The organism is Sphingobacterium paramultivorum (assembly GCF_014109745.1).
Lineage (GTDB): Bacteria > Bacteroidota > Bacteroidia > Sphingobacteriales > Sphingobacteriaceae > Sphingobacterium > Sphingobacterium paramultivorum.
In genome coordinates, this window is the sequence record NZ_CP058555.1 from 5,535,320 (window position 1) to 6,433,567 (window position 898,248).

Annotated in this window: 717 protein-coding genes, 23 tRNA genes, 6 rRNA genes, 1 other RNA gene, 2 pseudogenes and 1 riboswitch (1 of these 750 running past the window's edge); of the genes and pseudogenes, 396 read left to right on the forward strand and 353 right to left on the reverse strand. The window is 40.0% G+C overall.

Annotated elements, in window-relative coordinates; all coding sequences use genetic code 11:
• Together HS960_RS22980 and HS960_RS22985 are read right to left on the reverse strand one after the other, a co-directional pair.
• Positions 1-47, reverse strand: partial view of a DUF294 nucleotidyltransferase-like domain-containing protein gene (locus HS960_RS22980; protein ID WP_182330688.1) — the 5' end (the start) only. 1,867 nt of this gene lie to the left of the window's left edge; 47 of the gene's 1,914 nt are visible here — the first part of the coding sequence; its start codon is at positions 45-47; its stop codon lies off the left edge, out of view.
• Complete coding sequence (locus HS960_RS22985; protein WP_159727346.1) at positions 44-679, reverse strand: 3'-5' exonuclease; 636 nt, start codon at positions 677-679, stop codon at positions 44-46. Before HS960_RS22985 ends, HS960_RS22980 begins: the two co-directional genes overlap by 4 nt.
• A 177-nt stretch (positions 680-856) precedes the next feature.
• Here HS960_RS22985 and rhaT point away from each other — a divergent pair, with 177 nt between their 5' ends.
• The 16 genes from rhaT to HS960_RS23065 all read left to right on the forward strand — a co-directional run bounded on the left by rhaT (position 857) and on the right by HS960_RS23065 (position 33,702).
• Positions 857-1,933, forward strand: coding sequence for an L-rhamnose/proton symporter RhaT (rhaT, locus tag HS960_RS22990; RefSeq protein WP_153844254.1), 1,077 nt, complete (start codon positions 857-859; stop codon positions 1,931-1,933).
• 18 nt (positions 1,934-1,951) lie between these two features.
• A complete protein-coding gene (locus HS960_RS22995; RefSeq protein WP_153844253.1) occupies positions 1,952-4,060 on the forward strand; it encodes a bifunctional aldolase/short-chain dehydrogenase in 2,109 nt (702 codons plus the stop codon).
• 83 nt (positions 4,061-4,143) lie between these two features.
• Entirely contained in the window at positions 4,144-5,418 is a 1,275-nt protein-coding gene (locus HS960_RS23000; RefSeq protein WP_182330689.1) for a TIM barrel protein, read from the forward strand.
• A gap of 13 nt (positions 5,419-5,431) precedes the next feature.
• Positions 5,432-6,799 carry an FGGY-family carbohydrate kinase gene (locus HS960_RS23005; RefSeq protein ID WP_153844251.1) on the forward strand — a complete coding sequence of 456 codons (1,368 nt, stop codon included), beginning with the start codon at positions 5,432-5,434 and terminating at the stop codon, positions 6,797-6,799.
• Between the two features lie 362 nt (positions 6,800-7,161).
• Entirely contained in the window at positions 7,162-8,472 is a 1,311-nt protein-coding gene (locus HS960_RS23010) for a rhamnogalacturonan acetylesterase (RefSeq protein ID WP_182330690.1), read from the forward strand.
• A 239-nt stretch (positions 8,473-8,711) separates the two neighbouring features.
• A complete protein-coding gene (locus tag HS960_RS23015; protein WP_182330691.1) occupies positions 8,712-10,925 on the forward strand; it encodes a fasciclin domain-containing protein in 2,214 nt (737 codons plus the stop codon).
• A gap of 13 nt (positions 10,926-10,938) precedes the next feature.
• Positions 10,939-14,199 carry a SusC/RagA family TonB-linked outer membrane protein gene (locus HS960_RS23020; protein WP_182330692.1) on the forward strand — a complete coding sequence of 1,087 codons (3,261 nt, stop codon included), beginning with the start codon at positions 10,939-10,941 and terminating at the stop codon, positions 14,197-14,199.
• A gap of 9 nt (positions 14,200-14,208) precedes the next feature.
• The gene (locus tag HS960_RS23025) at positions 14,209-15,666 is read left to right on the forward strand and encodes a RagB/SusD family nutrient uptake outer membrane protein (RefSeq protein ID WP_182330693.1); all 1,458 of its coding nucleotides are present in this window, start codon (positions 14,209-14,211) and stop codon (positions 15,664-15,666) included.
• A gap of 6 nt (positions 15,667-15,672) precedes the next feature.
• Positions 15,673-17,478 carry a fasciclin domain-containing protein gene (locus tag HS960_RS23030; RefSeq protein ID WP_159727330.1) on the forward strand — a complete coding sequence of 602 codons (1,806 nt, stop codon included), beginning with the start codon at positions 15,673-15,675 and terminating at the stop codon, positions 17,476-17,478.
• Between the two features lie 14 nt (positions 17,479-17,492).
• Entirely contained in the window at positions 17,493-18,959 is a 1,467-nt protein-coding gene (locus tag HS960_RS23035) for a fasciclin domain-containing protein (protein WP_159727328.1), read from the forward strand.
• A 14-nt stretch (positions 18,960-18,973) separates the two neighbouring features.
• A complete protein-coding gene (locus tag HS960_RS23040) occupies positions 18,974-22,159 on the forward strand; it encodes a SusC/RagA family TonB-linked outer membrane protein (protein WP_182330694.1) in 3,186 nt (1,061 codons plus the stop codon).
• A 14-nt stretch (positions 22,160-22,173) separates the two neighbouring features.
• Entirely contained in the window at positions 22,174-24,009 is a 1,836-nt protein-coding gene (locus tag HS960_RS23045; RefSeq protein ID WP_182330695.1) for a RagB/SusD family nutrient uptake outer membrane protein, read from the forward strand.
• Between the two features lie 323 nt (positions 24,010-24,332).
• Positions 24,333-26,861: an alpha-L-arabinofuranosidase C-terminal domain-containing protein gene (locus HS960_RS23050; RefSeq protein ID WP_182330696.1), complete on the forward strand. Its 2,529-nt coding sequence runs from the start codon at positions 24,333-24,335 to the stop codon at positions 26,859-26,861.
• A 15-nt stretch (positions 26,862-26,876) separates the two neighbouring features.
• Positions 26,877-29,291 (forward strand): glycosyl hydrolase 115 family protein, encoded by a 2,415-nt coding sequence (locus HS960_RS23055; RefSeq protein ID WP_182330697.1) that lies wholly within the window; start codon positions 26,877-26,879, stop codon positions 29,289-29,291.
• 61 nt (positions 29,292-29,352) lie between these two features.
• The gene (locus HS960_RS23060; protein WP_182330698.1) at positions 29,353-30,291 is read left to right on the forward strand and encodes a glycoside hydrolase family 43 protein; all 939 of its coding nucleotides are present in this window, start codon (positions 29,353-29,355) and stop codon (positions 30,289-30,291) included.
• A gap of 594 nt (positions 30,292-30,885) precedes the next feature.
• On the forward strand, positions 30,886-33,702 hold the full coding sequence (locus HS960_RS23065) for a glycoside hydrolase family 2 protein (RefSeq protein ID WP_228280113.1): 2,817 nt from the start codon (positions 30,886-30,888) through the stop codon (positions 33,700-33,702).
• Positions 33,703-33,830: 128 nt separating this feature from the next.
• On the opposite strand, the gene HS960_RS23070 is transcribed toward HS960_RS23065, so the two are convergent.
• Positions 33,831-35,216, reverse strand: coding sequence for a glycoside hydrolase family 28 protein (locus HS960_RS23070; RefSeq protein ID WP_182330700.1), 1,386 nt, complete (start codon positions 35,214-35,216; stop codon positions 33,831-33,833).
• A gap of 623 nt (positions 35,217-35,839) precedes the next feature.
• Here HS960_RS23070 and HS960_RS23075 point away from each other — a divergent pair.
• The 19 genes from HS960_RS23075 (at position 35,840) to HS960_RS23165 (ending at position 70,454) form a co-directional block, all read left to right on the forward strand.
• Positions 35,840-37,165 carry a rhamnogalacturonidase gene (locus tag HS960_RS23075; RefSeq protein ID WP_227550052.1) on the forward strand — a complete coding sequence of 442 codons (1,326 nt, stop codon included), beginning with the start codon at positions 35,840-35,842 and terminating at the stop codon, positions 37,163-37,165.
• A gap of 41 nt (positions 37,166-37,206) precedes the next feature.
• Positions 37,207-39,054, forward strand: a complete 1,848-nt coding sequence (locus HS960_RS23080; RefSeq protein WP_182330701.1) for a rhamnogalacturonan lyase — start codon at positions 37,207-37,209, stop codon at positions 39,052-39,054.
• Positions 39,055-39,109: 55 nt separating this feature from the next.
• On the forward strand, positions 39,110-39,880 hold the full coding sequence (locus HS960_RS23085; protein ID WP_088163075.1) for a rhamnogalacturonan acetylesterase: 771 nt from the start codon (positions 39,110-39,112) through the stop codon (positions 39,878-39,880).
• Positions 39,881-39,888: 8 nt separating this feature from the next.
• Positions 39,889-40,668, forward strand: a complete 780-nt coding sequence (locus tag HS960_RS23090) for a rhamnogalacturonan acetylesterase (protein ID WP_153844236.1) — start codon at positions 39,889-39,891, stop codon at positions 40,666-40,668.
• Between the two features lies 1 nt (position 40,669).
• Positions 40,670-42,265, forward strand: coding sequence for an arylsulfatase (locus HS960_RS23095; RefSeq protein WP_182330702.1), 1,596 nt, complete (start codon positions 40,670-40,672; stop codon positions 42,263-42,265).
• A 114-nt stretch (positions 42,266-42,379) separates the two neighbouring features.
• Positions 42,380-43,534, forward strand: a complete 1,155-nt coding sequence (locus HS960_RS23100; RefSeq protein WP_182330703.1) for a glycoside hydrolase family 88/105 protein — start codon at positions 42,380-42,382, stop codon at positions 43,532-43,534.
• Position 43,535: 1 nt separating this feature from the next.
• Positions 43,536-46,493, forward strand: a complete 2,958-nt coding sequence (locus HS960_RS23105; protein ID WP_182330704.1) for a glycoside hydrolase family 2 protein — start codon at positions 43,536-43,538, stop codon at positions 46,491-46,493.
• Between the two features lie 41 nt (positions 46,494-46,534).
• Entirely contained in the window at positions 46,535-46,846 is a 312-nt protein-coding gene (rhaM, locus tag HS960_RS23110; RefSeq protein ID WP_153844232.1) for an L-rhamnose mutarotase, read from the forward strand.
• Positions 46,847-46,858: 12 nt separating this feature from the next.
• Positions 46,859-49,600 carry a glycosyl hydrolase gene (locus HS960_RS23115; protein ID WP_182330705.1) on the forward strand — a complete coding sequence of 914 codons (2,742 nt, stop codon included), beginning with the start codon at positions 46,859-46,861 and terminating at the stop codon, positions 49,598-49,600.
• 227 nt (positions 49,601-49,827) lie between these two features.
• Positions 49,828-53,001 (forward strand): SusC/RagA family TonB-linked outer membrane protein, encoded by a 3,174-nt coding sequence (locus HS960_RS23120; RefSeq protein ID WP_182330706.1) that lies wholly within the window; start codon positions 49,828-49,830, stop codon positions 52,999-53,001.
• 4 nt (positions 53,002-53,005) lie between these two features.
• Positions 53,006-54,511, forward strand: a complete 1,506-nt coding sequence (locus HS960_RS23125; RefSeq protein ID WP_182330707.1) for a RagB/SusD family nutrient uptake outer membrane protein — start codon at positions 53,006-53,008, stop codon at positions 54,509-54,511.
• A 284-nt stretch (positions 54,512-54,795) separates the two neighbouring features.
• A complete protein-coding gene (locus HS960_RS23130) occupies positions 54,796-57,924 on the forward strand; it encodes a SusC/RagA family TonB-linked outer membrane protein (RefSeq protein ID WP_202883711.1) in 3,129 nt (1,042 codons plus the stop codon).
• A 30-nt stretch (positions 57,925-57,954) separates the two neighbouring features.
• Positions 57,955-60,033, forward strand: coding sequence for a RagB/SusD family nutrient uptake outer membrane protein (locus HS960_RS23135; RefSeq protein WP_182330708.1), 2,079 nt, complete (start codon positions 57,955-57,957; stop codon positions 60,031-60,033).
• A gap of 198 nt (positions 60,034-60,231) precedes the next feature.
• Positions 60,232-61,293, forward strand: coding sequence for a glycoside hydrolase family protein (locus HS960_RS23140; RefSeq protein WP_182330709.1), 1,062 nt, complete (start codon positions 60,232-60,234; stop codon positions 61,291-61,293).
• Positions 61,294-61,425: 132 nt separating this feature from the next.
• Positions 61,426-62,826, forward strand: a complete 1,401-nt coding sequence (locus HS960_RS23145) for a glycoside hydrolase family 28 protein (protein WP_182330710.1) — start codon at positions 61,426-61,428, stop codon at positions 62,824-62,826.
• Positions 62,827-62,930: 104 nt separating this feature from the next.
• Positions 62,931-66,518 (forward strand): DUF4450 domain-containing protein, encoded by a 3,588-nt coding sequence (locus HS960_RS23150; RefSeq protein WP_182330711.1) that lies wholly within the window; start codon positions 62,931-62,933, stop codon positions 66,516-66,518.
• 76 nt (positions 66,519-66,594) lie between these two features.
• Complete coding sequence (locus HS960_RS23155) at positions 66,595-68,751, forward strand: hypothetical protein (protein ID WP_182330712.1); 2,157 nt, start codon at positions 66,595-66,597, stop codon at positions 68,749-68,751.
• 35 nt (positions 68,752-68,786) lie between these two features.
• Complete coding sequence (locus HS960_RS23160; RefSeq protein ID WP_202883712.1) at positions 68,787-68,987, forward strand: glycoside hydrolase family 88 protein; 201 nt, start codon at positions 68,787-68,789, stop codon at positions 68,985-68,987.
• Between the two features lie 429 nt (positions 68,988-69,416).
• The gene (locus HS960_RS23165) at positions 69,417-70,454 is read left to right on the forward strand and encodes a GntR family transcriptional regulator (RefSeq protein WP_153844223.1); all 1,038 of its coding nucleotides are present in this window, start codon (positions 69,417-69,419) and stop codon (positions 70,452-70,454) included.
• A 197-nt stretch (positions 70,455-70,651) separates the two neighbouring features.
• Here HS960_RS23165 and HS960_RS23170 read toward each other — a convergent pair whose 3' ends face one another.
• From HS960_RS23170 to panC, 9 genes are all read right to left on the reverse strand, one after another.
• Positions 70,652-71,224, reverse strand: coding sequence for a DUF4136 domain-containing protein (locus HS960_RS23170; RefSeq protein ID WP_153844222.1), 573 nt, complete (start codon positions 71,222-71,224; stop codon positions 70,652-70,654).
• Positions 71,225-71,508: 284 nt separating this feature from the next.
• Positions 71,509-73,152 carry an NAD+ synthase gene (locus HS960_RS23175; RefSeq protein WP_182330713.1) on the reverse strand — a complete coding sequence of 548 codons (1,644 nt, stop codon included), beginning with the start codon at positions 73,150-73,152 and terminating at the stop codon, positions 71,509-71,511.
• 938 nt (positions 73,153-74,090) lie between these two features.
• Positions 74,091-74,684 carry an FKBP-type peptidyl-prolyl cis-trans isomerase gene (locus tag HS960_RS23180; protein WP_120334972.1) on the reverse strand — a complete coding sequence of 198 codons (594 nt, stop codon included), beginning with the start codon at positions 74,682-74,684 and terminating at the stop codon, positions 74,091-74,093.
• A gap of 201 nt (positions 74,685-74,885) precedes the next feature.
• Entirely contained in the window at positions 74,886-75,572 is a 687-nt protein-coding gene (locus HS960_RS23185; protein WP_182330714.1) for an FKBP-type peptidyl-prolyl cis-trans isomerase, read from the reverse strand.
• A 75-nt stretch (positions 75,573-75,647) separates the two neighbouring features.
• On the reverse strand, positions 75,648-76,115 hold the full coding sequence (locus tag HS960_RS23190) for a thioredoxin family protein (RefSeq protein WP_182330715.1): 468 nt from the start codon (positions 76,113-76,115) through the stop codon (positions 75,648-75,650).
• A gap of 14 nt (positions 76,116-76,129) precedes the next feature.
• Entirely contained in the window at positions 76,130-78,466 is a 2,337-nt protein-coding gene (locus HS960_RS23195; RefSeq protein ID WP_182330716.1) for a TonB-dependent receptor, read from the reverse strand.
• 361 nt (positions 78,467-78,827) lie between these two features.
• Positions 78,828-79,190, reverse strand: coding sequence for a hypothetical protein (locus HS960_RS23200; protein WP_088163055.1), 363 nt, complete (start codon positions 79,188-79,190; stop codon positions 78,828-78,830).
• Positions 79,191-79,310: 120 nt separating this feature from the next.
• Positions 79,311-79,661: an aspartate 1-decarboxylase gene (gene panD / locus HS960_RS23205; RefSeq protein ID WP_088163054.1), complete on the reverse strand. Its 351-nt coding sequence runs from the start codon at positions 79,659-79,661 to the stop codon at positions 79,311-79,313.
• Positions 79,662-79,705: 44 nt separating this feature from the next.
• On the reverse strand, positions 79,706-80,566 hold the full coding sequence (panC, locus tag HS960_RS23210) for a pantoate--beta-alanine ligase (RefSeq protein WP_153845741.1): 861 nt from the start codon (positions 80,564-80,566) through the stop codon (positions 79,706-79,708).
• A gap of 148 nt (positions 80,567-80,714) precedes the next feature.
• On the opposite strand from panC, the gene HS960_RS23215 reads away from it, so the two are divergent.
• The 4 genes from HS960_RS23215 to uvrC all read left to right on the forward strand — a co-directional run bounded on the left by HS960_RS23215 (position 80,715) and on the right by uvrC (position 86,738).
• Positions 80,715-81,533, forward strand: a complete 819-nt coding sequence (locus tag HS960_RS23215) for a glycogen/starch synthase (protein ID WP_070570107.1) — start codon at positions 80,715-80,717, stop codon at positions 81,531-81,533.
• A 321-nt stretch (positions 81,534-81,854) separates the two neighbouring features.
• Positions 81,855-82,334: a 2-C-methyl-D-erythritol 2,4-cyclodiphosphate synthase gene (gene ispF, locus HS960_RS23220; protein WP_070570337.1), complete on the forward strand. Its 480-nt coding sequence runs from the start codon at positions 81,855-81,857 to the stop codon at positions 82,332-82,334.
• A 240-nt stretch (positions 82,335-82,574) separates the two neighbouring features.
• Positions 82,575-84,845 (forward strand): transglycosylase domain-containing protein, encoded by a 2,271-nt coding sequence (locus tag HS960_RS23225; RefSeq protein ID WP_120334967.1) that lies wholly within the window; start codon positions 82,575-82,577, stop codon positions 84,843-84,845.
• Positions 84,846-84,938: 93 nt separating this feature from the next.
• Entirely contained in the window at positions 84,939-86,738 is a 1,800-nt protein-coding gene (gene uvrC, locus HS960_RS23230; protein ID WP_153845739.1) for an excinuclease ABC subunit UvrC, read from the forward strand.
• A 76-nt stretch (positions 86,739-86,814) separates the two neighbouring features.
• On the opposite strand, the gene era is transcribed toward uvrC, so the two are convergent.
• Positions 86,815-87,693, reverse strand: coding sequence for a GTPase Era (era, locus tag HS960_RS23235; protein ID WP_070570335.1), 879 nt, complete (start codon positions 87,691-87,693; stop codon positions 86,815-86,817).
• A gap of 114 nt (positions 87,694-87,807) precedes the next feature.
• Here era and HS960_RS23240 point away from each other — a divergent pair.
• The 10 genes from HS960_RS23240 to HS960_RS23285 all read left to right on the forward strand — a co-directional run bounded on the left by HS960_RS23240 (position 87,808) and on the right by HS960_RS23285 (position 97,567).
• A tRNA-Met gene (locus tag HS960_RS23240) sits at positions 87,808-87,880 on the forward strand.
• Between the two features lie 56 nt (positions 87,881-87,936).
• Positions 87,937-88,009, forward strand: a tRNA-Met gene (locus HS960_RS23245).
• A 55-nt stretch (positions 88,010-88,064) separates the two neighbouring features.
• A tRNA-Met gene (locus HS960_RS23250) sits at positions 88,065-88,137 on the forward strand.
• 56 nt (positions 88,138-88,193) lie between these two features.
• Positions 88,194-88,266, forward strand: a tRNA-Met gene (locus tag HS960_RS23255).
• Between the two features lie 55 nt (positions 88,267-88,321).
• Positions 88,322-88,394 (forward strand) — tRNA-Met (locus tag HS960_RS23260).
• A 350-nt stretch (positions 88,395-88,744) separates the two neighbouring features.
• Positions 88,745-91,834 carry a SusC/RagA family TonB-linked outer membrane protein gene (locus HS960_RS23265; protein ID WP_182330717.1) on the forward strand — a complete coding sequence of 1,030 codons (3,090 nt, stop codon included), beginning with the start codon at positions 88,745-88,747 and terminating at the stop codon, positions 91,832-91,834.
• A 23-nt stretch (positions 91,835-91,857) separates the two neighbouring features.
• Positions 91,858-93,603: a RagB/SusD family nutrient uptake outer membrane protein gene (locus tag HS960_RS23270; RefSeq protein ID WP_153845737.1), complete on the forward strand. Its 1,746-nt coding sequence runs from the start codon at positions 91,858-91,860 to the stop codon at positions 93,601-93,603.
• Between the two features lie 169 nt (positions 93,604-93,772).
• Positions 93,773-95,074, forward strand: a complete 1,302-nt coding sequence (gene der, locus HS960_RS23275) for a ribosome biogenesis GTPase Der (protein WP_153845736.1) — start codon at positions 93,773-93,775, stop codon at positions 95,072-95,074.
• A 21-nt stretch (positions 95,075-95,095) separates the two neighbouring features.
• Positions 95,096-96,562, forward strand: coding sequence for a cysteine--tRNA ligase (cysS, locus tag HS960_RS23280; protein ID WP_182330718.1), 1,467 nt, complete (start codon positions 95,096-95,098; stop codon positions 96,560-96,562).
• 120 nt (positions 96,563-96,682) lie between these two features.
• The gene (locus HS960_RS23285; RefSeq protein ID WP_182330719.1) at positions 96,683-97,567 is read left to right on the forward strand and encodes a DUF4440 domain-containing protein; all 885 of its coding nucleotides are present in this window, start codon (positions 96,683-96,685) and stop codon (positions 97,565-97,567) included.
• Positions 97,568-97,646: 79 nt separating this feature from the next.
• On the opposite strand, the gene HS960_RS23290 is transcribed toward HS960_RS23285, so the two are convergent.
• The gene (locus tag HS960_RS23290; protein WP_153845733.1) at positions 97,647-98,996 is read right to left on the reverse strand and encodes a peptidylprolyl isomerase; all 1,350 of its coding nucleotides are present in this window, start codon (positions 98,994-98,996) and stop codon (positions 97,647-97,649) included.
• A gap of 483 nt (positions 98,997-99,479) precedes the next feature.
• On the opposite strand from HS960_RS23290, the gene HS960_RS23295 reads away from it, so the two are divergent.
• Entirely contained in the window at positions 99,480-100,571 is a 1,092-nt protein-coding gene (locus HS960_RS23295) for a lactonase family protein (protein WP_075994296.1), read from the forward strand.
• Between the two features lie 60 nt (positions 100,572-100,631).
• Here the strand turns inward: HS960_RS23295 and mnhG are convergent, their stop codons facing one another.
• From mnhG to HS960_RS23330, 7 genes are read right to left on the reverse strand one after another with little or no spacing between them, the layout of a single operon-like run.
• On the reverse strand, positions 100,632-100,982 hold the full coding sequence (gene mnhG / locus HS960_RS23300) for a monovalent cation/H(+) antiporter subunit G (RefSeq protein WP_046671613.1): 351 nt from the start codon (positions 100,980-100,982) through the stop codon (positions 100,632-100,634).
• Positions 100,975-101,250, reverse strand: a complete 276-nt coding sequence (locus tag HS960_RS23305; RefSeq protein WP_046671612.1) for a monovalent cation/H+ antiporter complex subunit F — start codon at positions 101,248-101,250, stop codon at positions 100,975-100,977. Before HS960_RS23305 ends, mnhG begins: the two co-directional genes overlap by 8 nt.
• Positions 101,247-101,705 carry a Na+/H+ antiporter subunit E gene (locus HS960_RS23310; RefSeq protein WP_227550155.1) on the reverse strand — a complete coding sequence of 153 codons (459 nt, stop codon included), beginning with the start codon at positions 101,703-101,705 and terminating at the stop codon, positions 101,247-101,249. Before HS960_RS23310 ends, HS960_RS23305 begins: the two co-directional genes overlap by 4 nt.
• Before the next feature lie 19 nt (positions 101,706-101,724).
• Positions 101,725-103,233 (reverse strand): proton-conducting transporter transmembrane domain-containing protein, encoded by a 1,509-nt coding sequence (locus HS960_RS23315; protein ID WP_182330720.1) that lies wholly within the window; start codon positions 103,231-103,233, stop codon positions 101,725-101,727.
• On the reverse strand, positions 103,230-103,586 hold the full coding sequence (locus tag HS960_RS23320) for a Na+/H+ antiporter subunit C (RefSeq protein ID WP_046671609.1): 357 nt from the start codon (positions 103,584-103,586) through the stop codon (positions 103,230-103,232). Before HS960_RS23320 ends, HS960_RS23315 begins: the two co-directional genes overlap by 4 nt.
• Positions 103,586-104,008, reverse strand: coding sequence for a Na+/H+ antiporter subunit B (locus tag HS960_RS23325; protein ID WP_046671608.1), 423 nt, complete (start codon positions 104,006-104,008; stop codon positions 103,586-103,588). The genes HS960_RS23320 and HS960_RS23325 overlap by 1 nt, the downstream gene beginning before the upstream one ends.
• 56 nt (positions 104,009-104,064) lie before the next feature.
• The gene (locus HS960_RS23330) at positions 104,065-106,374 is read right to left on the reverse strand and encodes a putative monovalent cation/H+ antiporter subunit A (protein WP_182330721.1); all 2,310 of its coding nucleotides are present in this window, start codon (positions 106,372-106,374) and stop codon (positions 104,065-104,067) included.
• A gap of 411 nt (positions 106,375-106,785) precedes the next feature.
• On the opposite strand from HS960_RS23330, the gene HS960_RS23335 reads away from it, so the two are divergent.
• The 20 genes from HS960_RS23335 to HS960_RS23430 all read left to right on the forward strand — a co-directional run bounded on the left by HS960_RS23335 (position 106,786) and on the right by HS960_RS23430 (position 133,525).
• Positions 106,786-107,307 carry an RNA polymerase sigma-70 factor gene (locus HS960_RS23335; RefSeq protein ID WP_153845729.1) on the forward strand — a complete coding sequence of 174 codons (522 nt, stop codon included), beginning with the start codon at positions 106,786-106,788 and terminating at the stop codon, positions 107,305-107,307.
• Between the two features lie 52 nt (positions 107,308-107,359).
• The gene (locus HS960_RS23340; RefSeq protein ID WP_182330722.1) at positions 107,360-108,511 is read left to right on the forward strand and encodes a FecR family protein; all 1,152 of its coding nucleotides are present in this window, start codon (positions 107,360-107,362) and stop codon (positions 108,509-108,511) included.
• Between the two features lie 233 nt (positions 108,512-108,744).
• The gene (locus HS960_RS23345; RefSeq protein ID WP_182330723.1) at positions 108,745-112,365 is read left to right on the forward strand and encodes a SusC/RagA family TonB-linked outer membrane protein; all 3,621 of its coding nucleotides are present in this window, start codon (positions 108,745-108,747) and stop codon (positions 112,363-112,365) included.
• Positions 112,366-112,376: 11 nt separating this feature from the next.
• Positions 112,377-113,849, forward strand: a complete 1,473-nt coding sequence (locus tag HS960_RS23350) for a RagB/SusD family nutrient uptake outer membrane protein (RefSeq protein WP_153845726.1) — start codon at positions 112,377-112,379, stop codon at positions 113,847-113,849.
• Positions 113,850-113,853: 4 nt separating this feature from the next.
• Positions 113,854-115,224, forward strand: a complete 1,371-nt coding sequence (locus tag HS960_RS23355; RefSeq protein ID WP_153845725.1) for a substrate import-associated zinc metallohydrolase lipoprotein — start codon at positions 113,854-113,856, stop codon at positions 115,222-115,224.
• A gap of 3 nt (positions 115,225-115,227) precedes the next feature.
• Positions 115,228-116,559, forward strand: a complete 1,332-nt coding sequence (locus HS960_RS23360) for a DUF4302 domain-containing protein (protein ID WP_153845724.1) — start codon at positions 115,228-115,230, stop codon at positions 116,557-116,559.
• A 161-nt stretch (positions 116,560-116,720) separates the two neighbouring features.
• Positions 116,721-117,461 carry a hypothetical protein gene (locus tag HS960_RS23365; protein ID WP_153845723.1) on the forward strand — a complete coding sequence of 247 codons (741 nt, stop codon included), beginning with the start codon at positions 116,721-116,723 and terminating at the stop codon, positions 117,459-117,461.
• Between the two features lie 29 nt (positions 117,462-117,490).
• Positions 117,491-117,931, forward strand: coding sequence for a PH domain-containing protein (locus HS960_RS23370; RefSeq protein ID WP_153845722.1), 441 nt, complete (start codon positions 117,491-117,493; stop codon positions 117,929-117,931).
• Between the two features lie 480 nt (positions 117,932-118,411).
• Entirely contained in the window at positions 118,412-118,939 is a 528-nt protein-coding gene (locus tag HS960_RS23375; RefSeq protein ID WP_153845721.1) for an RNA polymerase sigma factor, read from the forward strand.
• A 46-nt stretch (positions 118,940-118,985) separates the two neighbouring features.
• The gene (locus tag HS960_RS23380; RefSeq protein ID WP_153845720.1) at positions 118,986-120,137 is read left to right on the forward strand and encodes a FecR family protein; all 1,152 of its coding nucleotides are present in this window, start codon (positions 118,986-118,988) and stop codon (positions 120,135-120,137) included.
• Between the two features lie 257 nt (positions 120,138-120,394).
• Entirely contained in the window at positions 120,395-123,973 is a 3,579-nt protein-coding gene (locus HS960_RS23385; RefSeq protein WP_227550154.1) for a SusC/RagA family TonB-linked outer membrane protein, read from the forward strand.
• Positions 123,974-123,976: 3 nt separating this feature from the next.
• Positions 123,977-125,575, forward strand: coding sequence for a RagB/SusD family nutrient uptake outer membrane protein (locus tag HS960_RS23390; RefSeq protein ID WP_153845718.1), 1,599 nt, complete (start codon positions 123,977-123,979; stop codon positions 125,573-125,575).
• Position 125,576: 1 nt separating this feature from the next.
• Positions 125,577-126,491 carry a zinc-binding metallopeptidase gene (locus HS960_RS23395; RefSeq protein ID WP_227550153.1) on the forward strand — a complete coding sequence of 305 codons (915 nt, stop codon included), beginning with the start codon at positions 125,577-125,579 and terminating at the stop codon, positions 126,489-126,491.
• Between the two features lie 5 nt (positions 126,492-126,496).
• Positions 126,497-127,360: a DUF4302 domain-containing protein gene (locus HS960_RS23400; protein ID WP_153845717.1), complete on the forward strand. Its 864-nt coding sequence runs from the start codon at positions 126,497-126,499 to the stop codon at positions 127,358-127,360.
• Positions 127,361-127,556: 196 nt separating this feature from the next.
• Positions 127,557-128,219, forward strand: a complete 663-nt coding sequence (locus tag HS960_RS23405) for a hypothetical protein (RefSeq protein ID WP_153845716.1) — start codon at positions 127,557-127,559, stop codon at positions 128,217-128,219.
• 247 nt (positions 128,220-128,466) lie between these two features.
• A complete protein-coding gene (locus HS960_RS23410; RefSeq protein WP_153845715.1) occupies positions 128,467-129,477 on the forward strand; it encodes a hypothetical protein in 1,011 nt (336 codons plus the stop codon).
• A 732-nt stretch (positions 129,478-130,209) separates the two neighbouring features.
• A complete protein-coding gene (locus HS960_RS23415) occupies positions 130,210-130,944 on the forward strand; it encodes a hypothetical protein (protein WP_153845714.1) in 735 nt (244 codons plus the stop codon).
• A gap of 233 nt (positions 130,945-131,177) precedes the next feature.
• Positions 131,178-131,609 carry a nuclear transport factor 2 family protein gene (locus tag HS960_RS23420; protein WP_112374911.1) on the forward strand — a complete coding sequence of 144 codons (432 nt, stop codon included), beginning with the start codon at positions 131,178-131,180 and terminating at the stop codon, positions 131,607-131,609.
• A gap of 285 nt (positions 131,610-131,894) precedes the next feature.
• Positions 131,895-132,380, forward strand: a complete 486-nt coding sequence (locus HS960_RS23425; protein ID WP_153845713.1) for a hypothetical protein — start codon at positions 131,895-131,897, stop codon at positions 132,378-132,380.
• Between the two features lie 155 nt (positions 132,381-132,535).
• Positions 132,536-133,525: an energy transducer TonB gene (locus tag HS960_RS23430; protein ID WP_182330724.1), complete on the forward strand. Its 990-nt coding sequence runs from the start codon at positions 132,536-132,538 to the stop codon at positions 133,523-133,525.
• Between the two features lie 72 nt (positions 133,526-133,597).
• Here the strand turns inward: HS960_RS23430 and acs are convergent, their stop codons facing one another.
• On the reverse strand, positions 133,598-135,514 hold the full coding sequence (gene acs / locus HS960_RS23435) for an acetate--CoA ligase (protein ID WP_153845711.1): 1,917 nt from the start codon (positions 135,512-135,514) through the stop codon (positions 133,598-133,600).
• A 184-nt stretch (positions 135,515-135,698) separates the two neighbouring features.
• On the opposite strand from acs, the gene HS960_RS23440 reads away from it, so the two are divergent.
• Positions 135,699-136,565, forward strand: coding sequence for a UbiA prenyltransferase family protein (locus HS960_RS23440; protein ID WP_153845710.1), 867 nt, complete (start codon positions 135,699-135,701; stop codon positions 136,563-136,565).
• Between the two features lie 124 nt (positions 136,566-136,689).
• Here HS960_RS23440 and HS960_RS23445 read toward each other — a convergent pair whose 3' ends face one another.
• From HS960_RS23445 to rsmA, 3 genes are read right to left on the reverse strand one after another with little or no spacing between them, the layout of a single operon-like run.
• Complete coding sequence (locus tag HS960_RS23445) at positions 136,690-137,622, reverse strand: NAD(P)-dependent oxidoreductase (RefSeq protein ID WP_153845709.1); 933 nt, start codon at positions 137,620-137,622, stop codon at positions 136,690-136,692.
• Positions 137,623-137,680: 58 nt separating this feature from the next.
• Entirely contained in the window at positions 137,681-138,865 is a 1,185-nt protein-coding gene (locus HS960_RS23450) for an FAD-dependent monooxygenase (RefSeq protein ID WP_153845708.1), read from the reverse strand.
• A gap of 1 nt (position 138,866) precedes the next feature.
• On the reverse strand, positions 138,867-139,646 hold the full coding sequence (rsmA, locus tag HS960_RS23455) for a 16S rRNA (adenine(1518)-N(6)/adenine(1519)-N(6))-dimethyltransferase RsmA (RefSeq protein WP_153845707.1): 780 nt from the start codon (positions 139,644-139,646) through the stop codon (positions 138,867-138,869).
• Positions 139,647-139,727: 81 nt separating this feature from the next.
• On the opposite strand from rsmA, the gene pdxA reads away from it, so the two are divergent.
• The 4 genes from pdxA (at position 139,728) to miaA (ending at position 143,994) form a co-directional block, all read left to right on the forward strand.
• Entirely contained in the window at positions 139,728-140,783 is a 1,056-nt protein-coding gene (pdxA, locus tag HS960_RS23460) for a 4-hydroxythreonine-4-phosphate dehydrogenase PdxA (protein WP_070560760.1), read from the forward strand.
• A 171-nt stretch (positions 140,784-140,954) separates the two neighbouring features.
• Positions 140,955-142,388: a CCA tRNA nucleotidyltransferase gene (locus HS960_RS23465; RefSeq protein ID WP_153845706.1), complete on the forward strand. Its 1,434-nt coding sequence runs from the start codon at positions 140,955-140,957 to the stop codon at positions 142,386-142,388.
• Between the two features lie 45 nt (positions 142,389-142,433).
• The gene (locus tag HS960_RS23470) at positions 142,434-143,027 is read left to right on the forward strand and encodes an IS1096 element passenger TnpR family protein (protein ID WP_153845705.1); all 594 of its coding nucleotides are present in this window, start codon (positions 142,434-142,436) and stop codon (positions 143,025-143,027) included.
• Positions 143,028-143,073: 46 nt separating this feature from the next.
• Positions 143,074-143,994, forward strand: a complete 921-nt coding sequence (miaA, locus tag HS960_RS23475; protein ID WP_153845704.1) for a tRNA (adenosine(37)-N6)-dimethylallyltransferase MiaA — start codon at positions 143,074-143,076, stop codon at positions 143,992-143,994.
• A gap of 151 nt (positions 143,995-144,145) precedes the next feature.
• On the opposite strand, the gene HS960_RS23480 is transcribed toward miaA, so the two are convergent.
• Positions 144,146-145,216, reverse strand: coding sequence for a branched-chain amino acid aminotransferase (locus HS960_RS23480; protein ID WP_046672808.1), 1,071 nt, complete (start codon positions 145,214-145,216; stop codon positions 144,146-144,148).
• 325 nt (positions 145,217-145,541) lie between these two features.
• Between HS960_RS23480 and HS960_RS23485 the strand changes: the two genes are divergently transcribed.
• Positions 145,542-145,700 carry a hypothetical protein gene (locus HS960_RS23485; protein WP_153845703.1) on the forward strand — a complete coding sequence of 53 codons (159 nt, stop codon included), beginning with the start codon at positions 145,542-145,544 and terminating at the stop codon, positions 145,698-145,700.
• 192 nt (positions 145,701-145,892) lie between these two features.
• On the opposite strand, the gene HS960_RS23490 is transcribed toward HS960_RS23485, so the two are convergent.
• The 3 genes from HS960_RS23490 to recJ all read right to left on the reverse strand — a co-directional run bounded on the left by HS960_RS23490 (position 145,893) and on the right by recJ (position 150,019).
• Positions 145,893-147,407 carry a GH3 auxin-responsive promoter family protein gene (locus HS960_RS23490; RefSeq protein WP_153845702.1) on the reverse strand — a complete coding sequence of 505 codons (1,515 nt, stop codon included), beginning with the start codon at positions 147,405-147,407 and terminating at the stop codon, positions 145,893-145,895.
• Positions 147,408-147,428: 21 nt separating this feature from the next.
• On the reverse strand, positions 147,429-148,163 hold the full coding sequence (lptB, locus tag HS960_RS23495) for an LPS export ABC transporter ATP-binding protein (RefSeq protein WP_028072074.1): 735 nt from the start codon (positions 148,161-148,163) through the stop codon (positions 147,429-147,431).
• Between the two features lie 155 nt (positions 148,164-148,318).
• A complete protein-coding gene (gene recJ, locus HS960_RS23500) occupies positions 148,319-150,019 on the reverse strand; it encodes a single-stranded-DNA-specific exonuclease RecJ (protein ID WP_153845701.1) in 1,701 nt (566 codons plus the stop codon).
• A 114-nt stretch (positions 150,020-150,133) separates the two neighbouring features.
• Here recJ and HS960_RS23505 point away from each other — a divergent pair, with 114 nt between their 5' ends.
• Positions 150,134-150,916 (forward strand): MBL fold metallo-hydrolase, encoded by a 783-nt coding sequence (locus tag HS960_RS23505; protein WP_153845700.1) that lies wholly within the window; start codon positions 150,134-150,136, stop codon positions 150,914-150,916.
• A gap of 48 nt (positions 150,917-150,964) precedes the next feature.
• Here the strand turns inward: HS960_RS23505 and HS960_RS23510 are convergent, their stop codons facing one another.
• Together HS960_RS23510 and HS960_RS23515 are read right to left on the reverse strand one after the other, a co-directional pair.
• A complete protein-coding gene (locus HS960_RS23510; RefSeq protein WP_153845699.1) occupies positions 150,965-152,587 on the reverse strand; it encodes a RagB/SusD family nutrient uptake outer membrane protein in 1,623 nt (540 codons plus the stop codon).
• Between the two features lie 13 nt (positions 152,588-152,600).
• Positions 152,601-155,630: a SusC/RagA family TonB-linked outer membrane protein gene (locus HS960_RS23515; protein WP_159727235.1), complete on the reverse strand. Its 3,030-nt coding sequence runs from the start codon at positions 155,628-155,630 to the stop codon at positions 152,601-152,603.
• A gap of 525 nt (positions 155,631-156,155) precedes the next feature.
• On the opposite strand from HS960_RS23515, the gene HS960_RS23520 reads away from it, so the two are divergent.
• Together HS960_RS23520 and HS960_RS23525 are read left to right on the forward strand one after the other, a co-directional pair.
• Positions 156,156-156,635: a cation:proton antiporter regulatory subunit gene (locus HS960_RS23520; protein ID WP_046672804.1), complete on the forward strand. Its 480-nt coding sequence runs from the start codon at positions 156,156-156,158 to the stop codon at positions 156,633-156,635.
• Between the two features lie 3 nt (positions 156,636-156,638).
• On the forward strand, positions 156,639-157,880 hold the full coding sequence (locus tag HS960_RS23525) for a cation:proton antiporter (protein WP_159727233.1): 1,242 nt from the start codon (positions 156,639-156,641) through the stop codon (positions 157,878-157,880).
• A gap of 99 nt (positions 157,881-157,979) precedes the next feature.
• On the opposite strand, the gene HS960_RS23530 is transcribed toward HS960_RS23525, so the two are convergent.
• On the reverse strand, positions 157,980-158,309 hold the full coding sequence (locus HS960_RS23530) for a metal-sulfur cluster assembly factor (protein ID WP_046672802.1): 330 nt from the start codon (positions 158,307-158,309) through the stop codon (positions 157,980-157,982).
• Positions 158,306-159,475 carry a glycosyltransferase family 4 protein gene (locus HS960_RS23535; protein ID WP_153845696.1) on the reverse strand — a complete coding sequence of 390 codons (1,170 nt, stop codon included), beginning with the start codon at positions 159,473-159,475 and terminating at the stop codon, positions 158,306-158,308. The genes HS960_RS23530 and HS960_RS23535 overlap by 4 nt, the downstream gene beginning before the upstream one ends.
• 111 nt (positions 159,476-159,586) lie before the next feature.
• Here HS960_RS23535 and HS960_RS23540 point away from each other — a divergent pair, with 111 nt between their 5' ends.
• From HS960_RS23540 to HS960_RS23550, 3 genes are all read left to right on the forward strand, one after another.
• Positions 159,587-160,555 carry a polyprenyl synthetase family protein gene (locus HS960_RS23540; protein ID WP_153845695.1) on the forward strand — a complete coding sequence of 323 codons (969 nt, stop codon included), beginning with the start codon at positions 159,587-159,589 and terminating at the stop codon, positions 160,553-160,555.
• Positions 160,556-160,639: 84 nt separating this feature from the next.
• The gene (locus HS960_RS23545; RefSeq protein WP_046672799.1) at positions 160,640-161,416 is read left to right on the forward strand and encodes an amidohydrolase; all 777 of its coding nucleotides are present in this window, start codon (positions 160,640-160,642) and stop codon (positions 161,414-161,416) included.
• A 266-nt stretch (positions 161,417-161,682) separates the two neighbouring features.
• Positions 161,683-162,126: a MarR family winged helix-turn-helix transcriptional regulator gene (locus tag HS960_RS23550; protein ID WP_046672798.1), complete on the forward strand. Its 444-nt coding sequence runs from the start codon at positions 161,683-161,685 to the stop codon at positions 162,124-162,126.
• Between the two features lie 102 nt (positions 162,127-162,228).
• On the opposite strand, the gene HS960_RS23555 is transcribed toward HS960_RS23550, so the two are convergent.
• The 4 genes from HS960_RS23555 to HS960_RS23570 form a co-directional block, all read right to left on the reverse strand.
• Positions 162,229-163,785 (reverse strand): FMN-binding glutamate synthase family protein, encoded by a 1,557-nt coding sequence (locus tag HS960_RS23555; protein ID WP_153845694.1) that lies wholly within the window; start codon positions 163,783-163,785, stop codon positions 162,229-162,231.
• Between the two features lie 186 nt (positions 163,786-163,971).
• Positions 163,972-164,733: a Rossmann-like and DUF2520 domain-containing protein gene (locus HS960_RS23560; RefSeq protein WP_153845693.1), complete on the reverse strand. Its 762-nt coding sequence runs from the start codon at positions 164,731-164,733 to the stop codon at positions 163,972-163,974.
• Complete coding sequence (locus tag HS960_RS23565) at positions 164,733-167,192, reverse strand: heme lyase CcmF/NrfE family subunit (RefSeq protein WP_153845692.1); 2,460 nt, start codon at positions 167,190-167,192, stop codon at positions 164,733-164,735. Before HS960_RS23565 ends, HS960_RS23560 begins: the two co-directional genes overlap by 1 nt.
• 19 nt (positions 167,193-167,211) lie before the next feature.
• Complete coding sequence (locus HS960_RS23570; protein ID WP_046672794.1) at positions 167,212-167,619, reverse strand: cytochrome c maturation protein CcmE domain-containing protein; 408 nt, start codon at positions 167,617-167,619, stop codon at positions 167,212-167,214.
• Positions 167,620-168,005: 386 nt separating this feature from the next.
• Here HS960_RS23570 and HS960_RS23575 point away from each other — a divergent pair, with 386 nt between their 5' ends.
• Positions 168,006-168,965, forward strand: coding sequence for a lipid A deacylase LpxR family protein (locus tag HS960_RS23575; RefSeq protein ID WP_153845691.1), 960 nt, complete (start codon positions 168,006-168,008; stop codon positions 168,963-168,965).
• A gap of 88 nt (positions 168,966-169,053) precedes the next feature.
• Here the strand turns inward: HS960_RS23575 and HS960_RS23580 are convergent, their stop codons facing one another.
• The gene (locus HS960_RS23580; RefSeq protein WP_182330725.1) at positions 169,054-170,304 is read right to left on the reverse strand and encodes a dicarboxylate/amino acid:cation symporter; all 1,251 of its coding nucleotides are present in this window, start codon (positions 170,302-170,304) and stop codon (positions 169,054-169,056) included.
• Between the two features lie 538 nt (positions 170,305-170,842).
• Here HS960_RS23580 and mnmD point away from each other — a divergent pair.
• Entirely contained in the window at positions 170,843-171,514 is a 672-nt protein-coding gene (gene mnmD, locus HS960_RS23585) for a tRNA (5-methylaminomethyl-2-thiouridine)(34)-methyltransferase MnmD (protein ID WP_182330726.1), read from the forward strand.
• A gap of 643 nt (positions 171,515-172,157) precedes the next feature.
• Here the strand turns inward: mnmD and HS960_RS23590 are convergent.
• The 4 genes from HS960_RS23590 to HS960_RS23605 all read right to left on the reverse strand — a co-directional run bounded on the left by HS960_RS23590 (position 172,158) and on the right by HS960_RS23605 (position 176,379).
• Positions 172,158-172,847, reverse strand: a complete 690-nt coding sequence (locus HS960_RS23590; RefSeq protein ID WP_182330727.1) for an SMUG2 DNA glycosylase family protein — start codon at positions 172,845-172,847, stop codon at positions 172,158-172,160.
• A 103-nt stretch (positions 172,848-172,950) separates the two neighbouring features.
• Positions 172,951-173,448: an FKBP-type peptidyl-prolyl cis-trans isomerase gene (locus HS960_RS23595; RefSeq protein WP_046672788.1), complete on the reverse strand. Its 498-nt coding sequence runs from the start codon at positions 173,446-173,448 to the stop codon at positions 172,951-172,953.
• 37 nt (positions 173,449-173,485) lie between these two features.
• Positions 173,486-175,486 carry a thioredoxin domain-containing protein gene (locus HS960_RS23600; RefSeq protein ID WP_182330728.1) on the reverse strand — a complete coding sequence of 667 codons (2,001 nt, stop codon included), beginning with the start codon at positions 175,484-175,486 and terminating at the stop codon, positions 173,486-173,488.
• Between the two features lie 50 nt (positions 175,487-175,536).
• On the reverse strand, positions 175,537-176,379 hold the full coding sequence (locus HS960_RS23605) for a hypothetical protein (protein WP_182330729.1): 843 nt from the start codon (positions 176,377-176,379) through the stop codon (positions 175,537-175,539).
• Positions 176,380-176,571: 192 nt separating this feature from the next.
• Here HS960_RS23605 and HS960_RS23610 point away from each other — a divergent pair, with 192 nt between their 5' ends.
• The 7 genes from HS960_RS23610 (at position 176,572) to HS960_RS23640 (ending at position 187,670) form a co-directional block, all read left to right on the forward strand.
• A complete protein-coding gene (locus HS960_RS23610; protein ID WP_182330730.1) occupies positions 176,572-177,186 on the forward strand; it encodes an RNA polymerase sigma factor in 615 nt (204 codons plus the stop codon).
• Between the two features lie 2 nt (positions 177,187-177,188).
• A complete protein-coding gene (locus HS960_RS23615; RefSeq protein WP_182330731.1) occupies positions 177,189-178,199 on the forward strand; it encodes a FecR family protein in 1,011 nt (336 codons plus the stop codon).
• Between the two features lie 18 nt (positions 178,200-178,217).
• On the forward strand, positions 178,218-180,788 hold the full coding sequence (locus HS960_RS23620) for a TonB-dependent receptor (protein WP_182330732.1): 2,571 nt from the start codon (positions 178,218-178,220) through the stop codon (positions 180,786-180,788).
• Between the two features lie 5 nt (positions 180,789-180,793).
• Positions 180,794-181,612: a DUF4249 family protein gene (locus HS960_RS23625; RefSeq protein WP_182330733.1), complete on the forward strand. Its 819-nt coding sequence runs from the start codon at positions 180,794-180,796 to the stop codon at positions 181,610-181,612.
• Positions 181,613-181,715: 103 nt separating this feature from the next.
• Complete coding sequence (locus HS960_RS23630; protein WP_182330734.1) at positions 181,716-182,414, forward strand: AcvB/VirJ family lysyl-phosphatidylglycerol hydrolase; 699 nt, start codon at positions 181,716-181,718, stop codon at positions 182,412-182,414.
• Positions 182,415-182,481: 67 nt separating this feature from the next.
• On the forward strand, positions 182,482-184,986 hold the full coding sequence (locus tag HS960_RS23635; protein WP_182330735.1) for a DUF5686 and carboxypeptidase-like regulatory domain-containing protein: 2,505 nt from the start codon (positions 182,482-182,484) through the stop codon (positions 184,984-184,986).
• Positions 184,987-185,099: 113 nt separating this feature from the next.
• Complete coding sequence (locus tag HS960_RS23640) at positions 185,100-187,670, forward strand: flippase-like domain-containing protein (RefSeq protein ID WP_228280114.1); 2,571 nt, start codon at positions 185,100-185,102, stop codon at positions 187,668-187,670.
• 45 nt (positions 187,671-187,715) lie between these two features.
• On the opposite strand, the gene HS960_RS23645 is transcribed toward HS960_RS23640, so the two are convergent.
• A complete protein-coding gene (locus tag HS960_RS23645) occupies positions 187,716-188,207 on the reverse strand; it encodes a SixA phosphatase family protein (RefSeq protein ID WP_182330737.1) in 492 nt (163 codons plus the stop codon).
• 364 nt (positions 188,208-188,571) lie between these two features.
• Here HS960_RS23645 and HS960_RS23650 point away from each other — a divergent pair, with 364 nt between their 5' ends.
• Genes HS960_RS23650 through HS960_RS23665 form a run of 4 tightly spaced genes read left to right on the forward strand, consistent with a single transcriptional unit; the run spans position 188,572 to position 193,345 of the window.
• Positions 188,572-189,801 (forward strand): hypothetical protein, encoded by a 1,230-nt coding sequence (locus tag HS960_RS23650; protein ID WP_182330738.1) that lies wholly within the window; start codon positions 188,572-188,574, stop codon positions 189,799-189,801.
• 52 nt (positions 189,802-189,853) lie between these two features.
• Positions 189,854-190,912 carry a glycosyltransferase family 2 protein gene (locus HS960_RS23655; RefSeq protein ID WP_228280115.1) on the forward strand — a complete coding sequence of 353 codons (1,059 nt, stop codon included), beginning with the start codon at positions 189,854-189,856 and terminating at the stop codon, positions 190,910-190,912.
• Positions 190,913-190,932: 20 nt separating this feature from the next.
• Entirely contained in the window at positions 190,933-192,165 is a 1,233-nt protein-coding gene (locus tag HS960_RS23660; RefSeq protein ID WP_228280116.1) for a glycosyltransferase, read from the forward strand.
• Positions 192,158-193,345, forward strand: a complete 1,188-nt coding sequence (locus tag HS960_RS23665; protein ID WP_182330740.1) for a glycosyltransferase — start codon at positions 192,158-192,160, stop codon at positions 193,343-193,345. The genes HS960_RS23660 and HS960_RS23665 overlap by 8 nt, the downstream gene beginning before the upstream one ends.
• 67 nt (positions 193,346-193,412) lie before the next feature.
• Here the strand turns inward: HS960_RS23665 and HS960_RS23670 are convergent, their stop codons facing one another.
• Both HS960_RS23670 and HS960_RS23675 read right to left on the reverse strand, forming a co-directional pair.
• A complete protein-coding gene (locus HS960_RS23670) occupies positions 193,413-194,708 on the reverse strand; it encodes a glycosyltransferase (RefSeq protein WP_182330741.1) in 1,296 nt (431 codons plus the stop codon).
• Between the two features lie 464 nt (positions 194,709-195,172).
• The gene (locus HS960_RS23675) at positions 195,173-196,198 is read right to left on the reverse strand and encodes a hypothetical protein (RefSeq protein WP_182330742.1); all 1,026 of its coding nucleotides are present in this window, start codon (positions 196,196-196,198) and stop codon (positions 195,173-195,175) included.
• A gap of 146 nt (positions 196,199-196,344) precedes the next feature.
• Between HS960_RS23675 and HS960_RS23680 the strand changes: the two genes are divergently transcribed.
• Positions 196,345-197,343 carry a hypothetical protein gene (locus HS960_RS23680; protein WP_182330743.1) on the forward strand — a complete coding sequence of 333 codons (999 nt, stop codon included), beginning with the start codon at positions 196,345-196,347 and terminating at the stop codon, positions 197,341-197,343.
• Positions 197,344-197,369: 26 nt separating this feature from the next.
• Here the strand turns inward: HS960_RS23680 and HS960_RS23685 are convergent, their stop codons facing one another.
• Both HS960_RS23685 and HS960_RS23690 read right to left on the reverse strand, forming a co-directional pair.
• Positions 197,370-198,383 (reverse strand): glycosyltransferase family protein, encoded by a 1,014-nt coding sequence (locus HS960_RS23685; protein WP_182330744.1) that lies wholly within the window; start codon positions 198,381-198,383, stop codon positions 197,370-197,372.
• Entirely contained in the window at positions 198,380-199,135 is a 756-nt protein-coding gene (locus HS960_RS23690) for a glycosyltransferase family 2 protein (RefSeq protein WP_202883713.1), read from the reverse strand. Before HS960_RS23690 ends, HS960_RS23685 begins: the two co-directional genes overlap by 4 nt.
• Positions 199,136-199,492: 357 nt before the next feature.
• Here HS960_RS23690 and HS960_RS23695 point away from each other — a divergent pair, with 357 nt between their 5' ends.
• A complete protein-coding gene (locus tag HS960_RS23695; protein ID WP_182330745.1) occupies positions 199,493-200,158 on the forward strand; it encodes a glycosyltransferase family 32 protein in 666 nt (221 codons plus the stop codon).
• A 31-nt stretch (positions 200,159-200,189) separates the two neighbouring features.
• Positions 200,190-201,149: a glycosyl transferase family 90 gene (locus HS960_RS23700; RefSeq protein ID WP_182330746.1), complete on the forward strand. Its 960-nt coding sequence runs from the start codon at positions 200,190-200,192 to the stop codon at positions 201,147-201,149.
• On the opposite strand, the gene HS960_RS23705 is transcribed toward HS960_RS23700, so the two are convergent.
• The 14 genes from HS960_RS23705 to HS960_RS23770 form a co-directional block, all read right to left on the reverse strand.
• A complete protein-coding gene (locus HS960_RS23705) occupies positions 201,144-202,253 on the reverse strand; it encodes a glycosyltransferase family 4 protein (protein ID WP_182330747.1) in 1,110 nt (369 codons plus the stop codon). The two genes, HS960_RS23700 and HS960_RS23705, sit on opposite strands and share 6 nt — an antisense overlap.
• A complete protein-coding gene (locus tag HS960_RS23710) occupies positions 202,250-203,275 on the reverse strand; it encodes a glycosyltransferase family 9 protein (protein ID WP_182330748.1) in 1,026 nt (341 codons plus the stop codon). Before HS960_RS23710 ends, HS960_RS23705 begins: the two co-directional genes overlap by 4 nt.
• A 3-nt stretch (positions 203,276-203,278) precedes the next feature.
• Positions 203,279-203,884 (reverse strand): DUF4254 domain-containing protein, encoded by a 606-nt coding sequence (locus HS960_RS23715; RefSeq protein WP_075994236.1) that lies wholly within the window; start codon positions 203,882-203,884, stop codon positions 203,279-203,281.
• Positions 203,885-203,992: 108 nt separating this feature from the next.
• Complete coding sequence (locus tag HS960_RS23720; RefSeq protein WP_182330749.1) at positions 203,993-205,477, reverse strand: NADH-quinone oxidoreductase subunit N; 1,485 nt, start codon at positions 205,475-205,477, stop codon at positions 203,993-203,995.
• Between the two features lie 6 nt (positions 205,478-205,483).
• Positions 205,484-207,085 carry a complex I subunit 4 family protein gene (locus tag HS960_RS23725; protein ID WP_182330750.1) on the reverse strand — a complete coding sequence of 534 codons (1,602 nt, stop codon included), beginning with the start codon at positions 207,083-207,085 and terminating at the stop codon, positions 205,484-205,486.
• Positions 207,086-207,088: 3 nt separating this feature from the next.
• Complete coding sequence (locus HS960_RS23730; protein ID WP_182330751.1) at positions 207,089-209,143, reverse strand: NADH-quinone oxidoreductase subunit 5 family protein; 2,055 nt, start codon at positions 209,141-209,143, stop codon at positions 207,089-207,091.
• A 3-nt stretch (positions 209,144-209,146) separates the two neighbouring features.
• Positions 209,147-209,455 (reverse strand): NADH-quinone oxidoreductase subunit NuoK, encoded by a 309-nt coding sequence (gene nuoK, locus HS960_RS23735; RefSeq protein WP_075994232.1) that lies wholly within the window; start codon positions 209,453-209,455, stop codon positions 209,147-209,149.
• Entirely contained in the window at positions 209,452-209,994 is a 543-nt protein-coding gene (locus HS960_RS23740) for an NADH-quinone oxidoreductase subunit J family protein (RefSeq protein ID WP_153845664.1), read from the reverse strand. The genes nuoK and HS960_RS23740 overlap by 4 nt, the downstream gene beginning before the upstream one ends.
• 3 nt (positions 209,995-209,997) lie before the next feature.
• The gene (locus HS960_RS23745) at positions 209,998-210,561 is read right to left on the reverse strand and encodes a NuoI/complex I 23 kDa subunit family protein (protein ID WP_046672765.1); all 564 of its coding nucleotides are present in this window, start codon (positions 210,559-210,561) and stop codon (positions 209,998-210,000) included.
• Positions 210,562-210,564: 3 nt separating this feature from the next.
• On the reverse strand, positions 210,565-211,638 hold the full coding sequence (nuoH, locus tag HS960_RS23750) for an NADH-quinone oxidoreductase subunit NuoH (protein ID WP_153845663.1): 1,074 nt from the start codon (positions 211,636-211,638) through the stop codon (positions 210,565-210,567).
• A gap of 250 nt (positions 211,639-211,888) precedes the next feature.
• Positions 211,889-213,175, reverse strand: coding sequence for a citrate synthase (locus HS960_RS23755; RefSeq protein ID WP_153845662.1), 1,287 nt, complete (start codon positions 213,173-213,175; stop codon positions 211,889-211,891).
• Between the two features lie 191 nt (positions 213,176-213,366).
• Positions 213,367-213,612, reverse strand: coding sequence for a hypothetical protein (locus HS960_RS23760; protein WP_120333696.1), 246 nt, complete (start codon positions 213,610-213,612; stop codon positions 213,367-213,369).
• Between the two features lie 81 nt (positions 213,613-213,693).
• Entirely contained in the window at positions 213,694-214,701 is a 1,008-nt protein-coding gene (locus HS960_RS23765) for an SPFH domain-containing protein (RefSeq protein ID WP_159727215.1), read from the reverse strand.
• Between the two features lie 5 nt (positions 214,702-214,706).
• Complete coding sequence (locus tag HS960_RS23770) at positions 214,707-216,077, reverse strand: hypothetical protein (RefSeq protein WP_182330752.1); 1,371 nt, start codon at positions 216,075-216,077, stop codon at positions 214,707-214,709.
• A gap of 336 nt (positions 216,078-216,413) precedes the next feature.
• Between HS960_RS23770 and HS960_RS23775 the strand changes: the two genes are divergently transcribed.
• Entirely contained in the window at positions 216,414-216,776 is a 363-nt protein-coding gene (locus HS960_RS23775) for a BlaI/MecI/CopY family transcriptional regulator (protein WP_075994224.1), read from the forward strand.
• 4 nt (positions 216,777-216,780) lie between these two features.
• Positions 216,781-219,102, forward strand: a complete 2,322-nt coding sequence (locus tag HS960_RS23780) for a M56 family metallopeptidase (protein WP_182330753.1) — start codon at positions 216,781-216,783, stop codon at positions 219,100-219,102.
• A 110-nt stretch (positions 219,103-219,212) separates the two neighbouring features.
• Here HS960_RS23780 and pth read toward each other — a convergent pair whose 3' ends face one another.
• From pth to HS960_RS23795, 3 genes are all read right to left on the reverse strand, one after another.
• Complete coding sequence (gene pth, locus HS960_RS23785) at positions 219,213-219,776, reverse strand: aminoacyl-tRNA hydrolase (RefSeq protein WP_182330754.1); 564 nt, start codon at positions 219,774-219,776, stop codon at positions 219,213-219,215.
• Positions 219,777-219,858: 82 nt separating this feature from the next.
• Positions 219,859-220,455, reverse strand: coding sequence for a 50S ribosomal protein L25/general stress protein Ctc (locus HS960_RS23790; RefSeq protein WP_153845657.1), 597 nt, complete (start codon positions 220,453-220,455; stop codon positions 219,859-219,861).
• A gap of 509 nt (positions 220,456-220,964) precedes the next feature.
• Complete coding sequence (locus tag HS960_RS23795) at positions 220,965-221,921, reverse strand: ribose-phosphate pyrophosphokinase (RefSeq protein ID WP_153845656.1); 957 nt, start codon at positions 221,919-221,921, stop codon at positions 220,965-220,967.
• Between the two features lie 802 nt (positions 221,922-222,723).
• On the opposite strand from HS960_RS23795, the gene HS960_RS23800 reads away from it, so the two are divergent.
• The 11 genes from HS960_RS23800 to HS960_RS23850 all read left to right on the forward strand — a co-directional run bounded on the left by HS960_RS23800 (position 222,724) and on the right by HS960_RS23850 (position 239,131).
• Positions 222,724-225,735, forward strand: coding sequence for a glycosyltransferase family 117 protein (locus HS960_RS23800; RefSeq protein WP_182330755.1), 3,012 nt, complete (start codon positions 222,724-222,726; stop codon positions 225,733-225,735).
• A 150-nt stretch (positions 225,736-225,885) separates the two neighbouring features.
• Entirely contained in the window at positions 225,886-227,286 is a 1,401-nt protein-coding gene (locus tag HS960_RS23805) for an APC family permease (RefSeq protein WP_227550148.1), read from the forward strand.
• A 246-nt stretch (positions 227,287-227,532) separates the two neighbouring features.
• Positions 227,533-228,096, forward strand: coding sequence for a bifunctional pyr operon transcriptional regulator/uracil phosphoribosyltransferase PyrR (gene pyrR / locus HS960_RS23810; RefSeq protein ID WP_075994219.1), 564 nt, complete (start codon positions 227,533-227,535; stop codon positions 228,094-228,096).
• Between the two features lie 96 nt (positions 228,097-228,192).
• A complete protein-coding gene (locus HS960_RS23815) occupies positions 228,193-229,131 on the forward strand; it encodes an aspartate carbamoyltransferase catalytic subunit (RefSeq protein ID WP_046672752.1) in 939 nt (312 codons plus the stop codon).
• A gap of 381 nt (positions 229,132-229,512) precedes the next feature.
• A complete protein-coding gene (locus HS960_RS23820; protein ID WP_182330756.1) occupies positions 229,513-232,551 on the forward strand; it encodes a tetratricopeptide repeat protein in 3,039 nt (1,012 codons plus the stop codon).
• Between the two features lie 6 nt (positions 232,552-232,557).
• Positions 232,558-234,300: a porin family protein gene (locus tag HS960_RS23825; RefSeq protein ID WP_182330757.1), complete on the forward strand. Its 1,743-nt coding sequence runs from the start codon at positions 232,558-232,560 to the stop codon at positions 234,298-234,300.
• Positions 234,301-234,340: 40 nt separating this feature from the next.
• Positions 234,341-235,786, forward strand: coding sequence for an HU domain-containing protein (locus HS960_RS23830; RefSeq protein ID WP_182330758.1), 1,446 nt, complete (start codon positions 234,341-234,343; stop codon positions 235,784-235,786).
• 25 nt (positions 235,787-235,811) lie between these two features.
• Entirely contained in the window at positions 235,812-236,519 is a 708-nt protein-coding gene (locus HS960_RS23835) for a MotA/TolQ/ExbB proton channel family protein (RefSeq protein WP_046672749.1), read from the forward strand.
• A complete protein-coding gene (locus HS960_RS23840; protein ID WP_046672748.1) occupies positions 236,519-236,929 on the forward strand; it encodes an ExbD/TolR family protein in 411 nt (136 codons plus the stop codon). The genes HS960_RS23835 and HS960_RS23840 overlap by 1 nt, the downstream gene beginning before the upstream one ends.
• 58 nt (positions 236,930-236,987) lie before the next feature.
• A complete protein-coding gene (locus tag HS960_RS23845) occupies positions 236,988-237,815 on the forward strand; it encodes an energy transducer TonB (protein ID WP_075994214.1) in 828 nt (275 codons plus the stop codon).
• Positions 237,816-237,826: 11 nt separating this feature from the next.
• Positions 237,827-239,131 carry a bifunctional folylpolyglutamate synthase/dihydrofolate synthase gene (locus HS960_RS23850; protein ID WP_182330759.1) on the forward strand — a complete coding sequence of 435 codons (1,305 nt, stop codon included), beginning with the start codon at positions 237,827-237,829 and terminating at the stop codon, positions 239,129-239,131.
• A 113-nt stretch (positions 239,132-239,244) separates the two neighbouring features.
• On the opposite strand, the gene HS960_RS23855 is transcribed toward HS960_RS23850, so the two are convergent.
• Both HS960_RS23855 and HS960_RS23860 read right to left on the reverse strand, forming a co-directional pair.
• Complete coding sequence (locus HS960_RS23855) at positions 239,245-240,264, reverse strand: asparaginase (RefSeq protein WP_088162974.1); 1,020 nt, start codon at positions 240,262-240,264, stop codon at positions 239,245-239,247.
• A 12-nt stretch (positions 240,265-240,276) separates the two neighbouring features.
• A complete protein-coding gene (locus tag HS960_RS23860; protein WP_159727203.1) occupies positions 240,277-241,044 on the reverse strand; it encodes a TatD family hydrolase in 768 nt (255 codons plus the stop codon).
• 362 nt (positions 241,045-241,406) lie between these two features.
• On the opposite strand from HS960_RS23860, the gene HS960_RS23865 reads away from it, so the two are divergent.
• Genes HS960_RS23865 through HS960_RS23875 form a run of 3 tightly spaced genes read left to right on the forward strand, consistent with a single transcriptional unit; the run spans position 241,407 to position 244,943 of the window.
• Positions 241,407-242,801, forward strand: a complete 1,395-nt coding sequence (locus HS960_RS23865; RefSeq protein WP_227550146.1) for a TolC family protein — start codon at positions 241,407-241,409, stop codon at positions 242,799-242,801.
• A 1-nt stretch (position 242,802) separates the two neighbouring features.
• The gene (locus HS960_RS23870; protein ID WP_070561231.1) at positions 242,803-243,759 is read left to right on the forward strand and encodes an HlyD family secretion protein; all 957 of its coding nucleotides are present in this window, start codon (positions 242,803-242,805) and stop codon (positions 243,757-243,759) included.
• Between the two features lie 11 nt (positions 243,760-243,770).
• Entirely contained in the window at positions 243,771-244,943 is a 1,173-nt protein-coding gene (locus HS960_RS23875; RefSeq protein ID WP_182330760.1) for an ABC transporter permease, read from the forward strand.
• Positions 244,944-245,022: 79 nt separating this feature from the next.
• Here HS960_RS23875 and HS960_RS23880 read toward each other — a convergent pair whose 3' ends face one another.
• From HS960_RS23880 to HS960_RS23890, 3 genes are all read right to left on the reverse strand, one after another.
• Positions 245,023-246,045, reverse strand: coding sequence for an FKBP-type peptidyl-prolyl cis-trans isomerase (locus HS960_RS23880; protein WP_182330761.1), 1,023 nt, complete (start codon positions 246,043-246,045; stop codon positions 245,023-245,025).
• Positions 246,046-246,068: 23 nt separating this feature from the next.
• Positions 246,069-247,079 (reverse strand): DHH family phosphoesterase, encoded by a 1,011-nt coding sequence (locus HS960_RS23885; RefSeq protein ID WP_075994208.1) that lies wholly within the window; start codon positions 247,077-247,079, stop codon positions 246,069-246,071.
• 118 nt (positions 247,080-247,197) lie between these two features.
• A complete protein-coding gene (locus HS960_RS23890) occupies positions 247,198-249,837 on the reverse strand; it encodes a hypothetical protein (RefSeq protein WP_182330762.1) in 2,640 nt (879 codons plus the stop codon).
• Positions 249,838-250,248: 411 nt separating this feature from the next.
• On the opposite strand from HS960_RS23890, the gene HS960_RS23895 reads away from it, so the two are divergent.
• From HS960_RS23895 to HS960_RS23915, 5 genes are all read left to right on the forward strand, one after another.
• Positions 250,249-250,638 (forward strand): DUF423 domain-containing protein, encoded by a 390-nt coding sequence (locus HS960_RS23895; protein ID WP_046672738.1) that lies wholly within the window; start codon positions 250,249-250,251, stop codon positions 250,636-250,638.
• Between the two features lie 241 nt (positions 250,639-250,879).
• On the forward strand, positions 250,880-253,363 hold the full coding sequence (gene priA / locus HS960_RS23900; RefSeq protein WP_182330763.1) for a replication restart helicase PriA: 2,484 nt from the start codon (positions 250,880-250,882) through the stop codon (positions 253,361-253,363).
• Positions 253,364-253,596: 233 nt separating this feature from the next.
• Positions 253,597-254,253: a protein-L-isoaspartate(D-aspartate) O-methyltransferase gene (locus HS960_RS23905; protein ID WP_046672736.1), complete on the forward strand. Its 657-nt coding sequence runs from the start codon at positions 253,597-253,599 to the stop codon at positions 254,251-254,253.
• A 105-nt stretch (positions 254,254-254,358) separates the two neighbouring features.
• Positions 254,359-256,182, forward strand: a complete 1,824-nt coding sequence (locus tag HS960_RS23910) for a MutS-related protein (RefSeq protein WP_182330764.1) — start codon at positions 254,359-254,361, stop codon at positions 256,180-256,182.
• Between the two features lie 67 nt (positions 256,183-256,249).
• On the forward strand, positions 256,250-256,651 hold the full coding sequence (locus HS960_RS23915; RefSeq protein ID WP_075994203.1) for an acyl-CoA thioesterase: 402 nt from the start codon (positions 256,250-256,252) through the stop codon (positions 256,649-256,651).
• A 161-nt stretch (positions 256,652-256,812) separates the two neighbouring features.
• Here the strand turns inward: HS960_RS23915 and HS960_RS23920 are convergent, their stop codons facing one another.
• Both HS960_RS23920 and HS960_RS23925 read right to left on the reverse strand, forming a co-directional pair.
• Positions 256,813-257,187 (reverse strand): DUF779 domain-containing protein, encoded by a 375-nt coding sequence (locus HS960_RS23920; protein ID WP_153845646.1) that lies wholly within the window; start codon positions 257,185-257,187, stop codon positions 256,813-256,815.
• 120 nt (positions 257,188-257,307) lie between these two features.
• Positions 257,308-258,810, reverse strand: a complete 1,503-nt coding sequence (locus tag HS960_RS23925) for an aldehyde dehydrogenase family protein (RefSeq protein ID WP_182330765.1) — start codon at positions 258,808-258,810, stop codon at positions 257,308-257,310.
• A gap of 173 nt (positions 258,811-258,983) precedes the next feature.
• Between HS960_RS23925 and HS960_RS23930 the strand changes: the two genes are divergently transcribed.
• Positions 258,984-259,886 (forward strand): AraC family transcriptional regulator, encoded by a 903-nt coding sequence (locus tag HS960_RS23930; protein WP_153845644.1) that lies wholly within the window; start codon positions 258,984-258,986, stop codon positions 259,884-259,886.
• A gap of 1 nt (position 259,887) precedes the next feature.
• Here the strand turns inward: HS960_RS23930 and smpB are convergent, their stop codons facing one another.
• Complete coding sequence (gene smpB / locus HS960_RS23935; RefSeq protein ID WP_120333714.1) at positions 259,888-260,343, reverse strand: SsrA-binding protein SmpB; 456 nt, start codon at positions 260,341-260,343, stop codon at positions 259,888-259,890.
• A 409-nt stretch (positions 260,344-260,752) separates the two neighbouring features.
• Between smpB and spt the strand changes: the two genes are divergently transcribed.
• The 5 genes from spt to HS960_RS23960 are packed head-to-tail and all read left to right on the forward strand — an operon-like array spanning position 260,753 to position 265,174.
• Positions 260,753-261,952 carry a serine palmitoyltransferase gene (spt, locus tag HS960_RS23940; RefSeq protein ID WP_153845643.1) on the forward strand — a complete coding sequence of 400 codons (1,200 nt, stop codon included), beginning with the start codon at positions 260,753-260,755 and terminating at the stop codon, positions 261,950-261,952.
• An 11-nt stretch (positions 261,953-261,963) separates the two neighbouring features.
• Complete coding sequence (locus tag HS960_RS23945) at positions 261,964-263,085, forward strand: hypothetical protein (protein WP_182330766.1); 1,122 nt, start codon at positions 261,964-261,966, stop codon at positions 263,083-263,085.
• Positions 263,082-264,074 carry an NAD-dependent epimerase/dehydratase family protein gene (locus HS960_RS23950; RefSeq protein ID WP_182330767.1) on the forward strand — a complete coding sequence of 331 codons (993 nt, stop codon included), beginning with the start codon at positions 263,082-263,084 and terminating at the stop codon, positions 264,072-264,074. Before HS960_RS23945 ends, HS960_RS23950 begins: the two co-directional genes overlap by 4 nt.
• Before the next feature lie 9 nt (positions 264,075-264,083).
• On the forward strand, positions 264,084-264,776 hold the full coding sequence (locus tag HS960_RS23955; RefSeq protein ID WP_153845640.1) for a CDP-alcohol phosphatidyltransferase family protein: 693 nt from the start codon (positions 264,084-264,086) through the stop codon (positions 264,774-264,776).
• Between the two features lie 2 nt (positions 264,777-264,778).
• Entirely contained in the window at positions 264,779-265,174 is a 396-nt protein-coding gene (locus HS960_RS23960; protein WP_159727189.1) for a GtrA family protein, read from the forward strand.
• Between the two features lie 607 nt (positions 265,175-265,781).
• On the opposite strand, the gene HS960_RS23965 is transcribed toward HS960_RS23960, so the two are convergent.
• Positions 265,782-265,958 carry a hypothetical protein gene (locus tag HS960_RS23965; protein ID WP_182330768.1) on the reverse strand — a complete coding sequence of 59 codons (177 nt, stop codon included), beginning with the start codon at positions 265,956-265,958 and terminating at the stop codon, positions 265,782-265,784.
• A 507-nt stretch (positions 265,959-266,465) separates the two neighbouring features.
• Here HS960_RS23965 and HS960_RS23970 point away from each other — a divergent pair.
• From HS960_RS23970 to HS960_RS24000, 7 genes are all read left to right on the forward strand, one after another.
• A 16S ribosomal RNA gene (locus tag HS960_RS23970) occupies positions 266,466-267,995 on the forward strand.
• 121 nt (positions 267,996-268,116) lie between these two features.
• Positions 268,117-268,190 (forward strand) — tRNA-Ile (locus HS960_RS23975).
• Between the two features lie 11 nt (positions 268,191-268,201).
• Positions 268,202-268,275, forward strand: a tRNA-Ala gene (locus HS960_RS23980).
• Positions 268,276-268,504: 229 nt separating this feature from the next.
• A 23S ribosomal RNA gene (locus HS960_RS23985) occupies positions 268,505-271,384 on the forward strand.
• A gap of 126 nt (positions 271,385-271,510) precedes the next feature.
• Positions 271,511-271,622: ribosomal RNA gene (rrf, locus tag HS960_RS23990) — 5S ribosomal RNA — on the forward strand.
• Together the 16S, 23S and 5S rRNA genes with 2 tRNA genes alongside form the textbook arrangement of a ribosomal RNA operon.
• Before the next feature lie 180 nt (positions 271,623-271,802).
• Positions 271,803-272,552: a hypothetical protein gene (locus HS960_RS23995; RefSeq protein WP_182330769.1), complete on the forward strand. Its 750-nt coding sequence runs from the start codon at positions 271,803-271,805 to the stop codon at positions 272,550-272,552.
• A 16-nt stretch (positions 272,553-272,568) separates the two neighbouring features.
• Positions 272,569-273,510 carry a TIGR01212 family radical SAM protein gene (locus tag HS960_RS24000; protein WP_120333202.1) on the forward strand — a complete coding sequence of 314 codons (942 nt, stop codon included), beginning with the start codon at positions 272,569-272,571 and terminating at the stop codon, positions 273,508-273,510.
• Between the two features lie 150 nt (positions 273,511-273,660).
• Here HS960_RS24000 and HS960_RS24005 read toward each other — a convergent pair whose 3' ends face one another.
• Both HS960_RS24005 and HS960_RS24010 read right to left on the reverse strand, forming a co-directional pair.
• Positions 273,661-274,128: a pyrophosphohydrolase domain-containing protein gene (locus tag HS960_RS24005; protein ID WP_159731096.1), complete on the reverse strand. Its 468-nt coding sequence runs from the start codon at positions 274,126-274,128 to the stop codon at positions 273,661-273,663.
• Positions 274,129-274,222: 94 nt separating this feature from the next.
• Entirely contained in the window at positions 274,223-275,914 is a 1,692-nt protein-coding gene (locus HS960_RS24010) for a pseudouridine synthase (protein WP_159731098.1), read from the reverse strand.
• 242 nt (positions 275,915-276,156) lie between these two features.
• Between HS960_RS24010 and HS960_RS24015 the strand changes: the two genes are divergently transcribed.
• Positions 276,157-276,969: a lytic transglycosylase domain-containing protein gene (locus tag HS960_RS24015; RefSeq protein ID WP_153847293.1), complete on the forward strand. Its 813-nt coding sequence runs from the start codon at positions 276,157-276,159 to the stop codon at positions 276,967-276,969.
• A 110-nt stretch (positions 276,970-277,079) separates the two neighbouring features.
• Here the strand turns inward: HS960_RS24015 and HS960_RS24020 are convergent, their stop codons facing one another.
• Both HS960_RS24020 and HS960_RS24025 read right to left on the reverse strand, forming a co-directional pair.
• Complete coding sequence (locus tag HS960_RS24020; RefSeq protein ID WP_153847292.1) at positions 277,080-277,733, reverse strand: LolA family protein; 654 nt, start codon at positions 277,731-277,733, stop codon at positions 277,080-277,082.
• Position 277,734: 1 nt separating this feature from the next.
• Positions 277,735-280,470 (reverse strand): FtsK/SpoIIIE family DNA translocase, encoded by a 2,736-nt coding sequence (locus HS960_RS24025; protein ID WP_153847291.1) that lies wholly within the window; start codon positions 280,468-280,470, stop codon positions 277,735-277,737.
• A gap of 272 nt (positions 280,471-280,742) precedes the next feature.
• On the opposite strand from HS960_RS24025, the gene HS960_RS24030 reads away from it, so the two are divergent.
• On the forward strand, positions 280,743-281,252 hold the full coding sequence (locus tag HS960_RS24030; RefSeq protein ID WP_120333207.1) for a GNAT family N-acetyltransferase: 510 nt from the start codon (positions 280,743-280,745) through the stop codon (positions 281,250-281,252).
• 121 nt (positions 281,253-281,373) lie between these two features.
• Here HS960_RS24030 and tyrS read toward each other — a convergent pair whose 3' ends face one another.
• Positions 281,374-282,657, reverse strand: coding sequence for a tyrosine--tRNA ligase (gene tyrS, locus HS960_RS24035; protein WP_182330770.1), 1,284 nt, complete (start codon positions 282,655-282,657; stop codon positions 281,374-281,376).
• A gap of 103 nt (positions 282,658-282,760) precedes the next feature.
• Between tyrS and HS960_RS24040 the strand changes: the two genes are divergently transcribed.
• Positions 282,761-283,444 (forward strand): ACP phosphodiesterase, encoded by a 684-nt coding sequence (locus HS960_RS24040; RefSeq protein WP_153847289.1) that lies wholly within the window; start codon positions 282,761-282,763, stop codon positions 283,442-283,444.
• Between the two features lie 80 nt (positions 283,445-283,524).
• Positions 283,525-285,219 carry an amino acid permease gene (locus tag HS960_RS24045; protein WP_153847288.1) on the forward strand — a complete coding sequence of 565 codons (1,695 nt, stop codon included), beginning with the start codon at positions 283,525-283,527 and terminating at the stop codon, positions 285,217-285,219.
• Positions 285,220-285,307: 88 nt separating this feature from the next.
• Here HS960_RS24045 and rlmF read toward each other — a convergent pair whose 3' ends face one another.
• Together rlmF and HS960_RS24055 are read right to left on the reverse strand one after the other, a co-directional pair.
• Entirely contained in the window at positions 285,308-286,219 is a 912-nt protein-coding gene (gene rlmF, locus HS960_RS24050; RefSeq protein WP_153847287.1) for a 23S rRNA (adenine(1618)-N(6))-methyltransferase RlmF, read from the reverse strand.
• A 77-nt stretch (positions 286,220-286,296) separates the two neighbouring features.
• The gene (locus HS960_RS24055) at positions 286,297-288,243 is read right to left on the reverse strand and encodes a KUP/HAK/KT family potassium transporter (RefSeq protein WP_153847286.1); all 1,947 of its coding nucleotides are present in this window, start codon (positions 288,241-288,243) and stop codon (positions 286,297-286,299) included.
• A 259-nt stretch (positions 288,244-288,502) separates the two neighbouring features.
• Between HS960_RS24055 and HS960_RS24060 the strand changes: the two genes are divergently transcribed.
• Entirely contained in the window at positions 288,503-288,937 is a 435-nt protein-coding gene (locus HS960_RS24060) for a T9SS type A sorting domain-containing protein (protein WP_153847285.1), read from the forward strand.
• 116 nt (positions 288,938-289,053) lie between these two features.
• Here the strand turns inward: HS960_RS24060 and ispG are convergent, their stop codons facing one another.
• Together ispG and HS960_RS24070 are read right to left on the reverse strand one after the other, a co-directional pair.
• Positions 289,054-291,063, reverse strand: a complete 2,010-nt coding sequence (ispG, locus tag HS960_RS24065; protein ID WP_182330771.1) for a (E)-4-hydroxy-3-methylbut-2-enyl-diphosphate synthase — start codon at positions 291,061-291,063, stop codon at positions 289,054-289,056.
• Positions 291,064-291,108: 45 nt separating this feature from the next.
• Positions 291,109-292,056: a LiaI-LiaF-like domain-containing protein gene (locus HS960_RS24070; protein WP_182330772.1), complete on the reverse strand. Its 948-nt coding sequence runs from the start codon at positions 292,054-292,056 to the stop codon at positions 291,109-291,111.
• Between the two features lie 246 nt (positions 292,057-292,302).
• Between HS960_RS24070 and HS960_RS24075 the strand changes: the two genes are divergently transcribed.
• The 3 genes from HS960_RS24075 to HS960_RS24085 all read left to right on the forward strand — a co-directional run bounded on the left by HS960_RS24075 (position 292,303) and on the right by HS960_RS24085 (position 294,818).
• Positions 292,303-293,037: an MlaE family ABC transporter permease gene (locus HS960_RS24075; RefSeq protein WP_046671950.1), complete on the forward strand. Its 735-nt coding sequence runs from the start codon at positions 292,303-292,305 to the stop codon at positions 293,035-293,037.
• A 9-nt stretch (positions 293,038-293,046) separates the two neighbouring features.
• Complete coding sequence (locus tag HS960_RS24080) at positions 293,047-293,805, forward strand: ABC transporter ATP-binding protein (RefSeq protein WP_088162946.1); 759 nt, start codon at positions 293,047-293,049, stop codon at positions 293,803-293,805.
• 107 nt (positions 293,806-293,912) lie between these two features.
• Positions 293,913-294,818, forward strand: a complete 906-nt coding sequence (locus HS960_RS24085) for a class I SAM-dependent methyltransferase (RefSeq protein ID WP_153847282.1) — start codon at positions 293,913-293,915, stop codon at positions 294,816-294,818.
• 79 nt (positions 294,819-294,897) lie between these two features.
• On the opposite strand, the gene HS960_RS24090 is transcribed toward HS960_RS24085, so the two are convergent.
• The 3 genes from HS960_RS24090 to HS960_RS24100 form a co-directional block, all read right to left on the reverse strand.
• On the reverse strand, positions 294,898-296,676 hold the full coding sequence (locus HS960_RS24090) for a hypothetical protein (RefSeq protein WP_182330773.1): 1,779 nt from the start codon (positions 296,674-296,676) through the stop codon (positions 294,898-294,900).
• Positions 296,677-296,759: 83 nt separating this feature from the next.
• Positions 296,760-297,602, reverse strand: a complete 843-nt coding sequence (gene purU, locus HS960_RS24095; protein WP_153847280.1) for a formyltetrahydrofolate deformylase — start codon at positions 297,600-297,602, stop codon at positions 296,760-296,762.
• Between the two features lie 37 nt (positions 297,603-297,639).
• The gene (locus tag HS960_RS24100; protein WP_120333218.1) at positions 297,640-299,493 is read right to left on the reverse strand and encodes a DNA topoisomerase IV subunit B; all 1,854 of its coding nucleotides are present in this window, start codon (positions 299,491-299,493) and stop codon (positions 297,640-297,642) included.
• Between the two features lie 166 nt (positions 299,494-299,659).
• Here HS960_RS24100 and HS960_RS24105 point away from each other — a divergent pair, with 166 nt between their 5' ends.
• Together HS960_RS24105 and HS960_RS24110 are read left to right on the forward strand one after the other, a co-directional pair.
• Positions 299,660-300,814, forward strand: coding sequence for an SPFH domain-containing protein (locus tag HS960_RS24105; protein WP_159731107.1), 1,155 nt, complete (start codon positions 299,660-299,662; stop codon positions 300,812-300,814).
• A gap of 23 nt (positions 300,815-300,837) precedes the next feature.
• The gene (locus HS960_RS24110) at positions 300,838-301,947 is read left to right on the forward strand and encodes a zinc finger domain-containing protein (RefSeq protein WP_153847278.1); all 1,110 of its coding nucleotides are present in this window, start codon (positions 300,838-300,840) and stop codon (positions 301,945-301,947) included.
• A 72-nt stretch (positions 301,948-302,019) separates the two neighbouring features.
• On the opposite strand, the gene HS960_RS24115 is transcribed toward HS960_RS24110, so the two are convergent.
• The 4 genes from HS960_RS24115 to HS960_RS24130 all read right to left on the reverse strand — a co-directional run bounded on the left by HS960_RS24115 (position 302,020) and on the right by HS960_RS24130 (position 305,652).
• Positions 302,020-303,015, reverse strand: a complete 996-nt coding sequence (locus tag HS960_RS24115) for a hypothetical protein (RefSeq protein ID WP_182330774.1) — start codon at positions 303,013-303,015, stop codon at positions 302,020-302,022.
• 35 nt (positions 303,016-303,050) lie between these two features.
• Positions 303,051-304,160 (reverse strand): hypothetical protein, encoded by a 1,110-nt coding sequence (locus tag HS960_RS24120; RefSeq protein ID WP_088162938.1) that lies wholly within the window; start codon positions 304,158-304,160, stop codon positions 303,051-303,053.
• Between the two features lie 10 nt (positions 304,161-304,170).
• A complete protein-coding gene (locus HS960_RS24125; protein WP_159731111.1) occupies positions 304,171-304,917 on the reverse strand; it encodes a hypothetical protein in 747 nt (248 codons plus the stop codon).
• Between the two features lie 237 nt (positions 304,918-305,154).
• Complete coding sequence (locus tag HS960_RS24130) at positions 305,155-305,652, reverse strand: cupin domain-containing protein (RefSeq protein WP_046671961.1); 498 nt, start codon at positions 305,650-305,652, stop codon at positions 305,155-305,157.
• Positions 305,653-305,848: 196 nt separating this feature from the next.
• Here HS960_RS24130 and HS960_RS24135 point away from each other — a divergent pair, with 196 nt between their 5' ends.
• The 8 genes from HS960_RS24135 (at position 305,849) to atpG (ending at position 314,056) form a co-directional block, all read left to right on the forward strand.
• The gene (locus tag HS960_RS24135) at positions 305,849-308,074 is read left to right on the forward strand and encodes a helix-turn-helix domain-containing protein (RefSeq protein WP_182330775.1); all 2,226 of its coding nucleotides are present in this window, start codon (positions 305,849-305,851) and stop codon (positions 308,072-308,074) included.
• A gap of 83 nt (positions 308,075-308,157) precedes the next feature.
• Entirely contained in the window at positions 308,158-308,373 is a 216-nt protein-coding gene (locus HS960_RS27190) for an AtpZ/AtpI family protein (RefSeq protein WP_075994172.1), read from the forward strand.
• A gap of 488 nt (positions 308,374-308,861) precedes the next feature.
• Positions 308,862-310,058, forward strand: a complete 1,197-nt coding sequence (atpB, locus tag HS960_RS26960) for a F0F1 ATP synthase subunit A (RefSeq protein ID WP_228280118.1) — start codon at positions 308,862-308,864, stop codon at positions 310,056-310,058.
• Positions 310,059-310,092: 34 nt separating this feature from the next.
• Positions 310,093-310,281, forward strand: a complete 189-nt coding sequence (atpE, locus tag HS960_RS24150; protein WP_021188666.1) for an ATP synthase F0 subunit C — start codon at positions 310,093-310,095, stop codon at positions 310,279-310,281.
• Between the two features lie 96 nt (positions 310,282-310,377).
• Positions 310,378-310,878: a F0F1 ATP synthase subunit B gene (locus HS960_RS24155; RefSeq protein ID WP_046671966.1), complete on the forward strand. Its 501-nt coding sequence runs from the start codon at positions 310,378-310,380 to the stop codon at positions 310,876-310,878.
• 29 nt (positions 310,879-310,907) lie between these two features.
• A complete protein-coding gene (locus tag HS960_RS24160; protein WP_182330776.1) occupies positions 310,908-311,450 on the forward strand; it encodes a F0F1 ATP synthase subunit delta in 543 nt (180 codons plus the stop codon).
• Positions 311,451-311,504: 54 nt separating this feature from the next.
• A complete protein-coding gene (gene atpA, locus HS960_RS24165; protein WP_153847274.1) occupies positions 311,505-313,079 on the forward strand; it encodes a F0F1 ATP synthase subunit alpha in 1,575 nt (524 codons plus the stop codon).
• Positions 313,080-313,156: 77 nt separating this feature from the next.
• Entirely contained in the window at positions 313,157-314,056 is a 900-nt protein-coding gene (gene atpG / locus HS960_RS24170; protein ID WP_153847273.1) for an ATP synthase F1 subunit gamma, read from the forward strand.
• 73 nt (positions 314,057-314,129) lie between these two features.
• Here the strand turns inward: atpG and HS960_RS24175 are convergent, their stop codons facing one another.
• Positions 314,130-315,176 carry a 3-oxoacyl-ACP synthase III family protein gene (locus HS960_RS24175; RefSeq protein WP_159731117.1) on the reverse strand — a complete coding sequence of 349 codons (1,047 nt, stop codon included), beginning with the start codon at positions 315,174-315,176 and terminating at the stop codon, positions 314,130-314,132.
• Between the two features lie 78 nt (positions 315,177-315,254).
• Here HS960_RS24175 and HS960_RS24180 point away from each other — a divergent pair, with 78 nt between their 5' ends.
• From HS960_RS24180 to HS960_RS24190, 3 genes are all read left to right on the forward strand, one after another.
• Entirely contained in the window at positions 315,255-315,536 is a 282-nt protein-coding gene (locus HS960_RS24180) for an ATP-dependent Clp protease adaptor ClpS (RefSeq protein ID WP_046671971.1), read from the forward strand.
• 98 nt (positions 315,537-315,634) lie between these two features.
• Positions 315,635-318,076 (forward strand): TonB-dependent receptor domain-containing protein, encoded by a 2,442-nt coding sequence (locus tag HS960_RS24185; RefSeq protein ID WP_182330777.1) that lies wholly within the window; start codon positions 315,635-315,637, stop codon positions 318,074-318,076.
• 67 nt (positions 318,077-318,143) lie between these two features.
• Positions 318,144-318,953: a 3-keto-disaccharide hydrolase gene (locus HS960_RS24190; RefSeq protein WP_083663849.1), complete on the forward strand. Its 810-nt coding sequence runs from the start codon at positions 318,144-318,146 to the stop codon at positions 318,951-318,953.
• Between the two features lie 32 nt (positions 318,954-318,985).
• On the opposite strand, the gene HS960_RS24195 is transcribed toward HS960_RS24190, so the two are convergent.
• A complete protein-coding gene (locus tag HS960_RS24195) occupies positions 318,986-319,690 on the reverse strand; it encodes a YjjG family noncanonical pyrimidine nucleotidase (protein WP_159731121.1) in 705 nt (234 codons plus the stop codon).
• Positions 319,691-319,901: 211 nt separating this feature from the next.
• Between HS960_RS24195 and HS960_RS24200 the strand changes: the two genes are divergently transcribed.
• From HS960_RS24200 to HS960_RS24225, 6 genes are all read left to right on the forward strand, one after another.
• On the forward strand, positions 319,902-320,777 hold the full coding sequence (locus HS960_RS24200; RefSeq protein WP_088162930.1) for a sensor histidine kinase: 876 nt from the start codon (positions 319,902-319,904) through the stop codon (positions 320,775-320,777).
• Positions 320,767-321,474, forward strand: a complete 708-nt coding sequence (locus HS960_RS24205; RefSeq protein WP_070563139.1) for a response regulator transcription factor — start codon at positions 320,767-320,769, stop codon at positions 321,472-321,474. Before HS960_RS24200 ends, HS960_RS24205 begins: the two co-directional genes overlap by 11 nt.
• Positions 321,475-321,484: 10 nt before the next feature.
• Positions 321,485-322,003: a hypothetical protein gene (locus HS960_RS24210; RefSeq protein WP_227550269.1), complete on the forward strand. Its 519-nt coding sequence runs from the start codon at positions 321,485-321,487 to the stop codon at positions 322,001-322,003.
• The gene (hemE, locus tag HS960_RS24215; RefSeq protein ID WP_153847269.1) at positions 322,003-323,040 is read left to right on the forward strand and encodes a uroporphyrinogen decarboxylase; all 1,038 of its coding nucleotides are present in this window, start codon (positions 322,003-322,005) and stop codon (positions 323,038-323,040) included. Before HS960_RS24210 ends, hemE begins: the two co-directional genes overlap by 1 nt.
• 171 nt (positions 323,041-323,211) lie before the next feature.
• A complete protein-coding gene (locus HS960_RS24220; RefSeq protein ID WP_159731123.1) occupies positions 323,212-323,751 on the forward strand; it encodes a CopD family protein in 540 nt (179 codons plus the stop codon).
• A gap of 75 nt (positions 323,752-323,826) precedes the next feature.
• On the forward strand, positions 323,827-324,714 hold the full coding sequence (locus HS960_RS24225) for a DUF4476 domain-containing protein (RefSeq protein ID WP_159731125.1): 888 nt from the start codon (positions 323,827-323,829) through the stop codon (positions 324,712-324,714).
• A gap of 22 nt (positions 324,715-324,736) precedes the next feature.
• Here HS960_RS24225 and HS960_RS24230 read toward each other — a convergent pair whose 3' ends face one another.
• From HS960_RS24230 to HS960_RS24250, 5 genes are all read right to left on the reverse strand, one after another.
• Positions 324,737-326,170: an NAD-dependent succinate-semialdehyde dehydrogenase gene (locus HS960_RS24230; protein WP_159731127.1), complete on the reverse strand. Its 1,434-nt coding sequence runs from the start codon at positions 326,168-326,170 to the stop codon at positions 324,737-324,739.
• A 77-nt stretch (positions 326,171-326,247) separates the two neighbouring features.
• Complete coding sequence (locus HS960_RS27195; RefSeq protein ID WP_153847265.1) at positions 326,248-326,643, reverse strand: thiol-disulfide oxidoreductase DCC family protein; 396 nt, start codon at positions 326,641-326,643, stop codon at positions 326,248-326,250.
• A gap of 142 nt (positions 326,644-326,785) precedes the next feature.
• Positions 326,786-328,000, reverse strand: a complete 1,215-nt coding sequence (locus tag HS960_RS24240) for a bifunctional 3,4-dihydroxy-2-butanone-4-phosphate synthase/GTP cyclohydrolase II (RefSeq protein WP_075994158.1) — start codon at positions 327,998-328,000, stop codon at positions 326,786-326,788.
• Positions 328,001-328,071: 71 nt separating this feature from the next.
• Positions 328,072-329,556: an LptF/LptG family permease gene (locus HS960_RS24245; protein WP_159731129.1), complete on the reverse strand. Its 1,485-nt coding sequence runs from the start codon at positions 329,554-329,556 to the stop codon at positions 328,072-328,074.
• Positions 329,557-329,658: 102 nt separating this feature from the next.
• A complete protein-coding gene (locus tag HS960_RS24250) occupies positions 329,659-330,036 on the reverse strand; it encodes an START-like domain-containing protein (RefSeq protein ID WP_070563117.1) in 378 nt (125 codons plus the stop codon).
• A 65-nt stretch (positions 330,037-330,101) separates the two neighbouring features.
• Between HS960_RS24250 and HS960_RS24255 the strand changes: the two genes are divergently transcribed.
• The 3 genes from HS960_RS24255 (at position 330,102) to HS960_RS24265 (ending at position 332,593) form a co-directional block, all read left to right on the forward strand.
• Positions 330,102-330,175 (forward strand) — tRNA-Met (locus HS960_RS24255).
• A 293-nt stretch (positions 330,176-330,468) separates the two neighbouring features.
• Positions 330,469-330,545 (forward strand) — tRNA-Met (locus HS960_RS24260).
• Positions 330,546-330,676: 131 nt separating this feature from the next.
• The gene (locus HS960_RS24265; protein ID WP_153847263.1) at positions 330,677-332,593 is read left to right on the forward strand and encodes a peptide-N-glycosidase F-related protein; all 1,917 of its coding nucleotides are present in this window, start codon (positions 330,677-330,679) and stop codon (positions 332,591-332,593) included.
• Between the two features lie 94 nt (positions 332,594-332,687).
• On the opposite strand, the gene HS960_RS24270 is transcribed toward HS960_RS24265, so the two are convergent.
• The 3 genes from HS960_RS24270 to HS960_RS24280 all read right to left on the reverse strand — a co-directional run bounded on the left by HS960_RS24270 (position 332,688) and on the right by HS960_RS24280 (position 335,700).
• Complete coding sequence (locus tag HS960_RS24270; protein ID WP_153847262.1) at positions 332,688-334,367, reverse strand: hypothetical protein; 1,680 nt, start codon at positions 334,365-334,367, stop codon at positions 332,688-332,690.
• 1 nt (position 334,368) lies between these two features.
• Positions 334,369-335,145 carry an ABC transporter ATP-binding protein gene (locus HS960_RS24275; protein ID WP_153847261.1) on the reverse strand — a complete coding sequence of 259 codons (777 nt, stop codon included), beginning with the start codon at positions 335,143-335,145 and terminating at the stop codon, positions 334,369-334,371.
• A 159-nt stretch (positions 335,146-335,304) separates the two neighbouring features.
• Positions 335,305-335,700, reverse strand: a complete 396-nt coding sequence (locus HS960_RS24280; protein WP_227550268.1) for a hypothetical protein — start codon at positions 335,698-335,700, stop codon at positions 335,305-335,307.
• A 182-nt stretch (positions 335,701-335,882) separates the two neighbouring features.
• Between HS960_RS24280 and HS960_RS24285 the strand changes: the two genes are divergently transcribed.
• Complete coding sequence (locus tag HS960_RS24285; protein ID WP_182330778.1) at positions 335,883-336,143, forward strand: hypothetical protein; 261 nt, start codon at positions 335,883-335,885, stop codon at positions 336,141-336,143.
• On the opposite strand, the gene HS960_RS24290 is transcribed toward HS960_RS24285, so the two are convergent.
• The 6 genes from HS960_RS24290 to rplM form a co-directional block, all read right to left on the reverse strand.
• On the reverse strand, positions 336,140-336,961 hold the full coding sequence (locus tag HS960_RS24290) for a helix-turn-helix domain-containing protein (protein ID WP_153847259.1): 822 nt from the start codon (positions 336,959-336,961) through the stop codon (positions 336,140-336,142). The genes HS960_RS24285 and HS960_RS24290 overlap by 4 nt on opposite strands.
• A gap of 139 nt (positions 336,962-337,100) precedes the next feature.
• Entirely contained in the window at positions 337,101-337,964 is an 864-nt protein-coding gene (locus HS960_RS24295) for an SDR family oxidoreductase (RefSeq protein ID WP_153847297.1), read from the reverse strand.
• A 186-nt stretch (positions 337,965-338,150) separates the two neighbouring features.
• Positions 338,151-338,987, reverse strand: coding sequence for a translation elongation factor Ts (gene tsf / locus HS960_RS24300; protein WP_153847258.1), 837 nt, complete (start codon positions 338,985-338,987; stop codon positions 338,151-338,153).
• 195 nt (positions 338,988-339,182) lie between these two features.
• Positions 339,183-339,980, reverse strand: coding sequence for a 30S ribosomal protein S2 (gene rpsB, locus HS960_RS24305; protein ID WP_046671991.1), 798 nt, complete (start codon positions 339,978-339,980; stop codon positions 339,183-339,185).
• Positions 339,981-339,998: 18 nt separating this feature from the next.
• Positions 339,999-340,385, reverse strand: coding sequence for a 30S ribosomal protein S9 (gene rpsI, locus HS960_RS24310; RefSeq protein ID WP_046671992.1), 387 nt, complete (start codon positions 340,383-340,385; stop codon positions 339,999-340,001).
• 11 nt (positions 340,386-340,396) lie between these two features.
• Positions 340,397-340,840, reverse strand: a complete 444-nt coding sequence (gene rplM, locus HS960_RS24315) for a 50S ribosomal protein L13 (RefSeq protein ID WP_077437655.1) — start codon at positions 340,838-340,840, stop codon at positions 340,397-340,399.
• A 234-nt stretch (positions 340,841-341,074) separates the two neighbouring features.
• Here rplM and HS960_RS24320 point away from each other — a divergent pair, with 234 nt between their 5' ends.
• The 5 genes from HS960_RS24320 (at position 341,075) to HS960_RS24340 (ending at position 346,944) form a co-directional block, all read left to right on the forward strand.
• Positions 341,075-342,796, forward strand: a complete 1,722-nt coding sequence (locus tag HS960_RS24320) for a tetratricopeptide repeat protein (RefSeq protein ID WP_182330779.1) — start codon at positions 341,075-341,077, stop codon at positions 342,794-342,796.
• Positions 342,786-343,589: a DUF4292 domain-containing protein gene (locus HS960_RS24325; protein ID WP_153847256.1), complete on the forward strand. Its 804-nt coding sequence runs from the start codon at positions 342,786-342,788 to the stop codon at positions 343,587-343,589. The genes HS960_RS24320 and HS960_RS24325 overlap by 11 nt, the downstream gene beginning before the upstream one ends.
• Positions 343,590-343,697: 108 nt before the next feature.
• Positions 343,698-345,002, forward strand: coding sequence for a murein hydrolase activator EnvC family protein (locus tag HS960_RS24330; protein WP_153847255.1), 1,305 nt, complete (start codon positions 343,698-343,700; stop codon positions 345,000-345,002).
• A gap of 93 nt (positions 345,003-345,095) precedes the next feature.
• Positions 345,096-345,293: a twin-arginine translocase TatA/TatE family subunit gene (gene tatA, locus HS960_RS24335; RefSeq protein WP_088162917.1), complete on the forward strand. Its 198-nt coding sequence runs from the start codon at positions 345,096-345,098 to the stop codon at positions 345,291-345,293.
• Between the two features lie 184 nt (positions 345,294-345,477).
• Entirely contained in the window at positions 345,478-346,944 is a 1,467-nt protein-coding gene (locus HS960_RS24340; RefSeq protein ID WP_182330780.1) for a LysM peptidoglycan-binding domain-containing protein, read from the forward strand.
• A gap of 9 nt (positions 346,945-346,953) precedes the next feature.
• On the opposite strand, the gene HS960_RS24345 is transcribed toward HS960_RS24340, so the two are convergent.
• Positions 346,954-347,466, reverse strand: coding sequence for a phosphoribosyltransferase family protein (locus tag HS960_RS24345; protein WP_153847253.1), 513 nt, complete (start codon positions 347,464-347,466; stop codon positions 346,954-346,956).
• Between the two features lie 105 nt (positions 347,467-347,571).
• Positions 347,572-348,153: a C40 family peptidase gene (locus tag HS960_RS24350; RefSeq protein ID WP_046671999.1), complete on the reverse strand. Its 582-nt coding sequence runs from the start codon at positions 348,151-348,153 to the stop codon at positions 347,572-347,574.
• A 536-nt stretch (positions 348,154-348,689) separates the two neighbouring features.
• On the opposite strand from HS960_RS24350, the gene thrA reads away from it, so the two are divergent.
• The 3 genes from thrA (at position 348,690) to thrC (ending at position 353,620) form a co-directional block, all read left to right on the forward strand.
• Entirely contained in the window at positions 348,690-351,137 is a 2,448-nt protein-coding gene (gene thrA, locus HS960_RS24355; RefSeq protein ID WP_159731135.1) for a bifunctional aspartate kinase/homoserine dehydrogenase I, read from the forward strand.
• Positions 351,138-351,224: 87 nt separating this feature from the next.
• The gene (locus tag HS960_RS24360) at positions 351,225-352,163 is read left to right on the forward strand and encodes a homoserine kinase (RefSeq protein ID WP_153847296.1); all 939 of its coding nucleotides are present in this window, start codon (positions 351,225-351,227) and stop codon (positions 352,161-352,163) included.
• A 149-nt stretch (positions 352,164-352,312) separates the two neighbouring features.
• Positions 352,313-353,620 carry a threonine synthase gene (thrC, locus tag HS960_RS24365; protein ID WP_153847251.1) on the forward strand — a complete coding sequence of 436 codons (1,308 nt, stop codon included), beginning with the start codon at positions 352,313-352,315 and terminating at the stop codon, positions 353,618-353,620.
• 15 nt (positions 353,621-353,635) lie between these two features.
• Here thrC and HS960_RS24370 read toward each other — a convergent pair whose 3' ends face one another.
• The gene (locus HS960_RS24370) at positions 353,636-354,100 is read right to left on the reverse strand and encodes a hypothetical protein (RefSeq protein WP_153847250.1); all 465 of its coding nucleotides are present in this window, start codon (positions 354,098-354,100) and stop codon (positions 353,636-353,638) included.
• A 58-nt stretch (positions 354,101-354,158) separates the two neighbouring features.
• Between HS960_RS24370 and HS960_RS24375 the strand changes: the two genes are divergently transcribed.
• Together HS960_RS24375 and HS960_RS24380 are read left to right on the forward strand one after the other, a co-directional pair.
• Complete coding sequence (locus HS960_RS24375) at positions 354,159-355,346, forward strand: class I SAM-dependent rRNA methyltransferase (protein ID WP_153847249.1); 1,188 nt, start codon at positions 354,159-354,161, stop codon at positions 355,344-355,346.
• Positions 355,347-355,411: 65 nt separating this feature from the next.
• Positions 355,412-356,608: an MFS transporter gene (locus HS960_RS24380; protein ID WP_153847248.1), complete on the forward strand. Its 1,197-nt coding sequence runs from the start codon at positions 355,412-355,414 to the stop codon at positions 356,606-356,608.
• A 64-nt stretch (positions 356,609-356,672) separates the two neighbouring features.
• Here the strand turns inward: HS960_RS24380 and HS960_RS24385 are convergent, their stop codons facing one another.
• The 7 genes from HS960_RS24385 to HS960_RS24415 form a co-directional block, all read right to left on the reverse strand.
• The gene (locus HS960_RS24385) at positions 356,673-357,434 is read right to left on the reverse strand and encodes an SGNH/GDSL hydrolase family protein (protein WP_153847247.1); all 762 of its coding nucleotides are present in this window, start codon (positions 357,432-357,434) and stop codon (positions 356,673-356,675) included.
• 34 nt (positions 357,435-357,468) lie between these two features.
• The gene (locus HS960_RS24390) at positions 357,469-358,656 is read right to left on the reverse strand and encodes an aspartate aminotransferase family protein (protein ID WP_182330781.1); all 1,188 of its coding nucleotides are present in this window, start codon (positions 358,654-358,656) and stop codon (positions 357,469-357,471) included.
• A 61-nt stretch (positions 358,657-358,717) separates the two neighbouring features.
• Positions 358,718-359,137, reverse strand: a complete 420-nt coding sequence (locus tag HS960_RS24395) for a hypothetical protein (RefSeq protein ID WP_227550267.1) — start codon at positions 359,135-359,137, stop codon at positions 358,718-358,720.
• The gene (locus HS960_RS24400; protein ID WP_153847245.1) at positions 359,137-360,093 is read right to left on the reverse strand and encodes a hypothetical protein; all 957 of its coding nucleotides are present in this window, start codon (positions 360,091-360,093) and stop codon (positions 359,137-359,139) included. The genes HS960_RS24395 and HS960_RS24400 overlap by 1 nt, the downstream gene beginning before the upstream one ends.
• A gap of 33 nt (positions 360,094-360,126) precedes the next feature.
• On the reverse strand, positions 360,127-360,672 hold the full coding sequence (locus HS960_RS24405; RefSeq protein WP_075994136.1) for an RNA polymerase sigma factor: 546 nt from the start codon (positions 360,670-360,672) through the stop codon (positions 360,127-360,129).
• A gap of 21 nt (positions 360,673-360,693) precedes the next feature.
• Positions 360,694-361,647, reverse strand: coding sequence for a transketolase family protein (locus HS960_RS24410; protein ID WP_120333250.1), 954 nt, complete (start codon positions 361,645-361,647; stop codon positions 360,694-360,696).
• A 1-nt stretch (position 361,648) separates the two neighbouring features.
• Entirely contained in the window at positions 361,649-362,497 is an 849-nt protein-coding gene (locus tag HS960_RS24415) for a transketolase (protein WP_075994134.1), read from the reverse strand.
• A 170-nt stretch (positions 362,498-362,667) separates the two neighbouring features.
• Here HS960_RS24415 and HS960_RS24420 point away from each other — a divergent pair, with 170 nt between their 5' ends.
• Positions 362,668-365,085 (forward strand): glycoside hydrolase family 3 N-terminal domain-containing protein, encoded by a 2,418-nt coding sequence (locus HS960_RS24420; RefSeq protein ID WP_153847243.1) that lies wholly within the window; start codon positions 362,668-362,670, stop codon positions 365,083-365,085.
• A 127-nt stretch (positions 365,086-365,212) separates the two neighbouring features.
• On the opposite strand, the gene HS960_RS24425 is transcribed toward HS960_RS24420, so the two are convergent.
• The 4 genes from HS960_RS24425 to HS960_RS24440 all read right to left on the reverse strand — a co-directional run bounded on the left by HS960_RS24425 (position 365,213) and on the right by HS960_RS24440 (position 367,889).
• The gene (locus HS960_RS24425) at positions 365,213-365,767 is read right to left on the reverse strand and encodes a NifU family protein (RefSeq protein ID WP_088162909.1); all 555 of its coding nucleotides are present in this window, start codon (positions 365,765-365,767) and stop codon (positions 365,213-365,215) included.
• A gap of 72 nt (positions 365,768-365,839) precedes the next feature.
• Positions 365,840-367,189 (reverse strand): adenylosuccinate lyase, encoded by a 1,350-nt coding sequence (gene purB / locus HS960_RS24430; RefSeq protein ID WP_088162908.1) that lies wholly within the window; start codon positions 367,187-367,189, stop codon positions 365,840-365,842.
• A 126-nt stretch (positions 367,190-367,315) separates the two neighbouring features.
• On the reverse strand, positions 367,316-367,519 hold the full coding sequence (locus HS960_RS24435; RefSeq protein WP_088162907.1) for a PG1828 family lipoprotein: 204 nt from the start codon (positions 367,517-367,519) through the stop codon (positions 367,316-367,318).
• A gap of 145 nt (positions 367,520-367,664) precedes the next feature.
• The gene (locus HS960_RS24440; protein WP_046671848.1) at positions 367,665-367,889 is read right to left on the reverse strand and encodes a PG1828 family lipoprotein; all 225 of its coding nucleotides are present in this window, start codon (positions 367,887-367,889) and stop codon (positions 367,665-367,667) included.
• Between the two features lie 327 nt (positions 367,890-368,216).
• On the opposite strand from HS960_RS24440, the gene HS960_RS24445 reads away from it, so the two are divergent.
• The gene (locus HS960_RS24445; RefSeq protein WP_200845671.1) at positions 368,217-369,566 is read left to right on the forward strand and encodes an acyl-CoA dehydrogenase family protein; all 1,350 of its coding nucleotides are present in this window, start codon (positions 368,217-368,219) and stop codon (positions 369,564-369,566) included.
• 115 nt (positions 369,567-369,681) lie between these two features.
• On the opposite strand, the gene HS960_RS24450 is transcribed toward HS960_RS24445, so the two are convergent.
• The 5 genes from HS960_RS24450 to rplS all read right to left on the reverse strand — a co-directional run bounded on the left by HS960_RS24450 (position 369,682) and on the right by rplS (position 375,915).
• Positions 369,682-370,467, reverse strand: coding sequence for an META domain-containing protein (locus tag HS960_RS24450; protein WP_153847239.1), 786 nt, complete (start codon positions 370,465-370,467; stop codon positions 369,682-369,684).
• A 118-nt stretch (positions 370,468-370,585) separates the two neighbouring features.
• Positions 370,586-372,412, reverse strand: coding sequence for a membrane protein insertase YidC (yidC, locus tag HS960_RS24455; protein WP_153847238.1), 1,827 nt, complete (start codon positions 372,410-372,412; stop codon positions 370,586-370,588).
• A gap of 39 nt (positions 372,413-372,451) precedes the next feature.
• Positions 372,452-374,062 carry a CTP synthase gene (locus HS960_RS24460; RefSeq protein ID WP_153847237.1) on the reverse strand — a complete coding sequence of 537 codons (1,611 nt, stop codon included), beginning with the start codon at positions 374,060-374,062 and terminating at the stop codon, positions 372,452-372,454.
• A gap of 123 nt (positions 374,063-374,185) precedes the next feature.
• Positions 374,186-375,271 (reverse strand): carbohydrate-binding family 9-like protein, encoded by a 1,086-nt coding sequence (locus tag HS960_RS24465; RefSeq protein WP_153847236.1) that lies wholly within the window; start codon positions 375,269-375,271, stop codon positions 374,186-374,188.
• Between the two features lie 296 nt (positions 375,272-375,567).
• Complete coding sequence (rplS, locus tag HS960_RS24470; protein WP_159731148.1) at positions 375,568-375,915, reverse strand: 50S ribosomal protein L19; 348 nt, start codon at positions 375,913-375,915, stop codon at positions 375,568-375,570.
• Between the two features lie 342 nt (positions 375,916-376,257).
• Between rplS and HS960_RS24475 the strand changes: the two genes are divergently transcribed.
• Positions 376,258-376,331: transfer RNA gene (locus HS960_RS24475), tRNA-Pro, on the forward strand.
• Positions 376,332-376,376: 45 nt separating this feature from the next.
• Here the strand turns inward: HS960_RS24475 and HS960_RS24480 are convergent.
• Positions 376,377-378,752: an ABC transporter permease gene (locus HS960_RS24480; protein WP_153847234.1), complete on the reverse strand. Its 2,376-nt coding sequence runs from the start codon at positions 378,750-378,752 to the stop codon at positions 376,377-376,379.
• Between the two features lie 436 nt (positions 378,753-379,188).
• Here HS960_RS24480 and HS960_RS24485 point away from each other — a divergent pair.
• The 3 genes from HS960_RS24485 (at position 379,189) to HS960_RS24495 (ending at position 380,819) form a co-directional block, all read left to right on the forward strand.
• Positions 379,189-379,262 (forward strand) — tRNA-Pro (locus HS960_RS24485).
• 333 nt (positions 379,263-379,595) lie between these two features.
• Positions 379,596-379,669, forward strand: a tRNA-Pro gene (locus HS960_RS24490).
• Positions 379,670-379,838: 169 nt separating this feature from the next.
• The gene (locus HS960_RS24495) at positions 379,839-380,819 is read left to right on the forward strand and encodes a 3-keto-disaccharide hydrolase (RefSeq protein WP_153847233.1); all 981 of its coding nucleotides are present in this window, start codon (positions 379,839-379,841) and stop codon (positions 380,817-380,819) included.
• A gap of 39 nt (positions 380,820-380,858) precedes the next feature.
• Here the strand turns inward: HS960_RS24495 and HS960_RS24500 are convergent, their stop codons facing one another.
• Both HS960_RS24500 and HS960_RS24505 read right to left on the reverse strand, forming a co-directional pair.
• On the reverse strand, positions 380,859-381,152 hold the full coding sequence (locus HS960_RS24500; RefSeq protein WP_153847232.1) for a Smr/MutS family protein: 294 nt from the start codon (positions 381,150-381,152) through the stop codon (positions 380,859-380,861).
• A 45-nt stretch (positions 381,153-381,197) separates the two neighbouring features.
• Positions 381,198-381,617 carry a hypothetical protein gene (locus HS960_RS24505; RefSeq protein WP_075994119.1) on the reverse strand — a complete coding sequence of 140 codons (420 nt, stop codon included), beginning with the start codon at positions 381,615-381,617 and terminating at the stop codon, positions 381,198-381,200.
• 284 nt (positions 381,618-381,901) lie between these two features.
• Here HS960_RS24505 and HS960_RS24510 point away from each other — a divergent pair, with 284 nt between their 5' ends.
• Both HS960_RS24510 and HS960_RS24515 read left to right on the forward strand, forming a co-directional pair.
• Positions 381,902-382,885, forward strand: a complete 984-nt coding sequence (locus HS960_RS24510; protein ID WP_153847231.1) for a hypothetical protein — start codon at positions 381,902-381,904, stop codon at positions 382,883-382,885.
• Between the two features lie 161 nt (positions 382,886-383,046).
• Positions 383,047-383,793, forward strand: a complete 747-nt coding sequence (locus HS960_RS24515; protein WP_153847230.1) for a copper homeostasis protein CutC — start codon at positions 383,047-383,049, stop codon at positions 383,791-383,793.
• 33 nt (positions 383,794-383,826) lie between these two features.
• Here HS960_RS24515 and HS960_RS24520 read toward each other — a convergent pair whose 3' ends face one another.
• Positions 383,827-384,006, reverse strand: coding sequence for a hypothetical protein (locus HS960_RS24520; RefSeq protein WP_046671880.1), 180 nt, complete (start codon positions 384,004-384,006; stop codon positions 383,827-383,829).
• Between the two features lie 33 nt (positions 384,007-384,039).
• Positions 384,040-384,110: transfer RNA gene (locus HS960_RS24525), tRNA-Cys, on the reverse strand.
• Positions 384,111-384,558: 448 nt separating this feature from the next.
• Here HS960_RS24525 and HS960_RS24530 point away from each other — a divergent pair.
• The 3 genes from HS960_RS24530 (at position 384,559) to HS960_RS24540 (ending at position 387,379) form a co-directional block, all read left to right on the forward strand.
• Positions 384,559-385,176, forward strand: coding sequence for a porin family protein (locus HS960_RS24530; protein ID WP_075994116.1), 618 nt, complete (start codon positions 384,559-384,561; stop codon positions 385,174-385,176).
• 116 nt (positions 385,177-385,292) lie between these two features.
• The gene (locus HS960_RS24535; protein ID WP_153847229.1) at positions 385,293-386,429 is read left to right on the forward strand and encodes an AI-2E family transporter; all 1,137 of its coding nucleotides are present in this window, start codon (positions 385,293-385,295) and stop codon (positions 386,427-386,429) included.
• 335 nt (positions 386,430-386,764) lie between these two features.
• A complete protein-coding gene (locus HS960_RS24540) occupies positions 386,765-387,379 on the forward strand; it encodes a porin family protein (protein WP_153846787.1) in 615 nt (204 codons plus the stop codon).
• Between the two features lie 69 nt (positions 387,380-387,448).
• Here HS960_RS24540 and rpsJ read toward each other — a convergent pair whose 3' ends face one another.
• From rpsJ to rpsL, 4 genes are all read right to left on the reverse strand, one after another.
• A complete protein-coding gene (rpsJ, locus tag HS960_RS24545) occupies positions 387,449-387,754 on the reverse strand; it encodes a 30S ribosomal protein S10 (protein ID WP_028070501.1) in 306 nt (101 codons plus the stop codon).
• A 78-nt stretch (positions 387,755-387,832) separates the two neighbouring features.
• Complete coding sequence (fusA, locus tag HS960_RS24550; protein ID WP_153846788.1) at positions 387,833-389,956, reverse strand: elongation factor G; 2,124 nt, start codon at positions 389,954-389,956, stop codon at positions 387,833-387,835.
• A 131-nt stretch (positions 389,957-390,087) separates the two neighbouring features.
• The gene (gene rpsG, locus HS960_RS24555; protein WP_046671863.1) at positions 390,088-390,555 is read right to left on the reverse strand and encodes a 30S ribosomal protein S7; all 468 of its coding nucleotides are present in this window, start codon (positions 390,553-390,555) and stop codon (positions 390,088-390,090) included.
• A gap of 19 nt (positions 390,556-390,574) precedes the next feature.
• Positions 390,575-390,988 (reverse strand): 30S ribosomal protein S12, encoded by a 414-nt coding sequence (rpsL, locus tag HS960_RS24560; protein WP_079641421.1) that lies wholly within the window; start codon positions 390,986-390,988, stop codon positions 390,575-390,577.
• A 612-nt stretch (positions 390,989-391,600) separates the two neighbouring features.
• On the opposite strand from rpsL, the gene HS960_RS24565 reads away from it, so the two are divergent.
• Positions 391,601-392,017, forward strand: coding sequence for a hypothetical protein (locus tag HS960_RS24565; protein ID WP_227550228.1), 417 nt, complete (start codon positions 391,601-391,603; stop codon positions 392,015-392,017).
• Between the two features lie 65 nt (positions 392,018-392,082).
• Here the strand turns inward: HS960_RS24565 and HS960_RS24570 are convergent.
• The 4 genes and pseudogenes from HS960_RS24570 to fsa all read right to left on the reverse strand — a co-directional run.
• A pseudogene (locus tag HS960_RS24570) lies at positions 392,083-392,316 on the reverse strand (S1 RNA-binding domain-containing protein); the annotation flags it as partial.
• Between the two features lie 373 nt (positions 392,317-392,689).
• Positions 392,690-394,822 (reverse strand): ribonuclease R, encoded by a 2,133-nt coding sequence (rnr, locus tag HS960_RS24575; RefSeq protein WP_153846790.1) that lies wholly within the window; start codon positions 394,820-394,822, stop codon positions 392,690-392,692.
• Between the two features lie 259 nt (positions 394,823-395,081).
• Entirely contained in the window at positions 395,082-395,510 is a 429-nt protein-coding gene (locus HS960_RS24580; RefSeq protein ID WP_075994111.1) for a Fur family transcriptional regulator, read from the reverse strand.
• Positions 395,511-395,778: 268 nt separating this feature from the next.
• Positions 395,779-396,438 (reverse strand): fructose-6-phosphate aldolase, encoded by a 660-nt coding sequence (fsa, locus tag HS960_RS24585; protein ID WP_075994110.1) that lies wholly within the window; start codon positions 396,436-396,438, stop codon positions 395,779-395,781.
• A gap of 181 nt (positions 396,439-396,619) precedes the next feature.
• Between fsa and HS960_RS24590 the strand changes: the two genes are divergently transcribed.
• Positions 396,620-397,840 (forward strand): MFS transporter, encoded by a 1,221-nt coding sequence (locus tag HS960_RS24590; protein ID WP_153846791.1) that lies wholly within the window; start codon positions 396,620-396,622, stop codon positions 397,838-397,840.
• On the opposite strand, the gene HS960_RS24595 is transcribed toward HS960_RS24590, so the two are convergent.
• The 7 genes from HS960_RS24595 to HS960_RS24625 form a co-directional block, all read right to left on the reverse strand.
• Positions 397,826-398,377, reverse strand: a complete 552-nt coding sequence (locus HS960_RS24595; protein ID WP_227550229.1) for a retropepsin-like aspartic protease — start codon at positions 398,375-398,377, stop codon at positions 397,826-397,828. The genes HS960_RS24590 and HS960_RS24595 overlap by 15 nt on opposite strands.
• 18 nt (positions 398,378-398,395) lie before the next feature.
• On the reverse strand, positions 398,396-399,334 hold the full coding sequence (locus HS960_RS24600; RefSeq protein ID WP_153846792.1) for a malate dehydrogenase: 939 nt from the start codon (positions 399,332-399,334) through the stop codon (positions 398,396-398,398).
• A gap of 375 nt (positions 399,335-399,709) precedes the next feature.
• On the reverse strand, positions 399,710-402,034 hold the full coding sequence (gene tamL, locus HS960_RS24605) for a translocation and assembly module lipoprotein TamL (protein ID WP_227550230.1): 2,325 nt from the start codon (positions 402,032-402,034) through the stop codon (positions 399,710-399,712).
• A complete protein-coding gene (locus tag HS960_RS24610; RefSeq protein WP_153846794.1) occupies positions 402,006-407,291 on the reverse strand; it encodes a translocation/assembly module TamB domain-containing protein in 5,286 nt (1,761 codons plus the stop codon). Before HS960_RS24610 ends, tamL begins: the two co-directional genes overlap by 29 nt.
• Positions 407,292-407,671: 380 nt before the next feature.
• Positions 407,672-408,046, reverse strand: coding sequence for a DoxX family protein (locus HS960_RS24615; RefSeq protein ID WP_153846795.1), 375 nt, complete (start codon positions 408,044-408,046; stop codon positions 407,672-407,674).
• 20 nt (positions 408,047-408,066) lie between these two features.
• The gene (locus HS960_RS24620) at positions 408,067-408,408 is read right to left on the reverse strand and encodes a DUF4342 domain-containing protein (protein ID WP_228280119.1); all 342 of its coding nucleotides are present in this window, start codon (positions 408,406-408,408) and stop codon (positions 408,067-408,069) included.
• 441 nt (positions 408,409-408,849) lie between these two features.
• Entirely contained in the window at positions 408,850-411,480 is a 2,631-nt protein-coding gene (locus HS960_RS24625) for a valine--tRNA ligase (protein WP_182330782.1), read from the reverse strand.
• A gap of 503 nt (positions 411,481-411,983) precedes the next feature.
• Between HS960_RS24625 and HS960_RS24630 the strand changes: the two genes are divergently transcribed.
• The gene (locus HS960_RS24630; protein ID WP_227550232.1) at positions 411,984-413,648 is read left to right on the forward strand and encodes an LTA synthase family protein; all 1,665 of its coding nucleotides are present in this window, start codon (positions 411,984-411,986) and stop codon (positions 413,646-413,648) included.
• Positions 413,649-413,652: 4 nt separating this feature from the next.
• On the forward strand, positions 413,653-415,578 hold the full coding sequence (locus HS960_RS24635; protein ID WP_153846798.1) for an LTA synthase family protein: 1,926 nt from the start codon (positions 413,653-413,655) through the stop codon (positions 415,576-415,578).
• Between the two features lie 11 nt (positions 415,579-415,589).
• On the opposite strand, the gene HS960_RS24640 is transcribed toward HS960_RS24635, so the two are convergent.
• The 4 genes from HS960_RS24640 to HS960_RS24655 form a co-directional block, all read right to left on the reverse strand.
• The gene (locus HS960_RS24640; protein ID WP_153846799.1) at positions 415,590-416,660 is read right to left on the reverse strand and encodes a hypothetical protein; all 1,071 of its coding nucleotides are present in this window, start codon (positions 416,658-416,660) and stop codon (positions 415,590-415,592) included.
• Positions 416,661-417,013: 353 nt separating this feature from the next.
• Positions 417,014-418,255, reverse strand: a complete 1,242-nt coding sequence (odhB, locus tag HS960_RS24645; protein WP_153846800.1) for a 2-oxoglutarate dehydrogenase complex dihydrolipoyllysine-residue succinyltransferase — start codon at positions 418,253-418,255, stop codon at positions 417,014-417,016.
• 64 nt (positions 418,256-418,319) lie between these two features.
• Positions 418,320-421,061, reverse strand: a complete 2,742-nt coding sequence (locus tag HS960_RS24650; RefSeq protein ID WP_153846801.1) for a 2-oxoglutarate dehydrogenase E1 component — start codon at positions 421,059-421,061, stop codon at positions 418,320-418,322.
• Positions 421,062-421,242: 181 nt separating this feature from the next.
• Positions 421,243-422,499, reverse strand: a complete 1,257-nt coding sequence (locus HS960_RS24655) for a deoxyribodipyrimidine photo-lyase (protein ID WP_227550233.1) — start codon at positions 422,497-422,499, stop codon at positions 421,243-421,245.
• A 482-nt stretch (positions 422,500-422,981) separates the two neighbouring features.
• On the opposite strand from HS960_RS24655, the gene HS960_RS24660 reads away from it, so the two are divergent.
• The 3 genes from HS960_RS24660 to HS960_RS24670 all read left to right on the forward strand — a co-directional run bounded on the left by HS960_RS24660 (position 422,982) and on the right by HS960_RS24670 (position 426,236).
• A complete protein-coding gene (locus tag HS960_RS24660; protein ID WP_153846803.1) occupies positions 422,982-423,851 on the forward strand; it encodes a Rossmann-fold NAD(P)-binding domain-containing protein in 870 nt (289 codons plus the stop codon).
• 132 nt (positions 423,852-423,983) lie between these two features.
• On the forward strand, positions 423,984-425,822 hold the full coding sequence (locus HS960_RS24665; RefSeq protein WP_153846804.1) for a UbiD family decarboxylase: 1,839 nt from the start codon (positions 423,984-423,986) through the stop codon (positions 425,820-425,822).
• Between the two features lie 78 nt (positions 425,823-425,900).
• Positions 425,901-426,236, forward strand: a complete 336-nt coding sequence (locus HS960_RS24670; protein ID WP_075994097.1) for a HopJ type III effector protein — start codon at positions 425,901-425,903, stop codon at positions 426,234-426,236.
• 168 nt (positions 426,237-426,404) lie between these two features.
• On the opposite strand, the gene HS960_RS24675 is transcribed toward HS960_RS24670, so the two are convergent.
• On the reverse strand, positions 426,405-426,866 hold the full coding sequence (locus tag HS960_RS24675; protein WP_153846805.1) for a VOC family protein: 462 nt from the start codon (positions 426,864-426,866) through the stop codon (positions 426,405-426,407).
• A gap of 177 nt (positions 426,867-427,043) precedes the next feature.
• Positions 427,044-427,619: a Crp/Fnr family transcriptional regulator gene (locus HS960_RS24680; RefSeq protein ID WP_075994096.1), complete on the reverse strand. Its 576-nt coding sequence runs from the start codon at positions 427,617-427,619 to the stop codon at positions 427,044-427,046.
• A 235-nt stretch (positions 427,620-427,854) separates the two neighbouring features.
• Here HS960_RS24680 and asnB point away from each other — a divergent pair, with 235 nt between their 5' ends.
• The 3 genes from asnB (at position 427,855) to HS960_RS24695 (ending at position 432,367) form a co-directional block, all read left to right on the forward strand.
• Positions 427,855-429,543, forward strand: a complete 1,689-nt coding sequence (gene asnB, locus HS960_RS24685) for an asparagine synthase B (RefSeq protein ID WP_153846806.1) — start codon at positions 427,855-427,857, stop codon at positions 429,541-429,543.
• 284 nt (positions 429,544-429,827) lie between these two features.
• Positions 429,828-431,396: a M20/M25/M40 family metallo-hydrolase gene (locus HS960_RS24690; RefSeq protein WP_153846807.1), complete on the forward strand. Its 1,569-nt coding sequence runs from the start codon at positions 429,828-429,830 to the stop codon at positions 431,394-431,396.
• Positions 431,396-432,367, forward strand: a complete 972-nt coding sequence (locus tag HS960_RS24695; protein WP_227550234.1) for a polysaccharide deacetylase family protein — start codon at positions 431,396-431,398, stop codon at positions 432,365-432,367. The genes HS960_RS24690 and HS960_RS24695 overlap by 1 nt, the downstream gene beginning before the upstream one ends.
• Here HS960_RS24695 and HS960_RS24700 read toward each other — a convergent pair.
• The 3 genes from HS960_RS24700 to HS960_RS24710 all read right to left on the reverse strand — a co-directional run bounded on the left by HS960_RS24700 (position 432,364) and on the right by HS960_RS24710 (position 436,245).
• On the reverse strand, positions 432,364-432,969 hold the full coding sequence (locus HS960_RS24700; protein WP_200845672.1) for a CDP-alcohol phosphatidyltransferase family protein: 606 nt from the start codon (positions 432,967-432,969) through the stop codon (positions 432,364-432,366). The two genes, HS960_RS24695 and HS960_RS24700, sit on opposite strands and share 4 nt — an antisense overlap.
• A 119-nt stretch (positions 432,970-433,088) precedes the next feature.
• Positions 433,089-435,272, reverse strand: a complete 2,184-nt coding sequence (locus HS960_RS24705; RefSeq protein WP_153846809.1) for a S9 family peptidase — start codon at positions 435,270-435,272, stop codon at positions 433,089-433,091.
• 244 nt (positions 435,273-435,516) lie between these two features.
• Positions 435,517-436,245, reverse strand: a complete 729-nt coding sequence (locus HS960_RS24710) for a 3-keto-disaccharide hydrolase (protein ID WP_153846810.1) — start codon at positions 436,243-436,245, stop codon at positions 435,517-435,519.
• 72 nt (positions 436,246-436,317) lie between these two features.
• On the opposite strand from HS960_RS24710, the gene HS960_RS24715 reads away from it, so the two are divergent.
• The 3 genes from HS960_RS24715 to HS960_RS24725 all read left to right on the forward strand — a co-directional run bounded on the left by HS960_RS24715 (position 436,318) and on the right by HS960_RS24725 (position 438,303).
• Positions 436,318-436,686, forward strand: a complete 369-nt coding sequence (locus tag HS960_RS24715; protein WP_153846811.1) for a dihydroneopterin aldolase — start codon at positions 436,318-436,320, stop codon at positions 436,684-436,686.
• A 78-nt stretch (positions 436,687-436,764) separates the two neighbouring features.
• Entirely contained in the window at positions 436,765-437,475 is a 711-nt protein-coding gene (locus tag HS960_RS24720; protein ID WP_153846812.1) for an AAA family ATPase, read from the forward strand.
• A 384-nt stretch (positions 437,476-437,859) separates the two neighbouring features.
• A complete protein-coding gene (locus HS960_RS24725) occupies positions 437,860-438,303 on the forward strand; it encodes an Hsp20/alpha crystallin family protein (protein ID WP_075994089.1) in 444 nt (147 codons plus the stop codon).
• A 158-nt stretch (positions 438,304-438,461) separates the two neighbouring features.
• Here the strand turns inward: HS960_RS24725 and HS960_RS24730 are convergent, their stop codons facing one another.
• Entirely contained in the window at positions 438,462-438,899 is a 438-nt protein-coding gene (locus HS960_RS24730; protein WP_075994088.1) for an acyl-CoA thioesterase, read from the reverse strand.
• A gap of 117 nt (positions 438,900-439,016) precedes the next feature.
• On the opposite strand from HS960_RS24730, the gene HS960_RS24735 reads away from it, so the two are divergent.
• From HS960_RS24735 to HS960_RS24750, 4 genes are all read left to right on the forward strand, one after another.
• Positions 439,017-439,520, forward strand: coding sequence for an RNA polymerase sigma factor (locus HS960_RS24735; RefSeq protein ID WP_075994087.1), 504 nt, complete (start codon positions 439,017-439,019; stop codon positions 439,518-439,520).
• The gene (locus HS960_RS24740; RefSeq protein ID WP_153846813.1) at positions 439,510-440,151 is read left to right on the forward strand and encodes a hypothetical protein; all 642 of its coding nucleotides are present in this window, start codon (positions 439,510-439,512) and stop codon (positions 440,149-440,151) included. The genes HS960_RS24735 and HS960_RS24740 overlap by 11 nt, the downstream gene beginning before the upstream one ends.
• 94 nt (positions 440,152-440,245) lie before the next feature.
• Positions 440,246-441,898 carry an ABC1 kinase family protein gene (locus HS960_RS24745; RefSeq protein WP_182330783.1) on the forward strand — a complete coding sequence of 551 codons (1,653 nt, stop codon included), beginning with the start codon at positions 440,246-440,248 and terminating at the stop codon, positions 441,896-441,898.
• Between the two features lie 77 nt (positions 441,899-441,975).
• Entirely contained in the window at positions 441,976-442,761 is a 786-nt protein-coding gene (locus tag HS960_RS24750; RefSeq protein ID WP_182330784.1) for an SDR family oxidoreductase, read from the forward strand.
• A gap of 62 nt (positions 442,762-442,823) precedes the next feature.
• Here HS960_RS24750 and HS960_RS24755 read toward each other — a convergent pair whose 3' ends face one another.
• Together HS960_RS24755 and HS960_RS24760 are read right to left on the reverse strand one after the other, a co-directional pair.
• The gene (locus tag HS960_RS24755; protein WP_153846816.1) at positions 442,824-443,417 is read right to left on the reverse strand and encodes a YceI family protein; all 594 of its coding nucleotides are present in this window, start codon (positions 443,415-443,417) and stop codon (positions 442,824-442,826) included.
• A 102-nt stretch (positions 443,418-443,519) separates the two neighbouring features.
• Positions 443,520-444,107: a Crp/Fnr family transcriptional regulator gene (locus HS960_RS24760; RefSeq protein ID WP_145328318.1), complete on the reverse strand. Its 588-nt coding sequence runs from the start codon at positions 444,105-444,107 to the stop codon at positions 443,520-443,522.
• 245 nt (positions 444,108-444,352) lie between these two features.
• Here HS960_RS24760 and HS960_RS24765 point away from each other — a divergent pair, with 245 nt between their 5' ends.
• A complete protein-coding gene (locus tag HS960_RS24765; RefSeq protein ID WP_153846817.1) occupies positions 444,353-444,892 on the forward strand; it encodes a GNAT family N-acetyltransferase in 540 nt (179 codons plus the stop codon).
• Positions 444,893-444,899: 7 nt separating this feature from the next.
• Here HS960_RS24765 and HS960_RS24770 read toward each other — a convergent pair whose 3' ends face one another.
• The 7 genes from HS960_RS24770 to HS960_RS24800 form a co-directional block, all read right to left on the reverse strand.
• Positions 444,900-445,301, reverse strand: coding sequence for a DUF1634 domain-containing protein (locus HS960_RS24770; protein WP_153846818.1), 402 nt, complete (start codon positions 445,299-445,301; stop codon positions 444,900-444,902).
• Positions 445,302-445,379: 78 nt separating this feature from the next.
• Positions 445,380-446,213, reverse strand: a complete 834-nt coding sequence (locus HS960_RS24775; RefSeq protein ID WP_075994080.1) for a sulfite exporter TauE/SafE family protein — start codon at positions 446,211-446,213, stop codon at positions 445,380-445,382.
• A 232-nt stretch (positions 446,214-446,445) separates the two neighbouring features.
• Positions 446,446-449,553: an efflux RND transporter permease subunit gene (locus HS960_RS24780; protein WP_153846819.1), complete on the reverse strand. Its 3,108-nt coding sequence runs from the start codon at positions 449,551-449,553 to the stop codon at positions 446,446-446,448.
• A 21-nt stretch (positions 449,554-449,574) separates the two neighbouring features.
• The gene (locus tag HS960_RS24785) at positions 449,575-450,666 is read right to left on the reverse strand and encodes an efflux RND transporter periplasmic adaptor subunit (RefSeq protein WP_153846820.1); all 1,092 of its coding nucleotides are present in this window, start codon (positions 450,664-450,666) and stop codon (positions 449,575-449,577) included.
• The gene (locus HS960_RS24790) at positions 450,656-451,990 is read right to left on the reverse strand and encodes a TolC family protein (protein ID WP_200845673.1); all 1,335 of its coding nucleotides are present in this window, start codon (positions 451,988-451,990) and stop codon (positions 450,656-450,658) included. Before HS960_RS24790 ends, HS960_RS24785 begins: the two co-directional genes overlap by 11 nt.
• 180 nt (positions 451,991-452,170) lie before the next feature.
• Positions 452,171-453,550, reverse strand: coding sequence for a HAMP domain-containing sensor histidine kinase (locus tag HS960_RS24795; protein ID WP_153846821.1), 1,380 nt, complete (start codon positions 453,548-453,550; stop codon positions 452,171-452,173).
• Positions 453,547-454,233 (reverse strand): response regulator transcription factor, encoded by a 687-nt coding sequence (locus HS960_RS24800; RefSeq protein WP_200845674.1) that lies wholly within the window; start codon positions 454,231-454,233, stop codon positions 453,547-453,549. The genes HS960_RS24795 and HS960_RS24800 overlap by 4 nt, the downstream gene beginning before the upstream one ends.
• Positions 454,234-454,393: 160 nt before the next feature.
• Here HS960_RS24800 and HS960_RS24805 point away from each other — a divergent pair, with 160 nt between their 5' ends.
• The gene (locus HS960_RS24805) at positions 454,394-456,907 is read left to right on the forward strand and encodes a phosphocholine-specific phospholipase C (RefSeq protein WP_182330785.1); all 2,514 of its coding nucleotides are present in this window, start codon (positions 454,394-454,396) and stop codon (positions 456,905-456,907) included.
• A 94-nt stretch (positions 456,908-457,001) separates the two neighbouring features.
• On the opposite strand, the gene bioD is transcribed toward HS960_RS24805, so the two are convergent.
• From bioD to bioB, 6 genes are read right to left on the reverse strand one after another with little or no spacing between them, the layout of a single operon-like run.
• Entirely contained in the window at positions 457,002-457,634 is a 633-nt protein-coding gene (gene bioD / locus HS960_RS24810; protein ID WP_153846823.1) for a dethiobiotin synthase, read from the reverse strand.
• Between the two features lie 54 nt (positions 457,635-457,688).
• Positions 457,689-458,438 (reverse strand): malonyl-ACP O-methyltransferase BioC, encoded by a 750-nt coding sequence (bioC, locus tag HS960_RS24815; protein ID WP_200845675.1) that lies wholly within the window; start codon positions 458,436-458,438, stop codon positions 457,689-457,691.
• 5 nt (positions 458,439-458,443) lie between these two features.
• Entirely contained in the window at positions 458,444-459,142 is a 699-nt protein-coding gene (locus HS960_RS24820) for a DUF452 family protein (RefSeq protein ID WP_153846824.1), read from the reverse strand.
• Complete coding sequence (locus HS960_RS24825; RefSeq protein ID WP_182330786.1) at positions 459,139-460,299, reverse strand: 8-amino-7-oxononanoate synthase; 1,161 nt, start codon at positions 460,297-460,299, stop codon at positions 459,139-459,141. Before HS960_RS24825 ends, HS960_RS24820 begins: the two co-directional genes overlap by 4 nt.
• The gene (bioA, locus tag HS960_RS24830; RefSeq protein WP_182330787.1) at positions 460,296-461,597 is read right to left on the reverse strand and encodes an adenosylmethionine--8-amino-7-oxononanoate transaminase; all 1,302 of its coding nucleotides are present in this window, start codon (positions 461,595-461,597) and stop codon (positions 460,296-460,298) included. Before bioA ends, HS960_RS24825 begins: the two co-directional genes overlap by 4 nt.
• A gap of 41 nt (positions 461,598-461,638) precedes the next feature.
• Complete coding sequence (bioB, locus tag HS960_RS24835; RefSeq protein WP_153846827.1) at positions 461,639-462,718, reverse strand: biotin synthase BioB; 1,080 nt, start codon at positions 462,716-462,718, stop codon at positions 461,639-461,641.
• A gap of 144 nt (positions 462,719-462,862) precedes the next feature.
• Between bioB and HS960_RS24840 the strand changes: the two genes are divergently transcribed.
• Positions 462,863-464,347, forward strand: a complete 1,485-nt coding sequence (locus tag HS960_RS24840; RefSeq protein ID WP_153846828.1) for an aminotransferase-like domain-containing protein — start codon at positions 462,863-462,865, stop codon at positions 464,345-464,347.
• Here HS960_RS24840 and HS960_RS24845 read toward each other — a convergent pair.
• The 5 genes from HS960_RS24845 to HS960_RS24865 all read right to left on the reverse strand — a co-directional run bounded on the left by HS960_RS24845 (position 464,344) and on the right by HS960_RS24865 (position 469,800).
• The gene (locus HS960_RS24845) at positions 464,344-464,877 is read right to left on the reverse strand and encodes a MepB family protein (protein ID WP_153846829.1); all 534 of its coding nucleotides are present in this window, start codon (positions 464,875-464,877) and stop codon (positions 464,344-464,346) included. The two genes, HS960_RS24840 and HS960_RS24845, sit on opposite strands and share 4 nt — an antisense overlap.
• Entirely contained in the window at positions 464,874-465,419 is a 546-nt protein-coding gene (locus HS960_RS24850) for a dihydrofolate reductase family protein (RefSeq protein WP_153846830.1), read from the reverse strand. Before HS960_RS24850 ends, HS960_RS24845 begins: the two co-directional genes overlap by 4 nt.
• Before the next feature lie 393 nt (positions 465,420-465,812).
• The gene (locus HS960_RS24855; RefSeq protein WP_153846831.1) at positions 465,813-467,783 is read right to left on the reverse strand and encodes a DUF3857 domain-containing protein; all 1,971 of its coding nucleotides are present in this window, start codon (positions 467,781-467,783) and stop codon (positions 465,813-465,815) included.
• 180 nt (positions 467,784-467,963) lie between these two features.
• Complete coding sequence (locus HS960_RS24860; RefSeq protein WP_153846832.1) at positions 467,964-469,235, reverse strand: carboxypeptidase-like regulatory domain-containing protein; 1,272 nt, start codon at positions 469,233-469,235, stop codon at positions 467,964-467,966.
• Positions 469,222-469,800, reverse strand: coding sequence for an RNA polymerase sigma factor (locus tag HS960_RS24865; RefSeq protein WP_088162847.1), 579 nt, complete (start codon positions 469,798-469,800; stop codon positions 469,222-469,224). Before HS960_RS24865 ends, HS960_RS24860 begins: the two co-directional genes overlap by 14 nt.
• An 81-nt stretch (positions 469,801-469,881) precedes the next feature.
• On the opposite strand from HS960_RS24865, the gene HS960_RS24870 reads away from it, so the two are divergent.
• Positions 469,882-471,744 (forward strand): vWA domain-containing protein, encoded by a 1,863-nt coding sequence (locus tag HS960_RS24870; RefSeq protein WP_153846833.1) that lies wholly within the window; start codon positions 469,882-469,884, stop codon positions 471,742-471,744.
• A gap of 231 nt (positions 471,745-471,975) precedes the next feature.
• The gene (locus tag HS960_RS24875) at positions 471,976-472,386 is read left to right on the forward strand and encodes a hypothetical protein (protein WP_182330788.1); all 411 of its coding nucleotides are present in this window, start codon (positions 471,976-471,978) and stop codon (positions 472,384-472,386) included.
• Between the two features lie 343 nt (positions 472,387-472,729).
• Here the strand turns inward: HS960_RS24875 and HS960_RS24880 are convergent, their stop codons facing one another.
• Positions 472,730-473,392: a DUF6266 family protein gene (locus HS960_RS24880; RefSeq protein WP_153846834.1), complete on the reverse strand. Its 663-nt coding sequence runs from the start codon at positions 473,390-473,392 to the stop codon at positions 472,730-472,732.
• A 472-nt stretch (positions 473,393-473,864) separates the two neighbouring features.
• On the opposite strand from HS960_RS24880, the gene HS960_RS24885 reads away from it, so the two are divergent.
• Positions 473,865-474,920, forward strand: a complete 1,056-nt coding sequence (locus HS960_RS24885; RefSeq protein WP_153846835.1) for a fatty acid desaturase — start codon at positions 473,865-473,867, stop codon at positions 474,918-474,920.
• Between the two features lie 10 nt (positions 474,921-474,930).
• Here HS960_RS24885 and HS960_RS24890 read toward each other — a convergent pair whose 3' ends face one another.
• Positions 474,931-475,404: a helix-turn-helix domain-containing protein gene (locus HS960_RS24890; RefSeq protein ID WP_153846836.1), complete on the reverse strand. Its 474-nt coding sequence runs from the start codon at positions 475,402-475,404 to the stop codon at positions 474,931-474,933.
• Between the two features lie 473 nt (positions 475,405-475,877).
• Positions 475,878-476,060: a hypothetical protein gene (locus tag HS960_RS24895; protein WP_153846837.1), complete on the reverse strand. Its 183-nt coding sequence runs from the start codon at positions 476,058-476,060 to the stop codon at positions 475,878-475,880.
• 264 nt (positions 476,061-476,324) lie between these two features.
• Between HS960_RS24895 and HS960_RS24900 the strand changes: the two genes are divergently transcribed.
• Both HS960_RS24900 and HS960_RS24905 read left to right on the forward strand, forming a co-directional pair.
• Entirely contained in the window at positions 476,325-477,212 is an 888-nt protein-coding gene (locus tag HS960_RS24900; RefSeq protein ID WP_153846838.1) for a sugar phosphate isomerase/epimerase family protein, read from the forward strand.
• A 117-nt stretch (positions 477,213-477,329) separates the two neighbouring features.
• Positions 477,330-478,148 carry a universal stress protein gene (locus tag HS960_RS24905; RefSeq protein ID WP_153846839.1) on the forward strand — a complete coding sequence of 273 codons (819 nt, stop codon included), beginning with the start codon at positions 477,330-477,332 and terminating at the stop codon, positions 478,146-478,148.
• 61 nt (positions 478,149-478,209) lie between these two features.
• Here the strand turns inward: HS960_RS24905 and HS960_RS24910 are convergent, their stop codons facing one another.
• The 3 genes from HS960_RS24910 to HS960_RS24920 all read right to left on the reverse strand — a co-directional run bounded on the left by HS960_RS24910 (position 478,210) and on the right by HS960_RS24920 (position 480,297).
• Positions 478,210-478,653: a hypothetical protein gene (locus tag HS960_RS24910; protein ID WP_153846840.1), complete on the reverse strand. Its 444-nt coding sequence runs from the start codon at positions 478,651-478,653 to the stop codon at positions 478,210-478,212.
• Positions 478,654-478,737: 84 nt separating this feature from the next.
• The gene (locus HS960_RS24915; protein ID WP_075994058.1) at positions 478,738-479,241 is read right to left on the reverse strand and encodes a GNAT family N-acetyltransferase; all 504 of its coding nucleotides are present in this window, start codon (positions 479,239-479,241) and stop codon (positions 478,738-478,740) included.
• Positions 479,242-479,253: 12 nt separating this feature from the next.
• Positions 479,254-480,297 (reverse strand): alpha/beta hydrolase fold domain-containing protein, encoded by a 1,044-nt coding sequence (locus tag HS960_RS24920; protein ID WP_182330789.1) that lies wholly within the window; start codon positions 480,295-480,297, stop codon positions 479,254-479,256.
• A 455-nt stretch (positions 480,298-480,752) separates the two neighbouring features.
• Between HS960_RS24920 and HS960_RS24925 the strand changes: the two genes are divergently transcribed.
• Together HS960_RS24925 and HS960_RS24930 are read left to right on the forward strand one after the other, a co-directional pair.
• Entirely contained in the window at positions 480,753-481,946 is a 1,194-nt protein-coding gene (locus HS960_RS24925) for a DUF5009 domain-containing protein (RefSeq protein ID WP_153846842.1), read from the forward strand.
• An 86-nt stretch (positions 481,947-482,032) separates the two neighbouring features.
• Positions 482,033-483,064 (forward strand): glycoside hydrolase family 18 protein, encoded by a 1,032-nt coding sequence (locus HS960_RS24930; RefSeq protein ID WP_182330790.1) that lies wholly within the window; start codon positions 482,033-482,035, stop codon positions 483,062-483,064.
• Between the two features lie 34 nt (positions 483,065-483,098).
• On the opposite strand, the gene ssrA is transcribed toward HS960_RS24930, so the two are convergent.
• The 3 genes from ssrA to HS960_RS24945 form a co-directional block, all read right to left on the reverse strand.
• Positions 483,099-483,466, reverse strand: a transfer-messenger RNA (tmRNA) gene (ssrA, locus tag HS960_RS24935).
• Positions 483,467-483,751: 285 nt separating this feature from the next.
• A complete protein-coding gene (locus HS960_RS24940) occupies positions 483,752-485,782 on the reverse strand; it encodes a M3 family metallopeptidase (protein ID WP_153846844.1) in 2,031 nt (676 codons plus the stop codon).
• Between the two features lie 169 nt (positions 485,783-485,951).
• Positions 485,952-487,157: a pyridoxal phosphate-dependent aminotransferase gene (locus tag HS960_RS24945; RefSeq protein ID WP_227550235.1), complete on the reverse strand. Its 1,206-nt coding sequence runs from the start codon at positions 487,155-487,157 to the stop codon at positions 485,952-485,954.
• Between the two features lie 267 nt (positions 487,158-487,424).
• On the opposite strand from HS960_RS24945, the gene HS960_RS24950 reads away from it, so the two are divergent.
• The 4 genes from HS960_RS24950 to HS960_RS24965 all read left to right on the forward strand — a co-directional run bounded on the left by HS960_RS24950 (position 487,425) and on the right by HS960_RS24965 (position 491,930).
• Entirely contained in the window at positions 487,425-488,414 is a 990-nt protein-coding gene (locus tag HS960_RS24950) for a cation diffusion facilitator family transporter (protein WP_153846845.1), read from the forward strand.
• A gap of 144 nt (positions 488,415-488,558) precedes the next feature.
• A complete protein-coding gene (gene lepA, locus HS960_RS24955) occupies positions 488,559-490,349 on the forward strand; it encodes a translation elongation factor 4 (protein WP_153846846.1) in 1,791 nt (596 codons plus the stop codon).
• 64 nt (positions 490,350-490,413) lie between these two features.
• A complete protein-coding gene (locus HS960_RS24960) occupies positions 490,414-491,301 on the forward strand; it encodes a bifunctional 5,10-methylenetetrahydrofolate dehydrogenase/5,10-methenyltetrahydrofolate cyclohydrolase (RefSeq protein ID WP_088162834.1) in 888 nt (295 codons plus the stop codon).
• A gap of 86 nt (positions 491,302-491,387) precedes the next feature.
• Positions 491,388-491,930 (forward strand): hypothetical protein, encoded by a 543-nt coding sequence (locus tag HS960_RS24965; protein ID WP_088162833.1) that lies wholly within the window; start codon positions 491,388-491,390, stop codon positions 491,928-491,930.
• 95 nt (positions 491,931-492,025) lie between these two features.
• On the opposite strand, the gene HS960_RS24970 is transcribed toward HS960_RS24965, so the two are convergent.
• Entirely contained in the window at positions 492,026-492,895 is an 870-nt protein-coding gene (locus HS960_RS24970; RefSeq protein WP_153846847.1) for a serine hydrolase, read from the reverse strand.
• 156 nt (positions 492,896-493,051) lie between these two features.
• Here HS960_RS24970 and HS960_RS24975 point away from each other — a divergent pair, with 156 nt between their 5' ends.
• Positions 493,052-493,594 (forward strand): DUF1543 domain-containing protein, encoded by a 543-nt coding sequence (locus HS960_RS24975; protein WP_202883714.1) that lies wholly within the window; start codon positions 493,052-493,054, stop codon positions 493,592-493,594.
• A 66-nt stretch (positions 493,595-493,660) separates the two neighbouring features.
• Here HS960_RS24975 and HS960_RS24980 read toward each other — a convergent pair whose 3' ends face one another.
• The 6 genes from HS960_RS24980 to HS960_RS25005 all read right to left on the reverse strand — a co-directional run bounded on the left by HS960_RS24980 (position 493,661) and on the right by HS960_RS25005 (position 499,733).
• A complete protein-coding gene (locus tag HS960_RS24980) occupies positions 493,661-495,145 on the reverse strand; it encodes an amino acid permease (RefSeq protein WP_182330791.1) in 1,485 nt (494 codons plus the stop codon).
• A gap of 132 nt (positions 495,146-495,277) precedes the next feature.
• Complete coding sequence (locus tag HS960_RS24985; protein WP_153846848.1) at positions 495,278-495,925, reverse strand: NAD(P)-dependent oxidoreductase; 648 nt, start codon at positions 495,923-495,925, stop codon at positions 495,278-495,280.
• A 7-nt stretch (positions 495,926-495,932) separates the two neighbouring features.
• Complete coding sequence (locus HS960_RS24990) at positions 495,933-496,346, reverse strand: Rrf2 family transcriptional regulator (protein WP_153846849.1); 414 nt, start codon at positions 496,344-496,346, stop codon at positions 495,933-495,935.
• A 115-nt stretch (positions 496,347-496,461) separates the two neighbouring features.
• A complete protein-coding gene (locus HS960_RS24995; protein ID WP_153846850.1) occupies positions 496,462-497,148 on the reverse strand; it encodes a peptidase associated/transthyretin-like domain-containing protein in 687 nt (228 codons plus the stop codon).
• A gap of 121 nt (positions 497,149-497,269) precedes the next feature.
• Positions 497,270-499,216, reverse strand: coding sequence for a M1 family metallopeptidase (locus HS960_RS25000; protein ID WP_227550236.1), 1,947 nt, complete (start codon positions 499,214-499,216; stop codon positions 497,270-497,272).
• Between the two features lie 169 nt (positions 499,217-499,385).
• A complete protein-coding gene (locus HS960_RS25005; RefSeq protein ID WP_153846852.1) occupies positions 499,386-499,733 on the reverse strand; it encodes an ArsC family reductase in 348 nt (115 codons plus the stop codon).
• 325 nt (positions 499,734-500,058) lie between these two features.
• Here HS960_RS25005 and fbaA point away from each other — a divergent pair, with 325 nt between their 5' ends.
• The 3 genes from fbaA (at position 500,059) to HS960_RS25020 (ending at position 502,851) form a co-directional block, all read left to right on the forward strand.
• Positions 500,059-501,138 (forward strand): class II fructose-bisphosphate aldolase, encoded by a 1,080-nt coding sequence (fbaA, locus tag HS960_RS25010; RefSeq protein ID WP_153846853.1) that lies wholly within the window; start codon positions 500,059-500,061, stop codon positions 501,136-501,138.
• A gap of 135 nt (positions 501,139-501,273) precedes the next feature.
• The gene (locus HS960_RS25015) at positions 501,274-501,948 is read left to right on the forward strand and encodes a head GIN domain-containing protein (protein WP_153846854.1); all 675 of its coding nucleotides are present in this window, start codon (positions 501,274-501,276) and stop codon (positions 501,946-501,948) included.
• Between the two features lie 234 nt (positions 501,949-502,182).
• Positions 502,183-502,851, forward strand: coding sequence for a sterol desaturase family protein (locus HS960_RS25020; RefSeq protein ID WP_227550237.1), 669 nt, complete (start codon positions 502,183-502,185; stop codon positions 502,849-502,851).
• A gap of 109 nt (positions 502,852-502,960) precedes the next feature.
• Here HS960_RS25020 and HS960_RS25025 read toward each other — a convergent pair whose 3' ends face one another.
• Positions 502,961-503,374 carry a group III truncated hemoglobin gene (locus HS960_RS25025; RefSeq protein ID WP_228280120.1) on the reverse strand — a complete coding sequence of 138 codons (414 nt, stop codon included), beginning with the start codon at positions 503,372-503,374 and terminating at the stop codon, positions 502,961-502,963.
• A gap of 167 nt (positions 503,375-503,541) precedes the next feature.
• Between HS960_RS25025 and HS960_RS25030 the strand changes: the two genes are divergently transcribed.
• Positions 503,542-504,108 (forward strand): hypothetical protein, encoded by a 567-nt coding sequence (locus tag HS960_RS25030; protein ID WP_153846855.1) that lies wholly within the window; start codon positions 503,542-503,544, stop codon positions 504,106-504,108.
• Positions 504,109-504,294: 186 nt separating this feature from the next.
• Here the strand turns inward: HS960_RS25030 and HS960_RS25035 are convergent, their stop codons facing one another.
• Both HS960_RS25035 and HS960_RS25040 read right to left on the reverse strand, forming a co-directional pair.
• The gene (locus HS960_RS25035; RefSeq protein WP_153846856.1) at positions 504,295-504,771 is read right to left on the reverse strand and encodes an ExbD/TolR family protein; all 477 of its coding nucleotides are present in this window, start codon (positions 504,769-504,771) and stop codon (positions 504,295-504,297) included.
• Between the two features lie 383 nt (positions 504,772-505,154).
• Positions 505,155-505,697, reverse strand: coding sequence for a hypothetical protein (locus HS960_RS25040; RefSeq protein WP_153846857.1), 543 nt, complete (start codon positions 505,695-505,697; stop codon positions 505,155-505,157).
• Between the two features lie 174 nt (positions 505,698-505,871).
• On the opposite strand from HS960_RS25040, the gene HS960_RS25045 reads away from it, so the two are divergent.
• Positions 505,872-506,762, forward strand: a complete 891-nt coding sequence (locus HS960_RS25045) for a winged helix-turn-helix domain-containing protein (RefSeq protein ID WP_153846858.1) — start codon at positions 505,872-505,874, stop codon at positions 506,760-506,762.
• 65 nt (positions 506,763-506,827) lie between these two features.
• Here HS960_RS25045 and HS960_RS25050 read toward each other — a convergent pair.
• The 6 genes from HS960_RS25050 to HS960_RS25075 all read right to left on the reverse strand — a co-directional run bounded on the left by HS960_RS25050 (position 506,828) and on the right by HS960_RS25075 (position 510,498).
• A tRNA-Ser gene (locus HS960_RS25050) sits at positions 506,828-506,912 on the reverse strand.
• Between the two features lie 278 nt (positions 506,913-507,190).
• Positions 507,191-507,787: a hypothetical protein gene (locus HS960_RS25055; protein WP_153846859.1), complete on the reverse strand. Its 597-nt coding sequence runs from the start codon at positions 507,785-507,787 to the stop codon at positions 507,191-507,193.
• On the reverse strand, positions 507,774-508,268 hold the full coding sequence (locus tag HS960_RS25060; protein WP_153846860.1) for an RNA polymerase sigma factor: 495 nt from the start codon (positions 508,266-508,268) through the stop codon (positions 507,774-507,776). Before HS960_RS25060 ends, HS960_RS25055 begins: the two co-directional genes overlap by 14 nt.
• Before the next feature lie 4 nt (positions 508,269-508,272).
• Entirely contained in the window at positions 508,273-509,169 is an 897-nt protein-coding gene (locus HS960_RS25065; protein ID WP_153846861.1) for an alpha/beta fold hydrolase, read from the reverse strand.
• 264 nt (positions 509,170-509,433) lie between these two features.
• A tRNA-Ser gene (locus HS960_RS25070) sits at positions 509,434-509,518 on the reverse strand.
• 95 nt (positions 509,519-509,613) lie between these two features.
• Complete coding sequence (locus tag HS960_RS25075) at positions 509,614-510,498, reverse strand: bestrophin family protein (protein ID WP_153846862.1); 885 nt, start codon at positions 510,496-510,498, stop codon at positions 509,614-509,616.
• Between the two features lie 67 nt (positions 510,499-510,565).
• Between HS960_RS25075 and HS960_RS25080 the strand changes: the two genes are divergently transcribed.
• The 3 genes from HS960_RS25080 to trxA (HS960_RS25090) are packed head-to-tail and all read left to right on the forward strand — an operon-like array spanning position 510,566 to position 512,450.
• A complete protein-coding gene (locus HS960_RS25080) occupies positions 510,566-511,414 on the forward strand; it encodes a glycoside hydrolase family 25 protein (protein ID WP_182330792.1) in 849 nt (282 codons plus the stop codon).
• Between the two features lie 8 nt (positions 511,415-511,422).
• The gene (locus tag HS960_RS25085) at positions 511,423-512,154 is read left to right on the forward strand and encodes a rhodanese-like domain-containing protein (protein ID WP_153846863.1); all 732 of its coding nucleotides are present in this window, start codon (positions 511,423-511,425) and stop codon (positions 512,152-512,154) included.
• A complete protein-coding gene (gene trxA, locus HS960_RS25090; RefSeq protein WP_153846864.1) occupies positions 512,154-512,450 on the forward strand; it encodes a thioredoxin in 297 nt (98 codons plus the stop codon). The genes HS960_RS25085 and trxA (HS960_RS25090) overlap by 1 nt, the downstream gene beginning before the upstream one ends.
• Positions 512,451-512,537: 87 nt before the next feature.
• Here trxA (HS960_RS25090) and HS960_RS25095 read toward each other — a convergent pair whose 3' ends face one another.
• The 3 genes from HS960_RS25095 to mqnC all read right to left on the reverse strand — a co-directional run bounded on the left by HS960_RS25095 (position 512,538) and on the right by mqnC (position 514,547).
• Entirely contained in the window at positions 512,538-512,699 is a 162-nt protein-coding gene (locus HS960_RS25095; protein ID WP_167450446.1) for a hypothetical protein, read from the reverse strand.
• 153 nt (positions 512,700-512,852) lie between these two features.
• Positions 512,853-513,413, reverse strand: coding sequence for an SMC-Scp complex subunit ScpB (gene scpB, locus HS960_RS25100; protein ID WP_182330793.1), 561 nt, complete (start codon positions 513,411-513,413; stop codon positions 512,853-512,855).
• 9 nt (positions 513,414-513,422) lie between these two features.
• Entirely contained in the window at positions 513,423-514,547 is a 1,125-nt protein-coding gene (gene mqnC, locus HS960_RS25105; protein WP_182330794.1) for a cyclic dehypoxanthinyl futalosine synthase, read from the reverse strand.
• 506 nt (positions 514,548-515,053) lie between these two features.
• Here mqnC and HS960_RS25110 point away from each other — a divergent pair.
• From HS960_RS25110 to HS960_RS25145, 8 genes are all read left to right on the forward strand, one after another.
• Complete coding sequence (locus tag HS960_RS25110; RefSeq protein WP_153844767.1) at positions 515,054-518,281, forward strand: SusC/RagA family TonB-linked outer membrane protein; 3,228 nt, start codon at positions 515,054-515,056, stop codon at positions 518,279-518,281.
• A 33-nt stretch (positions 518,282-518,314) separates the two neighbouring features.
• Positions 518,315-520,030: a RagB/SusD family nutrient uptake outer membrane protein gene (locus HS960_RS25115; protein ID WP_153844766.1), complete on the forward strand. Its 1,716-nt coding sequence runs from the start codon at positions 518,315-518,317 to the stop codon at positions 520,028-520,030.
• A gap of 125 nt (positions 520,031-520,155) precedes the next feature.
• The gene (locus HS960_RS25120) at positions 520,156-521,475 is read left to right on the forward strand and encodes a D-alanyl-D-alanine carboxypeptidase (protein ID WP_228280121.1); all 1,320 of its coding nucleotides are present in this window, start codon (positions 520,156-520,158) and stop codon (positions 521,473-521,475) included.
• Positions 521,476-521,485: 10 nt separating this feature from the next.
• Entirely contained in the window at positions 521,486-522,784 is a 1,299-nt protein-coding gene (locus HS960_RS25125; protein WP_153844764.1) for an MFS transporter, read from the forward strand.
• Positions 522,785-522,804: 20 nt separating this feature from the next.
• On the forward strand, positions 522,805-523,533 hold the full coding sequence (locus tag HS960_RS25130) for a (Fe-S)-binding protein (protein ID WP_153844763.1): 729 nt from the start codon (positions 522,805-522,807) through the stop codon (positions 523,531-523,533).
• 22 nt (positions 523,534-523,555) lie between these two features.
• Entirely contained in the window at positions 523,556-524,446 is an 891-nt protein-coding gene (locus tag HS960_RS25135; RefSeq protein WP_088162814.1) for a TIM barrel protein, read from the forward strand.
• 276 nt (positions 524,447-524,722) lie between these two features.
• On the forward strand, positions 524,723-526,297 hold the full coding sequence (locus tag HS960_RS25140; RefSeq protein WP_153844762.1) for a peptide MFS transporter: 1,575 nt from the start codon (positions 524,723-524,725) through the stop codon (positions 526,295-526,297).
• A gap of 83 nt (positions 526,298-526,380) precedes the next feature.
• Positions 526,381-527,970 (forward strand): peptide MFS transporter, encoded by a 1,590-nt coding sequence (locus tag HS960_RS25145; RefSeq protein WP_153844761.1) that lies wholly within the window; start codon positions 526,381-526,383, stop codon positions 527,968-527,970.
• 81 nt (positions 527,971-528,051) lie between these two features.
• Here HS960_RS25145 and HS960_RS25150 read toward each other — a convergent pair whose 3' ends face one another.
• A complete protein-coding gene (locus tag HS960_RS25150) occupies positions 528,052-529,344 on the reverse strand; it encodes a hemolysin family protein (protein WP_159731263.1) in 1,293 nt (430 codons plus the stop codon).
• Between the two features lie 145 nt (positions 529,345-529,489).
• Entirely contained in the window at positions 529,490-530,836 is a 1,347-nt protein-coding gene (locus HS960_RS25155) for a Gfo/Idh/MocA family protein (protein WP_153844759.1), read from the reverse strand.
• 230 nt (positions 530,837-531,066) lie between these two features.
• On the opposite strand from HS960_RS25155, the gene HS960_RS25160 reads away from it, so the two are divergent.
• A complete protein-coding gene (locus tag HS960_RS25160) occupies positions 531,067-532,173 on the forward strand; it encodes a phosphotransferase enzyme family protein (protein ID WP_088162810.1) in 1,107 nt (368 codons plus the stop codon).
• 80 nt (positions 532,174-532,253) lie between these two features.
• Entirely contained in the window at positions 532,254-532,898 is a 645-nt protein-coding gene (locus HS960_RS25165; RefSeq protein ID WP_159731265.1) for a carbohydrate-binding family 9-like protein, read from the forward strand.
• 23 nt (positions 532,899-532,921) lie between these two features.
• On the opposite strand, the gene HS960_RS25170 is transcribed toward HS960_RS25165, so the two are convergent.
• Positions 532,922-533,260 carry a DUF2853 family protein gene (locus tag HS960_RS25170; RefSeq protein ID WP_088162808.1) on the reverse strand — a complete coding sequence of 113 codons (339 nt, stop codon included), beginning with the start codon at positions 533,258-533,260 and terminating at the stop codon, positions 532,922-532,924.
• Between the two features lie 226 nt (positions 533,261-533,486).
• Between HS960_RS25170 and HS960_RS25175 the strand changes: the two genes are divergently transcribed.
• The 8 genes from HS960_RS25175 (at position 533,487) to HS960_RS25210 (ending at position 541,875) form a co-directional block, all read left to right on the forward strand.
• Positions 533,487-533,735, forward strand: coding sequence for a type B 50S ribosomal protein L31 (locus HS960_RS25175; RefSeq protein ID WP_046671774.1), 249 nt, complete (start codon positions 533,487-533,489; stop codon positions 533,733-533,735).
• 78 nt (positions 533,736-533,813) lie between these two features.
• A complete protein-coding gene (locus tag HS960_RS25180) occupies positions 533,814-534,980 on the forward strand; it encodes a putative sugar nucleotidyl transferase (RefSeq protein WP_153844757.1) in 1,167 nt (388 codons plus the stop codon).
• An 11-nt stretch (positions 534,981-534,991) separates the two neighbouring features.
• Positions 534,992-535,759 carry a triose-phosphate isomerase gene (gene tpiA, locus HS960_RS25185; protein WP_120333340.1) on the forward strand — a complete coding sequence of 256 codons (768 nt, stop codon included), beginning with the start codon at positions 534,992-534,994 and terminating at the stop codon, positions 535,757-535,759.
• A 9-nt stretch (positions 535,760-535,768) separates the two neighbouring features.
• A complete protein-coding gene (prmA, locus tag HS960_RS25190; RefSeq protein ID WP_153844756.1) occupies positions 535,769-536,608 on the forward strand; it encodes a 50S ribosomal protein L11 methyltransferase in 840 nt (279 codons plus the stop codon).
• Between the two features lie 7 nt (positions 536,609-536,615).
• Positions 536,616-537,986, forward strand: a complete 1,371-nt coding sequence (locus HS960_RS25195) for a Mur ligase domain-containing protein (RefSeq protein WP_159731269.1) — start codon at positions 536,616-536,618, stop codon at positions 537,984-537,986.
• Positions 537,987-538,052: 66 nt separating this feature from the next.
• Positions 538,053-538,382, forward strand: a complete 330-nt coding sequence (locus HS960_RS25200) for a helix-turn-helix domain-containing protein (RefSeq protein WP_153844754.1) — start codon at positions 538,053-538,055, stop codon at positions 538,380-538,382.
• 136 nt (positions 538,383-538,518) lie between these two features.
• Complete coding sequence (locus tag HS960_RS25205; protein ID WP_182330795.1) at positions 538,519-540,291, forward strand: peptide MFS transporter; 1,773 nt, start codon at positions 538,519-538,521, stop codon at positions 540,289-540,291.
• Positions 540,292-540,345: 54 nt separating this feature from the next.
• Positions 540,346-541,875: a peptide MFS transporter gene (locus tag HS960_RS25210; RefSeq protein ID WP_115046804.1), complete on the forward strand. Its 1,530-nt coding sequence runs from the start codon at positions 540,346-540,348 to the stop codon at positions 541,873-541,875.
• 79 nt (positions 541,876-541,954) lie between these two features.
• Here HS960_RS25210 and HS960_RS25215 read toward each other — a convergent pair whose 3' ends face one another.
• Positions 541,955-542,947 carry an acyl-ACP desaturase gene (locus tag HS960_RS25215; RefSeq protein WP_159731273.1) on the reverse strand — a complete coding sequence of 331 codons (993 nt, stop codon included), beginning with the start codon at positions 542,945-542,947 and terminating at the stop codon, positions 541,955-541,957.
• Between the two features lie 190 nt (positions 542,948-543,137).
• On the opposite strand from HS960_RS25215, the gene HS960_RS25220 reads away from it, so the two are divergent.
• Complete coding sequence (locus HS960_RS25220) at positions 543,138-544,361, forward strand: cysteine desulfurase (RefSeq protein WP_182330796.1); 1,224 nt, start codon at positions 543,138-543,140, stop codon at positions 544,359-544,361.
• A gap of 12 nt (positions 544,362-544,373) precedes the next feature.
• On the forward strand, positions 544,374-544,793 hold the full coding sequence (locus tag HS960_RS25225) for a SufE family protein (protein WP_153844750.1): 420 nt from the start codon (positions 544,374-544,376) through the stop codon (positions 544,791-544,793).
• A 75-nt stretch (positions 544,794-544,868) separates the two neighbouring features.
• Here HS960_RS25225 and HS960_RS25230 read toward each other — a convergent pair whose 3' ends face one another.
• The 4 genes from HS960_RS25230 to HS960_RS25250 all read right to left on the reverse strand — a co-directional run bounded on the left by HS960_RS25230 (position 544,869) and on the right by HS960_RS25250 (position 547,628).
• Positions 544,869-545,693, reverse strand: a complete 825-nt coding sequence (locus HS960_RS25230; protein WP_159731277.1) for a VOC family protein — start codon at positions 545,691-545,693, stop codon at positions 544,869-544,871.
• A gap of 23 nt (positions 545,694-545,716) precedes the next feature.
• Complete coding sequence (locus HS960_RS26830) at positions 545,717-546,646, reverse strand: DUF1801 domain-containing protein (protein ID WP_202883715.1); 930 nt, start codon at positions 546,644-546,646, stop codon at positions 545,717-545,719.
• An 8-nt stretch (positions 546,647-546,654) separates the two neighbouring features.
• The gene (locus HS960_RS25245) at positions 546,655-547,083 is read right to left on the reverse strand and encodes a DUF1801 domain-containing protein (RefSeq protein ID WP_088162799.1); all 429 of its coding nucleotides are present in this window, start codon (positions 547,081-547,083) and stop codon (positions 546,655-546,657) included.
• A 92-nt stretch (positions 547,084-547,175) separates the two neighbouring features.
• Entirely contained in the window at positions 547,176-547,628 is a 453-nt protein-coding gene (locus HS960_RS25250) for an SRPBCC domain-containing protein (RefSeq protein ID WP_159731279.1), read from the reverse strand.
• A 383-nt stretch (positions 547,629-548,011) separates the two neighbouring features.
• Here HS960_RS25250 and HS960_RS25255 point away from each other — a divergent pair, with 383 nt between their 5' ends.
• Both HS960_RS25255 and HS960_RS25260 read left to right on the forward strand, forming a co-directional pair.
• Positions 548,012-549,910 carry an alpha-L-fucosidase gene (locus HS960_RS25255; protein ID WP_159731281.1) on the forward strand — a complete coding sequence of 633 codons (1,899 nt, stop codon included), beginning with the start codon at positions 548,012-548,014 and terminating at the stop codon, positions 549,908-549,910.
• Between the two features lie 268 nt (positions 549,911-550,178).
• On the forward strand, positions 550,179-551,531 hold the full coding sequence (locus HS960_RS25260; protein ID WP_159731283.1) for an AcvB/VirJ family lysyl-phosphatidylglycerol hydrolase: 1,353 nt from the start codon (positions 550,179-550,181) through the stop codon (positions 551,529-551,531).
• A 443-nt stretch (positions 551,532-551,974) separates the two neighbouring features.
• Here HS960_RS25260 and HS960_RS25265 read toward each other — a convergent pair.
• A tRNA-Lys gene (locus tag HS960_RS25265) sits at positions 551,975-552,047 on the reverse strand.
• A gap of 268 nt (positions 552,048-552,315) precedes the next feature.
• The gene (locus HS960_RS25270; RefSeq protein ID WP_153844744.1) at positions 552,316-553,269 is read right to left on the reverse strand and encodes an acetyl-CoA carboxylase carboxyltransferase subunit alpha; all 954 of its coding nucleotides are present in this window, start codon (positions 553,267-553,269) and stop codon (positions 552,316-552,318) included.
• A 160-nt stretch (positions 553,270-553,429) separates the two neighbouring features.
• On the opposite strand from HS960_RS25270, the gene HS960_RS25275 reads away from it, so the two are divergent.
• From HS960_RS25275 to chrA, 3 genes are all read left to right on the forward strand, one after another.
• Positions 553,430-555,616, forward strand: a complete 2,187-nt coding sequence (locus HS960_RS25275; RefSeq protein ID WP_153844743.1) for a glucoamylase family protein — start codon at positions 553,430-553,432, stop codon at positions 555,614-555,616.
• Positions 555,617-555,713: 97 nt separating this feature from the next.
• Positions 555,714-556,235, forward strand: a complete 522-nt coding sequence (locus HS960_RS25280; RefSeq protein ID WP_153844742.1) for an OmpA family protein — start codon at positions 555,714-555,716, stop codon at positions 556,233-556,235.
• A 203-nt stretch (positions 556,236-556,438) separates the two neighbouring features.
• The gene (gene chrA, locus HS960_RS25285; RefSeq protein WP_159731285.1) at positions 556,439-557,767 is read left to right on the forward strand and encodes a chromate efflux transporter; all 1,329 of its coding nucleotides are present in this window, start codon (positions 556,439-556,441) and stop codon (positions 557,765-557,767) included.
• 138 nt (positions 557,768-557,905) lie between these two features.
• Here chrA and HS960_RS25290 read toward each other — a convergent pair.
• The 3 genes from HS960_RS25290 to HS960_RS25300 form a co-directional block, all read right to left on the reverse strand.
• Positions 557,906-557,990: transfer RNA gene (locus HS960_RS25290), tRNA-Leu, on the reverse strand.
• A 5-nt stretch (positions 557,991-557,995) separates the two neighbouring features.
• Positions 557,996-558,068, reverse strand: a tRNA-Gly gene (locus HS960_RS25295).
• A gap of 112 nt (positions 558,069-558,180) precedes the next feature.
• On the reverse strand, positions 558,181-558,669 hold the full coding sequence (locus HS960_RS25300) for a regulatory protein RecX (RefSeq protein ID WP_153847743.1): 489 nt from the start codon (positions 558,667-558,669) through the stop codon (positions 558,181-558,183).
• 77 nt (positions 558,670-558,746) lie between these two features.
• On the opposite strand from HS960_RS25300, the gene HS960_RS25305 reads away from it, so the two are divergent.
• The gene (locus HS960_RS25305; protein WP_182330797.1) at positions 558,747-561,188 is read left to right on the forward strand and encodes a bifunctional UDP-N-acetylmuramoyl-tripeptide:D-alanyl-D-alanine ligase/alanine racemase; all 2,442 of its coding nucleotides are present in this window, start codon (positions 558,747-558,749) and stop codon (positions 561,186-561,188) included.
• Positions 561,189-561,232: 44 nt separating this feature from the next.
• Complete coding sequence (locus HS960_RS25310) at positions 561,233-561,832, forward strand: DUF502 domain-containing protein (RefSeq protein WP_153847741.1); 600 nt, start codon at positions 561,233-561,235, stop codon at positions 561,830-561,832.
• Between the two features lie 140 nt (positions 561,833-561,972).
• Here the strand turns inward: HS960_RS25310 and HS960_RS25315 are convergent, their stop codons facing one another.
• Positions 561,973-562,875, reverse strand: coding sequence for a pirin family protein (locus tag HS960_RS25315; RefSeq protein WP_182330798.1), 903 nt, complete (start codon positions 562,873-562,875; stop codon positions 561,973-561,975).
• A gap of 45 nt (positions 562,876-562,920) precedes the next feature.
• Between HS960_RS25315 and HS960_RS25320 the strand changes: the two genes are divergently transcribed.
• Complete coding sequence (locus tag HS960_RS25320; RefSeq protein ID WP_153847739.1) at positions 562,921-563,520, forward strand: hypothetical protein; 600 nt, start codon at positions 562,921-562,923, stop codon at positions 563,518-563,520.
• Here the strand turns inward: HS960_RS25320 and HS960_RS25325 are convergent.
• Complete coding sequence (locus HS960_RS25325; protein WP_159731289.1) at positions 563,517-564,299, reverse strand: Cof-type HAD-IIB family hydrolase; 783 nt, start codon at positions 564,297-564,299, stop codon at positions 563,517-563,519. The two genes, HS960_RS25320 and HS960_RS25325, sit on opposite strands and share 4 nt — an antisense overlap.
• Positions 564,300-564,950: 651 nt before the next feature.
• Between HS960_RS25325 and dnaE the strand changes: the two genes are divergently transcribed.
• Together dnaE and trxA (HS960_RS25335) are read left to right on the forward strand one after the other, a co-directional pair.
• Positions 564,951-569,369, forward strand: coding sequence for a DNA polymerase III subunit alpha (gene dnaE, locus HS960_RS25330; RefSeq protein ID WP_153847737.1), 4,419 nt, complete (start codon positions 564,951-564,953; stop codon positions 569,367-569,369).
• Positions 569,370-569,493: 124 nt separating this feature from the next.
• Positions 569,494-569,814 carry a thioredoxin gene (gene trxA / locus HS960_RS25335; RefSeq protein WP_046671752.1) on the forward strand — a complete coding sequence of 107 codons (321 nt, stop codon included), beginning with the start codon at positions 569,494-569,496 and terminating at the stop codon, positions 569,812-569,814.
• Positions 569,815-570,359: 545 nt separating this feature from the next.
• Here trxA (HS960_RS25335) and rplI read toward each other — a convergent pair.
• The 7 genes from rplI to HS960_RS25370 all read right to left on the reverse strand — a co-directional run bounded on the left by rplI (position 570,360) and on the right by HS960_RS25370 (position 576,552).
• Positions 570,360-570,803 (reverse strand): 50S ribosomal protein L9, encoded by a 444-nt coding sequence (gene rplI, locus HS960_RS25340; protein ID WP_046671751.1) that lies wholly within the window; start codon positions 570,801-570,803, stop codon positions 570,360-570,362.
• Positions 570,804-570,818: 15 nt separating this feature from the next.
• Positions 570,819-571,082, reverse strand: a complete 264-nt coding sequence (gene rpsR / locus HS960_RS25345; RefSeq protein ID WP_028071347.1) for a 30S ribosomal protein S18 — start codon at positions 571,080-571,082, stop codon at positions 570,819-570,821.
• A complete protein-coding gene (gene rpsF, locus HS960_RS25350; protein WP_046671750.1) occupies positions 571,082-571,450 on the reverse strand; it encodes a 30S ribosomal protein S6 in 369 nt (122 codons plus the stop codon). Before rpsF ends, rpsR begins: the two co-directional genes overlap by 1 nt.
• A gap of 147 nt (positions 571,451-571,597) precedes the next feature.
• Positions 571,598-572,476: a 4-hydroxy-tetrahydrodipicolinate synthase gene (gene dapA / locus HS960_RS25355; RefSeq protein WP_182330799.1), complete on the reverse strand. Its 879-nt coding sequence runs from the start codon at positions 572,474-572,476 to the stop codon at positions 571,598-571,600.
• Between the two features lie 37 nt (positions 572,477-572,513).
• Positions 572,514-574,538 carry an NAD-dependent DNA ligase LigA gene (gene ligA, locus HS960_RS25360; RefSeq protein WP_182330800.1) on the reverse strand — a complete coding sequence of 675 codons (2,025 nt, stop codon included), beginning with the start codon at positions 574,536-574,538 and terminating at the stop codon, positions 572,514-572,516.
• Positions 574,539-574,657: 119 nt separating this feature from the next.
• Entirely contained in the window at positions 574,658-575,689 is a 1,032-nt protein-coding gene (locus tag HS960_RS25365; protein ID WP_159731295.1) for a glycosyltransferase family 2 protein, read from the reverse strand.
• Positions 575,686-576,552, reverse strand: coding sequence for a lysophospholipid acyltransferase family protein (locus HS960_RS25370; protein WP_182330801.1), 867 nt, complete (start codon positions 576,550-576,552; stop codon positions 575,686-575,688). Before HS960_RS25370 ends, HS960_RS25365 begins: the two co-directional genes overlap by 4 nt.
• A gap of 87 nt (positions 576,553-576,639) precedes the next feature.
• Between HS960_RS25370 and HS960_RS25375 the strand changes: the two genes are divergently transcribed.
• Positions 576,640-577,251: a WbqC family protein gene (locus HS960_RS25375; protein ID WP_182330802.1), complete on the forward strand. Its 612-nt coding sequence runs from the start codon at positions 576,640-576,642 to the stop codon at positions 577,249-577,251.
• A gap of 63 nt (positions 577,252-577,314) precedes the next feature.
• On the forward strand, positions 577,315-578,001 hold the full coding sequence (locus tag HS960_RS25380; RefSeq protein WP_075994001.1) for a hypothetical protein: 687 nt from the start codon (positions 577,315-577,317) through the stop codon (positions 577,999-578,001).
• Between the two features lie 5 nt (positions 578,002-578,006).
• Here the strand turns inward: HS960_RS25380 and HS960_RS25385 are convergent, their stop codons facing one another.
• Entirely contained in the window at positions 578,007-579,008 is a 1,002-nt protein-coding gene (locus HS960_RS25385; protein ID WP_153847732.1) for a YihY/virulence factor BrkB family protein, read from the reverse strand.
• A gap of 35 nt (positions 579,009-579,043) precedes the next feature.
• On the reverse strand, positions 579,044-580,810 hold the full coding sequence (locus HS960_RS25390) for an AMP-dependent synthetase/ligase (RefSeq protein WP_182330803.1): 1,767 nt from the start codon (positions 580,808-580,810) through the stop codon (positions 579,044-579,046).
• A 262-nt stretch (positions 580,811-581,072) separates the two neighbouring features.
• Here HS960_RS25390 and HS960_RS25395 point away from each other — a divergent pair, with 262 nt between their 5' ends.
• Entirely contained in the window at positions 581,073-581,573 is a 501-nt protein-coding gene (locus HS960_RS25395) for a hypothetical protein (protein ID WP_120333413.1), read from the forward strand.
• Between the two features lie 55 nt (positions 581,574-581,628).
• On the opposite strand, the gene HS960_RS25400 is transcribed toward HS960_RS25395, so the two are convergent.
• Complete coding sequence (locus tag HS960_RS25400; protein ID WP_153847730.1) at positions 581,629-583,374, reverse strand: M61 family metallopeptidase; 1,746 nt, start codon at positions 583,372-583,374, stop codon at positions 581,629-581,631.
• A 336-nt stretch (positions 583,375-583,710) separates the two neighbouring features.
• Here HS960_RS25400 and HS960_RS25405 point away from each other — a divergent pair, with 336 nt between their 5' ends.
• Positions 583,711-584,577 carry an N-acetylglucosamine kinase gene (locus tag HS960_RS25405; protein ID WP_153847729.1) on the forward strand — a complete coding sequence of 289 codons (867 nt, stop codon included), beginning with the start codon at positions 583,711-583,713 and terminating at the stop codon, positions 584,575-584,577.
• An 11-nt stretch (positions 584,578-584,588) separates the two neighbouring features.
• Positions 584,589-585,113, forward strand: a complete 525-nt coding sequence (locus tag HS960_RS25410) for a glutathione peroxidase (RefSeq protein ID WP_075993996.1) — start codon at positions 584,589-584,591, stop codon at positions 585,111-585,113.
• Positions 585,114-585,260: 147 nt separating this feature from the next.
• On the opposite strand, the gene HS960_RS25415 is transcribed toward HS960_RS25410, so the two are convergent.
• Positions 585,261-586,397, reverse strand: coding sequence for a serine hydrolase domain-containing protein (locus HS960_RS25415; RefSeq protein ID WP_182330804.1), 1,137 nt, complete (start codon positions 586,395-586,397; stop codon positions 585,261-585,263).
• Between the two features lie 226 nt (positions 586,398-586,623).
• Here HS960_RS25415 and HS960_RS25420 point away from each other — a divergent pair, with 226 nt between their 5' ends.
• Positions 586,624-589,140 (forward strand): TonB-dependent receptor, encoded by a 2,517-nt coding sequence (locus HS960_RS25420; RefSeq protein ID WP_153847727.1) that lies wholly within the window; start codon positions 586,624-586,626, stop codon positions 589,138-589,140.
• Positions 589,141-589,223: 83 nt separating this feature from the next.
• Here HS960_RS25420 and HS960_RS25425 read toward each other — a convergent pair whose 3' ends face one another.
• The gene (locus HS960_RS25425; RefSeq protein WP_228280122.1) at positions 589,224-590,135 is read right to left on the reverse strand and encodes a LysR family transcriptional regulator; all 912 of its coding nucleotides are present in this window, start codon (positions 590,133-590,135) and stop codon (positions 589,224-589,226) included.
• Positions 590,136-590,276: 141 nt separating this feature from the next.
• On the opposite strand from HS960_RS25425, the gene HS960_RS25430 reads away from it, so the two are divergent.
• The gene (locus HS960_RS25430) at positions 590,277-590,990 is read left to right on the forward strand and encodes a class I SAM-dependent methyltransferase (RefSeq protein WP_153847725.1); all 714 of its coding nucleotides are present in this window, start codon (positions 590,277-590,279) and stop codon (positions 590,988-590,990) included.
• Between the two features lie 298 nt (positions 590,991-591,288).
• Here the strand turns inward: HS960_RS25430 and HS960_RS25435 are convergent, their stop codons facing one another.
• From HS960_RS25435 to HS960_RS25445, 3 genes are read right to left on the reverse strand one after another with little or no spacing between them, the layout of a single operon-like run.
• A complete protein-coding gene (locus HS960_RS25435; protein ID WP_153847724.1) occupies positions 591,289-591,744 on the reverse strand; it encodes an NUDIX domain-containing protein in 456 nt (151 codons plus the stop codon).
• 38 nt (positions 591,745-591,782) lie between these two features.
• Entirely contained in the window at positions 591,783-592,529 is a 747-nt protein-coding gene (locus HS960_RS25440) for a hypothetical protein (RefSeq protein WP_153847723.1), read from the reverse strand.
• Between the two features lie 52 nt (positions 592,530-592,581).
• Positions 592,582-593,793: a DEAD/DEAH box helicase gene (locus tag HS960_RS25445; protein ID WP_159731305.1), complete on the reverse strand. Its 1,212-nt coding sequence runs from the start codon at positions 593,791-593,793 to the stop codon at positions 592,582-592,584.
• A 206-nt stretch (positions 593,794-593,999) separates the two neighbouring features.
• On the opposite strand from HS960_RS25445, the gene HS960_RS25450 reads away from it, so the two are divergent.
• The gene (locus tag HS960_RS25450; RefSeq protein WP_153847721.1) at positions 594,000-596,414 is read left to right on the forward strand and encodes an alpha-ketoacid dehydrogenase subunit alpha/beta; all 2,415 of its coding nucleotides are present in this window, start codon (positions 594,000-594,002) and stop codon (positions 596,412-596,414) included.
• A gap of 62 nt (positions 596,415-596,476) precedes the next feature.
• Here HS960_RS25450 and HS960_RS25455 read toward each other — a convergent pair whose 3' ends face one another.
• The 5 genes from HS960_RS25455 to HS960_RS25475 all read right to left on the reverse strand — a co-directional run bounded on the left by HS960_RS25455 (position 596,477) and on the right by HS960_RS25475 (position 601,862).
• Positions 596,477-597,331, reverse strand: a complete 855-nt coding sequence (locus HS960_RS25455; RefSeq protein WP_153847720.1) for an ROK family protein — start codon at positions 597,329-597,331, stop codon at positions 596,477-596,479.
• A complete protein-coding gene (gene aroC, locus HS960_RS25460; protein WP_046671826.1) occupies positions 597,318-598,424 on the reverse strand; it encodes a chorismate synthase in 1,107 nt (368 codons plus the stop codon). The genes HS960_RS25455 and aroC overlap by 14 nt, the downstream gene beginning before the upstream one ends.
• Before the next feature lie 204 nt (positions 598,425-598,628).
• Entirely contained in the window at positions 598,629-599,879 is a 1,251-nt protein-coding gene (aroA, locus tag HS960_RS25465; protein ID WP_153847718.1) for a 3-phosphoshikimate 1-carboxyvinyltransferase, read from the reverse strand.
• Positions 599,879-600,991, reverse strand: coding sequence for a chorismate mutase (locus HS960_RS25470; protein WP_046671824.1), 1,113 nt, complete (start codon positions 600,989-600,991; stop codon positions 599,879-599,881). Before HS960_RS25470 ends, aroA begins: the two co-directional genes overlap by 1 nt.
• Positions 600,992-601,037: 46 nt before the next feature.
• Positions 601,038-601,862 carry a prephenate dehydratase gene (locus tag HS960_RS25475; RefSeq protein ID WP_046671823.1) on the reverse strand — a complete coding sequence of 275 codons (825 nt, stop codon included), beginning with the start codon at positions 601,860-601,862 and terminating at the stop codon, positions 601,038-601,040.
• A 571-nt stretch (positions 601,863-602,433) separates the two neighbouring features.
• Between HS960_RS25475 and HS960_RS25480 the strand changes: the two genes are divergently transcribed.
• From HS960_RS25480 to HS960_RS25495, 4 genes are read left to right on the forward strand one after another with little or no spacing between them, the layout of a single operon-like run.
• On the forward strand, positions 602,434-602,910 hold the full coding sequence (locus HS960_RS25480) for a thermonuclease family protein (protein ID WP_153847717.1): 477 nt from the start codon (positions 602,434-602,436) through the stop codon (positions 602,908-602,910).
• A gap of 14 nt (positions 602,911-602,924) precedes the next feature.
• A complete protein-coding gene (locus tag HS960_RS25485; protein WP_153847716.1) occupies positions 602,925-603,794 on the forward strand; it encodes an EamA family transporter in 870 nt (289 codons plus the stop codon).
• Positions 603,791-604,408 carry an IMPACT family protein gene (locus tag HS960_RS25490; protein ID WP_153847715.1) on the forward strand — a complete coding sequence of 206 codons (618 nt, stop codon included), beginning with the start codon at positions 603,791-603,793 and terminating at the stop codon, positions 604,406-604,408. Before HS960_RS25485 ends, HS960_RS25490 begins: the two co-directional genes overlap by 4 nt.
• The gene (locus HS960_RS25495) at positions 604,405-605,259 is read left to right on the forward strand and encodes a nucleoside phosphorylase (protein ID WP_182330805.1); all 855 of its coding nucleotides are present in this window, start codon (positions 604,405-604,407) and stop codon (positions 605,257-605,259) included. Before HS960_RS25490 ends, HS960_RS25495 begins: the two co-directional genes overlap by 4 nt.
• Positions 605,260-605,369: 110 nt before the next feature.
• On the opposite strand, the gene rodA is transcribed toward HS960_RS25495, so the two are convergent.
• The 11 genes from rodA to HS960_RS25550 form a co-directional block, all read right to left on the reverse strand.
• Positions 605,370-606,635 (reverse strand): rod shape-determining protein RodA, encoded by a 1,266-nt coding sequence (gene rodA / locus HS960_RS25500; RefSeq protein ID WP_153847713.1) that lies wholly within the window; start codon positions 606,633-606,635, stop codon positions 605,370-605,372.
• Positions 606,628-608,610 (reverse strand): penicillin-binding protein 2, encoded by a 1,983-nt coding sequence (gene mrdA / locus HS960_RS25505; protein ID WP_088162766.1) that lies wholly within the window; start codon positions 608,608-608,610, stop codon positions 606,628-606,630. The genes rodA and mrdA overlap by 8 nt, the downstream gene beginning before the upstream one ends.
• A gap of 27 nt (positions 608,611-608,637) precedes the next feature.
• Positions 608,638-609,156, reverse strand: a complete 519-nt coding sequence (locus HS960_RS25510) for a hypothetical protein (RefSeq protein ID WP_046671817.1) — start codon at positions 609,154-609,156, stop codon at positions 608,638-608,640.
• Complete coding sequence (gene mreC, locus HS960_RS25515; protein WP_070566004.1) at positions 609,149-609,991, reverse strand: rod shape-determining protein MreC; 843 nt, start codon at positions 609,989-609,991, stop codon at positions 609,149-609,151. The genes HS960_RS25510 and mreC overlap by 8 nt, the downstream gene beginning before the upstream one ends.
• 91 nt (positions 609,992-610,082) lie before the next feature.
• Positions 610,083-611,108, reverse strand: a complete 1,026-nt coding sequence (locus HS960_RS25520; protein ID WP_046671815.1) for a rod shape-determining protein — start codon at positions 611,106-611,108, stop codon at positions 610,083-610,085.
• Positions 611,109-611,550: 442 nt separating this feature from the next.
• A complete protein-coding gene (locus HS960_RS25525) occupies positions 611,551-612,861 on the reverse strand; it encodes an NAD(P)/FAD-dependent oxidoreductase (protein ID WP_159731309.1) in 1,311 nt (436 codons plus the stop codon).
• 253 nt (positions 612,862-613,114) lie between these two features.
• Entirely contained in the window at positions 613,115-613,447 is a 333-nt protein-coding gene (locus tag HS960_RS25530) for a 2Fe-2S iron-sulfur cluster-binding protein (RefSeq protein WP_159731311.1), read from the reverse strand.
• A gap of 2 nt (positions 613,448-613,449) precedes the next feature.
• Complete coding sequence (locus HS960_RS25535; RefSeq protein ID WP_153847710.1) at positions 613,450-614,454, reverse strand: NAD(P)/FAD-dependent oxidoreductase; 1,005 nt, start codon at positions 614,452-614,454, stop codon at positions 613,450-613,452.
• 2 nt (positions 614,455-614,456) lie between these two features.
• Entirely contained in the window at positions 614,457-614,894 is a 438-nt protein-coding gene (locus HS960_RS25540; RefSeq protein ID WP_159731313.1) for a MarR family winged helix-turn-helix transcriptional regulator, read from the reverse strand.
• Positions 614,895-615,008: 114 nt separating this feature from the next.
• Positions 615,009-617,990: a protein translocase subunit SecDF gene (secDF, locus tag HS960_RS25545; protein WP_159731315.1), complete on the reverse strand. Its 2,982-nt coding sequence runs from the start codon at positions 617,988-617,990 to the stop codon at positions 615,009-615,011.
• Positions 617,991-618,249: 259 nt separating this feature from the next.
• Positions 618,250-618,726, reverse strand: a complete 477-nt coding sequence (locus HS960_RS25550; protein WP_120333382.1) for a hypothetical protein — start codon at positions 618,724-618,726, stop codon at positions 618,250-618,252.
• 224 nt (positions 618,727-618,950) lie between these two features.
• Between HS960_RS25550 and guaB the strand changes: the two genes are divergently transcribed.
• From guaB to HS960_RS25575, 5 genes are all read left to right on the forward strand, one after another.
• Positions 618,951-620,426 (forward strand): IMP dehydrogenase, encoded by a 1,476-nt coding sequence (gene guaB / locus HS960_RS25555; protein WP_153847707.1) that lies wholly within the window; start codon positions 618,951-618,953, stop codon positions 620,424-620,426.
• A gap of 143 nt (positions 620,427-620,569) precedes the next feature.
• The gene (locus tag HS960_RS25560) at positions 620,570-622,849 is read left to right on the forward strand and encodes an ATP-dependent helicase (RefSeq protein WP_070565989.1); all 2,280 of its coding nucleotides are present in this window, start codon (positions 620,570-620,572) and stop codon (positions 622,847-622,849) included.
• A 53-nt stretch (positions 622,850-622,902) separates the two neighbouring features.
• Positions 622,903-623,730 (forward strand): DUF4290 domain-containing protein, encoded by an 828-nt coding sequence (locus HS960_RS25565; RefSeq protein ID WP_182330806.1) that lies wholly within the window; start codon positions 622,903-622,905, stop codon positions 623,728-623,730.
• A gap of 210 nt (positions 623,731-623,940) precedes the next feature.
• Entirely contained in the window at positions 623,941-625,266 is a 1,326-nt protein-coding gene (murA, locus tag HS960_RS25570; protein WP_153847705.1) for a UDP-N-acetylglucosamine 1-carboxyvinyltransferase, read from the forward strand.
• 128 nt (positions 625,267-625,394) lie between these two features.
• Positions 625,395-626,327, forward strand: a complete 933-nt coding sequence (locus HS960_RS25575) for a hypothetical protein (protein WP_159731321.1) — start codon at positions 625,395-625,397, stop codon at positions 626,325-626,327.
• 67 nt (positions 626,328-626,394) lie between these two features.
• Here HS960_RS25575 and HS960_RS25580 read toward each other — a convergent pair whose 3' ends face one another.
• Positions 626,395-626,799, reverse strand: a complete 405-nt coding sequence (locus HS960_RS25580; protein ID WP_075993972.1) for a DUF5606 family protein — start codon at positions 626,797-626,799, stop codon at positions 626,395-626,397.
• Positions 626,800-626,825: 26 nt separating this feature from the next.
• Positions 626,826-627,284, reverse strand: coding sequence for a peptidylprolyl isomerase (locus tag HS960_RS25585; protein WP_046671802.1), 459 nt, complete (start codon positions 627,282-627,284; stop codon positions 626,826-626,828).
• Positions 627,285-627,448: 164 nt separating this feature from the next.
• On the opposite strand from HS960_RS25585, the gene radC reads away from it, so the two are divergent.
• Positions 627,449-628,147, forward strand: coding sequence for a RadC family protein (gene radC / locus HS960_RS25590; protein ID WP_153847703.1), 699 nt, complete (start codon positions 627,449-627,451; stop codon positions 628,145-628,147).
• Between the two features lie 17 nt (positions 628,148-628,164).
• Complete coding sequence (locus HS960_RS25595; RefSeq protein ID WP_153847702.1) at positions 628,165-628,914, forward strand: class I SAM-dependent methyltransferase; 750 nt, start codon at positions 628,165-628,167, stop codon at positions 628,912-628,914.
• Here HS960_RS25595 and HS960_RS25600 read toward each other — a convergent pair whose 3' ends face one another.
• The 3 genes from HS960_RS25600 to HS960_RS25610 are packed head-to-tail and all read right to left on the reverse strand — an operon-like array spanning position 628,915 to position 632,018.
• The gene (locus HS960_RS25600; protein WP_153847701.1) at positions 628,915-630,459 is read right to left on the reverse strand and encodes an MFS transporter; all 1,545 of its coding nucleotides are present in this window, start codon (positions 630,457-630,459) and stop codon (positions 628,915-628,917) included.
• Positions 630,460-630,461: 2 nt separating this feature from the next.
• Entirely contained in the window at positions 630,462-631,523 is a 1,062-nt protein-coding gene (locus tag HS960_RS25605) for an HlyD family secretion protein (RefSeq protein WP_153847700.1), read from the reverse strand.
• Positions 631,524-631,571: 48 nt separating this feature from the next.
• Positions 631,572-632,018: a MarR family winged helix-turn-helix transcriptional regulator gene (locus tag HS960_RS25610; protein WP_088162755.1), complete on the reverse strand. Its 447-nt coding sequence runs from the start codon at positions 632,016-632,018 to the stop codon at positions 631,572-631,574.
• A gap of 130 nt (positions 632,019-632,148) precedes the next feature.
• On the opposite strand from HS960_RS25610, the gene HS960_RS25615 reads away from it, so the two are divergent.
• Positions 632,149-632,634, forward strand: a complete 486-nt coding sequence (locus HS960_RS25615; protein ID WP_182330807.1) for a hypothetical protein — start codon at positions 632,149-632,151, stop codon at positions 632,632-632,634.
• 111 nt (positions 632,635-632,745) lie between these two features.
• Complete coding sequence (locus tag HS960_RS25620; protein WP_153847697.1) at positions 632,746-633,231, forward strand: hypothetical protein; 486 nt, start codon at positions 632,746-632,748, stop codon at positions 633,229-633,231.
• A gap of 71 nt (positions 633,232-633,302) precedes the next feature.
• On the opposite strand, the gene HS960_RS25625 is transcribed toward HS960_RS25620, so the two are convergent.
• From HS960_RS25625 to HS960_RS25640, 4 genes are all read right to left on the reverse strand, one after another.
• Positions 633,303-636,617: a DEAD/DEAH box helicase gene (locus HS960_RS25625; protein ID WP_182330808.1), complete on the reverse strand. Its 3,315-nt coding sequence runs from the start codon at positions 636,615-636,617 to the stop codon at positions 633,303-633,305.
• Positions 636,618-636,626: 9 nt separating this feature from the next.
• Positions 636,627-638,696 (reverse strand): TonB-dependent receptor, encoded by a 2,070-nt coding sequence (locus HS960_RS25630; protein WP_153847695.1) that lies wholly within the window; start codon positions 638,694-638,696, stop codon positions 636,627-636,629.
• Between the two features lie 18 nt (positions 638,697-638,714).
• A complete protein-coding gene (locus tag HS960_RS25635) occupies positions 638,715-639,506 on the reverse strand; it encodes a hypothetical protein (protein WP_153847694.1) in 792 nt (263 codons plus the stop codon).
• Between the two features lie 107 nt (positions 639,507-639,613).
• Positions 639,614-640,924: a BamA/TamA family outer membrane protein gene (locus HS960_RS25640; protein ID WP_153847693.1), complete on the reverse strand. Its 1,311-nt coding sequence runs from the start codon at positions 640,922-640,924 to the stop codon at positions 639,614-639,616.
• Between the two features lie 198 nt (positions 640,925-641,122).
• On the opposite strand from HS960_RS25640, the gene HS960_RS25645 reads away from it, so the two are divergent.
• Positions 641,123-643,003, forward strand: a complete 1,881-nt coding sequence (locus tag HS960_RS25645) for a M1 family metallopeptidase (protein WP_153847692.1) — start codon at positions 641,123-641,125, stop codon at positions 643,001-643,003.
• A 121-nt stretch (positions 643,004-643,124) separates the two neighbouring features.
• Here the strand turns inward: HS960_RS25645 and HS960_RS25650 are convergent, their stop codons facing one another.
• From HS960_RS25650 to HS960_RS25675, 6 genes are all read right to left on the reverse strand, one after another.
• Complete coding sequence (locus HS960_RS25650; RefSeq protein ID WP_159731327.1) at positions 643,125-643,736, reverse strand: alpha-ketoglutarate-dependent dioxygenase AlkB family protein; 612 nt, start codon at positions 643,734-643,736, stop codon at positions 643,125-643,127.
• A gap of 22 nt (positions 643,737-643,758) precedes the next feature.
• Positions 643,759-644,595: a methylated-DNA--[protein]-cysteine S-methyltransferase gene (locus tag HS960_RS25655; protein ID WP_182330809.1), complete on the reverse strand. Its 837-nt coding sequence runs from the start codon at positions 644,593-644,595 to the stop codon at positions 643,759-643,761.
• Between the two features lie 67 nt (positions 644,596-644,662).
• Positions 644,663-644,962: a SelT/SelW/SelH family protein gene (locus tag HS960_RS25660; protein ID WP_153847690.1), complete on the reverse strand. Its 300-nt coding sequence runs from the start codon at positions 644,960-644,962 to the stop codon at positions 644,663-644,665.
• A gap of 203 nt (positions 644,963-645,165) precedes the next feature.
• On the reverse strand, positions 645,166-646,023 hold the full coding sequence (gene ygiD / locus HS960_RS25665) for a 4,5-DOPA-extradiol-dioxygenase (RefSeq protein WP_202883716.1): 858 nt from the start codon (positions 646,021-646,023) through the stop codon (positions 645,166-645,168).
• A gap of 137 nt (positions 646,024-646,160) precedes the next feature.
• Complete coding sequence (locus HS960_RS25670) at positions 646,161-646,994, reverse strand: AraC family transcriptional regulator (protein ID WP_182330811.1); 834 nt, start codon at positions 646,992-646,994, stop codon at positions 646,161-646,163.
• Positions 646,995-647,636: 642 nt separating this feature from the next.
• A complete protein-coding gene (locus tag HS960_RS25675) occupies positions 647,637-647,810 on the reverse strand; it encodes a hypothetical protein (RefSeq protein ID WP_182330812.1) in 174 nt (57 codons plus the stop codon).
• A gap of 507 nt (positions 647,811-648,317) precedes the next feature.
• On the opposite strand from HS960_RS25675, the gene HS960_RS25680 reads away from it, so the two are divergent.
• The 6 genes from HS960_RS25680 (at position 648,318) to HS960_RS25705 (ending at position 657,716) form a co-directional block, all read left to right on the forward strand.
• Positions 648,318-649,847: ribosomal RNA gene (locus HS960_RS25680) — 16S ribosomal RNA — on the forward strand.
• Between the two features lie 121 nt (positions 649,848-649,968).
• Positions 649,969-650,042: transfer RNA gene (locus HS960_RS25685), tRNA-Ile, on the forward strand.
• 11 nt (positions 650,043-650,053) lie between these two features.
• Positions 650,054-650,127, forward strand: a tRNA-Ala gene (locus HS960_RS25690).
• A gap of 229 nt (positions 650,128-650,356) precedes the next feature.
• A 23S ribosomal RNA gene (locus tag HS960_RS25695) occupies positions 650,357-653,236 on the forward strand.
• A 125-nt stretch (positions 653,237-653,361) separates the two neighbouring features.
• Positions 653,362-653,473: ribosomal RNA gene (gene rrf / locus HS960_RS25700) — 5S ribosomal RNA — on the forward strand.
• A gap of 376 nt (positions 653,474-653,849) precedes the next feature.
• Positions 653,850-657,716, forward strand: coding sequence for a TIM-barrel domain-containing protein (locus tag HS960_RS25705; protein ID WP_202883717.1), 3,867 nt, complete (start codon positions 653,850-653,852; stop codon positions 657,714-657,716).
• A gap of 77 nt (positions 657,717-657,793) precedes the next feature.
• Here HS960_RS25705 and HS960_RS25710 read toward each other — a convergent pair whose 3' ends face one another.
• The 3 genes from HS960_RS25710 to HS960_RS25720 form a co-directional block, all read right to left on the reverse strand.
• The gene (locus HS960_RS25710; RefSeq protein ID WP_153845121.1) at positions 657,794-658,672 is read right to left on the reverse strand and encodes a pirin family protein; all 879 of its coding nucleotides are present in this window, start codon (positions 658,670-658,672) and stop codon (positions 657,794-657,796) included.
• Positions 658,673-658,795: 123 nt separating this feature from the next.
• Positions 658,796-659,110 carry a hypothetical protein gene (locus HS960_RS25715; protein WP_153845122.1) on the reverse strand — a complete coding sequence of 105 codons (315 nt, stop codon included), beginning with the start codon at positions 659,108-659,110 and terminating at the stop codon, positions 658,796-658,798.
• An 11-nt stretch (positions 659,111-659,121) separates the two neighbouring features.
• Entirely contained in the window at positions 659,122-659,544 is a 423-nt protein-coding gene (locus HS960_RS25720; protein WP_153845123.1) for an OsmC family protein, read from the reverse strand.
• Positions 659,545-659,804: 260 nt separating this feature from the next.
• On the opposite strand from HS960_RS25720, the gene HS960_RS25725 reads away from it, so the two are divergent.
• Together HS960_RS25725 and HS960_RS25730 are read left to right on the forward strand one after the other, a co-directional pair.
• Positions 659,805-660,524, forward strand: a complete 720-nt coding sequence (locus tag HS960_RS25725; protein ID WP_153845124.1) for an outer membrane beta-barrel protein — start codon at positions 659,805-659,807, stop codon at positions 660,522-660,524.
• Entirely contained in the window at positions 660,517-661,095 is a 579-nt protein-coding gene (locus HS960_RS25730; protein ID WP_120336201.1) for a TMEM175 family protein, read from the forward strand. Before HS960_RS25725 ends, HS960_RS25730 begins: the two co-directional genes overlap by 8 nt.
• Here HS960_RS25730 and HS960_RS25735 read toward each other — a convergent pair.
• The 3 genes from HS960_RS25735 to HS960_RS25745 form a co-directional block, all read right to left on the reverse strand.
• Entirely contained in the window at positions 661,089-661,649 is a 561-nt protein-coding gene (locus HS960_RS25735; protein WP_153845126.1) for an AAA family ATPase, read from the reverse strand. The two genes, HS960_RS25730 and HS960_RS25735, sit on opposite strands and share 7 nt — an antisense overlap.
• A gap of 75 nt (positions 661,650-661,724) precedes the next feature.
• Entirely contained in the window at positions 661,725-662,813 is a 1,089-nt protein-coding gene (locus HS960_RS25740) for a DUF6688 domain-containing protein (protein ID WP_182330813.1), read from the reverse strand.
• A gap of 212 nt (positions 662,814-663,025) precedes the next feature.
• Complete coding sequence (locus tag HS960_RS25745) at positions 663,026-663,844, reverse strand: hypothetical protein (protein ID WP_182330814.1); 819 nt, start codon at positions 663,842-663,844, stop codon at positions 663,026-663,028.
• A gap of 200 nt (positions 663,845-664,044) precedes the next feature.
• Here HS960_RS25745 and HS960_RS25750 point away from each other — a divergent pair, with 200 nt between their 5' ends.
• Entirely contained in the window at positions 664,045-664,578 is a 534-nt protein-coding gene (locus HS960_RS25750) for a hypothetical protein (RefSeq protein ID WP_182330815.1), read from the forward strand.
• Positions 664,559-665,116 (forward strand): STM3941 family protein, encoded by a 558-nt coding sequence (locus HS960_RS25755; protein ID WP_182330816.1) that lies wholly within the window; start codon positions 664,559-664,561, stop codon positions 665,114-665,116. Before HS960_RS25750 ends, HS960_RS25755 begins: the two co-directional genes overlap by 20 nt.
• 8 nt (positions 665,117-665,124) lie before the next feature.
• Here the strand turns inward: HS960_RS25755 and HS960_RS25760 are convergent, their stop codons facing one another.
• The 3 genes from HS960_RS25760 to HS960_RS25770 are packed head-to-tail and all read right to left on the reverse strand — an operon-like array spanning position 665,125 to position 667,272.
• Entirely contained in the window at positions 665,125-666,366 is a 1,242-nt protein-coding gene (locus tag HS960_RS25760) for an RNA polymerase sigma factor (RefSeq protein ID WP_182330817.1), read from the reverse strand.
• Between the two features lie 50 nt (positions 666,367-666,416).
• Positions 666,417-666,755, reverse strand: coding sequence for a YciI family protein (locus HS960_RS25765; protein WP_075993946.1), 339 nt, complete (start codon positions 666,753-666,755; stop codon positions 666,417-666,419).
• A 40-nt stretch (positions 666,756-666,795) separates the two neighbouring features.
• Complete coding sequence (locus tag HS960_RS25770; protein WP_153845133.1) at positions 666,796-667,272, reverse strand: carboxymuconolactone decarboxylase family protein; 477 nt, start codon at positions 667,270-667,272, stop codon at positions 666,796-666,798.
• Positions 667,273-667,496: 224 nt separating this feature from the next.
• Between HS960_RS25770 and HS960_RS25775 the strand changes: the two genes are divergently transcribed.
• The 3 genes from HS960_RS25775 (at position 667,497) to HS960_RS25785 (ending at position 672,797) form a co-directional block, all read left to right on the forward strand.
• A complete protein-coding gene (locus HS960_RS25775) occupies positions 667,497-668,201 on the forward strand; it encodes an MgtC/SapB family protein (RefSeq protein WP_182330818.1) in 705 nt (234 codons plus the stop codon).
• 73 nt (positions 668,202-668,274) lie between these two features.
• Entirely contained in the window at positions 668,275-670,974 is a 2,700-nt protein-coding gene (gene mgtA / locus HS960_RS25780; RefSeq protein ID WP_182330819.1) for a magnesium-translocating P-type ATPase, read from the forward strand.
• 68 nt (positions 670,975-671,042) lie between these two features.
• On the forward strand, positions 671,043-672,797 hold the full coding sequence (locus HS960_RS25785; RefSeq protein WP_182330820.1) for a DUF885 domain-containing protein: 1,755 nt from the start codon (positions 671,043-671,045) through the stop codon (positions 672,795-672,797).
• A 62-nt stretch (positions 672,798-672,859) separates the two neighbouring features.
• Here HS960_RS25785 and HS960_RS25790 read toward each other — a convergent pair whose 3' ends face one another.
• Positions 672,860-673,849 (reverse strand): GlxA family transcriptional regulator, encoded by a 990-nt coding sequence (locus tag HS960_RS25790; RefSeq protein WP_182330821.1) that lies wholly within the window; start codon positions 673,847-673,849, stop codon positions 672,860-672,862.
• A 135-nt stretch (positions 673,850-673,984) separates the two neighbouring features.
• On the opposite strand from HS960_RS25790, the gene HS960_RS25795 reads away from it, so the two are divergent.
• From HS960_RS25795 to HS960_RS25830, 8 genes are all read left to right on the forward strand, one after another.
• Complete coding sequence (locus HS960_RS25795; RefSeq protein WP_182330822.1) at positions 673,985-674,407, forward strand: SRPBCC family protein; 423 nt, start codon at positions 673,985-673,987, stop codon at positions 674,405-674,407.
• Between the two features lie 62 nt (positions 674,408-674,469).
• Entirely contained in the window at positions 674,470-674,892 is a 423-nt protein-coding gene (locus tag HS960_RS25800; protein WP_145330114.1) for a DoxX family protein, read from the forward strand.
• 108 nt (positions 674,893-675,000) lie between these two features.
• Positions 675,001-675,450 (forward strand): SRPBCC family protein, encoded by a 450-nt coding sequence (locus HS960_RS25805; protein WP_145330116.1) that lies wholly within the window; start codon positions 675,001-675,003, stop codon positions 675,448-675,450.
• A gap of 9 nt (positions 675,451-675,459) precedes the next feature.
• Positions 675,460-675,861: a VOC family protein gene (locus tag HS960_RS25810; RefSeq protein ID WP_182330823.1), complete on the forward strand. Its 402-nt coding sequence runs from the start codon at positions 675,460-675,462 to the stop codon at positions 675,859-675,861.
• Positions 675,862-675,927: 66 nt separating this feature from the next.
• Complete coding sequence (locus tag HS960_RS25815; RefSeq protein WP_182330824.1) at positions 675,928-676,896, forward strand: dimethylarginine dimethylaminohydrolase family protein; 969 nt, start codon at positions 675,928-675,930, stop codon at positions 676,894-676,896.
• 197 nt (positions 676,897-677,093) lie between these two features.
• Entirely contained in the window at positions 677,094-677,978 is an 885-nt protein-coding gene (locus HS960_RS25820) for an ABC transporter ATP-binding protein (RefSeq protein WP_159731739.1), read from the forward strand.
• Complete coding sequence (locus tag HS960_RS25825) at positions 677,971-681,615, forward strand: M1 family aminopeptidase (RefSeq protein WP_182330825.1); 3,645 nt, start codon at positions 677,971-677,973, stop codon at positions 681,613-681,615. The genes HS960_RS25820 and HS960_RS25825 overlap by 8 nt, the downstream gene beginning before the upstream one ends.
• Before the next feature lie 234 nt (positions 681,616-681,849).
• Positions 681,850-684,270 (forward strand): outer membrane beta-barrel protein, encoded by a 2,421-nt coding sequence (locus HS960_RS25830; protein WP_182330826.1) that lies wholly within the window; start codon positions 681,850-681,852, stop codon positions 684,268-684,270.
• 54 nt (positions 684,271-684,324) lie between these two features.
• Here the strand turns inward: HS960_RS25830 and HS960_RS25835 are convergent.
• Positions 684,325-684,398: transfer RNA gene (locus tag HS960_RS25835), tRNA-Ile, on the reverse strand.
• Positions 684,399-684,487: 89 nt separating this feature from the next.
• On the opposite strand from HS960_RS25835, the gene HS960_RS25840 reads away from it, so the two are divergent.
• The 8 genes from HS960_RS25840 (at position 684,488) to HS960_RS25875 (ending at position 692,167) form a co-directional block, all read left to right on the forward strand.
• On the forward strand, positions 684,488-685,120 hold the full coding sequence (locus tag HS960_RS25840; RefSeq protein ID WP_182330827.1) for an HAD family hydrolase: 633 nt from the start codon (positions 684,488-684,490) through the stop codon (positions 685,118-685,120).
• Between the two features lie 90 nt (positions 685,121-685,210).
• Positions 685,211-685,405, forward strand: coding sequence for a 30S ribosomal protein S21 (gene rpsU, locus HS960_RS25845; protein ID WP_046672133.1), 195 nt, complete (start codon positions 685,211-685,213; stop codon positions 685,403-685,405).
• 101 nt (positions 685,406-685,506) lie between these two features.
• Positions 685,507-686,388 carry a tyrosine-type recombinase/integrase gene (locus HS960_RS25850; protein ID WP_075993932.1) on the forward strand — a complete coding sequence of 294 codons (882 nt, stop codon included), beginning with the start codon at positions 685,507-685,509 and terminating at the stop codon, positions 686,386-686,388.
• A 14-nt stretch (positions 686,389-686,402) separates the two neighbouring features.
• Positions 686,403-686,762, forward strand: coding sequence for a ribosome hibernation-promoting factor, HPF/YfiA family (gene hpf, locus HS960_RS25855; protein WP_182330828.1), 360 nt, complete (start codon positions 686,403-686,405; stop codon positions 686,760-686,762).
• A gap of 259 nt (positions 686,763-687,021) precedes the next feature.
• A complete protein-coding gene (locus tag HS960_RS25860) occupies positions 687,022-687,396 on the forward strand; it encodes a DUF6686 family protein (protein WP_182330829.1) in 375 nt (124 codons plus the stop codon).
• Between the two features lie 373 nt (positions 687,397-687,769).
• Positions 687,770-688,297, forward strand: a complete 528-nt coding sequence (locus HS960_RS25865; protein WP_075993930.1) for a ferritin — start codon at positions 687,770-687,772, stop codon at positions 688,295-688,297.
• Positions 688,298-688,520: 223 nt separating this feature from the next.
• Entirely contained in the window at positions 688,521-691,199 is a 2,679-nt protein-coding gene (locus tag HS960_RS25870; protein ID WP_227550117.1) for a TonB-dependent receptor, read from the forward strand.
• Positions 691,196-692,167: an NAD(P)H-quinone oxidoreductase gene (locus HS960_RS25875; RefSeq protein WP_317167960.1), complete on the forward strand. Its 972-nt coding sequence runs from the start codon at positions 691,196-691,198 to the stop codon at positions 692,165-692,167. Before HS960_RS25870 ends, HS960_RS25875 begins: the two co-directional genes overlap by 4 nt.
• Here HS960_RS25875 and HS960_RS25880 read toward each other — a convergent pair.
• Positions 692,156-693,019 carry an AraC family transcriptional regulator gene (locus HS960_RS25880; protein WP_182330830.1) on the reverse strand — a complete coding sequence of 288 codons (864 nt, stop codon included), beginning with the start codon at positions 693,017-693,019 and terminating at the stop codon, positions 692,156-692,158. The genes HS960_RS25875 and HS960_RS25880 overlap by 12 nt on opposite strands.
• Positions 693,020-693,163: 144 nt before the next feature.
• Between HS960_RS25880 and fucP the strand changes: the two genes are divergently transcribed.
• The 8 genes from fucP (at position 693,164) to HS960_RS25920 (ending at position 701,286) form a co-directional block, all read left to right on the forward strand.
• A complete protein-coding gene (gene fucP, locus HS960_RS25885; protein WP_182330831.1) occupies positions 693,164-694,429 on the forward strand; it encodes an L-fucose:H+ symporter permease in 1,266 nt (421 codons plus the stop codon).
• A gap of 10 nt (positions 694,430-694,439) precedes the next feature.
• Positions 694,440-694,772 (forward strand): L-rhamnose mutarotase, encoded by a 333-nt coding sequence (locus HS960_RS25890; protein WP_182330832.1) that lies wholly within the window; start codon positions 694,440-694,442, stop codon positions 694,770-694,772.
• Positions 694,773-694,774: 2 nt separating this feature from the next.
• Positions 694,775-696,433, forward strand: a complete 1,659-nt coding sequence (locus tag HS960_RS25895) for a UxaA family hydrolase (protein WP_182330833.1) — start codon at positions 694,775-694,777, stop codon at positions 696,431-696,433.
• 49 nt (positions 696,434-696,482) lie between these two features.
• Positions 696,483-697,796 (forward strand): alpha-L-fucosidase, encoded by a 1,314-nt coding sequence (locus HS960_RS25900; protein ID WP_182330834.1) that lies wholly within the window; start codon positions 696,483-696,485, stop codon positions 697,794-697,796.
• Between the two features lie 2 nt (positions 697,797-697,798).
• Positions 697,799-698,563 (forward strand): SDR family NAD(P)-dependent oxidoreductase, encoded by a 765-nt coding sequence (locus HS960_RS25905; protein WP_182330835.1) that lies wholly within the window; start codon positions 697,799-697,801, stop codon positions 698,561-698,563.
• Positions 698,564-698,604: 41 nt separating this feature from the next.
• The gene (locus tag HS960_RS25910; RefSeq protein WP_182330836.1) at positions 698,605-699,462 is read left to right on the forward strand and encodes a fumarylacetoacetate hydrolase family protein; all 858 of its coding nucleotides are present in this window, start codon (positions 698,605-698,607) and stop codon (positions 699,460-699,462) included.
• A 25-nt stretch (positions 699,463-699,487) separates the two neighbouring features.
• Entirely contained in the window at positions 699,488-700,315 is an 828-nt protein-coding gene (locus HS960_RS25915) for an amidohydrolase family protein (RefSeq protein ID WP_182330837.1), read from the forward strand.
• A gap of 179 nt (positions 700,316-700,494) precedes the next feature.
• Positions 700,495-701,286, forward strand: a complete 792-nt coding sequence (locus HS960_RS25920; protein ID WP_153845154.1) for an L-fucose dehydrogenase — start codon at positions 700,495-700,497, stop codon at positions 701,284-701,286.
• Between the two features lie 246 nt (positions 701,287-701,532).
• On the opposite strand, the gene HS960_RS25925 is transcribed toward HS960_RS25920, so the two are convergent.
• Together HS960_RS25925 and HS960_RS25930 are read right to left on the reverse strand one after the other, a co-directional pair.
• Positions 701,533-701,605: transfer RNA gene (locus tag HS960_RS25925), tRNA-Phe, on the reverse strand.
• 42 nt (positions 701,606-701,647) lie between these two features.
• Positions 701,648-701,720: transfer RNA gene (locus HS960_RS25930), tRNA-Phe, on the reverse strand.
• A gap of 188 nt (positions 701,721-701,908) precedes the next feature.
• Here HS960_RS25930 and mnmA point away from each other — a divergent pair.
• The 3 genes from mnmA (at position 701,909) to HS960_RS25945 (ending at position 704,847) form a co-directional block, all read left to right on the forward strand.
• Positions 701,909-703,000, forward strand: a complete 1,092-nt coding sequence (gene mnmA / locus HS960_RS25935; RefSeq protein WP_046672147.1) for a tRNA 2-thiouridine(34) synthase MnmA — start codon at positions 701,909-701,911, stop codon at positions 702,998-703,000.
• 187 nt (positions 703,001-703,187) lie between these two features.
• The gene (locus tag HS960_RS25940; RefSeq protein WP_182330838.1) at positions 703,188-704,252 is read left to right on the forward strand and encodes a PA0069 family radical SAM protein; all 1,065 of its coding nucleotides are present in this window, start codon (positions 703,188-703,190) and stop codon (positions 704,250-704,252) included.
• A gap of 52 nt (positions 704,253-704,304) precedes the next feature.
• Positions 704,305-704,847 carry a GNAT family N-acetyltransferase gene (locus tag HS960_RS25945; protein ID WP_182330839.1) on the forward strand — a complete coding sequence of 181 codons (543 nt, stop codon included), beginning with the start codon at positions 704,305-704,307 and terminating at the stop codon, positions 704,845-704,847.
• Between the two features lie 71 nt (positions 704,848-704,918).
• Here HS960_RS25945 and HS960_RS25950 read toward each other — a convergent pair whose 3' ends face one another.
• The 4 genes from HS960_RS25950 to HS960_RS25965 form a co-directional block, all read right to left on the reverse strand.
• Complete coding sequence (locus HS960_RS25950) at positions 704,919-706,337, reverse strand: amino acid permease (RefSeq protein ID WP_120336228.1); 1,419 nt, start codon at positions 706,335-706,337, stop codon at positions 704,919-704,921.
• 384 nt (positions 706,338-706,721) lie between these two features.
• Positions 706,722-706,883 carry a FeoB-associated Cys-rich membrane protein gene (locus HS960_RS25955; protein ID WP_075993917.1) on the reverse strand — a complete coding sequence of 54 codons (162 nt, stop codon included), beginning with the start codon at positions 706,881-706,883 and terminating at the stop codon, positions 706,722-706,724.
• Between the two features lie 6 nt (positions 706,884-706,889).
• Positions 706,890-708,992 carry a ferrous iron transport protein B gene (feoB, locus tag HS960_RS25960; protein WP_182330840.1) on the reverse strand — a complete coding sequence of 701 codons (2,103 nt, stop codon included), beginning with the start codon at positions 708,990-708,992 and terminating at the stop codon, positions 706,890-706,892.
• Complete coding sequence (locus tag HS960_RS25965) at positions 708,992-709,231, reverse strand: FeoA family protein (RefSeq protein ID WP_046672175.1); 240 nt, start codon at positions 709,229-709,231, stop codon at positions 708,992-708,994. The genes feoB and HS960_RS25965 overlap by 1 nt, the downstream gene beginning before the upstream one ends.
• A 128-nt stretch (positions 709,232-709,359) precedes the next feature.
• Here HS960_RS25965 and HS960_RS25970 point away from each other — a divergent pair, with 128 nt between their 5' ends.
• Positions 709,360-709,809: a MarR family winged helix-turn-helix transcriptional regulator gene (locus HS960_RS25970; RefSeq protein WP_075993915.1), complete on the forward strand. Its 450-nt coding sequence runs from the start codon at positions 709,360-709,362 to the stop codon at positions 709,807-709,809.
• Positions 709,810-709,814: 5 nt separating this feature from the next.
• Here the strand turns inward: HS960_RS25970 and HS960_RS25975 are convergent, their stop codons facing one another.
• The gene (locus HS960_RS25975) at positions 709,815-710,624 is read right to left on the reverse strand and encodes a ZIP family metal transporter (protein ID WP_182330841.1); all 810 of its coding nucleotides are present in this window, start codon (positions 710,622-710,624) and stop codon (positions 709,815-709,817) included.
• Entirely contained in the window at positions 710,624-711,205 is a 582-nt protein-coding gene (locus HS960_RS25980) for a phosphatase PAP2 family protein (RefSeq protein WP_182330842.1), read from the reverse strand. The genes HS960_RS25975 and HS960_RS25980 overlap by 1 nt, the downstream gene beginning before the upstream one ends.
• A gap of 200 nt (positions 711,206-711,405) precedes the next feature.
• Here HS960_RS25980 and glmM point away from each other — a divergent pair, with 200 nt between their 5' ends.
• Positions 711,406-712,788 (forward strand): phosphoglucosamine mutase, encoded by a 1,383-nt coding sequence (gene glmM / locus HS960_RS25985; protein WP_153845161.1) that lies wholly within the window; start codon positions 711,406-711,408, stop codon positions 712,786-712,788.
• Between the two features lie 88 nt (positions 712,789-712,876).
• On the forward strand, positions 712,877-714,952 hold the full coding sequence (locus HS960_RS25990; protein ID WP_153845162.1) for a Na+/H+ antiporter: 2,076 nt from the start codon (positions 712,877-712,879) through the stop codon (positions 714,950-714,952).
• Positions 714,953-715,075: 123 nt separating this feature from the next.
• Here the strand turns inward: HS960_RS25990 and HS960_RS25995 are convergent, their stop codons facing one another.
• The 4 genes from HS960_RS25995 to HS960_RS26010 form a co-directional block, all read right to left on the reverse strand.
• Positions 715,076-716,098, reverse strand: a complete 1,023-nt coding sequence (locus tag HS960_RS25995; protein ID WP_182330843.1) for a WD40/YVTN/BNR-like repeat-containing protein — start codon at positions 716,096-716,098, stop codon at positions 715,076-715,078.
• Between the two features lie 13 nt (positions 716,099-716,111).
• Positions 716,112-716,585: a hypothetical protein gene (locus HS960_RS26000; protein WP_182330844.1), complete on the reverse strand. Its 474-nt coding sequence runs from the start codon at positions 716,583-716,585 to the stop codon at positions 716,112-716,114.
• Position 716,586: 1 nt separating this feature from the next.
• Complete coding sequence (locus HS960_RS26005) at positions 716,587-717,075, reverse strand: hypothetical protein (protein WP_228280124.1); 489 nt, start codon at positions 717,073-717,075, stop codon at positions 716,587-716,589.
• A 96-nt stretch (positions 717,076-717,171) separates the two neighbouring features.
• The gene (locus HS960_RS26010; RefSeq protein WP_182330845.1) at positions 717,172-718,194 is read right to left on the reverse strand and encodes a LacI family DNA-binding transcriptional regulator; all 1,023 of its coding nucleotides are present in this window, start codon (positions 718,192-718,194) and stop codon (positions 717,172-717,174) included.
• 120 nt (positions 718,195-718,314) lie between these two features.
• On the opposite strand from HS960_RS26010, the gene HS960_RS26015 reads away from it, so the two are divergent.
• The 8 genes from HS960_RS26015 (at position 718,315) to dctA (ending at position 731,025) form a co-directional block, all read left to right on the forward strand.
• A complete protein-coding gene (locus HS960_RS26015) occupies positions 718,315-719,799 on the forward strand; it encodes a xylulokinase (protein ID WP_182330846.1) in 1,485 nt (494 codons plus the stop codon).
• A 1-nt stretch (position 719,800) separates the two neighbouring features.
• Positions 719,801-721,129, forward strand: a complete 1,329-nt coding sequence (gene xylA, locus HS960_RS26020; protein WP_182330847.1) for a xylose isomerase — start codon at positions 719,801-719,803, stop codon at positions 721,127-721,129.
• A 51-nt stretch (positions 721,130-721,180) separates the two neighbouring features.
• Positions 721,181-722,857 carry a sodium/sugar symporter gene (locus tag HS960_RS26025; RefSeq protein WP_159731702.1) on the forward strand — a complete coding sequence of 559 codons (1,677 nt, stop codon included), beginning with the start codon at positions 721,181-721,183 and terminating at the stop codon, positions 722,855-722,857.
• 134 nt (positions 722,858-722,991) lie between these two features.
• A complete protein-coding gene (locus HS960_RS26030) occupies positions 722,992-724,947 on the forward strand; it encodes a gamma-glutamyltransferase family protein (RefSeq protein ID WP_202883718.1) in 1,956 nt (651 codons plus the stop codon).
• Positions 724,919-725,638: a 2'-5' RNA ligase family protein gene (locus HS960_RS26035; protein ID WP_182330848.1), complete on the forward strand. Its 720-nt coding sequence runs from the start codon at positions 724,919-724,921 to the stop codon at positions 725,636-725,638. Before HS960_RS26030 ends, HS960_RS26035 begins: the two co-directional genes overlap by 29 nt.
• Before the next feature lie 84 nt (positions 725,639-725,722).
• Positions 725,723-727,600 carry an Nramp family divalent metal transporter gene (locus HS960_RS26040; RefSeq protein WP_182330849.1) on the forward strand — a complete coding sequence of 626 codons (1,878 nt, stop codon included), beginning with the start codon at positions 725,723-725,725 and terminating at the stop codon, positions 727,598-727,600.
• A 120-nt stretch (positions 727,601-727,720) separates the two neighbouring features.
• Positions 727,721-729,631, forward strand: coding sequence for an amidophosphoribosyltransferase (locus HS960_RS26045; protein WP_182330850.1), 1,911 nt, complete (start codon positions 727,721-727,723; stop codon positions 729,629-729,631).
• Positions 729,632-729,762: 131 nt separating this feature from the next.
• A complete protein-coding gene (dctA, locus tag HS960_RS26050; RefSeq protein WP_120336244.1) occupies positions 729,763-731,025 on the forward strand; it encodes a C4-dicarboxylate transporter DctA in 1,263 nt (420 codons plus the stop codon).
• A gap of 227 nt (positions 731,026-731,252) precedes the next feature.
• Here dctA and lon read toward each other — a convergent pair whose 3' ends face one another.
• Positions 731,253-733,730, reverse strand: a complete 2,478-nt coding sequence (gene lon, locus HS960_RS26055) for an endopeptidase La (RefSeq protein WP_182330851.1) — start codon at positions 733,728-733,730, stop codon at positions 731,253-731,255.
• 342 nt (positions 733,731-734,072) lie between these two features.
• On the opposite strand from lon, the gene HS960_RS26060 reads away from it, so the two are divergent.
• Positions 734,073-734,729 carry a tetratricopeptide repeat protein gene (locus HS960_RS26060; protein ID WP_075993900.1) on the forward strand — a complete coding sequence of 219 codons (657 nt, stop codon included), beginning with the start codon at positions 734,073-734,075 and terminating at the stop codon, positions 734,727-734,729.
• Positions 734,730-734,963: 234 nt separating this feature from the next.
• Complete coding sequence (locus HS960_RS26065) at positions 734,964-735,518, forward strand: ferritin (RefSeq protein ID WP_153845174.1); 555 nt, start codon at positions 734,964-734,966, stop codon at positions 735,516-735,518.
• Between the two features lie 98 nt (positions 735,519-735,616).
• Here the strand turns inward: HS960_RS26065 and HS960_RS26070 are convergent, their stop codons facing one another.
• The 4 genes from HS960_RS26070 to gpmI all read right to left on the reverse strand — a co-directional run bounded on the left by HS960_RS26070 (position 735,617) and on the right by gpmI (position 740,705).
• The gene (locus tag HS960_RS26070; protein ID WP_182330852.1) at positions 735,617-737,911 is read right to left on the reverse strand and encodes a TonB-dependent receptor; all 2,295 of its coding nucleotides are present in this window, start codon (positions 737,909-737,911) and stop codon (positions 735,617-735,619) included.
• 163 nt (positions 737,912-738,074) lie between these two features.
• Positions 738,075-738,374 carry a hypothetical protein gene (locus HS960_RS26075; RefSeq protein WP_182330853.1) on the reverse strand — a complete coding sequence of 100 codons (300 nt, stop codon included), beginning with the start codon at positions 738,372-738,374 and terminating at the stop codon, positions 738,075-738,077.
• Between the two features lie 230 nt (positions 738,375-738,604).
• On the reverse strand, positions 738,605-739,192 hold the full coding sequence (locus HS960_RS26080; protein WP_153845176.1) for a hypothetical protein: 588 nt from the start codon (positions 739,190-739,192) through the stop codon (positions 738,605-738,607).
• On the reverse strand, positions 739,173-740,705 hold the full coding sequence (gene gpmI, locus HS960_RS26085; RefSeq protein WP_182330854.1) for a 2,3-bisphosphoglycerate-independent phosphoglycerate mutase: 1,533 nt from the start codon (positions 740,703-740,705) through the stop codon (positions 739,173-739,175). Before gpmI ends, HS960_RS26080 begins: the two co-directional genes overlap by 20 nt.
• Before the next feature lie 173 nt (positions 740,706-740,878).
• On the opposite strand from gpmI, the gene HS960_RS26090 reads away from it, so the two are divergent.
• From HS960_RS26090 to HS960_RS26105, 4 genes are all read left to right on the forward strand, one after another.
• The gene (locus HS960_RS26090; RefSeq protein ID WP_159731685.1) at positions 740,879-741,337 is read left to right on the forward strand and encodes a DUF4783 domain-containing protein; all 459 of its coding nucleotides are present in this window, start codon (positions 740,879-740,881) and stop codon (positions 741,335-741,337) included.
• Positions 741,338-741,414: 77 nt separating this feature from the next.
• Positions 741,415-742,272, forward strand: coding sequence for a carboxylating nicotinate-nucleotide diphosphorylase (gene nadC, locus HS960_RS26095; RefSeq protein ID WP_120336251.1), 858 nt, complete (start codon positions 741,415-741,417; stop codon positions 742,270-742,272).
• Between the two features lie 15 nt (positions 742,273-742,287).
• Complete coding sequence (plsY, locus tag HS960_RS26100) at positions 742,288-742,938, forward strand: glycerol-3-phosphate 1-O-acyltransferase PlsY (RefSeq protein ID WP_075993893.1); 651 nt, start codon at positions 742,288-742,290, stop codon at positions 742,936-742,938.
• 126 nt (positions 742,939-743,064) lie between these two features.
• On the forward strand, positions 743,065-743,877 hold the full coding sequence (locus tag HS960_RS26105; RefSeq protein ID WP_153845179.1) for a M48 family metallopeptidase: 813 nt from the start codon (positions 743,065-743,067) through the stop codon (positions 743,875-743,877).
• A 77-nt stretch (positions 743,878-743,954) separates the two neighbouring features.
• Here HS960_RS26105 and HS960_RS26110 read toward each other — a convergent pair whose 3' ends face one another.
• Entirely contained in the window at positions 743,955-744,431 is a 477-nt protein-coding gene (locus tag HS960_RS26110; protein ID WP_182330855.1) for a hypothetical protein, read from the reverse strand.
• Between the two features lie 465 nt (positions 744,432-744,896).
• Between HS960_RS26110 and HS960_RS26115 the strand changes: the two genes are divergently transcribed.
• The 7 genes from HS960_RS26115 (at position 744,897) to HS960_RS26145 (ending at position 759,025) form a co-directional block, all read left to right on the forward strand.
• Positions 744,897-748,115, forward strand: coding sequence for a TonB-dependent receptor (locus HS960_RS26115; RefSeq protein ID WP_182330856.1), 3,219 nt, complete (start codon positions 744,897-744,899; stop codon positions 748,113-748,115).
• 420 nt (positions 748,116-748,535) lie between these two features.
• Positions 748,536-749,675 (forward strand): glycoside hydrolase family 88/105 protein, encoded by a 1,140-nt coding sequence (locus tag HS960_RS26120; protein WP_228280126.1) that lies wholly within the window; start codon positions 748,536-748,538, stop codon positions 749,673-749,675.
• Positions 749,676-749,681: 6 nt separating this feature from the next.
• Positions 749,682-751,817, forward strand: a complete 2,136-nt coding sequence (locus HS960_RS26125; RefSeq protein ID WP_182330857.1) for a glycoside hydrolase family 31 protein — start codon at positions 749,682-749,684, stop codon at positions 751,815-751,817.
• A 204-nt stretch (positions 751,818-752,021) separates the two neighbouring features.
• Positions 752,022-755,120 (forward strand): SusC/RagA family TonB-linked outer membrane protein, encoded by a 3,099-nt coding sequence (locus HS960_RS26130; RefSeq protein WP_182330858.1) that lies wholly within the window; start codon positions 752,022-752,024, stop codon positions 755,118-755,120.
• Positions 755,121-755,178: 58 nt separating this feature from the next.
• Positions 755,179-756,741, forward strand: coding sequence for a RagB/SusD family nutrient uptake outer membrane protein (locus HS960_RS26135; RefSeq protein ID WP_182330859.1), 1,563 nt, complete (start codon positions 755,179-755,181; stop codon positions 756,739-756,741).
• Between the two features lie 24 nt (positions 756,742-756,765).
• Positions 756,766-757,533, forward strand: a complete 768-nt coding sequence (locus HS960_RS26140; RefSeq protein WP_182330860.1) for a hypothetical protein — start codon at positions 756,766-756,768, stop codon at positions 757,531-757,533.
• Positions 757,534-757,561: 28 nt separating this feature from the next.
• A complete protein-coding gene (locus HS960_RS26145) occupies positions 757,562-759,025 on the forward strand; it encodes a polysaccharide lyase 6 family protein (protein ID WP_182330861.1) in 1,464 nt (487 codons plus the stop codon).
• A gap of 409 nt (positions 759,026-759,434) precedes the next feature.
• Here the strand turns inward: HS960_RS26145 and HS960_RS26150 are convergent, their stop codons facing one another.
• From HS960_RS26150 to HS960_RS26160, 3 genes are all read right to left on the reverse strand, one after another.
• Complete coding sequence (locus HS960_RS26150) at positions 759,435-760,400, reverse strand: DKNYY domain-containing protein (RefSeq protein WP_182330862.1); 966 nt, start codon at positions 760,398-760,400, stop codon at positions 759,435-759,437.
• 494 nt (positions 760,401-760,894) lie between these two features.
• Positions 760,895-761,227, reverse strand: coding sequence for a hypothetical protein (locus HS960_RS26155; RefSeq protein ID WP_153845189.1), 333 nt, complete (start codon positions 761,225-761,227; stop codon positions 760,895-760,897).
• Between the two features lie 134 nt (positions 761,228-761,361).
• The gene (locus HS960_RS26160; protein WP_182330863.1) at positions 761,362-762,234 is read right to left on the reverse strand and encodes an AraC family transcriptional regulator; all 873 of its coding nucleotides are present in this window, start codon (positions 762,232-762,234) and stop codon (positions 761,362-761,364) included.
• A 223-nt stretch (positions 762,235-762,457) separates the two neighbouring features.
• Here HS960_RS26160 and HS960_RS26165 point away from each other — a divergent pair, with 223 nt between their 5' ends.
• From HS960_RS26165 to HS960_RS26235, 15 genes and pseudogenes are all read left to right on the forward strand, one after another.
• Entirely contained in the window at positions 762,458-762,763 is a 306-nt protein-coding gene (locus tag HS960_RS26165; protein ID WP_075993880.1) for a hypothetical protein, read from the forward strand.
• 280 nt (positions 762,764-763,043) lie between these two features.
• On the forward strand, positions 763,044-766,235 hold the full coding sequence (locus HS960_RS26170; protein ID WP_202883719.1) for a SusC/RagA family TonB-linked outer membrane protein: 3,192 nt from the start codon (positions 763,044-763,046) through the stop codon (positions 766,233-766,235).
• A gap of 13 nt (positions 766,236-766,248) precedes the next feature.
• Entirely contained in the window at positions 766,249-768,174 is a 1,926-nt protein-coding gene (locus HS960_RS26175) for a RagB/SusD family nutrient uptake outer membrane protein (protein WP_182330864.1), read from the forward strand.
• 25 nt (positions 768,175-768,199) lie between these two features.
• Entirely contained in the window at positions 768,200-769,387 is a 1,188-nt protein-coding gene (locus HS960_RS26180) for a DUF5000 domain-containing lipoprotein (protein WP_153845192.1), read from the forward strand.
• A 20-nt stretch (positions 769,388-769,407) separates the two neighbouring features.
• Complete coding sequence (locus HS960_RS26185) at positions 769,408-770,586, forward strand: DUF4998 domain-containing protein (protein ID WP_159731659.1); 1,179 nt, start codon at positions 769,408-769,410, stop codon at positions 770,584-770,586.
• 11 nt (positions 770,587-770,597) lie between these two features.
• Positions 770,598-772,622 (forward strand): alpha-amylase family protein, encoded by a 2,025-nt coding sequence (locus HS960_RS26190; RefSeq protein WP_182330865.1) that lies wholly within the window; start codon positions 770,598-770,600, stop codon positions 772,620-772,622.
• Positions 772,623-772,631: 9 nt separating this feature from the next.
• Entirely contained in the window at positions 772,632-773,672 is a 1,041-nt protein-coding gene (locus tag HS960_RS26195; protein ID WP_153845195.1) for a GntR family transcriptional regulator, read from the forward strand.
• 16 nt (positions 773,673-773,688) lie between these two features.
• Complete coding sequence (locus HS960_RS26200; protein ID WP_159731655.1) at positions 773,689-775,284, forward strand: solute:sodium symporter family transporter; 1,596 nt, start codon at positions 773,689-773,691, stop codon at positions 775,282-775,284.
• 22 nt (positions 775,285-775,306) lie between these two features.
• A pseudogene (locus tag HS960_RS27200) lies at positions 775,307-777,244 on the forward strand (glycosyl hydrolase family 95 catalytic domain-containing protein); the annotation flags it as partial.
• A gap of 6 nt (positions 777,245-777,250) precedes the next feature.
• On the forward strand, positions 777,251-777,547 hold the full coding sequence (locus tag HS960_RS27205; protein ID WP_394353596.1) for a glycoside hydrolase family 95-like protein: 297 nt from the start codon (positions 777,251-777,253) through the stop codon (positions 777,545-777,547).
• A gap of 12 nt (positions 777,548-777,559) precedes the next feature.
• Positions 777,560-779,758 carry an alpha-galactosidase gene (locus tag HS960_RS26215; RefSeq protein ID WP_153845198.1) on the forward strand — a complete coding sequence of 733 codons (2,199 nt, stop codon included), beginning with the start codon at positions 777,560-777,562 and terminating at the stop codon, positions 779,756-779,758.
• Between the two features lie 97 nt (positions 779,759-779,855).
• Positions 779,856-781,841, forward strand: coding sequence for a sialate O-acetylesterase (locus HS960_RS26220; RefSeq protein ID WP_182330868.1), 1,986 nt, complete (start codon positions 779,856-779,858; stop codon positions 781,839-781,841).
• Positions 781,842-781,847: 6 nt separating this feature from the next.
• Positions 781,848-784,199, forward strand: coding sequence for a glycoside hydrolase family 95 protein (locus HS960_RS26225; protein ID WP_182330869.1), 2,352 nt, complete (start codon positions 781,848-781,850; stop codon positions 784,197-784,199).
• Between the two features lie 111 nt (positions 784,200-784,310).
• Positions 784,311-787,487, forward strand: a complete 3,177-nt coding sequence (locus HS960_RS26230) for a SusC/RagA family TonB-linked outer membrane protein (protein ID WP_202883720.1) — start codon at positions 784,311-784,313, stop codon at positions 787,485-787,487.
• A 5-nt stretch (positions 787,488-787,492) separates the two neighbouring features.
• Positions 787,493-789,010, forward strand: coding sequence for a RagB/SusD family nutrient uptake outer membrane protein (locus HS960_RS26235; protein ID WP_182330870.1), 1,518 nt, complete (start codon positions 787,493-787,495; stop codon positions 789,008-789,010).
• Between the two features lie 97 nt (positions 789,011-789,107).
• Here HS960_RS26235 and HS960_RS26240 read toward each other — a convergent pair whose 3' ends face one another.
• The gene (locus HS960_RS26240; RefSeq protein ID WP_070567048.1) at positions 789,108-789,371 is read right to left on the reverse strand and encodes a 5-oxoprolinase; all 264 of its coding nucleotides are present in this window, start codon (positions 789,369-789,371) and stop codon (positions 789,108-789,110) included.
• Positions 789,372-789,437: 66 nt separating this feature from the next.
• Positions 789,438-789,531, reverse strand: a riboswitch (SAM-I-IV-variant riboswitch).
• A gap of 210 nt (positions 789,532-789,741) precedes the next feature.
• Between HS960_RS26240 and HS960_RS26245 the strand changes: the two genes are divergently transcribed.
• From HS960_RS26245 to HS960_RS26260, 4 genes are all read left to right on the forward strand, one after another.
• The gene (locus HS960_RS26245) at positions 789,742-790,512 is read left to right on the forward strand and encodes a DUF3050 domain-containing protein (protein WP_182330871.1); all 771 of its coding nucleotides are present in this window, start codon (positions 789,742-789,744) and stop codon (positions 790,510-790,512) included.
• A 264-nt stretch (positions 790,513-790,776) separates the two neighbouring features.
• The gene (locus HS960_RS26250) at positions 790,777-792,054 is read left to right on the forward strand and encodes a TolC family protein (RefSeq protein WP_153845203.1); all 1,278 of its coding nucleotides are present in this window, start codon (positions 790,777-790,779) and stop codon (positions 792,052-792,054) included.
• Entirely contained in the window at positions 792,054-793,115 is a 1,062-nt protein-coding gene (locus tag HS960_RS26255; protein WP_153845204.1) for an HlyD family secretion protein, read from the forward strand. Before HS960_RS26250 ends, HS960_RS26255 begins: the two co-directional genes overlap by 1 nt.
• Positions 793,115-794,692, forward strand: a complete 1,578-nt coding sequence (locus HS960_RS26260) for an efflux MFS transporter permease (RefSeq protein ID WP_182330872.1) — start codon at positions 793,115-793,117, stop codon at positions 794,690-794,692. The genes HS960_RS26255 and HS960_RS26260 overlap by 1 nt, the downstream gene beginning before the upstream one ends.
• Here the strand turns inward: HS960_RS26260 and HS960_RS26265 are convergent.
• The 8 genes from HS960_RS26265 to HS960_RS26300 form a co-directional block, all read right to left on the reverse strand.
• A complete protein-coding gene (locus HS960_RS26265; protein ID WP_182330873.1) occupies positions 794,689-796,005 on the reverse strand; it encodes a TolC family protein in 1,317 nt (438 codons plus the stop codon). The two genes, HS960_RS26260 and HS960_RS26265, sit on opposite strands and share 4 nt — an antisense overlap.
• Before the next feature lie 274 nt (positions 796,006-796,279).
• Positions 796,280-799,378, reverse strand: coding sequence for an efflux RND transporter permease subunit (locus HS960_RS26270; protein ID WP_182330874.1), 3,099 nt, complete (start codon positions 799,376-799,378; stop codon positions 796,280-796,282).
• Positions 799,379-799,413: 35 nt separating this feature from the next.
• On the reverse strand, positions 799,414-800,514 hold the full coding sequence (locus HS960_RS26275; protein ID WP_182330875.1) for an efflux RND transporter periplasmic adaptor subunit: 1,101 nt from the start codon (positions 800,512-800,514) through the stop codon (positions 799,414-799,416).
• Between the two features lie 113 nt (positions 800,515-800,627).
• Entirely contained in the window at positions 800,628-802,004 is a 1,377-nt protein-coding gene (locus HS960_RS26280) for a HAMP domain-containing sensor histidine kinase (RefSeq protein WP_153845209.1), read from the reverse strand.
• A complete protein-coding gene (locus HS960_RS26285) occupies positions 802,004-802,684 on the reverse strand; it encodes a response regulator transcription factor (RefSeq protein WP_159731633.1) in 681 nt (226 codons plus the stop codon). The genes HS960_RS26280 and HS960_RS26285 overlap by 1 nt, the downstream gene beginning before the upstream one ends.
• A gap of 274 nt (positions 802,685-802,958) precedes the next feature.
• Complete coding sequence (locus tag HS960_RS26290; protein WP_228280128.1) at positions 802,959-803,921, reverse strand: phosphatase PAP2 family protein; 963 nt, start codon at positions 803,919-803,921, stop codon at positions 802,959-802,961.
• A 49-nt stretch (positions 803,922-803,970) separates the two neighbouring features.
• A complete protein-coding gene (locus HS960_RS26295) occupies positions 803,971-805,257 on the reverse strand; it encodes a sensor histidine kinase (protein ID WP_153845211.1) in 1,287 nt (428 codons plus the stop codon).
• A gap of 9 nt (positions 805,258-805,266) precedes the next feature.
• Positions 805,267-805,941 carry a response regulator transcription factor gene (locus HS960_RS26300; protein WP_145329625.1) on the reverse strand — a complete coding sequence of 225 codons (675 nt, stop codon included), beginning with the start codon at positions 805,939-805,941 and terminating at the stop codon, positions 805,267-805,269.
• 166 nt (positions 805,942-806,107) lie between these two features.
• On the opposite strand from HS960_RS26300, the gene HS960_RS26305 reads away from it, so the two are divergent.
• On the forward strand, positions 806,108-806,632 hold the full coding sequence (locus HS960_RS26305) for a DinB family protein (RefSeq protein WP_115050001.1): 525 nt from the start codon (positions 806,108-806,110) through the stop codon (positions 806,630-806,632).
• A gap of 124 nt (positions 806,633-806,756) precedes the next feature.
• Here HS960_RS26305 and HS960_RS26310 read toward each other — a convergent pair whose 3' ends face one another.
• Positions 806,757-807,506 (reverse strand): hypothetical protein, encoded by a 750-nt coding sequence (locus tag HS960_RS26310; RefSeq protein WP_182330876.1) that lies wholly within the window; start codon positions 807,504-807,506, stop codon positions 806,757-806,759.
• A gap of 245 nt (positions 807,507-807,751) precedes the next feature.
• Here HS960_RS26310 and HS960_RS26315 point away from each other — a divergent pair, with 245 nt between their 5' ends.
• Positions 807,752-808,876: a serine hydrolase domain-containing protein gene (locus tag HS960_RS26315; protein ID WP_153845213.1), complete on the forward strand. Its 1,125-nt coding sequence runs from the start codon at positions 807,752-807,754 to the stop codon at positions 808,874-808,876.
• A gap of 81 nt (positions 808,877-808,957) precedes the next feature.
• Here HS960_RS26315 and HS960_RS26320 read toward each other — a convergent pair whose 3' ends face one another.
• The 4 genes from HS960_RS26320 to HS960_RS26335 form a co-directional block, all read right to left on the reverse strand.
• Positions 808,958-809,854, reverse strand: a complete 897-nt coding sequence (locus HS960_RS26320; RefSeq protein ID WP_182330877.1) for a 3-hydroxyacyl-CoA dehydrogenase — start codon at positions 809,852-809,854, stop codon at positions 808,958-808,960.
• A 64-nt stretch (positions 809,855-809,918) separates the two neighbouring features.
• On the reverse strand, positions 809,919-811,859 hold the full coding sequence (locus tag HS960_RS26325) for an oleate hydratase (protein ID WP_153845215.1): 1,941 nt from the start codon (positions 811,857-811,859) through the stop codon (positions 809,919-809,921).
• Between the two features lie 97 nt (positions 811,860-811,956).
• Positions 811,957-812,853 carry a helix-turn-helix domain-containing protein gene (locus HS960_RS26330; RefSeq protein ID WP_182330878.1) on the reverse strand — a complete coding sequence of 299 codons (897 nt, stop codon included), beginning with the start codon at positions 812,851-812,853 and terminating at the stop codon, positions 811,957-811,959.
• 64 nt (positions 812,854-812,917) lie between these two features.
• Positions 812,918-813,418 (reverse strand): GNAT family N-acetyltransferase, encoded by a 501-nt coding sequence (locus tag HS960_RS26335; protein ID WP_153845217.1) that lies wholly within the window; start codon positions 813,416-813,418, stop codon positions 812,918-812,920.
• Between the two features lie 217 nt (positions 813,419-813,635).
• On the opposite strand from HS960_RS26335, the gene HS960_RS26340 reads away from it, so the two are divergent.
• Positions 813,636-814,088: a GNAT family N-acetyltransferase gene (locus tag HS960_RS26340; protein ID WP_153845218.1), complete on the forward strand. Its 453-nt coding sequence runs from the start codon at positions 813,636-813,638 to the stop codon at positions 814,086-814,088.
• A 19-nt stretch (positions 814,089-814,107) separates the two neighbouring features.
• Complete coding sequence (locus HS960_RS26345; RefSeq protein ID WP_159731623.1) at positions 814,108-814,560, forward strand: VOC family protein; 453 nt, start codon at positions 814,108-814,110, stop codon at positions 814,558-814,560.
• A gap of 16 nt (positions 814,561-814,576) precedes the next feature.
• Here the strand turns inward: HS960_RS26345 and HS960_RS26350 are convergent, their stop codons facing one another.
• The 5 genes from HS960_RS26350 to HS960_RS26370 form a co-directional block, all read right to left on the reverse strand.
• Positions 814,577-815,116: a GNAT family N-acetyltransferase gene (locus tag HS960_RS26350; protein ID WP_182330879.1), complete on the reverse strand. Its 540-nt coding sequence runs from the start codon at positions 815,114-815,116 to the stop codon at positions 814,577-814,579.
• Between the two features lie 3 nt (positions 815,117-815,119).
• Positions 815,120-815,482, reverse strand: coding sequence for a DUF4180 domain-containing protein (locus tag HS960_RS26355; protein WP_115050019.1), 363 nt, complete (start codon positions 815,480-815,482; stop codon positions 815,120-815,122).
• 112 nt (positions 815,483-815,594) lie between these two features.
• Positions 815,595-816,518, reverse strand: a complete 924-nt coding sequence (locus HS960_RS26360; RefSeq protein ID WP_153845220.1) for a Dyp-type peroxidase — start codon at positions 816,516-816,518, stop codon at positions 815,595-815,597.
• 73 nt (positions 816,519-816,591) lie between these two features.
• Complete coding sequence (locus HS960_RS26365) at positions 816,592-817,413, reverse strand: alpha/beta fold hydrolase (protein WP_153845221.1); 822 nt, start codon at positions 817,411-817,413, stop codon at positions 816,592-816,594.
• The gene (locus tag HS960_RS26370; RefSeq protein WP_153845222.1) at positions 817,394-818,179 is read right to left on the reverse strand and encodes a class I SAM-dependent methyltransferase; all 786 of its coding nucleotides are present in this window, start codon (positions 818,177-818,179) and stop codon (positions 817,394-817,396) included. The genes HS960_RS26365 and HS960_RS26370 overlap by 20 nt, the downstream gene beginning before the upstream one ends.
• A 477-nt stretch (positions 818,180-818,656) precedes the next feature.
• On the opposite strand from HS960_RS26370, the gene HS960_RS26375 reads away from it, so the two are divergent.
• A complete protein-coding gene (locus HS960_RS26375; protein ID WP_182330880.1) occupies positions 818,657-819,490 on the forward strand; it encodes a YgdI/YgdR family lipoprotein in 834 nt (277 codons plus the stop codon).
• 171 nt (positions 819,491-819,661) lie between these two features.
• Positions 819,662-820,702: a linear amide C-N hydrolase gene (locus HS960_RS26380; RefSeq protein WP_182330881.1), complete on the forward strand. Its 1,041-nt coding sequence runs from the start codon at positions 819,662-819,664 to the stop codon at positions 820,700-820,702.
• Between the two features lie 85 nt (positions 820,703-820,787).
• Here the strand turns inward: HS960_RS26380 and HS960_RS26385 are convergent, their stop codons facing one another.
• From HS960_RS26385 to HS960_RS26395, 3 genes are read right to left on the reverse strand one after another with little or no spacing between them, the layout of a single operon-like run.
• Positions 820,788-821,885, reverse strand: coding sequence for an efflux RND transporter periplasmic adaptor subunit (locus HS960_RS26385; protein ID WP_182330882.1), 1,098 nt, complete (start codon positions 821,883-821,885; stop codon positions 820,788-820,790).
• Between the two features lie 21 nt (positions 821,886-821,906).
• On the reverse strand, positions 821,907-825,197 hold the full coding sequence (locus HS960_RS26390) for an efflux RND transporter permease subunit (RefSeq protein ID WP_182330883.1): 3,291 nt from the start codon (positions 825,195-825,197) through the stop codon (positions 821,907-821,909).
• Between the two features lie 10 nt (positions 825,198-825,207).
• Complete coding sequence (locus HS960_RS26395; protein WP_182330884.1) at positions 825,208-826,596, reverse strand: TolC family protein; 1,389 nt, start codon at positions 826,594-826,596, stop codon at positions 825,208-825,210.
• 170 nt (positions 826,597-826,766) lie between these two features.
• On the opposite strand from HS960_RS26395, the gene HS960_RS26400 reads away from it, so the two are divergent.
• Together HS960_RS26400 and HS960_RS26405 are read left to right on the forward strand one after the other, a co-directional pair.
• The gene (locus tag HS960_RS26400; RefSeq protein WP_075993841.1) at positions 826,767-827,777 is read left to right on the forward strand and encodes a sensor histidine kinase; all 1,011 of its coding nucleotides are present in this window, start codon (positions 826,767-826,769) and stop codon (positions 827,775-827,777) included.
• A gap of 3 nt (positions 827,778-827,780) precedes the next feature.
• The gene (locus HS960_RS26405; protein WP_075993840.1) at positions 827,781-828,476 is read left to right on the forward strand and encodes a LytR/AlgR family response regulator transcription factor; all 696 of its coding nucleotides are present in this window, start codon (positions 827,781-827,783) and stop codon (positions 828,474-828,476) included.
• Between the two features lie 98 nt (positions 828,477-828,574).
• On the opposite strand, the gene HS960_RS26410 is transcribed toward HS960_RS26405, so the two are convergent.
• Positions 828,575-829,051 carry an OsmC family protein gene (locus tag HS960_RS26410; protein ID WP_159731609.1) on the reverse strand — a complete coding sequence of 159 codons (477 nt, stop codon included), beginning with the start codon at positions 829,049-829,051 and terminating at the stop codon, positions 828,575-828,577.
• Between the two features lie 379 nt (positions 829,052-829,430).
• Here HS960_RS26410 and lpdA point away from each other — a divergent pair, with 379 nt between their 5' ends.
• Together lpdA and HS960_RS26420 are read left to right on the forward strand one after the other, a co-directional pair.
• Positions 829,431-830,834 (forward strand): dihydrolipoyl dehydrogenase, encoded by a 1,404-nt coding sequence (gene lpdA / locus HS960_RS26415; RefSeq protein WP_159731607.1) that lies wholly within the window; start codon positions 829,431-829,433, stop codon positions 830,832-830,834.
• A gap of 149 nt (positions 830,835-830,983) precedes the next feature.
• Entirely contained in the window at positions 830,984-831,553 is a 570-nt protein-coding gene (locus HS960_RS26420) for a Crp/Fnr family transcriptional regulator (protein WP_153845230.1), read from the forward strand.
• A gap of 37 nt (positions 831,554-831,590) precedes the next feature.
• Here the strand turns inward: HS960_RS26420 and HS960_RS26425 are convergent, their stop codons facing one another.
• Positions 831,591-832,487 (reverse strand): LysR family transcriptional regulator, encoded by an 897-nt coding sequence (locus tag HS960_RS26425; RefSeq protein ID WP_159731605.1) that lies wholly within the window; start codon positions 832,485-832,487, stop codon positions 831,591-831,593.
• Between the two features lie 97 nt (positions 832,488-832,584).
• Here HS960_RS26425 and HS960_RS26430 point away from each other — a divergent pair, with 97 nt between their 5' ends.
• Positions 832,585-833,196: an NAD(P)H-dependent oxidoreductase gene (locus tag HS960_RS26430; RefSeq protein WP_182330885.1), complete on the forward strand. Its 612-nt coding sequence runs from the start codon at positions 832,585-832,587 to the stop codon at positions 833,194-833,196.
• An 81-nt stretch (positions 833,197-833,277) separates the two neighbouring features.
• Positions 833,278-833,568, forward strand: coding sequence for a putative quinol monooxygenase (locus tag HS960_RS26435; RefSeq protein ID WP_182330886.1), 291 nt, complete (start codon positions 833,278-833,280; stop codon positions 833,566-833,568).
• 145 nt (positions 833,569-833,713) lie between these two features.
• Here the strand turns inward: HS960_RS26435 and HS960_RS26440 are convergent, their stop codons facing one another.
• From HS960_RS26440 to HS960_RS26465, 6 genes are all read right to left on the reverse strand, one after another.
• Complete coding sequence (locus tag HS960_RS26440; protein WP_159731599.1) at positions 833,714-834,037, reverse strand: hypothetical protein; 324 nt, start codon at positions 834,035-834,037, stop codon at positions 833,714-833,716.
• 97 nt (positions 834,038-834,134) lie between these two features.
• Complete coding sequence (locus tag HS960_RS26445; protein WP_159731597.1) at positions 834,135-834,866, reverse strand: glutamine amidotransferase-related protein; 732 nt, start codon at positions 834,864-834,866, stop codon at positions 834,135-834,137.
• Between the two features lie 11 nt (positions 834,867-834,877).
• A complete protein-coding gene (locus HS960_RS26450) occupies positions 834,878-835,609 on the reverse strand; it encodes a YggS family pyridoxal phosphate-dependent enzyme (protein ID WP_182330887.1) in 732 nt (243 codons plus the stop codon).
• Positions 835,602-836,141 (reverse strand): GNAT family N-acetyltransferase, encoded by a 540-nt coding sequence (locus HS960_RS26455; RefSeq protein ID WP_120336308.1) that lies wholly within the window; start codon positions 836,139-836,141, stop codon positions 835,602-835,604. The genes HS960_RS26450 and HS960_RS26455 overlap by 8 nt, the downstream gene beginning before the upstream one ends.
• Positions 836,138-836,764 (reverse strand): FMN-binding negative transcriptional regulator, encoded by a 627-nt coding sequence (locus HS960_RS26460; protein ID WP_182330888.1) that lies wholly within the window; start codon positions 836,762-836,764, stop codon positions 836,138-836,140. The genes HS960_RS26455 and HS960_RS26460 overlap by 4 nt, the downstream gene beginning before the upstream one ends.
• 293 nt (positions 836,765-837,057) lie before the next feature.
• Positions 837,058-838,872 (reverse strand): mechanosensitive ion channel family protein, encoded by a 1,815-nt coding sequence (locus tag HS960_RS26465; protein WP_159731589.1) that lies wholly within the window; start codon positions 838,870-838,872, stop codon positions 837,058-837,060.
• A gap of 271 nt (positions 838,873-839,143) precedes the next feature.
• On the opposite strand from HS960_RS26465, the gene HS960_RS26470 reads away from it, so the two are divergent.
• A complete protein-coding gene (locus tag HS960_RS26470) occupies positions 839,144-841,612 on the forward strand; it encodes a glutaminase family protein (protein ID WP_182333323.1) in 2,469 nt (822 codons plus the stop codon).
• Between the two features lie 95 nt (positions 841,613-841,707).
• Here HS960_RS26470 and HS960_RS26475 read toward each other — a convergent pair whose 3' ends face one another.
• From HS960_RS26475 to HS960_RS26485, 3 genes are all read right to left on the reverse strand, one after another.
• The gene (locus tag HS960_RS26475) at positions 841,708-842,205 is read right to left on the reverse strand and encodes a DUF1062 domain-containing protein (protein WP_202883721.1); all 498 of its coding nucleotides are present in this window, start codon (positions 842,203-842,205) and stop codon (positions 841,708-841,710) included.
• Between the two features lie 498 nt (positions 842,206-842,703).
• Complete coding sequence (locus HS960_RS26480; protein WP_182330889.1) at positions 842,704-844,623, reverse strand: sensor histidine kinase; 1,920 nt, start codon at positions 844,621-844,623, stop codon at positions 842,704-842,706.
• Positions 844,620-845,363 (reverse strand): LytR/AlgR family response regulator transcription factor, encoded by a 744-nt coding sequence (locus HS960_RS26485; protein WP_153845239.1) that lies wholly within the window; start codon positions 845,361-845,363, stop codon positions 844,620-844,622. The genes HS960_RS26480 and HS960_RS26485 overlap by 4 nt, the downstream gene beginning before the upstream one ends.
• Before the next feature lie 187 nt (positions 845,364-845,550).
• On the opposite strand from HS960_RS26485, the gene HS960_RS26490 reads away from it, so the two are divergent.
• The 4 genes from HS960_RS26490 (at position 845,551) to HS960_RS26505 (ending at position 847,878) form a co-directional block, all read left to right on the forward strand.
• Positions 845,551-846,204, forward strand: a complete 654-nt coding sequence (locus HS960_RS26490; RefSeq protein ID WP_153845240.1) for a Pr6Pr family membrane protein — start codon at positions 845,551-845,553, stop codon at positions 846,202-846,204.
• Between the two features lie 73 nt (positions 846,205-846,277).
• Positions 846,278-846,799: a hypothetical protein gene (locus tag HS960_RS26495; RefSeq protein ID WP_153845241.1), complete on the forward strand. Its 522-nt coding sequence runs from the start codon at positions 846,278-846,280 to the stop codon at positions 846,797-846,799.
• Between the two features lie 148 nt (positions 846,800-846,947).
• Positions 846,948-847,355, forward strand: a complete 408-nt coding sequence (locus HS960_RS26500) for a VOC family protein (RefSeq protein ID WP_075993825.1) — start codon at positions 846,948-846,950, stop codon at positions 847,353-847,355.
• Between the two features lie 259 nt (positions 847,356-847,614).
• Positions 847,615-847,878, forward strand: coding sequence for a hypothetical protein (locus tag HS960_RS26505; RefSeq protein ID WP_088162559.1), 264 nt, complete (start codon positions 847,615-847,617; stop codon positions 847,876-847,878).
• A 43-nt stretch (positions 847,879-847,921) separates the two neighbouring features.
• Here the strand turns inward: HS960_RS26505 and HS960_RS26510 are convergent, their stop codons facing one another.
• The 3 genes from HS960_RS26510 to HS960_RS26520 all read right to left on the reverse strand — a co-directional run bounded on the left by HS960_RS26510 (position 847,922) and on the right by HS960_RS26520 (position 849,938).
• Positions 847,922-848,206, reverse strand: a complete 285-nt coding sequence (locus HS960_RS26510; protein WP_182330890.1) for a hypothetical protein — start codon at positions 848,204-848,206, stop codon at positions 847,922-847,924.
• Entirely contained in the window at positions 848,200-848,967 is a 768-nt protein-coding gene (locus HS960_RS26515; protein ID WP_088162557.1) for a hypothetical protein, read from the reverse strand. Before HS960_RS26515 ends, HS960_RS26510 begins: the two co-directional genes overlap by 7 nt.
• Positions 848,968-849,317: 350 nt before the next feature.
• Positions 849,318-849,938, reverse strand: coding sequence for an HPP family protein (locus HS960_RS26520; RefSeq protein ID WP_153845242.1), 621 nt, complete (start codon positions 849,936-849,938; stop codon positions 849,318-849,320).
• 511 nt (positions 849,939-850,449) lie between these two features.
• On the opposite strand from HS960_RS26520, the gene HS960_RS26525 reads away from it, so the two are divergent.
• Positions 850,450-850,908: a VOC family protein gene (locus HS960_RS26525; RefSeq protein WP_153845243.1), complete on the forward strand. Its 459-nt coding sequence runs from the start codon at positions 850,450-850,452 to the stop codon at positions 850,906-850,908.
• On the opposite strand, the gene HS960_RS26530 is transcribed toward HS960_RS26525, so the two are convergent.
• The 4 genes from HS960_RS26530 to HS960_RS26545 all read right to left on the reverse strand — a co-directional run bounded on the left by HS960_RS26530 (position 850,905) and on the right by HS960_RS26545 (position 853,871).
• Positions 850,905-851,243: a winged helix-turn-helix transcriptional regulator gene (locus HS960_RS26530; RefSeq protein WP_115050077.1), complete on the reverse strand. Its 339-nt coding sequence runs from the start codon at positions 851,241-851,243 to the stop codon at positions 850,905-850,907. The genes HS960_RS26525 and HS960_RS26530 overlap by 4 nt on opposite strands.
• Before the next feature lie 151 nt (positions 851,244-851,394).
• A complete protein-coding gene (locus HS960_RS26535; RefSeq protein ID WP_182330891.1) occupies positions 851,395-852,558 on the reverse strand; it encodes a PepSY-associated TM helix domain-containing protein in 1,164 nt (387 codons plus the stop codon).
• 87 nt (positions 852,559-852,645) lie between these two features.
• Complete coding sequence (locus HS960_RS26540) at positions 852,646-853,125, reverse strand: hypothetical protein (protein WP_182330892.1); 480 nt, start codon at positions 853,123-853,125, stop codon at positions 852,646-852,648.
• A 170-nt stretch (positions 853,126-853,295) separates the two neighbouring features.
• Positions 853,296-853,871: a GNAT family N-acetyltransferase gene (locus HS960_RS26545; RefSeq protein ID WP_202883722.1), complete on the reverse strand. Its 576-nt coding sequence runs from the start codon at positions 853,869-853,871 to the stop codon at positions 853,296-853,298.
• A 363-nt stretch (positions 853,872-854,234) separates the two neighbouring features.
• Here HS960_RS26545 and HS960_RS26550 point away from each other — a divergent pair, with 363 nt between their 5' ends.
• Positions 854,235-855,764, forward strand: coding sequence for a DUF2931 family protein (locus tag HS960_RS26550; protein WP_182330893.1), 1,530 nt, complete (start codon positions 854,235-854,237; stop codon positions 855,762-855,764).
• A 15-nt stretch (positions 855,765-855,779) separates the two neighbouring features.
• Here the strand turns inward: HS960_RS26550 and HS960_RS26555 are convergent, their stop codons facing one another.
• Positions 855,780-856,127 (reverse strand): GNAT family N-acetyltransferase, encoded by a 348-nt coding sequence (locus HS960_RS26555; RefSeq protein WP_182333327.1) that lies wholly within the window; start codon positions 856,125-856,127, stop codon positions 855,780-855,782.
• Between the two features lie 424 nt (positions 856,128-856,551).
• Between HS960_RS26555 and HS960_RS26560 the strand changes: the two genes are divergently transcribed.
• On the forward strand, positions 856,552-858,282 hold the full coding sequence (locus HS960_RS26560) for a tetratricopeptide repeat protein (protein WP_182330894.1): 1,731 nt from the start codon (positions 856,552-856,554) through the stop codon (positions 858,280-858,282).
• Between the two features lie 453 nt (positions 858,283-858,735).
• Complete coding sequence (locus HS960_RS26565) at positions 858,736-859,413, forward strand: ATP-binding cassette domain-containing protein (RefSeq protein WP_182330895.1); 678 nt, start codon at positions 858,736-858,738, stop codon at positions 859,411-859,413.
• 58 nt (positions 859,414-859,471) lie between these two features.
• Here the strand turns inward: HS960_RS26565 and HS960_RS26570 are convergent, their stop codons facing one another.
• The gene (locus HS960_RS26570) at positions 859,472-860,155 is read right to left on the reverse strand and encodes a YceI family protein (protein WP_070566941.1); all 684 of its coding nucleotides are present in this window, start codon (positions 860,153-860,155) and stop codon (positions 859,472-859,474) included.
• A gap of 308 nt (positions 860,156-860,463) precedes the next feature.
• Between HS960_RS26570 and HS960_RS26575 the strand changes: the two genes are divergently transcribed.
• From HS960_RS26575 to HS960_RS26585, 3 genes are all read left to right on the forward strand, one after another.
• Positions 860,464-860,847 carry a winged helix-turn-helix transcriptional regulator gene (locus tag HS960_RS26575; protein ID WP_182330896.1) on the forward strand — a complete coding sequence of 128 codons (384 nt, stop codon included), beginning with the start codon at positions 860,464-860,466 and terminating at the stop codon, positions 860,845-860,847.
• Positions 860,848-861,004: 157 nt separating this feature from the next.
• Positions 861,005-862,351, forward strand: coding sequence for an acid phosphatase (gene acpA / locus HS960_RS26580; protein ID WP_182330897.1), 1,347 nt, complete (start codon positions 861,005-861,007; stop codon positions 862,349-862,351).
• Positions 862,352-862,385: 34 nt separating this feature from the next.
• Positions 862,386-864,218: a cytochrome-c peroxidase gene (locus tag HS960_RS26585; protein ID WP_182330898.1), complete on the forward strand. Its 1,833-nt coding sequence runs from the start codon at positions 862,386-862,388 to the stop codon at positions 864,216-864,218.
• Between the two features lie 51 nt (positions 864,219-864,269).
• Here the strand turns inward: HS960_RS26585 and HS960_RS26590 are convergent, their stop codons facing one another.
• The 3 genes from HS960_RS26590 to HS960_RS26600 all read right to left on the reverse strand — a co-directional run bounded on the left by HS960_RS26590 (position 864,270) and on the right by HS960_RS26600 (position 866,144).
• Positions 864,270-864,854 (reverse strand): hypothetical protein, encoded by a 585-nt coding sequence (locus HS960_RS26590; RefSeq protein ID WP_182330899.1) that lies wholly within the window; start codon positions 864,852-864,854, stop codon positions 864,270-864,272.
• Positions 864,855-864,984: 130 nt separating this feature from the next.
• Positions 864,985-865,497, reverse strand: a complete 513-nt coding sequence (locus HS960_RS26595) for a GNAT family N-acetyltransferase (RefSeq protein ID WP_182330900.1) — start codon at positions 865,495-865,497, stop codon at positions 864,985-864,987.
• Between the two features lie 287 nt (positions 865,498-865,784).
• On the reverse strand, positions 865,785-866,144 hold the full coding sequence (locus HS960_RS26600; RefSeq protein WP_182330901.1) for a response regulator: 360 nt from the start codon (positions 866,142-866,144) through the stop codon (positions 865,785-865,787).
• 208 nt (positions 866,145-866,352) lie between these two features.
• On the opposite strand from HS960_RS26600, the gene HS960_RS26605 reads away from it, so the two are divergent.
• Entirely contained in the window at positions 866,353-867,144 is a 792-nt protein-coding gene (locus HS960_RS26605; protein WP_202883723.1) for an NIPSNAP family protein, read from the forward strand.
• Between the two features lie 13 nt (positions 867,145-867,157).
• On the opposite strand, the gene HS960_RS26610 is transcribed toward HS960_RS26605, so the two are convergent.
• The 4 genes from HS960_RS26610 to HS960_RS26625 form a co-directional block, all read right to left on the reverse strand.
• Complete coding sequence (locus HS960_RS26610; protein WP_182330902.1) at positions 867,158-867,559, reverse strand: hypothetical protein; 402 nt, start codon at positions 867,557-867,559, stop codon at positions 867,158-867,160.
• A 205-nt stretch (positions 867,560-867,764) separates the two neighbouring features.
• Entirely contained in the window at positions 867,765-868,619 is an 855-nt protein-coding gene (locus tag HS960_RS26615; protein ID WP_182330903.1) for an AraC family transcriptional regulator, read from the reverse strand.
• Between the two features lie 139 nt (positions 868,620-868,758).
• Positions 868,759-869,316, reverse strand: coding sequence for a hypothetical protein (locus HS960_RS26620; RefSeq protein WP_182330904.1), 558 nt, complete (start codon positions 869,314-869,316; stop codon positions 868,759-868,761).
• 165 nt (positions 869,317-869,481) lie between these two features.
• Entirely contained in the window at positions 869,482-871,020 is a 1,539-nt protein-coding gene (locus HS960_RS26625; protein WP_182330905.1) for an ArnT family glycosyltransferase, read from the reverse strand.
• A 168-nt stretch (positions 871,021-871,188) separates the two neighbouring features.
• Between HS960_RS26625 and HS960_RS26630 the strand changes: the two genes are divergently transcribed.
• The 3 genes from HS960_RS26630 to HS960_RS26640 all read left to right on the forward strand — a co-directional run bounded on the left by HS960_RS26630 (position 871,189) and on the right by HS960_RS26640 (position 875,046).
• On the forward strand, positions 871,189-872,115 hold the full coding sequence (locus tag HS960_RS26630; RefSeq protein ID WP_182330906.1) for a 2-hydroxyacid dehydrogenase: 927 nt from the start codon (positions 871,189-871,191) through the stop codon (positions 872,113-872,115).
• Between the two features lie 152 nt (positions 872,116-872,267).
• Complete coding sequence (locus tag HS960_RS26635; RefSeq protein ID WP_182330907.1) at positions 872,268-874,337, forward strand: M48 family metallopeptidase; 2,070 nt, start codon at positions 872,268-872,270, stop codon at positions 874,335-874,337.
• A gap of 118 nt (positions 874,338-874,455) precedes the next feature.
• Complete coding sequence (locus HS960_RS26640) at positions 874,456-875,046, forward strand: dihydrofolate reductase family protein (protein WP_088162534.1); 591 nt, start codon at positions 874,456-874,458, stop codon at positions 875,044-875,046.
• Between the two features lie 52 nt (positions 875,047-875,098).
• On the opposite strand, the gene HS960_RS26645 is transcribed toward HS960_RS26640, so the two are convergent.
• On the reverse strand, positions 875,099-875,596 hold the full coding sequence (locus HS960_RS26645; RefSeq protein WP_075993798.1) for a DinB family protein: 498 nt from the start codon (positions 875,594-875,596) through the stop codon (positions 875,099-875,101).
• A 370-nt stretch (positions 875,597-875,966) separates the two neighbouring features.
• On the opposite strand from HS960_RS26645, the gene HS960_RS26650 reads away from it, so the two are divergent.
• Positions 875,967-876,539: a hypothetical protein gene (locus HS960_RS26650; protein WP_120336345.1), complete on the forward strand. Its 573-nt coding sequence runs from the start codon at positions 875,967-875,969 to the stop codon at positions 876,537-876,539.
• A 137-nt stretch (positions 876,540-876,676) separates the two neighbouring features.
• Entirely contained in the window at positions 876,677-882,676 is a 6,000-nt protein-coding gene (locus HS960_RS26655) for an alpha-2-macroglobulin family protein (protein ID WP_182330908.1), read from the forward strand.
• 72 nt (positions 882,677-882,748) lie between these two features.
• Here the strand turns inward: HS960_RS26655 and HS960_RS26660 are convergent, their stop codons facing one another.
• The 5 genes from HS960_RS26660 to HS960_RS26680 form a co-directional block, all read right to left on the reverse strand.
• Entirely contained in the window at positions 882,749-884,188 is a 1,440-nt protein-coding gene (locus tag HS960_RS26660) for a TolC family protein (RefSeq protein ID WP_182330909.1), read from the reverse strand.
• Positions 884,181-887,342, reverse strand: coding sequence for an efflux RND transporter permease subunit (locus HS960_RS26665; RefSeq protein WP_182330910.1), 3,162 nt, complete (start codon positions 887,340-887,342; stop codon positions 884,181-884,183). The genes HS960_RS26660 and HS960_RS26665 overlap by 8 nt, the downstream gene beginning before the upstream one ends.
• A gap of 16 nt (positions 887,343-887,358) precedes the next feature.
• Complete coding sequence (locus HS960_RS26670; RefSeq protein ID WP_228280133.1) at positions 887,359-888,438, reverse strand: efflux RND transporter periplasmic adaptor subunit; 1,080 nt, start codon at positions 888,436-888,438, stop codon at positions 887,359-887,361.
• A gap of 111 nt (positions 888,439-888,549) precedes the next feature.
• Positions 888,550-888,972, reverse strand: a complete 423-nt coding sequence (locus HS960_RS26675; protein ID WP_159731548.1) for a hypothetical protein — start codon at positions 888,970-888,972, stop codon at positions 888,550-888,552.
• A gap of 533 nt (positions 888,973-889,505) precedes the next feature.
• On the reverse strand, positions 889,506-889,742 hold the full coding sequence (locus HS960_RS26680; protein WP_182330911.1) for a YdeI/OmpD-associated family protein: 237 nt from the start codon (positions 889,740-889,742) through the stop codon (positions 889,506-889,508).
• 206 nt (positions 889,743-889,948) lie between these two features.
• Between HS960_RS26680 and HS960_RS26685 the strand changes: the two genes are divergently transcribed.
• The 7 genes from HS960_RS26685 (at position 889,949) to HS960_RS26715 (ending at position 895,967) form a co-directional block, all read left to right on the forward strand.
• Complete coding sequence (locus HS960_RS26685; protein WP_159731544.1) at positions 889,949-890,974, forward strand: NAD(P)-dependent alcohol dehydrogenase; 1,026 nt, start codon at positions 889,949-889,951, stop codon at positions 890,972-890,974.
• A 227-nt stretch (positions 890,975-891,201) separates the two neighbouring features.
• Positions 891,202-892,053, forward strand: coding sequence for a universal stress protein (locus HS960_RS26690; protein WP_159731542.1), 852 nt, complete (start codon positions 891,202-891,204; stop codon positions 892,051-892,053).
• Positions 892,054-892,250: 197 nt separating this feature from the next.
• Positions 892,251-893,063 carry a glycoside hydrolase family 16 protein gene (locus HS960_RS26695; protein WP_182330912.1) on the forward strand — a complete coding sequence of 271 codons (813 nt, stop codon included), beginning with the start codon at positions 892,251-892,253 and terminating at the stop codon, positions 893,061-893,063.
• 39 nt (positions 893,064-893,102) lie between these two features.
• Complete coding sequence (locus tag HS960_RS26700) at positions 893,103-893,837, forward strand: YoaK family protein (RefSeq protein WP_182330913.1); 735 nt, start codon at positions 893,103-893,105, stop codon at positions 893,835-893,837.
• 32 nt (positions 893,838-893,869) lie between these two features.
• Entirely contained in the window at positions 893,870-894,709 is an 840-nt protein-coding gene (locus tag HS960_RS26705; RefSeq protein WP_182330914.1) for a helix-turn-helix domain-containing protein, read from the forward strand.
• 67 nt (positions 894,710-894,776) lie between these two features.
• Positions 894,777-895,391, forward strand: a complete 615-nt coding sequence (locus tag HS960_RS26710; protein ID WP_153845266.1) for a DUF417 family protein — start codon at positions 894,777-894,779, stop codon at positions 895,389-895,391.
• 168 nt (positions 895,392-895,559) lie between these two features.
• Complete coding sequence (locus HS960_RS26715; protein WP_182330915.1) at positions 895,560-895,967, forward strand: hypothetical protein; 408 nt, start codon at positions 895,560-895,562, stop codon at positions 895,965-895,967.
• A 58-nt stretch (positions 895,968-896,025) separates the two neighbouring features.
• On the opposite strand, the gene HS960_RS26720 is transcribed toward HS960_RS26715, so the two are convergent.
• Positions 896,026-896,202, reverse strand: a complete 177-nt coding sequence (locus HS960_RS26720; protein ID WP_182330916.1) for a DUF6496 domain-containing protein — start codon at positions 896,200-896,202, stop codon at positions 896,026-896,028.
• A 110-nt stretch (positions 896,203-896,312) separates the two neighbouring features.
• On the reverse strand, positions 896,313-898,121 hold the full coding sequence (locus HS960_RS26725) for a glycoside hydrolase family 2 protein (RefSeq protein WP_182330917.1): 1,809 nt from the start codon (positions 898,119-898,121) through the stop codon (positions 896,313-896,315).
• Between the last annotated feature and the right edge of the window lie 127 nt (positions 898,122-898,248).

Consider the following 898,248-nt stretch of genomic DNA (forward strand, 5'->3'; position numbering starts at 1 on the left):
GGTTGGGTTGATTTCAGTAGGGAAAGGATACTTTCGGGATTTTTCATGGGGACTGTATTTGGAAGATTTTATCGAATTCTATTTGCTGGTCTCGAATGTCTTGATGGGACAGTTCGTTTCGTTGAATCATTTCGAAATAGCATTTCGCGGTAATCTCGGCATCTTTCTCTGCATTGTGCATATTTTCAGGGATTTCGGAGAAAAGAGATTCGTGTAATAAAGAAAGCGGAAGATGGACCATATTGGGATTTCTTACGTACCTTTTGCTATGCAATAATGTACAAAAGTAGTTTGTCCCATCGAAAGGGAAAGGTAAATTGGATCGATAGAATTCTGCCGCCAGCACCTGTAGGTCAAAGGAAAGAAAATGCCCAACAATCTGTGGCTTATATTTTTTGATGTCATGACTTAGCTTGCGTAGTACCTCTTTTTTCTTTTCGCCATGCTTCATTAAAAAAGGCGGGGTCAATCCATGTATCTGTTCCGAGGCTGGACTGATTGGAATCAGGGGCTCATAGATATATTTGTTCGTACGCTTCACCTCATTTTGTTCCTCATCAAAAATGATCCAAGCCAATTGCAGTACATGCGGCCAATTATCGTTGTCTGTGTATTTTTTGCCCCATTTTTTCGGTAAGCCAGATGTTTCTGTATCTAAGAATAATAAATATTTTTTCAATGAATTATCGATAATAACTAATTAAAAGTAATCAAAATTTACTGTAAGCTGTAGATGCCGCTTAAATAAATTATCTTGTATAGAGCAACTGTCTTGGTTATGTGGCATAACAGTGCATAACAGTTCCTCCCATCAAATCATTTAATTTAGTTTTTGTAATACCTAAAAAGATACACAATGAATGCTGTTTTCGGAGTTATATTTCATTTTATAGGCGGTTTCGCGTCTGGAAGTTTTTATGTGCCGTATAAGAAAGTGAAAGGCTGGTCTTGGGAATCTATGTGGATTTTGGGTGGCCTTTTTTCATGGATTATTGTACCACCTATAGCCGCTATTTTGACAATTCCCAATTTTTTGGAGATTATCAGAGATACGAATAACTCGATCTTAGGGTACACTTTTTTATTTGGATTACTTTGGGGAATAGGTGGACTTACTTATGGACTCGGCGTGCGTTATCTGGGAGTATCCCTTGGGAGCAGTATCATTTTAGGGCTTAGCATGGTTTTTGGATCCTTGATGCCGAGTATTTATTATTTTTTCAATAGGACAGAGGGGAAGCATGGGATAGATTATTTTTTTACAACACATTCAGGTATCTGTATCCTCATTGGGCTCTTAGTCTGCGTGCTAGGTGTATTTCTATGTGGTAAGGCGGGTGTTTCCAAGGAAAAACATTTATCTGCATTATCAGCCGAGAGCAAATCAGATTACAATTTTGGGCTAGGGATCGTCGTGGCTATTATTTCCGGAATATTAAGTGCCTGTTTCAATTTTGGAATTGAGGCTGGAAAACCAATGGCCGATGTGGCGAACACCTTATGGAAAACATCTAATCCTAATCAAGGTGAATTCCTGTATCAGAACAATGTAACGTATATCGTCATTCTTTGGGGTGGCTTTGTGACGAACTTTCTTTGGTGCCTTTACTTATTGTTTAAGAATAGAACTTTTGGGGATTATACAAAGTCCGATGTGCCAAAAGCTAAAAATTTCCTTTTATGTGCTATAGCCGGGACCACATGGTATTTGCAATTTTTCTTTTATGGTATGGGGGAAAGCCGTTTAGGAAATGGAGCCAGCTCCTGGATACTCCACATGGCCTTTATTATTCTTATTTCCAATGCATGGGGTGTTGTGCTCAAGGAGTGGAAAGGTGTTGACCGTTCAACATATCGCTCAATCATAGGCGGGATCGTGACCATTATCATCTCTATTTGCATTGTAGGGTTTGCGAAGACATTAGAAAATTAATATTTAAATATAGAAGCAGTGAAAACGTACAAACATGTCAATTATTTATGGGACGATGAAAAAGCCCGGGCACTAAGCGGTGATGAAGTCGCTTTATTGCTATATCGTTCGAATATTTTAGGTGCAGATTTAAGGATCACAAATTATGGTGGAGGTAATACCTCATGTAAGGTTTCGGAAAAAGATCCTTTGACAGGCGAAGAAGTCGAGGTGATGTGGATTAAGGGGTCTGGTGGCGATATTGGAACCTTGAAAAAATCAGGTTTGGCGGCTTTGTATCTCCAACGTCTACGTAATTTGGAAAATGTCTATCGCGGATTGGAGTACGAAGATGAAATGGTTGAATTGTTTAATCATTGTATCTATGATCTTGCTTCTAAAGCTCCATCAATCGATACACCATTGCATGGCTTTTTACCGTTTAAACATATCGACCATTTACATCCCGATGCAGCGATTGCCATAGCAGCTGCTAAGGATGGAAAAAAAATCACACAAGAACTTTTCAATGGTACCATTGGCTGGGTTGATTGGCAACGTCCTGGATTCGATCTAGGTCTGGAATTACGCGCTTGCTTAGAAGAAAATCCGGGTATCCGCGGTATTATTTTGGGCTCACATGGTTTGTTTACTTGGGGCGATACGGCCTATGAATGTTATATCAATTCCTTGGATGTAATCGAAGCTTGTGCGGAATATCTTGAGCAAAACTATGGTAAAAAAGCACCCGTCTTTGGTGGACAGAAAGTGACTAGCTTGGGCAAGGAAGAAAGAACCGCACAAGCAGCCAAACTTGCGCCTGTTTTAAGAGGTTTCTGTTCCAGTGAGCGCCATATGATCGGACATTTTACAGATGATGATCGTGTATTGGAATTTATCAATTCCAATGATTTAGGTCGTTTGGCTCCGCTAGGTACCAGTTGTCCAGACCACTTCTTAAGGACTAAAATCCAACCATTGGTATTGGATTTGGATAAATCCGAAGATTTAGACAACGTTGAGGAGCTCAAAGCGAAATTGACGCCATTATTCGAAGATTACCGTGAAATGTATGCGCAATATTATGAAAACTGCAAACATGAAAACAGTCCAGCTGTACGTGATAAAAACCCGGTAATTGTTCTGTACCCAGGTGTAGGTATGTTCGCATTTGCGAAAGACAAACAAACGGCACGTGTGGCAGCAGAATTCTATACCAATGCGATCAACGTCATGAAAGGAGCAGAAGCAGTAAGTGAATACACCGCTTTACCTCGTCAGGAAGCATTCGATATTGAGTATTGGTTATTGGAAGAAGCTAAGCTTCAACGTATGCCAAAACCAAAGGCTTTGTCGGGAAAAATTGCTTTGATCACTGGAAGCGGTGGCGGTATCGGGAAAGCAATCGCTAAAAAGATGGCTCAAGAAGGCGCCGTAATCATCTTAAATGATATCAATACCCAGCGCCTGGAGTCAAGTAAAGACGAATTTATTACCGATTTTGGGAAGGATTCCGTTATTACGACGATTTTGGATGTAACGAACGCAGAATCAATTAAAGAAGCGTTGAAAGAAGCTGCTTTAGCTTTTGGAGGTATTGATATTATCGTTAATAATGCTGGACTATCAATTTCCAAAACAATCGAAGATCATACAGAGAAAGATTGGGATTTGTTGTACAACGTATTAGTGAAGGGGCAATTTCTAGTTACGCAAGGAGCTACTTCTGTATTAAAAGCACAGGAAATCGGGGGAGATATCATTAATATTGTTAGCAAAAATGCTTTGGTTAGTGGTCCGAACAATACTGGCTATGGGAGTGCAAAAGGAGCTCAGCTACACTTAAGTCGTTTGTGTGCCGCAGAATTAGGGCCAGCGGGAGTACGTGTCAATGTTGTCAATCCCGATGCGGTTATTTCAGATAGCAATATCTGGGCTGGTGGCTGGGCAGAAGGCCGTGCTAAAGCCTATGGTATCACAGTTGCCGAATTGCCAGCCTATTATGCAAAACGGACCTTGTTGAATCAGGTCATTCTTCCTGAAGATATTGCGAACGCCTGTTTCGCTTTTGTGGGAGGACTGTTGAGCAAATCTACGGGAAATGTTTTAAACGTTGACGGAGGTGTTGCAATGGCGTTTGTACGCTAATTTTTATATCTTAGGTGTCGCGCTCAGAAAGGGAAAAATGTGCGCGACACCTTTCGAATTTTTAGACGATAACCAATAATATTATGATTCTTGATACACAAATTATAGATCAGCACAATAACCAATTAGCGGAGAAACATACACGAGCTTTTGACTATGTATCGGCAGATATTTCAAACACAGAGGAAATTTTGGACAAACTCCAGAAATTTCAAATTGCCATCCCAAGCTGGGCATTAGGGACAGGTGGTACCCGATTTGGACGGTTTTCCGGAGCAGGTGAACCTGGAACTTTGGAACAAAAGTTAGCGGATGTAGGCTTATTACACGCGCTCAACAAATCAAGCGGAGCTATTTCCTTGCATATACCTTGGGATATTCCTTCAGATGCAGAAAAAATCAAATCATTGGCATCTAAACTCGGTATTGCATTTGATGCAGTGAATTCCAATACATTTCAAGACCAGGCTGGACAAGAACATAGCTATAAATTTGGTTCGCTTCACCATGTAAATCCTAAAGTTCGTGAACAAGCCATAGCCCACAATATTGAGGTCATCAATTATGGCAAAGCGTTGGGCTCTAAATCCCTTACAGTTTGGTTAGCTGATGGTTCATCTTTTCCAGGACAGTTGAATTTTAGAGAGGCATTTCAAAATACATTGTCTAGCTTAAGTGAAATTTATAAGCACCTACCAGACGACTGGAAATTGTTTGTTGAATACAAGGCTTTTGAACCTTATTTCTACTCAACAACAATCGGAGACTGGGGGCAGTCTTTACTATTGGCCAATAAATTAGGCCCTAAAGCATATACACTCGTTGATTTGGGACACCATTTGCCAAATGCCAACATTGAACAAATTGTTTCGTTGTTACTTATGGAGGGTAAACTTGGTGGATTCCATTTTAACGATAGTAAATATGCGGATGACGATCTTACAGCGGGTAGTATAAAACCTTATCAGTTATTCTTGATATTCAACGAACTGGTTGATGGTATGGATTTGAATGGGATAGATCATGCAACAGGGCTGGGCTGGATGATCGATGCTTCTCATAATCTGAAAGATCCGTTAGTCGATCTTTTACAGTCAGTAGAAGCAATTAAGATCGCGTATGCTCAAGCATTGCTGGTCGATCGTAAAGCACTGAAACAGGCACAGCAAACTAACGATATTGTGAAGGCCCAGGAAATATTACAGGATGCTTTCCGTACAGATGTCAGACCGCTTGTGGCGGAAGCTCGGTTGAGAAGTGGTGCTGCTTTAAATCCGGTTCAATTGTTCAATGAGGAAAATTTACGCAACAAACTTATCGAAGAACGTGGAATAAATTCTGTAGCTACAGGTTTGTAATTAAGGAAAAAGAATGAAGGGGAAACCAATACCAGTAGTTGCCATATTTGATGTTGGTAAGACTAACAAGAAATTATTTCTCTTTAATGAGCAGTATCAGATTGTTTTTGAGAGGTCTGCTCGTTTTTTAGAAACTACCGATGAGGATGGGGATAGCTGTGAAAATCTAGAAAGTTTACGTTTGTCCGTTTTCGATTCCTTGCATGAAGTGTTTCGGAAAGGTGAGTTTGAAATCAAGGCGATAAATTTTACTTCGTATGGAGCGAGTTTTGTCTACATTGATAAAGATGGACGGCCTTTAACACCATTATATAATTATTTGAAAGAATACCCAAAGAAACTGTTGGAATCGTTTTATGCACAATATGGCGGAAAAGATAAATTCTCATTAGAAACTTCCTCTCCGAGTTTGGGAAGTCTCAATTCTGGACTACAGATCTATCGTTTGTTTAAACTAAAACCGGCATTATTTAAGGACGTCAAATGGGCATTACATCTTCCACAATATTTGAGTTATCTAATTTCAGGACAACCCTATGCCGATATGACAAGTATAGGTTGTCATACAGCACTGTGGGATTTTGAGAAAAATAATTATCATCAGTGGGTCTTTGATACAGGTATTCTACAAAAAATGGCACCCATTGTACAAGGTGATCGATTGTTTCGGGCGACTTTTCCTGGGAGTGGTTATTTAGTAGGTAGCGGCTTGCACGATAGTTCTTCGGCATTGATTCCCTATCTGTTGAATTTTCATGAACCTTTTGTTTTAATTTCGACAGGAACTTGGTGCATTTCCTTCAATCCATTTAATAACGAACCGTTGACAAAAGAAGAACTGAGCAAAGATTGCTTGCAGTATATGACCTATACAGGCAAACCAGTAAAAGCATCCCGGCTTTTTGCCGGTTATGAACATGAGGAGCAAGTGAAACGTATTGCGAATTTTTTCCAGGTTTCGACTGGTAAGTTTAAGCAGATCGGCCTGCAGTGGGATATTATTGAAAAATATCAGGCACTGGATATTTCCGATGAGCTATCAGCTTTCGCATCGATTGATTTGAGTCATTTTTCTAGCTATATTGAAGCATACCATGTTTTTATGATGCATTTGGTGAAAGCACAGATAAAATCGACGGAACTGATTTTACGGCCTAATGGTGCTCAACGTATATTCGTGGACGGCGGATTTAGTCGTAATTTGATCTATATGACGCTGTTGGCCCAAGCTTTTCCAAATAGTGAAGTTTTTGGTGCATCAATGGCCCAGGCGACAGCTCTTGGAGCAGCTCTGGTTATTCATGATCATTGGAATACGCAGGCTATACCAAATGATATCATTGAGTTACGCTACTTTAGAACCAAACAGCAACTACATTGATTATAAAATTGGAGTTAAGGTAAAAATTTAGTTTTTTTATTAGTTATCGTGAGAGGTCAGGCAATTCGTTGTCTGGCCTATTTTTATCCTAATAGGTACGGCAAGTAGGAGCATCTTTATCTTATCAGTAAGAGTTTCAAAAAAATAAAAGTTTTCCAGATAGAGCAGAGGAAACCTTTTATTTATTAAAAACCTAAAATTATGAATAATGATACCAATTATTATATGATGATTAAAGGTGCGGAAAATTGAGCGATTAGTTGTCCTGAACTGTTGGCGAAAGGGAGGCACAGGTAAGCGCAGGGTGGTCTGATCAATTGGAAAAATTATATTTGAGCCTCCTAAATTAATAAAACTTACAGATGAAGAGACTAATCTTAACGATCACATTTTTTATACAGATCTGTTGCCATGTTTTATTTGCCGAACAGATTGTCAGGGAATTTCGCTTTGGTGGTACTAAGAAAAACCAGACTGTAATTCCTTTAAGGGAAGCACAAGCCTATAAGGATAAGCAAGGGTATGGTTTTGAATTTTCAACAGAACAAGATGTCAGGATTGATTCAAAGAATAAAAGCCTTTTCAGCGAAAAGCCATTTTATTTTTCGGTAAGGGTTCCTGAAGGCAATTATAAAATTACGATTACCTATCAGGGTTTGAACGATAAGCCTTACCGCAGTACTGTACGGTCTGAATCCCGTAGGCTGCAGATTGAAAACCAAGAGGTATTACTTAATAAATCTTTCGATAGGACCTTTATTGTACATATCAAAGATCCAAAGATTGCTTCTGGCGAAACTGTAGCATTGAAGAAGCCAAGGGAGCTGCAAAAACTCGACTGGGATAATAAGTTGACTTTGGAGTTCCAGCAAACAAATTGTATTTCGACCATTCGAATCGAGTCAGTAAGCAATGTCCCGACTGTATTTTTAGCGGGGAACTCGACGGTAGTTAATCAAGAGGATGAGCCCTGGGCGTCTTGGGGACAAATGATTCCTCGATTTTTTGATGCAGGTGTGGCCATTGCTAATCATGCGGAATCTGGACTAGCACTAAGTTCGTTTTTGTCCTCAAAAAGATTGGAAAAAATTCTCTCTGTCGCCAAGCCCGGAGATTATTTATTTATTGAATTTGGGCACAATGATCAAAAGGAAAAAGGAGAAAATGCAGGTGCTTATAAGGGATATAGTGATCGTTTACGTTATTTTGTACGTGAATTTCGTGCAAAAGGTGGCCTGCCAGTTATCTTAACCTCCACAGCACGGCGAGCATTTGATGAACAAGGAAAACTGTTGCAGACATTAGGTGATTTTCCCGATGCGGCTCGGAAGGTCGCAGCAGAACTTCAGGTGCCTTTAATAGATCTTAATCAGAAAACGAGTTTGTTTTACGAGGCATTAGGAGTTGAGCAGTCTAAACGAGCATTTGTTCACTACCCCGCGCATACTTTTCCAAATCAAAAAAATGATCTTGCCGATAATACCCATTTCAATCCCTATGGTGCCTATGAGATCGCTAAAATGGTGCTCACAGGAATTAAAGAAAACAACTTGAAGATAGCAGACCATATCGTCGATTTTCAGGGCTTTGATCCGCAGCAACCAGATGATTTTAAAACTTGGTATTGGCCACCAAGTTTGATCAATAGTGTTATCAAACCAGATGGCAATTAATTTGTATTGATATAACGTTAAGGTCGGGCAGTATTTGTCCGACCTTTTTTATGTTCTATTTGCTCATTTAGACAGGATAGTGCAGGTTGGTACAAATGTCTTTTAGACATATATTTGTTACACCAATTATGAACCGCAAAAGAACAAACTTTAGCTTCATAAAACGTATTATTTGAAGTATCTCAACGAGCACTTGCCGTATTTATTATTAATCAAATTATTGACCTAATACATTTACTATGTTATCATCCAAATTTAACCTATTTTGGATTGCACTATTGATTACGGTAGTGTCATGTAGGAAGGAAGCCTTTGACGCCTACTATGGTAGACCCGATTGGCTGGCAAGCCCAATTTACCAGCAGCTCGATTCAATGGGCGACTTTAAGAAGTACCTGAGCTGCATTGAATTGTCTGGCTATAAAAATACACTCGGGACTGCGGGTTCTTGGACGGTATTTGCACCCACTGATCAGGCCTTTGATCAATTTATGAAGGAAAATGGTATTAGTGATGTATCAAAGATCGATGCGAAACTGGCCGAGAAGATTGTGCGTTCTTCGATGATTTATGACGGTGAGCGACTTGAAAAGCTGAACGATTATTTTTCAGCAAAAGGTTGGCAGCAAGGTTTTGCTTTTCGACGTCGATCTGTATACTATGACTTTGTTGAAAAAGAGGATTTAGGGAATGGCAAGATTAGACGGTTTGTCTCAACAAATCGCGGTCCTAATGTAGCTTATGCAACTACGGATAACAATAATAAACACATTAGCTATTTTTTTGATGCTTACATGAACCAGCGTGGTTTAGGCGCTATAGATTATCAGTCATTTTATCCTAACAGCAGCTATACGGGGTTGAACGTTGGATCAGCTGAAATTGATCCTGCAAGAAGCAATATCTCCGCGGAGAATGGCTATATCCATGTTGTGAATAAAGTTTTGATTGCGGAGAAGAGTATCGATCAATACCTCCGCGATAATATTAGTTACTCCACATTTAAATCAATTCTGGATTTTTTTGCCTCTTATACATATAATGCGGAGATAACACGGAAGAATGAGGTGCTTACCGGGGAAAAGGATTCTGTATTTGTTAAAGGATATGCAGGGATTGGTTTGGCGCTCAACAATGAAAATTATGCAAAGGAAGATCCCAACGATGCCCAAACCAATAATTTTTCGATCACGGTACCTACCAATGAGGCTGTAAGTAATTACGCTAAACGTGTATTGTTAAAGTATTACCCCCAAGGCACCACGTTAAAAGATCTTTTTTATACAAATCCTGCTGTCTTAACAGAATTTGTAAATTCTCATCTGTATAATACACAGGTGTGGCCATCCCAGTTCTCCCAAGCGCAAAACTTTGTCGGTGAGCTGCCTAAGGTGACAAAGGCCAATATCAAAGAGACAAAATTGTTGAGCAATGGTGCATTTTATGGTATCGACGCGTGTCAACAGGCCAATGTCTTCCACTCCGTCTATGGCAATGTTTTATTGGATCCTAAATATAGCTTCATGCGTCGCGCATTGGAACGCATGAGCATGAATTTGACCTTAAAGATTCCAACCATTCGTTATATGTTGATCCTCGTATCGGATCAGAAGTTATATGAAATGGGCTTTGACTATGATGCCTATAATACCTCAGACCCGATCCGTTTTAATGGCGGAAATGGCACCCCGGAAATGCGAGAGGTGCTGATGGCTCATATTATTCCATTAGGAAACGATCCCTTGCCTGATTTAACGGGAAAGGGAATATTGGAAAGCTATGCAGGTGAGTATGTAAAGTTTAACCAGATGAAAATGTCTTCTAGCGGAACTTTGGATGGCCCAACGGAAACACAGCAAATCCGTATTGATTCAATCAGCATTGGAAATAACCTTTCGGGGCCATTAAATGGAGTTGCGGTCTATCTTAACGGAGGATTGACTTCATCGAATACCAATATTGGATTTTTTCTTAAAAATATTGGAGCGGATCAGACCACCTCTCCATTCAATTCATTTTATAAATATCTTATTGCAAGCACACTTTATTCGGCTACAGATGGAGTTGTCAAAGGAATAGAACTCGGATTGAATTATACGCTGCTTATTCCGAACAATGACGCTATAGCTAATGCGGTTGCAAACAACGATTTGCCAGCATCATCCGCTCCAGCAGATCAAGCGTCTATAGATAAAATAACCCGGTTTATTCAATATCATATTGCGCGAAATTCATTTGCAATCGATGGAAAGAAGACGGGATTCTTTCAGTCGCTTTGTAAAAATGTAGACGGGGATGCCCAATCAATACAGGTTGCTGTCAACCTGGTTAATAAGTTGCAGGTGATGGATAATCTTAACCGAACCGTTGAAGCTGATGTTGTGCAGAGTAATCAACTTGGACAGCGCGTATTGATACATTCTCTCAAAGGATATTTAAAGCATGGCCTGTAATCTAACCGAAAACATGATGAAACAGATAAACTATTTGATTTTAATAGGGTGCATCGTATGGATGACTTTCTGGGGAGGAGGAGTTTACGCGCAAAATAATGCGACTTTGCTCACCGGAAAGGTAACCGAAAAGGGAACAAAACAACCCATCGCCGGAGCAACAGTTGTCTTAAAAGATAATGATAACCGCACAATTGTCGGAACGACTACAGATGTTGAGGGGAACTATAGTCTTAGAGCTCGAATGCAAGGCTTGAAACTGGCGGTCTCCTACACGGGCTATAAATCTTCAGGTGCGATTGCTGTAGGGGATAGGAAAACGATCAATGTGCAGATTGAATCGACAAATAATGTGATTGATGAGGTTGTTATCTCAAAGTCAAAACCTGTCAATGACGGCACGGGTATGGGGATTTCGAAAGAACGCAATACAGCAGCAATTTCAACGATTAGCATGGATGAGCTGTCCGAAATGCAATCAGTGTCTGTCGATCAAGCGTTGCAGGGAAGGTTGCCAGGAGTTGATATCACGACGGTATCAGGCGATCCGGGGGCTGGGATGCAGATCCGGATTCGCGGTACATCTTCTTTAAATGGGGCAACAGACCCGCTTATTGTGGTTGATGGTATGCCTTATGATATTACCATTCCGGACGATTTCAACTTTGCAACTTCTGATGATAATGCATATGGGCAGCTTTTAAATATTGCACCATCTGATATTCAGGACATCTCGGTATTAAAAGATGCTGCTGCAACTGCTGTTTGGGGATCGCGTGGAGCAAATGGGGTATTGGTTATCACAACCAAACGCGGAACTGTTAGTGCTCCCACCTTGGGATATACTTTCAAAGGATCTATTTCAAAGCAACCTGAATCTATTCCACTATTGAATGGCGATCAGTACTCGACCTTGTTGTCTGAAGAATTCTATAATGCGGGTAGGGTCTTTTCAACGACAGACAATGCGCAGCAGTTCCAGTACGACCCGAATAATACCTATATATATCACAACTATAGTAACAATTCCAACTGGGTAGATGCCATTACACAGTTGGGGTATTTTCAAGATCATAATCTCCAGGTACGTGGTGGCGGTGAAAAAGCACGCTATCTGGCCTCAATAGGTTATTTTAATCAAGAAGGAACAACTATTGGAACAGGGCTAAATCGCCTATCTGCTCGTATCAATCTAGATTATGTGGTTTCAGAGCGTATTGGTTTTCAGTCTGATGTCTCCTATACCCACGTTGACAACGATAATCTTTATCATGCTAATGTACGGGATATCGCTTATCGTAAGATGCCAAATCAGGCCATTTGGGAATATGATGAATATGGGAACCTAACAGGTAATCTATTTAATCCTTCTTCTTCGGCGCAAGGATTTTATCCAGGGACATATAATCCACTTTCTATGGTCCAAAATGCTATTGGTAAACAGTTGGGCGATATTTTGGGAACCCGTTTTAATGTGGATTATAGATTGATTCCTAATACCTTGCGATTTGTAAGTACACTAGCGCTAAATATTAGAAACAACAAAACCAAGCTCTTTTTACCCCAGTTGGCAACAGGCCGACCTTTTACGGAAAATACAGTGAATAGGGCTTCGGACTCAGATTTAGATGAGTTTTCACTGAGTACCAATACCCGGCTTTTGTTTACGCCTGCATTGGGTGAAAACCATCTGCTTACAGCCAATCTATCTTTTTTAACATCAGACTATCGGTATACGATCCAAGGGCTCAGTTCAACAAATACGGCATCGTCTTATCTGCAGGACCCCAGTGTACCGTCGCGCACATTGACCGGCGACGCTAAATCGGTAACGACACAATCGCGCTCAATTGGAGCGTTAATCCAGGCAAATTATATGCTCAACAAAAAGTATGTTTTTGCCGCAAGTCTGCGTGGTGATGGCAACTCAAAATTTGGTCCTGATAATCGTTATGGATTATTTCCTGCTTTCTCTGCCGCTTGGCAGATCGGAAGGGAAAATTTCTTGAAAGATATTAACGCCATAAAAGATATTAAGCTAAGAGCAAGCTGGGGACGCAGTGGTAATGCTCCTCGACGTGATTATACTTATATCAATGTATATAGCACCAATGATTATGCTTATTTGGATGAAAACGGTGTCTATTCAAAAAATATAGAGTTGTCCGACTTAAAATGGGAAACGGTGACACAGCAAAATTTGGGTATGGATGTAGAGATGTTCGACTACCGTTTGATGTTTGGTGGAGAGATTTATAAAAATAGAACAACGGATTTAATGATGGACAATATTCAGATTCCGACCTATACTGGATATAGTGGACTGGCTATGAATGTTGGTACAATGGATAATGATGGCTGGGAAGCAAATTTTACCGTGGTGCCCATTCGTAATAAAAAATGGGATGTCAGTTTTACGTTCAATATTGCACACAATCAAAATGTGATCCGCGAGATATCACCGCTTTATCCGCGCGAAAATGCTAGATCATCATTAAAAAACAAAACATTTTTCACCTATTTCCAGGAGAATAATCCGTATGGATCTTTCTATGGATTTCGCTATTTGGGCGTCTACAAAGATCAGGAAGCTACCATAGCAAAAGATGCACAAGGAAATGCCATCGTGAGCCCAGACGGCGAGACGATTTATATGCGTTTTAATTATCCTACAGTCGATTATGTATTCCAGGCGGGCGATGCGATGTATGAAGATATCAACCATGACGGTGTGATTGATCAAAAGGATATTGTGTATTTGGGCAATAGTAATCCGAAGCTTACGGGTGGGTTTGGATTTAATGTGGGATATAATAAACGTTTGAAATTAAGCGCCTTCTTTAACTACAGACAAGGATCTCAAATTATTAATGGAACCAAAATGAATACGACTGATATGCTTGGGTATAACAATCAAAGCACGGCCGTGTTGCGCAGATGGCGTAAGGATGGTGACATAACAGATATCCCGCGAGCATTGTTTGGAACTGGATATAATTCTTTGGGATCAAGCCGATATGTCGAGGATGCTTCATTTTTACGTTTGCGTACAGTCACCTTAAAGTATGACTTTGCGAAAGAGTTCTTGCAGCGATTTCACATCGAGGGGCTTGGCGCTTATTTGACCGTAGAAAACATATTTACGCTGACGAAGTATACCGGTCAAGACCCTGATGTTGCCGTAAAGTTAAAGGATGCATTTACTGTGTTAATGGATAATTCAATGACACCGCCATTAAAAACAGTTACACTAGGTATTACAGCACGTTTTTAAAACAAGGTTATGAAAAGAACAATTTTATGGAGTTTAGTTGCTGCGGGAAGCATTTTACTCAATTCTTGTAATAAATGGCTGGATTTACAGCCGCAGGATGGAATAACCCGTGCAGAATTTTGGAAAACAAAGGAGGATGTCCATGCCGCCTTAATCGGTATCTATTCTTCCCTTAATTCAGGACCTGTTGAACAGCAATTGTTCACTTGGGGCGAACTTAGGGCCGATCTAGTTGGGTTGACAAGTTATGCAACAGACGACAATCGCCTGGTAAAAAATTACAATATTTTAAGTACAAATGTAATCGCGGACTGGAGTGCTATTTATACCGCGATAAATAATTGTAATCTGCTGATTGATTATGCAGGTCAGGCAAAGCTGGCAGATCCTACTTTTACAGAGGCAGAATACAATACAGATTTGGGGGAAGCTTTAGCTGTCCGCAGCTTTTTGTACTTCTATTTAGTACGGACTTTTCGGGATATCCCTTTAAAATTAAAAGGCACCTCAAAAGACACCGATATTGTTTCTGTAGGGCAGTCCACTGGCGATGAAGTGCTCAAGCAAATCGAGAAAGATCTCTTGCAGGCTTTGGACTGGATACCCGAATACCATGTCAATACTTCGGGTTACAATGCGACAAACGCCGGTCGGGTGACAAGACCCGCGGTTCGAGCGATGTTGGCTGACGTATATCTATGGCTGGAACAATACGATAAAGTAGAAGAGCAGACCGCAAAAATTTTAGAAACTGGACGATATAGTTTAATTGGCGCAGCACTGCCCGAAATTTTTGATGGTGGCACGATGGAAACGATTTGGGAGTTGAGCCATAAAAACTCCAGTGAAAATCCGATGTATAATATTGGCGTGACTGCACGTAGACCATTCACAGCCAATGTGGATATCTTGAATAATGAGATTTTTCCTTCCAATGAAGGGACAGATATAGATTTATTCGACAGTCGTGGAGAAGGAATCCTGTATGGTATGTCGGGAGATCTGAGAAAATTCGGTACGGAATCACCCGACTACTACAATTTCCAACTCTACCGCTTCTCTGACGTCATGTTGATGCGTGCTGAAGCTTTGGCAGAGCTCGGGCGAGGGACGGAAGCATTGGCACTTCTGGAGGATTTGCGAACCAAACGTAAAGCCATAAGAGCTACGGATCCGAATATTGAAGCGACAGATTTAGAAGGAATCATCCTATTCGTCTTCGCCGAGCGTGCACGTGAACTTACTTTTGAAGGTAAACGTTGGTTTGACCTTTTGCGCTTGGCAAAGAAAGATAATTATGCGAACATCAATGTGCTAGTAGATCTTGTAACGAAAGTTGTAGACGCTAATGTACGCCAATCCGCAATTAATAAAGTGCGCGATGTGGATAGCCATTATCTTCCCATTTTGGAAACTGAACTCTTCAAAGACAAACAGTTGAAGCAAAACCCATTTTACCTAAAATAGATCGTTATGAAAAGAAATTTTAGAAAACAATATTGGCTGATAGGGACATGGTTTGTCCTATCTGTTGCGCTTATATTTTCCTGTCAAAAAGAGAAATATCGAATTTCAACTTCAGATGAAGTGAATATTACAGGTTATTTGGAAGCACATGAAACTGATTATTCCTTATTGACCGAAATCTTATACCGCTCGAAAACGGCGGGCTATCTAGGTGCGTATGGTACCTACACACTGTTTGCTCCCAATAATGAGAGCATTAATGCCTGGATCAAAGATAATGGAAAAACAGGATTGAGTGATTTTACAGATGCGCAGCTATTGGATTTTGTCAAATACCACGTGGTTAGGGATACGGTAGGCAGCACACGTTTTACTGATGGGAAAATCAAAACAGCGAGCTTATTAGGTGAATATTTATACACAGATGTGCAAAATGGGATTTACCGAATTAATAAATCTGCCAAAATTATTAGATCCAATATTAGCTGTGGTAACGGCATTATTCACTCCATAAATAAAGTATTGGTTCCACCAGCACAGAGTCTTGCTGAATTGATAGGCAATAATCCTCGTTATTCCATTTTTGCCGAGGCTTTAAAAGAGACTGGGTTTTATGATACTTTATATTATCAACGCGGTGTAGCTGTGGCGGATGCTAAACGTTTTCAGACCGCTATTGTTGAGTCAGACTCCGTTTTGCAGCTACAGGGAATCAAAAGTTATGCGGATATGAAAGCAGCCTATTCACAGACTGGTAATGTAAAAAGCCATAAAGATAGTTTGTGGTTATATATGGCCTACCATTTAAGCAACGATATCAAATTCTTGGAAGACATCGTTGCCGCAAATACGATCTATACTTTGGCTCCAAAAGAGATTATTTCGACCAAATTATTAGGTGCGCAGATCTTATTGAATGATGACGTGTTTAATGGGGTTCATGAAGCGGGTGCTGAAATCAACAGATCACAAAGCGATGTCTTGGCGTCCAATGGGGTGCTGCATGAAGCGAAACAGCCATTTAAGATTAAGGTCCGCCAGCAGGTGCCCGTGTATTTTGATATAGCGACCTCTCCCGAATTAGTCAACGCACTGGGAAGCGCCTATTTTAATAGTTCGAAGGCATTGGTGGCGAATGGTGCAACCATTGCAAATTCTTTTGCCTTTAATAGTTTGACGGTTTCGACCATTGGTACGAACGGATATTACTATTATAAAGCCTTAGAAACGAAGCGCCCTTATGCAAATGGAGACCTCTTAAGTCTGTCGCTTTGCGCGAACAATAGTGCGCGAGCAAAATGGATTGAATTTAAGACTCCATATCTCGTAAAAGGACGGTATAAAGTCTGGATCTGTTATGCCCAGCATGGCGATGCCCCAGAGATTCAAGCGACGTTTAATCCTGGAAAAGGGGATGAACAAATCCTGCCCAATACGATCATATTGAATCAAAGTCTGACCGCTTCGGGCGTTAGCGACCTCGCGAATGCAAATGCGGATAATCTGATGCTGGCACAGGGTTACAAACGTTACATGGCAACGGTAGGCGATTACAATGTAAATAATATTACCGGTGGACTCAAGGCAAAATCGGGTAGTGAAGCTCCATTGAATGTTGGCCGTTTGGCCGGTATTATCAATGTCGAGACGACTGATCGACATGTCATCCGTTTTGAAGCGATCAAAGATAAGAAGTGTGGTAGCAATACCGTCTATCTGGATATGATCCAATTTATCCCCGCAGATGATCTTGAACAGAACTACCCTAGATTTCATCAGATTTCAGGTGAACTTTTTTATAGACCAAAATAACAGGATACACAATTATGAAAGCTATAATTTATAAAATTTACCTAGTCGTATTGGGCATGTGTTTATTGTCTGCTTGTTCCAAAAATTGGGAGGATCATTTTGGAGGAGGTGATGCCGATGCTCAAAAAAACTTGTACACCATTATTTCCGAGCATGCTGAGTTTTCAACTTTTATGGACCTGCTCAATAAATCGGGCTATGGTGAATCGTTGAAAGAATCGAAAAATTATACCTTGATTGTACCAACTAATGACGCCATTGCTGCTGTACAGGATCAATATAATTTTTCCGATACTGCGGTGATCAAGAGTTTTGTAGGCTACCATATTATCAATTCGGTCTATAATGTGAATTCAGGAGCTGATACCGTAAAGGCATTAAACTTTCGCAATAAATATGTGGAGTTTACGCATGGCGCATTTGACGGTGTTGAACCTCTTCAGGGGAATCTGGTGGCGAGCAATGGACTGTACCATGTGGTAGGTCGTCCCCTAAAGCCTCTTCAGAATATATTTAATCTAGTACGCACCTTTTTTGCCGACACCAAGCAAATTGAGGCTGTAAATTCCTTTGATACAGTGTCCACAGAGGGTGATATCATATATTACAGGTATAGTCCGGTATGGTATACGGAAGTACGTCGCAATATGACGACTGAAAATAAGAAACACACCTATTTCGTCGTAGACGACGAAAATTTTGAGACCGAGTATGCTAAGTTAAGACCTTTCTATGCGACAGCCTATGAGGAAGGGAATACGCTCCGTCCCGACAGTACGACTACGTTTTTTGCTAAAAAGGCTTTGTTGCGCGATTTTATTGTAGAGGGGGAATTGGCAACGGATCAACTTACAAATAATCTGATTTCAATAGCGGGAACCAAATTTAGTCTTGACCCCTCAAATATTATCTCGCGGACAAAGGCCAGTAATGGAGTTGTTTATCGTGTGAAGCGACTTGAGTTTGCACTAGCGGATCAGATCAAGGAAATCAAGGTATTGGGGGCAAGGCCCATCGGTTACAAGCAAACGGATAAGCGATCAAATACCTTTTTCAGGGAAAAGCGAGATAATGAAGGAAATTTATACAATGACATTGAAGTATATGATCATAAAGTTACTTCCTTTTATGTAAAGTATCGCGCTACAGGTATGAACGTCGCTAAATATAAAGTATACGGACGAGCAATTATGGGATTGGCTGGTGATCCGCAAACAGCAGCGTTTATCCAATATGTCTACTTTTTTGATCCGAAACTTATCTCGGTGAATGAGGTGGATTTATACAAACGTTCAGTCGTCAATAACTTGGGTGCAAACGATACGCGAATGACATTTGATGTACAGCCGCTCAATCACGGAGAAGTTTATTTAGGTGAGGTGACGCAAGACCAATATGGGAATCTGCCTTTGCTTGTTATGAGCAATGGTACTGGTCCTATTATTTTAGAATATCTCCGATTCGTCCCGATTATTCAATAACTAAGCAAAACGAAATGAGTTCGATCAACATAAATTATAAATTGGGTATTATCTTGTTTATTTCCACTTTGGGAGCGCACAGCAGTTGGGCGCAACAAGATACTGCCGCCCGCAATATACAACAACAAGGACAAGTTACTTCTGCTTATTCGGTTAAAGGTACTGTCTATGACAGCCAAACCAATAAACCCATCGCAGGTGCTCGTATAACTTACGGCAGTAACGTTGCAAAATTGACGGATAGTAAAGGAAATTTCCGCTTGGAGCTACCGGTTTCCAATGCAATTGTTGAAGTTTCTTTGGATGGATATATAGCTAAGCAGGTACCGGTACTGCTGGATAAATCAATGAAAGTGGTCCTGTACCCTGACGGGTATCGTTCTTTCTATAAAAAAACAGAGACAGTATTTGGTGATAATGGAGTTTTAAATAATACTGGCGCAGTCGATAAATTGGAACTCAATGCCTGGGAACAGAATTCTGAGACGGTCGTTAGCTATCTACAGGGCAAGCTAGCCGGAGTACAAGTAACCCGCCATTCAGGAACACCTTCTATTGGCGGAAATCTCAATATTCGCGGCTTGCAATCGCTGTATTCCAATAATCAGCCCTTATATATTTTAGACGGTATTGTGTATAATGCGGAGCATTTGAGTCCTTCTATAACGACAGGACATCTCAATAATGCATTGCAGCATATTGATGTGCGCGACATTCAAGATATTACGGTATTGAAAGACGCTGTATCCGCTAATATTTATGGAGCCAAATCCTCCAATGGAGTCGTGGTCATTAATACAAACCATTCAAAAGAGTTGGCTACACAGATCGATTTGCAGGCAACAACAGGATATAATTTCCGTCCGAAACGTATTCCCGTCATGAAGTCTTATGCTTACCGAAGTTATTTGAATGACTTGTTAGCAACGAGTACGTACAGTGGTGAGGAAATTGCGAATATGCCTTTCAATAATGATAATCCAAAATTCGAAGAATATGCGAAATATCATAATGAAACGGATTGGCAGAAAGATGTGCTTAATAATACGGTCGACCAGAATTATTTTCTTCGGGTTACAGGGGGAGATAATATAGCACGGTATGCCTTGTCGGTAGGTTATAACAATGAACAGGGTGTTTTGGATAACACGAAGCAAAATCGCTATACGGCACGTTTTAACGGCGACATGAACCTGACCAAAAAATTAACTGCTCAGACCAATATCTCCATGGGTTATGGACAGCAAAGCTTGAAGGATCAGGGATTATCACCAAAGACCAATCCTTTGTTTCTTTCGTTGATTAAGTCTCCATTTTTAAATACGCATGATATTGCTCCAGACGGCAGCATTTCACCGAATTATGCAGAAGCTGATTATTTCGGCTATTCCAACCCGATGCAAATCACACAAAATGGGATTAATAATAAAAAGGCCTATCGGTTTTTAGGTTCTTTGGTGTTCAACTATGCATTCAATACAAATTTTAAGTTAAGTAACCTGTCTACCGTGACCTATGATAAAGCGCAAGAGGATTTCTTTATTCCTAAAAAAGGAGTCGCAAAGGACACGGTAAATAATATGGAAGTTTATAGTCGTCTCGGTACGCAGGTGGCTCGTTATTATTCGATTTCAAATGATTTGCGTCTGCAATATAATCAGGATCTAGGAACTCAGGGCCGAGTGGAAGCTATTGGTGGAGTCCGGTACCACAAGCATGATTCGGAACAAGACTATGCACTAGGCTATAATTCGGCGACCGATCAGCTGGTCAGTATTGGTAACTCAACACCGGCATCTCGGGTTTATGGAGGGCATATCGGTAAATGGGCAAATATGACGGCCTATGCTATGGGTAATTTTAGCTGGAAGAATACTTATATCTTAAATGCATCCATATCGATGGATGGATCTTCCCGCTTTGGAGAAAAAGCAAAAGGAGGCTTAAAGCTTGCAGATAAGGTATATGCAGTATTCCCGGCAGTTGGAGCTGCATGGTTATTGTCCAATGAGGATTTTTTAAAAGGAAATAGTACGATCTCATTATGGAAACTTCGGGCGAGTTATGGAATTACAGGCAATGATGATATTGGAAATTATGATGCGCGGCAGAATTATATCTCCCAGAACTTTTTAGGTGTCCAGGGACTTGTGCGCGATGGTGTTGCCAATCCTTATCTAAAATGGGAGAAAGTAGAAAAAATAAACGTTGGGACGGATCTTTCGTTGTTGAATGAACGCATCAATTTAGGCGTTGATATCTATCAAAATAGGACAAGTGATATGCTGGCCTATAATTCGGGGAATACTGTTTCGGGAATTAGTTACTACCTCTATAATAATGGTTCAATGCGTACACGCGGTATTGACTTCTCCTTGTTTGGACGTATTCTGACCGGTCCGGTCAAATGGGATGCCTCATTGACACTAAGTCACTATAAAAGTACGATCACAGATCTCCCCGAAACATCCTATACACAATATGCCGGTGGAACTTTTGTGAGCGAGAAAGGTGGCGCACCCAATGCCTTTTATGGGTACCAGTTCAACGGTGTCTATCTTACCAGTGCCGAAGCTGCCGCTTCTGGACTAGCAATTTTAGATGCAACAGGTAATAAAATACCTTTCCAGGCAGGAGATGGGAAGTTTACAGACCGTAACGGCGACAAGATCATTGATGATCGTGATCGAATGATCATAGGTGATCCCAATCCAGATTTAGTGGGCGGATTGAATAACAGCCTGACCTATAAAAATTGGAAATTCGGTGCATTGGTGACATTCAGCGTAGGCAATGATATTTATAACTATACACGGGCACAACTAGAGTCGGGAAGTACATTTTATAACCAGACAGAACTATTGCAAAATAGATGGCGGGCGGAAGGCCAGGAAACTGATGTGCCTCGCGTTGCGCTCAACGATCCAATGGGAAATAGTCGATTTTCAAATCGATGGATAGAAGACGGTTCATATGTTCGGCTTCGTCAGCTTTCCGTTGAGTACGGTATTCCAGTAAATAAACGTATCATCAAATATGTCCGTCTATATGGTACTGCCAATAACGTATTGACTTTTAGTAAGTATTTAGGTTATGATCCTGAATTTGCACAGTCTGCTGATGTTTTTCATCAGGGGGTTGATGTGACGTTGGAACCCATTGTTCGCTCTGTGCAGCTGGGATTGAGGATCGGTTTATAAAAATTTAATATACTATGTTTATCACATACAGAAAATATTCGAAATATTCACTCTGGGCCTTATTGGCCTGTAGCCTATCTTTTACATCTTGTAAGAAAGCGTTGGATTTCTCGCCCGAGGATAAATTGGACAGTTCAAAAATGTACAATACGCTTGCCGATGCTGATGCGGTAGTGCTTGGGATTTATGGGCAAGTAGCTGGGTTAGGGGAACGTTATATTGTCCTGAACGAATTAAGGGCCGATCTCATGGACGTCACACAAAATGCAAATCCCTATTTGCAACAAGTTTCCAATCATGAAGTAGCAGAAGATAATCCTTATGCAGATCCATCTGCTTTTTATAAAATTATCTTCAATTGCAATGATGCCTTGAAGAACTTCAAGGTGATGGAGCGACAGGGTAAGTTGAGCAATACCGAATTCAATCAGCGGTATTCTGACCTCGCTATGCTACGTGCATGGTTGTATTTACAATTAGGGATTCACTTTGGAAATGTCCCCTATATCAAAAATACCATTGAAAGTGTTGATGAGATTAAAAGTTTGGAGAACTATCCGAAAACAATTTTCGATAATTTGGTTGATTCTCTCATTAGTGACACAAAAGACCTGCCTTATCAGGATCCGTATGCCTACCCAACAGGTAGCACATTGGTTTTTACGACAGATGGCGCGAGCACACAGAAAGTGTTCATCAGCAAGGCTCATGTCCTGGGCGAACTCTATCTTTGGAAAGGAAACTATTATGAAGCGGCAAAGACTTATAAGCGATTGCTGTCTGCTGAAGACAATAACAGTAATATTGATTATCTGTTCAATTTCAACCGTATTGGCTGGAGCTACTTTAATGTAAGTTTTGCGAGAGCCCAGGAGGGGTCATCTTTGGTAAATTCCTTAACAGCAGGCTGGCGAAGTATGTTTGCGCTATCGAACACGGTGCGGGAATGGAATTCCGAATGGAACTGGTCAATTCCATATCACAACTCTTTTGCCCCTGGAAATCCTTTTATAGAGCTATTTTCTAAGTCAGGTAACTATGCACTTAAGCCCTCCCAAAAGGTGATTGATTTATGGAATTCACAGACCAATAATGCGGGTATTCCCTGGGATCCCCGGAGTAAGCTATCTTATGAAGTTGCTGCGAATGGTGATCCAGTGATTACAAAATTCACGGATAATTCAGGGGATTTATTAAGCTTGTTAAATAAAAGCGGTCGTTGGAACATCAATCGAGCGGCAGGGGCGCACTTGCGCTTTGCTGAGGCTGCCAATCGGGATGGTCAGGGACGTTTGGCCTATGCATTAGCGAATTGGGGCCTGATTAGTACCTTTTATTATGGTGCGTTTACGAGTGCAGGAACAATTGCCCCGGGTAATTTTTTCGAATTGGAATCCGAAATAACTTATGAAGGATTTGGGACAAATCGGACCACTTATGCTGAGTCTTCGCCCTATTATTTTGACGCACGCGACAATGCGAGTATTGTGCGCGGAGTTTGGTATCGGAATTCGGGAATCCGTGGACGGGCTACCATGCCGCGTTGGCAATTCTCAGGCATTGAATATGGTCCGGGTACAGTCGGTGGTTACGGAAGTATGATGACAGCCTTCGACGTGCCGAAATCAGATCTGGAGGATAAGATTATCGAAGAATCAGCTTATGAATTAGCGTTTGAGGGTGAACGCTGGTCTGACCTGATGCGTATAGCAAAACGCCGTAACGATCCAGCTTTCCTAGCCGATAAAGTCTATGAGAAATTGCTGAAAGCAAATAACCCGAAAGCTGGAGCAGTACGTAGCAAGTTGATGGATATGAAAAATTGGTTTTTACCTTTTAAATTGCGGTAAACCTGATATACGTTTGGATTATTGATTTAATGGTTAAAGGTCTGCTTTGTGCAGGCCTTTTTCTTTGTCTTAGATGTTGACCATGAGACAGCAGGATAGTGAATTCGAAATTGTTTAATATCATTGTGTAGAGATACCATACCACTTGTTAGCGGTAATCGATACTTCTAGGCTCTATCAACAGCTCATTCAAATCGAGTAATTATCGTGAGACGAGTATGTAATCGTAACATGTCAATGACAGTGTAATCTTTTGATAATGCCATTTGCGTTTTATAAATGTAATTTTTACATTTATAAGTATTTCTGATTAATTATAACCAATGGAACGAGTTTCTTTAAAATTTAGAATCTACTATTTTTTTCTGGCAAAAGCGATCTGCTTTTTTTGTCTATTTTGGATTTTCACTACCCCTGCATATGCCTATAGCAGCGGGACTTCTGAACCGGATTCGGCTTATTTCTTTGCTTATGCAAAAGAAAAGAATGCTGGCAGAGAAGGGCTATTATATGCCTGGAGTTTGGATGGTAAGCAATGGAACTCCATCGGGACAGAACTTGCCTTTGTAAAGTCAGATTATGGACGCTGGGGATCAGAAAAACGGATGATAAATCCTGTATTGTTTCCACGAACTGGAGGCGGCTGGTCCTGTGCGTGGCAATTAAGTACTGAAAGTGACGGTCCTTATGCATATACTTTTACATCCGATTTTTTCAATTGGGGCAGACAAGATTATTTTATTGCATTAAATGATTTGGATAAATCAGTGGTATCTTTTGTGAAAAACAGTTTATTGACTCGTGATAATATCTCCATGAATGGCGAAAGTTTACGTGGAACCAAGTTGAAAGTTTCATGGTCTGTTATTAAAGAATTAATCAAGCATTATGATCTCGCGCTGCTTAAGCAAAAACAATGGTCCGAACGAAGCGTTGACGATGACGCCCGCTTCCCTGGCCTAAAGCCATTGGATGTCAAATTAACGCCGAAGGTAGGGCAAACGAAGTCCATCAGTGATATGTTGGTGGGTGTTTTTTTTGAAGATATTAATTATGCCGCAGACGGAGGTCTTTATGCAGAATTGATTCAAAATAGAGACTTTGAATATAAATTGAGTGATAAACAAGGCCGTGATAAAAATTGGAACGCGAAAACTGCTTGGCGTATGGATGGCTCGGGACAATTTCATATTGACAGCATCAATCCAATTCATCCTAATAATAAACATTATGCGAGATTGCAAGGTGAAGGTATCCTCAGAAATATAGGCTACGATGGCATTGCCTTAAATAAGAACGAACGCTATGATCTTTCGTTTTTCGGAAGGGGCACTGTTGGTAAAGTACCTAAACTAAAGATCCGGATAAGTACAAAAGACGGAAAAATCCTCGATGAGAAATCCGTAATTGTTGACAGTAAAAACTGGAAAAAATATCAATTGGTATTGACATCCAATGAAACCTGTAAGGATGCCGTATTGGAATTTGTATTTACAGACCGACAACAATTGGATTTGGATCTGATTTCTTTATTCCCTCAGCGTACATTTAAAGGGAGAAAAAATGGATTACGGAAGGATCTGGCCGAGGCTATAGCTGCATTGAATCCCCGTTTTGTCCGTTTTCCGGGTGGCTGTTTAGCACATGGGGATGGAATTGAAAATATCTACCATTGGTCTAATACTGTAGGGCCGCTGGAAAGCCGTATGCCACAGCGTAACATGTGGGGATATCATCAAACCGTGGGCTTGGGGTATTACGAGTATTTTCAATTTTGTGAAGACATCGGTGCCTATGCTGTTCCTGTAGTGGCGGCTGGTGTACCCTGCCAAAATTCGGGTGCTCATGGTCACCCATTGGGTGGACAACAATGTGGTATCCCAATGGAAGATATGGATGACTACATCCAGGAAGTACTGAATCTGATTGAATGGGCCAATGGCGATAAAAATAGTACCTGGGGAAAGGTACGAGCTGCCGCGGGGCACCCCGAGCCATTTCATCTAAAATACATTGGTGTTGGTAACGAAGATTTAATATCGAATGTTTTTGAGGAGCGTTTTACCATGATCTATAACGCTATCCGTGCAAAATATCCCGAAATACAGGTTATTGGAACGGCAGGGCCATTTTTTGAAGGAACCGACTATGTAGAGGGCTGGAAAATCGCTAATAAATTGAATGTACCCATTATGGACGAACACTATTATCAGACACCGGGCTGGTTTATTCATAATCAAGACTTCTATGATAAATATGATCGCAGCAAATCACAGGTGTATTTGGGCGAATACGCTGCCCATATTCATGGGCGAGCGAGTACCTTGGAAGTTGCATTGGCTGAAGCGGCATATCTCACGGCATTGGAAAGAAATGGTGACGTTGTTAAGATGGCCTCTTATGCGCCATTGTTGGCCAAAGATGGCTATACGCAATGGCGCCCCGATCTTATTTATTTCTCCAATACTGATGTAAATTTAACACCATCCTATTATGTACAGCAATTATTTGGGCATAATAACGGAACCGAATATATTCCAGTAGAAACAGTTTATGCTAATGCTGACGTTGAGGTACAGAAGCGTGTGGCATTTTCTATTGTTAAAGATCCGAAAGATCAATCACTCATTGTAAAGCTGGTTAATATTTTGCCTGTTGCGGTCAATATACAATTGGAATTGGATCAACTCAATTTGAAGGGTGATACGGCTCTTGTCGCTCAGTTGACAGGGGAATTGGAAAGTAAAACGGCAAAACCCGAAGAAAAGACCATGTCCGTTGACAAGCTTAAAAACCAGCAATTACCGCCTTATTCGTTAACTGTCATCCGAATTCAGTCGGGTGCAAAATAGCCTCATTCAATTCATATGATATATCCAGCTTTGCAGAAGAAGTCTATTTTAGTTTTTATAAACCTCTGTTTGACAATTGTGCCCTTGTTTGCCGGCTCAGGCTTCAATCTGATCAAAAATAATCGGGCTGCGGATATTTATTATGGTGGAAGAAATCCTATCATTGAAACCGCTTTGGAACTTTTGGATGCAGATGCACAACAAGTTGGTCAATCTGCTTTTAAACGAATCGACAATGCTGATCCTGGGGGGATTATCGTTGGAGAATTGCATGATCCAATAATTGGCAAATTGATAAAAGATTATCATATCCGTCTTCCTGAAATGGAAGGTCAATGGGAAATGTTTTGTTTGAAGGTGCTTCCGATAGAAAAAGTACCGACACTTTTAGTGATAGGATCTGATGCTAGAGGTACGGCATATGGAGTGATGGAAATTTCTAGAAAATTGGGCGTTTCTCCATGGAGTTGGTGGGCAGATGTGGTTCCCCTTAAAAAATCAACAATTTCTCTGCCCGTCGATTTTGAAGACAAGCAATTTCCTAAAGTGCAATTCCGGGGAATTTTTTTAAATGATGAGGACTGGGGATTGACACCTTGGAGCAGCAAAACCTATGAACCCGAAGCAAAGTTAGATGGAGGAATTGATCCAGCCAAAACAAAAAAAATGGCGACGATAGGGCCTAAGACCTATGCACGTATTTTTGAGCTGTTATTAAGGCTGCGGGCTAATTCAATTTGGCCAGCAATGCATGAAGTAACTGTTCCTTTCTATTTTGTCCAGGGAAATCGCGAAATGGCCGAAAAATATGGAATATATATCGGCTCATCGCATTGTGAACCCCTCGCTCGAAACAGTGCGACGGAATGGGATATCGTAGGTCGGGGGCCCTATAATTATTTGACAAATAAAAATGAGATTGTTGATTATTGGTCCAATCGACTCAAAACACTGGGGCAATCCCATAACATATTTACACTGGGTATGCGCGGGAAACACGATGGAGCAATGGAAGGCGTCAAAACAACTGAAGCCTATAAAGATGCGATCAATAAGGTCATTAAAGATCAAACGGGTCTGTTGAAAAAATATGTCAATGCAGACCCAGCGCAGATTCCTCAGGTTGTTATACCTTATAAAGAGGTATTAGACGTGTATAGGGCCGGTATGGATCTTCCTGACTATACAACACTGATGTGGTGTGACGATAATTATGGTTATATCACCCACTTCCCAAATCCGATAGAAAGAAAAAGATCGGGTGGTAATGGACTGTATTATCATGTTTCCTATTGGGGACGACCACATGATTATCTTTGGTTGTCGACCATGAGTCCGGCGCTGATTTATCAGCAGCTTAATACAGCTTATCAACATGATGTTAAAAAAATGTGGATTGTCAATGTTGGGGATATTAAGCCTGCTGAATATCAGATTGAACTCCTGATGGACATGGCCTGGGATATGGACCAGGTAAAAAAAATAGGCATCTACCAGCATCTGAATCAATTTTTGCAACGGGAATTTGGACGTCGTTTGGCGAAGAAGATCGTGCCGATTATGCAGGAACATTATCGGTTGGCTCATATTCGAAAACCTGAGTTTATGGGAAATACACGTACGGAAGAAAAAGATCCAGCCTATAAAATTGTGAAAGACCTACCTTGGTCCGAACAGCAGATTAAAAAGCGATTGGTGCAGTATAAACATATTCAAGATGCAGCCACCTCAATTGAGGCATCAGTCCCCTTGGATCGCAAGGATGCATATTTTGAATTAGTGCTGTATCCGGTTGTTGCAGCGGCAAAGATGAATGAAAAACACCTTTATGCGCAGTTGGCACGTCATGGCAAAGCTGAATGGCAAAAAAGCCACGATGCGTATGATAAAATCGTTTCCTTAACTGCGCAATACAATGCCTTGAATAAAGGAAAGTGGAAGGGGATAATGGATTATAAACCCAGAAACCTTGCTGTTTTCGATAAGATTATAGAAGGGAAAGCAGTTGCTCCACTGGCCAATAATGATCAGCCCGTCAAGCGGATTCCTGGTAGAGATCTAAAAGGCTCAATAGGATATGAAGGTTTGGGGTATGAAGGGCAGGCCGGAGCTATCCCATTGGATGTAGAAGCCAGTTATCCGCTCAAAGGGCTCAAGGGCGATTCTGTTACCATTGTCGTCCACTTGCTGCCTACACACCCGGTCTCTTCAGATGATTTGCGTTTTGAAGTTTCCTTGGGGCAACAGCATTCGCCTGCCATTTCTTATAAAACAATTGGACGAAGTGAGGAGTGGAAAGAGAATGTCTTGCGCAACCAGGCCATTCGAACGATTAAATTTAAGGTTGCTTCATTGCAACAGGACATATTGCGTATCAAAGCGCTTGATGAGGGCGTAGTGGTCGATGAAGTAACACTATATTTGGATTAAAGTATTCGTTTCCTGCTCTATAATGGAAATTCGTTATAGACTTATTCATAAGATTATAAAAATGAAAAAACAATTTCTAGTCACGCTCCTCGTTATTTTAACTTGCCTCGTTAAGGCACAATCTTCTGTCTACCTTTTCTCTTATTTTATAGGTAATGGTGCTGACGGACTGCATCTTGCTTATAGTTTGGATGGACTGAAATGGGAACCCTTGAATCAGGGAAAAGCTTTCTTAGTACCAACGGTAGGAAAAGATAGGCTGATGCGTGATCCCAGTATTTGCCAAGGGCCGGATGGAACCTTTTACCTTGTATGGACAACGGGTTGGTGGGATAAAATTATCGGATATTCTTCTTCCAAAGATCTTGTACATTGGACCGAACAAAAAGAAATTCCAGTCATGGTAGATGAACCTGATGCGAAAAATGCATGGGCTCCGGAGCTTTTTTACGACAAGGCGACGAAGGAATATTATATCATTTGGGCCACGACGATCCCTGGTCGACATAAAGAGGTACAGACCAGCGACAGTGAGAAAGGCTTAAACCATCGGATGTATAACGTCACGACAAAGGATTTTAAACGTTTTTCAAAAACCAAGTTATATTTTGATCCCGAATTTAGTGTCATCGATGCGGCCATTATACAAAAAGGCAATAAGGAATACATGATGGTGTTGAAAAATGAAAATTCTAACCCACCTGAGAAAAATATTCGGATCACAACAACAAAGCGTTTAGCGAAAGGATTTCCGACGACTGTCTCTAAGCCGATTACAGGAAATTATTGGGCGGAGGGGCCTGCTCCGCTGCAGGTTGGGGAGTATATATATGTATATTTTGATAAATACCGCGACCACAAATATGGAGCTGTACGAAGCAAAGACGGCGTCAACTGGGAAGATGTCTCCGATCTGGTGAGCTTTCCGAAGGGAGTACGTCATGGAACAGCTTTTACGATAAATCAAACGGTTTTATCAAATCTGTTAAAAGCAAACTGATAATCCTATGTATAGTCCCTGAAACTTTATTTTAGTGTGTTTTATTTGGAAAACGTGCGCTAATTTTTTTAATAAGGAAGGCTTGCCTACTTTACCTTTTAGAACGGAGTAGTGTATTTCTGAGATCTTTCTTTCGAAATATTCACGCTTTTGTAATGATCAAATTATAATACTGTTGCCATCTTAATAGAAGTGATTGTTATAAAAAAAGGTTTTCAAACGGGGAGAATGAAAACCTTTAAAATAACCAATTAATCCTAAATTTATGATAAAAAATATGATACTATTTTGTTGGCGTTCCTTTGATAAAACTCATTTGGTTTCATCTAAATTATAATTTACGTACTTACCACCTAAATTTGGGAATAGCCAATTTAGTAAGGCAAGTTTAAGTATATTGAAGTGATTTGTCATCCTGTGCTGTTCTGTCTGAACAGTATGGTATGCCTAAATAAAATGTTGGTGAATAAAACCATTCAGGTAAGTTCAGGATGCTTAAGTGTCCTGAACTTTTTATTTTAGAGGTTTGCTAATTCAATGAATAAACCTATGCTTAAAATTCGAATTGCCTTCTTTACTTTGATATACGTTATAATGGCAAATATTGCCTCAGCACAAACGATGAAGGAAATACACTATCTCTCAGGAACGGACAACGTTCATACGGTCAATTGGGACTTCTGGGTAACTGGGGGACGTAAGGCTGGAAAATGGGATAAGATTGCAGTTCCCAGTCATTGGGAACAACAGGGATTTGGGGCTTATAACTATGGTCGGGACTATGTGACCTATGGCAAGAATTTCATCTTTTACGATGAGAAAGGTTTGTATCGGCATCAATTTACTGTTCCAAAAAACTGGAAAGGTAAAAAAATAAGCCTTGTGTTTGAAGGTTCGATGACAGATACTGAAGTTAAGATCAACGGTAAACTAGCTGGAGATATCCACCAAGGTGCATTCTATCAGTTTAAGTACGATGTCACCGACAAGATCAGCTTTGACAAGGCCAATATATTGGAAGCGACTGTATCAAAAATGTCTTCTGATAAATCTGTTAACAATGCCGAGCGCCTTGCAGATTATTGGATTTTAGGCGGTATTTATAGACCCGTATACCTCGAGGCGACACCACAAGAGCATATCAGCTGGACAGCTATCGACGCAAAAGCAGATGGAACTTTTCGAAGCAACGTGCATTTAGAAAGCTTATCTAAAGCCACTAATCTACAGGTGGAGATCAAAGATTTGAAGGGCAACGTGATCGCAACTCAGAAGTTCCCGATTATGGCGAAAGATTCGGTAAAATTGATCGAAATGAAAGTGGAAAAACCGTTATTGTGGACAGCGGAGACGCCAAACTTGTATCAGGTCACGTACACCCTATGGGATGGGAAGAATAAAGGATATCAATCTCAAGATCGTTTTGGTTTCAGGACGATCGAAGTTCGAGAAGGAGATGGTATCTATGTCAATGGTGTAAAAGTGAAGATGAAAGGTGTCAACCGTCATGTATGGTGGCCCGAAACTGGACGATCTGTGAACGCACAATTGGATCTGAATGATGTTAAACTGATCAAAGAAATGAACATGAATGCGGTACGCTGTTCACATTATCCGCCAGATAGATCGTTTTTGGCCTATTGCGATTCATTGGGCTTATATGTTTTGGATGAATTGGCCGGATGGCAGAAGGCATATAGCACCGTTGTGGGTAAAAAGCTAGTGCGAGAAATGGTTATTCGAGATGCCAATCATCCGTCCATTATACTTTGGAGCAATGGCAATGAAGGCGGGCATAATAAAGAACTTGTTGATGAGTATAAAAAATATGATCTTTCGGCAAGAACGGTAATCCATGCACATCATAGACCTGGGAACGCCATCAATGGAATCGATTGCAACCATTATGAAGACTTTTATTCAACAAAAAAAATTCTGGAAGGGCCAAACATTTACATGCCGACTGAATTTCTCCATGCACAGGACGATGGCGGCGCCGCAGCAGGATTAGCAGATATATGGGAGTTGCACTGGAATGCCAAATTAGGTGCAGGCGGATTTATTTGGGATTTTGCAGATGAAGGTATCGTACGTACAGATTTCAACAATGTGATTGATGTCAACCGCGTAAATGCCCCCGATGGAATCCTTGGGCCACATCGCGAAAAAGAGGGAAGTTTCTATGCTATTCGGGAAATCTATTCACCTGTACATATTACGATGAAGAAATTACCTTCCGACTTCAATGGAACTATTCCGGTGGAAAATCGTTATCACTTTACCGACCTAAAAGATTGCAGGTTTGAGGGTAAATTGATTACTTATAAACAGCCCTATGCCGAAGAAGCGGGGGTGGACTCAGTGTTGAATCTAAAGATAAGTAGTCCTGTATTGGCTCCGACTCAAAAAGGAAACGTGCAATTGAATTTGCCTGCAGACTGGAAACAGTATGATGCGCTAATATTGACGGCAACTGACCCACATGGGGAGGAAATTTATACTTGGACATGGCGTGTAAAATCCAATCAGGTTCTTACAGCTGAAATTCTACCTTTAAAATCTTCGACCGATGTTGAAGCGAAAGAGGACAGTGTGAATTATATCCTCAAGGCAAACGGAATAACAGCTTTTATCTCCAAAAAAACAGGATTATTGGTTGATCTGGCCAATGATTATAGCATGAAATTAGCTTTTAATAATGGCCCGGTGCTTATTGATGGACAGTCGGAGCTGAAAAGTGCTAAACGTTGGCAGGATGGAAAAAATGAAGTTGTTGAGTTTATGTTTGATGGCAATCTAAGCTTTATCCGTTGGACGATGCGGCCAGACGGCTGGTTGAAACTTGATTATGCTTACAATATGAAAAAAACGGTGCCTTATGCCGGAGTAAGCTTCAACTTTCCTGAAAACTATATTATTGGGGCCAAATGGCTCGGTAATGGGCCGTATCGCGTATGGAAGAATAGGATGCAAGGTGTCACCCTAAATACATGGGAAAAAATGTACAATGATGGAAAAGCCGGTATTGGTCCATGGGCATTTCCTGAATTTAAAGGCTACTTCTCCGATGTTAGCTGGGTACAATTCAATACAGTGCAAGGCAAGTTTTTGGTCGCAACAGATCAGGAAGATTTATTTGTGCGATTGTTCGAGTTTTACGGAATTTCCGGTCCCAAAGGCTATCCGCAATTGCCGTCTGGAGATATTTCCTTTTTAGATGCTATTCCCCCTATTGGAACAAAACTGGCATTGGGAATTAATGGAAATGCTGCCGTGAATGGACCCGCGGGTGAGCTTAATCAAATGGATAAAAGGATTAACCGGACACTCTATTTTTACTTTGGAACCCCAAAAGGCGAAAAAGAAAATACACAATTTGTGATGCCTAAGGTTAATGTGTTGACAGATTAAAAGAATAATGCATAAAAAAGGGCTTTTCTATGTTAATAGAAAAGCCCTTTTTTATGGTATAACCCTAATAGTATGTATTCTTTTCAATAATGCTTATTTAGGTTTCTTGAACCCAAAAAGGTTGTGCTTTATTCACTTTTATCGTTATTCGTGTAGGAAAAATCATTGACGTATTTATTTTGAATAGCGGTTGATGTTGTTTTTTTAAGATGTACATCCTTCAATTGTACGGTCTGAATTGGAAGTTCGGGATTGCCATTGATCTTCGAGACAAACTGCCCTACTTCAGCTTTAATGTGGGAAAGATAGACATTCGTTATTGGAGTCAGTTTTTTTACTTTGGTTGGTACCAGGTTGCGCCATTGATAGAGCACATCCGTATCTATTCCAAGTATACCTTCCTTTACGTTTTGGGCTTTGATATTTGAAAAATAAATGTTTTTAACGTAACCGCCCATACGTTCATTGGTTTTGATGAAAAGTAGATGCATGAGCTTCTCATTCGGCAGTACCGTGCAATTGTTTACGTAAATATTTTCAATCCCTCCCGAGAGTTCACTCCCAACGGCAAGGAGCTGATGACCGTCACGGATCTCGCAATTGCGGATCACAATATTCTTTGTTGGTGTTTTCAACCGCCAGCCTTCGGGATTTCTACCGGACTTCAAGGCAATAGCATCATCCCCTTGGTCAAATACACAATTTTCAATCAATACATTCTGACTCATTTCTGGGTCAATTCCATCATTGTTATGCCCATGAGCGTAGATGTCGATGCCACGGATAAGCGCATCTTTCGTTAGGTAGAGATGCAAGGTCCAAAAAGGACTGTTTCGGATCTTGATATCTTCGACCCTCACATGTTGGCAACGGTTAAATTGAATAAACTGAGGTCTAAGGTTGGATGTGTCGTTGACCATGAGGCGCTGTTCCACAGGCATCCCTTCTTGTGCCCAATTATAGAGATTTTTGATGCTTTCCATGTGCGGCTTTGGTCTCGGAAACCATTTCTCCCAAACAGTCAGATCTGCTTTTATGGTTCCCTTACCGGTAATGGCAACATTTGTCGCTTCGTATGCATAGATCAATGGCGAATAATTATAGCACTCCAGCCCTTCCCAACTACTGTGAACAGCAGGTAAATAGTCTTTCGGGTCGCCCGAAAAAAATAGTGTTGCTCCTGCACTGACATGTAAGTTTACATTGCTCTTTAGGTGTATTGCCTTTGTTGACCATTCACCTGGAGGAATAATGATATTGCCACCCGATGTTGTCGCTAGCGCAATGGCCTTCGCAATTGCTGCGGTAGTACTTTCCTTGTCACCCTGACGTGCACCAAAATCGCGGATATCGTAGTTTTTACAATGCTCGAAATTTGGGACCTTAAATACTGGGATTTCAAAAGGAGCTTTGATTTTAATATCGTCTTGGTTGATTTTGCTGATCTGCGCGACGCTCAATCGAGTAAAAGCGATCGATAGTAAAATAAGGGTGAAGATTGATTTATATTTCATGTTAATAATTATTTCGTGAGCACGCAAGCTCGGTTTGTGTTTTTTAAGGCTATATGGAATATCCAGTTTATTTTTCATCAGGAGGTTCTAAGCAATTGGTTAAAAACAATAAAGACTAAAAATAAGGAACAATCAAGGGGGAACCTAATTTTACCAAGCAGGACAGTACAAGGTGGTTTGGATATATTTTCTTAAGGATAAGGTATCACCAAATCCATATCAACTCCTGACTGCAAGCGGATTGTTAAAAAGGTGAGAGCATGGTGAATCAACCTCTAAAAGGTGGACTCAACGTGGACTCACTGTGCACTCAACGTGGTTACAGTTAGGAGTTGGTCATAAGTTGGTGTGGGGTTGGAGTTGAGAATTCTATAACAAATATATTACGAATGACGTTGAATCCTTGTTTTTAACCTTATTATACATGAAAACGAGCACTTTCTGACTGTATTGTCTGGTTTGTTCAGGATACTACAGGACGGCTCTTGTTAAAAATGTTGATACTTTTAAAACTAGCTACTTATTTAAGCATCCTTAAATACGCTAATCAATTCGAAGGCATTGTCTACACTTTTTAATTAAGCTGTAGACAAGCGGGGAAACAAGACTTAAAAAAACTAAATATGATGAAAAAATTCTTTCGATTTTTATATCTACTCACATCAATTGCGATTTTGTCCAATGCACATGCGCAAGGAAAGTTTCCGGACGGAACAGCAATCTCAAAATGGTTCGAGACTGTAAAATCGACTGAGATCGGAACGCTCGGAAAGAAATTTCTCATCACGGATTTTGGTGTGGTCGCAGATAGCACCATCGTACAAACTGCCAAAATCCAACAAGCAATTGATAAAGCATATGAAAGTGGAGGCGGTGTCGTCGTCGTACCTAAAGGGATCTATCTGAGTGGTTCATTATTTTTTAAACCAAAGACACACTTGCACTTGGAAGAAGGGGCTGTGTTAAAAGGAAGCGATGATATCGCAGATTTTGCGCTAGCGGAGACTCGAATGGAAGGTCAGACAGTGAAATATTTTTTGGCGCTTGTCAATGCGGATCAGGTGGATGGATTTACAATTTCGGGTAAAGGCACACTCGATGGAAACGGGTTGCGCTACTGGCGATCTTTTTGGCTTCGAAGACAGTTTAATCCACAATGCACAAATATGGACGAGATGCGCCCACGCTTACTTTATGTTTCCAATAGCAAGGACGTACAAATTTCGGGCATTCGTTTGATCAATTCACCGTTTTGGACCTCACATTATTATAAATGTGAAAATCTCAAATTGATCGGTTTGCACATTTCGGCGCCCAAGGAACCTGTGAAAGCGCCTAGTTCAGATGCGATCGATTTGGATGTCTGCCGTAATGTGTTGATTAAGGATTGTTACTTATCCGTTAACGATGATGCGATTGCATTAAAAGGTGGTAAAGGGCCTAAGTCCGACAAAGATCCTAATAATGGACCTAATTCAAATATTATTATTGAGAACTGTTTCTTTGGATTTTGTCATAGTGCACTGACTTGTGGTAGTGAATCTATTCATAGCTATAATGTGATTTTTAGGAACAATACCTTAGATAAAGCACGCAAGCTGTTGCAGTTAAAGATGCGGCCAGATACGCCACAAGAATATGAAAACATTTTGATCGAAAATGTAAAGGGAAATGTTAATAGCATGTTGTTTATTAAACCTTGGACCCAATTTTTTGATTTGAAGGGCGAGAAAGATATTAAAATGTCCTATGCAAGAAATATTGTCCTACGCAATATAGATCTGGATTGCGACATCGTATTCGATGTCCTCAATTCGGAACAATATGTGCTGTCGGATTTTACATTTCAAAATATGCACGTCCGTGCAGCCAAAGATCCAGCGATTCACAGGGAATATATTAAAAACTTTGTCCTAAATAATGTAACTGTTAATAATAAAAAGCAATAATAATATGTACCAGCATATTGCTGTGGCTTAGACCTTGAATTATGAAGACAAAACTTATTCTTTTGACTGGGGCACTGATCGGTTCCCTAGCCGTTTCAGGCCAACGTAAAATGGAGTTTTTGGATCGGGGGATGGTGGGTGTAAAAACGACGGACAACGCTGTTTTTTTAAGCTGGCGTTTGCTTGGCACTGACGATTTTGATACGGCCTTTGCAATTTATAGAAAGGAAGGGAATGGCAAGCAGAAAAAACTAAATACTTCACCTTTGACCAAAGGGACTAATTTTTTGGACGATCATGTCGATTTGAATCAAGATGTTACTTACATTTTGGATATAGTAACCGGAGGTAAAGAAAAAGAAGTTGCTAAATTGACCTTATCGAAAGATCAAAAAGTACAGCAATATTTAAATATTCCTTTATGTACTCCCAAAGGGTACACTCCTGGTGATATTTCTGTAGGTGATTTGGATGGCGACGGGACTTACGAACTGATTGTTCATCAGACGGGTGTTGGACATGACAACGCACACAATGGGATTACTTCGGAACCTATTTTTCAGGCATATAAACTAGATGGTACTTTTCTCTGGGAAATCAATTTGGGTAAAAATATCCGGGAAGGAGCACATTATACCCAATTTATGGTATACGACCTCGATAGTGACGGCCGTGCGGAGCTGGTCTGCAAAACGGCCGACGGTACGAAAGATGGACTGGGAAATGTCATTGGTGATGCCCAGGCCGATTGGCGTGATACCGTATTAAATTCGCGGACTGTTGGTCGCATATTGAAAGGACCTGAATATTTAACCGTATTTGATGGATTGACGGGCAAAGCCCTAAGCTCTGTAGATTATCTACCAGAACGTGGAGAGCTAAATTCATGGGGAGATACAAATGCTAATCGCAGCGATCGATTTTTAGCTTGTGTAGTCTATTTGGATGGTGTACATCCAAGTGTTGTGATGACGCGGGGATATTATGAACGGACAGCTCTGGCAGCGTGGGACTTTAAAGATAAAAAATTAGTGAACCGCTGGGTATTTGATAGCAAAGTTCGTAAAGATCCTTATTCCGGACAGGGATATCATAATCTTACGGTCGCGGATGTTGACCAGGATGGCAAAGATGAAATTGTATTTGGTTCGATGGTTATTGATGATAATGGCAAAGGTCTATACAGTACAGGACTGGGACATGGTGATGCGCTGCATGTCGGTGACTTAGATCCTGAAAGACCCGGCCTGGAGATCTTTGGAATCCATGAACTGAAAGGAGGGCGGAAAGGGACCGGCGTGGCTTTATTGGATGCCAAAACTGGTGCAATATTGTTTAAAAGTGCAATAAACCAAGATATTCCCCGCGGTGTTGCTGCAAATATAGATCCCGATCATAAAGGGGCGTATCTGTGGTGGCTGGGATCTAGAGATATGTACGATACCAAAGGTAATCGTGTAGGGCCGGCTCCGAGATCGACCAATTTTCTGATTTGGTGGGATGCTGATTTGAGCCGGGAACTTTTAAACAGTAACTATATTGAAAAATATAAAAATGGAAAAATAGAACGAATCTTTACGGGGATTGGAGCATCATCGATCAATGGAACTAAAAGTACACCTAACCTGAGCGCGGATATCTTTGGCGATTGGCGTGAAGAATTGATCCTACGTGCAGATGACAACCAAAGCCTACGTATCTATACAACAACGATCCCTACAACGCAAAGGGTATATACGTTGATGCATGATCCACAGTATCGCTTGAGCATAGCATGGCAGAATGTGGCTTACAATCAACCGCCACATACGGGGTATTATCTCGGTGCAGGTATGGATCGTCCGGTCAAGCCGAACATTCAGCTGGTTAAGTATGCCCATAAAAAATAGAAATTTGGAAGCGCGATTTGGATTTTTTGACTAAAAGAAATAGATAAGTTAGCAAATGAAGCATACAATAAAATGGATAGGGATGGCACTGACAGCCGTTCTTTTGATATCCTTTGCAAAACAGCAAGATAGACCTACGATTTATCTTATCGGTGATTCGACCGTTAAGAACAGCAATAAGGAATATTGGGGCTGGGGTACCCTGATTCCTGAATTATTGGATACGACACGAATCCGTGTAGACAATCATGCAATGGCGGGGCGTAGTACACGAACATTTGTCAAAGAAGGAAGATGGGCAAAAGTTGATTCTTTGTTCAAGCCGGGAGATTTTTTATTGATTCAGTTTGGCCATAACGAGGGCAGTAAGCCCGATACCAGCAAACAAGGCTATCGGGGTGTGCTACGGGGCATCGGCCAGGACTCCGTTGTGCTGGATTGGGGAAATGGAAAGAAGGAGACCGTGCACACTTACGGTGAAAACCTGCGTCGTTTTGTGATTGAAGCAAAGAAAAAGGGGGTAACACCAATTTTGTTATCCATGATTCCGCGCAACCAATGGGATAATCAAGGTAAGGTGAAACGAGCCGACAACGACTTTGGCTTGTGGGCTAGGCAGATTGCAGAAGAACAGGGCGTTCCCTTTTTGGATCTGAACAGTATTACCGCAGATAAATATGATCAGCTTGGTGCTGAACGGGTAAAATCCAATTATTTTCCAGGTGACCATACCCATACGAATAAAGCTGGGGCGCGAGAAAATGCATTGTCTGTTATCGAAGGATTTCGGAGAATTAAAAGCCAATTAGTACAATACATTAAATAAAAACGAAGATGAAATTGAAATTGTTGCCTTGGGCTGTGGTCCTTTTCGCTGTGATCAGTATGTCTTTTTTGGAAAAACAGCATAAACCGACCTTATTTATTATTGGTGATTCCACCGTAAAAAACGGACAGGGAAATGGGGCCAATGGACAGTGGGGCTGGGGAAGTTTGATCGGTCAGTATTTTAAATTAGATAAGATCAATGTCAAGAATCGTGCTTTGGGGGGAACAAGTACCCGGACATTTTATAACAATCCAAAGCTTTGGCAGAGGATACTGGATAGCATACAGCCGGGCGATTTTGTCCTTATGCAATTTGGACATAATGATTCAAGTCCTATTGTGGATACGTTACGTGCTCGTGGAACGATAAAAGGAAATGGCGACGATTACCAAGAAGTGTATAATCCATTGCTGAAGCAACATGAAGTTGTCTATAGTTATGGTTTTTACTTACGTCGATTTGTGAAAAATATTCAAGACAAAGGAGCCACAGCAATTATTTGTTCACCTATTCCGCGCAATGCCTGGGAAGGAAACCAAGTGCGTAAATCGGATTATGCAACATGGGCAAAAGAAGCTGCACAACAGGCTAATGCGTTTTTTATCCCCTTGCAGGATCAAGTGATAGCCCAGTATGAAACATTGGGGAAAAAGAAAGTAGAAACAGAATTTTTTGATCCTAAAGATGCGACCCACACAATTAAAGCAGGTGCTTTGCTAAATGCTAAACTCGTTGCTGAACAATTGAAAGCACAAACCAAAATCGGACTAAAGAAATTTATGTAGTATGATAAAATCTACCTTTCCGCTGACGATCTTCTTTCTGCTCACAGTATTTACAGTCCGTGCACAGCAACGGCCCAATATTGTGTTGATTCTGGCCGATGACATGGGCTATGCTGATTTAGGTTGTTTTGGTTCCGAAATTCAGACCCCACATTTGGATAAAATGGCAAAGGATGGTATTAAGATGACTAACTTTTATAATGCTTCGCGTTGTTGTCCATCACGTGCTTCTCTATTGACCGGATTGTATCCGCATCAGGCAGGTGTGGGCGATATGATGAACAAGCGTCCTTTTCCTGCCTATCAGGGCTATTTAAATAGAAACTCGGTCACATTGGCCGAACTATTGAAAAGTGCAGGTTATGGAACTTATATGGCTGGGAAATGGCATGTTGGACAGGAAAAAGAAAATTGGCCTCGGCAGCGTGGATTTCAGCGCTACTATGGGCTAATTGATGGAGCAAACAGCTACTTTGAAAACCGGCCTTATCGTCCCAAACAAACATTGACGATAGCTTTGGACAATGAGACGATCGTTCCGTCAAAAGATTACTATAGCTCGGATGCCTATACGGATTATGCGATGGCTTTCATTGGCGAGCATTTGGAAACGAAAAAAGAGGATCCTTTTTTTCTATACCTCGCTTTTCAGGCGCCCCACTGGCCTATACATGCCAAACCGCAGGATATTGCAAAGTATCGGGGTAAATATATGGAAGGCTGGGAGGCTATCCGTGAAAAGCGTTTTCAAAAACAGCAGCAGTTAGGGATAGTGCCACCAACGACCAAATTGTCTCCAACGGATACCACCTTGCGAAATTGGAATGATTGCAGCTGGGAAGAAAAAGTAAAATGGGATGAAAAGATGGCTGTCTACGCGGCGATGGTAGACGAATTGGATCAGAATGTTGGCCGACTGGTTGATTATCTCCAATCAAAAGGGCAATTGGACAACACTGTTTTTATTTTTCTCTCTGATAACGGGGCGAGCAATGAGACAATAACCAATGCGGGATTTACAGCAGAAATTAGAGCTGCGAATGAATTTCCTGCTAGTCATCCACGTTCTTTTACAGCTTATGGAATTGAAGGCGCTGCAGTGAGCAATACGCCTTTCAAAAAGTTCAAGCATTGGGAGTTTGAGGGTGGCAATGCAACCAGTTTTATCGCTTATGGGCCCAAGTTTCTGCCGCAAGGAAAACAGTTTGATAAGCCAGCCCATTTGATCGATATCATGCCAACCTTAGCACAATGGTCGGGAGCAAACTATCCTAAAAATTATGCCGGTAATACGATTAAACCGATGGAAGGGGCCTCCTTGCTTCCGCTATGGAATGAGCAACAGAAGGATATGGATAGGGAAATTTGTTTTGAGCACGAGGGTAACAAAGCTGTGCGCAAAGGAAAATGGAAATTGGTCTCTTCCTATCCTGAAAATAGGTGGTATTTATATGATATAGAAAAAGATAGAAGTGAAACAGTAGACTTATCAGCCTCTTTTCCGAAAATATACCGAGAAATGGTTCAGATCTATGAAAACTGGGCGAAAAGGGTTGGTGTGATACCCTACGAGCAGCTCGCTCAAAAACCTTCATGATTTCGCAGACACCAACAGCAATGAAAGCAAAAGAAGGTTCTCTCTGGCCAATAAGATCAGACACTTTCAGAAAAAAAAGGAATTCCCGTTATGAATAATTATATAAAGAAAAACATGAAAATATTTAATACTTATACGACCACTTTATTGATTGCATTTTTCCTTTCAGCATGTTCATCGACGAAGAAAGTTGTCGAACAGAAGCTGGAATTATCTGCTGTAGATGTACTTCAATCGTTGCAGTTGACCAATCGTTATTTCATGAACAAATGGACAGATACAGGGAAACCGATCTACACCAACCGTTGGCGGCCGAGTAATATCTGGACCCGGGCCGTTTATTACGAAGGGCTCATGGCACTTTATCAGATTGATAGAAACAATGAATACTACAATTATGCAGTGGATTGGGGAAATAAACATGATTGGGGGATGCGCAACGGTTTAGAAACTCGAAATGCCGATGACCAGGCTTGTGGGCAAACCTACCTGGATCTCTATGAGATTGAAGCAAAGCCTGAGCGTATCCAAAAGATTAAAGCCAATATAGATTATATTATCAAATCTGGAAAAGTAGACGATTGGACTTGGATTGATGCCATACAAATGGCCATGCCAATTTATGCCAAACTGGGTGTAATGACGAAGGATCAAACTTACTTTGATTACATGTATAAAATGTATCATCATTCAAAAACACAGGAAGGTGGAGGCCTGTATAACAAGGCCGATAAACTTTGGTGGCGCGATAAAGATTTTGTTCCTCCCTACAAGGAGCCGAATGGTGAGGATTGCTATTGGTCACGTGGCAATGGATGGGTTGTGGCAGCTTTGGTCAGGGTACTATCTTTAATTCCGGAAAACGAAGTACATCGAGCAGAATATGTAGCGGATTATAAGGCATTGATGGAAGCACTTGTTCCTATCCAAAGACCAGATGGATTTTGGAATGTTAGCCTGCATGATCCCAATAATTTTGGCGGACGGGAAACCTCAGGGACAGCACTATTTGTTTATGGTATGGCCTGGGGTATCAATAATGGTTTCCTGGATGCTAAAATATATCGCCCTGTTGTAGAAAAGGCATGGAAAGCAATGCTAGCAGAAGCGGTACACCCTTCTGGGTTTTTGGGCTATTTACAAGGAACAGGGAAAGAACCTAAGGATGGTCAGCCCGTCAGTTTTTCAAGTCAACCGGATTTTGAAGATTACGGTTTGGGTTGTTTTTTATTGGGGGGGACAGAGGTTTATAAAATGTTGTCAAGATAAGATGAAAAGGTTCCTGTTTATTTTTTGTTGCCTGCTGCTTTCATTCGGTACATATGCTCAAGCGGGGAGGAGGACTTTTAGTTTCAACGCTGACTGGCGTTACCATATTGGCGATGTTAGTGATGCTTCTGCTACAGGCTTCGATGATCGGGCATGGAAGCAGGTTGCCTTGCCTCAAGCATGGAATGAAGATGAAGCTTTCACAAAAGCAATACATGACCTTTCGACAACTATTGTTTGGTATCGAAAAAAGTTTAGTATTCCCAAGGGAATTACTTCCGATAAGGTCTTTTTGGAATTTGAAGGGATTCGCTTTGGCGGAGAATTTTATCTCAATGGAAAATTTATTGGTCGTCATGAAAATGGCGTTATGGCAGCAGGACTTGATATTTCGGACCTGATTGATCGCGATCACGAAAATATCTTGGCCATACGTATAGACAATAGTTGGAGCTATCGTGAAAAGGCAACAAATAGCACGTATCAATGGAACGATAAAAACTTTAATGCAAACTATGGTGGAATTCCAAAAAATGTGTGGATCCACTTTACTTCCAAAATTTATCAGACTTTACCATTGTATTCCAATTTGAAGACTACAGGTGTTTATGTGTATGCGAAAAACATAAATATCCCTGAAAAGACAATGGATCTTTTTGTTTCTTCGGAGGTAAAGAATGAAACCCTGCAATCGCGTCTGGTCAACTTTGTTGCCGAAGTACATAATGCCGAAGGAAAATTAGTGAAAACATTTTCAAAAAAGTTCAATCTTCCTGCCAATCGAACACAACAATTGACCATGAACTCAACCATGAATCAGGTTAATTTTTGGAGCTGGGGTTATGGCTACCTCTATACGGTTACGACAAAAATTGTACAGGACAACAAAACTATAGACGCTGTAGAGACGAAAACAGGATTTCGAAAAACGGCTTTTAAAGATGGCATGGTCTATCTGAATGATCAGGTTTTGATGATGAAGGGCTATGCACAGCGTACAAGTAATGAATGGCCTGCTGTTGGTTTGTCTGTAGCACCTTGGTTAAGTGATTTTAGCAATGGACTCATGGTCAAGAGCAATGCCAATTTGGTTCGTTGGATGCACGTAACACCTTGGAAACAGGATGTTGAATCCTGCGACCGCGTGGGACTGATGCAAATGCTACCCGCAGGAGATGCCGAAAAAGATGTCCAAGGTAGACGTTGGGAACATCGAACGGAGCTTATGCGTGATGCAATTATTTATTATCGGAATAACCCAAGTGTCTTGTTTTATGAATGTGGAAACGAATCGATTTCGGAGGAACATATGGCAGAGATGAAGACTATTCGTGATCAATACGATCCAGCTGGCGGACGGGCAATTGGCTCACGTGAAATGCTGGATAGTAAGCTAGCTGAGTATGGTGGTGAAATGTTGTATATCAATAAAAGTGCGCGTCATCCCATGATCGCAACCGAATATATGCGAGATGAGGCCTTACGTAAATATTGGGACGAATTGAGTTATCCTTTTCATAAGGATGGTGAAGGCCCGCTTTATAAAGGTGTAGATGCCAGTGATTATAACAGGAATCAAGATACTTATGTTGTTGAAGCGGTACACCGTTGGTGGGAATATTGGAAGATGCGTCCGGGCACTGGTGATCGCGTAAATTCGGGCGGTGTCAATATTATTTTCTCGGATTCCAATACCCATTTTAGGGGAAAAGAGAATTATAGAAGAAGTGGTGAAGTAGACGCCATGCGTATTCCCAAAGATGCTTACTTTGCCCACCAGGTGATGTGGGATGGCTGGATCGCTCCTGATCCAAAAGGCTTGTACCTGGTAGGACACTGGAACTATGCTCCCGGAACGAAAAAAGATGTATTGGTCGTTTCGGCCGCTGATCGGGTCGAATTAGCTGTGAACGGAAAAGTACAGAAAGAAGCGGAAAAGCTATACGACTTCCTATACCGATTTCCAGCCGTTGATTTTGAGGCCGGCGTATTGACGGCAAAATCATTCACAAAAGATGGAAAGTTGTTAAATAAGAAAGAACTAAAAACAACAGGTGAGCCTTACAAAATCCGTTTGACGGCGCAACATGGTAAAAATGGCTTATTTGCTGATGGTAACGATATGGTATTGGCAGAAGTCGAAGTGCTTGACAAAAACGGATTACGTTGCCCATTGGCTTCTAATACGATTGACTTTAAGTTGGATGGACCGATGGATTGGCGCGGGGGTATCGCCCAGGGGCCTGATAACTATATTTTAGCTACCTCACTTCCTGTGGAGGCTGGTGTAAATCGTGTATTACTTCGCACAAAGTACGATAAATCGGGGCGTGTGATGTTGAAGGCGACATCAAGTGGTTTACTGTCAGATTCAACCGTTTGGACGGTGCAACCGCTCAAAACCATGGCGGATTATTTCGTCAAGGAATCTAACGAAAATTTGCCGTCATTTTTAGCGCGTGGACCAAGTCCAGCAAACCCCACATTGGTGCAACTGAAAAAAAGTCTCAAAATCCGTGCAGTTGCTGCTGGTGCCAATCAAGAGAAAGCATCACAATCTTATGACGACAATGAACTGTCGGATTGGGTCAATGACGGACAACTAGGTACCGCCTGGATTACATATACTTTGCAGGAAAAATCCGATATTGATGAAGTTGACCTGAAACTGAATAATTTTAGATCAAGATCTTATCCATTGCAGATTTTTGTGGACGAAAAACTTGTTTTCGACGGCAATACAGATGTGACATTAGGCTATTGTACCTTGTCATTTCCGCGTACAAGGGGTGAAAAAATAACAATAAAACTTAAAAATGCACCTTTTACCACGAGGGAAAATAATCAGGTTGAAATGGGGGGCAAGAAACTTGATGATGGTGTGGCCCGTAATGACGCGAATGCCAAAGGCACCTTGAGCATTATCGAAGCTGACATACATCAGGTATTGGCCAATTAAGAAAATTTGTCGATCATAAAATAGTTGAAGACTTAAAAGAAATGGAGAAAATAGCATTTAAAATGAAATTGAAACCGGGAATGTCTGCGGAATATAAGCGGAGACATGACGCGATCTGGCCAGAATTAATAACCTTATTACGCGAAAATGGGGTGTCTGATTATTCCATTTTTTTGGATGAGGAGACAGACACTCTATTTGCTGTTCAATATTTAGCAGGACATTCGTCACAAGAGTTGGGTAAGGAAGCTATTGTTCAGCAATGGTGGGATTATATGTATGATATCATGGAAGTACATGCCGATCATTCTCCAGTATCGGTCAGTTTGAAAAAAGTATTTCACCTAGATTAGGCCAATTGTAACATGAAGAAAATTTATATATCATTAGTGCTTGCTTGTAATCTGTTGGCTGTCGGTCGAACGATGGCGCAGGATTTATGGCCAGCAGTTACCAAAGAAATGAGGCCTTGGACGCGTTGGTGGTGGCTCGGTTCGGCTGTGGACCGACCTAATCTCGAACGCGAATTAACCTTATTTGAAAAAAGTGGTTTTGGTGGAGTTGAGGTAACACCTATTTATGGCGTTAAGGGATTTGAATCCAGCTACCTGAACTTTCTTTCACCACAATGGATGAATATGTTGGGGGTAACAACGGATAAGGCCAATGCCTTGGGCATGGGAGTGGATATTAATTTGGGAACTGGTTGGCCATTTGGGGGACCTCAAATCAAAGAAAAGGATGCCGCTACCAAATTGATCTTAGATGAATTTGAATTAAAAAAAGGTGAAAAAGTCACCTTTCCCTTAAAGCCTAAGGATCCTAAACAACGTTATTTCTTTTTGCAGGCATTACGGGCATTTAGAGCCGACAATAGCGAGATTAATCTGGATGATCATATTTCAAAGACTGCTGGAACATGGGAAGCCCCTACCGATATTCGTTTAATAGCTGTCTTTTCTGGTAGAACAGGGCAGAAAGTCAAACGTGCCGCTCCGGGCGGAGAAGGATATACGTTGGATCACCTGGGGAAGCATTCTGTGGCATCTTATTTCAATAGATTTGCCGAAGCTTTTCAGGACAAACCATTGCATGTACGTGCTTTTTTTAACGATAGCTACGAAGTATACGGTGCGAATTGGACGGATGAGTTTTTGCAATCATTCGAACGGATAAAGGGATATAGGTTACAGGATCATCTCCTGGATTTTGCAGGTAAGGGCAAGGATGAAGCTAAAACAGCAGGCCTTAAATCCGACTATCGTGAAGTTGTAAATGCATTGCTTGCCCAGAATTTTTTGATCCCGTTTACGAATTTCGCCCATCGTTATAGCGCGATCTCAAAAAATCAAGCGCATGGGTCTCCAGGAAATCTGATTGATTTGTATGCGGATACAGATATTGCGGAGTGTGAAACCTTTGGATCCAGCAGTTTTGATATTCCCGGATTAAGACGGGATACTGCTGATATCCGTAATGTGGATCCAGACCCCATGATGGCGAAATTTGCGACGTCGGCGACAAATGTATACGGTAAAAAATATACTTCTTCGGAAACATTCACCTGGCTGACGGAACATTTTAAAACTTCTTTGTCACAAACGAAACCAGAAGTCGAACAACTATTCCTTGCTGGAGTGAATCATGTATTCTATCATGGGACAACCTATTCGCCGAAAAATGTACCTTTTCCAGGATGGTTGTTCTATGCTTCCGTTAATTTTGTTCCACAAAATTCGTTCTGGGACCACCTTACCGGTTTGAATCAATATATTACACGTGTGCAATCTATCTTGCAATCTACGCGTGCTGACAACGAACTGCTGGTATATTGGCCCATTTATGATATTTGGAATAATACCAAGGGAATGGATAAGGCATTAAAGGTTCATGATGTTGACGAGTGGTTACATCCGACGCAATTTTATAAACAAAGTGTTCAGCTGCAGAAACGGGGCTATAGCTTTGATTTTGCAACAGATAAAATTCTGGCGGGAACTACAGTAAACGACGGGAAATTACAAACCTCAAAGGATGCGATCCCTTATCGAGCAATTTATATACCTGCCTGTCATTATTTTTCTGAAGTGACACTGCAGAAAATCCTGGAAATGGCCAACCAAGGCGCAACTGTCATCTTCCAGCAATTACCGCAAGAGATTCCTGGATATAGCCAATTAGAGGAACGCCGTACACTGTTCAATAAATTAATTGCATCGCTAGGTTTCGAAAAGGATAAAGCGAATCAGTATACAGCTTTTGGAAGAGGCAAAATCTATCTTACGACAGATGTCAATTCGGCACTCGAAACAGAAGAGATCGCACCAGAACGGATTAACCAAACAGGGTTGAAGTTTTCACGCAGAGCCGCTGGTAAGGACAGGTATTATTATTTGGTCAATCATAGTGGACAGACCGTTGATCGTAATATTACACTAAATGCACAGGCTTCACATTATTCGCTGTTGGATCCTCAAACTGGGCAGACATATCAGTTGCCATCAGCTAACGGCAAAATACGGGTGCAGATTCCATCTGGCTATTCCTGGATAGTTCTTGCCTCAGCGCAACAGGCCGGAGAACCCTTTCGTTATCAGGACGAGTTAAACCAAGTGGCGCAATTGGATCGCGATTGGAAAATGAGTTTTATTGCTGGTGGACCTGTTTTACCAAAGGCTAAAAAGCTTGACCACCTCTCCTCCTGGACAGATTGGGGAGACCAAGATGCTGTCAATTTTTCCGGAACAGGGGCTTATGAAACAACAATTTCGATCAATAAGGATCAATCAAAATCCTATCTACTGAAGTTGGGACGTGTTGCGGAAAGTGCAAAGGTCTACATCAATGGAAAGGAGGCAGGTTTGTTATGGTCAATTCCGTTTCAGCTAGATATTACAACAATGCTTGTCAATGGGGAAAATAAGATTCGCGTAGAGGTCGCCAATTTAATGGCAAACCGTATCAGCTATTTAGACCGTAAAAAAGTTGCCTGGCGAAATTATCACGAAATCAATTTTGTCAATATCAATTATAAAGATTTTGAAGCAAGCGCCTGGAAGCCCATGGAAAGTGGTCTGATGGGGCCCGTGACCATTTGGAGTTATTAAAAGCAAAAAGCAGTAAGCACTATTGAAAGCCTCGTATAAAACGAGGCTTTTTTTTGACATTACTTTTTACAATTTCGATCGTTAAAATGTACAAAATGGAGTGCGTTTTGAGTTTTTAAAATTTGCAATTGTCTGGTTATCATGTAAGTTCAGGACAGTTAATCAAATGAGTTCTTTTAAATTGATTTACCAATATAAATCAGATTAATAATTAAAAAACTCAATCCATGAAAAACATAATGCGATATGGGGCCATAGTTGTGGCTCAAATGGCTTTTACGCATGTATTGTATGCACAGGGGACATTGACGGGAAAAGTTGTTGATAATAAAAATCAGCCGATCAGTGGCGTTACAATCCAGGTAAATGGCAAAAATGAAGGGGCAAGCGGTCAAAATGGTGATTTCAGTATTCATGCAAAATCTGGTGACAACATTGTATTTCGTTCTGTGGAATACCAGCAGAAAGAAGTCCGCGTATCAACATTAGCATTTCTACGTGTTGAGTTGTTGCCGAAACAAGAAGCATTGGATGAGGTTGTCGTCATTGGCTATGGATCCCAAAAACGAACTAACCTTATAGCTCCGGTTTCAAAGTTTAATGCTGAGAATCTCGATGAGCGCCCTATTGCACGGGTTGATCAAGCCCTTATCGGACAGATGTCTGGTGTACGGGTTAAGCAATCTACAGGTGTTCCCGGAAAAGGGTTAAGTGTTCAGGTCAGGGGATCGGGCTCTATTACCGCTGGGAGTGAACCCTTGTATGTCATTGACGGTTTCCCACTGTCAACGGCTTCGCAAAACGGCTCGGGAAACTATGCCTCAGGAAATCCGCTGGATAATATGAACCCCAACGATATTGAATCTGTGGAAGTCCTAAAAGATGCATCTGCAGCTGCAATTTATGGATCCCGGGCAGCAAACGGAGTTGTTTTGATCACCACAAAACGCGGGAAGAGCGGCCAGGCTAAAGTAAGTCTCAATTCATACGTAGGCATGTCCGAGGCTTATAAAAAATTGGATATGTTAAATGGTGAAGAGTGGATAGATAGAGCGGTGGAGATGATCAATGCACAATGGGAAGCCTCGGGTACCGGAAGGCTGGCAAGCCAAAGCAATGCCGAACGACGGAAAATATTGGGACTCGCCGACGGGACATATAATACATCTTATATGTATGATGACCGTTGGCTGGAACCCGGACATCCCGGGCTTTACCTTATCAATTGGCAAGACGAAGCGTATCGAAAAGGAGTGATACAAAACTACCAGGTTGCGGCTTCGGGAGCGACAGAATTTGTCAATTATTATATCTCGGGGAATTACCTCAATCAACAAGGTATTGTGAAAGGTTTGGATTATAAAAACTATACTGCCAGAGCTAACGTTGAAGTAAAACCGAATAAAAAATTCGCATTTGGTTTAAACTTAGCACCTACCTATTCTATCGGAAATGACCCCGGAGTGGAAGGAAAGGATAATATCATGCATCAGATTTATTCGATGTCACCTGTTCAGGACCATCCTGCTGGAACAGTAAACGTTTTTGACAATGAAAAATATCCTTGGAGTACTTCAACAAATGATCCCATTGCCAAATTGAATTATTATATCGGGGAAAACAAAATTTCACGTTTACTGGGGACAGTTTACGGACAGTACAATATTCTTGATAACTTCAATTTTAAGACTACAGTTAATTTGGATCAAACCGATAGCAGAAGTAATAGATTTCAGCCCTACACTGTAGGCGGAACTTTGGCTAACCGAACCAACAACCCGAATCAAGCTACCTATGGCTCCAACAGTGTGTATCGAAAGCAAACTTTTGTAAACGAGAATACGTTAAATTATCATCTCAATTTTGACAAACATGATATTACCGCTTTGCTGGGGCAAGCCTATAATTTTGATAAACTTGAAACTTCTTCCATCACCTCGCAGGGAGGTTATACCAATAGTTCTATAGCAACTTTGAACGGTGCAGTTGCTACAGTTGCCTCAACAGGCGCAACACAAAGTGTCTTGCTTTCTTATTTTGGGCGTGTCCAATATGCCTATGACGGTAAGTATTTGCTTTCTGGAAGTATTCGTCGGGACGGCTCATCGCGTTTTGGATCCAATACAAAATGGGGCTGGTTCCCATCGTTGTCCATGGGCTGGCGTCTGTCACAGGAGAGTTTTATGAAACCAGTTACCTTTATCCATGAGCTGAAATTACGCGGAAGCTATGGTGAATCAGGGAATAACAATATAGGTGATTACAGTAGCATTGCCTTGTTGGGCTTTTATAATTATTCGTCAAATGGCCTTTCCGTTTCTGGACAGGCGCCAAGCAATATCATTAATCCGGATCTAAGATGGGAAAAATCGCGGACTTATGATGTGGGATTGGATTTTGGCCTTTTGGGTTCCCGCATTACAGGATCATTTGACTGGTATACCCGGAAGAGCAGTGATTTATTGCTAAATGTTCCCTCCATGCTTTCGACAGGTTTTTCTTCCTATTTGGATAATGCAGGAGAGGTGAAAAGTAAAGGCTGGGATTTAGAGATCACGTCCCATCAGGTCAGAAAAGCAGATTTTTCATGGTCTACTTCTTTTAATATTAGTCATAATTCCAATAAAGTAACAAAACTTGATGGTGAGCAAAAGGAGATTTTAATACCGTCCTCATTTGATATCCAGCATAGTCTTTTACGGATTGGCGAGCCGATGTATAGTATTTATGTCGTTAAACAAGACGGCATATTGAGTCAAGCAGACATTGATGCTGGGGCTGCGTTGTATGGTAGCCAAAAGGCAGGTGATCCAAAATATGTGGATGCCAATGGAGATGGTGTGATTGATGCGAATGACCGTGTGATTGTGGGGCATCCAAACCCGAGCTATGTATGGGGGATAACCAACAACTTTAAGTATAAAAATTTTGATTTGAGTTTTATGTTCCAAGGCCAGAATGGTGGTCATATCTATTCCTTATTAGGACGTGCCTTGGGACGTACCGGTCAAGGATCATCAGACAATGCGCTTGGATTTTATAGGGATAGATGGCGTTCGGAAGGGGATCCTGGAGAAGGTCGTGTTGGAAAAGCTTATTCAACGTTTGGACGGATTAAAAATACAGATTGGCTGTATTCGTCGGACTATTGGCGTTTACGCAACGTCACTCTTGGTTATAATATCAAAGACCTGAAATTGGGGAGTCAGTCCAAACTTAGTTTGGTCCGTTTATTCGTGACATTGGAGAATTTTTGGGGAAAGGACAAATATGACGGGGGTGTGAATCCGGAATCTTCAAACACAAATCTAAGCGGAAGCTCTGATTACCCCGAGGCGGGTGATTATGGGGGCCTGGCAATTCCAAAGACAGTGACATTTGGTTTAAACGTAAATTTTTAGAACGATGAAAAAATTGAGCCTATTTTTTTTGATAGCAGGTCTATTGGGATCTTGCAAAATGGATCTGAACCAGCAACCAATTTCGAGTGCTACTTCAGATACCTACTTTAAGACAGCAAATGATTTTATTCAAGGATTGAACGCTATATATAACAGTACACGAGGATATCCTGATCGCCTGATGAATCTCTCGGAAACACGATCGGATAACTTGTACGCAGTGTCGGACGGCGGAGTGCGTGATTGGGAAGGGATCAACAGTTTTCATAAAACGATTGCGAGTAACCCCTATGTGATAGAAGCTTGGCAAACAAATTTTAACGGCATCTTTCGTGTAAACAATTATTTGGAACAACTTGCGGCGAATGGTTCCACGGCTATTATTGATGAAAGCCTTCGCAATAGAATGGAAGGCGAAGCCCGGTTCTTGCGTGCATTTTTTTATTTTGATTTGATCCGATACTTTGGCAAAGTGCCACGGATAGACAAGGTGGTATCCGCCAGCCAAGCTAAAAGCATTGGCCGGAGTAACGTGGAGGAGTTGTATGCGTTGATTATTGAAGATCTGAACAAAGCAATTAATGCGCTGCCTGCACCCAGTGCGTACGCTGCTGCAGATAAAGGCCGTGCCAATAAATACGCCGCAAAAATGTTGCTTGGCTTGGTCTATATGACACGGTCAGGACCCACATTGGGCGTTGAAGGTGCGGGTTTGAACAGTAACGAATGGGGGAAAGCGGTGGAGCAGTTCAACGAGGTGATCAACAGCAATGAATTTAGTTTGCTGACCAGCTATAATAGCATTTTTGATTACGGTAATGAGCGCAACAAGGAAGTGATTTTTAATATTGAATATTCAAGCGGCGCTAATCCTGTTGTTGGGGCAACATTTCCTTGGGTGCTTGTGCCTGATAATTGGTTCAATTCACTCGGGCTAGCCACGCAAGGAGGCTTAACAATCAGGCCAGTATCTGATGACCTGCTTAAGCTGTATGATACAGGTGACAGCAGAAAGACGTTCAGTATTCAGCAAGGATATATCTATGGCAATGTTGCTGAAACAAGATCATTTGTTAAGAAGTTTGTAGACCTTACCAAAGTGCCTGCAAATCGAATGGATTGGCCGATCAATTATATTGTATTCCGTTATAGTGATTTGCTATTGCTAAAGGCGGAGTGCATATTGAATGGCGCCTCTGGGAACATTCAAACGGATGTAGATGCGGTCGTCAATCAAATCAGAAAACGCGCCGGATTGACAACTGAGCTGACGAATGTCACTAAATCACAGCTGATGGACGAACGCAGAAGGGAGTTTATTGGCGAAGGGGTGCGATGGTTTGATCTTGTCCGCAGTGGTAGTGTCGAATCGGTCATGAAGGCTTGGATCAGGAAAGAGGACGTCGCAAAGCAGATGTTAGATTTTCAAGTCAATTATGTCCTATATCCGGTGCCACAGTCAGAACTAGACAATAGTCCGGGCTTGTATACACAGAATCCCGGATATTAATATTTTAATTGATTTAATCGCCCTTAGCATTTAAGGGCGATTTTTTTATTTTTGGCGCCAGCTAATGACAGGATTGAACAGGATGGTTATTACAAATCATCCTGTTACTTTTAACCAACATTATAAGCCTAAGGGGAAATCTGATTATTTTTTTAAGCCAGTCGTCCTATAAAGCAATAAGTAAAGATCATACAACATTTTCATTATCTCGTATAATGAAAACCGATTTTCACTACCGAAGATCAACAAGGGAAAGAATAAAATAATACCTAAATAATACTTTAATGATAAACTATTTAACAATTAGGTTTGATCATCATGTAAAGAAGTACACTTTTTTGCTGTTTATGGCGATGTTGTGTACGTTAAATTTATTTGCTCAAACTACGAGGACTGGAAAGGTAAATGATGAAAAAGGTTCACCTGTTCAAGGTGTGACAATACAGGTAAAAGGCAAAACCATGACGGTAAAGACCAATGCCGATGGGTCATTTACCATCAACGCGCTGCCATCGGATGTATTGGCCTTCAGAAGCCTTGGTTTCGAATCCCAAGAAATTTCTGTTGGTAGTCAAAATAACTTCAATATAGTTCTTGCACAAAAGGTCGATGTCATGGACGAAGTCGTGGTGGTTGGTTATGGCACGATGAAAAAGAAGGATGTGACGGGTTCAATTGCCAGTGTGGGCGAAAAAGAACTGAAGGCAATGCCCGTGAAAGATGCATTGCAGGCAATGCAGGGTAAGGTGGCTGGTGTTGATATCACTTCGAACCAACGTCCAGGAACAACTGGTAGTATAACGATAAGAGGTGTGCGATCGATCACTGCAGATCAGGGACCACTGTATGTAGTCGATGGGATGGTATTACAGGCCGGTGGCATTGACAATATTAATCCGAGTGATATAGAGACCATTGATGTCTTAAAAGATGCTTCTGCAACAGCTGTCTATGGTTCACGTGGAGCGAACGGTGTTGTTTTGGTTACGACCAAGCAGGGAAAAAAGGGGCGTTTAATGTTGAATTATGCTGGTACGGCAACGTTTGAGAAAATGTATGATGTCACAGAGTACATGGATGCTGCGGAATGGTTGGAGTACGCACGTTTAGCGAAATTCGGAACAACGACACCAGATTATGCAAAGGATTTTTCTAAATGGGGATCTGTAGCTGCCTCATGGGCAAATATTGCCAAAGGTTGGACTAGTAACAATACCGTATGGGATCCAAGCCTAGTCGGTAATTACGATTGGGCAGATCTTGGACGTAAAAATGCTTTATCTACCGAGCATACTTTAAGCGTCTCAGGTGGAGGGGAAAACTCCAAAGGTTATGGTTCTTTTGGTTATCTCAAGCAAGATGCTACACAACCCGGTCAGAAATTTAATCGCTATACCTCAAAAGTAAGTTTTGAAGCTACGCCAACAAAATGGTTTACCATGGGAGCTTCAATAAACACATTCTTCTCCGATCAAGATTATGGCTATAATTTCTCTAAATCTGTAACAGGTGCAGGTGACTATTACAGTGCTTTACGAGGTATGTTACCTTGGACAGTTCCTTATGATGACAATGGAACCTACCTGAGAAATCCTGCGGCGGGTGATATCAATATCATCAATCCAATTAATGAATTGGAATATAATACCAATCAACGTCAGACTTTTGGCGCGAATGGTAGTTTCTTTAGCCAATTGGATTTTGGACAGATTTATGAACCATTGAAAGGTTTAAAATATCGGGTGCAATTTGGACCTGAGTTTAGATATTACCGGTTGGGGTTAGCAAATGCAGCCGAGGGAATAAATGGTGATGGAAATAATGCGGTGACTTATTCAACAAACCGCAATTTAGCTTGGACTTTAGACAATTTGATCTATTACGACCGCGATTTTGGAACAGATCACCACCTTGGTGTTACTTTGCTGCAGAGTTCATCCAAGTATAATTCTGAATCAAGTAATATGAAAGCCACGGATGTGTATAGTGCTGGAGAATTATGGTATAATATTAATTCTGGAGGTTTTATCGGTAGTTGGGGAACGGGCTTATCTGAGAGACAGATGGAATCCTATATGGCTCGTGTAAATTATAGCTATAAGGATCGTTATATGTTAACTGCTTTTGTGCGTTGGGATGGATCTTCGGTATTGGCACCGGGGCATCAATGGAGCTCATTTCCTTCCGTAGCTGCATCATGGCGCATTGATCAGGAAGATTTCATGAAAGATGCACGCTTTGTCAATACACTAAAATTGCGTTTGGGAGCTGGTATTGTTGGTAATGCCGCAATTGGACCTTATCAAACGAAAGGATTATTGACGCAAAATTTTTACAACTGGAGCGCGACGAATTCAACACCAGGATATGTTGCTTCAGATCCTTCTGCTGCTAATCCGCAAAAAATGGCCAATCCCGAATTGGGCTGGGAACGTACGACCCAATATAATTTGGGTATAGATTATGGCTTTCTAAATAACCGAATCAGCGGTGCTTTAGACATGTATAAAACGAAGACGAATGATCTGTTATTGGCCATGACGCTAAACTCTGTTTTAGGCTATGGTGCCACAATGGCAAATGTTGGTAAGACTTCAGGCTGGGGGATTGACCTTCAGATCAATACTGTCAATGTTAAGAATGATAACTTTCAGTGGAATACGACTTTAACTTGGTCCAAAGACAAGAATAAAATACTCGAATTGAATAACGGACGAAAAGAAGATTTAACCAATAACTGGATTGTTGGTCAGGAGATTCAAGTCCCTTATGATGTGGTTTACGATGGTATTTGGAAAACCTCAGAAGCAGAGGAGGCTAAAAAATATGGCGCTAAACCCGGACAGATCCGTGTGAAGGATATTAGTGGTCCAGATGGTGTGCCTGATGGCAAAGTAGATCGCAATTATGATAGACAAGTGTTGGGATCCTATCGTCCAAAATGGTCTGGCGGGATTATGAATACATTCACCTACAAAAACTTTGACTTATCTTTCTTTATTTTCTCGCGTTGGGGACAGACCATAAACGCTGGAGCTGCTACGTTGGATGGTCGTTATATGCAACGCAAATTGGACTACTTTATTCCGGGCGTTCATGAAGATGCTGAATATTATCAGCCAGGCTCAAATGGTGAAGCGGCAGATCCTTGGAACTCTTCCATGAATTACCGTGACGGATCATTTATCAAGCTAAGAAATGTAAGTTTAGGTTATAATTTTCCGAAAACAAAATTACAAAAACTTGGCATCAGTAATTTTAAGGTTTATGCACAGATCATGAACCCGGCGATGTTGTATTCAAAAGTGGATTTTCTGGATCCAGACTTAGCAAGTTATAATAATAATACAACGCAAGCCGGCTCCTCCATCACCACAAGAGGAGCAGTGATCGGCGTGAACATAGGATTTTAAGCAGCAAAAGGATTTAAAAAATTGACTCTCATGAAAAATTATAAAATATTAGTTGCTTCAATGTTAGGTGCGGCAGGATTATTAGTATTGAACGCCTGTAGTAAAGACTTTTTGAAAGAGGAGCAGATTACCATACCGGATACAGACTATTTTAAAACTCAGGCAGGGCTAGATGATTTAGCAACAGGTGTTTACTCCAAATTGAAATTTAAATATAATTATACCTGGGGGATGGCCCTGTTCAATCTAGGTGTAGATGAGTTTACGGATGCAAATAATGCTTCCCCAAGCTTTAATAGTTATAGTATGGATCTTAATCCTGCTGAATCAACTTATGGTGGTGGAAATATTCAGCCGGTGTTTGATAATATGTATAGCGGTATCGAATCGGCCAATACCCTGATTCAAAACGTACCCTTATATTATGATAAATCCAATGCCAATTATAATACACGTCTTGGCGAGGGATACTTTATGCGGGGATATTTCTACTTACAGCTGATTGTACAGTTTGGTGGTGTCCCCCTGAAATTGACCCCGACCGAAAAGGTTGAATCCTATTTTACAAGAGCCTCAGAGGATGCCTGTTTTGCACAGGCCATAGCGGATCTTGAGCAGGCTTATACGTTGTTGCCGGCTTCGGCGACAGAATTTGGGCGTGTAACAAAATCAGCTGCAGCACACTACATTGCTAAAGCACGATTGACTCGATCGAGCGAGCTATATGCCTCTTGGAATTCAAAATATACCGCAGAAGACTTAGATGCTGTCATCAAATATGGAACGGAGGTCGTGGCGGCACATCCCCTGGTAGATGATTACGTAAAACTATGGGATTATCAAAAGGCCAATAGTGCTAACGAAAAAGTCTCGGAGGTTGTTCTGTCGGCACAGTTTTCGGACGATCAGGCAACCTGGGGACGTTATGGAAATCAGATCCATCTTTACTACCCTGCTGTTTATCAAGATTTAGGAGGAACAAGCCGCGATATCTCCGGCGACCGTGAATTCTCTTATGCACGTACCACAAATTATACGCTGGATGTATTTGACAGGGTGAATGATTCACGTTTCTGGAAATCCTTTATTACGATGTATGGTGCCAATAATACCGCTAATGCCCCTGTCTGGACTGCAGCTAATGCATCGCTTGGGCCTGAAGGAACTGTTGTTGGAACGAAGCGATTTAAAGGTGGAGAGCTGGGTATTAAATACATTGTGAACAACGCTGGCGATACACGCTACAAAGCAGTGGCCAGTGATGCAACAGGAGTTCTTAAAAATGGCGTGATGCAGAATCCGCATACTTTTGTACGTTACTTTCAGGGAGAACCTCAAGCTTGGGTGGGTCAACATGGAAATAACGGATACTTTGGTGTTCAATCACGTTATGTGGCGCTTTCGAAGTTCAGAGATGGCTATCGGGTTAGTATAGCGTCTGCCAATGGTACGCGAGATGTTATTATGGCGCGCTCGGCGGAAGATGTCTTAATGGTAGCCGAAGCCTATATCCGTAAGGGTGAAGGTCAGTACGCGAATGCAATCCAGTGGATCAATAAATTGCGCAGTCGTGCTGGCTATAAAAATGGTGAAGACCGAGCGAAGAATGTCGACGGCGGGCAAGCCTACAAGAATAATTCCTATGCTGTTGGAAAGGGCGGCGGCTTTTCTGCGGAAGGAGCAATCTATTGGGAAGGAAACTCATACTACGAATCCAATAATGATATTGCGAAAACTACGGCCTCTTCCGAAACACAGATGCTGATCAATTCTGTCGCTGACATTTATAATTCAGCAGTTGATGCGCCAATCTACGAGAAATTGGGTGCAACAAGCAATGCACAGAAAATGATGGCATTTTTGTTGAATGAACGCACACGTGAATTGTGCGGTGAACTTTACAGATGGGAAGATTTGGCGCGCACCAAAACATTGGAAGCGAGATGGAAAGCCTTTAATGATGGTTATGTACGCGGGAATACAGTCTTTAGTCCAAATACACATTACTATCGACCGATTCCGCAATCTTTCTTGGATGCAACAACCAATGAAAGTGGTGCCGCATTGACGCCTGCAGAAAAACAGGCTATGCAAAATCCAGGCTATTAATTTTTGATGGTAATAAACGTGAACCTGACCTACCTGTTCTGAATGGAATGGGTAGGCTTTTTTTTGTCAAAATGTAAGCGATTGCAGGATAGCGCAGGATAGGGAATATTGCTGGTTTTGGTATCTTTCGGTTTGATTCTCATTACATTGGGAATCGGAATAAACCAAATTATAGATCAACGGAAGGGAAATGTTCACATGGATAGAAGAGTCTTCTTAAAATCAAATGCATTTTTGTGGGCGATGATGGTGTTACCTTTAGATACGGCAGCTAAAAAGGGTATACTGGAGTCTCCTTATTTCAAATTGAAACCGATTGGAAGATCCTTACAATTGGTAGATTACTTTATTTGGTGCTCATCTCCGATTTGGGGCGACGATGGTAAGGTTCATCTTTTTTATTCACGTTGGCGAAAGGAAAAAGGGATGGGAGGCTGGATCAAAGGTTCCGAGATAGCGCACGCAGTTGCTGATTCTCCCTATGGAACATTCCAACATAAGGATGTTGTTCTACAACCTCGGGAAGGATTTTGGGATAGTACAACCTGTCATAATCCACTGATAAAAAAGATAGCGGATACGTATTATCTTTTTTATATGGGAAATTCCAACGGAAAGACAGATACCAAAAGGATAGGTGTAGCAACGGCGAAAAACCTGGATGGACCATGGAAACGACAGGATAATCCAATCTTATTGCCTGGCGTGGAGGGGGCATGGGATGATCATTGTACCACAAATCCAGCATTTCTAAAAGGTAACGATGGTAAATTTTGGTTGTATTATAAATCTTGGAATACTGCTGAATATCTGCGGGATAAAGGTCCTGTCAGAGGAAATCGAAAGTATGGATTGGCCAAAGCTGAACATCCCTTGGGACCATATGTTAAAGTATCAGAGCATCCGGTAATTGATTTTTCTGATCGCCCGCTTAATGCACAGCTTGAAGATGCTTTCGTATGGAAACAGGATGAACAGTATTGTTTATTAGCAAGGGATATGGGGTTTTACAATCACGAAGATGGATTGATCTTAAAATCATCAGATGGCGTTAAATGGTCTGAACCGCAAGTGGCTTATCTAGGTTTATCGACCTATATTCAGGAACCGCCCCCACCAGCCAACTTGAAGCGCTTTGGCAGGCTTGAAAGACCTATGATCCTGATGGATAAAATAACGGATAAACCGCGTTTCCTTTTTGGAGCCACCCAAGGCGGAATAGCAGAAACTTCGACAGCCTTTGTATTTGAGATCGTGTGAAGAGTCTGCGATAATCGTGTTTAATTCGAGAAAATAACTGCAAAGTTTTGCTTCTGTATGTTGAAGATCGATACAAGTGAGCGGAATTTGACAGCTGATATAACAAGTATAACCAGAAACAATTATAAGCCAATGAAACAGATTTTTAGTATGCTCCTCGCAATTTTTGCATGCGTAGCAAGTCAAGGGCAACAAATAACCTGGACCAGTGCAAAGCAACCCTTAAAGGAAATTGAACAGCTTAAAAAGATTATTGTTGCTCCTACATTTAAAAAGAAAGATTATTCCATCGCTGATTTCGGTGCTATTGGAGATGGCAAGACAAAAAATACTGTAGCCTTTAGAAAAGCAATTGAAACGTGCAATAGGCAGGGTGGAGGACGTGTGATAGTCCCAAAGGGAGTCTATCTGACCGGTGCAATCTATTTGAAAAGTAACGTTAATCTTCATGTCAGCGAAGGGGCAACTGTACTCTTTAGTCGAGATAGTGCTGATTATCCGATGGTATTCACGCGTTGGGAGGGTATGGAATGTATCAATTTTTCTCCTTTCATCTATGCGTACAAAGAAGAGAACATTGCCATCACAGGAAAAGGATTGTTGGATGGAAATGCCGATAATGATCATTGGTGGTATTGGTGTGGTGCCCGAAAATATGGATGGCACGAAGGCCGCCCTGGAGAACAAAAGCCTGCCCGGGCAATTTTGCATCAGCAGATGGCTGAAGAGATGGATCCGCATAAAAGAGTATTTGGCGACGGAAATTTTCTTCGCCCCAATTTTGTTCAGCCTTATTTATGCAAAAATGTCTGGATTGCTGAGGTCAAGCTGATTAATTCTCCGATGTGGAATCTTAATCCTGTCCTATGTGAAAATGTATTGATTGAAGGTGTGAAAGTGGTAAGTCATGGACCTAATAATGACGGCTGCGATCCTGAAGCAAGTAAAAATGTATGGATCAGAAATTGTTATTTTGATACCGGGGATGACTGTATTGCTATTAAATCGGGACGAGATGAAGATGGCCGCAATATTGGTCGACTTGCGGAGAATCATATCATCGAAAATTGTGAAATGAAAGATGGTCATGGCGGCGTCGTTATCGGTAGCGAAATTGCAGGCGGAGCCAGAAATATCTATGCGCTCAACAATGTCATGGACAGTCCAAATTTGGATCGGGCTCTACGGATAAAAACCAGTTCCAGCCGAGGTGGGATCATTGAGAACGTTTTTTTTTATAACACGGAAGTGGGGCAATATAAGGAAGCGGCTGTACGATTTAATATGTTTTATGAAAAACCCGGAAAACATATTCCGACGATTCGCAATATCTGGGTCGAAAACCTTCATGTTATAGGTGGCGGAAAGTATGCCGTGCTCTCCACGGCGTACGAATCTTCACCTATAACTGATTTTACGATGGTTAATTGTAAGATTGATGGTGTAAAAGAAACGTTTAAAGTTGATTACCTCAAGAATGTCTCGCTCAAGAATGTCATTGTCAATGGAAAAGAAATCAAATCTTTCGATTAACATAACGTATAAATCGATGGAAAGTATAAACTCCAGTGACTAAGAAGTAGCTAACGGTCATTAAAAAAAACTGCAAACAGCTAATTCATGAAATAATTATTGATATGATACGAAAGTATTTGATTTTTTGCGGTTTGCTAGTTGGGGCTGTCCTGGAGATAGCTGTTGCCCAGTCAAAACATTGGAAAGATAACGACCGTGTACTGCATTATACCGAGGATAAGGGAGATTTCTTACTGGTGAATGGGCGATATCGATTTAATCGCGCTCTTTATGGTAATAACCTGGCATCCCGTGTAGAAGCAGGCGATTTACCTGAATTTGCGCTGTACATGCCGGGGATGGCAGGGAACTTACAATTTGTCCTCAGCAATAAACAGCAGCGAAAAAAAATGATTGATGCTGATCATATTGAGACAAGATATCGACCCGGAGCGATGTATTATCGCATCAAAGATGCTTTACTTGGAAATGGTTATATCGATATCGTTGTGATGGCGCAGGCCGATGCCGAAGGGATGATCGTAAAATTACAGGCGACGAATATTAAACCCGATGCACATCTTTACGCTGTCTATGGGGGAGCTAGCGGAAAAACATTCAGTAGAAATGGCGACATAGGCGCGGATCCAGAATCGGGGTTTTATCTTCTTCCTGCATATTGTGAACACAATCAATATACACTGGAAAAAAATAGTTTTGGACTTAAGTATCAAAATAAGAAAAATGAGCCCCAATTTATTCAGGGTAGTTTTTCAGGACTCTCAGCACTACGGATGTCAGATGCTACCGTTTTGGATGATCTCGCTAATCTGACCAAAACGGAGAATAAGGGTAGTCCTATCCTTGTCGGGAAATTTATGCTGACTAAAAAATCAAGTTATATTCAAATCGCTAAAGGGAAGCGTTCTGCTGCGGAATTTTCTGAAGGCTCATTAGAAAAGATTTATGAGCTAGCGGATCAGAAAAGGGTTTCGTTGGCTAGTCGGGTTAAAATAAACACACCGGATCGATACATTAATAATTTGGGGGCAGCGCTTTCGGCAGCCGCTGATGGAATTTGGGAATCGCCTACTTTCTTGCATGGAGCTGTGGCATGGCGTATGCGTTTGAATGCCTGGCGGGGAGCTTACACCGCAGATGTATTGGGATGGCATGACAGAGCGAAAGAACATTTTTCGAGTTATGCGAATTCGCAGGTTAGAGAACCCGCTGCTGGACGGGTGGTGATGGATACAACTTTGCACTTAGCTCGACATTTGGAAAAAATGGGTACTTCTATGTTTTCAAGCGGCTACATTTCTCGGAATCCAAATAATAACACGGTACCCCATCACTACGATATGAACTTGGTATTTATCGATCAATTGTTGTCACATTTTAATTATACGGGAGATATTGCTTATATCAAAGAGATGTGGCCAACGCTGACTCGGCATCTCAACTGGGAAAAGCGAAATTTCGATCGAGACAATGATGGCTTATACGATGCGTATTGTGCAATCTGGGCAAGTGATGGTTTACAATATTCCGGTGGCGCGGTCACGCACACAACCGCCTATATGTACCGTGCCAATCAAATGATGGCCAAACTCGCAAAGGTAATAGGTGAGGATGCGACGCCCTACCAACAAGAAGCAAATAAGATTCAAAAAGCGCTAAAAGATCGACTTTGGCTGCAAAAGAAAGGTCATTTTGCCGAGTTCCAGGATGCGCTTGGCAATCAGCTTATACACGAAAATGCTGGTTTGTGGACCATTTATCATGCCGCAGACGCTGCTATTCTAGATGATTTTGAAAGCTACCAAAATCTCCAATATGTAACTAATTATTTGCCAAAGATTCCTATTCATGTCAAAGGACAGGAACAGCATGACCTGTATACATTGCCGACGACGACATGGCAGCCTTACACTTGGTCGGTCAATAATGTTGCTTTGGCAGAGAATCTACAGACAGCATTGGCCTATTGGCAATCTGGTCGGGCGGATGATGCCTATCAGCTCTGGAAAAGTAACCTCATGGAAAGTATGTATCATGGGATCAGTCCCGCCAACTTTCAGCAGCTTTCCCACTATGATGCATTTAGAGGCGAATTATACCGTGATTTTGCCGACCCAATTGGTGTAGCATCTCGTACATTAGTCGAAGGATTATTTGGCGTGCATCCACATCTACTGGACAAACAATTGTTTATTAAACCTGGTTTCCCATCGACATGGAATTTTGCACAGATTGAAATGCCGGAATGGAGTTATACGTACAAGAAAACTAAAACTGCTATTACATTTCAGATTAACACGCGTTATGCGATGCCCGTAAAACTTGCTTTGGAAGTTCCCGTAGATTTTACCCAGGTGAGTGCTGTTAAAGTCAATGGAAAAGAAGTCAAGTGGTCATTAAAATCTTCCGCTATAAATGGGGCATGTATTGTTGTTGAATCTGAAGCTGAGCGGAATTTCGACATCACGATAATGGGGGATGGTAAACTCGAAAAGATGGATACCAAAAATGTGGAGCAAGTATTCACCGATCAATGGGCTTTTCCCTTACCTGCTAACACCCAATTGTTGGAAAGCTACGATCCTCAAGGAATTATCCAAAAGAAAGCCGGTCACAAATTTTCTTTTGTCCAGCATGAGCGGGTAGGAACCTTTTTTGTGAAGCTTAAACAGGGAGCTATGGTTTGGTGGCAGGCCGTTGATATTCGGCTATTACCGCCTATAAATTCAACTATTCTGCGTAAAGAGCTAAACTATTTTTTGACGATGGAAAACCGTTCTGCTCAGCCACAACAACTGGCAATTGATCATCAGGATTTTCAAACAGCCTTCAGCTTGAGATCAGGAGAAATAAAGAAATTGGAACTTCCCATCAATATCTTTTCAAAGGGAACAAATAGCGTTAATCTGGTTGTGGGAACTTATCGCCAAACAGTAGATTATATCGATTGGAATATCGATGATAAACCTGATTTTTTAGCGGAAAATTTATCGAGTTATTACAATGCGCGTTTGACGGATATCTTCCAACAGAAATATCTTTCGCCAAGACCGGAAGGGCCAACCTTGCAGCTGCCTTGGCAGGGAATAGGCAATTGGTGTTATCCATTGACGACGGCAAATATTGACGACAGGGGAATCATGAAAAAAGGCAAGCAAGGGGATCTAATATACCTTGGTATTCCGTTTCAGCTAAAAAATGACTCCAAAAATGTGGTCTTTGTCAGTCAGTGGGATAATTATCCAAAAAGCGTCAAAATACCTTTAGCCGGCCAGGCCAGCAAAATGTATCTCTTGGTCGCCGGTTCTACAAATCCGATGCAATCCCAGCTTATCAACGCCAAGATTAAGGTCAATTATACTGATGGAACTTTTGATACGCTAGATCTCATCAATCCTATTAACTGGTGGCCTATCGAACAGGATTACCTCGATGATAATCATGCTTTTGAGCTCCCCGATGAACGGATTCCTTATCGAATCAGTCTGAAGTCTGGAGAGCTTTATAAGGGCGGAACCTGGAGTCGTTATACCGATATCAAGGGGTATAGCAATCGTGCCATTGATGGTGGAGCAGCTTCATTATTGGATTTGCCTCTAAACAATAAAAAGAAACTTCAATCAGTAGAGCTTATTGCCGTAGCAAACGATGCGGTCATCGGTCTGATAGGTCTCACTTTAATGCGATAGATAAATTGAGAATGTACTCCGAAATTTCCGGAGGAATCTTGAACACGAATATAGTATGCATAAAAATCCAATATAGATGAAAAAGAAGTTTAGTATTATTTTCACTTTCCTTGTAAGTGTCCTAGGTCCTATGTTGGTTCTAGCTCAACAAGGAACCAAAATTAATCGGGAAAATGTCGTTAAAAGGCACAATGTTTCCAATCATACCATGGATACATTAGCTTCGCTCACAGTTGGTAATGGTGCCTTTGCCTATACGGTCGATGCTACAGGAATGCAGTCTTTTCCCATTTATTATAAAAATGGGGTTTCCTTGGGAACACAGTCAGAGTGGGGATGGGATTCCTTGCCCAATACAAAGAACTATAAATTCGAAGAAACATTAAAATCCTACGACTTTAACAACGAAGGGCGGAACGCGCAATATAGTATCCAATTGAAAGAACCGGAACGCAATGCAGAAGCTGTAAACTATTTTAGGGAAAATAAACACCGTCTGCAATTGGGTAATGTGGGCTTGGAACTTTATTTGAAAAACGGGCAACGGGCAACTGCACAGCATATCCAGGCTATTCGACAGGAGCTGAACCTTTGGACGGGTATTATCACAAGTGAATTTCAAATTGAAGGAGAACCTGTTTCTGTAAAAACCACATCGTATCAAAGCAGTGACCGCGTTGCAGTACATGTCGCTTCGCCATTGATTGCACAGCAAAGGCTGAAAATATTTGTACACTATCCTTACCCAAGCGGAAAATTTTTGGATGAAGGTACCAACTATGATCAGGTGAATGATCATAAAACAACGATCGTAGCTCAATCTGCAAATGTTGCAGTGATAAATCATCAGTTGCAGGGAGCCAGTTACTTTACACAATTGGATTACTCACAGGGAACTTTAAAAAATACGGCTTCACACTATTTTGTGTACCAACCAGCTCCTGAGGTCAAAGAGTTTGATTTTTCATTTGCATTTGCGCCCACAAACAACTTTGATAAGAAGAGGATCCAGTATATTGATGCAGCAGGTGAAAGTGCAAGGTCCTGGAAGCATTTTTGGGAAAGTGGTGCTGCGGTTGACTTTGCGGGTAGCACAGATCCAAGAGCCAATGAGTTGGAACGAAGAGTTGTACTCTCTCAATATCTGACAAAAGTACAATGCGGAGGAAGTAATCCACCCCAAGAAACAGGTCTTACTTTTAATAGTTGGTATGGAAAGCCACATACGGAAATGCATTGGTGGCATGCTGTGCATTTTGCATTATGGGGACGTCCTGAAATTATGGAAAAAACATTGGATTATTATTTTAGGACCTTTGAAAAAGCGAGAGAACTCGCAAAACGACAGGGCTATCAAGGGGTTAGATGGATCAAAATGTCCGATAACGAAGGGAATGAAAGCCCCTCATCTGTAGCTGCATTTTTAGTTTGGCAACAGCCACATATTATCTATATGACCGAATTGGCCTATCGGGACAAAAAGGATTTCGCTGTCTTAAAAAAATATAAGGATCTCGTATTTGCCACAGCTGATTTCATGGCCGACTTTGCACATTATGATCAGGCAACGGGTCGTTATAATGTAGGCAAGGGAGTTATTCCTGCACAAGAAGTTTTCAAGGCTTCCGAGACGATGAACCCGACGTATGAGGTCGCCTATTGGGATTGGGCACTTCGTATAGCGCAACAATGGAAGGAGCGTCTGGGAGAACCAAGAGTGACCAAATGGGATCAAGTTATTGAAAAACTGGCCCCCTTACCAAGTAAGGACAACGTCTACTTGGCCACTGAAACTGCTCCCGATTCTTATACGTACGATCGTTGGATGACGGACCATCCCGCGGTACTCGGTGCATTAGGGATGGTTCCTGAATCACCGAAGCTAAATAAAGCGGTGATGAAAAACACACTGGATGTCGTTTGGGAGAAATGGCATTGGGAAAAGACTTGGGGGTGGGATTTTCCCATGACGGCCATGAATGCTGCTCGTCTGAATCTTCCCAATAAAGCGCTGGATGCATTATTTATGAATGTCCAAACCAATACCTATCTCAAAAATGGACATAATTATCAAGATGGACGCCTGCGGATCTATTTACCAGGCAATGGTGGGGTGCTCACGACCGTAGCGATGATGCTTGAAGGGTGGGACGCTTCCAACAGTGATTTACCAGGGTTCCCAAAAGATGGCTCATGGGTTATAAAAAAAGAAGGATTTAAAAAAATGCCCTAATATGATGAAGAAAATAATATTACTATTGCTTTTGGGTGGAAAAGGGATGGAACGCAATTTCTAAAGAATCACTGCAACCGAACGGATTTTTGGGATATGTGCAATCGACAGGAAAAGAGCCCAAAGATGGCCAGCCTGTTACTGTTGATAAAGTTTCAGATTTTGAAGATTATGGGCTTGGTTGCTTCCTCCTGGCTGGAACTGAAATATATAAACTTGTAGAAAGCTCTATGTAATGTTGGATTTGATGAGTTGATTGAAAACATGAAATAAAAACAAAGGCGCATTTCAATTTGAATTGCGCCTTTGTTATTCAGATGCTTGTTGCTGACTAATATGCAGAATTGTTCTTTAAGCAACGTAATCAGTATTTGTGCAATATTTAAATATACACCTTCATCCTACACAGAAGAGGAACATTAAATTGAACTGTCCATTGAAAAATAACATACAGTGCAGGATGATGAAATCGGACACATTTTATAGTATTGTAATAACCAATATAGCTTATTACGTTGGAGAACGAATCCGTGAAAATGATGCTAAGGCGACAGGTCCTTTTATTATGAGATGCATAGAGGCTGGGTTTTGAAAAGCGAGTTTTAAGTGTTTTTTTAAAATATTTATAAACAAATCGTTAATTTTATAATTAATAAAATCTAACAATGACCAATTCCGTAAATCAATTTTTAAAAACTTTAGAAATTAGCGATTTTTCTGCCACACCTAAGTATTTGCAATTGGCAAATACGATTATCGATGCTGTTAAAAATGAGACATTGGTCAGAGATGATATGCTCCCTTCTATTAATGAGTTGAGTGCATATTTGGAAATATCACGTGACACTGTCGAAAAAGCGTACCGTTATCTTAAGAAAAATGAAATTATAGCATCTAATCCTGGAAAGGGGTATTATGTAAACAAAACGGATGTCGAGTCCAAACTTAAGATAGCACTCTTTCTAAACAAACTAAGTGCCCATAAAAAAATAGTATACGATTCCTTTGCAAAAGAGCTGAGTGATTATGCCAACCTGGATCTATTTGTATACAATTCAGATCTATCGTATCTGAATACATTGTTGGGAAGCTTAACGAAAACATATGACCACTATGTTCTATTCCCCCATTTTAAAGAGGGAAGGGACAAAGCGCCAGATATCATCCGTAAGATTCCGGCAGAGAAACTCATGTTATTGGGTAAATTCATCGAAGATGTGCCCGGAGATTTTCCTGCAGTCTATGAAAATTACGAACATGATATTTATTCCGCATTGGAGGAAGCTAATGAAGTGTTGAGTAAGTACAAAAACTTAAAACTTGTATTTCCTGATTATAGTGATTTTCCAAAAGCCATTATCAAGGGGTTTTATAAGTTTTGCCAGCAATATGCATTTGAACACGAGCTCGTATCCGATATTGATGAAGAGAAAGTAGCGAAAGGAACATGTTACATCAATATTATCGAAGATGATCTGGTAAAATTGTTGAACAAGGTTATTCAGAAAAAACTCGTTATAGGAAAAGATGTTGGTATCATATCCTATAATGAAACTCCATTGAAAAAGTTTATCCTGAATGGTATTACAACAATATCAACTGACTTTGAAATGATGGGAAGAATGGCTGCTGAGTTGATTATCAATAAATCTAAAGATCGGGTTGAAGTGCCTTTCTACTTAAAACTAAGACCTTCTGTTTAGTCTTAATGGGTACCTCTGTCAAGGTACAAATGATCATGAAGCTGATTAGTTCTTTATGTTTCCGCAGGCGAGCGGGCGGTAGTGAATGGAAAAGACGATTCTTTTACTCGAGGAACAGGCTAATAGAAAAAGCAAAAGGCTGATCTACTTAAATAAATCAGCCTTTTGCTTGTGTATGTTGCTTTTGAAAACTTCGTTTATTTCTTTATTGTTTTTACAGGGAACAAGTCAATAACACCTTTTGCAACCTTGCTGATGTTATTAATTGCTTTTTCTGGATTGTCAACATCGCCAGAACCACGTGCCTGCCAGATCACTGCGTTTGTTTTACGATCGATGGCTTCGATAATCAAATGGCCATAACGATAGCGTTCTTTTGCAACTGGGTAATAACCGCCGCCATAGTAATATGGTGAAAACCATGGGCGGTACCAGCCCCAGGGGCCACCCCAGCCGTAATAACCGCCGCCACCATAGACCAAACGGCTTTTATTGTTGACAATGGTAATATACCGAAATAGTAAATCAGGATTATCTTTAGAATATTGTAGGCCCTTTGCCTCCAGCGCAGTATTCGCGGCATCCAGGATATTGGCTTTGGCGATATCGTTGTCAAAATAAGACTTCGAAAGCGAGTCTACCGGAGGTAACCAAGCATACGTCTTGAAAGGAGTAAAATCCATCTTTTCTACCCGAGTGGTATTGTATTGATAAGACGAACATGATGCGAGTGCAACGCAAAGCACCAAAAATAATAGAATCTTTTTCATCGTAGTAATTTATTTATCAACTGTGATGAATCTACCATGAGTATTTTGGCGCCGCATTGGACAACCGCACTCATGATGGTTCATGGCCTATATGGAACTTATATTTATTTAACTAATTTGTTCTTATTCTTTATCCGCATACCTTTCAATTGTAAAAATAGTACAGTTGACGGTCTTCATGGCAATTGTTTTTTTACCGTCCGGGATGCTACCATCCTTTTTGATTTTACAATCTATTACTTTAGACAAAAAACTATAAATATGGTTTAATCCGAATTGTAAAATTAATAGGGATATTTTGCCACCAACGGAATCTGCCTTCCTGGACCAAAAGCTTTTGGACTAATACGCAGGATAGGCGGAGCTTGAAAACGTTTGAATTCCGCATTATTGACCAATTTACATACCCTTTCTACTAACGATTTTTCAAAGCCCATTGCTACAACCTCAGATCCCGCTTTCTCATTTTCGATAAGTTCAAAGAGGATTTGATCCAATAGATCGTATTCCGGTAGAGAGTCCGAATCTTTTTGATCTGGTCGAAGTTCCGCAGAAGGCGCTTTTTCAATGGTATTGACTGGAATGATCTCCCTTTCTCGATTGATATAGCGTGCTAAATCGTAGGCTTTGGATTTATAAACATCACCGATTACAGAGATGGAACCTGCCATATCACCATAGAGTGTACCATATCCTACAGCAGCCTCACTTTTGTTGGATGTATTGAGTAAAATATTGCCGAATTTATTGGAAGCAGCCATCAGAATTACCGCACGTGCGCGCGCTTGAATATTCTCTTCAGTCGTATCTGGCTGCAGCCCTTCAAAAAGGGGAGCTAAACTATGTTCGAAGGCATTGGCGATATCTTTGATCGGAACAATATAATGTTTGCAGCCGGTATTGTTGACGAGATCCATCGCATCTTTTATCGAATGGTCGGAAGAGTAAACCGATGGCATCAGAATAGCTAATACATTATCGGCCCCCAGAGCCTCGCAGGCCAAAGCAGCAACTAAGGCCGAATCTAGCCCACCGGACAGACCTAAAACCGCCTTCTTGAAACCAGATTTTTGAAAATAATCACGTAGCCCAAGGATCAATGCATCATGTATAAGAGCCATCTCAGCTATAGACTCTTTCGAAGAAGCTGTGGTGGAGGTGATATTTTGTTGATAATAGGTGACAAATTGAAGATCTTCTTCAAAGCTTTTTAGTTCAGCAATTTTTGTTCCTTCATTATTCAGGGCGATTGAACGACCGTCAAAGATAATATCCATGTGAGCGCCAATTTGATTGACATAAATTAGCGGTCTGCCAGACTTTGTAACCTGTTGGCTGAGAACCTTGATCCGTTCATCAAAATGGGTATAGGAAAAAGGGGATGCCGCAATGTTGATGAGGAGGTCTGGATTTTCTTTTCTCAACTCTGCCATGGGGTCACCAACATATGAATTGCCCCCTTCGTCATCATCCCACAAATCTTCACATATGGTTAAGGCAATTTTTACGCCGTTCAACTCGATACAATCAAAACGTCTGCTGGGCTCAAAATAACGATATTCATCAAATACATCATAATCGGGCAAAAGGCCTTTTTTAACAATGTTTCGGACTGCCCCGTGCTCAATAAATACAGCGGTATTATAAAGCTCTTTGCCCTCAGGATCACTATTTTTGACGGGTGCTCCGATGATACAGGCGATATCCTGACAATGAGCAGCGATTTGATGAATAGCTTCATCACATTGATGTTTAAAGGCCTTACTTCGCAAAAGATCCTTGGCAGGATAACCACCGATCGCGAGTTCGGAAAAAATAATAAGATCGGCTGCTGCTTCTTTGGCCTGTTGGATCGCGCTAATTATTTTTTTAGTATTTGCTTCAAAATTACCGATATGGTAATTCAATTGTGCTAAAGCTATTTTCATATGCTATTAATCGTCTAACTAAATAAGATACCAATTGATGTCGGATCTTCTCACAAATTTATTTCTTTTTTTTGATACTCAGCCCGCACTTATGCGAATAAAAGCGCTAAATTATCTTCCGACCAATTGATGGATATCTATTACCAAGTTCGGCCTGTAAGTAGAGTGAAAGCATAGTTGGTCCATGTTGAGTCCACCTTTTGAGCTGCTATCGTTGTAGATGTATGTTTTTTACAACGCGGGACGGTATTGAATGTGCTAAATTGTTTTAACATAATTTTAACAACGTTAAATGCTGTTAAATTTCTTGACATGAAAGCAGATCTGTAGTACCTTTGATATATCAAAAGAAACGAAAGATATTTAAAAATAATATATAAAGAACTTTTCATAATTTAGGTTAATAATTGGTTAGGTAAAGCTCGGAGTTCCCCACTTCGAGCTTTTATTTTTTCTAGAAACCTGTTTCAAGTTGTGTTTCAATTTCCTTCTTTTTTTAATTTAAAGTGTTGTCTTTGGATCATACCATTGCCGCACAACAGAGATTTTTTTGTTACGTAAGTATAGCTCCTTCCCTTTTTTCTCTTTTATTTTTTTGCGGGGAATTAGGATCTGATTGTGATCAAATTAACTCTTTCGACAGTACTTGTTCAGTGATCGTTCAGTGCTTGTTCAGTGATCGCTCAGTGTAGACTGAATGACCAGTGACTGATCACTGTTTAAGAATTGATTGAAAATTGTTATTAGGTATAAGTAGATATTAAAATATATCAGTTTTAAGATCTATCTTACTTTTAAGTTTTTGGATAATTTTGCAAACATTAAAACTATCGTCCAATAAATACATTAATCGTTGAAAACCTCATTGAACTAAAAAGCTCCTAAAATGATGTCATTTTAGGAGCTTTTACGCTTTATTGCTTCAAAAGGAGCGATAATTATTTTATATCCGTTACTTCAATTACAAAATCCAATGGCGAGTTTGCCGGAATAGTTCCCACAGCCTGGTTTTGGTATCCATAAAGGGAAGGTGCCATGATGTGAATTTTACTGCCCTTTTGTAGACCTTTTTCCGTTAAGCCGCCTAATTTCATGTCACCGATTTTTTGCGGAGCAAATGCGAAGGTCCAAGCTGGAATAATAGTGCTGTAAAATGGATATTGATACCCCGTGTTTGTGATGATTTCAAATTCTTTGGCAGTATCAGTTTGATCAAATACACTTCCACTCAATAATTTTCCAACGTATTTTACAGTCGGTTTAAATTTTAAGTATTTGCCATTTAATGTGTCAACCACTTTATACTCATAGTTCCCTGTTCCTTCGGCAAGAATTTCATACCAAATTCCCGTTTCGCTGTTGTATTGTGCAGCAGGGTAATTTTGGCTGACGTAATTTTTAAGTGTTACAGAATCCGTCTTAAATTGTGCGTTCGCATCATAAACCGGAGCATCGTCGCTTTTGTTACAGCTGATAATAAGGAAAGCGATTGCTGCAATTCCCATGAATAGTGGTGATAACAGTTTTTTCATTATATTTTTTATTGGTTTTTCAAGGAAAAGCTATTTTCTTTGTGAAGTAGCTTTGCAAATGTATATTATTTTTTCTTCGTTAAAAGTTTTCGCTATAACAATTAACATTTTGATACATTAATTTACACTTCTGAACGTGTACTTATAAAAAAGCCATTCTCACTAGGAGAACGGCTTCGATGAATGCATTATTTTTATTTCTTAGTTGGAACCCGTTGAGATAGTAGTAATCTCTATTGTATATGCAACAGGTGTATTTTTCGGTACTGTTATTTTTTCGCTACCATCTTTAAATTCTTTTTCGTCAAACCCTAGGTAGGAAGGTGCTACGAAACGAATTTTTGATCCTTTAACTAACCCTGATGATGTTAATCCATTGAATTTCAATTCGCGACCATCTTGGCTAATAACTTTTGGGATAAATGCATAATACCACGCGCCACCATATTTGTTAATCGCAGGGCTCAAGTTGCTGTAATTAGACGGTGTGCCTTCTTTACTTTGGTCGAATACAGTGCCATTCAATAGTTGTCCTTTGAAATTGATTGTTACCGAAGGGGATGTTATCACATAGCCTCCATTCCCAAGTTGAGCCTTATAAGTGTAAGATGTTTTATCTCCAGGATTCAGAACTTGATAAATAATCTTCGTCGAATCGTCTACAACGTAATTAGCTTGACCAGCGTCATCCTTGAAGTTTTGTTTAGCATATTCTAATAATAAAGGTGCCTGATCTTTGTATAAAGAATCTTGTCTTGCCTTTTCCTTTTTTATGGCTTCTTGTTGTTGTCTTATTAATGCATCATAATCGATATTATCTTTATTACAAGCCGTAAAAAGAACCCCCAGACACAAAAACGCCATTAATAATTTCGTGATATTTTTCATAATTTCTTAAAGTGTGTATTAATTATAAAATCCAAAACGCAGGAATAATGGCGTTCGCTACAAGTAAATGTTAAATTATTCTAAAAAAACGGCTAACTCCTTTGAGTTCAGGTATTTTTGTCGTATACTTTTTAGACGAAATTCGCTATCAAAACGTAGTAGAGTTGGGAAGATCATTTTTCTTCCTTTTAGCAATTGCAAAGCTAAAGGATGGTATTGTCCTGTTTTCTTTCTTTTGCTTAAGGGCCTCCACATACTTTGGTCAAAAGCAATGTCTTGGATAGATTCTGCATCTAAATGAACGGCATAGTAACGCTTGTTGATTAATTGGACAATCTCCTTTTTTGTAAAGATTTCCTGTTCCATTTTCCGGCAATAGCTGCACCAATCCGTATGAATAAAGAGGAGCGTTTCGCGCGGTGAAACAGTCAGGAGTGAATCCAGTTGTGCAAAATCAATCCAATTTATCCGCTCCTGTCCATGAGAACTGAGCGGATAAAAGAATAGGATCAATAGCACATATATTTTTTGGAAATGCTTCATATCCCAAATCCATGTTAATGAAAATGACCAACACGAAGGCCAAATGTATAAGTTCGGGGGCGTGTTGGACCATAGATATAATCTGAATCACGTAGCGCTCCCTTGTCGAAGTCCTTCTGAAAAGCATTGAACATGTTTTGTACACCACCAAAAATTTCAATGCTGAAATCTTTATGTATTGGAAAGGTGTACCCTAAGCGGAGATTTAATTCCACAAAGTCCCGGGCATTTTTAAGGGTCATTACATCTTGTTGAATATGTGGAACAATCATTTTTCCAGTGTACACGCCCGTCAGATCGATCGCAAATTGTTTGGTCGCTTTCAGGTTGCTATTCATATAACCATAGATATTTGGCGTACGGACATATTTCTTGGTGAGGATGTCCTGCCCGTCTTCTTTTCCTGTATAGATGAGTTGGTCTTTCTTATAGCGAGAACGCTGGATCGTCCCACCAGTTTGGAAAGAAAACCAGGAGGATGGCGCAATATTGATTTCAATATTGGAACCATACACCCGGGCTCCTTCACCATTTTGCATTTCCTGGATAATCAATCCATCTTTTTCAGACGCCATGACGTTGACAAACTGATTGTTTAGATCCGTGTAAAATCCTTCCACGAGCAAACTTGTCTGTACATTTCCAAAATTTTTATTGTAGCTAAAAGAGCCTGTATAGGCATTGGAGTATTCTGTTTTCAGATTTTCACCGATCAATACAAATACTTGGTTTCCGCCAATGGAAGTGACGTGCATGTCCTCATTAAATGCTTGTGGTGCACGGAAACCCCGTGCATAGCCTCCTCTAAATTGAAGGTCTTTTGTGATATCGTATAATATTGTCAATCTGGGGCTGAAAGTACCAAAACGCTGATCCGAGTTTCGGTTTATACCTGCGAGACTATATTTGCCGTCAACATAGGTGTAATCGTATCGCGCTCCGATTAAGGTTTTAAAGTTGCTTAAAGGCTTCCATTCGTATTGGGCATAACTCCCTAGTCCTTTGTTCTGCTGATCAATGGTTCGTTTATACCCTGGTATTTCATCCTGGGTATTGTTGTATGAAAACTCCACTCCGGCAGTAAATACATCTCTTTCAAAGTTGTAGGTATATTGTCCCCCGGCAACTAGCGCGATATCATTCGTTTTTCCATAGGCATTTGCGGCTAATGTGCTGTCCGCAAGGGTTGTTCCACCTCCAAGACCGCCATAGTAGCTGTCGCGAACAGTTTTCTGCACAGAGCCATACAACGACATTTTTTGCTTATAATCTGTGGAATAGTGATCGTATGTGATTCCGCCAACAAGCGAACTGGTTTCCAATTGCTCGGTAATCTGCGTCAGGTGCGGTACTTTATCGAGTTGATCACCACCGCGGCGGAACTCATTCACGGTGCTAAAATCAACCGTTATCTTATCCAGGTCACTCGGTTTGTAAAATAGTTTTGTGCCGAACGTGGTGTTACGAAGTTTGGTTATTTCCGAAAAACCATCGCCATTTGCATCGTAAGCTTCCCGATTACGGTGCATACCGTAGAATGTGGCTCCTCTTTTGAGGTCTTCCGAAACGGTAGAGGTATTAAAATCCACTGTATTATCCCAGCTTTTGCCGCCAATGAGTGAATTGGTGGATTTTACCTGCCAGTCGTTTTCTACAGGATCTTTTGTAATAATATTGATTGTTCCGGCGATCGCATTGGCACCAAATAATGCCGAACCACCACTGCGCACAACCTCAATACGATCGATCATACTCGTTGGAATCTGATCCAATCCGTACACGCTATTTAATGCGGAAAATACCGCCCTACTGTTGATCAATATCTGTGAATAGGGGCCCTCGAGGCCATTCAGGCGGACTTGTGAAAAGCCGCAATTCTGGCAATTGTTTTCTACCCGTACACCCGGCTGATAATTCAATGTTTCCGACATGGCAACAGATTGTGTCGCATTAAATAATTTTGGACCGATGACATTGACAACCACGGGGGCGTCCTTACGTTTGACGCCATAGCGTGTAGCCGAAACAACAACCTCATCCAAATTGAGGTTGTCTTCTTCCAGTTGAATTTGCAAAGGCGACTTCAACGTGTCTAAAGAGATGACTTTGCTGAAGGAGCGGTAGCCCACTGCCGATATATTTAAGGTTACTTTTTGCGTTGGTATTGCAGACAGCTTAAAGTACCCATTTGGATCAGATGTAGTTGCGAGCTTGCTGTTTTTTAAAGTCAGTGTACCAGAAGGAACCGCCTCATGGTTTTTGTTAAATAAGTAGCCTTCAAGTTTTGATTGGGCGTATATAGTGGATGTACCAGCCAGTAATGTGGCCAATAAAGTGTATTGCTTTAGCATCGTAATTTTATAAAAATTTTATAAATACAGGCCTCGTATAGCATGGTCTGTTCCTGGTTATGAACCGCGTTCAAGGCATTGCGTCTTATCGGAAGCAGGGTAATAGCTTGTTTCCGACAAGGTAATGTATGCCAATGAGCTCACTGAAACCATAATGACAGTATTCAGCGAAGGTTTTCGCTATTGTAACAGGGACAATTCTCAAAGAAGAGGCAAATAAAAATGGGATCAAAGCGGTATTTCATGCTGTCGTTCTGGAGCCAAGCGATTTAGCACATGCGTAATGTCTTACTTGTTTGCGCCAAGTTCGTTTGATCGTTATGGAACTAGCGACAGGCCTTCGAAATCTTTGATTTTTGGTTTATGCTAAGCTGGGGGGACCACGTAAGTGGTAATGATCGATCGTTGTGCTGATCGCCTCCGGACAAAATGAATTATAATGTTCTTCTTTTACTTCACGCGGAAGAGGAAGTTCAAGGACGGTAAATTCAGTTTGTACGTAGGTATTGTGATAGATGACATTGAGGTATTCGATTTGGTCATCTGTTTCTTGCGGTTTCTGTTTCTTGGTAAAATCATAAGGGTGGGTGTGCATGACAATTTCACCGGTTGATTTTACCTCTTTGTGCATAAAAACAACACCCGAAATAATAATCAGCGACATTAATACCAATTGGCAAAATGCGATAAGCTGACGTGGGGATTTCGTTGTTTTTCGGTACATAAAAAAGCGCTACTTTTTAGGGTAACGCTTCAAAAATACGATTTTATTTTGTGAGTATTCGTGATCTACCCATTAAATAAATATGAAATAGCTATATACTAAGCTTACAGTGCTTCCTGATTATTTAATCAGATGATTGTTGTCGTCTGGGAATACAACGGAAGGTTTGAACTGCTTAGCTTCTTCAAAGTCCATGGTTGCGTAGGAAATGATGATAACAATATCGCCTACTTGAACCAAGCGTGCCGCAGCACCATTCAAACAGATAATACCTGATCCACGTTGACCTGGGATGACGTATGTTTCAAGACGGGCTCCATTATTGTTGTTTACGATTTGAACTTTCTCGTTAGCGATGATATTTGCGGCATCCATCAAATCTTCATCTATTGTGATACTACCCACATAATTCAATTCCGCTTGTGTGACTTTAACGCGGTGAATCTTGGATTTCATTACTTCTATTACCATGGCGCAAAGGTAGGGCTTTCTGCTGAATTTGAAAGATTTGTCAATTAATTTGACAAATTATTCAGAATCATATTATCAATCAAACGGACACCTTCGACCCAGGCCGTGACAAGTGCGACATGCTGCTTGCTGAAATCGATGTGATCGACTTCTTTTAACGTTGAACTTTCACATAGCGCAAAGTATTCAACGCTAAGCCCATCGGTGTCTGTTAAAATCTGTAAGGCTTTGTCTTTTATTTCCGCTAGCGGGATAGCGTCATGTATATGATCTTTGACATATTGCAGGGAACGGGAGAGTGCCAAAGCCGTTCTTTTTCCAGCTTCACTTAAGCGCGCGTTTCTAGAGCTCAGTGCTAGGCCGTCTTGATCCCTAATGATAGGACATATCGCCAATTGAATCGCGAGATCCTTCATGGCTATCATGCGTTTGATAACCATGACCTGCTGAAAATCTTTCTGCCCGAAACAAGCAATATCCGGTTGTACCAATGTAAATAATTTATAGACGACCTGGGTGACACCTTGGAAATGGCCAGGGCGTTTTTCACCTTCCCAAATTTGGTCCAGTTCGCCAAGATCGAGATGCCAGACCTCATTTTTATCGGGGTACATCTCATCAACGCTTGGTAAGAAAAGGATGTCGCAATCGACGGATTCCAGTAATCTGATATCGTTTTCGATGGGGCGTGGATATTTTTCGAGATCTTTCGGATCGTTAAATTGTGTGGGGTTAACAAAAATGCTGCAAACACGAATATCACTGATTGGTTTTGCATAATTTAATAAGGACAAATGTCCTTCATGTAAAGCGCCCATCGTAGGGATTAGGGCTATTTTTTGACCTGTTGATCGGGCTTCTTGCAGGTATGCTTGGAGAGATGCTTTCGTTTTGAAAATTTCCACTTTGCTATTTAGTTTTTTGTTGGCAAAGGTGCATAATATTTTGGGAATATAAAACGATGATTAATAGTAAATTGCATAGTAAGTATTTTTTTCGTACCTTTGTAGACCGATTTTACTGTTCGAAAATAATAAATAAAAATAACTGGAGATGGCAAAAACGAAGATATTGTTTATTACTCACGAGATGTCGCCTTTCCTCGAATTAACTAAAATTTCTGAAATTACACGTCAACTTCCGCAAGCGATGCAAGAAAAGGGTTTTGAGATCCGGATCTTAATGCCGCGTTTTGGGAATATCAATGAGCGTAGAAATAGATTACATGAGGTTATTCGTCTTTCAGGCTTGAACATTGTTGTGGATAATAATGATAATCCGCTAATTATTAAAGTTGCTTCATTACCTGCGGCCCGTATGCAGGTGTATTTCTTGGATAATGAAGACTACTTTCAGCGTAAAAAAGTTTTTAGTGATGAGCATGGCGAATTCTTTGCAGACAATAATGAGCGTTCAGTGTTCTTCTGTAAAGGAGCGTTGGAAACTGTGAAGAAATTAGGATGGTCCCCTGATGTAGTACACTGTCATGGATGGTTCTCTGCTTTGGTACCGGCTTACGTGAAGACAACTTATAAAGACGATCCTACATTCAAGGATGCAAAAGTGATGTACTCTTTATTCAATGAAGAATTTAAAGGTACATTAGGTACAAAGTATGCTGAAATGGCGCCAGAAGGTTCCTTTAAAGCAGCGGATGCGCAGGTGTACGGTGATGGTAGTTATGAGGCTATCTATAAAGGTGCTTTGCATTTTACCGATATGGTGGTTGTCGCTGACGAAAATGTCAACACTGAAATAGTTGATTTTGCTCGATCAAAAGATATTCAGGTTTTTGAGCCTAATGGCGATCAGGACTACGATGCTTTTGGAGAAGTGTATGATCAGTTTGCGCCCGAAGAAGTAGAAGCGTAAGCTTTACTTGTCGAAGCGTTTCGAAAAACAAACAGACAATAATATAAAAAAGGCTATTCTCAAGGATAGCCTTTTTTTATGCGTCTTTTTTTTCCTCCGGTCGAACCGTTATTTCAATGATTTTCGTTGCGCTACCTGCTAGAAACCTTTTGTCGCGGTAAATGTAGCTGCGAATTGTTATCTTCGCAGTAATCTGTCATTGTTTTTAGATATCCATACCAGGGGATCTCCGCGAAGATAAATCGGGTTTGATCTATACCTCATAGGTTAGGTTATCAAATAGCATACATTGGCTGTATTTTATTATATATAATTCGTGTAATGAAAATTAAGGTAGGATTTGGATTTGATGTCCATCAGATGAAAGAAGGTCATCCATTTATTGTAGGTGGAGTGCAATTGGAGCATCATGCTGGTGCCTTTGGGCATTCTGATGCCGATGTGTTGGTCCATGCGATATGTGATGCCATTTTGGGGGCCGCCAATTTAGAAGATATTGGCTACCACTTTCCAAATACAGATATGCGCTGGAAAGGCATTAGCAGTTTATTGTTGTTAAAAGAATGTATGGCGCTGATTGCTGCGAAGGGATATACGCTTGGCAATATTGATGCGATGCTGTGTCTGGAAGCTCCTAAGATCAAACCCTATATCCCACAAATGAAAGTTAAACTGGCTGAAGCAACGGGTTTGGATATCGACGACATCTCTATTAAAGCAACAACAAATGAAACGATGGGATTTATCGGTCGTCAGGAAGGGGTGGTTGCCTATGCGGTTTGTTTGATTGAACGCGCGTAGTTCGCCTCAATATTTTCACGTTTAAATTCTTGCTTTTGGCCCAATTAGTAATACCTTTGCCAAAGTAGGGATTCTTGGCACACTATCTGATAGAGTGAGCATTAATGTCTTAATTGAAATCTTTAAAGATCAAAATAATGCAGTATCCAAGTTTGCAAAACACAACTGTGGACGGAAAAATGGGCTATGCAATGCGGTCTTTAAAATGAATAATATTTACGTCTGAAATTTAGTAAATAGATGAAACGAGTATCAAAAAAAAATCAACTTACTGAGGCTGATGTCAAACGGTATACGTTCAATTTTTGGAAAATTATCGTCGGGATCGTTGCGATAGGTTTCCTTTTTATATTGAGTATACGTCTTGGCGTATTTGGAAAATTACCCTCCTTCAGTGATTTGGAAAACCCCAAAAGTAATTTAGCTTCCGAAGTTATCACGGAAGATCATAAGGTATTAGGAACCTATTATGTCCAAAACCGCTCCAATGTAAAGTATAGCGAATTGTCTCCTTATTTGGTCAAAGCATTGGTTTCGACAGAGGATAAACGCTTTTATGATCACTCTGGGATTGACTACTCACGTACATTTACAGTTATCTTTCACACCCTGACCGGTAACAAACAGGGAGGAAGTACAATTACACAGCAGCTGGCACTTAATCTATTTTCGGATGGACGGCAAAAGAATTTTCTAAAGCGTGTCATCCAGAAATTTCAGGAATGGATTACAGCTGTTCGCTTGGAAAGAAATTATACCAAAGATGAGATTATTACCATGTATTTTAACACGGTAGATTTTGGTGCTTACAATACATACGGAATCAAATCCGCTGCGCGGACTTATTTCAATACGACTCCGGATAAACTGACAGCTGACCAAGCAGCCCTTTTGGTGGGGATGCTAAAAGGCCCAGGAGCATATTCTCCTGTGCGGTATCCAGAAAAATCACGTACTCGCCGTAATACGGTGTTGAATAATATGGTTGCCGCAAATTTTATTTCGGCTGAGGAGGCTACAAAAGCGAAAGAAAAACCACTTGGTTTAGAACTTAAGATCGCAAATTACGGTGAGGGTTTGGCACCATATTTTAGAGCGGTATTAAAGGATGAAATCAAAAAGGAATTTGCAAAATTGTCCATCACCAAACCGGATGGCACACCTTATGACCTCGATCGTGATGGATTGAAAATCTATACGACGATCAATATGTCTATGCAGCAATATGCAGAGGATTCGCAAAAAGAGTGGATGAAGCAACTGCAGTCTAAATTTGCCGCGCAATGGAAAAATAGGGATCCTTTTAAAGGGGATAAAGCCAAGCTGCTCATTAGTGGAATGAAGCGCTCTGACCGTTACCGTATTTTGAAAGAAGAGGGCTTGAATGAAGACGAGATCAAAAAGGCCTTCAATGTAAAGGTTCCGATGAATATATTTACATGGAAGGGAAGTGTTGATACGATGATGACGCCAATGGACTCCATAAAGTACAATAAACTCATGTTGCGCAATGCGATGATGTCTATGGAACCGAAGACCGGACATATCAAAGCTTGGGTTGGAGGTATTGACTTTGACCACTTCAAATATGATCAGGTAAAAATGGGTACGCGTCAAGTCGGATCAACGGCGAAACCATTTACGTACGCTGTGGCGATTGACAATGGTTATTCACCATGTTACAGTATTCCCAATTACCAACAAACTTATAACGGATGGACACCAAGAGGAAATGCACAAGGTGGAAACCCGATTACCTTAGCGAAAGCATTGGCTTATTCGCAAAACTATGCGACGGCCTATCTGGTGCACGAAGTTGGTGCTGCGGAAGTAGCTGCATTGACAAAACGGATGGGTATAACAAGTGATGTGCCCAATTATCCTTCGATCTCATTAGGGGCTTATGAAGCGTCCGTCTTTGATATGGTAGGTGCTTATTCGGCATTTGTGAATCAAGGAACTTGGATTGAGCCAACAGCGATCCTACGTATTGAAGATAAAAATGGTACTCCAATCTATGATAAAGCACCAAAGGTCGTAAAAGCCTTAAATAGTGAATCGGCTTATATTATTGTTGATATGTTGAAAAAGGTGGTATCCCAAGGTACGGCAAGACGTATTCAATGGATGTATAAGCTAACAAATCCAATTGGCGGTAAAACAGGTACAACCAACGATAACTCAGATGCCTGGTTTATTGGTATTACACCGGAACTGGTTACGGGTGTTTGGACTGGTGCAGAAGATCGAGGCATTAGTTTCGACAGGATGGAGTACGGACAAGGGGCAGCAGCAGCAATGCCAGTATTCGCTTACTACATGCAGAAAGTGTATAAAGATTCAAATTTGAAGTATACCAAAGGTGATTTTGAGCAACCTCAGGGTGGGCTTACCCGTGTCATTGACTGTAATCAGTATTGGGGCGGTGGTGGCTCTGATGTCGAAGATGGGTCTACGGATTCAAGCGGCAAAGATGCGACTAAACTAAAAGATGATCGCTTAGGTTTCTAAGTTATTTTAACGAATACCATTGGGCCAGACAATAAATTTTTTCGAGATTTGTTGTCTGGCTTTTTTGCTGACGGTGTTTGATATTGGAATATAATGGACGTATTTGACTATAGAGAAGAATTAAAGAAGATACCGCATCGACCGGGAGTCTATCAGTATTTTGATAAAAATAACGAACTGATCTATATCGGTAAAGCGAAGGATTTGCGTAATCGGGTCGGCTCGTATTTCGTTAATGAAAATCAGCTGAATGGCAAAACCCGTGTTTTGGTTCGGAAGATCAACCGTATATCTTTTACTATCGTTGACACGGAAATTGATGCTTGGTTGCTTGAGAATTCATTGATCAAAAAGCACAAACCCAAGTATAATGTTCTGTTGAAGGATGATAAAACCTATCCCTGGATTGTCATCAAGAACGAACCTTTTCCGCGGGTTTTTTGGACCAGGCAATATATTAAGGATGGGTCCCGTTATTATGGCCCCTATCCTTCCGTGGGGATGATGCATATTGTATTGGATCTGATCCGTGAATTGTTTCCCCTCCGGACCTGCAATTTGGCCCTAACACAGGAAAATATACGGAAAGGGAAGTTTAAGATCTGTCTCGAATATCAAATTGGAAATTGTAAGGGTCCCTGTGAAGGGTATCAGTCCGAAGACGATTACGATCAGAACCTGAGTGATATCAAGGATATTCTGAACGGAAAGATTGCTGTGGTGACCAATCGCTTAAAGGAGAGTATTGCTACCGCAGCTGCAGCTTTGGATTTTGAAAGAGCGCAGTTAATTAAGGCGAAGCTGGATAAGCTGGACAATTACCAGAGCAAGTCTACAGTGGTCAACTCATCTATTACAAATGTGGATGTATTTAGTATTGCTTCAGATGAGGGCTACGCTTTTGTCAATTACCTGAAAGTCATGAATGGTGTTATTATTCAGACACAGACGCTCGAAATGAAGCGGCGTTTGGATGAGAGTGAGCAGGAGCTTTTAGCCTTGGCCATACCGGAGATTCGGGAACGCTTCAAAAGCCTTTCGCGGGAAATTATTGTACCTTTTGAATTAGATATTGAAGAGAACGAACGGATTCGGTTTACGATTCCGAAGCTGGGCGAAAAGAAAAAATTGCTGGAGCTTTCCCAAAAGAACGTGGCATTTTTTAGAAAAGAGCGCCTGTTGCAATATGAAAAGCTTAATCCTGATATTCGGACCGAGCGCATCTTAAAGCAGATGCAAAAAGATCTTCGCATGAATGTGCTGCCACAGCATATTGAATGTTTTGATAACTCGAATATTCAGGGGAATTATCCCGTATCGGCTATTGTTGTCTTTAAGGATGCAAAACCTTCGAAGAAAGATTACCGCCACTTTAATGTGAAAACAGTTGAGGGGCCCAACGATTTTGCTACGATGGAGGAAGCTGTTTTTAGACGCTATAGGCGATTATTGGATGAAGACCAGCCTTTGCCGCAATTGATTATTATCGATGGCGGAAAAGGGCAGCTAGGCGCAGCCTTAAAGAGTTTGCGCTTGTTGGGGATAGAGCGAAAAGTAACCGTCATCGGTATTGCCAAAAGACTGGAGGAGCTTTTCTATCCAGGTGATCAATATCCACTTTATTTAGATAAGAAATCTGAAACCCTCAAGATCATTCAACATCTTCGGGATGAGGCACACCGCTTCGGGATCACCTTCCACAGGAATCAACGGAGCCGGAAAACCTTCGTTTCAGAGCTGGAAAATGTTCCGGGTATAGGTAAAACAACAGTTGAAAAAGTGTTAACTGAATTTAAATCGGTGAAAAAAGCGAAGGAAGCCTCAGATGAAGAGCTAAAAAAAGTGCTTAATCTGAAACAGATTAAAGCACTTCGTGAATATTTTGCAAAGTAAAAATTTACAAGAAAAACAGTTCGTGCAGGGGAGGTCGGTATAAAAAGATCTCCCCTGTACGAATGTTCAATGCGAATTAATCGTCGTAACCGAAACGTTTAAGGTAGTTCTTTTTACTTCTCCAGTCAGGAATTACCTTAACAAAAAGCTCGAGGAATACTTTTCCGTCGATAAACTCTTCAATATCCTGGCGCGCATAGGTGCCGACTTTTTTGATCATGGCTCCCGCTTTTCCAATGATAATATTTTTTTGAGAGTCGCGCTCAACAATAATTTCGGCAGCAATACGTGTGATATTTGCTTCTTCTTTGTAAGATGTAACAATTACTTCTGTACTGTAAGGAATCTCTTTATCGTATAGTTTGAATACTTTTTCACGAATCATCTCAGAGACAAAAAAACGCATGGATTTATCCGTTAACTCATCCTTTTCATAATAGGCTTCGTGAATCGGTAACTTGTCCTTAATGTAGTGCATCACGGCAGCAACATTATGATTTAATTTTGCTGAAATCGCAAAAACGGTATCTGGATTTAATTTTTCCTGCCAAAATTCAATCTTAGCCTTGACCTCCTCTTCCGAAGATTTATCAATTTTGTTGATAAGCACAGCAACAGGGGAATTTGTTTTACGCAATTTCTCCAGGACATCGTTCTCATCGTATTTTTCGTGGATATCTGTCACAAATAAAATAATGTCTGCATCGATCAACGATCCTTGGACAAAATTCATCATCGATTCTTGCAAAGAATAGTTTGGTTTGATAACACCAGGAGTGTCCGAAAACACAATTTGATGGTCTTCATCGTTTACAATACCGATAATGCGGTGTCTTGTCGTTTGCGCTTTGGGTGTAATGATAGACATTTTTTCACCCACTAAAGCGTTCATTAGGGTGGACTTACCAGCATTTGGCTTTCCGATGATACTTACGAATCCTGCTTTATGTGACATTTTTCTAAATTTTATTAGGATTACAAAGAAACAAAATATATCTTTGTACTCCAATTCGGAAGGATCATAATCTTGTTTTTTTAAAAGAAAAAGCAATTTTGTTCAAAAATATATTGCGGGGTGGAGCAGTTGGTAGCTCGTCGGGCTCATAACCCGAAGGTCACTAGTTCGAGTCTGGTCCCCGCTACTAAAAGAAAGAGCCGATTGCAATGATCGGTTCTTTTAAAGAAACTTAAAATACATTGCGGGGTGGAGCAGTTGGTAGCTCGTCGGGCTCATAACCCGAAGGTCACTAGTTCGAGTCTGGTCCCCGCTACTAAAGAAAGAGCCGGTTGCAATGATCGGTTCTTTTAAAGAAACTTAAAATACATTGCGGGGTGGAGCAGTTGGTAGCTCGTCGGGCTCATAACCCGAAGGTCACTAGTTCGAGTCTGGTCCCCGCTACTAAAAGAAAGAGCCGATTGCAATGATCGGTTCTTTTAAAGAAACTTAAAATACATTGCGGGGTGGAGCAGTTGGTAGCTCGTCGGGCTCATAACCCGAAGGTCACTAGTTCGAGTCTGGTCCCCGCTACTAAAGAAAGAGCCGATTGCAATGATCGGTTCTTTTAAAGAAACTTAAAATACATTGCGGGGTGGAGCAGTTGGTAGCTCGTCGGGCTCATAACCCGAAGGTCACTAGTTCGAGTCTGGTCCCCGCTACTAAAAGAAAAAAGCCGAGGTGAATATCTTGGCTTTTTTTGTGTCCTAATTTACGCTATAATACCGCCTGTTTTTCAGGATCATCTTTTTTCCTACTCTTCTAAATTTCTCTTTATCGATTGTCGTGAGCTTGTTAAAAAATTGTCTTTTGCTGTTATTTAATCGTTCTACTTTTTTGATATTGGATTGCTCTGTAAAATGTGTGTTTATGCAATCGTTTGTTTAATTGGCGCAATCGATTTCGTTGCTGCTAAATTTTGATATGCTGTCATCATCCTTTAGTTTTAGCATTCATGTACCTAAATTTTGATTAGCAAGCTAATCAATTTTTAAACTAACTATTAAATATTATGATTTCAAAGATTCTCGACAATCACAAGTTGAGTCTGTTATCATTAGCTTTACTCATTACAAGTACACACAACTCGGCTAATGCTAATGGTCTTACGTTTCCAAACAACAATATTTTGTTGAATGACGCGGTTTATCAACAAAAAGTGAATGGAAAAGTGCAGTCTACAGACGGCCCATTGGCTGGAGCAACCATTAGCGTTAAGGGGAGCGGTAAATCGACATCCGCAGGAGCAGATGGACGTTTTACAATAGATGCTAAAAATGGTGATGTACTGGTCGTTACAAGTGTTGGTTATAAAGCACAAGAAGTGACCGTGACAGGACCGGTTGTTAACATCAATCTGGAGTCCAATAGTGAGGCACTCCAGGAAGTTGTCATTGTCGGTTATGGCACGCAACAGAAAAAAGAGAGTTTGACTGGAGCTCTTCAGGCGGTTAAAGGAAACAAATTACGTGATGTCACTACGCCATCGGTTGAAAACATGCTTAATGGTAAAGCTGCCGGGGTATATGTTGCACCAGGAGCAGGTAAACCAGGGTCAAATGGCGGTGTTGTGATTCGTGGTCAGGCAACATTAAGTGGTACGACGAGCCCATTGTGGGTCATTGACGGTGTTATTGTTGGCTCAAGCCCAGGTGATATCAATCCGGACGACATTGAGTCATTAACCATCCTAAAAGATGCTGCTTCAACGTCAATTTATGGTTCTCAAGGCGCGAATGGTGTTGTTGTCGTTACAACAAAAAATCCTTCGGCATCCAAAACAAGCATTAGCTTCTCTACAAAAATGGGTATCAACCAACTTTCCAATGGGCACATGGAAATGATGGATGGTGCTGAACTGTATGATTATTTTGCCTCTTTTTCTAACCCAGGTGACATCAAATTTCCACGCTGGAATTCTGAATTACGTAATAGCAATTTTGACTGGTGGAAGCTGGCCACAAAAACCGGATTTGTTCAAAACCACAATCTATCCATTCAGGGTGGTAATGAAAAATTACAATCTTACTTGTCTTTAGGTTATTACAACGAAGCCGGTGCTGTAAAGGGATATGATTACGACCGTTATAATTTTAGATTACGTACTAACTACAAACCTTTTGACTGGTTGACAATCAAACCGTCTATTGCTGGATCGAGACGTGCAGTAGATGATCGCCAATATGATGTCAATGCCATGTATGGAAACCTGCCTTGGGATAGTCCTTACGATGCAAATGGAAGTTTAGTGCCACATCGTTACAGCGGCTGGGTCAACAATGCAAGTACAAATTACTTATATGATCTGCAATGGAATCATAGTGCCAATACCAATTATGAATTTATGGGTAATTTGGATTTTGATATCAAATTAACGGATTGGTTGACTTTCTCTTCTGTGAATAATTATCGTTACAATAGTTATTCCGATAGCGGGTATCAAGATCCACGATCAAACAGTGGCGAAAGTGTAATTGGACGTGTGACAGATTATCGTATGGAATTTGCCCGTCGATATACCAACCAGATTTTACGTTTTAACAAGACTTGGGATAAACATAGCCTGAATGGATTGGCTGCATACGAATTTAACGACTATTGGACAAAAACCTTAGATGCTTATGGGACGGGGATTGTAAATGGTTTCGAGGTATTGGATGTTGTTGCAAAACCAGAGCGAACCAGAGGCGGAATTTCCGAATGGGCAGTACAGTCATTGTTGTCTAATGTAAACTATGCATACGATAATAAATATTTGGCACAGGTATCGTTCCGTCGTGATGGAGCATCCAATTTTGGTACCAATGCAAAATATGGAAACTTCTTTTCAGTTAGTGGTGGTTGGAATATCAATAAGGAAGAGTGGTTCAAGGCTGATTGGGTAGATAATTTAAAACTGAGAGCGGCTTACGGATCGGTAGGTAATAGACCAAGTTCATTATATCCACAATATAGTCTTTACTCTGTGTCTGCATCATCAAGTTATAATGGTATACCAGGGGCATTAATTAGCCAAATCGGTAATAAAGATCTGACTTGGGAAAAAACCTATACAACCGGTTTTGGGGTGGATGCAGCCTTGTTTAAGAATAGATTGCGATTCAATGTTGATTATTATGACAAGAAGACCGATAATGTACTTTATCAAGTGCCGATCAGCGGTCTGACCGGTGTCACTTCTATCTGGAAAAATATTGGCAAGATGCAAAACCGGGGGATTGAATTGACCATCGGTGGTGACATCGTTCGAAATGACAATGTACATTGGAGCTTGGATGTTAATTTGAGTCACAATGTGAATAAATTGACCGAGCTATTTGCGACAAAAGATGCCAATGGTAATCTTGTTTCAAAACCAATTATCGCAGGGGACGGATCAGGGATCGCTGGATCGGCGCAACGTTTGCTTCAGCCTGGTTTTCCGGTAGATACCTATTACTTAAAAGAATGGGCTGGTGTCAACGTAGATAATGGTCTGCCAATGTGGTATCGATACGAAACAGATGCCAATGGCAATGAAACGAGGACAACGACGTCGAACTATTCCAATGCAACTTTCCGTAATGCAGGAAAAGGAAATGCTGATCTGTTTGGAGGTTTCAGTACAGCTTTAAGTTATAAGCAGTTTGACCTGAATGCGGTGTTCGGTTTCTCCTTGGGTGGTAAATTATATAATTATTCGCGTCAGGAATTTGATTCGGATGGAACCTATACCGATCGTAACCAGATGAAGTTACAGGATGGTTGGAGCCGTTGGGAAAAACCTGGTGATGTTGCCACTCACCCGATTGCAAGATACGACAACCAAGATAAAGGTAATTCACCTTCAACACGCTTTTTAGAGAGCAACAATTTCTTGAAAATGAGATCGCTGACCTTAGGGTACAACTTTGATCTAAAGAAATACAATATCAAAAATTTACGTGTATTCTTAGCTGGAGAGAATTTGTTTACGATTACAAACTACTCGGGTGTTGATCCGGAACTTCCATTGACTGAGCCAGATGGCAAAGGCGGGGGCGGTCAAATGATTCGATCTACCGGAGTTTCTGTCTATCCTATGGTTCGCAAATACATGTTCGGCGCAAGCGTAACATTTTAATTTTAACGTTTAGAAAATCAACAATGAAAAAGATATTAATAGGACTTTTGATCGCAACGGCAGTATCCTCCTGCGATATAGATCGTCTTCCTTATACTTCAATGGACGAAGAAAATATTGCAAGTAATCCTGATGCAATGGTAACAGGTACTTATGCGCAGTTAAAAGCTTGGTCTGATCCGATGCACCGTCTTGGTGAATACGCTGGTGATAATATGATGATCCGTGGGTCATCGACAGATGCGTTTTACGAATTTATCTCCTATGCGAGAACGCCTAATAATTACCGTTTGCAGAACTTTTGGGACTATGGCTATAAGGCTATTGCACAGTCTTCGAACGTTATCAAGATGTTTGCGGAAGGTCAGAGTACAGAAATGGATAATAAATTGGGTGAATGTTATTACATCCGTGGAATGATGTATTTTTACCTTTGCCGTGCATTTGGGAAGCCATATTATCAAAGTCCAGAGACAAATCTTGGTGTTCCGATCGTTAATGGTACTCCTGACGATGTCTTCAATGATTTGAACTTGCCCGATCGTTCGTCTGTCAAAGATACATATGCTCAAGCGATCAGTGATCTGAAAAAAGCAGAAGCTTTAATCACACTTGATAAAGGGGCAGCATACGCCTCCAAAGGTGCAGCGCAGGCAATGCTTTCCCGCATTTATCTATACATGAGCGGGACATATAAGAATCCGAACGCGGAATATGCACGTCTTTCTTTAGAGTATGCCAATAAAGTGATTAATTCAGGTAAATATGTCTTGTTGGCCCGTGAGCAGTTCATGAAATATAATACCTTTAGACCTGAAGATAACAAGGAGACCATCTTTGCGGTGAAACGTGTTGCGTCTGAGTTCTCGGGCGATGATCATTATTATGGTATCGGTGGTATGTATTCCAATATTGGTGGTATGGGCTGGGGTGAGATGTATTCCAGTGCCAAATATATTGATCTTTTAAATGAAACTGGTCGTAATGACTGGCGACCAGATCATTATACGATTGTCGACGCACGCGCAGCATTTATAGAGCCGACTTATTCCAAAGACGATAAAGGCAATTACTCAACAGTTTTTCGATTTATCAAACAGAACTCACCTGCAAAAGTCGGTGACCCTAAAACATTAAGTTATGTGCAAATTCCGGCCATTATTAATGGGAATACAGTAATTGCTCGAGAAGTAAAAAAGGTGGGTGATCAAGAAGTTGTTAAAGAATATACTTTAGCGACAATTAATGCTGGTCAGCAGACTTATTCCATTACCTATGAAGACGGTAATACCTATTCGGGTATGATTGATTACTATATTTCCTTAAACCGTGCTTATCCACAGTTTTATATTGTGAAATGCTCACGTGAAGGCGAGGAGTCTCAACTGCACTCGCCTGTAATCAGCCGTTTGGGTGAAATTTATTTAAACCGGGCAGAGGCTAACGCAAAATTAGGTAACTATGGCGCTGCTTTAAATGATTTAAATACCATCAGAAATCGTTCTATTGTCAATGGCGGATATACTTCAATTGATGCGGCCAGTGCAAGCAAACTGATTGACAAAGAGCGTCAGTTGGAATTGGCCTATCAGGCTGAACGCAGCTATGATGTGTTCCGTAACGGAGATCCATTAAACCGGACGTATCCGGGGCCACAGAAACAATTTGAGGATATTGTACCGACAGATTTTAGAGTGACTTATTTTATTCCTCAGGATGCGATCAATTCATATCCGGGTAAATTGACTCAGAATCCAACGTCTAACTAGACGAATATTTATAATTTAAACCCTATAAATGGCTTTACTTCACGGTAAAGCCATTTTTGTTTTTGAGTCGCGATAATCCCTTTTGAATCCGTATCTTTGTTCCCTTAAGTATATTTTTAGCATAAAAGTGCCATCTGCTGTGAGAGCGGGTGGATCAAATAAAATAAATATGGCAAATATTGTTGCAATTGTTGGTCGTCCAAATGTTGGTAAATCTACCTTATTCAATCGTCTTACAGAAAGTAGAAAAGCGATTGTTGATGACTTTAGCGGGGTGACGCGCGACCGTCATTATGAAACAGCCGAGTGGATCGGAAAGAAATTTACAGTAATTGATACAGGTGGTTTTGTACATGGTTCGGATGATGTCTTTGAAGAGGCTATCCGCGATCAGGTCTATATCGCTATTGAAGAAGCTTCGGTCGTTATATTCATGGTGGATGTCACCACTGGCATTACCGACTTGGATGACGAAATCGCTGATATTCTGAGAAGAAGCTCCAAACCTGTGTATGTAGTGGCCAATAAAGTCGATCACGCGAAATTGCATCATGAATCGGCAGAGTTTTATGCCTTTGGTTTAGGAGAGGTCTTCAATATCTCGTCGGCTACAGGATCGGGTACAGGTGAATTGTTGGATGCTGTGGTTTCTCATTTCGAAGTGGAGGAGGAAGAAGAAGAATCCTTACCTAAATATACCATCGTAGGCCGCCCGAATGTGGGTAAATCTTCTTTGACAAACGCTTTGATCGGAAAAGATCGCAATATTGTAACGCCAATGGCGGGGACAACACGTGATTCAATCCGTATACATTACAATCAATATGGACATAACTTTTTATTGATCGATACTGCAGGTCTTCGTCGTAAGTCCAAAGTAAATGAAGATATTGAGTTTTATTCGGTGATGCGTACCATCAAAGCCTTGGAAGATTCTGATGTGACGATTTTAATGTTGGATGCACAGGATGGATTAGAAGCGCAGGACGTTAATATTTTCAACCTGGCGGAGAAGAACCGTAAAGGTATCGTAATTGTTGTCAATAAGTGGGATTTGATTGAAAAAGACAACAAAACAATGAAGGCTTTTGAAGATCGCATCAAAGAGAAAATAGCACCATTTACAGATGTGCCTATTATCTTTACTTCCGTAACCGAAAAACAACGTGTTCTTAAGGTGTTGGAAGTTGCCGACAAGGTATATGCCAACAGGACCAAAAAGATCCCTACTTCCAAATTGAATGAAGTGATGTTGGATATTATCGAGAATTATCCACCGCCATCCTTAAAGGGTAAATATATTAAAATTAAATATGCAACACAGTTGCCAGGACGGACACCGATGTTTGCATTCTTCTGTAATCTGCCACAATACATCAAAGATCCGTACAAACGTTTTATTGAAAACAAATTGCGTGAGCACTTTGACTTTACAGGTGTGCCAATTCAAATATATTTCAGACAAAAATAGATTTCCAAGCAGCGATTAAACATGGACCATAATCTCTTTTTATATAATACGCTTTCGCGAACAAAAGAAAAATTCGAACCTATTCATCCCAATCTCGTTGGTATGTACGTATGTGGCCCCACAGTGTACAGTGATGTGCATTTGGGAAACTGTCGGACGTTTGTGTCTTTTGATTTGATTTTTAGATACTTGCGTCATCTTGGTTATAAAGTGCGTTATGTGCGCAATATTACCGATGCAGGGCACTTGGAAGGCGATCGTGATGAAGGGGATGACAAATTTGCAAAAAAAGCAAAATTGGAACAATTGGAACCGATGGAAATCGTTCAAAAGTATACGATAGGTTTTCATGACGTATTGCGTCTTTTCAATACGTTGCCGCCCAGTATTGAGCCTACTGCAACAGGACATATTTCCGAGCAGATCGAAATGATCGAACAGATTATAGAGAATGGCTATGCCTATGAGCGGGACGGTACGGTTTATTTTGATGTTGAAAAATATGTTGAAACATACGATTATACGATATTGACCAATCGTAAATTAGAAGATATGCTCAATAATACCCGTGAATTGAGTGGTCAGGATGAGAAAAAGGGGCGTTTGGATTTTGCTTTGTGGATCAAAGCAAAACCTGAAACGATTATGCGTTGGCCTGCACCTTGGAGTGTTGGCTTTCCAGGTTGGCATATTGAATGTTCGGCCATGAGCAGAAAGTACTTAGGTGATCAGTTTGATATTCACGGCGGTGGAATGGATTTGGCAGCTACACATCATACCAATGAAATTGCACAGTCTGAAGCATGTAACCATACGAGCCCTGCCAAATATTGGATGCACACGAATATGTTGACTGTAAATGGTGCTCGTATGTCCAAATCTGCAGGAAATGGATTTTTACCGGGAGAGCTATTTACTGGAAATCACCCCTTATTGAATAGAGGTTATTCGCCGATGGCCGTACGATTCTTTATGTTACAGGCACATTATAGAAGTACGTTGGATTTCTCCAATGAGGCATTGGATGCGGCCGACAAGGGGTATAAAAGACTTATGACTGCGATCAGTCTTTTAGACAAATTGAAGGTGTCGAAGGGTGCTGATTCATTCAATTTAGCTGAAATCCACCGCAAGTGTTACGCAGCTATGGATGACGATTTTAATAGCCCTGTACTCATTGCCGAATTGTTTGAAATTGTACGTGTCATCAACTCGATTTATGATGGTAAAGCGAAAGTAACAGCTGAAGGATTGGAAGGTCTTAAAGTATTCATGAAAGAATTTGTTGAGGATATTCTAGGGCTTAGAAACGATCAGACCTCAGCATCCGATCATATCGATGACGTCATGAATCTGGTCATTAAACTACGTAATGAAGCCAAAGCAAATAAAGACTTCGTCACCTCAGATCGTATTCGTGATGAGCTTAATTCTATTGGAATTCAATTGAAAGATAGCAAAGAAGGAACACTTTGGAATAAGATTTGATAGATAAGAAATCGAATTTATAAAAGAGGAATAAAATGGAATATTCCTATTGGGAAAACACATTATCGTGGAAACCAATGGATATTCCATATAACCTTTAAAAGAAAGATCAATTTGCATATGAATTTTTGGAATAGGCTATCCGTCGTCGCATTCATGAGTGTTGCTGGTACAACACTTTATGCGCAGATACCTGAGAAAGTTGGAAGCCTATTGCAGGCCGATAAGGATGCTGCTGCATTGGCTAAAGCGTCTACGCCGCATCAGGCATTTCTTTCGATCATTGATAAGGAATCTACGTTTTATGTCCCGTCAGCAGTAAATGCTTATAACTATCTTAATAATAGACCAAATATTCCCGATGTTTTAAATTGGCAGCCTACGTTTGCGTTGATTGCTAAAAGTCAGGAGTTTGGTGTGACTTCGGGGTCTATGGACTTTCAGAAAGTAGGTGCAAGACTGCGTCATGGAGAATACCTGACTGTGTGGAAACGCAATAAGAAGGGCAAGTGGCTGGTCGATATTCGTGCCGAAGTTGAAAATAACGGGAAGGATGGGGAATTTGATCTTGAATATATCGAACCTACCGATTCGTGGTATCTGAAGCATCGCTCTAAAGTGCGATTGGATCAGCGTGAAGATATTGTCCTGGAGACGGACAAATTGATGTCAACAGTTTTGAAGGCCGACAACCCAACCGCATATAAGGAGTTCTTAAGCGAGGATGTCCGCTTTTTGTTCCCTTGGACCAGTCCGATGGAAGGAAAGGCAACAATGATGGCTTATCTCAAAAAACAACGGATGACGATAGAAACAGTACCCGAAGAAGTAAAACGTTCTTATAGTGGCGATTTTGCCTATACCAAGGGAACTGCAACGGTGCGACAAAAGGATAAAGTTGTGAAGTATAATTATATTCGTATCTGGCAACTGAGCGAATTGGCGAAGGATGATGTGAAGAAAGCGAACTGGAATATTCTGATCGAGATGATGTTTGAGAAATAGCATGACGATTGCAAAATAAAAAAGGGCTTGAATATATACTATTCAAGCCCTTTTTTTATAGGATAAGTGTATTGTACACTTATTGTTTTTTCCATTTTTTCAATCCTTCACTCTGACCGAAGTCATCACTGATATTGATGTAAGTGGTCTTCAATTTATCATCGAACCATTTGCTCAGATTACGATTGGTTTTATCCTGAACGGCGGCCTCTTTGATCTTTGTGAAATCCTCATCCAAATTTGCTTTGTGCGGCGGGATACGTGTTTTTAAGTAATTGAAACGGTAGCCTACATCGCCCATTTTGTCTGTAAATTGCTCTGGTTTGGAGTATTCTCCTGGTTTTAGTGGATCAATTGCTGTAAATACTGATTTCTCCAAGCCATCCATAGGAATTACGGTTGTGCGGCTTGAGCCTTCTTGATTTAAGATCATACCACCATTGAATTTACTTTCCTCTGCATCTGAATAATTTGTAGCGGCATGGTAGAAATCCATTTTTTTGTCAACAACCAATTTATAGATACTGTCCAATTTGTTTTTTGTTCGTTCCAACGCTGCAGCACCAGGATTGATCTTCATCAGGATATGGCGTGTGTGTACCTCTTCGCCACGTCTTTCCAGCACCTGAATAATATGAAAGCCATATTTGGATTCTACAATAGGTGATATTTCTCCAGGTTTTGATTTAAAAGCCATCGCAGAGAATTCCTTTACGTAGTTGTCACGTGTACCAAAACCTAAATCACCACCATAAGGGGCAGATCCAGGATCTTGCGAGTATATACGGGCCATTGTACCAAAGTCCGAGCCATCTACAATCTGTTTGCGTATACCTTCAATCTTCTCTCGCTGTTCTTTTTTCTCTGCATCGGTCAATTTGGGCATCATGACAATTTCACCGATTTCTACCTCGGTATTGAAGTAAGGCAGACTGTCTTTATTCAAGCCTTCAAAATAACGCTTTACTTCCAACGGAGTTACATCTATCTTAGAAACGATGTTTTGTCTCATTTTCTGCGCTTTTAATTGTTCGAAAACACTAGGACGCATTTCTTCTTTGTATTGCAATAAAGAGCGGTTAAGGAATTTTTCAAGACGTTCTTGCCCCCCTGCCTGTTGGGACATATGGCGCAGACGTGCATTGAGGTTGTCATCAACTTCGGTCTCGGTTACATCGATGGAGTCAATTACGGCTTGTTGAGATAATAATTTTTGGACAATTAACTGTTCCAATATACCATCTTTATAGTTTTCATCTGGTTTATTCCCTTGCGCCAACCATTGAGAATATTGCATATCCACGTCGGACTGTAAGATAATGCCCGATCCAACCGTTGCTACAACGCGATCAATAACTTGACGTTGCGCAAGACTGGCCTGAATTGATGCAAACAGCAATAAAAACAATATATAAATGTTTTTTTTCATCCGTATAAATTATTTATGATATTTATGAGTGATCTTCATTTGTATAAATGAATTCGTTTCACTCGGTTATTTGTTCATCATTTATTTTTTTGTCACAAGCATTCACGCTGCCTTCGGCGGTATGCGTAGTAATTGTGTTCAATATATACTTTTTTGAACAACAGCACAAAATTATCAGATTATATGAATTATTCGTACTTTTATTTAACAATATTTTTGTATTCCCAATATTTTAAATGGGCGATTTTAGAATTGTTAAAATTGATGTGCTAAAATACGCATTTGCCTATTAGAAAGGACGGTTTTAACCAAATTTAACAAGTCTATTGACGATATTTACGCCTATAAAATAGCGGGGTTTTTAGATCCTCACACGAAGGAATGAATGGGTGAATTTAAGTAGGGTCCCGTATAATTTAGAAACAAACTTGATGTAACGGTCTCATTCAACAAATGAGTATCTACATTTATAAAATAATTTCAATGAAAAAAGCATTTATTTATTTGATGACAATTTTACCTCTTGCTAGTTTTGCGCAACAGATTCCCATGTTTGTGGGCACATATACAAGCAAAACCGCGAGTAAGGGCATCTATATTTATAATTTTGATGTTAAAACTGGTGAAACAACTTTGTCGAGCACGCAAGAAAGTAAAGATCCATCCTTTTTAGCGCGAAATAATAACTTTATTTATGCCGTTAATGAGGTTCCAAATCAAGAGGGAACTGTTTCTGCCTATTCTTTTAAGGACGGTCATTTAACTTTTCTAAACTCACTTCCTTCCGGGGGGGAGTCGCCTTGTTTTGTTGAAGTACATCCTAAGGGTAGCTTGCTCGCTGTGGCAAATTATACAGGTGGCTCTGCGGCGCTGTTTGATTTAGAAAGTAATGGTGTTTTAAGCAAAAGAGCACGATTAATACAACACGAGGGTAAGGGGGTGGATCCCGTACGCCAAGAAAAGCCACACGTACATTCTACTTTTTTCTCCAATAAAGGGGATAAGTTGTACGTCCAAGATCTTGGTTTAGATGAGATTTCTATTTATCCGGTGAATAAAACGGGAAATGCTTATAGCCTTGCTGATGAATCAGAAGATATCTTTACGCCTGCTGGTGGCGGTCCTAGACATATTGTATTTGATAAGAAAGAGAAATTCCTGTATGTCGTATTGGAAATGACTGGTCAAATTGCATCGTATAAGAAAGATGGCGACGCATGGATGTACCAAAGTACTTTCGATATCAACCCCGAAGGTTTTAAAGGAAGTAACGGCGGTGCTGATATGAAGATCTCTGCTGATGGAAAATTTCTGTATGCGACCAACCGTGGCGATGCCAATACGATAGCTACTTTTTCGGTAGAGAAGGATGGGGAATTGAAGAAAATAGCGAATCTTTCAGTAAAAGGTAAAGGTCCGCGTAATTTCAACCTTTCTCCGGATGGGAAATATCTTTTGGTCGCCAATCAATATACCAACAACATTGTTTTGTTTAGCCGGGATGCTAAAACGGGTTTGTTGACAGATACTGGAAAAGAAATTGCTGTACCAGCACCTGTTTGCATTATCTTCTAATCCAGAAAAGAAGTTCGAATAAGACAAGAAGATTTTTAGAAAAAACCGTGTGCGCTTTTCTTAAAAATCTTCTTTTCTACAATCTAATTTACCTTCCTTTTCAAGGTCATTTAAGGTGGTTCCCTTCCATGTTTTTACCCGCTGTATATAAGCAGCTCTGCCAATCATGTGTGCTGCAACCGGAGCCGTTAAGATCAGAAAAAATCCAATAGCTATAGCCTTGGTCGTTACGGATACATCCGGGAAGGTCATTGCCGCGCAGATGAGTAAAAGTCCCACACCCAGCGTTGCCGCCTTTACCGTAACCGAAAGACGTAAATAAAAATCGGGCATCCGCAAGATGCCAATAGACGCAAATAGTATGGCCAAGGCCCCGATGGTACTGAGTATGGCTAAAGTAATATCAATCATCTTTGCTTTGTTTTTCTAAATAAAATGAAAATGCGATGGTACCAAGAAATGCGATAAGCGCCAAGATCATGGCAATGTCTAAAAACACTTCCTGCGAAGTTCGTATACTATAAACGGTAATAATGCCAATTCCGATGGTGATAATGAGATCTAGGGCAATAACACGATCAAATATCTGGGGACCTTTATACAGACGAATAAAAGCCAGTATGACTGAGATAGTCAAGATCGGAAGGATCACATAATCAAAATAGCTATTTAAAGTCATCTTAAGAGTTCTAAAAGTCTTCGTTCAACATTATTTTTAAGGGTAGAAACAAACTGTTCCTTGCTTTTCATGTACATGACGTGAATAAAGAGCGTTTTTTTATCTTCACTTACGTCGAGGATAAGTGTGCCGGGTGTCAACGAGATAAAGGTTGAAAGCAGGTTAATTTCCAAATCGGTTTTTGCATCCATGGGATACTTGACAATCGCAGGTTTGATAAAAAACTTGGGGGTTATCACGTCGTAGGCAACCTGCACATTGGCAACAATCATTTCCCACAGGAAAAAAAGAATAAAACTCAATGTTTTGGGGACCCGATAAAAGTAGCGTTGATCCACCTCATTCCTGTTCATAAGCCAGAGGATACCAAATCCCAACATAAAGCCGAATAAGAAGTTGGTGTAATACATCGATCCCGTCAATGCGACCCAGATAAAGGATAACATGAGGTTCATTAAAAACTGTTTTATCATATCATTTCTGCCCTCCTAGTACAGCGTTTATGTAAGGTGATGTGTCCAATAATTGTGTAGCGATCTGATCCGCCACATGGATAATCGCTTCGGCGTTGAGTCCGATATACAGAGACGCAGATGCCAAAATAACGATAGGGAGTATGAGCATTGTTTTTTTATAACCGATCATACCCGCAAATTTATCGTCAATGACTTCCGGATCAGGGACATCTTTCCAGAATACCTGTGCCCACATTTTGGCGATGACAAACAAGGTGATAAAACTGCCAATGATCAGGGCTCCCGCGAAAGCATATTTTTCTAACTGGAAAGCGTCTTTGAAAAGATATATTTTTGGCCAGAACCCTGAGAGAGGCGGGATGCCCACCAGTGAAAAAAGGACAATGGCAAAAAGTAATGAAATCTTTGGGTATTGGGCATAAAGTCCGCCCAGTTTAGTCATATCCATGGTGCCGCGGAGTTGTCGTATAACACCGGCTATGAGGAATAAATTCGTTTTGACCATGATATCATGAATCAGATAGAATACTGCCCCCAATAAAGCCCATTTGCTATACAGGCCCAATCCGCCAATCATAAAACCAATATGACAAACGATCAAATAGGAAAACAACCTCCGGATATTGGTTTTGATCAATGCACCAAAAGCGCCCGTCAGAATTGTCAATATGGCTAGTACGATAAGGAGTTCCTTGGTAAAATGATTGGGAATAAATAGTAGGGAAAATACCCTGAACAAGGCGTAAATCCCAACCTTGGTCAATAAGCCCCCAAATGTCGCCGCTACGGCCGAAGGTGGCGTATGGTAAGAGGACGGTAACCAGAAATAGAGTGGAAATACGGCGGATTTAATACCGAAACCGATCAGGAAAAATGTTGCTGTAATTTCTACTAATGCCTGATTTTGTATTTTAGGAATACGCAGGGCTAGGTCGGCCATGTTTAATGAACCTGAAATGCCATAAAGTATGCCTATTCCGGTTAGGAAAAATGCGGAGGCCAGGATATTCATGGCCATATATTTTACAGCTCCCTCCAACTGGGATTTTCTACCCCCCAAGGTCATGAGTACAAAAGAGGAAATAATAATGACTTCAAACCATACGTACAGGTTGAAGATGTCACCTGTCAGAAAGGCGCCGTTAAGTCCCATCATCAAAAAGTGAAAGATCGGGAAATAACCATAGAGGATGCGCTGGCGTCCCACACCGACACAGGAAAAGATGGAGACTGCCAGACCTGCGATAGAAGTCAGGAGAACAAGGGTACTACTGAATAGATCGGCAACAAAAACGATCCCAAAAGGAGCTTTCCAATTGGCGGCATTCATGGTCAAAATACCATCATCATAAACCTTGAAGAATAGTTTAAAGGCAAGAATAAGTGCGAGCAAGCTTCCGCCAACGCTCAGAAAACGTTGTGCAGTGGATTTGCGCCACAACATCAGTTGGACAATAGCAATAAATAAATGCACGATTATCGTGGCAATAATGTGGTTGTCTATCATATATCTTCTTCCTCAGGCGTGTTCAAATCATCCAGATCATCTGTACCCAGCAGTGCATATACACGCTTGAGTAAAACGATGGCAAAGGAGGTTAGGCCAAAGCTGATCACGATGGCCGTTAAAATAAGTGCTTGTGGAATCGGGTCCGCATAAATATCGGTGAATACCTTCAGATCGGGTCCAATGATGGGTGGTTTACCTTTAATAATATTTCCCAATAAGAAGATCAATATATTGGTACCATTGCCCAGTAACATAATCCCTAACAACAATTTCACCATGCTTCGACGCAAGATGAGGTATATTCCGGCAGCATAAAGGATGCCGATCAATAACACGAGTATCAGTTCCATTATTCTTCTTCTTCAGTAGTTAAAGCAATTGTAAATAAAATTGTCAGGACGACACCTATGACAACAAAGTACACACCAAGGTCAAAAAATAAGGCGGTTCCTATCATCCCGATAACAGGAATTTTCTCTTCCAGCCAAAGTCCGGTCATGACAGGGTAGCCAAAAAATGCAGGTAAGAACATGCTTATGGCCGAAATCCCCAATCCTATGGGAATAAGTGACAAGGGTTTGTACTGAATCAATTTCATGGTATTTTGAGGGCCAAAGGCAAAACTATGCAGCACAAAGGCAATCGAAGCAACCAAGCCGCCAACGAAACCTCCGCCGGGGTAATAATGCCCCCTGAGTAGAAGGAACACCGAGAAAAGTAAGAGTATCGGTAATAAATACCGCGTAGCGGTCTGTAATATTGTACTGTTCATTTGTTACTATTTAGCAATGAGTTATCAGCTCATTTGTGCATAACCTTTATCTATCATTATTCTTTATCAGAGGATTTTAAACGTAATTTTAATAAGCTATATACCCCTAATGCAGCAATACTCAATACCACAATTTCAAACATGGTGTCAAAACCTCTGAAATCCACAAGTATTACATTGACGACATTTTTTCCTTTAGCAAGCACATAAGCATAATCGCCATAGAAATCACTGATATTGGTTGTCGTTGGTTCATGGAGTACACGGAGTGCGACCATGGATAGCAAGATTCCAAAAACGATAGCGACCACGGCGTCGCGAATGATGGTGCGTCGGTTGGCCAAATTCAGAAAAGAAGGGAGCTTAAAGAGTACCAATACGAAGAGTACCACCGTGAGTGTATCAATGGTGAATTGCGTCATCGCTAGATCTGGGGCACTGTAAAACACGAAAATAAGACATATGGCATAACCTACAACACTGGTGGCTACTACGGCTGTTAAACGGGATGAGGTGCGGATGGTGAGTACAATGGCGCCGATCAAAATGCAGACTGTGGTGACTTCGTAGAAACTCACAGGAGATAAGGTTTCCCATTTGATATGGAGTGGCCCGCCCAGGTATAACTGGTAGGCGATCAATAATTCGGCAAATAAGATAATTTTCAACAGATACGAACGCAAATAGCCGTTGTGCATTTTGTTTGTGAAGAAGGTAGAGAACAAAACAATTTCCTGCGCACATAATCGGATGATATATTCAGGAGAAATCTTATTGAAATTTGCAATCCAAGCCAATTTTTTCTCGCTGGGCCTGTTTGTGAAATAAAGTAACGTACCAGCGGCAATTGTAATAGCGCTTAATAGCAGGATTAAATTAAAGCCATGCCAGATTTTCAGTTGAAAAGTTTCGGGTTTTGCGAGTATGCTTGTTGCAGTAGGTCCGGCGATCCATTCGCCGATAAGTCCGGGGATACAGCCAAAAACAACACCGAGAACGGCTAAAAGTAGAGGTGGGATCCACATGGCTTTATAGGGCAGGTGGATTGTATTAAATTGCTCGGGTAGCTTACCCATAAAAGGTTTGATACCGGCCATAAATCCAGCAGAGACCAAGAGTATATTTGTTACTACTGCAGCGATGGTCAAATAGAGAAATAAATCGGGTGTGGCATGTAGTGTTGCCTCATAAATCAGATCCTTTCCAATAAATCCAAATGTAAGTGGAATACCTGCACTGGAAAGTGCCGCTAGGAAACCTGCTATAGCGACAGGCATTAATACCCTGCGTAGCCCCCGCAATATTGTAAGATCCCGCGTTCCCGTTTCATGGTCTATAATTCCCGTAATCAAGAATAAGGCAGCTTTATATAAGGCATGTACGAGTATAAAGACACTTGCTGCGATAATGGCATCCTTGGTACCGAGTCCCAATAAGAAAACCAAAATACCGAGGGCGGATATGGTTGAATAAGCGAGTACTCCCTTGAGGTCTGTTCTGAAAAGCGAATGGAATGCGGCATAAAGCATCGTGAGGCCACCAATGGCCATGAGGGAATACATCCAGATCGGGTTGCCCCCAAGTATCGGTGAAAAACGGGCCAAAAGGTAGATTCCTGCCTTTACCATGGTCGCCGAATGTAAGTAGGCCGACACAGGTGTTGGCGCCTTCATGGCACCGGGTAACCAAAAATGGAAAGGGAATTGTGCTGATTTCGTAATCGCTCCAAGTGCTACGAGGCCAAAGACCAGGGGAAAAAGTGGATGTTGCTGAATGATCGATACTTTGCCGATGAGTGCTGTAATATGGTAAGTACCGGCAATATTACCCAGCAAAATAAAACCTGCCAGTAGAAAAAATCCACCCAACCCAGTAATGGATAGTGCGGTCAGTGCGCTTTTGCGCGAATCATTTTTGTCATTGTTAAATCCAATGAGAAAAAATGAGCTGATCGAGGTCAGTTCCCAGAAGATAAACAATAGTAACATGTTGTCCGACAGGACAAGCCCCAGCATAGCCGACATAAAAAGGCAGAGGTAGCCAAAGAATCTATCGATATACCGATGACCTTTGAGATAGGCATTCGCGTAAAAGAATATACAGGAGCCGATCCCAGTAATCAATAAGGCAAAAAGTAGTGACAGTCCATCTAATTTAAAATCCAGATTGATGCCTAAGGAGGGCACCCACGACGTTGATTGTACGAAATAGGAGCCTTGACCAATAGGTACAATATATTGAGCAAAGTATAAAAATAGAAGTACCGGTAAGAATGCGAGAATAAAACCCCATTTGGTTTTTAGGAATCGACCAAATGGAACAATAAGGCTCGATGATATTAGTCCTGACAGAACAGTAAATAGCATTTAGTCTTTGTTTTAATTTTTTATTGAAGTGTTTGTTTTATTTGTCAATAAGAACCTTCTATATTTCATCGTTGCCAACGCTTATATGGCGATGAAGGTTTTTTGAAAGTCTACAATATAGTAAAAAAAAGCGAAAAAATGTTATTTTTTGACCGTTTTTCCTCTATATAAATGATAAAAGCAGGGATTTTGTTTTGAATTCGGAAAAAAATCAAGGTTAAAAATTCTTAAAAAAAATGCATGAAAAAACACTAATTTATTGAGAAATATGATTTTTACGCGATGATATTCATATTTTATGTAATAAAAATGTTAAATCTTGTTAAACAAAATTTAAAAATTCTATCTTTAGAGTAGTTAATCAGCCGCCAAGGACTGTTTCTAATCAATTTTGTTATACCCGTTGGAATTATGGGCCCTGAAGAGAAGTTATTTAGAACGCATTATAAAAGCTTGTGTCATTTTGCATGGAAATTTGTAGGAGAGTCTGCTATTGCAGAGGATTTGGTGCAAGAGGCATTTATTACATTCTTTAGAGAGCAGCAACGAATGGATGAATCCGAAACTTTTGTACGGAACTATTTATATACTGCGGTGCGGTTTTCTTGTCTGAAGCATTTAAGGCATGAAAAAGTAAAGGAAAAGTATTGGACCCGAGTAAAGTTCATTGAGGAAGATGCGCATTCAGTTGAGCTTTCTATGATTCATACCGAAGTGATCAATGAAGTCTATCGGATTATTGCTGAAATGCCGGCTGCTTGTCAGAAAATTTTTAAGATGGGCTATTTGGAAGGGTTGTCGAATCTTGAAATTACAGAAAGACTTCAGATCAGCGTAAATACAGTGAAAACGCAAAAACAGCGTGGTATGAAGATTTTATTAGATAAGCTACACCCCGAATTTTTACCCTTTATTATTTTTTTATTAAAATAATTTTAATTTCCTGTCACCCTTGACGAATCTATAGGGTTTCTAACCTATAGATATGAAAGCTAATACCAATTACATAGCCAAACTCATCAATAAGTTACTTCGTGGTCAAGAAACCATGACGGATCGGGATGCTATTGAGCAATGGCGGAAATCTGACAAAAGTAATGATGATTTGCTTGAGAGCTTTCGGGACGCAAAAAATATTGAGGAGGATCTTATCTTTTTGGACAATTTGGATGAAGATGGTGCTTGGCATAAAATTCAACATGTTTCCGCTAAAGCAAAGAGAAATTATAGACCACTTCTTCGTGCGGCAGCCATTCTCGTAATATTGCTGGGAACATCGCTCTTTTATATCCTTCAGCAGAAAGGTAAAGTTTTAGAGAAAGTAGCAATTGTACATCCTGTAAAAGGGGATATTTCACCGGCGAAATCTGGAGCTTTACTCGTCCTGGCGGATGGATCGATTATGCCTTTGGAGAAATCTAACAAAGCTGTTGATCCGAAAATAGTTGCCTTAACGAATAAAGATAGTGTTGATCAACTGAATAATCCGAAAGCAGAGACTCGAATACAATTTAATACGCTGGTTGTTCCTAAGGGTAATTTTTATAAATTAAATTTAGAAGATGGTACTCAGGTTTGGGTAAATGCCAACTCTCAGCTTAAATTTCCTGTAAAGTTCAAAGAAAATGAGCGTCGCGTCATCTTGGAGGGGGAGGCTTACTTCGAGGTTGCTCATGAAGCTGAGCGTCCTTTTGTTGTGGAATCTAGAGGAAGCGAAGTGAAGGTGTTGGGGACACATTTCAATGTTAACGCTTATAGTAGTAATGTCCGTACGACATTATCCTCGGGAAGAGTTCAAGTTAGCCATTCAGGCAATGTTATCGTTCTTGAGCCCGGAGAGTATGCGAATCTCAAAGGTGAACTTCTCAGCAAAGGGAAGGCAGACTTAGATCACGATCTTTCCTGGCATAATAATCAGTTTTATTTTAAGAAAGAAACGATTGTAGAGATTGCCTCTACACTATCTAAATGGTACGATGTTCAGGTTCGATTTAAGAAAGATGTGGCGCTGGATAAGGTGTATAACGGTAATTTTAAACGCGATGTTAAGCTGTCCGAAGTTTTGGAAATGTTGACTTACGTCTGCGATTTGAAATTTGAGCTTCAAGGAAAAGAATTAATTGTCGAAAACAAATAAAAAGGAGTGCTTATGTAAGAGAAATAATACCTAACCTAAAGGTCTTACATGTAAAGTAGAACAGGAATGTTGCAGCATCCCTGTTCCGAAATGATCAAAAGGCCTAGAAATTTTTAAAGCGAATTAAGTAAACCCAATTAACCACAAAGAGTAAATGTATGAATAACTTACCATTTGGCAAAACGTGGCGACTGATACCTCATGACCCACGGTTTTGTAAACCTTTACGTATTATGAAAATTAGTACCTGCCTTCTTTTCGCCTTTGTGACCGGAGTTCAAGCCAACGGCCTTGCACAGAAAGTTACTTTAAAGATGAAAAACGCAAGGATTGAGGAAGCGTTGAATGCGATTTCCAAACAATCCAATTTGCAATTATTTTATGGGGAAAATGTTGATTCTAAGTTGAGGGTCAATGTGAACTTGAAAAATGCTTCGGTAGAAGAAGCGTTGAATTCTGTCCTACGTAATAATCATATAGACTATAAGATTATTGCCAATACGATTTCAGTGAATGGTGAGGAAGGTAATCGTTCGGATCGAATTGCGCTGCAACAGGGTGTCTCTGGAACTGTTAAGAGTCAGGATGGAAAAGGGTTGAGCGGTGCGACAGTAACCGTAAAGGGAACCTCTATTTCAACACAGACTGATGACTTGGGCCATTTTAAAATCAATGCTTCTTCATCGGCTGTTTTGGTTGTACGATATGTAGGATTTGGCACTCGAGAAGTCTCTATGGACGGTAAGTCAACCGTAAATATTACACTTACAGCTAATGATTTAAAATTAGACGAAGTCAACGTGGTTGCGACCGGATATCAAAATCTTGATCGTAAGTTTTTCACGGGAGCATCTACAAGAATTGATGCGAAAGAAGCCGAACGAGCTGGGGTTCCTGATGTTTCCCGAATGTTAGAAGGCCAAGCAGCGGGCGTCTCTGTTCAAAACGTATCCGGCACATTTGGTGCAGCACCAAAAATTCGGGTACGGGGTGCAACCTCATTAACTGGGGATAATAAACCCTTATGGGTAATTGATGGTGTCATCCTGGATGAGGCGGTCAATATCTCCAACGAAGCATTATCTACAGGAGATGCTAATACATTATTAGGGTCTTCTGTAGCAGGGCTAAACCCCGACGACATCGAATCGATTACTGTGTTGAAAGATGCTGCCGCAACTGCGATGTATGGTGCTGCTGCGATGAATGGCGTGGTCGTTGTGAATACAAAAAAAGGTAAAAATACAGATGGGCAGGTACATTTTAATTATTCTGGAAACTTTACGACCTATATTAAACCCAACTATAATCAATTCGATATCATGAATTCTGCTGAGCAGATGCAGTTGGTAATTGATATGGAAAACAAAGGTTATCTCAATCACTCTCAGGTTTCGAGAGCTGGAACAGGAGGGGTGTTTACCAAAATGTACAACCTTATGTATGAGTATGACCCTAGTACTGATTCTTTCAAACTCAGAAATGATGCACCTTCTCGTTATAATTTCTTACAACGTTATGCAAATGTAAATACAGATTGGTTTGACCTATTGTTTAGAAACAGTTTTGTACATGACCACTCGTTAAGTATGAGTACCGGAACTGCAAAAGCGCAGACCTATGCTTCAACCAGTTTTATGAATGATCCTGGCTATACGCTTGGCAATCAGGCAAAACGTTTTACGGCGAATATTCGTAACAACTATAAGATCAATGATAAATTGAGTACAGAGTTTATTTTTCAGGGAAATATCCGTGATCAACGTACGCCCGGAACTCTAAATCGTAACTCCGATGCCGTTTATGGTAGTTATTCCCGGGACTTTGACATTAACCCATACTCCTATGCGCTCAATACCAGTCGTATTATTACACCGTACGATGAAAATGGTGACCTAGAGTATTTTACGCGAGATTATGCGCCATTTAATATCTTCAATGAACTTGATAATAATTACATCAAACTAAAATTGATGGATATTAAAGTTCAGGCGGGTTTAACGTATAAGATTTTGCCCTCCTTGACCTATTCAGCAACCGGAATGTATCGTTATTATAATTCCGAAAGGCAACATATGATCACGGAGAATGCCAACCTTTCTAAAGCCTATCGGGCAAATCAAGACCAAACCGTCAATAGCGGAAATCGCTTTCTCTACGCTGATCCCGATTTTCCGAATACCGATAAATATGTTATTCTTCCCAATGGAGGATTTTTTAATGTCGCCAATAACAATATGATCAGTTATTATATGCGGCACAATTTGGAATTCAACAAAAAGTGGAATGACCATACCATGAACTTGTTTGGAACCTATGAACTCCAATATGCGGATAAGCAGAGCCACGATTTTAATGGACCGGGAATCGAATATGGAAATGGCAATCTGGTTTTACCTGCCTATAGGTATTATAAAAAGCAGATTGAATCTGGCGATTCACCATTTGCGATGAATTATACCTACGATCGTAAACTCGCTTATGCATTGCGCGGTGCTTATAATTATAAAGATAAATACTCATTTAACTTTACAACACGTTATGACGGGGCCAATAAAATGGGCCGTACGAATGTCGCAAGGTGGTTACCTACATGGAACGTATCTGGAGCATGGGATATCGATCAAGAGAATTTCTTTAATAGAGATAATAAGATCTTGTCACGCGCTAGGTTAAGGGGAACTTATGGTCTGGTTGCTAATATGGGGAATGCTTCTAATTCTTCGGCCGTTTTCTATAATGCTATTACTTATAGACCTTACGACGGAGAAAAAGAAGGCAAGATTAGTATAAATGGCCTGGAAAATTCCGAGCTAACCTGGGAGAAAATGTACGAACTTAATATTGGTACAGATTTAGGATTTTTGAACGATCGAATCGATCTGAATTTTGATTATTACAGGCGTAATATATTTGATTTAATTGGGCCAATTCGTACTTCAGGGATTGGTGGACAATTTGAGAAATTAGCAAACTACGCTGATATGAAAGGTCATGGGGTTGATATTCAGGTTGGCGGATATCCATTTAAAGACCCGAATGGTTTTACCTGGCGTACACAGCTTACACTTGGTTTTAACAAAACGAAAATTACCAAATTAAATGTAACCCGCAATATCTGGGATCTGATTTCAGGCGAAGGTGGAGCAATGGTTGGCAAACCCCATAGAGGTTTGTATTCTCTGGACTTTGATAAGTTGGCAGCCAATGGAGGTTATCCGACCTATATCGGTACGGATGGTACTCCAGGTGAAACTTATTTCTGGTTTCAGGACAATCAAACGGAATTTCTTAAATATGAAGGACCGGTGGATCCGACGCTTGCCGGAGGTTACTACAACCGATTGGAATATAAAAATTTTAGTTTTTCCTTTTTGTTGAAGTTTGGTTTGGGCAATATGGTTCGTCTACAGCCTAATTATTCTCCTGTGTATCTAGATATGTATAATGTATCAAGGGAACTGATCAATCGTTTTATTTACAAAGGCGACGAATATTTAACAGTAATTCCTTCTACACTCGATGGGTTAACTGCAGAATTTGATGTCCAGAATGCTGCTGGTAACCGTACGGCATCTGTTTATTCTTATAATGCTTACAATTATTCATCAGAACGTGTAGCAAAAGGTGATTATCTACGTTTATCGCAAATTTCAGTTGGATATAATATTCCTCAATCTGTTGTCAGTAAAATTAAATTTAGAACTGCGCAAGTAAATTTGGTGGGTAATAACCTCTGGTTGATTTATTCCGATAAAAAATTAAATGGAGTCGATCCTGAGTTCTATAACAATGGAGGGGTAGCCTTACCCGTTCCGAAGCAAGTAACTCTATCTGTAAAATTGGGATTTTAAACGACTAAATTATGAAACTTACAAATCTTAAATATTTATTCATTTCTTCTACGCTGCTACTCAGCAGTTGTAACAAATATCTGGATCAGCAACCGGATATGCGCGCCGAGATCAATACGGTTGATAAAGTCAAAAGACTGATTACGTCAGCTTACCCTTTTGGTAATTATCTTGCTATGGCCGAAACCTATTCAGATAATGTGGAAGATAAAGGTGTCGGCGATCTATACCAGCCAGTTCCTTTCTTATATTTTTGGCAAGACATCAACAATAATGATACAGACAGCCCCAATAGCTACTGGAATAATTGTTACGCAGCGATTGCAGCTGCAAACCATGCTTTGGCAGCAATTGAAACGAATAACTTCGGGAAAGAGATTGCAGCGTTCAAAGGTGAGGCTCTAGTTGCAAGGGCGTATGCGCATTTTATGCTCGTAAATTTCTTTGCAAAAGTCTACGACTATAAAAATCCGGAGGCTAATACTTCACCTGGGATCCCATATGTTACTGAACCGGAGACCGTGGTGATCAAAAAATATGATCGTGGAACGGTGAAATCTGTTTATGATAATATTCGGAAGGATCTGGAAGAAGGATTAGCACTTTTAGACGGGAATCCAGCAGAATGGAATGTACCAAAATACCATTTTACACCAGCTGCTGCACATGCCTTTGCAACACGATTTTATCTGTTTACCGGCGAGTGGCAAAAAGTGGTTGACAATGCTAACAAAATTTTTGCAGGAGGAAATTTTGCAGGAAAATTAATCCCCTATAATTCCACATTCAAGAAAATGACCTTCGAGGAGGTGCATACGGTCTTTTCCAAAGCCGATCAACCTTATAGTTTGCTGATTAACGAAACTTACAGTGGTTATCAACGCTGGTGGAATAATCGTTATGCTATGGGTATCAATGTGTTTCAAAAGATTTATAATGGTAATACTGCTGCAGGAGCGAAGTTCTATAATTTCGGTGTCTCCTATGGTGCTCCACACTATACTACCTATATCTGGAAGGAATTTTGGTACGTAACAAATGCAACCGCAAATACAGGATTTCCTATGCTTATGGTCCCGGTATTAATCACAGATGAGGCACTAATGAATCGAGCAGAGGCTTATTTGGAATTGGGAAATAATGCAGCTGGTATTGCCGATATGAATTTAATGGCAAGCAATCGAATAGATGGTTACAATCCTACAAACCATGCTGTAACGGCTGCAAAATCCAAAGCATTTTTTGGTGTTCAAGATGATAAGGAAGCACTTATTCAGACGGTTCTACAATTTAAACAAGTTGGATTTATGTCGATGGGTTTACGTTGGTTCGATATTATTCGTAAAGGCATAACAGTAAGACATCTTGTTATTGCCAACGATGAGAGTGAGTCTTATATCGAATTAAAACCTGAGGATCCACGACGTGTTTTCCAGATCCCACAAGAAGCGAAGTTGTCAGGTGTTGAACAAAATCCAAGGTAATTTTATGAAAACGATAACAAAAACATGTATAATAGTCGGTCTGTTTGCCGGTTTATATTCCTGTGTAAAAGAGGAGAAGCTGAATACTAAAATTGAAAATTACGACACCTTTGTTCCAGGAGCTATCGACGAATGGATTACAAAGAATCTGACCGATCCCTATAATATTGAAGTAGTCTATCGGTATCAGCGAAATATGCATGATATCAATAAAAATATAGCACCGGCAGACGAATCCAAGGTTATTCCGCAAATGGATGTGGTAATTAATGGATTTTTGGATGTTTATAAGAAAATCGGGGGAGTACCCTTTATAAAAACATACACACCCAAACAGTTTGCTTTATTTGGATCAGGTGACTACGATGTGGATGGTTCAGTAAAAGGTGGAACTGCAGACGGAGGTAGAAGGATCACTTTGTATGGGGTTAATAATTTTGACATTGCGAATTCAAATTCTGTAACCGGTAACCTTCAGGTTATTCACCATGAATTTACCCATATCCTTAATCAGATGAGATTTATCCCTGCTGAGTTCGGAAAAATCTGTGCAGGTGATTATTACTCGAATTGGACTGCACAGGAGAATGACCAGGCAAAAGCAAGATCATTGGGCTTCATTACACCTTATTCGAGAAAGTCGATTGGAGAAGATTTTGCTGAAGTCTTATCACATTTAATCGTCGCTGGTCAATTATATTATGACGATTTTGCTTACGATAGTGGAAAGGATGCTTACCCCAAGTTTAAACAAAAAGAAGCGATTGTACGGGATTATATGATGCAAAATTTTAACATCGATGTAACGCAATTGCAGATTGAATTTCAGCGCGTCATGGCGGAAAAATATAAATCTAGCCGGTATTCCGCCACAACAGCATTAAGCAATGACTATGTTGGTTCGTTGGACTGGGATATCCGAAACACCTGGGGATTAGAAAACACGATTTCCAGCAAGCAACGATCACTATTTATGGCAATTTTGGATGAGCTCGGAGGCTGGACCACCAAATCAATGACCTTCCAGTTTGTCTCCGCCACAAAGGCGACATTAAACATCGGTTTTGGCGATAATAGTGTAACCTACACGGCATCCTATGACTTTGATATTGTAAAAAATGCAGACAATACATTTAAAATCGCTAAGTCGGCGACCCAAGGGACAGGCAATAATTATGGTAATGGTAACATCGACTGGGTATTAAAAGATACGAAACCCCTGATCGATTATTTGGGCAGTACTAGTTTTTCGGCCGACTGGAAACAAGTTGATTTGTCGGTTAATCCGAGCGATTATCTGCAATTTTTGATCTTAAAAGATACAAAGGATCCAAATGCAACATTTATGGGCAAAGTAAATTTAAGGAAGTATTAAATTATGAAAAAGATATTTTATTTAATGTTTTTGGTCCTATTGGCTTTCAGTTGTAGCAAACCAAAAGAAATGGATCCCATATTCGGTAATCCCGACGATAGGATTTCCGATACATTATTGTATGTTAAAAAGACATTGGTAGATGCACCATACGGATGGAAAGCTTATACAACCACGGAGATATCCAAAGGGGGATATGGCTTCTATATGCAGTTTGGTGAAAATGATCGATTAAAGATGGTTGCGGATTTGAACGAGACTACAGCTTCTGTGATAAAAGAGTCCACCTATCGCATACGTCAGATAATGTATGCTACGCTTTCTTTTGACACGTATAACTATATTACTATGTTGCAAGACCCAGATCCTAGTGTGTATGGTGGAACAGCTGGAAAAGGGCATGGTAGTGATAATGAATACGATTACGTGAAGACCCATGGCGATACCTTGTTTTTTCAGGGACGGAAGTTTATTAAACCGCTTATTTTGGTTAAAGCAAAAGAAGATGAAGCCAAAAAATATACTTCGAAGGGCTATCTTGATGTAATTAATAAAAACAAAGCATTTTTTAAGAAAAACCCCTTGACCTCTATTGTTGTGGGCAATGTGGAAGCAGAATTGGCATTTGGTTTTCGAACCAAAAGAATGTCTATTATTACAGCCAATTCAGATGGAAGCTTTTCTTCTTCTTTTGTTGAATTCTGTAATACAATTGACGGTATTGAAATCGTTGGCGGAGTGGTGATAAATAATGTTCAACTAAAACGTTTCATATGGAAGGATGAGAATTCTCTTGTTGGTCTTGACAAAGATGGTAAGGAATATCCGTTGAAAATTAATTCTTCTTCTGTGGTTCCGTATCTTACAGCGTTAGGGGCAAGTTTCTCTGTGATTACAATTCCAGATGCGACCACGTATAATGGCTGGAGTACAAATTTTGCAACACGTAAAGCGCAAGCAAAAGCAGGAATTAATAGATGGGCATTCGACGGGGTTAATTTCTTTATTTTAAGGACCATAGATTTTAAGTTCCAATCGGTTAATAAAAGAATGTCTATTGTGTTTAATACGACATACGAAGGTTCGAAGACATTCAACCTAACCTATAACTATACCTATACAGTTGAAAATGGTAAATTTAAGTTTACGTTAAGTGGAACACCTTCGGGGAATGATGGAGCTCTTTATAACGATGTACGCTATTTACTGCAGGAGCGGATCAATGTAGATACATTTGAACTCGGGTATTTCGTGAATTCTGAAACTGGGGAAGTTATGTCTCAATTTAAGAGCGTTGAGCATCCTGATTTTTATTTTACAGGCCAAAATAATTAATGTTTTATTTCAGTATCGATCGGGCGATGTTCGGGTCGATACTGATATTTTTATGTATAATAATATGGCTTGGCCATGTGAGCTGGATTATGATGAATATTCGTTACCTACTTATCTATTTTTCAGTTCTTATTTTTTGTGCTTGTTATAGGCAGACTCATGTGATAAAGACTGAAATTATAGGAAAGCTTCCCCTATCAGCGCCCTTCTATATCGATTTATATAGTTTCGAGACAGGTGAAAAGATGATGTCTGATACATTAGATCAAGAAGATTTTGATTTAACTAGTAAATCGCTTCCAAAGGGGATTTATCAATTGGTTTTTTCGTGGGAGCGGGATGTTGTGAAGTCGCAGGAGATTGAGCGATTTGCCCGTCAGCCTGAACTTGGTACACCAAAGTATTATATTTCAACTACATTTTGGCTCGATCCCAATGAGTCCGGAAAATATAAGTTCTTGCTTGAAAGTCCTGGTAAACAAGCGGAGTTAGAAGAACTACTGTTGGCTAAAAATGGAAGCAAATCTATTAAAATGGCGGTTGTATCAGGTGGGAAAAACAACAAGTTATATAATGAATACTTAACACTAGTGGATCGTTATAAGGATAAAAACAGACATCAAAAAGATAGTCTTCAGCAAGTAGCAGTACGTTATAGTGATCATAAATTCTTGCAAGAAGTAGGTCGGATACAAAAGCTCTTATCAAAAGACTGGTTGGATAATGTGAAGAATGAATTATTAGCAGATGAAATCGATTTTATGAAAAGGAATATTGACAATGAGGTCATTCATCGTATTTATCAAATTCAGTTAAACAATAGAGAAGATGTCGAACGGTATCGTGAAATATATAACTTGTTTCCATTTAACGTGAGACAGAATTTGGCCGCTAGTAATTAAAATAATAGACCTATTAAAAATCATTAGTTATGAGAGAAGTCTTTAAAACACAGATAAACTTCGGTAGTTATATCTGGGGAGTTGCGATGATTATATTTATCGTGATGCTATCTTATGAAGGTCTTGAAAAAGGACTGTATCTAGGCACACTATTGTTATTTGGCGTATTCGCGATAACTTGGTATTTTACATTCTTTTACAAAAGGTATTGGATTGAAGGCGATAAGCTTTTTATTAAGACAGTCTCGGGTACAAAGTCTGTAGATGTTACTTCTATACGTAAATTAGAAACTGATAAGGTAGACTGGTTTGGTACGATGAGACTTACAATTTTAAGGCCTTATAGAAAAGGAATGGTACTGCACTATAATAAGATTGACGATATATTCGTTGATCCAGAAAATCCTGCCGAATTTATTGATAAATTAAAACAGATTGCACCGAATATCGATGTCATAGCAGGTAAATAGTTTACCGTTTTGAGTCACTTATATCGAACCAAATCTGTTGTTAGATCCTAAAGTTACTTATGCTAAACGACTCTGGCTTCCTGCTAATTGGAGATTCAGTGATATAGTCGATAAATCGCCATAAATAGAGCGTCCTGTATAGTAAATTGTAGCTATTCCTTAGGAGTATGAGCTGAAAAAGATAAGCATTACAAATCTTTGTTACAATAAAAATTGGCTTTTGGGGAACAATCCCATTTTGTGTGTTATTCTTCGTTTTTACTTTCTTTAAAGCAATTCCCATTTATTTTTCATTGCCGATTTTCTAAGTTTATAAGGACAAAAGAGCATATGAAGTTCTGCTTGGTAACTTTTTTGTGTGAATAATAAAAAATATTTAGCACTTTTACCACACAATTATTAAGCACTTACATGTAAGTGCACATATATGTCCTAAAACATCCGCTACGAAGTACAATTTGTAGTCACGGAATCTTAACAATGCAGAAGGAAGAAGTATTATTTAAAACACACTATAACGGATTGTGCCACTTTGCTTGGAAAATTGTTGGTGATTTAGCTGTGGCTGAAGACCTGGTTCAAGACTCATTTGTCGCTTATTTTAAAAACACTGAGCAAGTCAGTGACAATGAGATTGCGGTTAAAAATTACTTGTATAGTTCGGTTCGTTTCGCCTGTTACAATCATATTCGCCACGAAAAAGTACAACAAAGATATTGGAATGTCGTGGGTTTTACAGAAGAGGATAATATAGCCCTTGAATTAAACATGATTCATAGCGAGGCCATTCAGGAAATTTACAGAATTATCGAACAGATGCCAACCTCTTGTCAACAGGTCTTTCGCCTTGGCTATTTAGATGGCTTGTCTAATCTTGAAATAACCCGGGAATTGAAAATTAGCATCAATACCGTAAAAACCCAAAAACAACGCGGTATGAAAATGTTGTTAAAACGGCTAAATCCTGAGTTTTTACCCGTTATTATATTTTTGTTAAAAAATATTTAAATTCTTGTCACCCCTTTTCTAGCCTTAAGTTTCTTTACTATACAATATGGAAGAAAACTCAGGGCATATCTCCCAGCTGCTTCAAAAATTTTTATTCGGTCAATTGACTGAGGTAGAAAAAGTACAATTTGAAGAATGGCTACAGGCTAGTGACCAAAATAGACGGCTTCTAGAATCATTTCGAAAAGCAAAGAGTATTGAACAAGATTTGGCCATCGTTAAGCAATTAGATGCAAATAGAGCTTGGGAAAAACTTAATACCAAGAAAAATAAAACTAATCATAAGTGGTTTATCGGCATTGCAGCTTCGTTACTTCTATTGACCAGTTTTTTCTATCTATGGCAGAGCAGTTATTGGGCGACAGATGACGATGCTGTACATAATCTAACTTTGAATTTGGGGCAGGATGTCGAACCGGCACAGAGTGGGGCCATTTTACAGCTGTCCAATGGTGAAAAGGTTGTATTTAATGACAAGACTTCCAAGACCTACGATAAAAACAAAACATTTGTCGGAAATGCCTCGGAATTAATCGTTAAAAACGATAGAAGTGAGCATGTATCTCATTTGAATGCGCTCATAGTACCGCGTGCAAGTTTTTACAAAATTACATTGAGTGATGGTACCAAAGTCTGGGTCAATGCACAGTCTAAATTAAAATTTCCAGCACAATTTTCAGAAAATGAAAGAAGAGTGAGTTTAGAGGGGGAGGCTTATTTTGAAGTGGCACACGATGCTAAAAAGCCTTTTTTCGTTGATTCAAAAGCTGGTGAAATCAAAGTTTTGGGCACGCATTTCAATGTATTTGCTTATCACGATGATATCCGTACAACTTTAGTCGAGGGAAAGGTCGAAGTAAGACAGAAGGACAAAAAACTAGAACTGAGTCCAGGAGAATTTGCATCCCTTTCAAAAGATTACGTAATAAAAGGGAAAGCTGATATTCAGCAAGATTTAGCTTGGCATAACAATGAATTTTACTTTAAAAAGGAAACGATTGTAAATATTGCCCATCAATTGTCACGATGGTACGATTTAGAGGTAAAATTTAGAGGTAATGTACAACTCAACAAAGAATATAGTGGCAGTATACAGCGCGATGTAAAACTTTCTCAAGTGTTGGAGATGCTATCTTATGTTAGTGACCTTCGATTTGAAGTTCACGGCAAAGAATTGATTATTGAGAACAAAGACTAACTTATTTTAAAACATAAAACTAATTCAGCGAGGCTTATGATATAATACTACTATCCAATCATTATAGCGCCCCCAAAAAGAGAACAGGAATGTTGGCGCATCCCTGTTCAGAAATGTGATCAAAGGGCTCATAACTTAAAAGTGAACTATTAATTACCTAATTAACCACAAAATGTAAATGTATGAATAACTTACCATTTAGCAAAGCCTGGTCCTTGTTACCCCAAGATCATAGGTTTTGCAAACCCTTACGTATTATGAAAATTAGTACATGCCTTTTATTCGCATTTGTAACCGGTGTTCATGCAAAAGGAACAGCACAAAAAGTTACATTGAAAATGAGGAATGCACGGATTGAGGAAGCGCTTTCAGCAATATCCAAGCAATCTAATCTACGTGTTCTTTATAGTGAAAATTTAAACGCTAAATCTCGCGTTACAATCAATCTGAAAAATGCTTCAGTAGAAGAAGCATTAAAATCGATTCTAAGCGATAAAAATATTGAGTATAAGATTATTGCAAATACAATTTCTGTCAATAGCAATGTAAAGAACGAAGTAGTTTTCGAGAGTATCCAACAGTCGATCAGCGGAACTGTTAAAAATGCTGATGGAAATCCGTTGGCTGGTGCTACAATCACGGTCAAAGGAACCTCTATTTCTACTCAAACTGATGCAAACGGACATTTTAAGATAAATGCTGGGGGAAATGCGGTATTGGTTGTGCGATATGTAGGATTTAACAACACTGAGGTTGCTGTCAATAATAGAAGTACAATCACTATCATATTGGATTCAAATGAAAGACAGATCGAGGAAGTTGTAGTGACAGGTCTTGGAGCTAAAATTGACAAGAGAACATTTACAGGAGCTACCGCTAAAGTCGATATGAAAGATATTGAATTGGGAGGGCTTCCTGATCCTTCTAGAGCTTTGGAAGGACGTGTAGCCGGTGTATCGGTTCAAAATACAACTGGAACATTTGGATCCGCACCGAAAATTAGAGTTCGTGGAGCAACATCAATTTATGGTAGTTCAAAACCACTTTGGGTAGTGGACGGTATTATTATAGAGGATGTGGCAAATGTTTCTTCAGATGATCTTTCTTCAGGGGATGCATTGACGCTAATCAGTTCCGCCGTAGCTGGATTAAATGCGAATGACATCGAGTCGTTTACCGTGCTAAAAGATGGTTCTGCAACATCAATTTATGGAGCTCGGGCGATGGGGGGTGTTATAGTTATTACAACTAAAAAAGGAACTGCAGGTAGAAATTCTGCAAGCTATGTAGGAGAGTTTACTTCCAGAGCTATCCCTTCTTATAATAATTTTAATATCATGAACTCCCAAGAGCAGATGGCGTTTTATCAAACTCTTGAACAAAGAGGGTGGCTAACAATGGCTGATGTTGCTAATAGGTCCGAATCGGGAGTTTACGGAAAAATGTATCAGTTGATCAAAGCGGGACAATTAGAAAATACACAGGAGGCAAGAAATGCTTATTTAAGGCAAGCTGAATACCGTAATACAGACTGGTTCAAACAATTGTTCAGCCGAACGATTATGCAAAATCATTCGGTCAGTCTTTCTTCAGGTACAGACCGAGCACAGTATTATACATCCATCAGTGGAGTTTTTGATAACGGATGGACGCGTAAATCTGATGTGAAGCGTTACACCGGTATGTTTAATGCGTCCTATAATTTGTTTGATAATCTAAAATTAGATCTAAGAACAAATGGTTCCTATAGGGATCAACGAGCTCCAGGTACAATAGGTTCATCTGTGGATCGAGTCTCCATGGAAATTAAGCGAGACTTTGATATCAATCCATATACATATGCGTTAAGAAATTCCAGGACACTCGATCCTAACGAGTTCTATACCCGGAATTATGCTCCTTTTAATATCCTGCATGAGTTGGATAACAATTACATGGATATCAATGCTGCTGATATAAAATTCCAGGGTGAACTAAAGTGGAAGCCTATTAAAGCCCTTGAATTGGGTGTATTAGCTGCTACACGCTATCAGCAAACTTCGCAACAGCATTATATCAAAGATCAGTCGAATCAGGCATTAGCCTACCGTTGGATGCCAACAACATTTATCCGTGACGCGAATCCTTTCTTATATACTGATCCGAGTGATCCTTATGCTGTTCCTGTTTCTGTCTTACCTGCTGGTGGTATATACAATCGTACCGACAACAAGATGTTTACGCGAGATTTACGTTTTACCGCAGCTTTTGATAAGACATTCAATGACATCCATAAATTATATGTATTTACTGGAGCCGAATCCAATTCCGTGAATCGTAATCAAAATTGGTTTAGAGGTTGGGGCTTACAATACGATCTAGGAGAGATCCCATATATTGATTACACCTTATTTAAAAAAAATCAAGAGGAAAATGCTGATTACTATTCTATAGATCGCAAAAAAAACGGTGATGTTGCTCCTGCGCGCAATAGACAAGTTGCTTTTTATGGTACCGCAAACTATACATTTGATAATAGGTATACGATCAATGGAACATTGCGTTATGAAGGTACAAATCGTTTAGGACGTACAACCTCTGCACGTTGGATGCCGACATGGAACGTTTCAGGAATGTGGAATGTAATGGAAGAGGATTTTTTCAAGAAATTGGAGACACCTTTTTCAAACCTGAGTTTTAAGGGTTCTTATAGTTTGACTGCTGATAGAGGTCCCGACTTTGTAACCAATTCGAAGATTATCATTCAAAGTTACAATCCATGGAGACCAAGTACAGCTGATAAAGAAACCGGTCTTTCTATTTCGGATCTGGAAAACTCTGAGCTGACCTATGAGAAAAAACACGAACTCAATATTGGTACCTCAATCGGTTTGTTCCGAAACCGTATTGCATTAGATGTCGATTATTATAAACGTAATAACTACGATCTTATAGGTATTGTCAATACACAGGGGCTAGGAGGAGAAATCTCGAAGTACGGTAACGTTGCGGATATGGAATCGCATGGTATAGAGCTTAGTTTATCTGCAACGATTTTGAAAAAAGAGAATTTCTCTTGGGTATCTAATTTTATCTATTCAAAAGCGAAGAATAAAATTACTGCCTTGGAAAACAACAGTAGAATTTCTGATCTAATTGCGGCAGGCGGCTACGGTGTAGAAGGTTATCCTGTGCGCCCCTTGTTCTCTATTCCGTTCAACCGTATTATTGAAAATGGATTGCCACTTTATAATTATATAGATGGCACGCAGACAACTACTGGTGTTTATTTTCAGGAGCGAAATAATATAGCTTTCTTGAAATATGAAGGTCCTACTGAGCCAACAGATATGGGAAGCTTTGGCAACATATTTTCTTATAAGAATTTTAAACTCAATGTATTTATTACCTATTCTTTTGGAAATGTGGTGCGATTAGATCCTGCTTACACAACAGGCTATACAGATTTAGATGCCATGCCGAAAGAGTTCGCAGATGCTTGGACAGTTCCAGGTGAAGAAGCATTCACAAATATACCTGTCATTTTGGATTCCCGTTTTATTCGGAACAATAGTCAGTATAGGTATGCATACAATGCCTACAACTATTCTACGGAAACTGTTGCAAAAGGTGATTTTATTCGCTTGAAAGATATCTCATTAGCGTATGAATTGCCAAAGAGTGTTGTTAAGTCCTTAAAGATGTCTAATCTAGGTGTACGTTTCAATATGGTGAATCCATGGTTGATTTATGCCGATAAGCGTCTAAATGGGCAAGATCCAGAATTTGTTAATTCAGGAGGTGTAGCTCTACCAATTGCAAAGCAATATACATTAACCTTAAAAATGGGATTTTAGCATATGAAAAATAGACTATCATACATATTGATTTTGGCCGGCTTATCGGCAATGGGCTTATCGTCCTGTAAAAAGTATCTTGATGAATTGCCAGACAACAGGGCCGAGTTGAATACTACCGACAAAATAGGTAAAATGCTAGTTGGGGCATATCCTAGCAGCGCTTATGTTGTGGTTACAGAATTGTCTTCAGACAATGTAGATGATGTAGGTCCGGTATATTTAAACTATCCAAGATTTATAGAAGAAATCTACAAATGGCAAGATATATCGGAGACGAATAACGATGGTATTGAACGTATTTGGGGAGCATGCTATAGTGCAATAGCCAGCGCCAATGCGGCGTTACAAGCAATTGAAGAGCAAGGAAATCCTACGAGTCTCAGTGCTCAAAAAGGAGAGGCATTGTTGGCTAGAGCCTATAATCATTGGATACTCGTCAATGTTTTTGCACAGAATTATTCAAAAACATATGGCACAACTGACCTTGGTATAACCTACATGACAAAGGGAGAAACTACTCTAAATCCCAAGTATGAGCGCAATACTGTTGCTGAGGTTTACGATTATATTAAGAAAGATGTTGAAGAAGGATTACCATTAATTAATGATGCTTCTTATGCGAATTCTAGTGTTGCAAAATATCATTTTAATCGTGCAGCGGCTTATACTTTTGCTTCCCGTGTTGCATTGTTTATGGAGGATTGGGCGAAGGTAGTTGATTATGCTACATTGGCCCTAGGTGAAAATCCGAGTACCACGTTGAGAGATTATAAGACTATCGCCCCCTTTTCAGCTACTTATGCAAACTTTACGCGCGAGTACAATGCAAGTTCTGTTAAAGCAAATTTTCTGATAGCGACCGCATCTTCTTCTATGGGGCAGACGTTTGGCAATTACTCAACCAATAATAGGCTTGCCCACGGAGGTAGTATTGCAATGACAGAAACCATTTTTGCCAAACAACCTTTTGGACAGGCCAAGGCGAGTACAGATTACAGAATTAAGGCAACGGTTTACTCCAGTACTACAACAAATAAGGTTATTTTTCCACACGTGGCGCGCATGTTTGAATACACCGATCAAGTAGCGGGTATAGGGTACACAAAAGGTGTATTTGCGCCAATTGTATCGGAGGAGGCTCTACTTAATCGAGCAGAAGCAAATATTCATTTAAAAAATTATAGTGCAGCTCTTTCCGATATGCAGATCCACATTGACAATAATACGATCAATGTTCCTGCTACAGTTAGTGAAGCTTCTATTAATACATGGGCAAATTCATTTGATTATTTTACGCCAACAGCACCTACACCAAAGAAAAAGTTGAATCCAGAATTTTCAATTGAGTCTGGTACCCAAGAGAATATGCTTCACGCTGTATTGTCTTTAAAACGACTGAAATTTTTGCAAACCGGTATGCGATGGTTTGATGTTAAGCGCTATGGAATAGAAATTACGAGAAGGGAGGCACCAGCGGTGTTTAATGGTACTGTGACATATACTGTTACAGATAATACACTTACCAAGCGCGATAAAAGACGTGCGATTCAGTTGCCGCAAGATGTTATTAATGCGGGCTTAACTCCTAATCCTAGATAATATGAAAAACAATAATCTATTAATATCAATATTAGTGTCCTGTGGAGTGATGTTCTCTGCCTGTAATAAAGAGGATAAACTTGATTCTAAAAGTGTTTTTGTGGATTCAGAAATTCCCAAAAATGCATTAGATAACTATTTGTACAACAACTATACAAAGCCATATAACGTAGAAATACTTTATAAATATGTTGACAAGGAATCCAATATGACCTATCGATTGGTACCAGCTCCATATGACGCTTCGATTCGTTTGTCGAAACTGATGTTGTTTTTGGTGATGGATCCGTATAGTGAAGTAACTGGAAGTACACAGTTTTTAAGAAATAATTTTCCAAAGATCATTACTTACACAGGTTCTGTACCAGTACAGACAAATGGTGTTATTATTCTTGGTACAGCTGAATCTGGTACAAAAGTTTCTTTATACAATTTACTGGAGCTCAATGAAGCTAATGGTAAAAATCCTCAATTCTTGACCAACGGATTCTTCAAGACGGTACACCATGAATTTCAGCATATCTTAAATCAAAATAAACCCTATCCGAGCAATTTTAGAGAAATTTCGGGTAGTAACTATATTGAAGATGAATGGAATACGAAGTATCCAAACACCCCAGTTGGAATTGGGACCGCTATAGCAGCCGGCTTCATATCGCCATATGCTTCTAAGGCTGATACTGAAGATTTTGCTGAACTGTATTCGTTCTATGTTACGCGAAGTCAAGCTGATTTTGATGCCATGTTGAATGTAGAAAATTCGACAGCAGCGGGAAGGGCATTGATACTATCAAAATTGGCTATTGTAAAAAGCTATATGAAGTCCGAATGGGGAATCGATATGGACATTTTACGTGCTAATATTATTGCCCGTTATCCTCGACTCAGTACATTTGATCAAACAACTTTAAATTAAGAAAAATGAAAATAAAACTATTTATACTCGCAATAGCCATTTTATCTTTGAGCGTAAGTTGTGAAAAGAAAATGGATCGGATCTTTGATGAGAGCCCGACTGATCGTTTGAATGCAAGTGTGTCCAATGTATATTCAACATTGCAGTCTAATAAAGATGGGTGGCTGATAAAATACTATCCAAGTAGCGCATTAGAGTTTGGTGGTTATACCTTATTTACAAAATTTACCAACGGGGTTGATGTTACTGTAGAAGGGGATATGACGACATTGGTAGCACAGACTAGTACCTATACAATCGTGCCAGGAGCAGGGCCTATTTTAACATTTGACACTTATAATCGCCTTTTTCATTATTTTGCATTGCCAGGGTATTTCAATAAAACAAGTGCGTATCAATTACCTGGTTTTCTAACGGCGCAAATCGGTTCCGTTAACGAGGGAATGAAAGGTGAAAATGATTTCCTGGTAACAAAAGCATCAGCAGATTCGATTGTTATGGAAGGTAGAAAGTCCTACAATAAGTTGGTGATGGTGCCGATTAAATCTGCAGACGCAGCTACAATTGTGGCAGCATATCGTGCAGCTGTTACAAAGTTTAATGCTTTTTCAAATTACAAATTCGAGGTCGGGACAGAATCTTTTCCTGCAACATTTGCTACAGCGGCAACGAAGAGAGCATTGCTTATCGCAGGAAATTCTAAACCTTATGCCTATCGTTATACGCCTACTGGACTTGAATTTTACACGGAATATGATGTTAATGGAGTGAAGTTTAGAGAATTGAAGTATGTAGAACCAACAGGTGTGTATACCAAAGGGTATTTTACCAACGATGCAGGTACGATCAAGTTAGTTCCACAAAGTTAAAAGCAATTTTCTCCCTGCGAAATCAGGGAGAAAGTTTCATATGTTTATTTAGTAGCCCCCTCAGAATATTTTTTGGAGGGGCTTTTTTGTAAATATTTTTTTCCATGTAATGAATCTATTGATTTAGTTGTCATAATTAAAGGATATAGGCCTTACCTTAATTAGTTTAATTCATATAAACCAAAGTGTAAATTTTATGAAGTATTTTTTTAGTGCCCTTTTACTTGTTTTTGCAGCTCAGTTATTTGCGCAACAAAAAACCAATCAGACTAAACATCTGCCATTTGAGACGATCTATTTTGCCGGTGTTCAATTTAACAATGCAAGCAATTTGAATAGGATTTTGAAAGATTATGATTCCGGAAAGGTACCTGGGTTTGGCTGGAATGCTGGAGCTGGACTTGCATACAGGATCAAACAAACCCTCATTGGCGTGAATTTTAGCCTGTCGACAAGCAGTAAAAACGACAATACGATGAACACAGGAGATTTTACGGTTTATGTATCTACCAATGCGATACATACAGGCAGATTGATCTTTAGTCCGCAGCTGGGAGTCGGTACGCAGTCTGCTACTTTTACCGTTCAAAAGAAAAATCTGAATGGGAAATTTGAAGATTTTTTGACAACGCAGTCCAACCAGACAAAATTGGAACATGATGCTGCTATTGTCGATTTAAGTGTTACGTTGAAAACATCTAATTCCGAACGAACTAGCTTTCGTCCGGAATGTAGAATAGGTTATAAATCGTCTATTGCACAGAATGAATGGAAAGTAGTGAATGCTGCAGTTTCAAATGTTACGAAGGATAGACTGGGCCATTTCTATGTACAGTTAGCTTGGGGTATTGGACGATAACAGCAAAACAAGGAATAGCGGATGCAGTTTATAAATTTAATCTAATGTTCGGACTTTTTAGTTAGCACCATTACCGCATAAGTTAACTTATCGTTATACTTTTGTGAATGCCCTACTTGAACTTGCTGTAAAACATATAGATAGTGAATAGGAAGGAAAGTGTATGATCCATAAAGAAGTATAGGTGTTGCAGAAAAGCAAATAATGCAATAACTTAGCGTAACCTATTTTCTGAAATTTACTTACCATGAAACGTATTATTTTCCTCCTATTCATTATTCTTATAAATTCAGTTGCAGTGCAAGCGCAACAAAAGACCAGAGCATTTCAATTTAAGAAACCTGTTAAGGTCGTTGAACATGCTAAGTATAGCAAGATAAACCTATACGACGCAAGAGAGATAAAAGATAATCTCGGCGTCATACAGGTCGGTATGATGAATGCAAACCGGTTGTTGGTGGCGGAGCCATCATTGGAAAAACAGTTGCAGAGCCAATTGGAACAAATAACCGGTCGTAAGGGAAATGGTGAATTGCTGATGCGATTGGAAAAATTCTGCATAGCGGAATTGACGGGAGCTTTTTCTGAAAAGGGATTTTTGGACTTTAGAGCAATCTTATTCTCAAAAGAGGCTAATGGAGAATATTTACAGCTAGCCCGAGTTGATACAGCTATTGTCGTTAAAGGGATGGATGTAACCAAAGCGACTTTGGCACGCGCCAGCGAGGTTGTCAATAACCTGATCTTTGATGCATTAACCAAAAACGGCGATACCACAAAAAGCTATAGTCTCAGTGAAATCGAACATTACGACGATATTCAAAAGAAACAATTAGCGTTATATAATACTTCAACCTATAAAGATGGACTTTATCGGAGCTACGAGGAATTTGCCCTTCAAACACCATCAGGTGGGCAGGCCCAATTAAGAGAGGGTGATTTAAACTTAGGCTTCTTTAAAGAGAATGAAAAAGGGAAACTTAAAAAGGTAAACCCGAAAGATTATTATGCAGTAGTGCATGCTGGTAATCCTTTTATTTCAAGTCAGGATCAGTTTTATGCTTTAATCAAGGAAGATGATGATTTTATTTTTGTTGGCCCCGTTATGGAAACTGCATCTGCAACCAATGTTGTTGTAGCTTCCGTGTTGCTAGGTGCGATAGGAGGTGCGTTGGTTGCAGGCCCTGAAACAAACTACTATACACAGAAACTCGATTATGCAAATGGTAGCTTTATTCGAATGCTGAATAAACAATAATATGTATCTCTTATTTACATCGTAAAAAACTTTTGGTCGAATCTAGTATATCGTCTTATATTTCGTCTAAATTTGATGTGTTCGGGGTTTTCCACAGAATGTTAATAACATTGTGGAAAACGTTATCAATCCAGAGTTGTTAAATAGGTTTCTTGTTATCGAAATGGATTAATTATATAAATTAAATAAATTTCTCTTTGGGTGTTAAATGTTTTTTGTATATTAAGTTGTACTATATTAACCCTTGACTAATGAAAACCAAATTTATACTTGTTTTAATATTGTCCTTCATCGTCTGTTTTTCAATAGCAGCTGCTATATACTATTTCTTGGATGAGAAATCGTCCATTCCAGATTCCTTGTTCGTGGGGGCTATATCAAGCTCTATCGTGATTACATTATTCTCAAAGTTCAACACAGCCACTCGGCGCAAATAATTATATTTTCTTGGCACCAACTCTACACCAACTTACGATCAACTCCGTACTGTAACCACCTTGTGTGCACAGTGAGTCCACGTTGAGTCCACCTTTTAAAGGTGCTTTCACTGTACAGACATCCTGTCTGCACCTTGCTTGCAGTCAGAAGGTGGTTAGGAATTGGTTATAACTAATCCCAAAAAAGGTATCACTAAATTTTCAAATTTACAATTGCTGTTTGCTGCAGCTTCCGAAATCCTTAAAAATGAACAAGATACTTGACATAGGGTCGTTTTGGTAGTATATTTATTGTATGGGAATAAATGATAATGGCTATATCCGTGGACTGGTTGGCCCACTGGTAAGCAGAAAGGTAGGAACAAAGAACTACATTCAAGGTAAACCACATCGTGTAAAACAAAACGTCGACACGAAGAAAGCTGGTAAAGATTTTGGACAGGCAAGTCGCGCGGGCGCTGCAATTAGGCAGGCTTTTGGGTTAGTGCATCAGGAACTGCATGATGGACAGATGGGCAATCGCTTGAATAGACAGATTTATAGGGCAATGAAGACAAGTATCAATGACGATAGGGGAACACTGTGCCTAAACAACTGTAGGCTCGACAGATTGGTGAATTTCCAATTCAACGAAAATTTCCATATGCAGGATGCGCTGAATATCGATCCAACGGTTAACCTAACCGAGGAGAATCAGATCGAAATATCATTTCCAATATTTGACATTAACCGAGCATTGCTGCTACCCAAAGATTGTAATGCTATCGCCTTTAAATTCCATACCTTTTCTTTCAATTTCAAAGAAAGGGAGTTCACTGAGGTAAAAGATGAAGAATGGGAAATCGATATCGTCTATGGACAGGATCCAATTCCGGCCAAGACGATCAGCATTCCATGCAACGAATTTGTTGGTACACCCATCCTGGTTGGATTTACGATCATATATCTTTATAAAAATGGCCGACGGTGCAATGTGCTCAATGAAGTTGATTGTACGCCAGCAACTATTCTAGCTGCTTTCCAGTTATAAAAGTGATATTAATCTTTACGTATATTTTTTCCTACCGGAGCGGATATCCATTTACCGCTCCTTTACCACCATTTACCGACTTTTTTATTCCGTTGATCTAAATGTAATAAAATAGGATGCTGCGTTGTCTTACTTTTGAATCAGAATCTTAAAGGAAATGATGCAACAAAATCAATATCCTTGCGACAATAAGAAAAGAGACAAAAAAACTAACAATATAAAGTATAGCAATTATGAAAACTTTAGTAAAGACATTCGCAGCAGCAGCATTGATTACACTATCAACTTTCGCAATGGCAGCAGCTGACCCTGGTAAAGCATTGAACCTTTCCACAGCCGATTTGGCCATCGATAGCTATGTGTCGGTAATGACAGAAGGCGCATCTCAGGGCGTAGAAAAATTGTTTGCATCCGAATTCAATCAAAAAGTTCAGGGAAAAGCTGCACGCACCAATAGCCGTTCGGAAGTCATTTCGTTCCTGAAAAAGCAAAAAGGTGAAAAATTGAACTGCAGCACAAGTACCGAAGTACTCGAGGAATCTGAAAACTATATGGTGGCACGTATCACCATGAAGTTTGAGGATTTCACGAAAACAGATTTGGTGACATTAATCAATGAATCGGGAACCTGGAAGGTTGCAAGCTCCGTAAACTCGTATAAATAGAAACTGTTTAATTAAATTCATATGTTTATTTTAGCCACGTCGGGATGATGTGGCTTTTTTTGTTGTATCTTTGTTAATGGATCTGTTTAACTAAGTATAACTGAAATGGATGGTCACAAAGAACATACTTCACAATGTCTTAGCGAATCTGAAATTGCTTTATTGAGGGCCGGACTTAATCGTACTTATAAGGAGCGATTTGAAATGACTACCCGTCTTTACAAAATTCAACAAACGCTTAAAAAGGCAAAAATTATTCATAAACCCTTTTATCAGAAATAGTGTATGGATATTTTTGATCAGGAAATTTTAGAGTTTTGGCAGAATTTAGAGCAATCAAATGTAGCGTACATTATGATTGGAGGTTATGCAACCAATTTGCATGGCTTTCAAAGGTTTACTGGTGATTTAGATATTTGGATAAAAGACTCATTGGATAATAGAAAACGGTTAAGGGAAGCATTCAGGCTATCTGACCTTGGTGATATTCCACAGCTGGAAACTATTCCTTTCGTAGCTGGCTGGACAGATTTTCACTTGAATAATGGGCTTCGCTTGGACATTTTGACAGATATGAAAGGGCTTGAAGGTTTTTCATTTGATGATTGTCTCGAATTGGCATCCATCGCGGAAATTGATAACGTAAAAATCCCTTTTTTACATATAAACCAGCTCATCGCTAATAAAAAGGCAATCAATAGACCAAAGGATCAGATCGATGTTCAGGCATTGGAAGAAATTGTCAGACTTCGAGAGGATGAAGGTGAGTAGGTTTTCTGAGTTATCCACAATTTTATTAACATAATGTGGATAACATAAAAAAGGTGTTTTGAAATCCCAATGCGATAAAATTAAATTTTATTTGGCCGGCTAATTTTTTTACTATCCGGGATATTTGTTATTATTACCCTGTATTAACAATTATTATGAAGTATTATTTACATTTTTTGACAAGATCTATCTGCTTTTTATTATTCACCCTTTGTGTATCACATCTTCTCGCTCAGAACAAGATTTCCTACTATAAAAAAAATGGAGAAGAAACTAGGCTGAAGGACTCTGCTTATTACCTTAGGATAGTTCGTCCCGAAGGAAATGGAAATGATACATTTTATCGCGTGGAGGAATTCTATTTTCACAATGATTCAGTTAAGCTTAACGCTATAAGTAAAACTGCCCAATCACCTTTAAAATATCATGGGAGAAAATATGAGTTTTATGAAAATGGTCATTTAAAGGACTTAGAAAATTTTTTTAATGGAACCAAAATAGATTCTGCCTTTTATTTTTATCCAAATAATCAATTGAAGAAAATTTTGTTTTATCCAAATAGGGTGGACGCAAAGGGGGAAGTACAGGTAGAAAAGCCCATTTATGTAGCATATTATGACTCTCTCCGGAATAGAACATTGGAAAATGGTAATGGTTTAATTCGTTTTTCAGGGTACAGGAATAACTATGAAGAAGGAACTATGTTAAATAGTTTACGCGAGGGCGAATGGCACGGCAAATTGGGAAAAGATAGCTACGTTGAAATCTATAGCAAGGATAAATTGATTTCGGGCATCACAACTAAAGAAAATGGGGTTTTAATAAATTATGATTCAACAAATTATATGATTCCACCTCAATTTCCCGGTGGAATATCCAGATTAATGGGCTATATCGGCAGTCATTATATTTACCCCAAAGAAGCTATTCAAAATAATGTAAGCGGTGTGTTGTTGATTATGTTCATGATCGACCATGAAGGGAATGTAAGAGATGCTGTAGTGAAAGAGGATTTGGGGTTTGGTACAGGGGATGAAGGTATTCGCGTGCTAAAAAAGGCTGGGAAATGGAAGCCTGGTGTTCAGCGCGGTGAAGCGGTAAATGTGGCTTACATACTACCTATCCGACTGAATGCTAAACGGTGATGTGAGAATTAGTTTCATACAACAAAAGAGCCTTCCCCAGGGAAGGCTCTTTTGTTAAAAGTATGCACTATACTATTTTTTCAAAGCCGCAGCGCCTTTGATGATTCCTTCTACAACGGCAGGATCTTGAAGTGTCGAAGTATCACCTACATTGGCGATATCGTCTTCGGCAATCTTGCGTAAGATACGACGCATGATCTTTCCTGAACGTGTTTTTGGTAGATCATCAACAAATTGGATAATGTCTGGTTTAGCAATTGGACCGATAATACGTGAAACGGTTTCCATGATATCCTTTCTGGTGGCTTCTGCATCGGTATGGTGATTCGCAATGACATAAGCATAGATACCTTGGCCTTTTACTGGGTGCGGATATCCGACAATAGCGGATTCAACAACGTCAGCGTGCATATTGATGGCATTTTCAACTTCTGCTGTACCAATGCGGTGGCCCGAAACGTTCAATACATCATCTACACGGCCTGTAATTTTATAATAGCCTTCTGGACTACGGAAACACCCGTCGCCTGTAAAATACATATCCTTATACGTCGAGAAATAGGTTTGACGACATCTGTCATGATCCCCCCATGTCGTGCGTAGCATACCTGGCCAAGGGAACTTGATACATAGGTTTCCTGTGACATCATTGCCTTCGATTTCTTTTCCATTCTCATCCATCAAAGCGGGTTGAATGCCCGGCATCGGGAACATCGCATAACTTGCTTTTTCCGGTGTTACTCCCGCCAATGACGTGATCAAGTGGCCTCCATTCTCTGTCTGCCAATAGGTATCAACAACAGGACAATTCTTTTTACCAACTTTTTCATTAAACCAGTTCCAGGCTTCTTCGTTGATTGGCTCACCTACAGATCCCAAAACACGCAAAGAGGAAAGATCGTTCTTGTCGACAAATTCGTCACCAAAAGCCATCAATGAGCGCAATGCCGTAGGGGATGTATAGATAATATTGACGTTGAACTTATCAACAATGTCCCAATAACGGCTTGCATCTGGGAAGGTTGGAATACCCTCAAACATTAAAGAAGTAGCTCCTTGTGATAACGGCCCGTAGACGATGTAACTGTGTCCTGTAATCCAGCCAATATCTGCTGTACAGAAAAATACATCGTTTGGCTTATATTGGAACGTATTCATAAAGGTATAGCCTGTATACACCATATAACCGCCACAGGTATGTACTACACCTTTAGGCTTACCTGTGGATCCCGATGTATAAAGGATGAATAAATTGTCCTCAGCATCCATCTCTTCTGCTGGACATGCTGGATTTCCTTGTGTTTCTACTTTTTTGATCTCATCTTCCCACCATACATCGCGTCCTTTGATCATCGATACCGGTGTACGTGTACGTGTTAAGACAATTACTTTTTCAACAGTGTCACATTGCATTAAAGCATCGTCCACAATGTTTTTTAAACCAATGGTTTTATTGCCACGGTAACTACCATCTGAAGTAACGATCAGTTTGCATTCCGCATCGACGATACGATCCGCAATAGAACGTGCTGAAAAACCTCCAAACACCACCGAGTGGATAGCGCCGATACGAGCACAGGCTAATACAGCGATAACCAATTCAGGAACCATTGGTAAGTAAATACATACCCGGTCTCCTTTTTTGATGTTATTATTTTTAAGTACGTTGGCAAATTGCTCTACCTTTTGTAGTAATTGCTTATAGGAAAGAATGCGGTGCGCTTCATTTGGATCGTTAGGTTCCCAGATGATGGCTGGTTTATCACCATTAGCATAAATATGGCGATCAAGACAGTTTTCTGTAATATTTAATTTAGCACCCTCAAACCATTTGACATTGGGTTCCTCAAAGTTCCAGCTCAGCACTTTATTCCATTTTCTCTTCCAGAAAAAATGATCTGCAATGCTCGCCCAAAACTCCTCAGGTTGTTCTACACTTCGCTTATATTCACTTTGATATTCTTCAAATGATTTTATTTGTAGGCTCATCGTTATTAGGATTATTATGAATTATTTTAATTTATATTGTTATCGTTGCGAAATTGTTTTTGATATTTCGATTTCGGTGTACAATTTAGCGGTTTTTGCCCATTTTATCAAAAAATTGATGTTTAATATAATGTTAAACTACTTTTATCTATAAGATTGTTATCTTGCATCAAGATTTACCAAGATGTCTTTTCTAAGAAAGCTATTCTATATTACAATCTATACAAATCTTCTGATCGCCATGGCGGCCATGGCACAATGCGCGCTGACTTATATCATATTTGAACGGTCTATCAATTGGTATATCGTTTTAGTGGAAGGGACAGCGACTTTGTTGCTTTATAATTTTAGCCTGTGGTGGTCCAAACCGAAGAACCCAAAAGAATCAAAATTCCCGCGGACACGCTGGATCTTTAATCATGAATGGGTCATGTGGTTAAATAATGGTATCGCTCTGCTTGTGCTTGGTTATTGCTTGTGGTATATTCATGTGTACTCCTTTTTGTTTTTGGGATTTATTGGAATCCTGAGTCTATTATACGGAATGCCCCTGTTTACTTTCCGTGACCGCAAAGTGGGCCTTCGACAGATACCTGGGGCCAAGATTTTTCATATTGCCCTGGTCTGGGTCTGCAGCAGTGTGGTGCTTCCCTATGTGGAACTGGCCAATGTCGGTGTCAAAATAGATCAGTGGGTTTTTATTGCGCTCTGCGGATTGAAGTTCATATTTTTGGTTATCTGTACATTGCCTTTTGATATTCGGGATATCCAACAGGATTCCTATTATCACCTGCGGACTTTGCCCAATATGCTGGGCGAACAAAAAGCTAAAAATCTAACTTATGGGTTGTTGGGCCTTCATTGTGTTTTGATCTTGACGGTACCTTACACGGTACCTATTAAATTTGGATTGATTCTGACCAACGTGCTCATATTTGCATTGCTAAAATTGGCTGTTTTCAAAACAAAAGATCATTACCACTATGCTTATCTACTTGACGGTAGCTTGGTGCTTCAGTTTCTGATTGTTGTTCTTGTCCAGACCTTTTAGCCCTTACATTATAGGCTGTAAAAGCTTAAGCCTATTACCCTTCGGCATCCTTAAGAATAGAACTGGCTACCCCAAAAACACCTTTGTTTGATCAGAGATCTTGACAAATAGCTCTTTGTAAAAATTAAGATGTCAGAAAGGCGATGATCTTATCTGCAGCCACTTCCGATAATTTATAATAACTTTCGAATGTCCATCCGGCAACATGTGGAGATAAGATCACATTGTCTCTACGGATAAGATCTGCATACCAGTTCTGCTCAGCCAGTTTTGGAAACTTTTCTACTGGCAACACATCGAATGCTGCTCCGATAATGGAACCGGAATCAAGGCCGCTAAGCACTGCGGGTACTTGTACAATACCGCCTCGTGCCCCCAGTAAAAAGAAAATAGGTTTTTTAAATTTAGCCAGATAATCCGCATCAATCATCCCCTTTGTTTCATCCGTTAAGGGGATATGGAAACTGATCACATCGGCTTCTTTGCAGATCTTTTCCATGTCTGCTGCCGATGCATATTGATCCGCGTAGTCGATTCGATATTTATCATAGGCAAGCACCTGTACATCAAAACCGGATAGTTTTTTTGCCATGGCCATACCATTGTGCCCATAGCCGATCAAGCCTACAGTACGTCCCTTAAGTTCGTATCCACGATTGGCTTCACGCAACCACTGGCCAGATCGTATTTGTTGGTCACCCCGATTCAGATTGTTCATTAGACTGAGCAACATACCGATCATATGTTCACCTACAGCATCCCGATTGCCTTCATTGGCCGGAATTAACAGCACATCTCTTTGCGCAGCAACTGTATCGTCGATATTGTCCATACCTGCACCGGCACGGGCGATAAAGCGGAGGTTTGGTGCCAGGTCAAAAAAAGCTTTATCTACCTGAAATTTGGAACGGATAACCATACCCGAGTAATTGGAGATGATTTTTTCAGCTTCTTCTCGGCTGATATCAGGTTGATAATTGTAATGTATACCTGCCTGCTCAAATTTTTTAAGCATGACCTCATGAATATCGTCGACGATCAAAATTGTAGCTTTCATTCAATTATTTTTTATGTAGGGTCTGTTCGTGCATGTCATTCCTGTGGAGTACGTTGATTTAGATCCTAGTGTCTTCATTACGGTTGATCTGCATAAAATCTACAGATAGTAATTTGTTCAGCTGTTGTTGTTTCATGCGGTTAGGCATTATTTTCATGCCAAAATTTCGCATTCCTATTAAGAATGGATTCTCCCATTGTGCAATTTTTCCTATCCTCCAGGAAGTATTACAGATATAGTTTACCCGATCCAATCTTCTTTTTTCGAATCCTTGGAAAGCCAAATTAACGGAAGCTGAGGTCTGGAGTTCATCCACGAGCACAGCAACATCTTCAATAGCCTGACAGGCTCCCTGGCCCAGGTTGGGAGTCGTCGCATGTCCGGCGTCACCCAATAATAGGATATTGTCAAAAGCGAGTTGTTGAAGTGGTTCGATGTCAATGATGTCATTTGCAATTAGTTCGCTATCCTTTGTTTCCGAAAGAATTGTTGGAATAGGGACATGATAATCTTTGAAGTTGTCGAGGAGCTCCTTTGTTTTCCAATTTTTTAAGACCGGATTTTGTGCCTCAGCATTGATGCATGCGTACCAATAAATGCGGTTATTGACAAGCGGTGTCATCCCAAAGCGTCCTTTGCTGCCCCAGGTTTCCGTTCCTTTACTGAGCTGTATACTGCTATTATCGATAGTTGCCCGCCAACAGGTATAGCCTGAATAGCGGGGTGCCGATCCCGGTATCAGTTGTTGTCGTAATGCTGAGTGTACGCCATCGGCAATCAAAAGGGCTTGACCACGTACATGGCTTCCGTCTGCGAAATAAACTTGAATATCTTCTCCCTCTCGTTCAAAGGAAACGGCTCGTTTGCCGAGATGAACCTGTCCATTCGGGATTTTGGATAAGAGAAACTGATGCAGATCTGCCCGATGGATGGCGAAATTGTCCTGTTGATATTTTTGACTGATTGACCTGGTGTCTGGTTCAACAAGAATATTTCCCTTTTGATCCAAGACATTATAAGATGCAAGGTAATGCCCTATCGGAACGATTTCATCTTTCAATCCGAGATGTTCCAAAGCTTGCATGGCGTTGGCCGCGAGCCCGAATCCAGCACCTATGCCTTTGAGTTCAATGGCGCTTTCATAGACATGTGCTTCAATACCTACTTTTGCAAGCCCTATCGCAGCACATAATCCAGCGATACCTCCGCCAACGATAATAAATGTGCTGTCCGATGAATGCATACTAAAGACTGTTTGCTATTTCGCTTGTTAAACCGACAAAATCATCTACAGTCAATCGTTCTGCGCGTAGCTCGTATAGTGGATTATCGGACATTTTATCTTTGGGAACAACACCCGAAAGTGAGTTACGGAGGGTTTTACGACGTTGATTGAAGCCCGCTTTAACAACACGCCAAAATAGTTTTTCATCACAATTCAATTGCTCACGGTCATTGCGCGTCATGCGAATAACGCCCGACAATACTTTTGGCGGTGGATTAAAAGCTCCTGCTTTTACAGTAAAAAGGTATTCTACTTTATAATAGGCCTGTAAAAAGACACTCAAGATACCATATTCCTTGCTGCCCGCCTTAGCTGTACAACGTTCGGCTACTTCTTTCTGGAACATACCCGTCATTTGAACGACACGTTGGCGTTCATCCAAAATTTTAAAGAGAATCTGGGAGGAGATGTTGTAAGGGAAATTGCCAATGACAGCCATTTTCTCACCAAAATACTGTGAAAAGTCAAGGTTCAGGAAATCACCGTGGATCAATCGCTTACCCAATTGGGGATATTTATCGTCCAAATAAGCAATGGATTCGTCATCCACATCGATCAAATAGGTTTCATATTCCTCTTTTTGCAAGAGAAAATCAGAAAGTACACCCATTCCCGGACCTACTTCAAGCACTTGGCTAAAACCCAATTTAGGATCCAATGCTTCCACAATCTTTTGTGCAGCATTTTTATCGTTCAAGAAATGCTGTCCTAAATGTTTTTTTGCTCTTACTGTGCTCATGTTGCAAAAGTAAAAAATAAATAAGTGAAAAGTTATTCTAAGAAAAAAATCCCTATTTTTGAATCAAAGCATTTAAACAGAATGAGCGATAAATTAAAAATCGGAATTACCGTAGGCGATATTAACGGCATTGGACTTGAAGTCATCATTAAATCTTTGGTAGATCAGCGTATGTGCGATTTCTTTACGCCAGTGGTTTACGGAAATACAAAGGTTGCTTCTTTTCACCGTAAAGCGATTGGTGTAAATGATTTTAGTTTTAACGTGATCAATGATGCTGAGCAGGCGCATTCCAAAAGAGCAAATATGATCAATTGCTGGCAGGAAGACGTCAAGATTTCGTTGGGTGAAGAAAACGAAATTGGCGGTAAATATGCTTTCCTTTCGTTGGAGAAAGCTGTTGAAGACCTGAAAGCCGGCAAGATTGATGCTTTAGTGACTGCCCCAATTAATAAGCATAATATTCAACAGGAGGGATTTCAATTTCCGGGCCATACCGAATATCTGCAGGCCAAAGTAGAGGCTGATGATGTATTGATGTTTATGGTTTGTGATGAATTACGTATTGGTGTGGTAACAGGTCATATTCCACTGCATGAGGTTGCGGCTAATATTACCGAAGAAGCTATTCTTAAAAAGCTAGCCCTGATGAATGACTCGTTGAAGAAAGATTTTTGGATTGAAAAGCCTAAGATCGCGGTTTTGGGCCTAAACCCACATGCTGGCGATCATGGGATTATTGGTACAGAAGATGATCAGATCATTAGACCTACCGTAGAAAAAGCAAATGAACAGGGGATCTTCTGCTTTGGTCCATACCCTGCCGATGGATTCTTCGCAAAAGGTGCTTATGAGAAATTCGATGCGGTACTCGCAATGTACCATGACCAGGGTTTAATTCCTTTTAAGCATATTGCCAAAGGTGCCGGTGTAAACTTTACAGCTGGTTTACCTATCGTACGTACTTCGCCAGATCACGGTACAGGCTATGATATTGCTGGAAAAAACTTAGCTTCTGAAAGCTCTTTTGTAGAGGCAATTTTCTCGGCTTTACATATTGTAAAACGCCGCCGTGAACAAGCCGAATTACTTAAAAATCCACTTGCTTTCCGTAAGTTATCCAAAGATAGAGACTAAATATTCCGTCTTACTTTTTTAGGGACAAGGATAAAGATTGTTGATGTTAGTCTGTAAGCTCGCCGCTTACAGTGTCAGCGTCTTTGATCCTTGTTCAATTGTCTCTAATTCCAATACAAAAAAAATTGTTACTTTTGCAGACTGTTTGGTTTTTTACCTGCTGTTCTAACTATGTACGATAATTTACAACATCCAATATTTTCAATCATTAAGGAACTCGCCGAGACAACAAATACAGAATGTTATGTCATTGGGGGGTATGTTCGCGACTATATTATGAAGCGGCCTTTTAAGAATGATGTGGATATTGTTGTCGTCGGCAGCGGCATTGAATTTGCGACTTTATTGGGTGATAGGCTACATACCAAAGTTGCTGTCTATAAGAATTTTGGTACAGCAATGTTGGTTTATGAAGGACTCAATGTGGAGTTTGTCGGTGCCCGAAAGGAATCTTATCGTGCCAACTCACGTAAGCCTATTGTGGAAGACGGTACCTTATCCGATGATCAAAATCGACGTGATTTTACGATCAACGCGATGGCGTTTTCATTGAATAAAGCGGATTATGGTACTTTAGTGGATCCATTTGACGGCGTGCAGGATCTTGAACAGCGTGTTATTCGAACGCCTCTGGATCCGATAGAAACGTTTTCCGATGATCCGTTGCGTATGATGCGGGCCATCCGTTTTGCGACACAACTAAATTTTAAAATCACGATTGATGCGATCAAAGCGATTAGCGATACCAAAGAGCGAATAAAGATTATCTCGAAAGAACGTATTATCGATGAAATCAATAAGATTATTCTCTCACCTAAGCCGTCAGTCGGTTTTAAATATCTTTTTGATACTGGTCTCCTGGAATTGATATTTCCAGCCATGTATAATTTACATGGGGTTGATGTCATTGATGGCAAAGGCCATAAAGATAATTTCTACCATACGTTGGAAGTGCTGGATAATGTATGTGAATTGTCTGAAGATCTCTGGTTACGTTGGGCAGCGATTATGCATGATATTGCCAAACCGGCAACAAAACGTTTTGATAAAAAGCTCGGCTGGACGTTTCATGGCCACGAAGATCGTGGTGCCCGTATGGTACCAAAGCTTTTTGCTGAATTGAAGCTGCCGCTCCATGAGAAAATGAAATTTGTTCAAAAGCTGGTACAATTGCATCTTCGGCCTATTGTCTTGGCGCAAGATATCGTAACGGATTCTGCCGTACGTCGTCTGTTGTTTGAAGCGGGAGATGATATTGAAGCCCTTATGATGCTATGTCATGCGGATGTGACCACAAAAAATGAGTTTAAAAAGAAAAAATATCGTCAGAATTTTGAACTTGTCAAACAAAAATTGAAGGATGTCGAAGAGCGAGACAAGGTTCGAAACTGGCAGCCGCCGATCAGTGGAGAGGATATCATGATCCTATTTGGCTTAGCGCCAGGGCGTACTGTAGGCCAGCTGAAAAATTTGATTCGTGAGGCTATTCTGGAGGGCGAGATTCCAAATTCCCGATTAGAGGCTTATCAATTCTTGGTGAAAAAGGCAGGGGAAATGAACCTGACGGTCAAACAAGAAATCCCATTGGAAATTTCCAATTCTTAAAATATAGTATTAATTTTAGAGGGTTAAAAGAAGAAAATAGCAGAGATGGCAATTTATAGATTTAGAGTTACTTTTGAGGATTATGAAGATGTATATCGTGAGATCGACATGCCTTCTAAAAGTACATTTATAGACCTACATGAGGAGATCCATAAATCAACAGGATATGCTCCAGATGCATCTTCCTCTTTCTATGTGAGTAATGATCAATGGAAAAAGGGAATTGAGATCGCATTTAAGCCTACACAACGTAAAAAAGATGCTGAGGTATTGTTGATGGAGAATATCCGTTTGAGTAAGTTTATCGATGATCCACATCAGAAATTTTACTACGTTTACAATTTTGATCGTCCTTATGATTTCCAGGTTGAATTGATCAAGATCTTGAAGGAAGAGGATGGGAAGGACTATCCGGCGCTGTTTAAGTCTATGGGTCAGGTTCCTAAAACCATGACTGCGGCTAATTTCCCAGTAGCGGATGCTGTTGAAGAGGACGATTATGTGGAGGAAGACGATACGCAATATGGCGTAGATGATGAAGACGAATTGGATGGCTTCGACAGTGATGGTGACGATGAGGAAGAGAGCGAAGAAGGTGAAGAGCGTGAAGAATCCAACGGCTACGAAGACGAATATTAATTAAGAAGACTTTACAGGTCCTTTTAGGCCTGTGAAGTGCTATATTATGGCAAATAGAAAAACATTGATAGCCATTGTGGGGCCAACTGCCGTTGGTAAGACTACAATGGCTATTTCATTGGCACAATATTTTAAAACAGCGATAATTTCTGCTGATTCTCGTCAGTTCTATCGGGAAATGTCTATTGGTACAGCTAAACCAGATCCAGCGGAACTTGCTGCTGCTCCCCATTATTTCATTGATTCACACTCCATCACGCAGGATTATTCTGCAGGAGATTTTGAACGTGAGGCTTTACTGAAACTAGATGAACTATTTCAATTGCATGATGTCGTAATTATGGTAGGTGGATCGGGCCTGTTTGTACGGGCCCTGTGCGAAGGATTGGATGATCTGCCCAAGGCCGGGGATGAAGTGCGCGAGCGACTTAATCATGAACTTGCAGTATTGGGATTGGAGGTCTTAAAAGATCGATTGAAAAGTATTGACCCTGCATATTTTGAAACGGCAGACATCGATAATCCGCAACGTGTCGTACGGGCTCTTGAAGTTTTTGAGGCGACAGGTAAACCGATGTCCTTTTACCATAAGAAAGATGTCGAGAAAAGACCTTTTGATATACTTACCATTGGCTTGAATATGGATCGGGCAAGATTATATGAAAGGATCAATTTACGTGTAGATTTGATGATGGCAAATGGCTTACTGGACGAAGTTAAAAACCTACTGCCCTTTAAGACGAAACCTGCACTGCTCACTGTCGGTTATGCTGAGTTGTTTGATTATCTCGATGGCAAGCAGTCTTTGGTGGAAGCGACCGAAAAAATCAAACAAAATTCGAGACGTTATGCCAAGCGACAGATTACATGGTTTAAAAAATATGGTAATACGCACTGGTTTCAATCCCAGGAAACAGCCGCTATAATTGATTTTATTCAAAAGGAGCTGACGGGAGAGCATTCCTAAGCATTTAGCAGGAGTAGAGAACTTGACGTTATCCGCGAAGATTCAAACGAAGCTTATAGACCGCGTTTCAAGGCATGTATAACGTATATAGGCAATAAAAAAAGCCTTTGTTATTATTAATAACAAAGGCTTTTCTATTTCATTTTGGAAATTACTTTACTAAATAGTTCCATCCGAATGGATCTTCTACTTTGCCATAGCGCAAGTCGTTGAGGTAATTCAAAACACGATTTGAAAACTCTCGGCCCTCTACTGGTGGCAAGTGATAATCTTGTCCTTCAAAACCGATACGGCTGATATCGGTAATTGTGGCTGCCGTACCAGCTGCGAAAGCTTCAGTTACTGTACCGGCTTTAATACCGTCAATTAGTTCTTGAATAGATACCTTTCTCTGCTCGGCTTTATAACCCCATTTCTCCGCCAATTCCATAATTGTACGGCGTGTTACACCGTGTAAGATTGTATCACCATGTGGTGTAATAATCGTATCTCCAATGCGGAAAATAAGGTTTGCCGTACCTGCTTCTTCAATATATTTATGTTCAGAAGCATCTGTCCACATAATTTGGTCATAACCTTCGTCATTGGCCAATTGTGTAGGGTAAAGCGATAAGGCATAGTTACCCGCATTTTTAGAAAAACCAACACCACCTTCTGCTGCACGCGTATAGTAGGTCTCAACTTTTAAGCTGATTGCTTTGCTGTAATATGCGCCTACAGGACCAGTGATAATGATAAATTTGTATGACTTTGAAGGGTGTACACCTAATGCCGCTTCTGTTGCGAACATAAAAGGACGGATGTACAATGATGAACCTTCTTTTGCCGGGATCCAGTTACGGTCGATGTCCAATAGTTTGCTTAGGCCATCCATAAAAATCTCCTCAGGTACCTCCGGCATTTGAAGACGTGCGGCAGATTTGTTGAATCTTTCCCAGTTTCTGTCCGGACGGAAGATACTCACTGTTCCATCTGCAAATTTATAAGCTTTGATTCCTTCAAAGATCGCTTGACCATAATGTAAAGCGGACATCGAAGGACTAATACTGATATCTCCATAAGGGACGATGCTGACATCTTTCCATTCACCGTCATCATAGTTTGCGACCAGCATGTGGTCGGATAAAATCTTTCCGAATTTTAGATTGTCGAAATCTACTTGCGAGAGTCTTGAATTTTGAGTTGGCTCTACGCGAATTGAATAGTTCTCTGTCGCGTTCATCTTATTTTTTAATTACTTAGGCTAAGTTAGGAAAAAAATGAAATATAAGTTGCACGTATACCCGGATAATTTACCCGCTTTGATATGCCTTTTATTTCGGACAGTTGTTCCCTATTTTACTACACTTTTTTTTGAAATGGAAGAATTTTACTTCATATTTCTCGGCTAGCCCGTATTAATAATTAAATGTGTTAATTTTTTATTAATTAACACGGTGATTTGATATTGTGGCATAAAGTTTGGCTATACAGAATGCGGTCCTATAGATGGGCTTTTTGGTCCGCAGTAACGCTATAAAATCACTTATCATAAAAATAAACTTAGTATGGAATTGACTCACAGTCTTAACAAAAGTAGTGAAGTAGCATCAGGCGATAATCGCTCAGTGTTACAGGGTGAAGTTGAAGTTCAGAAGAAAGGTATTTCTATGAATTTTATCCTTGGTTTTTTTGTTTTTTTATATAAAACGGCAATTAAACCTTAACAAACCTCCATTATAGTCTAAGCTTTCTTGAGCTTATCAATTAGACGAACTCACAGCAGTTCTTTAAAACAACAAAATTCAGCAATACGAGATTAGCCAAAATAAGGGAATCCAAAAATTTTGGCTAATCTCCAGCCGGAGACCACCCTATTATTCGGTCAGTATGTGGAATTTTTCATTCGGTACGCCGTATTATTCGGCTAGTATTTTCAATAGCGGGTCGAGATATTCGCGACTATTGCTCAATCTTGGAACCTTATTTTGTCCACCTAGCTTACCTCTTGATTTCATCCATTTATAGAACGTATCTTCGGGTGCATTGTGTACAATAGGCGGTCGGAGCGCCATATTCTTAAATCGTTTGGCGTCATAATCCGAATTGATTTCACGGAGTTTAGCATCCAATATTTCACAAAAACGCCTAAAATCATTGGGTTGTTGTTCAAATTCTATCACCCATTCATGTGCTCCGGCTTCGGCATCTTTAAAATAGACAGGCCCAGCAGTATAATCTTTTATACGAGCCTGTGTCAACTTGCTCGCTTCGGCCAGAGCCTGTTCGGCGTTGTCAACAATAACCTCTTCGCCAAAGGTGTTAATGAATTGTTTGGTACGTCCGGAGATCTGAAAGCGATAAGGAGATAATGACGTAAACTTGATGGTATCTCCGATTTTATAACGCCACAAACCAGCATTAGTTGAAATGATCAATGCATAGTTTTTGCCAAGCTCCACCTGATCCAAACGTAAGGTTGACGGATTTTCTTCGTGCATTCGCTCAGTAGGTAAGAATTCGTAATAAATACCATAATCTAGCATAAGCAGAAGATCTTCCGAATCCGACTGATCTTGTAAACCAAAATATCCTTCTGAGGCATTATAATTCTCTAGATAATACATATTGTCAGAAGGGATCAATTTTTGGAATTGCTCGCGATAAGGTTTGAAGCTCACTCCGCCATGCCCATAAAACTCTAGATTTGGCCATACTTCCAGTAGGTTGTCTTTGCCTGTAATCTCAAGAATACGTTTGGCCATAACAATATTCCATGTCGGTACGCCAGCTAGGCTCGTTACGTTTTCTTTGAGTGTAATTTGGGCAATCTGCTCAATTTTCTCTTCAAAGTTTGGGTTTAAAGTAACCTCCATATTGGGCGTTCGCTTAAATTCTGCCCAGAAAGGAAGGTTACGGATGAGGATTGATGAAAGATCGCCGTAGTAGGAATCCGGACTGAAATTGTTTATTTGTGAGGAACCACCAATAACAACAGATTTTCCTGTAAATACGCGATTTTCGGGTCTATTATGGCAATAGATTGTAAGCATATCTTTACCACCCTGGAAGTGACATTCTTCGAGCGCTTCCTCACTAACGGGAATAAATTTGCTACGGTCAGATGTGGTACCTGAGGACTTGGCAAACCATTTGATATCAGAAGGCCACAGGATATTCTGTTCGCCTTTTATCATGCGATCAACGTAGCCCTTGATATCATCATAGTCCTGTATAGGGACGCGTTCTTTGAAGATTTCTGGCGTTAATATACTTGTATAATCGTATTTTTTTCCCCATTCCGTAGCTTCAGCAGTGGCAATTAAACTTTGGAACCATTCTTCTTGTACATCGTGTGGGTATTTCATGAAAAGTTCAATCTGGTGAATTCTTTTTTTCATGAACCAAGTAAAAATGGAGTTTAATAAGGCCATAGGGGGGAGATTCTTTAATCTTTAAAATTTTTTCCTTCTTAATTCAAAATGTCGACCGAGATAAAATTTACGGGCAAGCTCATTATCTGCAATTTCCTCAGGGGTACCCGTCAACATAATCTTTCCTTCGGTCAGGAGGTAGGCCCTGTCCGTAATAGATAGGGTTTCCTGTACGTTGTGGTCGGTAATTAAGATGCCGATATTACGGGTTTTGAGCTTGGCTACGATCGTCTGAATTTCTTCTACGGCGATTGGGTCAACCCCTGCAAAAGGTTCATCCAAAAGTATAAAAGATGGATTTGCAGCTAATGCTCGCGCAATTTCGGTACGTCGACGCTCACCACCGGATAACAAATCACCCCTGTTCTTGCGGACACGGTGTAGGCTGAATTCTGTGAGTAGTTCTTCCAGTTTTGCCAAACGTTCTTCTTTATTCGGATAGTGGATTTCTAATACAGCCAGGATGTTGTTTTCTACAGAGAGCTTCCGAAAGACCGATGCTTCCTGGGCGAGGTAACCTATCCCGCGTTGGGCACGTTGGTACATCGCATCCTGCGTAATCTCCTGATCGTCGAGGAATACTTTACCTTCATTGGGCTTGATAAGACCAACAATCATATAGAATGAGGTCGTTTTTCCTGCCCCATTAGGACCTAATAACCCGACAATCTCTCCTTGTTCCACATGGAAGGAAACATTGTTGACAACGGTGCGCTGCTTATATTTTTTTATGAGATGTTCTGCCTTTAAAATCATCTTCGTGGAGTGTCTTGTGTTATATGTATCTGTTCAATAGGACTACTTAAGAACCCTCACCATTCTTTCATGCCTGGTATCTAATCCAGTATGAGGGTTTTATGCCTGACCAAATCTTGTGTAAATATATTTAATATCTTCTTACTATTGCAATACTAATACTTAATCCCTTTGATGTTTAGCTGTAAGTTTCTTTTGTTGCGCCACACATTCTCTTCAATGCTGTAACAGATGTCGAAACTTTGTCCGGAATTGATATGTGTGATATGTTCTGCCAGTCCAAAACCGATACAGTCAAATGAAGGAGAGTCTTCTTGAACAACGGTCATCTTGAGGTGATTCGTGCCTACAATAAAGGCTTGTCCTACTGCATTTATCTTTTTACTGAGGAAAATAGGAGATTCATTTTGGGGGCCGAAAGGTTCAAACTGCTGGAGAATACGGAAGAACTTAGCGTCGATATCCTTCAACGCTAGCTTAGCATCGATCAAAATTTCTTGGGTCAGCATTTCAGGACTGATACGTCGCGATACCACTTCCTCAAAACGATCTTGGAATAGGGTGACATTATCTAAGGACATCGTTAGTCCGGCAGCATATTTATGACCACCAAATTGCTCCAATAGATCGGCGCATTCGCTTAAGGCTTCATACAAGTCAAAACCTAGTACCGAACGGCAGGAACCTGCAATATGACCATTTGTTTCGGTCAATATAATCGTCGGACGGTAATATTTTTCGGTCAGGCGGGAAGCTACAATACCAATGACACCTTTGTGCCAGTCGGCTTTATACAATACAGTGGATTTGCGGCTTTTAAGTAGGGCATTGTCCTCAATGAGTGCCAGCGCTTCTTCTGTTATTTTGAGATCAAAGTCTTTACGGACATTGTTTTGATCGTCAATGCTCGAACTAAAGTCTTTGGCTTCTTGTAGCGATTTGGAAATCAAAAGCTTGACGGCATCTTTGGCATGGTCTATTCTTCCAGCAGCATTAATGCGTGGGCCGATCTGGAACACAATGTCATTAACTGTAAAGATCTTCGTTCGATTATTTGATAAGTCAATCAGTGCCTTTAGTCCGACGCAGGGATTCGTATTAAGTTTAATAAGGCCAAAGTGGCTGAGTATTCTATTTTCACCGGTAATCGGAACAATGTCCGAAGCGATACTCACGGCCACAAGATCCAAAAATTGATAGCAGGCATTGATATCCATGCCGTTGGTCAATATAAAAGCCTGAATAATCTTAAAGCCGATTCCACAACCTGAAAGTTCTTTATAGGGATATTCACAGTCTGCACGCTTGGGATCTAATACGGCATAGGCTTTGGGAAGTTCTTCACCGGGAAGGTGGTGATCGCCAATGATAAAATCAATTCCTTTGCTATTTGCGTAATCTATTTTATCGACGGCCTTGATACCGCAGTCCAAGGCAATAATTAAGCTGAAACCATTTGCTGCGGCATAGTCGATGCCTTGTGTGGAGATGCCATAACCTTCGGCATAGCGGTCTGGGATATAAAACTCCAGCTGGCTATGAAATTCCCTAAAAAAACTATAAACAACGGCTACCGCTGTGGTACCGTCTACGTCATAATCTCCATAGATCAGAATTTTTTCTTTGTTGCCGATGGCTTGGATAATACGGGTGATGGCTTTCTCCATGTCCCGCATCAAAAATGGATCGTGCAAATCCGATAATTGAGGTCTAAAAAACTGCTTTGATTCGTCAAAAGTCTCAATTTCTCTGCTCACGAGCAACTCTGCCAATACAGTGTTGATGTTTAATTCCTCGCGCAGTTTGTTGGTTATTTTGACATCAGTTTTAGATTTTAGTACCCACCTTTTTTGCATATCTTTGCACAATATTTTAAGTGTAAATATACGTTTTAAGGCTGGACTTACCTAATTCCTAAACCCGGTATTGATCCGCTGTTGCTTAACGTGCATATTCCCAATGTTTTAAATATGGTGCAGGCTTATTCTTTATATGAAGGTTCTTTTTCCGTAGACAAGAGTAGAAAATTTATTCCCTTTGATCCACTTCTAGACGACCCTAAGGACCGACCGGGGGCGATGTTTATCCGTGTCCATCCCTTCTTGATCCAAACTAATGCCGGACTTGTTCTCTGTGATACCGGCCTTGGCTATACCGATGACAGTGCTGTGCTACAGCTGCATCATAATATCCGTAAGGCTGGCTTTAGACCCGAAGATGTAAAATATGTACTGATGTCCCACCTTCATAAGGATCATGCCGGTGGGATGGTCACATTTGAAAACGGAACTGGACGTATCGCATTTCCTGAAGCCGAATATATTGTTCAACGTGGGGAATGGGAAGACGCCTATTCAGGGATCTCCAGTTCATACAGGACCGAGATTTTTGATGTGATTCAACGCAGTGGAAATTTGGTACTGGTGGAAGGTGAAGGAAAAATAAATGATGAAATCAGCTATGCGCTCAATGGTGGACATACCGCGCATCATCAGGCATTTCATATTCAAACGGATGATCAGCACTATTTCTTTGGCGGAGATGTATTACCTGAGCCTGAAGAAATTTTCCATAATTATGTCGCCAAATATGATTTTGATGGTCGGCGCTCCAAAGCCTTGCGTCAGGAGTATTGGGCAGAAGGCGCGCCAGCAGGCTGGATTTTTTTGTTTTATCATTCTAAAAATATAACCATTGGCCGTAGTCAGATCCGGGAAGATGGAACCTATAAGCTGGTTAACGCAAAGTTATAAAGTAAAAACCTCCATGACCTTTTGGGAACATGGAGGTTTTTGGAAGGTTTAGTATCCCGGATTTTGTGGGAAGGCTGCACCAGTGTTACTGTCAATAACTTCTTGTGGAATAGGCCAAAGAATAAATTCTTTTTTCACCACATTTTTTGATTGTGTGTTTAATGTTTGCACACGGCGTAAAAAGATATCCTCACCAAAACGGGCAAGGGTCATACGGCGCATTTCCTCACCAATAAGCTCCCGGGCGCGTTCGTCGAGAATCAAATCAGCATTGATTGCTGTGGCATCGATTAATGACGCTTTTGCACGGGCACGGACAGCATTGATGGCATCTTTAGCTTGTGCCGGTTTATTGGCGCGCCAGTATGCTTCAGCCAATAGTAGGTAAGTCTCTGCCAGACGTACTTTCACACGGTCCTTCATATTTCCTTCAAATGCAGGATCAACAGCTGTCTTTCCGTAGAAAAATTTGGTTGTTGTCGGGAATACATTGCCTGATTCTTTGATGGCGTCGGTAAGTACGATCTTCTTGCCATAAAGTTCAGGGACGGAAGGATCGTTATAATACCAATCGCGTTTGATATTGAAAGATGAATTTCTGACATCTTGTTTTTCATAACTATCCAGCCACCATTGATAAGGGCGTACGTGCCCAAGACCTCTTCCACCAAGTGAGTCGGCCAAAGCAAATCCTTTTTGTTGTGAATAGAAAGGCACCCAGGCACGTTTACTCCAATCCGTGTAGCGGTCGCCGCCGCCTTGTGTATTGTATTCCAATTGGATGGCCCAGATCGTTTCTTGATTGCCGGAACCGCGATTTTGATTGTTTTCGATAAACATATCGTGGAAATAATCCCCGGGTTTATCTTTTTCGGCACCAAAACGTTGATCGTTCAATTTAAAGTAGCCACTTTGAATAACTTTGTTGGCAGCTTCTGCAGCTAAATCTGGCTGTCCAGCTTCGATATATGCTTCTGCCAGGTAGTGTAAAGCAGCCCATTTCGTCAATTTACCTTCCTGAATTGTTCCTGGATTGTCGGGCAGGTTTTCACTTGCATACTTCAGGTCTTCAATCATGTGCGTCAAGATTTCAGCTTTCGGTGTACGCGTGAAATCGCGACGGGGTGTTTCGGATACCTTGTCCACCCAAGGCACATCGCCGTACAGGTTAACTAAGTAGCGATAACTATAGGCGCGGAAGAAACGGGCCGTTGCTTCCACACGTTTTGGATCGTTGTCCTTGTCTGTCCAGCTAATACCATCCTTTTTTAAAGCCTCGAGGATGGTATTGGTATTACCAATAAATCCGTAGGCATATTTCCAATAATTGCGGACATAAGACGAAGCAGGATTTAGCGTATAATTGCTGAATGGAGCCAATGTAGCGTCTGTACCTGTGTTTTTGATAGCAACGATATCTGTTCCGACCTGTAGTGCCTCCTGTGGAGTTGCTCCTTGGGAAAAGATACTACCGTTCCAGGTCAGGAATTCCATGCGGGCATAAGAGTATAAACCATTTAGTCCAGTTTCGAAGCCTTTCGTATTAATATAGGTATTATCAGGTGACTGAAAGCTGCTGGTGTCTTCATTTAAGAAGTTCTTGCTGCAGCCTGTAAAAAGTAAGCTTAGGCCAGCTAGAATTGTATATAAAGTTGTATTTCTTTTCTTCATGATCTTGATGTGTTTAGAATTGGACATTTACTCCCAATGAGAATGTTCTCGCAACAGGATAAGGACTGGCAATATTTGTCGTTGTTGGATTACCTGTGGTCGAACTTACGCTCAATGCCTCTACGTTGTAACCTTTGATTTTGGAGAATGTATAGAGGTTACGGGCGTTAATAAATGCTTTAATGGAAGAGAGATTCAATCTTTTTAGAAAATCGCCATCAAAGGTATAGCCCAAGCTAAAGTCCCTAATTCGCCAATAGGATGAATTGATATAATACGTATGGTTATTTACAGGCGTGTATCCAGGGGATGGGATGTCTGTGTTTGTACGCTCCGGTGTCCAGTAAGGCATGTCAGCAAGATAATTGGCGCCGTTGTTAGGTAAGAAACGTTCGATGTTTTTGAAATCATCTATTTTCGTTCCACCAAATGCCCCATTCATAAAGAACGACAGGGAGAAATTTTTGTACGTGAAATCATTGCCTATACCGAGTGTATAAGGTGATATTTTGTTCCCCATCATGGTGCGGTCATTGGCATCGATTTTACCGTCGTTGTTGAGGTCTGCTAACTTGGCATCGCCAGGTTTCGCTTTAGGTTGATAGGAGTTTGCGATGTCTTCGCCCTCTTGCCATACACCAATGACTTTATAATCGTAGAAAATACGGATAGGCTTTCCGATTAACCAGGCATTGGTCAAATCATCTTTTCCATCAGCGCGCAGTTTGGTGATTTTATTGTTGTTATAGGCAAAGGTCGTATTTACATTCCATTGGAAATTGTCGTTTTTGACAGGTATGGCATTCAAGTTAACTTCTATCCCTTTGTTGGAAGTTTCACCGATATTGGTCAAAATGGTGTTGTAGCCGTTCATGACAGGGACCTGTTCACTTAATAAAAGATCCGATGTTTTTGAGGAGTAGTAGTCGATCGTTCCTGAAAGTCTATTTTTGAGAATACCAAAATCCAAACCAAGGTTTAATGAAGCTGTCGTTTCCCAAGTTAGATTGCTTCCACGTCCATTGAAATTCATCACAAGTCCTTTGACTGGGTCAAGACCATAGATATAATCGACGTTGGTCAGACGGTCGTAAGTTTGATAAGGTGATACGGCCTGATTTCCATTTTTACCATAAGAAACACGAAGTTTTAACAAGTCGAAATAGTCCTGCACATTTCCTTCTTTAGAAACCACCCAGGCTCCTGCAACGGATGGGAAAAATGCATATCGGTTGTTTACAGAAAATGCACTATAACCGTCCGAACGACCTGTTAAGGTTAATAGGTAGCGATCCTTAAAGGCATAGTTGATTCTTCCCATGTAGGAAATCATCGCTGTATTTTGAAGGTTGGATTCGATCTTAAGATTTTTAGAGGCAGAAGCCATGTTGTTATATCCGGCATCTGATACAAAATCGTCTCCATTCATTCTTGAAGTTTTCAAATTTGTTTTCTGGGAAGAATAGAGGCCCACGACATTGATCTTGTGGTCACCAAAGGTACGGTCATAGGTCAAGAGATTTTCCCAGGTCCAGTCCCAGAAATGCTCATTGTAAATTGATCCGGTACCGTTCACACCGCGTCCTGTAACCGTATTTGAACCATAGTAGGAGTTTTCGTTAATATTTCGATAGTTTGTTCCGAAGGTGGTTTTGAAACTTAATCCTTCAATAGGGAGTTTCACATCAAGCCAAGTATTCGCATAGACCGTTCTTCTGGTCTGATCCCATTGGCCTTTTTCGTCTGCGAAAGGGTGTGCCCACAATGTTTGTGCGTACATCGGGTACGTTATAGCAGTTCCATCGGCATCACGGTTTTTACTGTAAGGGGAAAGTTTTACGACACTTTCGAGGTTAGGCTGTACGCCGTCACGGTTCCCTTGAGAAGCCTGCATGGTCATTCCTAGCTTTAACCAAGAGCTTAAACTTTGGTTGAGGTTTAGATTGACATTATATCTTTCGTATGGCGTGTTTTTTACCACACCATCTTGATTTAGGTAGCTTACAGATGCATAGTAATCGGATTTATCCGTTCCACCCGAAAAACTGAGTTGATGTTCCTGAATGGGAGCGCCACTATTGAATACTTCGTCCTGCCAATTGACTTCTTCCCCTTTTTTGTATTGTTCCAATACGTTGGCAAAAAGATAATTTTCTGGGTTGAGCTGATCGCCGGTTTTTCCTTTCGAAGCCTGGTAATCACGCATAAATTGGATGTACTGTGGGCCGTTCATCAATTTAAGGCGGCGTTCTACACTTTGAACCCCAAAATAGCCGTTATAATTGATGCGTGCTTTTCCTGCTGCACCCTTTTTTGAGGTGATGAGGATAACGCCATTTGCAGCTCTTGAGCCATAGATTGCGGTGGATGAGGCATCTTTCAGTACCGAGATACTGGCAATTGTATTGGAAGAGATATCACCCAGGGAACCACTAAAAGGAATTCCATCCAGGATAATTAGGGGTGCATTGGAGGCCGAGATCGAGTTCTCACCGCGGATATTGATAGAAGCTGTTTCGCCAGGTTTGGCCGAGCCGGAATTGATCGCTAAACCAGAAATTTTACCTTGAAGTTTATCGACAACATTCGGTGAATTTATTCGTTCCAGGGATTTTGCTTCCACTGTAGCGATACTTCCTGTCAAATCGCTCTTTTTCTGTTTACCATAACCTACGACCACAACTTCATCCAAAACATCCTCAGATTTTGTCAAGGTTATTTGTGATGCTTGTGCTGCAGAGACTTCTTTCGCCGTAAATCCGATCGAGTTAAATGTTAGGATGGCACTTTTTGAACTGACGTTCAGTGAGAAGATACCGTCTTGATTGGTTGTAGTTGCTGCTGCTTTACCTTTTTCAGAAACGGTAACACCGCTTATTGGTTTCCCCGTTTCATCAACGACCTTTCCGGAGACGGCTTGCTGGAAGGGTGAACGACTGGTTATTGCAACCAAATTACGTGGATTTGCTACCCCGTAAATAGGTGCCGCTAATGACAAAATTGATAATGGTGTCAGAAGGATGAGATGACTCTTTTTGACCATAGGTGTGTAATTTAGATTCAGTAAGTGTTTAATGCGGCAATTATAAAGAAATAAAGCGTTGGCAATTCTATTGCTTCTTGGAACAAACGATTGCACGAACTACGAAAACGTTATAGAAATGGGGTTTTGTAATGAAAAATTGGAGCTAATGGAAGCTGATTTGTTCGCCTAGGAATTCCGATCGTTAATAACAGGTGTACGTCGAGCGATTTTATTGTTGTTCAGTTGTGTCATCAAGATGCCATACGTCGAAAAAAGGGATGAAATCGGTTAAAAGGGTCGTTTTTCTGCTCTTTTTTTAGTATTTTGGGGTAATTTGGTCTTTGTAGCCCATCCCGTCAGATACCAGCGGATTCGTTTAAGATTGATTTTTTGGGTAAATTTGTGTTTTAGTAGCTAAGGGCTGATGCTGTTTTTTCTAAAAGTCTTTGTTTTTTGTTAGAAAGAACCTTTAGCTTGTTTTCGTAATTGTTGTAAACAACTTTATGAAGCTTATATTATTAGTATTTATTTAAATAGAAGATTATGTCTATTGTAAGAGAGTCCGATCTGATTGGAATTGGAAAAAAATTTCAAATTGAAACCGATGCGGGAGACAATATGGTTGTTGTTATCCATGACGATGGCAGACGGGAACTTTATCGCTATGATGACGAGGAACATGAGTCACGTTGCGTCATGACACTCAATGACGATGAATCTCGGCAGATTGCGGGTATTATCGGTGGTTTGTCCTACAAGCCTAAAGCTTTGGAGACAATTGAAGTTGCTTTGGACGATTTACGCATTGAATGGTACAAAGTGGAAGGCAAAAATGAGGGGGCAGGAAAGACAATTGGAGAGCTGGAAGTTCGTCAACGTACAGGTGCATCAATTATTGCTGGCATACGGGATGATGATACGGTTATCAATCCAGGACCGTCTTATTTGATTAGCCCAGGTACCACACTTGTCATTGCTGGAAAGAAGAATAATATTAAACTTTTGAAGGAAATTTTACTGTAATTTATGCTATCACATACCTTAATACTGGAAATTGGAATCGCTGTAGGACTTGTTGCCATTGTTGGCCTAATAGCCAATAAGCTTAAGTTTTCTGTTATTCCATTTTTCATTATTATAGGAATGGTTTTGGGACAGCACGCTCCACAGGTTGGTCTGGTGGATTTAACATTTACAGAAAGTAAACCCTTTATAGATTTCATGGGACGGTTGGGCGTATTATTCCTGCTGTTCTATCTGGGACTTGAGTTTTCGGTCAATCGCCTTATTAAATCCGGTAAAGCAATTGTCACAGGCGGGACAATTTACGTCTTATTGAACTTTACCTCAGGCTTGTTGATCGGATGGCTAATGGATATGCCATTTAAGGAGATGATGGTCTTATGCGGTATCATGACAAGTTCTTCCACGGCTATTGTTGCAAAGGTTCTTACAGATCTCAAACGCACGGCCAACCCGGAGACTGAGGTTATTATGGGGATGATTATGTTCGATGATCTGTTTATAGCGATGCATATCTCTTTCCTTTCGGGCTTGATACTGACAGGAAGCAGTTCTTTTTGGACGGTAGCAGGAACTTCCTTACTGGCCTTGGGATTTATATTGGCCTTTTTGATTTTGGGCAGAAAACTGGTGCCTGCGATTGATCGCTTATTGAAGGAGAAAACTTCTGAATTATTTATATTGATCATCTTTGCCTTACTGTTTATTGTGGCAGGTTTCTCTGAAACCATCCATGTTGCGGAGGCAATTGGGGCATTGATGGCTGGCTTGGTGTTAGCAGATTCGCAATACATCAAAAAGATTGAATCGATGGTACTGCCCTATAAAGATTTTTTTGGGGCAATGTTTTTCTTTAGTTTCGGATTGTCTATTGATATTATGTCACTTGGAGGGGCTGTATTTTGGGCTTCGATTGCAGCGCTGGTGACGGTGATGGGTAATCTTGCATCGGGGTATTTTGCAGCTAAATTTTCGGGCATGAAACCTAAAACTTCTTTTGATATTGGCTTTACGTTGTCTGCGCGGGGAGAGTTTTCCATTATCATGGCAAATATTGGTAAAGCAGGGGCTTTATTGCCCGTTATTCAATCCTTTGTGGTTGTATATGTTCTCATTCTTTCCATTGTATCCCCACTATTGACCAAAGAGTCCCGTAATCTGTGGAAATTACTTTTCGGTACGGATGCCAATAGCTCCAAGCCTTTGAAAAAGTTGAGTGATTTGGAAAATAATCAGACCACTTAGCGCTTCTGGATGATAGGGGTGCTCTTATATGAGTGGTCACAAACAAAGAGGATCCTACAATACTGTAGGATCCTCTTTGTTATTATGAGCTATTGAATTTTATAAAAACCCTAACTCTAGTTTTGCTTCTTCCGACATCATGTCTTTTGTCCAGGGGGGATCAAATGTCAATTCGACCAATGCTTCTTTGACACCTGCTACAGCAGCAACTTTTTCTTGAACTTCATTCATGATTTCGCCTGCCACGGGGCAGCCAGGAGCAGTCAGCGTCATTACAATCTTTGCAATACCCTCTTCCTTCGTAATGATTTCATATACAAGCCCCAAATCCACAATATTTGCGGGTTTCAGTTCAGGATCATAAATTGTTTCCAGTACAGCTTGGATTTGTGGCGCTAGACCCAGTTTATCTAATACAATGATACTCATTTATTCAATTTTTTATCGTGAATAGCGTTTTGATAGATCGCTAATAATTTCGCTTCATTTATTTCAGGAGTAAAATTACTAAAATAGTAAGCAATGCAGGTCTTTCTTATCTCATCTTTTTCATTTGTCGTTTTTGTACTCCACTCCCTTAAACATTGGATGATATCGTTTTTGTTGTGGGGATCGAAAGTTTGTCCTGTTTTGCCGGGGATAATCAGTTCGGGGAGTGGGCCTAGATTTGAGCAGAGCACAGCTGTTCCGACTGAATAAGCCTCAAGAATCGTGATCGGCATACCTTCAAAGCAAATCGATGGTACGAGTAGTGCCTGTGCTTTGGCTATCAGGGGCAGTATTTCTGACCTTTTTTTGAAACCGAGGTAGGATATATTCGGCTGGTTTTTAATGCTTCTCAAGACCTCATTTTCGAGCGGACCGCCACCAATTAGCTGTAGTTGAAAATCTGTGCCGATAAAAGTATCGATCAGATTCAATATCCCCTTTTCATCTGAAAGACGACCGACGTATACGAAGTAGGCCTGTGTACCCTCGGGCGCTATTGTGGCAGGAAAAACAAAGTTGGGTTTAATCTCGAATTTAGTAGACGGAAGGTGCAAGGTCGATTCAACGAATATGTTCTTTGCAAAGGAGCTTAAATTGATGTAGCGATTTACCTTTGCCCAAGTTCCAATTTTACGGTGAAACCAATAATTCAAAGCCAGAAGAAATGTTTTGACTGTGGAATTATTGAATGCCTTTTGCCGAATGGCCGTCCACGGAAACTCCTCTTGGAGTGAGTCTAGAAAGAGATGGTTGTGGTGGTACAGCGTCGCCGAAGGGCATAGTAAACGGAAGTTATGCAAGGTCATGACCTGGGGGATGCCGAGTTTTGCAATCGTACGAACGATAATCGGACCCGCTGCGTAATGGGTGTTGTGAACGTGAACGATATCTGGTTTGAACATCCGAATTATTTTTTTGACACGTTGAGCAGCGCAAATATTCCAAAAAGATCCTATTGTCTGTAATGCACCCTGCCAGCCCTTTTTATTTTGAAAGGTTAGCGTTTGGACCTCATGTCCTTGCGCGAGGAGGGAAGATTCCTGCTGAAATACAGTGTCTTCACCACCAGGATCTTGATAAAATGTATGGATAATCAGTATGCGCATAATAAAAGACTTATGCAAATGTACAATTTTGGTGTGACTTCCTTTAAGGGCACAAAATTGCCATTTCTATATGATTATTGCTATATTCGCAAGATTCGATCGTAAAGATATATGCAACATTTACAACAACTCGTGATAGAGGCGATAGAGACAAGTCAATTTCCTGAAACACCATCAAATTTATATGATCCGATACGGTATATATTGACTTTGGGCGGAAAGAGGGTTCGACCAGTGCTGACATTGATGGCTGCCGAATTATTCGGCATGCAAGAGATGGATGAAATTATCCCTGCTGCCAAGGCAGTGGAGTTTTTTCATAACTTTTCACTGATCCACGATGATCTGATGGATAAGGCTCCTTTAAGAAGGGGTAAAACGACAGTTCACGAGAAGTGGGATGCTAATATTGCTATATTGTCTGGAGACGGCTTGTTGGTCAAAGCTTATGAGGAGATTTCAAAGTGTAACCCTATTTACCTGCCCGCAACCTTGAAAATTTTGAGTAAAGTGGCTATGGAAGTATGTGAGGGCCAGCAATTGGATATGGATTATGAGAGTCGGGATTCGCTGACAATGCCTGAATATCTTGAGATGATCCGTCTTAAAACTTCGGTGTTATTGGGCGGAGCGTTACAGTTGGGTGCTATTTTGTCTGGAGCAGATGAACAGCAACAGCAGCTGATCTACGATTTTGGAGAGAATGTCGGCTTAGCATTTCAATTACAGGACGATATCTTGGATGCCTATGGAGATCCAGATACCTTTGGAAAGATCGTTGGTGGTGATATCATGATCAATAAAAAAACCTTTTTATTGGTGAAGTTGATGGCGGTAATTTCGGACGACGATAAGACAGTCTTACAAGGCTTATTGGACACATCTATAGAGACTGCTCCATCAAAAGTAACAGATATGCTTGCCTTATACGAGAAGTATGAGATTAAAATTGCGGCCGACGAATTGAAAGATATCTATACACAACGGGCATTTGAAAAAATGGAAGCATTGAATGTACCAAATGATCGCAAAGAAGCGTTATTAGTGTTAGCAAATAACCTTTTGGTAAGACAGCAATAAGTATAAATTCTATTAAAATTCGTATCTTGCCTGTAAATGTTTTTTTTGTAAGAAAATAATTAAATAAATTTTTAGATTACGTTCATGGAGCCTTTAAAAATCACCGTATTTCAAGCATATTTATTCTGGGAAAATATCGAGAAGAATCTAAATAATCTTGCATTGAGACTTTCCTCATTGCGTGAGAAAACGGATGTTATTATTCTCCCCGAAATGTTTAATACGGGCTTCACGAATAATGTCGAGAAATGTGCAGAACCTGCAAATGGACCTACGACAAGATGGCTATTTGAAATGGCAAGCTCACTTAACTGTGTTGTTGCCGGTTCTTTGATTATCGAGGAAGGCGGAAAATACTATAATCGCTTTGTATGGATGTTTCCAGATGGTAAATATGTAAAATATGATAAACGTCATCTTTTCGGATTATCTAAAGAAAGCGAGTACTTCGAGCCAGGAAATGAACGTATCCTGGTGGATATCAAAGGATGGAAAATTTGCCCGATGATCTGTTATGACCTTAGATTCCCAGTCTGGTCTAAAAATCAAAACGGCGCCTATGATATTTTAGTGTATACAGCCAGTTGGCCAGACAAGCGCTCTGCACATTGGAGAGCCCTTATTCCAGCACGTGCAATAGAAAACCAAGCTTATGTTGTAGGGGTAAACCGGGTAGGGCATGATGGTAATGATATTTACTATTCTGGTGGCTCTATGTGTATATCGCCACTTGGTGACGTGGTGTATTATAAACCGGAAGATGAGGACTTATATACCTTTACCTTAAATCCGAACGATCTGTTGGAAGCACGTGAGAAATTTCCTTTCTTAAAAGATTCCGACTCTTTTACTATCGGATAACATCCTCTAAATTAGGTATAATTGCAAGCATTTATTTTGTTTGTATCCTTTTTATTTATTAAATTCAGTCTAGTATAAATCAAATTGTTATGATTTATCAACATCTACTTATGACATGTTGATAAAATTTTGTTTGAGACAGCTATATTAAAGCGTAATTTAGGCTAACTATTAGCCAAAATACGTTTAGCTTTTTCTCATATTGAATGAAAGACGACGTTTTATTATTAAAATAAGTTGCGTAAACAACCATAACCATTATTCATATGTTAGACCAAGATTTAGTATCACAAGAGTATTTTTATAATTTCCTAACGGGGAAATACTCAATTGCAGTTATGCGGAGATTACAACGTAATCTCAAGGAGGCCGGGTTAAACATTACTTCTGAACAATGGAGTATCATGTATAACCTGTGGGTAGAAGAGGGGCTTACCCAGCAGGAGCTTGCTGTTCGCACATTTCGAGATAAACCAAGTGTTACTCGATTAATTAATAACCTGGAGCGGGTAAATTTGGTTATCCGCGTTAATGATAAAAACGACAGACGGTCCAATCTGATCTATTTAACAAAAATAGGACGAAAGATGAAGGATGAAGGAATGAAGCAGGCAAAAAATACAATTGAACAGGCCTTAGGGGGATTGGCCGACGATCAAATTACCTTATCAAATACCATTCTGCATCGCGTATTGTTTAATTTGAAATAAAGATAAGTAGTTGGTTTTATTTCATAAGGGAACTATCAGGGTATAAAAAAGGTCCCCTATGTTGAACACATAGGGGACCTTTTTTATATGAATTTCTAGTAGTTAATCTTCGAAAAGCTTGCTTTCGAAATCTGTGTGGCTATTGACCAATTTGCCTTCAGTTCCGAAATAGATTTCCTGAAAACTTAGTGTCCGGATAGCATCTACCTTACGATAGAATTTATCTGCCGATACATCCGAAAGTGTTTTGAAACCACAAGCTTCCATAATTTCGACTGTAGCACGTAATGTGTTGCGGTGGAACTGAGCGACTCGCACATATTTATCGTTTACGTCGAGTCCTTTGTATAAATGCGGCTGTTGCGTGGCAACCCCAACCGGACAGACGTCTTCATTACATTTAAGTGCCTGAATACAACCTAAAGCGAACATCATACCGCGAGCACTATAACATGCATCTGCGCCTAAGGCAATGACTTTCAATATATCGAAACCTGTTACAATACGGCTTGATACAATAACTTTAACATGTTTTTTTAAACCAAAAGCAATCAAGGTTTTCGTTACAAATGCCAATGCGTCGTATAGTGGCATCCCCAAGTTATCCGTAAACTCAAGTGGAGCAGCTCCCGTACCACCTTCTGATCCATCTACGGAGATAAAATCCGGGAAGATCTGCGTGTTTTGCATGGCATGACAGATATCGATAAACTCATGTTTATCGCCGATACAAATTTTGAAGCCGATAGGCTTCCCACCCGATAGCTCGCGCAGCTGTTGTATGAAGTGCATCATTTCAGTCGGTGAGGAGAAAGCGCTATGTGCTGGAGGCGACATCACATCTGTTCCTGGAATGACGTGACGAATAGCCGCAACCTCAGGTGTATTTTTTGCCGCTGGAAGGATACCTCCATGACCAGGTTTAGCGCCTTGCGAGAGTTTCAACTCGACCATCTTCACGTTTTCACGATTGGATTTTTCTCGGAAAAGCTCCGCGTCAAATTTTCCTTCCTGATTCCGACAGCCAAAATAACCTGTACCCACCTGCCAAATTAAATCACCACCGTTGTTGTGGTAGTCACTGATTCCCCCTTCACCGGTATTGTGTGCAAAGTTTTGAAGTGCAGCACCTTTATTTAATGCCGTTATCGCTGTTTTACTCAACGCACCATAACTCATTGCCGAGATGTTGAACACACTTAAGCTATAGGGCTTTTTACAGGCTGCATTTCCAACCGTGGTACGCATATCGTGGTTTTCGATATGGCAAGGGAAAACAGAGTGCGCAGCCCATTCATTTCCGACAGCCTGTGGATCCGTCTGCATACCAAATGCGACAGTTTCACGTTGATTTTTTGCACGTTGGTATACGATCGAACGTTGTCTTCTGTTGAAAGGACGTCCATCCATGTCTGATTCCCAAAAATATTGTCTCAACTCAGGACGAATAGATTCAAAAATATAACGGAAATATCCAACTAAGGGATAATTGCGTAGGATGGCATGTTTTGTCTGGAAACTATGATATAACGCAATCAATAGCAATGGAAATGGGATGATAAGCAGCCAAAACCAGCTTGATGTAAATATAAATCCAAATGATACAATGATTAAATTAATCACAATCATTATTGAAAGAATGAGTTTTCTAACTTCCATAGAAAATACGATTGTTTAGTTTTAATTCGCTATTTTAATGTTTAGCCCAACTGATAATTTTATTACTCAATTAGCATTCCAAAATGCGCTTTTGGACGAAGCAAATGTACTAAAGTTCCTGAAGTAAATGGATATATTTACCCTTTGGAGGTAAGTTTTGATAAGTTTATAACTGTTTCTAACAAACTATTTTCTTTTAGTAATCTCCTGCGACAAAAGTTGATAGATTTGCTGTAAATCTGGTTTATTGCTAATAAATTGCAAATGTTTTTGCATTGTTGTGCTGTCCTGTCGGATCGCTGGTCCTGTCTGAACTGTTATTGGAATATGATTTTGCACTTTTTCTGCCGTCTCCAGGATGATTGGTTTGATTAGATCAAAGGACAAGTCGTTTTCTGCTAAGAGCTCGTAGGCCATCTGATAAAGGATGTTAGTAAAATTGTTGACCATGACCGAGGCAAGGTGGATGGCTAAGCGCTGCTGGGAATTACAATAGATGCTCCGCGGTGCAAATGTCTGTGCTAACTGAAGTAGCGCGGCACTATTTTCATCCGTGTTACCTTCAACACAAAGCGGTACGGTCGAGAAATCGACTGCTTTATTTTTGGATAACGATTGTGGGGGATAGATGACTCCCGCATTTTTAAATCCAGCCAGGACAGAAAGATCGGTCGCTCCCGAACAATGAATAACAACACCTTTTATATCTTTTGGTAGCGCTTCTACCAGCGATACAATGGCCTGATCGGTAACGGCAATGAGGTAAAGATCGGCATGCAAGTCTAGTTCAGACAGTTGGTCAATTGCCACGCAATGAAGAGCAAAGGCCAATGCATCTGCATTGGCCTTTGTTTTACTGTAGATCTGAACGATATGGTGTCCTGTTTTTTGAAACTGTTGTCCAAAATGCGTAGCGGCATTACCGCTTCCTAAGATCACAATGTTCATTATTTAAGTGCTTTTCGTTTCTCCTCTTTATTTCTTCTCACAATGGACATGATAAAACCGATGGTCATGACAATCGTTCCACACCAGAAAAAGTTGATGTATGGGAATTTAATGGCTTTAAATACGACCCATTTCTTTTCTGGAAGCGGCTTTTGATAAACCATGATTTCCAGTTTATCCTTGTCAGGTTTAATTCCCGTAAATCTGAATTTAAGTCCTTGCTCGTTGACATCTTTATTGAAGTCATAAACGCCACCCTCTTTAATTAAGTAGATTGGTTGTACTTCATACTGTTTGTTGTCGGCCGAAAATACTTTTATTTTCAATCCAACCATGACATCACTAGGACCTTTTGGAATTTTCTCCAGGTGAGCCTCTTTGTTTAAGCCTTCAATGACATAATATCCATTGCGGTAGCGTAGGGTGTCACCGATATTTACCTGATAAGTCGCCGGTTCCTCATAGTCCTCGAAACCAGTTTTGTCTTCTGCCGGAACTTTAGCATGTGTTGCTTGACTTTCAGCTGCAGCTGCAGTAATCAGTGTATACACGTCATGCGTGACATAATGTTTGGTCGCTGGAGTACCAATCAAACCGCCCATTTTCGCGTTGTTTTGCGCAAAAGGTTGTAGCACAAAATGCTCCTTCACTTTACCTGTTTCTTCGTCGATCCGCTCGTATTTTATTTTATAAAACGTATTTGGAGCCACAATGCTATCGCCGATATAGGTAATTTTGTATTCCCCCATTTGTACAGGTTCACCTTCGGTCAAGAATAAGTTGTCGCCAGGTTTCTCTACCTTGTCAAATCCCGATACAGCAATGTAACCAGTGTTGTTGACCGAGATGACCTCGTTGGTTGCTGCAGCCACCATGGCACCGATAAGTAGTAATCCAAAGCCGATATGGGCTACCGAAGAGCCGGCCAGCTTCCATTTGCCTTTGACAGCATCACCCAATACGCGGATATTCGCCAAAATACAGAAAATACTTGCGAAGGTGATCAAAATATAGATCAGGTTGGTATAAGTCTTCGTAAAATAGACGACAGCAGCCGTTAGAATGAGAGACACAACCAACGATGCTACCGTGGAAGCCAAAAACTTGCGGCTATCGGTACGTTTGTATTTTAAGAATTGCGTAAATCCGGTTAAGATCATAACGATCACTGCAAAACCCGATTGCCACTTGTTATAATGTTGGATCGGATCCAAAGGTGGAGCTACCTTGGTGCCAAAGATCTTGTTGAACACTGGAATTGATGTTGAAGCGATGATCTGTGCACATGCGACAGTCAATACCAAGGCGCCAATAAACATCCAGAATTCTCTTGAATAGATATCCTCATCCTTTTCTGTGATGGGCATCTCTTTCTTTTTGACGGTAAGAAATACCACCATGATAGCCAAAAAGACAACATTGAATAAGATCAATTGTCCGCTCATTCCCAGATCGGTAAAGGAGTGCACAGAAGTCTCTCCAAGGACACCACTACGTGTCAGGTAAGATGCATAGATAACAAGTACAAAGCTGATCATCGCCAAAAATGTAGCGGTGAAGTAGGAGTGGCCTGAATTCTTGTACGCAATCATGACGTGAACAGCAGCAATCAAGGTAAACCAAGGAATAATTGATGCATTTTCTACCGGATCCCAGGCCCAGAAGCCACCGAAGTTAAGTGCTTCGTAAGCCCAGAATGAGCCCATGATAATACCTGCGCCTAAAATCATTACGGCAAATAAAGCCCACGGAAGTGCTGCATTGATCCATTCTTTGTAACGTTTGGTCCAAAGAGCACCTGTTGCATAAGCAAAAGGAACAATCATCGACGCAAATCCAAGGAATAGTGTTGGTGGGTGAATCACCATCCAGTAATTTTGAAGCAAAGGGTTCAAACCATTACCGTCGGTGATGAGTGATAGATAGTTAGCTTCTCTAAAGATTGGAATATCCATTGCTTCACGCAATAGGATAAACGGAGAGCTACCGATACGCAGACCGAATATTTCCACACCAATAATCATGGAAGCTAAAAATGCTTGGCATAACATGACGAAAGTCATGACAGACGATTCCCAGCTTTTTGCTTTAAACAGCAAAACAGAACCTAATACTGTTTGCCAGAACATCCAGAGCCAAAAACTACCCTCCTGACCTTCCCAAAAACTGGAAATGATATAGTAGGTAGGTAGTGTCTTGGACGAGTGCGCCCAAGCATAATTATATTCAAAAAGATGATTGTATATAATATAAAATAAAGTTGCACCAATCGCCACTACGGAGACCGCATTAGCCCAAAAGGCAATACGTGCAATTTTTTTCCATGAATTCTCTTCAGGGTATTTTGTTGCAAAAAAGTAGCTGATACAAGATAGAAGTGCAGCACCAAAAGAAAGTACAATAAAGAATTGTCCGATCTGCCCTGGTAGCAGGTGCTCACCAACGTAATTAACGTCCATTGAAAATTGATTTTACGAATTAATTATTGAAAGCAGTAGCATTGATCTCGGTGACGACCGATTTATCGTTATATTTTGACGGACATTTCATCAATATCTTACTTGCCCTAAACACATTTCCGTCCATTTTTCCTGTCAATACAATTTGCTCTGAACGTTCAATATCTTGAGGTTTGGCGCCTCTAAAAATCACTTCACATTCTGTACCATCGTTGTCACGCATGAAAAACGAAAATTTGTTGGCGTCAGTTTTGGGATCATAATGAAGCGCTTTGTCTTTATTCAATTGACCTACCACATATAGTTCGGTTTTCTTTTCTTTAGCTTCGGTAAATGTCGAATAGGTACTTGAATCGGTATAGATAACAAGTATCATGGCAATTGCGACAGCAATGATAGCGATTAGAATAATTGAACTTTTTTTCATTTGTATTTACTTATTTTATAAGTGTTTGATCTCATCGTATAAAATGAGCTCGTTTCACCCGGTTTGTTTTTTCTTAACTATGAATAGCTGTTCCAATCTGCCAGATATCTTCCTGTTTTTTTAGAAAGATTATTACCCAAACCTGACAACGTTGTGCTCGCTAAAATCCCAAATTGATTACATTTGAGACCTAATCGAATGCAAAATTACAAATAGATTCGCTAAGAAAGGAATAATGCAACTTTTCCATATTATTTATATCTATTCTAAATAGTTTGAATTAATTGGAAAAATAAGCTAGATTCGAATGCTTTTGAATAATTTGAAGTGAAATTTGCTATTTTGGTTCTAATGATATCGCATGAATTTTACAATTGCCTGTTAATATGAGTGTTGCTTTGCGATTTTTAGGCCTCTTTTGGGCTGTTATATTCCCCTGCTTTTTTGTTTTTGGACAGGTTAAATTCCGTAATCAGGAAATTGCTATCCAAAATGACAATGACGTCTATCTACTGACCGGTCAGGATCGCTATTATACCAATGGTATCAATATCAACTATAGGATTGCGTTGCCAGGGAAACCGGATAGGCAGGCTTCAAATACGGTATTGGATTTTGAAATAGGCCAGCGGATTTACAATGGTATCAGTATCATTGACTATAGACGGCAGGAAAAAAAATACGATAGACCATTTGCAGGTTACCTCTATTTTAGTGCTGGAGTAACGCGGTTTTTACCGCACGATCAGGTTGTTGAGTTCAAGACTGAATTGGCGCAGATCGGCCCTAAATCCTACGGTGAAGAAGCACAGAAGTTTATCCATCATCTCTTTGGGATGTACGAGGCGACAGGTTGGGATACGCAGCTTGGAAATTCCTTTGGTATTGATTTAAGTGCAACCTATAAAAAAGGACTATATCGCAGTCAAAACCAGCAATTCGATGTGGGAATTATAGGTGAGGGGACCATTGGACTAAATAATACCAATATGGGGATTGCGGCCCCGCTTCGGTTGGGGAAGCTGAAATCCTATCAGGCGTCCACCTTTACACATGGGCATTTGACACAGGGAAGAGCAGACAATGATAGAGAATGGTATTTTGTCTATCAACCAAGCGTGTCTCGTATTTTTTACAGCGCAACGGTAGAAGGAGGAAGAGATAAAAATGATCCCATAGGCAAGTTATACACTATTCGGCCTTGGATGCTTAGTCACCGCATTGGTTTCAATTGGTCTAACCACAAGATCAATTACGGTATCAATTATATCTTCAATTCGAAAGAGCTCAAATCGGCGTTTCACCGGCATCAATATGGCGAGCTGTTTTTTGCCTACCGTTTTTGATCAGCCGGCCATAGGTAGGGCCTACATGGATCCGCTTGATAGGATCTTCGTTGGTCCACCGTTCAAATGTTTGTCGTTTGCAGCTTGTTTAACCTGGGGTTTCGGGAATAGGGTCGGCCAGTTTTTGCCCGATCAATCTGGTGGTGAGCATAGCGGCTACGGTGTCTCCAGTGGCATTGAGCATCGTTGCCAATGGGTCGACCAGGGTTGCTATAATCATAATGGAAGGGATCACCTCCGTTGGCATCTGATAAACCGATATGATCAGCATTTCTCCGATGTAGCCACCATTAGGAATTCCGCCGGCTACGATGCTCACCAGTAAAGTAATGCCAACCGCCATAATCAGATTGGCTGGATCAAAAAATTCCTTGCCACTTAATAAAAGCGCAATATAGATTTTAAAGATACAGGCGATCGCCGATCCATGCTTGTGCAATGTCGTGCCTAGGGGAATGACGACACTAGCGACGCTGTCCGGGATTCCAATTTGCTTGGCTGCAAGTAAGTTGGCCGGCATGGTGGCGAGGCTACTGCAGCTGCTCAATGCGGTCAAGGAAGGCAATATGTTATTTTGCCAATATCGTTTGACACCCTTTAGCCCGAATGCTAAAAAAGCGAATAAACTGAATACCGTAAAAAAATAGAAGATTCCAAAAAAGTAATATAGACCGATAGGTTTAGCATAAAAACCAAAGAGCTGAGGGCCTAATGTTCCAACCTGATAGGCAAAATATGCTCCCAAACCAATGGGAGCGAGGTTCATGACCATCACGAGCAGATTTCCCATCACAACATTGCCCGAGTTTATAAATTTACGGAAGGTCTCTGCAGATGCCCCTGATTTGCGCGTAGCAATGCCAACGAGGAACGAAAAGATGACAAAGGCCAGCATATTTTGTCGTGATAATAAACTTGAAAATTCGCTAACGGTTAAAAAGCGGACCATTTTTTCACCCCAAGAATCATGAACAACTGTTTCTATGATCTTGTTTGTTTGTTCAATAGCCAGTGGAGCATCTACTGGAAAGAGGTAAAGGAAGCAGATGCTTGACAGTCCGGCGACGACAATACCCAGTACAAATACGAACGACATCATACCGATGATCCTTCCCAGTACACTGTCGCCATCGATATTGGCAACAGATGAGGATATGGCAAAAAACACCAATGGTATAACGCTGACAAATAGGAGGTTTAGAAAAATGTCACCGATCGGTTTAAGATTGTTGACGATATGTGGAAAGAAGATGCCGATCAAACTTCCAATACTGATCCCAAGGAGTAGAAGTAAGATACTGCCGTAGTTCTGCACAAAAGTTTTTGTAGCGTATTTCATAGGTGTATGATTAGTTATTTCAAAAGGAGTTCATTCGCATGGAAGAACTGCTTATATTTTCTTTGTATTTGGTCACATTGAGAATATCCAATGCTGTTGTATTGCTTGCACTTGTTGGGTTTGGATATTTCATTAGGTTTTGTGAATATTTCGTATTTAGATTGCTAAAATAGTGTTTTTCTCGAATAGGTCTATTAAAACGAGCTGAATTTATGCGTGTTTGTTCATTTTTGTTTTACCTTGTAGAAAAAAGCCGCTTTTTTCTGCAAATGTCTAGGTGATTGCTTTGTATCTTTTCATTAAGGTATCAAAGAGCTTGCTATGCTCGGTTTATGATCTACAAAAGAGTTTCCGTCCGCTTTCACAGCTGTTGATGCTGTTGAAATCAGGAAGGTTTTGATACTCGAATTGGCTTTTTTATCTTTGGACAGTAGCAGTGATAAGTGTCATGGGTAAGGAATGCGCTATTTGTTTGGATTACTGTTTAGTTGTTTAGACTTAATGTGTGAAAATTGGAACTTAAAGTATTTGTATAAAAATGGAATTTGTAACGACAGGAGATGGCTCGAAAACGTTGTTTAATGCTGAAATAGGTGAATGTTATCATTCTAAACACGGTGCAGTACAGGAAAGCAGGCATGTTTTTATAAAAACAGGGCTTGACCACTATGTACAAACAACAGGGGCAACCGACGTCGGTATCCTAGAGGTTGGGTTCGGGACAGGCTTGAATTTTTTGCAAACAGCTGATTTTCTTAGGGATAAATCCGTTCAGGTGGAATATGTCGGGATAGAAGGATTTCCCTTGCCTTTGTCCACTATTGCTGAAACGGGCTATGAGGCGACGGTAGATCCGACTGTGTGGGCAAGCTATTTGAATGCATACGAGCAGGCATTGACGGAAAACGTACGGATTAACGAGTACTTAAAGCTTCATATTGACCATACCTTATTGATGAATTTCAAATCGGATCGCTTGTTTGACGTTGTTTATTTTGATGCCTTCGCAGCAGTGCATCAGCCTGAGATGTGGAATGATGTTGCCTTAGGACATATCGCGCAGTTTGTTAAACCTGATGGTGTTTTTGTGACTTATGCTATTACCGGAAATCTCAAGCGCAGTATGAAAGCATTGGGCTTTTCTATTGAAAAGGCGCCTGGTGCGCCTGGCAAACGTGAAATGCTGCGCGCGACAAAATCTCCTTTTTGAACACACTTGGTACAACATCGTTGATCAGATGACTAACGATGTTGTATATTTTCTAATAATCTCTTCGCATAATCTATTAATATTTGCGTTGGTCCTGAAAGTCCTAGTTGAGCGTGATTACCTACGAGCCATTCAATATGCGGTTAAATCTGTTTTTTGTTTTTAGGGATCAATAATAAATGCTACTTGCTAGTCCTAGACCATTTTGAAATTTGCAGAGGACTTTCGGTTGACTATTAAGTAAGGATCTATGATGAATTTGCTATGGACCAAGAACGTTCGATTCGAGGACCTTTCATATCTCTTTCGAGACATCTTCGTGTCTCGGCAAGGGTGTGTCCGTGGTGAGAGGGGGGAGTCCGAGTTACCCTCGGTGATAAGACTGTAGCAAAGCTGTCAGAAAATGCTCTTACCCGCTTGTAAGTATGAATAAGGCCCGATGAAGATTCGAATCATCGTCGAAGAAGAGTTGTACAAAACACGGACTTTTTGATGAAAAATAATAACCCGTAACACAGCGTTGATGCTACTTGGCGAATTTACAATCGGAGAATAAATAAAAACAAATATCCTCTTAATGGATGATCTATTTATTCACAAAATAGATGCTGCTTATAAGCTAATTAACATACTTATCCATATCTTATAAGCTATTTAATAATCGGATATAATTGTCAATATACATTAGTTTGTCTTTGGATTTATATTGTTGAATATAGCGCGGATGGTCGAGGACGGTCATTTTTCCAAACAACTTTTCTTCCTTGTTGATCTTGGCGAGAAAGGTTGCATTTTTCTTTCCGAGGACAAAGACCTCCTCTGTCACCAAGCCCATGGAAATGTGCTGTTTTAAGGAATCCAACATAAAGGGGCGGACCATGTCAAAAAGTTGCTTGTCGTCGTAATAGTTTGCATTGATCCAGTTGTTGGGTTTTGTTTCTCGGACAATTGCCAAGGGAAAGGGCGAATTGATATAAAATTGTTTGTAGAAGATGTCTGGGCCACCATAAGCTTCAATCATATCGTACATAAAAACTGAAGATATTTCATGGGTATGCGCAGAATGCATTTGTATGCCACATACACTGGATAGTCTTTTGGTATCCGTAAAAGGAACTCCCGTTACACCTGCCCCGTGTCTGCTCGGATTAATGCCGATAATGAATTTTCTGGCTAGATTATCATTGTAATATTTGTGGTAGAAGTGTTCCATCACAACCAATGTCTCGGGGTTATCAAGGTAAGGGTTAATTACATTGAATTCTGAAGGAAGACTTCCTTGATAATGAAGATGTTTATTGAATAAAACTACTTTTTCCGCAAATGTTAGCATCGTTTGTGTGTTTAAAAACAAAATACGATTTTTTAAAGAGGTAAAAAACAAAGCCGGGTGTCATTTGACACCCGGCTTTGTTTTTTTGTATCTTGAGTCAAGATTAGTGACCTTGCGTACCGTCTACACCATGTGAGTGTCCATGAGACAACTCTTCTTCAGTAGCAGGACGTACAGTTAAGATTTCGATATCGAAATTTAATGTTTTGCCAGCCATTGGGTGGTTTAAGTCAGCAACAACTACTTCTGGAGTAACCTCAGCTACTACAGCGCGGAATTGGTTTCCTTGGTTGTCTTGTAAAGGCAATACTTCTCCTACTGGAGGTAAACCTGTTTCTTTGAACATATCTACTGGCAATTGCGCGAATGCTCTGTCGTCTTTTTGACCGTAAGCATCATCCGGTGCCAATTCAAATGAAATTTTATCACCAACGTTTAAGTCTGCGATGTTTTCTTCAAATTTAGGTAACATCATACCTACACCATATAAGAAATCTAAAGGTTGTTCTGCAGTTGTTTCTTCAACGAAAACTTTTTCACCGTTTTCTACTGTGTGAAGTCTGTACGTCAATGCTACGACGTCGTTTGCTTTTATAGCCATCTGATTTTGATTTTTGGAAGCCCGAGGCTACCGTTTATTAAATATAATTTATTAACGCTTGTATTGAATCCTGTGGTAGACTGCAGGTCCTGTTTTTACAAAGATATGCTTTTGTCTCCTTTCCGACTCTATGTTCTAGCAATGGAAGATTTTCTTCTGTACCGCCAAGAACAATTTTATTCGGAATATAATAGTTGCCGAGTTCATTTTTGAAAGCCATCGCTTTATTCCCCGTCAATGCAATTTCATTGATTCCATATATTTCTTCTAGCAATAATATTGCCCAATTTGAATAGGCAGAGCCATAAGTCTTGATTTGCGGGAATACATTCGCCAGCAATTGGTCTGTAATGGCGATGTAATTTTCATCATCAAAAAGCAAACCTAATCGTTTCAATTGACGAACCATTGTCGACGAAGAGGAAGGTATTACATTATCCATAATCTCGCTTTTCCGTGCGATGAGTTCCTCAGCCTCTGACGATGTATAGTAGAATGTTTTTTGTGATCCATCGTAAAACAATGCAATGGCCTTATCGGCTAGCTGTCGTGCTTTGGTTAACCAATTGAGCTCAAATGTCGCCTCATATAATGCAATAAAGGCTTCAATAGTGAATGCATAGTCATCTAGGAAGCCTGCGATCGCTCTATTGTTATCTTTTGGTTGGTGCAATAACTGGAGATCGTCTTGAATAAGATGCGTACAGATAAACTGGGCATTGTTTAAAGCGAGTTCAAGGAAATGGCTGTTTCCAAGACTGTGATAAGCATCTATTAGTCCTTTTAGAAATAAAGCGTTCCAAGCGGTCAGCTGCTTATGGTCGAGCCCTGGACGTTCTCGTTTTTCCCGATAGTCGTATAATTTTTTCTTTGAAATTTTTAAAAAATCTGCCCATTCGTCAGCTGACATATTGACCTTTGTTGCTAACTGGTCTGCATTTATGGCGCAAATAGGAATATTGGTTTTTTCTTCTTCCCAGTTGCCAGCTTCGGTGATGTTAAAATATTGGCCGAGCAGGGCGCCATCGTTCCCCAGTACCTCGTTAAATTCAACTTTGGAGAAGGAATAGTATTTTCCTTCAATACCTTCACTATCTGCGTCTAAAGCACTATAAAAGCCATGGTTCGGCGCAAGCATTTCCCGTTCGGCCCAGACAACCGTTTCTTCGATAATCCGCTTATAGAATGGATCGCGGCTTTGTTGAAAGGCTTCGGCATATAGCGATAGTAATTGTCCGTTGTCGTAGAGCATTTTTTCGAAATGAGGAATATGCCAATAATGATCGACAGAATAGCGCGCAAAGCCACCGCCGATCTGGTCATATATACCACCCGATCCGATCTTTTTCAACGTAAAGTGAACATGATCCAATAGTTCCTGATCGTTGGCAAGCACACCATATTTTAGCAAAAATAACCAGTTGTTTGGTAGCGGAAATTTCGGTGCTTTTTGATAACCACCTTCTTTTTTATCGAACATCTCGGTCCAAGGGGCAACAATTTCATTTAAGTTGTCAATCGTGTATTGATCGGGGATGGGATGGATGGGGAGTTTCTCGGCTCGCTGGATTCCGTTGTTTAGTTTTTCTGCATAGTCAAATGCGACTTCGGGTTTCTCCGCCCACATTTGTGCAATTTGTAATAAGATATTCTGCCAGTCGTGCGGTTTGAAATAAGTACCACCGTAAATAGGTCTCCCATCGGGCAGACAGATACAATTCAATGGCCAGCCCCCTGCATTGGTCATCAGTTGCACAGCAAGCATATACACTTGATCAATATCGGGGCGTTCTTCACGGTCGATTTTGACCGATACGAAAAACCTATTCATGGTTTGGGCGATGGCTGAGTTTTCAAAACTTTCACGCTCCATCACATGGCACCAATGGCAAGCCGAGTAGCCAATGCTTACGATGATCAGTTTATTTTCGTCTTTTGCCTTTTTTAAAGCTTCCGGTCCCCAGGGCATCCAATCTACTGGGTTGTGTGCGTGCTGTTTAAGGTAGGGTGAATTTTCAAATTGCAATTGATTCGCCATAAGACGAAGGTAGTAAAAAAGCCTCCATGATGGAGGCTTAAATGTGTTTTTTAATATTTGGGTTCTGCAACGATCTGATAGGTCTTAATGGCATCTTTCGGAGTTCCAATTAAAGCGATTGAAGATGTACCTCTTTCCCAAATTGCTATCGGCAGGTGATTAAGCTTATTTTTGAAGAGCTTATTGTACTTATCGTTAAGTTCAGCCTGTTGATTGTTTGTCGTGGTAAGTGTGGGGCTACCAAAAGATTCGCGTGCCACTTCCATCAAATATTCTTTCTCTTTTTCAGGGGTTTGCTTTCGAAATTGATCGCCATAATATAGATTGACATAGCTATAGGGGTATTGTCCTTTTATATAAGTTTGATCGATGCGATAACCCTTTTTGTAAGAAAAGGATTGGCCTACAATGCTTCTTGTGGGTGGGTTTTCCCAATTGACATTGAAAAAATCTTTTCCAGCAATAGCCCTGATCGTTAGGTTGGCTTGTTTGACCACCTTACTATCTTTGTAAACCAATAAGTTAAATTTGTAATCGCCTGGTTTGTTGAATGTGACACCGGTCATATAACGAAAAGGGTTAACGCCTGAACTGTAATGCATAATATCATCGATATGCCAAATAATTGAATCAACAACCTCTTTTTCCCAAAGAAAAAAAGTGAAATGATCCTTATGTTTTTCTTTATCATATAAACGGATTTCACCTTGTTCAAATACATTGATAACCCTATTGTCAGTCCAAACATCCATGTTTTTGGTCATCCTTGTTGTAAGAGATTCCGCTTCTTTTTCTTCAGGTTTTATTACTTCTGATGTTTCAGGATAATTTTCTTTTGTACAAGAAAAGAAAATAAAAGAAATGCAGCTTATTAAAAGATATTTTTTTAACATTATTTTTATGTTTTTGCAAAAATAGAAAAAATACGAGAAACTTTTTTGTGGTGTGGCGTTTCACTTTTTAGTTGCGTTAACTAATTGGTTGTCGGCAAGCGTTTATAGCTTGAAAATTAATTAGATGTTATAAAATGTCCGATGAATTTGATTATTTTTACATACGTTTATTATTAGCTTTACCGAAGTCCTATGTCAAATGACGTTGACCTGCTTAAGAAGATAGTCCAAAAAGATAGAAATGCTTTTGAAGCTATTTATAAGAGCCATTTCCGTAAATTGTATATCTTGTCTTTTCGGTATGTGCGAGAGGAGGCAATCGCTGAAGAGCTCACCAACGACGTATTTATGATGTTATGGGGAAATGCGGACAAGTTGGCCATTAGTCAATCACTGGGAGCTTACCTATCACGCAGTGTTATCAACCTTTCGCTCACCTACCTTAAAAAGAATCAGCGTTTATTGGAACGGAATAACGATTATAGCAAAGAACTGGATCTGACGGATGATGAAGATGAAATTGATCGCGCCGCACTTTACGAATCCAAGTTGTTGATGATCGAAAGTATACTGGAAGGGCTACCGCCGCAGTGCCGAAAAATCGTTCTTATGAGTAAGTACGATAAGATGAAACAACAAGAAATCGCGGATCAATTGGGAATTTCAATAAAAACGGTTAAAAATCATTTGACCATTGCTTACGATAAAATTCGGGTCGCATTGGCCAAGCAAAAAGCTTTTCTGTTGCTTCTAATCGGCTTTTTATTTTTTTCATTGGGACTTTTTGTCCAGTTTATTATCTTATAGTTATGGAAGAAAACAATACTTCAAGATTTATTCCTTATGATTTGATTCAGAAAGAGCTGGATGGGACTATTTCCGAAAGGGAAGGAGTGTTGCTTGGGCGTTGGATTTCGGAGGATGTGGCGAACCACGAGCTATACCATGAAGTTAGAAGTATAGCTGATGACCTTATAGCACTGGAATGCTATAAAAAGGTAGATGCCAGTAGCCAATGGGAAAAATTTAAAAATCAGTTGGATAAAACAGGGGATCAACAAGAAGCGGAGATCGAGACGCCTGTACGAGCAATCTGGAAACCCTGGATGAAATTTGTGGCTGCAGCCGTATTGTTCGTGGTCGGTTTTGCCAGTTACCTGAACTTTGACCGTTGGATGGGGTATGAAGTCCGATTATACGGATCGGAAACACAGCAGCCTATCGTACTTCCCGATGGTTCGATCATGACACTACAGGCCGGAGCCGAGGCGATGTTCAACAAAAGGACATTTCCACAGCAAAGAACTGTTGAGCTCAAAAAGGGAAAAGCGCTATTCGATGTCAAACATCAAACAGGGACCTCCTTTGTGGTTGATCTTGAACATAATTATGTGCGTGATATCGGCACTACCTTTGAAGTCAATTTACTGGAAGATGATGTCGAAGTCCTTGTTAAGGAGGGAAGTGTAGCCTTGAGCAGTGGAAAGGGCGATCATGCAAAAGAACTTGTTTTACAGAAAAATCAAAAGGGACTGTATAAAAGACTAACAGCGTCTTTATCTAAAATTGATCTGTTGGCAGATAATGATACTGATGTCGCACAAAAGTTGAGCTACTCAAATGTTCGGTTGGATAGTATCTGTACAGATCTAGAAAAGCATTTTCGGGCGAATATAACTGTCGTTGGAGATAGTTTAAAAGCACGCAAGCTAAGCATGTACTTTGATGGGCAAACGCTCAACGAGATTGTTCAAATTCTTTCCAAAACTTTAAATGTGAAGTGGAAAGCCGGTAAAAAAGGATATAGTATCTACGAATAGGCTCTTCGCTTTGCTGATATGAAAGATAGGATTCTGTATCGTTTGCTCTTTTTCTGCTGGTTGGTTATAGCGATGTGTCCGAAAGCCATGGGACAGAACTCCCCTGCCGAATTACGGATCTCAATTGATACACATAACAAACAGATTCTTCAGATACTTGCTGAAATTCATAAAACATACGATATATCCATGTCTTATGACGAGCAGGTCTTTAATAAAAAGATTATTTATAGTCGATCGTTTGACAAATCCAGTCTAGAAGAGGTTCTAAATTATTTACTGAAAGATTCCAATGTTGGATTTACAATGATCAATAGGGCGCTGATCTTCTATGAAGAAGATAAAACTTTTACTGTTAAGGGGCGTGTTGTGGACAGTTTAAGTGGTGAAAACCTGATTGGTGCCACCTTGTTGATCGCGGAGAAAGGTAAAAGTAGTTTAAGTAATAAATATGGGTTTTACTCACTGACATTACCACGGGGCGAATACAGTTGTTATGTAAGTTATCTGGGCTATAAGACAAGGTTGGTCTCATTAAATGCTGAGTTAGAAAATAATTACCTGGTCATTAAGCTCGCTCCAGTGGATTTTAACTTGAGCGAGGTGGTGGTTAATGTTGATTCTTCCTTCACAGCGCAGCACATGGGAAGTTTCACAGATAAGGTCAATTGGACCCAAGCACGAAGAAATGCCTTTTATAAAGGTGAGGCTGATATCATGAAGGTATTACAGATGCAAAATGGGATTAACGGATTAACAGAAGGCGGCAGTAATCTTTTCGTAAGGGGGAGCGGTAAAGACCAGAATCTTATCTTGCTTGATGAAGCTGTTGTTTATAATCCATCGCATCTATTCGGTTTAACCTCTGTGTTTAATTCGGACATCTTGAAGAATACGCAGCTTTATAAGGATGCTATCCCTGCAAATCTAGGGGGGCGTCTTTCTTCCATCATGGATATGAGTACCAGAGACGGTGATGCCAATGCTTTTCATGTTTTTGGTGGATCAAGTCTATTGATTGCTCGGGTTGGTGCTGAGGGGCCATTTATAAAAAAGGGAAAAGGTGCTTTCATTGCCACTGCACGGGGAAGTATATTAAATGCTTTTAATACGGATTATCGCTTATTTAATGTTAAAGGTAAGTACAGTGACTATAACGTGAAGTTCAACTATACATTTGACGAGAAAAATCGGGTTTACCTCTCGGGGTACTATGGGCAGGATAAAGTTATTTCTCCGAATAGGAATACCAATCGTTGGGGTAACTGGACTTCTACTTTGCGATGGAACCATGTGCATAGTGATCGGTTGTTTATGAACCTTTCGGCCATATTCAGTGATTATCATAATAAATTGGATGTCAGTAAACCCGAATCGAGTGACAATCAAATCTGGTTGACACGGATACGTGACTTTAGTTTGAAATCCGATTTTACGTATTTTATGGGATTAGACCGCACCTTGGATTTTGGTCTTCAGGGAACCCTGCATCGTTTTAATCCCGGGGAGATATCGCCGATAAATTCAAACACGGAAGATAATATTTTTAGGGCGCAAGCTTATGATTATACGGGGTATGTTTCTTTTAATTGGAAGGTCGATTCAGCCTTCCGGATTGTTGCGGGAATACGTGCGAATGCCTTTTTTAATGCCTCCTTTGGACGCTATTATTTATTGGATGGCAGCTCGTATAAGCCGTTGTCGAACGATGCCGACAAGAAAAAGTCGTATTATGGTTTAGAGCCACGCCTGTCTTTGCAATATAAAATGGGCAATGACTATGCTTTCAGACTGGCTTATAATCGGAGTTATCAATATTTGCAGTTATTACAGAATGATGAACTTGCCTTTTCCTCATTGGAAGCTTGGGTGCCTGCGGGATTAAATATTAAACCACAATATGTTGATGCTATTTCTTTTCGTATCAACAGGTTATTGTATCATGGAAATATTGGACTGGAAGGGTACTGGAAGAAGATGGGCAATCAAGTCGAATTGATCGATCATGCGCAACTGATACTCAACCCATTTATCGAAACACAGCTGCGACAAGGGAAGGGGCATGCTTATGGACTGGAATTATCTGTCAATCAGCGTATCGGTGAATTTACGGGCAGTATCTTCTATAGCTGGTCGAGATCTTTTCGTAAGATCAATGGCATCAATAAAGGAAAAGAGTATGCGGCTAATTTCGATATTCCACATGTGCTTAAGAGCAACTTGTCCTACGATTTGGGGAGGTCGGTGCATCTCAATGCTTTTTATACAATTCATACGGGAAGGCCATTAACCTATCCAATAGGATTTATGGAATATGAGGGTATATATGTTCCGGTGTATTCAAGCCGTAATTCCCATCGTATGCCTACATTTAGTCGGTTTGATTTAAATTGCTCAGTAGATTTGGAAACGGTAAGACAGCGAGAGCGAGGAAGAAGACATACCTTGAATTTTGGATTATATAATGTATTTGATCAGCGCAATCCACTTTATTATAGTTTCTCCGAAGATAGTAATGGGAATTTAGCTATTCAGAAAACATCATTTTCTGGGCGAGTTCCCTCAATTAGTTACACAATGAGATTTTGATTGATATGAGATTCTTATTGATTATAGTTACTTGTTTCCTAGCGGTTTCTTGTCAGAAATCAGCTGTAGACGAAGGACAATCCTACGATATGATTGTTGAAGGCGGGATTAATACGATGTACAAAGAGCAGTATATCCAATTAAAGAAATTGGATGGGCTAAAGTCTAATTCAGGGACTATCGGGATTAGTGGAGCCACGGTACGTGTAACCAATGGTTCCAATATAATTGAATTCAATGATTTGGGTGAGGGGCTTTATTATGGTGAGCTGTTCAATCTGAGGGACACGGTAGGAAATGTATTTCAGCTTACGATTACTTTGAATGGGAAATTGTATGAAGCACAAGATCAATTGATACCTGTGGTACCTATTGAAAATGCCTTTCTACCGGTAGAAAAAAGTAATTTGAACAACAAGTGGACGGTAAAGGTTAATAAACATCTCTTCGGGATGCGAACCTCCAATAAATGGCTTATTATGCCGCAAAAGGATTTTTCTGAAGATGATATTTCTTCTTTTCGTTCTCCTTTTAGCTACAGTTATCGTTTGGGGGCACCCAATGTACTGAATAACTTACTTGGGAAGACATACAACTATGAAGTTTCGTTGAAGGACAGTTTAATCGTCTCTAAGTTTTCTGAATCGCCACGTTACTCCCGGTTTATTTATAATCTATTTCAGGAGACAGAATGGAAAGGATTATTGTCTGCAGTACCTGCCAATGTTGAAGGTAATATTTCGAATAATGCCCTCGGCTTTTTTTATGTGATGGACGGTGTGCGCAAATCTATTCCAATAAAGGACATTAGAACCAGTAAATAGTGCCTTAGGGGAGGATTTAAAAGCGTATTTATTGATGAATCGCTCCAGGTGGTCAAAGACATTGTTATTATTCAAAGCAAATATTTACACATAATATATACACATGAACACTGCACATTATAAAGCAGATAGATTATTGCTATTTCTATTTTTCTGGTTATGTTTGGCCCTAAGACCAATACAGGCGGAAGTACTGCCAAATTACGTTATTCCACTTAAAGATACCAATAACAAACAAAAGACAATGCTTGTATTTATTACGGGCGATGGTGGTTATAATGATTTTAGTAAAAGCCTGTTATCTTACTTCTCACTCGATGGATATCCTCGTTTGGTCATCGATGCAAAAAAATATTTCTGGAAAAAGAAAACTCCGCAAGAAGCGGGAAGGGAATTCGAACGATATATTGACCATTTCAGGAAAGAATGGGACTGCGATCAAATTTATTTGATAGGACATTCATTTTCTGCCGGCGTGTTACCTTTTGTTCTGAATAATTTCTCGGATCCGTTGAAAAAGTCAATCCGGCATGTTACTTATTTGTCGCCCGATCAGTATGCGAGTTTCGAGGTGACCGTATCGACTATGCTTAACTGGAAACAGAAGCCCAATGGCTACGAAGTACTAGCTGAAGTCTTGAAGCTAAAGCAATTCCCTTCGACTTATGTCTTTTGTAAAGAGGGCGAAGAAGATCTCGTGAAAATGTTTCGTAATGCGGGATTAAAGGTCGATGTACTGGCAGGGCCGCATAATTATAATCGTGATTTTAAGACTATTTATAATACTGTTCGATTGAGATAGCATTCGTATTAGGACTTTTTTATAAAAACCTTGTCATCCTACTGAATTTAGATGCAAGGTTTTTTTTATGCAATATCGTTTTTTATTGATTTTATTGTTCTTTACTTCTCGACTATTTGGACAAGGAGCTTCATTAACAGGGATTGTCCTCGATGCCTCAACGGCAAAACCTATACAGGGTGTTACTGTAAAGCTTTCCAATACGGCAAAATCTGTAGCAACAAATAAGGAGGGACAGTTCCAGTTACCATCCGTGCCTGACAATTGGGAGTTACTATTTAGTGCCGTTGGCTATAAAAAACAGGTATTCCCGATGAGTGTCGCACAGGGCAAGAAAGTTCTTATTATCCGTTTGGAAGATGAACAACAAAGTCTCGATGAAGTTGTCGTGAATGCGCCTAAAAAAAGAAAATACACGAATAAACATAATCCAACAGTAGATTTAATCCGTAAAGTAATTGAAAAAAGAGATGAAAATAATGCGTTAAATGGAACAGCCGGTAGCTATCAAGAATATGAGAAGCTATCGATGTCCTTGTCTATCCAAAATCAAAAGGTGGATAAATCCCGCTTGCTCAAACGTTTCGGGTTTTTAAAACAGGGGATGGATACGCTAAAATATCCCGGTAGGTCGCTGGTCCCGATATTTATGGATGAGAAAATTGGTCAGCGAAAATTGGATGCTCTTAAAGGTAACAGCTTTGTTTTACTGGGTGAGAATCAGTCGCGCGTAGATCAGTACCTGGATGAAGACGGTATTGATGAGTATTTGGATAAAATCTATGGTGAAACAAATATCTATGATACGGATGTCTCTATTGGGAATAGACGTTTTTTGAGTCCTATAGCAACGTTGGGGCCTTCGTTTTATAAATATTACTTGGTTGATACCTTGAAAGATAGTAAACCTTGGCATGCCAAAATACGCGTAGAGCCAAGGAATAGAGAGGATGCACTTTTTTCAGGCTTCATCTATATCCGCTTAGACGGGAGTTATGCATTGGATCAAGCGGAGCTGACCATCAACGAAGCGACCAATATCAACTGGGTAAAGGGCTTAAATATTGTTTTGAATTATTCAGAAAATCAAGCGCATCGTTTTTTTCTGAGCAGGGGAGTACTGACGATAGACATGGGGATTTTTAAGGATGGTATGGGCTTGTTTGGGGAGAAAGTGACCAGCAGATCAGCTTCCAATGAAACACAGCTCGCTGTCAATGGTAAAGCATTGACACGGACAGGGCCACAGAATCCGAATGGGATTGACTGGAATCTTGCGAGACCTGAGAAACTGAGTAGATTGGAGGAGCAGGCCTTTACGAACATCGATAGTTTAAAACAGTCAAAATCCTTTAAAAATTTGATGGCTTTGGGCTCCTTTATCATGTCGGGTTATTATGGGCGCGGTGTTATCGAAATAGGGCCAGTACCTTCATTTTATAGTTTTAACCCTGTAGAAGGAAGCCGATTTAAATTTGGTGGCAACACGACGGATATCTTTAGCAAGACATTGGTCCTGGATGGTTATGGTGCCTATGGTACGAAAGACAGGCAATGGAAATATAATATGGGTGCCACCTACTCCTTTAACGGAGAATCGGTCTACAAATTTCCTGTAAAGTTACTCTCTGCTAAGGTTAGTAAAGAGGTACAGGTGCCGGGACAGGATCTAAATTTTATTGATAATGACAATTTTTTGCTTTCATTCAGAAGAGGGGAAAATGACAAAATGTTTTATCTACAGCGGAGGCAGATCGAATACTGGCAGGAATTTGAAAACCATCTATCCTTTAAAGTAGGGTTCTTTAATCAAATCCTTAGCCCAGGTGGCATATTGGAGTTTGACCGTCGAGCTTTTAGAAGAAGTAACGGCAATGAGCTGTGGACCTCTGCTTTCACCGGAGAAATTCGCTGGGCTCCACATGAGAAATTATACCAGGGGAAACGTTATCGACGTATTATCAATACAGGTCAGCCCATTTTTACCTTAGCCGCACAGGTTGGCGTGAAAGGTTTGTTGGGTGGAGATTATAACTACCAACGTTTTATATTAAATGCCAATAAGCGATTTTTTGCGTCCCAATTTGGTTTTGCCGATATCGTATTTGAATCGGGCATCCAATTTGGAAAGGTTCCCTATCCGCTGATGATTATTCACCGGGCAAATCAAACCTATTCGTATCAGCTCAACTCATACAATTTGATGAATTCAATGGAATTTATGAGCGATAAGTACACGTCACTATTGCTTCAACATTCATTTAATGGTTTTTTTCTGAATAAAGTTCCGCTTCTGAAAAGACTGGATCTCCGGGAGATCGCCTCTGTAAAAATGTTGTATGGAGCTGTCGATGCCTCCAATAGATACACGAAAAGTTTTGATGAATTACCCAAGGATCCTCGCGAACCGCAGCTGTTCTCCCTCAATAATGGAGCCTATATAGAAGGAAGTTTTGGCTTGAGTAATATCTTTAAAATTCTACGTGTCGATCTGGTTCGCCGTTTTACTTACCTGAATAATCCAGGTGTATCTCCATGGGGGGTCAGGGCAAAGATCGGTATTGATTTTTGATGCCTAAAAAAACAAATCGGATTGGGACTATTTTAAAGTAATGATGTCATTAGTAAAAGTGATTTAGAAAAACGAAATAATTGGGTTTGTCAATTTGAGAGGTAATTATGCTGATGAAAAACAAAATGTTGATCTGGAAATCCTTATTGGGCCTATTGGTCATTTTGGGTGCCGTTTATTTTTTTGCAAATCAGAGACAGGAGCTGGCATCGTCGGTAGGGCTTATTCAGTCAAGTTCGTTGTTTTGGGTGGCAATCGGGATCGTGGTTTCTTTGGCATACATCGCTATGCAAGGTTTGGTCTATGTCTATAGTTTTAAGTCTTTGCAACAAAAGTTATCACTGGGTGGAGCTACCCGTTTATTTCTAAAGAGAAACTTTATCAGTGTCTTTCTTCCGGTAGGTGGATTTACCTCACTGGCTTTCTTTAAGAAAGAAGTTAATCAGGAGGGAATTGATGATGCAAATGCCAATCTTTCTTCTGTTATCTACGCAGTCATTAGCCTAGTGTCCTTATTTATACTCTGTCTTTTTGTTTTTCTGTTTGTAGGAATCGCAGGTCTTGATGTACAAATCATTGGAATTATGCTTGTTTTTAGTGTTCTATTGCTGGGGTTTGGCTGGTACTGCAGATCATTTTACCGTGGAGGAGGAGCTTATAATTTTACAGTACGTCATTTCCCTTCAGTTGCAGGTACCTGGGATGAACTCCATAAAAAGGGTGTGGATTTTTGGGCTGTATTGCAAAGTCTCATTTGGGCGACAGTCATTGAGCTGGTAGGGATTTTGCATATCTATATTGCAATGCTTGCTTTAGGCTTTGAAACATCGTTATTGGCCTGTACAGTAACCTATGCTGTCGGAACGTTGGTCTATTGTTTTTCACCATTGATGAAGGGGGTGGGACTGATCGAAGTATCTATGGTTGTCATTCTGTGTAAGTTTGGCTACAGCGAAGAACAGGCTATTTCTATATCCCTTCTATATCGTTTATTTGAGTTTTGGGGACCATTGGCATTGGGGGGAATTAGTTTCTTCGTGAATAAAAACAACATCTTTGTTCGGATACTTCCATCTGTTTTTATTTTTGTGATGGGGCTTATTAATATCATCTCCGTCTTGACGCCGGCGATTCATAGCCGTGTCACGGCATTAAAGCAATTTATATCTTATGATGCTTTAAACTTGTCAAATGCAGCGGTACTTTTCTTCGGTATATTATTGGTGATGTGTTCGGGTTTTCTGTTGAAGGGGCTACGTATGGCTTGGTATGTTGCGGTTGCGCTATGTTCGCTTTCCATTGTTGCTAATCTTTCCAAAGGGCTGGATTTTGAAGAAGCTTGGTTCGCTTTTTTGGTGCTGTTGATGCTCCTTTATTCATCAAAACACTATTTTGTACAAAGTAATAGGAGATTCAGCTCCTTAAACCTCAGCTTGGTTTTGTGGCTTATTGGGGTTGTGCTTCTGTATGGAATTACTGGGTTTTATTTTCTGAATGCGAAGCATTTTAACATGGATTTTACCATTTTAAATGCGGTAAGTAGTACGCTGCACGGTTTTGTGCTACTTAATGGTGATGTTGCGGAACCTCAGACAACGATAGGACAGTATTTTTTGTATTCCATTAATTTTTTTAGTGTGATCAGTCTGTCTGCATTGTTCTACTGGATGGTCAATCCGTGCCAGTTAGCGGAAGAAGAGGTTGATGGGCAGATTGAAATTGCACAGCGCCTTTTGGAGCGTTATGGTAAATCACCTGTTGATTATTTTAAGACGTATGGGGATAAAGATCTTTTCTTTAACACGGAGCGGACGGGCTTTATTGCGTATAAAAAATGTTATGGTTTTGCTATGGTGCTCGAAGGACCCGTTTGTGAGGATACTGAAGATGCGATGAAAGAACTGATTAATGCATTTGAACGTTATTGTCGCAAATCGAGTTTAAAAACAGCCTATTACCGCGTTGATGGTAGACATCTAGGGGTTTTCAAGCAGTTGGGCAAAAAATCTTTTCTGATCGGAGAAGAGGCCATTGTCAATGTCGATAATTTTTCGCTGGAAGGAAAGAAACGTAAATCACTTCGAAATGCGGTGAATAGCATTGAAAAAAAAGGTTTTGTTTCGAATTTATATCGCGCACCGTTATCCAATGGTTTGCTTCAGAAACTGCAGGTTGTGTCGGATCATTGGTTGAGAGACATGAAGCGTTCAGAACGTGTTTTTTCTCAAGGTATGTTCGACGTTGGTAAGATTAAAAATAGCCATGTAATTACTTTGGAGGATAACGAAGGGCGCATTTTGGCCTTTTTGAATATCATTCCCAATTATGCTCCGGACGAGGCGACATATGATCTTATCCGGAAATTGCAAGATGCGCCAGGCGGAAATATGGATGTATTGATTATCCGCTTTTTAGCGTATTGCAAAGAGGAAGGTTATTCTTTTTTGAATATGGGACTGGCTCCTTTTTCGGGATTTGACAAGAAGAAAGGGCTTGTTGAACGTTTGATCAGTTTTCTATATGAAAATAATCCTTACTTCCGTCAACCAAAGGGCCTGAAAGAATTTAAGGAGAAATTTGATCCTTGTTGGGTCGAGAAGTTTGTGGTGTATTCACATGATTTGGATTTGATTTCAGTGCCTTTGGTGATTGATAAGGCAATGAAATCAAATGCGGGTAAGTGATGGGGGGACTTTTGCTGAAAGTCTGTTTGTTCTTTGAATAAAATTTTAATCAATTATTTGCACAAGATCTGCGCAATTGCCGCTGAGCATCTGAAATGTGAAACCGGTATCGAGTTTTATTTCAGCGCATGATGATGTACGTAAGTAGGCTGATTTACGGGTTAAGTATTCAACAAAATCAGTTAGTGTAGGATTATGACCAAAGAGTAGAACGTGATTGATATGATCAGGAATTGCATTGATAATAGATAGCAAGTGCTTATAAGTACATTCATAAATTGTTTCTTCAATTTGGATGTCAAAAGAAGAAGAACCCATCACCTCCAGAAAAATACGTGTTGTTTGGAGTGCACGATTGGCTGGTGAACTGATCGCAATACTGTTTTCATCCAGGGTCAATTTTGCTGCCAGCTTAGCCGCAACCTGTTTTGCATGTTGAATTCCGTCGGAGGTAAGGGCGCGGTCAAAATCGTTTATGCCCGGAATAGTTTCGGCTTTGGCATGTCGGATGATATAAAGTTTTTTACTGTTGTCCATGATTAAAATTTTTGATTCTTATACAATATAAATAATAACGCTTGTTGTTCCGGTTCATTGTGTTTGGGCAATGAGCAGGCTTGCGTATGAATACAAATAATAATACAGGAAGTTTTGAAAAGTATATATTCTATGAATAGTTTTTTTACCTCAAGTGATACATTTAATATCATGTCAAAGATAAAGCGTTGTGTTTTTTTTAATGCTTATAATGGCAAAATGAAAGTCTTGATAATGAAACTTTTAGGATGATTTTGGGTCTTTGTTGTTTTATACATCTATTTGCCGTTAGCTTATTTTATTTATTGAAAAACATCGTTAGCCAAGTCGCATTTTTTTTATTTCTACCGTTTGATTTTTACTTATGATTCGTAATTTTTTGATACTTCTTTATGGAAGTATTTTTCTAGTGGCTTGCAGCAGTCCGGAGGATTTTTTTGCGGGTGATGTTGAAGCTCCTATTTGGACTGTTGAGCCCATTGATTCCGTTACTTTTGATAGTGATGAAGGTTTGGTCAATATACATACTGTTGCTGACGCTAATTTTAAGGGACTAAAAAATGCCAACGATTTTATAGATATCTCGGGCGCAAATGCCAGTTATTGTCATCCAGATGTTCTTTATTTTCCAAATAAACTGAATGGGTATAAGTATTGGATGGTTTTCACCCCTTATTTTGGTGCAGTGGGGACCAATCAAAATTCAAAGAAATTTGAAAATCCCAGTGTTGTTGTATCAAATGATGGTCTTGATTGGGTAAATCCACCGGGATTGAGCAATCCAATTATCAATGCACCCTTCCCGACAGAAAGTTTCGGTGAAAACAAGGTTGATCCGATTCAAGGTTTTTGGTCAGATGTCGATTGGATCTATTTAAATAATCAGTTTTATCTTTATTATAGAGGCAGTTTTATCACTGCTCAGTCTTTGAAAGGCAAATGTGTGTTAAGTAATACCAATTTTGATCGACTGAAACAAAATGCACATCGCACTATTGTACAACAAACATCTACAGATGGTATAAAGTGGTCGAATCTGAACGTCGCTTTTACCAGCAATCCACCTTTCACCCCCAAGGATGACCATTTATTGTCTCCCTCTTTTATCCATGACGGAAGTGAGTTTTTGAGTTATGAAATCGAACTCAATCTTAATCCCAAGAATTTTAAAGGTAAAGACCCCTCTTATGTTGTTCGTAGAACGTCGACTGATGGGATTAATTTTACAGGGTTTCGGGACAGCAAAATAGTTAATTTCTTTAATAAACCCTGGCTGAAGGAAGGTAATGGTAATTCGTCATGGCATATTCAGGCAACATATGCTGACGGTTATTACTTTTTATGTATTGCTGTTGGTGAAGTGAAAAGATACACGGCAGAGTTATTATATGTGGCTTATTCGAAAGATGGATTAAATTTCAAAGTATTCCCGAAGCCCTTATTAAAAAATAATGCCTATCGAAGTTCTATTTTTCCAATGGGCAGCAATGAATCTTTAATCAAAATGGGGGCAATGATCGGGAATAAATCCGGGGAATTCCGATACCGGGAATTTACGTTAAACAAAGATAGGATCGAAAAATCTTTAAAATGATTTCGGTATTTGATATATAATTCGTCTTGCTATTTTTGTATATTGAATGTCAATGATGGAAAAAAATGGTAGTACGAAGGGGACTTTTCCCGTCGCTGTGTCGGTAATCATACCGGTATACAATGTCGAAAAATATTTAGATGAGACAATCCAAAGTGTACTTGACCAGGAATTACAAGATTTTGAAATTATTCTTGTCAATGATGGTAGTCTGGATTCTTCTGCTGCAATATGCCAAAAATATGCATCCTTAGATCCGAGAATTTACTTTTTTGATCAGGACAATGCGGGTGTTTCCGTTGCGAGAAACAATGGTTTGAGTCATGCGCGAGGAGAGTATGTCTATTTTCTAGATTCTGATGATACGATTGATTCCGAATTCTTGACTGGAGCTTATACATTAGCAAAACAAGATGATCTTGATCTAGTCGTTTTAGGAGAGATATATTGTTACAGAGCAAAACGATTGACTGCTGTACCTACTTGTGGATTGTTTATAAAAAAGTCATTATTGGACAGCTATCCTGATATTCGCTTTCCCGTGGGAATCCAACCTTGTGAAGACGGTTTGTTTTCACATTGCCTTTTTTTAATGACTGATAAAATAGGATTCAATCCGGATGCAAAATATTTTTATAGACAACACGAGAATCAAAATCATGTACGCATCAATAAAGAAACGGCTCGCATTTTAAAACAGATACCTAATTGGTTGGAACTTTTAAAAATATTCTACGATCAACATGATATTTTTACCTCGAGAGCACTCAAACTAGCTTTGTTTATTGAACATGAACCGTTTGAGTTGCGTTACATAAAGATGCCTTTTGATGAGAATGAAAAAGAAGTACTTTTCAGATTATTGCAAAATTTTATGCGACAATATGTCGAGCCATATTTATCCAAAACAGATATAGAAGTATTATCCGTTCCATTTAGGTATTTCATGACAGCGGAAAATCATGTGAATTTTGATAATTTTTATAAAAGCTATCGAACGAATAGAGCCCAGCAGTTTAAACATGCATTGTTTTGGGTTAAGTTTATTCCAATTTCTAAATTAAGGAGGAAACTTCGCAAAAATATCAGAAATAAATATATTGATATATGAAGATTCTATTAATACAACATTTGTATTTTTTAAATGGAATAGGAGGAACAGAAAAAATCTGCTCGATATTGGCTAACATTTTATCCGCCAATGGTTATGAAGTCGAAATAGCCACTAATGAAAATGTAGTTGGTAAGCCAGTGTTTACTTTGGATAAAAGCATACGTGTTACAAACATATATGACGTAAATCTGGAACAAAAAGAGGAGATCCCCTTATATAATTATAAAGGCAGAAATCCTTTTCTTTGGATAAAATATAAGATAGAAAAGAAGTATGCTAAATGGTATAATCGCCGTTTAATAAAGCGTATGGAAGGGGAAGATAAACTATTTCAGTATAATTTGAGAAACCGGGCGATTGCTTGGAAAAGTTACATTGATCTAGTTAAGCCAAATTTGATTATTACAATGTCTATTGGTTCATTGTTGGAAATTACCTATGGAAATACGCTGACAACACCAATTTTAGATTCGGTGAACGGTCGACCAGATTATGATTACTCCAATATTCTGGGCGGAAGGAAATCGTATATGGTTGATTTATTGACGTCAAGTTTTAGTAAGCTTGATGGCATCCAAATTCTTTTTGATAGTTATAGAAAATTTTTGCCCGATAATTTTGCCGGCGAATGCCGTGTTATTACGAATCCTATCGACGAGGTAAGCGACACCGATTTGGTTCGACATAGTAATGAAAAATCGAGATTTAAGATAATTCATATTGGACGCTTGGATACTGCGTGTAAACAGCAACATATAGCTATAGATATTTTCTCTAATTTGGCAGAAAAATACCCGACATGGGATTTGGAATTTTGGGGTATAGGTAATGACTTTGAGCGATTGAAATTACAGATTATTGAACTGGGCCTATCCAAAAGAATTTTCCTTCGCGGATTTACTGACGATCCCATCGCAAAGATGAAGGATGCAGATATCTTTATTTTTCCAAGCAAATATGAAGGGTTTGGGCTTGCTTTGGCCGAAGCAATGTCCGTTGGTTTACCTAGTATAGGTTTTGCTACATGTTCTGGTGTGAACGAATTAATAAAGCATGGTGAGAATGGGTTTTTGGCGAACGATCGAGAAGGTATGGAGCTTCATCTTGAGCAATTAATAAATAATCCACTTCTTCGTGAACAAATGGGGATAAAAGGGAAAATTTTTATAAAAGATTTTAATCTTGATAAAATGACGAGGGGATGGTTGGAGTTGGTTAATGCTGTAATAAATAAATATGACAATGTCTAAAAGGAAACGAGTACTATATTTTATGCCGGTTAATCCGATGAATGATCGCGCAGGAAATATCACGAGATGTATACAATTGCTAGAATATTTTGAACGTAATAACCCTTATGTAGAAACAGCTTTTGTTTCATTTGATCATTGGGCGCCGGCGGACAAAACGTCTTTTGAGCAGAAATTTCCAAATATTCGTTTAATACTTATACAGCATAGGGAAAATAAGGGAAATTATCTAAAATATTTCTTTCGGGATAAGCTTTCGAGATTATTCTTAAAAAAAGGATTAGATCAGGTAACGCCTTTCCATTTGAAACAAATAAGAAAGCAGTTTAGCGGCAATTTTGATGTTACATTGATAAGTTACGTTGAATGGGGGAGATTTGTTGAGGCAGTTCCATCTAAACTTACCATAATAGATACACATGATTTAATTACATCTCAATATTTAACGCGGAGTGGAGATAGAAAATCAATAGGGCAGGTTTTCCAAGAAGAACTTGAGATTCTTAATTGTGCTGATGAGGTATGGACTTATTCAATTGAAGAACAATATATCTTTGAGCAGTTTCTCACAAATAAAGTGAGATTGCTTCCAGTTTCATCAAGTATTCGCAAAAAAGAGAAAGTAGAAAATAGGATAGATCATGAAATTTTATATGTTGCTAGTGATAATGGCCATAACCAAAGAAGTATTGAGTGGTTTATTCAAGAAGTTCTACCTTTGGTTAATGAACGTTTTTCATTGACAGTTGTGGGTAAGATTTGTGATAAAATCGAGGATAACAGTCGAATCGAAAAAGTGGGTGTGGTAGATGATTTATCCGATATATATAATACTAGCAAGATTACTATTTGTCCAATGTTATCTGGGACGGGAATTAAAATAAAAGTGTTGGAATCGCTTGGTTACGGTTTACCCGTTGTGACGAATAGGCGAGGTGTTGATGGTCTAGTTAACAAAGTTTCAAATGGTTGTTTAATTGCGGATGACCCTAATCAATTTGCTTTTTATATCAATAAGTTATTGAGTGATTCTCAGTTTTATAATCAATTGCAAACCCAAGGGGCACAGTTTTATGAAAGCTATTATGCTCCAAATAATGAAATCAGGATACTCGACGAATGCTTTTTAGGAAAAGAAAATATAGATATAGAGGAGTCTAATTTGAGAGATATCAAGTAGAATTTAATATTTTATTGTTAAATATCTGTTTCATAAAATGTTGTCCCACTTTATGAAACAGATATTTTTATTCTTCCCAGATATAAGTCTTGTTTTTACCGAAGACTTTATTTGTAAAGTTTTTGAGCCTTAACTTCCATTTAACAACCTTTGTTCTTTTTAAAGCTGCCAATTTACTTGTAAGAATAGTGTTTTCTTGCTGAAGGTTAAAGACCACCTGGTTTATATCCATCTTAATTTTGGGAACGCAAAATTGATAAATATAATCTAATCGATTTTTTATATCTAGTCCTATATTTTCCGGATCTAATAGGTTTTTTACTTCATTTTTAGCTTTTTCCCCTACGCAAGTTCTAAAATCTCGTTCTTTAAACAATTTTAACATCAGTTTACTTGCATATTCAACGTCAGGGTCAGCCCAATAGGTCTCAACATCTCCTGTATAGACATAATTCTTTTCAGTTGATATAAGTTGATATGGCACAAGACAACTATTTTCAAAATTCATAAAATCTAAATTACCGGAATAGGCTGTCGCTATAACAGGTTTACCTAGGGACATTGCTTCGGCTAAAGTTAAGCCAAAACCTTCAGATCGATGTAAAGAAACGAAAACATCACAATTATTAATCAGAGCATCCAAGCTCTCTCGTGGTAGAATTTCTTCTATTAAAATGATAGCTGAGTTTGTCTTAATCCTGTTCTTTAATTTGTCTTTCAATTCTTTGAAGTTATCTCCAACAGATGTTTTTATTATTAGAACAGCTTGTGTATTGTTTTCACCAAAGGCCTTTTCGAAGGCTGAAATAGTAGAATAAGGATTTTTTCGCTCTAATATACTGTGATAATCGAACATTGAAAGAAAAATGAATTTTTCTTTTGGAAGATTAAGTGCTTCGCGAGAAAGTTGTGTAGTCGGGATTTTAATGGAGTGCATAAACCGAAGTACTGGCTTGTTTGAAACTTGCGCAATGGCGTTTTGACAGAAATTACTTGGTACCCAGATTTCGTCTAAGATTTCAATATAATCCTGAAAGTCTGTCGGGAAATAATCTAGCTCCCATGCCCAAAAACCAATGTTATATTTCCCCTTCAAATAGGATTTATTATTTGATGAAATTACTTTTGAAAAATTGTCAAAATTTATCTGTATCAGATTGACCGAATATGGATTTTCATCGATAATCTCAATAGAGTTATTACGTTCTTCTTTGATATCAGGAGATATCTCAAATTTGACATCATTGATAACATAAGGGATATTGGCACTTTTGATAGAACGGATATTGCTCCGAACGGCCTCACCTAGTCCAAATTGTTTGTGAATATAACCAAGAATATTAATTCCTTTTACCTCTGACATGTATGATTTTTTTGTTTTATGAACATATAAATATGTCATAGTTTGTATTTACTAATGAATATTTATATGTTGTACAATTTTTAAATGAATTAACAAGCTCGCTAAGAACTAAAAAAGTAGTATTTCTACACGATAAACTATCAATATATAGAAATGCTAAAAATAAAAAGACATTGTGTAATAAATGTAAACGTTTTTAATCAGATTTTGCCACATATATAATGAAAATCATTTAGGGGTAGATTAGTATATATGTTAATGTTTAACTTTTATTCATCGATTTTCTAAGATTATACAGTCCGTTTTACTACTGAATCTAGCCTTCCTGTTGAGACGAATCTAGTATTTTAACCTGCTGCTTTAATTTTTTAAAAAGTTGAAACAATAGTACGGGATAGTCTGAAAAAAGCATTTGCTAATATGTATATTAAAATTATTGATTGATATATGTATGTTATGCCAGACTATTTTTTTGGCAATGAAATGGGATCGAAATCCTTGGACTTTAAAACAAATTTTATCCAATTATCTAATGCATACTTTTCTTTAATCCTTTTTGGTAATTTCTTGTAGGGAGTATGGTAAAATTTTAAAAATTCTTGAGGAGATTGATTGTTCCAAATGAGAATGTTATTAGGGTCATAAAATTCATAATTTTCTATATCTTTATTAGTCGTAATCAGCTTTTTTTCATAACCAATGGATTCAAAGATACGGAACGATAAACCAGATTGGCTTTGTATTTGCACATCGATTAATAATGACGAGGCCAAAACATTTTGCAGATTTTCTTGATAATTAGTCATTGATGATGTTGTTTTAAACCCTAAGTTATAGGCCTCTTTTATTTCGTTTTTGTTTTTCGAATAAATAATAAAATTGAATGGAAACAAAGCAGATTCCAATGTGTTTTTAATTTCAGTTAGAGGTATAATTTTATCTTTTTGATAAGAATTGATGGAGTATGCGCTTACTGTTTCTATATAATTTAAAGACGAAACAGTGTGGGGAAGATAAAAATTTGTACAACCAAAAACATTAAGTTTAGATTTTAGATCTATTGGGTCGAAAACATAAAAATCGGTGAAATAAGGAATATAATCGGTGACACCCGCATAACGATCAATGCCATCCCAATGGTAACCGACTATTTTATTGAATTTATTTTTGACTTTTTTAAAGAAATCCAACGGAAACAGATCTGGACGAATGAATAATGCATAATTTAAATTAGGATATTTATCGAGTTCTTCGATTAAATTTTCTGATATTACCTTGGAACGAATTGTCGATTTATATTTTTTATCCTTCAGAAAAGTTTTACGTACTAGGTTCACAATCCTAGTTGAAAGATTAGGGTATTTAAAATTATTATTTATTTTAGAGAGATCTACCACATGATATCCAATCTTGGTAAGCTCATCCTTTATTGCATCTGAAAAACCAAAATCCTCAGGAGCACCAAAGACTAATGTTGTTCGTTCTTGCATTCTTTTAACTTTGAAAACGGACTTGAATGGGTAAAATACGATAACATCTTATATAAAATATCGAGATGTTAACAAAGTTACGATTTTATTTTATTCTGTTTGATTCAAACGGTAATTTTGGAATTCCATCAACTAAAAAGAATAGGATGAGCGATCGAAAAAAGAGAATTATTCTTGGAATGCCAAGAACCTTCAGTATTTATAAGGTATTGATAAGTAGGCTTGACCAGCTCGGATTTGAGGTGATTGATATTAGCTATGATGATGATGTTTTCAAGTACCGAAATCTTTGGGATAGACTTGTTAACCTGTATCGGAAAACAGTCCTGAAAGACAAAGGGTACAAAAATCGATTGAAGTTTAAGGCGTTGGGAGAAAATGTGATGCGGCGCTTGCAGACGATGAAACATCCGACAGATTATTGCTTATTGATTCGACCTGATATTTATCCCGAGGAAATTATTGATCAAATAAAGTCGAAAACAAATAAATTGATCGCTTATCAATGGGATGGCATTGATCGATATCCGGCAGTAAAGCGACTTGTCTCAAAGTTTGATCGCTTTTTTGTATTTGACCGTAAAGACGCCAATCGGGAGGATGATAGGTTCATTCCAACTACCAATTTTTATTTTGGGCATTTCAATAGGCGTGAAGTAATACCAAAAAAATCTTCTTTCTTTTTTGTCGGAACTTTTATGAAGGTAAGGTGGTCGCAAACTAAAGATGCTGTTGACCTTATTGTGCAAAACAGTGGTACACCTAATTTCTATTTATATACTGGAGAGCGGGATTTGCCGAGCGAGTACCAGTTAGCGGGTATCACCTACATTAGTTCTCCTTTGGCCTATGAAGAAAATATTCATTTAGCGTTGCAGAACGAAATCCTTGTCGACTTTTTAGTGGATGCTCATAGTGGATTGTCTTTTCGTGTATTCGAAGCAATTGGATACAGTAGAAAGCTGATAACCAATAATAATGAAGTTAAGAGTTATGATTTTTATCACCCGAATAATATCTATGTTTTAGATAATGATGAGCGCACTTTAGGTGAATTTTTGAATGCTCCTTATGCTGAAATTCATCCAGAAATAGTGGATAGATATAATTTTGATAATTGGATATTTCGGATTTTGGAGAATTAAAACAGTATTTTAATTTGGTATACTCCCTAATAGCTGGAGATCATATTTTTAGATTCAAACGTCGAGGAAATTCCAAAAATATGATCTACCCAATGATTAAGGGAATATTTTTGATATAAGCTTGTCGGAATTCTCTGATATGACAAGGTGAAAAATTGATTTTCAATATTGGAAAGATCGTCATTAACAATTAAAAAGTTTTCTGGTTTAAAAAAATCATAGGTCTGAATAGATTGATTATCGGTTATAATCTTTTTTCCGAGAGCCATCGCTTCAAAAACCCGAAAACTTAATCCAGCCTGTCCTTCGCGCATTAAATCGATGATAACTTTGGATTTTTTATACTCTTCTAGTATTGTTTCATTATTTATTGGCTTTTTCCGGAATTCTATGAGGGCTGAACCAACCGGTCTTAATATAAAGTTACGTAGTTTCTCTTTCCATACTTGTTTTCCAACTACAATAATCTTACTCCGTACTTCCAATGCAGAGAGACGAACCGTGAGTTTGCGAAGGAGCTTAATACGTCGTTTATCATAGGAAGTAATGTAAAATAAATCATTTTCGATTTCTTCGGCCTGAATGGGTTGTTCTGAAAGATAGTTGTAGTTTGTTATCTTTTCAAAGCCATATTTTTTTACATCTTTGTCCTCAAACGAGTAGATCTTATCAAATAACTTAAGACGGTCCTCTACAGGAAAACGCTCCAGGTTGTCATAGAGATAAGAAATTAAGTAAGGTGTATATGATTTGATTTCTTTGATGGTCTGATAATCTAATGTATGGGGATTTAGAACGAGTATCTGATCTTGGGGACCTAGTTTTTTCAGTGTATTTACTACGTACTCCTGACGTTTTACATGTTTGATGTTTTTATTCAGAAAAATTTTGCTGATTGCATTAGAAGCCCGCTCACCGAAGTTTTTGTATTTATAGGCACCCATATTGATATGTGATGCATCAATACCCTTCTCTTGCAATTTCTTTACAATGTGGTGGTCGTAATTCCAGTAATCAAAGCTTATAATGCAAATCTTCATTTTTTTTCTTCTCTTTTCAATGACTTAAAAGTTTCATGTACACTGAGACTCTGTAAGTAGCAAAGTTGGTATCCTCGTCGCCCATCTAATATTCCTAGTTTCAAAAAGTATGCCTTAAAAAATTTAAAGGACACTTTAGCTAGGTGACTTAAGAGCGAATACCGCTTATTTTTGGCGTATAACTCTCTCCCTTTAAGCTGGCCATAATGGACCATTTTTTCCTTATAACTCGCGTAGTCTGCAAAGGAATAATGCCATATCTTGTTTTTTAAGCTACCAATCGTGCCATTAACCAGTAATGTCTCGTGCACCTTTTTTTTGGTGTCGTATGTTGCTTTACTTTTTTTGAACAGACGGAAATTTTTATCATTTTGTGTTCCCGAAAAATTAATGCGTTCGCCACAAAAGAAAAATAAGCGATACATGTAATACGCGTCTTTTGCTTGCGGATCGTTTATTGTCGATAATATCTCCGTTTGGCAAGCAGCAGTCAAACGCTCGTCGGCATCCAAAAAAAGTACCCAATCGTTATTCGCATAAGTCAAGGCCAAATTGCGCTGTTTGGTGAAATCCTCAAATTTGTTCTGATAAATTTTCACTTTGGGGTGCAAACCGGCTAACTCAACCGTTCGATCAGTACTGAATGAATCCAAAACGATGATCTCATCTGCAAACTCCATGCTTTTGAGGACTTCTACTATATTATCCTCTTCATTGTATGTAATGATTAAAGCGCTTATTTTTTGACTCAAGGTATACGATATAATTGAAAAATTGGACCATACGCTATTGTAACGTGAAAGCTCACTTATTCGTTACAATTTAGTTGAAAAAATGACATTTAATGTTTTCACAATGTAGATCACCAAGGTGGGCTTTATTGCTTTGTGACAAATATATTACATATTTTTTGTAATAAAATATAAAAAAAATGAAATGTTTGTGAAGTGAATAGGTATTGTTCTAATTAACACTAGGCGATTAACTAAATATTAGAAAATACGTGTTTGTAAGGGATATATCGTTATTTTTGCATGTTTTATAGTTTTGAATTTATTTTTACATCACTATACACGCTGTTTATTACCATAATTTAATTTTTATTCCAAGTGGCGATTCCAAAAGTTATCTATCAGACTTTTAAGACCAATAAGATACCCTTGTTGACAAAGTTTTATATTTGGCGATTTTTAAAGCGAAATAAAGGCTATACTAGACAGTTTTTTGATGATGGTCAAATTGATACACTCATTAGTGAAAATTTTGATCAACGTACTTATAAGGCTTTTGCCCGGTTGCAGATCGGTGCCGCTAAAGCGGATTTTTTTAGGTATGCGGTTTTGTATGTTCATGGCGGTATCTATTTGGATTTAGATAGTGATATTATTGGCGTTTTGGATGAAGTGATTAAACCAGAAGATACGGCGGTGATTACGCATGAGAAGAATAGAAGTCTTTATGCGCAATGGGCATTGATCTACGATAAAGGACACCCATTCCTGAAAAAGACGATTGAATTGATCGTACGAAATATCGAGGAAAATAGATATCCACATGATGTCCATCAGATGACAGGACCAACGGTCTATACGGAAGCAATAAATCTAGTTTTAGAAGAAGATCCTCAGGTTGCCTATCGTCGTATTACCGACGATTATCAGGGACTTTTGAAGTTCAAGTATAAACTAAGTAAAATTCTGATTTACGGCGATCGCTCACTACATTGGAAAAAAATGCAGCTTCGTGTACCTGTGGTCAAACCTAAGGACGATTAGATAACGACAGCTCTTATTTCTTATATATGCTATGAAGTTGAATTTCAAGAAGATCTTTTTAAAAAATAAGAATGTTAAATTCTTTTATTATTTGAGTGTATTTGGACGACAGCTGAGACCAAAGTTTCTGCTACGGAAAAAGGCCTCGGTGTTGCTGAACAGAGATTTGACCCAGCAGTCTGAATGGGTTCGGTTTCGGATAAACTATTATAATAAACTATCTCCGCAGCGGTCTTTGTCAATCGATGCAATTCCGATCAAAGATTATAAGATGCCCGAGAAGATTCGTGTTTATTATTTTGATAGTAAACAATTTCTTGATTATTTTAATCAGCAACTGAAATTTCAGATCCTTCCAGGTGATATTATTGCTATTCCGGATAAACCTGCCTTAGTGAAAAGTAGGCCAATCGCAGGTGACAATGCCAACTCGGTATTGTTGAACCTGGATAAGAGCCGGCACTTTAACTTTATTACCGACCATGTTGCTTTTCGGAAGAAGAAAAATAGACTTGTTGGGAGGAGTGAGTTTGCACAGGCACATCGGGAACTATTTTTTCAACAATACCATAGTCATCCCTTATGTGATTTAAAAAGAGCGTTTAGGTCTTCTGATCACGATTACCTTTCTATCACTGGGCATTTAGCTTATAAATTTATTCTTGCCCTGGAAGGAAATGACGTAGCGACCAACTTAAAATGGATCATGTCGTCAAATTCCATCGCTGTCATGCCGATGCCAACGTATGAAACCTGGTTTATGGAAGGAACCTTATTACCGGACTATCATTTTATCTGTATTAAAAACGATTATTCGGACCTGGAAGAAAAATTACAGTTTTATATAGATCATCCCGACGAGGCTGAAACAATTGTTAAACAGGCCAATGCTTATGTGAAATTATTTATGGATCAGGCACAAGAAGAGTTCGTTTCTCTTCATGTATTGAAGAAGTATTTTGTTTCAACGGGTCAGTCGGTCGATTTATAAGCTGGCATAAATAGAAGCCATCTGTTTGGCAACAAGTTCATCATTAAATTTTTGAACAAATTCCAATCCTTTTTCGATCATTTCATCTCGCTTGGAGGAATCACTAAGTAAGGATATTATAGCATGCTTTATCTCTGAAATATTTGTAGGGTCAATATAACAAGATGTCGGCCCCCCCGCTTCTGGGAATACGCCCATTTTACTGGTGATCACAGGTGTACCAGAGTAGAGTGCCTCTATAATGGGAATGCCAAAGCCTTCATAAATTGAGGGATAAATGAAAATTGTTGCCGATGCATAAAGAACGGCCAATTCTTCCATTGCTAATCCTTGGAAAAAGAATATCCTGTTTTCCATGTTGTTTTGTTGCAGATAGGCCATGATCTCCTGATAGTAACGTGTTGGTTTACCTACGATAACAAGGGGGATATCAAGGTCTTTTATGGCCTTCACTACTGGTAAAATATTTTTACGCGGTTCAATGGTTCCAACATTCAATAAGAAATCCTGCGGTAATTTTAACTTTTCTCGAAGATTTGCTTTCTGCTCTTCAGTTTTGATAGTTTTAAATGCTTCATGGCAGCCTTGGTAAACAACATCGATTTTTTCTTCGGGTATATGAAAAAGGTCGACAATATCGTTTTTAGTACATTCACTTATGGCAACGATACGATCAGATGCCTCGCAGGCATGCTTGAATTTCTTCTTATAAATCCAACGGTCAATTGGATGATAAAGTTCAGGATGTCTCAAAAAAATTAAATCATGAATGGTAACGATAGATTTAATATGTGCCTTTGCTAAACCTAATGGAATTTCACCAGACAGTCCATGGTAAATATCAACTTTATCTTTTTTCAAATCCTGAACAATACGTTGATTTCGCCAGAGATTAGGCCAAGTAGTGTTGATAAAACCCTGTGGCAACCGGATATTTTTTTGAGATGTTGGTTGATTGATATATTGATCACCAGTTTTTGGTGTATATTTTAGATACTCATTTTCGGGAGCATACTTTTCGAGCATACGAATTAAGTCCCGACTATAATTCCCTAGACCGGTCTTGTTTAAAAAATAGCGTTTTGCATCGAACCCAATCCTCATCTTATTCCGTTTATTTTTTCGATCACCATTTCCGGTGTAATTAAATCAATTGCTTCTATTCCATCACAATCACAGGGCTTGTTGCCATAGACTGAACTTGGTCTATTGGGGTGCTCAACTTGGATGCAGTCTGTTAGCTGCTGCCCATAACCTGTGAATCCAGCATAAGGATGCGTTGCTCCCCACAAAGAAAGACACCTTACGCCCATTAACGATGCCATATGAAGTCCCGAAGAATCCATGCTGATCATAAGATCCAGATTGGATATCAAATCCAGTTCCTCCCGCAGCGAAAATTTGCCTATGGTATTATAGGTGTTGGGAAATCGCTCAGTCCAGTTTTGGGCAATTTGGAACTCTTGTTCGCCACCGCCGAACAACAAAACATCATAGCCATTGTGCGTGAGTTCGTCTATCACATTTTCCATTTTGGTTTGAGGGAAAATCTTATAACGATGTTGTGCAAATGGAGAAATGCCAATTTTCTTTCGATCGAAGTTTGCGAACATACTAAAAGCAGCTTTGGGTACATCTTGCAAATTAGAAACCAATTTTTTGCTGAGCTCAAATTTGAAGCCTAATGCACGAAATACGTCTGCATAGCGCTCGACCGTTAGCTTTAAAGGAATCTTAATTTTGTTGTTTTCCCGGGTTAAGGCTTTTTTTTCTTCCCGCCCTTTGTCAAGCTGCTTTACTTTTACGCCCGATAGGGAAAATAAAAGATCGATTACGCGGGAGCGTAAATTGAAATGTAAGTCTGCCACAGCATCTGCGCCGTATTGAGCCAGTTCCTTTTTTAGCTTGACTAATCCAAAGAAACCTTTATGAATTGTTTTGGGCTCAATAGCGTGAAACCGTATACTTTTGATTCCATCAAAGAATGGGGCAAAGAATTGCCTGCTGACCATAATAATTTCTACATCAGGGTACTGAATGCAGAATTCTTTCAACACTGAGGCAACCATGGCAACATCGCCCATAGCTGAAAATCGGGTTACTATGATCCGTTGCGGTAAGGACATGTTTTATTTTCCTGAAGAATATAGGACAGGGTTCAATGAAGGGTCGTTATACATTTTCATCTGTTTATAAACCTTCATGTATTTATCGCCAGATGCGATTGCGGTCATCAATTCATCAATACTTTGGGACAAATCTTTCCGTTGTTCCAATAAAACGTTCAGTTTTTCTTGGCAGGAAATAATATGTGCTTCGGAAGCATCTGTGCGCAATGTTTCCTGTTCCATGTGGTAGATTTTTAAAGCCAGAATGGAAAGTCTATCAATAGCCCATGCCGGACTTTCAGTATTGATTGTTGCTGTAGGACTCGCCTGTATATCTTGAAATTTTTGTAGAAAATAACTATCAATATACTCTACGGTATCTGTGCGGTACTGATTGGATTCATCAATACGTCTTTTCCAGTATAAGCCTTCTTGGGGTTCAATCGAGGGATTACGTACCACATCTTCCATATGCCATTGCACGGTGTCAATCCAGCATTTTAAATAGAGGAGATGTTCCAGGGATTGTTTGTCATACGGATTTTGGATTGGATGATCAATCTGATCGTATACGTGGTAATCCTGGATAGCACGCTGAAAAATTGGATTTGCTATTGCACTAATCATGGTACAAATATAAAATATATTATGGAGTTATTCTTACTATTCAACGCAGACATTAAGGGAATGAATTGGACAATAGACTTATTTAAAATGAAAGAAGTTTCCTGTTTTCTAGAATACCGAAAGTAATAAATCGGGAAAGATACCTAAGATCAACACGGCTACTGTACATAAGATTCCGATACACAAGAGTACCATATTGAAATTAACTGCTGGAGATCCCGTATTGTCCCTTAAAAACGCATTCAGTGGTATTTTAAAATAATAAAATAGGGAAATGACAGAGGTCAATGCACCAACTAGGAGCAATGCCAATAAACTAAAGGATTGGAAGTTTTGGTATTGTTCGAACACTTTGGAAAAGACCAAAAGTTTTCCAACAAAACCTGCAGTAGGGGGGAGCCCCACCAAAGCGATTAAAACAATTGAAAAGGAGGTGAACAGCAGTGGGTACTGCTTTCCTAAGCCGCGATACGATTCAATTGAAGTATTTCCTAAACTAGCTTCTAGAGCATCAATAAAGATGAATACCGCAATATTCATCAAAGCGTATATGGATAGATAAAATAACAACACATTTGATTCATTATTTTGATAAACCAATACAGCCATAAGAAGTATCCCCGTATGCCCAATAGAAGAATAGGCCATCATCCTTTTGGCATCCTGTTGGCGTAAAGCTGCTAAATTACCAATCAGCATAGTTGCAATGGCGATCGCAATAATCACATAAGTCAAGAAATCACTAAAATAAAAGGACACGTTAAGCCAGGCTGAAAGTATCTTGGATAATAGCACAACAACAGCAATTTTGGGTACTGTAGCGAGATAGGTTGTAATAACTGTTGGGGCACCTTGGTAAACATCCGGACTCCAGACATGAAAAGGGAAAAAACTCAGTTTGAAACCAATACCTGTCAGCAAAAATAGTAAAGCAATGCTGATCATGATCTGGGGTGCTTCCATCAAGCCAGCAATGTGACTTGGAGCGTCAAAATTCAGGTTTCCCGTGAAACCGTATAATAAAGACAAGCCATAGAGCATAACGGCAGCACAGATCGATCCAAAGAGTACATATTTTAAAGCAGCTTCCGATTGAATTTTAGTGGTGGAGAAATAACCCACCATGATATAGGAGCTAATCGAAACCGTTTCGACAGCAATAAATATCATCAGCCAATTGCTCGACATAGTCAATAGATTCAGACCCAATGTTGCTGTCAATAGTACCGCATAGAGATCACCTAAGGGGCGGTCATACGCTTGATGGCGTTGTTGAATGAATATACAAATGAGAATTGTTGACAACAGGATAATCAGTCGTGCCGAAGTAGCGAAAGCATCAACCTGGATCATATCAAAAAAGCCAGCCATCTCTACCTTAGTGAGGCCTTGTCCAACGAGGTAACAGCCGCTGAACAATAACCCGATGATGGTTACGACAAAAGACGTATTCTTCCAGTGTTTGTCAGCAAAAAGACTAGCTAGAATAGTTCCAATAAAAGTGATGATCAGTGTCAGTTCAGGTTTGAAATACGGAATACTGACGATAATCTGATCGATGAAAGAACTGATATATGGACTGAATGCGAGCATGCTGGATTAGATAAATTGTTGGATAAAGCTCACAAGATTCAGAACACTTGCGTTCAAATTGTTAAATACTAAAGCTGGCATAATACCAAGTAATAAGGCGAGCGCTAGGGTAGGAAATAAGATGATCTGTTCGCGTGAATTTAGGTCTGTAAGTGCATTACTCCAAGATTCACCACCTTTTAAGCGAATTTGTCCAAAGAACATACGTTGCAGTGTCCAAAGTAGATAGGCTGCACTTAATAGGATACCTATGGAGCCCGCAAGTGCCATCCAGCGCGGTAACCCGGTTCCTATACTCGCTGCATTGAAGGAACCGATAATGACAAAGGCTTCACCAATAAAGGCTGAAAAGCCGGGCAGGCCCAGGGATGCGAAAAATGCGACAGCGACGTAACCGGTGTATTTAGGCATAATTTGAGCTAGGCCACGGAAACTATAGATATTTCTGTCATGTACTCGGTCATAGACCACGCCAACAAGGAAAAAGAGTGCCGCTGATAAGAATCCATGGGAAATCATCTGAAACATGGCGCCAGAAATACCTTCGGCAGTCAGCGATGCAATACCAAGCAGCACAAAACCCATATGAGAGACCGATGAATAAGCAATCATTCGTTTCAGGTCTTTTTGTGATAAGGCATTCAAGGCTCCATAAATAATGGATACAACACCGATTAATCCAAGCCACCAATTGGATAAGGCTGCCATATCGGGAAAGATGCTATAACAGATACGGATGATACCGTAACCACCAATTTTCAGGAGGATACCGGCAAGAATAATAGATACTGGTGTCGGCGCTTCAACGTGCGCATCCGGTAGCCAAGTGTGTAGGGGAACAATGGGTACTTTAATGGCAAAGGCAAAGAAGAGCACAATGAAACCGATCAGCCGAGCCGAAATGCCCAAAATTTCCTGGTAACCCTCCCAGCCGAAAATAGAACCCTCAAGATAATTCTGTGGATTCATCATATAGATCATGTTGAAGGTATGTGCTCCAGTCAAAGGGTTGATTACTGAAAAATACAATCCTACGATAATCAGCAACATAAATACAGACCCGAATAGGGTATATAGAAAGAATTTTATAGCCGCGTATTCGCGTCTTGCACCACCCCAGATACCGATCAAGAAGTAGAGTGGCAGTAACATGACTTCATAAAACAAATAGAATAGGAAGAAATCCAATGCGCAGAAAATCCCCATAACGGCCATATTAAGTACCATGAGCAAGGCAAAGTATCCCTTCGGACTTTTCTGGATATTCCAAGAGGCGCCTATAGCCATCAGCATAACGAAAGCACTCAGCAATAACAAGGGCATGGAGATCCCATCAATACCAATAAGATAATCGATCTCTAATTTACCTATTGATCCTAAATCTAATCGGATCCAGGAAAGCTGTTCAACAAATTGATAGCCCGCCAGATCTTGGACTCCTGTTTTGCTTGCATCAAATTGTGCATAACATATTCCGGCTAGTACAAATTGTATTGCTGTGAATGCTAAAGCAATATATTTGTAACTCGATTTATATCGTGTTGGTAGGGCGAGAATGAGCGCCGTAGCCAATAGCGGTAAAAATATCAATAAGGATAAAATAGGCATTTCCTAAAAGAATATAAGATAAATTAAACCAAGTAAAACTAATAAAAAGACGGAATACAATGTTGTCTGTATCTTTCCGTTTTGGACCAGGCGAACCTGATTGCCTGTCCAATAGGCTACAGTAGCAACCGTATTAACAAAACCATCTACAATATATTTGTCTATCCAAACACTTAGCTGAGAAAGGGATAAGACGATAAACTGAATCAAAGAAACGAAAGCGTCAACGATATGACGGTCAAACCAATAACAGAACTGTGCTAATTTTAATGTGCCATTAACAAAGACTGCTTCGTAAAATTCATTGATATACCCCTGGTTGAAAGCGGCTTTTAACGCCTGGCTAGCGGGGTTTAAAGGGTATTTATTTTGTACATACCATTTCCAGCCGATGATCCAGCCAATAGCAGAACCAAGAAGCAGTATTGCAGGGATAATAAGGTGTGCACTGTGACTTGGTGCAAAAGTATATTCATCCAATAAAAGGCCGTCCATCAACCAGGAATCGTGATACGAAAAAGGGTTGAAAGAAAATAGTGGGAATAAGCAGAACAGTCCCAAAACAAACATTGGGATCAACATGGTTTTTGGCGCTTCATGTAGCGGTTGATCATGTAGTTTGCCCTGAAGTTGTTTCAACAGTCTGAACTCCCCAAAAAAGGCTTTGAATAGCAAACGACCAATGTAGAAAGCCGTTAAAATACTCACCAGAATCAAACTTATGGGGATGATAAGGTATAAGTTACCTTTTGAAATAGCCCATTCAAAGGAGGAGATAACAATACTATCTTTGGATAGATAACCTGAAGTCAAAGGGAATCCTGCAAGTGCTAGCGAAGCTATGCTCATCAGCACGAAGGTCTTTGGCATATATTGACGTAGCCCGCCCATATTCCGTAAATCCTGCGGGTCAAAGTCCAGGTGACTATGTTCTTTAAGATGGGCCATTTCATGAATGACAGCTCCGGCGGAAAGAAACAACAGACACTTAAAGAAAGCATGAGTTGTCAGATGAAATAAAGCAGCATCCCATGTTCCAATACCAATTCCAACCATCATAAAACCAAGCTGCGATATGGTCGAAAAGGCAAGAATACGTTTGATGTCGTATTGGCCAAGCGCAAAGTATGCGGCCAAAGCAGCGGTTATTGTACCAATGATGGCAATAAATAATAAGGCAGATTCATTAAATAATGGAAATACGGTAGCCAGCAGGAATACACCAGCAGCAACCATTGTCGCGGCGTGAATCAACGAAGATACGGATGTAGGGCCTTCCATGGCATCAGGAAGCCATACATGTAACGGAAATTGTGCAGATTTAGCCATAGCTGCCAAGAAGAAGGCTAACCCTGCAATGGTAAGCCAAATCTGAGGTAAGCTATTGACTGGAGATATCCATAATCCTTGGGCGATTGTGGATTGATAGATTAAGCCATTGTCCCCAAATAGATCGATTAAATTGAGGGTTTTGAACTGTGTAAATAGGATCGCAAGCCCGATTAGAAAACCGAGGTCGCCGATGCGATTGACCAAAAATGCCTTTTTATTGGCTTGTACAGCTGTTTCACGTGTGAACCAGAAGCCGATGAGGAGATACGATGCAAAACCGACCAATTCCCAAAAAACATACATCAACAGTAGGCTATCCATAATGACCAATCCCAACATCGCAAAACAGAAAAGGCTGAGATACATCCAATAACGGTGAATACCTGAATCGCCATGCATATAGGCTCTGGAGTATATATGTACGGGTAAGGCAACAGTCGGTACCAAAAAAAGCATCAAAGTGCTCAAATTGTTCAGCAGGATACCAACTTTAAATGATGTTTCACCAATGGTGAACCAATTTACCTGAATTGATACTGTCGGATTATTCCATATGGAGAACCAGGTGAAGCCGCCAGCGATAAAGCTAAGGATGATAGCCGTGAGAGAAACAAGGCCGGACTGGTCGCGTTTGCCTACTATTGCTTGATATATGAATGCCGCTAATGGTGCTGCCAAGGTAAGTAGCGCGGTCAAATGGGGCGATATGTGAACAAATTGATCCAATGTTTACTTGTCTTTTAATTGGTTTATCTCATCCGGATTAATGGTTTTGTAATGTCTATAAACATTTAATACGATAGCCAATCCAACAGCGACTGCGGCCGCAGCAAGAACGATGGCAAATAATGCAAAAATTTGCCCACCATAACTCAATTTATCATATTTTCCAAAAGCAACAAAGTTCAGGATAGCTGCATTGATCATCAACTCAATACCGACCAAAATCATAATTGCATTTTTCTTGGAAAGAACGGTATAGAGACCAATGCAAAAGATGCAGGCACTGACAACTAAAAAATGCGTCAGCGTAATCATATTGTACGCTCCTTTCTGGATAAATGTGAGGCTCCTATCAAGGCCATCATCAAAAACACGGATATGATTTCAAATGGCAATACATAAAAAGTCATAAAACGTAATCCGATCTGATGAATATTATTGTCTGTTGCGACAATCTCGGTGTTATTTTCTCTAGCTTGTAAAATCCACGCAGACGGGGCTTGTTGCCATTCAATAATGCCGTATAGCATTAGGAACAGGAAGCCAAGCACTACTGGAATAGTCTGCCATTTGGGTATGCTTAAGAATGAACCGCTGCTATCTTGGAGATCTTTTAAAAGCTCTTTATTGGAAAGCATAAAGGCAAATAACATCAATATGAGCACGCCGCCAACATAAACCATAATTTGTGTAATGGCCACGAAATCGGCTAAAGCAAATAGGTAAAGTCCTGCCATTGCAAATAAGACAATAAAAAACAGGAATAAAGCACGCGCAATATTTTTAAGATTGACGAGCAAAAGTGCTGAACCGATTGCTAGGGTAGCAAAGGCGTAGAATAAAATACTTTCCATCTTTTATTTTTGCTTTGCTGCCTCCTTTTCAGCTTGAAACTTGGTCCATTCTGCTTTACGTTGTGCAACCTCGCTATCGGTCATATCTGAAAAACCATAGATAAGATCAGTCAGTTTTTGTGAGCTGCGGTCATATTCGTTGGTCATGGTAATACATTCTGTCGGACATACGACAGTACATAGCCCACAATACATACATTTAGCCATATCAATGTTGAATTTGGCCGGGTATAGTCTTTTAACGCTACCATCTGAGGTTTTTCCAATCGCTTCCGGTGATTTGATGGCTTCGATTTCGATGCAGTCGACAGGACAAGCCTTTGCGCATAAATCACATACAATACAGTCCTCGATATCGACTTGCAGTTGATAGCGGGCAACCTCGGGGATAGGCATTTTTTCACGCGGATATTGAACAGTAACAATACCTTCCTGCTGATCAAAGTAGTTATCCTTTTTAATATTTAATTCCGTTCGCGAACGTCGGGCACCAAACAAGTGTTTAACAGTCAAAGATAAACCCTTGATTGCCGTACGAAATGCATGCGAAGCCGTTTTAAATATCATATCCTATGCTATAACTAAAATTCGCCAAATTGCAGAAATGGCCATACAAATAAAAGCCAACGGTGTCAATACTTTCCAACATAAACTCATCAGTTGGTCTGCACGTAACCGAGGTAATGTCCATCGAATCCACATTTGGATACCGACAATAAATAATGATTTTGCTAAGGTCCAAAATATTCCCCACACTAAGCCTGTGGTCCAATCGGCCAAACGTATCACACCTATGTTTGGTAATGGTGTATTCCAAGCTCCTAAGAAGAGGACAACCCCCAACATCGAGACCAAAAACATCATGGCATACTCCGCCAAAAAGATAAAGGCAAATTGTATCCCGCCATATTCCGTATGGAAGCCACCGACCAATTCAGATTCGGCTTCCGGGATATCAAAGGGAGCACGATTACATTCGGCAAGGGTTGCGATAAAGAATATGATGTAGGTGATAATCAAATGTGGGGCCTGAAAAATATTCCAGGCGAAGAGGCCCCCAATCTCATTGACTTCCCAAAGACCTAAGAATTTAATGCTTCCATTGGTTAGGATGCCTTGCCCAATAGCGATTTCATTCAAATTTAGGGTTTGGGTTAGCATAACGACCGTAATCAGCGAGAGGCCTACCGGAATTTCATAGGACACCATCTGTGCTATGGCACGCATGGATCCTAATAAAGAATATTTGTTGTTAGATCCCCAACCAGCCATTAAAATGCCCAAAGCATCAATGGAGATTATCGCCATTATGAAGAACAGACCCGTATGTGTATCCGCTGGAATAAAATCTTTGGCCCATGGAATAACGGCAAAACCTGTAAAAACAGCCACGAAAATAACGATAGGAGCAACTCTAAAGAGAATTTTATCGGCCGATGAGGGGGTAATTAATTCTTTTTGTAATAATTTGAGAATGTCGGCGATCGTTTGGAGACTGCCATACTTTCCTGTTTCCATCGGTCCTAGACGATCTTGTACAAATCCCGCGATCTTTCGCTCGGCATATACTGCAAACAAGGTGAAAGCTGCTATAAAGGTGAAAATAGCAATGGGAACCAAGATATGTAGTATTGTTTCTAACAAGCCTTATTTATAATGATTTTTAATAAGAGACCAATGAATACGCAAACTTAACGAAAAACAAGGAATTTAGATAAGGAAAAATTAAAATATACTTAACAAGTAGATTATCGTGACAATAGCGTAACGACGAGTAATCATATATTATTCGAGTGGGTGGTTTCAGATAGCTGTAAAGCCATTCATGTTAGCTCGGGTGAAAATAAAAAAGCACCCCGAAGGATGCTTTTTTAGGATATAAATCGAAATCGGATTAACGATTTGAAAATTCAACGTAGTCGCGTTCTGTGTGACCAACGTATACTTGTCTAGGACGACCGATAGGCTCTTTGTTTTCGCGCATTTCTTTCCATTGTGCAATCCATCCCGGTAGACGGCCTAAAGCAAATAATACGGTAAACATATCTGCTTTGAAACCTAATGCACGGTAGATGATACCTGAATAGAAGTCAACATTCGGATAAAGTTTTCTGTCGATGAAATATTGGTCATTCAATGCTGCTTCTTCGAGCTTTTTAGCGATATCCAATACCGGATCTTGAACGCCTAATTTCTCCAAGATATCATCACATGCTTTTTTGATAATCTTAGCACGAGGGTCGAAGTTTTTGTAAACGCGGTGACCGAATCCCATTAAACGGAAAGGGTCGTTTTTATCTTTTGCTTTAGCAAGATATTTTTCAGCATCACCACCATCATTTTTAATGGCCTCCAACATCTCGATTACGGCTTGGTTTGCACCACCATGTAATGGTCCCCATAATGCATTGATACCCGATGCAACGGATGCATAAAGGTTTGCATTGGATGAACCAACGATGCGAACAGTAGATGTTGAACAGTTTTGCTCATGATCAGCATGTAAAATCAACAATTTGTGCATGGCGTCAATGACAACAGGATCAAATGTTTTTTCATCATTCACTTCTCCAAACAGCATGTTTAGGAAGTTGTCAATGTAACCAAGGTTATTTTTTGGATAAACAACAGGATGACCTAATGATTTCTTTTGAATCCAAGAAACGATTGTTGGCATTTTTGCCAAAAGATTGATGATCGTTTGATCTTCTTCTTCTTCTGTTAAGTTTGGATTTAAAGATTCTGGATAAAATGCCGACAATGCGCCTACTAAACACGAAAGTTGGCCCATTGGGTGAGATTTGGATGGGAATCCAGCGAAGAAGTTTTTCATATCTTCGTGAATCATCATTTGCTTTTTGATGTCAGCTCTGAATTTTTCCAATACCTCTTTTTTTGGAAGCTCTCCATAAATCAACAAATAAGCAACTTCCAAGAAAGTCGATTTCTCTGCCAATTGTTCAATTGGATATCCTCTATATCTCAATATGCCTTTTTCGCCATCAAGGAAAGTAATCGCACTTTTCGTTGCACCTGTGTTTTTGTATCCTGGGTCTAACGTAATAAATCCGCTTAGATCTCTTAATTTGGAAATATCAACTGCTTTTTCATTTTCAGTACCGACAATGACTGGAAGGTCATACGAAGTGCCGTCTAAATTTATAGATGCTTTATCTGACATGTTTATATATTATCTTATATCTGATTTGTTATGCTAATCTCACAAATTTAACTATTTGATATTTAAAATTGAAAGTTCTTTTGGAATTAAAATGACATGATTGCGTCATTTTGGATAATATTCACTAATTATTTACTTAAATAAGCAAATAATTTATTCAAATTTAACATTATCTTATTTTGCAAAAAATATCAATCTATTTTTCTTTGTGCAACCTTTCCTTTGTCTTCGTAGTTGCCCTGTTTACCCGATCCAAAAAAGGGTAGTATGACAAAACACACCAGAATAATGGACGTTAGTGTCAGAATTCCTGTAGTCCACAATATTTTGCTGAAGTTCTCTGCATCCAATAGCTTAATGCCCCAAAGTCCCAGTAGGAAATAGGTGGCAACGAAAAGTATCACCAAGGTGAATAATATACCGAATATGTATTTCATAGCTGAATTAATTTATGTGTTATGAATTGATTCACCTCGGTATAATTGAGCTGAATCGTCAGATGAATATCCCCGCATGCGTTATATTTTGTTGAGGATCTGTTTTTTTAGTGTATCGAATTCTTCTTGGGTAATGATGTTCTCACGGAGCAACAGCTGCAGCTTTTGAAGTTTCTCGACAAAGTCGCCCTCTTGCTGAATATGATCTTTAATCTCCTCTTTTTGAAGGTCAAACTGTTTTCCGAGTTCCATACCGACGCCCAGCTGTGCCCCTACACCGGCGATTCCCCCTTCATTTTTAGCGGCATCACGGAGCGCACGTAGTTTTTCTAATTCAACATAGCTTAGACCCGCCTGTTGTGCCGCCTGATTTTGTGTGCTTAAATCGGCGATTTCTCCAATTCTTCGTTGTGTATTGGGATCAAATTGAGTTCCTAAGATTTTGAAATCCGTAATGTCGAGACCAAGGTCATTAAAATCTTGTTCAACCGCAGTCTTGATGTCGTTGGATAACAGTCCCAGTTGACTGTCAATCTCATTGTAACCCAGTTTTTTTTGTGCAATCTGCGCAATAATTTGTTGTGGGATCCGATTATTGATGATGTCCTGAATGACAGCTGTGCTAACCGTATTTTGATTAGCTACAATGTTTTTATAGAAATGTACCGGTTCCTTGATGAGGTAAGAGAACGTACCATTCAAGCCGATTTCTATTGGTAAATTGTAATGGGGGTCGATGTATTTAATAGGTGTCCCCGTTCCCCAGGATTGATTGACGATAGCGGCTGTGCGAAAAAAGTAGATGTAAAGCTTATGTTCGGATTCAAAGTTCTGCCGCAAACGCGCTAAAGTGGTAAAGAATGGATGGTTGTCCGTTTTGAGGTTGTACGTTCCCGGTTCAGTCAACAGGTTTTCACCTTTTCCTTCATAGACAAGGATGCAACCCTGCCCTGGAGCGAGGATCAGCTTGCTGGAATTTTTGATCTCATTCCTTTCGGATGGGAATTTATACCACAATAATCGAGGGTCTTGGTTTTTCCACTCGATGACTTCAGAAAGCTGGTTGTTAAAAAGATTAAATAGTCCCATAGTGTTTAATTTAGTGTGTCGAATTTGGGGTTATACCCTTCAAACTTGTTGATTTGTTTGCCGCTATTATCAAAATAATAATAGTCGCTGGCTCCCTTTATAATAAAACCATCTTTGAGGAGGCTCCCATTTCCATACATGGATTTAAGGTCTGTGGTCACTGTTTTTTGTATTGCGCCTGTTGCCACATCCAATAGTTGGATCTGGAAAGGGTCGTCTTCAGCAGGCGTTGGTTTATACGCAATGAGTAGCGTTTTGTCATTCTGCGCAATGATTACGGGCTGAAAGTAAAGTCTTCCTGGCGTAAAGTCTTTGAAGCTGATCAGACGGGCGCCTTTAAATTGCCATGGATTAATCAATACCTTTTTATAAGGATCGCGGTCGGTGAATATGCCCGACCCGCCATAGTCTTTATCCCAGGAAAATCGCGGGCTATCTTTTGGGAATCCATATTGATATTGGTAACTGTATTGGATTAACTGGATTTTTTCTTCTGGATAATAACTGGATTTACTTGAAAAGGTAAATTCCGTTTTTGTAGTTGGGTTGGGAAGCTTTTTTCTTCTTTCGTCGTACAGCTGTTTGTCGGGAATAGATTTGTTAATCAAGGGATAATAAGCTAGGTTTTGTCCTTCATTGTTGACAATTTGATAGGCCGAACCATAGTCTTCGTATTTAAATTCAACTTTAGCGATGCCTGTGCTTAAAGATGGTGCATCTTTTACATAGTTCTCAAGGACACTTTTATACGTGAGTGTATTTCTGTCCAGCTGATAAATATATTTGGATTTGACGATGATATATAGATTCTGGTCTTCAAATACCTGAAGTGTGACGTCGCTGCTTGACAGTTCGACGGGAGTTTCCATCAAAGCCTTTACCCATTCTTTTTTACCTGTTTTGGGATCGAAGAGTCCGATATAAACTTTATTGTCCTTGCCTTCGTCCATTCGTTTTCTGAAGGTTCCGACATTACCGACGACAACAACATGTGGCGTATTATCTTTATCCAAAAATAGCGTGTTGCTTGCATAGTTCCATTCCAGTGGTTCGGCCTCTTCTTTTTTCTCTGCTGTATTGGAAGTGCTGTAAGTTGAATAATTGGGCGCTGGCTTTTTGGAAAAAATAGCGCTTAGGGCTCCAATGACAAACATAAGCGCAATAAAGCCTACAACAGCAAATAATACAATCCGTATGGCTTTATATTGATCTTGGTTGTTGCGTGGGTAGTTATAGTTGTGGTTGATATTGATGTCATCACTATCCAGAAAAAATTCTGTTCCACAGCTATCACATTTGTAATAATCGGGGCGTAATGTGGTGATTTTTATACTGCCACAATGCGGACATTTGATCGCTTTGATATTTTTAGCCATTTATCTTTCTTGTATTTGTTTTAAACCATCTCCTTTTGGAATGAACAGTGCGACTGATTGCTATCAATTTTATACAGTGGAAATTCTTTTTTTTCAATTGATGAAGCGATTTATGAATGAATTTAGAATTAAAATAAACGTATCGCAAATTTTCTGCCAGCTAACTTATATTCGTCGGATTTGAGTTTAAATACGCAAGAAATGAGCCACTTCTTTTTTGGGAGGGTTGAGGAAGGCCTTATTTTGGGGAAGATCCGAAAAGGAACGAAAAAATATTTTTTGTATTTACGAATTATTCGTAGATTAGTGATAGATTAGAAAAAGGAAGATAAAGACATGGAAAAATTAACAGCACAGGAAGAGCAGGCAATGCAATCCATTTGGAGCCTCAATGGAGGTTTTATAAAAGAGATCTTGGATAATGTAAAGGGCGAGAAGATGCCTTATACGACTTTGGCTTCGACAGTAAAGAATCTGGAGCGTAAGGATTTTGTGAAAGCAGTACGCTATGCCAATGCCAAACGCTACGAGCCGATGGTGAGTGAGGAAGATTATAAGGCCAAGTTTATGAACTCCTTTGTGGGCGATTATTTCAAAAATTCCTATAAGGAGATGGTTTCCTTTTTTGTACAGGAAGAAAAACTGACGGCCGATGAGTTAAAGGAGATCATGGATATGATTAAGCATAATAAATCTTAATGGCATGGAAAGTCTACTAACCTATATTATACAAGTCAACCTGTTGTTGGGTATTATCTATCTGGGATATATTGGACTGTTGAAAGGCTTGACGTTCTATTTTTTAAATAGAGCCTACTTCTTAGTAGGGGGGCTATTTGCTTTTCTGTATCCGTTTTTGGATTTAAAGTCTTTGTTTGTACAGCGTGGATTGAGTATTGGGGTCGTAGGCGAGCGGATTTCACTTTATATTACGGAGCCGGAGGTTCAACAGCAGCTGACGTTAGGAAGGTTGGTGGAAATCGTGTTTATGGCCGGTGCTGTTGTATTGTTATTAAAATTTGTATTTCAATTATTGAGCTTATTTCGAATTCATCTGAATTCGAGGTCCGATCAATGGCGGACTTATCTATTCCGGAATGTGCTTATTCCTATTGTTCCATTTTCGTTTTTGAATAAAATCTATGTCAATAAAGGACAGCATGTTGATGCTGAACTAAAAGATATTTTTAAGCATGAAGATATTCATGTGAAAGGCCTTCACAGTCTGGATATTTTACTGTTTGAAATGATATTGGTGTGTTGTTGGTACAATCCTTTCGTCTGGCTCATGCGCAGGGCCATTCGCCAAAATTTGGAGTTCCTGACTGATCAACAGGTTCTCGATAAAGGAATTGACAAGCAGACGTACCAATACAGCCTATTGAATGTGTCCAAAAAGGGCACTTCAGTAGGGTTGAGTAATCAATTTAATTTTAAACTTTTAAAACGTCGTATTATGATGATGAACAAGAAGCGATCATCGAAAATAGAGCTGAGTAAATACGCCTTTCTTTTACCGGTATTTTTATTGACGGGAGCAGCATTTACGGTAAGTAAAGCGGAGGGTAGTATTGAGGGGGTAGTTGAGAAGGCAAATGAGACAGTATTACCTATTCAGTTGCCAACAGCTGATTTAAAATCTCAGGAAGATCAATCAAATAGGAGCTCTATTGCGTTAGCGGATACTTTGGCTAAAGCAAATCAGGTGGAGGCGAGAGATTTTAGGGAAATCAAAAGATCTGCTATTGATTTCTCAAAAAATCAAAAGTATTTTGTGGATAATAAATTGGTCTCCAAGGCAGAATTTTTGGCTATTCCTGAAGGAAAACTGGCGAAGTACTGGTTTTCGAATGATAGTGATATGATCAAGTATCGGACGAAGTCTTCAATTGATATTGCTGGCGGAGCAATCTTGGCCAATACTGTTGAGATGCAACAACATTCGGATATAGCGCAAAAAAAATTACGTTGTGTCATGAATGGTATTGTGCAGGAAAGAACTTTTACTGTGGATGATATCGATCCAAATGCTATAGCATCAGTCTCGGTATTACAGGGGAAGGCTGCTATTGAAAAGTATGGTGAAGATGTTGGGAAAGACGGTATCCTTGAAGTGAAATTGAAGGAAGGAGCTCATATTGGCAAAGATATGACCAAACTCAAAGGGCTTACGATAGGGGTGACGTATCGTGATGATCAGCTAACGAATGATAAGTCAACTGATGTGGTGTATGTTATTGATGGCAAGAGAGCAGATCAAAAAATGGTGAAGGAGCTGGCGCTGACGCCGGATGGAATTGACAATATAACGGTATTAAAGGGAGCGTCTGCGACCGTTAAATATGGATCAGATGCAGAGAATGGCGTTATATTGATTACGACAAAAAAATGGGCCCGTGAAAATCCGGATAAAGTGAGTGATAAAGTGCGTCCAATTGGACAGGATGATAAAAAGGGGGATAATGTTGTTACCGTCGTTGGCTATAAGAATGACAACAGAGCGGATGATAAGATTAGTTCGACGATTGGTTCTAAGAAAAACGAAGGACAGAATGACAAGGTTGTTACTGTTGTTGGTTATAAGAAAAGTGAGAAATCAGATGACGCGAAACTGGATGTTTTTTCGGATAAATCAAAAAGGATAAGTTCTAACGCGGTAATGGGATTGTTGGGGAATAATTCAGCGAATGAGTCTATTGGTACTGATTTTCCATCTGTTCGTGTTCGTGGCTATGATGGAAAAGTCAAGCCATTGCTTGTGGTTGATGGGACGGTTAAGAGGGAGACCAGTTTGGAAAAACTTGATTCGAAGGATATTGAATCAATAGAGATTTTGAAAAATGCAAGTGCGACTGCGTTGTATGGAAATGCAGGCAAAGATGGTGTCATTATCGTTACGACCCGGAAGAAAGCAAGTGAACAGAAAAACGATGAGCAGGCTAATGGGAAATTAAAAGAGAAGGTAAGCGGCACGATTAAGATGGAGATTGAAAAAGAAAAGGCCCGGGCAGAAAGCAGTAACTAATGTAAAGTTCTCTGAGTAAAAAATAAAAAAAGACCGATTTAAATCGGTCTTTTTTGTTATAAATCAATACCAATATAAGGCACTACATTAATGAGCTTTAGAAACGTTTACTATTTTGTATTCAAATTTGTCATCGTCAGCTCGATGCCGATATTGACAAAACTCTGGATCATTTTAACGGAATGGTCAATTAAAGCCGGTAGTTCAGCTTGTTCCTCTTTGTCAAAAGGGCCAAGTACATAATCTACTTGTCTACCTTTTGGGTAATTATCGCCAATACCGAAACGTAAGCGCGGATAAACCTGTCCGCCGCAAAGCTGCTCAATGGATTTGAGCCCGTTATGACCGGCGCTACTTCCTTTGGGTTTCATCCTTAGCGAACCAAATGGAATGGCCAGATCATCCACAATCACCAATACATTCTGAATAGGAACTTTGCATTGTTGCATGTAGTAATTGACGGCCTTGCCGCTTAAGTTCATATAAGTCGTAGGTTTAATCACAGTGACATTGTGCCCCCTTTGTTTAAATTCGCTATAATAGGCCAACTTGAGCAAGGAGAAACTGGCGCCAACCTGTTTAACAAGTTCATCGGTAACCATAAAACCTATATTATGCCGTGTATCGGCATATTCACTGCCAATGTTGCCTAATCCAACGATAAGATAATTCATGCTGCAAAAATAGAAATTTTAATAAACAAAAAAAGCACCGAATTTCGGTGCTTTCTGCAGTATTTTAAAAATCTTGTTCAGATTATTTTTTACCACCTTTAGTTGCTTTAGCTGCTTCTTGTTCAGCTTGACGCAATGCACGAGACATGATTACTGATACGATTGTATCATCAGCATTGTTTAATACTTTTGCGTTTTCCAATTGAATTTGACCTACACGAACTGATTTACCAACTTCTAAAGATTCCATTGGTACTTCAATGTCTTGCGGCAAGTTTGCAGGTAATGCTTTTACGCGTAAATTACGTAATTTTTGAACTAATTTACCCCCCATTTTTACACCTGGTGAAGTTCCTGTTAATTTGATAGGAATATTTAATGATATTTCTTTGTCATCAAATAATTCTAAAAAGTCAACGTGAGTAACTAAGTCAGTTAATGGGTGGAATTGTGCGTCTTGAACGATAGCTCTTTTAGTTTGACCTTCAATGTTTAATTCAACAATGATTACGTCTGCAGTGTAAAGAACTGGTTTCAAATCAGCTGCGGATACAGAAAGAGCTGTTTGCTCTGTACCACCGTAAAGTACTGCTGGTACTAAACCTTGGTAACGCAATTCTTTTGCATCTCTTTTCCCTACGTTCTGTCTTACAGAACCGCTAATAGCAATTGATTTCATCTTTTAATTTTTTATAAATTTGAGGTGCAAAGATAATCTAATTTCTGATATTATCAAAAAAATACGATCGATATTAGCTCGGAAACAGGCACTTATTCAATGTGTTCAATTTTTCTGTGTTCATGACTATACTTATTCAATGCTGCTTGTTTACCCTAATGTATGACCAAATTAATACCATTTCCTATATTAAAACTGGAATAGGACTCTCTTAGTAGGGGTATAACAGGGGGTTAGCAGGGCTTTACCCCTGTTATACCCCTGCTAACCCCCTGTTATTGTAGAATTTGGTATCAATCAATTGCTAACTTATATACTCGCTTATACTCGATAAAAAGGGCTATTCGCCTATGGTTAAAAGATAAGAACCAAGCGGAAGTGCACTTTTAAATGTTTGTTGTTTTTTGGGAGAAGGTGGGGTGGTGGCGCAATACAAAAAAAAGACCCTGGTCGTTGAGCTGAATGCTTTCTGTACCAGGGTCCAATATCTAGGATCTAAAACTCAAAGATTACTCTACTTCAAATAAATTAGAGATTGAAGAGTGTTGATTTACACTTGTGATTGCTTTTGCAAATAAATCAGCCGTTGATAATACTTTGATTTTGGTCGATTGTTTTGCTTTTTCTGGATCCAATTGAATGGTATCGGTTACGATCATTTCTGACAATACTGAGTTTTCAATTGTTTCATATGCCTTTCCGGACAACACAGCATGTGTACAAACGGCTCTTACAGATTTTGCACCATTTTCCATGATCAATGCCGCTGCTTTTGAAAGTGTACCAGCCGTATCACAGATATCATCGATCAAAACCACATCTTGACCAGTTACATCGCCGATAATTGACATTGATTCGATTTCGTTTGCACGTTTACGACGTTTGTCACAGATAATAACTTCTGCATTGAAAAATTTAGCAAAGGTACGTGCTCTGTATGAACCACCCATATCTGGTGAAGCAATCGTTAGATTTGGAAGTTTTAACGATTTGATATAAGGAACAAAAATGATAGAGCCATCCAAATGGTCAACAGGGATATCGAAAAAACCTTGGATTTGTGCTGCGTGCAGGTCCATTGTCATGATACGGTGGATACCAGCTGCAGTCAACAGATTGGCGATCATTTTTGCGCCAATAGCAACTCTTGGTTTGTCTTTTCGATCTTGTCTTGCGAAACCAAAGTAAGGGACTACCGCTGTGATATAATGCGCTGAAGCTCTCTTCGCTGCATCTGTCATCAATAATAATTCAAAAAGATTGTCGGTAGGTTGGTTGGTAGATTGGATAATGAATACATCGCTTCCGCGAACTGACTCATTGTAGAAAGGTTGAATCTCACCGTCGCTAAAACGTGACAATGTTTTGTCTCCTAGTGGTTTCCCGTAAGATTGTGCGATTTTTTCGGCTAGTTCTGTAGTGCCAGAACCTGCAAATAGTTTAACCGTGTTGAATTGCAAAGGCATGGTTTTGTATATTTATGTTGGGTTATTGTATTGTCGTTTATTCAATATTTTTATTCCCTTACTGTTTTTTAAAGTTAAACATTAAAAAAAATGGATTGTTTTCACAATCCATATACGCTTAACTTTAAAAGTTGTCCGACCTGGATTCGAACCAAGACAAACAGAACCAAAAACTGTTGTACTACCCTTATACTATCGGACAATGTCTCTAAAAAGTCAACGTTTCCGTTTTTCTCTTTTTGACGACGCAAAGATAGAGATTTGTTTTAAAAATCAAAATGTAAATTTAAAAAAATCTAAACCCTTTTATAAATAATAAGCCTTGCATATAACGCAGAAAAGGCTTGCATTTGCAAGCCTTTTCTATTGTTTGTTGTCCGACCTGGATTCGAACCAAGACAAACAGAACCAAAAACTGTTGTACTACCCTTATACTATCGGACAAACAATTCAAAAGTGATTGCTATCGTGATGATCTCGTTCACATTTGATGATGCAAATATACGGACTATTCTCATTTCTGCAAATAAAAATGAACTTAAAAGTGTATTAGGGCTGATTTTCAAAGAAATAATTTTTGTTTTGATTTGAAAAGATATGCGCGCTAAGCTTTTTTATCGAGATGTTGGCTCACAAAAGTACACGAGTGCTTTTGCGAATGCTTTCCTTTCAGCCAATATTGGATCGCGTAATGAAATTTTTTCAATTAATATGTGTTAAAAAATCAGAATAAAGTTCATTTCTTATTAACTTATCCTTATTTTCGAGCCGTATTAATAATACTTTTTACAGTTATCATTTTATGAACTATACTAAAATCAACAATCTTTTAGGATGGATATGTGCGCTAATAGCAACTGTAGCGTATGTCATGACTGCCGAACGATCGACGAGTTGGTGGGACTGTGGCGAGTTTATCGCTTCAGCCTTTAAACTTCAAATTGTGCACCAGCCAGGAGCACCTTTATTCTTAATGATTCAAAATATATTCTCAAACCTTGCTGGTGGAGATGTTACACGAATTGCTTTCTGGATGAACGTGGGATCTGCGGTATGTAGTGGTCTGACCATTTTGTTTTTATTTTGGACAATTACAGCTTTAGCAAAGAAAATCGTTGTAAAAGGTGTTGATGGATCATATACATCAACCGATTTAATCAAAATATTCGGCTCGGGCGCTGTTGGTGCACTGGCTTATGCTTTTACGGATACATTTTGGTTCTCAGCAGTAGAGTCCGAAGTATATGCCATGTCGTCTTTATGTACAGCCGTCGTATTTTGGGGTATTCTAAAATGGGAAAACCATGCCGATGAAGCTGGTTCGGACCGCTGGTTGATCTTTATCGCCTATGTGATGGGACTTTCTATCGGGGTGCACTTACTGAACCTTTTGGTGATTCCGGCAATTGCTTTGGTGATTTATTTTAAACGTTCAAAAACTGTAACATCATCGGGGGCGATCAAAGCTTTCTTGATCGGTGTCGTTGTTTTGGCGTTGATTTTATGGGGTATTATTCAATACACCGTGAAAGCGGCAGCATATTTAGATCTGTTCTTTGTGAATAGCTTGGGAATGGGCTTCGGAACTGGATTTAACCTATTCATGATTTTAGCGGTAGCTCTTTTTGTATATGGGATCTGGTATTCAATCAAAAAGGTCAAGCCGATGCTAAACCTGATCTTAATCAGTGCAGCATTTATCATTTTTGGTTATAGTTCCTTTGCCATGATCACGGTGCGTGCCAAGGCAAATCCTACGTTAAATAACAGTGATCCGGATAATGCGTTTTCTTTTGTGAGTTATCTTGGACGTGAGCAATATGCAAGTGAGCCTCTTTTAAACGGACCTACATTTGATGCGCAAGTGGTTGATGCCGAACCTACGTATACATATCGAAAAGATAAGGACAAGTATACCAAGGTGGAGAACGGTATGGACTATAAATACGATAAAACGATGTTTTTCCCTCGTGTTTACAGCAATCGAGATGGGCATGATGGATATTATCGTGATTACTTAAAAATCCCGGAAGGCCAGTCGCCGACTTTTGGCGATAACTTGAAGTTCTTTTTCAGTTATCAGATCGGACATATGTACGGCCGTTATTTCTTGTGGAATTTTGCCGGTCGTCAGAATGACCAACAAGGGCAGGGTTCATTTACCGAAGGTAACTGGATTTCAGGTGCTAAACCTGTTGATCAGTTGCATGTTGGTGGACAAAATGCCATTCCAGATTCTTTGAAGACTGACCCTTCGAATAACAAATACTACTTCTTGCCTTTGATCATTGGTTTAATCGGCGCATTCTGGCATTTTGGAAAGAGACAACGCGATGCGGGAATTGTGGGTCTGTTGTTTTTCTTTACAGGATTAGCAATTGTATTATATTTAAATCAAAGTCCACTTCAACCACGTGAACGTGACTATGCGTATGCAGGTTCTTTTTATGCCTTCGCCATCTGGATCGGACTTGGTGTTTTCGCTATTGCGGATTATCTGAGCAAAAAAGTGGATGGTAAAATTGCAGCTGGTGCCGCTACAGTAGCCTGTCTATTGGGAGCTCCAGTATTGCTAGGCTTCCAAAACTGGGATGATCACGATCGTTCGGAGAAAACAACTGCCCGTGATCTTGCTAAAAACTATTTGGCGTCATGTGCGCCCAATGCTATTTTATTTACTTACGGTGATAATGATACCTATCCTTTATGGTATGTTCAGGAAGTCGAAAATTATCGTCCGGATGTACGTGTCGTAAACTTAAGTTTGTTGAGTTCGGACTGGTATATGCGCCAGATGAAACAAAAAGTGAATCAGGCAGATGGTTTACCGATCAATATCGATGATGAAAAGTTCAAGAAAGGTGTTCGCGAAGTGCTTTATTATCAGGATATGAAAGTTCCAGGACATGTGGATCTGGATTTGATCATGCAGATTTTATTGTCTGACGACCAGAAGAACAAATTGGAATTGAGAGGTGGTAAGTTTGAAAACTTCCTGCCAACCAAAAACTTTAGCCTTCCAGTGAATAAAGAATCTGTTCTGAAAAATAATGTCGTTCCTAAAGCTTGGCAAGAATCTATTGTCGATACCATGAGCTGGACCTACAATAGAAATTATATTTCTAGAGCTGAATTATCTATCTTAAATGTGTTATTGAATAACGATTGGAAACGTCCAATTTATTTTGCGGCAACAGTTCCAAATGATAACTACCTTGGTTTAGATAAATATTTAGTACAAGAGGGCTTTGCGCTGCGCTTGATGCCAATTGCAACTCCTGCCGGAGCAGAAGGTACATTGGTTGATACACAGTCTGCTTACAAAGACATTACTACGAAATACCAATGGGGTAATATGGCACATGCTTCTTACCTGGATCCTGAATCTTACCGCATGATTACCATGATTACAAATACTGTAATGGGTGGTACAGCGACACAGTTGATGATGGAAGGTCATAAGGATGAGGCGCGTAAAATCGCTGTTGAAACCTTTGAGAAAATGCCAAAACGTGTTTATTTGATGCGTGATATTTTAGGCTATATTCCAATTGTCAATGTGTTGTATGAAACTGGTGAAACGAAGCGTGCGAATGAGATTGTAAACCGTAACTTGAAGTTTATGACCCAAAATATGCGTTGGTATCAGGATATTGCCCAAACGAAGCCAGAACTTGAATATTCCAATATTGGAACAGCTTTGCGTGCTTTGGGTGCCTATAAGAGTATTTTAGCCTCTACCTCGGAAAAACAATTGCTACAGCAAGTGACCGATTTAGAAAAATCGTATAAACAACAATATGGTGTTGAGTAACAATTAGAGACATCATTTTAACCGAAGGAGCTGCCCTTTACTACAGGTATTCGAAAAGGAAAAACACTTTTTGATGCGATGTAGGAAAGGGCAGCATTTTTTTTGATTATTTTTTCTTAGCTTAACGCCATATAAAACCAACCTTAAGTTATGATGAAACGTCAATTAAAATTGTGGGATGCAGTTATGCTGGTCATGGGATCGATGATCGGAAGCGGTATTTTTATTGTATCGAGTGATATGATGCGGCAGCTGGGATCCGGATATTGGTTGGCGATAGTTTGGTTATTGACCGCATTAGCAACTGTTGCGGCGGCAATCTGCTATGGCGAGTTGTCGTCTATGTATCCAAAGGCTGGCGGGCAATATACCTATCTGACAGAAATATTTGGGAAGCCAATCGGCTTTTTATATGGCTGGAGCTTATTTACTGTCATTCAAACGGGAACGATAGCAGCTGTAGCTGTTGCCTTTGGTAAGTTTACAGCCTACCTTATTCCGCAGCTAAATGATGCAACACCGCTATTTCAGCGTGGAGAGTTTAAGATTACCTGGATACAGATTGTTGCTATGGGTGTTATTATTCTCCTTACTTTTATTAATACAAGAGGGATCAAGAGTGGGAAAGCTGTTCAATCTTTCTTTACTTCAGCAAAAATCATTGCGCTGATTTTACTGATTTTAGGTGGCCTTTTCTTGATTAAAGAAAATCATTTTTCAGAAAATATGGCTTATGGCTGGGACTCTTTTCAAAATTTGAAAGGAGCAGGCTGGTCGCAGATCTCAGGAGGCGTACTGATGGGGGCATTAGCTGCTGCCATGGTAGGTTCTGTATTTAGTAGTGTGGCCTGGGAAAATGTAACGTTTGTTTCCGGTGAGATCGTCAATCCGCAGCGTAATGTTGTTCGGGCATTGGTTATCGGAACTAGCTTGGTGATGTTGCTCTATATAAGTTGTAATTACATTTACCTGGCGGCATTAAATAGAGAGGAAATTGCTTTTGCGGCAAATGATCGTGTTGCCATAGCGGCGGCTGAAAAAATATTGGGACATAGTGGCACGGTAGCGATGGCGATTTTGGTCATGATCTCGACCTTTGGTTGTGTTAATGGACTTGCACTGTCCGGAGCGCGTGTTTTTCAGACCATGGCAAAAGATGGATTGTTTCTGAAGCAGGCGATTCCCAATAACAAATATGATGTGCCCGCGCGATCGTTATGGCTTCAGGGAATCTGGGCTTCCTTACTTTGCCTGAGCGGACAATATGGCAATTTACTGGATATGATATCTTTTGTTATTGTCATATTTTATATGGTCACAGTGCTAGGTGTTATTATTCAGCGTATCCGGAGACCCGATTTGGAACGTTCTTATAAAACCTTCCTCTTTCCGATTACACCAATCTTGTACCTGTTGATAGGTACCGTATTTTGTGTATTATTAATTATCTATAAGCCACAATATACCTGGCCCGGCTTTATACTTGTATTAATCGGTGTACCGGTGTATTTTTTTGCACGGAATAATAAACGTGCCAAGCTAGATGAATAGTCTCTACCTATAGCATTTCGATTTCAGGGAATTTGCTGTAAATGATTGGCAATTCGTATTGTATATAACTTCAAAATCTGTTAATGTGCTAGAATAATTGGTTTGTAAATTTCCCTGAAAGGAAGATATTCTTTGTTTAAATCACTTTTTGTTATTGTGCCAGTTGGGTGCAAATATTGAAATTAATTGCCCTTCATGGCTTCGTTTTTGTTAAAAAAAGTGTAGCTTTGCTCAAACATTCCCATAATGAAACAGTCGATTTTATTAGACGGACCAAAATTTCAAATCACAATTCAAAGACTATGTCGTCAATTGATTGAGAATCACGGTGATTTTTCAAATGCTGTCGTCATAGGTATTCAACCCCGAGGAACTTTCTTAGCGAGACGTATCGTCAAAGAGCTTGAACAAATGATCGGAAAAGAGATTTTAGTTGGCGATTTGGATATTACCTTTTATCGCGATGACTTCCGTACGAAAGGGAATACTGGTCCAATCTTAGCAAATAGCACAAATATCAATTTTATTGTAGAAGGTAAAGAGGTCATCTTTATAGATGATGTCTTATGGACAGGACGTACTATTCGTGCGGCAATGGATGCTGTACAGGCATTTGGCCGTGCAAGAAGAATAGAATTGCTTGTTTTGGTCGATCGCCGCTTCTCTAGACAGATCCCTATTCAGCCTGATTATATCGGAATACAGGTAGATTCTATTGATTCACAAAAAGTAATTGTTAACTGGAAAGAATCAGAGGATCAGGATAGTATTATCTTGATTACAGAAAAGAAGACGTCAGCTAGCGATTAATAGCGGTGTCATGACGATACTAGAGGTTATTGGTGACCTTTGGAAACAGGCACTTTCAATAAAAAATGATTAGTAAATATTTGAATATACTATAAAATGTCATCTGTAGCAGAACAATTAAGTACCCGCCATTTATTGGGGATCAAAGATCTAAATGAGAATGATATCCAATTGATCCTGGATACAGCAAGTAATTTCAAAGAGGTATTAAATAGACCAATCAAAAAGGTTCCGTCGTTACGGGATATTACGATTGCCAACGTGTTTTTTGAAAATTCGACACGGACACGTCTATCCTTTGAACTTGCTGAAAAGAGACTTTCTGCGGATATCGTGAATTTTGCGGCATCCTCATCTTCAGTAAGTAAGGGTGAGACACTCATCGATACGGTGAACAATATTCTTGCAATGAAGGTTGATATGATTGTGATGAGACATCCATACGCCGGAGCTGGGGTATTTCTAAGTAAACATGTTGATGCACAAATTGTCAATGCAGGTGACGGAGCACATGAACACCCTACACAAGCTTTACTTGATTCATTTTCGATCCGTGAACGCTATGGTGATGTAGCTGGTCGTAAAGTAGCTATCGTTGGGGATATTACGCATTCACGCGTTGCCTTGTCGAATATCTTATGTCTTCAAAAGCAAGGTGCAGAAGTGATGGTTTGTGGTCCGACCACACTAATTCCTAAACATATTACATCATTGGGTGTAAAAGTAGAGCATGATTTGCGAAAAGCGTTGAACTGGTGTGATGTTGCAAATATGTTACGGATTCAATTGGAGCGTCAGGATATTGCCTATTTCCCTTCCTTAAGGGAATATTCCATGCTATATGGATTGAATAAAGAGATTTTGGATTCTTTAGAGAAGCCAATCACAATTATGCACCCCGGGCCAATCAATCGGGGGGTCGAAATCACATCGGATGTCGCGGATAGCGAACATTCAATTATTTTGGATCAGGTTGAAAATGGTGTTGCTGTGCGCATGGCTGTCTTGTATCTATTAGCAGGGCAACGCGGATAGTCGAAATTGGTTTTGACGTGCGTTAATGTACGTATGAGACTAAATAGCACTGTTTTCAAATGCAACAATAGTATGCCTGACTTTATTTTTTGTCGGGCATATTTTTTGTGCAAAATTTCCGTTATAATACGGGGTTATTCACAGATGTTAATAACTTTTGTGTAAAATAGCTCAATTAAAGTATAATTTAGTAAAATGAATAAAACTATCTCCCTGAGAAGTGGAGATTTGAATTGATTTTCAATAAATTTGGGGCTATCTTAAAGCCTTTAATGGCAGAGAGGCTTTCGATAAATTTGCTTTGAAATGCGAATTTATCACGGTTTGGAGGGAGATTCATTTACATTTGCAGATAAATAACATATTAAGGTTTCACATATTATGTATAAGAAGATTTACCAGGTGGGAGTTGCATTAACCGTTATGGCGACGCCAGCATTAGCGCAACAGACAGAATGGCAACAAATCAACAAGGCGTACAAAACAGGGATGGAATTGTATGAACGCGGAAAATTTAGTTCTGCTTCAGCCCAATTTGACCGTGTTGAAGCTTTGCGGACAAAATCCAACTTGCAATTGGACGAAACAGAGGAACTGTCTTTGTTGAAAGAGAACGTACGGTATTATCAAGCGGTTTGCGCACTGGAATTGGGCGAATCCGATGCCGAAAACCGTTTTCTGAAATACATTAAAGATTTCCCTGTCAGTGCAAATGCTAAAGCAGCTTATTTTCAAATCGGTAAATCCTATTATGCTAAAAAAGATTATGTTAAGGCCTTAGAGTGGTTTAACAAGATCGACAGCAAAAATTTAGCAGGTAAAGAAAATGTAGAATATCGCTTTAAATATGGATATGCTTCCTTTATGACAAAGGATTATAAAACGGCGAAACCATTATTTGAAGGATTGAAAGATCAGAAAACTGAATTTCAGGAAGCTTCAATCTATTATTACGCGTATCTTTCTTACTTAGACGCCGAGTATAAAACGGCGTTGAATGAATTTGAGCGCCTAAATGGATCTAAACAATTCGAAAATAGTTACCCTTATTATATTACTGCTTTGTATTTCTTGGATAAACGCTACGACGATGTGTTGGATTATGCGTTGCCAATTTTGTCGCGAACAAAACAAGAAAATGAAACAGAGATGTTCCGTATTATAGCGGCAACATACTTTATCAAAGGTGATTTAAAAACATCAAAAGAGTATTACGATAAATTCCAGGCACAAGACCAAGGTAAGACGCAGAATAATCAGGATAGCTACCAAATCGGTTACATCGCTTACAAATTGAAGGATTACGATAAAGCGATCACTGAATTGGAAAAAATGACTGATCCTGACGCATATTATCAATCTGCGATGATTACTCTAGGGGATGCTTTCTTGAAGAAAGGCAATAAGCAATCTGCGCGTAACGCATTTTTCCGTGCTTCGAAATTGGATTTTGATCCAGCAATGCAAGAAGAAGGCTTATTCAACTATGCTAAGCTTTCGTATGAATTGGAATTCCACCAAGTGGCTTTGGCTTCGACACAAGAATACCTGAAAACGTACCCAAAATCGAAACGCTTAGAGGAAGCAAAAACTTTGCTTGCTGAAGTATTGTTGAGTACAAAAAACTACCGTGAGGCAGTTGATATTTTGGAATCTATCCCTAAACGTGGAAAAGAAGCAAACGCAGCTTATCAAAAGGTGACCTACTATAGAGGTTTGGAGTATTATAATGAGCGTGCTTTTGAAAATGCAATTTCCCTATTCATGCGCTCTGAAGAGTTTCGCTATGACGAGGAAATTTACGCTTTAGCCACCTATTGGAAAGCGGAAGCAATGTACGAAGTGCGTAAATACGGTGAAGCGGTTACAAATTTCAATAAATTCCTACGCTTGCCGGGAGCTAGTAAAACTGATGTGTATGGGTATGCCAATTATGCGTTAGCCTATGCGGCTTTCCGTAATGGTAACTACAGCACGGCGGCAAATTACTTCGAGCGTTTCTTAGCGTCTGGTGGTTCGAAAGGAATAGAAATGAATACACGTAATGATGCAATTGCACGCTTAGGTGATTCTTATTTCTCTTCGAAAAACTACGGCAGAGCATTAACAGAATACAATAAGTTGATCTCTTCTAAAGCGCCTAGTCAGGATTACGCGTTATTCCAGCGTGGTATTATTCAAGGTTTACAAAGGGATAACAATGGTAAAATTTCAACATTGAATGCTGTTATTGCACAATTCCCGAGTTCTAATTATGCTGATGATATTGCGTTTGAGATTCCTTACACACGTTTCTTGATGGGAGAAAGTGATCAGGCAATTGCTGGCCTTCAAACAATGGTTGAAAAATATCCGCGCAGCAGTTATGTGCCACGTGCTTTGGTGACGATTGGTCTAGTTCAGTATAATCAAGATAACAATGATGCTGCATTGGCAACTTTCCAACGTGTAGTCGACCAATATGGATCAACAGATGAAGCAAGACAGGCCATGCGGTCAATTGAGAACATCTATTTGGACAAAGGCGATGCAACAGGGTATATCAAATATGCAACTGGAACAAACTTAGGGGATGCGTCGAAATCTGAACAAGACTCACGTTCATTCTCGACTGCCACAACCCTATTCTCGAGAGGAAATTACCAAGGGGCGGTGGAAGCTGTAAATGCGTATTTCGATAAATTCCCGAAACCAAATCAAGAGAAATATGCGCGTTTTGTTCGTGCTGAAAGTAACGCAGCTTTGGGCAATACAGAAGATGCACTACATGATTATAATATTATCTTGAATGACTGGACATCTCCTTATACGGAACGCACGTTGATTTCGGTGTCAAATTTGTATTTGAAACAAAAGAAATATAACGAAGCAACACAGTTGTTGAAAAAGCTGGAGCTTACTTCTGAATACAAGGCTAACTATGGTTTCGCAATAAATAACCTAATGGTCTCTTATTTCCAAATTGGGGATTATAAAGAAGCATTAAATTACACCAACGCTGTTAAGAATTACGAAAAATCTTCGGAAGAGGAGATCGCAAATGCATTCTTGTATGCCGGTAAATGCTATGTGAAGCAGAATAAGAAAACTGAGGCAATGAAAGAATTCAGTTTAGCTGCATTGAAGAGCCGTACAGTATACGGTGCCGAAGCAAAATACAATGTTGCGGTACTACAATTGGAAAATAAACAATACGATGCTTGTATCAAAACAGCAATGGATCTATCCGATAATTTCTCTTCGTACGAATATTGGGTGGCGAAAAGCTTTATTACCATGGCTGATGCTTATGCAGGTAAAGGAGATTCTTTCCAGGCGAAAGCTACACTTGAATCGATTGTGGATAACTATGATGCGAAAGATGATATTTTGCCAGCAGCAAAAGAACGTCTAAATAAATTGAACAACAAAAAGAAATAGGATACAATGAAGAAGTTGCAAAATAGAAACGTGAAGAAATATACTTTAGCAGCGCTTTTGATGGGCGTGGGATTGAATTCTTTTGCACAGGAAACAGGCAAGAAGAATGATCCTGAGAAACCGGTCACTATCGATTCTTTTGATGTTGTTCGTGATTACAAGCCAATTCTTGCGGATGCTGTGAAAATCCGCCGTAGTCCAGATATGACCAATAAAAGGGAATACCAGCCCAAATTGTCCTACAACAATATTTTGGACAAGAAATTGGATATTAATACCGGTTTGAAACAATTGAATGTACAGGAGATTCCTTTTGCACAACCTTTTGAACATAGTAGCAACTATGTCAAATTTGGTATCGGTAACTATAACAGTATATTGGGGGAGGCTTATTTAGCTTCTGAACAGTTTGAAAACACACGGTTTGGTTTATTTGCGAAACATTTGAGCCAAAAGGGTAATATTGACGGACAAAAGTTCAGTACACAGGATATCGGTATCTTTGGTCGCCGTGTATTGGATGCGGTAACCGTTAAAGGTACCATCGGATACAATCGTTATGGCACAAACTTCTATGGCCAGACTTTTGATCAATCGGGAACAACCTTGTTGAATACGACTCCGGATAAACAGACCTTTACAGATATCTATTTGAATGGAGAGCTATCAAGTAATGTGGATCCAAAAAATGAGCAAGCCTTAAGCTATTCCGCAAAAGTTGATGGTTATTTGTTTAAAGACGCTTATAAAGCCAAAGAAAATTCCATCGCATTATCCGGTTATTTGAACAAGCGCCTAAGTGCATTCAATGTTGGTGCGAATTTGAGCGTGACAATGAATAATGTGAAAGATAGTGCTGAGGTAAAAAATCATTTGGCGGTCATCAATCCATATATTCGTTTTAAGGGCGACAACTATAACGTAACCTTGGGTGCGAATTTAACTTCTGAATTTGGCGATAGCTCAAGATTCAATATTTTCCCATCCGTAGAGGCTGATTTTGCTTTGGCACCTGAATATATCTCTTTGTTTGCCGGAATTAATGGGGGAGTGAAACAAGCTTCTTTCCGTAGTTTCGCTAAAGAAAATCCGTATTTGGCTCCGAACGCTAAAATGATAAACTCGATTGAGAAAATGAATGTTTATGCGGGTTTAAAAGGAAATGCTGGCGCAACATTTGGTTATAAAGTAAAGGTATTCTACAAACAGATTGAGGGATTGCCTTTATTTAAAAATAGTGCATTTGGCGATAGTCAAAATGGTTATGTTCCTTGGGCTTTTGATGTCGTTTATGATGGCGTGATCAATAAAGCTAAACATATGGGATTGGAAGGAGAAATCAATGTACGTCTTTCACAACTGGTTAATCTGGGTGGAAAAGTGTATATAGACGATTATAAATTGAGTGATGAGGAAGAAGCATGGGGATTGCCAAAATTCCGTATGCAGGCTAATGCACGCTTCAATATTTCCGATAAATTTTTCGTAGATGCTGAACTTTCTACACAAGGAAACACCTATGCGTATATTTATGATTATAACGCAGATGGCAGTCGTGTTGACAACAGTGGACATAAGGCAACAATAGCTTCGTTTGCTGATCTTAATGCAGGCGCAGAGTACCGAATCAAAAAGCAATTTGGTATTTTTGTCAAAGCAAATAATATCTTCGGAAAAGAATACGAACGTTATATGTATTACCCAAGATTGGGCTTTAATGTAATTGGTGGTCTTAATTATTCGTTTTAACGAATTAAGATTATAAATTTGCATCTTAAAATAGTGCGCGATGAATCTAGGCAAAAACATCAATAGTTTATTAAAACGTTATGCGGAAGTATACGTGCCCGGAATAGGTGTGTTCAAACGAATTCATTCTCCGGCTCAGTTCGATAAACAGAATAATGTGTTTTTGCCCCCGATTTCTTATGTTGAGCTGGACTATTCTGCTCAACATGGATTTAATATTGTTCATTATATCCAACAACAGGAAAACTTGGGCCTCAATCAGGCGCAACAGATCTTATCGGAGGCTGTTGATAACCTAAGAGCTGATTTAGGTCAGTTTGGACAGGCTAAACTCGATGATCTTGGCTTATTGATTAGTTATGGTGCAAGTTTAGTCTTCAAACCCTTGGACTTGTCGGGATTCGATTTCCAGCCGGTTACAAATCTTGTTGCACCAGAGATTGAAACAGTTGTTTCTTCTTTGGAAGAAGCCAAAGAAGAAGAACTTACGACCTTAGCTGTTGCAGAAGACCCTGTTGTAGAAGAAGATCCGATGGTGGAAGCCGATCATAACGTGGAGCCTGCCGAGGAGTCTTTGCCGGATACGGCAGATCAAGACGAAACGATCGAGGTTGAAGAGGTCAAAGAAGAAGTGGAATCTGCAGATCAACCGCTTGTGGTAACGGGTCTAGTAGCAGAGGAGCTTTCTCCGGAGACACAACCGACAAGTGATCGTACCGATCTTGAAGTTGAAGAATCGTCGATAAAGAAAGAGGAAACTGAGCTGTCTGAACTTGTAGATGCACCTGTAATAACTGATAGCCATCTATCTGCACCTCAAGAAGAAAACACTTCAAAAAGAGAAATCGGTGCTATTGCGTCGGCTAACGCTAATTCAACATACGCCCCAAATATCTATGAGGAAGAGCCGCGTAATTCAAATGCGATCTGGTATTGGATGACTGGAATTATTGTGCTGGCAATGGTTGCTGTTGCGGTCGTTTACACCAATCCTGCGTTGAAGGATTCATTATTTGGGTCGACCAAACCTGTTGTAAAAGCGGCAGATACCCTTATTCAACAAAAGCCGATCATACCTGCCGATACATTGTCCAATAAGTTGCAAGCCGATAGTTTGAAGAAAGTTGATTCATTGGCTAATCGCACTGTGACAGATTCTGTTAAAAAGACAACAACTGTACCAGCAACCAATGCGGCTTCAAAACCTCCGGTTTTGGAAGCAAATCCTGTGATCAAAGAGTCTATTCCTGTTGCTCAACCCAGATATCAATTGGTAATAGGTTCTGCAAAGACAATGGCACAAGCAGAGCAGGAAGCCAAGCGCCTTCGGGAAATGGGCTACAAAACAGCACGTGCTGTAGAGGGAAAGTTTAAAAAAAATAGAAAGAAAATCATCTTAAACACCTACATGACAAAATCGGAGGCAGACCTCGCTAAGAAATCTGTAGAGAAAAAGATTGAAGGTGCTTGGGTAGAAACATTATAGAAACTATATAAAACTGTTAATAATTATGTCATTAGTACAAGATACAGCACGGGCTGCTGTGGATTCGTTTAATCAAGCTGCACAACAACCATTACCTGCTGCTGCGCCTACAGAAAACATGAGTTTGATCGATATGATGATCAAAGGGGGATGGATCATGGTTCCAATCCTACTGTTGTTCTTTATTGGATTGGTTATCTTTTTTGAGCGTTATTTGACCATTCGTCGTGCCGCAAAATATGATAACAGCTTAATGTCGCAAGTAAAAGCAAATGTTTTGTCCGGAAACCTGGATTCGGCATTAGCTGTAGTTCGTTCAAGTAACTCAGCTTTGGGACGTATGTTGCAAAAAGGCTTATTGCGTGTCGGCAGACCGATTAAAGATATTGAAGGAGCGATCGAAAACGTGGGTAAATTGGAAGTTGCCAAGTTAGAAAAGAATATCAATATTTTGGGTATTATTGCTGGTATTGCCCCGATGCTTGGTTTCGTAGGTACGATCTTTGGAGTAATTAAGATTTTCCACGACGTGGAATTAGCTGGTGGTATTGATATTGCTTCTGTATCTGGGGGTCTATATGTAAAAATGGTGTCTTCTGCATCAGGTCTTGCGGTGGGTATCTTAGCTTATTTGGGCTACCATATCTTGAATATGATGGTGGAGCGATTGATTTTACGTATGGAAACGGATGCAGTAGAATTTATTGATTTATTGGATGAACCCGGAAGATAATGAACTTACGAAGTAGAAAAAATAAACCATCTGCGGAAGTACATACTTCAGCGCTGAATGACATCATGTTTTTCTTGATGTTGTTCTTCCTGTTGGCTTCTGCAGTTTCTAATCCGCAAGTGGTGAAGCTATTGTTACCAAAGTCAAGTGCGGGAGAACAATCTGTTGCTAAAAAGACCGTCACGGTATCGATTACAAAAGATTTGGGCTATTTTATTGACAAAACTCCAGTGCCCATTGAAGGATTGGAAGCTGCAATTCAATCGCAAATGGCTGCGGGTGAGGAAGTGACAATTATGCTCTATGTCGATAATACAGTTCCCATTCAAAATGTTATTTCTGTAATGGATGTAGCTAATCGATTGAAGATTAAAGTGGTATTGGCAACAGAACCAAAAAAAGATAAATAGGAACAATTAAACTTTTTTTAAGTTTATTGGTCAGCTATTAATATAGGAGATTAATGCGATGAGATATCACCTTCAACATGAAGAAAATAATTTCCCCAAAGCATTGGGGATATCGACTTTGGTCATGGCATCGTTGCTCTTGATTGGATTTTTTGTTGTTTTTAAAGCTCAGGCACCTGATGAATATGGAATGGGGGGAATGATCGTCAATTACGGTACTTCACCTGAGGGAATGGGAGATGACTATATGAGTGTTGAGGAACCATCGGTGGATCCCAACGCCAATAATGAACGGCCCGACCGTATTGATCCTGTTGAAACACCTACCCCAACTCCAACGCAGCAAGTTGCGGAGAAAGCGGTTGTCACACAGGATTTAGAAGATGCCCCTGCGGTAACAAAAACTGAAAAGAAGGTCGTTTCAAAAGCACCGGAAACAACCAAAGCTGTAAAAGAAGTGGCACCACAGGCCAATGCCAAAGCGCTTTTTAAAGGCAATAAAAATAACGGTACTGGGGCTGGTGATGGTACAGGGACAACTCCTGGAAATCAGGGTTCCAAACTGGGTGATCCTTTAGCAAGTAACTACGGCGAAGGTGGATCTGGAAACGGTAACATGATGTTGTCTATTGAAAACCGAAGTTTTACGCAACGGCCAAGTATCGACGATAATGGACAGCAAGCAGGAAAGGTTGCTGTGGAGTTTAGAGTGAACAAGCAAGGGGTTATCACCTATGCGCGTGCTGGTGTAAAAGGAACGACGATTACCGATCCATCCTTGTTGGAGAAATGTGAGCGTGCTGTACGTGGCGCTAGGCTAAACCAATTGCCAAATGCTCCTGACTCCCAAACAGGACGGATTGTATTCAATTTTAGATTAAGATAAAAATCATTCACATGAATGCTTATAATGAGGCAATCGAGTATCTGTATACTCGATTGCCTATGTTTACAAGGGATGGCACCTCTGCCTTCAAAAAAGACCTTGACAATACCATCAAACTTTGCGCTGCTTTGGATAACCCACAGCGAAAATTCAAAACATTACATATTGCCGGTACAAACGGAAAAGGATCCACCTCCCATATGTTGGCCGCTATTTTGGCCGAAGCAGGATATAAAACAGGCCTCTATACTTCACCACATTTACTGGATTTCAGAGAACGTATTCGTGTCAATGGTCAGTTATGTGAGAAAGAATTTGTTGTTGATTTTGTCAATACCCATCGCGAGCTGATAGAAGAAGTCAGTCCATCGTTTTTCGAAATTACTGTAGCGATGGCTTTTGATTATTTCGAGAAGAATAAGGTTGATATCGCTGTCATTGAAGTCGGCCTTGGCGGACGTTTGGACAGCACCAATATTATTCAGCCTTTGCTGTCCGTAATTACCAATATCGGTTTTGATCACATGAATCTTCTTGGTAATACACTGGTGGAAATTGCTGGCGAAAAAGCGGGAATTATCAAGAGAAATACACCTGTCGTTATTTCGGAATATGCTGAAGAGACAGCAGCTGTGTTTTTAAATAAAGCAGCGATCGAGCATGCACCGATCCAATTCGCTTCCGACAAGTATGAGACGAAAATGCTGGGCGTGGACCAAGATTATTTGACGGTACAAGCGACGGATACTGCAGGTCATTCAGCAGACTATCAACTGGATTTAAAAGGCTCCTATCAGGTCAAGAATCTTGCTGGCGTCCTGTTAGCTGTGGATGAGTTACGTCAACTGGGCTTTGAGATCAGTGATCAACATGTGCATCAAGCGCTAAAAAATGTGCAGGCAACCACAGGAATTCAAGGCCGATGGCAACAATTGTCTAAGGATCCATTTATCATCTGTGATACGGGGCACAATGAGGACGGAATTCATGAAGTGCTCAAAAATCTGGCTACAACGGCTTATGATAAATTGCACTTTGTGATAGGTGCTATGCGCGATAAGGATTTATCACATATGTTGCCTTATCTGCCCAAGGATGCAAGCTACTATTTCTCTGCTCCGGATATGCCGCGTGCAATGCCATCCGAGGAGCTGCGGAAAGAAGCTATGGAATTTGGTCTAACGGGGCTTGATTATCCATCGGTAGGAGCTGCGTTTGATGCAGCAAAAGAAGCGTATCAACAAGGGAACCTTATTTTTGTTGGCGGAAGCAATTTTGTTGTTGCGGAAGTGCTTGCTAGTTTGACGCAGGAATAAGAAAATCACCGTTGCTCGCAAATAAATCTGCGGGAGAAATTCATAGAAACCGATCACAAAAAAGGGAGCTGCGTGGAGTGCAGCTCCCTTTTTTGTGATTTTGTGCCTGGTCATTAGTCATTAATCGTCAATTCACCACGGATATCCTTTTCAATCCAATAGGCGACCTCTTTTTGATCTTCTAACTCACCTTGAAGATACATTAATTTGGTTACTGCCGCTTCGAATGTAAGGTCGTAGCCATTGAGCACGCCGATGGATTTAAGTCCTTGTGAAGTCTCATAGCGACCTAATTCAACAGACCCTACTTTACATTGCGAAATGTTGAGGATATTTTTACCCTGTTCAATTGCTTCCTTCAATAGATCCAGAAACCAAGTGTCGGTGGTTGTATTGCCCGATCCGAATGTTTCCATAACAATGGAGCGGACATCGGAATCTAGGACTGCTTTGATTGTTTGCGCAGAGATCCCCGGAAATAATTTCAATACGGCTACCCTATTGTCCAGTTTGGTATGTAGGATAAATTCTTTATCAATATTATTTAATAAAGCATCTGTATTATATTTGAGGTGAATACCTGCTTCAACCAATACGGGATAGTTTGGCGATCTAAAAGCCTCAAATTTGGCCGAATTATATTTAAATGAGCGATTGCCACGGAATAATTTATTGTCGAAAAGAATGCATACTTCTTGGATAATGGAGATACCATCCTGCTTCGCAGAGGCTATTTCCAACGCTGTCATCATATTTTCCCGGGCATCCGTTCGAATTTCCCCAATAGGCAATTGGGAGCCTGATAATATGACCGGTTTTTGGAGCCCTTCCAACATAAAGCTCAATACTGAGGCCGTAAAAGCCATTGTATCGGAACCATGTAGAATAACAAAACCGTCGTAATCTGCATAGTTATCCTTAATAATTTGTGCCATTTCAATCCAGATCTCAGGTTTCATGTTGGATGAATCGATAATGGGTTCGAAAGAGTGCACGGTCAGCTTATAGTCTAAGCGACTTAAATCAGGGAGATTACGTTTGATCAATTCAAAGTCGAAAGGAACGAATGTTCCTGTTTCATCTTTAACCATTCCAATGGTCCCACCTGTGTAGATAATAAAGATATTATGCATTGAGTTTTGAAATTATATACCAAATATACGTTTTGAATTTTCTGTTGTGATTTCGGCTACCTTTTCGATGGAGATCTGGTGAAGGTCAGCTACCTTTTGTGCGACGTAAACCAAATAGCTACTTTCATTTTCTTTACCGCGAAAGGGGACAGGAGCCAGATAAGGTGCATCTGTCTCCAGAACAATATGTTTTAAATCGATTTCTTTGACCACCTGATCTAAGCCCGCTTTTTTAAAGGTGACGACTCCGCCAATACCAAGAGCAAAACCTAAATCGATAGCCTGGTGGGCTTGCTCCAGGGAACCGGTAAAGCAGTGCAGAACGCCAAATAATTTGTCGTCGTGAAGTTCTTCTAATAATTCGAACAGTTCAGTGAAGGCTTCCCGGCAGTGGATATCGATCGGTAAATTTAATTCCTTAGCCCATTGAACCTGAGTTCGAAAAGCATCTTTTTGAATTTCAAGCGTGCTTTTATCCCAATAAAGATCCAGCCCGATCTCACCTATGGCATGGACTTTGTGTGTTTCCAAGCTCTTTCGGATGGTTTCTAACTCTTCCACATAGTTTTCCTTTACATCGCAGGGATGTAATCCAAGCATCGGAAAACAATGTTCTGGATAAGCTGCTACGGTATCAAATACAGGTTTTATGGAAGCGCTATTCACATTCGGCAAAAAAAGGCGTTGTATGCCATTATCGAAGCAACGTTGTAGATGTTCTTGCAGTTTTTCGGTTCCTGCATGGTAATAAATGTGTGTATGTGTATCTGTAAGCAACATAGTTTTCTGCGTGGAGGCAGCGGGTTAGGGTAAAAACTTGTTTTTATTATTATCGAATAAAGTGGTAGACTTAATTACCAAAATTTCAATTCGATCTCCAAAGATAACTTATTAATTAGCAAAAATGAAAATTAATACAGGATTCCTTCTACAGAAACGAATTCCTTTTTTTGTATCTTGGAAAAGCTAACAGGTGGAGGTCAGTCCTTCATGTCATGAATGCATAAGTGACGATTGTTATTGGCCGTTGAAAAGATACGTTTAATTAAAAAGAGTCAGAAGTCAAACATACCGTACGATTTACTGTTAAACAGATAAAAGAGGCGGTTGTTGTCCTATTTTTATAAGAATAAATGAATCATATGATGAATAAGAGGTTATGCCTGGGTTTATTGACTTTGGCGTCGGTTATGTTTTTAAACAAACTACATGCGCAATCATTGATTGACCCTTCGGTAAAAGATATTATTCAAAAAGCCTTTCAGACAAATAAAGAATTGAAATTGAAGGCTTACGAAGTCGATAAAGCACGTCTGGAAGCCGATGGAGTAAAAGCAAACCGGCTGCCACATGTCTCGGCACTCGGGCTATACGGTTATGTACATAGCAATGGGAGTATTGATATTCCTACAGTTAATATCCCTTTATTGAACTTAGGCTTGTTTGAAGGAGCAACAGGATTTAGTATGCATGGGCAAGCTGCCTATGCGGGGGTGTCTGTAAAGCAGATTATCTTTTCGGGATTGCAGATTCCGAATGGAATAAAAGCATTGCAAGAAAAAGCTGTGGCTCAACAATATTTAGAATCGGCCGGTCGAGAGACACTTTCAAAGGATATTATTGCTTCTTTTGATCAGCTGATGTTGTTGGATGAGGTGGATAAATTGATTGTCGATTCTGAAAAGCGATTAAAAAAAGAACAGGAAAAGGTGAATAAAGCGATTCAAAATGGCCTTGCAATACCTTATGATAGAGATAAATTGAAATTGGCCTTGCTGGAGCTGGAAGAGAAAAAGGTAGAGGTTTCTGGCAATCGGGATTTGTTGTGTCAAAAGATCGAACAAGAAACAGGGGTATCTTTTCAGGAGGTTGGCGGAATTCATTATGGACTTAAACCTATATTTTTGTCGGATCTTCCACGTGATGTCGAACAAAGATCCGAATTGAAAGCACTAGATGCTTCCTCAAAAGCGTATGAGTACCTGTATAAAAAAGAAAAGGGGGGAGCTCTTCCTGCTGTCTTTGCCTTTGGATCCGCAAACTATCTGAATGTATTCAACTCCAAACTCACGGTGAAAGACCAACCGCTATTTGGTACGGTCAACTTACCGCTTAATTCTATCAAGGGGAGTCCCAATCTAATGGTTGGTGTAGGGGTTAAATGGGATCTCTATACGGGCGGAGAGCATCATAACAAGATAAAGCAAGTTAAACTCGATCAAAATATCAATACGACCAAAAGGGAAGATACACAGGAAAAATTAAATCTATTATTGAGCAAGAATACAGTTACCTATACAACTGGGAACCAAAAATTGAAAGTGGGGGAACAGCAGTTGAAGGTTGCCGAGAATAATCTTTCTATGGCTGTTAAACAGTATCAAGCCGGATTAATAGATGTTACGGAGTTATTGGCCGCTGAAAACGATTGGTACAAAGTTAATTTGGGTTATTTTAACAATGTTTTGCAGCAACGTACTGCTGCAGTTGAATTACTACATACATCAGGAAAATTATTACAAACTATACATGAGTAACATGAAGAATTTATATGGGATATTATCCCTGTCTATTTTTGTTTCTTGTACAAATCAAGTGAAAGAGAAGCCTATTGAAGGGAAGGTGGAGCGAGAGCAAGTGACGGTTGTGACAAAGGTTCCGGGGAAAATTGCGAAGCTTCTGGTTGAAGAAGGTGACTTTGTGCATGCGGGGGATACCTTGGCTATTTTGAGTATTCCCGAGGTAGATGCTAAAGAAGAGCAGGCAAAGGGAGCGCTGCAGTCTGCTGATGCACAATATAACATGGCAGTCAAAGGTGCTACGAAAGGGCAACTCGTACAATTGCAGGCGAAGGTAGATGGACTTAAGGAACAATATGAATTTGCGAAAAAATCAATAGGTAGGCTGGATGCCCTTTTGCAGGACAGCCTGATTCCGCAGCAAAAGTACGACGAGACCTACGCTAAATTTCAGGGGGCTAAAAATCAGTATCTTGCAGCACAGGCTGAATTAGCTGAAGCAAAGGGTGGGGCTAGGCAAGAACAGCAGATTATGGCTTTGGGACAGAAAGAGCGTGCGCTCGGGGCGGTATCTGAAGTCAATGTTGCTGCACAGGAGAAATATGTCATTGCTCCACAGGACATGAGTGTGGAAACGATTAATCTGAAAGTCGGTGAATTGGCGATGGCAGGCTATCCGATTATCAATGGTTTCCTCGATCGATCGACCTATTTTAGATTCACATTGCCCGAAAATAAAATGGGAAAACTTCAAAAAGGAGAGGCTGTTGAGGTTGAAATTCCTTATTTGAATCACAAAAAGGTTAAAGCAAAGGTGATTAGTATTAAAGCCTTAAATTCGTACGCAAGCATTGCCTCAGCTTATCCTGATTTCGATCCGCAACAGGCCGTGTTTGAATTGAAAATTGTTCCTGAAGATGTTGCCGGTAGCAAAGATTTGTTAACAAAAACGCTTGTGGTTCTCCATGCGAATTAAAGAGCTTGACTGTGAAAAAATTTTTAGAATTGATCCAACGGGAGTTTAAGCTCTTCTTCAATAATAAAGTGCTATTGATGCTTTTTCTAGGTGCACCTGTATTGTATGGTGTATTGGTGGGGCATGTTTATCAACAAGGTAAGGTAACTCAGATGCCGGTCATTGTGGTTGATGAGGATAATAGCCCCTTAAGCAGTTCATTTATTGATATGCTTTCAGATAATGAGAGTATTGAAGTTGCCCGTGTATTACCCTCCTTATTTGATTCAAAAGATATTGCCATGCAATATGAGGCAACAACGATTGTACATATTCCCAAGGGTTTTGCATCCGGAGTACAACAAGGTCGTTTGCCCGAAATGACTGTTTTTGTAGACGGTGCCAATACATTGACCTCCAATACCGCCATGATGGCTGTCAATGTGTGTGCCTCGACGTTGAAAGCGGGCATACAGATTCAGGCGCAAATGAAACGTGGTGTTCCGGCAAAGATCGCTGCACAGCAGTACGAACCATTTAAGACAACTTTTGTTAAGCAGAATATTCGAAGTGGAAATTACCTGTATTTTATGCTACCGGGAGTTCTAATTACTGTGCTGCAACAGGTCTTGCTCTTAGGCTTGGCTTTGTCTTTTTCCTCAGAATTTGAAGGCAATACCTTTCCGGAACTTGTACGTAAAATCGGTAATCCTATCGGACTGATTCTTGTTAAGATATTACCATATGTTTTGATGTCTGTCGGTATCCTGGTTTTATATTGGGGTTTTGGTCAATATTACCGTATGCCTTTACAGGCCGAATTTGGTCGCTTTGTACTGTGCACTTTCGTCTTTTTGCTCGCCGTGTGTTTTATAGGTGCACTCGTCAGTATTCTACTGCCTTCGCAGTTGAAATCGACGGAAGTCCTTATGGTAATTGCGACGCCAGCATTTATCTTGAGTGGCTTTACCTGGCCTTCGAGTCTAATGCCAGGCTGGGTGCAGGCAATAGCAAATGTAATCCCATCGACCCATTATCTGCGAATTTTTAGGTTAATGTTTATTCAGCATGCTGAAAATTACCATACCGATAAGGCGCTGATCGCATTGACCATCATCATGATTATCAGTTTTATATTGGCGGTAATAATACTATGGCTGAAAATACGGAAGATCAAAAAAGAAGATAAGAAGATTAGCGTATAGTGAATAAAAATACGAACAACAAAAAAGCGGTTTCATCGAGATGAAACCGCTTTTTTGTTAACTGAAATTTACAGTCGAATTATTTTTTTGCTGCAGGAGCTTTAGTTGCAGGAGCTGTTGCCGCTGGAGCAGTAGTTCCAGTAGGCGCTACCATGCCTGGAGTTGTTGCTGTAGGAGCAGGAACTTTTCCAGGTTTGATATCCAATACTTCTACTTCAAATACTAAAGGAGCATATGGAGGGATAACACCTGAAGGGCGATCGCCATAAGCCAAAGATGAAGGAATGACTAAAGTTGCTTTTGTACCTTTGTTAAACAATTGGAAAGCCTCAGTCCATCCAGGGATCACACCATCAACACCTAATTGGAATTTTAATGCTTCATAAGGACGTTGAGGGTTGAAAATTTTCTCTTTTTTAGCTACATCTGGAAGGTTTGTATCAAATACTTTTCCTGTAGTTAATGATCCTACATAGTTCACGTGAATAGAATCACCTACTTTTGCATTTGCTCCTGTTCCAGGTTTAGTAACTACATATTGAAGACCTGAAGCTGTTTTTGTTGTTTTCAAGTTTTTATCCTTGATGTATTTTTCAAGTTTAGCTGGTTCAGCTGCCTTGTGTTTGTTCAATTCTTCTTCAAAATATTTCTGAACTTGTTCACCTAATTGTTGGTCTGTTAACTTTCCTTTTTTGAAGTGTTTTTTGACCTTGATCGAATAAACAATAAACTTATCTGCGAATTCTGGTTTTGGTTGATGCGTTTTAGCAGCCATAGAATCCAAATTGATTTTGAATACCAAGCTATCGCCTTCACCTACGTATTTGAATAAACCAGTAGGGTCACCTGGATTTTTTGCGATGATACTATCTGGATATAATTGAACGATTTGAGGGACTCCCATGTCATACGTACTTTGCATTGTAGAATCTCTGTCCGTTTTCACAACCATGTCAAGTGCTAATAAATCGCCTGATACTGCTTTTTCTTTTGCATTATCATCCACGATTTTATACTCAAGACCACCTTCAGCCTTTTTGAATTTTTGGCATGACGTCATCAAAAGACCGGCAGCCGCGAAAAATAGAATTGCTTTCTTCATTTTCTAATGTATGTTACGATATCTTATTTTGTTAATATTTCTTTATAATTTGGTAAAACCGATTTGAATTTTGCTATCACTGCTTCGAGGCTTTCTTTCGAATTACCTCCTGAAGCGTTAAGATGCCCGCCTCCATTGAAATACAATTTACAGATCTCATTGCAAGGAACTTCTCCAATCGAACGCAAAGATAGTTTAATTTGTTCATTTCTGTCAATAATTAAAGCAGCCAATCGAATTCCTTTGATAGAAAGGGCATAATTGACTAATCCTTCGGTATCACCGGTGATTACTTCAAACTGAGTGAGATCCGCTTTGGTTACATGAATAATGGCGGTGTTATATTCATGGATAACCTCTAGACGATTCAATAGACAGAACCCTAAGAATTTCAGGCGGCTTTCTGACGAGCTATTGTAAATCTCTTCGTGAATAGCCCAGTTTTGTGCACCGCAATCAATGAGTGATGCAATGATGCGGTGAATTTCAGCAGTGGTAGAACGGAAGCGGAAAGAGCCCGTATCGGTCATAATACCGGTATATAAGCATGTCGCCATGTCAGCACTGATATGGTCTGGATCTTGCATCTCATGGACTAAGAAGCGATAGATCAATTGTGCAGTCGCTGCAGCAGATGGATCCCAAAATGCGTAATCTTCAAACCCTTCCGGATCTAAATGGTGATCAATCATGCATTTGATTCCTTTCGCTTGACGAATAGGTTCACCCATTTCGTGAATCCGGGCAAGGCCATTAAAATCTAAGCAGAAAATTAATTCAGCTGCGTCAATCTGTTGATTGTGCAGGTCAATATCCTGCGTATAAATTTGTACATTTTCTAAGCCAGGTAACCAATCCAAAAAGGCAGGAAAGTCTGACGGTACAATGAGATTTACGTGGTGTCCTTTCGCGGTCAACCAAAAATATAATCCTAAAGATGAACCCAATGCGTCCCCATCTGGTTTGTAGTGCGTTGTAATTACAATACGTTTTGGTTCAGCTAATAATTCTTTTAATTCTTCCGATTTCAGCATAGTCATATTAAGTCTGCAAACCTACTATAAAAAAATTAAATTAGACAAATTTTTTATAAAGATCTTTTAGCATCTTATAGCGTTTGGTTTTGATTTTAAAAAATTGATTTTCAGGTTTTTAAAACTTATATACATAGATCTTGAAATCCCGCTTCATGCAGATTAAATAATTGGCATTGTCGCCATAGTTAATCGGTCCATAATAGAACTTTGAAAAACCTTCTACAGGGAATCCCTCCTGAACCAGGCCATCAGATCCGAAGACATAAATCATGCGGTTGTCGGTTCCTACGCCGATGATATCAGATTTACCTATTCGTTTGAAAAACAAGGGTCTGTTACTGGCCTCTTCGATGAATTTATATTCAAAGTATGAAGACGAGTCTCTTGAACTGTAGGCATTCAGTTTGTTGTTGGCTAGAATAACAAAATCTCTGTCTGCTCCACCGCTAATGTCTTCAAAATTAAAGAAAGCATCTTTGCCCCAGTCACCCAGTTTTATTTTTTTTGTTTCGCCTTCGAAAGGAATTTTGAATACACTACCTTTATTGTTCGCCAAGTAAATGAAGGAGTTCTTTTCATCCGAGGCCGCAACTAAACCAATTGGATTTTTAACACTTTCTCCATCGGTATCCAATGTTTTTTTATGGATGACCTTACCATTTTGATCAAAGAAATAGACGGAAGCAGTGCTTGTCCCGGCAATAATATAATTTGTCTGTCCCAGGCTGGTTGTTTTTAGATCGAATAAAATTCGGCCATCCACGCTATTATTTTCAAAGCCATCCACTTTTTTGCCATCGAGGGTATACGCAAGAATTCGGTCTGTTGCCGGAATGTAAATACGTTGCTCCTTATTGAAGGTGGTGATTGTAGCCCCGTAAGTTGCCGAGTATGGAAGTTCAACGGAGAAGCCAGTCCTGTTTTTACCATCGGGCATAAAGCGATATAAGCGGTTTTTCGTGACGGCGACAATACTGAGATCCTGTAACTGAATTGGCTCGCCCAAAATTTCCCCTTGGAAGAGGTTTTGCCAGAGTTCTTTCCCATCCGGCGAAAATGCATGTACCGTATGATCTTGTTCTTGAATCAGGATAAACTTGTTCTTCCCATCTTGATCGAAAATCCAAGGTTTATTGATAATTCGGTTATCCAGCTGGGCTGTCCATTCTGGTTTGCCGCCTAGTCTCGTATCACTCTTAAAGAGGGCATATAAACTGGACGAAAATGTGCCCTGATTGCCACTCAACTGATAAGACCAGGAATAGAAATTTTGAAATCCATATTCATCCTCATCTTTAAAGTTCTTTGCAAAATCAGCTTTTAAGTTATCCAGAATATTGCTTTTACCAGCTTTAGGTTCTAAATAGAAAGTCACGTTACTGCGGCTATTCTGCAATGCTGCATGATTTTTGAAAATAGCCGTTCCGGAAAGAAATTGCTTTTCCCGGAAAGATTCACGATAGTCTCTCAAGATGCCCGTCCGTGTAGCTACCACCATAATGTTGTCTACAATGGTGAAATATGGTCGGGTAAAGCTTTTGAATGGCTCACCAAATAGCGCATGTAAGAGATTAGAATATTTAAATTGATAGATTGAATCACCTACAGACGAACTGAATTTCTTAAGATTATCAGCAAACTGCGTTGAATCCGAAATGCTGATCAAACCTATTGCATCCTGATTATCCAATTCCGCGAGCGCAAATTCATCGTTGAAAATTGGCGCGATGATACTGTCAAATGATACTTTGCTGTCTTCTTCAAAGTTCTTTATACTTTTAGCCAATCGACCGTCTTCTTTTTGCTGTACCAACAAGGCTTTCAGTCCGCTTCGAAAACTATGGGGATCTGAAATACTAAAGTCTATATAAGATGCAGCATTTTTAGGAAGATAATTCCCCAGAGCTTGCACTTGAGCCGTCTGCGTTGCAAATAACTGTAGGTAGCTATTTTTGCTCGCCGTGAGATCTGTTTCACCCTTAAAAATAAAAGCATCCTTTTTGAAATTCATGTTCCAGGACGTTTGGCCCTTCAGCGAATCGATTAAGTTGAGATAAGTGCCAAATTTGGATTTCATCAATATTCGAGCAATTTGCGACAATTGTTCATTGAAAAAATAGAGACTAAGTGGCGTGTTTTTATTGTTATGGTTTACGAAGAACTCGATTTGTTTGGTACTTATTTTCTTAACCTGTTTATCAAAGATCTGGGAAAGTACCTGTTTGGAGTAGCTGGCGAAAATGATTTCGTGGGAATAAGCGCAATAAAGTGTACTATCCTTGCTGCCTTGATTAAGCCCATAAAATCGTTGCCCTAAGGTGTCAAAAGGTTGTATTTTGTAGTTTTTACCGACGTTTTCAAGCACTGTTGCCAGTGAGTTATTATCAATGCTTTGACCAACCTGAACGCTGTATAGCGGAGTAATTTGGTCTTTTTCCTGGTGAAAAGAGAGTAATATTTGCTGCCCCGCTACAAGAGGCGCTAACTGTTCACTACGTAATAATTCGTCTTTAAGACGCTCCAAGTTACCAAAATTGCGTTGACCTATAATGGCTTTAAAGAGCTCATAGTCATTGAAGATCGTATCAACAGTCTGATCATTGGCAAAGGAGGCAATTGCTAATGTACTTTCAGGAAGATATTGTAAAGCTTTAGAATCTTGTTTATTGTTTTTATTGAAGTCTCCAAAAAGATAGATCGTGGCCGCGATGACCGCGATGAATAATATAACAGTGATGATGATTGTTTTTTTCATCCTTTTTATTTTTTTCAATGCCTGATAGGAACTCGAATAAATCGTCACTACCACGCTGGTCGATACGATTAAAAATCCAGTTTCATCAGAACAACTATTTATGAGGTACTTATTTTCTTGTCAGCAGATAAGTACACTAAACTTGTTTTTTTAATAGTGATGAAGCCATCATGCGGCAGATGTTTATCAAGGATATACAAATCTTGCACCTCGTTCAAGATTTCGGTGAGCTGCACGATGCTCATGATGATTCATACGTAAAACAAACCTAATAAAAATATATGGGAAGAGATAGAAAATCGTTCCTATAATGCGCCTTTGTAATATAAATTTAACAAAAAATTCCTTATTTTGCTCTGTTTTTAATACATTTATCGCTAGAAACTCATTTTCAGCATTCACTTTAACATAATGAATAAGAAAATCATTTTAGCCGCTTCGTTGTTGGGAGCATTAGCTGTAATATTAGGCGCCTTTGGTGCTCATGGTCTAGAAGGAAAGGTAAGTACATATCATATTGAAACTTGGAAAACTGCAAATCAGTATCATTTCTATCATACCTTCGCCCTGTTATTTTTATCTACTTTTTCGCGAGCAAAGACGTACTCCATTAAAGTATCATTTATAGCTTTCCTCATTGGTATACTTTTTTTCTCGGGATCGTTATATGTCTTAAGCGTGCGCGAAATAACCGGCTTTGGAAATCCGTCTATTTTAGGACCTATCACCCCTTTGGGAGGATTGTCGTTAATCGTTGGCTGGGTTGCTTTATTTATTGCTGCGCTAAAAAATAAATCGTAATCCTATTTAATTGCCTATGTTCATACGAAATCATATTCGTATCTAATCATAACGGAGCCTTCTTGAATAGATTTCAGGAAGGCTTTTTTAGGTTGCAATTGATTGACCTGTGATCTCTTGGTTTTTTCACTCCGATATCGCTTTTAGGCCGTATGGTTGTTGTCGGTTTTATGTATCTCCGGGGTCGCTTGAACTCTTTTCCTGGAGGTTTTTTTGTACTTTTATACCATAATTTGAATTTATGTCCAATCCACAATCTACGATTTTTAGTGAAAGAGATACGCTGTTTGTTGATGTGGTCCTACCACTAGCATTGGCAAGAACATATACCTATCGTATTCCGGTTGACTGGAATGATCGTGTGCAGGTCGGTGTACGTGTCATTGTGCAATTTGGGAAGAATAAGATCTATTCTGCGGTTGTGAAGTCAATTAGTCAGGAGGCACCAAAGCACTATGAAGCAAAGTATATTTTGGACATCATTGATGACAAACCCATTGTTAATTTGGCTCAATTTAAACTTTGGGATTGGCTAGCCGATTATTACATGTGTAGTTTGGGCGAAGTCATGCAGGCTGCGCTACCTTCGGCATTGAAGCTGGCCAGTGAGACCAAAGTCGTTTCATCGATTGCGGCAGATTTTGACCGTTCTACACTTTCAGATAAAGAGTATCTTATCATCGAGGCTTTGGAGGTGGCGGGAGAACTTAAAGTCAATGATATTGTGAAATTGCTGGGACAAAAAACAGTCTTCCCCATATTGAAGCAATTATTTGACAAAGGAATTGTTTTGATTTCTGAAGAGATTACAGAAAGATATAAACCCAAGACCAAAGCATTTTTACGTTTTGCGCCCGACTTTAGAAATGAAGATGCAAAAAGAGAATTGTTGGATAGCTTAAACCGTGCGCCAAAACAACAAGATGCGGTATTGGCATTTATGCAGCTGGTCAAAAAAACCGAGGAGATCACGCGGCCCATGTTGGCTGAGGCCTCGGGCTGTGGTAACGGTGCTATTACGGCTTTGATTGACAAAGGTGTTTTTGAAATAAAGGAAAAGGTTGTTTCCCGGTTCCAGGGGGAAGATATTGAACTGGATGCCAATTTTCAATTTAATGAAAACCAGCAAAGGGCCTATACTGAAATACAAGAGTCGTTTGAAGAGAAGGAAGTTACCCTGTTACATGGTGTTACTGCTTCGGGAAAAACACAGATTTATATACGACTTATCGAACAAGCAATCGCTGCGGGGAAATCAGCCCTCTATCTACTGCCTGAGATTGCGCTGACAGCACAGATTACGGCGCGTTTAAAGCTGCATTTCGGCGATAAATTGGGGGTGTACCACTCCAAGTTTAATGATAATGAACGTGCCGAGGTATGGCATAAAGTGATGAAAAATGAATTTCAGGTCGTGATTGGGGCCCGTTCTTCAGTTTTTCTGCCCTTTCAGGATTTAGGGATTATCATCGTTGATGAAGAGCATGAAAGCTCCTACAAACAGTTTGATCCAGCCCCACGTTACCATGCCCGCGATACGGCTATTTACCTCGGGTTTCTACATCAGACCAAAGTGTTATTGGGATCAGCGACGCCTTCTTTGGAAAGTTATTACAATGCCAAGGCTAAGAAGTATGGTTTTGTTGAACTGCTTGAGCGTTATGGCAACGCACAATTGCCAAGTATTGAGTTGGTGAATATTCCCGAAGAAGGAAGAAAAGAAAATATGTTTTCCTATTTTTCTGGCACCTTGTTAAAGGCAATTGAAGAAGCCGTAAAAAATAAAGAGCAGGTTATATTATTTCAAAATAGACGTGGGCACACGACAATGATCCAGTGTAATACCTGTGGATTCGTTGCAAAATGTGTCAATTGTGATGTCAGCTTAACCTATCACAAGAGTTCTAATATGATGCATTGCCACTATTGTGGTCATGTAGAGCCTCCACTTCGTGTTTGTCCGGCCTGTGGAATGCCGCATATCGAAAGTAAAGGGTTCGGTACAGAACGGGTAGAGGAAGAACTTGAAATCCTGATGCCCGAAATTCGCATCGGTCGGTTGGATCTGGATTCCACAAAAGGTAAATACGGTTTCGACAAAATTATCACGGCTTTTGATGAGCATGAATTTGATGTTCTTATTGGAACGCAAATGGTCGCTAAGGGGCTCGATTTCGGACGAGTAAGCCTCATCGGTGTTGTCAATGCAGATACAATCATTAACTTTCCGGATTTCCGTTCCTATGAACGATCTTTTTCGTTATTTTCCCAGGTAGCAGGACGCGCAGGTCGGCGTGAAGCCGGAGGAAAAGTGATCATCCAAAGCTACACCACGCATCATCGGGTGTTAGAACAGGTGGTCAATAACGATTATGAAGGCATGTTTATGACGGAAATTACAGAACGAAAAAACTATCTTTATCCTCCTTTCTACCGGCTTATTCGGATTGATATTAAACATACGGATTTTCAGAAATGTTATGATTCGGCCAATCGTTTTGCCTCGGCGCTGCGTCAACAATTGGGTGCAAGGGTATTGGGTCCGGAACCGCCTTTAGTTTCACGCGTGCGGAATAATTTTATCCAGACGATTACCTTGAAGATTGAACGCACAAATATTAGTATTGCAAAGGTCAAGGAATTGATCCGTTCGGTTCTCCTGGATTTTGAAATAGATAAAACCAATGCTGGTGTACGCGTTCAGGTCGATGTAGATCCATATTAGCGACAGCTATTACCCATATAGCTTTTAAAGACTTGCGTTTTAGGTAAAGTTAAACCATATGCGCTTATCGTTTTGTTCGGTCCCAAATTCAAGAGGTCAGCGTAGATTGGGCATAAGGACAGATGATTTGGAAAATAAAGCAAATTGACTTGAAAATGTGTACTGTGTTGGTATTGAATTATTTGTGATTAATTCTGCTTAATGTGCCTTTTAAAAGGTAAATTTGAAACATCATGGCGTACAAGTTTATTGATAATTATCGAGAGAAAGGTGCTCGTAAGAAATTGGTTGAACATCTTAAAAGCCGGGGGATTGCGGATCAGAAAGTATTAGATGCCATTGGCAAGGTACCACGACACTATTTTTTTGATGAAACATTTTGGAATCAGGCCTATCGGGATATTGCTTTTCCAATAGGTGACGGGCAAACAATTTCACAGCCGTATACCGTCGCCTATCAATCTGAACTGCTTCACGTCAAAAAAGGAGATAAAGTACTGGAAATTGGCACCGGATCCGGATACCAAACCTGTATCTTATTGGAACTTGGCGCAGAGGTGTATACCATCGAACGTCAGGAAAACCTATATCAACGAACCATTCAAGTGTTGCCTTACATGGGCTATAAACCGAATTTCTTTTTGGGCGATGGCTCCAAGGGAATTGAAGAGCACGCTCCTTATGACAAGATTATTGTAACTGCGGGTGCGCCATTCGTGCCAGAGGTTATGTTAAAGCAGCTGAAAATGGGCGGAATTTTTGTGATCCCTGTAGGAGACGAAAAATCGCAAAAGATGATGACGATCATTCGTGTGGGTGAAAATGATTTTGACCGTATCGAATTGGATACTTTTCGTTTTGTGCCTTTGGTGGGTGATCAGGCCTGGTAGGATATCCATTCAACCAGCTTAAACGACTTCCCCCAAGGTCTTTGAGCGACACCAAAACATCCATGATTAAATTGAAATGAACGTGAAAGAATAAATATTCACCTTATGAACCCAACTGCAATATTATATGACCAGAAGCATCGCGAAATCGCTTCAACTGTCCTCAAATTAAATAAACAAGTCAACACGCTCAGCTTGTCGCGGCTATTTGTGATACTCGGTGGCGGAGCGTTATTATTTTATACCTTTCAACTGGAAAGCCTTCCGTTGGTCTTTTTCTGTTTTTTTGCATTATTGTTCCTATTCGCCTATCTCGTGCGGAAGCAGAGCCAGCTAGAGCTTCAGAAGAACTATTTTGAAGCCTATCTGAAAGTTTTGGCAAATGAACAGGCCCTGGCAGACGGAAAATTAAATATGTATGATCATGGCCAGCATTTTGAAAATGGAGCTCATCCTTATAGCTCCGATATGGATGTCTTTGGGACATACTCCTTATTTGCGCAGATAAATCGGGCAACTACCAAACAGGGAATTGATCTTTTGGCTTCTTGGCTTGATGCACCTCTCCAAAGCCATCAAATTCAACGCAATCAAGAAGCTTCCCAGGAACTTGAAAATGAATCGGAATGGATATGGGATTTTCAGGCAAAGCTTTTGGCAAATCTGAACCATAAATTGGATATCAAAGCATTTTTGATAAATTACTTTCAAGACCGAAATTTTCAGTTCGGAAATGCCTTCATGCGAGTCTATATCAAAGTAGGGCCTGTTTTATTTTTGGTCGCTTTAGCGGGCAGCTTTTTTGTGCCAAAATTGGCTGGGGTGGCAACATTGATTGGGCTATTTCATATTCTTTGGGCCTTGGCCAAAGCGGGAAGTGTTAGCATGTTCTCCTCTCGAATAGACAAGATAGGTGGCGTGCTGGGATCATATGCAGACGCAATTCAATCTATTGAAGACCACGCATGGAATTCTATTGCTATGCAGGAGATCGCGGGAGAGCTTAAACAAAACCAGGGTACAGAATCCATTTCCCTTGCCTTTAAAAAACTCGCTGGTCTTATTAACAATTTGGACGCCCGGAATAATGTCTTTGTCGGGATATTTCTAAACCTGTTTCTGCTTTGGGATTTTAGACAAGTATTGGCTATTGTTGACTGGAAGAATAAATACGAACACGAGATTCTAAATTCATTCGATACCTTAGCTAAGGTTGAGGCTGTAACTAGCCTTGCTATTTGGAAGAGAAACCATTCGTCGTACATTTATCCAGTAATTTTGGATAACCCATTGGAAAATAAGATTGAAGCGCAAGGGTTATATCACCCATTGATTCCAAGCAATCAGGTGGTGGCCAATGATTACAGTAGTATAGATCATCGTGTTGCTTTGGTGACAGGTTCAAATATGGCTGGAAAGAGTACGTTTCTGCGGACAGTAGGTATTAATGCAATTTTGGCATATGCCGGAGCTGCAGTTGCAGCGGCTTCTTTTCAGCTCCCGATTTATAAACTGATATCCTATATGCGAATCAAGGATAATCTGAATGAAAGTACGTCGACCTTTAAAGCTGAATTGAATAGGATGAAATTTATATTGGATACAGTTTCAGCACATAGCGATAGTTTTTTCCTAATCGATGAGATGCTTCGTGGGACAAATTCGGTCGACAAATATCTTGGCTCCCGTGCAATCATAAAGAAACTGGTTCGATTGGATGGTAAAGGTATGGTGGCTACACATGACTTACAGCTGTCCAGTTTACAAGAGGAATTTCCGGGAGATATCAAAAATTACCATTTTGACATTCGTGTCGACGAGGGTCAGATGCTGTTTGATTATAAGCTGAAGATAGGAGAATGTAAAATATTCAATGCTTCGCTTTTATTGAAAGGTATAGGAGTGGATATCGACGAAAATATGGAATAAAAATGACGCAACTGGAGCTAGATTGGTTTACATTTGTCTCCTCTTAAATCCACTTAATAAAAAATAAATGACTTTACAAGAACGTATTGATTTATCAGAAACACACGTCTGCACGACCGTGTTTCCGTTTTTGACGAATCATCACGATACGCTATTCGGCGGCAAGGCGATGTCCATTATGGACGAAGTATCGTTTATGGCTGCAACACGATTTTGCCGCAAAACGTTGGTGACTGTATCGACGGACCGTATAGACTTCAATAAGGCAATTCCTTCCGGAAGTATTATTGAAGCTATTGCAAGGGTTCAGAATGTAGGTCGGACCAGCTTGAAGGTGAAGGTCGACATATTTCTGGAACATATGTATAAGGAAGGAAGAGAACTTGCAATTGAGGGTGTTTTTACATTTGTCGCCCTGGATGAAAACAAACAGCCAATTCCAGTCCTTGAAGGCTTGGATATCGAATAAAATTTTAGCTTCCGAATGCGGAAACTCAGGGGAGAATTTTTTAAAATTATAACATCGAAAAAGGGACGCGTCTGCGCCCCTTTTTTCTTTGAGAGAGTGATCCAAGAATTTTATAGGTCATCTTTACAACGTTGTGATTCTATGGTGTTTTATGCTTTTTTTTATTCGTTTCGTTTGATTGGGCTGAGGTCATTAAGCTCTTCGGCTGTAAATAGGCGATAATGAACTTTGAAAGTTTTACCCAGTGGAGTTTCCAATGAGAATCCTCCGGGACCAAACCCATCCAGTACATCGAGGGTGAAATGTGCATGTTTCCAATATTCAAAGAGATCACGATCCACCCAAAATTCATATCCTTCGGCTAAGCCTATCATGTCGTCATTCGTCCTCGGAAAATACCCTCCTTCCTCAAAACACTGTGGCTGCGTACCCTCGCAACAGCCTCCGGCCTGATAAAACATTAATTTACCATGCTTTGCTTCAAGTTCATGAATGAGCTCCCTTGCTTTTTCAGTGATGTCTAATCTATTAATCATGGTGAAATCAGTTTATGTGTTTTAGCGTTGGTTCATATGAAATTCAGCGGAAGGGGCAGCATTTGCTCCCCCTAGACTCGGGTATCAAGCTGTTCGAAAAGTATACCCGGTATGCTTCAGTTAAAAGAAACCAAGTTTTTCTTTACTGTAGGAAATCAACATATTCTTAGCCTGTCTGTAATGTGCAAGCATCATTTTATGGTTTTCCCGTCCAATTCCTGATTGTTTGTATCCGCCAAATGGAGCGCCAGCTGGGTAGGAGTGGTATTGATTTACCCATACACGTCCAGCTTGTATGGCACGTGGAACCTGATAAAGCTGATGTGCATCTCGGGTCCATACACCTGCTCCGAGACCATACATGGTATCATTGGCGATGGCAATTGCTTCTTGTTCATCTTTGAACGTGGTCACTGCCAGCACAGGGCCGAAGATTTCTTCCTGGAAAATGCGCATGCTATTATCTCCTTTGAATAGAGTAGGTTTGATGTAGTAGCCTCCTTCAAAACCAGCGCCGACATTGTTTTCATCACCGCCAGTCAATACTTCGGCTCCTTCTTCTTTGCCAAGTTTAATATAGGACATGATCTTATCTTTTTGAATCTTCGATGCCTGAGCACCCATCATTGTTGTTGGGTCTAATGGATCCCCAACTTTGATCTGATTAACCCGATCGACCACTTTAGCGATGAATTTTTCATAAATATCCTCCTGGATCAGTAGACGAGATGGGCAGGTGCAAATTTCGCCCTGGTTGAGCGCGAATAATACGGCCCCTTCAACTGCTTTGTCCAAAAATGCATCATCTGCATCCATTACCGAGCTGAAGAAAATATTGGGCGATTTTCCGCCCAATTCTAGGGTTACTGGGATGATATTTTCAGTAGCATATTGCATGACCAAACGTCCTGTTGCAGTGGAGCCTGTGAATGCTGCTTTGGAAACCTTTGGATTTGTGACCAAGGAACGACCAAGCTCTGCGCCGAAACCGTTGACGATATTGACCACTCCGGCAGGAATCAAATCACCGATGATTTCCATAAGAACAAGAATAGATGCTGGTGTACTTTCAGCGGGTTTTAACACGACAGTGTTCCCTGCAGCAAGGGCCGGAGCTAGTTTCCATACGGCCATCAGAATCGGGAAATTCCATGGAATAATCTGTGCAACAACCCCGATTGGTTCGTGTACAATCAGCGACACCGTATTGCTGTCCAGTTCGCTTATGGATCCCTCTTCAGCACGGATTACACCAGCAAAATACCGGAAATGGTCGATGGCTAATGGGATATCCGCATTGAGTATTTCACGTACAGCTTTTCCGTTATCTATCGTTTCAACGGCTGCGATATATTCTAAATTAGCTTCAATACGGTCAGCAATTTTATTGAGGATAATACTTCGTTCTGTAGCGGAGGTTTTTCCCCAAGTTTCAAAAGCTTTGGCTGCAGTGTTGACAGCGAGATCCAGATCTTCTTTTGTTGAATGGGCAACTTGAGTAAACACTTTTCCGTCTACCGGCGAGATATTATCAAAGTATTTTCCTTGAATTGGTGCGACAAATTTACCTCCAATGTAGTTGTCATATCGTTCTTTGAACGATGGTCTTTTGATTGCGCTCATATGGTTTATTATTAATTATTTTTAATCCCTTCTTATCAAAGTTAGCCAGCAATTATTCAATGGCGTAGCAGAATTGATCCAAAACATAGCACAATTGTGGCAGATGACTTTCGGTCATAATTTATTTTTTTATTATATTTGATTGACTGCCAATTATATTTAATTGTTGCACTATGGGAGATAGGACGCTGATTCATACATTGCCATTTTCGCGCGCGGGCGAGCTTAGCACATTAGTGGAGAACCGACGCGCATTTACGTTAGATAGCTTGGAGCTTAATATCTACGAAACATATCGGGTGTCGCAGCATGTGCCTTTATGTTTTGATGACTTGGTTATGATTAACATGATCCAGGGTAAAAAGATCATGCATTTGGAGAATGTAAAGGCTTTTGACTATCTGCCGGGTCAGATGATGGTGTTGCCTGCATCGGTAGCTATGCATATTGATTTTCCAGAAGCGACCCTCGATCAACCCACGCAGTGTACCGCTTTAACGATTCATAAAGAGAAGATAGCAGCAGTCTTGGACTATCTAAATGAGTTTTATCCGAAAGAACACGTCAATCAGTGGGGGCTTGATCCGGATTTTTTTCATCTGTACAATTCGACTGAGCTTGCCGACCTGGTGAACAAGTTGTTTCAAATTATTATTAGTGAAAACCCGTTGAAAGATGTACTTGCAGATTTGACTTTTAAAGAGCTTACGATTCGGCTACTTCAGTCACAGTCGCTGATTGCATTAAAAATTGGGAAGTCACCTAATAAAGTGCTGTTACACGTGCAGGAATTTATTCAGAAACATATTACAGAGAAAATTTCAATTGGTCTATTGGAGCGGACTGCTCATATGAGCAAAGCAAGCCTTACGCGGATGTTTAACCGTGAACTTGGACTTAGTCCGATGGAGTATGTGATCCAACAGCGTATCGAGAAGGCAAAAAAAATGCTTTTACTCACCCGTAATGTAAAGGAGTCCTGCTATGGGGCTGGATTTAATGATGTCAACTATTTTGTTCGGCTTTTTAAAAGCAGGGTAGGAATGACGCCAGGTGCATTTGTCCTGGCGCGTTAATCTAGAATTTCATCACGCGATCAAGCTCACGTTTAATATCTTTTTCTTTGATGTTTTCTCGTTTGTCAAAATCTTTTTTACCCTGTGCCAAGGCAATTTCAACTTTGGCAAAACCCCGTGAACTGATAAAGATGCGTAGGGGTACAATGGTAAAACCACGTTCTTCCCCTTTCTCTTTCAGTTTTTTTAATTCTCTTTTTGTCAATAGCAGTTGACGGTCGCGTTTTGCCTCATGGTTATAGAAAGATCCCATGGAGTATTCGGCAATGTGCATGTTACGGATGTATAATCCGTCCTCAAAAAAACTACAGAAACTATCGTTAATATTTGCCTTTCCTTCGCGTATTGATTTTATTTCTGTACCCAATAATCGAATTCCTGCAATGTACTTGTCCAGTAAGTGGTATTCAAAAGAAGCTTTTTTATTTTTTATATTGATATCTGAAGATAAAGCCATATATTGTTGTATATTAGTAAGTCTATACCATTGCTATTGCAATGAACCTAAATGTAACTAATTATAGGATAATTTAAAGTTCGCAAATATAATTATTAAAATTGTCTTATTTTAAAGTAGAATTGTGTGGACAGATGTTAGCGGAGTATTAAAATAAAATTAACAGTTTTGGGCGATGTGTTAAAAATATGACTAAATTTAAGTGAAAGTCAGATTATGTTTTCGTATGTTTGCAACGTTTTTGGAATTATTGTGAATCTATACAACGTAGAATTTCAACTTACATTGTGGATATAGCAGATTTTTAGTCGGAGACCGAGTTTTTTATATAAAAGTCCAATTCGATAATTTTGTTTGTTACAATAACATCTAAAAGTTAGAAATAGTTTTAGAAATACCTTTTTATCGCATGAGTAAAGGAAAGTTAGGCGAAAAAATATCGCAATTTAAGATTGTTGAGGAGTTGAAAGCTAAGGGCTTATATGCCTATTTTAGACCTATTCAATCAAAACAAGATACCGAAGTAAAAATCGATGGTAGACGTGTATTGATGTTTGGTTCTAACTCTTATTTAGGGTTAACGACTGATACACGTATTATAAAAGCAGCGCAAGATGCTTTGGAAAAGTATGGTACTGGATGTGCTGGATCTCGTTTCTTAAACGGTACGTTGGATATTCACGTGGAACTGGAAGAAAAATTATCTGCTTATGTAGGTAAAGAATCCGCTATTCTTTTTAGTACAGGATTCCAATCAAATCTAGGGCCTTTGTCATGTCTAATGGGACGTAATGATTATATTTTGTTGGATGAACGTGACCACGCGTCAATTATTGATGGTAGCCGTCTGTCTTTTTCTAAAGTAATCAAATACGGTCATAACAATATGGAGGACTTACGTGCTAAGTTATCACGGCTACCTGAGGATAGTGCGAAGTTAATTTGTACGGATGGTATCTTTAGTATGGAGGGTGATATTGTTAATTTGCCTGAACTTACATCGATTGCCAATGAGTTTGATGCTGCCGTAATGGTCGATGACGCACACAGTTTAGGTGTTATTGGGCACAAAGGAGCTGGTACAGCTTCTCATTTTGGGCTTAATGATGATGTAGACTTGATTATGGGTACATTTAGTAAATCGTTAGCTTCTTTAGGTGGATTTGTGGCTGGTGATGCAGATGTGATTGATTTCTTAAAACATAATGCGCGGTCTGTGATGTTCAGTGCTTCAATGACTCCAGCTTCGGTGGCTTCAACATTGAAAGCTTTGGAAATTATTCAAAATGAGCCAGAGCATATTGAAAAATTATGGAAAAATACAGATTATGCCAAAGCACAATTACTGGATCATGGGTTTGATTTAGGTGCTACGGAAAGTCCTATTTTACCAATCTTTATTCGTAGCAATGAAAAAACGTTCTGGGTAACTAAAATGCTTCAAGATGATGGCGTATTCGTTAATCCAGTTGTTTCTCCTGCAGTTCCTGCGGAAGAGTCTTTGATTCGTTTTTCATTGATGGCGACACATACTTATGACCAAATCGACGAGGCTATTGAGAAGATGGTTAAAGTATTCAAACAAGCTGAAGTTGAAACATTAATATAAAATCTAATCGTATGATTCAGATTGTACCCGTTGAAACAAAGAAACAAAGACGGCTGTTTATAGATTTCCCTCATAGTCTCTATGAGGGAAATCCTAATTATGTACCTGCCTTATTTCTTGAACAAAACGATTTGCTTTCCCCTGACAAGCATCCCTTTTATAAACATTCCCAAGCACAACCTTTTCTAGCTTATCGTAACGATAAGATTGTTGGTCGTATATGTGCCATCTGGAACAACAACCATAATGCCTTTAATCATGTGAATGAAGGACAGTGGGGTTTTTTCGATTGTATAGATGATCAAGAAGTCGCAAACGCGTTATTTGAAACCGCAGAAAAATGGGTTAAAGCTAAAGGTGGGGATACGATCGTTGGGCCGATCAATTTATCGACCAATGATACCGTTGGTTTATTGGTTGACGGTTTTGATAAGCCTCCAGTGGCCATGATGCCCTACAATTCACCTTATTACATCGACTTGATTACCAATTCAGGCTATGGACATAAAGTGGATTTGAGAGCTTATTTGGTTATGGAAAAGTCTGCGGATAAGCGTTCTGTATTGCTTTTGGATAGGCTGGAAGAGCGTTTGAAAAGATCTGGCATTACATTGCGTCAATTCAATGTGAAGGATTTTAAAAACGAGGCAGCAAAAGTTCGTGACATTTATAATAGAGCATGGGATAAAAATTCGGGTTTTGTTCCGATGACAGAGGACGAATTTAATTATACGGCCAAAGATTTAAAAATGATTCTCGATCCACGTTTTGCTATCGTTGCAGAGAAAGATGGTGAGCTTATTGGCTTTGGTCTAGGGATACCTGATATAAATCAGATCCTTATCAAAGTGAAGCGAGGGCGTCTACTTCCTACGGGTATTTTTAAATTGTTATTTGGAAAGAAAAAAATCAACTTGCTTCGTGTACTCATGTTAGGGGTATTGGAAGACTACCGTAAACTTGGTATTGAAGCATGTTTGTATGGCCGAATTATAAAAGAATCAAAAGATTCTAATATTAAGGGGGCCGAATGTTCATGGATGTTGGAGCATAATTACATGATGAACCACGCTATTGAACAAATGAATGGAGAATTGTACAAACGTTATCGTTTGTATCAAAAATCATTATGATAGAAAAAGTATTAATCACCGGAGCGAGTGGTTTTGTAGGCTATCATTTGACAAGAGCAGCGAAAGAGGCGGGGATGGAAGTTCATGCCGCGGTGAGGAAGTCAAGTGATGTTTCAGAAATTCGCTCCGTTGTAGATAAATTTGTTTATCCGGATTTCTCTGATGAAGAGTCTATCAGAGAATTACTGGAAGCGGAAAACTATACCTATGTTGTTCATGCTGCGGCAATGACTCGTGCCAAACATGAAGAAGATCTCGAAAAGGTCAATGTTGGTTATACAAAAAACTTGGCATCAGCTTGTTTTTCTTTAAAAACTCCCATCAAAAGATTTGTTTTCGTTAGTAGTCTTGCGGCGATCGGTCCTGTTAACTATGATGCTAACCTTATCGATGAAAGCAACCCTTATCGTCCTGTTACGGCATATGGTCGTAGTAAGCGGAAAGCGGAGCTCGCGTTGAATGATTTTAAAGATCAGCCACTAACGATTTTGCGCCCTACTGCGGTATACGGCCCTCGTGAAAAGGATATTTTTATTGTTTTTAAAACAATGAATGGAGGCCTGGATGCCTATGTTGGTCGCTCTCCTCAAAAGCTTAGCTTTATTTATGTTGCCGACTTGGTGCAGGCGATCATTCATGCCTGTCGTTTTGACCAAGGTGGAAAGCAGGTGTATAACCTCAGTGATGGACAGGTATATGGCCGTTATGAGTTGGCTAGGTTTTTCAAAGAGTTTAGCCAAAAGAAAATGATTCGTATGCATATTCCTTTGGGTGTCGTGAAGACTATCGCGGTTATTTTTGAACGTTTGTATAAAAATTCTAAAGCAATACCTGTACTATATCCTGAACGGCTGAATGAACTTACAGCTGAAAACTGGGGCTGTGATATCTCGGCGGCTCAGCGTCAGCTACAATACCAACCTAAATATGATTTGAAGAAAGGCTTAATGGAGGCATTGGCTTGGTATAAAGAAAATAAATGGCTATAATCGCAGATAATGAGTGAGTTAAAAATAAATAAAAAACTTTTTCAGGATAGAAAGAGAACAAATATCTTAAGTGAACCCGAACAAAAACTTATCTCGTACCTCGTTCCTAGAATCCCCAATTGGATTACATCGGATGGACTTACGGCAATTGGATTTTTAGGTTCCTTAATGATATTGGGGAGTTTTATACTGGCTGAATATGTTGATATTCGCTATTTACTTTTAGGAATCCCTGGTTTCTTTGTACAATGGTTTGGTGATTCATTAGATGGGCGTATCGCATTCTACCGCAATAAATCCCGCCGCTGGTACGGTTTCGCGCTAGATATTGTAATGGATTGGATCAGTACTGTTTTTATAGGATTAGGATATGTGCTGTATACCGTGGGCGATTTTAAGTATCTGGGATTTACATTGGTCGCATTATATGGCTGGGCAATGATTATTTCTCAGCTCAGGTATAGAATTACAGATAAGTATACGATAGACGCCGGAATTTTGGGGCCTACTGAAATTCGAGTGATTATTTCATTGGTTATGCTCTTTGAAGTTTTAATGCCAGGATCTATTAATTGGTGTGTACTGGTAATCTGTATTGCACTTTTTATAATTAATGCAAATGATACACGCCTACTTCTTAAATTAGGCGATGAAAAAGACAAAGAGGATAAACTAAAAAAACAGCAGGAGGAGGCTATTTAACGATGTCTTCAAAAGTTATTACTTTTTTAAAAGCTCAACTTTCCGCCTTTTTAGGCGGATTGTTTGATTTTGGAGTATACTCTGCTTGTTATAAGCTTCTTCATATCAGTGCTCCTTTTTCTAATGCTATTAGTGGTAGCCTTGGTGCTGTTGTTAATTTTTTGATCAATCGATACTGGTCCTTTGGTAGTACGCAAAAGTCCGTAGGGAGTCAGCTATGGAAATTTGTGATTGTCGTCTGTGGTAGTATTGCATTGAAGTCTACAGGAATTCATTTTCTGGTGGATGTATATCATTTAAACTTTTTGTTCTCAAAACTAGTCGTTGAGCTGCTCGTTTCTTTGGGCTTCAACTATACACTTCAGCGTTTTTGGGTTTTTAAAGCTGAGGAGAAATAGTAATTTCCTTCTTTTTGCGAATCAGCTTTAGCTGGTTTCAGTTTCTTTTCTGTTTTCTGATTCTTTGATCTCTCTTGTTCTTTTCTTACCTAGTTTTGGTTTTGTAGGATGTTAGTTTAGCTCTTGTTTTAGACTAAAAGGGCTTCTTAGCGTCTTATCTCTGTTATATTCCTTCAAATCGCTGTTGTTTTCTGTTTCTTTGGGGCAAATCCGAGGTGAAGCGTGCTACTATCTTATTTGTTGATTCTATTTATTCGCTTTTATTTAGTTCTTCTTTAAACTAGATTTTAATTGGTATTTAGTTAGCTTTTGGTTAGGGTTAGTTTAGCTATAACCTAAGCTATACCTAAACAAACCCTAACTAAACCCTAAGTAAAAGCTATACTAAAATGAGAATTGATCCAGGTTTACTTTAGACTGGTCCCGCCATCCTCTATTCCGCTGCGGTTGCGGTTCCCGGTCACGTCCCATCTCTGTTATATATATCGATGGTATTAAACTATACGGTTCTCTATTCCGCTGCGGCTGCAGTTCGCGGTCACATCCTATCTCTATTATATATATCAATCTATATATATCAATCGTATTAAACTATATTGTTCTCTGTTCAGCTATGTTTACGTTTTCCAATCTCCCTTTCTATGCTGTGTCGGTGGGGCAGTAGACCCGGCAGGTGCAGTTCGGGATGTTTTCGTTGCCAGATGCCGCTATCTGTCCCCATTCCGGCGGCCGGATCAGCCATCCCAGCCTTCCGATCACCTGTTTTACAAAAAGAATCTCGCACCGTTACAGGCAGTTAGGGGCAAAATGAAATAAATAAGAATAAAAGGCTTGGAAGTGATTGTTAAAACTCCCTATCTTTGCACCACTCCGCAAGGGAGGAACGGTTACCCCGAAAGAGGGAATCATGAAAAAAGAAGGGTTTAAGAGAAGCCTGACAGGATTTAAAATCCCGCTCAGTTTATTTTAAACGCGGAAATCGAAAAAAAGGAAAAGAAAAAAACTTTAAAAAGTTTTTGGAAGTTCAAAAAAGATTTCTACCTTTGCAGTCCCAACGGAAACGAAGGGAAAAACAAAATGATAAAGAGGGGCGCAATGCCTATCGGAATATAGCGGATACGGAAGTTGAAGCGCGAAAAGTTCTTTAAGAAAACACAATCATGTAAGCGTGACGAGTAGACAAACGAAAGTCATGAACAAATTCAAGAATTAGTTCAATTCGATCCAAGATCAGAGATATAAAAAAAAGAATTCTGATTATGTAAATAGTTGGAATCAAAAACTTCATTTTACAATGGAGAGTTTGATCCTGGCTCAGGATGAACGCTAGCGGCAGGCCTAATACATGCAAGTCGGACGGGATCCGTCGGAGAGCTTGCTCGAAGACGGTGAGAGTGGCGCACGGGTGCGTAACGCGTGAGCAACCTACCTCTATCAGGGGGATAGCCTCTCGAAAGAGAGATTAACACCGCATAATATATCTGACCGGCATCGGTTGGATATTAAATATTTATAGGATAGAGATGGGCTCGCGTGACATTAGCTAGTTGGTAGGGTAACGGCTTACCAAGGCGACGATGTCTAGGGGCTCTGAGAGGAGAATCCCCCACACTGGTACTGAGACACGGACCAGACTCCTACGGGAGGCAGCAGTAAGGAATATTGGTCAATGGGCGGAAGCCTGAACCAGCCATGCCGCGTGCAGGATGACTGCCCTATGGGTTGTAAACTGCTTTTGTCCAGGAATAAACCTTTCTACGTGTAGGAAGCTGAATGTACTGGAAGAATAAGGATCGGCTAACTCCGTGCCAGCAGCCGCGGTAATACGGAGGATCCGAGCGTTATCCGGATTTATTGGGTTTAAAGGGTGCGTAGGCGGCCTATTAAGTCAGGGGTGAAATACGGTGGCTCAACCATCGCAGTGCCTTTGATACTGATGGGCTTGAATCCATTTGAAGTGGGCGGAATAAGACAAGTAGCGGTGAAATGCATAGATATGTCTTAGAACTCCGATTGCGAAGGCAGCTCACTAAGCTGGTATTGACGCTGATGCACGAAAGCGTGGGGATCGAACAGGATTAGATACCCTGGTAGTCCACGCCCTAAACGATGATAACTCGATGTTGGCGATAGACAGCCAGCGTCCAAGCGAAAGCGTTAAGTTATCCACCTGGGGAGTACGCCCGCAAGGGTGAAACTCAAAGGAATTGACGGGGGCCCGCACAAGCGGAGGAGCATGTGGTTTAATTCGATGATACGCGAGGAACCTTACCCGGGCTTGAAAGTTAGTGAAGAATGCAGAGACGCATTCGTCCTTCGGGACACGAAACTAGGTGCTGCATGGCTGTCGTCAGCTCGTGCCGTGAGGTGTTGGGTTAAGTCCCGCAACGAGCGCAACCCCTATGTTTAGTTGCCAGCATGTAATGGTGGGGACTCTAAACAGACTGCCTGTGCAAACAGTGAGGAAGGTGGGGACGACGTCAAGTCATCATGGCCCTTACGTCCGGGGCTACACACGTGCTACAATGGATGGTACAGCGGGCAGCTACATAGCAATATGATGCTAATCTCTAAAAGCCATTCACAGTTCGGATTGGGGTCTGCAACTCGACCCCATGAAGTTGGATTCGCTAGTAATCGCGTATCAGCAATGACGCGGTGAATACGTTCCCGGGCCTTGTACACACCGCCCGTCAAGCCATGAAAGTTGGGGGTACCTAAAGCATGTTACCGCGAGGAGCGTGTTAGGGTAAAACCGATAATTGGGGCTAAGTCGTAACAAGGTAGCCGTACCGGAAGGTGCGGCTGGAATACCTCCTTTCTAGAGTATCGCGGATCGGTACTCGTCACGTTACATATGATTGCAAAAAGAGAAAACATCAGAAGAAAGTGCCCGCCCCGAAAGGAGCAGTACTGAGAGAAAGAGATGAACAAGATAAGCTAGTCCCGTAGCTCAGTTGGTTAGAGCACTACACTGATAATGTAGGGGTCAGCAGTTCAAATCTGCTCGGGACTACGAAAAAAAGAGGGGAATTAGCTCAGCTGGCTAGAGCACCTGCCTTGCACGCAGGGGGTCAACGGTTCGAATCCGTTATTCTCCACATCTCCGGGAGGAACATCGACAGATGCTCCTAAAATAAACCGGAAAAAGAGTTCTTTGACATATTGAAAGAGAAAAAAAATTACAAGAGAAGACAACAGTATAGAGACAATACGTGTATGTGTTTGAAGTAAGGGAGAGACCCTCGGTCAAGGCCGAACGATCCCGAACCTAGCATACGTGTATATATATCAAAAGCAGCCGCATAGTGGCAAAAGGCTATGCCGGTGAAGAAAGTAAATAAGGGCACACGGGGGATGCCTAGGCTCTCAGAGGCGAAGAAGGACGTGATAAGCTGCGATAAGCTTTGGGGATTGGCAAATGCGACTTGATCCAGAGATTTCCGAATGGGGCAACCTGACTATTTGAAGAATAGTCGTATAAAACGCGAACGCGCTGAACTGAAACATCTAAGTAGGCGTAGGAGAAGAAAATAACAATGATTTCCCAAGTAGTGGCGAGCGAACGGGAAAGAGCCCAAACCGATCATGTTACGGCATGGTCGGGGTTGTAGGACCACGAGATTGTACAGCGCTATGAACTGGAAGCAGGTGGGAAACTGCGCGACAAGGGTGAGAGCCCCGTACAGGTAAAGAATGTTGACATAGTGGTATCCTGAGTACCGCGGGACCGGAGAAATCCTGTGGGAATCCACCAGCACCATCTGGTAAGGCTAAATACTCCTGAGAGACCGATAGTGAACCAGTACCGTGAGGGAAAGGTGAAAAGAACCCCGAACAGGGGAGTGAAAAGAACCTGAAACCGTGTGCTTACAAGCGGTTGGAGCAGACAAGTTCTGTGACAGCGTGCCTTTTGCATAATGAGCCTACGAGTTACTCTTGTCTGGCAAGGTTAAGTCCTTCAGGGACGCAGCCGAAGCGAAAGCGAGTCTTAATAGGGCGCATAGTCAGATGAGGTAGACGCGAAACCTTGTGATCTACCCTTGGGCAGGTTGAAGTTGCAGTAACATGTAATGGAGGACCGAACCGATAAACGTTGAAAAGTTTCCGGATGACCTGAGGGTAGGGGTGAAAGGCCAATCAAACTGGGAAATAGCTCGTACTCCCCGAAATGTTTTTAGGAACAGCGTCGGCGTAGAGTTTGATAGAGGTAGAGCTACCGATTGGGTGCGGGGGAGTCAAATCCTACCAAATCCAGACGAACTCCGAATGCTATCAAATATAGCCGGCAGTGAGGCTTTGGGTGCTAAGGTCCAAGGCCGAGAGGGAAAGAACCCAGACCATCAGCTAAGGTCCCCAAATTCGTTCTAAGTTGAACTAACGAGGTCCGGTTGCCCAGACAGCTAGGATGTTGGCTTGGAAGCAGCCATTCATTTAAAGAGTGCGTAACAGCTCACTAGTCGAGCGGCCGGGCGTGGATAATAAACGGGCATCAAGAACGGTACCGAAGCTATGGATTTGCACTTAGGTGCATCTGGTAGGGGAGCATTCCATCGCCGGAGAAGCAGTTTGGCAATGAACTGTGGAGGTTATGGAAAAGCAAATGTAGGCATAAGTAACGATAAGGCGGGTGAGAAACCCGCCCACCGAAAGACCAAGGTTTCCTGATCAACGTTAATCGGATCAGGGTCAGTCGGGACCTAAGGCGCACCCGAAGGGGGCAAGCCGATGGACAACTGGTTAATATTCCAGTACTCTTCATAACTGCGATGTGGTGACGGAGTAGTGACACTGCCGCGAACTGACGGAATAGTTCGTTGAAAGGCGTAGGTATAGGGACGGTAGGCAAATCCGCCGACCCTGCTGAAACCCAATAGTACAGCAAAGCTCCGGTGGCGCTGATAGAGCAGGTAAACAGACTTCCAAGAAAACCCGCTAAGCTTCAGGTTATGAAGACCCGTACCGCAAACCGACACAGGTGGTCGAGGAGAGAATCCTAAGGTGCTCGAGTGAGTCATGGCTAAGGAACTCGGCAAAATGGCCCTGTAACTTCGGGAGAAGGGGCGCTGTCTCAGCGATGAGCAGCCGCAGTGAAAAGGCCCAGGCGACTGTTTAACAAAAACATATGGCTTTGCAAAATCGCAAGATGAAGTATAAGGCCTGACACCTGCCCGGTGCTGGAAGGTTAAGAGGGGATGTCATCGCAAGAGAAGCATTGAATCGAAGCCCCAGTAAACGGCGGCCGTAACTATAACGGTCCTAAGGTAGCGAAATTCCTTGTCGGGTAAGTTCCGACCTGCACGAATGGTGTAACGATCTGGGCGCTGTCTCAGCCATGAGCTCGGTGAAATTGTGGTATCGGTGAAGACGCCGATTACCCGCAACGGGACGGAAAGACCCCATGCACCTTCACTATAGCTTAACATTGAGATTGGGTACAGGATGTGTAGGATAGGCGGGAGATGTTGAAGTGGCTTCGCCAGGAGTCATGGAATCAACCTTGAAATACCGCCCTTTCTGTATTCGGTTTCTAACTCGGTCATGCCGAGGACATTGTTTGGTGGGTAGTTTGACTGGGGTGGTCGCCTCCAAAAAGGTAACGGAGGCTTTCAAAGGTAAGCTCAGTACGCTTGGTAACCGTACGTGGAGTGCAATGGCATAAGCTTGCTTGACTGTGAGACCGACAAGTCGAACAGGGTCGAAAGACGGACATAGTGATCCGGTGGTTCTGTATGGAAGGGCCATCGCTCAAAGGATAAAAGGTACGCTGGGGATAACAGGCTGATCTCCCCCAAGAGCTCATATCGACGGGGAGGTTTGGCACCTCGATGTCGGCTCGTCACATCCTGGGGCTGGAGAAGGTCCCAAGGGTTGGGCTGTTCGCCCATTAAAGTGGCACGCGAGCTGGGTTCAGAACGTCGCGAGACAGTTCGGTCCCTATCTGTTGTGGGCGTTGGAAGTTTGAGTGGATCTGACCTTAGTACGAGAGGACCGGGTTGGACAGACCTCTGGTGAACCTGTTATGCCGCCAGGTGTACGGCAGGGTAGCTACGTCTGGAATAGATAAGCGCTGAAAGCATCTAAGTGCGAAACTAGCCACGAGATGAGACTTCCTTATAGGGTCGTAGAAGATGACTACGTTGATAGGCCATAGGTGTAAAGGTTGAGAGACCAAAGCCAAGTGGTACTAATAGCCCGAAGCTTTCTCAAGCAGACAGACACTGTTGTCTTCCTCTTTAATTTTTGAAACAAACAAGAAACGAACCTCTTTCAATAGCTATGTCAGTTGGCATGAATAAGATGATATGAATATCATAGATCAGCCAATAAAGATTTTTAGGTGCCTATATCGGCGGTGTCTACCTCTTCCCATTCCGAACAGAGCAGTCAAGCCCGCCAGAGCCGATGGTATTGCCGTAACAGGTGGGAGAGTAGGTCGGTGCCTTTTTTTACACGGAAGCCCTTGCTGGAAACAGTCAAGGGCTTCTTTCGTTTAAATACTTCCATGTGAAGCAGCATCTCGCCTGTTCTAGAACTCCCGTATCTAGGTTTTTGTATATTGCTGTAAATATTACTTACTGGCCATATGAGAAATTGTTTGATCATCGTCTGCCTTCTCTTGTTTAATTTGAGATCAGGTATTTGCCAAGACGGACAGGATTACATTTTTGTTTCTTACGAAAACTATCTTCCAACCCCCAAGATAGGTATTGTTGATTTTTATAGGCAGTTAAATGAAAAATGGAAACGTGATAAGAATATGCTTAATGATGAAGGACATGTGGGATTCGAGGTTAGTAAGGATAGCACTGTCAGAGTTGTTTCTAGCAATTTTGGCCATGTAGATAAGACTGAAGAAATGAATCAAAAATTTTCATCCATATCAAAGTGGATACCGGCAAATAAAGATGGTAGATCGACCAATATAGCTCGCCAGTATATCATTAATCTTGGGGAAAGATCTTCTATAGGGGAATTGGGGACATATACAGGGAGTAGGGATACAATGGTCGTCATCGATCCTGGTCATATCCAATTTATTGGCGGTAAATGGTTGAATGCACTGTATTATAAAACACTTGATTATTTTTATACAAATGGCAGACTAAAAAAAATTGAGATATTAGTTTCAAGAAATAGGAATAGGTTTTATAGCTATTTGTCATTTAAAGAATTTGAACAATTTTTCGTATTCTATTACGGTTTACCTACTTATTATGATAATTCCCCCAATTTAGCCATTAAAAGAAATTACTTCGATTTGGAGAAAACAGTTAAGGATAGTTCGTATAAATTATCTTGGGAAGATTTTCGTGATGGCCATATCAGTTTAACATTTGATCCTGAGAAAGTAATGGTCACATATGATTTTTATTGAGTAACTTTGCAGCGCAATGGGTACATTATTGGACAACGGAATTAAACCGTATAATCATTACGGGGCTTATTTAAAGCAAAAGTATAACGGACAGAAAGTGTTTAAAGTGATTGTGGATGGTAATTTTACTTGTCCCAATCGTGATGGTAGTAAGGGTTATGGTGGTTGTACTTACTGTAATGTAGATTCTTTTACACCGGATACTGCCCGGAAAATTCCTTCGATACGGGAGCAGGTGGAATCGGGTATTGAAAGAGCACGTAATAGCTATGGCGCCGAGAAGTTTATTATTTATTTCCAACCAAATACAAATACATATGCGCCGACTCATCTACTGAAAATGATGTATGATGAGGCCTTAAGTATTGATCCTGAAAATACTTTGGGGCTTTCTGTTGGCACACGTCCTGATTGTTTGGATTTTGAAAAGATTGCATTGTTGGAGTCTTATACAGATCGTTACGATGTGGATTTGGAAATGGGTATGGAATCTATCTACAACGATACATTGGAGCAGATCAATAGAGGCTGTTCTCACGACGAATTTGTTCAGGCCATGGATATGCTGAAAGATACCCCTTTGGAGCTTTGTGTGCATACAATCTTTGGCTTCCCATGGGAATCTGAAGAAATGATGTTGAAATATGCAGATGAAATCAACCGGTTTCCACAGATTAAATTTGTGAAGTTGCATCACCTACATATTGTAGAGGGATCTATTATGGGGGTTAAGTTCAAACGTGAGCCCTTTGAACTTTTTTCGATGGAAGGTTACACCGAGTTCTTAGCGAAGTTTATTCCTCGATTGCGTCCTGATCTGATCATTCAACGTATTTTCGGGATTGCAGATAAAGAATTGTTAATTGCCCCGAACTGGGGCTTACCGAAATCAGGTATTCAAACATACATCGATAAGGGATTGGAAGCGCGTCAGGTCGTGCAGGGAAGTCTTTTTTAGTCGCCCCTAATATTTTCTACTCTTTTGATAGATCATTGTATGCTATCGCGTTTAATGAATATATTTCGCCCTATAAAAACAGCAAAGGCTTCTCTAAAGAAGCCTTTGCTGTTTACCTGCAAAAAATAGCGTACGATCACCATCTTTTATTTAGCCTTCAATAATCGTTTTTAGATCGGCTGGAGAATAATTGATAGATTTTAACGTTTTATTGTCGGCTGTTCTGAATACCAGAAATTTGCCATCAACTTCTTTATAATAGGATTCTACACCTTTTAATTTATAGTGCTCCTGTGTAGCGATGGCTTCTGCTTCGTCTTTACATGCCTTGCTCATATTGGAACGTTGAACTTCATCAAAAAGAGCGGAGAATTTATCTTTTAAACCAAATTCTAATACCGCTCCAGCAAGTACATATTGAATGTCACATAGTGCGTCTGCAATCTCTACCAAATCCTTATCCTGGATGGCTTCTTCTAATTCTTTTAATTCCTCAGCGATCAATGATACCCGTAAGGCACATCTTTGTTCAGATGGAATAGTAGGGGTGTCTAGGATTGGATGTTGGAATGTTTTATGGAATTCCGCAACGGATGAAAGTGTTTTCGGATCAGTCATATTCTTTGTTGTTTTATTTGAAAGAGCAAATATAAAAAATAAAGGACGGTTAACTGAATGACCGTCCTTTATTTTTATTTATCTTCTTAAGCGATTAAATCAGGTGCTTTAATTGCACGATTTCACGCTCCTCTAAATATCTCCAACGGCCACGTGGAAGATCTTTTTTCGTTAGGTTTGCATAAACCACGCGGTCCAATTTAACGACTTCATATCCTAGTGACTCAAAAATACGACGTACGATACGATTTTTTCCCGAGTGGATTTGGATGCCAACTTCACGTTTTGATCCACCTTGGACATAGCTCAAGTCATCGGGTTTGATTACACCATCTTCTAATTCGATACCAAAGTTGATTTTGTTAAAATCGCCTTGTGTAAGGCTTTTGTTTAACTCGACATTATAGATTTTGCTGATGCTGTTGCGCGGGTGTGAAAGTTTTTCAGCAAGACTACCATCATTTGTCATTAAAAGTAGCCCCGTTGTGTTTCTGTCAAGACGACCAACAGGATAGATTCTTTCTTTTGTCGCTTTAGAAACTAGTTCCATTACGGTATGACGCTCCTGAGGATCATCTGTAGTCGTGATATAATCTTTTGGTTTGTTTAACAAAACATAAACATTTTTTTCACGTTTTAATCGTTCGTTATTGTAACGGATTTCATCTGTTGCAGGATCTACCTTAGTACCCAATTCTGTAACAGGTTCTCCATTTACCCAAATGACACCAGCAGTGATAAGCTCATCAGCTTTACGTCTTGAACAAATACCAGCATTGGCGATGTAACGATTTAAACGAACTAAGCCGTCATCCTCTGCATCCTCTGCTTTTTTCTTTGGACGTTTAATATATTGTTTATCACCAAAGTTTTTGTTGTCATCAAAATTTCTACTTCTTTCGCCATCAAACTTTCTGTTAGAAGGTCTTGAAGAGTCATTTCTGTCTGAACGTTTGAAGCTATCTTTTTTATCGGAAGAACGTTCTGATCTATCAAAAGATCTTGGAGAATCACTTCTGTCTGAACGTTTGAAATTATCTTTTTTATCGAAAGAACGTTCTGAACGGTCAAAAGATCTTGTGGAATCATTTCTGTCTGTACGTTTGAAGTTATCCTTTTTATCGAAAGAACGCTCTGAACGGTCAAAAGATCTTGTGGAATCATTTCTATCTGTACGTTTGAAGTTATCCTTTTTATCGAAAGAACGCTCTGAACGGTCAAAAGATCTTGAAGAGTCATTTCTATCTGAACGTTTGAAGTTATCTTTTTTGTCAAAAGAACGCTCTGAACGGTCAAAAGATCTTGAAGAGTCATTTCTATCTGAACGTTTGAAACTATCTCTTTTATCAAAAGAACGTTCTGAACGGTCAAAAGATCTTGAAGAGTCATTTCTATCGGAACGTTTGAAGTTATCTTTTTTGTCAAAAGAACGTTCTGATCTATCAAATTTATTGAAGGAATCTTTTTTGTCAAAAGATCTTGAAGAATCATTTTTATCAAATGAACGGCTTCCTCTACCAAAGGATTTTTCTGAATTATCTTTTGAACGAAAGGAATTGTTCTCTCCTCGGAAGGGAGGTTTGTCTGAGAATTTTTTAGATCCGAATGATCTGTTCTCACGATTATCATCTTTTCTGAAAGAGCCTCTTTCAGATTGGTCATTTGACCCATATGATTTTTTTCCGAAACTATTATTATTATCGCCTCTAGATTTGAAGCTATCTGAGTTGCCTCGTGACTTTCTGGAGTTGTCATCACGACTGTTCCTTTTATTGCTGAATGGCATTGTGTTTTGCTAAAATGTGAACCACAAAGTTAGGTATAATTTTGGGTTTTGCGAAAAAATCCTTATCTTTTTGTCTTTTCTTGAATTTACTGCGTTTTTACGCTAAAAAAGCCGCTTTAAATTGTCTGTATTGTAACTATTTGTTTTTTAAATAAATAGTGTTTACCTTTGTACCCTTGAATTTGAACCAAGCTATTTTTTGATCGATTAGAGTCGTGGATAGGATAGCATTAAGGGAGTGAATGATAAGAAAGAAAGTTTTATGTAGTAGTTTGATTTTGTTTGCTTTATTGCTGTCAAAATTATACTCAACCCCACACAACAACGCTTCAAACGGCGATAAGATCGTTGAACCGAAGCTCGTAGTAGTTCCCGCTCATCATGGGGACGAAGAAGAAAAAAAAGAAAAAAGCAATTCGTTTGAATCTTATATGAATTCATTGACATTTGCCGAAGATTCATTACCGATGGATCGTCCGCTTGTGGAAAGTAAATTGCGCAAATTTTTCAATCGATTCTCGTTTAAAAAAACAGGATCATACGATATGCACAAAAAGGCAGAGACCTATTTGCCTATGATTGCAAAGATCCTTAAATCACATGGTATTCCGGAAGATTTTAAGTATATCCCCTTAGTGGAAAGCGGGCTTAGTAAAGCTGTTGTTTCATCTAAGGGAGCTGGTGGTTATTGGCAGTTTATGCCGGCAACAGCGCGATTGTATGGATTGAAAGTCAATAGTACAGTAGATGACCGGAAAGATCTTGTCAAATCTACACATGCTGCTGCCAGATACCTGAAATACCTGTATGCCCAATTTGGAAACTGGACCTTGGTAGCTGCAGCATATAATGTCGGTGATGGTAGTTTAAGAGGTTCTATAAGAAGACAAAAAAAGGACGACTATTTTGCATTGAAATTGAATAATGAAACGGGTTCGTATGTTTACAAACTTGTTTCTATGAAGGAAATTATCGAACATCCGCAAAAGCATGGTTATTCGCGTTATGCAAACAAAGAAAGCGAGACGTTGGATAAAGAACCTAATATGCTATAAAATTGCGCAAAGTACAATAACGATTAAAGTACCATAAAAAAGGCTTTCCAATACTGGAAAGCCTTTTTTATGGTACTGCGTTTAATCAGTGTTATAGCGTCGGTAGATTTTTATCTTAAATCGACGATTTCAAAACCTTTGTAATCATTTTTGTTGAATGCGAATAGATTAGCTGAAAAGCCCTTATTGCCCTCTTGCGAAGCTAATGTATAGGTATAGCGATTACCACTTTTATCAAAAACGGTCGTGTCATAGATCAGGTTGCTTGCCTTATTGATACGTAGCTTTATCTTTGAATAGTTTTTTTTGCTATCGAGCGGACTTAATTCAACGACACTTAGCGTAAGCCCCTTTACCTTTTCAGTATTGGTCAAGGTATATTTAAAACCGCTGGTGTAGAAGCTGAATATGTTTGTTGGATTGATCTCGTTGGTCGAATTGCTTGCTTCTGAGATTTCAACTTCCTTTTCTGTTTTCATGATATTCCACTGTGTCTTGGAATCCGATATCAATACTTGATTTTTGGTATTGACCTGGTACTTGTTGTTACTCTTGTCCAGGTATATTGTTCCAGCGTCAGTATGTGAGCCACCATTAGCTTGTTTAATATCTAATGAGAAGTTGGCCTGTATTGTTTTGTATGCACTGTACTTTTGGCTTACTTTCGTCAGTAATGCTTTAGCAGCGGCATCATTTTGTGCATAACTGTTTTGGCTGTATGCAATAATTAGCAAACCTACCATAAACCACAATTGTTTTTTCATCTTAGTTGTCCTTTCTTAACGTCTCCAAAAATTGTTCTAATGAATACTCATCTGGATAAAGTACCTCGCGGGCCTTACTTCCTTCAAATGGACCTACAATTCCAGCAGCTTCCAATTGATCGATGATTCGTCCTGCTCTGTTATAACCCAATTTTAATTTACGTTGGATTAATGAAGTAGAGCCTTGCTGATGCATGACAATCAATCGGGCAGCTTCTTCGAACAACTGATCGCGGTCTTTGGGATCAAAATCCACACTACCAGAACCATCTCCGTTTTCGTCTACGTATTCCGGAAGCATAAATGCCGAAGGGTAGCCTCGTTGTGCACCGATATAGTCGGAAATTTGTTCAACCTCTGGAGTATCAACAAAAGCACACTGAATACGTATCAAATCACTTCCAGTCGCTAGAAGCATGTCACCTCGACCGATCAACTGATCTGCCCCGCCTGTATCTAGAATGGTCCGTGAATCGACTTTCGATAATACACGGAATGCAAGACGTGCAGGGAAGTTGGCCTTGATTGTACCGGTAATGATATTGACAGAAGGACGTTGGGTTGCAATAACCAAGTGAATCCCTACCGCGCGGGCCAATTGTGCCAATCGTGCAATCGGTGTTTCGACCTCTTTTCCTGCTGTCATCATTAAGTCGGCAAACTCATCAACAATAAGAACGATATATGGTAAGAATCGATGACCCTCCTCAGGGTTTAATCTGCGATTGATAAATTTTGCATTATATTCCTTTAAATTCCGTACCTGCGCATTTTTTAACAAATCATAACGTTGATCCATTTCTATACACAGAGAATTTAAGGTGTTGATTACCTTCTTCGTATCGGTGATAATTGCATCTCCGTCGTCAGGCAATTTTGCGAGGAAGTGGCGCTCTACTTTTTTGAATAGAGAAAGTTCCACCTTCTTAGGGTCAACAAGGACAAATTTTAGTTCGGCCGGATGCTTTTTATACAGTAAGGAGGTCAGAATGGCGTTGATACCTACTGATTTACCTTGTCCGGTAGCCCCTGCAACTAGAAGGTGAGGCATTTTAGCTAAATCGGCAATATAGACTTCATTAGAAATCGTTTTACCTAAAGCAATTGGGAGATCCATGTCTGTTTTCTGAAACTTCTCCGTAGCAAGTACAGATCGCATGGATACCATTTCCGGACTGGAGTTTGGCACCTCAATACCGATCGTTCCCTTTCCTGGCATAGGTGCAATAATACGTATACCCAATGCCGCAAGACTTAAGGCAATGTCATCTTCCAGATTTTTGATTTTTGAAATCCGTACACCTGGTTTTGGTATAATTTCATACAAAGTTACCGTTGGACCTATAGTTGCTTTGATACTTTCGATCTCGATGCTATAGTTTCTTAGTGTATCAACAATCCTGTTTTTGTTCGCTTCGAGTTCCTGTTGATTGATGGTAATTTTACCACCACCATAGTCCTTCAATAAATCCAATGTCGGATGTTGGTAGCCAGAAAGGTCCAATTTTGGGTCATATTGTCCGAATTGGGCCACAAGGTCACTAGCAGTGATTTCTTTTTCCTCTTTGATATCTTCAACCACCAGACCAGGTACTGCATCGGGTTCAATGGCAGCTTCTAGCTCTTGTTGAGGTTCTGCTTCGATTTTCGGTGCTTGATATTCCCGGATTAGCGGTAAGTCTTCCGCTCCAAATTCTTCATTCGGCTGATCAATTGTAAAACTGATTGAAGGCGTATTATCTGTTCGTTCCAGCGGACTGTCGTCGAATGAGAGCACCACTTTGTCTTTCGGATCAATTTGTACTTCAGGTACGGGGTGATGTGTAAAGGCAGGGCGCTGAAGTTCTTCCTGTAAATCTTTTTCACGAGCAGATTGAAATCGCTCATTGATTGATGTTGGCCGTTGAATAGATTCCCGTACAGATTGGATGGAATCATCTTCAATATGAATTTTGTTTCTTAGATTGTGTGGAGCGTATTCATCCTCATCCTCTTCGTCCAAATCTTCGGAGAATGACTTGGATTTTCTGTTACTGAATAGGACAAATTTAAAATCGAGGTTGTAAAGTAAGATTAATGTTGTCAGGTAGGCAAAAGCCAATATACAGCCTACGCCGACAATGCCAACTTGTGCTTCCAGTAATTTATTAGTCCAAAAACCAAATTTCCCCTCAAGCATATGCGGTGTATCGGCCATAAATCCATGGAGGAAGCCTAATGTTACCGAGATAAAAACGATTGCAACAAAAGAATAGACTACAGTACGGTATAATGGAAGCAATGATTTCTTGAACAACAAGCGATATCCTAAAATGAATAATACCGGGATAAAAAGAAAAGATGCGACGCCAAACCATTCGTACATGAATTGGTTGGCAAGTAATGCGCCAAATTTCCCTAGTTTATTATCGACAACGGGTAGATCAACAGCTTCATCATGAATTTCTTCTGTAGATCTGAATAATGTCGACCATCCGCCATTGGTTTTTGCGATATAACTTTGATCGTCTTCCCAAGTGAATAGGTAGGAGACGAAAGCTGTAGCAAATGCCAATGAAAGCAAGATCAATAAAATCCCTAATATCTTGACAGCCTTCTGCTGTGCATCGGAATAATCTCTTGGTACACTGTTTTTTTGACTTTTTTCTTTTTTAAATGTTGTTGATTCCTTTTGAGGGGCACGTTTGCCGGAAACCGAATTCCCTGTCTGCCTAAATGTATTTCCTTTGTTTGACATTGAAAAGCTCACAATTATACTGCTTACAAACTTAGTTATTTTGATAGTATTTTAAAGATGCTGATGGCCTATTATTTTAAGTTTGTCGTTTTTTATGAATGAATAAATTTAGATGTAGCTAAAAAGCTTGATAGCTATAATGACTAGCAAATACTATGCCCTGCAAATAGGTTTGATCAAAGAATGTGCATATCTATACAGATTGCTGTTTTGGTGTATTCTTTGGAGTTGCTGTAAAATATGTAGTTTTACGAATAAAAATAACAGATAGGATGAACAAGTTTGAAATACGAAAAGCTACATTGGCTGATAAAGGACGGATTTGGGAAATTATACAACAAGCAATTGCCCTCAGGAAAGAACAAGGGAGCCGACAATGGCAAGATGGTTATCCGAATGAAGATGTTGTGCAGTCGGATATTGATAAGGGCTACGGGCATGTCGTTGAAGTGGAGCATAGGATTGTAGGTTATGTTGCTATTATTTTTGATGTCGAACCTGCTTATAATGATATTGACGGAAAATGGTTAAGTGATGGTCCTTATGTCGGTATACACCGATTGGCTTCGGCGCAGGATCCGCATATGAAAGGTGTGGGAACGGGAATCATGTCTGGGGTGGAGAAGATCGCGGTTGATCATGGGGTTTATAGTATTAAGGTGGATACTAATTTTGACAATGGAGGAATGTTGCATGTGTTCGAAAAGCTGGGGTATCAATATTGTGGGGAGGTACATTTTAGAGGAGCATCGCGTAAGGCATTTGAAAAACTATTAAAATAACCGGACCGAATTTTTTAGCGGTGCAAGAATAGCTTTGGATTGCATAAAAAAGTCCCTTTTGATTAAATCAAAAGGGACTTTTTTATACTTATGGATTATTAAATCAGGATATTGCTGATCATTAATCTACGATAATCAGGTAGTAATTCTTTTTACCGCGTTGTGCAACAATATATTTATTGTTTACAAGGTGATTTTCCGTAACTGACTCTTCTATATCAGTTGCTTTTTCTCGGTTGATAGAAACTCCGCCGCCCTGAAGCATTTTGCGGGCTTCACCTTTGGAAGGGAATACTTGTGTCTGAACAGCCAGTAAATCAAGAATATTGATGCCTGCTGCAAGGTCTGCTTTAGCGACCTGAAACTGAGGGATGCCTTCAAATACCTCTAAAACAGCCTCGTGGTCTAAGTTGTTCAAAAATTCTAAAGAACCATTACCAAAAAGAAATTCAGAAGTTTTGATCGCAGTTTCGTATGCTTCTTCGGAGTGGGTACGAATGGTGATATCTTTTGCCAGTGCTTTTTGAACTAAACGTAAGTGTGGCGCTGCATCATGTTCTGCAATAATAGACTTTATTTCGTTCTGAGGTTTGAGCGTGAAAATTTTGATCCAGTTTTTAGCATCATCATCTGACGTATTCAACCAAAATTGGTAATATTTATACGGAGAGGTTTTCTTTGGATCTAACCATACGGCACCAGATTCGGTTTTTCCAAATTTCTGACCATCGGCTTTTTTGATTAATTGCGTGGTGATTGCATAGGCCGTTCCCTGATCTTGGCGACGAATCATTTCACTTCCTGTTACAATGTTACCCCATTGGTCGGACCCACCCATTTGAACTTTACAGTTATGGTGCTTCCAAAGGTAGTAGAAGTCATATCCTTGAATCAATTGATAGGTAAACTCTGTAAATGAAAGACCATTGTCGCCTTCCAGACGTTTTTTTACCGAATCTTTTGACATCATATAGTTAACGGTAATCATTTTACCGATATCACGAATAAAATCCAAAAATTTAAAATCTTTGAACCAGTCGTAATTATTAACCATTTGGGCGTCATTTTCACCTTCTCCAAATTCAAGAAATTTGCCTAACTGTTTTTTCAGACAAGCTACATTATGCTGTAAGGTAGCTTCGTCCAGCAAGTTACGCTCTGCAGATTTGAAAGAAGGGTCTCCGATCATTCCTGTCGCTCCTCCAACCAGGGCAACTGGTTTGTGGCCTGCATTTTGGAAGTGAATCAAAGTCATGATCTGCGTCAAGTGTCCTACGTGTAGAGAGTCGCCTGTGGGATCAAAGCCGATATAACCAGCGACTTTTTCTTTATTCAGTAAGTCTTCAGTGCCTGGCATAATATCTTGCAACATGCCTCTCCAACGTAATTCTTCTACAAAGCTCATTGTTAAATGGATTTAATTTTTTAATTTACAAGATGCAAAGATAGGAGATTAAGCGTATATTGAGCGAATAATTCCATATAAAAGCACACGCTAATAAGCTGGTATGAATTTTTTATCACATTTCTATTTTGAGCGGTTTGCAACCAATCCCGAGCGTATTGTGGGTGGATTGTTACCCGATCTATTAAAAAATGCTGATAAATCCTTTATGCTAAAACCACGTCAGTATGAAGATGAGCTTTTGGACAACCCTTTACTCGAGCAATTGTATATAGGTTGGAACCGTCATATCGAGGTAGATCGACTGTTTCACAATTCACCTTATTTTTTTCGTCATACACATCAACTGAAACTAAAAATACAGTCTAGTTTAGCGGGGCTGCCTATCCGGCCCTCCTTTATGGCCCATATCGCGTTGGAGCTATTGCTGGATCATATCCTAACACAAAATAAAGCGGTCTCCATCGATAAATTCTACGCTGCACTAATGCATGTCAATGAAGACGCTGTTCGGAAGTTTTTGAAAATTAATCAACTGAATGATATTCCTAAGTTTGAAAAGTTCTATCATCAGTTCATTGAGTGGGAGTATATTTATGACTATGCACAGGTGGAAAAAATTGCAGGTGCACTTTTTAATATTTGTAAGCGATTGTGGCAATTTGAAGTTTCAGTGGAGCAAAGACAGCTTCTGACAGAACAGCTGATTTCCTATTTATATACGCAGATGACCGATTATCAGGAAATTTACCAGTATATTCAATATGAGCTGGTGGACTTTAATTAGTCTATCAGAAAATACCAATAGTATAAGACCTTGAAAATATTTATTTTCGCATAATTTTAAGTATCAAAAACTAAATTTACATGTCACATAGACTTTTTCGGAAGAAAAGTGTTGATCAGATTCTGCATGACTCTCAAAAAGAGGGTGGAACGGGCCTTGCAAAGGTATTGGGGGTAACAGATCTGGTTTCGTTGGGTATCGCCGCTATTGTAGGGGCCGGAATCTTTAGCACAATTGGATTGGCGAGTTATGAAGGTGGGCCAGCAGTCTCACTTCTCTTCGTTTTTACGGCTTTTGCCTGTGTTTTTACAGCATTGGCCTATGCTCAATTTGCCAGTACAGTTCCTGTTTCAGGGTCGGCGTATACGTATGCTTATGTAGCCTTTGGTGAGTTGTTTGCATGGATTATAGGTTGGGCATTGGTCTTAGAGTATGCTGTTTCCAATACGGTTATTGCCATTTCCTGGTCGCAGTATTTTGTTTCCATGTTGGAGGGCTTTGGTCTGCATATACCGGCTTGGTTATCCATGGCACCAGGCTACGCTTATGATGCTGTAGACAAGATGAACCAACATGGCGCGGCTGCCCTTACCGCAATCGACCAACATGGTCTGGATGCTTTTAATAGTGCTCCACGAATTGGAGGTCTACCTATTATTTTCGATTTACCAGCCGGTGTTATTACATTTTTGGTCACTTGGTTGGTTTACATCGGAATCAAAGAGTCCCAGAAAGCCAGTATGGTCATGGTGATGATTAAGGTAGCTATTATCCTGGCTGTAATTTTTGGAGGTATATTTTTCATTAAACCAGAAAATTGGACCCCTTTTGCACCGAATGGTCTCAAAGGCGTACTCGGAAGTGTGGCCGCAGTTTTCTTCGCGTTTATTGGATTCGATTCAATTTCGACGACTGCTGAGGAATGTAAAAATCCGCAGCGCGATCTGCCTAAGGCAATGATCTATTGTTTGTTGATTTGTACTGTACTATATGTTGCCATTACTTTGGTATTGACAGGTATGGTAAACTATACAGAATTAAATGTAAAAGATCCACTTGCTTTTGTTTTTAAATATGTAGGCTTTGACCATATGGCCGGAATTATATCGGTGACCTCTGTGATTGCCATTACCAGTGCCTTGCTGGTGTATCAATTGGCTCAACCAAGAATTTGGATGACTATGAGTCGGGACGGTTTGTTGTGGAAAAAATTCGCGACGATCCACCCAAAATATAAAACACCTTCTTTTGCGACTATTATAACGGGTTTGGTGGTTGCTATCCCTTCGTTATTTTTTAAAATGGACTTCTTTGTGGATCTAACGAGCGTGGGTACCTTTTTTGCCTTCATCCTTGTTTGTGCAGGTGTATTGTATATGGATTATTCGGGCTTATCTGCAAAATCCAAATTTAAAGTTCCTTACATCAACGGTAAATATTTAGTTGGTGCGGGACTACTGATCGCTATTGTGTTCATTTTTATCTATGGGCAAGAGACGATACAAGAGTGGAAATCGCTTTCCATCCTTGAAATTATAGAACATAAAATGTTGGTCATTATATTTTGGTTAACCTGGCTTGGATTGAGTATTTATAGCTTTAAAATGAACTTTTCGCTATTGCCTGTCGTTGGTATCCTGATCAATCTGTATTTGATGACGGAATTAGGGGCAAGTAACTGGATAATATTTGTGATCTGGCTCGTAATTGGATTGGCTGTATATTTTATGTATGGCTATAAACATTCAAAGTTAAATAAACAGGCGCAAGTATAGTATACGAGAAGCGTCGTACAATAATGGATCAAAGAAAAGGAGCTATCTGATAAAAGATAGCTCCTTTTCTTTGAATATCAGGGACGTATTAGAATCTCCATAAAAGGATTCGGCTTACCTTATTGCCTTGTTCCATGCGGATCACCTCGGTCTCTTTTACATTTATTTTCTTTAGTTTGTGTTGTAGAAAGCGAATGTCTTCGCGGTGGGCAACTAATGTTGTGAACCATTTTACTTGATCTTTGTGAAATTGACTTTCAAAGATCATGCGTGACAAGAAAGCTTTTTCACCACCATCACACCACAACTCGCTTCCTTGTCCAGAAAATGCTTGTGTTACAGGTTTTTCGTCTATTTTAGCTTCTTTAATGCCTGTGGTCTTACGGATGGACTGCTGTAAAGCCTCGGTTTGAGAGCTAAAAAATGGAGGATTACAGATCACCACATCATATTTCTCACCTGGCAGAATAATATCTTTGAATATGGCTTTCGGGTTATTTTGTAGACGGATTTGTATGCTCTTTTTTAAGCTCATATTTGTCCGCGTTATCTCGATTGCATTTTTGTATGCGCTCTTGATAATTTCAGATCCTACAAAGCTCCATCCATACTCCTGATGCCCGATAATGGGGTAGATACAATTTGCACCAACACCGATATCGAGTATATGGATATTTCCACCTTTTGGAATCTCACCATTATTATCCCTTGCAAGCACGTCTGCGATATAATGAATATAATCTGCTCGGCCCGGAATAGGGGGGCAAAGATTCTCTTTGGGAATATCCCAGTGTTGAATGTGGTAATATTTTTTTAGAAGCGCCTTGTTTAACGTTTTAACAGCATCGGGATTGTTAAAATCGATGGATTTTACTTTATAAGCATTTTCTATAACAAAATCTTTGAGCGAAGGTTCGACTTTGCTCAATTCTTCAAAATTGTAGTTATCGAGATGTCTATTTCTAGGGTGTAATTTCTTTTTTGGATTAGCGTCTGCCATGATGTATTATTTGCAACAAAAGTAATGCAATTCTATTGAATAAAAAAGGTGATGCTTGAGCATCACCTTGAGGAGTATTAATCTTTCCGTATGAGATGGACCTCTGAAGTCTGTGGAAAATTGAGTGGAACCCGCTCAATTGTAACAAAGCTGGAATCTAAACCGAAACCTTTTTCTTCGGACAGACTCATTTTTTTGAGGTAACCATAGATGTCCATAATTACCTTTTCTATCCATGTCATTTGGTTGGTTTTGGAGAGTACTTTTTCCAAAACAACAAACTTAAAGTCACCTGGAATATTGTGTTTACGTAAGGTGTCGTATTGACTGGTAATATCAATTTCACCTTTTTTTACCATTTCCTCAACTACTTTTCTGAACAGCAGGCTGATGCGCTGTTCTTCTCTAAAGCCAAGTTTAAAATCAACCCGTATTAACTTACCCGGGATAAGCTGATCGATCGAATACTCTTTTGTATGTGGATGATCCATCACATCAACGTGGACTAGCCAATATACATCCGCACGCTTTGGTTTTTTATTAATAATTGAATAAATAATTTTAGCCTCTATCTCGGATTTGAAATTTGCACTTGTCAGATATACCAAATGTGATGCATATGGGGGAACCGATTTGTCCTCACTCAATTCGGAGATAATTGGGTAGTATTTATTGATATTGATGAAATTAACGAAACGATTTTTAATTTTTCGCGCCGTATACCAGCAATACATTGTTCCAAATAACGCAGTTGCAAGCATAAGGGTTAACCAACCACCATGGGCTATTTTGACACCATTTCCTATTAAGAAAGTTAGTTCAATAACAAAATAAGCGACCAAAAATACCGCAATAAGTACACGGTTGACTTTTTTCATGGCGAGGAAATATCCCATTAGGATCGTGGTCATCAATACCGTTAAGTTGATCGCAAGACCATAGGCTGCATCCATTCGGCTTGATTCTTCAAAAACCCAGATGACGATCATACAGCCGACCCATAAAATTAAATTGATGGATGGTACATACAACTGTCCTTTATGCTCGCTGGGGTAGCGGATAGCGACTTTAGGCCATATATTCAAACGTACTGCTTCCGAAATTAGGGTATAAGATCCGGATATCATGGCTTGGCTGGCGATGACCGCCGCAATCGTCGCGATAGCGATACCGTAACCGATAAACCAATCGGGCATGATTGAATAGAACGGATTTTCACCCCCTAGGACACGTCCTTCCTGTGTTAATAACCAGGCTCCTTGTCCGAAATAATTTAGTATAAGTGTGATTTTTACGTAGATCCAGCTGATGCGGATATTGTTTTTACCACAGTGTCCCATATCCGAATACAATGCTTCAGCTCCGGTAGTACATAGAAATACAGCTCCGATCAATAATAGCGAATGTGGATAGGTAATTAAAATATGGAAAGCATAGTAGGGGTTGATCGCTTTCATCACTTCCGGTGCGAGGTGTAGATGGGATAAACCAATAATACCGATGATAGAGAACCAGATGGTCATTAATGGACCGAAAACCTTTCCTACTACAGATGTTCCAAATCGTTGAATAATAAACAATAAGGAGATAATCGTAACTACAATAGGTACTGTAGGTAATCCTGGGAATTTGAGATCCAAACCTTCAATAGCCGAGGATATTGTGATGGCAGGGGTGATCATTCCGTCTGCTAATAAGGTCGCCGCACCAATCATCGCTGGAAAAATTAACCAAGGGGCACGCTTGCGTACCAATGAATAAAGGGATAGGATACCACCTTCACCTTTATTGTCCGCCCGGAGTGTGATCCAAACATACTTTACTGTTGTCTGGAGGGTCAGTGTCCAAAAAACACAGGATAGTCCGCCCAAAACTAAGTCTTTTTGAATGGCTCCTTGTCCCATGATTGCTTTGAAAACATACAATGGAGAAGTTCCGATATCTCCAAAAACGATTCCTAAACTGATCAATAATCCGGCGAAACTCACCTTATTGATACTGTTGTGATGACTGTTGTCTGCCATTTATCAATTATTTTATTTCAAAATATACTGCAAAAATATACTTTTTGCCTGTACTTTAAGTAGGTACATTTCCTGCGCCAAATTTTAGCATTTACTTTGACATGCGCAAGAGCTGTTAAAATTTGTTAAAAGAAACTTATAATGAATCTATTTGGTGAAAAACTTTTAAACAAAATACTAACTTTGTTGTTGATAATTCAAATAGTTAGCGTTATATTTGATTAAACCGTAACCAGTATTTGAAGTCTAATTTAACACTATGGGGAGAAATCTACTTAAAGCAGCTTGTTTAACACTTTTATCCGCACTGACATTGTGCAGCGGGGTGAGTCGGGTGTATGCAAAGTCTCCTTATGACCATACTATTTCGCAACATATTTGGGACGGCAGTGAGGCATTCGGGGAAGACAATAACATCAAGGACACAGAGAAACTTATCAATAATGTGAAGGTTTTCTATAATCCGATTGCGGAACAAATAAATCTTTCTTTCAAATTGGCAAAATCGTCAAGTGTCTCTATTAAAGTAATGGATGCATTGGGCAATGAGATTCTCCAGTTAATGAATGGCAACCTAGACTCAGGAATTCAAAATCTTTCCTTTGAGCATGGAGGAAAATTAACGACAGGGTTTTATTTTGTACGAGTAGTCGCTGGTTCAGAAACTGTGGTGAAAAGATTTTCTGTTCGATAAAGAGGTCTGTTCGATAAGAAGGTAAGATATAATGTAAGTTCATTCGTATACATAAAACAGCAAAGGGAATCATTTGATTCCCTTTGCTGTTTTATGTAAAGCTTCATTTGTTCATTCTAGTCTTGTTGTATTTCTTCGATCCACAGTCCATCATCTTGAATGATCTTGATCAATTCGTCTAAGGCATGTGCGGAACTTACATTTTTCTTAACGATCTGCTGACCTCTATATAGTGTCACCTTATCAGGTCCCGCCCCAACATAACCATAGTCAGCGTCCGCCATTTCTCCAGGGCCATTAACGATACAGCCCATGATACCAATTTTTAAGCCTTTTAAGTGATTGGTGCGGCTTCGGATCATCTGCGTGGTTTCTTGGAGATCAAATAAAGTTCTGCCACAACTTGGGCAGGAAATATATTCTGTCTTGGATATTCTGGATCGTGTTGCTTGTAGAATTCCGAAAGAAAGCGAAGCGATGTTCTCCAATGCTGTTGCCGGAGAGTCAATCCAAATTCCTGAACCCAAACCATCGATTAATAATGCTCCTAGATCTGTAGAGGCGTACAGCTGTATTTTTGAAATAGGTTCTTCGGGATTCATAAAATCACCAATGGGTCCTGAGAAATCTTCTTCCAAATAAGAACGTTTGATAATGACCGGATTATCGATACCGATTTCCTGTAGATTTCGAAAGAACTGTCTTTGATCTGCCATACCGTGCAAATAATCGGTTTCTACTATAAATACGACAGTTTTGTCAAGCTGTAAAGATTCAAACAGTGAGGTTAACAAATCTGAATTACAGATTTTGACCATATTCAGGACTTTATCCTTGTTGTCCGACTTTACGAATTCGTCTAAGGTAAAGAGGGGATGAATATTAGTTTGATCGGTAAGTTTTGACCAGGTGTTATAGTTATATACTTGCTTCAGATTTGCCGGCATAGTAAAGGATGGCAAATTGTCTGCGAGATAGACAAAGTCTACAGACTGCTCACCCATGTGGTATTTATCTAATAGGATATCATAGCGATAGCCAACTTTGGAAAGGATCTGAGCGTCTTTCAGATTTTCCTTAGAAATGTCGACCACAATTCGTGGTACCAAAGAACCACCGATGAAGGTATTTACTTCTTGGCTGGCATAAGGAATATGCGGCGTCTCTGGAGAGAGCTGAACAATCTCTTGTTTGGGTTGACTCTCGATGTTTGCCTTTCTTTTACTATATCTATTGACAAGTGCTATAGCGACTGGAGCTTCCCGTTCAGGCTCTTCGGTTAACGATACACGTACAGTATCACCCAGTCCATCTTCCAAAAGTGTTCCGATACCAACGGCAGATTTTACACGACCATCTTCACCGTCTCCAGCTTCGGTTACACCGAGATGTAGGGGATAGTTCATGTTTTCGGAAACCATTTTTTCGACCAGCAATCGGTAGGCTTTGACCATGACCTGTGGGTTGGATGATTTCATTGAGATACAGAGATTGTAGAAATTCAGATCTTCACACATCCGGATAAACTCCATGGCAGATTCGACCATTCCTTCGGGGGTGTCGCCGTAATGACTCATGATCCTGTCCGACAGTGAGCCGTGGTTGGTACCAATACGCATGGCGGTACCATTTTCTTTGCAGATATTTACGAGCGGAGTGAATTTTTGATAGATGCGCTCTAACTCACGCTTGTATTCAGCATCGGTATAAGATAGCTGATCAAACTTTTTCTTGTCTGCATAGTTACCAGGATTGACTCTTACTTTCTCGACGATACGAGCGGCAACCTCGGCAGCATTTGGTGTAAAATGAATATCAGCAACTAAAGGGACCTTATAGCCTCTTCTGCGAAGTTCACTTTTTATGTTAGCTAAATTTTGTGCTTCTTTAATACTAGGAGCGGTAATACGAACGTATTCGCAGCCCGCCTCAACCATTCGAATGGTCTGCTCAACCGAGCCCATCGTATCCATTGTATCTACTGTAGTCATACTTTGAATACGAATGGGATTATCGCCACCCATGGGAATATCACCGATCTGAATTTCCCTCGTTTTCCATCTCGAATAATCTACCTTGGAATTGCAATAGATTCCAGGTAATGTCAACATATTACTTGTGTCCATATCTAACACAAAGTTAGCTTTTCTTGGCTAAAAATTGGCTGTCAATTAATATCTTCTAATTTTTATTGACGCGATGCCACCGTTGATGTCGAAATCGAATTTTTGAGCAGCCGCGTCGTAATTTGTCGATTTTACTTCGCCTTCATTTTTTAGGAAATCGCCCTCATAATCTGTTGAGGATAATGCATTGTCGCTTGTAATGCGGCAGGCAGCATTTTTTGGGATGGAGATTTCAATAGAGGAGGCTCCGGCATCCATCGAAATTTTAGTTGTTGCTAGGGGCTGTCCTAATTTTAGCTTTAGGCTAGTCGCTCCAGCATCAATATCCAATGTTTCTATCTTGTAGGGTGAAAGATCCAACTTGGCATCAATTGCACCTACATCAAAATTCAGATTCCATAGGATGTTAGGGTTTAAAGCGATAAACGTATTGTTGTTTTTGCTGTTAAAATCCTTGTTTTTGAATTTTCCCTTTAGGTTGATATCTAATTTGTCCGCAGACTCTCCATGTACAGTTATGCCCAGTAAATATTCTTTTGATGTATTGAATGCCGAGAAGATTTCTGTCGTAGTGCTACTATCATTTCTTAATGAAGTGGCCCCCAAATCGAGGTTTAAGGTAGCGCTATGGATTTTATCGTCCAACGGTACATTGAGTTTTTCTGTTGTATAATTTGTTTTGTCGTTAGGGTCGTCGATATTGATGTTGACACCTTTGCTTTTCAATAATTGTGTTAAAATCGGCTCTTTTGGTGTCGACAGCCCTATATAAGTCAAAAAACCTAAAATCACTACGGTAGAACCAATGGCGACAAACTGTCCAATCTGTTGGTCTTTGGGTACCAGCATACGAATTCCAGCAAGGACAATAAACAGCGGCCAGTATCTAAAAATACCTACCCAGTTGAAAGAAATCGTGTTGAGCTGTGATAATAATAAGACAACTCCTATAAAGAGAATGGTGATACCAGTTGTTATTCTTCGTGTATTCATAACTAATTCCGTTTGTTAATATGTCTCAAAAGTAAGTCGCTTTGAGAGATACCGTATGAATGTTTAGGCTATTATACATAAAAAATCGGTAAATGTGACTAATTGATCGGTAAGTAATTTCGTTTTTCGTATACTTTTTGGGTTTTTGCTTGTTTATATATTTGCTGGAATTAATTACCTTTAATGGATTGCTTGGTTTAGTATAGCCGTAAAATTGGCGTAATACATTGAAATTAAATAGATAATATGATCTTTCATCACATTGGTGCATATCTCATACTCCTGAAATCAGTTTTTAAAAGACCGGAGAAAGGTCGAATTTATTGGAAGGAAACCGTATTGGCAATGACCGATATTGGTATAGGATCTTTGGGGCTTATCGTCATTATTTCCACCTTCATTGGAGCTGTTATGACCATGCAAATTGCCTTTCAGATGGTTTCCGACTTGATCCCAAATTCTATTATAGGTTCGATCAACCGGGATTCAAATATTTTGGAATTGGGACCAACGATCTCGGGACTAGTCTTAATGGGAAAAATTGGGTCTTCTATATCTTCACAGATCGGATCCATGCGTGTTACAGAGCAAATTGATGCCTTGGAAATTATGGGGATCAATGCCCCTGGTTATTTGATATTACCCAAAATATTGGCGGGTATTACCATGATTCCGATGTTGGTTATTATTTCCATCGTATGCGCCTTAGTGGGCGGTCTGTTGGGCGGGTCACTTTCGGGTGCTGTGACACAGGCGGATTATATTTTAGGAATTCAAGATGGCTTCAACGGTTTCACGGTGACAGTTGCCCTTGTTAAAGCTGTTGTGTTTGGGTTTATTATTACCTCGATATCAGCTTATAAAGGGTATAATGTAAAGGGAGGAGCTTTGGAAGTTGGGCAAGCTAGCACAGAAGCAGTTGTAGTTGGCTGTATAACTATTCTTGCAGCGGATTATGTGATAACCGCATTAATGCTTTAAAAAGATTTTATGATTCAAATCGAAGATATTAACAAGTCATTTGGAGACAATCACGTTCTGAAGGGTATCAGTGCAAATTTCGAACCTGGAAGAGTGAGTTTGATTATCGGAGGGTCGGGTTCCGGAAAGAGTACTTTATTGAAATGTATTGTGGGCCTGCATCAACCGGAAAAAGGAAAAGTGATTTTTGATGGCAAGGATTTTACTCGGATGAATTTTGAAGAGCGTGTTCCTATTCGAAAAGAAATAGGCATGCTTTTTCAAAATTCAGCGCTGTTTGATTCGATGACGGTCGAACAAAATATCATGTTTTCGTTGGACATGTTTACGGATATGTCCAAAGCGGAGAAATTGGATCGGGCAAATCATTGTCTGGAACAGGTTAATCTGGAGGGAAGAAATAAATTGTTTCCTGCGGAGCTTTCGGGGGGGATGAAGAAGCGGGTTGGAATTGCACGCGCAATTAGTATGAACCCCAAATACCTTTTTTGTGATGAGCCCAATTCGGGATTAGATCCGGAGACTTCGATTGTTATTGATGAATTGGTGCTAAAAATTACACAAGAATTGAAATGTACAACAGTCGTTGTTACACATGATATGAATTCTGTGATGGGAATCGGTGAGTATATTTTGTTTCTCTATAAGGGACAAAAATTCTGGGAAGGTTCCAATAAGGATATGATGCGATCGGATGTGGAAGAATTGAACAACTTTGTTTTTGCAAGCCCATTAATGAAAAGTGCTAAGGCTTCTATGGGGCAATAACACGTGAGAAGAAGGCTTTATTGCGCTTAATTTTATGTGTTTGATCGGCGTTAGCATCGTGCAGATTTCTTTTATATTGAAATTTAGCTTAGTTTTGTCGGAAAATTTTGATTTTGGCAGCAACAAATATACAACTATTGACCCCACAGCATTGGAAGGACTATGAACTCATTGATTGTGGTGATTTTGAAAAACTGGAACGTTTTGGTGATTTAGTTTTAATCAGACCAGAACCTCAGGCTGTATGGCCTAAGGCATTGGGTGATGCAGAGTGGAACAAACGTTATCATATCAAATTCAAAGGTCGTTCGGCTACTTCTGGAGAATGGTTGAAGAAAAATCCAAAGGTCCAAGACCGTTGGCACGTCGAATATAAAAATGAGGATGTGGCCATCAAATTTAGATTGGGCTTGACATCTTTTAAACACGTCGGGATTTTTCCGGAACAGGCTGTAAATTGGGACTATATTTCGGAATCTGTTCGCTCATTTAAGACGGAGAAACCGAAGGTTCTAAATCTTTTTGCATACACTGGTGGAGCATCTTTAATAGCAAAGGCTGCAGGTGCGGATACAACTCACGTCGATTCGATTAAACAGGTTGTTACCTGGGCTAATGAAAATATGGAAATTTCCAATTTGGATAACATTCGTTGGGTGGTTGAAGATGCTTTGAAGTTTGTAAAGCGTGAGCTGAAAAGAGGCAATACGTATAATGGGATTATTTTGGATCCACCGGCATACGGACATGGGCCGAAAGGAGAGAAATGGAAATTGGAAGATCACATTATGGAAATGATGACTGAGGTCGTTCAACTATTGGATCCTAAAGAACATTTCTTGATTTTGAATACGTATTCATTAGGGTTTTCTTCTGTTATTGTTGAAAATTTAATTAAGACGGCTTTTCCAAAAGTGGAAAACTTAGAAATAGGCGAGTTGTTTTTACAAGCAACTGCAGGACCAAAACTTCCACTTGGCGTATTTGGTAAATTCCGCAAAATAGCGAAGTAAGACTTGTCAAAAGATTCCTGATAATAACACGGGGCGCTTGTTTAAGCGCCCTGTGTTTGTTTAAAGTTATATTAGGGGGTTACATATGGATGTCTTTTAAACGTAGTGATGCCAGTTCAAGCTGTCTAGGTATCGCTGTGCTGATGTTGTGTGGAATAAGTGATAAGTGCTGGGTAAGTTCGTTGTAATAAGCTATTCCAGCTTGTAATTGTGCTTTGAATTTGGCTACATATTTTATTTTTTTATCGTTCATGATATTTTTATTGTCTGTGACATATTTTTGAATATGATCGATATAAAGGTTGAGTTCGTTGATCATAACAAAAGGTCTGTTTTCATTTTCAAAAACTGATATACGGCCATAGATGTGATCGATCATTTCCCGCAAAGAATATTGTTTTTTGAACCAGACAAGATTTGGACCTGGGCAGATGGATACAGCGGTCTGTTCTTTGCTCTTCTGGATATTGTACTTGAGATAGGCGGGTGCTGCGAGCCCTTCACAAAGACAGGTTTTCTCTGTAATGGCGTCAAAGGCTTTATCGTATTCCGCAACGGACAGGTTTTGTTTTTGTAGTTCCTGGATCTTTTGATGTTGATATACGCGTGATGCGGTGCAGATCGGTTTATCACTAAACTCTGTGTTCGAAATAAGGTATTCTTTTTTACAAGGGCTACCGGGGCGCCCTTTTTTTATACGTTCCAATCGTAGGTGCTCCGCGCCACTTTGTCTGAAATTGTTAAAGGGAATTCCCAAGGGAGATGCTCCGCTACAGTAGAAGTCTTCTTGCTTGGCAGTTTCCAATGCTTTTAAGGTTTCTTGATCTACCGTGGTTGCTTCGGGAACCATCAGGAATGGGGAGCCCCATCCTACGGCATCGAATCCATAGTAGTCTAACAAGAACTGATGTTCTGAAGCAGTTCCCACACCTCCTTGAACTGTATATTTGATGATGGGGGGAGTTGTTAATGAGCGCTCTTGGGAAGTCCAATATTCGTGGTATATCTCGAAAAGTTCGGTTTTCAAACTTTCTTTTTTCTCTTTAAACTCTTGAAGGATTGGCCCTAGAAGAAAACCATCGGTTGCGAAAGCATGACCACCACAGTTCAAACCGGATTCTATTCTGAATTCAGACACCCATACACCGCGCTTAGCGAGATATTTTGCCTGGATGAGCGCCGATCGAAAGTCACTTACTTTCAAAACGATCTTTTTGTCAAATAGGCCTTCACTATTGGGGAAGAAACCCGGTAATTCAGCGAGGTAAGCATATAGGTGTGGATTCATCCCTGCGGAAAGAATAAGAGAGGAATGCAGTGTTGAATTTGCAAAACCACGTAAGGCTGCTGAAGCATCAGAATAACGCTGATCCAATAGGTTACTATCCTGGTAATTCATTTTATCTACTTTAGACATAATGTTAACATCGATGTCTCCCGCTTTGAGGTAATTGATCAATAGATCTTGCAGCTCGGTTTTAATCGCGCGATTGCTTTCAATTTCCATCGCATGATAAATTGGTTTTGAAGGGTGTGAATCGGGTAGAAGCTGAAAATATTTGGTAAGTTCGGAATTTTCGGTAAAGGGTTGACGCTTTAAGGCCTCGATTTGTCTATTGACCACAAACTGTACAAGATTGAGATAGGCCGTAATTCTCTTTGCTCGGTAATCGTCTTCTGTTTTAGCGATCGGACGATAGGAGATTTGATATTGTCCGCAGTAATAGCGGCGCATGCGCTCGATTAGTTCATCGTCAACAATAGACATTACGGAGGAGATGCCGTATTGTGCGACCTTAAGTGCGGAGTCGATGGAGAAAGCTAAGCCTAATACGGGGATATGAAAAGTATGCGTCATTCTTAAATATTTCTTTTACGAAATAATGGAGAATAACGCTGAAAAAAAGTAATGATTGTTTTATCGGGAAATGATTGTAATCACTATTCGAATACAATTGTCTTGTAATCGTTGCGCATCACACGATCTTCGCTAAGCAGACGAATTGCTCGGCTCAAAACAGCCTTTTCTATTTCTTTTCCGGCAGTTACCATATCTTTTACAGTATAGGTGTGGTTGACATGTCGTATATCCTGTACGATGATGGGACCTTCATCGAGCTGGTCGGTCACGAAATGCGCTGTGGCGCCTATGATCTTAACGCCTCTTGCATGGGCCTGCTTGTACGGATTGGCGCCAATAAAAGCGGGGAGAAATGAATGGTGTATGTTGACCAGTTTATTTTCAAAGGTACTGACAAACTGAGAAGACAAGATCCGCATGAACTTCGCCAAAATAATATAATCGAAATTATAGTTTTGGATTTGTGCGATCAGTTGTTTTTCGAATGTTTCCTTTGTCAGGTTTTCATGTGAGATACAATGAAATGGAATATCAAACTTTTCCGTAAAGGAGCGTAGTGATTCATAATTACCAATTACGGCCTGCACTTCTGCTCCCCATGTTTCGAAGTGTTGTCGTACCAGGATATCGGCAAGGCAGTGATGCTCTTTGGTCACGAGGACGACGATTTTTTTACGATTATTGGGGTTTATCTGTATTTGAGCGGATGGAGGAAGTACTTCGGCAAGGGAATCGGAAAGCTGTTTCTGCTCTGGCACGAGACCGTTACACACGACACGCACGAAGAATTTGTTGGCTTCTTCATCCACATATTCACGCATGGTGACAATATTGAGTTGAAATTTTGCTAGCGTATTAGAAATGTTGGCGACCAATCCAACGGCATCTTGACATTGGATCAGAATTAAGGTTTGGTTGTGCATGAAAGGTGGTTGTAGGTTGCTAAAAAAGCGGGTTATTTTAACCCGCTTTTTTTGTTAGTTCTTCTTCAAGGTCAACTTCAACACGTAGATTTTCGACAATATGCTTTTGTCGGTCTGGTGTGTTTTTGCCCATGTAATATTCTAATAACTGTTGAATTTTATTGTCTTTGGACAAGATAACCGGGTCAAGACGGATATCTTTTCCGATAAATAATCCAAATTCGGAAGGTGATATCTCACCTAAACCTTTGAATCGAGTAATTTCAGGTTTAGCGCCTAATTTTGCGATTGCTTTTTGTCGTTCTTCATCGGAATAGCAATAGATCGTTTCCTTTTTGTTGCGGACTCGGAAAAGTGGTGTCTGTAAGATGGAAACATGGCCAGCTTTGACAAGGTCTGGGAAAAACTGCAAGAAAAATGTCAATAACAACAGACGGATGTGCATTCCATCGACGTCGGCATCGGTAGCGATTACGATATTGTTGTAGCGTAATCCATCGAGACCGTCTTCAATATTAAGTGCATGTTGTAAGAGGTTAAATTCTTCGTTTTCATAAACAATCTTTTTGGACATACCGTAGGAGTTTAACGGTTTTCCTTTTAAACTGAAAACTGCCTGAGTCTGCACATCCCGCGATTTGGTAATTGAACCAGACGCAGAATCCCCTTCAGTGATAAACAAAGTTGTTTCTTGGTTACGTTCATTTTTATCGCTGAAGTGCACTTTACAGTCACGTAGTTTACGATTATGCAAAGAGGCTTTCTTCGCTCTTTCGTTGGCGAGTTTTTTGATACCGGCGATATCCTTACGTTCACGTTCAGATTGTAGAATACGTTTTTGAAGAGCATCTGCCGTAGCCGGATTTTTATGCAGGTAATCATCCAATGCTTTTTTGATAAAGTCACTAATGAACCCTCTTACTGTAGGACCTTCTGGACCGACACTCTGCGAGCCTAATTTAGTCTTGGTTTGAGACTCAAAAACAGGTTCTTGTACTTTGATAGCGATAGCACCAATGATCGAGGAACGAATATCCGATGCGTCAAATTCTTTTTTGTAGAACTCGCGAATTGTTTTGACAAGTGCTTCACGGAAGGCTGCCTGGTGTGTTCCACCTTGCGTGGTATGCTGACCGTTGACAAAAGAATAGTATTCTTCTCCGTACTGTTGACCATGTGTCATGGCAATTTCAATATCTTCACCACGGAGGTGAATGATCGGGTAGCGCATGGACTCGGCATCGATATTCCGTTCCAATAGATCTTTTAGACCATGCTCGGAAATAAATTTCTGATTATTGAAATTAATGGTAAGACCAGAATTTAAGAAGACATAATTCCAGATCATGTTTTCTACAAATTCAAGTCTATATTTATAATTTCGGAAAATCGAATCGTCCGGATAAAATGTTACTGCTGTCCCATTTCGTTGCGTGGTATCTTTTTGTTCATCGTTGATTAATTCTCCGTTAGAGAATTGGGCGATGCGCGTTATATTTTGACGATATGACTGTACGGTAAACTGACTGGACAAAGCATTTACGGCTTTTGTACCGACACCATTTAAACCAACTGACTTTTGGAAAGCCTTACTATCATATTTACCACCTGTATTGATTTTAGAAACAACATCAACCACAGAACCAATTGGAATACCACGTCCATAATCGCGTACGGAAACTTTATTTTCGTTTACCGTGATATCAATAATTTTACCAGCGCCCATAACAAACTCATCAATCGAGTTGTCAACGACCTCTTTCAATAAAACATAGATACCATCATCATAGGCCGAACCGTCCCCCAATTTTCCAATGTACATTCCCGGACGAAGGCGAATATGCTCTTTCCAATCCAGGGACCTAATGCTGTCTTCGTTATATGTACTCATAAATTAATGTAGAACTTAGCTAACAAAAGTAAAAAAAATAAACTACGATAAGTATTTAAAAGGCTAAATTTTTTAGATATCGATAGTTTGCGTGCTGCTGGAGAAAATTGCTGGTTTGCTGGGAAATGTTTACATTTAGTGTAAGTAATTGTAACGAGAATAATTTATGGGATTATTTGATAAAATCAGGAATGAGTTTGTCGACATTATCGAATGGGTCGATAATAGCACAGATACGATTGTGTGGAAGTTTCCACGGTATCAGAATGAAATAAAAATGGGTGCGCAGTTGACTGTGCGGGAAGGGCAGGCTGCGGTATTTTTAAATGAAGGTGTGGTTGCAGATGTCTTTCAGCCTGGTCGCTATGAATTGACAACACAGAATATGCCGATCATGACAACCATCAGAGGCTGGAAATATGGGTTCAATAGTCCATTCAAAGCCGATGTCTATTTTGTCAACCTTCGACAATTTGTCAATCAGAAATGGGGAACCAAAAATCCGATTATGCTGCGGGATCCTGAATTTGGACCAATTCGACTTCGGGCTTTCGGTAATTTCTCCTTTCAGGTGAAGGACGTTACTGTTTTTATGAAACAGCTGGTTGCGACGACGCCTGTTTTTACTGTTGAAGATATCATAGAGCAGCTTCGAAATATTGCGGTATCGCGTGGGATGGATGCTATTGCTGAGTCGAAGATACCAGCCTTAGACCTAGCATCCAACTACGATGAGGTTTCGGCCTTGATACAACAAAAAATTGGGGTTGATTTTGATGAGTTGGGTTTGAGCTTAACGAAATTCTTAATCGAAAATATTTCATTCCCAGAAGAGGTGGAAAAAGCCCTTGATAAGCGAAGCAGTATGGGGGTCGTTGGTAATCTAGGGGCATATGCCCAATTTCAAGCAGCTAATTCCATGGAGAAAGCTGCTGAGAATCCCAATAGTGGGGGGATCGTAGGTGCTGGATTTGGCGCCGGACTGGGGGCGGGAATGGTTGGTCAAATGGGCAATGTATTTCAGCAAAACAGCTTTGATGGGAATAATCCTGCCGGTACGGGCTCAGCTGCTGTGGCTTCGTCTGCCGGGGCAGTTGGACCGCCTCCATTGCCAAAAACGGCAGCTTATTACCTGGCCATTAAAGGTAAACAGGAAGGGCCATTTGATCCGGAACAGCTACGCGGTCTAGTAAAAGAGGGGACGATGACACTTGCCACCTTGGTTTGGAAAGAGGGACTTGAAAACTGGATTGAGGCTGAAAAGGTAGGCGAATTAAAGGATCTGTTTTCGCAGAACCCGCCACCGATACCAGGAGTTTAGGATAAAACGCACGACCGAGTTTTATGAGTTTTGAAGAAAAAACCTCCGAAATAGAGCAGGGGTTAAAATGCCAGGGCTGTGGTGCTATCTTGACTTATCAGCCTGGTACTTCCTATTTAGAATGTTCTTATTGTGGAACTAGAAATGAAATAGCGGACCCGATAGCGGAAAATGGGCATATTGAATCAACAGATTATAAAGTCTTTGGACAAGCAATGGAAGGAGTCGCCGATGAGCGCTATAGCTATTTGGCTGAAGTTGTGCATTGCAGTAACTGTGGTGCAAACTCGCGCTTGAATCCTCATGTTACAGCAGATTTATGTGCTTTTTGTGCTTCACCTTTGGTAATTGACCATCAGCAAAAGCGTATTGTGAAGCCACATGGTCTTGTTCCCTTTTCCGTTGATTACAAAAATGCTTTTGGGCTATTGACACAATGGGCCGGTAAGATATGGTTCGCTCCGAATGACTTTAAGCGAATTTTTAATTCAAGAAATGATCGTTTAAAAGGCGTGTATATACCATTTTGGTCCTATGATGCAGATGTACATTCTGATTACGTCGGGTCACGTGGAGAGTATTATTATGTGACGCGTACAAGACGCAATTCGGATGGTGAGACGGAAGAATACGAAGAAAGACGAACAAATTGGTATCCAGCTTCAGGTAGTATCTATAGTCAATTTAAGGATATTGTCATTTCGGGATCAACATCTCTTCCCGAAAAGTTCTCTGATAAAATCGGACCTTGGAATTTGGGCTATCTAAAACCTTTCAATGAGCAATATTTAAGTGGCTTTATCGCTGAAACTTTTAGTGTGGATCATGTAAAAGCGGCGGAAACTGCCCGGACTGTTATGGATCGGGAAATCGAACGTCAGGTTGAGAATGACATCGGTGGTGATACGCAGGATATTGATTCCATTGATAGCGATTTTAAATCCATTAAATTGAAGTATATTCTTTTGCCTGTGTGGTTATCTGCTTATCAGTACAAAGGAAAGAGTTATCAGATCATGGTCAATGCATTTAACGGTAAAGTTTATGGACAAAGACCTTATAGCTTTTGGAAAATAGCTTTTTTGGTGTTGGCAATCATTATTATTTTGTATCTATTGAGTTTTATGGGATAACAAAAAAGGTTATAAAAAAAGCGCTGTTCTCAATAAAAGAGAACAGCGCTTTTTTTATGTTAATCGTCTTGACTATTTGTTTAATGAAAGTAGGAATCCGATCGTGAAATTGGCATCCCAATCAAATACGAAGGTGTCGCAATTGGTTGCATCTTTAATTGCTTTATAGATGTTGACACCGCTCTTTGTTTTCACTTTATCTGTTTTGTAAGATGCTGGATCGTTCAAAACCGTAAAACGCTCTTCACCTTGGCGTGTTTGCGATGCTAATTCAAAAGGAACCCCGCCTATAATAAAACAAACTTCTCTTTTATTTGCTGGAATTTTTTCGCCTAATTTTTTTATTTCTGTATAGACCGCATCATCTTTGAGGTCTTTTTCATAATATTTCGCACCAGGTGCTTCTACCGATTTTGTGTCACCGTCGATCCAGGAGATTTTGGTGTTACCGGAGCCAATATCAACAACAAATGAATTGTCTTCGTAAGCTTTCGGAAGAACCGATTTTAACGCTAATTTTCCTTCCTGCTCTGCTGTAACCAGGTTGACCACAAAGCCCATTTTTCTAAGTTCAGCACTGATAACTGAAGTTTTAGGTTCTTTTTGAGCTCCGGAGCTAATAACGAAATGTATGTTTTTGGATTTGACGCCTTTGTCGAGCATCATGCCTATATAATCTTTTAATCCTTTACGGATGTCTTCCGTATTTGCCAATCCTTCGTATGCAAATGACTTTCCAAAGTCTTTGGAAATGATCTCCCAGCGATTTTCTTTGTCCATATTGACGACAAAGGAATTGAAACCCGAAGCGCCCACTTCAACGACGCCCTTGTATTCGCCGTCGACTGGTTTTTCGGGTTGATAGTTGAATGAACGAGTCGTTTCTGAGCCTGATGAAGGTGCGACCGCATGACCATTATTGCTTGTTGAATCTGTTGTTTGGACTGTCGAATTAGCATCAAATTTGCCCGATTGAATGGCCCAATAACCGATTGCGAGAATAGGTAAGGCGATGATAATTGCTTTGATTGGCCATCTTAATCTTGCCCATGTTGATTTTTCTTCCATGATGTTCGTATAATAAGTTTGATTTTAGTTAAATATTAATCGAGTAATGTAAATCCTTTATCTACTTTTTCTTCGGGTTTGAGTTCATAGCTAGCATCTGCCATTTGCGTTACGTTTAATACATTTAGATTACGTTCGTCAACTTTGCGGATAAACTCTTCCAGTTCACCTTGAGTAGGCGTGCCACCCACGGTGATGTTGTTGTTTTGATCCAAGAAATCAAGATTCGATCGGATAGAGGCAATATTTTGACTGATGGCACCTGTTGCTGCATTCATGGCCTCCTGAAATGCCCAGCCATCTTTAATATTGAAAACATCGGCTAGGCCATCGGTGGCATTTTTCATCTTTTGAGTGGCTTCTAGCTTCTTGGAAATGATGGAAATGCTGCTATCCAAGGTGCTGACATAGATACGCGCTGCGCTTTCATTATCTTTTAGGACTTCCAATACTTTTGCAAATTGATTGGCATATTGGACATAACTGCGCGCATTTTGCTCTTCAGATTCACCTTCTTTTCCCAATAGAAATGCTTTGGTACGTGTTTCTTTGGCATCTCTTGCATAAGCATTTGCCTTCTCTGCATTATTTTTGCTCGTTTCCTCTTTTGATTTCTCGTCGAGATTAGCCGCTTCAGCGGTGAAACGTTTCGCATAGGTGTACTTCTCTTCGGCTGTTTTTTGAGCAGTTTCACCGCTTTGAATCATGTCGATGCGGACACCGTCTACATTGCTGATTTTTTCCTTCACACGTTTCAGGGTGTCTTTTGCATCTCTTGATAACAGTTGTAAGGTTTCGATAGGGTTATTTCTAATGATGGATTTTTCACCTTTAAAAAGTAGGACGGTTCCCAATCGGTGCAATAGCGCAATGATCTTTGGAGCTAGCAATAATAAGGTAATCAGGATTATACTGAATATCACAAAAAGTATACTTTTTCCGGCATATTCCAACATAATCGGTAAGTACTTGAAAAAAGCAAAGGCTCCACCAAGTAAAAGTGCCCAAAAGAAGATCGACGAAGCTGTCTTCTTCGCTTCTGGTGATTTTAATTGTGCAGGCAAATGATCGCCCAGTACTTGAAATATCGGAAGTTGCGTCTTTATCTCAGCGGGAATATTAACATACTGATCTTTTCTTTCCATTGATTTATTTTTATGTTATTGATTGATTAATCATCTGCAATGCAGTGTTGATTTCGGTGACCACTTCATCAACGGCCGCGTTGCCGATGTTTATTTTTTGTTCGATATCTTTAATTCTTGGTTCGTACTTTTCATTAATTTGTTCCAAAGCGACTTGTTTTTTCTGTAGATCATCTTGCAATTTGGCGATATTCTCCGTTATTGTTTTGATTTCGGTGTTCAGATTTGCAATCTCCATGGTTCGGTCCTGTTCAGTCTTTTTCTTTTCAGCCTGTTTTTGTTCCGATTCTTTGGCAATGGTTTCTTTCAATTTATTAGCATAATTTGTGCCAGTTGCTACCAGTTTATCCTTGGTTAACGAACTGTCTACAAATTTCAGTGAAGTATAGGCTGCTTTTAATGTGTTTTCCTCTACTTTTCCCATTGCAGCAGCAGCGTTCCACACTTCGAAAAAATCTACACCTTGCTCGTTGAGTTTTTCAAGAATGGCATAGACCTTTAATTTCATTTCTTTGAGATCGGTTGTTCCATCATTGGCTGTTATAGGGATTGGGGGCGGTGTCTTTCCAGTTGGAGCCTGAGCCGTGGGCGATGAATATGCCGGTGGTACATGGAGTCTTTCAGGAGCAGCATTAGTGCTCGGAGTCGGGGGGGCTTGTACCGGTGGAGTTTGCTGCGGCTGATCGTCCTCAAAAATTAATTTCTTTAGACTGTTTAATATACTGGATCCTCTTTTAGTATCGTCGTTGCTCATCATGTCATAGTTGATTATATCTCTACTAAAATAATAAAAATTAATATTCTCTTCTAATGAATTGCGCTATGGAATACCCGAAATGGACACGGGGGTGATAGGAGCTTGAATAAAAGCGATGAAATGCAAAGTAGGGGGAGTGAATTGGCCTCTATGGCACTTTATGTTTAGGGTAAAAACAAAGATTCCCAATTGTTGATTGGGAATCTTTGTTTTGGCGGTAACGGTCCTGTGGGACTATTATCTGCCAAAATCATCTTGTACGCGAACAATATCGTCTTCATCAGAAGGGTTGTTGGCATCTGTGTGCTGCCAGATCTCGGCTAGAATACCGAAGCCATCCAATCCAATTAAACGGTGACGTTGCCCTTGACGCAATCTAATCGTTTCGCCTTCTTTCAATGTTGAAACAACCGATTCTTCATCTGTGTCAGAAACCATAACGCCTACGTTACCTTGGATAACACGCCAGATTTCGGCACGACGGTGGTGATATTGCCATGAAAGTCTTTTCTCTGGTGCAACAATTAAAATTTTTGGACTTAATTTCCCTGAGATTCTTAACTCTTGTACATCCATTCCGCCGAAGTATTCATCGGCAAATTCTTGTGCTTGGGATTCGTCAATAACGAAAAATCCTCCCCAAGGGCGTGCAGCATCTGATTTATCAATACGAAAACCTTTGGATGTCAGCATTTCCTGTACTTTCTCAAACAATGCGATTTTATCTATAGCCATATTAAAAATTCTAAAAATTTGTTATTCGTTAATTCAGTTGCTAAATATAAAAAAAATCCATTAATATTTTAAGTTAACCGTTTTAGCTTTATCTAAATACGTTATAATGGAGCGGTTTTAGGTGTCTTAAGCTATAATGTGTCGCGTGAAGTTAAAAATGAAATTGCTAATTTTGTGATCAATCTAATTTCAGGATATGTCAAACTTTCAAGTCGATCGAGAAAATACTGCATTTATGCAGGCTGTTGCTTTTGTTAACCAAACGAACCAGAACGTATTTATTACAGGAAAGGCGGGTACAGGAAAAACGACGTTCTTGAAGTATATCCGTGAGCATAGCTACAAGAAGATGGCTATTACGGCTCCTACGGGCGTCGCGGCGATGAATGCGGGCGGGACCACTTTACATTCTTTATTTTGGCTTCCTTTTGGAACCTTTATAGAAGATTATGAATTACGTTGGGACGAGCAGGATAGTCATATTTACAATAAATCACGTTTATTCAGTACGATTAAACTGACCAAGCAGCGCAGGGCTATCTTGCAGGAACTTGAGCTATTGGTGATTGATGAGGTTTCAATGGTCCGTGCAGATACATTGGATGCGATTAATGTGATCCTGCAATCTGTTCGTCGCGATATGCGACCTTTTGGTGGGTTGCAGGTTCTGTTTATCGGAGATTTGTATCAGTTGCCACCAGTTGTGAAAGACGCCGAATGGAATGTTTTACGGGATCATTATTCTTCTGTTTTCTTCTTTAACGCTAAAATTTTAAGAGATAATCCCTTGGTGATGTTAGAGCTTAATAAAATCTATCGCCAGCAAGATGAGGGTTTTATTTCCATTTTGAATGCCATACGAAACAATCAGTGTACAAGTGACATGCTCACGACCTTAAATGGTTACTATGAAAAAGACTTCGTTCCAAGCGAAGCTGAGCAGTATATTACATTGACCTCCCATAATCGAAATGCTGATGAAATAAACGGAGCCAAGTTGGCGTCATTATCGGGTAAAATGTTAAATCTTAAGGCAGTTGTAAAGGACGATTTCGCGCAGGGTTCCTATCCTGCTGAAGAAACGTTGTCTTTAAAAATAGGGGCACAGGTGATGTTTATTCGAAACGATTCGGGAGATGAACGTAAATATTACAACGGAAAGATCGGTACGGTAAAGGACATCGATACTGTGCAGGGCACAGTATCGGTTACATTTCCTGATGGGTCGGAATCTGTAACGGTAAAAAGGGAGACCTGGGAAAATATTCGGTATAATTACGATAAGGGGCAAGATCAGATTAAGGAGGAGATATTGGGTACATTTTCGCAATTTCCACTTCGACTGGCTTGGGCTATCACCATTCATAAAAGCCAGGGCTTAACTTTCCAAAAAGCAATCATCGACGCGGGGACCTCTTTTGCCGCGGGACAGGTATACGTTGCATTGAGCCGTTTAACGAGTTTGGATGGACTTGTATTAAAATCGATCATCCCTTCTTATGCCATCCGTACAGATTATCAAGTTGTTGAATTTGCGCAGCGTACTCAGGGTCAGGCTGATATCAATGAAATTCTAGAGAAATGCCAACGGAATTATCTTGGCCAGATTTTAATGCACGGTTTCCGTTGGGACGGTCTATTGGCCGAGACTTCTGAGTTACTGAAATCACTTGAGGAGCGTAATATTGATGGAAAGGAACAAGCATTACTATTTTTTCAACAATTGGTCAAGCACCTTCAGACCCAAGAGAAAGTTGCACATAAGTTTATTGTTGTACTGTATGATTTGTTGCGGGATAAAAACGCGATCGATTATGACGTAATCTGTGAACGTTCTACTGCTGCGGTCAATTGGTTTTTACCGAAAATGGATGTAGATCTGATTGAGGCTTTAACCAAACATATCGAAGAGTACCAGATACGAAAACGTACGAAGAAATATATTGACGAGTTAAAAGCACTATTGCTTGATTACAAGCGAAAACGCGAGCAGTTGCAACATTGTCTGCTTATTGCTGAAACGCTTTCAAAACGGGAAGATTTTCAAACAGCGATGCTCGATGTTGCTGCCAGCGTGAAGACCAAAGAAAAAGATGAATTGGCTGCACAAAGTGCAGATGAAGAAGGACCTAAGAAGTTGGATACAAAGGATATTTCCTTAGAAATGTTTAAGGATGGTATGAGTATTCCTAATATAGCGGTTAAGCGTGGGATGGTTGCGGGTACGATATATGGACATTTAATTAATTTTGTTGGTACGGAAGTGGAAGCAACAGAGTTGATCGAACAGGAGAAGTTGGATCGTATTCTTGGTGTTATTCGTGCAAATCCGGATAAGTCTTCTTCGGAACTTAAAATGCTTTTGGGGGCGGATATTGATTATCCGGATATTAAAATTGGACAAAAAGTTTTGGGATTGTAGGCAATAAAAATTTATAGCGTATATTTGTAACAAATTGTGTGATATAGTTTGTTGAAAGCCCATTGATAACCTTAAGATTGCTTATGGAAAACAAGAAAGATCCTAACAAGTGGCTTGTGCTGACGACTATTTCAACCCAGATGGTTTTTACCATTTACGCATTTTATTTATTGGGGGATTGGCTGGACGGTAAGTTTCATGCTGAGAACCAATTATGGATGAAGATCTGTACCCTTGGAGGGATTGGAATTTCTCTATATCAAGTCATTAGACAAGTGAATCGATTAAACGATAGATGATAGTATATATAAAGCAGGCCCTTATTTTATTTTTTGTTGCGGTATTAATTTTTGCCGTTCATTTCTTTTTGTTAAAGTCTTTTGATGGTATACATTCCCTGGGAGATCTACATTTTCCATTGTATGAAATTTATATTTTTCAACTGATATTATCCGTGATCATCATGGTGGGGATAAGTTACTGTTCGCAGAAATTTCCGCAATATGTTGGTTTTGTTTTCTTGGGGTTATTGACTTTAAAGTTTGTCCTAAATTATGTATATATCCATAATGGGTTGGCAAAACCGCAGGCTGATATTTTAAAATATAACTATTTGATCGTTGTCGTTTTATTCCTTTTTTACGATGTTATATTTGCTTACAAGGCTTTAAACAAATCCTAAGGGAGAAAACGATAGTTTTTTCAAAAAAATGTAATATTAAAGTAGCTTTTGTGCTTTATATATAGTATTTTCGCAAAAAATTTTAAATAACATAATAGTAGTATCGTGAGTCTTAAAAGAACACTTCAATTTTTAGCAGTTATTCTGTTTGCAGTTGCGCCATTTTTAACAAAGGCGAATGAGGATGCACACGGAGAAAAATCGCAGGCTGAGGAAATCAATAGCCATATTGAGCATCACTTACAAGATGATTATTATTTTAGCTTCTTTTCGGATGAAGAGACAGGTAAACATTATGGTTTTTCATTGCCGGTAATTTTGATCGATAATGGCTTGAAAGTTTTTATGGCTTCGGCATTCGATCACGGTAATAAAGTTGCTGAGGTTGATGGCCAATATTATGCATTGTATCACGGGAAAATTTATAAGACTGATGCTACTGGTAATTTGACTGGTCATGAGTATCGTAAAAATGCTGATGGTAGTTATGTTATGACTATAAATGAAGATGGAAAAGAAGAGAAAAAGGAATTTGAAACTTCTTATGTGATTGGTTCTCATGAAATTCATGATGCTGTTGATTTTCATCCATCTGTAGTGATGCCTTTAGATTTTTCGATCACTAAAAGTGTTGTTGGTTTGTTTTTGGCTGCATTTTTAATGTTTTGGGCATTTATTAGTTTGGCTAAAACATATAAAAAAGGCGCTAACAATTTACCTAAAGGTGTTGGACGTGTATTGGAGCCTTTGGTTATCTATGTACGTGATGAGATGGCTATTCCAAACATTGGTCATCGTTACAAGGAATTCATGCCTTATTTATTGTCTGTATTCTTTTTGATCTGGATTTTAAACTTGGTTGGTTTGACACCACTAGGGTTCAACGTTACAGGAAATATTACGGTAACTTTATGTTTGGCTCTTTTTACGTTCTTAATTGTGAATATCAAAGCAAACGCAAACTACTGGAAGCATATTTTTTGGATGCCAGGAGTTCCGGTTCCATTTAAATTTGTTTTAGCGCCAATTGAGGTATTGGGATTGTTTACAAAACCATTCTCTTTGATGGTACGTTTGTTTGCAAATATTACAGCTGGTCACACGGTCGTAATGGGATTGATTGCAATTGTTTATTTATTGCAACACCAATTGACAGTAGTGGGTAGTATCGGTGTTTCCATGTTCTTGACAATCTTCTTGATGGTTATCGAATTATTGGTAGCATTCTTACAAGCATTTATTTTTACGATGTTGTCATCCTTATTTATCGGTATGGCGGTTGAAGAACATCACGATCATTAATTAGTAAATTTTTTAATTATTCAAATCATACATTATGTACAATTTAATTGGAGCCGGTTTAATCGTTATCGGTGCAGGTTTAGGTTTAGGTAAAATTGGTGGTTCTGCAATGGAAGCTATCGCTCGTCAACCAGAAGCAGCATCTAAAATCCAAACTGCAATGATTATCATTGGTGCCTTACTTGAAGGTTTAGCATTCGGTGCTTTATTATTAGGTAAATAGTCACAACGGTTTTATGGTATAACCTGCAACGGTTGGTTGCAGGTTATATTATTCCTGAATCTTAAAAAATAAGAATTATCATTATATAGTATAACAATGGATAAATTAATACATTCGTTTTCGTACGGTTTGTTTTTTTGGATGGTCATCGTCCTTGTGGTTATTATCTTTTTATTAGGTAAATTCGCATGGAAACCAATTGTTGATGCCCTAGACGAACGTGAAAAAGGTATTGCAAGTGCTTTGGAGGCTGCTGAAAAAGCTAAATTAGAAATGGCTCGTTTAACAAATGAGAACGAACAATTACTAAAAGAAGCTCGCGCAGAACGCGATGTTATCCTTAAGGAAGCAAAAGAACTTAAAGATAAGATTGTAGCTGAGGCAAAAACTCAGGCACAGGCTGAAGGTGCAAAATTGATTGCACAAGCAAAAATCGAGATCAACGAACAAAAGAACAAAGCTTTGGCTGAGGTTAAGTCTCAGGTTTCTTCTTTGTCTTTGGATATTGCTCGTAAAGTGTTAAACAAAGAATTTGAGGACCAAGGAAAGCAAGAAGCTTTAGTAGCAGATTTGCTTAATGACGTTAAATTGAACTAATCCGGTCACTCAAATTACGAAATAGAATTATGTCAGTATTTAAAGTAGCATCAAGATACGCTAAGTCATTAATCGACTTGGCTAGCGAGCAAGGCTCACTGGAAACAATCAAGGAGGATATGGATTCATTCATTGCTGTTTTGAAATCCAGTACAGAATTGCAAGCGGTTTTTGCCAATCCTATTGTTCCTTTGGACAAGAAGAAAAACATATTGGATGCGCTATTTAAAGATAAGATCAATCCAAATATCTTGGCATTCTTTAAGATCATGATCAATAAAGGTCGTGGCGAGATTGTTTATGCCACTGCTCAAGAATTTATTCGTGAGTACAACGAGGTAAAAGGAATTGTGAAAGCTACAGTTACATCTGCAGCGCCGCTTTCTGAAGCTAATTTGGCAGCGATGAAAGATGTACTTGCGAAAGAAACCAACGCTCAAGTGATATTGATCAATAAAGTTGATCATAGTTTGATCGGTGGATTTGTAGTCAATATCGGCGATCGCCAAATTGATGCAAGTATTGCTGGTAAGTTGAATAAATTGGAAAGATATTTGAATCAGAATAATTAATTTGTTCTGATACTTGAAGTAAAATAAATCAAAAAACCCCTTATAATAATTAAAATGATAGAGGTAAGACCAGATGAAGTTTCGGCAATTCTAAGAGAGCAATTGTCGGGCTTTAAATCAGAAGCCGAACTAGAGGAAGTGGGTACCGTACTTGCTGTAGGTGACGGTATTGCTCGTATTTACGGCTTAACTAAAGTTCAGTCCGGTGAGTTGGTTGAATTTGATAACGGATTACAAGGTATTGTATTAAACTTAGAAGAAGACAACGTTGGCGTTGTACTTTTAGGTCCTTCTGATGAAATCAAAGAAGGAGATACTATTAAACGTACCAACCGTATTGCATCCATCAAAGTTGGTGAAGGCTTGTTGGGACGTGTTGTAAATACTTTAGGTCAACCAATCGATGGTAAAGGACCTATTCAAGGTGATTTGTATGAAATGCCTATCGAGCGTAAAGCCCCAGGTGTTATCTACCGTCAACCGGTAACTGAGCCATTACAAACAGGTATCAAAGCGATCGATGCGATGATTCCAGTTGGTCGTGGTCAACGTGAGTTGGTTATTGGTGACCGTCAAACAGGTAAAACAGCTGTTTGTATCGATACAATCTTGAACCAAAAAGAATTCTATGATGCAGGAGAACCTGTATTTTGTATCTACGTTGCCGTAGGTCAAAAGAATTCTACAGTTGCGAATATCGTGCGTACATTGGAGGAAAGAGGTGCTATGGCTTATACAGTAGTTGTTGCTGCATCTGCTGCTGATCCAGCTCCACTTCAGTTCTATGCGCCAATGTCGGGTGCTGCTATCGGCGAGTTTTTCCGTGATACAGGCCGTCCAGCATTGATCGTTTATGATGATTTGTCTAAACAAGCGGTAGCTTACCGTGAGGTTTCTTTATTGTTACGTCGTCCACCGGGCCGCGAAGCATACCCAGGTGACGTATTTTATCTACACAGCCGTTTGTTGGAGCGTGCAGCGAAAATCAACTCTTCAGATGATATCGCACGCAACATGAATGATCTACCTGAGTCGATCAAACACTTGGTGAAAGGTGGTGGTTCATTAACTGCACTTCCGATCATCGAAACTCAAGCTGGTGACGTTTCTGCGTATATCCCAACCAACGTAATTTCAATTACAGATGGTCAGATCTTCTTGGAGTCTAACTTGTTCAACGCAGGTATTCGTCCAGCGATCAACGTAGGTATCTCTGTATCTCGTGTAGGTGGTAACGCGCAGATCAAACCGATGAAAAAGGTATCTGGTACATTAAAGTTAGATCAAGCTCAGTACCGTGAATTGGAAGCTTTTGCGAAATTCGGTTCTGATCTAGATGCTGCTACTAAATCTGTCTTAGATAAAGGTGTTCGTAACGTTGAGATCTTGAAACAAGGTCAATACTCTCCAGTTTCTGTAGAGAAACAAGTTGCGATTATTTATATCGGAACAAAAGGTTTATTGCGTAATGTTCCCGTAAACAAGGTGAGAGAATTTGAAGAAGAATTCTTAACGCATTTGGAGCAACGTCATCCAGAAGTCTTGTCAGCTTTTAAAGCTAATAAGTTCTCCGATGAATTAACTGCAGTATTAGAAACAGTAGCTAAGGATTTAGCATCAAAATATTAATAGTAATGAGTATTTGGTATTGAGTCTATTGACAAGGCTCGATACTCAATACTAGATACTTAATACTTAAAACAAATATGGCAAATTTAAAAGAAGTAAGAAACCGGATTACCTCGGTATCATCAACACAGCAGATCACGAAAGCTATGAAAATGGTTTCGGCTGCTAAATTGAAGCGCGCTACTAACGCTATCTTACAATTGCGCCCATATGCGAATAAACTAAGAGATATTTTGGCGGATGTTTCTGCGAGTGTTGAAGGAAGTAACTCTCCTTTTACAGTAGACCGCGAGCCAAATAAGGTGTTGATCGTTGTTGTTTCTTCTAACAGAGGTTTGGCTGGAGCATTCAACGCAAATGTTATCAAAGCGACTAATAACTTGATCTTTAACAAATATGCCGAGCAACATGCAAAGGGTAATTTGAGTATCATTGGTATTGGTAAAAAGGGTTATGACTTCTACTCGAAACGTAACTTCAATGTGGTAGCTAATCACTCTGATTTGTTTTCTGATTTAAATTTTGGTTCTGTATCTGTGGTGACTGAATTTATCATGGAACAATTCAAAGAAGGTAATTTTGATCGTGTTGAAGTGGTTTATAATCAGTTCAAAAATGCAGCAGTTCAAGAGTTGACTGCAGAGCAGATTTTACCATTATTACCTGCGGAGGAAAACAAACAACATACGCATAAAGCAAAAATAGAAGCTGAGGTGGATTATATCATCGAGCCTTCCAAAGAGAAGATTATCGAGGAGTTGATTCCTAAAGCAATCAAGATTCAATTATACAAAGCTGTTTTAGATTCGAATGCTTCTGAGCATGGAGCACGTATGACGGCAATGGATAAAGCTACAGAGAATGCTGGTGACTTAATCAAATCACTTAAGCTATCTTACAACCAGGCACGTCAAGCTGCAATTACAACAGAATTGACGGAGATCGTATCTGGTGCAGCAGCATTATCAAACGGGTAATTTTTTTATTCGGGAATATATAGAAAAAGGGCTAATCATACATGATTAGCCCTTTTTCTATATACGCTATTATCTACCATCGAATTAAGGCTGAACCCCACGTAAATCCTGCTCCGAAAGCAGCCAAACATACGAGATCACCTTCTTTAATCTTTCCTTCTTCCCAAGCCTCGCATAGTGCTATCGGTACAGAGGCAGCAGTGGTATTACCATATTTCTGAATATTGTTGAATACCTGATCTTCCCTTAATCCAAGAGTTTTCTGTACAAATTGCGAGATGCGAAGATTGGCCTGATGTGGAATCAATAAATCGATATCACTGGTTTTTAAATTATTTTTTGCTAGTGCTTCATGAATGACCTCAGGAAATTTGACAACAGCTTTTTTGAAGACGGCCTGGCCATCCATATTTGGAAACGCAGTTCCATCTTCGAGCATCTCTTTGGTCATCAATAATCCGCCCAATTCCTGATCCGGCCAGTCGGGCATTTTATCCAGCCAAATTCCACTAGAAGCTCCGGGGTAATACATCGCTAGCTTTTCAGCATCGGCTCCGTCTGAATGTAAGTGCGTGCTCAGGATTCCTTTGCCATTTTCGGTTGTGGGTTGCACAACCACTGCTCCAGCACCATCGCCGAAAATCACGGAAACGGCTCGTCCTCTCGTAGAAAAGTCAAGTGCAAAAGAGTGTTTTTCGGAACCAACCACTAGCACATTTTTGTACATCCCTGTTTTGACAAATTGATCGGCAATGGAAAGCGCATATATAAAACCTGAACATTGGTTTCTAATATCCAGTGCCCCGACCTCCTTCATTTCCATTTCCCGTTGCAGTAGTACGGCGCAGCCCGGGAAATAATAATCTGGTGATAAGGTGGCAAAGATGATGAAGTCGACATCTTCGGGTGTAATATGGGCTCGTTCGATGGCAATTTTAGCTGCTTCGACACCCATAGTGGTGGTGGTTTCGCCTATTCGGTCTGCATATCTACGTTCTTTAATGCCAGTTCGTTCTTGAATCCATTCGTCACTGGTATCCATAAAGCGTGTTAGGTCATTATTGGTATATACGTTTTTTGGAACGTAGTAGCCAATTCCTGCAATTTTTGACTGTAACATAATAAATTCCTCTAATTGATTGTATTCTTCCCTTTTATATTATCGTTAATTTAGAAAAAAATATTCTATTTTTGCAGAATGGGTACCCAAACTGCTGAAGAAACCTTTACGTTAGAAGAGATATTAGCCTCTGTCAAAGAGTCTAATCGACTCATTTTGTGGAATGATGAAACCAATACGTTTGAACATGTGATTCATTGTCTCATCTATCATTTACAATATACCGAGAAGCAAGCTGAGAAGATTGCCTGGAAAGTGCATACTGAAGGGAAATGTGCTGTATTGGAGGGTACTTATACGGAGATGGAGATCTATCGTAAAATTCTGAAAGCCGAGGGATTGACTGTTTCTGTGGAGTAATTTGCTATTCTTTTGTTACCGTAATAATATGGTTACGCTTCAATTTTGTCTGTAAGTTTTAGTTTTCTTTGCACTATAACTATAAACTAAGCTGAAGCATGTTTTTTTACGCTAAATCGTTTAAATCTTTCTTATTCGTATTCTTTTTACCTGTTGTCCTTTTTGCTCAAACAGGTCAAATCAAAGCTATTTTAGTCGATAGCGAAACTTCTAAACCTATTTCATCGGCTAGTGTCGCGCTCTTGGACGTCAATAGTAACGTCTTTGTTAAGGGCGGACAGTCTGTATCCCAAGGATTCCTTTTGTTGTCTGATATTAAACCTGGTAAATATAATGTCCGTATCACTTATGTTGGCTACGAGACACATACTATTGATAGTATAGAGGTATTAGGGGATAAAAGTAAGGACTTAGGTCGAATCGCTTTGAAATCTACAGGTAATATGTTGAACGAAGTTGTTATTGAAGGAAGAGCTCCAGCTATGCAAATTGGTATAGACCGTAAAACCTTCAATGTAGGTGAGAGTTTGGTCAGCGCGGGTGGAACAGCGACCGATGTGCTTGCGAATGTTCCCACTTTGCAAGTTGATCAGGATGGATCGGTCAGTTTGCGTGGATCAAGTAGTGTGAAAATTTTAATCGACGGCCGAGAGTCTGCTTTAGCAGGAAACGATGTAACTTCTTTGCTTCAGAGTCTACCTGCCAATTCAATTGAAAAAGTTGAAGTTATCACGAACCCTTCCTCGAAATATGATGCGGAGGGGCAAACAGGAATTATCAATATCGTTTTAAAGAAGAATATTAGGACGGGATTAAATGGATCTGTAAATACTTCTGCAGGATCCTATGATAACTATATGGCGGGATTGACCTTGAATTATCGTGATCGGAAATTCAATTACTTCGGATCCTATAACTTCAATAAACGAAACATGGTGGGAAGTGGGAAAACGGACAACACGTTTTTTGGTGATAGCACGCGTAATCATAGCGAATCCGAATCGTCAAGAAAGGGCAATAGCCATACGGTAAAAGCTGGGTTTGATTATAATATGTCAGACCGTACTTCATTGAGTTTTTCGGGTAATTTAAGTATACGTGATAACAAGCGAATAGAAGACTTGAATTATGAGTTCTTTAAACAGTCACAGATGACAGGAACGAGCGTTCGAAATTCAACACAATTTGAAGACGATCTTGGTTATGAATTAAACGCCGATTTTAGACATCAATTTAAGCGAGAAGGAGAGGAGTTGACGGGGAATGCGAGTTATGGGAGAGATAAGGAAGATGGTACAAATGATTTTTCTCAAAATTACACCGATGGACGGAAGGCCACCTCACGGAAGAATGTTACGTCTGAGGATGGCAAGAATATCAACCTTCAATTGGATTATGTTTTACCTTTCTCCGAGGTAAGCAAATTCGAGGCGGGCTACAGGTCTCAAATCAGAAAATCATTTGATACCCAGTTTTCCAGATCACTCGATTCTATAGGTACCTATGTGCCGGACTATAGAATCAGCAACGATTTTGATTTCACGAGTACTGTCCATGCGATCTATGCGAATTATCAAAATAAATTAACAGATAAAATTGGTTATCAAATCGGACTCCGGGGAGAGCAATTTGAACTCAAGTCCACCTATTTCTCCAAGGATCCAGCTGCTGTGGAAAAGGAATCCAATGCTAAACAGAAATTTTTCAGGTTATATCCAACACTGTTTTTAACCTACGATGTTGGTGAAAATGGGGATAAAGTTCAATTTAGCTACTCGCGCCGTGTCCAACGGGCTCGTGGTTGGCAAGTTAACCCATTTTTAAATGTATCCGATGATTTGAATTATCGTCAGGGAAATCCGAATCTGAAACCGGAAGATGTGCACAGCTTGGAAATGAGCTTTGCCAAAACCTTTGGTAAAGTAAACCTGATATCTTCGGCTTATTTCAATCACGCTAGTGAGGTTATTCAGCCATTTGTTTACAAGATAGAGGATGGAAGAACATACAGTAGATGGGAGAATATGACCAGTCGTAATCTTTCGGGTTTTGAGTTTATTTCAAAAGTCAACGCAACGAAGGATTTTGACTTTACATTTAATCTCAATTTGATCCACATTCAGTATAATGCAAACCCGGACTACGATATTACAGAACGAAAGGATTTCGCTTATAATGCCAATCTGACCGCTAATTATCGTTTTACATCAACGTTTTCTGCTCAAATGAGAGGCGAGTATAATTCTTCGCGTGTAATGGCTCAGGGACAGATGAATGCAATGAAAGGTATGGATCTAGCCTTGAAAAAAGATGTGTTCAAGAAGAAATCTTCTATTATGTTGAATGTGAGAGATGTATTTAATTCGCGAAAAATGAATGGTGTGACAGAGACAGCTCAACTTATATCAAATTTTGAGCACCGTTGGATGAAGAGGATGGTAACCTTATCACTTTCCTATCGGTTTGGTAGCCAAGATTTAAACAAATCAAAGAAAAAAGTGTCGAATACAAATGAAATGGGGGGCGGAGAGGAATATTAAAAAATATTCCTCTTTATACACTCAAATGCTTAAATTTAATTTTAAAACAAACCTAAAACTAAAAAGAATGAAGTTATTAAAAACAGTTCTTGCGGTATCGGTGATTGCTTTTTCAGCACATCTTAATACTGCCGTAGCGCAAGCAAAAAAAGAGGTTCCTGCTTACAAAATCTTAGATTTACCCCGTGTAGATATCAAGAAATTTAAAAAGAATAAAGCTGGAGCCTATGTTATTTTTGATGGTACTTCGATGGAAGGCTGGAGAGGATATGATAAGACGGTAGTCCCAAAAAGATGGGTTATTAACGAAGGGGCGATCAAATTTGATAGTCAGGCCAATGTTGGTAAAGAAGAAGGTGGTGACTTGGTCTTTGCCCATGATTTCAAGAATTTCGAATTGGAGATGGAATGGAAAGTTGCTAAAGGAGCAAATTCAGGTATCTTCTTTTTAGCGAAGGAAGTGGAAGGACAACCGATTTATATCTCGTCTCCAGAATGTCAGGTTTTGGACAATGAGAACCATCCTGATGCTAAAATGGGTGTAGATGGAAATCGTAAATCGACATCATTGTACGATATGATCCCTGCTAAGCCTCAGAATGGTAAACCGTATGGCGAGTGGAATAAAGTTAAGATCAGAGTAAACAATGGCAAGGTAGAGCATTTTCAAAATGGTGTAAAGGTTGTTGAATATACATTATGGGATAAGTCCTGGATTGATTTATTGCAAAAAAGTAAATTCAGTGAAGAAAAATGGCCTTTGGCTTTTGAATTGTTGAGCCATGTTGGTGGCGATAGCAAATCGGGGCTTATCGGTCTTCAGGATCATGGAAATGATGTATGGTTTAAGAATATTACCGTTAAGGTTCTAAAATAGAAAAAGCAGCTTAAAGCTGCTTTTTCTATTTTCTATAGTATCGATTGTAGTTCTTTTAAGTCGATAATCATATGTGATACATCGTCTGGTTTTTCAATAACATTTGGGTTAAAGAAAATGGCGTCCATGCCTACATTTACGGCTCCACGGATGTCGGCATCAAGATTATCTCCGATCATCAGTGATTGCTGGGCCTGCGCTTGAGCAGTCGTCATAGCAAACTCAAATATTCGGGGATCCGGTTTATTCACACCGATGACTTCGGAAATAAAAATGTGTTTGAAATATTTGTTTAGGTTGCTCTTTTCCAGTTTGGTCTCACAGGCCTCTTTAAAACCATTAGATATCAAGTGAAGATTGTATCTGTCACCCAAATAAGCCAAGGTTTCATGTGCATGGGGAAACAGATTTGTTTTTTTGGGACAGATAGTGAGATACTCCAGTTCGAATTCTTCAGGAAACAACTCTGGATCCACACCGAGCTCAGTAAAGGTATCTGCAAAGCGAGCTTTCCTGAGTTCTGGTTTTGAAATCTTTCCGTGATGATAGAGTCCCCAAAGTCGATGATTGTTAACCGTATAAGTTTCTATAAAACGAGTGGATGACTGTTGATTAAACAAGTGATCAAACTTGTATTTAAAATATAGCTCGTGCAGACTTTCTTCGGCATTTTTATCAAAATCCCATATGGTATGATCTAGGTCGAAGAAAATGTCTTTTTTCTTGTGATTAAACATATGCAAAATTAAAACAAATTAACCTGAAATTCCAAGTCAGTTGGGTTATCTAGTGATGAAATTAAAGGTCACTTTTATCGATATGGGGTCTCCGATGGTTTATATGACTGTTTGGTGATTTTAGTCTTATTGCGAATCGGTTAATTTTCTTCTTTGTGTCATAATCCTTCTGATATTTCCGAATACATGGGTGAATACCTATTTTTGTCACATGAAGAAAGCGCTGTTACTCTTTTATTTTCTATTGTTCTATGCGGTTATGCAACTGATATGGTGGGGGGTGATGTTTATCCGTTTTGATCCGAGTAAAAAGAACATGATTATAGGAGAGGGAATATTCTTCTTGATTATTTTCTTGTGGGGTGCATGGCGGTTGAAGCGGCTGGTTGAAAGGGAGCAGAAGCTGCTTCAACAACAGCAGAACTTTCTCTTGGCTATTACGCATGAACTTAAATCGCCATTGGCTTCCGTCAAATTGTATATTCAAACTATTTTGAGACGTGATCTTGACAAAGAGCAACAACAAACGTTCTTGAGAAACTCGCTGAAGGATATCGAGCGTTTGGATGATCTGGTGGAAAATGTATTGATGACAACTAAGTTGGACAGCCGAAATTACAGTATGCCTAAAGAGGATTTTAATTTTACTGCTTTGGTAGAACAGGTTGTAGATAGGCTTCAGAAGAATTCCTGTAGTTCACAAGTTTTGAAACCTTATTTGGAAGCGGATATCATTATTCATGCGGATAAGTTTGCGATTAGTAATGTGGTTACTAATCTGATAGAAAATGCAATTAAGTATTCGCCGGCATGTGCTATGGTGGATGTGAAATTATATACGGAGAATAATAAAATAATTTTTTCTGTTGCTGACCATGGTATCGGTATCAGTGATGAAGAGAAAAAACTTATCTTTAATAAGTTTTATCGCGTGGGAAGTGAGGCAACACGAAAAACCAAAGGCACAGGTTTGGGGTTATATATCGTGAAAACCGTATTGCAGAAGCACGACGCGACCATAAAAGTTAAAGATAACACTCCTAAAGGGAGTATTTTTGAAGTAACATTTGAAAGAAATGCAAAGTAAACAAAGAATATTACTTGTCGAAGATGAAGAACACTTGTTAGAAGCTATCAAGTTGAATCTCGAAATGGAAGGTTACCGTGTTACTACGGCTACCGATGGAAAAAAAGCACTAAAAGTCTTCAAGGAGGAACGTTTCAACTTGGTGGTTTTGGATGTGATGATTCCAGAAATTGATGGATTCCAAGTGGCTGAAACTATTCGACTGCAAAACACTGAGGTTCCTATCATGTTTTTAACTGCGAAAAATAGCAGTGAGGATCGAATTACGGGTCTTAAGAAAGGGGCGGATGATTATCTGGTAAAACCTTTCAACTTAGAAGAATTGATCCTTCGTGTTGGAAATTTGGTGCGTCGTGGCATGAAACCGGATGATTTGAAAGAACTAAATTCTTATCAAATAGGTGATAAAACGATCTATTTTAATTCGTATGAGCTACATCATGCGGATGGCACGATCACTTCGTTGACAAAGAAGGAAACCATGCTGTTGAAACTGTTGATTGAGCGACGTAATGAGGCTGTATCCAGGGAACAAATATTGGAGACCGTATGGAATTACGATGTTTACCCATCTACACGTACCATCGACAATTTTATCTTAACCTTCCGAAAATATTTCGAACCAGATCAAAAGCATCCGATTTATTTCCATTCTATCAGAGGTGTTGGTTATAAGTTTACCGACAATAACGCATAGGTAGAAAGAGATGATGACAATCAGGGCTAGAATAGCCGTTATTTTTATTGCTGCATTATTTTTGGGCTATGGCTTATATGAAGGGCATTATCAGACGGCTGTTCTGATAGCTGGTGGGATAGGCTATTTGATTTGGAGCCATTTTAGAGAAGGCTCCGTTTTTTTGGCAACGCAGGCTTTTCATAGGCAAGATTATGAAAAGACAAAAAATTTGCTCAATGAGATCAAGAACCCTGATGCCCTTCGCAAGGGTAGACGTAATTTCTATGAATTTATGATGGGAAATATTGCGCTTAAAGAAGAACGTGTCGATGAGGCCGAATATCATTTTCAGCTAGCTTCACGTCTGCCTTGGAAAAAAGATAATGAAAAGGGCATGGTCATGATTAATCTGGCAAATATAGCGCTGCGAAAGTTGGATTATGAAAGAGCGAGAGCGTATACAGATGTTGCCAATAAGTTACATCTGACCGCTAGACAGAACAGCATTATTACAAAAATAGAAAACGAAATTTCAAAACATTTATAGTGAGTACTACTTTACAAAACGACTTATTGATTAAAGCTGCATTCTCGCAGCAAACGGAAAGACCCCCTGTGTGGATGATGCGTCAAGCTGGACGCTTTATGAAGGAATATTGGGATATCAAGAATAAATATTCCTTTTTGGAAATGTGTAAAACGCCAGAAATCGCTGCGGATGTCACTATGCTTCCGGTAGATTTGCTAGGTATTGATGCAGCTATTTTATTTTCTGATATTTTAGTTACAGCTGAAGCTATGGGAGGGGATCTGTCCTTTGAACAAGGTGTAGGCCCTCGTTTTTCTAATCCTGTTCGTTCTGTAAAGGATGCAGAAGCTTTGTCTACCAATTGTTTGGATAAATTGCAGTATGTTGCTGATGCAATCAAGGTCATTCAACAACGTCTTGACAGCCGTATCCCCTTGATTGGCTTTGCGGGAGCACCATTTACAATCTTAAGTTATCTGGTTGAAGGTGGATCTTCAAAAGATTTTAAGTTAACGAAGTTGATGTTGAATAATCAGCCCGAGTTGGCACATATGATCCTTCAAAAGATTGCAGATGTAACGGTTGAATATTTGAATATGCAGATCGCAGCTGGCGTAAATGCGATTCAATTATTTGATAGCTGGGCCTTGGCTTTATCATGGAATGATTACCGTGATTTTTCGCATTATTATAATAAGCAGATTATCGCTAAGTTGAACCGTAAGGATATTCCAGTCATTTCCTTTTGTAAAGGATCTTCTGTTTTTGCACCAATGATGGTCGAAGCGCAACCTGATGTTGTTTCTATCGATTGGAACGCAGATTTAAAAAATATTAAACAATCTCTGCCACAGGGTATTGCTGTTCAAGGAAATTTGGATCCATTTGTTTTGTATGCAGATAAACCTGTTATCAAAAAGAAGATTATCGAACTATTTGAGCGCATGAGAGGTGAAAATGGTTTTATCTTTAACTTGGGACATGGTATCATGCCAGATATTCCTTTTGATAATGTAAAATATGCCATTGAGGTTGTAAAGGAATTTAGCTATTAGTTTGCTATCCGCTTCAAGAACAAAAACGACTTGCCAAAGGCAAGTCGTTTTTGTTTTAACAAGATCTAATCTATTTCGGTTGATATAGCACTTTTGTATATTGGATGTAAGATTTGCGCAATTGATGTTTGGACGTATTGAATGCTATTAACTTTTCTTATTTTTGTAACTATGGTCTATTTATATGCAAAAGCAGTTCATATTATCTTTGTGATTTGTTGGATGTCAGGTCTGTTTTATATGCCTCGACTCTTTATATATCATACAGAAGCTAAGGACAAGAGTCAAGAAGCGTTTGATGTTTTGCATAAAGAATTCAGTAAGATGGAAAAATTACTGTGGTGGGTTATTACTACTCCTGCGATGTACATCACAGTCCTTTCTGCACTAGTTATGTTATGCTATTCCCCTGGTTTATTATCCATGGGGTGGATGCATGTAAAACTGACATTCGTTCTGGGGATGATTATCTATCATTTTAGCTGCCAGAAGATTATGTTCAAATTGAGTCGTCAAGAATCCAAATTAACCTCAACAAATCTCCGTTTGTTTAATGAAGTCGCAACAGTTTTATTATTCGCGATTGTTTTTACTGTTGTCTTAAAATCGGCACTGAACTGGATATTTGGCGTTTTGGGGCTCTTAATTTTATCCATCGCTTTAATGATGGCCGTAAAACTTTATAAGAAGTACCGGAACAAGAAAGCATAACAAAATGTTAAATTCTTTGGTTTCTTAATCCTTTTTTATTCTGTGTAGTCGAAGGATTATTAATTGAATCGGATTATGTACAGGAAAATTTTGGTTATGGTCTCGTTGCTTATTGTCGCAACGGCTGGGTTTGCGCAGCGATACAGACCTTTTGGAGGGGCATTAAATATCTATTCTACAGATGTTCCATTTTTTCTTTATATCAACAACGTTTTGTATAATAATAGGGCTTCCACGGATATTAGGGTATCCAATTTGACGAGTCGTCGTTATGATTTGCGTATTGTATTTGCTGACAGACAGCAACGCACATTGAATGGCAGTGGCGTGCAACTTGTCAATCGAAATGGGCAATATATGAACGTTGTATTTTCTGTCAGTAGCAGAGGCGGAAATAGGGGGATTATCTTGGAATCCATGAATCCTGTTGATCGGTATAACAATGGGAATTATCGTGAGGATTTACCCTATGATAACCTGGATAGATATAATAATGAACAAGGTAATGAGCGATACAGACAATCAGAAGATCGTGACGATTTACCGAATAATAATCGAGATGGATATAATACTGGTTGGGGTAATGATCGCAGTAGACAGACAGGGGACTCTCAGATTTATCGCAACGGTGTAGAGGATCATCGTGGATATAATGAAAATAGTGGTCAGTCTGATAAAGGAGGAATGAATAAAACGAATTCCAATCGATTGAACGATCTATTAAATCAGAAGGAAAACGATCAGGATAGACTTGCTGTAGCTGCTCAGGAATTAAAAAGTATGCGTCTAAGTGTTACTGAAATTGTTGATTTAATGGAACTTTTTATACGAGATGATAATAAACTGGCCTTTGCTAAATATGCTTATCCGACCTGTGTGGATAAACAGAATTATGAGAAAGTAGGGGACGCCTTATCGTTCAGTTCAACAAGGGAAAAGCTAGTGGATTTTTTAAAAAAATAAAAGGAGCATTTTGCTCCTTTTTTTATTCACCGCCAAAGCAGATATATTTTAATTCCATATATTCATCCAAACCGTGTTTAGATCCTTCACGACCTACACCAGATTGTTTTACTCCACCAAAAGGAGCTGCTGCATTTGAAATAAGGCCTGTATTGACACCTACCATGCCAGCTTCTAGCTGTTCAGCGACACGAAAACAGCGATTTATATTTGTACTATAAAAATAGGAGGCTAGTCCAAATTCAGTCGTATTGGCCATTGCTATTCCATCTTCTTCTGTTTTGAAACTGAAAAGGGCGCAAATCGGACCAAAAGTCTCCTCGCGGAATATAAGCGCTTCTTTCGGAATGTTGGTCAGCACAGTTGGCTGGAAAAATAGATCTTTGATGACCTTTCCTCCAGTAGCCAATTCGGCACCATGATTTAATGCGTCTTGTACATGATGCTGTACTTTTTCTAGCCCTTTTGCATTGATTAAGGGACCTACCTGGACGTCTTTGTCAAGTCCGTTGCCAACTTTCAATTTACTGACAGCATGGCTAAGTTTCATCGAAAATTCATCATAGACATCTTCTTGGATTAGAAACCTATTGATGGAAACGCAAGTTTGCCCTGAGTTTCTAAATTTTCCGGCAATGGCTCCTTCGACAGCAGCATCAATATCCGCATCGTTAAAAACCAAAAAGGGAGCATTACCACCGAGCTCCATAGATACTTTTTTAATGTTAGAGGCTGATTGTTCTATGAGTGTTTTTCCGACTTCGGTTGAGCCTGTAAAGGATAGTTTTCTTATCAGGTCGTTCGTAGCTAGTTCTTTGCCTATACCAACACTGTCTTTTCCTGTAATGACATTAAAAACACCCTTCGGGATCCCAGCATCTTCAGCCAGTTTAGCCAATGCTATAGCGGAAAATGGGGTTTGGGAGGCCGGTTTTAGCACAACGGTACAACCAGCTACCAAAGCTGGAGCAACCTTTCGGGTGATCATCGCTAATGGAAAATTCCAGGGTGTAATTGCAGCTACGACCCCTACACCTTGCCTAATTGTAAGCATTCTCGTTCCTTTTTTATGAGAGGGTATCGTTTCGCCATAGGCCCTTTTTCCTTCTTCTGAAAACCATTCTACGAAAGAACTACCGTAGTCAACCTCTACCCTCGATTCGCTTAGCGGTTTGCCGCTTTCTAGGGTCATGATTTCCGCAAGATCGTCTTTATAGTGTTGAATAAGATCGTACCATTTGCGGACGATGTTGCAACGTTCCAGTACAGTTGTGTTTTTCCAGCTTTTCCATGCCTTGTCAGCATCAATTATGGCTTTAGTACAGTCAACAACTTTTAGATCTGGCAACGAAGCAATAACTTTTCCTGTTGCAGGATTTACCACATCAAAGGTGTGTTTTGACTTGATAAATTTCCCATTGATATAGGCACTGTCAATTAAAAGTGTATTTTTCATCGATGTAAATTTAATTGTCACAAGTATAATTAGAAGATTTCTGAACAAAACTTCACTTTAATATGATTGTTGTTTGTTCAAATGAATCTTTCTCGTTCAGATTTTGAAGGTATCGTACAAAACTCATTTTTTCCAAACCATCGATAGCGGTTTTTAGCAAAATAATCATAAAGCACATCTCTCCACTTGAGTGGTAAAATCTTCAGTAAATAACAAGTAATGTAGGGGAAGCCCAACTGCTTACAAATCTTTAAAACAGCTTCACTTTTGAGATAGGTACCGGCTGGAGATAGGAAAACGATGGAATCAGTATTTTTGGGAATATTTGTTAGCGCGGCCCGGGCAAATTCAGACTGCAAGGAACTAAATAAGAATTTCTTTCTGCGATCTATCCTTAATAATAGTTGAACAAAGCGATTACAGATCAAGCAATCACCATCGAAAAAGATGATATATCTCCCTTGTTGTTCCATATTATAAAGTTACTTCTATTTATTGAAAGTACTGCCATAACAAGATCATAAATGGGAGTGATTTTATCATCATCGGAGTTTAATTCTCTATGTTAAAAAAGGCGGTGTTTCCAATAGAAACACCGCCTTTTTTAATTCCTTTTTATAGATTTTTCATGATTGTATGTCCCATACGATCCCTTTTAGTTTTTAAGTACTCTTCATTAAAGGGATTTGCCGTTATTTCAATAGGTACATTTTCTATGATTTCAAGACCATAACCTACTAGGCCAGCACGTTTTGTCGGATTATTTGACATAAGACGCATTTTTGTGACACCAAGATTTCTAAGAATCTGGGCTCCTACACCGTAGTCTCTTAAATCTGCCTTGAACCCTAACTGCACATTGGCGTCTACCGTATCCAAACCATTTTCTTGTAATTTGTAAGCATGTAGCTTATTGATCAGTCCAATACCACGACCTTCTTGATTCATATAGACAATAACACCTTTACCTTCTTGTTGGATCATTTCCATTGCTTTGTGCAATTGAGGGCCACAGTCACAACGGCAAGAACCAAAAATATCACCGGTAACACAAGAGCTGTGCACTCGTACTAAAATAGGTTCATCTTCATTCCACTCACCTTTGTAAAGCGCTAAATGTTGTTCGCCAGTGTCCTTTTGTGTAAAGGCTTTCATTTTAAAATCACCATATTGCGTAGGCATATTAACAGTGACTTCTTCATTGATTAAAGAGTCGTGCTTAAGACGGTATTCAATCAGATCTTCAATACTAACGATCTTTAAATCAAATTTTTTAGCAACTTCCATTAGTTCCGGAAGTCTGGCCATTTCACCATCTTCTTTTAGAATCTCAACCAATACACCCGCTGGTTCAAATCCTGCTAATCGAGCAAGGTCAACTGTAGCTTCAGTGTGTCCTGTGCGACGTAATACACCACCATCTTTCGCTATGAGCGGGAAAATATGTCCTGGTCTACCTAATTCTTCATAATGAATATTAGGATCGATCATTGCTTTAATTGTTTTCGAGCGGTCCGACGCAGAAATACCAGTTGTACAACCATATCCCTGTAAGTCAATGGAAACTGTAAAGTTCGTTTCATATACCGCTGTATTCTGTCCCACCATTAAGTCAAGATGTAATGCATCTGCTCTTTCTTTTGTAATTGGGGCACACACTAGTCCACGACCGTGAGTCGCCATAAAGTTGATGATTTCGGGGGTTGCATTGCGGGCCGCAGTGACAAAGTCTCCTTCATTTTCGCGATCTTCGTCATCCACGACGATTACTACTTTTCCTGCCTGTATATCAGCGATCGCTTCTTCGATCGTGTTTAATTTGAAATCCATTTATTGATATATTGTAATTGGTACAAAGTTAGTGTAGAATCTAAATTTATTTATAATAGCGTTGTCACAATCTAATGTGATTCTTTTAATTTATTCTTTTTTGCAAGCTTTTCCTTAATCCACTTCCAAGCGGCTTCTATTTTTAATTTATATTGATCAATATCAAATAAGGCAGAATCAGTCGTCGACTTGTACGTTAGAAAAGCGGCTAATGGTGTTAAGACAATAATGGCCATCCACATACCTACGGCTGATGATATAGCACCATCTTTCGCTGTTTTTTCTGCAACTGTAGAGATAATGTGATAGATCAGAAAGAAAATGATGGCCATCACGACCGGAAGACCGAGTCCACCTTTTCTGATAATTGCTCCTAGTGGAGCTCCGATTGCAAATAGTAAAAGACAGGAGACAGCTAGGGTAAACTTGCGATGCCATTCAATACGATAGCGTATATCTTTCGATTTGTAATCTTTAAATTCAAGTGTACGGCCATTCAGATCTTCCTTTAAATAATTCAACTGGTTTAACGCATTCATGGTGATCTGTGCCCGTTGTTCTTGGGGAACCAGATCGGTAAGCAAATTTTTAAAAGGTTTGATCTTAGCTTCTTTGACTTTTGGCTGTCCAGGTTGATTCGCACTAAAATATTTCGAATAGATATTATATCGGGTGTCTAATGTACGGACGATTGCTTTTCCCATACTGTCTATCTTAATATGGTTGGAATCGATGTACATGTCTAACTGTTTCAGGTTTAACATTGCATGGTGGCTCTTGAAGAGATTTTCATCCGTTTTACCTTGTTGAAAACTTCCCATATCAAACTTTTGCTCTGTTTCCTTGAACTTAAATCGCGTAAATTGCTGACGTGGATCGTAGGTTTTTGAGTTTTTAGTCCGTGCTTCCTCATAGCGGATACCATCCTTAAGTTTTAGGATCATATAATTGTTGTCAGGAGAGTTATAGATATACCCTTCTTTAGCCATAAGTACATTATTGGCTGTATTACCGCCACGATGATCATAGATCATCAAGTCATAGAGAATTGTTCCCGCTTTGTTTTTTCCTCTAGCGCGGATCGAGTAACCTGGAATGGTGTTGTTAAAGATTCCGGGTTTGATGAGGAAATCTGCCTTTTTATTACGTACATCAGTAAGTAGGGTACCCATTTTTAGGTTCACTACGGGGAGAATATAGTCAGAGAACAGAAAAGAACTTGTTGCGAAAATTGCAACGAGTATGAATAGCGGGGTCATCGCTTTACGTAAAGATACGCCCGCAGCCTTGATCGCAACTAATTCATAGCTTTCACCCAGATTTCCGAAAGTCATAATGGAGGAAAGGAGCATGGATAAAGGCATTGCCATTTGGATTTGAACAACGCATTGATATCCAATTAGCTCCATGATCGTATACCATTCAAATCCTTTTCCAATCAAATCATCAATGTACTTGAATAGGAAAAGCATCAATAAGACAAACATCACAATAAAGAATGTGACAATAAATGGTTTTATGAAAGCTTGAAGAATAAGTAAATGAACCTTTTTCATCCGTGACGCAAAGCAAATTGATGCCTTTACATTAAGGCATCTACCAACTAAGGAGCTCCAGCTGGAGCCCTTAGTGGAAATATATTGCAAAGATAGGCTTTTTTATGCACCTATAACACTTTGAAGATAGACTATTGAATTTTTCCAAATTAACTTCCTATTTTCAAGGTCTTCTTCTTTAGCGTAATCTGTTATTTTAAGAGCAACATCATTTGTTAGCTCGTCTTGATCGATCTCCAGATCGAAATAATAGGGATCATCATCGAGCCATTTAAAGCGTACAGATTTATTTTCTTTCGATGCTACAATTTTTGCTCGGTGAGGTTCATCATCCCAAATGAAAGTATAAACGGTGTCTTTATAGTTTACATCATCTGCAAACCATTGCGCCAATTCGTTTGGTTCTTGCAAATACGGAAATAAAATTCTAGGTGAAGAGTTGATGATATATTCTAGTTGGAATTTTATTTTATCTGCCATAAAAATGTTTTTTTAAATTTTAGTTTGTTTAAATCAAAAATAAGCTATATTTGCATTCCCAAAATGGCGGGGTAGCTCAGATGGTTAGAGCGTTGGATTCATAACCCAAAGGTCGGCAGTTCGATTCTGCTCCCCGCTACAAATCTCTTCCAAAATTGCTTTTTACTACATCAACTTATTATTTGTAATAATACATATTTATTTTGTTATTGCAAGTTTTTTTGTAAAAAGTTGCCCCTGTTTTTTGATAAACATGTTGTTTTTAGGACTATCAATTTTTTCAACATCAGTTTCTATTTTTCAATGATAAATTTATTGAGTTAAAAATGAGTTTGTTGTGTTTAATGCGAGTTTTAAATAGGTCAGAATTGGTAAAAAAATAAAAAAATCTTTTGAATTGACATACGAAGTGGTATATTTGCATACCGAAACGGCGGGGTAGCTCAGATGGTTAGAGCGTTGGATTCATAACCCAAAGGTCGGCAGTTCGATTCTGCTCCCCGCTACCAAAAGCATCAGTCTGTTAAGATTGATGCTTTTTTTATGATTGCATGTATTTCCTTTTTATCGCATTACCTTTTTTTCGCCGCTGACAAGAGTACATCTATCTTTGTATTGTTTCATGGATAATACTTAAATAATGAATATAAGATCTATACTAACTCTATTCTATTTTTTTATCTGCTATCATGTTTTTGCACAACAAGGCACAATAAGCCATGTCGTTACACATCAACGGAAGACCATTCTATGTGATGTACAGAAAGGCGAGAATTCCTATCCAGCTTGGGGGATATTTCCAAAAGAAAACTATCCTGTAAGGAAGGTTACTATGTTTGTTACGCTTGGGAGCCCCGATAGTTTGCGCACAGCGCATTGGGATTATTTGGATCACATCTTATTGCGTCGTAAAGGAGGAAAAAATGGACCTGTGCTAAATTATGAATTAGGAAGAATGCTTACGCCATATGGTAGTATTTACAATAAAGGATGGAGTTGGAAATGGCAGGTCGATGTAACTGATTTTGCTCCTTTCTTAAGGGATAGCGTGGAAATTGTCTATACTCATTCTGGTTTTGAGGACAAGACTGTAGGGTGGGCACTTACTGTAGATTTTGAAATTTTATCAGGTCCACCAGTTGTTACCCCATTGGGAATAACAGCGCTGTGGAATAAAGCATATAAATACGGGGATGTCAACGAAAAGATAGGAGAAAATCTACTACCAATAACATATACCTCGAGTCCGGGAGCAGCATTGAGCCGAATACGTATTCAGCATACAGGGCATGGTATGGATAAACCACGTGGCTGTAGTGAATTCTGTAGCCGATGGCGCGAACTCACCTTCGATGGAAAGACTGTAGACAGACGTGATATGTGGAAGAAATGTGGTGGTAATCCACTTTATCCACAAGGCGGGACCTGGGTACATGACCGCGCATATTGGTGTCCTGGAGATTTACAGCAGCCTGATTTTATTGATGTATTTACTAAAGTTGGTACTCATCAAGTTGCCTTACAAATGGAACCCTATACAGCGACTGATAATGTACAGGCAGTCGAAAATATATCCGCTTACTTGTTTCAATATTCAGCCCCAAAACAAAAAGTAGATGCTGCGGTCGAGTCAATAATGGTTCCAAGTGATGAACAGCGTTTTTCTAGATTAAATCCGGCGAGTGCTGGTCCAAAGATTTCTTTCAGAAATTTGGGTGCTGACCCGATTCGATCCCTAGAAATTGTTTATGGCACGAAAGGATTTCCAGTCAAAACTTTCCATTGGAAAGGTAATCTTTCTTTTAATCAAGTTGCAGAAGTTATCCTACCAGCAGAAATACAGGAAAAAGATCAGGAGAATGTATTTACGGTGTCACTTCTTAAACCTAATGGAAAGCCGGATGCGTGGCCCACAGACAATAAGGCGGAAAGCGTCTTTACAGCTCTGCAGAAATTTCCCACTGATTTTATTTTGGAGTTTATGACCAATAATAAACCAGCGGATAATCGTATATTTCTAATTAATGCAAAGCAGGATACAGTCTTTCGTAAAAAAGGCTCTCAACTTGCTACTGAAACTATGTATAGAGATACTTTACATCTTACTGAGGGAAATCACTCGCTCTCTTTGGTTGATACCGCAGGTAACGGACTGCAGTTTTGGGCACAACCTGAAAATGGTGATGGCCATTTACGGATCTTCGATCTGAAAGGAAACCTTATTCATGCTTTTGAAAGCGATTGTGGAAATGGCGAGATGTTTAGTTTCAATGCCAAACGTGGATTTGAGATGAACACAATTTCAACGCAATATGCCTTCTCACTTTATCCAAGGTCGGTTGTGGATAAGACACAACTGAGCGTAGTGTCCAATAAAAAGAGTGAGATGACTGTCCTTTTTATGGTTGATGGCGTTTTGTGGCAAAAACATGAATACAAATCTGTTCAACAAGCTGTCCTGAACTATGATCTGAGCCATTTACCTTCAGGAAGAATAATCGTTGAAGTTCTGATGGATGGTATTAGCCGATTTAAAGGACGGATAAATAAAAGATAACCGGATAAAAGAAAAGGACGAAGATATTTTGTGCCTAGATTTTGAAGAATTAGATAAAAAAGCTCCATTAATGGAGCTTTTTTTATCTGTTTAATCAATTGTCGTCGTAAGCTAAGCCTTTCCAGTCTTCTCTCTGTAAGTACTTCAGCATAAAAAAGAATACGACCCATGCAAGTCCAGCTAAGATCCAAATTAGAGTTTCATAATGGAAAATTGTTTTATGTAAGTATCCCAAAATACCCAATAGACCTAATATCAGTAGATTAGTTATTGCTTTTGAATTGGATTGACTAGCCTTCGAAAATGGATAGTTTTTGACAATGAAAAGCATAATCAGAATACTTTCGATTCCGCCAATCGCGGAAGATAATAGCAGATCATTAATAGAACTGAGACCAAATAGCGGTACACAGATAGAAAGAAACAGTATGTTGAACGGTAAAACATATTTAATCAGACATGCTTTAAGAACTCCAGTCATCAGCTGTCCCGGTTTTTGTATCGGAGTCACATGGTAGACCCAGGCCGCTTTATATTTATTACTTTGAGTAATAAGCTGGAAAACGGTTAGTATGGTTAATAACGAAAGATAAAACATAATGATATACAAGCCTGAATCCCGAAGCTTCGCTATTTTGCCAGCTATTGGGAGATCATCTCCTGTACGTAGAAATAAAAAAATAAAATAAATAGGTAGATAAGCCAACGAAGGGTATAGCTGTTGCTTAAATTCTCTCGTTTTAGAACTTATTAGCCATACGATGCCAAATCCAGCCTCTTCAACCGGGGATGAGCAAACGTTCGAAGAGATCCTTTTATATAGCGGTAATTTGGAGGGATTATCTCGGGTTAATTGTGAAGTTTCACTAGGGAGGTTGTCGGCACTTGCTAGTGCAGCTATTTTTGCATTAAATCCCCGTGAAAATAGCTTAGTACAAGCGTAGATACCAGCAAAGGGAGTTAGTATTCCCAGTGTTGATAAGATGACCAAATGTACATTGTGGTTACCAAAGAGTAATGGTTGGAATGATGCAATCCAGGTACTTGGGAATATCCAAAGAAATCTGAGCTGTTCCATCGTTAAATGGGATTCCACAATAGATTGGATCAAATTTGGGCCAACATAATAGGATAGAAAAAGAACCAGTGAGAGACCGATCTGTATATAAGTAATTACATCTTTAAACTTTTGGATGGGGAGATATTTGATGCTAATCAGATAAAATCCATTAACAAATATCAGCGCGATTAAAGTGCTTAGTATAAGCTGCAGGCATAAAAGAAAGACGGAGACGATATCCCAATTGAATAATACATAAATAAGCACGGGTAAGGTCAACGCGATTACTTGATTAAAAAGCTTGATTGCAATAAAAGTTATTCGGGAAATAGCTAAAGTCTTGTCATTAACTGGTCTAGGCATAATGATATACTGATCCCGAGTATCTAATAATATGGGTGAAAAATCGGACACCAACGTAATGCTTAACATGCTAATGAAACTGAGTAGCATAATCGAAATGGCTAAGTACCTATCTGGAATCGAAAAAATAATTACCATGAATATCAGGCCAAAGATGAGATACAATAGGAATTGTAAAATCGATGACGAAGAAGATGATTTTCCTGAGCTACGTTTTCTAAAGCTAATAGGTTTTCTATTCTCTAAGATTACTTTGGTTTCTAAGATGATCTTAAACTGTTCATAATTGATGCCTAGGCCTTTCCAAACCCCACGAAAAAGAAGGATAAATTTTAAGATAAATTTTTCCATGTTATTGAATGGCTGTAATGATATTGGAAGCATCTAATGCACTGCTGCCAGTATTGGTTAATTTAGCAAATATATGCTCCAGGGATTCGCTAGGATCTGTTTTTAGTTCCTCAATCGTGCCATTCGCAATGATGCTGCCCTGGTTTATCAGTAAAATCCGATCAGATACTTTTTCAACAACGTCCATCATATGTGAACAATAGAAAATTGTTTTCCCTTCTTTTGCAAGTAATGAAATAAGTTCTTTAACAACGATAACAGCATTGGCATCGAGTCCAGATAATGGTTCATCTAGCACGATAATTTGTGGGTTATGAATAATTCCTGAAATTAAAAGTACTTTTTGACGCATTCCTTTGGAGAAGGTATCCATCCTATTATTTGCATTAGCTTCAAGGCCAAAGGCTGCTAACAGTTTTAAGGAACGTTCTAGGATGACATTATCTTTCATTCCATAGAGTTTACCTACAAAATCCAAGTATTCCATGGGAGTCAGGACGTCATATAATTCTGCGTTTTCGGGAACATATCCCAATAATGCTTTTACTGCAAGTGGATCTTCTTGAATATTGATGCCATTAATTTCTACAGTGCCTGTGAAATCTTCGATTAGTCCTGTTAATATTTTAACGGTAGTGGATTTACCGGCACCATTTGGGCCAATATATCCGATAACTTGACCTGGGAATATGTCAAGGTTGATTCCTTTCAATATTTCTTTTACTCCGTATGATTTTTTTAGGTCAACAATTCGGATGAGAGGTAATATACTTTCCATATGATTATAATCTTCAAAGTAAACTTACATAAAAAATTGGAGTTATAGTTTCCAATTGAAAAGTATATACTTAATATTCTTGAGAAGAATGTCTCTATTTTAATCAATGGAAAAGGGACCTTTTGGTCCCTTCAAAAACTATGTTATTTTTCGGAAATACTACCTGTCGTTCTTGGGATATCCCTCTTCATCGAGATCATCTCTCAGATCTTCTTCGTTCTCGGCTAATTTCTTGTCTAAAGGGGATAACCGTTCATGTTTAAAAGTCTCAATTCGCATGTTAGCTTCATCTAGATCTTCTTCTTCGAGCTCACCTTGTGTTGCATACTCATCTCCGACAAATGGATTAGAATCATCGTATGTTGAATCATCATCGATTGCGCCCTCAGCTACTGTATTATAGTCAGCGGGGTGGTCATAGTCTGGATCATTGTCATCGACATCCATTTCATAACTGTCAAGCTCTTCATTAAAAGCAAGGTCCTGATCCATATCGGGATAGTCTTCTTCGACTTTCCCATTTTTACGCTCTTTTTTTGACATAATCCTACTCATGTTATTCATTTGTAAAACAGTTCTCAAAAAAAAAAGTTTTGGATTTATTCGGCAAACCGATTATTCCAAAAGTATTAGGAGATTATGGGGTCGAATATCCTTTGGAAAGTTAAAAACGCAAAAAATGGTTAAAGCAGTAAAACAATGTAATTATATGTTTGTTCTATCCTAAAACAGGAATTATGATCTTCAAGCGTTTAAATTATCAGACTTTACAGAGTTTACGCCTACAAGGCTACAATATTTTATTGACTATTGGTCGAGCTGAAGACGAGAACCCAATTTATTTCCCGATGAAATTGGATTCTTTTAATTGCAGTAGCTCAAATTTTGAAAGTGATGATGCAGCGACTTTTCAAGGAAAGAAGATTCTTATTTTGGATGAAGCCATTCAACGCTCCTTAAATCATGATCTTAATGGTATAATCCAGCTTGATAATTAAGCGCTATTTTTAGCTCTTTTATAAGAGCTGGGTGTAATATTTCTTTTCTTCTTATAGAAATTGGTCAGGTGACTTTCATCATTAAATCCTAGTTCTTCTACAATTTGTTTCATTGTGTATCTGTTGGATGCTAATCTCTCTTCAACTAGTTTAATACGAATATCATCTATATATACTTTGTAGCTTTTTGAGTATCTTTTTTTAAAAAATGCCCCAAAATAATTTGCTGAAATTTGGAACTGATCTGCGATCGACTTGATTTGTAATTTATCCGGGAAATAAATATTTTGCTGTATGTATTGCTCGATCTCTTGAGACATTTCATATGACTCGTTAATAGGTAGCTCCAGATCCTTCAATATATTTTCGACTAAAGCGAAAAGCGACATTGTCTGGTGGAATATAAAAATTGAAGATGCTGTATCTTCACTCTCATATTGTTGAATCAGAGATATTACCCGCTCGATTAGTTTTTTATTTTCCTTTTTAAGCGATAGGCTCTTATTTAATAACGTCTTCGAGTTGAAGATATCAACCGGATTGTGAGAAAGTCTGAAATTTTGCTGTATAAAGTGCAGGTCTTTAAAATAGGAGTTTGAGAAATAGAGGACAAATGCGATTGTATCTTTTTTTGTCTCAAGTGTTTCGAAATCTTTATTCAAAAAAAGTAAATTCTCTTTTGAAAATTTCAAGTTATTCCCTTTCGATACGAGTATGCCTTCGGATATATAAACTAACGCAAAATCAAAACCCGTTTTGTTTAGTTCTAATTTTTGTTTGTGTTTGATTTTTTGAGATTCGAAAGATAAATTCATCATATGTACAGACCCTATTGGAAAATAATCGCTACAAACCTAAGAAAAATGGATTAAAGACTTTACTTTTTTCCTCTTTTAAATCTGAATGGATTACAGTCGCGTATTCACAATAAAATATAAATCATTTGTTAAACGGTTATCAAGTGCTTTTTGCATTTCTGGTCATCTTTTCAATAGTATCCCATTGATCTTCAGGAATAATATCCAATCCATTGAACTCTCCAGCCCCCTTAAGCCATTCGCCGCCATCTATCGTGATAACATCTCCGTTGATATAACTAGCATAATCGGATACCAGATAGGCTGCGAGGTTAGCTAATTCCTCCAGTTTGCCCAAGCGGCCCAAGGGAATACGTTTGGTAGGTGAGAGGAGTTCGCCTAATTCGCCCGGGAGTAACCGTTCCATGGCGCCCGAAGTTTGGAATGGACCAGGAGCTATAGCGTTGAGTCTTATTCCTTTTTTTCCCCATTCTACAGCTAGAGATCTGGTTAGCGCAAGAACTCCGGCTTTAGCAGTTGCAGAAGGAACAACATATCCAGACCCCGTCCAAGCATAGGTGGTGACGATACTGAGTATAGCTTTATTAGGTTCATTTGCCTCAATCCACCGCTTGCCCAGTGCTAGGGTATAGTTTATACTCCCTTGGAGAACGATACCAATGACAGATTCGAAAGCTCGGGGGCTTAAACGTTCGGTAGGGGAGATAAAATTTCCAGCAGCATTGTTTATGAGGATATCTATCCCCCCAAAATGTTCATATCCATAGGAAACGACGCGTTCGACATCTTCATAATTACGCACGTCTCCAGCTACTGCAAGACATTTTGCCTGATGTTTTTCCGACAATTCGTTTGCTGTATGTTGTATAACATCATCTTTGCGGCTTGTGATCAGGCAAGAAGCGCCAAGCTCGAGAAAGTAATCTGTCATGGCTTTCCCTAGACCTGTACCACCACCCGTAATCAAAATTCGTTTTCCTTTTAACGCGTTTTCCTTTAACATGCCCATATGCTGTTCAGTTTTTATGTATCCTTAAGTTACAAAAATTTGGGGTAAAATAAAAGCCACGGTGGAGCGGATAAAAATAGTTCGGGAATAAATGGAGGTAGAGATATAAACAGAAACAGGAGCTATTCGATGAATAGCTCCTGTTTTAAAATTTCCATTCTGAATAGAATGGAGGTATGCTTATGCGCCTAATTGTACGCGTTTGAAAGCAGTTACAGTCAATCCTTTAGAAACTGAATCTAGGAATTGAGCGATGTTTTTAGAAGAATCTTTTACGAATTCTTGGTTTAACAACGTTGTATCTTTGAAGAATTTGTTCAATTTACCTTGAGCAATTTTCTCAGCCATTTCAGCTGGTTTTCCTTCAGCAATGATTTGCTCTTTTGCAATAGCAATTTCACGCTCAATTGTGTTTTGATCAACACCGTCTTTGTCAATTGCAATAGGGTTCATTGCAGCAATTTGCATTGCAACATCTTTACCAGCTTCTTCAGCACCAGCTGCATCAGCAGAAAGACCTACTAATACACCTAAACGGTAGTTACCGTGGATATAAGCGATTACTTTTTCAGCAGTGATAGTTTCGTATTTAGAAACGTCGATTTTCTCGCCAATTACACCAGTTTGCTCGATTAAAGAATCAGCGATTTTTTTGCCATCAAGTTCCAACCCTTTTAGTTCTTCCAAAGAAGCAGGTTTATTGTTTAATGCAAGATCTGCAATTTTTTCTGCGAAAGCGACGAAATCTGCGTTTTTAGCTACGAAGTCAGTTTCACAGTTAACTTCAACTACGATACCTGATTTACCATCCGCAGTGGCTTTAGCGATGATAACACCTTCGTTAGAGTCGCGATCTTGACGGCTAGCAGCTACTTTAGCGCCTTTTTTACGCAAGTAATCTACAGCAGCTTCAAAGTCACCATTAGACTCAACTAAAGCTTTTTTACAATCCATCATACCAGCGCCAGTTTGTTGACGCAATTTGTTTACATCTGATGCAGAAATTTGTACTGACATGTTTATTTCTTTTTATTATTATTTACGACTGAAATTTGTACAATATTAACTTAAAACATGTTAAGCTAATATAAAGTTTAACATTCCTTGATAAACGAGTGTTGTTAAACCAAAAAACCGGACAGATAGGCTAGTTCAAGAAAAGTAAACTTTTCCAGAAACTAACGCTACGCTATCCGGTTTGGAATAAAAATATTATTCTCCGTCTTTCGCTTTGCGAGGACGTTTAGCTTCTGAAGCATCTCCATTATCAGCTTTTGCTTTAGCAGCAGCAGCATCTTTTTCCGCTTCTTCTTCTTTGTCGCGTTTGCGCTCGTCCAAACCTTCTTGGATTGCTTGACCAATAATACCTGCGATTAAGCTAATAGATTTGCTAGCGTCATCATTTGCAGGGATTGGGAAATCAATGTTTGAAGGGTCAGAGTTTGTATCTACCATTGCAAAAGTAGGGATGTTCAATTTCATTGCTTCAGAAACAGCGATGTGTTCTTTTTTCACATCGATGATGAATAAAGCAGCTGGCAAACGGTTCAAATCAGCGATACCTCCTAAAAGGTTTTCTAATTTGATACGCTCACGTTGAATCATTAACTTCTCCTTTTTAGACAATACATCGTAAGTACCGTCTTTTTGCATTTTGTCAATGTTAGACATTTTTTTGATAGACTTACGAACTGTAGCGAAGTTTGTAAGCATACCACCTAACCAACGCTCAGTTACGAAAGGCATGTTAACCTCTTTTGCTTGTTGTGCGATGATCTCTTTTGCTTGTTTTTTCGTAGCTACGAATAAAACTTTGCGACCTGATTTTACGATTTGTTTGATAGCTGAAGCAGCTTCTTCTAATTTCGTAAGAGTTTTGTTCAAGTCAATGATGTGGATACCGTTGCGCTCCATGAAAATGTACTTAGCCATTTTCGGATCCCATTTACGTGTAAGGTGACCAAAGTGCACACCTGCATCCAATAAATCTTGATAAGTAGTTCTTGCCATTTTTTGATCCTCCTTTGATTAACGTTTACTGAATTGGAATCTTCTACGAGCCTTACGACGTCCTGGTTTCTTACGCTCAACCATACGGTCATCACGTGTTACTAAACCTTTCGCGCGTAATGCAGGTTTAACTTCTGGGTTAAGTTCAACCAAAGCTTTTGCGATCGCTAAGCGAACAGCTTCTGCTTGACCTTTAACACCACCTCCGTTAACGTTTACTTTTACATCAAAGTTTGCTAATTCACCAGCTACATTCAATGATTGAGTAGCGATGTATTGCAAAGGTAATGTTGGGAAATACTCTTTGAAGTCTTTACCGTTTATGATAATGTTTCCGCTACCAGCAGTTAAGTAAATGCGGGCAACAGCAGTTTTTCTTCTTCCTGAAGTGTTAGTTGTTGACATGTCGATTCTCCTTAAAATTTAACTGGTTTTGGATTTTGTGCCTCATGTTTGTGCTCTGTACCGGCATAAACGTAAAGGTTTTTAAACAATTGACGACCTAAACGGTTTTTAGGAAGCATACCACGAACAGCTTTTTCAATGATGCGCTCAGGGAATTTAGCCATTAACTCTTTAGGAGAAACGAAACGTTGACCACCTGGGTATCCAGTGTAGCGCACGTAAACTTTGTCGCCTAATTTGTTTCCTGTTAATCTGATTTTGTCTGCATTGATAACAATCACGTTATCTCCACAGTCTACGTGTGGGGTGAATGTAGGCTTGTGCTTACCACGAATTACTTTCGCGATGTTGCTCGCCAAACGCCCCAAAATCTCTCCTTCAGCGTCAACAACGATCCACTCTTTGTTAACGGTGTTCTTGTTGGCAGAGACAGTTTTGTAACTTAACGTATTCACTTGCTTTTGTTTAAATAATTTATTAAAAAATTTTTCTTCCCCTTATCTCAAGGGTCTGCAAAGGTACATCTATTATTCTATATTTTAAAATCTATTTTGCTTATTTTATTGAAAACGAGTCGAATTTCAAACAAGCCCCACTAATCTCAATATTTTTACAACTTCCTCGAATGAATATTGTTACATTAGTTAGTATATTGCAGGAAGAATTTTTTAATTATTTAGCGGAAGTAGATGAGATTGAATTTTTTAAATAAACGATTTTTTTTAAGTTTTATTGGTGTATTCCTTTTTTCGGCGTCTTCATTGCAAGCGCAATCGCTAGATAAGAAGACAAAACCGTATGATGCTCGATTTAAAAATGTGCAGGAAATATTGAAGCAAGGCAAAATTGGTCCGGGCATGGATTCTCTGGACGCCATTATAGCAGACTTTCCGCAGGCAGATGACATCTATTTTACAAAGGCAATTCTTCTTGCGCAGATGCGAAATCAGGACGGAGCGATCCAAGCCATTAAAGATGCGCTGGCGATCCAGTCTAAACCTGAATATCTAAGCTTCGCAGTCGACGCATTTAAAAGTAAAAATGATGCTGACAGTGCGTTGATTTATCTCGATAAGCTGATTGATCAGGACGATAATAATACGGCCTCACTAAAACGCGAACGCATCATGCTCCTTTTCAACGGTGGGTATAAAGATGTGGCTTTGGAGTATTTCTATAAAACCAAAGAAATTGCAACAGCTTCGGATACATTGGACATGGTTGGTAGTGTTTTATTAAATGATGCTGGTAATTATAAAGCTGTTATTGATCTTTTGAAACCTTGGGCAGACAAAGGGACTTCGTTGGCTCAGGTGTATGGTCAGTTGGCGCAGGCGTACAATCTTTCCAAAAATTCAAAACTTGCGCTGGAATATATTAACAAGGGGATTCAGACTACAAAAGAGGATTTCCTTTATTTCGATTTAGCTGATCTCTATCGATTTGATAAAAAACTCAAGTTATCTTTCGATGCACTCAAACAGGGATTTCAGTCTAAAAAGGTTGACTTTACAGACAAAAATCGGATTATAATGACCTTATTGAATCCGAAAGGACCCTATACGAAAGATCAGCTTTTGGAATTGGTCAATATCCTAGTTGAAGTTCACCCACGGATTGCAGAAAGCCATATGGCGAAAGGACAGGTGCTTTGGTTGAAAGATGATAAAACTGCTGCACAAAGTTCCCTAGCAGTCGCCGTTAGTATGAACCCTTATCAAATCGATGCATGGCGGATGTTGATGAGCCTGGATATGGACAAAGGCGAGTTTGACCAAGCAATCGCTCATGGCGGAGAGGCCTTACATTATGTCTCCAACAACGCCACAATACTCTATTTTACGAGTATGGCCTATCTCATGAAAAAGGATATGGAAAATAGCCGGAAATTTATGGAAGCTGCACTTAATAATGCACAGGAGGAATCTCCTTTTCTCCAGGCAAATATCTATGGAGGATTGGGTGATATTTATAACTCACTTAAAATGTATAAAGCCTCCGATGCAGCTTATATCGAAGCTATACGGCTCGATAGTACAAATGTGACGGCGATGAACAATTTAGCATACTATTTGTCGTTAAGAAAAGAACGACTTGATGATGCGACAAAATATGCTGCAATGGCGACGAAATTGCAACCCAATAACGGAACTTTTGAAGATACTTATGCTTGGGTGCTGTTTGCTGATGGAAAATATGACGATGCATTAGTCTGGATTCAAAAAGCATTGAAAAATACAAATCCGCAAACTTCGGTGTTGTTGGAGCATTATGGCGATATCCTAATTAAGTTAGGGAAAACAAACGATGCTATAAAACAGTGGAACCTTGCTTTAGAAAAGGGAGTGGACTCAGATGAAAATAAGCTGAAATTGAAAAAGAAGATTGAGACTAAAAGTTATGTGGAATAAAATTGTCTGTGTTGGTGCTGTGCTGTTGCTGCTCTCTTCTTGTAGTTCGAAGAAGAAACTACTCAAAGAAGCGGAGCTCAAAGCTCAAAACGAGTTGACGATAAAAGATAACACAAGGGAGGCAAAGAAAAATAGCTTACGTAATCTTTTTTTGACCAATTTGAACTATACTACTTTTTCTGGCAAAGCGAAAATGCGTCTTGACCTTGGAAAGGACAATTATGATGTCACTTCTAATATTAGAATAGAGAAAGATAAAAGGATCTGGATTTCTATTTCTGCGACACTGGGTATAGAGGTTGCCCGGGTATTAATAACCCCAGACAGCGTACAGATCTTAAATAAATTTCAGAGCGAATATATGGTTAAGCCATTTGACTACCTGTATCGTTTTGCTAGTCCGGATTTAACTTTCGGAAACCTACAAGATTTGTTGCTAGCCAATCTTTCTGTGAATCTATTGGCAGATATTGATCAGGTTAATTTTAAACAGGATTCGATATCTGTCCAGTTAGATGGCAAGTTGAATGAACTAGATTTTTTATATAAATTAAATAATAACAATAGGCCTTATCAATTTAGATTAGCGCAACTTTCAAAGAAACAGTTGTTGGAAGCCAATTACGGGGAATATGCCATGGCCTCCGGACAGGAATTTCCAATGCTTTTAAAAATGATCATTTCGGATGGTCGCCAAGAGATAAAAACGGAAATAAATTTTAATAAAGTGACCTTTAATGAACCGGTCGAAATGCCTTTTTCAGTATCGTCACGTTATAAAGTAATCCGATGAGAAGCTGTCTATTTCCTTTAGATTTATTACTTTCGCAATTAGTTTGCTAAAGTAAGGCGTGAATTGATAGGGTAGAAAGATGGCAAACACAAAAAAATGGTACTGTAAATGAACTTTAAAAAGACAATACTTGGTATAGCTGCTTTCCTATTCATGATTGGGATTTCATCGGCACAGACTCGGGCTGAACTTGAAAAACAACGTGAGAAGCTCAATCGTGAAATTGCCGAATTACAAAATACGGTCAAAGAGATCGCAAAAGAAAAATCACTGACACAACAACAGGTGACAGCATTGAGTAAGCAGATTAATTTGCGCGAGCAGAAGATAAATACCATTACTTCGGAAGTAGCTGTAATTAACAAACATATCAATGCCAATACCGCTGCCGTAAATAAGTTGAAGGCTGAATTGGAGAAGATGAAACGTGACTATGAGAAGATGGTGATGTTTGCGTTCAGAAACCGAAATGCCTATAATAAATTGATGTTTATTTTTGCATCAAAGGATTTTAATCAGGGGTTCCGACGGGTTAAGTACTTACAACAGTTTAACGATTCTAGAAAGCTGAAAGCTGCTGATATCGAAAATACCAAGAAACAGATTGAACAAAAAATCGCTCAATTGCAGGCGGACCGAAACAAACAGGTTGCCTTGATGAAAGAGCAGGAAAATGAGAAAAGAACCATATCTCAACAGCGATCTGTTTATTCTGGACAATTGAGTGAATTAATTGTTACAGAACGCGGTGTGAAGAAAGATATTACCCAAAAACAAAAAGAGGAGCGTCGTATTAATGCGGCCATTAAGGAGATAATTAGAAGAGAAATTGAGGCTGAACGTCGACGGGCTGAAGCGGCACGTCGTGCGGCAGAAGCGGCTGCTGAGCGTAACCGCAAAGTGAATGAGTCTACATCAACTACAAAAGGTAAGAACAATACAAAAACGAGTACTTCTAAAATGTCAGAATCAGAGGTGCTCCGTAGTACACCGGAGGCAGTTAAGCTTTCAAATGACTTCAGATCTAACCGTGGTAGTTTGCCTTGGCCTGTTTCTAATGCGAAGATCATGCAAGATTTTGGAGGGGAAAGTGTCGGAAGAAATGTCAATGTGGAACATATATCCGTGAAGATACAAACTTCTAGTGGTGCGGCTGTGAAAGCTGTTTTCGCAGGAGAGGTGAGTAGTATTTTAACAATGTATGGTCAACGTATCATAATGATTAAACATGGTGAGTACTATACTGTCTACAATAATATGGGAAGTGTAAGTGTTTCAAAAGGGCAAAAAGTAAGTACAGGCCAAACTATAGGAACGGCTGATGTGGACTCCGATACAGGTGTGCCAATGGTTGACTTCTCTGTTTATCAAGGGTCAACACCGTTGAATCCGATGTCATGGTTGGCGAGATAAGAAATAATTACTATATTTAATAATTATCATTACATTTGTAAAGAGAGAGAGAAGTTTTAGTTTAAAAGAATTGAAAAACAAGAAATTATAGTTATGTCAACATCATTATTAATCATGGGAATCGGGGGGCAAGAGTTAATTGTCATTGTAGTAATATTGTTACTATTATTTGGTGGCAAGAAGATTCCTGAATTGATGCGCGGATTGGGTAAAGGAGTTAAGGAATTTAAAGAAGGCCAAAAAGATGAGTCTTCACCTGAAAAAAAATCTGAAATAGAAGATAACAAATAAGGGAGGTTTTGATCCCATATAGCATGGATACGATTTTGTGAGGAACAAAATCGTATTTTGTTTTATACTCGACCTGCAGCTAAATAGGGCGAAAACCATTTTTATACTAAAATCCATTTCTAAACGTTTAGATTATTGTTGATTTTTCAGCAGATGAATCAAACTCGGATTTAACAGTAAATTTATGATCGGAAAACAGACGTTAATTTCAATACTAGGAGGGGTATGCTATGTACTACCGCTCATGGCCCAAGAAAGCGCTGTAGAAGGCATGAAAGAAGCCGCCCATACCTTCTTTCAAAAAAGTATCGAAAAAGAAAAACAAGAGATTTACCAATACCTAGACAGTATAAAATCTTCCGGAAATAACAGACAGCATGATGCTGAAATTACAGATGAAGATATACAGCTCGTGCGGAAACTGAAGGCAATAGAACGTGAGGTTCCGTTGGACTATTCGCCGCGAGTGAAAGATCTGGTTGCTAAATATACGTCGGGTAATTATAATCCTTATATGTGTAGGATGATGGGACTAGGACAATACTATTTCCCATTGTTTGATAAAATCATGGACGAAGTCGGAGTGCCGCGGGAACTCAAATACCTAAGTGTAGTCGAATCATCATTAAATCCACGCGATATCTCTAGTGCCGGAGCAACAGGCTTATGGCAATTGATGTATTATGAAGCCAAAACTTATCATCTTACAGTGGACAGTTATACCGACCAACGAATGGATCCTATTGCTTCAAGTTATGCTATCGCAAAAATCTTAAAAGAAGCTTATGATGAATATGGCGATTGGCTATTAGCGATAGCATCCTATAATGGCGGTAAAGGAGCGGTTAGCCGTGCGATCCAACGTTTGGGAAAAGAGAATGCTACTTTTTGGGATATCGCACCATATCTAACGCAACAGACCCAAAACTATATCCCTAAGTTCATCGCAATGACATATGCGATGAAATATGCAGACGAAAATGATATCAATGCTGAGGATACCGAACTTTCACTAAGAACTCAAGCATTGGATATCAATAAACGGATTTCATTGAACCAAATAGCGGATGTTTTACATGTGTCAAAAGAGACATTACGTGCATTGAATCCTAGTTTTAAAAGAAATGTATTAAATGGTACTGAAGAGTCTCCATTGCGATTAGTTTTACCTGTATTAGATAAAAAGATTGCCTCAGAAGAATTGTATGCTGCTCTCAACACGCCAATATCTTCTGTAACTCTTAGTCAGACGGAAAATCTAAGTAAGCCTCTACAAAATGGCAAATATAAAGTAAAAGTTGGTGAGACATTCGCTTCCATTGCTGACAAGTTTGAAGTAACAGTACAGGATATAAAATCTTGGAATAACCTGCGCGGAAATCAAATTGTCCCTGGACAAAACTTACTGATAAAAAGGGAAGATGATTTCGTTAACGCGAAGTTAGCACGTAATACAGAACGATCTTCAAAGAAGAGTCAACAGCATGCCGCTAGCGCTACACGTACAGCTTATTATGTCGTGAAGAAAGGTGATACATTATCTGAGATCGCAGATAAAAATGGTACATCAGTCGGTCGACTTAAAGGTGAAAATGATTTAAATGGAAGCCGGATAAAACCGGGAATGAAATTGAAAGTCTCAAAGAAATAACAGCATGGTTTAAATTAACCATGCTGCATCTTCTTCTTTATCAAATTCTTCAAGGGTAACGGTAACATGTTCTCTTAATATCGTTGAAAGCTTCGTGCCATAGTAGTCACTAAATATAGGGAACTTATGGTGGCTTCTATCAATTAATACAGCCGTTCTCATTTTCTTCAGTGGAACGTTCAAAAATACACCCAGTCCATAAGCTAAGGCTCTACCACTATTCAACACATCATCTACCAAGATGATCGTCTTATCTTTTGCAATATCAACAGGTATGTCTGTACTTGCACTCAACGATCTACTCGTTTTCTTCATGGTAACTTTAATCAGCAGGATTTCCTTCGTTGAAATCCCCTGTAAAATCGCTTGAAGGCGTTGCGCAAATACATAACCTCGGTCAGCAATTCCTACTAATACAAGTGTTTCATCTTCAAAATTGTCTTCCAAAATTTGATAGGCAATCCGAATAGATTTTTGTTTTATTTGTTCTTTATTTAAGATGAGCGTTTTCTTTGAAGACATAATAGTATTCCAATGATTATAGGGTAAAAATAGGATATTATATTGTATAAAAAAAGTCCAAAACGAGTTAAACGCTTTGGACTTTCCTTGATTGAATCAATCTTACTAATTCAATTTATTATCTTTTTCTGCTTTTAATATTTCTGCCGTAAGCGATCTATTATCTTCTGGTAAGCGGCCGCCATTGTAATAATAACGTCTCCAGTATGGTTCATCTAAATTGCTGATCATAACTCCTTTACTGGATGAGGCATGTGCAAATTTATTATCGCCAATATAAACACCGACATGGGTAATACTTTTACTTCTGATTTTGAAGAATACCAAATCACCTGCCTTTAGTTCGTTTTTCTCGACAGTTTTGACTTGAGAATACTGATTTCTACTATTATACCCCAATGATGTGTTAAACACTTTGTCGTATAATTCATAAGAAAATTTAGAACAGTCAATACCTCTTTTTGAATCTCCTCCCAAACGGTATGGAGTACCTAGCCATTCGTAAACAAATTGATAAAGTTTGGTGTTTGTTGTTGCTGAGACTGCAACTCCCATGATTTGTGAAAAGTATTCTTTCGCTAGGTTATCAGGATCTGATTCTGGTTTGGAGTTTCTGTTGGTTTGTGCCTGCGACACTAGACATAAGCCGATAAATAGCATTGACGCTATAAATTTCTTTGTTTTCATTAAATCGCTTTTTTGTACAACATTTAACTTTTAAAAATTCAACACTGTCATCTATTTTGGACAGCACTGTTGCGAATATAATACAATATCACTTTAAGGTCAAATTTATTTTAAGGTATTTAACGAAATTTTAACAATTTTAACATCTTTCCAAGACGTATTTACACGTATTGAGAATTAATGCACTTGTCGAGCCTCGGCTACATAAAGTAGATTGTCTACTACATTTAAAAATATCCACATGATGATAGAATGCCATTCTATTTGGCTTCTAATTGTGAATCTTAAAAAAAATATTAATTTTCTTTGGTAAAGTGATAATATTTGTTCTATATTTACAAAACATAAGCAAAAGTAATGAACACAAATACAATTATTACGTCGATTATTATTACCACCGGGATAAAACTTAGGAGGAAGTAGTTTCGTTGTATATAATTGTAGACACAATATTTAGAAGCGCTTTCCTCGACAAAGGAAAGCGCTTCTTTTTTTAGCACAAAAATCATCAATCTAAACAAACAGTATAAAACAGTATGAAAGTTTTAAAATTTGGAGGCACATCGGTCGGCACGGTAGAAAGTCTAAAGGCGGTCCTGAGCATTGTGAAAAAATCTTATGATGCAAAGGAAAAACCATTGGTTGTGTTGTCAGCCATGTCAGGAGTAACCAACTTGCTTACCCAATTGGCAGAGGACGCTGCGGAAGGAAAGTCCTTTTCGGATGGGCTAAAATCCTTGGAGGATAAGCATTTTACGGTTGTTAAAGAGCTTCTGGCTGTGAAATATCAAAATCCTGTATTTACAAAGCTAAAGTTGTTTTTTAATGAGATAGAAGATCTTCTCCAAGGAATTTTTGCACTAAAGGAGCTGAGTAATCAGAGTAAAGATTTGATCCTTAGCTACGGTGAGCGTTGCTCAAATTATATGGTATCTAAGGTGATGGAACAATATATTCCTGAGTCTCTATTTGTAGATGCATCCCATTACGTGAAAACTGATTCAAATTTTGGTAATGCTCATTTAAATGAAATGCTAACTGAGCAATTGGTGAAATCCTTGTACATAACGCATCGTGATAAGTTACTGTTTGTCACTGGTTTTATCGGAAGTAATGAAAATGGGCGTATTACCACCTTGGGAAGAGGTGGATCAGATTATACTGCAGCGATCTTCGGCTCAATACTGGACGCAACAGCCATTGAAATTTGGACAGATGTGAATGGGATGTTAACCGCCGACCCACGGATTGTGAAGAAAGCTTTTTCCTTGCCTGTATTATCATACACAGAGGCAATGGAATTATCTTACTTCGGTGCTAAGGTGATTTATCCTCCTACGATGATTCCGGCTTTCTTAAAGAAAATACCGATTGTTATTCGGAATACTTTTGAACCTGATTTCTCAGGGACTGTGATTCAGTTTGATAGTGGAAAAACAGCACTGCCAATCAAGGGAATTTCTTCGATCTCGGATATTTCTGTCATCAATCTAAGTGGATCAGGGATGATCGGTAAGTCGGGTTTTAGTGGGCGGCTTTTTACGCTATTGGCTAGAGAGCAGATCAATGTTGTGCTAATCACCCAGTCTTCTTCCGAACATAGCATCACATTTGCTGTCAATCCATCAGATGCCAAACGCGCTATACATTTGATCGAAGTGGAGTTTGAGCTTGAAATCCAAGCGAATAAACTGATCGTTCCTGCGATTGAAGAAAACCTTTCTGTCTTAGCCATCGTTGGTGAAAATATGAAAAAAACTCCCGGTATGTCCGGTCGGTTATTTGCAGCGCTAGGACGCAACGGTATTAACGTCCGGGCTATTGCGCAGGGCTCATCTGAATACAATATATCTGTAATTATTGGTAAGGAAGATTTAGCGAAGGCACTTAATGCCGTACATGATGCGTTTTTCGCAGAGTTAAAGAAAACGCTGCATGTATTTAATATCGGTACCGGTAACATTGGTGCAACTTTATTTAAACAATTGGAAAATCAGCATGACTTCCTATTGGATAAAAATGATATTGAAATTAAAGTTGTTGGAATTTCCAATAGCCGTAAAATGCTTTTTAATACCGAAGGTGTTGATTTAAATAATTGGTCCGATGAACTTGCTAAAAATGGAACTGAATCAGACCTGGCATTGTTTATTGATCGAATGAAGGCGCTGAATTTGCCGAACTGTGTATTTATCGATAATACTGCGAGCAAATTACCGGCAACCTACTACGAAGATATCTTTAAATCCAATATTTCGATCGTCACTTGCAATAAAATTGCGAATTCAGGTAAATACGAGCAATATAAAACACTCCGTGATACTGCGCATCGACACGGTGTAGATTTTTTTTATGAAACAAATGTAGGTGCAGGATTGCCTATCGTCAGGGTGCTTAAAGACTTGATGTTGAGTGGTGACCGTATCGTGAAGATAGAAGCTATTCTTTCAGGGACAATTTCGTATATTTTTAACAATTTTAAAGCAGATGCTTCTTTTTATGATGTCGTCAAACAGGCTCAGGAGCTGGGATACACCGAGCCAGACCCAAGGGATGATTTAGGTGGTATAGATTTTATGCGTAAAATGCTCATCTTGGCAAGAGATGCTGGGTATGCTGTTGAGGCCGAGGATGTAGACCTTGGTGCGATATTACCTCCAGTATGTTTGAAAGCAGATACTGTAGATTCTTTTTATACAGAATTGCAACAAGAAAATGAATATTTCGAAGCAATGAAGAAGAAAGCAGCCAATGAAAATAAAGTAATCCGCTACATCGGGAAATTGGAAAATGGAAAGGTATCCATTGCGATTCAGTTTGTTGATGAAAATCATCCTTTTTATGCTTTATCAGGCAGCGATAACATTATATCGTTTACAACAGAGCGCTATAAAGAACGTCCCCTCGTAGTAAAAGGTCCTGGAGCGGGGGCTGAGGTTACAGCTGCCGGTGTATTTGCAGATTTAGTAAATGTTGGAGCATAAAAACTATTCAAGGAAAATAAAAATTACGTGATGGCCAATAATTTAAATGTGGAGTATCTGAAGGATAAGGTGATAAATTTAGACAGCATGCTGTCGGAAGTTCGTGTTTTTGCGCCTGCAACTGTCGCAAATATGATCTGTGGTTTTGATATATTGGGTTTTGCTGTCGAGGAACCCGGTGATGAGGTGATTATGCGGCGCACGCAACAACCTGGAGTAACGATTCGGGAAATAACTGGCGACGATGGAAGACTACCGCTCGATCCCGGTAAGAATACCGTATCTGCCTGTGTTCAATATCTATTACAAGCCTTGAATATCTCTTCAAAGGTAGGTGTCGAAATCGAATTGCATAAACATATGCCAATTGGATCTGGACTGGGCTCCAGTGCAGCAAGTACCGTAGCCGGGCTTTTTGCCATCAATACCATGCTTGGAAACCCTTTGACAAAAGAAGAATTATTGCCATTTTGTGTTGAAGGTGAGCGTTTGGCTTGCGGTACAGGCCATGCCGATAATGTTGCCCCGGCGCTTTATGGAGGCATAACATTAATTCGGGGAAATGAACCTTTGGATGTTATTTCCATCCCTTCACCAAAAGAACTCGTAGCAGCGGTGGTTTTTCCGCAAGTGGATGTTCCTACACGTGACGCAAGACAACTTATAAAGGATAAAGTGTTATTAAAAGACGCCGTGACCCAATGGGGAAATATCGCGGGATTGGTTGCCGCTTTGTTCAAAGAAGATTATGATCTCATCGCACGAAGTATGAAAGATATTCTTATCGAACCGACCCGTGCAATTTTAATTCCTCAGTTTTATGAAATGAAAGAGATTGCTTTGAAGAACAGTGCATTGAGCTTCGGTATCTCTGGTTCAGGACCGTCTGTCGTAGCAATAACACGTGACGAAAAAATAGCGAGGGATATTGCGGACAAAATTCAAGCTCATCTCAAAGACAATGAGATTGAAAGCTTTGGATATGTTTCCCGTGTCAATGTAGAGGGCCCTAGAATATTGGATTAAAAATTATTTACAGAATTGAGGTCTATAAACTTTGAGGTTAATCGACAATTAACTCATAGAAGATAAAAAAACAAGATATTCATGTTCTACAAATACGAATGAAGATACCTGGATATACCATGTGACCTTTAAAAACAGATCATTTATATATGAAATTTTATAGCACAAATAATAAAACATTAGAAGTCTCCTTTAAAGATGCGGTCTTCAATTCTCTTCCTGCAGACAAAGGATTGTATATGCCTGAAGAGATTCCACAATTGGATCCGCTGTTCATTAAGAATATTCAACAGTACTCCTTGCAGGAGATTGCTTTTGAAGTAGCTTCTACACTATTGGGAAATGATATTCCCAAAGACGATTTAAAACAGATTGTGAACGATGCCATCAATTTTGATGCTCCTGTAAAATTCTTGACCGACAGCACGGCTGTGCTCGAACTATTTCATGGGCCATCTTATGCCTTTAAGGATTTTGGTGCTCGGTTTATGAGTAGGGTCATGGGCTATTTTTCAAAGACTGACGATAAATTACTGGACGTCCTTGTCGCGACATCAGGCGATACCGGTGGAGCTGTTGCCTTGGGCTTTTTGGGGGTAGAAGGAACACGTGTGACGATCCTATATCCTAAAGGTAAAGTTTCGGAAGTTCAGGAACTACAATTGACCACTAATGGACAAAATATTCGTGCTATTGAAGTAGAAGGAACTTTTGACGATTGTCAGGCATTGGTAAAACAAGCTTTTAGTGATGCCGAACTCAATACTGTATTGCGTTTGACCTCCGCTAATTCAATAAATATAGCACGGCTGATCCCACAGACATTTTATTATTTTTATGCGTATGCGCAATTGAAGTCACAAGGAGTCAATGAGGTCGTATTTACAGTGCCGAGTGGTAATTTTGGTAATATTGGGGCTGGTTTATTGGCCTATAAAATGGGACTTCCAGTAAAACATTTTGTAGCTGCAACAAACGTTAATGATACCGTTCCTAGATTCCTTTCTTCAGGTAAATATGAACCACTACCTTCTGTTCAAACCTTAAGCAATGCTATGGATGTTGGGAATCCAAGCAACTGGGTGCGTATACAGGATCTCTTTGGCGGAAATGTGGCTGAACTAAAAAATATGCTTTCTTCTTATACATTTACAGATGAAGAAACAAAAGAAGGAATGCAGAAATTATTTGAAGAATCAAATTATATCGCCTGTCCGCATACAGCAATCGCCTGGCTTGGCGCTCGTGCTTATGCAAATGAGCATCCCGGTCCGTATGCTTCAGTTTTCTTATCGACAGCACATCCCTGCAAATTCCCTGATGCAATAGCAGCAGATGTATTCGAAAAAATAGTTTTGCCTGTCGGCGCAGAAACATTGCAAGGAAAAGAGAAATTAGCAGAATCTTTGAAAGTTGATTTTGAAGCTTTCAAAAAATATTTAATCAACCATAACTAAACGTTGAGGGCTCCTTTAGGAGCCCTTTTTTATACCAAGATAGGTGTCGATATAGTTTTTTAATTCAAGTTTTTTGTCTTTATCTAAGATTAAGTCATAGATTGGGATTGGTTGATCTCGCCCAAATGTTATGAAATCTCCATTTTCTTCTGTTAAAGAATTTAACCATGCACTAACGTCAATGGTATTTTTTATCGGATGCATATCAAATAATCTGAGATTGGCACCCGAAACAAACGCCACAATTTTCCAATCTTTTATGACTTTGTCTTCAAGCAAAGTTTTTTTATCCAGATATTTTATAAGATTTACGGAAGCCCCTTTTGTGCAACTCAAAATTAGATGTATGCCATACTTTTTTACAATAAGTTCTGGGCTGTTGTTCTTAACAAAATTAATGAAGTCTTGATTTTGAAATTTCGGCTCTTCGCTGCAAAGAAAATAATGCTGTATTGAAATCCTCCAGAATAATTGTTTCATTTATTTTTTGACAAATAAAGAAGCCTGGTTTTGCAATTAATAAGTTAATTTTGCAACAATGAAATCAGTTTATTTGAATAAGGGCAAGGATAAAGCTGCCTGGCAATTGCATCCTTGGGTATTTTCTGGAGCAATTAAATCATTGTCCGATAAAATTGAAGATGGCGAAGTTGTTGGCGTTTACAATGCTGAACGTGAATTTATTGCCTATGGTCTATTTCACAATAGCTCGCGTGTAGCCATTCGTTTATTGGAGTGGAACCCTCAGGCACAGATTGATGCAGATTGGTGGCGTGCCCGAGTTCAGAAGGCTGTTGCAGCAAGACAGCATCTGTTGCAAGAAGGTGTTACCAATACGATTCGTTTAATCTTTGCTGAAGCAGATTTTCTTCCCGGACTTATTGCAGATAAATACGCAGATTTTATATCCATTCAGATTCATTCAGTTGGGGTGGAAAAGGTCAAATCCATTATTATAGATGAATTGAATGCTTTGCTGCAACCCAAAGGAATTTATGAGCGCAGTGATCTGAAATCCCGCGAACATGAAGGATTACCCGATACCAATGGACTTTTGTTTGGAGAACTTCCATCTGAATTTGTCGACGTTATCGAAAATGGCATTCATTATAAGGTTAACATTATTGATGGGCAAAAATCGGGATTTTATTGCGACCAACGTGAAAATCGCCAGCTAACGGCCAACTACGTTTTGAATAAACGAGTCCTAGATTGTTTCTGCTATTCCGGTGGTTTTACGTTAAATAGTTTGAAAAGTGGCGCTGCAGAAGTCATATCTGTAGATAGTTCTGCACTGGCTATTGAAACCCTGGAAAAGAATATTGTTGAAAATGGTTTTGAACCTAGTCGACATAAAGCAATATTGTCTGATGTAAACAAGCAATTGCGTAAATTCGTTGATGAAGGGGAGAAATTTGATCTGATTGTCCTGGATCCACCGAAATATGCACCCTCTCGATCTGCATTGGAAAGAGCATCAAGGGCGTATAAAGACCTGAATCGCCGCGGATTGATGTTGTTAAATAGTGGTGGTTTATTAGCGACATTTTCTTGCTCAGGTGCGATGGATATGGATACGTTCAAACAAGTACTCGCTTGGGCTGCACTGGATGCCGGTAAGGAAATTCAGTTTATCAGACAATTTCATCAACCTGAAGACCATCCTGTCCGGGCTTCGTTCCCCGAAGGTGAATATCTGAAAGGATTGTTGGTACGCGTATTATAATTATTATATGAAGATAGTTTAGGTTGGTTTGTGAAAATCAACCTTTTTAATTTTTGAACGACGTCATGATACAAGAGAAGGCGAGTAGACCTATTTTTTCTATTTTGTTTGCCGTAAGCATGGTGCATCTTCTGAACGATATGATTCAGGGAGTGATACCGGCAACCTATCCCTTGCTCAAAGAAGAGCATCATCTAAGCTTTTCTCAGGTTGGGATGATTACAATGGTTTATCAAATAGCAGCTTCAATATTCCAGCCTGTTGTAGGCTCATTTACGGATAAACATCCTGTACCATACTCCCAGATTATAGGGATGTCTTTTTCACTTTTCGGTATGCTTTTGTTTTCGAAAGCACACAGTTATGAATGGATCTTATTTTCTGTTTTTCTGGTCGGGATTGGTTCTTCAATCTTTCACCCTGAATCTTCACGTGTAGCTTATATGGCGTCGGGAGGAAGAAGAAGTATGGCACAATCTATTTTTCAGATCGGAGGCAATGCAGGGACCGCAATGGCTCCAATCATTGTCGCTTTTTTGGTTTTACCGAGAGGGCAACAGGCGATCGCCTGGATGTGCTTATTTACGATTCTCGGCCAATTTATATCCTATTATATCGGTAGTTGGTATAAAAAGAGACTTCAAAGCTCCGCTAAATCAACGAAGAGAACAATACGCGTACCTGATCTACCCAATAGCCGAATCATCGTGACCGTTATTATACTCCTATTACTGATTGTTTCAAAATACTTCTATATAGCAAGTATCACAAACTACTTCCAGTTTTATACAATCAAGAAATTCGGAATAAATGAAGTGGAAGCACAAGTCTATCTATTTTATTTTCTGATAGCCGTTGCGGTGGGAACCCTACTTGGGGGAGCATTCGGCGATCGATTTGGTCGCAAATATGTCATCTGGTTCTCCGTCTTGGGCGTTGCGCCATTTGCATTGGCATTACCCTATGTTGGACTTACGATGACGGGGATATTAATCGTGATTATTGGGTTGATCTTATCATCAGCTTTTCCAGCAATTATTGTTTATGCACAAGAACTATTGCCTAAAAAGTTGGGTATGGTTTCAGGTTTATTTTACGGCTTTGCATTTGGAATGGGAGGGATTGGATCCGCTGTACTTGGCTGGCAGGCAGATCATACTTCCATCGAGTTTATTTATCACTTATGTTCCTATCTGCCATTGATCGGTATTGTGGCTTATTTTCTTCCCAATCTACAAAAAACACCTTACAAAGAAATTTAGATTTGACATATAGGCACATGTTAAAAAAGAAAGAGCGGATTTCAATAAAGTATCCGCTCTTTTCTTACTTGATGCAGTCCATCCAGGCTGAAGCCATCATTTGTGCCCCAGCAAGCGTGGGATGTACACCGTCCGCGGCCCAATAGGCACCAGGGGCGTTCTTTTGGGCATTGTCGAATATTTTTTGATAGGGGATTAGAATTGCTCCAAATTCTTTGGCGATCTCACGAGCGGATTCTTGGTAAGCCAAAAATTTTGGATACCAAGCTTCAGTAATGTGACCTACACCCTTTACTGCAAAAGGTTCCCCAATGATCAATTTGACATTTGGAAGCTTTTGTAAAGTCTCCTGCAATAGCTGTTGGTACTGGGATTTATACTCTTCAACCGTCGTCTGCGCTCCTCGATCGATTGTCCGCCAGAAATCGTTCACACCAATCAAAATACTCAATACAGTGGGTTTAATTGCCAGAGTATCCTCCTGCCAGCGCTTTTGTAGATCGGGTACACGATTTCCACTAATACCTGTATTATATACCTTTAGTTTCTTTGCTGGATATTTATTTAAGAGCTGGCTGGCAGCCAATAAAGCATAACCATGACCCAGCGCACCAGTGTCATTGGCATTTCTGTTATTTCTATCTCGGCCTACATCCGTAATCGAGTCGCCCTGAAATAAAATAATGTCATCATTATTTAAACTGATTTTTGAGGAATTGGCTGTTGATTCGTGCGCGAAGACATCGTTTCCCAGTAGATTGGCGCCAGTCAATAGACCAGTGCCAATGATGCTTTTTTTGATAAATGATCTGCGGTTTGTGTTCATTATTAGGTTTTTGTTATGTTTAAAGTTACATACTTTAAGCATACTTTTCCAAACCTTTTATAATGATGTTACACGCTTTTTCAATTTCAAAGTCTGTAATCGTCAACGGCGGAGCTACACGCAATGCTGTTTCACAATGCAGATACCAATCGATCATAACCCCGTTTTCTGCACAGTATTTGCTCACATTGTAAACTTGATCAAAAGAATCCAGTTGCAGACACATCATAAGACCCAATCCACGAATTTCTTTGATAGCAGGATGTTTGAGCTTTTCCCTAAATAAAAGTGACTTTCTTTCAACCTGTTCAACTAATTTTTCTTCTTTGATAACGCTTAACGAAGCGCGTGCTGCAGCACAGCTCACAGGATGTCCCCCAAAAGTGGTAATGTGTCCAAGCATGGGATTGTCCTTAATTACATCCATCACTTCCTTAGCTGCAACAAATGCACCCAAAGGCATGCCACCACCGATGCCTTTGGCAAGCATCAGGATATCTGGAACAATCGCAAAATGTTCAAAGGCGAAAAGACGACCTGTGCGACCGAAACCTGTTTGAATTTCATCAAAGATTAGTAAAGTACCTGTTTCATCACAGCGTTTTCTGACAGCTTGCATGTAGGCGATATCCGGGACTCGGACACCAGCTTCTCCCTGAATGGCTTCGAGGATGACAGCAGCAGTTTGTTCCGTAATCCTTGTTAGGTCTTCCATATCATTAAACTCAATGAAATCTATTTCGGGTAGGAGTGGGGCATAGGCTTTACGATACTCATCATTTCCGATCAGACTGAGCGCGCCTTGTGTACTGCCGTGGTACGCTTTTTTTGCTGCTATAATCTGCTTGCGACCCGTATATTTCTTAGCTATTTTCATAGATCCCTCTACCGCTTCCGTACCGCTGTTGGTGAGGTAGACAGATTGAAAATTAGTAGGAAGCTCTGCCAATAGTTCTGTTGCAAATTGTACCTGTGGGGCTTGTACAAATTCACCATAAACGGTGACATGTAAGTATTGGTCCAATTGTGATTTTATAGCCTCTAAAACCTTCGGATGACGATGGCCTATATTGCTGACATTGAAGCCGGAGACCAGATCCATATATTCTTCTCCATTGGGACCATAAAGGTACACACCTTCAGCCTTAACTACTTCAACCAATCTAGGTGAGCTAGATGTTTGAGCAGTATTCATTAAAAATAATTCTCTGTTGCTTAACATGATCTTACAAATGTCCGAAAATAAAAAAGAAGTCTTCAAGACTTCTTTTTTATTTTCGAGATTATTTTCTTCTATTCTGCAGGGATTTGTATAGATGTTCCCTGAATTCCTGTTCTACTTCAAAAAATTGCGATGCACGCGCATTGCCAATAACTTTGGCAAATTTGGCCCGGTATTCTTTTTTGATCTCCACTTCTTTAGCATCATACTGTAATACATCTCTGGAACCACCTCTAAAATTATTTTTGGGGGCACCATTCAATTTTTCTTTCCTGATATCCCAAAGTGTTTGGCTATACTCGTTATAGAGCGGAAAGAATTGTTGAGCCTCTCTTGGTGTCAAATCTAGTTCTTTAGTAATGTAAGCTATTTTTTCATTTTCTATAGCTTGAAATCGATTTTTGTCTTGTGCAAAGCCCAAGGCAATAGAAAATATACTAAAGAACAATGTTATCCATATGTATTTTTTATTGAACATCATTATAAGGTATAGTTTAGATAATCTTCTATTTCTTGTTTAGATATATTACTTCCAAATCCCTTGGTAGGGAGATTAGCTTCATCAGTATACTGAGACATATAAATCATATCATCACCAGAAGCAGAAGCCGCAAGGTAATTAATAATTTCCTGCTTAGGAATTTCTGACAAATGCTGGCTCAACTGCTCCTCTGCAACAGCTTCTACAGGAGCTGCATCTTGCTGTTGATACTGATATCCCCAATATCCACCTATGCTCAACATGGCAGCAAAAGATGCTGCAACAGCATAGCGAGCATACCATTTTTTTTGTCTTCCAATCTGATGGATCGGTGTATTGTCCTTCTCAGGCGTTAGTACATGATCAACAATGCTGTCCGAAAGATTCTCAAAATAATATTTAGGTACATCAAAGCCCGCAGTAACAACTGTTTCTTTTAATTTTTCTTCGGCAATACGAGCAAAAATAGTCGATTCAACTGTTTCTTCATAGCCAACCGGAACAGAGAAACCATCTGTAGGAACTGTTTTCTTCAATTCCTGCTCAGCTAGACGAGCGAAGATCGAATTTTCAAGAACTTGACCATAGTCAGAGGGCATTGTAAAGCCATCAGATGCAATCGTTTCTTTTAATTTGTCTTCTAAAATTCGGTTGAGGATAGTTGAAGATAGTTCGGAAGTATAATTTTCAGGAATTTCAAAGCCGTCAGTACCAACTTGATTTTTTAAATTATCTTCCGCTACTTTGCACATAATGGCCGCAGACAGGCTATCAAAATATCCTTCTGGAACCTCAAAGATGGATTCTTCCTTGCATTCAACCAATTTGACTTGCGTAATTATTTTTGATTCTAAATCACTGAAATAATTTTCAGGTAAGCCAAATGGATTTTCACGCAACGATGCTGGAAGATTTGTAGGCTCCAGCCCATCATGATATGTGCCATTTTCCTTCATAGTATTTGTTAGAACCTAATTTCGCTAAAAGGTTTAATCGTTGTTATTAAAAAATGCCTCTATTTTTTTGACGGCCAAATGATAAGACGCTTTAAGCGCTCCAACACTTGTTCCGAGGACTTCTGAAATCTCTTCATATTTCATGTCTTCAAAATATTTCATATTGAAGACCAATTTTTGCTTCTCTGGCAAGGTCAACAAAGCCTGTTGTAATTTCATTTGAGCTCTATCACCATTAAAATAATTGCCATCAGCAAGCGTTTCTGCTAGATAAGCAGTCGTGTCGTCATCCAACGACACGTTCTGCTTTTGCTTTTTCTTATTTAAGAAGGTGATACATTCATTTGTTGCAATACGATAAAGCCACGTATATAACTGTGAGTCTTCGCGGAAGTTCCCAAGGTTCTTCCATACTTTCACAAAGATATCTTGTACAACATCGTCCGCATCATCATGATCGATGACCATTCTTCGCACATGCCAATAAATCTTCTGTTGATATTTCTTCAACAATAAACGGAAAGCTTCTTCTCGCGTACTCTCTTCGGCGAATTTTGCTATAATTAAAGCGTCATCCATATATTGACTTGCGTAGTTTTGTTATTTTCTTTTGATTACTTTTTGAGCCGCTGCAACAATAGCCGCTGCATTCAGACCGTATTTTTCCATCAATTGAGCAGGAGTACCTGATTCTCCAAAACTATCATTTACAGCAACGTATTCTTGTGGAGTAGGCAACTCTCTTGTTAATACCTGAGCAACGCTATCACCTAAACCGCCAAGACGATTATGCTCTTCCGCCGTTACGACACATTTGGTTTTAGCAACAGATTTTAAAATAGCTTCTTCATCCAAAGGTTTGATTGTATGGATATTGATAATCTCAGCGTTGATGCCCAACTCAGCTAATTTCTCACCAGCTTGGATAGCTTCCCATACTAGATGACCTGTAGCAATGATCGTAACATCCGTTCCTTCATTTAATAACACCGCCTTACCAATTACAAATTCTTGATCAGCAGGAGTGAAATTAGGAACTACAGGACGGCCAAAACGCAAATAAACTGGTCCGTCATATTTGGCTGCAGCAATCGTAGCGGCTTTTGTTTGATTGAAATCACAAGGATTGATCACTGTCATTCCTGGCAACATTTTCATCAAGCCGATATCTTCTAAGATTTGGTGAGTTGCACCATCTTCACCTAAGGTTAGACCAGCATGCGACGCTGCAATTTTTACATTTTTGTCCGAGTATGCAATCGATTGGCGAATCTGATCATAAACACGTCCTGTTGAGAAATTTGCGAATGTACCTGTGAATGGTATTTTACCACCGATCGTAAGTCCGGCAGCAATTCCCATCATATTAGCTTCCGCAATACCGATTTGAAAAAAACGTTCTGGAAATTCTTTGATAAAATCGTTCATTTTTAACGAACCGATTAAATCAGCACATAATGCAACTACATTCTCATCTTGCTTTCCTGCTTCTAGTAAGCCCGCACCAAATCCTGAACGTGTATCTTTTGACTCTGTATAAGTATATTTTTTCATTCTAGTAATCTCCTAAAGTTTCTGTAAGCTGATTCAACGCCGACGCCAATTGTTCGTCATTTGGAGCAACACCATGCCATTTATGAGAACCCATCATAAAATCAACACCGCTACCCATTTCAGTATGCATCAGAATAATAACCGGTTTACCTTTTCCTGTGCGTGATTTAGCTTCTGCTAAACCTGCAACAACAGCATTCATGTCATTGCCTTTAGCAATTTCCATCACATCCCAGCCAAATGCTTCCCATTTTGCACGAAGATCACCAAGAGATAATACTTGATCTGTAGATCCGTCAATTTGTGCTTTGTTATAGTCAACAGTAGCAATTAAATTGTCGATTTTGTTGTGTGGTGCGTACATTGCAGCTTCCCAAACTTGGCCCTCCTGCAATTCGCCATCACCCATTAATACATAAACTAGATTATTGTCTTTATTCAATTTTTTTGCCTGTGCGGCTCCAATTGCAACAGATAATCCTTGGCCCAATGATCCCGAAGCAATACGAATACCCGGAAGGCCTTCGTGTGTTGTTGGGTGACCTTGAAGTCTGGAATTGATTTTTCTGAACGTTGCTAATTCGCTCACTTCAAAATATCCCGCATGCGCCAATGTACTGTAAAATACAGGAGAGATGTGTCCATTTGACAGGAAGAATAAATCTTCTCCTTTTCCATCCATGTCAAAGGAAGGATTGCGTTTCATTGCATTGAAATAAAGCGCCACAAAGTAATCTGTACAACCTAACGAACCACCTGGGTGTCCTGATTGACAAGCGTGTACCATACGTACGATATCACGTCTTACCTGTGATGCAATTTGTTCTAGTTTGTTAATATCTGCACTCATTTTTTTTGTTGGTTTCACAATTGGTCGTAAAGTTAACTATTTTTAAGCTAGATGCTTGTTAAAAAATGAATTTATATTGACTTATTCTAGATTGACGATGTGTTTGATCTGCGGGTTTTTATTTTTTTTGTACCTTGCTTCACTTTATAAAACCAACAATTTTCAGCATAATGCCTAATCAACTTAAAAGCTGCCTTATTATTTCAGCGCTCTCAGCCCTTTATTTGCATTCTTCTGCCCAGCACATCAACATTTACCATAAGGATTGGATCGATTTTAACAAAAATGGGAAAAGGGATATTTATGAAGATTCCAAACAGAAAATAGCCAGTCGCGTGGAGGATCTGTTGCGTCAAATGACTGTTCAAGAAAAGGCCAATCAGACGGTTACACTCTACGGTTATGGGCGGGTTTTGAAAGATGAGCAGCCCACTGCCGCTTGGGACAAAGAGATTTGGAAACACGGCTTGGCCAATATCGACGAAATGTTGAATAGCTTGGCTTATAATAAGTCTGCAAAAACTTCATTTTCGTATCCCTTCAGCCGCCATGCTCAAGCCTTAAATAACGTTCAAAAATGGTTTGTGGAAAATACACGACTTGGTATTCCTGTTGATTTTACCAATGAGGGCATTCATGGACTCAATCATGATCGGGCTACTTCCCTGCCGGCACCAATCAATATTGGAAGTACATGGAATACTTCACTGGTACGTAAAGCTGGCGAAATAATTGGTAGGGAGGCCAAATATCTGGGCTATACCAATGTCTATACACCTATTCTTGATGTTTCTAGAGATCCACGCTGGGGAAGAGTAGTTGAAACCTACGGCGAAGACCCGTTTCATATTGCCGAAATGGGGAAACAAGTTGTTTTAGGAATTCAACAAAATGGCGTCGCATCCACATTGAAACATTATGCAGTCTATTCTGTACCCAAAGGGGGAAGAGATGGCAATGCACGTACGGATCCTCATGTTGGCTTCCGTGAGATGCATTCGCTTCATCTCTATCCATTTAAAAGGGTCATAAAAGAAGCCAAACCTTTAGGAGTCATGAGTAGTTATAATGATTATGATGGCGTGCCTGTATCTGCCAGTAGCTATTTTTTACAGGACTTACTCCGAAAAGAGTATGGTTTTGAAGGGTATGTGGTGTCCGACAGTGAGGCTCTAGAGTTTATTTACAACAAACATCATGTTGCTGCAAACTATAAAGATGCTATTAAACAAGCATTAGAGGCAGGTTTGAATGTGCGGACAAATTTTGATCCACCGAGTACATATCTAACGCCGCTAATGGAACTAATAGAAGAAGGAGGGCTGGATATCAAAATATTGGATCAGCGGGTTCGCGAAGTCCTGACCGTGAAATTTAAACTGGGGTTGTTTGATCATCCATTGAGAGAAGATATAGCGATAGCCGATAAAAAAGTGCATACCCCCGCAGATGAAGAAGTATCACTTCAAATGAATAAGGAGTCTATTGTTCTGTTGAAAAATGAACAGAATCTACTTCCAATAGACGTGAATAAATACAAACGAATTTTGGTTACGGGACCAATGGCAGAGGCAACAAATTATACGACAAGTCGATATGGACCTTCTAATAATCCGATCACAACCATCAAAGATGGGATTATAAACTATGCAAAAACAAAGGCACTTCGGGTTGATTATGCCAAAGGGGTAGATGTCGTGGATAAAAACTGGCCTGAGAGTGAGATTATTCCAACAGACTTATCAGGAGAGGAGCTGGAAAAGATGGCCGAAGGTGTACGTCTCGGTAAAGAATCTGATCTAATCATAGCCGTAATGGGCGAGTCGGAACGGGAAGTCGGTGAAAGTCGATCGAGGTCAGATCTAAATTTGCCAGGCAAGCAACGCGACTATTTGATGAAATTGAAGGAAACAGGTAAACCTATTGTGCTGGTACTTGTCAATGGTCGTCCACTTACTGTCAATTGGGAAAACAAGTATCTACCTGCAATCGTGGAGAGTTGGTTTCTTAGCAATCAGTCGGGAAATGTTCTTGCCGAAATGCTGTTTGGTGGGTATAGTCCTAGTGGAAAATTGCCAATTTCATTTCCAAAGTCCGTCGGACAGGTTGAAATGAATTTTCCGACCAAGCCCGCTGCACAGGCGGGGCAACCCGGGGTCGGACCCAATGGGTGGGGCAATAGTCGGGTTGTTGGATTCTTATACCCTTTTGGATATGGATTAAGCTACACAGATTTTAGTTTTTCAAATTTACAACTCGCTAAAAAACAGATCAGACCAGCAGATTCCCTTACAGTTACGGTTGATATTGAAAACATAGGGAAGAGGAAAGGTGCCGAAGTTGTTCAGCTGTATATCAAAGATGTACTGTCTTCGGTAACGACATATGAGATGGATTTGCGTGGATTCGAAAAAGTTGAACTTAATCCAGGGGAGAAGAAGACCTTACAGTTTACGATCTTACCTGCCCATCTGGAACTTTTGGATCAGCATAATAACTGGACCGTTGAACCTGGAAAATTTGAACTATTTATCGGTAATTCTTCTGTTAATCTTCCGCTTAAAGATTCTTTTGAAGTCGTCAATTAGGTTGAAAAATTGCCATACAAGGCAGATGGCGGATAGCGATTATTTCTTCTTAAGACTAGTGAATAAAAAAAAGGATTCAGCAAAATTAATTACTGAATCCTTTTTTTCTTGTATCGAATAGCTGTGATTACATGGCCTCAGCGACAACTTCAGTCACTTCTGGAACCATGCGTTTCAACAAGCCCTCAATTCCTGCTTTTAATGTGATTGTCGACGATGGACAACCACTGCAAGAACCTTTTAGTTCAACTGTCACAATACCTTCGTTGAAGGATTTATAATGGATTGCTCCACCATCTTGTTCAACAGCAGGTCTTACATAATCATGTAATACTTGTTGTATCTTCACTTCAGTTTCAGTACCTTCAAAATTAACCTCTGTATCGTGGTGTACCGTTTTTACCGCAAGTTCAGACTCTACAGCACCTTTTACAAAGTCTTTTAGCAAGGCTTCAATGTCTTCCCATTCCGCATCTTCAGTTTTGGTAATGGTCACGAAGTTACTTGCAAAAAATACCCCATTTACAAAATTAAATTTGAATAATTCAAGTGCAAACGGTGAATCTTGTGCTGCTTCTTTATTTGGAAAATCCACACTACCGTTGATCAACAATTTATTGACCAAGAACTTCATTGTAGAAGGGTTGGGTGTAGACTCTGTATATACGTTAATCGTAGCCATGTAGTATCTATTTTTATTCCAAGCAAATATAGGTCAAATGAAGCTTTGTTAAGGTCATCTATAAGTAAAAGCTTATAAAGTGACACCTGTGTAGTTAGAAGGACTGATCGCTTTCAGTTCCTCTTTAACTTCCGCTGATACATTTAGATTATCAACAAATGTCGCTATCGTTTCTTTCGTAACATGTGTGTTGGTACGTGTTAGGTCCTTTAAAGCTTCATACGGCTTGGGATAGCCTTCCCTTCTTAATATAGTTTGTAGTGCCTCCGCAACAACAGCCCAATTATTTTCAAGATCATTGGCCAATGCCTGTTCGTTTAAGATCAATTTGCGTAACCCTCTCAAAGTTGATTTAATAGCAATTAGGGTATGTGCAAATGGAACACCAATATTACGTAATACCGTAGAATCTGTTAAATCTCGTTGAAGACGGGAAACTGGTAACTTAGCTGCAAGGTGCTCAAAAATTGCATTTGCAATACCTAAATTTCCTTCTGCATTTTCAAAGTCAATTGGGTTGACTTTATGTGGCATAGCCGAAGAACCGATTTGACCAGCAGTGATTTTTTGTTTAAAATATTCCATCGAAATATATGTCCAAATGTCACGGCATAAATCGATGACAATATTGTTTATCCGTTTTAAGGCATCACAGCTTGCTGCAAAGTTATCGTAATGCTCAATCTGTGTGGTCGTTTGTGAACGGTCTAACCCCAAGATATTGTTTACAAAATTATTCCCAAAATTGATCCAATTTGTCGCTGGATATGCAACGTGATGCGCATTAAAATTACCAGTTGCACCACCAAATTTAGCTGAATACGGTACTTGATGTAATAGTTGCAATTGACGTTCTATGCGTTCGATAAAAACATAAAACTCTTTACCCAAACGGGTTGGAGATGCTGGTTGTCCATGGGTACGTGCCAACATCGGGATGTCTGACCATGACGTTGCTAATGATTTTAACTCATGAAGCAACTCTTCGATTGCCGGTGTATAGCTTTCTTTAATGGCTTCTTTCCAGGAAAGTGGAATCGCTGTATTATTGATATCTTGTGAAGTCAAACCAAAATGGATGAATTCAAGGTAGTCCTGTAATCCTAATTTTTCAAATTGATCTTTTAGAAAATATTCAACTGCTTTAACATCATGGTTTGTAACTTTCTCTGTGTTTTTGATCCAAATGGCATCTTCTTCAGAAAAATTCCTGTAGATATCCCGCAATTTTTCATTGAGTGTTTTGTCAAACTGTTGCAATTGAGCAATACCGGATTCACTTAATGCAATAAAATATTCGACTTCTACGCGTACACGATATTTTATTAAAGCAAATTCGGAAAAAAATGCTGAAAGTTCATTAGTATTATTGTAATAGCGTCCGTCAATAGGCGTAACTGCTGTTAAAGATGATAAAGCCATAGATTGAATGATTTTTGGCAAAGGTAAAAAAATGCTTGGAGCTTAGCAATTTAATTGGTACAGATATAAAAAAAGCCTCCTTGTTGAAGGAAGCTTTTTATACGGTGTAAATTCTTTTTCAGAGAATTAGTGAGCAGCTTTAGTTGAATCAACTTTAGCAGCAGCTGAATCTACAGCAGTTTTTGCTGAATCCAATTGAGTGTTAGCTGAATCTAAAGCAACGTTAGCTGAATCAGTAGCAGCGTCAGTTTTTTTAGCTGTTTCACCACATGATGCGAAAGCCAATGTTAAAGCTAAACCTAAGAAACCGAATTTGAATGCGTTTTTCATTTTATTAAAATTAAAATATTTTTAAATCTTGTTATTTAGGAGTTAATACCATTAAAGCAAAAAGGTAACCCCTGTATTTATTTTTTTGAAAAAAAGAAAGGCCTTTCGTGAAAAAGGCCTTCCAAAAGCTCTATTCAGTCCTAAATTATTTTTTAGTAGCAGCTGAATCAACTTTAGCAGCAGCTGAATCAACTTTAGCAGCAGCTGAATCAACTTTAGTAGCAGCTGAATCTAATGTGTTAGCAGCTGAATCAACTAAAGCAGAAGCTGAATCTGCAGCACCTTCAGCTTTTTTCTCTGAATTGTTACAAGATGCGAAAGCTACAGTTAAAGCTAAACCTAAGAAACCGAATTTTAATGCGTTTTTCATTTTCTAATTTTCTAATTTAAATTGAAATAATTTTCTTTTTCATCTCTTAATACACGTAACCAAAAAAGGTAACCCAAAAAAAAATGTTTTTTTGGATATATTTTTAACATATTGTTTTTCAGGTGTATATAGTTGTGTGTTTTATTCGAAACGTTCCTGATTCCAATATTTTATTGATAAGAGATCGTACGATATAAGGTGAGATGTTGTTCATTCGTTTGTTTACCGGATAATTCCATCTGATCAATTTGTATCATGTCATTTCCAAACAATTTTCGATTATTTTTCTTATTTTAAGAAGTAAACACTTAAAAAGAAATTGCAATTATGTTTGATAAAGTAAAGAATATAATGGATTTGGCAAAATCAATAGACTTTGGCAAATTGGAAGAATTATCGAAGAAAGTGGATTTGGGAGCAGTAATGGATGCCGTATCAAAAATGGATGATAAGCAGCTTCATGGGTTAATGAAAATGCTGAGTGCAGGGAAAGAAAAAAAGGAATTACCTCCTATTAATGGTGATTTCTATGCTATGGATAGCAAATTAAACGATTCAGATCGTGCATTGCAATTGAAGGTGAGGGAATTTATGGAAACTGAGGTCAAGCCAATTGTCAATAAATATTGGTTAAGAGATGAGTTCCCTTTTGAAATAGTACCGAAACTAGCAGCTTTAAATATTTGTGGCTATACCTACGATGGGTATGGCTGTATGGGGGGAAGTTCATTAATGGAAGGGATCATAGCGGCGGAGATAGCACGGGTAGATGCTTCTGTAGCGACTTTCTTTGGCGTACAGAGTGGTTTAGCCATGGGATCAATTTATATTTGCGGATCCGAAGAGCAAAAACAAGAGTGGCTGCCCAAAATGCAGCAGATGCAAGTGATTGGTGCTTTTGGTTTAACAGAGCCCGAAGTAGGGTCGGGAGCAGCAGGCGGATTGACAACGACCTGTAGGAAGACAGCCGAAGGTTGGGTCTTAAATGGTCAGAAAAAATGGATCGGGAACTCCACCTTTTCTGATATCACCATTGTTTGGGCTAGGGATCTTGATGATGGCGAAGTTAAAGGTTTTATCGTACGAAAAGATAACCCGGGCTTTTCAGTTGAGAAAATTAAAGATAAGATGGCTTTGCGCATTGTACAGAATGGTCTTATTACTTTAGCGAATTGTATCGTTCCGGAAAGTGATCGCCTGCAAAATGCAGATTCCTTTAAAGATACAGGAAAGGTTCTTCAGATGACGCGAGCAGGTGTCGCTTGGATGGCCGTAGGATGTGCACGGGGTGCCTATGAAAATGCCTTGGATTATACGCGTAAAAGGAAGCAATTTGGTAAACCAATCGCTTCTTTTCAACTTATTCAAAATCATCTGGTTGAAATGTTGTCCAATTTAACGGCTATGCAAACGCTTGTCTTCAGGTTATCTGAATTACAGGATAAGGGTGAACTAAAAGATGAACATGCCTCGCTGGCCAAAGTCTTCTGTTCTTTACGTACGAGAGATATTGTTTCCAAGGCTCGGGAGGTCATGGGCGGAAATGGTATTCTGTTAGAATATAATGTCGCACGGTTTTTGGCCGATGCCGAAGCAATTTATTCCTATGAGGGGACAAAAGAAATCAATTCACTCATTGTTGGCAGAAGTATAACTGGATTTAGTGCCTTTGTTTAGGAGGGATCTGGCTGGTTTTTGACTTCCTGTCGCCAAATATCGCTTAATACATAAAAAGGGCGTTGTTTTTTAAACAATGCCCTTTTTAGCTCAGTTGGAGCAAAAAATGAATTTTCTATTTCCGTTTAAATCGCATAATAGCAATATCTCCCATGATAAATGTCAACGTATTCTCGCTTACACTATAGGTGTTTACCTTTTCCAATGTCGAAAAGAAGGTTGCTTCACCATTACCTTCGCAGGCCATTTTCGTTGACATAATCGGGCCAAAATTAATGGTATTTCCATTGGTTTTAAAAGTCGTATTGTAGTTATTGCAGCTACTATTTCCGTTTACTTTACCACTGGCAGCATCAAATATCATTGTTGGTTTACGATTGGGATACAGGCCATCGAAAGCGATCCGTGGGCCAGATATATAATCAAGTTCCCAAGTTCCACTAAGTTGTTGCTTATTGTCCTGAATCAACTTGAATTTTGCCAGAGGAGCCATTTTCGCTTTGTTCAGGCTAAGAATGCCATCCTTAATCGTATAATTATCTGCAGCAATCAGATTTTTGGATAAAGCTTGTTCAATAGACATATCCGGACAGGCCATCATCGTAGACATGCCTTGAGCAAATTTAACCTTTCCATTTTTTGACAATGTCAATTCTCCACCGATGCCATTACATCCTCCACTTGCACTGTAACTTTTTTCGTCCAGCTGGAGGTAAGGTATTTTGCCGTTGATCTGATCCGCTACAGGCTGTCCATTGATTTCAATCAATTGCCATTTTTTCCCAATTACTGATGAAATGCTACTGTCTGAGTTTTGCTCATTCGCGTTCTTCTTGATCACAGAGCAACTTCCAAGACTAACAATTAAGATGGCCAATATGGCGATGTTTTTAAAGTTCATATTCTAAATTTTAACCTATTAACACCCTTTTTAACGTTTGGTTTGACGAAGTGCTACAAAAGTTCACTAACAAAAAAGGCTTCCAATTTGGAAGCCTTCTTTATCAGTATGATAAATCTTACGATTTGTTTTTATTTTGTTGTGCTTGTTGTTGTGCACGCATCATTTCTTCCATTTTCGTTTGGAAGCTTGATTTTTTATCTGCTTTTGGATTCTTTTTATTTTCCTCCAATTTAGCTAAGATTTTCTCATCATTAACCATGGTGCGAATTACCAACTGAGTCAAGAACGTAAATAACGCACTTAAGAAATAGTAGTAGTTCAAACCTGCTGGGAAGCTATTCAAAACAAAGAAGAAAATCAAAGGCATGATATAGCCCATATATTTCATTTGTCCTGTAGCACCAGATGTAGCGTTGTTATACCAAGTCGTTAACAATGTTGTCAATGTCATCAAGATACACATCAAAGAGATGTGGTTAAATGATCCAAAAATAGGTGCAAATGTAAACAGCGTATCATAGGTTGACATATCCTTCATAAACAAGAAGCTTTGTCCTCTCAATTCAAATAAATTTGGAAAGAAGTAGAAGAAAGCAATTGTAAATGGCATTTGTAAGACAAGAGGAAGACATCCACCAAGTGGATTCACACCAACCTGTTTGTACAATTTCATTTGCTCCTGCTGCATCAACATTTGATTGTCTTCACCCACTTTTGCTTTGATCTCATCCAGCTGCGGTTTTAATACACGCATTTTGGCCATAGAGACATAAGACTTGTAGGTCATTGGGGAAAGAATTAACTTCAACATCAATGTCAATAAAAGGATAACGATACCGTAGCTCATATGGAAACCATCCAGGAAGTTAAATACAGGTACAGTAATCCATTGGTTGATCCAACGCATAGGGCCCCAGCCCATGTTGATAATTGACTGATAATCATTTCCTTCAGCCTTCAATACATTGTATTGATTTGGACCAAAGAAGAAGTTTAAGAAATAGTTGTTGTCCTTATGATTATCAAATGCTAATTCTGCGTTTGTATTATAGAATTTGACGATGTCGGTTTCTGACGCATGTTTTACATCCACTTTTGCATTGACAAAGCCATCTTTAGCGTTGAGGATACTAGAGAAGTAATGCTGCTTGAAAGCAATCCATTGTACTTTTTTCTCCAATGGCTCGTCCGCATCTTTTGATTCGGAAAGGTGATCTACTTTATTATCTTCTTTATAATATAGTGTAGATTTCTGTCTTTCAGATTCTATGTTTTGCTCTTTTTGTCTCAACGTGGTGTTCCAGTTCAGGGTCAACGTTTTTTGACTCTGCGGAATTAAATTCTGTATCCCTTTTGTGTTAATGTCCAGGCCAACATTATAGCCTTTACCAGCAATCGAGTACACATATTCAATATACTGTTCGGCACTGTAATTTAGTCGGAATTTTACAGATTGTTTACCTTCACCAGAAACTTGGATATCCGAAGATTCTGTATTGAAGTATAAATCATTTGTTGATACATTTTGACCAGCTGCGTTAAATTGAAAACCAAACTTATTGTCCTCACCATCAAAAAGCATCAAAGGTTTTCCATTGAAATTCTTTTCGCCTTTTAGTTCTACGGATTTAACCTTACCACCTTTTGTACTGATTTTGGCAATGATTTTCTCGTTTTCAATCGTAATGACTTTCTCCGTTCCAAATTTTGTCGCGCCAAAAGGCTTTTTCAATTCTGCCGAATCAGCAATCACTGCTGTTTGTACTGCTTTGGCTTTAGCGGTAGAGTCACTTTCGGCAGGCAGTCCTTTTTCTGTACGCGCTTTAGCCTCTTGTCTCGCTTGTTCTTGTTTGATTTCTGATTCTGAAGGCTTCATCAGGTAAAATGAACCAGTGATGATAGCAAACATCAGGACCAAACCAATTAGGGTATTTCTATCCATTTTTAATAATTAAACTTAATTAATTGTATCCTTCTATTACTACTTTGATTTTTTGTTGGCCAAAGCAGCGGCTACAAAGCTAACAAAAAGTGGGTGAGGATTTGCAACAGTTGACTTTAATTCTGGATGAAATTGTCCGGCAACGAAAAATGGATGGTTTTTCAATTCGACAATTTCAACTAATCCAGTCTCCGGATTGAATCCTGAAGCAATCATTCCAGCTGCTTCATATTGTTTTAAATAGTCATTGTTAAATTCATAACGGTGACGGTGTCTTTCAGAAATTTTTGTTTTACCATAGATGGCAAAGGCCTTAGTTCCTTTTTTAATTTCACAATCGTAAGCACCTAAACGCATTGTACCACCCATATTGGTGATATTTTTTTGCTCTTCCATCAAATTGATGACCGGATTGCTAGTGTTGGCATCCATTTCAAAACTGTTGGCATCTTTTAATCCCAATACGTTTCTTCCGAATTCGATAACCGAACATTGCATCCCTAAGCAGATACCAAAGAACGGAATATTATTTTCGCGAACATACTGAATAGCATTTAGCTTACCATCCAAACCGCGTTCACCGAACCCTGGAGCAACCAAAACACCATCCATACCTTTTAGCTTTTCAGCAACATTTTCTTTAGTAACACTTTCAGCAGCAATATAGCTCACTTTTACTTTACATTCGTTTGTTGCGCCTGCATGGATAAATCCTTCGATAATGGACTTGTAAGCATCTGGAAGCTCAACATATTTTCCAACCAAAGCAATACTCACTTCACTTGTCGGGTTTTTGAGCTTGCCTAAAAAGTTTTTCCAGTTTTCTAGATCAGGCTCATTTTTGTTGGAAAGTTTTAGCTTGGTTAATGCAGTTTTATCAAGATTTTCCTTCAACATCAATAATGGCACATCATAAATCGTCGACGCATCGATAGATTCTACGACAGCGTTGATGTTGACATTACAGAATTGCGCTAATTTTTTGCGGATTTCTTGCGATAATTTATGTTCAGTACGACATACTAGAATATCAGGTTGTACACCGTATTCCAATAACGTTTTTACGGAATGTTGCGTAGGTTTAGTTTTAAGCTCACCAGCGGCTGCCAGATAAGGGACTAAAGTCAAATGGATAACCAGCGAATTGTTGGCTCCTAATTCCCAGCGAAGTTGTCTTACGGCCTCCACAAATGGTAAGGACTCAATATCGCCTACAGTTCCGCCCAATTCAGTGATGATAATGTCATATTTGCCGGACTCACCCAACAGTTGCATTCTGCGTTTTATCTCATCTGTGATATGGGGAATCACTTGAACGGTTTTTCCTAAATATGCACCTTCACGTTCTTGTTGGATAACGTGTTGATAGATGCGGCCTGTCGTGACGTTATTTGCTTGTGAGGTAGGGACATTCAGGAAGCGCTCGTAATGACCTAAGTCAAGGTCCGTTTCAGCACCATCTTCTGTAACATAACATTCTCCATGTTCATATGGATTTAATGTTCCTGGATCGATGTTAATGTAAGGGTCGAATTTTTGAATGGTAACTTTGTAGCCACGCGCTTGGAGAAGTTTAGCAAGGGAGGCAGCAATAATACCTTTCCCCAACGACGAAGTAACGCCGCCCGTAACAAAAATATATTTAGTCATAACAATTAAAGGATTTTCAATTTTATGTGGTCAAAATGACCAATAATAGTTGCTCTATGTACGGGATACAAAGATAGCAATTTTTATTCAAAATCAGAATTGAAGATCGCTCGATTAATTAAATTAAAAATAGATATTACCTTGGCTATCTATTGTTGTCTTTAATGTAGGTTGTGCTTTTGACTTGATTTCAATACGATAGAAATTATTACTGTTTGAAAATACAATCTCATAATTTTTGTGCTCATTTATAATTTCAGGATATAATTTGCTTAACTCCTGAATTGACGTTGCATAGCGTTTTTTATCCTTTCTATAGATCTGTTGCAGGTAAAAGATATTCCAGGTAACTTTTTCGAGCGCGAGGAATTGCTCGTCGATAGGTTGATGGTTTGTGTCGTCAACAAATTTTATATGCCCCCATCGTTCAGGGTAATGCATATTAACGAGGCCGATTGGAGACCATACCCAGTTCTCTTCAGCGAGCGTCTTACCCATATTGTCTTTTCTCTTGCTGTAGGTTGTTTCGGTGTTGTCATAATGCCACTGAACGCGTGAGAAGTTTATCTTCCAGGTTTCATTTGCTTTAATCTGATTTCCTTCGCCAAAGTATTTTAGACTTTTTACAGGTATTTTCATTTCCACAGCCCAAAATTCATCCTTGTCTTGTGGATTGTTGATGGACCCGGCATGATAGACTGCACTTTCAATATCTTTTGTGTCCCAATTTAGATTAGCCCTGCCGCCAAAGCGATAAGGTTTAGTCATCAAAAGATCCATTACTGTATTTAATGCGTTTATTTCAATCTCTATATATTCTGGCGAAAATAGATTTGGCTTGAGAAAGATCTCAAAATCATTATCATGGTAGATGATCGTATCTTTTTGTCTTAAATATCCTTTGATATGAGGTTCTTGAAGCTTAGCAAAAAGGTAAAGATTTTCCTTATCCCAGAGCATCTTGACTTGTGTCTTAAAAGTAGGGGCAGGCTTGTTTGATCCCTCAATATCCTTAAAAGAATCTGTCCATATAGCTTTTGACCAGGAAGCCTCATTGTCCTTTCCATCAATGGTTATTGCATCTGTTACTGGATATACATAATAAGTCTGGGGACGAGATTGTAATTGATGAAATTCATTCACATTTCGTTGTGCAAAAGTAAAGGTCGGGTAGATTATAAAAATGAAGATAAAAGCTATAATTCTCATCAAGATACAGTTTGATTTTTAACGGTAGCAAAGTTAGGATGGAACAATATTAGGTTGTTTTTAAATTATTGTAATCATCTACGATTCTACCTTTCAGATACGGTGCTAAAAGTAAGTAAAATGTTTTAGCGCGGCAAAAGAGGGGTGGGGTTTTGATGGACATTATTTAATTGTCCTAAATTTATTACAGAAGGAGTTTCGTGATATTACCTGCGTTTTGAAAGGCACGGGCGATAGCGCATAAAAAAAGGCTTTGAATGAGTTCAAAGCCTTTTTTTATGCCGTGGTAGTCGTAATTAGATTCTTTTCGATTTAATACGAGCAGCTTTACCAGTAAGGCCGCGTAAATAGAATAATTTCGCGCGACGAACTTTACCGTAGCTGTTTACTACAATTTTTTCAATGTTTGGTGAGTTTACAGGGAAAATACGTTCAACACCTACACCGTTTGAGATTTTACGAACGGTAAAAGTAGCGTTAGCACCTTCGCTGTTTAATTGAATTACTACACCTTGGTACACCTGTACACGCTCTTTATTTCCTTCGCGAATTTTATAATGAACGCTGACGGTATCTCCAGCTTTGAAAGCGGGAATTTCATTCTTTACTACCGCTTGTTCTTCTACAAATTTTACTAAATCCATGATTTCGAGTAATTATTAACGATTTATATCCTGTAAAAATCGGAATGCAATATTACGACTTATTTTCTGAATATAAAAATACTTTTTTAAAAAACTATTGACTGATATTCAAATCGGATGCAAAGATATGAAAATGAAATGGATAATCTAAAGATATTTTGAATATTCCTTTGTAGGCTATATGGAGTGGGTTTTTGATTGCTAAATTCAATAGAATATGTGCTTTTTGTAAAAATATTGTGCAATCAATCAGCTATTTAGTGATTAATTTTCTGCGGGGTGTTGACAAAGTCAAAAAATGATTCGATATTTGTGCCACACAAAACAAAGGTGATACCTTTTCGGGGTGTAGCGTAGCCCGGTATCGCGCCACATTTGGGATGTGGAGGTCGTAGGTTCGAATCCTGCCACCCCGACTTAAAAGCTCTAACGAAAGTTAGAGCTTTTTTTGTTTCCTCCTTTTATTCGTCCCGCAAGCTTTTTACCGGATTAGCTACAGCTGCTCGAATGGCCTGCCAGCTTACCGTAATCAGTGCGATACCTATTGTTACCAGTCCAGCGAGCACAAACATCCACCATTGGATTTGGATACGGTAGGCAAAGTCTTCCAACCATTTGTTCATGACTAGCCAGGCAATCGGCGAGGCAATTATCAAGGCAACTAATACGGGTTTTATAAAATCTCTGGACAATAAAGTAGCAACACCCGATACCGAAGCGCCAAGCACTTTTCGGATTCCGATCTCTTTGTTTCGTTTGGCGGCCGTAAATGAGGCTAAACCATATAGGCCCAGGCAAGCGATAAATATAGCTAATCCAGAAAAAAGACTGAGTATACGTTGTTGCCTCAGATCGGTTTTGTATAGCGTGTCGAATTTCTGGTCCAAAAAGCTGTATTCAAAAGGGTATAAAGGAGCTACTTTCCCAAATGCAGTCTTAATAGTTTTTAGCGCTGCAGGGAAATCTTTTGTGTTTAAGCGAATGAGGGCTACCCTTAGATCATCAGAAGGGGCAATAACTAATGCATCCATGTTTTCTTTTAGAGATAGGAAGTTAAAATCATCTATTACACCAATGATTTTTCTGGGGGATTGATCACGGATCGTATTTTTTATCCATTTTCCAATGGCCTGTTCGGGGGTAAATCCGAGCATCGATGTTGCAGTACGGTTAACTAATACAGCGCTAGTGGAGTCTGTTGGGTATTGCGCTGAAAAGTTTCGGCCTGCAATTATTTTGAGGTTCAATGTGCTTACATAGTCAAAATCGGTGAATTCCGTCCTTGATTTCCACTTCTCCCCATTTTTCCTCTCCACTTCAAACGTATGGCTATCGAAGAAGCCTCCTGGTTCACCGGACATAAAGGAGACCGATGCGATGTCGCTGCTCGCGGATAATTTGTTTTTGAATGTACGAAGGTTGTTGTATAGTTCTTCATTGTCTATTGGGATGACCACAGTCTGTTGGTCGTCATAGCCAAGCCCTAGTTCTTTTACATATTTCATCTGCTTGGAGATAATCAGTGTGCCGATGATAAGTAAAATAGATATGCTGAATTGGAACACAACCAGCGTATGCCGGAACAGTGTGCCGCCCTTGCCCAAGCGCAATTTGCCTTTTAATGCCTGTATAGGGGAGAAGGTTGAGAGGTATAATGCAGGATAACTTCCGGCTAATAGCCCTACTATAATAATAATTGCAATCAAAAAAATATAGATTGGCCATGAATTCCATGGGACTGTTAGGGTGTATCCCAATAGTTGATTGTATACAGGCATGAGTAGTTGCAGTAGACACATGGCGAGTATGCAGGATATGGTGGTTAATAAAATGGATTCTCCGATAAACTGCCCCATTAATTGAAGACGTTGTGCTCCAAGTACCTTTCTTAAACCAACTTCTTTTGATCGGTCAACTGCGCGTATTGTCGAGAGATTCATGAAATTGATGCAGGCGATAATCAATATAAGGATGGCGATGGAGAGAAAAATGTAAATAACCTTTTTGTCACCATGTTTTGCGCTGTCAAATGTGCTGTGGGATTCAAGATAGACGTCTTTTAGCGGTGTAAGGGCAAGGTCAAAATGGATGCCCATATTGGTAGAAACTGCTTTCATATGCCTATTCATGAAATCGGGAAATTGCTTTTCCAGTTGCCCAACATCTTTATGTTCGTCAAGTAAGATGTAGGTGAATAAATTGTTGTTTTGCCAAGCTTTGAACGGTTCGGTATTGATATAATTGGATAATGGAATGATAAGATCAAATTCCAGATGCGAATTGACCGGAAGATCTTTTGCAATCCCGGTAACGGTTAATTGTTTTGTTTTATCAAGCTGTAGTATTTTACCGATGGGATTCTCATTTCCAAAATATTTTTTCGCAGTTTTTTCCGTTAATACAACACTTGTTGGATTTTTTAAAACAGTCATTGGATTTCCCTTGATGAGCGGAAAACTAAATAGTTCAAAGAAATCGTCATCTGCAATAAAGAGTTTCTTTTCATTGAATGCGATATTGCCAAAAGAGAATAACCCATTGGCAGGCATTACCCGTACAGCTTTTTTGATATCATCGGGATAATCGGTTAATAAGGCAGTGGCATAGGGTGCAGATAAATAAGGAGCGCGGTCTTTGGTGTTGTCAAAACCACGCATTACCCGATAGATACGATCACCTTGGCTGTGAAACTTATCAAAACTAAACTGATTGGCAATAAATAGGAATATCATTGCGCAGACGGTGATGCCTATTGTTAAGCCAAGAATATTGATAAAGGAAAAAACTTTGTTTTTAATAAGGTTTCTCCAGGCGATTTGGAAATAGTTCTTTATCATACTTTTCGTTATAAGTGTTCATTTTGACCTTATGGTAATCAGTCCTGTTGAAGGATAGCCTGATTTCTATTTTTGAAAAAATGTTCAATGGATCAATTTCAAAAAAGCTGCCAAAGGGTTAAGGTGTTTTTAATCAGTAGATTGTGTGTTTTGTTTTTGTGATCTAAGTGTTTGGATTCGAACACTTCATGTTCATATCCGAACATGCTACAGTTGAGAGGTTAAAAAGATTATGATTAACAGCTGAGCGCTTTATCGAAGTAACAGCTATTGGGAATAGCATTGGGTTTGATTGTGTAAAGGAGCGCTATATGTGGTCCGGGCAAAGAGTATGTCGCAATGTAACAACTTGTTAGTTTTATTTTGCGTTTTTCATTTGCAAATAATTTTTAAGAAGCGTATATTTGTGCCACACAAAACAAAGGTGATACCTTTTCGGGGTGTAGCGTAGCCCGGTATCGCGCCACATTTGGGATGTGGAGGTCGTAGGTTCGAATCCTGCCACCCCGACTAAAAAAGCTCTAACGAAAGTTAGGGCTTTTTTCGTTTCAGGGTAGGGTGCGAACGTACGACCCTTAAGATACTAGGAAGTTCGATTCGTAGGCGGCTCAGGGTTGTGCTGGGGGCTATATGGAGATGAGTCGAATTTGTTTCAAGGCTTCACTAGGTGTAATAAAAAGGGATTTTTCAATTTTTTGCTTTGTAAAATGATCTGATTTTTAATCTTATTTTTAAATTATTTTGCAATAAGTCAGTCTATTAGGTGCTTTGTGAAGAATATTTTTGAAAAAAACATATTTTTAGTGTACTTTTGTGCCACACAAAACAAAGGTGATACCTTTTCGGGGTGTAGCGTAGCCCGGTATCGCGCCACATTTGGGATGTGGAGGTCGTAGGTTCGAATCCTGCCACCCCGACTAGAAAAGCTCTAACGAAAGTTAGGGCTTTTTTCGTTTCAGGACAAAAAGGCGAACCTACGACCGGATGCATTCTTCGCATTTTTTAACATTATATCCTTGTAAACCCGCTGTTAAACAGTTAAATTGCTTGAAATTTATTGTCAATTAGAATATAAACATAAATAATATGAACAGAAAAGCGGCATTTCTTTTAGGAATTTTGGCCTCTTGTGCATTACCGCAAGTAACCTTTGCTAAACATTCAATCGGAGAATCCATCCATTATCAACAAGACGTAGAAGGCAAAGAGCTGATTGGTCGATGGGACATCGAAGTTGATATTAATGGTACCCCTGCACCATCCTGGTTGGAGGTAAAATTGTCGGGCTATAGAACTTTAGTCGGTCATTATGTAAGTACTTCCGGAAGTGCTCGGCCAGTTTCGCAGGTGTTTTATGAGAAAGGAAAGTTTAGATTTGCTATCCCACCTCAATGGGAAGGCGGAAAGATGAATCTAAGTGTTGAGGGCGAGGTTGTGAACGGTGTATTGCAAGGGACAATAACAGAGCCTGATGGGAAAACATATCGCTTTAAAGGTGTTCGTGCTCCGGAGCTGAAGCGAACAGCTGCGGTAAAATGGGGTAAGCCTATTCAGCTGTTCAATGGTAAGGATCTGTCTGGATGGAAAGCTACTGGTAAAACGAATCAGTGGGTGGTGAAAAACGGAATTTTGACTAGCCCGCAATCTGGTTCTAATTTAGTCTCTGAGCAAAAATTTGAAGATTTTAAATTACATGTTGAATTTAAAATTCCAGCAGGAAGTAATAGCGGTGTCTACTTAAGAGGTCGTTATGAGGTTCAGATAGAAGATAGTCCCAAGGATGCACATCCCAATGCTGTGCTTTTCGCAGGGGTATATGGTTTCTTAGCTGCAAATGAAATGGTCAATAAAGGAGCCGGGGAATGGCAAACCTATGATATTACATTGGTAGGACGTCTAGTGACGGTTGTGGCAAACGGAAAGACTGTTATCAGTAACCAAGAAATCCCTGGTATAACGGGCGGTGCTTTGGATAGTAAAGAAGCAGAGCCGGGACCAATTTATTTCCAAGGGGATCATGGTCCCGTGGAATTCCGAAAAGTGATTATTACTCCAGCTATTAAATAGCATAACATGATACAAAGGCTATCTGAAAAGGTAGCCTTTTTAAATCCCTATGATAACGACTACAATATCTTCATTCTGATAGGAGGTGTAATAGCGTTCAATGGAGCCGTGAGCCTTGTACTCTTGCAGCTCTTCAAAAACCATTTTTTTTAACATTCCTTTTCCCTTGCCATGAATAAACTTTATTTCGTTCATTTCCCAATAAATAGCTGCGTCTAGATTAGATCGCATAAAATCAATGGACTCTTGTAAGAGCTCCTCTGGCGAATAATCTTCCCAATCGTCAAGAAAGGTGTCGGTGTGTAAGTCAACGATAGCTGGTGGTTTGCGCATTTCTCAATATTTTACAATGCTGCAAAAGTAGAATAAAAGAGCGACTTAATAGGTTAAGTCACCAACGAAATCAATCGCTTGGGCAAATTTTTCATACCATTTTTTGATAATAGCTGCAATTTCATACTCTTCCTCATCGGCATGGTTGAGCATGAGTAACTCGATCGATTGGAGTAGCTGTTTGAGGTCTAGAAAATAACCGTCGAAATCGCGGAACGCAGATACGGTATCCCGAATAAGCAGCATGGCATCATGTCGAAGTGTAATCATATCATGACGTGAAGATATTCGGTCCAGCAACCATTCCTTTTGGAAATTGGAGTCAATATGTCTGTTGCAAGCCTGATTAAAAAGCAATTCAAATTCAACAATTTGATGTTTCAGGTCATATATAGCTTTTTGGAGCTCTTCAAAAGTACTGATGATCTTTTCTTGGGTCTCCATGTTTTTTGATATAATTGCCATGATATTTTACTTAAAAATGTATGCGCTTGGTTTTTAGTTATTTAAATAAAAGCATGTAAGGTATATACAAATAGTTCAGCCGAATGTTTTACATGTCTAAAATTCGGTTATGACTTTTGTATATAAAAGAAGAGACTGAGCTTAAAACGGAACTGAGTTTTTTCGGTTTTTGGTCCCGTTTTCAAATCGTAGTTTTTTTTGAAACCTAATTTATTTAATACTATTTAATTTTAAGTATATTTAATATGCTGTATTGCAGCCAATGCAGTGTAAATGTATTAACTATGTTAGCATCTAGTTTTGTTGATTTCTTTAAGAAGAGGAGGCCCTATGTCCTTTTTTTAGCACTGCTATTGGTATGCAGCTTGCCCATGTGTCATGGCCAATATAAGCTGAAAGATTCTACAAAATTTATAAACGATCAGTTGCCCAGATATCTCGGAAGAATGGGGAAGATTAAGTCTAGAAATTATCCCCTTGGTGGTCGTGAAGCAATCTTGCGAATATTACTGAAAGACTATTACGTGTATAGATTGGTGTCAGGAGAAGATAGTTTGGATAGGGAACGTTATCCTGCTTTATGGAATTCTCTTTCGGTACAAACATTTAAAACGCTAAATACGCGTGATATGTTTAGTTACTGTATGCTTGTACCTGAGTTTGAGATGCAAAATTGTGGTTCCTTGGGGCGGTTGAAAGGTCAACATATATTTGGAGTCTTTTATCGAGGGGACATACCGCTGGAATATTGGAGCAATAGACAGTTGGTTGCTTTGCATGGAAATAGAGATTCTGTTGTACGATATGTGGACCAGATGTGGTCTACACTCGATTTCATTGGCGAGAACACGAAAGATTTAGCGGTTGAATTGATGATGTGGGAGTTGATACCAAAGGTGTTGGAAAAGTTGGTTCTGACGCCAACTGACAACGATCTGTATGCTCTATTGGTGCAAATAATGATGCGTCTGAAATTCAAACCTTTTGAAGATTCAGTTATTTATGAGCAATTGTATGGTTCGGCATCTTATATAGGAAGTCGAATTGAAAGCAATGCAGAAAATCGGAATGACATTATGAAACTCTCGCGGGAATGTTTTGAAACGCTAAATACCTCGCCAGGCTTCCAATTGCCAACTTATATCAAACGGGAACGTTTCTTAGATCCACCTTCTTCAAGGGAGCTGTCAGATCGGACGAGCACTTCGAAAGGACCAGATTGGAAGTGGAAAAAAGTAGATGTACCACATTATAAGCTAAAGCTGTAGATCTTTGTCTAGAAGCAAAATTTCCCACGTAGAGAAAGTATCTTTTTAGCTGGCGTCTTTTCTAATGCTTGTACTATTTTCACCGTCGGGGAGGGGAGTAGGTTATTTGCTTTTTTTTTACGTTATTCGCGTAAACGAAAAATAGCTTAAAATATAATATAATGATGGAAAAGGCGATCGGAAATTACCAATTAGAGATATGTTCAAATTCCGTAGCATCAGCAATTGAAGCCGAACAAGGGGGAGCGACCCGGATAGAGTTTTGTCAAAATTTGGAAAATGGAGGGACCACACCTTCGTTTGGTCAGTTACAGTTAGTGCGGGAATTGGTGAATATTGGTGTCCATGTGCTTATCCGGCCGCGTGGAGGTGATTTTCTTTATACAGAGACCGAGATCTTAGAAATGATAGCAGATATTCAGTTGTGCAAGGAATTGGGGATAGATGGTGTTGTAATAGGTATTCTGAACGCAGATGGTACGGTGGATAAAGTGAATACTTTGCGATTAGTGGAAACTGCGCGTCCCATGCGTGTTACCTTTCATCGTGCTTTTGATCGCGTGGAAGATCCTTTTCAGGCATTGGAAGATGTCATCGAACTGGGGATAGATCGTATTTTGACATCTGGTCTGCAAAATTCTGCTTTAGCTGGAGCTCCATTACTCAAGCAATTAGTTCAACAAGCAAATGGCCGTGTTGTGATTATGCCTGGTGCAGGTGTAGATGCAGTTAATATAGTTCATATTTTAGAGCAAACTGGGGCAGTTGCAATACATAGCTCGGCGAAAGAATTGCATGTGTCGAAGATGAGGTTTAACCAGAGTCAGGTCAATGGAATGGATGAGGCACAGTGGATGAGCTCAAAAGAAAAAGTCCACCAAATGGTAGACCTATTAAAAAGCCTTTAAAGTACTACTTTAAAGGCTATTAAATTCTTCTTACTATTTAGCTTCTGAAGCTAATTGATTTAAGATAGCATCGTTTTTAACGATTTGGTTGCTAGCTTTCATTTTTGATCTAGAACCTAACTCTACGTTAGTTCCTAATTTCAAAAACTGAACTTCAACACGTGAAACAGTTTTATTTCTTCTATCTTTTCTTTTTAAACGTGTAACTCCCATTTTGATAATATTTTTATTGTTTAAAATAAAACGAGGTCGGAAGCGGATTCGAACCGCTGTAGGAGGTTTTGCAGACCTCAGCCTAGCCACTCGGCCATCCGACCCTATTTTTTTCCTTTTGAAGGTCTGCAAAAATAAAACTTATAATTGGAATTAAAAAATCTTTATGATAAAACTTTTATGTTTTTAAGCATTGGTCTGAAAACCAAGCTGGTATTTTGCTGTGTGATCCTTTGAGCAATGGTCCGCAGGAACATACCGGACGGGTTTAAGCATAGCATGACAAAGACGTTTTAATAAACTATGTTATTCATAGGAATAAAAAATTGAATTGTACCTCATCGAGCTGTCAAGTGGAAATGGACTCCATTCACTGTATCTTTTATTGGACAATGCCAAATGGTCTAATGTGAGTTTTTTATCGTGTTTTAATTTGGTAATTAATGATTTATGGATTTTGGAATAGATATTGCAAATGGTAATGTAATAAATCTCGTACAGGAAATTATGAGATTAAATGATAAAAGAAGAAAGTAAATTAAATTAGGAAACATGAAAAAACTATTATTATCTGCAGCAATTTTATTTGGTTCATTAGGAGCCTTTGCACAAGGTGGATTGGGATATGGACTACGTGCGGGGGTAAATATTCCTAAATATTCTTTAAGTAATGAAAGTACACAATCAAATACAGGATTTTTTGTAACGGGCTATTTGGACGCTCCCGTTTCACCCTATTTTTCTATTCAGCCGGGATTGTCTTTGCAAAATAAAGGTGGAAAGTGGACTCCAGGTTCAGCTTCTGAAATTAAAGAGAGTGTAATGTCACTTGATATTCCAGTAAACCTAGTGGCTAAATTACCTACAGGAGATTCTGGTAACTTTTTTATTGGTGCAGGACCTTATGTTGGATTCGGATTAAGTGGTAAACGTAAAGGAGAGTTAGGCGAGGGAAATGTGAAAATTGAACGTGATCTAAATTTTGGTAGCAATGAAAATGATGATCTTAAACGTACCGATTTTGGTATCAATTTCTTAGCTGGTTACCAATTGACTAATGGTTTTCAAATCAATGCTGGTTATGGTTTGGGTTTAACCAACTTAGCTCCAGGGTCAGGTGATATGGCTAAAAATCGTATTTGGTCTGTGGGTATTGGCTTCGGACTATAAGAAATATAAGTACTTAAACTTATTATGAGGAAAGAGTCCCTGCATTTGTGGGGACTTTTTTATTGGATTAAACTTAAGTCGTCTGAAATTGTTATTTTTATTCAAAAGATTGCTGCATGAAAAGATTTCTTCCTTTACCCTTTTATGTCAAGTTGGCCTGTATACTCATCAGTATACTTTTATTGGGATACTTGGCAAAGATTGGAGATACTATACTCATCCCTATGATTTTGGGCTTGTTATTCTCTCTACTGTTGATTCCGTTAAGCAATTTTTTGGAGCGGAGGCTTAGGTTCCCGAGGACGTTGGCGGGGATATTAAGCGTAATCCTGTTTTTCGGCGTTTTAGGGTACGGACTTTTTCTTTTAGCCTCCCAACTTACACTTCTTAAGGAAGATTTTCCAGCTTTTAAACAACAAATAATGGATGGTGTTGGTAATTTACAGACTTGGGTAAGCCATCAATTTGGAATTCAACACAAAGATCAGATTGATTTTATCAATAAAACAGCATCGAAGTCTGTAGATTCGGGTACTTTATTCCTAGGGACAGCATTGGTTTCCCTTTCGTCGCTATTTATTTTATTTGTCTTTACCTTTCTTTACACATTTTTCTTACTTATATACAGAGGACACATTGTTAAGTTCCTTTTATTTGTGAATCGCGTGGAGGACAGACCTATCGTTCTAGATGTCGTTAAACAGGTTCAGTATGTGGTCAAAAAGTATCTTATTGGATTGCTGATTCAAATGAGTTTGGTTTCTTTGTTGGTTTTTATAACCCTTTCGATTATTGGCGTGAAATATAGTTTACTTCTCGCTTTGATAACTGGAGTTTTCAATGTATTACCTTATGTCGGTATTTTTTCTTCCATGCTTATTATTGCCATTCTGACTTTTGCAACCTCTTCATTCACGCATGTGGTTTTGGTTATGCTTGCGTTGATCATTGTGCATTTAATCGATAGTAACTTTATTGTTCCAAAGATTGTAGGTTCTAAAGTGAAAGTGAACTCCTTATTTGCGATGCTTTCCATTATTATTGGTGAAATGATCTGGGGAATTTCGGGGATGTTTCTGGCCATTCCAATTTTGGCTATCGTTAAGATTGTGATGGACCGGATCAAAGAACTTAAACCTTGGGGATTTCTTTTAGGGGAAGAAGATAGTAAAGATGAGGTATATAAGGATTTATTTGGGACGTTAAATCCTCTTGAAAAGAAGATTATAGAAGAAAATGAGACGAAGGGATAATTTTTTTAGAATTGAAAGTTTAATACGAATGGTATTATAATTTTAAAGTCTAATATTAGAATTTGAACTAATTTCTAAATTATATAGTGAGGTCAAGTCTTTCGAAATAAGGTTCGGATATCTTAGTAACACTCCATGAACAAAGGCTATACCGTCATACAAATTTCCAGATTTTGACTTAGCAAAAGGATTAATTCCACATGTCGAAGAATCTGGAGATCAGTTTGAAGTGTATTGTCGATATATGTTGGGTTATTTAATAAATGGATAACTATTTTTCTCTTGTATTTTAGAAAATTTTAACCTATTTTCGTTTTGTATATAATTTATTATTAATGAAAAGAAAGTTGCTCTCAATCGCTGCGCTATTATGTTTTATTACTGGTGCAAAAGCACAGACTTCTTATGGTTTTAAGGCTGGTGCAACTTTTCCTAAAATGACCGCGTCACTAGGAAGTGTATCGGTTTCGACAGAATCATCTACGTCATTTTATTTGACGGGCTACTTAGACGCTCCTTTGGCAAATAATTTTTCTATACAGCCTGGTTTATCGCTTCAAGGTAAAGGCGGGAAAGGATTGACACTTATTGACTTTGAAGAATTGGGAAATAATGTGAAATTGGATTTAATGTATCTAGAGTTACCTGTAAATTTTGTATATAGTATTCCCACGGGAAATTCTGGAAATGTTTTCTTAGGAGCTGGACCATATGCTGGATTAGGGCTGTCCGCAAAAGCCAAAGCAGAAAATGTGAAAATTGACGTCGGTTTTGGAGATAATAAATTGAAGCGTTTTGATGCCGGAATTAACTTTTTAGCGGGTTATCGTCTATCAAATGGCTTTTTGATTAATGGTGGATATGGCTTGGGACTAGTTGATATGGCGGGGGGTGAAGGAGGTTCTTTAAAGAATCGCGTTTTTTCAATTGGAATCGGTTATCAGTTATAATCTAGGCTAAAATATAAAAAGGGGCTTTTCTCGCGAAAGGCCCCTTCTTGTTTCAGTGACTGAAATCTATCACACTTTGATTTCTACTTCAACACCTGAAGGTAATTCAAGTTTCATCAATGCGTCAACAGTTTTAGCGTTTGATGAATAGATATCCAACAATCTTTTGTAAGCACACAATTGGAATTGCTCACGTGCCTTTTTGTTAACGTGTGGTGAACGTAATACCGTATAGATTTTTTTCTCAGTAGGCAATGGAATAGGACCACTAACAACTGCACCTGTAGGTTTTACTGTTTTTACGATTTTTTCAGCTGATTTGTCAACCAAATTGTAATCGTAAGATTTCAATTTAATTCTGATTCTTTGGCTCATAGTATATGATATTATTTAAAAATGACCGCTGATTAGAGCTATTAACAACCAGCGGTCGGTTTATTTTTGAGTTCTATATTATTCTACAGAACCTTTGATTTTACCTTTTGATTTTGCAATCACCTCTTCAGCAACGTTACGAGGAGCTTCAGCAAAGTGATCAAATTCCATTGTAGAAGTTGCACGACCTGAAGTGATTGTACGTAATTGAGTTACGTAACCGAACATCTCAGAAAGTGGAACCAATGCTTTGATTACTTGTGCACCGTTACGTGAATCCAAACCTTGCATTTGACCACGACGACGGTTTAAGTCACCCATTACATCACCCATGTTTTCTTCTGGTGTTAAAACCTCTATTTTCATAATTGGTTCCATTAACACTGGAGAACATTTAGGCAATCCTTCACGGTATGCTTGACGAGCAGCTAATTCGAAAGACAATGAATCTGAATCGACAGCGTGGAACGAACCATCAATCAAACGAACTTTCATTCCTGATAATGGGAATCCTGCTAATACACCATTTTTCATTGAAGTTTCAAATCCTTTTTGAACTGAAGGGATAAATTCTTTAGGAATTTTACCACCAACGATTTCATTAACGAATTGAAGCGGTGATTTTGATAAATCGAAATCTTCATCCGCTGGAGAAATAACAACTTTGATATCCGCGAATTTACCACGACCACCTGATTGTTTTTTGAATACCTCACGGTGCTCAGTAGTACCGTTGATAGACTCTTTGTATGATACTTGAGGAGCACCTTGGTTAACCTCAACTTTAAATTCACGTTTCAAACGGTCGATCAAGATCTCTAAGTGAAGCTCACCCATACCAGAGATAACTGTTTGACCAGTTTCTTCGTCAGTTTTAACAACGAATGTAGGATCCTCTTCAGCCAATTTACCAAGACCAATACCTAATCTATCAACGTCAGCTTGAGTTTTAGGCTCAATTGCCAAACCAATTACTGGCTCAGGGAAAGTCATAGACTCAAGAATGATAGGTGATTTTTCGTCACAAAGTGTATCACCAGTTTTGATGTCTTTGAAACCTACAACAGCACCGATATCACCAGCTTCGATGAAAGGGATAGGGTTTTGTTTGTTCGCATGCATTTGGAAGATACGAGAGATACGCTCTTTGTTTCCTGAACGAGTGTTCAATACATAAGAACCTGCATCTAACTTACCAGAGTAAGCACGGATAAAACATAAACGACCTACAAATGGGTCAGTCGCAATTTTAAAACCTAAAGCTGCGAAAGGCTCGTTTACAGATGGTTTACGTGTGATTTCTTCACCAGTATCAGGGTTAGTACCTTTTACAGCCTCGATATCAAGAGGTGAAGGCAATAATTCCATTACTAGATCCAACATGGTTTGTACACCTTTGTTTTTGAAAGATGAACCACATACCATAGGAACGATCGCATTATCTAATACTGCTTTACGTAAAGCATCTAAGATTTCGCGCTCAGTTAACGAATTCGGATCTTCGAAGAATTTCTCCATCAAAGTCTCATCATAACCAGCTACTGCTTCTAATAATTTTTCACGGTATTCAGCAACTTCGTCCAACATATCCTCAGGAATAGGAACTTCAGTAAAGGTCATACCTTTATCATGCTCATTCCATACAATACCACGGTTGTTAATTAAATCAACAACACCAGTGAACGTATCTTCAGCGCCAATAGGTAATTGTAATGCTACAGCATCAGAACCTAGCATTGATTTTACTTGACCAACAACTTTTAAGAAGTCAGCACCTGAACGGTCCATTTTATTAACGAAACCGATACGAGGAACAGCATAGTTATCTGCCAATCTCCAGTTAGTCTCTGACTGAGGCTCAACACCATCAACCGCAGAGAATAAGAATACTAATCCGTCTAATACACGTAATGAACGATTTACCTCAACCGTGAAATCCACGTGTCCAGGAGTATCGATAACGTTAACTTGGTATTTATTACCACGGTATTGCCAGAAAACTGTCGTAGCAGCAGAAGTAATTGTGATACCACGCTCAGCCTCTTGCTCCATCCAGTCCATTGTTGAAGCACCTTCGTGAACCTCACCAATTTTATGGTTTACACCTGAGTAGTAAAGGATACGCTCAGTTGTTGTAGTTTTACCAGCATCGATGTGGGCAGCGATACCGATATTTCTAGTGAATTTTAAATCTCTTGCCATAATATTTTTAAGCAGCGGACCTTAAAGGTCTTATGTGTTTAAATGTAATGTTAAATAAGTACACCGACCTTGATAAAAGATTATTTTTATCGGAGGTCGGTGTAATCATATTTTTTTGAATGTCTTCAAAATTAGAATCTGAAGTGTGAGAACGCTTTGTTAGCTTCCGCCATTTTGTGCGTATCTTCTTTCTTCTTAACAGCAGCACCTTCACCTTTAGAAGCTGAAATGATTTCTCCTGCTAATTTTTCGAACATTGTTTTTTCACCACGTTTACGAGCGTATGAAATTAACCATTTCATACCCAAAGCGATTTTACGATCTGGACGAACTTCCATAGGAACTTGGAAGTTAGCACCACCAACACGGCGTGATTTAACTTCAACAGCAGGCATAACGTTGTTCAAAGCTTTTTTCCAAGCTTCTAAACCGCTTTCTTGTGTTTTTTGTTCTACTAATTCTACTGCGTCGTAAAAAATAGAATAAGCGATAGATTTTTTACCATCTACCATCATATTGTTTACGAAACGTGTTACCTGAACGTCATTAAACTTTGGATCAGGTAAAATGATTCTCTTTTTCGGTTTTGATTTTCTCATTTTTCTTTCCTCCGTTTAATTATTTCTTTTTACCTTTTGCTGGAGCTGCAGCTACTTGTCCTGGTTTAGGACGCTTAGTTCCATATTTAGAACGACGTTGGTTACGACCTGCTACACCTGAAGTATCTAATGCACCACGGATGATGTGGTAACGTACACCTGGTAAATCCTTAACACGACCACCACGAATCAATACGATCGAGTGCTCTTGTAAGTTGTGACCTTCTCCAGGGATGTAAGCGTTGACCTCTTTACCGTTTGTTAAACGTACACGAGCTACTTTACGCATTGCTGAGTTTGGTTTTTTAGGGGTAGTAGTATATACACGTGTACATACACCTCTTCGCTGTGGACATGAGTCCAACGCTGGTGACTTACTCTTATCAACCAGAGCTACTCTACCTTTTCTAACTAATTGTTGAATAGTAGGCATTTACCTGTTTTTGTTTATAAATTTTTTTACCTTAAATATTTTAAGTTCGCAAAGATACTGATTCCCTTTTGAATATGAAATAGTTAGTGCGTAAAATTTAGATTATTTTTTGAATTGGCGCTGCTCTTTTCTTGAATATACCTTTGTCCTTCTTTTATTACCTCTTCATGCTTCTTTATTATCTCACCATCCTAATGACCTGGTCGCCGTCTTCGGGATGTTTGGCTGCTTGACCAGCATCTTCATCATTTGTACGCTTCCACCATCAAACTATTTTGCACGAATGTAGGGTATAATCAGTTAATCAACCCACGAACGCTGTGATATGTTGCCAAAATGGAAGAGTTAACTACTCATGGTCGACTGTACAAAAATATAGACGATTATAGGGTGATCGGACAGCCGCTCGATGGGTACATAAGTTTTTTCTAATCCGCCGTAAGCTATTCTTTCTCTGTATAATATTCTTTAACGGTAGTCTTTTGTCCGAAATTTTTCATCTACTGGTTTTCAAGTATATTGCTTGCTTTGCGTGTTTTTGCGTTCTGTTTGGCAAAGTGTTTGATAAAAACGTATAAATATTTAGTAGAAACAAATTAATGTATTCAAGTTATGAAAATCAAAATGAAATTTATGTATGCGGTGGTATTAGCCTTGGTCACTTTCGCTTTTGTCGGATGTTCAAAGGATAAAGATGAACCTATTCAAACAGGTGGCAGTATAGATGCGGCTGTGGGAAACTATAAAGGGACAATTAAAATTATTGGCGGCGCGGAAGTCTTCAATCAGATATTAGTAGTCACCAAGGTTAATGATAAAACAGTCAAAGTTGCTGCTCAGAATGCTGACTTAAAGCTTCCTGTAAGAGAGATTCAAGTTTCAAATAATTATAATATGAGTATTCAGGCTTTACCAAACGAGCCTCAGGGCAGTTTCATATTTACGTTTGAAAATAAGGGGTTAATGTTCTTAGCACAAAGAACAGAAGAAGGACAATTACAGTATTCCTTTGAAGGAACTAAACAATAAGTTTTGTTTATTTAACAATAAACCCCGCATCAGTATTACTGATGCGGGGTTTTTATTTAAATGCATTACGACAGGAATGCAAAATCAATCTGCCACTTATCCAGATCCACTTTCTTCACACGGATCTGAACTTCATCACCCAATTGGAAGTTCTTCTTTTTCCGCTGGTCAATAATCGCATAGTTTTTCTCGTCAAGGACGTAAAAGTCATCGGTGATATCCCGAAGCCTAACCATACCTTCATATTTGTTTTCTTCAATCTCTCCATACATACCCGATTTGGTTACACTAGAGACAATAGTAGCCTATTCTGTACTGATATGATCCTCTAGAGATGCTTTCTATTTTTATTAAATCCCCTGAATTATACTTTTACGAGTGTTGAATTTCTTATAATGGGGTGTATTGTGATTAATATACTGGTTTCTGAGTATTTTATTGTTCTGTTTTTCTTAATTGAAAGGTGTTTAGTATTTTAGATGAAACTTTTTTGGTTTAAAGAATTAATTGAAATTTTAAAGGTAAATTATGAAAAGAAAATTTATTAAAATCGCTATGTTTTCGATGTGTTTATTGTCTTGTGCGAAAGACGATGTAAAATTTCAGAAGGATATTTTAAATTTTGCTTTTACTTAACAAAAAATCCGGAACATTTGTTCCGGATTTTTTGTTTTAAGACAACAACGTAAAATCAATTTGCCGTTTATCCAGATCCACTTTCTTTACGCGGATTTGAACCTCATCACCCAACTGGAATTTCTTTTTCTTCCGTTGACCAATAATGGCATAGTTCTTTTCATCAAGTACGTAAAAGTCATCGGTGATATCCCGAAGTCTGACCATTCCCTCACATTTGTTCTCTTCAATCTCCACATACATACCCCATTCGGTAACACCCGAGACAATACCCGTATATTCCGTGCCGATCTGATCCTGCAAGTATTCTGCCTGTTTGTACTTAATCGACGCACGTTCTGCTTCAGCCGCCTTTTTCTCCATTTGGGAAGAATGTTCGGCCATCTTCTCATAATGCTCCGCATTGATTTTGGCACCTCCCTCCAGATAGAATTGTAAAAGACGGTGTACCATCACATCGGGATAACGACGGATAGGGGAGGTAAAATGGGTGTAATAATCGAATGCTAATCCATAGTGACTTGTCTTCTTTGTTGTATAGATCGCTTTGGCCATCGAACGTACAGCAAGTGAAGTCAGCATATTTTGCTCTTTGCTACCTTCTATTTTGGTCATCAAAGCATTTAAGGATTTAGCTGTTTCTTTATCTGTTTTGATGGTCAATTTATGGCCAAACCGCGCTGCAAATTGAGAGAAAGTTGTCAAAGTCTCCGGATTAGGTACATCGTGGAACCGGTATACAAAAGTAAGCTTGTTTTTTCCCCGTCCTTGTTTGCCAATAAACTCGGCAACCTTCCGGTTGGCCAATAACATAAAATCTTCAATCAGCTTGTGTGCATCCTTGCGGACTTTGGTATATACCCCTGTAGGTTTTCCATTTTCATCCAAGATGAATTTTACCTCCTCACTTTCAAAGGCTATTGCACCATTTTTAAACTTACGTTCGCGCAGAATATAAGCCAGTTCATTTAATTTCAGGATCTCTTCACTGAAATCTCCCGATTTCGTTTCGATCACCTCCTGTGCTTCTTCATAACTGAAACGTCGGTCGGAATGGATGATCGTACGGCCGAACCATTGATCATGCACATTGGCTTTTTCGTCCAATTCAAAAACGGCCGAAAAACAAAGTTTATCTTCATGCGGACGTAACGAACAGACGCCATTAGAAAGACGCTCCGGAAGCATCGGAATAACGCGGTCAACCAGATAAACGGATGTGCCGCGGTTGAATGCTTCTTTGTCCAATTCTGTGTCGGGTATGACAAAATGCGAAACATCCGCAATATGAACACCGATTTCATAATTGCCATTCTCTAATTTTTGAAAGGAGATGGCGTCATCGAAATCTTTTGCATCCGCTGGGTCAATGGTAAAGGTCGTAACGTTTCTAAAATCACGTCGCTTTGCAATTTCTTCCGCGCTTATTTTTTCCGAAATCTGATTGGCTTCAGCTTCAACTTTTTTAGGGAACTCCAATGGGAAACCATAGTCGGCCAAAATAGCGTTCATCTCGGTGTTGTTTTCCCCTTTGGTACCCAAAACATGTTTTACCGTTCCGACAGGATTTTTGCTCCCGCTTGGCCAGTCGATAATCGAAACGACCACTTTTTCCTTGTCCTTGGCTCCATTCAGATTGTCCAAAGGAATAAAAATGTCGTGTAGCATCTTGCGGTCGTCGGCAATAAAAAAAGCAAAATTGTTGGAGATGCTGATCGTTCCCGTGAAATCAGTCTTGGCCCTTTGCAGGATTTCAACGACTTCACCCTCTTTCTTACGGCCACCTTTTCTTTTTTCGAAGGTATGGACCTTGACAATATCGCCATGGAGTGCCTGTCTAAGTTTCCGCGGAGCGATATAAATATCGTTTTCAAATTCATCATCAGGAATCACATAGGCGGAGCCATCGGCAGTCATATCTACCTTTCCTGTGACATAAACTTTAAGTTGCTTCAGATTAAATTTGCCTCGTTCGATCTCAATAAAAAGTCCATTTCTTACATTATCATGTAAAATATCGGCTATAGCGACTTTCGAGTCGTTATCGGTAAGGTTCAATTTTGACGAAACTTGTTTATAGTTGAGGGGCTTATTACCCGATTTTTCGAAGATATCGATGATCAGTTGTGTTAAGACCTCCTTATATGGATTTTCTTTTCTTGTTTTCATCCAATTATTATTTATTATTTATTCATTTGCATCGATTTGAGGCAGTCTTCCTATTGCAGCGAACTGGCTGTGATAGCGAATTTGCAAATTCAGCCTATGCAATAGATCATGAGCGAGCCGTACATCAAGATCGATGCCAATACAATGTACGAAAAAAACAGCATTTGACACGACAATAACGAGCTAAACGGAGCATCCTCCGATAGCCAATGTATAGACAGCTCAGCCGAAAAATAGTTTTGGATTCGTACAGCCTGATTTACTTTTTGCAATGATTGCACACACCAAGTGCATTTACGGCTATCGCTTCGAGACTAAAGCCTTCTGGGATCGATACTTTTGGTAAGATCATATCTTCCAGACAGTACACCGAATTGCATACCCGGCAAATAAAATGTACGTGCTGGTCATGATGATCATGTTCTGAACAGTTTGTCGAACACATGGCGTAAGTAGCTGTACCATGGAGATCAAAGATTTTATGGATAATCCCTTTCTCTTCAAAGCTGGCCAATACCCGGTATAATGTGACACGGTCAATATCCTTGCCCAGTAATTTCTCCAGTTCCGGCTGTGAAATTGCGGACTCTTTCCTCGAAATAATTTCAAGTACCTTCAACCGGGGTTGGGTAACTTTTAAACTATTTCGTTTGAGAATTTCTGGATATACAGTGTTGGAATCTTCCATGGATTTCTTCGTTAAGCCTTAGATCAAATACAAACTAAGAGAAATTTACTTTTATTTGCAAGTTTAAAAACTATCCGACGAATTTATTCATCGTATTTTTTCCCCTTTGCATAGACCATTAACGAACATAAACGGACCATTTCCTTTCTCAGAGATGCTTTTGACAGTACAAAAATACGGAATCTATTAAAAATAAGAAAACCGATAAGTTTAAGATTAGTGTCATCTTACTTATCGGTTTTCGTTACTATATGGAAATATAGGAATCTTATTTGCCTGCAGCTTTAGCGTGATCAGCTAAGAATGTCGCTAGACCGCTGTCTGTCAATGGGTGTTTCAATAAGGCTAGGATCGCTGATAAAGGACCAGTCATAACATCAGCACCGATTTTAGCACATCCTAATATGTGTGCGCTGTGACGTACAGAAGCTGCTAAAATTTGTGTAGGATAGTTGTAGTTGTCATAGATTAAACGAATATCTTCGATCAACGCTAATCCATCTGTAGAGATATCATCCAAACGACCGATAAAAGGAGATACATAGGTTGCCCCAGCTTTAGCAGCCAATAGTGCTTGACCAGCTGTAAATACCAATGTACAATTTGTTTTAATACCTTTTTTGCTGAAATATTTAATTGCTTTTACGCCATCTTTGATCATAGGGACTTTGACAACTATCTTGCTGTCAAGAGCTGCTAACGCTTCTCCTTCTTTGATCATTTCTTCATAATTTGTAGAAATAACTTCAGCACTGACATCGCCATCAACGATTGCACAGATCGCTTTATAATGGTTGATTACGTTTTCATCACCGCTAATACCTTCTTTAGCCATTAAACTTGGATTGGTTGTTACCCCGTCTAATACGCCTAAGTCTTGGGCTTCTTTGATTTGCTCTAGGTTCGCTGTGTCAATAAAAAATTTCATTGTATATGTTATTGAATGATAATTATTTGATTATTCTAATGTTCAAAATAATGATGCAAAGTTATTGATTATATTCCAGTATTGAAGCATTGATTTTCACCTATTGTATCTTTATTTTAGCAAAAAAGAATCTCTTCTCCTAATTTTTTGTTATACTTTTAATATAGTATTATCTTTACGTATGCAGGTTTTTCGTTCGCTCCATTATAGAAATTTCCGGTTACATGTTATAGGTCAAGCAATTTCCCTTATGGGAACTTGGATGCAGCGGATAGCCATCAGTTGGTTAGTCTATGAATTGACCGGATCTGTGTTTTGGCTTGGTTTTGTGCAGTTTATCTCCCTATTGCCTTCTTTGGTCCTGTCTCCATTTATCGGCAGTTTTGTCGATAAGCATAAAAAGTATAAATTGGTTCTGATAACCCAAATTGGTCTGATGATACAGGCTGGGATCTTGACCCTGGTCGTTTATCTGAAATGGGAGAGTGTCTTATGGCTTTCCATCTTAGGTCTTATACAAGGAGTCATTAATTCCTTCGATGTTTTGGGGCGTCAGTCGCTGATGATGTATTTGGTTGGGGACCGTAAAGATCTGCCGAATGCCATAGCGCTGAATTCAACAATTTTCAATGGTGCCCGAATGTTGGGGCCTGCAATAGGAGGTATTTTACTGAGTACATACGGTGAACTCGTCTGTTTTGCCCTGAACTTTATCAGTTTTGTTCCGGTCATTATTACATTATTGATGATGCAGGTTGATGAAACACATGTTCAACTGAGCAAGGGAAGCAATTGGGAAGGCTTGGTCGAAGGCTTTCGTTACCTTAAACGTTCACCGCATATCTCCTCACTGATTATTATCATGACATTCTCCAGCTTGATTGTTATTCCTTATACCTCGTTGCTGCCAGCCATAGCAAAAGAAATGTTTCATGGTGATGAACGTACGTTCTCCTGGTTTGAAAGTGCGGCCGGCCTGGGTGCCATGATTGGTGCATTTAATATGGCCCGTTTAAAATCGGGTACCAATTTGCGCTATCAGGTGATGGGGGCTGCTGCGCTTATGGGAGTTGCATTATTGTTTTTGGCGCATTCGAGTATGCTGCAGATGGCACTCGTCTATGTGATGTTGGTATCCTTTGCCATGATGATGCAAAACTCAAGTATCAATACGTATATTCAAACGCATGCCATACCGATCTATCGTGCCCGGGCAATCTCGTATTACGTGATGGCTTTTCAGGGGATATTTCCCATTGGTACATTGATGATAGGTTCCTTAGCCAGTTATTGTGGGCTTCGAACGACATTATACGTCATGGGTGGATTGGGTATATTGATCGCAATAGTGTACTATGGCTATCTCCGGCTCCATATCCACAAACGCCTATTTAAGTTTTAATTTCCGGGTTCTTAATTTTAAGGTGCGCTTTGCATAATCAATGACAGCGCCATAGTCTGCAAAAATATCTCCGCCCAATACGCCGATCACTGGTTCTAGATCCATCTGCTGATAGGCATAGTTGATCGAGCTTAAATCCAATACCGCAGTATTTAAGTTTTTTATCTGCCATTCACCAATTGTCAGACTCGGAATTTTTATATTAAAACTCTCCATTGAATTGGTGCCAAGTCCTGTTGATAATGTTTCTGAAGGCTCAAGCTGCAATTGGTCCTCTAAAAGATGCCCCAATTGTGTTTTATCAAATACAGTTTTAGATGCGCCAGTATCAACTACCATCTTGAACGAACGATTATATATTTCTATATCGACTAAAATGTGTGTGCCCTGGCCTTGCAAATCCAATAATTGAAATGGTACTGTTGTCATATAGCCAAACATACCCAAAAATTCCCTTAAAAAAGAAATTTTAAAACCCGCATTGTGTGTTGAACGCTCATAAAAAAAGCTGTTATTTATGGAATAACAGCTTTTCATCTTTTTATCGTTTATGAACTAAAGCGCTTTTATTTCTTTCAGTACATTATTCATTGTACGTACTGCTTCTGCACTTTTATTGAATTTTTCTTTGTCCTCTTCATCTAGTTGAATGGGGACGATGCGATCCCATCCTTTTTTATTGATGATAACCGGTACTCCAAGATTGATATCCTCTTGGCCAAATTCACCTTCCAAATAGACGGATGCTGTAAATAATTTTCCTTGATCACGTACGATACTTTCGACGACAGCAGCTGTTGCGGCACCCGGAGCATACCAGGCTGAGGTACCAATTAGGCTGGTCAATGTTGCTCCACCAACCATAGTTTTGTGTACAATTTCGCCTTGCTCTTCCGGGGTAAGGAAATCAGTGACTGGAATACTGTTCCACGTGGAGTGCTTGATGAGTGGAATCATCGTTGTATCTCCATGACCGCCAATGACAATGGCATTGAGATCGGCCGCAGAAGCATTCAGTTTTTCACTCAGTTGATATTTGAATCGGGCTGAATCCAATGTGCCTCCCATTCCAATAATTCTATTCTTAGGTAATCCACTTGATTTAAGTGCTAGATAGGTCATAGTATCCATGGGATTAGATACAATGACAATGATAATATCCGGAGAGTGTTTTACTAAGTTTTCGACAACGGACTTGACAATATTGGCATTTGTCCCAATCAATTCTTCGCGTGTCATTCCAGGTTTACGTGGAATTCCCGATGTAATGACGGCAACAGTAGAACCTGCAGTTGAAAGATAGTCATTGGTTACCCCCTTGATTTTTGATTCAAAACCCAATAAGGCGGCGGTTTGTGCCATATCTTGCGCTTTGCCTTCTGCAAAACCTTCTTTAATATCCAATAGTACAATCTCCTCTGCGACATTTCGACGGATTAAATTGTCCGCTGTAGTTGCTCCTACAGCTCCAGCACCAACAATAGTTACTTTCATATGTAAATTATTTGTTTATTCATGAGCTAATTTTTCCGCTTAAATATGCATGCCGCCTTCGGCGGTTTTTATGCCACATAGGATATCCGGTCCATCTTCACGAATGCTTGTGCTTTTTTTATATGGATATTTCATGAGCATTTATGTGGATTATTAAATAATTCTTGAATTTAATCAATTATTATCAGTAAATCAATGTATTTAGCGGGAATAACTTGTTTTTTGACATAAGGAATAGAACGAGAATTGGTTTGTGATAACAGCTCATGATAACGCCGTCTAATGTCGACGACTTTTATAAAATAGTAAAAAAAATAACAGGCCTGAAATTCGTTCAAGCCTGTTATTTCTATCGTGTAAATCAAATTTGAAATCCTAGAACGGATAGCCGATGGCTAGGTTGAACATCAAATTATCCTTTCTCCATTTTGAGCTTCCAAAGTCGATATCCTTAAATACCCAACGTTCGCCTTTAGGAAGATAAGGGATACGGAATGGTATTGACATATCTGTACGAATAATCAAGAAGGTAAAATCGAAGCGTAATCCCGCTCCGCCACCAACGGCCAGTTCATTTAAAAAGTTCTTGCTGAATTTTCCACCCGGTTTGTTGACATCGTCTCGCTGCAACCATACGTTACCCGCATCAATAAATGCTGCCCAATGAACAAAGCCTGCTAATTTGGCTCTGTATTCGGTATTCAGTTCCAATTTGATGTCACCGGTTTGGTCGGCATAGAAGAGGCCGTTGCTTAATTTTTCAGGTGCTACTGTTCCTGGACCAATCGCACGGGCACCAAAGGCACGGATACTATTAGGGCCACCTACATAATATTGTTTTAAATAGGGAAGTGATCGGGAGTTCCCATAGGAATAACTCAAACCCAAGCTGACCCGCGACGCAAGTTGCGAATTCTCCGATAACTTTAAATAATGTCTACCATCGCCGCTGATCTTGATATATTGCGAAAAATAAGCGTCAAATAATTTGAACGTTTTCCCTTTATTGAAATCTGCTCCTTTTATCAAACCGAGTATGTTCCCTGAGAGGTCCAAGTTGCCTTTGAAATAAAATGTATTTTTCAAATGCTGCTTCATCGTGTTTTGAAACGTAAAGTTGTAGTTCGGACCAATTGTGAATTGTGGTTCGATCGCATGTCTTAAAGCTGGAATGGTATCCATCTGTTTTTGGTAGTTTTCTGAAATACCTTTAGGCTGAACATAGGTAATCTCCATTAAAGCGAGATCATGCTGTTTCTCTTCAGACTCTTGCCAGATATAACCATAATCCAATGCGATCGAATTTAAGGTATATGCTTTGCGTCGATTTAAAAACTCATAGCGGCCTTTGACATAGGTCTTCGGGATAAAACGTCTTGATGGTGAAATTCTTCCAAATGGGGACAATATTCGGGGAAAGGTCAAGGTAGCCTCCATTCCGTAGCGATAATAACTCGAATTGAGGTCAGCCGATCCACCAGTCTGGGTTTCATAACCGCCGAAGACGTTAAAACTCAACTGCTCCGCACCTTTAAATGCGTTGCGTAAAGTCCAGTTAACATTGACTTCCGTACCATTGTATACCGAAGCCATTTTTCCCAAAAGTTCCACGCGGAGTGATTTTTTTGGCAATGGAGTCAGGTAATAGTAGACATCCAGTGCGTTGGGTACTTCTTTGCTGTCAACAAAATTGTTTTTGACAAATTTCCAGCTATTGAGATTCACCAGATGGCTGATGGTTTGGTTGTGGGCATTACGGTTGTAGACGTCGCCGGGATGGAAGAAGATATGATTCGCGATAACAGGCTTTCTATAAAGATGCTGGCGGTCTATAAAATAGTAGCTGCTATCATATAGTTCTGCGTTACGGGTGGATCGCTGATAACCGGTGCTCGTTTCCGTGTAGTTCGGGTAAACGTAGATTTTATTGATCTTTGACGGTACCCTCGCCTGTGCCGGTGTTTCCTTCTTTACAGTAACATACATGTCGACCTTGTTGTTCCGGTGTGAACTGTCTACCTGAACCAGGATGTAATCAGGGCTAAAATAATAATACCCTTTATTTTTGAGGTCATTGTCGATGCGGTCACGCTCATTTAGGATAACATCAAGGCTATAATTTTTGCCCACCTGTAAGAGACTTTTATCGGAGCTCGAACGGATATCTTTACCCAGCTGCGTTGTGCTGTCAATATCAAATTGAACAGATCTTATTCGGTAGATAAAATTTGGCTTTGCCGTATAATTAACCGTTGCTTTTTTGTTTTCAACTAAAGTGTCAGATTTTACTTCAGCATTAAAGAAACCAAAATTCTCCAGACGGTTGCGCAGTAGATTCTCATTGTACTCGCGATTGACATCACTCAACAATACCGGTTTTTCACCAATTTTCTTGAGGAATTTTTTAATGATGTTTTTCCCCACAGAATCACCGGCCATATTGTTGAAGTACAGCTTAAATGGTACGCCAGCTAGACGTTTATTGGGTTTGGGCATCAATGCCGCTTCTAAATGGGTCGCAATCTTTTCCTTGTTTTCCTTGGAGATGGTGTCCGAATCGACTATCACGTTGCCTTTAACATATAAGCTTTCCCCTTCTTTCAGATTCTTGGTTGAAGAACAGGATGCTATAAATGCAGCGAATGAAACTATTCCAACAATATACTTTAGTTTAGCTTGCATGATAACTCCTTTCCTCATCTTCATTTTTTATAGCTGTCGTTCTGATGGTATCTATATTTGATTTTGGACTATCGCTTTTCGGCGTGTTTTTACTGGAGTCCAACTGTTGTTTACGTTTCTCTTGTTCTCTTTCCTCCATACGTTTTCTGTACTCAGGGCTATGGGTCATCAAACTATCTCTGATGACCGTGCGTACACTATCACGATAGACTGAATCAGTTTCCATACGTTCTACATCAAATCGTTTTCTGAAACCTTTGCTATTCGTGTCATAGTACGCTTTGAGTTTTTTCGAACTCATCCAGATTTCCCGGAACCTGTTGTAATCCATATTGATGATAAATCCGATACCTGTTTCTACATATTGGCCTTGGAGCGTAACCTGATATTGATTTTTACGATATACCCGTGCAAAATAGCGACCATCTTGCGAAAGTTGATAATCCAATTGGATATCCCCAGCAATATTGTTGGCGGTTTCTCCCGGACGTGTATTTCCTTCAACTTCAAAATTAGAACCAACGGTAATTTTTAGACGATCATTTAAAAGCATTTTAGATACACCGATATTCAGATCTGTTCGGGTTTGGCCCGCTCCAGTAGCATAATCTTCTTCCGAAGTTAAGTTGAAATCCAGTTCTACTCCGGTGATAAGCTCGGAGGCAAGGCGGTTCAATTGACCGCTCAGGAATGAACTGATGCTATTTCTGACAATGGCTTCTGTGCCACCGCCACCGGATAAACTTTCAAATGGATTGGTCGACATAAAGCGTCCTAAAACGATGAGTGAAAAGACCTGTTTGTTAAGTTCAGATGGATTTTCACGCAAGGTGGTCAATGCGTTATTTACTTTGCTGATCACATCTTGGGAAACAACTGAGTTGTTTTCGTCCAAGTCGATATCAAAATTAAGTTGCGGTTGGAACAATTTGTCAGTAATCTTCAACAAGACATTGAAAGGAATACGTTGCTTGTATAAATTAGCGTTTTCCGATCCCAGTTGCGTCGCTACAAGCTCCAGGGTTGGTGCTTTGGTTGTGTATGCTGCTGTGATATTAAGCTGCGCATCCAAGGGATCTCCGTTCCAGGTGATCGTACTTCCTTTTCGGAATGTAAAATCTTTTTTTACGGGACCAAAACTGAATGAATAGCTCCCTTTGTCTACGGTAAATGTACCTGACAAGGTAATTTTGCTGCTCGCATCAATGCCTGCATTCAGTTCCGCTTCTCCTTGGATATTCAGTGCATCCTGTGAACCGGCATCCAAGAGGATCTTAAATTTGGCATCTTTATCCGTTTGAAGATTCAGATCTACGTCGATTCCCGTCAGACGGGTTACGGTCATAGAATCTAATTTAGCAAATACGTTGGCTCTTGTGGTATCACTCTTATCAACAAATTCGACAACACCTTTACGATCCGCCATCCCAGGATCCTCGTTTGGCATAACAAAGGTGAAATCGGTATCATCTAATACCTTGATTGTACCATCAACGATAGGCTTATCAAGATTCCCCCGAATGCGAAGGTTCGACGTAAGATACATTTTACCATAGAACATGTCGTTGTCGCTTTGTGTTGAATTGAGTACCTCAAAATTGTCTGTATTGATATTGAGATTAAAATCAAAATCAGTATATGTTTTGGTTTCTATGGATCCTGTTACCTTGGCAATATTTCCTTTCTTGTCTTCCAATGCAAATTTTGGGAAAGTAATACCCCTTTCATCCAGATGAATGGTTTCATCTTTAGCTTTGAAAAGTGCATTCAACATAGCAATATTGAATTGTGCATCTTTAAACTTCACATCGCCATTAATGAGTGGTTTGGATGGCGATCCCGTTATTTTTAACTGGCCTTCAAGATTTCCCTTCGAGTCCTTTAGATAACCCAAACTGAATGCCTGAACCGTCTGCATGGAGAGTGGCGCAATATCTAAGGTGAAATCCAGGGTTGCTTCTCCCTTTGGAGGATTGATAAAATCACCACTTAATACGACATTGTTGCCATTTTCACTGATACTGATATTCGCATTATAGGTGTTTTCCTTTTCATTGTTAACTTTTATGTTGACATTACCGACAGTATCTTGTCCAATATAAAATTTGTCGATCGTAAGATCGGATACAAATACAGGGCTACTTTCCAAACGTGATATGGTTGCCTGACCATTAATCCCGCCGCCAAGATCGACTGTTTCACTTTCAAGCATTTTACTTAATGTCTCAATGCGGAAATTTTTAAAGGCAATGTTGAGTGGCGAATTGAGCACACTGTCCTGCGATGATATACTCAGCTCTTGTCCTTTATTACTTAAGATAAAGTCATTGGCCTGAATACCCGTGCTTCCAAATTTGAGCACGTTGTTTGGATTTATCGTCCACTTGTCATAGTTCAGCATAAGGCCATCCTGAAGTAGACTAAAAACAAATGCTCCATTATCAACGCGCATATTGGCGCCCAAATGATACTGCTCTTTCTCTTTCTTGTCTTTAATCCAAAGGCCAAAATCCAAATTATTTTGAATGACTTTACCACTGAAGACTGTATTCACGAGTTCGATATTGCTCACCTTGATTTTATTGATCAAGGCCGAGTAGTAAAGTGTACTGTCCAAGGTATTAATATCCAGCGTAACGTTATTGATTTCGGTACCACTATAGGTGATTTTAGGGGCATCCAACTTGGCAAGAATAGTTTTTGACTGACTATTGAACATACCATCCAACGTAATATCAGACATTTCCGTCAGCTCCGGAAGGAAGTCCTTTATAAATTTAGTCCTGGTCAATTGGGCGGAAAACTCAATATTCTGAGGCTCATATTTGGGAACTTTAACAGCTTTTCCCGGCTGGTAGTATACCTGTAAAATGTCTTGAATGGCATTCTGCAACTCTAAAATTTTGTATTTCCCGACCAAATGGGCATTCAAAAAGTCCGATTTGAGTAGCAGCAAATTGCGGCTGGTATCGGCTTTTGCAACAAGTGAAATGCTGTCTAAAGTATAATATGCGTCGTTGTAAAGAATGGATGAATTGGTGATATGTGCCTCCCCATTTAAAAAATTCGGATCGGCTGAACTGAAATTGCCCACAAGTTTACCATGGTATTTGAGTTCATCATCCATTAATTTTAAGTTTTTAAGATTAATGGTATCTACCATAAGCTCAAAATCCACCTGTGGATATTTGGCCTTCATGTTGGCCGTTGCATTTAACTTCAATTGAATATTAGGATCGGGACTGACAACAGAAGCTTTAATATCCCCTTTGTCCGCAGTGAGATTCATATCGATATTCTGATAACGATAACCCATAGCATCCATTCGATTTACTTTGCCATCAAAATTGGCGACAAGCTTCTTCGGATCTGTTCCATGACCTTTGATTTTTCCCTCAAATGAAAGTATACCTAAGGTACTGTCCATTTTCATGATCTTACCAATGTCAAAATCACGAATACTGACAAATGCATCATAGGTTGTATCCCGGCCTATCATGCCTACTTTACCATTGAATTTGGCTGTTCCTTTCTCTGTTACCAGCGAAAGATTGGTGTTAAAGGCATTCATCCCACCGTTAAAAGTTCCGGTAAGGCCGATCGTATTGGGCAGCTCTATTCCGCTAGGAAGCATTTTTTTTGAAACCAGCTTTTCGATATCGGAACGTCCTGTAGTCAATTTCTTTAAATTAAGATCCATTGACATTTTATCAACATTGGGTAGACCCTTTAAATGCAGACTTGCAATGACACGTGTATTGGACAGAGTCTGGAAATCAATTGCCGGAATATTTAAATCATTTACCTTACCCACAACGCGACCATCAATATTAAACTTTTTGTCCATCAATGGTTTCATCACCTGCATGGTATCCAAAAAAGGAGCAAAATAGTAGATGTCGCGCATATCTACGTGGCTCTTTTTGATCGTTGCATTGACATAGATCAGCTCTGGCTTTTTGGCAATAATATCCAAAGATGGATAGGTTACTTTTAAGTAATCACGCAATAGGGTACGTGGTGTCTCTGCGTACAGGTTTTTGATCTCCGCACCTGTATTTGTATACTTAAAATCCCCCTTCAATTGCTTGATCACAAACCCGGAATGATCAGAGGCTACAAGCTCTTTTAATGATCCACTGATCGAATCAGCGCTATAGTAAAGATCATTTAAACTGGTTTTCATTCCAGGGATCTTAATGTTGAAGTAATCAAAGCCTTTCATACGGGCCTGATTGTTGTCTCTATACGCTAAGCTTGTATTGTTGATTTGGATTTCTTTGGCTGAGACAACCCAGTTTATTTTGGTGGTATCCGTGGTGTTTTTCGCTTCTGTGTTTACTTTTTTCTGGATCTTTCCAAAGAGCACATTATTGTCTGAACCGTCAAGATTGATCGTTTGAATATCGACAAGTTCTTTATTAAGGTCGATCTTGTTAATGTCTGCATGAAGATTTTTGATATAAAATTTTGTGTTCAGCAGGCTAGATTGATCCTCATAGCGCACTAAGATATTGGTCAGGTCAGCAATCTGTATACCGACATCGGGAAGCAAGGTGGTTACTTGTGCCGTTTTATCTGTAATGCCAAAATCTTTGACCGTGGGTGCCGTGCCATCAACAACTGGTCGCCACTGTTTCACTGTGGCACTCAGACCATCTACCTTCACTTTGGGCAGATTGAAGGCCATGTTTTTTGTGAGGTCGAACTTCTTGATGTTGGTATTTAGGCTGTTCAGATAAACATCAGCACTCGTTCCAATAACATCATCGGCATAGACAATATGAAATTTATCAAATTTGACTTTATCGAGGTTAAATAGAAGGGCTGAACTGCTGTCTGCAGTCGGTTTGCTTTCCTTTTGAGAAGCGAAAGCTTTAACAATATAATCAAAGTTGAATGAACTGTCTGGCAATGTACGTCGAATTTTTGCCGTGATTCCTTCTGCTTCAATGCTCTGAATTTCAACGGTATTTTTCAGAAGTTTTAGCATGTTGATATCGACAGCTATGCTTTTTCCTGCCACTAAGGTATCCTTGCTTTGGTCAGCTAAATAGATATCCTGTAAAACCAGTTTTTTAGGGAAATCAATATTAATGTAGCCAATTTTAACAGGTGTACCAATCTTTCCCTCTACATATTGCGTTACTTTTCCGGCAATATAATTCTGAACGGAGGGTATTCTGATTAAAAATACGATTAAAATAGCCAGCGCAATTATTACTCCAATAATCCACAATATTGTTTTGAAAGCAATTCGGGTAAATCTGTTCAACGTATAATTTGATTTAAGTATCTATTAATAAAAATTAAAACGGAAAAAAGTTTGCTAAGTTTTCAGATATATAACGTATATCGCCACTATTTCAGCAAACTAAGATAAATTTGCGTGTAAATGCAAGTTTAATTTATGTGCTATACTTGCTAGCAAATATTAGACAGTTCTCCATTTCCCTTGTATAAAATCATTTTATCGTGGGAATGTTCTAAAAACACATCAAATAATTGACCAAACCATTCTAGTCGTACAAAGTTTTTTGTTTTTTAATTTTATGTTAATAAAAACATTAAATACCTATCAATTTGTCAAAGTAATAGGTATTTAATACATGCAGTATCCTGCTGAATATTCGTTTTGGAGAAGAATATAGGCAATTATTCCATCAGTTTTTTATACTTGCCCCAGTTTTCGAATACCACCCATAACCAAATAATAAAAAGTACAGCCCAAATAATTAGTCCCTGTTGGCTAAAAAAAATCATGTTGTGGGTAAAAATACCAATGAGTATTGGGAAGATGACCAATGCACCCAGCGTTCTTGTTTTTGGAAAAATGAACAATAAACCGCCCAAGAGTTCGATGATTCCAACCAGTGGCATTAGCCATTTGATCGTGGCAAAAGCCTCAAATACTTTTTTCATGTCCATATCCATTGGTGGCGTAGGCATATAATGAAAAAGTTTATCCAGCCCTGCATTGATGAATAACAAGGCAAATAAAATACAAAGTATGTTTTTAAAGATCTTCATAACGGTCAATTTTAAATTGATTATTTTACGGTTATCGTTGTAGGGGGATCAGTGCTGTTATCTTCTTTGTCTTTTTCTTCCTTGTTTGTATTTCGTTCTACAGTGATCGTACATTCTGTAAGCAATGCGGCTACAGCACCGATTGCTGCAAAAACAGGTGCTAGGATCAAGCCTATGGCACCAACAGTTACCGGAAAGCTCATAATTTCTTTGCCATGTTTGTCCGAAATGCTGATTTTGCTCACATTGCCCTCAGCAATGATTTCTTTGATCTTTTGTAAAAGGTTTTCACCGTTAATCTGAAATGTCTCTTTGAATCCCATAATGATATAATTTAAGTTCGCTCTTATAAAGTTATTCATTTTTTTACAGGAATTTATATAAAGTTATCAGCATGGTTGATCTTTGGTTATTAATAAGCTGTATTGTTATTTTGGAATAGAGCAAAGCGCTTTGCTTCTTGTTTCAAAAGTTTTATCATATATCCTTGTGCTATACATTGCCTGTGCATGACGGATCAAAATTTACTTGAGCCGTCCGTTTGGCTCTTTCGTGAAAGTTCGTGCTCTTCATGAGGTACAATTGTCAATCATATCCACTCTTAATGCGGTTTTTTATCGGATATACTTCGGATATTTAACGGTGCTTATTCGCTTGTAACCGAAGAAGCACCGAACAAGCACCGAACGAGCTCCGAAGAAGTACCGAACAAGCACCGAATGATCTCCGAATTTGATCGCTCGTTAAACATAAAAAAAGTCCCGTGCATTGCGCGGGACTTTTCGAGATTTATAGATTAGCTATTAACCTAATGCTGTTAAGCTTTCTTGAAGAATTTTAATCTTCGCTTCGGCATCAGCCTTTTTACTTTTTTCGTTTTCGACAATTTCGGGTTTTGCATTTTGCACAAACCGTTCATTGGAAAGCTTTTTGTCTACTGAAATTAAGAAGCCTTCTAAGTATTCCAATTCTTTGGTAATACGCTCACGCTCCGCATCCGCATCAATATTATTCTCCAAGGTAACATAACATTCGTCTTTGCCAGCAAGGAAACTTGCTGCACCAGTTATTTTTTCGGAAACAAAAGTTACACCCTCCAGGTTTGCAATCTTGGTGATAATATCAATATATTGCTCCAGATTGATGTCCGATTGTTGATTGATTGCTAATGGTAAAGCAACTTTAGGGGAGATACCTTTAGAATTGCGAATATTCCGAACTTCCGAAATAATCTGTTGAGCGATAGCGAAATCTTTTATAAGCTGCTCATCAAAATCATTCGCTGTAGGATAAGCGGCTACGATAATGCAATCTTTCTCGTCTTTTACACCGAACAGTTCGTCATGCCACAATTCTTCTGTTATGAAGGGCATGAAAGGATGTACTAAAGTGAGTATACGTTGGAAAAAAGATTTTACTGTTTCTAAGGTTTCGCTAGAAATAGGGGAACCATAAGCCGGTTTCACTAATTCAAGGTACCAGGCACAGAAGTCATCCCATACCAATTTGTAGGTTGTCATCAGTGCATCTGATAAACGATAGTGTTTAAAGTTTTCTTCGATATCGACCAAGGCTTGATTTAACCTTGCTTCAAACCAAGATGCCGAAATCTTATCTGAATCCGGAGTAGCTGTAATTTCCCAGCCTTTAACCAAGCGAAAGGCATTCCAGATCTTATTGGCAAAATTACGGCCCTGTACACAAAGTTCTACATCAAATGGAAGGTCATTACCTGCTGGAGCAGTCAATAACATTCCCATCCGCGTAGCATCTGCACCATATTCATTCATCAAATCAATCGGATCAGGAGAGTTGCCCAGTGATTTAGACATTTTGCGGCCCAGTTTGTCGCGTACAATACCTGTGAAATAGACATTTTCAAAAGGCAATTGTCCGCGGAATTCATATCCTGAAACGATCATACGTGCTACCCAAAAGAAAATGATGTCTGGGGCAGTGACTAAATCTTGCGTAGGGTAATAGTAGTTGATTTCTGCATTTTCTGGTTCGTTGATGCCATTGAAAACCGAAATTGGCCATAGCCAAGCTGAAAACCAGGTATCAAGCACATCCTCATCTTGACGTAGATCTGTCAATTGAAGAGTTGTATTACCTGATTTTTCCTGCGCTAAAACAAGGGCTTCTTCAACCGTTTGTGCAACCACAAAATCTTCGTTACCATCGCCATAGAAATACGCCGGTATTTGGTGTCCCCACCACAATTGTCTTGAGATATTCCAGTCGGTAATATTCTCCATCCAGTTGCGGTAAATATTTTTGAATTTCGTCGGATGAAATTTAATGGTATCGTCCATGACATTATCCAATGCAGGTTTTGCCAAGTCTTCCATTTTAAGGAACCACTGATTGGAAATTTTAGGCTCAATAACAGCACCTGTTCGCTCTGAAGTTCCAACATTATTGGTATAGTTTTCAACTTGCTCCAACAATCCTTTTTCCTCCAGCTCTTTCTCGATTTCCTTACGGACTTTAAAACGATCCATACCAGCGTAATGCAGGCCATTGTCGTTCAGTTTTGCTTCGTCGGTAAAGATGTCGACAAATTCCAGGTTGTGCTTTTTACCTAGTGCGTAGTCATTCACATCGTGCGCTGGAGTAACTTTAAGGCATCCTGTACCAAACTCCAAATCCACATATTCATCTTCAATGATGTTCACTTTTCTGCCAACGATCGGCACAATGACTTGCTTTCCTTTTAACCAGGTATAGCGCTCATCATTGGGATTGATACACACGGCTGTGTCACCAAAGATGGTTTCAGGGCGGGTAGTCGCCACAACAATATATTGATCTGTTCCCTCAACCTGATATTTCAGGTGGTATAATTTGCCGTTTTTCTCTTTATAAATAACCTCTTCGTCTGAGATATTTGTTTTTGCTTCAGGATCCCAGTTGACCATGCGGTAACCACGATAAATCAATCCTTTATGATATAGATCGACGAATACGCGGATAACAGATTGATATAGCTCCGGATCCATGGTAAAACGTGTGCGATCCCAGTCACAGGAAGCGCCAAGTTTTTCGAGTTGTTTTAGAATAATACCACCGTATTTTTCCTTCCATTCCCAAGCATGTTTTAAGAAATCTTCACGTGATAAAGATCGTTTGTCAATTCCTTGTTCTTTCAACATAGCGACGACCTTAGCTTCAGTTGCAATGGAGGCGTGATCGGTCCCCGGTACCCAACAAGCGTTTTTTCCCTGCATACGTGCTCGGCGAATCAAAACGTCTTGAATGGTATTATTCAGCATATGCCCCATGTGCAATACTCCCGTGACATTCGGAGGAGGCATCACAATCGTGTAAGGTTCACGTTCGTCCGGGGTGGAACGGAAAAATCCATTCGCTTTCCAATAGCTGTACCATTTTTCTTCAGCTTCTTTTGGATTGTAAGTTTTCGCTATGCTCATTTTAAATTTTTGTATTCAAACTTTTAAGGAACACAAAAGTAAGGAATTCTATGTTATTTTCCTTAGTAATCCATTGATCTTGTTCTCAAACAAAAAGAAGTTATGAATAAAGGCTAAACAATAAGTTCATTGATGATCCTCCTAAGCAAAAGAGTCGGTTATTGCAGTGAGGTAAAGCATAACGCAGGATTTATACTTTTTTAATCTTTTCTTCATATTACTAAGTAATTAGCCTGTATTTTATGTAAATTAATGTAAATTTGCCTGTTTTATTTTTACACGAAGGGATGCAACGATTTGCTAATGAGCTTAGAGCTTTAACACAGTATTTTCTGTTCTGGTTAATTATCTGTTTTATAGATAGATTGATTTTTGTTACTGCTTTTTTTGAGAAAATAGGTTTTTCCAATTTTACGGAAATTTTCAGAATTTATTACCACGGTTTGAACCTAGATTTTTCTGCTGTTTCCTATATATGTGCGCTGCCGTTTCTTGTGTATTGCATGTTAAGTTTTTTTCCAAAACTGAAACCCAAACGGCTGATCCTGGATATCTATACCATTATTGTCCTGGTATTGTTCTTTGTGACAAGCTTTATCAATGTTAACATCTACCGGGAATGGGGCGATAAGATTTCTAAACGTGCCATCGATGCATTTTTTGCCTCACCTTCGGGTGCTGTAGCTTCGGCTGAGTCCACGCCGGTGTTTCTCCCCATCGTTGGGATGTTGATCGGTATATTCTGTGGTTATTTTCTGTACCGCTGGATGTTTAAAAAAGTCTCTTTTTTCAATATCAAATCTCCTGTTAGTAATTTTTTCAAACTGGCGATCGGAGTTTTTGTACTCTTCACCTTTATCCGTGGTGGTTATGGGAGAGCAACATTAAACCCCAGTAAAGCCTATTATTCCGAGGAAACATTTTATAATCATGCAGCGGTTAATACCCAATGGTCTTTTTTACGGGATTTCTTTGCCGAAAGTACCAAACTGAAAAACCCCTATAATTATTATGCGGATCAGAAGGATATTCAGGACAAGCTACGACCCGCCTTTCAAAGCCAACCTGATTCTGCTGTTGAGGTATTGTCAACGACTCGTCCGAATGTTGTTATTATCATGTTGGAAAGTTTTGTCGGCGATCTCATTCAGTCTCTTGGCGGGGAAAAGGGAATTACGCCACACATGGAAGAGTTGATTAAAGGCGGTATTTTGTTTGACCATATTTATTCTGCCGCCGATCGATCCGACAAAGGTATGGTAGCCGTGTTGAGCGGTTTTCCGGCACAAGGACCCGAGAGTATTATCAAGTATATCGACAAACATGAAAATATGCCTGCCATTGGACAGGAGTTGGATCATGCTGGTTACGAAACATCATTTTATCACGGCGGTCAGAGCGAGTTTTACAATTTTAAATCGTATATGCTGACGCATGGGATGTCTAGGGTGGTGGATAATGCCAATTTTGGATTGGATGCAGAACGTGCCTCATGGGGTGTATATGACCATGTGGTCTTTAATCAGATGATCAAGGATTTTAAAAAAGAAAAACAACCTTTCTTTTCGACGATCTTTACCTTAATTAATCACGAACCATTTGAGTTAAAACACGGCTATAAATTTGGCAATGCTACCAATGCGGATAAATTCCGAAGTACGGCAAACTATACGGATTCAGCTGTTTTTGATTTTATCAACAAAGCTAAAAAAGAAGCTTGGTATAAAAATACCCTTTTCGTAATTGTGGCTGATCATGGACATCGTCTTCCTTCAGAAAAATGGGAGCTATTTCACCCCAATCGCTTTCATATTCCACTGATCTTTTTCGGAGATGTGATCAAACCTGAATATCGTGGGAAAATATTCAATAGAATCGGCAATCAAACGGATTTGGCGGCAACTTTATTGACACAATTGAAGCTCCCTACAGATCGTTATCATTGGAGCCGGGATCTTTTTAATCCGACGACACCTCAAATTGCATTTTACAATTCGAAGGATGCCTTTGGTGTGATTACCCCACAACAGGCGGTTTCTTTCGATAATGTAGGACGGATTATTAATTATAGATCCAATAAAGAATATCCTGCTGGCAAAACAGACAGCTTATTGAATATCGGCAAAGCGTACTATCAAGACGTATATCGTGAATTTTTAAAATATTAGAGCTATGAAATTAAGAGGAGTATTTGCACCTTATTTTGCTGTCGCAATTCGTTTTATCTTTCTTTTGGTCATCTATGCGTTATTGCGATTGGGGTTTTATGGCGTCAATGCTTCCTTATTTCCTCATGTCGATGCAGGTAAGCTCTTGGTGATGTTTGCGGGTGGTGTACGATTCGACATTGTAGCCCTACTGTATTTTAATATTCTTTATATTGTGATGCTGACTGTTCCGGGTCCGTTTAAATCGAATAAAATCTATCAAAAAGTTGCAAAATGGATCTTTGTCGTGACCAATTCAATTGGTATAGCGTTAAATCTGATTGATTTTGCCTACTATCCATTTACCCTAAAAAGGACGACAGGAACAGTAATTGATCAATTTTCCAATGAATCCAACCTGATGAAGCTGGCTTTTGATTTCTGTTTGGATTATTGGTATCTCATCATACTGTTGGTACTGGTTGTGTATGGTTTGATTAAATCGTATAAACTTATTCAAATTGAAAGGACTACGAAATATAGCTGGAAGTCATTTTTGATCCAATTGCCTTTGTTTTTATTGACGGCCTTCCTTTTCATTGGTGGTGTGCGTGGCGGTTGGGCCCATAGTACCCGTCCCATTACATTGAGCAATGCGGGTGATTATGTGGAGACACCGGAAGAAATGAATATTGTGCTGAATACGCCATTCAGTATATTGAAAACTTTAAAGGCTGTCAATCTTAAACCCGCTCATTATTATTCCGAAACGGAGCTTGAACAGTTATACAATCCTATTCATGTGCCGCAATCAGACAAGCCCTTTGCGAAGAAAAATGTCGTTGTTCTGATTTTGGAGAGTTTTGCAAAAGAACATTTTGGTGAATTGAATAAAGATATCCAAGGTGGAAAATACAAAGGTTATACGCCTTTTTTGGATTCATTAATCCGCAATGCTTACACATTTACAGATACCTATGCTAATGGCCGTAAATCAATTGATGCTTTACCATCAGTCATTACCGGTATTCCTTCCATAGGAGAGCCTTTTGTACTTTCGATATATTCTGGAAATGAAACCACAAGCTTAGCGAAGCTTTTAGGGAAAAAGGGATATGAGACTGCTTTTTTTCACGGAGCACCCAATGGCAGCATGGGCTTCTCCGCTTATATGAAACTGGCGGGTATCCAGCATTATTTTGGTAAAAACGAATATAACAATGACGCTGACTTTGATGGTATATGGGGAATCTGGGACGAACCATTTTTGCAATTTGTAGCGAATAAGATCAATACGTTTCATCAGCCATTTTTCGCTAGTTTCTTCTCTTTATCTTCACATCACCCATTTAAGGTACCTGAAAAGTATCAGGGGAAATTTCCTAAAGGACCTTTGCCGGTACAGGAACCCATTGGATATACCGATAATGCACTGCGTGAATTTTTTGCAACAGCATCGAAAATGCCCTGGTACAAGAATACCGTATTTGTTATCTGTGCAGACCATGCTACTGTAAGCTACCTGCCCGAATATCAAACGGCAGCAGGGGGCTTCCAAATCCCTATTATATTTTATGCACCTGGTGATAATCTAGTTGGCAAAGCGGATAAATTGGTACAGCAAATAGATATTATGCCGACAGTGTTGAATTATCTGCACTATGATGAGCCTTATTTCGCATTTGGTTCAGATGCCTTCAAACCGGGTAAGGATAATTTTGTGCTTAATAATAACTCAGGGAGCTATAATCTCTATTATAAAGATTATATGATGTCTTATGATGGACTGAAAGTTACATCATTTTATGATCTTAAGAAGGACCGCTTGATGAAACAGGATCTGTTAAAACAACATCCAGCGGTATTGGATACGATGGAGACCAAGATGAAAGCTTTTATCCAGCAATATAACAATCGTATGATTGAAAACAAGCTGACCTATAAAAAATAACAGCCGGTTTTCTACCTGTTCAATTTAGCGCGAATGCTTCTATCGATAATAAACAAAACCAAATCATAGACGAGGTAGATCAGGGGTAAAGTGAAGATGACCAAGAGGATAAAACCGCGGGACTTTTCATCAAAGACTCCATTGACAAGATAGTTGGCCACACTGGACCAAAACCAAATAAAAAAGTAGAAAGAGCTTGGAATGATTAGATTCCCAAGTAGGAGTGCGTAGCGGTATTGGCCAGTTTTGTGTTTTAGATAAATACAGCGGATATGCAAGTATAGCAGGCATATTGACCCGATCAGGGCGAGCAGCTCTGGATGTATCCAAAGAATTGCTTTTGCTAACAAGGAGGTTTTCAGGCCGACTTCGATATGAAAACTTTCTTTCCTTTCTACCTGATCAATTCTCCAGTGAACAATGGAATCTGTCTGTAATTTAGCGGTTCCCAGATCTTGTGTAAGTACATCCATCTTCCCGTCGAGGTGCAGATACAGTTCAATCGGGCCAAAGGACGACCAGTATCTGGAAGGGAATAAGAGGTAGTCAATTTTGTATCTCGTCCGGATATCACGTCGGTCATAGCCCATATAAGCGCTGTATTGAACCTGAATACTGTTATCACCTTTGTGAAGCTTAGCGGTAAAATGAAATGCATCATTCAGCGAAATACGCTTCCATTCATCGCTGTCATAGCTGATTTCATAATAGCCATCCTTTAAACGTAAAAAGGGGAATTTTGAATCGGGTTGATCCATTTTTTTTCCTGCAATTTCGTTCTGATTGACAAGGATGCGATCCAATCCGTCCATATTTAAAGCGAGAAATACCAGTGGCAATTCGATAGCCTCTTCTGCATGGATGTTATAGACAATGCTGAAGTGACTGCGATAGTCCGAATTATAATCGGAAGTGTCTGCCAAAAGATGAATGTCAATACGCTCATTGGTGACTTTCAACTTTGCGGCAGGAACAAGCTGTCCTGTTATGCTATGGGGGCTCATTGGATTTGCCATGTTGGCAAACAATGTCATTACAGTGAGTAATAGATATACGGTTGTTAGTAGTATTTTATACTTCATTTGCTTGATATTGTCTGCTTAATATCAAGTTCCATATTTGTATGCCGACCTTTACATGATTGGGGCGGTTGTATATTAGGATATGCTTGATCTTTAACAAGATGAAAGTAAAAATTAAAAGGGAGAAATTAAAAAGGTGATTTATATTCGTCTATCTCCGATTCATATTTGTCAAGTATATTGTTTCTATTCCGATGTCAATAAAAACCTTCATGATTTAGCAGGTACCAACAGCAATGAAAACGAACTGACGGTTCTTTCTGGCCAATAATAGGAGCTATTTTTAGAAAGAAAAAGACCCATGCCGCAAAGCATAGGTCTTTTTCTTTTTATTTTTCCAATTTTATTGAGGTTTAAACACCCAACAATAAACGAGCTGGATCTTCCAATAATTGTTTTACACGAACCAAGAAGCTTACTGATTCACGACCATCGATGATGCGGTGATCATAAGAAAGTGCAATATACATCATCGGACGGATCACCACTTGGCCATTTTCAGCAATAGGACGTTGGATGATGTTGTGCATACCCAGGATTGCAGATTGTGGAGCGTTGATGATTGGTGTAGACATCATTGATCCGAATACACCACCGTTGGTAATTGTAAATGTACCACCAGTCATCTCGTCAATCGTTAATTTGTTGTCACGCGCTTTAACGGCAAGTGCAGCGATTGCTTTTTCGATTTGTTCCAATGACATTGCATCAGCATTACGGATAATCGGAACAACTAAACCTTTAGGGGCAGAAACCGCGATTGAAATATCTGCGAAATCAGAATAGACAATCTCGTTATCTTCGATACGTGCATTCACAGCAGGCCATTCAGCTAATGCCGTGGTTACAGCTTTTGTAAAGAATGACATGAAGCCAAGACCGATTCCAAATTTCTCTTTAAAGGTATCTTTATATTTAGTACGAAGATCCATGATCGGCTGCATATTGACTTCATTGAATGTTGTCAACATAGCCGTTTCGTTTTTAACGGCAACTAAGCGTTTTGCGATCGTTTTACGTAATGAAGATAATTTCTCACGACGTTCGTTTCTAGAACCCGCTACCGGAGCAACTGTCGCAGCAGGAGCAGCGGCAGGTTTTGCTGCTGGTGCAGCAGCTTTAGCAACAGGTTGAGCTTTTTCGGCATCTTCTTTTGTGATGCGACCTTCTTTACCTGTTCCTTTTATTGTAGAAGGATCAATTCCTTTTTCTCTTAAGATTTTTGCAGCAGCAGGAGAAGCTGTACCAGCAGCATAGCTATCTGGATCTTCATCTTTTGCAGCGGCAGCCGCAACTGGAGCTGCGTTTGATGCTTCTGCAGCAGGGGCAGCAGCTGGATCTGAACCACCGGCAGGAGCAGCGCCTTCTTCAATTGTACAAACAACAGCACCGATTTCTAAAGTATCACCTTCTTGTGCAATGATTCTTAAGATACCCGCTTTTTCAGCTGGTAATTCAAACGTTGCTTTGTCTGATTCCAGTTCGGCGATGTTTTCATCCATCTCCACATAATCGCCATCTTGTTTCAACCATTGTGATAAGGTTACCTCCGTGATTGATTCACCTACGGTTGGTACTTTAATTTCTAAGCTCATATATAATGTTCTTTATTGACAATTGCGTCCTATAGATTAAGACGCAATTGATTTTAAATTGTTTTTATTCGAATGATTTATTTAAGATCGCTGCTTGTTGTGCAACGTGTTGTTTCATGTAACCCGTAGCTGTACTACCACTTTCTTTACGGGCAACAAAACCTGTAAATGCAATCTCAGTACCCATTAGTTTACGGCAGTAGTAAGACCATGCTCCCATGTTCTCATTTTCTTCCTGAACCCAAACAAATTCTTTTGCCTTGTTGTATTTTTTACGGATTGCTTTCAATTGCTCTGTAGGAATTGGGAATAATTGCTCCAATCTCACGATAGCGATATCTTTGCGTTTGTCCGCTTCTTGTTTTTCTAATAAGTCGTAGTAAACTTTACCCGAACAGAACAACACGCGTTTAACGTCTTTCGCCGCAACATTTGCATCATCGATTACCTCTTGGAAAGCAGCTTCTGTAAAATCTTTCAACGGTGATACCACTTTAGGGTGGCGCAACAATGATTTTGGCGTAAATACAACCAATGGTTTACGGAACTCACGTACCAGTTGACGACGTAACAAGTGGAAATAGTTAGCCGGAGTAGTACAGTTTGCTAAGATCATATTCTCATCCGCACATAACTCTAAGAATCTTTCGATACGTGCTGAAGAGTGTTCAGGACCCTGACCTTCCATACCATGAGGAAGCATCATAACTAAACCGTTAGAACGTTTCCATTTTGTCTCTGCACTCGATAAATATTGATCGACGATGATTTGAGCACCGTTGTAGAAATCTCCGAATTGAGCTTCCCAGATTGTCAACGAATTTGGATTAGAAGATGCATAACCATATTCAAATCCCAAAACAGCATATTCTGAAAGTAACGAATTGTAGATAGAGAATTTATCGCCACCTTTAATATTGGCTAAAGGAACATATTTCTCTTCCGAATCTTCAAGCGTCAATACCGCATGACGGTGTGAGAAAGTACCACGTTGTACATCCTGACCCGAGATACGTACACGGTTACCTTGATCCAACAATGTCGCATAAGCCATCAATTCGCCCATTGCCCAATCGTATGAATCAGCACTGATCATTTTGGCACGATCTTCAAACAAACGTGTAATCTTACGGAAGAATTTTTTGTCCGAAGGTAAGGTTGTGATTTCTTTCGCTAATTTTAAGAATAGATCCTTTGCAACTTTCGTTTTATCCGAGGTTGTTAATACTTCACCTTTTTTAGCAGGACGCAATCCTTCCCATGCACCTTTAAACATCGGAATCTCTTCAGTCAATACCTCAACTGTTTTAGATTCCTCAAATTTAGTTTGCAATTCAGCTTTAAATTCCTTCTCGATATTTTTAGAATACGCCTCGTCAATACTTCCTTCAGTAATTAATTTTTTAGCATAAACTTCTTTCGGGTTCGGATGTTTCTCGATGATTTTATACAACAATGGTTGCGTGAATTTTGGTTCATCTGCCTCATTGTGTCCAAATCTTCTATAACATAACAGATCGATAAATACGTCTGTTTTATATTTTTGACGGTATTCAACAGCTAAATTAATCGCATAAACTACCGCTTCAGCGTCATCACCGTTCACATGGAACACGGGTGAAGAAGTGATTTTTGCAACGTCTGTACAGTATGTTCCAGAACGTGCATCCTTGTAGTTTGTTGTAAATCCAATCTGGTTGTTGATGACAATATGCACCGTACCGCCAGTTTTATAACCATCAAGTTTGGACATTTGGGTTACTTCGTAGACTACACCTTGTCCAGCAATTGCTGCGTCACCATGAATGATGATCGGTGCAATTTTAGAAGAGTCACCTTCGTATTTGAAATCGATCTTAGAACGAACCATACCTTCAACGATTGGATCTACAGTTTCCAAATGTGAAGGGTTCGGTGCCAAACTTAAGTGGACAGATTTGCCATCGTTTGTTTTAACCTCAGATGAAAAGCCCAAGTGGTATTTTACGTCACCACCAAAGTTTACTTCAGGATCATCTGCATAAGTCTTACCTTCAAATTCAGAGAATACTGATTTGTAAGATTTACCCATGATATTAGTCAATACATTCAGACGGCCACGGTGAGCCATACCGATAACAAATTCCTGGATACCGATTTCCGCACCTTTTTCAATGACAGAATCTAATGCTGGAATTAAACTTTCCGCACCTTCCAATGAGAAACGTTTTTGACCTAAAAATTTAGTGCCTAAAAAGTTTTCGAATACAACGGCGTGGTTTAATTTGTTTAAAATTCTCTTTTTTGTGTCCAAAGAGAATTTTGGCATGTTACGGTCCGCTTCCATACGGTCCTGTAACCATTTAATTTTTTCTGGGTTACGGATATATTTGAATTCTGCACCAATAGAACGGCAGTAAGTATCCTCCACCAATTGACGGATGTCTTTTAATGTCGCTGGACCTAAACCGACTTCAACACCTGCATTAAAAACGGTGTTCATGTCTGCTTCAGCAAGACCAAACGTTTCTAATTCCTTGCCAGGATAGTATTTACGTCTCTCACGAACGGGGTTAGTGTGTGTGAATAGGTGGCCACGGTCACGGTAGCCATTGATCATGTTCAGCACATTGATTTCTTTCAATACGTGCTCAGGAGTAGCTTCACCTACTGAACTTGTTGTTCCACCAGCATTTTGACCGAAATCAAAACCTTCAAAGAATTTTTGCCATCCGAAATCTACCGATTGGGGATCTTGCTTGTACGATTGATATAAGCCATCGACATAAGCCGAATCAGCATTACTCAAATATGTCAGATTGTCCATTTACAATTAAAACTATGAAATTTGTCAAAGTTATGAATAAAAAAAGAGTTTCTAATACTGAAATTGAATAATTTAATCAATAAATCTATCCAATTCTTAACATTTTTAGCATGATTTAAAAAGGGCTTCTAGCGTACTACAAATTTATTTTCTATTGGAATTATTTATTTCTGCCGAAGATTTATTTAACCAGTATTTCCTCCAGTTTTGGAAGTCCATTTGGGAAATGAGTTTTGATCAATTTTTGCCAATCCAGTGCTTTATTGTCTTTTTCACTTGTCCCAACTCCGGCAATATGAGACCACTGTCCGTAAACAGTTGCTGGAGAATAATCTAATAGATGCTCTTCATACCAGGAGGCGCCACGAAGCCAGTTTACCTGATACTCATGAACTAAATAGCTGGCTGCGATTAAGCGTGCCTGATAAGGGATATAGCCGGTCTTCTGTAACTGGACCATCACACTGTTTATAAAATCGTGTTCTGTATGGCCCGATTTCCATTTTTCAAATAATTCTTCATTCCCCTCTAAGTTCGGATGATTCTGATGGGAGCTGTTTTTAGTGCCCTGTGGCTTAAAAAATATATTTGGATATTTTTTAAGCATAAACCTAAAATAATCGCGCCAGAGAAGAATGTCGACAATCTTTTCAAATCGTTTGTCCTTCTTACCTTCACCAAGTTTTTTGATATTGTTATAGAGTAAAATAGGTGACAAGGCACCTGAAGCTATAAAAGGCCCTAGAATCAAGGGGTCCTGGTCCGTTTCCGGATAGGTTGACAATACCGCATGCATAATACTAAGCGCCGTGTCTTCGCCACCGAGAATATAGATGTCATCAACAGATTTGATCTCCTCCTCTGAATAACCTAAATCTTTTAATGACGGAATTTTGGTGTCCTCGAGATGGGGAGGGGTAAGGAAATTGGTCGGAAATGGGATTGGTTGTCGAACTAGACTTTCCCGCTCAACTTTTTTCTTGAAAATAGAAAAACCATTGGGTATATCTTTAATAGGGAAAGGAAGGTCTTCCTTGTGGTAAAGGGTATGGCCAATGAAATGACGCAAATTTATTTTACTGCTCCAAAGCTCACTTTCTACTTTTTCCGATATAGAAGTTTCCCGAAGTGCCACTTCGCGGTGATGATAAACTTCGTTGACTTGGTATTTTTGTGCTATTCTTGGAATAATATCTTCAGGCTTGCCAATATAAGTCAATAAATCGCTACCATGGCTCTTTAATTTTTCTTTTAAAGCGGTCACGGCTTCGATGACAAAAGCCGCCCGTAAAACACCGGTATTTAAGGTGCCAAATTGATTGCGGTCGAAATATCGGGGATCAAAACAGTATACCGGGATGATAAATGAACTTTTTTCAGAAGCTTGATAAAAGACTTCATTGTCATGAAGTCTTAAATCATTTCTAAACCAGATCATTGTAGCCCTTTTGTCCATAGAGGTGAAGATAAATACTTTTTAGTGCAGCCTATTTTCAGAAGATTTACAAATATATAAGGATATTGTGTTCTTGAAAGTATTTATGCGCGAATTGACAAAAAAAGGACAATGACGGTACTTGTTTGGATGGTTTACTCCATTTTGGTTAGGGAAAAATAAAAATAGTGTTAAACTTATTTGATGTTTCTCTGTTCTAAAATCAAAGAATTATGATATTTGTAGGTCATTGCCGTTGCTCTTGAGACGATCGGAGTAACATATTAAAAGCGTAAGAAAAACATGGAAAAGATAGCTGCATCACCAATGAAACCATCCTAGGGATTTTGTTCGTTTAAGAGATTGAAAGGGTAATACATAAATACAGCGTACTAGGAAGAAACGATCCTATTTAATGGCTCACGATTGTGAGAACGAATCATTAAATCGTGGTGGTTTCATTGCCATAAAAATAGAGAATTCGAATGAAAAAGGTTTTAATCAGTGGGCTAAATACCTATTTGGGACGACGGGCATCCTGTTATTTGCAATCCAGCGATTTTGATGTGACGGGATTAGTGCGCAACTTATCCCTTTTTAATAAAATAGTGAAGGAAAAGGTGACGGCAAAGCTTTTTGAATTGGATCTGCTGCGGAAAGGGGAAGCTTTCGAGCGTTTTCAAATTACTGATCTCAATTTTGGGATTTATTTTACACAGGTTCCTTCACTTGATAATGATATACAGCTTCAGCTTGAATTGCTTGGTCTGCGCAATTTCGTGGAAATTTGTAAACGTGCCGGAAATAATCGTGTCATTTATGTCGCAAGGCTAATGGATGAACATTTCTTGGAGCCTGTACGTGACCTGCTGGAGAACTTACGTGTCCAATATACCATTGTGATTAAAAGTAGTGTGATCGGGAAAGAGAGTGTTTTAAACCGGATATTTGCGAAACTCGCCAAACGGCAGACCATATTTTATTGGAACTGGGTGGCTTCACTGAAGTTTCGGCCGCTGCCTTTGCTTGATGTATACCGCTGGCTACGGGAAATGCCTTGGGAAAATAATTTTATATCAGAAATTATTTACCTCGGCGGCAATGAAGAAATGACATTTAGGGGCTTATTTTACCATTTCCTCAAGTGCACTTCCGAGAGTCAAAAGAGAGAAATAAGCGTCAATAAATTCTTTGCTAAACTCTTGCTGACAAGGTTGAATGATATCAATAAAGAAGATATCGACGAATTTAGAAGAGTACTTTATTATGAGAAAAATGTAGATAATTCAACTTGGCAGCGGGTACAGGCATTTGAATTTACTCCTTTGAAATCCTATGTCTGCATGGATACCTAGGTAATGGTTGAGGTTGTTATACCGATGATAGGAGAGGCAGATCGAAGATCGCTAAAGGTTTTTTCTTTATATCCTGTTTAATAAATTATTCTGTTAAATTTGTGGATTAACGTGTTGAAGCAGATTTAATATATGGGATACAATAGTTTAGAAGCATGTGTTGCGGATCTTGAAAAACATGGTCATTTAATCCGGATCAAAGAAGAGGTCGATCCTTATCTGGAAATGGCTGCAATTCATATGCGGGTATTTGATGCTGAAGGACCAGCATTGTATTTTGAAAATATCAAAGGTTCGGAGTTTCCAGCTGTGTCTAATTTATTTGGAACGCTGGATCGTTCGAAGTTTATGTTTCGGGATTCGTTAGATCACCTGAAAAAATTGGTGGATGTTAAGATGAATCCTGCCGCAGTGCTGAAAAATCCCTTTCAATATATTGGTTCATCGATGACCGCCCTCGGAGCTTTACCCTGGAAAAAGAAGTCGGGGGCTCCCATACTTCACGGAAAAACATCAATTAGTAAACTTCCGCAGATTGTCAACTGGCCAATGGACGGTGGCGCTTTTGTGACGATGCCGCAGGTGTATACCGAAGATGTTGCCAAACCTGGTATTATGCAGGCTAATTTGGGGATGTACCGGATTCAGCTTTCCGGGAATGATTATCTGCCCGATCAGGAGATTGGTTTACATTATCAATTGCATCGTGGTATAGGAGTTCATCAAACTAAGGCAAATGCGCTCGGTAAACCTCTAAAGGTTAGCATTTTTGTCGGCGGACCTCCAGCCCATCCCTTGTCTGCAGTAATGCCGCTGCCGGAAGGACTCTCTGAGATGATCTTTGCCGGAGCATTGGGAAATAGAAGATTTCGCTATTTTTATGATGATGAAGGCTTTTGTATCTCTGCGGATGCGGACTTCGTTATTACAGGTACCGTTTATCCCAACGAAAATAAACCAGAAGGTCCTTTTGGGGACCATATCGGCTATTATAGCTTAACTCATCCGTTTCCTTTGATGAAGGTGCATAATGTGTACCACAAGAAAAATCCAATTTGGTCTTTTACAGTTGTGGGACGACCGCCGCAGGAAGATACTAGTTTTGGTGCTTTAATCCACGAAATTACGGGTGCTGCTATTCCAAAGGAGATTTCAGGTCTCCATGCAGTTAATGCTGTTGATGCCGCTGGTGTACATCCCTTGCTTTTTGCAATAGGGTCTGAACGATATACGCCTTATCAGCGTGTCGATCGACCGCAGGAAATTTTAACAATAGCCAATCAGATACTGGGTAAAAATCAGCTCAGCCTTGCTAAATATTTGTTTATTTCAGCACATGAAGATAATCCGCAATTGGATATTTACGATATTCCGGCTTTTTTGGGGCATATCCTTGAACGCATAGACCTCACTCGAGATGTTCATTTTCAGACCAATACGACTATTGATACCTTGGATTATTCCGGAGATGGATTAAATGCGGGTTCAAAGGTGGTTTTTGCTGCCGCTGGTACAAAGAAAAGAACATTGGGTCGTGAATTGCCTGCCAATTTTGAGCTGCCACGACCTTTCAATCAGGCAAAATTTGTCATACCTGGTGTTATTGCGATAGATGGACAGGCATTCTCCACATACGAGCATGAATCGGAAATTATGGCGGAATGGTGCCGCGCTGCCGCTGCAAGCTCCTTGGAAGGTTTTCCATTGATCGTTTTATGTGATGACGCCAATTTTACCGCTGCTACTGTCAATAACTTTGTTTGGACAACGTTTACCAGAAGTAACCCTGCGTATGATATTTATGGAATAAATAGTTTTACAGCATTTAAACATTGGGGTTGTGAAGGTCCCCTGATTATTGATGCGCGAACAAAACCCCACCATGCCCCGGCTTTGATTAAAGATGAAGCGGTGGAAAGACGTGTGGATCAGCTTGCTGCAAAGGGAGGTTCGCTGCATGGAGTTATTTAAGAGCGCTTAATGCCTGTTCATTCAGGTTTATGGTTGAGAAATTAAATTAGAATAGATTTTAAAAGGTATAACATCAAGATGAATACAGCAGAATTATTGATTAAATCAAAAGGAAGCGAATTACAGTTTCAGGAAGTATTGGCTCATATTGCCGATCATTACAGCTATAGTCCCAGTGCATTTCAGAATGGGACGTTGAAAAATTCGAAAGAAGAAAATCAAGGCAGTGCAAAAGTTTTCTATTTTGCACAGTTGAATGGTCTTTCGCAGGAGGATACTTTGCGTCTTTTTGCCGAGCATTATCAGAATGTACTCGATAATCCTGAGGGAGAGGGACATCAGAACATTCGTCAATTTAGGACAAATGGCTGGGATGGGATCCTGTTTGAGCAAGAGGTATTGGTAAAGAAATAATACGTTCAGCTTTAGGGGTAGCTTACGGTGGAATAGAGATGCACTTCCTCTAGCGATAGTTTCGATTGAGATCGCATAAAATAGGTAGAAGTCAACGAAAATAGAAAGGGCGGTAAACTGTTGTTACCGCCCTTTTTTGCCAAATAGATTACTGATTGTTTCGCTGGCTTAAGGCTTACTTTCGCAATCTTCTTCTTTATTTCCGCCAAAATAAACCATCCAGCAAATGCCAAATTGATCCTGAAAAGCGCTGTATAGTTCGGCAAAGAATGTTTCGCCGAGCGGCATTTCAACAGCCTTTGCATTGGTACTCAGTGCATCGTACAATGTTTTTGCTTCTGTGGTGCTTTCACACATCAGCATGACGTAGCTGTTGTTTCCTTGAATGTATTGTTGACCAAAAGCAGGAATGACATCAGCACCCATCAGCATGCTGTCTCCATTGATCGAAATTGCTGTATGACAGATTTTGTTTTTTGCTTCGTCTGGAACAGGTGGCATTTGTGGATCAGCAGGGATATCTCCATAGCGCATGTAGCCGGGATTTTTTGTGTTGAAGACTGTTTCATAAAAATTGAATGCTTCTTCACAGTTTCCGTTGAAATTTAGATAAGCGTGTAATTTTGCCATGATTTCTAATTTTTGAATATAATGATTACTTCTTTTAGTTCTTTTTCTCACTGTATTATTCCCATGGGACTACAATAAATAGCGTGGGAGTACATTCATAAAATTAAACTGAAGTTTTCTTAAAAATCTTGCCTTAAGGCAAGATTTAAAAATTAGTCCTTTATTCATTAAAAAGGACTAATTTCCATGGACAATTTCTTTTCGAATACGGCTTAGGGAAGTGTCGGTAATACCCAAATAAGATGCGATATGTTTTAAGGGGGCTTGCTGTATCAATATTGGTTTTTCCTTAATCAGGCGTAGATAACGGGCAGTAGCAGGTTCTGTAATCATGGCAATAGCTCTATTTTTACTGTGAACAAGTTCTTTAGCCATCCAGGAACGCCCCCATTCCCTAAATTCAGGAATCTGATGAAAGAGTTCCTGAAAATCTTCAAATTTTATTTTCCAGAGACGGGTTTCCATGAGCGCCTGAATATTTTCCACCGTTGGATTTCGTTGAAAAAAAGAAGCCACTTCAATGACAACATCATTGTCACTGCAGAAGCCGATGGTAACTTCATTGCCTTCATAATCATGTAAAAAGGAGCGTGTAAGTCCGTACTCAATCAAGTAGTAAGCATTTGAAACCTGTCCTTTGGTCAATATAAAATCGCCCTTTTTGACGGTTATGGCTTCGTGTTTCTCCGTGATGGCCGTTAATTCCTGTGGTGTGAGCGCAAGCTCACTATAGAAGGTTCTAATTAGATCCATGTCCTGGTTATTTGATTACGACGTTAATTTAACGATAAATCCGCAGATCAATTGTTAATCTATTGTGTGATTATTGTAAATAAATAAGTGTTTCGTTGATAATTTCGCTTGTTTTGAAAGTTATTTTTAATAAAAACACAATAAAAATTAAAAAAAATTATGAATTTAATTTTTAATTGTTTTACTTTGTGTCAATAACATAATGTAAAAACGAAATATTTAAAATTTTCATAATATGTGTGGAATTATTGGCGCTTTTGAATTAAAGCAACCTGCAAGCTCATTGAGATCTCAAGTATTAGAAATGTCAAAACGTATTCGTCACCGTGGTCCCGATTGGTCGGGTATATTCACTGGAGAGAAAGCCTTGTTGGCACACGAGAGATTAGCTATCGTTGATCCCAAATCGGGAAGTCAACCTTTGTACAGTCCGGATGGTAAAGTTGTACTAGCAGTTAATGGCGAGATCTATAACCACCATGAATTAAGAAATAGCCTTCCTGATTATGAGTTTTCTACACAAAGTGACTCTGAAGTTGTTTTGGCTTTATATTTAGCAAAAGGTCCCTCATTTGTGGATGAATTAAATGGTATTTTTGGATTTGCACTATATGATTCGCGTGATGATTCCTTTTTTGTCGCACGTGACCATATGGGCATTATCCCCTTATATTATGGTGAAGATGAACAGGGACAGTTGTTTGTTGCATCTGAATTAAAATCACTGGAAGGTTTCTGTACGACGATTGAACAATTTCCTCCAGGACATTACTTGTATAGCAAAGCTGGGAAAGCTCCGCAGCGCTGGTACCAACGTGATTGGGAAAGTTACGATGTCGTAAAAGACAACGAGACCGATATTGCTGTTTTGCGCAAAGCTTTGGAAGATGCGGTACATCGTCAATTGATGTCAGATGTACCTTACGGTGTACTGCTGTCTGGTGGATTGGATTCATCCGTTATTGCCGCGGTAACGAAGAAGTTTGCATCCAAACGTATTGAAAGTGACGATAAAGAAGATGCTTGGTATCCTCAATTGCATTCATTTGCGGTGGGACTGAAGGGTGCACCGGATCTAATTGCAGCACAAAAAGCTGCAGATCATATCGGAACGATACACCACGAGATCAACTTTACAATCCAAGAAGGATTGGATGCTATTCGTGATGTGATCTATCACCTGGAAACTTATGACGTCACAACGGTACGTGCTTCTACACCAATGTACTTATTAGCTCGTGTAATCAAATCAATGGGCATCAAAATGGTGTTGTCGGGTGAAGGTTCAGACGAGCTTTTTGGCGGGTATCTTTATTTTCATAAAGCACCTAATGCGCAGGAATTTCATGAGGAAACTGTACGCAAGCTGAAAAAGCTTTATCTATACGATTGTCTGCGGGCAAATAAGTCACTTGCGGCCTGGGGAGTAGAAGGACGTGTACCTTTCCTAGATAAAGAATTTATGGATATTGCCATGCGTATCAATCCTTCCGATAAAATGATTCGCGAAGGAAGAATGGAGAAATGGGTTGTACGTAAGGCATTTGAAGACTACTTGCCGGAGAGCATCGCATGGCGCCAGAAAGAGCAATTTTCTGATGGTGTAGGCTATAGCTGGATCGATACCTTGAAAGAGCAGGCTGAAAATAAAGTTTCTGATCAGGAATTTGCAGAGGCTTCAACGCGCTTCCCGATAAACACACCGAAAAATAAGGAAGAGTTTTTATATCGGACAATTTTCGAGTCCCATTTTCCTTCAACAGCGGCGGCACAAACTGTTCCTTCGGTAAAATCTGTCGCATGCAGTACACCAGAGGCCTTGGCTTGGGATGCTTCTTTCCAGAATCTGAATGATCCATCTGGAAGAGCTGTGGCCTCAGTTCACCAAGAGAGCTATGAAAAATCCAAAGTGGAAGCAGTGTAACTAATCAACCCTCATATCTATATTTAGTAAAGCCTGGAAAGATTCTTTTCAGGCTTTTTTATGTTCTCTTTTTAACTAAATAAGGGCATATTATTTAATTGATTAAAAATGAATGTGTTTTTTTAAATATTCTTTAGTAATTTTCGGAAAAACCAATCACAGGAAACTTTGGGTTTCTGAATTAGCTATAGGTGAACAAAATAGGAAAGTGAATGTACAATTAAGTATACTCCCCGATAGCCGTGTTCGCTGGTTAACAATTAATTATAAATAATGATATACAGATGAAGATAGATTCAATGAAACACCGTGGAATGAAATCTTTGGCGCTGGCACTTCTATTGTTGAGCGCTCCAACTATTTTTGCTCAAAATAAAGACGCGATGGTTTCGTCAATTGTGCAGGAGGCAAATGCAAATTCACAATTGGAGAAGTATGCGTTTGAGCTTATCGATATGATTGGCCCCCGTCTTGTCGGGAGTCCACAAATGCAGCAGGCGCACGATTGGGTTGTCAAAAATTATAATGCGCTTGGAGCACAGGCTCGTAATGAGCCTTATGGTGAATGGCGTTCCTGGGAACGGGGGACTTCTCAAGTGACGATGACCTATCCGAGAATAAAGTCTTTAGAAGGTACACAGTTGGCTTTTAGCCCTATGACGAAGGAGAAAGGGATCGAGGCAGAAGTGGTCGCTATGCCCTTATTTAGCTCCCAATCTGATTTTCAGTCCTGGCTTAAAACAATTAAAGGCAAGATCGTATTGATTGGGATGAATCCACTGTCGGGAAGATCTGACGCCAACTGGAAGGAGTCTGCTTCCCCGAAAGGTTATGAAAAATATCAAACCCTAAAAAGTGATCAGTTGAAAAAATGGGAGGGCAGCATGTCCTACACGGGAAGCACCCGTCGGACATTGCCATTGGCCCTGGAGAATGCTGGAGCCGTTGGTGTTATTGATTCCTACTGGACGGAGCTGCCAGGTATCACGCGGATTTTTGATGCGAAGTCCAAACAGATTCCGGTATTTAATGTCGGATTAGAAGATTATGGTCTGTTATACCGCATGACAGAACATGGGGTCAAACCTCGGGTATCGCTACAGGGAAATTCAAAAGAGCGTGGGACATCAAAAACCTATAATAGTATTGCGGAGATCAAAGGAAAAGAAAAACCGGACGAATATGTTGTGCTTTCGGCACATCTAGATTCTTGGGACGGAGCTTCGGGTGCTACAGACAATGCTACAGGGGTGATTACAATGATGGAGGCAGTCCGTATTTTAAGAAAGGTTTATCCCGAAAATAAAAGAACGATTTTGGTCGGTAACTGGGGTAGTGAGGAACAGGGGCTGAACGGTTCTTCTGCATTTGTCGAGGACCATCCCGAGATCGCTAAAAATATACAGGTGGTATGGAATCAGGATAACGGGACGGGGCGAATTGTTCGTATCGGGGGGAGTGGTTTTGAAAAATCCTACGAATACATTAGCCGCTGGGTGCAATATTTGCCTGAAGAGTTCCGCAATGAAATCCAAACCAGTTTTCCGGGCATGCCGGGGACGGGAGGGAGTGATCACTCTTCTTTCGTTCAAAAAGGAATTCCAGCCTTTGGGCTCTCTTCCACTTCATGGGATTATGGTAAAGTGACCTGGCATACCAATCGCGATACCTACGATAAGATTGTGTTTGATGAGGTGAAACAAAACGCCATTATCGTTGCGATTTTAACTTACCTAGCCTGTGAAGAACCGACTTTGGTCTCCCGGGAAAAGATCATATTGCCAATCGATAAAGATGGCAAGCAGACGGTATGGCCAACAAATCTACAGTCAAAAAGAACAAGTGGTAACTGATGATGAAACAGCTCATTTTTGTTTGTCTATTTTTGGTATGCGCCCTATTCTCTTATGGACAGGCTTCATTTGCTAATTTGGAAAACTACAGAACCGAGTGGTTGATCCTTCGTGAAAATAATAATTCCTTGGTGGGGATCCGTAGTTTCACGACAAATGCTGTAAAATATTATTTAACGGTAGATCCTACTACATTGCAAACGCGTGTAGTAGGAGATCGATCAGTAAGCGTTCTGTACAAAGATGCGGCTCAGGTTACGAGAAGTCTAAGTGGTTCGGTATATGAAAGTTGTTTTTCCTTGGTCAGAAAAACTGAAAATAACTTACAGGATGCGGGGCTGAATTTTAGACTTCCCAAAGAGGCTGGTATTAATTTGACGATCGATCTATGTCCTTCACACAAACCTTTGGACAAAGCTATTTTTGAGGATCTTCTCGTTGCGTTTAAGGGAATTGATAGCACCCTGCCACTGGCTGTTTCTGTTTCGGGCAAATGGATGCTAAATCATGCTGCAGATCTGGAATGGCTAAAGTCATTGGATACAAAGGGTGTAAAGATTACCTGGATCAATCATACGTACGACCATGTTTTTAACAATAACCCTTTAACGTCCAATTTTCTGCTTTCTAAAAATACGAATCTAAATTATGAGGTATTGGAGAATGAAAAATTGATGCTAAAAAATGGCCTTATGCCTTCCGTTTTTTTTCGTTGTCCGGGCCTAGTTTCAGATCGAAATATTATTGAACGGCTGTTGTCTTATGGTCTTATTGCAGTTGGCTCGGATGCATGGTTGGCTAAAGGGCAGCAAGCCAAGAACGGAAGTATTGTTCTGATTCATGGTAATGGTAATGAAGAACTCGGTGTGCAGGATTTTATCCAATTGCTTCGGACAGAATCTCAGTCAATAAAAACAAAACATTGGACATTGTATAGTTTATCTGAAGGCTTGGATGAGGAGCCGCATTAACTATTGAACAACTTGTTTTTGAGGATCGCCTTTCCTTTGCGTAGCTGGATAGCGTGGTAGATACTTGGGATGTCGTTAGACCAGTTTTTGAGCGTCAGGATAATAGCAATAATTTCCAGGCGCGTAAGAAGGCCTAGCCAGACCGTTAACTGAAATAAGATTGTCGATTGGCAATGTAGCAGTAATTCAACTAAAAGAGCGAATAAAAACAGCGTCCAGATCTTCGCTCCAATGGAGTGTGTTGCAATTTCCTTTTTAAATTTTGCAAAGCTAATGATGTAGGTTAATATCTCTGATCCTACCAGGATCAAAATCAATGTAGCATTATCCTTAAAAAATTGGGGACAGCTCAGGTAACTTACCAGTGAAACACAGGCAAAAAACAGGAGATCAACACTGGAGTCCCATCGACGTAACAGCGTGGTAGAAACAGCTAGCTTACGGGCAATAATGCCGTCGAATATGTCGCTTAATAATCCGATTATAAGAAATGAAATTGCATACCATTTAAAATGATCCACTTTGAGCCAGTAAAAGAGCAACAGCAGCAGGCCTAAGACAAGGCGCAGTATAATCAGTGTAAAAGGAATATTCTTTTTCAAAGCCTGCGGATAATCGGTTAAAACGTTGCTATTAAAGATACGTATTGTACATTACAAAACCAAAAAGGCACCTTTCATATTGAAAGATGCCTTTTTGGTTTTTCTTGCTTCCCTAAGTTTTAGGAGGGGTTTTTGAGGTGTTGATTGAAGTAGTCTGCAATTTTTTCGTACATATGAATACGGTCTTTCCCCATTACATTGTGTTCATGAGTCGGGTATAGAAAATAATCTACTTGCTTTCCGGCTTTAATACATGCTTCTAAAAACTCCATGCTGTTTTGTTGTACAACGACAGGATCTTGTGCACCATGAATAATCAATAGTCTTCCTTTCAGTTGATCGGCTTTATTGAGCAGAGATGTCAATTTGTAACCTTCGGGATTTTCTTGTGGAGTGTCCATGTAGCGTTCGCCGTACATAACCTCATAAAACTTCCAGTCGATTACCGGGCCTCCTGCTACAGCAGCCTTGAAAATATCGTTATGATGTAACATGAAGGAAGTTGTCATAAAACCACCGAAGCTCCACCCGAAAATACCCATGCGCTGTTGGTCAACAAAAGATTTTGATTTAAGGAACTCAATTCCTTTCATCTGGTCGGCCATTTCGTTTTGACCGAGGTTGCGATGCGTAGCAGTATAGAAATCCCGGCCTCTGTAATTTGTGCCGCGATTGTCCATGGTGAACACGATATATCCTTGTTGGGCCATATACATATCAAAATAACCAGCGCCTCCTAGCCATTTGTTGGAAACCAGCTGCGAATGTGATCCGCCGTATAAATAGTACATGACGGGGTATTTTTTTGCAGGATCAAAATCGTTGGGATAAATGATACGTCCTGTCAATGGGTATTTTCCATCTGCGGATGTCAATTGTATAAATTCAATTTTAGGATCATTTATTTTTCCGGCAAAAGGGTTTTCTGCATTGACTAAGGTTGTTTCTTTAGCAGATTTCACTTCTTTGATCTGAACTTTATTTGGTGTTTTTAAATTACTATATTGATCGTAGATGTACTTGCCATCGCTACTTAGCGCCGCATGGTGCATGCCCGATTCATTCGTTAATTGAACCGTTTTTCCTGATTTTAGATCGACTTCAAATAATTGGCGATCTAAACCATTGTTGGTGACTCCGGTGTAACTTACTTTGTTGCCATCAGCCGAAAAGTCAAGGAGTGCCTCCATCACAATGTCTTTATAGCCTAACTTTTTGATCAAATTACCTTCCGTGTTATAGAGGTAAAGTTGATTATAACCATCTTTATCGGATTGATAAAGGAATTGATCCGGTTTGTTTGGCAAAAATGTCAATGGGTTTTCTGGCTCAACCCAGGTTGTCGCAGTTTCTTCGAACAGGGTTTTGACGAAGGAACCGTTTTCGGCGTTGTATTTGTTGACTTTAAGATCATTTTGCCCACGGTTAAGTACTCCGACGTAGATGTATTTACCAGAAGGATCCCAGGTAACCATGGTTAAATATTGCTCTGAATGCTCGCCGGTTTGAAGGGTTACCTTTTGCCCCGTGGTGGTATTGTAAACGATCAAAGAAACTTCTTCTGATTTTTGGCCTGTCATGGGGTATTTTATCCATTTGATATCCGCAATTTTGGAACTCCATTGCGGTAACGGATAATTGGCAACCATCGTCTCGTTTTTGTGGTAGTACAGCAATTTATCATTCAGATTGTTCCACCACATTCCTTTCTTGATGCCAAATTCTTGACGGTGTGTATAATCGCTTCCATTGACAATCCCTTTGTCTGTATCGTTGGTTACAGCAGTAATTTTGCCGTTTTTGTCAATAATTGCGATGTTGTTGTCTACTAAGTAAGCGATTTTTGAAAAATCAGAACTTATCTCGCGATTAGCTCCCTTATTGTCATTCCCGATAAAACTTTCAATATTTTTTGATTTAATGTTGTAAGCTACCGTATAGGTTTTATCTTTTCCTTCAACCTGCAGTAATAGTGCATTTCCGTCGCGCCATTTGTAGTCGTAAGGAAATACGCGCAAATTAAATGTTTCGTTCGGGATAGCCGTTTTTAGTGCTTTTTCGAGGTCTGTTTTAGACGCGAGATTTGTTTCGCTCCAGTTGCTGGAAGCGCTTTTGGATAATAGGTTCTGATACGATTTATCGAGATAGGAGAGGTTGTTTGATTTTGGTATCCACGATGCTCCGGCTATCGATGTTGGGGCATAAGTTCGGGGGCCAAATACTGTTTCTTCTAAATTGAGGTTACGTTGTGCATAGCTGCTGATGGAGCTTGCCAACAAGAAGAATAGCGCAATTCTTTTCATTAAACTGTAATATTGTGTGAATGTTTATACTCAACGGCATAAGTGAGCCCATTCCAGTGGTTATTTGCGCTTCATTAATCCACTTACATAAGGCTTCTAAGCCTATTGCGGTAAGAAATTAATGGCACAAGTAGCTCATTACATTCCGTTTGTTTTTAATTTTATAGGGCTAAATTAGGGAAATAGCCCTATAAAACCTAATACAGAATTGTTGCTTTTCTAACTAAAATTGTTTGCTGCAAACCTATAGTTTACGTAGCCAGATGTTTCTGAACTGGACCAAATCACCATGATCCTGCAGTATAATTGGGCCTGGGCCATGGCTTATCTGCTTAGGTAGTCCTATATATTCTGTGGTACCGTCGATTTGGGTGTTGTTTTGCACAACGACTCCATTATGTAAGACCGTTACTGTTCCTTTAGAAGTCAATATTCCATCTTTACTGAATTGAGGAGCCTTATAAATAATATCATATACATGCCATTTGTCCGGTGCAATTACCTGCGCCAAAGGCGGCCGTTGTTTATAAAGACTACCCGCTCCACCATTGACATAGGTTGGATTGTTATTGTTGTCCAATACCTGAATTTCATAATGCCCCTGTAGGAAAATTCCACTATTGCCTCGCCCTTGGCCTTCACCCTTGATCACTTCGGGGCTTTTCCATTCAACATGCAGTTGAAAATCGCTAAAGTGTTCGTTAGTCTCAATGGCTCCAGCTCCCGGTTTTACTTCGAGCACGTTGTTGGCTACAGTCCAATTGGCTTTCCCTTTTTCACTTTTCCACTTGCTGAGATCCTTCCCATCAAAAAGAACAATTGCATCGCTTGGGATACCATGATCGATCGTTAATGTGGGGGGGACAGGACTATAATATTCCGTGTCACTGGCTTTCATATTGGTTTGGGCCTGCAGTGCTGTGGCACCAAATAAGAGTGTTGTTACTAGTGCTGATGATAAAAAAAAGTTCATCTGTTGGGTTTTTGGTATGGCTAAATATACAAATAATTCCATCTGTATGGAACAATTTCCTTAGGTTTGTACATGGCAACCATTTTACAAACAGTATCGCTGAAAGAGGCCCGATTCTATGCACCAATAGGTTACTATGAAGAAGAACAGGTGCTTGGCAATGAGTTTTTTGTTTCTATTGATGTATGTTTTCCCTTTTTGAATACGGAGACAGAGAACTTAAAAAATACGCTCAATTACGAAGAACTCTATCAGATTACCGCTAGCGTCATGCAGCCTAAACGAAAATTGCTCGAATCTGCGGCTTCAGAAATATTAGATCAGATTCGGGAAAGAGTATCCCATGCCCTGACGATCGAAGTGGTGATACGTAAATCGAACCCTCCCTTTGGTGGAGATCTTTCCTGCTCCCAAGTTAGCCTTAAATATTTCAAGGATTAAATTGAAACTGGATCAGCGATATGCTGGCTGAAAGATTTAGTTTTGCCAACTGTTATCTGATAGTCTTAAATTAACATTATGAATATTTACGATCTTGTAATTGCCGATAAGGAAAGGATAGCTTTAGAAGATGTCTTCTTGGAAGAGGAGAGCCGTCAGAAGCTCCATCAGCTGATTAAAGAGCATCGTTATATTAAAGAGCTTTCACAATATGGTCTGCCGGTTAGCAATAAGATTTTACTGCACGGTTATTCTGGTTGCGGAAAAACAACAACGGCGAAAGCCTTGGCCACAGCGCTCGAAAAACCAATTTATGTGTTGAATCTGAGCAACCTCATTTCTTCTCGTATTGGTGAAACCTCGCAGCACATTAAACAGGTCTTTGATAAAGCTGGGCGTGAAAAAGCAGTTCTGTTTTTAGATGAATTCGATCAGATAGGAAAGGCGCGGATTAGTGAAGAAAAGGATGTGGGTGAAATGCGTCGTCTCGTGAACACCATTATACAGCTGATCGATTATTTTCCTGCTGAAGCGGTATTGATTGCAGCAACCAACCATCCCGAAATATTGGATACAGCCATTATCCGGCGGTTTCAGCTTCGTTTGGCTTTTGAGTTGCCGACAATGGTGCAGTTGGATGCATATTATGATAAATTATTTATGCCATTTCCGCATTATGCTGATGTCGTACCTCGACGCTATGGGATCTCCTATGCGGAGGCCAAGGACTATATTTACGATGCTGTCAAATTCTTATTGATCGCTGCTTTGGAACAAAATCAACCTTAATGATTTTTTGAACGCTCCGCTTCAGACGCTTAATAAAAATAACAATTTCTGATAAACTGTTTTTTCTCTTCTATGTTAGTCTGTTAGTTGAACGCTCCGCTTCAGACGCCTAATAAAAAAATAACACCTTCTGATAAACTGTTTTGTCTCCTATACGTTATTGTGTATATGGGTGCAATTTATGATAAGACTGGATCCTGTCGATGACAGATTGATCGCTAAGCAACTAAAAATAGTTTGTGAATAAGTCAAAATGGCATTTGTTTTTATTTTAAAATGACATTTTGTCTTTTAAAAACTGCTGGTACGCAAATTGAATAATTCTCTTCAAATAGTTAGAACAAAAAAGCTTAACAATAAAACAAAAAATTAGGAGGACAAAAAATGGCATTAATTAAATTCCCTACAAAAAGTTTAAACACTGATGCAGTAAATCCATTTGTAAACACTGTATTTGACAATTTATTCAATGATAACTTCATCTCCGATCGTTTGGTATCCCGTGTGCCGGCGGTCAATATATCAGAATCCGAAAAATCATTTAAAGTTGAAATGGCAGCGCCCGGATTGGATAAATCTGATTTTAAGATCAATGTGGATAAAAATCTAATTACGATTTCAGCTGAGAAAAAAGAGGAAAGTGTTAGTGAAGAAAAATTATACAGCAAAAAAGAATTCAATTACTCTTCGTTCTCAAGATCATTTACCTTGCCAGAGACCGTAGATTACAGCAATATCGAGGCTGCCTATGAAGGTGGGATATTAATTTTGACTGTTGGCAAGAAAGAAGATGCAATCATTGCAAAACGTTTGATTGAAGTTAAATAATTCAGTAGTACACAAGAAATAGTTCATTTTAGAAATGACCAAAAGGTGAATAAAAGACAATAGTTTTTAGGTTTAGTTTATGTTTTAATCCCTCGGAGTTCCGTTTGTGTTCCGAGGGATTTTTCTTTTTTAAGGATGGTCTTGACATGATGAAAAGACTACTCAGTTTCGGTATAGTTTTCAGATCGGGGAATTCTGGCGAGATAGGGCTCCATCTCTTCTGGTAATTTCGTTAATTTCCGCTTTTGAAGGTCCAGCCAAGCTCCATCAACGTTAACGGTACAGCACAAAACTCCGTCATTACGAAAAACCTGATGTATAAATGAAAAACGACTATTTGTTTTGTTGTATTTGGTCAGTTCTACTTTTACCTGTACATATTCATCCAAATGTACTTCTTTAAAATAGATGAGTTCTTCCCTGAACAAAATAGGACCGATATGAAATTCGGCAAATTTATCCAGTGAAAAGCCCATTTTGTTCAACATATTACTACGGGCCTGAGCACATATGTCTGCGTAAGCAGAATGCCGCATATGTCTATTTGCATCGATCTGCGCCCATATAATTTGACCTTGATAAAATATATTCTCCATAATCTTCAGCGATTAGTCTCTATTTTAATAACAATTTACATATTTTTAAATAAAGCTGTAACACTTTGTTTGTTTGCTATACTTATTACCTAAATATATTTAAAGAAAAATCGCTAGGTGAACCCATCGGAAATAGAATTTCTTCGACTGATTGACGAGAATAAAGGTATTCTCGTTAAGGTGAGCCGTATGTATATGGATGATCACGAGGGGCGGCAAGATCTGTATCAGGAGATCGTCTATCAGCTGTGGAAATCCTATGCGACATTTAAGCAACAGAGTAAATTTTCAACGTGGATGTACCGTGTTGCCCTCAATACCGCAATGGTATTCTTAAAAAAAGAAAAGAAGCATCAGATTTATGATGCGTTAGAGGAGCGGCATGATTTTGCAGAAGAAGCTTACGATACCGATAAAGATGAGCAACTGAAAGTCTTTTACCAGGCCGTTCAAGAGCTCAACGCAATTGAAAAAGCCCTAATATTTTTGTTTTTGGAAGGTCAGAGTCATCGCGAGATTGCAGAGAATCTGGGTATATCGGAAGTCAATGCCCGCGTAAAATTAAACCGCACGAAGGAGCGAATTCAACAAATCATTAAAAAATACAAGTATGAATTTTGATGAGTTAAAGAAATCTTGGCAGGAACAGCCTACAGATGAGGATTTACAGAATCCAAATCTCAAATACTATAAGGAAGTTGGCAATATCATGGGCAAGTTGCGCAAGAATATCAAACGCGAGTTTATCTCCTGGGTCGTTTGTATGGGCTTTTTGTTTTTGGTGCCTATCTTGCCAATGTATAAGATTGAAGGTTATGCGGCATTTGCCTATTACTTTTTTATCGTACAGATATCATTATCAAGTCTTTTATATTACCGGAGGTTCTTTTATTTGGTAAAGAGCACGAAAAAGATCGAGTTGTTGGCTTCTAAAGAACACTTGCTCAAGTTGTATTACGATTTGAAGTATGCCGTAGAGACTTATCGTATTGCGGCCTATGTGATGATTCCACAAGCTTTGTTTCTATATCTTATTATGATAGCACAGAATAAAACAACGGTGTGGTTTGATCGGTTGTACCATTTCAAGGAAACTTTCCAACAGGAACCGAACTTTATTGTGTGGATGATTCTTTCGGCAATTGTGTCTATCGTCCTTGTTGTTGGTCTGACAGAAATTATGATTCGTTGCTACTACAGTAGGTATATCGCAGAGATCAAGGAGAAATTGGATCAAATGGAAACGGAATAAGGCGACCATATGAAATATCTACTTTGTTTTACAGGTGTTCGTGTTTATAGCGCATGGATATTTCGTATATTGTTATCGAAAATCATTGTCCATTATGTATAATCCGACAAAGAAGTTACAGCGCAGTTCCCAGATCTTAAGTATATTGGCCAAATATGGTTTTAAAGATGCGATCGCTCGATTGCCGTGGAAAGGACCCAGATCAGCCGTAGAACATCCTATTGATGTCGATGAGATCAGTGTTTATACCCGTATTCGCATGGCGCTTGAGGAGCTCGGTCCGGCTTTTATCAAGCTTGGACAATCTGCTTCGACGCGGGAAGGATTGTTGCCCAAAGAGCTCGTAGAGGAACTGAAGCGTCTAGAGGACAATGTTCCGCCCTTTGAAGTGGATATTAAATCGTATCTGAAGGAAGAACTGGAGCTGGATATTGAGGCGTATTTCCAGGAGATTGCTGCGGAACCTTTTGCTGCGGCTTCTATTGCACAGGTATATCGCGCAACCTTAAAAGATGGGACCCAAGTGGTTTTAAAAGTCCGACGTCCCGGTATCGATGAGGTTATGCGCTGTGATCTAGCACTCATGCGTGATATTGCCAAAATCCTAACCATGTACAATGATTTACTGGAAAACCTTAATCTTCTGCTAATTGTTGAATCTTTCGCTACGACAATGCAGGAAGAGATGTCCCTGGTGATTGAGCGGCATAACATCGAACGCTTCACGAAGAACTTTAAAGGAAATAAACTGATCAAGGTACCCCGTGTTTATCCTGAACTCTCATCGGACCGTGTTCTTTGCATGGAATATCTTGATGGTTTCAAGGTAACTGATGCCGTTGAAATTAAACGTCGGGGAATGGATGTCCAAACGCTGGTCAAAAATGGGATCAATTTATACCTTGAGCAAGTGATTATCCATGGTTTCTTTCATGGCGACCCCCATCCCGGCAATATGATGGTGATGCCAGATGGACGGATTGCTTTTTTGGATTTTGGAAATATGGGTAAATTATTGGGAATAGACCGTAGGCAGCTTGAGGAGTTTATTCAATCGGCTATTTCCGAAGATGCTGTCCGTTTAGCCGATGTGATTGAAGACGTTGCGGTGGTGAGCCATATTCCGGACCGTAACCGGTTTGAAAGATCCCTATATGAGATTTTCGATATGATTGATAATGTGTCTCTCGGGGATCTTAGCTTAGATTTATTGTTCAATAAATTGTGGAACATCATTGGCGACAACCGCTTGTATTTTCCGGAATATATCTATCAGTTGATGCGGGGCATTTCGTTGATGGAAGGTATTGGACGCCAGTTATATCCCGATCTTAATATTATGGAGAGTATCAAGCCTTTTGCACGAAGGATTATGATGGAGCGACTCTCTCCAGAGGCGATATTCAAAAAAGGAAAACATAAAGTTGAATCTTTTGCCCGTGATGTCGAAAAACTCCCTGAAGATATGCGTGCTCTTGTACGTTTGTTTCGGACGGGAAATTTTACACTCAACCATCGTCTGATCAGTGCACGATCTTTTAATGCCATTTTACGCAAGGGGGTCAATCGTATTGTCATCGGAATTATGTTTATGTCACTCAATTTACTGGGCGGAATGATTATCGTTGCAAGGGTAGAACCGCAGTGGTGGGGAATTCCCATTTTTGCCTGGATATGCCTTGGCTCCGCATGGGTCTTTGCTATATATTTATTTGTCGCCATGATCCGGGCAAAGGACAACGATTAGTCGGATCTAGAACATATTTTCAGCGACGATGACTGGCTATGCATACATACACACTATAAAATAGAAAACAAAAAGATATGGAAATCAATCTAAATGGGAAAAAGGCGTTGATCGGAGCGAGTTCTGCTGGTATAGGTGCAGGTATTGCCCAGGTGCTTGCCTCTTGCGGCGTATCTGTAACTTTAGCTTCCCGACATGAGGAAAAGCTACAGCGTACCTGTGAAAGTCTTGATACTTCCAAAGGGCAGGTGCATCAGTATATCCTGGTGGACTACAATGATCACGAAGCGTACAAAAAGCAAATAACACATTATTTTGAGTCGAATAAGGTTGATATTTTGATCAATAATTCGAATGGCCCACAAGCTGGAACCATAGACCAAAAAAATCTGGCGGATTACCAACATGCTTTTGAACTCTTATTTCAAAATCACTGTTACACAACCTCATGTGCGCTGCCTTATATGTTGGCAAACCGATACGGACGTATTATTAATGTGTCTTCTTCAACAGTGAAAGAACCGGTATCTAATTTAGTGTTGTCCAATACGATCCGTACAGCATTGATTAGCTGGAGTAAATCGTTGGCAGTGGATGTCGCTAAAGATGGCGTGACTGTCAACAGCATCTTAACAGGTCTGTTTGATACGGATCGTATCCAGTCGCTAACCAAGCTAGATGCACAACGTCTGGGGATTTCCTATGAGGAAGCGCTGCAATTACGGTTAAAACAGGTTCCTGCACAGCGCCTGGGTAAGCCTGAAGAATACGGTTATCTCGTCGCTTTCCTTTGCTCCGAATATGCAGGTTATCTGACTGGGACCAATATTCCCCTGGATGGCGGTATGTTAAAAGGCTTATAAAAAAGTGGCTATCCTATATCAAATAGGATAGCCACTAAGTTTGTGTGATTTATTATTTTCAATTAGTTCAATACCAATTCGGTATTGACAATGATGTCCACATCAGAAGCAACCGCTTCTACACCAGAAGGTAATTTATCATTGTATTTCATGCCGAAATCCTGACGGTTAATTTTTGTTTTAGCAGTAAAGCCAGCACGTGTTTTTCCCCATGGATCAGTAATGATTCCACCATTTTGAGTCACCTCGAAAGTTACTTTTTTCGTTACATCACGAATAGTCAAATCTGCTATCATAATATATTTTCCTTTTACTTTCGCATTTGTAAAACTGATAGACTTTAATGTCATTTTAGGGAATTTTTCCGCAGCAAAGAAATCATCGGTCTTCAAATGATTGTCACGGGCAGCGATACGTGTATCGATGCTGTTGACGTCGATAGAAAAATTAACTTTAGCATTGTTAAAGCCTGTTCCTGTTGCAGTTTCAACTGTACCTTCTACCTTTGTGAATTCACCGTCAACAAAGCTTATTCCAAGGTGTTTTACATCGAATCTTGCATTTGTATGCGCAGGGTCTGCAGACCATTTTACTTGTGCTACAGCAACATTAACCATTAATACTGCTACAGCCAAAATTTGGAAAAATTTATTCATGTGTTTTCTTTTTATTTATCTAACCTTCAAAAGTTCAAAATGTTTGTTTGAACAAGCTTCTGCAAAGGTGGGATAAACTAACAATGAAAAAATTGATGTAGGTCAAGAATTTCGATTCGGCTTTAATATTTGTCTTTTTAGACGGCTTAGAAACTCTTGTGTGACGCCAAGATAGGATGCTAATTGCATATTGGAGATCCGCGGGTAGATTTTAGGATACCTTTTGATGAAATCCAGATACCGCTCTTGTGCAGTAAAACCTATGCTCGAGATAATACGGTGCTGCGATGCTATTTGTGCACGTTGGGCCATTATCCTGGAGAGTTTCTCAAAGATTGGATGATCTTCGTAAAGTTTGTCTTTATTTTTTTTTGACAGTGTAAGTACCACAGCGTTTTCCAAAGCCTGGATATTTTGAAGTGCTGGCTCCTGATAATTAAAGCTGGCAATATCACCGATCCACCAATCTTCAATTGCAAACTGTAGAATGTGTTCGATCCCATCGGCGGTGACATAGAAAGATTTAAATAAACCGCTGATCACGTATGCTTCATGGTGACACACCTCGCCAGCCCGGAGGAAGTATTCTTTTTTCTTTATTTTCCTTACCTGATAACGTGAAACGATGTCATTCAGTTCTTCCTCAGTGACATCAATGCGTTGTTTTACAAATTCCTTGAATTGTTCCATTTGGCTGTAAAATACGAAATTTTGCAATGCTAATTTAACAAGCTGTTTGATTCCTATCAATCCTAAGTTAAAATAATTCAGTTGCTGGCTATTGCTTTTATTCAATTTGATCAAAACAGTGATGAAATCAACATTTTGGTGTAATATTTGACTGGATATTGCCGTAATTCAAATAGTTTCATCAATAATTGGTATCTTCTGTAGGATTTAAAATATTTTGATTGCTAAAACTATAAATATGTCTCATGAAGTTTGTTGCACCCAATACCCTTGAAAACGATAAGGTCGTATTACGAATCATAGAACCAGCGGATTTTGATACGCTATATCAAGTTGCCAGAGATCCCCTGATCTGGGAACAGCATCCCAATAAGGACCGCTGGAAGGAAGATGTTTTTCGCCTATTTTTTGAAGGTGCCTTGGCAAGTAAGTCTGCTTATTTAATCTTCGATAAGGAAAGTGGTGCCTGCATCGGTAGTACGCGGTATTATGGGCTTGATGAAGCGGAGAAATCGATTTTTGTTGGGTATACGTTTTATGCCTGTGCATATTGGGGTGCAGGAATCAATCCATTGGTCAAAGAGATGATGTTTGATTTTGCCTTCAATTTTGTGGATCGAATTTACCTGCATGTAGGGGCTGAAAATTATCGTTCTCAGACGGCAGTTGAGCGCTTGGGTGCAATTAAAGTGGCTGAAAAGATGGTCAGCTATGTGAACGAACCTGAACGTAAAAATTTTGAATACGCACTGGAAAAATCTGCCTGGCGGCGGATCAAGAGATAAAGCCTTATTATCCCTTGATGCCGCTGAGTATACTGCCTATAATGACTGTTAATACAATCAATGTGATAATAATGTAAAGCCGGTCCTTCTCGATGACAAACCCAAATAACGAGCCGATCACGCGCACGATGGGGGTACAAATCAATAGAAGTACACCTAGCTGTATAACCTGTGGAATATTTCGGTTGAATGCCCCGGTAATAATTCCGGTAATTGTTGTGTTGGAATTCCCTTCACCGACAAAATCTCTGTAATTCGGTACGGTGTCCTGTCCATGAACAATGAGGTAGAAGATACCGCCAAGGATAAGAATAGAGGAGGCGAATATAACGCCAATACGTAAAATTTGTCCTACCAAAAGTGAGATGTCCTTGTCTCCCCAATAGTGTTTCGAAAATACTTGTTTCATTTTGAGTAGTTATGTCCTTCATCGTCTAACGGAAGGATGTTACAAACCTAAAATTCTAAATCGTGTAAACTACCGTTTTTAGAATTTGTGCTGGAATCCGTTGAAGATCATTTCTAATGCCACCAATGTAATGGCGACGGCGAAAATAATGCGTAAAGTCTTCGGATTCATCCGTTTTAAGAGCTTGGATCCTGTAATGGCGCCGCATAATACGCCTAGGATAACTGGAAAAGCAATACCTGGATCCATATAGCCTCTTTGTAAATAGACCACTGCAGAAGCCGCTGCGGTGACACCGATCATAAAGTTGCTCGTTGTGGTACTGACTTTAAATGGGATTTTCATCATGCTGTCCATTGCTAGTACTTTAAGGGAACCGGAACCAATGCCCAATAATCCAGAAAGTATTCCTGCAATCCCCATCAAAGAGAATCCTCCGGCTATGTTGGTAAGTTTGTAAGGAATTAATTTGCCGTCAGCGGGATAGGTACTGTTCAGTTTCAATTTTTCCGCCAGGACCGAACCGCCGGAAAGTGCGTGTTCGTTTTTTTTACGTACCGTCATTGCCGCAGAGAAGATAAGTACAACACCAAAGATGATTGCAATGGTATTCGTAGGCATGTAAATGGCAATAACAGCGCCGATCACTGCTCCAATGGTGGTTGCAATTTCAAGAAACATCCCGAGCCGGATGTTGGTGATGCCTTCCTTGACGTAAGCTGTTGCTGCACCGGATGAAGTCGCTATGGAAGCCAGCAAGGCGGCTCCAATGGCATAACGGATGTCGACATGAAACAGAAGAGTCAATAAAGGGATGACAACGACCCCTCCGCCTAAGCCTGTCAGGGATCCTAAGAGTCCTGCTACAAAAGCACCCAGGAGAAGGATGATTGTAAAGGTGAGAATAGTCATAAATATTTGTTTGTTTGTGTGATCCAAAAAGCAGCAGCTGCTTTTTGGAAGGTAATTTGTTGTAAACTTAAGGGCTTTTTATTGTTTTTGAAATTTTTAAGCCGGAATAGATACAAATGTTACATCAAAAGTATCATCAAAAAAATGATACTGCCCTGCCGCTTCCCAGCGTGGGGCAGTACCGATGACCTTTTAATGGTCGAAGTATATAGTATATAACATATGGACAACATTATTCAGCGATTGTTTGTTGTACCTTTTCTTTTCTGTTGAAGATATCATAGATGATTGGAAATACCAACAACGTCAATATCGTCGCTGAGATTAGTCCGCCAATGATGACGATCGCCAAAGGTTTTTGTGATTCCGAACCTATACCTGTCGATAATGCAGCTGGCAATAGTCCGATGGAAGCCATTAGAGCTGTCATGACTACAGGTCTTGTTCGCGATTTTACACCTTTATAAATTGATTGGTCATTGGGTAGGCCTTCCTTCTTGTTCTGATGGAATTCCGAGATCAGGATAACTCCATTCTGGATACATATCCCGAATAATGCAATCATACCTACTCCAGCCGAAATTCCAAAATTCATACCCGTAACGTGTAATGCAATAATTCCACCGATAAGCGCAAAAGGAACATTGGCCAATACGAGCAGCGAATCTTTGATATTCCCGAATAGAATAAACAATAGGAAGAAGATGACGATCAAACTGATTGGTACCACCTGTGCTAAACGGTGGGTAGCACGTTGTTGATTTTCAAATTGTCCAGTCCAGCCAATGGAATATCCTTCGGGAAGTTTTATTTTACTTACTTTTTGTTGTGCTTCAGCAATGGTGCTTCCTAAGTCACGGTCGCGGATGGAAAATTTGATGCCAATATAGCGTTTGATGTTGTCGCGATAGATAAAAGCAGCACCATTATCTTTTTCAATGGTCGCGATACTTTTCAAAGGAATTAATGTGCCATCACCACAAGGGACCATCAGCTGTGCAATATCTTTTTCTGTTTTCCGATATTCGGGTGCATAGCGTAGGCGAATGTTGAATTTGCGTTCACCATCGTACAAAATGGAAGCGGTCTTTCCGCCGAAGGCCATTTCGAGTACCGCCTGTGCATCTGCCGGTAGAACGTTGAAAGCTGCCATACGGGTCCGATCCAATACCACACTCACTTCGGGCTGACCAATATTGAGAATAATACCAGGTTCTTTAATGCCTTGAATACCTTTGACCTGTGCATAAACTTCTTTCGCCAGGCGGTCTAAGGTAGCGAGGTTATCGCCAAAGATCTTAATGCCGTTTTCGGCTTTGAAACCAGCAACTGCTTCGGCAACATTATCCGAAATAGGTTGTGAATAGTTATAGGTGATACCCTGAAATTGTTTGAGTTTATGGTCCATCTCTTCGATCAACTGATCCATGGTGATTTTACGTGTCCATTCCTCTTTAGGTTTTAGGGCCACAGCAAACTGAACAAAGCCAAAGCCATTGGGGTCGGTACCATCGTTGCTCCGTCCAGTTTGCGACAGTACGCCGGTGACTTCAGGAAAGGTTTCCAAAGTACTCTTTAACAGTTTGGTTGTTTTAACCGATTCACGTAAAGAAGTGCTCATAGGCATCTCGGCAGTAACCCAAAGAGATCCTTCATTTAATGTAGGTAAAAATTCTGTTCCTAAAAATTTTGCAGAAAATAAGACTGCAGCTAGTAAAGTAATTGCAACGATCATACTCAGACGCTTGTTTCGGAATGTGAATCCAAAACCCTTGGCAACAATTCTATTCCAGAATTCAACAAATGGATTGTGTCTTTCTTTCACATTTTTATTGAGCAGAATATGCGATAAAGCCGGAACGAGTGTCAAGGTAAACAGTAATGCTCCCAGTAAAGCAAAACCCAGGGTAAAGGCCAGTGGCGAAAACATTTTTCCTTCTACTTTTTGGAAGGAGAATATGGGGATCAATGAGGTGATGATAATTAGCTTGGAGAAAAAGATTGCTTTTCCCAAGCCTGTTCCTGTCTGTTTGATCCAACCAGCTTTGGCCATTTTGTTGAATTTCTCCATGCCCAGCTTATGGGCCTGGTGATCCAACATGACAAATATCCCTTCAACCATGACGACGGCACCGTCGATGATAATACCAAAGTCTACTGCGCCCAAAGAAAGCAAGTTGGCACTCATGCCTGCTAGTTTAAGACATAGAAAGGCAAAAAGTAATGCGAGGGGTATAATAATGGAAACGATGACCGTAGTGCGCCAATCTGCCATAAAGAGCAATACCATCAAGGTGACGAGTACAATACCCTCAATCAAGTTATGCATAACGGTATGGGTCGTGAAATCCATGAGATTGTCACGGTCATAGAAGGTTTGCATTTTGACATCTTTGGGAAGGATTTTGTTGTTGAGCTCGTCTATTTTCGCTTTTACAGCAGTTAAAACCTCTCTTGGATTTTCGCCTTTCCGCATTACGATGGTTCCCGCTACCACATCATCATTCTTACCAAAACCGGCTTGGCCCACGCGGGGCATCGCGCTTTCTCTTACTTCGGCTACATTTTTAACAAAGACGGGATTCCCTTTTTGGTTGATTACAGTGATGTTTTCGATATCATTGATTGAGTTGACCAAACCAATACCGCGTACGACATAAGACTGGCCACTTTTTTCGATGACATCTCCGCCGACATTCAGGTTACTTTTGCTGACAGCATCAAATACCTGCAAAGGAGTCAGATTAAATTTATCAAGTTTTATCGGGTCGGTACTGATTTCGTAAACCAAATCCTGTCCACCAAAAACGTTGATATCTGCTACACCTGGGACACCACGCAAAGCGCGGTCAATGACCCAGGTCTGCAAAGTAAGGAGGTCGCGTGAATTGCGTTGATCGCTATGTAATGTATAACGGAATATCTCTCCTGTAGGGCCATAAGGGGGCTGTACTTCTGGGTCGACATTGTCTGGTAGGCTTACAGACCGCATGAGGTTGTTGACCTGGTTGCGTGCAAAAGTATCGTCCACACCATCATCAAAAATGATTTTAACAATGGAGAGGCCAAACATGGTGGTGCTCCGTATGCTTGTTCTCTTTTGGACCGGACTCATGCCTAGTTCGATTGGTGTCGTTACAAAACGTTCGACTTCCTCCGCACTCCTTCCATTCCATTGGGTAATGATGGTTATTTGTGTATTGGTCACATCAGGAAATGCCTCTATGGGCATGCTTTTAAAGCTAATGAAACCAGCAATAGCCAAAATACCGACCCAAATAAAGGTAAATGCTTTATTTTTAATGGAAAAGGCAATGATATTTTTAATGAATTTGTTCATTCGTGTAAATGCTAAGACGGATTAATTATTCAGTGCTCTATAGATCAAAAGTTTATTGTTGACAACAACTTTTTCACCTTCCTGTAGCCCCGTAGCCATGTAGGTTGTTCCTTCATTTTGTTTGATCGGTAGTATTTCGCGAATCTTAATATCATTTTGGGATTTATAGATTAATACGAAATATTTGTTTTGATCGAAAATGACCGCATCAGAAGGAACTGCGAGCGCTTCCGTATTGGAGCGATGTAATACTTTAATGGTCGCTTTACTATCAGGAATAAGTAAACCATCCTTATTGTCTAGCACTACCCGTGCCTGCATTGAATTCGTCTGCGGATCGATGATCTTAAAGATTTTATCGATACTACCCTGGAATTTTTTGTCCGGGTAGCTCAGGGTAGACACAATAGCCGGCATGCCCATACTAATCTTGTCGATATCTGTTTCGTTGACGTTAAGAATTGCCCATACATCTTTTGTATTGGCCACATCAAAGATATTATCGCTGCGGTCACTACGCAACTGCATGTCCTTATTGATGTTCTTTTGGACGATGTAACCATCGATTGGAGATACGACCGAATAAATATTACCTGTACGGACATTGTAGATCTGACTGACGGCCTCTGAACGGCGTAGTTGCTCTTTGGCTTTGGTTAACTGTCCCTTTGCTTCCAGCATGTCTTTATCTGTACTTAATTTACCATTATACATGTCTTCGGCTACACGGTAGTTTTTCTCGGCGAGTAACACATCGGTTTTGGCATCTGAAAGATCCTTTTGTATACCGGCGACTTCCGTACTTCTGATTGTTGCCAATACCTGACCTTTATGGACATAATCACCCAAAGAAACATTAACGGAGATAACATTCCCTCCAACGAGCGGGAAAATATCGATGTAATTGTTTTGATCGGCCGATATCTTTCCAAAGAAGTTGAGTTCTTCGGTCACATTTTCTTTTTTTACCGTAGCAAAACTTGTCGATTTAAGCATCGTCTCACTAATTTCGAAACCTTTGACAATGGCTGCATTATCTGTTTCTTTATGATTTTGGCAAGAGTAAAGTAGCACTATTGCCACAGTGGCTATAAGAAGTTTTTTAGTTGACATGAGTTGAATTGAATATAGAAGTTTGAGCCAGGTAGTTTAATTGTTCGGCGTTGAGAATAATTTCCTTTTTCATATCGTATAGTTTAAGAATAGATATCCGATAGCTGTCCATAAAATCAGTGAATTCAACTAAAGAAATATTCCCTTTTCTAAAATTGTTGAATATGCCATCATAGACCACAGCGATGTTATGAAGGTCGTCTGGTGTAATGGTAAAATATTGGTTATATTGATTTTCCCAGGACTGATAGTTGGAACGGATCTGTGACTCCAGCAGCTGCCGTTGGACTTCAATATTTTTCTTTGCTTCTTCTTCGGCGTATTTCGCTTTGATAACATTTCCTTTATTTTGTTTCCACAACGGGATCGGAATGGCGGCTGTGACATTGACCTCATTGCGGAATACACCCCCATTCTGGCTGTAGGAAAGGCCAAAGTTAATATCAGGTGTGTTTAGGGATTGTTGCCATTTTGTAAATAACTGTGAGCTTTCCGAGGTCTTTAAGGCAAATTGATAATCGGCATTGTTTTCCAAGGCCAATTGGTAGATTTTGTCCAAAGGCATGGTTGGCTTTACGGCAAGTTCCTGATCTGCTTCTTGATCCGTTAACTTCGGTAATACATCTTCCTGACTGGAAATAAGCACACGTAATTGCTGCTGTAGATTGATGCTATTATTGATCGCTGTCGTTTTTTCGTTGTTGAGATCGATGGCCATTGTTTGAAGACGAACCTGATCTTTCAAAGAAACGTTCCCTTTTTTTCCTTGCTCTTTATACGCTGCAAGCAGATTATTTAGGTAATCCAACTGAATTTTAATATCCGCCAACTTATGTTGCTCAAAGTAAAGGGAGTAAAAGGTTGTACGCAGCTGCGCACGAAGACTTGCCAGCAATTGACTGAACTGCAACTTAGCAAGTTCAACATTTGATTTAGCAAATTCCACTTCATTCTTCTTTTTTCCACCGAGATAAATCAATTGGGATACACTTGCTTCCTTGGATTGACCAATATGAAATGCTTTTTTGTTCTGTGGGTCGTAGGCATTGGCAGACAGCTGCAACTGTGGTAGATCCCATATTTTGGCCTGTATGACGTCAGCCTCTGCCTGGCTGATGTCATATTGTTGCGCCAGGAGGGAAAGGTTCTTGCTGACGAATGCTTCTTCGCATTCCTGCAGTGTCATCTGTTTTCCCGAGATCTCACTTTGCTTATTCCCACGTGTACTTTCATGAATACTCGTGTAATCTGCCTGTGGCGGTTTTTGTTGAGCAAAAGCCATACTATTGAAAAGCAATAAAAATATTAAAGGTTTCTTTGTCATGTTTATCAAAACTTGTGTAACAAAATAACTGGTCGAATATTAAAAGCCCCTTAATAAATGCTTAAAAAAAGCTTAAAATTAGCATGTTTTTCAGGTAGATAAGAAGCCTAATGTGTCGGTTAATAAATGTATCTACTTGTTTATTAATGGCTTCCGGTTAATTTGGAGCGATTTTTGCAACTAACCTTTCTGGTTGAGAAACAATTTAAATAGTAATACAAAAGTATGCGTAGATTGTTTTAGATCTGCCTGATATGCTATCGTTGCTTGATGGGATTGCATGATACGCTGAACGATACGTAGCCCTAAGCCTGATCCTGTTGTTTCACTTGCATTTTCACCGCGGCTGAATGCATCGAAAATTCGCTTTTGGTCGATTGTGCTCAAGGCTGGGCCAGTATTGCTGACAAGTACCTTGAGTTCGAAGGTTGATTCTAGAATCATCACTTTTACCTCCCTATTATCGGAGTAGAGCGCAGCATTTTTAAATAAATTCACAAAAGCAATTTCAATCAATTGTGCGGAACAGAAAATACTAAGTTTTGGATCTTCGATCCCACCAATTGAAAAATCCAGTTGCAGGTCGGGGAATACCTTGGCTACTTTTTCATAGGCCATAAAGATAATTTCATCGATCCGCTCTTCCTTATAGGTCGTTTTCAAACGCTCAGAGTCGAACTTTGAAAGTAACATCAGCGAATCGGTTACCTCCGAAAGATGTAAGGTTTCCTTGGATATGTTACGTAAAACCTGCTTTACGTCTTCACTCAGCTGATTTTGATGATAAAGGTTCTCCAGCTGAAAGGACATTCGGGCAAGCGGTGTTCGCAGCTCGTGGGAGGCGCTGGAATTAAATTCTTTCTGCGATTCGAAAGCAGCCGAAAGTCGCAGCAGCATGGTATTAAATGCTCGGGTTAGTATAGCAATCTCATCGGTATGACCGGTATACTCGACAGGTTTGGTAAGTTTACTGGCATTAATCTGCGTAATATTATCTTTTAATTTATCGAGTGGGATCAATAGGCGCTGGATGAGGTTATAACTAAATATCCAGACCAGAACAGCGCTCAGGACAAATAATATTGTTAGGACGAGCGCAAGATGGTCCATTTTTTCATTTCCGGAGTAATCCTGTGCTTTTACGATAATATAATAAGGTAAACCGTTGATGCGATAATATTTGGCCAGTGTTTCGTATTGGTCCTGATAGTAGAAGATCTGTTTTTCCTGAGTTAGCCGATTGACAATCGAGGCATTCCAGGTAATGGTCTGATCCTTTACGGTACTGAAGACGAGCTGTTTGTTTTTGTCAAGGATGATAACATCTTCATAGAAAAGGCCATCTTCGTCATCGTGAAAATAGTTTTTGTAAGATTGGCGGTTGAAATAGGGGTTACTGGCAATATAATGGGAAATATTGTCCAATTTATCAATCAGTCGCTGGCGAAATTGATCTTTCCGAAAATCGAAACTAGCATAGTAGATAATCAACATCGCTATACCGAAAAGGACGGAGAATGCAATGCTAAAGCTAATCGCTATTTTCTTCTTTAAATTCATTTTTCTGCCGATAGGTAATAACCAAAGCCAGGTCTTGTATGGATCAGTTTATTCTCAAAGTTTTTATCAATCTTCTTACGCAAAAAGTTGATATAAACTTCAATTGTATTCTGTGTTGTCTGAAATTGATTTTGCCATACTTCCTCCGAAATATGCTGTTTGGACAAGGTACGACCCTTTGCCTGAGCTAAGATAAGCAGCAGTTGAAATTCTTTTTGAGTAAGATTAATTTCTTCATTTGCACGTAATACCCGGGCCTCATCAGGATAAATGATCAGATCATCGACTACCAATGTTTTTGTTTCATTGTTTTCGCTATGTTGTTGCCGACGCAATAGGGAATAGATGCGCATCAGCAATTCATCTAAGACGAAAGGTTTAACCAAATAGTCATCAGCAGCCCTGAGAAATGCCTCCTTTTTATCATCTATATCATCGTATGCCGAGAGAATAATAATTGGTGTCAATGCGTCATGGCTTCTTATCTTTTTACAGATTTCCAATCCATTGATTTTGGGGACGTTGATATCCAATAGATAAAAACCATATTTCTTTTGGTGTGTTTTGGCCAAAAAATCGATTCCATCAAAGGCTTGATCACAGGTAAAGCCCTGGCTTAATAGAAAAGATCGGATCTCTTTAGAGAGTACCTTGTCGTCTTCGAGCAGCAAAATGTCCACCATATTTATATCTGTTGTCTTTTCGTAAAAATAAACAAATTTTTGTCATCCAATCAAGGAGATGTTTTCTTCGTGCTTAATTTGGTAACATAAGATTTACACGAAGAAATGTGAAACAAAAAGAAATCTAAGTAGATTCAAATCGAAATTATAAATAAGTGTTATGGAAACCAGAAGAGAATTCCTACGAAAGACCCTACTATTTTCAGGAGCAGCAGGTATTGCCAGCTTCATGCCCGCATCGATCCAGAAAGCCTTTGCCATAGACCCTGCCCCAGGAAGTAGCTTTTTAGATGCCGAACATATCGTCATCCTGATGCAGGAGAACCGATCTTTTGATCATACGCTAGGTAGTCTTTCGGGAGTTCGGGGTTTCAATGATCCACGTTCGATACGTTTACCGAACGGTTTACCCGTATGGTATCAAACGGATAAAGAGGGAAAAACTTATGCTCCTTTTCGATTAAATCTGAAGGAAAGTAAAGTGACCTGGATGGGTTCTCTTCCACATAGTCGTGCAAGCCAGGTGGATGCCTTTAACCAAGGTCGTTACGATCATTGGCTGTTATCGAAGCAATCAGGTAATAAACAATATGCGGCGATGCCCTTAACATTGGGGTATTTTACACGCGAAGATTTGCCTTTTCATTATGCCTTAGCGGATGCTTTTACAGTATGTGATCAGAATTTTTGCTCGGGAATGACCAGCACTACGCCTAACCGTTCCTTTTTCTGGACGGGTAAGATTACAGAGATGAAAGATGGTCTGCAAAAAGCGAATATTCGGAATGATGACTTTGGCTATGGTAAAATGACTTGGGAAACTTTTCCGGAATTGCTTGAAAAGAACGGCATTAACTGGCGTTTTTATCAAAATGAGACAAGCTGTGGCGGAGGGTTTTCCGGACAGGAAAGAGCATGGCTATCCAATTTTGGGTGTAATCTACTGGAGTTTTTTCAAGCTTATCAAGTTAAATTTAAGGAGAACTATATCAGAAGCCTGGAAACGCAGGTTCGGGATTTGCCCGTGCAGATTTCCAAGTTGGAAGAGAAGTCTCCTTCTTCCGAGGAACAAGCCGAAAAGATACGCGCTGATATTCGCAAAAAGAGTGAGGCTCTTGAGCGAGCTGAGGCGGAACTAAAGGAATTCAATGCAAACAATTATAAAAAGCTAAGTGATTTTACGAAATCATTAAATGAGCGGGCGTTTACGGTAAACAAGGGGGACAACAATTACAGGTCGCTTGATACGTTACGTTTTAAGGCACAGGGGAAAAAAAGTACATTGGAGGTCCCTAAAGGAGATATTCTTTATCAATTTCGGAAAGACGTTGATACTGGTAAATTGCCTGCAGTATCCTGGTTGGCCGGTCCACAGAATTTCTCGGACCACCCGAGTGCGCCCTGGTATGGAGCTTGGTATGTATCTGAAGTTTTAGATATCTTAACGAAGAACCCAGAGGTTTGGAGAAAAACAATTTTTATCATTACCTATGATGAAAACGATGGTTACTATGATCATGTGAAACCTTTCCTTGTACCTGATTTAAAGAAGAAAGATACAGGAGCATGTTCTCCAGGGATCGATACGGAGGTGGAAATGGTTCGTTTAGAAAATGAGCTAAAACAGGGAATTCCTAAAAAGCAGGCACGTGAAGGGGCTGTGGGCCTAGGTTTTCGTGTTCCCATGTATATTGCGTCGCCTTGGTCACGAGGTGGTAAGGTCTGCTCTCAGGTATTTGATCATACATCTACTTTGCAATTTTTGGAATCTTTCTTTAATAAAAAGCTGAACAAGAATATACATTTGGAAAACATCAGTGCATGGCGTAGAACAATCTGTGGTGATTTGACAACCGCCTTTACGCCTTTTACTCAGCAAAAGGAACAACTCCCTTCTCTTGATCGGAATCAATATATCGAAACGATATACAATGCGCAGTTCAAAGATGATCCGCGAGGCTTTGTTGAGGTCAAAGATCCTGATCTCGCGACTAAAAACGGATGGATTCCGGGATTTGACCGAATACAGGAGCGGGGGATTCGTAGATCTTTGCAATTGCCTTATGCGCATGATGCGGTGGGCTATGTGAAAGACGGAGTATTTCATCTAACGATGACTGTAGACAGCAAGTTTTTCGGAGAAAGGACGGCAGGTACAGCCTTCAATGTTTATAGTCCGTTGGAATATCGTGATGAACAGGGGCAAAGTGAAACCTACCGTAATTGGAATTTTGCGGTGAAGGTCGGTGATCGTTTGGCATATCAGTGGGACCTGGCACGATTTGAAGGAGATCGCTATGCTTTTGAATTACATGGTCCAAATGGTTTTTATCGAAAATTTTCTGGACAAAAAGGAGCAGCAGCACTAGAGGCTACCGTTTCTCCGGAACTGAAAGCGCTAACTCAGGCAGCGACAGGGAAATTACAGTTGAGACTCAGGAACAAGAGTGACCAGCGGGTAACGGTAGTTGTCGAAAGCCTTAGCTATGGAAAATATGCCACAACGAAAGAAATAGCTCCCGCCGAAGAAGTTCCATTGATCCTGGATGTTGAAAGTCAAGGAAATTGGTATGATATTGCTGTACGAATCAAGGGAGACAGCAGTTTCGTCATTCAGCTCGCAGGGCGATTGGAAACAGGTGTTGAGTGTACAACTGATCCATTATTAGCATAATCTGTACTGTTTCAGCAGGGATGGCGGTCAATTCTTATTGAATGGGTTCCCTGCTGTTGCTATATATCTATCAATAGTATCCGCTTGACCTTATTTACACGCGAACAAATAAGGTCTCCGGATAGTTTGTTTCTATATAACGACGAAGATACAACTCCGTATCAGTACTTATGGTGCGGTCTTTATGAACAGGAAATGTATTGTAAACCAAGGTATGTAGATTGATCTTGCGCTTGGTGATCGCTTCCAGACTTAGTAAGGTATGATTGATACTCCCTAATTTTCCAGAGGTGACAAAAATAAGCGGATACTGCATTTCTTGGATGTAATCGATAATCAGATAATCTTCTCTTAATGGAACCATCAACCCACCTGCACCTTCAATAAGAACAGCATCGTAGCGTTGGCTTAATGTTAAGCTAGCCTGTCTGATCTTTTTAAAGTCAATTTCACGATTATCCAGGCGCGCTGCTAGATGAGGGGAGGCGGGGTAGGTGAAAATCTCCGGCATCGTAATTTTCTGATGATCTTCTGCCGTTAATGGGATTTCCATGAGTTGGCGATGCAGCACGATGTCTTCAGAAATAGTTGTATTTCCAGTTTGTACAAGCTTTTGGGTAATGGTGCGTATACCGCTTGTATTCCATTGTTTCGCGAGGAGGCCAGTCGCATAACTTTTTCCGATCCCGGTATCTATGCCGGAAACAAAATAGATATTTTCATTCATTGCTGTGTTTCTTTTGTAGGTTGTTCGATTGTTTGTAATTGGAGTGCTCAGCTATTATTTTTTTGCAATAATATAGATGGGATGGTAGGTTAGGGATACGCCCTCTTCTGTCCCATAGCGAGATGTATATTTATCACAGAAAGCCCGAAGTTTGCCTTTTGTCCACCGGTGATTTTTTATTCCCGTTACCCCCGTTTGTTTCAGGTGAACAAGAACTTGTAGTGGGCTTTCAAAGTGCAGTTTCAAATGTTCTTCTTGTGCAACGAGGATCTTATAATTCAACGCTAAAAGTTCTGCGATAAGTTCCGATTTAGATCGATATGTTAGTCCAACATGTGCCGTTGCATTGATCTCGTGCATATTGTCATGTCCAAAAGTGCTGAAGGCAAGGATACCGGAATCCGGAAGGGATCCATAGCAGCTTTCAAAGAAAGCGTGAGGATTGTTGAACCACTGAATCGTAGAACAGGACGCGATTAGATTGATGTCTTTGGGAAAAGCATAAGTTTCTGCATCAGCACAGATGAACGTGTGCGACGATGTCAAAATATCCATTACTTCGGGCATCATTTCTGGACAGATATCATTTAAAACCATTTTTTTTGGTTTGATATGCTGTAGGATTAACCGCGAAAAAAGTCCTGTTCCGCAGCCAATTTCCAATACTTTTTGTGGTCTTAGCTGTATGTTCTCCTGCATCAACCTGATCATTTTTTTTGCTATTTCATATTGGGCGATCGCTGCCGACTGATAGTTAGATGCCGCTTTAGCGAAACGGGATCTAATCCTTTGTTTGTCCATCATGATGATCATCTTAAAAGGTGCTTAAATAATTGTTCGGGATAGTGAGTAGCATCGATTATCGTATATGCAGTACCGGGCCAGGCGCGTTTTTGATTCTCTAAGTTGAAGATTCGATCTTCTTTGCCTATATATATCTGATGCCATTGGAATGCAGCTGCTGATTTTGCACCAGCTGTTTTTTCAATCGCGATGAGCTCTGAACGGAGGTCTTCGATGTCGCGTTGGGGGGCTCTTTCAAGAAAGTAGTTAAAAAGGGCCTTGGAACCACACATGCGTAATCTGAATTTTTCCAACGTTTTATTGCTCAGTGTATCCAATGTTCCTTTAAATAACTGGCTAGGAATTCCTTTTTCGTCATCTATTGGAAATGGTGTTCCATTGATTGCAGTGCATGTGCTGATGGGGTAATTGCTGTTTTGAAGTTCGGGCAGTACCATTGATGCTGCCCATACCCCCATAGACCAGGCGAAAACCTCAATTTCCTGGTAGCCTGCCAGTAGACTTTTGTCCAACAGTAAATCCGCATAACTATGGGCAACAATAAGATCTTTGCCGACTGGGGAATAGTGCAAGAAAGGGTGTTCATCCATTCCCCAGCCTGCAAAGAATAACAGTAGTTTTTCGTTGGATTTTGCCTGAAGATGCCGCTCTGGCAAATTATCCGCCGGAGTGACTCTTTTAGGAGCGATTCTTTTAAGTATCATAAGCTTGTTGCAAGTTGTTCGATCATGGACGATGTCATTGTTGCTGTCAATGAAATTCGGATTCTTGATGTTCCTTCTGGTACTGTGGGCGGGCGTATGGGAAGCACGTAAAATCCCTTTCGCTGCAGTTCTTCTGCTTTCAGTACCGTTTCCTTGTTATTACCGATAATGACTGGTAGAATATGACTCTCTGACGGACAATTAAAGCCTTTGGCAATTATTTGCTGTTTGAGCAATAGGCTATTTTTGTGCAGCTGTTGGCGCCGGTCTGTAAAGTCACTTAAGCGTTCCAAAACAAACACAGTCCATAATAGATTGATCGGTGGCAGCGCTGTTGTAAAAAGTAGTGTACGTGCCTTATTGATCAAATAATTCCGGATTGGTTCCTTACATAGCAGGTAGCCACCAACCGATGCTAAAGCTTTTCCGAAGGTGCCTGTCAGGAAATCAATATCGGCAATACATTGCTGTTCTTCTGCGCAGCCAAGTCCCTGTATTCCGCGTACGCCTACGGCGTGAGCTTCATCGACATAAAGTAAGGTATTGGGGAAACGTTGTTTTAGACTGACCAGATAGTTGAGGTCCGTGCAATCACCATCCATGCTAAAAATACTTTCTGTAACGATGATGACGCATGTGAAGCGATGGGCATATTTTGTCAATAATTGCGTTAAGTGCGTATAATCGGAATGCCGATACCTGTAGCAGGTCGCATTGGATAGTCGGATGCCATCAATTAGGCTTGCGTGGACACCCTTATCGGCGAGAATTAATGTCTTTGTATCACAAACTGCAGGAAGTATGCCTGCATTCATGTGGTAGCCGCTGTTAAAGACCAATGCACTTTCCATACCGAACATTCGGCACAGCTTTGTTTCCAATTGCGTATAGCGTGCATGGTTTCCTGTGAGTAGACGCGAAGAGGAGGCGCTGAATACAGCATTATCCTTTGTCACCGAGTTTAGGAATTCTTGACGAAGTATCTGATCTGTCGCAAGTCCAAGATAATTGTTAGACGAGAGGTTGTAACGCTCTTTAACATGCTCCTTTCCTGTGTTATCCTGTTGTGTGATAAGGGGAAGTTTTCGTTTATTCCCTTGTTTTTCAAGGGCAAATAATTCATCTTCAATGCGCTGGATTAGACTGTTTTCAATCATTGGACTGTGCTGATTACGGTTAGCAATGCCTGTGTTAACTTGTGAAGCTCACCTTCATTTATGATAAAAGGGGGCATGATATAAATCAGTTTTCCGAATGGCCTTACCCAAATTCCCTCTTCGATAAACCGCTGTTGTATGCTGGAGAGATCGACGGAGTTTTTCATCTCGATGACTGCAATTGCACCTAGAATTCTGAGCTCCTCGACTTGGGGCAGCGCTGTTGCAGCGCTAAGTTCCCGTCTCAATTGTTCTTCGATTAACGTTACTTTCGCTTTCCAGTCCGTTGCCAATAGTAATTTGATGGAAGCGTGGGCTACTGCGCAAGCCAAGGGGTTGGCCATAAAAGTTGGCCCGTGCATAAACGTACCTGGTGTACCGTTGGAGATTGTATTCGCAACATGATCTGAGGTGATCACGGCGGATAGCGTCATATAGCCACCGGTCAAGGCTTTGCCGATACACATGATATCGGGCACTATTCCGGCATGCTCCCAGGCAAAGAGCTTGCCCGTGCGCCCAAATCCGGTAGCAATCTCATCAAAGATTAAAAGAAGTTGATTTTCTTTGCAGAGATGTGCTGCCTGACGCAAGTACTCCGGATGGTAAAAACGCATGCCACCGGCTCCTTGGACGATAGGTTCAAGGATGAGAGCGGCCAATTCATCCTTGTGTGAGCAGATCAGGTCTGCCAAGGGTTGGATGTCATTGGCATCCCATTCTTGCTCAAACCCTATTTTTGGGGCAGAGGCGAAATAGCGTTTGGGTAAAGCATTGTCAAAGATGCGGTGCATGCCAGTAATGGGATCACAGACCGACATCGCGTTCCAGGTATCGCCATGGTACCCCGAACGAATCGTGACAAAGTTTGTCTTATTGGTCTTTTTTTGTGAGACCCAGTATTGAATAGCCATTTTAAGCGCAACTTCTACCGCGACAGAACCCGAATCGGCATAAAATATTTTGTTGAGTGAAGTGGGGGTGATGTCAAGCAGTATTTTACCGAGAGCAATTGCTGGTTCGTGCGTAAGTCCACCAAACATCATGTGTGACATGCTACTGAGCTGTGCTGTGACCGCAGCGTTAAGGACGGGGTGATTGTAGCCATGGATGGCGCACCACCAGGAGGACATACCATCTATAAGCTGCTGTCCATTTTCCAACTCGATTATACAACCATCTGCCCGTTTAACCTTGTAGGCCGGTAAGGGATTTGTCATGGTGGTATACGGATGCCATAGATGCTCTTTATCAAAATCATCGATAAGGTTGTGTTGATTGATTTCTTCTCTTTCCATGATGGTCTGCCGAATTAGTTCTGTTATTTGTTTTGCTGCTGTTATTTGTTTTGCTGCTTAGCGATGTTGCGCTGGATTTTATGTTCGGGTCTTGACCATTTTGGTCTTTCACCAAGATCATGGTAATGCGCCATCTCAGTTGCGATGGTTTCGGGTTGATTTCTTTTCTCGAATGGCTGTTGTGGCACCAAACCTAATGTTTGAAACATGTCCATGTCTTCATTGACGTCGGGATTGGGCGTGGTGAGGAGTTTGTCGCCTGAGAAAATCGAATTTGCTCCCGCGAAAAAACATAAAGCTTGCCCCTCTGTACTCATGTTGGTACGTCCTGCAGAAAGGCGAACTTGTGTGGTGGGCAATAAAATTCGCGCTGTAGCCACCATGCGTACCATTTCCCATATCGAAACTGTTTCCATGACCTCCATTGGAGTACCGCTTACAGGAACGAGCGCATTGATTGGTACCGATTCGGGTTGTGGAATGAGTGAAGCAAGTGTGATCAACATCGCGGCACGGTCGTCTATACTTTCTCCCATCCCAATAATACCACCACTACATACGGTTATGTTTGTTTTACGGACATTTTCGATTGTTTGAAGGCGATCGTCATAGCTTCTGGTCGAGATAATTTCCTTATAGTAATCGGCAGAGGAATCGAGGTTGTGGTTGTAGGCGTATAGTCCAGCTTCTGAAAGGCGTTGTGCTTGGTTTTCGGTCAGCATTCCTAGCGTGCAGCAGACTTCCATGTCAAGTCTATTCAGTGTTCGGACCATATCAAGTACATGGTCAAACTCAGGGCCATCTTTAACATTGCGCCAGGCGGCCCCCATACAGATCCTTGAGCTACCTCCAGCTTTGGCCGCTAGTGCCTGCTCTTTTACCTGCTCTACACTCATTAAGCCTTCCGATTTTACATTCGTATGGTAACGTGCGGCCTGGGGACAATAGGCACAGTCTTCGGGGCACCCACCTGTTTTTATTGATATCAATGTGGACACTTGTACTTTGTTCGGGTCGTGATATTTCCGATGTATCGATGCCGCATCATAAAGCAGGTCCATTATTGGTTTGTTGTATAAAGCGACAACTTCTTCCTGCGTCCATTTTGGTTTTGTTTCCATATTAATGCTAAGTTTTTATGCTAAAATCAAATCTATTTTACTTAATGACCATTCGGATTTCGTAATTCAATGCGATTATTTTTTTCATGATGATTGCAAAGATTATAGTTTAAATGATAACTTTGGTAGTCCGAAATAAACATAATGAGTAGTCCGGTTAGTATAGGTTTTCATTCCATTATTAAGATAGATCGCCGTAAGGAAGATGCCATCTATCTACAGATCGTTTATCAATTTATCAATGCCGTCAAGCGAAATCTATTGGAAGATGGAGATCTGTTGCCCGGAAGCCGGAAGATTGCTGAAGAACTGAACGTGCACCGAAAAACTATTGTAGCCGCTTTAGCGGAATTGCAGGACCAGGGCTGGGTGAAAATTTTGGCTAATCGCGGGACTTTTGTGAAAAATCCCGAGCTTATCGGTACTTCCGGGTCGGCGATTGAAGCATTTAGACAGCCACCTGATTTTGCGCCTTACTTTTTTAGGAAGGAACTCATATTGGATATGCCTATTTCAGAGGTTCCCGAAAGGTACTATTTTACGGACGGAACACCTGATTATAATGTCATTGGAGCGGAGGAACTGGTGCGTTTTTATGCATCCATGGTGAAACGGAAAAAGAAAAGTGATGATTTTCCGACGACGACTGAAGGAAATTTGTTTTTTAGGGATCAGTTAAGCTATTATCTGAATTTAACAAGAGGGTTTCATCTTTCCCGGAATTTCTTGTTGCCGATTGCCAGCCGGGAACAGATTTTTTCAATTTTATCCCGATTATTGATCCGGCCCGACGATATTGTACTGGTAGAAAATTTAAGTTATTTTTTACCTAACATGATCTTTAGTCAAGCTGGGGCCAAGCTAAAAACCATTCCGGTAGATGCGGAGGGGATGATTGTAGATAAGATCGGAGATCAATTTAGACCCGGAGAAATCAGGTGTGTTTACCTCAATACCAGGTGTCAGTATCCAACGACGGTTAACCTTTCCGAGCGAAGGAAAATTCAACTGTTACAGTTGGCCGAGCAGTATAACTTTATCATTATTGAGGATGATGTGGATTTTGAGTCTTCCTTTTTTAAGGAGAAAGGTGAATCACTTTTCCGGAAAAATGGCGGCAACCGTGTGATTTATACAGGTGCTTTCGGTAGTTTCTTTGACCCTGGTTTCCAAATGAATTTTTTGATCGCACCTCAGGATCTGTTGGAAGAGGGAAAAAAGTATTTGAACATCTTCGGAAAGCCGAATTTTATGATCGAGAAGACATTGGGCGAGATTATCCACCAAGGTGATATCTTCCGGTATCAGCGTAAATTTCAGAAAACAATTGCTGAGCGAAAAGAATTGTTTGTACAATTGCTGTTACGGCATTTTGAAGATAAAATCAGGTTTGAAGTCCCGGCCTCGGGACTGGCCTTTTGGATACAGTTTAATACGGTTGTTTCGCTGACAGCCTTGCAAGAGAAAGTGCGGTCGCAAGGACTGTTGTTGCCGAGTAATTGCCTTTATCAAAATAAAACGGTCACAGCATTGCGGTTGGGGTTTGCTCATCTTGACGAACAAAGTATGGTGGCTGCAATTTCTTTGTTGCGTGCAGCTTATGCTGATTTGGTCGAAAATATCGACTAGCTGCATTGCAGTATATGGGTCAATTTGTTTTTGGCTTCTTGGTGGGGACCACAGAAATCCACAAAGTATGTGTGCTGCCATTGTTTACTTTTGGTAGCCTGTTTGTTCGTTGGCATGCTCCAATCTGGATAAATACGGAATCCGCGTTTGCCCATTTGACAACCCGCTGTGAGGATTGTATGTTCAACTAACGCCTGTTTTGGAAAGACAAATAGGCCGAAATGCTGATCCTGTTCAACCGAAATAAGGTAATAATCGAAATGATCATCTGCAGTAAAAGGTATGGTCTGGCCATCGGTGTCACGTTTCCAGAGTGCAACGAATAATCCTACTTTTTTTGGTGTTATCTTGGCCTTTCTAAATTTGAAGTGTTTGTTGCCCAGTTGAAAATTAACACCATAATAGGCCCTACCTGTTTGATCTTGTGATAGGTTATAGCAATGGAGCATAAGTATGCTTTCGAGTTGATCTATCACTTTCCTGATCATATCATCAGCGATCTGTGGGGTTGCCTGATCGTTAAGATTCATGTTTGGGGGGTATAGATTAACTGAACAACTCCCGATTTGAATGTGACGCTTTGAACAAGTTTTAGGGATAGTCGTTCAGGTAAGTTTTCGAATAAAGGCTTGCCGCTTCCCAGGGCAATAGGGTGAACAGAAATGCGATAGATGTCAACAAGGTTAGCCTGAATGAATGTTTTAATTAGACGCGCTCCACCATATAGCCAAATATCCTTTCCGGGCTGTGCTTTTATTTCCTGAACTTGTTTTGCGATGTCAGTCTGGATGAAGGTAGCGTTTTCATCTTGCCTTGCCTGACTAGAAAAAACATATTTTTTCTTCGCATGGACATTTTTCCAAAGATTTATTTCTGTTTCATCGGCCGTAGCGTGCGGCTGGAAATTACCCCAGGCATCATAGCTCACGCGGCCATAAAAGATGGTATCGATCGAAGCCAAAAAGCCATCGAAATCCATGTCATCATCCATAATGCACCAGTCAACCTCTCCCTGTGAACCCTCAATAAAGCCATCCAGGGTCATGGCCAGATCCAATATTATCTTTCTCATGTGTGTGTTATTTGCTTTAAACCTGTTGCTTGTGTTCCCGTAAAATAGGAGCTGGGTTAGCTCAATATCGGATTGTCAGGATAACATAAAGATAGGGAAATAATAAGTTTTGGCCAAATTGGTGAAGAACGGAGCAAAGAAAAAGCCCAGCAAAGAATGTCTGGGCTTTGAGATTATATAAGGGGAATAATACTTGCTAAAAAAGTGAAGACCTAGTCTTCATCGGTGATAATATCATCACCATCTAATTCGAAACCTTCACCAAGGAAGGTATTCTCTAGTTCGAATAAATCTGAATCTTTAATCATTTTACTATTTTTTTGATATTCAAAGTTATCACCCTTATTTAAGCTAATCGTCAATATAAAATGAAGTTTGTGTTAAGCGATATTGTTATATTTTTTTGAGTACAACATCTAATTTTTCTGCCTGGATGATTCGGCTGAAAAACTCTTTTAAATCAAAATACTCTTCCGGCATAAACAGGGGTTTGTTTAATTGTGTTGCAGATTCTATTATCAGAACGTCCGGTGTTGTATTATTGATTTTGAAAATATACCGGGCCGCACGTTCAGGAAGAGCCATACTAATATTTTTTAACTTTGCTTCCGTTGGATATGCATAGCCTTTTGGTAGTTTGATTTCAATGTAGCACTCTTCTTGGACTAAAGAACCAAAGTCGATTGGGTAATTCCGCTCCGTTAGGTTGAAGGGGTTCTTGGATATTTTGGTGTCAATATAAGGATTGAATAGAAGTTGGTCATTTTGTAGGGTTGCAAAATTCTTAATCTCAATTTCAAACTCCTCCGTTAGTGGTTTGTCAAGAGATTCCCGATTCGATACTTTAAAACTGTTGATTTTGATGCGATTGTTTTCTTCATCTATTTTTTCATAGAATTCTTCTTCAGAATTACTTCCTTGAAGGCGTTCACGCATTTTGGAAGCGCCATAACCGTTACGTGAGGTAATCCATTTTCCTTTTAATGCACCATCTTCCGACAGTTCACCATAGAAGAAATTACTATAACTAGATGAAAGATTTGCCTCGAGTTTTACCCAGTCAGATTCGCCTTCGAGGGGAATTGATCTTCCCTGAAAATTGACACATTTCATCGGGATATTTCCAAACATCTCATAGGGAGAGGTAGCATCCAGCAGGTAGTAGTTTTCACCTATTTTTACGCGGGCAATAACGTGGTTGAACTCTGATATCGCTGGTGCATAGAGTCCTGCATAGCCATTCTCACGTGTCGATAAAATAACAGGGATGGCATCTAGCTTCGCATAACGAAGGGCATTGACCAGTCCAAGGTTAATATCGGCGCTATTGCCTGTTCTTTTTTCGATGGCTTCTTTGATATTTTTTGCGTAGATCGAATGGCGGTTATTCCATTTTATTTGTTTCTGAAAATATGTATACAGCCGTACCGCTTTTTCCAGATCATCTTTTGAATCCTGCAAGACGGGTTCTATGAATTCCTTCAATGCCGTTTTTCGCTTTACTTGTCCACCAAAACTTTCGTCCTGTACGAGTTTATCTCTGACATTTTCCCACGTGAGCGAGAAGTCTTTTGTCGGTCCCATTGGAATGCTGTACCGACCAAGCTCGAAGAAAATGATTGATCTAAAATTTTTAGAAGAAGTCATGTAATCTTCGGTATGGAAAGCCGGGATATTTTCCATGGTATAAATGGTTTTATTGCCTAAGACTTCTCCAACTTGAGAGTTTAGCCCCGTGTTGTAATTTTCAACCTTTCGGTCACTGACGGCTAATCCCCCCTTTAAATTGGCTTTATAATGAAAAACTTCGGGAATACGGGTGACGTATTGGCTATAAAGTTTCGGAAGATCTTCCTGAAATTCCCAAGCATTTAGGTTAAAGATAAATGGAGATTCTGTACGGTAACGGTATTCAATAATTGTACCTTCTTGGACCTGCGGAATGGCCGCTTTCGTTACTGCATAGTTTTCTGAGGCGTTTTCGTTAAAAATATTCGCTTTCGTCATCTCTGTTTCCACGACCTTATCACCGACGAGGTGATAGGATGCTCCCTTGATGTCCATAAGGACTTCGCGTTCGTTCCCACTTTTATATAAAGGGATGCTGAAATTAGCGTAATCATAAGCTTCCTTATTTAATATTTTAATGCGGACGTGTCTGAAAAATTGAACAACCGGACCCTTGTTTTTATCATAACTAACTTCGGCTGATCCATATTCACGTAAGACAAAGGCATTTGCTGCTGTATCTATTTTGTCAACAGTAATGGCAAAATCTTCCTTTTTTATTTTACCGAACGAAAAATCTTGTGCTTGTAGGGATATACCACTAAGCAGGAGGAGGCCAGTGAAAAAACTTTTCATAAAAAATGACTGTATGGTTAAGAATTATAACACTAAAGTATGAAATAATTTTAAATCCAAACCCTTATAAATAAAATTGATTGAAAAGATAAATGGATCGATAAATTTCGACTGCTTATTTGTCCCGATAGCGAGATAAACTTGTGTTGTCGTTTGATGAGATGCGCAAAGATAGCGTACTTACAAGGTGAATTCGAAACTTAACGTGACATAGCGGTAGTCTTCCCCTTTCCATTTTGGTCCCGAAAGTAGGATTTCTTTGGCTTTGGCATCGAGGTAATCATTTGCACTTTGGAGCACGCTGATATTTGTTGGGAATCCATCTTTATCGATATAGAAGCTTAAACGGACAGTGCCCTCATAACGGCTTTTGGCTGTTTTTTTCTTGATATAACTGTTGAACGATCTCCAGCCCCAGATCGGTTCGGCACTCTTTGATTTGCGTGAAGACATCGTTGTGACGACGACTTCATCAAGTGTGGCGCCGGAAGGTTGCAGTTTGATCGTCGTATTTTTGCTGCGACGCATATTCAATGCAACCGAGTTGTAGCCCAGTGCCATGATGTCGACGAGTGAATCCATTGTACTGGGTTGGATGGTCGCTTGTCCCTGTGCGTCGGTATTCGTAGCAAACTTGCTATTGGGTTGAATGATTGTCACTCCCGAAATAGGTAAGCCTGTCTCTTTGTCCCGAATCGTAAGTTGTAGCGGTGTACCTTGTTGTTGTGGGATCGAAATACCTGGAGCCCTGCCTGCAAGTGCATTGTTTAAACTTGAGGTTCCCCGAATCATAATCGTTTGGGAAGCATCTTTTTTCTTTGCCATTGGCGCATAACCGATAACAATTGTACTGTCTGTAGGTCTTAATCCAAATACAGGGCGATCATTATTGAGACCTTCCTTCATTTCTTCCAGTGATTTTACACGTAGGGAGGGTTCCCGGGATAAAACGGTCACCTCTTCCAGTGGATGCTGTTCATGAAGCCGCGGTCTGTTATTATCTGCTAATTGTGGCGAATGATCTTGAGATCCTATTTTTGAAGCGATATCATCTGAAGGAATGATAGAATCTGCTGCTATAACCTTTGTTTTGGGTTTTTCCTGCGTAATACTCACTTCAGCGGTACGTCTCGCTTCGGATGATTTTTTGTCCTGTTGGCGGTAAAGAAGGAGGCCAACCCCCAACACGATCACTGCTGCTGCGGCGATGCTAAGTCTCTTCCAATCAAAGACCTTTATTTTAGCGGAATTGTCTTTTTCAATACGTTGCGCAATTTGGTTGTTGATTGTTGTAATTACGGTTTTATTCTGATCCATTTCAATACCTATAAGAATATCCGCCAACATGGGGTCACGTTGCGCCTCCCGTTCAAGCGCATACATCTCCGTAGGAGATAGTTCGCCGTTGACGTATTTCTTTAAGTATGCTATGTCGTAATTACTGTTGCTCATTCCAAGCCTCCATGCAATTTTTTAAATTCCGTTTTCCATTCTGAATATAGCTTTTTACTTCGTTCAAGCTATAACCGGTAGATTCACTAATCTCTTTGTAACATTTTTCTTCCAAAAAGAAGAGTCTAACCGACTGTTGCTGTTTGTCTGGCAATTTTCCCAGACAGCCTTCCATGGCTGTTAGCTGTTCTTCTTTTTCATCATATTGTTCATACTGATGCATGTCTCCCGGAAATTTCACAAATTCATCCAAAGAAATTTGAGTTTTGTTCTTTTGAGACCTCAAATACATCAGACAATGGTTCTTGCTTAATACATAAAGCCACCTTGGGAAGTCCTTGATTTCTTGTTTGTTGACTTTGTATATTAATTCTTCAAAGATATTCATGACAGCATCTTTACTCAATTCGGAATCTTGGAGATACCGTAAGCAAACATAGTATACCATCTCCGTATGTCGTTGGTATAGATCACCCAATACCTGGAGCTCCTTAGACTCCTGGTAGTGCAGCAAGAGCTCGTGGTCTTGTGCTGTATCTATTTTTGACGACTTGAATGCGAACATTTTATTGGTTAAAAATATTTTTTTTTTCTGGTTTATGGAAATTTAATATTTGAGGCATCCCTTGGCAAAAATGTAAAAGATATGAGAGCAATACTTTTTGTAATAGGCTTGTTGCTATCCTTAGGCGGATATGCCAAGCAAGGATATGAGGTTAGGGGGAAGGTTGTCGATGCGAATACAGGGACTGCCCTTGTGGGGGTACAGGTGAGCAATGTTGCAACCAAATCACTTGTGCAGACCGATGACAAGGGAAACTATCGTATTCAAGTCCTTGATGGCAAAAACATGTTGATTTTTAGTTATATCGGATATCTTGAGCAGCGGATAGCGGTCAACCATCGGTCAAAGGTTGATGTGGCATTGGCGCAGCAAAATAATGCGCTGGATGAAGTTGTGGTGACCGGATATGAGCACAAGGCAAAGCGTCAGACGGCATCGGTGATGAATGTTAATGCGGCTATGTATGGGCAAGTATCGGGTTTGTATATTAGAGGAACGGCGTATGTGCCTAATCAGAACCAAGAATCTTATCAAAAGTTGAAGGAAAATAGCTTTATCAATCCACTTAAGGAGCCTTTATCAACTTTTGCAGCCGACGTTGATGCTGCTTCCTATAGTAATGTGCGTCGATTTATCAATTCGGGAACACTGCCTGAAAAAGACGCGGTACGGGTTGAAGAGATGATCAATTACTTTCAGTATCAAGTGGCCGGGCCTAAAAATGGTGAACCTGTGAATATAGTCACCGAATTGACGAAGGCACCCTGGAACACGACGCATCAGCTCATGCGCGTCACGTTAAAGGCGAAAGATATTCCTACAGCGAATCTTACAGCTTCCAATTTGGTGTTTTTGATCGATGTGTCGGGATCAATGATGGGACCGGGGCGTCTACCTTTGGTGAAAGCTTCGCTGAAGATGTTGGTCGATCAGCTTCGTGCTGTGGACCATGTAGCCATTGTGACCTATGCTGGATCGGCAGGGGTAAAACTGGAGAGTACGCCTGGTGATGAAAAGATGAAAATAAAATCGGCTATTGAGGAGCTGGAAGCCGGTGGAAGTACTGCTGGTGCTGCAGGAATTAAGAAGGCTTATGAAATTGCGAAGCAACAATTTATTAAAGGAGGAAACAACCGGATCATTTTGGCCAGTGACGGCGATTTCAATGTTGGGGAGAGTAGTGACGAATCGATGGAAGAATTAATTTCCAAAGAAAGTAAATCGGGGGTTTTCCTCACAGTATTGGGGTATGGCATGGGAAATCTGAAGGACAGTAAGATGGAAATCCTTGCCGACAAAGGGCATGGGAATTATGCCTATATAGACAATATTTCTGAGGCAAGAAAAGCGATGGTAACCGAATTTGGGGGAACTTTGTTTACCGTTGCTAAAGATGTCAAGATTCAGGTCGAATTTAATCCCAGTTATGTGCAGGCATACCGTTTAGTGGGATACGAAAATCGCTTGTTGGAGGCTGAGGATTTTAATAATGATCAAAAGATAGGTGGTGATATGGGGGTAGGACATGTGGTGACAGCCTTATATGAAATTGTACCTGTCGGTGTAGAGTCGGGGCTAATCGGAACGGTAGATCCCTTAAAATATCAGCAGCAAGCGGATCAGGCAGCTGGACGGAGAAATGCTGAACTGGCAACAGTTAAATTTCGGTATAAGGAGCCTGAAGGGGAGAAAAGCAAGTTGCAGCAAAAGGTGGTCGGAACTTCCGTGACGGAATTGAACAGTGTGAGTGAAGATTTACGATTCGTAACCGCGGTAGCGGAACTAGGTCTATTACTTCGTGATTCTGATTTTAAGCAAAAGGCCAATTTTGATCAGCTCATAGCGCGAGCAAAAGCTTCTAAAGGCAAAGATGAGGAAGGTTATCGTGCTGAATTTATCCGTATTGCAGAAAATGCCCGGGATTTATCGAGATTGAAAGAATAAATAAAAATGACTAAATAAGGATTTTCAGTAGCAGCAGTCTAAATGCTGCTGCTGGAAATAGTTTAGTTTGTGGGACAATAGCCAAAAAAGTAAATAAAATCTATATTTTTAGATCATCAATAAAAGGAACGTATTTTGCTTCTGCTGATTGTCGTTACGTGATATTTGGTAAGTAAGTACAATCCGAGCGATACGTTGTTGCGGTATATGGAAATAAAAAATGCTAGATAAATGAAGAATTTTTTCTTGTGCTTTCTTTTGGCTATTGGTATTACAGTACCATCGGTAGCTCAAAATGCGAGCTTGAATAAACAACAGACCATGGCTTATATTAATAAGCTATATAAGGTTGCTTACCATTATAAGGATACAAAAATTGATACGGTGACGGTAGACGGGAAGGTGTTAACAGTCTTTCTTTCCAGTGGCCAGCATTTTCGAAGTGATATTGCCAAATCAGATGTACTTGTCATCGCAAGAGTAAAATCAGGTTATCAAATTCGATTTAAGTCCTCGCCAAGTACGGATGAAATTTTATGGGCAATCCAAACGGAAGAAGATGCCAAACGTCTGAAAAATGCGTTGGAGAATCTGATTAAAATCGTAAAAACCGAAAAAAAGACAGATCCTTTTGGCAGTTAAGTCATATAGACGGGCTGATACGATAGGTAATAGAATGTTCGGCAAGGTATGAGCTTGCCGAACTGAATAGAGAAAGTAGTAGGGCTTGCACATGGATATGTGTTGAGGATTGCTGAGGGGGTAACCAAATGCCTACTAGATATAAAGACGATTGGCTTCATGGCCGAAATTGATGTGGCTGTTGAAACCATCGATTGTAAATCACATCGTTTATGCTAATTTAAGGTGTTTACATAAATTTAGGGTTAAAATGTTGTTATCTTATTGTAATTAAGCGTGTTGTGTTCTTATTTCCGAATGGTCTTATTTCTCCTGTTGATGAATTTATTTCCCTGGAGCACCTTTATCCTCTTTCCAATCTTATATTTCCGAGATAGCTGCTATTCATGCTTCGATTAGTCCCGTCAGCTGCAATAAAACCTAGATATAGATGATATGTATCACTTTGAGTTAGTTTCGGTATTTGAATAGATTCTTGTAAATCCATAATGTAATTATTAAGTAAAACACCTTGTGAAGCGTTTATTGGATTCTCAGGAATGAGGAGTACCAAGGTTCGGAAATCTGTCAGATCTTCATGCAAGAGTTTTTCGGAGTTTTTAAGTTCCCAAGTGATATGGATAGTTTCGTTCAACAATTGAAATGTTGCCTCTGTAATCTCTTCGTCCAAACCTCGGCTTAGGGCAATCTTTTCATAATCGATATGAAAACCTTCATCGTCTTTTTGCATGGCATGGTGAAGGTTGTAGGACATTGCAGCATTATAAGCTGTCATATTCTTGGCGTAGGTTGAAAAGCCGAGCCGTATGACTTTCGTGTAAGGGCTTAAGAATTGTTGCATAAGTCCAAATTTGTTTCGGTTGTTTACTTCCTTTTCAGAAAGTGCTCTTTTTTTATTCACTCTCGGAAGAGACCTGACATAATTGATCTCTTTCCACTTACAAAAAACTACAGGTCCCACTTTACCTGAAGGAGGACCATTTACACCCTGTGTTACATTTGCCATAATATCAAATTAAATGTGTAGGGCTACTAACACACAACGAATAGATAAGTTTAGTTTAATACATTGAATAATTGTAAATAGCATGTTACATAATAGGGAGCTAATAGGTGGTTAAGACGGCTTTATCCGAATGAGCTCCCTATAAGATCCCTATAAAGTCCCTATCAAATCCCTTTTAGGGAATTATTTTTTGGGGATGAGATCGCTTGTTGCTGCCGTAATGGTTTGCACAAAAAAAGCAGATCCGAGGAATGATCTGCTTTGAGTGATATGTATTAGAAGTTGGCTGCTACGTTAACATAGTAGTAAGGTAAATAGTGGGATCACATATTTTGGGCCCCGTTCATTTTGTTACAGCCTTCGGAAATATTTTTTATGGCCTATTATGGTTATTGGCAGGTGGGGTCATTCTACCTAACATGTTAGATGTCTACGAAAAAATCCTTATTTTTACCGATAAAATCACATCGAATTGACACATCAGGAAAAGTCGAGCCAGATTAGGAGGGAAATAAATCTCTCCTATCAGCAGCTGAAAGGAATGTACCCCATCTTAAAAAGTCAGAACAGTATCGGAATGGCCATATTTGCACTAGCGACCCTAGGCATTGTTGTTGTATCGATAGCTTGGTCTCGCGCTCTTGTTCCGGCTTGGCTTATGATTGTCAGTAATGCCTTTTTTATGGGTGTTTTACATGAAATAGAACATGATCTGATTCATTGGCTTTATTTTAAAAGACAAAAAGTGGTTCATCATTTTATGCTTTTTAGTGTATGGATATTACGCCCACTGACTGTCAATCCCTGGATACGCAGGACCTTGCATCATCATCATCATAAATTTTCGGGTACCTTACATGATGTTGAGGAACGTAGTGTGACGAATGGCGAGCAGTGGTCTATCAAACGTTTGGTAACAACAGCCGATGTTGTATTGGGCGGGCTCTTTCGACTGCATCGGATGTTTAATGATATGGACAAAGAGGTGAAAAAAGGGAATCTAAAATTGGAGACTTCTTCAAAACTAAAACGGATTATGTTTTTAAGCATTGTTCCAGTGACGATTTTTGCACATGTGATCTTATATTTCTTCTTTGCAGACCTATTATTTGATTGGTTAAGAGTGGTGTTTGGGGTGAATTTGAGTTTTCCACACTATGTTGATAACATGTTGATAAGTCTACATTGGATCATTTATGTTATTCTATTACCAAACTTATTACGCCAATTCTGTTTACATTTTATTACGTCAAACATGCATTATTTTGGCGATGTCGAAGCTGGAAATGTGATTGAGCAGACGCAGGTATTGACAGTTTGGTGGACTTTTCCGATGCAATTGTTTTGTTTCTTTTTCGGGTGGACACATAGTATCCATCATTTTGTCGTCAATGAAACATTTTACGTACGTCATATCGGCCGTAAGAAGGCACAAGAAATCTTACGGAAGTATGGGGTTCGTTTTAATGATTTGGGAACATTTAGAAGGGCGAACCGTTTTCGAGAACTTTCCAACAAAGAGGTTTAGTACTTTTTGTTTACCTCTTTTTACGATAGGTTTTATAGTTACCGTGCTGCTGATAGACAAGGGCCCCCTCTTCACAGTAGTTTGATAGGTAAACAGAGAATTTGTTGCTTTGGCTTTTGTCCATACCCAATTGGATCAATACCTCCGAAACACGTCGTGCTGAGTGGAAAAAATCCGAATGATAGACGAGGTCATCCAGTTTTTTGCTTAACGTGATTCTTTCCTGCGCATCGGGAGGTAGGGAGTAGGGAGAATTAAAGACAATATCATGCTGAAAAAATATCGTTGGTTGAATTTCTAGGCTACGACATAAGGTTAAAAAATTTGTGAGCGTTAAGTCTTTTCCCTTTTCTATGCCATTGAGTGTTCCTGTTGAAATGCCCGTTAGATGGGATAGATCCCGCAGTGAATAATATAGATCATTTCGTTTAGCGCGAAAGCGTAAACCAATTGTTTCCAGTAATGCCTTGTCTTCATCCGTCATACAACGAATTGAATGACAATTTGCGCAAAATATAGTTTATTATTTTGTTAAAAAATTTGTGTTTATTGTTTTTTGTTTTATATTTGTTATAACAGATGTTTTTAATCGAGAATTGTTTCGTGAAAGTCTATGTTGGATCAAATATCGGATAGAAACGAATCTTTATCGCGATTAATAAATAGACTCTACGTCACCGTCCTGTGTAAAATAACCATTATAACAAGTTGTTATCCTTAGAATACAGGAAATGAAAAACGAAATAATTTAAGTGGATATTGTCAATTTACCTGGCTTCGGTTTCCAAGAATCCGTCAAGTTCCGCCGGAGCCGTGGTAAATTGTTCAGTACGTCAGCACAATGACCGAAATTTTGGTCATATTCTACCAGATTGTGTATGACGACACAAGTCGACTTGCCCAGCTTCGGTTTCCAAGAATCCGTCAAGTTCCGCCGGAGCTGTGGTGAGTTGCATGTTATCGTCCACTCATAAAATAATAAATCAAATAAAATACAATCAATACACATACTGCAATAATAAGCGTACGTTTGAGATTTCGACCAGCAGGTTCATCATCTTTTTCCTCAATGGCAACGTCAGGTAGTTTCTCTTCCTGTTTTTGATCGCTATATTCTGGGTTATCATATTTATTTTCCATCACTCAAATTGTTTGTTATTGTAAGTAGAACAGCAGCGGACTGTAAATCGTTGAGTTGATATATTTTTAATTCATATAAAAAAACATACTTTGGAGCGCTGGGTCTGGGGTGTGAATAAATAAAACGGTAAAGCATTGTGTTTTTTCGAGTATTTGCATACATTGCGGTTATATTTAACGCGACAAACCTAAACAACCTGTAAATGCTATGTTTACAAATGATTTTGCGTTGAACGAAGTCTATAATAAATAATTGAGCACTAAATGAAAAGAAGAACTCTTATCGGAACATTGGTAGCTGGATGTATGATGTTGGCTGTTAGTCCAACATTTGCACAACAGAAAGCTGCAAAAAAGGAAATTGGTCTACAGTTATATTCTGTACGCGAAGAAATCGGGAAAAACCCGAATTTCGACCAGATTCTACAAAAGATCTCAGCATTGGGTTATACAGGAGTGGAAGCCGCTGGATACAAGGATGGTAAATTATATAACTTGAGCCCACAAGAGTTTAAGGCAAAAGTAGAAAAAGCTGGAATGAAAGTGATTTCATCACATGCAACGAAGACTTTATCAGAGAAAGAGTTAGCCTCTGGAGATTTTACAGAATCGCTAAAATGGTGGGACGAATGTATTGCTACACATAAGGCAGCGGGAATGAAATACATTGTTACGCCTTGGATGGATGTGCCTAAAACACTTAAGGATTTGGAAACGCAATGTCGCTACCTCGATGCTGTGGGTGCGAAATGCCGTCAGCAAGGAATCGTATACGGATACCACAACCACTCGCATGAGTTTAGAAAAGTGGAGGATAAGGTGATGTACGATTATATGTTAGAGCATACAAATCCTGAAAATGTATTTTTCGAGATGGACGTGTATTGGGCTGTAATGGGACAAGTTAGTCCTGTTGATTATTTCAATAAATATGCCGGCAGATTCAAGGCTTTGCACATTAAGGATCATCGTGAAATTGGTCAAAGTGGTATGGTCGGTTTTGATGCAATTTTTAACAATTCAAAAGTTGCTGGCCTGCAATATATTTTTGTTGAGCTGGAAGAAACACGTAACGATATTTACACCGGTTTACAACAAAGTATCGATTATCTAAAAAAAGCTTCTTTTGTAAAAGCTAGCTACTTAAAATAGCCGGAAATCGGGAGAAAATTGACCCAGTTGAGACAATTCTCCGTTTGATAGATTTATTATTTTTCGTTAACTTGAATGTAATAAAAAGGGATTTTTTATTGGATTAAATTAGATCATATGAAACGGATTATTGTTGCTACAGACTACGCTGAAGAGGCCGAACATGCCTTAAAGTTTATTATGGAAGTTTTTGCAGGAAAAGAATACGAGCTCGTTTTATTTTCTCTTCAAAATCCTTCCATCCATGCGATGAACGCTCGACTTTCTCCCGATTCTATGTTCAAGATTTTTGAACATCAAAGTAAAGTTTTACGACGTAAAGCCGAGGCTATTACTGCCGAAAGTGGAGTTTTGACTATTCCTTATCTCGCAGCAGGCTTGTTTTATGACCAAATTACCAAGTGCATCCATGAGACGAATGCCGATTTGTTGGTGATGGGAATGGCTAAACGTTCCTTTGATCAAGATATGCTTGGTAATACGACCACGGCAGCCATTAGTAAGTTAAAAATACCAATCCTTTCAGTTCCGCTAGGCGCAAAATTTACGGGTCTGGAGCATATTCTTTTTGCCTGTGATATTGTTCGTGGTGTGCAAAAGGAAATTCTTGAAAAAGTAAAGGATTTTGCAGCTGAGTTTGGTGCGGTACTGGAGGTACTCAACATTCGTAAAACAGTGGAGCAGCTAAATGAGGAAAAAGGAAAAGAAACAAGGGAAACCATCAACGATGTGATGGGAATCGTAAGTTATTACTACAAAAATGTAACGTCCAATGAGGTCGTAAAAGCTATCCGGGATGAGGTAAAAGAAAGCAGCACAGATCTGCTGGTTATGATCCCCTATAAGTACGGTTTTTGGAGCTCATTGACCCATCGAAGTAAGACTCGTATGATGGCCTCGGGGCTGGATGTTCCTTTGCTGACAATCTCGATCTAATTCTTTTTAACTATAAAAGCCCAGGTGAGCTGAGATCAACTGGGCTTTACCTTGATTGTATTTATTGAAATAGAGGGAGTATCTTATCCCAAATTTGCTGGTAGGCTTTATTGTCCCGGACGATTCCCTTATCTTCATCATAATAATTAGGTGCGTCAAAACTCCCTCCTTTACGCCTTTCTATTGAAAATATATTTAGAACTATTTTTGATCTTTTAGCTTGTAAAGGGCTGATCAGGAAGTTGAAAATTAATTTTTCTCCCTCTTTATTGCTTAGGAGATTCTTGTTTTCAAGATACGTACTGGTTTGAATAAATCCCGAAGTCCGATCGAGCTGTACAATAAAATAACCACCATCCTGAAGCACTTGTATTATCTTGTTGTATGCCGAATCATTTGCGATCGGGATAGTTTTAGTACGGTCTGGATTTTGTGCCAACAGGGGGCTGGAAAAAACAAATACATAAGCAATCAACATCAAGGAGAATTGGATTAAATGTTTCATATTACCGAATTATAGATCTTATCAAGTTAATACTTTAATTTAACAATTTTATTTTTGGTGACAGCTACTTAGGTCGTCACGTTGTTATTTAATTCGTATACCTAATATTTTTAGACTACGTTCTTCCTGATCTAAGGTTGCTATATTGGGTAAGTTAGCCCATTCCTTGAAACCCATTTTTTCAAATAATGCAATGCTTGGAAGATTGTGTGCAAAGATAAATCCCAACAAAGTATGTACGCCTAAATCTGGAGCTTTATCAATGCAGTACTGGAGAATCTGTTTACCCAGGCCTCGACCACGCTGCTGTTCATCCAAATAGATACTGATTTCTACCGTTGCATCATAAGCTGGACGACCATAGAAAGATTGAAAACTTACCCAACCAAGTATCTGGTTATTTTCATCTTCTATCAGCCACAGGGGTCTTTTCGAAGCGTTATGTTCGTCAAACCATTTTTGTCTACTGGCAACAGATACTGGGGCAGTGTCTGCAGTAACCATGCGAGAGGCGATTGTAGAATTGTATATTTCTACTATGCGTGGTAAATCATGTTGTGCTGCGTCGCGAAATTTTAATTGATTCATGGTTTGTACTGTTTAATTGTTGTTTACTGTTTGGTTTGATTCTAATGCCCAAGCTAAAAAGCCATTCATTACCTCGTTCCAATGGGGCTTGTTGTAATCGGGCCGGCCATCGTTCTGAACTTCAAAATAATTGTGTTCCTGATTATAATAGCGTTTTATAGTTAAGTTACTTTTCTGATTTTTTATAAAATAAAGAGGTACTAAATCATTTAATTCAGATACAATGTCTTCTGTACCGAAGACGATATAGATTGGTTTATTAAAGGCCAATAGTTCGTCAATAGCAGGTTGCGAAAATGACTTCCAGGAACGCAAATTGGGATTGTTTTTTAATTTTTCTGGATTGTTGGCATCTTTATAAAATGCATAGGTTTGTTCAATTTTTTGAGCGGCCTGTTGCCAGGAAATTTTTCCTTTTTGAACATCGCGTTTTGCTTGTCGTATATCTTGGTCTATTCGTCCGAATATATTTGTTCCTGATAGGCCTAATTTACTTACTTTTTTATAGCGGTAAGCTAATTTGGAGGCTACGTGTCCACCCTGAGAGTGACCGAATACAACTAATTGTGAATTATCGACCCAAGGTTGTCCGCTAAGATAATCTAATACTGAAACGGCTCGGTCTACATAATTATCTAGATAGTCTGCTTTTTGGTACGCTATACTCGGGGTATTTTTATCTTTTGAGTCACCATAATACCAATAAGAGTCATTAAGCTGAGATTCGTCGACGATAACTGGAGTTTCTGGCATTGAAATAACGACGAGATGATACGACTTAATAATATCCTGGTAGTTAAAGTTCGTTAATCCTCCTCCAAAAAGACTTAATCCCTCTTTTTTGTAATTAAAGTATAGCGGCAAGGGTAACGATCCCTGACAAAATAAAAACAGAGGTTTCTTAATTTGTGGATCAGGATCAATGACTAAAAAATCAATTTTACCGTTCGGGTTTTCAAGTTCAAAAAGGGAGGATTCATTATTGACGACGCTGATATTCTGTCCGAAGATAGCTTGTGTTGCGAATAGCAAGCAGATAAAAAGAATGAATTTCATGAAGATCGGCTATGTATTAAATCTGTTTTTGTCAAACTTAGATAAATTGCTTTTTATATGCAATACAATTACACTTCATAAAGGTAACAATTCATAGATGTGTGACATTTCTTGCTGCGCTTCTGACTCGTTCATAAGGGGCACAGGGGTAAATTGCACGATTTCTGTGTTTTATGAGTAAAATTTACACCAATTTTAACAAATATTTCACTATATAGTGTTATTTTTTTCTCATCTTAGATCATTCAACGAAGAGACATCAGCGTTATTGATGATAGATCTTAGCGAAATAGCTTGTCTTTTCGTTTAGTTATACAGGAACTTTTCTAAGCAGGAATTTTTCACCGAGTTCCGGTCGCCATAAAATCACTAAAAAATTATCTAAGAAGGATCTAGGGATGAGATTGGCTAGCAGCTATGCTGTTAGCTACTTTTTTGAATACAACGAATCAATTATGAACGCATTGCAAGCTGTACCTAAAATCCGAATCCGTTCAATGGATGTTATGCGTGGTTTCACGCTGTTCTTGATGTTATTTGTCAATGACTTGTTTATTCCGGGTGTACCTAAATGGCTGGTTCACTCGGAAGCAGATGAGGACGGAATGGGTTTGGCGGATTGGGTATTTCCGGGATTTCTTTTTATGGTTGGAATGGCAGTGCCTTATGCTGTTGCGGCCAGGGAAAAGATAGGTTCATCGACAACGGTCATTTTTGTTCATATTCTGATCAGAACATTAAGTTTATTGCTTATTGGTGTATTGATATTGAATGGTCCGCGAGTTGATCCACAGCTGACGGGGATGTCACATTTGTTGTGGTTGGGACTGCTGTATGTATTCGTTTTTCTGATTTGGAATCATTATCCGAAGGACATGCAATATCAGTCCATTTATAAGGGGCTGCGTGCAGTTGGTATTATGGGGATTATTTATCTCCTGTATATTTTCAAAGCGTCGGATGGAAAAGGCTTGGAAGTAGGGTGGTGGGGGATTTTAGGGCTGATTGGATGGGGATATTTTGCCGCGGCTTCTATTTTCTTATTGAGCAGGGGAAAGATAATTGTGGTTGTATGTGGTTGGTTGGTGTTTTTGGTACTCAATATGCTGAGCCAAATGGGATTTAAAGTTGAATTCCCTGGTGCCGGAAGATATTTACATGTTCTTCTAGCTGGCAATATACCCTGTATTGTGCTGTCCGGAACAACCATAGGGATGCTTATGAAACGTTATGCGGCAACTCCGCGGGTATTGTTGCGTTTTTTGCTGGTTATTGGTTTGATTTGGCTAGTTGCAGGTTTTGTATTGCGTTTTTGGTTTATTTTATCCAAAATCCATGGTACGCCGAGTTGGGCATTGATTTGTTGCGGAATTAGCGTATTGCTTTTGATACCACTTTATTATTTCATAGATCTAAAAGGCTACCAGCAGGGTATGCGGGTGTTTGAGGAGGCCGGAAAGAACTCATTAACGACCTATCTTGCTCCTGATCTGATTTACTTTGTCTGTTGGGGTTTTCATCTTCCACTGTTCTTTTATAAGCAATCTGATTATATGAGCTTAGCTATTGCCGGTTCATTGTTTTGGGCTTTAGCCATGTTGTGGTATGCAATCTTGCTAAAGAAGCTACATATTTATCTGAAACTTTAGTTGGCGAGTAAGCATCAAATGTGAATGCTTTACGGATTATATTTTAGGACGATCAATATCATCTAGAAACAAAATAAAAAGCTATTATGGAATGTAAATTGAAATCAATATTTGGTCAGACCTTCACTGTTCTGTTATTGACTTTATTGTTGTATCCTAGTGTAAGTTGTGCACGAGCGAAAAACAAAAAAGTTGTTATCGCCTATGTCACTTCCTGGTCTAAAGTGATGCCTGATCCGACTTATCTGACGCATATCAATTATGCTTTTGCACATGTCAGCGACAGCTTTGACGGCCTACGTATAGATAATGAATCCAGATTGAAGGCTATTACGGATCTTAAGAAAACACATCCACATCTCAAGGTATTGCTGTCCGTTGGCGGCTGGGGAAGCGGTCGGTTTAGCGAAATGGCTGCTAATGAATCTAATCGGCAAAAGTTTGCCAAAGACTGCTGGCGTGTGATGAAGGAGTTTAATCTTGATGGTATTGATATCGACTGGGAATATCCAACGAATTCTTCTGCAGGGATCTCGTCTTCTTTAGCGGATACGGAGAATTTCACCTTGCTCATGCACGATATCCGCAAGGCTATTGGTAAGAAGAAACTGTTGACTTTGGCTTCTGTTGCGAACGGTAAGTATATTGCTTTTGACAAGATTAAGAATGATGTGGATTTTGTCAATATCATGACTTATGATTCGGGTCATCCGCCTTATCATCACGCGAGTTTGCACCGTTCACCTTTATCTGGACATACAACTTGTGTGGAGGCCGTTAAGGCTCATATCGAGGGCGGTATGCCTGTTGAAAAATTGGTGCTGGGAATTCCATTCTATGGTCGGGGCAATAAAACTGAAGTCAAGGGTTTTATCGATTATAAAGATCTGCTTTCACTTCAGGGCTTTGAGCAGAAATGGGACGATGAGGCTAAAGCGCATTATCTTGTCAACGATAAAGGGGATTTTGTACTGACTTATGAAACGCCAGAATCGATTGCACTTAAATGCGATTATGTACACACGACAGGATTACTCGGTGCGATGTACTGGGAATACGCGGGAGATACAGAAGGAGGTGCCTTACGGGATGCCGTCTACAAAGGTATTCTAGAATAAATAAAAAAGCCTAACGTGAGTTAGGCTTTTTTGTTTGTGGAGCTGGAGAGATTCGAACTCTCGTCCAGTCATGGTACTGTATACGCTTTCTACATGTTTAGCTTCTCTTTAATTGTCGAGCGAGGGAAGGTGAGTCGCTTACCTATACCGTACGCCGTAGTTGCTGTTTCTCACAAGTGCTTAGCAACATCACACTTGCCAGTTCTATTGTTCGATGCCCCGAATGTTAAACCAAAGAACAGGATCTAACGGGACAAATAGCTATGTTAAGTCTAACTTAAGCAGCTAAGGCGTAGTTTTCTTCGCCAGTTATAATTCTGAAAGTTCAGATTAAAGTGCTCTACTAACAACGCACTACATGCTTACATAACCGTCTCCATCCTGTCAATTCCGGTCAACCCCAATTATGTCTTACAAAGGTACTATTTTTTTGCTTAATCAGCAAGATGTGTCGTGTTCTGACCTAATGTCTCGCTATTTGGTTGGAAACAAATGAGATAGTTTCTGTATTTGCCTGATGAAAGCTTGAGAATAGCAAAAGTTCATGATAGCGTCCAAACCAGAGGTACATTCAGATAACTGTTTGCACCTAATTGTTTGCACAGAAATTTATCGGTGAACAACAAAGTTATGGTTGAAAAACAGCTGGATATAAAATCCAGCTGTTTTATTATTTGATCAATCCAATTATTTGATCAATCCAGCCCTTTTCAACAAAGGTTCTACCGAAGGTTCTTGTCCGCGGAAACGTTTGTAAAGGACCATTGGATGTTCGGTTCCACCTTTTGAAAGAATATTATCCTTGAATTTGGTTGCGATTTCCTTATTGAAAATGCCGTTTTGTTTAAAGTAGTCAAATGCATCGGCATCCAGTACTTCGGCCCATTTATAGCTGTAATAGCCCGAAGAATAACCGCCATTGAAAATATGGGAGAAGGCCGTGCTCATGGCATTTTCCTTGACATCGGGATAGAGTTTTGTCGAGGCAAACTGTTCATCTTCGAATGCTTTCAGATCCGAGATCGCTGTTGGATCCTGTCCATGCCAGCCCATATCCAATAGACCAAAGCTCAATTGGCGCATTGTTGCCATACCCTCAAGAAATGAAGCGCTTTCGCGGATCTTTTCGACAAGTTCAATCGGGATCACTTCGCCAGTTTCATAGTGTTTGGCAAATAGCTCAAGAGCTTCTTTTTCGTAGCACCAGTTTTCCATCACCTGACTCGGTAACTCGACAAAATCCCAATATACAGAGGTTCCAGATAGTGTAGGATAAGTGCTATCAGCTAGCATACCATGTAGGGCATGTCCAAATTCGTGAAATAATGTGGTCACTTCCTGAAAGGTCAACAGCGAAGGTTTTGAAGCTGTAGGACGCGTAAAATTGCAAACAATGGAGACATGTGGACGTTCTTGTTTACCCTGTTGAATGTACTGTGGTTTGAAAGAGGTCATCCAGGCCCCATTTCTCTTTCCTTTACGCGGGAAGAAATCGGCATAGAAGATAGCAACGAATTCACCGTTGTCTTTACTGACCTCAAATGTTTGTACTTCTTCGTGGTAGGTATCTATTGTATCGACTTCCTTGAAGTTGATGCCAAACAAGCGATGGGCTACTTCAAATGCACCTTGTAAGACATTTTCGAGTTTGAAATAAGGTTTGAGCTTTTCATCGTCCAGATTAAAGCGTTCTTGTTTCAGCTTTTCGGCATAATAGGCACCATCCCATTTTTCCAATTGGTCTATGCCATGCATGTTTTTTGCAAATTGAGATAATTCTGCAAATTCTTTCACTGCTGCTGGTTTCGCTTTTCCAAGTAAGTCGTTTAGGAATTCGGTGACTTTACTTGGGTTTTGCGCCATACGTTCGGCAAGGACAAAGTCTGCATGGGTGGCGTAGCCTAATAATTTGGCCCGTTCGAAGCGCAGTTTTACAATTTTAAGGACATTGTCCACGTTGTTGTGCTCGTTGTCCTGAAAAGCTTTGCGGCCTGCGGCGAGGGTAATTTCTTTGCGAAGTTCCCGATTGTCGGCATAAGTGACAAAAGGAAGATAGCTCGGGAAATCCAGGGTAAAAAGCCAGCCTTCTTTTTCGTTGGCTTTAGCCAAAGCATGTGCAGCCTCTACAGCACCCTCTGGAAGTCCGGCAAGATCTTTTTCGTCTGTTACCAACAGCTGATAGGCATTGGTTTCGGCGAGGACATTCTCTCCGAATTTCAATTTTAAAAGCGATAGCTCGGCATCTATTTCGCGAAGCTTTTCTTTTTGTTCATCATTCAAAAGTGCACCGTTGCGCACAAAATCCTTATAGGATTTTTCCAATAAGGTGGTTTGCTCTGCCGTTAATGTCAGTTGATCCTTCTGATCGTATACAGCCTTAACCCTTTTGAAAAGATCGAAATTTAAGGTGATATCATTGCCTAAAGCAGATAGTTTTGGGGCGACATCCTGTGCGATCTTTTCGAGATCAGCATTGGTTTCAGCGGAATGGAGATTGAAAAAGATATTGGACAAACGATCTAGTGTCTGTCCAGAGTAGGACATAGCAGCGATGGTATTGTCAAAAGTTGCCGTTTCGGGATTGTTGACGATAGCATCGACTTCATCTTTTGTCTTCTGAATAGCTTCATCAAATGCAGGAATATAATCTTCGTTTTTTATCTGTGAAAACGGAGCCGTGTCATGCTGCGTTTTAAATTTCTCTGTTAAAATACTCATAGGAGTAAATGTAATAAATATTTATTTCAAGCGATAACATCTGCTTAAATTATGGGGCTGAGATGATATTTGACCGAATAGGCGTTTAGGCTGTGTCGAAAATTTAGGGGAAAATTGGAACTGAAAAAAAAAGAGCTCAGAGGAGCTCTTTTTTTATTTGGATAGGAGATTAGGCTAGTTTTCCTAATGCTTCTTTGATTCTTTTTAAAGCTTCGATCAAACTTTCGTCTGAAGCTGCATAAGACAAGCGGATGTAATTGTCGTTACCGAATGAATCTCCACCTACTGTAGCTACGTGACCAACATTCAATAAGTACAATGCCAAATCAGATGAGTTTTTAATGACATTACCATCTTGGTCTTTTTTACCAAAGAACGAAGAGATTTCTGGGAAGAAATAGAATGCACCCTCTGGAAGATTTGTTCTTACGCCAGGGATTTCAGTCAATAGATCGTATACCAATTGGCGACGACGAGCGAAAGCTTCTTTCATTTTGTTGACAGATTCTAATCCTTGTTCATAAGCGACGATACCCGCACGTTGAGAAATTGAACATGTACCTGAGGTTGTCTGTCCTTGTAATTTATCATTTGCGGCAGCAATGGTTTTGTTGGCAGCGATATAACCTAAACGCCATCCCGTCATTGCAAATGCTTTTGAAAAGCCATTGATGATAATTACTCTATCTTTGATGCTTTCAAATTGTGCGATGGATTCGTGTTTGTCTACAAAGTTGATATGTTCGTAGATTTCATCGGATAGGATAAATACCTGTGGATGTTTTTCGAAAACTTTAGCTAATGCAGCCAATTCATCTTTGCTGTAAACTGTTCCTGTGGGGTTGTTTGGCGAAGAGAACATAAACAATTTGGTTTTTGGTGTAATTGCCGCTTCCAATTGTGCTGGTGTAATCTTAAAGTTATTGTCGATCTCTGTATTGATAAATATCGATTTTCCTTCTGCTAAAATGACCATTTCGGAGTATGATACCCAATATGGTGTTGGGATAATTACCTCATCACCTGGGTTGATCAAAGTCAAAATTACATTAGACAGGGATTGTTTTGCACCTGTAGAAACAACAATTTGAGAGATGTCATAATCTAAATTGTTTTCTGTCTTCAACTTGTTTACAATTGCCTGGCGCAATTCAGGGTATCCCGGTACCGGCGAATAACGCGTCCAGTTTTCATCTAGGGCTTTCTTCGCTGCATCTTTTACATGCTCAGGCGTGTTGAAATCAGGTTCACCTACGCTAAGGCTAATTACATTAACGCCTTTTGCTGCTAATTCGCGGCCCAACTTGGTCATTTTAAGTGTAGCCGATTCGGACAAATTATTTATCCTGTCTGATAAGTATGATGATGTGCTCATGGTAAGACAAAGATATTACATACGTTGCAAATAATCTTCTTTATTTTTGAGAATTTACAAAGAAAAGTAGCTCTTTTATTGGGCTTTTTTAATAAAAGGACTGTTGAAGCGATTTAGCACAGTTATTTAATTGATCCCTGACGTTGGATGTTCAAAACTAATCGTTCTGATTTGTCGTTATATCTTTACCTTTGCGCTCACAAAAATGTTGGCTGGCCCTCATTTCATCATTTGCTCATAGAAGGTTTCATATAGAAGATAAGCATCATGTCAAGACAAAGAAGATTGGTTTTATTATCACTTTTTACGGGAATAGGTTTGATGATTGTGAAATTTTTTGCCTACTTTTTAACGGACTCCAGTGCAATCTTTACAGATGCGGCAGAGAGTATCGTTAATGTGATTGCTTCGGGTTTTGCATTTTATAGTATTTATCTTTCGGCGCAGCCTAAGGATGAGAATCATCCCTACGGGCATGGTAAAGTGGAATTCTTTTCGGTGTTTTTGGAAGGTGGACTTATTTTTATCGCCGGCGCCATTATCTTAGCCAAGGCTTGTTACAATCTTTTCTTTCCTGCAGCGTTAACACACCTTGAACAAGGGATTTATCTGATCGGTATTACATCTGTGATAAATTTTGCAGTAGGATTCTATATCATGAAGCGTGGACGTGCATTGGGCTCCATTACCTTGGTGGCGGACGGAAAACATCTGCAGGTAGATGCCTATAGTACGGTCGGATTGATACTGGGTTTACTATTGATGAGACTGACAGGTTTCCAATGGATCGATGTGGTCATTTCAATTGTACTGGGGCTTTTTATCCTCTTCAATGGTTATAAGCTACTTCGCCAATCGATCGGTGGATTGATGGATGAATCGGATACAGCGCTCGTACAGGATGTAGTCGAAATCTTGGAGCGCAATCGGAAAGATGAATGGATTGATGTTCATAATCTTCGTGTACAGCGCTATGGGAACGAACTCCATGTAGATTGCCATCTCACACTACCTCGTTACCTTGACCTTATCCAGGTGCATGATGAAATTTCTGCTGTGGATAAGATTGTCAATAAGGAAATGTCGGTACGGACCGAATTTTTCGTTCATGCGGATCCTTGTCTTCCACAGTGCTGCCAATATTGTCAGGTCGATAATTGCCCAATTCGTTCGGAGCAATTTCGGGGACGAATTTCTTGGGACACAGACAATGTTACACGAAATCAGAAGCATTTTTTATATGCTATTGCTGAATAGCGAATGCAGTTTCTTCCGTTCTTAATAGGAATAGTGTCTGGTCTGATTTCTTCGCGTATAGTAAACTAAAAAAAAGCTAGTTTATATAAATATATATAAAAAAAGGTATCTTTGCCTTTTAGCAAAAGAGTTTAAAAATCCTATATGAAGCACATTCGTAATTTCTGTATTATTGCGCATATTGACCATGGCAAAAGTACTTTGGCAGACCGCCTTTTAGAGTATACCAATACCATCAGTCAGCGTGAGGCACAGGCACAATTACTTGATAATATGGATTTGGAACGTGAACGTGGTATTACGATCAAGAGTCACGCCATCCAAATGAATTATAAAAGAGATGGTCAGGAATATATCTTGAACCTGATTGATACCCCGGGGCACGTAGATTTTTCTTATGAGGTGTCGCGTTCAATTGCTGCCTGCGAGGGCGCTTTACTGATCGTTGATGCATCTCAAGGTATACAGGCGCAAACGATTTCAAATTTATATCTAGCATTGGAACATGATTTGGAAATTATCCCGATCCTCAACAAAATGGATCTTCCTGGTGCTATGCCGGAAGAAGTAAAAGATCAGATTGTGGATTTGATCGGTGGTGACCGTGATGCGATTATTCCTGCATCTGGTAAAACAGGTCTTGGTGTTCCGGATATTTTGGAAGCTATTGTGGACCGTATTCCGCATCCAGTGGGTAATTCTGATGGACCTTTGCAAGCCTTGATTTTTGACTCTGTTTTCAACTCATTCCGTGGTATCATGGCTTATTTTAAAGTTGAAAATGGTGAAATCCGTAAAGGTGATCGCGTGAAATTTGTTGCTACTGGGAAAGAATATTTTGCCGATGAAATTGGTACGTTGAAGTTGAATCAAGTACCCAAAGAAGTTATTAAGACCGGTGATGTAGGTTATATTATCTCTGGTATCAAGGAGGCACGTGAAGTGAAAGTAGGGGATACCATTACGCATAAGGATCGTCCTTGTTCTGAGGCTATCCAAGGGTTTGAAGAGGTGAAACCGATGGTCTTTGCGGGTATTTATCCTGTAGATACGGAGGATTACGAGGAGTTGCGTGAATCGATGCACCGTTTGCAGCTGAACGATGCTTCTTTGGTGTTTGAACCAGAGTCGTCGGCAGCCTTGGGCTTCGGTTTCCGTTGTGGTTTCTTGGGTATGCTTCACATGGAGATTATTCAAGAGCGCCTAGAGCGCGAGTTTGATATGACGGTTATCACGACAGTTCCCAACGTATCCTATAAGGCCTATATGACCAAAGATAAAGAGGAAGTGATCGTACATAATCCTTCTGATCTACCGGATCCAAGTAAATTGGATTCAATCGAAGAGCCATATATCAAAGCTAATATTATTACGAAATCGGATTTCGTTGGACCAATTATGTCGCTTTGTATCCAGAAACGCGGTACGATCATGAACCAGCATTATTTGACTTCGGATCGTGTTGAATTGGTTTTTGAAATGCCAATGGGAGAAATTGTATTTGACTTTTATGATAAGTTGAAAACAATCTCTAAAGGTTATGCTTCATTTGATTACCACCAGATTGGTTATCGCAAGTCAGATTTGGTAAAATTGGATATTCGATTGAACGATGAGCCAGTAGATGCCTTATCATCGTTGATACATCGGAGCAACGCGTATGATTTTGGTAAAAAGATCTGTGAAAAACTAAAAGAACTGTTACCACGTCAACAATTTGAAATTCGTATCCAAGCGTCAATCGGTGCAAAGATCATTGCCCGGGAGACGATCTCAGCTTTGCGTAAAGATGTTACGGCAAAATGTTATGGTGGTGATATCTCACGGAAGCGTAAGCTTTTGGAAAAACAAAAGAAAGGTAAGAAACGCATGCGTCAGGTTGGGAACGTAGAGATTCCGCAATCTGCATTTATGGCGGTATTGAAATTAGATTAATCAAAATAACACAATAATAAAGGAGCTCTTGGGCTCCTTTTAAATACAATAAAATCTCCTAAACATGAATCTATTAGATGGTAAACTAGTTTCCGAAAAAATTAAAGAGCAAATTGCGTTAGATGCGGCTGAATTTACTACACAGACTGGCCGTAAGCCACATCTGGTTGCTATCCTTGTGGGGAATGATGGTGGTAGCGAAACCTATGTAGCCAGCAAAATGCGCAACTGTCAACTGGTCGGCTTTGAATCAACAAATATTCGTTATGATGAAAACATAACAGAAGATGAATTGATCGCTAAGGTCAAAGAAATCAATCAGGATGAGTCTATCGACGGTTTGATTGTTCAGTTGCCTTTACCAAAACATATTGATCCCGATAAAGTTACCGAAGCAATTGATTACCGCAAAGATGTGGATGGTTTCCATCCGATCAACCTCGGACGTATGCAACGTAATCTTCCTTGTTTTATTCCAGCTACGCCATATGGTATTATGTTGATGTTGGATTATTATAAGATCGATACAGCAGGCAAGCACGCCGTAGTGGTTGGAAGAAGCAATATCGTAGGATCGCCAATGAGTATCTTACTGGCTCGTAATTCCAATCCAGGTAATTGTACTGTGACATTAACACATAGTCGCACAAAAGACCTTAAAACAGAGGTTTTGCGGGGTGATATCGTTGTTGCAGCAATCGGGAAGAAAAATTTTGTTACAGCGGACATGGTTAAAGATGGGGCGGTAGTAATTGATGTCGGTATTAATAGAGAAACTTCTACAGCAACGAAATCTGGTTTTAAGCTATATGGGGATGTTGATTTTGAAAATGTTGCTCCTAAAGCATCCTGGATTACACCTGTACCGGGGGGAGTTGGTTTAATGACGATCGTCGGTTTGTTGAAAAATACACTGGAAGCTGCGAAAGGAACGATCTATCCGAAGCAATAATTTTGTCTATTTGGCATAGAAGTTGTAAATTGATGTATGCGTGCTCTGATGGGCCGTTGAAAACTACACTCATAAATCAATTTATAATGAAGAAAATTGCACTTTTAGCAGTCGTAGCAGGAGCATTGGTAATGTCTTCTTGCAACAATTCGGAGAAAAAAGACACTACAGCGACAGATTCGGCAAAAACAGTCGGTGAGCATGTAGATGCCGCAATCGCAGATTTAAAAAATGCGGAGGAAAATGCTCGTTTAAAAGCAGAACAAGCGAAAAAGGATTTGGATGAAGCTATCGCAAAAGGTGATAAAGCCGCTGAAGAAAAAGCTCGCGTTGCCTCTGAAGAAGCCAATACTGCCTGGGAAAAAACAAAAGATGCATTGCGTAATGCCGGGGAGGATGTAAAAGAGGGATTGAAAGATGCAAAAGATGCGACTGTGGATGCGACAAACACGGCTGTTGATAAAACAAAAGATGCCGCAAAAAATGTCGCTGAAGGTACGAAGAAAGTTGCAAATGATGTTGCTACTGGAACCAAAGAGGCTGCTAAAGATGTAAAAGATGCTTCCAAAAAAGTAGGTGACGATATTAGTCGGAAAGCTAAAAATGTAGGTGAAGCGTTGAAAAATTAGTTGACGTATTTCATTTGAACTATAGGGAAGGGGAGCACTTTTTTGAGTGCCCCCCTTTTTTATATAACATATTTATAACATTGACTTAAATAGGCTTATTGGTAATAATCCCATAACAATTTGGAAAGCTTACGGGTAAGTACCTCCGCTTCATTTGTTTTTCCCCAGCTTTTATCTGTATTGTTCTTGGTGAAAATACTGAAAACGTAATCTCCTTTCGGTGCATTGACCAAAATGACCTCATTGCGTACGTCATCTAAAGAACCTGTTTTTGAAGCTGTTTTGACAGTGGATGGGATTTGTGATAGCCCTCTCTCATCGTAGAACATGTTGCCCATAAAACGATACATCTGATCGGAAGATTTTGGGGATACAACTTTGCCTTGTCGGATTAGTGTGACTAAGTCGGCCATTTCTTTTGGTGTAGTCTGGCCCCAACCATATCTTTCCCAATCTGGCTTCCGCCCCTCTGTCTGTGAGTTGACACGTGTGTGGGCCAGTTGAAGATCGCTCATTAATTTATTGATCGCGACACCTCCTCCTGCAAGCTTTTGATTCCAAATGCTGGTTACATTATCACTATAAGATAGCATAAGTGCAACCAAGGTTTTCAAGTCAACTTGTGTACTGTCCTTAAAAAACTGCATCAGCCCTGAGCCGCCATATTGTTGACTAGCACGGTAGAGCAGTTGCTGATCAAGTTGTAGTTCACCTTTTTCAATTTTATTAAAGATGCCGACTAAAATGGGGATTTTGACAATGCTTGCTGTAGGGAAAATGCTGTCGCCCTGGATGTTGACTTCTTTGTTTTTTTTGAGATGGTGTACATAAATGCCAACATCGCCTTGAAAACCCTGAATAAGCTGTTTTATCTGTGATTCGAGTTTTTTATCGGTAGCGGCTTTTTGCCCAAAGGACAGTAATGATAAGAATAGTAACGTAAATGATAGAAATATTTTGTGCATTGTGAAGATATAATATATGTTAAATGTGGTGGATAATAGTTATTTTTATTTTTTACAGGGCTTAAGTTATGAAATATCCATGATTCGTACGCACAGACATCGATGAAAAATAAACTGGATATTCTAGCAAGGACATTGAAAGACTGATTTTTGACTATGAAATTATTTATGATTTTGATCGGTTGTAAGCCGAAAAATAGACGGACAGAACAGCATGACATTTTCTTTGGTATTGGTAATGAGCTCAAGGACTTTGTCGATCCCATTAAAGATTTTTGGCCCGAGGCTGATGGTAAAATTCACATTGATGCGTACCGTGTTGTCCATAAGATTGGGGAATATGAAATTAAGGTTACTGAAAGGGGGAATGAACAGGCTATTGATTCGGAATTGAAGTTGTTTTTTGTCAATTTAGGTGGCTACAAACCGAATGAATTTGACGAGTTCCATTACAAAGAACTTATTGTAGCATCCAGTTTGGCGAAGGCGACTGAAAAGGCAAAACGCACTGTTTTTTGGAAGCACCACAGTTCGGCACATATCGATGATAAGTATGGCTTGGATGTTGATGATATTTATGAGATAGAAGATTTGCTATTACCTCACGATAAAGAGCTGTATAGTATTCAAATTATGCCAAAGATCGGTCTAGAAGAAGATACCATTGCGAATGGATATTTTAAACTGAGTGCGCTGTAATAAGAATGTGCTATTGGATTTCTTAAACATAAAAAAGGCTTCTTTATTAAGAAGCCTTTTTTATGTTTAACCAACCTTTTGTTGGTTCTGATGTTGTTTTCTAATGACACTATGTTTTTTGCCGTATACAAAGTAAATCAATAAGCCTATAGCAAGCCAGACGGCTAAACGCTCCCAGCTTTCAATTGGCAATGAAGCCATCATTAAAATACAGACCAAGATACCCATAATTGGAACGAAAGGAACCAATGGTGTTTTAAATGGGCGTTCCAAATTAGGATCTGTTTTACGTAGTACTAGAATACCTACACATACGAGGGTGAAGGCAAATAGGGTACCAATACTTACCATATGGCCAAGGTCAGAAACTGGAACGAAACCTGCGAATATACTTACGAATACCATGAAAATAGCATTTGTTTTCCAAGGAGTCTGTCTTTTGGATAAGTCTGAAAATATCTTTGGAAGCAAACCATCTTTACTCATCGAATAAAATACGCGGCTCTGACCAAGTAACATCACGAGAATAACTGAAGTGTATCCTGCAATAATCGTAATAATCAACGCTGTATTTAAGAAATGATATCCAGTTTTTGCAAAAGCTGTCGCAACTGGTTTAGCATCACCTTTGAACATCGTATAGTTTTCGATACCTGTCATTACGTAAGAGAATAAAACATACAAAAGTGTACAGATTATTAACGAGCCGATGATACCGATTGGCATACCTTTTTTTGGATCTTTCGCTTCCTGGGCAGCTGTACTCACTGCGTCAAAGCCGATGAATGCAAAAAAGACAACCCCAGCAGCGCGCAATACACCACTGATACCAAAGTGACCGAAGTCATCACTCTTTAAAAATGACCAGAAGCTTTGTTGTCCACTTTTCACAAGCTCTTCACCTGCATTTACAGGGATAAATGGATCGTGGTTTGCAGGATTGATAAAGCTCCATCCCAAGGCGATAAAAATCAATACTACCCCAACTTTTAGGATAACCAATATATTGTTTACGCGGGATGATTCCTGTGTGCCACGCATCAGTAACAGCGATAGTAAACAAACAATAATGATGGCCGGCAGATTGACTACACCACCTTCCCAAGGGCCTTTGAGCAGGGCGTCGGGGAGCTGGATATGAAATATCATCAGGAGCTGGTTGAAATATTGGGACCAACTGACCGCTACTGTAGCTCCTGCTAGTGCATATTCTAGGACGAGATCCCAGCCGATTATCCAGGCGACAAATTCACCCATTGTGGCGTAGGAATATGTGTAAGCACTTCCCGCAACAGGGATCATAGAGGCAAATTCGGCATAACAAAGACCTGCGAATCCACAGCCTACTGCTGCGATAATGAAAGATAGGATAACAGCTGGACCTGCATTTTCAGCAGCGGCAATCCCTGTTAGGGAGAAAAGTCCTGCCCCAATGATGGCCCCGACACCGAGGGCGATAAGGCCCGAGCTGGACAGTGTCCTCTTTAGCGTGTGTTCTCCATTTTCATTTGCTTCAGCAATGAGTTGAGGAATCGATTTTTTAAATAGCATAGGATTAATTCTTTACGATTATTTAGCTTTTCAATTGTTTAATTAATGTCAAATATAAATGATCTCAATGAAAAAAGGGAAGATTGCTCCTCCCTTTTGTAATAAAATCTGAATCAAATGCTTGTTTGGGTACTAATACGCTGCTGTAAAGCGTTTATTGAGGAATTGTTTGTTCTCAATTTCGTCTGCTATTGCTACAGCAAGATCCTCTACTGATAATCTAGAACGACCATCCTGATCAAATACCGGAGCATCAAGGCCTGTGCGGTATTTTCCGGTACGGGTTCCACCAGCATGGGAATTCATTTCTATAGCAGGACTAAACATGGTCCAGGTAAGTTGATCTTCTTTCTGGATGGTATTCAGATAATCTGCTGCAGCTAATGCCCCAGGTTTAATTTCTTTGGGAAAATCCGGTGAATCGACCAGTCTATTTCCATCAATCAATAAACTTCCTGCACCACCAATAACAATGAAACGATTGATACCGGCATCTTTAACAGCCTGTTGGATGGCCAATGCACCTTTTGTAAAATCCTCATAAAGATTAGGATTGGTCCATCCGGCATTGAAAGCCGAAACAACAACATCAACACCCTTTAGGGCAGAAACCAATTGATTATTATCATTGATATCTACTTGGAGTTTGGTTACTTTTTCACTCGATGGAATATTTTCGATGTGGCGGGCGATGGCGACTACGTCATAGTTACGGTCTACCAATTCTTTTACGAGATGAGATCCTACGTATCCTGTGGATCCAATTACTGCTACTTTCATGCTTCCTTTAATTAAATGTTTTGCTAAAATCAGCCAGGGTTATCTTTTCCAAACGCTGTACAATATCAGTGTCGACTTCCTGATACAGATCCTGGAGTTTGGAGTTGATATTTTTGCCCACAATACAGGCCGGATTGGGACTGTTAAATTTCCCGCCGAAATCGGTTTGCTTGGTGCTGATATAAATATCAGCCAAGGTAATCGTTGGATTCTCGGGATTTATGCGAATACCGCCGCCCTTACCTTCTTTACTTGTCAGTAAAGATGCTGTTTTGAGAGATGCAATTTCTTTGCGAACCACACTTGCATTGACTTGGATGCTTGACGCAATATATTCAGAAGAAAGCCATTGATTTGACTCTTCTAACTGTGCCAGAACCATAATGTGTAATGCTGTTGCGAACCTCAAGTTGTGTAACATCCTCTGCTGATTTTTCTAAATTATAACACAAAGTAACAGAAAAGGTTTTAAACTGAAATAAAAATTATTACAGTTTAAAACCTTCTGACAATCACGTGATAAAAGTGTTTGTTTTTTATTTTTTCTCGTTAAATTTTTTATAGCTATCCATGATATAGACCTTCAGAGTTTCTTGGCTGCTGTTTTGAATAAATTTATAGGAAGGTCTAAATCTTTCCTTAAACAGGGCTAGATCCGAACCATTGAGCGGAGTCAATTCTTTGATCAGATTTTCAGTGAATTTTCGATCAACTGCTCTTTTCTCGCGTTCTGCGATCAGAAGTTTGTAATTTGAACGGGCTTGTTTTCCCTCTTTGCTAAATATGCGGCTTGGAGAAATCCGTACTCCGCCACGGTTTTGACTCGCGTCAGAATACTTTCCTAAAGTCTTCTCGCGTTGGATTTCAGCAGCAAGTCTGCTGTCTGTCATCCGTTCTACGACAACTTCACTGAGTTCGATAACATTATTCATTCTGTTCAAATAGACTCTGCGTAAGCTGGTATCATAAATGAAGACAGTATCTTGTTCATATCCCACAGCCTTGATTAACAAGAGGTCGTTAATATTGGCGTCAATTGCAAAGGAGCCATCTCTATTGGTCTGTACTTCAGCCTTGGTTCTTAAATTTTGAATTTGTGCAGCCTCAATTTTCTCACCGCTGACAAGTTCCATAATAATCCCCTTGGTTTTTTCCTGTGCAACCAGATGTCCACTCATTAGCGTAATAAGTAAGCAGCTTAGAATCGTTTGTAAGATTTTCATGTGAATAAATATAGTTATGTATTTTCAATCTATGAATGAACAGGGTATTTGCCGTTTTGTTTACGCCGTACCTTCATGATTGTTCTCTAGCCAAAAATAACGAATAGATTTTGAAAATATGCTAATTTGCTTTCCACGAATTATTGTCTGGGTTCTTGTCCGGCATGACCATGTCCGGATCTAACTGTACAGATTGCAGTGGCTCTGTGGTCGGTATTTTAAATTGCCATACGTCGTTTCTTTCCCAGATTTCCACTGGTAGTTTTTTTCGAATCTTCTTGCCCGATACGGTTGTAGCTTCAACAATAACTGGCATCGGTAATTTTTCAAGGTTTTCTACGGTGACAAGTGCGCCAAATTTTGGCTCGTTGTTGACATAGGATACCGATTTTATACCTTGGTCCATTTGCCAGTTGTTGACAAACCACCCGCGCCAGAACCAGTTTAGGTTTTCTCCAGCACCATTTTCAATAGCTTTGAAGAAATCCTCCGGAGTAGGGTGTTTGTAAGCCCATTCTTGGATATACTTTTTAAAGGCGTAATCGAAGCGCTCAGGACCGATGATTTCGTTTCGCAATAATTTCAGTCCATAAGCGGGCTTATAGTAGACCAAAGCACCAATATTACGTTCTTTCATGTTTTGCGGGGTACTCATGATCGGTTCAAGATTACGGGCAGTAAAGATGTAGGATCTGCTCGCCTGATTACGATAATATTCGCCATTGTTGAATTCCTTTGTTGCGAGTTCGTTAATAAATGTATTGAACCCTTCATCCATCCAGCCATGTTCACGTTCGTTGGATGCGACAATCATTGGAAACCAATTGTGACCAAACTCGTGGTTGGTAACACCCCAAAGTGAGCCTGCTTTGGCCTGATTGCCACAGAACGACAAGGCTGGATATTCCATTCCACCGACATTGGAGGCCACATTCACTGCTACAGGGTAAGGATATTCAAACCAGCTTTTTGAATAGATTTCAATTGCAGCTTTCGTATATTCTGTCGAGCGTTCCCAGGCATTGTTACTGTTACTTTCAATTGGATAGGCTGACAAAGCGAGGGATTTTTTTCCACTAGGTAGATTGATCTTCGCGCCATCTAATATAAATGCCGTAGAGGACGCCCAGGCAATGTCTTGCGCATTATTAAGTTGATATTTCCAGGTTAAGGTTTTCTTGTCGGGCCTGGAGTTTTTTGCGTTAACTTCTTCGGCGGAGCGGATGATCACGGTTTCGTCGCTGCGTTGTGCCTGTTGATATCGCTTGAGTTGTTCAGCTGTAAATACTTCTTGGGGGTTTAACAATTCGCCACCCAATACAACCATGTGGTTTGCCGGGGTAGTGATCTCAACCTGGTAATTTCCGAATTCACGATAGAACTCTCCCGGTCCTGTATAGGGAAGCGTATTCCAACCTCTAATGTCGTCATAGACACACAGTCTTGGGAACCATTGTGCAATGGCATAGATTTTTCCGTTTTTTGTGTCAAGTATACCTGTTCGGTCCGCACCATATTTAGGAACGGTATATTGGTATTTAATCTTAAAAGTTATTTTGCCGCCCTTGCTTTTTAATGCCGCAGGAAGTCGAAGCTGCATGCGGGTATCGTCAATAATATGTTCGATGGTATTCCCGTTTACATCCGTAACAGATTGTATCTGATATCCACCATCAAAAGTTGAGTTACCATCACCGTAACGGCTGTTTGTCAAGGGGGAGATCAATTGACCACGGCCATGTTGTGAAAACATATTTTGATCTAATTGTAACCACAGATAGTTCATATTGTCAGGACTATTGTTGCTATAGGTAATCTCGACAGATCCTGTAATTTGATCATTTTGATCGTTCAGGGAAGCCTGAATTTTATAGTCGGCTGCATTTTGCCAGTAAGCAGGGCCCGGTTTTCCGGCTGCGGAACGATATTCATTGCCATTATTTTTAAAAAACAAGGGTGCAAAGGCCTCTGTATAGCTGTAATTGGATGTTTTCTCCTGTGCAAAGGCCGGATAAGCATAGCTCAACGCAACAAGGCTTAAAGAAGCCAGTGCAATTCTTTTCATCATACGTCTACTTAAATTATGTTTATTTGCTCCAATATACAATGAAAAGTACATTGAGCCAAAAAAAACGCAAACGACGTTTCATAATATAAGGGATAAAAAGGGGCCTTAAAGGTTTATTTTGGATAATTGGAGGCTTTTTAGAACCTCCATTCCGGGAAGCTTTGTGGAACTATTTTAAATTTGTTACGTACTCTGCTTCATTAAAACCGAGTAATATACCTTTGTTGTATTCAATAACAGGACGTTTAATCATGCTTGTATTTTCCTGAAGTACTTTATTGGCACTATCACTGTCAATGACTTGCTCTTGAGTTTCTGGAGATAACTTTTTCCATGTGGTTCCCTTTTTATTCACTAGAGCCTGCCAGTCTACCTGTGTTTCCCATTCTTTTAATTTATCTACACTGACGCCTTCTTTTTTGAAGTCATGAAATTGAAAGGGAACATTATTGTCTTCCAACCATGTAAGTGCTTTTTTTACTGTGTTACAATTTTTGATACCGTATACCTGTAGCATAATAGTGACAATTTGGTGAATCCAAATTTAATCAATCCCGATACAATTTTTAAAATAATTCATATTTCTGAATATTTCTATGGTGTCTTTTCTGTGATTTAAGGATAATTGTGGATATTTTGTTGTCAATGCCATTGAAAAAGGAGTAACTGGAAAGTTCCTATTCAATTGAACAGTCGGGGTTTTATGATTTGTTAAGATTCTATATCCGATGTGAATTGATAGTGTATTTAGTACACTGTAAAAATTAGGAAGTAATAATAATTTTTAATAATTTAGTAGCTTCAAGTTTAATGAAAGATTAAAATAAATCAATAACAGAAATATGAGCCTAAAAGATTTTAAAGGTGTATTGACAGGAGATCAAGTACAAGAGTTGTTTGAGGTTGCGAAGAAACATAAGTTTGCTTTGCCTGCGGTAAACATTATCGGAACAAACTCTATCAATGCGGTTATGGAAACTGCGAAAGCAGTAAATTCTCCTGTAATTATTCAATTGTCAAATGGTGGAGCGCAATTCTACGCTGGTAAAACCTTAAACAACGATAATTTACAAGCTTGCGTATTGGGAGCGGTATCTGCAGCACAACATGTTCATTTATTAGCTGAGCATTATGGTGTAGCAGTTATTCTGCATACAGATCACGCAGCTAAGAAACTTTTACCTTGGATCGACGGTTTGTTGGACGCTGGCGAGAAATTCTTTGCGCAACACGGAAAACCATTGTTCTCTTCTCACATGTTGGATTTATCGGAAGAGCCAATTGAAGAAAATATTGAAATTTCAGCTAAATACTTAGCGCGTATGAAACCACTTGGTATGACTGTGGAGATCGAGCTGGGTGTTACAGGTGGTGAAGAAGACGGTGTTGACAACTCGGATGTAGATAGTTCAAAACTGTATACCCAACCGGAAGAAGTTGCCTATGCTTTTGAAGAATTATCTAAAGTATCTGACAAATTTACAGTGGCAGCTGCATTTGGTAATGTTCATGGTGTTTACAAACCAGGTAATGTGAAATTGCAACCAGTTATATTACATAATTCACAAGAATATATTCGTGAGAAATATAATCTTACTGCTGAAAAGCCAGTAAACTTCGTATTCCACGGTGGTTCTGGTTCTTCTCCTGAAGAAATTGCAGAAGCGATTTCATATGGCGCGATCAAAATGAACATTGATACGGATATGCAATGGGCGTTCTGGGATGGTGTAAGAGCTTATGAAGCGAAAAACCATGATTATTTGCAAGGTCAAATCGGTAACCCAGAAGGAACTGATTCTCCAAATAAAAAATATTATGATCCACGCGTTTGGTTACGTAAAGGTGAAGAAACATTTGTTGCTCGTCTGAAAGAAGCGTTCGCTGATTTGAATGCAGTAGACGTTAATAGCAAACTATAAGCATAGGCTGAAAAAATAGATCATAAAGGCGCCCTATCTAAGGGCGCCTTTTTTATGTCAAAATAGGTTAAAAATATTGTTCTTAATAGGAATTGGCTTATTTTTTGACGAACAACAATAAAAAGTCAAGTAAATATGAAATTTTTAGGAGTCAGTGTAATTCTTTTATTAATTGCCCAAATGGGGTTTGGGCAGGTGAAGCAAAATGTTGGCGATTTTTCTTCGGTTGTAGCGACGGACAAGATTCAGGTGGAGTTGATTAAGTCGGACGAGTCCTTAGTGACGTTTGAAGGACAGAATCACGAGAATGTTAAGGTGGTCAACACAAATGGATCCTTGGTTTTGAAAATGAATACGTTGAATATGCTGCAGGGGGGGGATATCTCTGTGAAGGTATATTACAAGAGTTTAAACAATGTGGAAGCAAAAAAAGGAGCTAAGGTATTTGCAACTACAAATAATCCAGTTGCTGTTGACCACTTAAAAGTATATGCTTCAGAAGGTGGCCTGGTTGATCTCTATACAGCGGTAAAAACAGCTGAAATAAAAGTGACCTCAGGTGCCACAATCGCTTTGTATGGAAAAGCAAACAGACAGGAGATCATTTCGAATTTTGGTGGCAAATATGAAGGTAAAGACTTTAAGACAGCCACAACGGTAGTTACTGTCAATGGCGGGGGAAAAGCGGATGTTTTTGCAACTGATTCCATCGAAACCAAAACACGTGGTGGCGGTGTGATTGATGTTTATGGAAAACCAGAACAACGTGTAGAAAAGAAAATGGCCGGTGGAACAGTCAACTTTAAATAAGCAAACTGTCTTGGATTTGTCAATTTTCTCGTGCTGAGATTTTAGTTGATTAAAGCGAAAAAGAGTGAAATTTAGGGTAATAGATGCAATAAAAAGGGTTTAGCTTAATTGGGGTAATGATTGTTGTTTAACCTTTTTATTAAAAAGGTCAGTTATTTTGTTTTTCTCATCAGAAACCTTCTTCATTTGTGCTTAAAATACTTATTTTTGTGAGGGAATAATAAAAATAGTATTATGGCAAAGCGTAATTATGTTTCAAATTCTACGGAATCTACGCGCATGTTCAACAATGACTTTTTAGAGTCTTTGACGAAAGTGCATTGGAGTGTACCTTTGATTTTCTATGTACCCGTGGTTGTTTTCTTTTCGTATAAAGCGCTAGTTTGGGGAGAGATTTCCTTTTTAACATACATTGGGTATTTTATTTTTGGTTTAGCTTTTTGGACTGCTTTTGAATATGCATTACATCGTTGGGTATTTCATTTTCACCCGACAACGGAATGGGGAAAGCGCATCGCTTTTATTTTCCATGGTGTGCATCATGATTACCCAAGAGACCGTATGCGTTTGGTGATGCCATTGTCAGCGAGTATTCCACTAGCTCTTTTGGTGTATCTTGGTTTTACATTGTTTTTTTCAAATGAGTTTATCTTAGCCTGCTTCTTCTCAGGTTTTATGGTGGGGTATTTGATCTATGATGAATGTCATTATGCAATGCACCATGCTAATTTTAAAAGCGGTATTTTCAAACGGATCAAACAGCACCATATGTTGCACCATTATTCGGATCCAGAAAAAGGTTTTGGAGTAAGTTCTTCCTTATGGGATGAAATTTTACGCTCAGGTTTTGAAGAAAAGGAACCGAAAAAAGATTCTACTTCCTTAAAAGAAGAAAAAGCATAAATTGAATCACATCAACTAAAAAAGCCCTGGAAATTTCCAAGGGCTTTTTTTATGGATTAATTTTTCTTTTTATTTAACAATGCTATCAAGTGGGCTTTGTAGGCTAACTTTAGATCAATGGTTTCTTGTTGGGGTTTGCATGTAAGTATTCCAGTTTGAACTGAAACATTTGTGCCATTTTCTGCGCACGCCATTTGGCTTCTTCGGCCTTTTGTCCACTGTATAGGCGATCTACTGTTGCTTCGAATAATTTGAGCCATTGACCAAAATGTTGCGCATCAATGGGCAAGTTAATATGGGGTGGAAAGGGGCTGCCAAAATAGCTATGTTCATCCAGTAGGATAGTCTGCCAAAAACTATACATCTTTTCAAGATGTATAGTCCAATTGTCTTGGATTCGTTCTTTAAAAATAGGTCCGAGCAAAGTGTCGTTACGTATCGTCGTATAGAATTGATCTACTAATACTTTAATATCATCGAGTGTTTGAATATCCTGTTTCATCGGCGTATGATCTAAGCTCATGAATAAAGACCTATAGCTGGATCAGAAACTTCTTCATGATGTTTGTCTGGATTAAATGTAGTGACATTTATAGAGAATCGCATCACTTGGATGTAAAGATGTCTCGTTGAAATATTGTAATTCTCTTTTATTGTCAGTAAATTGACTCAATACTAAGGGAAAAACATATGGGAAAATACGTTCTTTTAATCCTATTATCGATGGGATTTTATGCTGCTGAGGCGCAGGTTACAACAATTTCGATCAATAAGGAAAATTTTCAATCTTCTGGTTTTCCATTTAAGGGGAAGCGTGTGTTACAAGTGGAACGCATTCAAACTCCAAAAGAAGATAATTATATTGTGTTTTCAAAAGAGGAACGGGGTGCCGATCCCGACAAACTTTATGTACAACAATTTCAGCAGATAGACGGAATGTGGCAGCTTGTGGCTGATGAATCCATATCCGAAGAAGGGATCGTTACGTCGGTTTGGGAATCTCGAAAGGCATTTTTTGATGCGGATAGGGATGGTAAATTGGATGCATTATTTATCTATTCAAGGCATCCAAAGGATGACCTAAAAAAGCAGCTAAGCTGTATTGGACTAGTTCTTTATAAAAATAAGTTTTACCGTCTCCGTGCGGAGGAAGCAGATGGTTATGGTCAGACAACGTTTTCAGACAATTATGCGTCCCTACCGGTTGAGGTAAAAGAGAATGTGGAACGTTATTGGAACAATCTGGATAAAAGATAATTTACGGTACGGATCTGGAATCTACCGAAAGATCGATCATACGACCTTTCGGTAAACTTGTTATTGTCTATTTCATCAGATAGAAAGCATTTCCACGTTTTTTGATGATATTAATTGATTTTACCTATAAAAGGCTCGTTCAATAGGTTGACTCAATGCATGGATAGGATATCGATCAAATCAATGTTACTGGAGTGCAGCGAGCAATTGCTTTTCTTCTTCGATTTGCGTTTTACTGATCACGTAACGTGCGATATGCTGGCCCTTCAATTGATCTATCGTCTGAATAACATCTTTTGTGCGCGCTTCTTTGCTAGGCTTAATCAATACAATCATGTCCTTTGTATTGGGCATGGTGCTTATCTTAGCTTTTAACTGTGCAATAACGGCTGGGAGCCCTTTCTCGATATCTACCGGTACTTTTGAAGAGCTGATCGGTTTTTTGAAATCCCCATGATACCACATGAATTTTCCTTCGCCTAGAATAAGAGTCGCCGTGCGGTTTTCATCAATAAGAACCGAACTTTCTACATCTGATTTAATTTTGTCTGGCATGGCGATATCCATTGCAGAAGGTTTATTTAATGTTGTGGTCAACATAAAGAATGTAATGAGAAGAAATGCGAGGTCTACCATGGCTGTTAAATCTACTTTAGGAGCCATTTTTCTGCTTCTTATTTTTTTTTTTTTTCCGTTTCTTGCGTTTTTTGATTTAATTCTGCCATGATCGTCATCTTTAGGTTAACACTTTGTTGTTACTCATTATTATGATGACAGAGAAGAATGGATTCCACAGTATTTTTTTTAAAAACTGAGGTTTTTCTCAAGTACTTTCTGTATTTTTTTTTCTTAATTGTTGATAATCAGTTTTTTTTTATGCTATGTTCTAGTTTGTTCGTTTTTGATCCGATTTGACCAATTCACTTGTTATTTTGTCCTTTCAATCAATTTAGGACGCTTGCTAGGCTGTCGAAATTTTTCTAGTGGTTTGCAAAAAAGCCCCTCAATGCTGAAAGGCTTTTCTTGCGGAGTGGTAGGAAGGTTACTCAGCAACCGCCTTGGTTAGGGATGCGTTTATAAATTATTTTGTTAGCTTTTTGTACATAGTTGCCCGCTACTATTGGATACGAATACTTAGGTGCGTACATGACGGTACGACCCCTTATCGTTATTTTGTCGTTTACTTTCAGACTTTTCAATTGTTGAAATTCATTAGAATTTTCCAGACCAAAACTTAGAATATAGTCTTCACGATTAATCCTAACCATCACTCCAAAACCTAACTGTGCACCTAGTGGAAGATAAAGAGAAGTTACAACCGCCTCTATGTTGGCAGAATTCTTTATTTGATTCTTTATTTTCGCAGCATTGTCAAGTACTTTTATACCTTCGGGAGATTCTTGCCATTTTTTGAACTTTATACCATTGGGGCTCGCTTCCCATTTATTCATTTCGGCGGTCATTTCAGTAGGAGTGTGTGAATTCGGGGCCGTTTTTTTAAAGGTTTCATTTTTGATTTCGCGATTGGCAAAGGCCAAGCCGCTTCCTATAGCGAGCGGTAAAACCAATACGTAGATAATTTTTTTCATATTTTTAAAAGTTTAATGAACATTAGATTTATCCCAGTAAATTAGAGCCGTTCAAACTTTTTTTCTCTCGTATCTTTTTTAGAGTGATGTAACAAAAATACTTTGATGATACTTATATAGAGGGATTTAGATTGTAAATAGTGATGTAATCTTTGTAAATAAATTGTAAATCGTATGTCTGAAAGCCGAAATATTTTCTCAGGGAACCGCAAGTACTTGTATGGCGGCATAATACTCTTGTTTATTGCGATGGCCTTTGTTGCTTTTGATATGACTGGCACAGACGATTTTGATAGCGCTAGGAGAGAAGTTTTGCTTAGGAGGGTAGGAGATGAACTGCTTACGCAGTCTGGAGACAGTAGATCAAGGGTACTTCCGATAGAAAAGATTCAAGAAAATGAATATCAGATCAGGTTTGAGAATGAAATCACCTTTAAACCAGACTCACTGGTGAGTGTTATTCAGCGCCTGTTGGTCAATGATCCTCTTGCCCGTGATTATGTCGTTAACGTCCTCAACTGTGGCAATTCGAGTGTAGCTTATGGATATGCTATTTCCCATAATAAAAAAGATGATATTATTGCTTGTAGAGGTAGAGTGCAACCTAAAGGATGTTACATGATCAATATTAAATTTAAACCTAGCGGGATAAATACAGCAGCGAATAGCTATTTTCTTGGTATCCTGTTGTTTTTAGCATTTGCTGGATTCTTTTTTTGGAAATCGGATCGGAGGCGAAGCGCTGTGTTAGACGATCAAAATAACAGTATTTTAACCTTTGGGGCCGTTTTGTTTAATCCGCAGGAGCGAGAAATGGTCATTAATGAAAATACCATAGATCTCACTGGAACGGAAACCCGTCTGTTGCATATTTTCGCCTTGTCTCCTAACCAAACGATAGCGCGAACACGGCTGCAAAAAGAAATTTGGGAAGATGAGGGGATTATTGTTGGGCGCAGTTTAGATATGTTTATATCAAAACTTAGAAAAAAATTGGAGTTTGATCCGAATATCAAAATTACGGTTATACGTGGTAAAGGATATAAACTTGAGGTAAGTTCTTAAGAAGAGTAAGGGAATAAATTGGGCTAAAAAGCAAAAAGCCTTTCATTTCTGAAAGGCTTTTTCTGCGGAGAGTGAGGGATTCGAACCCCCGAACCTGTGACAGTTAACGGTTTTCAAGACCGCCGCATTCGACCACTCTGCCAACTCTCCGCGACAAAAGTAGAAATTTTGGGTAGAATTACAAAACTTATTTTACATTTTTCTTTGTTTAAAAGCAGTTTTAGCACTCTTAAATAGAAATGTAGTTGAATACCAGTTGGTTATTTTTAAGGGGTAACCCACTTTTCGATGTCATATTGGAGATAGCGGGCTCTGCCGTGGACGATATGTTCGCTTTAGATGTGATCATAATCTTGTTTTAGCTTATTTATTGCAATTAAAAATGTAACCATGAATGTATTTTTTAGGAGCATATATAATCCGATTTTTCAATTCCCGAACTGTCGTTCTAACTCCTGTAATTCAAAAATAACTTCGTTGATTGATCGATCAATTTTAGCGAGTTGTCTTTTGCCCAGATAAAAGTAGGAAAATAGAATCCAGCTATAGGTTGGAAGGTAAGTCAGTAAATAATAGTGGAAACTAGCACCCGCTAGGATTTCCCGAAGATAGATCGAGATCGCTATACCGAGAAGTAGATGATAAATCGGCATGTTCCAATGAATTCTTTTCTTTCGAAAGGAATCAAACTGTTGCCACTGTTGTAAATGTTTAGTAGGTAAAGCTACTTCGTTGATCTTTTTGACTTTACGTGCAGTAGTCAACATTAAGTATGCCTGTATAAAACAAAGGAAGGATACGATAAACATCGATGTGTACAATGCGAGCGTTTTATGCCTAAAATCAAGGAAATATGCCAGAGTAAGAATAATTAATCCTGTTGCAAGCAATAAAACAGCACCGGCTATTTCTTTCCTTATTAATTCTTGACGAAAGTTTTTGGCCTTATTCAGGTGTTTTGGGGACAAGATATTTTGTTTGCTATCCTGTTTCCAAAGATGTTGTAAATCGTTAAAGTCTTGCATATTTATGGAAAATTTCGGTTAATTCCTTTTTAATTCTATGGATTTTTACACGGAGATTATTCTCTGTAATTCCCGTAATTTCTGCTATTTGCTCATAAGGTTTTTCATCTAATACCAATGTGATCAGTACTCTATCAGCTTCTTTTAGCTTGCTGATACATTTGTACAGCAGATCAATCTGCTGTATTTTTTCATTCGATGAATCCTCTGGTATATCGATGCAGCTTGTGTCGGTTATTTTTTTTAAATGTTGATGTTTTTTTCGCATACTCGTCAAGCAATTATTGATCGCTATTCTGTAGATCCAGGTGCTTAATTTGGCATCGTTGCGAAAACTGTCGAGTTTTTTCCATACAGTAATGAAGGTCTCTTGGATTAAATCTTCTGCATTATCTCGGTCTCCGGTATAACTGAGGCATAACTTGCGGATGGCCGGCGCATATTCTTTGTAAATAATCTCAAAGTTTTCTTTGTTGGTCATCGGGTTATTTTAAAAATGTATCTAGTTCTTTAAAAAACCATATTGGCTGATCATACATAATAAAATGCTTACTGTTGGTATTGTGTAAAGTTAGCTTTTTCACATACTTATATTGTTCGGAAAGAATCTGTTGTGATTTTTCCAGCGTTTCGTACTTACTACCTAGTACCAAAACGGGGATGGTAATTTTAGCAAGATCCTGACGGATATCCGTCGTCATCATTTCATAAAAAGCAGATGCTAATGTAACTCTATCGCTCTGTACTTGCCATTCGGCTATTGTTTTGGCTTTTATAGAATCGGTTACCAGCTGTCGTGCTATATTGTTAGCATAGGCACTAAGTTGTTGGTCTCCCATCGAAGTAAATTGTGCGATAAGTGCATCTTTATCGACAAACTTTTTTACTTCCTCTACACTTGTATTTGGGTTCTGCATGCCCGGGTAGAACGGTACTCCGTCCACAACAATAACTTTTTGAAATAGCGAAGGTGCGGTGCTTGCGATCCAGAGACTCAAAAAGCCACCTAAACTATGACCTAGAAGAATCGGATTTTGCATTTTTTTTACCTCTGTATATGCTATGATTTCATTGCGCATAGTCTCAAGCAATGCTTCTTTAATAGCTGCTTGTCCTGCGAAGCCAGGAAGTGTAAGCACGTGACATTCGTATTTGTCTTTTAGGTGATTTACAGTTTCTGTCCATACGGTTCCACTACAGCTATATCCTGGAATAAGAATGATTGGTGTTCCTTTTCCATAGATACTGACCTGAAAATCATATTTTTTTTGTGCAAATACCGATCCGTAAATCATAAGTAAAAGTATTGAAATAGCGACTTTGGTGAAATGGCATAAATAGTTCGGTAGATCTTTATTGATACGAAGAACAATAGTTTTCATAAGAATTGAATTTAAAATTAGTAATTATGGTTTTCTAGAATATTCTGCTTATTAGATGTTATGAATTACAGATTATTACATAAAAGAATGAAAAAAGTGAAAAAGAGTGCATGTGGCAAAGAAGAGTTGTGTGAAATGTTGTTTTCTTGTAGGTAACGCTCTGATAATTCGAATGGAATGGTACTATAAGAAAATTGATCTTTTGATGGGGGAGAATAAAGGGGCAAAAGCAAAAAGCCTTTCATTTCTGAAAGGCTTTTTCTGCGGAGAGTGAGGGATTCGAACCCCCGAACCTGTGACAGTTAACGGTTTTCAAGACCGCCGCATTCGACCACTCTGCCAACTCTCCGCGACAAAAGTAGAAATTTCGAATAGATTTACAAAACTTATTTTCTATAGCTAGTCTTAGCGTTTGAAAATGAGCTAGATTGTTTTTAAAAAAGTCTATGCAGGGATAATCTCATGGCAGTGTTTCCTGATGTTGGCCGCAATTTTGTCGATCGGTAAATCGTCCTGGTCGATACCAAATGGCTCTTCAATGGACTCGCCAATTAACTCAAGAGATGCTAAAACATATAAGATGAATGGTACAGCAATCACAACAAAGTAACCGATGGAAAAAACGTAACCTACTGGAAGGGTCATGGTATAGAAGATAATGAACTTCTTGATAAATGCACTATATGCTAATGGTATTGGGGTGTTTTTAATACGCTCACAAGCTCCACAAACATGTGTCATGGTAATAATTTCCTCATTAAGGATAATAAGCTGATCGCCAGTTATAGTTCCTTCTTTATATAGATCATTGATTTTGTGGAAGATCATGGTAGAGACTTGGTTCGGACCATGTTTTTTATTATCCAAAGCCTTTAACTCAGGGTGTTCGTTTTCGTCGAGCATAAACTTGGTGTAATCCGATCTTAAAAAATCGTATAGTGTTTCTGCGAATAGGGGGATTGCCTTTCTGAAAAAACTACGATTCACTTTGTCATCTACATCCAGCATGGCATTTAGTTTGTACGAAAAGGCTCTACTAACATTGGTCAATGTACCCCATTGTTTTCTGGCTTCCCACCAGCGGTCATAGGCCGTGTTTGTTCGGAATACCAGTAAAAGCGATATAACAAAACCGAGTAGGTTGTGGACAATGGTAATGTTTTTGACCCAGCTCTTTTCATTTAGTTTGAGGTATTCCAATTCAAGAAAGGCAATCATCCAGGAATAAAACGCTATCAAAACAAGAAATGGCAGTAACTTTTTGAAGGTATCTGATTTATGCAACTTGAAAGTTGCCGAAAGCCAGTCTTTGGGGTTGTATACGATCATACACAAAAATATAAATTGTTGCGAAAATTTTGCGAGTTAATTGCTATTGCCGTAACTTCATCGTGCTATGGCACAACAGCGATCAAAAAGAAAGAAAACAAGTACAAAAGGAAGTCAAGTTAGTGGAACAAAGTGGATTTGGATGATAGCAGGAATGCTGGTGCTTTTCCTCTGTCTTGTTGTGTGGCATTATCGGGCTGGAATTATATACTATTTTCGCGTGGCTACCTCCAAAGACAAGTCTCTGACGAAGGAAGCTAAATATGATATTCGTAATATTGAGATTATGAGCAAGCACGATGATAAGGTGTTTGGCATAGACGTGTCTACCTATCAGGAAGAAATAGATTGGCAAAAGGTAAGCACAATCAATGATCATTTTCCGATAGATTTTGTGTTTATCAGGGCGACAATGGGTGAAAAAGGAATTGATGATAAGTTTAGTCGAAATTGGAGTAAAACGGAAAATAGGGCAGTTTTGAGAGGCGCCTACCATTATTTTAGACCCAGTGAGAACTCGGTCAAGCAAGCGAAGAATTTTATTCGGAAGGTTAAACTACAGTCTGGCGATCTTCCGCCGGTCTTGGATATTGAGGAGCATCCAAAACAACAATCTATGGATAGCTTGAAAGTTGGGCTAAAACGTTGGCTTGAAGAAGTCGAAGCCCACTACAAAGTAAAACCCATTCTTTACTCCGGAGATAAGTTTTATAGTGACTTTTTGGAAAAGGAATTTGCAGCTTATACGTTGTGGATTGCAAATTATAACTTTTGGGTTGAGAACCCCAAAGACCATTGGGCTTTTTGGCAATTTTCTGAAAAAGGTACTGTCAGAGGGATTCAGGGCAATGTGGACTTAAATATATACAATGGTAAAATTGAGGAATTGGAAAAGCTGCTTATTCCTTTTAAATAGTAAAATATATGCGTAGAGTTTTTATCACATTATGTGGGGTTTGTTTAGTACTGTTTAATGGTCAAATGCAATTACATGCGGAATCGAAGAGTCATCAGGTCGAGATGTCGCAACCCGCTTCAGATTTACCACGACTAACGTTGAAAGAATTTAAAAAATTGCGTCGTGAAACAGCTATCCAAGTTCTTGATACGCGACCTGGCGATATATTCCTACAAGGATTTGTACCTAAATCAATAAATATAGGCTTTAAAGGTCCTTTTGATCACTTTTTGGCGCACGTGTTTCCCAATAAAGCCCAAAAGCTTTTATTGATTACAGACATAGATAGTCAAGATACGGTTTATCATCATTTATTAAAGTTAGGTTATACCCATATTATTGGGGTTTTAGAAGGCGGCATTGAAACTTGGAAAAGTGGCGAAGATGTAGTCTCGTTGAGTAATATCAGTGCAGGGGAATTCATGAAAAGATCAGATCAAGGTCATATTGTGGATGTAAGAACAGATAAAGAATTTGGTAATGGACATATTGACAATGCAATGAATATTCCATTAACAGATTTCGTTAATTTTGGTTCTACGCTTAAAAAAGACAATCAACAGCTGTATGTACACTGTCAATCAGGTTATAGGAGTGCAGTAGCTGTATCTATTTTGAGTGCTAAAGGATTTAAACATATATGCAATATCCAAGGTGGGTATAAGGCATTGCAAGAAGAAGTAAAGGAGAATCAATAATGGCTACTTTTGACCAGATTATTCAATCAAATTCGCTGGTTTTGGTGGATTTTTTTGCGACGTGGTGCGGTCCCTGCCAGACTATGGCGCCGGTTTTACAGGATGTAAAGGAATTTTATCAAGATGATTTGTCTATCATTAAGATTGACGTGGATAAGAATCCAAAAATTGCTTCGATTTATAAGGTAAGTGGCGTGCCTACTTTCGTGTTGTTCAAAAATGGCCAACAGGTATGGCGACAAAGCGGAATGATTCCCAAGATGGAATTACATAAATTGATCGATCAAGTAAAGTAAAAAATAAGGCGTTCAATCAAATTGAACGCCTTATTTTTTAATGATACTCTGGTGTTTTAATAGGTAGTGTTATATCGCACTAAAATATTAAAATTCATCGTCATCATCGAAGTCATCCAATCCTCCAATCGAGTCGATTTCAGGTAAATCGAAATCATCATCGAAATCATCATCATCGTCATCAGGACCGTTGAAAGATGCGAATTTTACTTCTTCAAGATCTTCGTTAGCTAAAGTTGCCGTGTTCATAAAATAATACTTTATTGTTTCTTATTCAATGTTGTAAAATTAGAGAAGAAAACTATTTTTTAAAACTTTTTTTTAAAAAAATATTAAGCTTTATTTTTCTGTTAATCAGTATGTTGAATTGTATTTTGAAAATAAAAATTTATTTTATTTTATTTATTCATTTGTTTCGCCAATCGCATTGTCCTCGGTAACGATGTCTTTCAATTGAGGGAGATCTCTCACACCATTGATTCCGAAGTGATCCATGAACTGCTGGCTTGTTGCATAAAGTAATGGTTTTCCGATACTATCTGCTTTTCCAGCAATTTTGATTAACTTCTTTTCCAGTAACCGTTGAATAGAGTAATCACAGCTGACACCTCTAATCTGCTCCACTTCTAATTTTGTTATCGGTTGTCTGTAGGCAATGATTGCGAGCGTTTCTAGTGCTGATTGACTTAGTTTTCGCTTGTTATTGTGATTTTGGAGCTGTTGTATCGATTCATGATAAACAGCTTTTGTCAAAAACTGATAGGCGTTGTTGATATAGCGTAATTCGAGTACATAGTCTTCGTCCTGGTACTTCGTTTCAATTTTTTTAATCAAGTCACGTAGCTCTTCCCTGGATACTTCGATGGCTAAGGCTTCCTGCAAAATCTGTTTGATATCGGCAAGATCTATTCCTTCCGCAGAAGCAAATATAATTGCTTCAATATTTCTTATGACGTCTTTCAATGTATCGTATTAATAGTTAATGACCTGTTCGACCATATGGGCTGGTAGTTCGCGAAACTCATACTTTTGAGTTCGTAGTTGTGGGCTGAATCCAGCTTCCAAAATAGCTTCCTGTATAGATTTTGACGTAAACCGATGTGGTGCACCAGCTGCCGAAACAACATTTTCTTCGATCATAATTGAGCCGAAATCGTTCGCTCCAGCGTGCAGACATAATTGCGCTGTGCGCTTTCCGACGGTGAGCCAGGAAGCTTGTATATTTTTAATATTAGGAAGCATAATGCGGCTTAAGGCAATCATGCGGATATATTCTTCGCTCGTTACATTATTGGTAATACCGCGCAGTCTTTTCAATAAGGTGCCATCATCTTGGAAAGGCCAAGGGATGAACGCAATAAATCCATGGGATTCCTGATGTTTTTCATCCTGTACTTCGCGAATCCACACCAAATGTTCAAAACGTTCTTCTATCGTTTCGATATGACCAAACATCATGGTGGCAGAAGTTGGTAGATTGATTTTATGGGCTGCCCGCATAACATCTAACCATTCTTTACCACCGCATTTTCCTTTTGATATAAGCCGTCTCACACGATCATTGAGAATTTCAGCCCCCGCTCCAGGTAGCGAGTCTAGTCCTGCTTCTTTCAATTGTGTCAAAACTTCAATATGGCTCATGTTCTCCAACTTGGAAATATGCGCAATTTCAGGTGGGCCGAGAGAATGTAGTTTTAGCGTAGGATAAAGTTCCTTTAATTGCTTGTAAAGGTTTTTGTAAAACTCAATACCTAAATCCGGGTGATGGCCACCTTGCAGCAGCAGTTGGTCGCCACCGTATTTAAAAGTTTCCTCTATCTTTTGTTTGTAGCTTTCAATATCGGTAATGTAGCTATCTTCATGACCAGGGCGACGGAAAAAATTGCAAAATTTGCAATTTGCAATACACACATTGGTGGTATTGACATTTCTGTCGATCTGCCAGGTTACTTTACCATGTGGCACTTGTATCTTACGCAATTCATTGGCTACGAAAGTCAAATCAGCTGTAGGTGCGTTTTGATATAAAAAAACACCCTCTTCCTTGGATAGGAACTCAAATCGGAGCGCCCGTTCTAATAAATTACTTACATTCATCAACAACAAATATAAGGAGCTTTTAGCTTATTTGGACCTATTTGCGGAATATTTGACAATGCATATTGAATTTTGGGAAACGTTCCGGATATAAAAAACAAAAGGATGTACTTGTGTAACAATAGTATTGCATTGTAACTTAGTGTATAAAATACAATAACTTGATTTATAGCGCTTTGTGAATTAATTAAGATTTTTCCTTTTTTTTTACATTTATTATTCTTTACATTTATTTAACAGATTTTAACATTTCTGGAAAAATAACCAAATTAGAAAAAAATGAATAACCAAGGGGCCTGAATCTGCCAATAATATAGCATTGTTGTCGTCAGACCTAAAAAAATGACCAAAAACTTAAATAATAACCAATATCAACTAAAACAACTAAAGCGTAAACATAAATTTTTTTAAACCACCTATTTAGTAAAATTATGATGAAAAAAACGGACAAAAATTGCTGTTTTGATCTCATATTGGGCCAAAAGTTCAATAAGAGGTTTCTGATTATGAGTTCTCTTCTCATTGGGGGAGGAATGACCACTCATGGATTTGCCAGTGGATTAACTAGCCATGGCAAAGTTGAAGTCGTTTCATTAATCAAAACAAGGAGCGTACAACAGACACCTATCAAGGGGGTCGTGAAGGATGCTGCTACAGGTCAAGGTATTACTGGTGTATCTGTGAAAGTCAAGGGGAGCAGTAACGGGACGTCAACCGGCGAGAATGGTGCATTTACCATTCAAGCAAAAGTGGGCGATGTGTTGATTATCAGTTATATTGGGTACAAAAGTACTGAAGTTACTGTTTCTTCGAAAGCTGATCTTTCAATTTCCTTAAGCGGTTCAGAAGATGCCTTGGAAGAGGTTGTTGTCACAGGTTATTCGGCACAGCGTAAGAAAGATTTAACTGGTGCTGTTGCCGTTGTCAATGTGAAGGAATTGAAAACTACCCCGGCTGCGAGTGCTGTTGAGGCGTTGCAAGGGCGGGCAACAGGTGTTCAGATCGTAGTCGATGGTGCCCCTGGTTCTACACCACAGATCAAAATTCGTGGTTACAGTACGATCAACAACAACGAGCCGCTTTACATTATTGATGGAGTGCCTTATGAAGGAAAGTTAAGCTGGTTGAATCAAAATGATATTGAGACGATGCAGGTCTTAAAAGATGCATCAGCAGCTTCAATTTACGGTTCACGTGCAAATAATGGTGTTGTCATCATTACCACAAAAATCGGTAAAAGTGGAAAACCTCAATTTAGCCTTGACTCTTATTATGGTGTGCAGGTTCCAAACAGTGGGCGTTTTCCAAAAATGTTGTCTCCACAACAAACATTGGATATTGAAAACAGATTGGACGGCACAAACAATGTGATGCCTGATTACCTTATTGCTGGACCTAAAGTGGGCGGGAAAGATGTGATTACAGCCGCAGACGTGGATATGTCAAAATATAAGTACGATGCGAGTAGCCGAAGCGATTTTTATCAAATTACTAAAGCAAATAAGGCCGGAACCAACTGGTTTGATGCTTTATCCCAAAATGCGCCTACTCAGTCGCACCAACTTAGCGTTTTAGGAGGTGGTGAAGATGCTTCCTATGCGATTTCGGGCGGTTATCTGAAACAAAAAGGAACGATTATTCATACCGGTTTTGAAAAATATAATCTTCGTTCAAACACACGCTTCTCTGCCTTTAATAATAAACTACGTTTCGGCGAAAATATGCAATATAGTTTTACGGAAGGATTTGGTATGGGGGTAAATACCAATACTGCCGGGGACTATATCGGTGAAGGTAGTGCTTTAGGTTTTGCGTATCGTATTCATAATATCATTCCTGTATATGATGAGGGCGGAAATTTTGCAGGATCTGTTGGCGGACAGTATGGTAATGGCGAAAATCCTGTTGCTATCGCCTATCGTGCCAAGGATAATAAAAATAAGAGCAATATGTTTTTCGGGAATGTCTTTGGGGAATTTGATATTGTCTCAGGATTAACCTTCCGTAGCAGTTTTGGTATGAAGTATGAAAACTACAATGGTGTATCTTATACCTATCCAAACCCTGAGTTTACAGAAGGAAGTTTTAACAACGGAATTAATGAATTTTTTGGACTGAATAAAGAATGGACTTGGACAAATACTTTAAATTATAAAAAAACATTTAATGAGGCGCATACGTTGAGCATTCTCGCTGGTACGGAAGCTATTCAGAATAGAAATAGGCAGATAAGAGGAAAAGGAAATGGCTTTTTTACAATGTCATCGCTTGATTACCTTTACTTGGATGCCGCTTCAACCGGTCGCGTCAGTGAAGGTAGCGGTTCTGTAGGTTCCTTGTTTTCGGTGTTTGGAAAGGTGGATTATTCCTACAAAGATCGGTATATCTTAAGTGCAACAGTGCGTCGTGACGGTTCTTCTAATTTTGGGCCGAACAATAAATATGGAACATTCCCTGGAGCGAGTGCAGCTTGGCGCTTGTCGGAGGAAGAGTTCATGAAAGGTGTTTCATGGATCTCGGATCTAAAAATCAGAGCTGGTTATGGTGTGACGGGGAACCAACGTATTCCAGCCAATCAATATCTGAATCGCTATCAGGTCGCTATTAATTCATCCTCATATCCTATTGACGGAAGTTTGACTTCCGGTATGTGGCACAATGCCTACAGTAATCCGGACGTGAAATGGGAACAAGTATCCGCATTAAATATTGGGGTGGATTTTACCCTCGCACAAGGTGATTTTGATGGATCTTTCGATTGGTACAATAAAAAGACGAAAGACATGCTGTACCTGTTGCCTTTACCTGCTGTTGCCGCAGGCCGGGCCGGATCGCCTTATGTAAATATTGGTGATATGCAAAATAAAGGTATCGAGTTTTCATTGAATTATCATTACGGTAGACGTCAAGAAAGTGCATTTAAATTGGATCTGTCCGCTACTATTTCACGTAACGTGAACAAGATTGTTTCTTTGGCACCATCAGTAACCCAACAAGTGTACGGTAGTTTTAGAAGTATGGAAACCTCCATCTTAAAACCTGGAGAACCTCTTGGTGCTTTCTATGGCTATAAAGTAATTGGTATTTATTCGGAAGCAGATATCAACAATGCGAGTGTCGCTAAATATGAGGATGGAAAGTCGAGAGCTGGTGGACTTAAATTTGAGGATGTCAATGGTGATGGCAAAATTGATGCAAGTGACCGTACCGTTATAGGTAGCCCACATCCTGATTTTGTGTATTCATTCAATATCAATGCGGCTTATAAAAACTTTGATTTTATGGCCTACTTCTATGGCTCAAAGGGTAATCAAAACTATGAAGCTACGCGGTATTTTACAGATTTTGGTGTGTTTAGAGGTCAAAAAAGTACGCGCGTATTGGATGAATGGAGTCCAACGAATAGCGGTAGCATGATCCCTTCTCAAGTTAGAAATGCTTCACCTTATGAGTATGCTTCTTCGAGCTACTATGTACAGGATGCAAGTTTCTTGAAACTGAAAAACCTTCAAGTTGGCTATAACTTCGATACCAATCGGGTTTTTGGTAATAATACCGGTATCAAGAAACTCCGTGCTTATGTGGGGGTAACAAATCTGTTTACAATTACTAAATATGAGGGGCTTGATCCAGAAGTTACGGCTACTCCATCGACTTACCCAGCCTTGGGTGTAGACTTTGGTGTGTATCCACAGGCTCGTCAATATATGTTGGGTGTTAGTCTAGGATTTTAAGGGTTTAGTGATTTAAGTTAAAATTTGATTGAAATGAAAAAAAGAAATATAATTACAGTTTTAGGTATATCATTGACTTTATTAGCCTCTTGTGGAAAATCTTTTTTGGAGCGTGATCCGCAAGCTGAATTGCCTGAGTCTCAGATTGTAAATTCAAAAGGTATAGAGGCCTCTCTTATTGGGGCGTATGGTATATTAAACGGCAATGTCAACGGTACCTGGGGGAATTACTCTTCGGCGCCTAGCCAATGGTTGTTTGGTGAAGTTGCTGGAGATAATGCACATAAAGGATCTGAGGCAACCGATCAACCGAACATGAATATGATCGAATTTCATACGCCAAATAGTTCGAATGACAACCTGAGTCAAATGTGGGAAGTCTATTATGAGGGCGTATTAAGGGCAAATAATACGTTACGTATTCTGAAGGCTGACCAAGCAGGTGGAAAAACGGTAACGGCTGCACGTGCGAAGGAAATAGAAGGTGAAGCCCGAGTGTTGCGAGCGCACTATTATTTTTATTTATGGCGTGTTTTTAAAAATCTAGCGTATGTTGATGAGAATACAACAGATGATGAGGCTAAAACGAAACCGAATAAGGATGATATACTTCCGAAGATTATTGACGATTTAAAAGCAGGAATAGCTAATTTGCCAGCGGCAAAAATCAATAGCCAAGCCGGACGTATGGATCAAAATATCGCGAAAGCTTATTTGGGTAAAGTTTACCTCTACCAGAAAAAATATGCGGATGCGCTAGTTTTGTTTAAGGAAGTTATTGGTGCAAAGGATCTACGTACGATGCCGTACCAAAATAACTTTGATGTACTTACAAAAGACGGCCCGGAGGCATTACTGGTATCTAAACATGTGATTAATCCAGATGGATCTGGTGATAATGCCAATGTTGGTGATATGTTGTCTGGATTAAATGGAAGTAATCCTGTAGGTTGTTGTGGTTTCTATCAGCCGACCATTGATTTGGTTAATGCGTATAAAGTCGATGCAAGTGGATTACCATTGTTGGATGGTTCTTATCGAAATAATCCATATAAATCAGATTTCGGTTTGTCTGATGACGCAAAAAAAACATATAAACTTGATATTACACTTCGTTTTGACCCACGTTTAGATTATACGGTTGGCCGTAGAGGTGTAAATTTCTATGATTATGGTGTCATGCCAGGTGATGCATGGATTCGTGAGGTGAGCTCGGGTGGACCATTTGTTGGTATAAAAACAATGATTCCGAAGAGTTTGCATGCAACACATACTGCCTCAGGAGCGGCATATATTACTGACTTGGATGTTAATATTATTCGTTTAGCTGATGTCGTTTTAATGGCAGCTGAATGTCAGGTTGAATTAGGAGATTTAGGTGCAGCAATGAATCTGGTAAACGCAGTTCGTGAGCGTGCCGCAAAATTACCTCCTAAAACGACTGGCGATAATGTAGCAGCGGCAGTATATGTTGTTAAACCCTATACTTCTTTCCCAGACCAAAATTATGCGCGCAAAGCTGTTCGTTTTGAACGTCGTTTAGAATTAGCGATGGAAGGACATCGTTTCTATGACCTCGTGCGTTGGGGTGAGGCGAAAACTGTATTGGAAAGCTACGCAACGTTTGAAGGTGGTTTTATGGCCCGCTATAAAGGCTTAAGCTATAAACCACAAAATGATTACTTCCCAATTCCACAATCGCAGATTGACAGAAGTGGTGGAGCTCTGACACAAAATACAGGATATTAATTTTTGATAGTTTTAAAAAGGAAAGGGAGAGACAATGTCTCTCCCTTTCCTTTTTATAGGATTTGTATCTGAATTTTGGCAATAGACGAAAGGGAGTTCTTGCAGTTTTTTGTATGTTTGAACTGATGAAAAAAATTTTAAGTGCATTGTTGCTGCTTTGGTTTGTGCCAGCGGCTACTTTTGTAGCGAAGGCTCAGAGCTTTGAGGATGTTTATCAGCTATTTCAAGAATCTAAAATATTAAATGATCATTTTGTTGGTTTTTCTTTGTATGACCTAAATGCCAATAAATATGTGATGGACATAAACGGCAATAAGCATTTTACACCGGCTTCCAATACAAAAATGTATACCACCTATGCTGCTCTAGCACTGTTGGGCGATTCAATACCTGGTTTGGAGTATGTGGAACGCGGAGACTCGCTGCTTATCTGGGGGACAGGTGATCCGACGTTTCTGCATAATCGGTTAGATACCAGGGTAGTGTATAACTTTTTGAAAAATACGAATAAACGCATTTTTGTTGTACCAGGGAAAATGAAAAATAAGTTCTTTGCACATGGTTGGGCTATGGAAGATTTTGAAGCTTACTATCAGCCTGAAATCAGTACATTTCCTATTTATGGCAATGTGGTCACTTTTCGTCAAAAAGGTTATAATTATTTATCGACCTCTCCAGCGAGTTTTCAAAATTCACTGGATTTTTTGCCGGAACCTAAGGTAGGTGATTTTGAACTTTCCCGCTCATTTCGTGAAAATTCTTTTTGGATGTCCAAACGTCCCGTTCCGAGCGGTTATGTCAATGAGGTTCCATTTATCTATTCTGATAGCTTATTTATTAAATTATTGTCGGATAGTCTAGGTAAATCCGTGACCTTATTGTCTTACCAAAAACCAAGCAATACCAAGATACTCTATTCAGGCAGTACCAAAAATTTAATCCGTGAAATGATGTTGCCAAGTGATAATTTTATTGCTGAACAGTTTTTAATGATGTGTTCGTGGAAACAATTCGGTCAATTTGATACTTACTTGGTGCGGGACTGGATGAAGAATAACGTTTATAAATACTTTTCAGCTGAGGTTGCTATTTTTGATGGATCGGGACTATCATCCTATAACAAAGTGACTCCCCAGAATAATGTCGATCTATTGGTCGTCTTGAAAAATAAGTTGCCGGATGAGAAGGAACGTTTTCGTCTTTTTCCGGCTGGAGGTGTAGATGGTACCCTAAAACGTACCTATAGCAAAGATCTCGGAGAACCGTTTGTTTTTGCTAAAACGGGAACGATTACATCTGTCTATAATCAAAGTGGTTATTTGATCACGCGGACAGGAAGGCGCTTGGCATTTTCTTTTATGAACAATAATTATATAGATGATCGAGCAAGTGCAATTCGTAAAGAAATGGCTAAAATAATTACTTATATTCGTCAAACTTATTAAGCCAATTTAAATGGAAGCAATTGTAAAAAACAATAAAAAATTGATTCGTTCTTGGGCCATGTTCGATTGGGCCAATTCTGCTTACAACCTTGTTATTACTTCCACGATATTCCCTGTTTACTATACCGCAATTACTACCACAAAAGAGCATGGTGATGTTGTTCGTTTCTTTGGGATTGAAGTCGTCAATACCGCACTTTCTAATTTTTCTTTGGCCTTTGCCTATCTGTTGATGTCTTTTTCTTTGCCCTTTATTTCTTCGTACGCTGATGCAAAAGGAAAAAAGAAAGAGATTATGAAATTCTTCACTTATGTTGGAGCAGTTGCATGTATGTGCTTATTTTTCTTCAAGCTTGAAACTTTGGAAATTGGTATCATCTGTTTTGTGCTTGCAGCGATGGGGTATATTGGCGGTGTTTTGTTTAATAATTCCTATTTGCCGCTTTTGGCGACAGTCGATCAACAAGATAAGGTGAGTGCGCAAGGTTTTGCTTATGGTTATATTGGCTGTGTCACTTTACAGATTCTTTGTTTTATAGTGGTGCTTAAGCCTGAATGGTTTGGTATTACAGATGCTTCACTACCGGCCCGTATATCGTTTCTAATGGTCGGATTGTGGTGGCTTGGGTTTTCAATGATTCCTTTCAAATACCTGCCTAAAATCGATGCAACCGAGAATAACACAGGTAAGAGTTTTGTTCAGAATGTACGGGATGAATTCGGCCATGTTATCCAAAAAATCAAAGGTATTCCTGAAATAAAGCAGTTTTTGCCGGCTTTTTTCTTCTATGCAATTGGTGTTCAGACTTTGATGATTGTAGCCTCCTCTTTTGGGGAGAAAATTTTGCATTTAGGCGCAGAAAGGTTGATTGCTACAATTCTTCTCATTCAGCTCGTAGCTATCTTAGGTGCATTTTTAATGTCTTATTTATCTACGCTTTTTGGGAATATTAAGGTGTTGATCGTTGTGGTGATGATCTGGATAGGCATCTGTATTTCGGCCTTTTATTTATCTACTCCACTTCAGTTTTATATTATTGCTGCATTGGTCGGTTTAGTTATGGGCGGGATTCAGTCCTTATCGCGTTCAACCTATTCTAAATTAATTCCGACGGATATCAAAGATACGACTGCTTTCTTCTCTTTTTATGACGTCACAGAAAAAGTTGCTATAGTTATAGGATTATTCTCATTCGGGTTTATAGAACAGGTTACACATAATATACGATATTCGGCATTGGTTCTTTCTTTATTTTTTGTAATTGGATTGTTACTTTTGATCCGGATATTAGTATCCAATAAATCTTAATTTTATTGATTGAATTGCATATGAAAGTAGAACTTTTTGTTCCTTGTTTTATAGATCAGCTTTACCCTGAGACCGCATTTAATACGGCTCGTTTATTAGAAAAGGTCGGTTGCGAGGTTGTCTATAATCCTGAGCAGACATGCTGTGGCCAGCCTGCCTATAATGCTGGATTTTGGGATGATGCAAAACAGGTCGGACGGAAGTTTTTAGGTGATTTCTCAGGAGATCATGTGATTATTTCTCCTTCGGCGTCTTGTACTGGTATGGTACGACATGCTTATAATGATTTATTCGCAAATTCGGCCGATTCCCATCAGTGTCATAAAATACAGCAACAGGTTATGGAAATCTCTGATTTTTTAGTAAACGTGCTAAAAAAAGAGTATTTTGGAGCTGAGCTTGAGGGTGTTGCGGTGTACCACGATTCTTGTTCGGCTTTGCGAGAGTGCAAGATTAAAGAGGAACCACGGAAATTATTGAGTAAGGTCTTAGGTTTGGAGATGGTGGAGGTGAAAGATAGCGAGACATGTTGTGGGTTTGGGGGTAGTTTTGCCGTTAAATTCGAAGGAATATCCGCAGCAATGGCTGAGCAAAAAGTGCGCAATGCACTTGATCTGAATGCGGATTATATTATTTCCACTGATTCATCTTGTTTGCTACAGCTTCAATCTTATATCGATAAACATAAATTACCCATTCAGACGATGCACCTCGTTGATGTGTTGACTACTGGCTGGGGAAATATTTAAATAACACATTAAATCTAAACACATGAATTCAAGAAGAGATTTTCTTAAAAACCTTGCACTAGCGTCTGCTGGTATAGCATTAGCTCCCTCTTTGGAGAGTTTTGCGGCAGCAAAGAAAGATTGGTTTGACATTTCCTTGGCTGAATGGTCATTGCATAAATCCTTGTTCAAGGGAGATTTGAACAATTTGGATTTTCCGGTATTGGCTGCCAAAAAATACGGTATCTATGGGGTGGAATATGTAAATCAGTTTTTTAAGGATAAGGCTAATGATAATAATTACCTTACTGAGCTAAATATGCGTGCAAAAGATAATGGTGTACGTAATGTACTCATTATGATTGATGGTGAGGGAAATCTCGGTGATGAAGATGAAACAAAGAGAAAACAAGCCGTGCAAAACCATTATAAGTGGATTTCTGCAGCTAATTTCTTAGGTTGTCATGCAATCCGTGTCAATGCGGCTGGAAAAGGGACTCCTGAGGAAGTGAGTAAACGTGTTGTTGAAAGTTTAACAGCGCTATCTGATATTGGTAAAAAAGCGGGGATTAGCATTATTGTAGAAAACCATGGTGGTATCTCTTCACATGGTGACTGGTTGGCTAATACATTAAAAGCAGTGGGTAGTAAGTATTGTGGAAGTTTACCTGATCTTGGTAATTTCTATGAGTATGATCGTTATCAAGGTGTAACGGATCTAATGCCTTATGCACATGGTGTGAGTGCCAAAACACATGATTTTGATGCCAATGGAAATGAAACGCAAATTGACTATGAGCGTATGTTGAAGATTGTTAAAAAAGCAAAATTCAAAGGTTATGTGGGGATTGAATATGAGGGAAGTAAGTTGAGCGAAGAAGAGGGTATTTTTGCTACTAAAAAATTACTGGAACGTTTGCGCCCTTTGATCTAATATTTAACTAGTCGAGTTCTTTTCAGGAAATGGAAGGAACTCGGCTCGTTAAATAGGTTTTAATTGAAGTGTTGCTCGGATGCAACAACGAAAAAAACTGCAGTCCATTCGTTAGAAACCTATTAAAATCTTCACTATCTTGCTTGAGTATATGAAGACGAGTGAACAACCTCTTTCTTTGTGTAGAGGATCATCGGATTTTTCCGTTTACCGATGGTATATTTTATAAATGGAAATCGCACTACCTTATTTTGAAAAATAACGACTAAAAAAAACATGAATTTTGAAAAAAATGCTGTTCTTGAAACCCATTTGCAAAAAGTAGGGGCGGAACATGTATTGGTACAAGGGCATCCTGCCGGCTTGTTTGTATTATTCTTCACAGAGATGTGGGAGCGTTTTAGCTATTATGGTATGCGGGCACTGTTGGTAAATTTTCTGGTTTCTACCATTGCCCAACAAGGATGGGGTTGGACCAACTCCGAGGCCATGAAGCTTTATGGTTTGTACACCGGGATGGTGTTTTTAACGCCACTGTTCGGCGGGATTATAGCCGATCGCCTAACAGGATATAAAAAATCCATTATGGTCGGAGCTATAATTATGACGCTGGGACATATCGCTATGGCTTTAGAGGGATTTAATAAAAGCTTCTTTTTGGCGGGTTTGGTGCTGATTGTTTTGGGAAATGGTTTGTTCAAACCCAATATTTCTTCGATGGTAGGGAAATTATATCCGGATAAAGGAGGTAAAAAGGATGCGGGTTATACCATCTTTTATATGGGCATCAACGGGGGAGCGTTTTTAGGTATGATGCTATGCGGTTATATTGGTGAGAAGATCGGCTGGCATTATGGATTTGGGCTTGCCGGAGTATTTATGTTTTTGGGAATGTTGCAGTTCTATTTTGCGCAGCCCATCTTCGGAAAAATTGGAAATACACCCCAGAAACAAGAAGAGTTAACCGATATTGCAGCCGGAGAAGAAGAAAATCCAAAGCATATTGTTCGTGATCGTTTGCTGGTAATAGCCATTTTTATGTTGTCAAGTATTGTTTTCCATTTAGCTTTTGAGCAAGCAGGTGGCTCGATGACGATCTTTGCGAAAAATTATACACAACGGGTATTGAGTGGTGAAGTGGCGGTTTTATTTAAATGGTTGGATGCTGCATTGACGGTTTTGCCGATTGTGGTAATTACTGGCGTACTGTTTGTTTTAGCGAAGAAAATCGTACGTAAATACCCTATGATCATACTTTTTTCGAGTATTTCTTTTGTGATCATTTGGTCTTTGTGCCTTTGGAAAGTTTATCGGGAATATTATGGTATGAATTCAGAAGTTACTGTATCCTGGTTTCCGATGTTAAATTCTTTCTTTATCATTACCCTGGCCACATCATTTAGTAAGATATGGGAGAAAGTGTGGAATCCTTCTGGTCCAATTAAGTTTGCAATGGGACTGACATTGGTTGGAGTCGGTTTTGCAGCTTTATCTATTGGAAGCTCTGAGATTCCTACCGGTGCAAAGACGGCCTCTGTTAGTATGATCTGGCTGGTGTTGGCGTACTTTTTTCATACAGTGGGCGAATTATGTATTGGTCCGGTCGGACTTTCTTATGTCAGTAAACTATCGCCAAAAAAATTCCTGGGGTTATTGTTTGGTTTTTGGTTTTGTGCCAATGCCATAGCTAATTTTATAGGGGGTTTTATTGGGTCATATATTGATAAGATTACAGAATCTCATTCCATGTCATATTTCTTTGCTGTATTTACAGTAATTCCTATGGTGGCTGCTGTATTTCTTATTCTGGCCAACAAAAAAATAAAAAAGATGATGCATGGAATTGATTAATTCATAGAAAAATAGTGTATCTTCAAGCGATTTTTATCAAAATAAAAACAAAACCTGAGTTATAAAATAATTATTGAAATTATATGAATCAAGAAAAAGATCAAGTTCTTGTAGCACATCTTGCTAAGCAGGGGATCGATGACAAGATGGTAAATGGGCATCCTGCCGGATTATTTGTGCTATTCTTTACAGAGATGTGGGAGCGGTTTAGTTACTACGGTATGCGGGCATTGTTGACCTTATTTTTAATAAGTTCCCTTGCTGATGGAGGATGGGAATGGAGTAACGAACGTGCCATGAAACTTTACGGTTTGTATACTGGTTTTGTCTATTTAACACCATTGATCGGTGGAATGATTGCGGATAAGCTAACCGGTTTTAAGAAGGCGATTTTGATAGGCGCTTTGGTAATGACATTGGGGCACCTGTCTATGGCATTTGAGGGTGTGAATTCCAATTTCTTTTATCTCGGTCTTGTGTTAATGATTTTGGGTAACGGGATGTTTAAACCTAATATTTCTTCTATGGTGGGAAATCTTTATCCAGATCAAAGTCCTAAAAAAGATGCAGGGTATACCATATTCTATATGGGCATCAATGCCGGGTCATTTTTGGGAATGCTTCTATGCGGTTATATCGGCGAAAAAATTGGTTGGCATTATGGTTTCGGGCTTGCTGGAGTATTTATGTTCTTTGGTATGTTGCAATTCTATTTTGGACAAAAGATATTTGGAATTATCGGAGATTCACCGAAAGCACTTCAGGCTTACCATGAAAAAAAGATCAAAAATCACGAAGAGGAGGAAGAGGTCATTCCTGCACATGTTGTCCGTGATAGGTTAATCGTTGTCACCATATTTATGTTGGCTAGTGTGGTTTTCTTTTTGTCTTTTGAACAGGCGGGCGGATCCATGTCTATCTTTGCAAAGGATTATACACAAAGAGTCCTGTCTGGAAGTTCAGCAGTGACATTTAAATGGATTGATACTATTTTGACTATTGTGCCTATCGTTATTGTGACGATCGTTTTAACAGCATTGGCTAGAAAAATATATAAACAGTATCCATTGACTATTTTATTTACCGCTGTCTCATTTGGTATCATTTGGTGCTTGGGCTTATGGAAAGTATTTCGAGAAATTGGAATAACCGGATCGGAAGTTGGGGCCTCATGGTTTCAAATATTGAATGCATTTTTTATTATTTCACTGGCATCGTCATTTAGCAAATTTTGGGAGAAGGTCTGGAATCCTTCGGGACCAGTTAAGTTTGCGCTAGGTTTAATATTGGTGGGAATTGGATTTGCAGCATTAGCTTATGGGGCGAGCGAGATTCCTCAAGGAGCAAAGACAGCGTCTGTGAGTATGATTTGGTTGGTGATCGCCTATTTCTTTCATTCAGCAGGGGAGCTTTGTCTTTCACCTGTTGGCTTGTCTTATGTTAGTAAGCTTTCCCCAAAGAAATTTTTAGGGCTTCTTTTCGGTTGCTGGTTCTGTGCTTCGGCAATTGCCAATTTTATAGGTGGATTTTTAGGCTCATACATTGATCGCATTACAGAAGAGCATTCGATGTCCTATTTCTTTATGATATTTGCAATAGTTCCTGGGGTTACGGCATTGCTATTAATTGTCTTGAATCCAATATTGAAAAAAATGATGCATGGGATCAACTAATCAGGATCGATAGCATCACAAAAAAAGGGCTAATCAATACACTGATTGGCCCTTTTTTTATCTCTTTTTTACTATTGATGCTTATTCTTCCACTTTTAAAAGTAGTTTATCGATGCGGTGTCCATCCATATCAAGCACTTCGAAAATTAGATTTTTAAATCGGACACGTTCGCCTTCTTCGGGTACATGATCTAATCTTAGGAATACCAGGCCTCCTACGGTGGTTACATTGTTGATCTCATCTTCGTCTTCTTCAGAAAGACCGATTTCAAATTCATCCAAAAGATCCTCGATCTGATATTGTCCGTCGACAACATAATCACCGTTTTCCAATTGACGTATTGTCGGACGTGCACTTAGGTCGCTTTCTGTGATGTTGCCGACCAAATCGCCAACGATATCCCGTAACGTAATAATTCCCTGTGGTGAGCCATACTCATCAATGACAACCGCCTGATGTATACTGGAGGTACGTAAGGTGTTCATAATGCTATAAGATGAACTGAATTCATTAACAAACTTGATCGGTAACATAAGTGTTCTTAGATCAAATGCTTCGTTCTGGAGGCATTGACGAAGTAATGATTTTACATGAACAACACCTTTAATATTGTCGAGGCCACCTTCACAGACTGGGTAGATGGAATGATCGTTGTCCAGAATGATCTTTCTGTTTTCTTCAAAGGAATCTTCCAGATCCAAGAATACAATGCTTTTGCGGTGAGTCATTAGGTTGACCGCTTTTTTGTCACCTAAACTCAACAAACGGTCGACGATATCGTGCTCAATACCTTCGATGACGCCACTGTCGACACCTTCGTCTACTAACGCCTTAATTTCTTCTTCTGTGACACTATTGCCGCTACTCTTGATATTGAGTATTTTGACAATAAACTCTGTCGACATACTTAGTAGCCATACAAATGGCCGAACGATTTTGCTGAGCAGGTTCATCGGGTAAGCGATCAGCATGGCGTACTTCTCCGGAATAGCCATACCGATACGTTTGGGGACCAGTTCACCAAGCACCAACGAAAAGTAGGTGATGATAAAGACGACAATGATGACGGCGAGCTGTTCGCTATAGGGGGCTATGATACTGGATTTATTAAAGATCTCTACGAGGTAAGATGAAATATTGCCGCCAGAAAAGAATCCTGTTAGGATTCCAATAAGGGTAATACCTATTTGTACAGTGGATAGAAAGCTGTTGGGCGATTCTTTTAGGTTTAGCGCTATTTTGGCAGCGGCATTGTTTTTATCGCTTTCAGCCTGTAGCCTTGCCTTTCTGCTGGATACGATGGATATTTCTGATGCCGATAGTATTCCGTTTAGAATAATCAGGGCTAAAATAATAATTGCTTCGGTAAGCATAATGAGTTGAAAAAGTTATTTGCTAGGGCTAATTTACGGAAAAGACCAGCCAAATAGTAGGATTATTATGATTATGTCAAGTATTCATAAAAAAAGCCGTATATCTTTCAATACGGCTTTTATGATAATAGGCGTGTTTTTTCAATTACATTCCACTGTCATCTAACATAAAGGTGTTTTTCTTGGTTTTCCATTTTCCTTTTGTGAAATCAGGGAATTCCAACGTTTTATTTCCTTTTGCAATAGACTCGGTAGATAATGGGAATACGGCACTCATGGTTACCGAATCATACACGTCAATTGGAGTCTGTACCTTTTGTTTTACAGCCTGAATAAACGCATTGAATACAAACCAGTCCATGCCGCCATGACCAGAACCGTTTGCTACCTCTTCATATTTTTGCCAGATTGGGTGATCGTATTTCTTTACCCATTCGTCCGCAGAATCCCAAGTGTGTGGTTTGGATTTACCCTCGATGTGAATACCTTTGGCAACATCCATCCAAATACCGTCTGTTCCCTGTACGCGGAAACCGATAGAGTAAGGTCTTGGTAAGTGTGTATCATGCGTTAATAACATGGTTTCTCCATTCGCACATTGTAACATCGTTTGAGTGATATCACCATTTTTGTAATTGATCTTACCGTTAGGATGTCCCGGGGAAACTTTATTGACATAGGCTGCCAATCCGCGGGCTTTACTTGAGTACGAAGTGATATGGGTGAATCTGTTGCCCTTGTTGATATCTGCAAATTGCATAATTGGACCTAAACCGTGTGTAGGGTATAGATCACCATCTTGGTCGATATTGAACTGTGTACGCCACTGTGCCTCAGAAATCGCTTTCGGACCATATTCAACGCCATGGCCATAATAGGCTTTTCCGTCATTGAATAATACCTCGCGTAAATCGTGTTGATAACCGCCTTCCAGGTGCAACAATTCACCAAATAGACCTTGTCTGTGCATGTTCAATACAGCAAGTACATCACGACGGAATGCAACATTTTCTAGGGTCATGTAAGGCTTTCCAGTTTCTTCGGATACTTTCACAATATCCCAGTGATCTTGTAGCGTTAAACCTGCAATAACCTCGCAACCCACGTATAGACCAGCTTTCATTGCATCGATAGCTTGGTTTTTGTGGAATTGCCAAGGCGTTGCAATAATGACAGCATCTAATTTTTCATTGCTTAACATCTTTTTGTAAGCATCAACTCCACCAGTATACTCTTTTGGAAGTTTGGTGCCTTTTGCATTGAATTGTTTACGGCATTGTGCTAGAGATTCTTCCTGGGTGTCACAGACAGCCACAATTTCTAGATCATCTCTGTTTAGGGCAATTTGAACGTGATTACGTCCTCTAAGGCCTACGCCAATAAAACCGATTTTTATTTTCCCATTTGATTGAGCAAATAATTCTGTACTTGAAAGGACACCGATTCCAGCTGTAGTGATGGCAGTCGATTTTATGAAATTTCTTCTATCCATTGTTTTGAGATATAAGGAGTTTGTATATTAGTTATTTACTTGTTTGAAAACAGTCCTTAAGACTGGCTACTATTAACAAATATATTATTTCATTTGGGATAAATGAAAGTGCAAACGTTTGCTTAATTTTATTAAATTTCATGCAAACGTTTGATTGAAATAAAAATTATCATTTATTAATTCAATTTGTGATATTGCAAGCACATTGATGATTTAAAAAACATAGTTTAATGTCTGATTTTAACCAATTAGTAGTAGAGAGCGCAGCAAAACAATTCACATTAGAAGGAGATATCATTTCAGTGCAACCGTTTGGTTCTGGTCATATCAATGATACTTATCGTGTAGTTACTACTGTAGATAGCGGTATATCGCATTTATTACAACGTATTAACCACCATGTTTTTCCGAACGTGGATGGATTAATGCATAATATTGAGATTGTCACCAAGCATCTTAGTAAGAAAGTTAAAGTCGCTGAAGGAAAAAGAATCAGCGATCATGTATTGACAATTGTTCCTACAAAAGATGGGAAATTATATATAAAAGATAGTCAGGATAATTATTGGCGCATGTTTATCCTCATAGAGGATACCAAAAGCTATGATATTGTAGAGACTGAGGTACAAGCCGCTGAGGGTGGTCGTGCTTTTGGTTTGTTTCAAAAGCAGCTCTCGGATTTAGATGCTTCATCGATCGTTGAGGTACTTCCTAACTTTCATAATATAGAGTTTAGACTCGAAAATCTTCGAAAAGCGATCGCTAAAGATGTCTGTCAACGCGTAGCGTCGGTGAAAGACAAATTGGATTTTATCTTTAGTCGTGAAGATCGAATGAAAACCATTCTTGAACTTGGTAGTAAGGGGGAGCTTCCGCTGCGTATTACACATAATGATACAAAGTTTAATAATGTGCTCTTAGATCGCCACGATAAGATGCAATGTGTCATCGATTTAGATACTGTCATGCCGGGCTATGTGGCATATGACTTTGGGGATGCTATTCGGACGATTATTAACCCCGTTGCCGAGGATGAGAAGGATGTTTCGAAAATTCTGCTAAATCTTGCTTTATATAAGGCATATGCCGAAGGTTATTTGGAGGAAGCTAATGACTTCTTGACAACTTTGGAGAAAGAAACATTAGTAGATGGAGCCTTCTTATTGCCATATATGCAAGGAGTACGTTTCTTAACGGACTATTTGGAAGGAGATCATTACTACAAGACTAAATATGAGGACCATAATCTGGTGCGTACAAATACGCAACTGAAATTGGTTGAAGAGATGGAAAAGAATGAAGCATTTATGCGAAAGGTAGTTTTTGATTGCATTTAACAATTTTATACCTTTAATCATATTGAGAAGCTTCCATCGCGTAGATGAAGCTTCTTTTTTCTGTAAAAAAAAATATTCGAATGAAAAAACTAACCATTTTGCCTATCGCAGCGGAGCTGACCAATACACTAGATTATCATACTTTGTCGAAGCTCTTGAGCAATCTTGAATCGCATTCTTTGGAGTTTAATAATTGGAGCGAATCTTTCCCGTATAAACCTGAGGTACAATTTAAGATTGGCTACACCCGGGAGTATCTAGTGTTGCAGTACGATGTCGTCGAAGAACAACTTCGGGGTAATTATTCCGAAACAAATCAAAATGTATGGGAAGATAGTTGTGTGGAGTTCTTTATTTCATTTGATGGACGTAAACATTATTATAACCTGGAATTTAATCTAATTGGAACGGGCTTGATCGGTTATGGCCCGGCTGAAAAGGCTAGTCGAAATCGGTTGGATATTACAACGATAGAACAGGTGCGTACTTACTCTTTAATTGAGCGCAATGGTTCCGATAAGCGATGGAGTATGATTGAGGTAATTCCACTTGCTGTATTTCAGTTTGACGATGTTGTAGACCTGAAAGGTAAACTGATACATGGAAATTTTTATAAATGTGGTGATCATCTCAAACAACCACATTTTATATCTTGGAATAAAATAGAAAACCCAACTCCTAACTTCCATCTCCCCGAGTTTTTTGGAGAAATGGTCTTTGGTTAGGAGTTGAGTAAAAAAGTTGATGCTTATTGGTAAACAGATTCTTTTTTGAATTTCTTTGCCAATAAAGCATATACTAATACACGGTATTTATTTTTATTGGATTTGCCAATAGCGGTAATCACTTCCTCTAGTGCCTTGTCTAAATCCGGCCCATCTTTTAGGCCTAATTTTTTGATCAAAAAATTTTGTTTGACACGGTTCAGTTCTTCGGGATCTGATGCAGCGACGGTTTCGGAGTCTGCATTGTAAATGGAAGGTCCTATTCCTTTTGTTACTTTTGCAATAAATGCTTCATCTAATGATAAGCCTAGCTTTTTTGATTCTGCAACATATGCAGCAATTTTTTCATCTAATTTGCTCATAATTATGTAAGTGATTTAATTGTAGTGAGTTAAGTTAGGTAAAAAAGTCGATAAACAAAATTATTCTTTGGTTTAGGATAAAGATTGTTACATTTGTACCCTTGATAAGTGCTGTTAACTAAAATGTGGAAAATTTCAACTAATTATTCTTCGTAATTGTTGTAAGTTACATTTTTATAAGTTATCTTTGCACCTCAATAATTGAATATACGTAATCATAATAATAATGAAAAAAGATTTGCATCCTTCAAATTACAGATTAGTTGTATTTAAAGATATGTCAAATGACTATGCTTTTATTACAAAATCTTGTGTTGATACTAAAGAAACTATCACATGGGAAGATGGTAATGAGTATCCAGTTGTAAAACTAGAGATCTCTCATACATCACACCCTTTCTATACAGGTAAAATGAAATTGGTTGATACTGCTGGTCGTATCGACAAATTCCGTAATCGTTACAACAAAAAATAATTGTAGCAGATCTGTATATTACAATATTAAGAACTCGATAAATATAATTTGTCGAGTTTTTTTTGTTATTTTTAATTTGTGAAAATCTTCTTTACAGATTGCTTTGATTCGATCCAATTGTTGGATAAGCTTAGCTCCCCATTAACTACTTTTGATAGAAAGAGTCTTTATCCATTTACTTTCGTGAAATCTTGTTTGGACCTTCGGGTTGGTATACTGACTTTACGGGAGAAATGGCAAAAATTAGCTTTAGAATTTGATGTACACTATATTACCGCTCACTCGAACGAGGAGGGGGTTATTTGGCTGTCTGAGAACGTTATCCCGTCAGTAGTATTATTGCAGGCTATACAGCGCTTGGGCGCAGGAGAGGTCCTTGTATGGGGTGGATACGTTGTAGCTTGTTGTTATACCCATATGGGCTCTTATCGTGTACAAGAGTTTGATACGTCAGTGGATCTACTAAAGGGGGTAGAAGATCTGTTTTTGCTTACAGGAACTGAAATAACACGTGATTTCAATCTTCTGGTACAAGGTGTTCAGTCGTTCGATATATCTGTGACAAATCAATTGTTAGGTAATGACCTTTATGTAGCCGCTCGTGTTAGCATGGAATGTGCTACCCTCAATACCCTACAAGGTCCCATATATATCGATGAAGATGTTACAATTATGGAGGGAGCGCATTTGCGTGGTCCATTATACCTTGGTAAAGGAGCCGTTGTAAAAATGGGCGCTACGATTTATGGCAATGTTTCGATAGGGAAGCAGAGTGTCATTGGGGGAGAGATCGGGAATTCCGTCATTGGTGATTTTTCGGCCAAGGGGCATCATGGTTATCTAGGTTGCTCGGTGATAGGGGATTGGTGTAACTTAGGGGCTGGTACCTCTAATTCCAATTTAAAGAATAACTTAAAGGCCGTTTCAATTTACGATTATGCATTGGATGGTGTTCGGGATACAGGTCTGTTAAAATGCGGAACCTTTATTGGAGACTATACGCGTCTTGGTATCAATTCGGCTTTAAATACAGGGACGGTAATTGGAATTGCAAGCATGCTAGCAGATACAAGTTTTTATGCTAAATTTGTACCGTCATTTGCTTGGGTGTTTGACGGAGGTGCGCAAACTTATGAATTTGATAAGTTTATGGCATATTTGGAGACGCTGTATGCATCAAAAGGGGAAGAGCTCTCGGAGCAGATTAAAGATAAATTGAATCAACTTAACAAAAAATATAATTAAATCGTAAAATCATGCGTAAAAAAATCGTAGCTGGTAATTGGAAAATGAATTTAGACTATCAATCAGGATTGAGCTTGTTTTCTGAAATTATCAATATGGCCAAAGATGAAGTGATTGGAAACCAAGAATTGGTTGTTTGTAGCCCATTTATTCATTTGTCAAGTCTTGGACAATTGTCGAAAAATGTTGCAAATGTAAATATCGGTGCACAGAATATTCACCAAGCTGAGTCCGGAGCCTATACAGGTGAGATTTCGGCTTCACAAGTAAAATCAGTAGGTGCTTCACATGTTATTTTGGGGCACTCTGAAAGACGTGCTTATTTTGGTGAGACTGATGCATTGTTGGCATCTAAAGTGGATATTGCATTAAAGCATGATTTAACACCAATATTCTGTATTGGAGAAACAAGAGAAGAACGCGAATCTGGAGCTTTCTTTGATGTGATCAAAACACAATTGACAGATGGATTGTTCCACTTGTCTAAAGAAGCTTTTGCATCTGTGGTATTAGCATATGAGCCAGTTTGGGCAATTGGTACTGGTTTGACAGCTAGCCCTGAGCAAGCACAGGAGGTTCATAAATTTATCCGCGAGGTGCTAGCTGACCAATATGGTCAAGAGATTGCTGATAATACAAGTATTCTTTATGGAGGGTCTTGTAATCCAGGTAATGCAAAAGATTTGTTTGCTCAAGCCGACATCGATGGTGGTTTGATAGGAGGGGCTTCTTTAAAATCGAGAGATTTTATTGATATCGCTAAAGTATTTAACGGCTAATTTTTAGAAATGAAATACGTAGAGGTTATCTTTCAAATGCGATCAGGTGAAGAATGGCAAAAGGATTTGTTGATATCTGATTTGGCTGATATTGGCTTTGATACTTTTGAGGATACCGAATCTGGATTTGCAGCTTATATTTCAGCTGCAAATCTTGACTTGCAAGCATTAGAAACTTTGATGCTTCAACCTTATGAAGGCCTAGAGGTCGATTATAAGATACAGGAAATAGAAAACCAGAATTGGAACAAATTGTGGGAAAGTAATTTCAACCCAATTGAGGTGGGGGGGCAATGCTATGTGCGTGCAACTTTTCATGAGGCAAAACCGGAGTTTCCCTATGAAATCATTATAGATCCGAAGATGTCTTTTGGCACTGGCCATCATCAAACAACTTCGATGATGCTTCAGTATATTTTGGAGAATGATTTTAATGGCAAGCAGGTTTTAGACATGGGCTGCGGTACAGGTATTTTGGCCATTTTGGCATCAAAAAAAGGAGCGAATTCTGTGTTGGCTGTGGATTATGATGAAATATGTGTTGAAAGTGTGATCGAAAATAGGGTACTCAATCATGTTGAGGATATTGAAGCGCTCTGCGGATCTTACGAAGTATTAACAGATCGGGTCTTTGATGTGATTTTGGCAAATATTAATCGTAACATTCTTTTAGAACAATTACCTCAGTATGCATTGAGCATTCGTACAGGGGGTGAGCTGTACCTAAGTGGTTTCTATGAGCAGGAAGATTTAGCAATCTTAAGCGATGCGGCGACGTCATTAGGTTTTGAGTTTATCTCCAATAAAGTTTTAAATAATTGGTGTGCAGCCAAGTTTGTGAAGCGATAATTTAGCTATGCGGATTCATTTTATAGCAATAGGTGGTAGTGTGATGCATAACCTTGCTATTTCATTGGCAAAACAAGGGCATCAAGTGACAGGTTCTGACGATCAGATCGTGGAGCCTTCCCGTTCTCATTTGATTGAAGCAGGATTGCTTCCTAATCAATTGGGCTGGTTTGAGGAAAAAGTGACGGAGGATATTGATGCTGTGATCTTGGGTGCTCATGCCCAGGCGGATAATCCTGAATTAAAGCGGGCGCAAGAATTAGGTCTTAAAATTTATTCTTTTCCAGAATTTATACAAGAGCTTTCACAGGATAAAATCCGGGTGGTTATCGCTGGAAGTTACGGTAAGACAACCATAACGAGTATGGTGATGCACGTTATGCGATTTCTAGGAAAAGAATTTGACTATTTGGTAGGAGCTCAATTAAGGGGCTTTGATAAGTTGGTTGATATTACTAAGCATAATAAGATTATTATTATCGAAGGAGATGAATATGTTTCATCCAAGATTGATCCGAAGTCTAAGTTTTTGTATTATAAACCGAATATAGCCTTAATTTCGGGTATTGTATGGAATGAGTTTAACTCGAAAATATCACAAGAGGAATATATTAAACAATTTGAAGATTTTATTGACTCAATTCCACATAAAGGTACCTTAATTTATAATAAGGAAGATGTTGTGTTACAGAAGGTTCTTCAAGATACGAAAGATTGTAAGATCAATAGACATGGCTATAAGATTCCTGATTATACAATTAATAAGGGAGTAACTTATATCAGCACACCGGATGGTGATATTCCTTTGCAAGTGTTTGGTAAGCACAACTTATCCAATATTGCTGGGGCATATACGATCTGTGAATGGTTGGGGATCAAAAAGAAAGAGTTCTTTGAGGCTATAAAAAGTTTTAATACTTCGATCCGTTATTTGGAGTTTGTTGCAAGCTCGGAAGGATCTGTGGTTTATCAGGATTATGCCTGTAATGCGGATAAAGTGAAGTCAAGTATTCACGCCGTGAAAGAGCAATTTCCTAATCAGAAATTGGTCACAATTATCGAATTAAACTCGTATGATAGTTTAGATTCTTCCTTTTTGTTACAATATGCAAACTCGATGAAAGAGTCGGATGTATCTGTGGTCTACGTGAATATAAATTCTTGTAAAGAACTTAATAAAGATATCGAAAGTGTCCCAAATAATATTAAGGATAATTTTAATAATCCTGATTTAGAGGTTGTTGTAAGTTTAGACGGACTCTATTCATTTTTAGATGGTGTCAAATCAAAGGGCTACAATTTACTTCTTATGAGTTTAAATAATTATAATGGGGTTAATTTGTCCGTGCTGGCTGATCGGTTTTTTAGAGATTTTTAGAGAAAAAATTATAATTTAATGTAAATTAAATTATAATTTATTATTTTTGTTTAAAATATCTACCAGATGAATGCATTAGGAAAAAAAATCAGATTACTTAGACACCAAAAGGGGTGGAGTCAAGAGGATGTTGCAAAACGATTGGATATCTCAATCCCAGCATTTTCTAAAATTGAAACAGGGATTACAGATGTGAATTTGTCTCGCCTGAATCAAATCTCAAAATTATTCAATTTGACAGTTGTTCAACTTTTATCTACTTCTGATTCTGAAGAAGACAAAGAGTATGTAAATGAGGTGAATGCTTTGACGCAAAAATTACAACTACGCGATAGCGAAGTAATTGAATTGCAGAAAAAGGTTATTGACCTTTATGAGCAATTGCACAAAAGATAAGGCATATTAAAATTGTTACCGAAAAGGCAATCCAAAGGGTTGCCTTTTTTTGTTTATGCAACTTTATTTTGGTCAAAAGTGATTTTGTTTTTGTTTCTTTGTAAGTATTTTATCAAAAAATAAAGGTTGATTATTTATGGGGAGATTAAACGGGGATATTGCGACTAGCCCGTCGACTGATTTTTTTAAGTCAAATGTATTGGGACAGCGTTCAGGGCTCTTTGTCCTTTTCTTTACTGAAATGTGGGAACGTTTTTCGTTCTACGGGATGCGTGTACTCTTAATGCAGTTTTTAACTGCTGCAGTTATTCAAGGTAGTCCTTTCTCGGGATGGTCCTGGACTGCACAACAAGCTGGAGCACTTTATGGGACCTATGCCATGATGCTCTATTTAACTCCTATTATAGGAGGGATTATAGCGGATAAATATATTGGATCACGTAAAGCTGTGATTATCGGTTCGGCGATTATGACGCTTGGCCATGCTGCCATGGCCTTTGATACTTCGATTATGTTTTTCCTTGGTTTAGTGTGTCTAGTTATCGGAACGGGTTTCTTCAAGCCTAACATGCCATCTATCTTAGGTGAAATATATAAAGATCTGCCAGAAAAAAAGGACGGAGCTTATACCATATTCTATATGGGGGTCAATGCCGGCGCTTTCTTTGGTATGATGCTATGCGGATATATTGCCGAAACTTACGGCTGGCATTGGGGATTCGGTTTGGCTGGTATCTTTATGCTTTTGGGAACACTGCAGTTTGTTTTCGCAAAACCACTCATGGGAAATCTTGGTGTTTTAAATAAGTCCACCTCTGGGGAGCATAAAGTTATCGCTGAGGATACGGATACAAGAAATCCATTTACCATACGTGATTATGTATTGATAGCGATAGTTTCTATTATTGGTTTTGTATACGCTTTTAATGACCCTTTATCTAAGAATGGTATTGTTGATGTATTTTCTCGTTTGGATACGCCGTTTCTAAGAGGGCAGTATATAATGGTCATTGTGGCGTTAATTCTCTTCATATATCTTATTGTTACACGGATTATGCGTTATGATAAGGTTGTAAGGGATCGGATGTTCGCAGTTGTGCTGTTGGCTTTTTTCTTGGTCTTCTTTTTTATGAGCTTTGAGCAGGGGGCAACTTCATTAGTTCTTGTGGCTAGAGATAATATTGATAGATCACTTACTGGTGCTGCATTGACAACCTTTAATGTGGTAAATGGTTTATTGACGATTGTACCGCTTTCGATTATCTCTTGGGTTCTGATTAAATTGGCAAAAGTAACCTGGGACAAAATTGCCATTTCAAATATCGTATTGTTTATCTGTTTTGGGTTGATTTGGGGAGCAGTAATCTGGATGTTGTACAATGAGTTCAATAAAGAAGCATCAGAAATCAAAGTTTCTTGGTTCTCTATCTTAAACTCATTTTTTATTATTGCACTAGCCTCTTCGGTATCCAAAATTTGGGAGTCGAAGTATAATCCATCAGCAGCCTTTAAATATGGCTTTGGTCTGATCTTGGTTGCGATAGGATTTTTCATTATTGGATTAGGATCAATAGGAATAAGTCAGGGTGCTAAAATCTCGATGGTATTTTTGGTGCTGACCTATTTGTTCCATACATTGGGTGAATTATTTATTTCACCGGTAGGCCTCTCTTACGTATCGAAATTGGTACCGGCTCGCATGCTTGCATTTATGTTTGGAATCTGGTATTTGGCGATTGCTATTGCACAGAAGGTTGCAGCGGTATTGGGAGGACAAGTGGAAACAATTCAAGAGGAACACTCCTTGAGTTACTTCTTCTTCTTATTTACAGCAATTCCTGCCTTAGCAGGCCTGTTGGTAATGCTGTTTAATCCATTGATTAAACGATTGATGCACGGAATTAAATAACAAATATATAAGCTTCTTTTACGAAAGAAGCTTTTTTGATTAATATAAATTAGTATGGAGGTTAGTACAAGGGAATCGCTAGAAGAGATTCAAAATTTTGACGGAAAGTACCCAAAGCAAATCTGGAGTTTGTTTTTTTCCGAGATGTGGGAAAGATTCTGTTTCTATGGTATGCGCGGTATGTTGGTGTTCTTTATGATCACACAACTAAACTTTGCTGAAAAGGATGCCAATTTACAGTATGGAGCGACACAGGCATTTGTTTATGCGTTTACATTCATAGGTGGGCTGTTTGCAGACAAAATTCTTGGTTTTAGAAAGTCTTTATTCTGGGGTGGCTTATTGATGATCGTAGGGAGCTTATTTCTTGCAGCAGATCCGCATAAGTATTTCTTTTTTGGTTTATCATTTATCATTATAGGTACCGGTTTTTTTAAACCCAACATATCAACGATGGTAGGCGAGCTGTATAAAAAAGGTGATGTTCGTCGTGATGGTGGTTTTTCGTTGTTTTATGCGGGAATAAATTTAGGTGCATTCTTAGGTGGATATATCTGTGTTGCGATCGGTAAAGGATATATGTTGACGTCAATTATTTCTGAGGGACATCGTTGGAATGTCGCTTTTGGTTTGGCGGCGGTAGGAATGTTGGTTAGTTTAGTGAATTTTCACTTTACCAAAAGGCATTTAGGACCAATAGGACTTCAACCAGGGGATCCTGAGGCCATAGTAAAGACGAAGGCATTACCGAAATGGGTAGAATATGCTGTATATATTGCCACGTTGATTTTTATCCCTATTATTCAGATCATGGTGTCAAAAACGCAGTATACAGACTATTTTATGTACACAATTGGCCCATTGACGCTGTTGTATCTTTTCTATGAAATGTCTAAAGTGACTGCTGAAGAGCGGAAGAAATTAATTGCAGCCCTGGTGTTTATTCTTTTCTCGATTATTTTTTGGGGAATATATGAGCAAAGTGGCGGTTCCTTAAGCATCTTTGCTGCTAAGCATTTGAATGATTCTTTATTGGGCGTTATGACGCTCGATCCAAATGGTGTTAACAATTCAGGTGGAGCATTATTTATTATTGCATTAGCACCTCTTTTTGGCCTTTTTTGGATTTGGCTGGGCAAACGTAAACTTGAGCCAAATACCATTATTAAGTTTGGTCTTGGTTTTGTTTTCTTGGGATTAGGTTATTATGTTCTATTTGCTACGCGTTTATTCGCTCACGACGGTATGACCTCATTGGATGTCTTTACCCTTGCGCTGCTTGTGATTACCGTTGGGGAGCTTTGTCTATCACCAATTGGTCTTTCCATTATGACGAAATTGTCTCCGGCGAGATTACAAGGTATCATGATGGGAATGTGGTTCTTGGCGAGTGCTTATGGTCAATATGTAGCAGGTTTGATCGGTGCTAGTATGGCCGAAGCTAAGGAAGGAAGTTCATTGGCGGATAAATTGGTGACTTATACGGAGAGTTATAAACAATTAGGCTTATATTCTTTGATTGCTGGTGTGGTGCTTATAGCCTTGTCGCCCGTTGTGCGTAAATTGATGGGTAACGTGAAATAAGCGTTAATAATTTTGACACAGTAAAGTTATTCTTTCAACATAAAAAAAGCTTGATTATTAAATCAAGCTTTTTTTTATATCAATAAATCCATTTGAATTTATAATCTTTTTCTGGAACCTTCATCCGATCAGCCAGTCTAGCCAAACGATCTGGTAGTTTCAGTAGATAATCTCTCGCTTTCTCACCTTTATCATTCAGGCCGGTAACTTGATCTATTTTCCACTCACTATTCAGCTCTTTTAAGATATCCACGTAGTCCAAAGCAGTATATACTCCCAATCGTTGGGCCGCGTCTGAGAAATGTGCAAACGCTTCTCCTTGGGGCTCGCCTGCTTCTCTTAAGAACTGGGCTGGCATAACGATTTTTTTACGCATCATATCCTCAAATGCAATCATGACTTCACTCGCGTCTACTGTGATTGCTTTTGAAATAAAAGACATATAGGCTTTGGCATGGCGTGCTTCATCAGATGCGATGACACCACACATTTTTGCCAAAAGTTTATCACCGCTTTTTTTGGAAAGCCCAGATACACGACGGTGGGAAACGTTGGTTGCCAATTCCTGAAATGAAGTATAAATAAAATTCCGGTAAGGGTCTGCACCAGTACCGATATCAAAACCGTCTTGAATAAGATATTGCGTAGACATTTCAAATTGACGCATGTCTATTCTACCCGACAAATAAAGGTATTTGTTCAACAGATCACCGTGGCGGTTTTCTTCAGCCGTCCAAGCGCGTACCCATTTCATCCATCCACCTTGCTCGTTTTTGTCAACGTCTTCTACCATGGTCAACCATGATTCGTACGTTGGAAGGGCCTCTTCGGTGATGGTGTCTCCAACTAATACTGCGACCAAATCATAAGAGAGTTCTTTTGCACTTTCCTGCAACTCTTTTACTTCCTCAAAAAAACTGTCCCTAGAAGAATCTGGAAGAAAATCGGCAGGTTGCCACATTTCTTCAACAGGCTTCAGGTATTCGCTCATCTCATTGAGCATGAACGGTTCCAAATAGGCCATCACTTCTTTACGTGAGCCTTCTGGTAAATTTAGAGGTAATTCTTGCATATCATTACAAAGGTAACTAAATAGCATCAATAAATTATAAAAGCTAACTATAATTGTTTAAAATGCCAAAAAATCCTTTTTTGGCTGAGGACACCTTCGAAAACCGACATTGATAATGACATAAAAAACAGATTGGCCAGCCCGTATTCGATAAAATACTATTAACTTTGTATAAATTATTTAGACGACGTTGGAAAAATTTAATATAGATAAAATACGTGCCGATTTTCCGATTCTCAAGAGAGAAGTAAATGGTAAACCATTGGTTTATTTGGATAACGGCGCGACAACACAGAAGCCGAGTTCTGTTATCGATTCGATTGTACATTATTATACAGATATGAATAGTAATGTGCATCGTGGCGTACATTATCTTAGTCAGATATCGACGGACGCTTTTGAGGTGACTCGGAAAAAAGTTCAGGCTTTCATCAATGCCGCTGAAGATAAGGAAATCATTATCACCAAAGGAACAACAGATGGAATTAATCTGATTGCAACTTGTTATGGCAGAGCTTTTATCCATGAAGGTGATGAGATTATTATCTCAGCGATGGAACACCATTCTAATATTGTGCCTTGGCAGATGCTTTGTGATGAAAAGGGCTGTAAAATTCGGGTCATTCCGATGAACGATAAAGGTGAGCTTGATATGGATGCCTACAGCAATTTGTTTAATGAGAAAACCAAATTAGTTGCTGTAACCTATGTTTCAAACTCCCTTGGGACAATCAATCCTGTGAGTGATATGATTTCAATTGCTCACCGACATGGTGCTGTTGTGTTAGTTGATGCTGCGCAGGCGATTCAACATATACAGATTGATGTTCAAAAGCTTGATGTAGATTTTCTGGTATTCTCCGGACATAAAATGTACGGCCCTACTGGAGTTGGGGTGTTATACGGTAAAGAGGATTTATTGAACGCGATGCCGCCTTATCAAGGTGGTGGAGATATGATTAAAGAAGTTACTTTTGAAAAAACGACCTATAACGAACTGCCCTTTAAATTTGAGGCCGGTACGCCCAATATTGAGGCCGGTATCTGTTTGAACGAGGCTATAGATTATATCAATTCAATAGGTCTGGAAAATATCGAGGCTTACGAACATGATTTGTTGCAGTACGCTACGGAGAAGTTGGCTGAAATCCCAGGCATGCGGTTTATTGGAACGGCCGAGAAGAAATGTTCCGTTATTTCATTTGTAATTGACGGTACTCATCCTTATGACGTTGGTGTGATCTTGGATAAATTAGGAATCGCTGTGCGTACAGGCCACCATTGTGCCCAACCTGTCATGGATAGGTTCGGTATCCCGGGAACTATTCGTGCTTCTTTAGCGGTATATAATACAAAAGAGGAAATAGATATTTTGGTCGCCGGTATCCAACGCGCGGTCAATATGTTGATTTAATAAAAAATAGGTATGACCATTAATGAAATACAGGATGAATTAATTGAGGATTTTGCTTTCTTTACGGATTGGATGGAAAAATATGAGTACATCATCCAGCTGGGAAAAGAAGTGCCTCTAATTGATGAACAATACAAAACAGATGAATATATCATCAAAGGATGTCAGTCCAAGGTATGGCTTTTCCCGGAAATAAAAGATGGAAAAGTGTATTTTACGGCAGATAGCGATGCGATTATCACAAAAGGCTTGGTGAGTTTAATGGTCAAAGTGCTATCTGGACATAGCGCCAAGGAGATCGTTGATGCCGATTTATATTTTGTAGATAAAATAGGGTTAAAAGAACATTTGTCACCGACAAGGGCAAATGGCTTGCTATCCATGATTAAGCAAATGAAATTGTACGCATTGGCATTGCAAGTGAAAGTTTAAAAGGGGATTATTCATCCCCTTTTCTTAATACTATTTTACATAGCTCTTATCCTCAGCTTGAGGTCCCTCTTGAAATTATCCTATGAGCTCCTGGATAATAATTTTTTTCATTTTCATGAGCGCTTCATTTGCCCCCGGTCGCTGTAGTAATGTTGCAATTTGTTCGGGTACAATCTGCCAGCTTACGCCGAATTCGTCTTTACACCAGCCACACATGCTCTCTTTACCTTTCTTCGTGATATTATTCCAGAAATAATCAATTTCCTGCTGATCTTTACAGAGGATGGTGAGTGAAATACCTTCGTTAAACGTGAAAGTTTGAGGAACTCCGCTATCCATTGCCATGAGCGTAAAATCCCGGACTAAAAATTGGGTATGTTGGATTGATCCGATATATTCACCTTCTGTGTATTTCATGATCCCATTGCTTCGAAAATCATGAAATAATTCCGCATAAAAAGCTAAAGCTTGTTCGCAATTTCCCTGTTGCTCTCCGCAATACATTAAGGTTGGTACAATTGCCTGCTGGTTGGTATCGCTCCTTTTACCGAGGTATAATTGCCAATTGACGCCAAACTTGTCGGCCAGCCAGCCGTAGTAAGGGCTCCAAGGGTAGGAGTTTAGTGGCATTAAGGTATTGCCGCCCGCAGAAAGTGAATTCCAGATACGATCAATTTCCTCTTTGCTTTCGCAAATGGCCATAAAAGATATGGATGGGTTGGGTTTGAATATGGGACCTCCATTTATTCCAATAAATTTTACACCGTTTAGGACAGCTTCAACAACGATGGGAGAGCTATTGCTAATATGGCTTTCGGGGAAGATGCGACAGTAAAGATCAAAGGCTTCCTGCGCGTTTTGATCGAACCAAATGGATGGGATAATTGAATTATTCATCATTTTCTTTTTGTTTTAGCGTTCACCTATTTGTATTTGTCGTTCAAGCCCTTTTTAGCGAGGACCAACGGCTTAATTTTTTCAAGACGGGATTGTTTCGTTTTTTCTTGCTTGGCCTCATCGATATACTCGATGTATTCTTTCTGTTTTCCTGGTGTTAAAGCCCGGAAACTTTCCCCGAAGATCGGATCTGCCTGTAGCGCTTCTAATAATAGACCGGTGGGAGGCTTCGTTGGAGATTTAGTTGGTTTGAGCTCTTTTCCCTCGTCAATGGTTTGGATGGATTCTTGGATATAGGCGGCTATTTTTTCGACATCCATATCCATAACGTCTTCAAAGCGCCATTGTCGTAATGCTTTCGTTTTTCCTTCGGAGGCACTGATGAGATGTTTATCCTGATCTGCTAAGAATACACCATTATAAAACCAGAGGGAAAAGAAATTTTTAAAGCCGCCCCAACCGATGACATTTTTTCCTTTATGAGTATAGATATAACTCCCCCATTTGAATTCCTTTTTTAAGGAAGTTCGCAGGATGATTTGCTGCATGAGTTCTTCGGCCTCCTGCCAGTTCCCTCGGCTTTGGTACCAATTAGGACCTTGTTTGTCTTTAAGCTTATCAATATTAAAATTGACAATATCGGTAATTATTTGTGTTGGAATCGGTTGATCCAAGGGGATTTGTATCGCACCTTTTGTGGTTTTAAAATTTTTGAGTTCTGTAGCGAAGTACTCGATAGCAGCGGGTCCTGGATAGAGGCCCAAATGGTTTTTGTTCATCGCAAAATGGATGATATTACCCTTGTATCTGAAGGTCGGCATTTGATAAGAGATCGTTTCATCTGCAGAAGGAGGGACTAGGCCAGCAATAAGCTGTCTCACCTTGATCAGATATTCTTTTTTCTCCTCTTCAAATTGATTGATATATTCGTCTATTGTTGCGATGCTCGTTCCCATAATTTGTGTTATTCTTTGATTCTCGTATACTTATTTTCAATAAACTGTATCGTTTCGGACATAAGCTGATGGAGTATCTCTATATTGATGTCGCTTAATTTCTTGATGTATATGCAAGCTTTGCCTATTTTGAATTTCCCTAGCTGATCGACCAAATGTCGGTGCTCATCGGCGCCGGTAAATACATAAAGGGAGATTGCTGATTTTCGGGGGCTAAATCCGATCAATGGAGCATAGCCTTCATGCCCACTTGCATAGGTATAATGATAGTTTCCAAATCCGATGATAGTTGGTCCGTACATTTTAGCCGGCTCACCCGTTGTGGTTTCCATAAGCTGTATCAGTGTTGCACTATCGATTTGTTTTTGTGGGTCGTCAACTGTTTTTATAAAGTCTTGGACAGATGCTTCGGTATATGCAGTTTTATTTTTTGCCATGTATAGTTGAAGTCTTTGCCGGATATTCGGATAACCTTAATTGAATGTATTGTATTTGAAGCAATTCGATGAGCAGCTATTTTTCGATAGCACTATTTTTGGAACATAAAATCGAAAGCTCCAGTTCTCAGATTGATATCATATTCTAGATACGCTTTCATACACGCTAAAAAGTTGGCCCAACCTTCTGTTTGTCGCATCATAATTAGAATCCCATCTGCATCGTTGTTCATCTCGTGTTCTGTAATCTTTATGACCGTCGCGTTTTCTCCGAATGTGGATAGTGCAATTTCTACCAGTTGATTGGGAAGTCCTCCACTCCAGTCAAAAGAGATATGAGAATTGGGGCTGATGGTTTTTCCTGTCACGGGAAAACTGTCGGGAAATTCTGGAAATGTCCATTCTACCGTTTTATCTGTCTCTAGACGTCCAGTTGAAGATTTTATAAAATAGTGATTCATTTTATTAGGATCTACAATAGCCTCAAAAACTTCGTTGATTGGTTTCTGAATTTGGATGCTGGCTTTGGCGGTTAGTTTTTCCATATTAATTTAAAGTTTTAGACAAATATTCAATAAATACAGATAGCTTGTATCTGATTATGTTAAAAATATTTAAAAGATCTTTTGGTGACCATGGAGCAATCTATCGCTTAGATCACTGTTTATTTATTTTAAGATGTATATACGATATAAACATCCTATTAAAGAATAGGTTTTCTTTTTTGGGGGACTCGGATCAATATTTCCCCTAAAACGAACGAATTGTACACTAATAAAATGTAGTTTTAGATTATTTTTGATTATAGTTAAAATCGATCCTGTATTCCTTCCATTAGGTCGCCAGGAACGATAATTCAATAAATTTAGAAAGGGTGTCTGCCTGAAATCCTTCAGGTTGGATTTGCCATCTTCATAAAACCAAAGTTATGTTTAAAATCAAGTATTTTTTTCTTCTTATGCTTTCTTCGGGAATATTGTTTTCGAGCGCACAGATTAAAAATGTAAATGAGGGCAATGAGGCTTCAAATATGTTTAATGATGCGACAGCACGTGATAAAAATGCGATTGTTGAAGCAGAAACTGGTTGGTGGAAACAAGCTGCATTAACTCGTGAACAACGCCTAGAAAAATGGAAGGTAGCCTCATTTGGTATGTTTGTTCATTGGGGTGTTTATTCTCAATATGGAAATATTTGGAAGGGGAGGCCGGGAGGGGGCTATGCGGAGCATCTGATGCGTGTGATGAAAATCCCACGTAGTGAGTATCTTGATTCTGCACGTAGATTTAATCCTTTAAAGTTTGATGCAGAGGAATGGGTATTGTTGGCAAAAAATGCAGGGATGAGATATTTTATCATCACGGCTAAGCATCATGATGGCTTTGCGATGTACCCTTCTGCATTTTCAAGTGACTATTCATTGTCAAGCACCGCATTTAAAAGGGACCCATTGGCGGAATTAGCAGCAGCCTGCCATAAACATGGGCTTTTGTTTGGATTCTATTACTCGCATGCTTTTGATTGGGAGCATCCGGATGCTCCGGGTAATGACTGGGATTACAGTAATCCAGGTGGGGATAAATTGTTGGGTGGTACAAATTGGTTTGACAAACATCCCGAATGGTTGACAAAGGCCAGGCATTATGTAGATCAAAAGGCGATTCCACAGATTGAGGAACTTATTCAGCGCTATCATCCGGATTTGTTGTGGTTTGATACACCTCATAAGTTGCCGCTATCTGAAAACCTGAGAATTTTAAAGGCTATTCGAACAGCAGATCCGAATATCATAGTCAATGGTCGATTGGCGCGTACCGAGGAAAAGAATTATGGCGATTATCTGAATACGGCAGATCGACCTGAGGAGTATTATCCAGTTGCTTCTGGCGCTTATTGGGAGGCCATACCAACTACAAATGAATCCTATGGCTATTCGTCGACCGATAAGAGCCATAAACCGACCGCTCATTTTATCAAACTCTTAGCGAAGGCTAGGGCCATGGGTGGGAATATTCTAATGAATATTGGCCCCAAGGGTGACGGAAGCATCGACAGCGCTGATGTCGCTATTTTAAAGGGCTTAGGTTACTGGATGCGGGGGAGTAGTGGAAGTGTCATTGATGTTGGACCATCTCGTTTGCCTCGTCAGCCGTGGGGAGTCATTACCCAACGTAAAAATACCCTGTATTTACACGTTTTCGAACGCCCTCTACGGAATGATCTGATTGTCGGTGGACTGATTGCTAAGGTTAATTCTGTTTCGTTATTGTCGGGAGAAACGATCAGAAAATATAGGTCCGACAAAGATGGACTGCATATTCCTATAGATCAAATAACGTCTCAGGATGATGACCTGGTTGTGGTGGTGCAATTGAAGGATACGATAACTAATCCAATAAATCCTGATTTAATGTATGTGGATCATAATATCAATAAAAATCGGCTACTGACCTTTTATGCAAAACAGATAGGTAGTCCGATGAAGTTTGGGGATGGTAAAAGGAATCGCTACTATGTGACGGGTTGGGCTAGTTTAAGTCAGGGTTTGAGATGGGAAACGAATGTGTTAAATGGCGGACGCTTCAAGGTGGCTATACGGTATGTGAAAGATGTTGCAGGTACGGGAGGGAAGCTCGGCTTAAATTTAGGGGGGAAGAAGATTGATTTTACAATAGATCCGTCGTCTTCTGTCAGTTTGCATGACAATCAACTTGAATTGGGTACGGTGGTATTGCCAAAAGGCAAGCAAGTGATTGAATTAAGTGCCCATACTATAGCGGGGGCAGAAATGGTGAAGTTTTTGGAAGTAATATTGCTGCCCGAATAATTTGTATTGAGCTTAGTGAGCATCTGTCTTGCGGAATCGAGAACCGTTCAAAACGCTACAGCTAAATACATTTCGGCCAGGTAGATCGCCTATATGATCTAGGTTGGTGCTATGTGCTCAGATAGCTCTTAAGGTAAAATACCGTAGAAATATCTTTCATAATCCATTCGCATTTTATTAAATTACACTAGTAAATATTAACCGCTATCGAAGGATTGCCATGGATCAAACCGCTAAAAGATCATCTCTTATTTTATATTTCTTTATCATGTTGTTTTCGCAATGTGCCATCGCCCAACAGACTTTCTCCTATGGAAGTTTCGGCAAGCTGAGCATGTACGCGCCGAAAGGTAAACCAAATGCCTTGGTGTTATTTGTTTCTGGAGATGGGGGTTGGCAGTTTGGGGTAATTAATATGGCTAAATTTCTAGCTGCACAGGGGGCGCTCGTCGCCGGTATCGACGCGAAGCATTTTGCTACCTCAATGGCACGTTCAAAAAAGGATTGTTATTATCCTGCTGCAGATTTCGAGCAGCTCAGCATGGCCCTCCAAAAGAAATATCAGTTTGAAAGCTATCAGAAACCCATATTGGTAGGTTACTCCTATGGGGCAACCCTGATCTATGGCTTGATTGCCCAGGCTCCGGCAGGTACCTTTCGTGGTGGGATTGCCTTAGGTTTCTGTCCAGATATCAATATTGCTAAACCACTCTGTAAGGGCAGCGGATTATCTTCCCATATCTTAAAGCCCGGAAAAAGTTATTATCTGGATCGTAGCGAAAAGTTGGCCGCTCCGTTTTGGGTACTTAATGGTGTAAAAGATCAGACCTGCCCCTTTAATGCCACAGCAGATTTTCTTAAAGGGATAGAAAATGTCCAATTGGTCAGCTTGCCTAAAGTAGGGCATGGTTTCTCCATTGCCGATAATTGGCTGCCCCAGTTCCGGATGGCTTTTCAGAAGTTGCAGGTGGCGGGCCAGCCTAGCCAAAATACAGGCGTACTCAAAACGGATATGCCCATTGAGATACTGGAACCCAAGAGCTCTACAAGGGAATTGATGTTTATGATTTCTGGCGATGGTGGTTGGACCAGTTTCGACAGGGGGTTGGCCAGTGCTTTTGCGACAAAGGGGATCAAAGTGATTGGCTTGGATGCACAGAAATATTTTTGGAATGCAAAGACACCAGAACAGACGACAAAGGAAGTGTCCGAGATCTTGACCTATTTTCAGGAAAGGGAACCTAATATCACTTTTTCGATAATGGGTTATTCTTTTGGCGCCTGTGTGATACCCTTTATCGCCAACCGCCTTCCCGAGAAGTTGAGAAAAGCGACCACTGGATTGGTTTTGTTATCGCCAGATGACCAGGCCGATTTTGAGATCCATGTGGCGGATATGCTGAGTTTAGGTGATCGTAGTGAACCTTATGATGTAGTAGCGGAGTTGAAAAAAGTAAGTCTGCACAAACTGTGTATTTTTGGTTTCGGGGAAGATAGCGAGATTGCAGCGAAGTTTAGAAATACAGGAGCACCTGTAGAAATTTTGCCTGGAGGGCACCATTTTGATAATGATTACGAAGCCATTGTGGCTAAGGTGATCAGCTCCATAGCGATCAAATAACCAAGTTAATCATATACCCAGCCTAATGATGAAACATTCACTTAAGGCTAATGATTATTATTTCAAGGAAATTCTGGCTTTTCTATTCTTTTACTAACGGTACCTTCTTGGAGGGCCTTGCAGTGCTAGAGGTCTCGCTGATCGATGTATTGAGGTCTTTTTGTATGAGCAATATTGATTCGATCACTGTGATGTTGCTTTACCCGGCCTATTTCTGAGTCTTGAGAAGATCAATTTTTAGACAGTAATTAGTCCAGTCATTATTCAGTTTATACTGAACTATCATTGAGCCACTGAACGAGAACTGAACAAACACTGTAATAAGACCTACTTTCGTCCCTATTTGATCCTAATTTGTTCCGATCGAACCCTGGCGACACTTCTTTCGGGTTCAAATACTGCTAAAGCAAAAAAAGCTAATCGTAAGATTAGCTTTTCTTTTGTGATCCCGCTGGGATTCGAACCCAGGACCCATACATTAAAAGTGTATTGCTCTACCAGCTGAGCTACGGAATCCTTTCTGTTTTTGAAAGTGATGCAAAGGTAGAAAAATAAGTTATTTGTGCAAAATGTTTTTGTCTTTTTTGTTGATTAAAGTTGTAACTATTTAAAAATTACTGAATTATTTTTTGTTAAAAAAGCCTTTTAGGAAACTTGCGGATAGGATTGGTTCGTATGGAGGCTGTTTCTTGGAACGAGTGGGCGTATTTTTAATGCAGGATAGCCATAAAAAAAAGTCAGCTAATTGCTGACTTTTTTATTCTGTGGGGTCGTATTGATAACATTATTCAGTTACCACTCCCATTTTACTAAACTTATCAATTCTTTCAGTAACTAATGTATCGCTATCTTTAGCTGTCAATTCAGCAAGATCTTTCAACAGCTGGCTTTTTAGATTAGCCGCTGCTGCCGCAGGATCTTGGTGAGCACCACCTAGCGGTTCAGGGATAATACCATCAATCAAGCCGTTACCCAACATGTCTTCTGAAGTCAATTTTAATGCCTCAGCGGCTTTTTCTTTATGATCCCAGCTTCTCCATAGGATAGAAGAACAAGATTCAGGTGATATGACCGAATACCAGGTATGTTCCATCATGTAGACTCTGTTTCCAACACCAATACCCAAAGCTCCACCTGAAGCTCCCTCACCAATAACAACGCAAATGATCGGAACTTTCAATACAGCCATCTCCATGAGGTTACGTGCAATCGCTTCACCCTGTCCGCGTTCTTCAGCTTCAAGTCCTGGATAAGCACCCATCGTATCAATTAACGTGATCACAGGTTTATTGAACTTTTCCGCCATTTTCATTAAACGTAGGGCTTTTCGGTAGCCTTCAGGGTTGGCCATTCCAAAGTTGTGGAATTGACGCTCTTTGGTGTTTTTACCTTTTTGATGACCGATGATCATAACGGCATTACCATCAATAGAAGCCATACCACCGACGATCGCTTTATCATCCTTAACGGTTCTATCACCATGCAACTCGATAAATTCGTCGCAGATCGCTTCTATATAATCATAAGTCTGAGGGCGATCCGGATGGCGTGACATTTGAACGTTCTGCCAGCCTGTTAAATTGCCGTATATTTCTTTTTCAGTAGAAGCAAGCTTTTCTTCAAGCTCACGAACGGTTGCGCTCATGTCAACTTGAGTTTTTTCGGCAACTTGAGTTACCTTTTCAATTTGCAATTGCAAGTCTGCAATTGGCTTTTCAAAATCAAACGTGGTTTTCATATATCTATTTTATGAAAATATTCAGAGGGCTAATTTAGCGCATTTTTTCTGAAATTAAAATTAGGGAGGATAATATCATTGGAATTCCTTTGTTACATTTGCGTTATAATCGTACTGGTGGCTTAGTTTTTGATTGTAGGCCTGTGAAAAATGTTGACTTATGCTGAAAAAATATTTTTACTTTCTTTTGTTACTGATCTTACCTACACTTGTTCGATCAGAAAGTTATCCTGAGGTTTTATTTGACAATAGTGTTATCAACGGGAGTTATGCTAAGAGTATCGCTCATTATACTGGTGAATCATGGATCCAAAATGTAAGCTATAGCCTACCAGTTTCTGATAGCTTGTTTTTTACGCCAGGCAATTCGCTTTCTTTGCGGTACGTTTCTTCTCCTAATGGTAAATGGGAGGCAAGTATTTTAAACGATAAACAGAAATTTCCCTATTTAATTGCCAAGGATGATCAGCTAACTTTTAAGCTTTTTATTCAAAGCAATACTGAAAAGGGACAATTGCCAAAAGTCACCTTACAGCAAAATGATACAAGGACAAATGCTGTGGATATCGCAAATTATATCGATGATTTTGCTTATGATACTTGGCTTAATGTTTCCATTCCAGTCGCCAAATTTGTAGGAATTTCATTAGGGAAGCCTGTTTCGGCTTTAATTTTGGAACAGAATGGAACTGCACTGCAGACAAATCAATTATTTATCGATCAAATAGAGTTTTTGCCCAAAAACTATCCAAAGGTAAGACTGTCATCAGCAGCTATCTTATCTAAGATCAGTTCCGTGGATAAACAAGTCGAGTTGGTCTGGCAATTGCCGCTAACACCAAGTATTCGCTATGTGAAAATCTACCGTTCGGAAGATAAACTCAATTTTCAGCCGATCGCAATTTTACCCATCTATGTACAGAAGTCGCTAGATAGAGTAAATGAATATAACAAATCTTATTATTATAAGATCGCTTGGGTAGACTATAATTATGTTGAATCTCCTTTTTCTGAGGTTAGGGAGGTACAGACAAAAAAAGGTACGGATACGGAGATGTTAAATTTTATCCGGAATGCTCATGTGAATTATTTTATAGACAACTATGATGTGAATAGTGGTATGTTTCTGCCTGATCGAGGCAATAGACAGGCTATTGTATCTACAAATGAAACTGGCTATGCGATCTTGGGTTTGCTTGTGGCTGGAGAGAATAACTTGATCTCGCGACAAGCTCTTTTGGTCAGGTTAACACGGATTGTGAAATTTTTGAGTAGTGCACAACAACATCAAGGGGTCTTTACGGCGCTTTACGATGGCCGGTCGGGGGTGCCTTATTATCGCGATTCAATTCCAACATACGATTTGCGCGGAACCTCCCATATCATGGAATCGCTTTTAATCGCTCGCCAATATTTTTCTAAAGAGGATCCTGAGGAACAGACCTTGAGAAATAACATTACGAAGCTCTGGGAACGCATAAATTGGAACTATTTTACAGACGCACAGAATCCTGATGTACTCTGGAATAAGTGGTCGCCTGTAGACAGTACAGCTAGATCGAGGCCTTTGGGGGGATTTAACGAGAGTTTGGGTACCTATTTACTGGCGATGTCTTCACCTACCCACCCTTTAGCTATTTCAGCTTATATCAATGGATTTGCAACCAAACATAAAGGCAACGAATTGTATTTTGGGGATGAGTCCAATGATTTAGCTCCTGAACTCAAAATGAAATTAAATGATTCTTTAGCGCGTTCAATAAGTGCAAACCCTTTAGTTGGCGACATGGGAAATGCCGGAATTTCGATCTACTCCGACGACAAAGTTATTTTTGCCAAGAGTATTGCGGGCGGCAGTTTAAATGAATCATTGATGTCTGTTTATCGTCCCTTTTTGATTATGGATCCTAAAGGGAAAGTAGATGATTTTGTAGATTACAAGAAATATTTGTCGAATTATATTCTTGCCTATAAACGGAGAGATAATGAAATGAGTATAGGGACACGATTTACAGATATTTGGGGCGTGGAAAATGTGGAAGATACGTATCAGGGGTATTTGGTGAATCCTGCAATAGCTATTGCAGCTTACCCATTTGAAAAGGAGATTGGTCTAAAAGCATTGCGTAAATTTTACGAAGAATACGCTGATGTGTTATTTACACAATATGGTTTCAGAAGCTGGATTGATATTAAAAACAACGATGTTTCTGAAAGCTATCGTGCGAGGAATCAGGCAACGATTGCCGTGATGATCGAGAATGCAAATTCAGGCATGATTTGGAAATTGTATGAGAATATTCCTGAGGTAAAAAAGACTTTAGAAAAAGTATATACCAAGAAATAGATTTGTTACGTTAGATATGACGTAGAAGGGATGTCATATTGGACTTTTTTCGCTATATTTACGTGCTTAAATCGATATTAAATACGTTAGAAACGACATGCTTAGAAAAATTAATTTGGGAATTTTAACCTTATGTGCAAGTTTATCGTTATTTTCCTGTAAACAACAAGCTATTGTAGTCAATCCAGGTGCAGTTGTAACAAAAGATGGAACTGATGATGGTTTGAAAAATGTGAAGAAGGATTTTAATGACGCGAAAAGAACTGATGAAGGGATTAAGTTTAGTATATCGTCTGATTTATTGTTTCCAACAAACTCTTCTTACCTATCTGAGAAGGCAAAAACTGAAGTTAGTAAATTGGCGTTGATCTTGAAGGAAAGTAATAATAAGATCAAAGTCGATGGGTATACTGATGCTACGGGTACTGTTGAGTATAATCAGTGGCTTTCCGATAAAAGAGCGGCGTCTGTTAAGAAGTTCTTGGTAGATTCAGGGGTTGCTGATTCGCGCATCACGGCAAAAGGTTTCGGTCAGTCAAATCCAGTTGGAGATAATAAAAGTCCGGAAGGACGTCAAAAAAATAGAAGAGTGGAAGTTACTATTTTAGATAAAAAATAGTTTATCAGACCAATTCTTAATATAAAAAAAGCGAGATATTTAAGATATCTCGCTTTTTTTATGCAGTTATATAGCGGTTTTATACCGCTGTATATGGTCTCCCGAAACAAGGTATTTTAAAACAGGAGACACCGGAATGGGTGCTGTTCTGCAGAAATTGCTTTCGATAAAATCCGGGCCTAAGACAAATAGCGTTGAAAAAGATGAATTTAGAGGAAGAAGATAATAGACAGAAGCCAATTTTTCGGGAAGCCATGTGGTTTTGGTTTGTGTTAGGTTGGATAAGTTTTGGTGGAACAACAGGCCATGTGACCATTATGCACGATTTTTTGGTCGAAAAGAAAAGATGGGTAAGTAACAGGAAGTTTTTTCAGGCGCTCAATGCATGTATGTTGTTACCGGGACCGGAAGCGCATCAATTGACGATTTATTTAGGATGGAAGCTGCACGGCGTAAAAGGTGGTGTGTTGGCCGGGGTATTTTTTATTGTTCCCTCACTGCTTATTATATGTGGACTCAGTACGCTATATGCACACTATGGCAACTCCGCATTGCTTATTGCTTTATTTTCGGGTTTAAAACCTGCAGTTCTAGCGATCATTATATTTGCAACCTTTCGGGTAGGGCAGAAATCTCTTGTCAGCACATGGCATTATTTGGTAGCATTGGCCGCTTTTTTTCTATCGTATTTTGCTGGGGTTCCAATGCCCTGGATTATTGTGGGGGTGATCGCTTTTGGTCTACTACTATATACAATCTTGTCAAAAACTTCCCAAATTGATGCTAATCGTGAAAATGAAGATAAGCAGTTTGAATCTGCTTATTATATCAATACGCTCGAAACACTTCCTTCCGTATCCTACCGTCGTGTTTCTCTTCAGGTGCTGCTGTTTTTCTTACTATGGTTGATTCCGTTGACCATTTTGCTGTTTTTTACCATCGATACTGAATTTTGGAAGACACTTTCTTTTTTATTTACAAAGTCCGCTTATTTGACGATTGGAGGTTCTTACACCGTCATTCCCTATGTTGCGGCCCTTGTGACAGAGAAATTGTTTTGGCTTTCGAAGAGCCAGATGATAGATGGATTTGCTCTTGCAGAGACGACTCCGGGGCCTTTAGTGGTTGTTTTGGCGTATGTTGGTTTCATGGCTGGCTTCAATCATTTTCATCAGTCCTATCTCATGGCAGCAATAGGTTTGATCGCGACAGCATATTTTACTTTTTTGCCAAACTTTGCCTTGATTTTTGTTGGGGCGCCACTGATCGAACGGGCCCAAAAAAATACATGTATACAATTTATCCTATCTTTAGTGACGGCATCGGTGGTTGGTGTAATCGTTAATTTAGCCTGTTATTTAGGTTTAGGAATTCTATTTCCAAGTGGTGTCAGTTCTTGGTATGCCATTGAGCCGATGGCTCTGGTTTGGGTGCTATTCTCACTTTTTCTTTTATTCAAGTATAAAATAGGCATGTTGAAACTTATATTGTTAAGTTTAGTCTATGGCTTTCTCTTATTTTTATGGCGATAAAATAAAATGTCCATTGGCTGATGAGCTTCGCAAGCAAGTTTATTAAAGATTGAAGGGAGTCTTGTGAATTTGATAGAGCCATTCGAGGTAACATACGCGCATAAACAAGAAAAGCCCATCGTTAGATGAGCTTTCTTGTACCTAGGGCGGGAATCGAACCCGCACTCCCTTAACGGGAACAGGATTTTAAGTCCTGCGTGTCTACCAGTTCCACCACCTAGGCAGGTGAGCGAAAAACGAGATTCGAACTCGCGACCCCAACCTTGGCAAGGTTGTGCTCTACCAGCTGAGCTATTTTCGCATTGGAATTTTATTTCAATTTTCAAAAGAACCTTGCGTTCCTTTTTGGTGATGCAAATATAGAGCGAAAATTTAATATTGCAAAATATTTATTTACTTTCTTTCTGTGTTTTTTATAACTCCTTTGAATTCAGTGTGGAAAAAATTAAATCACTCTCAAATCCGCGGGATAGCGCAAACTGATAAACTTTGTTTTTCACTGTATAGTGGTTCTTACCACTAATTTCACGGAGTTTTTTGTCAACGATATGATTTAAGATTTGTTCATATTCATCTAGATCGATTTGCTTAAATGCAATTTTTATCAATTGTTCGGAGACCCTTTTTGCTTTGAGTGCCTGCTTGATTTTTACTTTACCCCAGCCTTTCATGCGGAGTTTTCCGTTACAGTAGGCAATAGCAAAGCGTTCTTCATTTAAAAAATTATCGCTGATCAAATTGGCCAATACATTTTCGACTTCTTCTTCGTTTAGTCCCCAGCTGTAGAGCTTATCGCGTACTTCTTGCTGTGCGCGTTCTTGATAGACGCAATAGCTTTCCGCTTTCAACTGCGCCTGATGCTGCGTTAATATCTTCTTGTTTCTTTTTTCTTCGTCAAACATATTGTCAAAATTTCAAAAATAATATGAAATAACTAAAAAAATGTTCAGTTTTGACACAATCAAAATATATCAGGAGAATGTACAAAATATCGGAAATCGCCCAGATTTTACATCCCAATCGCACATTTATCACGGATCCCAATTCTTTTGTCCAGCATTTATTTTATGACAGCCGTAAAATTGCCCAGGCGGACAACGGGATTTTTTTTGCACTTCAGAAGAACAGAGATGGTCATCGGTATATCCGGGAAGCCTACGAAAAAGGAGTTCGTAACTTTGTGCTTCAGGCCGATGAGGGACAGGAAATGGAGCTTTTGGAAGCTAATATTCTTTGGGTAGCGGATAGTTTAGTTGCTATGCAGGAGCTGGCAACTTTTCATCGTCAGAAATTTGATTATCCTGTCATCGGAATTACTGGGAGCAATGGCAAAACGATTGTAAAAGAGTGGCTTTTCCAGCTTATGTCTCCTGAATATAAGATTTATCGGAGTCCTAAGAGCTATAATTCTCAACTTGGTGTGGCTTTGTCCTTGTGGGGATTGTCCGATCAGTATAATCTTGCGCTAATCGAAGCGGGAATTTCAGAAAAAGGGGAAATGCTGCGCCTTGAGCAGATGATAAAACCAACTATAGGACTATTGAGCAACATCGGTGTTGCCCACAAAGCTGGTTTTAAATCTAAAGAGGAAAAGATCTATGAAAAGCTCGAGCTTTTTAAAAATGTTGAAACCATGATTTTTCCAAATAGTTACCTCGAAAATATTCAATTGCCATATAGACCACGAAAATTTTCCTGGGGGCTTGATGAGGGCCTTTCTTTGGAAGTGTATTCCATCAAGCAGGTTAATGACCGATTTACTATGGTCACGTTCTATTATGCCAGTCGCACCTTTGCTGTTGAAGTACCGTTTGTGGATAAAGGAAATGTTGAGAACGCGATAAATTGTGTAGCGGTGATGCTGCGTTTTGGTTATGAAAATGAAGTGATCGCAGCGAGGATTAAAGAGCTGCAGCCAGTGGCGATGCGTCTTGAGTTAAAAAAAGGAAAAAAGAATAGCTCAATTATCGATGACTCGTATAGTAATGATCTAGATGCACTGCAGATTGCCCTGGAGTTTTTAAATCAGCAGGGACAGCATCCGTTCAAGATGTTGATATTGTCGGATATCCCTGGTGTCCATATCGAAGATGAAAAAAGTTTGTCCAAGCTGAAACGTTTGCTTAGTGAGTATCGTTTGGATAAATTGATATTGATAGGTGAAGTGTTGCCTAAAGTGGCAGCACAATTTGAAGTGCCTTCTATTTCATATAGCGATACAACTGCTTTCTTGGCCGATATTAGGTCGCTTTCTTTTGAAAATGCCACGGTATTATTGAAAGGAGGACGTGAGTTTCATTTTGAACGTATCAGTCAGCTTTTAGTTGCAAAATCACATGATACAGTGCTTGAAATCAATTTGAATGCACTGGAGAATAATTTGAACGTATATCGACAGCTGCTGCCGAAACAGGTGAAGTTGATGACCATGGTCAAAGCTTTTTCTTATGGTAGTGGAAGCTTCGAGATAGCAAACCTTTTGCAATTCAATCGGGTGGATTATCTGACTGTTGCTTTTGCGGATGAGGGGGTTGATTTGCGTGGTGCGGGCATAAAATTACCTATTGTAGTGATGAGCCCTGATGAAAGTTCTTTTGAGTCCATTGTTCAGTATAACCTTGAACCGGAAATTTATAGCTTTAGAATATTGTTTTCTTTTTTGAATTTTCTGAAAACGAAACAAATAGCTTCTTTTCCGATTCATATTAAGATAGATACAGGTATGCATCGGTTGGGTTTTATGCCTGACGAGGTCGATCGTTTAATAGCTGTGTTACGTGCGGAAGCGATTTTAGAGGTTAAATCTGCATTTTCCCACTTAGCGTCTGCAGGTAATGAAAAGGATTGGGAATTTACACAAGGACAAATTGATCTGCTGGATGAATTTACAAAGCGTCTCGAAAGTGGTATAGGATATTCTTTTCTACGTCATATTGCAGCAACATCGGGTATTGAATTGTGGCCGAATGCGTATTTTGATATGGTGAGGTTGGGGATAGGTCTCTATGGTATCGATATCGAGCGTCATGATTTACCCATTAGGGAGGCGAGTACCTTGAAAACGAATGTGACACAAATTAAATACCTCCCAGCAGGTGAAACCGTAGGTTATAATAGGCACGGCGTCCTGTATAGAGATAGTAAGATTGCGACAATTAAAATTGGTTATGCGGACGGTTACGATAGGCGTTTTGGTAACGGTGTCGGTAAAATGTTGATAAACGGTTTTTTAGTCCCTACTATAGGAGATATATGTATGGATATGTGTATGTTGGATGTAACGGATGTGGAAGTTGGAGAGGAAGATGAAGTTATCGTTTACCCTGATATAAAGTCAGCGGCGAAGGCTATAGGGACGATTCCTTATGAATTGCTGACGAGTATTTCCCAACGCGTAAAAAGAGTATATTTTTATGAATAATAAAGGATATTCTGCATTTTTGAATAATATTTTATTTTCAATTCATGTTTAGTAAATTAATCAGAGGATTTATTAATTATTTGATACGAGGTGTCCTGGTAGTGGTTCCTCTTGCTGGTGCTATTTTTTTAATAGTTTGGATTGTTGCATCAGTTGATTCGGCATTGAATCTAACTGAACATTTTTTGGAGGATGATAGGGGGCACCCCTTGTATATTCCAGGAATAGGTATTCTGACCGTTATTTTGGTATTGGTTTTGGCGGGGCTTATTTTTACAAATTTTGTTACAGACCCCATTAAAGTGTGGATTAATCATCAGATCCAGCGGATTCCACTTTTAAATACATTATATTCTTCGATTAAAGATTTTACGGAGGCCTTTGTTGGTGATGCAAAGAAATTTAATGAACCTGTCTTGGTGACGGTGAATGAGTTTGGTCTGAAGAAGATAGGTTTCTTAACGCAGCATGATTTAAAAAGCATTGGGCTTGAAGAAGATGTTATGGTGTATTTTCCATATTCCTACTCTTTTGCAGGACAGGTTGTTATTATCAGTGCAGACAAGGTCAAAAAATTAGATATGTCTCCAACAGATGCCATGAAACTCGTTGTTTCCGGTGGTGTGAGCGGGATAGCCCATTAGTCGGCTTTCATATCGGTTAAGTAAAAATGCTGGAAGTCGTTGTATGATTTCCAGCATTTTTATTTTTGCTTATTCTGTCTTTCTACTTGTGCGACTTTTTCCAATTTATACGTCCACGTTGTTATTGGTTTAGGACATTGCTATTGATTTTTTTTCTGCCCTAAAGTGGGATTTACAGGTGGGATTGGAATATAGCCGTCATCTCCAGGTACTTTTGGAAATTCATGATTTTCCCATTTTTCGCGCGCTATTTTTAATGTTTCAATGTCTGAAGCGACGAAGTTCCAGTCGATATATCGTTGTTCAGGAAAAGGTTCACCACCAAAAATGTAAACTGAAGTACCCGCCTTCATTTCGAATTCACATAGTTTCGCATCCTTGGCAACTAAAATCTGTTTTGGACCGAATTCCTGGCCTTCCGCATGAACAGTTCCATGAAGGATATATAATCCACTTTCGCCATATAGGTGATCGCCCAGTTTGATGGTCGCATCTTGTTCTGCTTTGATTTCAATAAGATATAATGGACTATATACGGGAACCTCGGAACGATGGTTTTTAATTTCACCTGCAATTAAACGATAAGATACACCGTCTTCGGTCCAATGTGGAAGCTGCGGTTCTTCTATGTGAACAAAATTAGGTTCCATTTTTTCGAGTTCTTTTGGTAGGGCCACCCAAATCTGCAGCCCATGTAGGTCGTGCGGGGTAGATCTCAGCTGTTCGGGAGTTCTTTCGGAGTGTGTGACACCCTTACCAGCCGTCATCCAATTGACTGCTCCAGGTTTGATCTCCACGGCATTTCCTAAGCTGTCACGGTGCATAATGCTACCTTCGAATAGATAAGTCAATGTGGATAACCCGATATGCGGATGTGGAGCAATATCCATAAAGCGCGGTTCGGCAATGTTATCTGGTCCCATGTGGTCGATAAAGATAAAAGGGCCGACCATACGTTTCTGCCTGAAAGGCAGAAGTCGGCCAACTAAGAAATTGCCTATGTCAGCGGCTCTTTCTTCAATAACTATTGCAATATTTGACATAATGTTTCCTTATTTTTGTGTTTCTAATCTACAGCAATTTAAGAAATGTCGAGTATAATCAATCGTTTTTTGGGTAAAAAGAGTGTAAGAAATGAAGAGCTTTTGGCACTTGCGGATAGGTTGTCTTTTAGGAACAGTCAGCTGGACAGTTTTTTGATAGGGCATTTTATACAACGTAACAAAATAGATCCAGTGGAGTATTTTGCTTTTCAAGAGCAGTTGCTTAAGCTTCATGTTGACCGATTTGAGGCTCTGCAGGTAGAGCTTAACTTGTTGAACCAATATTTGCAGTTGGCCGAACGTTTTCTTCCAGCAGGTTTTTCAGTCAAATGGGAAAATAAGCTACACTCTCAGGATGAAATTATGTTGCCGCCGCTCATTCTTTTTCCTGTGGTACAGCATGCTGTTGAAAATGGTTATAATACGATGTTTTCTCATCCAGTTCGTATACGATTATCGGGCTCATCAAAGCTGATTATGCTGGAAGTGAGTTATCGCGTGAACCATTACCTGGAAAGCCAGTTTAGCAGCACATTGATACGTGATTTTCGACAGCGATTGGACTATCTTTTTCCGGAAAAACATAATTTGCTGATGAATAGTAACAGCAATACTTCTCGAATAACCTTAACTATCCAACTTTAGATGATATTGAAGTGTTTTAATGCATTCCAGATGCCATTTTCATCAACGCTATCTGTTATATAATCTGCAATTTCCTTTACCTCGGGATTTGCATTACCCATAGCAATTCCAATATGGGTGTGCGCTAGCATTGTAATATCATTTCCGCCGTCGCCAAATGACATGGTTTCTTCCAAGGTGAAGTTGAAATGGTCTAAAAAAACATCTATTCCAATTTTTTTGCTTTGCCCCATAGGATTGACATCAGCAAAAACGGGCGTCCATCTCGAAGCAACTGAATTTGGCATCACATTTTCCATGAATTCAGCTTCTTCTTCAGGATTGATGAAAACATTGACCTGCATAACTGAGTCAAGATCAAAATTCTGTTCGTAATCCCGAACTGGTGGGGTGGGGACATTGACCTGCTGGTACATTTGGAATACCTCCGGTGTAACCTGGTTCAAGGAAATTTCTTTTTCAGACATGAATGAAAAAGTCAGGTCTTCACGCTTTTTAGCATAATTTAATAAGGAGCGAATGTCTTTTTGAGGAATGTTATTTTTATAAATGACGTCCTGTTCCTTCGTGACGCAATACCCGCCATTGAAGGTGATATATCCATCAAAATCGAGGTAACGAATATGCCCCAGCTGATTGTAGGACCTTCCTGTTGAAACAAATACCTTGATGTTTTTTTCTTTTAATAATTGAAATGCCTGTTGAGTAGATTCGGGAACTTGATGTGTTTTGAAACTTAGCAAAGTTCCATCGATGTCAAAAAAAATAGCTTTAATCATGGATTTTTGGGTCAAAATCAAATATACTAAATACTTGGGATAGTGTAACTATTACAATATTAAATTTGAGGTGTTTTATCGCCTAATAGTGCTTATCTCGTTTTTAATTGTATTGAGGATAAGTATGCCCAAATGGAAGACAGACGGTCTGTAGATGTTAAGTTGCGGTTCTAGATGAAAATTTTTACCACACTTGGTGGAGATAAGTCAACATCAACCGCATAATTAAGAGGAAATAAAACCAGAGATAAAAGGGAATTAAAAGGAAGATTATAGGTATTCATCCGAATGAAGTCCGAATGAGGTCCCTATAAAGTCCCTATGAAGTACGTGTTAAAGGAGCTGTAAATTTGATGTTGGCATAATGTTGGATCTTTTGATATACATGATAAGAAAGAGCTCGAGGGCTTGATGATTTGGCCTGATATTGACTTTTTCGAGGCGCATAAAAAAAGGAAGATCGAGGAGTTTATGATCCTGTTTCTTATTAAAGCGTAGCTAGCGGCCGGTATCGTGTGAAGCTAGATTTTCTTTAGTGGATTTTCGCAAAAATCTGACACAATCTTCTCTAATAATTTCGTAAATTTCAAGTTCAAAAAAATGTAAATTGTCTTGCATTTAATGTATTGTATTAAAGAGGGTTAGAATTTTATGTATATTATTTTCGATACGGAAACGACGGGTTTGCCTAAGCGTTGGGACGCACCAATTACCGATACGGACAATTGGCCTCGCTGTATTCAGTTGGCTTGGCAAATTCATGATGAGATGGGAAATTTGGTCGAACATCACGATTTCTTGATTAAGCCAGATGGATTTGATATACCCTATGACTCTGAAAAAATACACGGCATATCGACGGCATTGGCAGAAGAGCAGGGGGTGCCGCTTCAGGAGGTCCTAGAGAAATTCAATGTGGCATTGAATAAAGCCAAGTTTGTTGTTGGACAAAATATTGGTTTTGATTTGAATATCATGGGCTGTGAATTTTACCGTTATAGTGTTGCGTCTAATATGGCTAATATGCCTGTATTAGATACCTGTACGGAAGTAACAGCTGAACTCCTGAAAATTCCAGGTGGTCGCGGTGGTCGCTTTAAATTACCTAATTTGACCGAGCTGCATTCCTATTTATTTGGAGTACCGTTTGCTGAGGCACATAATGCAACAGCCGACGTTGAGGCGACAACACGTTGTTTTCTGGAGCTTGTCAGAAGAGAGGTTTTCACTACTGAGGAACTTCAGGTCGATACGGGCTACTTTGTCGATTTTAAAACGAACAATCCTGGTCCTATACCCACTGTTGGACTGAAACATATCAACCTAAAAGCAGCTTCTGATGAAATTAGAAAACGGTCTCAGCCAGATGAAGTCAAGGTTGTCGTTGATGCGGACGCGTTAGCAGCTTTAAAGGATGCCAAATTTGCCCATTTGCATAATCACTCTCAGTTTTCGATTCTGCAGTCGACGATGTCGTACGATAAGTTAGTTTCGGCAGCAGTCAAGGATAATATGCCTGCTGTTGCGTTAACGGACCACGGAAATATGATGGGGGCTTTTGAGTTTGTTTCTCGTGTTATAGGCCATAATAAAGAAGTTGAAGCGCAAAATGCGGAGGCTGTTGAAAATGGACAGGAACCTACTGGTCAGCTTTTAAAGCCAATTGTTGGTTGTGAATTTTTTGTTTGTGAAAACCACAAAGATAAGTCGAGGAAGGATAATGGTTATCAGATTGTGTTATTAGCGAAAAATAAACGCGGGTACCATAATCTGGCTAAACTGGCTTCTTTTGCTTATACGTCCGGGTTCTATTATGTTCCGCGGATTGATAAGGATCTTATTCTTCAATATAAAGAAGATGTTATCGCTTTGTCAGGTAACTTACAAGGCGAGGTGCCGAATAAAATACTGAATATTGGTGAGAGCCAGGCCGAAGAAGCCTTGCTGTGGTGGAAAGAACAATTTGGGGATGATTTTTATCTTGAATTGATGCGTCATGGTCAGGAAGATGAAGATCGTGTGAACCAAACGTTGCTGAAGTTTTCCCGTAAATATGAGGTTAAAACTGTTGCGACCAATAATACGTATTACGAGAAGAAAGGCGATGCGCATGCACATGATATTTTGCTGTGTGTGAAAGATGGTGAAAAGCTCTCAACGCCAAAAGGTAGGGGACGAGGGTTCCGTTTTGGCTTACCGAATCAGGAGTATTATTTCAAGTCTTCGGATGAAATGAAGGCTCTATTTAAAGATTTGCCCGAAGCGATTTTAAATATCCAGGAGATTGTCGATAAGATAGAGATATTTAAGTTAAACCGAGATGTCCTTTTGCCTAAATTTGATATACCCGAAGAATTTCAGGTGGAAGCCGATCTTGAAGATGGGGGAAAACGTGGTGAAAATAAATACCTGGCCCATCTTTGTTATGTGGGGGCTGAGAAACGCTATGAAGAAATTACGACTGATATTCGAGATCGCCTAGACTTTGAGTTGGCTACCATTGAGAAAACAGGGTATCCAGGTTACTTTTTGATTGTTCAAGATTTTATTGCGGCAGCCCGAGATATGGGTGTCTCTGTGGGGCCAGGACGGGGATCTGCAGCTGGTTCAGCGGTGGCCTATTGTTTGGGAATTACCAATATCGATCCGATTAAATATGACTTGCTTTTCGAGCGTTTCTTAAATCCTGACCGTGTATCCATGCCCGATATTGATATCGATTTTGATGATGAGGGGCGTGGACGGGTTATGCAATATGTAATTAATAAATATGGTGCTAGTCAAGTTGCCCAGATTATTACCTACGGTACAATGGCTGCAAAGTCATCTATCAAAGATACAGCTCGTGTATTGGATTTACCTTTAGGGGATGCCAATGAAATTGCCAAGCTGATTCCGAATCTTAAATTATCCAAGATTTTTACTTTAGATGACGCCGGCTTAAAGGAAAAACTGAGGACTGAGGAAATTGAAGCTGTTAATAGATTGAAATCTATTGCTGATGGTGCTGGATTGGAAGCTGAAACGATCAGACAGGCCCGGGTTTTGGAGGGGTCTGTACGAAATACAGGTATCCATGCCTGTGGTGTTATTATTACGCCAGACGATATTACTAATTTCGTTCCTGTTTCTTTGGCAAAAGACTCGGATCTTTATGTGACGCAGTTCGATAACCACGTTGTTGAAAGTGCCGGTTTGCTGAAAATGGACTTTTTGGGTTTAAAGACACTGACACTGATAAAAGATACGGTCGAAAATGTCAAATTAAGCCATGGTATCGTGCTGGATCCGGATCAATTTCCGATCGACGATGAGCTTACCTATGAGCTCTTTCAACGTGGAGAGACCATAGGGGTGTTTCAGTATGAATCTCCTGGAATGCAGAAGTACATGCGAGACCTTAAGCCGACGGTATTTGCCGATTTGATTGCGATGAATGCACTCTATCGTCCGGGCCCAATTGAGTATATCCCAAGTTTTATTAAGCGGAAGCATGGTATAGATCCTATTGTTTACGATTTGGATGCCTGTGAGGAATATTTGAAAGAAACTTATGGAATTACGGTATACCAGGAGCAGGTAATGCTTTTGTCTCAAAAGTTAGCTGGATTTTCGAAAGGTGATGCCGACGTTTTGCGTAAGGCCATGGGTAAGAAGCAAAAAGCTGTACTGGATAAGATGAAGCCTAAGTTTGTTTCGCAGGCAGAGGAGAAAGGGCATAATGCAAAAGTTCTGGAGAAGATCTGGACCGACTGGGAAGCTTTTGCAAGTTATGCATTTAATAAATCCCATTCTACCTGTTATGCTTGGGTTGCCTATCAAACAGCCTATTTGAAAGCGCATTTTCCGGCGGAATATATGGCTGCCGTACTTTCTAATAACATGAATGACATCAAGCAGGTGACATTCTTTATGGAGGAATGTAAACGTATGGGACTAGAGGTACTTGGTCCTGATGTGAATGAATCTTATTATAAGTTTACGGTAAATGAATCTGGAGCTATTCGTTTTGGGATAGGTGCGGTTAAAGGTGTCGGGGCAGGAGCAGTAGATGCTATCGTGCAAACACGGCAATCAGGATTGTATAAATCTGTTTTCGATATGGCCAAACGGATTGATCTTCGTGCGGTCAACAAGAAAGCTTTCGAGAGCCTGGCTTATGCTGGTGGTTTTGATAGTTTTGACAATACGCATCGTGCACAGTATTTTCATTCGGATGAAAGTTCAACAGGAATGGAAAAGGCGATACGATTCGGCCAGCGTTTTAAAGAAAATGAAAGTTCGGCCCAGGCGAGCTTGTTTGGTGTAGGTGGTGCTGCAGAATTGCCGGAACCCGTTTTGGCACCATGTCCGCAATGGGGATTGATTGAAAAGCTTAAGTATGAAAAAGATGTTATCGGTATTTATTTGACCAGTCACCCCTTAGATACATACCGGTTTGAAATTGAACATTTTTGTCAGAATTCGGTTTCAGATTTGGCATTGATCAATAAGGTTAAGGCGGCAGAGGTCGATGAAGAGACTTTGCTTGAGTTTAATCGGATCAAGAATAAAGAATTGGTGATTGGTGGCATTATCGCATCGGCAAACCATCGATTGACAAAGACTGGTAAGCCTTTTGCGTCGTTTATCATAGAAGATTATAGTGATTCTTATGATATGGCAGTTTTTGGCGAAGAATACGTCAAGTTGAAGGGATATTTGCAAGAGGGCTATTTTGTGCAATTACGGGGTTTGGTACAGGAACGTTTCAGGCAGGTTGGAAATTGGGGCTTTGAGCTGCGCAGTGTACAGTTGCTTTCCGATCTTCGTGAGAAGATGGCAAAGAGTTTTACGATTAATATTCCTTTACCTAAGTTGAACGAGGCATTTCTTGACGGAATCAAAGATATACTGGCACAAAATGAGATTGAGGGGGTTGTGCCAAATTGTCAATTAAAGTTTAAAATTTGGGATCCCCAAGATGAAATATCTGTCGAAATGCCAGCTAAAAGTCTGAAAATAAACCTAACAAATGAATTTTTGGACTGTATAGATAAGTTTGAAGGGATAAATTACCGATTGAATTAGTTTGGATTGGAATTTGTGTAATTAAGATTACAAATACATTGGTAGTTGTTACTATCTTTGTTTATTGATTTTAGCAATTAAATAGTATTAAAGATATAACTTCGGTTTATAAAATTAAAAGATTATGGCATTAGAAATTACAGATAGCAACTTTGAAGAAGTTGTCTTAAAAGCAGACAAACCAGTATTAATTGATTTTTGGGCAGAATGGTGTGGTCCTTGCCGTATGGTAGGTCCTGTGGTTGAAGAACTGGCTAAGGATTATGAAGGTAAAGCTGTTGTAGGAAAAGTAAATGTGGATGAAAATCCAGAGATTTCTGTTCGTTATGGCATTCGTAATATTCCAGCTTTATTGTTCTTTAAAAATGGAGAAATAGTTGATAAACAAATTGGAGCTGTTCCAAAATCAGTATTGAACGAGAAATTAGAAAAACAATTAGCATAACTTAGCTAAATAATAAAAAAAGCCTGAAATATTATATTTTAGGCTTTTTTTTTGTTTTTAAAATCCAATTTTTTTGATTTTATTTCGAATTTTAGTTGTTTTATGTCTGTATTTTATTTGTTTTAGTGTGATTTTATGTATTTATATTGTTTTTTAACAGTGTAATGTTTTGTATTTTTTGTGTTTCTGTGTTTTAATATGGTTTTGTTGTTAGTTTTAATGTATTTATGTTTAATTTTTGATAAAAAATCAATTTTATTTGCAAAAACCAATATTTTTTGCTTCTTTTGAGTATTGAAATTGGTTTTCGAAAAGAATTTGTTTCGATTTTTCGGTTTTGATATTGTTTTTTTTGACTCGATGATTTAGGAGTTGTTTTTTTGAAAAAAAATAGAAATTGACAAAGATTTTCCCTTTCAAATACCCTAGATTATGCCTCGCGTTGCTCTCCGTAACGCGAGTTTTTTTTTTGGTAAAGTATGGTAAAAATAAAAGCGGCTATCCTTTCGGATAGCCGCTTTTTATTATTGACTAAATAAACTGAATTATTCAGCAATTACTTCGAAAGGAACTTGAACTTTCACTTCTTTGTGTAAGTTTAAGTTTGCGATGTATTCACCTAATTCTTTAGGTTCTACTTCGAAAGTGATACGACGACGATCTACATCAAAACCTTTTGCTTTCAACGCATCAGCAATTTGAATGCTGTTTACTTTACCAAAGATTTTACCAGATTCACCTGCTTTAGCACCGATTGAAAGTTTGATAGCTTCCAATTTACCAGCTAATTCAGTAGCGTCTTTTTTGATTTTTTCTTGTTTGAACTGAGCTTGTTTGATGTTCTCAGCTAAAACTTTCTTTGCAGATTCAGTCGCTTGGATAGCAAATCCTTGCGGGATTAAGTAGTTACGACCGAAACCTGGCTTTACATTAACGATATCGTTTTGCTCACCTAAGCCTTTGATATCTTGTTTTAAAATTACTTCCATTTTCTATCGTCCTCCTTATTTAATTGCATCAGCTAAGTAAGGTAATAAGCCGATGTGACGAGCACGTTTAACAGCTTGAGCTACTTTACGTTGAAATTTCAAAGATGTACCAGTTAAACGACGAGGTAAGATTTTACCTTGATCATTTACAAATTTCATCAAGAAGTTAGCATCTTTATAATCGATATATTTGATACCATTCTTTTTGAAACGACAGTATTTTTTACGGTTGTCCTCTACTTTAGGAGCAGTTACGTATTGGATATTTTCGTTAGCCATTAGTTTGCACCCTCCTCAGTTTTAGTTTCAGCTTTTTTGTTGAATGCACCGCTACGTTTTTTCTCGTTGTATGCTTTAGCATGTTTGTCTAAGCTTACAGTCAAGAAACGCATAATGCGCTCATCACGTTTGTATTCAACCTCTAATTTATTGATTAATTCACCTGGAGCCTTGAATTCAGTTAAGTGATAAAATCCAGTAGTTTTTTTCTGGATTGGATACGCTAATTTTTTCAAACCCCAATTGTCTTCAGCGACAATCTCGGCTCCGCCTTCTGTTAAGATGTTTTTGAATTTTGCGATTACTTCTTTCGCAGCATCATCAGAAAGCAACGGGGTAAGAACGATTACAGATTCGTACTGTTGCATTGTGTTAATTAATTTTGTTATTTAAAATTCCACTTTTGTGGAAGTGCAAAGGTAGTTATTATATTGTTATGTTGCAAAGCTTTGAAATAAAAAAGTTTAGATCCTTTGGAGGGATCTAAACTTTTCTCAACCGAACTAGGCTATATTTTAGTTCAATTTCTTTAATTCTTCTTTGATAGCTGCCTGTATTTTCTCGCTAACAGGGACTAAAGGAAGTCGTAATTGATCTTTTCCGATCCCCAATTCCTGTAGAATATATTTTACACCAGCAGGGTTTCCTTCAATAAAACACAGGTCTGTAATGTCAAGGAGTTCATTATGGATCGATCTAGCTTCCGCATAATTGCCTTCAGCGCATAACTTAGCTAATGTGGCGACCTTTTTCGGTAACGCGTTTCCGATCACTGAGATGATACCAGCTGCTCCAAGAGACATCATCGGCAAGGTAACCGGATCATCTCCGGAGATCAAGAGAAATCCTGTGGGTTTATCCCGTAGAATTTCGCTGAATTGCGCAAAATTTCCAGAAGCCTCTTTGATGGCTACGATATTTGAAAAATCATTGGCCAGTCGTAATGTTGTCTGTGCTGTTATATTGCTGCCCGTACGCCCAGGTACATTGTATAAAATAACCGGAAGTGGAGAGGCGTTTGAAACAGCCTTGTAATGCTGGTAAATGCCTTCTTGTGTTGGTTTGTTGTAATAAGGAGATACGGATAAAATCGCGCAGAAGCCTGTTGGATCAAAGCTCTTAATTTGTTCCACAATTTCGGCAGTATTATTTCCACCAATTCCAGCAACCAAAGGAAGTCTACCGTTCACGCGCTTGACAGTAAAATCCCAGATACGCTTTCGTTCATCATTGGTTAAAGTGGCAACTTCTCCAGTTGTACCTAAAGAAACCAAATAATCCATACCTTCGTTGATTTGCAAGTCAATTAGCTGACCTAATGCTTCGAAATCAACAGATTCATCTGAGTTAAAAGGAGTGACTAATGCTACCCCTGCGCCGTGAAGCTCGTTCATCTTGTTTTTGTATTTATATAAATTTAATTAAAAAAACTTACTTGGGATTAATGAGTTCAAAGAGTTCTTTATCATTAATCATCGGGATACCCAGTTTTTCTGCCTTCGCTAGTTTGGACGGTCCCATTTTATCTCCCGCTACGAGATAGCTTAATTTGGCAGAAATGGAAGATAACATCTTTCCGCCATTGCTTTCAATTACTGCTGCTAGCTCTTCACGTGAATGATCTGCAAATACACCGGAAATCAGGAAGGTTTTCCCTTCAAGTGCATTGCTAGCAAGGATGATCTCCTTTTCTTCAATTTCGAAATTTAAGCCATAATTTCTCAGTGCGACAATCTGTTGTTGATGAATTGGATTGTCTAGGTATTCTTTGACACTCTCCGCAATACGGCGTCCAATATCTTGTACTCCTTCGATTTCCTCTGTCGAGGCTTGTGCTAGTGCATCAATATTTTTGAAATGCTGAGCTAATTTTTTTGCAATCGTCTCGCCGACATGACGTATTCCAAGCGAAAATAAAACTTTTTCAAAAGGTTTTTCTTTGGATTTTTCGATGCCGTTGAGCATGTTATCGATTGATTTTTGACCGAAGCGTTCGAGTTGTTGTAGGTCATCTTGATGGTCTTTGAGTCCATAGATGTCAACGATATTGTTCAACAAACCTTTCTTGAAGAAAGTATCTACGGTCTCGTCTCCCATTCCTTCGATGTCCATCATTTTTCGTCCGATAAAATGCTGCATTTTGCCAACAATTTGTGGCGGGCATCCAGTTTCATTAGGGCAGTAGTGTACGGCTTCCCCTTCTTGTCGTATGAGTACTGTGTCGCATTCCGGACAAGATGTAGGGTAGACAAAACTTGTTGATCCTGCTAATCTTTTCTCGAGGTTTACCCCAATTATTTTAGGTATAATTTCGCCCCCTTTTTCTACAAAGACAGTGTCATCTTCGTGTAGGTCGAGACGTGCGATTTCATTTGCATTGTGTAAGGAAGCGCGTTTTACCGTTGTGCCTGCCAGTTGTACAGGTTGAAGATTGGCAACAGGTGTAACAGCGCCGGTACGTCCAACTTGATAACTAATCGAGTTCAGTTTGGTTTCTACACGCTCTGCTTTGAATTTATAGGATATTGCCCAACGCGGATTTTTGGCAGTAAAGCCAAGTTCCTCCTGCTGTGCGTAATCATTTACTTTAATAACAATTCCATCAATTTCATAACCTAGGTTATGACGTTCGACATCCCAGTAGTCAATAAATGCAAAAACATCGGTTAACGTGCTGCACTTTCTGCTATGCTCGCTGACGTGAAACCCCCAGTCTTTGACATGGTTTAAGCTATTCCAATGGTCGTGAAATAGATTTGTTCTGTTGTCGCAGTACAAAAAGTAAAGGAAACAGTCCAATGGGCGTTTTGCAACTTCAGCAGAATCTTGGAGTTTGATGGTTCCAGAGGCGAAATTTCTTGGGTTGGCATAGGTTTGCTCCTCATTATCGGCTCTTTCCTTATTCAGGCGGAGAAACGCTGATTTGTGCATAAATATTTCACCTCGTATTTCGAATTGATCTGGATAATCTCCTTCTTTGAGTTTGATCGGTATAGAACGAATGGTTTTAACATTGTTTGTGACAACATCGCCTTGTGTACCATCACCGCGCGTAACGGCTTTACTTAGCAGGCCATTTTCATAAGTCAAGCTGATGGATAAACCGTCAAATTTTAATTCACAAACATATTCGAAGTGATCGCCGATAATTTTGCGGATTCGCTGGTCGAAGTCAAGTAATTCCTCCTGATTGTATGTGTTGCCCAATGAAAGCATTGGCCAGCGGTGTTTTTCCGTTTGAAATCGGGAGGTAATGTCTCCACCAACACGCTGTGTAGGGGAGTTGGGGTCGGCAAAGTTGGGATATTGAGCTTCCAGCGCTTCGAGTTCCTTTAATTTAAGGTCGAAGTCGTAGTCCGAAATAACACTGTTCGCCAATACATAGTATTGATAGTTATAATGGTTGAGCTCTGCCGTTAAGTCTTTTATCTTTTTTTCAATATCCATCACCAACATTTTGCAAAATTACAAATAAAAAGTACGTTTAAATAAAATAAATAAAGAATCTTGTCGTAATGACTGCTTTATTTTTAAAATGCGTTTTTCTGCATTTTATGTTACAGGGAAATAATACGCTATTTGAAATCCTCTGGATTTAGCTGAGAAAATTTATGTTTGTTATTTGTGTAAAAATCAATGATAATCGATTTTGTGTACTGCCCTTTTGTATTTTCTTTCACCTTGTATTTTTTTCGTTTTTTAGCATTTTTGAAAATATTCAAGAAGAAATACTGATGTGCGCGACTGATTGCCCAGGCATCCTTGGGTTTCCTGTCGATCAGAAACTTAGCAAGGGCTGCAAAGTCAAACCAAAGCCTGATGAAAATAATCCATATTGCTTTGCCCAGCGGCAGGTTTTTCTGCAGCATGACCATGTTATTCCTAAAATTGAGATAGGTCTTTTTGGGATTACTTGCATTGAGGGTGCCCCCACCAACATGATAAACAATAGATTTAGGACAATAGCCTATCCCATAGCCCATTTTCTTTAATCGCCAACACAGATCGATTTCCTCCATATGAGCAAAGAAATCTTCGTCAAGTCCATCTGCCTCTTTCCAGGCTTCTGAGCGAATAAAAAGTGCCGCTCCAGATGCCCAAAAGATTTCGGATTCATTATCGTACTGTCCAGCATCATCTTCTACTTCATGTAGGATTCTACCTTTACAGAAAGGAAAGCCAAAGTAATCCAGGTAGCCACCGGCCGCTCCGGCGTGTTCGAACTTCTGCTTGTTATGAAATGAGCGTATTTTGGGCTGTGCTGCTGCTAGGGAAGGGTTTCTTTCCAAGTACTCAATCACTGGTTCAATCCAGTTTTGGCTCACTTCGACATCCGAATTGAGGAGTACATAGTAATCAGCATTTACACGCTGCAGTATTTTGTTATAACCGCCTGCAAAGCCATAGTTTTTATCATTTTCAAGGATAGTAATCGTCGGATAGTACTGTTTCACAAATGAAATTGAATCATCATCGGAGGCATTGTCTCCAATGACAAATTCGACATTCGGATACGAACTGTTATATACGGATGGTAAAAATTTTTCCAGAAAAAATCGGCCATTCCAATTGAGGATAACGACAGCTACTTTTGGTAATTCACTCATTTTCTACGTTTTCTTTTCCAGCGATTATGTGACCATAACCAATATTCTGGGTTTTCACGAATAAGCTGTTCAGCAAATTGATTGTGTATATCGGTAATTTCATGTTCTCCAACGCCACTTGGATCTTCGATTAAAGTAACGAATTTACAGAAATATTGCCCTCTTTTGGGCTTTCTTCCGATATAGCAATAGACCACAGGTGCTTTACTTATTCTAGAAAGTCTTTCGGCTCCTGTATAGACCAATGTTTCCTGATTTAGCCAATTAATAAAATAATCGGAATCCGAATACAGCGGTGTTTGATCGGCAACGAGTATACTGATATTGGGCTGGCCCTTCAACTTTACAATATGACGGAGTATTTGTTTCATTGGTACCATTTCGGCGCCAAACCGACCTCGCATATCATTGTATACTGTGTCAATGTCTTTGTTGTTGAGTGGTTTGTATACAATCAGCGTAGGGAAGTTTGTGATTAAGCTCAAACGGTGAATACCAAGCTCCCAATTGGCATAATGTGAGGTCACCCCAATTACGTTTTTGCCCGCTTCGAGGTGTTTCGTCAATTCTTCTACATTATCCAAAGTTATCTTTTTCTTGACTTCCTCAGCCGTAATCGTTTTCAATTTGATCGATTCGACAAGAAGATCCGGGAAAAAACGATAAAACTTTTTGGCAATCACCAGACGTTCTTTATCCGTTTTTTCTGGAAAAGCATTCTTTAAGTTCTGAAATACAATATTCTTCCTATATCCAATAATATAGTAGAGTATGTAATAAAGCCCATCGGAGATCAAATATAGAAACCAATAGGGGAGAAGAGAGATGATATAGATTAATGCGTTTAACGCTTTTTGTTTCATGCTATAGCTAAAATTCCCAGTGTTCTTTACAAATATCCTTAATTTAAGTTATTTTTGCGTCACTTATAACAAAAATCATCAGTTTTTATGGAATCGCAGTTATTACTTCCGGCATGTTATCTTCCACCAATATCCTATTTTCATACGATACAAGAGCATAATCTTCCGTTGATCATCGAGAAATATGAGCATTTTCAAAAGCAGAGTTATCGTACGCGGGCCCGCATTGCTTCAGCAAATGGTGTGCAGGATTTGATCGTACCCATTCAACATGGCAATAAAGAACGTGTTCCTATGAAAGATATTCGGATAAGCTATGAGTTTGACTGGCAGCGTTTACATTGGCTAAGTATTCAGACAGCTTACCGTAGCTCTGCATATTTTGAATATTATGAAGATGATTTTATGCGATTCTATGAGGAAAAGTTTGCGTATTTGGTAGACTTTAATGTTGCTCAATTAGAACTCATTCTAAAATCGATCAAACTTAAACGAACATTAGGGTTTACGGAAGAATATGTTGCTGCGCCTTCGGAAATGATCGATTTCCGTAACCTGATCCATCCTAAAAAAGAAAGTGTATTGCGTGATCCAAAAGAATATTATCAGGTTTTTTCTGATAAAAATGGATTTTATCCCGATTTAAGCATTATCGATTTGCTATTCAATCAAGGACCACAATCAAAAAGTTACCTGTAGCCTGACGGTTTTTTGAACAAAATGCGTTTAATATTGTTGTTATTCAATATTGAACGCATTTAAATGAAACATTTCTTTTTTACTTTTCTTCTTTTTTCTTTGTGTTGGACTTTCGCGCGGGCTCAGGGCGGTGTTGATACGATACATTATCGAAAAGTTTACTATTGGGGTACAACGGGAATGGGCTTCCCGATCGGAAAAACCAAAGATATACTTTCGCCAAAGTTTTCTGGTAGCATTGGTTTGGATATCTCCCTGAAAAATCCAATGTTTTTTGTATCCCCCACACTTTATACACTTTCATTCAAGTATAAGCAGCGATTGGTCGATCCTAATTTTGAGTATCGTATCGAAGATGCAAATACCAATTTCTATACCCTTTCATTTTCGGGGGGCATTAGGAAGCAGATGCGATTATTGAATATCTATGGTTTTGTAGGCCCTGGTGTAGGATTGACGAGTGAGCCAAGGGCAAATGTGCTCGCGGACCAAAAGCTTATTAAGATGGAAAATAAAAATCACCTGAATTTCTCCAGCAAAATAGGTGCTGGAGCAGATTATAAATTTAACGGCTTCTTTTTAGGGCTTGAGCTTGGTTATCTCCATAATTTTAGGAAGATACAGGATACTCCTGTGAATATTTTTACCGTTATGGTGGGATTAAAATCCGATATTACACAAATTGGGGATAAAGTCATCAATGTCATTGGCATCGATGGTTCCATTAGTGGCAAAAAAGAGAAAAAATAGACGACTTATTTTAAGACCTGAATAGTATCTCCAACATGTGCTTCGGCGTCGCTGCCTGTTTTTTTAACTTTTTCCGTTTGTTCAACCGCTACTGCAAATGTAGACGGAATAATGCCTGCGCCAAATTTAATGGCATAAAATTTGGTGAATTCCGCGCCAAAGTACAATATCGCAGCCGAATAGTAGATCCATAATAACATGACAATGATAGATCCTGCGGCTCCGTAAAAGCTTGCTGTGGAGGAAAGGTTCAGATAGATTGAAATGCCGTACCTGCCTAACATAAAAAGTAAGCCTGTAAAGATAGCTCCGCCAAGCATGTCTCTGAATTTTACTTTAGCATCCGGAAGGAAGGAAAAGATAAAGCCAAATAAAATGACAATGACCGAAAATGTGATACCCGTATTGACCCATGAAATGAGTGCAATCGGAATAAAAGGAAAATAAGTCATGACTAAATTGGTCACGGCAACGATAACTCCGTTGATCATGAGTGAGGCAATTAGCAAAAAGCCAAGGGCGATCACGATGGAAAAAGAAATCAACCTGTTGATGATTAATTTTAGCCATCCTTTTTTTGGTTTCGGTTTTACTTTCCAGATATTGTTTATTGAATCCTGTATATCAACGAATAAGGTCGTGGAGGACAGAATCAATGTAACGATACCAATCGTGATCCCCATATTAGATTTATTCTCGAAAGTTATCTTCTGAAGATAGGACTGGATCTGTGTGGTCACATCCTGACCAAAAAGAACCATGACTTCCTCCAGCACCTGATCCTGCGCTGAAGATCCACTTTGAAGATGTTCTCCATAGAAAAATCCGATACACCAGATAACAATCATAAGAAGTGGGCCGATGGAGAAGACGGTATAATAAGCCAATGAAGCACTCTTCTTCATACATTTGTCATCATTGAATCCATTAAAGGCATCAACTAAGACATGCCAAATGCTTTTCCAGTAGGCGAGTGTAAATAAATCTCGTAGTGTAACGTGCTTCATAATAAGATGATCAGCTCCAATAATCGTGCAAATTGTTACTCTTGGTTTTGTTCCTGATACAATTTGTCGATTGCGGCTTCGTTCTCTTTTAAAATAATTTTTCGTTTTAGACTCAATTTTGGTGTCAATTGACCGTCGTTTATTGTCCATTCCTTTGGAAGAAGAATAAATTTCTTGACAATTTCCCAATGTCCAAAGTTAGTAGATAATCGGTTAATTTCTTCTTGATATTTTTGGATTACTTCCGGATTTTTGATGATTTCTTCGTTTGAACCACTGGTAATACCTTTTTGGTTTGCCCATTTGGACAGCACATCAAATGCGGGAACAATCAAGGCTCCGGGAAATTTTCTATTTTCTCCAAAAACCATGACTTGTCCGATTAATGTAGACTCCATGAGTTTGTTTTCAATGGATTGGGGCGCGATATATTTCCCACCTGCCGTCTTAAACATTTCTTTTTTTCGATCGGTTATTTTTAGGAAACCATCGGACGTAATTTCTCCAATATCGCCCGTCTTGAAAAAACCATTATCGTCAAAAGCTTCTTTTGTAGCTTCTTCATTTTTATAATAGCCTGTCGTGATACTAGGGCCCTTGACAAGAATCTCACCATCTGAAGCAATTTTAACTTCTAAGTTTTTCAGGGGTTTACCTACAGTTCCAAATTTCAACCCATTGGGCAAGTAAGAGTTTACAGCAATAACAGGAGATGTTTCAGTCAGGCCATACCCCTCAAGTACATTAAGCCCAGCGGCCCAGAATACACGCGCTAAACGCTCTTGAAGAGCTGCACCACCGGATACAATGATCTTAATATTTCCGCCAAGAGCTTCTTGCCATTTCGAAAATATCAGTTTTCTAGCGATCGCAAGTTTGAACTTGTAAAGCGGTCCATTATGCTCCGGTTCTTGAAATTTCAAACCAAGATCAACAGCCCAGAAGAAAATTTTCTTTTTTAATCCAGTTAAGGCTTTCCCTTTTTCAATAATCTTATCGTATACTTTTTCCAGGACACGGGGTACGGTGGTGAATACATCCGGTTTGACATCGTTGATATCGGCAACAACATTGTCTAAGGTCTCGGAGAAATAGATCTGGATTCCTTTCGAATAGTACATATATACCACCATGCGTTCAAAAATATGGCATAGTGGAAGAAAGCTAAGTGCCGTTTTGAAATCCGATCGGATGAGATGATTGCATGCCAAGACGTTGCTGTATACATTTTTGTGGGACAGGTATACGCCTTTAGGGCGTCCTGTGGTACCTGAAGTGTAGATCAGTGTCAATAGATCATCTTCTGTAACAGCCTCTCGAAGTGGAGCAAGGTCGGTTGTGTCATCTTTTGCTGTTTCGATGAATGTTTTTAGCTGCGTATAATTTTCAATAGCATCAAATGTATACAGTTGCGGGTGTATACCGTGCTCCTTGATGGCTTGTTCAATACGGTCCGTCAATTCTCTGTTGCTGACAAATAGTACGTTGACATCCGAGTCATTTACAATAAACGAAAGATCCTGTGCGGATAAAGTGGGATAGAGGGGGACAGTTGCGAGACCTATTTGATTGCAGGCAAAATCAACTAAATTCCACTCGGGTCTGTTGCCGGACATGATTCCTACCCGATCACCTTTTTTGAGGCCTAATTGCAGTAACGCCCTGCTTAAGGTGTCAATTGCGTCGGTGTATTCTTTGGTAGAATATGTCTTCCACTTGCCATTTCCATCTCGCCCTGCCACCATGATGTCCTTTGCGTATTTTTCTTTATATAAGGTTATAAAGTCAAAAATTCTGCCCATATCACTTGAGTTTATTTGGTTACTACTACATGCTGTATTGACCTAAATATACAGAAATAAAGTTGGATAATTTGGGATTATTGTCATAACAAATTAAACATTGTTTCGTTATAGCTGTAATGGATATTTACCCTATTGAAAAGGTCCTTCGTAGGGGAAGTTCTGGTAAATAGTTTTTTATGTGCACTGCAATTATATTGCATATAAAAAGCAATTTATCTATGTTTGGAAAAATGTAAAGCAAAAAAAGCGTACGATTTTTATGAAAAAAATATTTTTGGCTGTCGGTGGAATGCTGATGTTTGGAGCATTATCCAATAGAGCTATGGCTCAGTTGGACAATAGGGGTGCTATTGGTGGACGATTCGGGTCTGCTCAGGGAATTACATATCGTCACACGCTTAACTCGGACCATGCATTGGAAGGAATTATGAGTATTCAGAGCAATTCTGATTTTCGCCGTTTCCGCGTTGTGGGCTTATATGAAATCTATAAACCATTGACTGCTGGGTTTAATTGGTATTATGGTTTTGGTGGCAGTATCGGTTCTTATAAGGAGAAAGACAAAATTATAGATGGTCAGCGCCATTCATTTGATTCACAGCTTAATCTAAGTATTGACGGTATCGTAGGTATTGAATATAATATTCCGCAGGCACCGTTTCAAATCTCATTGGATGTAAAACCATATTTTGATTTTCTAAACGAATCCAGTATCAAATTATTTGATCCGATCGGTTTTTCGGTAAGATATAAATTTTAAAAAAAGAATAGCGGGATTTCCCGCTATTCTTTTTTTAAATGATAATACTTCTGTGTTAGGCCATCCAGATTTTACCTAGCAATTCCTGTAGAAAAGTTTGTTCTTTGAGCGGACGGATTTCGTATATCTTTTTATTGCTCTTTCTGATTTGAACAGGGATTTCTCGCACTAAACCATCTCGTGCCACCAGGAAGTTTAATGTTTCCCCCTCTTTGGCATGTTGAACAATGAAATCAATTTCCTTGTCTTTAACATCGAGCCTGTTATTATTAATTGCAATCAGTTCGTCTTTTACACTTAATCCGGCATCATACGCACCAGAATCTTTTTCCACTGTCGCTACCGAAATTAACCCATCCACTTTGTTGGTTGTAATACCTAGTGTCAACGTGTTGTTATTAACATTGGTATCAACAATTTCATAACCAACGAGATTAAAATAATCGTTGTATTCCAGTTCTCCGTCCTGATGAGCAGCATTGAAAATGTCGTCCAGCGAAGTGCCTGCGATACGTTCAGCAAGGCTTCTCAATTCATTTTCTTCAAATCCACGATCAAGTTTTAGGAAGAACTCCTCATAAGCCTCGCGGATAACATCATCCAATTTTAGTCTACCTTCTGTAGCGGCAATAATTTTAATATCCAACAATGCTGTCAGCATTGCACCTTTGTTGTAATAGGAAATTCCTGAATTCATCGAATTTTCATCAGGCCTATAATATTTAATCCAGGTATCGAAACTTGAGGCTGCTGCAGACTGTATCGTATGCCCTGGACGGTTTAATACAATGTTGAAATCGTTAGCTAGCAAAGCGAGGTACTCTTTTTCATCATAGAATCCACAGCGTTTAATAATTAAATTATCATAGTACGAAGTGAATCCTTCCATGATCCAGAGGCCTGTGGTATAGTTTTCGGCATCGTAATTAAACGGTCCTAAAGCTTTTGGACGTAAGCGTTTCACATTCCATAGGTGAAAATACTCATGTGCAACGAGACTCAAATAGTTTTTGTAGCTTGTCTCATTTAGATACGCATTTCTCGAGGCTCCCAATACTGTTGAATTGAGATGTTCTAGACCTCCACCTCCAGATTGGTAGTTGTGGGTAATAATGACATATCGCTCATTGGGGTTCGAACCCCAGATGCGGGTTTCCTCTTCGACGATACGTGTGATATCTTTCGTCAGGCGTTCTTTATCATAGCTTCCACCTCCGACCATGGCGCATTCATGTTCGACGCCGGCAGCTTGGAATTTCCAGACATCCTGGTTCCCAGCTTCGATGGGCGTATCGTATAATACGTCAAAATTTGGTGCATAAAACTTACGTTCTTCAATTTGTTCGAGTCCAGTTGATATACTTGCCCAAGAATCTTTTAGTGCTATGCTGACTGTCGAAGGATTGTCTATACGGCCATCTATATGAAAGAAAGTTGCCGTAGGCACAATAAAAGCATGGTCACCATCGAAAAAGTTGGTACGCACAGAAACTTCAAAACCGTATACGGCGTAGATTACTTCGATCTGATCCAAAGATTCTGTGGGTATTCGCCAGGTGTTCTTTGAAATTTTCTGGTAGGCAATTGTATTTCCTGTTTTGTCAAATGATCGGAATCGTTCTACGTTTTTAGCATATTCACGAATTAAATAAGATCCAGGAGACCAGACCGGCATTTTTAGATCGACATAAGACTGATTGAGCTTTGCGATGCTCATTTTTACTTCGATATAATGAGCTTGTGCTTCTGAAAATGATACCTCAAAATGTATTTCGGGTATATTGAAATGGTCACTGTCCATGAAAAATGATTTTAGTATGAGCTTACAAAATTAAAAGTATCGTACGCTTAACCAAACAAAAAAATAGATTGTTGGTTCTACAATTATGAATCAGCGTGCTCCGTCATTGTTCTTTTAGTAGAAAAAGAACAATGACGGGAAGCAGCTAATAGTACCCTCCAATATACATAAATTTATTTAAGAAATGAGGTGTAAATCGATAGGCATAATAGCTGCTTTGGATGAAATACCGGTTTTTATTGGGCTGGGGAGATGAAGCAAAAAATCTGTTTTTTATCAGAATTTTTGCTAAGTTTGATACAGTAGTTTATAGGGGGAAAATAATCAAGAATTTGTATGATCTTAGTTGTTGATAGCGGCTCTTCAAAGTCGGATTGGAAGTTGGAATTGCCAGATAGTGCGCCTATCTCATTCAGTACAAATGGACTCAATCCTTTTTTTGTGAATGAAAAGGAAATCACACGTGTTATTAAGGAAATACCCGAAATTATTCCCTATGCCGATGAAGTTACTGAGTTGTATTTTTTTGGTGCAGGATGCATTACACCTGATCGTCGGGAAATGGTTTCAAATGCATTGACACCCTTATTCGAAAATGCTTACATTTCTGTTGAGAATGATCTTTTTGGGAGTGCCATAGCGACCTGTGGTAATAAAAAAGGTTATGTAGCGACATTAGGGACAGGGTCTGATTTGAGTTTTTTTGATGGAGAGGAGCTGATGCCCTCGCATAATGGAAATGGCTATGTATTGGGTGATGAGGGGTCGGGGGCATATTTTGGGAAAAATCTTGTCAGACTTTTTCTATATGGCCGTATGCCGAAAGATCTGAACGAAAAATTTGCGAACAAATACAGAATCAATAAAGAGATCGTCATCAAAAATGTTTATCAAAAAGAACGCCCAAATGCTTTCTTAGCATCATTTGCGCCGTTCATGTCCGATAATATTACCCATCCCTTTATTATTGATCTGGTAAAGAGTGGATTCGAAGAATTTGTTCAAGCTTCGATTTTGACCTATCCGGACTATAATAAATATGCATGTCACTTTGTAGGTTCTATTGCTTATAGTTTTGATTTAATTTTACGGGAAGTCTGTGAAACACATCAGATAAAGGTAGGTACCATTTTAAAATCTCCTATCAACGAGCTTTTTGATGCGGTACTGGAAAGAGAGAGTAATTCATTGTTAAGTCTTTAAAATAATTAAATATGATTATTGCAACTATTATGGTGTATATGTCAATGTTATTTGGCAATCCCAATTTTTATGATTTTAAGTTTACGACACTTGATGGGCAAGAAGTGAAAATGTCCGATTTCAAGGGAAAGAAAATATTGATCGTGAATACAGCCTCAAAATGCGGTTTCACAAAACAGTACAAAGATCTGGAGGAATTGCACAAAACCTTTGGCGATAAGCTCGTCATTATTGGCTTTCCGGCAAATAATTTTGGACAACAGGAACCCGGGTCAAATGCGCAGATTCAAGAGTTTTGTGAACAAAATTATGGTGTTGATTTTCTAATGGCCGAAAAGGTCGATGTCAAAGGAGATCAAATATCACCCTTGTTTAAGTATTTGACCGCTCAGGAGAATCCCGATTTTAAAGGTGAAATCAAATGGAACTTTGAAAAGTTTTTGATTGATGAGAACGGTAAACTTGTACATCGTTTCCGTTCAGCGACGAATCCGCTGGACCCGGCTATTGTAAATTGGGTAGAAAACAAGAAGTAGTAAAAATAACAAAAAAAAGCTGCAGATTTTGCAGCTTTTTTTTGTTATTGTCCATTCGATCCGAGGGCCTCTGGTTTTCCCATAAGCCTCAGCAACAAGGTTGGATTTTATGGGTTTGGCTTTTGTTTATTTGATGTAAGCTGTTGCCTATTTGATATATGCATCGTACAAGGCTCCTATGCAGTCTTTAAGCAAAGGGTTGAAGTCATCGCTATCGGGAATATTGCAGCCATTGGTTATCACAATAAATCCATATTTTTTCTTTGGATTGAAAAACAGGGCACTATATAGTCCATATGCCGAACCGGTATGTCCTGTCAGGGTAACACCATGGACAATTTTTGCATTGTTCATAATCGCTAATCCATAGCCCGATTCTTTATTTACAGCTGTCTGCATAATCTTCGCATACTTTTTAGTGATGATGTTTTTTTCCTGACTATGGCCGTAATTCATATGCATCATCATGTATCTGGCTAAATCTAAGGCAGATATTTTCATTCCACCTGTCGGAGAAAGCACAGGAGTGCTATACCCCAAGATGTACTGATTGAGTTCTTCCCGACGTGGATTATAGGCACTGGGCTCTTCATGTGGATTTCCCTTTTCATCAAAGGCATATAACGAAACCAATCTCTTCTGATCCAAGGAGTCTATACAGTAACCACCATATAAGTTGAGCGGTTTGAGGATATGATTAACAATGTAGCTGTCGACACGTGTATTGGTCAGTTTCTCTAGGACGGCTCCTGCCATATTAAAATTGAGATTACAATATTGGTATTGTGTGCCGGGTTCATAAAGATTGTAGGAATCTTTCCAATTTGGGTTCTTGGATGGATTGATGACATCTAGGTTGAAGTAACCGTTTTTATCATTGACGCTGGACGTATGGGAAAGGATCATTCGGAGTGTTATTTTTTTTCCTGGATAATTGGGGTTTCTGATTGGAAAACCTATCAAATCCCCGAAGTCGTCGTCTAACTTGCATCGGCCGTCTGCTATTAATTGCATTAATGATGTTGCAGTGAATGACTTTGAAATAGAAGCAATTCTAAAGAGGTCATTTTCTCCGAGAGCCGTTTTGGTTTCCAGGTTTTTGTAACCATAATTTTTGTGGTATTCAATTTTATTGTTTTTGACTACGACCACACTGAGCCCTACAGCATTATACCGAAGCATAATTTCTGTGAGATCATGATCGATCTGTGTGTGCTGGCCCAACAAAAATGTGGGAAAGAATAGAAAAATAAAGACGGAGAGTAGGAGCTTATGCTTTCTCATTGAATTGATTGGTTGGAATGTTAGTTATGGTATAAATGTAATGAAATCCTTATGATTAATAGAAATAGTTACAATGAATCCTTGCAACATATAATAAATGCTACATAGCTGAATCATTCACATATTACAACAACAAGCTATTTTTATTTAAAACTATTCTAAACAATAAAATAATATCGTATGTTTGCGCCGACAAATAATTTTTACGAACTCACAATTTATTAACATGAAAAGAACTTTTCTAGGACTTGTTTTAAGTCTAGGATTGGTAGGAGCAATTCATTTGGATGCATCGGCGCAAAGTAAGGGGATACATGGCCGTGTTAAAACCAAAGATGGTGCACCAATTGAATCGGCTACAGTAACCATAGTTTCTTTAGGTAGGTCAACGTCGACTTCCGGTGATGGAAGCTTCCATTTTTCTAATCTTCCAGATGGAACCTATACTATTCGGATCAAAAGTATCGGAAATGGAGCTGAGGAGCGTACCATCGAGGTTAAAAATGGAAAGGCGACAGCCATTAATGTTTCTTTGAATATTTCTGAATCTCAATTGGAACAAGTGGAAGTGGTGGGCTACAACTCGCATAACAGTAAAACTGTTAATGTAGGTAAAGCAGGTATTATTGATCGGGATTTGCCGCAGAGTGTACAAATTATAAACGAACAGGTTATTGCGGATCAACAGGTTAATCGCCTGAGTGACGCGCTAAAAAATGCAAACGGTGTCGCGATGGGAGCGAATCGCGGTGGGGTCAACGAAAATTTTTACGCAAGGGGCTATAGCTTAGGCGGGAATAATATATTTAAAAATGGTGCGCGAACCAACAATGGAGGTTCGATTGAGGCAAGCACCTTGGAATCTGTAGAGATTTTAAAAGGAAGTTCTGCTTTGTTATATGGCGGTGTATCTGGTGGGGCCGTTGTAAATCTAGTTACGAAAAAGCCTAAATTTTATTATGGAGGCGAGGCTTCAATGCGCGTAGGAAGTTATGACTTCTATAAACCAACAGTGGATGTGTATGGTCCAATTTCCAATAAGGTTGCATTCCGCGTTATCGGAACTTATGAAAAAGCGGGTAGCTTTAGGGATCAGGTCACATCAAAACGTACTTATGTGAATCCTTCTGTTTTATATAAAATATCCGATAAAACTGATCTCAACTTTACATTCGATTACTTAAAAAGTGATTTTACGCCGGACTTTGGAATGGGAACTGTGGATGGAAAGTTGAATAATGAAGTTGGCAGAAACACTTTTATGAATGTGCCTTTTGCTTTCAACAGAACAAATACCTCAAACGGGCAGATCAATTTGAACCATAAGTTTAATGATTCATGGAATTTAAACGCAATAGCAAGTTACCAAACATACGATCGTGATTATTATGGATCAGATCGGATTCAAGCGAATAAAAATGGAATTGCTCCGCGGAGTTTAACCCGATCCAAATCAAATGAGTTTACGGCCAACCAGCAATTGAATCTAACCGGAACTGTAAAAACAGGATCTATCAAGCATAAGATCCTGGTGGGAGCAGATGCCGATCAATCGCATTCAAATGCGTATGCCTATAAAATTGATGCATCTAAAAATGTGGGCGGTGTATACGATTCCATTTATGTCTTTAATCCCTCACAAACTGCGCAGCATTTGGCTTCGGGAAATGGACTTCGAACAGATATGCCACAAGCTGATCTATTGACCAAAACAACAACGGATATCTTCCGTTATGGTGCATTTTTTCAGGACTTAATAGAAGTTACTGAACAATTTAAAGTATTGGCTGGTGTTCGCTATACGTATCAGCGTACACCGAATTCGGAAAAGTATACTTATGCGACGAATCAATCGGAAGAGATTATTAATCTAGATGGTCAAAAAAATCCGATCGGAGCAAAAGTCGACAAAGCATGGTCGCCTAAATTTGGATTGATCTATCAGCCGATCCGTTCATCGAGTGTCTATGTTACTTATGCAAATAACTTTACATCGAATTCGGGATACGATGTGAATTATCAACCCTTGGCTCCCTCCATCATCGATCAGTATGAAGCAGGTGTGAAAAATGACTTTTTCAATGGTAGGTTATCCGCAAATGTTGCTTGGTATAGAATTAATAACAATCGCTTTGCCCAACAATTATTGGTACTTCCGGATGGAACAAGCAATAGCGATGCAAATATGAAAGAATTTTCTGGAAAGACGGCTTCCAGCGGATTGGAAGTTGATGTTACTGGAACCTTACTTCCAGGATTGAATGTTATCGCCGGTTATTCCTACAATTATATGCGTTATACCGAAACCAATCCAATTTCAAGTTATACAACCATCGTTGATGGTAAGGAGAAAGTGACTGAAATCTCTGGAAACGAAGAAAATGTACGTTTGGTAGGAACTACAGCACATACGGCTAATGGAACCGTGTTTTATACCATTCAAAATGGAGCAGTTAAGGGACTGAAATTAGGTTTTTCTGCATTTTATACAGGTAGACGTAATGCAGGTTGGAATAATACAAAGATCAACGTACGCGACGGTCTTAATCGTTTGATCTCCGTTAGTCCATTTACAACCATAGATTTCTCCGCTGGTTATGCGTATAAAAACTGGAGTATTTTGGGTAAATTATCCAATATCACCAACGCGTTTAACTATTATATCCATGAAAACTATAGTGTGAATCCGATTCCGCCGCGTAGTTTTATGGCAACTTTAGCATATAAATTTGAGAAGAGGTAATATCGCTCTTCAACCCATAAAAAAACGGAGCCAGCAACATGCTGACTCCGTTTTTTTATGCTGGAATTTCAATAGATATCTCTTTAGGATGCATTAAAATCAAGATACTCTTTCTGGATACATGCTATAAATTCGTCTAATGCACTGTTTTTACTTTTTATATTAGAGACCAGGATCACTTCTGTTTTGCTATCCATATCCTCAAGCTTCATGATTTTTAGGTTTAAATGCGGGTATTGTTTGATAGTGGACGCAGGGACGACTGCCATGCCCAAGCCTTGTGACACCAACTCAAGGATGGAAGACATCGAATTGCTCTGATGTACAATTTTGGGTTCGAATCCCATGCGGTTACAGGTATTAATAACAAGCCGATGATATTCCGATGCGTATTTCTGATTGAAGGAAATAAAACTTTCATTAAAAAAGTTGATCGCATTAAATTCCACCTGTGAATGACCTACAATCACCATAGGGTCTTCGAAAAGGGGAGTGGTAAGCAATTCACTTGAATAAATTGGAGCACGCATAATACCCAGATCCAATTTTCCATTTTCGAGCGCCAATTTTTGTTTCTGCGTCGATGTTTCGAAAAGACTAACTCTTAAGTATGGAAATTTCTGTTGAATTTGCTTTAATACCGTAGCAAGCATTTTCTTAGGTGTCGAACTAATATAGCCCAGTTTGAATTCTCCTGAGATATTGTTGTGGATCTGTTTGGTGATCGTTTTGCTGTGCTCGATATTCTGTAGGATCTCCACAACCTCCTCCAAAAAGTATTTACCTGCTTCCGTTAGTTCGACGCGTTTGTTGGTTCGGAAGAAAAGAATAACCCCTAATTCGTCTTCTAGATCTTTAATCTGCCGGCTTAATGGCGGCTGGGACATAAATAAGCGTTCTGCTGCTCGGCCAAAATGAAGCTCTTCGGCTACTGTTTTGAAATAAATGAGATGTCGGATTTCCATCGATACTTTTTTGGTATGAATTGATGACAAAATAAATATTTTTAATGAATTCCAGTTAGTCCTACCTTTAAATTATTAAAAATTAATGGATGAAAATACGCCCGACCAGACAGTGTAAGATACTGCTGTACGGGGAATCTATCTGAACTTTAGAGAATAAACAATTTACAAATGAACAAAGCGACGCTACAGGAGATTGAAACACGGTTTGACAATGATGTCGAACGGTTCTCAAATTTAGAAACAGGTCAAGCAACCACATTGGATGCTGTATGGAACATGGAGCTTATTACGGATGCCATTGTTAGTCTTTATCCAAACGCTCAAAATATATTGGACATTGGATGTGGAGCTGGCAATTACGACGTAAAACTATTGCAAAAATTGCAGTCTAATCCAAATGTTAGTCTGTTGGATTTGAGCCAGCCAATGTTAAATAGAGCAAAGGAACGCGTTGGAAAATTAACCAATGGAGAAATTCATTTGATTAAAGGCGACTTTCGTGCTGCAGCTTTAGAGGAAAACAAATTTGATGTCATTATCGCAACATCCGTTTTACATCATCTTCGAGATGATAACGATTGGGAAAATGCGTTTAGCAAGCTGTTCCGCTTATTGAGAACCGGAGGAAGTCTGTGGATTTTTGATTTGATTGAGCAAAATAATGAACAGCTTCAAAAATTAATTTACAGGGAAAAATATGGTGAATACTTAACTAACCTGAAGGATGAACAGTATCGTGATCATGTTTTTGACTATATCGAGCATGAGGATACGCCAAGATCGCTGATCTACCAACTAAACTTATTGACACAAGTTGGCTTTAAAAATGTTGATGTTTTACACAAAAACCTTTGTTTTGCTTCTTATATGGGATTCAAATAGGGGCTGGAAAACGAGTGTCAAATAAATAAGGCGATACGGGGAGTATCGCCATAAAATCACACTAACTATTAAAAAACCTATAGGACTAGGAATTTACAAATTCAATAAACCAATGTATGTCTCCATCCCACGCTTCTCTACTTTTATTCCTCGTCACATGCGAGATGTCAAATAAATAATAAAATGTAATTATTAAGGTCAATACTTTAAAAAAATCAAGTATTTCCATTGGTTTACGTAAAGATATGTCTTTATTTTTTAAATACAAATAAAAATGATGAAAATTGAAAAATTATTATTACTTGACTGTTTTTAAGAATTCTTCCCAGGCGATTTGATCTGTTTTGAAGGTCAAATCTTCCGTTAAAACCGATTCAATTGGTACCCATCGAAAAGATTGAAGCTTATTATCTTCAGGTTTCTGATCAGGATCGAAATCAAAAGCTTTGGTAGTCGTTCTGATCTGAATAGCTGAGGTATTCTTTACCTGATAGTAAATCGATATGATTTGGCTATCGTTAAAGCTTGATTTCTCATAAAAGTCTGTGGTGTAAATATGCTTAACCACAGCAATGTCAAAATCACATTCTTCCTGATACTCCCGGATCAAAGCATCCAATAAGCCTTCCCCGTATTCTAAGCCCCCACCAGGGAATTTGGTAAATGAAACATTTTCCGTTCTTTCGTCGCTGATCAATACCTCTTGATTTTCATTGATCAATATTCCGTACACTCTTACGTTAAATGGAAACATGGGTTAATTATGTTTGTATATATTTAGTTTCTGTTTTTTTACAGTGGCATAAAACCATTGTCTACTGCAAATTCATCCAATCCGATATAGGAATAATGTCTGGGAAGAAACCAGCCTATTGCTTCCATGATATTTGTAAATTCTTTTTCAGTCCTGAATTGATTTGCAACGATATTGAATGCCAAATCTTGTGAAGCATTTTCTTCATCTTTATAATTACGGGCAAGGAGCATAACCTTTGCGTTCTTTACACCATAATAATCCAGAAATTCACGTAATTGGGTGCGGACAGCCTGTGGGAGAATTGTCTCGGCAGGTTGCCCCACTAATATTTCTTCATCTTTGCCTATAATGGTTTGTTCATTTTTCTTTGAGAAAACACTTTCATCTGTATAAAACTCTGCATTTAAAAAGTAGTTAACTAAGTCGCCATAGGTGAATACCCAGTCAGGGTTTTCATTTTGTGTATTGATAGCAATACCAAAACCTTTTGGCAACACGAAATCCTTTAGCCGATTTTTAATGACAAAAGCCTGAAAGTTCTGATCCTTAGGGACACTTTCGAGTTGAAAATAGGGAAATCCGTCAGGCCCAACAACCACTTCTGTTTCTGCTAATTTTAAGGTACATTCAGCAATATTAGCCAGAAATATATCACGCCACTCTTCATCCCGTTCTTCAAAGGGAACTTCCATCAGGCTATTTATTATAATCGTTTTTTCAAGGTCTCCCAATCGATTATCATTCGCATTGTTGCTATCGTCAAATAAATGTATTGTATTCATCTCGGATTATGATTTTTTGATTTGCTGGTAAAAGTAAAAGAATATTTATTAATTAACGACGTTTTCTTGATTTCGAGGTGCCTTTTCGTTGATTGTTTTGGCTGCTGGAAAGCATTTTCTCCCAGCTCAATAAATAAGGATGTTGATCATCAATTTTAATTTGCCGTTTTAAGGATAACTGTAATTTTATCCACTTTTCATTGTCCTCTGCATCGCAAAAGGTAAACGCCTTTCCCGCGGCTTCCGAACGGCCTGTTCGACCTATTCGATGCGTATAGAGCTCAGGAGTATCCGGAATCTCGTAGTTTATAATAGCCTCTAAGTCTGGAAAATCTACACCTCGAGCCAAGAGGTCCGTCGCAATTAATACACGTACCTCTTTTTGTCTGAACTTATCAATAATCTCTTCTCGTTTTTGCTGTGATTTATCGCCATATAATGCCGAGCAAGAAATACCGTGTCGATCTAGATCGGTTGCGATCCGTTCGACAGCATGAACTGTTCGCGTGAAAACAATTACCTGCTGTGAAATACGGTTTTCAAGAAGATAACGGAGAAGATTTTTTTTATCATTTTTATCGACATAGAGTACAGATTCTTCTATTTGGCCTTTTTTTGCTTTTGCTTCTAGGGTGATCTCAACAGGGTTAATTAATATCTTTCGAACAATTTTTTCGATTTCAACGGTTTTCGTTGCTGAACTGAAAATGGTTTGTCTCTCAGCGCGCAATGTGCCGATAATTTTATTGAGTTCTTTCGTGAAACCGAGATCCAACAATTGATCGAATTCATCGATCACCAATGTATCTATCGTTTTTAGATCGATAATACCTTGTTCAATGAAATCCAACAAACGTCCTGGAGTAGCAAGGATCATCTGGGCTTTTGGATAAACTTCAAGCTGACTTTCATAAGTTCCCCCACCATAAAAACTAGCGATAGTCAAACCCATACCATCGATAAGACCTGATATGCGCTGTTTGGTCTGTATACAGAGCTCCCGTGTAGGAAGGAGTATAAGGACCGATAGGTGGTCTGCGGTAATCTTGGTTCGTAAGCGCTGAATAATAGGGATGGCGAAAGCCTCCGTTTTTCCCGTGCCAGTTGGGGCAATCGCCAAACAGTCTCTACCTTCCAAAATGGCAGGGATAGCTATTTCTTGAATAGGTGTAAGCGAAGAAAGCTTTTGTTTTTCAAGATTAGCGATAAGGATTTTATCGAGTTTAAGTGCTGAAAAATTCAAAATAATGAATGTAAAACCCAAAAATAAAAATTTAAAAGGACAATGGTGTTTTTGCCTGCTTATTGGAATTAAAAATCTGCAAAAATTAGGATTTTTTGTCAAAAAGTACTAATTTGAGAAATTAGAATATTCTATTTCAAATCTGAGTTATTGATTATCAATTTATTTGATAAACACCAATTATATAGAATAATATTTTTGTTAAATTTGTTGAAACAAAAAAGAATATGTTTGATACTGCATTTGACCAAAACAATGAATCTATTTCCACTTTGAGCTTTGACGAGTTCAAAAAGATTATTGTGAATGATTATCGAACTGCCTTAGAAAGTCGTTACGTGAGTTTATTGGGACGTAAAGAAGTGCTTACAGGTAAGGCTAAGTTTGGTATTTTTGGCGATGGAAAAGAATTGGCACAAATCGCGATGGCTAAAGTTTTCAGAAATGGGGACTGGCGGTCGGGATATTACCGTGACCAAACATTTATATTTGCTTCTGGCATCAGTGATGTCTACCATTTTTTCTCTCAATTATATGCCCATCCCGATGTCGAGGCAGATCCTTCTTCTGCAGGAAGGCAAATGAACTGCCATTTTTCGACTCGTGTTGTGGACGACCAAGGGAACTGGTTGGATCAAATGGTTCAGAAAAACTCGTTTTCAGATATTTCGACCACCGGTGGTCAGATGGCAAGATTGCTGGGCTTGGGCTTGGCTTCTAAGTTGTATAAGCAGAATAGAAATTTAGACTACCTATCTTATTTTTCAAATAGAGGAAATGAAGTTGCATTCTGCACTATCGGAAATGCAGCTACTTCTGAAGGTGTATTTTTTGAAGTTATTAATGCCGTAGGTGTTCACCAGATTCCAACAGTGATTTCTATTTGGGATGATGGATATGGGATATCTGTGCCCAATGAAATTCAAACAACAAAGGGAGATATCTCAGAAGTCCTCAAAGGTTTTCAGAAGGAAGAACTGACAAACGGAATTGAGATATTCAAAGTGAGAGGATGGGATTATGCGGGTTTATGTGAAACGTACGAACAGGCTGCCCTTATTGCGCGCGAGAAACATATTCCATGTTTGATTCATGTGACCGAATTGACGCAGCCGCAAGGACATTCTTCTTCAGGTTCACACGAACGGTATAAATCGCAAGAAAGATTGCAATGGGAGACTGACTTCGATTGTCTAGCGAAAATGAAAGAATGGATCTTAAGTTCTGGTATTGCTACCGTAGAGGAACTGGATCAATTGGATCAACATGCCAAAGACCATGTTCGTCAAGAACAAAAACGAGCTTGGGCCGATTATATTAAAACGTTGAGCATTGAAGCTAGGGAAGCCATTGATTTACTTCAGGGCATTCCAAATGAGCGGGCTGATTTTGCGTCAAAGAAATTACAATCGATGGTTGAGCCTTCTTTGAAAGAGGTTTACGGCCAGGTTCGCAAGGTATTGCACGAGCTTAAAGGTCAGCATAGCGATGGGCGCCAGCAATTATTAAATTGGTATAAAGAGAAGCAGGAACTGAATGAGAAACGTTATAATTCAAAATTATTTACAGATGGTGTAGATTCACCTGCTCATGTGACGGTTGTACCTGCAGTCTACAGTGAAGAAGCTAAAGTGGTTGATGGACGTGAGGTTTTGAATCTATGTTTTGAAGAGAACTTTAGACGTGACGAAAGACTATTAGCATTTGGAGAGGATGTCGGTAAGATTGGAGATGTGAATCAAGGTTTTGCAGGTCTACAAGAAAAGCTTGGTGTGCATCGCGTATTTGATACCGGTATTCGTGAGAATTCAATTATAGGAAAAGGACTAGGTTTGGCAATCCGTGGACTTCGTCCAATTGCTGAGATCCAATACCTGGATTACCTAATCTATGGTATTACGGTCGCAAGTGATGATTTGGCAAGTTTAAGTTATCGCACCTTTGCTGGTCAGAAAGCACCATTAATTATTCGTACAAGGGGTCATCGATTGGAAGGTATATGGCATTCGGGCTCGCCTATGTCGGTAATTTTAGGATCCTTGAGAGGTTTGCATGTATGTGTGCCGCGTAATATGACACAGGCAGCAGGTATGTACAATACGTTGTTCCGCTCTGACGAACCGGCTATTGTTGTCGAATGTCTGAATGGGTATCGTCTAAAAGAGCGTCTACCAGAAAACGTTGGTGAATTTACGGTGCCAATCGGTTATGCCGAATGTGTTAAAGCAGGACGTGATATTACTGTCGTATCCTATGGTTCAACTTTACGTGTTGTTGAAGAAGCAGCCGTGGAACTGGAGCGTTTGGGGATATTTATCGAAATTATTGATGCACAGACATTGCAGCCTTTTGACAAAGGAAAACTTTGCGCCGAATCGCTGAAGAAAACAAATAAACTACTTATTGTAGATGAGGATGTGCCAGGCGGGGCTTCAGCTTTCATCTTACAAGAGATCTTAGAGAAGCAAAATGGCTACTATCTATTGGATAGTCAGCCGAGGACACTGACTGCAAAAGCACATCGCCCACCATATGGTTCCGACGGGGATTATTTCTCGAAGCCATCTTCTGACGATGTTGTCGAGACAGTGTATGCAATTATGCATGAAGCTAATCCAGAAAAATATCCATCTATGTTTTAATAGATGGATATCTTTTTTTGTTTGACTAAGCTAAGTATTCCAACGAGGGATGATATCTTTTCTTAATTGAATATACTCGCAGCACCAATCATAGCTGCTTTTTCACCAAGTATTGCGGTGTAAATCTGAAATCTTTCAAATTCTTTTCGGTCACCAATGAAAATAGGTAGCGCCTTAGCGATATTGCCACCGATGATAAATATTTCAGAAGAATGTTTCTCTGCGAAGAACTGCATAAAATCAAAGAGATGTTTAGCATATTCATCTTTGATAATTTGAAATTCCTCAGTTTCCCGATGATTATCTAAGATCTCCTTAAGTCCCGTAACATCTTTTCCTGCTACTTCTTTGAAACGTTTGACGAACCATCGTGTGACAAGAAATTCTTCGAAAATACAATCTTCATAAGGGCTGTTCCATAGGGCTGCATCAAAGGCCTTCTCGCCTTTATTCCATACCGCAGAACCAAGTCCGGTACCCAACGTAATTCCTAATATCCGGTTGTTTGTTTGCAAGTTCTGTACGAATATTTCACCTTGTAGGAATGCTGCTGCGTCATTGATAAAGTGAATAGACGTAGGCGAAAGTCCCAATTCTTCAGCTAAAAGAGTTTTGACATCTTTATTGTAAAGATTGTCATACTTGCTTTGTCCCTGTATTTTAGATATTCCATTTTCGTAGTCAAAGGGGCCCGGCATGGCAATGCCGATGAACTGAATAGGAGCAGGAGAAGTGGCGATGATATCGCGTATAGCTGATGCCCAGGTTTGTAAAATCGTTTTAGCATCTCCTTGAGAAAAAACGTGGTTTCTGGCCACGTTTTCTAAGTATATATTCCATTGTTTTGTGTCAATGATACAGGCAGAAATATGTGTGCCTCCAATATCAACACCTACGACATAATTATCTTGCAGCATGTTTGTAACTTTGATTTTTAAGTAGATGATCCGCGATTACAAGTGCTGCCATAGCTTCCACAATAATTACTGCTCTCGAAACAACACAAGGGTCATGTCTTCCCTTGCCACTTGCAATAGCAGGGTTGCCATGGATATCCACTGTTTCTTGATCTCTCATGATAGTGGCAACAGGCTTAAATGCTACTTTAAAAGTAATATCCATACCATTTGAAATCCCTCCCTGAATACCTCCAGAGAAGTTGGTATGTGTGTGCACTCGATTTAAATCATGGTCATCTGCTACAAATATATCATTATGTTCGGAACCTCGCAACTCCGAACCTGCAAAACCTGAACCATATTCAAAACCATGTACAGCATTGATGCTCATCATTGCTTTTGCAAGGTCTGCATGGAGCTTATCAAAGACCGGTTCGCCTAAACCAACAGGGACATGTCTGATGACAGCCGAAATACGTCCGCCAACTGTGTCACCCGCTTTTCTGACCGAGTCAATAAACTCAACCATTTCGTTTGCTGTTGCTGGATCTGCACAACGTGCAATGTTAGCTTCCCGTAATTCAAGCAAAGCTTTTAGATCTTTGGTATCTACATTTGGTGCCTCGATAGTGCCTACCCCCGAAACGTGGGCAAAGATTTCTATGCCAAATTGATTCAGGAAGCTTTTTGCTACTGCACCTGCAGCAACACGGGCAGCGGTTTCCCTCGCCGAGGACCGTCCACCGCCTCGATAGTCACGGATACCATATTTCATCTGATAGGTGAAATCAGCATGGGAAGGCCTGAAGATATCTTTGATATGTGTGTAATCTTTCGAACGCTGGTCTTCATTTGGGATAACAATTGCTATTGGTGTTCCCGTTGATTTCCCTTCGAATACGCCAGATAAAATCTGTGCGGTATCACTTTCTTTTCTTTGTGTCGTGATCTTAGATTGACCTGGTTTACGTTTATCGAGCTCAGACTGGATAAATTCCTCGTCGATTGTTATATTTGAAGGGCAACCATCAATAATTACACCTATAGCTTTGCCGTGTGATTCGCCAAAAGTGCTAATTCTGAATAAATCGCCAAATGAATTTCCTGCCATAAAAATTAAATTTCAATAAACTTAGATAAATTTGCCTTTAAATGCAATTCTAAAGCACCAGACTGGCTACAAATTTATGGATCTGTAACTCGTATATGGCCTAATAGATTACATCACAATTTTCTGTCCCAGGCTAAAGGCTATCTGGGAGATTGAATAATAAAACAGAGATTAATGTTGATGTTAATCCCTGTTTTTAATATGTTAGTCAATTACAAAAGCTTGCGCTTGTAAATGTTTCCAAAAATCAGGATATGATTTTTCTACAACTTGAGGTTCAGCAATCTTGATTTGGTCAAAAACTAACGCCAGAGGTGCAAATGCCATCGCCATACGGTGATCTTCGTAAGTGTCGAAGGTTACATCTTCAGGCTGATATACCTGTGCTGTTTTCAGGTGATAGGTATCACCATCTTCGATCAATTCAGCACCGAACTTTGCGATTTCGGTCTGTAACGCAGCGATACGGTCGGTCTCCTTAATCTTTAAGGTTTCTAGGCCTGTAAAGGAAACATCACGTTTTAAAGCTGCTGCGATAACGACTACTGTTTGCGCGAGATCAGGACATTCTTTAAAGTCGAACAACGTTTTGTCTGAATTGATTTCTTTTTTATTTAAATGCAATCCATCTGACTCAAAGCTCGAATAAACACCAAAATGCGCCATAATGTCTGTGATGGCAATATCGCCCTGTAAACTATGTTGTCTTAGCCCGGGCAATATAATCGATGCATGAGCATCGGCTAGTGCTACGATAGCATACCAATAGGATGCTGCGCTCCAATCTGGCTCGACATATATGGTTTGCTTTTCAAATACCTGCGGTGCAATTTTAATCGCATTCTCCGTCCATTCATGTTGGATCCCGACACTTTTAAGCATATCTAAGGTCATGGACACATAAGGTCTGGAAGTTAATTCGCCTTCAATCTCTAACGTAAGTCCCTTTTTTAATGCTGGAGCAATTAATAGCAAGGCGGATATATACTGACTGCTGATATTTCCTTTGACCTTAACACGGTCTTTTCCTTGAAATAATCCACCTTCAATCTTCAAAGGAGGATAACCCACTTTTTTTTCATAATGGATTTCGGCGCCAATTTCTTTCATAGCATCGACCAATATCCCGATTGGACGCTGTTGCATGCGCTCTGTCCCCGTCAGGATGAAATTTCCTTTAACAAGGTTGAGGTAAGCTGTAAGGAAGCGCATAGCCGTTCCTGCAGGGCCTATGTCAATCGTATTATAACCGGGTTGCGGTTCTGATGCGATTTGCAATACGCGGTTTAGGGTAACCGTATCTGCAGCCTCAGAGAGGTTGGCTATTTCAACTTGTCCTTTACTCAGCGATTGGATAATAAGAGCACGGTTGCTCTCAGATTTTGAACCTGTGAGTTGGACCGTGCCCTGTATTTTTTTTGAAGGATGCGTCAGCGTGATGACTTCTTGATTCATTATGCTTCTGCTGTTGGTTGCTCCTGAGTATTCATGACCGCATTTTGTTTGCGGATAGATTCGTTGTGAATTAATTCGAGGAATTTCGTCGCAAATTCGCTACCTAAAGAAAGCGCTTCCGCTAATTTAGTGCGTTTTTGAACAATTTCATCCCAACGGTTAACCTGCAAAATTGTCACGTTGTTATCGCGTTTGTATTCGCCGATTTTCTCAGCTATTTTCATGCGTTCACCAATTTTTTGGATGATCAAATCATCTAATTTGTCGATATTGCTACGCAATTCTGCTAATTTATCTTCGAATGAAGGATTGTCAGAAGCTGCTTTACGTAATGTCAAGTGGTCGATCAACTCGGCCAATGCAGCTGGCGTTACTTGTTGTTTTGCGTCAGTCCAAGCGACAGATGGATCAATATGTGATTCGATGATCAATCCTTGCATATCCATATCCATTGCTTTTTGTGCGATGTATGGTAACAATTCGCGGTTTCCACAGATGTGACTTGGGTCGTTGATGATCGGTAGATTAGGACAAGCAGTTTTTAACTGAATCGCTAAATCCCACATTGGTTCATTACGGAATGCTGTTTTCTCGTAAGAAGAGAAACCTCTATGGATAGCACCTAATTTTTTGATACCAGCACGGTTGATACGTTCCAATGCACCGATCCACAACGATAAATCTGGGTTTACAGGGTTTTTAACAAATACTGGAATATCTACACCTTGTAAAGCATCAGCAATTTCTTGTACGGTAAATGGATTGGCTGTTGAACGTGCGCCTACCCATAGTACATCCACACCAGCAGCCAAAGCTTCTTCCACGTGTTTTGCAGTAGCAACTTCAGTAGCTGTTAATAAACCTGTTTCTTCTTTCGCTCTTTTCAACCACTCCAAACCAATTGAACCGATTCCTTCAAATTCTCCCGGACGAGTACGTGGCTTCCAGATACCAGCACGTAAAATATTTACTTTTCCGGTATTTGCCAACAAATGCGCTGTCGATACCAACTGCTCTTCTGTTTCTGCGCTACAAGGGCCTGCGATAATTAAAGGTTTGTCTCCTGTGTCCAACCAAGATTTTAAAGGAGTGATGTCTAATGTATTTTTCATGTTAAGTTTGATTATCTATTTTAATATTGTATGCGTAAATTGTTAATTATAGTTTTTCGTTTTTGACATACTCGCCCATAATATTGAAATTAACACTATGTTTGAGTACTTTACGTATTGCTGCTTCGTAGTCTGTTTGTTTTTTCCATTCTACGTCAACGAAAAAATCATATTCATTGCGTTTTCCGATTACCGGCATTGACTGAATTTTGCTCAAGTTGATATTCTGTTCGGCAAAGCATTGTAAAATAGTCGCCAGAGATCCTACTGTATTTCCTGTTTGGAATGATAATGACGCTTTATTAGCATTCTTATGTTCGACAACCTCATTGGATAATACGAGGAAACGTGTTGCGTTCTTCTTATTGGTTTCGATTCTCTTTTCTAATATTTCAAGACCATAGATTTCAGCAGCCAATGTCCCAGCAATTGCCGCAGTATCCGTTAATTTGCGCTCCGCAATCATTTTCGCAGTTGCAGCGGTATCAGATCCCTCGGTTATACGTACACCTTCAAGTTCAGAAAGAAATTCTTCACATTGGCGAATGGCAATCGGATGCGATTCGATGTGTTTGATATCCTTTAATTTAACGCCTGGCAATACCATGAGATTCTGTTGGATGTTTAGGTAAACTTCTCCAGTGATATGGAACTTATAATCTCTCAATAAATTATAATTCGGTAATAGACTTCCCGCAATTGAATTCTCGATCGCCATAACGATATAGTCGACTTTTCTTTGCTTCAGCAATTCACAAGTTTTTTTAAATGAATCACATTCTACAATTTCAACTTCTCTTCCGAAAAATTTAAATGCGGCCTCTTCATGAAATGAAGCCTTTGCTCCCTGTATTGCAATTTTTAAACTCATTGTTTTTTTGTTCGCTATGTTGTCTCCAAAAAAAAGAGTCCCGATCATTTGAACCGGGACTCTTCTTGTTTGTATTTTTTATGATTTATACACAATCTAATCCCGGCTCTTATTTTTAAAATAAAAGAAGTTAAAATAGAAATATGTATATGATCTGTTCATCCTGTTGTTGTTTGACATTTCAAATGTACGAATGTTTTTGAAATATCAAAGAAAAAAATAATTTTTTATTATAAATATTGAGTTAATTTCATGGTTTTTTTATGTGTTTTTATATGATTTTTTGATTAATTTTTGGTGGTTTATTTGTAATGTTTTTAAAGTGTTTATTTTTCTTTAATTCTGGTATTATGTTGTTTTTTAGTTGTTTAAGTTTTTATTTTGTTGTTTTTATTTTATAATAAATTATGTTTTTGTGTTATTTTTTATGTTAAAAATATCTGTGTTTTTATGTGATTTTTTGTTGTTTTTTTTGTATTAAATTTATGTGTTTTTACTATTAATATTTCCGTTTTTTTTGGCTGTTTTGTTAAAAAAGTATTTTACTACCTTTGGGCAAACGCTGGATTTTATGCTAAAACGACGTAATTTTTATGTATGTGTATGTATGATCTGTTTTTTATTGACAGGTTTTACGTTTAAAGGAGAGGAAAAAGACGCGAAGGTAAAGCGCGTTATCGATGGCGATACCTTTGTCATTGAAAATGGAACCTCAAAAGGGGAGAAAGTTAGGTTGATAGGGGTAGATGCCCCGGAAACGAGACGGACAGCACGTAAGGAGATCGGTTACTATGGTCAAGAAGCGAAGCAGTATTTAACGGGGATGTTGAATGGGAAAAGTGTAAAGTTAGTCTTTGACGTTGGAAAACGGGATCGGTATGGAAGACTTCTTGCCTATGTGTATATTGGAAAGAAATTTGTCAATCGGGATTTGGTTGAACAAGGTTATGCAGTATCTTATACGCTAGCACCAAATGTACAATATGCAGATTTATTTGTAAAATTGGAACGTCAGGCTCGTCAGGAGAAACGTGGCCTTTGGAAATAAATGAATTTTGAATCATGATTTTTGTTTTATTAAGTGTCATCTGCAGCGTAACCGTTGCTGTTTTATTAAAATTGGCAAAACAAAATGGAGTCGAAACCAAACAAGTTATCGTTTGGAATTACCCCATGGCGGTTGCACTGACCTATTTTGTATTGCAACCTGATCTAAAATCGCTGGTATGGGATGCTATGCCGGTTACGTTGTATACGAGTCTGGCGATATTACTTCCTGGGATGTTTGTTTTTATAGCTTTGTCCATTCGCTATAGTGGTTTGGTCAAGACAGAGATTGCACAACGCTTATCGTTGTTTATTCCCTTGCTTGCATCATTTTTCTTCTTTCATGAAAAAATGGAGGGACATAAGATGCTTGGAATAGCCTTTGGTTTGTTGGCCATCCTGTGTTCTATTGGTTGGCAAAAAAATCAGTATAGTAGCTCGATGGCAGATAGGCGTTATAAAGCGCTTTATCCATTATTGGTATTTATCGGTATGGGCATAATTGATATCCTCTTTAAACAGGTCGCCTTGCATGTTAATATACCTTATATCAGTTCCATGTTTATTATCTTTGTGATGGCGATGTTTATTGCAATGGTGCTATTGCTGTATTTCCTTTTTGTGGAACAGCAACGTTTTTCAAAGCAAGCTATGGGATATGGATTGGTTTTGGGTGTATTTAACTTTTGTAACATCCTGTTCTATATGAAAGCGCATCGTGCCCTACCAGAAAATCCATCAGTCGTATTTACTGGGATGAATATTGGTGTGATCTCATTGGGCGCTTTAATTGGCGTCTTATTTTTTAAGGAAAGGTTATCGTTATTGAATTATATAGGCATAGCGCTTTCTATTGTTTCAGTTTTAATCATAGCATATCTATGAGTTTATTTGAAGATACTTACCGGACTATTGATGCAAAATACGAGGGAATTTTTAGGGATAAGGGCAGTAAGTTTATTGCTTATGCTTTTCCATTTAAATCCGAAGATCAATTAAAAGATCTGATCTTGGAAGTGAAAGCGATTCATCCGAAAGCGAGACACCATTGTTGGGCTTATCGTCTCACACCAGATCGTGCGGTCTTTCGCGTGAATGACGATGGAGAACCTTCAGGGACAGCAGGACGCCCTATTTTGAACGTCCTCCTATCGATGGATGTCACCAACGTTATCGTGATTGTCGTTCGTTATTTCGGTGGTACTTTGTTGGGTGTCCCAGGCTTGATTAATGCCTACAAATCAGCAACCCAAGATGCTTTGACCCAAGCAGAAATTATCGAGCGTACAGTGAATGACCATTATAGTATTACCTTTGATTACCTCCATATGAATGATATTATGCGGATCATAAAGGAAGAGGACGTGGAAATTGAAAAGCAGAAATTTGATAATCAGTGTTATTTGGAGTTTGAAGTCCGAAAAATGCAAGTCAATCGAATTGTTGATCGGTTTTCCAAAATAGAAGGTTGTCAGTTAACTTATTTATATACGATATGATCAACGAATCGGAATTGATTTTAAACTCAGATGGCAGTATATATCATCTGAATTTGTTGCCGGAGGATCTGGCAAATACAGTAATCACAGTTGGTGATCCAGATCGTGTAGCCAAAGTATCGAAGTACTTTGATCGTATTGAACTCAAAAAAGGGAAGCGTGAGTTTATTACGCATACTGGCTATTTGGGAAATAAACGGTTGACGGTAATCTCAACAGGTATAGGTACTGATAATATAGATATTGTGTTGAATGAACTGGATGCACTGGCAAATATTGATTTCGCCAATAGAACGGTAAAGTCGACGCTCAGCTCATTGGATATTGTTCGCATTGGAACCTCTGGAGCGGTACAACAAGATGTTGAGATGGGAACTATTTTGGCCTCTGCTTATGGAATAGGTCTTGATGCATTGATGAACTATTATCAGGGATCTTACGACGGTGAGGAGCAGGCGCTTCAGGCTGAACTAGCCGAATATTTTTCCGCATTAAACCTAAAACCCTACGTTGCGAAAGCTGGCGCAAGCCTTCTGGATCGAATTGCCTTTGATTTACCGAAGGGAGTCACGTTGACTGCGCCCGGATTTTATGCTCCACAGGGAAGGACTGTTCGCTCAACTAATACGATCCCCAATTTTATAGACTTGATCAAGTCCTTCCAATATAAAGATCAGCGTTTCACCAATTTGGAAATGGAAACAGCTGGTATTTATGCATTGGCTAACATGTTTGGACATCAGGCTTTATCCATCAATGCAATCTTGGCAAGTAGGGTAGATGGTCGGTTTTTTTCCGCACCTGAAGAAGTTGTTGATAAAGCTATACAGCTCGTTTTGGAACGTATTTAACCGTTTATCTGTGCCATGAAGGGAGACTTTAGTTTTTCTCAATTGATGCAGTAAAAGAGTTGAGAAGAACTAAAAACCAAATAAGGATTCAAATAGAAAAGGAGTTGTTTTTAGACAACTCCTTTTCTATTTGAATCAAATTTAAGCATGATGAACAGTAAAATGGTGAAACTCCATAAGGATGAACCACCATAACTAATAAAAGGCAGCGGAATCCCGATAACCGGAACAATACCTATAGTCATACCGATATTGATAAATAAGTGAAAAAAGAGGATGGATGCTACACCGTATGCATATATCCTGGCAAAGGCTGAACGCTGTCGTTCAGCTATATGAATAATGCGTAGCAGTAAGATGAGATAGATAAGTAATAAGGTAACCGATCCAACAAATCCCCACTCTTCTCCAACAGTGCAGAAAATAAAGTCCGTACTCTGCTCAGGCACAAAATTGTATTTTGTTTGAGTTCCCTGTAGGTAACCTTTGCCTAGAAGCTGCCCTGATCCAATTGCAATCTTCGACTGATTCAAATTATATCCTTTGCCCTTAGGGTCTTCCATTTTGCCCAGGATAATGTCAATACGGTCGCGTTGATGGGGTTGTAGCACATGTTCATACACCAAGTCCACACAGAGAACAAATACAGCGCAGGCTGCAAAAAGTATACTCAAATTAATAATGTATTTCCTTCTCTTGCGGTAGTTCCACATAACAAGGCCAATGAGCAATGCTAAAATCAAGATAAGTATCCATGGCTCGACCAATAAAGCAAGGACAAAAAGTAAAATACAGAGACCGCCAAATATTAGTAGTTCATTATTTACATAGCCCTCACGGTAGAATACAAAAATCAACGAAAAGAATGCAAGGGCAGATCCCGTATCGGGTTGTAACATAACCAAAAATACAGGAAATAAGACAATACCGGCTCCCATTGCCAGTGTCTGCATGGTCGGAGCTTTATTACTTTGTGAACTTAAAAAGTTAGCCAAGAGCAGACAGGTTGAAAGTTTTGCAAACTCAGAGGGCTGTAAGCGGAAAAAACCTAAGTCAATCCATGCCTGATTTCCGCCGACATTTCGCCCTACAACGAGCACGATAACAAGCAGGACAGCTGTTATACCATAAAATATCGGTGAAGCGGAGCTGAAAAATTTGGCGTCTATGATCAGAATGGATACCCCTAGAATAATTGCGGAAACAAGATATAAAGACTGTTTTCCATAATTGGTCCCTAAGGTAAAGAAATTGGGTAGTTCAGGATTAAATACAGCCGCACGGATATTGAATAAGCCAATTAAGCATAGCGCAAGCCAAAGAGTGATGGTTAGCCAGTCTATCTTTCCAAAGAAACTAGTTTTTTGATTATTCATATCTTCTCTTTATCTCGCTATGGTGAACAATTGTTTCCTTTGGTTTTGTTAAGGCAGCCAGCTGACGTTTTGATTTTAAGGTGTCGGTTTTCGATTTGACTGAATCCGTCTTTTTTACATCTTTAGCCTTTGGATCCACAACCTTTTTTGGTGCAGGAAGAAAATTCGCTTTATAAATGCGGTCCTGAATATATTTTGGTGCAGTTATCGTGTCTTTGAGGTATTTCTCAACCATCATACTTGCGATAGGTCCTGCCCAGGTTCCACCGTAACCAGCATTTTCAACAAAGACAGCAATGGCAATTTTAGGATTTTCTCGAGGTGCAAAAGCAAAGAAAACGGCATGGTTTTCTCCGTGTGGGTTTTGTGCTGTACCTGTTTTTCCGCACATTTCGATGCCTGGGATACGATTGGCCCAAGCAGTACCTTCGGGCGTATTGACAGCATCACTCATCCCTTGGATAACAACAGGATAATACCGCTCATCCACACCGGCACTGACTTTTTCGGTGAATTCCTTCTTGGCAATTTTCTGTGCGCCAATACCTTTAATCAAATGGGGTCTGTAATAAAAACCTTTGTTGGCAACGATAGCCATAATATTGGCCATTTGCAGCGGCGTTATACCCATTTCCCCTTGTCCAATAGATAAGGAGATATTGAAACTTGAACGCCATTTATCGTTACCATATCGTTTGGTATAAAAATCTGACGTAGGTAGTAAACCTGGTTTTTCACCCGGTAGATCAATCCCTAGTTTATGGCCAATTCCAAACTGTGTCACTGCATTGCGCCATAGATCGTAGGCCTTAGGTCCCGAAAGCCCACGTCCGTCGATCATCTTAGCATAGGTAAATCCATAGTAGGTATTACATGATACAGCTACAGATCGCTGTAATGTAGTTGATCCATGATAGTGTGTACAGCCCATCCAGCCGCGTCCACCACCATAGCTATATCCATGTGGACAGAAAAATACCGTATTGCGATCAATAACACCAGCCTGCTGCGCAGTCAGTGCCGAAACAACCTTAAATACAGAGCCTGGGGGGTAAGAGGCTTGAATAGGACGGTTAAAAAGCGGTTTGGTGTCGTCTTTCAATAATTTCATATAATTATTGCCAGACTGTCTGCCGACCATCATGTTTGGATTGTAACTTGGGCTACTTACATACGCCAAGATTTCACCCGTTGCAGGTTCAATAGCGACAATGGACCCCAATTTATTTTTCATGAGGTTTTCCCCTAGAATCTGGAGGTCCTTATCCAAAGAGGAAACCAGTCCTTCCCCTGCAACAGCAAGTGTGTCGTATTTCCCCTCCATAAATACCCCTTTCGGGCGGTTCAGCGCATCAACCATTAAGTTGTTGACACCGCGTTTTCCGCGAATAAGGTCTTCATAAGAACGTTCTACCCCACTTCGGCCAATATAGTCACCACTACGATAAAACCCATTGGAGCGTTCAATATCTTTATCATTTACCTCACTCACATAACCCAAAAATTGAGCCGCTATGCTGTCGGGATAACTCCTGATTGTTCTTTTTTGGACATAGAAACCACGAAATTGATATTGGTATTCCTGATATTGGGCCCATGTCCGTACAGAAAGCTGTTTTTCAAAAATGGATGCACGGTAAGGCGAGTGTACTCTTGCCTTTTCCATCCGTTTGATAAAGCCTTCCTTGTCAATGTCTATCAATTTGCAAAACAAAGCGGTGTCAATTTCTTTCACCTCACGTGGAGTAACCATAAGGTCATATACCGGTTCGTTCTGAACTAATACCTTTCCTTTTCGGTCCAATATAACCCCTCTGGCCGGGTACACAATGACCTTACGCATGACATTGCTGTTTGCGGAATGTATATAGGAATCGTCTATGATCTGTAAATAGAATAAGCGGGCCACCAAGGTCAATGTGATGGCAATAAAGATTCCCGAAACGACGTACTTACGCGCAAAAAAACTGTTCATAGAAATGAATTTCTATCCATCGATCTACTACAACCGATCTTTCTTTTTGTAGAATAATATGCTAAATAATAGCATGATAATTACTGTAAATATACAACTTAAAACTATACTCAATAAGGTGTATTGGATGTGCTGGAAGGAAAAAGATTCCAAGAGATACAAAAATGTATGATGAATCAATGTTCCGAAAAAGATGTAGGAAAAGAACCAGCGAATATTCATGAACCCCAACATCGGGGTAAAAAAAGATTCGCGTTCTTCAACTTCGAGCGTAATTTTCATGAAGAAAATACGGAAGGCTGCCAATGCAACACAGGCTGCGGTATTGACACCAAGGGTATCATAAAATGAATCTACGGTAAGTCCTGTGAGAAATGCGATCAAATACACCAGGAAATTAGGTGTTCCTGTCGGAAGTAAAAAAATAAATAAGATATAGGGAAATGCAGCGACCAGATTGTAATAACCGATATTTTGAAATAGGAAAACTTGCATGCCTATCAAAACGATAAATCGAATAATATTAAATATTAAAATCCTAGCCATTGTCCTTTGTCGATTCTTCTAGTGTCTTTAATTCTTTATTCAACAGGTCTTTTACAACGTAGACATGTTGCAAGTTGGAGAAATTGGTGCTCAATAATAGTCTAAGATCCAAAAAAGCATCTCCTGAAGAAATACCCGTCTGAATGACCGTCCCGACAAAAATTCCTTTTGGAAAATGTCCTGAATATCCTGAGGTATACACTTTGTCTCCTTTGTTGACTTTGATATGGTTTGGAATTTCCTTGACCATTGCCGCGCGGTAATCCATGCTATTGCCCCATACCAACGAGCCGAAGACCTCGGTATGCCCCAGTGTAACGGATATACGCGTATCTGGATGCAATAGGGATTGAACTGTCGAGAAGTTTTGGGAAACATTCAAAACAATACCAACTACCCCGTTGGGAGCGATAACACCCATACCTCGCTCTATACCGTCTTTACTGCCTTTATCGAGTGTAATCGTATTTGCCTTTTGGTGAATGCTATTGTTGATGACATTCGCAATAATAAATTCGTAACGCCCAAACTCACTGCTATCGATTGCTGGGACAGGACCGATCTTGATGCTGTCAGTTGATCGATAGGCTTGTAAGTCCTTCCTTAATTGTGCATTTTCCTTTGCAAGTGCATCGTTAGTCTCCCCGAGGTGCAGATAGCTTTTCCAGGAATTGACCTTTGCATACAGGCCTCCGATGATACTATTTGAAGAATTTAAAACAGAGTTACGTTGGAAAGAATTGTTGGTGATCACCAAAAATAACGAGAATCCAAAAAATAGGATAAACCAGAAGAATGCATTATATCGTCTCAGGAATAACCAAAGGTTTCTCATTTTTTAATGTGGGTATTTAATAAGCAAGCGATATAATAGTTTTGCATATTATATCGCTCTTTAATAAAATATTGTTATTAATTATCGAACGTTATGATTGCATCAAAAATTTAAATCGTCCAATATTTTTAAGTGCAATACCAGTTCCTCTTACGACAGCACGTAACGGATCTTCGGCAATATGTACTGGAAGTTTAGTTTTCGCTTGTATACGACGGTCCAAACCACGCAATAATGCACCACCACCGGTAAGATAGATACCTGTTTGATAAATATCTGCTGATAATTCTGGAGGAGTGATTTCAAGTGCTTTTAAGATCGCCTCTTCAATTTTTGATATGGACTTATCTAGACAATGCGCTATTTCGGTATAAGAAACAGTGATTTGCTTAGGAACACCTGTCATCAAATCACGGCCTTGAACAGCGAAATCTGCCGGTGGTTCCTGTAACTCAGGTAGAGCAGCACCGACTTCAATTTTGATTTTTTCAGCCGTACGTTCACCGATCATGATGTTATGTTGTCTTCTGATGTATTGAACGATGTCAGAGTCGAAGTTATCACCAGCAACACGAATGGACTGGTCACATACAATACCCGATAAAGCGATGACAGCAATTTCAGTGGTACCACCACCGATATCGATAATCATATTACCCATTGGTTCTTCCACATCAATTCCGATTCCTACAGCAGCAGCCATGGGTTCATGAATTAAATAGACTTCTTTGGCACCCGCAATTTCTGCTGAATCGCGCACAGCTCTTTTCTCTACTTCCGTAATACCGGAAGGAATACAAACAACCATACGTAGGGAAGGGAAAAACCAGCTCTTACCATTGTTTACCAATTTTACCATACCTCTGATCAGGTGTTCAGCTGCCGTAAAATCAGCGATTACTCCATCACGCAAAGGACGTACTGTCTTTATATTGTCGTGTGTTTTACCCTCCATTTGCATGGCCTGGCGACCAATGGCGATCACTTTGTTTGTGGTGCGGTCAAATGCAACAATAGAAGGTTCATCCACTACTACTTTGTCATTATGAATTATTAGGGTATTTGCAGTACCCAAGTCAATCGCAACTTCTTGCGTAAACCAATTAAATAAGCCCATCTGCTAATCCTTAAGCTATTTTAAAATAATATGCAAACCTACACAAAAAAAATTAATCTTTTTGAGGTTATACATCAAAAAAAACTACATTCTGAAAGTAAATTCTATCTGGAAAAAACTGTCTTTAAATTTAACGAATATAATCTGTAATTCTTACGTCCAAGGTGAAGTTATTTTTAATTGGACGCCGTGTTAAAGAAGAATTAAGCAGGTGTTTTTGAAATCATTGACTGCGAGAAGAAAGAATCCAATCTTGAAAAGGTGGTTTTGACAACTATCTGGAGAGGGCTGTTGTTTCGAAGTGTTCCCACACTCCGCTATTACATCTTTTTGGCGAGTGGATTAAACAGGTAAGATAGGGGTAAAAAAACAGCGCCATTATCGTTTGGGATAATGGCGCTGTCGATGTATTGAAATAGTTTATATAGACTCCAATAGAAAGTTATTGCGCTGTTTCTGCCTGCTGTTCTTCCGGAGTCGGCTCATCATATTTGTGAAAGATCAAACGGACACCACTGTTTTTGGTGAAAAATTTGACCGACCAGTTTACGAATGTGATCAATTTATTTCTGAATCCATAGATGGACATCAAATGGACAAACATCCACGTCATCCAGCCAAAGAATCCATTGAAATGGATTTTTCCCATGTCAACGACAGCTTTATTACGACCTATCGTAGCCATGGATCCTTTGTCAAAATAGTTGAATTTCTCGGTTGGTTGATTGGACATTGTTTGAAGAATGTGTTTTGCAACATATGCTCCCTGTTGTTGTGCTACCGGTGCAACACCTGGTAAGCCACGAGGAAGATCATCTGTAATAAATGCCGAAACATCACCAATGGCATAGACAGCTGGCATATCGATAACACGGCATTGATCGTCTGTCTGTATACGGTTACCACGTTGGATAATCTCCTTTTTGAAACCATTCGGATATTGCCCAGCTACACCTGCTCCCCAGATAACCGTTTTTGTTTCAATGCTTCTGCCATCGGCGAAAGTAATTGAATTGCCATCATATCCTGTTACCTGAACATTTAATAGTATTTCTACACCCAAATCTTTGAGGTACTTTTCTGAATCTTTAGAAGATTTTTCAGATAAGTTAGCCAATACTTTTGGAAGTCCTTCAACCAGGTACACCGACATCTCAGATTTTTTCAATTCTGGATAATCTTTCTCAAGAACATTGTTTTTGATTTCTGCAATTGCCCCCGAAAGTTCTACACCTGTTGGACCACCCCCAACAATTACAAAATTCAAATTAGCCTTACGATCAGTAGGGTTTTCTATCCGTACCGCTTGTTCGAGGTTCTGTAAAACATAGCTTCGAATATTTAATGCTTCTTGTATGTTTTTCATCGGCAAAGCATATTTTGTGATTTGTTGATTGCCGAAGAAGTTCGTTGTAGCACCTGTAGCAACAATTAAATAATCATAGTCAAAATCACCAACATCTGTTCTTACAATCTTAGCCTCGTTGTCTACGCTTTTTACGTCAGCAAGTCTAAAATGAAAGTTGTCTTGGCCTTTGAACATTTTGCGGACAGGGAAAGAGATGGAGTCCGCTGAAAGAGTACCCGTAGCAACTTGGTACATCAATGGTTGAAAAGTATGAAAGTTATTTCTGTCCAGCAACAGAACTTCAACTTCCTTATTTTTAAGCTTTTTAGCAACTTCAATTCCTCCAAATCCAGCACCAATAATGATTACTCTTGGGAATTTTCTATTTGAACTATTGCTTGGCATATTTTTAATAGTTTGTTGTAAAAATTCGGTACAATCGAATTAAGCTGCAAATATCTTAAATTTTGACTCAAAAAGCTAAGAAATATTTATTTATTGTGCTGATATGTTGTGAATTTTATTGTAAAGTAGCTAATTCTTTCAACAATATGTTTTGTACTTATTTGATTTTTAGTTCTTTATGGTGAATATTGCTGTCTCAAAAAAAAATAGATTAATAGTGTTATCATTGTGTATTTTATACACAATGATAACACTATTGTAGCGCGCCTTTTATCTTGATTTTCATACCGTTGTTGTTATTATGCAGATAAAGCTGACAGGCAAGCCGGCTTTGATCATCGGCATCCGGAAGCGTATCCAGCATATCGAGCTCCTGATCACTCGCTGAAGGAAGCGTATCCAGGCCTTCGACAACTTCGACATGGCAGGTAGCGCACAGCGCCATACCACCACAAGTGGCCAATATTTCATATTCGGATGCCTTTAAAATCTCCATGAGTGAAAGATTGATATCGGTAGGAACCTCCAACGTATTTTCGGTCTCATCACGATCAATAACAGTGACTTGAATTAAATTATCGTCCATGGCTAGAATGTATTTATACCGTTTACAGTGGTGTATTTGAATGTCAATTTTTGATCTGGGTAGACAAATTTAAAAGCACTTTGACACATAAGTGCAGCCTCATGGTACCCGCAAAGAATGAGTTTCAGTTTGCCTGGATAGGTGTTGATGTCTCCAATAGCATAGATCCGCTCGATATTGGTTGAGTAATCAAACGTATTGACCTCTATCGCATTTTTATCGATATTTAATCCCCAATCTGCGATTGGACCAAGCTTCGGCGTAAGACCATATAAGGGAATGAAATAGTCTGCATCTGTTGCGATGACTTCTTTTTCTTTATTTGTTGTTTCAACATGGGACAAGTAGTCATTGCCATGAATATTGGTCAGATTGTGGGACAATAATAAGTTGATCTTACCCTGTTGGGCCAATTTGAAAACCTTTTCAGCGGAGTCCGGAGCGCCCCTGAAGGAGTCACTTCGGTGGATTAAAGTGACCTGTTGCGCAATATCTGCGAGATGGAAAGTCCAATCGAGCGCGGAATCACCACCACCGGCAATGACGATTTTTTTATCCCGGTACTTGGCTGGGTCTTTTACCATATAATCTACGCCTTTCCCTTCAAAGAGGTGAAGATTTGGAATTTCGGGCTTGCGCGGTTCAAAGCAACCTAGGCCCCCAGCGATGACAATGACCTGTGTATGAACCATCGTATGATCATTGGTTTCTACAATAAAAGAACCGTCGTCCTGTTTTGTTATATGTTCCACACGCTCGCCTAAGGTGAATGTGGGGTCAAAGGGTTTAATCTGTTCAAGCTGTTTATCGATCAACTCCTGCGCAGTGATACTCGGATAACCAGGAATGTCGTAGATAGGCTTATGGGGGTAGATCTCTGAAAGTTGACCGCCCACTTGGGGGAGCACATCAATCAAATGGCAGCGCATTTTTAAAAGCCCAGCTTCAAAAACTGCGAATAGGCCAACAGGTCCTGCTCCGATGATACAGATATCCGTATTTATCATAGCTATTCTATATTTAAATTGTTATATATTGTATTCAAAATCCTTGTGAAAGCTTCGAAATCTTTGTCCGCTAGATTTTCCCAGGCCTTCATGCGAATCTCCGTAACAATTGGCGTAAGCGATGCTACTTTTAATTTTCCTTCTTCTGTCAAATGGAGGTAGAGACTTCGACGGTCTGTTTCGTCAGTGATCCGCTCAGCCAGATTTTTTTTAAGGAGGATATCTACGATCCGTGTCAGTGTGGGCTGGTCTTTTCCGCAGCGCTTGGCCAGTTCTTTTTGTGAAAGTTGATCTGTTTCGTACAAAGCCTTTAAAATGGTCCATTGGTCTACAGTAATATCAAATCCTTTCTCGGCAAAAGAAGATTGGGCGAACTGTTTTACTTTCTTGGCTGTTTGGTCCAAGATGAAAGAGTAGCGGTCAAATTTTTCGTTTAGCATACAAATATTTAGTACAACAAATATATTTAAAATATTTAGTGTGACAAGTAATTTGAATGCAATAAAAAAGGGCGTTCATTCGAACGCCCTTTTTTATTTTATCAATATCAGCTATTATGGTCTTACGACTTCAGCTTTTTTAGCAGTATTACCTTCTGCCAAATGCTTTCCTTTACGTAAGTCATATACTGAAGGTGCAGCTAAGATAATAGATGAATATGTACCTACGATAACACCGATTAAGATCGCGAATGAGAATCCACGGATAACTTCACCACCAAAGATAAACAATACAGCAAGAACAAATACGATTGTCAACGATGTGATAATTGTTCTACTTAATGTCGAGTTGATCGCATGGTTTACGACATCGCCAAGATCTTCATTATGCGCATTTGGTTTCGATACGAATTCACGTAAACGGTCAAATACAACCACTGTATCATTCACCGAGTAAGCAATTACAGTTAATATCGCTGCTACAAAGTGTTGGTCAATATCAAGTGAGAATGGTACGATACCATCCAAGATAGAGAATAATCCCAATAAAATAATCGCATCGTGAATTGTTGCAATAGCTGCTCCAACTGAATATTCCCATTTATGGAAACGAATCAAGATGTAAGCTGCAACAATGATGATAGAGAAAATTGCTGAGCTGGTTGCTCTGGATTTGATATCAGTAGCGATACTTGGTCCAACTTTTTGAGACGAAAGAATCTCATGTTTATTGGACGCATCTACTTTCGATAAACCTTGGTTTAATTTGTCCAATACTTCTTTATCGGCAGTATCCGAAGTTTCTTCAATATGGTAAGTTGTTGTAATACGCAATTGATTGGCTGCACCGAATACTTTTACCTCTGTTGTTTTCTTGAAGATATCATCCAAGTTTGTACGCACAGCTTCTAAGTCCACAGGTTTATCATAGCGAACAGTATAAGTACGTCCACCTTGGAAATCCACACCTAAACTGAATCCTTTTGTGAAAATTGATGCAGCAGAAATTAACACAGCAACGATTGAAATCGCGTAAAAGATTTTACGTTTCTGCACGAATTTGAAGTTTGCGTTATGCAGAGTGTTTGCAGACCAAGGGAAAGAGACTTTGATTTTGAAATCTTTCGCCAACATCCATTCAAAGATAACACGTGTAACTAAGATCGCAGTAAACAATGAAGTAATAATACCCACCATTAACGTTGTTGCGAAACCTAAGATCGGACCACTACCAAATAAAAATAGGATAATACCAATTAAGAAGGTTGTGATCTGCGAATCCAGGATGGAAGGTAAAGCATGTTTGTAACCATCGGCAACAGCCTGACGGATCGATTTTCCTAAGCCTAGTTCTTCACGGATACGTTCATAAATCAAAACGTTTGCATCGACAGCAGTACCCATTGTCAATACGATACCGGCAATACCAGGTAGGGTCAGTACAGCATTTAAGGATGCCAATACCCCCATAATGATAAATACGTTTAACAATACCGCGATGTTCGCTACGATACCCGCAGTATTGTAGTAAGCGATCATAAAGATCATTACAACGATAATACCGATAACAGCAGAATTTACACCGGCGTCAATGGCAGCTTGACCTAAAGTAGGACCAACAACGGCTTCTTCAACGATTTTAGCAGTTGTCGGAAGACGACCTGCCTTCAATACGTTTGCTAAATCTTTGGTATCTTCTACCGTAAAAGATCCAGAGATTGATGAGCTACCATTTGGAATTTCACCGTTTACAGAAGGAGCAGAATAAACTACATTATCAAGCACGATAGCAATTGCATCTCTGTTTTGAGCTGCTTTTGCTGTAATTTTCTTCCATTGATGAGCACCTTCACTGTTCATTTGCATACCAACCACAGGTTGATTTTTCTCATCAAAGTTTGCTGTTGCGTCAGTGACCACATCACCTGTCAATACAGCACCATTGTCCTGTCCAGACCCCTTAATTGCATATAATGATAGTTGCTCAGGTGTTTTTTGTTCAGGTTTAACAGCCCATAAAAGCTTTAAGTTTCCTGGAAGGATTGATTTCACCTCAGGACGTTGCAAGTAAGCATTTACTTTTGCCGTATCTTTTAATGAAGCAATACCGACCATTGAACCTGGCATAAGTGCCATTTGTTGGTTTTCGCCCATATAAACAGCTGGACGTAATACTTCAAATAATGGGTTTTTCTGACCTAGATTTACAGCAGCACTGTCTTTCTTAGCATCTTTTTTACCACCGGTTAGATTAGACAATAAATCATCTGATTTTTTGCTCGTATCTGCAGCAGCATTTGTCGTAGCAGCTGGAGCAGCTTTTAACGTTGATGCTAAAGTTTTATCGATATTTTCCAGTATTGGATAAACTTCCTGGTTTGTATATGTTTCGTAGAATTCCAATTTAGCCGAACCTTGTAATAGGTTACGAACACGGCTTTCATCTTTCACACCAGGTAATTCGATCAAAATACGGTTTGTACCTTGTTGAATTTGAATGTTTGGAGATGCAACGCCAAATTTGTCGATACGTGTACGAAGTACTTTGTATGAATTTTGGATAGCATTGTCTGCTTCTTTTTGAAGGAATGATTCAACTTTGGAGTCTGAATCACCAGGTTTAATTAGAGCAGCGTTATCTTTTGTTGAAAAGAATGTCGAAAGTGGAGTTGTAGCACCGATGGATTTGTACTCTTCCATAAATAAAGCAACGACTGTTTTTGCACTCGTTTTGCTTTTTACCACTGCTTGCTCCAACGCTTTGTTGAATTTCTCATCTTTTGGATTGTTCGCCAAATTGCGGATCAATTCGTCCAATGAGATTTCCATTGTCACGTTCATACCACCTTTCAAATCCAATCCCAAAGCGAGTTCATTTGCTTTGGCTTCCCGATAGGTGTATTTTGCAAAACCTAAATTGTACACTACTTCACCGGCCATTGAGTCGAGATAGCTTTTCTCTTTCGCCAAATCTCCTTTGGCAAAATTCTCAGCATCTCGTTCCACATTGCGGGTCACCCAAGTAAATGATAGGGAGTATAGACACGCTAATGACACCACTATCACTAAAAGTTTAATCAGCCCTTTACCTTGCATCGTCTGTTATAATTGTATTAATTTTAATGTTAAATACTGTTTATGTAATTGATAATTAGTTCTCGTTTAATCACATTTTACCAAGAATGGCAAAGGTATAAAATTTTTGTAGAATGAAAAGTTTTATTTACGCCAATCAGGTCAATGGCATAAAAATAGGAGAATTGAAGAAAAAAAGAAATATTTATTGATTTTATTTATAAAAAAAGGTCCTGCTCAAAATAGAGAAGGACCTTTTATACTGTTTAGTTGTTTTATATTATCTCAATGTGTATTTAATACCAAATGAGAATGTTGACGCATGGAAATCACTTCCATGGTTTAATTGCCAATCTGGTTTCCAGTCAGCATGAAATCCAATTGGTGCTGAAGGAATTTTAAATTCCAAGCCTAATTGTGGTCTTAAGCTTATCGCTGTATAATTATCTCCAATATCAAAGAAAGTAGCCTGTGCACCAATACCTGCATACCATCCTAATCCAGCTGCTCCACGGAAAGGTCTAGCATGTTGCCAGTCAGCCCCTATTGCTACAACATGGTCGTCAAACATCACTTGTGCTTGACCGTTGTTAGCTCCTCCGATTGATTGTTTATATTGAACACCCCAAAGATCAGCGTGTTTAGTGCCATCAAACACAACACCAATTGCTGCACGTTGAGGAGATTGAGCTTTCGCTTCCTGTGCGCCAAATGCTAATGCTGCGACGGCAGCTAATGAGAGTAATGTCTTTTTCATAATTATCTTATCTTTATATTTTCATTAATTAAAATAACTTTTCGTGTTACCAAAAGCAAATAGCCTGCCAAAAAATGATAAAGGCTGGGACGTACCCTAAGTGAATGCTTAATTCATAACGGTTCTAATTTGTCTTCCGATTGTAATTTGTATCTTTTATTTTTTATTATTGCTTATTTTTCTTAAATTTGCCTGGCAAATAGAAAACCCAATACATATTTGCCATGCAATTAGATCCACAAAAATTCGTAGCAGAAGGTCTCACTTACGACGACGTCTTATTAATTCCAGCTTATTCTGAAATTTTACCCCGTGACGTTGATACGAGCACTTCGCTAACAAAAAAAATCAAATTAAATATTCCATTGGTTTCTGCAGCAATGGATACGGTAACCGGTGCTGATTTGGCGATTGCGATTGCACAAGCTGGCGGTATTGGTATGTTACATAAGAACATGACGATTGCAGAACAAGCTGCTGAAGTACGCAAAGTAAAACGTTCGGAGAGCGGTATGATTCAGGATCCAGTAACGTTATTGGCAACAGCAACTGTGGGTGATGCCTTCAATATTATGAAGGAACACAAAATCGGTGGGATTCCTGTTGTGAACGAACAAGGTCAATTGGTCGGTATTGTAACGAATCGTGATCTTCGTTTCCAAAAAGATATGAGCCGTCCAATCAACGAGTTGATGACTAAGGAAAATCTTGTCGTTGCTCCCGAAGGAACGGATTTGGTGAAAGCGGAAGAAATTCTTCAGAACGAAAAAATCGAAAAACTTCCAGTAGTCAATGAAGAAGGTATTTTGAAAGGCTTGATTACCTTTAAAGATATCCAAAAATATAAGCATTACCCCAATGCTGCCAAAGATAGTCATGGCCGTTTATTGGTTGGTGCGGCAGTAGGCGTTACTCCAGATACCCTTGACCGCGTTGAGGCTTTGGTGAAAGCAGGTGTGGATGTGGTCACAATCGATACGGCACACGGGCATTCTAAAGGTGTAATCGATAAGTTGAAATTGGTGAAATCGCAGTTCCCTGAGCTACAGGTAATCGTTGGAAATATTGCGACAGGTGCAGCAGCAACAGCTTTGGCTGAAGCAGGTGCAGATGCCGTAAAAGTAGGTATCGGACCTGGCTCAATTTGTACAACCCGTATTATTGCTGGTGTCGGTGTTCCTCAGCTTTATGCTGTATATGAAGTTGCCAAAGCACTTAAAGGAACTGGCGTGCCATTGATTGCAGATGGTGGTATCAAACAAACAGGTGATATTGCAAAAGCAATTGCAGCCGGAGCAAGCACAATTATGGCTGGATCTTTATTCGCTGGTGTGGAAGAAGCTCCAGGCGAAACAATTATCTATGAAGGACGTAAGTTTAAATCTTACCGCGGTATGGGCTCAATCGAAGCCATGGAAAAAGGATCTAAAGATCGTTATTTCCAAGACGTAGAAGATGATATCAAAAAATTGGTTCCTGAAGGTATTGTTGGTCGTGTTCCTTACAAAGGTACATTGGCTGAGGTCGTTTATCAATATATTGGCGGATTACGCGCTTCTATGGGATACTGTGGTGCTGCAACAATTGAAAAATTACAGGAAGCACAGTTTGTCCGTATTACAGGAGCAGGGTTGAGAGAGTCCCATCCACATAATATTTCCATTACAAAGGAATCACCAAATTATAACAGCAGAGGCTAGATGTTGCTTGGATGATATAAAAACCGATAATCTTGATTATCGGTTTTTTTTGTGTAAAAATATTAGCAAGATAGCCCCAGTGATCAATAGGAAATTTGTACTTTTATACCCTATTCTCAGGTTTTAAAATTTAAGGAGTTAATTTGGATTATTTAGCGGGTTTAAACCCTTCACAACGAGGAGCCGTAGAGCAAACAGAAGGTCCTGTGATGATTGTTGCGGGAGCTGGTTCAGGAAAAACACGGGTAATTACCTATCGTGTAGCACACTTGATTCGAAAAGGTGTTGATCCATTCAATATCTTGGTATTAACATTTACCAACAAGGCCGCCAAAGAGATGCGCGCACGTATCGTTTCTGTTGTTGGGAGCGAAGCGAAAAATATTTGGATGGGCACATTCCACTCGGTATTTGCAAAAATACTCCGTGTAGAAGCTGAATTGATCGGTTATCCCAGGAACTTTACCATCTACGATACGGACGATACCAAAAGTTTGCTGCGAGCAATTTTAAAGGAAATGAATCTCGATGATAAGCTGTATAATGTCAATCATGTGTACGGACGTATCTCACAGGCAAAAAACAACCTGATTTCACCGCAGGAATATAATAAGAATGAAGCCATATTGGCCGAAGATATTTCCAATGGTCGTGGTCAATTGGGACAGATTTATATGACCTATGCACAACGCTGTTACCGTGCTGGGGCAATGGATTTTGATGACCTCTTGTTTAAAACAAATGTCTTGTTAAATAAGCATCCAGAGGTACTGCATAAATACCAGCATCAATTTCGTTATCTGATGGTCGATGAGTACCAGGATACCAACTTCTCTCAATACCTTATTGTCAAACGCCTGGCAGCAGTCAACGAAAATATCTGCGTGGTAGGGGATGATGCACAATCGATCTATGCATTTCGTGGTGCAAATATTCAGAACATCCTGAATTTCCAAAAGGATTATCCTGATGTGAAGATCTTTAAACTGGAGCAGAATTATCGATCGACTAAAATGATCGTGAATGCAGCCAATTCGGTGATTGCGAATAATCAGAATCAATTGGAAAAAAATGTTTTCTCGGATAATGAAGAGGGCGAAAAGATCAAGGTTTCACGTGCTTTCTCTGACAATGAAGAAGGTAAGATCGTTGCCGACCAGATCATTGAAGAGAAATCGTTAAAAGGGCTTAATTATAAAGATTTTGCTATTCTGTATCGTACCAACGCCCAATCCAGGGCAATGGAGGAGGCCTTACGCAAAATTAATATCCCCTATAAAATATACGGTGGTACTTCTTTCTATCAGCGCAAAGAAATTAAAGATCTGATCGCGTATTTCAGACTCACCTTCAACCCAAATGATGAGGAAGCACTAAAGCGTGTTATCAATTATCCACGTAGAGGGATAGGGGATACGACGATAGAGAAGATCATGATCGCTGCAGATCAGAATCAATATCGTATATGGGATGTTGTTGCAAATGCAGCCCAGTTTCTAGACGGACGTAGTGCAACTTCTGTCGGTGGTTTTGCACAGATGATACAGAGTTTTCAGGCTCTTGCCAAAAACAATAACGCATTTGATACAGCAATGCATATCGCGCAGCACTGTGGTATTCTGAAAGAATTGTATGAAGACAAATCTGTGGAGGGATTGGCACGTTACGAAAATATCCAGGAACTCCTCAATGGGATCAAGGAATTTTCGGAACGGGAAGATATCGAAGAGCGTGGACTTGATGTCTATATGCAGGATATCGCCCTGTTGACGAACGACGATAATGATAAAGATCCAAATGCTGATACTGTATCATTGATGACCATCCACTCTTCCAAAGGATTGGAGTTTCCGATCGTTTTCATTGTAGGCTTAGAAGAAAACCTATTTCCTTCCCAGTTGTCGTTGAATTCCAGGTCGGAATTGGAAGAGGAACGAAGACTTTTTTATGTCGCTGTTACGAGAGCTGAAAAAAAATTACTACTTTCGTATGCTACTTCGCGATATCGTTGGGGAACGCTGAATAACTGCGAACCCAGTCGCTTCTTGGATGAATTGAATCCGGCATGTCTTGCATTGGATTTTAAACCACGACAAACTTCTGCCTCAGCCGGAAGTTTTCAAGGCGAACGAATTGCATGGCAACAAAAAGACAGTGATGATACGTTTTCTAAACCTAAGCCTAAGCCTATGGTTAAAACGACATCAATACTGCCGAAAGCCCACAAACCTACTGCGGGTTTTGCTCCTTCAGATACATCAAATCTTCAAGTCGGCATGGAAGTTGAGCATGAACGCTTTGGATTTGGGAAAGTTGTTAATCTCGAAGGAAACAAAGGAGATATAAAAGCAACTATTTTCTTTAAAGAGTTGGGACAGAAACAATTGTTGCTTAAATTTGCAAAACTTAGAATAATTCAATAATAAAATACCAAAACGGCATCTTGATCGTTTAATTAGGTACTTATATTAGCTATATGAACTTTGACTACAACAGCACTAGACCAAAATTGATCCTTGCAGAATATGGTCGCAATGTGCAAAATATGGTAGATTACATCTGTACTTTACCCACAAAGGAAGAAAGAAATAAACATGCGCAGATTGTAATCGATATGATGGGGGTATTGAACCCACATTTGAGAGACGTGTCTGATTTTAAACATAAACTGTGGGATCACTTACAGATTATTTCTGATTTTAAATTGGATATTGACTCGCCTTATCCAATTGCTACAGCGAAAAGTGTGAAACACGAAGTTGAGCATTTGGGCTATCCGCAGCATTCCATTAGATTCAAGCACTATGGTTTTACCGTAGAGAAAATGATTGAAAGGGCTTTATTGGCTAATGACGAAGCCAAAAGAGAGCAGATGGTTATCGGTATCGCGAATTTTATGAAAATGGCTTACCTGACCTGGAATAAGGATTCTGTTTCGGACGAGTTGATCATCCAAGATCTAAAAGAGTTATCAGGTTATCAATTGACCTTGCCAGAAGGTACCGTATTGACCAAACTTGACTTTAAAACCCCGCCTCCGGGAAATCGCGTTAAAGGTCCGGCTAATAGTAATTCAGGCGGAAATAATAACAATAGCAATAATAATTCGGGTCACCAGTCGAAAGGTGGAGGCAAGCCTCGTATGACAAGTAACAATAACAATAATACGAAGCGCAATAACTACGGAAGCAACAATAACAGCTACGGAAGGGACAACAATAATAATAATAATAGTTACGGAAGGGACAACAACAATAATAGAAACAGAAAGCCTCAGGGTAATTATAATAATAAACGAGGCTAGTTCTTAAAGATTTTGTTTAAAGAAGCAGGCAATTGCGAAGTGATTAACAGATTTCTTTACAATTGCCTTCTTTTTTTAAGAACCGCACTGCTTTAATAGGTAGCATGGTTCTTTGGCCTTCCATCTTTGTATGTTAGGGGGAAGGCTAAATATCCCAATGCAAATACAAAAACAGGGATATGATACTAAGAAGATATCACTTATATATAAATGAACGCATTTGAAATAATCGGTGGAAAACCGTTAAAGGGAGAGATTATTCCTCAAGGAGCAAAAAATGAGGCCTTACAGATCCTTTCTGCAGTTTTACTGACAGAAGAACCTATGACCATCAGTAATATCCCAGATATTAAGGATGTCAATAAGTTGATCGATTTATTGGCTGCTTTAGGTGTTAAAATTAATCGCATAGATAAGGACACATACGTTTTTGAAGCTAAAGATATAAATATAGACTATTTCCAATCACCCGAATTTAAAGAAAAAGGCGGTGGATTGCGTGGCTCTATTATGATTGTCGGCCCTTTGTTGGCTCGATTCGGAAAAGCCGCTATTCCGAAACCGGGGGGGGATAAAATCGGACGTAGACGATTGGATACACACTTTTTGGGCTTTGAAAAATTGGGTGCTAAGTTTGTGTACGATGCGACTACCCATTTTTTTAACGTTGATGCAACGGAGTTAAAAGGAAGTTATATCCTTTTGGACGAAGCTTCTGTAACGGGTACTGCGAATATCGTGATGGCTGCTGTATTGGCAAAAGGGACAACAACGATATACAACGCTGCTTGTGAGCCGTATTTACAACAACTCTGTAAAATGTTGAATCGCATGGGTGCTAAAATATCCGGTATTGGATCTAATTTGTTGACCATCGAAGGAGTAGAGCGTCTGGGAGGAACTTCACACCGCATGTTGCCTGATATGATTGAAATAGGTTCTTTCATCGGACTTGCCGCAATGACAGGTTCAGAAATCACCATTAAAGACGTCTGTTTTGAGGAACTTGGCGTTATTCCATCTGTATTTTCACGCTTAGGCATCAAGTTTGAATTACGTGGTGATGATATTTTTATTCCGGCACAAGAATCGTATGAAATCGATACATTTATTGATGGATCTATTCTGACGATTTCAGATGCACCTTGGCCAGGTTTTACGCCCGATTTATTAAGTATAGTGCTTGTTGTGGCGACTCAGGCAAAAGGAAATGTATTGATTCATCAAAAAATGTTCGAGAGCCGTTTGTTCTTCGTGGACAAATTGATTGATATGGGAGCTCAGATTATCTTGTGCGACCCACACCGTGCAACCGTTATTGGACTGAATAAATCACACCACCTGAGAGGTATTGAGATGACTTCGCCAGATATTCGTGCCGGGGTGTCTCTATTGATTGCAGCGCTATCTGCCAAAGGAAAATCTGTGATACACAATATCGAACAGATTGAACGTGGCTATCAAGATATCGAAGAACGCTTGCGTAAATTAGGAGCAGATATTAAACGTGTCGATGCCGAACCAAAAGGTCATTAATTAAAGCGACTAGCCTATGTGCTAGCGCAAGATAAAAGGAGCTCCGGATACAAATTCTGGGGCTTTTTTTGTGATATCTGCATCAAATAAGGTAAATTTGTCTAAACTACATTTAAACAGCTATAGATATGAAAAAATATCTAAAAAAGTACGCCTTAGTTTTCCCATTATTAGGCATAGTACTTCTTTTTCACAATTGTCAATCCTCTACACCTAAAGAGGTTAAGCTACATGAAGAATCAAATACAACAACGGATATCCGCTCTTCTAAACGGATCAATGCTGCGGTAATCGTACAAAAAGTTACTTTTCCCAATATGCCTTTTGCTGAACTAATCAGGTTGATGAATCTGACCAAAGATAGTTCACCTGCTGCATTGTGGAAAGCAATATCCACACTACCCCAGGCGGAACAAATGAAGAAAGATAGCTTTGATCTTGAAAATCCTCTGCAGCGTATGGAGCTGATGCTTGCTCCTTTACGTAAGATGGAAATTAAATTCGATCAACAACAAGCGAAATCTGATGCTGAGGGCCTGACGTACCGCTTGGAAAATTATGTGAATTATAGCAAAGGTTCAGGCGAGTTTTTTTTAGCAAATAGCGACAACGCTGCTATCAATGTAGGACTGAACTATCCAGAAGGGAAACTTAATGGATTGGCGAAGGTGCAGATACGAATAAATCCCAAAGAGTATATGATCGATAAGACCGGAAAAACAAAAGTAATTGCCGGAATTACCTGTCAGCAGGCCATTTACAATAAAATTGATGCTATGGATAAGACACTCCCTAAATTTGTCGTTTGGAAGAGCCCACGGATTCCGAAAGGAATCAATCTGCTGCATCCTTATGTGTTTGATGAAAACGAAGGAATTCTTGAAATTGATGCCTATCTCAATGCGGATGAAAATTCCCTATTGCGTTTTACAACCACAGCTGTCGTCGAAAAGCAATTTGAACCCAAAGAATTTGAGGTAGCAAAAGCACATGCTAAGCTTGACGGGGCCAAGGATCAAAACAACATCGAAAAAAATGTACTTGATGTGGTGTTTCATTAGAAAACACCATAAAAAAGGAGTTGATCACATGATCAACTCCTTTTTTATTTGGGATATATGTCAAAGTTTACATTAAAGGAGCCGGTGCTTCTTCTTCAAATAAAGGAAATTCCTTGATAATGTTGTACCATGTGATAACCTTTTTAATATCCGAAGAATAAACACGTGATTCATCATGGCCAGGAGCTACTTCACGGAAGAAATCTCTTAATGTTGCGCCATCAGATTTTGTATCTGGCAGAGCGATGCCTTTCTCTTTGATTGTTTCAAAAATATTCAATAGACGAATTTCTTCTTCTTCACCATAGATTGTGATATCTTCCAAAGTCGCCATTTTTGTAGAAGATAAACTTACTACAGTTTTGATTTTTGCCTGATCAAGGGTTTCTAAAATAAAACCACCTTTATTTTGTCCAACCAATTTGAACAATCCTGGTTTACCAGTTACGGATACTAATGCTCTTAAATTCATTTTAATACTATTTAAATCTCCAAGAATTAATCTTCGATAACTTCAATTGATAAAATACGGTCACCTTGTCTGATATCGTCAACAATGTCTACGTTTTCGATAACTTTTCCAAAACAAGTATGGTTACGATCTAAGTGAGCAGTGTTGTTACGGCTATGACAGATGAAAAATTGAGAACCACCTGTGTTACGGCCTGCATGAGCCATAGACAATACACCTCTATCGTGGTATTGGTTTTCGCCTGTTAATTCACAGTCAATTTTATAACCAGGGCCACCTGTTCCAGGGATTCCTGCAGCTCCTTCACGTGAATTTGGACATCCACCTTGGATAACGAAATCAGGTATCACACGGTGAAATGCTAATCCATCATAATATCCTGATTTAGCAAGTTTGATAAAATTGGCTACTGTATTTGGAGCATCAGCTGTGTAGAACTCCACAGTCATGTCGCCTTTTTCTGTTTTAATAATCGCTTTACTCATATTCAAAAATTTTTATGAAATACAAAGATAACGTTTCAGAGTGAAATGTGAAGTAAATCCCGATTGCCAATTTTTTTTAATTGATAGATTGTGTATTTCTCAGGATATTAAGTAATAGTATTTTTGTATATTTATGTACGCTAGCCAATTATAATTAACTGTAGATGTCAAATCCGTACAAACTAGTCATCCGGGAGTGGGCAGAGGCCGATCGACCGAGAGAGAAGCTGTTGAGCCAGGGGCGTAGGGCGCTTACCGATGCCGAATTACTGGCTATCTTGATCGGATCTGGTTCCAAAAATGAAAGTGCTGTCGAATTATGCCGGCGCATATTGGCCGATGTCAATAACAACCTGCATACGCTTTCGATGATGGAGGTATCTGAACTGAGCATGTATAAAGGGATAGGCGAAGCAAAAGCCATCGCCATTCTCGCGGCATTGGAGCTCGCCCGCCGCAAAAATGACCTGCCCGCAGAAGAACGTAAGCTCGTAAATAGCAGCCGCTTCGTTTATAACTTTATGAAACCCATATTACAGGATCTACCCCATGAAGAGTTTTGGACCCTTTATCTCAATACGGGGTATAAAATATTAGACAAACAGCTGATCGGACGCGGCGGTAATGATTTTACGCCAGTCGATGTCCGGATTATATTACGATCTGCACTTAGCCTTAAAGCACATGCAATTATATTAGTTCATAACCACCCCTCGGGCACCTTGTATCCGAGCAATGCTGACAAAATTCTGACGCAAAAAATTGTTGAAGCCTCTAAAATTATGGATATTAGAGTTGCCGATCATTTAATCTTTACCGATAACGGATATTATAGTTTTAAAGATGAAGGTATAATCGACTAGTTACAGCAATTCTTGGTATGAACAAAAACAGTATTGATAGATTCACAGACAGGATTGTCGATTACGAGAAATTTAGACCTTGTTACCCAAAAGAGATTATTCAGGTGCTTAAAGAGCAAATAGGGCTTGATAAAAAGTGGTTGGTTGCCGATGTCGGTAGTGGCACAGGGCTATCTACGCAACTTTTTCTCGAAAATGGAAATGACGTTTTTGCCGTTGAACCCAATCGGGAAATGCGTGAATCTTTACTTCATCATTTTAAAACCTATCGGAATTTAATTGCGCTGAATGCGACTGCCGAAAATACATCGATTGAGTCTGGATGCGTAGATCTCATTTTTGCAGGGCAATCTTTTCATTGGTTTGACCGGGAAGCATGTAAAAGGGAGTTCGCTCGCATTCTCACAGAAAATGGACGTATTGTGCTGGTCTGGAACCAGCGTGATCCCGGCGACGCTTTTCAACAGGAGTACGAAGATTTTCTGCTCAGTCATATACCAAGTTATCAATCTGTCAGTCACAAAAATATCAGTGATGATGATCTCAAACAATTTTTTGGATCACGTTCAATGACCAAGGTAACCTTACCAAATCAACAGATATTGGACCTTCGGTCGTTTTTGGGAAGAGTACGTTCATCATCCTATTTTCCAAAAGAGCAGGCTGAAAACAAAACGCTCTATGACGATCTCCGTACACTTTTCGATAAGTACGCAATCTCTGAGCGTATCGTATTCAAGTATATTACCGAAATTTATATCAGTTAACTAAGAAATAGGAATTTGCAAAGCTTCTTTCGTTGAATTTTTTCTCTTCCAGTCGAAAACTCTTCGTATAGGCGAAGAATGAAAAGGGAAGATTAAGATGAATAACGTTAGGATTACCCCGATAATAAATAGCCCGGAGTAGGCGTCGCGTAAGGATAGTAGCGAGGCTTGGACTTGGACCGATTTCATTATATTTCCTCTTTGTAGCACCAAGCTATTTGTTCGATCGATTATACCAGCAAGATCATTGGCATTAAAGATCTGTAGGTGGTAATACCAATTGGCAATGATGTTTGACCAGACTACAGGCACCAAAAATGAACGTGTAAGAATCAAAAATACTAACCCCGAGAGGTAATATTTGCTGGGAATATTACCGGCCATATACACGCCTATTCCAATGTAGGAGGTGATCACGCCCATTCCTCTTAATGTCAAAGGGAGATAGAACAAAGCCGTGTTTGTTTGTTGGTCGATAATTCTTGCAAAGAAAAAGCAAGATAGGGCATAACACGCTGCGGAGAATGCCAAAATGAACTTGCATTTCTTTGTTATTTTGAAATATATATAAGCGATTACTGCGCCGATCATATAACCAGGAATTACATAGGTATTTATCTCGGCGACTTCCAAGGGGTTTGTACCAAGCGTAATTCCCAAAAGGGAGGAGTACAGCGAGGTCGAGCTATAAAAAATGCCGAAAATAAAAATTGTTCCAATGGAGATAGGCAGAATCCGTGTTGAGAAGGCTTCAAAATTTAAGAGTGATTTTCGGATTAGTACACTTCTATTTATAAAAAGTATAAAAAAACAGAGCGATGCGATTCCGGTGACCAAAATAAACCTGGAATGAAACCAATTTTGTGTCAGACCATATGTGCTGAAATAGGCAAAATTCAATAATGAAATACAAAGTAAAATACTTCCAAACCAGTCATATTGATAGAGAGGTACCTTTTTAAAATCTGACGATTTCATAAAGATAATGCAGATTAACAACGCTACTGCAAGTAGTATATTTTGAAATAAAAAGACAGTTTCCCAATAGAAACGTGTTGCAAATAGAACAGATACATAACTTGCCAAGGCAGGAATGATCATTGTCATGGGGTAGTAGACTGCATATAATTGATACCGTTCTCCACGTGGCATGAGAAAAGGGATCATTTCCCCAATGATAGCCATAGTGACAATAATCTTGGCACTTCCGATAAAAAATGTGGACATACAGATGTTGACACCATTATTGGCATGTTCCAAAACCGTATTGGAAGCGAGGATAATGAAGATAGATACGATTAATATCGTCTTTTTGGAAAATAATTTCAACAACCTAAATACCAGTGGTATGGCACATACCATTCCCGCATAATAACAATATGTAGCCATATTCAGATCTGCGGTGGTACCGGCGTATCCATTCATGACATACGTGTTAATGGATGTTGGGATTCCATTATTGAACGAAAATAAAATATTGAGTACAAACAGAAAGAACAATTCCCAGCCTGAACTCAACCAATCTCTGAATATACGATCTTTCATGATTATTTAATACGTATGATAGCATTCATACCTACGCGAAGCATGGCAAGATCTTTTTGGGTATTGGATGCTGTAAAATTAATTCTAACTGGAATGCGCTGTTGTACCTTAACAAAGTTCCCCGTAGAATTGTCAACCGGGACAGCAGAATACTTAGATCCTGTTGCTTCGGATATGGCGGCTACTTCACCTTCAAATGTCTTCCCTGCCAATGCATCAATTTCAATGTTGACTTTTGCCCCGAGGGCAATATTTTTTAGTTGACTTTCGGTATAATTTGCCGTAATCCATTTCTGCTCATCACGTACAATATTGACCAATGGCGTACCGTTTTGCACCAATTGTCCCTCTTCTATCGTCCGCCGTCCCAATACACCATCGTATGGCGCAGTGATAACCGTATACGAAAGGTTTAACTTGGCAAGATCAATCGCAGATTCGGCCTTTAGCAATGAGGCATCATTGATTGATAGCTTCTGTTCAGACTCATGCGTGTTAAGTTTCGATACACGCTCTTGCGCCAAAAGTGCCTTGTATTTGGCTAACATGGCCTCATAATCTGCTTTTACCTGATCGAATTGATATTGCGTTACTGCTTCATCTTTTACCAGACTCTCGTAGCGCCTATAATTCAATTCCATATTATCTAGCCGGGCTCTCATCTCATCGATATTGGCATTTGCTATCGCAGTACTATTGCCGGCAATGGCAATTCCAGATTGCGATATTGTTTTACTTGCTTTGGCATCGGCAAGGGTGGCTTGTGCATTTTGTAATAAAATTCTGTACTCAGCATCATCAATAATGACGAGTGTATCGCCTTTGTGAACTTTTTGATGCTCATCAAATCGAATTGTTTTGATATAACCGCTGATACGCGAATTTATAGGGGTAATATGGGCATCTACCTGGGCATCATCTGTATAAACAGATTCGTTGATGTGGAAAAAGACTAAGATACCCCAGATAATTGTAACCACAATGACGACCGCAGATAGGATGTTGATGATCCATATCTTCCGCCTTCGTTTTATTTCTTTCTCACTTAATGTTGAATTGCTCATGACTCAATTACTTATCTTATTTTTTTCTGAAAATCAAGGCTCCCGATACTATTGCTTATCAATAATTGCGGTCAATTTTTCGAGAGTTTCTGTAATTTCCAATACTTTTTTTTCTGATATCTCCTGCAGGATCACACGGTAGAGGTCTTGTTGGACAGGGTCTAATAATGTCCTATATTCGTCTCCCTTTACCGTTAATTCGATTAAGTTATTTCGTCTGTCATTGGGATCGCTGACGCGTCTAACCAGATCTCGTTTACAAAGATTATCGATCAGCGGAGTGACACTTGCTTTGTTCTTTTGTATCGCTGTGGCTATATCTTGCTGATTCATTTGCTCCTTTTTCCACAGTGCCGCCAATACTTGCAACATTTCATAGGTGATATCCAACTGCTGTTCCTTTATTTTCTGGATATAGTATTGTTTTAAGCTCGTTCGCAAAGCAATGATACTATCCACTAAGGGTTTTACTGGATTCATGGATTCGTTTTTCATAGCACAAAGTTAAATATAAAACAGTTAAATATCAAACTAATTTGCTTTAGTTAAAAATGTGTTAAAGATGAGTCCTTTAGATAGAGATGGCATTTTATTTGGGAGTACTTAAACGAAAGGAAAAAAAGATATGTTAGGAGTTGAATTAATCTTCTTTAGACGTTGCCTACTGCCACTGCTGATTTTAGGAGGCGGGATAAGTATTGTAAGGGCCCAGCAAATGCATGCTTTTAATAATTTAGAAACCGATTATCATTTTGTATATCGGTGGGTAGATCCATTCTTCCCTTTAAGCCCACAGGTAGATGTGATGACCTTGGGTGTTGCGCCGATCGATAAAGAGCCCGAGCAGCAGGAGAAAATAAAAACGTCAACAGGAAAACAGCGTTTTACTGGCAGGGTGAGTGAGCGCGTATATGAAGGTTCGGAAGTAATCGCTAGCCCTGGAGAATCGGTTGGAAATATAACCTACAGCTCCATTAACTCACCCACACGGTATCGAGTTGCCATTGATCGACGGAGTAATGAGCAATACCATGGAAAGCCTGTATTTATAGATGCGAAGGGAGTAAAATATATAATTGATTCGAAATTTAGAAAACAAGTTGTCGAATAATTCCTTGGCTAAGTTAAAAAATTGTTAAAAATATTTTTTTCAGGTAATTAAATCGAAATATGGCATTTGTATTGTACTTTTATTTACAATTATTTATATAACAATTGAGTTATGAAAGCAATAAATCGTTTCAAAAAAATCACAGCTGCATTAGCTTTGATCGCTGCAGTCGGATTGGGACAATCCTATGCACAAACGGCTCCTAAAAAAATGGAAAAAGAAGCCAAAAAGTCTGAACAAAAAGCAAAAGAAGTAAAGACTAAAGCCAACGAGGCCGAAACGAAAACGAAGGCAGCGCCGGTGAAAGCTACAGCGAAGAAGGAAGCTGCAGTGAAGGAAAAGTCAGCGCAGACGAAAAAGATGGCTGATACAAAAACACCGCCAGCAGCACCAGTGGAAGCGAAGGAAAAAGCCGTGAAAAAAGAAAGCGCTAAAGCTGAAAAACAAGCTACTGCTGTTAAAAAAGATGCCGTAGCTACAGCTGATAAAGCAACAAGTGAAAAATATAACGGCCATACAGTCTATCTCGGTCCAAAAGGTGGTAAATATTATATCAACGGAAATGGTAACAAAACGTACATTTCTGACAAAAAATAAAGAGCAGCTGACAACGAATTATATCAAAAAAGGGGACATCGATCGATGTCCCCTTTTTTCATTTCAATAGTTTATCGTAGCAAATTCATTAAATAGCTTTTGTCCAGATAAAAGACATCTAAACTTCCGCCGTCATCCAGAATGCTGTTGCTAATCTCCTTTTTATGTTGCTGTAAGGTCTGAATTTTATCTTCGACTGTGTTAGGACTGATTAATCGAACAGCGGTAACCGTCTTTTGTTGACCCATGCGATAGATCCTGTCGATCGCCTGTTGTTCAACAGCAGGATTCCACCAGGGGTCTACCAGGTACACAACATCTGCTGCGGTAAGATTAAGTCCGGTACCACCTGCTTTTAGACTGACCAGAAAAACGGGGATATCCTTGTCGGATTGAAAGTCGTTAACCAATTTACCTCGATTTTTGGATTGGCCCGTGAGCATCAACGCGCGAATACCCTGTTTATCCAAAGCTTCTTTAATCAGGTTGAGCATACTGACAAACTGTGAAAACACGATCATTTTGTGCTGGTCTTTTTTATGCTGAATCTGCTCGATAAGCATTTCGATTTTGGCAGAGTCCGCAGCGGTAGTCAGATCTTCGTATTGGAGAAGTTTACTTGAATTACATATCTGACGCAATTTTGTTAGACCTTTTAGTACATGCATGGGACTTTTCTTGATTTCATCGCCATCTTTGGCAGAGATAAAATCCCGAAACTCTTTTTCATAAAGATCATAAATCCGCCGTTGGGCAGTTTTCATCTCACAGTAAAGAACCAGTTCATTTTTTGCAGGAAGATCACGTAATACATCCTGCTTTGTTCTCCGGAGAATAAAAGGCTTTATTTTCTCTTTCAGCATTTTTTTTCTCTTGCGGTCATGGAAAGTATCAATAGGAGTCGTATAGACATCTTTGAAATATTTTTTGCTTCCTAGCAGACCCGGTACAATAAAGGAAAGCTGGGCATAAAGATCCATCGTATTATTCTCGATAGGAGTTCCTGTTAAGATGATGCGATTTCTTGATTTTAATAAATTTACCGTTTTGTATCGCTGGGAATCCGGGTTTTTGATTTGCTGCGATTCGTCCAATATGACATAATTGAAGGTTATTTTTTTTAGCATATTGATATCCGTCAGCAGGTTGTGATAAGAAATTAAAACAAGGTCATACTGTTCAAACTGCATCCCTTTTTCTATTCTATTTGGGCCATCTAAAACTAACGTTTGAAAAGATGGAAGGAATTGCTGGATTTCATGCCGCCAATTAAAAATTAAGGTCGTGGGAAGTACAAGTAATGTTGGTGCAGATTGTCCCTTTGCTTTTTGAGTAGCCAGAAAGGCTAATATTTGGATCGTTTTGCCAAGTCCCATGTCATCGGCAAGACAGCCGCCAAAGTTAAGCCCGTCCAAGAAATGCAGCCATTGTAGTCCTTGTTGCTGATAAGGACGTAAGTTTCCGACAAAAGTTGGAGGTACCTGGACCTCGGATAGCGAAGAAAAATTAGCTAGCTGCTTTCTCAATGTGCTGAGCTCAGCCAACACAATGGGGTCTAGCTCGGACTGATCAAATAGTTGATCGATCTCATTGAATTTGTATTTTGGAATTTCAATGAAATCATCAGCGATCGATTCGGCAGCATTAAAATAGGTCTCAAATTTATCGAGCCACTGTTGCGGTAAAATCCCCTGGGTGCCATCATCCAAGGTGATGAATTGCGAGCGGTTCCGTACTGCCTTTTCAAGTTTTTTTAGGGAGACACTTTTGGGACCAAACTTGACCTGTATATTGGCATTGAACCAATTTTGTCCACTGAGGACCTCCACATGTATTTTTCCCTTAAAACGGCTTAATTTATTTCCACGTAACGTATTAAATCCAATGATCTGTATACCCTGATGCTGCCACTCGTCAAAAGCATCCAGAAACCAGTTACTGTCCAGAAAGTATTTGCGATGCAAATAAAAATGCTGAAAGCTTCCCTCATCCATTTGCTCCTGAAAATAGGGATGCTGTTTCAGTAACAGGGAAATAACTTTTGTTTCAGCTTCACGTTTCCGATCGACCAAAAATTGTATACCCTTGCTGTCTGTACCGAATATATTCCGCTTACTTAAAATAGGAATTTCGACTTCACCATAACGCATGACAGGAATAAGGTTGACAAAATCTTCCGATTCCTCCAGAAACAAAAGTGGCTGCATGTCCTGATAATACAGATTTTCCTTCAACTGTGGCTTGCTTGCTTTGGGAATATCTTTAAAATTCAACTCCACGGAATGTGCTATCTGTTCCAAAAACAATCTGTTGAATTCTTCGAACTTACGCTGATGGATCAATAATTGCTCCCCTTTGTTGCCAAACAAACGGATCAACTTGAGGTGAAACTTATTTTCAATCAGAAAAAGCTGATTTTTGATGAGAATGAAATGGTCCAAAAGAACAACTAAATCCTGTAAATTGTAGGCTATCGTATGAATATGAATTTCTCCCTGAATGGCATAAAACGCACCTTTTTTTGTAATAAAGAGCTTAATATCACCTTTGTTTAGGTTAAATTGAATCGGCGATAAGGTGGAGGCTGTTATATTGTCGGATTTCTCATAGTCATGCAGATAAAAATCGAGGTGTAACGGGTTTTTTGCAATCGCCTTCAGGCTGGAGCTGATTTCGATATCCTGTTGCACAGCTTGAGAAAATTGATAAACAGCTGTGTAAAATTGCATTTCCTCAATCGAGCTGCTTTGCCAGATACGAAACTGGCTCTCACTAGCGGAAATCGGGTTTTTAGGTAGGCCAGATTTCGTCATTGGAGCTTGGCACAGGAGTATTTGTAGATTTTTGTAATACCGGTTGCGCGTTAACACCACAAAATGATGATGCTGTTCGGCTGTCGTCTTGGCCTTTGGGGCAAGAGATTCCTCCACTAGATCAAAGTCATCAATGGAGGTTAGCTGTTTGTCTTTTAATAGAAACTCAAGCTTCCCTGCTTTGATCTGGGCTGAAAAATAGTTTTCTAAAGACGATTCCTTTTCCAGTCCATATTGTGCCGCAACCTTCTTGAGGAGATGCTGATAGCGGTTGTGATCAAAAAATGCCAGCCAATTCTCCTGTGTAAATAGTTTACTTAAAGCCGCCTTTTGATGACGGCAGAATCCTGTTTGTGGACAATTGCAAAAGACGGCTGTTGTGGGCAATGTATGTATGATCATCACTTCAAAATCGGTATAATTCTCCAGTACCTGAAAAGTTGCCTGATTGACCTCCATTTCCATCGCATTGACCTGAAAATGGGCCAGTGTCAGGTCCATCCAAGGAAAATAAGAATAACGGCTCACCTTGGTGAAATCGATATCGGTCAATGTATACTGATGGAATTCCATGATGCTTGGTTAAAAATTAAAACTCATTCCGCCATAATAATTACGTAATGGGGCAGGATTAAAATACCGTCCTCCAAAAGCATTTATATCGTTTCCAAGACTATATTTTTCATTGAGCAGATTGTCGGCCCCAACAAAAAGCCTGATTTTATGCGGTGAACAGACAGATTTGCTCCAGGATAATTTGGCTTGCAAAAGATGATACCGGTTGGCATAAACAGTGTTTGCGTCATCCAGTGGTATTGCTGCAGTTAAATTGGAAAGGAGATCCAGTTGGAATTCATTCGGGAAAAGTATATCCAACGAATTTACCCATACTGTTTTAGGAACTGCAGGGAGTTTATTGTCCTTATAGTTTTTGTCGCCTACCTGATAGGTTTTGAACCTGTAGTCATTGAGGGAAAAATTACTGGTCAGTTGTAGGCTACGGACCATACCGGTTGTTTGAGGCCTGATCAAATACATGAATAGCGAGGCTTCCAATCCCTTTTGGTTTATTTTACCCGCATTTTGAAAATATTCAGCACCATTATCCCGTACCTGTCGGATAATGGCATTGTTCATTTGATACGTGTAGGCCGCTGCATCTAAAATAATCCGGCGATTCCACAAATGCCAACGAAGCCCAAATTCATGGTTTGTACCTGTTTCTGGTTTCAGCATCGTATTAATTGTATTGTCTGACGAGCGGACTTCAGCAACAGTTGGTGCAGAGAAACCTTTAGAAATCGATGCTCTAAGTGCAAGGATTGGTGTGATCAAATAGGATAGTGCTGCTCGTGGCATCCAGGTACTTCCGAAATCAATATTTTCTTTGTTTTCTTGTGCGACAGGATAACGTTGCTGGTAGCCAATTTTATTCTCATTTAATCCGAGCGACAGCTCTACCTGGAGGCGCTCTAGCCACTCCAGTTGGGTGCGTGCAAAAAATGATTGCTGACTGTTTTCCAATTTGTCCTTGGCCTGAGGATCGGTAGCGACACCTTGGGCGTTGTCATAATTGTCAATAGCATACCAGCCCTTTTGTGCTTCCAAGCCCAGTTGGACTTCATATTTTAAATCTTGGCTCAACAGATCGGCATAAGATAAATACAGGCGCGTTCCTAAATTCTTTTCATCTCTTTTCTCGTAATTGGTGATGAAGGGATTTTTGATCTGATTGGATGAACCAAATACACTGGCGAATAAGGTCATCTTAGAACTGAGGTGCGTCTGGTTGCTCAGTCCACCAAAGAATGTTTTATCGTAGATTGCTGCTTTTTGTTCAGCAGCACCAGGATTTGGTCCGCCCTTAGGCCGGGCCTGTCTGCGGTCGCTCTCCATTTGTGCTGCGGTGAGCCCTCCCGGAGTTTGGTAACCAAGATCCGAATAGAAACCGGTGAATTTTAATTCGGATGTTTTTGCATATTGCCAATTGTAATTAAGCTGTATATTCTTTTTGTTTAAGGCTGAATTCTGGCGATAACCGTCACTTCTTGTCCAACTTTGATTGATGGCAAGTTGCTGACTCTGGCTGAGGGGTAATATTGCATTGAGCTGTTCCTGGAAAAGACCGTAGGAGCCCCCCGTTAATTGGAGGTTGACTTCAGGTTTGTCAGATCGATCAAATCCCTTACTATAAAAGGAGAGTACACCGCCTGAATTGGCCCCATAGATCGATCCATCTGGACCTTTTAATATATTGATTTGTCCTATTGCGGATGGATCTATCAAGTTAAGATAGGTGTTCCCGCCTGCGTCAGTAAATGGAAAGTCGTCCAGATAGATTTTGACATTGCGAACACCAAAAGGTGAACGGATCATACTCCCACGGAGTGCTAGCCGGTAACTCCCAGGGGAACGTTCTTCCATGCGTAAACCCGGCACCCTGTTCATTGCTGAAACAAAGGAGGGCGACTGCAGGGATTGGATCATTTGGCTGCTTAACACAGCCGCAGAAGATGTCAGTCGCAATAGTGGTTGTTTATTGAAGTAGGCTTTAACTTCGACTTGTTCTAGTCGATTAGTCGTAGTATCCACTTCCTGCGCATATAATTTGCTACATAAACCAAGGGTAGCAAGTAGGTAATATCTTTTCATCGTTAGGGTTTGGTCGGCTTAGTCTGCAAATTCCTGACTGAAATAAATTTCAAAAATCTGCTTTTTCTTATTGTATTTTAGGCATTGAAAATTCGCATATACGGAGCTGGTCGGCACACAAAGACTGTTGGCCATGGCTTCTTTTGAGAATTTTTTGTTCAGACAGCCCTGCTGCAAATCAAAGTTTTTGTTCGTCGAAATATCGGTCACATCAAAGGAATTGTCGTCAATCAGGTAATTTGAATTGTTTAAACGAATATAATCCTCTTGATAAATCAGTTCGGAAGCAACGAGATAATCGAGCGATCCAAAGCTGGATGAACAATCTAGATTTTGAAGGGTATTGACAACTTTTAACTCTTTATACAATGTGTTGTATGTATTGCGTTTATGATCGAATAAGGTGATCTCGATGTGATGATTATCTTTGTTGTACAGCAGATACCCAAGGTCTCCAGAGCCATTTTCGAAGATATTCCCTTTCGCGATCGCTAAAACAGCCAAGTTAGGATGCCCAAGAAAATAATCCTTCTGGTCTGCACTTAGTGTTGTCGTTAACTTCTGGTGAAGTTTATCGAAGAGGCCGGCGTCGTTCATTTTTATTAACTGCTGCGTTTGTTCTTCAATTCTGTCTGCAAAACGCGGGCTATCGTAGCTCGAAGTATCCGATGGGAGCGGTGGTGATGCAGGGGGGACTACCTGTTCTTTCTTTTGTTCGTCATTTTTCGTTGTTTTTGGCGTCTTTGTCTGATGACAGGAAACAAGAGCCAATAATAATACAATGTATAGAAAAAAGGTTTTTAAATTCATGATGAAGTATCGTCAATGCCAATTCAGTCACTCTTCGTGAATAGAAAGAGCAACAACATCGGCTAATTTAGTTATTTTATGGCAAACAAAGCTGTCGCAATCTGGAATTAGAAGGCTTCATTCAGCCCTAAAAAGAAACCACGGGAACCATATTTTCCAAAGGCATAGTCCAGACATAGATTTGTGCGTGTTGCTTTGTTAAAGAGCACCCGTAATCCGGCACCACCCCCAGGTTGCCACCTTTCAAAAAGTTTGGTACCCAGTTCGTCGCTGGCAGTCTGTAGGTTGAAAAAAGCAGCTCCGCTCAAAAAGTGATTCTTTAAAATTGGGAAGCGGTATTCTGTTTCGGCATAACCGAAAGAAATTCCTTTGAAATAACCAATGGTATAACCCCGGCCGCTTCTGACGGCTACGTCTCTTCCCGTTCCTGGGAGATCAAAATAGGGAAGTGTACCACCAAGTTTATAGGAGCCCCAATACCAGAAGGCAAGTACATGAGCCGGGTCGGACTGAGATAGACTAAAGTATTTTCGAAAGTCGGTGGTAAGCTGTACAGCACTTTTGCTACTGCCCAACAGCGTTGTGTTCCATCGCACACCAATATCCGAATAGATACCCTTGTAAGGCCTATTGGGATTGTCTCTTGTCATATATTGCATATTGAGCAATAGTCCATTGGAATTATAACTGTCGGGATCGAAGCCATGTTTTTCGGTGTAGATGGTATTGGGCGTAATGTTGCCATTGGGGCCGCTGCTGGTTATTTTTCGTCGTAAGTCAAACGCCAATCCAGCTCCAACAAATAGTCCGTCGGCGATACGTTTATAGACTTTTTCATTAAATGTAAATGCGTTATATTTTGCTCCGTATTTTTTATGGTCGGGGTTGGCAAGGATCTCTTCATCGGCATTGTTCCATTTTCCATGGGGAGTCATGCCCAAACCCGCATCTAAAGCGACCATTTTGACAAGTGCAAAAGCGCCCTGAAAATTTAGTTTATTGTTGGGGGTAAAGATATTATGGCTGATATAGAAGACCATGATGTTTTTTGTGGTGATTGAGGCGGATGTCGCTGCGATCGACATGGTCGTTGTTTTGGGGTCACCCAGTACTTTCCCCGCGACAGCCTTGATTCCGATCTGACCACCAATGGTTGGGTTGTAGGCAATGTTGGGCATTAAGGTGATGGGAGAGCGTTTACTCGCGTGTTCCTTTTTTCGTTTGGGATGGATTATTCGTCCGATTAAATCCGATATATCGTATTGACTGGCCATGGCCGAGTCACGCTGATGTTTGTACTGTGCAAGAGAGTCTGTTTTTGCATCGGTTTGAGCAGCGAGCAGCGTAGGGATTGAAATCAAAAGTATTCCTAAAAAAGCATGTCGGAAGAAATCGTTAAAACGTAAAAGTTGATGCATACATTCGGGTCTATCTTAAAACTAAACGTCAAAAAAAATAAAATGTTTTCTCAAGTACTCGGAGCCTGTCTTTTTTTGATCTTTGAACAAATGCAAATACGGTATTGTGTTGAAGAAGTTTATTTTTCTTGCGAAGCTGGAGAATTAAACTTGCAAATCACAGCAAATTTATCTTAGTTTGATTATTTAAACTAGGATATGATAGGACGCACTATATTTAATTATGGATTGACTTTGCTTTTATTGACAGGGGTAGCTCATGCGCAAGAACTGTATACCCCAAGGAATATTCAGCAAGCGATCGAAAAGGGAACCCGTACCAAAACGGGTCTACCAGGGAAAAACTATTGGCAGAATTTTGGTAAGTATGATGTGCGGGTGCAATTGGATCCGGCTACAAAGATGGTGAGTGGAACAGAGACTATTGTGTACACAAACAATAGTCCCGATACATTGAAACGCTTGGCTATCCGATTTGTGAACAATGTACACAAACCTAATGCGGTACGTGCTGCATACGCTTCGGACGACTACCTGACTTCGGGCCTAAAGATTAAATCGTTTAAACTGAATGGTCAAGTTTACGAAGTAAACAGCAAGGACTGGGGAACGGTGAAGTTAGGTGATTTTGGGCAGAAAATCCTTCCGGGAAGCACTGCAACATTGGACATTAGCTGGGAATATCCGTTATCTGTCGAAAGCGACCGTGAAGGGCTGTTGAATGCTTCCACCTTTTATTGTGCTTACTCTTATCCGCGTGTGTCTGTATACGACGATTATAATGGCTGGGATCTTCTGGAACATAATGGCCGACAAGAATTCTACAATGGTTTCAACGATTATCAATTTGAGATATCCGTTCCGAAGAACTTTGTTGTTTGGGCGACAGGTGAATTGACAAATGCGGCTGATGTACTGCAGAAACCTGTTCTGGACCGTTTCGAAAAATCAAAAGTCAGCGACACGCCAATACATATCGCGACAGATGCCGAAATGAAAGCGGGGAAAGTGACAACACAAGAAGCCTGGAATAAGTGGAAATTTAAAGCAACCTATGTGCCTGATTTTTGTTTCAGTGTGAGTGATAATTATATCTGGGATGGCGGGAGTGTAGATTTGGGAAGTAAGCGCGTGAGTGTGCAGTCAAGCTATGTCACCGGAACAGCAGATTTTGAACAATACATTGGTTGGCAGCAATATTGCATTGACTGGTTTTCTAAAAATTGGCCTGGTGTCACCTACCCATACCCAACAATGACGGCCGTTCAGGGATTTGCAGACATGGAATATCCAATGATGATCAACGATTCTAGTGTCCCAGATAATCTCGTGGATGCGCGACAAACAGCAGACCATGAAATTGCACATACCTATTTCCCTTTTTACATGGGTATCAATGAGACGCGATACGGTTATATGGATGAAGGCTGGGCTACTGCATTGGAATTCTGGATTGGAAATGCGGAGATTGGTGCCGAAAAAAACAAAGAACTTTTCAAAGATGCCCGTGTAAAGCGCTATATCTTTGACCCTTCTACCGAAGAAGACCAACCCTTGATTACCATGACCTCTCAGTTAAGTGGTTTAGGGTACGGCAACAATGCCTACATCAAGGCCGCATTGTCTTATATTGCATTACGGGATTACTTGGGCGATGAACTGTTTAAAAAAGCATTACACCATTACATGGAGCTATGGCATGGAAAACATCCGACGCCTTGGGACTTCTTTTATAGCATCAATGCTGGAGCTGGGCAGAATTTAAACTGGTATTGGAAAAATTGGTATTTCACCAATAATTACATCGACCTTAAAGTGAATGATTTTAAACAACTTGCTGGCAAAAATACACTGACGATCACTAATGTCGGGGGATTTGCAATTCCGTTTGATGTGTTGATTACCTATACGGATGGATCGGTGGAGACAAAACATCAAACTCCGTCAATTTGGCAACACAATGAAAAACAGGTAATCCTGACTTGGACTTCGACTAAAAAGGTGAAAAATATTACCTTGGACGGTGGCATTTTTATGGATTACACAGCCAAGGACAACAGCAGGGACGTTATTAAATAACCAGATCGATCGTGTCAGCCTTTATGTTTGAAAAGGTTGACACGATTAATGACTGAATGCTGTTGAAGTCTGCCTACAAATAGGTGTCCATTCCTGTAAGCCTTACCCTGGGCCTGTAAGACTACAGCTGATCGATGCTTCGAAATGTCAGATTAATTCGTGCACTGAACGCCTTTTTTGTCGGTGGAAGCCGATGCAACCAATACGTTTGTGTAACACCTTTCATCACCAATAAACTTCCATGGCCCAAGATGATGTCTATTTTTTCTTTGCTCGTTTTATGTTTAAAGGCAAACTTTCGTTCAGCACCAAAGCTTAAAGAAGCAATTGCTCCATTTTTTTTGAGGTCTTTTTCACCGTCGCTGTGCCAGGCCATTCCTTCGTCGCCATTGTGATAAAGATTCAACAGGCAGGAATTATACGTCTCCTGTGTTTGTTCTTCGGCAATCTTTTTCAGCTCAAGAAGTTCCTTTGTCCAGGGAAGCGCTCTTTTAGTAGTGTTGGAATAGCTATATTCGAAAGCCTGGTCGCCATACCAAGCCACTTTTCGTTTGGTGACGATTTCGTTTCCAAAAATAATGGCACGGTCATTTACCCATTCGATCGAGTCCATGAGTCTATCAAAATAGTGGTTTGCTTTCTGTGGAGGCAGTATTTTACCATAATAATTGACAGTCCCATCGTAAGGGAGTAGATTTCTATTGCCATCGAAGAGATTGTCGAAAAGTTCCATGTTATCGTATTGTGTGTGTTTACTAAATAGCCGTATGCAAAGTCTCCCATCCGATCATCGCTGTTTTCCGCATTGGATCCCATCGGTAACCACCAAATATACCGCTGTTTTGTATAACACGATGACAGGGGATAAGGTAAGCTATCGGATTGCTTCCAACAGCTGTGCCGACAGCACGGGAGGCTTTGGGGTTTCCGATTTGAGAAGCGATAGCACCGTAAGTGCTTAAGTTACCCATAGGGATTTTTAATAAAGCTTCCCAGACTTTCAATTGAAAATCAGTGCCTTTTAAATGTAATTTTACCTGACGGATATCTTTATCTTGGGGATTTAATGCGCTGAGTGCATTCTCGTGCATGCTGTTCCCCTGTTGTAGGTATGTTGCGTTCGGAAATCGTTGCTGAAGAGAGTCAAAAGCTGTTATGTTATCATCCGCGTAGGCAATATGACAAATACCTTTTGAGGTGGATGCAATTAGCATTGTGCCGAATAAGCTCTGATAATACGCGTAGGAAATCAATAAATTGGAGCCTTCATTTTTATATTCAGCGGGAGTCATCCCCTCAATGTTGATAAATAGTTCATGAAGTCTACTGCTGCTGGAAAGGCCAAGCTGGAATGTTGTTTCAGCAATGTTATTTTCCTTAAGCAATGATTTTGCATAATTTATACTTACGTACTGTAAGAATTTTTTGGGGCTTGTACCTGCCCATGCGGTAAACATGCGTTGAAAATGAGCTTCACTCATGTAAACATGAGAAGCGATCTGACCCAATGTAGGTTGAGACTTAAAGTTTTCCTGTAAGAAATGTATGGCCTTGGCGATACGTTGAAAATCTACTTCTTGTTGAATAGTCATGATTGTTCATTTAATTTATACAAAGTTGCTAATAAGAAGAAGTCTTTAAAATCCGATTTATGCTAAATTAAATGTTGGATGAAGGAGATTTGTCCGAATGACCTAAGGATTTATCTGGTGCGACTAGATCACGGATCAGTTGTTTGAGTTCTTTTATTTCGGGGAATCGACCGGCTCTTTTTCGATCGAATATCTCCTTATCCGCTACCCGTATTGTATAACGGCCTGCAATTTCGCTGGGGACCAGCATCACTCCATGGATCTCATCCGTGAACGAACTCAGTACCTCCTGCGCCATATAGGCGGCGCGCAGCATCCAATTGCATTTTGGACAATATTCAATTTCAATAACAGGTTTTGTTGCCATGAGTTAAGTTCAAGTACGTTGTTTTGTTTCAAACAAATTTATCAATCCTAGCGCTGCAATCCTAACGCTTTTTGTCATGGAAATTTCGAGATATTTCCAACTCAGCGGAGTGCTGTATACAACAAGCCCATTCCATTGGCCTTTTTCTCGGTTAATGGAATGGGCTTGTATTGTTGGATATTCCTGATAGGTATGCTGGAGGCTTAACCGATTTTCAAGGAGGTCATGGTCAGCGATCCAGCCACTGAATTGTCGTTGAAGAGAAACAACTCGTCATTTTTCTCCTGTAAACCCAAGGTATAGATTAAAGGGAGGTAATGTTCAGGAGTTGGAATTGCCAAGTCGAACTCTTTGCCTTGTTTTCTGAAATCTATGAGCGCCTGATGGTTGCCGTTCTGAATAAATTTCTTCATTTTTTCATTTGCTATAGTAGCCCATTCATACGCATAGCCTGCCGTATCGAGTTTGTCCCAGGCGACCATCCGTAAGTTGTGCACCATATTGCCGCTACCGATAATGAGTACCCCCTTCTTTCTTAGCGCGTTTAATTGCTGTGCAATCTCATAATGGTATGCTGCAGGCTGTGTGTAATCGATGCTCATTTGAATAATAGGAACGTCTGCATCAGGGTATAGATGTTTGACGACAGACCATGATCCATGGTCCAGCCCCCATTTGTCGTCGAGATGAACATCTGCTTTGCTGACAATACGCTGTGTTTCTAAAGCGAGTGGAGGGCTACCTGGAGCTGGGTATTGGACATCAAATAACGCCTGAGGAAAACCGCCAAAGTCATGAATGGTGGCGGGATGCTCCATCGCTGTGACAAATGTTCCACGTGTTTCCCAGTGTGCCGAGACAACAAGAATCGCCTTCGGTTTTTCGAAAGTTTGGCCAATTTTTTTGAATCCCCGGACAAATTCGTTGTCCTCTATGGCGTTCATGGGACTTCCATGTCCTAAAAATAAGACCGGAAATTTGTCCGTTGCCTCCAGTTCCTCGGAAAATTTATATAAAGAGTTTGCTTTATGTGTTACTCCAGCTAATGGTAATGTTGCCATAATTTTAATAAAATCCTTTCTACGCATTTGATATGATGTGGCTGCGTCAATTTTTACTACAAAGGTAGGGGTTGGGGCTGGCTAGGCGGTATAATTATCCTGTCAATCTGTTGTACTATTCGGAAATCTGTTGTACGCTATTCTGAAATAAGTTTTTGGATTTCACTTCTAAATTCCGAAGGCGTCATGCCTGCTTTCTTTTTGAAGACATTGGTAAAGTAGGCTTTATCTTGGTAGCCGAGTTCAAAACCAATTTCCGAGATCGTTTTAGTCGTTGTCAACAAGAGGTTTTTTGCTTCAATAAGTTTCCGTGTTTCGATAATCTCAGAAACGCTTTGTTGTAATATGCTCTGACAAATTAAATTTAGGTTTCGTGTCGACATAAAAAGCTTCTCCGCGTAAAAATTAACGCCTTCTGGACGGCGGTAGTTCTCTTCCAGTATAGATAGAAAGCTTGTGAACGTTGTACTCTGATTTTTCAATTGCTGTTGGCTGTCTGGAAATTGCTTTTTCCGTTCAGATTCAATCATGGTAAAGATGGTGCTCAATAGCTGCTTGATAACCGCATAATCTACGCTAGTTTGTAAGCATTCCTGCTGCATTAGCTGACACAGGACTATCAATCTTCCAAAGCAGTTGGGGCTGGCGAAGGTCAATGTCGCATTTTCATGAAAGTGGGCGTAGAGCTGGAAAGTCGTTTCGGGGATAAATTCACTTTTAAATCGAACGACCCAAAATTCAATGTTATTATTATGCAAAAGAGGTTTGACGCGGTGGGTTTTGCCCTGAGTGACAAAACTTATAAATGGAGCGGTGTAGGTTTTTGTTTTAAAATCGATAAAATGTTCGAGCTTTCCTGCCACACCAATAATCAATTCCTCGAAATCATGTTGATGTATTTCGTTTTTGGATTGCTGTATGCGCAGTGCCTCGTCGGCGTCAACTTTGTAAATTTTGAAAAGTCCGTTCAAAATAAGGAAGATTTTAATTTGCTATTTACGAATATACGGTTTCAATTACATTTTGTTTGTCAAAGACCTTCCTGTGGGCATCTTCGAGCTATTTATTGGAGCAAATTATTAGATATATTTCGGGTGAATCGTGGTTTTCTAGACCTCGTAACTTTCCTGTATCTAAGGGGGCTTCAATCAGATGTTCCTTTAGGGGTACCAGAAACCTAAAATGAGGTTTTTATTGATCTATGATGATTATATCCTTAAAAACTTCGCATTGTTTTGGCCATTAGGGACGCAGTATCTTTCAAGTCAACTTCGGCAATAGGGCCTGCGTCTACATATATATAGGTTATATGGCTATTTATATAGTGTTCTATTTATTCGCTTTTATTTACTTCTTCTTTAAGCTAGATTTTAATTGGTATTTAGTTAGCTTTTGGTTAGGGTTAGTTTAGCTATAACCTAAGCTATACCTAAACTAACCCTAACTAAACCCTAAGTAAACCCTAAGGAAAAGCTATACCAAAATGAGAATTGATCAAGGTTTACTTTAGACTAATCCTGTCATCCTCTGTTCCGCTGCGGTTGCGGTTCGCGGTCACATCCTATCACTATTATATATATCGATGATATTAAATTATGCGGTTCTCTGTTTCGCTAAGTTTGCGTTTTCCGATCTCCCTTTGCTATGCTGCGTCGGTGGGGCGATAGATCCGGCAGGTGCAGTTCGGGATGTTTTCGTTGCCAGATGCCGCTATCTGTCCCCATTCCGGCGGCCGGATCAGCCATCCCAGCCTTCCGATCACCTGTTTTACAAAAAGAATCTCGCACCGTTACAGGCAGTTAGGGGCAAAATGAAATAAATAAGAATAAAAGGCTTGGAAGTGATTGTTAAAACTCCCTATCTTTGCACCACTCCGCAAGGGAGGAACGGTTACCCCGAAAGAGGGAATCATGAAAAAAGAAGGGTTTAAGAGAAGCCTGACAGGATTTAAAATCCCGCTCAGTTTATTTTAAACGCGGAAATCGAAAAAAAGGAAAAGAAAAAAACTTTAAAAAGTTTTTGGAAGTTCAAAAAAGATTTCTACCTTTGCAGTCCCAACGGAAACGAAGGGAAAAACAAAATGATAAAGAGGGGCGCAATGCCTATCGGAATATAGCGGATACGGAAGTTGAAGCGCGAAAAGTTCTTTAAGAAAACACAATCATGTAAGCGTGACGAGTAGACAAACGAAAGTCATGAACAAATTCAAGAATTAGTTCAATTCGATCCAAGATCAGAGATATAAAAAAAAGAATTCTGATTATGTAAATAGTTGGAATCAAAAACTTCATTTTACAATGGAGAGTTTGATCCTGGCTCAGGATGAACGCTAGCGGCAGGCCTAATACATGCAAGTCGGACGGGATCCGTCGGAGAGCTTGCTCGAAGACGGTGAGAGTGGCGCACGGGTGCGTAACGCGTGAGCAACCTACCTCTATCAGGGGGATAGCCTCTCGAAAGAGAGATTAACACCGCATAATATATCTGACCGGCATCGGTTGGATATTAAATATTTATAGGATAGAGATGGGCTCGCGTGACATTAGCTAGTTGGTAGGGTAACGGCTTACCAAGGCGACGATGTCTAGGGGCTCTGAGAGGAGAATCCCCCACACTGGTACTGAGACACGGACCAGACTCCTACGGGAGGCAGCAGTAAGGAATATTGGTCAATGGGCGGAAGCCTGAACCAGCCATGCCGCGTGCAGGATGACTGCCCTATGGGTTGTAAACTGCTTTTGTCCAGGAATAAACCTTTCTACGTGTAGGAAGCTGAATGTACTGGAAGAATAAGGATCGGCTAACTCCGTGCCAGCAGCCGCGGTAATACGGAGGATCCGAGCGTTATCCGGATTTATTGGGTTTAAAGGGTGCGTAGGCGGCCTATTAAGTCAGGGGTGAAATACGGTGGCTCAACCATCGCAGTGCCTTTGATACTGATGGGCTTGAATCCATTTGAAGTGGGCGGAATAAGACAAGTAGCGGTGAAATGCATAGATATGTCTTAGAACTCCGATTGCGAAGGCAGCTCACTAAGCTGGTATTGACGCTGATGCACGAAAGCGTGGGGATCGAACAGGATTAGATACCCTGGTAGTCCACGCCCTAAACGATGATAACTCGATGTTGGCGATAGACAGCCAGCGTCCAAGCGAAAGCGTTAAGTTATCCACCTGGGGAGTACGCCCGCAAGGGTGAAACTCAAAGGAATTGACGGGGGCCCGCACAAGCGGAGGAGCATGTGGTTTAATTCGATGATACGCGAGGAACCTTACCCGGGCTTGAAAGTTAGTGAAGAATGCAGAGACGCATTCGTCCTTCGGGACACGAAACTAGGTGCTGCATGGCTGTCGTCAGCTCGTGCCGTGAGGTGTTGGGTTAAGTCCCGCAACGAGCGCAACCCCTATGTTTAGTTGCCAGCATGTAATGGTGGGGACTCTAAACAGACTGCCTGTGCAAACAGTGAGGAAGGTGGGGACGACGTCAAGTCATCATGGCCCTTACGTCCGGGGCTACACACGTGCTACAATGGATGGTACAGCGGGCAGCTACATAGCAATATGATGCTAATCTCTAAAAGCCATTCACAGTTCGGATTGGGGTCTGCAACTCGACCCCATGAAGTTGGATTCGCTAGTAATCGCGTATCAGCAATGACGCGGTGAATACGTTCCCGGGCCTTGTACACACCGCCCGTCAAGCCATGAAAGTTGGGGGTACCTAAAGCATGTTACCGCGAGGAGCGTGTTAGGGTAAAACCGATAATTGGGGCTAAGTCGTAACAAGGTAGCCGTACCGGAAGGTGCGGCTGGAATACCTCCTTTCTAGAGTATCGCGGATCGGTACTCGTCACGTTACATATGATTGCAAAAAGAGAAAACATCAGAAGAAAGTGCCCGCCCCGAAAGGAGCAGTACTGAGAGAAAGAGATGAACAAGATAAGCTAGTCCCGTAGCTCAGTTGGTTAGAGCACTACACTGATAATGTAGGGGTCAGCAGTTCAAATCTGCTCGGGACTACGAAAAAAAGAGGGGAATTAGCTCAGCTGGCTAGAGCACCTGCCTTGCACGCAGGGGGTCAACGGTTCGAATCCGTTATTCTCCACATCTCCGGGAGGAACATCGACAGATGCTCCTAAAATAAACCGGAAAAAGAGTTCTTTGACATATTGAAAGAGAAAAAAAATTACAAGAGAAGACAACAGTATAGAGACAATACGTGTATGTGTTTGAAGTAAGGGAGAGACCCTCGGTCAAGGCCGAACGATCCCGAACCTAGCATACGTGTATATATATCAAAAGCAGCCGCATAGTGGCAAAAGGCTATGCCGGTGAAGAAAGTAAATAAGGGCACACGGGGGATGCCTAGGCTCTCAGAGGCGAAGAAGGACGTGATAAGCTGCGATAAGCTTTGGGGATTGGCAAATGCGACTTGATCCAGAGATTTCCGAATGGGGCAACCTGACTATTTGAAGAATAGTCGTATAAAACGCGAACGCGCTGAACTGAAACATCTAAGTAGGCGTAGGAGAAGAAAATAACAATGATTTCCCAAGTAGTGGCGAGCGAACGGGAAAGAGCCCAAACCGATCATGTTACGGCATGGTCGGGGTTGTAGGACCACGAGATTGTACAGCGCTATGAACTGGAAGCAGGTGGGAAACTGCGCGACAAGGGTGAGAGCCCCGTACAGGTAAAGAATGTTGACATAGTGGTATCCTGAGTACCGCGGGACCGGAGAAATCCTGTGGGAATCCACCAGCACCATCTGGTAAGGCTAAATACTCCTGAGAGACCGATAGTGAACCAGTACCGTGAGGGAAAGGTGAAAAGAACCCCGAACAGGGGAGTGAAAAGAACCTGAAACCGTGTGCTTACAAGCGGTTGGAGCAGACAAGTTCTGTGACAGCGTGCCTTTTGCATAATGAGCCTACGAGTTACTCTTGTCTGGCAAGGTTAAGTCCTTCAGGGACGCAGCCGAAGCGAAAGCGAGTCTTAATAGGGCGCATAGTCAGATGAGGTAGACGCGAAACCTTGTGATCTACCCTTGGGCAGGTTGAAGTTGCAGTAACATGTAATGGAGGACCGAACCGATAAACGTTGAAAAGTTTCCGGATGACCTGAGGGTAGGGGTGAAAGGCCAATCAAACTGGGAAATAGCTCGTACTCCCCGAAATGTTTTTAGGAACAGCGTCGGCGTAGAGTTTGATAGAGGTAGAGCTACCGATTGGGTGCGGGGGAGTCAAATCCTACCAAATCCAGACGAACTCCGAATGCTATCAAATATAGCCGGCAGTGAGGCTTTGGGTGCTAAGGTCCAAGGCCGAGAGGGAAAGAACCCAGACCATCAGCTAAGGTCCCCAAATTCGTTCTAAGTTGAACTAACGAGGTCCGGTTGCCCAGACAGCTAGGATGTTGGCTTGGAAGCAGCCATTCATTTAAAGAGTGCGTAACAGCTCACTAGTCGAGCGGCCGGGCGTGGATAATAAACGGGCATCAAGAACGGTACCGAAGCTATGGATTTGCACTTAGGTGCATCTGGTAGGGGAGCATTCCATCGCCGGAGAAGCAGTTTGGCAATGAACTGTGGAGGTTATGGAAAAGCAAATGTAGGCATAAGTAACGATAAGGCGGGTGAGAAACCCGCCCACCGAAAGACCAAGGTTTCCTGATCAACGTTAATCGGATCAGGGTCAGTCGGGACCTAAGGCGCACCCGAAGGGGGCAAGCCGATGGACAACTGGTTAATATTCCAGTACTCTTCATAACTGCGATGTGGTGACGGAGTAGTGACACTGCCGCGAACTGACGGAATAGTTCGTTGAAAGGCGTAGGTATAGGGACGGTAGGCAAATCCGCCGACCCTGCTGAAACCCAATAGTACAGCAAAGCTCCGGTGGCGCTGATAGAGCAGGTAAACAGACTTCCAAGAAAACCCGCTAAGCTTCAGGTTATGAAGACCCGTACCGCAAACCGACACAGGTGGTCGAGGAGAGAATCCTAAGGTGCTCGAGTGAGTCATGGCTAAGGAACTCGGCAAAATGGCCCTGTAACTTCGGGAGAAGGGGCGCTGTCTCAGCGATGAGCAGCCGCAGTGAAAAGGCCCAGGCGACTGTTTAACAAAAACATATGGCTTTGCAAAATCGCAAGATGAAGTATAAGGCCTGACACCTGCCCGGTGCTGGAAGGTTAAGAGGGGATGTCATCGTAAGAGAAGCATTGAATCGAAGCCCCAGTAAACGGCGGCCGTAACTATAACGGTCCTAAGGTAGCGAAATTCCTTGTCGGGTAAGTTCCGACCTGCACGAATGGTGTAACGATCTGGGCGCTGTCTCAGCCATGAGCTCGGTGAAATTGTGGTATCGGTGAAGACGCCGATTACCCGCAACGGGACGGAAAGACCCCATGCACCTTCACTATAGCTTAACATTGAGATTGGGTACAGGATGTGTAGGATAGGCGGGAGATGTTGAAGTGGCTTCGCCAGGAGTCATGGAATCAACCTTGAAATACCGCCCTTTCTGTATTCGGTTTCTAACTCGGTCATGCCGAGGACATTGTTTGGTGGGTAGTTTGACTGGGGTGGTCGCCTCCAAAAAGGTAACGGAGGCTTTCAAAGGTAAGCTCAGTACGCTTGGTAACCGTACGTGGAGTGCAATGGCATAAGCTTGCTTGACTGTGAGACCGACAAGTCGAACAGGGTCGAAAGACGGACATAGTGATCCGGTGGTTCTGTATGGAAGGGCCATCGCTCAAAGGATAAAAGGTACGCTGGGGATAACAGGCTGATCTCCCCCAAGAGCTCATATCGACGGGGAGGTTTGGCACCTCGATGTCGGCTCGTCACATCCTGGGGCTGGAGAAGGTCCCAAGGGTTGGGCTGTTCGCCCATTAAAGTGGCACGCGAGCTGGGTTCAGAACGTCGCGAGACAGTTCGGTCCCTATCTGTTGTGGGCGTTGGAAGTTTGAGTGGATCTGACCTTAGTACGAGAGGACCGGGTTGGACAGACCTCTGGTGAACCTGTTATGCCGCCAGGTGTACGGCAGGGTAGCTACGTCTGGAATAGATAAGCGCTGAAAGCATCTAAGTGCGAAACTAGCCACGAGATGAGACTTCCTTATAGGGTCGTAGAAGATGACTACGTTGATAGGCCATAGGTGTAAAGGTTGAGAGACCAAAGCCAAGTGGTACTAATAGCCCGAAGCTTTCTCAAGCAGACAGACACTGTTGTCTTCCTCTTTAATTTTTGAAACAAACAGAAACGAACCTCTTTCAATAGATATGTCAGTTGGCATGAATAAGATGATATGAATATCATAGATCAGCCAATAAAGATTTTTAGGTGCCTATATCGGCGGTGTCTACCTCTTCCCATTCCGAACAGAGCAGTCAAGCCCGCCAGAGCCGATGGTATTGCCGTAACAGGTGGGAGAGTAGGTCGGTGCCTTTTTTTACACGGAAGCCCTTGCTGGAAACAGTCAAGGGCTTCTTTCGTTTGGATACTTCCGTATTTCCATGTACAGGCTATTGCCTATCCTCCGCATATTGGTTATCGCAGCATAGGACCGTCGGCAGTTGTTGCGCAACTCTCATTGTCCTGCAACTACGCTGTAACAGTCCCTCAGGTTTTACACTGCATTCATCATCCCGCTCATTTCATAAGCGAAATGGAAGTAAACGTTCCTTTTTCGATGAAAGGCTTACAATAGGTTGGCTAACCTGCAACATTATTATTGGACAATCGTTTGCATTCCATAATCCCTTTTTTACTTCGATTTACTATTGTATTATTGTTAAGTTAATTTAATGCATTATAAATCATACGCATGAAGATATCTTTTTGGAGCGCAAAAGCACAAGTCTGTTTATTGATGGGATTGGCTTCTCCTTTTATTTTTCAACCCACTCGAGTTGACGCTAAAGTAAGTACGATCAAATATTATAATACAATAGGTCGCGATCAAGGCAACCGTATTATCACGATTCAGAAAATTAATCCGACAACAGTCGAGATTGTATACGATAATGGTCAGCGTCTGACTTTAGATTTCTACGGTAATCATATTTTTAGGATGTTCCAGAATGTTCATGGCGGTATTATCCGTGATCCCGAAGCAAAACCCGAAGCAAAAATATTGGTAGAGCAACCTCGGAAAACGGTCACTGGGCTTGAGGTAAAGGATGAAGGTAATAAGGTCAGCATCTCCACTAACGATATTCTTTTTTCAATGGATAAACAGACTTCACAGTTTAGTATCCTCAATCGGAAAAGCAATAAAATTGTAGTTGAAAGCTTAAAGCCGATTGTTTTCGAAGAGAAACAAGTTAGCGTTGAATTGAAGGAAAATGCGGATGAATACTTTTTTGGTGGCGGCGTTCAAAATGGGCGTTTTTCACATAAGGGAAAAGTGGTTGCGATCGAAAATCAGAACAGCTGGACCGATGGTGGTGTTGCCTCTCCAACCCCTTATTACTGGTCAACCAAAGGGTATGGTTTTATGTGGCATACCTTTAAAAAGGGAAGTTATGCCTTTGGAGCCAAAACCCCTGGGACAGTAAAATTGGCACATGATACAGATTATCTGGATGTCTTTTTTATGATTAATGACGGGATAGTACCTTTGCTCAACGATTTCTATCAATTGACGGGCAACCCAATTCTTCTGCCGAAATTTGGTTTGTATGAGGGGCATCTTAATGCCTATAACCGCGATTTTTGGAAAGAAGATGAAAAGGGAATTCTATTTGAAGACGGCAAACGCTATAAAGAAAGTCAAAAGGACAATGGCGGAATCAAAGAATCGCTGAACGGTGAGAAAAACAATTATCAATTTTCGGCCCGCGCTGTAATAGACCGGTATAAAGCACATGATATGCCTTTGGGCTGGATTCTTCCAAATGATGGCTATGGTGCTGGCTATGGCCAAACGGAATCTTTAGATGGGAATATCCGAAATTTGAAAGAGTTTGGTGATTATGCACGTAAGAATGGTGTAGAAATCGGTTTATGGACACAGTCCGATCTCCATCCAAAAGATAGTATAAGTGCATTACTGCAACGTGATATTGTAAAAGAGGTTCGGGATGCGGGTGTAAGAGTCCTAAAAACGGATGTGGCCTGGGTTGGTCCAGGATACTCCTTTGGTCTCAATGGGGTCGCTGATGTGGGACATACCATGCCTTACTATGGTAACAACGCTCGTCCATTTATTATTTCATTGGATGGTTGGGCGGGCACACAGCGCTATGCCGGTATCTGGTCGGGCGACCAGACTGGAGGCGTATGGGAGTACATTCGATTCCATATACCAACGTATATCGGCTCGGGACTTTCAGGTCAACCCAATATTACATCCGATATGGACGGGATCTTTGGTGGTAAAAACTTTAAGGTCAATATTCGTGATTTTCAATGGAAGACCTGGACACCAATGGAACTCAATATGGATGGCTGGGGATCGAACGAGAAGTACCCGCATGCTTTGGGTGAGCCGGCTACTTCTATCAATCGTCTGTATCTGAAATTGAAATCTCAACTGGTTCCCTATAGTTATAGTGTTGCGAAACAAGCTGTAGATGGACTGCCTATCATTCGTGCTATGTTTTTAGAGCAAGCAAATAGTTATACGCTTGGAAAGGCAACGCAATACCAGTACCTCTATGGTCCAAATTTCCTTGTAGCACCGATTTACCAGGAAACACGTGTGGATGAGAAAGGAAATGATATGCGCAATGGTATCTACCTGCCGGATGGTGAATGGATTGATTATTTTACGGGTGAAAAATACCAGGGAGGGCGTATTATCAATAACTTTAATGTGCCTATTTGGAAGCTGCCTGTTTTCGTGAAAAATGGAGCCATTATTCCGGTGACCAACCCAAATAATAATGTGCTGGAAATCAAAAAAGATCAACGTATTTATGAGGTGTATCCTTATGGGAACTCCAATTTCGTGGAATATGATGATGATGGAAAGACAGAGGCTTATCGTTATGGTAAGGGGGCAAATACATCCATAACTTCACAGTTAAACAACAATAGAGTTGTTTTTGCGATAGCTCCAACGCAAGGCGAATTTGACGGTTTTGAGAAAATGAAGTCTACGGAAATTCGTTTCAACGTTAGCAAAGCACCGAAGAAATTGACAGTAAAGGTCAATGGGAAAAATAGCAAACTTAAAGAAGTGAATAGCATAGATGCATTTAATACTTCTGAAAACGTATATTTCTATGACGCACAACCAAACCTGAATCAGTTTGCAACCAAGGGATCTGAATTTGAAAAAGTACCTTTGGTGAAAAATCCGATGTTGCTGGTGCGACTAGCCAAACAGGATGTCTCATCGACCGCAATAGAAGTACAATTGGACGGTTTCGAATATGCTCCTGTTGACAACTATCTAACGCAGACTGGTGCTTTGACCTCACCCAAAGCTGTTATCACAGATCAAAATACACAAGCATATACCTTAACGCCAACCTGGGAAAAGGTTGCAAATGCTGATTATTATGAAATTGAATTTAATAATCTGATCTATTCGACCATCAAAGACAGTCAATTGCTATTCGAAGGATTGGCCGCGGAAACGGATTACCAGTTTAAAATTAGAGCTGTCAATAAATCTGGTGTTTCAGATTGGAGTACATTTGCCGCAAAGACAAAGGCAAACCCATTGGAATTTGCCATCGAAGGAATCAAAGCAGAGACTTCTGCGGATAACCAAGGCGGAAATGGTATCAATAAATTGTTCAATTATGATGAGGGGGATATGTGGCATACAAAATGGGGACAGACTGCGGTTCCGTTTGATATGACCTTAGATCTAAAATCCGTTAATCAATTGGATAAGTTTGAGTATCTTCCAAGAACCGATGGCGGAAATGGCATCATTTTAAAAGGAAAAGTATTCTATAGCAACGATAAGGACACCTGGACAGAAGCTGGTAGTTTTGATTGGAAACGTGATGGCGAAATGAAACGTTTTGATTTTGGAACCCATCCGGTGGCTCGATTTATCAAAATTTCAGTTTCTGAAGCTGTTGGTGGTTTCGGTTCAGGAAGAGAATTATATGTGTTTAAAGTACCAGGATCGTCAAGCTACTTACCGGGCGATATTAATAATGACCGATTGATCGATCATAATGACTTGACTTCCTATATTAACTACACGGGATTGCGACTGGGAGATGGAGATTTCGAAGGTTATGTCAGCAATGGTGATGTCAATAAAAATAATCTGATTGACGCTTATGATATTTCCAATGTTGCTGTTGTCATTGAAGGTGGTGCAAAACCAAATAAAGAAGAAAAGGTCAGTGGTAAATTAAAATTGATTCCTTCAAAAACGACCTTAAAATCGGGAGATATTGTGGAGATCAGTGTTAGTGGCGAGAATCTTAAAGCTGTCAATGCACTTAGTTTTGCTCTTCCTTACAATCAGGGTGATTTTGAATATGTCGGTATTGAGTCCTTACATTTAAAAGAGATGAACAATTATAGCAACGATCGTCTTCACACTAATGGAAGTAAGGCTCTGTATGCTACTTTTGTTAATCTGGGCAACAAGGAGACTTTGAATGGATCTGAAGTTTTATTTAAGATCAAATTGAAAGCAAAGCGTAATGTCAATTTCAATCTGAAAGCGATAGATGGTATTTTGGTTGATAAAAAGCTGAATTCCGTTACTTTCTAAATAAATAGCCTTAACAAAAAGGGGAGCCTCATAGGCTCCCCTTTTTTTGTTAATTAATGTCTAAATAGTGCAGCTAATTAGTCCAATATCATACTGAGATCCATCAGCAGGATTTCAGTATCTGCTGAGGTCACTTTCAGGTTAATTTCAGCGACATCCCATATTCCAAAGCCATCTCTGCTTTCTAATTCCTGTCCTTCGACAGTAACACTACCTTTTATTACAAAAACATATACACCATTTCCTGCCTTTTTGATCTGGTATTTTGTTTGGACGTCCTTGTCAAAATGCCCCATGGAAAACCAGGCATCCTGATGGATCCATACACCCTCGTCTTCTGGATTTGGAGAAAGAATTTGCTGGAATTTATTCTGTCTTTGTGTTATATCCAATGTAATTTGATCGTATCGGGGGCTCACATTCCGTTGATTAGGGTACACCCAAATTTGAAGAAACTTGACTACCTGATCGGTGTTTTTATTATATTCACTGTGTATGATGCCCGTTCCGGCGCTCATGACCTGAATATCTCCCTTCCGGATAATGGCTTTGTTACCCATGCTGTCTTCATGTTGCAAATCACCTTCCAAAGGGATACTGATGATTTCCATATTGTCGTGAGGGTGTTTGCCAAAACCTCTTCCTTCAGCCACCATATCATCATTTAGTACCCGTAACACGCCAAAGTGCATACGTTCGGGGTTGTGATAATTGGCGAAGCTAAACGTATGATTGCTATCTAACCAGCCATGATTTGCATGACCGCGTGTAGCCGCTTTGTGGAGGACACTATGGTTTTCCAATCTGTCTGAATTATAGTTTACAGCTTCGGCATCCAGCGTTTCAAGCGGTTCTATCTCGTCAATATCATTCTTCAAGATATCAGCTGAAGACACTGTTGATGCAAATATTCCGGAACCTAAAAGTCCCTTTTTTATAAAGTTCTGTCTGTTCATGATCTTATTATTTAGTATCCAAAATTAGCCTATTAGCCGCCGATTTCTATTGATCTAGTTCAATAAAGAAAGAGTTTTAACGGTTTTCGGCTGTTTCTCTAGGAAGCTATCGCCTGTGCTTTATTAAACGGAGAGTAAGTCTGGAAAAAGACTATAGACTTCATTTTTTAGAAGTCCACTTCCACCGCCATAATGTTTGATCAGACCAATCGGATAAGTGAGCCGCGTAAGGTGATCTGTTATTTCACGCTCTTCCTGAGGAGAGAGTCCCGAACTCAATAACAAAACATCTACAGGGACGTCAATAAGCTGTTTTTTACAGGCATCCAAATCGTATTGTATCGTTGCATTCCAGTTGGGCGTGTTTTCAATGATTCTCTTGAGCGTGAGGAGAATTTCTTCATTTTTACCAAATATGAGAAAGGTTAAGATTTTCATGATGTTCTTGTTTAAGGATTTGTCCTGATGAGCGTATTGATAATGGCATTACCCTTTAAAATTTTTGAAATGGGACATTCTTCTGCAATTTGTTGAAGGCGTTCACGGGTATCTTCTGCTAAGATTTGTCCAAAAGCTATCTCGCGATCAAAATATGTAACCACCTGTCCTTTTTCAATTTTGAGGTACATATTTGAACTGACTGAAATTTCTGGAATATCAAGCCCTTTTTTATCGATGTACATGCGTAAAGTAGCTAGGGTACAAGATACAAGCGATGAGATAAGAAGGGTGTAGGGGTCAGGACCAAGATCTTTGCCACCAAGTTTTTCAGGTTCATCCGTAATGAATTCTCCATTTCTCCATTGTATTGTGGTCTTATATTTCTGCTCAGTAATATGGCCAAGGATAGGGTTTTCCAATATATATTTCATACGGATTATTCTTTTGTTTGTAATACAACAAAAATAAGCCTGAATTGATTCATTTCCATTGATGTAGTTCAATAAATATAGTCATATTGTCTCCTGATGTTTTTTATTGGCTGATAAGATTGATGGATTTCCGCTGATGAATACACCTTATCGCCACAGAAAAAATAAAGATTGGAGTAAGTTGAATCACATAAATTTTCTTACTTTTAACAATCAAATTCACTCAATTTTTTAAAGGATTTCAATTTAATATTTCGGTTATGATGAAGAGATTTTTACTTGTCGGACTTTTTGCTGGTATAACCCATTTTATGGCTTTCTCGCAATCTCATGAACTACGTGTGGGTGTTACCTCCGGTGTGTCCAATTTTACGGGATCGGGAACCGAAGCAAAGAGTACGTTGAATGGATCTACGCAGCAGGACTATTATACCAATAATCCTTATGGAAAAAAATATGGAATCAATATTGGTGGCGCTTTAAACTACCGTTATGTTTTTGCCAACAACCTAATATTAGGTTTAGAGGGTGCATATGAACGATTGCAGACAAAGATTGATTTGGAAGGCAATGAGTTTATGAATGGAAGCCGTGGTCAGACCCGTCTAAATCAACAATTTATCAATTTTAATCCTTTTGTTGGCTATCGTGTCTTTTTTGAACCGATGACAATGGATATTCAGTTGGGTATGGATATTGCCAAAACGCTGAGCATCAAAGAAAGTGGTAGCATTGAAGATAAACAGGGGAATAAAACAAGTTTTGATCGTGATAGAGGCAAGGTTATTGATTTGGATCTACGCCCTCGTTTACAGTTTAATGTAAATTATGACCGTTATACCGTGTTTGCCGGTTATTCATGGGGCCTAAAGGACTACCGTAGTGGAATGGTGGGCGGCGATCCCGGTGTGGCACGATTAAATGTATTCCGCTTGGGTCTGCAGTATCAGCTATTAACTCCTATCTTCAAAAATGACTAAAGGCAGGTTAGAAGCATTCAGTGATGGCGTTTTGGCCATCATTATAACGATTATGGTACTTGAATTAAAAGTACCTGAAGGATTTACTTTTGCGAGCCTTAAACCATTATATCCTAAAATTATCTCCTATATCGTTAGTTTTGTTTACGTTGGACTGTACTGGAATAATCACCATCATCTCTTTCAAATTGTTCGAAAAGTAAACGGAAAAGTTCTTTGGAGCAATTTGAATTTATTGTTTTGGCTATCATTAATGCCGGTTACAACGAATTGGATCGGTGAGTCACATTTTGAAAGGGATCCTATTATCGCTTATGGCTTTGTCCTGATCATGTGTTCCATATCATATAATATCGTTGAATATTTTGTGATTCAAATCGAAGGGGAAGAATCTGCACTGAAAAAAGCGGTTAAATCGAAAGTTAAGGAAAATATTTCTACAGCGCTGTATTTTTTGGGGATAGGACTGTCTTTTATTAATCCCTATATCAGTTTGCTCATGTATGGAACAGTCGCTATTATGTGGCTTATACCTGACCGCCGTATCGAGAAAGAAATGCGGAATCAATAGTTTTGCTGCTCCAAGGCTTTCAGGATGAACTGAACGCGATCGTTTACTGTTGTTTTTGGAACCTCAATGGTTTCATAACCGAGTTTTGTATAGGTCTCTCTCATTATCTTGAAAGTGTTTTCGGCCTCCCGCCAAGTTTGTTTCCGCTCGTTGTCATTCGCATAGATCTCTGCCCAAGGCGGTAAGATAAATACTTTTTTATGATAACGTCGACCTTTTGCTTCGTGAAGCAGTTCTTCTTCGATTGCAAGACCTTCCATTGCAATATATGCCAAAGTATCTGGAATTCCACGATCAAAAAAGACGTAGTGTTGGTGATCTTGCCTCACCTGCATCAAATAGCTGGCTGATGAATCTGCCAACATGAGTTTGGCATAGTGAATTTTATTTTTCCAGGGCAGACCATCAGCATCGGCTTCCAATTGTTCTCGGATGATGCGCCGTGCATCTTCTTCCACAATGCTGAATCCCTGCTTATGTAATTCATTTAATAAGGTTGTTTTACCGACTCCAGGTCCTCCCGTCAGAACGATAAAATAATGTGTTTGATCCATAATGATTAAAATGAAGTGCTTCCCGAAATGGAGAAAATTGGGGTAATGACTGATTGTTGGCTACTATTTTAAAAATTAGCTGTATTGTTTTGCGATTTTCTTTTCGGGTTCGACGTAGAATGTATATAAGAAAAATAAAAATATATATTCTAGTGGTTTCATCAAAATATAAGTCACATTTGAGGCACTGCTGGAATTAATTTTTACGGAGATATTAAAACCATATTTATCGTAGCAATATCTGACATAGCGATGTAGTGCTGGTGATAAATCGCTTAATATTTCTTCGAATGCGTTGGCCACCTGAAGCTGTCTATTGACAATGATCGTGTTGCCATGTCTTGTGCCTAGCCGTAAGGGTTTAACAAGAGCGGGATCTCCTTTTGCCGCAACTGTACAGAGGTAGTGGCCCTGATGATCGAGGATAGGAGGGTGCATTTTTTGTGAAAAAGCCCAAGTAGTTGTTTCTGTGAAAACTTTCACCATGGAGTCCCGATCCTGCCCCAATAGGATGAGGATGATAGTTAGTAGGAGAAAGACCGGAACAAGTAAAATAAGAGCCCATGCCGGATAATTCAGTTTTGAGGAAAGCAGGTTATTGATTTTATTGAGCGTGCTGTTGGCATAGCTTCTGTTCATAGCGTAACCCCGCTCTTCAACGATGATTTTACGGATTAGCCCAATGCCCATAATCAAGCAGCATATTGGCGTGAAAATAAAGAATAAAGTTCCATCGTTGCCAACATACATATCCAATGTGGACGTATCGTGGTGACTGACCTGAACGAGCACAAACAGACTGATAATACTACCTATCATTAACATAATCAGCATCAGAACAAGAGGAATAGGGGGGATTTTTCGTCCCTTGAGCCAAATCGCTATTGCTGAAATATTAAATGCAATAAAATAAAATGATAGCGATACAAGGTGTTTTCCGCCGAAGGGAATATAACAATCACCATCTACGGGATCTACGGCTTGATTATATTGACTCGAGTGGAATAATAGCCCTACCCCGCTTATCATTAATGAAATCAGGTAGCCGATAATAATGGCATACTCAACAATTGTTATTTTCCGCTGTTGTTTTTTGACAGCCGAACGAAGCAGATATAAAATCCCGAACAGCGTAAGAATAATAAGGAGAAGAATGAAGATCATAATGGGGTGAGCAGTTATAATTCTAAGACGAATATCGTCAAATCATTTGTTTAATTCAGATACAAGGCAATCAATTGTTTTTGGAATATACCGTATAACGGATTGAAATCAATATTATTGAAGTGTTTAATGGCTCGGAATTCAGGATTTCTTCAACCGTGTAGATGCTATCAAAAGTATCTATAGTGCCAATGTTCAGCAAAGACCAGCGACTAATTTTTACCGAATAATCTGCTCCAAAAATTCTTTTTTTTGCTGCTTTGAGAACTGTCTGTGGTTTCAAAATGTTTAGGGTCCGCATGGATTGTCTCTGTTTTGACATTTGGCAAAATCTCATTTTCTGGAAGTCCATTGCGTTGTTCTATTTCCTGGATCTGTTTTAATGCTGTTGTCTGATATAAAAGCGGTCCGTCTTTGTCGCAGTTAAAAAGGTTGGAGTAACTTTTTGATTCATTCAGATCAAAAGGTTGTGGTTCTACAACTTCTGTTGCTTCCAAGAGACCAAGGTTACGATCTTTGGCATATTGCAGTGCATTGAGGAAAATAGAAATACGGTTATCAGAAAATAGCGTATCTAATTCAGCCTTGATCGTCGGGTCACTTTGGTAATCTATCAACAATTGCGCGACTTTTTCTGCCGGGATAAACACACCCGAACAATAATTTTCTACAAGCCTATTTTCGATATTATTGGTTAGAAATTCTTGTTGGACAAATTGTTCCCACTGTTTGTAATAGCTGGATAAATGGTCATTTTTGGAGAAGGACAGGGCTCCACCTCGAACATAAAAGTATTTTTCGAAAAAACCTTGGACAACAGCAATGAAAAAACCATGGGTTTTGTCAAAATAATCATTTTTGTCGGTTTCCCGGCCCGCATTTAAGGTGTCTTGGTATTTGGTTTTATAGAAGTCTTCTAGTTGGTGAGTTGCAGAAACTTCCTCAATCTTTTCAGGATTTTTGAGCAAGTCAAAATACCAAGTTTCTATCTGCTGTTCTGAGATGGGGTGGTAACTAATATCATAGCCCATAATGACTGTTTTTAATCTCTTATGTTGTAATTGCTAATATATTAAAAATTAACATTTTGTGCAATATAAATCGCTCCGATATCGTGCTTTTTCCGCCTAAAAGGAAGGGTTTATGACAATTTATAGAGCAGGAGGGCGGCGGCAACATGTTTGCCTTTTTCATGATAATTAATTACTTTGGTCACAAACAGTATTTATATATGAAGCACTTACTATTTATTATTTTCATGTCGATGAGCTTATTTTTTACGGCTTGTCAATCCCCAAGTCCAGAGACTTTTTTCGGAAAAGTTGTTTTAAACACAAATCTTGTAGCAGATTTTGCCCCTGAACGCTATGGCAAACAGCTCGAGCAGGAGACCGTAGAATTTGCGGATATGCCCTCCAGTAAGAAAGTAGGCGATGAAGCTCAAAAATCTGTCGGGATCAAAATTCAGATTGTCGAAAAGGCCTTAAAGGATATTAAGGAACTGAATGTTTCCGATGCCGATGCAAAAGCACTGAAAGAGCAGTCTATTGCATTATTTGAAAAAGTGTTGTCTGTCTATAAAAATGAATATACCGCTTATGCAAAGTTATGTGATGGCAAAGGTTCGGCTGAAGAAAAGCAGGCATTACTCCAAAAGATCGAAAAAAACGATATGCCTTCCATTAACGAGGTGTTTGACAACGTATATACTTTAGGAAAAGCTTATGCTGAAAAACATAACCTGAATGTTAACTGGGGAAATTAAGCAGATGAAGGAAACAAGTTTATACAGAAATAAAAAGAAAACAAGTCAGCTATTGTCAATTTCGGGAGGCCTATGTTTGTTGCTTCTGGTCATTTTATTGTACAGTATCGGTTTATTTGATGGTGTATTTAAAGCCAAACCGACAGTTTTCTCTGCAGGAGCATTGCTGGTACTCTTAATTTTATTGTTTTCCAGCCTACTGAGCCTTCGGGATAAAACAGCGCAAATTGTTTTGAACGACCGCTATTTTCTTGGAAAGACAACACCAGTATCGAAAGCTTTTGGCCAAGGCGACTGGCAGGATGTCAAAAGCATCGACTTACAAAAAGTCGGTGGTGATACGATGGTCATTGTTACATTGGGTAATCCCCCTAAATATAAAGAGCAGCTTTCGTCGCTGTTATGGAAAATGGCTTATCAAGAATCCACTCAAGAATTGTCTATCATGTATTCGTCCTCAACTATTGATTTGGATCCCTCGGAGCTATACCAACTTTTTGTATCCTATTGGAAAGGGGCAAAAGTAATCGATAAGTAGTAAACAAATTAGGCCATTGCAGACTTTATAGCATCAATCTTCTGTTGGATGATCTCTTTTTCCAATGTTGTTTTAGCCAGGATTTTTGCTTTGTTAAAGTTTGCGATGGCTTTGTTTTTGTCCAGTTCCTTATAGAGTTCACCAAGGAGCACAAGATAAAAGTGATTGTCTTCTAGTTGTAAGGTTTTTACTTCGATTAATGCGGCTTTAACACCTTTTACTTTATACAGTGCAAATATTCTATTCAATGCAGCTGCTGGGGAATAATTGACGACTAATAAACGGTCATACCATTGCAGGATTTCGGCCCATTTTTCTGGACTGTCTTCCTTTATACAATGGCATTGCGCAATCTTTGCCTCCAGATGGTAGGATGTGAGTTCGTCTCCCGATGCAGCGTTCTTGAGAAAATGAAGCCCTTGATGTATAAGTTCTTGATTCCAGCGCTCCTCATCCTGTTGCTCATACAAAATGAAATCACCTTCATTGGTCAGCCTTGCCTCGAAACGGGAGGAATGAAAACAAATCAGCGCAATAAGCGCATTGGTCTTAGGTGTATTTGTTTTTTCATAAGTCGAAAGCATTAACGCAAGGCGTAAAGCTTCAATACAGAGCTCCTTTCTTAAAATTTGATTTTGGGTTTTAGAATAATACCCTTCATTAAATAAGAGGTAAATAATATGGAGTACGTTATCGAGGCGTTTAATAATTTCTGTTTCAGGGGGCAGTTCGAGTTCGATCTTTTCTGAACGTAGTTTTTCCTTCGCTCGGAATAGGCGCTTATTGATGGTTTCTTTGTTGGAAAGAAATGCTTCGGCAATTTCTTCTATACCAAAACCACAGAGGATTCTAAGGGCAAGACCTATTTGAGCCTCACTGGCAATTGCAGGCGTGCAGATTGCAAACAGCATTTTTAATTGGCTGTCTTTGATATTTTCCTGCGAGAAATTAAAGTCGTCGAAGCTTTCCGCTTCCGGCTCTCTCTGCCGCACTTCAGGGATGATTTTATCTGTAAATATTTTATTTCTTCGAAACTGGGCCAATGTCTTTTGTTTTGCAGCCGTGTACAGCCAAGCCGTAGGATTTGCAGGAACGCCTTTGGTCTGCCAAGATTCTGTGGCCAATAAGAAAGTTTCGCTGACGATATCTTCGGCGATTTCGATGTATTGGAGACCAAAACCCTTACTGATGACAGCGACTATTTTGGTAAATTCTTGCTGGAAAAGCTGTTTTAGAAAATCCGGATCCATAAGTCTAAAATAAGGGCGGCTGTGCGTGTGTACAGCTGCCCCGTATATGATTAGTTGAGCAGTGCACGTATCTCTACACTGCCGTTAAATTCGAGGATAGGACAGCCATGGGCCAAGGTTGTGGCTTCGTCAAGATCGTCTGCTGCGACGACAATAAAACCGCCGAGTCTTTCCCTAATCTCCACAAAAGGTCCATCCGTAACGATACCGCCTGGCTTTAATACCTTTCCGGCTGGCTCAAGACGGGAGCCATGATCCTTCAGTTTACCTTGCGCATCGATGTCACTGATCCAGTCGTACCATCTTTTGTTTACAGCTTTTGCTTCTTCCTCTGTCAGCTGACTTGGTTCATTGGCCCCCTGACGAAATAATAAGATGAAATCTTTCATTTTTATGGTTTAATTTATCGTATAAATTTCGACCTCGTGTTTATGAGGTTGGCTGTACTTTGTGCTGCCCAACTTTGTAGCTTCCTGCTTGTGTGCGGAAGGAAATATTGATCCTGTTATACGAATTGATCGCTGTAATGGCCAAGGTCAGGTCGATAAGTTCTTCTTCCGAAAATACAGCAGTTGCTTTCGTATAAACCTCGTCCGACACATCGCCATGCGTAATTTTCGTCACGGCTTCGGCCCATTCCAGCGCAGTACGTTCACGTTCGCTATACAGGGGGGCTTCCCGCCAGGCATCCAATAAGAACAATCGTTGTGGTTGATCTCCCGTCGCCAGTAGATCTTTTGAATGCATATCCAGACAATACGCACAGCCATTGATTTGTGATACACGGAAATAAATAAGATGCAAAAGCTCTTGTTCTATCGAACACTTGCTCAGATATGTACCTATTCCATACATTGATTTCATGGCGTTTTGCCCTTTTGCGAAAAAATTGATGCGTTGTTCCATTTTTTTATTGTTTTTAGTGTAACTGATTTACACCACAACAATGCTTGAAGTTAAAGAAATTGGACATGTTGATCTGTGTATTTTTAAATTAAGTTGTAAAGCATTGTTTTTCAATTGTTTAATTTAATTATTTCTCTAATGAAATTCTAATAATTTTCTAAAAGATCTCTAACGGATTCTAGGAGCAGGAATGTGGACCTTTGCAGGCAAAGGAGGAAAAAGAGATGAGTGTTTTTGAATTTGCCATACGATTATTTGTAGCATTACTTTTGGGGGCTGCTGTGGGAGTAGAGCGCCAATGGCGCCAGAAAAATGCGGGGCTTCGGACAAATACCTTAGTTTCGTTGGGAGCAGCAGCTTTTGTGCTGCTTTCCATAGAAATTGGCGGTGATGCTATCGGACGGATTGCTTCTTATGTGGTCAGCGGAATTGGTTTTCTTGGCGCTGGTGTGATTATGAAGGACGGTTTGAATGTGCATGGTCTAAACACGGCGGCGACGATTTGGTGTTCGGCTGCAGTAGGCGCGCTCTCCGGTCTAGGTTTGCATGCCCAAGCATTTGTCGTTGCGCTGGCTATTATTTTTACACACCTGATCTTTCGTCCAATCGGACAGAAAATGGCCTTCTTGACTTTTAATAAATCAGCAGCATCACAGACCGAATATCTACTGACCATAGGCTGTGGGATAGACATCGAAAATCATATTCGTGTTTTATTGATGCAGATGCTGAGTAGTAACGAAAAACTGTTGTTGACTTCGCTTTCGAGTGACGATACCCTCGCTACAAATGGCGTTGTCATTAGTGCCATCGTTAGAGCTATCGGTCAGCAAGACAGTCTTATCGAACGGATGGCTAGCCGATTGACCATCGAAGAAAGAGTAACAAAAATAAGCTGGGAAATTATAGGTACAGAGTCGGATCTGTAATAAGAATCGGATCTGTAATAAGAACGGGATTTACGGAAATTAACATGAAAGGGGCTATAGGGCTATGATTAAAATGAACAATAAAACAGCAAAGAATCAATTGCACAATATGATCAGTTCTAATGGAATGAATGTGGGGACCGTGACCAAGTTGCAGGGGGTGGCCAGTCAGGATGAAAAACTTGCCTGCGCGATGTTAGAAACGAGCAGAGAGGGGATTACAGACGAAATGGCTAAGGAACGTCAACAGAAATTTGGATTAAATGAAGTGAAACATCAAAAGGCCCCAAAGTGGTATGTGCAGCTATTGAAATCTTTTGCTAACCCCTTTATATATATTCTGTTATTGATTGCCACTGTTTCCTTTATCATCGATGTAGGGCTTCCAGAGGTTGGCGAACGAGATTATAAAACAGTTGTTGTGGTGTCCATTATGATTTTGGTCAGTGCGCTGCTTCGTTTTGTACAGGAGTATCGAAGTAATGCCGCTGCAGAAAAATTAAAAAGTATGGTCAAAACTACGGCGACGGTATTGCGGAAATTTAAAGGGAAAAGAGAGATTCCTATCGTTGAACTGGTGCCGGGAGATATTGTATACCTTTCTGCCGGGGATATGATACCTGCAGATTGCCGTATCGTTCAAAGTAAAGACCTTTTTGTGAGCGAAAGCATGTTGACAGGTGAGGCGCTTCCTGTAGAGAAGAATTATTTGCCCATCCGGAATGCGGCGGACAAATCACCTATTGAACTTTGTAATATTTGTTTTATGGGAACCAATGTTGTTAGTGGATCGGCGACAGCCGTGATTGTAACGACAGGAAGTTACACCTATTTTGGGAGTATCAGCAAATCGATTACCGGCGAACGTCCCGAAACAAGTTTTGATAAGGGTATAAATAAGGTGAGTTTTTTATTGATCCGTTTTATGCTGGTCATGGTTCCGCTGATTTTCTTGATCAATGGATTGATGAAAGGGAACTGGACGGAAGCGCTACTTTTTGCCATTGCTGTCGCTGTAGGTTTAACCCCCGAAATGCTGCCCATGATTGTAACCGCTAACCTGGCAAAGGGTGCTGTCAATATGAGCAAGCGTAAAGTCATCGTCAAGCGGTTAAATTCTATCCAGAATATAGGTGCCATGGATATTCTGTGCACCGACAAAACAGGGACATTGACATTGGACAAGATCGTCATGGAAAAACATCTTAATGTGTATGGGGTCGAAGATGATGAGGTGCTCAAATGGGCCTATCTCAATAGTTTTCATCAGACTGGTCTCAAGAATTTGATGGATAAGGCTGTGCTGGAACATGCCGAATTGCACGATTACTTGAAAGTGGAAGATCAATATCTGAAAATTGACGAGATTCCATTTGATTTTCAGCGACGACGAATGTCTGTGGTCCTCAAACAGCATAATGGTAAACATCTGTTGATCTGTAAAGGGGCCGTAGAGGAAATGCTTGAGCTTTGTACACATGCTTTTGATCCGGGAGATGACCGTAGCCTGCATGTCGAAAATGACCGTACTGTACCGATGGACGATACGATGCGTAAAATTGTATTGAAAACATCCAGAAAGATGAATGAGGAAGGGCTGCGTGTTTTATTGGTTGCGATCCGCGAATTTGACGGTGCTCACCCCTTGACCTATGCTGTTGCAGATGAAGAGAAGTTAACTTTAACCGGTTTCATCGGCTTTTTGGATCCGGTCAAACCATCTTCACAGCCGGCCATTGAAGCCTTACAAAAATTGGGAATCGGGATCAAAGTGTTGACTGGAGATAATGAGATTATCACACGCAAAATTTGTATGGATGTCGGCATTCCGGTGGATCGGATTGTCAATGGAAATGAGTTAGATCGCATTCCGGATACCGAGCTAAATCAATGTGTTGATGAGGTATCGGTATTTGCAAAGTTGAGCCCTCTCCAAAAAGTTCGTGTTGTAAAAGCATTGCGGGATAAAGGACATACGGTTGGATTTATGGGCGATGGTATCAATGATGCAGCGGCACTTAAGGAAGCGGATGTGGGTATCAGTGTGGATACGGCTGTTGACATTACCAAAGAAAGTGCCGATATCATTCTGCTGGAAAAAGATCTCATGGTGCTGCGCAAAGGGGTTATTTATGGACGTCGAACTTTTGGCAATATCATTAAATATATCAAGATGACGGCAAGCAGCAATTTCGGCAATATGTTCAGTATGCTTGGGGCCAGTGCTTTTCTTCCCTTTCTACCGATGTTACCCGTGCATCTGCTTATTCAAAATCTACTCTACGATATATCGCAGGTATCTATTCCTTGGGACAGTATGGATGAGGAATTTATCGTCGAGCCAAAGAAATGGGACGCTGGTAGTGTCTCCAAGTTTATGTTATTTATTGGCCCTATAAGTTCATTGTTTGATTTCGCCACTTTTGCAGTATTGTTTTTCGTGTTCAAGGCCAATACGGTATCGGATCAAACACTCTTTCAGACTGGTTGGTTTGTAGAGGGATTGCTTTCACAAACATTAATTATCCATATGATAAGGACCAAAAAAATACCCTTTATTCAAAGCTGGGCTGCTGCACCGGTTGTTGCCTTGACGAGTTTAATTATGATTATTGGTGTCGTTTTGCCGTTTACGTCATTTGCCGCTGCCTTAAAAATGGAAGCACTGCCTCTGACTTATTTTCCATGGCTTATCGGCATTTTGGTCTGCTATTGTTTACTTACACAGTGGGTCAAAAATTGGTTTATCCAAAAATTTCATACCTGGTTATAGTTTTAAATTATTGGAGTAAAATGCTGAAATTCATCAACAATAATGTTAATTTTAGACAAATTACTCCAATGAAACTTATAACATATACCCTTGCTATCGCTGGATTGGGCCTGATGGCTTCCTGTGGATCGGGAACTCATAACAGACAATCTGCTGCTGATACTGCTGTGAATGAAAAGTTTAAATCGTATGAGGACCGCTTTATTCAGCAGCTTTGGAAAGAAAATCCGGAATGGGCTACCCAAGTTGGGTTCCATCAGTATGATTCCTTGTTGACAATTCCGGATGCCAATACGCGAAAACTACGTATGGAGTTTTCAAAGCGACATTTGGACAGCCTCAAAAGTTTTGATCTGAGCACCTTGAATCTTTCTCAGCAAACAGATTATCATCTGATTCAAAACTATCTTGAATCCAATGTTTGGTCTATTGAGAAAGAGCGCGCGTATGAGTGGAATCCTTCTTCGTACAATGTTGGGGGGACGATCGCTTTTATGCTTGCCGAGAATTATGCACCATTATCGACCCGACTTAAAGCTATTTATCAACGTTTGACGAAGATTCCGGCCTATTATGAGGCCGCTAAAGGACAGCTTAAAAATCCGGCCTTGGTATTGACCGATTTGGCAATTCAACAGAATTTGGGCGGTTTATCTGTTTTTGAAAGCGATTTGCGGGATTCACTGAAAAAATCCGATCTGCCGGCTTCAGAAAAGGATGCCATCCAGAAGGCTTCGCAACAAGCTATTGCGGCGATCAACGGATATGTTCAATTTTTAAAAGTGACACCGAATCCTTCTCCGCGAAGTTTTAGATTAGGAAAAGAACTTTACGACAAGAAATTTGATTTCGATATCCAATCGGGTTCAACGGCCGAACAGATTTATCAGGCCGCTCTAGCAAGAAAAAGCTATTTACACGGAGAGATGTATAAAATCAGCAAAGAGCTGTGGCCTAAATATTTTGGAAAATCATCCTTGCCGTCAGATAGTTTGCTTGTCATTCGAAAGATGATCGACACCCTGTCTGTCAAACATGTTAAAGCAGAAGAGTTTCAATCTGCTATCGAAGCACAGATACCGAAGCTGGTTGCGTTTGTCAAACAAAAGGATTTATTGTACATTGATGATAGCAAGCCGCTTGTGGTGCGCAAAGAGCCTGCTTATATGGCTGGTGTTGCGGGAGCTTCAATCAGTGCACCTGGTCCATACGATAAAGGTGGGAATACCTATTACAATGTGGGCAGTCTGACAGGCTGGACCAAAGAGGCAACGGAAAGTTACCTTCGGGAGTATAACCATTATATCTTGCAAATACTCAATATCCACGAAGCTATTCCGGGCCATTATACCCAATTGGTGTATGCAAACCAATCGCCGAGTCTCATCAAGAGTATTTTAGGTAATGGTGCAATGATTGAGGGCTGGGCTGTCTATACCGAACAAATGATGCTCGAAAACGGTTACGGTGACAATGCTCCTGAAATGTGGTTGATGTGGTACAAATGGCATCTGCGTACCGTGTGCAATGCTATACTCGATTATAGCGTCCATGTGAAAAATATGAGTGAAAAAGACGCTATGCATTTGTTGGTTGATGAAGCGTTTCAACAACAGGCCGAAGCAGCCGGTAAATGGAAACGTGTGTCTGTGAGCAGTGTGCAGCTGACGTCTTACTTTACGGGATATAAAGAAATTTATGACCTTAGGGAAGCTGTAAAACAAAAAGAAGGGAAACAGTTTAATTTGAAGGCGTTCAATGAAAAATTCCTGAGTTTTGGTAATTCACCCGTGAAATATATTCGGGAAATGATGTTAAAATAAATAGAAGGAATTCGAGTAATGATAAAGCCACTCCTCAGAGTGGCTTTATTGTTTATCACAGCTTATTGCTCAATGGCGACATCAGCAGTTACCTTCGCAAATTTGTTTCGATAATCTATTGGTGTAAGGCCTGTAATTTTTCGAAAAATATCCCGAAAGGCTTTTGTATCGGTATAGCCTACATCAAACATCACCTCAGAAACGTTTTTTCGTGATGCTTCGAAGAATTTTTTTGCAGCTTCGATGCGTACGCGTTGCAGGTATTCGACAGGCGTGTTGTTGGTTGCTTCTTTGAATCTCCGTTCAAATGTTCGCCGCCCAATATTGACATGATTGGCCAGTTCTTCGACTGTAATTTTCTCCTCGTACTTCTTCTCGATATAGTCTTGAGCTTGTTGAATATCCAGATCAACATGATTACGTTGACCTCTGAATATGGCGAATTGCGATTGATTATCCCGGCTGATATCCAGTGCAAAATATTTGGCTATGAGTACGGCTGTTTCCCTGTCGGAATACTTTTCCACTAAATAGAGTATCAGATTCCATAAGCTGCTCGCGCCACCACTGCTGTAGATGTTTTCATGTTCAGTGATCACAGCGCCATCCTCAATTTCAATGTGAGGGTATTTTTCCTTGAACTCTTCAATATGTGCCCAGTGTGTCGAACATTTTTTTCCATCTAAAAGACCTGTCTCAGCGAGCAGGAAAGCACCCACGCATAGACTGGCAAGACTAGCCCCTTTGTGGTACAGTTTTGTGAAATAAGGGATCGCTTCGGCATTATCGCGTATTCCTTTTTCTATGTTGCCAAAAATAGGCGGTATAATAAGCAGATCTGTTTTCTGAACGTCCTGTAGTAGCCGGTTTGTCTTGATGGTATACTCCCCACTATTGGCCGGAACGTAAGTCGTTAAACCTACATATTCGACTTCAAAAATAGGCTGTTTTCCAAAGGCCGTTAGAAATTCATTGGCCGTATGAAAGGTTCTGAACGCAGGGGTAATACCTTCGATAGTGCCGTATTCGGGAACAAAAACAGAGATTTGCATATCATTTTTGGTTTATGATATAAAGGTACAAATAGTTTTTGTCGTAATCTACCCCTAAAGTTGTCGTCTTTGCAACAGCCGCAATGTTGTGATCCTTTGCATCTTTGTTATATCAATATAAACAATAGAAAAACAATGGAAAGACAGACAAAAATTACAGTTGAAGCAACGATTAATGCTCCTGTAGAAAAAGTATGGAAATTATGGAACAGTCCAACGGATATTATACGATGGAACTCGGCAGACCCGAGCTGGCACTGCCCAAGCAGTGAAAATGATCTTCGCGTGGATGGTACTTTTAAAAATAGAATGGAGGCAAAAGATGGAAGCTTCGGATTTGACTTCGAAGGAACCTACCATACTGTAAATTTATACAAGGAAATTGCGTATACCATGACTGATGGAAGAACTGTAAATACGCTTTTTTCAGAAGTGGAAGGAAAAACCAGTGTGATTACACTTTTTGATGCGGAACAGGAAAATGATCCTGAATTCCAAAAATCGGGCTGGCAGGCTATTCTAAATAACTTCGTAAACTATGTAGAATCTGCGAATTAGTAATTCTTGGGTTCAAGGCTGATCATCACTGAAATTATACATTTATACAAACGACTTATACAATGAAAAAGAACAAGATTGCTTTTTGGATAGCAACGGTATTTATAGTTCTCTGGGAAGGACTGATGCCACTTGGAACACTGTTATTTGCGCCGCAATATATCAATGCAGGTACAAAACCATTGGGATATCCCGACTATTTTGCCTATGCTTTAATTATCTGTAAGCTGTTGGGCGTTATCGCAATTGCAGTACCGCAGGTTCCGACCAAATTAAAAGAATGGGCCTATGCTGGATTGACATTCAATTTAATATTTGCTTTTATTAGTCACGCATGTGTTGACAAAAATGCAGCATTTATGGTGATGCCCATTTTAGTATTGGGGATACTTGCTGTTTCTTATTTCTATCAGGCCAAGATTACTCGTTTAAGCAACAAAGAGACAGCTGGTACAGGAGCATATCATCAGACTTCAGTAGTGTAGCAAGTTTACCGGATTGTATTGGACTGAAAGAATGTACTGAAAGAATGTACTGATAGCGAGTAAAAACAAAAAATAAGCAATGGTTATTCACTTATAAACAATATAGATATGAAAACGAATCATATTTCATTACATCGAATTATTCAGGCAAGTCCTGAAAAGGTATTCCGTGCTTTCGCAGATCCGATAGCACATGCCAGCTGGCTACCTCCTTATGGTTTTGTCTGTACAGTACAGCAAATGGATTTTAAAGTAGGCGGAAGTTTCAAAATGACTTTCATTAATTTTAGTACCGGGCATAGCCATTCTTTTGGTGGTGAGTACCTTGAGATTGAACAAGATACCTTTATCAAGTACGTGGATCGATTTGATGATCCCAATTTACCGGGTGAAATGACTACGACTGTTTCCTTGCGTAAAGTGATCTGTGGTACAGAGCTTAAGATTGAACAGACTGGAATTCCTGAGGTTATTCCTGCCGAGATGTGCTACCTTGGATGGCAAGAGTCGTTGGAAAAAATGAGAAAACTTGTAGAGCCTGAAATACCGGATGCATAGCCAATTGATATGATGTTAGTTCAGCCAATGGAACGCTTGCAAAGCGGAATTTTCATTACATTCTCAGGAAATTGTAGAGCGGCACTTACGTTTTATCAGACCTGTTTTGGGGGAACGTTACATTTTGATATGTTCGACGAACCCTTGCAGGGCTGTGCTGAAATGCCTGTAGTGAGTGCCACTCTTATTTCCGGACGTATCGCAATTTACGGCTCTGATTTGGTACACAACGAGGGACGGAGAGTAGGAAACTACGTCGCTGTGTTTTTGCCCTGTCGGGATATTTCCGAGCGTGGGGAATTGATTGAAAGACTTACATCCCAACAAAAAAGAAGAATAGATTTTGATAAGCAGCAGAAATTTATTGAAGTAACTGATTTGTTCAATGTGCGCTGGGTTCTGGGAATTTAGATTCCGCTTTCCTATACATTTGTTTTTTTTGATAAAAAAAAGCAAATTGGACTTAAAATCAGTGCTATGATCTTTGTAGAAAATGAGTTTGCCCCTTTAAAGAAAGTTATTCTTACGGTTTCTGAATTTGGCTTTCCGGAAATGATGAAGGTTGAAGATCTTCGGTTTTTATCTTCCACTGCGCTGGAGGGTGACGATGCCAATGCCGGAAAAGATTTTGGAGAAGTGTATCCCGAATTGCAAAAGGCATGGGAACAAGAGCGCCATAATTTTGCTTTGCTGTTGGAGAAATATGGCGTTGAAGTGTTGCGGCCACGTAACCTAACAACACTTGAAAAAGTGTCCGGAGGAGAACACGGTTATTCTAATTTCTTTGTCCGTGACCCATTTTTCACCATCGGAAATGCCGTTATTGAGGGGTCAATCCGTTTTATGCAGCGGCGCAATGAAATATGGCCCATTCGCGATCTGTTGGAACGTGAAGTTTATCAAAGTGACTGCCTTTATGTGGCAGCGCCAAGACCCGCCATGGCGGAGCAGGAGGAATTGGCCTTATGGCATGGCCCTTTTCTAGAAGGAGGCGACATCCTGGTATACGGTAAACATATTTTTGTCGGCAACTCTGGGCTTTCTTCAAACAGCCTTGGGATTAAGTGGCTCTCTAAACTATTACAGCCTTATGGTTATCAGGTTGAAGAAGTGAAACTTCATCCTAATATACTTCATTTGGACTGTGCACTAGGACTGATCCGCGAAGGATTGATGATCGTTTGTGGGGAAGCGCTACCCTATGGGATACCCCAAAAACTGAAAACATGGGACAAAATTGTGGTCAATTTGAATGAGGCGAGCTTGCTAGCAACGAATGGTCTACCTATTAATCCGACAGTCTATGTGACAGATCCTGTGTTTGGCTATATTGGAGATAAGCTCTCCGCTTGTGGTGTCCATGTTGAATACGTTGATTTCCAGATCAGCCGTAGTTTTGGCGGATCCTTTCGATGTAGTACACAGCCATTATTGCGAAGTTTTTAGTAGATCTTTTAATGCTATCTGAGCCGCTTGGAGACTCATCTTTTTAGGGTATTTGTCCAAAAGCAAAAACAGTTTTTTTGCCTGCAGATGTGTCTATTGGAAGCCTTTCATTTTCGTTTGTTTTTAACTTTTACTATCTTGATGTAACATATCATTGTTTTGGTATACTAACATATTATTAACAGTTAAAATAAATTATGAATTTATCCATAGAAACCCTTAGTAAGACCTATTCTAATGGGGTGAAAGCTTTAGACAGTGTAAACTTAGAAATTAAGCCTGGGATGTTTGGCTTGTTGGGACCCAATGGAGCAGGTAAGTCTTCTTTAATGCGGACAATTGCGACACTTCAGAAACCCGACAGTGGCCGTATTACTTTTGGTGATATTGATGTACTCAAAAATCAGCTCGATTTGCGGAAAGTTTTGGGTTATTTGCCACAGGAATTTGGTGTTTATCCCAATCTCTCTGCATCAGATCTGCTGCAATATTTTGCAAAGCTTAAAGGAATTAAATCGAAAGCCGATCGGGATGCCATTATCAATCGTGTTCTTGAGGTAACCAATCTTTGGGACGTGCGCAATAAAAGCGTAAGTGGTTACTCGGGCGGGATGAAGCAACGTTTTGGTATTGCGCAATTGTTGCTGAATGATCCCAAGTTAATCATTGTAGATGAACCGACTGCAGGGCTTGACCCCGCGGAAAGACATCGTTTTTTGAACGTTCTACGGGAGATAGGTACAGATCATACCGTCATTTTTTCTACACATATTGTGGATGATGTGCGTGAACTGTGTCATGAGTTGGCCATTCTGAATGGGGGAAAGATTCTTTTGAGAGGCACTCCTAAAGAATCCATCGATCAATTGGATGGTAAGATCTGGGTACGTATCATCAGTCGGGATCAACTGGATGAGTATACACAAAAATACAACGTTATTTCAACCAATTACAATCAGGACAACACACTCAATATTCGGGTGTACAGCGATGCGCGTCCTGATGAATCATTTGTGAACGCTCAAGGCCAATTGGAGGATGTCTATTTTGTAGCGCTAAAAAATGATCAACGCCATGTTTAAAGCCATCTTCCATTTTGAGTTTGCGCGTTGGTTTAAGAGTTCTGCCGTCTACATCTATATGGCACTCTTCTTTGCGCTTTCGTTGTTCATTATGCTGTCTTCGCTCGGTATTTTTGATGGTATAACGGCAACGACTTCGTCCAATACAATTATGAATTCTCCTTGGGCGATTAATGGCATGGTTAATGGCATGTCGACTATTATCTATTTTTTGATACCGTCCATCGTTGGAGCCTGCGTCTACCGGGATTTTCAATACCAGGTGCATACGATACTTTTCAGTTACCCTTTCTCAAAAACGGACTATCTACTCGGTAAATTCTTTGGATCAGTAGCTGTTGTATTGGTTATTGTATTTGCTTCAACCTTGGGGATTATCGTCGCACAATTTGTGCCGGGTATCAATCAATCCTTATTGGGGCCGATTCATGTTTGGGCGTATTTACAGACCTATCTTGTACAGGTTATCCCGAATCTCATTATTTTTAGTGCAATTATCTTTGTGCTGGTAACATTGACACGAAACGTATACGTTGGTTTTGTCGCGGTGTTGATCCTTATTATTCTTCAGGTGCTGGTTCAGAATTTGGCGAACAACATGGACAATCGTTTTGTGGGGGCATTGATAGATCCTTTTGGGGATAGTGCCATCTCATACTATACCCAATACTGGTCTCCAGATGAGAAGAATGTCAACAATCTTCCCTTTACCGGAGCTGTTATTTATAACCGGTTAATATGGCTCGCTGTCGCAGCCTTATTCATTGGCGGGTTTTATATGTTGTTTTCTTTTTCACAACATTCGATTTCCTTTAAATCATCGAAAAAAGGAGTCCGTTTAACCAAAAATAACTTTGATAGTATCTTTAAAATCAATCTACCTAAAGTAAACTATGATTTTTCGACCTTTCATTATTTGAAAACAACATGGACAATGGCGCGATACGACTATCGCTATATCGTCAAAAATCCGGTGTTTTTAATATTGACTTTAGTAGGGGTATTGTTTATTATCTTGATGGCAAGCACCATTGGCTCGATATTCGGAACGTCGACTTATCCGGTGACCTGGAAAATGCTGATGATCCCGGGGACTACATTTAAGTTTTTCCTGCTGATCCTGACGTTTCTTTTTACAGGACTTCTTGTCCACCGCGGAAGCATTACGCGGATGGGGGGATTGTTAGATACAACAGCGACGCCCAACTGGGCTTTTATGGGATCGAAGATTATCGCAATTCTTTTGATGCAATTGACTTTGCTAGCCGTTGTGATTGCGACCTGCATGGGCTTCCAGGTGTACCATCACTATTATAATTTTGAAATTGGACAATATGTGATGCATCTGATGGTGTATAGTATGCTGTCAAATTTGGTTTGGCTGTTTATTTCACTTTTTGTACATACGCTTTTCAAAAATTACCTGGCTGGATTTTTTGTGTTATTGACCCTCTTTATTGGATTACCATTTTTATCCATGGTCGGTGTAGAACAGGAGATCTATCAGTTTAACCAGGGGCCAGATCTGGATTACTCGGATATGGATGGATTCGGCTATGTTCTTCCATTTTTAACGTATCGGGTCTATTGGCTGCTTTTTGCGGTGTTTTTTGCCGTTATCGCCCTGCTGTTATGGCGAAGAGGCGGTTTTTCGGGAGTTCGGGAGCGATGGAGTATTTTTAAGGCGAATTTAGGGCCGGTAACAACGGCAATGCTCATTTTTGCCATTGTGGGCTTTATTGGCATCGGTGCTGCAATATATTACGAAAACCACATTAAAAATCCATATTATACCAGTTTGGATCACGAAAAACAGACTGTTGAATGGGAAAAAAAATATAAGAAATATCAGTACAGGCCGCAGCCCCGTGTCGTGGATATTAAGTTTAATCTGGATATTTTTCCCGATACGCGAAGTTTTAAAGCGCATGCGGACTATGTATTAAAAAATAAGACCAATACGCCTATTGATTCTATTTTTGTCAATTACAATAATTACGATTATACATTTTCTTTAAGTGTGCCGAATAAGCTGATCTCTGCCGACGATAAATATAATTTCAACATTTATAAACTCGAGAAGCCGATGGCTCCGGGCGATTCTATTGTGTTGAAATTTAGTACTGTTAGTCCGGCCAATACCTGGATAAATGAAAAATCGCCTGTGAAGGGCAATGGTACATTTATCAACAATATGCTTTTTCCGAATATAGGCTATCTTGACCGGGGCGAGTTGGTAGATAATGATGTCCGCAAAAAGTATGGACTTCCGTATCGCGATAGAATGGCTCCGCAGACTGACAAAAGGGCTCTGCAGAATAACTATATATCCAACGATGCCGATTGGATCCGTTTTGAAGCTACAGTAAGTACGGCCAAGAATCAGTTGGCTATTGCTCCGGGCTATCTCACAAAACAATGGGAAAAAGATGGTCGTAAGTACTATCAATATAAAATGGATTCGGAAATCCTGAACTTTTTTGCTTTTAATTCGGCCGAATATGAAGTCAAAAAAGATAAGTGGAACGGGGTAAATTTGGAGATTTATTACCATAAAGGACATACCTATAACCTCGATCGGATGATGGCTTCCAGTAAGGCTTCTTTGGCTTACTATACGAAAGAATACAGTGCTTACCCGCATAGACAATTGCGTATTATTGAATTTCCGCGTACAGCGGGAACTTTCGCGCAGTCCTTTGCAAATACAATTCCTTTTTCCGAAGCGATCGGTTTTATTGCTGATGTCAATGAGAAGAAGGAAGATGCGGTAGATTATCCCTACGCGGTAACAGCCCATGAGATTGCACATCAGTGGTGGGCACATCAAGTGGTAGGAGCCAATGTGCAGGGGGCTACATTGATGTCCGAAAGTATGTCTGAATATTCATCGCTCAAGGTTTTGGAAAAAAGATATGGCAAAGGGCAGATGCGTAAGTTCCTCAAAGATGCGCTCGATGGCTATTTACAGGGACGAAGTGCCGAAAAGCTAGGTGAAAAGCCGTTGATGTATAATGAAAATCAAATGTATATCCATTACCAAAAGGGATCCCTGGTACTTTATGCCTTGAGCGATTATCTGGGGGAGGATCTTTTTAACAGGACAGCCCAGTCTTATTTACAACGTACAGCGTTTCAAAACCCACCGTATACAACTTCATCAGAGTTTGTAGATAGTTTTAGACAGGCGACTCCTGACTCATTACGTTACCTGATTAAAGATATGTTTGAAACGATCACCCTGTATAACAATAAAATAGAAAAAGTAAGTTCTAAAAAACTTAAGAATGGTAATTACCAGGTTGATATCCAATTTGAAGTTTCCAAGTACCGCGTAGATGGCAATGGGAAAAAGAGTTACAATGACAAAGGTGGACAGCCGCTGTCCTTTAAGAAATCAGATCGTGTGACCCTGAAATCATTGCCATTGGCAGACTATATCGAGGTAGGTGTTTTCTCGGATAAGAAAAGCAAAGACGGTAATAAACTTCAGGAGCTTTATCTAAAAAAGCATAAAATCGATCGAATCAACAATACGATGACGTTAGTTGTTGATCAAAAACCCGAACAGGTAGGTATAGATCCTTACAATAAATTGATCGATATTGAATCGGACGATAATCGAAAGGAAATATAAGGAGAGCCCGGCATAAAAAAATCCCCATCATGCGATGGGGATTTTTTTTATTGATTCCGCTCTTGCGCGAGCATAAAATAGTAGGAGTTGAACAGAAGTCTTGCGTTTTGAAGTGGCAGGATTATGATTTTCATTGATAAAATAAGACCTTGAATTTGCCGAAAAATAATACATTTGTTGGTTTGTATATACAATTGAAATATTTCATTAAATAAAACCTTTACCAAATAAACCATGCTTGTCATACGATTTGTTTTTGCTATTCTATTGTTGTCTACCGGGACAGCGTCTGCACAGTCCAAGATTTCCGGGAGAGTTGAAAATACTTCACAGAATGTCGTGCCGTCCGCAACTGTGATTTTAAAAAGACTCGAGGGGGAATTAAAGGTCGCGATGCAGTCTGACAGCAATGGAACATTTCAATTTGCGCATTTGGGAAAAGGACAATATACGGTGACCGTTACGGGAGTGGGGTATGAGCCCTACTATGCACAGTATGCCATTCATGGCGATACAACTATTGTCGTTCGTCTCAAAGCCGATGAAAGACGTCTGGCAGAGGCCAACGTGACAGGAAGCAAAGCGTTGGTTGAGCGATCGACAGAAAAGGTAGTCTATAATATAGGAAGTAGTATTACGGCAACGGGGGGTGATGCTTTACACGCTGTTTCTCAATTATCGGGCGTAAGAGTTATTAATAATGAAATAACCGTTGTAGGCAAAGGAATTACGAGGATTATGATCAATAATCGTCTTGTCCAATTGCAGGGGGAGGAGCTTATAAACTATTTGAAAACATATGCGGCAAATCAGATTTCAAAGATCGAGTATATTGCTCAACCATCTGCTCAGTATGAAGTAGACGGCAATGCAGGATTGATCAATATTATCACCAAGCAGCATAAAACGGAAGGCTATTCAGGAAATATTCAGCTTGCTTCAAAATATTACGTTCCCGGGGAGTCTACTATTTCTGGGATGAAGACTTTTGGAGATGTTAGTGTAAGCGCCAATTTAGCTTACAACTGGAAGAAATGGTCCTTTTACGGAAGTATTAACCATACCCGGGGACGCGTTTTGGAAGGATTTCAATTTGATATCTATTATCCGCGACAGCATTGGCAACAGCTCGATACCGGTGCCTATAACCACAATGCCACCACCGCACTGCTTGGAATTGACTATAAGGTTAACTCTTCCGTTACGGTTGGAGTTTCTTATTCGGGTGGACGCGACCGGTATGACGGCGGAGATAATGTGCGTAATCCAATCTATAACAAAAGCGGGGCTCTTGATTCTCTGTTAACAACAAAAGCACATTATCATCCAGTGGCGTTACCAGCTTCGCTCAATACGTATGCAGATGTTAAATTGGATACCATGGGGCGACAGCTTTTATTGAATGCTGATTTTTTGAACTACTATCGGAATGATGTGTCTGATTTTGAAAGTAATGCTTTCGATGGTAATGGAAATTATAAACCTGCAAGTAAGGTTGCTTATTTTGATCAAAATAAACAGAATATTAAAATCTACACATTCAGAGCCAACGTAGATTGGCCTACGCCGTTTGCAACGCTCAGTTTTGGGAGCAAGTTGAGTTTTATTAAGGAGTACAGTAATGCTTTCTATTACAATAAAACGGACAATGGACTGGTTTATAATACCGATCTCAGCAATGAATTTGACTATCGGGAGAATACGCAGGCCTTTTATGGTCTTATGAGCAAAAACATGGACAAATGGAAAGTGCAATTGGGCTTAAGAGCCGAACTTACACAAACAAAAGGGTATTCCTATACCTTGGATAGGCAGACTGATAAAAATTATGTTAAGCTTTTCCCGAAAGTATTGGTGACTTATACTGCAAATCCTGAAAACAGCTTTTCTTTTACTGTCGGTAGACGTATTAATAGACCTTCATTTTGGAATTTGAATCCATTTAAATCCTTATATACGGCATATAGCTACGGTGAAGGAAATCCTTACTTACAACCTGAATACACGTTTAATGGGGAATTAACGCATGTCTATAAATCGATTTTCCGAACCAGTCTTTTTGCCAATCGAACCGAAAATGGATTTATGAATGTCACTGTCGTTCGTCCTGATACGAATTTGGTTTATACAAAACCGATTAATTTTCTGACAAGCACGCGGTTCGGTATTACCGAAGCAATATCATTCAGACCGACTGCTTATTGGGAGACAAATCTGTTGATGAGTCTCTATCATACAACTGCTAACTCATCTTTAGCTTATATAAAAAATGTGAGCGCTCTTGGCGCCTATGTATCTAATACCAATACTATATACTTGAATCGAAGTAAGACGGTTGGTGCGGCCATCAATTTTTGGTATCAGTTTCCGGAAATTGACCATATCGGAAAAACAATGCGTTATTATAAATTGGATTTGGGTATAAAGGCTACTACGGCCAATAAAAAGTGGGATATGGCATTAAATCTCAATGATGCTTTTAGAAGTAGTGCAATGGCGTATGCTTATACCGTAAATGATATTAAACAGACTTTTACAAACTTTCAGATTATCCGATATTGGCAATTGAGTATTGGATACCGTTTCGGCAAGGGAAAGGAGAATAGCAGTTCCAGAACGTCGGGCAACGAAGAGGAGCGAGGACGGGTGCATTAGGGGATTAAACAAAAAAGTCGCTTTTCTATATAGAAAAGCGACTTTTTTGTTCTGTGCTCCCACCTGGGCTCGAACCAGGGACCAAAAGATTATGAGTCTTCTACTCTAACCAACTGAGCTATAGGAGCAGGTCTTTTGTTTTGTCAATTTAAACAGCCGTTGTGCCGTTTTGACGATGCAATTATCGATATTTGTATCGATATTTCAAAATAATTCGATGGAAAAAATTAAAAATATTGTTCTTGATTATGGGAATGTGATCTTTATGATCGACTTTGTAAAACTGAAAGATGCTTTTACTCAGTTAGGTATAGAAAATGTTGATGCCGTATTTGGACATCATGGTCAAAGTTCACTTTTTGATAATTTTGATAAAGGAAAAATTGATTCGACGCAATTTCGTGAGGGGATAAGAGAATTAACCCAAAATCCAGCACTGACGGACGCCCAGATTGATACGGCCTGGAACAGTTTACTGATCGGTGTACCACAGGGTAATCATGAGATTTTAGTCCAGTTGAAAGATCGATACCGTACCTTTTTGTTAAGTAACAACAATGCAATTCATTATGCCTATTGTATGAATGATATTCATGAGAAATATGGTGTTGCCGACAATGAAGGTTTTTTTGAAAAAACCTATTATTCCCATTTAGTAGGGATGCGCAAACCAGATGCGGAGATTTTTGAATTGGTCATGCAAGAACAACAATTGGATCCCGCGGAGACTTTATTTATTGATGATAGTCCTCAACATCTGGCGACAGCAAAACAATTGGGCTGGCATACGGCGCTGTGTACCAAGGAGAAACCGTTGCGAGCTTTATTGGAAGAATTCGAATTGTTATAAAAAATAATTTTGTTTTCCTTTTTAAAAATAAATAGCTTACCTTTGTCCCACTTTAAATTTAAAAGCGGCGAAAGGAGGTATATATAACGCATGATTATCGTAAATGTAAAAGAAGGAGAATCTTTAGATAGAGCATTGAAACGTTTCAAAAAGAAATTCGAGAAAACTGGAGTTTTAAGAGAGTTACGTTCACGTCAAGCTTACGAAAAGAGATCTGTAACTCGTCGCATTCAAGTGAAAAAAGCGATTTACAAACAATCTTTGAATCAAGATGTAGCTAACTAATTGATTCGCTGATAATTTTAAAATATAAAGGGAAAAGCATTGCTTTTCCCTTTTTTTTGTGCTTTTAAGTTTGTAATTTAAGCTATATAGCGAGGGAAAATATGTTGGAAAAGGAGTTTATTCGGTTTTTGCAGATTGAAAAAAGGTATTCAGAACATACGGTTATTGCCTATAAGCATGAGCTGGAGATGTTCCAATCTTTTTTGGATCGTGAGGGACTGACTGTGCCGGATATCGTATATCGTGATTTACGCCATTATTTCGCACAAATGGTAGAGTCGGGAAAAAATGCAAGTTCAGTCAACCGGAGTATGTCTTCAATGCGAACTTATTTTAAATTTTTGCAAAGAGAAGAGTGTATCGCGAAAAATCCCATGACGCTCATTAAAGCGTTAAAAACTGCTAAAAAACTACCTGTAGTCGTTGAAAAGGAAAAGCTGGTGCGTTTATTGGATCAGATGGGACAGGAGCAGGATGGATTTGAATCCTGTCGCGATTATATGGTTATGGAATTGTTGTTCGGTACCGGGATTCGCTTGGCCGAATTGTTGAAAATTAAGGAACAGGATATCGATTTTTTTAATAAAAATATTCTTATATTAGGTAAAAGGAACAAAGAACGCTTGGTTCCGATCAATAATCTTTTATTGAAAGAATTGAAAAACTATTTGCAACAAAAGGCGACGCAATTTGTTGATACTAATAACAGCTTACTAATCGTTACGAAAGAAGGAAAGCCGGCATATGCCAAGCTGATCTATGATATTGTACATCGGCAATTGACGCTGATTTCTACTCAAGGTAAGAGAAGTCCTCATATTTTGAGGCATACTTTCGCAACGGCCCTGTTGGACAATGGGGCGGATTTAAATGCAATTAAAGAGCTGCTGGGGCATGCAGGGCTTGCGGCAACACAAGTGTACACGCATAACTCAGCAGAACGATTGAAGTCAATTTATAAACAAGCTCATCCAAAAGCTTAAAAAAAGGAGGAAAAATGAACATTACTGTGCAATCCATTCGATTTAATGCTGATCAAAAGCTAATCGAGTTTATCAAAAAGAAAACAGGAAAATTGGAGCAGTTTTTGGATTCCATCATTGGTGGCGAATGCTACCTGCGATTGGAAAATGTCGATGATGAGGCAAATAAAATTTCAGAAATTAAATTGAATATCCCCGGAAGCCAGCTTTTTGCGAAGGGACAAGCGAAGAGTTTTGAGGAGGCGACAGATATTGCTGTAGAATCCTTGCGTAGGCAGATTAACAAACATAAAACAAAGACGAAAAATACAGTTGTCAATGGTCGTAATGAAGTTCTTGCTATCGAGGAAGAAGAGGAAGAAGAATACGATTAATAACTATTAAAATATAGATGTAAATATAGGAGGTCAGTAGCAACTGACCTCCTTTTTTTGTAACTGGCTCTTGTTATTGACCAAAAGGAAACTTCGGTGGGTTTTCAGCGCTAATGGTGTCTGCCAATCATGATAAATTCATTTCGCACGACTCGCTGAAAGGCTTATTTATATTAAATCAAAATAATCTTCTGTTTTACTTGGATTGATTATAAATAATATTTATTTTTGATCGATTTAAATGATAAGGGAAATAGAAATGTCAGAATTGGTTTGTCCGTTAGCAAATGTTGAGGAAGTTTTTTCAACCACAGCAGGTACAGTCTATCAATGTAGCCGCAAAAATTGTTTCTGGTTGGAATATAATAATGAAACCACCTCTTTCTCGGTATCGGATTTTTTGAAGTTTAAGAAACGTATCGATGGGATTGATGTTGAGCACATGCTTCACGATACAACACGTTCATCGGATTTTGAAATCATCATGCCTTTCCGTACGGAAAGATGTTTCATCTTAGCTGTAGAGGAAGTACTTCAGTTGCGCGAATTGTTAGATGGCGCTAAATTTATGATGGAATTGAATAGCGTCGTCAGAACTTGTTTGCAGGTTTCGCCATTTGCAGTTTTTGCATAAGGCTATACATATAAACGAATTGAAAGAGCGGTGTACATCTATGGTGTACACCGCTTTTTGTTTGGAAAGACCTTATTTAATTTTAATTTAAATAAGTGTCAATGAGGCCGTCCTCTGGTTTTATTGACATTCAATGATTTTTAGGCCTTTAAGCCACTTATTGTTTTAATTTATCGCTTATTGAAAGTATCAATATTACGTATTTGTAATTGTATTGATTCTAAACAAGTTGCGGTTTCCATGTCTAATTTAGACTGAATTTGTATTGCATATTCTTGATACAGATTTTGAAGATCTACTGTATCTTTGTAATGTAATCAGGTGATAATGTGTTTCACCTGTTGATGTTTTAGAAATTAAACTTAAGGTAAATATGAAAGATTTATTGAAATTAAAATCTTCTTTGAAAGAAGAGATCGAAAATATATTGAATGCACAGATTAAAGTTGAAGCTCATTCTTCAGCGTTATATTTGGCAATGTCTTCATGGTGTGATGATCAAGGTTTGGAAAATGCTTCAGAATTTTTTGCGAAACAATCCAACGAAGAGCGCGAGCACATGTTGAAGCTTTTCAATTATATCAACAACCGCGGTGGTCGTGCAATTTCTCCGGAAGTTACAGGTATCCCGCAAGATTTTGAATCGTTCCGTGGCGTTTTTGAACAAACATTGGAACAAGAGATGTTTGTTACTGAACAGTTCAACAACATCGCCGATAAATGTGCTAAAGCGAAGGATTATGTTACTTTTAATTTTGTACAATGGTTCTTGGAAGAGCAAGTAGAAGAGGAGTTTGTTGCAAGACGTATCCTTGAGTTGTTCGATGTGATTGGTGAAGACGGTACTGGTCGTTGGGAAATTGATAAACACCTCGTTAAGGTTGCCTTTGCGGGTGAATAATAAATTGTAAAAAATAGTGTAAAAAACGAGCTGTTGAGAAAACAGCTCGTTTTTTTATATACAAAATCACAACTTTTTACGTTAATAGCTTAAGAATTCTTATATTGAATTGTATTATTGCAAAGTCTATTTGATGGAACTAAGGGGCGGGAATATTATCCGGTTAGTACTTTTTTTAGCTATAACGAACTTGTTTTTTTTACCCAAAAGCGCTTTAGGGCAGGTGTCAAAAAAAGAAGTTTATGGAATTGTTGTAGATACTGCAGGAAGACCCTTAAATGGCGTCAGTGTTCATCTGACGAGTTCTCGCGATACCTTGTTCTCATCCACTTCGGCAACAGGTTATTTTCATTTTAGTCGTGTACTCGGTAATGATATTCGTATTAGCTGTAGCCAGCTGGGCTTAAGTATATTGGAGCGCAGTTATCCCTTGTACAATAGCACGACAGCTAAATTGGATGTTGGAAAATTGACCATGTTTCCCCATGTGTCTCTTTTAAAAGAAGTTGTTGTACTAAAATATAAACCCATAGTATATAAGCAGGATACTGTTCAATTTAACCTGGATGCTTTTCAATTTGATCGTCGGGCACTCTTAGAAGAGGCTCTTAAAGCATTGCCCAATATACAGGTGTCCCGTGATGGTTCTGTCTATGCCTTCGGTAAACCCATATCCTCTGTTAAGGTGGATGGAAAAAAATTTTTTGGTGGCGATGTGCTCACCGCTACACGTAATCTTCCTGCAGATTTTGTGAAAAGTGTACAGGTTATTGATTTTTATGGTGATGAGGCGACGGCAAAAGGAATTAAAAGTACTGAATCCGAAAAAGTCCTGAATATCGTGCTCAAAGATGATAAGAAGAAAATTACTTTTGGTCAAGCCACGCTTGGCGGTGGTTCGGTAGATCGTTATTTGGGAAGTGCTGGACTGAATCGTTTCAATGACGGTAAAGAGTACTCTGTTATCGCATCGGTGAATAATACGAATACCAATCTCTTTTCTTTCGGCTCTCCCAATGGAGGGGAGCGGGAACGGGAAATGGGCGAGCTAGCCGACTTTGCGGATCCAACGGATGGGGTCAATAAAATCGGATCTGTCGGGGGGAGTTTCTCTAGTCCGCTTTCTAAAACGGTAACAGCAAGCGGTAAGTATTCCTTTACGCAGCGCAATAATTATATCCAGGGAAATTCCTTATTGCAATCGATATATGGATACGGCAAAGCAGCGAATAATTTGATTAGTAATTATGAAGACTACAAGATAAAATCAATCGATCGTATACATAAAATGGACTGGGATTTTGATATGAAGCTGTCGCCCAAAGATCAGCTTAAAATATCGCCCAAACTATCTTGGACCAATTCGACCAGCAATACGTTAAAAGATAGAAGGATCCAAAATAATCGGTTGAGTAGTACGGGAAACTATGGTGCGGCCAATAGTACAGAAAGTCCTGCAGCGGCTTTAGATCTTTTTTACGTGCGAAGTTTTACTAAACCGGGGCGGAAAGTACTTTATACATTGCATACGGATTTTAATTCCCTGGATAAAGATGAGGAAGTGCGCGATTTTAATAGAGCGATTGACAGCAGCACGAACGTGCCAAAAATAACAGAGACTTATCTGAATCAAATGGTCCGTTCCAGCAATGAGAATAAAAATATCCAAAGTCGGTTGTCGTTGGTGGAGCCTGTTGATTTAGGTGGTACCTTGGAGATCAATTACGATTTCGACTATACCAAGATTGATGCTCGCCGCTCCACGTTTGATAATAACAATAATTTTAACAACGGCCCCATACTGGTAGACTCCCTTAGTTTGAAGTACGACTATTCCTTTGCTAGCAATAAAGTTGGCATGATTTATCGGCAAGATTTAAGCGAAAAAGTGAAAGTGAACTTCGGTTTTGCTGTTCAGCCTTCCGAATTAACGGGAAGCTCAACGGACAAACTGATAAAAACCTCCTATTCAAATGTTAACCTCGTACCTTCTGCTGGATTGAAATGGAAGTTTACCAAAGAAGAGGATCTTTCCATGGACTATTATGGACGTAATAACCAGCCTAGCTTCTATCAGATACAGCCTGTGGTGGATAATACCAACACACAAAATATTGTGATCGGAAATAAGGATTTGAAATCCGAATTTGCACATAGTATTGTTTCAAAGTATCGGAAGTCCATTACACGAAGGGGGCAATATTTAGAAGCCAGTCTGGCTTTTAACTTGGTAAATGACAAGATTGTAGCAAACCGGACAATTGAACCCAATTCAACGATACAGAAAACGACTTATCGCAATACAGAAGGTTATTATGATATTAAGAGCTATTATTTGTTTACAGCTTCTTTATTGTCGGATAATTTGCAGATGAGCTTGAATGGTAATGCAGATTATTACAACAATATTTCCTATGTCAATGATAAAAAGAGCTTTGGCGGGCACTTTTTGTTTACACAGGCTCTTCAATTCCGCTATACCTGGAGTGATATCTTTGAAGCCGAATTAAATGGAAACTATTCTTTAAACAGGGCGACATTTGACTGGCCTGTACAAGATAATATCACGGCGCATTCCGGGATTGTTGGTTTGGGATCTAAAGCTTATTTAGGGAAACATTTTACCATGGGCCTTGAGCTTTCTCAAAAATTTAATGCGGGTTATTCGAGCTCATGGAACAATATTAATCCGACGATAATCAATGCGTATATGGAATATACTTTTGGAAGGAATAACTTGGGTATGTTGAGATTTCAGGGATTCGATCTGATGAATCAGAATACTGGTATTTCACGTGCCGTGGTGGGAAATGATATTTTAGATGTTCGGAACAATCGTTTGGCTCGTTATTTTATGCTTTCGCTCAATATAAGATTACAGAAATACCCAAAAAAATCATGATGAAGGCCGTTATTATTACTGAACCGGGTGGACCGGAAGTTTTGGAAGTCCACGATGTGGAGATGCCGCAGATCGGTGAACTTGAAGTTTTGGTGGAAGTAAAGGCTGCAGGAGTGAATAGACCTGATGTCTTTCAGCGTAAAGGCAACTATCCGGCACCAGCCGGTGTGGATGCGCGAATACCGGGATTGGAAATAGCAGGGATTGTAGTCGCTAAAGGGAAGGATGTGGTCGATTGGGCTATTGGTGATCGTGTATGTGCGCTTGTTGCCGGTGGGGGCTATGCTTCCTATGTGAAAGTCTATCAGGGACATTGTTTACCTATTCCCGACCATTTGGGTTTTGCGGAGGCAGCTTCGCTGCCCGAGACCGTTTTTACGGTATGGGACAATGTCTTTCGAAGGGGAAAGTTGCAGGCTGACGATCATTTTTTGGTGCACGGTGGTGCTGGTGGGATTGGCAGTACGGCCATTCAGTTAGCGACCTTGTTTGGTGCGGTAGTATATACGACAGTCAGCTCATCTGAAAAGGCTAGCTTTTGTAAATCATTGGGAGCCAGCAAAACAATAAATTATAAAACGGAGGATTTTCTGGAGGCGCTGAAGCCTTTGGGTGTTGATGTTATTTTAGACAGTATTGGCGGATCATATTTTGAGAAAAATATAAACCTATTGAACCCTGATGGCCGGTTGGTTTACATTAATGCGATGGAAAGCGCAAGAGTCGAGTTAAACTTGCTCAAATTAATGCAGAAACGGATTGTTTTAACGGGAAGTACACTGCGGGCGAGAGACCGTGAATTTAAGCAAGTGCTACGGGATGATATCTGGTCTCAAGTATGGCCGAAGCTTAGCGCTGGCGATTTCAAACCTACTTTATACCGTGTGCTTCCTTTTGCGGAAGCTGCTGAAGCCCATCGATTGATGGAAGATTCAAGCTTATTGGGTAAAATCGTCTTAAGTTTTTGATCGCTGAAAGCTGAGCGGTGTAGTGCCAGTTACATTTTTGAAGTATTTATGGAAGCTCGAAAAGTTTTGAAAACCTGATTCAAAGCAGATCTGCTTCACCGTCTGTTTGTTTTCTATTAATAAATTGCAGGCTGTCTTCACACGCATTTCGATCAGAAACTGAAAGAGTGTTTTTCCGATTTGTGATTTGAAATAACGGCAGAACGAATTGGGGGTCATTCCCGTTAGGGAAGCAAGTTCCTGAAGTCGTATCTGGTCGCGATAATTTTCACCGATATATTGCATGGCAATCTGCATACGGTTGGCGTCCTGATCTTGCAGCTGGATGGTAAAAGTGGGGCTCGTTAACAGGTCATGTTGTTCTTCGGCCGAAATAAATTCTAAGATTTCTAATAAATGAATAATACGTGTGGTACCTGTTGCTGCCAAGATAGCGTCAATTAATTGCACAGTTTTTAGTCGGCTGCTCTCCAATAATGAAATGCCTCTTTTGGATAAACGTATAAGATCTTTGATGGATTTATTTTCAGGTAAATTAATGAAATCATTTCCCCAAAAGTTTTCCTTAAAATGAAGAACACGAATATCTGCACTTTCTGCTTCTTCCTCTTGAAGATAAATTTCGTCAAATAACCAATAGTGAGGCAGGTTTGAACCAACAAGGGTAATATCGCCTGATTCAAAGCGCCGGACGCTATCGCCAATAAATTGGGTGCCTGAGCCTTTGGCAAAATAAATTAATTCCAGTTCTTCATGGTAATGCCAAAGATTATGGTATTGGGGCGTATTGTCTCTTCTCGCGTTGAACGAATGCTCAAGATTGCTATTTAAATGAAGCAGCTGTGCTTTCATAATTATGAAATATATGCAGTAAAGTTACATAATTCAGTTTAGCTATGGTAATATAGCTTAATAATTTGATAATATACTTGAATATTGTCTAGCATTTTTAAGCTTATTTTACATTAAATAACTACTTATAACCATTTGAAAAATATGACGAATAAAAAGAGTTACGCATTTGCCTTGATTTTGGTGACATCCTTGTTCTTTTTTTGGGGATTTATTCATAACCTCGATCCAATCTTAATTCCGCATTTGAGGAATGCGTTTAGTTTATCCCATTTCCAGGCTTCCTTAGTCGATTCGGCTGTATTTATCGCTTATTTTGTGATGGCGATTCCTGCTGGAATTATTATGAAAAGATACGGCTATAAAGCCGGTATTTTGATCGGATTGATCTTTTTTGCCATTGGCTGTTTCCTTTTTGTACCTGCGGCCAATACGATAAGTTATGTTTTCTTTTTGGGGGCTTTGTTCGTTGTAGCCTGTGGTCTTACCATTCTGGAAACTGCAGCAAATCCGTATGTCGCGATTTTGGGAGATCCAGCTTCGTCGGCACAACGACTTAATTTTGCGCAGTCCTTTAATGGGTTAGCGGCCTTTGTTGCTCCGATTTTTGGGGGAAAATTTATTTTATCCCATGAACCCAAATCACAGGAAGAACTGGCGCAAATGGCTGAACAGGCAAAAATGGCATATATTCAGTCGGAAACAGCTGCTGTGAAATTGCCTTATGTGGTACTAGGGATATTGATTTTATTGATTGCTGCTTTGTTTTTCTTTACTAGATTACCTGATATCAAAGATGCTGAGGAAGAAGGTAGAGCCGGTTTTTTCCATGCATTGCGTCATAAAAATGTGCGTTGGGCAGTGGTGGCTCAATTTTTCTATGTGGGAGCGCAAGTTTGTATTTTAAGCTTCCTCGTATTATATGCAACAGAAGCTGCCGGTATATCAGGTAAGGATGGTGCCGATTATGCTGGGTTCGCTGGATTGGCTTTTATGTTGGGCCGGTTTATCGGTACATTTTTTATGCGTTTTGTGTCAGCATCCAAGCTCCTGATCATCTATTCCGCTATAGCGATCTTTCTATCCCTATTTGTCATCTTCGGATCAGGTATTCAGACCCTATATGCGCTGATTGGCATTGCATTTTTTATGTCCATTATGTTTCCGACGATATTCGCATTTGGTGTACAAGGTATCGGTGCCGATACCAAATCTGCTTCTAGTTTGATCGTCATGTCTATTGTTGGTGGTGCTTTATTGCCTCCAATATTGGGTTTTATCTCCGATAAAACGGGACATTTCCAATATGGCTATTTTGTACCATTGGTTTGTTTTATTGTTGTCTTGTTGTTTGCTTTCCAAAATAGAAATGTCAGTATTGCGGAAACGGAAAATCTTAAATCACATTAATTAGTTAGTAATGAAAAGATATGTCATGGCATTGGATCTTGTGGACGATCCACAATTGATCAAGGAATATGAGGATTACCACCGTGAAGTGTGGCCGGAAATAAAACGCTCGATTCTGGATGCAGGTATTCTGCAGATGGAGATCTATCGTTTTGAAAATAGATTGTTTATGAACATGGAGGTAGGTGAGGATTTTTCATTTGAGAAAAAATCAGCTATGGATGCTGCCAATGAAAAAGTTCAGGAATGGGAACAGCTGATGTGGAAATATCAGGCGGCTATTCCGGGGGCAAATCCAGGAGAGAAATGGGTAATGATGACAAAAATATTTGAATTAGTATAATTATGGCTATACAGCGCTATTTACAGATCCATCCAATGGATAATGTCCTTGTTGCATTACAGGACTTGGCTGAGGGAACAACGATTGTTTTTGAAGGTAAGGAATTTACATTAAAGCAAGCTGTTGCTGCCAAACATAAATTCACGATCCAGCCAATGGAACAAGATACGGAGATATTGATGTATGGTGTTCTGGTTGGGAAATTGAATATTCCCTTAGCTGAAGGGGAACTCATTACCACCGAAAACTTGCGCCATGCGTCGGAAGATTTTAGAATGGGCAACCGTAAGACAGCTTGGACAAAACCTGATGTTGCTGCATTTAGAGATAAAACGTTCAATGGATTCCACCGTTCAAATGGGACTGTTGGAACGGCCAATTACTGGTTGGTTATTCCATTGGTTTTTTGCGAAAACAGAAATGTATTGACCTTGAAGGCTGCTTTTGAGGAAAAGCTCGGCTATAAAGTAAAAGCGAATAATTACATCTCTGAAGTTGACGATCTCATTGGCTTATATAAGTCCGGTGCTGATGTAAATGCGATCCTTAGTCAGGATCTACTTGCTAATTCGACTTCCAGTGAGCAGGAACGCCTATTCAAAAATGTCGATGGAATCAAGTTTTTGAATCATGAGATGGGATGCGGTGGAACACGTATGGATTCGGATGCTTTATGTGGTCTTTTGGCTGGCTATATTACCCATCCGAATGTTGCGGGGGCAACGGTGTTGAGTTTAGGATGCCAGCATGCGCAGGCTTCTATTCTGAAGGCGGAAATTGAAAAGCGAAGCCCGGGTTTTGATCGCCCGCTGTATATTTTCGAACAGCAGAAAGAAGGAACTGAAAAGGAACTTATGCAAAAGGCTATTAAGGCAACTTTTGCGGGGATGATGCAAGCTGATAAAAATGAGCGCAAACCAGCCACATTGGACAAATTGTGTATTGGACTGGAATGTGGTGGCTCGGACGGATTCTCGGGTATCTCTGCCAATCCAGCACTCGGTTTTGTGTCGGATATTTTGGTGACTTTAGGCGGATCGGTGATTTTGGCGGAGTTCCCTGAATTATGTGGCGTTGAACAGGAGTTGAGTGATCGTTGTATTGATGAATCAACTGCGGAGCGTTTTATGTCGCTGATGCGTACTTATAATGCAAAAGCCGAGGCTGATGGCTCGGGTTTCTATATGAATCCTTCTCCGGGAAATATTCGTGATGGCTTAATTACTGACGCGATTAAGTCTGCAGGAGCAGCCAAAAAAGGAGGAACCTCACCTGTTGCAGCAGTGATTGATTATCCTGAATTGGCCAACGGTCCGGGGTTAAACTTATTATGTACTCCAGGTAATGATGTGGAAAGTACAACTGCAGAGGTGGCAGCTGGTGCCAATATCGTCTTGTTTACGACTGGCCTAGGTACACCCACGGGTAACCCGATTACACCGGTTGTGAAACTTTCAACAAATACCAAAACTTTTGAGAAAATGCCCGATATTCTGGATCTGAACTGTGGTACCATTATCGAAGGTACAGAGACTATTGAGGAGGCTGCACATCGTATTTTGGATTATGTGATAGAAGTTGCTTCTGGTGAAGTGAAACCAAAAGCGGTGTTGTTGGGTCAAGACGATTTCATCCCTTGGCGTAGAGGTGTTTCATTGTAGTTGAGTATAATGAGTTTATTGAAAATCCATGACAACTAATTATTTACATATGAAACTTAAACATGTAATCTGTGGTTTGGCCTTGCTGATGGGATCTGTATCCGCGAGCTATAGCCAGCAACATTATCAACCGAGTCCCGAAAATTTAAAAAATAGGGAATGGTTCGAACAATCTCGGTTTGGAGTTTTTATCCATTGGGGGGTATATAGTGTGCTGGGAGATGGTGAATGGGTCATGAACAACCAAAATATCAGTTTGGATGAATATGCATTGCTGCCTAAATTTTTCAATCCAATTTCCTTCAATGCGAAAGAATGGGCGAAGTTATTTAAACAGGCCGGAGCAAAGTATATCACCTTTACCACCAGACATCATGATGGATTTTCGATGTGGGATAGCCAGATTTCGGACTATAATGTGGTGAAGAAATCGCCCTTCAAACGCGATATTGTGAAAGAGTTGGTGGAAGCTTGCCATGCTGAAGGGATAAAAGTGATGTTCTACTATTCACTTTTAGATTGGCACCGGGATGATTATCTGCCTGTTGGTAAAACGGGCGGCGGCATTGCGGGCCGCGATTCAACAAAAGGGGATTGGAGTCATTATGTCCAGTTTATGAAAAGCCAATTAACGGAGCTGTTGAGCAATTATGGCAACATCGATGGGATTTGGTTCGATGGTCATTGGGACAAGCCCAATGAAGATTGGCATTTCAAAGAAATCTATGAATTGATTCATAAGTTACAGCCACAATGTTTGGTGGGTAACAATCACCATTTGGCACCATTTGAAGGTGAAGATTTTCAGATGTTCGAACGTGATTTGCCTGGGGAGAATACCACTGGGTTCGGTACGAATGCACATGATGTCGGGAAATTACCGAAGGAAGTATGTGGAACAATTGCTGGATCGTGGGGATTTGAGCTGAAAGATCGGACACGTAAATCATTTCAGGAAGTACTGAAATACCTGGTCAAGGCAGCTGGTCATGGTTCCAATTTATTGCTCAATGTAGGTCCGATGCCGAACGGCGAGATTCAGGACTATCAACAGGAGCGTTTGAAAGAACTTGGAAAATGGCTATCGGTGTATGGTGAAACAATCTATGGCACAGAGGGGGGAGCGGTGTCGCCAACAGACGATTATGCGTTGACGAAAAAAGGAAACCAGGTGTATCTACATGTGTTTAAAACCGATAAGAAGGAATTGTTGATCAATAACCTGCCTTATCAAGTGAAAAAAGTAAGCACATTTATCGGAAAGAAAGAGATTAAGTTTAGTCATAAGAACAATAGTCTACGCGTGGATTTGCCAACATCGACAGATGAAGCAGATTTGGTATTGACATTAACAATTAAATAACAATGGGAAAATTAGAACAAAAAGTAGCTGTAATTACCGGTGGTGGTAGTGGGATAGGCCGTGCGATCAGTCTGCAATTTGCTGCAGAAGGAGCAAAAGTTCATATTCTGGATTTGAATGAAGACGGTGGTAATGCTGTGGTTGATGAGATCTTGGCTTTGGGTGGTCAGGTTGCGTTTAATCGTTGTAATGTAGCTGACCAGCAAGAAATTACTGCTATAGCACAAAATATCGGAAAAATTGATATTTTAGTAAATAATGCAGGTATTGCTCATGTTGGTAATTTGGAAAATTGTCAATCAGAAGATTTTGAGCGTGTTTTTAATGTGAATGTTAAGGGAGCTTATAATGCATTGCATGCGATCGTGCCGATGATGAAAGCGCAGGGTTCTGGAGCAATCCTTAATCTAGCATCCATCGCTGCATGGGTTGGTATCACGGATCGTTTTGCTTATTCGATGAGCAAAGGTGCTATTTACGCGATGTCAATGTCTGTTGCAAGGGATTACATGGCATACGGCATTCGTTGCAATAGCATTTCGCCTGCGCGTGTACATACGCCATTTGTGGATGGATTTATCGCAAAAAACTATCCTGGAAAAGAGGAAGAAATGTTTGAAAAATTATCAGCAAGTCAGCCAATAGGCCGCATGGCACAACCGGAGGAAATTGCCAAATTAGCACTTTTCCTGTGTAGTGACGACGCGGGCTTTATCACTGGAAATGACTATCCAATTGATGGTGGTTTTATTAAATTGAACAATTAAAAAGCTAAAAATAAAATATCTATTATCTCAATACTATAAAAATGAAATTAATACGTTTTGGAGCTCAAGGCAAAGAGAAAATCGGTGTTCAGATCGATGGCGTAAATTACGATGTAAGCGCATTTGGTGGTGATTACAATGAGCAATTCTTTGCTGAGGATGGTGTAGCTCGTTTAGAAGAATTTGTGAAGGCAAATGAAGGTAAGTTGATTGAAGTTCCTCAAGACGAGCGTATCGGAGCACCTTTTGCCCGTCCATCCAAAATTGTTTGTATTGGATTGAACTATTTAGACCATGCAAAGGAAACCAATGCACCTATTCCTGCTGAACCGATCATCTTTATGAAATCGACCACTTCGTTGGTAGGTCCATACGATAATGTGATGATTCCTAAAGATTCTGTAAAAACAGATTGGGAAGTGGAGTTCTGTATCGTGATCGGTAAAAAAGCCTCTTATGTAGAAGAGCATGAGGCCTTAGATTATGTGGTTGGATATGTGTTGCACAATGATGTTTCCGAACGTGAGTATCAGTTGGAACGTGGCGGTACTTGGGATAAAGGAAAAGGATGTGATACTTTTGCGCCAATGGGACCTTTCATGGCTACAAAAGAAGAAATCAAAGATATCAACAATGTGCGTCTATGGTTAAAGGTAAACGGAAAAACCTATCAGGATGGCAATACCAAGGATTTGATCTTCTCGGTAGCACATGTGGTATCGTATGTGTCTAAATTTATGACCTTGTTGCCTGGCGACGTTATTTCGACAGGTACACCTGCAGGTGTTGGGTTAGGATTTAATCCACCGATTTACTTGAAACCTGGCGATGTTATCGAGTTAGGAGCAGATGGTCTTGGGGAGTCCCGTCAGACTGTTGTAGCGTATTCAAAAAATTAATTGCTCATCAGGTTTTCTTTTCATTATGCGTATAGATACCCATCAGCATTTCTGGAAATTCGACCCAATTAGAGATAGTTGGATTACCGAAGAAATGCAGGTCATAAGACGTGATTTCAGCCCTTTAGATATTCAGTTTGTGCTTGAACGAAATGGATTCGGAGGGAGTGTTGCTGTTCAGGCAGATCAATCCAAAGAAGAGACTGCTTATTTGGTTCAGCTGGCTAATGATTATCCTTTTATTAAAGGCGTTGTGGGCTGGATTGATCTTCAAGCAGCAGATATTCGACAACAGCTGGATGGCTATCAATCAGATACGGTCATCAAAGGATTTCGTCACATTGTTGAAGGAGAAGCGGATCCTGATTTTCTTATCCGCCCTGCCGTACTAAATGGACTGAAGGCATTGGCAGATTATGGTTATACTTATGATCTGCTCATCCGTCCACGTCATTATGCAGCAACGCTGGATTGTGTGCAGCAAAATCCAAATCTACAATTTGTGTTGGATCATATTGCCAAACCGCCAATCAAGTCGAAAGCATTTGATGAGTGGGCCACGTTTATCGATGCGCTATCTGCTTTTCCGAATGTCGTATGTAAAGTTTCTGGACTTGCAACAGAGGCCGATTGGGAGGGATGGAAGCTTGATGATTTTAAACAATATCTGGAGCATATCTTTGCACGTTTTGGAAATGAGCGCATTATGTATGGGTCAGATTGGCCGGTATGTCTGCTGGCGGCATCCTACGAAGAAAGTATTGCAATAGTTGAAGATAAATTAGGGCAATTTACAGCTGCAGAGAAGAATGCATTTTGGGCAGAGAACGCTATACGCGTGTATAATCTTTAAGAGGAAAAACTTCAGCATGTTATGAAAGGGAAAAATAACATGCTGAAGTTTTTTATTGGCCATGAAGCAGGATAATCGGCTTAATAACGTCAATATAAATTAATCAATAACCAGAGAACGAGTTCATTGTTGCTAATGTTAAGCACAATCAATGAAACAAACCATTCAATAAAAGTATTATGGATCTTCATTTAAGAGATAAAGTTGTTATTGTTACCGGCGGAGCAAAAGGAATCGGGCGGGCCGTAGTTCATGCGTTAGCTAAAGAACAGGCTATTCCGGTCATTGTTGGTCGTAAACAGGCGGATAATGAAAAAGTCAAGGAAGAAATCAAGCAATTTGGTGTGGATGCACTCTGTATTGAAGCAGAGTTATCTAGACCCGAAGATTGTGAACGAGCAGTCCAAAAGACATTGGAAGTATATGGCCGTATCGATGGTTTGGTGAATAATGCCGGACAAAATGATGGTGTCGGATTAGCATCAGGTAATTATGAAAAATTTGTTGCTTCTCTGCACAAGAACTTAATTCATTACTATCTGATGGCACATCACGCTTTGGATGCATTGAAAGCTTCTAAGGGTAGTATTGTGAATATCTCGTCCAAAACTGGCGAAACAGGACAGGGGAATACCTCGGCTTATGCGGCATCCAATGGTGGACGTAATGCGCTTACACGCGAGTGGGCTGTAGAATTGTTACCTTCCTCGATTCGTGTAAATGCCATTATTGTGGCAGAATGTGCCACTCCGCAATACGATACCTGGATTCAAACCTTATCAAATCCGGAGGAGACCTTGAAGAAAATTACGGATCGCATTCCATTGGAGCATCGCATGACGACAGCAGAAGAAATCGCCGATACAACTGTATTTCTTTTATCGAGCAAATCAAGCCATACGACAGGTCAGTTGATTCATGTAGATGGCGGATATGTGCATCTGGATCGCTCTATTATTGCTGAATCGTAGCAGAACAGCGATTGGATTTTGGAAATTAAACTTGTGTGGTTTTTAAAGTGACAACTCCGGTTCATTTCCAAAATCCATAATCGTTTTTTTTGACACTTTCCGACGAGCTGATTAAAGGTAAACATTGGAGTTTGGATAGCGCGGCAGCTGTGACTATAAACACGATAGGCTGTATAGAACAAGAAAGTTGCTATATAATATGGGGATAAAACAAAAAAAGCCCGTTCAATGAACAAGCTTTTTTTGTGGTGCCACCTGGGTTCGAACCAGGGACACAAGGATTTTCAGTCCTTTGCTCTACCAGCTGAGCTATGGCACCAGTTGACCTTTTATTTAAATCTGTGATCATCAGATTGAAGCGTGGTGCCACCTGGGTTCGAACCAGGGACACAAGGATTTTCAGTCCTTTGCTCTACCAGCTGAGCTATGGCACCGCTTTTTTGCTATGGGTTTGTTCCCCTATTGCGATGCAAATATAGTCCGATAATTTGAATTCTAAAACTTTTATGCAGATTATTTTCGTACTTTTTTCGAACGTGTTGATTTTGATCGAGATAAAATTACAAGAAACTAACATATAAGAAAAGGAATAAGCTGTATCTTTGCATTTCAATAATTAGAGATGAGTAAAAGAGGAAGAGTTTTAGTTGCAATGAGTGGAGGGGTAGATAGCTCCGTTGCTTCTGTCATGCTCCACGAACAAGGATATGAAGTTATCGGTATCACGATGAAGACATGGGATTATGCATCCGCAGGTGGTTCGTCGAAAGAGACCGGATGTTGTAGCCTTGATAGTATCAATGACGCTCGTACATTAGCCGTAAACTATGGTTTCCCTCATTATATATTAGATATACGTGATGAGTTTGGAGATTTTGTGATTGATAATTTTGTAGAAGAATATATTGCTGGGCGCACGCCTAATCCATGCGTATTGTGTAATACCCACATCAAGTGGGAGGCTTTAATGAAACGTGCTGACAAATTGGACTGTGAATTTATCGCTACCGGGCACTATGCCAATATCCGTATGCACGACAATGGTCGCTATGTGATATCAAAAGGTAAGGATGAAAACAAAGATCAATCTTACGTTCTATGGGGCGTGTCACAAGAAAACCTTGCTCGGACCCAGTTTCCTTTAGGATCTTTCACGAAAAAGGAAATTCGTCAGATGGCTTTGGATATGGGGCAAAAAGAATTGGCCAATAAGTCAGAAAGTTATGAAATCTGTTTCGTTCCTGACAACGACTACCGTGCGTTTTTGAGACATAAGGTGCCAACATTGGATCAACAAATTGGTCCGGGTAATTTTATCCTTTCCGATGGTACCGTCGTCGGTAAACATATTGGCTACCCTTATTTCACCATCGGTCAACGTAAAGGCTTAGGTATTGCCTTGGGTAAACCGATGTTTGTGATCGAAATCCTTCCAGAAAGTAATACGGTGGTATTGGGTGAAGAACACGAACTTGAAAAGTCACATGCCTATGTTCGCAATGTGAACTTTGTGAAATATGCAGGACTGGATCAACCGATGGAAGCAATTTCAAAGGTACGTTATAAAGATTCTGGTGCTTTGTCGACCATCTCCCAAGAAGGCGATAAAGTGCGCATTGATTTTGTACACAATGTGAAAGGTATTGCTCCTGGACAATCGGCCGTTTTTTATGAAGGCAATGATCTACTTGGTGGTGGTTTCTTAATGAAATAAGAAGAAGTTGGACTGAGATCTAGCATAAGAATTTTAATCCCTATACTGTAACAAAAGTATAGGGATTTTTATTTGGTTTAAAATGCGATTTATTTGAGCCTCAAACTAGAAGATATTCGCTTTCCGCCTTTGTGAAAATTGAGAAATCTTAATTTGTTTTTACTAATAATTTTAGTAATTTTAACTTATGAATTCGTCAGAATATTTTAAGGGCAGGGGGGCACAGATCAATCCCAATAATAAATTTTTTTCTAACCAATACGTGCAGGAGCATGTTGAAGGGCTGGATGAGGAGTTTTTGGGGACCGAAAAAACACAATTTATTCCGACTCATCCAAAATCCATTATTTCTAAGTCAAATAGTCCGGATCTCCGTTTTGAAAGATCCATTAACCCCTATCAGGGCTGTGAACATGGGTGTATTTACTGTTATGCACGCAATTCGCATGAGTATTGGGGTTTTAGTGCAGGATTGGATTTTGAGCGTAAGATCCTGGTAAAACATAATGCCGCTCAGCTTCTCGAACAGGAGTTTAGAAAATCGAACTATCAGCCCGATTTGATTATGCTTTCCGGCAATACAGACTGTTACCAACCTATTGAACGGAAGCTGGGTATCACACGTTCGCTTTTAGAATTGATGGTCAAATACCAGCATCCGGTCTCTATCATCAGCAAAAATGTACTGATGCGGCGGGATTTTGATCTTTTGCGTGAGCTTGCAGCACGCAATCTGGTTTCCGTTGCAGTAACCATCAATTCGTTGCGCGAGGAGGTACGTCAGAAAATGGAACCACGTACTGCAACGGCATCGGCCCGGTTGAAACTGATCGAGGGATTGGCAGGGATAGGTGTACCCGTCATGCTGATGATGGCGCCCATCGTTCCGGGGATCAATAGTGATGAGATTTCAGATTTGATTCGTTCGGGAGCAGATGCGGGAGCAGTTACGGCCTCTTATACCATCGTAAGGCTCAATGGACAGATCGGTGGTATCTTTAAGGATTGGCTCTATCAGAACTATCCTGACCGTGCTGAAAAGGTATTACATTGGATTGAAGCCTGCCATGGTGGAAAAATTAACGATACCGATTTTGGACGGAGGATAAAAGGGGATGGCCATATGGCCGAGAGCTTACAGCATTTATTCAAGCTTTCCGTCAAGAAATATATGAATAATGGGATGCTTCCATCCTTGAGAAGGGATCTTTTTCGCTTACCCGATGCAGGCACACAGCTGGGAATGTTTTAGTTATTAGTGTCAAATGGCAGCAGAAAATTAAGCCATTTGTGTAATTTTAAAAATGGAAATTAAAACAGAACGGCTCAAGCTCAGATCCGTAGAGAAAATAGATTTGGAAAATATCCATTCCCTATTAATGTACCCTGAATCTGCATTATTTAATCCGAGTGGATTTCCGGATGGAATAGCCCATACGGCGCAAATGGTGGAAGCTTGGTCAGCGCAAATACATGAATCCGATGTCCGAAAGGATTATACCTTTTATATAGAAACTCTAGAAGGAAAGGAGTTTATTGGTCTAATTAATATCAGTGTTGTCAAGCTACGCTATCGAAATGCAGAAGTATGGTTTAAGCTTGTTCCGACAATGTGGAATAAGGGCTATGCAACAGAGGCATTGAACCGAATCCTGACATTTGGTTTCAAGGAACTTAATTTTCATAGAATTGAGGGCGGTTGTGCTGTTGAAAATATCGCTTCCGCGAAAGTAATGGAGAAAGTCGGCATGGTCAAAGAGGCCCGCAGACGGAAAATTTTGCCTTTAGAAGATGGTTGGAGCGACAATTATGAATTTGCTATTCTCGAGGAGGAATACCCGCTTTAAATTTTAGTAAAAAAGCCCGATTCATGCAATGAATCAGGCTTTTTTTATTGATAAGATCGAGGTTCAATAAACTAAGATTTCTTTCTTTTGATCAAAACATAACTTACATAGAGTAATATAAGCCAAGCAGGGATCAATTCTACCGGAAGTTTCATTCCTGTTATCCACATGATGCCAAGTACAGCGATCAAAAAGATCAGACAGATATAATTACTTAGGGGATATAGAAAGGATGGGAACTTGGTCCGCAAGTGGGCATCGAGTTTATTCTTTCTGAAATACAAATGTGTAATGGAAATCATGACCCAGTTTATAATCAGTGAAGATACCACAAGCGACATCAAGATCTCCAAGGCATTTTTCGGCGCAACATAGTTGATAAATACACAGATCGCAGCGAACAGTGCCGAGACCAAAATTGCGTTAATAGGCGCATGATTCTTGTTGAGTTTCGAAAGAAAACGAGGGGCATTCCCCTGTTCTGCCAGTCCATATAGCATTCTGCTGTTGCTGTACACGCTACTATTATATACCGATAATGCGGCGGTAAGGACAATGAGATTTAGTGCATTTGCGATAATTTTTGTGAAATAGAAAGTCTTTCCAAAGAGGGTAAATTCAAATCCATTAAGTTTGTCAAATACCAGTACAAAGGGACTTGTATCGGCGGTGATATTCGTCCACGGTGTCAAAGAGAAAAGAATAATGAGTGCACCTACATAAAAGATCAAGATCCGATAGATCACCTGGTTGGTCGCTTTGGGGATGTTCTTTTCGGGATGTTCGGCTTCTGCAGCAGTAATACCAACCAACTCTAGGCCACCGAAAGAAAACATAATCAATGCCATGGCCGAAAGGAGACCTTCAAAATTGCCATCCGATGTTTCATTAAACCAGCCTTTTGGGAAAAAACCGCCATGTGAAGTCAGGTTGCTGAGACTTGCCTGCTCACCTCCAGTACCGCTTACCAGTAAGTATACACCGAAAACTATCATTGCGATGATCGCAATAACCTTAATAATGGAAAACCAAAATTCCGTCTCGCCATAAATTTTGACAGAGGCAAGATTAAGGGCGTTGATTGCAAAGAAGAAAAATAAACTTGATGCCCATAAGGGTATTTCTGGCCACCAGAACTGCACATAAACACCTATTGCTGTGAGTTCGGCCATGCTCACCAAGATATACAGGACCCAATAGTTCCAGCCCGAAGCATAACCTGCAAAAGAACCCCAATATTTGTTGGCGAAGTAGCTAAAACTTCCTGAAACAGGTTCCTCAACGACCATCTCGCCCAATTGGCGCATAATAAAAAAAGCAATAATTCCAGCGAAAGCATAGCCGAGTATAACTGCCGGCCCAGCTAGTGTGGCAGCCTTTCCGATACCTAGAAATAAGCCTGTACCAATTGCACCACCCAGGGCAATTAATTGAATATGTCTATTTTGAAGTCCTCTTTTTAATTCTTCCTTATTGTTCTGTTTCTCCATGTGTATGGTTAATACGGTTACTAGTCTGTGTTGACCGATCCTTGGCAGGGGAAACCTATGAAGACTTTACTCCGTACCAGAATCGAATTGGTCAAAATTGCTGCCGCTGTATGATGTGCCGACGAATATAGTGGCTCCCAGTGCATCTTTTGCCCTAAGCGCATAAAGTTAACAAAACACTTAGGTATTTGTGCACATTCTGTTGTGCTTTTAATGTATTTCGTTATTTTTTATAAACAATGGCGATAACCATGTTTTTGGCTAAGAAATAGAAAGCGCCGTAATTTGAAAATACGGCGCTTTATGAATTAGTAGCTAGTGTGATTTTTGGCCACTCTAGCTAATAACGAAATCTTATTTGCAAATGCTACTCAAAAAGATAAATTAATTTGCTTTTTGTGTTTTTTCTACGCTGCAGTCGCATCCACAGCCTTTTGAGCAGCTCGACTTGCCCTTCAATGATTTTCGGACATTTTTAACGACATACCATACAGCCGCCAAAACGAGAATTCCTACGATGAGATATTGTACTGTTAAATTATCCATAGCTTTTTATTTTAAAAGTTGATAAGCAATTAAGGCACTGAAATAGGCCAAACCTGTCATAAAGCCAAGCTGTATTAAAGTCCATTTCCACGAACCTGTTTCCCTTTTTACTGCCGCAATTGTACTCATACATTGCATAGCAAAAGCATAGAACAGTAATAAGGATACACCGGAAGCTAAATTGTAAGCCGGTAAACCGGTATTCCGGTTAATTTCGCTTTTCATTTTGCCTAATACCGTTGTTTTAGATGCTTCATCTTCGATATCCACTTCGTCACCAAGGCTATACACGGTGGCCATTGTGCCAACAAATACTTCACGGGCAGCAAAAGAGGAAATAAGACCTATACCCATCTTCCAGTCATAGCCCAATGGTTCAACAACAGGTTCAATAGCCATGCCAAGATAACCAAGGAAGGAGTGTTCCAGACGATAAGATGAAACTTCATGCTCCAAATCTGCTTCGGACAGGTTGGGGTTATTTTTTGTTACATATTCTTCTGCTTGGCTAAATTTGTCGTTTGGACCAAAACTACCTAATGCCCAGAGTATAACGGAAATGGCTAAAATAATTTTACCTGCGCCGAAGACAAAGCTTGATGCTTTTTCCCAAACATTTAAGGCTACATTTTTCCAATCTGGAGTCTTATAGGTGGGGAGTTCAAAGATGAGAAATGATTTGTGTTTTGATTTGATGACTTTGGTCAGGATAATCGCGGATAGCAAAGCTGCGAATATGCCAAGCAGGTACATCACAAACAATACAATACCTTGTATTTGAAATCCTCCTAATTTCGTGTCCGGTATCACCAGTCCGATCAGAACGATATAAATAGGAAGTCGTGCTGAGCAGGTCATAAAAGGCGTTACCAGAATAGTGACCAGTCTTTCTTTGCTATTTTCGATGTTACGTGCAGACATGACCGCAGGAACAGCACAGGCTACGCCCGAAATCAATGGAATCACTGATTTTCCATTCAGACCAAAGGGACGAAGCCAGCGGTCCATCAGGAAAACAACACGGCTCATATAGCCCGTTTCTTCCATGATCGAGATAAAGATGTATAAAATAACGATCTGTGGGATGAAGATTACAATCCCGCCAATACCTTTGATAATACCATTGCTAAGCAAATCGGTCAGAGGTCCTGCAGGAAGTGCTGTTTGCGTATAGGCTGCAAGATCACCAAATAAACCATCGATAAAATCCATGGCTGGTCCAGACCAGGTATAAATTGCTTGGAAGATTAAAAAGAGGATACCAAAGAAGATGACATAACCAAAGATTGGGTGAAGCAGGATGCTATCAATCATATTGGTTTTGTTTTTATTTGAGGATTCATCCTTTACATAGATTTCAGCAAGGCTGCTATCTAAGGATTTACTACGCAGTATGGCTTCGTCTTTTTGCAGCTTTTCGGCCCGCAATTGATATTTTTCACGTATTTGCTGAATAGCCTGATTTTTTTCCTTCGATAAAAAAGATACTTCGCCTTTGGCCAGGTATTGCCAGGTATGGTATTCCGTATCTAATGGAAAAAGACGTTTAGTTTCCTCTAATGCCGCATCAGCTTCCGTTGGTAGACTGAATTTGCTGATATACATGGGCGGAACAGCATCAAAGTTTTTGATCAACTGATCGATACCTTGCCCCGTACGTGCATTGGTTTCGTATACTTTTGTATTTAATAGGTGTTCAAGTTTCTGAACATCGATTGTAATTCCCTTTTCTTTGGCTTCATCGATCATATTGATGACAAAGATGGCCGGCAGACCGAGTTCCCGGGCTTGTTGATAAAGAATAATAGATCGTTTTAGGTTCGTAGGTTCGGCGACGACAACGACAAGGTTTGGTCTGAAACTACTTTCTTTATTGACTAAAGTGTTGAAAACAACTTCTTCGTCCAATGAACTTGGGAACAGGGTATATGTGCCCGGTAAATCAATAATGCGATAAACTTTGTTGTTGGCTTTAACTTGCCCCTCACGTTTTTCGACCGTAATACCGGGATAATTTCCTACTTTCTGATTTAATTTTGTAATCCGGTTAAATAGAGATGTTTTACCCACATTTGGATTACCCAAAAGTGCAATAATCGGGTTATTCATTATTTCTGATCAATAAGGATGACTTTGGCTTCTGATTTGCGGATAGCAATTAAGGCGTTATTAGCACTAATATTTAGACATATGGGACCGTCCAAAGGTGCGATATGTTTCACCTCTACTTCAGTACCGGGAATAAACCCCAATTCGAAAAATTTAGCTGGAATTTCGTGTGAATCAAAATCTATAATTACCGCTTTTTCCCCTTTTTTTAGCTTATCTAAGCTAGTTCTATTACGCATCTGCCTGTTTTTTTGAATTCTTCAAATATACAGAATTTCTACCATTTAGAATGATTCTAATGTCATAGTTATGTATTTAGTAAAAAACAGCTATCTTTACTATTCAGAACGATTAATTATCAACCAGAATGAAGATTGAGGACGAAATCAAAGTAAGTAAATTCAGCAATGAATGGCATCGTTGTACGGTAAATATTCTATACACGTACAATTGGATTAACAATGAGCTTGAACAGCGTGCTGCCAAAGAAGGAATCACTTTGAAACAGTTTAATGTCTTGCGCATATTGAGAGGGCAGTATCCCAAGCCTGCAACCAATAATCTGATTAAATCAAGAATGTTGAGCACTACACCGGATATTTCGCGTATGATTGATCGCATGGTTTCCAAAGAATTGGTTTCACGTTGTCAATCGGGGGGTGATAAAAGGGCAGTGGATTTGGTTATCACTGAGAAGGGTCTCGAGATTCTTAAGAGTTTAGATGAGGATATGCTGATGAAGGATCTTTTACCCGATCGAATTAGCGAAGAAGAGGCAATGACTTTAAGTGCACTGCTGGATAAACTTCGCGGCTAAAAAAATTAATGCGCATGGTCATGATGTTCATGATCATGCGGTTGTTGATGCTGATCGTGCCCATGATCATGTTCTCCGACAAATAAGAAACTTCCGAGTGCAATAGCAACACCGGCTATCACAGCAATCATTTTCTTTTTATTGAATTTATGATGGTCAATTGAGCCCGATTCAAAAAGTATCGTTGTCGATATGTGCAAGAAGATACCAATAACCACGGCCATGATTTTATCAAAATATTGCTGGATATTGCCTACTTCACCTGCACTGATGGCTTTGCTCAGCAAAAAACCAAAAGGGGTCATTGCCGCAAATAAAGCTAATGTAATGAGGATGGTGTTTTTCTTTAAATGCGTGCTTATTAGAATACTTCCCAATGCAAATGCCGCCGGAATGTGGTGGATGGATATGCCTAGTGCAAGTTCAGTCTGATGTGTTGCTGCAAGTGGCATGCCCTCAAGGAAAGCATGAAGACATAGACTGAACATAATACCTATTGGAAAATGATGATTGTGGTGGTCGTGATCATTGTCGGTATGGATATGGCCATGCTCGATCCCTTGGGAGAACTGTTCAAGAAAGAGCTGGAAAAGAAATCCAGCAAGCACATAAATACCCAATACCTCAGGTGAAGTATTGTTAGACTGATAGACATGCGGAATGAGGTGCAGTACCGTAATAGAGAATAAATAGGCTCCACTGAAAGAAAGGATGAGTTTAAGGAAACTGGTTCCTTTCTTTTGTACAAAAAATACAGCAATTCCACTTGCAAATGCAGGTATGAATAAAATTAAAATCAATAAAATTGAATTCATTATACGTGTTCAGTTTTAAAAAAGCTAGGCACAAACCGTTTGAATAAGTAGCCTGTTGCCAATCCAACCAGGATACCTAAGGCTGAACCACAGAAGACATCAAACGGGTAATGGACACCAACATAAATTTGAGAGACTGAAATTAGCGTTGCCCAGGTAATACAAAGCCAAAGCGCATGTTTCCATCTTCTCCGGAAAAGTACAATCCAAAAAAAAGCAAGGGAAAAATGATTGGCCGCATGAGAGGAGGTAAAGCTAAAGCCTGAGCCACATCGCACCCGGATGTTGACATTTTCTTTAAACTCCACGTCGTTACATGGTCTAATCCTTTTTACAGTCTTTTTGATCAAATGAGATGATATACCATCGGAAATTCCGAAGGTAACCAAGGTCATGGCAACAATTAGAATTCCCGTTTTTCCATAGGTCTTTATGAAAAATATGATCAGAAATAAATACAAGGGGGCCCAAGTGTATGGATTGCGTAATATAGGCAATAACCAATCAAATACGGGGTTACTCAAGCCCTGATTAATGGCCAGAAAAATCTCTTGATCGATGTGTACTAATTGTTGAATCATAAATGTTGCTGATGACAATGAAATTCCCAAACTTTAAAAACTCACTTTTCAAAAGTAAAAATAATTTCATTGCAAACGGTTGTTTCTTTTAAAAACAACTTTGTTGCAACAAATATACGTTAAATATTCATTAATTATAATTTTAATTCGATATTTTATTGCCATTGTGCTAAATTTACACGTTAATCAATTCAAAAGAAATGACTTTAATTAAATCAATATCAGGAATACGAGGTACGATAGGCGGGCGTGCTGGAGAGGCACTTACCCCGATAGATATCGTTAAGTTTACGGCTGCTTATGGCAAAATAATTGTCAAGCAGAGTGGTATCAAAAAAATTGTTGTTGGAAGAGATGCGCGTGTTTCTGGTGAGATGGTAAGTAATTTGGTGATTGGAACCCTGCAAAGCATCGGTGTTGATGTGGTTGATTTAGGTCTTTCAACAACGCCGACGGTAGAGATTGCCGTACCTATGGAAAAAGCTGCTGGTGGTATTATTTTGACTGCTTCACACAATCCAGGTCAATGGAACGCGCTAAAGTTATTGAATGCAAAGGGCGAATTTATTTCAGATGCCGAAGGGCAAGAAGTATTGGCACTTGGTGAATCCTTAGACTTTGATTTTTCCGAAGTTGAAGCATTAGGACAGGTTCATAAAGATTATTCCTATTTACAGAAACATGTAGACGCTGTATTGGCGTTGGAATATGTTGATAAGGAAGCTATTAAAGCCGCTAATTTTAAAGTTGCTTTGGATGCTGTTAACAGTACAGGTGGTACATTTATACCTGCCTTATTGGATGCGCTTGGTGTGCAGACAATCTATAAAATCCATTGTGAGCCGAATGGTCAGTTTCCGCATAATCCCGAACCATTAAAAGAGAATTTGACAGATCTATCGGCTGCAGTTATTGAAAACAAAGCGGATTTGGGGATTGCTGTAGATCCAGATGTAGATCGATTGGTCTTTATGATGGAAGATGGTGAGTTATTTGGTGAAGAATATACCTTAGTGGCAGTAGCGGACTACTTATTGCAGCATAAAAAAGGAAATACAGTTTCTAATTTATCTTCCACACGCGCACTGCGTGATGTGACTAAAGCACATGGTGGCGAATATTATGCCGCTGCTGTTGGTGAAGTCAACGTGGTTACAAAGATGAAGGAAGTCGATGCGGTAATTGGCGGAGAAGGAAACGGTGGTGTTATTTATCCGGCATCTCATTATGGCCGTGATGCGCTAGTAGGCGTGGCTATCTTCTTGACACATTTGGCTAAACTTGGTAAAAAAGCTTCCGAATACCGCGCCTCTTTACCGCAGTACTTTATGTCAAAAAACAAAATTACGCTGACTCCGGAATTGGACATTGATAACCTATTGGCCAAAATGGAGGAAAAATATAAAAATGAAGATCATTCAACAATCGATGGCTTGAAAATAGACTTTGAAAATGAATGGGTGCATTTGCGTAAATCGAATACCGAACCGATTATTCGGATTTACTCGGAGGGACCTTCGCCAGAAGCTGCTGAGCAGATCGCGCAGAAGATTATCCGCGAAATTGAAGAAATAATTAAATAAAGACAAGAAGCTGCATATGCAGCTTTTTGTTTTAAGACTGATCTCATCGGAAGAGGATTGTCTTAGCTATTACGAAGTTTTATAATGTATGATTAGAAAGATCATTTTAGGTACGTATTGTTTTCTTAGTTTAATCTTATTTGTCTTTCCGACAAGTGCGCAGCAGCCTATGGACGAAATCAATGGGCTACTGGATCGTTGGCACAAAACTTCGGGTGAGGTAAAATATGGCCCATTTTTGAATGTTATTGCTTCGGATGGAGTTATTTTGGGTCCCGATCATGATGAAAGGTGGGATAAAGCCCATGCGGAGAAGTTCAGCGATCAATATTTCAATCCAAAAAATGCTTGGACTTACACCTATGACAAGCGGCATATCAGTTTTAATGCCGATAGTACGACGGCCTGGTTTGATGAAACGTTTAAGATCAATACCAAGTCCTTTCGTGGCGTGGGCGTATTAACTAAGCTGGACAATGAATGGAAGCTTCGTCAATACAGTATGTCCATGTCGGCACCTTATGCGGATGTGAAAGCGGCCGTAGGTGGAAAGGCAGGTCAGAAAATTCACAGTAACCTGTTATTGGTTATGGTGCTGTTTTTCTTTATGGCCATGTTATTTGTGCTGAGTCAACGCCTCAAGATCTCTTACCCCATTCTGTTGGTTATTGGCGGACTGGTGATCTCGTTGATCCCCGGGGCACCTGTCATAAGTGTTGATCCCGATATCGTGTTTATGGTATTTTTGCCACCCTTGCTTTTTGAAGCGGCCTGGTATACCAATTGGGGGAACTTTCTGAAGTGGCGACGGTCTATTTTTATCATGGGCTTTGGTTTGGTCTTCTTCACATCGCTGGCGATTGCCTACTTTTCGGTCAGTATTATTCCGGGATTTACCTTGGCGCTGGGCTTTTTACTGGGTGGGATTATTTCTCCCCCAGATGCCGTGGCTGCTAGTTCTGTCCTGAAAGGGGTAAGTATTCCTAAACGTGGAATTGCGATATTGGAAGGGGAAAGCCTGGTGAATGATGCGGCCTCATTGACGGTATTTAGATTTGCATCTATTGCCATACTTACCGGCCAGTTTGTGATGAGCACTGCGACGACGCAGTTTCTGATGTTATCGATCATGGGTGTTGTCGTTGGTCTCGTCATCGGTCACATCCTCTATATATTCTTACGTTATGTAGCTAAGTCGTCGAGCATTTCAACACCCATAACGCTCATTGCGCCTTACCTGATGTATATTGTTGCGGAGCATTTTGAGTGGTCGGGGGTCTTGGCCGTGGTTAGTGGCGGATTGTTTCTTTCTTTCCGGGCAGGGGATTACCTCAACTATCATACGCGTATCCAAACGAAAGAGGTTTGGGCGACAGTGGGCTTTCTCTTAAATGGATTTGTCTTTATTTTAATTGGACTTGAACTTCCGGTGATCATCAATGGTTTGGGGGAATACTCCATGGAGGAAGCTATTGATTATGCATTGGCGATCTGTGTAATTGTTATTGTTTTGCGATTAATCGCCGTTTATCTTTCGGCTTTTGTTCCCAGGATATTATTCAAACGGGTCCGCATCAAGGAAAAGAGTCCAGGATGGAAATTGCCCCTGGTCGTTGGATGGGCCGGTATGCGCGGAGTGGTTTCTTTGGCATCAGCATTAGCAATACCATTGACGTTATATGATGGAACGGCCTTCCCACACCGAAATCTGATTTTGTTCATTACGTTTGTGGTTATTTTAGTGACGCTTGTTTTTCAGGGGCTTACATTGCCTTTGTTGATTAAATTGATAAAAATTGAAGAGGTCGATGAGCAAGCTTCAATGGAAGAGCAAATCGATGAGATTCGGGTACGTCTTGGCAAAGAATCTATTGCGTATCTCGATAAACATTACGCAAAGGAAATGCTGGAGCATGAGACAATTGCCCGTGTTAAAGAGCAGATCATCCGGAGCGTAAATGCATCCGAACGAGCGAAGGAAGAAGACACACGTGCACAGCTTTCTGCAGTAAGGGGGCTCTATAATAAAATTATGTTGGAACTTTTGGCGCTACGTCGTGACGGCCTGTACAAGATCAAGGAAAGCAAGGCTTTTGACAGTGATGTCATTAAAGAGATGGAATATTCCCTGGATTTGGAAGAATCGCGTTTGTCGCGCAAGTAGTTGTTTATAAACGATTATGTCTCGGTTTTTTGCTCGTCGAAACCTAACTCCAGTGTTGTAAAAAATAGTGCGCCAGTGTTGTAAGAAATAGCGTGCAGAGGTGCAAAAAATAGCGAATTTAGCTTATAATGCTAAATTCGCTATTTTTCCTTTATCGCCCACTAAAAATATCGCTCGGCCTTTTTTTGGCTTTTGTACGGCATTGAAGCTTTCCTTTCCGATAGACGTCCAGTTTTTTCCGCCGTCATTCGAGAGGTCTGTACCCGAGGTACCCGTGCTGATCAGCTGTTTTTTGGAAAGATAAATAACGGCCGACTTAAAGCCAGCGGGAGCTGTTTCTGGTGCAAACCATGTTTTACCGCCATCGTTGGTTAGTAGGCTATTTTTTTCTTTGTTTTTATCCTCTTTGTAATCGCCACCGACTACAATGCCCGTTTTCGACGAGTAAAATGCTACGGAGAATGGGCCGGTGCTATTTTTTCCCTGAATGATGGGGCAGCTGTAACGTTGCCATGTGTCCCCCTGATCTTTGCTGCTGTAGATATTGGCGATTGTTCCACCGGTGGCAATCCAGTATGTCCCTTTATTATCGCAGTATATGGATGTTCCACTGGCCGCAAAACCAGCCTCTCCTTCGGTAATTGTAAATTTCATATTCGCGGATATATCTTTCCAGGACCTTCCGAAATCGATGCTTTTTAATAGTGGCATTTTCCCCTGAATGGCGTCGCCAAAGGCAATGCCGACCCCTTTTGGTGTAAAAGCAAAACCGTCATAAAATATTTCGGGTCGCTTATCTATGAATACTTCTTTCCAGCTTCGACCGCCGTCATGGGTACTTAAGATGATGGCAGGGGAACCTGCCGAAATAATTAAGGCTTCATTCTCATCAAATGCTTCGATATCCCTAAAATCTGTTTTTTCGTAGCCAATTGGATTGACCCACTGCCAGTTTTTTCCGGCATCGGTGCTGAGCCCGACGGTACCATTGCTTCCGCTTACCCATACAGTTGTATCATCGACCACGCTTAGGCCTCTGTAGCTGCTGTTGCGTTCTTGATTTACGATGTTAATTTTTGCTTGTTGAGCGTTCAGATGGCTCAGGAACAAGATATGGGTAATAAAAATCAGAAATAAAGGTTTCATGTGGTTATACTTTTTATTTAAACAAATCTACTCGTCTTTTTGAATCTTTTCCTTGTTTTTTTAAGATTGTTTTACGGAGCTGAAGAAATCCAACAGTCATTTTCCGTGGTGATTTAAAATAAGGAATGCTTAGTACCACCAACAAAGCGATGCAGGCGGAAGTGCCGAGGGCTCCGCCATAACCAGTAAAAAATTTACTGGTATTGAGCAGGATTGTCGTAAAAATAACACCAGCTAGAGCCAAACCGAAATAGGTTGATAACTGGTTTTTTGAGACCATGCCTATAAATGACGCGCCTATAAAAATAGGGGGGATGTACTGTGCGAGATAAGGAGAAACACTTTGTGGGAAGAAGTGAAGGAAACCTGCGACAAGTAAGGTCAGCATTGCGGATGAGCGCACTGCCCCTTGGTGAAATTTGGTGTTGACATAGTATGTCGCCGTGCTCCCGATGATGCCAACTAGGTATAAAATGAATGTTTCCATATTACTTAAAAATATATAATAGCAGGTATGTCAATGAAACACCAAGAAAGGCCAATGTGCCTAGTTTACCGCCGACACCATTCAATAGACTTTTCGATACAATCAGAAAGATCGCTGTAAAAATACTGGCGGCTAAAATAAAAGAGAATCCATGAGCCACCTGCGCATTGGACATTCCTACAAATGCACCGCAATAAATTGCTGCAGGGAGGTGGGGCAGATAAGTTGAATTTTTGTTGATATTGGGAATGAAAGAGGCTATGGTACCTGTCAGCGCAGCGCCCAATACAGGGCCCAAGCCGAAGATCTGATTGAAATAGTAGGATGCAATCGCTCCTACAGGTACCCAAAGGGCAATTTTGATCGATTCATATTCATGCCTGTGATGATGAATGGGCGACCTGAGGTAACTGTATAAAATCAGTAAGGACAATAGGCCGATAAAAGCCAATACAATATAAGAATGTGTATTTTCTACAAAGATGGCCACTAAAAAAAGGGCCTGAATGACAAATAATAAGCAGATGCTTATTATCCTAAATTTCTGCCGGGCTTGCATTTAAACAAATTTAGGCAAAGGTACTGATTATTTGTCTATTCTATTGGTAGATTTTCTTTTTATCAATATGGGATCAAGAACAATCTGTTCGATTGCTTCGTACGGACTTTTTTGTTTAACCATTTTCAGAAAGAGTTTTGCACATTCTTCCCCCATTTTGTTGGCCTGTTGATCAATACTTGATAGCGTAGGGCTGATAAAGGAAGAAAAGGTCTGGTTTGCAAAACCGATCACTCCTGTGGCTGGAATGGCAATATTTGCAGTTTTTAATGCCTGTATAATCCCGACAGCTGTAAAGTCATCACCACCAATAAAGGCGTCCGGTTGGATTGCAGATTTTAAAATCTGTTCGGTTCCTTTGATGCCGGCTTCAATGGATAAGTCGCCGCGAATGATAAAGTCTTCCCGTGCGGAAATCTGCGCATCTTTTAAGGCCGCTTCGAAACCATGGAAACGATCCTGGAAAATAGCGATTTCTTTGTCCGTTGTGATAAAGGCAATGTTTTTGTAACCCTGTTCGAGCAGGTGTTGTGTTGCAAGGTAACCTGCTTTAAAATCGTCAAGTTTGACCACAGGAGCAGGAATATCTTTATGGGTACGGTCAAAAATAACCAGGCATTTGCGCTGATTGATCACTTCCTGAAAATGCTGGGTTTCTTGCGTCTCCAGCGACAACGAAGCAATGATGCCGTCTACCTGAGCTTCAAGTAAAGTCTTCACGCCATTGACTTCATCTTCAAAAGATTCATTCGATTGATAAAGCAATAGGCTGTAGTTGTGTTTTTTTAACTCTTTTTCAATGCTATGCACGGCTTCCGCAAAAAAATGAATTTGCATGGTAGGAACAATGACACCGATGGTATTGGACTTGCCCGAGGAAAGAGAAGAGGCCAACTTATTGACACTGTAATTCAATTCCTTTGCTTTGTCGAGCACCAGTTTTCGTGTCGCCTCGCTGATCGTAGGCACATTATTCAATGCGCGCGATACGGTAGAGACTGTCACTCCAAGCGCACGGGCTATATCATAAATTGTCGTTTTTTTATTCACGCTCCAAAGTAAATAATTTTATTTAATATTTTGATAATTCAGAAACATACCCTACTTTTATGCAACCGGTTGCAGTGTAAGGCCGATGTTGTTTTTTATAACCAATTAGAATTGATTACCATGTATTTATTAGGTATAGACGTAGGTACTTCTTCTGTAAAAGTTTCGATTGTTGAGGCTTCTTCACAACGTAAGGTTTGCTCGGTGCAATATCCGGACGTAGAAGCTCCCATAATTACTTTGGAGCCCAATTGGGCTGAACAGAACCCGCTCGATTGGTGGGACTACTTTAAACAGGCTCTGTTGAAGGCAAACAGGCTGGGCCTGTATGACCCCAAAGCAATTTCGGCCATTGGCATTGCATACCAGATGCACGGCTTAGTCGTGGTCGATAAAGATCAGTATGTGCTGCGAAATGCCATTATCTGGTGCGACAGCAGGGCTGTTGAATTGGGAAATATCGCTTTTGAAGAAATCGGAAGGTCTTTTAATCTGAGTCATCATCTGAATTCACCGGGTAATTTTACAGCGTCAAAGTTGGCCTGGGTAAAGGCAAACGAGCCGGAAATTTATGAAAAAATAGATAAGATCATGTTGCCTGGGGATTTTATAGCCATGAAACTTTCGGGGCAGGTGACGACTTCCATCTCAGCCTTATCTGAGGGGATATTCTGGGATTTCAAGGACAATGTATTGTCGCGTACGATTATGGATTATTATGGCTTTGATGATCATCTTATTCCTGAGATCTTACCTGTGTTTTCAACGCATGGTCAAATTAAAGCCGCTGTTGCTGAAGAACTTGGGTTATCTAATACAGTGACCATCAATTATAAAGCCGGCGACCAGCCCAACAATGCACTTTCGCTGAATGTCCTTCAACCTGGCGAAGTCGCTGCGACCGCAGGTACTTCAGGGGTGATCTATGGCGTCAGCGACAAGCTGATCGCCGACCGCGAATCGCGCGTAAATACATTTGCCCATGTGAATTATCAAGAGGATGATATCCGGACAGGGGTATTGCTCTGTATCAATGGAACAGGCATTATGAATAGCTGGGGTAGACGATTGTTGGGACGCGATTTGTCTTACGAACAGATTAATGCCATGGCTGGTGCATCTCCTATCGGTAGCAAAGGTCTGCAGGTTATCCCATTTGGCAACGGTGCCGAACGGATGCTCAACAACCAAACGGTTGGAGCTTCAATTTCAGCGATAGATTTGAATAGGCATGAGACAAGCGATATACTACGCGCTATACAGGAAGGGATTGCATATGCTTTTCGCTATGGCTTGGATATCATGCGCGAAAACAATCTGTATCCAAATATGATTCGTGCAGGTTATGCGAATTTATTCCTGAGCGCTGTTTTCAGGGAGTCATTTGTGGGAGCCACTGACGTTCCAGTTGAAATCTTTAATCATGATGGCAGTATTGGAGCCGCTCTCGGAGCAGGTATAGGAAGTGGGTATTATGCAGATTCTACAGAAGCTTTTCGTTCTTTGAAACCTGTGTATACAGTGGAACCTCAATTTGTAGCGCAATATGAGGAGCATTATCAGCAATGGAAGGAATTATTAAACAAACAAATAAATAGCAAATAAGATGAATATTATCAAAGGGAAAAAAGAATTTTTCAAAGGCGTTGGCCAAATTCAATTCGAAGGAAAGGACAGTACAAATCCATTAGCTTTCCGTTATTATAATCCAAAACAAATTGTTGGTGGCAAGACGATGGAAGAGTATTTTAAGTTTGCCTGTTCGTATTGGCATTCTTTCAATGGTAACGGATCTGATCCATTTGGCGGACCGACACATCAATTTCCATGGGATGAAAGCAACGATGTAATCACTAGGGCAAAAGATAAAATGGATGCAGCATTCGAATTTATCAGTAAAATAAATATACCCTATTATTGCTTCCATGATGTGGACTTAGTTGATTATTCGGATAATGTTGTTGAAAATGAAAAGCGTCTGTCAACTATCGTTGATTATGCGAAGGAGAAACAACAGGAAAGCGGTATAAAATTGCTTTGGGGAACAGCCAACCTTTTTAGCCATAAACGCTACATGAATGGAGCAGCAACTAACCCAGATTTTCATGTTCTTGCACATGGTGGCGCACAGGTCAAGGCAGCCTTGGACGCAACGATCGCTCTTGGTGGTGAAAATTATGTATTCTGGGGTGGAAGAGAGGGTTATATGAGCCTTTTAAATACCAATATGAAGCGAGAGCAGGAACATCTTGCACAGTTTTTACATATGGCCAAGGATTATGCCCGCAAAAATGGTTTTAAAGGAACTTTCTTTATCGAGCCGAAACCATGTGAGCCTACAAAACATCAATACGATTATGATGCGGCTACCGTGCTGGGCTTCCTGCGTCAGTATAATCTTTTGGAAGATTTTAAATTAAATTTAGAGGTAAACCATGCGACATTGGCCGGACATACGTTCCAGCATGAGCTACAGGTTGCTGTAGATGCAGGTAAATTGGGCTCCATTGATGCTAACCGCGGTGATTATCAAAATGGATGGGATACAGATCAATTTCCGAATGATATCAATGAATTGACCGAAGCCATGTTGATTATTTTAGAAGGTGGTGGATTCCAAGGTGGAGGTGTGAATTTTGATGCCAAAATCCGTCGGAACTCGACAGATCCTGAAGATTTGTTTTATGCACATATCGGTGGTATGGATCTTTTTGCACGCGCGCTTATTACGGCAGATCATATCCTTCAAGACTCGGATTACAAAAAAATACGGGCCGATCGTTATGCTTCTTTTGATACAGGCCATGGCGCATCATTTGAAGAACGGACATTGACCCTGGAGAACTTAAGGGATTTAGCAGTGGAATTAGGTGAGCCAAAAACAATTAGTGGTAAACAGGAGTATTTAGAAAATTTGGTTAATAGATATATATAGTTCTAAAAATATTTCTATATTAGGCGATCAAATTAAACCAATTACCAATACATGAATAATTATTTAAGCACAAAAGATTACATCGTTTTCCTGATATACTTTGTTATTGTAGCAGGTTATGGATTATGGGTGTATTATCGCAAGAAATCTGAATCTGTAGGTTCCAAAGACTATTTTTTGGCTGAGGGGTCATTGACTTGGTGGGCTATCGGAGCTTCACTTATTGCGTCCAATATTTCGGCCGAGCAATTTATCGGTATGAGCGGTTCCGGATTTAAGATGGGATTGGCTATTGCGACTTATGAGTGGATGGCTGCCATTACACTGATTGTCGTTGCGGTATTTTTTATCCCGGTATATTTAAAGAACAAGATCTTTACGATGCCACAGTTTCTCCATAAACGATATAATGGAACTGTTGCGATGATCATGGCCGTTTTCTGGTTACTGTTGTATGTTGTCGTCAATTTGACTTCTATCCTCTATTTGGGAGCCATTGCGGTAAGTAGTATTTCCGGTATCAGTCTGGATGCCTGTATGTATGCCATTGCGATTTTTGCTGTGATCATTACATTGGGGGGAATGAAAGTAATCGGTTATACGGATATTATTCAGGTTTTCTTTTTGGTATTGGGTGGTTTGGCGACCACTTATCTAGCCTTGAACCTCGTTTCAGAGCACTATGGTGGCTCAGGAGTATTGGAAGGTTATCACTTGATGACCGAAAAAGCTTCCGACCACTTCCATATGATTCTGGATCGTAAAAATGAGAACTATCTCGATTTACCGGGGCTAACCGTATTGATTGGCGGTATGTGGATCGTTAATTTGAATTACTGGGGATGTAATCAATACATCACGCAACGCGCGCTTGGAGCAGATTTGAAAACCGCTAGAAACGGTATCTTGTTTGCAGCATTTCTGAAGTTATTAATGCCTATCATTGTCGTGTTGCCAGGTATAGCAGCCTATGTAATGTGGAAAGATGGCTTGTTCCAAAATGAAATGATGCAACATGGTGAGGTAAACCCTGACCACGCTTATCCAGTTTTGTTGAATTTATTGCCAGCAGGTTTAAAAGGCTTGTCTTTTGCGGCATTGACAGCTGCAGTGGTCGCTTCTTTGGCAGGTAAAGCAAACAGTATCGCAACAATCTTCGCCTTGGATATTTATAAGAAAGTATTCAATACAGAAGCATCGGACAAGAAATTGGTCAATATCGGCAAGCTAACTGTTGTGGTTGCCATGATTTTGGGTGTGCTGATTGCTCCACATTTGGGTATTGATAAAAAAGGTGGATTCCAATATATTCAGGAATATACGGGTTTTGTATCTCCAGGTATTTTTGCGATGTTCATTTTAGGATTCTTCTGGAAGAAAGCAACTTCAAATGCGGCGTTGTTTGCAACAATTGGTGGTTTTATTTTCTCCATCATCTTCAAAAAATTGCCGGATTGGGTCGATCTGTCATTCTTGTCATCGACAGGTTTCTCTGTTCCAAATCCAACAACGGGAGTCTACGAAATTCCATTTTTGGATAGAATGGGATTCGTATTCGTGATCTGTATTATCGGTATGATTGTCATCAGTATCATCGACAATAAGCGTGGTGTCGTGCCAGCTGGATTGGAAGTTGATACCACGATGTTTAAACCACACCGCGCGTTTTTGGTCATCGCATTGATCGTAGCGCTATTGGTTACAGCATTATATTCTATTTATTGGTAACCCAATAACAAATAAGATTTTAAAAACTCCTATCAATCTCGGTTGATGGGAGTTTTTTGTTTGTTTTAAAAATACCTATCTTGGTTTTACTAAAACCATTGCTTAACGAAAGATTACTTAACGAAAGAGCTGCTATGAAAAGAAGATCCCCCTTGCTACTGATGACGCTGTTTGGATTGCTTACTACCTGTACGCCGATGGTGAGTTCCGCTCAGCGTACACAGAAACCACCTTTACATGGAAAACATTGGATGGCTATTACGGGCAAACCCTTGGCGGCAACAGCGGGTGCCCAGCTATTCCAACAAGGCGGAAATGCGGTGGACGCTGCTTGTGCAATGCTCGCAGCAACCTGTACGATGTGGGATGTACTGAGTTGGGGCGGAGAGACGCAAGCGTTAATTTATCATCCGAAACTAAAAAAGGTCATTGCTATAAATGCCTTGGGGGTAGCACCCAGTGGAGCGACAGTCGATTTTTTTAGATCAAAGGGCTACGAATTTCCACCGGAATACGGCCCTCTTGCTGCTGTCACACCGGGTACACCCGGCGGATTGTGCTATATGTTGGCTCATTATGGAACGAAAAGTCTAGCAGAGGTATTAGCTCCTGCTCTTGAAATGGCTGCAGGGTACCCGATTGACGCACAAACTGCAACGAGTATTGAACGTGGCAAAGAGCGCATTAAAGAATGGCCTTACAGTAAAAAGGTGTTTTTAGTACATGAAGGTAAACCCTGGGAAGCTCCCGAAGCGGGAGAGGTTTTCGTGCAGCAGGATCTGCATAAGACCCTGTCCAAATTGGTAGAAGCCGAAAAGCAGGCTCTTGCAGCAGGAAAAGACCGCAAAGCTGCAATCATGGCCGCTTATGACCGGTTTTATACCGGCGATATTGCAGATGAATTTGTCCGTGGTAGTAAGGAGCAAGGTGGCTTAATCACGAAAGCAGACTTAGCCAATTGGAAACCTATTGAGGAGGAACCATTGCATGTCAATTATAAGGGGGTTGATGTATATAAATTACAAGAATGGACACAGGGACCAGCCATGCTACAGAGTTTGCAGTTACTGAAAAACTTTGATCTAAAGGCAATGGGTTATAATTCTGCTTCTTATATCCATACACTCTATCAGGTTATGAACTTGGCCTTTGCCGATCGGGATTTTTATTACGGTGATCCCTACGGTAAACCTAAGACACCTATTCAAGGCCTTTTGCATGAGTCCTATGCCAAGGCGAGGGCCGCAACCATTGATCTTAAGCAAAATAACCCGAATGTACTTCCCGGAGACCCTTATCCCTACGAAGGTAAGCAGAATCCGTATTTTTCGTTACTGGAGCAGCGTAAGAAAGAGTTTACGCCACATACGGAGCTGAAAAATGATTTTGTCCCTAAACATGACGCACGCTCAAGTTCGTTGCTAACGGAATTGCCAAAAACAGCTCTTTTGGCATCTTTAAGGGTGGATAGTGCTTATGTCGACCGTTTATTACGGGGAACCACAAGCGTTGAAGCTGCGGATGAAGAAGGTTGGGTCGTTTCGATCACACCGAGTGGTGGATGGCTCCCTGCCTGTATTGCCGGGAATACCGGAGTGGGCATGAGTCAGCGCTTACAGAGTTTTGTCTTAGATTCATTGATAAACCCGTTCAATGTGGTTGAGCCAGGCAAAAGACCGCGTGTAACACTCACCCCTTCGATGGCATTGAAAAACGGAAAACCTTACCTTTCTTTTGCTGTGCAGGGAGGAGATACACAGGATCAAAACCTATTGCAGTTTTTCTTGAATATGGTCGAGTTTGGTATGACGCCACAACAAGCCAGCGAGGCGGCCAATATCAACAGTAACCAGCTTTGGCTATCGCTGGGAGGAACGAAGACCGACGATCGAAAACCGCGCTCAGGTAGCCTTCTATTGGACAAAAATACAGCGCCAGCAATTATTGAACAATTAAAGAAAATGGGGTATAGCATACAGTTCGGTGACCGCACCAGTGGACCTATCAATGCCATTTATTTCGACCAGCAGCACAATACACTTTGGGGCGGCAGTAGCAACAATGGGGAGGACTATGACATCGGGTGGTAGTTCGTCATTAGCCTGCTGCTCGGTTTTTGGTTTTGTTATCTCCGCGGTATTTGTTATCTTACCTACTGATCGGAAACTGATTTTTGTTATGGAGGGTAGTGTCAATAAATATTCGTTTGTTTTTCAGCCTGATGAAGCTGGTATTGTCTTGGTAGATGGCTTGAAGCGACGATTACGTGCATCGTTAGCCGAACTGTTTCCAGACAAAAACAAAGGCTGGTATCCCAGTTGCAATTCCAAAGCCCATGTAACGATATGTGCTTTTGAAGCAGATGGGAATAAACTGACAATGGCTATTGAGGCTTTGCAGGAGACTTTGGTCTATGAGCGGAGTCAGTATGTTTATTTCGATCATTTTGCATCATTTGCCGGTGGTGCTTTCTATATTGCACCGACAGTACATGCCCGCAGTTATCTCAAGGACCGGGCGCGGAAGGTTGTTCAAACTTTATCGGAGTTTGATTTGATCGAGATTAGCGACGAACCCCATATTTCGATTGGACGACGTCTGGAGCCGGAACAGCTTGAAATTGCAAAAGAACAGTTGCGGTCTGTCGACCTGAGCTTTATGTGCAAGGGCGTTCATGTGCGGCAGTTTAAACCTGATTTAGGTCAATATGAGATCATCGATTTTATACAGTTTGGCAACCTATCGAAGGAAAATTCTGGCCAGCTGGCATTTAAATTCTAATAATATCGCGGTTTAATTGCCTAATAATGTAAAGCTTTTTATCTTTAAGGCTGACAATAGACGATATTGCACTTATAGTACTTTATGCATTACGACGAATCTCATCATAAATCCCTATCTGATATCCATGAAAGTGTAGATGTCAATCAAGGGAAATCCAAATTTAAGAAGATACTTAGTTTCTTTGGTCCAGCTTATCTCATTAGTGTGGGGTATATGGATCCAGGTAACTGGGCTACCGATCTTGCTGGAGGAAGCCAATTTGGCTATACCCTGATTTGGGTGCTGTTGATGAGTAATATCATGGCGCTAGTGCTACAGAATCTATGTGCCCGTCTAGGTATTGTACGCGGTAAAGACCTTGCGCAGTGTAATAGGGAGACCTATCCTAAACGGATGAATTTTGTACTCTATGTGCTTGCTGAAATTGCAATAGCAGCCTGTGACCTGGCGGAGGTTTTGGGTATGGCAATCGGTCTTAACCTTCTTTTCGGCATTGATCTGCTTTGGGGGGTAATGATCAGTTTTGCAGATACCTTCTTATTGCTCTATCTTCAGAAGTTGGGGATGCGGAAAATGGAACTTTTTATCATTGGACTGATCGCGCTTATTGGCATGTGTTTTATGGTAGAAATGTTTTTGGCGAAACCGGATTTTGCAGAGGTGGCCACTGGATTTATACCCAGTATCCCGAATAGTGCCGCACTATATATTGCCATAGGCATTATAGGTGCAACCGTCATGCCGCATAATCTATATTTGCACTCGGCGCTTGTGCAGACACGGAAGATTGACCGGAATGAGGTTTCTATCCGAAAATCACTCAAGTATAACTTTTGGGATAGTGCGATCGCCTTGAACCTGGCATTTTTGGTGAACGCAGCAATATTGATTCTTGCAGCCTCTGTTTTTCACAAAAACGGTATGCATGACGTTGCCGAACTTGAAGATGCTTATCACTTATTGGGCAATCTTCTTGGAACGGAATGGGCCTCAAAATTGTTTGCTGTTGCCTTGATTCTTGCCGGACAGAGCTCAACGGTGACGGGAACCCTAGCCGGTCAGATTGTGATGGAGGGATACCTTCGATTGCGGATTAGCCCGACCTTACGAAGAATTATAACCCGGCTTTTGGCGATTATCCCGGCTGTATTGGTGATTCTGATTTCGGGTGAAGGTCGCGTTGGACAGCTGCTGATCTTTAGTCAGGTGATTTTGAGTATGCAGCTCGCTTTTGCAGTCATCCCGTTGATCCATTTTGTGAGCGATAAAGTCAAGATGGGTATTTTTGCCATTAAACCGATAACAAAAATTGCGGCCTGGTTGATAGCGGCCATTATCGCTGTTCTGAATTTTAAATTGGTATACGACGAAGTGGCCGGCTGGATTGGTGAAGCCAATAATATTTTGGTAACCGTATTATTGATCTTGGGCGCTGTGGGTTTGTTTGCCTTATTAATGATGACGGTATTATACCCCATTTTACTCAAATCGAAACCAACGGAGCTGGAGGTTCACCCACCATTCGAGGCATTGCATTTTGAACATAAGGGCTCTTTTAAGAAAGTTGTGATCGCGTTGGATTTCTCAAATTCAGATCAGAAAGTAATCCAATATGCTTTACAGCTGTCGCATGACGACACGACTTTTGTCGTAGTACATATTGTTGAAAGTGCATCGGTGAAATATACCGGAGATTCGACGGATGATTATGAATCGCGTCAGGATTTGGAACGGCTGAAATTGTATGCTGATTTTCTATTGTCGCAAGGACATCAAACTGAATATGAACTGGGATACAATAACCGGATCAAGAGTATCGCAGAAGTCTGTGAAAAATACGGCGCCGATCTATTGGTCGTTGGAAGCCATGGGCACAGTGGTGTGAAGGATTTTGTTTTTGGTGAGACAGTTAACAAGCTGCGACATGCGGTGAAAGTCCCTGTTTTTATCGCACAATAGGTCTTAAGGAGCTATCCCAAAGAGCCTCTGTCTATTCACTGTAATTTTATTGCTGAAAAAGTGAAGGGAGGGGTCGGTAAGTGCTAAATAATTCGTACTTTTGCGACATCAAATCAAGATATGAGCGACGCTATTAAACACGAGTGCGGAATCGCACTAATTCGCCTGTTAAAACCCTTATCTTATTATCAGGAAAAATATGGTACGCCATTTTATGGCATTAACAAATTGTACCTATTAATGGAAAAACAGCACAACCGTGGACAAGACGGGGCTGGAATTGCAACCATTAAATTTGATGTTAAACCTGGAAATCGTTACATTTCGCGTTACAGAGCAATGGGCTCAACTGCTGTGGCAGACATATTCGAATATGTACAGAAAAAATTTGCTTCTGTTCAGAAAGCATTTCCGGAGGAGTCAAAAGATACGCAATGGTTAAAAGATAACGTAAGTTTTACGGGAGAAGTACTTTTAGGACATTTGCGCTATGGAACGCATGGAAAGAACAGTATCGAAAGCTGTCACCCATTTTTAAGACAAAACAATTGGATGTCTCGTAATTTGGTGGTAGCGGGTAACTTCAACATGACCAATGTGGATGAATTGTTGCAACAATTATATGAGTTGGGACAACATCCAAAGGAAAAAGCGGATACCGTAACCGTTTTGGAAAAAATTGGCCATTTCTTAGATGATGAGAACCAAGATCTTTTCGATCAATTCAAAAAAGAAGGTCATTCTAATATTGAGATCAGCTCGCTGATTGCTAAAAATATTGATGTTACCAAAATATTGAAGCGTTCGGCCAAAACTTGGGATGGCGGTTACACCATCGCAGGTATCTTTGGTCATGGTGATGCTTTTGTTATGCGCGACCCAGCTGGTATCCGTCCGGCGTTTTATTATCAGGATGAGGAGATCCTGGTTGTAGCATCGGAAAGACCGGTCATCCAAACTGCATTCAATATTCCTATTGGTGCTGTGAAGGAAATTAAACCAGGCCATGCCCTGATCGCTAAAAAAGATGGTACAGTATCCCAAGAGATGTTTAGACAGCCCGTAGAACAACGTTCTTGTTCTTTCGAACGGATTTACTTCTCACGTGGATCAGATGCTGATATCTATCAAGAACGTAAAGAATTAGGAAGATTACTGGTACCTCAGGTATTGGAATCTGTCAAAAATAACATCAAAAATACCGTATTCTCGTTTATTCCAAATACAGCTGAAGTATCTTACTATGGCCTAATGGATGGTATCAATACCTATGTTCGGGATTTTCAAAAAGATACTTTATTGAATCGCTCAGAAAAAATTTCTGATGAAGAATTGGATGAGATCTTGAGTATTAAACCTCGTTTTGAAAAACTTAACGTGAAGGACGCTAAACTGCGCACGTTCATTACGCAGGATGCGGACCGTACAGACATGGTACAGCACGTATACGATACAACGTACGGTATTGTAAAGGATCACGAAGATACGATTGTTGCCATTGATGACTCGATTGTTCGGGGAACAACATTGAAACAAAGTATTTTAACGATCCTGGATCGTTTGAATCCGAAAAAAATCGTGATTGTATCATCGGCTCCTCAGATTCGTTACCCAGATTGTTATGGTATTGATATGTCACGTATGGGTGAATTTGTCGCATTCGAAGCCGCAATTAATCTCCTAAAACAACGTGGTATGGCACATATTATCGATGAAGTTTATCAAAAATGTGTGTTATCAATGACTCAGGACGTTAATGATATCGATAATTATGTCAAAGCGATCTATGCACCTTTTACTGATGAAGAGATTTCGGAAGAAATCGCTCGTATCGTAAGACCTCACCACCTGAAAGCAGAGCTCGAAGTAATTTACCAAACTTTGGATAATTTACACAAAGCTTGTCCAGACCATAAGGGTGATTGGTATTTCTCCGGTGATTACCCAACACCTGGTGGAAACAAGGTTGTCAATAAAGCTTATATGAACTGGATTGAAGGAAAGAATGTAAGAGCATATTTCAGCAGCTAAGTTCAAAATTATAATAGGAAGGGATGCATTTATGCATCCCTTTTTTTTTATATTCGTACCAATTAATTTCAATATCCTAAATTAAAAAACCGATTAAAGCAAGGGAATTGCTGTCCGTAAATAAATCTATCATGAAGCATATTTTTAAGAGCCTCTATTTTCAAGTCATCGTGGGTATACTTGTGGGGATCATCTGTGGTATCTATTACCCCGATTTTGCTGTTAAGCTAAAACCATTAGGAGATGCTTTTATTAAACTGATCAAGATGGTTATTGCGCCATTGATTTTTAGCTCCATTGTGATCGGCATAGCGGGAATGCAGGATACGAAAAAAGTGGGGAAAATCGGTTTAACTTCCATTATCTATTTCGAGATCATGACAACGATTGCCCTGATTATCGGTCTGGTCTTTGTTAATTGGATACAGCCGGGTACCGGGATGAACGCCGATCCCGCTAGTCTTGATGTGTCTTCGGTATCCCATTATATTTCAGAATCCAAAGAGCCACATAGTTTTATGGATTTTATCATCGGGATCATTCCAGGTAATGTGATTGCTGCGGTAGCTTCGGACAACATGTTGCAGGTACTCGTTTTTGCAGTGCTATTTGGGATCGGTATGACAAAAATAGGGCAGAAAGCTTCTGAGCCTGTGCTCAATGTATTGCAATCTTTTTTAAAGGTTCTCTTCTCCATTATCAAAATGATCATGTACCTGGCTCCAATCGGGGCAATGGGAGCAATGGGTTTTACGATCGGTAAGTTTGGAATTCAGGCCTTATCTAAACTCGGTATGCTGATGTTGAGCTTCTACCTGACCTGTTTTATCTTCGTGATCGTTGTGATTGGGGCGGTATTGTATTTTTATCTCAAGGTGAATGTTTTTAAGTTTTTAAAATATATCAAAGAAGAGATTTTAATCGTTTTGGGGACATCCTCTTCTGAGTCGGCTTTGCCGGGGATTATGCAGAAGATGGAAGATGCGGGCTGTGCCAAACCTGTTGTGGGCTTAGTTATTCCCACGGGCTATTCTTTCAATCTGGATGGGACAAGTATCTATCTGACGATGGCAGCGGTCTTTATTTCGCAGGCCCTCAATATGCATCTCAGCTTGGAGCAGGAAATTACCTTATTGCTGGTATTGCTATTGACCTCCAAAGGGGCTGCAGGCGTAACAGGAAGTGGTTTCGTTACCCTTGCTGCGACTTTGCCTGTTGTTGGCCATGTACCGGTAGAATCTGTCGCTTTGATCTTTGGCGTGGACCGTTTTATGAGTGAAGCAAGGGCGATAACCAATTTGATCGGAAATTCAGCGGCAACGCTGGTGATTTCAAAATATGAAGATAGTCTGGACGAGGAGCTTCTACATGAAAAGTTAGGTTCTAAGCGATGATATCCGCAAGCAAAAGTTCATAATAAAAGAAACCTTGCTTTAACAAAGAAAGTGTTTGAAAAGTCAGCTCAAACCGTTTAAGAATAGCTGATAAGATTTAGCAAGAGGAATGCATATAATGAGGGAATACCTATAATCTTTGAGGGGAGAATACGTATTCATTATACAACAAATGGGCTATCCAATTTTGGATAGCCCATTTCTATTCAAGACCTTTCGGGGATCTATTAATTCTCTTTTTTGGTATTTTCTATATCTTGCGCCAGATCGATGGCACCAACGACTTTTTCTTCCAATAGCGCGAGTTTAATCACCTGCGACATTTCAGTCACATAGTGGAACTGCATGTCTTTGATATAATCTTCCTTGATTTCTAAGATGTCTTTTTCATTGGATTTACAAAGGATAATATCTTTGATGTTTGCGCGTTTTGCAGCAAGAATTTTCTCCTTAATACCGCCAACAGGCAATACTTTTCCACGTAAGGTAATTTCACCTGTCATAGCTAATTTCTCCTTCACTTTACGTTGGGTGAATAGCGATGTCAGTGCTGTGAGCATTGTTATACCAGCTGAGGGACCATCTTTTGGAATGGCACCCGCAGGAACGTGAATATGGATATCCCAATGGTCGAAAACGCGGTAGTTAATGCCGAAATCCGAAGCGTGGGCTTTCAGGTAGGCTAGTGCAATCGACGCAGATTCTTTCATGACATCACCCAAATTACCTGTCAGGCTCAAACGTCCTTTTCCTGGGCTCAGCGAAGATTCTATAAATAAGATATCGCCACCTACGGAAGTCCAGGCTAAGCCCGTTACGACACCGGCAACATTGTTATTTTCGTAGATGTCCTTATCAAATATTGGAGCGCCTAGGATATCGAGCAGATCTTGTTCGTTAATACTCGGACTGTAATCCTTTTCCATGACAATGCGTGTTGCGATACCACGTACGACAGAGCCGATCTTTTTTTCTAATCCGCGGACACCAGATTCGCGTGTGTAATCCTCGATAATCTGTTCGATGATCTTAGCTTTTAACGAGACATCTTTGGATGCCATTCCATGCATTTCGCGTTGTTTTGGCAAAAGGTGCTTTTTCGCGATTTCGATTTTCTCCTCGATGGTATAACCATTCACTTCGATAATTTCCATCCGATCCAATAACGCAGGTTGAATAGAACTCAAGGAATTGGCTGTCGCAATAAACATCACTTTGGAAAGGTCAAACTCCATTTCGACATAGTGATCATAGAAATGTGTGTTTTGTTCCGGATCTAATACTTCCAATAAGGCCGACGAAGGATCTCCTTTGAAGTCCGCGCTCATTTTATCGATTTCGTCCAAAATAAAAACCGGATTTGCTGCTCCTGCTTTTTTCAGGGACTGGATGATACGGCCCGGCATTGCGCCGATATAGGTTTTGCGGTGTCCTCTGATTTCTGCTTCATCGCGCACACCACCCAAGGCCATACGGGTATATTTACGCCCCAATGCTTTGGCAATAGATCTTCCCAAAGAGGTTTTACCGACTCCCGGAGGGCCTACTAAACAAAGAATAGGTGCTTTCATATCATTTTTTAATTTCAATACCGCAAGGTATTCAATGATACGTTTTTTTACTTTCTCAAGTCCATAATGATCTTTATCGAGCACTTTTTGTGCTTTGTTTAAATCAAAATTGTCTTTTGTTGTTTCATTCCAGGGTAGATCAAGTAGTAGCTCAAGGTAATTGAGCTGTACCGAATAATCTGCAGCCGCAGGATTGATACGCGATAGCTTTTCGAGTTCTTTTGTGAAATGTTTTTCTACATCAACATTCCATTTCTTTTTCTTACCCCGTTTTTTAAGCTCTTCCAGCTCAAGATCGGGCGTGTTTCCACCCAGCTCTTCCTGGATTGTTTTGAGCTGTTGGTTCAAGAAATAATCACGTTGTTGCTTGTCAAGGTCGACACGTACTTTATTCTGGATCTGGTGCTTTAGTTCCAGCATCTGGATTTCTGTTGTCAGCAGCTCCAATAAAAGTTTGGCACGATTCTCTACTTTAGGTATTTGAAGTAGCTCCTGTTTTTTGACCATTTCGACATTGATATTCGACGAAATAAAGTTGATCAGAAACGAAGGACTTTCAATATTTTTAATCGCAATACCAGCCTCACTAGGTAAGTTTGGCGAAAGCTGGATGATCTGCAGCGCCATTTCTTTTAAGGTAGAAATTGTCGCTTTAAAGTGCTTGGTCATCTTCGGCTTCGCTTCATTGAATTTCTCCACACGTGCCTTTAAATAAGGCTCAGTATCGACAATTTCCAACAAGTTGAACCGTTGTTTTCCCTGGATGATGACGGTGGTATTACCATCAGGCATTTGGAGTACTTTAATGATATGAGCTACGGTGCCCACTTTATTTAGTTCTTCAAATCCTGGGTCCTCTACAGTCATGTCCTTTTGAGAAACAACACCGATGGTTTTGCTGCCTTTATAGGCTTCTTTGACCAGTTTGATGGATTTATCTCTACCTACGGTAATCGGAATGACAACACCGGGGAATAATACGGTATTACGCAAAGGCAAAATAGACAATGCTTCTGGAATTTCAGCATTCGCCATATTATCTTCATCCTCTTGTGTAAGTAGGGGGAAGAATTCGGTATCCTCTGCAACGATTGGAATTGCTTGACTGAAATCAAAAGTTTCGAATTTGCTCATAGTATTTATTTTGTGTATTTGGCAGTCGCTGACATGTTGACGGCTGACTTTCAAATTTTAAGCTTCTATTATTGTTTCCCCTATATTGCAAGGGAAGTGCCAATTGCTAAAAGTGAGCAAAATTACAAATCTATTTTCTAGAATAGGAAAAAAAGGCAGGTTAAATAAAATTTATCTGCCATTTGTTGGAGAAATAGGCATAATAATTGTAATATTGGAATGTGAAAGGGCGCCGATGGCAGTTTTTAAGTTTAAAGAAATCAATCGGATGCTTTTTTACAGATGTAGAAACGATCACAAGTGATCATTAAAGAGTGAATATAAAAACGTAACTATTTAGATATGAATTTAAAATCATTTAAATTGGGTTTGTTTACTGGGGTTTTTGCTTTAGTTGCTTTTAGCGCGAATGCACAACAACCTAAACAGGCTGAGCATAGCAACGCTAATGTGAGAATGGGGCAGAAAGCTCTTTTGGATGGTGATTTCAAGAATGCAGAGTCATACTTGACTAAAGCCCTCCCTCAGGAAGGGAAAGATCCGGACGTATTATATATGTTGGGATATTCTCAATTTCAAAATGGTGACTATAAAAAATCAGCTGAAACTTTTGGAAAAGTAGTTGCATTGAACGGTAAAAATGCAAATGCTTTATACTTCAAAGCGAAAGCAACAAACAATCTTGCTACTCAATCCACAAATAAGACATCTGTTGCTAACAAAGAGCAGTTGTTGAAAGTTGCTATTGAGGATTATTCAAAAGCAATTGCTATTACGCCGACTGATTCGAAATTCTATCAAAATAGAGCGATCGCTAATCGTGATTTAGGTATCTTGATCGGAACGGAGGGTACGCCTAACTACAATAAGGCAATGGCAACTGACGCTTATAACAATGCAATCAAGGATTACGAAAAAGTGTTGAGCTTTGATGCATCGAAAAAAGATATCCAAACAGAAATCAAAAAAGCGAAAGTATATAGAGATAACTTGAAATAGTATCGCTATAAAAGCACAAAAAAAGGGAATGCCAATGGTATTCCCTTTTTTTGTGCTTGTTGATTTTGTACCTATTGATTTGTGCCGGTTGAAATGTACTTATTGGAATGTAACAGTTGGTCACAAATGAGCTGCTTTTCATTTTAACGGGATCACCTTTACCGTTTTTACTTTGATAAATTTCAAACGAAATACGCACTGAAACTGTTCTTTTCCTAAATCAAAATGAATATTATGGAAACGAATCGATTGTCAAAGGAAATGCAGCAAATTTTAATCAGTCAGATGACAAAAGAGGCTGAAGCTGCACAGATTTATTTGGCGTTGGGGGTATGGGCAGATGATCAGGGTTATGGCGGAATCGCCAATTTTCTGTATAGACATGCCCAGGAAGAGCGTAATCACATGACTAAAATTATGGGGTATATTCTGGAAAGAGGTGGTCGCCCCAGAATACAAGCGATTGCAGAGCCGCCAGCGGACCCGCAATCGCTGACCGAATGCTTTAATCGCGTTTTTAAACATGAAGTAGATAATACCGAAGCGATCTATAACATTGTCAATTTAGCGATGGCGGAGAAGGACTGGGCAACATGGAACTTTGCACAGTGGTTTGTTAAGGAACAGATTGAAGAAGAGAAGTTAGCATTGGAATTGATGGATAAACTGAAGATTGCCGGTGGTGACCGAGCTTCAGATGAATCCTTGTTTGCGTTGGATTCCTCCCTGGAAGCCATGCCCGACGAAGTAGCCTTGGCAAGGGAAGCGACAGCAGATGACCCCAAATAATTGTAAAATAAAAAAGCGGGATCTTCAAGATCCCGCTTTTTTATTTTACGGTGTACTAATCTTAATCGATCTCACGATCATTTATTATCAGGCTTAATTTACTTGATGCTCAATGGCAGATACACACCGAAGGTGATGTTTCTACCCATATTGTAGACACCAAAGCTCGTGTCTTCCTGTGAAAGACGTCCTGGGCGCAATCTGCTCAACGCATCGTAATAACGTTTGTTGGTCAAGTTTGAAGCTGCTGCAAATACTTTCAGTTGCTGCGATCCGAGATGTAATGTCGTACCGATTCCTGCGTTCAATAAAGTATACGAATTTGCTGGCGTTTCGAAGGTCTCATCAATGCGGTTCTGTTTGAAATAATTGTCTAGCCCCACAGAAACGTAGAAAGCATTCAAACCGCTAATCTTGGGCTCAAGACGCAATGTATTGTGTACAACACCAGCTGGAATCAATGCCAAGGGTCTGTTAAAGGTATTGTTCTGTGCATGGGTATAGCTAAATGTATTATCCAGGTGTATCCAGTTTAACAAATGAAAATTCAGGCTTCCTTCTACACCGTAAAGATTGGCGTTTACCTGGCCATAGCGATATACGTCGTAGGTATGCGAATCGCCATCTTCACCCACAACGGTTTTCGTGTCGCCTTTTGTTGTTGAGGCATAGATAAAGTTGTGGATATAGTTTTCATAGATTCCAATACTTCCTGTAACGATGCTATGTCCAAACTCGAGGGTTGCATCCGCTTGGTAACTTCTTTCAGGTTTTAGGTTTTCATTACCCACTTCATAGCGGTACGTTCCTTCGTGTACCCCGTTGGAACCTAATTCTGCCGGATTAGGCGCTCTAAAAGCCGAACCGGCATTCGCTTTAAAATTGAGGTCTTCGCTGAAAATATGTGTATATCCAAGCGCTCCGCTAACATTGCTGAAACTATTTTTAAAACCAGCGAACTGCTCTTCGTCTTCAATAAAGAGTTGCTTGCCTTTGTTATTGACGTAGTCATAGCGTAATCCAACGTTAAAGGTATTTTCGCCCCAGGTTTTCTTCGCATAGCCAAAAGCGCCCAATTCCAACTGATCATAGGCCGGAATTAAGAATTCAACACCTTTATTTAAACTGTGTTCCTGGCTAGCACTAATGCCAAATACATGTTGCCAGCCATTTTTTTCACTTAACGAATATTTTGCGTCAAGTGAATACGTATTCAGGTCAAAGAATAAAGAAGGCGTTGCTTCTTCAAGCTCCCGACGTTGATTTTTTTGATAGCCCAGATCAAGTTTTAAACTACCTGAACCGATGATAAAGTTATTGTTAAGGGCCAGTTTGTAATGGCGGATGTCCTGCTTGGGGAAATCCAAAGTACGGCTTTTTGAGTTTATGTAAAGCGGGTCACCAGGTTCGGCGTCGTAAAAGCCGATATTATTTTTCAGGTATGAAAAATTCAGATGAGAGTAGCCCCATTGCTTGTTTAGCCCGAGCATACCGCTGAAATTACTGTTGTTAAAACCACTATTCCCATATCGGCCTGCGGGCGTATTATAAGAATAGGCGTTTTGATAAGAACCACGCCCACGCCATACGAAGCCATTTTCATTACCGGTAAGCATAACCGAACTATTGGTTAGTCCGTTGTTGGTGGAGTAGCTGCTCAATACTTCACCTTTAATTTGCCCAGCTGTAGGAACATTTGGTTCAAGCACATTGATTACACCGCCAATAGCATCAGATCCGTACATCAAAGAGGCTGCACCACGCAGGACCTCCACACGATCCGGTTGATTTTGGTCGATTTCAATACCATGTTCGTCGCCCCATTGCTGTCCCATCTGTTTGACACCATCGCTCACCGTAACGACACGATTATAACCGAGTCCCCGTATAACAGGTTTTGAAATGCCTTGTCCCGTTGTGATCTGGCTTAGTCCGGGAACTTGTCGGGCAAGCGCATCAATAAGATTCGTTGCATTTCCCTGCAGTTCATCTTTGGAGATTACAGCAACCGAGGTACTGTTGCGCCGGCTCTGTGAAGTGACCAATGTACCTGTAACGACGACTTCATTGGTTTCAATAATACTTTCGGTTAGGGCGAAATCAAGGGAAAGATTTTCCGAAGTTAGATCGACGGTCTTGACAACGGACTGATAGCCCAAGAAACGGACCTCAACCAGGTAGCGTCCACTTGAAGGAAGTGATTTAAAGCTATACTGACCCTGTTGGTCTGATGCGGTGCTCGAACGAAGCTGTTGCAATGATATCGTAGCACCGGCAATAGGAAGATTTGTTTTGGCGTCCGTTACTTTACCGCTGATTGTTGCGGCGAGAGCTGGAAATATGGAGAAATAGGAGACAAGCATAAAAATGCAGCCTATAATTTTAAGTTTCATCTGTACGAATAATTTTTACGTATATATAACATCAAGGATAATAGCAACCCAATAATTCATCGTATGAATTCTTGAGATTGTCGAGTTCTAAAAACTTTTATGAAGTCGTTTGTCGCAATAATGAGAAGAATATAGGAGTGACATTATTGGACTTATGTAAAAATTAAGCGATGGGGGGACCACGATTGCCAGAAAGCAGTGATCGAATAATTTGATCTCCCGTGATAAACAGGCCAAATTCAACTTGCTGTGTCGGGAGTATTAATTCGCGTAGCGTAAAATGAAAAACAATTTGTGGATGTGAATTTTGGTCACAGATGGAACACTTCGGATGGTCTGCATGGTGTTTTTTTGCAGGGCTATCAACAATACTGAGCGCAGTTTGTGGATGCGCATGGGTATACACAATGAACTGACCAATTAAGAAGGTCATTAAGAGCATTAATGCTGCGAATTTGTTCACTGAGATATTTTTCACGCTGAAATCACTACGTTTAAACCCATTTATCTGTTGAGTTATTTTGTTAATCTGGTCAAAGATAAGGAAAATAAAATATAAAGCAATTGTGTTGCATTTATTATTGTTGTGACATTTTATAGATGTTCGCTTAAAAGATAAATTGAATTTACAAAAAAGCCCTCAAAAATGGATGCTATTCTTGAGGGCGCTGTGTATGGTACTGATCAGGTGGTCTATTTTTTGGAAGGAATAAACTTGCCTTCAATTTCATATTGATTGGCATCCAAACCTTGGACATCCTGCAGTTTGACAATTCGATACAGCGAGTCGCTGTAATAGTCTAATTTTTCTTGACTATCGTATAAGGTATTTGTTATCTTTTTATCGATATGGATGTGTTTTACCTTTTCGTTTTTGTCAAACTCGATGCGCAGTTTCTGTATCTGCAGTTCTTTCTTTTTAGCTGTAAATTCTGTCACACAGTCTACAGCTTTGACTTCATACAGTGATGGATCGAAGTTTTTGCTGATATCTGCAGCTTGAAAAGCGGAGAGTTCATTTTTCCAGCTGCCAATTTTTAGTTCGCGTTGTTCTTTCTCACCGTCTTTGCTGACAGATTTCAGAACTGCGGGATTGAGCTGCTGCAAGCGATTGACTTCGGCATTAAAAAACGAATCGACAGAAAATATAGCTGTAGATTTTTGTGTTTTTTTTGTTGCGGATGGAGATCCACAGCTCCAAAAAAGCAGAGCACTGCCCATAAGAAGGGAAAGTGCTCTGCTGCTATTTTTAAGTAAATTATTATTCTGATACCAATACATTTCCTGTCATTTCAACGGGGATATTGACGCCTAAAAGTTGTAAGACGGTCGGGGCAATATCACCTAATTTACCATCTGCTATTTTCTTATACTGATCGTCAATTAAGATACACGGAACCAAATTGGTGGTGTGTGCCGTATTTGGCGATCCATCTTCATTGACCATAAACTCGGAGTTACCGTGATCGGCCAAAATAATAAAGGAATAACCATTTTTAAGGCCTGTTTCAACAACCGTTTTTGTACATTGATCAACAGTTTCTACTGCTTTTATGACAGCGTCAAAAACACCGGTGTGACCTACCATGTCTGGGTTTGCAAAATTCAGACAGATAAAATCTGGTTGAAGGGTCTCCATGTCGTTGACGATAGCTTCTGTAATTCCTTTGGCAGACATCTCCGGTTGAAGATCGTAAGTCGCTACTTTTGGGGAGGGAACCAACAAGCGGTTTTCACCTTCAAACTGTTGTTCACGACCTCCTGAAAAGAAAAATGTCACGTGCGGATATTTCTCTGTTTCGGCAATACGCGTTTGTGTTTTATGGTTTGCTTCCAACACTTCACCTAAGGTATTGGACAAGTTGTCTTTTTGGAATACCACTCTGACATTTTGAAATGTTTCATCGTAAGAGGTCATTGTCACATAATATAGATCTAATGGTTGTAGATCATATTCTGGAAATGCCTTTTGTGTCAACGCAATTGTAATCTCGCGGCCACGATCTGTTCTGAAGTTGTAACAGAATACAACATCACCTTCTTGGATTGTTGCCACTGGCGCACCGTTTGCATCTACCAATGCAATTGGTTTCACAAATTCATCGGTTACACCTTCGTCGTATGATTTTTGGATCGATGCAACAAGGTCATTGGATTTTTCACCTTCCGCTTTTACCAAAAGATCGTATGCTAATTTTACACGTTCCCATCTGTTATCGCGGTCCATTGCATAATATCGGCCTATTGCAGAGGCAAAAGTACCTGTTGTCGTCTTTAAATAGTCTTGTAAGTCTCTAACATAACCAATGCCGGAGTTTGGATCCGTATCACGGCCATCTAAAAATGCATGTATAAAAACTTGGTCGCTTGTCAATCCGGCCTGTTTTGCAGCATCACATAAGCCTTTTAAATGCTTTGTATGTGCGTGTACACCACCATCCGAAAGTAATCCGATTAAATGTACCTTTTTGTTATTTTCCAATGCATATTTAAATGCGTCTTGAATAATAGGATCCGAATTGAATACACCGTCATTGACAGCTTTGTGAATACGACCCAATTCTTGGTAGACGATTCTTCCGGCGCCAAGATTCATGTGACCAACCTCCGAGTTACCCATTTGTCCAGCAGGTAGGCCTACAGCTTCACCAGAGGCCTCTAAGCTCGAGTTTGGATAAGCTTCTAATAAATGATCTAAAAATGGTGTGTTTGCAGCTTCAACTGCATTTGATTTATCATGTTTTCCATATCCTAGTCCGTCTAGGATCATGAGTGCAACTTTTTTCTTATTCATCGTATAACAAAGATAATCTTAATTTTAGAATCTATCAACGCATCTTAAAAAGTTCCCTTGTTAATCCCTAATAATTTTATAGGTTTGTGGCATAATTTATGTTTGGTTAAAAAACGGAGCTACCTAATGATTGATATGGATGATAGAAGCTGTTCTATAATATGTTGAGCTATATGAAATTTTTAAGCTATTGCGCATTTATACTTATTAATAGTCTTTTTGTACACACTGCGGCCTTCGGGCATTATTTAAGAGAAGTGAATACAGCGGTAAAGGTAGCTTTGCCAGGTGATGATGATTCTTTAGGAAGTATTTCAGAGGAACTGAAATCGTATTTGAAAGAAGGTAATGCAAAAAATATGGCCAAGTATTTCGGTTCAAACTTAACCTTATCTATTTTGGGGGAGAATGGCGTCTACACAAAGTATCAGTCAGAAATCATGTTGGCGGCATTTTTTAATCAGCATAAACCCAAGACTGTTAAATTGACGCAAGCCAGCAATGCGAACAATGGCTATCAATATTTTACATTTACATTAGCTACAGAACAAACAAACTATCGTGTCTTTATTAAGATCGGCGTAGGAAATAATAACCAATCTATTGAAGAGCTAAGAATCGACAAAAATTAAAGCTAGCGATGCTTTTTTTATAAATCTATTTTTCGATTAAAAAATTATTCCACATCTTAGCCCAATAAATAGTATTTATGGAGAAGGAAATCAAGGACTATCTGGCCCATTTTGTAAAACAGGCTGTCGCGGAGGATTTGGGCGATGGAGATCATACCTCACTTTCTACGATTGAGACTGGGGCACAAGGTGAAGCCAAATTGATTGTTAAGGATAATGGTATTTTAGCAGGGGTTGAAGTCGCTCAGGCGATTATTGCCTATATTGACGATACGTTGGCCTGTGAGGTGTTTATCCAGGATGGAAGTCAGGTTAAAGTAGGTGATATTGCTTTTTATGTGAGGGGAAATATCCAAAGTATTTTGCTGGCAGAGCGTTTGGTGCTGAATGTCATGCAGCGTATGAGTGGCATTGCGACAACTACCCGAAAATATGTCGACCTTCTCAAAGGTACAGATACGAAAGTTTTGGATACACGGAAAACCACCCCCTTATTGCGTGTATTGGAGAAAGAGGCCGTTCGTATAGGAGGTGGAACCAATCATCGTTTTGGTCTTTTTGATATGATTTTAATTAAGGACAATCATGTGGACTATAGTGGCGGTATTGTACCGGCTCTAAAGCGCGCAAATGATTACAGAAAGAACCTAAATAAACCAATAGAAATAGAAATTGAAGTCCGAAATTTTGCGGAGCTTGATGAAGTTCTTAACTTTGGCGAAGTGGACCGAATCATGTTAGATAATTTTTCGCCGCAGGATGTAGCCAAAGCTGTTCAGATTATTGACCATCGATTCAAGACAGAGGCCTCTGGGGGAATAACTTTCGACACGATCCGATCGTATGCGGAGGCTGGGGTAGATTATATTTCAGTAGGTGCTTTGACACACAGTGTAAGGAGCCTGGATCTTAGTCTGAAGGCCAAATTAATATAAGAACTGATTTAATTAATGATATCGATTTATTTAGTAACTGCAGTATTACTAGCTTATTTGTTTGGATCCATACCTACAGCAGTTTGGTTGGGACAGGCATTTTATGGGGTAGATGTTCGTGAGTATGGTAGCGGTAATGCTGGGGCGACTAACACCTTTCGCGTATTGGGCCCTAAAGCGGGATCGATCGTGATGTTTGTAGATATATTTAAAGGCTGGACAGCAACAAACCTGGCTTATTTAATAGAACTGGGGCAAAATACGAGCGATGTCCAATTTGTCAACTTTCAGCTGGCACTTGGCGTTATTGCGGTATTGGGGCACTTGTTTCCTGTGTTTGCGGGATTTAGAGGTGGAAAAGGGGTGGCAACCCTGTGTGGTATGATCCTCGCTATACATACACCTGCCGCTTTGGTGTGTGTTTCTGTGTTTATCATCATCCTGCTGACAACCCATTATGTTTCGCTCGGTTCCATTTCAGCAGGTTTTGCATTTCCTTTTAGTTTGGCCTTTATTTTTAAAACAACGATACCTTCTGTGCTGCTTTATGGGATAGCCATCTGTATCCTGTTGTTAATTACCCACCAAAAGAATATAGAGCGTCTGTTAAAGGGACATGAATCCAAGATTTATCTCTTTAAGAAAAAGCCGAAGGAAAAAGAATAGGCACAATAATTGCATTCTCTAAAACGTATTTAATAATTTATTGTGAAATATCCATGTTGGAAAAGCTGAAAGCCGATCATCATCGCTCGGATATTCCATATGGCCATTGAAAGAAAATATATACATATGAACGGAGTGTTTAAGTATTCGGCTATGGTATTAGCGTGTGTAACACTGGCATCGGGGTTGTCAGGTTGCGCAACTTCAGCTGTTACGGGTAAAAAATATTTGAAATTGGTCAGCGCAGATCAAGTGAACCAACAAGCTGCATTGGCTTATAAAGATTTCTTATCGAAAAATAATGCTAAAGTAGTAACCGGAACTGCAGATGCAGCCATGGTGAAACGCGTTGGTAACAAGCTTGCAACTGCGGTTAACCAGTATTTGCAAAGTACAGGCCGCGCAAATCAATTTAACTTCAACTGGGAGTTTAATTTGGTGAAGAGCGATGATGTGAATGCATGGTGCATGCCTGGAGGTAAAGTTGCGGTATATACCGGAATATTGCCGGTAACACGTACAGAAGCGGGTTTAGCAACAGTTATGGGGCACGAGATCGCACATGCTATTGAGGAGCATTCTGTAGCTCAGGCTTCGAATCAGATTGCTTTACAGCTGGGAGGACAGATTTTAGGTTCAGCTGCAGGGGTATCTGGAAACAGTACGCTTGGTGTTTTTAACAATCTGTATGGTTTAGGTGGAAACCTGGCGCAATTGAAATTTTCAAGAAGCGATGAATCTGATGCGGATGCAGCAGGTTTGATTATTATGGCTTTGGCAGGTTATAATCCAAATGAGGCTGTAGACTTCTGGAAACGTATGGCATCGGGTAGTCAGAAAGGGCAGCCTGAGTTTTTGAGTACGCACCCGAGTGATGAGCGACGGATTGCGGATATTCAGAGATTGATTCCAAACGCGATGAAATATTATAAAAAATAAAGAGTCAATACAATTGAAAAAGCGGAGTATGCACCTAGCATACTCCGCTTTTTTTATAAGCCTTATTTACGAAAGTATTATACGCCCGCAAAAGCATCACTAATGCCGAGCACGACACCAACGACTAGCCCCATAAAATTAAAGGCGATGGTGATGATAACCATAATGCCAATAAATTTGTAATGCTTTTTGAGGGCATCTAAGCATAATTCGAGTTGAATGCTGTCGCGATTTTCTATTGCTTTTTTTGCTTTAGATCCAAAATTATAGAGGTAATAGATGGGAAGGCAGAAGAAAGCAAGAAACAGGAGATAAAGTACACCGAATGTGGATAAAGCCCCTGCTGTTACATATTCGTCGGCCCCGAGTGATAATGCACTGGCTCCGAAGACTAAACTGACCATGGTTATGGCAGAAATGCCGATGAAAATAAAACAGACAATGGCCAAAAAATTGGCCCATTTGGCCGCTGAAGCCAAGAAGGAGAGTCCTGCCGGAGACAATTTAATGTCTGCAGGTTCTTGAAAAGAAGAATTTTGAATACCGTCTTCCATGAAGCATAAATTATTAGGTGCGCGAATTTCTGAAAAGTTCTCGGTTTTTGAAACATTTTTTATATAAACCATCACGTCTATACAATCGTTTTGATTTTTTCGATCAGCATAGGTTATAGTGGCTCAAATTCGACAAGAAACTGAGTTGTTTAATAAAAGTCTCGATTGACAGGAAATTAGTTAAAAATTTTTAAAAAATTAAATTCCGAATGGAAGAATGTTGTTACAAAAGATTTTTGCGGATTTGATGTGGAAAATTATTTTCGATCAGTTTGTGCGGAGGGGAATGCTGGTTTAAAACATGTTACAACGTTTTTTTTGCTGATAAATTGTATGTTAATATAGTAAAATTTGTCTGTATTTCATGAAGTGTGTGTGGTTTAGTGTGTTAAGTTTATATTAAGTCCTTTGTAATTTGAAATCTCTTAGTAATTTTGCTTAACATTTTTTAACAAATCACATTATATGAAAAGATCTTTACTCTTTTTCGCTCTTGTTATGGCCAGCTATGGTGCTGTACAAGCTCAGGTTACGACAAGTAGCGTTACAGGTATTGTAAAAGAAGCAAACGGCAGTGTAACTTCGGGAGCAACAATTAAGGCTACACACGTGCCATCAGGAACGGTTTATTCTGGATCCTCGAATGCTGCAGGTCGTTTTAACCTACCAGCGATGCGTGTCGGTGGACCTTACAAAATTGAAGTAACCTATGTTGGACAAAATCCTATTGTTTATAATGATGTTTATATACAATTAGGTCAGCCTTATGTCTTAAATAGTACTTTTGGAAGTAATGAGACAGTTTTAGATGAGGTCACTGTAACTAGAACAGGCGGTTCTAAAAATTTAAAGACTGGTGCTGAAACTTCTATTTCAAGAAAACAGATGGAGAATTTACCAACTGTTTCTCGTTCGATAGATGATTTTACTAGACTAACACCACAAGCTGATGTAAAGGGAGGGTCAGTCTCAATCGGTGGTATGAATAATAGGTTTAACCAATTTACTATTGATGGTGCAGTAACCAACGACGTGTTTGGTTTAAATGCGAATGGTTTAAATGGTGGTGGAAGTGGTACAAATCCAATTTCTTTGGATGCTATTGAGCAGATGTCTGTACAAGTAGCACCATTTGATGTTCGTTCTAGTGGATTTGCTGGCGGTGGAATTTCAGCTGTTACAAAGTCAGGTACCAACCAATTTCAAGGGTCTGTATACCATTATTTTAGAAATCAAGATTTTACCGGTAAGACACCAAAATCATTAGTTAAAGACGGAGACGAACGAACTAAATTAGCAAATTTCTCTGAGAAGACATATGGAGTACGTTTAGGCGGTCCAATTGTTAAAGATAAGTTGTTTTTCTTTGTTAATTACGAACATACTAAAAATAATACGCCAGAAAATTATCCTGTAGGATCTTCGAGTTCTAATTTATTAGAAGCGGATGCTAAAGCTATTTATGATATTGCATTAAATAAATATAAATATGATGCAGGTTCATATACGGATTTAGCGGATGAAAATACGTCCAACAAAGTCATGACTCGCTTGGATTGGAATATTAATGAAAAGAACAAACTTTCATTAAGATATAATTATGTGGATGGCGTTGATATGGGCAATACGCGGACACAGTCTTCATTGACATTTGGTAACGGTGCTATATTAAAGGATTTTAAATCCAATACCCTTACATTGGAATTAAGTAGTCGAATTAATAACTCTTTGGCAAACAGTTTTATCGCTGGATATAGTAGAGTAAGAGATGCGAGAAGCTACAAAGGACAGTTGTTTCCAAATGTGAGAATTAATACTGCGAAAGCAGGTACATATTATCTTGGTGTAGATCCATATAGCAATATCAATCAGCTAGACCAAGATGTTTATACTTTATCGAATAACTTGACTTGGTATAAAGGGCTTCATACATTAACTTTCGGTACGCATAATGAATTTTATAAGATGTATAATGCGTATACACAAAATTCGAATGGCGCATTTGTATTTAGTGATTCCAAAGCAGGCGATATTAATCCTGCTACAGGAAATGTATATACAGCGATCGAAAACTTTGAAAGAGGTATGGCTAATAGCATGAACTATAGCTATAGCAATACGGATGATCCTCGCCAAGGAGCCAAATTTAATGCTGTGCAGTTAGGTTTTTATGCTCAGGATGAGTTTCAAATGCAGGATAATTTAAAAATTACTGCTGGTGTCCGTGTGGATATTCCAATTTATTTGGATAAACCAATGGAAAATACTGATTTTAACAATTCAATTTTGGCAAAACAGTATAATGTCCAAACCAATCGTATGCCTAGTGCGCCTTTAATGTTCTCACCTCGTATTGGGTTCAACTGGGATGTAAATAGAGATCGTTCAACCATTGTACGTGGGGGAATGGGAATATTTACTTCTAGGGTTCCTTTTGTTTGGGCGGCAGGTGCATTTACCCAAAGTGGTGCATTATTGGGTGGTAATAGTCTCGGTAATGGTACAGATGCAAATGTTCCATTTATCAGCGACGTTAACAAGTTGCCTAAATATAGTGGAGCTGTAACACCATCCGGAAATATTACAGTACTTGATAAGAATTTGAAATTGCCTCAAATCGCGCGTTTCTCAGGAGGAGTTGATCAAGTATTACCGTATGGAATTAAGGGTACTTTAGAGTTCATTTACTCGAAAAATTTGAGTGCATTTAACTTTAGAGATTTAAACTTAGAACGTCCGATTGGAACCTTAGAAGGAGCTGATAATCGTTTAGTTTATGATGCGAATAATAATAACCGCCGTGTATTGGATAACTATACGGAAGTTATTTATGTTAACAATGTTAATAAAGGTTATTCTTGGTCAACGACAGCTTCTTTGGCAAAAAGTTTCTTATTTGGCTTGGATGCATCAGTAGCATATACTTATACTGCTGCAAAAGATTTAATCTCTGGTACATCGTCCCAAAATCAGTCAAATTGGTATAGAGTAGCTTCTGTTAATGGTTCAAACAACGTAACGCTTGCACATAATCCATTTAGTACTGGAAGTCGAGTGATCGGATTTTTATCTTTCTCTAAAGAATACCTTAAGCATTTAGGTACATCAGTATCTCTAGTCTACACTGGGCAATCTGGAGCAAGATTTTCCTATTTAGCTGGGGGTAACTTAACAGGATATGCAACTTCGTCTAGTAACCAGTATAACTTGATGTATATTCCTAAGGATCAGTCAGAAATTACATTTGTTCAGAATGGTACACAAACTCCTCAAGATCAGTGGTTAGCCTTGAATAATTTTATTGACGGAAACGATTATTTAAAATCTCGTAGAGGTCAATATGCAGAAAGAAATGGAGCAAGAACACCATTTTCTCATAAGTTTGATTTGAAAATTGTGCAAGATTTGTTTACCAACATCGGAAATACTAAAAACAAACTTCAGCTTTCTGTTGATATCATGAATGTTGGTAACTTGTTGAACGGTAATTGGGGCAAACAGTATACAGGAGCAGGCAGCTTCTGGGATAATAGTTTTATTCCTGTTACATTTGCAGGTTATGAAGGAACAACTAAGAAACCAACTTATCGTTTGGGTAACTTAAATAATAATGTACCTTATTATGTGCAAGACATATATTCAAGATGGTCTGCACAAGTGGGAATTCGTTATATCTTCAACTAGTCTGAATAACCCATTTAAGAGAAAGAGGTCGCTGTAACTAATATGGCGACCTCTTTTTTTATATCCATAGAGTTCTCAATGCAAAGAAATTTATAGGATTTTCCGGTCCTATCCCCTTGAATGGATGAAGCACGCATAAAGCACTCCCTAAGCACAGATATAGCACAGTAATAGCACTGTTTACGCAAACTTTGCGTAAGTCTGTTGGCAAAAGAGAAAAGTATTATAAATGCGCTGATCCAGTACAACTAAACTGCCGAGACGAACCCTGCTAACTTTCGGGATACACTGTACAAGCAAAGTGACGTCATGCGGATAGTATCCATTACCAATCTTTCCACCTAAACGAACAAAAAATACCCCCTTAAAACAGACTGGCTTGCTGATATTTGGGTTATAACTTAATTATAAACCCAACTGATGATGAAGCAGTTCTGTATGTCCATACTCCTGGGGATTGGCGTCTGCATGTCTCTTTGTGCATTTGCGCAAAGCACAGATCTCGTTAATTGGCCAGCGCAGGCTGACCCCAGATTAATAGGTGATCTTGTGGCTCAACGTTTTGTGGCGAGTCCGCATAACAGTTTTAAACCGCCAGCTCCACCAAAAAACATTACTTATCCCGAAGTCTGTGCCTGGTATGGGGCATTGAAGTATGCCGAAGTGAGCAATGATCAGAAATTGTTGACGCAATTGACACAACGCTTTATGCCTTTGTTTGACACGGAAAAGCACCTTGTTCCGCGACCTTGGCATGTGGACTTTTCCGTCTTTGGAACGGTTCCGCTGGAAATCTATCTGCAAACAAAAAACAAGAAATGCTATACCATGGGAATGCGTTTTGCAAATGCACAATGGTCCATTCCGATTGACTCCCCTCAGGTTGTAAAAGACGGTTATCAGAAATTTCTCGATAAAGGACTTACCTGGCAGACCCGCTACTGGATTGACGATATGTATATGATTACCATGATTCAATCAAAAGCCTTTCAGGTAACGGGAGATCAGCACTATATTGATCGTGCCGCCCATGAAATGGTTGTCTATCTCGATACTATTCAAAAAGAAAATGGTCTTTTTTATCATGCACCTGATGCGCCTTTCTTTTGGGGCCGCGGGAATGGCTGGATGGCCGCGGGAATGAGCGAATTGCTGTCTTCATTAAAGAAAGATAACCCGAATAGACCTAAAATATTGGCTGCTTACCGCAAAATGATCACAAGCCTAAAGAAGTATCAGCGTCCGGACGGCCTTTGGGGACAATTGATTGATAAACCTGAATCCTGGGTAGAAACTTCGGGTTCTGCCATGTTCACTTATGCCATTATTATGGGCATAAGACAGGGATGGCTCGATACGGAGGAATATACGCCCATCGCACGCAAGGCATGGATTGCTTTGACGGGCTACATCAACAAAGATGGCGATATCAGCAACGTTTGTGAAGGTACCAACCGAAAAAATGATTACCAGTACTATCTCGATCGAAAACAGAAAACAGGGGATATGCACGGCCAGGCGCCCATACTTTGGTGTGTGTACGCTTTATTAAAAAGATAACCAGCTATGATGAGATTATGGACAATTTTGCTGCTTTTGTTTGCGACAGCAGCATCGGCACAACCTATTCGTTGGCAGGAAGAATACCCCGGTGTTTGGAAAGGAACATTTGGCAAACCCGATAATTATACGCTGCTATCTGCAGCGGGCGCTACACCTCAGGCTGCGACCCTCGAACGGTTGCAGTCTGTCGATTTTCCTTTACCCAAGATGGAGGTGCATGCCGAACTGATCGATGGTAAAACATACCTGCGGTTCCCACTGCAAAAAAACGAACAGATCTACGGACTGGGACTTAATTTTCAGACGGTACATCAGCGGGGGAAGATTCTTAATCTGCATGTCGACCATTACGGTGGCAAAGATAATGGGCGCACCCATGCACCTGTTCCGTTCTACGTCTCTTCCAGAGGATATGGTGTATTGGTCAACTCAGCACAATATTTAACGTATTATGTGGGAACAGGCGTACGGAAAGACGCTAAAGTTCCTGCAGAAGTAAAAGATCGGAATACCGATAAAAGTTGGAACTCCCGGCCTTACTCCGATGCGGTGGAAGTATACGTCCCTACAGAAGGGGCCGAAGTTTATGTATTTGCAGGCATCAATCCGCTCGATGCCATAAAACGCTATAATCTCTTTTGTGGCGGTGGTGCCCTGCCGCCGAAATGGGGGCTTGGTTTTACGCAACGCGTACAAAAGCTTTATACGGCAGATGAGGTAATCAAGGAGGTGGCGGAATTTGAGGAACATGGCTTCCCGCTTGATTTTATCGGTCTCGAACCCGGCTGGCAGTCCAAAGCTTATCCTTGTTCATTTGAATGGGATAAGGGACGTTTTCCAAACCCGGAAGCCTTGGTAAAGAAACTGGCCAATAAAGGTGTACGCCTAAATCTATGGACAAACCCCTATATCTCTCCAGAATCTCCTATCAGTAAAGCTATTGAACCTTTCACCGGCTCGCATACGGTGTGGAATGGGACCGTTCCTGATTTGAATCACGCAGACGCAAAATGCATCCTTGCAGGCCAATTGAGCCGGTCGCAGATCGATATTGGCATCAGCGGATATAAGATTGACGAGGTCGATGGTTACGACTACTACCTTTGGCCCGATATGGCCAAATTTCCCTCGGGTATCAGTGGGATACAAATGCGACAAACTTATGGTGTACTTGCACAAAAATTGACCGACAGCCTATACCGCCAGCAGAATAAACGGACTTTTGGGCTGGTGCGTGCATCCAACGCCGGAGCCAACAATATGCCCTATGTGATCTATAACGACTATTATAGCCATCAGGACTTTATTACTGCACTGGTCAATAGCGGGTTTTGCGGCGTACTGTGGACACCAGAGGTGAGGGGCTCCAAGACAGGCGAGGAATGGTTGCGTCGTTTCCAGACTGTTGTATTTTCACCAATGGCCATGATCAATGCTTGGTCGAGTGGAACAAAACCCTGGTCTTTTCCTGAAGTGGCCGAAAAAGTGAAGTACTATGCGCAGTTGCGGATGGAATTGATGCCTTATCTCTATTCTGAATTTGCAAAATATCATTTTGAAGGAACACCTCCCTTTCGGGCCATGGTGCTGGAAGAGGGATTTCAGGGGCAAACAAAAGCAAGCCTGAACAATCAGGATCTGGAAACAAATCCTTATCTGGAAGCGGTAAACAAGGAGGTAAAAGATCAGTACATGTGTGGCGAATATCTGTTGGTGGCGCCTTTATTTACAGGCGAGTCGACTAGAAAGGTGCTTTTGCCTAAGGGTAACTGGTATGATTTCTATTCGGGCCGTTATGTCGGTAATGGCGAGGAAATCGTTGCCAAACCCGAAGACGATCGGATACCCGTCTATGTAAAAGATGGTGGCATTATTCCAATGACGACAGCACGGCTTCATGCGCCTGCAGCAGGAGAAAAAGTGAACCTGATTATCCGACATTATGGGGAGAAGGAGGGGATGTATAACCTGTATGACGATGATGGTCTGAGTTTCGATTATGAAAAAGGGGCCTATTCTTGGCGTAGGATAGTCCTGAAAAGAAATGCGTCCGGGAAACTGGAAGGCGATATCTCGGCACCAGACAAAAATAAACCGAATACGATAGGTACAGTAAAGTTTGAATTTATGGGGCAATGATATTGTTTTGAACAATAATCTATGTTTTAAGCGCCTAAAAACCATTTTTTACTGCTAAAAAGACCAAAAAATACACTGTTTAACCTCGCGGATTGACTGATATTTGAGGTAACTGATTATAAAAAATAACCAATTTATTAAATGCATGGCCGGGTTATCGATCATCTTCTCATGATAGACAATCGCCATAAAAACTGATTTATTATGATAAAAAGTATCACAAAAATGGGGTGCTTTGTACTCTTCCTATTTCTAGCCTTGGGGAGTATAGCCTTACCGGTCTTTGCCCAACAAAACATTCGGCTTTCAGGAAAGGTGACCAACAAAAAAGGAGAGGCATTGCAGGGAGTCACTGTTCGTATCAAAGGGAAAAGTCAGGGGACAAGTACAGATGCCACGGGGAAGTATCAGCTGGAGGTTGCATCATCCAGTACCGTTGTCTTTAGTCAAGTAGGCATGAAAGAGCAGGAGCGTACTGTCGGTAACCAGCGGCAACTTGATGTCACCTTGGAAGATAGTGACAATGCGCTGGATGAGATTGTTGTTACGGGTTATGGTGGTGTTGCAAAGAAACGTGACCTTACGGGCGCTATATCTTCCGTCAATGCAAAGAAAATCGAAGAGCGTCAGCCCATTAACCTTTTTGATGCCTTACAGGGGCAGGCTGCCGGAGTTCTTATTGTCAATGACGGTGGTGGGGCACCTGGGGCGACAGGATCTATTCAGGTGCGTGGTACCTCCACATTGAATGGGGGAAATGGTCCTTTATACTTGGTCGATGGAGTAATTAACCCCGATGGTGCCACCATAAATCCAACAGATATCGAGAATATCGAGGTCCTCAAAGATGCTGCTTCTGCATCTATTTATGGATCGCGTGCAGCCAATGGCGTAATCCTCATCACAACCAAGCGTGGATCAGAGGGAAGACCCATGGTTAATGTCAATTACAATCATCTTTTCGGCCGTCTAGCTCATTATATCCCTGTGAGTAATTCTGCTGAAGTAAGGGCTTTCCGGTATATTCAAGGCCTCAATACCAATACGGATTCCATCAACCCAAGTTTCAATTCGGATAACGATTTACAAAGACTCTTGTTGGGAAATCTTGCACAAAAGAAGGAAATCAAGATGAGCGTATCAGGTGGTCAGAAAAATCTCCGCTACTACAGCAGTTTGAATTACCTGGATGATAAATCGATCATCTTGAATAGTTACGCCAAGCGTTTACAGTCACGTATCAATGTTGAATATCAGTTTTCATCCAAATTGAGGTATTCCAACAATATTTCTTTTTCATGGCAAAAAGGCAATACGATTCCAATCGGCAATACGATTCGCGTCGTGATGGACCGTCCGGCTTATTCCTTGATTTACTATCCTGATGGATCTTTAACAAGCTACATCGGTTCGAAGCGAAATCCAGTCGCCAACGCCTTGTTTGAAAAAAATATCGATGAAACCTATTCCGGGCAATTGAACAATCAGTTGGATTATCAAATTCGGGACGACCTGAAATTTACGACCTTGTTTAATGTGCGGTTGGACAATTTACAGAATACCCAATTCTCACCACGTTTTTTATCGGCAAACAAGGATCAGAATAGCGGAACAAACGAGTTTAATAAAACGTTTACTTGGGAGTTTCAATCCTATCTAAATTATAACAAGACTTTTGCACAGGACCATAATTTCACGGCCTTATTGGGATTCAGCTCGGATCGCAGACGCTATGACCGTTTTCATTCTGAATATATGAATAGCGTCAATGAGGAAGTTCTGGTGACTTTTCCGGATTACCTCACGCCGTCAAAAACCTATACCACAGCAACGGCCAACGCATCTGCCTCTGTTTTTAGCCGGATTGGCTACAATTACAAAGGACGTTATCTTGTTCAGGGATCCTACAGAAGGGATGGTTCATCGCGGTTCGGCGCGGCAAATAAATGGGGAAACTTTCTCTCAGCATCTGCTGCCTGGCGTTTTTCGGACGAGAATTTCATGAAATGGGCGAAACCGGCATTGGTAGATGCTAAATTAAGATACAGCATTGGACAGCTTGGAAACGATAAAGTAGGCGATTATGAATCGTATACAAAAGTAGCCTTTGGCGGGTCTTATAATGGTGTCGGCGGAGCTGCATTGACAAGTACATTTGGAAATAATCGGATCAAATGGGAAACAACCACCCAGAACAATGTGGGCTTAGACCTGACTTTCTTAAATGGACGATTAGGATTTACGGCAGATTACTATGTCAAGACCACCACAGATTTATTGTATCCACGAGAGCTTGCCAAGGAAACCGGTTATGCAAAAGTGAATGTCAACCTGGGAACAATTCGCAACCGCGGAATGGAGTTTGTAATTAGTGGAAAACCAATCGTAACACGTGATTTCAGCTGGGAAGTGAATGGTAATATTTCTTTTGAACGCGGTAAGATTGTGAAGCTGGCCGATGGAATTCCATTTTTCCCGGGCAATAAATGGTACGCGGAAGAAGGCGGCCGTATCGGAAATTTCTACGGCTGGCGCAATTTAGGGGTGTATGCCTGGGACGAGTCCAATGCCTACAATGATAATTGGGAGAAATTGACACTCGTACTTGACGATCAGGGCAAACCAATGTATCGTGATGGAAAAGCAGTCTATACCTTCAATGGTAGCGATTACCAGGGTACAGTACATCAGCTATATGCGCCCGATGGTAAACTGAAAGGTGGAGATGCTGAATGGCTTAACAATAAGAAAGATAGTTTGATCAATGACGAAGACCGTATGATCCTCGGCAATGCGACACCAAATTTCTACTTTGGTTTTATGCAGACCTTTAGATACAAACGATTTACCCTAAATGTACTCTTTAATGGTTCATTTGGTGGTGAAGTTTACAATGCGCTGCTGCAACGTCAAAATTATCCGACCAACACAGGAGCAGGCTCTCCGGATATGGTCTATAATGTATGGCGCAAACCCGGCGATGTGGCCAAATATCCAAATTATGTGGAGAGAAACAACCGTGGAAACCTAAAAACTAACCAGAATAGCCTTTATATCGAAGATGCAACATTTGTTCGTCTGTCAAGTGCACGGTTGGCCTATACCTTCGATCCGCAGTTGATCAACAGATTAAAAATGAAAGGGCTTACAGCCTTTGTTTATGGAAGCAACCTGTTGACATGGACCAATTATAGGGGCTACGATCCCGAATTCAGTACAAACAATCCGCTGACACCGGGAGAGGATGATGGCCGTTACCCGAGGAGACGGGAGTTTGGATTTGGCGTAAATATCAATTTTTAGCATTTATCGATTAGGGTAAGTTCCGTCTGAAGGATGGGACAGATAAAATATTTTTGACATGAAAACAAAGATCTTAGCACTGTTACTGCTGTCAGCTACATTGGGAGGCTGTAACAAATTCTTGGAAGAGAAACCGCTGGCCGAAGTTGCGCTAGACCAGCATTATAAAAACTTATACGATGTGCAGGCCGCAATAGCCGGAATGTATAGCGCCTTTCAGCTTGAAATGGTAGGTAAGGGGAATTATCAGGATAACAAAGATAATTATCTCGAAAAGTACCTGTATTGGGGCGAGTATCGTGCCGATAATTTTGACCGGGCAATTAGTTACACCAAAGACTATGTGGACGAGATCGTATTAAATAGCCTTACGCCAACCAACCAGTTTTCAGACTGGAGCGGACTCTATACCGCGATCGGGCGCATCAATAACAATATCAAGTATATTCCAAAGGCAGCGGAATTGGATAGCCGTATTACCCCAGAGATGCTTAAGGATTATCTCGCGCAGTGTTATGCGCTTCGAGCGATGTGTTATTTCTATCTCGTCCGTGTATGGGGCGATGCTCCGATATGGCTTGAACCTTATGAGGATGTACAGCAGCCCGCTGCCAGCGCACGTGAACCGAAAGATAAGATATTGAACGAGGTCATTATTCCAGATCTGGAAAAAGCCTATTCTCTGGTCGATAAAGATGCGAAAAACGCCCTATGGACAATCGGCGGGGCAGGAATATGTGCGATCATGTCCGATGTGTATATGTGGAAAAAGGACTATCAAAATGCAACAAAATGGATCACACGCCTGTTTTTGACAAAGTCTCCTACAGGAGTGAGCTATGCCGGAACCAATGAAACCAATTTGCAGGATGGCGCAAGCTGGAAGACTATTTTTGTCAATCCAACTTCGAGTAAAGAAACGATTTGGAGTATCCACTGGGACTACATAAAAAATGGCTGTGCCTGTATGCAAACGTCGTGGTCTCCGAATAATAAGCAGATCATAGTCGATGAAGGAGTGTGGGCAACCTGGTTTCAGCCACAAACGACAACCTCGCCAAGTCCTGATATTAGACCACAACAAACATTGGATGTCTATTTTGGATTGCCAAGCAACAAGAGAGATCGCTTTATCAAGTGGTATCCAACCGATGCAAATCCAACCAAAGCGGATCCATGGCCGGTGACAAATCAGGCCCTCCCGGTTTATTTGACCATGTACCGACTGAGTGACATGTATCTCTTATACGCCGAAGCGTTGAATGGCCTCGGTGACCGAACCAATGCCCTCAAATATTTAAACTTTGTCCGCAAGCGTGCACGCCTGCCACAATATGATGCGAATGATGCATCTATTGCTACAAGCTACCAATTGGAAACGGCGATTTTGGATGAACGTCGTCTGGAACTTTTTGGTGAAGGTAAAAGGTGGTTTGATCTGGTGCGCACTGGACGTGTGAAGGACGTGATGGACCCAATCTTGAAACGTAGACAGGAAGAAGCGGGTAATTTAGATAAACCTGGATTCCTAGATCCAACAAACAGAGTGTATTGGCCTATTCATCGGAATGTTTTAAACTCCAATAAATCATTGGTTCAAAATCCCGGATATACAGATTAATAGAAGAATTTAAATCAGAGAGTCATGAAAAGAATGTTTAAGACCAAATGGACATATAGCGCTATCATCGTAGCAAGTCTATTAATGACAAGTTGTTCACTTTTCGATTTGGAACTGCAAAAAGATTACGACTACGAACATAAAACTTTAGATCCCAATATCGGGATAAGCGCACGGAAATTTTTGGAGAACCGATCGTATGAGACGGTAGAAAATCCAACGGATACAGTTTTCAAATGGATGCGGAAGGGCTTAGAATATGCAGGAATTCCATTGGAAGAATTTGAAAAAGCCGATCGAACCTTTATTTTCTTACATAATGAAGCCATAAAGACCTGGGATACTAAAACGAAGAAGGTGACAGCAGGTCTGTTTTTTGACTTTCCAATTGTGACCGGAGTGGACGGAACAGGCAAACCGATTACGAGACCGGCAACAAAATGGGAAGAATACAATAAAGATGATGTCCGTAACTATTTCCTTTATCTTATGCTGCAAGGGAATTACAACTTCGATAAGCTGACCATTGAAAATATAAAAGCCAAAACGATGCTTCCAGCGAACACTGTTGCCAGCAAAAGTTCTTTATTGGGATACATGAATGAAGGCAAAGGTTTTGATCAGGAAGGGCTGATGGTGTTACGTCTGGTCAATAACAGTGATTTGGCGCCGATTCAGATTAACAATAAAACAACCAATCGATCCGGGGGGTATATTGTGACCAATGGCGTGGTTCATGTCTTTGGAAGCAAGGGCAATACAACAGTTTATCCTTTTTCGGGAGCACTTTAACGAAAGAACCTTTTAAACAAATTTAAATATGATCAAAAAGAATTCAGTTATTGCTTCACTTCTGCTGCTATTGGCGGTAGGAACTAGCTGTGAGAAATCGCCAGCCGAAAAACTCACTTTAAACAGTATTGCTTGTGTGCAATGCCACAGCATTCAGTCGGCAGCGGATCTTCAGGCACTGAGCTTACAGCCCGGAGACACGGTCATTATGAAGTCCGGCCAATGGACCAATCAGGAACTAACCTTCAGTGCTCAGGGGACAAAACAGCAGCCTATTGTATTGATAGCAGAGCAGCGGGGGGCAGTTATCATGAAAGGTACTTCTTCTGTTAGTATCACGGGACAATGGTTAGTTGTGGATGGACTTGTATTCCAGGAAGGGTATACGACAGGCAAAAATGTGGTGGATTTCACTTCTTCCTCTTCAAACTGTCGCCTTACCAATACGTCAATTGTGGACTATAATCCGCCGGCAGCAACGACAGATTATCGTTGGGTTTCCATTAACGGTTCCTATCATCGCATTGACCACTGCTATTTAAAAGGAAAGACCCATCAGGGACCGACCATGGTCGTATGGGGGACCAGTAAACCAATGAAACACCGAATTGATCACAACTTCTTTGGCGAGCGTGCTGCGGTACCGGATAATGGTGGGGAAACCATCCGTGTCGGAACCAGCGACTGGTCGATGACAAATGCACTGACAACCATTGAAGATAATATTTTTCAGCGCTGTAACGGTGAAACGGAAATTATATCCAATAAGATGGGGGCCGATACGATCCGCAACAACTATTTCTATGAAAGCCAAGGAACTTTATGTCTGCGGCATGGCAATGGATCAGCCGTTTATGGCAACTATTTTGTAGGTAATGGCAATAGCGCCGCTGGCGGTATTCGTATCATAGGTGAAGATCATCTTGTCTACAACAATTACTTCCAAAATATGGCCGGCACGGGACAAAAAGCTGCGTTGGCCATTATGGACGGTGTACCAAATTCACCTTTAAGCGGTTACTTTCAGGTAAAACGCGTGAAAGTTGTTGCCAATACAATGATCAAGTGTAAGCAGTCATTTGATATAGGTTCAGGTAAAGGTGGCAATAGCCGGACATTGCCGCCAACGGATGGGAATATCGCAAATAACGTGGTTTCTCAATCTGCCCAATCTACCATGTTGACCTTTACCGATCAACCGGTCAATTTTGTGTATCAGGGAAACATTGTTTTCGATGTACCGACAAGTCAACAGCTGCCGGCTGGATTTACCCGAGTTAATCCACAGTATACGCTAACAACAGATGGCATCTATGAGCCTACGAGTAGTAGCCCGGTATTGGGTGCCTTTGTGGGAAATTATCCTTTTGCTACAGCAGCAGATGCAGGGGCGCCTAAACTGGATACAAAACACCGCGATCTGCTGAAAGCCCAAAATATAGGTCCTGTATTTATGACCGGCCTGGGAAATAGTTTGGTCATTAATCCTTAAAAGACACTAAACATTATTTTATGCGGGGAATAAACGATTTGTTCCCCGCTTTTTTTCGGTAAACAATGCTTCTATTTACCGCATATAATTTTGAGATCAACGGAAACATACTGCTACCAAGTTATACCTAAAAACAATTTTCAATCAGTATTTAGACAGTAATCAGTCAGTGTTTATTCAGTCATCACTGAGCAAGCACTGAACAAGCACTGAACGAGCACTGAACAAGCACTGTAAAAAGACCGAACTTGGTCACCCTCTGATCTTCGTTTGCTGCAGCTATGCTATCTTTCCGTGGATTGGCTATTGTTCAATGAATTCCTGTTGCGTAACTGGAGCTACTATGGCCTTATCGAAAAGATTAAATACAAGGCCAAAATGGTCGGTATTAACATTATTATAGAATGAATTAATCCAATTTTTCGCCGCGATAAAACTTCGTATATGTATCCTGTGCATAGCCGTTGTCTAAGTACTCAAAAGTGCTAGCACCAGCTCCCTTTAACTCCTGGCCGCGATAGAAAACTGCCCAGGAGTCTTTTGCATAACCTCCTCCAAGCGCTTTAAATGTAGATGGCGAGGCACCCTTAACTTTTACCCCCTGATAATAAACTACCCAGGGATCTGCTGCATAGCCGTTTCCGATTAATTTGAACGAGTTGGGGCTGCCACCCTCGACTTTGACTCCGCGATAAAAAAGATTCCACGCATCTTTGGCATAGCCATCATCAAGGTATTCAAAGGTTGAAGCAGAAGCCTCTTCCACTTTCTGATTTTTATAAAAAACAGACCAATTGTCCTTGGTGTATTGACCGCCAAGGGGCTGTGTGTTAGGACCAGCAAATTTATCATTCTTTTCGCCCCTATAATAGCTCGACCAATTATCTTTTGCATAACCCCGGCCGAGATTTTCAAAGCTTGAAGCATTGGCTCCATTAATTTCCTTGCCTAAATAATAAGCTTTCCAGGGGTCTTTGCTGTAACCATTTCCCAGTATCTTGAAGGAAGACGCTGTTGCATTTGATAATGGTTTACCATAAAAATAAACCTTCCAGGCATCGCTGGCATAACCGTCTCCCAGGAATTGAAAAGTAGACGGGCTTGCATCAGTTATTATTGCTCCTCGAAAATAAACCTTCCAGGTATCTTTTGCATAACCCGAACCTAAAAATTGAAATGAACCGGCATTGGCGTTCGGAATTTCTTTACCGCGATAATAAACGCGTGATCCGATTTTGCTGTAACCATCGCCCAGATGGTCCTGAAGGAAAAGGGCAGTACGGTTATATTGCGCAATATTTGCACAAATAGCCTGTGTGGCAGTAGTCAACAAAAGAAGAACGAGCATGGTTTTAAATGGGACTTTTGTCATCATATAGGGCATCGGGTTAAATTTGAAAGCAAATAATCATGGTGTACTCTTGTTAATGAGACCCGGTAATACTAGTAAAGTTTAGTCATTAATTAAATTTTTTTGTACGCTATCTTGCACTTTTTCCGAGATCTGTTTGCTATTTATTTGCCGATGCTTTGCTGTTTCTCTGCTGTTTGTTTGCCGTTTGTTTGCCGTTTCTTTGCTTATTCTTCGGGTCTTCTTCGTATCTGCTTCGAGAATGGTTTGCTATTCGTTTGCCGTTTCTTTGGTGTTTCTTCGCTGTTTCTCTGCTAAAATGGTAATTAAATAGCAACCAATCGGCAAAGAATAGGCAAAGAATAAGCAAGCAAGGGGGCTAGTAAGCCCCTAGCATACCTTACGCGATTACGACCAATCACCCTAGAGAAGGCTAATGCGATCGCAAAAACAGGGGCGATTGGTAAGTTAACCTGCCTAACAGCGAAAGGCTGAACACAAGGTTGCATAGATGGCACTTATTTGGTCGGCTGTAAGTGTATTTCGGGAAAGGAGTAACTGGAATCCTGGATCGTGGTAAACAGGGAATAATCGGTGTAATCGGGAACGGCTATTCTCAGGAGATAGCTGCCCTTTTTTATCACCTGTATTTTAAATTCGCCATTGCTATTTCTAACGGTATCCCGACCTAATAAAGCCAAGGGTTCCCTTTCCTTATTGGACGCATAGGTTTCAATAATAAAATACCCAACGGGGTTATACTGATGGTCAACCAACCGGCCGGTAATACGGTAAGGTGGAGTAGTAAATAGCCCATACAGTGAACAAGAGAGTAGCAGTAGTTTCAGCATATTTTTCCATTGTGTAGCTCGATAATATACAGGTATCCAGCTGATGAATCTTAAAACGGAGATCCTCACCTCGCAATTGGAATGACGATCTATGCAAAGGTAGCCTGCTGCGTCATTGAATAAATATCACAAGTTTATGAAAAACTATCATTTTGCATTTTCTGCTTGTATGCGGAAGGAGATAAACCCGTCAGTTTTTTGAAAAATCTGGAAAGATTATTAGGATCGCTGAAATGAAGTTCAAAGGCAATTTGGGCGATAGACTGTTCGTCCAATACAAGCCGCTGTTTGATTTCTTGTATTTTTCGGTGTTGGAGGAGGGTGATCGGACTATGTCCAGTGTAGGCTTTGATTTTGTGATTCAGCTCATTGCGGTGTATTTTTAGTAAACTAGCATATTGGTTGCAGTTCAGGTTGGAATTGACATGCTCTTCCAGGAGCATTTTAAATCGAGTGAGCAAATTGTTGTTCGCGCTTTCGCTGGCTATATGATGAAATGCACGAAATAGCCGGTCCAGTCGAAGTAAAATACCGGCAAGTAATGCGCGAATCATATTGGGACTGTCAGATCGGAACGCGCCGATTTCAAAAACAATTTCGGAGAGCATGGATTTGAACAACTCAAAATCGACGCCCATCGCGACAATATAAGGTGCAAACGAATAGTTGTAAAAATAGGGGAGTTTGTATACCAGTGTTTTATCCTGAAAAAAAGATTCCAAAAACTCGGGCTTAAAGATTAAATGAAATCCTTTGACACCGTTTTTATCAAAGTCACATTGCTTAATCTGATTGGGCGAAGCGAATAAGATCGTACCTGGGCATAATTCGATGCGTTTTTCATTGGTATAGGCCACACCGCTTCCCTGTTCAAAAAACATGATCTCAAAAAAGTTGATGGTGTGCGGACCGGCCTCAAAAATCAGATCGGTATTATCCTCGAACCGATGGGCATCCATCGCTAAGGGAAAGCCGTATTTGCTGTCGTCAAAATCAAAATAACGCATAATAATGTCTTTACCCCTGTAGGAAACGCATAGGTGCTAAACCCTCGCTCAGTAAATATAATAGTTTTTCTGAATATTACTTGACAGGGAATTGAGGTCCTATCCGTGAAATGCAAGGGCTACCGGTCAAAAAAACACGAGTCATGTCATATCCAGGTCAATGAAAGGCTGTATAAGCTCCTTAATTTGAAAAAGTAATATTTTTTTTTGTATATTGTTGGTTATGAGTTTTAAAGAAAAATTAGAGAACTGGCGCACGTCAATCAATCGCGCCGGTAGTGGTGAGGAATTGTATATTTTGCTTTTGAACTATAAAAGGTTTATCAACAAAAATTGGGTGGACGATTTTGGCGATCCAGGCAACTGGAAATCGGAATTAAATCAGGTCATCAGCAAAGTAAGAAACAAGGTGGATGTAGCAGATATCCGAGCCTGCCAAGATTTATCGTCCTATCAGGACGATGCCCGGCAGACCGCACATTCACTCAATCATACGTTAAAATATCATCACTCATTGACAAAAGGGTAGGCTAGGCCTACCTTTTTTTGTGATCAAAATTTTTTAAATTATTTACTAAGCGGGATGTATAATCAGCCATGATTGTACATCCCGCTTTATTTTTCCCTTATTTCCTCGTGGTAAATAGTGGCTCGCTAGCCTAGTTATGACACACAGCCTGAACCTATTATTGAAAAAAATATTTGCCCATGTCAGAAAATGTTTTTACTATTGTAAAGTAGTATAGAATAGTATAGATTACTGGCCGCTATACTATAAACTAATAACCAATCTATAAGAAGACCAATTTATGATCTACCACATGTATTACCGAATCTGTAAATGGCAGCGATGTAGTCTTGTCTTCCTTTTTCTTCTGCTAACGGGCTTTGTAAACGCACAGTCCAAATCATTTGAATTAAGAGGAGTTGTATTAGATAGTGTCGGACATTTACCCATTTCCAATGTTACAATCGCTTTTGTGGGAAAAAGCGCTGCTGTATCAACGGATGCACAGGGGCAGTTCCTGATCAAAGATGTACACCTCAATGATCAGCTTGTCCTGACTTCAGTCGGATTCGACCGAAAAACTGTTCAGGTCACCAGTACCAACCGGATGACCATCTTTCTGTCTTCATCAAGTTCAAACCTGGATGAAGTGACTGTCGTCGCTTATGGCACACAAAAGAAAACGAGTATGGTCGCTTCGATCACCTCGATCAATCCAAAAGAAATTAAAGGCCCTACCTCCAATCTGACCACCATGCTGGCAGGTCGGGTAGCGGGTTTAATTGCGTATCAGCGCAGTGGTGAACCCGGAAATGATAATGCCTCGTTCTTTATTCGTGGTGTCGGGACCTTTGGTGCCGGAAAAAAAGATCCCTTGATTCTGATCGATGGGATGGAATCGAATACAACAGCTTTAGCGCGGCTACAGCCCGATGATATTGCTGGTTTTTCGGTACTGAAAGATGCGGCCGCCTCTGCATTGTATGGTGCCAGAGGTGCAAATGGTGTGGTTCTGGTGAATACCAAAAGTGGTATCGTGGGAAAAGCAAAATTTAATGCGCGTTTCGAAAACTCAATTTCTACCAATACACGAAATTTCCAATTTGCCGATAACATTACCTACATGAACCTGGCAAATGAAGCGGTATTGACGCGTAATCCCAAAGGGGCTTTGCCTTATGACCAAAATAAAATCGATCATACCGCAAGGGGCGACGATCCGCTACTTTATCCAAATAATAACTGGATCGATCAATTGATTAAAGATTATACAAACAACCAGCGTTTCAATTTCAACGTAACTGGCGGGGGAAACCTGGCGCAATATTATGTCGCGGGTACTTTCAACAATGACAGGGGAATTTTGAAATCAGAAAGCGGCAATAATTTTGACAATAACATTAACCTCAAAAATTATTCGATACGTTCCAATATCACTTTAAATGTAACCCCGACGACCATAGGAATTATCCGTACATCGGCACAGTTTGACGATTATAAGGGACCCATCGGTGGTTATGATGATTGGGGTAATTTGATCAATGGGGGGCAACGGGTATTCAAAGAGGCCATCTGGTCCAATCCGGTGATGTTCCCGGCAGTCTATCCAGCTTCTTACGCACCGTTTACAACCCATCCGCTCTTCGGAAATAGCTTTATACCGACGACAAAGACTTTGTACAATAATCCTTATGCCAAGATGGTCAACGGTTTTCAGGAATACAATAGTTCAACCGTCAATGTACAATTGGAGCTGAAACAGAACTTTGATTTTATCACAAAAGGCTTGTCGGCCCGTTTGATGGCTTATACACAACGGTACTCGTATTTTTCAGTACGCAGAAGCTTTGAGCCCTTCTACTATAATCTGCTGAAAATACCGGGTACAAACAATACGGTATTGAGCTTGCTGAATGAAAACCAGGGAACGGAATACCTGGACTACAGTCAAGGCGATAGGATACAGAATACAACGACCTATGGCGAATTTGCGGTCAATTATAACCGAACCATTGGAAAGGATCACGACATCACGGGTATGCTCATCGGTATCATGCGCAATTATCAGACAGCAAACGGGGGCAATTTACAGGCTTCTCTGCCAGCACGTAACATTGGTGTGTCTGGACGCGCAACGTATGCTTATAAAAATAAATACCTTTTCGAAGCAAACTTTGGTTACAACGGTTCCGAGCGCTTTTCTAAAGATAAACGATTTGGCTTTTTCCCCTCTTTTGGGGTAGGCTGGAACCTCCAGGAAGAGCCGATGTTTGAATTTATGACACCGGTGGTATCTCGTTTAAAACTACGGGCAACCTACGGTTTGGTGGGTAACGACCAGATCGGTAACGACCGCGACCGCTTTTTCTATTTATCGCAGGTTAATCCAAATGATAATGGAAAAGGCTTTTCCTGGGGAAATCTTTGGGATTATACCCGACCGGGTTATTCCATCTCGCGTTACGCCAATCCCAATATTACCTGGGAGCGTGCCAAAACATTTGATGCAGGTTTTGATCTGAATCTTAAAAATGGATTGGGTGTTGTCTTTGACTACTACAACTCCAAGCGAAGTGATATCTTAATGGTACGCTCAACGATTCCGACGACTGCAGGTTTTCAGGCCGATATTCAATCCAATATGGGCAAAGCGGAAAGCAAGGGATTTGACCTGGCTTTGGATTACAACAAATCCTTTGCAAATACCTGGTGGACGCAGTTGCGCGGTAATATGACCTATGCGACCAATCGCTTGTTGACCAACGAAGAGCCAAACTATCCGGCAAATTTATCTTACCTGACACATTTAGGTTATCCGATTAAACAACAATATGGTTTGATCGCCGAACGCTTATTTGTAGATGATATTGAAGCCGATAATTCGCCATTGCAAAATTTTGGTGGAGCATTGAAAACAATGGGCGGTGATATCAAATACCGTGACATTAACGGTGATGGCAAAATAACTGATCTGGATAAAGTGCCCATCGGTTTTCCAACGGATCCTGAAATTATCTACGGTATGGGATTCACCGTCGGTTTCAAAGGATTTGATGTCAGTGCTTTCCTACAGGGCTCTGCACGTTCATCGTTTTTTATTAATCCCGGAAATATTACGCCTTTCGCCATCAATGGCCCCTATCAAAATGGACTGTTAAAACAGGTGGCCAATAGTCACTGGTCGGAAGATAATCAGGATATCCGTGCATTTTGGCCACGATTGACCGACGGATTCAATAACAACAATAATCAATTCTCGACCTGGTGGATGCGCAATGGTGCCTTCCTTCGCCTAAAATCTGTTGAATTGGGCTATACGGTACCAAAGAAGATCCTGGATCGCTGGAAGATGTCCAATATCCGCATTTATACCAATGCCCTGAATCTTGCTGTATGGAGCAAATTTAAAATGTGGGATCCTGAAATGGGCGGTGATGGTTTGGGGTACCCGGTTCAGGCGGTATATAATATCGGAATCAATGTAGGATTATAAAAAACAATGTATCATGAAAAAGTTAACTGTATTTAAATCGATGGTGGTATCAGGTCTATTGTTTTTTCAATCCTGCAACTATTTGGATGTCGTACCCGACAATGCCCCCACAATAGATAATGCCTTTACCATGCGTAGCGAAGCGATCAAATATTTGGCAACCTGTTATTCTTATTTGCCCAATGATGGTGAACCGACTATAAATCCTGCTTTTATGGCAGGAGATGAGCTCTGGCTGGATTACCCAACGCGGAGTATCAACGGGACAAACTGGAACATCGCCCGTGGCAATCAAAGTGTCACCGATCCTTATGTCAACTATTGGGACGGACATATAATCAATAATGTTCGCGAACGGTCGATGTTCAATGCCATTCGCGACTGTAATATCTTTTTGGAAAACATTCAAAATCCCGAAAAGGTACGTGATATGACGCAAGACGAACGTACCACCTGGGAGGGTGAAGTCCTGTTTTTAAAAGCGTATTACCACTTTATGCTGATGCGTCACTATGGCCCTATTCCCATTATGGATGTCAACGTACCTGTCACAGCACCAATTGAGGATACGCAGGTAAAGCGTCAGCCGATTGACCAAGTAGCGGATTATATCGTGAAGGTACTGGATGAGGCCGCAAGTAAGCTGCCAAGTGCGGTGCAGTCGCCAGTAACTGATCTGGGGCATATCACAAAACCGATTGCCTTAGGCATCAAGGCGAAAGTCCTATTATATGCAGCGAGCCCGTTATTCAATGGTAATACGGATTATGCAACCTTCAAAAATGTGGACGGCACCTTATTTTTTAATCAGAGCTTCCAAGCCGAGAAATGGCGTAAAGCAGCGCAGGCTGCAAAAGAAGCTATTGCTGCCTGTGAGGAGCTGGGTATGAATCTATACGAATTTCCAACACCGGTACGTCCACTGTCCAATACCACAATGATTCAGATGAGCATTCGTAACGCTGTGACGGAAAAATGGAACCGCGAGATCATCTGGGGGAATTCGAATTCGCGGACATGGCAGTTGCAGTACTCGTCCATGGCGCATATCGATCCGAATAATGCCGGCAACAACAGCGTCAACGGTACCTTGGCCCCGACAATTAAAATCATTGAACAGTTTTATACGAAAAACGGGGTGCCGATGGATGAAGACAAAACCCTTGATTTTAGCAATAAAAATCAATTGCGTACTGGAACGCATGACGAACGCTTCAACAATATCGAAAATTACCGAACAGCGCGTTTGCATTTTGACCGTGAAAATCGTTTCTACGCCAATGTGGGCTTTGACGGTGGGGTTTGGTACATGGAAAATAGCCCAAGTCAGACAGACGAAAATACCTGGACAACACAGCTTCGTTTAGGCTTATTTGGCAGTGGTGTTTCCGTGCCGATCACAACCTATTACCCAAAGAAACTGGTCAATTGGAAATTTGCCTTTAAGGATGGAAACAGCTCGCATATCGAAGAATATCCATGGCCTATGCTACGGCTTGCCGACCTGTATCTGATGTATGCCGAGGCGTTGAACGAAAGTGAAGGACCGACAGCCGATGTATTCCTCTATCTCGATAAAATTCGCAAGCGCGCTGGTCTGGAAGGGGTGAAAGAATCCTGGGCAAAGTATGCTTTTAATAGCGCTAAACCAACGACAAAAGAAGGACTCCGTGCTATCATACAACGTGAACGTAATATTGAGATGAGCTTTGAAGGTTCCCGCTTTTGGGATTTGAGACGCTGGAAGCTTGCCGCGCAGGAACTCAACAAAAATATCACGGGCTGGGATCGCAATCAGGATAAGGACCATCCGGAGCTTTTCTATCAGGAACAGACCTTCTATCAACAACGATTCGTGGCACCAAGGGACTATTTTTGGCCGATTAAAGAAAGCGATCTGTTGGTCAACCCGAATTTGGTACAAAATCCAGGCTGGTAATTAGCGTATTAAATTGAAGAAAATCATGAAAAAACGAATATATCGCAATAGTATCTATGTCATGGCTGGTTTGCTGTTTCTGCTGCTCGGCTGTAAAGAGGAAAAAGGCTGGACTTTAATGGAGGACGACCAGACCAAACCGGGACTGGTACAGCATCCCTCCGTCGTGAACGGTTATGGACAGGCAACCATACATTATAGCCTTCCAGAGAATGATAACATACTTTATGTCAAAGCCGAATACGTGATGGCGAGTGGCGCCACCCGTGTTGTCAAATCATCGACGTACACCAATGAAATCTTAATTGATGGATTCCCCGATACCAAGCCGCAAACCGTTAAATTATACGCGGTAAGCAAGGCTGAGGTTGTGTCGGATCCCGTAGATGTGATTGTTGAACCGAAGACGCCGATCTTTAATCTGGTGTTTGGGGAGATGAAAGTAACGGCTGCCTTTGGCGGTATCCGCATTACCTCAACCAATAAGGAAAAAGGAAATGTTGTGATCGTACCGATGGTAGACTCGCTCAACAATGGGGAGTACCTGCCCTTGGACAATTACTATGGACAGGATTCTATCATCCTATATAATGTCCGTGGATTGAAATCCAAAGAAATGAAGTTCGCATTTTATGTCCGTGATCGCTGGTTAAATAAATCCGATACACTGTACACTTCGATTACGCCATTGGAGGAAAATCTGTTTAACCGGCAATTGTTTACGCCATTACGCTTGCCTGGAGATGCGCAAATCCTCTACGGTTCTATGGATAATCTATGGGATGGCAATCTCAATACGGGCAAATGGCCAAGCTTTTATACGGTAGAGAATGCAGGGGTACCGCAATCGGTCACTTTCTCGATCGGTAGAGAAGCAAAACTAAGCCGGGTGGTGATCTTTCCAAGACGGGAAAACGGCTTCTACGATAAGGGAAACTTACGTGATTTTGAGATCTGGGGAAGCAATACGCCGAATTTGGATGGCTCTTGGGAGTCCTGGACCAAATTGGCTACCTGCACGGTACGTAAACCATCGGGAACACCGTCGGGAACAAATACCAATGCAGACGAAGTGTATGGTACCTCTGGCTGGTCATTTGATCTACCGGAAGATGCTCCGAAATACAAATACCTGCGCATTCGCAATCTGCGCAATTGGCGGGGTAGTTATTTTATGCAGATTAACCAGATTCAGGTGTGGGGCGTTTATTAATCAATTTAAAAAGCAAAGTTATGAAAAGATATATCGTATTGCTGTCCTTGTTTATCGTGGCGCTGTTGGCGGCCTGTTCCAAAATGGACGAGTTTACCGAGCACACAGACGGGAAAGCAATTATCTACCCGGCAAAGCTCGACTCGATTAGAGTTCGTTCGGGAAAATACCGTATACAAGTAGAAGGTGTTTATAGAGCTTCCTCGGGTGTGTCTGAGCTACGGATCTATTGGAACAGTAAGCAGGATTCGATGAAGATACCGGTCAAACTGACGGGTAAGGTGGATACCGTACGTTACTTAATCGATAAACTGCCTGAAGGGCCTATGAATTTAGAAATTCGTAGTGTGGATGCCGCAGGACGCTTTTCTGTTCCGACCTATGTGGTGGGGAACGTATATGGCGATCGTTATCGCGAAGGACTTTACCAACGTGTGGTACTCGAACAGAATTTTATTGCTGGACAGCAACTGCAATTGGGTTTGCAAAATGTATCGGAAACCATGGGCTTTGATGGACTGCGTATCGCGTATAGAAATTGGGATGGTGGTACCACAGATACCGTGGTGCGTACTAAAAATCAGGATGAAAAGATTGGCCTTCAACGCTATCTTCCTGGTGCCGAAGTTTCCTATCGTACCGTGTTCAGACCCGATAGTTCGGCCATCGATACCTTTATGGTCAAATCGACCAAATTGGCTGTGAAAAAAGACAATATCACACCTTGGTACCTCCAGAATTATAAAACACCATTTACAGCGACGGTCTATGACGGTAATCGCTGGGGAGTTTTGGACAACTGGATGACAAACGCCGCCATGAAAAACCATAACGGTTACGGTGGTTTTGGATCGGACGATGGCGGCGTGGTCAACATTGAAGCAGGCTGGGGAGCTCCGGCTATCATAAATGGTAAAATAGAGCAAAAAGTAACCTTATTACCCGGTAAGTATCGTTTTTTTTGTAACTTATCCTGGACAAATTATGATCAACCGCCAGCAAAACTGGTTGTTAGCAAAGCAAACAGTGGAATTCCAGATCTTGAGCAGATTCAACAGGCAATGGCCCATGCTGATGTTAAATCAGATGGTGTTTATTTTGAAATCAAAGAAAAGGTTACTGTCAATATGGGAATGCTGGTCAATTTTCAACCTGACCATTACATGAAGATCAACGCTTTTCAAATCAATTTACAATAATATCAAGCAGAATGAAGACAGTTATTTTCGCGCTAAGTTTTATGCTATGTACCTTCATGTTATACGCGCAGCCTTTTCAGGTCAAGAAAAATGGCCTAACGTTGACCTATAACAAACAAGATGGAACATATTCACTAAGTAAAGATCAAGTCGCCTATATCCAACAAGCAAGTGCCTATCTGGCACTTGCTAATGGACAGAAAATTAGTACAGATAAACTGAAAGGAACCCGCAGCGTCACAGAAAAGCCTATTCAGGACAATTTGGGCAAAGGCATACAGTATACCATTTCTGTTAAAACCCAACAGGGCATCACATTGCTGCAGCATTTTTATTGCTACGACACAATAGATGGTGTCATCCTTGAACTGGAAGTTAGGGGTAAAAATATAGCCAGTAATGAACTTGTGCCGATCTGGTCAAATGCTTCAATTGCCGGCTTGGGAAAATCCTTGTACCAGCTGGCTGTTCCTTTTGATAACGATACGTTTATTTCGTATGAAAACAATGTCCTTGCAATGAATAGTAAGCGCAGCGCCGAGGTCGGCGTTGTATACGATAAGGACAGCGGAAACGGTCTGTTGATTGGTTCATTGGATCAATCCGTCTGGAAATCGGGTATCGCGATTGAAGGAGATCAGGGGCAATATAGCCACCTGGCAGCACAGGCGGGATTTACAGATGTAACTATCACACGTGATTCCATGGCGCACGGGACGGTGAAGGGGGATGTCATTCACTCTCCAAAATACCTCGTGTCTTACGACAAGGATTGGCGCATTGGGCTCGAAAACTATGCTAAAATCCACCGGAAGCTATCGCCGGCCTATGTGAAATCTTGGCAAGGAGCCACACCTGTCGGCTGGAACAGCTGGGGCGTGATACAGGAAAAACTTAATTTTCAGAATGCCACAGGCACAGCAGACTATTTCGCAAAAGATATTCCTTATTTCCGGAACGCAGATGGCGAGGCTTTTATAGATCTTGACTCTTTCTGGGATAATATGACGCCCGGAGGTATGTCAGGTGACTACACGCAGCTGAAGCAATTTGTTCGCTATTGTGATTCTTTGGGCCTCAAGCCCGGTGTGTATTGGGCCCCTTTTACAGACTGGGGGCATGGAAGTGGTCCCGACCGCAAGGCGGAGGGAAGCCAGTTTACCTTTGGCCAGCTTTGGACCAAAACCCAAAAAGGCTACCACAATTTAGATGGTGGTCGGGCTCTTGACCCGACACATCCCGGTACGTTGGCCCGTATGGATGTGATCCTGGGCAAATTGGTCGACTGTGGCTTCCGAATGATCAAGGTCGATTTCCTCTCTCACGCGGCAATCGAATCCACAGGTTTTTACGATAAGAAAATTCAGACAGGTATGCAGGCTTATGCTGTGGGGATGAAACATCTCGTCGACGTGCTGCAGGGTAAAATGTTGATCTACGCAGCAATTTCGCCATCCTTGGCAACAGCCCAATTTGCACACATGCGCAGAATAGCCTGCGACGCCTGGAAGACGATCGACCAAACTCAGTATACCTTAAACAGTGTTAGTTACGGCTGGTGGCAAACTTATCTCTACGATTTTATCGATGCCGACCACCTGGTCTTTCATGATGAAAGCCCTGAGGTCAATAAGGCAAGATTGCTTTCCGGTGTGGTAACGGGGACCATTATCCTTGGTGATGACCTGTCGAAAAAAGAAAACTGGCAGCCAAAGATGAATCAATATCTGCAGGATCCCGAAATTCTAAAAATTATAGCCGACGGTAAAAGCTTCCGTCCGGCAGGATTTGTAGAAGGAAAAGCCGCAAATACGTATTATTACAAAAAGATTGGAACAACGCTGTATGTGGCCGTATTTAATTTCAATACAGCCCCGGCAGCAATAAACATAGATTTTAAACAGATTGGCCTAGCGCCAAATACAACCTATAAGGCGGTGGAACTGTTTGAAAAAACAGCGCAGGAATTTGTCGCTGAGAAATCCATTGCCTTTGAGCAGGCAGGTGCAAAATTATTTAAGATTGCCCTGTTTTAATCACAACATATGAAGATAAGCAAAGAAGAAAATTTTAAAGTATTGATCGATCGGATCAAACGCCTGGAGGCATTGAATACACTCTCTAAACATGAATGTATTGTGCAGGGCGTGTTGGATGCCATTGATGCCAATGAACTGGAGGTACATGCCAGTTTACCTTCTGTCAATAACTTGATCCAATACCTGGGTTATGCACGCGAAACCTTCGCTAAGGCTTACCGCGATCTGATTGCCCATGGAGTCGTGGAATCCAAAAATAGAAAAGGATATTTTGTAGTCAGTAATAACACGCAGTTGAAACAGAAAGTTGCCGTGTTGTTATATGCTTACGATACTTTTCAGGATACCTTGGTATCCGAATTGCGGGCGAATCTTCCGGAGGAAGTGACGGTCGATCTTTTTTTCCATCACAACAATATGGAAACCTTTGAAGATATTTTCAATCGTATTCAGGGACGATATACGGTATATATTGTCGCTCCGATTGAAAATGCCGATTCTGAGCGTTTATTGCGAAATATTCCTGTGTCAAAACTATTGATTATCGACCGGCTGATGGATTTAGGGGCGGAATATTCTTATGTTTCTCAGGAATTTGAAGCAGCCACCTATGCCGTGTTTCAGGAGCTTTATCCAAAGATCAAAAAGTATAAAGAAGTGATCTTCTATTTTAGGGAAAATACAGCCGAACCCAATGAAATCAAAGATGCGTTCTTGCGCTTTTTGAAAGACTATAAGGTAAAAGGTCATATCGAAAAGCAATACCATGTAGGTGATCTAAAAAAGGGGAAACTGTATTTTACCATTCATAATCCGGAGCTCTACCAGATGTTAAAAGAGGTGCTGCAAAAGGGTTGGACTTTGGGTGAGGATCTGGGGATTTTATCGCATAATGATGATGTTATTAAAGAGATTATCAGCGGTGGTATTACCACCTTTTCGACAAGTTTTGCACGGATTGGGGCCGAAGCAGCCAAGTTTGTGCTCGAAAGAACATTGATCCGGGAAGTGGTGCCGACAACATTGGCAGATCGCGGCTCTGTATAAAAAAGAAAGTTTTACGATGATAATTTTTAGTTTTTGTCTTTTTACCGGTTTGGTTGCGTTATGGTCCTTATGGAAATTTAAGACCACCTATTCCACGACGCTCAACGGCTTCTTCCTGGCTGGAAAGAGCAATAGCTTTTGGATGGTTGGTTCAGCCTTGCTGTTGACAAACTTGAGCGCCAACCAGTTTATAGGTGAAAACGAATCGGTTTATATCAATAATCTTTCAGTTATCGGCTGGGGCATTAGTTCCGTTGTTGCCATGCTTTTGGTATCGGAATTTCTGCTACCTATTTATTTTAAGCATGGCTTTCGGACGGTTCCGGATTTCTTGGCACTGCGATTTGACACCAAAACAAAAATGCTGGTTTCTATACTCATCTTGATTGGATATATTGTCAATTTGCTGCCTCCTGTATTGTATGGTGGAGCATTGAGCCTTGCGACCATGTTTGATGTCCCGGCGTTATTGCATATTACCTATTGGCAGAGCATCTGGTTGCTGGTATGGGCTTTAGGCGTGATAGGTAGTTTATATAGTATTTTGGGAGGTCTCAAGCTGATCTCCTTATCGGATTTAAGCTTAGGCTTATGTCTGTTTTTACTTGCTGTGCTCATTCCTGTCTTTGCGCTCTGGCACCTTGGAGGTGGCGATGTCTGGTCTGGTCTAGCGCAGTTACTGCATGAAAAAAAAGAGCACCTCAATGCTGTCGGCGGAAAGCATGATGCGGTCCCATTTTCGACCTTATTTACCGGAATGCTGCTGATCAATTTCTATTACTGGGGGATGGAACCCTATATTGCACAGCAGGCCCTGAGTGCTAAGAATTTAAAGGAGGCACAAAAAGGGATGACTTTGGCTGCGGGAGGTAAGCTCCTTATGCCCTTGCTGATCAATCTGCCGGGACTTTTGGCTGTGCATCTGTTGCCGCATGTACAGCCTACGGCTTCTGTTTTTCCGAAACTTATCGTTTTAATTTTTCCCGATATCCTGATCGGTTTTTCCTTGGCCTTGGTCTTTGGCGCTGCGATGACAACATATACCGCAGGGCTGCAGAGCTGTGGCAGTTTATTTATTTTTAATATTTACAAACCCTATCTGGCTTATAAAAAGAGGCCATACAGTGAAAAGGAATTGGTACGAAAAGGGAAATTGTTCGAATTGATTATTTCAATTTCAGCGATGTTTATTGCCCCTTTTATCCTTTTTGCCCACGATGGATTTTATACCTATTTGCAGACCGTATCGGGCTTATTTAATATGCCCATTTTCACGATTATGATCTTGGGGATTTTATCCCGCCGTGTGACACCGCGCATGGCACAGATTGGATTGTTTTTATACATGTTCAGTTATTTTTTTCTGGTGTTTGTCTGGAAAACAGAGCTACACTATCTGCACCTGTTCGCGCTGTTGTTTATCGCTGTGGCACTGGTTATCTGGGGGGGAAGTAAACTGAGCCAGCCAAACTATCTATCGGAGTATCAATTTGAGTTTTCGGGCCAGGATAAAGAAGCTTATTGGAAAGGCCGCTATGGTGTGGGCGCAATTTTGATTGTCCTGATGATTGTCATATACCTTGTTTTTTCACCCTTGGGCATTGCCCAATAAAATTGTATAAACCGCTATGTTGATGCACACAAAAATAAAATACGTTCTCTTAACACTCTTGATCATTTGTTTTGGCACTTCCCAGGCACAACGCTATTACCTCTTGGATAATAAGCCCGCAACGGACTGGATGACTGAAGCATACCCCATCGGAAATGGACGAATTGGCGCCATGATCTTCGCGGGCGTAAATCAGGAACATATTCAATTTAATGAAAATAGCCTATGGACAGGTGATGAACAGGAAACAGGTGCCTATCAGGCTTTTGGTGATCTTTTTGTTCGCTTTGACTCCGACGTTAATAAATCCTTTACCGCCTATAGCCGGAAATTGAATTTGGATAAAGGGCTGCATGAAATAGCTTATCAGCAGGATGGACAGCAAATCAACCGTCGGTATTTTGCGAGTCAGCCCGATCAGGTCATGGTATTTGAGTATGCGAACAGTAAAAAAGGGAAACTCAATGCCCAGATTGCACTTCAGGATGCACATGGGCAGGCGGTGCAGGTAGAAGATGGTCATCTGTGGTTTCAGGGAACGCTCGACAATGGTATGCGGTATGCCGCACAGGTACGCGTACAGGTCGTAGGTGGTTCACTTTCCAAAACGACAGATGAAAAAGGACAGGCTGTCCTTAACGTAAAATCTGCCGATCGAATTGTTCTGCTGCTGAGTGCCGCAACAGATTACGCCAATACACGGGCGACCAAATGGAAGTCGGCCGAAGAACCGATGAAGGTCAATGAACGTTATCTGCAGCAAGCGGAAAAATATGGCGTAAATAAGCTCCTGGCACGGCACGTTGCAGATTATACAGCGCTGTTCAACCGCGTGGAGCTTGATCTCGACCATAGCCAGCTGGACGCCAAGCAAACAACAAAAGCGCTGTTGGAAGCCTATAAAAAACAGCCGATCCCGGCTCTGGAAGCTTTGGTATACCAATATGGACGTTATCTGCTGATCAGTTCCTCACGGAAAGGCGGTTTGCCTGCAAATCTGCAGGGGCTCTGAAACAACAGTAACAATCCACCATGGCGCTCAGATTACCATTCCAATATCAATGTACAGATGAACTATTGGCCTGCAGAAGTCGCTAATCTGCGTGAATCGGCCTGGCCTTACCTCGATTATATCAATAGCATGCGTGAGGTGAAAAAAATAAATACACAGAAGGAATTTCCGGGCGTAAGAGGCTGGACCGTAAAGACCGAAAATAATATCTTCGGTGGGGAGAGCTTCCTTTGGAACACGCCCGGAAGTGCCTGGTATGCTCAGGCACTTTGGGAGCATTATGCGTTTAACAGGGACGAGAAATACCTACGCGAATTTGCGTATCCGATTTTAAAAGAAATAAGTGAGTTTTGGGATGATCGTCTGGTTCGACGACCAGACGGAACTGTGGTGGCGCCAAAGGGCTGGTCGCCGGAACATGGACCCACAGAGGATGCCGTGAGCTACGACCACCAGATTATTTACGATCTCTTTAACAACTACATCCAGGCGAGTACAATTTTAAAGTTGGACGACGATTACCGTAAGCATATCACGGCACTTCGCGATGCGCTGCTCAAACCCAAAATCGGTAAATGGGGACAGCTGCAGGAGTGGGAAACGGATCGTGATGATCCACAGGACAAGCACCGCCATGTCTCGCATCTGTTTGGTCTGTACCCCGGTAACCAATTCTCTGTTTTAAAAACACCGGAACTGGCCAAAGCTGCACGAGTTACGCTGACCGCGCGTGGCGACGAATCGACAGGTTGGTCCATGGCCTGGAAGGTGGCTTTTTGGGCCCGCTTGCAGGATGGGAATCACGCCTATAAAATCCTGACTAATTTCATTAACCTCGTTGGCGGCGATGGTATTGATTACAACAATGGCGGTGGCGTTTACGCCAACTTGCTCTGCGCGCATCCACCCTTTCAGATTGATGGCAACCTGGGTTATGTGGCTGCGGTGAGTGAAATGTTGCTGCAGTCGCAGACGGATGTGCTGGAATTACTTCCTGCACTGCCTGATCGCTGGTCGGCCGGAACAGTTAAAGGGCTCAAAGCCCGTGGCAATGTACACATCGAAAAGATGGAATGGAACAACAGCAGTATTAGGCAGCTTATTCTTTCATCGCCGCAAGATCAAACGATTCAGGTGTTAAGTCCTTCCCAATTGGCAGGTCTAAGCCCACAGCAGGAAATCAATGGTAAATACCTTTATAAGATTCAATTGAAAGCAAACAAAATAGTCAAGTTCGTTAACAAATCCTAAATCTATTTATATATGCCAACCCATCATTTTAAACATGTTGTACTCGGGCTTTTGATGACCCAGGGGCTTGTCCATCTGGAGGCACAGGCGCAGTCCAAACAGATTCCTATTGAAACCAGATCGAATGCCTTAGTGTTGGAGTACGATTCCACGAAAACACTGAAAATGCTCTATTACGGTGAAAAATTGAGTGATTCTAAAGAGTACTCGACCATTGCAAGCGGTTATAAGCAATTGACAGATTATAGTGGCCTCTCCAATGCGGCGTATACCCCCTCAGGTTCGAAAAACCTATTGGAACCAGCCATCAGTGTCGTTCATGCCGATGGTAACCGCTCCCTGGACCTGCGCTATGAAAAGCATGCGGTGAAAAACCTAGATGCCAATGTCAAACAGCTTGATATCACCCTAAAAGATCCGGTATACGATATTTACGTCGTTTTACACTACAAATCGTTTTTGAATGAGGATATCATCGAGCAGTGGGCAACGATCCAGAATAAGGAAAAGAAAGCCGTCACGCTGGAAAAATTTGCTTCGGCCAATCTGACCCTGCGCTCCAACGCGTATTGGCTACGGCAGTACCATGGTGACTGGGCAAAAGAAATGCAGGTGGACGAGGCTCCGTTAACACATGGCATTAAGGTGCTGGACAGTAAGCTCGGAACACGCGCGAATTTATTTCAGCCACCTTCCTTTATGGTGTCACTGGGCAAGGCGGCATCCGAAGATGAAGGGACAGTACTGATGGCAAGCCTTGGGTATAGTGGGAATTTTAAGGTGGATTTTGAAGTGGATTACCTCAATAACCTGCGTATCATTGCCGGCATAAATAACTATGCTTCCAATGTAAAATTAGCCAGCAACCAGGAATTTACAACACCCAAATTGATCTATACCTTGTCGACAAAGGGAAAAGGCACCGCCTCCCGAAATCTGCACAATTGGGCCCGTAAATATCAACTGCTGGATGGAAATGGCGAACGCCTGACTTTACTCAACAATTGGGAGGCGACCTACTTTGATTTTAATGAACAAAAATTAAAAGGTTTGCTCCAGGATACCAAAAAACTAGGCGTAGATCTATTTTTATTGGATGACGGCTGGTTTGGAAATAAATATCCGCGTAACAGCGATCATTCCAGTCTAGGAGATTGGCAACCGAACCGGACAAAACTACCCAATGGTATCGCGACACTTGTGGAAGAAGCGACCAAACAGGGCGTTAAATTTGGAATCTGGGTAGAACCCGAAATGGTTAGCCCCAAATCCGAACTCTACGAGCAACATCCGGATTGGGTCGTCAAACAGCCACAGCGCGAAGAACATTACTTCCGTAATCAGTTGATCCTGGATCTGACAAATCCCAAGGTGCAGGATTTTGTTTTCCAGATTCTGGACGATCTGTTTACTAAAAATCCGGCATTGGCCTATATCAAATGGGACTGTAATGCGGTCATTTACAATGCGCATTCCGCATTTCTAAAAGACCAGGGTGCTTTCTATGTTTCTTATGTGGAAGGCCTTTATAAAGTGCTGGAGCGCATTCGTTTGAAGTATCCGAAAGTGCCGATGATGTTATGTTCGGGCGGTGGTGGTCGTGTGGACTATGCGGCACTTCGGTACTTTACCGAATTTTGGCCTTCGGACAATACAGACCCTTTGGAACGTATTTTTATGCAGTACGAGTATTCGTACTTTTTCCCGGCAATCAGCACCTCAAACCATGTGACAGACTGGGGAAAACAGTCCCTCAAATTCCGTACGGATGTAGCGATGATGGGTAAACTGGGTTTTGATATTGTGGTGAGCCACCTGAAAGAACAGGATCTGCTATTCTGCCAGCAGGCGGTAAAGAATTACGACGCGCTAAAAGGAACAATCTGGCATGGCGAGCAGTATCGTTTGGCCGATCCACGTGAAGGTGACTTTGCCGCCCTCAGCTATGTAAATAGCCAAAAAACCGAGGCTGTCATCTTCAACTACCTGGTCAATAACCGCTATGGTATCGGAACAACCGATCCTGTTCGTTTAAAAGGACTGGATGCCCAAAAGCAATACCGGGTGGAGGAGATCAACCTGTATCCGGGAACCAAGTCGAGCTTAGGCCAGGGACAAACCTATTCGGGCGACTACCTGATGAAAGTTGGCGTAAATCCAGACCTGAATAGCAACCGTACCAGTGTTTTACTAAAAATATCGGCACTTTAAAAGAATAACTGTGGTACATCCGAAGCTCCGACTCCAACAGCCGGGACTTCGGATGCACTAAATGTATAAACCCAATTGAGCAACAAACTCAAAAATCATGATAAAACCTAAACAGTATAAACGGACTTTGTTGGCCCTGCTACTCAGCGTTGCCAGTGGATTTTCTGCCCTACAGGCCAAAGTACAGTTGCCGGCTTTTATTGGCGACAATATGGTGCTGCAGCAGAAAGAAAAGGTCAAGATCTGGGGAACCAGTACAGCAGTCGGCAAGGAACTTAGCGTAAACACCAGCTGGAACAACAAGAGCTATCAGGTTGAGGTCGATCAGCAGGGAGGCTGGCAAGTCTATCTGGAAACGCCGAAATACGGTGGGCCCTACCAAATTACCATCAACGATGGTGATCAATTGATCCTAAAAAATATTCTGATCGGTGAAGTCTGGTTTTGTTCAGGGCAGTCAAATATGGAAATGCCCCTGGCGGGCTGGGGTAAGATCAATAACTTTGAGCAGGAAATCAAAGCAGCCAACTTTCCCAATATTCGTATTTTGCAGATTCCAAAAGCAACAGCCAATCAACCTACCACCGCAGTGAAGGTGGAGTCCGGTGGATGGAATCCGGTGACGCCACAAAGTATTCCGGAGTTTTCGGCGACAGCCTATTTTTTTGCACGTGAGATCTACGAGAAAACAGGCATTCCCATTGGCCTGATCCATTCTTCCTGGGGCGGAACAATCATTGAAGCCTGGATGAGCCGGGAGGCACTTACACCTTTTTCAACCTATACGTCTGCCATTGAGAAAATCCAACGTCCGGATGCACAGGAAATCTATGCGAAAGATCTGGCCGAATGGAATCGCGTCGCCGAACAGCAGGATCAGATGAAGACAGCAACGCAGGGCGAGTGGTTTGCGCCACAATTGGATAAAAGCAGCTGGTCTACGATTACTATTCCGAGCTTTTTTGACAAGAACCTATTTCCGGGAATGGATGGTGTCGTTTATTTTGGCAAAGACGTTGAACTACCTGCACATTGGCAAGGTAAACCCCTCAAGTTGATTTTGGGAGCGATTGATGACAACGACATCACTTATGTCAATGGTACAAAAGTGGGTGAAACTGTCGGTTACGACCAGATTCGGAAGTATACTGTTCCTGCAACGGCCAACAACGGCAGCCTATTGCATATCGCCGTTCGCGTATTTGATGGAGCCGGCGATGGCGGAATATATGGCGGTACAGAACAGCCGCGACTGGAAGGACCAAATGGTGAACAGCTATCTCTGGTTGGAGACTGGAAATGCAAAGTAGGTTATGATCTGGCTAAGCTGCCCGCAAAACCTAATGCGATGGAGGGTCCCAACAGACCTACTGTGCTTTACAATGCCATGGTTAAGCCTTTTGTGGATTTTAAAATAAAAGGCGCCATTTGGTACCAGGGTGAAAGTAACGCGGATTCAAAAGACGCTCCTTATCAGCAACTGCTGCCCGCATTGATTCAGGACTGGCGCCAGCAGTGGAACAATGAAAAGATGCCTTTTTATTTTGTTCAACTGGCCAACTTTAAGGCGAAAAGTGTAACACCGCAGCCTTCTTCCTGGGCGAGATTACGGGAAGCGCAACGACAAACACTCAAATTGCCTTATACAGGTATGGCTGTTATAACGGATATCGGCGATGCACAGGATATTCATCCGAAAAATAAGCAGGATGTCGGTAGAAGACTTGGCTGGATCGCAACAGCGCAGCTCTATGGCAAGAAGATCCCTTATTCGGGTCCTGTCCTTCAGCACTGGGCGACAAAAGCTGCAGAAATGGAACTTAGTTTTAACCCCATGGGCAAAAAACTGGTGCTGAAAGGAACGGATAACCGCAACGGTAGTTTCACAATTGCTGGTGCCGATCAGGTTTTTTATCCTGCAGAAGTCAAACAGGTCGGAAATAAGCTGATCGTATCTGCCAAGGAAGTACCATCGCCCGTCGCAGTGCGCTACGGCTGGGCCGATAACCCGGACCTGACTTTATACAACGAAGCCGGCATACCCGGATCTCCCTTCCGAACCGATGACTGGACAAAAAACTAAAACCACATGAATAGATCATCAAAAATAAATCTTCGGAAAGGTCAGTTACTTTGCACGCTTGTGGTTTTCTTTTTTTCGGGCAACTTATTTGGGCAAGTGCAGGGCGGCAAACTTTGGTATCGGCAGCCGGCAAAACAATGGGAGGAGACCTTACCCCTGGGCAATGGAAAAATTGGCATGATGCCCGATGGTGGATTGAAGAATGACCATATTGTGCTCAATGATATCACCCTATGGTCGGGAAGCCCTCAGGATGCCAATAATTATGAGGCCAGCAGGTATTTGGATAGTATTCGAAATCTGATCAAAAGTGGGAAAAACGACCTTGCTCAGCGTCTGATAGACCAGCATTTTATCTGCAAAGGCCCCGGATCGGGCGGCAAGCAATGGGGCTGTTACCAAGTGCTCGGCAATCTGATGCTTGCTTTTGACGGACAAACGGATCTCAATGCAGTGCAGAACTATCGCCGGGAATTGGATCTCGATAAGGCGATGGCAAAAACAAGCTATGAGCTCAAAGGCGTCAGGTATTGCCGCGAATATTGGACAAGCTTTGCTGATGACCTGGGCGTTATTCGTTTACAGAGTAGCAAAAAAGGACAGATTAGCCTGGAAATCAAGATTGACCGTCCCGAAAGGGCAACTGCCAAGACCGAGGATGGCGAGCTTGTTTTGGTAGGACAATTGGACAATGGCGTGGACGGTAAAGGAATGCAGTTTAAAACACGTGTCCGCGTGCAGATTAAAGGAGGAAAACAGCTGGTAAAAGGACAATCTATTGTTATTCAACAGGCTGACGAAGTGCTAATTTACGTGGCAACAGATACTGATTTTAAAGGTAAGGATTTTGAGCGTACGACAGCTGAAACGCTAACAAAGGCGTTGAAAAAATCCTATAGCCAGCAGTATGCCGAACATCTACGAAACTATTTGGCAAAGTTCAACCGTTTGTCGCTCCGATTAGGGCAGTCGAAAGATGACTTACCGACCGATCAGCGTTTGGTGGCCTTTGGTAAAGAACCGGATCAGGATCCAGGTCTGGCAGCCTTATTCTATCAGTATGGTCGCTACCTTAGTATCAGCAGTACGCGCTTAGGCTTGCTACCACCAAACTTACAGGGCTTATGGGCAAATCAGATTCAGACGCCCTGGAATGGGGACTACCACCTGGATATCAATGTGCAGATGAACCATTGGCACCTCGGTGCGGCCAATTTGGGCGAGCTCAATGAGCCCTTGGTGGGACTTGTGGAAGGCCTTATGGCTCCGGGGGCAAAAACCGCGAAAGCGTATTATAACGCACCGGGCTGGGTAGCCCATGTGATCACCAATGTATGGGGCTATACTGAACCCGGAGAGTCTGCTTCCTGGGGAATTGCCAATGCGGGCTCGGGCTGGCTCTGCAATAACCTTTGGGAACATTACCTCTATACCGAAGATATGGACTATCTACGGCGGATATACCCGATTCTCTATGGAGCAGCACAGTTTTACTCCAGTGCCCTGACCGAACATCCAACCAAGGGCTGGCTGTTGACTTCGCCCTCTGTATCTCCCGAAAATTCCTTCAAGCTCCCGAATGGGCAGCAGGCAAATGTCACGATGGGACCAACGATAGATAATCAGATCGTACGCGAATTATTTGAAAATATCATCCATGCAGCAGGATTATTGGGCAAACAATCGGATCCTTTTTTAACGCAGGTTGCGGCGCAACTGAAACGTTTAGCACCAGCTGTGCAGCTAGGCAAAGATGGCCGCATCATGGAATGGATTGAAGATTATGAAGAGGTGGATCCGCAGCATCGGCATATCTCGCATCTGTACGGTTTGTATCCAGGCTATCTGATTCGTTATGACGAACATCCAGACTGGCAGCTTGCCGCTAAAAAAAGCTTAGATGTGCGGGGGGATGATGGACCGAGTTGGGCCATTGCCCATAAACTACTCTTTTGGACCAGATTGCATGAAGGCGAACGGGCTTATAAATTATTTCGGCAACTCATGACCCCACGTGTCGATACACATATCAATTATGGCGCCGGTGGTGGTGTTTACGCCAATTTGCTAACAGCAGGCCCCCCATTTCAGATCGATGGTAATTTTGGTGGAGCAGCTGGCATTGCTGAGATGCTGGTGCAGTCCCATCAGGATACGGTTTATCTTCTACCGGCAGTTCCTCAGGCCTGGAAAAAAGAAGGCCGGGTCACGGGCATGCGCATCAAGGGAAATCACACGCTAGATATGGAATGGAAAGATGGTAAGATACTGAACTATCAGATTTATTCAGCCAAACCGCAACAACTTAACGTATGTATAGATCATAACTGGATCGCCTATCGTACAAAAGAAAAATAACAAAACATAGCGTCCTCAACCGAATTGGATCATGCAATTTTTTGCATGATAGGGGATGCTTTGTGTCAAAAATTTCAAGATAAAAGCACCTTATAAACAAAAAAAGTAAATATGAAAACAGAAAAGACAAGACAATGGCCTTTGATCAAGGGCCTGTCCTTCGGTCCTGAGGCCAGTATAATGGCACTCTGTCTTTCGATAGCTGTACCCTACACGGGCTCAGCAGCATCACTAAGGACGACAGACCGTCGTTTTGCCCCAACAGAAAAAGGCCCTTCCGCCGTCCTTGATAGGATAAGTCAACAGCGTACAATAAAAGGAAAAGTGCTGGACAATACAGGGCGCCCGCTACCCGGTGTGACAGTACGGGTCAAAAATGCAACGCAGGAAACGCAAACGGATCAGCAGGGACAATTCGAGCTCAGCCTGACGGGTGGAACTGTCGTACTGACGTTCTCTTCAGTGGGATTTGAAACCCGGGAAATGGCTGTTGCTGCCAATGAGGGAACCGTGAATGTGCAGCTGAACGACGCTTCGTCGAGTTTGGAAGAGGTCGTTGTGGTCGGCTACGGTACACAAAAGAAAGTAAACCTAACCGGTGCCGTGGCTACAGTGAGTGGCAAAGATATGATCAAACGACCCGTTGTCAATACAGCTTCCATGCTGCAGGGGGCAATCCCGGGTGTACAAATCAATCAGGGCTCGGGAGAACCAGGCAATGAAGGTGTATCCATCCGTATTCGTGGTAAGGGCACCTTTAGTGGCGCCGGATCAGATCCCCTGGTGCTCATCGATGGTGTGCAGGGAAAATTCTCCGACGTTAATCCCAATGATATCGAAAATGTCAGCGTGCTGAAAGATGCAGCCTCCGCAGCAATCTACGGTTCGCGTGCAGCCAATGGCGTTATTCTGATTACGACAAAACAAGGGAAATCGGGAAAAACAACCGTTCAGTATGACGGAAATGTGGGTATCTATAAGCCCACGAAAATGTTTGATCTGATCACCAATTCGGCGCAGTATATGGAATTATACAACGAAGCGCGTAAGAATTCCAATCTCAACGATGGCCTATATCCCGCCGAAGTGATTGCTGCCTATCGCAACAGCAACGATCCTGTAAAATATCCAAATACGGACTGGCTGGGGCTTATTTTCCAAACGAAACCCACTTATACCCATAATCTCGGTATCCAAGGCGGAAATGAGAAGACAACCTTTAATGTTGGTTTGGGCTACGTCAATCAGGATGGAATGATCAAAGGTTTTAACTACGACCGTTATTCCGCCCGCCTCAACCTGACAACCAAAATCTCGGAAGGTATTAAATTCGGAACAAATATCTTGCTCAAAACAGGACATACCGAATCTATTCCAGGCGGATCCAAAGACCTGTTCCTGTCGGCCATGTCGCAGGCACCAACCTATGGCCCATTTTTGCCGGATGGTAGCGGACGGTACACGTACAAAGCTTACGACTGGGAGTACAACAATAAAAATCCTATGGCCGTATTGGATCGGAAATTCACGTACAATACCGATGACTATGCAGCCAATTTACAGGCTTGGATGGAGGTACAGCTGTTTAAAGGTCTTTCCTGGTATACCAAAGGTGCCTATAATTTCAATATGGACAAGTACAAGGATTATAAATCAACGTTGGATGAATATTACTACCATACGGGCACGCTCGGAACAACACTGGATCTTGGAAAGGGCCTTACGGATCAGGATCAGCAAACGATATACACCAATTTATTTACTTACCTCAACTATGATCGCGCGTTTGGGGCACACCATCTCAAAGCTCAGGCCGGATATAGCATTGAAAAAAGTAAGTATACCTACCTCCAGGGCTTCAGACAGAATTTTGTCGACGATACACTAACAGAATTAAATGCGGGGGGATCGGATATTCAACGGGCAAACGGAACCGCCAACCAATGGGCGCTGATCTCTTATTTCGGCCGATTGAACTATGATTATCAAGGGAAATACCTCTTGGAAGCCAATATGCGCTACGATGGTAGTTCCAAGTTTTACGGTAAAAACCGTTGGGCAGCGTTTCCTTCTTTCTCTGCAGGCTGGCGTGTATCGGAAGAATCTTTTGTTAAGGAATTCGCTTCCGGTTGGCTGGATAATTTGAAGGTCCGTGGATCCTGGGGCCAACTCGGAAATCAGAATACCGGCAACTATCCGTATCAACCCGTATTGGGACTTACCGGAAATTATTCTTTTGATAATAGTACGCTAAATTCAGGTGTCGCTCAACAAGGGTTAAACAACCCGATTATTAAATGGGAAACAACAACGATGACCGATGTGGGATTGGACCTGAGTCTGTTTAAAAATTTAGATATCACTTTTGACTGGTATAAAAAGAGGACGACCGATATTCTAAGACAGTCACAGATTACTGCAATCGTTGGTTTGGGGGCACCTTACGTAAATGATGGAATTGTCGAGAATAAAGGTGTTGAGTTGGGAATTACTTATCGTAATCAGATTACTACGGGAGCATTGGAAGGTTTACGCTATCAGCTCGGTGCAAACCTCGATCGTTTCAAAAACAAGCTGGTCAAATTTGGCGAGCCTGAAATCGGCGGCTATACGATCAAAAAAAATGGCTATGCGATGGACAGCTTTTATACCTACGAAGTCATCGGCATATTTCAATCCGATGCCGAAGTAGCGGGGTCGCCTAAGCAGTTTAATGATAATACACTGGCAGGAGATCTTAAGTATCGGGATGTCAATGGGGACGGAAAAATCGATGCGAACGACAGAACAATTATTTCCGGTGTAGATCCAAAACTGAACTATAGTTTTAATCTAAGTGCAAGTTTTAAGGGCTTTGACTTTTCGGCTCTATTACAAGGGGTATATGGCGTCAAATCCTATGTTTCGGGCTGGGGTGTAACCCCATTTGTGCAAGGCAGTCCGCCGACAAAAGACTGGTTAGACCGTTGGACACCTGAAAACCCTTCGACAACGATGCCCCGTATTTATTGGGGTTGGAGTGCTCCGGAGAAATTCAGCCGTGCTTCCAGCTATTTTATACAGGATGCTTCATACTTCAGGTTGAAAAATCTTGTGTTCGGATACACTTTACCTGAAGGGCTGTTGAAAAAATATAAAATTGACCGCCTAAGGGTTTATTTTTCGGGTGATAACCTCCTTACTGCGACCAAATTTAAGGGCTTGGACCCTGAACGCTATGGAAATGGTGATCTGGTACAGTATCCACAAAACAAGATTTATTCATTTGGTGTACAAGTTAACTTTTAAGTGCTATGAAAAAGAAATTTATAACAGCGTTGATGCTATCCGGACTATTTTTGGGTTCCTGTAACAGTGCCTTGGACCTTAATCCTTTGGATCAGATCGCTTCGGACAACTATTTTAGCAAAAAATCGGATTTTGATAATGCATTGGCCGGTGTATACGCGTCATTGCAGAGTGAGGCTTTCTCCTATGGGATGCCTTTCCGGGACTGTCTGACCGACAATGGCTACAATCAGTTCAACTCAGGTAGCGTCAATGAAATCGTAGGTGGGAATTTAAATCCGACCACAGGGGGGTATGAAACCGGAATTTATAACGATGCTTATGTGGGAATAGGACGTGCCAATCGCCTGATCGAGAAGCTTCAGGGCTATAACGGCTCCGATATGAACGATGGGGAGAAGAAGAACATGGAAGCCGAAGCCCGCTTTATCCGTGCTTTTGTTTACTTCCAATTGTACAGTATTTATGGTGAGGTGCCGCTTGTGCTTACTTCCCTCAGTCTGGAGAATCAGCGTCAGCCAAAGGAAACTGCAGAGAATATTCTAAAACAGATTCGGGCCGATCTGGATTTTGGGATCGCCAACTTAGCGGCTAAACCTTATTTCAATAATGGGGGGCATGCGACCGCAAGTTCAGCAAAAGCCTTGAAAGCACGGGTTTTACTGTTTGCGGCTTATGGCGACAAAGGGGTGCCCGATTTAGCAATTTTGAAAGAGGTAAAAGACTTATGCACCGATGTCATGAAAGAGTATACTCTGAGTACAGCTTTTGAAAATGTCTTTCGCGATGCAACACAGAAGAACAATACCGAGATTATCTTTTCGGTCAATTTTTTGGCACCGAATAATACAGCCCCCTGGGACATGTATTTAGGCGATTGGATTGCTGCTTCACCTTTACAAAACCTGGTGGATACCTATGAATGCAAAGATGGTCTGCCTTATGGTGAATCACCCTTGACTGACCGAGCTAATCCCTTCAAAGATAGGGATCCGCGCTTGAGCAAAACAATTTTCGTGGATCATCCCGACTTTGGCGGCGGTAAGATCCATACACCGTCCAATCCGCGGCCTACAGGTTATGGGGTGTTGAAATTTTTGGATCCGGCCAACTTACCTTTTGGCTTTTCAACATTGAGCCAACAGGATGCGGTTGTACTGCGGTTTGGGGAGGTGTTATTGATGTATGCCGAAGCACAAAATGAAATTGCCGGACCAGATCCATCGGTTTACGATGCCATGAATACCCTGAGGAGCCGCGTTCAGATGCCCGGGTTTCCTGCCGGTTATACCAAGGAAAAAATGCGCGACCGTATCCGCCACGAAAGAAGGGTTGAACTTGCTTTCGAAGGACTACGGCATTACGACCTGATTCGTTGGCATATCGCAGGCGAAGTACTCAATGCGGTCAAAGACAGTAAAGTGCCCTATCATTTTGAAGACAAATTTTACCGCTGGCCATTACCACAAACAGAAATTGAGAAAAGCGCAGGTGTGTTAATTCAGAATCCAAACTATAAATAATAAGATTATCGCCTTCTTTTAAATCGGCAATTTCCTAAACCAACCACAGCAGCGCGCACGAAGTCCTTTCGATGCGCGCTTTTTTTACCGATAACGATTATTGTAAAGGAATCAGGACATTCTGTTCCAAGCGTACAGGGACATGCTTCACCGAGGTAAAACCGTCTTCCTTGGAAATGATGTTGGAAAGATCCAGTCCTCTTTTGGAGAACGTACTGATCAAAGCTGTTCTAAAGGTTGCCTTGGCTGAACCCCAGCCTTGTCCTAAGATGGTGTCATTGTTGAGCTGTATCAGTTCATCTGTTGAGTAATAACTGAATTTTTCCAGTAAGTGTTGGTAAAGATTTGTTGTAGTAGCCATACAATTTAAAAATTTAAAGGATTAAACCATAAACTGTATCCAGATCTTGTTGGGAAAATAATCGTTCTGCGACGTTTATTTTGGTCGAAACCCGTATTAATTTACCACCGCGGTGCCTGCACTCGGTTGGTATTGCATCATGCAATTCTGAATACTCTACAAATATAGTAGATTATTTTTTATAATAAAAAATATTTTTGTTTTTAAGGGTAAATGAACGTTAGCAACAGGAATAGGGAGGTCAAAAGCGAGGCGCGTTGTTGGCTGTGATTTGGTTATGAAGCGGATAGCTGGGCGAAAAATTTATCATGTTACTGTAATCTCATCGAAAATACTTTTAAAAATAGAGATAAGACAATACTTTTGCGCCATGAATAGAATTGCGGAAATTAACGAATACATTGCTGCCGAACGCGAGGTATTATTGCAACACCCTTTGTATCGTAAGATCAAAACGATCAAGAATCTACGTTCTTTTACAGAAGGGCATGTGTACGCTGTATGGGATTTTATGTCTTTACTAAAAGCTTTACAGATTAAATTGACCTGTACGACTTTACCTTGGTTTGCGAGTGAGAATCCATCAACACGCTATCTAATCAACGAAATTGTATTGGCTGAGGAGTCGGATGAATATATTGATGGCCGCCGTTTGAGCCATTTTGAGATGTATCTGGACGCCATGGATGCCATGGGTGCCGACCTTCATCTGGTCAACAAATTTATTGCTCACGCCAAAAAATCGAGTAACATATTCGATGTCATTGCAACGACCACATTGGACAAGCGGATCAAAGACTTTTTGAATTTTACATTCGAAGTGATTGCTGAGGGCGAGGTGCATAAAATTGCTGCTGCATTTACATTTGGACGCGAAGATCTTATCCCGGGAATGTTTACCTCTATTTTGGAAGAAATTAAAACAAATTTCCCTACAGCCAATCTGGATAGCTTTATCTATTATTTTCAACGTCATATTGACCTTGATGGCGATGAGCACGGGCCTTTGGCGATGCAGATGATCACAGATCTCGGGAAGGACGATGAGGTTAAATGGACAGAAATGAAAGAGATCAGTAAAATTGCGCTACAAAAAAGAATACAGTTGTGGAATGCAATAGAAGATTCCTTATACGGATAATCTATTATTATACCGTCGAGAAAGGCCTTTCAAATCATGATTTGAAAGGCCTTTTTTATGTGCTGTAAAAAAGGATATTGCAAGGGCTTCTTGGCAGATATTGGTCTTTTTGTTTGAATTGATGAAAAAATGTCTTTTTTCCATAACATATTGGCGTTTGTGAAGAAATCCAAGTTCCAATAAGTGTCTAAGTTTGCTACGCAAAAAAATTACATAGCACACGTGAACTTTTTTCCTCCCTATTGGGCAAAAGGAATACTAACCATGGGATTGTTAGTATTCGCTATTTCGGACACCTTCGCCCTCGATTCTTTGCGCATGTCCCTGAAAGACATGATCGACAAAGCGCTACAGAACAGTAAATACATCGAGCAGTCCTATTTGCAGCTCAAAGAAACTGAGGTGGCAGTACAGCAGCAACGCATGGAGTTGCTACCCAAAATTTCCGCCAGAGCTTCTGCTAGTTATGCGAGTAATATGCCTGTGTATGACCAGGGGCTTTTAAATAAACCTTCCCAGCATGATATCATTCATTACTTGTACGATAGCGGCCTGGATTTTTATCTGAACCTCTACAATGGGCATCGGGACCTAATGAAAATTGAGTCCAAAAAATTGGAAAATGAGCTGGCCAGAATCGATTGGAAGAATGCCGCAGCGCAGACGAAATTGGAGGTTTGCAATCTTTTTTTGGATTTGGAACTGTCGTATAGTAACCGATCTTTAATCGAGCAGGATATTGCTGATCAACGGGTACAGCTCAAAGAGATTGAACATCTGTATAAGGCGGGCGTGGTATTACACAGTGACGTCTTGCGTATTTCGTTGGAGCTTTCGAAGCGGGAACTGTTGCTCGTGCAGATCGGTCATGATATTCAGGCTGCAAATCAGAAGCTGCAGCTAATTGGCGGTATTACAGCAGAGATTATCCCCTTGACCGAGCCTTTTAAAGTGGAAAGCCCCAGCTATGAAGCGCTTGTTGCCGAAGCGCGAAGCCATGCTTTTTCCCTCCTAAAATCCGAACAGGAAGTGGTTTTGAAGAAGTTGTCGGTCAAACAGGCACGATCAAATTATCTTCCTGAGTTGGGGTTGACCAGTACATTCACCTTTGCCAATCCACAGGTCTTCTTGTATCCCTATAATCCCAGCTGGTATAATCTGAGTATCACAGGACTCAAATTAAACATACCGATCTCGGCTATCTATCTCAATAAAAACGTGGTGCGCGGAGCACAGATCGCATTGGATCGACAAGAGGTAAAACACCATCATGAAGAGGAGATTCTGGAAAATCAGCTGTTACAGGCCCTGTTGGATTATCAATTGGCTATTAAGCAGCAGGAGGTCTGTCAAAACAATAAGGCGTTGGCGCAGGAAAATGCACGAATTATAAAAAACAGGTATTTTAAATCATCGGCTTTGATTACAGATCTCTTAGATGCAGATATGCAATACCTAAAAACACTTTTTGATCTTGAAACCGCACATATTGCGATACAAAAACATTATTATTTTATCGAATTTTTGAAGGGTACTATCTAATGAAACCTAAATCACGAAGAACAGTTGTGGAGGCACAACTCACTCGAATTACCAACTGGTTGGCCGGAATTGTCTTGTTGGCCTTGTTGTTATGGGGCGCTCAAGCATTATGGATGCGACTGCGGTATACCTACACAAATGATGCACAGGTAACACAGTATATCAATCCCATTGTTTCTCGGGTAGGAGGATATGTGGTTTCTGTGCATTATCACGATCATCAATTGGTTAAACGGGGTGATACCTTGTTGCTTATAGATAATAAGGAATATAAATATGAGGCTGATCAGGTAGCGGCATCCGTCAATAAGGAAGCTGCAGAGATCAATGTTCTTCATAGTCAAAAGGAAATTCTCCAGGCGGAACATGAATCTTTACGGACCTCAATTGCTGCCGGGGAGGCTCGGGTAACCAAGCAACAGTTGGAATATGATCGATATAGTTATTTGTTTCAGGAAAAGTCTGCAACGGCACAGCAGCTGGAGGATGTAAAAGCGACGTTGGATGTGTATAAGAGTGAACTGGCTTCGTTAAAGCATAAATTACAGGCTTCACAGGAACGTGTGCATGATGTGGATATGAAAAAAGGTGTGGTCGATGCCGAACGTGTTCGTTTGACGGCAGCTGTCGGCCGCAAACGCCTTGATGTCGGTTATACCGTTATTCGCGCACCTTACGATGGGCAGATTGGCAAACGTACGATTGAAAAAGGTCAAATGATAAGTGCTGGCGAAGTTTTGGGCTTTATCGTCAATAGAGAAACCCCAACCTGGGTAACGGCTAATTTTAAGGAAACACAACTGCGCTATTTGCATCTTGGCAATAGGGTTGAGGTGGTTGCTGATGCGTATCCAGATCAAAAATTTTATGGAAAAATTATTTCCATCTCCCCGGCTACTGGATCTGCATTCTCCCTTTTGCCACCAGATAATGCAACGGGCAACTTTGTGAAGATTGTACAACGCGTACCTGTGCGCATCGAGCTGGATAAGCAAAGGGGAGCCCAACAGCTTCTTTCTGGAATGAATGTGAATGTGTCGGTATCAAAAAAGCAGAAATAGTGAAAGGAATTTTTAAAGAATGGGTACCGGAGTGGTTGATCAAGCTTATCCTGTTTAGTAGCTTGATGCCGAGTATGGTCTTATTTTTCCTGCCGGGTGCAAATACAAATGTCACCGCTGGATTTTACGGTGCCCAACCCAGTGATGTTCAGTTCCTGATCATTTTGTTTTATGCTGGTTTTGTTGGATTCTACGTTTTAGAACGACGCTTTTTTTTATACTTTCCCATCAAGCAGTACTACATTATTTTTAATCTTCTACAGCTATTGAATTGCTTTTTGATGTACAGCATCACCGATATCAGCTGGGTATATGGCCTGCGCTTTTTCCAAGGGATGTTGTTTGCTTCTGCCGTAAACTTATCGATCTCCATGATATTCTCACGGTTGAAAAGCGATCGGGCTAAGGAAGTAAGTTATGCTGTCTTTTTTGGTATGTTACTCTGCAGCTCCCCATTTAATACTTTCGTCACGGCTGAATTTATCGATTCATTCAATTTTGATCAGCTCTATCTATACGCTGCCCTATCATTTGTACCGGGTTTATTGTTGATTATGCTGTCGATGCGCTCCATACGACATATACGCCCTTACCCTTTGTTTTCATTAGACTGGGCAAGCTGCATTTTCTATAGTCTTGTGATTGTCAGTTTTGGCTATTTAATGGTGTATGGACAAGAAGTTTATTGGTTTAACGATCAGCATATGCTGATCATATTCGGGGTAGGTCTAGCGTTGCTTATTCTTTTTATTGTTCGGCAAATGGTGCTCAGGCGTGTGTATGTTCATTTGGCGATTTTTAAAAACAGGAACTTTCTCTTGGGCTTATTGATTTTGTACATGATGTATATCGAGCGCTTCTCCTTGACCATCTCAAATCAATATCTCGTACAGGTTATTCAACTTGATCCTATTCATTTATCCTATATCCAGTGGTTTAATATCGCTGGTATTGTCGCTGGTGTTCTAGGCTCATTGTATTGGATGCTTGGGCAACGCCCCGTAAAATGGATCTGGATTTCGGGCTATTGTTGCTTGCTGCTGTTTCACCAATGGATGTTTTTCTCCTTTGAGGGGCAGGGTAATGATGCGCATTTTTGGATACCCTTAGTTTTACACGGACTCGGAGTAGGGCTTATTATGGTACCCACCATCTTATTTTGCATTACCAGTGTCAGCCCTCAATTGGGGGCTTCTGCGGCTGCGGTCTGTCTTGCTATCCGGTACCTGGGCTATACGAGCAGTATCGGTTTGCAGAATTTTTTCAAGTTGTTTGAATATGCCCAGCACCAGCAGGTTTTTAGGGACCAAACGGAAGTGGACAACCCCTTATTTCGGGAGTACCTGCAGCAGGAATCTGTCAGCATCTTGCAGCATGGACTGCAGTATAAGGAACATACAGCCGCCTTAAAGCTCGTTGCTGAGCGGGTCAAGATCCAATCCTTTGTGCGCTATGCCATGGATTATTATGAGATCATGTCCATGATCAGTATCAGCATACTTTTGCTGATACTGATCTCGCCTTCTTTGAAAAGCATGTATAAGAAACTAGGAAAAAACAGAATTTCTCCAGCTTAGATCTCCTGAATATCCCATATTCCAGCTGTACGTTGGAGTTCGACCAAGGCGATCGCATAATTGTAACGGGCCTCATAATAGCTAAGCTGTGTTTCATTGTAGGTCCGTTGGGCATTTAAAACTTCCAGTAGGGATGTTTCTCCTCTTTTATAGCTGTAAACCTTTCCTTCCAAAATTGCTTTTGCTTCCGATAGCATAGCACGATCAAATAGCTGTACCTGTTTTTGAGCGGCCTGGTAGGAGAGGAACGCTTGCGTAACTTCGATCTGAATGCGTAGAAGCACGTCCTGATAGGCAATCTCATCCTGATCGATCTTAAATTTTGTGGCTTTAAGATCGCCTATTTTAAAATTCGAGAACTTTAGCGGAATTGAAATACCTGCATTTATAGCCGTAAACTGAGGCGTTGGGGCAGTTTCATTTCGTGCTTCTCCATTATGAGTGACGCCAAATGAAAGTCCGAGGTCTACTACCCGGTTGGCCTGAGCCAATTGGAGCAGACGCTGTGAAAGCTGTTTGTTTTGCAGGGCAACTTTTAGATCGCTGCGGTCATTTTGGGCTACTCGGACCAGTTCATCTAAGCGGTATGCCCGGTCCAAATGATCGAAAGCATCTGGGGGTACTGCCGTTGTCGTAAGGGAGTTGTCTGCCATAAATAAGGAAAGGTTTACAAGGGCGGATTTCCAGGTTGCTTCTGTTGCCAACAACGTATTGTGCATATTGGCGGCCTCCAATTTAGATTGGCGGAAATCTATTTCAGGGATGCTCCCCAATTTATAACGGATACTATCCGATGTGGCCAATTGCCTAAGTTGCTGATAGGAATTTTGGTTTATTTTCACCAATAATGCCTGCTGTTTTGCTGTTAAAAATGCGAGTGTAGCGTCGGCACGTAAATTTCGGAAATAGTCTGCTAGCAATAAACGGGTTACCTCGGCTTCATCTTTGGCCAGGTTTATCCGGGCTTTTCGCTTAGCCCCCAATTCCAGTGTCCATGCAATTCCCGCATTATAGCCCCGCCCCAGTTGTTTTGTACGTTCACTATTATCAAAAATGCCCATACTAAATTCAGGGTCAGGAAACACCCTGGCGCTAATGATATTGGCTTCAGCAATGCTGAGGTTGAATTTTTCGGCGGCGTAGCCCAAATTATTTTTAGCGACTGTATGTATAAATTTTGAATAATCGAGTTGCTGACCTGTCGCTTCTGACACGCTGCTATTCCTATCCTGAGCGATTGCTGTATGGTATAGCGCGAGTATAAAAAGAAAAAAGGTAAAGCTTTTCTTTGTTAAAATCTGTTGTTTGTTCATGATAATCTACTTCTTCTGAATGTTCTGTTTTAGTGATTCTTTTATTAAAGCACCAGGGCGCTCCTTGACACATGAAATAAGTCGCCCGGGCTATTCGTAAGCGCCTTCCGTTTGGATCCCCTGCTTCCTGGATTGAGCAAACCCTCAGCGGATGTGATTGCTGTGTAGGTTTTGCTGAAGGCTTTTCAATGTTCAGGTTGAATCCACTCAATGTTCAGGTTGAATCCATTCGAAACAGCAGAAAGCAAGTTGTTTCGAATGGATGAATTTGTATTTATTCTACGGGGTCTTTCTGTTTGGTGTTGTTACGTTCTAAAAGATAATAGAGTGGGGGTAGCACAAATAGTGTCAGGATAGTCGAAAATAGTAGGCCATAAACGATTACCGTTGCCAAAGGGCGTTGCACATCCGATCCAATCCCTGTTGCTAGTGAAGCCGGAAGCAAACCAAGAATAGCTACCGTAGCGGTCATCAAAACGGGGCGAAAACGACTAAAGGCTCCCTGTGTTACCGCTTTATGTAGCGGCAGCCCATTTTTACGTAGTACATTCATCTGTGAAAGCATCAAGACACCGTTTTGTATGGCAACACCAAATAAGGCAATAAAACCGACTGCCGAGGAAACGTTTAGCGTCATCCCGCGAACATGGAGTGCGAGCATACCGCCAAAAAGTGCCAATGGTACGATGCCCATTAATAGACCGGCTTGCCTAAATGAACCAAATGTGCCGTACAATAAGATAAATATAATAGCTAATGTCAATGGGACGATAATGGCAAGACGCGTATAGGCACGTTGTTGATTTTCAAATTGTCCGCCCCATTTTAACGTAATTTTATGTTGGTCATACGGTATATTTTTGGCAATGGCCTGCTGTGCTTCAGTGAGGAATGTCCCTAGATCGCGACCGCGAACATTTAGACGAACTGTCAACTGTCGGTTGTTGCGCTCGCGTGAAATCATACTTTCTCCCGTATTGAGTTTAATAGTGGCCACCTGGGCTAGTGGAATACGGTTTCCATTTTCGGGATACAGCATTAAATTGCCGATTTTTTCGGGCGAATTCCTGTTTTCCTCCTGATATTGACAGGTAATATCATACACTTTGATTCCTTGATAAACCTGTGCTACGGCTTTTCCCCCGATAGCGATCTGGATCAGGTCAGTCACATCAGCGATGTTCAGTCCGTATTGTGCTATTTTATCGCGATCGGCGATAATTTGCAATTGGGGGAGTGGTGGTTCCTGATCAATGGCCAGATCGACAGCTCCCTTCACTTGTTGGAGTGTTGTGATCAGTTCCTCGGCGACCCGTCGGGTTTCTTTTAAATCATCGCCGAATATTTTGACAACGAGCTCACTATGGGCGCCGGCGATTTTATCCATGACTCCGTCGATCATGGGTTGGGAAAAAGCAACATTGAAGCCAGGCATTTTCGCATAATCTGCTGCAAGTTCATTGATCAGGTCTTCCTTGGTTTTTCCCCATTTCCATGTTTTGTAAGGTTTTAATCCCACACTAACTTCGAAATGGGAGGGTGTCCAGGCGTCGGTACCATCGTCGTTACGCCCTGCCTGAACCATGACATAGGAGATCTCATCGTGTTTAAGTGTGCGGGCACGTAGGGTATCACTCATTTCTTTTGACTTTTCTACCGTGATGCCTGGGGGAAGCGACACTTGAAGCCAGATCGAACCTTCATCCAACGACGGAAGAAAGTCCTTGCCAACAGAGACCGTGAGCAAACCTGTGGCAAGCAATACAATTGCCAATGGAATAAAAACTTGTTTGGGAGCCTGCATAACCTTTTCTATCGCCGACTGATAAGCCGCAGTCAATTTTGCCAACCATTTGTTGTGAAAGATTTTTTGAGGTTTGCGATAGATCAAATAGGCCAACCCGGGAATAAGCACAAGAGCGACAGCTAAGGCACCGAAGAGGGCATAACCCACGGTATAGGCCATCGGCGTAAAAAGTTTCTTCTCGACGCGCTCAAATGCGAACAGGGGAAGATAGGCTGTAATAATGATCAGTGTCGCAAAGAATATCGGTTTGGCGACTTCAGCAATTTTCTGCGCAATCGTTTTTTCCTGCAGGAGACCTTCCGGTTCATCTTCTCTTTTTTTAAGAATGGTTTCGAGTATAACGATGGCTCCGTCTACAATAATCCCAAAATCAATTGCCCCTAAGGAAAGCAAGTTAGCGGGAATATGGGTGAAATGCATCAGAATAAAGGCAATCAGCAACGATAATGGAATGGTTATGGCAACCAAGAGTGCACCACGCCAGCTGCCCAGGAAAATAATAAGGACAAAAATAACCAAGATCATACCTTCGAGAAGGGTTTTGGAAACGGTATGTAGGGTATTGTCGACCAAACTGGTTCTATCGAGCACGACATGTATTTTTACGCCTTCCGGAAGAATCTTTTCGTTTAGTTCCTGTACCGTTGCATTTACACCGGCTAAAACATCAGAAGGATTCTCATTTTTTAATAGCAGGACAATGCCTTCGATATTGTCCGAATAATTGGCCCCGCGTTTATCCGAATATCCTAAAGCCCCTTTGCGGGCTAAATTACCAAGTTTGATCTGACCGAGGTCACGCATATAGATGCGGTTTCCGTTGGTGGATTTTACGACGATGTTCCCCAAATCATCCAATGTCTTGACCAGACCGATGCCACGGATGACGTACGACTGATCTCCACGGTTCATCACACTGCCGCCGGCATTGGCATTATTGCTTTCGATCTTGGCGACAACTTCGGCAAGCGAAATTTCATATTGATCAAGCTTTTTGGGATCTAATTCTACCTGGAACTGTGTGGTGATTCCACCAAAATTGGTTACATCAGCAACGCCCGAAACCTGTTTGATTTTGGGAATAATAACAAAATTTTGAAGATCCGTCAACTGTCGTAAATCGTGGGTTTTACTTTCAAGAATATAACGGAAGATCTCACCTGTGGGGGAAGTCAGCGGATCCAATCCCGGACTGGCACCATAGGGCAGGGATAAATCAGCTAGACGCTCCTGTATACGGGCTCTCGCCCAATAATCCTCAATGCCATCTTTGAAGACAATCGTGACCATGGATAGGCCAAAAGTCGTTTTACTACGCATTACTTCCATACCGGGCAATCCATTGATGGCCTGTTCGATCGGGATGGTGATCTGCTGTTCCATTTCTTCGGCTGCGAGTCCCGGCACCTGAGTTACGACCTGTGACGATACGTCAGCGATATCAGGGTATGCCTCAACCGAAAGTTGTCGCCAGGCATAGTAACCGAAAAAACCGATCAATAGAAAAGATGCGGCGATTACCCATCTCTTTGCAATGATATGGCCAATCAATTGTTTAATATTCATGTGTTTCTATTTTAAAAGTTGAAAGCCTGAGTCCATCAGAGGCCGGGTGTTAAATAAAAGGCACCTTCACCAACAATCTGTTCCTGCGGAACCAGGCCTGTTAAAATCTGGATTGCATCACCTTCTGTTACGCCAGTAGTAACATAGCGTTTGACGAAGGTATTGGACGATGTTTTGACCCAAACAAAACTCTTATCGTTAAATTGAAATACAGCTTTTGCCGGAATGAAAAGTGTCGGAGTCGTTTGCCGTTCGAATTCGGCGTTGACATACATCCCTGGTTTTAAGGCACGATCAGTATTTTCACAGGCAATGAGGACCTCAATATTCCGGCTTGCTTCGTCGACAAATTGGTTGATATGGACAATTTTTCCGGGTATTTTTTTAGCAGGGAGCGCATCTACGCTCACTTCAACACGCGCAAGTTGATCGATTGCCGGCAAGTCCTTTTCTTTGATGTAGGCCGAAACCCATACTTTTGACAATTCTGCAATGCGGAGTAATGCCGGAGCATCTTCTTTCGTGTACTGACCCAATACAATCGAACTACTTAAAATTTCTCCTTGAATAGGTGAACGAACGAGGAGAGGCTCACCGAGGATGCTATGGTTCGGGGTGCTGTCGAATATTTTTAAGGCGGCAGTGGCATTTCCGAGTGCGGCATTGCTCATTGCAAAATTTGTTTCTGCTTCTTCGAGTTCTTTTTTAGTGCCAACACCATGCGCGATCAGATCTTTTTGGCGTTTTAACATATTCTCGGCAAGTATAAATGCTTGTTTGGCGTCAAGGTAAGCCCTTTGTGCCTCAAAATAGTCGGATGAACTAATTGAAAATAAAGGCGTGTTGATGTCAACTTTTTGGCCCAGTTTCACGTGGGATTTGACAATTCGTCCAGCAAAAGGTACCGGAATCTCCACATAACTGCTGGGAATAATCTTCACTGTAGCAGCTGCATTTAGTTTCAGCGCATGTTGTGCATTGGTCGTCGTAACAAATTTGAGCTTCGATAACAGGGACGTGTTTTCACTGACGGTCACGGTGTCTCCAGCTGCGCTGATGGTCGGAGATTGGTTGGGGCTTTCGTGAGGCTGGCTGTTGCAAGCATGCAGTAACAGCAGCACAGGGATCCAATTCATGTACCTCAAGGATTGGGTCGAATAGTTGATTGTACGGTTAATCATACCGCAAAACTATCCACCTGCTCCCGATAAGCTGGTTAGAGGGGCTTTAGAAAAAAATTAGAATTTTATTAGAATAATGAACGATGGGGGATATCAATGCTAAAAACACTTCCAACGCCTTTTGCCGAGCGGACGCTGATCTCGCCTTGATGGAGAAGCACGATTTTTCGGGTAAGCGATAAACCAATACCATTTCCCTCGCTATAATCTTTGTTGCTTCCACGATAGAATGGCGTGAATATATTGGGCAGATCGACCGGGTCAATGCCTATTCCGTCATCTTTAAATTCCAGCTGAATCCTATTTTCATCCGCCTTGATAGCGATTAGGCATTTTTGATTGGGTGAAAATTTACAGGCATTTTCAATGAGGTTGACAAAGGCGACCTGCAATAGATACTCATTTGCATTGATGGATAAAAGTTTTTCATCTTCAATCGCCGGATCGACAAAAATGTCGAGTTTATAATTTGGACTTGACTGGAGAACCTGCTGGCATGCATCAATTAGTATTTCGTCTATACGTAAGGTTTTAAACGCGATTTCAGAACTGTCGTAACTTGCTTTGGCAAAATCAAGTAAGCTATTAAATAACTTCTTCAGTTTCTGTGCATCATTTAGCGTATTGTCGATGACAGTTTTATACTCCACTATGCTACGGTCCTTATTGGCAGAAATCTCGAGTTCTGCAATCATGGCGGCCAAGGGTGTTCTTAGCTCATGCGAGATATTGGAGACAAAATGCTTTTGAGCATCAAAGGAGTTCTCGAGGCGGTCGAGCATCGCATTGAATGTACTCGCCAATTCGGAAAGCTCGTCTTTATTTCCGCTACTCGTGAGCCTGGCATCCAAACTTGTCGCAGAAATGGTTTTTACACGTTGTGTCATTTCCAGGATAGGTTGAAAAACCTTTTTGGAAAAGAATATTCCTGCGGCATAGATCAGAAATATAGACAAAATGAAAACCAAAAGAATCGTAGATAATAGACTATTGAGTTTATTGTAGCCGTATTGATCATATGCTGCGGCTGTGATGATGTAAGTTTTGTCTTTATACGGAAAGGTTATGCCGATGACCTGCCATTTTTCCTGATAAAATCGTATCTCTTTATTTTTGAGAATATCCTGCAGCATGGCTGGTGTCTCTTTGACAAAGTCGATATCTACGGCATCATGATACAAGAGATCAAAACGGGTGTCGTAAATTGCAACCTCGACTTCGTTGAGGATTTTTCGGTTGTTGTGGTAGATATCTTCTAAGGTCTTTTTGTCTACTTTTGCATTCAAAAAAAGGTTTGCTTTGGTGTAAGCTTCTTTTTTCAATAGGGCGTAAAATTCTCTTTCCCGATTCTCCACCGCTGAAAAATATACTGTACAGGCAAATACCAGCAATATGGTGGCTGTAATCAGCGTGAATAATATGGAGATTCGTGTCCTGATTCGCATTAGTCTTGTTTTAGAATAAAGCCCATTCCGGATTTGGTATGGATATATCTGGTCGCAAAATCTTTGTCGATTTTTTTACGTAGATAGTTGATGTAAACATCAATGAAGTTGGTTCCGGTATCAAAATGCGTTTCCCACACTTTTTCAGCAATTTCCATTCTGGAAAGCACACGCTCGGGATTTTGCAATAAATAATGGAGTAATTTGAACTCTTTGGGTGTCAAATGGATTTCGACAGTATTCCTTTTGACGCTTTTGGTATGGAGGTTCATTTCCAGATCCCCATAACGCAAAATTGTTCCCGTGAGTGTATCTTGTTTTTGATATCTTTTGAGCAGGACTCTGATGCGGGCTAGGAGTTCGCGCATTTCAAAAGGCTTGACCAGATAGTCATCCGCTCCGGCGTCAAAACCCTCAATTTTATCGTCTGTAGTTCCTAATGCTGTTAACATGATAATGGGAACATCGGGTTTGATATGACGAATTTCTTTGCAGAGATCCAATCCATCCATCTTAGGGAGCACGATATCGGTTATGATAAGATCAAAGTCGTGTTGTAAGGCCATTTTCTTTCCAGATAGGCCGTCGTAGGCAATAGCTGTTTGAAATTCATTTTCATCAAGTCCGCGTTTGATCAATCCTGCGACACGTACGTCATCTTCGACTAGGAGAATCTTCATATAAAGAAAAACGTTAAAAACTTCGATTCATCGAAGTTTATCTATGATACCAAATCATGGGCTATCCATGCATTGTCCCTACAAATGTATCAAACTAAGCTAAATTTACACGGATATGCAAATAAAACTTTCTGGATTTCATCAGGCTGCACATACGGATAAGCTGAAAACCAAACTGATTGCGCAAGTGCTTGCTTGGTAATGGAAGATTATTCGAGATGAAAAATATTTTTGATAATTTCTGCATGCATAGGCTTTGAAAAAATTGGGCTGGTTAAAACTGTTTGGCATAACTCAAACCAAATTGTTTGTGCTGATAGAAGGGCATTAGCGTAGCAGAAGTTGTTTTGTTGTCGTTGAACAATAGATGATTGATCCGCGGATGCACCCAATAGGCTAGTTCTGTTGCCAGAATGCCAAATCCAGCTCCGGCAACGATATCGCCGACCCAATGTTTATTATTGATGGCGCGGTAGGTACCTGTAAAAATCGCAAATGGATAGCCCGAAATGCTTAACCAAAAATTGCTGTCATGATATTCATGAAACATAAATTGTGCAGAAGAGAAGGCTGTAGCGGTGTGCCCTGAAGGAAAGGAAAGGTTATTGGAACTATCTGGACGGACTTCTTTGACGATATGTTTCAATGGAAGAACCATGGCTCCTGAGATCAGCTGTGACGTTAAATAAATGACCGTTCTGTCCTTAAAATTGTGTTTGCCCTGCACGCCCAACGCATTTAGTCCGTATACCATAACTGCAGGGACATATTGACTGTAATTGTCGAGGTTGCTGTGCTTTAACTGATGTTCGCTGATCTCGTCTTTCGTTGATAAATTGAGATTTTTTAAACCATTGATGCTTAAACTCGCCACCCCGAAACCGATAAAGGCTGTCGGTACGATAAAGCTCGTTAAATGTGGTTTGTAAGGCGTTTCATCAATTGCTGTTTGGAAGAAGCGGTTTAATTTTGTTTTCTTGCTCGGACGATGGATTACTGCAGACAGCCCTGTGCTGTCTGTTGACAGTAACGAGTTGCTGCTTGTTATGCCTTCGGTTAGCCTGGTAGCCGTCAAGTTTGTACTGAATGCACTATTATTTCGCTCAGGTTGAGCGATGTTTGTCGGCACTTCCCTTGTGAGTATAGTCTGACTTTTGGCCATGCTGACATCCAAAAGAAATAATACACTTATCAGTAGCTGAAATGCAAATAAGCGTGTTGTCTGGTTTTGCTTCATGTGGATCATAAAACAAAACTGTCATCCAAATTAGAATACTTTTGGAATTTTAAAAATGAATGGAAAAAATATGTTGATTATTTTCAAATTGATAATCAACAGTCCAGCCTTGATACCGGGCGATTTCAGTAATAATTGCCAATCCTAAACCGCTGCCTTGGCTGTTTTTCGAGAGTTTGGAAAACCGTTTGAATAAAAGTATTTTATCTAAGGGCATTGAACCGGGGTTATATACCGTTAAAGAAGTTTGATTGAGATGTACAGCAAGTGTATCGTTGGCATTGCTGTAACGTATGGCGTTCAGGAGTAGGTTGTTGATCAGGATTTCGGTCAGACTGCTGTTTCCTGTCAGCAGCACCGACGGTTGGATCTCTTGTTGCAGTCGTAGCTGTTTTAGCTCCAGATGTTCTTGCATGACTTCAATACTTTGTGTAACAAGCGAGTCCATACTGATTTTTTCGGAATGATCGAATTGACTATTGTCAATCTTGGCGAGCAGCAGCAGGTTGCGGTTGATTCGCGTGCTACGTGAAAGCGCTTTATGCATATCTTCAAAGAGCTGGTACTGCTCATCGCTTAGATCAGGGTACTGCAATAAGATATCTAACTTATTTTTTAAGATTGCCAAGGGTGTTTGCAATTCATGTGAAGCATTTTCAGTAAATTCCTTTTGTGATCGGTATACGGCCAGGTTTTTTTCAAGAAGCTTGGATAAGGATTGATTAAGCTCATGGAACTCTATGGTGTCTGTTTGCTGAAAGTCAACCTGTTGTTGACTATTGAGATTAAATGCCTTCAACTTATCAACGGTATCTCGAAATGGTTTCCAGAGCCTAAGTGATATTTTTCTGGAGATAATAAGTAGACCAATGACCAAGATAACAAAGAAAAACAGCGTTGTTGCGGCGATGGCGGCGATGGTTTCTACAGATTCTTCAATATTTGTTTGTACGGTAAAACGATAAGGCGCACCATTGATCTGAATGACAGATGATAGGCATCTAAATCGGTCAATTGTCTTTGGTTCGACAAAACGCTGCGGTTTTTCGATGGTATATACGCTATCTTGCAATAAATCGCCCGGTTTTACTTGATGTATATTCGTTTCAGGTTGTATGCTATTCCATAAAGCGATGCTGGCTTGGAGGCTGTCTTCGGACAGTTTTAAACTGTTCAGCTCGTAGGTTGTTTTCTTGACGATAATTTCGTTATGTTCATCTAATTCACTTTTCCATATTCCGTCGATTACAAAATAATAAACAGGAATACTGACACCTAGTACAATCAATACATAGAGTAGAAATGGGGTCGTTATTTTGCTCAGTAGGGGTTTCATCTTACTATTTTAATTTTCCCATTTGTAGCCCGTACCGTATACCGTTTTTATATAGGGTTGACTTCCGGCGTCCTGTAATTTCTTTTTTAAATTTTTGACATGGGCATAGACAAAGTCATGGTTATCGAGCATATCAGCAATGTCGCCAGACAAGTGTTCCGCTAAGGTGCTTTTTGAAATCACTTTATTTTTGTTGCCGATAAAAAACATCAGCAGATCGAACTCTTTTTTGGTCAATACAACAGGAAGATCATTGACAATAACAGTTTTTGCAAGTAGATCAATCTGTATTTCATTTTGAACAACAATATTTGAGCTGTTGAATTGTTTCCGACGGATCAGGGAATAGATTCGTGCTGTGAGTTCAGATAAATGGAAAGGTTTGGTCAGATAATCGTCGGCCCCCAGTTGTAGTCCATGAATTTTGTCGTCCAATGCATTTTTTGCAGAAATGATGATCACACCGTCCTGCTTTCGCTGCGTCTTTAACTCTTCGAGTAGTTTTAGACCATTTCCATCTGGTAGACCGATGTCCAGTAAGATACAGTCGTACTGGTATAACTGAATTTTGTCTAGAGCATCCTGTAAAGTTGGCGCAAATTCGCATAAATACTGTTGCTCGCTAAGGTATGTTGCGATGCTTTTGGCCAGCTCCAATTCGTCTTCTATGATCAAAATCTTCATGTGGTAAAGATAGAATTTCAATTTAGTAGAAATTTAGAATTTATTTCGCAATGATCTATCAATTTTGTTCATTTTTATTTCTTGTCATACGACAAGTGTAATCGCTATTGAAACGTGTAATTTTAGTATAAATCAGCTATTTAGTATTTAAAAAAATCAAAACGATATGGATAAACCGAAATCATTAAAATTAGAAATCATCATTCCTGCTTATCGTATGCACAGTCAAATTTTTCTGAACGCGTTGGATGGCGTTTCGGAAGAAGATGCATTAAAACGAATTGATGGACAGACCAACCATATCGTATGGATGGCGGGTAATTTTGTAAATGTGCGTTATGCTATGGCTCATGTTCTTGGCCTTCAGGAAAATGATCCTTACCATGAGCTATTTTTTATGGGAAAGACACTCGATGAAAGTTATCACTATCCCAGTGTGCTGGAATTAAAAGAAAATTTTAAATCGATATCACCGAAAGTCTATGCTGCTTTGCTGCAAGTGGACGATACGCAGCTGGCTGAACTATTTAAGATTAATATGAATATCCCTTTTATTGAGGAGGACAAGCTAAATTTCATTGGGATGTGTATCGGACGGGAAGATTATCTGGCCGGTCAGATTGCCTTGATGCGAAGGTTGCTGCACTATCCAGGTATGAAATACGATATTGACGAAAAAATCCAGTACTAAAAATAGAGACTCAAGATCGGCCGCTGCTTAAAACGTCCGATCTTGAGTTTTTTAAGTATGGACCCAGCCGCATGATCTGTCTGCGCTGAAAAGTCAATACGTTGGTTATACCTAGAAATAAGGTTTACTCGCTACCTTTTATCGTCAATATAACACCTGAATATTTCTCGTGGTCTGTACCGATATAGAGCAGATCGACTTTTTTTGTCGCAGCATCCTCGAGCTGTTTTTTCAATAGATTTAAATCCATTTTTTCTGTTTTTTCCTGCCATTCATCGGTCGATTGGGGCCTGAACGAAGCAATGTTCTTCATGTCAAAAAGTGCCGAATTTGTGTCGAGCTGCTTTGAACGATGTATAAAAATAGTGTCGCCCACGATTTTATCTATTTTTATCCAACCTGCAGGAAGTCCATTTATACTGTTACCGTCCTGATCGGTAAAAAAAGTAGCGCCATAGAGCTGGCCTGTCTTTAGTTGCTTCAAATTATCAATCATCTGACCGACTTCTTTTTCCCGTTGTTGATTGCCCAATTTATTCTTTACCCCATAAATGACTGCCCAGATAAGGATTGCCGCTGTGACAATTAGAAATCCTTTCCATAACTGAAAATAGGGGATGCTATACTGACTTTTGAACGCTTTGATCTCTGCTTTTAATTCATCTGAATAATTCCGTGCGTGAATCAATTTTCCCTGTTCGTCGTAAAGTCTGGAAAGTTTGACAAATCCGCCGCCAAAAGGTAGACCTATAAACCGACGGGCTGGCGTAATAATCTGTAAGGTGAAATTTCGTGGCGCGTTTTCTTTTTTTAAGGTCGCTGTTACCGTTTTTTCTGCTAATACAAAGTCGTAGATACTAAAAATAAAAAACATAGTCTGTCGTGATTTTTTAATGAAGAACTGAGGGAAGGATTCCGGATCAGTTCGACTTCATGAGAAATGAAGCATAAAAGCAAAATTAAAAGAAATAAATAAAAATCAATAAAAACACCCGGGCATTGCAAGAAAATTTCGATTTTTGAAGGGTACATTTTTGAAAAGCAATAAGATCAAATTGATTTAATACGCTGTGCCTTTCAGGAGGCTGACAATATAAACCGAAATGTGCGGTATAAAATATGATAAACCTAAAACTGAGTTTTATTTTGATCTGTGTAACAAGTGTTGTTATGGGACAAAAAATGGATAAATCAAAATTGGATAGTACGATTGCAGGCTATTATAAGGACCCGGCAGCTCCGGGGATTAGCTGTGCAGTTAGCCAAAATGGTCGTCTTATTTATCGTTATGCATTTGGGCTTGCAGATTTGAAGGAAAAACGTGCAATCACATCCAGCTCACATTTTCGCCTGGCATCGGTAAGCAAACAGGTGACTGCACAAGCGATATACACCTTAGTGATTCAAAAGCGTTTAAAACTAGACGACCCATTGTCCCTTTTTTTTAAAGATCTGCCAGTCGCGCTGAAGGATATTACTGTTGCGCAGCTTCTGCAACATACATCCGGAATCTGGGACTATGAAGAGCTTATACCGAAAGAAAGGAAAGATCAGGTATCGGATAAGGATGTGCTGATGTATATCCGGCAGACCGATCGTTTATATTTCCCTTCGGGGAGTCAATTCCGTTATAGCAATACGGGATATTGTCTCTTATCGCTGATTGTTGAGCAAGTTGCGAAAAAATCCTTTGCTTCCTTTGTCAAAAGTCAATTGTTTGAACCCATAGGCATTAGCAAGGGATTGGTATATGAACCGGGCACGACGGTTGATGAACGAGTCTACGGTTATCATCCGACGGAAGGTTCCTACCTGTTTGCCGATCAGAGTGTGACAAGTGCAACACAGGGGGATGGCGGTGTTTATCTATCTGCGGATGAATATCATACATGGGCCAATTTTTTGGTAAAAGATCGGTTAATACAGCCGGGACTGGAGCAATTGTTCGATCAAATGGCCTACCCGGTAAAGGATGGAATAGCGTATCATTTCGGATGGTTTATTCAAAAAAATGCAGGCCATAAAATCCTGTTTCATTCAGGTGAATCTACCGGGTTTCATCATATCGTATATATCGATGTACAGAAAGACCTTGTGGTTTCACTTTTTAGCAATCGTGATGATTTTATGATCGGTGAAGCCTTTGATGCCATCCTTAAAACAATGGACATCAGCAAACCGGTATTGAATGAACAGCATCGCTCAACTTTTGCATGGTTGAACGGAGTATATGCGAATGAGTGAAAGAGGGACGCGGATTGAAATAAGCATAAACAATAAATCGTCGCAGGTAAAGCTGCGACGATTTATTGTTTATGAAGAGACCTACTTTAAAAAGTCGGGCGATTGATAGGCCGGATTGGGATAGGTATAGAACCCTTCCCCAGTAGCGACGCCCAATTTGTTTTTGTCTATAAAATGCTCTTTGAGATAGGCCACTGTTTTGATCTTTAAAGGGTCATTTGTTGCTTCGGCGCTCATTTTATTGATATTATAGGCTGTTGTGATGCCAACGATATCGAGTATGCCGAAGGGGTCTGTTGGCGCTCCAGTGGCAACCATCCAGGTTTTGTCGATCGTTTGGGCATCTGCCACTTCGTTGACCAAAAGATCTGTTGCCGCCGAAAGTAATGGGACAAGTAAGGAGTTTACAATATAGCCAGGTTGCTCCTTAAGCAGTGGTAGGGCAACCATGCCAATGGATTTTGCAAAGTTTACAACCTGCTCAAATACCGTTTTGTCTGTACCCGGATGGCCCATAATTTCTGCTGTATTGTGCTTCCAGATTTCATTGGCAAAATGTAGCGCCAGGAACTTCTCGGGACGGCCGGTTTCTTGGGCAAATTGACTTGGTAGCAAGGTTGAGGAGTTTGTGGCAAAAATGGTTTTCTCTGGAGCGACTTTCGCTAACTCCTGATAGAAGCCAATTTTAATGGCTGGGTTTTCGGGAACGGCTTCGATAAGAAGATCTGCGTTTGCTACCGCCGCGGCCAGATCTGAACTATAAATGAGCCTGTCAAAGGTTGAAGCCAGTTGTTCTTTACTCGCATGAAGATCTTTCTCGAATGCCTGCGCCAAAATATCAAATTTTGCTGCAGCTTTTTTAAGTACATCGTCGTTGATGTCGTATACAGTGACATGATAGCCATGAAATGCTGTTTGGAAAGCGATTTGATAGCCTAAAACCCCACTGCCAGCTATCGTTATATTTTTAAAGTCCATGATGTTATTATTTTTTCAATTCGTAAAAACCTGCGCCACGGAACCATGGCGCAGGTTGTGATCCTTATCCTTTAATTCCTTTTAACCAATCTTTGAATTTGGTGATCTGCTCTGTCAGGAAAGATTCATGGTCTTCTTGTTCCTCAGAACCGATAGGTAGGATATGTTCAAAATAAGTGCCTTTTAGAATTTTACGTAGTAAGCCTTCGCCCACAAATGGTTTGTCATCATTTAATGTTTTGGCTGCTTTCAAAAGATGGCGGATGTCATATTGTAGGGGATTGATATCCGGAACCTGCTTGTTTAAGTTCAGCAGTTCATATACCGCAATACGTGCGGTACGTACCGAGCTTTCCATGGTAAAGACAACGTCATTGTTGGTTTCCACAAACTGACCGATCAAGCCCAGGTTTTTACATCCTTCAGGTACGACTCTCGGACGGTCGCCTTTTGCTCGTGGCATAAACATCGAGGTGATGTAAGGCATGAATGTCGTACGTACAATCGTATTTTTGATAACATCGTCCAGTTGATCGATAATGCCCAAATGGTGACATAGTTCGGCTAGAATTTCGTCTCCGGTACATTGTGGCATTGGCTTTTTGATGTAATTTCCTTCTTTATCCATAAATAAGGCATATACCCATAAGACAAGAACATCATCCGGTTGGCCAGGGAAATGTGGCTGTCTATTACAGGTGAAACTCATCAGCCAATCAGAATCGGTAATGGTAATAATACCGCCAGTAACTGTTTTGCCAGAATAAGGGTCGTTGACGGAATATTCTTTTAATTTTTCGACTAAAGCCGAAGGTTTACAAGTCAGGGTTGCAGACTCCCATGCTGATTTTTCGATGTTGCTGCAGAACTTTTCGGGTTTACCGAATATGGTCGATTTGGCAGCAAGATTTTTCCAGAGTTTCCAGCCTGCACTTTGACCGCTGCTGCTGTTGTCGATACCGATGATCGGTGCATTTTTGTTGTCCCCGTAGAAGGTATCTTCTGTCATTGATCCAGTTGTCACAATGACGAAGTCGTCTTTTCCGATTGGAATTTTTACTTCTTTGCCATCTTGTTCTGTAATTAGGGCCTCTACAACTTTTCCATCGGTATTGCTTTGGATATCCAGGTCTTTGACCAATACATTGAATCGGATGTTTACACCTTTGCTTTGAAGTACTTTACGCAAAGGGGTCACAAAGGTGTCGTATTGATTGTATTTCGGGAACACGAGTGATGAAAGATCATTCAATCCGTCTATCGCATGTAAAAAGCGGTGCATGTACAATTTCAGCTCAAGTAAACTATGCCAGTTTTCGAAAGCGAACATGGTACGCCAGAAGGTCCAGAAATTGCTGGATAAAAATGACTCGCTGAAGTAGTCTTCGATGGTTAAGTCATCTAAATCTTCTTTATTTTTGAGGAGCAATCGAATGATGGCCAGCTGATCCATTTTGCCCAATCCAAACTTGCTGAAGTCTTTTATCTCACCAAGTTTATGAATAAGCCTTGCTTTGGAGTAGTTGGAGTCGTTGTCATTGATCAAACGGTACTCGTCCAGAACACTATAGGGGGCAGGCATTTCCAATGCAGGAATGTCCTGAAACATATCCCAAAGATTTTCGTAAGTCATATCCATTTCCCTACCACCGCGGATGACATAGCCGTCGGTTGCATTACCGGCACCATCTAACGAGCCGCCTTCCACATGGAGCTGTTCGAGGAATGTGATGTTTTCAGCAGGAACATGGCCATCCCGGATAAAATAGTAGGCTGCAGACATCCCTGCTATACCGCTTCCGACGATGTAGATTTTACTGTCTTTATATGATTTTGGTGGAATACCTTTATTGCGTTGATAATTTCCGATCTGATCAGAAAAGGGCATCGATTTTTTCGGTGTGTTACGTTGTTGTTCTTTGCTTGAATCGGGTTCATGATTTACATTTCCATATTCAGCAGATGCATTTAATACTTTGTCGAATTTTGAGGTGATTTCTTTCATGATTCTCATGTTTTTTTAATTCTTGAGTAAAGTTACTAAGATCACCTTAATCATTTGTGCCCTCAAATTCGCTATTGTTCTACCGAATTTCCTCTTTCTACATATTTTGTCGCTTTCGGTACTCTGATGGCGATAAGGTGGAGTATTTTTTGAAAAAACGACCAAATGCTGAGATGGAATTAAATCCGATTTCATAAGAAATTTCTGAGATAGTCTTTTCGGGATTCCCGAGCAGCACATAGGCTTCTTTAAGCACACGCTCATCAATAATTTCATGTGGTGTTTTACCTGATGCTCTTTTAACAACCTGAATGAGGTATTTGTTTGAAATAAATAACTGGTCGGCGTAATATTGTACTTCTTTGTATTGATTGCTATGTCGCTGAACCAGGTCTGTAAACTTATAGAAAAGGTTGTTGGTCTCTTGCGCACTTTCCGTTGTATTTTGTTCTTTAGATGCCAATTCGTCGGCGATCTCTAATAGGAGATTAAAGATGATCGTGCGGATGATATCTGCTGTAAAATGTGTTGTTCTTAACGTAACTTCTTTGAGGTAGTCTATTAATTTTAACAGCTTGTCAATTTGTTTGTCTTGGGAGCTGACAATGGTAAAGGTCGAATTTTTAAAAAGCCCCAGTTGTTCGATAAAGAATGGATTGACAATATGTTTAAGCAGGAATGCTTTGTCAAAAAAGAGCAGCTTCATTCTAAAGTCGGCGCTGACCTGCGAAAACCGGATAATTGTTGTTGGGGCGGATATGAGGATATGGTTTGTCGAGATATGGTATTCCTGATTGTCTACCTGAATATTTATATCGCCCGCTGTACAGATACAGATGGCATAATAATCAATACGAAAAGCATTGCTTGGGTATTCAAAAATCGGATTTCCAGAAGAAATATAATAGGGGCGGTGGCAATTTACGCCAAAGAATGATAAGGTATCTTGAAGACTTTCGTGTGTATTATAAGTTGTTTTTACCTTAAACTTCATTGACTTTTTGTTCGGCTTGGGCATATACAGTTCCTATTGTTTTTAATATTCGAATGGGCTTTGTTTATTCGGATGCTGTCCGTTTGCGCATGAGTTTTTCTGTGGCAATATCGTCTTCTATCCCAACGAAGAAACTTTTGAATCCGAATTTGCTCAGTAGTCGTCTCGATGCGGTGTTATCGGGATCAATGATACCAATCACATCTTTACCTGGATTTAATGTTGTGGCAAGGGCTAGCATCGACTCGCAAATCTGTGTTCCCAGCCCCTTTCCCCAATGTTCTTTGCGGAGCAAATAGCCAATTTCGAATACGCTTGGATCTTTTTTGTAATTAACAAGCTTACAGTCGCCTAAAAGCTTTAGCGTATCCGCTTCGATTACTTTAAAATAGCCTAAATCAGGATCCTGGTTGATTTCGAGAATCGAATCGAATTTTTTCCGGGCCTGCTCTTCGGACAATCCTTTGCCGGTAATGTATTTCATGACATCATCCCCTTTAACCAAGTCGTGGAAAGCGTCAAAATCTTCCGGGAGATATTTTTTAAATAGAAGTGTGTTGTACATGGCTAATGCGTTTATTTACAAGATAAGGTTGTTTTCTCTGAAATCAAATTATCGGAACCTAAATCATCATCTTTCTGTCTTATTTAACTTTTTCATGATTTTAGTTCTCCAATTTAACTTACATTGCCTTTCTGTAAAGCAGAAGGGAAGCTTTTATAAGAATGCTATTCCGTAGCGATACGGTGTACATAAGAATTTTTAGAGGGAGATAATCGTTATGGAAATAAGAGCGGCAAGCGAAGCCGACTATGTGGCAATCCTGCGCATTTGGGAAAACTCGGTTCGGGCAACCCATGATTTTTTGAAGGAGGAGGATCTTCAGTTATATAAGAGACTGATCCCAACCGAGTACTTACCACAATTAAAGGTATATGTCATAGATGATGATGGACAGCCTACTGCTTTTTTCGCTGTCTCCGATGATAATCTAGAAATGTTATTTGTGGATTCAGCATACAGGGGAAAAGGTGTTGGGACTGTAGCGCTACAGCATGTGCTGGATAAGCTCCAGGTATATAAAGTTGATGTCAATGAACAAAATCAGCAGGCTGTTGATTTTTATCTGAAAAAAGGATACCAGCTTATCGGGCGCTCAGCTGTAGATGGTATGGGCAAATCCTATCCGATCTTGCATTTACATCACGAGAGCGCTATCAATGGATTGAAATAATTTTAAAATGAAATAACTTATGATACAAGGTTTATACGAAACGCATATTCAGGTGCGGGATTTAGCTAAAGCGGTCGCATTTTATACGGAGGTATTGGGATTGCGTGTGGCACATCGCGATCCGACACGTCCTATTGTTTTTTTATGGATTGGAACCGGCAAAGACTATATGTTGGGGCTGTGGCAGGAAGAAACAAACTTTCAACCGAGACATTTTGCCTTTAGAGCGGATAAAGAGGATATCTTGAATTACGCCGTGGACTATCTGAAAACACGTGACCTGACACCCTATAATTTTTTAAAGGACGGGATCGAAGCGCCGATGGTCTTTGCGTGGATGCCTGCATTGGCCATTTACTTTAATGATCCGGATGGCAACCAATTGGAGTTTATCGCAGTTTTGGAAGGGGAGGGTAGGCCCGAACTGGGCGTGCTGTCTTATGCCGATTGGATCAATCGTACAGCAGAGTAAGTCACCTTTTGGTGACTTACTCTGCTTGTTTCCATTCTTCGGCAAGGATTGCAAAGACCACATCATCTTCCCATTGACCGTTATGGAAATAGCTTTTTACAAAATGAGCTTCCTTTCGGAATCCCAAACTTGTTAAAAGCTGCATGGATGCCTTGTTTTCCGGAGCTACCGAGGCCGTGATCCGATGTTTATGATACTGACGGAACAGGGCCTCTATAACTGTTTTCAGTCCTTCTTTGGCATAGCCCTGTTGCTGGAATTCTTTTTTTATGGTACAGCCCAATTCGACCTGCAGGTGTTCAGTACCAAAAAAATGAACGCCAATATCGCCGATTACTGCGTTTGCTATTTTGTCGGTCATAACGAGCTGAAACCAGGACTCTGGAAGATTGAATGTGCCCGGATTTTTTGCAATAAATGCATCGACTTCTGCCAAGGAGTCTGGAATCCAGCCCTGATATTTATTGGTTTCTTTATCCGAGCGATAACCGAATACTGCCTGACTGTCTTCCGCCATAATGGGCCGAATCGCTAATCTTTCTGATTCAATATGCATGACTTAACGTTTTGAAAATCTGGCTATCGCTTCTTCACGCGTACCTACAAAATTGATTTTCTTTGATTTATTGCTTTCGTAGATAAAATCGTTTAAACTTTTGCTGTTGTATCTGGAGAAATCGCCAACGATGGCAATGTCAAAGCCATACTGCGTATATTTTTGAAGAATTTCACCGGCAAGTTTTGTTTTAAGTTCGAAGAAATCGTCTGTGATGTTCTCTTGATAAATAATTGCTTTGTATGCTTCTTGCGCGCCACAGTCGACCATAATCTGTAGACCATCATCGAGATTATGGATAAAGACGCCTGAACCTTTAACTTCAGCAATGTTTTCGTCACCTAGCTGAATAATAGTGATTTCCATTTTTTTTGTCGTGTAGTGTTAAAAATAAATTTGTGGGACCAGATTCCATGACCCAGTGCTCTACGTTGGGATATCCTGTTGGAAATGATCCGAGATAGTGGGTATACAGCTTTTAACCTGCAAATTCTTTCAGCATATTGATTGTTGGACAGAAGAACAGGGAGCCGGTATGCGCCGTACTAAAGTCCAGTATTCTATCGTAATTCCCTTCGGGTTCACCAATAAACATTCTTTTTAGCATCAATTGTACGGTACTGAATGTGCTGGCGTAAGCGATAAAGTAGGTTCCCATTTCATTTGTTGCGATTTGCCCAAAAGGCATATTGTCGCGAACAATTTTCAAATCGTCACCGACATTGGCTAGGGCCGAATGTGAATTAGTCGGTTTTTCATCGTCGCCCATCTCAATATCGTTTGCTTTGCTTCTGCCGATGACCTTCTCCTGTTCAGCGACGGGTAAAGAACGCCAGGCATTCATGTCATGAATATATTTTTGTACAAATAAATAGCTTCCACCCTTATAGCCTGCATCCTCATCACCAACGATACCAAAGAAAGCACGATCCTCACCAAGTGGATTTTCTGTTCCGTCGACAAAGCCCAAGATACTTCGGCCGTCCCAATATCTGAACCCATGAACTTCCTCCTTGCAATCGGCAACGGGACTTAATAAGGCTGCTATTTCGGTCGCCATGTCAATGCAATAGCTTTTTTCATAAGCGCGAATATGGAAATGTAAATCTCCAGGGGTAGCTACAGCAATATGTTTTTGACCAATGATAGGTTCGAAAGGAACCAATTCCTTTGGCATAGGTTCGTTGAGTTCCAGCTTTTTCCAGGCATGGTGGCTTATGCCCAATACCACGCTTGCTTTCACAAGATTTGAACGTACCTGCGCCGAATTATTGAGATTGACAACCAATGCACATAAGCGTTGGAAGACATCCTTAATGACCACATTTTCGTGGAAATTCCATACCATAAACACCGTATTGTTGCTCGGTGTATCGATGACATTTTGGGCCTGATGATCCATAAGATAAGTTGTTGTGTGTTGTACAGCCTTGCTAAGCTACAAATAAAATCGGTTGTACGGATAGACTTTTTGATTACTCGGATGCGGTTTTTTGATACAGTTTGACGATTTCATCAATGACCAGATCTGGTTCGTCATAAAAGACATGATGCTCCGCATTTTGAGCCAAAAGATAACGTCTATTGTTTTTTTGATCTGCATATTTTTTTAGGGCAGCAATAAATAAACTGCGATCGGGTTCTTCAAAAGGTGATTTTCCTGAGCCAATGACAGTCATAGGAACATTGATTTTTCCTGCAACCTCATGTAAAACAGCCGTTGATGCTTCGTAGTTTAAAACGAGATGATAGAACCCTAAGCTTTCTTTTTTGATGTTATCGAGCTCACTGGCATATTCGCTCTTCAATGATTTGGATCGCTCCATGGTCATGAAATAAGGGGATACAATATCGATCATTACAGTGCCAACAACCTGACCGGGATTGGTCGTTATAAATTTCATCGTATAGTTACCACCGAAGGAATGGGCAACAAAAAAGTACCGATCACGATAGCCCAATTGCTGCAAAGCAGTTTTAAGATCCTTTACTTCATTTGTCAAGCTAACGTTAACGGTGTCTATTTCACTTTTTCCAAAGCCAGCTCTGTCATAGGTAATTAAAGGTGCGCCCAATTTGCTCGATAGCGGTTCCAATAACTTTCTCCAAACGGAAGCATCATTTCCACCCCCAGATTCAAAGACAATGGGGATACCCTTCCCCTCCATTAAAATAAAATGAAGGCTATGGTTGCCTACATTGATCATGGTATCCCTGAGCTGTGCTTTTACGGCCAGCCCGGGGAGTGTCAGTAGGAGGAAAACGGATAAAAGGAGATTATACTTTAGCCCGTACATCGTTCATTTTAAGTGTCATGGTGGTCGCTTCTGTTTCGATCCATTGGCTGTATTCGGCGATAGCCTGTAAGCGAAGTTCGTCGGAGATATACCCTTCCGTAACCATTTGTCGCGATTGGGCGACTTTGTTCCAGATAGCCAGATTGGTATCAAAGTTTGCTTCTCCTTTTTTGTAGGTCTGATCGGCATTGATAACCTGAACCGAATGGAAACCTGCTTTTTGGAGCAGTGCAGCGACCTCATCAGCAACACGATTGTTCATACCTGCATCTGCTCTCCATTTCAGAAAAGTACGGTAAAATGTGAGCATGCTTTCCGGAGGGGCGGGGTTCCATTCAATGGCGGTGTGATTGTAGTCTAAAATCGAGATTTGTCCTCCGGGTTTTAACCAGGATTTAAATAAGCCCAATGCCCGGGGAATATCACTCAACCATTGCATGGTGCGCGCCGTTATAATCAGGTCGAACGGATGTGGCGGTTGATAATCAAAAATATTGCTGCAGACCAGGTTCAGATTTTGGGTGCTACCATAGCGCTCATTGCCGCTGTCGATAAATGACTGTGTATTATCGAGCCCGGTTATGGTTCCGTCGCCGATATAGCTTGCTACCTCATTCGTGAGTGTTCCGGTACCACAGCCCACATCCAAGATTTCTATGCCAGGAGATAGTAAGGGAATAATTGTTCTATAATCGGAGGATAATGTCCTTCTTTCAAATATCTTATTGGCTTGTTGATCTTTTCTGTCGATAAATTTCTCTTTCATTGGATTGGGTTTAGTTGACTGTAAATATAGCTTTTGCTTTCCGGTTAAAAAAACTTCTATTCGTTTAACCGTTTTCGTTGCGCTAACCTGACCAACAGTTGAGGATATTCCTGCGTTTGTTTATGGTTACTATCAGCCGGATATCCTATTCTCCATTAAGAAGGATATAGTAGTCTTTTTACAAGGTATTAACAAGGGGTTAACAGGGGATTTACCCCTGTTAACCCCCTGTTATCCCCCTGTTAACCCCCTGTAATATCCCTGTTATTATGGAAACTGATATAAAGCAATTTAAAACCTGTATCGGGTGATAAAAGACGATCATTTACTATTTTCTAGAAACAGTGATACTTTGCGATTAATACCCTAATTAGGAAATTATTTTATATCGTTTCGCTGTTTTTTTAATAATAGTTTTTTATATTGTTGTACAATAGTACTCGTGCCGTTGTAATTACACTAAGATATCCTGATATTATGCGAAAAGTATTCAAAGTTCTCACGCTAATGTATTGTGCTGTTTTTCTTTCAGCCTGTTCTTCCAACTATCTCATGACATTCAATGGGGAGAATGTAAAAAAAGATGAAGACAAGGGAACGTTTTCATTTAATAATGATACAGTACAAATTGATTATTCCTTTGCCGACAGAGATGGTCGAATTTACCTTCGAATAGAAAATAAAATCGATAAACCGATCTTATGGGATCTTAAAAGTTCGGCCATGGTTATTAATGGTAAAACGCAAGGCTATTCTGCTGAACAAGCTGCTTTTAATGGAAAGATGAATGCTTCGGTTTCCGATATAGGTGCTAGTAAATCCAATATATTTAATGATGCTTGGGTGAACGGTTATATTACAGGATCGGTAAGTTTACCTAAAGATGTGGTACTTATCCCACCACATGCCTATGTGGATGGGCATTATTTTGATTTTAAAAACGATGTTAAATCCATTGTACGATCATCCCAAAAAGAAAAAGTATATATGTATGATATGAGTGGCGAGAGTTTTGCGGTAAAACTTGCTCGATTTGAAGGCGCTGAGTCTCCATACAGTTTACGTAGTTATTTAAGTTATTCGATTTTAGAAGATGGTAAAGCTATTGTTAAAACTACGGAACAAAAATTTTATGCTGCCCAGCTTTGGCAGACCGGTTCAGTAGCGCTTAATAATATTATTGAACTGTATAATAAGCGCGGAGACGTGCTGGCTGTTAAGGAAAAAAAGGGGCAGGGGGCAATGCTTGTTGGAGGTGCCTTGGCATTAACTGCAGTTGCTGCCGCAATTGACCCGAAAGCGGCAGAATAGTACCCAGAGCCATATATTATGGCTATAGGTTATGCTCGTCTAAGCTGTACCGGATTAAATCATGCCGGGTACAGCTTAGACAAACAATAAGCTCAAATTATTGTTTATGGAATTGGAGTGCTTTTGCACGCTATCAAGACAAAGTCATATCACGCAAAAAAATCTATACATATGAAGTATCTTGCACAATTTATGTTGATCGTATTCCTTTTTGCCGTTAAAGAAGGCCGATCCTGTACACGCGTTGTTTATAAGGGGCCTAATCAGACCGTTATCACGGCAAGGAGTATGGACTGGAGAGATGATATCGCGGCCAATCTATGGGTGTTTCCGCGTGGAATAGCGCGCAGTGGAGAGGTAGGACCTCAGTCTTTGAAATGGACTTCCCAATATGGGAGTGTAGTTTCCAGTGCTTGGGACATTGCTACCGTCGATGGTTTAAATGAAAAGGGATTGGTGGCCAATGTACTCTGGCTTGTCGAATCTACCTATCCTAAATTTGATCCAGCGGGACCAAAAAAAGGGCTTGCAATCTCGGCTTGGGCCCAATATGTTTTGGATAATTTTGCGACCGTCAGTGAAGCCGTATCTGCCTTAAAGGATGAGCCATTTGTAATTGTAAGTGATTATATCCCGGGAACTACCAAATTTACGACCATACATTTATCGCTTTCAGATGCCACAGGCGATAATGCTATATTTGAATACATCAACGGTAAACTGGTGATTCATCACGATGCGGCCTATACAGTTATGACAAACTCGCCCATCTTTGAAGATCAGCTCGCGCTAAACAGGTATTGGCAGGGAATTCCGGGAACTATCATGTTGCCGGGAACAAACCGTGCTGCTGATCGTTTTGTGAGGGCTTCTTATTATATTAATGCGATCCCGCAAACAGACGATGTGCGGCTTTCTGTTGCCAGTGTTTTCAGCGTGATCCGCAACTGCTCGGTTCCATTTGGAATAAGCTCGGAATCTGAACCTAATATTTCGTCTACACGATGGAGATCCGTGGCTGATCAGAAGAATAAAATCTATTATTTTGAGAATGTATTGGTTCCGGGAACACTGTGGGTAGATCTGGCTAAATTTGATTTAAAGAAAGGGGCTCCAACGATGAAGCTGGACATGAAGCAGGGGATGGCAATAAATGGCATTTCAAATAACCTGTTTAAGGCTGCCCAACCCTTTAAATTTATGGGCATTTAAATTAGAAAGACCGAATAAATTAGAAAGACCGAACCCGGTTATAATGGGTTCGGTCTTTCTTTTGTTTAGGAATTAGTAGAAAGTCCTATTTGACTGACGTTCCGTCTATAATCTCTTCATCCGCTTTGCTGACCAATTTAGTGTCTTGTTTTAAGTCACCAAATATTTCGATCTGACCATCGATGCTGCGTCCTTTCTGTACAGGAATACGTTGTGTTTTGTTCGAAACAACAGCAATCACAAAACTTCCTTCGCCCGAAGTAAATACCGCCGATTTCGGTACAACAAAAGTACTGTCTTGAGATGTTAAAGGCAATTCGACCTCTGCGACCATACCCGGCAATAGCTTGTTGTCGGTATTGTTAATGTCAATTTCTACCCGCTCGGATCTTAATCGGCTGTCCAGGGCACCCGATTTACGTGCGATCTTACCCGAGAAGGTTTGCCCAGGCAATGATTTGACAGTAAATTGTAAGGGCTGGTTTTCGGTGAGGAAACCCGAATATTGTTCCGGAACAGCAACGGCTAACCTCAGTTTGCGTTGTTGTTGAATGGTCATGATGGGCATTTCCGAGCCACGGCCAGCAGGACCAACATAGGCGCCCTGATTGACATTTCTTGTTGCGATTACACCGTCGAAGGGTGCCCTGATTTCCAAATAATTCAACAGGTTTTGTACCTCTGCGTAGGCCGATTTAGCGGCTTGGTACTGCGCAAAATCAGCATTCTTTTTTGACTCAGCAACCTCAAGATCCAGTCTGGCCACCGTTCCCTCTACCTTGCTGGTTTCAAAGAGTCTGTCGTAAGTGCTTTTTGTAGCCATATAGACCGCCTCCTGTGATTTGAGCCGCGATTTGGCTGCTGACAGCTGTGAACTCAATTCGGGAGCCTCCAGGACAGCCAATAGCTGACCGGCATGCACTTTACTTCCGATGTCCACGTTAAGACTTTTGACGTAACTGCTGACCTTAGCGTAAATCTCGACCTGCTGGAATCCTGTGATTTCCCCGGGAATCTGCATTTTATTTGTTAATTTCTGTTTGGTGGGTACAAATGTCTCCATTGCCGGAGCTGCAGCTTCCGGACTTTCTTTTTTTGCATTTTCCTCGGCAGCCGAATGGCATCCTGTTAAGGATGCGATCAGACCGGCGATAGATAATATTTTGAACAAATTATTTTTCATATTTTATAGATTATACTGCTTTTACGATAAAGGTTTTAATGCCGCAATATAGTGTTTACTTTCTTTGTCTTCAGGATCTAATGAGATCGATTGTGTACTGCTTTTTTCTTGCGCCCAAGCAAATATAAGCGGTAAGATGACGAGTACGGCAAATGTCGAAAATAGTAATCCTCCAATTACGGCTCTACCGAGTGGTGAAACTTGTTCGCCACCTTCACCATGACCAATGGCCATAGGTAGCATACCCACAATCATGGCCAAACTGGTCATGATAATTGGGCGAAGCCGTAAGGATGCTGCCTCACGGGCTGCAGCCAGCGCATCGCCATTATGCCGACGGATATGTTCGGCATTGGTGATGAGTAAAACAGCGTTCGCAATGGATACACCCACCGACATGATAATCCCCATGTAGGATTGTAAGTTGAGGGTAGATCCGGTTAACAACAGCAGAATCAATGAGCCCAGCACAACCGCAGGCACTGTGGTGAGCACAACCATAGAAACTTTGAACGACTGGAAATTGGCTGATAGCATCAGGAATATAACGATAATGGCTACGGCCAAACCAGATTCGAGGCTGCTCATGGTCTCTGATAACACTTTTCCAAGTCCTATTTGCTCCATCGATAAACCACGAGGAAGTTCTCCAAGGGCTTTGATACTGCGCTGTACATCCTTGGAGGCTGTTTTTAAATCGGTATGATCAATATTTGCTGTAACTGATACATAAGGCATTGCACCTAAATTGTCGTTTTCGCCATAGGTGAAGGACGGTGTGATCGTTGCAACGTCGCTCAGAATTGGTCGCGCTGAATTTTTCAATAAGGGGATTTCACCGATTTCTTTCTCATCTTTCATTTTATCGATGGGAACCTGAACTTGGACGTTGTATGAAAGTCCTGCTTTTTCATCGATCCAGGTGTTTTTTTCGGTATAACGCGAGGAAGAAGTGGAAGCGATCAGCGATCGTGTTACTTCGCTGAGATCTACACCCAGTTGTGCAGCCCGGATGCGGTCTATCTTAATATCGTAAGAAGGGTATTTAATGGATTGTGCTAATTGCACATCTCTAAAATAAGGGATGGCTTTTAGTTCCTCGATCAATTTACCGGCGTACTTCTCGTTGTTCTTTTTGTTTTTTCCTGCTATCCGAACTTCAATAGGAGTGGGCGATCCCTGACTTAATACTTTATCCGTAAGCTCGATCGGTTCAAAGGATACCTGTACATCGGGAACTGCCGCTTTCAGGCGTTTTCGGTATTCATCACGGAAACTGTCCATATCGTGATGGTAGTCTTTCAGTGCGATTTGGAAAACAGCTTCATGTGGACCAGCCATGAAAAGATAGATCGGTGATACTGAAAACTGTCCGGGGTGTTGACCGATATAGACAGAAGATATGCTGATATGTTCTTTCCCAACCAGTTTTTCCAGTTCGGCCAGCGCTAGTTTTGCTTTTTCTTCGGTGCGTTCGATACGTGTACCTTCAGCTGCACGGAGGCGCATTTGGAACTGACTGGAGTTAACTTTCGGAAATACATCCTGTCCAATTGTGGAAAGTAAAATGACAACAAGACTTATTGCTCCAAGCAGATAAACTACGGTAATGGTTTTCTTTCTTTTGAACAAAAGGTCGATCATTTTCATGAATCTGTTTCTGAACCGTTCAAAAATACTGATCTTTCCATCGTTGTTAAAGTCTTCCCGTTCAACCAATAGTTTCTTCTGATTTAGGGTGTCTTGCTCGGATTCTATGGTCAGTCCAGTTGCTGCAAATTGAGCTTCATCTGTATTTAAACCCACTGGTTCGGTCGCGTGTGGCGCTTTATGCGCATGATCTTTCATGAGCCAGTTTGCCATGATAGGAACAAATGTCTGCGAAAGGAGGAAGGATATGATCATTGAAAATCCAATGGACAGGGCCAAGGGAAGAAATAACGAGCCCGGAATACCTGTCATGGTAAATGCCGGCGCAAATACGGCTAGTATACAGAGCAGGATCAATAATTTGGGTAAGGCGATCTCTTTACAGGCATCCCAGATAGCCAAGGCTTTGGGTTTACCCATATCCAGATGCTGGTGTATATTTTCTATCGTTACCGTACTTTCGTCGACCAGGATACCAATTGCCAAGGCTAGTCCACTGAGGGACATGAGGTTGATGGTCTGCCCGAAGAGTTTCAGAAAGAGCACTCCGGATATCACGGATATCGGAATGGTTAGGATAACGATCAGCGCAGCTCTTCGATCACCTAAAAATAGGAGGACCATTAGTCCGGTCAGGATAGCACCGATTGCACCTTCGGTAATCAAACTCTTTACGGAATTGATGACATAGACGGACTGGTCAAATTCATAAGATAACTTGACGTCGTCGGGTAAATTTTCCTGAATTTTTGGTAAGGCTGCTTTTAAATTCTGGACAACCTCCCAGGTTGAGGCATCGCCGGCTTTGGCGATACTGACGTATACGGAACGTTTGCCGTTGACCAAAGCATAGCCTGCGGTAACGTCGGCACCATCTTTTACGGTAGCAATATCGCCAAGGTAAAGATTTTGTACTCCACCTTTAAATAGCGGGATTTTTTCAAAATCTTTGACATCCTTGATGGTGTTGTTCGTTGGTGTAATGTAGTTTTTGTCCTGAATACGTACGTTTCCTGCAGGAGCGGTTTGATTGTTCAGTCTTAGCGCTTCTACGACCTGATCGGGTGTCATATTGTGACTCCGCATTAAATCGGGATCAACGTTGACCTCAATTGTACGTGGACTTCCCCCAAAAGGAGGGGGCGACAACAGACCGGGGATTGACGTAAACGATGCCCGGACATAGACGTTGGCTAGATCTTGCAGTTCGTTGTTAGAACGCTTGTTACTGCTCAATACCAGTTGGCCTACAGGAAGCGATGAGGCGTCAAAGCGAATGATGAACGGCGGTTGTGAGCCTGGAGGAAAGGAGGCCTGGATCCGATTGGCCAGGGCACTTAGCTCGGCTGCAGCCTGGGCCATGTTGGTATCTTCGTAATACGATACTTTCATTAAGGTCAGACCTTGAATATTCTTGGTCTCAATGGACTTGACCCCATTGGCAAAAAGAAGGATATTGACGTAGTTTTTGGCAAAATAAGATTCCATTTGATCCGGCGAATAGCCACCAAATGGATGGGCAATATAAATAACCGGAAGGTTCATTTTTGGCAGGATATCCACCTTGATCGATCGAACGGCACCTATGCCAAAGACAATAAGTCCCAATACGAGTACGAGGATGGATATCGGCTTGCGTAAGGCAAAACGTATTAAATTCATGTAATGTTATTTATAGTTCTTTGTTGAAAATATCAAAATCTCCCGCAGCTGCGGCTTTTAGTAAAAGCGACTGCCAAAGATTGATGTGGACGATCTCTCGATCGGTTTCGGCTCTATTTAATGTGTAAAAGGTCTGCGTCACGTCGACAAGTGTCGCTAGGCCGTTTTTATACATCGTCATTTTTTGATTGTAAGCTTGCTGAGCTGCCGAAACTTGTCGGGGAGCTTCTAGATCACTTTTTAGGGCCAATTGGATTTTTACATCAGCGGCATCCAGCTGTGCTGTCAATTGGGCTTCGGCAGTTTGGTATTCTTCTCTTAGGGCATCATTCGTAAAGCGCTGTGCACTGATTTTTTTATTGATACGCGCAATCGAAGTCAGATTCCAGTTTATGCCCAATCCCAAGAGATAATTTTGCCTACTGGGACGAACCCCTTGCCAATAATTTGTGCTATATGCTTGTAAATCCGTAATGTAGTCGCTCTTAAAACCAGATCCTCTTGTCTGAAAGACCCCAAAGGCGCTTACAGTGGGAAGATACTCTTTGGTTGATAGTTTCAATTGTTGTTCGCCAAGTTCAATTTTACTTTTATAAAATTGCAGAATAGGATTACTTTCAATCAAGTTGCCTGAAAGCGGAGTTAGCTGTATAGGAGTTTTCTGAACCAGAACAGTATCTATTTCGAGGTTTTTCGCTGGAATCCCCATCAATACCGTCAACTTATTGTTTTGCTCCTTAACATTTTCACGGGCCTGATTGAGACTGATTTTTGCGCGCGATACTTCCGCTGAAGCAAGTGTAGAATCTACTCCGGGCAATATTCCGTTTTTTACTTTGGTGGCAGCAATATTTAAAAATACCAGTGCACGGTCCAGATTCATCTGTTGATTTTTTTCCAATCGTTGACTAGCCAATAAATTGAGGTAAGCCGCAGCAATCTTGATTTTATGCTGGAACTGTTCCTGACCGAGATCGGCCTGTAGTCGTTTGGTATCGGATTTGGCTAATTCGATACGTTCTTTTTTTCGTCCAAAGGTGTAAATGTCCCAATTGACATTGGCTAAGTAAAGCGCACCAAATGCGGCATTCCAATTTTGTTCTGGAAGAGCGGCTCCCGAAGAAGCTACACCCAGCCCACCAAATCCATACAGTGGACCATTTTGTCCGTTGACTGTTCCAAAGTCCTGTTGGGCTACGATGTTCAGATTGGGCCAAAAGTCGCGTTTGACTTGTTCATTGGTCTGCAGGGAGGACTGGAGATAATATTCCTTTGCCTTGATATTTCCATAATTTGCAATACCCTGTTCTACGGCATCGCGGAGCGTAAGCTTCTGAGCGAAGGAAGAGGAGGTCGCAAGTGATACAGCCAATGACAGCACTAAATTCAATTTCAGCATAGGTTATCTATCATTTTATGGACACGAAGATAACGATGAGATGAACTGTGATGTCCCTTTAAAATGATCTATAGCGTTTAAAAGTGACCAATTTAATTCGTCATTTATTTTTCTGCTGTTATAAACTTAAAACTTTTACTTTGTAACAGATTTTTAACAAAAAAAGGATTATGAGAAAGGTTTTTGAGAACAAGATCATACAGGAGATCGTGCTATTGATCTTTTCGTTTATCCTCTTTACTTTGAACGATTGGATTTTGATCCTGAGCTGGAAGGGATTTTTGATGGGGGTGTTCTATTTCTTGATCCTTTATGCGCATGCACAATTGAATCGCTTTTTCCTGTTGCCATTGCTACTTAAGAAGAATAAACCGCTGTTGTATATTTTGGCTTCGGTGGCAACACTACTAGTTTTTGCACTCATATTAAAAGAGCTAACGGATAACGTGATCTACAAGAATTGTTTTCTTTACAAGAATCTTGTTCAGAAAACGTTCCATTATCAATTTGGTGTATTATTGGGTTCGTTGATCTGTATATTGGGTAGTATCCAATTTATTGAATTTTATCGCTTTCAGCGTGTGAAGACCCGACGTGAACTGCTTTCCAATCAGACGCAATTGTCCCATTTAAAAAAACAGCTCAATCCACATTTTTTATTCAATACATTGAATACCATTTATGGTATTAATTTGAAGTACCCGGAACGTACCTCCGAATTGATCATCAAAGTTTCCCAGCTTCTCCGTTATCAGATGGAGAGCAGCGATCGGGAATTTGTTGCGATGGATGATGAGATCGATTTTATCTCAAGTTATATCGAGCTGGAGCGTGAACGGTTAGGCTATCGCACAAAAATTGAATTTGATTATCAAAAAGAAGAAGATATCAATTATCAGATAGCGCCGATGCTATTGATTACTTTCGTAGAAAATGCTTTTAAACACGGAACCTGCAGTATTGAAGATTGTTTTGTACATATTTCGATCAAGATTGAAAAAGGGAACTTATATTTGCATGTACGGAATTCTGTTCCCGTCAAGAAAAGGAATGTTTTTTCGGCGAAAATAGGTCTGGAAAATACAATGGCGCGATTAAAACTTTTGTATCCTAATCGATATACATTAACGACAAATTCCAAAAAAGAGGAGTATGAGGTGTCATTGGTTATAAATCTTTAAACAATGAATAAAAATAGCTGTATTGTGGTTGATGACGAACCTGCGGCGCATTATGTACTGGTAAATTATATTGAAAGAAGTACTGATCTGCAGTTGGTCGCTCAATGTTATAATGCTTTTGAGGCATTGGATTTTCTTCGGGAGAACAAAGTAGATTTAATCTTCCTGGATATTGAAATGCCCGAAATTAATGGGATGGAGTTTCTGAAGATGCTGGATAACCCACCCAAAACGATTTTGACAACAGCATATTCCGAATACGCATTGGAGAGTTATGATTACGGCGTTGTTGATTATTTATTAAAACCTATTTCATTTCCCCGTTTTTTTAAGGCTGTTCAACGTTTTTTATCCTATAACACGGCTGTGTCGCCCCAGGAAGAAGAGCCCAAATCAATTAGTATACGCATGGATGGCCGTATTATTGACGTTAAATTATCGCAGATCGATTTTATCCAGAGCTTTGGCAATTACGTGAAAATTGTCACTCCTAGTCAGACATTTTTGACCGCAAGCACTACCCAGCAAATTCTCACACAGGTGCCGGCCTCAAAGTTTATCCGTATCCACAAATCTTACATTGCTTCGATCAATAAGGTGATCAAATATGAGCATGGTATGGTACAGATCAATAATACGTCCCTACCGGTCGGTATTACTTTCCGTCGGGAGTTACAGGAGCGGCTAGCCAATAAATAGCGCTAAGCTATGTCGTAATTCGATCAGGTATCGCCGTTCTTGTCAATTCACAGCATATCATGTCACAGCATATCATGTGAAGAAGAAAGTTCATTCATTTAGCTGGATGTGCTGATGCTGACGTTGGGGGTGTGCAAGACCGGGAAGTTTACTGAATTGGCAATAAAACAATATTCACTTGCTTTTTTATGTAATTCAATGGCTTGTGCAATCATCGTTGAATCTTTTACCCGGACCGAAGGATTTAGCGTGACTTCTTTAAAACGGCCTTTTCCATTTTCTTCTTCAAGCATGATCGCTGTTGCATGGTCAATATATTCTTCTACAATAATTTTATTGACCGAGCAGAAATGCAGGTACCATAACATATGGCAGGAGGACAGGGAGGCAAGTAATAGTTCTTCGGGATTGTGTTTGCTGGGGTCTCCCAGGAACGCTGGATCCGAAGAACCTTCAATCTCGGCTTTGCCGTCAATGCTAATGCGATGGCTTCTTTCGTAGTTTTTATAATGATCGGTTCCGCTGCCGCGATTTCCTGTCCACGTAATTGTGGCGACGTAATTATGCTGTTTCATTTGAAAATAATCGTTTGACGCTGTTGGTGCTAATCTGGAAGCAAGTTAAAAAAATATGCCTTTATCCTAAACATAAACACAATCTCTTCTGCGTAGAATTGACTTTCATATTATTTTTTTGATCTACTTTTTTTATTTATAATATACTGATTGGTATTTTATTTGTAGGTTTGTACTGATTTTAATTAAATCCAATATTTATGAATAATACGGTGTTTTCTACCGTTTTTAAATATACCTTTTGGTATTTTATTTTATGTTATGATTGGCGTATATATTGAAATTTTTATAGTAGCCTTTTGGATGGCAACTATGCGGGGCGTACTTGTAAGACCTTTTTTGGTCGTGAATAATTCTGTTAACTAAAAATAGTTCGTATATGGAACAATATGATTTGGTTGTCATTGGGTCTGGCCCAGGCGGCTATGTTGCGGCGATTCGCAGTGCCCAATTGGGGTATAAAACCGCACTTGTAGAGAAATATGATACATTGGGTGGTACCTGCACCAATGTGGGCTGTATTCCCACAAAGGCAATTTTGGATAGTACACATCATTATCATGAAGCACAGCATCATTTTGCTGCACACGGGATTCAGGTAGGGGGACTATCGGTTGACTTTGGTCGGCTGTATGCGCGTAAAGATAAAGTGGTGTTGCAAAATACGCAGGGGCTGAATTTCCTGATGAAAAAGAATAAGGTTACGGTGATCCATGGAACGGCCTCTTTTGTCAATAATTCAACGGTGGAGATTGCTACATCAGCGGGGGAGCGGCTGTCCCTTGGAGCAAAGAAATTTATCATCGCTACAGGGTCCAAACCAGCGACAGTTCCGGGAGTAACCATAGATAAAAAACGTATCATAAGCTCAACAGAGGCGTTGTCTTTGCAAGAGAAGCCAGATAAAATCGTTATTATCGGTGGCGGTGTAATTGGGGTAGAGATGGCATCCATATTTAATAGATTGGGTTGTGAGGTCACGATTATTGAATATGCCGATCGCCTCCTTGCCAATATGGATCATGAATTGGGGGATGCATTGAAAAAGATACTGCTGCATGATGGCATTAAAATTTTGCTTGAACAGGCTGTTTACAAAACAGAAAATATAGGCGCTGCGGCAAACGTTTTCTTTAGGGATCGAGTTGGTAACGAGCAGCAGTTACAGGCGGATTATATTTTGGTGGCTGTCGGACGGAAAGCATTTACAACGGGGCTTGGACTGGAAAATACGGCTGTCCAACTGGATGCGAGAGGGATGATCGTTACCAACGAGCAGTTACAGACGGCCGTTCCCCACATCTATGCTATTGGTGATGTGATCGGCGGAGCTATGCTGGCTCATAAAGCTGAAGAAGAAGCAATCTTTGTTGTCGAACATATGGACGGCCAAAAACCAAAGGTACATTACGATCGGATCCCAAGTGTGGTTTATACCTGGCCCGAAGTGGCTTCTGTTGGCGCAACAGAAGAGGAGCTCAAAGCAAAGGGTATAGCGTATACGATTGGAAAATTCCCGTTTTCCGCAAATGCCCGTGCCCGTGCAGGGATGGATACACAAGGATTTGTAAAAGTGTTAGCCGATCCTAAATATGGCGAACTATTGGGAGTTCATATCATTGGAGCACGTGCCGCCGATCTGATCGCTCAAGGTGTTTTGGGCTTGGAATATGAAATCACCGCCGATAGCATGTCAAGAGTGTCTTATGCACATCCTACTTATTCGGAGGTCTTGAAGGAAGCGCATACCATTGCTTCGGGACGGCCATCCGTAAATATATAAGTATCCTATGCGTCTTTTCGGCGAAGAACAAAACGTATTTCTTTTAGAAGAGCTAAGCGTATTCCCTTCGTAGAAAAGGCGCTGCTTGTCTATTTTTTTGGATACAAACATCAATTTATCTATGTTTGTTATGTATCAGGCTTTAATTTATGGACAAACAGCTATTGTTGGACAGTATTCAGAAAGAGATCGACCTCACGGAAGATGAAATCGTACGCCTATTGGCTGTTGTGAAATCCAAAAAAGTGAAGAAGAAACAATATTTGCTGTTGGAGGGCGATCTGAGCAGGTATGCTCTTTTTGTCGCTTCGGGTTGTCTACGAAGTTATTGCGTGGATGAAAATGGCTTTCAGTATATTCAACAGTTTGCTCCTGAAGGCTGGTGGATCGGCGATATGTATAGTTTGGTGACCGGAAAACCGGGCAACCTATACATTGATGCGGTATTTGAATCTGAGGTATGGATGATTTCCAAAGTAGATCTGCATCGGCTCTATCAGGAGATTCCGAAACTGAATGTCTATTTTCGGATACTTGCCGAAAATGCATTGGTTTATTATCAAAGTCGATCGATGGAGAATCTCCGTCTAGCTGCCAAAGAACGTTACGAAAAGTTCTGTACACGTTATCCTACATTGATCGACTGTCTTCCGCAGAAACAAGTTGCGGCATATATTGGCGTTACGCCCGAATTTTTAAGCAAAATGTTGCATCAATAGCGGAAATCGGGCTATCGGCAAGAAATTGTCCGGTGATCTACCATTTCTCTTTTAACAGCGTTTCCAATTGACCGATTTCTTCCTGATACATGGTTTTCTTTCTCGTTCCAAAGTAAAGTATATTCTCCACGGGAGAGGTCCCTTCCCAGATTAGTTTTATTTTTCCGGATGCAAGTGCTTCGGCACAAAGAAAGTCGGGAACAATGGAAAAACCAGTATTGTTGCTCAAGCAGCGTATGATTGAGCTGATATTTGGGACGATATAATTGGGGCTGAAGTCTGGATGTTCGCCAAAGTGTGTCGACCAATAGTTTTTTAAATGATCCATATCGGCAGCCGTGCTATACCACAATTGTTTTTTTAGAAGCTGGGCTGCTTCCTTAATTTTATTGTCGTTCAGCAGTGCTTCGAGTGTGGATGTGTCGGTCTGACAACCTGCAATCAAGACAATGCGCTCTTTTGAGAAAGCTTCGTATTGTAGATTCTGCTGGTTTCCTTTTTGAGGCGTAATAATAAGATCCAATAAACCATTATCAAGATCCTGCTGCATCTGAGGATATTCTCCAAATTTGATAATTAAATTAAAGGGGAGCTGTGCAATATGTTCTTCCAATGTGTATTGAAATGTCTCAAAACACATTCCGATACTGATTGTGACACGTTCGTCCAATGCGCGTTTGTGAAAATGCTGTTCACCGGTTTCTAGTTTTTTAAGCGGGTCAATAACATAGTTGTACAAGATTTTCCCCTTTTCGGTCGGCACCATTCTTCGCGCAGATCGATCAAAAAGCTTGTGCCCGGTAAAGGCTTCCAGGGAATTCAGATGTAGGCTGACACCAGGTTGAGAAATAAACAATTCCTGTGCCGCTGCAGATAATGTTCCGGTTTCATAAATTGCCTTAAATGTACGAAGCCATTCTAAGTTCCATTTCATAGTTATTATTTTTATGATACAAATATACAATTTAAATTATTTGTATGATTTAAAAATATGATAGAAATTTGTGTTATCAATAAGAAAAATTATAGAAATGAAAATATTTATTATCAACGGCGGACAGAAATTCGCACACTCGGGTGGTTCTTTCAATACCACAATAACAAATTGGACTGTTGAAACATTGGCTGAAAATGGACTTGAAACAAGGGTAACCAATATCAACGATGATTTTGATCCAATGGTTGAAGTTGAAAATTTTAAATGGGCAGACATTATCGTTTACCATTTCCCTGTATGGTGGTTTCAGGTTCCGAACCGTCTGAAGCTCTATATCGATGAAGTTTTTACGGCGGGTCACAACAACGTTATCTATAAAAATGATGGTCGTTCACGTAAGAATCCGGCCATTAATTATGGTACCGGAGGTTTGATGCATGGTAAAAAATACATGGTGACTTCGAGCTGGAATGCTCCTGAGACAGCCTTTACAATGGAAAATGAGTTTTTTGATCAGCATTCAGTTGATGCCGGTGTTTTATTCGGTTTTCACAAGATGAATCAGTTTGCAGGATTGGAACATCTGGGAAGCTTCCATTTTCATGATATGGAGAAGGGTGCGTCTCAAGAACGTGTCGACAATTACGAAAAGGAATATAAACAATATGTGGAAGAGGTCTTCCATTTGGAAACTACGTTGAACTAAAAATTTATTGATCGATAAATCGCTTTATCCATGGCGTTATTGCGATGAAAAGAGTAAATTACCAAAATAAAAATCAATAACATGAAGGTATATTTAACCGCAATTTTAAAGGCAGTTCCTGCACATCGGGAAGAAGTATTGGCATTATTGTTAGAAATGGTCGAAGCAAGTAGAAAGGAAGAAGCTTATATACAGTACGATCTGCACCAGGTAAACAGTGATGAAAACCAGTTTATATTTTATGAAATCTGGGAAGATCAGGCGGGCTTGGATGCGCATAATCAACAACCTTATATTGTAGCATTCGGAAAAGTTGCCGCTGAAAAATTGCAGGAAGCGCCTCAAATTATATTAATGAATAAAATCGCTTAATTTACAATGTGGCCTGTAAGGATCGTATTGAAAAGATAGCAAAGAATATCATGTAGTGGATGATGTGTACAGGCGGAAGATATTAACTATAATTGAAGTATTGGTGGGTACCAAAATCATTTGTGTTGCCTTGAATAAGCTTGTTTTATTCTGATTTAGTGACGCGAATGATTTTGTTGGTACCTTGCTGAACAGCGACATCGACTTTATTTCGTTGCGTGTAGCTCTGTTGCAGGAGGTTCAATTTTTTGGCCAGTTGACCATCCTGATTGTCCAGCCAGAAGGTGGCAGCCATAATACCAATTTGAACTCTATAACTGGAATCAGTTTCCGGAACAAGCTGCTCGATAACCTGATGTTGATACCAAGTGAGGTTTTTATTTTCTTTTTGGGAAACACAGGCGTGTAGGAGAATTGCCAGAAGGGCTAGATAGCCCATTTTTAAAAGTTGACCGCGTCTTAGGTTCATCAATAGTTTTTTTGTGTTACACCAAATCTACTATTTTTTATCCAACGAATGAATTACTACTGTAAATTTTTACCCTCCTCGTTTAGACAGATACGCTTCATTTATTTACTAGGCTTTTCGTGTATGCACATTCAAGCAAATCTAAAAATGTATGAAGTTTGCTGTTCATTTGGCTGTAATCATAAGCCTGAATTTCGTCAGGTGATTGGACAAACTGCTGCGATTGGCTTTGAAGAAAGAGATCTTCTTCTGCAGCTATCAAAAGCCGGACGACTTCAGTAGTAAGTTCCATATGGCATTGAAATCCGTAAACGAGATTTGTATAGCGAACAATTTGTCGAGGGCAGCCGACGCTGCTTGCTAAGATTTTACTTTCAGGGGTAAGTCCAGGCATATCGTTGTGCCAATGTCCGACCGGTAATGGGCTGCCAAAATGTGCTATTTTGCTGTCGTTTATTCCTTCCTCTGTGAGCGTGATGGGGAAAACTCCAATTTCCTTTTGCGGACTATGTCTGTACGTTGCCGACAGCGCTTCGCCAATCAATTGTGCGCCCAGACATATACCAACAACCGCCTTGCCTGCATCAATACATCGGCGGATAAAAGCAATTTCGGCCTTAGCGTCAAAATAAGGGTATTCGGACGGGGATGAATCTGGACTTTGAGGTCCGCCCATAATGATCAATATATCGATGGAATCGATTTCTTCCGGCAGACGGTCCTGTTGATAGACCTGGGAAAAGGTGAGCTCATGCTGTTGTTTTTCCGCCCAGGTTAAATAGGCCCCGGGTGCTTCAAAAACTTCGTGTTGTATAAAATGTATCCGCATTGGTTTTTATGTTATAGGTTCTCATTCCAGTAATAACTATCTGGAGTAGGACGCCGTCCAAAAATTGCCGTGCCTACCCTGACAATCGTAGCGCCCTCCGCTATCGCTATCTCTAGATCTCCGCTCATGCCCATCGACAATTCTTGCATCGATACACCGGGAATAGCTAGGGCTATAATCTGTCGTTGAATATGTTTGAGCAATTGAAAACAGGCTCGTACCTGTTCGGCCTCGGCACTCAATATACCGATAGTCATCAGTCCTTTAATCTTTAGTGTGCTTAATGTCGCTATTTGCTGAACCAGGCCGATCACTTCCTCTGGGGCAGCGCCGTACTTGCTCTCTTCGAAGGAAGTATTTACCTGAATGAGCACTTCCATGCTTTTATCTTGTTTTAAAAGTCGCTGATGCAATTTTTCGGCGAGATCTATACGATCGATCGAATGGATGCAGGATACGTTGCATTTGAGCAGATCCTTGATCTTATTGGTTTGAAGATGACCAATAAAATGATTGACATGGGGAACAGCGTTTAAATACTCAAATTTGTCTTTCAGTTCCTGCACTTTATTTTCAGCAATTAAGGTTTGACCAGTTTGTAGTGCGATTTCGATACGTTCGGCAGGTACGGTTTTAGTGGCCAGCAATAATTTTACCTCGCGGGGATCGCGACGGTTTGCTTTGCAGGCTTCGTCTATACGTTGTTGTATGACCTGTATATTTTCTGCTATAAACTCATGCATGTGGTTGTACTGTTTTTTTCATCATGATATCTATTTGTTTATCGTCACCCAGTTGAAAAATATGCTGGTCGAATGCGACAAAACCATTTTTCTGATAGAAATTGATTGCCCGCAAGTTTTTTTCCCAAACACCAAGCCAGATAAATGAAGCTGCTTTTATTTGGGCTAAGGCTAGCGCTTTTTCAAACAATAACTGCCCCACTTTTCTACCCTGAAATTCCTGTAATACATAAATGCGTTCAATTTCTAATGCCTGGGGGCACTGTTGTTCGGTCTGGGCCTGGCCGGTATTTACTTTTAGGTAGCCAATAACATCATTTTTCAAGACAGCGAAGTAAAATTCAGATTCGTTATCGCAGAGCTCGGACAATAATTTTTCCTTTGAAAACCCTTCGGCCAGATAGGTCTTCATATTTTCTTCGGTGTTCGTGTCTGAAAAGGTCTGAATAAATGTTGCTTTTCCTATTTGCTGCAGCAGGTCAATATCTGTTAGTTTTACCTGCGTGATTTCTATGTCAGTGTGTGTGTTCATTTTTTTTCGTTACTTATTGATCCATTTTTCATTGCTGCAGCAATATTTCTTTCGAGCTCATTGTCGCTATTTTTTAGAAAATCACGGATACGCTGTCTTTCCGTTTCACTTTTATTTTGACTTAATTTTTTTTGGCCCTGTAAATCCGTAACGACAAGTTCGAAGGCGACGATACCTCGCGTCATACCACTTTTAAAACGATCGGAAAGGCTTTCCCATTGTGTTAAATAGGCTTCGTCGTAACTCAGGATCATCTGTTCTAGGGCTTTACTTTTTGCTATTTCGTCTGTAAGGATGGATGCAAGGCCATAGGCATGTACAGCGATGTAATCCCAAGTTGGCACACTTTCTTCCTTGTCATAGTGTTGTGGTGAGATATAAGCATGTGGTTCGGAGAAAATAACCAATGACGGCGTATTTTCGATATAATTGGCTTGTTCGTTTGCGCGAGCGAAGTGTGATGTTAAAAGCAGCTGATCTTTATCTGTACGGATGTGGAAGGGGAGCTGTGTGGCTATTGGAATCCCCTCTTTAATCGATACAATGGTCGCAAAACTATATTGTTGCATAAATTCAACCTTTTCTGCGTAATCTTCGAACTGGAAATGTTTGGGTACATACATGCAAATAGCTATTTCTTGATTTTATCCAAAATTACAGCCAATAGATGCAACTGAGCTAGTCCAATTTGAATAATGTAGCTGGTCCAGTGTTCATTTATTGCGCGGGCTGACTGGTGTTCACGCAATCCAGGGATGTCGTTTGGCCTGACAGAGTCGAAGCCGAAGAGCTAATCTATGTTTTACATCTTTAGTTAACAAGCTCACAACAGTGGATGAATTCAACAGGATATGTATACCGGTCAAAACGCATTAGATGTTCTTTGCAGTAATCAGCTAAAAATTGTGCTTTCAGATCAGTTATTGTACGAGCTGTTGGGCATTTTTGGATTATATTGTTGTACATGGTCAACTTTGGCAAATATGTGTGGGCCATTCATCTCAATTCCTGCAGCTAGAAAGTCATCCAAGATCGATTGAAAAATTTCAGATTTTGCCAGTTCAATTTCCCCAGATTTAGCGATGTACACATTCAGTTCATAGAGGACATAGAAGTCGTCTAATTTTTTTTGTAAGACAAATGGCGCGGGGTTAAGGTTGACCCTTTTTATTCGGGGTGGGATGTTCAGTAGCAATTCGTGTATACGTTGCCAAGGTTCTTCATAACCGACTGTCAATTCCACCTGAAAGCAGATTCCATCTTCTGAGAAGGTAGAATAATTGACGGTATTTCCGGAAAGTACCGAGGAATTGGGGATGGTAATTTCTTCATTTTTTATCGTTCGAAGCCTTGTTACCAGTGGTGATTTTTCGATAACCACGCCTGTTTTGTCGGCGATAGTGATACGGTCTCCGATACGGAAAGGACGCATATAGGTGATCACAAGTCCCGCTATGATATTGGAAATCGCAGAAGATGATCCTAAAGAGAATAGGACACCAATAAATACGGATATTCCTTTAAAGATATCTGAATTTGCGCCGGGTAGGTACGGGAATATGAGCACCAGTGTGAAGGCTTGGAGCAGAAAGCGAACAATAGTAAAGGTAGGCATGGCAAAATCGCGATGAAAGCCATTAACCTCTAATTTGCCTTTGTCAATTTCGGTAAAAATATACTTTATGAATCGAACGGCGTAACGCATGACAACGAGTATGACAAATACGGTAATCAGATTGGGAATATAATCCCAAATTGCCAAAACTGCAGTCTTCAGGGGCTTTGTGAAAAGTCCAATGAGATTGGATGCCCAGCTTTGTGTAAATGGAAACACACTGAAGACAATCGGCAGCATGATAAAGGCAATGAGGACGATCAAGCCCCAGCGTAAGATATTTATTGCATTAATAAACATCCGTGTTTTTTGTACCGAAGTGACAAGGACGTAATTTTTGATCTTAATGTCTTTGATCCGTTGTGTTCTCTCCGTTAATATACGTCGTGTACCATATTTTTTCAATTTGTTTATCAATAGAATCAATATCGAAAAAACGACGAGAATGAGAAATACAAGCCCAATACGGGTAAGAAGTTTTGTAATGCTGTTGTCTGCACGTTCCGTTGTGATTGAATCCTGAATTCTTTTTAGGTAGTTTGCAGCAATCTCTTCTTTGCTTTTTCCTTCCAGTAGTGCATCAAGTTCTGTGACGGAAGTTATGACGAGATCTTTATAAATGATGTCGGCACTGATTTCGTTGTTTTCGATTTTAAACGAGTCTACTTTCACAAAATCATCTTCATATAGATTATGGATTCTGCTGACCACATTGTAAGCTCGGTCTTTGGCTAATGATGATCCAAGTTTATTGTAGATATAGAATAGCGTATCCTGAAATGGTGCTACCGCATATCTTTTTGTGTTTTTTTTGATGGAGTCTACTTTAACTTTCAGCTGCTGCTTCCGAAGGTTATTTTCTTCGTCAAACTCATTCAGCTGCTGTTTTAAATTTTCCTTTTTGGGGCTATTTTGACTTTTAAGATCGGCAATTTCATGCTGAAGCTTTACCCGTTCAAGAGAATCATTAATTTGCTGTTGTCTGATTCCGTTCAGAAGGGAACTCAGATCCAGTTCTTTTTTATTGACCGAATCGGTTTCTTGTGCATAAAGCTGTGTGCTCGTTGAAAAAAGACAAGATATGGTCATTAAGAAATAAACGTAAATACTTCTCATTGTGTTGTTGGTAAAATTGAATGCCGATGGATATAGGTCATTTTGCGCATAACGATCGGACAGGTTCTCAAAGATAATAATTATCTTGATTAGAAGGCAGATCGTCAAATATGATATAAATTGAAGATAAAATGATACGATGCGACAGCTGAATTTAATTTATTCCGACTTTCTTTGTTAAAACGATTGGGCATATGCTCAATAGGGAAAACTGTATAGCTAATTTTATCCAAAAAATATGATTAAACCTTTTCAAAAATCTATTTATGCAATGAACAAACTTGGGAAGATAGGTCTCTGTGTTATTGTGGCCTGTGTTTCCACTGTTTTAGATGGACAAGCCCAAGAGCGCAAAGCTCCGGCTTATCCATTAATTACACACAACCCCAATTTTAGTATATGGTCCATGACGGACCAGCTTCATGCGTCTACAACGAAACACTGGACAGACGCTGATCACTCGCTGTTGGGCTTAATTGATGTTGATGGTAATATTTATCGTTTTCTTGGCAAAGAAGAGCCTAGTTATGCGGTTATTCTACCGACTTCGGAAGATAAATCTTATACGGTACAATATACTGAATCAAAACCTCAAGGCGGCTGGGAGTCTTCCGTTTATAAGACGAATACGTGGAAATCTGGACTTGCACCCATTGGTGATGATGCGCAACAGGTAAAGACGCTTTGGAAATCGGACGATATCTGGGTGAGACGTGAGTTTTCCGTAACGGATCCGAAGGGTATCAATGAGCTGTTTCTAAAACTCAATCATGATGATAATATAGAAGTATTTTTGAATGGGAAGAAGGTTTACGAAAAGGTAGGTTGGACTAACAGCTTTCAATATTTACCGATTGACAAGGCGAATCTGAGGGCTGGGCAAAATCATATTGCCATCCATTTGAAGAATAGTGCCGGCGGTCGTTACCTGGATTTTGGTTTGGTCGACAGGCTCAAAGAGCGTGGGCCACGAATTCAAGAAGCCGTGCAAAAAGATGTGGAAATAACAGCGACGCGTACGGTCTATAACTTTCAGGCTGGTAAGGTGGATCTGAAACTAAGCTTTACGTCGCCTTTGCTTATGGATGATCTGAATTTATTGGCTCGACCGGTGAGCTATATCACGTATAACGTAAAAGCAAACGATGGCAAGCAACATGCTGTTAAAGTTTTTCTAAGTGCATCCACAAATATTGCGGTGTATAAGCCTTCACAGGAAGTAACCGCCGAAAAATATGAAACGGCAAAATTGTCGGTACTAAAAGCGGGAACGGTCGAACAGCCTATTTTGCAGAAAGGTGCCGATGATATGCGGATAGACTGGGGTTATTTTTATGTTGCTTCACCAAAGCAGGATAAAACGCAACAGTTTATTAGTCCGAGGGGCGGAGCCGTCGACGCCTTTAGAAAGGGAACAACGACTGCTGCAAAAACTGTTAAGGGTACCTCACTTGCGCTGAACACGGTCATTCCATTTGGCAATGTGGGCGCGAAAGCGGAGGAACGTTTTGTTGAGGTAGGCTACGATGAAATTTATGCGATTCAGTATTTCAAAAATAATCTGCGACCATGGTGGAACAATTCGGGCAAAGAAACGATGGAAAATCAGCTGACTTTGGCTGCAGATGAGTATCGTAATGTGCTCGATAAGTGTGTGGCATTCGACAAAGCGGTTTATGCGGATGCGCTAAAATCGGGTGGAAAAGAATATGCACATCTTAGTGTGCTAGCTTATCGCCAAAGTATAGCCGCACATACCTTGGTAAAAAGTCCACAAAATGAACTGTTATGGCTTTCCAAAGAAAATAATAGTGGTGGTTTTATCAATACGGTGGATGTCACTTATCCTTCAGCACCATTGTATTTGATCTATAATCCGGAGCTGTTGAAAGGGATGCTAACTGGAATATTTTATTTTAGCGAGAGCGGTAAATATCCATATCCTTGGGCGGCTCACGATTTGGGTACGTATCCATTGGCCAATGGTCAAACCTATGGTGAACCTATGCCTGTGGAGGAATCGGGCAATATGATTATTTTAACTGCGGCAATCGCGAAAGTGCAAGGGAATGGGGACTATGCAAGGAAGCATTGGAAAACATTGACAACTTGGGTAGATTATCTCGTTAAAGATGGCTTTGACCCTAAAACGCAGCTCTGTACAGACGATTTTGCTGGTCATCTTGCACGAAATGCCAATTTATCTGTTAAAGCTATTGTGGGCATTGCCTGTTATGCGCAGCTAGCGGAGGCCATTGGTGAAACTGCAATCGCAAAAAAATACCGTGCAATTGCGGAGGAAATGGTTCCGAAATGGATGGAAATGGCAGATGCGGGCGACCATTACGCGCTGACATTTGATGATAAAAATACCTGGAGTCAAAAATATAATTTGATCTGGGACAAAGTGTTGGGATTGAATCTGTTTCCTCAAAAAGTGTATGATGCGGAAATTAAGTATTACCTGACCAAGCAAAATAGATTCGGCATACCATTGGATAGTCGCAAAGCGTACACCAAAAATGACTGGATTCTTTGGACAGCATCATTTGCTCCATCAAAAGAAGCATTTGAAGCTTTGGTGAAACCAGTCTATAATCATGCGATTCAAACGGAATCCCGTGTCCCATTAAATGATTTTTATGATTCGACTACGGGGATCCGTGAAAACTTTAAGGCGCGTAGTGTTGTTGGAGGTTTTTACATGAAACTTTTAGCGGATATAATGAAACAAAAATAAATAATGCCAATGAGCAGGGGGAGAACCTGCAATGAAATTTAGTTTGTGTTTAGTTAATAAGACGGCGGGCAATTATAGGATTGCTCGCCGTTTGTTTATCGGGTTATGCGTTTCAATGCTTCACATGATATTTTCACAATATCCTCATGTTTGACGCGATGTTTTTTTTCTAGAAATTTTCCATGTACAGTAATTGCCTGCATAGTGATGAGTCGGTCGAGCTGCTTGGATGATAGTTTTAAACAGTTACGAATGACGGTGGATAGTTTGAGCTGAAAGCTGAATGCATAGATGACTTTGAAGGATAAGGTGTCGTCGTTTATGCTGTGTAAATTTTCAATGAACCGCTGTTCATGCTGTATTTCATATTTGATGGTATCGAAATCTGCTTCAAGATTGTTCTTTTTTCTGATTTCTGTTGAAAAAGCATATAGCCATGCTAGTTCCCTGTTGTTTTCCTGAAATCTATGAAACAGTTCCTTGTTGATAGATTCGGGGCTGGTACGGGAAATAATGGTCATATTGTAGGTGTTATCACATTTGATACATCTATAAATCAACCAAACGTCGATATTTTTTTTCTGTGCATTCATTCTGAACTTTTCACTGCAGTAGAACCTATCACTATCGCAATGGCTGCAGGATCTTTTGAGAAGGGGAGTATTGTGTGCTTTGACCTCCCAGATATATTCTTTTCGCATGAGTTGTAGTCGCGCTTAATATTCTTTATTTGATTTTTGATATTATCGACGATATTGGAAAGGATGGGATGTGGTATTTTAAATACTGAAATAGCATAAAATACTGTCCTGAGCTGACAATACCGAGAATAATAGGGTGAAATGAAAACCTGTTCGGATAGGAGTTACCCGAATAAAAGAATGATTAGCCTGTGGTTTGTGAGGCTAAATTATGCGACTATAAATTTGAAAATTGTGTTCAAAACGCTATTTCGTTGGTTTATAAACGAATTTAATTAATTTAATTGATTTTCCATGGATAACGAATGAAATTGCGCTACAATTTATATCCTATCTTAATATTAGATGACAAGTTGAATGCGCTGTAGTTTGTTTAAATAATATAAATCGTTAATAGGTAATTGGTATAAGAAGTGTGACCGTGGTGCCTGCAGTTGGGTTTTTGGTGATCTGTACACTTGCTTTCTTGCCCAACAGCTGCATGCGTTCACGACTGATCGTCCCAGAAAGTGAACGATGGGATATTTCAGGAATGTCTGGATTGACTTTGCCGCTATCTTGAATGCTCACTCTTAGTACATCTGCTGAAAGTTCAAATTGGATGTCAATACGGCTATTGCCCGTTTCGAGGTCTATACCATGCAGAATTGCATTTTCAACATAGGGTTGTATCAGCATTGGCGGTAGCATGACCGCACTTAAATCTTGATCTTCAGGTTGTGTGATGTGGTAATCAAAAGCATCTTCAAAACGCATTTGCTGTAAGATCAAATAGTTTTCTAAGGTTTCAAGTTCCTCATTTAATGGAACGAGGTTTTCACGGCTTAATTCGAGATTACTACGTAATAGTCGGCTGAAACGGTTTAAATATTTGATGGCATTTTCTTTTTTATCCAGGCGCATGAAGCTCTGTACAGCGGAAAGGGTATTGAAAATAAAGTGCGGTTCCATCTGTGTGCGCAACAACTGCTGCTGCAATAAAACCTTTTCTTTCTCTTGTATGGAACGACGCTGGCGAAAACTGTAATATAGGAAGAAAAGTATGATGATCAATAAAATAAGGGCTAACGAAGAAATGATCAGTCCTAAGCGATTTTGTTGTAGCTGAAGTTTATTGATCTTGATATTTTCGTTCAGTATACGAATAGACTGATCTTTCGCCTGGAGTTGATATAGGGCATTCATTTCTGCGATCGCTTGTGTATTCTCCGATTGGTAAATACCCCTTTGTAATTGCACAAGGTGATTTAATACGTCTATAGCTGCTTTATCTTTTCCTTGCAGGTGATAGACGGCTGCGAGACTGTTTTGAAATGTAATTTCGTTGTTGGGAAAGATCAATTTGGGAAACTGCGCTTTAAGTTTGCTGGCTTTTTGGATGAATTTTTCTCCCAATGCCGGTTTATTTAATGAAACATAGATTGCGGCTACATTACTGTAATCTACAAATAAATTGTTCATCAGTATAGAGGACGCTGTTTGTTGGTGCAAGCGTTCATCTATTGCTATTTTTAGCAACTCGTAATGTAAAATGGAATCCGGTTTTTTAGCCGTTTCATAGTATTGGATCTTCGAATCGTAAAGAAAACTAATGTTGTATTTGTCTGGATTTTTAGCGTGTAATTCTTCGAGTTGATGAAGGAAGGGGGCGATATCTTCTGCTGGCCGTTGTAAGGTGTTCAGCGTCTGTATCATTTGTACCAATACGCGTTGTCGGTTAATATGTCCTTCAGGAAGTGAATCAATTAGGGGGAGTACCGAACGATTCATTTTTTCTGCAAGGTTATACTGGAAAGAGCTCAAGTTGTTTTGGGCAGCGGACAATAATATTGCTGATTTTGCTTCGGTTGACAGTCCTGCAGCGGTGTCCGATAAAACAATCGTGGCGGCTTTGTTGTAATAATAGCCCGCTTCGCGTTGTTTTGCTTCTATGCTACGGATGTTCCCTATGCCATTGTAAATAAGTGCTTTGTATTTTGCGTTTCCAGTGGTGGGTTCAATGAGTTCAAGCGCCTGTTGAACAAAAAAAAGAGCCGAATCTTGACCGCTCATAGCATAGAGTCGTGCCAGGTAATATTTTACACGGGCAGCGAGTACCGTGTCTTTTTTTACGGTGGAATTCTGGTCTAACGTTAACCAGGCCTGTTTGATGGAATCCCCATTTGCTGCAGTTAATTTTTGATCTTCGAGCGTTTTAATCTGTGCAGCAATAGCATCATGGTCGGGCGATAATCCGTCTTTCTTTTGAGCGCAAGCAATAAAAAACAAAGGCAGTAGTAGCCAAGGGAAAATGCGGTTCAGTGCGCTCATTTTTCTGGGAAAAGCTGATTTAAGATCGAATTTTTTCTGCGTGATGAAATTGGAATTTCCTCTTTGTTTTTTAAGACAATATACTCGGAACGATTGACACCAGAAATATGCGACCTGTTGACAAGATACGATTGATGGGTGCGTAAGAAATAAGGCTGTGGCAATAATTCTTCATAATATTTGAGGGGTTTAGAGATTAACTCTTTGGTACCATCATTTAAAAAGAAAAGAGTATAGGGACCGTCTCCTTTGCAGTATACGATGTTGTGAACAGGGACGATACGTACATGGTGTATGGAAGACAAGGCAATGCTTTCGGGAAGTTCGCTGGCATGTAAAGCTTCTTGTGCCATTGATAAACGTTTCATCCATTGGGGATTATTTTCGCTTTTACGCCGGTAACGTTCTAAGGCTTCGTTTAGTTCGGTTTGATCGACCGGTTTCAAGAGATAATCCAAAGCACCGTATTTGATGGCTTTGATTGCAAAATGATTGTAGGCCGTAATGAAAATAATATTCTGTGGAATAACGGTTAGCTTTTTTAGGATGTCAAATGCTGTACCATCACGGAGCTGAATATCCATGAGTATAACGTCTGGTTGTTTCTCTTCAATCAATTTTACAGCATTTGTCACCGTATCGCTCCAGCCAACAAGTTCAACGTCAGTTTCCTGTTGGACCAAATAGCTGATTTCTTTGCGTACGGCGGGTTCATCCTCGATAATGGCTACTCTAATCATTTATCAATACTTTATAGCGTATAAAAATAATAATTGTAAGTAAGGAAACTGAATCCATTTACAATTCGTTGCAATTATTTACAATCTGGATTCCGGGTTCGAACGGCGGTGAATTGGATTTGATCATTTAAAATTCCAAATAGCGATTGAAATTTTTATATTTAGTATTGTATAGACCACTCGTAATATGGAGACTCAAAGTTCATTAAAATCGGTTTTTGCTGGTAGCATTGGTTTGATTACCTTGTTTGCAATCGTTGGGCAATTTGTATTAAGCGCTCTTGTCTCAAAGCTTGGCCGCATGGACTATATTGTTCAGTTTTTTAGTTATTTTACGATTCTAGGTAATGTAATGGTACTGCTATGCTGTTTTTTTACTGTTTTCTGGTCAAAAAGTCGAGTTGGCCTATTTTTTACTAAACCCGAAACAATTACTGCCGTAACATTATACATTCTTATTGTCGGAATTATCTATAATACCATACTCCGCTTTCTGTCGCATCCACAGGGTTTATCAATGGTAGTTGACGAATTATTGCATGTGGTCACTCCTTTGAGTTTTTTTCTTTTTTGGTGGCGTTTTTTGGACAAGGGAACAATCCGTTGGAGTCATATTTTTTACTGGTTGATCTTCCCATTAGTCTATCTTTTTTATACGTTGTGGCATGGTTCATTTTCTGGGTTTTATCCGTATCCTTTTGTCAATGTTTCCGAATTGGGAATGGACAGGGTTCTTTTGAACAGTTTTGGAGTAACCTTGGTTTTCGTTGCAATTGGTGCATTATTGATCGTATTGGGAAAATGGCAAAACAAACGGCATTCTCAACGGATTAAAAAATAAGAAAACTCAAAGCTTGTCGATGTTGTTATATGACTAGAACAGCGTTCTATTTTTTACTTTAATTGAATTGAAAATGGTTATACGATTTTTTGTCTGTGTCTCTTTGGTATTATGTGCGATATGTTGTTTTGGTCAAGTTGATGTTGATAAAATGCGAGCCGAGTACGCTACTGCTGTTCAAAATAAGAAACTCTGTGAAGCGAATCTGAAATTATTGGAGGGAGCTGCCAATTCCGCAACGGAGAAGGGATACCTCGCTGCTTATGAAATATTATGGGCGAAACATATGGGCAATCCGTTTACAAAACTAGGTCAATTCAAGAAAGGGAAAAAGCTTTTGGAGGAAATGATCATGAAATATCCCGATAATATCGATTTACGTTTTATTCGTTGGAGTGTGCAGACACATGCACCCTCTTTTTTAAGCTATAGTAAGGATCGATTGCGGGACAAGGAATATTTGGTGCACAACTTACATAAATTGCCCAATCCTAAGGGGCGAGAAGTGATCTATACGTATTTAAAAGAAGCAAATAGTTATCTCAAAGGTGATCATGTGTTTTCACAGGCCGAATTGAATGAGCTCTCTAAGTAACAAGCGATCTATATAACGAGCTATCCATATAAGGTATGGTCATTCCGCTGCTTATTCATTGATGCTGCATAAAAATCTTCGCATAGGTCAAGTTTTTTTTGGGTGAAAATTTTCAACTTTGCATGATCAATAGCAATTAAACTTTAAAATGATGAAACAGATATTTATTAATCTCGTCGTAGCCGATGTGAATAAGTCAATGGATTTTTATACACAATTGGGCTTTACGAATAATCCTCAGTTTTCCGACGAACAAGGCAAATGTATGGTTTGGAGTGAGCATATTTTTGTGATGCTTTTATCTCCGGATAAATTTAAAACATTTACAGAAAAACCGCTTGCAGATACAAAAAAACAGATTGCAGCACTACTTTCACTTTCTGTTTCTGGTTTGGATCGTGTGAACGAAATTGTTGATAATGGATTGAAAGCCGGAGGCATTGAACCAACGCCAATGAAAGACTACGGTTTTATGCAACAGCGAAGTATTGAAGATTTTGACGGTCATACCTGGGAGATATTTTATATGGATATGAGCAAATTTCCAGCGGCATAGAAATCATATCGGAATAATCGGTTATCGTAAAGTCCCTTGCAGTAATGTAAGGGACTTTTTCTTTTGTTGTAAAGGTAGCGAAGTAGCTGAATGCCGACCATTGCTGATGCCGATTTTTTTATCGGTGCTGCGAATATTAAACCATCGGATGCGAATTATAGTTGTGCCTTGCGAAAAGCTCGGCTAGGGCTTACATTTGACAACATATCCGTTTGCTGTTTAGATAAACGAATGGCCAACAAATCATAAAACTTGACACATGTTTAAAAATAAAAAGCTCAGCAAAAACCCACTTCATTATGTTTATGCGGTGATATGGTTGGTGTTATTTGGTTCCATCGCTTACTACGTTTATTCGGGAGCGGCATTTAAACCCGAGAATGGTAAAATTCACCTCGTAGCTATACTTATTGCGTGGGTGGTGGAGTATCTGGGGCTTACAATTACAAGTCTACTCTTCTTATTGTATGGGATCTATCGGGCCATGACAACCGTTTTAGCGGATGTGAAGGATAATTTGTAAAAGAGCGTTTTTGGCTTACTAGTCAAAAACGCTCCTGTATAAGCTATGAAATAGCGGTATCCAATAGGTCATAGAGACTTTTGATCAAGGCCCGTATTTGGCTGCCATGCCGATCGGAAAATGAAAACTCATCTGCAAATCGGTTTGCTCCTCTCAAAAACTCCCGAAGCTGTTGTACATCCGCTGTAGTTGATGTGCCTGAAAATTTATTCTCATAAAGAAGAACATAGTCTAAAAACGGTTGAGCTGACTGGTTGAGTGAAACATCCTGTTTCAATAGCGTCAGAAGTTGCAGATAATGCGCTTTTATGTATTCAATAGTTACCATGGTAAAGGAATTTCTTGTACTAGTTGTTTAAAGGCATCGTCTCTGACAGCTGCAGGGATAAATAGCTGAATTGCTTTGCCTGGCAGATGGGGGTTGATTACGCCTGCGGCAATGGGTTGTCTTGCGGTGGTCCCCTGCCATACTTTTAGTGTTTTGGCTTGTGGCACTTCATAGCGGTAGAATTTACTGAAGTTGTTCCATGCCGGTTGAACGGCAGTACCGCCGATTACGTCGCCAACGGATTTTGGAATCTCTTTGGTCCAGTAGCCGCCAGCAGGATTTCCGCCAGTGACACGATATATTTTGGTGCCTGCGGGTAGTTCTGTCGCTGTAGCGTCCACAAAGTTGGCTGCTTCAACAGCAGGTAAATCTAAATCGGGGTTATTCCATGGGCTGTTTTTTCCATTGGCTAAGCCATTCGGTACATAATCAGATTTTTCTATTCCAGGGATATTGTTCCAGTCTTCAATATATACTCTTTGATGATAAATACTTTGTGCTGTTTCTAGGTTATTCAGCAGAGCAGCCTTATCCTTGGACTTAGAAAATGTCTCTTTGAGTTTGGTTTGGTCCAAACCTTTTGCTATCCAATTGTTTAATTTGGCTTTGGTGCCTGTTCCTAAAGATTTTTCGAGGTCGTCCATCCAACTGGTCGAATTTTCAATATCATCGATTGGATCCTTATCCGAGGAACAATTAACGACAAGTTGACTTGTGAAGATTAACAGAATCAACAGTACTGTTTGAGTAAATCTGGTCATGATTGGTTTACGTTGTTAGTATATAATTAAATGTAATTAACAAAATAGTTAACGTGTTTTTTAAATAATGGTTTTGATTTAAGTGGTTATTTGTTAAATAATTATTCTTATAGAAATACTTTTGTGTATTAATATGTATTTTATCTGTGAAATTAGGTAATTGTTAAAATTTATGCAAGTTTAATTTGAGAATTTACTTAATTTAAAGGAAAAGTAATTTTATAGATTATAGTGGTTTGCTATTCTCAAAATAGATCATTCTAGCTTCTTCTTTGGCGAATTTTGCTTGGGTATGAATCAAGTACCCATTCTATCCGATAGATTTGGATAGAATGAGGGATTCCAGCACGTTATAAGTGTGACGGGCTCTTGGCGCGATCAAAACGGGTTTTTAGATGCTGCCTTCTTGAACGGCGTAAACGTGATTTTTTTACAGGATAATGTCTCTTTTTCGTGATATTGTTAAAGATTAGAGCTACCAGGAATAAAATTATGCAACCTGATAGTACTGGACTTAATACGTACCAATATCCCATTGAAGAGATCTTTGTTCCGCTGCTGACCGCAATGAGTGCAGTTGCTCCACCAGGAGGATGCAGTGTGCGAGTATGCTGCATACAAACAATGGACAGGGCAACCGCAAAGGGAGCTGTCAGCCAGATAATATCGGGAAGGAGCTGTGCAACGGTAACCCCGGCGATTGCAGAAACAACGTGGCCGCCGATTAAATTGCGTGGCTGTGCAAGTGGACTTTGTATGGCCCCATAAACCAAAACCGAGGAAGCTCCGAAAGAACCTATCAAAAAGATATTTTCCAGCGAAGGTAAATGAAGTGATTGGATATAGGCGATAATAAATATCCCAACAAATGCACCAATAAATGACCAAAAATGTTCCCAAGGATCGACTAATGTCTCTCTATAGATCACATATCTATAGATCCGTAATTGTCTGTGAAGATGCTGTTTCATTTTATTTGCAAATATATGTAGACCAAGGGCTTTAAACTTTGCGCATTCTATCTTGATTTTTGAAGAATTTATAACATTCGATTTCTTATGCTGGATGTCACGATACTTTGGCAGCAAAGTCCATCGAGATGATGTCTAAGGAATGCTCCATTTTTATAGACTCATGGTAGTTACAAAGCTTTTGGCTCTTGTTCAGATCGAAAAATTTACCGGGCAAAAGTACACTAAAATAATAAGATCTATCTCCTGTAATTTAAAATCTCCCTTTTGATACCGCTAGTTTTAACGTATACTCTTTTCTCGTCCAATGGGATTGGTGGATAGTTTTCTGTCCGATCTTTCAGGATCATTTTATGCTATAAGTAAGTGGATGTTAGTTTGATAAAATTGGTTCCATTGCGGCGCGCAACGTGGATCTGTTGGTTTTCGATCCGACCAGTGCAACTTACAATTTTGTAAGTTGTTCCAGTCTCCGGAAAAACACATTAGTTTTGTTCAAAAATTATACGCTATGGAATTGAAAGATAATATTGTGGGTTTTCATCACCTGTCGATTAAGGCTCAGGATTTTGATAAGACGATTGGATTTTATGGAAATCTTGGTTTTATTGTCGTGCATGAATGGTCGTTACCCGAGTTCAATTTAGAACGCTGCGCCATGCTTTTTAATGCCTCTATTGGCTATTATTTGGAAATTTGTGATAAGAATGCTGCTATTCCAACGCAGGGAAGAAGGCGTATAGAAGGGGAGGAGTATGTCGAGAATGCGCTACTTCATTTGTGTTTTACGGTAGAAGATGCCGAAGATGCCCGAATACAGGCTCTCGCCCATGGTGCAGAGGATTTGAGTGCCGGTGTTTTTGAACTCAGGCTCAGTCAAGGTAAAAAAGATGTTTTTGTACGCAACAGCCTCGTTTATAGTCCAAATGGAGAGGTGATTGAATTTTTGGAGCGGGTTGATTTTAGTTAAGGATGGTCGTTGTTAAACCCAGAAAGGGCTGCCAATAGGGGTTTTAGCTGATGACTTTTGTCGGTTAGTGAATAGACAGATGCTGTTTTACTTCGGTCTTTTTGAATGAGTCCATCCAGCTGCAATTCTTTCAATTGTTTCGCAAGTGTACGATCGCTTACTTGGGGCAGAAGAATTTTGAATTCCGAATAGTTTGTGTCCTGCTCGAGGAGTTTGAATAGAATGGAAAGTTTCCATCGACCACTGAATAATGCCAACGTTTTTGAGGCGTTACAGAACTGTTGTAATGTTTTTTCATTGATTGCATTCGTCGAATTTTCTTTGCGGTCTGTCATAGCTGCTAATATCGAAAAAAATGTGAAGAGTCACCAAGATATTGCTTATAATAGACTAAGTGCGATCATCTCTTCTATTGGTGTCTAATTGTGTGTTTGAGATAAGAAACTACTTAAAAAAGTTTAAAATAAGGATAATACGCATGGTAGACTATGCTATGGTTTGAAGTTGAATTGCTTTCTTCTTTTGGCTTTTTGACAGTTTCTTCTTCTTTCTTTTGTTCAGCCATATCCATATCCCTGTGATGGGGAGAGATGCTGCTAGTGTAACGGCTAAGCATGCAATAATTTTAGAGGGTAGTCCAAATATCGATCCCATATGGATGGATTTCATCATCCGTTGAACCTGCTGCGCCAATGGTAACTTTTCTAAAGGGTTATTTTTAAGTAACTGTCCGGATTTGCTGTCAAAGAATGCCTGGTTGATCTGTAAAGTTGCATTTGAAAAGTTTTCCTTGGTTAACGCAAAAGCTAAATCCTTCTTTTCAGGAAATGTGACAATTATATTTCCCGAGGTAGGGTATAGGCTGTTTAACTGCTGATAGATCGTATCCAGCACAAGGTAATCTGAAAAAGCCAGTTTGTTGGCGTTGCCGATCTTCTCTTTTGTTGATTTTTGGGTTGAACCCAATACTTTATAGAATTGTTTATTGTACCAATCGAAACTCCAGGTCAATCCTGTTAAAGTAAAAATAATTAAAAACAAAGATGCGTAGAACCCCCCGACTGCGTGAAAATCCCAGACCTTTCTTTTGAGAGAGGCTGCCATTTTCATCGTTACACGTTGTTTGAGCATGGATTTATTTTTGGGCCACCAAAGGTAAATACCACTTAGGGCAAGAAAGAGAGCCGCTAGAGCTGAGATTCCCGTTAGGGTACTTCCGATTTTTTCGACGAGAAGAAAACGATGGATATCTAAAGTCTTTTGAAAAAAACGGTCACTCTGCCGACCTTTGGATAATAGTTCTCCAGTATAAGGATTCATATATGCATACCAGTATCCGGTCTTTTTTTGTCCATACTGTATGCGGACACTGCGGGAAGGATCTGCTGGAATTTCGATGCGAAACAACTTTTTGTCCGGAAATATGACTTCGGCTTTTTGGGAAATATGTGCAAGGGAAAGACGATTGGTTTGTACGGTTACCTTCTGTTCTTTCGGCCATAAAAGTGGGGTAAGCTCTTTTTCAAAACTCAATAACATTCCTGTAACACAAACAGCAAAAAAGATTACAGCAAATAATAAGCCCAAATAAAGATGGAGTTTTCCAAGTATATTTTTTAGAATATTTTGTTTAGCTCTTTTATTTGTCATAGATGCGCTGTCATTAGGATGAACAGCGCAAAAATACAGTATTATCAGTAATTATTCTAAATAAACGCAAAAAGTTCGATCGTGTCTTTAATCGTCCCAATCTTCATTATCAGCGTAATACTCTTCAGGTCTTCTGTCAATAGGTACGTCCTTGATCACACGGATTGCTGCATTGCCTAAGTTGACATTAATGAGGAAAGAAGGGACATTCACAGAAAAGTTCCATCGACCATTGGTCATATAGACATATCCGCCCCGATAGGGATCATAGAATGTTTTATAATCGCTAAAGTACACATGATGTCTCATATCGTAGTGATGTGCGCTAGCCCATCTGGGACGGCCATGATCATGTTCATATTCATGTTTCCAGTATTTGCGATCTTGCTTATCGCGTTCACGGACATATTTATCGTACTCCTTTTCTCGTTTTCTGATATATTTTTCTCGATCCTTGCTGCCATGCCAGCCATGGTCGTCATGTCCTCTGTGTTGTGCTTGTGTTAAAGCTGGCGTTGCCAGAACTAGGCTTAGACAGCCTACCGCAATAGAAAGTAGCTTTTTCATTATTCCCAAATTTTCATAGTTGGTATCTGGAATACAAAATCCTTGCCAATTGATCAATGGTTATTTCTGATCTAATTGGTTTTGTCCGCCAAAGCTGCTTGATTTCTTCTTAAAAGGTACTGATTAGCGGGATAAGGCCTGAATGGCGATAAATAAGATAAACACTGTATTTAATCAAGGGAAATATACATGTGGTAATATTCGCCTCCTGCGAAAGGCGTTTTTTTACCAAGCTTAAAACCAATCCTTTCATAGAGCTTTTGCGCATTGGGATTCTTTAGGTCAACGAGCAGACCAACTTGTTTAAAACCATGTTGCTTGGCATGTGTAATCGCATACTGTAAAAGTTGTGTTCCGATACCTTTACCTCGTGCAATGGGAGCAACAGCAATTGAATCGATATAAAATTCGTTGCCAGCTGTTTCGGCTTCCGGAATCAAATTATTGTTGTACTGCTCCTTCATGTGATCCAAAATAGGCTGTCTTAATTCAACAAACTGATCAGCATCGTAGCCAGTTAAAGAGCCTACAATACGTTCATTATCGTCAATTGCGACAAATGTATTCTCATAACTATAGAGATTACCTTTTTGCCTAAAAAGCTGGGTTAGAAAAAGTACTGCCTCAGTTGGATCTTCTTTTTGAATAAAACGAAATATAATGTCTCCCATCGCCTGGAGCATAATTTCAGGTACAACATGCGAATCACTCTCTTTGGCTTTTCTAATTTTATTATGTATATCCATGATTTGAAGAATAAAAACGAAGTTAGTAAACTTGATCGACTTTCCTTAGGGGACCTTTGATTGGAGTGTTTTCGAAGAAAATTTACGATAACGAGCGATCTCTTGCTGGAGAGGGGGGAAAGCTGGACCTTTACTGACTGTGTTTGAAATGGCTCAGGATATCGATCCTGGCGAAAACCGATAAAAGTTAATTAAATACATTCTTGTTAAAAGAATATATTGTCTACTTTGGGTCGAATATTTGATCAATGTACTTGAATATCGATCGCTTTATATTCCTAAAACATTTCTTGTTATTTTTGAAGTGTGTTGTTGTCGGTTAGGCGAAATCAACAGATTTTTTTGGATTAAAAACAAATTACAATGATTTTAAGAGCTACGGTTTCTGCTTTTTTGGTTGCCATCATCAGCCTAGTCGCGACCCTACTTGTACAGAATGCAGATTTAAATTTGGTTTATGCTGCATTTTGTTGTTCGCCTTATTTTATTGTTATCGCCTTGGTTTATTTCCATTTTAATTTCTTTCGGAAAAAGTTAAAGGTCTTAGAGAAACCAAAATTTGCTTTTGAACTTGGCTATGGTTTTCTTTTTTATTGCTTATTTTCTTTATTGCTTCCGGTACTTCTTTTTTTATCAACCTTGGGTGATGAATACGAGCATCGGCTTTATGCAGATCTAGGGGGAGTGATTAAGGAAATGTTTCCCTTGATTTTAACACTCAGTATTTTTCTGACATTTTTTAGCGGCGTGATTATTACATGGGCCGTAAAATCCTGGAAATATTTGGTTCCGACTTTCCTAGGATATCTTATTTTACTACCGATTATATTCGCGTTCTCAACGACAATACGTGAGTTTAATGAACTCAGGGAAGAACGCCTCACGCAAGAAGATAATATCAGGGAAGGACGCTATAAATGGTTCTGTGCGATGAGTAATCCTACAGCTTATCCCGTCCAATTGCATAAAGGCCGCTTTATCTTTCCGAAAGATGAGGATTATGAGTTTACATTTAGTGAGGGCAATATCGTGAACTATAATGCGGTGTGGGGGCAAGCTGGGGGTGGTACATATGAGCAAGTGATGTCATTGCCTAAGGCATTGGACATTACTTGGTATTCATTTGCTGAAAATGTTTTTTATCGCATGAACGGTCCGATCGATTATGGTAAATTGCGGACGTTATTCAGTACGCCATACCAAGAAAAAGGGGCGACGAAAACTGTTGATGAACATTATAATAAGATTATTTTGGGCTTTGCTCCGGAGGGTGTAGTTGTGATATGGGCCACTGGAACAGGACGTCGTCAGGTCGAAATTGGTCGTTATCAAGCAGAAAAAGTAGTGATCCATGCTACGGATACATCCAAGGATAATGGAGCGTACGGTAATATCTTTAATCAGAAATGGCGCGAACAGGTATTGTCCGATACATCGATTATTCCTTCGAATGTTCAACAAGCTATTGCAAATAAACCTATTCCCTATGGTTATTGGGATAAATTGCGCACACGGTATTCTTTACAGCCAAAACTTGTTATGTCTGCCGATATTAAAACATTCGACGCAGACTTTGAATTTTATAATGCAGAGCGTTTTGTCTTTGATGAGGGTCTTCGGGATATGGACATGGCATCTCGAGGTATTCCCAAAGATGTTTATATCAAATGGTATGATCAGCATAATAACCGATGTGCTGTGCGGTTTTTGTTTGATGAAACTGAGACATTTAAAAACTTTGCTTCATTTTTTTATGACAAAAAGAACATTGGGACTGTGCTGGAGTTCAATGTTGATACAAAGACTAAAATAGCAACAGCGACATTAAGGAATGATACTGAAAGTAAGCTGATTTTGAAAACTGAAGTAATCGACTATGGGGAGCATTTCTAAAATTCGGAAGTAAATCTAAAGATCTTTTTTCATGTTATAGTTTGGTATTTCGACTTCAGTTCGTATTTGGTTCTGCTCAGCGATAACTTTGAATCCATTGGCTTCAAAAAAAGGTTTTGCTGTTTTGCTTACGTCTGCGGTTAAAATAGTGTTTTTATGTACATGAGCTTCGGTTTCCAGTGTATTATAAAGCTTTTGTGCAATTCCTTGTCGTTGAAAATCTTTATGCACATACAAGACGTCAATATAATCTCCATGAGCTAAGGAGGCAAAACCAACAATCTTCTGATTGAGCACAGCTACAATAAAATACTGATCTTCGATTAGCCGATGCCAACGGTCATGATTATTGATGGATGATATTCATGCTACAATTTGCTCGTTATTATAATCATCTGCACACACAGTCTCAACCGTTCCAGAAAATAGGATTAATATTTCTTGTAGATCTTGCAATATTCCTTTTCGGAGAGTTAATCCTATTGTTTTTGTTTGAATTTTGTTCATCTTTTGGAAAAAGTGTTAAATAAAAGACCTGATATGCCAAATCTAGTGGGTTGCAGTGTTGTCAAAAGAAGGCGAAATTTTAATAAAAACGTATAATTATGTTAAAGTTATAAATATTATATTTATGACCGCAAGTAGACGTATCGATTTGTGAGCAATATGTCAGTATTAACCATTTTCTTGGAGTATTTTTCGTGTTAATTTTTAAGAATTATTGAAAATTAATTTGTCGGTTATGCCAATAGGGGAGACGGAGCGCTGAAATTCACCTTTTTTAAGCATGAAAACCATTTTATTTTATTTTTTTGTACTCGTTTCTTTGGTGTTGTCAGGCAACCTTAATCATGTATGTGGGCAATCTGTAGCGGAAATATCTGCTATTGAAAACCCTGTTGTCCAACTAGAAGCTGCCCTTCAGTTGCCCATTAGGTTTGACGGTGATACGATAAAGTTGAAAAATGCCTTGGCCCCAATTTTGGAATTGGCAGACAAAAAAAGGAGTGTTGCTTTAAAATGGGTCTATTATATGCGTATGGCCGATGGTTTCTCTATTGCGTTTGATCGTATAAATTTATCATCTGAACGGTATTATCGTTTGGCTGAGCAGTTGCTACGTGTACATCCAGACGCTGAATTAGAAATGTTGGGTTGTGCGCGTGAAGGGTATTACAATTTTATCTATAGACGGGTAAAAGAAGCATTTCCGTTCTTTCTACGAGCGAATGATTTAAAATCTAAAGTTAATGTCAAAAAAATCCCCTTGGTAGTCAAGCATTACCAATTTATGGCGAGTTTCTACAGTTATATAGGTGATCAGGCAAATGCTGTTGTTTATTTAGAAGAAGCTCTACCTTTTACCAAGCCGGCTTCACGAGAACGTATCGATCTGATCAATTCAATTGCTGTATATCTGGCAAAGGACTCGCTCAATCACCAAGCTTTTACCTATTTGAATCGCGCAATGGATGAGGCTAAATTGGCAAAAGATTCGGTTTGGATCGGTATCATTTCAGGTAATCTAGCGGATCATGCATGGCGAAAAGGTGAAAAGGAAAAAGCTATTGCGTTGGTCAAGAAAAATATTGAGCTCTCTGTGCGTTATAATGAGCGTAGAGATGCAATGCGGGCAAATCTCAATTTAGCAAATTGGTATATCGAACGAAAAGAATGGAAATTGGCTGAGCAGTATGTGATGGCCAGTGAGCGTTTAATAGAAGATAAGCCCTATTTTTTAAAATATAAAATGGAATTAGCAAAAACCAAATCCAACATCATGCGGGGATTGGGACGTGGAGGGGATGAGCTAAAGCAATTGCATTTATATCTGACGTTGAAAGATTCGTTGGAAAAAAGGATGAATGATAAAGAGATCCAGAAAATGCTCTGGCAAAGGGAATCTGAAAAATACAATCGGACTATCCAGGCGACGGAAGAAAAGCGGATTCGGACAAAAAGGATGTATCAGTTTATAGGTGTTATTCTTATTTTGATTTTTGCCATAGTTGTCCTGTTGGTCAATAAGTCGAAAATTAAAATTAAGATGCGGAATACACTGTTGGAGAGAGACCAACTTGCGCTTGCTTATGAAAAACAATTGCTAGATCAGGAGCTAGTGATTTTACGAAACTCCTTGACTGAATTTACAGACACCATCCGGCAAAATGATGTTGTCATCCAGCAACTTAGACAGGAAGTGATCAAGATTTCTGAATCTGATCCGGCACACATGACACAAGTTACAGATAATTTGAATGCGCTTTTGCAGCAGCACATTATGACAGATGAGCGATGGCAAAAGTTCAAACATGTTTTTAATAAAGTGTATCCAGCTTATCTGACACAAATGCGGCAAACTTATCCAAAGGTTACCGAGAATGACCTCAAGATACTAGCGCTGCTCAAATTGGATTTGAGTAATGCGAGTATGAGTGAACTGCTGTGTGTTTCGGTAGAAGCAGTTCGTAAGGCAAAACAGCGATTGAAGAAAAAATTGGAGCAAACCGAAGATTAATAAGGATCCTATGAACCTTTGAGATGTATTCGCTGGAGTTAAGGAATGTTAAAAATGATGAACGGTTATTTTTTTTGGCTATATTCATTTCAGCATTTAAAACCTGTTTATTACGATAACGCCGATTATAAAGTATCTAATATATTTCCTATTGAATTTCATCAAGACGATACGGTTGAGTATAAAATTTTTTAGATTCATTATCCTCTTTAATTTATTTGTGACAGGCTGTATTCTTTTGCAATCGCCACGTTTTATGCTGAATTCCATCGGTATGATGTCATTTTATATGTTCATTTTTTGGTTTAAAGTCATTGGTTCTATTATTTCTTTTATTGCCGAATATATTTTTCATCTTCCTAAGAAAGAAGTATTTCTAAAAAATTTGCATATATCTCCCATAAGTCTGCTGATAAGGCTTACTGTAATAGACTTTTTGTTATTTATAATTTTATGTTGGAGTCTGAAAATTTATCTAATGAGCTATTATACATAGATAGTTTATCGTTTAGTCGTGGTGGCGGAAGCATTCTTTCGGGGCTTTATTTGACATGTGCGCAGCATGAAGTAGTCGGAATTTTGGGTAGAAATGGTAGTGGGAAATCTACCCTGATGAACGTCATATTTGGACGTATTAAAGCGGATTTTGCTTTCATGCGTTGCAAAGGTATCAAATTTGAAAAAGGCTACCAGACAGGAGAGATTACCTATCTCCCTCAGGAAGGTTTTTTGCCTAGAAATTTGCTGCTTTCTGAAGCCCTTCAATTTTTTCAAATAGATGATGTTAATTTACTGGAGCTCCCATTGATTCAAGAGAATTTAAATAGGCGATTAAGTAGCCTATCTTTGGGAATGATTCGTTTGTTTGAAACGCTATTGATCATTTATACCAAAGAATCCATCACTTTACTTGATGAACCCTTTGTCGGTCTTAGCCCTATTTATATTGAACTCATTAAAGAACATATTAAGCTAGTAAAACATCGAAAAGGAATATTGATATCAGATCATTATTTTAGGCAGGTAATGGATTTAAGTGACCGATTATACCTTCTAAAAGATTCACACTTGACCCAAGTCCTGAATGAAGATGAGCTCGTATTTGGAGGTTATTTAAATCAAATAGATTAATCAAGTTGAGTCTACCCGATTAATCTATTTGCTAAGAGCGACTAAACGCTATTGAAATCTATTTTGCATTTTTTGCAGTGACATTAAGTTCAATGTCAACGTTTTGTGCGATCATCCAATCTTGTGGGTTACCTTCTGTACCGTAAGTAAGACCCCAATCTTGTCTTTGGATCGTAAATTTAGAGTAGAATGTTACTTCGTCACCATTGAACGTGATTTTTGCAGGAAAAGTTACATTCACAGTTTTATCTTTGATGGTTAAGTTACCACTGACCGTATTTGTCGCATCAGCAACAACACTTTTTCCTTGTGCTGCATCGAATGGACCAACTTTGGTGATTTCGAATTTTGCAGTTGGATATTTTGCTACGTCAAAGAAATCAGCACTTTTTAAATGTGCATCCAAATCTGATGATTTTTTACCACCGGATGTTGCAGGATCTACAGAAGCTGTATCTGTCAGAATAGAATTGACATCGATTGTGAAAGTACCACCAGTAACTGCGTTATTTTCAGCTGAAAGTGTTCCTTCGCTTTTCAAAACACCATATCTTGGGTTTAAACCGCCTTTATGGTAACCAGTCCATTTTAATGAGCTTTTATCTGCTTCAACAGTGTAAGTCTGTCCTTTTTGTTCAGTTACTTCCTGAGCAGTTGTTGTTGTTGCTTTGTCGCCATTTGTATTTTGACAAGAAGCTAACAACAGGATAAGGGCTAAACCCGAGATTAATTGTTTTTTCATTTTTAATCGTTTTATTTTTTATATGTTATTTACACTTTACATTTTGCAGCATCAACTGTGCCAATTTGCACCTTCTGGTGTTGCCGATACAAAGGTAGATGATAGATAGTTTATTTTTGGTATCAGTTTCCTTAAAGAAACTACTTTCCAAAAAGATAGTGGTCTGTAACTTTATAAATGCTTATTTTTGTAAGAATAAAGAAATCATGTCAGCGGTCCAAGCTTTGCTTGTGTGTTCATTTATCGTTGATCGTATAGGGATAAGGAAGTCTGTGAGGGTGGACAATACATGAATAAAAAATAGTGAAATGAAAAAGGAAGCAACTTTAACGTCGTCAGGTGCATGCAAAACACGCGTGTTGGCCATTAACGATACCATGGAGATTTTGGCAGGAAAATGGAAATTTCATATTATAGGTACCTTATTGTTGGTCGAAAAATTGCGTTTTATGGAACTGCTGCGCGAAGTTGAGGGGATAGGTGCGAAGATGCTGTCTAAAGAACTGCAGGATTTGGAAATGAACCAGCTGATTAGGAGAACAGTATTAAATACCAAACCCCTAACGGTAGAGTATGAGTTGACCGAATGCGGAAAAACTTTGGGTCCAATCATCGATGAGATTACCAAGTGGGGTATAACCTACAGGAGTAAACTTTATACCAAGAATGAGGAAGTGGAAGCTACGACCTAGTATGTAAACACGCCTTTGTTTTTAGTGATAAGAGGGTGGATGCCTGTAAAGAACCTGATACGTTAGCCGCAAATCCCTTTGATTATAGGTTATGAAAACGATAATAATTGTAAGTTTGTTATAGAAATTACAGTCTAACCTACTAAAAGAAGACAGGATGCGGTTACAACACTTATTTTATTTGTCTCTTGGAGTTTTGAGTATCAGCAGTTGCGGAGTTACCAAAAACGCCCGACACCAAGAGATTTCCTTTGATGAAGGGATCAAAAAAATTAACCATGTGGTTGTTATTTATATGGAAAACCATAGTTTTGACAATCTTTATGGCGAATTCAAGGGAGCCAATGGCATAGCGAATGTCAAAAAGGGGGATTTTTTACAGGTAGATGAGAATGGTAAAGCCTATCAATACCTCCCCGAAATTCCCCGTAATAATTCCTTTCCAACCAATCTGCCCAATCAATTTTTTAATATAGACCAGTATGTACCTTCGGATAAGGCGACGCCCGATGTTACACACCGTTTTTATCATAATCAATTGCAGATCAATGGTGGAAAAATGGATAAATTTGCACTCTATAATGATTCCAAAGGTTTAGCGATGGGCTATTACAATACAGAGAAGCTACCTTTGTATCCGTTTGCCAAAGCATATGCATTGTGTGATAATTTCTTTCAGAGTGTATTTGGCGGATCCTATTTAAATCATATTTATATGATTTCCGCAGCTATTCCTGTTTGGCCTGATGCACCAAGCTCAATGGTTGCTAAACTCGATGCAAATGGAAAGATGATTAAAGATGGTGTAGTTACGCCAGACGGTTATGCGATCAATCATGTGCTTTCTCGCAACAAACCTTATCCCGCGAAATCTGATACTTCCAAATTATTACCTTCTCAGACTATGCCGACCATTGGCGATCGCCTGACAGAGAAAAATGTAAGTTGGGCTTGGTATTCAGAAGGCTGGGATGACGCTGTTGCCGAACGTAAAAATAATTTTGCCTACAATCATGAGCCTTTTTTATATTTCGCTAATTATGAAGATGGTAAGGAAGGGCGAAAACACATGAAGGATCAAAACGATTTTATTAAAGCCGCAAAAGAAGGAACGCTTCCTAGTGTCTCTTTTGTTAAACCGGGTGGAGGCAATGATGAGCATCCTGGAAGTTCGGCGGTCTATTCATCAGAACAACTTGCCGTTAATTTGATCAATGCTGTATTGGAGGGACCGAATGCAAAAGATGCGTTGGTGATTTTGACCTACGATGAATTTGGTGGTTTTTTTGACCACGTTAACCCACCCGTCGTTGACCGATGGGGACCTGGGAGCCGTATCCCGGCAATTGTCATTGGACCATTTGCTAAGCGTGGTGTAGTGGATCATACGCCGTATGAAACAGTGAGCATCCTTTCATTTATAGAAAAACGCTGGGGAATAGAGCCTCTTGCTGAAAGAGATAGAAAAGCAAATCCCTTTAGAAATGCGCTCGTTTTCAAATAGACGGTTTTTATATCGAGAGATAGGAAATTGAACTATGTGTAAAAAGGTTGTCGTGTTTATCTTATTGGTTGCAATAGTATTTACCCTTGGATTTACTACAGGGCAGCCTGTTTATACAAAACAAAAAGAGGGCAATGCCCGTGAGCATCTGATTCAGAAAGAAGTACTGGGTCTGATGCTTTCTTTTAGGACATATATCAAGGATACACTGAATGCCGAAGTACAGAAAGGTATAGTGGATACGTTACGGCTCAGAAGAGCCTTTTTGAAGACGAGGCTCCTTTTTAAAAAGTTTGAATGGGCGTCCGAATATTTTACTGCAGATCTATCCAGAAGATTAAATGGTCCTCCGGTGGAGGAAGTTGAAAATGCAGATTTGTTGGATCCTTCTTTAGCTAGGGGGGTGGAGCCTATTGGATTGCAGGTGATTGAAGAGCTTATCTATCCCACTTACGATAATAGCAATAGGCAAAAGCTAATTCGTGAAATCGAACATTTGATAACCAATACGGATTATTTGATTTCCTATTTTGAAGATCATCAATTGGAAGACTGGCGTATTTTAGATGCAACAAAATTGGAGGTGTTTCGGATTATTGCCTTAGGAATTACTGGTTTTGATAATGCGCTTTCTCGAAATAGTATGATCGAGTCCTCCATTGCGTTAGGCAGTCTACAGCAAATTCTTTTGCAATATGAAGGTAGAAAAGAAACGCTAGCTTTGATACTTACAGGGGCGATCAAATATTTGCAACAACACGCGGAATTTGAATCGTTCGATAGGGCGCAATTCATTACCCAATTTGCCAACAACATCAGTACGGAGATAGCACAGTTGGAGCGTAATCTTCCAGGCCCTAAAATAAGATACAATCGGATGCTTCGGCAAGACGTCAATACGATGTTTGATCTGAATGCATTTAATGTAGATGCCTTTAGCCCGGGGCCGAAATTTCACTTCAGTAATGAAAAGGCCGTATTGGGCGAGAAATTATTTTATGATGTTGCTTTATCAGGGACACATACGAGAAGTTGCGCTTCATGCCATCATCCGGACCTCGCATTTACGGATGGGTTGAACTTGCAAGTGGACATTCATGGTTCGGGACGTTTGCTCAAACGTAATACGCCTACTTTGCTCAATGCGGCCTTACAGTCCAACTACTTCTATGATATGCGTTCGTTGACGCTGGAAGATCAGATACACGATGTCATTAGTAATAAGCAGGAAATGGACGGCTCGGTAACTGATATCGTTCAATACGTTTCTTCGGATAAAATCTATCGATCATTATTTAATAAAGCATTCAATACAGCGGATGGCCCGATCTCAGCTGAGCAGGTAAGCAATGCACTTGCTTCTTATATTCGTGGCCTGACCAAAATCAATAGCCGATTTGATGATTATATGCGTGGGGATAAGAACGCATTGTCCAAACCGGAAGTGGATGGGTTTAATTTATTTATGGGCAAGGGAAAATGTGCGACCTGTCATTTCCTGCCTTTATTCAACGGTGTTACACCGCCCAAATTTATTCAGAGCGAAGTCGAAGTCCTGGGGGTACCAAAATCCCTGAAAGATTCTGTGCTGGATTCAGATTTAGGGTACTATGATATCATTGGTGTTGATTCGTATAAATATGCCTTTAAAATACCTTCTGTCCGGAATGTAAAGAAAACTGCTCCCTATATGCACAATGGGATCTATCAGACCTTGGATGAGGTCATGGAATTTTATAATAATGGGGGAGGGGCAGGATTGGGGATCAAATTACCCAATCAGACATTGTCAGATGAAAATTTGCATCTGACCGAAAAGGAAATGAAAGATATCATTGCGTTTATGGAAAGTCTCGAAAGCCAATAAAATGGCTGGTGGGGTATCTCTTTTAGAATCCTATCGATTGTTTTTGCTGGTCTAAGGAGTTTTATTGAGCCTAAATGAGGGGGCATCAAATTGATTGAGCTCCTGCAGTAACGGTAAGGGATTAATTCTTATCGTAGTTTTTCTTTCTTGTAGATTCTCTTCGGACCCTAGCGCTTTTACCTGTTCAGTTTTTATTCCAGTTAATAAGTTGAATTGGGTTTCAGTCGTTGTGTTTTTGCCATCCCAGGTTCCTTTTTCTAGGTAGATCAATTCAAAATTTCCATTTCTGCAACGAAATGTATAGTTGGCATGCCCATCTGTGATATCGGCTAATATATGAAGCTGACCATTTTCGATAGCGAAGTTGGGCAGCGGAAAATGGGGTTCGATCATCGTCGTTGAGGATAAGGCCAACTGTAGCTTTCCGTTGGGCTTGGACAGAAATACCTGCGTTTTAATTGGTGTTGCAGTATTTGAAGTGTCCATGGCAAGAACAATTTTATCCGGATAACCATCATGATTTATATCGCCTTCTAGTTCTTGAATTTTTGCTGTAAAACTGTCTTTTGTTGCCTTTTGCTGGCCATATAAGGCTAAACTAGTTAAAAAGAATATGCTCAAGATTAATTTTTTCATTTGGTATAAACACAGCATTTAATGAAATATAAATCGATTCAATATACGCATTCAGGATGGAAAAGCTATTATTTTACCCTATCTTGATTTCTCGGGATTGATTAACAGTCAAGTTAGTTCGCCTTACTGATTATAGGAGTAGACTATAATACATGGAGTAACCACTTGTTCCGTCGAGCCATTGTACAAGTTCTTTATGGCTATAATGAAAACCAGCTTTTCGGATAGCGGCTTTTGAAATCATATTTATTTCACGATGGCTTATAGTCAGTTTTCTTAATTGATTCTCGATGGCCCACACCATTCTTATTTTATACAAAAGACTCGATAGACCTAATTTTCTATACTGTGGCTGTATGAAAGACTGACCAAAGTAGGCTTCTTCTTTATTCAGCAACAGCATACTGGTTATCCCAATCATTTTTTCATTTTCGAAAAGACCAAAAACAATACGTGGGTATCTTATGCGTTCTGCCCAATCCATATCAGATAGTTCTATTTCAGGAGGAGTGCTCCGTCGAAAAAGTGTGGGTTCGGTTTGAATTGACTCGATACGCATCGCTTTATAAAGTGGGGACTCGCTCTCTGTCAGCTGACGTATGTGGAATGAACCTGATTGAAATGTTAAAACGGACTCTGACATAGCGTAGTTAATGCTGTCTTAATGATTATTTCTAATACTATAATGCGAAAGTATGTATTATTATTTATACTTCAAATGTGGTATTGCATTCATTCCAAATTGCTGATTCCCGATGATTATGCCGCGACAACTATAACGATATATGCCTGCAATTGGGTAAGCCACAATTGTATTAAAGCAGCACATGATCCTATTCGTTTCAATGTGGCCTTATGCGCAAGTAGGGGGGCAAAATATAAGTTTCACGAGTAGCATTTCCGTAATGGTCCTGAAATATAAGAATAGAACTACAGTAGTTCAGCTATTCTATTTTCTAAATCTTCTAGATCAAAAGGCTTAGCGAGATAGCTGTCTGCTCCGGCTTGCTGGGCTAGTGTTTCGATATCGGTATTAGCGGATAGATAGATTACAGGGATATTGCGATATAAGGGATGATTTTTGAGCAATCGTGTGGCTTCTACACCGCCTATTTTGGGTATCCAATTGTCCATCAAAATTAAATCAGGATGTACCTCTTCTACTTTTTCGATAATATCATGGGAAGTTTCAGAGACGGCCATATTATAGCCATTTGTTTCGAGGATTATTGTGCATATTTCAAGGACATGTTTATCATCGTCCAACATCAGTATTGTTTTATTTGGCATGTTGTAGTTTTAAAAAAAGGTGGAGCTAAATTAACTAAAAAGCCTTAGGGGAAGCATGGGTAAAATACCGATTCTAGTAAGTAGAAATCCCCATTTTTAGGCTTAATGGAAGATAGTTTTGTGATGAGACGAATCGTCCGAGTTTGAACTTTCAAAATTAATATTATCTTTATTTTCTAATTAATATCCAATTTTGTCCTGAATTATAATGAAAAAATACATTTTTGTTCCCAATTGGCATTTCATATTGCCGCTATTATTTATCATGGCAGGAAATTGTCTGTTCGCTTTTGAGAAATCGAAACAAGCGTATTTTCAATTGAAAGTATATCATTATGAGAACGATGAGCAGGAGAAAGTCATTGACCAGTATCTTGAGTCGGCTTATTTACCGGCATTGCATAAATTGGGATTTAAAGAAATCGGTGTATTTAAACCCTTAGAAAATGCAGTTGGCCAAGATAGATTGGTTTATGTGTTCATCAGTGCTGCTGATCTCAGTTTGCTGGTTAATTTGGATCAGCGGCTGGCCAAAGATCAAAAATACCTGGAGGCTGGAAAGGTTTATATTGAAGCAGGTTATAGCAATCCTCCTTTCAAAAGGTTGGAGACAATATGGATGAAAGCATTTGAAGGAATGCCCAAATCAGCGCTTCCTAAATTATCTGCTGAAAAAAATAAACGCATTTATGAACTACGCAGTTATGAGGCTGCGACGGAGAAACTGTCAATGAATAAGATAGACATGTTCAACAATGGTGAAATCGATATTTTTAATAAGCTAAATTTTAATGCTGTTTTCTATGGACAAGTAATTGCCGGTAGTACGATGCCCAACCTGATGTATTTGACGGCATTCGAAAGTATAGAAGACAGGAATACACATTGGAAAGATTTTGGACCTTTATACAAACCAATGCAGGATTTAACTCAATACCAGAATAACGTATCTAAAAGTATAAAGGTGTTATTGTTTCCTACCGCATATTCCGATATTTAGAATTCGATTTAATTTATTTTTTTCTAACAAATAAATTAAATCTTTTGCACCAGTCAAAAAAGCTGACTAAAGCCTGTCTGTCCAATTTTTCAAAACTGTAAATCTTATGGGGATAGGGGAGGGCATTGGTATAGATGCCTGTATTTGCTAAAACAAGCATAGGGCCATCGCTGTCAATTTTGTCAAAATATTTGCTGATGATTTTATAATGTGTATTAAAAAGTGATTCTACAGCTTCGTTGTTCGGAACGAGGGAGATGGTATAGTCGTAATCTGCATGTTGCATCTTTTGGCAATTGCAGATAATATTTTCGCCAAGGGAAACCTCATTTCCACTGTCCCAAAGAAAATTGGCGACCTCAAAAAATAAATCGTTTTTTACTTGCCCGGCAGGCTCGGCGATGAAATATCTCATTAGTTTTCTCTTTTAATTGCTTTACCTTTTAGAATTCAATTGATTACAGTGAGTTCAATCCCAACGGAGATCAGTAATTCGTCAAAAAGGATTTTGTGCCTTTTTATAATGAAGAACCAATGATCGGGAGCTCGCCGTATTTTATATTACAAAGAAATATTAATCCAGTGGGGTTTAAAAGAGATAAAAGGTGGTAAGTATTGGACTATTCGATGTTTTTGTTCCGGAATGTAAGGGCCGTCATGCCTGTTACTTTTGAAAATAAGCGCGAAAAATAAGGATAATCATCGTAGCCAAGTGCGGCAGCAATCTCCTTAACGGATTTACTTGAATGGTATAGCAGCCGTTTTGCTTCCAATACGATACGTTGTTGAATATGATAGGTAACGGGCTTTCCAGTTGCTTTTTTTATGCATTCATTGAGATAAGCTGTTGATATTTTCAATTTCTCGGCATATATTTTTGGCTGTTTATTGATGATAAAATCTTTATCCAACAATGCATTGAACTGTTTTGTAATATGCTCTGCTCTGGACTGTGCATCACTTTTTTTTGATTGTACTAAATACTGTGAAATAATTAGGGCAGCTATCGTGTTACAGCTGTCTTTCATTAACGCAGGATACAGTTTTTCGTGTTTTCTTTCGTTGAGCTTGAGACAGATATCTACCGTTTCCGATAAAATAGTGCATGTTTCTCGATCAATGTTGATCGGAGCGATCGTGTCGATATCTTTTAATGCATTTATGTAATCCGAATTTAGGTTTTCTACACTGATCATCAGGACACTAAACGTACTGTAATCCATTGCTATTCCCCGGTGTACCTGATAGGGCTGGATGATCATAACGGAAGAGGGGCCTAATCTGTGTTGTTGAAAATCTATTTCAAATATTCCATTTCCCTCTTCGAGTATAAAAAATAGATAGAAATCATCGCGATGTGCTTGACTTATTTGGTCAAGCTCTAAATTTCTAACAGCATTCTTTTTTATCAATATTCCTAAATTAAAATCATTCGGAAATGAATTTAGTGGTATAGTGTGACTCTTTTGCTGCATTTTTCTTAATGATCGATATGTACTGGATGATCCAACAACTGAATGTCTCAAAAAGGATCGCCCTTGTTAAGTGATCATTGTTGTCAAAAAGCTTCCTGTGTTTCAACGCTGGTTAGTTGATTGGAAAGCACGGTCAAATTTAAACATTTGTCAAGATAGTGAGTATATTTTTTCTATATTCGGGGTCTTTTTCGCGGAGTTCCAGGATCTTGTTTTTTAAATCCACATTGACATACCATTCCGCGTAAAGGTTCTTTTCATTTGCACCGTCGAAGAAAACTTTAGCTTTAATATAATCTTCATCAAAATGCTCTGGTCGTCCGCTGACAATAAATGCGGTGGAACCGACGCTATCTTGCATATTACCTAGCGTACCATCTATTTGAAATAGGCTATGTAGGGCCCTGGTAAAATTGTCGCTTATTTTACCTATCGAATAGAAGTTAACTCCTTCACGGTAAAATCTTTTTTTATCAACCTCAGTGTCTACAATTCCCAATTTCATATCGGGTCGAAAGGCTATTGCTAGGCCTACTGTCTCTCTACCCCAAAGCCCCTTTGCCTGAACGATATGATGTTCGTCGTCGTCCTTCCAATATTTTGTTACTGTCAATTGTAAATCCACAAAATCATCGTCTTCGCTAACATCAATTTGCTTCAGATTACCCTGTCCCTTCAAAAAAATCAAAAATCGCATAAATATCTTATTAATATGGTATTAAGCCCCAGTAGTCGCTACGGTGCTGGCGGTATTACGGCGAGCATGACTAGGTGGGAAGCTTTGGCTAAGTATATTAAAGATAATAAATATTTTATATAAAAAAAGCGCTCAGTTAACCTTAAAGGCTTAAAAGTTGCCAATTTATAAAGGAAGATTCTTTTCCTTTTTTTCTGATTCTACTTCATTTGAAACCCGTTCATTTATATTAATTTTAGCGTTGATAAAAGAGAAGATCATTGTTCCATGTTCCCGGGCGTAGCTATTTGTGATGGAGTCTGCTACCATTGACTGTGTAAATAAGGGACTGGTTGTTTTTAGTTCAGTTTCACGCTCCCAACGGTTCTTGACACGGATCAAATTGCGGTATTTTTTACTCAGATCAAACCAATTGATATAATCGGCATTGAATGAAACAGCTCTAATTCCAAGTTTGGAATAGTAATTTATAGCACCTGCCTGTCCATAATTGTCGCAAAGAACGAGTGTATTTTGACGGTCAGGAATCTGACGATAAACACTGTCCACTTTGCGGGCAAGCTCCTTCCAACCTAGCATATCCGCGAAGTCTTGTGGAAGAGGGTGTTCTTCACCGTCTTCCCAGGTTAACATGCCATATTTCCTGTATTTTTCCGGATGGTCTACAAAGTACGCTGGATTGCGGTTGGGAAAAGCAATGTCGTAGATGGGAAGAAACAGGATGACTGTTAAAGTGATCAAGATAGGCTTTAGAATTTTACCAGTATTGTTTTTCAGCAGTGAGGAAATATAGATTGCACCGAAAGCAAAATAGATTGGATAAATGCCAATAGCATAATAATCCTTGGCTCTTAGCAATAAGAAAATACCAATGGTACTAAAAAATGACCAGAAGAATAGGCGATAAGGTTTAAATGCGGGATATTTCAACAAGGCATATAAACCGAAAATTATAACAGGGAAAGTCCCGAAGAAAAACAAAAACTGAGAACGGACAAAGCTCCACCGATTGACGTGGACGAGTTGCGTGGCCTGAAGCTCTTTAAAATGAGAGAATACTGGAAAATTATTTTGATACTGCCATATTAAATTCGGTAAGATGATAAGTATAGCGATGAGTAAACTACCATATAATTTTCGTTCCGTAAACACTTTCCGTTCGGGCACGAGTGCAAGAGCTGGAACTAAACCTAGAATAAGAAATACGACGTTATATTTATTCAAAAAACCGATAGCAAATACAACAGCAATATAAATTAGCCATTTCGATTGTTGGCTGTTCAAATATCGTATAATGAGGTAGTATATGGAAGTCCAGCACAATACATCTAAAGAATTTGGCTGATATAAGCCATTCAGACGGAAGAGAACGGAAAACATGATGCAGCAACTGCCAAATACAAGTGCAAAGAGGTTTCCTTTCAACGCTTCTATAGTTTTCCAGACAATTAGAATTGTTAAGGCTCCGTACAATGCGGGGAAAAATTTGATCCAGAATTCGGAATTTCCGGTTATTTTGATCAGATAGGAGGTCCAGGAGGTCAGAGGGGGAACCGAGAGGTAGCCCCAGGCCAAGTGATTCGCTTGATCGAGATGTAGAAATTCGTCACGTTGTAATTCGTAGATCGGACTAATCAACTGATATTGAATGATGAATTTTAACAGGATGAGACCGATTAGGATAAGTCGATGTTTAAGTGCCATCTAATGTTTGATTATGGTTGTCTTCCGCCAATTTACGATTAAAATAAATTCAAATTAAGTCATTTTAATAATCATCTATTGCTGCGGATCTATGGGGATCGGTGATTTCTGTGAAGAAATCAAATGCTGGTCTATTCTAAAATGTTATTTTCGTATAAAAAAGAGATTATGAGCATAGCTTTGCTACTGAATACTGCTAGGGCAGAAGAATGGAAGGTCGAGATCACTAAACATTTACCTGATGTTAAGGTGGAGATATATCCCGAAATAGAAAATTATGATGCGGTAGAATTTGCACTTTGTTGGAAGCCTGATGCTAATTACTATACTCATTTTCCTAATTTAAAAGTTATTCAGTCGGGAGGAGCGGGGATAGATCATTTATTCCCAAATAAGATTCCTTCAACGCTCCATATCTGTAGGATAATAGATCCAATGCTGAAAAGCGATATGTTTGAGCATATTTTGACCTGTTTGATGCATGCAATGAAGAACTTTTCGATGTATGCTACAGCAAAGGAACAACAGCTTTGGCAACCATTAGTATATAAATCCATTGGTGAAACCAGTGTAACAATTTTAGGCTTAGGTGAGATTGGAGGCTATGTTGCCGAGAGGCTGGTTCAGTTGGGGTTTCTAGTAAAAGGATGGTCCAATTCCCCTAAAGCGCTTCCAGGGGTAGTTTCTTTCTCGGGACAGGAAGGACTTAAGGCGGTTGTGGAAAATAGTGGTTTTGTTGTCAATATTTTACCCCTGACCGATGCTACAAGAGGAATTCTAGATCATAACCTTTTTAAATTGTGTACGAATGGAATTGTCCTCATAAACGTTGGTAGAGGTGATCATCTCGTTGAAAATGAGCTGCTGGCGGCTATTGATAAGGGGCAGATTGCCCAAGCTTACCTCGATGTCTTTCACCTGGAACCGCTGCCAAAAGATCATCCATTTTGGTCCTGTTCTTCTATTTTTATAACACCGCATGTCGCAAGTCGAACCAATATCAGTTCGTCGGTTTTACAGGTAGTAGACAATTATAAACGAATGATTCGGGGGGAGGTTTTACTGAATGAAGTTTCTTTGGAAAAAGGTTATTAATGATAATATCCCCTTTAAGGGGCTAATGATAATGTACTCTGATGTGTAAATTGGGTGTGTTTTTTTGTTTCTGATTTTTTGTAAACTTATAAGCAAATGGATTTTATTTTTTAGATTTATATAGTCAATTATCCTTGCTTTATTAACGGTTTATGAACGTACAAGTATCTACAAACTTTAGAAAACACGCGCGTAAAACAATTTTATCTATTGTTGTTTTTGCGGTTACTTATGTTATTCTGCTACTCTTGGCAATAGGTATTACTGTTGGTTTTACTTTATTGGGACTATTGATATTCACTGCCAAGCCCATGTTTTTAACCGCAGTATTATGTTTGGGCTTACTCGCTACAGGTCTGACTATACTATTCTTTTTATTAAAATTTGTTTTTGCGTCAACAAAAGTTGATACGGGGCATCTTACACAGATATATGAGAGCGACGAACCACAGTTATTCGCACTTATTCATGAGGTGGTAAAGGAAGTTGACACAAGCTTTCCAAAGAAAATTTTTCTATCACATGATGTCAATGCATCTGTATTCTATGACTCTAGTTTTTGGAGCATGTTTTTACCCATTAAGAAAAATCTTCAGATTGGTGTGGGGATGGTGAATGCAGTTACTCAACAGGAACTAAAGGCTATTCTTGCACACGAGTTTGGCCACTTCTCACAAAAAAGCATGAAAGTGGGTAGCTATGTTTACCATGTTAATCAGATTATCTACAATATGCTGTATAAGAATGAATCGCTGGATAATATGTTTGGTAAATGGGGTAACATCAGTGGGTACTCTGCTATTTTTATTGGTATATCGATGTTTATTATTCAACAGATTCAGCATATTTTGAAGCATCTTTATGAATATGTAAATCTCAATTATTTGGCGTTATCAAGAGAGATGGAATTTCATGCGGATGAAATTGCGGCACATGTTGCTGGTTCCCAGGCTTTGGCTGACTCGCTCTTACGTTTGGGGTTTGCAAACCATGCACTAAATAATGTACTTACTTTCTATGATAATAAATTTTCTGAAAATATCCGTAGTCGTAATATTTATCCAGAGCATCGTTGTGTCATGCTCTTGTTTGCGGAACGCAATAGATATCAAGTGCGAAATGGCTTTCCCCAGATCGAATTGGCGACTTTAAAAAAATATGATAAATCGAAGTTAAATCTTGAAGATCAGTGGTCGTCTCATCCATCGGATGAAGATCGGGTAAAAGCATTACAGAAACTTAATATTGTCAAGCAAGAAGCCAACAACGCACCTGCTATTGAATTACTAGCTAATCGTGCTGCCGTAGCAAACCAAATTTCGGATAAGTTGTTTGCGCAGGTACAGTATCAACAGCCTCCATCACTGTTAGAAATAACGTCTTTCAGTGATGATTTTGAAAGTCGAATGAACAAGTATGCTGTTGATCAAAGATTCAATGATTTCTATGACTACAATCATCCTGTGCGAAAAGGTGAAACTCCAATTTTTCAGGGACAGTCAAAGCCGACTTTTGATGAGTTATTTGCCGATAGTAGAGTTGATACACTGTATGAACTTAATAGTCTGAAAAATGATAAATATGTCGTTGAAGCAATCAGTAAAGGCGAATTAAAATTAAAGTCCTTTGACTATGACGGTATAAAATATCGAGCTGCAGATGCCATCGAATTACTAAAGAAAATTGAAGACACTATTGTAGATACGGAGCATAAAATTAGCGACTACAACCAGCAGATCCATTCTTATTTTGCACACTTGGCTGATACGCAAGGGATGTGTGAAGAGTTTGAACGAAGATATTATGATTTTGCTTTTTTCGACAAGAATTATGAGGAGGCACAAGAACTTTATGCTCACATGACGGAGAATACCCGGTTTATATTTCAGACTTTGCCCTTCGCTGATATTGAGGCAAGGTTGCAAGACGTCAAACGTAGGGAAGGAGAATTAAAAAAGAAACTGGCAACGCTTATGGCGCTTCCCGGTAGTAAGGATGAATTGGACGATACGTTGCTTACTTCATTGGACACGTATATCAACAGGGATTTAATATATTTTAATGTAGATCATTATAACGAGGATAATCTTCAAATTCTTTTTAATGCGCTATCGGCCTATAAAAAGTTATTGGATGATCAGCATTTCGCGAAGAAAAAGCACTATTTGAATTTTATGCTTACCCTTGAGGAAGGTAAAGGACAGAGAAAAGAACTGTCGTAAATGCCCTTGTATATTGACGGTTTGTCCCCGCTGTACGTCGATTGAAATGGTTTATTTTTGATAGACAGTAACCCAGTTTTGAATTGGATTTGTTTTATTAAATATTAAACTTTTTGTTATGCGGAAATTAATAATGAAAATGTCTGTTTCCATCGATGGATTTGTTGCGGGTATCCACGGTGAACTTGATTGGATGTTTAAAAGTGGCGATGATCATTCTAGCGCATGGGTTTTAAATATTTGTGAATCTGCCGGCGTTCATCTAATGGGTCGAAAGACCTTTGAAGTAATGGCTTCCTATTGGCCTGCTTCAACAAATCCTTTTGCGGCAGCAATGAATGAAATCCCTAAAGCGGTCTTTACAAAAAAGGGCTATCATCCCAAAACAGAAGATTTTGCTCACAATGCTAAGCTTCCTGCGCATTCCTCTTGGATGAATGCCCGGGTTTTTGATGCAGGTCTCATTGAAGGAATTAAAGAATTAAAAGCGGAGTCAGGGAAGCCACTATTGGCTCATGGAGGAGCTGAATTTATGCGAAGTTTAATTGAAACCGGATTAATTGACGAATATCATCTGATCACACATCCAATTGCATTGGGTACTGGGCTGCCTATATTCGACGGTCTTTCTAGATTTCTCGATCTAAAGCTCGTGAATGTGCAAGTTTTTCCAGGTGGTGTTGTCGCACATACATATTGTCCGGCGTAGAATGAAAATACGACATATAGATGTCGTATTTTTCATTCCAGCAGCTAGCTTTTTAGAAATTCTGTGAATCGGCAGAGGGGCCATAACTTGCTGGAAGGGGAATATCATTGAGTCTATAATAAACACCTAATTGTGCCCTGTGATGTGTAATCTGGTTTAATGAGTGACGAATAGCACCGTATTTGCTCCAGCTTGCCAGTTCATGGCCATCATTTTTGATGGTCCAGCTTGGAATCAAGTCTTCTTCCTTAGCTGTTTCTAAAGCATTTTTTCCTGCTTCGTAATCTTCGTCCAATTTTTTTAAGAGATCATCCCGGGTCAATAGACTTGTGGGTACATAAGCACTTTTGGCAAAGTCAAGTTCTGAAGTCTTTAAAATGGTACTAGGCCATTCGAACACTTCGACTAAGTGGGTTGCCAGACGCATCATTTTCATGCTTTTTTCATGTGGGACATATTCATTCTTGCCTTCAGGGAAAAGTGCAATAAAGTTTTTTGTAATTTGATACTCATTCGCTAATTCTTCTTTTAATTGTGGTAATGTTTCCATGTTTTTTTACTGTAATAATTTAAAATTCGATTAGTTATCCTACTAATAGCCTTTGATCTGGAATTGTTTTCTCGTTTAGTATTTCTTTTCCTTCTAAGGTTAAACAAAGATATAATCACTATGTGACAGCTATGTGTCAGTATGAATTGGATGAATCATCTATTTATGATAAAAATAAAATAGTGGCAGTTCTTATTATCTCATGTTGTTGAAAACTTGGACTGCAAAGACTCGAATAGTTGTTTTTTATAACGTTTATTTAAGCAAGCGCTGCAAATAATAAAGCAGGTCAAGCGAATTGTAAAAAGGGTGAAAAAGAGTATATAGACTAAGTATATTTGATTGGTAATTAATTAAATAAAATAGAATTATGGGAAATAAGAAAGCAATATTCACTTTTGTAGGCCTGGTATTGGTTGCAGTAATTGGTATTGGTATATGGGCTTACCGTCTTTTGGGAAATATGGAGGCGGATCAGGAAAAAACAGAACAATTATCTTCCCGAATTTTAGCTGGTTTTGGCGATCATACCGCTATTTATAAATATCCAGTACAATTGTCCGCAGTAGACTGGGGGAAGAGCTGTCTAATTCTTGAAAATGGCGGTGCCGGTGATTTGGGAATAACTTATAAGGAAAAATGGAACGAGGCATTGGGAACAGTAGATAATTATCCCGGTGATGCTGTCAAAGGCATTGTTATGATAGCGATGGACATGCAGGAAAAAGGAGAGTACGTCAATAAGATCGGTCAAAAAGATAAAGCTTATCAGCGCAATTATATTATTAGCTATGTAGATCTCGACAAGAAGGTAGTCATCGCCCGCGATACCCTATATGGTGAGGAGCCGCCTTTGGTCAATCGATCCTCCGGTTCGGGAGCAGGTGACTTTCCCTCGGACACTGAAGTTATAGATTCAATCAAAGGTAGGTTGAAATTGTAATTTTTTTTTCTCCATTTATGGAATTTCGATATTCTTCGCATCCCTGCACGAAAGTTGAAGTGCCGGATGAAAGAATCTAGTACTTGGCTTTAGGTAAATTTATCTATTTTTAAAAGAATTTAGCCAGTATCTTAAACATGAAATGGAAATCAATTGTTGTCTGCTTTTTAGCTGTTCTGTATTCTGTGGTCCTTTGTGGGCAATCGAACTTATTCAATAGCCCGCGTGGATCTGCTGACTATTATATTTATAAACTGAGCCCAGAAGTTTTAAGAAAAATTCACTTGGGAGAAAAGAAATTCGATGAAGCTATGCTCAGCGATTTTTTTCTTAAGTATAAGGCCGGAAGTCCGCAGCCGACTTTGCCCCCTGGTAATTATGTTCAGGTCCGCGCCAGTGGAGCTGATCTCATTTATCAGGAGTTGATTAGTGATAACCTATATGTCAAGATTATTCCGGCAGAAATTTTTGCGATTTGTCTATACGATTCTCTGGGAACGATTATAAAAGATGCGCAAGTAAAAGTGAAGGGACGTCGCATGTCATTCGATAAGAAGTTTCATTATTATAAAGCTGCCAATGCAAATAGTGACGATATCGTCACTATTGAACATAAGGGTGTCTATCATTACCTGAGTGTAGAACGGAGTTGGCCTTACAAAGAAAAGGTTCCATTATGGAGAGGAATCAAAAATAGCTGGCTTAGAACAAAGTTTAAGATTAAGAGGTTCTTTCATAAACAAGAAACTGAACGGACAGAAAGCTTTATGGTTTTTAACAAGCCAATGTATAAGCCAAATGAGCAGGTTAAATTTAAAGCTTATCTTGAGGAAGAAAAATGGAAACCTTACCGTGATTCTATTGCCGTACGTCTGACAGGTGGGTATGGATATGCCAAAGATACCGTTTTGGCCCGACTTGCTCCCTATCGTCCAGGAATGTACAACTTTGCATTTGATTTGAAGGGGATTGGCCTTATCCTTGATAAAGATTATGGGATTTCTTTAGAATCTACAAAAGCCAAAGACGTCTTGCAGCATCAGTCTTTCCGATATGAAGACTATGAGTTAAAAAGCCTAAGCTTTAATATGACGTCCGAAAAGACGAAATATGCTAAAGGAGACAGTGTGCGACTGAAACTAAAAGCTTTAAATGAAAATGAAATGCCCATATATGATGGGAAAGTAGATGTGCGTGTTGTGACAAGTCCACTTTATACGCTTGATATAAAGTCCAATAAGGTCAATTTTATTCCAGATACATTATGGCAAACGAGCGTTTCGCTCGCAGATGTCGCGGAAAAGGAAATTGTATTACCTGATTCAATCTTTCCGGCTGACATAGGTCTTACATTTCGGGTTATTGGCACCTATCTAAGTTCGGATAATGAAAGAATTGAACGAAGTCTCGACCTCAATATACTCAACAGCGAAAAAGAAATTCGTATTGCTGTAAAAGACGGGCATGCAGAGCTGAAGTATTTCGAAAAAGGTGTTGCGATGTCAGCAACTGCTCAGCTAATGATATTAGGTGAACATCGTGAAGTGCTGAAGACTGAAAATTTGAGTTTACCTAATTTGGTTTCTATACCTTGGCAGGCCGAAGAAATTGTTGTCAAGTCGAATGGATTCAGTAAAAACGTTTATCTGGAGGATCAAGAGCAGGCACAACTGAATTATCGGTTTTATCGAACTACGGATTCGGTGATATTGCATGTCAATAATCCCGCTATGATTCCATTTTGGTATCGTGTCTATCGTGCTGGTCGTACGATTGCTTCGGGTTATAATACCAAATTAAATAGTACATTTTTAGCTCGGGGAAAAGACGGGTATAGCATGGAAATCACCTATCTTTTCGGAGGAAAATCAAAAGTTATCCAGGAAGAATTACCCTATGTGGAGAAAAATTTAAATTTGGCAGTCAACACGGCGACGACAGTTTATCCGGGGCAGAAGGCTGATGTAGAACTTTCGGTTACGGATAAGAATGGTAAACCGTTGAAGGATGTTGATATTACGGCCTATGGTTTTACCTCAAAATTTAGGTCAGCAACCACTCCAAATATTACTATGGGTGGTCTGATGCGAAGGGCAAGAGTCTCACAAAATCTTAATTTTAGTTTGGATGATGATGAGAAGGTTCATCAGGGAGCTCTTCAAAATTGGGCAAAATGGTCTAAAGACATGCAGTTGGATACGATGGCTTTTTATCGGTTTTTATATCCCAAAGATTATTATCAGGAGTCTCTTCCTCTAGATGCTGTCAAGAGCCAGATTTCCCCTTATGTCGTTGTAAATGGTGTAGTGCAGGGGATACATTTAGTTTGGATAGACGGTGTACTGACTTATGCTAAACAAGACCAACAAAATAACAATACTATTTTTGAAGTTTCTCCGGGGCAGCATGATTTTAGATTTAGGACCAAGGATCGCGACATTCGTGTAAATGGCTTTTATCTTGAAAAAGGGAAAAAGGTCATTGTTTCCTTTAATGCCTCGCAGGATACAATTGGTTTTACCTACCCCGAAAAAGCATTCAGCAAAGGCCAGATTTTGGTTTACCGATTACCTAAAGAAGAACGTGGTAAGCTCTACACTAACGAATTGACTGAATTGAAGCGCCAGTTGATTACAGTAACCAACAATTTTGGAGCCTGGCAATTACCCAATAATAATGCATTGATTGTGATGCCTGCATATATCCAGACAGCGGGAGATCTCTACTACCTCAATCCCGTAAGAAAAACTGTTTACGATAACCGGTTGCGGACACAGGTTCCCGTACCCCTGATGGTGGGACCATTTCCAAGGACAGAAATGTATAACGGTGTGTCCAAAATAGGTACGCTTATGGTTGACACAGCGAAAATTGGACGTTTTGAAATTGAGGGAGGCTATCAATATAGCATCTATAAAAATTACCAAAAGCAAAAAAGCTGGGATGGCAATCCTTTGCGGATTGATCTGTATGATTTTAAGCCAAATTTGGATTTTCAGGAGAGGGTATGGACCTTGGAGGATATCAAGGCAAATGTAGAACGTACTTTCCAAGAGACCATGCAGAATAGCACGGGACCTGCACAATTTGCTACGGTGAAAAAAGGAAAAAAAGACGCTATTTTTAAATTGAATTTAACTCTGGGCAATGATGCTGCACAAAAAGGGATTCGACCTGCATTGATCTTTATTGAACCGACGAATGTAGAGGAGAGAATGTATTTTCGACTGTTTTACGGTGGGCATCGAACTTTTGGAGATCTTCCGGTCGGCGATGTTACTTTGCATATTGTAAAGGATGATTCAACTTCTTTTAGTTTACCAATCAAACTCAAGGCCAATGGGATGAATTATCTCAGACTGGATTCTATTCAATGGAGCAATGCATCCCAAGCGGCGAGATTGGCTTACAAACTTGTACGCGATGAAATTATTGTGCGTACCGTGGAAAATCCATTGCGGGATTCTATAAGACATGGGCAAGAGATTGATCCGCAGCTCAAAAAAATAGACCGAGAAGATTTTAGAGCGAAAAGAAAGAATAATAAGGTCGCAAGGATTTTGGTTTACGATGGTGATACGCCATTAATTGGGGCTAAGGTGAGTGTTTCGGATACCAAAAAACGATATTTCGCAAGCTTTGACGGTAGTTTGGAACTTGAGCTCTCCGATGACAAAAATACGCTACTTGAGATTGCTGCTTTAGGGTACAATACAGCTACAGTCAAAGTCTCCAGTGGCAAAGATTATTTCGTTGAGTTAAAGCCAAGCGAAAATCAATTGGATGAAGTTGTTGTTGTGGGGTATGGCGTCCAAAAAAGGCAATCATTGACTGCGGCAGTGAAATCGATCAATGCTAGGATGGATGGGGTGACTACGGCTATGTTGCAGGGGGCTGTAGCAGGGATTCGTATTCGTGGCGCTGCTAGTCCGGCTCCCAATGAAAAACCATTGATTTTAGTAGACGGAGTCCCCTTTGAAGGTGATATTTCAAGTCTTGATCCATCGACTATCGCGTCATTGAATGTGATTAAAGATCAATCTATGCTTGGATTGTATGGTGCTCGGGCCGCCAACGGCGTGGTGATGGTTCAGATGAAAGCTGGAGCTTCTGCGGCATCGACAGGTGCTGTGGATATGCCCTATTTGGAATCTGGAAATACGATGCGCGTGAACTTCCGCGATGATGCATTCTGGCAGCCAAAGCTAACTACCGATGCTCAGGGAAAAGCTAATTTTGAAGCGACCTATCCGGATGATATTACCAATTGGCGAACATTCTTTATTGCTAAAGGAAATAAAAATTTCGCCGACATGAAAGAGCTAAATGTCAAATCTTTTAAAGCTGTTTCGGCACATTTGTCGAGTCCCCGATTTGCCATCAGAGGTGATCAGTTTACAGCCATGGGACGGGTTGTCAATTATCTTAGCGACAGCTTACAGCTCTTGCGTACCATCAATAATGGACTAACAACGCAGGAGGCAAAGTTGAAAATTGCGAAGTCCTATCGGGATCCTATATCGGTTATTGCCGATAAGGGGGACAGCATCCAACTTGCTTATTCGATCGGATTGTCAAATGGATATTTTGATGGTGAAAAACGTAGCATTCCGATTTTTGAAAAGGGGCTTGAACAACATGAAGGAGATTTTAAAGTGCTCAACAGTACCGCAGAGTATTTGCTAAAAACTTCTCCTGCGCTAGGCGAAATCACCTTGCATGCCGAAGCAAATTCGTTGGAATTTTTACAACGGGAAATCGAATCGATCGATCGTTACAAATTTCTATGCAATGAACAGATGGCTTCCAAATTGAGCGCGTTACTTTCTAAAAAAGAGCTCGCAAAATTGATCGGAAAGCCCTTTACAGAGGATAAGAAAATAAAGGATCTTTTGAAGGAGTTACAGAAAAACAAAAATTCCAATCAGGGCTGGGGCTGGTGGAACAAGAGTGAAACCGAGAGCTGGATCAGCAACTATGTGATCGGGGTACTGTTGGATGCCCGAGAAGCAGGATACCAGGTTGAGATCGATACGGAGATCTATGCAGAACGTGAAAAGACCATGTTGAAAAGCAGCTTGGCTTCGCTGGATCTTCTATTGGATAAAGATAAGCTTCACGGGGCCAAAGAGAATTTGTTTGGCTCCCTGGTATATCTGCTCCGCTTGGATCCTAAAACCGATTACAAAGATTATTTCTTCGAAATTGATACAAAACTGAAAAGTAAAACCATTAAGGATAAACTGTTGAAATATCTATTGATTTCAAAACTGGGTCTTAAGGATTCACATGCTGCAGATACCGTTCTTAAATACTCCTCAAAGGCTATCTTAGGTGGGTTATATTGGACTTCTGGAGCTGCAACAGATCAGAAAGGCGGATTTTTTATGCGACCTACGGAAACCAATACCGAGAATACACTGTTGGCTTATGGTGTCTTAAAATCAATTGGCGGTCATGATTCGGATTTAGAAAATATCCGTAATTACTTTTTCGCGCAGCGGCAGCAAAACCAATGGTATAATATCTACGAATCTTCGCGTATCATACGAAGTATTCTTCCTGATTTACTGAAAGAGGGTGAGTCTTTCCAGGCACCGGTTATGGTCATCAATGGCAAACGCGTCACTACATTTCCGTATACGCAAAGCTTTAAGTCGGATGAACAGATTAAAGTGAGGAAAGAAGGGACGGGGCCGGCTTTTGTGACAGCCTATCAAAATTTTTGGAATCCAGATCCTGTCATAGAAAAAGAAAAGGGCCTTGCCGTGGCAACGCGATTTAAGGACAATGGTGCTACGGTAGCGGCGCTCAAGGAAGGAAAGCCTGTAAAACTTGAAGCAAGCGTAACTTTAACTGGTGAAGCTGAGTATGTGCAGATCGAAGTTCCTATACCGGCGGGATGTTCTTATGAAACCAAAACCAATGGATACTATAGAATCGAGGCACACCGGGAGCATTTCAAAGATCGTGTTGTCATTTTTTGCAATAAACTGGGGAAAGGTGCGCATACCTTTGAGATCGAACTTTTACCTCGTTATACCGGGACTTATACTGTCAACCCCGCGAAGGCTGAATTAATGTATTTCCCGACATACTATGGAAACGAGAAAATGAAAGAAATCGTGGTGGAGTAAATATGCTTTTACAAAAAAAGGGACTTATCACATGATAAGTCCCCAACATATAAAAACTAAAATTAAATTGTGCTATTGATGATCCCATCCACCACCTAGGGATCTGTATATCGCTACGCTTGCTTTGAGTTGGTTGACCTTTTTCTCAACGAGCTCAAATTTGGATTCCAGGGCATCGCGTTGTGTCAGCAGAACCTCCATATAATCTGCGCGGGCGTATTTAAAGAGGTCGTTGGAAATACCGATAGACTCATTTAATGCATCGACTTCCTTGGTCTTAATTTGTAGGCCATTCTCGAGATTTTTAATTTTGGAGAGCTGGTTTGCAACTTCAATATAAGCCGCCAATATGGTCTGTTCATAATGGTAAACAGCCTGAACCTGTCGTGCATTTGCGCTATAATACGCGGCTTTAATTGCCCGTTTGTTGATCAAAGGGGCAGTAAGTTCACCAACGAGGGAAGAGAGAAAGGCTTCCGGTTTGATGAGATAAGTCGGATCAAAAGCTTGAAAACCTACTCCCGCCGCAATGTCCAAAGAAGGGTAAAAGCGGGCTTTGGCCGATTTGATGTCCAGTTTGGAGGCTGCAAGTTCATATTCGGCCTGCTTTATATCCGGTCTGTTTTCCAGAAGGTCGGCCGGGATGCCCGCATAAACGGTTTGTGGAACAAGCTTATCAAAGGATTGTTGATCCCTTTGAACCGGCTGCGGGAATCTTCCAACAAGGTAGTTTATTCTATTTTCTGTTTCTGTGATCTTCTGCTTGATATCATATTGCATACCTTGGGTTTTCAATATTTGGGCTTCAAATCTTTTGACGGCAAGTTTATTGGATCGCGCATTTTTCTTCAAGTCATTTACCACGACCAGTGCATCGTTTTGAATCTTTACATTCTCATTGATAACCAAGAGTTCGTTGTCCAGCGCCAGGAGTTCATAATAAGAATCTGCAATTTCAGCGATCAGGTGAGTTACCATAAAGTTTTTGCCTTCCACGCTGGCAAAATACCTTTGCAGCTGCGCTTTGGTCGCATTGTGGAGTTTACCCCAGATATCTGTTTCCCATTGTGCCTGTACACCAACTCCAAAATCAAATAGCGGTTCCGGCATTTCGCGTCCGGGTTCGATTTCCGTATTCTTTTCCATCGCTCCAATGTTTGTGTAGCGACTAACTTTGTCGACCCCGGCGCCAACTTTTACACCTACGGAAGGTAGATATTCACCTTTTTTGGCGCTTACCTCATTTTTGGCTATTTCAATTTCCTGAAGCATAATATGTAGCTCCTGGTTGTTTGCTAGTGCTTGACCGATCAGTCCTTGTAGATTGGGATCGCTGAAATAGCTGTTCCATTTGATTTTTCCTGTATTCACGGTGTCGCTGTCAGCATCGCTATATTTCCCAGGAACGGTTCTATTTTCGGCACGTTGTTTTATTTCCAGTGGTTTGCAGGCTGCAAGACTAAGCAAGAAAAGTGCGAAACCTGTATAGTGATATAATCTGTTCTTATTCATAATGTATCATGTCTTCGCTTAATGGTGATTCGTCTTCGGCTTGGATCATTTTTCTTCCGTCAGCCAATTTTGCAAAAATGTAGTAAAGTCCGGGAATGACAATAACGCCAAAGATTGTTCCGACGAGCATACCTCCCAGTGCTGAGGCACCTATGGTGTGGTTACCGATAGCTCCGGCACCACTGGCAAAGACAAGTGGTACAAGTCCAGCGATAAATGCAAATGAGGTCATGAGGATCGGTCTGAAACGCGCTCGTGAGCCCTCAATAGCTGCTTCCAATATGCTATCGCCAGCTTGGCGCCTTTTCACGGCAAATTCTACGATAAGCACCGCATTTTTACCCAATAAACCAATAATCATGATCAGTCCGACCTGTGCATAGATATCATTTTCAAGTCCCATAACTTTTAATAGGAAGAATGATCCAAATACACCAACTGGTAGCGACAACAATACCGCAAACGGAATGATGAAGCTTTCGTACTGCGCAGCAAGTACAAGATATACGAAGACTAAGACGACTAAAAAGACATAAACGGCTTCGTTTCCACGTTGAGCCTCATCATAGGACAAGCCCTCCCAGGCAACTTTATAGCCATGTGGTAATGTTTGAAGTGCAGTTTCGTTGATTGCCTGAATAGCGTCGGCCGTTGTATACCCATTTGCCGGAAGTCCACGGATGGCGGCCGAATTGTACATGTTGTAGCGCGTGATTTCGTTTGGTCCCTGTGTTTTTTTTAGGGTCATAAAGGCCGAATAAGGAACCATTTGGTCATGATCGTTTTTGACGTAAAGGTTCATGATATCGGAAGGTAACCTTCTAAATTCTGGTGAAGATTGTACATAAACCTTGAAGAATTGACCGAAACGGATAAAACCCTGCTCATAGGTACTACCGATAAGGATATTGAGGTTGTCCATGGCTTTACCAATGGAAACGCCTTTTTGCATGGCGGCGTTATTGTCAAATACCAATTCGTATTGTGGGTAGTTGGCGGCAAAGAATGTAAAGACCCCGGTCAGTTCCTTACGTTTCTTTAGATTAGCGATAAACGCTTTATTTACTTTATCGAAATCTTGGTAATCGGTGGTCCTATTGAGGTCCAGCAGGCGCATGGAGAAACCTCCAGAAGAACCAAAACCCGGAACAGCGGGAGGTTCGAAGAATTCAACCGTTGCACCTAGATTTTTTGATTTTTCTTCAAGTTCTTCCATGATCTCTTTAACGGAGTGTTCACGTTCACCCCAGGTTTTGAGGTTGATAAGACAGGTTCCGGCATTCGATCCACGACCTTCGGTCATGATTTCATAACCTGCCAGTGATGAGACAGATTCAACCCCATCTACCCCTTGACAGATCTTCTGGAGCTCTCTAGAAAGCTTATTGGTCTGTTCCAATGTTGATCCTGGAGGAGTCTGAATAATGGCATATATTGTGCCTTGGTCCTCACTCGGTATAAAACCTCCTGGAAGCGTTTTGTTAATGACGAAAATTCCGACACAGAATGCTATTAAGATACCCCATGTAATCACTCTTCGGCTGGCAATTTTACGAAGTAAGGAGGCATACTTGCCCGTTATTTTATCAAAAGTACGGTTAAAAAGGTCGAGCGATTTAGTGAATACGTTTGATTTTTTGGGTTTACCATGGTTATTTTTTAGGAGCATCGCAGCCAGCACAGGAGTAAGGGTTAATGCGACTACTGCAGATATCACGATGGAACTGGCCATGGTAATTGAAAATTGACGGTAAAATGTTCCGACAGGACCTGTCATAAATGAAATGGGGATAAAAACGGCAACCATAACAGCTGTAATAGCGATAATAGCACCTGCGATTTCGGCCATGACTTCTTTTACAGCACTGTACGGCGATATGGCACTTTCTTCCATTTTGGCATGTACTGCTTCAATGACCACAATGGCATTGTCTACGACAATCCCGATGGCAAGCACCAACGCAAACAAGGTCACTAAGTTGATCGACATGCCGAACCATTGGATGACGAAGAATGTACCTATCAGCGAAACGGGCACGGCGATGATCGGAATCAAAGTCGAACGCCAGTCGCCAAGGAAAATAAACACAACAATGGCAACTAAAATAAAAGCATCGCGTAGGGTATGCATCACCTGTTCGATAGAAGCATCCAAGAATTGGGATACGTCATAACTGATTTTATAGTCTATACCTGGGGGAAAGTTACCTTTCATCTCCGCAAGCTTTGCCTTCACATCTTTAATAACGTCATTGGCATTACTACCATAATTCTGTTTCAACACAATCGAAGCCGAGGGATGCCCGTCTAAATTGGAATAGATGTCAAAGAATTCACTTCCCAGTTCGACTTTAGCTACGTCTTTTAACTTGATGTTTTCACCGTCGCCGTTTGCGCGAACGATAATATTGTCATATTCTTCAGGTGTATTGTATTGCCCTTTATAGGTTAGGACATATTCGAGGGATTGCGCTGCAATACCCGAGCTTTGCCCCAGTCGACCGGGACGGCCGATGATACTTTGTTCTCCTATCGCTTTCATCACTTCGTCAACTGACAAGCTGTAAGCGCGCATACGGTCGGGATTTAACCAGACGCGCATGGCATATCTACGGCTACCTAAGATTTGCGATTTGGCGATACCATGAATACGATTGATTTCAGGAATGATGTTTACAGTTGCGTAGTTGTACAAGAACTTTTCATCCATGCTTTTATTCGTACTGTAAAGATTCACGTACATCAGCATACTGGGCTGAATTGGATTGACGACGACTCCTTCCTTTTGAACAAGTTCAGGCAATAGTGGCATAACTTGATCCACCCGGGTTTTCACCAGTACTACGGCATCGTTGGGGTCTGTTCCAGGGTCAAATACGACGTTTACGGTCGCTTCACCGGCACTGGTCGCATCGGTTGCGATATAGCGCATTCCCTGTACACCATTGATTGCATTCTCCAGTGTAATCAGGGAGGATTTTACAAGTACATCAGCACTTGCACCAGGATAGGCAATGGAGACCGCAACTGTAGTCGGTGCGATTTTTGGAAATTGCTCTGTAGGAAGTTGCTTTATGGCCAAACCTCCGATAAATAGGATTACAACCGATATAACAATAGCAAATACCGGTCGGTGTATTACTTTTTTAAACATAATGCTGCTTTTTTAATTACTCTGCATATAAATCTAAGTTTGACATGACTTTCTCCGGAGTCTGATATTTGGATTCAATAGTCTGGTTTTCCTGTACCATGCGAAGTCCATTCAGTAGAATCTTTTCGTCCTTGCCCAATCCGGAAGAAACAACATAGATATGCGGCAGTTCGGCAGCAACTTTTATTTCTCTTGCTTTTACTTTATTATCTTTTGTAATAACGTAAACATATTTTTTTTCAAGCTCCTCGAATGTAGCTTTCTGCGGTATCATAAGCGCATTATTATAGGGCGATGTAATGACGATATTACCTGTCTCGCCATAACGCAATAATCCCTTTGGATTTGGAAAAGTCGCTCTGTAGGCAATATTTCCAGTTTCATTATTGAAGTCTGATTCAATTGTTTCAACAATACCCTCATGACCGAATTCTTTTCCATTGGCCATGTTTAACCGTACATGCAGCGGGCTATTGTCTTTTTTTGCGTCCATTTGATTGAGGTATTCGACTTCGGGGACATTGAAGTAAACCCACATTTTACTGTTATCGGACAATTCTGTGATCAACTCGCCTTCATCGACAAGACTTCCTTTACGGACATGAAGCTTACCAACGATGCCGGAAAACGGTGCTACGATGTCAGTAAATTTGAGATGCGTATTCATAGCGGCTAGCTCAGCTTTGGCTTTTTCATATTTTGCTTTTGCCATTTCAGTTTCCTGCGGAGCGACAATCTCTTTTTCGGACAGATTTTTGGTGTTCTGATATTCGATTTCAGCATATTTTACCTCTGCTTTAGCACGATTAACATCGGACTCATAGAGGTTGGGCATGATTTTAAAGAGGGGTTGTCCTTTTTGTACAAATTGACCTTCATCGACAAATATCGATTGAATGTAGCCTTTTTCTTGCGCACGCAATTCAATATGGTTGATCGAACGGATTTGGGCGACATAATCTTTATTGACAATTGTATCTTTGACCAAAGGAGTAGTGACGTTGAAAACTGCAGCTTCTTTTTTGTCTTTTTTTTCTGACTGACAGCTTGTAGATAGAATAATAAGGCACAGGCTTATATACATAAAGCTTCTCATGACCATGATAATAGTTTTTTAATAATTTTCGAAAAATTGAACAATAGTGTGACATGCTTCCAGGTGATTTTGAAAGCTATTTTGATGTTTTTTTAAGAAATTATTAAAAAATCACAGCCTGAATACACTGTAATGGATGTATAGGGCGTTTTTTCGTGAAGTAAGCTGGTTGGAATTTGCAAGCGAAACTGCTGTGCGTGTATTGTGAAATTGAGGATGGATATAGGCGGCTAGATTTCCAAAACCATCTCCTGTAAGTGCGAATAAATTCGGGCTATTGGAATCACTTCCCGTGTCGTCGTTTTCATTATCATTTTCTGAAAAATAAGCCCTTAGTTTTTCATGCCGATGACGTTTAGTTTTGCGAATAACTTTGGTCTCATAACCTTCGCTTTTTACTTGCTTGTTGAAGTGATTGACAGCATGAAGATTGCAGGAGGGGATATTATTTGGTGTTGCCACATGATACCAGCCAAAACTGATAAGTATTGCGCAAACCACGCCGAACAGATATTGATGGAATTTTCCTTGCATCCTTGAAAGCAAATGTAATTAAACTTTAAAAATGATACAAGTGATTTAGGTATGGAAATTTTAAAGTTTATGTAATATTGTTACAAAGTGTTTAAACTGACGGTGTTTTAGTGATTAATTGTGTAAAAATTGCTCAAATTCCGTTTTTGAAATTGTGTTTAGGTGATATTTTTAAAAAATATGACCTAAATAGCTTTAGTTTTCTTCAATGGGTTATGTTTTTAGGTGTTTTTCGAATTTATTTTCGTTGTTTTTTAGTTTGATGTTCTTTCGAATGAGCTGGGGAAGTGGAAATTACACTTTTTTTATTCTCTAATAGGTGAAAGCGTTTGTCCTACTTTTATGCTGTTGTGAATGAGTTTTTTAAAAAAAGTTTGCTTGATTGAAAAGTGACTTGTTCTTTTATAGGGTACTTTGCTATCGCTTGATCTAGTTTATTGAGGCGGCCCTGATCTATTCTTACAATTGGGCAAAAATGGCTTACGGTACTTTTTGATAAGTAGGTAGCAAGCGTAATGCCCAATTGGCTTGTTCTAGACCGTTTTAAGGGTTTTCTGATTATTTCGTAGCATTTGTATTGCTTTTTCAGCTCTTGTCTTTCGGGTTTGTTCCTGTTTTGCTGATCCAACCCAATCACAATAGCCTTGTTTGTATGATTTGGAAAGTGTTTCAAAAAAAGCATTGGCTTTTTCGTCCATATCCAACAATTGTTGGAGTTCCATAGGGACGCCTTCAATATGTTCACCTTTTTTTAGCATGTATTTTATCATTTGATTCCCGATAAAAATACATAAATATCCTCGGGTTGCCGGCCTTTATTGCATGAATACTTTTGACTTGCCCGTTAGGTAATACGATCAGGGGATTGCAGTACTTTTTCTTGAAATAAGACTTACAAGTTGCCGCTGTCTTCATATGCGTTGAAACATATATCGTTCTTATTTGTTTTTCTATTAGTCAACAAAAATTTTTCAATATGAAAGCAGTACGTTTTTTTGGGCATAAAGATGTCCGCGTTGTAAATGATATGGTCAAGCCCGTTCCTAAGGGTGATGAAGTGTTACTAAAAATTGGTGGCGCAGGTGTTTGTCATTCTGATCTCCACATTATAGATGAGGGGACCGTTGTAGGTACGGTATTTACCTTGGGACACGAAAATGCGGGCTGGATTGAAGAAGTTGGATCGGATGTAAAAGACTATAAAAAAGGAGACGCGGTACTGGTCTATGGCCCTTGGGGTTGTGGGCACTGTAAACCCTGTCAGCAATCAAAGGAAAATTATTGTGATCACCAGTCTGAAATGGCTTATGGTGGTGGGCTAGGCCTTGATGGTGGGATGGCGGAATATATGCTTGTCCCTTCTTCCCGTTTACTGGTCCCAATTTATGACTTAGATCCAGTCATTGCTGCGCCATTAACGGATGCGGCACTTACTCCTTATTCGGCGATAAAGCGTTCGATAGGCAAATTGACAGCAGATGAGTATGTGGTTGTGATCGGAGTTGGAGGTTTGGGCCATGTTGCCTTGCAAATACTAAATGAAGTAAGCGCGAGTTCAATTATCGCCTGTGATGTCACCGAAGAAAAACTAGCCTTTGCTAAAGAACTGGGCGCAGCCTATGCGGTTAATTCGAAAGATGCAAATGCAGCCGAACAAATCAATAAGATTACTGGAATTAAAAAAGCTAAAGTTGTGATTGATTTTGTCGGCGCAACATCGACTATAGATCTAGGAACAAAGGTTGTTGGTTTGGATGGTGACCTGACAATTGTTGGATTAGGTGGGGGACACTACCAGTACAATATGTCGGGGCTTCCTTTTGGTGTGAGTATGACAAACCCATATTGGGGCTCGCGGGTTGAGCTTATGGAAGTTGTAGGTTTGGCTAGGCAAAGGAAGATTCATATTGAAATTGAGCAGTTTAAGCTTGATCAGGCTAACGAAGTTTATGATCGAATGCGCAACGGTAAGATCAAAGGAAGGGCTGTACTGATTCCTTAGTAAAAAAAAAGTCTATCTTTTTAGTAGTTTATTTTGGTTTTTATCTTTTTGATGCTTATCTTTGTTGTATCATAATTTAGGTTTATAATTGGTTATTTAAGGTTTTCATTCTCCCCGTTTGAAAACCTTTTTTTTAAAGTCTCTCTTTTGATTTTTTATTAAAAACCTTCTGCCTTCTTTACTGTTGTAATACTAATAATCCGCGCTGATTTATCTGCAAAATATTTATGGACAAAACAATTCTCGTACTCACCGATTTTTCTGAAAACTCATGGACTGCTATTCGATATGCGGCGAATCTGGCTAAAAAATTTAATTGGACAGTAGAGCTTCTGCATACTTATACTATCCCAATAAAAGACAGTGTCCATGCGAAAATGGAGAATATGTTTTTGACGCCTCAGAAGGAAGAGGCTGAAGGCATGCTCAAGGACTGGCAGATACGTATCGACGATGAATTTCCTGATCTCAGCTGTAAAACCGTAAGTTTGCCCGGCGACTTGGAAAAAACGGTACTAAACTTACTACAAGAAAAGGAATATCGCTTTATCGTTATGGGAGCTAAGGGTAAAGGTATGATACAAAAAGCGGTCTTGGGAAGCAATACCTTCGCCCTGATAAAAAAGAGTCCAATTGGTGTCTTGGCAGTACCGATCACTTTCCAAAAATTTAGGTTACAAAATATCGGATTACTGAGCAATTTTAAAGCGTCCGAATATGATCTACTCGACAGTTTCATCTTACGTGTACCGGAGAAATTTAATCTCAGCCTGTTGCACGTAACACAAAAGTATATCTCTCCAAAACAAGAAGATATTGAAGACTGGAAACAAAAGCTATCTGTCCAATTTTCGTTTAATAAAATTGATTATGTGGAAAAAAATGCGGTCAATCGCTTAGATTACAATATGCCTATACCGCGTTGCATCGACTACATGGTAGAAATCGAAGCTATTGATCTTTTACTTGTGTCGTACAGTCCTAAAAGTTTTTTCAAAAGTATATTTTCCAGAAATCTTACGAAAGCAATTTATCGTAATCTGACGGTTCCTACTTTTTTTAAGCGTAATTTATATTAATTGTCGGTAATCTCCTCCTTTTTATTACTATCCATTGGTTAATTGTACACGGTTTAGTAAGTAGAAAATGATTGCACTAAAGTTAATAGCCGTGATTTTATGATTGCTAACTGAAATTTAAATCGCCTCTCCGATATGAAGTAATGTATTCGTATTTTTCATTAGCTTTATACATAGTTGTATAAAATATAAACATAATGAGCCTTTGGATACTTCCTTTGATCACAATACTTTCCGCAAGTCCCGATAGTACGCATGCAGGAGAATATAAGTTTGCTGAAACGCCCAGTTGGAGTGATGAGTTTGATTACAATGGTCTGCCAGACGCAAAAAAATGGGGATATGATGTAGGCTCCTTGCATAATGGTTGGGGAAATCATGAACTTCAATACTATACAGATGCAAACAGGAAAAATGCAAGTGTGGCAAATGGTGTTTTACGTATTACTGCAATAAAAGAACAATATGAAGGGTTGGACTATACTTCTGCTAGGCTGGTCAGTAAGAACAAGGGCGATTTTCTGTATGGTCGATTTATAGTCCGAGCCAAGGTACCGAAAGGGAAAGGTACGTGGGCAGCCGCTTGGATGTTGCCGACAGATTGGGTTTACGGAGGATGGCCACATTCGGGAGAAATAGATATCATGGAGCATGTCGGTTATGCCGAGAATGCAATACATATTACCGTTCATACAAAGGACTATAATCATTCCATTGGAACTCAAAAAGGAGTGATGAAGCGAATTGATCAGGCAACATCGGAGTTTCATGATTATCGGATAGACTGGACCCCCGAGTATATCCGGGGTTTCGTGGATGATGTACAGATCTATAGTTTTCCGAATGAAGGAAAAGGCAATGGCGTGTGGCCATTTGATAAAAGATTTCATTTACTATTGAATCTAGCCGTTGGTGGAGATTGGGGCGGTGTGCAAGGCATCGATGCCAGCGCATTTCCTACAGAGATGGAGGTGGATTATGTCAGGGTATATGATTTACTGAAACCTTAAATGAATCTTATTTTCTCTAATTTATAAAGATTAATTCAAATGTTTAGGCATCAAGGGAGAGGAAGGAATTATACTCATAATTTGAAGTTAGCCTCTATTTTGTCTTGTGTTGCAGGCCTGGTTAATATTACAGGTGTTCTTGCCGTTGGCACTTTAACAACAAATGTCACAGGTCACTTCGCATTTTTTTCAGAACAGTTGATTTTAATGAATTACAAGATGGCTTTGATTTATTTGTTATACATTGCTTTCTTTTTAATGGGAGCATCCGTTTCAGGTTTTATCGTAGAATTAGCCTCAAAAAATAAATCACATAACGCCTATATCATTCCAATTTGTATCGAGTCTATTATCTTAATTAATGTAGGACTGCTCCCAGCTTTCGTTAAAGCAGGACCAACGTTTCCAGCAATAATTTCATTTGCCCTTCTTTTTGCTATGGGACTTCAAAATGCCCTGGTAACGAAGGTGTCACAATCAGTTGTCAGAACGACGCATTTGACCGGATTGTTTACTGATCTTGGTATTGAACTTTCACAGTTGCTTTTTTATAGAGAAATTGCTGAGAAAGTGAAATTACACAAAAGTATTTTTCTTAAGTTGATGATTATTGGAGGCTTTTTTATCGGGGGAATTATAGGTGGTTTTATGTTTCAATATTTTAAATTGAAAACATTGTTGTTACCCGCTACTATGCTTTTGTTTGCCTTATGGTATGACCATATTCTACTTAAGTTTTATCATTTGAAGCGAAGCTTAAGACCGGATGAATAGGTTCGATTAAATTCATATTTTAGCTTAATAACATGAACTATTCCCATATCCTGTTTGAAAAATTAGTATTATCTGCCGGTAGATTCAACATTAGTGAACCATTGTACTGCATTCTTTTATTTGAAAAAGCGGCGAGTTTTTCGGTTGATTTGGTGACATACCATGCGGATCCTAAAAGTATTTTGTTTTTGTCTCCCTATCAGTTGTTTACGATGGATGTCGTGCTGAAAAGTACTTTCAGTGTGCTAAAATTTCACGGCGATTTTTATTGTATAGAATATCATAAAGATGAAGTTGCCTGTAATGGAATTCTATTCAACAACATCTACCAGCAACCTCATGTGTTGCTCTCAGCAGCTATTTATCAAGAGATATCAACGATCATGGAAAAAATAGATCAGCTCAAAATGTCGTCGGAATCCTATGATCAGTCATTGAGCAGAACCTATCTACAGCTGATTTTAGCGCTGGCGAGTAGAGAAAAGCTACTTTTTAACGACGTACAAAAACCGTATTGGGCTCATAGAGATATTATTGATGACTTTGAGCAGTTTTTGGAAAAGAATTATAAAGCGCATAAAGAAGTTACCTTTTATTCAGCGAACTATGGTTTAAGTCCAGCCGTTTTTACGAAAAAAATAAAATTGAAATGGGGAAAATCCCCTTCAAAGTTGATCCAGGAACGCCTCGTATTGGAAAGTAAAAGACAACTCCATTTGACGGCCAAAAGTATTAAAGAAATAGCAGCCGATTTGCAGTACAAAGACGAGTTTTATTTCAGTAGATTTTTTAAGAAGATGGTAGGCGTATCTCCTAAGGTATTTCGAAAGCGTGTCGGTTTATCAATTGTTGCCGAAAAGTCTATGTTATAGATCTATTTGTCCATGTCGTGGATTTAAGCCATTGTTTAGTTTTGCATGGTATTAAACAAACTACATTATGGAGAAAATAATAAAGCTATTGGCAAAGTCGCAATATACCTTTACTAACTTTGCTAGAATTTCAATTTTTATTGTGATGGCATGGATTGGAGGATTAAAAGCATTTCAATATGAAGCTGATGGTATCGTTCCTTTTGTTATTAATAGTCCGGCAATGCGTTTTTTTTATCATAATACGGAAAAACGAGTGTTGGATAAAAATGGAGAGCTAATACCGGAATACCAGTTGTTTAAAAACCCAGAGGGCCGTGTCGTAAAGAAAAATATTGCATGGCACCAAGAAAATGGAACCTATATTTTCTCTTATATACTTGGCTTTGTAATTGTTTCAATTGGTCTGATGATATTTTTAGGTATCTGGTATCCTAAAATCGGAGTCTTGGGGGCGTTGTTTACAGTGCTTATGTCATTGGTTACGCTTTCTTTCTTGATAACAACACCAGAAGCGTTTGTGCCAAAGCTAGATGGGGATTTCCCGTCACCTAATTATGGTTTTCCTTATTTATCTGCGGCCGGTAGATTAGTCCTGAAAGATGTAATTATGCTTGCAGCAGCATTGATCATTGCAGCAGAAAGTGCCAGCCGTCTGATAAAAAAATCGGATATAAAATAAAGACAGATAGTTTTTGTTTGTGAATTAGCAGCAGGTTGTTTGCTGGAGGCGCAATAACGACTCAGGGGAAATCAGCTAACTTTTGGAAGGTATCTTTGATGCCAGCTGTATTTTGGCAGCATCTTTGTATCTCGTCGTTAAACTATATTGAGTTATACCGCGAACGATATGAAAATAATACGAACGACCCTTCCATTTCTTCTATTTAGTTTCATCCTTTTAGTTGGATGCAACAATAGTCAACAGATCAGGATGATTGATAAAGATGGGAACACACATTTATTGACAAGAGAAGGTGATCGAAAAGGAGAATTGGGACTGCAGCGTATCATCGCTCGTGGCAATGATACAGTAATAACGATTGATGGTGCAGGTCATAAAATGATATGGACAGCTTCAGATGTGACCAATATTGATACAACAAAGATTCAATATTATCTCAAAAAGAGAAATGGAAGCAGTGTTCATATTTATACACCCGTAGATGTAAATCAAAATTTTATAGATGTCGAGGATAGTCAAAATGTTTTGTCAGATCCTTATGATGGTACAGATAAGAAAAAATCCATACTGTAGATTGCCGCATGAAAAAGCATAATTTGGGCTAAAGAGAAAATCCTAGCAAGTTTACTTGCTAGGATTTTTTTTTGGGTACTTTGGCACCTTCTTTTTTGGCTTCGGAGAGGCCAATGGCAATCGCCTGTTTTCGTGATGTTACCTTTTTTCCGCTACCAGATTTTAATTTTCCCGCTTTCATTTCGTGCATCGTCTTTTCAACTTTCTCAGATGCTTTTTCTGAATATTTTGCCATAATAGTGTTACACCTTGAACTGTTATTAAACACTTCTGCAAAAAGAACAGCTGTTTCAGTTGAATCGTTTGAAAATTCTTTGAGAGCGAAATAGCGAACATCTTTATCCGCTAATTCAATTCATTTCCAGCTTTAATCACGGCTTGGTTGACGGCTTTTATTCTTTCAAGAACCATTTTTTGTATTTTACGGTCGTAAGTCAATAGTCCATTGACTTCGTGTTCCACGTCGGTAGTTTGCGTATAAATAGCAACACTCAGTCCTTTGTATCGGAGCAATTGTTCGACATTATCCATTAGGAATATATAACGGTCTGTGAGTGCCTCTATAGTGGGTTCGTATGCATAGGCATTGTTTTCGACAGGCCACATGTGACCGCGGACAAATAAGCCTACGCCACCAAACTCTCCAAGGGAAGCTGCCCGTTTCGAATCAGGTTCTGAGGCACCCTTGGGGCCAACATAGATATGGGTGTCAACAAAATCTCCATTTCCGGGATCACCATAAGCTTTTTGGTAAGATGGATTGTTGTTAAATCCCGAATTACCGTTCACTAAACGTGAAGGGTCATATTGTTTGGTCCAGTCGGTAATATTGCGTACATCGAAAGCGCCCCAGTTTTCGTTAAAAGGAACCCAGGCGATAATGGATGGGGAGTTGTAGTGGTCGTCAATGATGGCCTTGTATTCATCACGAAATGCTTTTCGATAAATCGTAGTATCTTCATCGGGATACCAAAGGCAAGGCATATCTTGCCACACGAGCAGTCCCATTTTATCTGCCCAATAATAGAACCGTTGGGGTTCGGTTTTCATATGCTTACGAATGAGGTTATAACCAGCTTTTTTGGTAAACTCGATGTCATATTTGAGAGCTTCTTCCGTAGGTGCTGTTAGAATACCATCGGGCCAGTATCCCTGATCCAGGAGACCGAGCTGCATCACAAATTTGTCATTCAATAGCGGCCTTACAATTCCGTTTACCTTACCAAGTTTAATATCACGCATACCAAAATAGCTCTTCACCTCGTCGATGATTTCTCCATTATTCCCATGTATACTTAATTTTAAATCGTATAAAAAGGGGGAGTCAGGAGACCAAAGTTTTGGATTTTCTACCGGGATATTAAATTCCATGCCCGACTGAATTACCGTTTTTGAAATTTCTTTTCCCTCGGAAGAAACGATGGCCGTAACTTTTGCCTTCGCTGTGCTAGTGACCTGTATTTTTAGTTGTTTTTCTGCTACTTGAGGTAACAATTTGATTCCCTGTATATGGTTTTTGCTTACTGGTTCCATCCATACAGTTTGCCATATGCCAGAAGAAAATGTATAGTCGCCTCGAGGTCCATTTTTGCCCGAAGGATACTTACCGTCGTTCCTGTCATGCGCTGCAACGACAATGTTATTTGGACCGGCCTTTAAAAACTCAGTGATGTTGATCCAGAAGGAGTCGTAGCCACCTGAATGAGTACCAGCTTTTCTTCCATTTACAAATATGGTCGCATCGTGATCCACTGCACCAAAATGGAGTATAATATCTTTCCCTTTCCAATGATTAGGTAGCTCGAAATTTTTACGATACCACAGATTAATTTCTCGTTTGCGTTGTATTCCGGATAAATAGGACTCTGGACAATAGGGGACAAGAATGCTTTCTCGGCTGTGGTCAAAGGAAATGGGGATAGCAGGATTCAGTGCATTGGGAGCATCTTTTCCACCTATATAATCCCATTTACCGTTGAGACATAGCCATTCATTCCTTTCCATTTGGGGACGTGGATATTCGGAGAGTGGAATTTCTGTTTGCTTGGCTATTGCTGTCCATGGGGTTGAAAGCTGTGGCTGTTGTGCCAAAGCATTAAGCCAACCGAAGAGCGATAGTGCCAGCACAAAAATTGAGGTTTTGGTTTTTATCATGGTATACTTCTTGGTTTTTCAGAATATGAATATAAGTATACTAAAATGATTTAGTGAATTATAAACGAAATGTTACTAGTGCGGCTTTCGATATTGGGCTTGGTTGGTTGGTTGGTTGGTTGGTTTG

What these genes read in the sequence shown, in the direction of transcription:
- rhaT (WP_153844254.1), top strand. Translation starts at nt 857, where the DNA reads ATGAATGCTGTTTTCGGAGTTATATTTCATTTTATAGGCGGTTTCGCG.
- HS960_RS23000 (WP_182330689.1), top strand. Translation starts at nt 4,144, where the DNA reads ATGATTCTTGATACACAAATTATAGATCAGCACAATAACCAATTAGCG.
- HS960_RS23005 (WP_153844251.1), top strand. Translation starts at nt 5,432, where the DNA reads ATGAAGGGGAAACCAATACCAGTAGTTGCCATATTTGATGTTGGTAAG.
- HS960_RS23010 (WP_182330690.1), top strand. Translation starts at nt 7,162, where the DNA reads ATGAAGAGACTAATCTTAACGATCACATTTTTTATACAGATCTGTTGC.
- HS960_RS23015 (WP_182330691.1), top strand. Translation starts at nt 8,712, where the DNA reads ATGTTATCATCCAAATTTAACCTATTTTGGATTGCACTATTGATTACG.
- HS960_RS23020 (WP_182330692.1), top strand. Translation starts at nt 10,939, where the DNA reads ATGATGAAACAGATAAACTATTTGATTTTAATAGGGTGCATCGTATGG.
- HS960_RS23025 (WP_182330693.1), top strand. Translation starts at nt 14,209, where the DNA reads ATGAAAAGAACAATTTTATGGAGTTTAGTTGCTGCGGGAAGCATTTTA.
- HS960_RS23030 (WP_159727330.1), top strand. Translation starts at nt 15,673, where the DNA reads ATGAAAAGAAATTTTAGAAAACAATATTGGCTGATAGGGACATGGTTT.
- HS960_RS23035 (WP_159727328.1), top strand. Translation starts at nt 17,493, where the DNA reads ATGAAAGCTATAATTTATAAAATTTACCTAGTCGTATTGGGCATGTGT.
- HS960_RS23040 (WP_182330694.1), top strand. Translation starts at nt 18,974, where the DNA reads ATGAGTTCGATCAACATAAATTATAAATTGGGTATTATCTTGTTTATT.
- HS960_RS23045 (WP_182330695.1), top strand. Translation starts at nt 22,174, where the DNA reads ATGTTTATCACATACAGAAAATATTCGAAATATTCACTCTGGGCCTTA.
- HS960_RS23050 (WP_182330696.1), top strand. Translation starts at nt 24,333, where the DNA reads ATGGAACGAGTTTCTTTAAAATTTAGAATCTACTATTTTTTTCTGGCA.
- HS960_RS23055 (WP_182330697.1), top strand. Translation starts at nt 26,877, where the DNA reads ATGATATATCCAGCTTTGCAGAAGAAGTCTATTTTAGTTTTTATAAAC.
- HS960_RS23060 (WP_182330698.1), top strand. Translation starts at nt 29,353, where the DNA reads ATGAAAAAACAATTTCTAGTCACGCTCCTCGTTATTTTAACTTGCCTC.
- HS960_RS23065 (WP_228280113.1), top strand. Translation starts at nt 30,886, where the DNA reads ATGGCAAATATTGCCTCAGCACAAACGATGAAGGAAATACACTATCTC.
- HS960_RS23070 (WP_182330700.1), bottom strand. Translation starts at nt 35,216, where the DNA reads ATGAAATATAAATCAATCTTCACCCTTATTTTACTATCGATCGCTTTT.
- HS960_RS23075 (WP_227550052.1), top strand. Translation starts at nt 35,840, where the DNA reads ATGATGAAAAAATTCTTTCGATTTTTATATCTACTCACATCAATTGCG.
- HS960_RS23080 (WP_182330701.1), top strand. Translation starts at nt 37,207, where the DNA reads ATGAAGACAAAACTTATTCTTTTGACTGGGGCACTGATCGGTTCCCTA.
- HS960_RS23085 (WP_088163075.1), top strand. Translation starts at nt 39,110, where the DNA reads ATGAAGCATACAATAAAATGGATAGGGATGGCACTGACAGCCGTTCTT.
- HS960_RS23090 (WP_153844236.1), top strand. Translation starts at nt 39,889, where the DNA reads ATGAAATTGAAATTGTTGCCTTGGGCTGTGGTCCTTTTCGCTGTGATC.
- HS960_RS23095 (WP_182330702.1), top strand. Translation starts at nt 40,670, where the DNA reads ATGATAAAATCTACCTTTCCGCTGACGATCTTCTTTCTGCTCACAGTA.
- HS960_RS23100 (WP_182330703.1), top strand. Translation starts at nt 42,380, where the DNA reads ATGAAAATATTTAATACTTATACGACCACTTTATTGATTGCATTTTTC.
- HS960_RS23105 (WP_182330704.1), top strand. Translation starts at nt 43,536, where the DNA reads ATGAAAAGGTTCCTGTTTATTTTTTGTTGCCTGCTGCTTTCATTCGGT.
- rhaM (WP_153844232.1), top strand. Translation starts at nt 46,535, where the DNA reads ATGGAGAAAATAGCATTTAAAATGAAATTGAAACCGGGAATGTCTGCG.
- HS960_RS23115 (WP_182330705.1), top strand. Translation starts at nt 46,859, where the DNA reads ATGAAGAAAATTTATATATCATTAGTGCTTGCTTGTAATCTGTTGGCT.
- HS960_RS23120 (WP_182330706.1), top strand. Translation starts at nt 49,828, where the DNA reads ATGAAAAACATAATGCGATATGGGGCCATAGTTGTGGCTCAAATGGCT.
- HS960_RS23125 (WP_182330707.1), top strand. Translation starts at nt 53,006, where the DNA reads ATGAAAAAATTGAGCCTATTTTTTTTGATAGCAGGTCTATTGGGATCT.
- HS960_RS23130 (WP_202883711.1), top strand. Translation starts at nt 54,796, where the DNA reads ATGATAAACTATTTAACAATTAGGTTTGATCATCATGTAAAGAAGTAC.
- HS960_RS23135 (WP_182330708.1), top strand. Translation starts at nt 57,955, where the DNA reads ATGAAAAATTATAAAATATTAGTTGCTTCAATGTTAGGTGCGGCAGGA.
- HS960_RS23140 (WP_182330709.1), top strand. Translation starts at nt 60,232, where the DNA reads ATGGATAGAAGAGTCTTCTTAAAATCAAATGCATTTTTGTGGGCGATG.
- HS960_RS23145 (WP_182330710.1), top strand. Translation starts at nt 61,426, where the DNA reads ATGAAACAGATTTTTAGTATGCTCCTCGCAATTTTTGCATGCGTAGCA.
- HS960_RS23150 (WP_182330711.1), top strand. Translation starts at nt 62,931, where the DNA reads ATGATACGAAAGTATTTGATTTTTTGCGGTTTGCTAGTTGGGGCTGTC.
- HS960_RS23155 (WP_182330712.1), top strand. Translation starts at nt 66,595, where the DNA reads ATGAAAAAGAAGTTTAGTATTATTTTCACTTTCCTTGTAAGTGTCCTA.
- HS960_RS23165 (WP_153844223.1), top strand. Translation starts at nt 69,417, where the DNA reads ATGACCAATTCCGTAAATCAATTTTTAAAAACTTTAGAAATTAGCGAT.
- HS960_RS23170 (WP_153844222.1), bottom strand. Translation starts at nt 71,224, where the DNA reads ATGAAAAAGATTCTATTATTTTTGGTGCTTTGCGTTGCACTCGCATCA.
- HS960_RS23175 (WP_182330713.1), bottom strand. Translation starts at nt 73,152, where the DNA reads ATGAAAATAGCTTTAGCACAATTGAATTACCATATCGGTAATTTTGAA.
- HS960_RS23180 (WP_120334972.1), bottom strand. Translation starts at nt 74,684, where the DNA reads ATGAAAAAACTGTTATCACCACTATTCATGGGAATTGCAGCAATCGCT.
- HS960_RS23185 (WP_182330714.1), bottom strand. Translation starts at nt 75,572, where the DNA reads ATGAAAAATATCACGAAATTATTAATGGCGTTTTTGTGTCTGGGGGTT.
- HS960_RS23190 (WP_182330715.1), bottom strand. Translation starts at nt 76,115, where the DNA reads ATGAAGCATTTCCAAAAAATATATGTGCTATTGATCCTATTCTTTTAT.
- HS960_RS23195 (WP_182330716.1), bottom strand. Translation starts at nt 78,466, where the DNA reads ATGCTAAAGCAATACACTTTATTGGCCACATTACTGGCTGGTACATCC.
- HS960_RS23200 (WP_088163055.1), bottom strand. Translation starts at nt 79,190, where the DNA reads ATGTACCGAAAAACAACGAAATCCCCACGTCAGCTTATCGCATTTTGC.
- panD (WP_088163054.1), bottom strand. Translation starts at nt 79,661, where the DNA reads ATGGTAATAGAAGTAATGAAATCCAAGATTCACCGCGTTAAAGTCACA.
- HS960_RS23215 (WP_070570107.1), top strand. Translation starts at nt 80,715, where the DNA reads ATGGCAAAAACGAAGATATTGTTTATTACTCACGAGATGTCGCCTTTC.
- ispF (WP_070570337.1), top strand. Translation starts at nt 81,855, where the DNA reads ATGAAAATTAAGGTAGGATTTGGATTTGATGTCCATCAGATGAAAGAA.
- HS960_RS23225 (WP_120334967.1), top strand. Translation starts at nt 82,575, where the DNA reads ATGAAACGAGTATCAAAAAAAAATCAACTTACTGAGGCTGATGTCAAA.
- uvrC (WP_153845739.1), top strand. Translation starts at nt 84,939, where the DNA reads ATGGACGTATTTGACTATAGAGAAGAATTAAAGAAGATACCGCATCGA.
- era (WP_070570335.1), bottom strand. Translation starts at nt 87,693, where the DNA reads ATGTCACATAAAGCAGGATTCGTAAGTATCATCGGAAAGCCAAATGCT.
- HS960_RS23265 (WP_182330717.1), top strand. Translation starts at nt 88,745, where the DNA reads ATGATTTCAAAGATTCTCGACAATCACAAGTTGAGTCTGTTATCATTA.
- HS960_RS23270 (WP_153845737.1), top strand. Translation starts at nt 91,858, where the DNA reads ATGAAAAAGATATTAATAGGACTTTTGATCGCAACGGCAGTATCCTCC.
- der (WP_153845736.1), top strand. Translation starts at nt 93,773, where the DNA reads ATGGCAAATATTGTTGCAATTGTTGGTCGTCCAAATGTTGGTAAATCT.
- cysS (WP_182330718.1), top strand. Translation starts at nt 95,096, where the DNA reads ATGGACCATAATCTCTTTTTATATAATACGCTTTCGCGAACAAAAGAA.
- HS960_RS23285 (WP_182330719.1), top strand. Translation starts at nt 96,683, where the DNA reads ATGAATTTTTGGAATAGGCTATCCGTCGTCGCATTCATGAGTGTTGCT.
- HS960_RS23290 (WP_153845733.1), bottom strand. Translation starts at nt 98,996, where the DNA reads ATGAAAAAAAACATTTATATATTGTTTTTATTGCTGTTTGCATCAATT.
- HS960_RS23295 (WP_075994296.1), top strand. Translation starts at nt 99,480, where the DNA reads ATGAAAAAAGCATTTATTTATTTGATGACAATTTTACCTCTTGCTAGT.
- mnhG (WP_046671613.1), bottom strand. Translation starts at nt 100,982, where the DNA reads ATGATTGATATTACTTTAGCCATACTCAGTACCATCGGGGCCTTGGCC.
- HS960_RS23305 (WP_046671612.1), bottom strand. Translation starts at nt 101,250, where the DNA reads ATGACTTTAAATAGCTATTTTGATTATGTGATCCTTCCGATCTTGACT.
- HS960_RS23310 (WP_227550155.1), bottom strand. Translation starts at nt 101,705, where the DNA reads ATGAACCTCATGTTATCCTTTATCTGGGTCGCATTGACGGGATCGATG.
- HS960_RS23315 (WP_182330720.1), bottom strand. Translation starts at nt 103,233, where the DNA reads ATGATAGACAACCACATTATTGCCACGATAATCGTGCATTTATTTATT.
- HS960_RS23320 (WP_046671609.1), bottom strand. Translation starts at nt 103,586, where the DNA reads ATGGAACTGATACTCGTGTTATTGATCGGCATCCTTTATGCTGCCGGA.
- HS960_RS23325 (WP_046671608.1), bottom strand. Translation starts at nt 104,008, where the DNA reads ATGAACAGTACAATATTACAGACCGCTACGCGGTATTTATTACCGATA.
- HS960_RS23330 (WP_182330721.1), bottom strand. Translation starts at nt 106,374, where the DNA reads ATGCTATTTACTGTTCTGTCAGGACTAATATCATCGAGCCTTATTGTT.
- HS960_RS23335 (WP_153845729.1), top strand. Translation starts at nt 106,786, where the DNA reads ATGGGCCCTGAAGAGAAGTTATTTAGAACGCATTATAAAAGCTTGTGT.
- HS960_RS23340 (WP_182330722.1), top strand. Translation starts at nt 107,360, where the DNA reads ATGAAAGCTAATACCAATTACATAGCCAAACTCATCAATAAGTTACTT.
- HS960_RS23345 (WP_182330723.1), top strand. Translation starts at nt 108,745, where the DNA reads ATGAAAATTAGTACCTGCCTTCTTTTCGCCTTTGTGACCGGAGTTCAA.
- HS960_RS23350 (WP_153845726.1), top strand. Translation starts at nt 112,377, where the DNA reads ATGAAACTTACAAATCTTAAATATTTATTCATTTCTTCTACGCTGCTA.
- HS960_RS23355 (WP_153845725.1), top strand. Translation starts at nt 113,854, where the DNA reads ATGAAAACGATAACAAAAACATGTATAATAGTCGGTCTGTTTGCCGGT.
- HS960_RS23360 (WP_153845724.1), top strand. Translation starts at nt 115,228, where the DNA reads ATGAAAAAGATATTTTATTTAATGTTTTTGGTCCTATTGGCTTTCAGT.
- HS960_RS23370 (WP_153845722.1), top strand. Translation starts at nt 117,491, where the DNA reads ATGAGAGAAGTCTTTAAAACACAGATAAACTTCGGTAGTTATATCTGG.
- HS960_RS23375 (WP_153845721.1), top strand. Translation starts at nt 118,412, where the DNA reads ATGCAGAAGGAAGAAGTATTATTTAAAACACACTATAACGGATTGTGC.
- HS960_RS23380 (WP_153845720.1), top strand. Translation starts at nt 118,986, where the DNA reads ATGGAAGAAAACTCAGGGCATATCTCCCAGCTGCTTCAAAAATTTTTA.
- HS960_RS23385 (WP_227550154.1), top strand. Translation starts at nt 120,395, where the DNA reads ATGAAAATTAGTACATGCCTTTTATTCGCATTTGTAACCGGTGTTCAT.
- HS960_RS23390 (WP_153845718.1), top strand. Translation starts at nt 123,977, where the DNA reads ATGAAAAATAGACTATCATACATATTGATTTTGGCCGGCTTATCGGCA.
- HS960_RS23395 (WP_227550153.1), top strand. Translation starts at nt 125,577, where the DNA reads ATGAAAAACAATAATCTATTAATATCAATATTAGTGTCCTGTGGAGTG.
- HS960_RS23400 (WP_153845717.1), top strand. Translation starts at nt 126,497, where the DNA reads ATGAAAATAAAACTATTTATACTCGCAATAGCCATTTTATCTTTGAGC.
- HS960_RS23405 (WP_153845716.1), top strand. Translation starts at nt 127,557, where the DNA reads ATGAAGTATTTTTTTAGTGCCCTTTTACTTGTTTTTGCAGCTCAGTTA.
- HS960_RS23410 (WP_153845715.1), top strand. Translation starts at nt 128,467, where the DNA reads ATGAAACGTATTATTTTCCTCCTATTCATTATTCTTATAAATTCAGTT.
- HS960_RS23415 (WP_153845714.1), top strand. Translation starts at nt 130,210, where the DNA reads ATGGGAATAAATGATAATGGCTATATCCGTGGACTGGTTGGCCCACTG.
- HS960_RS23420 (WP_112374911.1), top strand. Translation starts at nt 131,178, where the DNA reads ATGAAAACTTTAGTAAAGACATTCGCAGCAGCAGCATTGATTACACTA.
- HS960_RS23425 (WP_153845713.1), top strand. Translation starts at nt 131,895, where the DNA reads ATGGATATTTTTGATCAGGAAATTTTAGAGTTTTGGCAGAATTTAGAG.
- HS960_RS23430 (WP_182330724.1), top strand. Translation starts at nt 132,536, where the DNA reads ATGAAGTATTATTTACATTTTTTGACAAGATCTATCTGCTTTTTATTA.
- acs (WP_153845711.1), bottom strand. Translation starts at nt 135,514, where the DNA reads ATGAGCCTACAAATAAAATCATTTGAAGAATATCAAAGTGAATATAAG.
- HS960_RS23440 (WP_153845710.1), top strand. Translation starts at nt 135,699, where the DNA reads ATGTCTTTTCTAAGAAAGCTATTCTATATTACAATCTATACAAATCTT.
- HS960_RS23445 (WP_153845709.1), bottom strand. Translation starts at nt 137,622, where the DNA reads ATGAAAGCTACAATTTTGATCGTCGACGATATTCATGAGGTCATGCTT.
- HS960_RS23450 (WP_153845708.1), bottom strand. Translation starts at nt 138,865, where the DNA reads ATGCATTCATCGGACAGCACATTTATTATCGTTGGCGGAGGTATCGCT.
- rsmA (WP_153845707.1), bottom strand. Translation starts at nt 139,646, where the DNA reads ATGAGCACAGTAAGAGCAAAAAAACATTTAGGACAGCATTTCTTGAAC.
- pdxA (WP_070560760.1), top strand. Translation starts at nt 139,728, where the DNA reads ATGAGCGATAAATTAAAAATCGGAATTACCGTAGGCGATATTAACGGC.
- HS960_RS23465 (WP_153845706.1), top strand. Translation starts at nt 140,955, where the DNA reads ATGTACGATAATTTACAACATCCAATATTTTCAATCATTAAGGAACTC.
- HS960_RS23470 (WP_153845705.1), top strand. Translation starts at nt 142,434, where the DNA reads ATGGCAATTTATAGATTTAGAGTTACTTTTGAGGATTATGAAGATGTA.
- miaA (WP_153845704.1), top strand. Translation starts at nt 143,074, where the DNA reads ATGGCAAATAGAAAAACATTGATAGCCATTGTGGGGCCAACTGCCGTT.
- HS960_RS23480 (WP_046672808.1), bottom strand. Translation starts at nt 145,216, where the DNA reads ATGAACGCGACAGAGAACTATTCAATTCGCGTAGAGCCAACTCAAAAT.
- HS960_RS23485 (WP_153845703.1), top strand. Translation starts at nt 145,542, where the DNA reads ATGGAATTGACTCACAGTCTTAACAAAAGTAGTGAAGTAGCATCAGGC.
- HS960_RS23490 (WP_153845702.1), bottom strand. Translation starts at nt 147,407, where the DNA reads ATGGCCTTATTAAACTCCATTTTTACTTGGTTCATGAAAAAAAGAATT.
- lptB (WP_028072074.1), bottom strand. Translation starts at nt 148,163, where the DNA reads ATGATTTTAAAGGCAGAACATCTCATAAAAAAATATAAGCAGCGCACC.
- recJ (WP_153845701.1), bottom strand. Translation starts at nt 150,019, where the DNA reads ATGCAAAAAAGGTGGGTACTAAAATCTAAAACTGATGTCAAAATAACC.
- HS960_RS23505 (WP_153845700.1), top strand. Translation starts at nt 150,134, where the DNA reads ATGGTGCAGGCTTATTCTTTATATGAAGGTTCTTTTTCCGTAGACAAG.
- HS960_RS23510 (WP_153845699.1), bottom strand. Translation starts at nt 152,587, where the DNA reads ATGAAGAAAAGAAATACAACTTTATATACAATTCTAGCTGGCCTAAGC.
- HS960_RS23515 (WP_159727235.1), bottom strand. Translation starts at nt 155,630, where the DNA reads ATGGTCAAAAAGAGTCATCTCATCCTTCTGACACCATTATCAATTTTG.
- HS960_RS23520 (WP_046672804.1), top strand. Translation starts at nt 156,156, where the DNA reads ATGTCTATTGTAAGAGAGTCCGATCTGATTGGAATTGGAAAAAAATTT.
- HS960_RS23525 (WP_159727233.1), top strand. Translation starts at nt 156,639, where the DNA reads ATGCTATCACATACCTTAATACTGGAAATTGGAATCGCTGTAGGACTT.
- HS960_RS23530 (WP_046672802.1), bottom strand. Translation starts at nt 158,309, where the DNA reads ATGAGTATCATTGTATTAGATAAACTGGGTCTAGCGCCACAAATCCAA.
- HS960_RS23535 (WP_153845696.1), bottom strand. Translation starts at nt 159,475, where the DNA reads ATGCGCATACTGATTATCCATACATTTTATCAAGATCCTGGTGGTGAA.
- HS960_RS23540 (WP_153845695.1), top strand. Translation starts at nt 159,587, where the DNA reads ATGCAACATTTACAACAACTCGTGATAGAGGCGATAGAGACAAGTCAA.
- HS960_RS23545 (WP_046672799.1), top strand. Translation starts at nt 160,640, where the DNA reads ATGGAGCCTTTAAAAATCACCGTATTTCAAGCATATTTATTCTGGGAA.
- HS960_RS23550 (WP_046672798.1), top strand. Translation starts at nt 161,683, where the DNA reads ATGTTAGACCAAGATTTAGTATCACAAGAGTATTTTTATAATTTCCTA.
- HS960_RS23555 (WP_153845694.1), bottom strand. Translation starts at nt 163,785, where the DNA reads ATGGAAGTTAGAAAACTCATTCTTTCAATAATGATTGTGATTAATTTA.
- HS960_RS23560 (WP_153845693.1), bottom strand. Translation starts at nt 164,733, where the DNA reads ATGAACATTGTGATCTTAGGAAGCGGTAATGCCGCTACGCATTTTGGA.
- HS960_RS23565 (WP_153845692.1), bottom strand. Translation starts at nt 167,192, where the DNA reads ATGGACGTTAATTACGTTGGTGAGCACCTGCTACCAGGGCAGATCGGA.
- HS960_RS23570 (WP_046672794.1), bottom strand. Translation starts at nt 167,619, where the DNA reads ATGAAAAAAAGTTCAATTATTCTAATCGCTATCATTGCTGTCGCAATT.
- HS960_RS23575 (WP_153845691.1), top strand. Translation starts at nt 168,006, where the DNA reads ATGAGTGTTGCTTTGCGATTTTTAGGCCTCTTTTGGGCTGTTATATTC.
- HS960_RS23580 (WP_182330725.1), bottom strand. Translation starts at nt 170,304, where the DNA reads ATGAAATACGCTACAAAAACTTTTGTGCAGAACTACGGCAGTATCTTA.
- mnmD (WP_182330726.1), top strand. Translation starts at nt 170,843, where the DNA reads ATGGAATTTGTAACGACAGGAGATGGCTCGAAAACGTTGTTTAATGCT.
- HS960_RS23590 (WP_182330727.1), bottom strand. Translation starts at nt 172,847, where the DNA reads ATGCTAACATTTGCGGAAAAAGTAGTTTTATTCAATAAACATCTTCAT.
- HS960_RS23595 (WP_046672788.1), bottom strand. Translation starts at nt 173,448, where the DNA reads ATGGCTATAAAAGCAAACGACGTCGTAGCATTGACGTACAGACTTCAC.
- HS960_RS23600 (WP_182330728.1), bottom strand. Translation starts at nt 175,486, where the DNA reads ATGGCGAATCAATTGCAATTTGAAAATTCACCCTACCTTAAACAGCAC.
- HS960_RS23605 (WP_182330729.1), bottom strand. Translation starts at nt 176,379, where the DNA reads ATGTTAAAAAAATATCTTTTAATAAGCTGCATTTCTTTTATTTTCTTT.
- HS960_RS23610 (WP_182330730.1), top strand. Translation starts at nt 176,572, where the DNA reads ATGTCAAATGACGTTGACCTGCTTAAGAAGATAGTCCAAAAAGATAGA.
- HS960_RS23615 (WP_182330731.1), top strand. Translation starts at nt 177,189, where the DNA reads ATGGAAGAAAACAATACTTCAAGATTTATTCCTTATGATTTGATTCAG.
- HS960_RS23620 (WP_182330732.1), top strand. Translation starts at nt 178,218, where the DNA reads ATGAAAGATAGGATTCTGTATCGTTTGCTCTTTTTCTGCTGGTTGGTT.
- HS960_RS23625 (WP_182330733.1), top strand. Translation starts at nt 180,794, where the DNA reads ATGAGATTCTTATTGATTATAGTTACTTGTTTCCTAGCGGTTTCTTGT.
- HS960_RS23630 (WP_182330734.1), top strand. Translation starts at nt 181,716, where the DNA reads ATGAACACTGCACATTATAAAGCAGATAGATTATTGCTATTTCTATTT.
- HS960_RS23635 (WP_182330735.1), top strand. Translation starts at nt 182,482, where the DNA reads ATGCAATATCGTTTTTTATTGATTTTATTGTTCTTTACTTCTCGACTA.
- HS960_RS23640 (WP_228280114.1), top strand. Translation starts at nt 185,100, where the DNA reads ATGAAAAACAAAATGTTGATCTGGAAATCCTTATTGGGCCTATTGGTC.
- HS960_RS23645 (WP_182330737.1), bottom strand. Translation starts at nt 188,207, where the DNA reads ATGGACAACAGTAAAAAACTTTATATCATCCGACATGCCAAAGCCGAA.
- HS960_RS23650 (WP_182330738.1), top strand. Translation starts at nt 188,572, where the DNA reads ATGATTCGTAATTTTTTGATACTTCTTTATGGAAGTATTTTTCTAGTG.
- HS960_RS23655 (WP_228280115.1), top strand. Translation starts at nt 189,854, where the DNA reads ATGATGGAAAAAAATGGTAGTACGAAGGGGACTTTTCCCGTCGCTGTG.
- HS960_RS23665 (WP_182330740.1), top strand. Translation starts at nt 192,158, where the DNA reads ATGTCTAAAAGGAAACGAGTACTATATTTTATGCCGGTTAATCCGATG.
- HS960_RS23670 (WP_182330741.1), bottom strand. Translation starts at nt 194,708, where the DNA reads ATGTCAGAGGTAAAAGGAATTAATATTCTTGGTTATATTCACAAACAA.
- HS960_RS23675 (WP_182330742.1), bottom strand. Translation starts at nt 196,198, where the DNA reads ATGCAAGAACGAACAACATTAGTCTTTGGTGCTCCTGAGGATTTTGGT.
- HS960_RS23680 (WP_182330743.1), top strand. Translation starts at nt 196,345, where the DNA reads ATGAGCGATCGAAAAAAGAGAATTATTCTTGGAATGCCAAGAACCTTC.
- HS960_RS23685 (WP_182330744.1), bottom strand. Translation starts at nt 198,383, where the DNA reads ATGAAGATTTGCATTATAAGCTTTGATTACTGGAATTACGACCACCAC.
- HS960_RS23700 (WP_182330746.1), top strand. Translation starts at nt 200,190, where the DNA reads ATGAAGTTGAATTTCAAGAAGATCTTTTTAAAAAATAAGAATGTTAAA.
- HS960_RS23705 (WP_182330747.1), bottom strand. Translation starts at nt 202,253, where the DNA reads ATGAGGATTGGGTTCGATGCAAAACGCTATTTTTTAAACAAGACCGGT.
- HS960_RS23710 (WP_182330748.1), bottom strand. Translation starts at nt 203,275, where the DNA reads ATGTCCTTACCGCAACGGATCATAGTAACCCGATTTTCAGCTATGGGC.
- HS960_RS23715 (WP_075994236.1), bottom strand. Translation starts at nt 203,884, where the DNA reads ATGATTAGTGCAATAGCAAATCCAATTTTTCAGCGTGCTATCCAGGAT.
- HS960_RS23720 (WP_182330749.1), bottom strand. Translation starts at nt 205,477, where the DNA reads ATGCTCGCATTCAGTCCATATATCAGTTCTTTCATCGATCAGATTATC.
- HS960_RS23725 (WP_182330750.1), bottom strand. Translation starts at nt 207,085, where the DNA reads ATGCCTATTTTATCCTTATTGATATTTTTACCGCTATTGGCTACGGCG.
- nuoK (WP_075994232.1), bottom strand. Translation starts at nt 209,455, where the DNA reads ATGATTACGCTGACGCATTTTTTAGTTGTCAGTGCCTGCATCTTTTGC.
- HS960_RS23740 (WP_153845664.1), bottom strand. Translation starts at nt 209,994, where the DNA reads ATGGAAAGTATTTTATTCTACGCCTTTGCTACCCTAGCAATCGGTTCA.
- HS960_RS23745 (WP_046672765.1), bottom strand. Translation starts at nt 210,561, where the DNA reads ATGATATTTAAAACGGCTTCGCATGCATTTCGTACGGCAATCAAGGGT.
- HS960_RS23755 (WP_153845662.1), bottom strand. Translation starts at nt 213,175, where the DNA reads ATGTCAGATAAAGCATCTATAAATTTAGACGGCACTTCGTATGACCTT.
- HS960_RS23760 (WP_120333696.1), bottom strand. Translation starts at nt 213,612, where the DNA reads ATGAAATACATATTCGGTATATTATTCACCTTGGTGATACTTTTCGTT.
- HS960_RS23765 (WP_159727215.1), bottom strand. Translation starts at nt 214,701, where the DNA reads ATGGGACTATTTAATCTTTTTAACAACCAGCTTTCTGAAGTCATCGAG.
- HS960_RS23770 (WP_182330752.1), bottom strand. Translation starts at nt 216,077, where the DNA reads ATGGCTAAAAATATCAAAGCGATCAAATGTCCGCATTGTGGCAGTATA.
- HS960_RS23775 (WP_075994224.1), top strand. Translation starts at nt 216,414, where the DNA reads ATGGAAAAATTAACAGCACAGGAAGAGCAGGCAATGCAATCCATTTGG.
- HS960_RS23780 (WP_182330753.1), top strand. Translation starts at nt 216,781, where the DNA reads ATGGAAAGTCTACTAACCTATATTATACAAGTCAACCTGTTGTTGGGT.
- pth (WP_182330754.1), bottom strand. Translation starts at nt 219,776, where the DNA reads ATGAATTATCTTATCGTTGGATTAGGCAACATTGGCAGTGAATATGCC.
- HS960_RS23790 (WP_153845657.1), bottom strand. Translation starts at nt 220,455, where the DNA reads ATGAAATCAATTGCTATTAGCGGTTCTGTAAGACAGAACGTAGGGAAA.
- HS960_RS23795 (WP_153845656.1), bottom strand. Translation starts at nt 221,921, where the DNA reads ATGCCTTTGCAATTCAACACGGTTAAACTATTTGCAGGTTCTGGCACT.
- HS960_RS23800 (WP_182330755.1), top strand. Translation starts at nt 222,724, where the DNA reads ATGAACTATACTAAAATCAACAATCTTTTAGGATGGATATGTGCGCTA.
- HS960_RS23805 (WP_227550148.1), top strand. Translation starts at nt 225,886, where the DNA reads ATGATGAAACGTCAATTAAAATTGTGGGATGCAGTTATGCTGGTCATG.
- pyrR (WP_075994219.1), top strand. Translation starts at nt 227,533, where the DNA reads ATGAAACAGTCGATTTTATTAGACGGACCAAAATTTCAAATCACAATT.
- HS960_RS23815 (WP_046672752.1), top strand. Translation starts at nt 228,193, where the DNA reads ATGTCATCTGTAGCAGAACAATTAAGTACCCGCCATTTATTGGGGATC.
- HS960_RS23820 (WP_182330756.1), top strand. Translation starts at nt 229,513, where the DNA reads ATGTATAAGAAGATTTACCAGGTGGGAGTTGCATTAACCGTTATGGCG.
- HS960_RS23825 (WP_182330757.1), top strand. Translation starts at nt 232,558, where the DNA reads ATGAAGAAGTTGCAAAATAGAAACGTGAAGAAATATACTTTAGCAGCG.
- HS960_RS23830 (WP_182330758.1), top strand. Translation starts at nt 234,341, where the DNA reads ATGAATCTAGGCAAAAACATCAATAGTTTATTAAAACGTTATGCGGAA.
- HS960_RS23835 (WP_046672749.1), top strand. Translation starts at nt 235,812, where the DNA reads ATGTCATTAGTACAAGATACAGCACGGGCTGCTGTGGATTCGTTTAAT.
- HS960_RS23840 (WP_046672748.1), top strand. Translation starts at nt 236,519, where the DNA reads ATGAACTTACGAAGTAGAAAAAATAAACCATCTGCGGAAGTACATACT.
- HS960_RS23845 (WP_075994214.1), top strand. Translation starts at nt 236,988, where the DNA reads ATGAGATATCACCTTCAACATGAAGAAAATAATTTCCCCAAAGCATTG.
- HS960_RS23850 (WP_182330759.1), top strand. Translation starts at nt 237,827, where the DNA reads ATGAATGCTTATAATGAGGCAATCGAGTATCTGTATACTCGATTGCCT.
- HS960_RS23855 (WP_088162974.1), bottom strand. Translation starts at nt 240,264, where the DNA reads ATGCATAATATCTTTATTATCTACACAGGTGGGACCATTGGAATGGTT.
- HS960_RS23860 (WP_159727203.1), bottom strand. Translation starts at nt 241,044, where the DNA reads ATGTTGCTTACAGATACACATACACACATTTATTACCATGCAGGAACC.
- HS960_RS23865 (WP_227550146.1), top strand. Translation starts at nt 241,407, where the DNA reads ATGATGAATAAGAGGTTATGCCTGGGTTTATTGACTTTGGCGTCGGTT.
- HS960_RS23870 (WP_070561231.1), top strand. Translation starts at nt 242,803, where the DNA reads ATGAAGAATTTATATGGGATATTATCCCTGTCTATTTTTGTTTCTTGT.
- HS960_RS23880 (WP_182330761.1), bottom strand. Translation starts at nt 246,045, where the DNA reads ATGAAGAAAGCAATTCTATTTTTCGCGGCTGCCGGTCTTTTGATGACG.
- HS960_RS23885 (WP_075994208.1), bottom strand. Translation starts at nt 247,079, where the DNA reads ATGCTGAAATCGGAAGAATTAAAAGAATTATTAGCTGAACCAAAACGT.
- HS960_RS23890 (WP_182330762.1), bottom strand. Translation starts at nt 249,837, where the DNA reads ATGAAAAAAACAATCATCATCACTGTTATATTATTCATCGCGGTCATC.
- HS960_RS23895 (WP_046672738.1), top strand. Translation starts at nt 250,249, where the DNA reads ATGAATAAGAAAATCATTTTAGCCGCTTCGTTGTTGGGAGCATTAGCT.
- priA (WP_182330763.1), top strand. Translation starts at nt 250,880, where the DNA reads ATGTCCAATCCACAATCTACGATTTTTAGTGAAAGAGATACGCTGTTT.
- HS960_RS23905 (WP_046672736.1), top strand. Translation starts at nt 253,597, where the DNA reads ATGGCGTACAAGTTTATTGATAATTATCGAGAGAAAGGTGCTCGTAAG.
- HS960_RS23910 (WP_182330764.1), top strand. Translation starts at nt 254,359, where the DNA reads ATGAACCCAACTGCAATATTATATGACCAGAAGCATCGCGAAATCGCT.
- HS960_RS23915 (WP_075994203.1), top strand. Translation starts at nt 256,250, where the DNA reads ATGACTTTACAAGAACGTATTGATTTATCAGAAACACACGTCTGCACG.
- HS960_RS23920 (WP_153845646.1), bottom strand. Translation starts at nt 257,187, where the DNA reads ATGATTAATAGATTAGACATCACTGAAAAAGCAAGGGAGCTCATTCAT.
- HS960_RS23925 (WP_182330765.1), bottom strand. Translation starts at nt 258,810, where the DNA reads ATGAGCGCAATCAAAAGACCATCGTTCAAAGAACGATATGACAACTAC.
- HS960_RS23930 (WP_153845644.1), top strand. Translation starts at nt 258,984, where the DNA reads ATGGGAGATAGGACGCTGATTCATACATTGCCATTTTCGCGCGCGGGC.
- smpB (WP_120333714.1), bottom strand. Translation starts at nt 260,343, where the DNA reads ATGGCTTTATCTTCAGATATCAATATAAAAAATAAAAAAGCTTCTTTT.
- spt (WP_153845643.1), top strand. Translation starts at nt 260,753, where the DNA reads ATGAGTAAAGGAAAGTTAGGCGAAAAAATATCGCAATTTAAGATTGTT.
- HS960_RS23945 (WP_182330766.1), top strand. Translation starts at nt 261,964, where the DNA reads ATGATTCAGATTGTACCCGTTGAAACAAAGAAACAAAGACGGCTGTTT.
- HS960_RS23950 (WP_182330767.1), top strand. Translation starts at nt 263,082, where the DNA reads ATGATAGAAAAAGTATTAATCACCGGAGCGAGTGGTTTTGTAGGCTAT.
- HS960_RS23955 (WP_153845640.1), top strand. Translation starts at nt 264,084, where the DNA reads ATGAGTGAGTTAAAAATAAATAAAAAACTTTTTCAGGATAGAAAGAGA.
- HS960_RS23960 (WP_159727189.1), top strand. Translation starts at nt 264,779, where the DNA reads ATGTCTTCAAAAGTTATTACTTTTTTAAAAGCTCAACTTTCCGCCTTT.
- HS960_RS24000 (WP_120333202.1), top strand. Translation starts at nt 272,569, where the DNA reads ATGGGTACATTATTGGACAACGGAATTAAACCGTATAATCATTACGGG.
- HS960_RS24005 (WP_159731096.1), bottom strand. Translation starts at nt 274,128, where the DNA reads ATGACTGATCCGAAAACACTTTCATCCGTTGCGGAATTCCATAAAACA.
- HS960_RS24010 (WP_159731098.1), bottom strand. Translation starts at nt 275,914, where the DNA reads ATGCCATTCAGCAATAAAAGGAACAGTCGTGATGACAACTCCAGAAAG.
- HS960_RS24015 (WP_153847293.1), top strand. Translation starts at nt 276,157, where the DNA reads ATGATAAGAAAGAAAGTTTTATGTAGTAGTTTGATTTTGTTTGCTTTA.
- HS960_RS24020 (WP_153847292.1), bottom strand. Translation starts at nt 277,733, where the DNA reads ATGAAAAAACAATTGTGGTTTATGGTAGGTTTGCTAATTATTGCATAC.
- HS960_RS24025 (WP_153847291.1), bottom strand. Translation starts at nt 280,470, where the DNA reads ATGTCAAACAAAGGAAATACATTTAGGCAGACAGGGAATTCGGTTTCC.
- HS960_RS24030 (WP_120333207.1), top strand. Translation starts at nt 280,743, where the DNA reads ATGAACAAGTTTGAAATACGAAAAGCTACATTGGCTGATAAAGGACGG.
- tyrS (WP_182330770.1), bottom strand. Translation starts at nt 282,657, where the DNA reads ATGAGCTTTGTAGAAGAATTACGTTGGAGAGGCATGTTGCAAGATATT.
- HS960_RS24040 (WP_153847289.1), top strand. Translation starts at nt 282,761, where the DNA reads ATGAATTTTTTATCACATTTCTATTTTGAGCGGTTTGCAACCAATCCC.
- HS960_RS24045 (WP_153847288.1), top strand. Translation starts at nt 283,525, where the DNA reads ATGTCACATAGACTTTTTCGGAAGAAAAGTGTTGATCAGATTCTGCAT.
- rlmF (WP_153847287.1), bottom strand. Translation starts at nt 286,219, where the DNA reads ATGGCAGACGCTAATCCAAAAAAGAAATTACACCCTAGAAATAGACAT.
- HS960_RS24055 (WP_153847286.1), bottom strand. Translation starts at nt 288,243, where the DNA reads ATGGCAGACAACAGTCATCACAACAGTATCAATAAGGTGAGTTTCGCC.
- HS960_RS24060 (WP_153847285.1), top strand. Translation starts at nt 288,503, where the DNA reads ATGGGGAGAAATCTACTTAAAGCAGCTTGTTTAACACTTTTATCCGCA.
- ispG (WP_182330771.1), bottom strand. Translation starts at nt 291,063, where the DNA reads ATGGACACAAGTAATATGTTGACATTACCTGGAATCTATTGCAATTCC.
- HS960_RS24070 (WP_182330772.1), bottom strand. Translation starts at nt 292,056, where the DNA reads ATGAATACACGAAGAATAACAACTGGTATCACCATTCTCTTTATAGGA.
- HS960_RS24075 (WP_046671950.1), top strand. Translation starts at nt 292,303, where the DNA reads ATGATCTTTCATCACATTGGTGCATATCTCATACTCCTGAAATCAGTT.
- HS960_RS24080 (WP_088162946.1), top strand. Translation starts at nt 293,047, where the DNA reads ATGATTCAAATCGAAGATATTAACAAGTCATTTGGAGACAATCACGTT.
- HS960_RS24090 (WP_182330773.1), bottom strand. Translation starts at nt 296,676, where the DNA reads ATGACGCATACTTTTCATATCCCCGTATTAGGCTTAGCTTTCTCCATC.
- purU (WP_153847280.1), bottom strand. Translation starts at nt 297,602, where the DNA reads ATGCACAACCAAACCTTAATTCTGATCCAATGTCAAGATGCCGTTGGA.
- HS960_RS24100 (WP_120333218.1), bottom strand. Translation starts at nt 299,493, where the DNA reads ATGAGTACATATAACGAAGACAGCATTAGGTCCCTGGATTGGAAAGAG.
- HS960_RS24105 (WP_159731107.1), top strand. Translation starts at nt 299,660, where the DNA reads ATGGGATTATTTGATAAAATCAGGAATGAGTTTGTCGACATTATCGAA.
- HS960_RS24110 (WP_153847278.1), top strand. Translation starts at nt 300,838, where the DNA reads ATGAGTTTTGAAGAAAAAACCTCCGAAATAGAGCAGGGGTTAAAATGC.
- HS960_RS24115 (WP_182330774.1), bottom strand. Translation starts at nt 303,015, where the DNA reads ATGGAAGAAAAATCAACATGGGCAAGATTAAGATGGCCAATCAAAGCA.
- HS960_RS24120 (WP_088162938.1), bottom strand. Translation starts at nt 304,160, where the DNA reads ATGGAAAGAAAAGATCAGTATGTTAATATTCCCGCTGAGATAAAGACG.
- HS960_RS24125 (WP_159731111.1), bottom strand. Translation starts at nt 304,917, where the DNA reads ATGATGAGCAACGACGATACTAAAAGAGGATCCAGTATATTAAACAGT.
- HS960_RS24130 (WP_046671961.1), bottom strand. Translation starts at nt 305,652, where the DNA reads ATGGCTATAGATAAAATCGCATTGTTTGAGAAAGTACAGGAAATGCTG.
- HS960_RS24135 (WP_182330775.1), top strand. Translation starts at nt 305,849, where the DNA reads ATGTCAAACTTTCAAGTCGATCGAGAAAATACTGCATTTATGCAGGCT.
- HS960_RS27190 (WP_075994172.1), top strand. Translation starts at nt 308,158, where the DNA reads ATGGAAAACAAGAAAGATCCTAACAAGTGGCTTGTGCTGACGACTATT.
- atpE (WP_021188666.1), top strand. Translation starts at nt 310,093, where the DNA reads ATGTACAATTTAATTGGAGCCGGTTTAATCGTTATCGGTGCAGGTTTA.
- HS960_RS24155 (WP_046671966.1), top strand. Translation starts at nt 310,378, where the DNA reads ATGGATAAATTAATACATTCGTTTTCGTACGGTTTGTTTTTTTGGATG.
- HS960_RS24160 (WP_182330776.1), top strand. Translation starts at nt 310,908, where the DNA reads ATGTCAGTATTTAAAGTAGCATCAAGATACGCTAAGTCATTAATCGAC.
- atpA (WP_153847274.1), top strand. Translation starts at nt 311,505, where the DNA reads ATGATAGAGGTAAGACCAGATGAAGTTTCGGCAATTCTAAGAGAGCAA.
- atpG (WP_153847273.1), top strand. Translation starts at nt 313,157, where the DNA reads ATGGCAAATTTAAAAGAAGTAAGAAACCGGATTACCTCGGTATCATCA.
- HS960_RS24175 (WP_159731117.1), bottom strand. Translation starts at nt 315,176, where the DNA reads ATGTTACAGTCAAAAATTGCAGGAATTGGCTACTACGTTCCAAAAAAC.
- HS960_RS24180 (WP_046671971.1), top strand. Translation starts at nt 315,255, where the DNA reads ATGGGTACCCAAACTGCTGAAGAAACCTTTACGTTAGAAGAGATATTA.
- HS960_RS24185 (WP_182330777.1), top strand. Translation starts at nt 315,635, where the DNA reads ATGTTTTTTTACGCTAAATCGTTTAAATCTTTCTTATTCGTATTCTTT.
- HS960_RS24190 (WP_083663849.1), top strand. Translation starts at nt 318,144, where the DNA reads ATGAAGTTATTAAAAACAGTTCTTGCGGTATCGGTGATTGCTTTTTCA.
- HS960_RS24195 (WP_159731121.1), bottom strand. Translation starts at nt 319,690, where the DNA reads ATGTTTAATCACAAGAAAAAAGACATTTTCTTCGACCTAGATCATACC.
- HS960_RS24200 (WP_088162930.1), top strand. Translation starts at nt 319,902, where the DNA reads ATGAAGAAAGCGCTGTTACTCTTTTATTTTCTATTGTTCTATGCGGTT.
- HS960_RS24205 (WP_070563139.1), top strand. Translation starts at nt 320,767, where the DNA reads ATGCAAAGTAAACAAAGAATATTACTTGTCGAAGATGAAGAACACTTG.
- HS960_RS24210 (WP_227550269.1), top strand. Translation starts at nt 321,485, where the DNA reads ATGATGACAATCAGGGCTAGAATAGCCGTTATTTTTATTGCTGCATTA.
- HS960_RS24220 (WP_159731123.1), top strand. Translation starts at nt 323,212, where the DNA reads ATGGTCTATTTATATGCAAAAGCAGTTCATATTATCTTTGTGATTTGT.
- HS960_RS24225 (WP_159731125.1), top strand. Translation starts at nt 323,827, where the DNA reads ATGTACAGGAAAATTTTGGTTATGGTCTCGTTGCTTATTGTCGCAACG.
- HS960_RS24230 (WP_159731127.1), bottom strand. Translation starts at nt 326,170, where the DNA reads ATGAAAAATACACTTTTAATTGACAGTGCCTATATCAATGGGAAATTT.
- HS960_RS27195 (WP_153847265.1), bottom strand. Translation starts at nt 326,643, where the DNA reads ATGGAACAACAAGGGAGATATATCATCTTTTTCGATGGTGATTGCTTG.
- HS960_RS24240 (WP_075994158.1), bottom strand. Translation starts at nt 328,000, where the DNA reads ATGGATTTCAAATTAAACACGATCGAAGAAGCGATCGCTGATATACAG.
- HS960_RS24245 (WP_159731129.1), bottom strand. Translation starts at nt 329,556, where the DNA reads ATGAAAAAGGTTCATTTACTTATTCTTCAAGCTTTCATAAAACCATTT.
- HS960_RS24250 (WP_070563117.1), bottom strand. Translation starts at nt 330,036, where the DNA reads ATGGCAGATAAAATAAAATTCCAACTAGAATATATCATCAACTCTTCA.
- HS960_RS24265 (WP_153847263.1), top strand. Translation starts at nt 330,677, where the DNA reads ATGAATATAAGATCTATACTAACTCTATTCTATTTTTTTATCTGCTAT.
- HS960_RS24270 (WP_153847262.1), bottom strand. Translation starts at nt 334,367, where the DNA reads ATGGAAAAATTTATCTTAAAATTTATCCTTCTTTTTCGTGGGGTTTGG.
- HS960_RS24275 (WP_153847261.1), bottom strand. Translation starts at nt 335,145, where the DNA reads ATGGAAAGTATATTACCTCTCATCCGAATTGTTGACCTAAAAAAATCA.
- HS960_RS24280 (WP_227550268.1), bottom strand. Translation starts at nt 335,700, where the DNA reads ATGAGTAGGATTATGTCAAAAAAAGAGCGTAAAAATGGGAAAGTCGAA.
- HS960_RS24285 (WP_182330778.1), top strand. Translation starts at nt 335,883, where the DNA reads ATGATCTTCAAGCGTTTAAATTATCAGACTTTACAGAGTTTACGCCTA.
- HS960_RS24290 (WP_153847259.1), bottom strand. Translation starts at nt 336,961, where the DNA reads ATGATGAATTTATCTTTCGAATCTCAAAAAATCAAACACAAACAAAAA.
- HS960_RS24295 (WP_153847297.1), bottom strand. Translation starts at nt 337,964, where the DNA reads ATGTTAAAGGAAAACGCGTTAAAAGGAAAACGAATTTTGATTACGGGT.
- tsf (WP_153847258.1), bottom strand. Translation starts at nt 338,987, where the DNA reads ATGTCAGTACAAATTTCTGCATCAGATGTAAACAAATTGCGTCAACAA.
- rpsB (WP_046671991.1), bottom strand. Translation starts at nt 339,980, where the DNA reads ATGGCAAGAACTACTTATCAAGATTTATTGGATGCAGGTGTGCACTTT.
- rpsI (WP_046671992.1), bottom strand. Translation starts at nt 340,385, where the DNA reads ATGTCAACAACTAACACTTCAGGAAGAAGAAAAACTGCTGTTGCCCGC.
- HS960_RS24320 (WP_182330779.1), top strand. Translation starts at nt 341,075, where the DNA reads ATGAGATTGAATTTTTTAAATAAACGATTTTTTTTAAGTTTTATTGGT.
- HS960_RS24325 (WP_153847256.1), top strand. Translation starts at nt 342,786, where the DNA reads ATGTGGAATAAAATTGTCTGTGTTGGTGCTGTGCTGTTGCTGCTCTCT.
- HS960_RS24330 (WP_153847255.1), top strand. Translation starts at nt 343,698, where the DNA reads ATGAACTTTAAAAAGACAATACTTGGTATAGCTGCTTTCCTATTCATG.
- tatA (WP_088162917.1), top strand. Translation starts at nt 345,096, where the DNA reads ATGTCAACATCATTATTAATCATGGGAATCGGGGGGCAAGAGTTAATT.
- HS960_RS24340 (WP_182330780.1), top strand. Translation starts at nt 345,478, where the DNA reads ATGATCGGAAAACAGACGTTAATTTCAATACTAGGAGGGGTATGCTAT.
- HS960_RS24345 (WP_153847253.1), bottom strand. Translation starts at nt 347,466, where the DNA reads ATGTCTTCAAAGAAAACGCTCATCTTAAATAAAGAACAAATAAAACAA.
- HS960_RS24350 (WP_046671999.1), bottom strand. Translation starts at nt 348,153, where the DNA reads ATGAAAACAAAGAAATTTATAGCGTCAATGCTATTTATCGGCTTATGT.
- thrA (WP_159731135.1), top strand. Translation starts at nt 348,690, where the DNA reads ATGAAAGTTTTAAAATTTGGAGGCACATCGGTCGGCACGGTAGAAAGT.
- HS960_RS24360 (WP_153847296.1), top strand. Translation starts at nt 351,225, where the DNA reads ATGCTGTCGGAAGTTCGTGTTTTTGCGCCTGCAACTGTCGCAAATATG.
- thrC (WP_153847251.1), top strand. Translation starts at nt 352,313, where the DNA reads ATGAAATTTTATAGCACAAATAATAAAACATTAGAAGTCTCCTTTAAA.
- HS960_RS24370 (WP_153847250.1), bottom strand. Translation starts at nt 354,100, where the DNA reads ATGAAACAATTATTCTGGAGGATTTCAATACAGCATTATTTTCTTTGC.
- HS960_RS24375 (WP_153847249.1), top strand. Translation starts at nt 354,159, where the DNA reads ATGAAATCAGTTTATTTGAATAAGGGCAAGGATAAAGCTGCCTGGCAA.
- HS960_RS24380 (WP_153847248.1), top strand. Translation starts at nt 355,412, where the DNA reads ATGATACAAGAGAAGGCGAGTAGACCTATTTTTTCTATTTTGTTTGCC.
- HS960_RS24385 (WP_153847247.1), bottom strand. Translation starts at nt 357,434, where the DNA reads ATGAACACAAACCGCAGATCATTTATCAAAAAAAGCATCATTGGCACT.
- HS960_RS24390 (WP_182330781.1), bottom strand. Translation starts at nt 358,656, where the DNA reads ATGTTAAGCAACAGAGAATTATTTTTAATGAATACTGCTCAAACATCT.
- HS960_RS24395 (WP_227550267.1), bottom strand. Translation starts at nt 359,137, where the DNA reads ATGATGTTCAATAAAAAATACATATGGATAACATTGTTCTTTAGTATA.
- HS960_RS24400 (WP_153847245.1), bottom strand. Translation starts at nt 360,093, where the DNA reads ATGAAGGAAAATGGCACATATCATGATGGGCTGGAGCCTACAAATCTT.
- HS960_RS24405 (WP_075994136.1), bottom strand. Translation starts at nt 360,672, where the DNA reads ATGGATGACGCTTTAATTATAGCAAAATTCGCCGAAGAGAGTACGCGA.
- HS960_RS24410 (WP_120333250.1), bottom strand. Translation starts at nt 361,647, where the DNA reads ATGAAAAAATATACTTATACAGAGTCAAAAGATACACGTTCAGGATTT.
- HS960_RS24415 (WP_075994134.1), bottom strand. Translation starts at nt 362,497, where the DNA reads ATGAGTGCAGATATTAACAAACTAGAACAAATTGCATCACAGGTAAGA.
- HS960_RS24420 (WP_153847243.1), top strand. Translation starts at nt 362,668, where the DNA reads ATGCCTAATCAACTTAAAAGCTGCCTTATTATTTCAGCGCTCTCAGCC.
- HS960_RS24425 (WP_088162909.1), bottom strand. Translation starts at nt 365,767, where the DNA reads ATGGCTACGATTAACGTATATACAGAGTCTACACCCAACCCTTCTACA.
- purB (WP_088162908.1), bottom strand. Translation starts at nt 367,189, where the DNA reads ATGGCTTTATCATCTTTAACAGCAGTTACGCCTATTGACGGACGCTAT.
- HS960_RS24435 (WP_088162907.1), bottom strand. Translation starts at nt 367,519, where the DNA reads ATGAAAAACGCATTCAAATTCGGTTTCTTAGGTTTAGCTTTAACATTG.
- HS960_RS24440 (WP_046671848.1), bottom strand. Translation starts at nt 367,889, where the DNA reads ATGAAAAACGCATTAAAATTCGGTTTCTTAGGTTTAGCTTTAACTGTA.
- HS960_RS24445 (WP_200845671.1), top strand. Translation starts at nt 368,217, where the DNA reads ATGTTTGATAAAGTAAAGAATATAATGGATTTGGCAAAATCAATAGAC.
- HS960_RS24450 (WP_153847239.1), bottom strand. Translation starts at nt 370,467, where the DNA reads ATGAACTTTAAAAACATCGCCATATTGGCCATCTTAATTGTTAGTCTT.
- yidC (WP_153847238.1), bottom strand. Translation starts at nt 372,412, where the DNA reads ATGGATAGAAATACCCTAATTGGTTTGGTCCTGATGTTTGCTATCATC.
- HS960_RS24460 (WP_153847237.1), bottom strand. Translation starts at nt 374,062, where the DNA reads ATGACTAAATATATTTTTGTTACGGGCGGCGTTACTTCGTCGTTGGGG.
- HS960_RS24465 (WP_153847236.1), bottom strand. Translation starts at nt 375,271, where the DNA reads ATGAGAATTATAGCTTTTATCTTCATTTTTATAATCTACCCGACCTTT.
- rplS (WP_159731148.1), bottom strand. Translation starts at nt 375,915, where the DNA reads ATGGATTTAGTAAAATTTGTAGAAGAACAAGCGGTAGTAAAGAATGAA.
- HS960_RS24480 (WP_153847234.1), bottom strand. Translation starts at nt 378,752, where the DNA reads ATGATAAAGAACTATTTCCAAATCGCCTGGAGAAACCTTATTAAAAAC.
- HS960_RS24495 (WP_153847233.1), top strand. Translation starts at nt 379,839, where the DNA reads ATGAACAGAAAAGCGGCATTTCTTTTAGGAATTTTGGCCTCTTGTGCA.
- HS960_RS24500 (WP_153847232.1), bottom strand. Translation starts at nt 381,152, where the DNA reads ATGCGCAAACCACCAGCTATCGTTGACTTACACACCGACACCTTTCTT.
- HS960_RS24505 (WP_075994119.1), bottom strand. Translation starts at nt 381,617, where the DNA reads ATGGCAATTATATCAAAAAACATGGAGACCCAAGAAAAGATCATCAGT.
- HS960_RS24510 (WP_153847231.1), top strand. Translation starts at nt 381,902, where the DNA reads ATGTTAGCATCTAGTTTTGTTGATTTCTTTAAGAAGAGGAGGCCCTAT.
- HS960_RS24515 (WP_153847230.1), top strand. Translation starts at nt 383,047, where the DNA reads ATGATGGAAAAGGCGATCGGAAATTACCAATTAGAGATATGTTCAAAT.
- HS960_RS24520 (WP_046671880.1), bottom strand. Translation starts at nt 384,006, where the DNA reads ATGGGAGTTACACGTTTAAAAAGAAAAGATAGAAGAAATAAAACTGTT.
- HS960_RS24530 (WP_075994116.1), top strand. Translation starts at nt 384,559, where the DNA reads ATGAAAAAACTATTATTATCTGCAGCAATTTTATTTGGTTCATTAGGA.
- HS960_RS24535 (WP_153847229.1), top strand. Translation starts at nt 385,293, where the DNA reads ATGAAAAGATTTCTTCCTTTACCCTTTTATGTCAAGTTGGCCTGTATA.
- HS960_RS24540 (WP_153846787.1), top strand. Translation starts at nt 386,765, where the DNA reads ATGAAAAGAAAGTTGCTCTCAATCGCTGCGCTATTATGTTTTATTACT.
- rpsJ (WP_028070501.1), bottom strand. Translation starts at nt 387,754, where the DNA reads ATGAGCCAAAGAATCAGAATTAAATTGAAATCTTACGATTACAATTTG.
- fusA (WP_153846788.1), bottom strand. Translation starts at nt 389,956, where the DNA reads ATGGCAAGAGATTTAAAATTCACTAGAAATATCGGTATCGCTGCCCAC.
- rpsG (WP_046671863.1), bottom strand. Translation starts at nt 390,555, where the DNA reads ATGAGAAAATCAAAACCGAAAAAGAGAATCATTTTACCTGATCCAAAG.
- rpsL (WP_079641421.1), bottom strand. Translation starts at nt 390,988, where the DNA reads ATGCCTACTATTCAACAATTAGTTAGAAAAGGTAGAGTAGCTCTGGTT.
- HS960_RS24565 (WP_227550228.1), top strand. Translation starts at nt 391,601, where the DNA reads ATGAAAATCAAAATGAAATTTATGTATGCGGTGGTATTAGCCTTGGTC.
- rnr (WP_153846790.1), bottom strand. Translation starts at nt 394,822, where the DNA reads ATGAAAACAAGAAAAGAAAATCCATATAAGGAGGTCTTAACACAACTG.
- HS960_RS24580 (WP_075994111.1), bottom strand. Translation starts at nt 395,510, where the DNA reads ATGGAAGATTCCAACACTGTATATCCAGAAATTCTCAAACGAAATAGT.
- fsa (WP_075994110.1), bottom strand. Translation starts at nt 396,438, where the DNA reads ATGAAATTTTTTATTGACACAGCGAACCTAGAGCAAATCAAAGAAGCC.
- HS960_RS24590 (WP_153846791.1), top strand. Translation starts at nt 396,620, where the DNA reads ATGCAGGTTTTTCGTTCGCTCCATTATAGAAATTTCCGGTTACATGTT.
- HS960_RS24595 (WP_227550229.1), bottom strand. Translation starts at nt 398,377, where the DNA reads ATGAAAAGCTGTTATTCCATAAATAACAGCTTTTTTTATGAGCGTTCA.
- HS960_RS24600 (WP_153846792.1), bottom strand. Translation starts at nt 399,334, where the DNA reads ATGAAAGTAACTATTGTTGGTGCTGGAGCTGTAGGAGCAACTACAGCG.
- tamL (WP_227550230.1), bottom strand. Translation starts at nt 402,034, where the DNA reads ATGAGGAAAGGAGTTATCATGCAAGCTAAACTAAAGTATATTGTTGGA.
- HS960_RS24615 (WP_153846795.1), bottom strand. Translation starts at nt 408,046, where the DNA reads ATGAAGATCTTTAAAAACATACTTTGTATTTTATTTGCCTTGTTATTC.
- HS960_RS24620 (WP_228280119.1), bottom strand. Translation starts at nt 408,408, where the DNA reads ATGAATAACTTTATAAGAGCGAACTTAAATTATATCATTATGGGATTC.
- HS960_RS24625 (WP_182330782.1), bottom strand. Translation starts at nt 411,480, where the DNA reads ATGAGCATAGCGAAAACTTACAATCCAAAAGAAGCTGAAGAAAAATGG.
- HS960_RS24630 (WP_227550232.1), top strand. Translation starts at nt 411,984, where the DNA reads ATGTTAAGTTTTTTTCCAAAACTGAAACCCAAACGGCTGATCCTGGAT.
- HS960_RS24635 (WP_153846798.1), top strand. Translation starts at nt 413,653, where the DNA reads ATGAAATTAAGAGGAGTATTTGCACCTTATTTTGCTGTCGCAATTCGT.
- HS960_RS24640 (WP_153846799.1), bottom strand. Translation starts at nt 416,660, where the DNA reads ATGAAGTATAAAATACTACTAACAACCGTATATCTATTACTCACTGTA.
- odhB (WP_153846800.1), bottom strand. Translation starts at nt 418,255, where the DNA reads ATGAGCTTAGAAATTAAAGTACCAACCGTAGGTGAATCAATCACGGAG.
- HS960_RS24650 (WP_153846801.1), bottom strand. Translation starts at nt 421,061, where the DNA reads ATGGACAATCTGACATATTTGAGTAATGCTGATTCGGCTTATGTCGAT.
- HS960_RS24655 (WP_227550233.1), bottom strand. Translation starts at nt 422,499, where the DNA reads ATGATCTGGTTTAGAAATGATTTAAGACTTCATGACAATGAAGTCTTT.
- HS960_RS24660 (WP_153846803.1), top strand. Translation starts at nt 422,982, where the DNA reads ATGAAAAAGGTTTTAATCAGTGGGCTAAATACCTATTTGGGACGACGG.
- HS960_RS24665 (WP_153846804.1), top strand. Translation starts at nt 423,984, where the DNA reads ATGGGATACAATAGTTTAGAAGCATGTGTTGCGGATCTTGAAAAACAT.
- HS960_RS24670 (WP_075994097.1), top strand. Translation starts at nt 425,901, where the DNA reads ATGAATACAGCAGAATTATTGATTAAATCAAAAGGAAGCGAATTACAG.
- HS960_RS24675 (WP_153846805.1), bottom strand. Translation starts at nt 426,866, where the DNA reads ATGGCAAAATTACACGCTTATCTAAATTTCAACGGAAACTGTGAAGAA.
- HS960_RS24680 (WP_075994096.1), bottom strand. Translation starts at nt 427,619, where the DNA reads ATGGATCTAATTAGAACCTTCTATAGTGAGCTTGCGCTCACACCACAG.
- asnB (WP_153846806.1), top strand. Translation starts at nt 427,855, where the DNA reads ATGTGTGGAATTATTGGCGCTTTTGAATTAAAGCAACCTGCAAGCTCA.
- HS960_RS24690 (WP_153846807.1), top strand. Translation starts at nt 429,828, where the DNA reads ATGAAGATAGATTCAATGAAACACCGTGGAATGAAATCTTTGGCGCTG.
- HS960_RS24695 (WP_227550234.1), top strand. Translation starts at nt 431,396, where the DNA reads ATGATGAAACAGCTCATTTTTGTTTGTCTATTTTTGGTATGCGCCCTA.
- HS960_RS24705 (WP_153846809.1), bottom strand. Translation starts at nt 435,272, where the DNA reads ATGAAAAGAATTGCGCTATTCTTCTTGTTGGCAAGCTCCATCAGCAGC.
- HS960_RS24710 (WP_153846810.1), bottom strand. Translation starts at nt 436,245, where the DNA reads ATGAACTTTTTTTTATCATCAGCACTAGTAACAACACTCTTATTTGGT.
- HS960_RS24715 (WP_153846811.1), top strand. Translation starts at nt 436,318, where the DNA reads ATGGCAACCATTTTACAAACAGTATCGCTGAAAGAGGCCCGATTCTAT.
- HS960_RS24720 (WP_153846812.1), top strand. Translation starts at nt 436,765, where the DNA reads ATGAATATTTACGATCTTGTAATTGCCGATAAGGAAAGGATAGCTTTA.
- HS960_RS24725 (WP_075994089.1), top strand. Translation starts at nt 437,860, where the DNA reads ATGGCATTAATTAAATTCCCTACAAAAAGTTTAAACACTGATGCAGTA.
- HS960_RS24730 (WP_075994088.1), bottom strand. Translation starts at nt 438,899, where the DNA reads ATGGAGAATATATTTTATCAAGGTCAAATTATATGGGCGCAGATCGAT.
- HS960_RS24740 (WP_153846813.1), top strand. Translation starts at nt 439,510, where the DNA reads ATGAATTTTGATGAGTTAAAGAAATCTTGGCAGGAACAGCCTACAGAT.
- HS960_RS24745 (WP_182330783.1), top strand. Translation starts at nt 440,246, where the DNA reads ATGTATAATCCGACAAAGAAGTTACAGCGCAGTTCCCAGATCTTAAGT.
- HS960_RS24750 (WP_182330784.1), top strand. Translation starts at nt 441,976, where the DNA reads ATGGAAATCAATCTAAATGGGAAAAAGGCGTTGATCGGAGCGAGTTCT.
- HS960_RS24755 (WP_153846816.1), bottom strand. Translation starts at nt 443,417, where the DNA reads ATGAATAAATTTTTCCAAATTTTGGCTGTAGCAGTATTAATGGTTAAT.
- HS960_RS24760 (WP_145328318.1), bottom strand. Translation starts at nt 444,107, where the DNA reads ATGGAACAATTCAAGGAATTTGTAAAACAACGCATTGATGTCACTGAG.
- HS960_RS24765 (WP_153846817.1), top strand. Translation starts at nt 444,353, where the DNA reads ATGAAGTTTGTTGCACCCAATACCCTTGAAAACGATAAGGTCGTATTA.
- HS960_RS24770 (WP_153846818.1), bottom strand. Translation starts at nt 445,301, where the DNA reads ATGAAACAAGTATTTTCGAAACACTATTGGGGAGACAAGGACATCTCA.
- HS960_RS24775 (WP_075994080.1), bottom strand. Translation starts at nt 446,213, where the DNA reads ATGACTATTCTCACCTTTACAATCATCCTTCTCCTGGGTGCTTTTGTA.
- HS960_RS24780 (WP_153846819.1), bottom strand. Translation starts at nt 449,553, where the DNA reads ATGAACAAATTCATTAAAAATATCATTGCCTTTTCCATTAAAAATAAA.
- HS960_RS24785 (WP_153846820.1), bottom strand. Translation starts at nt 450,666, where the DNA reads ATGTCAACTAAAAAACTTCTTATAGCCACTGTGGCAATAGTGCTACTT.
- HS960_RS24790 (WP_200845673.1), bottom strand. Translation starts at nt 451,990, where the DNA reads ATGACAAAGAAACCTTTAATATTTTTATTGCTTTTCAATAGTATGGCT.
- HS960_RS24795 (WP_153846821.1), bottom strand. Translation starts at nt 453,550, where the DNA reads ATGAATTTAAAGAAGAAAATAGCGATTAGCTTTAGCATTGCATTCTCC.
- HS960_RS24800 (WP_200845674.1), bottom strand. Translation starts at nt 454,233, where the DNA reads ATGGTGGACATTTTGCTGCTCGAAGACGACAAGGTACTCTCTAAAGAG.
- HS960_RS24805 (WP_182330785.1), top strand. Translation starts at nt 454,394, where the DNA reads ATGGAAACCAGAAGAGAATTCCTACGAAAGACCCTACTATTTTCAGGA.
- bioD (WP_153846823.1), bottom strand. Translation starts at nt 457,634, where the DNA reads ATGAATGAAAATATCTATTTTGTTTCCGGCATAGATACCGGGATCGGA.
- bioC (WP_200845675.1), bottom strand. Translation starts at nt 458,438, where the DNA reads ATGATGGACAAACAAAGGATTAGATCCCGTTTCGCTAAAGCGGCATCT.
- HS960_RS24820 (WP_153846824.1), bottom strand. Translation starts at nt 459,142, where the DNA reads ATGATACTTAAAAGAATCGCTCCTAAAAGAGTCACTCCGGCGGATAAT.
- HS960_RS24825 (WP_182330786.1), bottom strand. Translation starts at nt 460,299, where the DNA reads ATGATTGAAAACAGTCTAATCCAGCGCATTGAAGATGAATTATTTGCC.
- bioA (WP_182330787.1), bottom strand. Translation starts at nt 461,597, where the DNA reads ATGGAAAGAGAAGAAATCAATCAACACAACCTTATCGATGATTTTGAT.
- bioB (WP_153846827.1), bottom strand. Translation starts at nt 462,718, where the DNA reads ATGGAAACAAAACCAAAATGGACGCAGGAAGAAGTTGTCGCTTTATAC.
- HS960_RS24840 (WP_153846828.1), top strand. Translation starts at nt 462,863, where the DNA reads ATGAGTAGTCCGGTTAGTATAGGTTTTCATTCCATTATTAAGATAGAT.
- HS960_RS24845 (WP_153846829.1), bottom strand. Translation starts at nt 464,877, where the DNA reads ATGAATCTTAACGATCAGGCAACCCCACAGATCGCTGATGATATGATC.
- HS960_RS24850 (WP_153846830.1), bottom strand. Translation starts at nt 465,419, where the DNA reads ATGAGAAAGATAATATTGGATCTGGCCATGACCCTGGATGGCTTTATT.
- HS960_RS24855 (WP_153846831.1), bottom strand. Translation starts at nt 467,783, where the DNA reads ATGAAAAGTTTTTTCACTGGCCTCCTCCTGCTTAGTGGTATATCCCTA.
- HS960_RS24860 (WP_153846832.1), bottom strand. Translation starts at nt 469,235, where the DNA reads ATGAGCAACAGTAATTACGACATAGCATACTTAAAGAAATACGTCAAC.
- HS960_RS24865 (WP_088162847.1), bottom strand. Translation starts at nt 469,800, where the DNA reads ATGTTCGCATTCAAGTCGTCAAAAATAGATACAGCACAAGACCACGAG.
- HS960_RS24870 (WP_153846833.1), top strand. Translation starts at nt 469,882, where the DNA reads ATGAGAGCAATACTTTTTGTAATAGGCTTGTTGCTATCCTTAGGCGGA.
- HS960_RS24875 (WP_182330788.1), top strand. Translation starts at nt 471,976, where the DNA reads ATGAAGAATTTTTTCTTGTGCTTTCTTTTGGCTATTGGTATTACAGTA.
- HS960_RS24880 (WP_153846834.1), bottom strand. Translation starts at nt 473,392, where the DNA reads ATGGCAAATGTAACACAGGGTGTAAATGGTCCTCCTTCAGGTAAAGTG.
- HS960_RS24890 (WP_153846836.1), bottom strand. Translation starts at nt 475,404, where the DNA reads ATGACGGATGAAGACAAGGCATTACTGGAAACAATTGGTTTACGCTTT.
- HS960_RS24895 (WP_153846837.1), bottom strand. Translation starts at nt 476,060, where the DNA reads ATGGAAAATAAATATGATAACCCAGAATATAGCGATCAAAAACAGGAA.
- HS960_RS24900 (WP_153846838.1), top strand. Translation starts at nt 476,325, where the DNA reads ATGAAAAGAAGAACTCTTATCGGAACATTGGTAGCTGGATGTATGATG.
- HS960_RS24905 (WP_153846839.1), top strand. Translation starts at nt 477,330, where the DNA reads ATGAAACGGATTATTGTTGCTACAGACTACGCTGAAGAGGCCGAACAT.
- HS960_RS24910 (WP_153846840.1), bottom strand. Translation starts at nt 478,653, where the DNA reads ATGAAACATTTAATCCAATTCTCCTTGATGTTGATTGCTTATGTATTT.
- HS960_RS24915 (WP_075994058.1), bottom strand. Translation starts at nt 479,241, where the DNA reads ATGAATCAATTAAAATTTCGCGACGCAGCACAACATGATTTACCACGC.
- HS960_RS24920 (WP_182330789.1), bottom strand. Translation starts at nt 480,297, where the DNA reads ATGAAATTCATTCTTTTTATCTGCTTGCTATTCGCAACACAAGCTATC.
- HS960_RS24925 (WP_153846842.1), top strand. Translation starts at nt 480,753, where the DNA reads ATGAACGCATTGCAAGCTGTACCTAAAATCCGAATCCGTTCAATGGAT.
- HS960_RS24930 (WP_182330790.1), top strand. Translation starts at nt 482,033, where the DNA reads ATGGAATGTAAATTGAAATCAATATTTGGTCAGACCTTCACTGTTCTG.
- HS960_RS24940 (WP_153846844.1), bottom strand. Translation starts at nt 485,782, where the DNA reads ATGAGTATTTTAACAGAGAAATTTAAAACGCAGCATGACACGGCTCCG.
- HS960_RS24945 (WP_227550235.1), bottom strand. Translation starts at nt 487,157, where the DNA reads ATGAGCACATCATCATACTTATCAGACAGGATAAATAATTTGTCCGAA.
- HS960_RS24950 (WP_153846845.1), top strand. Translation starts at nt 487,425, where the DNA reads ATGTCAAGACAAAGAAGATTGGTTTTATTATCACTTTTTACGGGAATA.
- lepA (WP_153846846.1), top strand. Translation starts at nt 488,559, where the DNA reads ATGAAGCACATTCGTAATTTCTGTATTATTGCGCATATTGACCATGGC.
- HS960_RS24960 (WP_088162834.1), top strand. Translation starts at nt 490,414, where the DNA reads ATGAATCTATTAGATGGTAAACTAGTTTCCGAAAAAATTAAAGAGCAA.
- HS960_RS24965 (WP_088162833.1), top strand. Translation starts at nt 491,388, where the DNA reads ATGAAGAAAATTGCACTTTTAGCAGTCGTAGCAGGAGCATTGGTAATG.
- HS960_RS24970 (WP_153846847.1), bottom strand. Translation starts at nt 492,895, where the DNA reads ATGCACAAAATATTTCTATCATTTACGTTACTATTCTTATCATTACTG.
- HS960_RS24975 (WP_202883714.1), top strand. Translation starts at nt 493,052, where the DNA reads ATGAAATTATTTATGATTTTGATCGGTTGTAAGCCGAAAAATAGACGG.
- HS960_RS24980 (WP_182330791.1), bottom strand. Translation starts at nt 495,145, where the DNA reads ATGCTATTTAAAAAATCGATTCCTCAACTCATTGCTGAAGCAAATGAA.
- HS960_RS24985 (WP_153846848.1), bottom strand. Translation starts at nt 495,925, where the DNA reads ATGAAAGTAGCAGTAATTGGATCCACAGGATACGTAGGATCTCATCTC.
- HS960_RS24990 (WP_153846849.1), bottom strand. Translation starts at nt 496,346, where the DNA reads ATGTTACACAACTTGAGGTTCGCAACAGCATTACACATTATGGTTCTG.
- HS960_RS24995 (WP_153846850.1), bottom strand. Translation starts at nt 497,148, where the DNA reads ATGAAAATCTTACAAACGATTCTAAGCTGCTTACTTATTACGCTAATG.
- HS960_RS25000 (WP_227550236.1), bottom strand. Translation starts at nt 499,216, where the DNA reads ATGATGAAAAGAATTGCACTGGCTTCTTTAAGCCTTGTTGCGTTGAGC.
- HS960_RS25005 (WP_153846852.1), bottom strand. Translation starts at nt 499,733, where the DNA reads ATGCTACAGGTATACGGTATCAAAAATTGTAACACAGTAAAAAAAGCA.
- fbaA (WP_153846853.1), top strand. Translation starts at nt 500,059, where the DNA reads ATGAGCCTAAAAGATTTTAAAGGTGTATTGACAGGAGATCAAGTACAA.
- HS960_RS25015 (WP_153846854.1), top strand. Translation starts at nt 501,274, where the DNA reads ATGAAATTTTTAGGAGTCAGTGTAATTCTTTTATTAATTGCCCAAATG.
- HS960_RS25020 (WP_227550237.1), top strand. Translation starts at nt 502,183, where the DNA reads ATGGCAAAGCGTAATTATGTTTCAAATTCTACGGAATCTACGCGCATG.
- HS960_RS25025 (WP_228280120.1), bottom strand. Translation starts at nt 503,374, where the DNA reads ATGAGCTTAGATCATACGCCGATGAAACAGGATATTCAAACACTCGAT.
- HS960_RS25030 (WP_153846855.1), top strand. Translation starts at nt 503,542, where the DNA reads ATGGGAAAATACGTTCTTTTAATCCTATTATCGATGGGATTTTATGCT.
- HS960_RS25035 (WP_153846856.1), bottom strand. Translation starts at nt 504,771, where the DNA reads ATGGCTCCTAAAGTAGATTTAACAGCCATGGTAGACCTCGCATTTCTT.
- HS960_RS25040 (WP_153846857.1), bottom strand. Translation starts at nt 505,697, where the DNA reads ATGAAAAAAATTATCTACGTATTGGTTTTACCGCTCGCTATAGGAAGC.
- HS960_RS25045 (WP_153846858.1), top strand. Translation starts at nt 505,872, where the DNA reads ATGTCTGAAAGCCGAAATATTTTCTCAGGGAACCGCAAGTACTTGTAT.
- HS960_RS25055 (WP_153846859.1), bottom strand. Translation starts at nt 507,787, where the DNA reads ATGCAAGACTTTAACGATTTACAACATCTTTGGAAACAGGATAGCAAA.
- HS960_RS25060 (WP_153846860.1), bottom strand. Translation starts at nt 508,268, where the DNA reads ATGACCAACAAAGAAAACTTTGAGATTATTTACAAAGAATATGCGCCG.
- HS960_RS25065 (WP_153846861.1), bottom strand. Translation starts at nt 509,169, where the DNA reads ATGAAAACTATTGTTCTTCGTATCAATAAAGATCTACCGAACTATTTA.
- HS960_RS25075 (WP_153846862.1), bottom strand. Translation starts at nt 510,498, where the DNA reads ATGATCGTATACAACCCCAAAGACTGGCTTTCGGCAACTTTCAAGTTG.
- HS960_RS25080 (WP_182330792.1), top strand. Translation starts at nt 510,566, where the DNA reads ATGGCACAACAGCGATCAAAAAGAAAGAAAACAAGTACAAAAGGAAGT.
- HS960_RS25085 (WP_153846863.1), top strand. Translation starts at nt 511,423, where the DNA reads ATGCGTAGAGTTTTTATCACATTATGTGGGGTTTGTTTAGTACTGTTT.
- trxA (WP_153846864.1), top strand. Translation starts at nt 512,154, where the DNA reads ATGGCTACTTTTGACCAGATTATTCAATCAAATTCGCTGGTTTTGGTG.
- HS960_RS25095 (WP_167450446.1), bottom strand. Translation starts at nt 512,699, where the DNA reads ATGAACACGGCAACTTTAGCTAACGAAGATCTTGAAGAAGTAAAATTC.
- mqnC (WP_182330794.1), bottom strand. Translation starts at nt 514,547, where the DNA reads ATGAATGTAAGTAATTTATTAGAACGGGCGCTCCGATTTGAGTTCCTA.
- HS960_RS25110 (WP_153844767.1), top strand. Translation starts at nt 515,054, where the DNA reads ATGAGTTCTCTTCTCATTGGGGGAGGAATGACCACTCATGGATTTGCC.
- HS960_RS25115 (WP_153844766.1), top strand. Translation starts at nt 518,315, where the DNA reads ATGAAAAAAAGAAATATAATTACAGTTTTAGGTATATCATTGACTTTA.
- HS960_RS25120 (WP_228280121.1), top strand. Translation starts at nt 520,156, where the DNA reads ATGAAAAAAATTTTAAGTGCATTGTTGCTGCTTTGGTTTGTGCCAGCG.
- HS960_RS25125 (WP_153844764.1), top strand. Translation starts at nt 521,486, where the DNA reads ATGGAAGCAATTGTAAAAAACAATAAAAAATTGATTCGTTCTTGGGCC.
- HS960_RS25130 (WP_153844763.1), top strand. Translation starts at nt 522,805, where the DNA reads ATGAAAGTAGAACTTTTTGTTCCTTGTTTTATAGATCAGCTTTACCCT.
- HS960_RS25135 (WP_088162814.1), top strand. Translation starts at nt 523,556, where the DNA reads ATGAATTCAAGAAGAGATTTTCTTAAAAACCTTGCACTAGCGTCTGCT.
- HS960_RS25140 (WP_153844762.1), top strand. Translation starts at nt 524,723, where the DNA reads ATGAATTTTGAAAAAAATGCTGTTCTTGAAACCCATTTGCAAAAAGTA.
- HS960_RS25145 (WP_153844761.1), top strand. Translation starts at nt 526,381, where the DNA reads ATGAATCAAGAAAAAGATCAAGTTCTTGTAGCACATCTTGCTAAGCAG.
- HS960_RS25150 (WP_159731263.1), bottom strand. Translation starts at nt 529,344, where the DNA reads ATGCTTACCGAAGCAATTATTATTTTAGCCCTGATTATTCTAAACGGA.
- HS960_RS25155 (WP_153844759.1), bottom strand. Translation starts at nt 530,836, where the DNA reads ATGGATAGAAGAAATTTCATAAAATCGACTGCCATCACTACAGCTGGA.
- HS960_RS25160 (WP_088162810.1), top strand. Translation starts at nt 531,067, where the DNA reads ATGTCTGATTTTAACCAATTAGTAGTAGAGAGCGCAGCAAAACAATTC.
- HS960_RS25165 (WP_159731265.1), top strand. Translation starts at nt 532,254, where the DNA reads ATGAAAAAACTAACCATTTTGCCTATCGCAGCGGAGCTGACCAATACA.
- HS960_RS25170 (WP_088162808.1), bottom strand. Translation starts at nt 533,260, where the DNA reads ATGAGCAAATTAGATGAAAAAATTGCTGCATATGTTGCAGAATCAAAA.
- HS960_RS25175 (WP_046671774.1), top strand. Translation starts at nt 533,487, where the DNA reads ATGAAAAAAGATTTGCATCCTTCAAATTACAGATTAGTTGTATTTAAA.
- tpiA (WP_120333340.1), top strand. Translation starts at nt 534,992, where the DNA reads ATGCGTAAAAAAATCGTAGCTGGTAATTGGAAAATGAATTTAGACTAT.
- prmA (WP_153844756.1), top strand. Translation starts at nt 535,769, where the DNA reads ATGAAATACGTAGAGGTTATCTTTCAAATGCGATCAGGTGAAGAATGG.
- HS960_RS25195 (WP_159731269.1), top strand. Translation starts at nt 536,616, where the DNA reads ATGCGGATTCATTTTATAGCAATAGGTGGTAGTGTGATGCATAACCTT.
- HS960_RS25200 (WP_153844754.1), top strand. Translation starts at nt 538,053, where the DNA reads ATGAATGCATTAGGAAAAAAAATCAGATTACTTAGACACCAAAAGGGG.
- HS960_RS25205 (WP_182330795.1), top strand. Translation starts at nt 538,519, where the DNA reads ATGGGGAGATTAAACGGGGATATTGCGACTAGCCCGTCGACTGATTTT.
- HS960_RS25210 (WP_115046804.1), top strand. Translation starts at nt 540,346, where the DNA reads ATGGAGGTTAGTACAAGGGAATCGCTAGAAGAGATTCAAAATTTTGAC.
- HS960_RS25215 (WP_159731273.1), bottom strand. Translation starts at nt 542,947, where the DNA reads ATGCAAGAATTACCTCTAAATTTACCAGAAGGCTCACGTAAAGAAGTG.
- HS960_RS25225 (WP_153844750.1), top strand. Translation starts at nt 544,374, where the DNA reads ATGACCATTAATGAAATACAGGATGAATTAATTGAGGATTTTGCTTTC.
- HS960_RS25230 (WP_159731277.1), bottom strand. Translation starts at nt 545,693, where the DNA reads ATGATGAATAATTCAATTATCCCATCCATTTGGTTCGATCAAAACGCG.
- HS960_RS26830 (WP_202883715.1), bottom strand. Translation starts at nt 546,646, where the DNA reads ATGGGAACGAGCATCGCAACAATAGACGAATATATCAATCAATTTGAA.
- HS960_RS25245 (WP_088162799.1), bottom strand. Translation starts at nt 547,083, where the DNA reads ATGGCAAAAAATAAAACTGCATATACCGAAGCATCTGTCCAAGACTTT.
- HS960_RS25250 (WP_159731279.1), bottom strand. Translation starts at nt 547,628, where the DNA reads ATGGAAAAACTAACCGCCAAAGCCAGCATCCAAATTCAGAAACCAATC.
- HS960_RS25255 (WP_159731281.1), top strand. Translation starts at nt 548,012, where the DNA reads ATGTTTAAAATCAAGTATTTTTTTCTTCTTATGCTTTCTTCGGGAATA.
- HS960_RS25260 (WP_159731283.1), top strand. Translation starts at nt 550,179, where the DNA reads ATGTTGTTTTCGCAATGTGCCATCGCCCAACAGACTTTCTCCTATGGA.
- HS960_RS25270 (WP_153844744.1), bottom strand. Translation starts at nt 553,269, where the DNA reads ATGAAAACCACGTTTGATTTTGAAAAGCCAATTGCAGACTTGCAATTG.
- HS960_RS25275 (WP_153844743.1), top strand. Translation starts at nt 553,430, where the DNA reads ATGCTGAAAAAATATTTTTACTTTCTTTTGTTACTGATCTTACCTACA.
- HS960_RS25280 (WP_153844742.1), top strand. Translation starts at nt 555,714, where the DNA reads ATGCTTAGAAAAATTAATTTGGGAATTTTAACCTTATGTGCAAGTTTA.
- chrA (WP_159731285.1), top strand. Translation starts at nt 556,439, where the DNA reads ATGAATTTAGAGGAAGAAGATAATAGACAGAAGCCAATTTTTCGGGAA.
- HS960_RS25300 (WP_153847743.1), bottom strand. Translation starts at nt 558,669, where the DNA reads ATGTTTGACGAAGAAAAAAGAAACAAGAAGATATTAACGCAGCATCAG.
- HS960_RS25305 (WP_182330797.1), top strand. Translation starts at nt 558,747, where the DNA reads ATGTACAAAATATCGGAAATCGCCCAGATTTTACATCCCAATCGCACA.
- HS960_RS25310 (WP_153847741.1), top strand. Translation starts at nt 561,233, where the DNA reads ATGTTTAGTAAATTAATCAGAGGATTTATTAATTATTTGATACGAGGT.
- HS960_RS25315 (WP_182330798.1), bottom strand. Translation starts at nt 562,875, where the DNA reads ATGTCAAATATTGCAATAGTTATTGAAGAAAGAGCCGCTGACATAGGC.
- HS960_RS25320 (WP_153847739.1), top strand. Translation starts at nt 562,921, where the DNA reads ATGTCGAGTATAATCAATCGTTTTTTGGGTAAAAAGAGTGTAAGAAAT.
- HS960_RS25325 (WP_159731289.1), bottom strand. Translation starts at nt 564,299, where the DNA reads ATGATTAAAGCTATTTTTTTTGACATCGATGGAACTTTGCTAAGTTTC.
- dnaE (WP_153847737.1), top strand. Translation starts at nt 564,951, where the DNA reads ATGTATATTATTTTCGATACGGAAACGACGGGTTTGCCTAAGCGTTGG.
- trxA (WP_046671752.1), top strand. Translation starts at nt 569,494, where the DNA reads ATGGCATTAGAAATTACAGATAGCAACTTTGAAGAAGTTGTCTTAAAA.
- rplI (WP_046671751.1), bottom strand. Translation starts at nt 570,803, where the DNA reads ATGGAAGTAATTTTAAAACAAGATATCAAAGGCTTAGGTGAGCAAAAC.
- rpsR (WP_028071347.1), bottom strand. Translation starts at nt 571,082, where the DNA reads ATGGCTAACGAAAATATCCAATACGTAACTGCTCCTAAAGTAGAGGAC.
- rpsF (WP_046671750.1), bottom strand. Translation starts at nt 571,450, where the DNA reads ATGCAACAGTACGAATCTGTAATCGTTCTTACCCCGTTGCTTTCTGAT.
- dapA (WP_182330799.1), bottom strand. Translation starts at nt 572,476, where the DNA reads ATGAACGAGCTTCACGGCGCAGGGGTAGCATTAGTCACTCCTTTTAAC.
- ligA (WP_182330800.1), bottom strand. Translation starts at nt 574,538, where the DNA reads ATGTTGGTGATGGATATTGAAAAAAAGATAAAAGACTTAACGGCAGAG.
- HS960_RS25365 (WP_159731295.1), bottom strand. Translation starts at nt 575,689, where the DNA reads ATGAGTGAATTACCAAAAGTAGCTGTCGTTATCCTCAATTGGAATGGC.
- HS960_RS25370 (WP_182330801.1), bottom strand. Translation starts at nt 576,552, where the DNA reads ATGAAACAAAAAGCGTTAAACGCATTAATCTATATCATCTCTCTTCTC.
- HS960_RS25375 (WP_182330802.1), top strand. Translation starts at nt 576,640, where the DNA reads ATGGAATCGCAGTTATTACTTCCGGCATGTTATCTTCCACCAATATCC.
- HS960_RS25380 (WP_075994001.1), top strand. Translation starts at nt 577,315, where the DNA reads ATGAAACATTTCTTTTTTACTTTTCTTCTTTTTTCTTTGTGTTGGACT.
- HS960_RS25385 (WP_153847732.1), bottom strand. Translation starts at nt 579,008, where the DNA reads ATGAAGCACGTTACACTACGAGATTTATTTACACTCGCCTACTGGAAA.
- HS960_RS25390 (WP_182330803.1), bottom strand. Translation starts at nt 580,810, where the DNA reads ATGGGCAGAATTTTTGACTTTATAACCTTATATAAAGAAAAATACGCA.
- HS960_RS25395 (WP_120333413.1), top strand. Translation starts at nt 581,073, where the DNA reads ATGAAAAAAATATTTTTGGCTGTCGGTGGAATGCTGATGTTTGGAGCA.
- HS960_RS25400 (WP_153847730.1), bottom strand. Translation starts at nt 583,374, where the DNA reads ATGGACAGTGACCATTTCAATATACCCGAAATACATTTTGAGGTATCA.
- HS960_RS25405 (WP_153847729.1), top strand. Translation starts at nt 583,711, where the DNA reads ATGATCTTAGTTGTTGATAGCGGCTCTTCAAAGTCGGATTGGAAGTTG.
- HS960_RS25410 (WP_075993996.1), top strand. Translation starts at nt 584,589, where the DNA reads ATGATTATTGCAACTATTATGGTGTATATGTCAATGTTATTTGGCAAT.
- HS960_RS25415 (WP_182330804.1), bottom strand. Translation starts at nt 586,397, where the DNA reads ATGAGAAAGCATAAGCTCCTACTCTCCGTCTTTATTTTTCTATTCTTT.
- HS960_RS25420 (WP_153847727.1), top strand. Translation starts at nt 586,624, where the DNA reads ATGAAAAGAACTTTTCTAGGACTTGTTTTAAGTCTAGGATTGGTAGGA.
- HS960_RS25430 (WP_153847725.1), top strand. Translation starts at nt 590,277, where the DNA reads ATGAACAAAGCGACGCTACAGGAGATTGAAACACGGTTTGACAATGAT.
- HS960_RS25435 (WP_153847724.1), bottom strand. Translation starts at nt 591,744, where the DNA reads ATGTTTCCATTTAACGTAAGAGTGTACGGAATATTGATCAATGAAAAT.
- HS960_RS25440 (WP_153847723.1), bottom strand. Translation starts at nt 592,529, where the DNA reads ATGAATACAATACATTTATTTGACGATAGCAACAATGCGAATGATAAT.
- HS960_RS25450 (WP_153847721.1), top strand. Translation starts at nt 594,000, where the DNA reads ATGTTTGATACTGCATTTGACCAAAACAATGAATCTATTTCCACTTTG.
- HS960_RS25455 (WP_153847720.1), bottom strand. Translation starts at nt 597,331, where the DNA reads ATGCTGCAAGATAATTATGTCGTAGGTGTTGATATTGGAGGCACACAT.
- aroC (WP_046671826.1), bottom strand. Translation starts at nt 598,424, where the DNA reads ATGGCAGGAAATTCATTTGGCGATTTATTCAGAATTAGCACTTTTGGC.
- aroA (WP_153847718.1), bottom strand. Translation starts at nt 599,879, where the DNA reads ATGAATCAAGAAGTCATCACGCTGACGCATCCTTCAAAAAAAATACAG.
- HS960_RS25470 (WP_046671824.1), bottom strand. Translation starts at nt 600,991, where the DNA reads ATGAAAAATACATTAGACATCACTCCTTTAAAATCTTGGTTGGACACA.
- HS960_RS25475 (WP_046671823.1), bottom strand. Translation starts at nt 601,862, where the DNA reads ATGAGTTTAAAAATTGCAATACAGGGAGCAAAGGCTTCATTTCATGAA.
- HS960_RS25480 (WP_153847717.1), top strand. Translation starts at nt 602,434, where the DNA reads ATGCTAAAACGACGTAATTTTTATGTATGTGTATGTATGATCTGTTTT.
- HS960_RS25485 (WP_153847716.1), top strand. Translation starts at nt 602,925, where the DNA reads ATGATTTTTGTTTTATTAAGTGTCATCTGCAGCGTAACCGTTGCTGTT.
- HS960_RS25490 (WP_153847715.1), top strand. Translation starts at nt 603,791, where the DNA reads ATGAGTTTATTTGAAGATACTTACCGGACTATTGATGCAAAATACGAG.
- HS960_RS25495 (WP_182330805.1), top strand. Translation starts at nt 604,405, where the DNA reads ATGATCAACGAATCGGAATTGATTTTAAACTCAGATGGCAGTATATAT.
- rodA (WP_153847713.1), bottom strand. Translation starts at nt 606,635, where the DNA reads ATGAATAATCAAAAAACTAGTTTCTTTGGAAAGATAGACTGGCTAACC.
- mrdA (WP_088162766.1), bottom strand. Translation starts at nt 608,610, where the DNA reads ATGAACAGTTTTTTTGCGCGTAAGTACGTCGTTTCGGGAATCTTTATT.
- HS960_RS25510 (WP_046671817.1), bottom strand. Translation starts at nt 609,156, where the DNA reads ATGGCTAGGATTTTAATATTTAATATTATTCGATTTATCGTTTTGATA.
- mreC (WP_070566004.1), bottom strand. Translation starts at nt 609,991, where the DNA reads ATGAGAAACCTTTGGTTATTCCTGAGACGATATAATGCATTCTTCTGG.
- HS960_RS25520 (WP_046671815.1), bottom strand. Translation starts at nt 611,108, where the DNA reads ATGGGCTTATTTAATTGGTTTACGCAAGAAGTTGCGATTGACTTGGGT.
- HS960_RS25525 (WP_159731309.1), bottom strand. Translation starts at nt 612,861, where the DNA reads ATGCCAAGCAATAGTTCAAATAGAAAATTCCCAAGAGTAATCATTATT.
- HS960_RS25530 (WP_159731311.1), bottom strand. Translation starts at nt 613,447, where the DNA reads ATGGACGATAATTTAATTCAAGTCACTGTTATTGATCGTGATGAGACC.
- HS960_RS25535 (WP_153847710.1), bottom strand. Translation starts at nt 614,454, where the DNA reads ATGATAAATACGGATATCTGTATCATCGGAGCAGGACCTGTTGGCCTA.
- HS960_RS25540 (WP_159731313.1), bottom strand. Translation starts at nt 614,894, where the DNA reads ATGCTAAACGAAAAATTTGACCGCTACTCTTTCATCTTGGACCAAACA.
- secDF (WP_159731315.1), bottom strand. Translation starts at nt 617,990, where the DNA reads ATGCAAGGTAAAGGGCTGATTAAACTTTTAGTGATAGTGGTGTCATTA.
- HS960_RS25550 (WP_120333382.1), bottom strand. Translation starts at nt 618,726, where the DNA reads ATGAAAAAGACATTACTCTCATTAGCTGCCGTCGCAGCATTAGCATTT.
- guaB (WP_153847707.1), top strand. Translation starts at nt 618,951, where the DNA reads ATGCAATTAGATCCACAAAAATTCGTAGCAGAAGGTCTCACTTACGAC.
- HS960_RS25565 (WP_182330806.1), top strand. Translation starts at nt 622,903, where the DNA reads ATGAACTTTGACTACAACAGCACTAGACCAAAATTGATCCTTGCAGAA.
- murA (WP_153847705.1), top strand. Translation starts at nt 623,941, where the DNA reads ATGAACGCATTTGAAATAATCGGTGGAAAACCGTTAAAGGGAGAGATT.
- HS960_RS25575 (WP_159731321.1), top strand. Translation starts at nt 625,395, where the DNA reads ATGAAAAAATATCTAAAAAAGTACGCCTTAGTTTTCCCATTATTAGGC.
- HS960_RS25580 (WP_075993972.1), bottom strand. Translation starts at nt 626,799, where the DNA reads ATGAATTTAAGAGCATTAGTATCCGTAACTGGTAAACCAGGATTGTTC.
- HS960_RS25585 (WP_046671802.1), bottom strand. Translation starts at nt 627,284, where the DNA reads ATGAGTAAAGCGATTATTAAAACAGAAAAAGGCGACATGACTGTGGAG.
- radC (WP_153847703.1), top strand. Translation starts at nt 627,449, where the DNA reads ATGTCAAATCCGTACAAACTAGTCATCCGGGAGTGGGCAGAGGCCGAT.
- HS960_RS25595 (WP_153847702.1), top strand. Translation starts at nt 628,165, where the DNA reads ATGAACAAAAACAGTATTGATAGATTCACAGACAGGATTGTCGATTAC.
- HS960_RS25600 (WP_153847701.1), bottom strand. Translation starts at nt 630,459, where the DNA reads ATGAAAGATCGTATATTCAGAGATTGGTTGAGTTCAGGCTGGGAATTG.
- HS960_RS25605 (WP_153847700.1), bottom strand. Translation starts at nt 631,523, where the DNA reads ATGAGCAATTCAACATTAAGTGAGAAAGAAATAAAACGAAGGCGGAAG.
- HS960_RS25610 (WP_088162755.1), bottom strand. Translation starts at nt 632,018, where the DNA reads ATGAAAAACGAATCCATGAATCCAGTAAAACCCTTAGTGGATAGTATC.
- HS960_RS25615 (WP_182330807.1), top strand. Translation starts at nt 632,149, where the DNA reads ATGTTAGGAGTTGAATTAATCTTCTTTAGACGTTGCCTACTGCCACTG.
- HS960_RS25620 (WP_153847697.1), top strand. Translation starts at nt 632,746, where the DNA reads ATGAAAGCAATAAATCGTTTCAAAAAAATCACAGCTGCATTAGCTTTG.
- HS960_RS25625 (WP_182330808.1), bottom strand. Translation starts at nt 636,617, where the DNA reads ATGGAATTCCATCAGTATACATTGACCGATATCGATTTCACCAAGGTG.
- HS960_RS25630 (WP_153847695.1), bottom strand. Translation starts at nt 638,696, where the DNA reads ATGAAAAGATATTACCTACTTGCTACCCTTGGTTTATGTAGCAAATTA.
- HS960_RS25635 (WP_153847694.1), bottom strand. Translation starts at nt 639,506, where the DNA reads ATGAATTTAAAAACCTTTTTTCTATACATTGTATTATTATTGGCTCTT.
- HS960_RS25640 (WP_153847693.1), bottom strand. Translation starts at nt 640,924, where the DNA reads ATGCATCAACTTTTACGTTTTAACGATTTCTTCCGACATGCTTTTTTA.
- HS960_RS25645 (WP_153847692.1), top strand. Translation starts at nt 641,123, where the DNA reads ATGATAGGACGCACTATATTTAATTATGGATTGACTTTGCTTTTATTG.
- HS960_RS25650 (WP_159731327.1), bottom strand. Translation starts at nt 643,736, where the DNA reads ATGGAACTTTTCGACAATCTCTTCGATGGCAATAGAAATCTACTCCCT.
- HS960_RS25655 (WP_182330809.1), bottom strand. Translation starts at nt 644,595, where the DNA reads ATGACTATTCAACAAGAAGTAGATTTTCAACGTATCGCCAAGGCCATA.
- HS960_RS25660 (WP_153847690.1), bottom strand. Translation starts at nt 644,962, where the DNA reads ATGGCAACAAAACCTGTTATTGAAATTGAATATTGTCCAAAATGCAAT.
- ygiD (WP_202883716.1), bottom strand. Translation starts at nt 646,023, where the DNA reads ATGGCAACATTACCATTAGCTGGAGTAACACATAAAGCAAACTCTTTA.
- HS960_RS25705 (WP_202883717.1), top strand. Translation starts at nt 653,850, where the DNA reads ATGAAGATATCTTTTTGGAGCGCAAAAGCACAAGTCTGTTTATTGATG.
- HS960_RS25710 (WP_153845121.1), bottom strand. Translation starts at nt 658,672, where the DNA reads ATGAACAGACAGAACTTTATAAAAAAGGGACTTTTAGGTTCCGGAATA.
- HS960_RS25715 (WP_153845122.1), bottom strand. Translation starts at nt 659,110, where the DNA reads ATGAAAATCTTAACCTTTCTCATATTTGGTAAAAATGAAGAAATTCTC.
- HS960_RS25720 (WP_153845123.1), bottom strand. Translation starts at nt 659,544, where the DNA reads ATGAAATATATATTGGAAAACCCTATCCTTGGCCATATTACTGAGCAG.
- HS960_RS25725 (WP_153845124.1), top strand. Translation starts at nt 659,805, where the DNA reads ATGATGAAGAGATTTTTACTTGTCGGACTTTTTGCTGGTATAACCCAT.
- HS960_RS25730 (WP_120336201.1), top strand. Translation starts at nt 660,517, where the DNA reads ATGACTAAAGGCAGGTTAGAAGCATTCAGTGATGGCGTTTTGGCCATC.
- HS960_RS25735 (WP_153845126.1), bottom strand. Translation starts at nt 661,649, where the DNA reads ATGGATCAAACACATTATTTTATCGTTCTGACGGGAGGACCTGGAGTC.
- HS960_RS25740 (WP_182330813.1), bottom strand. Translation starts at nt 662,813, where the DNA reads ATGATCTTCATTCTTCTCCTTATTATTCTTACGCTGTTCGGGATTTTA.
- HS960_RS25745 (WP_182330814.1), bottom strand. Translation starts at nt 663,844, where the DNA reads ATGGGCTATGATATTAGTTACCACCCCATCTCAGAACAGCAGATAGAA.
- HS960_RS25750 (WP_182330815.1), top strand. Translation starts at nt 664,045, where the DNA reads ATGAAGCACTTACTATTTATTATTTTCATGTCGATGAGCTTATTTTTT.
- HS960_RS25755 (WP_182330816.1), top strand. Translation starts at nt 664,559, where the DNA reads ATGTTAACTGGGGAAATTAAGCAGATGAAGGAAACAAGTTTATACAGA.
- HS960_RS25760 (WP_182330817.1), bottom strand. Translation starts at nt 666,366, where the DNA reads ATGGATCCGGATTTTCTAAAACAGCTTTTCCAGCAAGAATTTACCAAA.
- HS960_RS25765 (WP_075993946.1), bottom strand. Translation starts at nt 666,755, where the DNA reads ATGAAAGATTTCATCTTATTATTTCGTCAGGGGGCCAATGAACCAAGT.
- HS960_RS25770 (WP_153845133.1), bottom strand. Translation starts at nt 667,272, where the DNA reads ATGGAACAACGCATCAATTTTTTCGCAAAAGGGCAAAACGCCATGAAA.
- HS960_RS25775 (WP_182330818.1), top strand. Translation starts at nt 667,497, where the DNA reads ATGAGTGTTTTTGAATTTGCCATACGATTATTTGTAGCATTACTTTTG.
- mgtA (WP_182330819.1), top strand. Translation starts at nt 668,275, where the DNA reads ATGAACAATAAAACAGCAAAGAATCAATTGCACAATATGATCAGTTCT.
- HS960_RS25785 (WP_182330820.1), top strand. Translation starts at nt 671,043, where the DNA reads ATGAAACTTATAACATATACCCTTGCTATCGCTGGATTGGGCCTGATG.
- HS960_RS25790 (WP_182330821.1), bottom strand. Translation starts at nt 673,849, where the DNA reads ATGCAAATCTCTGTTTTTGTTCCCGAATACGGCACTATCGAAGGTATT.
- HS960_RS25795 (WP_182330822.1), top strand. Translation starts at nt 673,985, where the DNA reads ATGGAAAGACAGACAAAAATTACAGTTGAAGCAACGATTAATGCTCCT.
- HS960_RS25800 (WP_145330114.1), top strand. Translation starts at nt 674,470, where the DNA reads ATGAAAAAGAACAAGATTGCTTTTTGGATAGCAACGGTATTTATAGTT.
- HS960_RS25805 (WP_145330116.1), top strand. Translation starts at nt 675,001, where the DNA reads ATGAAAACGAATCATATTTCATTACATCGAATTATTCAGGCAAGTCCT.
- HS960_RS25810 (WP_182330823.1), top strand. Translation starts at nt 675,460, where the DNA reads ATGATGTTAGTTCAGCCAATGGAACGCTTGCAAAGCGGAATTTTCATT.
- HS960_RS25815 (WP_182330824.1), top strand. Translation starts at nt 675,928, where the DNA reads ATGATCTTTGTAGAAAATGAGTTTGCCCCTTTAAAGAAAGTTATTCTT.
- HS960_RS25820 (WP_159731739.1), top strand. Translation starts at nt 677,094, where the DNA reads ATGAATTTATCCATAGAAACCCTTAGTAAGACCTATTCTAATGGGGTG.
- HS960_RS25825 (WP_182330825.1), top strand. Translation starts at nt 677,971, where the DNA reads ATGTTTAAAGCCATCTTCCATTTTGAGTTTGCGCGTTGGTTTAAGAGT.
- HS960_RS25830 (WP_182330826.1), top strand. Translation starts at nt 681,850, where the DNA reads ATGCTTGTCATACGATTTGTTTTTGCTATTCTATTGTTGTCTACCGGG.
- HS960_RS25840 (WP_182330827.1), top strand. Translation starts at nt 684,488, where the DNA reads ATGGAAAAAATTAAAAATATTGTTCTTGATTATGGGAATGTGATCTTT.
- rpsU (WP_046672133.1), top strand. Translation starts at nt 685,211, where the DNA reads ATGATTATCGTAAATGTAAAAGAAGGAGAATCTTTAGATAGAGCATTG.
- HS960_RS25850 (WP_075993932.1), top strand. Translation starts at nt 685,507, where the DNA reads ATGTTGGAAAAGGAGTTTATTCGGTTTTTGCAGATTGAAAAAAGGTAT.
- hpf (WP_182330828.1), top strand. Translation starts at nt 686,403, where the DNA reads ATGAACATTACTGTGCAATCCATTCGATTTAATGCTGATCAAAAGCTA.
- HS960_RS25860 (WP_182330829.1), top strand. Translation starts at nt 687,022, where the DNA reads ATGTCAGAATTGGTTTGTCCGTTAGCAAATGTTGAGGAAGTTTTTTCA.
- HS960_RS25865 (WP_075993930.1), top strand. Translation starts at nt 687,770, where the DNA reads ATGAAAGATTTATTGAAATTAAAATCTTCTTTGAAAGAAGAGATCGAA.
- HS960_RS25875 (WP_317167960.1), top strand. Translation starts at nt 691,196, where the DNA reads ATGATGAAGGCCGTTATTATTACTGAACCGGGTGGACCGGAAGTTTTG.
- HS960_RS25880 (WP_182330830.1), bottom strand. Translation starts at nt 693,019, where the DNA reads ATGAAAGCACAGCTGCTTCATTTAAATAGCAATCTTGAGCATTCGTTC.
- fucP (WP_182330831.1), top strand. Translation starts at nt 693,164, where the DNA reads ATGACGAATAAAAAGAGTTACGCATTTGCCTTGATTTTGGTGACATCC.
- HS960_RS25890 (WP_182330832.1), top strand. Translation starts at nt 694,440, where the DNA reads ATGAAAAGATATGTCATGGCATTGGATCTTGTGGACGATCCACAATTG.
- HS960_RS25895 (WP_182330833.1), top strand. Translation starts at nt 694,775, where the DNA reads ATGGCTATACAGCGCTATTTACAGATCCATCCAATGGATAATGTCCTT.
- HS960_RS25900 (WP_182330834.1), top strand. Translation starts at nt 696,483, where the DNA reads ATGAAACTTAAACATGTAATCTGTGGTTTGGCCTTGCTGATGGGATCT.
- HS960_RS25905 (WP_182330835.1), top strand. Translation starts at nt 697,799, where the DNA reads ATGGGAAAATTAGAACAAAAAGTAGCTGTAATTACCGGTGGTGGTAGT.
- HS960_RS25910 (WP_182330836.1), top strand. Translation starts at nt 698,605, where the DNA reads ATGAAATTAATACGTTTTGGAGCTCAAGGCAAAGAGAAAATCGGTGTT.
- HS960_RS25915 (WP_182330837.1), top strand. Translation starts at nt 699,488, where the DNA reads ATGCGTATAGATACCCATCAGCATTTCTGGAAATTCGACCCAATTAGA.
- HS960_RS25920 (WP_153845154.1), top strand. Translation starts at nt 700,495, where the DNA reads ATGGATCTTCATTTAAGAGATAAAGTTGTTATTGTTACCGGCGGAGCA.
- mnmA (WP_046672147.1), top strand. Translation starts at nt 701,909, where the DNA reads ATGAGTAAAAGAGGAAGAGTTTTAGTTGCAATGAGTGGAGGGGTAGAT.
- HS960_RS25940 (WP_182330838.1), top strand. Translation starts at nt 703,188, where the DNA reads ATGAATTCGTCAGAATATTTTAAGGGCAGGGGGGCACAGATCAATCCC.
- HS960_RS25945 (WP_182330839.1), top strand. Translation starts at nt 704,305, where the DNA reads ATGGAAATTAAAACAGAACGGCTCAAGCTCAGATCCGTAGAGAAAATA.
- HS960_RS25950 (WP_120336228.1), bottom strand. Translation starts at nt 706,337, where the DNA reads ATGGAGAAACAGAACAATAAGGAAGAATTAAAAAGAGGACTTCAAAAT.
- HS960_RS25955 (WP_075993917.1), bottom strand. Translation starts at nt 706,883, where the DNA reads ATGGATAATTTAACAGTACAATATCTCATCGTAGGAATTCTCGTTTTG.
- feoB (WP_182330840.1), bottom strand. Translation starts at nt 708,992, where the DNA reads ATGAATAACCCGATTATTGCACTTTTGGGTAATCCAAATGTGGGTAAA.
- HS960_RS25965 (WP_046672175.1), bottom strand. Translation starts at nt 709,231, where the DNA reads ATGCGTAATAGAACTAGCTTAGATAAGCTAAAAAAAGGGGAAAAAGCG.
- HS960_RS25970 (WP_075993915.1), top strand. Translation starts at nt 709,360, where the DNA reads ATGAAGATTGAGGACGAAATCAAAGTAAGTAAATTCAGCAATGAATGG.
- HS960_RS25975 (WP_182330841.1), bottom strand. Translation starts at nt 710,624, where the DNA reads ATGAATTCAATTTTATTGATTTTAATTTTATTCATACCTGCATTTGCA.
- HS960_RS25980 (WP_182330842.1), bottom strand. Translation starts at nt 711,205, where the DNA reads ATGATTCAACAATTAGTACACATCGATCAAGAGATTTTTCTGGCCATT.
- glmM (WP_153845161.1), top strand. Translation starts at nt 711,406, where the DNA reads ATGACTTTAATTAAATCAATATCAGGAATACGAGGTACGATAGGCGGG.
- HS960_RS25990 (WP_153845162.1), top strand. Translation starts at nt 712,877, where the DNA reads ATGATTAGAAAGATCATTTTAGGTACGTATTGTTTTCTTAGTTTAATC.
- HS960_RS25995 (WP_182330843.1), bottom strand. Translation starts at nt 716,098, where the DNA reads ATGAAACCTTTATTTCTGATTTTTATTACCCATATCTTGTTCCTGAGC.
- HS960_RS26000 (WP_182330844.1), bottom strand. Translation starts at nt 716,585, where the DNA reads ATGGAAACATTCATTTTATACCTAGTTGGCATCATCGGGAGCACGGCG.
- HS960_RS26015 (WP_182330846.1), top strand. Translation starts at nt 718,315, where the DNA reads ATGTATTTATTAGGTATAGACGTAGGTACTTCTTCTGTAAAAGTTTCG.
- xylA (WP_182330847.1), top strand. Translation starts at nt 719,801, where the DNA reads ATGAATATTATCAAAGGGAAAAAAGAATTTTTCAAAGGCGTTGGCCAA.
- HS960_RS26025 (WP_159731702.1), top strand. Translation starts at nt 721,181, where the DNA reads ATGAATAATTATTTAAGCACAAAAGATTACATCGTTTTCCTGATATAC.
- HS960_RS26030 (WP_202883718.1), top strand. Translation starts at nt 722,992, where the DNA reads ATGAAAAGAAGATCCCCCTTGCTACTGATGACGCTGTTTGGATTGCTT.
- HS960_RS26035 (WP_182330848.1), top strand. Translation starts at nt 724,919, where the DNA reads ATGGGGAGGACTATGACATCGGGTGGTAGTTCGTCATTAGCCTGCTGC.
- HS960_RS26040 (WP_182330849.1), top strand. Translation starts at nt 725,723, where the DNA reads ATGCATTACGACGAATCTCATCATAAATCCCTATCTGATATCCATGAA.
- HS960_RS26045 (WP_182330850.1), top strand. Translation starts at nt 727,721, where the DNA reads ATGAGCGACGCTATTAAACACGAGTGCGGAATCGCACTAATTCGCCTG.
- dctA (WP_120336244.1), top strand. Translation starts at nt 729,763, where the DNA reads ATGAAGCATATTTTTAAGAGCCTCTATTTTCAAGTCATCGTGGGTATA.
- lon (WP_182330851.1), bottom strand. Translation starts at nt 733,730, where the DNA reads ATGAGCAAATTCGAAACTTTTGATTTCAGTCAAGCAATTCCAATCGTT.
- HS960_RS26060 (WP_075993900.1), top strand. Translation starts at nt 734,073, where the DNA reads ATGAATTTAAAATCATTTAAATTGGGTTTGTTTACTGGGGTTTTTGCT.
- HS960_RS26065 (WP_153845174.1), top strand. Translation starts at nt 734,964, where the DNA reads ATGGAAACGAATCGATTGTCAAAGGAAATGCAGCAAATTTTAATCAGT.
- HS960_RS26070 (WP_182330852.1), bottom strand. Translation starts at nt 737,911, where the DNA reads ATGAAACTTAAAATTATAGGCTGCATTTTTATGCTTGTCTCCTATTTC.
- HS960_RS26080 (WP_153845176.1), bottom strand. Translation starts at nt 739,192, where the DNA reads ATGTATTGGTATCAGAATAATAATTTACTTAAAAATAGCAGCAGAGCA.
- gpmI (WP_182330854.1), bottom strand. Translation starts at nt 740,705, where the DNA reads ATGAATAAGAAAAAAGTTGCACTCATGATCCTAGACGGACTAGGATAT.
- HS960_RS26090 (WP_159731685.1), top strand. Translation starts at nt 740,879, where the DNA reads ATGAAATTTTTAAGCTATTGCGCATTTATACTTATTAATAGTCTTTTT.
- nadC (WP_120336251.1), top strand. Translation starts at nt 741,415, where the DNA reads ATGGAGAAGGAAATCAAGGACTATCTGGCCCATTTTGTAAAACAGGCT.
- plsY (WP_075993893.1), top strand. Translation starts at nt 742,288, where the DNA reads ATGATATCGATTTATTTAGTAACTGCAGTATTACTAGCTTATTTGTTT.
- HS960_RS26105 (WP_153845179.1), top strand. Translation starts at nt 743,065, where the DNA reads ATGAACGGAGTGTTTAAGTATTCGGCTATGGTATTAGCGTGTGTAACA.
- HS960_RS26110 (WP_182330855.1), bottom strand. Translation starts at nt 744,431, where the DNA reads ATGGAAGACGGTATTCAAAATTCTTCTTTTCAAGAACCTGCAGACATT.
- HS960_RS26115 (WP_182330856.1), top strand. Translation starts at nt 744,897, where the DNA reads ATGAAAAGATCTTTACTCTTTTTCGCTCTTGTTATGGCCAGCTATGGT.
- HS960_RS26120 (WP_228280126.1), top strand. Translation starts at nt 748,536, where the DNA reads ATGATGAAGCAGTTCTGTATGTCCATACTCCTGGGGATTGGCGTCTGC.
- HS960_RS26125 (WP_182330857.1), top strand. Translation starts at nt 749,682, where the DNA reads ATGATGAGATTATGGACAATTTTGCTGCTTTTGTTTGCGACAGCAGCA.
- HS960_RS26130 (WP_182330858.1), top strand. Translation starts at nt 752,022, where the DNA reads ATGATAAAAAGTATCACAAAAATGGGGTGCTTTGTACTCTTCCTATTT.
- HS960_RS26135 (WP_182330859.1), top strand. Translation starts at nt 755,179, where the DNA reads ATGAAAACAAAGATCTTAGCACTGTTACTGCTGTCAGCTACATTGGGA.
- HS960_RS26140 (WP_182330860.1), top strand. Translation starts at nt 756,766, where the DNA reads ATGAAAAGAATGTTTAAGACCAAATGGACATATAGCGCTATCATCGTA.
- HS960_RS26145 (WP_182330861.1), top strand. Translation starts at nt 757,562, where the DNA reads ATGATCAAAAAGAATTCAGTTATTGCTTCACTTCTGCTGCTATTGGCG.
- HS960_RS26150 (WP_182330862.1), bottom strand. Translation starts at nt 760,400, where the DNA reads ATGATGACAAAAGTCCCATTTAAAACCATGCTCGTTCTTCTTTTGTTG.
- HS960_RS26155 (WP_153845189.1), bottom strand. Translation starts at nt 761,227, where the DNA reads ATGCTGAAACTACTGCTACTCTCTTGTTCACTGTATGGGCTATTTACT.
- HS960_RS26160 (WP_182330863.1), bottom strand. Translation starts at nt 762,234, where the DNA reads ATGCGTTATTTTGATTTTGACGACAGCAAATACGGCTTTCCCTTAGCG.
- HS960_RS26165 (WP_075993880.1), top strand. Translation starts at nt 762,458, where the DNA reads ATGAGTTTTAAAGAAAAATTAGAGAACTGGCGCACGTCAATCAATCGC.
- HS960_RS26170 (WP_202883719.1), top strand. Translation starts at nt 763,044, where the DNA reads ATGATCTACCACATGTATTACCGAATCTGTAAATGGCAGCGATGTAGT.
- HS960_RS26175 (WP_182330864.1), top strand. Translation starts at nt 766,249, where the DNA reads ATGAAAAAGTTAACTGTATTTAAATCGATGGTGGTATCAGGTCTATTG.
- HS960_RS26180 (WP_153845192.1), top strand. Translation starts at nt 768,200, where the DNA reads ATGAAAAAACGAATATATCGCAATAGTATCTATGTCATGGCTGGTTTG.
- HS960_RS26185 (WP_159731659.1), top strand. Translation starts at nt 769,408, where the DNA reads ATGAAAAGATATATCGTATTGCTGTCCTTGTTTATCGTGGCGCTGTTG.
- HS960_RS26190 (WP_182330865.1), top strand. Translation starts at nt 770,598, where the DNA reads ATGAAGACAGTTATTTTCGCGCTAAGTTTTATGCTATGTACCTTCATG.
- HS960_RS26195 (WP_153845195.1), top strand. Translation starts at nt 772,632, where the DNA reads ATGAAGATAAGCAAAGAAGAAAATTTTAAAGTATTGATCGATCGGATC.
- HS960_RS26200 (WP_159731655.1), top strand. Translation starts at nt 773,689, where the DNA reads ATGATAATTTTTAGTTTTTGTCTTTTTACCGGTTTGGTTGCGTTATGG.
- HS960_RS27205 (WP_394353596.1), top strand. Translation starts at nt 777,251, where the DNA reads ATGTTGCTGCAGTCGCAGACGGATGTGCTGGAATTACTTCCTGCACTG.
- HS960_RS26215 (WP_153845198.1), top strand. Translation starts at nt 777,560, where the DNA reads ATGCCAACCCATCATTTTAAACATGTTGTACTCGGGCTTTTGATGACC.
- HS960_RS26220 (WP_182330868.1), top strand. Translation starts at nt 779,856, where the DNA reads ATGATAAAACCTAAACAGTATAAACGGACTTTGTTGGCCCTGCTACTC.
- HS960_RS26225 (WP_182330869.1), top strand. Translation starts at nt 781,848, where the DNA reads ATGAATAGATCATCAAAAATAAATCTTCGGAAAGGTCAGTTACTTTGC.
- HS960_RS26230 (WP_202883720.1), top strand. Translation starts at nt 784,311, where the DNA reads ATGAAAACAGAAAAGACAAGACAATGGCCTTTGATCAAGGGCCTGTCC.
- HS960_RS26235 (WP_182330870.1), top strand. Translation starts at nt 787,493, where the DNA reads ATGAAAAAGAAATTTATAACAGCGTTGATGCTATCCGGACTATTTTTG.
- HS960_RS26240 (WP_070567048.1), bottom strand. Translation starts at nt 789,371, where the DNA reads ATGGCTACTACAACAAATCTTTACCAACACTTACTGGAAAAATTCAGT.
- HS960_RS26245 (WP_182330871.1), top strand. Translation starts at nt 789,742, where the DNA reads ATGAATAGAATTGCGGAAATTAACGAATACATTGCTGCCGAACGCGAG.
- HS960_RS26250 (WP_153845203.1), top strand. Translation starts at nt 790,777, where the DNA reads ATGGGATTGTTAGTATTCGCTATTTCGGACACCTTCGCCCTCGATTCT.
- HS960_RS26255 (WP_153845204.1), top strand. Translation starts at nt 792,054, where the DNA reads ATGAAACCTAAATCACGAAGAACAGTTGTGGAGGCACAACTCACTCGA.
- HS960_RS26265 (WP_182330873.1), bottom strand. Translation starts at nt 796,005, where the DNA reads ATGAACAAACAACAGATTTTAACAAAGAAAAGCTTTACCTTTTTTCTT.
- HS960_RS26270 (WP_182330874.1), bottom strand. Translation starts at nt 799,378, where the DNA reads ATGAATATTAAACAATTGATTGGCCATATCATTGCAAAGAGATGGGTA.
- HS960_RS26275 (WP_182330875.1), bottom strand. Translation starts at nt 800,514, where the DNA reads ATGAATTGGATCCCTGTGCTGCTGTTACTGCATGCTTGCAACAGCCAG.
- HS960_RS26280 (WP_153845209.1), bottom strand. Translation starts at nt 802,004, where the DNA reads ATGCGAATCAGGACACGAATCTCCATATTATTCACGCTGATTACAGCC.
- HS960_RS26285 (WP_159731633.1), bottom strand. Translation starts at nt 802,684, where the DNA reads ATGAAGATTCTCCTAGTCGAAGATGACGTACGTGTCGCAGGATTGATC.
- HS960_RS26290 (WP_228280128.1), bottom strand. Translation starts at nt 803,921, where the DNA reads ATGAAGCAAAACCAGACAACACGCTTATTTGCATTTCAGCTACTGATA.
- HS960_RS26295 (WP_153845211.1), bottom strand. Translation starts at nt 805,257, where the DNA reads ATGAAACCCCTACTGAGCAAAATAACGACCCCATTTCTACTCTATGTA.
- HS960_RS26300 (WP_145329625.1), bottom strand. Translation starts at nt 805,941, where the DNA reads ATGAAGATTTTGATCATAGAAGACGAATTGGAGCTGGCCAAAAGCATC.
- HS960_RS26305 (WP_115050001.1), top strand. Translation starts at nt 806,108, where the DNA reads ATGGATAAACCGAAATCATTAAAATTAGAAATCATCATTCCTGCTTAT.
- HS960_RS26310 (WP_182330876.1), bottom strand. Translation starts at nt 807,506, where the DNA reads ATGTTTTTTATTTTTAGTATCTACGACTTTGTATTAGCAGAAAAAACG.
- HS960_RS26315 (WP_153845213.1), top strand. Translation starts at nt 807,752, where the DNA reads ATGATAAACCTAAAACTGAGTTTTATTTTGATCTGTGTAACAAGTGTT.
- HS960_RS26320 (WP_182330877.1), bottom strand. Translation starts at nt 809,854, where the DNA reads ATGGACTTTAAAAATATAACGATAGCTGGCAGTGGGGTTTTAGGCTAT.
- HS960_RS26325 (WP_153845215.1), bottom strand. Translation starts at nt 811,859, where the DNA reads ATGAAAGAAATCACCTCAAAATTCGACAAAGTATTAAATGCATCTGCT.
- HS960_RS26330 (WP_182330878.1), bottom strand. Translation starts at nt 812,853, where the DNA reads ATGAAGTTTAAGGTAAAAACAACTTATAATACACACGAAAGTCTTCAA.
- HS960_RS26335 (WP_153845217.1), bottom strand. Translation starts at nt 813,418, where the DNA reads ATGTACAACACACTTCTATTTAAAAAATATCTCCCGGAAGATTTTGAC.
- HS960_RS26340 (WP_153845218.1), top strand. Translation starts at nt 813,636, where the DNA reads ATGGAAATAAGAGCGGCAAGCGAAGCCGACTATGTGGCAATCCTGCGC.
- HS960_RS26345 (WP_159731623.1), top strand. Translation starts at nt 814,108, where the DNA reads ATGATACAAGGTTTATACGAAACGCATATTCAGGTGCGGGATTTAGCT.
- HS960_RS26350 (WP_182330879.1), bottom strand. Translation starts at nt 815,116, where the DNA reads ATGCATATTGAATCAGAAAGATTAGCGATTCGGCCCATTATGGCGGAA.
- HS960_RS26355 (WP_115050019.1), bottom strand. Translation starts at nt 815,482, where the DNA reads ATGGAAATCACTATTATTCAGCTAGGTGACGAAAACATTGCTGAAGTT.
- HS960_RS26360 (WP_153845220.1), bottom strand. Translation starts at nt 816,518, where the DNA reads ATGGATCATCAGGCCCAAAATGTCATCGATACACCGAGCAACAATACG.
- HS960_RS26365 (WP_153845221.1), bottom strand. Translation starts at nt 817,413, where the DNA reads ATGTACGGGCTAAAGTATAATCTCCTTTTATCCGTTTTCCTCCTACTG.
- HS960_RS26370 (WP_153845222.1), bottom strand. Translation starts at nt 818,179, where the DNA reads ATGAAAGAGAAATTTATCGACAGAAAAGATCAACAAGCCAATAAGATA.
- HS960_RS26375 (WP_182330880.1), top strand. Translation starts at nt 818,657, where the DNA reads ATGCGAAAAGTATTCAAAGTTCTCACGCTAATGTATTGTGCTGTTTTT.
- HS960_RS26380 (WP_182330881.1), top strand. Translation starts at nt 819,662, where the DNA reads ATGAAGTATCTTGCACAATTTATGTTGATCGTATTCCTTTTTGCCGTT.
- HS960_RS26385 (WP_182330882.1), bottom strand. Translation starts at nt 821,885, where the DNA reads ATGAAAAATAATTTGTTCAAAATATTATCTATCGCCGGTCTGATCGCA.
- HS960_RS26390 (WP_182330883.1), bottom strand. Translation starts at nt 825,197, where the DNA reads ATGAATTTAATACGTTTTGCCTTACGCAAGCCGATATCCATCCTCGTA.
- HS960_RS26395 (WP_182330884.1), bottom strand. Translation starts at nt 826,596, where the DNA reads ATGCTGAAATTGAATTTAGTGCTGTCATTGGCTGTATCACTTGCGACC.
- HS960_RS26400 (WP_075993841.1), top strand. Translation starts at nt 826,767, where the DNA reads ATGAGAAAGGTTTTTGAGAACAAGATCATACAGGAGATCGTGCTATTG.
- HS960_RS26405 (WP_075993840.1), top strand. Translation starts at nt 827,781, where the DNA reads ATGAATAAAAATAGCTGTATTGTGGTTGATGACGAACCTGCGGCGCAT.
- HS960_RS26410 (WP_159731609.1), bottom strand. Translation starts at nt 829,051, where the DNA reads ATGAAACAGCATAATTACGTCGCCACAATTACGTGGACAGGAAATCGC.
- lpdA (WP_159731607.1), top strand. Translation starts at nt 829,431, where the DNA reads ATGGAACAATATGATTTGGTTGTCATTGGGTCTGGCCCAGGCGGCTAT.
- HS960_RS26420 (WP_153845230.1), top strand. Translation starts at nt 830,984, where the DNA reads ATGGACAAACAGCTATTGTTGGACAGTATTCAGAAAGAGATCGACCTC.
- HS960_RS26425 (WP_159731605.1), bottom strand. Translation starts at nt 832,487, where the DNA reads ATGAAATGGAACTTAGAATGGCTTCGTACATTTAAGGCAATTTATGAA.
- HS960_RS26430 (WP_182330885.1), top strand. Translation starts at nt 832,585, where the DNA reads ATGAAAATATTTATTATCAACGGCGGACAGAAATTCGCACACTCGGGT.
- HS960_RS26435 (WP_182330886.1), top strand. Translation starts at nt 833,278, where the DNA reads ATGAAGGTATATTTAACCGCAATTTTAAAGGCAGTTCCTGCACATCGG.
- HS960_RS26440 (WP_159731599.1), bottom strand. Translation starts at nt 834,037, where the DNA reads ATGAACCTAAGACGCGGTCAACTTTTAAAAATGGGCTATCTAGCCCTT.
- HS960_RS26445 (WP_159731597.1), bottom strand. Translation starts at nt 834,866, where the DNA reads ATGCGGATACATTTTATACAACACGAAGTTTTTGAAGCACCCGGGGCC.
- HS960_RS26450 (WP_182330887.1), bottom strand. Translation starts at nt 835,609, where the DNA reads ATGCATGAGTTTATAGCAGAAAATATACAGGTCATACAACAACGTATA.
- HS960_RS26455 (WP_120336308.1), bottom strand. Translation starts at nt 836,141, where the DNA reads ATGAACACACACACTGACATAGAAATCACGCAGGTAAAACTAACAGAT.
- HS960_RS26460 (WP_182330888.1), bottom strand. Translation starts at nt 836,764, where the DNA reads ATGTATGTACCCAAACATTTCCAGTTCGAAGATTACGCAGAAAAGGTT.
- HS960_RS26465 (WP_159731589.1), bottom strand. Translation starts at nt 838,872, where the DNA reads ATGAGAAGTATTTACGTTTATTTCTTAATGACCATATCTTGTCTTTTT.
- HS960_RS26470 (WP_182333323.1), top strand. Translation starts at nt 839,144, where the DNA reads ATGAACAAACTTGGGAAGATAGGTCTCTGTGTTATTGTGGCCTGTGTT.
- HS960_RS26475 (WP_202883721.1), bottom strand. Translation starts at nt 842,205, where the DNA reads ATGAATGCACAGAAAAAAAATATCGACGTTTGGTTGATTTATAGATGT.
- HS960_RS26480 (WP_182330889.1), bottom strand. Translation starts at nt 844,623, where the DNA reads ATGAGCGCACTGAACCGCATTTTCCCTTGGCTACTACTGCCTTTGTTT.
- HS960_RS26485 (WP_153845239.1), bottom strand. Translation starts at nt 845,363, where the DNA reads ATGATTAGAGTAGCCATTATCGAGGATGAACCCGCCGTACGCAAAGAA.
- HS960_RS26490 (WP_153845240.1), top strand. Translation starts at nt 845,551, where the DNA reads ATGGAGACTCAAAGTTCATTAAAATCGGTTTTTGCTGGTAGCATTGGT.
- HS960_RS26495 (WP_153845241.1), top strand. Translation starts at nt 846,278, where the DNA reads ATGGTTATACGATTTTTTGTCTGTGTCTCTTTGGTATTATGTGCGATA.
- HS960_RS26500 (WP_075993825.1), top strand. Translation starts at nt 846,948, where the DNA reads ATGATGAAACAGATATTTATTAATCTCGTCGTAGCCGATGTGAATAAG.
- HS960_RS26505 (WP_088162559.1), top strand. Translation starts at nt 847,615, where the DNA reads ATGTTTAAAAATAAAAAGCTCAGCAAAAACCCACTTCATTATGTTTAT.
- HS960_RS26510 (WP_182330890.1), bottom strand. Translation starts at nt 848,206, where the DNA reads ATGGTAACTATTGAATACATAAAAGCGCATTATCTGCAACTTCTGACG.
- HS960_RS26515 (WP_088162557.1), bottom strand. Translation starts at nt 848,967, where the DNA reads ATGACCAGATTTACTCAAACAGTACTGTTGATTCTGTTAATCTTCACA.
- HS960_RS26520 (WP_153845242.1), bottom strand. Translation starts at nt 849,938, where the DNA reads ATGAAACAGCATCTTCACAGACAATTACGGATCTATAGATATGTGATC.
- HS960_RS26525 (WP_153845243.1), top strand. Translation starts at nt 850,450, where the DNA reads ATGGAATTGAAAGATAATATTGTGGGTTTTCATCACCTGTCGATTAAG.
- HS960_RS26530 (WP_115050077.1), bottom strand. Translation starts at nt 851,243, where the DNA reads ATGACAGACCGCAAAGAAAATTCGACGAATGCAATCAATGAAAAAACA.
- HS960_RS26535 (WP_182330891.1), bottom strand. Translation starts at nt 852,558, where the DNA reads ATGACAAATAAAAGAGCTAAACAAAATATTCTAAAAAATATACTTGGA.
- HS960_RS26540 (WP_182330892.1), bottom strand. Translation starts at nt 853,125, where the DNA reads ATGAAAAAGCTACTTTCTATTGCGGTAGGCTGTCTAAGCCTAGTTCTG.
- HS960_RS26545 (WP_202883722.1), bottom strand. Translation starts at nt 853,871, where the DNA reads ATGGATATACATAATAAAATTAGAAAAGCCAAAGAGAGTGATTCGCAT.
- HS960_RS26550 (WP_182330893.1), top strand. Translation starts at nt 854,235, where the DNA reads ATGATTTTAAGAGCTACGGTTTCTGCTTTTTTGGTTGCCATCATCAGC.
- HS960_RS26560 (WP_182330894.1), top strand. Translation starts at nt 856,552, where the DNA reads ATGAAAACCATTTTATTTTATTTTTTTGTACTCGTTTCTTTGGTGTTG.
- HS960_RS26565 (WP_182330895.1), top strand. Translation starts at nt 858,736, where the DNA reads ATGTTGGAGTCTGAAAATTTATCTAATGAGCTATTATACATAGATAGT.
- HS960_RS26570 (WP_070566941.1), bottom strand. Translation starts at nt 860,155, where the DNA reads ATGAAAAAACAATTAATCTCGGGTTTAGCCCTTATCCTGTTGTTAGCT.
- HS960_RS26575 (WP_182330896.1), top strand. Translation starts at nt 860,464, where the DNA reads ATGAAAAAGGAAGCAACTTTAACGTCGTCAGGTGCATGCAAAACACGC.
- acpA (WP_182330897.1), top strand. Translation starts at nt 861,005, where the DNA reads ATGCGGTTACAACACTTATTTTATTTGTCTCTTGGAGTTTTGAGTATC.
- HS960_RS26585 (WP_182330898.1), top strand. Translation starts at nt 862,386, where the DNA reads ATGTGTAAAAAGGTTGTCGTGTTTATCTTATTGGTTGCAATAGTATTT.
- HS960_RS26590 (WP_182330899.1), bottom strand. Translation starts at nt 864,854, where the DNA reads ATGAAAAAATTAATCTTGAGCATATTCTTTTTAACTAGTTTAGCCTTA.
- HS960_RS26595 (WP_182330900.1), bottom strand. Translation starts at nt 865,497, where the DNA reads ATGTCAGAGTCCGTTTTAACATTTCAATCAGGTTCATTCCACATACGT.
- HS960_RS26600 (WP_182330901.1), bottom strand. Translation starts at nt 866,144, where the DNA reads ATGCCAAATAAAACAATACTGATGTTGGACGATGATAAACATGTCCTT.
- HS960_RS26605 (WP_202883723.1), top strand. Translation starts at nt 866,353, where the DNA reads ATGAAAAAATACATTTTTGTTCCCAATTGGCATTTCATATTGCCGCTA.
- HS960_RS26610 (WP_182330902.1), bottom strand. Translation starts at nt 867,559, where the DNA reads ATGAGATATTTCATCGCCGAGCCTGCCGGGCAAGTAAAAAACGATTTA.
- HS960_RS26615 (WP_182330903.1), bottom strand. Translation starts at nt 868,619, where the DNA reads ATGCAGCAAAAGAGTCACACTATACCACTAAATTCATTTCCGAATGAT.
- HS960_RS26620 (WP_182330904.1), bottom strand. Translation starts at nt 869,316, where the DNA reads ATGCGATTTTTGATTTTTTTGAAGGGACAGGGTAATCTGAAGCAAATT.
- HS960_RS26625 (WP_182330905.1), bottom strand. Translation starts at nt 871,020, where the DNA reads ATGGCACTTAAACATCGACTTATCCTAATCGGTCTCATCCTGTTAAAA.
- HS960_RS26630 (WP_182330906.1), top strand. Translation starts at nt 871,189, where the DNA reads ATGAGCATAGCTTTGCTACTGAATACTGCTAGGGCAGAAGAATGGAAG.
- HS960_RS26635 (WP_182330907.1), top strand. Translation starts at nt 872,268, where the DNA reads ATGAACGTACAAGTATCTACAAACTTTAGAAAACACGCGCGTAAAACA.
- HS960_RS26640 (WP_088162534.1), top strand. Translation starts at nt 874,456, where the DNA reads ATGCGGAAATTAATAATGAAAATGTCTGTTTCCATCGATGGATTTGTT.
- HS960_RS26645 (WP_075993798.1), bottom strand. Translation starts at nt 875,596, where the DNA reads ATGGAAACATTACCACAATTAAAAGAAGAATTAGCGAATGAGTATCAA.
- HS960_RS26650 (WP_120336345.1), top strand. Translation starts at nt 875,967, where the DNA reads ATGGGAAATAAGAAAGCAATATTCACTTTTGTAGGCCTGGTATTGGTT.
- HS960_RS26655 (WP_182330908.1), top strand. Translation starts at nt 876,677, where the DNA reads ATGAAATGGAAATCAATTGTTGTCTGCTTTTTAGCTGTTCTGTATTCT.
- HS960_RS26660 (WP_182330909.1), bottom strand. Translation starts at nt 884,188, where the DNA reads ATGAATAAGAACAGATTATATCACTATACAGGTTTCGCACTTTTCTTG.
- HS960_RS26665 (WP_182330910.1), bottom strand. Translation starts at nt 887,342, where the DNA reads ATGTTTAAAAAAGTAATACACCGACCGGTATTTGCTATTGTTATATCG.
- HS960_RS26670 (WP_228280133.1), bottom strand. Translation starts at nt 888,438, where the DNA reads ATGAGAAGCTTTATGTATATAAGCCTGTGCCTTATTATTCTATCTACA.
- HS960_RS26675 (WP_159731548.1), bottom strand. Translation starts at nt 888,972, where the DNA reads ATGCAAGGAAAATTCCATCAATATCTGTTCGGCGTGGTTTGCGCAATA.
- HS960_RS26680 (WP_182330911.1), bottom strand. Translation starts at nt 889,742, where the DNA reads ATGATAAAATACATGCTAAAAAAAGGTGAACATATTGAAGGCGTCCCT.
- HS960_RS26685 (WP_159731544.1), top strand. Translation starts at nt 889,949, where the DNA reads ATGAAAGCAGTACGTTTTTTTGGGCATAAAGATGTCCGCGTTGTAAAT.
- HS960_RS26690 (WP_159731542.1), top strand. Translation starts at nt 891,202, where the DNA reads ATGGACAAAACAATTCTCGTACTCACCGATTTTTCTGAAAACTCATGG.
- HS960_RS26695 (WP_182330912.1), top strand. Translation starts at nt 892,251, where the DNA reads ATGAGCCTTTGGATACTTCCTTTGATCACAATACTTTCCGCAAGTCCC.
- HS960_RS26700 (WP_182330913.1), top strand. Translation starts at nt 893,103, where the DNA reads ATGTTTAGGCATCAAGGGAGAGGAAGGAATTATACTCATAATTTGAAG.
- HS960_RS26705 (WP_182330914.1), top strand. Translation starts at nt 893,870, where the DNA reads ATGAACTATTCCCATATCCTGTTTGAAAAATTAGTATTATCTGCCGGT.
- HS960_RS26710 (WP_153845266.1), top strand. Translation starts at nt 894,777, where the DNA reads ATGGAGAAAATAATAAAGCTATTGGCAAAGTCGCAATATACCTTTACT.
- HS960_RS26715 (WP_182330915.1), top strand. Translation starts at nt 895,560, where the DNA reads ATGAAAATAATACGAACGACCCTTCCATTTCTTCTATTTAGTTTCATC.
- HS960_RS26720 (WP_182330916.1), bottom strand. Translation starts at nt 896,202, where the DNA reads ATGGCAAAATATTCAGAAAAAGCATCTGAGAAAGTTGAAAAGACGATG.
- HS960_RS26725 (WP_182330917.1), bottom strand. Translation starts at nt 898,121, where the DNA reads ATGATAAAAACCAAAACCTCAATTTTTGTGCTGGCACTATCGCTCTTC.